Origin of the sequence: Chitinophaga pendula (assembly GCF_020386615.1) — a bacterium.
Taxonomy (GTDB): domain Bacteria; phylum Bacteroidota; class Bacteroidia; order Chitinophagales; family Chitinophagaceae; genus Chitinophaga; species Chitinophaga pendula.
This window is the reverse complement of the sequence record NZ_CP077769.1, coordinates 461,371-1,384,116: the sequence shown is the minus strand read 5'-3', so window position 1 is coordinate 1,384,116 and position 922,746 is coordinate 461,371. Positions and strand designations below refer to the sequence as shown.

General features: G+C 47.5%; 762 protein-coding genes, 12 tRNA genes, 4 pseudogenes and 2 riboswitches (2 of these 780 cut by a window edge). Of the genes and pseudogenes, 301 read left to right on the top strand and 477 right to left on the bottom strand.

All coding sequences use genetic code 11. The features are described 5' to 3' along the window. Positions 1-31 carry the 5' end (the start) of a hypothetical protein gene (locus KTO58_RS05685; RefSeq protein ID WP_095840320.1) on the bottom strand. The gene continues 518 nt to the left of window position 1, outside the view, so 31 of the gene's 549 nt are visible here — the first part of the coding sequence; it begins with the start codon at positions 29-31; its stop codon lies off the left edge, out of view. 22 nt (positions 32-53) lie between these two features. Beyond that, positions 54-1,250, bottom strand: coding sequence for an ImmA/IrrE family metallo-endopeptidase (locus KTO58_RS05680; RefSeq protein WP_095840321.1), 1,197 nt, complete (start codon positions 1,248-1,250; stop codon positions 54-56). A gap of 226 nt (positions 1,251-1,476) precedes the next feature. Here KTO58_RS05680 and KTO58_RS05675 point away from each other — a divergent pair, with 226 nt between their 5' ends. Continuing rightward, positions 1,477-2,496 (top strand): DUF3644 domain-containing protein, encoded by a 1,020-nt coding sequence (locus tag KTO58_RS05675; RefSeq protein WP_095840322.1) that lies wholly within the window; start codon positions 1,477-1,479, stop codon positions 2,494-2,496. A 535-nt stretch (positions 2,497-3,031) separates the two neighbouring features. Then, positions 3,032-3,751, top strand: a complete 720-nt coding sequence (locus KTO58_RS05670; RefSeq protein WP_095840323.1) for a hypothetical protein — start codon at positions 3,032-3,034, stop codon at positions 3,749-3,751. A 262-nt stretch (positions 3,752-4,013) separates the two neighbouring features. Here KTO58_RS05670 and KTO58_RS05665 read toward each other — a convergent pair whose 3' ends face one another. From KTO58_RS05665 to KTO58_RS05580, 18 genes are all read right to left on the bottom strand, one after another. Next, positions 4,014-4,769, bottom strand: a complete 756-nt coding sequence (locus KTO58_RS05665; RefSeq protein ID WP_095840324.1) for an SOS response-associated peptidase — start codon at positions 4,767-4,769, stop codon at positions 4,014-4,016. Between the two features lie 48 nt (positions 4,770-4,817). Beyond that, entirely contained in the window at positions 4,818-5,327 is a 510-nt protein-coding gene (locus tag KTO58_RS05660) for a hypothetical protein (RefSeq protein ID WP_095840325.1), read from the bottom strand. Positions 5,328-5,330: 3 nt separating this feature from the next. Beyond that, positions 5,331-6,593, bottom strand: a complete 1,263-nt coding sequence (locus KTO58_RS05655) for a Y-family DNA polymerase (RefSeq protein ID WP_095841693.1) — start codon at positions 6,591-6,593, stop codon at positions 5,331-5,333. 7 nt (positions 6,594-6,600) lie between these two features. Further along, entirely contained in the window at positions 6,601-6,990 is a 390-nt protein-coding gene (locus tag KTO58_RS05650; protein WP_157753165.1) for a LexA family protein, read from the bottom strand. Positions 6,991-7,532: 542 nt separating this feature from the next. Then, positions 7,533-8,513, bottom strand: coding sequence for a hypothetical protein (locus KTO58_RS05645; protein ID WP_095840328.1), 981 nt, complete (start codon positions 8,511-8,513; stop codon positions 7,533-7,535). Position 8,514: 1 nt separating this feature from the next. Beyond that, on the bottom strand, positions 8,515-8,664 hold the full coding sequence (locus KTO58_RS05640) for a hypothetical protein (RefSeq protein ID WP_157753167.1): 150 nt from the start codon (positions 8,662-8,664) through the stop codon (positions 8,515-8,517). 24 nt (positions 8,665-8,688) lie between these two features. Next, entirely contained in the window at positions 8,689-9,531 is an 843-nt protein-coding gene (traN, locus tag KTO58_RS05635; RefSeq protein WP_095840329.1) for a conjugative transposon protein TraN, read from the bottom strand. 12 nt (positions 9,532-9,543) lie between these two features. Beyond that, positions 9,544-10,845, bottom strand: coding sequence for a conjugative transposon protein TraM (gene traM, locus KTO58_RS05630; RefSeq protein WP_095840330.1), 1,302 nt, complete (start codon positions 10,843-10,845; stop codon positions 9,544-9,546). 469 nt (positions 10,846-11,314) lie between these two features. Continuing rightward, entirely contained in the window at positions 11,315-11,932 is a 618-nt protein-coding gene (gene traK, locus KTO58_RS05625; protein ID WP_095840332.1) for a conjugative transposon protein TraK, read from the bottom strand. 66 nt (positions 11,933-11,998) lie between these two features. After that, the gene (gene traJ, locus KTO58_RS05620; RefSeq protein ID WP_095840333.1) at positions 11,999-13,285 is read right to left on the bottom strand and encodes a conjugative transposon protein TraJ; all 1,287 of its coding nucleotides are present in this window, start codon (positions 13,283-13,285) and stop codon (positions 11,999-12,001) included. 34 nt (positions 13,286-13,319) lie between these two features. After that, positions 13,320-13,970: a hypothetical protein gene (locus KTO58_RS05615; protein WP_095840334.1), complete on the bottom strand. Its 651-nt coding sequence runs from the start codon at positions 13,968-13,970 to the stop codon at positions 13,320-13,322. A 10-nt stretch (positions 13,971-13,980) separates the two neighbouring features. Then, positions 13,981-14,589, bottom strand: coding sequence for a hypothetical protein (locus tag KTO58_RS05610; RefSeq protein ID WP_095840335.1), 609 nt, complete (start codon positions 14,587-14,589; stop codon positions 13,981-13,983). Positions 14,590-14,595: 6 nt separating this feature from the next. Then, a complete protein-coding gene (locus tag KTO58_RS05605) occupies positions 14,596-15,267 on the bottom strand; it encodes a conjugal transfer protein TraI (RefSeq protein WP_225860078.1) in 672 nt (223 codons plus the stop codon). Positions 15,268-15,284: 17 nt separating this feature from the next. Then, positions 15,285-17,723, bottom strand: coding sequence for a TraG family conjugative transposon ATPase (locus KTO58_RS05600; protein ID WP_095841695.1), 2,439 nt, complete (start codon positions 17,721-17,723; stop codon positions 15,285-15,287). A gap of 36 nt (positions 17,724-17,759) precedes the next feature. Further along, positions 17,760-18,086 (bottom strand): DUF4133 domain-containing protein, encoded by a 327-nt coding sequence (locus KTO58_RS05595; protein WP_095840336.1) that lies wholly within the window; start codon positions 18,084-18,086, stop codon positions 17,760-17,762. Between the two features lie 10 nt (positions 18,087-18,096). After that, the gene (locus KTO58_RS05590) at positions 18,097-18,432 is read right to left on the bottom strand and encodes a DUF4134 domain-containing protein (protein WP_369804259.1); all 336 of its coding nucleotides are present in this window, start codon (positions 18,430-18,432) and stop codon (positions 18,097-18,099) included. Positions 18,433-18,647: 215 nt separating this feature from the next. Then, a complete protein-coding gene (locus KTO58_RS05585) occupies positions 18,648-19,073 on the bottom strand; it encodes a hypothetical protein (RefSeq protein WP_095840337.1) in 426 nt (141 codons plus the stop codon). Between the two features lie 318 nt (positions 19,074-19,391). Beyond that, entirely contained in the window at positions 19,392-20,261 is an 870-nt protein-coding gene (locus tag KTO58_RS05580; protein ID WP_095840338.1) for an RteC domain-containing protein, read from the bottom strand. A 274-nt stretch (positions 20,262-20,535) separates the two neighbouring features. Between KTO58_RS05580 and KTO58_RS05575 the strand changes: the two genes are divergently transcribed. Continuing rightward, positions 20,536-21,030, top strand: a complete 495-nt coding sequence (locus KTO58_RS05575; RefSeq protein WP_157753168.1) for a hypothetical protein — start codon at positions 20,536-20,538, stop codon at positions 21,028-21,030. On the opposite strand, the gene KTO58_RS05570 is transcribed toward KTO58_RS05575, so the two are convergent. The 5 genes from KTO58_RS05570 to KTO58_RS05550 are packed head-to-tail and all read right to left on the bottom strand — an operon-like array spanning position 20,964 to position 25,296. After that, the gene (locus KTO58_RS05570) at positions 20,964-21,491 is read right to left on the bottom strand and encodes a hypothetical protein (RefSeq protein ID WP_095840339.1); all 528 of its coding nucleotides are present in this window, start codon (positions 21,489-21,491) and stop codon (positions 20,964-20,966) included. The genes KTO58_RS05575 and KTO58_RS05570 overlap by 67 nt on opposite strands. 23 nt (positions 21,492-21,514) lie before the next feature. After that, positions 21,515-22,375 carry a HEPN domain-containing protein gene (locus tag KTO58_RS05565; protein ID WP_095840340.1) on the bottom strand — a complete coding sequence of 287 codons (861 nt, stop codon included), beginning with the start codon at positions 22,373-22,375 and terminating at the stop codon, positions 21,515-21,517. A 39-nt stretch (positions 22,376-22,414) separates the two neighbouring features. Further along, entirely contained in the window at positions 22,415-22,987 is a 573-nt protein-coding gene (locus tag KTO58_RS05560) for a hypothetical protein (RefSeq protein ID WP_095840341.1), read from the bottom strand. A gap of 31 nt (positions 22,988-23,018) precedes the next feature. Next, positions 23,019-24,011, bottom strand: a complete 993-nt coding sequence (locus KTO58_RS05555) for a hypothetical protein (RefSeq protein ID WP_095840342.1) — start codon at positions 24,009-24,011, stop codon at positions 23,019-23,021. Positions 24,012-24,066: 55 nt separating this feature from the next. Beyond that, on the bottom strand, positions 24,067-25,296 hold the full coding sequence (locus tag KTO58_RS05550; RefSeq protein ID WP_225860077.1) for a hypothetical protein: 1,230 nt from the start codon (positions 25,294-25,296) through the stop codon (positions 24,067-24,069). Between the two features lie 130 nt (positions 25,297-25,426). Here KTO58_RS05550 and KTO58_RS05545 point away from each other — a divergent pair, with 130 nt between their 5' ends. Next, positions 25,427-25,768, top strand: a complete 342-nt coding sequence (locus KTO58_RS05545; protein WP_225860076.1) for a helix-turn-helix domain-containing protein — start codon at positions 25,427-25,429, stop codon at positions 25,766-25,768. A gap of 96 nt (positions 25,769-25,864) precedes the next feature. Here the strand turns inward: KTO58_RS05545 and KTO58_RS05540 are convergent, their stop codons facing one another. From KTO58_RS05540 to KTO58_RS05520, 5 genes are all read right to left on the bottom strand, one after another. Continuing rightward, positions 25,865-29,785: a P-loop NTPase family protein gene (locus tag KTO58_RS05540; RefSeq protein ID WP_225860075.1), complete on the bottom strand. Its 3,921-nt coding sequence runs from the start codon at positions 29,783-29,785 to the stop codon at positions 25,865-25,867. 47 nt (positions 29,786-29,832) lie between these two features. Further along, positions 29,833-30,207, bottom strand: coding sequence for a helix-turn-helix domain-containing protein (locus KTO58_RS05535; protein ID WP_095840347.1), 375 nt, complete (start codon positions 30,205-30,207; stop codon positions 29,833-29,835). Between the two features lie 11 nt (positions 30,208-30,218). Further along, the gene (locus KTO58_RS05530; protein ID WP_095840348.1) at positions 30,219-30,635 is read right to left on the bottom strand and encodes a helix-turn-helix domain-containing protein; all 417 of its coding nucleotides are present in this window, start codon (positions 30,633-30,635) and stop codon (positions 30,219-30,221) included. Between the two features lies 1 nt (position 30,636). Further along, on the bottom strand, positions 30,637-31,050 hold the full coding sequence (locus tag KTO58_RS05525; protein ID WP_095841697.1) for a helix-turn-helix domain-containing protein: 414 nt from the start codon (positions 31,048-31,050) through the stop codon (positions 30,637-30,639). 309 nt (positions 31,051-31,359) lie between these two features. After that, a complete protein-coding gene (locus KTO58_RS05520) occupies positions 31,360-32,352 on the bottom strand; it encodes a helix-turn-helix domain-containing protein (RefSeq protein WP_095840349.1) in 993 nt (330 codons plus the stop codon). 646 nt (positions 32,353-32,998) lie between these two features. On the opposite strand from KTO58_RS05520, the gene KTO58_RS05515 reads away from it, so the two are divergent. The 7 genes from KTO58_RS05515 (at position 32,999) to KTO58_RS05485 (ending at position 35,915) form a co-directional block, all read left to right on the top strand. Continuing rightward, positions 32,999-33,241: a hypothetical protein gene (locus KTO58_RS05515; protein ID WP_095841698.1), complete on the top strand. Its 243-nt coding sequence runs from the start codon at positions 32,999-33,001 to the stop codon at positions 33,239-33,241. A 55-nt stretch (positions 33,242-33,296) separates the two neighbouring features. Continuing rightward, a complete protein-coding gene (locus tag KTO58_RS05510; RefSeq protein ID WP_157753169.1) occupies positions 33,297-33,500 on the top strand; it encodes a hypothetical protein in 204 nt (67 codons plus the stop codon). Between the two features lie 11 nt (positions 33,501-33,511). Further along, positions 33,512-33,985 carry a molecular chaperone DnaJ gene (locus KTO58_RS05505; protein WP_095840350.1) on the top strand — a complete coding sequence of 158 codons (474 nt, stop codon included), beginning with the start codon at positions 33,512-33,514 and terminating at the stop codon, positions 33,983-33,985. Positions 33,986-34,055: 70 nt separating this feature from the next. Further along, positions 34,056-34,490, top strand: coding sequence for a DUF6908 domain-containing protein (locus tag KTO58_RS05500; RefSeq protein ID WP_095840351.1), 435 nt, complete (start codon positions 34,056-34,058; stop codon positions 34,488-34,490). 52 nt (positions 34,491-34,542) lie between these two features. After that, positions 34,543-34,926: a hypothetical protein gene (locus KTO58_RS05495; RefSeq protein WP_225860074.1), complete on the top strand. Its 384-nt coding sequence runs from the start codon at positions 34,543-34,545 to the stop codon at positions 34,924-34,926. A gap of 257 nt (positions 34,927-35,183) precedes the next feature. After that, the gene (locus tag KTO58_RS05490; RefSeq protein WP_095840353.1) at positions 35,184-35,492 is read left to right on the top strand and encodes a J domain-containing protein; all 309 of its coding nucleotides are present in this window, start codon (positions 35,184-35,186) and stop codon (positions 35,490-35,492) included. A gap of 105 nt (positions 35,493-35,597) precedes the next feature. Next, positions 35,598-35,915, top strand: a complete 318-nt coding sequence (locus tag KTO58_RS05485) for a hypothetical protein (protein ID WP_157753170.1) — start codon at positions 35,598-35,600, stop codon at positions 35,913-35,915. Positions 35,916-36,381: 466 nt separating this feature from the next. Here KTO58_RS05485 and KTO58_RS05480 read toward each other — a convergent pair whose 3' ends face one another. Continuing rightward, positions 36,382-36,657 (bottom strand): hypothetical protein, encoded by a 276-nt coding sequence (locus tag KTO58_RS05480; RefSeq protein ID WP_095840355.1) that lies wholly within the window; start codon positions 36,655-36,657, stop codon positions 36,382-36,384. Positions 36,658-36,822: 165 nt separating this feature from the next. Here KTO58_RS05480 and KTO58_RS05475 point away from each other — a divergent pair, with 165 nt between their 5' ends. From KTO58_RS05475 to KTO58_RS28880, 6 genes and pseudogenes are all read left to right on the top strand, one after another. After that, positions 36,823-37,710, top strand: coding sequence for a DUF8464 domain-containing protein (locus KTO58_RS05475; RefSeq protein WP_095840356.1), 888 nt, complete (start codon positions 36,823-36,825; stop codon positions 37,708-37,710). Positions 37,711-38,014: 304 nt separating this feature from the next. Continuing rightward, the gene (locus KTO58_RS05470) at positions 38,015-38,407 is read left to right on the top strand and encodes a plasmid mobilization protein (protein ID WP_095841699.1); all 393 of its coding nucleotides are present in this window, start codon (positions 38,015-38,017) and stop codon (positions 38,405-38,407) included. Further along, positions 38,392-39,642: a relaxase/mobilization nuclease domain-containing protein gene (locus KTO58_RS05465; protein WP_095840357.1), complete on the top strand. Its 1,251-nt coding sequence runs from the start codon at positions 38,392-38,394 to the stop codon at positions 39,640-39,642. Before KTO58_RS05470 ends, KTO58_RS05465 begins: the two co-directional genes overlap by 16 nt. Positions 39,643-39,684: 42 nt before the next feature. Further along, on the top strand, positions 39,685-41,673 hold the full coding sequence (mobC, locus tag KTO58_RS05460; protein WP_225860073.1) for a conjugal transfer protein MobC: 1,989 nt from the start codon (positions 39,685-39,687) through the stop codon (positions 41,671-41,673). 758 nt (positions 41,674-42,431) lie between these two features. Continuing rightward, positions 42,432-42,584, top strand: coding sequence for a hypothetical protein (locus KTO58_RS05455; RefSeq protein WP_157753171.1), 153 nt, complete (start codon positions 42,432-42,434; stop codon positions 42,582-42,584). Between the two features lie 131 nt (positions 42,585-42,715). Then, a pseudogene (locus KTO58_RS28880) lies at positions 42,716-43,705 on the top strand (recombinase family protein); the annotation flags it as partial. A gap of 526 nt (positions 43,706-44,231) precedes the next feature. Here KTO58_RS28880 and KTO58_RS05445 read toward each other — a convergent pair. The 3 genes from KTO58_RS05445 to KTO58_RS05435 form a co-directional block, all read right to left on the bottom strand. Continuing rightward, positions 44,232-44,304, bottom strand: a tRNA-Lys gene (locus KTO58_RS05445). Positions 44,305-44,468: 164 nt separating this feature from the next. After that, positions 44,469-46,907 (bottom strand): penicillin acylase family protein, encoded by a 2,439-nt coding sequence (locus KTO58_RS05440; RefSeq protein ID WP_095840361.1) that lies wholly within the window; start codon positions 46,905-46,907, stop codon positions 44,469-44,471. Between the two features lie 58 nt (positions 46,908-46,965). After that, on the bottom strand, positions 46,966-48,084 hold the full coding sequence (locus tag KTO58_RS05435; RefSeq protein ID WP_095840362.1) for an aminotransferase class I/II-fold pyridoxal phosphate-dependent enzyme: 1,119 nt from the start codon (positions 48,082-48,084) through the stop codon (positions 46,966-46,968). Positions 48,085-48,145: 61 nt separating this feature from the next. Between KTO58_RS05435 and KTO58_RS05430 the strand changes: the two genes are divergently transcribed. Continuing rightward, the gene (locus KTO58_RS05430) at positions 48,146-48,742 is read left to right on the top strand and encodes a MiaE family protein (RefSeq protein ID WP_095840363.1); all 597 of its coding nucleotides are present in this window, start codon (positions 48,146-48,148) and stop codon (positions 48,740-48,742) included. Here the strand turns inward: KTO58_RS05430 and KTO58_RS05425 are convergent. After that, entirely contained in the window at positions 48,739-50,982 is a 2,244-nt protein-coding gene (locus KTO58_RS05425) for a patatin-like phospholipase family protein (protein WP_157753172.1), read from the bottom strand. The two genes, KTO58_RS05430 and KTO58_RS05425, sit on opposite strands and share 4 nt — an antisense overlap. 218 nt (positions 50,983-51,200) lie before the next feature. Between KTO58_RS05425 and KTO58_RS05420 the strand changes: the two are divergent. Beyond that, positions 51,201-52,690: pseudogene (locus KTO58_RS05420) on the top strand (MFS transporter). A gap of 6 nt (positions 52,691-52,696) precedes the next feature. Here KTO58_RS05420 and KTO58_RS05415 read toward each other — a convergent pair. The 10 genes from KTO58_RS05415 to KTO58_RS05370 all read right to left on the bottom strand — a co-directional run bounded on the left by KTO58_RS05415 (position 52,697) and on the right by KTO58_RS05370 (position 60,895). Beyond that, positions 52,697-53,677, bottom strand: a complete 981-nt coding sequence (locus KTO58_RS05415) for a GSCFA domain-containing protein (protein ID WP_095840366.1) — start codon at positions 53,675-53,677, stop codon at positions 52,697-52,699. 31 nt (positions 53,678-53,708) lie between these two features. Then, positions 53,709-54,575, bottom strand: coding sequence for a hydroxymethylglutaryl-CoA lyase (locus KTO58_RS05410; RefSeq protein WP_225860072.1), 867 nt, complete (start codon positions 54,573-54,575; stop codon positions 53,709-53,711). 26 nt (positions 54,576-54,601) lie between these two features. Beyond that, on the bottom strand, positions 54,602-55,408 hold the full coding sequence (gene rlmB / locus KTO58_RS05405) for a 23S rRNA (guanosine(2251)-2'-O)-methyltransferase RlmB (RefSeq protein WP_095840367.1): 807 nt from the start codon (positions 55,406-55,408) through the stop codon (positions 54,602-54,604). 69 nt (positions 55,409-55,477) lie between these two features. After that, positions 55,478-56,035, bottom strand: a complete 558-nt coding sequence (locus KTO58_RS05400) for an NUDIX domain-containing protein (RefSeq protein WP_095840368.1) — start codon at positions 56,033-56,035, stop codon at positions 55,478-55,480. A gap of 18 nt (positions 56,036-56,053) precedes the next feature. Then, positions 56,054-56,494: a GNAT family N-acetyltransferase gene (locus tag KTO58_RS05395; RefSeq protein ID WP_095840369.1), complete on the bottom strand. Its 441-nt coding sequence runs from the start codon at positions 56,492-56,494 to the stop codon at positions 56,054-56,056. A gap of 341 nt (positions 56,495-56,835) precedes the next feature. Then, positions 56,836-57,303, bottom strand: coding sequence for a DinB family protein (locus KTO58_RS05390; protein WP_095840370.1), 468 nt, complete (start codon positions 57,301-57,303; stop codon positions 56,836-56,838). Next, positions 57,300-58,205 (bottom strand): EamA family transporter, encoded by a 906-nt coding sequence (locus tag KTO58_RS05385; protein ID WP_095840371.1) that lies wholly within the window; start codon positions 58,203-58,205, stop codon positions 57,300-57,302. The genes KTO58_RS05390 and KTO58_RS05385 overlap by 4 nt, the downstream gene beginning before the upstream one ends. A 75-nt stretch (positions 58,206-58,280) precedes the next feature. Beyond that, positions 58,281-58,703, bottom strand: a complete 423-nt coding sequence (locus KTO58_RS05380) for a GNAT family N-acetyltransferase (protein ID WP_225860071.1) — start codon at positions 58,701-58,703, stop codon at positions 58,281-58,283. Between the two features lie 46 nt (positions 58,704-58,749). Further along, positions 58,750-60,159 carry a pyridoxal phosphate-dependent decarboxylase family protein gene (locus KTO58_RS05375; RefSeq protein ID WP_225860070.1) on the bottom strand — a complete coding sequence of 470 codons (1,410 nt, stop codon included), beginning with the start codon at positions 60,157-60,159 and terminating at the stop codon, positions 58,750-58,752. Between the two features lie 247 nt (positions 60,160-60,406). Next, positions 60,407-60,895, bottom strand: coding sequence for a methylated-DNA--[protein]-cysteine S-methyltransferase (locus KTO58_RS05370; RefSeq protein WP_095840373.1), 489 nt, complete (start codon positions 60,893-60,895; stop codon positions 60,407-60,409). 389 nt (positions 60,896-61,284) lie between these two features. Here KTO58_RS05370 and KTO58_RS05365 point away from each other — a divergent pair, with 389 nt between their 5' ends. Continuing rightward, a complete protein-coding gene (locus KTO58_RS05365) occupies positions 61,285-62,070 on the top strand; it encodes a M12 family metallopeptidase (RefSeq protein WP_095840374.1) in 786 nt (261 codons plus the stop codon). A gap of 61 nt (positions 62,071-62,131) precedes the next feature. Here KTO58_RS05365 and KTO58_RS05360 read toward each other — a convergent pair whose 3' ends face one another. The 8 genes from KTO58_RS05360 to KTO58_RS05325 all read right to left on the bottom strand — a co-directional run bounded on the left by KTO58_RS05360 (position 62,132) and on the right by KTO58_RS05325 (position 73,268). After that, complete coding sequence (locus KTO58_RS05360; protein WP_095840375.1) at positions 62,132-63,064, bottom strand: DNA-3-methyladenine glycosylase 2; 933 nt, start codon at positions 63,062-63,064, stop codon at positions 62,132-62,134. Positions 63,065-63,100: 36 nt separating this feature from the next. Continuing rightward, entirely contained in the window at positions 63,101-63,631 is a 531-nt protein-coding gene (locus KTO58_RS05355; protein ID WP_095840376.1) for an ArsR/SmtB family transcription factor, read from the bottom strand. A 173-nt stretch (positions 63,632-63,804) separates the two neighbouring features. Continuing rightward, positions 63,805-65,505 (bottom strand): carbamoyltransferase N-terminal domain-containing protein, encoded by a 1,701-nt coding sequence (locus tag KTO58_RS05350; RefSeq protein WP_095840377.1) that lies wholly within the window; start codon positions 65,503-65,505, stop codon positions 63,805-63,807. A 19-nt stretch (positions 65,506-65,524) separates the two neighbouring features. After that, complete coding sequence (locus tag KTO58_RS05345) at positions 65,525-67,903, bottom strand: ABC transporter permease (protein ID WP_095840378.1); 2,379 nt, start codon at positions 67,901-67,903, stop codon at positions 65,525-65,527. A 29-nt stretch (positions 67,904-67,932) separates the two neighbouring features. Then, entirely contained in the window at positions 67,933-69,276 is a 1,344-nt protein-coding gene (locus KTO58_RS05340) for a UDP-N-acetylglucosamine 2-epimerase (protein WP_095840379.1), read from the bottom strand. 65 nt (positions 69,277-69,341) lie between these two features. Further along, the gene (locus KTO58_RS05335; RefSeq protein WP_095840380.1) at positions 69,342-70,157 is read right to left on the bottom strand and encodes a galactosyltransferase-related protein; all 816 of its coding nucleotides are present in this window, start codon (positions 70,155-70,157) and stop codon (positions 69,342-69,344) included. Positions 70,158-70,173: 16 nt separating this feature from the next. Further along, entirely contained in the window at positions 70,174-71,631 is a 1,458-nt protein-coding gene (locus KTO58_RS05330; RefSeq protein WP_095840381.1) for a glycosyltransferase family 4 protein, read from the bottom strand. A gap of 8 nt (positions 71,632-71,639) precedes the next feature. Continuing rightward, positions 71,640-73,268 carry a hypothetical protein gene (locus KTO58_RS05325; RefSeq protein WP_095840382.1) on the bottom strand — a complete coding sequence of 543 codons (1,629 nt, stop codon included), beginning with the start codon at positions 73,266-73,268 and terminating at the stop codon, positions 71,640-71,642. A gap of 632 nt (positions 73,269-73,900) precedes the next feature. Here KTO58_RS05325 and KTO58_RS05320 point away from each other — a divergent pair. The 3 genes from KTO58_RS05320 (at position 73,901) to KTO58_RS05310 (ending at position 76,698) form a co-directional block, all read left to right on the top strand. After that, the gene (locus KTO58_RS05320; protein WP_198315015.1) at positions 73,901-74,269 is read left to right on the top strand and encodes a helix-turn-helix domain-containing protein; all 369 of its coding nucleotides are present in this window, start codon (positions 73,901-73,903) and stop codon (positions 74,267-74,269) included. Between the two features lie 73 nt (positions 74,270-74,342). Continuing rightward, positions 74,343-75,098 carry an SDR family oxidoreductase gene (locus KTO58_RS05315; protein ID WP_095840384.1) on the top strand — a complete coding sequence of 252 codons (756 nt, stop codon included), beginning with the start codon at positions 74,343-74,345 and terminating at the stop codon, positions 75,096-75,098. A 157-nt stretch (positions 75,099-75,255) separates the two neighbouring features. Next, positions 75,256-76,698 carry an aminotransferase-like domain-containing protein gene (locus tag KTO58_RS05310; RefSeq protein ID WP_095840385.1) on the top strand — a complete coding sequence of 481 codons (1,443 nt, stop codon included), beginning with the start codon at positions 75,256-75,258 and terminating at the stop codon, positions 76,696-76,698. Positions 76,699-76,812: 114 nt separating this feature from the next. Here KTO58_RS05310 and KTO58_RS05305 read toward each other — a convergent pair whose 3' ends face one another. The 7 genes from KTO58_RS05305 to KTO58_RS05275 form a co-directional block, all read right to left on the bottom strand. Next, complete coding sequence (locus tag KTO58_RS05305; protein WP_095840386.1) at positions 76,813-77,934, bottom strand: ABC transporter permease; 1,122 nt, start codon at positions 77,932-77,934, stop codon at positions 76,813-76,815. Further along, complete coding sequence (locus KTO58_RS05300) at positions 77,934-79,040, bottom strand: ABC transporter permease (protein ID WP_095840387.1); 1,107 nt, start codon at positions 79,038-79,040, stop codon at positions 77,934-77,936. Before KTO58_RS05300 ends, KTO58_RS05305 begins: the two co-directional genes overlap by 1 nt. Positions 79,041-79,072: 32 nt before the next feature. Next, a complete protein-coding gene (locus tag KTO58_RS05295; RefSeq protein ID WP_095840388.1) occupies positions 79,073-79,795 on the bottom strand; it encodes an ABC transporter ATP-binding protein in 723 nt (240 codons plus the stop codon). A 24-nt stretch (positions 79,796-79,819) separates the two neighbouring features. Further along, positions 79,820-80,740, bottom strand: coding sequence for an ABC transporter ATP-binding protein (locus KTO58_RS05290; RefSeq protein WP_095840389.1), 921 nt, complete (start codon positions 80,738-80,740; stop codon positions 79,820-79,822). A 3-nt stretch (positions 80,741-80,743) separates the two neighbouring features. Then, complete coding sequence (locus tag KTO58_RS05285; RefSeq protein ID WP_095840390.1) at positions 80,744-81,667, bottom strand: HlyD family secretion protein; 924 nt, start codon at positions 81,665-81,667, stop codon at positions 80,744-80,746. A gap of 9 nt (positions 81,668-81,676) precedes the next feature. After that, complete coding sequence (locus KTO58_RS05280) at positions 81,677-82,951, bottom strand: TolC family protein (RefSeq protein WP_095840391.1); 1,275 nt, start codon at positions 82,949-82,951, stop codon at positions 81,677-81,679. 306 nt (positions 82,952-83,257) lie between these two features. Further along, the gene (locus tag KTO58_RS05275) at positions 83,258-83,869 is read right to left on the bottom strand and encodes a TetR/AcrR family transcriptional regulator (RefSeq protein WP_095840392.1); all 612 of its coding nucleotides are present in this window, start codon (positions 83,867-83,869) and stop codon (positions 83,258-83,260) included. Between the two features lie 240 nt (positions 83,870-84,109). Between KTO58_RS05275 and KTO58_RS05270 the strand changes: the two genes are divergently transcribed. After that, entirely contained in the window at positions 84,110-86,494 is a 2,385-nt protein-coding gene (locus KTO58_RS05270) for an ABC transporter permease (RefSeq protein ID WP_095840393.1), read from the top strand. Between the two features lie 414 nt (positions 86,495-86,908). Continuing rightward, complete coding sequence (locus KTO58_RS05265; RefSeq protein ID WP_095840394.1) at positions 86,909-87,901, top strand: c-type cytochrome; 993 nt, start codon at positions 86,909-86,911, stop codon at positions 87,899-87,901. Positions 87,902-87,987: 86 nt separating this feature from the next. Here KTO58_RS05265 and KTO58_RS05260 read toward each other — a convergent pair whose 3' ends face one another. From KTO58_RS05260 to KTO58_RS05210, 11 genes are all read right to left on the bottom strand, one after another. Further along, positions 87,988-88,755, bottom strand: a complete 768-nt coding sequence (locus tag KTO58_RS05260; RefSeq protein WP_095840395.1) for a glucose 1-dehydrogenase — start codon at positions 88,753-88,755, stop codon at positions 87,988-87,990. A gap of 134 nt (positions 88,756-88,889) precedes the next feature. Further along, entirely contained in the window at positions 88,890-89,159 is a 270-nt protein-coding gene (locus KTO58_RS05255) for an ArsR/SmtB family transcription factor (protein WP_095840396.1), read from the bottom strand. Between the two features lie 74 nt (positions 89,160-89,233). Further along, on the bottom strand, positions 89,234-90,427 hold the full coding sequence (locus KTO58_RS05250; RefSeq protein WP_095840397.1) for a potassium/proton antiporter: 1,194 nt from the start codon (positions 90,425-90,427) through the stop codon (positions 89,234-89,236). 127 nt (positions 90,428-90,554) lie between these two features. After that, positions 90,555-92,222: a RagB/SusD family nutrient uptake outer membrane protein gene (locus tag KTO58_RS05245; protein WP_095840398.1), complete on the bottom strand. Its 1,668-nt coding sequence runs from the start codon at positions 92,220-92,222 to the stop codon at positions 90,555-90,557. A gap of 20 nt (positions 92,223-92,242) precedes the next feature. Next, a complete protein-coding gene (locus KTO58_RS05240; RefSeq protein ID WP_095840399.1) occupies positions 92,243-95,659 on the bottom strand; it encodes a TonB-dependent receptor in 3,417 nt (1,138 codons plus the stop codon). Between the two features lie 195 nt (positions 95,660-95,854). Continuing rightward, positions 95,855-96,895, bottom strand: coding sequence for a FecR family protein (locus KTO58_RS05235; RefSeq protein ID WP_095840400.1), 1,041 nt, complete (start codon positions 96,893-96,895; stop codon positions 95,855-95,857). Between the two features lie 118 nt (positions 96,896-97,013). Next, entirely contained in the window at positions 97,014-97,889 is an 876-nt protein-coding gene (locus KTO58_RS05230) for a helix-turn-helix domain-containing protein (protein ID WP_225860069.1), read from the bottom strand. Between the two features lie 70 nt (positions 97,890-97,959). After that, positions 97,960-98,514 (bottom strand): carboxymuconolactone decarboxylase family protein, encoded by a 555-nt coding sequence (locus KTO58_RS05225; RefSeq protein ID WP_095840402.1) that lies wholly within the window; start codon positions 98,512-98,514, stop codon positions 97,960-97,962. Positions 98,515-98,632: 118 nt separating this feature from the next. After that, positions 98,633-99,178, bottom strand: a complete 546-nt coding sequence (locus KTO58_RS05220; RefSeq protein ID WP_157753174.1) for an RNA polymerase sigma factor — start codon at positions 99,176-99,178, stop codon at positions 98,633-98,635. A gap of 354 nt (positions 99,179-99,532) precedes the next feature. Next, the gene (locus tag KTO58_RS05215) at positions 99,533-100,417 is read right to left on the bottom strand and encodes a dihydrodipicolinate synthase family protein (RefSeq protein ID WP_095840404.1); all 885 of its coding nucleotides are present in this window, start codon (positions 100,415-100,417) and stop codon (positions 99,533-99,535) included. 77 nt (positions 100,418-100,494) lie between these two features. Further along, complete coding sequence (locus KTO58_RS05210; RefSeq protein ID WP_225860068.1) at positions 100,495-100,977, bottom strand: cupin domain-containing protein; 483 nt, start codon at positions 100,975-100,977, stop codon at positions 100,495-100,497. 155 nt (positions 100,978-101,132) lie between these two features. Here KTO58_RS05210 and pdxR point away from each other — a divergent pair, with 155 nt between their 5' ends. Beyond that, the gene (gene pdxR / locus KTO58_RS05205; protein WP_198315016.1) at positions 101,133-102,593 is read left to right on the top strand and encodes a MocR-like pyridoxine biosynthesis transcription factor PdxR; all 1,461 of its coding nucleotides are present in this window, start codon (positions 101,133-101,135) and stop codon (positions 102,591-102,593) included. A gap of 179 nt (positions 102,594-102,772) precedes the next feature. Here the strand turns inward: pdxR and KTO58_RS28765 are convergent, their stop codons facing one another. Continuing rightward, positions 102,773-102,907: a hypothetical protein gene (locus tag KTO58_RS28765; protein WP_255408026.1), complete on the bottom strand. Its 135-nt coding sequence runs from the start codon at positions 102,905-102,907 to the stop codon at positions 102,773-102,775. A 448-nt stretch (positions 102,908-103,355) separates the two neighbouring features. On the opposite strand from KTO58_RS28765, the gene KTO58_RS05200 reads away from it, so the two are divergent. The 4 genes from KTO58_RS05200 (at position 103,356) to KTO58_RS05185 (ending at position 106,362) form a co-directional block, all read left to right on the top strand. Beyond that, a complete protein-coding gene (locus KTO58_RS05200; RefSeq protein WP_095840407.1) occupies positions 103,356-103,976 on the top strand; it encodes a hypothetical protein in 621 nt (206 codons plus the stop codon). A 21-nt stretch (positions 103,977-103,997) separates the two neighbouring features. Next, on the top strand, positions 103,998-104,660 hold the full coding sequence (locus tag KTO58_RS05195) for a hypothetical protein (protein WP_095840408.1): 663 nt from the start codon (positions 103,998-104,000) through the stop codon (positions 104,658-104,660). 111 nt (positions 104,661-104,771) lie between these two features. Then, complete coding sequence (locus KTO58_RS05190) at positions 104,772-105,512, top strand: sensor histidine kinase (protein WP_225860067.1); 741 nt, start codon at positions 104,772-104,774, stop codon at positions 105,510-105,512. Between the two features lie 181 nt (positions 105,513-105,693). Next, positions 105,694-106,362: a response regulator transcription factor gene (locus KTO58_RS05185; protein WP_095840410.1), complete on the top strand. Its 669-nt coding sequence runs from the start codon at positions 105,694-105,696 to the stop codon at positions 106,360-106,362. Positions 106,363-106,372: 10 nt separating this feature from the next. Here the strand turns inward: KTO58_RS05185 and KTO58_RS05180 are convergent, their stop codons facing one another. The 3 genes from KTO58_RS05180 to KTO58_RS05170 form a co-directional block, all read right to left on the bottom strand. Then, on the bottom strand, positions 106,373-107,026 hold the full coding sequence (locus KTO58_RS05180) for a hypothetical protein (RefSeq protein ID WP_157753175.1): 654 nt from the start codon (positions 107,024-107,026) through the stop codon (positions 106,373-106,375). Positions 107,027-107,150: 124 nt separating this feature from the next. After that, the gene (locus tag KTO58_RS05175) at positions 107,151-107,861 is read right to left on the bottom strand and encodes a LytR/AlgR family response regulator transcription factor (RefSeq protein WP_095840412.1); all 711 of its coding nucleotides are present in this window, start codon (positions 107,859-107,861) and stop codon (positions 107,151-107,153) included. Continuing rightward, entirely contained in the window at positions 107,858-108,889 is a 1,032-nt protein-coding gene (locus KTO58_RS05170) for a sensor histidine kinase (protein ID WP_157753176.1), read from the bottom strand. The genes KTO58_RS05175 and KTO58_RS05170 overlap by 4 nt, the downstream gene beginning before the upstream one ends. A gap of 446 nt (positions 108,890-109,335) precedes the next feature. On the opposite strand from KTO58_RS05170, the gene KTO58_RS05165 reads away from it, so the two are divergent. Then, on the top strand, positions 109,336-111,531 hold the full coding sequence (locus tag KTO58_RS05165) for an ATP-binding protein (RefSeq protein WP_225860066.1): 2,196 nt from the start codon (positions 109,336-109,338) through the stop codon (positions 111,529-111,531). 62 nt (positions 111,532-111,593) lie between these two features. Then, positions 111,594-112,178 carry a histidine phosphatase family protein gene (locus tag KTO58_RS05160; RefSeq protein ID WP_095840415.1) on the top strand — a complete coding sequence of 195 codons (585 nt, stop codon included), beginning with the start codon at positions 111,594-111,596 and terminating at the stop codon, positions 112,176-112,178. A gap of 84 nt (positions 112,179-112,262) precedes the next feature. On the opposite strand, the gene KTO58_RS05155 is transcribed toward KTO58_RS05160, so the two are convergent. From KTO58_RS05155 to KTO58_RS05140, 4 genes are read right to left on the bottom strand one after another with little or no spacing between them, the layout of a single operon-like run. Beyond that, positions 112,263-113,174 (bottom strand): DUF4302 domain-containing protein, encoded by a 912-nt coding sequence (locus KTO58_RS05155; RefSeq protein WP_095840416.1) that lies wholly within the window; start codon positions 113,172-113,174, stop codon positions 112,263-112,265. A 39-nt stretch (positions 113,175-113,213) separates the two neighbouring features. After that, positions 113,214-114,155, bottom strand: coding sequence for a substrate import-associated zinc metallohydrolase lipoprotein (locus KTO58_RS05150; protein ID WP_095840417.1), 942 nt, complete (start codon positions 114,153-114,155; stop codon positions 113,214-113,216). Between the two features lie 21 nt (positions 114,156-114,176). Then, the gene (locus KTO58_RS05145; protein WP_095840418.1) at positions 114,177-115,664 is read right to left on the bottom strand and encodes a RagB/SusD family nutrient uptake outer membrane protein; all 1,488 of its coding nucleotides are present in this window, start codon (positions 115,662-115,664) and stop codon (positions 114,177-114,179) included. 20 nt (positions 115,665-115,684) lie between these two features. Beyond that, the gene (locus KTO58_RS05140) at positions 115,685-119,062 is read right to left on the bottom strand and encodes a SusC/RagA family TonB-linked outer membrane protein (protein WP_095840419.1); all 3,378 of its coding nucleotides are present in this window, start codon (positions 119,060-119,062) and stop codon (positions 115,685-115,687) included. Positions 119,063-119,701: 639 nt separating this feature from the next. On the opposite strand from KTO58_RS05140, the gene KTO58_RS05135 reads away from it, so the two are divergent. From KTO58_RS05135 to KTO58_RS05125, 3 genes are all read left to right on the top strand, one after another. Beyond that, the gene (locus tag KTO58_RS05135; protein WP_095840420.1) at positions 119,702-120,073 is read left to right on the top strand and encodes a hypothetical protein; all 372 of its coding nucleotides are present in this window, start codon (positions 119,702-119,704) and stop codon (positions 120,071-120,073) included. A 110-nt stretch (positions 120,074-120,183) separates the two neighbouring features. After that, positions 120,184-122,310, top strand: a complete 2,127-nt coding sequence (locus KTO58_RS05130) for a TonB-dependent siderophore receptor (RefSeq protein WP_225860065.1) — start codon at positions 120,184-120,186, stop codon at positions 122,308-122,310. 11 nt (positions 122,311-122,321) lie between these two features. Further along, entirely contained in the window at positions 122,322-123,446 is a 1,125-nt protein-coding gene (locus tag KTO58_RS05125) for a PepSY-associated TM helix domain-containing protein (RefSeq protein ID WP_095840421.1), read from the top strand. Here the strand turns inward: KTO58_RS05125 and KTO58_RS05120 are convergent. The 5 genes from KTO58_RS05120 to KTO58_RS05100 all read right to left on the bottom strand — a co-directional run bounded on the left by KTO58_RS05120 (position 123,441) and on the right by KTO58_RS05100 (position 127,101). Next, the gene (locus KTO58_RS05120; protein WP_095840422.1) at positions 123,441-124,007 is read right to left on the bottom strand and encodes an NADPH-dependent FMN reductase; all 567 of its coding nucleotides are present in this window, start codon (positions 124,005-124,007) and stop codon (positions 123,441-123,443) included. The two genes, KTO58_RS05125 and KTO58_RS05120, sit on opposite strands and share 6 nt — an antisense overlap. Position 124,008: 1 nt before the next feature. Further along, entirely contained in the window at positions 124,009-124,515 is a 507-nt protein-coding gene (locus KTO58_RS05115) for a DUF2480 family protein (protein WP_095840423.1), read from the bottom strand. Between the two features lie 6 nt (positions 124,516-124,521). Then, positions 124,522-125,151: a superoxide dismutase gene (locus KTO58_RS05110; RefSeq protein ID WP_095840424.1), complete on the bottom strand. Its 630-nt coding sequence runs from the start codon at positions 125,149-125,151 to the stop codon at positions 124,522-124,524. A 73-nt stretch (positions 125,152-125,224) separates the two neighbouring features. Then, the gene (locus KTO58_RS05105) at positions 125,225-126,145 is read right to left on the bottom strand and encodes a helix-turn-helix domain-containing protein (RefSeq protein ID WP_157753177.1); all 921 of its coding nucleotides are present in this window, start codon (positions 126,143-126,145) and stop codon (positions 125,225-125,227) included. Positions 126,146-126,336: 191 nt separating this feature from the next. Next, the gene (locus KTO58_RS05100; protein ID WP_198315017.1) at positions 126,337-127,101 is read right to left on the bottom strand and encodes an SDR family NAD(P)-dependent oxidoreductase; all 765 of its coding nucleotides are present in this window, start codon (positions 127,099-127,101) and stop codon (positions 126,337-126,339) included. Positions 127,102-127,641: 540 nt separating this feature from the next. Between KTO58_RS05100 and KTO58_RS05095 the strand changes: the two genes are divergently transcribed. Further along, complete coding sequence (locus tag KTO58_RS05095) at positions 127,642-131,025, top strand: M43 family zinc metalloprotease (RefSeq protein WP_095840426.1); 3,384 nt, start codon at positions 127,642-127,644, stop codon at positions 131,023-131,025. An 84-nt stretch (positions 131,026-131,109) separates the two neighbouring features. Here KTO58_RS05095 and KTO58_RS05090 read toward each other — a convergent pair whose 3' ends face one another. Next, positions 131,110-131,952, bottom strand: a complete 843-nt coding sequence (locus KTO58_RS05090; protein WP_095840427.1) for an SDR family NAD(P)-dependent oxidoreductase — start codon at positions 131,950-131,952, stop codon at positions 131,110-131,112. Between the two features lie 203 nt (positions 131,953-132,155). Between KTO58_RS05090 and KTO58_RS05085 the strand changes: the two genes are divergently transcribed. Next, positions 132,156-134,504, top strand: coding sequence for a PDZ domain-containing protein (locus KTO58_RS05085; RefSeq protein WP_095840428.1), 2,349 nt, complete (start codon positions 132,156-132,158; stop codon positions 134,502-134,504). 157 nt (positions 134,505-134,661) lie between these two features. Beyond that, entirely contained in the window at positions 134,662-134,988 is a 327-nt protein-coding gene (locus KTO58_RS05080) for a hypothetical protein (RefSeq protein WP_095840429.1), read from the top strand. Positions 134,989-135,002: 14 nt separating this feature from the next. Here KTO58_RS05080 and KTO58_RS05075 read toward each other — a convergent pair whose 3' ends face one another. From KTO58_RS05075 to KTO58_RS05055, 5 genes are all read right to left on the bottom strand, one after another. Next, positions 135,003-135,254 (bottom strand): hypothetical protein, encoded by a 252-nt coding sequence (locus KTO58_RS05075; RefSeq protein WP_095840430.1) that lies wholly within the window; start codon positions 135,252-135,254, stop codon positions 135,003-135,005. Between the two features lie 200 nt (positions 135,255-135,454). Continuing rightward, positions 135,455-135,976 (bottom strand): DUF4142 domain-containing protein, encoded by a 522-nt coding sequence (locus KTO58_RS05070; RefSeq protein WP_157753178.1) that lies wholly within the window; start codon positions 135,974-135,976, stop codon positions 135,455-135,457. A 23-nt stretch (positions 135,977-135,999) separates the two neighbouring features. Further along, positions 136,000-137,157, bottom strand: coding sequence for a zinc-dependent alcohol dehydrogenase (locus KTO58_RS05065; protein ID WP_095840432.1), 1,158 nt, complete (start codon positions 137,155-137,157; stop codon positions 136,000-136,002). A 129-nt stretch (positions 137,158-137,286) separates the two neighbouring features. Next, positions 137,287-138,768 (bottom strand): MFS transporter, encoded by a 1,482-nt coding sequence (locus tag KTO58_RS05060; RefSeq protein ID WP_157753179.1) that lies wholly within the window; start codon positions 138,766-138,768, stop codon positions 137,287-137,289. 415 nt (positions 138,769-139,183) lie between these two features. After that, positions 139,184-139,621 (bottom strand): KGG domain-containing protein, encoded by a 438-nt coding sequence (locus KTO58_RS05055; RefSeq protein ID WP_225860064.1) that lies wholly within the window; start codon positions 139,619-139,621, stop codon positions 139,184-139,186. Between the two features lie 433 nt (positions 139,622-140,054). Here KTO58_RS05055 and KTO58_RS05050 point away from each other — a divergent pair, with 433 nt between their 5' ends. From KTO58_RS05050 to KTO58_RS05040, 3 genes are read left to right on the top strand one after another with little or no spacing between them, the layout of a single operon-like run. Beyond that, entirely contained in the window at positions 140,055-141,773 is a 1,719-nt protein-coding gene (locus KTO58_RS05050; RefSeq protein WP_095840435.1) for a carbamoyltransferase family protein, read from the top strand. An 8-nt stretch (positions 141,774-141,781) separates the two neighbouring features. Further along, entirely contained in the window at positions 141,782-142,762 is a 981-nt protein-coding gene (locus KTO58_RS05045) for a glycosyltransferase family 2 protein (protein WP_095840436.1), read from the top strand. 8 nt (positions 142,763-142,770) lie between these two features. Beyond that, positions 142,771-143,757: a glycosyltransferase family 9 protein gene (locus KTO58_RS05040; protein WP_095841703.1), complete on the top strand. Its 987-nt coding sequence runs from the start codon at positions 142,771-142,773 to the stop codon at positions 143,755-143,757. On the opposite strand, the gene KTO58_RS05035 is transcribed toward KTO58_RS05040, so the two are convergent. Genes KTO58_RS05035 through KTO58_RS05015 form a run of 5 tightly spaced genes read right to left on the bottom strand, consistent with a single transcriptional unit; the run spans position 143,728 to position 149,907 of the window. Beyond that, the gene (locus tag KTO58_RS05035) at positions 143,728-144,891 is read right to left on the bottom strand and encodes a glycosyltransferase family 9 protein (protein WP_095840437.1); all 1,164 of its coding nucleotides are present in this window, start codon (positions 144,889-144,891) and stop codon (positions 143,728-143,730) included. The genes KTO58_RS05040 and KTO58_RS05035 overlap by 30 nt on opposite strands. Before the next feature lie 5 nt (positions 144,892-144,896). Beyond that, positions 144,897-146,381: a PfkB family carbohydrate kinase gene (locus tag KTO58_RS05030; protein ID WP_198315018.1), complete on the bottom strand. Its 1,485-nt coding sequence runs from the start codon at positions 146,379-146,381 to the stop codon at positions 144,897-144,899. After that, the gene (locus tag KTO58_RS05025; protein ID WP_095841704.1) at positions 146,362-146,949 is read right to left on the bottom strand and encodes a D-glycero-alpha-D-manno-heptose-1,7-bisphosphate 7-phosphatase; all 588 of its coding nucleotides are present in this window, start codon (positions 146,947-146,949) and stop codon (positions 146,362-146,364) included. Before KTO58_RS05025 ends, KTO58_RS05030 begins: the two co-directional genes overlap by 20 nt. Positions 146,950-146,980: 31 nt before the next feature. Next, complete coding sequence (locus KTO58_RS05020) at positions 146,981-148,912, bottom strand: glycosyltransferase (RefSeq protein WP_095840439.1); 1,932 nt, start codon at positions 148,910-148,912, stop codon at positions 146,981-146,983. After that, positions 148,909-149,907 (bottom strand): glycosyltransferase family 4 protein, encoded by a 999-nt coding sequence (locus tag KTO58_RS05015; RefSeq protein ID WP_095840440.1) that lies wholly within the window; start codon positions 149,905-149,907, stop codon positions 148,909-148,911. The genes KTO58_RS05020 and KTO58_RS05015 overlap by 4 nt, the downstream gene beginning before the upstream one ends. Positions 149,908-150,305: 398 nt before the next feature. Here KTO58_RS05015 and KTO58_RS05010 point away from each other — a divergent pair, with 398 nt between their 5' ends. Then, positions 150,306-150,545 carry a hypothetical protein gene (locus KTO58_RS05010; RefSeq protein ID WP_095840441.1) on the top strand — a complete coding sequence of 80 codons (240 nt, stop codon included), beginning with the start codon at positions 150,306-150,308 and terminating at the stop codon, positions 150,543-150,545. A 64-nt stretch (positions 150,546-150,609) separates the two neighbouring features. On the opposite strand, the gene KTO58_RS05005 is transcribed toward KTO58_RS05010, so the two are convergent. From KTO58_RS05005 to KTO58_RS04995, 3 genes are all read right to left on the bottom strand, one after another. After that, positions 150,610-151,653 (bottom strand): sensor histidine kinase, encoded by a 1,044-nt coding sequence (locus KTO58_RS05005; protein WP_198315019.1) that lies wholly within the window; start codon positions 151,651-151,653, stop codon positions 150,610-150,612. Positions 151,654-151,864: 211 nt separating this feature from the next. Continuing rightward, on the bottom strand, positions 151,865-153,928 hold the full coding sequence (locus KTO58_RS05000; RefSeq protein ID WP_095840443.1) for an ATP-binding protein: 2,064 nt from the start codon (positions 153,926-153,928) through the stop codon (positions 151,865-151,867). Positions 153,929-154,163: 235 nt separating this feature from the next. Further along, a complete protein-coding gene (locus tag KTO58_RS04995) occupies positions 154,164-154,922 on the bottom strand; it encodes a DeoR/GlpR family DNA-binding transcription regulator (RefSeq protein ID WP_095840444.1) in 759 nt (252 codons plus the stop codon). A gap of 53 nt (positions 154,923-154,975) precedes the next feature. Between KTO58_RS04995 and nudK the strand changes: the two genes are divergently transcribed. Further along, positions 154,976-155,554 (top strand): GDP-mannose pyrophosphatase NudK, encoded by a 579-nt coding sequence (gene nudK / locus KTO58_RS04990; protein WP_095840445.1) that lies wholly within the window; start codon positions 154,976-154,978, stop codon positions 155,552-155,554. 426 nt (positions 155,555-155,980) lie between these two features. On the opposite strand, the gene KTO58_RS04985 is transcribed toward nudK, so the two are convergent. The 5 genes from KTO58_RS04985 to KTO58_RS04965 all read right to left on the bottom strand — a co-directional run bounded on the left by KTO58_RS04985 (position 155,981) and on the right by KTO58_RS04965 (position 162,665). Continuing rightward, on the bottom strand, positions 155,981-156,820 hold the full coding sequence (locus tag KTO58_RS04985) for an AraC family transcriptional regulator (protein WP_095840446.1): 840 nt from the start codon (positions 156,818-156,820) through the stop codon (positions 155,981-155,983). A 244-nt stretch (positions 156,821-157,064) separates the two neighbouring features. Beyond that, entirely contained in the window at positions 157,065-157,325 is a 261-nt protein-coding gene (locus KTO58_RS04980) for an SDR family oxidoreductase (protein WP_225860063.1), read from the bottom strand. A gap of 37 nt (positions 157,326-157,362) precedes the next feature. Further along, positions 157,363-158,103, bottom strand: coding sequence for an SDR family oxidoreductase (locus KTO58_RS04975; RefSeq protein WP_095840447.1), 741 nt, complete (start codon positions 158,101-158,103; stop codon positions 157,363-157,365). A gap of 93 nt (positions 158,104-158,196) precedes the next feature. Then, on the bottom strand, positions 158,197-159,144 hold the full coding sequence (locus tag KTO58_RS04970; protein WP_095840448.1) for an AraC family transcriptional regulator: 948 nt from the start codon (positions 159,142-159,144) through the stop codon (positions 158,197-158,199). Positions 159,145-159,236: 92 nt separating this feature from the next. Then, positions 159,237-162,665 carry a glycosyl hydrolase gene (locus KTO58_RS04965; RefSeq protein ID WP_095840449.1) on the bottom strand — a complete coding sequence of 1,143 codons (3,429 nt, stop codon included), beginning with the start codon at positions 162,663-162,665 and terminating at the stop codon, positions 159,237-159,239. A 433-nt stretch (positions 162,666-163,098) separates the two neighbouring features. On the opposite strand from KTO58_RS04965, the gene KTO58_RS04960 reads away from it, so the two are divergent. Beyond that, positions 163,099-163,488, top strand: a complete 390-nt coding sequence (locus tag KTO58_RS04960; protein ID WP_095840450.1) for a hypothetical protein — start codon at positions 163,099-163,101, stop codon at positions 163,486-163,488. Here the strand turns inward: KTO58_RS04960 and KTO58_RS04955 are convergent. From KTO58_RS04955 to KTO58_RS04945, 3 genes are all read right to left on the bottom strand, one after another. Further along, the gene (locus KTO58_RS04955) at positions 163,480-164,538 is read right to left on the bottom strand and encodes a response regulator (RefSeq protein WP_225860062.1); all 1,059 of its coding nucleotides are present in this window, start codon (positions 164,536-164,538) and stop codon (positions 163,480-163,482) included. The genes KTO58_RS04960 and KTO58_RS04955 overlap by 9 nt on opposite strands. After that, positions 164,535-166,118, bottom strand: coding sequence for a PAS domain-containing sensor histidine kinase (locus KTO58_RS04950; RefSeq protein WP_225860061.1), 1,584 nt, complete (start codon positions 166,116-166,118; stop codon positions 164,535-164,537). Before KTO58_RS04950 ends, KTO58_RS04955 begins: the two co-directional genes overlap by 4 nt. Before the next feature lie 77 nt (positions 166,119-166,195). Continuing rightward, on the bottom strand, positions 166,196-167,608 hold the full coding sequence (locus tag KTO58_RS04945; RefSeq protein WP_095840452.1) for an arylsulfatase: 1,413 nt from the start codon (positions 167,606-167,608) through the stop codon (positions 166,196-166,198). A gap of 322 nt (positions 167,609-167,930) precedes the next feature. On the opposite strand from KTO58_RS04945, the gene KTO58_RS04940 reads away from it, so the two are divergent. Then, a complete protein-coding gene (locus KTO58_RS04940; RefSeq protein WP_095840453.1) occupies positions 167,931-168,314 on the top strand; it encodes a hypothetical protein in 384 nt (127 codons plus the stop codon). Positions 168,315-168,374: 60 nt separating this feature from the next. On the opposite strand, the gene KTO58_RS04935 is transcribed toward KTO58_RS04940, so the two are convergent. Continuing rightward, complete coding sequence (locus KTO58_RS04935) at positions 168,375-169,037, bottom strand: metal-dependent transcriptional regulator (protein ID WP_225860060.1); 663 nt, start codon at positions 169,035-169,037, stop codon at positions 168,375-168,377. Between the two features lie 151 nt (positions 169,038-169,188). Between KTO58_RS04935 and KTO58_RS04930 the strand changes: the two genes are divergently transcribed. Beyond that, positions 169,189-169,608 carry a redoxin domain-containing protein gene (locus KTO58_RS04930; protein WP_225860059.1) on the top strand — a complete coding sequence of 140 codons (420 nt, stop codon included), beginning with the start codon at positions 169,189-169,191 and terminating at the stop codon, positions 169,606-169,608. Between the two features lie 44 nt (positions 169,609-169,652). Here KTO58_RS04930 and KTO58_RS04925 read toward each other — a convergent pair whose 3' ends face one another. The 6 genes from KTO58_RS04925 to KTO58_RS04900 form a co-directional block, all read right to left on the bottom strand. After that, positions 169,653-170,450: a hypothetical protein gene (locus KTO58_RS04925; protein ID WP_095840455.1), complete on the bottom strand. Its 798-nt coding sequence runs from the start codon at positions 170,448-170,450 to the stop codon at positions 169,653-169,655. Between the two features lie 92 nt (positions 170,451-170,542). After that, positions 170,543-172,153, bottom strand: coding sequence for a M56 family metallopeptidase (locus KTO58_RS04920; protein WP_095840456.1), 1,611 nt, complete (start codon positions 172,151-172,153; stop codon positions 170,543-170,545). A 15-nt stretch (positions 172,154-172,168) separates the two neighbouring features. Next, complete coding sequence (locus KTO58_RS04915; RefSeq protein WP_095840457.1) at positions 172,169-172,570, bottom strand: BlaI/MecI/CopY family transcriptional regulator; 402 nt, start codon at positions 172,568-172,570, stop codon at positions 172,169-172,171. Positions 172,571-172,710: 140 nt separating this feature from the next. Continuing rightward, positions 172,711-174,063, bottom strand: coding sequence for a TolC family protein (locus KTO58_RS04910; RefSeq protein WP_095840458.1), 1,353 nt, complete (start codon positions 174,061-174,063; stop codon positions 172,711-172,713). Next, positions 174,053-177,160, bottom strand: coding sequence for an efflux RND transporter permease subunit (locus tag KTO58_RS04905; RefSeq protein ID WP_095840459.1), 3,108 nt, complete (start codon positions 177,158-177,160; stop codon positions 174,053-174,055). The genes KTO58_RS04910 and KTO58_RS04905 overlap by 11 nt, the downstream gene beginning before the upstream one ends. 7 nt (positions 177,161-177,167) lie before the next feature. Further along, positions 177,168-178,196, bottom strand: coding sequence for an efflux RND transporter periplasmic adaptor subunit (locus KTO58_RS04900; RefSeq protein WP_095840460.1), 1,029 nt, complete (start codon positions 178,194-178,196; stop codon positions 177,168-177,170). Positions 178,197-178,428: 232 nt separating this feature from the next. Between KTO58_RS04900 and KTO58_RS04895 the strand changes: the two genes are divergently transcribed. After that, a complete protein-coding gene (locus KTO58_RS04895; protein ID WP_095840461.1) occupies positions 178,429-179,952 on the top strand; it encodes a glycosyltransferase family 39 protein in 1,524 nt (507 codons plus the stop codon). Between the two features lie 16 nt (positions 179,953-179,968). Here the strand turns inward: KTO58_RS04895 and KTO58_RS04890 are convergent, their stop codons facing one another. Both KTO58_RS04890 and KTO58_RS04885 read right to left on the bottom strand, forming a co-directional pair. Next, positions 179,969-180,562: a YdeI/OmpD-associated family protein gene (locus tag KTO58_RS04890; protein WP_095840462.1), complete on the bottom strand. Its 594-nt coding sequence runs from the start codon at positions 180,560-180,562 to the stop codon at positions 179,969-179,971. 6 nt (positions 180,563-180,568) lie between these two features. Further along, positions 180,569-181,036 (bottom strand): SRPBCC domain-containing protein, encoded by a 468-nt coding sequence (locus tag KTO58_RS04885; protein ID WP_095840463.1) that lies wholly within the window; start codon positions 181,034-181,036, stop codon positions 180,569-180,571. 333 nt (positions 181,037-181,369) lie between these two features. Between KTO58_RS04885 and KTO58_RS04880 the strand changes: the two genes are divergently transcribed. Further along, complete coding sequence (locus KTO58_RS04880; RefSeq protein ID WP_095840464.1) at positions 181,370-181,594, top strand: hypothetical protein; 225 nt, start codon at positions 181,370-181,372, stop codon at positions 181,592-181,594. 201 nt (positions 181,595-181,795) lie between these two features. Here KTO58_RS04880 and KTO58_RS04875 read toward each other — a convergent pair whose 3' ends face one another. From KTO58_RS04875 to KTO58_RS04845, 7 genes are all read right to left on the bottom strand, one after another. After that, on the bottom strand, positions 181,796-182,983 hold the full coding sequence (locus KTO58_RS04875; RefSeq protein WP_095840465.1) for a TlpA disulfide reductase family protein: 1,188 nt from the start codon (positions 182,981-182,983) through the stop codon (positions 181,796-181,798). Between the two features lie 10 nt (positions 182,984-182,993). Beyond that, on the bottom strand, positions 182,994-184,439 hold the full coding sequence (locus KTO58_RS04870; protein ID WP_095840466.1) for a PKD-like family lipoprotein: 1,446 nt from the start codon (positions 184,437-184,439) through the stop codon (positions 182,994-182,996). A gap of 38 nt (positions 184,440-184,477) precedes the next feature. Continuing rightward, entirely contained in the window at positions 184,478-185,224 is a 747-nt protein-coding gene (locus KTO58_RS04865) for a DUF4843 domain-containing protein (protein WP_095840467.1), read from the bottom strand. Between the two features lie 10 nt (positions 185,225-185,234). Beyond that, positions 185,235-186,635 (bottom strand): RagB/SusD family nutrient uptake outer membrane protein, encoded by a 1,401-nt coding sequence (locus KTO58_RS04860; protein WP_095840468.1) that lies wholly within the window; start codon positions 186,633-186,635, stop codon positions 185,235-185,237. 18 nt (positions 186,636-186,653) lie between these two features. Further along, positions 186,654-190,154 (bottom strand): SusC/RagA family TonB-linked outer membrane protein, encoded by a 3,501-nt coding sequence (locus KTO58_RS04855; RefSeq protein ID WP_225860058.1) that lies wholly within the window; start codon positions 190,152-190,154, stop codon positions 186,654-186,656. A 52-nt stretch (positions 190,155-190,206) separates the two neighbouring features. Next, positions 190,207-191,166 (bottom strand): FecR family protein, encoded by a 960-nt coding sequence (locus KTO58_RS04850; protein ID WP_095840470.1) that lies wholly within the window; start codon positions 191,164-191,166, stop codon positions 190,207-190,209. A 67-nt stretch (positions 191,167-191,233) separates the two neighbouring features. Further along, a complete protein-coding gene (locus tag KTO58_RS04845; protein WP_095840471.1) occupies positions 191,234-191,788 on the bottom strand; it encodes an RNA polymerase sigma factor in 555 nt (184 codons plus the stop codon). Positions 191,789-192,051: 263 nt separating this feature from the next. On the opposite strand from KTO58_RS04845, the gene KTO58_RS04840 reads away from it, so the two are divergent. Both KTO58_RS04840 and KTO58_RS04835 read left to right on the top strand, forming a co-directional pair. Then, positions 192,052-192,246 (top strand): hypothetical protein, encoded by a 195-nt coding sequence (locus KTO58_RS04840; RefSeq protein ID WP_095840472.1) that lies wholly within the window; start codon positions 192,052-192,054, stop codon positions 192,244-192,246. Positions 192,247-192,299: 53 nt separating this feature from the next. Continuing rightward, a complete protein-coding gene (locus KTO58_RS04835) occupies positions 192,300-192,488 on the top strand; it encodes a hypothetical protein (protein ID WP_157753180.1) in 189 nt (62 codons plus the stop codon). 752 nt (positions 192,489-193,240) lie between these two features. On the opposite strand, the gene KTO58_RS28875 is transcribed toward KTO58_RS04835, so the two are convergent. From KTO58_RS28875 to KTO58_RS04810, 5 genes are all read right to left on the bottom strand, one after another. After that, positions 193,241-193,429 (bottom strand): ComC/BlpC family leader-containing pheromone/bacteriocin, encoded by a 189-nt coding sequence (locus KTO58_RS28875; RefSeq protein ID WP_095840474.1) that lies wholly within the window; start codon positions 193,427-193,429, stop codon positions 193,241-193,243. Positions 193,430-193,814: 385 nt separating this feature from the next. Beyond that, positions 193,815-194,324 (bottom strand): hypothetical protein, encoded by a 510-nt coding sequence (locus KTO58_RS04825; RefSeq protein WP_095840476.1) that lies wholly within the window; start codon positions 194,322-194,324, stop codon positions 193,815-193,817. A 54-nt stretch (positions 194,325-194,378) separates the two neighbouring features. Next, the gene (locus KTO58_RS04820; protein ID WP_095840477.1) at positions 194,379-195,062 is read right to left on the bottom strand and encodes a YbjQ family protein; all 684 of its coding nucleotides are present in this window, start codon (positions 195,060-195,062) and stop codon (positions 194,379-194,381) included. 1,546 nt (positions 195,063-196,608) lie between these two features. Next, complete coding sequence (locus KTO58_RS04815; RefSeq protein ID WP_095840479.1) at positions 196,609-196,902, bottom strand: hypothetical protein; 294 nt, start codon at positions 196,900-196,902, stop codon at positions 196,609-196,611. Between the two features lie 244 nt (positions 196,903-197,146). Beyond that, positions 197,147-197,341, bottom strand: coding sequence for a hypothetical protein (locus KTO58_RS04810; RefSeq protein ID WP_157753181.1), 195 nt, complete (start codon positions 197,339-197,341; stop codon positions 197,147-197,149). A 553-nt stretch (positions 197,342-197,894) separates the two neighbouring features. Between KTO58_RS04810 and KTO58_RS04805 the strand changes: the two genes are divergently transcribed. The 9 genes from KTO58_RS04805 to KTO58_RS04765 all read left to right on the top strand — a co-directional run bounded on the left by KTO58_RS04805 (position 197,895) and on the right by KTO58_RS04765 (position 204,896). Further along, positions 197,895-198,326 carry a MarR family winged helix-turn-helix transcriptional regulator gene (locus KTO58_RS04805; RefSeq protein ID WP_095840481.1) on the top strand — a complete coding sequence of 144 codons (432 nt, stop codon included), beginning with the start codon at positions 197,895-197,897 and terminating at the stop codon, positions 198,324-198,326. Between the two features lie 18 nt (positions 198,327-198,344). Next, on the top strand, positions 198,345-198,950 hold the full coding sequence (locus tag KTO58_RS04800; protein ID WP_095840482.1) for an isochorismatase family protein: 606 nt from the start codon (positions 198,345-198,347) through the stop codon (positions 198,948-198,950). Positions 198,951-199,080: 130 nt separating this feature from the next. Next, on the top strand, positions 199,081-199,473 hold the full coding sequence (locus KTO58_RS04795; protein ID WP_157753182.1) for a hypothetical protein: 393 nt from the start codon (positions 199,081-199,083) through the stop codon (positions 199,471-199,473). Further along, on the top strand, positions 199,454-200,113 hold the full coding sequence (locus KTO58_RS04790) for a hypothetical protein (RefSeq protein WP_157753183.1): 660 nt from the start codon (positions 199,454-199,456) through the stop codon (positions 200,111-200,113). The genes KTO58_RS04795 and KTO58_RS04790 overlap by 20 nt, the downstream gene beginning before the upstream one ends. Then, on the top strand, positions 200,103-201,002 hold the full coding sequence (locus KTO58_RS04785; protein WP_095840485.1) for an HTTM domain-containing protein: 900 nt from the start codon (positions 200,103-200,105) through the stop codon (positions 201,000-201,002). The genes KTO58_RS04790 and KTO58_RS04785 overlap by 11 nt, the downstream gene beginning before the upstream one ends. A gap of 138 nt (positions 201,003-201,140) precedes the next feature. Further along, the gene (locus tag KTO58_RS04780) at positions 201,141-202,667 is read left to right on the top strand and encodes a hypothetical protein (RefSeq protein ID WP_157753184.1); all 1,527 of its coding nucleotides are present in this window, start codon (positions 201,141-201,143) and stop codon (positions 202,665-202,667) included. 9 nt (positions 202,668-202,676) lie between these two features. Next, on the top strand, positions 202,677-203,126 hold the full coding sequence (locus KTO58_RS04775; RefSeq protein ID WP_095840487.1) for a hypothetical protein: 450 nt from the start codon (positions 202,677-202,679) through the stop codon (positions 203,124-203,126). Positions 203,127-203,148: 22 nt separating this feature from the next. Beyond that, positions 203,149-204,648 (top strand): S8 family serine peptidase, encoded by a 1,500-nt coding sequence (locus tag KTO58_RS04770; protein ID WP_198315021.1) that lies wholly within the window; start codon positions 203,149-203,151, stop codon positions 204,646-204,648. Between the two features lie 41 nt (positions 204,649-204,689). Further along, positions 204,690-204,896 (top strand): hypothetical protein, encoded by a 207-nt coding sequence (locus tag KTO58_RS04765; protein WP_095840490.1) that lies wholly within the window; start codon positions 204,690-204,692, stop codon positions 204,894-204,896. 225 nt (positions 204,897-205,121) lie between these two features. On the opposite strand, the gene KTO58_RS04760 is transcribed toward KTO58_RS04765, so the two are convergent. From KTO58_RS04760 to KTO58_RS04745, 5 genes are all read right to left on the bottom strand, one after another. After that, positions 205,122-205,550, bottom strand: coding sequence for an acyl-CoA thioesterase (locus KTO58_RS04760; RefSeq protein WP_095840491.1), 429 nt, complete (start codon positions 205,548-205,550; stop codon positions 205,122-205,124). Between the two features lie 85 nt (positions 205,551-205,635). Beyond that, positions 205,636-205,758 carry a hypothetical protein gene (locus KTO58_RS28760; protein WP_255408028.1) on the bottom strand — a complete coding sequence of 41 codons (123 nt, stop codon included), beginning with the start codon at positions 205,756-205,758 and terminating at the stop codon, positions 205,636-205,638. A 58-nt stretch (positions 205,759-205,816) separates the two neighbouring features. After that, the gene (locus tag KTO58_RS04755; protein WP_095840492.1) at positions 205,817-206,671 is read right to left on the bottom strand and encodes a M48 family metallopeptidase; all 855 of its coding nucleotides are present in this window, start codon (positions 206,669-206,671) and stop codon (positions 205,817-205,819) included. 156 nt (positions 206,672-206,827) lie between these two features. After that, entirely contained in the window at positions 206,828-207,517 is a 690-nt protein-coding gene (locus KTO58_RS04750; protein WP_095840493.1) for a TauD/TfdA family dioxygenase, read from the bottom strand. Continuing rightward, complete coding sequence (locus KTO58_RS04745) at positions 207,495-208,484, bottom strand: hypothetical protein (RefSeq protein WP_095840494.1); 990 nt, start codon at positions 208,482-208,484, stop codon at positions 207,495-207,497. Before KTO58_RS04745 ends, KTO58_RS04750 begins: the two co-directional genes overlap by 23 nt. Before the next feature lie 386 nt (positions 208,485-208,870). Between KTO58_RS04745 and KTO58_RS04740 the strand changes: the two genes are divergently transcribed. Further along, positions 208,871-209,632: a class I SAM-dependent methyltransferase gene (locus KTO58_RS04740; RefSeq protein ID WP_095840495.1), complete on the top strand. Its 762-nt coding sequence runs from the start codon at positions 208,871-208,873 to the stop codon at positions 209,630-209,632. Positions 209,633-209,971: 339 nt separating this feature from the next. Here the strand turns inward: KTO58_RS04740 and KTO58_RS04735 are convergent, their stop codons facing one another. From KTO58_RS04735 to KTO58_RS04715, 5 genes are all read right to left on the bottom strand, one after another. Next, complete coding sequence (locus tag KTO58_RS04735) at positions 209,972-211,039, bottom strand: SDR family oxidoreductase (RefSeq protein WP_095840496.1); 1,068 nt, start codon at positions 211,037-211,039, stop codon at positions 209,972-209,974. A gap of 90 nt (positions 211,040-211,129) precedes the next feature. Then, on the bottom strand, positions 211,130-211,693 hold the full coding sequence (locus tag KTO58_RS04730) for a Crp/Fnr family transcriptional regulator (protein WP_095840497.1): 564 nt from the start codon (positions 211,691-211,693) through the stop codon (positions 211,130-211,132). Positions 211,694-211,809: 116 nt separating this feature from the next. Further along, positions 211,810-213,045 (bottom strand): hypothetical protein, encoded by a 1,236-nt coding sequence (locus tag KTO58_RS04725; RefSeq protein WP_095840498.1) that lies wholly within the window; start codon positions 213,043-213,045, stop codon positions 211,810-211,812. After that, positions 213,042-213,479, bottom strand: a complete 438-nt coding sequence (locus KTO58_RS04720; protein WP_095840499.1) for a QcrA and Rieske domain-containing protein — start codon at positions 213,477-213,479, stop codon at positions 213,042-213,044. The genes KTO58_RS04725 and KTO58_RS04720 overlap by 4 nt, the downstream gene beginning before the upstream one ends. Positions 213,480-213,481: 2 nt before the next feature. Next, entirely contained in the window at positions 213,482-214,681 is a 1,200-nt protein-coding gene (locus tag KTO58_RS04715) for a di-heme oxidoredictase family protein (protein WP_095840500.1), read from the bottom strand. Between the two features lie 286 nt (positions 214,682-214,967). Between KTO58_RS04715 and KTO58_RS04710 the strand changes: the two genes are divergently transcribed. The 5 genes from KTO58_RS04710 to KTO58_RS04690 all read left to right on the top strand — a co-directional run bounded on the left by KTO58_RS04710 (position 214,968) and on the right by KTO58_RS04690 (position 219,816). Continuing rightward, positions 214,968-215,378 carry a DoxX family protein gene (locus tag KTO58_RS04710; protein ID WP_095840501.1) on the top strand — a complete coding sequence of 137 codons (411 nt, stop codon included), beginning with the start codon at positions 214,968-214,970 and terminating at the stop codon, positions 215,376-215,378. Between the two features lie 608 nt (positions 215,379-215,986). Further along, the gene (locus KTO58_RS04705) at positions 215,987-216,340 is read left to right on the top strand and encodes a helix-turn-helix transcriptional regulator (protein ID WP_095840502.1); all 354 of its coding nucleotides are present in this window, start codon (positions 215,987-215,989) and stop codon (positions 216,338-216,340) included. A gap of 280 nt (positions 216,341-216,620) precedes the next feature. Next, a complete protein-coding gene (locus tag KTO58_RS04700) occupies positions 216,621-218,957 on the top strand; it encodes a protein kinase domain-containing protein (RefSeq protein WP_095840503.1) in 2,337 nt (778 codons plus the stop codon). Positions 218,958-219,000: 43 nt separating this feature from the next. Further along, a complete protein-coding gene (locus KTO58_RS04695) occupies positions 219,001-219,429 on the top strand; it encodes a MauE/DoxX family redox-associated membrane protein (protein ID WP_095840504.1) in 429 nt (142 codons plus the stop codon). Between the two features lie 99 nt (positions 219,430-219,528). After that, entirely contained in the window at positions 219,529-219,816 is a 288-nt protein-coding gene (locus tag KTO58_RS04690) for a hypothetical protein (protein ID WP_095840505.1), read from the top strand. Positions 219,817-220,057: 241 nt separating this feature from the next. On the opposite strand, the gene KTO58_RS04685 is transcribed toward KTO58_RS04690, so the two are convergent. From KTO58_RS04685 to KTO58_RS04660, 7 genes are all read right to left on the bottom strand, one after another. Next, positions 220,058-221,371 (bottom strand): TlpA family protein disulfide reductase, encoded by a 1,314-nt coding sequence (locus KTO58_RS04685; protein WP_225860057.1) that lies wholly within the window; start codon positions 221,369-221,371, stop codon positions 220,058-220,060. 3 nt (positions 221,372-221,374) lie between these two features. Beyond that, complete coding sequence (locus KTO58_RS04680; RefSeq protein ID WP_157753185.1) at positions 221,375-221,842, bottom strand: protein-disulfide reductase DsbD domain-containing protein; 468 nt, start codon at positions 221,840-221,842, stop codon at positions 221,375-221,377. Between the two features lie 12 nt (positions 221,843-221,854). Next, the gene (locus KTO58_RS04675; protein ID WP_095840508.1) at positions 221,855-223,258 is read right to left on the bottom strand and encodes a RagB/SusD family nutrient uptake outer membrane protein; all 1,404 of its coding nucleotides are present in this window, start codon (positions 223,256-223,258) and stop codon (positions 221,855-221,857) included. An 11-nt stretch (positions 223,259-223,269) separates the two neighbouring features. Then, the gene (locus KTO58_RS04670; protein WP_095840509.1) at positions 223,270-226,602 is read right to left on the bottom strand and encodes a SusC/RagA family TonB-linked outer membrane protein; all 3,333 of its coding nucleotides are present in this window, start codon (positions 226,600-226,602) and stop codon (positions 223,270-223,272) included. Between the two features lie 83 nt (positions 226,603-226,685). Next, positions 226,686-227,762, bottom strand: a complete 1,077-nt coding sequence (locus KTO58_RS04665; RefSeq protein ID WP_095840510.1) for a FecR family protein — start codon at positions 227,760-227,762, stop codon at positions 226,686-226,688. Between the two features lie 1,422 nt (positions 227,763-229,184). Continuing rightward, on the bottom strand, positions 229,185-229,316 hold the full coding sequence (locus KTO58_RS28755) for a hypothetical protein (protein ID WP_255408029.1): 132 nt from the start codon (positions 229,314-229,316) through the stop codon (positions 229,185-229,187). A gap of 179 nt (positions 229,317-229,495) precedes the next feature. Then, positions 229,496-230,389: a DMT family transporter gene (locus KTO58_RS04660; RefSeq protein ID WP_095840513.1), complete on the bottom strand. Its 894-nt coding sequence runs from the start codon at positions 230,387-230,389 to the stop codon at positions 229,496-229,498. A gap of 121 nt (positions 230,390-230,510) precedes the next feature. On the opposite strand from KTO58_RS04660, the gene KTO58_RS04655 reads away from it, so the two are divergent. The 3 genes from KTO58_RS04655 to KTO58_RS04645 all read left to right on the top strand — a co-directional run bounded on the left by KTO58_RS04655 (position 230,511) and on the right by KTO58_RS04645 (position 232,796). Next, positions 230,511-231,929, top strand: a complete 1,419-nt coding sequence (locus KTO58_RS04655; protein WP_095840514.1) for an aminotransferase-like domain-containing protein — start codon at positions 230,511-230,513, stop codon at positions 231,927-231,929. 109 nt (positions 231,930-232,038) lie between these two features. Beyond that, positions 232,039-232,584: a DUF2975 domain-containing protein gene (locus KTO58_RS04650; RefSeq protein ID WP_095840515.1), complete on the top strand. Its 546-nt coding sequence runs from the start codon at positions 232,039-232,041 to the stop codon at positions 232,582-232,584. A 2-nt stretch (positions 232,585-232,586) separates the two neighbouring features. Next, on the top strand, positions 232,587-232,796 hold the full coding sequence (locus tag KTO58_RS04645) for a helix-turn-helix domain-containing protein (protein ID WP_095840516.1): 210 nt from the start codon (positions 232,587-232,589) through the stop codon (positions 232,794-232,796). Between the two features lie 168 nt (positions 232,797-232,964). Here KTO58_RS04645 and KTO58_RS04640 read toward each other — a convergent pair whose 3' ends face one another. The 6 genes from KTO58_RS04640 to KTO58_RS04615 form a co-directional block, all read right to left on the bottom strand. Continuing rightward, positions 232,965-233,306, bottom strand: coding sequence for a LytR/AlgR family response regulator transcription factor (locus KTO58_RS04640; protein WP_095840517.1), 342 nt, complete (start codon positions 233,304-233,306; stop codon positions 232,965-232,967). Positions 233,307-233,438: 132 nt separating this feature from the next. Then, positions 233,439-233,687, bottom strand: a complete 249-nt coding sequence (locus KTO58_RS04635; protein WP_095840518.1) for a LytR/AlgR family response regulator transcription factor — start codon at positions 233,685-233,687, stop codon at positions 233,439-233,441. After that, complete coding sequence (locus KTO58_RS04630) at positions 233,687-234,301, bottom strand: sensor histidine kinase (protein WP_095840519.1); 615 nt, start codon at positions 234,299-234,301, stop codon at positions 233,687-233,689. Before KTO58_RS04630 ends, KTO58_RS04635 begins: the two co-directional genes overlap by 1 nt. A 213-nt stretch (positions 234,302-234,514) precedes the next feature. After that, positions 234,515-234,599 (bottom strand) — tRNA-Ser (locus KTO58_RS04625). Between the two features lie 166 nt (positions 234,600-234,765). Next, a complete protein-coding gene (gene ppsA, locus KTO58_RS04620; protein ID WP_095840520.1) occupies positions 234,766-237,390 on the bottom strand; it encodes a phosphoenolpyruvate synthase in 2,625 nt (874 codons plus the stop codon). 25 nt (positions 237,391-237,415) lie between these two features. Beyond that, entirely contained in the window at positions 237,416-237,871 is a 456-nt protein-coding gene (locus tag KTO58_RS04615; protein WP_095840521.1) for a MarR family winged helix-turn-helix transcriptional regulator, read from the bottom strand. A 252-nt stretch (positions 237,872-238,123) separates the two neighbouring features. Between KTO58_RS04615 and KTO58_RS04610 the strand changes: the two genes are divergently transcribed. Beyond that, positions 238,124-238,927 (top strand): SDR family oxidoreductase, encoded by an 804-nt coding sequence (locus KTO58_RS04610; protein ID WP_095840522.1) that lies wholly within the window; start codon positions 238,124-238,126, stop codon positions 238,925-238,927. 60 nt (positions 238,928-238,987) lie between these two features. Further along, a complete protein-coding gene (locus KTO58_RS04605) occupies positions 238,988-239,896 on the top strand; it encodes a helix-turn-helix domain-containing protein (RefSeq protein ID WP_095840523.1) in 909 nt (302 codons plus the stop codon). 69 nt (positions 239,897-239,965) lie between these two features. Here KTO58_RS04605 and KTO58_RS04600 read toward each other — a convergent pair whose 3' ends face one another. Continuing rightward, positions 239,966-240,928, bottom strand: coding sequence for a helix-turn-helix domain-containing protein (locus tag KTO58_RS04600; protein ID WP_095840524.1), 963 nt, complete (start codon positions 240,926-240,928; stop codon positions 239,966-239,968). Positions 240,929-241,010: 82 nt separating this feature from the next. Here KTO58_RS04600 and KTO58_RS04595 point away from each other — a divergent pair, with 82 nt between their 5' ends. Then, positions 241,011-242,618: an FAD-dependent oxidoreductase gene (locus tag KTO58_RS04595; protein WP_095840525.1), complete on the top strand. Its 1,608-nt coding sequence runs from the start codon at positions 241,011-241,013 to the stop codon at positions 242,616-242,618. A gap of 211 nt (positions 242,619-242,829) precedes the next feature. Here KTO58_RS04595 and KTO58_RS04590 read toward each other — a convergent pair whose 3' ends face one another. After that, the gene (locus KTO58_RS04590) at positions 242,830-243,090 is read right to left on the bottom strand and encodes a hypothetical protein (protein WP_157753187.1); all 261 of its coding nucleotides are present in this window, start codon (positions 243,088-243,090) and stop codon (positions 242,830-242,832) included. A gap of 37 nt (positions 243,091-243,127) precedes the next feature. Between KTO58_RS04590 and KTO58_RS04585 the strand changes: the two genes are divergently transcribed. Next, positions 243,128-243,931, top strand: a complete 804-nt coding sequence (locus KTO58_RS04585) for a hypothetical protein (RefSeq protein WP_095840527.1) — start codon at positions 243,128-243,130, stop codon at positions 243,929-243,931. A gap of 7 nt (positions 243,932-243,938) precedes the next feature. Here KTO58_RS04585 and KTO58_RS04580 read toward each other — a convergent pair whose 3' ends face one another. Beyond that, the gene (locus KTO58_RS04580; protein WP_095840528.1) at positions 243,939-244,550 is read right to left on the bottom strand and encodes an FMN-binding negative transcriptional regulator; all 612 of its coding nucleotides are present in this window, start codon (positions 244,548-244,550) and stop codon (positions 243,939-243,941) included. Positions 244,551-244,626: 76 nt separating this feature from the next. Here KTO58_RS04580 and KTO58_RS04575 point away from each other — a divergent pair, with 76 nt between their 5' ends. Beyond that, complete coding sequence (locus KTO58_RS04575; protein ID WP_095840529.1) at positions 244,627-246,105, top strand: aminotransferase-like domain-containing protein; 1,479 nt, start codon at positions 244,627-244,629, stop codon at positions 246,103-246,105. Between the two features lie 63 nt (positions 246,106-246,168). Here KTO58_RS04575 and KTO58_RS04570 read toward each other — a convergent pair whose 3' ends face one another. The 3 genes from KTO58_RS04570 to KTO58_RS04560 all read right to left on the bottom strand — a co-directional run bounded on the left by KTO58_RS04570 (position 246,169) and on the right by KTO58_RS04560 (position 248,314). After that, positions 246,169-246,555, bottom strand: a complete 387-nt coding sequence (locus tag KTO58_RS04570) for a nuclear transport factor 2 family protein (RefSeq protein WP_095840530.1) — start codon at positions 246,553-246,555, stop codon at positions 246,169-246,171. 139 nt (positions 246,556-246,694) lie between these two features. Then, complete coding sequence (locus KTO58_RS04565) at positions 246,695-247,564, bottom strand: helix-turn-helix domain-containing protein (RefSeq protein WP_095840531.1); 870 nt, start codon at positions 247,562-247,564, stop codon at positions 246,695-246,697. A 147-nt stretch (positions 247,565-247,711) separates the two neighbouring features. Further along, on the bottom strand, positions 247,712-248,314 hold the full coding sequence (locus KTO58_RS04560) for an FMN-dependent NADH-azoreductase (RefSeq protein WP_095840532.1): 603 nt from the start codon (positions 248,312-248,314) through the stop codon (positions 247,712-247,714). Between the two features lie 184 nt (positions 248,315-248,498). Between KTO58_RS04560 and KTO58_RS04555 the strand changes: the two genes are divergently transcribed. The 5 genes from KTO58_RS04555 to KTO58_RS04535 all read left to right on the top strand — a co-directional run bounded on the left by KTO58_RS04555 (position 248,499) and on the right by KTO58_RS04535 (position 252,507). Continuing rightward, a complete protein-coding gene (locus KTO58_RS04555) occupies positions 248,499-248,876 on the top strand; it encodes a winged helix-turn-helix transcriptional regulator (protein ID WP_225860056.1) in 378 nt (125 codons plus the stop codon). Positions 248,877-248,991: 115 nt separating this feature from the next. Beyond that, on the top strand, positions 248,992-249,897 hold the full coding sequence (locus KTO58_RS04550; RefSeq protein ID WP_095840533.1) for an SDR family oxidoreductase: 906 nt from the start codon (positions 248,992-248,994) through the stop codon (positions 249,895-249,897). A 145-nt stretch (positions 249,898-250,042) separates the two neighbouring features. After that, positions 250,043-250,963 carry a helix-turn-helix domain-containing protein gene (locus tag KTO58_RS04545; RefSeq protein ID WP_095840534.1) on the top strand — a complete coding sequence of 307 codons (921 nt, stop codon included), beginning with the start codon at positions 250,043-250,045 and terminating at the stop codon, positions 250,961-250,963. Between the two features lie 342 nt (positions 250,964-251,305). Then, positions 251,306-252,121, top strand: coding sequence for an alpha/beta fold hydrolase (locus KTO58_RS04540; RefSeq protein WP_225860055.1), 816 nt, complete (start codon positions 251,306-251,308; stop codon positions 252,119-252,121). A 161-nt stretch (positions 252,122-252,282) separates the two neighbouring features. Further along, positions 252,283-252,507 carry a hypothetical protein gene (locus KTO58_RS04535; protein WP_198315023.1) on the top strand — a complete coding sequence of 75 codons (225 nt, stop codon included), beginning with the start codon at positions 252,283-252,285 and terminating at the stop codon, positions 252,505-252,507. A gap of 184 nt (positions 252,508-252,691) precedes the next feature. Here the strand turns inward: KTO58_RS04535 and KTO58_RS04530 are convergent, their stop codons facing one another. From KTO58_RS04530 to KTO58_RS04510, 5 genes are all read right to left on the bottom strand, one after another. Further along, positions 252,692-253,768, bottom strand: coding sequence for an AlbA family DNA-binding domain-containing protein (locus tag KTO58_RS04530; RefSeq protein ID WP_095840536.1), 1,077 nt, complete (start codon positions 253,766-253,768; stop codon positions 252,692-252,694). Between the two features lie 2 nt (positions 253,769-253,770). Then, positions 253,771-256,314, bottom strand: coding sequence for a sacsin N-terminal ATP-binding-like domain-containing protein (locus KTO58_RS04525; RefSeq protein ID WP_225860054.1), 2,544 nt, complete (start codon positions 256,312-256,314; stop codon positions 253,771-253,773). Between the two features lie 54 nt (positions 256,315-256,368). Further along, a complete protein-coding gene (locus tag KTO58_RS04520; protein WP_225860053.1) occupies positions 256,369-257,670 on the bottom strand; it encodes an argonaute/piwi family protein in 1,302 nt (433 codons plus the stop codon). 157 nt (positions 257,671-257,827) lie between these two features. Then, positions 257,828-259,327 carry an SMEK domain-containing protein gene (locus KTO58_RS04515; RefSeq protein ID WP_095840540.1) on the bottom strand — a complete coding sequence of 500 codons (1,500 nt, stop codon included), beginning with the start codon at positions 259,325-259,327 and terminating at the stop codon, positions 257,828-257,830. Positions 259,328-259,359: 32 nt separating this feature from the next. Further along, on the bottom strand, positions 259,360-259,656 hold the full coding sequence (locus KTO58_RS04510) for a helix-turn-helix domain-containing protein (RefSeq protein WP_225860052.1): 297 nt from the start codon (positions 259,654-259,656) through the stop codon (positions 259,360-259,362). Positions 259,657-259,856: 200 nt separating this feature from the next. Between KTO58_RS04510 and KTO58_RS04505 the strand changes: the two genes are divergently transcribed. After that, positions 259,857-261,581 (top strand): recombinase family protein, encoded by a 1,725-nt coding sequence (locus KTO58_RS04505; protein WP_095840542.1) that lies wholly within the window; start codon positions 259,857-259,859, stop codon positions 261,579-261,581. A gap of 71 nt (positions 261,582-261,652) precedes the next feature. After that, positions 261,653-262,876: pseudogene (locus KTO58_RS04500) on the top strand (IS256 family transposase). A 220-nt stretch (positions 262,877-263,096) separates the two neighbouring features. On the opposite strand, the gene KTO58_RS04495 reads toward KTO58_RS04500, so the two are convergent. The 9 genes from KTO58_RS04495 to KTO58_RS04455 all read right to left on the bottom strand — a co-directional run bounded on the left by KTO58_RS04495 (position 263,097) and on the right by KTO58_RS04455 (position 276,983). Next, positions 263,097-263,181, bottom strand: a tRNA-Ser gene (locus KTO58_RS04495). A gap of 148 nt (positions 263,182-263,329) precedes the next feature. After that, a complete protein-coding gene (locus KTO58_RS04490) occupies positions 263,330-265,864 on the bottom strand; it encodes a phosphocholine-specific phospholipase C (RefSeq protein ID WP_095840543.1) in 2,535 nt (844 codons plus the stop codon). Between the two features lie 291 nt (positions 265,865-266,155). After that, complete coding sequence (locus tag KTO58_RS04485) at positions 266,156-267,583, bottom strand: efflux transporter outer membrane subunit (RefSeq protein WP_095840544.1); 1,428 nt, start codon at positions 267,581-267,583, stop codon at positions 266,156-266,158. A 46-nt stretch (positions 267,584-267,629) separates the two neighbouring features. Continuing rightward, positions 267,630-270,797 carry an efflux RND transporter permease subunit gene (locus tag KTO58_RS04480; protein ID WP_095841707.1) on the bottom strand — a complete coding sequence of 1,056 codons (3,168 nt, stop codon included), beginning with the start codon at positions 270,795-270,797 and terminating at the stop codon, positions 267,630-267,632. A gap of 152 nt (positions 270,798-270,949) precedes the next feature. After that, a complete protein-coding gene (locus KTO58_RS04475) occupies positions 270,950-272,137 on the bottom strand; it encodes an efflux RND transporter periplasmic adaptor subunit (protein WP_095840545.1) in 1,188 nt (395 codons plus the stop codon). 418 nt (positions 272,138-272,555) lie between these two features. Next, positions 272,556-273,434, bottom strand: coding sequence for a helix-turn-helix domain-containing protein (locus KTO58_RS04470; RefSeq protein ID WP_095840546.1), 879 nt, complete (start codon positions 273,432-273,434; stop codon positions 272,556-272,558). A 171-nt stretch (positions 273,435-273,605) separates the two neighbouring features. Then, positions 273,606-274,040 carry a hypothetical protein gene (locus tag KTO58_RS04465; RefSeq protein WP_095840547.1) on the bottom strand — a complete coding sequence of 145 codons (435 nt, stop codon included), beginning with the start codon at positions 274,038-274,040 and terminating at the stop codon, positions 273,606-273,608. Positions 274,041-274,156: 116 nt separating this feature from the next. After that, a complete protein-coding gene (locus KTO58_RS04460; protein ID WP_095840548.1) occupies positions 274,157-274,588 on the bottom strand; it encodes a MarR family winged helix-turn-helix transcriptional regulator in 432 nt (143 codons plus the stop codon). A gap of 280 nt (positions 274,589-274,868) precedes the next feature. Further along, positions 274,869-276,983 (bottom strand): endonuclease MutS2, encoded by a 2,115-nt coding sequence (locus KTO58_RS04455; RefSeq protein WP_095840549.1) that lies wholly within the window; start codon positions 276,981-276,983, stop codon positions 274,869-274,871. Between the two features lie 276 nt (positions 276,984-277,259). On the opposite strand from KTO58_RS04455, the gene msrA reads away from it, so the two are divergent. Continuing rightward, positions 277,260-277,910 carry a peptide-methionine (S)-S-oxide reductase MsrA gene (gene msrA / locus KTO58_RS04450; protein WP_307728955.1) on the top strand — a complete coding sequence of 217 codons (651 nt, stop codon included), beginning with the start codon at positions 277,260-277,262 and terminating at the stop codon, positions 277,908-277,910. 161 nt (positions 277,911-278,071) lie between these two features. Beyond that, positions 278,072-278,479 carry a transposase-like zinc-binding domain-containing protein gene (locus KTO58_RS04445; protein ID WP_095840550.1) on the top strand — a complete coding sequence of 136 codons (408 nt, stop codon included), beginning with the start codon at positions 278,072-278,074 and terminating at the stop codon, positions 278,477-278,479. A gap of 72 nt (positions 278,480-278,551) precedes the next feature. On the opposite strand, the gene ung is transcribed toward KTO58_RS04445, so the two are convergent. Next, entirely contained in the window at positions 278,552-279,223 is a 672-nt protein-coding gene (gene ung / locus KTO58_RS04440) for a uracil-DNA glycosylase (RefSeq protein WP_095840551.1), read from the bottom strand. Between the two features lie 118 nt (positions 279,224-279,341). Here ung and KTO58_RS04435 point away from each other — a divergent pair. Further along, a tRNA-Arg gene (locus KTO58_RS04435) sits at positions 279,342-279,415 on the top strand. Between the two features lie 64 nt (positions 279,416-279,479). Here the strand turns inward: KTO58_RS04435 and KTO58_RS04430 are convergent. Together KTO58_RS04430 and KTO58_RS04425 are read right to left on the bottom strand one after the other, a co-directional pair. Further along, a complete protein-coding gene (locus KTO58_RS04430; RefSeq protein WP_225860051.1) occupies positions 279,480-282,128 on the bottom strand; it encodes an ABC transporter permease in 2,649 nt (882 codons plus the stop codon). A 1-nt stretch (position 282,129) separates the two neighbouring features. Further along, positions 282,130-282,462, bottom strand: coding sequence for a PadR family transcriptional regulator (locus KTO58_RS04425; RefSeq protein ID WP_095840552.1), 333 nt, complete (start codon positions 282,460-282,462; stop codon positions 282,130-282,132). A 212-nt stretch (positions 282,463-282,674) separates the two neighbouring features. On the opposite strand from KTO58_RS04425, the gene KTO58_RS04420 reads away from it, so the two are divergent. Together KTO58_RS04420 and KTO58_RS04415 are read left to right on the top strand one after the other, a co-directional pair. Continuing rightward, positions 282,675-283,169, top strand: coding sequence for a YbhB/YbcL family Raf kinase inhibitor-like protein (locus tag KTO58_RS04420; protein WP_095840553.1), 495 nt, complete (start codon positions 282,675-282,677; stop codon positions 283,167-283,169). A gap of 106 nt (positions 283,170-283,275) precedes the next feature. Beyond that, positions 283,276-284,133: a helix-turn-helix domain-containing protein gene (locus KTO58_RS04415; protein ID WP_095840554.1), complete on the top strand. Its 858-nt coding sequence runs from the start codon at positions 283,276-283,278 to the stop codon at positions 284,131-284,133. Between the two features lie 66 nt (positions 284,134-284,199). Here the strand turns inward: KTO58_RS04415 and KTO58_RS04410 are convergent, their stop codons facing one another. Next, positions 284,200-286,944 carry a putative LPS assembly protein LptD gene (locus KTO58_RS04410; RefSeq protein ID WP_157753189.1) on the bottom strand — a complete coding sequence of 915 codons (2,745 nt, stop codon included), beginning with the start codon at positions 286,942-286,944 and terminating at the stop codon, positions 284,200-284,202. Positions 286,945-287,162: 218 nt separating this feature from the next. Here KTO58_RS04410 and KTO58_RS04405 point away from each other — a divergent pair, with 218 nt between their 5' ends. The 9 genes from KTO58_RS04405 to KTO58_RS04365 all read left to right on the top strand — a co-directional run bounded on the left by KTO58_RS04405 (position 287,163) and on the right by KTO58_RS04365 (position 299,014). Continuing rightward, on the top strand, positions 287,163-288,485 hold the full coding sequence (locus tag KTO58_RS04405) for an N-acetylmuramoyl-L-alanine amidase family protein (protein WP_157753190.1): 1,323 nt from the start codon (positions 287,163-287,165) through the stop codon (positions 288,483-288,485). A gap of 101 nt (positions 288,486-288,586) precedes the next feature. Further along, a complete protein-coding gene (locus tag KTO58_RS04400; RefSeq protein ID WP_095840557.1) occupies positions 288,587-289,588 on the top strand; it encodes an MlaD family protein in 1,002 nt (333 codons plus the stop codon). Further along, complete coding sequence (locus KTO58_RS04395; protein WP_095840558.1) at positions 289,585-291,474, top strand: OstA-like protein; 1,890 nt, start codon at positions 289,585-289,587, stop codon at positions 291,472-291,474. The genes KTO58_RS04400 and KTO58_RS04395 overlap by 4 nt, the downstream gene beginning before the upstream one ends. Before the next feature lie 147 nt (positions 291,475-291,621). Beyond that, positions 291,622-292,848: a Na+/H+ antiporter NhaA gene (gene nhaA / locus KTO58_RS04390; protein ID WP_225860050.1), complete on the top strand. Its 1,227-nt coding sequence runs from the start codon at positions 291,622-291,624 to the stop codon at positions 292,846-292,848. A 266-nt stretch (positions 292,849-293,114) separates the two neighbouring features. Then, a complete protein-coding gene (locus KTO58_RS04385) occupies positions 293,115-293,639 on the top strand; it encodes a hypothetical protein (RefSeq protein ID WP_095840559.1) in 525 nt (174 codons plus the stop codon). Between the two features lie 202 nt (positions 293,640-293,841). Continuing rightward, complete coding sequence (locus KTO58_RS04380; protein ID WP_095840560.1) at positions 293,842-295,386, top strand: NAD(P)H-hydrate dehydratase; 1,545 nt, start codon at positions 293,842-293,844, stop codon at positions 295,384-295,386. A 76-nt stretch (positions 295,387-295,462) separates the two neighbouring features. After that, the gene (locus tag KTO58_RS04375; RefSeq protein WP_095840561.1) at positions 295,463-297,682 is read left to right on the top strand and encodes a sodium-translocating pyrophosphatase; all 2,220 of its coding nucleotides are present in this window, start codon (positions 295,463-295,465) and stop codon (positions 297,680-297,682) included. Positions 297,683-297,824: 142 nt separating this feature from the next. Continuing rightward, on the top strand, positions 297,825-298,238 hold the full coding sequence (locus KTO58_RS04370; protein WP_095840562.1) for an Rrf2 family transcriptional regulator: 414 nt from the start codon (positions 297,825-297,827) through the stop codon (positions 298,236-298,238). A gap of 134 nt (positions 298,239-298,372) precedes the next feature. Then, the gene (locus tag KTO58_RS04365) at positions 298,373-299,014 is read left to right on the top strand and encodes an NAD(P)-dependent oxidoreductase (protein WP_095840563.1); all 642 of its coding nucleotides are present in this window, start codon (positions 298,373-298,375) and stop codon (positions 299,012-299,014) included. Between the two features lie 68 nt (positions 299,015-299,082). Here the strand turns inward: KTO58_RS04365 and KTO58_RS04360 are convergent, their stop codons facing one another. Beyond that, entirely contained in the window at positions 299,083-300,075 is a 993-nt protein-coding gene (locus KTO58_RS04360) for a helix-turn-helix transcriptional regulator (RefSeq protein ID WP_095840564.1), read from the bottom strand. Positions 300,076-300,215: 140 nt separating this feature from the next. On the opposite strand from KTO58_RS04360, the gene KTO58_RS04355 reads away from it, so the two are divergent. The 8 genes from KTO58_RS04355 to KTO58_RS04320 all read left to right on the top strand — a co-directional run bounded on the left by KTO58_RS04355 (position 300,216) and on the right by KTO58_RS04320 (position 309,449). Beyond that, positions 300,216-300,392, top strand: a complete 177-nt coding sequence (locus KTO58_RS04355; RefSeq protein WP_225860049.1) for a hypothetical protein — start codon at positions 300,216-300,218, stop codon at positions 300,390-300,392. A 277-nt stretch (positions 300,393-300,669) separates the two neighbouring features. Next, the gene (locus KTO58_RS04350) at positions 300,670-303,045 is read left to right on the top strand and encodes a TonB-dependent receptor (protein WP_095841712.1); all 2,376 of its coding nucleotides are present in this window, start codon (positions 300,670-300,672) and stop codon (positions 303,043-303,045) included. A gap of 20 nt (positions 303,046-303,065) precedes the next feature. Continuing rightward, the gene (locus tag KTO58_RS04345; RefSeq protein ID WP_095840565.1) at positions 303,066-303,929 is read left to right on the top strand and encodes a DUF4249 domain-containing protein; all 864 of its coding nucleotides are present in this window, start codon (positions 303,066-303,068) and stop codon (positions 303,927-303,929) included. Between the two features lie 43 nt (positions 303,930-303,972). Then, positions 303,973-304,581 carry a hypothetical protein gene (locus tag KTO58_RS04340; protein ID WP_095840566.1) on the top strand — a complete coding sequence of 203 codons (609 nt, stop codon included), beginning with the start codon at positions 303,973-303,975 and terminating at the stop codon, positions 304,579-304,581. 127 nt (positions 304,582-304,708) lie between these two features. Further along, positions 304,709-305,572 (top strand): sterol desaturase family protein, encoded by an 864-nt coding sequence (locus KTO58_RS04335; RefSeq protein WP_095840567.1) that lies wholly within the window; start codon positions 304,709-304,711, stop codon positions 305,570-305,572. 134 nt (positions 305,573-305,706) lie between these two features. Next, on the top strand, positions 305,707-306,093 hold the full coding sequence (locus KTO58_RS04330) for a BlaI/MecI/CopY family transcriptional regulator (RefSeq protein WP_095841713.1): 387 nt from the start codon (positions 305,707-305,709) through the stop codon (positions 306,091-306,093). Between the two features lie 38 nt (positions 306,094-306,131). Further along, on the top strand, positions 306,132-308,234 hold the full coding sequence (locus KTO58_RS04325; RefSeq protein WP_095840568.1) for a M56 family metallopeptidase: 2,103 nt from the start codon (positions 306,132-306,134) through the stop codon (positions 308,232-308,234). Between the two features lie 102 nt (positions 308,235-308,336). Beyond that, positions 308,337-309,449 carry a C1 family peptidase gene (locus KTO58_RS04320; protein WP_095840569.1) on the top strand — a complete coding sequence of 371 codons (1,113 nt, stop codon included), beginning with the start codon at positions 308,337-308,339 and terminating at the stop codon, positions 309,447-309,449. Between the two features lie 122 nt (positions 309,450-309,571). Here KTO58_RS04320 and KTO58_RS04315 read toward each other — a convergent pair whose 3' ends face one another. The 15 genes from KTO58_RS04315 to KTO58_RS04245 all read right to left on the bottom strand — a co-directional run bounded on the left by KTO58_RS04315 (position 309,572) and on the right by KTO58_RS04245 (position 323,918). Then, a complete protein-coding gene (locus KTO58_RS04315) occupies positions 309,572-309,847 on the bottom strand; it encodes an acylphosphatase (RefSeq protein WP_095840570.1) in 276 nt (91 codons plus the stop codon). A gap of 390 nt (positions 309,848-310,237) precedes the next feature. Further along, the gene (locus KTO58_RS04310; RefSeq protein ID WP_157753191.1) at positions 310,238-310,840 is read right to left on the bottom strand and encodes a 2'-5' RNA ligase family protein; all 603 of its coding nucleotides are present in this window, start codon (positions 310,838-310,840) and stop codon (positions 310,238-310,240) included. Positions 310,841-310,975: 135 nt separating this feature from the next. Continuing rightward, complete coding sequence (tpiA, locus tag KTO58_RS04305) at positions 310,976-311,734, bottom strand: triose-phosphate isomerase (RefSeq protein WP_095840572.1); 759 nt, start codon at positions 311,732-311,734, stop codon at positions 310,976-310,978. 48 nt (positions 311,735-311,782) lie between these two features. Then, on the bottom strand, positions 311,783-312,964 hold the full coding sequence (locus KTO58_RS04300; protein ID WP_095840573.1) for a putative sugar nucleotidyl transferase: 1,182 nt from the start codon (positions 312,962-312,964) through the stop codon (positions 311,783-311,785). A 68-nt stretch (positions 312,965-313,032) separates the two neighbouring features. Then, positions 313,033-313,284 (bottom strand): type B 50S ribosomal protein L31, encoded by a 252-nt coding sequence (locus KTO58_RS04295; RefSeq protein ID WP_095840574.1) that lies wholly within the window; start codon positions 313,282-313,284, stop codon positions 313,033-313,035. A 98-nt stretch (positions 313,285-313,382) separates the two neighbouring features. Further along, the gene (locus KTO58_RS04290; protein WP_095840575.1) at positions 313,383-313,874 is read right to left on the bottom strand and encodes a YajQ family cyclic di-GMP-binding protein; all 492 of its coding nucleotides are present in this window, start codon (positions 313,872-313,874) and stop codon (positions 313,383-313,385) included. 157 nt (positions 313,875-314,031) lie between these two features. Then, positions 314,032-314,769 (bottom strand): head GIN domain-containing protein, encoded by a 738-nt coding sequence (locus KTO58_RS04285; RefSeq protein WP_095840576.1) that lies wholly within the window; start codon positions 314,767-314,769, stop codon positions 314,032-314,034. 55 nt (positions 314,770-314,824) lie between these two features. Beyond that, complete coding sequence (locus tag KTO58_RS04280) at positions 314,825-315,904, bottom strand: DUF4097 family beta strand repeat-containing protein (RefSeq protein WP_095840577.1); 1,080 nt, start codon at positions 315,902-315,904, stop codon at positions 314,825-314,827. Beyond that, positions 315,888-316,439, bottom strand: coding sequence for a hypothetical protein (locus KTO58_RS04275; RefSeq protein ID WP_095840578.1), 552 nt, complete (start codon positions 316,437-316,439; stop codon positions 315,888-315,890). The genes KTO58_RS04280 and KTO58_RS04275 overlap by 17 nt, the downstream gene beginning before the upstream one ends. A 6-nt stretch (positions 316,440-316,445) precedes the next feature. Then, a complete protein-coding gene (locus KTO58_RS04270; protein ID WP_095840579.1) occupies positions 316,446-317,003 on the bottom strand; it encodes an RNA polymerase sigma factor in 558 nt (185 codons plus the stop codon). A 189-nt stretch (positions 317,004-317,192) separates the two neighbouring features. Next, on the bottom strand, positions 317,193-319,655 hold the full coding sequence (locus KTO58_RS04265) for a TonB-dependent receptor (protein ID WP_095840580.1): 2,463 nt from the start codon (positions 319,653-319,655) through the stop codon (positions 317,193-317,195). Between the two features lie 478 nt (positions 319,656-320,133). Then, a complete protein-coding gene (locus tag KTO58_RS04260; RefSeq protein WP_095840581.1) occupies positions 320,134-321,648 on the bottom strand; it encodes an arylsulfatase in 1,515 nt (504 codons plus the stop codon). An 82-nt stretch (positions 321,649-321,730) separates the two neighbouring features. Next, positions 321,731-322,171, bottom strand: coding sequence for a hemerythrin domain-containing protein (locus KTO58_RS04255; protein WP_095840582.1), 441 nt, complete (start codon positions 322,169-322,171; stop codon positions 321,731-321,733). Then, complete coding sequence (locus KTO58_RS04250; protein WP_095840583.1) at positions 322,172-323,335, bottom strand: prolipoprotein diacylglyceryl transferase; 1,164 nt, start codon at positions 323,333-323,335, stop codon at positions 322,172-322,174. A gap of 169 nt (positions 323,336-323,504) precedes the next feature. After that, positions 323,505-323,918, bottom strand: a complete 414-nt coding sequence (locus KTO58_RS04245) for a BrxA/BrxB family bacilliredoxin (RefSeq protein WP_095841714.1) — start codon at positions 323,916-323,918, stop codon at positions 323,505-323,507. 235 nt (positions 323,919-324,153) lie between these two features. On the opposite strand from KTO58_RS04245, the gene KTO58_RS04240 reads away from it, so the two are divergent. Then, entirely contained in the window at positions 324,154-324,606 is a 453-nt protein-coding gene (locus KTO58_RS04240) for an Hsp20/alpha crystallin family protein (RefSeq protein ID WP_095840584.1), read from the top strand. A gap of 142 nt (positions 324,607-324,748) precedes the next feature. Further along, complete coding sequence (locus tag KTO58_RS04235; protein WP_095840585.1) at positions 324,749-325,609, top strand: hypothetical protein; 861 nt, start codon at positions 324,749-324,751, stop codon at positions 325,607-325,609. Here KTO58_RS04235 and KTO58_RS04230 read toward each other — a convergent pair. From KTO58_RS04230 to KTO58_RS04220, 3 genes are all read right to left on the bottom strand, one after another. Then, on the bottom strand, positions 325,606-326,091 hold the full coding sequence (locus tag KTO58_RS04230) for a nuclear transport factor 2 family protein (RefSeq protein ID WP_095840586.1): 486 nt from the start codon (positions 326,089-326,091) through the stop codon (positions 325,606-325,608). The two genes, KTO58_RS04235 and KTO58_RS04230, sit on opposite strands and share 4 nt — an antisense overlap. A gap of 502 nt (positions 326,092-326,593) precedes the next feature. Next, on the bottom strand, positions 326,594-327,994 hold the full coding sequence (locus KTO58_RS04225) for a type III PLP-dependent enzyme domain-containing protein (protein ID WP_095840587.1): 1,401 nt from the start codon (positions 327,992-327,994) through the stop codon (positions 326,594-326,596). A 309-nt stretch (positions 327,995-328,303) separates the two neighbouring features. After that, positions 328,304-328,939, bottom strand: a complete 636-nt coding sequence (locus KTO58_RS04220) for a WbqC family protein (RefSeq protein WP_095840588.1) — start codon at positions 328,937-328,939, stop codon at positions 328,304-328,306. A gap of 437 nt (positions 328,940-329,376) precedes the next feature. Here KTO58_RS04220 and KTO58_RS04215 point away from each other — a divergent pair, with 437 nt between their 5' ends. Then, positions 329,377-329,832, top strand: coding sequence for an LEA/WHy family protein (locus tag KTO58_RS04215; protein ID WP_095840589.1), 456 nt, complete (start codon positions 329,377-329,379; stop codon positions 329,830-329,832). A gap of 313 nt (positions 329,833-330,145) precedes the next feature. Here KTO58_RS04215 and aspA read toward each other — a convergent pair whose 3' ends face one another. The 3 genes from aspA to pyrE all read right to left on the bottom strand — a co-directional run bounded on the left by aspA (position 330,146) and on the right by pyrE (position 332,757). Continuing rightward, entirely contained in the window at positions 330,146-331,558 is a 1,413-nt protein-coding gene (aspA, locus tag KTO58_RS04210; protein WP_095840590.1) for an aspartate ammonia-lyase, read from the bottom strand. Positions 331,559-331,677: 119 nt separating this feature from the next. Continuing rightward, positions 331,678-332,058: a heavy-metal-associated domain-containing protein gene (locus tag KTO58_RS04205; RefSeq protein ID WP_095840591.1), complete on the bottom strand. Its 381-nt coding sequence runs from the start codon at positions 332,056-332,058 to the stop codon at positions 331,678-331,680. 63 nt (positions 332,059-332,121) lie between these two features. Next, positions 332,122-332,757 carry an orotate phosphoribosyltransferase gene (gene pyrE, locus KTO58_RS04200; RefSeq protein WP_095840592.1) on the bottom strand — a complete coding sequence of 212 codons (636 nt, stop codon included), beginning with the start codon at positions 332,755-332,757 and terminating at the stop codon, positions 332,122-332,124. A 36-nt stretch (positions 332,758-332,793) separates the two neighbouring features. Between pyrE and KTO58_RS04195 the strand changes: the two genes are divergently transcribed. Then, positions 332,794-333,420: an NUDIX hydrolase gene (locus tag KTO58_RS04195; protein ID WP_095840593.1), complete on the top strand. Its 627-nt coding sequence runs from the start codon at positions 332,794-332,796 to the stop codon at positions 333,418-333,420. Here the strand turns inward: KTO58_RS04195 and KTO58_RS04190 are convergent, their stop codons facing one another. The 5 genes from KTO58_RS04190 to KTO58_RS04170 are packed head-to-tail and all read right to left on the bottom strand — an operon-like array spanning position 333,421 to position 336,393. Then, a complete protein-coding gene (locus KTO58_RS04190; protein ID WP_095840594.1) occupies positions 333,421-333,972 on the bottom strand; it encodes a hypothetical protein in 552 nt (183 codons plus the stop codon). 32 nt (positions 333,973-334,004) lie between these two features. After that, entirely contained in the window at positions 334,005-334,436 is a 432-nt protein-coding gene (locus KTO58_RS04185; protein WP_095840595.1) for a hotdog fold thioesterase, read from the bottom strand. A gap of 27 nt (positions 334,437-334,463) precedes the next feature. Continuing rightward, positions 334,464-334,943 carry a pantetheine-phosphate adenylyltransferase gene (coaD, locus tag KTO58_RS04180; protein WP_095840596.1) on the bottom strand — a complete coding sequence of 160 codons (480 nt, stop codon included), beginning with the start codon at positions 334,941-334,943 and terminating at the stop codon, positions 334,464-334,466. A 32-nt stretch (positions 334,944-334,975) separates the two neighbouring features. Next, positions 334,976-335,530, bottom strand: a complete 555-nt coding sequence (locus KTO58_RS04175; protein WP_095840597.1) for an RsmD family RNA methyltransferase — start codon at positions 335,528-335,530, stop codon at positions 334,976-334,978. After that, positions 335,521-336,393 carry a DUF3822 family protein gene (locus KTO58_RS04170; RefSeq protein ID WP_095840598.1) on the bottom strand — a complete coding sequence of 291 codons (873 nt, stop codon included), beginning with the start codon at positions 336,391-336,393 and terminating at the stop codon, positions 335,521-335,523. The genes KTO58_RS04175 and KTO58_RS04170 overlap by 10 nt, the downstream gene beginning before the upstream one ends. Before the next feature lie 130 nt (positions 336,394-336,523). On the opposite strand from KTO58_RS04170, the gene KTO58_RS04165 reads away from it, so the two are divergent. Then, complete coding sequence (locus tag KTO58_RS04165; RefSeq protein ID WP_095840599.1) at positions 336,524-337,855, top strand: MATE family efflux transporter; 1,332 nt, start codon at positions 336,524-336,526, stop codon at positions 337,853-337,855. A 53-nt stretch (positions 337,856-337,908) separates the two neighbouring features. Here the strand turns inward: KTO58_RS04165 and KTO58_RS04160 are convergent, their stop codons facing one another. Beyond that, positions 337,909-338,334, bottom strand: coding sequence for a VOC family protein (locus KTO58_RS04160; protein WP_095840600.1), 426 nt, complete (start codon positions 338,332-338,334; stop codon positions 337,909-337,911). Between the two features lie 188 nt (positions 338,335-338,522). Here KTO58_RS04160 and KTO58_RS04155 point away from each other — a divergent pair, with 188 nt between their 5' ends. From KTO58_RS04155 to KTO58_RS04125, 7 genes are all read left to right on the top strand, one after another. Beyond that, positions 338,523-339,110, top strand: a complete 588-nt coding sequence (locus KTO58_RS04155) for a TetR/AcrR family transcriptional regulator (RefSeq protein ID WP_095840601.1) — start codon at positions 338,523-338,525, stop codon at positions 339,108-339,110. 51 nt (positions 339,111-339,161) lie between these two features. After that, complete coding sequence (locus KTO58_RS04150) at positions 339,162-339,623, top strand: hypothetical protein (protein WP_095840602.1); 462 nt, start codon at positions 339,162-339,164, stop codon at positions 339,621-339,623. A gap of 28 nt (positions 339,624-339,651) precedes the next feature. After that, positions 339,652-339,969 (top strand): DUF3817 domain-containing protein, encoded by a 318-nt coding sequence (locus KTO58_RS04145; protein WP_095840603.1) that lies wholly within the window; start codon positions 339,652-339,654, stop codon positions 339,967-339,969. A gap of 626 nt (positions 339,970-340,595) precedes the next feature. Further along, complete coding sequence (locus KTO58_RS04140) at positions 340,596-343,499, top strand: SusC/RagA family TonB-linked outer membrane protein (RefSeq protein WP_157753193.1); 2,904 nt, start codon at positions 340,596-340,598, stop codon at positions 343,497-343,499. A gap of 5 nt (positions 343,500-343,504) precedes the next feature. Continuing rightward, a complete protein-coding gene (locus KTO58_RS04135; RefSeq protein WP_095840605.1) occupies positions 343,505-345,175 on the top strand; it encodes a RagB/SusD family nutrient uptake outer membrane protein in 1,671 nt (556 codons plus the stop codon). Between the two features lie 21 nt (positions 345,176-345,196). Continuing rightward, positions 345,197-348,277 (top strand): SusC/RagA family TonB-linked outer membrane protein, encoded by a 3,081-nt coding sequence (locus KTO58_RS04130; RefSeq protein ID WP_095840606.1) that lies wholly within the window; start codon positions 345,197-345,199, stop codon positions 348,275-348,277. Positions 348,278-348,292: 15 nt separating this feature from the next. Further along, positions 348,293-350,032, top strand: a complete 1,740-nt coding sequence (locus tag KTO58_RS04125) for a RagB/SusD family nutrient uptake outer membrane protein (RefSeq protein WP_095840607.1) — start codon at positions 348,293-348,295, stop codon at positions 350,030-350,032. A gap of 113 nt (positions 350,033-350,145) precedes the next feature. Here KTO58_RS04125 and KTO58_RS04120 read toward each other — a convergent pair whose 3' ends face one another. From KTO58_RS04120 to KTO58_RS04100, 5 genes are all read right to left on the bottom strand, one after another. After that, positions 350,146-350,901 (bottom strand): tetratricopeptide repeat protein, encoded by a 756-nt coding sequence (locus KTO58_RS04120; protein WP_095840608.1) that lies wholly within the window; start codon positions 350,899-350,901, stop codon positions 350,146-350,148. A 113-nt stretch (positions 350,902-351,014) separates the two neighbouring features. Beyond that, positions 351,015-351,365 carry a dihydroneopterin aldolase gene (locus KTO58_RS04115; RefSeq protein ID WP_157753194.1) on the bottom strand — a complete coding sequence of 117 codons (351 nt, stop codon included), beginning with the start codon at positions 351,363-351,365 and terminating at the stop codon, positions 351,015-351,017. An 82-nt stretch (positions 351,366-351,447) separates the two neighbouring features. Then, positions 351,448-352,401 carry a thioredoxin-disulfide reductase gene (gene trxB, locus KTO58_RS04110; protein ID WP_095840610.1) on the bottom strand — a complete coding sequence of 318 codons (954 nt, stop codon included), beginning with the start codon at positions 352,399-352,401 and terminating at the stop codon, positions 351,448-351,450. A gap of 15 nt (positions 352,402-352,416) precedes the next feature. Continuing rightward, positions 352,417-353,304: a DUF4249 domain-containing protein gene (locus tag KTO58_RS04105; protein WP_225860048.1), complete on the bottom strand. Its 888-nt coding sequence runs from the start codon at positions 353,302-353,304 to the stop codon at positions 352,417-352,419. Between the two features lie 186 nt (positions 353,305-353,490). Continuing rightward, entirely contained in the window at positions 353,491-354,348 is an 858-nt protein-coding gene (locus KTO58_RS04100) for a sigma-70 family RNA polymerase sigma factor (protein WP_012793808.1), read from the bottom strand. 338 nt (positions 354,349-354,686) lie between these two features. On the opposite strand from KTO58_RS04100, the gene KTO58_RS04095 reads away from it, so the two are divergent. From KTO58_RS04095 to KTO58_RS04085, 3 genes are all read left to right on the top strand, one after another. Next, positions 354,687-355,703, top strand: coding sequence for a threonine aldolase family protein (locus KTO58_RS04095; protein ID WP_095840612.1), 1,017 nt, complete (start codon positions 354,687-354,689; stop codon positions 355,701-355,703). A gap of 119 nt (positions 355,704-355,822) precedes the next feature. Continuing rightward, the gene (locus KTO58_RS04090) at positions 355,823-358,474 is read left to right on the top strand and encodes a valine--tRNA ligase (RefSeq protein ID WP_095840613.1); all 2,652 of its coding nucleotides are present in this window, start codon (positions 355,823-355,825) and stop codon (positions 358,472-358,474) included. A gap of 100 nt (positions 358,475-358,574) precedes the next feature. Next, positions 358,575-359,024 (top strand): hypothetical protein, encoded by a 450-nt coding sequence (locus tag KTO58_RS04085; RefSeq protein ID WP_095840614.1) that lies wholly within the window; start codon positions 358,575-358,577, stop codon positions 359,022-359,024. A gap of 11 nt (positions 359,025-359,035) precedes the next feature. On the opposite strand, the gene KTO58_RS04080 is transcribed toward KTO58_RS04085, so the two are convergent. From KTO58_RS04080 to KTO58_RS04055, 6 genes are all read right to left on the bottom strand, one after another. Further along, on the bottom strand, positions 359,036-361,849 hold the full coding sequence (locus KTO58_RS04080) for a hypothetical protein (protein ID WP_225860047.1): 2,814 nt from the start codon (positions 361,847-361,849) through the stop codon (positions 359,036-359,038). Between the two features lie 194 nt (positions 361,850-362,043). Then, entirely contained in the window at positions 362,044-363,474 is a 1,431-nt protein-coding gene (locus KTO58_RS04075; RefSeq protein ID WP_095840616.1) for an L-serine ammonia-lyase, read from the bottom strand. Positions 363,475-363,904: 430 nt separating this feature from the next. Further along, entirely contained in the window at positions 363,905-364,399 is a 495-nt protein-coding gene (locus tag KTO58_RS04070; RefSeq protein WP_095840617.1) for an FKBP-type peptidyl-prolyl cis-trans isomerase, read from the bottom strand. A 41-nt stretch (positions 364,400-364,440) separates the two neighbouring features. Further along, positions 364,441-364,938, bottom strand: coding sequence for an FKBP-type peptidyl-prolyl cis-trans isomerase (locus KTO58_RS04065; protein WP_095840618.1), 498 nt, complete (start codon positions 364,936-364,938; stop codon positions 364,441-364,443). 192 nt (positions 364,939-365,130) lie between these two features. Continuing rightward, complete coding sequence (groL, locus tag KTO58_RS04060) at positions 365,131-366,765, bottom strand: chaperonin GroEL (protein WP_095840619.1); 1,635 nt, start codon at positions 366,763-366,765, stop codon at positions 365,131-365,133. 83 nt (positions 366,766-366,848) lie between these two features. Beyond that, positions 366,849-367,130 carry a co-chaperone GroES gene (locus tag KTO58_RS04055; protein ID WP_095840620.1) on the bottom strand — a complete coding sequence of 94 codons (282 nt, stop codon included), beginning with the start codon at positions 367,128-367,130 and terminating at the stop codon, positions 366,849-366,851. 259 nt (positions 367,131-367,389) lie between these two features. Here KTO58_RS04055 and nusB point away from each other — a divergent pair, with 259 nt between their 5' ends. The 6 genes from nusB to KTO58_RS04025 all read left to right on the top strand — a co-directional run bounded on the left by nusB (position 367,390) and on the right by KTO58_RS04025 (position 371,607). Continuing rightward, complete coding sequence (nusB, locus tag KTO58_RS04050; protein ID WP_095841715.1) at positions 367,390-368,319, top strand: transcription antitermination factor NusB; 930 nt, start codon at positions 367,390-367,392, stop codon at positions 368,317-368,319. A 74-nt stretch (positions 368,320-368,393) separates the two neighbouring features. After that, a complete protein-coding gene (locus KTO58_RS04045) occupies positions 368,394-368,840 on the top strand; it encodes a DUF1573 domain-containing protein (protein WP_095841716.1) in 447 nt (148 codons plus the stop codon). A 54-nt stretch (positions 368,841-368,894) separates the two neighbouring features. Next, a complete protein-coding gene (gene yajC, locus KTO58_RS04040) occupies positions 368,895-369,236 on the top strand; it encodes a preprotein translocase subunit YajC (RefSeq protein ID WP_095841717.1) in 342 nt (113 codons plus the stop codon). A gap of 128 nt (positions 369,237-369,364) precedes the next feature. Continuing rightward, positions 369,365-369,979 (top strand): dephospho-CoA kinase, encoded by a 615-nt coding sequence (gene coaE / locus KTO58_RS04035; RefSeq protein ID WP_095840621.1) that lies wholly within the window; start codon positions 369,365-369,367, stop codon positions 369,977-369,979. 50 nt (positions 369,980-370,029) lie between these two features. Further along, complete coding sequence (locus KTO58_RS04030; RefSeq protein WP_095840622.1) at positions 370,030-370,371, top strand: HesB/IscA family protein; 342 nt, start codon at positions 370,030-370,032, stop codon at positions 370,369-370,371. A 129-nt stretch (positions 370,372-370,500) separates the two neighbouring features. Further along, the gene (locus KTO58_RS04025) at positions 370,501-371,607 is read left to right on the top strand and encodes a glycoside hydrolase family 5 protein (protein WP_095840623.1); all 1,107 of its coding nucleotides are present in this window, start codon (positions 370,501-370,503) and stop codon (positions 371,605-371,607) included. A 142-nt stretch (positions 371,608-371,749) separates the two neighbouring features. Here the strand turns inward: KTO58_RS04025 and secDF are convergent, their stop codons facing one another. Continuing rightward, positions 371,750-374,929, bottom strand: coding sequence for a protein translocase subunit SecDF (gene secDF, locus KTO58_RS04020; RefSeq protein WP_095840624.1), 3,180 nt, complete (start codon positions 374,927-374,929; stop codon positions 371,750-371,752). A 281-nt stretch (positions 374,930-375,210) separates the two neighbouring features. On the opposite strand from secDF, the gene KTO58_RS04015 reads away from it, so the two are divergent. The 4 genes from KTO58_RS04015 (at position 375,211) to KTO58_RS04000 (ending at position 379,111) form a co-directional block, all read left to right on the top strand. After that, positions 375,211-376,422: a serine hydrolase gene (locus KTO58_RS04015; protein ID WP_095841718.1), complete on the top strand. Its 1,212-nt coding sequence runs from the start codon at positions 375,211-375,213 to the stop codon at positions 376,420-376,422. Between the two features lie 30 nt (positions 376,423-376,452). After that, positions 376,453-377,172, top strand: coding sequence for a DUF4397 domain-containing protein (locus KTO58_RS04010; RefSeq protein ID WP_095840625.1), 720 nt, complete (start codon positions 376,453-376,455; stop codon positions 377,170-377,172). A gap of 139 nt (positions 377,173-377,311) precedes the next feature. Further along, a complete protein-coding gene (locus KTO58_RS04005; RefSeq protein WP_307728953.1) occupies positions 377,312-378,505 on the top strand; it encodes a pyridoxal phosphate-dependent aminotransferase in 1,194 nt (397 codons plus the stop codon). A gap of 78 nt (positions 378,506-378,583) precedes the next feature. Further along, entirely contained in the window at positions 378,584-379,111 is a 528-nt protein-coding gene (locus tag KTO58_RS04000; RefSeq protein ID WP_095840626.1) for a DUF7935 family protein, read from the top strand. A gap of 61 nt (positions 379,112-379,172) precedes the next feature. Here the strand turns inward: KTO58_RS04000 and KTO58_RS03995 are convergent, their stop codons facing one another. Further along, on the bottom strand, positions 379,173-380,102 hold the full coding sequence (locus KTO58_RS03995) for a peptidoglycan DD-metalloendopeptidase family protein (RefSeq protein ID WP_095840627.1): 930 nt from the start codon (positions 380,100-380,102) through the stop codon (positions 379,173-379,175). A gap of 197 nt (positions 380,103-380,299) precedes the next feature. On the opposite strand from KTO58_RS03995, the gene KTO58_RS03990 reads away from it, so the two are divergent. Continuing rightward, entirely contained in the window at positions 380,300-381,847 is a 1,548-nt protein-coding gene (locus tag KTO58_RS03990) for an acyl-CoA mutase large subunit family protein (protein ID WP_095840628.1), read from the top strand. 54 nt (positions 381,848-381,901) lie between these two features. Next, positions 381,902-382,801 carry a methyltransferase domain-containing protein gene (locus KTO58_RS03985; protein WP_095840629.1) on the top strand — a complete coding sequence of 300 codons (900 nt, stop codon included), beginning with the start codon at positions 381,902-381,904 and terminating at the stop codon, positions 382,799-382,801. 72 nt (positions 382,802-382,873) lie between these two features. Here KTO58_RS03985 and KTO58_RS03980 read toward each other — a convergent pair whose 3' ends face one another. The 4 genes from KTO58_RS03980 to KTO58_RS03965 form a co-directional block, all read right to left on the bottom strand. After that, entirely contained in the window at positions 382,874-385,039 is a 2,166-nt protein-coding gene (locus KTO58_RS03980; RefSeq protein WP_095840630.1) for a S46 family peptidase, read from the bottom strand. A 154-nt stretch (positions 385,040-385,193) separates the two neighbouring features. Beyond that, positions 385,194-386,030 (bottom strand): M57 family metalloprotease, encoded by an 837-nt coding sequence (locus KTO58_RS03975; RefSeq protein ID WP_198315024.1) that lies wholly within the window; start codon positions 386,028-386,030, stop codon positions 385,194-385,196. Positions 386,031-386,574: 544 nt separating this feature from the next. Further along, positions 386,575-387,243 (bottom strand): M57 family metalloprotease, encoded by a 669-nt coding sequence (locus KTO58_RS03970; protein WP_157753195.1) that lies wholly within the window; start codon positions 387,241-387,243, stop codon positions 386,575-386,577. 93 nt (positions 387,244-387,336) lie between these two features. Continuing rightward, positions 387,337-388,146 carry a M57 family metalloprotease gene (locus tag KTO58_RS03965; RefSeq protein WP_095840633.1) on the bottom strand — a complete coding sequence of 270 codons (810 nt, stop codon included), beginning with the start codon at positions 388,144-388,146 and terminating at the stop codon, positions 387,337-387,339. A 679-nt stretch (positions 388,147-388,825) separates the two neighbouring features. On the opposite strand from KTO58_RS03965, the gene KTO58_RS03960 reads away from it, so the two are divergent. Beyond that, positions 388,826-391,687 carry a S8 family peptidase gene (locus KTO58_RS03960; protein ID WP_095840634.1) on the top strand — a complete coding sequence of 954 codons (2,862 nt, stop codon included), beginning with the start codon at positions 388,826-388,828 and terminating at the stop codon, positions 391,685-391,687. 86 nt (positions 391,688-391,773) lie between these two features. Here KTO58_RS03960 and lpdA (KTO58_RS03955) read toward each other — a convergent pair whose 3' ends face one another. The 6 genes from lpdA (KTO58_RS03955) to KTO58_RS03930 form a co-directional block, all read right to left on the bottom strand. Then, positions 391,774-393,180, bottom strand: a complete 1,407-nt coding sequence (lpdA, locus tag KTO58_RS03955) for a dihydrolipoyl dehydrogenase (RefSeq protein WP_095840635.1) — start codon at positions 393,178-393,180, stop codon at positions 391,774-391,776. Positions 393,181-393,405: 225 nt separating this feature from the next. Beyond that, positions 393,406-394,071, bottom strand: coding sequence for an outer membrane lipoprotein periplasmic chaperone LolA1 (gene lolA1 / locus KTO58_RS03950; RefSeq protein WP_095840636.1), 666 nt, complete (start codon positions 394,069-394,071; stop codon positions 393,406-393,408). 137 nt (positions 394,072-394,208) lie between these two features. Continuing rightward, complete coding sequence (locus KTO58_RS03945; protein WP_095840637.1) at positions 394,209-396,878, bottom strand: FtsK/SpoIIIE family DNA translocase; 2,670 nt, start codon at positions 396,876-396,878, stop codon at positions 394,209-394,211. A gap of 208 nt (positions 396,879-397,086) precedes the next feature. After that, positions 397,087-397,476: a DUF423 domain-containing protein gene (locus KTO58_RS03940; protein ID WP_095840638.1), complete on the bottom strand. Its 390-nt coding sequence runs from the start codon at positions 397,474-397,476 to the stop codon at positions 397,087-397,089. Next, positions 397,469-397,975 (bottom strand): shikimate kinase, encoded by a 507-nt coding sequence (locus KTO58_RS03935; protein WP_095841720.1) that lies wholly within the window; start codon positions 397,973-397,975, stop codon positions 397,469-397,471. The genes KTO58_RS03940 and KTO58_RS03935 overlap by 8 nt, the downstream gene beginning before the upstream one ends. 110 nt (positions 397,976-398,085) lie before the next feature. Then, positions 398,086-398,715: a 4'-phosphopantetheinyl transferase family protein gene (locus KTO58_RS03930; RefSeq protein ID WP_095840639.1), complete on the bottom strand. Its 630-nt coding sequence runs from the start codon at positions 398,713-398,715 to the stop codon at positions 398,086-398,088. Between the two features lie 149 nt (positions 398,716-398,864). Between KTO58_RS03930 and dcd the strand changes: the two genes are divergently transcribed. Further along, entirely contained in the window at positions 398,865-399,401 is a 537-nt protein-coding gene (dcd, locus tag KTO58_RS03925; protein WP_095840640.1) for a dCTP deaminase, read from the top strand. Positions 399,402-399,703: 302 nt separating this feature from the next. Here dcd and KTO58_RS03920 read toward each other — a convergent pair whose 3' ends face one another. Together KTO58_RS03920 and KTO58_RS03915 are read right to left on the bottom strand one after the other, a co-directional pair. Next, the gene (locus KTO58_RS03920) at positions 399,704-399,925 is read right to left on the bottom strand and encodes an AAA family ATPase (RefSeq protein WP_095840641.1); all 222 of its coding nucleotides are present in this window, start codon (positions 399,923-399,925) and stop codon (positions 399,704-399,706) included. Beyond that, a complete protein-coding gene (locus tag KTO58_RS03915; protein WP_095840642.1) occupies positions 399,922-400,122 on the bottom strand; it encodes a hypothetical protein in 201 nt (66 codons plus the stop codon). The genes KTO58_RS03920 and KTO58_RS03915 overlap by 4 nt, the downstream gene beginning before the upstream one ends. Before the next feature lie 139 nt (positions 400,123-400,261). On the opposite strand from KTO58_RS03915, the gene KTO58_RS03910 reads away from it, so the two are divergent. Beyond that, positions 400,262-400,567 (top strand): hypothetical protein, encoded by a 306-nt coding sequence (locus KTO58_RS03910; protein ID WP_095840643.1) that lies wholly within the window; start codon positions 400,262-400,264, stop codon positions 400,565-400,567. 23 nt (positions 400,568-400,590) lie between these two features. Then, positions 400,591-402,342, top strand: coding sequence for a DUF885 domain-containing protein (locus KTO58_RS03905; RefSeq protein ID WP_095841721.1), 1,752 nt, complete (start codon positions 400,591-400,593; stop codon positions 402,340-402,342). A gap of 272 nt (positions 402,343-402,614) precedes the next feature. Here the strand turns inward: KTO58_RS03905 and KTO58_RS03900 are convergent, their stop codons facing one another. After that, on the bottom strand, positions 402,615-403,490 hold the full coding sequence (locus tag KTO58_RS03900) for a 3-keto-disaccharide hydrolase (RefSeq protein WP_095841722.1): 876 nt from the start codon (positions 403,488-403,490) through the stop codon (positions 402,615-402,617). Between the two features lie 222 nt (positions 403,491-403,712). Between KTO58_RS03900 and KTO58_RS03895 the strand changes: the two genes are divergently transcribed. Further along, positions 403,713-404,468 carry an SRPBCC family protein gene (locus KTO58_RS03895; RefSeq protein WP_095840644.1) on the top strand — a complete coding sequence of 252 codons (756 nt, stop codon included), beginning with the start codon at positions 403,713-403,715 and terminating at the stop codon, positions 404,466-404,468. Position 404,469: 1 nt separating this feature from the next. Beyond that, positions 404,470-405,084, top strand: coding sequence for a hypothetical protein (locus KTO58_RS03890; protein ID WP_095840645.1), 615 nt, complete (start codon positions 404,470-404,472; stop codon positions 405,082-405,084). Between the two features lie 86 nt (positions 405,085-405,170). Here the strand turns inward: KTO58_RS03890 and KTO58_RS03885 are convergent, their stop codons facing one another. The 4 genes from KTO58_RS03885 to KTO58_RS03870 all read right to left on the bottom strand — a co-directional run bounded on the left by KTO58_RS03885 (position 405,171) and on the right by KTO58_RS03870 (position 409,535). Next, positions 405,171-405,470 (bottom strand): YtxH domain-containing protein, encoded by a 300-nt coding sequence (locus tag KTO58_RS03885; RefSeq protein ID WP_095840646.1) that lies wholly within the window; start codon positions 405,468-405,470, stop codon positions 405,171-405,173. A 623-nt stretch (positions 405,471-406,093) separates the two neighbouring features. Continuing rightward, positions 406,094-407,347, bottom strand: coding sequence for a TlpA disulfide reductase family protein (locus tag KTO58_RS03880; protein ID WP_225860046.1), 1,254 nt, complete (start codon positions 407,345-407,347; stop codon positions 406,094-406,096). A 100-nt stretch (positions 407,348-407,447) separates the two neighbouring features. Beyond that, positions 407,448-408,119, bottom strand: coding sequence for a YggS family pyridoxal phosphate-dependent enzyme (locus KTO58_RS03875; protein ID WP_095840647.1), 672 nt, complete (start codon positions 408,117-408,119; stop codon positions 407,448-407,450). A 276-nt stretch (positions 408,120-408,395) separates the two neighbouring features. Then, positions 408,396-409,535, bottom strand: coding sequence for an acyl-CoA dehydrogenase (locus KTO58_RS03870; RefSeq protein ID WP_095840648.1), 1,140 nt, complete (start codon positions 409,533-409,535; stop codon positions 408,396-408,398). Positions 409,536-409,806: 271 nt separating this feature from the next. On the opposite strand from KTO58_RS03870, the gene KTO58_RS03865 reads away from it, so the two are divergent. Next, positions 409,807-410,754, top strand: a complete 948-nt coding sequence (locus KTO58_RS03865) for an arginase (RefSeq protein WP_095840649.1) — start codon at positions 409,807-409,809, stop codon at positions 410,752-410,754. A gap of 41 nt (positions 410,755-410,795) precedes the next feature. Here the strand turns inward: KTO58_RS03865 and KTO58_RS03860 are convergent, their stop codons facing one another. Next, complete coding sequence (locus tag KTO58_RS03860; RefSeq protein WP_095840650.1) at positions 410,796-411,893, bottom strand: DUF3810 domain-containing protein; 1,098 nt, start codon at positions 411,891-411,893, stop codon at positions 410,796-410,798. Between the two features lie 15 nt (positions 411,894-411,908). On the opposite strand from KTO58_RS03860, the gene KTO58_RS03855 reads away from it, so the two are divergent. After that, positions 411,909-412,787 carry a fructosamine kinase family protein gene (locus tag KTO58_RS03855; protein ID WP_095840651.1) on the top strand — a complete coding sequence of 293 codons (879 nt, stop codon included), beginning with the start codon at positions 411,909-411,911 and terminating at the stop codon, positions 412,785-412,787. 11 nt (positions 412,788-412,798) lie between these two features. Here the strand turns inward: KTO58_RS03855 and KTO58_RS03850 are convergent, their stop codons facing one another. Then, positions 412,799-414,727 carry an ATP-binding response regulator gene (locus KTO58_RS03850; protein WP_095840652.1) on the bottom strand — a complete coding sequence of 643 codons (1,929 nt, stop codon included), beginning with the start codon at positions 414,725-414,727 and terminating at the stop codon, positions 412,799-412,801. A gap of 365 nt (positions 414,728-415,092) precedes the next feature. On the opposite strand from KTO58_RS03850, the gene KTO58_RS03845 reads away from it, so the two are divergent. The 3 genes from KTO58_RS03845 (at position 415,093) to plsX (ending at position 416,914) form a co-directional block, all read left to right on the top strand. Continuing rightward, positions 415,093-415,629 (top strand): YceD family protein, encoded by a 537-nt coding sequence (locus KTO58_RS03845; RefSeq protein ID WP_095840653.1) that lies wholly within the window; start codon positions 415,093-415,095, stop codon positions 415,627-415,629. 72 nt (positions 415,630-415,701) lie between these two features. After that, on the top strand, positions 415,702-415,899 hold the full coding sequence (gene rpmF / locus KTO58_RS03840; protein ID WP_095840654.1) for a 50S ribosomal protein L32: 198 nt from the start codon (positions 415,702-415,704) through the stop codon (positions 415,897-415,899). Between the two features lie 43 nt (positions 415,900-415,942). Further along, complete coding sequence (gene plsX / locus KTO58_RS03835) at positions 415,943-416,914, top strand: phosphate acyltransferase PlsX (RefSeq protein WP_095840655.1); 972 nt, start codon at positions 415,943-415,945, stop codon at positions 416,912-416,914. A gap of 117 nt (positions 416,915-417,031) precedes the next feature. Here the strand turns inward: plsX and KTO58_RS03830 are convergent, their stop codons facing one another. Both KTO58_RS03830 and mazG read right to left on the bottom strand, forming a co-directional pair. Continuing rightward, the gene (locus tag KTO58_RS03830) at positions 417,032-420,811 is read right to left on the bottom strand and encodes a sensor histidine kinase (protein WP_225860045.1); all 3,780 of its coding nucleotides are present in this window, start codon (positions 420,809-420,811) and stop codon (positions 417,032-417,034) included. Between the two features lie 50 nt (positions 420,812-420,861). Further along, positions 420,862-421,626 carry a nucleoside triphosphate pyrophosphohydrolase gene (gene mazG / locus KTO58_RS03825; RefSeq protein ID WP_225860044.1) on the bottom strand — a complete coding sequence of 255 codons (765 nt, stop codon included), beginning with the start codon at positions 421,624-421,626 and terminating at the stop codon, positions 420,862-420,864. Positions 421,627-421,875: 249 nt separating this feature from the next. On the opposite strand from mazG, the gene KTO58_RS03820 reads away from it, so the two are divergent. Further along, positions 421,876-424,122, top strand: coding sequence for a Tex family protein (locus tag KTO58_RS03820; protein ID WP_095840659.1), 2,247 nt, complete (start codon positions 421,876-421,878; stop codon positions 424,120-424,122). A 187-nt stretch (positions 424,123-424,309) separates the two neighbouring features. On the opposite strand, the gene KTO58_RS03815 is transcribed toward KTO58_RS03820, so the two are convergent. The 3 genes from KTO58_RS03815 to KTO58_RS03805 all read right to left on the bottom strand — a co-directional run bounded on the left by KTO58_RS03815 (position 424,310) and on the right by KTO58_RS03805 (position 426,797). After that, a complete protein-coding gene (locus KTO58_RS03815; protein WP_157753197.1) occupies positions 424,310-424,822 on the bottom strand; it encodes an Ivy family c-type lysozyme inhibitor in 513 nt (170 codons plus the stop codon). Positions 424,823-424,959: 137 nt separating this feature from the next. Beyond that, positions 424,960-425,739 carry an enoyl-CoA hydratase-related protein gene (locus KTO58_RS03810; RefSeq protein WP_095840661.1) on the bottom strand — a complete coding sequence of 260 codons (780 nt, stop codon included), beginning with the start codon at positions 425,737-425,739 and terminating at the stop codon, positions 424,960-424,962. An 8-nt stretch (positions 425,740-425,747) separates the two neighbouring features. Next, positions 425,748-426,797, bottom strand: coding sequence for a DUF3667 domain-containing protein (locus KTO58_RS03805; RefSeq protein ID WP_157753198.1), 1,050 nt, complete (start codon positions 426,795-426,797; stop codon positions 425,748-425,750). Between the two features lie 143 nt (positions 426,798-426,940). Between KTO58_RS03805 and KTO58_RS03800 the strand changes: the two genes are divergently transcribed. From KTO58_RS03800 to KTO58_RS03790, 3 genes are all read left to right on the top strand, one after another. Next, positions 426,941-427,801, top strand: a complete 861-nt coding sequence (locus tag KTO58_RS03800; RefSeq protein WP_157753199.1) for an RHS repeat domain-containing protein — start codon at positions 426,941-426,943, stop codon at positions 427,799-427,801. Between the two features lie 153 nt (positions 427,802-427,954). Beyond that, a tRNA-Gly gene (locus KTO58_RS03795) sits at positions 427,955-428,030 on the top strand. Positions 428,031-428,142: 112 nt separating this feature from the next. Beyond that, a tRNA-Leu gene (locus tag KTO58_RS03790) sits at positions 428,143-428,228 on the top strand. 236 nt (positions 428,229-428,464) lie between these two features. Here KTO58_RS03790 and KTO58_RS03785 read toward each other — a convergent pair. The 4 genes from KTO58_RS03785 to KTO58_RS03770 all read right to left on the bottom strand — a co-directional run bounded on the left by KTO58_RS03785 (position 428,465) and on the right by KTO58_RS03770 (position 433,411). Further along, the gene (locus KTO58_RS03785; RefSeq protein WP_095840664.1) at positions 428,465-429,403 is read right to left on the bottom strand and encodes a hypothetical protein; all 939 of its coding nucleotides are present in this window, start codon (positions 429,401-429,403) and stop codon (positions 428,465-428,467) included. A 13-nt stretch (positions 429,404-429,416) separates the two neighbouring features. Beyond that, positions 429,417-430,931 (bottom strand): AAA family ATPase, encoded by a 1,515-nt coding sequence (locus tag KTO58_RS03780; RefSeq protein ID WP_095840665.1) that lies wholly within the window; start codon positions 430,929-430,931, stop codon positions 429,417-429,419. A gap of 245 nt (positions 430,932-431,176) precedes the next feature. Continuing rightward, positions 431,177-432,529, bottom strand: coding sequence for a serine hydrolase (locus tag KTO58_RS03775; protein ID WP_198315025.1), 1,353 nt, complete (start codon positions 432,527-432,529; stop codon positions 431,177-431,179). Between the two features lie 315 nt (positions 432,530-432,844). Next, complete coding sequence (locus KTO58_RS03770; RefSeq protein WP_095840667.1) at positions 432,845-433,411, bottom strand: dihydrofolate reductase family protein; 567 nt, start codon at positions 433,409-433,411, stop codon at positions 432,845-432,847. Between the two features lie 250 nt (positions 433,412-433,661). Between KTO58_RS03770 and KTO58_RS03765 the strand changes: the two genes are divergently transcribed. Beyond that, positions 433,662-435,317 (top strand): glycoside hydrolase family 32 protein, encoded by a 1,656-nt coding sequence (locus tag KTO58_RS03765; protein WP_225860043.1) that lies wholly within the window; start codon positions 433,662-433,664, stop codon positions 435,315-435,317. Between the two features lie 22 nt (positions 435,318-435,339). On the opposite strand, the gene KTO58_RS03760 is transcribed toward KTO58_RS03765, so the two are convergent. From KTO58_RS03760 to KTO58_RS03705, 12 genes are all read right to left on the bottom strand, one after another. Continuing rightward, a complete protein-coding gene (locus KTO58_RS03760) occupies positions 435,340-435,807 on the bottom strand; it encodes a hypothetical protein (protein WP_095840668.1) in 468 nt (155 codons plus the stop codon). Between the two features lie 190 nt (positions 435,808-435,997). Beyond that, positions 435,998-437,515: a serine hydrolase domain-containing protein gene (locus KTO58_RS03755; protein WP_157753201.1), complete on the bottom strand. Its 1,518-nt coding sequence runs from the start codon at positions 437,513-437,515 to the stop codon at positions 435,998-436,000. 159 nt (positions 437,516-437,674) lie between these two features. After that, the gene (locus KTO58_RS03750; protein WP_095840670.1) at positions 437,675-438,457 is read right to left on the bottom strand and encodes an NIPSNAP family protein; all 783 of its coding nucleotides are present in this window, start codon (positions 438,455-438,457) and stop codon (positions 437,675-437,677) included. Between the two features lie 91 nt (positions 438,458-438,548). Continuing rightward, positions 438,549-438,932: a VOC family protein gene (locus tag KTO58_RS03745; protein WP_095840671.1), complete on the bottom strand. Its 384-nt coding sequence runs from the start codon at positions 438,930-438,932 to the stop codon at positions 438,549-438,551. 64 nt (positions 438,933-438,996) lie between these two features. Beyond that, positions 438,997-439,686: a hypothetical protein gene (locus tag KTO58_RS03740; protein ID WP_157753202.1), complete on the bottom strand. Its 690-nt coding sequence runs from the start codon at positions 439,684-439,686 to the stop codon at positions 438,997-438,999. A 231-nt stretch (positions 439,687-439,917) separates the two neighbouring features. Then, positions 439,918-440,640, bottom strand: coding sequence for an MBL fold metallo-hydrolase (locus KTO58_RS03735; RefSeq protein ID WP_095840674.1), 723 nt, complete (start codon positions 440,638-440,640; stop codon positions 439,918-439,920). 342 nt (positions 440,641-440,982) lie between these two features. Continuing rightward, positions 440,983-442,392 carry a dihydrolipoyl dehydrogenase gene (lpdA, locus tag KTO58_RS03730; protein ID WP_095840675.1) on the bottom strand — a complete coding sequence of 470 codons (1,410 nt, stop codon included), beginning with the start codon at positions 442,390-442,392 and terminating at the stop codon, positions 440,983-440,985. Between the two features lie 71 nt (positions 442,393-442,463). Further along, positions 442,464-443,042, bottom strand: coding sequence for a TetR/AcrR family transcriptional regulator (locus KTO58_RS03725; RefSeq protein WP_095840676.1), 579 nt, complete (start codon positions 443,040-443,042; stop codon positions 442,464-442,466). 456 nt (positions 443,043-443,498) lie between these two features. Further along, positions 443,499-444,962: a family 43 glycosylhydrolase gene (locus KTO58_RS03720; RefSeq protein ID WP_095840677.1), complete on the bottom strand. Its 1,464-nt coding sequence runs from the start codon at positions 444,960-444,962 to the stop codon at positions 443,499-443,501. A gap of 198 nt (positions 444,963-445,160) precedes the next feature. Next, positions 445,161-447,917 carry a TonB-dependent receptor gene (locus KTO58_RS03715; protein ID WP_198315026.1) on the bottom strand — a complete coding sequence of 919 codons (2,757 nt, stop codon included), beginning with the start codon at positions 447,915-447,917 and terminating at the stop codon, positions 445,161-445,163. Between the two features lie 328 nt (positions 447,918-448,245). Continuing rightward, a complete protein-coding gene (locus tag KTO58_RS03710; RefSeq protein WP_095840679.1) occupies positions 448,246-449,298 on the bottom strand; it encodes a hypothetical protein in 1,053 nt (350 codons plus the stop codon). 831 nt (positions 449,299-450,129) lie between these two features. Continuing rightward, entirely contained in the window at positions 450,130-451,302 is a 1,173-nt protein-coding gene (locus KTO58_RS03705; RefSeq protein ID WP_225860042.1) for a serine hydrolase domain-containing protein, read from the bottom strand. A gap of 312 nt (positions 451,303-451,614) precedes the next feature. Here KTO58_RS03705 and KTO58_RS03700 point away from each other — a divergent pair, with 312 nt between their 5' ends. After that, positions 451,615-452,964 carry an outer membrane beta-barrel protein gene (locus tag KTO58_RS03700; protein WP_157753204.1) on the top strand — a complete coding sequence of 450 codons (1,350 nt, stop codon included), beginning with the start codon at positions 451,615-451,617 and terminating at the stop codon, positions 452,962-452,964. Between the two features lie 74 nt (positions 452,965-453,038). On the opposite strand, the gene KTO58_RS03695 is transcribed toward KTO58_RS03700, so the two are convergent. After that, positions 453,039-453,614, bottom strand: coding sequence for a hypothetical protein (locus KTO58_RS03695; protein WP_225860041.1), 576 nt, complete (start codon positions 453,612-453,614; stop codon positions 453,039-453,041). A 45-nt stretch (positions 453,615-453,659) separates the two neighbouring features. Next, positions 453,660-454,721 (bottom strand): glycoside hydrolase family 16 protein, encoded by a 1,062-nt coding sequence (locus KTO58_RS03690; RefSeq protein WP_095840684.1) that lies wholly within the window; start codon positions 454,719-454,721, stop codon positions 453,660-453,662. A 208-nt stretch (positions 454,722-454,929) separates the two neighbouring features. On the opposite strand from KTO58_RS03690, the gene KTO58_RS03685 reads away from it, so the two are divergent. Continuing rightward, positions 454,930-455,427, top strand: a complete 498-nt coding sequence (locus tag KTO58_RS03685) for a ferritin (RefSeq protein ID WP_095840685.1) — start codon at positions 454,930-454,932, stop codon at positions 455,425-455,427. Positions 455,428-455,497: 70 nt separating this feature from the next. Here KTO58_RS03685 and KTO58_RS03680 read toward each other — a convergent pair whose 3' ends face one another. Genes KTO58_RS03680 through KTO58_RS03640 form a run of 9 tightly spaced genes read right to left on the bottom strand, consistent with a single transcriptional unit; the run spans position 455,498 to position 470,177 of the window. Beyond that, positions 455,498-457,141: a UxaA family hydrolase gene (locus KTO58_RS03680; protein ID WP_095841723.1), complete on the bottom strand. Its 1,644-nt coding sequence runs from the start codon at positions 457,139-457,141 to the stop codon at positions 455,498-455,500. A gap of 4 nt (positions 457,142-457,145) precedes the next feature. Further along, positions 457,146-458,666, bottom strand: coding sequence for a tagaturonate reductase (locus KTO58_RS03675; RefSeq protein ID WP_157753206.1), 1,521 nt, complete (start codon positions 458,664-458,666; stop codon positions 457,146-457,148). A gap of 17 nt (positions 458,667-458,683) precedes the next feature. Next, a complete protein-coding gene (nagA, locus tag KTO58_RS03670) occupies positions 458,684-459,871 on the bottom strand; it encodes an N-acetylglucosamine-6-phosphate deacetylase (protein ID WP_095840687.1) in 1,188 nt (395 codons plus the stop codon). Between the two features lie 17 nt (positions 459,872-459,888). Beyond that, positions 459,889-461,208: a sugar MFS transporter gene (locus tag KTO58_RS03665; protein ID WP_225860040.1), complete on the bottom strand. Its 1,320-nt coding sequence runs from the start codon at positions 461,206-461,208 to the stop codon at positions 459,889-459,891. Between the two features lie 24 nt (positions 461,209-461,232). After that, positions 461,233-461,973: a glucosamine-6-phosphate deaminase gene (locus tag KTO58_RS03660; RefSeq protein ID WP_095840688.1), complete on the bottom strand. Its 741-nt coding sequence runs from the start codon at positions 461,971-461,973 to the stop codon at positions 461,233-461,235. Between the two features lie 38 nt (positions 461,974-462,011). Beyond that, on the bottom strand, positions 462,012-463,454 hold the full coding sequence (locus KTO58_RS03655; RefSeq protein WP_095840689.1) for a Gfo/Idh/MocA family protein: 1,443 nt from the start codon (positions 463,452-463,454) through the stop codon (positions 462,012-462,014). Next, on the bottom strand, positions 463,444-465,456 hold the full coding sequence (locus tag KTO58_RS03650; RefSeq protein WP_157753207.1) for an alpha/beta hydrolase family protein: 2,013 nt from the start codon (positions 465,454-465,456) through the stop codon (positions 463,444-463,446). The genes KTO58_RS03655 and KTO58_RS03650 overlap by 11 nt, the downstream gene beginning before the upstream one ends. A gap of 42 nt (positions 465,457-465,498) precedes the next feature. Then, positions 465,499-467,046, bottom strand: a complete 1,548-nt coding sequence (locus tag KTO58_RS03645; RefSeq protein ID WP_198315028.1) for a SusD/RagB family nutrient-binding outer membrane lipoprotein — start codon at positions 467,044-467,046, stop codon at positions 465,499-465,501. A gap of 20 nt (positions 467,047-467,066) precedes the next feature. Then, on the bottom strand, positions 467,067-470,177 hold the full coding sequence (locus KTO58_RS03640) for a SusC/RagA family TonB-linked outer membrane protein (RefSeq protein WP_198315029.1): 3,111 nt from the start codon (positions 470,175-470,177) through the stop codon (positions 467,067-467,069). A gap of 193 nt (positions 470,178-470,370) precedes the next feature. Here KTO58_RS03640 and KTO58_RS03635 point away from each other — a divergent pair, with 193 nt between their 5' ends. The 3 genes from KTO58_RS03635 to KTO58_RS03625 all read left to right on the top strand — a co-directional run bounded on the left by KTO58_RS03635 (position 470,371) and on the right by KTO58_RS03625 (position 473,886). Beyond that, the gene (locus KTO58_RS03635; protein ID WP_095840692.1) at positions 470,371-471,387 is read left to right on the top strand and encodes a LacI family DNA-binding transcriptional regulator; all 1,017 of its coding nucleotides are present in this window, start codon (positions 470,371-470,373) and stop codon (positions 471,385-471,387) included. A gap of 85 nt (positions 471,388-471,472) precedes the next feature. Then, on the top strand, positions 471,473-472,915 hold the full coding sequence (locus KTO58_RS03630; protein ID WP_225860039.1) for an amino acid permease: 1,443 nt from the start codon (positions 471,473-471,475) through the stop codon (positions 472,913-472,915). Between the two features lie 80 nt (positions 472,916-472,995). Further along, positions 472,996-473,886 (top strand): DMT family transporter, encoded by an 891-nt coding sequence (locus KTO58_RS03625; protein ID WP_095840694.1) that lies wholly within the window; start codon positions 472,996-472,998, stop codon positions 473,884-473,886. A gap of 405 nt (positions 473,887-474,291) precedes the next feature. On the opposite strand, the gene KTO58_RS03620 is transcribed toward KTO58_RS03625, so the two are convergent. The 3 genes from KTO58_RS03620 to KTO58_RS03610 all read right to left on the bottom strand — a co-directional run bounded on the left by KTO58_RS03620 (position 474,292) and on the right by KTO58_RS03610 (position 480,243). Continuing rightward, complete coding sequence (locus tag KTO58_RS03620; RefSeq protein ID WP_095840695.1) at positions 474,292-475,425, bottom strand: efflux RND transporter periplasmic adaptor subunit; 1,134 nt, start codon at positions 475,423-475,425, stop codon at positions 474,292-474,294. Positions 475,426-475,441: 16 nt separating this feature from the next. Further along, on the bottom strand, positions 475,442-479,809 hold the full coding sequence (locus KTO58_RS03615) for a CusA/CzcA family heavy metal efflux RND transporter (protein WP_095840696.1): 4,368 nt from the start codon (positions 479,807-479,809) through the stop codon (positions 475,442-475,444). Between the two features lie 83 nt (positions 479,810-479,892). Further along, positions 479,893-480,243, bottom strand: a complete 351-nt coding sequence (locus KTO58_RS03610; protein ID WP_157753208.1) for a hypothetical protein — start codon at positions 480,241-480,243, stop codon at positions 479,893-479,895. A gap of 129 nt (positions 480,244-480,372) precedes the next feature. On the opposite strand from KTO58_RS03610, the gene KTO58_RS03605 reads away from it, so the two are divergent. From KTO58_RS03605 to KTO58_RS03590, 4 genes are all read left to right on the top strand, one after another. Beyond that, positions 480,373-480,984 (top strand): Crp/Fnr family transcriptional regulator, encoded by a 612-nt coding sequence (locus KTO58_RS03605; RefSeq protein ID WP_095840698.1) that lies wholly within the window; start codon positions 480,373-480,375, stop codon positions 480,982-480,984. 164 nt (positions 480,985-481,148) lie between these two features. After that, positions 481,149-481,778: an NAD(P)H-dependent oxidoreductase gene (locus KTO58_RS03600; RefSeq protein ID WP_095840699.1), complete on the top strand. Its 630-nt coding sequence runs from the start codon at positions 481,149-481,151 to the stop codon at positions 481,776-481,778. Positions 481,779-481,790: 12 nt separating this feature from the next. Then, positions 481,791-482,240, top strand: coding sequence for a DMT family transporter (locus tag KTO58_RS03595; RefSeq protein WP_095840700.1), 450 nt, complete (start codon positions 481,791-481,793; stop codon positions 482,238-482,240). After that, complete coding sequence (locus KTO58_RS03590) at positions 482,237-482,983, top strand: GNAT family N-acetyltransferase (protein ID WP_225860038.1); 747 nt, start codon at positions 482,237-482,239, stop codon at positions 482,981-482,983. The genes KTO58_RS03595 and KTO58_RS03590 overlap by 4 nt, the downstream gene beginning before the upstream one ends. A 1-nt stretch (position 482,984) precedes the next feature. Here the strand turns inward: KTO58_RS03590 and KTO58_RS03585 are convergent, their stop codons facing one another. Beyond that, a complete protein-coding gene (locus KTO58_RS03585; protein ID WP_095840702.1) occupies positions 482,985-483,653 on the bottom strand; it encodes a Crp/Fnr family transcriptional regulator in 669 nt (222 codons plus the stop codon). Between the two features lie 112 nt (positions 483,654-483,765). Between KTO58_RS03585 and KTO58_RS03580 the strand changes: the two genes are divergently transcribed. Next, positions 483,766-485,625: a chloride channel protein gene (locus KTO58_RS03580; RefSeq protein ID WP_095840703.1), complete on the top strand. Its 1,860-nt coding sequence runs from the start codon at positions 483,766-483,768 to the stop codon at positions 485,623-485,625. A 93-nt stretch (positions 485,626-485,718) separates the two neighbouring features. Here the strand turns inward: KTO58_RS03580 and KTO58_RS03575 are convergent, their stop codons facing one another. The 7 genes from KTO58_RS03575 to KTO58_RS03545 all read right to left on the bottom strand — a co-directional run bounded on the left by KTO58_RS03575 (position 485,719) and on the right by KTO58_RS03545 (position 511,634). Next, complete coding sequence (locus KTO58_RS03575; RefSeq protein ID WP_095840704.1) at positions 485,719-488,163, bottom strand: outer membrane beta-barrel protein; 2,445 nt, start codon at positions 488,161-488,163, stop codon at positions 485,719-485,721. A gap of 319 nt (positions 488,164-488,482) precedes the next feature. Then, positions 488,483-489,700 (bottom strand): acyltransferase family protein, encoded by a 1,218-nt coding sequence (locus tag KTO58_RS03570; protein ID WP_095840706.1) that lies wholly within the window; start codon positions 489,698-489,700, stop codon positions 488,483-488,485. A gap of 41 nt (positions 489,701-489,741) precedes the next feature. Beyond that, positions 489,742-494,982 (bottom strand): non-ribosomal peptide synthetase, encoded by a 5,241-nt coding sequence (locus KTO58_RS03565; protein ID WP_198315030.1) that lies wholly within the window; start codon positions 494,980-494,982, stop codon positions 489,742-489,744. A gap of 31 nt (positions 494,983-495,013) precedes the next feature. Continuing rightward, positions 495,014-498,286, bottom strand: coding sequence for a non-ribosomal peptide synthetase (locus KTO58_RS03560; protein ID WP_095840708.1), 3,273 nt, complete (start codon positions 498,284-498,286; stop codon positions 495,014-495,016). Positions 498,287-498,374: 88 nt separating this feature from the next. Beyond that, complete coding sequence (locus KTO58_RS03555) at positions 498,375-501,026, bottom strand: type I polyketide synthase (protein ID WP_198315031.1); 2,652 nt, start codon at positions 501,024-501,026, stop codon at positions 498,375-498,377. After that, entirely contained in the window at positions 501,016-504,921 is a 3,906-nt protein-coding gene (locus KTO58_RS03550; RefSeq protein ID WP_095840710.1) for a beta-ketoacyl synthase N-terminal-like domain-containing protein, read from the bottom strand. Before KTO58_RS03550 ends, KTO58_RS03555 begins: the two co-directional genes overlap by 11 nt. Then, a complete protein-coding gene (locus tag KTO58_RS03545; protein WP_095840711.1) occupies positions 504,918-511,634 on the bottom strand; it encodes a type I polyketide synthase in 6,717 nt (2,238 codons plus the stop codon). The genes KTO58_RS03550 and KTO58_RS03545 overlap by 4 nt, the downstream gene beginning before the upstream one ends. 1,252 nt (positions 511,635-512,886) lie before the next feature. On the opposite strand from KTO58_RS03545, the gene KTO58_RS03540 reads away from it, so the two are divergent. The 4 genes from KTO58_RS03540 to KTO58_RS03525 are packed head-to-tail and all read left to right on the top strand — an operon-like array spanning position 512,887 to position 520,742. Further along, a complete protein-coding gene (locus KTO58_RS03540; protein WP_225860037.1) occupies positions 512,887-515,940 on the top strand; it encodes a SusC/RagA family TonB-linked outer membrane protein in 3,054 nt (1,017 codons plus the stop codon). 30 nt (positions 515,941-515,970) lie between these two features. Next, the gene (locus KTO58_RS03535) at positions 515,971-517,434 is read left to right on the top strand and encodes a RagB/SusD family nutrient uptake outer membrane protein (RefSeq protein WP_095840713.1); all 1,464 of its coding nucleotides are present in this window, start codon (positions 515,971-515,973) and stop codon (positions 517,432-517,434) included. A gap of 28 nt (positions 517,435-517,462) precedes the next feature. Next, positions 517,463-519,100 (top strand): arylsulfatase, encoded by a 1,638-nt coding sequence (locus KTO58_RS03530; protein WP_095840714.1) that lies wholly within the window; start codon positions 517,463-517,465, stop codon positions 519,098-519,100. A gap of 31 nt (positions 519,101-519,131) precedes the next feature. Next, entirely contained in the window at positions 519,132-520,742 is a 1,611-nt protein-coding gene (locus KTO58_RS03525; RefSeq protein ID WP_095840715.1) for an arylsulfatase, read from the top strand. 134 nt (positions 520,743-520,876) lie between these two features. On the opposite strand, the gene KTO58_RS03520 is transcribed toward KTO58_RS03525, so the two are convergent. From KTO58_RS03520 to KTO58_RS03510, 3 genes are all read right to left on the bottom strand, one after another. Beyond that, on the bottom strand, positions 520,877-522,115 hold the full coding sequence (locus tag KTO58_RS03520) for a PepSY-associated TM helix domain-containing protein (protein ID WP_095840716.1): 1,239 nt from the start codon (positions 522,113-522,115) through the stop codon (positions 520,877-520,879). A 134-nt stretch (positions 522,116-522,249) separates the two neighbouring features. After that, entirely contained in the window at positions 522,250-523,488 is a 1,239-nt protein-coding gene (locus tag KTO58_RS03515) for a DUF4374 domain-containing protein (RefSeq protein WP_095840717.1), read from the bottom strand. 41 nt (positions 523,489-523,529) lie between these two features. Beyond that, entirely contained in the window at positions 523,530-525,920 is a 2,391-nt protein-coding gene (locus KTO58_RS03510; protein WP_198315032.1) for a TonB-dependent receptor, read from the bottom strand. Between the two features lie 277 nt (positions 525,921-526,197). On the opposite strand from KTO58_RS03510, the gene KTO58_RS03505 reads away from it, so the two are divergent. The 3 genes from KTO58_RS03505 to KTO58_RS03495 all read left to right on the top strand — a co-directional run bounded on the left by KTO58_RS03505 (position 526,198) and on the right by KTO58_RS03495 (position 527,971). Further along, complete coding sequence (locus tag KTO58_RS03505) at positions 526,198-526,350, top strand: hypothetical protein (RefSeq protein WP_157753209.1); 153 nt, start codon at positions 526,198-526,200, stop codon at positions 526,348-526,350. 174 nt (positions 526,351-526,524) lie between these two features. Further along, positions 526,525-527,046, top strand: coding sequence for a peptide-methionine (R)-S-oxide reductase MsrB (gene msrB, locus KTO58_RS03500; RefSeq protein ID WP_225860036.1), 522 nt, complete (start codon positions 526,525-526,527; stop codon positions 527,044-527,046). A gap of 109 nt (positions 527,047-527,155) precedes the next feature. Next, positions 527,156-527,971, top strand: coding sequence for a helix-turn-helix transcriptional regulator (locus KTO58_RS03495; protein WP_095840719.1), 816 nt, complete (start codon positions 527,156-527,158; stop codon positions 527,969-527,971). On the opposite strand, the gene KTO58_RS03490 is transcribed toward KTO58_RS03495, so the two are convergent. After that, positions 527,972-529,141: a cupin domain-containing protein gene (locus KTO58_RS03490; protein ID WP_095840720.1), complete on the bottom strand. Its 1,170-nt coding sequence runs from the start codon at positions 529,139-529,141 to the stop codon at positions 527,972-527,974. A gap of 184 nt (positions 529,142-529,325) precedes the next feature. Between KTO58_RS03490 and KTO58_RS03485 the strand changes: the two genes are divergently transcribed. Further along, positions 529,326-529,805, top strand: a complete 480-nt coding sequence (locus KTO58_RS03485) for a VOC family protein (RefSeq protein WP_198315033.1) — start codon at positions 529,326-529,328, stop codon at positions 529,803-529,805. A gap of 189 nt (positions 529,806-529,994) precedes the next feature. Here KTO58_RS03485 and KTO58_RS03480 read toward each other — a convergent pair whose 3' ends face one another. The 7 genes from KTO58_RS03480 to KTO58_RS03445 form a co-directional block, all read right to left on the bottom strand. After that, positions 529,995-530,801 (bottom strand): sterol desaturase family protein, encoded by an 807-nt coding sequence (locus tag KTO58_RS03480; protein WP_095840721.1) that lies wholly within the window; start codon positions 530,799-530,801, stop codon positions 529,995-529,997. 72 nt (positions 530,802-530,873) lie between these two features. Next, positions 530,874-531,473, bottom strand: coding sequence for a Crp/Fnr family transcriptional regulator (locus KTO58_RS03475; RefSeq protein WP_095840722.1), 600 nt, complete (start codon positions 531,471-531,473; stop codon positions 530,874-530,876). A 13-nt stretch (positions 531,474-531,486) separates the two neighbouring features. Next, positions 531,487-532,299, bottom strand: a complete 813-nt coding sequence (locus tag KTO58_RS03470) for an AraC family transcriptional regulator (RefSeq protein WP_095840723.1) — start codon at positions 532,297-532,299, stop codon at positions 531,487-531,489. 96 nt (positions 532,300-532,395) lie between these two features. Next, the gene (locus tag KTO58_RS03465; RefSeq protein ID WP_095840724.1) at positions 532,396-532,821 is read right to left on the bottom strand and encodes an OsmC family protein; all 426 of its coding nucleotides are present in this window, start codon (positions 532,819-532,821) and stop codon (positions 532,396-532,398) included. Between the two features lie 104 nt (positions 532,822-532,925). Then, complete coding sequence (locus tag KTO58_RS03455) at positions 532,926-537,431, bottom strand: efflux RND transporter permease subunit (protein WP_095840725.1); 4,506 nt, start codon at positions 537,429-537,431, stop codon at positions 532,926-532,928. Positions 537,432-537,461: 30 nt separating this feature from the next. Further along, entirely contained in the window at positions 537,462-538,604 is a 1,143-nt protein-coding gene (locus KTO58_RS03450; protein WP_095841727.1) for an efflux RND transporter periplasmic adaptor subunit, read from the bottom strand. Positions 538,605-538,984: 380 nt separating this feature from the next. Further along, positions 538,985-540,220 (bottom strand): M57 family metalloprotease, encoded by a 1,236-nt coding sequence (locus tag KTO58_RS03445; protein ID WP_095840726.1) that lies wholly within the window; start codon positions 540,218-540,220, stop codon positions 538,985-538,987. A gap of 556 nt (positions 540,221-540,776) precedes the next feature. Here KTO58_RS03445 and KTO58_RS03440 point away from each other — a divergent pair. Then, entirely contained in the window at positions 540,777-541,661 is an 885-nt protein-coding gene (locus tag KTO58_RS03440) for an NAD(P)-dependent oxidoreductase (protein ID WP_095840727.1), read from the top strand. Between the two features lie 48 nt (positions 541,662-541,709). On the opposite strand, the gene KTO58_RS03435 is transcribed toward KTO58_RS03440, so the two are convergent. Both KTO58_RS03435 and KTO58_RS03430 read right to left on the bottom strand, forming a co-directional pair. Beyond that, positions 541,710-542,267 (bottom strand): hypothetical protein, encoded by a 558-nt coding sequence (locus tag KTO58_RS03435; protein ID WP_157753211.1) that lies wholly within the window; start codon positions 542,265-542,267, stop codon positions 541,710-541,712. A gap of 153 nt (positions 542,268-542,420) precedes the next feature. Continuing rightward, positions 542,421-543,197, bottom strand: a complete 777-nt coding sequence (locus KTO58_RS03430) for a 3-keto-disaccharide hydrolase (RefSeq protein WP_095840729.1) — start codon at positions 543,195-543,197, stop codon at positions 542,421-542,423. Between the two features lie 300 nt (positions 543,198-543,497). On the opposite strand from KTO58_RS03430, the gene KTO58_RS03425 reads away from it, so the two are divergent. The 4 genes from KTO58_RS03425 (at position 543,498) to KTO58_RS03410 (ending at position 546,354) form a co-directional block, all read left to right on the top strand. Then, positions 543,498-543,815 (top strand): ankyrin repeat domain-containing protein, encoded by a 318-nt coding sequence (locus KTO58_RS03425; protein WP_095841728.1) that lies wholly within the window; start codon positions 543,498-543,500, stop codon positions 543,813-543,815. Between the two features lie 130 nt (positions 543,816-543,945). Next, positions 543,946-544,806, top strand: coding sequence for a sigma-70 family RNA polymerase sigma factor (locus KTO58_RS03420; RefSeq protein WP_095840730.1), 861 nt, complete (start codon positions 543,946-543,948; stop codon positions 544,804-544,806). 74 nt (positions 544,807-544,880) lie between these two features. Continuing rightward, positions 544,881-545,762 (top strand): DNA/RNA non-specific endonuclease, encoded by an 882-nt coding sequence (locus KTO58_RS03415; protein WP_095840731.1) that lies wholly within the window; start codon positions 544,881-544,883, stop codon positions 545,760-545,762. 196 nt (positions 545,763-545,958) lie between these two features. Continuing rightward, positions 545,959-546,354 carry a helix-turn-helix domain-containing protein gene (locus KTO58_RS03410; RefSeq protein WP_095840732.1) on the top strand — a complete coding sequence of 132 codons (396 nt, stop codon included), beginning with the start codon at positions 545,959-545,961 and terminating at the stop codon, positions 546,352-546,354. Between the two features lie 82 nt (positions 546,355-546,436). On the opposite strand, the gene KTO58_RS03405 is transcribed toward KTO58_RS03410, so the two are convergent. The 7 genes from KTO58_RS03405 to KTO58_RS03375 form a co-directional block, all read right to left on the bottom strand. Beyond that, positions 546,437-548,869 carry a TonB-dependent receptor domain-containing protein gene (locus KTO58_RS03405; protein ID WP_095840733.1) on the bottom strand — a complete coding sequence of 811 codons (2,433 nt, stop codon included), beginning with the start codon at positions 548,867-548,869 and terminating at the stop codon, positions 546,437-546,439. 199 nt (positions 548,870-549,068) lie between these two features. Then, positions 549,069-550,205 carry a TlpA disulfide reductase family protein gene (locus tag KTO58_RS03400; RefSeq protein ID WP_095840734.1) on the bottom strand — a complete coding sequence of 379 codons (1,137 nt, stop codon included), beginning with the start codon at positions 550,203-550,205 and terminating at the stop codon, positions 549,069-549,071. 17 nt (positions 550,206-550,222) lie between these two features. Then, complete coding sequence (locus KTO58_RS03395) at positions 550,223-551,329, bottom strand: TlpA disulfide reductase family protein (RefSeq protein ID WP_225860035.1); 1,107 nt, start codon at positions 551,327-551,329, stop codon at positions 550,223-550,225. 24 nt (positions 551,330-551,353) lie between these two features. After that, entirely contained in the window at positions 551,354-552,805 is a 1,452-nt protein-coding gene (locus KTO58_RS03390) for a RagB/SusD family nutrient uptake outer membrane protein (protein WP_095840735.1), read from the bottom strand. A gap of 12 nt (positions 552,806-552,817) precedes the next feature. Continuing rightward, positions 552,818-556,183: a SusC/RagA family TonB-linked outer membrane protein gene (locus KTO58_RS03385; RefSeq protein ID WP_095840736.1), complete on the bottom strand. Its 3,366-nt coding sequence runs from the start codon at positions 556,181-556,183 to the stop codon at positions 552,818-552,820. Between the two features lie 53 nt (positions 556,184-556,236). Then, entirely contained in the window at positions 556,237-557,373 is a 1,137-nt protein-coding gene (locus tag KTO58_RS03380) for a FecR family protein (protein ID WP_095840737.1), read from the bottom strand. A gap of 87 nt (positions 557,374-557,460) precedes the next feature. Beyond that, the gene (locus KTO58_RS03375) at positions 557,461-558,087 is read right to left on the bottom strand and encodes an RNA polymerase sigma factor (protein ID WP_095840738.1); all 627 of its coding nucleotides are present in this window, start codon (positions 558,085-558,087) and stop codon (positions 557,461-557,463) included. A gap of 160 nt (positions 558,088-558,247) precedes the next feature. Here KTO58_RS03375 and KTO58_RS03370 point away from each other — a divergent pair, with 160 nt between their 5' ends. Then, positions 558,248-559,636, top strand: a complete 1,389-nt coding sequence (locus tag KTO58_RS03370; protein ID WP_198315316.1) for an alpha-L-fucosidase — start codon at positions 558,248-558,250, stop codon at positions 559,634-559,636. 41 nt (positions 559,637-559,677) lie between these two features. Here KTO58_RS03370 and KTO58_RS03365 read toward each other — a convergent pair whose 3' ends face one another. The 4 genes from KTO58_RS03365 to KTO58_RS03350 form a co-directional block, all read right to left on the bottom strand. Next, positions 559,678-560,427 carry an AAA family ATPase gene (locus tag KTO58_RS03365; protein WP_095840740.1) on the bottom strand — a complete coding sequence of 250 codons (750 nt, stop codon included), beginning with the start codon at positions 560,425-560,427 and terminating at the stop codon, positions 559,678-559,680. A 591-nt stretch (positions 560,428-561,018) separates the two neighbouring features. Continuing rightward, positions 561,019-561,426: a hypothetical protein gene (locus KTO58_RS03360; protein ID WP_095840742.1), complete on the bottom strand. Its 408-nt coding sequence runs from the start codon at positions 561,424-561,426 to the stop codon at positions 561,019-561,021. A gap of 15 nt (positions 561,427-561,441) precedes the next feature. Next, positions 561,442-561,690, bottom strand: coding sequence for a hypothetical protein (locus KTO58_RS03355; protein ID WP_095840743.1), 249 nt, complete (start codon positions 561,688-561,690; stop codon positions 561,442-561,444). Between the two features lie 102 nt (positions 561,691-561,792). Further along, a complete protein-coding gene (locus tag KTO58_RS03350; RefSeq protein WP_095840744.1) occupies positions 561,793-562,644 on the bottom strand; it encodes a hypothetical protein in 852 nt (283 codons plus the stop codon). 134 nt (positions 562,645-562,778) lie between these two features. On the opposite strand from KTO58_RS03350, the gene KTO58_RS03345 reads away from it, so the two are divergent. Further along, complete coding sequence (locus KTO58_RS03345) at positions 562,779-562,994, top strand: hypothetical protein (RefSeq protein ID WP_095840745.1); 216 nt, start codon at positions 562,779-562,781, stop codon at positions 562,992-562,994. A 289-nt stretch (positions 562,995-563,283) separates the two neighbouring features. Here the strand turns inward: KTO58_RS03345 and KTO58_RS03340 are convergent, their stop codons facing one another. From KTO58_RS03340 to KTO58_RS03310, 7 genes are all read right to left on the bottom strand, one after another. Continuing rightward, complete coding sequence (locus KTO58_RS03340; protein ID WP_157753212.1) at positions 563,284-563,463, bottom strand: hypothetical protein; 180 nt, start codon at positions 563,461-563,463, stop codon at positions 563,284-563,286. Positions 563,464-563,573: 110 nt separating this feature from the next. After that, on the bottom strand, positions 563,574-563,774 hold the full coding sequence (locus KTO58_RS03335) for a hypothetical protein (protein WP_157753213.1): 201 nt from the start codon (positions 563,772-563,774) through the stop codon (positions 563,574-563,576). Between the two features lie 190 nt (positions 563,775-563,964). Next, positions 563,965-564,180, bottom strand: coding sequence for a hypothetical protein (locus tag KTO58_RS03330; protein ID WP_157753214.1), 216 nt, complete (start codon positions 564,178-564,180; stop codon positions 563,965-563,967). Between the two features lie 168 nt (positions 564,181-564,348). Then, positions 564,349-565,482: a CocE/NonD family hydrolase gene (locus tag KTO58_RS03325; protein WP_095840747.1), complete on the bottom strand. Its 1,134-nt coding sequence runs from the start codon at positions 565,480-565,482 to the stop codon at positions 564,349-564,351. A gap of 353 nt (positions 565,483-565,835) precedes the next feature. Next, positions 565,836-566,669 carry an SDR family NAD(P)-dependent oxidoreductase gene (locus tag KTO58_RS03320; protein ID WP_095840748.1) on the bottom strand — a complete coding sequence of 278 codons (834 nt, stop codon included), beginning with the start codon at positions 566,667-566,669 and terminating at the stop codon, positions 565,836-565,838. A gap of 107 nt (positions 566,670-566,776) precedes the next feature. After that, on the bottom strand, positions 566,777-567,205 hold the full coding sequence (locus tag KTO58_RS03315; protein WP_095840749.1) for an SRPBCC family protein: 429 nt from the start codon (positions 567,203-567,205) through the stop codon (positions 566,777-566,779). Between the two features lie 93 nt (positions 567,206-567,298). After that, a complete protein-coding gene (locus KTO58_RS03310) occupies positions 567,299-567,442 on the bottom strand; it encodes a hypothetical protein (protein WP_198315034.1) in 144 nt (47 codons plus the stop codon). 237 nt (positions 567,443-567,679) lie between these two features. On the opposite strand from KTO58_RS03310, the gene KTO58_RS03305 reads away from it, so the two are divergent. Next, positions 567,680-568,219, top strand: coding sequence for a YceI family protein (locus KTO58_RS03305; RefSeq protein WP_095840750.1), 540 nt, complete (start codon positions 567,680-567,682; stop codon positions 568,217-568,219). A gap of 159 nt (positions 568,220-568,378) precedes the next feature. Then, positions 568,379-571,057, top strand: a complete 2,679-nt coding sequence (locus KTO58_RS03300) for a putative LPS assembly protein LptD (RefSeq protein ID WP_095840751.1) — start codon at positions 568,379-568,381, stop codon at positions 571,055-571,057. 39 nt (positions 571,058-571,096) lie between these two features. On the opposite strand, the gene KTO58_RS03295 is transcribed toward KTO58_RS03300, so the two are convergent. The 13 genes from KTO58_RS03295 to KTO58_RS03235 all read right to left on the bottom strand — a co-directional run bounded on the left by KTO58_RS03295 (position 571,097) and on the right by KTO58_RS03235 (position 589,820). Next, entirely contained in the window at positions 571,097-571,510 is a 414-nt protein-coding gene (locus KTO58_RS03295; RefSeq protein ID WP_095840752.1) for a nuclear transport factor 2 family protein, read from the bottom strand. A 192-nt stretch (positions 571,511-571,702) separates the two neighbouring features. After that, positions 571,703-572,242, bottom strand: coding sequence for a TetR/AcrR family transcriptional regulator (locus KTO58_RS03290; RefSeq protein ID WP_095840753.1), 540 nt, complete (start codon positions 572,240-572,242; stop codon positions 571,703-571,705). A gap of 91 nt (positions 572,243-572,333) precedes the next feature. After that, positions 572,334-572,537, bottom strand: coding sequence for a hypothetical protein (locus tag KTO58_RS03285; protein ID WP_095840754.1), 204 nt, complete (start codon positions 572,535-572,537; stop codon positions 572,334-572,336). Positions 572,538-572,730: 193 nt separating this feature from the next. Then, positions 572,731-574,926, bottom strand: coding sequence for an IPT/TIG domain-containing protein (locus tag KTO58_RS03280; RefSeq protein WP_095840756.1), 2,196 nt, complete (start codon positions 574,924-574,926; stop codon positions 572,731-572,733). 27 nt (positions 574,927-574,953) lie between these two features. Next, a complete protein-coding gene (locus KTO58_RS03275) occupies positions 574,954-578,226 on the bottom strand; it encodes a TonB-dependent receptor (RefSeq protein ID WP_095840757.1) in 3,273 nt (1,090 codons plus the stop codon). A 24-nt stretch (positions 578,227-578,250) separates the two neighbouring features. Then, positions 578,251-579,228, bottom strand: coding sequence for a fasciclin domain-containing protein (locus tag KTO58_RS03270; protein WP_095840758.1), 978 nt, complete (start codon positions 579,226-579,228; stop codon positions 578,251-578,253). 39 nt (positions 579,229-579,267) lie between these two features. Continuing rightward, entirely contained in the window at positions 579,268-580,503 is a 1,236-nt protein-coding gene (locus tag KTO58_RS03265) for a fasciclin domain-containing protein (RefSeq protein WP_157753215.1), read from the bottom strand. 37 nt (positions 580,504-580,540) lie between these two features. Then, positions 580,541-581,623, bottom strand: coding sequence for a fasciclin domain-containing protein (locus KTO58_RS03260; RefSeq protein WP_198315035.1), 1,083 nt, complete (start codon positions 581,621-581,623; stop codon positions 580,541-580,543). A gap of 22 nt (positions 581,624-581,645) precedes the next feature. Next, positions 581,646-582,812: a hypothetical protein gene (locus tag KTO58_RS03255; RefSeq protein ID WP_095840761.1), complete on the bottom strand. Its 1,167-nt coding sequence runs from the start codon at positions 582,810-582,812 to the stop codon at positions 581,646-581,648. 21 nt (positions 582,813-582,833) lie between these two features. Further along, positions 582,834-584,537, bottom strand: coding sequence for a DUF4397 domain-containing protein (locus KTO58_RS03250; RefSeq protein ID WP_095840762.1), 1,704 nt, complete (start codon positions 584,535-584,537; stop codon positions 582,834-582,836). Positions 584,538-584,554: 17 nt separating this feature from the next. Then, positions 584,555-588,058, bottom strand: a complete 3,504-nt coding sequence (locus KTO58_RS03245; protein WP_225860034.1) for a TonB-dependent receptor domain-containing protein — start codon at positions 588,056-588,058, stop codon at positions 584,555-584,557. A 110-nt stretch (positions 588,059-588,168) separates the two neighbouring features. After that, positions 588,169-589,131 carry a FecR family protein gene (locus KTO58_RS03240; RefSeq protein ID WP_095840763.1) on the bottom strand — a complete coding sequence of 321 codons (963 nt, stop codon included), beginning with the start codon at positions 589,129-589,131 and terminating at the stop codon, positions 588,169-588,171. 119 nt (positions 589,132-589,250) lie between these two features. Then, on the bottom strand, positions 589,251-589,820 hold the full coding sequence (locus KTO58_RS03235) for an RNA polymerase sigma factor (protein ID WP_095840764.1): 570 nt from the start codon (positions 589,818-589,820) through the stop codon (positions 589,251-589,253). Positions 589,821-589,952: 132 nt separating this feature from the next. On the opposite strand from KTO58_RS03235, the gene KTO58_RS03230 reads away from it, so the two are divergent. After that, a complete protein-coding gene (locus KTO58_RS03230) occupies positions 589,953-592,076 on the top strand; it encodes a type IA DNA topoisomerase (RefSeq protein WP_095840765.1) in 2,124 nt (707 codons plus the stop codon). Between the two features lie 453 nt (positions 592,077-592,529). On the opposite strand, the gene KTO58_RS03225 is transcribed toward KTO58_RS03230, so the two are convergent. The 7 genes from KTO58_RS03225 to KTO58_RS03195 all read right to left on the bottom strand — a co-directional run bounded on the left by KTO58_RS03225 (position 592,530) and on the right by KTO58_RS03195 (position 598,755). After that, positions 592,530-593,120, bottom strand: coding sequence for a sporulation delaying protein family toxin (locus KTO58_RS03225; protein WP_225860033.1), 591 nt, complete (start codon positions 593,118-593,120; stop codon positions 592,530-592,532). A 55-nt stretch (positions 593,121-593,175) separates the two neighbouring features. Next, on the bottom strand, positions 593,176-594,093 hold the full coding sequence (locus KTO58_RS03220) for a sporulation-delaying protein SdpB family protein (RefSeq protein ID WP_095840769.1): 918 nt from the start codon (positions 594,091-594,093) through the stop codon (positions 593,176-593,178). Continuing rightward, a complete protein-coding gene (locus KTO58_RS03215) occupies positions 594,065-594,649 on the bottom strand; it encodes an SdpA family antimicrobial peptide system protein (protein WP_157753218.1) in 585 nt (194 codons plus the stop codon). The genes KTO58_RS03220 and KTO58_RS03215 overlap by 29 nt, the downstream gene beginning before the upstream one ends. A 69-nt stretch (positions 594,650-594,718) precedes the next feature. After that, on the bottom strand, positions 594,719-595,561 hold the full coding sequence (locus tag KTO58_RS03210; RefSeq protein WP_095840771.1) for a sporulation delaying protein family toxin: 843 nt from the start codon (positions 595,559-595,561) through the stop codon (positions 594,719-594,721). Positions 595,562-595,680: 119 nt separating this feature from the next. Continuing rightward, positions 595,681-596,157, bottom strand: a complete 477-nt coding sequence (locus KTO58_RS03205) for a DUF1648 domain-containing protein (protein WP_095840772.1) — start codon at positions 596,155-596,157, stop codon at positions 595,681-595,683. Continuing rightward, complete coding sequence (locus KTO58_RS03200; RefSeq protein WP_157753219.1) at positions 596,135-597,244, bottom strand: hypothetical protein; 1,110 nt, start codon at positions 597,242-597,244, stop codon at positions 596,135-596,137. The genes KTO58_RS03205 and KTO58_RS03200 overlap by 23 nt, the downstream gene beginning before the upstream one ends. A gap of 602 nt (positions 597,245-597,846) precedes the next feature. Then, on the bottom strand, positions 597,847-598,755 hold the full coding sequence (locus KTO58_RS03195; RefSeq protein ID WP_157753220.1) for an alpha/beta hydrolase: 909 nt from the start codon (positions 598,753-598,755) through the stop codon (positions 597,847-597,849). Between the two features lie 121 nt (positions 598,756-598,876). Between KTO58_RS03195 and KTO58_RS03190 the strand changes: the two genes are divergently transcribed. Beyond that, positions 598,877-600,727 (top strand): O-antigen ligase family protein, encoded by a 1,851-nt coding sequence (locus tag KTO58_RS03190; protein WP_095840775.1) that lies wholly within the window; start codon positions 598,877-598,879, stop codon positions 600,725-600,727. Here KTO58_RS03190 and KTO58_RS03185 read toward each other — a convergent pair. After that, the gene (locus KTO58_RS03185) at positions 600,714-602,990 is read right to left on the bottom strand and encodes a S41 family peptidase (protein WP_095840776.1); all 2,277 of its coding nucleotides are present in this window, start codon (positions 602,988-602,990) and stop codon (positions 600,714-600,716) included. The genes KTO58_RS03190 and KTO58_RS03185 overlap by 14 nt on opposite strands. Positions 602,991-603,259: 269 nt before the next feature. On the opposite strand from KTO58_RS03185, the gene KTO58_RS03180 reads away from it, so the two are divergent. From KTO58_RS03180 to KTO58_RS03170, 3 genes are all read left to right on the top strand, one after another. Further along, positions 603,260-604,711 (top strand): polysaccharide lyase 6 family protein, encoded by a 1,452-nt coding sequence (locus tag KTO58_RS03180; RefSeq protein ID WP_095840777.1) that lies wholly within the window; start codon positions 603,260-603,262, stop codon positions 604,709-604,711. Positions 604,712-604,782: 71 nt separating this feature from the next. Continuing rightward, a complete protein-coding gene (locus tag KTO58_RS03175; RefSeq protein WP_095840778.1) occupies positions 604,783-605,253 on the top strand; it encodes an OsmC family protein in 471 nt (156 codons plus the stop codon). 255 nt (positions 605,254-605,508) lie between these two features. Next, entirely contained in the window at positions 605,509-606,078 is a 570-nt protein-coding gene (locus tag KTO58_RS03170; protein ID WP_095840779.1) for a hypothetical protein, read from the top strand. Positions 606,079-606,116: 38 nt separating this feature from the next. Here KTO58_RS03170 and KTO58_RS03165 read toward each other — a convergent pair whose 3' ends face one another. Both KTO58_RS03165 and KTO58_RS03160 read right to left on the bottom strand, forming a co-directional pair. Continuing rightward, entirely contained in the window at positions 606,117-607,103 is a 987-nt protein-coding gene (locus KTO58_RS03165; RefSeq protein ID WP_095840780.1) for a helix-turn-helix domain-containing protein, read from the bottom strand. A 119-nt stretch (positions 607,104-607,222) separates the two neighbouring features. Next, positions 607,223-608,215, bottom strand: coding sequence for a helix-turn-helix transcriptional regulator (locus KTO58_RS03160; RefSeq protein ID WP_157753221.1), 993 nt, complete (start codon positions 608,213-608,215; stop codon positions 607,223-607,225). Between the two features lie 193 nt (positions 608,216-608,408). Here KTO58_RS03160 and KTO58_RS03155 point away from each other — a divergent pair, with 193 nt between their 5' ends. Continuing rightward, a complete protein-coding gene (locus KTO58_RS03155; protein ID WP_157753222.1) occupies positions 608,409-609,386 on the top strand; it encodes a DUF6268 family outer membrane beta-barrel protein in 978 nt (325 codons plus the stop codon). A 73-nt stretch (positions 609,387-609,459) separates the two neighbouring features. Here KTO58_RS03155 and KTO58_RS03150 read toward each other — a convergent pair whose 3' ends face one another. The 5 genes from KTO58_RS03150 to KTO58_RS03130 all read right to left on the bottom strand — a co-directional run bounded on the left by KTO58_RS03150 (position 609,460) and on the right by KTO58_RS03130 (position 613,010). Then, positions 609,460-610,389 carry a YihY/virulence factor BrkB family protein gene (locus KTO58_RS03150; RefSeq protein ID WP_095840783.1) on the bottom strand — a complete coding sequence of 310 codons (930 nt, stop codon included), beginning with the start codon at positions 610,387-610,389 and terminating at the stop codon, positions 609,460-609,462. A gap of 29 nt (positions 610,390-610,418) precedes the next feature. Beyond that, positions 610,419-611,162: a metallophosphoesterase family protein gene (locus KTO58_RS03145; RefSeq protein WP_095841731.1), complete on the bottom strand. Its 744-nt coding sequence runs from the start codon at positions 611,160-611,162 to the stop codon at positions 610,419-610,421. A 2-nt stretch (positions 611,163-611,164) separates the two neighbouring features. Then, a complete protein-coding gene (locus KTO58_RS03140; protein ID WP_225860247.1) occupies positions 611,165-611,851 on the bottom strand; it encodes a nucleotidyltransferase in 687 nt (228 codons plus the stop codon). A 63-nt stretch (positions 611,852-611,914) separates the two neighbouring features. Further along, a complete protein-coding gene (locus KTO58_RS03135) occupies positions 611,915-612,124 on the bottom strand; it encodes a hypothetical protein (protein WP_095840785.1) in 210 nt (69 codons plus the stop codon). Positions 612,125-612,341: 217 nt separating this feature from the next. Next, positions 612,342-613,010: an NAD(P)H-dependent oxidoreductase gene (locus KTO58_RS03130; protein ID WP_095840786.1), complete on the bottom strand. Its 669-nt coding sequence runs from the start codon at positions 613,008-613,010 to the stop codon at positions 612,342-612,344. Positions 613,011-613,119: 109 nt separating this feature from the next. Here KTO58_RS03130 and KTO58_RS03125 point away from each other — a divergent pair, with 109 nt between their 5' ends. Next, a complete protein-coding gene (locus KTO58_RS03125; protein ID WP_095840787.1) occupies positions 613,120-613,548 on the top strand; it encodes a winged helix-turn-helix transcriptional regulator in 429 nt (142 codons plus the stop codon). Positions 613,549-613,613: 65 nt separating this feature from the next. On the opposite strand, the gene KTO58_RS03120 is transcribed toward KTO58_RS03125, so the two are convergent. Then, entirely contained in the window at positions 613,614-614,918 is a 1,305-nt protein-coding gene (locus KTO58_RS03120) for a serine hydrolase domain-containing protein (protein WP_095840788.1), read from the bottom strand. A gap of 31 nt (positions 614,919-614,949) precedes the next feature. Continuing rightward, positions 614,950-615,744 (bottom strand): SDR family NAD(P)-dependent oxidoreductase, encoded by a 795-nt coding sequence (locus tag KTO58_RS03115; protein WP_225860032.1) that lies wholly within the window; start codon positions 615,742-615,744, stop codon positions 614,950-614,952. Between the two features lie 119 nt (positions 615,745-615,863). Between KTO58_RS03115 and KTO58_RS03110 the strand changes: the two genes are divergently transcribed. From KTO58_RS03110 to KTO58_RS03100, 3 genes are all read left to right on the top strand, one after another. Further along, positions 615,864-616,769, top strand: a complete 906-nt coding sequence (locus KTO58_RS03110) for a LysR family transcriptional regulator (protein ID WP_225860031.1) — start codon at positions 615,864-615,866, stop codon at positions 616,767-616,769. Between the two features lie 72 nt (positions 616,770-616,841). After that, positions 616,842-618,179, top strand: a complete 1,338-nt coding sequence (locus KTO58_RS03105; RefSeq protein WP_095840791.1) for an alpha/beta fold hydrolase — start codon at positions 616,842-616,844, stop codon at positions 618,177-618,179. 234 nt (positions 618,180-618,413) lie between these two features. Beyond that, entirely contained in the window at positions 618,414-619,844 is a 1,431-nt protein-coding gene (locus KTO58_RS03100) for an alkaline phosphatase (protein WP_095840792.1), read from the top strand. Between the two features lie 46 nt (positions 619,845-619,890). Here the strand turns inward: KTO58_RS03100 and KTO58_RS03095 are convergent, their stop codons facing one another. Next, the gene (locus KTO58_RS03095; protein WP_095840793.1) at positions 619,891-621,672 is read right to left on the bottom strand and encodes a sensor histidine kinase; all 1,782 of its coding nucleotides are present in this window, start codon (positions 621,670-621,672) and stop codon (positions 619,891-619,893) included. 175 nt (positions 621,673-621,847) lie between these two features. On the opposite strand from KTO58_RS03095, the gene KTO58_RS03090 reads away from it, so the two are divergent. Then, a complete protein-coding gene (locus tag KTO58_RS03090; RefSeq protein WP_095840794.1) occupies positions 621,848-622,378 on the top strand; it encodes a DUF998 domain-containing protein in 531 nt (176 codons plus the stop codon). A 1-nt stretch (position 622,379) separates the two neighbouring features. Here KTO58_RS03090 and malQ read toward each other — a convergent pair whose 3' ends face one another. The 3 genes from malQ to KTO58_RS03075 all read right to left on the bottom strand — a co-directional run bounded on the left by malQ (position 622,380) and on the right by KTO58_RS03075 (position 625,986). Then, positions 622,380-623,894 carry a 4-alpha-glucanotransferase gene (malQ, locus tag KTO58_RS03085; RefSeq protein ID WP_095840795.1) on the bottom strand — a complete coding sequence of 505 codons (1,515 nt, stop codon included), beginning with the start codon at positions 623,892-623,894 and terminating at the stop codon, positions 622,380-622,382. Continuing rightward, positions 623,891-624,388: a hypothetical protein gene (locus tag KTO58_RS03080; protein ID WP_095840796.1), complete on the bottom strand. Its 498-nt coding sequence runs from the start codon at positions 624,386-624,388 to the stop codon at positions 623,891-623,893. The genes malQ and KTO58_RS03080 overlap by 4 nt, the downstream gene beginning before the upstream one ends. 155 nt (positions 624,389-624,543) lie before the next feature. Next, positions 624,544-625,986, bottom strand: a complete 1,443-nt coding sequence (locus tag KTO58_RS03075) for an MmgE/PrpD family protein (protein WP_095840797.1) — start codon at positions 625,984-625,986, stop codon at positions 624,544-624,546. A 297-nt stretch (positions 625,987-626,283) separates the two neighbouring features. Between KTO58_RS03075 and KTO58_RS03070 the strand changes: the two genes are divergently transcribed. From KTO58_RS03070 to KTO58_RS02980, 19 genes are all read left to right on the top strand, one after another. Further along, positions 626,284-626,664 carry a hypothetical protein gene (locus tag KTO58_RS03070; RefSeq protein WP_157753223.1) on the top strand — a complete coding sequence of 127 codons (381 nt, stop codon included), beginning with the start codon at positions 626,284-626,286 and terminating at the stop codon, positions 626,662-626,664. A 339-nt stretch (positions 626,665-627,003) separates the two neighbouring features. Further along, entirely contained in the window at positions 627,004-628,047 is a 1,044-nt protein-coding gene (locus KTO58_RS03065; RefSeq protein ID WP_225860030.1) for a sensor histidine kinase, read from the top strand. A 48-nt stretch (positions 628,048-628,095) separates the two neighbouring features. After that, complete coding sequence (locus KTO58_RS03060; protein WP_095840800.1) at positions 628,096-628,797, top strand: LytR/AlgR family response regulator transcription factor; 702 nt, start codon at positions 628,096-628,098, stop codon at positions 628,795-628,797. A gap of 98 nt (positions 628,798-628,895) precedes the next feature. Then, positions 628,896-629,609, top strand: coding sequence for a peptidase associated/transthyretin-like domain-containing protein (locus KTO58_RS03055; RefSeq protein WP_095840801.1), 714 nt, complete (start codon positions 628,896-628,898; stop codon positions 629,607-629,609). Positions 629,610-629,711: 102 nt separating this feature from the next. Continuing rightward, a complete protein-coding gene (locus tag KTO58_RS03050) occupies positions 629,712-630,236 on the top strand; it encodes a hypothetical protein (RefSeq protein WP_095840802.1) in 525 nt (174 codons plus the stop codon). A gap of 598 nt (positions 630,237-630,834) precedes the next feature. Beyond that, a complete protein-coding gene (locus KTO58_RS03045) occupies positions 630,835-632,094 on the top strand; it encodes an acyltransferase family protein (RefSeq protein ID WP_095840803.1) in 1,260 nt (419 codons plus the stop codon). Positions 632,095-632,202: 108 nt separating this feature from the next. Further along, on the top strand, positions 632,203-632,967 hold the full coding sequence (locus KTO58_RS03040; RefSeq protein WP_095840804.1) for a polysaccharide biosynthesis/export family protein: 765 nt from the start codon (positions 632,203-632,205) through the stop codon (positions 632,965-632,967). A 12-nt stretch (positions 632,968-632,979) separates the two neighbouring features. Beyond that, positions 632,980-635,343, top strand: a complete 2,364-nt coding sequence (locus KTO58_RS03035; RefSeq protein WP_095840805.1) for a GumC family protein — start codon at positions 632,980-632,982, stop codon at positions 635,341-635,343. Next, positions 635,336-636,685, top strand: coding sequence for a flippase (locus KTO58_RS03030; RefSeq protein ID WP_095840806.1), 1,350 nt, complete (start codon positions 635,336-635,338; stop codon positions 636,683-636,685). Before KTO58_RS03035 ends, KTO58_RS03030 begins: the two co-directional genes overlap by 8 nt. After that, a complete protein-coding gene (locus KTO58_RS03025; protein WP_095840807.1) occupies positions 636,682-637,389 on the top strand; it encodes an FkbM family methyltransferase in 708 nt (235 codons plus the stop codon). Before KTO58_RS03030 ends, KTO58_RS03025 begins: the two co-directional genes overlap by 4 nt. Beyond that, entirely contained in the window at positions 637,382-638,023 is a 642-nt protein-coding gene (locus KTO58_RS03020; protein WP_095841732.1) for a class I SAM-dependent methyltransferase, read from the top strand. Before KTO58_RS03025 ends, KTO58_RS03020 begins: the two co-directional genes overlap by 8 nt. After that, complete coding sequence (locus KTO58_RS03015; protein ID WP_095840808.1) at positions 638,023-638,928, top strand: nucleotide-diphospho-sugar transferase; 906 nt, start codon at positions 638,023-638,025, stop codon at positions 638,926-638,928. The genes KTO58_RS03020 and KTO58_RS03015 overlap by 1 nt, the downstream gene beginning before the upstream one ends. Positions 638,929-638,939: 11 nt before the next feature. Beyond that, the gene (locus KTO58_RS03010) at positions 638,940-639,722 is read left to right on the top strand and encodes a class I SAM-dependent methyltransferase (protein ID WP_095840809.1); all 783 of its coding nucleotides are present in this window, start codon (positions 638,940-638,942) and stop codon (positions 639,720-639,722) included. A 13-nt stretch (positions 639,723-639,735) separates the two neighbouring features. After that, entirely contained in the window at positions 639,736-641,157 is a 1,422-nt protein-coding gene (locus KTO58_RS03005; RefSeq protein ID WP_095840810.1) for a hypothetical protein, read from the top strand. Continuing rightward, the gene (locus KTO58_RS03000) at positions 641,154-642,026 is read left to right on the top strand and encodes an FkbM family methyltransferase (protein WP_095840811.1); all 873 of its coding nucleotides are present in this window, start codon (positions 641,154-641,156) and stop codon (positions 642,024-642,026) included. Before KTO58_RS03005 ends, KTO58_RS03000 begins: the two co-directional genes overlap by 4 nt. 12 nt (positions 642,027-642,038) lie before the next feature. After that, entirely contained in the window at positions 642,039-643,142 is a 1,104-nt protein-coding gene (locus KTO58_RS02995; RefSeq protein ID WP_095840812.1) for a glycosyltransferase family 4 protein, read from the top strand. Beyond that, positions 643,139-643,924 (top strand): FkbM family methyltransferase, encoded by a 786-nt coding sequence (locus KTO58_RS02990; RefSeq protein WP_095840813.1) that lies wholly within the window; start codon positions 643,139-643,141, stop codon positions 643,922-643,924. The genes KTO58_RS02995 and KTO58_RS02990 overlap by 4 nt, the downstream gene beginning before the upstream one ends. 2 nt (positions 643,925-643,926) lie before the next feature. Then, positions 643,927-645,126, top strand: a complete 1,200-nt coding sequence (locus KTO58_RS02985; RefSeq protein ID WP_095840814.1) for a glycosyltransferase family 4 protein — start codon at positions 643,927-643,929, stop codon at positions 645,124-645,126. A 76-nt stretch (positions 645,127-645,202) separates the two neighbouring features. Beyond that, positions 645,203-646,606: an undecaprenyl-phosphate glucose phosphotransferase gene (locus tag KTO58_RS02980; RefSeq protein WP_095840815.1), complete on the top strand. Its 1,404-nt coding sequence runs from the start codon at positions 645,203-645,205 to the stop codon at positions 646,604-646,606. Here KTO58_RS02980 and KTO58_RS02975 read toward each other — a convergent pair. The 13 genes from KTO58_RS02975 to KTO58_RS02915 all read right to left on the bottom strand — a co-directional run bounded on the left by KTO58_RS02975 (position 646,600) and on the right by KTO58_RS02915 (position 659,680). Continuing rightward, on the bottom strand, positions 646,600-647,409 hold the full coding sequence (locus KTO58_RS02975) for an FkbM family methyltransferase (protein WP_225860029.1): 810 nt from the start codon (positions 647,407-647,409) through the stop codon (positions 646,600-646,602). The two genes, KTO58_RS02980 and KTO58_RS02975, sit on opposite strands and share 7 nt — an antisense overlap. A 134-nt stretch (positions 647,410-647,543) precedes the next feature. After that, positions 647,544-647,954: a response regulator gene (locus tag KTO58_RS02970; RefSeq protein ID WP_095840817.1), complete on the bottom strand. Its 411-nt coding sequence runs from the start codon at positions 647,952-647,954 to the stop codon at positions 647,544-647,546. A 5-nt stretch (positions 647,955-647,959) separates the two neighbouring features. Beyond that, positions 647,960-652,471 (bottom strand): chemotaxis protein CheB, encoded by a 4,512-nt coding sequence (locus KTO58_RS02965; RefSeq protein WP_225860028.1) that lies wholly within the window; start codon positions 652,469-652,471, stop codon positions 647,960-647,962. A 20-nt stretch (positions 652,472-652,491) separates the two neighbouring features. Beyond that, positions 652,492-654,006, bottom strand: a complete 1,515-nt coding sequence (locus KTO58_RS02960; protein WP_095840819.1) for a GAF domain-containing protein — start codon at positions 654,004-654,006, stop codon at positions 652,492-652,494. Next, a complete protein-coding gene (locus tag KTO58_RS02955) occupies positions 653,984-654,643 on the bottom strand; it encodes a biliverdin-producing heme oxygenase (RefSeq protein ID WP_095840820.1) in 660 nt (219 codons plus the stop codon). The genes KTO58_RS02960 and KTO58_RS02955 overlap by 23 nt, the downstream gene beginning before the upstream one ends. 74 nt (positions 654,644-654,717) lie before the next feature. Further along, the gene (locus KTO58_RS02950) at positions 654,718-655,641 is read right to left on the bottom strand and encodes a YheT family hydrolase (protein WP_225860027.1); all 924 of its coding nucleotides are present in this window, start codon (positions 655,639-655,641) and stop codon (positions 654,718-654,720) included. Between the two features lie 422 nt (positions 655,642-656,063). Beyond that, the gene (locus KTO58_RS02945; protein WP_095840821.1) at positions 656,064-656,408 is read right to left on the bottom strand and encodes a hypothetical protein; all 345 of its coding nucleotides are present in this window, start codon (positions 656,406-656,408) and stop codon (positions 656,064-656,066) included. 74 nt (positions 656,409-656,482) lie between these two features. Further along, the gene (locus KTO58_RS02940) at positions 656,483-656,839 is read right to left on the bottom strand and encodes a hypothetical protein (RefSeq protein ID WP_095840822.1); all 357 of its coding nucleotides are present in this window, start codon (positions 656,837-656,839) and stop codon (positions 656,483-656,485) included. A 51-nt stretch (positions 656,840-656,890) separates the two neighbouring features. Continuing rightward, positions 656,891-657,226, bottom strand: coding sequence for an ArsR/SmtB family transcription factor (locus tag KTO58_RS02935; RefSeq protein ID WP_095841733.1), 336 nt, complete (start codon positions 657,224-657,226; stop codon positions 656,891-656,893). Between the two features lie 139 nt (positions 657,227-657,365). After that, a complete protein-coding gene (locus tag KTO58_RS02930) occupies positions 657,366-657,797 on the bottom strand; it encodes a helix-turn-helix domain-containing protein (protein ID WP_198315040.1) in 432 nt (143 codons plus the stop codon). A gap of 12 nt (positions 657,798-657,809) precedes the next feature. After that, positions 657,810-658,007 carry a hypothetical protein gene (locus KTO58_RS02925; protein ID WP_095840824.1) on the bottom strand — a complete coding sequence of 66 codons (198 nt, stop codon included), beginning with the start codon at positions 658,005-658,007 and terminating at the stop codon, positions 657,810-657,812. A gap of 151 nt (positions 658,008-658,158) precedes the next feature. Next, positions 658,159-658,491 carry a hypothetical protein gene (locus KTO58_RS02920; RefSeq protein WP_095840825.1) on the bottom strand — a complete coding sequence of 111 codons (333 nt, stop codon included), beginning with the start codon at positions 658,489-658,491 and terminating at the stop codon, positions 658,159-658,161. A gap of 160 nt (positions 658,492-658,651) precedes the next feature. Then, a complete protein-coding gene (locus KTO58_RS02915; RefSeq protein WP_095841734.1) occupies positions 658,652-659,680 on the bottom strand; it encodes an AraC family transcriptional regulator in 1,029 nt (342 codons plus the stop codon). Between the two features lie 250 nt (positions 659,681-659,930). Between KTO58_RS02915 and KTO58_RS02910 the strand changes: the two genes are divergently transcribed. Together KTO58_RS02910 and KTO58_RS02905 are read left to right on the top strand one after the other, a co-directional pair. Beyond that, complete coding sequence (locus KTO58_RS02910) at positions 659,931-660,386, top strand: hypothetical protein (protein WP_095840826.1); 456 nt, start codon at positions 659,931-659,933, stop codon at positions 660,384-660,386. 77 nt (positions 660,387-660,463) lie between these two features. Next, complete coding sequence (locus tag KTO58_RS02905) at positions 660,464-660,928, top strand: hypothetical protein (protein ID WP_095840827.1); 465 nt, start codon at positions 660,464-660,466, stop codon at positions 660,926-660,928. Between the two features lie 141 nt (positions 660,929-661,069). On the opposite strand, the gene KTO58_RS02900 is transcribed toward KTO58_RS02905, so the two are convergent. The 10 genes from KTO58_RS02900 to KTO58_RS02855 all read right to left on the bottom strand — a co-directional run bounded on the left by KTO58_RS02900 (position 661,070) and on the right by KTO58_RS02855 (position 683,574). Beyond that, positions 661,070-661,675 carry an RNA polymerase sigma factor gene (locus KTO58_RS02900; RefSeq protein ID WP_095840828.1) on the bottom strand — a complete coding sequence of 202 codons (606 nt, stop codon included), beginning with the start codon at positions 661,673-661,675 and terminating at the stop codon, positions 661,070-661,072. Between the two features lie 178 nt (positions 661,676-661,853). Beyond that, complete coding sequence (locus KTO58_RS02895; protein WP_157753224.1) at positions 661,854-662,411, bottom strand: collagen-like protein; 558 nt, start codon at positions 662,409-662,411, stop codon at positions 661,854-661,856. Between the two features lie 77 nt (positions 662,412-662,488). Continuing rightward, entirely contained in the window at positions 662,489-663,523 is a 1,035-nt protein-coding gene (locus KTO58_RS02890; protein WP_095840830.1) for a PorP/SprF family type IX secretion system membrane protein, read from the bottom strand. An 82-nt stretch (positions 663,524-663,605) separates the two neighbouring features. Then, positions 663,606-665,600, bottom strand: a complete 1,995-nt coding sequence (locus KTO58_RS02885; RefSeq protein ID WP_095840831.1) for an OmpA family protein — start codon at positions 665,598-665,600, stop codon at positions 663,606-663,608. Between the two features lie 69 nt (positions 665,601-665,669). Beyond that, a complete protein-coding gene (locus KTO58_RS02880; RefSeq protein WP_095840832.1) occupies positions 665,670-666,677 on the bottom strand; it encodes a PorP/SprF family type IX secretion system membrane protein in 1,008 nt (335 codons plus the stop codon). A 48-nt stretch (positions 666,678-666,725) separates the two neighbouring features. After that, positions 666,726-670,862 carry a PKD domain-containing protein gene (locus tag KTO58_RS02875; RefSeq protein WP_095840833.1) on the bottom strand — a complete coding sequence of 1,379 codons (4,137 nt, stop codon included), beginning with the start codon at positions 670,860-670,862 and terminating at the stop codon, positions 666,726-666,728. Between the two features lie 119 nt (positions 670,863-670,981). Continuing rightward, the gene (locus KTO58_RS02870; protein ID WP_157753225.1) at positions 670,982-679,939 is read right to left on the bottom strand and encodes an Ig-like domain-containing protein; all 8,958 of its coding nucleotides are present in this window, start codon (positions 679,937-679,939) and stop codon (positions 670,982-670,984) included. Positions 679,940-680,073: 134 nt separating this feature from the next. Beyond that, complete coding sequence (locus KTO58_RS02865; RefSeq protein ID WP_198315041.1) at positions 680,074-681,285, bottom strand: substrate import-associated zinc metallohydrolase lipoprotein; 1,212 nt, start codon at positions 681,283-681,285, stop codon at positions 680,074-680,076. A gap of 484 nt (positions 681,286-681,769) precedes the next feature. Beyond that, positions 681,770-682,771: a FecR family protein gene (locus tag KTO58_RS02860; RefSeq protein WP_095840836.1), complete on the bottom strand. Its 1,002-nt coding sequence runs from the start codon at positions 682,769-682,771 to the stop codon at positions 681,770-681,772. A gap of 212 nt (positions 682,772-682,983) precedes the next feature. Beyond that, a complete protein-coding gene (locus tag KTO58_RS02855; protein WP_095840837.1) occupies positions 682,984-683,574 on the bottom strand; it encodes an RNA polymerase sigma factor in 591 nt (196 codons plus the stop codon). A 351-nt stretch (positions 683,575-683,925) separates the two neighbouring features. On the opposite strand from KTO58_RS02855, the gene gap reads away from it, so the two are divergent. Then, a complete protein-coding gene (gene gap, locus KTO58_RS02850; protein ID WP_095840838.1) occupies positions 683,926-684,927 on the top strand; it encodes a type I glyceraldehyde-3-phosphate dehydrogenase in 1,002 nt (333 codons plus the stop codon). Positions 684,928-685,007: 80 nt separating this feature from the next. Here gap and KTO58_RS02845 read toward each other — a convergent pair whose 3' ends face one another. Next, complete coding sequence (locus KTO58_RS02845; RefSeq protein ID WP_095840839.1) at positions 685,008-685,418, bottom strand: hypothetical protein; 411 nt, start codon at positions 685,416-685,418, stop codon at positions 685,008-685,010. A 304-nt stretch (positions 685,419-685,722) separates the two neighbouring features. On the opposite strand from KTO58_RS02845, the gene KTO58_RS02840 reads away from it, so the two are divergent. After that, positions 685,723-686,019, top strand: a complete 297-nt coding sequence (locus KTO58_RS02840; protein ID WP_095840840.1) for a GNAT family N-acetyltransferase — start codon at positions 685,723-685,725, stop codon at positions 686,017-686,019. A 119-nt stretch (positions 686,020-686,138) separates the two neighbouring features. Here KTO58_RS02840 and KTO58_RS02835 read toward each other — a convergent pair whose 3' ends face one another. From KTO58_RS02835 to KTO58_RS02815, 5 genes are all read right to left on the bottom strand, one after another. Then, the gene (locus tag KTO58_RS02835; protein WP_157753226.1) at positions 686,139-687,662 is read right to left on the bottom strand and encodes a hypothetical protein; all 1,524 of its coding nucleotides are present in this window, start codon (positions 687,660-687,662) and stop codon (positions 686,139-686,141) included. 376 nt (positions 687,663-688,038) lie between these two features. After that, entirely contained in the window at positions 688,039-689,031 is a 993-nt protein-coding gene (locus KTO58_RS02830; RefSeq protein WP_095840842.1) for an LLM class flavin-dependent oxidoreductase, read from the bottom strand. Between the two features lie 38 nt (positions 689,032-689,069). Continuing rightward, the gene (locus KTO58_RS02825) at positions 689,070-690,170 is read right to left on the bottom strand and encodes an NADH:flavin oxidoreductase (protein WP_095840843.1); all 1,101 of its coding nucleotides are present in this window, start codon (positions 690,168-690,170) and stop codon (positions 689,070-689,072) included. A gap of 13 nt (positions 690,171-690,183) precedes the next feature. Next, positions 690,184-690,489, bottom strand: a complete 306-nt coding sequence (locus KTO58_RS02820) for an ArsR/SmtB family transcription factor (RefSeq protein ID WP_095840844.1) — start codon at positions 690,487-690,489, stop codon at positions 690,184-690,186. A gap of 169 nt (positions 690,490-690,658) precedes the next feature. Next, positions 690,659-691,021, bottom strand: a complete 363-nt coding sequence (locus tag KTO58_RS02815; protein WP_095841735.1) for a winged helix-turn-helix transcriptional regulator — start codon at positions 691,019-691,021, stop codon at positions 690,659-690,661. A 205-nt stretch (positions 691,022-691,226) separates the two neighbouring features. Between KTO58_RS02815 and KTO58_RS02810 the strand changes: the two genes are divergently transcribed. After that, positions 691,227-693,809, top strand: a complete 2,583-nt coding sequence (locus KTO58_RS02810) for a TonB-dependent receptor (RefSeq protein ID WP_095840845.1) — start codon at positions 691,227-691,229, stop codon at positions 693,807-693,809. Between the two features lie 198 nt (positions 693,810-694,007). Here the strand turns inward: KTO58_RS02810 and KTO58_RS02805 are convergent, their stop codons facing one another. The 4 genes from KTO58_RS02805 to KTO58_RS02790 all read right to left on the bottom strand — a co-directional run bounded on the left by KTO58_RS02805 (position 694,008) and on the right by KTO58_RS02790 (position 703,257). Then, on the bottom strand, positions 694,008-696,464 hold the full coding sequence (locus tag KTO58_RS02805; protein WP_225860026.1) for an outer membrane protein assembly factor BamB family protein: 2,457 nt from the start codon (positions 696,462-696,464) through the stop codon (positions 694,008-694,010). Positions 696,465-696,599: 135 nt separating this feature from the next. Next, positions 696,600-698,405: a RagB/SusD family nutrient uptake outer membrane protein gene (locus tag KTO58_RS02800; protein WP_095841736.1), complete on the bottom strand. Its 1,806-nt coding sequence runs from the start codon at positions 698,403-698,405 to the stop codon at positions 696,600-696,602. Positions 698,406-698,425: 20 nt separating this feature from the next. Next, positions 698,426-701,815, bottom strand: a complete 3,390-nt coding sequence (locus tag KTO58_RS02795) for a SusC/RagA family TonB-linked outer membrane protein (protein WP_198315043.1) — start codon at positions 701,813-701,815, stop codon at positions 698,426-698,428. A gap of 371 nt (positions 701,816-702,186) precedes the next feature. After that, positions 702,187-703,257: a FecR family protein gene (locus tag KTO58_RS02790; RefSeq protein WP_095840847.1), complete on the bottom strand. Its 1,071-nt coding sequence runs from the start codon at positions 703,255-703,257 to the stop codon at positions 702,187-702,189. 246 nt (positions 703,258-703,503) lie between these two features. Here KTO58_RS02790 and KTO58_RS02785 point away from each other — a divergent pair, with 246 nt between their 5' ends. Next, positions 703,504-704,082 (top strand): RNA polymerase sigma factor, encoded by a 579-nt coding sequence (locus KTO58_RS02785; RefSeq protein WP_095840848.1) that lies wholly within the window; start codon positions 703,504-703,506, stop codon positions 704,080-704,082. 5 nt (positions 704,083-704,087) lie between these two features. Here the strand turns inward: KTO58_RS02785 and KTO58_RS02780 are convergent, their stop codons facing one another. After that, the gene (locus KTO58_RS02780) at positions 704,088-704,771 is read right to left on the bottom strand and encodes a DinB family protein (RefSeq protein WP_225860025.1); all 684 of its coding nucleotides are present in this window, start codon (positions 704,769-704,771) and stop codon (positions 704,088-704,090) included. Between the two features lie 210 nt (positions 704,772-704,981). Between KTO58_RS02780 and KTO58_RS02775 the strand changes: the two genes are divergently transcribed. After that, positions 704,982-706,538 carry a M20/M25/M40 family metallo-hydrolase gene (locus KTO58_RS02775; protein ID WP_095840849.1) on the top strand — a complete coding sequence of 519 codons (1,557 nt, stop codon included), beginning with the start codon at positions 704,982-704,984 and terminating at the stop codon, positions 706,536-706,538. Between the two features lie 117 nt (positions 706,539-706,655). Beyond that, entirely contained in the window at positions 706,656-707,834 is a 1,179-nt protein-coding gene (locus tag KTO58_RS02770; protein ID WP_095840850.1) for a helix-turn-helix domain-containing protein, read from the top strand. A gap of 143 nt (positions 707,835-707,977) precedes the next feature. Here KTO58_RS02770 and KTO58_RS02765 read toward each other — a convergent pair. Further along, positions 707,978-708,051: transfer RNA gene (locus KTO58_RS02765), tRNA-Arg, on the bottom strand. 389 nt (positions 708,052-708,440) lie between these two features. Here KTO58_RS02765 and KTO58_RS02760 point away from each other — a divergent pair. Continuing rightward, positions 708,441-708,513 (top strand) — tRNA-Gly (locus KTO58_RS02760). Positions 708,514-708,575: 62 nt separating this feature from the next. Here KTO58_RS02760 and KTO58_RS02755 read toward each other — a convergent pair. Genes KTO58_RS02755 through KTO58_RS02740 form a run of 4 tightly spaced genes read right to left on the bottom strand, consistent with a single transcriptional unit; the run spans position 708,576 to position 713,375 of the window. After that, the gene (locus KTO58_RS02755; RefSeq protein ID WP_095840851.1) at positions 708,576-709,820 is read right to left on the bottom strand and encodes an NAD(P)/FAD-dependent oxidoreductase; all 1,245 of its coding nucleotides are present in this window, start codon (positions 709,818-709,820) and stop codon (positions 708,576-708,578) included. A gap of 34 nt (positions 709,821-709,854) precedes the next feature. Then, complete coding sequence (locus KTO58_RS02750) at positions 709,855-710,856, bottom strand: 4-hydroxyproline epimerase (RefSeq protein ID WP_095840852.1); 1,002 nt, start codon at positions 710,854-710,856, stop codon at positions 709,855-709,857. A gap of 24 nt (positions 710,857-710,880) precedes the next feature. Beyond that, a complete protein-coding gene (locus tag KTO58_RS02745) occupies positions 710,881-712,455 on the bottom strand; it encodes an aldehyde dehydrogenase (NADP(+)) (RefSeq protein WP_225860024.1) in 1,575 nt (524 codons plus the stop codon). After that, positions 712,452-713,375, bottom strand: a complete 924-nt coding sequence (locus tag KTO58_RS02740) for a dihydrodipicolinate synthase family protein (protein ID WP_095840854.1) — start codon at positions 713,373-713,375, stop codon at positions 712,452-712,454. The genes KTO58_RS02745 and KTO58_RS02740 overlap by 4 nt, the downstream gene beginning before the upstream one ends. A gap of 134 nt (positions 713,376-713,509) precedes the next feature. Here KTO58_RS02740 and KTO58_RS02735 point away from each other — a divergent pair, with 134 nt between their 5' ends. After that, complete coding sequence (locus tag KTO58_RS02735) at positions 713,510-714,382, top strand: helix-turn-helix domain-containing protein (protein WP_095840855.1); 873 nt, start codon at positions 713,510-713,512, stop codon at positions 714,380-714,382. Between the two features lie 97 nt (positions 714,383-714,479). Then, positions 714,480-715,016, top strand: a complete 537-nt coding sequence (locus KTO58_RS02730) for an Ivy family c-type lysozyme inhibitor (protein ID WP_095840856.1) — start codon at positions 714,480-714,482, stop codon at positions 715,014-715,016. A 104-nt stretch (positions 715,017-715,120) separates the two neighbouring features. On the opposite strand, the gene KTO58_RS02725 is transcribed toward KTO58_RS02730, so the two are convergent. After that, complete coding sequence (locus KTO58_RS02725) at positions 715,121-715,321, bottom strand: hypothetical protein (protein ID WP_095840857.1); 201 nt, start codon at positions 715,319-715,321, stop codon at positions 715,121-715,123. Between the two features lie 82 nt (positions 715,322-715,403). Then, positions 715,404-716,435 carry a glycosyltransferase family 2 protein gene (locus tag KTO58_RS02720; protein WP_095840858.1) on the bottom strand — a complete coding sequence of 344 codons (1,032 nt, stop codon included), beginning with the start codon at positions 716,433-716,435 and terminating at the stop codon, positions 715,404-715,406. A 136-nt stretch (positions 716,436-716,571) separates the two neighbouring features. Between KTO58_RS02720 and KTO58_RS02715 the strand changes: the two genes are divergently transcribed. The 3 genes from KTO58_RS02715 (at position 716,572) to KTO58_RS02705 (ending at position 721,084) form a co-directional block, all read left to right on the top strand. Continuing rightward, the gene (locus KTO58_RS02715; RefSeq protein ID WP_225860023.1) at positions 716,572-717,690 is read left to right on the top strand and encodes a sensor histidine kinase; all 1,119 of its coding nucleotides are present in this window, start codon (positions 716,572-716,574) and stop codon (positions 717,688-717,690) included. Positions 717,691-718,943: 1,253 nt separating this feature from the next. Continuing rightward, entirely contained in the window at positions 718,944-720,377 is a 1,434-nt protein-coding gene (locus KTO58_RS02710) for a sensor histidine kinase (RefSeq protein ID WP_095840860.1), read from the top strand. Next, positions 720,374-721,084, top strand: a complete 711-nt coding sequence (locus KTO58_RS02705; RefSeq protein WP_095840861.1) for a response regulator transcription factor — start codon at positions 720,374-720,376, stop codon at positions 721,082-721,084. The genes KTO58_RS02710 and KTO58_RS02705 overlap by 4 nt, the downstream gene beginning before the upstream one ends. Positions 721,085-721,350: 266 nt before the next feature. Here KTO58_RS02705 and KTO58_RS02700 read toward each other — a convergent pair whose 3' ends face one another. Together KTO58_RS02700 and KTO58_RS02695 are read right to left on the bottom strand one after the other, a co-directional pair. Further along, a complete protein-coding gene (locus KTO58_RS02700; protein WP_095840862.1) occupies positions 721,351-722,037 on the bottom strand; it encodes a hypothetical protein in 687 nt (228 codons plus the stop codon). Positions 722,038-722,677: 640 nt separating this feature from the next. After that, a tRNA-Leu gene (locus tag KTO58_RS02695) sits at positions 722,678-722,761 on the bottom strand. 177 nt (positions 722,762-722,938) lie between these two features. On the opposite strand from KTO58_RS02695, the gene KTO58_RS02690 reads away from it, so the two are divergent. Both KTO58_RS02690 and KTO58_RS02685 read left to right on the top strand, forming a co-directional pair. Beyond that, entirely contained in the window at positions 722,939-723,136 is a 198-nt protein-coding gene (locus KTO58_RS02690) for a hypothetical protein (protein WP_157753227.1), read from the top strand. A 64-nt stretch (positions 723,137-723,200) separates the two neighbouring features. After that, complete coding sequence (locus KTO58_RS02685) at positions 723,201-723,389, top strand: hypothetical protein (protein ID WP_095840864.1); 189 nt, start codon at positions 723,201-723,203, stop codon at positions 723,387-723,389. Positions 723,390-723,515: 126 nt separating this feature from the next. Here the strand turns inward: KTO58_RS02685 and KTO58_RS02680 are convergent, their stop codons facing one another. The 4 genes from KTO58_RS02680 to KTO58_RS02665 form a co-directional block, all read right to left on the bottom strand. Beyond that, positions 723,516-724,004, bottom strand: coding sequence for a DUF8788 domain-containing protein (locus tag KTO58_RS02680; protein WP_095840865.1), 489 nt, complete (start codon positions 724,002-724,004; stop codon positions 723,516-723,518). 25 nt (positions 724,005-724,029) lie between these two features. After that, positions 724,030-724,503, bottom strand: coding sequence for a DUF8788 domain-containing protein (locus KTO58_RS02675; protein WP_095840866.1), 474 nt, complete (start codon positions 724,501-724,503; stop codon positions 724,030-724,032). Between the two features lie 293 nt (positions 724,504-724,796). Further along, positions 724,797-725,273, bottom strand: a complete 477-nt coding sequence (locus KTO58_RS02670) for a DUF8788 domain-containing protein (protein WP_095840867.1) — start codon at positions 725,271-725,273, stop codon at positions 724,797-724,799. 32 nt (positions 725,274-725,305) lie between these two features. Further along, positions 725,306-725,779 carry a DUF8788 domain-containing protein gene (locus KTO58_RS02665; protein ID WP_095840868.1) on the bottom strand — a complete coding sequence of 158 codons (474 nt, stop codon included), beginning with the start codon at positions 725,777-725,779 and terminating at the stop codon, positions 725,306-725,308. A 316-nt stretch (positions 725,780-726,095) separates the two neighbouring features. Here KTO58_RS02665 and KTO58_RS02660 point away from each other — a divergent pair, with 316 nt between their 5' ends. The 6 genes from KTO58_RS02660 (at position 726,096) to KTO58_RS02635 (ending at position 733,444) form a co-directional block, all read left to right on the top strand. Continuing rightward, a complete protein-coding gene (locus tag KTO58_RS02660) occupies positions 726,096-728,573 on the top strand; it encodes a DUF2339 domain-containing protein (RefSeq protein WP_095840869.1) in 2,478 nt (825 codons plus the stop codon). After that, positions 728,527-729,861 (top strand): hypothetical protein, encoded by a 1,335-nt coding sequence (locus tag KTO58_RS02655; RefSeq protein WP_157753228.1) that lies wholly within the window; start codon positions 728,527-728,529, stop codon positions 729,859-729,861. Before KTO58_RS02660 ends, KTO58_RS02655 begins: the two co-directional genes overlap by 47 nt. 70 nt (positions 729,862-729,931) lie before the next feature. Continuing rightward, positions 729,932-730,192: a hypothetical protein gene (locus tag KTO58_RS02650; RefSeq protein WP_095840871.1), complete on the top strand. Its 261-nt coding sequence runs from the start codon at positions 729,932-729,934 to the stop codon at positions 730,190-730,192. A 203-nt stretch (positions 730,193-730,395) separates the two neighbouring features. Continuing rightward, entirely contained in the window at positions 730,396-731,670 is a 1,275-nt protein-coding gene (locus KTO58_RS02645) for a DUF2130 domain-containing protein (protein ID WP_095840872.1), read from the top strand. 486 nt (positions 731,671-732,156) lie between these two features. Continuing rightward, entirely contained in the window at positions 732,157-732,804 is a 648-nt protein-coding gene (locus KTO58_RS02640) for a DUF4136 domain-containing protein (protein ID WP_095840873.1), read from the top strand. Between the two features lie 19 nt (positions 732,805-732,823). Beyond that, a complete protein-coding gene (locus KTO58_RS02635) occupies positions 732,824-733,444 on the top strand; it encodes an OmpW family outer membrane protein (protein ID WP_095840874.1) in 621 nt (206 codons plus the stop codon). A gap of 108 nt (positions 733,445-733,552) precedes the next feature. Here the strand turns inward: KTO58_RS02635 and KTO58_RS02630 are convergent, their stop codons facing one another. After that, positions 733,553-734,563: an FAD:protein FMN transferase gene (locus tag KTO58_RS02630; RefSeq protein ID WP_157753229.1), complete on the bottom strand. Its 1,011-nt coding sequence runs from the start codon at positions 734,561-734,563 to the stop codon at positions 733,553-733,555. A 16-nt stretch (positions 734,564-734,579) separates the two neighbouring features. Continuing rightward, positions 734,580-735,758: an acyl-CoA dehydrogenase family protein gene (locus KTO58_RS02625; RefSeq protein WP_095841738.1), complete on the bottom strand. Its 1,179-nt coding sequence runs from the start codon at positions 735,756-735,758 to the stop codon at positions 734,580-734,582. A gap of 159 nt (positions 735,759-735,917) precedes the next feature. On the opposite strand from KTO58_RS02625, the gene KTO58_RS02620 reads away from it, so the two are divergent. Continuing rightward, positions 735,918-736,343 (top strand): YciI family protein, encoded by a 426-nt coding sequence (locus tag KTO58_RS02620; RefSeq protein WP_095840876.1) that lies wholly within the window; start codon positions 735,918-735,920, stop codon positions 736,341-736,343. Between the two features lie 78 nt (positions 736,344-736,421). On the opposite strand, the gene KTO58_RS02615 is transcribed toward KTO58_RS02620, so the two are convergent. Together KTO58_RS02615 and pyrF are read right to left on the bottom strand one after the other, a co-directional pair. Beyond that, on the bottom strand, positions 736,422-737,087 hold the full coding sequence (locus KTO58_RS02615) for a 3-keto-alpha-glucoside-1,2-lyase-like domain-containing protein (protein ID WP_157753230.1): 666 nt from the start codon (positions 737,085-737,087) through the stop codon (positions 736,422-736,424). A gap of 163 nt (positions 737,088-737,250) precedes the next feature. After that, complete coding sequence (pyrF, locus tag KTO58_RS02610; protein WP_095840878.1) at positions 737,251-738,063, bottom strand: orotidine-5'-phosphate decarboxylase; 813 nt, start codon at positions 738,061-738,063, stop codon at positions 737,251-737,253. Positions 738,064-738,382: 319 nt separating this feature from the next. On the opposite strand from pyrF, the gene KTO58_RS02605 reads away from it, so the two are divergent. The 3 genes from KTO58_RS02605 to KTO58_RS02595 all read left to right on the top strand — a co-directional run bounded on the left by KTO58_RS02605 (position 738,383) and on the right by KTO58_RS02595 (position 741,413). Further along, positions 738,383-738,994: an HAD family hydrolase gene (locus tag KTO58_RS02605; RefSeq protein WP_095840879.1), complete on the top strand. Its 612-nt coding sequence runs from the start codon at positions 738,383-738,385 to the stop codon at positions 738,992-738,994. Positions 738,995-739,148: 154 nt separating this feature from the next. Further along, positions 739,149-740,024 (top strand): sugar phosphate isomerase/epimerase family protein, encoded by an 876-nt coding sequence (locus KTO58_RS02600; protein ID WP_095840880.1) that lies wholly within the window; start codon positions 739,149-739,151, stop codon positions 740,022-740,024. 27 nt (positions 740,025-740,051) lie between these two features. Beyond that, positions 740,052-741,413 (top strand): Gfo/Idh/MocA family protein, encoded by a 1,362-nt coding sequence (locus KTO58_RS02595; protein ID WP_095840881.1) that lies wholly within the window; start codon positions 740,052-740,054, stop codon positions 741,411-741,413. Between the two features lie 144 nt (positions 741,414-741,557). On the opposite strand, the gene KTO58_RS02590 is transcribed toward KTO58_RS02595, so the two are convergent. After that, positions 741,558-742,655 carry an Mrp/NBP35 family ATP-binding protein gene (locus KTO58_RS02590; protein WP_095840882.1) on the bottom strand — a complete coding sequence of 366 codons (1,098 nt, stop codon included), beginning with the start codon at positions 742,653-742,655 and terminating at the stop codon, positions 741,558-741,560. Between the two features lie 140 nt (positions 742,656-742,795). Between KTO58_RS02590 and KTO58_RS02585 the strand changes: the two genes are divergently transcribed. From KTO58_RS02585 to KTO58_RS02575, 3 genes are all read left to right on the top strand, one after another. Further along, positions 742,796-743,443, top strand: a complete 648-nt coding sequence (locus KTO58_RS02585) for a carboxypeptidase-like regulatory domain-containing protein (RefSeq protein WP_095840883.1) — start codon at positions 742,796-742,798, stop codon at positions 743,441-743,443. Positions 743,444-743,606: 163 nt separating this feature from the next. After that, positions 743,607-744,494 (top strand): 3-hydroxyacyl-CoA dehydrogenase family protein, encoded by an 888-nt coding sequence (locus KTO58_RS02580; protein ID WP_095840884.1) that lies wholly within the window; start codon positions 743,607-743,609, stop codon positions 744,492-744,494. A gap of 75 nt (positions 744,495-744,569) precedes the next feature. Then, positions 744,570-745,814: a DUF6786 family protein gene (locus KTO58_RS02575; protein WP_095840885.1), complete on the top strand. Its 1,245-nt coding sequence runs from the start codon at positions 744,570-744,572 to the stop codon at positions 745,812-745,814. A 6-nt stretch (positions 745,815-745,820) separates the two neighbouring features. On the opposite strand, the gene KTO58_RS02570 is transcribed toward KTO58_RS02575, so the two are convergent. Together KTO58_RS02570 and ribD are read right to left on the bottom strand one after the other, a co-directional pair. Further along, complete coding sequence (locus KTO58_RS02570; protein WP_095840886.1) at positions 745,821-746,417, bottom strand: IMPACT family protein; 597 nt, start codon at positions 746,415-746,417, stop codon at positions 745,821-745,823. A gap of 32 nt (positions 746,418-746,449) precedes the next feature. Continuing rightward, entirely contained in the window at positions 746,450-747,496 is a 1,047-nt protein-coding gene (gene ribD, locus KTO58_RS02565; RefSeq protein WP_095840887.1) for a bifunctional diaminohydroxyphosphoribosylaminopyrimidine deaminase/5-amino-6-(5-phosphoribosylamino)uracil reductase RibD, read from the bottom strand. A gap of 19 nt (positions 747,497-747,515) precedes the next feature. Between ribD and prmC the strand changes: the two genes are divergently transcribed. Continuing rightward, positions 747,516-748,436, top strand: coding sequence for a peptide chain release factor N(5)-glutamine methyltransferase (gene prmC, locus KTO58_RS02560; protein ID WP_198315046.1), 921 nt, complete (start codon positions 747,516-747,518; stop codon positions 748,434-748,436). Positions 748,437-748,451: 15 nt separating this feature from the next. On the opposite strand, the gene KTO58_RS02555 is transcribed toward prmC, so the two are convergent. The 4 genes from KTO58_RS02555 to pepT all read right to left on the bottom strand — a co-directional run bounded on the left by KTO58_RS02555 (position 748,452) and on the right by pepT (position 751,546). Further along, positions 748,452-748,946 (bottom strand): GNAT family N-acetyltransferase, encoded by a 495-nt coding sequence (locus KTO58_RS02555; RefSeq protein ID WP_095840888.1) that lies wholly within the window; start codon positions 748,944-748,946, stop codon positions 748,452-748,454. A 73-nt stretch (positions 748,947-749,019) separates the two neighbouring features. Next, positions 749,020-749,430, bottom strand: a complete 411-nt coding sequence (locus tag KTO58_RS02550; RefSeq protein ID WP_095840889.1) for an ExbD/TolR family protein — start codon at positions 749,428-749,430, stop codon at positions 749,020-749,022. Positions 749,431-749,475: 45 nt separating this feature from the next. Beyond that, on the bottom strand, positions 749,476-750,192 hold the full coding sequence (locus KTO58_RS02545; RefSeq protein ID WP_095840890.1) for a MotA/TolQ/ExbB proton channel family protein: 717 nt from the start codon (positions 750,190-750,192) through the stop codon (positions 749,476-749,478). 106 nt (positions 750,193-750,298) lie between these two features. Further along, positions 750,299-751,546 carry a peptidase T gene (pepT, locus tag KTO58_RS02540; protein WP_095840891.1) on the bottom strand — a complete coding sequence of 416 codons (1,248 nt, stop codon included), beginning with the start codon at positions 751,544-751,546 and terminating at the stop codon, positions 750,299-750,301. 135 nt (positions 751,547-751,681) lie between these two features. Further along, positions 751,682-751,878, top strand: a riboswitch (cobalamin riboswitch). Between the two features lie 159 nt (positions 751,879-752,037). Between pepT and metE the strand changes: the two genes are divergently transcribed. The 3 genes from metE (at position 752,038) to KTO58_RS02525 (ending at position 755,192) form a co-directional block, all read left to right on the top strand. Further along, complete coding sequence (gene metE, locus KTO58_RS02535) at positions 752,038-754,341, top strand: 5-methyltetrahydropteroyltriglutamate--homocysteine S-methyltransferase (protein WP_225860022.1); 2,304 nt, start codon at positions 752,038-752,040, stop codon at positions 754,339-754,341. Positions 754,342-754,459: 118 nt separating this feature from the next. Further along, complete coding sequence (locus KTO58_RS02530) at positions 754,460-754,702, top strand: cysteine-rich CWC family protein (RefSeq protein ID WP_095840892.1); 243 nt, start codon at positions 754,460-754,462, stop codon at positions 754,700-754,702. Between the two features lie 91 nt (positions 754,703-754,793). Beyond that, a complete protein-coding gene (locus KTO58_RS02525) occupies positions 754,794-755,192 on the top strand; it encodes an acyl-CoA thioesterase (RefSeq protein WP_198315047.1) in 399 nt (132 codons plus the stop codon). 89 nt (positions 755,193-755,281) lie between these two features. Here the strand turns inward: KTO58_RS02525 and KTO58_RS02520 are convergent, their stop codons facing one another. Beyond that, positions 755,282-755,710: an FKBP-type peptidyl-prolyl cis-trans isomerase gene (locus tag KTO58_RS02520; protein ID WP_225860021.1), complete on the bottom strand. Its 429-nt coding sequence runs from the start codon at positions 755,708-755,710 to the stop codon at positions 755,282-755,284. 179 nt (positions 755,711-755,889) lie between these two features. Here KTO58_RS02520 and KTO58_RS02515 point away from each other — a divergent pair, with 179 nt between their 5' ends. Together KTO58_RS02515 and fmt are read left to right on the top strand one after the other, a co-directional pair. Further along, positions 755,890-757,065, top strand: coding sequence for an exo-beta-N-acetylmuramidase NamZ family protein (locus tag KTO58_RS02515; protein ID WP_095840895.1), 1,176 nt, complete (start codon positions 755,890-755,892; stop codon positions 757,063-757,065). A gap of 55 nt (positions 757,066-757,120) precedes the next feature. Beyond that, positions 757,121-758,056, top strand: coding sequence for a methionyl-tRNA formyltransferase (gene fmt / locus KTO58_RS02510; protein ID WP_225860020.1), 936 nt, complete (start codon positions 757,121-757,123; stop codon positions 758,054-758,056). 63 nt (positions 758,057-758,119) lie between these two features. Here fmt and KTO58_RS02505 read toward each other — a convergent pair whose 3' ends face one another. The 8 genes from KTO58_RS02505 to hemH form a co-directional block, all read right to left on the bottom strand. Then, complete coding sequence (locus tag KTO58_RS02505; protein WP_095840896.1) at positions 758,120-759,064, bottom strand: hypothetical protein; 945 nt, start codon at positions 759,062-759,064, stop codon at positions 758,120-758,122. A 164-nt stretch (positions 759,065-759,228) separates the two neighbouring features. Further along, complete coding sequence (locus KTO58_RS02500) at positions 759,229-760,233, bottom strand: DPBB and LysM peptidoglycan-binding domain-containing protein (protein ID WP_225860019.1); 1,005 nt, start codon at positions 760,231-760,233, stop codon at positions 759,229-759,231. A gap of 140 nt (positions 760,234-760,373) precedes the next feature. Next, on the bottom strand, positions 760,374-761,750 hold the full coding sequence (locus tag KTO58_RS02495; protein WP_095840898.1) for a methyltransferase RsmF C-terminal domain-like protein: 1,377 nt from the start codon (positions 761,748-761,750) through the stop codon (positions 760,374-760,376). Between the two features lie 61 nt (positions 761,751-761,811). Further along, entirely contained in the window at positions 761,812-763,221 is a 1,410-nt protein-coding gene (locus tag KTO58_RS02490; protein ID WP_095841741.1) for an NAD(P)(+) transhydrogenase (Re/Si-specific) subunit beta, read from the bottom strand. An 89-nt stretch (positions 763,222-763,310) separates the two neighbouring features. Beyond that, complete coding sequence (locus KTO58_RS02485; RefSeq protein ID WP_095840899.1) at positions 763,311-763,625, bottom strand: NAD(P) transhydrogenase subunit alpha part 2; 315 nt, start codon at positions 763,623-763,625, stop codon at positions 763,311-763,313. Between the two features lie 25 nt (positions 763,626-763,650). Then, entirely contained in the window at positions 763,651-764,784 is a 1,134-nt protein-coding gene (locus tag KTO58_RS02480; RefSeq protein ID WP_095840900.1) for a Re/Si-specific NAD(P)(+) transhydrogenase subunit alpha, read from the bottom strand. A 194-nt stretch (positions 764,785-764,978) separates the two neighbouring features. Further along, entirely contained in the window at positions 764,979-766,334 is a 1,356-nt protein-coding gene (gene hemG / locus KTO58_RS02475) for a protoporphyrinogen oxidase (RefSeq protein WP_095840901.1), read from the bottom strand. Between the two features lie 190 nt (positions 766,335-766,524). After that, the gene (gene hemH, locus KTO58_RS02470) at positions 766,525-767,565 is read right to left on the bottom strand and encodes a ferrochelatase (protein ID WP_095840902.1); all 1,041 of its coding nucleotides are present in this window, start codon (positions 767,563-767,565) and stop codon (positions 766,525-766,527) included. Positions 767,566-767,852: 287 nt separating this feature from the next. On the opposite strand from hemH, the gene hemA reads away from it, so the two are divergent. The 7 genes from hemA to hemL all read left to right on the top strand — a co-directional run bounded on the left by hemA (position 767,853) and on the right by hemL (position 775,084). Further along, positions 767,853-769,106, top strand: coding sequence for a glutamyl-tRNA reductase (hemA, locus tag KTO58_RS02465; protein WP_095840903.1), 1,254 nt, complete (start codon positions 767,853-767,855; stop codon positions 769,104-769,106). 3 nt (positions 769,107-769,109) lie between these two features. After that, the gene (hemC, locus tag KTO58_RS02460) at positions 769,110-770,030 is read left to right on the top strand and encodes a hydroxymethylbilane synthase (protein WP_095840904.1); all 921 of its coding nucleotides are present in this window, start codon (positions 769,110-769,112) and stop codon (positions 770,028-770,030) included. Continuing rightward, positions 770,020-770,745 carry a uroporphyrinogen-III synthase gene (locus KTO58_RS02455; RefSeq protein WP_095840905.1) on the top strand — a complete coding sequence of 242 codons (726 nt, stop codon included), beginning with the start codon at positions 770,020-770,022 and terminating at the stop codon, positions 770,743-770,745. Before hemC ends, KTO58_RS02455 begins: the two co-directional genes overlap by 11 nt. A 5-nt stretch (positions 770,746-770,750) precedes the next feature. Beyond that, positions 770,751-771,779, top strand: a complete 1,029-nt coding sequence (gene hemE / locus KTO58_RS02450) for a uroporphyrinogen decarboxylase (protein WP_095840906.1) — start codon at positions 770,751-770,753, stop codon at positions 771,777-771,779. Between the two features lie 15 nt (positions 771,780-771,794). Further along, positions 771,795-772,706, top strand: a complete 912-nt coding sequence (gene hemF / locus KTO58_RS02445) for an oxygen-dependent coproporphyrinogen oxidase (protein WP_095840907.1) — start codon at positions 771,795-771,797, stop codon at positions 772,704-772,706. A 31-nt stretch (positions 772,707-772,737) separates the two neighbouring features. Continuing rightward, positions 772,738-773,715 carry a porphobilinogen synthase gene (hemB, locus tag KTO58_RS02440; RefSeq protein WP_095840908.1) on the top strand — a complete coding sequence of 326 codons (978 nt, stop codon included), beginning with the start codon at positions 772,738-772,740 and terminating at the stop codon, positions 773,713-773,715. 82 nt (positions 773,716-773,797) lie between these two features. After that, positions 773,798-775,084: a glutamate-1-semialdehyde 2,1-aminomutase gene (hemL, locus tag KTO58_RS02435; protein ID WP_095840909.1), complete on the top strand. Its 1,287-nt coding sequence runs from the start codon at positions 773,798-773,800 to the stop codon at positions 775,082-775,084. A gap of 76 nt (positions 775,085-775,160) precedes the next feature. On the opposite strand, the gene KTO58_RS02430 is transcribed toward hemL, so the two are convergent. Genes KTO58_RS02430 through KTO58_RS02420 form a run of 3 tightly spaced genes read right to left on the bottom strand, consistent with a single transcriptional unit; the run spans position 775,161 to position 777,562 of the window. Continuing rightward, a complete protein-coding gene (locus tag KTO58_RS02430; RefSeq protein WP_095840910.1) occupies positions 775,161-775,955 on the bottom strand; it encodes a carboxylesterase family protein in 795 nt (264 codons plus the stop codon). Between the two features lie 51 nt (positions 775,956-776,006). Beyond that, complete coding sequence (locus KTO58_RS02425; RefSeq protein WP_095840911.1) at positions 776,007-776,804, bottom strand: O-methyltransferase; 798 nt, start codon at positions 776,802-776,804, stop codon at positions 776,007-776,009. 20 nt (positions 776,805-776,824) lie between these two features. Next, complete coding sequence (locus KTO58_RS02420) at positions 776,825-777,562, bottom strand: glycosyltransferase family 2 protein (RefSeq protein WP_095840912.1); 738 nt, start codon at positions 777,560-777,562, stop codon at positions 776,825-776,827. Positions 777,563-777,875: 313 nt separating this feature from the next. Between KTO58_RS02420 and KTO58_RS02415 the strand changes: the two genes are divergently transcribed. Next, entirely contained in the window at positions 777,876-779,105 is a 1,230-nt protein-coding gene (locus KTO58_RS02415) for a hypothetical protein (RefSeq protein ID WP_157753232.1), read from the top strand. A gap of 65 nt (positions 779,106-779,170) precedes the next feature. Here the strand turns inward: KTO58_RS02415 and KTO58_RS02410 are convergent, their stop codons facing one another. Further along, the gene (locus KTO58_RS02410; protein WP_157753234.1) at positions 779,171-779,833 is read right to left on the bottom strand and encodes a YdeI/OmpD-associated family protein; all 663 of its coding nucleotides are present in this window, start codon (positions 779,831-779,833) and stop codon (positions 779,171-779,173) included. Positions 779,834-779,964: 131 nt separating this feature from the next. On the opposite strand from KTO58_RS02410, the gene KTO58_RS02405 reads away from it, so the two are divergent. Beyond that, entirely contained in the window at positions 779,965-780,909 is a 945-nt protein-coding gene (locus KTO58_RS02405) for a hydrogen peroxide-inducible genes activator (protein ID WP_095840915.1), read from the top strand. A 17-nt stretch (positions 780,910-780,926) separates the two neighbouring features. Here the strand turns inward: KTO58_RS02405 and KTO58_RS02400 are convergent, their stop codons facing one another. The 5 genes from KTO58_RS02400 to prmA all read right to left on the bottom strand — a co-directional run bounded on the left by KTO58_RS02400 (position 780,927) and on the right by prmA (position 787,898). Then, positions 780,927-782,159 (bottom strand): RagB/SusD family nutrient uptake outer membrane protein, encoded by a 1,233-nt coding sequence (locus KTO58_RS02400; protein ID WP_157753236.1) that lies wholly within the window; start codon positions 782,157-782,159, stop codon positions 780,927-780,929. A gap of 12 nt (positions 782,160-782,171) precedes the next feature. Beyond that, complete coding sequence (locus KTO58_RS02395) at positions 782,172-785,027, bottom strand: TonB-dependent receptor domain-containing protein (protein WP_198315048.1); 2,856 nt, start codon at positions 785,025-785,027, stop codon at positions 782,172-782,174. A gap of 187 nt (positions 785,028-785,214) precedes the next feature. Beyond that, on the bottom strand, positions 785,215-786,018 hold the full coding sequence (locus KTO58_RS02390) for a M48 family metallopeptidase (protein WP_095840918.1): 804 nt from the start codon (positions 786,016-786,018) through the stop codon (positions 785,215-785,217). A 289-nt stretch (positions 786,019-786,307) separates the two neighbouring features. Continuing rightward, positions 786,308-786,955 (bottom strand): glycerol-3-phosphate 1-O-acyltransferase PlsY, encoded by a 648-nt coding sequence (plsY, locus tag KTO58_RS02385; protein ID WP_095840919.1) that lies wholly within the window; start codon positions 786,953-786,955, stop codon positions 786,308-786,310. Positions 786,956-787,079: 124 nt separating this feature from the next. Continuing rightward, complete coding sequence (gene prmA / locus KTO58_RS02380; RefSeq protein WP_157753238.1) at positions 787,080-787,898, bottom strand: 50S ribosomal protein L11 methyltransferase; 819 nt, start codon at positions 787,896-787,898, stop codon at positions 787,080-787,082. 126 nt (positions 787,899-788,024) lie between these two features. On the opposite strand from prmA, the gene KTO58_RS02375 reads away from it, so the two are divergent. Together KTO58_RS02375 and KTO58_RS02370 are read left to right on the top strand one after the other, a co-directional pair. Next, the gene (locus KTO58_RS02375) at positions 788,025-788,231 is read left to right on the top strand and encodes a hypothetical protein (RefSeq protein WP_157753240.1); all 207 of its coding nucleotides are present in this window, start codon (positions 788,025-788,027) and stop codon (positions 788,229-788,231) included. A 65-nt stretch (positions 788,232-788,296) separates the two neighbouring features. Further along, the gene (locus tag KTO58_RS02370) at positions 788,297-788,875 is read left to right on the top strand and encodes a hypothetical protein (protein ID WP_095840921.1); all 579 of its coding nucleotides are present in this window, start codon (positions 788,297-788,299) and stop codon (positions 788,873-788,875) included. 437 nt (positions 788,876-789,312) lie between these two features. On the opposite strand, the gene KTO58_RS02365 is transcribed toward KTO58_RS02370, so the two are convergent. From KTO58_RS02365 to KTO58_RS02355, 3 genes are all read right to left on the bottom strand, one after another. Further along, positions 789,313-791,634 carry a polyribonucleotide nucleotidyltransferase gene (locus tag KTO58_RS02365; protein ID WP_095840922.1) on the bottom strand — a complete coding sequence of 774 codons (2,322 nt, stop codon included), beginning with the start codon at positions 791,632-791,634 and terminating at the stop codon, positions 789,313-789,315. 86 nt (positions 791,635-791,720) lie between these two features. Then, positions 791,721-791,993 (bottom strand): 30S ribosomal protein S15, encoded by a 273-nt coding sequence (gene rpsO / locus KTO58_RS02360; protein ID WP_095840923.1) that lies wholly within the window; start codon positions 791,991-791,993, stop codon positions 791,721-791,723. 306 nt (positions 791,994-792,299) lie between these two features. Next, positions 792,300-792,995 carry a cell division ATP-binding protein FtsE gene (locus KTO58_RS02355; RefSeq protein WP_225860018.1) on the bottom strand — a complete coding sequence of 232 codons (696 nt, stop codon included), beginning with the start codon at positions 792,993-792,995 and terminating at the stop codon, positions 792,300-792,302. A gap of 215 nt (positions 792,996-793,210) precedes the next feature. Here KTO58_RS02355 and KTO58_RS02350 point away from each other — a divergent pair, with 215 nt between their 5' ends. The 3 genes from KTO58_RS02350 (at position 793,211) to KTO58_RS02340 (ending at position 796,077) form a co-directional block, all read left to right on the top strand. Next, positions 793,211-793,573 carry a BlaI/MecI/CopY family transcriptional regulator gene (locus KTO58_RS02350; RefSeq protein WP_095841743.1) on the top strand — a complete coding sequence of 121 codons (363 nt, stop codon included), beginning with the start codon at positions 793,211-793,213 and terminating at the stop codon, positions 793,571-793,573. Between the two features lie 6 nt (positions 793,574-793,579). Next, entirely contained in the window at positions 793,580-795,253 is a 1,674-nt protein-coding gene (locus tag KTO58_RS02345; RefSeq protein ID WP_095840924.1) for a M56 family metallopeptidase, read from the top strand. Positions 795,254-795,330: 77 nt separating this feature from the next. Then, positions 795,331-796,077 carry a TonB family protein gene (locus KTO58_RS02340; protein WP_095840925.1) on the top strand — a complete coding sequence of 249 codons (747 nt, stop codon included), beginning with the start codon at positions 795,331-795,333 and terminating at the stop codon, positions 796,075-796,077. 98 nt (positions 796,078-796,175) lie between these two features. Here KTO58_RS02340 and KTO58_RS02335 read toward each other — a convergent pair whose 3' ends face one another. Further along, positions 796,176-797,357, bottom strand: coding sequence for an AIR synthase related protein (locus tag KTO58_RS02335; RefSeq protein ID WP_095840926.1), 1,182 nt, complete (start codon positions 797,355-797,357; stop codon positions 796,176-796,178). A 132-nt stretch (positions 797,358-797,489) separates the two neighbouring features. Here KTO58_RS02335 and KTO58_RS02330 point away from each other — a divergent pair, with 132 nt between their 5' ends. Then, positions 797,490-798,437: a bifunctional riboflavin kinase/FAD synthetase gene (locus KTO58_RS02330; protein WP_095840927.1), complete on the top strand. Its 948-nt coding sequence runs from the start codon at positions 797,490-797,492 to the stop codon at positions 798,435-798,437. Positions 798,438-798,449: 12 nt separating this feature from the next. Here the strand turns inward: KTO58_RS02330 and holA are convergent, their stop codons facing one another. Both holA and KTO58_RS02320 read right to left on the bottom strand, forming a co-directional pair. Further along, on the bottom strand, positions 798,450-799,445 hold the full coding sequence (holA, locus tag KTO58_RS02325) for a DNA polymerase III subunit delta (protein ID WP_095840928.1): 996 nt from the start codon (positions 799,443-799,445) through the stop codon (positions 798,450-798,452). 37 nt (positions 799,446-799,482) lie between these two features. Further along, positions 799,483-800,208, bottom strand: coding sequence for a ribonuclease H-like domain-containing protein (locus KTO58_RS02320; protein WP_095840929.1), 726 nt, complete (start codon positions 800,206-800,208; stop codon positions 799,483-799,485). Positions 800,209-800,307: 99 nt separating this feature from the next. On the opposite strand from KTO58_RS02320, the gene KTO58_RS02315 reads away from it, so the two are divergent. Further along, positions 800,308-801,270, top strand: a complete 963-nt coding sequence (locus KTO58_RS02315; protein WP_095840930.1) for a DUF8428 domain-containing protein — start codon at positions 800,308-800,310, stop codon at positions 801,268-801,270. A gap of 388 nt (positions 801,271-801,658) precedes the next feature. Continuing rightward, complete coding sequence (locus KTO58_RS02310) at positions 801,659-802,054, top strand: response regulator (protein WP_157753242.1); 396 nt, start codon at positions 801,659-801,661, stop codon at positions 802,052-802,054. Between the two features lie 193 nt (positions 802,055-802,247). Here KTO58_RS02310 and KTO58_RS02305 read toward each other — a convergent pair whose 3' ends face one another. Then, positions 802,248-803,891, bottom strand: a complete 1,644-nt coding sequence (locus KTO58_RS02305; protein WP_095840932.1) for an ABC-F family ATP-binding cassette domain-containing protein — start codon at positions 803,889-803,891, stop codon at positions 802,248-802,250. A 176-nt stretch (positions 803,892-804,067) separates the two neighbouring features. On the opposite strand from KTO58_RS02305, the gene KTO58_RS02300 reads away from it, so the two are divergent. From KTO58_RS02300 to murI, 3 genes are all read left to right on the top strand, one after another. Beyond that, entirely contained in the window at positions 804,068-804,802 is a 735-nt protein-coding gene (locus KTO58_RS02300; RefSeq protein WP_095840933.1) for an EcsC family protein, read from the top strand. Between the two features lie 54 nt (positions 804,803-804,856). Further along, positions 804,857-805,522, top strand: a complete 666-nt coding sequence (locus KTO58_RS02295) for a carbonic anhydrase (RefSeq protein WP_095840934.1) — start codon at positions 804,857-804,859, stop codon at positions 805,520-805,522. 133 nt (positions 805,523-805,655) lie between these two features. Then, positions 805,656-806,480 (top strand): glutamate racemase, encoded by an 825-nt coding sequence (gene murI, locus KTO58_RS02290; protein ID WP_095840935.1) that lies wholly within the window; start codon positions 805,656-805,658, stop codon positions 806,478-806,480. 23 nt (positions 806,481-806,503) lie between these two features. Here the strand turns inward: murI and KTO58_RS02285 are convergent, their stop codons facing one another. The 12 genes and pseudogenes from KTO58_RS02285 to KTO58_RS02230 form a co-directional block, all read right to left on the bottom strand. Next, positions 806,504-807,049 carry a hypothetical protein gene (locus tag KTO58_RS02285; RefSeq protein WP_095840936.1) on the bottom strand — a complete coding sequence of 182 codons (546 nt, stop codon included), beginning with the start codon at positions 807,047-807,049 and terminating at the stop codon, positions 806,504-806,506. 3 nt (positions 807,050-807,052) lie between these two features. Continuing rightward, positions 807,053-809,245, bottom strand: coding sequence for a peptidase domain-containing ABC transporter (locus KTO58_RS02280; RefSeq protein WP_095840937.1), 2,193 nt, complete (start codon positions 809,243-809,245; stop codon positions 807,053-807,055). 160 nt (positions 809,246-809,405) lie between these two features. Further along, positions 809,406-809,570: pseudogene (locus KTO58_RS28870) on the bottom strand (lantibiotic dehydratase); the annotation flags it as partial. Next, on the bottom strand, positions 809,561-809,809 hold the full coding sequence (locus KTO58_RS02270; RefSeq protein WP_095840938.1) for a hypothetical protein: 249 nt from the start codon (positions 809,807-809,809) through the stop codon (positions 809,561-809,563). The gene KTO58_RS02270 and the pseudogene KTO58_RS28870, both read right to left, overlap by 10 nt. A gap of 78 nt (positions 809,810-809,887) precedes the next feature. Next, on the bottom strand, positions 809,888-812,023 hold the full coding sequence (locus KTO58_RS02265) for a S9 family peptidase (protein ID WP_095840939.1): 2,136 nt from the start codon (positions 812,021-812,023) through the stop codon (positions 809,888-809,890). Positions 812,024-812,204: 181 nt separating this feature from the next. Continuing rightward, positions 812,205-813,590, bottom strand: a complete 1,386-nt coding sequence (locus KTO58_RS02260) for a Gfo/Idh/MocA family protein (protein WP_095840940.1) — start codon at positions 813,588-813,590, stop codon at positions 812,205-812,207. Between the two features lie 164 nt (positions 813,591-813,754). Then, positions 813,755-814,519 carry a succinate dehydrogenase/fumarate reductase iron-sulfur subunit gene (locus KTO58_RS02255; protein WP_095840941.1) on the bottom strand — a complete coding sequence of 255 codons (765 nt, stop codon included), beginning with the start codon at positions 814,517-814,519 and terminating at the stop codon, positions 813,755-813,757. Positions 814,520-814,580: 61 nt separating this feature from the next. Further along, complete coding sequence (locus KTO58_RS02250; RefSeq protein ID WP_095840942.1) at positions 814,581-816,554, bottom strand: fumarate reductase/succinate dehydrogenase flavoprotein subunit; 1,974 nt, start codon at positions 816,552-816,554, stop codon at positions 814,581-814,583. Between the two features lie 20 nt (positions 816,555-816,574). Then, positions 816,575-817,252 carry a succinate dehydrogenase cytochrome b subunit gene (locus KTO58_RS02245; protein WP_095840943.1) on the bottom strand — a complete coding sequence of 226 codons (678 nt, stop codon included), beginning with the start codon at positions 817,250-817,252 and terminating at the stop codon, positions 816,575-816,577. A 213-nt stretch (positions 817,253-817,465) separates the two neighbouring features. Next, positions 817,466-818,029: a hypothetical protein gene (locus KTO58_RS02240; RefSeq protein WP_095840944.1), complete on the bottom strand. Its 564-nt coding sequence runs from the start codon at positions 818,027-818,029 to the stop codon at positions 817,466-817,468. A gap of 115 nt (positions 818,030-818,144) precedes the next feature. Next, positions 818,145-818,969, bottom strand: a complete 825-nt coding sequence (gene murQ / locus KTO58_RS02235; protein ID WP_095840945.1) for an N-acetylmuramic acid 6-phosphate etherase — start codon at positions 818,967-818,969, stop codon at positions 818,145-818,147. 76 nt (positions 818,970-819,045) lie between these two features. Next, complete coding sequence (locus KTO58_RS02230; RefSeq protein ID WP_095840946.1) at positions 819,046-819,894, bottom strand: N-acetylglucosamine kinase; 849 nt, start codon at positions 819,892-819,894, stop codon at positions 819,046-819,048. Between the two features lie 245 nt (positions 819,895-820,139). Between KTO58_RS02230 and KTO58_RS02225 the strand changes: the two genes are divergently transcribed. Then, entirely contained in the window at positions 820,140-821,747 is a 1,608-nt protein-coding gene (locus KTO58_RS02225; protein WP_095840947.1) for a S41 family peptidase, read from the top strand. 148 nt (positions 821,748-821,895) lie between these two features. On the opposite strand, the gene KTO58_RS02220 is transcribed toward KTO58_RS02225, so the two are convergent. From KTO58_RS02220 to KTO58_RS02200, 5 genes are all read right to left on the bottom strand, one after another. Further along, positions 821,896-822,111, bottom strand: coding sequence for a hypothetical protein (locus tag KTO58_RS02220; RefSeq protein ID WP_095840948.1), 216 nt, complete (start codon positions 822,109-822,111; stop codon positions 821,896-821,898). 228 nt (positions 822,112-822,339) lie between these two features. Next, on the bottom strand, positions 822,340-823,650 hold the full coding sequence (der, locus tag KTO58_RS02215; RefSeq protein WP_095840949.1) for a ribosome biogenesis GTPase Der: 1,311 nt from the start codon (positions 823,648-823,650) through the stop codon (positions 822,340-822,342). Between the two features lie 35 nt (positions 823,651-823,685). Then, positions 823,686-824,552 carry a GTPase Era gene (era, locus tag KTO58_RS02210; RefSeq protein WP_095841744.1) on the bottom strand — a complete coding sequence of 289 codons (867 nt, stop codon included), beginning with the start codon at positions 824,550-824,552 and terminating at the stop codon, positions 823,686-823,688. Between the two features lie 156 nt (positions 824,553-824,708). Further along, positions 824,709-824,780: transfer RNA gene (locus tag KTO58_RS02205), tRNA-Met, on the bottom strand. Positions 824,781-824,896: 116 nt separating this feature from the next. Continuing rightward, the gene (locus tag KTO58_RS02200) at positions 824,897-825,304 is read right to left on the bottom strand and encodes a single-stranded DNA-binding protein (RefSeq protein WP_095840950.1); all 408 of its coding nucleotides are present in this window, start codon (positions 825,302-825,304) and stop codon (positions 824,897-824,899) included. 180 nt (positions 825,305-825,484) lie between these two features. Then, positions 825,485-825,578: riboswitch (TPP riboswitch) on the top strand. Between the two features lie 114 nt (positions 825,579-825,692). Between KTO58_RS02200 and KTO58_RS02195 the strand changes: the two genes are divergently transcribed. Beyond that, the gene (locus tag KTO58_RS02195) at positions 825,693-828,071 is read left to right on the top strand and encodes a TonB-dependent receptor (RefSeq protein WP_095840951.1); all 2,379 of its coding nucleotides are present in this window, start codon (positions 825,693-825,695) and stop codon (positions 828,069-828,071) included. 83 nt (positions 828,072-828,154) lie between these two features. On the opposite strand, the gene KTO58_RS02190 is transcribed toward KTO58_RS02195, so the two are convergent. From KTO58_RS02190 to KTO58_RS02150, 9 genes are all read right to left on the bottom strand, one after another. Next, entirely contained in the window at positions 828,155-828,994 is an 840-nt protein-coding gene (locus tag KTO58_RS02190) for an NmrA family NAD(P)-binding protein (RefSeq protein WP_095840952.1), read from the bottom strand. A gap of 264 nt (positions 828,995-829,258) precedes the next feature. After that, the gene (gene argH, locus KTO58_RS02185) at positions 829,259-830,593 is read right to left on the bottom strand and encodes an argininosuccinate lyase (protein WP_095840953.1); all 1,335 of its coding nucleotides are present in this window, start codon (positions 830,591-830,593) and stop codon (positions 829,259-829,261) included. A 79-nt stretch (positions 830,594-830,672) separates the two neighbouring features. After that, the gene (locus tag KTO58_RS02180) at positions 830,673-831,737 is read right to left on the bottom strand and encodes a M20 family metallo-hydrolase (RefSeq protein WP_095840954.1); all 1,065 of its coding nucleotides are present in this window, start codon (positions 831,735-831,737) and stop codon (positions 830,673-830,675) included. 4 nt (positions 831,738-831,741) lie between these two features. Continuing rightward, a complete protein-coding gene (argB, locus tag KTO58_RS02175) occupies positions 831,742-832,554 on the bottom strand; it encodes an acetylglutamate kinase (RefSeq protein ID WP_095840955.1) in 813 nt (270 codons plus the stop codon). A gap of 25 nt (positions 832,555-832,579) precedes the next feature. Continuing rightward, positions 832,580-833,539: an N-acetylornithine carbamoyltransferase gene (locus KTO58_RS02170; RefSeq protein ID WP_095840956.1), complete on the bottom strand. Its 960-nt coding sequence runs from the start codon at positions 833,537-833,539 to the stop codon at positions 832,580-832,582. Positions 833,540-833,606: 67 nt separating this feature from the next. Then, the gene (locus KTO58_RS02165; protein ID WP_225860017.1) at positions 833,607-834,734 is read right to left on the bottom strand and encodes an aspartate aminotransferase family protein; all 1,128 of its coding nucleotides are present in this window, start codon (positions 834,732-834,734) and stop codon (positions 833,607-833,609) included. Between the two features lie 25 nt (positions 834,735-834,759). Then, a complete protein-coding gene (gene argC / locus KTO58_RS02160; RefSeq protein ID WP_095840958.1) occupies positions 834,760-835,743 on the bottom strand; it encodes an N-acetyl-gamma-glutamyl-phosphate reductase in 984 nt (327 codons plus the stop codon). A 37-nt stretch (positions 835,744-835,780) separates the two neighbouring features. Then, a complete protein-coding gene (argG, locus tag KTO58_RS02155; RefSeq protein WP_225860016.1) occupies positions 835,781-836,974 on the bottom strand; it encodes an argininosuccinate synthase in 1,194 nt (397 codons plus the stop codon). Positions 836,975-837,016: 42 nt separating this feature from the next. Continuing rightward, a complete protein-coding gene (locus KTO58_RS02150) occupies positions 837,017-837,802 on the bottom strand; it encodes a GNAT family N-acetyltransferase (protein ID WP_095840960.1) in 786 nt (261 codons plus the stop codon). Between the two features lie 553 nt (positions 837,803-838,355). Here KTO58_RS02150 and KTO58_RS02145 point away from each other — a divergent pair. Further along, entirely contained in the window at positions 838,356-839,387 is a 1,032-nt protein-coding gene (locus KTO58_RS02145; protein ID WP_095840961.1) for an alkaline phosphatase D family protein, read from the top strand. 122 nt (positions 839,388-839,509) lie between these two features. Further along, positions 839,510-840,106 (top strand): Crp/Fnr family transcriptional regulator, encoded by a 597-nt coding sequence (locus KTO58_RS02140; RefSeq protein ID WP_157753244.1) that lies wholly within the window; start codon positions 839,510-839,512, stop codon positions 840,104-840,106. Between the two features lie 108 nt (positions 840,107-840,214). Here KTO58_RS02140 and KTO58_RS02135 read toward each other — a convergent pair whose 3' ends face one another. Beyond that, positions 840,215-842,299, bottom strand: coding sequence for an alpha-L-fucosidase (locus KTO58_RS02135; protein ID WP_095840963.1), 2,085 nt, complete (start codon positions 842,297-842,299; stop codon positions 840,215-840,217). 282 nt (positions 842,300-842,581) lie between these two features. Here KTO58_RS02135 and KTO58_RS02130 point away from each other — a divergent pair, with 282 nt between their 5' ends. Beyond that, positions 842,582-843,976: a Gfo/Idh/MocA family protein gene (locus KTO58_RS02130; protein ID WP_198315049.1), complete on the top strand. Its 1,395-nt coding sequence runs from the start codon at positions 842,582-842,584 to the stop codon at positions 843,974-843,976. Between the two features lie 490 nt (positions 843,977-844,466). Here KTO58_RS02130 and KTO58_RS02125 read toward each other — a convergent pair whose 3' ends face one another. Then, complete coding sequence (locus KTO58_RS02125) at positions 844,467-845,786, bottom strand: sugar MFS transporter (protein ID WP_095840965.1); 1,320 nt, start codon at positions 845,784-845,786, stop codon at positions 844,467-844,469. A gap of 185 nt (positions 845,787-845,971) precedes the next feature. On the opposite strand from KTO58_RS02125, the gene KTO58_RS02120 reads away from it, so the two are divergent. The 19 genes from KTO58_RS02120 (at position 845,972) to KTO58_RS02030 (ending at position 871,953) form a co-directional block, all read left to right on the top strand. Continuing rightward, positions 845,972-847,399, top strand: coding sequence for an MFS transporter (locus KTO58_RS02120; protein WP_095840966.1), 1,428 nt, complete (start codon positions 845,972-845,974; stop codon positions 847,397-847,399). Further along, the gene (locus tag KTO58_RS02115; RefSeq protein WP_095840967.1) at positions 847,371-848,336 is read left to right on the top strand and encodes an ROK family protein; all 966 of its coding nucleotides are present in this window, start codon (positions 847,371-847,373) and stop codon (positions 848,334-848,336) included. The genes KTO58_RS02120 and KTO58_RS02115 overlap by 29 nt, the downstream gene beginning before the upstream one ends. A 48-nt stretch (positions 848,337-848,384) precedes the next feature. Beyond that, positions 848,385-849,431: a glycosylasparaginase gene (locus KTO58_RS02110; protein WP_095840968.1), complete on the top strand. Its 1,047-nt coding sequence runs from the start codon at positions 848,385-848,387 to the stop codon at positions 849,429-849,431. Positions 849,432-849,524: 93 nt separating this feature from the next. After that, the gene (locus KTO58_RS02105; RefSeq protein ID WP_095840969.1) at positions 849,525-850,331 is read left to right on the top strand and encodes a copper homeostasis protein CutC; all 807 of its coding nucleotides are present in this window, start codon (positions 849,525-849,527) and stop codon (positions 850,329-850,331) included. Between the two features lie 42 nt (positions 850,332-850,373). Continuing rightward, positions 850,374-851,258: an alkaline phosphatase family protein gene (locus tag KTO58_RS02100; RefSeq protein WP_157753246.1), complete on the top strand. Its 885-nt coding sequence runs from the start codon at positions 850,374-850,376 to the stop codon at positions 851,256-851,258. Between the two features lie 86 nt (positions 851,259-851,344). Beyond that, the gene (locus KTO58_RS02095; protein WP_095840970.1) at positions 851,345-852,127 is read left to right on the top strand and encodes an endonuclease/exonuclease/phosphatase family protein; all 783 of its coding nucleotides are present in this window, start codon (positions 851,345-851,347) and stop codon (positions 852,125-852,127) included. Continuing rightward, positions 852,124-852,579 carry a YciI family protein gene (locus KTO58_RS02090; protein ID WP_095840971.1) on the top strand — a complete coding sequence of 152 codons (456 nt, stop codon included), beginning with the start codon at positions 852,124-852,126 and terminating at the stop codon, positions 852,577-852,579. The genes KTO58_RS02095 and KTO58_RS02090 overlap by 4 nt, the downstream gene beginning before the upstream one ends. Before the next feature lie 75 nt (positions 852,580-852,654). Continuing rightward, on the top strand, positions 852,655-856,941 hold the full coding sequence (locus tag KTO58_RS02085; protein WP_095840972.1) for a DUF6443 domain-containing protein: 4,287 nt from the start codon (positions 852,655-852,657) through the stop codon (positions 856,939-856,941). Positions 856,942-856,946: 5 nt separating this feature from the next. Then, positions 856,947-857,297, top strand: a complete 351-nt coding sequence (locus KTO58_RS02080) for a hypothetical protein (protein ID WP_095840973.1) — start codon at positions 856,947-856,949, stop codon at positions 857,295-857,297. Positions 857,298-857,993: 696 nt separating this feature from the next. After that, positions 857,994-860,390 carry a heavy metal translocating P-type ATPase gene (locus tag KTO58_RS02075; RefSeq protein WP_095840974.1) on the top strand — a complete coding sequence of 799 codons (2,397 nt, stop codon included), beginning with the start codon at positions 857,994-857,996 and terminating at the stop codon, positions 860,388-860,390. A 78-nt stretch (positions 860,391-860,468) separates the two neighbouring features. Continuing rightward, positions 860,469-860,624, top strand: coding sequence for a cbb3-type cytochrome oxidase assembly protein CcoS (ccoS, locus tag KTO58_RS02070; RefSeq protein WP_095840975.1), 156 nt, complete (start codon positions 860,469-860,471; stop codon positions 860,622-860,624). A 6-nt stretch (positions 860,625-860,630) separates the two neighbouring features. Continuing rightward, entirely contained in the window at positions 860,631-862,751 is a 2,121-nt protein-coding gene (gene ccoN, locus KTO58_RS02065) for a cytochrome-c oxidase, cbb3-type subunit I (RefSeq protein ID WP_095841746.1), read from the top strand. Positions 862,752-862,755: 4 nt separating this feature from the next. Next, positions 862,756-862,938 carry a CcoQ/FixQ family Cbb3-type cytochrome c oxidase assembly chaperone gene (locus tag KTO58_RS02060; RefSeq protein ID WP_095840976.1) on the top strand — a complete coding sequence of 61 codons (183 nt, stop codon included), beginning with the start codon at positions 862,756-862,758 and terminating at the stop codon, positions 862,936-862,938. Continuing rightward, the gene (locus KTO58_RS02055; RefSeq protein ID WP_095840977.1) at positions 862,938-863,924 is read left to right on the top strand and encodes a cbb3-type cytochrome c oxidase N-terminal domain-containing protein; all 987 of its coding nucleotides are present in this window, start codon (positions 862,938-862,940) and stop codon (positions 863,922-863,924) included. Before KTO58_RS02060 ends, KTO58_RS02055 begins: the two co-directional genes overlap by 1 nt. A 3-nt stretch (positions 863,925-863,927) precedes the next feature. Further along, a complete protein-coding gene (gene ccoG, locus KTO58_RS02050) occupies positions 863,928-865,340 on the top strand; it encodes a cytochrome c oxidase accessory protein CcoG (protein WP_095840978.1) in 1,413 nt (470 codons plus the stop codon). A 4-nt stretch (positions 865,341-865,344) separates the two neighbouring features. Continuing rightward, entirely contained in the window at positions 865,345-865,782 is a 438-nt protein-coding gene (locus KTO58_RS02045) for a FixH family protein (protein ID WP_095840979.1), read from the top strand. Next, positions 865,779-866,477, top strand: a complete 699-nt coding sequence (locus KTO58_RS02040) for a sulfite exporter TauE/SafE family protein (RefSeq protein ID WP_095840980.1) — start codon at positions 865,779-865,781, stop codon at positions 866,475-866,477. The genes KTO58_RS02045 and KTO58_RS02040 overlap by 4 nt, the downstream gene beginning before the upstream one ends. Positions 866,478-866,681: 204 nt before the next feature. Then, a complete protein-coding gene (locus KTO58_RS02035) occupies positions 866,682-869,603 on the top strand; it encodes a GH92 family glycosyl hydrolase (protein ID WP_198315050.1) in 2,922 nt (973 codons plus the stop codon). A 52-nt stretch (positions 869,604-869,655) separates the two neighbouring features. Beyond that, the gene (locus KTO58_RS02030) at positions 869,656-871,953 is read left to right on the top strand and encodes a beta-N-acetylhexosaminidase (protein ID WP_198315051.1); all 2,298 of its coding nucleotides are present in this window, start codon (positions 869,656-869,658) and stop codon (positions 871,951-871,953) included. Between the two features lie 68 nt (positions 871,954-872,021). On the opposite strand, the gene KTO58_RS02025 is transcribed toward KTO58_RS02030, so the two are convergent. From KTO58_RS02025 to KTO58_RS02015, 3 genes are all read right to left on the bottom strand, one after another. After that, on the bottom strand, positions 872,022-873,059 hold the full coding sequence (locus KTO58_RS02025; RefSeq protein WP_095840981.1) for an aldo/keto reductase: 1,038 nt from the start codon (positions 873,057-873,059) through the stop codon (positions 872,022-872,024). Positions 873,060-873,218: 159 nt separating this feature from the next. Further along, on the bottom strand, positions 873,219-874,829 hold the full coding sequence (locus tag KTO58_RS02020; RefSeq protein ID WP_095840982.1) for a RagB/SusD family nutrient uptake outer membrane protein: 1,611 nt from the start codon (positions 874,827-874,829) through the stop codon (positions 873,219-873,221). Between the two features lie 12 nt (positions 874,830-874,841). Then, positions 874,842-878,018 carry a SusC/RagA family TonB-linked outer membrane protein gene (locus KTO58_RS02015; RefSeq protein ID WP_157753248.1) on the bottom strand — a complete coding sequence of 1,059 codons (3,177 nt, stop codon included), beginning with the start codon at positions 878,016-878,018 and terminating at the stop codon, positions 874,842-874,844. A gap of 685 nt (positions 878,019-878,703) precedes the next feature. Here KTO58_RS02015 and nagB point away from each other — a divergent pair. The 3 genes from nagB to KTO58_RS02000 all read left to right on the top strand — a co-directional run bounded on the left by nagB (position 878,704) and on the right by KTO58_RS02000 (position 882,028). Then, entirely contained in the window at positions 878,704-880,629 is a 1,926-nt protein-coding gene (gene nagB, locus KTO58_RS02010; RefSeq protein WP_095840984.1) for a glucosamine-6-phosphate deaminase, read from the top strand. 112 nt (positions 880,630-880,741) lie between these two features. Continuing rightward, positions 880,742-881,176 carry a phosphohydrolase gene (locus tag KTO58_RS02005; protein WP_095840985.1) on the top strand — a complete coding sequence of 145 codons (435 nt, stop codon included), beginning with the start codon at positions 880,742-880,744 and terminating at the stop codon, positions 881,174-881,176. A 27-nt stretch (positions 881,177-881,203) separates the two neighbouring features. After that, a complete protein-coding gene (locus tag KTO58_RS02000; protein ID WP_095840986.1) occupies positions 881,204-882,028 on the top strand; it encodes a tautomerase family protein in 825 nt (274 codons plus the stop codon). Positions 882,029-882,197: 169 nt separating this feature from the next. Here KTO58_RS02000 and KTO58_RS01995 read toward each other — a convergent pair whose 3' ends face one another. From KTO58_RS01995 to KTO58_RS01985, 3 genes are all read right to left on the bottom strand, one after another. Beyond that, positions 882,198-883,595, bottom strand: coding sequence for a RagB/SusD family nutrient uptake outer membrane protein (locus KTO58_RS01995; RefSeq protein ID WP_095840987.1), 1,398 nt, complete (start codon positions 883,593-883,595; stop codon positions 882,198-882,200). A 27-nt stretch (positions 883,596-883,622) separates the two neighbouring features. Beyond that, positions 883,623-886,742 (bottom strand): SusC/RagA family TonB-linked outer membrane protein, encoded by a 3,120-nt coding sequence (locus tag KTO58_RS01990; RefSeq protein ID WP_225860015.1) that lies wholly within the window; start codon positions 886,740-886,742, stop codon positions 883,623-883,625. A gap of 242 nt (positions 886,743-886,984) precedes the next feature. Further along, a complete protein-coding gene (locus KTO58_RS01985; protein ID WP_095840989.1) occupies positions 886,985-889,906 on the bottom strand; it encodes a triple tyrosine motif-containing protein in 2,922 nt (973 codons plus the stop codon). Positions 889,907-890,187: 281 nt separating this feature from the next. Between KTO58_RS01985 and KTO58_RS01980 the strand changes: the two genes are divergently transcribed. The 5 genes from KTO58_RS01980 to KTO58_RS01960 all read left to right on the top strand — a co-directional run bounded on the left by KTO58_RS01980 (position 890,188) and on the right by KTO58_RS01960 (position 894,399). After that, positions 890,188-891,135, top strand: a complete 948-nt coding sequence (locus tag KTO58_RS01980; protein ID WP_095840990.1) for a YeiH family protein — start codon at positions 890,188-890,190, stop codon at positions 891,133-891,135. A gap of 145 nt (positions 891,136-891,280) precedes the next feature. Continuing rightward, complete coding sequence (locus KTO58_RS01975; RefSeq protein WP_095840991.1) at positions 891,281-892,132, top strand: class I SAM-dependent methyltransferase; 852 nt, start codon at positions 891,281-891,283, stop codon at positions 892,130-892,132. Positions 892,133-892,150: 18 nt separating this feature from the next. Further along, complete coding sequence (locus KTO58_RS01970; RefSeq protein ID WP_095840992.1) at positions 892,151-892,666, top strand: DinB family protein; 516 nt, start codon at positions 892,151-892,153, stop codon at positions 892,664-892,666. 9 nt (positions 892,667-892,675) lie between these two features. After that, complete coding sequence (locus tag KTO58_RS01965; RefSeq protein WP_095840993.1) at positions 892,676-893,377, top strand: type 1 glutamine amidotransferase; 702 nt, start codon at positions 892,676-892,678, stop codon at positions 893,375-893,377. Positions 893,378-893,421: 44 nt separating this feature from the next. Beyond that, positions 893,422-894,399, top strand: a complete 978-nt coding sequence (locus KTO58_RS01960) for a YpdA family putative bacillithiol disulfide reductase (protein ID WP_095840994.1) — start codon at positions 893,422-893,424, stop codon at positions 894,397-894,399. Between the two features lie 74 nt (positions 894,400-894,473). On the opposite strand, the gene murB is transcribed toward KTO58_RS01960, so the two are convergent. Continuing rightward, positions 894,474-895,490: a UDP-N-acetylmuramate dehydrogenase gene (murB, locus tag KTO58_RS01955; RefSeq protein ID WP_095840995.1), complete on the bottom strand. Its 1,017-nt coding sequence runs from the start codon at positions 895,488-895,490 to the stop codon at positions 894,474-894,476. 49 nt (positions 895,491-895,539) lie between these two features. Between murB and KTO58_RS01950 the strand changes: the two genes are divergently transcribed. Next, complete coding sequence (locus tag KTO58_RS01950; protein WP_095840996.1) at positions 895,540-896,226, top strand: oxidoreductase; 687 nt, start codon at positions 895,540-895,542, stop codon at positions 896,224-896,226. A 21-nt stretch (positions 896,227-896,247) separates the two neighbouring features. After that, positions 896,248-898,218: a DUF3857 domain-containing protein gene (locus KTO58_RS01945; protein WP_095840997.1), complete on the top strand. Its 1,971-nt coding sequence runs from the start codon at positions 896,248-896,250 to the stop codon at positions 898,216-898,218. Positions 898,219-898,227: 9 nt separating this feature from the next. Here KTO58_RS01945 and priA read toward each other — a convergent pair whose 3' ends face one another. From priA to KTO58_RS01930, 3 genes are all read right to left on the bottom strand, one after another. Next, the gene (priA, locus tag KTO58_RS01940; protein ID WP_095840998.1) at positions 898,228-900,672 is read right to left on the bottom strand and encodes a replication restart helicase PriA; all 2,445 of its coding nucleotides are present in this window, start codon (positions 900,670-900,672) and stop codon (positions 898,228-898,230) included. Beyond that, positions 900,669-901,454: a lysophospholipid acyltransferase family protein gene (locus KTO58_RS01935; RefSeq protein ID WP_095840999.1), complete on the bottom strand. Its 786-nt coding sequence runs from the start codon at positions 901,452-901,454 to the stop codon at positions 900,669-900,671. Before KTO58_RS01935 ends, priA begins: the two co-directional genes overlap by 4 nt. Before the next feature lie 87 nt (positions 901,455-901,541). Then, positions 901,542-901,994, bottom strand: coding sequence for a DUF4258 domain-containing protein (locus KTO58_RS01930; protein WP_157753250.1), 453 nt, complete (start codon positions 901,992-901,994; stop codon positions 901,542-901,544). An 81-nt stretch (positions 901,995-902,075) separates the two neighbouring features. Here KTO58_RS01930 and mtaB point away from each other — a divergent pair, with 81 nt between their 5' ends. Continuing rightward, positions 902,076-903,353: a tRNA (N(6)-L-threonylcarbamoyladenosine(37)-C(2))-methylthiotransferase MtaB gene (gene mtaB, locus KTO58_RS01925; protein ID WP_095841001.1), complete on the top strand. Its 1,278-nt coding sequence runs from the start codon at positions 902,076-902,078 to the stop codon at positions 903,351-903,353. Then, complete coding sequence (locus KTO58_RS01920) at positions 903,338-903,616, top strand: hypothetical protein (RefSeq protein WP_157753252.1); 279 nt, start codon at positions 903,338-903,340, stop codon at positions 903,614-903,616. Before mtaB ends, KTO58_RS01920 begins: the two co-directional genes overlap by 16 nt. 262 nt (positions 903,617-903,878) lie before the next feature. On the opposite strand, the gene KTO58_RS01915 is transcribed toward KTO58_RS01920, so the two are convergent. The 4 genes from KTO58_RS01915 to KTO58_RS01900 form a co-directional block, all read right to left on the bottom strand. Beyond that, positions 903,879-903,953 (bottom strand) — tRNA-Val (locus tag KTO58_RS01915). A gap of 48 nt (positions 903,954-904,001) precedes the next feature. After that, a tRNA-Val gene (locus KTO58_RS01910) sits at positions 904,002-904,076 on the bottom strand. Between the two features lie 132 nt (positions 904,077-904,208). Further along, a complete protein-coding gene (locus tag KTO58_RS01905; RefSeq protein WP_095841003.1) occupies positions 904,209-904,553 on the bottom strand; it encodes a hypothetical protein in 345 nt (114 codons plus the stop codon). Between the two features lie 12 nt (positions 904,554-904,565). After that, on the bottom strand, positions 904,566-906,755 hold the full coding sequence (locus KTO58_RS01900; protein ID WP_225860014.1) for a cation:proton antiporter: 2,190 nt from the start codon (positions 906,753-906,755) through the stop codon (positions 904,566-904,568). A 192-nt stretch (positions 906,756-906,947) separates the two neighbouring features. Between KTO58_RS01900 and KTO58_RS01895 the strand changes: the two genes are divergently transcribed. From KTO58_RS01895 to KTO58_RS01885, 3 genes are all read left to right on the top strand, one after another. Beyond that, complete coding sequence (locus tag KTO58_RS01895) at positions 906,948-907,256, top strand: ATP-dependent Clp protease adaptor ClpS (protein WP_095841004.1); 309 nt, start codon at positions 906,948-906,950, stop codon at positions 907,254-907,256. 112 nt (positions 907,257-907,368) lie between these two features. Beyond that, positions 907,369-908,040: a leucyl/phenylalanyl-tRNA--protein transferase gene (aat, locus tag KTO58_RS01890; protein ID WP_095841005.1), complete on the top strand. Its 672-nt coding sequence runs from the start codon at positions 907,369-907,371 to the stop codon at positions 908,038-908,040. A 56-nt stretch (positions 908,041-908,096) separates the two neighbouring features. After that, a complete protein-coding gene (locus tag KTO58_RS01885; protein ID WP_095841006.1) occupies positions 908,097-908,696 on the top strand; it encodes a DinB family protein in 600 nt (199 codons plus the stop codon). 120 nt (positions 908,697-908,816) lie between these two features. Here KTO58_RS01885 and KTO58_RS01880 read toward each other — a convergent pair whose 3' ends face one another. Beyond that, a complete protein-coding gene (locus KTO58_RS01880) occupies positions 908,817-909,746 on the bottom strand; it encodes a hypothetical protein (protein ID WP_095841007.1) in 930 nt (309 codons plus the stop codon). 229 nt (positions 909,747-909,975) lie between these two features. Here KTO58_RS01880 and KTO58_RS01875 point away from each other — a divergent pair, with 229 nt between their 5' ends. From KTO58_RS01875 to KTO58_RS01865, 3 genes are read left to right on the top strand one after another with little or no spacing between them, the layout of a single operon-like run. Beyond that, positions 909,976-910,635, top strand: a complete 660-nt coding sequence (locus KTO58_RS01875; protein WP_095841008.1) for a metal-dependent transcriptional regulator — start codon at positions 909,976-909,978, stop codon at positions 910,633-910,635. A gap of 54 nt (positions 910,636-910,689) precedes the next feature. Further along, a complete protein-coding gene (locus KTO58_RS01870) occupies positions 910,690-912,573 on the top strand; it encodes an Nramp family divalent metal transporter (protein ID WP_095841009.1) in 1,884 nt (627 codons plus the stop codon). A gap of 24 nt (positions 912,574-912,597) precedes the next feature. Further along, positions 912,598-912,990 carry a thioesterase family protein gene (locus KTO58_RS01865; protein ID WP_095841010.1) on the top strand — a complete coding sequence of 131 codons (393 nt, stop codon included), beginning with the start codon at positions 912,598-912,600 and terminating at the stop codon, positions 912,988-912,990. A gap of 3 nt (positions 912,991-912,993) precedes the next feature. Here the strand turns inward: KTO58_RS01865 and KTO58_RS01860 are convergent, their stop codons facing one another. From KTO58_RS01860 to KTO58_RS01825, 8 genes are all read right to left on the bottom strand, one after another. Further along, entirely contained in the window at positions 912,994-913,740 is a 747-nt protein-coding gene (locus KTO58_RS01860) for a LytR/AlgR family response regulator transcription factor (RefSeq protein WP_095841011.1), read from the bottom strand. Then, positions 913,718-914,779: a sensor histidine kinase gene (locus KTO58_RS01855; RefSeq protein WP_198315052.1), complete on the bottom strand. Its 1,062-nt coding sequence runs from the start codon at positions 914,777-914,779 to the stop codon at positions 913,718-913,720. Before KTO58_RS01855 ends, KTO58_RS01860 begins: the two co-directional genes overlap by 23 nt. A 55-nt stretch (positions 914,780-914,834) precedes the next feature. Next, on the bottom strand, positions 914,835-915,188 hold the full coding sequence (locus tag KTO58_RS01850) for a DUF4288 domain-containing protein (protein WP_095841012.1): 354 nt from the start codon (positions 915,186-915,188) through the stop codon (positions 914,835-914,837). A 66-nt stretch (positions 915,189-915,254) separates the two neighbouring features. Continuing rightward, positions 915,255-916,004, bottom strand: a complete 750-nt coding sequence (locus tag KTO58_RS01845; RefSeq protein ID WP_095841013.1) for a LiaF transmembrane domain-containing protein — start codon at positions 916,002-916,004, stop codon at positions 915,255-915,257. 199 nt (positions 916,005-916,203) lie between these two features. Beyond that, positions 916,204-916,872 carry a ferredoxin reductase domain-containing protein gene (locus tag KTO58_RS01840; protein WP_095841751.1) on the bottom strand — a complete coding sequence of 223 codons (669 nt, stop codon included), beginning with the start codon at positions 916,870-916,872 and terminating at the stop codon, positions 916,204-916,206. A gap of 67 nt (positions 916,873-916,939) precedes the next feature. Beyond that, entirely contained in the window at positions 916,940-917,572 is a 633-nt protein-coding gene (locus tag KTO58_RS01835) for an SGNH/GDSL hydrolase family protein (RefSeq protein ID WP_095841752.1), read from the bottom strand. A 146-nt stretch (positions 917,573-917,718) separates the two neighbouring features. After that, on the bottom strand, positions 917,719-918,477 hold the full coding sequence (locus tag KTO58_RS01830; RefSeq protein ID WP_095841014.1) for a LytR/AlgR family response regulator transcription factor: 759 nt from the start codon (positions 918,475-918,477) through the stop codon (positions 917,719-917,721). Beyond that, positions 918,468-919,490, bottom strand: a complete 1,023-nt coding sequence (locus tag KTO58_RS01825) for a sensor histidine kinase (RefSeq protein ID WP_095841015.1) — start codon at positions 919,488-919,490, stop codon at positions 918,468-918,470. The genes KTO58_RS01830 and KTO58_RS01825 overlap by 10 nt, the downstream gene beginning before the upstream one ends. 196 nt (positions 919,491-919,686) lie before the next feature. On the opposite strand from KTO58_RS01825, the gene icd reads away from it, so the two are divergent. Further along, complete coding sequence (icd, locus tag KTO58_RS01820; protein ID WP_095841016.1) at positions 919,687-920,952, top strand: NADP-dependent isocitrate dehydrogenase; 1,266 nt, start codon at positions 919,687-919,689, stop codon at positions 920,950-920,952. 209 nt (positions 920,953-921,161) lie between these two features. After that, a complete protein-coding gene (locus KTO58_RS01815; RefSeq protein ID WP_095841017.1) occupies positions 921,162-922,394 on the top strand; it encodes an NADP-dependent isocitrate dehydrogenase in 1,233 nt (410 codons plus the stop codon). A gap of 119 nt (positions 922,395-922,513) precedes the next feature. On the opposite strand, the gene KTO58_RS01810 is transcribed toward KTO58_RS01815, so the two are convergent. Further along, positions 922,514-922,746, bottom strand: partial view of a L,D-transpeptidase family protein gene (locus KTO58_RS01810; protein WP_198315054.1) — the end only. 1,432 nt of this gene lie beyond the right edge of the window; 233 of the gene's 1,665 nt are visible here — the last part of the coding sequence; the start codon falls outside the window, past its right edge; its stop codon occupies positions 922,514-922,516.

Sequence of the window (922,746 nt, the reverse complement as noted above, 5' to 3'; positions counted from 1 at the left end):
GCTCTTCTTTTGTCTTTTTGTTTTTTTCCATTTTATTTTATTTAATTGATTCACTAATTCAATTCCAATACACTTTTTATTTTCTCACTTGCCGCCTTTATATTCACATCACTCCATTTTAATGGATTTAGCTTTTCAACGGCATTAATATAATCTGGGTAAAACTCTTTAAAAGCAGCATGATAATTTTTACCATACAGCTCTTGTTGATACCAGACAAAAAATGAGTAGACTAAAGAAACCTCAATTTCGTTTTCGCGCGCAAAGCGGCTGACCATATATGGATTATTAATAAACCTCTTTATATAATGAAAATTATCTTCGGGCATAAAATATTCCCTAGCGAAAGAATCAGCTTTTTCCTCAGTCAAAAAAAGATCGGAATCACCAGAAAGGTGAAAACTATTCCTTTCAATTTCCTGAAAGTCGAACAATACATGATGGAGCTCATGCAGTAAAGTGAACCATATGGTTGGATATTTCTTAAGATAATCTGTTAAAACAATACAGGGCTTTCCATTGACAATAAAAGTTGCTCCTCTAACCTGGGTCGTAGAAAGATAATTCTGAAATATTACGGTTACACCAATGCTGTAAAGTGCCTTGCAGACAATCAGTAAACCATCTTTAATATTCTCTGTATAGGGCTTAATTTTAGGAATTAAATCTTTCAATCTCTCCCGATCATATTCATTTGGGTTACTAATATTGCGAAATGTCTGATAGGCAGACTTTACCCAAAAATCTTTCATTTTATCAGAAAAGGGCCTCTTTCGCACTCTGCTATAGAGGGGTTCCTCCAATTGTTCTTCATATTCTGCAATAGAGCTGAATCCGAAAAAGTCTAAGACCTTTCCAACCATTGAGTCTATATCATCATTTGAATGAAAAAAGCCTTCTTTTGCCAACGTCTTCATATCAAAATGCTTCAGAACAAAAGTTGCCTTTCTCGCAGACTCTATAGATGCAATGTTTTCCGGGCTTTGATTCCGCAGCACAACTGAAATAAATTCATTAATATCTCGCTCTAAAAATTCTGCAAGTTTGACTATATGGATAAGATTTGGCTGTTTCGCAGAACCATTAATTATTTCTTCAAATACATCTTTATCTATGTTAAGAAATTTGAGCGCTTTGGTCTTACTTAGATTGTATTCCTCAATTTTCTTATCAAATTGTTCTTTGATGTCTAATTCTACCTTATTACTAAAGACAGACTTCAACAATTCATTTATATTTAGATTATCCATTTCAAGGGTATTTACCCACAAATATATGAAAAACTATTCAAATCAATATATTTTAACGGGTAAATACCCACTAAAAAATGAAATAAGCGCCAAAACACATTAGACAATATCGTTATTACTCATTAAAATCCAAGAGTGACATGATTTCAGGGCTATCCATTGCCAATTATTACTAATAGATGCTAATTCATTAAAATACAGTATATTACTTATACAAACTGAATCAATGTCAAGACCTAATATTCTTCTTGAGAAATCTATAGCTTCTTGCATTTCTGCAATCGAGATTTATAATAAACCGGATTTCAGATATAGAGAGGAAACATTTTCCATATTAATCATTAACGCTTGGGAATTGCTACTTAAAGCGAAGATTATTAAAGACAATAAAAATGATGTAAAATCGATATATGTCAAGCTCCCAAAGCAACTAAAGAATGGGATAAAGTCCACCAAACAGACTGTTCCCAAGAAAACCAGATCAGGGAATCCAATGACAATAGAAATAACTAGAGCCATTGAACTAATTGAAAAAAATCCACACAACAAAATAACTCCTGCACTGAAAGAAAACATTATTTCATTGTTAGAGATAAGAGATAATGCAATACATTTCAAGAATTCGGAAAGCGCACTCTCCAAAATAGTTCTTGAACTTGGAACAGCCTCACTTAAAAACTATTTGACAGCAATAAAGAATTGGTTTAAGAGAGACTTATCTAAATACAATTTTTTCCTCATGCCAATGTCTTTTTTCCATGAGCATGATACAATAAAAAGCTTTTCTACAAGAAACACTTCTGGTTCCGCAAAAAAAATCATTAAATACATTGCTGATAAATCAGCTCTATATCCTTCAAAATCAGAAAATGATTATAATCTCCTGTTAAAGTTAGAGACAAAATTTGTAAAGGCAGAAACAGAAGCAATGTTAACAGTTAAAACTGTAGCAAAGAAAGAAGATGCAGAAAACCCCGATCAAGTTGCGGAAATAATATTGACAGAGGAAAATATTAGTCAGAAATATCCTTGGAGGTATGAAGACTTATTAGGCAGGATGAAACAACGCTATTCGAATTTTAAACTAAACGAAAAATTCCACAAATTTAGAAAGCCCCTAGAGAATAATCCGAAGTTTTGTCACCGTAGAAAATTATATCCCAACAACGATAAAAGCCAAGTGGCGAAATTTTATAATCCTAATATCCTGAGTGAATTTGACAAGCATTATACAAAGAAAAAATAGGCATTTATAGATAACTGTTTAATGCTTTATTATTTGCGCAAATAACGGTAGGGGCATGTTAATCTCTGTATGTTTATTTTGTACCTTAGTAAAAGCTGATTAACCTGTATAAAGTACGGGAAAGAAATCGGAGTTATACAAAAGGAACTCGACTAAACGCTCAACTAAAAAAGAAAAACCTGCGACTAGCGCAGGTTTTAGAAGTTGCTTGTGAACCCTATGGTACAAAACTCGAACTCCTTTATTTTTGATTTACGAAAATTAGCCGAGATAACTTAATATCTATAGAAAGAAGTCTAAATATCTTCAATAAATATATAACTTTTATGTCAAGCGTTAAAAATTCGCCATTTCAACTGAATGAATTACATTAAATTAGAGTTTAAACCCGGTACGAAACGAAAAATAACAGAAGAATCAAAGTCAGAAGACGCAGCAGATATCAGAGAAGCTTGGAATCGCGATTGAAATTATCAGGGATACTGTTATTCTGATATTTCTATAAATATTATATAAAATTCAACTATAAATATACATGAATGATTTAATGTTAAATATATTTGGAGGTATCGTAGGTGGTATTGTTTCGGGATTTTTTGTTTATGTGATCCAAGTAATGCATAACAATCACAAAAACAAAAAAGATGAACAACAACGACGAATCGTCCAACCATTTAAAGACAGCAAAGTAATAACGACTGATATTTTACGATATCTGAAGCCAGGCGTGAGTCTAGAACTTGCAAAAAATCATTTAGGAACGTTTTATAAATATGCTAAAGCAGATAATCCCATATTTTATGAAAATGACAACTCCTATTTTGAAACAAATTCTTACCTATACGTATTTAGCAACGCATATTTAAAAATCACCTCTGAAGATAATATTTCGATAGATAGTATAACTGTTATCCCTTTCTATCCCGATATTGAAATTGATGTTTGGCAAGAGTTAATTGGTGCAAAGGAGACAAGGCTTAATAAGATACTATTTAGTGAGGAAATGATCGATAGAATATTCGAAAGAACTGTTTTAAGGACAACACACGAATCTATATGTGCATTTAATATTTTCATTGGTAGACCCAAATACCAATATTATACCTTTTTTGTTAACGCAGATTTTGATTGGATGAATGAAGACGACATTATATACGAAAATCTTATTGGCAAAGAAATATTTGGAATTTGTGTAGGACATCTTAATACGAAATCATTCTATATTTATGATTATGAAAAAATAGACCGAACATAGAACTTGGCCCTCCTCTCACATGAAGAATAATTTCATTAATTCCTATTTGTTAATCCGTAATTAACAAATAATGATTAACAGTCTCTCCTGCTTAAATCTTTAACTTCATTTTAGTTTCAAACAATAGCCGAAAAGGGGCTCTCCAATTTAATTTGGCAGAGCCCCTTTCATTATAATTATTGCAAATTCAATATTCCTTCTATAGTCAGGTGGAATTATATTATGCTTTCATTCAAAAAAAATCTCTTTTTCTCCCGACAATTCAAGCAATTATTTCAGGCAATCCTTCGTATGAAAACGGTGTTATCACCGACACGTTATCCTCCTTTGCTTTTCTTACGGAGTTTACTGGCCAATATTCCAATTGCCCAGATGGTATAGAATAGGAAAGTATTTCTTTGATATCATTATCGGAAAGGGAAGGATCTAGCCAATGCCGTTCCAATTCCACGGGCAGCAACAATGGCATTCTTCCAGCATTCTCACCACCATTATGGATTTGCCTCATTACGTTATTAGCCTCCCTAGTTATTACTGTAAAAGTACCTGGTAGCTCGCCCGTACTAATATTGGGGAAATGAGAATATTGGTAAAGACCGGCGATAAAAAATACGTCACGTCCTTTTTCACGAATGAAATATGGCACCTTGTTTTTCCTGTTAGGTATCTCTCTATGCTCGAAAAATCCCGACGTTGCCACTAAACAACGATTATTACGAATCCTGTTCCAATATGCCTTTGGGTCAAATATCTTTTCTGATCTCGCATTCACCATCCATTTCCTACTTTTCTTCACATCTTCTTGTGTCTTCATATATGGAGCAATGATCCCCCATTCAAAACGTCGTAGTGATAAATTACCAGAAGAATTGATGATAATCGGCCAGCGGGGATAGCTTTGCGCAACTCTATGATATGCTGGCTCAAATTCTAAAAAAAGACCTGCGTCCTGTTTAATTTCTGGCAAGTGTTCAATTATGCTATCAATAGAACATGAAAAAGAAAGATCATAACACATAAAAAAAATTTAATGTTAATACAACCTATCTATCGTTCATTATCACAATCAGAAACCAATGTATATCCTTTCAATCTCGTATAAAGCAATTTTCATTTCTTCGTTTTGACCGTGCCTAAATTTGAGATATAGTTCTCCGAATTGTAAAGCTAACTCAATTTTTAACGTCTCTCCCCTGTCAAGCTCCCAGCTAGTATTTTTTCTAATATACGATTTAATCTTAGGTGTTAAAGATAATGGCGGCTCCCATTTTTTTGCATTCAGTATTGCTGCATATATTAAATATCCTAGTGGTTGCTGTGCAGCTCTGTTTAAGTTCAATCTATCTTCAGTTTGGGTACAATCATAGAGCTTGCTATAAGAATCATTATAAAGGGCAGACAAATGCGCTTCCGCATCTCTCCTCTCCCGGTAGTGAGTGAAAAGAAATGCGCCCTTTATACTTTGATCCATAGGATCAATTGCACGAGTATACGCCTGTCGAACAAAAAATAAGTACCTATCCTGTAAAATCGCGTCAAGTAATTTAATGGATAATTTAGCGAGCGGATTATGCATAGCTCAAATTTTAATAGTTAAAATATCACTTATACGTGTTGTGTAACATGGAGATAGTTTTAATTGACGTAATTTCCATTTACTTCCATACCCTTGTGAAGCGATTTTTAAAACATCCTTTCCGCCAAATATTCTATTAATCTCATCCATTGTCTTCATTACACGATTATCCTTTTCAAAATGTGGATTATCAAATAATGAATATTGAACTTGATCGTCGGGTTTCAAATCTAGCAATGTTACACCGACTTTCTTAAACTTGTATCCGTCACGCCATATTCGTGAAAGGGCATTCCCGGCAGCCTTCAGTAGCTGAGTTGTATTATTCGTAGCCACAGGCAACTCCATATTAATGCTTCTAAAATATTGAGGATCGTTCGATCTAAAATTATTGGTCTGAAGGAAAACAGCCAATTCTTTGGCACAACTACGTTGAGACCTTAATTTTCGCGCAGCGATGGCTACATAATTTGAGAGCGCCTCACCAACATCCTTTTGATTGCTTAATAGTTGGCCAAAACTTCTTGAAACACAAATATTCTTTTTATTCGGTATAATATATTCCATCTCAAAAGCAGGAATACCGTTCAATTCTTTCCACATCCGGTGTCCCACAACCGTTAATTCTCTTAAAATCCAATTCTCTGAAGCTTTTGACACATCATAGGCTGTTTTCAATCCATTTTTGAGTAGTAACGCGGTATATCTTTTTCCGATTCCCCAAATTTCATGAACTTCTGTGGCGCGAAGTATTTCGTCGATTGATTCCGGTGTATTTACCACATGGCAACCTATCCCTTTCTTTGTTTTTTTTGCAAAACGATTTGCCATTTTTGCCAAGGTTTTACTAGGAGCAATGCCGACACTAACAGGGATTCCGACATTTTTTCTAATGTATTCCCTTATCTGAATTCCAAAATCAAAATAATCAACATCCGAGTTATCCAACATAAGAAATGCTTCATCAATTGAATAAATCTCAATCTCAGGAGTGAATTTTCCCAACGCACGCATAACCCGATCCGACAAGCTGCCATACAATGTGTAATTGCTACTAAAAATGGCAACATTATTTGCCTCCAACATTTCTTCCATCAAAAATACTGGAGCTCCCATTTCAATTCCCAATAGTTTCGCCTCGTCACTTCGTGCGATTACACAACCATCATTATTACTTAAAACAACTACTGGCCGTCCTTTGAGTTGTGGTTGAAACAATTTCTCGCACGAAGCATAAAAATTGTTGCAATCTACTAGAGCTATCATAAATTGATCATTTAGGATCAAGTATCATCTTTACCACCACTCCCCAAATCTCAAATTCATCATCTTCCTTTAAAGCATATGGCGGGTACGTCTTATGTTCCGCATAAAGCAGAATACCGTTGGGTGTATTTATTAATCTCTTCACAATAAAACCTCCATTTAATATACCGACAATTATATCTCTGCTTCGGGGTACAATACTGCGATCGATTACCAGCATCGTTCCATTTGGACAATTCGCATCTTCCATACTATCCCCCTCAACCTTTGCGAGATAAACCGAGGGAGAATCTAAACATAATAGTTTGGCTAAATTTATTTCCTCCTCCCGATAGTCTTGAGCCGGAGATGGGAAACCAGCAGATACAGGAATAGTTATTTTTGATATTTTAAGCATCGCGCTATTATATACACACACGTGCGCATTAGTCCCCCTCATGACAGTTAATATTTTTAGCAAATCTATACTAATTTATTTAGCATTAAAATACTATTAACATTAAATTTCATATTACACACGTTATAACTAATTGTTTATCTATTCTTATGTATACAATATTAAATACATTATTTATAATATTTGTTAACGATTCTCATTAGTAGTTTGTAAATAAAAGGGAGCGACTTATTCTCGCTCCCTTCATCCCTTTTTTCCGATAGGCCGTAACGTCACTTCACTTGCCTCGTGACGTATATATGACGGCTTCATTTTTATATAGCCCCACTCCTTTAAATCCTTCATACAGTAATAATAGATTCTCTGTGATCTTATCTTAGCTTGTTCTCGCAATTGACTTGAAAAAACCTTCACTGGATTTTTACAGTCCTGGCGATAAAAGAAATATAAAATTGCAAGCATTAGGCTTATATGTTTTGGGCCAAGCTTCGGATCTTCATAAACCATATCCAAAAAGTCGGAAACATAATTTTCCAATGTCATCATCCCATTCCGTGTTTTTGCTTTTTCTCATTTTGGAGGCTTTCCCCATTTTTCTGCCGTTCGGCTATTTTCTCCGTTTGCGTTACACTCTCCTGTGGCTTCTCGGCTAGCATGTTGGTCTGTTTATTGCCAACTGGTGTGCGTTGCAACTGTTCTTGCTGTAGTTGCTTTAATTTCTGGCCTAAATCCTCGCTAATAAACCCTTTTGCTATCTGCTGGTCCAATGGAATTAGCTTTTTATCCAAGCCAAAAAGAATCAAACTACCGGCTCGGATACCTGGCGTCACATACAATTCTTCATGCTGACCATCTCTGTTCAAGAACTTTTCCTTTTGTAGATTTCCCCTTTCCAGTGATTCCTTTAAGGCATTTTTATACACAACCGAATACTCATCAATGACCTTTCCCAAATTATACCCATAGGATTTATCAAACCGTTCGCTCGCATAATTGCCATTCTCTAGCTTTTCCTTCGGCTTGATTCGTTCCCAGGCGTCAGTTTTTGCATGATGAACGGGTCGCCCCTGTAAGAAGTTGTAAGCCATCTTATAGGTAAAGTTTTCCTTCGCTTTCTCACCAATATTGTTGTCTTTTTTATAATTCAAATAAAAGGTCTGAGTACGAATATCAGCACTACCTTCTTTCTGTGCAGACATGGTGTATTTATTGAGGAAATAATCACCACTTGCCGCCGACTTTCGCAAATGAAAAATTGTATCACTCTTGCCGTCCTCATACTCTTTTTTGTAAGAATGTTCAATAACCGCAGGCCCATTGTTCATCTTATTTACCAGATCAGCATCGAAAGCCTCCTTCATACCGATAAGCATAAAATGCTTTTGCGTTATATTAACATCACTTCCCTCCATAAATTTTTTTTTTACTGGTGAAATACCCATGTCGAAAATTGGCTTTCTACCAATTATTTTATTCCGATTAGTTTTTTCAACGGTCATCAGGATAATCTTTAATGTACGCATGTTAAATTAAAGGTTCCTGCGCTTTCAATTTATCCACCCAATCCTCAGTGAATCCACCTTCTGTTCCAATATTGACTAACTGATTCTTCACAAATTCTAACCGTCTTTCTAAATCAGCATCTCTCTTTTCTATAAAACCAGATTGAACCATCAGAAAAGCTATTTCAATCAACCCTCAAAAACTCAAATTGCGGGCCTTCAGCAGAACTTTGTACTTAATCTTCAGCAACAGCGTTCTTCCACCACTCCTTTCACCAACCTGAATTATCAGATTTTGATTTTTGGGTATAGTAAAAGAAGGAAAAGCCAGAACAATACTTCCTGAACTATCACCGTTCACAGCATCTTGGTTTGTAGAATAGACAGGGGACAATACCTTCTCCTGGATAGCCGTTTTTCTCGCCTTCTTACGATCCTTCACTATGAACTTTATGTAATCCGGCGAGTAAATGATAGATGAGTTATTGCGGATACTTAGTTTAAAAAACATCGTATTTCCACGCATATAAATACTTTGAAGCGATAGAACAACCATTTGTTCTGTTATATGCTTACGCAGAAATCCCCGGTTATCTTTTACCTCCGAACACGCCAAATCGTAAAACTCTTTATTATGTTCCATCCCCTTTATCAAAACATTCTGATTCTCTTCCCCAAGTTTATAGAAGCGAAGATTTAACACGGAAGGCTCTATAGCATATCTCAATAAGAAGGAATACAGCCTGCCGTCTTCTGTAATTACCGACAAATTCGTTTGCAAGAAATCGGCTACCGCAGCCTTAACTTGCAAAACATTCTCGGCTCCTTTTGCTTTTTGAACCATCACAGCGCCACTTCCACGATCCACGCTTTTAATCGCGTAAGGAAAAATTAAATTGCTTGTTTGATTGAGACTTACCCACAGAAAATAAGGGTCAATTTTTCGTACTGTCAATTCGGTATCCCCGTTGACAGTCTGACCAAAAGCAGCGGTAAAAAGAATACACCACATAATAACTGTAACACAAAACCTTTTCATACTCTTTTTTTACTATCGATTTTTAATATTGTTATCAACCAGCAGAACATCGTATCCAGAACGGATATTAACCTTAACGACCTTCAGCTTACGACCGACTAACGACTTCGCGGCCTGGATACCGGCACTGGCTGCCTGCGCACCAATAGAAGGGTCCAAAGAGCCAATACTAAGGCTCTGAATGGCCTGGTCAGTACTATGCTTTACAATCTCTGTCTCCGTACTCGCGTTAACGTCAACTCCTGCTATTCCATCAATGTCAAATACGGTCAGGTTAACCGGCAAAATATTGTTACCGGATTGTATAGAACTTACGGTGATAGCAAACCGTCCCTCTCCTAATCGCCCTTTTCCCCATACATAAGCGTTTCGCGGCACGAGAACACCAGCAACATAGATGTCTTCCAGCAATCGCATTTTCACTTTTGCCCCGTCAGTAACTTCCTTACTTTCCGCAATTACTGCACGTATTGTATTCTGCTTAACTTCTGGCTGTTGATCTTCCAGCGAATAGAAATGATTTATACTTCCATACCGCGCCATTCTCAGTGAATCCAGAAAGGAGCGTCCACTCTCTTTATCTGGTTCCATAATTGACAGAACATCTTCGTTACCTGAAGTCCTAACAGAAAAAACCTGGCTCCTATTCGTCTCAGACATTTCCTGTATCCGATCCCTTACTCGATCAGGATGCTGAATGTCCAAAATCTTTTCAAGCACGGTCGAAATTTGCTCCATCTGTTTATCTGGTTTATCATCGGTCATTTCCTTCATCATCGCCTCCAATCGATCCACACCCTGTAAATCCACTTTATCCCGTGATCCTACTACCGGCACCTGGACCGGGTACTCCTTTGTTTGGTTACGGTTCAATTCCCCGGTAATGGCAGCAATCTTCCGATAAACCTTTTCTTCATTCTCATCACGCGAGTAATGATCATTCTGCTTCATTCCATTGATACCGAACTTCCCCCCGGAGGTATCTGCGTTGAAAATATTCTCATAGACTGAAGGCGCTTTATAATAAGGGTCTTTTTCCTTCAGGGAACGCATCTTTGCAGAATCCCGATCAGCGTTTTCATAGTACATCAACTTATTCCAACTGCTGTCAGCCGATTTTTTGGCATTTGGTAAGTCAGTATTTATGCCATGTGCAGGTACTTCCGTAATCAGCTTCTTGGCATTTCCGCTGACAATACCAAAGGATGACAGCAAAATCGTCAAAAAAGGAACAAAGAGGACAGGTAGTACCATAAAAAATTGTTCTTGCTTCCGTAGCTTCACATCAGCTACGCCTTCTTCATTTTCTTTCATATACACCAATTTTTAATTATTTATTCAACCTCTCCAACTGTGTAAGGCTATCGATCAACCCCGGCCTTACAGCTAGGATACTATCATATGTATTCCTTCCCACTTTATCCGCTTTTAGGCTATCGAGGTAATGTCGAAACCATTTAATCCTGTCAGTCAAATACACGGGCTTAACTTCATTCTCAAAAACCAGCCGAGGCGCAGTTTGGTGCGTAGGATTAACTGTGACAGTACCCATAGTGCTTCCTGCATTTATTAAAACAATAGTCGTTACTGAGACGTAACAAAGAACAAAGATCACTAGTAGCACTTTTATACTAAATGGCGACCAGTTTTTAACCTTAGCATTTAGAAAATCTGCGTATTTTCTCTGCACCTTTTCAACCTTACGAGAACTACGTTCAAAAATTGCATCTACTACAGAAAACCGCCGGGTACTACGTTTGAAAATTCTCCACATAAAAAAGATTTAACGTTCTACTGTATTCAAATCTTTGTTCTCCAAAGTACTCCATCTCTCAACCAGAAATCCATGTGGGTTGTTATCACTCCGACTGACGTTCCTAACATATCCTTCAGTAATGAGGCTACGAGTTAATATACTGGTTGCGCGGACCAATCGTTGGTGAGCATAGCATTTGAAATAATACGGGTATTGATCTATATTTATAGCTACACTATCGACTTCTATTTTTTGCGAAATATTGCCGGAAATAATGTTGTTGTAGTATCCACTCTCCTTTAAATTCTCGTAAAGCCGCTTTGCTGAAGCATCTGCCATATACAATGCCTTTCCGATGTTCTTTTTAATTACCGTCTCATCCGGGTCCAGGGTAAAAAGATAAAAATGAAACATCTTTACATGATCACGAATCTCTACTGGAATATTCTCTTTCTTCTCACTGGCAAATGCTTCTATAGCCTTTCCGTTTGCCAAAACATAAATCCTTCCTTGTGTTTTAGCCGCCAACAACATCGATTTATAAACGGTAAATGCAACCAGGCAAAACGATAATACCACGATCACCAAAGTGAACAACCGCACATGCGCAAACGCACCCTGAATACTTTTCATTTTTTTAAACATACACTTTCACTTTTCAATCAACACATTGTTTCAATTCATAGCAGCAACAACATATCGATTATCGAATCAGCTATCGTCCCCCTTCAGCTTATTAGCCAAATTTCCGTAAGCTCGCCCTGCATCAGCAGCAATTCCCTTCCCCGTACTGCCTGCGTCATACCCCTCCTTAATTTGGTCAGGAGCATTATATAAGTTTCGGAGACCCGCTTCCACACTATTGTTATCTGCAAACATGATATGCCCAAAACCATCCGCAGCAGCGCCAGCAGCAGCACCTGCCATACCAAGTGCAGCACCGGCGGCACCAGTAGCAGCACCAGCAGCCCCTCCTAACGCTTGGGTCATTTTACCGGTTAGAGCATCGCCCCCTACAAACATCACATGATTTGCAATACTTGGAATAGTAGTGTACCCGTATATACCGATGATCAGAAACACCATATACCCCAAATCTGTCCGAGTAAAAAAAGTATCACCTGTAGAACCAATCTGCGAAAGATCTATTTTCAGCATTTCGACCTGAATGGTAGCCATAACCGCCCCAAATATTTGTGCGATAGGAAGCCACAAATAAACATTGATATATCGGGCCAACCAATGTTTCAGGGTATGTTGAAAGCCATCGAAAACAGACAACCCAAAAGCTAAAGGCCCCAAAATTGCGAGTATAACCAAGTTAAATGTTCTCATTGTGTTAATACACAGTGAAACGGCAGCAAACAACAACTGTAATATCTCAGCTATAACCTCCTTTATCGAATTACGAAAGTCATAACTAGCTTTCGCAAAAGCAAACCTCATATCGGTTCCAATACGGGCAAAAAAACCTTCATCGTCACTTGATTGTCCGTCATGACTGTACTTATACCATCTTTCCCTGTCACCGATACCTAATTCTCCCACGTACATCTGCCAAACATCAGTTTTTTTAATTGCCGCTTCCTTCTGCTTTAATAATGCAGCAACAGTTTCTTCAGCACCATCCACCATTTTTGCTGTACCGGAAACAGTAGGTTTCATAACTCCATCAATAATTCCGAGTACCGAGGGAAAGATAAGAATAGCAAATCCAATTAAGAACGGTCTAAAAAGAGGGTAAAAATCAATTGATTCCGCCCTAGACAAGTGCCCCCAAACACGCACGGAAATGTACCACAAAGCCGCAAACCCAGCTATCCCCCTCCCCACACCAATTAACTGGCCACACAATGGCATCAACTTCTTATATAGTCCTTCCAAAACCAGATGCAAACTCTTTACCTCATCGGCTACTCCACCTGATTGGGCATAAGCCAAACAAGGAACGCTAAACAGCAATGCACACGCCATTAAGGATTTTATACACTTATTCATACGTCACGCTTTGTAAAATTCAAAAAAATGTGTCCTATCTCAATCCTTCAATTGCCGTCATTCTATCAACCTCCCTCTGTTCCTTCATGCGCTGCAATGCCAAGACCGAATTGGAATTATTGAACTGCCTAAGAAAAACCAGCTTATCCTGTATTTCCATGTATATTCTATCTATGGCATTCAACCTCTCTTCATCTGACATGCGCAGACTACTGGATGTTATAACAGTAATCAAATCGTCCAAATTTTGCAGCGAAGCATTAAACAGGCGGCTATATACCCTCCCCATATAATCGATTTCCGACACAGTGAAACTACCTGAAGACTTAGCGTACTGAAATGCCTTCTTATACTCCTTTACAATGGCCACTTGTTCATCAATAATATCTGCAATACGGCTATATTTTTTTATGGCAGGGTTCACCTCCAGCAATCCATCCAAGAACAGTTTATGCAGTTGAAAATTCCCCTGACTAATGTTCTTTATGGTATTATAGCCACCAGATAGAATTTCATATCCCTTTTTTAAATCTGACAAAATTTGCTTAAACTGGCTCAACTTTTCGACGTTTAAAGCCAATTGCGCGATCTCCTTCGCTTGTGCATCTACTCTGTACGGAGCCAAAAGGAGAACTACAAGTAATCCGCAGGAGAACAACCAACAACACAATACACCACTTTTCATATGCACAACTTTAGTTATTTACTTTCTTCATGACTTGCACATCATGTAACTCCTTCTGCCGCTGCAAAACTTGCACCTTAGTTGATGAACAGAAATTCCGAGTAAACAGATAACAATCTTCCATATCAATATAAACTCCGTCAATTCGCTTTATACGCTCATCATCACTCAACTCCATCTTTCCTGCCGTCACCAGGGGAATAAGATCATCAAGTAGTCTGACGCATTTATCCAGCATCCGCATTTTAACCCCATCAACATATCGCAATTCTGCGGCAGCAAACAAATTACTTCCTCTGACGTTCCCGACAACATCCTTGAAGTCGTTGGATACATCTATGCCCATTCTAACTATCTCAGCAATCCTGGAATAATTGCGAATCTTAGGGTTAATGGATTCTAACGAAAGAAAAAAATCCTTGTCTAGCTTAAAGTGACCATTCTTAATACCACCGATAAAATTCAGACCTTTACGTGCTGTATTGTAGCCCTTATGTAGCAACTCAATGTATACCTTATTGGCTGCGATCTGCTGCACATACAACTTGATCTGGTTATTCTGAGAAAAAGCAGCGAAAGAAAAGCACAACAGCACACCTAAACAAACAATCAGTCTCATAGCACATTATTTTATTCCATACATTGACTTAATCTGCGCAACGTCTTTCTGGTCTTTCGCACGTTGCAAAACCAGCTTCTTATTCTGATTATTGAAAGACCGCAAATCGTTCAGGTTAATATCAATTTCATCAGCAACTCTATTCAATATCTCTATTCTTTTACCGTCTGTCATCTTTGTACTGAAAGAATTGATAACAAGAAAAAGATTGTCAATATTCTTCAAACTCTCATCAACTATTCCGCTATAAACCCTTGCCATATAATCTATTTCCTGCGGTGTAAAATGTTTATCGTTCTTGAACAAAGTAAAGGCAGCCTTATATTCGTCAACAATTGCTATCTGTTTACCTATAACCTCTTTCACACGCTTATAGCTGCTAATCGCCTGCTTTACCTTATTCAGCTCATTAAAATATTCTTCGTATTGTTCCTTATGCTTTTTTGTCCAATCCGAAATTTCATCCAACTTCAGTTTAGTAAGCACATTTTCAACTTGCTTCTGAGCGTTCTGTAACCAAATCGTCTTATTTTGCAAACGCTGAACCGCAAGGTCTGCCGCTTTAATCGCGGCAATCAACGCTTGCCTCACAACCTCCCAAATGATCGCGTGACTTTTTTGTGTCGGTGCGATCACTAAACAAAAGCAAAGCGCCAACCCCACAAACATCTTATTCATACCCTCTATTTTTATTGTTATTTTCTTTTGTTGTCCAAAACCATTTGTTCAATAGCCTTCTCCATACTTCCAAACTTTTGTGCGTATTCCAAAACCTTTACACGTTCTTTGCCTTCGGTGGTGAAAGCGAAATATTCATGGGGGCATAGATCATTCTTATATACTTTAGCAACCTGCCCACCGATTTCCATAAAAATTTCACGATTGTCTTTATTTACACTTAACAGAATGGACTTCGACTTCTCCGATAACCCCAGTGCTGACTGCAAGTGATCGAACTTGTTCATGAACTTCCGCATATCCATCAGAATCTTCACATCCGCATTGGCTATGATTGCATCTTTAATAATGGGACTTGAAATTAAATCGTCCAATTCTTGCGTAATCACGATCGGCACTCCATTAAACTTGCGGAACGTTTTGAATCCATATTTCGTAAACTCCGCCATAGAAGGTTTTGCTATGGCCTTCCATGCCTCATCGATCACGAAAACTTTTCTTACTCCTGCTAGCTTACGCACCTTGGAAATGAACAATTCCATACAGATCAATACTACGACACTAAAGAGAACGGGATGATCCTTAATGTTGTCCATTTCTATTACCGTAAACCTTTGGTTTAGCAGATCCTGCTTACCTTCTGCGTTCAGTAAATAGTCAAACTCACCACCACGAAAAAATGGGCGCAGTACATACAAGAAGTTATCTATATCAAAGTCTCGATCTTTTAGGCGGTGCAGTTTTAATTCATGAACGAAGTAGTCCTGTAGATATGTATAGAAGGTATTGAAAGAAGGAAACACACCAGTATTCTCACCAAGAAACTTATAATAGCCGGTGAGGGCATTAGACAAAGCAACATACTCCGAACGGTTAAAAGATTCGCTTTCCTGTTTCCATAGAGCCACCAGTAGTGATTTCAGGGCTTCTTTCTTTTCAGTATCCAATAGTTGACCATCAGGAAGGTAGAACGGATTAAAGCGAATGGGGTTTTGTTCCGTGTAAGTAAAGTAATAACCACCCAAGAGATCGCACAGTCCACGATAGCTTCCACCAATATCCAAGATCACACAGTGCGCGCCTTGCTCATACATGGAATTAAGCATATGGTTAACGGTCATACTCTTACCACCGCCCGACGTACCACACACGAGCGTACCCATATTTGAGCTGATCCCCTTCATGCGTGGCGCCGTGTATGGATCGACGAATACAGGCTTACCCGTCAAACGGTCACAGAAACGAATACCCTCCTGGGGAGGGTCTGACTGGTAGTTACTTTCGAGATTTAAAAAACAACAAGCCTGCTCGGCGAATGTATCGAAGGTGTCATTTTGCGGAAAAGCGGCGGCGTTACCAGGAATACCACTCCAAAATATTTGGGCCGCGCCAATAGTTTCCTGTTTAGCAACAGCATCCATCTGCGCCAATGCCGAAGTAACCAGGTTACGAATATCTTTGACTTCATCTGCTGATTCTGACCAGGCCAGGACATTGAAATGTGCTTTCACGGGAAGCCTTTGTTGTGCAATAGCCTCATTCAGAAATTGATTTACCGCCTCCCGACTAATTGCATTCTCCCGGCTATATGCAGCAAGTGATTGCAAACGCAGTCGTTTACTCTCAAACTTCTTTAAAGTTTGCTGTGCATCATCAACGATAATAAATTGATTGTAAATATGGTTACAGGGCAGCAATAAACCTAAGTGCGTGGCAAATCCAATTGAAAACTTTGTTCGGTCAGTACTATATTTATCGAAGTTAATCCGAGCGCCACAGGCAGATGGCAAGCTATCATTACCAGACAAAGTAAACAATTGGCAGTGTTTATTACCCACTTTTAGATGATCACGCAACTCAATATCCTGTATCATCAATTCATCTTCCTTCTCCAGAAGGAAAAGGTATTTTTCAACCAAACCAGCCCGTCGATCCTGGCTGATCAATTCATCGTTATTTAACCGTTGCAGAAAAATCCCAACATCAGACAATACTTTACGAAACTGCCCTGCCACATCTTCAAATTCATGTAATGCCGTTTCGCTTAAAGTTTGCTCTGGTACAATATTGGGCCTGATAAGATTGGACAATAAAGAGGTAGCCACTTTTCTAGCTGCTGCTCTTTTCGTCAGCATAATGTAACATATATGATCCAGGAATGGCCTATTATTAAAATAGGCCTGACTTCTCTTTTTTAGAAAGCTATCCGACTCCAGCACTTCCGCCGTGTACCTCTTCTTTACAAACCAATCCTGCTTATGGAAAACCGTATTCTTAGGCAGCAATTTAATGGCCTTTATTAACCCCTGATGCCAACCTTCAAAATCGTCCGCGTGACCCGTAAATATTTCCGGCAGCTCAACCCGATATGCAATTGTAATGTCGCCTTGCTTGCTTAAAATGCAGTTATGTTCTATATCTGCAATCGGGAATATATTCTTTAACCACTTTTCCATCATCACAATTCTTTAAATGATGTAAACCTACATCTATCAATTACTACCGGTGTATCCCTTAAAGATGTGCCGGTCATTGCACTTCACTACCTTTGGAATACCTCTACTGGCAATCTTTTTCATCATCCCATGTTCGCCATATTTATTACTTAACTTGTAAACTTTCATAAACAGGAAGAAGGTCAATGCGCCGATTAGTATTATGCAGAGGTATGAATTAACACCAACTAGATAAAGTATGGCAAATAGTAATAAAGCAATCACCAACCCTCCCCCCAAGTACCATATATACTGAGCCTTCAAACCTTTAAACTCTATTGCATTGTTCACGCCTTTGTTGATTTTATAAACACTATTTGCCATACTAATCCGCTTATAAGCCAAAAAAAGAACGTAGCACAGTTGCCACGACAACCAAAAAAACACAACTACCAAACCACGCAGCGGCAACAGATCCCGTATCTGGTTGCCCATTTGACCATTTTTGGTAGACACGTACCGCCCCTATAAGACCGAGGATAGCGCCAACGGCGTACATCAAATCGCAACCAACATCAAAGTAGGAGCGAACCCTATCATTTGCTTCCTGGATACCTTTTACACCATCCTGCGCATATACATAGACGGTAAGAAATAATAAAACCACTGTCAGGACAGCGGCTTGTAGCGGTCGCCGTGTTAAGCGACTAATCAACATCTTCATTTTCATACGCACCTCGTTTTTATTATTATTAAAAAATGTACGGATACAAAAAGGCCCTGCACGTTACCTGAGCCGATAGCACAATCCATTCAACACTTTCAGGTAACAGCAGGGCCATATACACCACCACCACAATTTCTTAAAAAGAAACACCCCGTACCGATCCCTACGCACTTGGTTTTCCTGCTCACCGGTACTGTCGGGTGTTTCTTATGCAGCATCTACTCCCACAAAGCACTCAATTCATCTGCACTAAATTTCATGCTGCACTTATCCTCAACGATTAATTCGATTAAGTTTGCAAGCCCATTTTGATAGATACTACCCTTGGTTCCAGGATATTTACTTAGTAACCTTCTCAGGCGATCGGTCAGCACCTCCTTTTGCAATTGCTCTTTTGCTGCCTGGCTAACCAATGCCTGCAACTCATCCACCAGCGAATGAATCGGTGCCATAGATGCCGCATTTTGCCCTTCCGCATTTCCCCCACCTCTAAATAGAACGTTATCAACCGCTTTCTTTTCTACAACTTTCTTTTTACGTTTCAATAATTCTCCTGCTTTTGTACGAAAGAAGAGTACTACAACCACGTAGTAGATCACCAGCGCCAAGCAAAGCCAAGAAAGATAAGTAGTCCACGAAATCATAATTGCTTTGTTTTGTTTACAACACAAATATGACGCACTTCCAAGCGTGTTTTTCACACTATGATCCGAAGTAGGAAAAATATTTTTTAAGAAGTACAACGTAGCACTTAAAACAGGTGTGCAGGCGGATGTTCATGTATAGAGAGCATACGCACGGCTACATCGATCCACAACTTTTTTAAACGAAGGAAAGTATGTAGCGACAGGAAAAATGCGGCAATAGATATCTTGTATATAGATATCCCCATCTGTCGTTGACAGAAAAAAATCCCACTTTGGTCAGAAGTGGGATTTTTTAATAGTGTGCCACAAGTACTGTTACTGTTTAGGGTTTTCATCCCAATAATCCATTCTATTTTCCAGCCGATCAATTAGTTGATTTAAAAAGGAGACACGATCCTTTTTTCTCAAACGTATTTCCTGAAACGTTCTATAAAAGTTGCCTAAATCAATATTAAAAGCCTGAGATAAATCGGCGGCAATATCTTTGACATCAGCATTTCCGTCATTTAGAACACCCGCGCTATACAATGCGTAAATCAGTTCTGTGAGAGCGGTTTTTGAACCAGTCCAACGTAATCCCTTAACCGACTGATTTTGCAGAAACCCTAACGTTGGCTGACCGGTTCCAAGCATAGACAATTGCCTATAAAGATATTCACAATAGCTCTCGTACGCGATAAATTCGGAGATAGTACTATCGTGTAGCGTCTGAAAGGAGGCATCTACAATCATATAAGAATCTACAGCAAATAGCATATCCCCGGTTCGTCTCAGGAAATAAACTTTATCCAATATAGTTTGGCCGGATTTATAATAAGAATATAGGTCGGCATGTCGCTTATAATGCTTTTGCACCTTTTTGACCTCCCGCTTAAAATACTTCTCTGCATTAATCTTATCTACCAGGACCGGCCTTTTCACCTCCAGATCATACACCTTCCGAAAGAAAATTAGTTTACTCATAAACGACGGCTTCACTTCCTTAAAAAAAGCTATTTCACTATCTTCATCGGTAAACCCATTGCCAATAACATGTTTCCTTAAACGCTCCAAAGCTAACTTTACCGTATCTATTCCACGACGTGCATACTCAATAATACTCCGTTCTTCTTTTTCCAACCGTTCTAGCTCAACTACCATTTCGCTATGGAGCGATACATACATCGAATATCGCTGCTTCTGCATAGGGAATAGTTTAATAAACGTAAGATTACTACCCTATTCCCGCAAATGCTATGCAAAAGATCCTATGTACCTACAGCAAAAAGGAAATAAAAAATGTCAAATCGGCAATTTTTTCACCGCTACTTAGCTGACACCAATTTTACTAATTTCGCATATAGCCAGAATCTTCAGACAAACTAACTCCGTAAACAACTAAAACAATACATCTCCCATACAAGTTGCTACAAGCATAGTTTTTGTATACAGCTACTACTACATCCTAAATAACCCGCACATGCAAACAAATAACAACGATATCCCCGACAACATAATATATTGGAAAGGGAGCAGGGAGGAATTTATTGAATTCGTAATGATAGTTGCCGATTATAGCATCTGTACCACCAGCAACGTAACAATAACAAGCGCAACAAGATTTTTGGAATTATGCGATGAGCTTGGGAGCGAACTTGCCAGGCTATTTAAAGTGGATATCTCCCCCCATGCTACCTTTAAATTAATGCGCGAGCATACCAAGATAGATTATTGTTTCACCAAAAGTGTTATTCAAATGATGAAAAGGCCAAAAGAAGATGAGCATTTTTTGCAAATGCTTGAGGACCGAGGCATAATGCCATCCATCGAATATATTTCGGAAGGATTGTTGAAATGGGGCCACGCAGAAAAGATTGCCACTCTCTTATGGCTTTATATACAGAGAGGTTACTCATATACCATACTTACAAAGGCATTTATTGCCATAAAAAAAAATACAGTAGAATGTCTGTAATAGCTATCGTATTGTCTTAAATTAATTACCGCATCTAACATGTCCATAATCTCAGCTAGTGCATATTCATACCTATATTTTTCAGCAAACCACTTTAAAACATGCCCTGGTTTTTGTTGCTCCGCCTTAGATAAACTATCGCATCGGTTTTTTTCTCTCCACTTTTTTATATATCTCAATGTCATCACTTCTATTCTTTTATCCTCATGTCTACTGAGTATATAAAAACCTTCCATAAGTTTTTCGATATCCTTACAAAATGCCATTAAGGAGCTTCGCTCCTCAGCGGAGGCATATAGATCAATTTCATTTACTAAACATGCATATTTCCAATAATCCAGGTGCAATTTCAATTCTTTAAGATCAAAATAGTCAAAAATGAGTTCCAGTTTCACCTCTCTAGTACCAGATAATTGGAGGCAGAGCGAGTGCCGTTTTAACTTAGAAATGGCTTCTTCCATATCAGTTATTAAAAGGTAAATAATTAACTTTCGTTATTCTCTAATTCTTCAACCTTTATCGTCTTAAGCAATAAATCTAAAGCCAGTTGGGCCTTTCCTTTTAACTTAGTTGCAATCTCTATCGTTAGATTAAATTTATGTCTATACCTTGCCCCATAATAGGAGTGCTGTAAATAACCTAATAACTTCTTACTATCTCCCTCCCCTATAGGAAAAATACTCGACCACTGATGATCAAGCAACACTACGCATCTAAACATTTTATCAATATTATGTGTTTCGTTAGCAATGCCGAATCCTCTTAATATCAACACTCTAAATATTTGCTCCAAACACTGATGTATCATGAGTGTCGCCAACTCGGGCTCCTTCCGAGAGATGTACATATCAGCAGCAGCCAGAAACTCCTTTGCGCGATGAACCGATTTACTAATATCCTTCTGCAACACTGGCAAAGGATGTTTATTCTCAGTATTTAGATCGTGAAGGTGGATATTACCACTGTCATAAAAAATTTCATTTGCTTGATGAGCCAAGGTAACAAGCAAATTTCCTTCACTATACATCCGCAGAAATTTAGCTAACACCACAACGATGATCGTCACCTGACAAATCGATGCACAACGAGCTTCCAGCATATCCTCCCAGTCACTCATTCTCCTTCCTAAACCATCTTTAACAACAACAAGTAGATAATAATCTGCCAGATATACGGGACTAGCTGATAAATTATCAAAAATCGATTCTGTCTGTTTATTATATAATGAAGCACCTATCAGATAAATCCGTTCAGGTGTAACCGACTCTTTTATAATAGCAACGATTTCTTTCTTTACACTCTGAACCAAATCAAAGTGATTATCTAATATATTCAAGGATGGCATTATCTTCTATATTTAACGATTTAAAAAAAGATGAAACTATTACAGTCGTTCCTTACTTATACGAATCTTTGTAGCTTTTAAAATAGCTGCCATTCTTACATTCATTTTTTTTAAATTACTTTGCACTACCAAATATATAGCCTCATTCTGCGCCTTTGTTAAAATAGACGGGGTAGACTGCATTTGATGATATTTGGGGACTTTCCATTTAAATTGCTCAATTACCTCACACCTAATATTTAATAACATAAACTCAACGGTGTTTTGCAATTCACTTATCAAGTTCTTATTTCTGCTTTTCGGGTCATTTTTATATCGCTTCTTTTGGGGTCGTTCCTTCTTAGGGCTACTCATCAGCTTTCTGTGTGTATAGGAGAATACAGGATGATCCATTGCAATACTATCGCCTACGACCTCCCCGCCTGCTTTATCGTTATGCTCCTGTATACCAGTGCAGGGGGACCCATTTATCGACTTATCCGGGATTGCCCTTATTCCGAGTAATTTCCAATTACCAGGTTTTGCAGGAACAGTTGAATTATTTATCAAAGGATTAATTATCTTACCCATTTCAGCAAAACTTCTTTTTTGCTCGTTATGTGGCGTATTCATCTTTTATATTTTTAAAGTAGATCAATCATTATTACAGTGGCTTCTTAGATGCTGCCAAGCACATCCCCACCAGTTCCGCTATCTTTAAATTGAAATCCTGGAGATTTACTTCGATTATAGTGCCTACCATTTCTATTACAGCATTGGAAAAAACATTGTAAGGCTGCTGCTTCCTATAGTAGGTGTTATTACTCCACTGGCATTGCTCCATTACGTCGTTTTTTTGTTTACATGCCATGCCTTCAAAAGCCTTATGAATAGAATATAATACATTTGGAGCATTCGCTACCGAGACGCCTGGTTGTACCTTATGGTATTGTGCCCTGTATTTTCGCACCTGGGCATTGTATTCAGGCAAAAAAAGAGAGATAGGGTGGCCTGGCCTACAGAGGTGAATAAGCGAAACTGCATTTTGATTGAGATCCACTAACTGTTCCTCTGCAATGGTGGCGATCATTTCTTTCTCGGCATTTGAAAATTTAGTTCCCGGATGTAGCTTCCTGTAATAGGTAGGTAACGACCAGTTACATTCCAAAATTACTTTGTCTCTAAATCTAATTACGATATGCTCCGATAGCTTATGTAAAACATCAATGATATTGGGTGAGTCACCTTTCGGTATATTCACCGAATCGTTTGCAACCTTAAATTGATTCAGATATTTTTTTATCTCCTTCTCATATTCGGTCGCAACGGAAACTATCGTACCAGCAGGCGAATTACTGCGATCAACATTGGCATTCTTTTTTTTAACCTTCTGCTTCGCTACCACTGCTTGTTTCCGCTCATTTTTTTGCGTTGCATCCGCAGTGAATGGCCGTTCTGACTTCAGAAAGGAGGCATTAGATAATGGGAGGCTATCTATTAGTGGATCGTTCTTTTGCCGAATACCCAAAGACTTCCAATTCCCAGGTTTACTAGGTTGGCCCATTTTAGTCCTTTTCCGTCTGCCTGGTTTGCCCTGCTCTTCTCTCCTCCCCTCACCAGCGTCGCCCATTCCTTCAAAATAATTGGTACTTTCCATGTTTAAAAAATTGTATCAACACTTGTTGATTGATTAAAATAATTAGAGCTGATCACTACACTATCTTATACTTTTCCGACAGCGGCTTTAGTATTGCTGCATTAAACGCTTGTTCATGTTCTTTATAAAAAGAAATATGTCCTGCTTTATTTATCCATTGTACTATGGCAGCATCCTGATATGAATCAAACAGGTAGAGCGTACCCTCGCTTAATAAAAAAAAAGGGTAATGTATATTGAAACGACTAAGAATTCTCTCTTTCACTTTGATACCTAGCGAAAGCTGGTATCTCTGTTTTATATAGGACAATTTAAAAAACACAATAGGCTTGTCTAACGAAATAGCCACTTTGGTGGCATTGCCTTTAGATGGCTTGCTCTTAACCGCTCTAACGCCCCTATAAGAGTATATATAAACAAATACTTCATTTTGAATCAGGGGAAAAATCTTTTTCCAATTGTTGAAAACATATAGCATCTTAATACTCCAATTAAAGCTACTGTCCTGCTGGTTGTCGGCTGCAATCTCATCTGATTGTACCATTATCTGCACACCCATTTTTACTATTTCTAGCTGATTGCTGTTAATGGACCTTTCAATCCTTTTATCCAACTCCGGCATAAACTTTAGCCAGGAAAGTATTCGCTCATTGGTTTTGTTCATTAACCCTGAAGCCGGGATAATAAAGGGTGGTTGTCTACCAGCATAGGGCAGCATAATCACGAAGCCTAAAGCGGCCTGCTTTTCTACGCGCTTCTTTACAGGTGGGAGCCTCAGGGCTAATATTGCCTGTAATGGCGTAGGGGAAGTAACAGGATCGAAAGGATACAGACTCAATACTTCTTTCTTTTTTACAATAGCAATTCCTTTAGCCCCCTCTTTCTTTTCAAAATCAGCCTGGTATTTAAAAGCGAGGTCAAATAACCCATTAGGTAACAATTGTGCGAAATAATCATTCCCGTTAGCCGTCGTAATCGCCTCCACAGTTTTGCAGATATGGATGCAAACCCCTTTTAAGGTAGCCCTACAACTACAGGAAATAATTAACTCCCTATCGTGTACCGTAAATTTTAATACATACACGCCCGTAAAAAAAATGCTTTTAAGTACTAGCTGGAGGTTGCGATAATCAACAAATTTGATCGATGGTGGCTTAAACTCACTGACTAACTGCGGCTGCGTGCAATGATTTAGAAGTTGGGCGGTAGATATGGTATTATCATTTAAAAAAGGTACTGATACAAAACTACTTACAACATTGGGAAGACTGCTATTGTTAACCATGATCGGATTTTTAAGCAAAAAACGGTGTTCTCAAAATGAAGTAGGAATTTTTAGGTATGTATTTTACCAGGACCACAATGACTTTTACAGAATCAAAAAACAATTTAAACTTGTAATGTTTTATTCGCGTATGAAAAACTTAACAATACATGAAGGGGAAAATCTTAGAAAACTAAGGTTAATTATGGGGTTTAAGCAGCGTGATATAGCCCATCTGCTCGGTGAGGACTGGAATCAACAAAAAGTGTCTTACCTGGAAAGCAGCGAGAAAATAGCTATCTGTACCTTAAAGCACATTGCCATTGTATTAAAGATTCCCGTCTGGTTTCTTCAAATGCCACCGTACGTATTTAATAATTACATCTTTAAAATACAAAGGCAGGATAATTCCTGCCCAGTAATTTATATCATTAAGATTGTAGAACTATATGAAAGATTATTGGTAAGTATGAGGGAACAGTATAGTGTGTAAACAATAATAAGGTCGCTGAATAATTCGTGCATTACCTCATCGGCTATCTTAGCGACAATACCCACTTTAGCACATACTTAGTTATTAGGCTTCTACTCATATTATACCATCAATTTCTTTATCTTTCTCATATTGTATTTGTTTTTCAAGATAGTCGATACTGACCTGCGCCCACTCCCTTACCGTAGGAATAGGGTGATTCAACAACTTTTCATATAGCAGTTTATCCGATTCCAATTTATCTGCAATGGGCCCTGTCCATGAATAGGTTCCGATCTTTGCATCAATACTACTAAGAACCTTAAAGTTCATACCAAAGGTATCAATAAAATCCTTCGCATATGGATGCCAGTCAATTTCATGATCTCTTCCGTTATTAAAGACAGGGAGTAATTCTGCAATCCACAGCACCGCAGCAGCCTCCTGATTATCTTTACACCATTCAAAAATCTGTTCAAATTTTGCCGGATTACCTTTAAAAAGTAATCCTTCTGAAGTTCGTAAGGCATCATGATGGGAGCCCACTAAGTCCTTTAAATGCCAGACTGCAAGGCCAAAACGATTGACATCCTGAAATATACCAATGAGTGTTTCCCATAAAATAGGAAAATACTCATCCTGGAGCACATCTAAAAACTTATAAATGGTATTATCGATTAAATAATAGTTTTCCGATTTGGAAATCTGTTCCACAATTAGGCCCATCGTAAACTTCGCCAATTGTTGGTCCTCGGTTCCTTTTAAAAGTTTGACGACAGCAGATCCATAATAAGCAACATCCATCGAATGGTTTAAATGCTGAAAAAATAGGGAGGAGTTTTCAACAATTAATTCTTTAATAAAAGAAGAATAAATATCCCACACATCTTGTTTATCATGGCTCCAAGTAATAAGAATCATGAGCGAGATCACTTTTCCTATGTCATCAATTTGATTAAGCCTCGTCAATAAATCCTTTACTTGCTCTGATGACAGATGCCGTAGCCCCCATCCATAATAAAAAACAGCAAATAATTTAGTGGAAAAATATTTATCCTCCGTCAGTCCAATTAACAGCTTAAAATCAGCAAAATCCAGCTCTTTATTTCTTGCTATTGAAAAAATTATCTCCTTTAGATGATCGTCGCTTATCAATAGTTGGAATTGCTCATTGAATTGTTCCTGAGTCCGCAGGTTGGCAATGATGCCAATAAACACTGAATAATTTAGCGTAGTAGTATCGGCATTTCTCATTTGCTGTCGAATATCTTCTAACAATTTATTCAATTGCTCACCTGATCCATTTTTTGCTAACGCCATACCAAAATTGTATCCCTCCAGTATATTCCCAGTAATTAAATGCGGAATGTTTTCACTCCATTCATTGGGAATACTGAGAAAATACTTACTCAGCAAGTCAATTTTACCATTTAATGCAATCCCCCTCTCATCCTGTATTTTATCAGGATAATATTCTTCGTAACCCGGCTGCCTTACCAACATTTCAAGTTGATCGGCAAATCCATCAGGTTGCAAATCATTATCCAATATATTTTTTAACTTTTTAAGAACTTCACCTTGAAATACTCTTTCAGAGTGAATAATAAAATTAATTTTCTTACGTATCTCCATCCGATCTATAACCTCGTTGGAAATAACTAATTCGATCGCTGGTAAGATTAATTCTCCTACTCCGACAGTGCAAAAAGCATAAAAATGCTCTATAAGAATATCTGCGGCAATAGCCTCAAATTCTTCTCCTTTTTGTACGTATTGAATCAATACATTAATGCAATTCCACCAATAGTCTTTTATTTCGTCTCTTGATGGCTGATAATCCTGAAGCGTTTTAGCATCTCCCTGGTCTTCAGCACCTCCCATCCGATGAAATTGATCAACTTTCATTGCGCTACTAATAGCTTTAAAAGCTAATCTTTCATGGGCCGCATCTCTTCGAAGACAGTATTGAATAATAGTAAAACGTTCGCGCAAATCAACTGCTGTACCTGGTAAGTGAATATGAAATAACTGAAGAAACTGATTGGTGGCATTATTGGCAAGATTTTCATTTTCTCCCGTTGCAAATGCTGCCAACACTCGCACACCTGCGCGGAATGTTTCTGGTCGAAAGCATAGGTTCTCCAATGCCCAAACCAAATTCCTTCTACCTTCCTTTATTTGAACCAATTCATCAATTGAACAATTTGCAAACGCAGTATATAATGCTTCCGCACAAGCGACAGGATTCACATAAACGAAAGAGCGGAAGAGACGTGAACCCACTGTAGTATTTAATACTTCCGCATACTTAAAAAAACAATCACATAAATTCTTAACGATTATTTGAGCATGATCAACATGTTTTAAGTACCTAAACTGCAAACAAAAACTTTCAATCAAGTTACCCTTAGTTAAATGAGGCAAAATCCGTTGGAATTTTGACAGGGTACAGTTTCGCCACCAACCCTCTGCCAAACGGACTGCCAATGGAGAGGGGCGCAATACATAAGTCCTACCTTTTCGTTCAAGTAACTGTTGCTTACTAAGCGAAAGGCAAATTTCCTTGAACCTCATTTTCTTCAGTTCTTCCACATCTTCAGGATTCACATTTCTAAAATCGAAGTCACAAAGGTCTTCCTGGAGAGCAATGATATCAGCTTGTTCTTCTAGGTCATCATAAAATCCAATAGCATTAAACAAAGAACAGGCTGTTATAACAGCTCTTACCTCCGGGTCTTCATATTTTTGTCCTAGTAGCCTTTGTACAATATGAGCAGATTTTAAGCTACCAGGCTGAAATTTACCTCTATTCTCATTGTCTAACATCAACCTAGCAACGAGAGGAAGTCCACTTGAAAAGTCAACAACTACTTCCTTTTCAGTATTCTCCAAATCAGGAAAGTTTCTATCTAAAATTAATCTCACCGTCCCTTTATTTTCTGTACTTTCCAGAACAATCAATCTAGTTTTATTTTCATCATCAAAATCCTGAGATCGTTCTTCTGGATTACTACTTACTGTAATTAACTTAAGTCGGCTGTTAGGATGAGTGACTAACTTAGCTAAGTCTTCATGTTGGTTTTGGGTACAATTATCGACGATTATAATTTTATCTTCATTCTCATGTAATAATCTTTTAACCGTACCAGCATATTGTTTATCGTCTTGCTCCTTTGTGTCCACATACAGTATCTTACCGGTTAGATCACCAATTTGATCAACTATCTGCTCTTTAAAACATTCAAATAGTAAGCGGGTTTTCCCAATCCCAGGTAAGCCACAAAAACGAAATACCGTTCTCGGGTTTTTCATCTCACCACGAAGCGAGGCAAACACCCCTTTTATATAATCTGTAGTTTCAAATTTAAATGAATTTTTAAGTGACTCCTCCCAGGTTCTCCAAGTTTCAAAAGGACGGAATCGATCTTTTTGACGTTCATGCTCCGTCTTATAAATTAATGTGATGATCTCTCTTAACTCATCAACAAGTTTCCTTTGTACTTCATTTTTCTTTTCAGCAGTAGTGTTGGCATCATAAGTATATCTCAAGGGAAACCGCCGTTGAACCAAATCAAATGGAAGTTTCGAAGGAGGCCCATATGCTTCATTTAAGACAGTTATAATTCTTTCTGCCGTCAGGCCGTTTCCTGCTGCAAACCCTGTTTCCCATAATACATTGCTAGCAGGATTCCCTTCATTTTTTTCTCGTATCACTGGGGATGGTTTGGGCTTTCTTAAAATACGATCTAGTAAAGATTGTTTAGGTGGGGGCTGTACAACAATCACGGGTTCTGTAAAAGTTAAATCCGCTAAAAAAATATCACAGAACTTTATCTTATCCTCTATTGAAGTGGGGATATTGGGTATTCCTGTAAGTTTATCTGTATCACGATCTATAATAAATTTTTGTAAATCATCTTCAATCTTGAGTTTTCTCTTAGCTTCTTTTACGGCTAGTTCAAGACATTTTTTAATAAAAATATAATTATAATCGTCGGCAGTTTTCGTCTGCCAGGAGTAAAATACGGTAAAGGGCATAATACAGATATTTCGGGGAGCTAATGATTAAATATACAAAAAATTATTTATTTTTTGCTGACCAGGGTTTCCAGTTTCTGAAGGATTTGCCGAAGTGATTGATGAATCTCTTCGTAATAGCTGTTCTCTGTATTTTGAAAATTGTTTGCTACAGTATTTACATTTACACCACAGTCTTCGTAGAAATTAACCGTATTTATTTGTATTCTCTCATCGTTAAAACCTAACAAGCCTTCGGCTGTCACCCCTAAAGCTACGGCAATGTCCTTGATTCTGCCAAGATCAATTTCTTTAGCTTGTTCAATTATACCTATATCTTGAACGGATATGTGTAAAGAATTAGCGAAGTCCTCTTCACTAATACCTCGTAACCGACGGATATCACCAATTCTTCGTCCTATATAACCTGTAACTGTTGCCATAGAGGTGACAATCATTGATCAGTCGATTTCTTATTTTTAGACTTCTCTGCTTTCATCTTCTCTCCTGCTATCAGCCGCTCATACAGTGAAATTGCCTGATTAATATCGAACGTATTCAGGTTTTCGATATTATTAGAGCAAATACCAGAAGCAGATACTCCGCTAGCGTCATAAAAGTTAATCGTATTATACAATACACGTTCTTCGTGAAAACTTTTCAATCCCTCCTCAGTAACCTGCAACGCTTCAGCAAACTTTCTTATTTTCTCATCATCCATTTTTTCAGTCTGCTCCGCCTTTGAAACAGCCTGCTTTGACATTCCAAGTAGTTCTCCAAGCTCAGTTTGTGACAATCCTCTCAGCCTGCGTACTCTTTCAATTTTACGGCCAATGTGAACAGTATTGGTAGAAAATAATGCTTTATCCATATCAAGCTAATTTATTGTTATCGTCTTTATATTTTAAAAGTTCTACTTTTTCTTTTTCGCTCGCAAGCAGTCTTTCATACAGCTCTACGATCTTTTCCACCGGATTAAATGTACCTGCCACGGAGTTGATAGAGTTATCCGAAAAGTTACAATCCCGAACATTATTAATATTATTAATTACGTTCTTTTCGTCAAATTGCTTGATCATTTCTAGGGACACACCCAATACATCCGCCACTTTCCCTAACATATCGTCATCAATATTGGGTTGCTTTTCCAAGTTTGAAATTCCTTGCTGCGATATACCTAGTTCATGGGCAAGGGTTTGCTGTTTAACATTCATATAGACCCTAATTTTTTGAATGTTCATCCCGTGATGCCTGGAACTGTAAGTCTCTGGAGAACCAGTATTCATATCATTTAATTTTATACACAATATAGTAAAAGTCAACCAAAACAAGACAAAGTCAACCATTTTTTTTAAAAATTCGGCGGAGATAGACGTTCTCATGGAATTCTGCCCTCCCGCAGTAACCGGCCATTCCTGCTTATTGGATAGATGACTAAACATAAATAATCCCCGATCGGTCATCCAAAAGGCATCTTATCCATGTACCGCTATTCCGCTGCTACTTTTTTTCAAGCTGCTGAATATTTACAAAAACGTAAAGGTACTTTTATCTATAGGCAGTAATGCAAATTCCTATGTATCAAAAAAATTGCCTTATTGACACATTCGGTGTTTCAGAACATCTCCAAAAGCATAATTCCTATCCCGCCACGCCGACAGCTTTGCCTTCTCCACTGGATAAAATGCCCTTCGTAGATTATTGTAAGTCCGAAAACCGCATAACCTGGCCACATCAGCAAGCGATAACTGAGGATCTGACAACATTATTTTTTTTGCGGCCCTAATACGTTCATAGGTTAAATATCGATAAGGGGTTATGCCAAACACCTGTCTGAATTTATATTTAAAATATGTGGTATTCATACCGGTGTGTTTTGCCCATTGGCGTAAGGTCATCGACTCAGGGAATCTTTTTTGGATCATCTCTCTGACGAAGTACAAATTTTCCACCTGGTCATGTGTAACTTTCTTTTCATGGCTCCTATTTTTCAAATGGACATTAACCACCTGTTGGACAATTTCCAATGCTATATTCTCTTTTGTAGGGTCTTGCAGCAAAAACTCCATCCCCTCCAATATGGCATAACTACCCCATACCGGCAGCTCCGAAATCCATACCGGTCTATCAGCACCTATCATAGCTGCAAATGCTTCAACAGCACGCCCCTTGCACGCTATTTGCTTAAACAAAGTAGGGGATAACTCCATATCAACCACCTCATAAATTTCATTTCCTTTCAGTTGAAGTACAACATCTGTTTTAGGAGAATATGCGAAGTGCAACTGCCCTTGCATAATCCCGATAGGTCTACCCAGTATTATATGTGCAATATGTTTTTTTAACATTAACCTAAAGCCAAGCCATCTCCTATTTCTCTTTACCCGCAATGACAGGTCTGAATAAGGCTGATAGGTGCTTCGCCAGATGGTATACTGCTTTTGTCGGGCTTCTTGGTAATAAAAAGCTCCAAAGGCATTATGTGATTGGAAAGCTTCACTTCCAGGGATATAAGGTTGGGGAAAACCCTGGTGATTGTTTGGCATAAAGCTAACTATTCCGTTCGTTTGTTCGGATAAAATAAACATACAGAGAAGGTTTAAATGATAAATGATATTCCCTACAAGTGAAATGTTGGCAAATTTCGAGGTTTAAATGGTTATTGAAGAATAAGGTTTTTTGTGTGTATATGACACCTGTATAAATTTACTAAACTCTGATCATTTAAATATCCATACCCTCAGAACAATCCTTCACATATTTATCAAGCATATCATTAAATAATAACCTTACAAATAAATAATTTATAACTATTTACATTGACAAATAATTTCAGCGTGTTGTTATTGGTTTTTAAGTGCATCACCTTACATCATCCTATTACACCTCCGTTGCGTCGCACTCTTGTACATTTTGGTCTCTACTCCCTTTTTCCATAATATAACTACCTGCCTAATAAAGCAGTTTACTACCTATATCAGTTTCCATTTATACACGATACCCATACCGACTTCATAGAGTTTTCAATGGATGTACTGTTTTAGGGGGGCAATAGAACAGCCCTGGAAAAAAATCTCCACCCTCGTTAGTTTTTATTATTACGGGCCTCGGGTAGTATTTTTTTCTGGCAGGCAGTTCGATTGCCCCCCTAAAACACTAAAACGCTTTGCGTGCGAAAAAAAAGAAAGCGGCCTACAAAACAAGCCGTCATCATTAACTAAAAAATTTTTCGCTATGCAAATTCCAAACAATTTATCAGAAATCGCAAAACTTATCCGCGAAGATTGGCAGGATGTTATTTATACCGCCAAACCATACCTGGCAGCGATGGAAACACTCAACAGTATCGACGATCATTTTTTCGAATTAAGCGCCCGTAGTATTGTACTCATTTTTCTTTCGCATGCCCAAACGTGGGAGGGAGAGACAGCCAATGCCGTTAAGCAAAAACTTACTGCATTATTACAAAACCCCTAGACACATCGCCGGAAATAGCCACCCGGAATTTTCTTTCCCTCTAAACATTTCACACATGAATACGACAACACTAAGCAGATTAATGCGCATGTCCTGGGAGATCCAACGCCGCCGACATACGAACCGTTCAAAAGCCCTACTGTCCGCATGGGTAATTCTGAAAAATGATGATATCGCCGTTGGGTATTTACATGCAAAACATAGTACACGGCACAGCAAGCCAATGGCATCCAAAAACTTTACGCTTTTTAACTTCTAAAGAAATCAGCCATGAAATACTTTAATAATTGTAAATCATTAGACGAAGTAAAAACACTTTACCGAGAACTGGCAAAAGAGCACCACCCCGATATGGGCGGAGATACCGCCACCATGCAGGAGATAAATAAAGAATATGCTTTTGCTTGTGCCTTCATTGCCAAGGGTTCGGGAATGACAGAAGAACAAATAAATCAAGAATTAAAACTATCCGAAGAATACCGCAGCCAGATTGAAAAAATCATTCACCTACCAGGTATTATCATTGAATTGGTTGGCAATTGGATATGGGTCACCGGTGACACAAAGCCGGTACACAAGGTACTTCGAGACGCAGGATACACCTTCGCCAAAAAAAAGATTGCTTGGTTCTATCGCAATGAAGCATTTAAAGTACGTAGTAACGGCGCTCCACTCGAAAAAATCCGGGCAAAATATGGCTCTCAAACCGTATACGGAAAAAACAGAAAAGCACTTGATGAGTAATAAAAATTAACGGAGTGGAATTCCCACTCCGTTTGCCCCCTCCTTTAACTACAAAGAAAAATGAATCACCATGAGAAAGCTAAATCAAGCAGCAACTAAAATATTCAGCGAAATACTTAAACGCCTTGGTAACATGGAATATATCAAGATCGAAGCAAAACAATTTATGCCGCTTACCGTCGAGTTATTAGACACCATGATCACTACTGAATCCGGCGAGGCTAAACTTATCAGCTTATGCCACTATCACCAAGAGGCCACCGTAATACAACGGGACCCCGAAATGAGATTTATAGTCATAGATGGAAGGACAGCGTCAAAGGAAATAAAGAGACTGGTTATCATCCCCCAAATGTTCCGCCAGGACAATACGGGTATCAATCAAGATAGCATAATCATTGAAAACAACGTCATCACCCGGTATTGGCCAGCCCTACAAGTCGATCATACTTTATGCGCTAACCAATGGTTAGCCAATATCCAACAACAAGGGTACTTAAAATAATAACAGCGCGGAACAATCTTCGCGCTCATTCTTTCACCTCAAATTTTCTAACATGACCTCACTTTTCAAAATGAACAACGTACAAAAAGCAAAGCTACTCTCAGAACTTTTGCCCGAAGAAATACCGGGCTATTTGGAGTTCACAAAATATCTATGTGACATCATAACCTCCGATCCGGTTGACTTTTGTAAACAATGGAAAGAAAATCCCATCATTGGCCCATACGATTGGATTTCCTATGCCACCGAAGCTAAGCGGATAATCATCTACTACGACAAGAAACTAACGCAATCATCCAAATTATTTTCCGATCAGCTTTTTGATGGTATGCTGGCACTATATACCGTTCACTGCTTAGAACAATACCCCAAACAGGAAAAAACCAGCGTAAAGTTCAAACTCGCTTGCGATCTCATTTTCTCATCTAACAACTAAATATAACACAAATGAAACCTACAATATATGTGCGGCCTCATATGGCGCTTCCCGACAACTCACAATGGGAGAATCGTTTTAATTTAAAAAGTGAATCATCCAACCGGCTTTATACTATCTCACAGAACAAAAAAAGTAGGTATTGGGGCTGTAGTTGCCCTGGATGGCGGGTACATCGGAACTGCAAACATCTTATTGCCCTTGGGCTTCCTGGTCACTGTAAACCATTTGAAGTAAACCTCATAAATCAATAAACAATGGCAAAGAAAAGCTTTCTCGATGGTTATAAAACGTACAATACAGACAGCGGTTTCGGTAGTCCTGATCAATGGCGGGAAACCTTTAAACAACGGATGAGCAAAGACGATGCTACATTAATAATCAAAGAGGTTGCACAAACCCCATATGAAATACTCGGTATTAAAACCGGAGCATCCGCCGCCGAAGTTAAAGCTGCCTTCCGCCAACTTATCCGACAATGGCATCCAGACTTAAATCAACACCGTATAACAGAAGCGGAGGCAATGAGTAAGAAGATTATTGCCGCTTACACGCTTCTTTCTTAGTACTTATTATCTGGTATGCTTTTCTTACACAAGAAAGGCATACCAGAAACCAAATCAGCCATCCCCAAGCACGCACCCATTTTTTCATCTTCAAAAAATTTTCATATGCCCATCGATAAAAAAAGTAAAGGATACGATGTATTCTGTAAAAATGCCTTTAAAGCATTCCAGCATTCGGCAAAACGGTTACCCTTCCAGGAGGCCCTTACAGCCCACCAACGACAGTACTTTATCGACGATTTTGTAGATAGGAAAGATATTATCGCCTTTCATATCTATCTAAGTGTTTTCTTCTTCATAGAAAGGAAGATTGAAGGGAAAATCAAATTTCAATTATATATTGGTCATACCCATTCGATCCACGAAGAAATACCTGATGCAGAACGAGAATTGTTTGAAGTTTTCAAAAGTGGATGGGAGTAATAAGAACATTATAGCACAATATTTCTGACCAATTCTTTAGGTAAAAAAGCCGTTTTCCAATCAGCAACATCTGAATGAATAACGGCTTTTCTGTTAACCCAGTCGAAAAGATGGAAGCTATACCTCCAAACATTGGAGACCTTCCAGGTATGGCCGTTCCCTGCGCACCCCTATGTTCAATTCATATAAGCTATTAACCGGGCATGATGCAAAATCTATAGCCTCGCTATTCAGTTGATAGTTGTTAAACTGTTTATTAAGAAATACAGTCACTTGAAACCTTAAACCTCCGCGTTGCGAGAAATATCCGTTTATCCCATAATCTTCTTAGCCCAAATCTTAAAATCCAGGCGAGCTACCACTATGCCCGTAGGTACAAGCGTAGTTGTATAAGGGTAGTCTTGTATATGCAATCCCATTTGCAAAGCTTTACTCCATGTTAGCACATTAGTTTCCATGCTTCCCCTCATTTCTGCGTTAACAAAGAAATTTTTTCATTTAATTCTGTCAAACCCGCTTTCTTTAACAGCTCTTCCGCCAACCCTTTTATAGATTCAACGGTTGTCACGTCCATGCTCGCAAGCAAAACATCTTCACGGCTCGTTAAGCCTACCTCAATTACTTTCGCCAATAGCAAAATTAATCTCCTGGGTTGTACCAGGCTGACTTTTACCGTATCGCCCATTCCAGGAGAGGCGAGTAATGTCTCAAAAATCACAGCTATATCTTTTGCACTTAACATACTCACTTGTTTTTTATTAACAATATTCTTTCACTGTAAAATTATTATCAGCGATCACCAATCGACACATTTACCTACTTCCTTCTTTGCACTAGTATGACTTCAGATGTGAGACATATTTACTTTTGTATTGAAAATTGCTTTGTGTATTGAAAAATGTGAGTTATGACTATTGAGCAAGCAAAAAACATAGATATGGTTGACTACCTAGCCAGATTGGGTCATCAGCCGACAAAAATTTCCGAGCCTCATTACTGGTATTTATCCCCGCTACGACCAGACGAAAGGACACCCTCTTTCAAGATAAATAGAACAATCAATAAATGGAAAGACTGGGGAAGTGGCAACAGTGGCAATATCATTGATTTTGGCATCCAATACCATCAATGTACTGTTAAAGAATTCTTGCAAAAACTGGATGCAAACACACTGACGGCCAGGCCAACCGTGCCACACTTAGCATCACCTGTCGACGGTGAAATAAGGATCATTCAAGTTAAACCTATCACATCTATCCCACTGATTCATTATGTACGTCAACGAGGAATCCCGATTGATATCGCTGAACGTTATCTGAAGGAAATAAATTACCAACTCAAAGGGAAAAATTACTTCGCGTTAGGGTTCAAAAATGACGCTGGCGGATATGAGCTGCGCAACAAGTATATCAAGGCCAGCAGCGCCCCTAAAATGTCTACATTTATCGACAATAAAGCTAAGCAATTAGGCGTATTTGAAGGCTTCTTCAACTTCCTCACTCATCGTGCAATGCACAAGGATGAACCGAAGAATACGACCAACTACCTAATCCTAAACTCACTCTCTTTCTTCGATAGAAATATACCCAGAATGTCAGCGCATGATCGCGTTCTTCTGTACCTGGACAATGATAAATCAGGAGATAAATATACTAAGCTGGCATTAACAACCGACTGCCAAAAATTCAGTGACGAACGAAAACTATACTTCCCCTACCAAGACCTCAACGATTGGATACTCAATATAGGCGGACACCAAAAGCAACAACACCAACGCCAACACCGAAGCCCTTAATATCCACAGGCAGCTTCACCTCCCTACCATGCAGGGCTTCGGGCCATCCCCATAATACGCTATTGGCGTATCCATCATTGAAAACGATTGGCTCACCATACCAGCATATACCAGTATCGCATCCAGTACTGGAAACGATTTTTTCACAATGTAAAAATCTGAGATCAAGTGCTACGCTATGATCGGCCAGATGTACGGTTGTGGCACAAGCCTACAACCGAATCTGGCCGGCCACCTCCGAAGTCGGGGCCGGAAACCGCCACAGGCGGCAAAAAACGATTTTAAACCATTTAAAATTCTCCAAATGAAAAGACAAAAGATCAATCGTGACAAGCATCTCCACGTCCGGCTTACACCGGAAGAACACCAAAAGCTATTTAAGCAGTTCACCAGCTCGTCCAGCCAAAAATTTAGTGAACATATCCGCAAAATTCTACTGGACAAGCCTATCAAAATGTATCACAGAAACCAGTCACTCGATGACTTAATGACAGTCCTAATCCTGCTAAAAGATGAACTCAATGCCATCGCCAATAATTACAACCAGGTCGTAAAAAGGCTTCACATGCTAAACGACAAATCCGATCTGGCTGGCTGGCTATCACTCAATGAAGCAGGTCGCAAAGCCCTGCACGAAAAAGTCAATGAGATAAAAGAAAAAATCTCCCAAATCAGTGAAAAATGGTTGCAAGAATAAATGCCAGCAAGTCTTTACGGAATGCGTTGCATTACAATGAAAACAAGGTACGACAGTCTGCCGCTACACTTATCCATTCCAAAAATTTTGCTAAGGATACAGATCAGTTAAATATCAATGACAAATTAGGAACGCTGCAACGTTTAGCAGCAATGAATGAACGTACAAAAGTCAATAGTGTTCATATATCCCTCAACTTCGATCCATCTGAAAAACTCGATGATAATACTCTTCAGCGGATCGCCGAATCTTATATGCAGAAAATTGGGTTTGGTGAGCAGCCCTACCTCGTTTATAAACATGAAGATGCAAGTCATCCGCATATCCATATCGTAACCACAAATATCAAGAGAAACGGGAAAAGAATAGCATTGCATAATATCGGAAAAAATCAATCCGAAAAGGCTCGAAAGCAGATAGAAAACGACTTCAATCTAATACGTGCAGATTCCAAACAAAGGCAACAAGTTTATAGTATAAAACCTGTTAATGCTGAAAAACTTCTTTATGGGAAAAGTGCTGCATCCGGTACAAAACGGGCTATCTCAAATGTGCTTGATGTAGTACTGCCAAAGTATAAATACACTTCCTTACCTGAGTTGAATGCTGTTCTTCGGCAATACAATATCACCGCAGACCAGGGCAGCAAAGAATCCCGTATTTACAAAGCTGGTGGCTTGGTATATCGTGTACTCAATGAAAAGGGCGAAAAGGTCGGTGTACCGATTCCCGCAAGTCACATCTATAACAAACCCACCTTAAAATCTTTAGAGAAAAATTTCCAGAAAAATCAGGTCGCCCGGCGTCCACATATGCAGCGTGTACGAAATTCCGTAGACTATGTTCTTGCCACAAAAGGGCGTATCACTTTGTCCGAGTTACAAAACCATCTACAGAAAGATCACATCGCTCTAGTAATACGTCAAAATGCCCAGGGCATCATCTACGGACTTACCTATGTTGACCACAAGACACAGTCTGTTTTCAACGGCTCTGATTTAGGAAAACAGTATAGCGCCAACCAGTTGCAGGAACGCATCAAGCAATCACCTTTCATCCGTCAGATCACGCCTCAGATTACGCCCAAAAACAATACTCCAACAAACAAAGAAACGGCACTTCCAGATTCCCTCAAAGGAGCTATTGATCTGGCTTTCGAGGTCGAAAAAGAAACCTCTCCATTAGCGGAATTTGACGAAAGAAAGAAAAAGAAACGTAAAAGATTATTCCATTAAAACTCGAACTGTAATAATTCTATTCATTTCAAACTGTGTGTTATGACAATGAGGACTGGTGAAAACGAAATGGGGCTGAAAAAGATTATAGACCTCACAAGAATGATTGCAATTGTAATACTGCTGATCCACTGTTATTATAATTGCTACTATGCTTTCAAATTAATGGGATGGACGAGTAATATATCCGACCAGATCTTAAAAAACATTTTCAAAACCGGACTACTCACCGGGTACTTTAAATCCAAAATTATTTCGTTGGTCTTTCTTCTCATTTCCCTTCTCGGAGTGCGTGGAAGAAAGGATGAAAAATCAGACGCACGCGCAGGCGCTGCACTTCTATTCTCCGGCCTAATAATTTACTTTTTGAGCGGCTTACTTCTATTAATAGATGGGTTACCCCCACTTGCTGCTGCAACTGCGTACATTCTTCTCAATGCCGTTTCCTTCATCTTTCTCATTACAGGCGGGAGTATTATAGGCAGGTCTATAAAAAAAAGATTAGGCAGTGACATTTTCAATAAGGTGAATGAAACCTTTCCGCAGCAGGAAAAAATACTAGAAAATGAGTTTTCTATAAACCTTCCTGCATATTACTATTATAAAAACCAACGCCGTGATTCAAATCTCTCTTTTGTTTCTCCCGCTCGTGGCCTGCTTTGTGTTGCATCCCCAGGAGCCGGGAAATCCAGATACCTCATAGAACCCGCCATTCGGCAACTGCTGGCTAAAAATCATACAATGGTGCTGTATGATTTTAAGTTCCCTGATTTAAGCATCATCGCATACAATCACTTTTTAAAGAATCGAAACAGCTATAAGAACAAACCATCATTCTATGTCATAAATTTTGACGATTTATCCCATAGTCACCGGTGCAATCCTCTGTATCCGGAAATGATGCACGATATTTCCGATGCAGTAGAAGCTGCGCGAATTTTAATGCTCGGCACCAACCCCTCGTGGTTAAAAAAACAGGGCGATTTTTTCGTAGAAAGTGCCATCAACTTTACAATTTCCATCATTTGGTTCTTAAGAAAATACGAAGACGGAAGGTATTGCACGCTGCCTCATGTCATAGAACTAATGCAGGTAAAGATGGACAAACTTTTTACCGTATTACAAACGGAGTCTGAAATCTCTGCCTACATCTCACCATTCGTTTCAGCATTCATAGAAAATACGATGGAGCAACTTGAAGGACAGGTGGATGCTGCAAAGATTGGGTTAGCGCGTCTTTCCTCTCCGACAATTTATTATCTGCTTAGTGGTAATCACTTCACTCTCGACATCAATAACCCAGATTCTCCCAAGATCCTGTGCCTCGCTAACAATCCTCAAAAGCAACAGGTTTTTGGGCCGCTTCTTAGCCTTTTCATGACCCGTATCAGTAAGGCAATGAATCAACCAGGAAAAGTAAAATCAGCCGTTGTATTAGACGAATTTCCAACCTTAACATTCCTGGAACTTTCCACACAAATAGCCAGTGCCAGGAGCCATCTAATTTCTACTATTCTCGCAATGCAGTCGGAACATCAGATGCGATTATCGTATGGTAAAGAATGGGCCGATGTGGTACTCAATATCTGTGGGAACATCATGATTGGGCAGACAAGCGGAGAACTTGCCAAACAGGTATCGGAACGCTTAGGAAAAACCATGCAGGATCGAGAAAGTATCTCAATAAATAGCGGTGACACCTCAATCTCGCACAGTAAGCAGTTGGAAATGGCCGTACCGGTAAGTACTATCTCAAACCTTTCTTCAGGGGAATTCGTCGGTATAACCGCTGATACCCCAGAGCAACCAATTGAATTAAAGAGGTTCCACGCCCATATCAAAGTCAACAACGAACAGCTTCGAATTGAAAAGAATTCCTATTTGCCTATTCCATTGGTTAAAGAAGTCACCCGCAAGGACATAATGGACAACTTCGAAATTATTAAGCAGGACGTACAAGATATTATAGAGTCAGTATTACAATCAGTTTTAAATGACCCTTCCCAAGAGGGGCTGATCATAAAAAAATGATTCGCCGTAAACGATTATAGAGCTGTCGATATATCCGTTTCCATTTCATTGACATTGATAGGCAATAAATGCAAATTGTAAATACTCTCTCACTATTTGTAAAAATCAATATCAAGCTGGTAAAAGTCAATAGCTTTATTTCATTTGCTTTTTTCCGAATGATTTAATTTTCTATCACAATGATAAAACAATGTTCATACTCCCACAATTAGTACCAAACTGGATATTTGCAAATATGTCCATTACAAGGCTAAAGTTTCGACTGAAATATTTGGAATCCCGTATTGAGTATCTTTCTGAAGATATAGTCAGTCTTAATGTAATCAAGCACAAGAATCTATTTCAAATAATACATATGCACATATACATTTATCAAATAGGGTGCTTATTTAGTCTATATGAACACCTCTATAATTTATGGCTGGCAAAGGTGATGAAAATCCGTCTTGCTGATCCCCCAGGTATAAAAATCCTATTTGATTACAGTATCGTAAAGGACATAAAAAGTAATTTAATTTCGCGGAAATTGGCCATTTACTTCCTTATAGTGCTTGCAATTCTTTAAACATACAATACTGTTTTTTTAAAATCTTCGAAATTTATAAAAATTGTAGCACATTGATACATCTTGCCTTTGCTCCCACTTTCATTGTGCTTATACGTGCATCTCCGAAGTATAAATGGAAACACTATCGTTTTGTAAATTTGTATTAACCCACATAGCACTTGGATTTGTGAATTTTGAAAACGTGTGTGTTATGGAACAGAAAATGAAGCCAGAGACGGCAATGAAACTATTAAAGGAGCAGGGTATTACAGTATCCTTTGAAGAAGCAGTTGCGATCCTAGAAATTATCTACAAGTTCGCCGAGATTACAATCACTGAAATATTAAGCCAGGAAGAACACTAATATATATAGGGCCGCATACGGCACGATAACCGGGTTGATCACTCCTTTTTATAATACGGAATGACAAATAATTTCCATCATTTTACAGCCCTTTTCTACTCTTATGAAAAGGTATTCAGAACTATTTTTTTATGCAAATAGCAGATTTATATATTAGAGTTAGCACGGATGACCAGCGAGATAAAGGCTTCTCACAACGAAATCAAGAGGAGGTTTTGCGTAAATATTGTGATCGTAACTTTATTCAAATTAGGCAAGTTATATTCGAGGATCACAGTGCAAAAACCTTTAACCGACCACAATGGAATAAACTGTTAATTGACTGGCGAAAGAAAAAGCACCAGGTCAACCTTCTTCTTTTTACGAAATGGGACAGATTTAGCAGAAATGCCGGGGATGCATATAATATGATTAGTATCATACGCAAACTTGGTTTGGAGCCACAAGCGATTGAACAACCGCTGGACATGACCGTACCGGAAAGTAAAATCATGTTAGCGGTATATTTAGCCGTTCCCGAAGCGGAAAATGATCGCCGCGCCTTGAATGTGTTCTATGGAATGCGACGCGCTAGAAAAGAAGGTCGATGGATGGGAACAGCCCCGATTGGGTTTCAAAATAAAACTGACGAATCAGGAAAGGTTAAATATATATGCCCGTTCACACCAGAGGCCGATATTATGAAATGGGTTTTTGAAGAAATAGCAGCCTGTAGATTCAATACAGAACAGATCCTCAATATGGCCCGTAAAAGGGGCTTGAAGTGTAGTAAGAATAATTTTTGGGTTGCAATCCGTAATCCTGTTTATTGCGGCAAAATTCATGTTCCCAAGTATCGGGATGAGGAAAGCATATTTGTTCAAGGGAAACACGAAGCCATCATCTCTTCAACCCTCTTTTATCAAGTACAGGAAATTCTTGATGGACGACGTAAAAAACAACGTACAAAGCTAGTGGTAGACACCAAACTGCCACTACGCGGTTTTCTCATCTGCCCGCGTTGTGGTAGGGTATTGACTGGCAGTGCATCGAAAGGGAAATACCGGTATTATCATTACTACCACTGTATAACATCATGTGGATGTCGATTTCCTGCTGAAAAAGCAAACCAGCTTTTTTCAAATGAACTTCGCAAGTTTGTGCCACAATCACCCTTCACAAGTATTTTTAAACCGGCCCTTGAATACTACTTTAAAGCTCATGCCAAAAGTACCAATGATGAACATAATAGCCTCCTTGCTCAAATCGATGCTTATACCGACTTGATAAGAGAGGCCCGGAAATGTCTATTTCAGCAAAAAATCACTGACCAGGACTATAGACAAAGCAAAGAAGAATACGAAAAAGCAATTACAAAGCTAGAAGATCGTCTCTCTGAGATTCCCAAGAAGGACTATAACATTGAAGGAATTCTCGAAACAGGCATGAGAAACCTTTCACAACTTGATATTTTGTATGAAACTGGAGGAATTGATACGCAGCGAAAAATCATAAGTTCGATATATCCCGAAAAACTAGAATTTACGGGTGACGCATATCGAACTCCGAGAGTAAATTTTGCCGTTCAGCTAATATACAGCATGGACAAGGCTTTAACGGAAAAAGAAAATGGGACAAGTCTATCAATTTTAGACTTGTCCCATGAGGTGATCCCGCTGGGACTCGAACCCAGGACCCATACATTAAAAGTGTATTGCTCTACCAACTGAGCTACGGAATCGTTTCGTTTTTTACACCCTTTCTTTTTCGTTGGGAGTGCAAAGATAGAAATTATTTATTTCCAGCCAAATATTATTTGATTGTTTTTCAATCTTTTTTAAAAAATATCCTGTTTGCTTTCTGCAAACAGTCAGCAAACAGGATATCAAATACAGTACCAGTCAACTACTTGGCAGTCTCTGGTGTAAACATCATCTTATACTTTATTCCCGCGTCATCTTTATGATCGCGATCAAAAATGTGCAACAGGTAATAGTTCCCTCCTACCCAATCACTCACAGCATTATCATAATAAGGGCTACCAGGATTACCGCTTTGCCCTCCGGGATAGATACCATAAGCCGTTACTTTCTCTCCCATCTCTACCACCATACGCCAGGAAGGACCGTGTGTCTGCTTCGTAGCATTGACGATCTGCGCTCCACCGCCCGTGTTAAGATGCATACGGCTGAACGCCGGCAATGATCGTGTCAGATGACGGATATCCGTACCACGGAACTTACCCCATGCCAACACACCGGCCTTATCCAGACTGTCCGCCTTCACGGCGATCTTAGCAAAGCTGGCATGCATCAGCTGCGCCAACGTCTCCTTTTCCGGCGTCTCTTTATTATCTACAAAATGCATCCCAGGATCACGTAACAACCAGAGCAAGGTAGTCTTCGACTGCGGATATTTCAGCGTCGCACTGTCGGCAGTCGTCATATCATCTTTCCAAATACCCTGCTCCAGATCCAGCCAGAATTCGGAGAACAAGGTAGCTCCCTTACTATCCGGCGCATTGTGCAGATCCCATTGAGACAACACCTGCCAGTATTTTTTCTCTACCTCTTTTAGCCCGGTTGTATCCAGTTGCCTTCTTATCAATGGCATCGCCGTCTGTGCAAATAGGTTCATGTTATCTGTCTGCAAAGCCATCATATCCTGTGGCGTGATCTGGCTCATCGCCATCAGCTGATCATTGATACGTTTACCACGATAAAGATCATAGTCACCAAACAATCTATATGGATAAGTACTGTCAGTAGGATGCTGGTTGGCAGAACTTTCAAAACCTCTCGCCGGATTTTTACTGTGTGGATTCTCCGCCTGCGGTATATATCCCTGCCAGGCATAGGTGCTGTCGCTGCCCGGCATGATCCACTTGCCCTGGTCTTTCCAACGCAACGGGTATTGTCCGTTATGCCAGATACCTATATCGCCGGACTTCGACGCAAATACAAAGTTCTGCGCCGGACAGGTATAATGCTGCAATGCCGCCAGGTAATCATCATAATTACGGGCGTGATTCAACTTGTAAAAAGTGATCAACTCATTGGAAGGATCATGTGCCTTCCATCTCATCGCCAGGTAAGAGGCTTTCGTCGTCTTATCCGGAAACGTATTGTCAAACATCACAGGCCCCCACACCGTATAAGCAACAGTATCCCGTACCGTATTACCTCCCCGTACCTTGATCGTCTCCACACGCTGTACTGCATCCCTGTATTGCCCGTTGAACAAATACTGCTTCTTCTGCCCATCCCGGAATTCCATCCGGTAATAGTCCTTCACATCTTCCATCCCATTGGTAGCTCCCCAGGCGATAGCATCGTTAAAACCGATGATCACTCCCGGCGCACCAGGAATAGATACCCCATACACATTCATCTTGGGTGTAATGATCTGCACCTCGTACCATAAAGACGGCAGACTTAACCCCAGGTGTGGGTCACTGCAAAGGATAGGCGCACCACTACGCGTCTTGCTGCCGCCTACCGCCCAGTTATTACTACCATTGTCCGGATCGGGTTTGTCTTCACGAAACTTCATCATCACTTCCGACTGACGTAACACTGTATCAGGTGGCGCAACTGCCTTACGGGAAGCAGCGGCATATGATGTACCCTTAGGAATAATAGGATCTAACGTATCCGTAAAATCAGGATATAAAAGGTCAAAATCTTTCTTGGAAAAATAACGACGCGCGTTGGTATACTCAAGGTCATTCGCACTACCCGACAGATCATACGACATCATCTTCAGCAACAATCCCGTCTTCACCGCATTCCACTCCTCCGGACGATAATCCAGCAATTTATATTCCAATGGCAGGTTAGCATAGCTCAGCGTATGTACATAGGCGTTAATACCAGCCGTATAGGCCTTGATCACTTCCCGCGTAATAGGGTCTTTCTCCATCTCCCCGGCAGCCTGCTCCGCAGCATATCCCATCCCCATACGGCGCTGCGTACGGTCATATTCTACAAACTTAGGTCCCAGTATTTCCGACAATCGGCCACCAGCTGCCAGTATCTGCAGCTCCATCTGCCATAACCTGTCTTTCGCATGCAGGTAGCCTTGTATAAAGTATGCGTCGTTTTCATTGTCAGCGAAGATATGAGGTACCATGCGGTCATCCAGCCATACTTCCCCTTTGCCCTTTAATCCAGGTAAGGAAAGCGCTGCATTGTCTTCCGATCCAATAGGTTCTGCATTCTGCCAGAATCCATGCTGTGGACTCAACAAGCGGCCAAGCGGTGGAAGAGCGCCTATCTTGTGATCCAGGGCAACAATCAATGTCAGCGTAATCGCTGTGCAAATACCAAAATAGATATATTTCATAGTATCGTTAGCTAGATAGCTAATATAACTAAAATAGCTGACCGGCGAGCACTACCCGTTAAACACTTGCCTGTAATTGCCCGATCAACTGGGACAACTCCGCCTCCGTATTATAACTATGCAATACAATACGCAAACGCTCCTGCCCCTTAGGCACCGTCGGATGCAAGATAGCTCTCACATCCAGTCCCGCCGCCTGCAATCGCGCCGCCAACTGACGGGTATGACTGTTGCCAGGACTCAACACAATCTGTATAGGCGTATCCGTATTCAACGTCTGCAACGCCGCCGTACCTGTCTTGAACTGCACTATCAGCTGATCCAACCGCTCCCTCGCTTCCTGCATATATGGAAACAAACTATAGCTGGCCATAATAGCCGCTATCGCCACTGGCGGCAACGCCGTCGTATAAATAAAGGACCTGGAAAAATTGATCAGGTAATCCCGCAATGTCGCACTCCCCAACACTACCGCACCGTGACATCCCACGGCCTTGCCAAAAGTATACACCCGCGCAAAACATTGCTCCTGCAATCCCAGTTGCTGTACCAGCCCTTCTCCCCGCACCCCGCAGATACCTGTTGCATGCGCCTCATCCACAATCAGATGAGCACCCATCTCCCCGCACACCGCCGCTATCTCTGCCAATGGCGCCTTATCCCCATCCATAGAATAAACAGATTCCACCGCCACAAATACATGACCAGTAGCACGCCCCAGCTTCTTACGCAGATCAGCAGGGTCATTATGCTGAAAAGAAAAAGATTGCGCATACGACAACCGCATACCATCCCGTATCGAAGCGTGTATCAGCTGGTCATACAAAATAGTATCCCCTTTCTGCGGCACCGCAGAAAATAATCCCAGGTTGGCATCATACCCCGAATTATACAGTAACCCCGCAGGCGCGGCATGAAAAGCCGCCAGCATCACCTCCGCCTCCTCTATCCAGCCATAGTTGCCCGCCAGTAACCGCGACCCCGTACTCCCCTGCAGATGCGGACGCTCCTGCAACAAACCGTGCACCGCCTCCTGCATCGCCGCACTACGCGCCATACCCAGGTAATCATTAGAACAAAAGTCCACCATACCCACCACCGGCAGACGCAACGTACGGAAAGCCTCCTGCTCACGACGGCCATCCAGTCTCAACTGTAGAAAATTTGCTGATTGCATTTGCCAAAGCTACTATCTTCTGCATAAATTTGTACCATCGTACATCTTAGATCATAGCTGAATGAAAGTATCCATCCTCGGTCTTAAACTTCCTTCCGATCCACGCTGGGTCAACCTGGCAGCCATATCCCTCGAAGATATCCTGACCGATCACGCCTTCTGCGAACAAAAAGCCGCTACCTCCTGCATCTCCCTGATACAACGGTATCCGGAAAAAGAAAGACTCGTAGCAGAACTCGCACCTATCGTTACAGAAGAATGGGGACATTTCCGGCAAGTACTGGCCGAAATGAAAAAGAGAGGAATGAAATTAGGCAAACAAAGAAAAGACCTGTACGTCAACGAACTGATGCTACGCCAACGCAAAGGTGGTGACCCCGATAAAGAACAGCTCCTGGACAAACTGCTCATCTTCGCCCTCATAGAAGCACGTAGCTGCGAACGCTTCCGCCTCCTCAGCGAAGGCCTCGAAGATCCATATCTGCAGGAATTCTATCGCAAATTCATGATATCAGAAGCCGGCCACTACCGCCTATTCATCGACCTCGCCAACGAATACCTCCCCGAAGACCAGGTGCGCGAACGCTGGCAGGAATGGCTCAAAATAGAAGCCGATATACTCAAACAAATGGAAGTAAGAGGCGACAGGATGCACTAAAAATTAAAGCCAATGTTCACCTGGCCCTTCAAGCGCCCCGTCTGATCACTATACATCATCGTAGCCTCGATCGGGCCCAAACGACTGGAGAACCCCACCGTCATTCCATAACCACTCAGGTAATTGTATGCAGATCGCACACTGCCAGTAAAGTCATACAATGCCGCACCGGCACGGGGTATCGCGAAAATATTCTTCAACACCTCATACTGGTAACTCAATTGGATAGTCGCCGCACTCGATGTGATCACCTCCCCCTCGTATATACCGATCAGCGGTAGCTGATTACGGGCCACCCTACGTATACCTCCCAACAGGAAATCATTGGTGTATTGCTGGTTATAGTTGAAATTGACACCACCGCCCCCCTGCAACTGAAAAGCCCCCCTCCGCCCCATCGGGATATGATACTGCAATCGCAGCAACGCCCGCTGGTACTCATTGAACTTAAAACCCCGCTCCTCCGCAGGCACAGACACCCCCTCCTCCTTAAACCGGAAAGAAGGATGCTGCTGGTATACCCATCCCGCCTCAAAATCCAGGTCCATACCATGACGAGGATAGACCTTACGATCCAGCGAATTCACCCCATAAAACACATAAGAGTTGAACTGCGTAATGTTCCCGTTCAATTCCTTATCCGGCGACAATCGCGGCTTCAGATTGATATACTCCCAGCGCGAACCCAATCCCATCGCCATCGTACTGTTAAAAGTAAACTGCATATGCATGTCCACATTCAGGTACTTGGTCCGGTATTGCTCCCTGGCCTGAAACACACTGTCATAGATCGCCTGCCCGTTATTTTCATAATAAGCACCGATACCAAAGCCAAAGTTCCGCTTCCGTCCCAGGTACTTGAAATACTGCGCACGCAACCGCGGGTTCTCACTGATAGCAATCGTGACAAACGACCGCGAATTCGGTACGATAAAGTTCCGCTGCGTAATATTGATGATCGCACTCGCATTGGTGAAAGTGTTATAGTTCAACGCTATCTTCACATAACTGAGCGGATTCTCTATCACCGTAATATCCATACGACTCTTACCATCTCCCTCCGGCACCAGCTCATAAGTGATCAGGTTGTAAAATCGCGTACCATATACATTCAGAATACCTTCCTGTATCTGCCCCGAGCTGTAACATCCCCCCGCCTGCAACCGTAACCTGCCCCGGAAGAACCGCTCGTCAGAATGCACCAGCCCCGAAACATGAATGGAAGATATCTCCACATCCGGCGTAAAAGGTACCTTACGTGGTACCGGCTCCGACGAGGTATACAACGCCTTCAGCGAATCCGCCAGGTGTTTGAATACCGGGTACATCTCCCGCCCTTTCTTCTTACCCAGCTCCAGCAAAGAATCCACACTGCCAAAACTGGCAGCAGAAAACCGCTCCAGGTCATCATGCGCAATATAGATATCAGTCGCCTTACGCGCATCCTTGAAGTCTACCGCATCTTTGTAAAATCCCAGCTGATACAATATATCTAACGGCGTCACCAGCTGGTCCGCCTTACGAAGCCCACCACTCACATTCGAACCGATCACAATATCCGCTCCCATCTCCTTCGCCGTCACCACCGGAAAATTACGCACCACCCCACCGTCTACCAGCTTCTTTTCTCCTATCTTGACCGCCGTAAATACCGACGGTATCGCCATACTGGCCCGCATACTAGCCACGATCTCCCCCTTATCCAACGTCACAACATCCCCTGTCGCCACATCCGTCGCAATACATTTAAAAGGAATATTGAATTTGGAAAAATCTTTTACATCCCGTACCGGCCATGCCAGCCTGGCCAGCTCCAGCCACAACCGCTCCCCAGATATAACCCCCGAAGTCAGCTTGGGTTTGCCATACTCAAATGGGATCTCTATAATATAACTGTTATACTCACTCTTTTCTTCATAGGATATGTCCGTCAACGCTGGCTGATTGGAAAACAAACTGTTCCAGTCCAATCGCCTCGCCTCCCGCTCTATATCCTTCCCCGAATACCCGATCGCATACAACGCCCCCACAATACTCCCCATACTCGTCCCTGTCACATAATCGATCTTCAACCCCGCACTGTCGATCGCCTGTAAGATACCTATATGCGACAATCCCTTCGCCCCTCCGCCACTTAGCGTAAGACCTACCTTCGGACGACGGTCCTGCTGCGCCATCAACAGATGATGAAAACTGAAAATGCCGATCAACAAACAGATTACTCCCTTTCCTATTCGCATAGTTACTGTCCTTAAACTTGCTGGCATATTTGCACAGCGGGATATTATACTCCGGTAAACAAAGGTCCACCACTATTCCACTATCTATTAAAGATAAAGGATTTCATCGGATTCACTGCCCCATGAAATAGGACGCTTTTTAACAGATATACCCCTACGGATAGATAAATAACCAACTTTTTTTTATAGCTTTTGTCCCACATCTCATAATACTCCCTATGAATAGTAGTAACGCCGTAAAAAATATCTGGCAGGTGATCCTCGCCTCCTCCGCAGGCACCCTCATCGAATGGTATGACTTCTATATTTTTGGCAGCCTCTCCGCCATTATATCAGAAAAATTCTTCCCTCCCAGCAATCCCGAGCTGGCATACATCGCCACCCTCGCCACCTTTGCGGTAGGTTTTATCGTCCGCCCGTTCGGCGCCATCGTCTTCGGCAGACTGGGCGACATGACCGGCCGTAAATATACCTTCCTCCTCACCCTCCTCCTCATGGGTGGAGCCACCTTTGCCATCGGCCTCGTCCCCTCCTATAAATCCATCGGCATCCTGGCTCCCATCCTCGTACTCGCCCTCCGCCTCCTGCAAGGCCTCGCCCTGGGCGGCGAATACGGCGGCGCCGCCACCTACGTTGCCGAACATGCCCCCGCCCATCAACGGGGATACTACACCAGCTTCATCCAAACCACCGCCACACTAGGCCTGTTCGTCTCCCTCGGCGTCATACTCACCACCCGCACCGTCATGTCCCCAGAAACATTCGATAGCTGGGGCTGGCGCGTCCCCTTCTGGATTTCCGTCATCCTCGTCATCATGTCCTACTACATACGTACCCGCCTGCACGAATCCCCCTCTTTACCCAACTCAAAGCCAGCGGACAAACATCTAAAAACCCTATCAAAGAAAGCTTCGGCAAAAAAGAAAACCTCCGCCTCGTACTCATCGCCCTCTTCGGCGCCGCCATGGGCCAGGGCGTAGTATGGTACACCGGCCAGTTCTATGCCCTCTCCTTCCTCCAGAAAACCATGCAACTCGAATTCGTTCAGTCAAATATCATCATCGCCGTCGCACTCGTACTCGCTACCCCCTTCTTCATCCTGTTCGGCAAACTGTCCGATAAAATAGGCCGCAAAAAAATACTCATGACCGGCATGCTCATCGCCGCCCTCGCCTACTACCCCATCTACCAGGCCATGGATGCCACCGTACAACTCGATCGCAAACAGGAACTCAAACAACAGTTCCGCATCGAAAACCAACTGTCCCGCGACAAAGAAGGCAAAACCATCACCAAAACCACCCGCATACACACCTACGACGATGGCACCCTCCTCAGAGAACAAGTCATCAAACACGAAGACCCCTCCGCCAAAGAAGATCTCAAAAAGGAAATACTCCTCAGCAACTCCCACATCGCCTGGCTCATCGCACTGGTATTCATACAGGTCATCTTTGTCACCATGGTATACGGCCCCATCGCCGCATTCCTGGTAGAACTATTCCCCACTCGTATCCGGTATACCTCCATGTCCCTGCCCTATCATATAGGCAATGGCGTATTCGGCGGACTACTGCCCACCATATCCACCATACTGGTTACCCGCACCGGCAACCACCTCGCAGGACTTATCTACCCCATCGCCATCGCCGTACTTTGCTTCGCGATCGGTATGCTATATATAAAAGAGGAAAAACAGGCCGTCTGAAGGATCTCAGCTGCCTTGCTCAAAATATCGGATGTCTTCCGCTAAAGACAGATAGGGATACTGCTGCTGCAATGCCTTGGCCGTCACAGCATATCGTTGCAGGAACTTACGGTGCGCCGCACTCTCCGCATGGAAAGGACGGTGCTGCCTCGCCCGGTTGATCTCCGCAATACGCCCCAGCAACTCCTGGCTCTCCGGTGTAAGGAAATGACGCGTGAACTGCTCCCATACATACTGGATAGCCGTATCATTCGGATGTACCAGGTCGTCCTTAAAAAACCGATAGTCCCGCAGATCATCCAGTACCAGCTCGTATGCCGGGAAATAATATAAATGATCGAACTTATTCACCATATGATGCACCGCCTGTATCAGCACCGCCTTACTCATATTGTTCTCTACCACCCCATCCCGCACATAACGCACCGGACTAATGGTAAAAAGTATCTTCACCCGCCTGTTGCGGAACCACAACCGGTGTATCGCATTATCCAACGCAGAGATCACCTCGTCCGGCGTCAGCAGCTTCTTGTAAAAAGCACCGGCAGGCACCTTATGACAGTTGCCGACCAACTTACCATTATCCCGCAGCTGATAGGCAAATGCCGACCCCAGCGTGATCACCACCCACTCCAGCTGGTCTATACGCTCGCAGGCGGCCGCCTGTGCCGCATTGATCGAAGCCAGCGCCTGCGCAGCGTCCGGCGAAGAAAAACGGCTGTGATGATCCCAGCTATGCCACAGACCGTCCTGCTCAAACAGGTCAGCCTCCGTATACACCTTACCATCCAGGTAAGCATGCAACGCCTGGGTAATACTGACCGGGTTATATAAAATACCGTGAGGATTAAGCTGGGTATTAAACTGATGCGCCTGCAACAAGCGGCCTATCTCCTCCGTAAAGCAGGAGCCCATCAGCAACAAAGGGTCTTCATAACGTATAGCCGCATCCGGCGGCGTAACAGGAAAGGTCAAACGAAACTGCATATCCTTAAATAGAAATAGAAAATACACACACTCAATGTGCAAAAAGACGATCGGCGATCCGCTGCGCTTCCAGCAATGCCGCCTCATCCAACACCGGCAACTCACCACGCTGCCGGCAGAAATCAAGTAAATGCTCCGTAGCAATATTACCTACCAGCTCATCCTTTGCCATCGGACACCCACCTATCCCCTTCATCGCACTGTCAAACCGGCGACATCCATGCGCATAAGCCGCAGCAATCTTCTCCTCCCAGTTATGCGGCGCCGAATGAAAATGCGCCCCAAAACTCACCTGCGGATAAGCAGGTACCAACGCAGAAAACAATGCCGATATAATACCAGGCTCCGCCACCCCTACCGTATCCGCCAGCGAAATCACCGGAATATCCATCCCCGCCAGCTTATCCACCCACTGCATCACAATATCCGGACTGTAAGGGTCCTCGTAAGGATTACCAAACCCCATGGAAATATATACCACCAGCTGCCGCCGGTTCTTAATACACAACTCCTGCATACTATCCACCTGCTCCAGCGACTCCGCAATCGTTTTGTTCGTATTACGCAACTGGAACGTCTCCGATACCGAAAACGGGAAACCCAGGTAACTGATCTCGTCAAAAACAAGCGCTTCCTCCGCTCCCCGTAGATTCGCTACTATAGCCAGCAACTTCGTATCCACACCGTCCAGCTCCAGGTCCGGAATCAGCTTCGCCGTATCCGCCATCTGAGGAATCGCCTTCGGCGAGACAAAACTGCCAAAATCCAATGTATCAAATCCTACCCGCAATAACGCATTCAGATACGCCGTCTTCTCCGCCGTACCTATAGGGGTAGACCACCCCTGTATCGCATCTCTCGGACATTCTACCAGTTTGATGGCTGCTTTCGTTTCCATGGGATTATTATTGTTTCAGCTATTGATCATAACCTTTGCTTCATCGCCTCATATAGAATGATGCCTGCAGCTACGGATACGTTAAATGATTCAAAGTTGTTCTGCAAAGGAATGGCAAACTGTACATCCGATGCCTTCAGCAAAGCCGGATATACCCCCTTGTCCTCCGACCCCATAATGATAGCCGCAGGCTCCTTCCAGTTGCATTCATACACCTGCTGCCCCGCTTCCATCTCACTGGCATATACCGATATACCGTTCAGGTGTAAAGTATCCACCGCCTTCAGCAAACTGTTCACCCGGCACACCATCACCTTCTCCAACGCACCGGCAGATGATTTCATCGCCTCCTCATTCAATGCCGCTATACCCTTATCCGGTATAATGATCGCCTGCGCACCACAACATACCGCACTTCGGGCGATCGCACCTATATTACGTACATCCGTAATACCATCCAATATCAGGAACAATGGCACCTGCCCCTGCTCCGTTACATGCGAGATCACATCCTGCAAATCCAGGTAATTTACCTGTCCCACCAACGCAATACATCCCTGGTGATTCGCATTCGATAAACTATTCAGCTTCTCTACCGGTACCAGGTTGATCGGCACCTGCTTCTCCATAGCCACCTGCCGGATCTGTGGGATAATATCCCCGCTGGCCGTGCGCAGCATAAAAATTCGCTCTATTGCCTTACCCGCATTCAGCGCTTCCAGGATCGGTTGACGACCAATAATAAGCGAAGATGCCTTCGGCTTCGGTGCAGCCGGACGCCTTGCCCCGCCGGTACCGCCACGCTGAAAAGATTTAAACTTACGTTGTTCCATTGCTGCAAAGAACGGTAATAATTCAATGCCGACAAAAGACCGCCTCCTCACTACCTACTCTTCCTTCCACTACCATCGACCCTCCAACTGCATCAACCGCAACTGCAAGATCCCCGCTACCGACATACTATCCGTGATCATCCCCGCCTGCACCTGCCGATAAGCCTCCTCAAATGGCACCTTTTTGATCACCAGCTGCTCCGTATCCTCCGGCTGCGGCGAATGCTGCTCCAACTCCCGCGCCAGGTAAATGATCGCCACCTCGTCACTGATAGAATTCGATAAATGCATCTGCAGAATAGGCTCCCAACGCTGCGCCACCAATCCCGTCTCTTCCAGCAACTCCCGCTTACCGGCATCCAGCGTATCCTCCCCCAACGGTGCCCCGCCAGCAGGGATCTCCCAGCTGTACTGCTCCAACGGGAACCGGTACTGCCCCACCAGGTAAATGTTACGTGCCTCATCCACCACCACTACGCCTACCGCCACATGCTTGAAATGTACCACCCCGTAAATACCCCTGCCGCCAGCAGGGTTGATCACCTGGTGCTCGGTCAAACTGATCCATTTATTGTCATAAATAGCTTGCCCCGACAATATCTGCCAGGGATTCTCGGTCATATTCATCCTGTCATTGATTTATGCTCACACAGATAGATAATAATAAAAAGAGGTCTCGTCCTTCACATACCCGCTCCGCTCATACAAAGCCTGTGCCCCCGTATTCGTCACATAAGTCTGCAACATCACCCATTTAGCGCCAGTATCCTCCGCCAACCCGCGCGCCGCAGTCAGCAACGCCCTCCCAATACCACTACTACGGCGGTCCGGCAACACATACAGGTCATTCAGCAACCACGCCTTCCCCATCCCCACCGACGTAAATATGGGGTACAACTGAACAAAACCCAATACCTCCCCCTCCTCCATCGCCACAAAGATCACACTCTCCTTCCGGCCCAGCCGCTCCCCGATAAATGTCTCCGCACCCGGCAGATCAGGCGCCTGGTCATAATATACGCGGTAAGCATCAAATAATACCGCTACCGCTTTGGCATGCTCCGTCGTCGCTGTAATAACTTCCATATGAACCTTGTTATGTTTCGATTTGCTTCCACAAAATACGAATAAGCCTCCTCCGCACAACGCCCTTTCTATAACATTCCTGTATCATTCCTATAGCATTCGTATAGTCATTGTATAAGCAAAGCATATAGTTGCATATAGAATGACTATACAACGCTTATACAACCTATATGCAACAAGTATGCAACCAGCTGATTATCAATATGCTAATATGTTTTAGCATTTCAATGAACTGGTTATCAATAGCTTATACAACAAAAAGGGCCAACCTACCGGTCAGCCCCCCAGCCAGATGCCCTTACCGGTAAAAACCGGTTGGGCAACTTGCTTTATACTTCTATCTAAAAAACTTGATCCTCGATCCCCAACTGTCGCATATGATGCCGCAGATGTGCCACATAATCTTCCAGCAGCGATCCCAGCGTCACCGGCTCCCGGTCGCCGATATGACAAACATGCGCCAGGGCAGCCGCAGGTATCAACCGTACCATATGCGCGATCTGCCCGTTCAACCCCGCCCATAACCCCAGCAATGCCGGCCACTCCGCCTGCTGATACCCTTGCAACCGTACCCAGCTATCCTGGTCGTATACCGGCGCATAAAAAGACGTGACCGCCTGCGCCCGCACAAACCGGGGCAAGTTGTTTAAAGCCGAATCAACCAGGTGACCCACTATCTCCTGCTTACTCCACTTACCAGGCCCCGGCCGCACCGCAGCCGCCACACCCGGCAACGGCTGCAAATAAGCAACTACCTGTTGTATAATCCTCGACAACTCATTCGCTACCCTTTCCGTCATTTCATTCATATCGCCTTTTTATGTTTGTTAAATGCATAGTTCACCAAGTACACTCCCAACAAGGTGACCAGACAGGAAATACCTGTCACCCAGTTCAAGCGCTCCTTTAATATCAACCAGCCCAATAACACCGCCACAATAGGATTGATATAAGCATACACCGATGCCAGCGATGGCGGCAACGTATTCAATGCAAACACATAAGAGGAGTAACTGAGTATAGAACCGATAAAAATCAGGTATATCAGGCTCCCCCACAACTCTATCGTAAAGTCCGCCACATGCGGCTGATATCCCATCGCCGTAGCAATACTGATCATCACGATCCCGCTGAATACCATCTGGAATCCCGCACCGTACAAAAAGTTAATGTCCAATGCCCATTTAGCCGTCAACACAGATCCGAATGCCCAACACAAACACCCAATGAACGCCAGCAGGATACCAAACCGGAAATCCGGGTTCAGCAGACTCCCCAGGTAATCGTAAAAGATACCGCCCACTCCCAGCAAACCAATCATCATCCCCACAATCAACAACAACGAGAACCGGTTCCTGCTCAACAGGAAATAACTGAAGATAGTCATCCAGATAGGTACCGTCGCCGCAATGATCGCCCCCAAGCCACTGGGAATATAATGCATCGCCCATGTCAGCAAGCCATTACTGCCACATAACATCATCACCCCAATAATAAACAACCGCGACAACATACCGCGCTCGGGCAACTTATAACCTCTCAACAGGAAAAAACTGGTCAAAATAATCCCTGCCACCGATTGCCGGATACCCGCCAGCATCATCCCGTGCATATGCCTTACCCCTATCTTGGTAGCCAGGTACGTCGTACCCCAGAATATACTCACCAACGCCAGCGCAATATATGCCTGCGTATGTTTAGACTGCTTCATGATACTGTTCTGATAAATAACACCACGTTCACAACACCGTCTGCACACTACTTTAACACCTCCTGTATGCCGTATTTACAACACCTTCTGCATATGGAATCCCAGAATGATAAATCCCTCCCGGAAATAAAAACGATGCGCATCCCGGTTCTGCACATACGCATCCAACATCACGGTCTTACAGTTCGTAGCCACCGCTTTCTCTTCTATCCAGCGGCATAACAACTTCCCGATCCCACCGGAACGATACGTAGGATCTACTACCACATTATCCATCTCGATATACTTGCCACAGTATATTTTCGTCCCTATCCAGAATCCCGATATCCCTACACAACGCTCCCCTTCATACACCGCTACCTGCCCATACCCCTTAGGGATCATGTCAGCCAGCATCGTCTCATAATCGGCTTCCTGCAATGGCGCATTTAATAATTGTAACAGCCAGTAATTGGCCTTCATCTCTTCCAGTGTGGTCAGTTCCCTTAATACAAACATGTATGTGATAATTATTGTCAATTCACCGTTAACGCCTCTACGCCCTTTACACACGCGCCGGCAGCATCTCCACCTGCTGCTGCATCTCCTCCCACACGATCGCCACATCTTCATCCGTAGTCCGCCAGTTTACCAACGCGGCCCTTATAGCCGGTACACCGGCATAATAGGTGGCCGTCATATATACCACACCACCGTCCTGTAACGCTTGTAAGTAGGCCGCCACTGCCGCTCCCAGCTCCTCTTCCGCCACATGGAGCGTAAAGCAGACCACACACATATGCACCGGTGCCAGCAACCGGAATCGATCATCCGATGCAACATGCTGCCCCAGCAGCTGCGCATGACGGATGTTGCGCGTCACCAGCTCACGATAACCTTCCCTGCCATAGGCCTGTAAAGAGAACCAGGCCGGCAAAGCCCGGAAACGCCGCGAATTCTCAGGCCCATAATTCGTATAGTTAAATTGTTTTGCAGGATCACCCAGGTAAGCTGCCCCGGCATTTTTGAATACCTCCAGCTGCATCTCCGGATGCCGCGTAAATAGCATCGCCGAATCATATGGTACATTCAACCATTTATGCGCGTCAATAGTAATACTGTCCGCCTGCTCCCATCCCGCCACCAAATGACGATGCGTATCGCTGAGTGCCGCAAACCCGCCAAAAGCAGCGTCCACATGCAACCAGAAAACATATCGCTCCTTCAGTTTCACAATGGCAGCTATGTCGTCAAAGTCTACCGTATTCACCGTACCCGCACTGGCAGATACGATCACCGGCTCTTCCGGATGAGCGGCCAGGTATTGCTCCAGCTGCAATACATCAATCGCTTCCCTGCCAGGCAAAGTAGGGATGCGCACCAGCGCATTACGCCCCAATCCCATCATTGACATCGACTTCACCACGCTGGAATGCGGCGTCGCCGACACCACCTTGATCACCCCCAACGCATGCAATCCCTCCTCCCCTATATTAATGCCACGCTGCATCCCCAACCACTGCCTGCCCGTCGCCAACCCGCTGAAGTTCGACATCGTAGCGCCAGACACAAAACATCCCAGGTACCCCTCCGGCAAACCAAACAACTGTCGCAACATATGCAACGCCTCTTCCTCCATATGAAAAGATACCGCCGTCCTATCCGCTGCATTAAGATCCATCGCCGCCGTCAGCCAATCCCCCATCAAAGCAGCTGGTGTAGTACCTCCCGTCACAAAGCCCCAGTAACGGGGCCCCGCACTGCTATTCACATAAGGAGCATACAGGGTCTCAAACCGGTGCATCGCATACGACGCCCCATGAGCCTGCTCAGGCAATGACAACCGCTCAAACCCCTGCATACCTCGGCCCACAGGTATCGCTTCAATAGTAGCTAAAAATTGTTCGCTGAAGTCTTTGGCAGCTGCCAATAGCTGGGATGTCTCCTGTAAATCCTGATGAATGCGGTCGTTCATACTTATATAGGTTTTGGAATGCCTCAATGAAGACCCAAAATTGATACTTTTCCGGAATTAAAAACAGATGCAGTTTCGCAAATATCGACCAGATCAGATAGGGGGCGCATAACAGTGTAACACCATAGTGGTAAGATAGTATAGGAGTGTAACAGCTTAACACAATAATGGACAACAGCAGAACTAACCCCACAATGCACCATAACAGCATAACAGCACAAGACAGTAACAGCACAACAAAAACCCGTCAGAACAAACGAAGATCTCCATAACGTACCCGCCGCTCATGATCCAGCAACCAGCGCTTACGCCATACACCACCGGCATAACCGGTAAGCGCCCCATCACTACCGATCACCCGGTGACAAGGCACCACAATAGCCAGCTGGTTCTTACCATTCGTAGTACCCACCGCCCGTATGCTTTTAGGATCTCCCAACCGCTTGGCCTGCTGTAAATAAGAGATCGTAACCCCATATGGAATATGTAACAGCTCCTGCCATACCCGCTGCTGAAATTCACTACCTGGTTGCACCACCGGCAGATCAAATACCTGTCGCTCCCCATCGAAATATTCCTGCAACTGCTGCCTACATTGTAGCAATAACGGTGGCGCCTCTTCGCAGTCCAATCCATCCGCCTCATCCATAAAATGTAAGGCATCGATATAAGCAGCAGTACCACGGATCTTCAACACCCCCACCGGTGTAGACATATATATAGTAGCTGTTTCCATAGAGTACGTATTTTATACACAATACATAATGATTAGTACATAATTCCGGTATATTTTGTAAACTTCAGATATTGTTATATCTTCATGTCAGAGCAAATCATATTTTCCGTTAACATCATTATTACTATCCGCGCGCGCACCATTTCAACATCAGAACAAGTCGAAGAGCCATCAGCACCTAACATTGAAAAACTGAAAAAAGAAATCTAAACACATGCCATGAACAATGACCACTGTCTATCTGTTCAGTCAATGACGGACTGATACCCTTTTATCATATACTACCGCCCGCCTGCTGCTCCCGCTGCGGTACATCGCTTGCACAACCTGTATGCGAAAAGGATAGCTTATGCTCCTTATCATTTTTATCTAAACCAAAATCAATTTCCATGAAATCCAAAGTACTGCTGTTCGGTCTGGCACTCGCGGCCTTGGCCAGCTGTCAGAAATCCAATGACGCACTCGTTGCGGACGATACCTCTCAAGAAAAAGATGTCCCACATGTATGCGTCGACAAAGACCTGCAACAACCTGGTGGTCCTCAAACTGAAGCCGCTGGCCTCACCGCTAAGTTCTGGCCCAATGGTAAGACCATCACCGTTAAATTCCTCAATGGCACTTCCTTCGTGCAGAATAAGGTCATCCAGTTCGCACGTCAATGGGAGAGCTACGCGAACATCCGCTTCAGCTTTGTAGCGGCCAATCAACCAGCTGAGATCAGAATAGGCTTCCAGTTCAACGGCGATGGTGGCTCCTGGTCATACATCGGCAAAGATGCCGTTGGTATCAGCGCCTCCGCTCCTACCATGAACTTCGGCTGGTTTAACGCAAACACCTCCGATACAGAATTCCGTCGTACTACCGTACACGAATTCGGTCATGCTATCGGTCTCATACACGAACAATCCAGCCCGGTAGCTAACATCCCGTGGAACAAAGAGGCAGTATATAACTACTACGCCGGACCTCCTAACTACTGGAGCAGATCACAAGTAGATTACAACGTATTCTTTAAGTATGGCACCTCCGGTACACAGTACTCCCAGTACGATCCGGCTTCCATCATGCACTATCCGGTGCCTGCGGCTTTCACGACCAATGGCTTTTCCGTTGGCAACAATACTCAACTGTCCACACTGGACAAACAGTTTATAGCAAAGATCTATCCTAAATAATCCCTCGCTGCAGCAGCGCGGGCCCGACAGCCGGCACACGAGTTGCCGGCTGTCCTTGTTATCATTCAGCATCCGGATAGCCCAACGGCAACTTGCCTGGCTCCAGGAACGAATACCATAAATAGAACGTCGCATACGCCGCATGTTCTCCCCAATGAGCCGTTAAGGCAGATACCTCCTTCAGCGTTGGCTTCGCCGGCAAAGCCAGCTGCCTCCGCAACGCATTGTGCAAACCCGCATCCTCCAAAGGCAATGCCTCCGGAAACCGCGCATACTTCATCAACACATAATTCGCCGACCAGTTACCGATCCCTTTAAAAGATCGCAGATACTGCAACGCATCGCTATACCCCATCTCCTTCAACCGCTGCCCATCCAGCTGTCCGCTAGCCATCGCCGCAGCAATCACATGGATATAAGCCGCCTTCCCACGGGAATATTGCATATCCGTCATCCACTCCGCAGGTACCGCTGTAACCACTTCCGGTACAGGATACACGTAGTGTGTCGCTCCCCCATGTTCCAACGCATAACCAAAAGCCGTCACAAAGCGCTTACGCAATGTATAGGCAAATGGCAAACTGATCTGCTGCCCCGTGATCGTCCACGTCAGCGCCTCAAACAGATCCGGTATCCCTATCAGCCGCAATCCCTTATAACGTGCCACCAACGGCCCTAACACCGGATCAACAGCCGCAAAGGCATAAAATGACCGCAGATCAGCATCCAGGTGCAACCATTGCGTCACATAACCACGCACAGCCTCTGCAGATACGGCCCCCTCACCGGTATACAATACCTCCGCCACCAGCGACTGCTGTTCCCTGTCCTCCGTAATACACAACAACACAGGTTGCCCTTCATACACCATCATCTTGTATATCCGCCCATCCACTACCTGGTGCAGACACTCCCGGTCCGATCGTCCCAGGAATCCCAAACAGGCAGTATATGAAAAATTCGAATGATCCGTCACCGGCAACTGTATCTTCATCGTTCTTTTTTTTAGTAGTGTGTCAGCAGCAACCCCTCAGGGCTTACAACGCTTACAGGCCCTATACCCGTTTTTGATCGCATCCTCCCTTGTGGAATAAAAAATCACATTGTCAGGCTTGGGATTCGCCCCACAAGAGGGCTTGCAGAATATTCCCGTCGTCTTCACCGCATTGTAAAAGATCGTATCGAAAGACCGGTCCTTACTCAACATCGCCTGCAACATCACCGGGTAAGTCAACTCCATGCCTGGTTGATATATCTTACGCTCCAGGAACACCCCATGGTCATTTTTGACTGATTGACGATCCAGCTGCAGATACTCCTGCAACCAATCCCTCAGCTGGAAAAACGCCCCCCTGTTCAGATAACCATAGCGCTCCCGCCCAGCCTGGTAGATCTTTACTAACCCACACGCCTCCAATACCCCCAGGTGCTTTGAGACCGCCTGCCGGCTGATACCTTCAAAATGCTCATTGATCTGGTTTACATTCAATGGCTGCCTCCGCAACAATTCCAGCATCTCCCTCCTGACAGGATCAGCAATACCTTTAAATAGCTCATCCATAATAAGCAACTTTTTAGTTGCACAAAACTAATGCAATTATCGGGTTGCACAAATTTATTTACAGCCCCGGATTCCCCTCTCTTTTTACACCAAACAACAAGCCGTCGCCCAACAGGATAACACCTACCTGGCAAGCGACGGCTGCTATCGGTTATACCGATACTACTACCTGACTATGATGGCAACAACGACTGGTGCACCTCCTCCGATGGTAATGCCGATACAGCCGCCACCCTGAAATAAAGCGTGTTGCGGCTCCATACATAATTTACCTTTCCCCACTTGATCACACTATCCACATCAGGGAAAAATCCGGCGCCCTTATAGTTGGCACTGGTATTACACAACAACGGCACTCCCGACAACTGCTCATAAGCAGTCAGTAATTCATACAACACGGCATTCTCCGCCCGGTTGATGGTTTGTAAACGGGCACTCCCATCCACATGACATACCGCCGGTATCCGGTCCAGCCACTCCTCCCTCACCTGGTGATCGTACAACATCAACGGGTCAGGGCTGCCTGGAATAAACAGCTCCGGTGCCCGTTCTTCCAGGCATACCGGCGCCACCGGCCGGTAATCTTCCCGCTGTTTGATATCATTCAGTAGTTGTTTCATCGCCATGCTCCGGGCATCTGCCAGTATACTGCGATTACCCAACGATCTGGGTCCCAATTCCGCACGTCCGTTCAGCATCACCACCGGCTCGCCACTCTCATACAAGAGCGTCGCCAGGTCGGCTATACTACACGCACGTTGCGACCAGCCACTGGCCTCTACCGGTACATCCCGCACACCAGGACCGCTATATACGTCCCACTGCAGTACACGGTGTGAAGTAGCATGCATCATCTCACAACAGGCTACCCCGATCGCATTACCAGCATCATTGGGGAACGGTGGGATCCACACACCTGTAAATAACCCCGAAGACCGGATCGCACTGTTCCATTTTATATTCAGGGCACAACCGCCGGCATAACAAAGCGGCGCTGCCGCCTGCCCCTGTTGTGTTACCAACACACGCAATCCTTCTAACAGCTCCAGCTCCAGGAAACGGTCAAACGTAGCGATCGCATCGGCGCCCTCCATCTCCGGAAAATCTGCCATTACCGCCATCAGGGCCTGTACCAGCTCCACACTGCTCCAGGCACGCTTCTCGGCCCGGAACAACTGCCGGAACCCTTCCAGCAGGTCCCAATGCACACTACCCAATCCCACATACGCCATCACTTTACCGGCAATGGAGAGATCGTAAGCATTCCTGGCCTGCTCCTTAAATGGAGAGAACTGCTGTGCAAACAAGGAATATACATTACCGTTCAGCGCAGCTACCGCTCCCAGGTTAGTCATACGGTCCGCACCGGCATTATAAAAGAACAGCTGCGGATACATACCGCCATCCCATACCAGGCAATAGGCATCCTGCCGCGCAGCAGCAAATGGGCTGGTACAATAGGTGCTGGCGATATGCCCTGCCACATGCAGATAAGAGTGATAAGTAAGCGATAACGTCTCCTGTGTGAAGACAGTAGGCGCCAGCACATCCTCCGTAGCTGTCACCTGGTGACCATACCTGGAAAGTATAAACTTCACCGGCTGATCCCCTGCATACACGATCCAACCATATGGCAAGGGCTCTTCCGCTTCAAACTCCCCATAATCATCCCAGCCATCGATCACATATCGGTCTACCATCTCCGCCGTATAACCGTTCTTTTCGAGGATGGCTGTTACCAGGTTAAAGTTGTCCAATAGGGCATGCCGCTTCCTGTTATTCAGCTTCTCCAGCTCATAACAAAATACCAGCCGGCCATTATCTATCAGTGCAACGGCACCGTCATGTGTCAGTTTAATACCACAGATAATCATATGTTTCGCGTTGATAGCACTATTCCTTTCGCAGGCTGGTCACCGGCTGTTGGCGGGCAGTTCGCAACGCATGATAACTCACCGTTACGACAGCGACGATCAAAGCAGCTACTCCGGAATAGAGAAAATTGAGGTAATTAAGGGAGGTACGGTAGGAGAAATCTTCCAGCCAACGCCGGGTCAACCACCAGGCCACCGGCCAGGCAATCACGTTGGCAACCAGTACCAGGGGAACAAAACTTTTATACAACAGTAATACCACATGCGTAGCTGAAGCACCCAGCGTACGGCGTATGGCCATTTCTTTAGTACGTTGCTGCGCCGTCAGCGCTGACAGCCCAAACAATCCCAAGCCCGCTATCACGATCGCCATCGCCATAAACAGGTTGATCACACTCCTCGCCTGCTTGTCCTGCTGATACAATGCATCCAGTGAATCTGAAACAAAACTTATTTCTAATGGGTAAGGAGAACCAAACTGTTGCCAGGCACTACGTAATCCTGCCAGCGTCTGCTCCCTGTCACCGCCCTTGATACGTACAACCAATGATGACAACCGGCTCGGCCAGCACAACAGCAACAAAGGTTGTATCTCCTGGTGCAGCGACGCCATATGGAAGTCCTTCACAACGCCTATCACCGGCTCCTTCACCCGGTCGCCTCCCAGGTACTCCAGCTCTTTGCCGATCGCTTCTTCTGCCTTCTTCCAGCCAAACTTTCGGGCAGCCGTCTCATTGATGATGAAAGCATGCGTGGTGTCAGTAGCATAATCCGCAGAGAAACCACGGCCGGCCACTATCGGCAGCTCCAGCGTCTGCAGGTAATCATAGTCTACCATAGACACCGCCAGCAACCGCGTCTCTTCCTTTGAGGTAGCCGGTAGCTTTACATCCGAGGCATCCAGCTCATCTCCCAGGGGGTTGAGCGTAGCCGCCACCTTTACTACGCCCGGCTGCTTCAGGAATGCCTGTTTGATCGGGTCTGTATTACCGAACCATTTCGGATCACGGATCACCACATTCAGCAAATGCGCTTTATTATAACCCAGCGATTTATCGCTGATATAAGACAGTTGTTGCGATGCTACCAGGGAGGAAATGATCAGGATGATCGACACGGTGAACTGGAAGATCACCGCTCCCATGCGGAAAGTAAAACCTGAACGCCCCCTTGTTGCCACCTTGGCACGCAACGCCGCCGTAGGCGTAAAACGGGACAGGTACAAAGCAGGATAACCTCCCGCCAATGCGCCAAAGATCAATATGCCCAACAGGTAACTCAACAGGTTGCCTGGCAGGAACAACATCGTCCAGTGAAAAGCCTGCTGCGTAACCCGGTTGAACAATGGCAAACACAGCCAGGATAAGAGCAACGCCATTATAAAAGAGAGGAACACCACTACATAAGATTCCGTCATGAACTGGGAGATCAACTGCCCGCGATGTGCACCAATGGCCTTACGGATACCAATCTCTTTCAATCTTGCATGATGCTGCGCCGTCACCAACGTCACATAGTTGACACCGGCCAGCGACAAGATCACCAATGCCGTAAAAGAGAAGATCCATACAATGGAAATATCACCATTAGCCTCGATCTCCTGGGCCATATTGGAATGCAGGTGGATGTCCTGCAAAGGCTGTAAGTGTAGTTGTACCTGTGATACATCTTTGGGGTCCCGGTACTTACTGATGATCAGTGGTAATTTATCATCCAGTTTCGCTGCATCACTATTTGCTTTGATCAGCACATAGGTCCACAGCCCGCTGATATACCAGTTCTTCATCCAGCCGCTCACCTCCAGCGAAGTAAGCCCGTCAAAATGAAAATGCGCATTTTCGGGCAAGTCCCTGATAATGCCGGTGACCATATAGTCTTTACGGTTAGCGATCGTTATGTATTGTCCTAATGCTTCCTTTTTTCCGAAATAACGCCTGGCGGCAGACTCCGTCAGCACCATACTTTGCGGACGGGTAATGGCAGTAGCAGGGTTACCGGCGATAAAATCCACATCAAATACCTTGAAAAAAGTAGAGTCAGCCATCGCGATCGTCTCCCGTGGATAATGATCCATGCCGTTACCTACCAATATATTCCTTCGCAGCAACAACCGTACGCTTTCTTCCACCTCCGGAAATTCCTGCTCCATCGCAGGCCCTAACATCCCGCTGGTAGTAGCCACCTGTTGTGCCGCACCGGCAAATTGCTGCTGCTGTACCACCCGGTAGATACGACTCCCCTGGTGATGCTGACTATCATAACTGAGCTCATGCCTGACCAGCAAAAAGATCAGTATGCAGGTAGCAATACCGATCGATAGCCCGAACAGGTTCAGAAAAAATATTCGCTTATGACGTAATAAATTCCGCTTCGCCGTTAACAGATAGTTCAGCAACATATCATCTCATTTTTTAATTGTGATAGCCATTATACACTTACCGCTTCAAATATATCCTGCCCCACACGGCTGGCTATCGGCACATATGTCTGCAATATACCGGCAATACGGTCACCTACCGCTACCTGGTATAGTTGTTTTTCGTGATTACTGAATAAAGTATCCTGGTTGGAAAAGATATGCACGAGTGACTCATAGATAAAAGTAGCACTGACAGGCGGCACCAGCAGGTTATTATGCACCTGCAGGATCGTCTCCGGCCGGTCTGTACTGAACCGGCAGGTGATACAGGGGATGTCCATGATCTGGGTCTCCTCCTGCAATCCACCACTGTCAGTATATACACCAAGACAATGCGCTGAGGCGAGGAACTCCATCACATGGTGATACAGTGGCCATAGCGGCGTTATCCGTATATTACCTTTACGTTGTAATGCATCCAGCTGCGGTTGCAGTCCGTATACCTGTATCGCTTTGCTCAATGCATTGGAGAGTACCAGTACGATCTGCAGACCGCTGTCTCCCAACTGCTGCATGGCTTCGAACAAGACCAGCAACGTACGGCCGTCCATGTTCTCCCGCCGGTGCAGGTCTACCCGCAACCATTTCCCTTCGGATAGAAAAGGATAGATCTCAAATATAGACTGCTGTATATGCTCCCGGCGGATCAGGGCCACCGCATCTGCACTCAGCGATCCTACAATCTTAATGTCACTGCCAGGTACTCCTTCCTCCAGCAACCGCTGCTCGTTAAAAGCTACCGGCGCCAGGTACAGTTGTGAACACAGGGTCGCAAGCCTGGTATCGATGCCTTCAGGGAAAGGATCATCCCGTACAGATCTCCACTCGCAACTATGCCGCTGCAAGTCAATATAATCCCGGTAAGCAGCCCCCGCATCCAAGTGGTGGAAAGGCGAATAGGATCTTAATCCCGCCTCCACATGTATGCTCCGGATGCTCGTCTTCAGATACCAGAGTAATGGGAACATACCCGCCGTATACGTATCTCCGGATACTACCGGGATGGCAGGCATACGCAGTCCCATATTACGCAGTAACGTACCCAGCCAGTTGACTTTTTCCGCCAGGTCGCCGGTCCGCTCCATCATACCGCCCCTCACATGTAGATATATGGATACCAGCTGCTCATACCGCAGCTCTTCACGGGCATTCACCAGGTCTTTTTCGAAATGCTGACCGGTGTCTATAGCCAGGTAAGGCACCTGCTTCTCTTCCAAGGCCAGTATCAGACTGGCCAGTTTAATATAACAAGGTTTGGTCGCAATCAGGATCAGGTACAGGGGTTTTCCCGTAGAATTGGATAAGTCTACTTGCGTACGTACTGTAATGTCATTTGCACGAGGGGGTATCATATAGCATGCTGCTTTTCCGGGTCAATGGTTTGTTTTTCAGCTATCGGTCAGCGGCTCACCTTCGTTCAGGGAGCTACCGGTGTTCCCAGGTAACTTTCAATGTCCTGCTTGTAGGTACCCAGGTAGTTGCCCTGGCTGTAGTTATCCAGGCAGATACCGAAGTTCCTTTGCTCGCTGACTTGCCGGCTGCCTGCCGGCAGTACACGTACATCGTCGCCATGCGTCAGGTGTATCGCGCTGCCACAACGTTTCCATTGCAATGCCAGTACGAGCTGTAATCTGGCCAGCAGGTCGTTGTCTTCCCATCCCCATCCTTCCAGTGCAGCATTCATCCCGTTCACCGTTTCGAAATCTGCCCGCTTCATAAATATCAGTCCGGGAGCGCTGCGGCTCTTTTCATTGATGAATATACGGCTGGTCTCTATCTTCACACGCCGCTGAGTAATATCGGCGATCTCGATATAATAGGCCAGCTCCGACAGGTAGCTGGATGGACCACCAGGTTTGGCAGCTGACTCTTTCACTTTCTCTACCGTCACAAAATGATCTGCCGGCAGATAGGTAAGCACCTCTGTCAACAATGCTTCGGTAAAGATGATATCCGCATCCAAAAAGAACAGGTACTGCCCTTTTGCATGGTGTGCGCCTACATTCAGACAGTAACACTTGTTGAAGACCTTCATCGCGGAGAGAGAAAGGACCTGTATATCCAGGTCTGCCTGCCGGACAATGTCTGTCAACATCGCCTCGTCGCCGCCGCCATTTACGATGATGATCTCTGTGGGATAGGAAAGGAATGCAGCCCTGTTGTCTTGTAAGGTCTGCAACAGGCTGGGCCGGTTGCTCCAGGGGATGATAATTGAGAATAACACGGACTGCATAACGATTGATCTGGTTTTAGTTATTCATAGCGGTGTAACATAGTAGTCCTATATCCACCAGGTGTTGTATACAGGGCAGGTCAGCCCCGCTTTGTGCCAGGAGTTCCTTTACGCTTACGGTGCCATCGCAATAGGTGACGACAGCTCGCTCCTGTGTGTTAAGCTCGTAACGGGCAGGCCACGCAGGATCATCCAGTACTACAGTAGCAGCGCCTTCGCCATGTAAAGGTGCGGCCAGGTATACCTGGTCTTCCAGTGTGACCTTCGGCACGGCTATACTTACATAATGCTGTACCGGCGCTATATAATGCTCCCAGGACTGCTCGATGGCAGGCAGGTAAGCCGTCTTCGCCGGCACCGGCGCTTCGGGACGCAGCTGTACCGGCCTGCCGGGTGATTGCTGGTATCGGATAATGGCCGCTTCGATCGTATCTGCCAATATCCGGCTGCAGTTCTCCCGGCTGAAATATTCCGCCCGCTTCAAGGCCGCCGCCGACATCTGCCGGCGCAACGCCTCATCCTGCAATAAACGCAACGCAGCCTGATAACCTCCCCAGCTATCCATACGGATACCTGCAGGCGTCATCCAGGTAGGCATCAGGTAACCGGTCTCCCCCCTGATCACCGTATCTTTCACCCCTCCGTAAGCAGCACCAATGACCGGTGTACCACAGGCCATCGCCTCTACGGGAGCATAACCGAAATTCTCATCGATAGAATTAGTCGGATGTATCAGCACATCCATCGCATTGTAACAAAGCCCCAGCTCTTCATTGCTCAGATTGCCGGGGAAATACAACAGGTCCTGTTGTAATCCGTATTGCTGTATCTGTTGTTGTATATAACCGGGATAGGTTTCTGTAACATAGTTAAGCACTGGATAGTCCACCCAGTATTTGCCGATGATGATCCCCTTGATACGTTTGCCGGGTAATGCCGCTTTCAAGGCACGCAGCATCAGCAGGTAACGGTGTAGGTTCTTCTGCGGCAACAGGCGGCATACATATCCCACTACATAATCCACGTCCGCCAGTGGCAGTTGAGCACGGACTTCCGCATTATCCAGCGGACGGAAATACTGCCCGTCTACCGGCAATGGCAGCTGGCTGCATACAGGTCCCTCGCCTTCAAACATACCTTGCAGTATGTCGCTATCCGACTGGCAGTTCACCAACAGCACGTCCGTAGTACGCAAGCGTCCCAGATGTTGTCGCAGGAACGCCTGGTCCAGGATCGCTCCTCCATGCATGCCAAATATCAATGGACAACCGGGTAATTCAGGTAACGTCCATCCTGCTGCTCCCATAAAATTGACAATCGCATCAGGCAAGGGGCCTTTGATCCCTGCCTGCACATCCCCTAGATCGCGGGTCTGAAAACGGGCAGCGATCGTCTCCTGGTAAAAAGCCCGCGTCCGTTCCAGACTGGGCCACATACTTTCCTGGAAGGCCAGTAACCCCACATCTCTCATCATCACTGCTTTTAGGAAATAATACGAATATTGCTGGCTACCGGATGGAAGTCGGCATAGGTAGCGGCAATCAAAGACTGCATCGCACCAGATAACGCTTCCTCCGGGTATTCTTCTTCAAAAAGTATCTGCAATCGTCCCCGGTTCTTATACCAGTTGTCATCCCATTGTACCGTCCTGTCCGGGAACAATGACTGTACCTTGGGCGTAACAGCCTGCACCACATCATTCATCGGCTGCACCGCATCACTTTCTATATGCACTTCTATACCGATTTTATCGCCATAGTCCAGGAATTCGTAATGAAAAGAACGCGGCCAGCTAGGCGGGCCTATGCGACGGAAATGTTTGAATCCGCCTCTTGCCTCCAGCTCTCTGTCCGCCACTTTCGCATAGTGATGTAATACCGTCAGGAAACGGTCCCGCTCCTGCTGTACCGGCTTCGCCAACCGGAATACATTGCGGTGTACTTCACTCAGCTCCGTGATCTTGGCCGGCGCTGTACGCCACGGCGTACGTTCGTCCAGGTTAACAGTATATGCCGCCAGGTCCAGCGTTGCCGGCGTACCGGCTGGCAAGGTCACATCCAGCTCCTGCAACAGGGTTATCCCCCTGCGATAATGACCGAAATGCAGAAAACAATCCTCGAAATAAATATAGGGCAGGTAGTCAGGTATGATCTCGTTCAACAGGTTCACCGCATGGAACATCGCATTCACATGCGCCACTCCGGGCGTAAAACCACATTGCGCTGCCAGCGTCGCCAGCTCCACCAGGTGTCCTACATAGAAAGCATGGTTCTCCAGGAAGTTGGATATCTTCAGTACATCCCGCAACTCTTTCAGCCGGGGATTATCTTCCAGCAAAATACCGTTCTTTAACGACGCCTGCGACTCCTCCAGCGTCATACACAACAGGAACAGGATGTCCAGTTGCCCATGCAGAAACTGCTCCGCTACCGGGCGATACTCCGCAAAACCTTCCACCCGGTGACTGATCGCACAGATACCTTCCGTCAGATGCACCTTACGACATACATCGAATGATCCGTAATAATGCGCATCTATAGCCATATCCATCACCGCTTTCAGATCATGCGGTTCTCCACCGATAAGGAAAGGGGGTATATCTTTCGAAGGCTCCAGCTGGGACAATGCATATAATAAATGCCCCAACTCATGCCCTTGCTCTTTTCCAATATTTAATTGCCGGGTATGACGACCCAACTGCCGTAACGTAATATCCGATTGCCCGATAGGCGCATCCGCATCTACGCCTGCCATCACCGCATACGCGAATGCCTGCCAGGGATGGAAGTCCCCTTCCGGCTCGCATTGAAGAATGAAAGGATTCCCTCCTCCGTCATAATGCACAAAGGGAAGCATCTCACTGATCATCTCCCGTTGCCGGTAGGTAGCATTCCCCCATCCGTTGATGATATGACACAAATAAGGCAGGCCATCCCGCTCAATGATATCAGGTACGTGTGATGCCATGATATCCGCCAGCTGACCGGCCAGCTGACCAATCCGTTGCTTGTTCAGCGACACATGCCGATGTGCCATCTCCTCTTTATAAGTACGAAAGGAAGCGTCTAGTTCAGGGGCCAGCTCAAATGGCCACCAGATAGTGTTGGACATGGAATTACAGGTATATTCGTTCAGTAATGTCAGATAATGGTCTTATGATTCCATAAGCAGAAAAAGAGGCGACCCCGGTTACGGAGTCACCTCTTTTCATAATGGGCTTAACCCAGGATCTCGTTTTGGCTTACACCGCAACAGCCCTGAGTACAGCAACCTCTCAGCAGTTCATTTTCTGAGAATGTAGTCAGATCGGAAAGTTTGGCAAACATGCCTTTTTCATTTTGAGAGTTCATGGTTTTGGGTTTTTTGGATTAAAACAATGTTATAACTCGCTGAAGATAAGGAAATCATTTTTTTAATTCCGATATTCTTGCCGCAAAAAATCCACCCTTAGCTGAAATCATAGAGCAGGCAAGCCCTCCCACCTCCATGCTTTTTTCCACACCCATGATGTATAAACCCACGCCCCTGCCGTATTCACCTGCCATCCGGCATTTACAGCAACATAATGCTGCCCTCGCTAAAAAATGTCCTTTTTATAAAAAAATTAGTAAAAGCCGTAAACAGCAGCCTATAATCGCCATAATTATCTAACTCCCGAAAAGTTCACCGCAGCGTTTATATATAAAAACCGACCTTTAGGTGTCATCCTAAGTTTTGTACCGATGTCAAACAGTGAACACACCTTGAAAAAAAGAAGTACAGAGATCACCCAACAGTATCTTGATTTCTTGGATCAACATATCGAAGCTGTGCTGAACGGCCATACACCGGAATTTATGGAATTGAATCAAATAGCCCGCGAACTCGCCGTTTCCCACAAACACCTGACCGATACCGTTCAAAAAGAAAAAGGACACCATCCCTGCTATTTTTATGATGCAAAGATCATTGACAAAGCAAAAGCCTTGCTGACCGACCCCCAACTCTCCATTGCCCACATCGCACTCACACTTACCTACGACCCTTCTAATTTCTCCAAGTTCTTTAAAAAGTGGACCGGCACCACTCCTGGTCAATTCAGAGCTGCGATCCGCAACAAAACCGTGGGGTAAAATTTCCGAAAAGTTCACCATAATCACCCTGCCTGCCTAACAGACCTTTGTCATAATTAAAACGAACACCATTATGACAAGTAACGATGTAAAAGGAAAAGTAATACTCATAGCCGGGGGCGCGAAAAATCTCGGTGGCTTACTCAGCCGCAACTTCGCTGCTAAAGGTGCTAAATTAGTCATCCACTACAATAGCAAAAGCACGCAATCCGACGCAGAAAAAACATTGGCCGCTGTACAACAGGCCGGCGCCGATGCTGTCCTCGTACAAAGCGACCTCACGGACGTGAAAAATATAAGTGCCCTCTTTGATGCAGGCATAGCAACATTCGGAGGCATCGACATCGCCATTAATACCGTAGGCAAAGTGCTGAAGAAACCTTTCCTGGACACTACCGAAGCAGAATACGACAGCATGAGCGATATCAACGCCAAAGTAGCCTACTTCTTCATCCAGGAAGCAGGCAAAAAGCTCAACGACCATGGCAGGATCTGCACCATCGTCACCTCGCTGCTCGCAGCCTATACCGGTCTGTATTCCACTTACGGAGGCTTAAAAGCACCGGTAGAACATTTTACCAGGGCAGCTTCCAAAGAGTTTGGCGGCCGCCATATCTCCGTGACCGCCGTAGCCCCCGGCCCCATGGATACCCCATTCTTCTATGGCCAGGAAACCGACGATGCCGTCGCCTACCACAAGTCTGCAGCAGCACTGGGAGGCCTTACCAATATCAGGGACATCGCCCCCCTGGTGGAATTTTTAGTGACAGATGGTTGGTGGATCACCGGACAAACCATCTTCGCAAACGGGGGCTATACCACCAGATAACACCATATTGCCCACTACTTCATCTAGGTATAATGCAAAAGGGTAAAGCGCTCGCTTTACCCTTTTGCATTCCCCACCTCCCTGCAGCTGCGGATTTTTTTGATAAAAAACAGTTCCTACTTTCGTAATTTTGACCATATCAGTTCAAACAGACCGCATGCTAAAGACCGCCGATCATTTATATCTGCAGATAGCTGACCAGATCGCACAAATGATAGATAAAGAGGTGCTGAAATTCGGGGACAAGCTCCCTTCCGTACGCACCGTTAGCAAAGAACAGGGCGTCAGCCTCAGCACCGCCTTCCAGGCATACTATCACCTCGAAGGCAAAGGGCTGATAGAATCGAGGCCCAAGTCCGGCTACTATGTCAAATTCTGCACACGCCGCCTGCCGCCACCGATACCCATCGCCTGCGAACCGGTCAAAAAAGCCACAGAGGTTACCGTCGATGAAATGATGAATAAGGTGATCCAGCAGATCACTGCCCCCGACGTACTCAACTTAGCCATGGCAGTACCTCCCGTCGCTATGCTGCCGTCGGCCAAGATCAGCAAGGCTGTTATCCAGGCCATGCGCAGCATGCCGGCAAACGGCGTCGGTTATGATCCGGTACAGGGCAACCTCCTCCTCCGCCGGCAGATCGCCCGCATCTCCATGCTCTGGGGTGGTACCGTCACGGAAGACGATATAGTCACCACCAACGGCTGCTCCGACGCCCTCACCTTATGCCTGGGCGCTACTACCCGCCCCGGCGATACCATCGCCCTGGAAAGCCCTGCCTATTACGGCACCCTCCAGCTGGCAGAAAGCCTGGGCCTCAAAGTACTCGAAGTACCCACCCATCCCGTTACCGGCGTCGACCTCCAATATCTGGATACCGCCATCCCCCGCCACAAAATCAAAGCTTGCCTCTTCGTCACCAATTTCAATAATCCACTGGGCGCCTGCATGCCGGATCGTAACAAACAAGAACTGGTACGCATACTCGAAAAACATGAAATACCACTGATAGAAGACGATATATATGGTGATATGTATTTCGGCAAACAACGCCCTGCCTTGTGTAAGACATTCGACAAACAGGGCTATGTACTGCTCTGCAACTCCTTCTCCAAATCACTGGCACCGGGCTATCGCGTAGGCTGGACCATCCCCGGCCGGTATAAAGACAAAGTAATGCGGCAGAAGATCGTACATGCCATCTCCTGCTCTTCCCTGCCTCATGCTGCCATCGGTCACTTCCTGGAGAATGGCCGCTACGAACACCACCTCCGCCAGCTACGCACCGCCCTGCACACACAATACCTGCGCTATGTACAGGCGATCGGCGAATACTTCCCGGAAGATACCCGCGTCAACCGCCCACAGGGTGGCTTCGTACTCTGGCTCGCACTACCACAACATGTCAATACCTATGAGCTGCTGGAAATGGCACTCAAACATAAGATCGCCTTCGCACCAGGCAGACTGTTCTCCTTGCAGGACCGCTATAACAACTGCCTGCGGGTATCCTATGGACATCCCTGGAGTAAACAGGTAGATGACGCCCTTAAGACATTGGGGAAACTGGCCGGCAAACTGGCACAACGCAACAACTGATCCCCGCAACGCATAAAAAGGGCCGGGGCAAGAATACCCCGGCCTACTTTTACCTACAACTGTTACACTGTTAGTAACTAAGAGGCAGTAACTGCCTCCTGGCTCCTACAGCATTTATCCGCTTGTCTTACGATAATTCAGAATGGCAATTCCGTTCATCACCACCGCCAGCAACACCATGATATAACAGTAGTACTGGATATCCCGCCAGCCACTCCCCTTCAACATCACCATCCGTATCACCTTTACGAAATAAGCAATAGGGTTCGCCTTGGTGATCGCCTGTGCCCAGGCAGGCATACTCTCTATAGGCGTAAACAGCCCGCTCATCAGCATAAAAATGATGATAAAGAACCAGGCAATGAACATCGCCTGCTGCTGCGTGTCCGTGATCGTAGAGATAAACAGCCCCATCCCCAGCATCACCCACATATAGATCGCTGCAAAAGCAAATATCAACAGCATACTCCCGGCAATATGCAGGTGAAAGACCAGCTTACCGATGATCAGCCCCACCGCCAGCTCAAAAAGCGCAATGATCCAGAAAGGCAGCAGCTTACCGAGTATAAAGTGATGCTTGCGTATAGGTGTCACATTTAACTGCTCTATCGTACCAATCTCCTTTTCCTTTACAATATTCATCCCGGACAAAAAAGCCCCGATCATCGTCACCAGCACCACCAATATGCCAGGTACCATAAAGGCCTTGTAATCTAGCCGTACATTGAACCAGTTGGAGGCTGCAACGGCCATCACGGGAGGCCCCTGCCGCTTGTCCAGCGCCAGCCATTCCAGCCGTATCCTGCGGTTAAAATCATTAATGATACTGCTGGCATAGCCGTTCGCCAGTCCGGCCTTGCTGCCGTTGATCGCATTCACCAGCAACTGTATACTCACTTCATCCTCCCGCACCAGCTTACGCTCGAACCCCGCCGCAATATTGAAGACCACATCCGCCTTGTCCTGCCGCAGATCAGCATAAGCCTCCCCCGCGTCGAACGTCTGCCGGTGCAGATGGAAATAACCGGATGCCAGCAGCTTTTGTACCAGCTGCCGGGACCAGGACGACTGGTCATGGTCCACCACGTCCAGCGCCATATTGCGGACCTCATAGTTTGCCGCATTCGATAACACCAGCAACTGCACAATAGGTACGATCAATATGATACGTAACATCGCCTTGTTACGGAATATCTGCAGGAACTCCTTCTGTAAAATGAATCGTATAGTACGCATTAGCTCAACCGGATTTTAAATTTGCGGATACTCAGCCCGATAAAGAACAACGTCATCCCAAACAGGATCACCGTCTGTACCCAGATGTCCTTCAGCCCCGATCCTTTCAGCATAATATCCTTCAGTATGGAAATAAACCAACGGGCCGGCATCACATTTGAAATGATCTGTAAAGGCTTCGGCATGCTCTCTATGGGAAATACAAAGCCGGAAAGCATCACCGTAGGCATCAGCAGCCCCATCATAGATGCCATCATAGCTGCCTGCTGGGTAGCCGTAACCGTAGATATCAGGATACCCAGCGACAAAGAAGTAAGTACAAACAATACACATTCCAACAGCAACAATACCAGGCTGCCTTTCACCGGCATGCCAAACATCGTCACCCCCAATCCCAATATCACCAGCGCATTGATAAAAGACAACAGGATGTAGGGCACCACCTTCCCCACGATGATCAATGCCGGCGGCAAGGGCGATACCAGTAATATCTCCATGGTACCTAACTCCTTCTCTCTGGCAATGGTGATACTGGTCATCATAGCCGATACCAGCAACAGGATCAGTGTCATCACACCGGGTACGAACAGAAATACGCTCTTCAGCGAAGGATTGTACGCCATCCGTACCAACGTATGGATCGTGAGCGGCAATGCTTGCTGTCCACTCAGCTCCTGCTGATACCCAGTGATGATCACCGTCGCATAGTTGACCAGCGTAGTCGCGGTATTAGGATCGCTCGCGTCTGCCAGCAACTGCACCTGGGCCTCCTTCTTATGGAAAAAATCCTGTGTAAAACCAGGTGGTATCACGACCGTCATTTTGATGTCTCCCTCCCGGAACGCAGGTGTGATCGCCTGCTGCCCACGTAGTCGCTGCACCACGTCAAAGTAACCGGAAGCCTGGAGCCGCGCCGTCAGCTGCTGACTGTAATGATCGTTCGCCTGGTCCAGCACCGCGATCTTGGCGTGTTTGATCTCGTTGGTGATCGCAAAACCAAACAGAATGATCTGCACTACCGGCATCCCGAAAAGAATGAGCAGCGTACGCCGGTCGCGGAAAATATGATAGCACTCCTTACGGGCAAATACAAAAAACTGATACATGACGCTTGTTTAAAAGTATAGATCGGCACTGCCTATTTTCCCCTCGCCAGTTGCAGGAACACCTCATTCATACTGTCTGCCTGGTAATGTTCTTTCAGCCGCCGCGGGGTGTCCAGCGCCTGTATGCGGCCGTCTACCATGATAGAGACCCGGTCGCAATATTCCGCTTCATCCATATAATGGGTCGTTACAAATACCGTCACGCCCTGATGCGCCGCCTCATAGATCAGGTCCCAGAACTGCCGCCGGGTAATAGGATCTACCCCTCCCGTAGGCTCATCCAGGAATACAATGGATGGATCATGCAGTATCGCGATGGAAAATGATAACTTCTGCTTCCAGCCCAATGGCAACGCACTCACCAGCTGATCAGCCTCTTTTTCCAGCTGCAGCTTGCCCAGCAAAGAAGCCGTCTTTTCCCGGATGGCGGTATTACGGAGCCCGTAAATACCACCATAGAAACGGATGTTCTCCTTCACCGTCAGGTCCTCGTACAGCGAGAACTTCTGACTCATGTAGCCAATGTTCCGTTTGATCCGCTCCGTCTGCGTATACACATCATATCCCGCTACCTTCGCCTCCCCGGAAGAAGGACGCAGCAGACCGCACAACATACGCATCGCGGTCGTTTTGCCGGCGCCATTAGCTCCCAGGAACCCGAATATCTCCCCCTGCTCCACCTCGAACGTGATAGCATTCGTCGCAATAAAATCGCCGAACTTACGGGTGAGCGCTTTTGTCTCTATTACCTTCATACACCTGTTGTTGTCGCCACTGCCTTATCCTACAGTCGCCTCCATGAGTGATATAAAACAATCTTCTATACCGGCACTGATCGCCGAGAGCACCAGGCCTTCATGATGCCGCCCATGCAGGTACTGCCGTAAAGGAGGCAGGTCCTGCTCACCGCCCTGCAAAGTCACATGCAGGTACTCCCCGAAAGCATAACAGCTGGCCGTCTGGTCAAACTGCCGGATATCCTGTATCAGCTGATACATATTGTCCGCACGCACCGCCCAGATCGGTTTGTCAAACTGCCGGATAATATTTTCCGGGGTATCAATACCCAGCAATACGCCTTTCTGCATCAAGGCAATCCGGTCACACAGCACCGCCTCATCCATATAGGGAGTAGACACCAGCATGGGGATACCTTTCTCTTTCAGCCGCTGCAACATTTCCCAGAACTCTTTACGCGATACCGGGTCTACACCTGTCGTAGGCTCATCCAGGAATAATACCGCAGGTTTATGTATCAGCGCACAACACAAAGCCAGCTTCTGTTTCATACCACCGGACAATTTCCCCGCAGGCCGGTCCTTAAAGGGCGCGATCTGCTCATAAATGTCACGTACCAGCGCATAGTTCTCCGCTATGGAGGTGTTGAAGATAGCGGCAAAGAACTGCAGGTTTTCTTCTACCGTCAGATCCTGGTACAACGAGAAACGACCGGGCATATACCCCACCTGCCGCCGGATCGCCTTATAATCCTTCACCACCTCATATCCCGCTACCTGGGCCTTTCCTTCATCGGCTATTAATAGGGTGGTGAGAATACGGAACAGCGTAGATTTACCAGCCCCGTCAGGGCCTATCAATCCGAACAGTTCACCGCTGCCCACCTCGAAAGAAATATCATGCAGCGCCTTCACCGCTCCGAAAGTTTTATGTATGCCTTGCACTATGATCGGTGATGCCATAAGCTACTTTTTTTGCAGTATCACTTCGCCGGGCATACCTAGTTTCAGGCTGCCGTCGTTTTTTACTTTTACCTTCATCGCATATACCAGGTTGGTACGCTCCTCTTTCGTCTGTATCACCTTCGGGGTAAACTCCGCTTCCGCAGATATCCAGGTAACCGTACCGGGCCACTCCTTGTATTTACCTTCCGGCAGATCGGTCCGTACCGTCACCGTTTGCCCGATCTTCACACTGCCCAACTGCTCTTCTCCTATGTAGGCCCGCAGCAATAGCGACGACAAGTCGGCAATCTTGTACAGCGCCTTCCCGTAACTCACGATCTCCCCCTGCTCCGCATACCGGGTCAGTACCGTACCATTCACCGGATTCACCACCCGCGACTGTTGCAGCTGATCATCCAGCTGGGCGATCTGCGCCTGCAAAGGATGTGTCTCCGCACTCAATCCCATCAGCTGTGTACGCAGCTGAGACTGCAAAGAGGCATACTGTTTCTCCAGCAATACGATCTGCGCGTTGATATCATCCAGCTGTTTGGTCGTCGCCGCACTCAGCTTCACCAGGTTGCTGATACGCTGCTGCTCCCGCCGCTGCGTCACAATCTGCTCCCGGATCACCTGCAGCTGTGGCTCCGCATCCGGACGTTTACTGAGTACTGCCTGTATGTTAGCACGCAACTGTTCCTTTTTCAGCGACAGCTGTGTAGCATCAATCCGACCTACCTCTTCGCCGGCAGCCAGCTGCTTGCCTTCCTCTACAGCAAACTGCTTCAGCTTGCCCGTGCCCTCCGCTCCTACGATCACCTCCACTGCTTCGAAGTTGCCATAGGCGTCTGCGTGAGCGCCGTTATTATTACAGGCACTGAATAATAGACCTATCAATAGGCCCGTTGCCGTTAGTATTACCGGCTTGTGCTTGTTAGTATACATTGTCATACATTAATTGCCTTTGGTAAGTTGATAGTTGATATGTGCCAGCGCCAGCTGTATCTCGTGTGTACGCTGTGTGATGCCCGCCTGTATCTCCGCATTCAGGTCGGTGAGATAGTCATGTACGGTGATCACGCCGTTGTCCAGCTGCGCCGCTGCCGCCATTTTCACCCGGCTGCGCAGGGCAATGATGTCTTTGTCCATCACCAGCGTCTCCTGCAACTGTCCGATCTCAGCCGCCTGCTGCGTCAGCTGCAGGCGGGTGTTCAGCGTAAAAGTCTCTTCCTGGTGCCAAATGTTCTGTTGCTGTAAACGTAATATCTGCCGCTCCGTCCGGTCATAATGCCAGTTCCACAACGTCCAGTTCAACCGGACACCGCCCATATAATACCCGCGGAACTGGTTCTCCAGCATATTCAATCCCGGCCGTCCATAACCTCCTTGTACAAATGCGCTGATACGGGGCCGCTGCTTGTTCGTACTCAGTTGCAGCTGCCGGTCCAGTATCCCCGCCCGCAGCTGGTACAGTTGCAGCTCAGGCCGTTGGATCACTTCCATACCCTTTTTCTCCAGTGTGGACACTGACGCCGGCATCACCAGTTTCACCGCTCCCGCCAACGCTTGGTCCGTCAGCAACCCCATAATGTCCAGCGCCGCCTGCCGGGAAGCCCGGGCACTGATCTCCTGCTGCCGGGCCTTCAGCTGCTCCGCCTTCAACAGGTCTACATTGGAAGGCAACACCGTACCGTTCTGCACCCCTGCCTCCAGCTTTTCAATCCGCTGCCGGATATCTTCCTGTGCCGACAACGCCGTACTGATATAAGCCTCCGCCAGCAATGCATTGAAATACGATTGCGTTACCTGCTGCTTTACCTTGTACAACTCCACTTCCACTTGCTGCTGCTCCGCTTGCTGCTGTACCGTCTGCAATGCCCGCTGATCACGGGCCATCCCGCCGTCGTACAACAATTGCCGGATGTCGATCGTCGCCTTATACTGGTCCTTGGCAATAGCCGGAATGTTGATACCGGGTACCTGGATAGGCACCTGTGTCACCTCCGACTGGTAAGTAGCCTGCCCGTTCAACTCCGCCTGCGGACGATAGGCACTGTTAGTATGCTGTAACTGTAGCCGCAATATCTGCTCCCAGACCTGCTTTTGCGGCAACAACGGATAATGCTCACGCGCCCGCTGCTGCACCTCCGCCAGCGACAAAACCGCGCTGTCCTGCCCATGCACCTGCCAGGCCAGCAATAACAGGTAAAGCCAAATGAAATTTTTCATCTTAACTATATGATTTAACTATTTGGTTAATTCCGGGACTAAAAAAAAGGAACACAACCGTTCCTGCTGCCTTCCTAGCACCTCTTCCGCCACCTCTTCTATAGCTCTCCTGTAGTTATCCTATACCATTCGTATAGTCATTGTATAGGCAACGCATATAGTTGCATATACAATCACTATACAATGCTTATACAACCTATATGCAACAAGTATACAACCACATGATTATCAATATGCCAAAACATATTAGCATCACAAAAAACTGTATATCAATTACTTATAACCTACTTGCATGCCTTCACCCGGTCAGGGCCTCAACCCGGCCAGGATAAAATCCACCACTTCCCGCTTCCGCTCCTCCATCAGCCGGTCAAACTGCTGATCGCTTAACCCCGCCACCAACTGCGCCATCGGCCTTGCCATAAAGGGAAATATACACATCGATATAATACTCAGCATCAGCTGTATCGGGTTGACAGAACGGATCTCGCCGGCTTCACTGGCCCGTTGCACCGTCTGCAGGAAACGCGCCACATTAGGGAAATTACGGCGCTGCTGCAATTGTTGCAGAAACTCCATCGGCTGCTGATGCAACTCATTCATCACAAATACCGGCAAATAAGGATTCTCACCGATCTGCTGTATGTAGTTCTCCACCAATGCACTGATCATCTCCCTAAAAGACAAGGGCCCTTCCAGGATCACATTCATCCGCCCGATCATCTTGTCCAACGCCTCCCGGAACACCAGCTCAAACAACGCATCCTTACTACGGTAATAATAATGCAGCATCGCCTTGTTAATCCCTGCCTCATCCGCTATATCCTGCATACGCGCTCCCGCTAATCCCTTCCTGGTAAATATCTTCCGGGCCGCCTCAATGATCTGCTCCTCCGTACTGTTCTTCGCTGTCTTCATTTTAACTATATGATTTAACCACCTGGTTAATACAAATGTACTATTCTTTTCAAAACGGACAAATTTTTTCCGCACAGCGTACTTATCCTGTACGAAACCGAACGTAGGTTATACCAAAAGCGGACATTATAAGCAAAACAATATGTATATTTAACTAACAATCAATACCATTTTCCATGGCACCGTATTAGTACACAGGCGAACACAGTTTATTATCAACCACTTTTGCAATAAGTAGCTATGATACGCAACTATCTAAAGATCGCCTTCCGGAACCTCACCAAATACAAGGTGTTTTCCACGATCAACATCACCGGCCTCTCCGTCGGCATGGCCGTTACCTTGTTGATCGGTCTCTGGGTATGGGATGAGATCACCTTCAACAAGAGCTTCGAAAATCACGACCGCATCGCCCAGGTAATGCAACACCAGACATTCAGCGGTAACGTATACACGTACCCGGCTATCCCCGTTCCGCTACGGGATGAGCTGAAGAATAACTACGGTAACCACTTCAAACATGTCGTACTTACCACCTGGAATAATCCTATCGCCGTTAAATATGGCGATAAAGTAGTCACCTTCGGTGGCCTCTACATGGATCCCGATGGCGCAGATATGCTTTCCCTGCCCATGTTGAAAGGGAAACGGGCCGCCCTCGAAGATCCGCATACCATATTGATCGATGAAACAGTTGCCAAAGCCATCTTCGGTGACGAAGATCCCATCGATAAGATCGTTCGCTTCGAAAACAGAGCCGACGTAAAGATCGGTGGCGTATATAAAAAGATACCGGACAATAGCTCCTTCGCCGCCACCCAGATGATAGCCAGCTGGAAACTCGTTGAACTGATCTCCGAAGATGTAAGAGCGAGTAAAACCCAATGGGGTAACAACTCCTTCCAGCTCTTTGTACAAGTGGCCGATAACGCCGATATGACCAAAGTATCCGCGCTGATAAGAGAAGCTAAACTGAAAAGAGTAGATGCGGGTATTAAAGCCTTCCATCCCCTCCTGATGCTGCACCCCATGGATCGCTGGCATCTCTATGGAGAATTTAAAAATGCCGTTAATACCGGTGGCTGGGTCACCTATGTACGACTGTTTGGTATCATCGGCGTCTTCGTATTACTGCTGGCTTGCATCAACTTCATGAACCTCAGCACCGCACGCTCCGAAAAACGCGCCCGGGAAGTAGGCATCCGCAAAGCAATCGGCTCCCAACACAACCAGCTGATCATGCAGTTCTTCTCCGAATCCGTTTTCATCTCCGTGATCGCCCTGCTGCTGGCACAAATACTGGTACAACTGTCCCTGCCCACATTTAACGAGATCGCTGGCAAAAAACTGGTCGTCCCCTGGAGCAATCCCATATACTGGGGCATCTGCCTGGGCTTCACCTTGCTGACTGGCCTGATCGCCGGTAGCTACCCTGCTTTTTATTTGTCCTCCTTCCGCCCCGTTAAAGTCCTGAAAGGTACCTTCCGTGCCGGACGTTTCGCCGCCATTCCCCGGAAAACATTGGTAGTAGCACAATTTGCTATCTCTGTCATCCTGATCATCGGCACCATCATCGTATTCCGGCAGATACAATACGCCCAGAACCGTCCTACCAATTACAACCGCGACGGACTTGTCAGTATCCCACTGTATACAGAAGAACTGAATGATCATTTCGATGCATTACGCAACGAGCTCACACAGGCGGGTGTTATCAAAGAACTCGCTACCTCCGGCAGCCCCATTACGGAGATATACAGCAATTCCAGCGACCTGCAATGGAAAGGCAAACCCCCGGGCATGAACGACGACTTCGCCAACGTAGGCGTATCCTACGAATTCGGCAAGACAATGGACTGGAAGATCAAAGAAGGCAGGGATTTCTCCAGGGCCTATGGTACCGACTCTCTGGCAATGATCATCAACGAAACCGCCGCCAGGTACATGAACCTGTCCAACCCCGTAGGAGAGATCGTTCGCTGGAATGAACGCAATTACCATATCATCGGTGTTATACACGATATGCTGATGCAATCGCCCTACGAACCAGTAAAACAAACCATCTTCTACATGCGTGCCAGAAGCGCCAACTTCCTCAACCTACGCCTGGCACCGGGTGTCGACAAACAAGCCGCGCTCGAAAAACTGAAAACAGCCTGTAAAAGATATGCACCGGATATGCCTTACTCCCCCATGTTCATAGACCAGGAGTATGCACGCAAGTTCGATGGTGAGAAAAAAGTAGGCAAATTAGCCGCTATCTCCTCCCTGCTGGCTATCTTCATCAGCTGCCTGGGATTGTTCGGTATGGCCAGCTTCATGGCAGAACAACGCATCAAGGAGATCGGCGTCCGTAAAGTATTAGGCGCCTCCGTATTCAGCCTCTGGCGACTGCTGTCAAAAGAATTCGTACTGCTGACCATCATTGCCCTGTTCATCGCACTGCCCGTCTCCTGGTATCTCATGCACGAATGGCTCCAGCATTACTATTACCAGACCGCTATCAGCTGGTGGATATTCGCTGCCACCGCCTTCGGCGCTTTGATGCTCACCCTACTCACCGTCAGCTATCAATCCATCAGCGCCGCCCTCCACAACCCGGTCAAAAGCCTTCGCTCCGAATAAACACATCTACGTATAGTGCTATGCGTGAAAGTACTGGATCAGCCGCCCGCTGGTCCAGTACTTTTACGCATTCTTGTAATTTAACTCCCTACTTGTCAATTCCCCATGTATATTTGCGACGGACACGAGTACACTAACACCATTTATACCATATGCCTTACTTAGCCGGTTATTTCCAAATCACGGTCATTACTAGATGAACTACGTCTTATTCTCAGCCTCTTGCGCTAGCCAACTTATTTATAGTCATGTGAGATAGCCTATGCCTTTAGCTGATTAATAAGTTTAATCCCTCATCCTCCTCTCATTACGAACCATTTTCACATCCGGGACATCACTGTCCTGCGGCATCGTTTGCCCCGGAGATACCATATCCATGCAGCATATGCATACCATAAATTTTAACCAACAAAAATGTCAACAACGAAGAAAGTTCTGCAAGTCACAGGCTCCGCCATCCTGGTTTTACTACTCCTCGTCACAAGCTCACTGGCTTATATCAAATGGCTGCTCCCCGATGTAGGCCCCGCCCCCAGGCTCCGAATACACATCACACCAGAAAGAGTAAAAAGAGGACAATACCTCGCAAATCACGTCACCGCCTGTATGGACTGCCACTCCACCCGCGACTTCAGCCGCTTCTCCGCCCCTCCCGTACCGGGCACCGAAGGCAGCGGCGGACAAGGATTCGGCAGAGAAGAAGGATTCCCCGGACAGTTCTTCGCACGCAATATCACCCCTTACGCACTGGGCACCTGGACTGATGGAGAGATATTCCGCGCCATCACCACAGGCGTCAGCCGCGATGGTACCGCCCTATTCCCCCTCATGCCTTATAAAGAGTATGGTAAAATGGACAAAGAAGATATCTACGCAATCATCGCCTACCTCCGCACACTGAAACCTATCAAAACATACATCCCCCGCTCCAGAACAGATTTTCCTACCAATGTACTCATCAACCTCCTCCCCGAAAAAAACCAGCCGGCAACAAAACCAGACACCTGCGATCAGCTGAACTATGGCCGCTATCTCACCAATGCTGCAGGCTGCACCTTCTGCCATACCCGCCAGGAAAAAGGATATGTCACCGGCGAAGCACTGGCAGGTGGCTTCCAATTCTCCGTACCTTCCGGCACCCTCCGCTCCTCCAATATCACCCCCGACGACGAAACAGGCATCGGCCGCTGGAGCGAAGCCATATTTGTACAACGGTTTAAAATGTACCAGCCCGGCAAATTAGAATACATCCGGCAGGGAGACTACAATACCATCATGCCCTGGTCCAGCTACAGCCAGATGGATAGCGCAGATCTCAAAGCCATCTACACCTATCTCAGCAGCCTCAAACCAGTCAAAAAAAGTATCTCCCGCTTCAGTACCGTATCCATCCCTCCTGGTGAGTAAAAAAAGAACGGGGAGCCTGCCGGCACGATCTGCGTGCGACAGCCTCCCCTGATCCTTACCCTGCAACAGGATGGATATATGTTGGTTTATGACTGATGTAAAATCGGATGCGTAATGATACCACCATCAATATTGTAATCCCCTCCGGTGATAAATCGCGCATCGTCCGATGCCAGGAACGATACCAGCTTAGCCACTTCCTCTGACTCACCCATACGCCCCAACGGTACCTGCTCCCTGAGCGTACGTTGGAAAGCGTCTACTTCGTCAGGTGTCAGCCCCGCTTTATGCAGTATAGGTGTAACAATAGGTCCAGGGTTGATCGCATTCACCCGGATACCACGTCCCGCCAACTCCCTCGATAATGTACGTGACAGGGAATTCAACGCTGCCTTACTCGCAGAATATACGCTGGCGCCCGGCATAGAACTGATCGCATTGACGCTCGACAGAAAGATGATCGTGCCATCATCCCGCAACAACGGCAGCAGCTTCTGTGTCGTAAAATAAGCCCCCTTGAAGTTCACATCCATGATACCGTCAAAGTGCGCTTCATCCGCCTCCGAAAAAGGAATGAAGGAACCTACCCCTGCATTGATAAACAGATTATCCACCTTGCCATGCTCCTTCGATACAAAGGCAGCGAGCTTGTCCGCATCAGCCAGGCTAGCCTGGTCTGCTACCAACCCCTTTGCATCCGCACCCAATGCAGCCAATGCTTTATCTACGCCTTCCTGGCTCCTGCCGGTGATCACTACTTTCGCACCTTGTGCGATAAACTCCTGCGCGGTGGCAAATCCAATGCCGGTAGTACCGCCGGTGATCACAGCTATTTTATTAATCAACTTACTCATTTTATTGTTGTTTTTATTTCTATAAATTTAAATACTTGGATATATTTGAGTATAGGTAAGCAACAGCATAATGCATCTAGCAACTACTTTACTTCTATTAATTTAAATAATTCGATATATTAGGGCAAAAAAAATCAACTCAGCTCCAGGAAGAACATAGACAGCTGCTTCATCATTTCCTTATTGATAGAAAGCTCTACATTACGACCAGATTTGTTTGATATTAACACGCCGCTATCCACCAATATCTTAACATGGTGCGAATTGGCCGGCTGAGAGAGCTTCGTTAACGTGCAGACATCTCCACATTGCATCATCCCCTTACAGGCGATGTGCATGACGATAGCCAGGCGGTGTTTATCTGCTATCGCATTAGTGGCTTTTGCTACTGTTAATGCATCCATGACACAAAGGTACATCTTAAATCAATACATCCAAATATTTCAATGTATTTTTTTGAGGCACTGCCATTATCCCGTTATCCTTCAGCTTCCTTTACCTTCAACCAACCAGCCACCTGCCCTACCGTATTACCTTGTAATAATATAGAGGTCAGCACGATCACAAAGGAGATATTGAACAGCTGTACCGACTGCTGCACCTGGTGCACTACCGGTATCAGGGCAAACACAATAGGCGTCGCTCCCCGCAATCCCACCCAGGAAAGAAATACTTTCTCCCGTAGTTTATATTGCGCCGCCGGCAGCAACCCGATCATGACCCCCAACGGACGCGCCACGAACATCAGCATGCCGGAAATGATCAGGCCATCCCATATGGCAAACTTCAGGTCCTGCAGATAAAGCTGGAACCCCAGCACCAGGAACAGGATCGTTTCCATCAGCCAGTTAAAGCTGGTGAAAAAATTCTCACTTTCCTCCCGGTTCAGATCAGGCGTGTTACCGATCACGATACCGGCTATATACATGGCCAGCAGCGCACTGCCACCGGCTATCACATTCAGGGCATACAACAGCAGCACCAATCCAATATATACCACCGCACTCTCCCCTCTCTTCAGCTGTGCCCGCAACATCATCCAGGTGGCGCCCCTTCCTGCCAGGTAACCCGTAAAAGCACCGATACTCATATTCACCAGGAAGTTCCATAACATTTCCTTCCAGGATTGTTCAGGCATCGTCAGCATCGTCGTCAGCGAGAAGGTCAGGAAATAAGCCATGGGATCATTCGTACCGGATTCAAATTCCAACGTGTCACTCAATCCATTCTTCAGCTTCAGGCCGGTACTCTCCAGGATAGAAAATACCGCTGCCGCATCTGTAGAAGATACGATCGCCCCCATCAGCACCGACAATAACCAGGGCCATCCCAGCAGGAAATGTATGCCGGTACCTAAAGTGAGGGCTGTCAACAAGGTGCCTCCCACAGACATCAGCAATCCGGGCAGCAGTATACGACGGCTCCTGGACCAGTGCGTACCCAGCCCACCGGAAAAAAGGATAAAACAAAGCGCGATCTCACTGATACGCAGGGTCACGCCGGGATTATTATAGTCGAAATCATATTTGCCGCCGTTACCAAACAGCAGGCCGATACAAAGGGTGATCAATAAAGAAGAAAAACCAAAGCGGGAAAAGAACCGTCCGGACATAATGCTGATGATCAGCAGCCCGGCTACAAACAACAAAATATACTCAAACTGATGGACCATATTTCCCAATATACAATTTAACCTGACATTCCGGGAAGCGCTGGTCAAAAACCTCCTACCTATTCACACAAAGGGCGCCCTTTCCGGACGCCCTTGTTTTCATTGTTCCTGTTCTCTATAATAATGGTTAGTAACCGGAGTTCTGTGTCAACTGTGGATTCAGGTCCCTTTCCTTTTGAGGCACCGGCATAAGATAGAGCTTATCATTCCATACGCGGTCCTGCGCGGGTGTATTCTCCAAGTCCATGATGGTCTTCATCACGTCGGGAGCGATCTTCCAGCGACGTATATCCATATAGCGCTGGCCTTCTACGGCCAGTTCTATCCTGCGCTCCCGGCGGATCGCAGTACGAAGGCGGTCCTGTGTACCGTATTGCGCACGGTCCAATACCGGCATGCCGGCGCGCACCCGGATACGATCGATCGCATCATACACCGTAGCATCCGGTCCGCTCAGTTCATTCTTAGCTTCCGCATAAGTCAACAACACTTCTGCAAACCGGAGCAGCATCGTATTGGCGTAACTATTAATACGCTCATTCCAGGCATCCGGATCTACCAGCTTACGGAAATTGTAACCTGTCCGGGAGCGGTTACTACCACCTTTGATCCATTTAAATACATAGTTGGCTTCCAGGTTGCTCCAGGGACTTTTGTCAAATAATATGCTGGCATAAAACCGGGGGTCCCTGTTCTTGTATTCTTCATAGAATAAAGGATCCGTCTCCCGCGCAGCATATCGTTTGGCTCGTTCAGCAGGTGACGGCGGTACTACCGGCAGTCCTGTCTTAAAACTTTCATAGGCATTGACCAGCTCCTGCGTAGGTGTCACAGAGCTCCAGCCTCCCATATCGGCAGACAACAGGAAGGTCGTGGTACTCTTGTCGTCCCGCTGTTTGATCAGTTGCCGGTCAAAGATCACTTCCTTGTTGTTATTGTTAGCTGCAATAAATAGTTTCTCATAGCTGCGTAATCCCAAACGGAAACGGCGTTGCTCTGCGGCATCTGTAAAGTTGACCCAGGCAGCATAATTATCCTGCGTGTCACGGCCACTCTCGCTGCTAACGGTAAACAGGTCATACCCAGGTATCGCCATTACTGCACTCGCGGCATCCACCGCCTGTTGCCACTGCCCGTTATACAGGTGCATGCGTGCTTTGAGGGCCAGTGCCGCGCCTTTGGTCGCCCTGCCCCGTTCTGTATGCGTCCCGTTGTCAGTACCGCCACCGGCATAACGCTCGGGTAACACCTTCGCACATTCGTCCAATTCCGTCAGGATGAAATTCAGCACCGTCGCACGTGGATCACGAGGCACATAGGAGCCCTCCGCCGTCAACACTTTGGTCACCAACGGAACATCTCCGATCTTGTTGACCAGGTTGCAGTAATAGTAAGCCCGGAGGAAACGCGCTTCCGCTTTATAACGTGCCTTCAACGCATCATTCATGTTCACCTTATCTACATTCTCCAGGAAATAGTTGGCCCGGCGGATCGCGTTATAATCCCACCCTTCATTCACATCCGTAGTAACGGTGCCCTGCGAAATAAAGGTCGCATTGCTCTCCCACTGATATTGCGCATGGGCATTGTCCGTCGCCCCATCATCGTAGATCACTTCTTTCCCCAGCGAATTATATATACCGTTCAATGCCAGGTAGGCATCGTTGTCATTTTTCCAGAAATTCACTTCCGGTATTTCATTCTCCGGCACCCGCTCCAGGAAATCCTTCCCACAACTACTCCACAGTCCGGACAAAACGATGATCGTACCTATTATAAAAGTCACTTTTTTCATACTCGTCTGTTTTGCCTTGTTTAGAATTTAATATTCACACCTGCTGCCCATGTCTTCACACCAGGATAACCACCCCGGCCGGATGCCATCTCCGGATCATAATCGGTCAGCCGCTTGTCCGCCATGAACGTAAAAGGGTTGTTGGCAGCGATATAGATACGTGCCGATTTCATCCCCACCCGTTTAGTCCAATTGGCAGGCAAAGTATAACCGGCCGTAATGGATCGTATACGGAAATAAGCACCGTTATACAACCAGAAGGAAGAGATGTTCTGGTAGTTATGTGAACCATCAGCGCTGGTCAGCAAACGGGGATACTGGGCATTGGGGTCCGGATTATCTTTGGTCCAGCGGTTCAGGTGATAAGGTTTTACACCAGCGCCGTTGAAAAACGAAAAGGAGGCCTCATTCACCAGGTATACCTTCACATCAGATACGCCGTAGGTGATCACATTCAAGTCTATCCCCTTATAAACCATACCCAGGTTGATACCATAGTTTAGCCACGGCACATCATTACCCATCACAACCCGGTCGTTGGCGTCGATCTTGCCGTCGCCATTCTGGTCTTTATATTTGATATCGCCGGCACGGGTAGCCACACTTTGTGTAGCGTGCTGCTTCACGTCATTCTCATCGCGGAACAGTCCGATCGCTTCATATCCGAAAAAGGAACCTACCGACTCGCCTACCTTCTCTATCCAGTAGCTGTTGATACGCTGCCGGTCGTCGCCCAGGCTGAGGATGGTATTTTTGATCTTGGATACGTTCACCGAAATGTCATAAGTGAAATCCTTTCCGATCCTGTTGCTATGCGACAACATGATCTCTACGCCCCGGTTGCGCGTAGAACCGGCATTCACAAAAGCCACCTTCTCTATGCCGTAAGTAGCAGGGAAGTTTTTAGCCAGCAGGATACCTTCTGTCCTCTTTATGAAATAATCCGCTGTCACAGAGAGCTTACCCTCCCAAAGGGTCGCATCCACCCCTACATTGGTCATATATACCTTCTCCCAGGAGGTCTGGCGGTTCACCCCTCTTACCTGCCAGATACCATCAGCGGCAACACCGTCAAATCCATACCCCAGGTTAGTGGTCAGGAAGGTGTAGTAGTTACCGGGTACCACTTCGTTCTGGTTCCCCAGTACCCCCCAGGAAGTACGCAGCTTCAGATTGTCAATCCATTTGATATCTTTCATGAACTGTTCTTCAGACAAGCGCCATCCGGCAGATACGGAAGGGAACCAGGCTTTGCGGTAATCAGGGTCAAAACGGGAAGAAAGGTCCAGGCGTAAGTTGGCTTCTAACAAATATTTTTCATCATAGTTATAGTTGATCCTGCCGAAGAAAGAACGCATCGCCCAGGACTCACTGTAAGTACCGTTAGGCTTCCTGGCTGCTGTAAGATCGGTCAGTTTATCTTCGGTACTGAAGTCTGCGGGATTGGAACTGCCCGCACCTACCGTACCCAGGTTGTTCACCGGGAAATTCCTCCTGCCGGTCAGTTGGTCACGGTATATATTGCTTTCCTGCGAAGCACCCACCATCACACGCGTATGATGCCGGTTGAGACTCTTCTCATATTCTGCATAGGCTTGCAACAATACCTCCTGCTGACGTATCCACTTCTCCTGCATCTCGTTGATCTTATTCTGTGTGGATGCCAGCGGTTGTTTGGTGATAAAGTCTGTCAGCGGCGGCATCGTACTCCAGAAACGGTTGGCTGTGCGGTAGTCCATCTTCAGCGATGCCAGCCCTTTGATGGTTAATCCTTTCAGCGGTGTCAGCGTTCCATTCAGTCCGCCCATGAAAGTAAAGTCCCGGTCTTTACGGCGACCAGCTTCATCGAGTATACGCAGCACATTGTTCTTGGCCGTAGTCCCATCGGTCACACCGCCATTCACCGTACCCCAGCTGCCATCGCTATGCCGCGCTACTGCTGTCGGCAGCGAACGGTTCAGCTCTGTCCAGCTTAGGTCGCCGCCATTATTGTCGATATCCTGTTTTACCATAGATACGTTAGCACCGATGTTCAGGATCGGTAATACCTGCGAAGAAGTATTTAAACGTACGGTATACCGGTTGGAACCTTTGTAGGGCACCAGCGACTCCTGGTTCATATAGCCGAAGCTCAGGTAGTACATGCTGTTCTTCGAACTACCGCTTACGCCTAATTGTACGTCTTTATAGGTGGGATTTTTCTTCAGGGTCTGTCCGTACCAGTCGGTATTGGGATACAGGTCCGGGTCGCTGCCATTCTCAAATCTGGCGATCTGCTCCGGCTTATAGATCGGCGACTTACCAGCGTTGGTCAACGCTTCATTATACAACCTGGCATAGTCTCCGGAACCAAGGTATTTAGGGATACGGGTAGGCGACTGAATACCATAGCTGGCATTAAGGTCTACACTCATCTTGCCTGCTGTCCCTTTTTTGGTGGTGATAAGTATCACCCCGTTTGCGGCACGCGAACCGTAGATAGCAGAGGAGGCCGCATCTTTCAGCACAGACATGTTCTCGATATCGTTGGGGTTCAGCGCGGCCAGGTCCCTGTTCGAAGATGGTATCCCATCAATGATCACCATAGGGCCAGGGCTGGACAGGTTGGTACGTCCACGCACGGTGATGGTACCCGCATCCCGGCCTACATCACCGGGGCGGCTCAATACCGTCAGGCCGGGTACCAGCCCCTGCAATGCATTCTGTACGTTCGTCACCGGACGGGCGGTCAGTTGCTGCGCACTTACTGTAGCAACAGAACCCGTCAGGTTCACTTTCTTCTGAGCACCATATCCTACTACCACCACTTCACTCAGCCCTTTGGTATCTTCCTGCAATACCAGGTCGATACGGGTACGATCGTTCACCGCGATCTGCTGCTGCAGGTAACCGATATAGCTGAATACCAGCGTAGCGCTGCCAGGCGCCTCTATCTGGTAACTACCGTCTGCTCCGGTAATAGTACCACGGGAGGTACCCGCTATCTGCACGCTCACACCTATCAGCGCATCGCCTTTACTATCGGTCACCTTTCCTTTTACCGGGATGTTCTGTATCACGGTAGCGCCGGGAGCGATCACGATCAGCTCTTTGTCCAGCTGCCGGAAGGTGAGCGAAGTATTACGCAATATCTCACTCAGCACCCTTTCGACAGTTTCGTCTTTTACAGTCACGGCAACAAACTGCTGATTAGGCAATACATCGTTGCTGTACACGAACCGTACATTACCTTGTTTTTCGATCAGCGATAACACTTGGGCAAGTTGCATCCGTTTTGTGTTGATCGTGATCTTCCCCTGCTGGGAATAAGCGTTGGCTGACACCTGTAGACAAGCTCCCAGCAATAGTATCGTGGTTAGCTTCATAAATCGGAGGAATACAAGTACACGCATCCCGGGCGCACTGGGCCGGCCCCCGGAAAGTTTGTTTTTTTTCATACTTTAGTGGCGTTAAAGGTCAATAAAATAGCGGCAGTCACCCTTACTTTCGACGGTCGGGTACTGCATGATCAAAAAATTGAACTTTGGCAAGAGGGAAATGTGTCCGCATTTCCCTTTTCATTTTGGTTGCTCGTGGTTTACTGTAATGTCATGGAATGTTTGATGTTTTTTGTTGGAAATTGTTCACTGTTGTTATTTGTAAATGCGCATTGTTCCTTCCTGTATTTCGTAGCGGAACGGATTGGAATATTGTAATGCTTCCATTATTCGTGGCAAAGACTCTCCCCGGAAACTACCGGTAAATCTGAATGTTTTTAACGTGGCATCATCGAAGATGATCGTTATGCCATACCAGCGTTCCAGTTGTAAGGCGATCTGCTCAAAGGTTTCATTGGAAAATACCAGCTTGCCATCCTTCCAGGACAACTCGGCATAGGTACTGTCTCCGGGATGCTGTGACGGTGTTGCCAGCATATACCCGGTCGTGGCCAGCTCAGCCTGTTCCGGCAATACATCCAGCTGATGCCCGGCCGCCCGGTTCACGACGACCAGTTTTTCATGTGGATGCAGCTCCATCCGGCGATCCTGCTGCTCCTTCATAACGACCGCTACCTTTCCGCTCAGCAAGGTGGTCTCTACGGTTGCATCGTCAGCATAAGCTTTCAGGTTGAAGCTGGTGCCCAGTACCTGTATGTCCACTACTTTTGTATGTATGATAAAAGGGGATTGTGACAGTTGCGCTACTTCAAAAAACGCTTCCCCGTTCAATGCGATCTCCCTGGTCGTACCCGGCTGCCAGTCTTTACGGTAATGCAGCTCACTGCCTGCATTCAGCCATACTTTTGTGCCATCCGGTAATGTCAGCTGCCGGGTGTTACCCGCTGAGGTGGCCAGCTGCCCGTTATATACCGGCTTGCCGGCATAATACTGCCAACCCCACCATCCCCCTGCCAGCACTACCACCGCCGCCGCTACCGGCCGCCAGATACGACGCCACAAAGGCATACGCACTACCAACGGCCTGACAGCCTCACCAGCATCCATCGCTTCCCGGATGCCGGCCCATAATACCACTCCCTCCCCGCTTAACGGGGCGTCTCCGTCTATTGCCAGACTTTCATACCAGTCGTGCAACAGCTGCCGCTCTCCTGCCGTATATGGTGCCGATTTGATATTCCTTCCCAACAACTCACGTATCGCTGGCGGAATATCCGGCTGGTTAAATGCTTTCATATGTGCTGATAAATAGATTGTCGTACAACAATAATAAGTGTACTAGATATAATTAAAAAAAATTAGCGACACCAGGTGATGCCGCTATACAACCAATATACTCTTATTATACCAGGTATTATACCTCCCCTTTGGCCATGCCCACCGTCGTACGGTAAAGCTGTGGCGACACCGAGGCATTACTCTTAAAGAACCGGCTGAAATAAAACTCATCCGTAAAACCCAGCTCATAGGCTATAGCCTTCACCGGCTTCGATGTCAAGTAAAGCTCCCGTTTCGCTTCAATAATGATCCGTTCTGCAATCAGATCCCGCAACGTACGGTTAAAATGACTTTTAGCCAGCTTGTTCAACGCCTTGGGAGATATATTCAGTAAAGCACCATAGTCCGCCGGACTATGCCTGGTACGATAATGCTCCTCAATGGCCTCTTTCAGATGCTTCAACAGGAAGGGCGCCGGCCCGCCGTCAGACACTATATCCGGACAAACAGCCAGTTTCATCCGCGACGCCATGATCAGAAAGACCTTCAGATAAGATACCAACAGCTCATATTGCCCTAACGCCGGCCGCTGCATCTCCGTCTTAAACTGCGCGACCAACCCCAGCAATGCCTGCAAGCCTGCCGTGTCTATATTGACCATCGGCGACCCATAAACATCGTTAAAAAGTATACCATTACAAGACACCTCCTCCTGATGCTTATGTATACAGAAAAAATCAGGATGGAACTGTATCAGCACGCCCTTAATACACTCCCGCTCCCGGATCAGAAAAGGCTGATATACCGAAAAACATAACAGGGTATTTGCCTCAAACATATACTCCGAAAAATCAACATTCAACTGCCCACTCCCCGCTGTCACCAGCAACATAGTATAACAATGTTGTTGCTGTAATTCCCGGAAATAATACCCGTCCTCCACATCCATCACCCTGAATGCCAGTATACCGGTCGCCGGATTGATCATAGTATTGTCGCACTGTGCTGTCAAGTAAGATAATTTTTAGTGAATAAAATAGGGGAGGAAAGAACCACCGCCCCTCCCCCACCGCTAAACTTTTTTACACTGCAATCGCAGCATTCAATTCCACTGCCGGGAAATCAAGCGATACCTTCAGCGCATTGTTAAAATAATTGGTGAATATATTCAATGATACATGTCCTATGATCTCCGCTATACCCGCATCATCATAGCCCGCCGCTTTCAGTGCCTGCACATCCGCTTCGCTTACGAACCCTCTCTTCTCTACCAGCGCCAGGGCGAAGTCCAGTGCCGCCTGTATTTTAGGCTCATCAGACCGGCCGGCTCTCGCATTGGCAATGGCCGCTGCCTGAATATGTGCCAATTTCTCTCCGATCACGCTATGCGCGGCATTACAATATTCACAGCGGTTCGCATTCGCTACCGTCAAAGCGATCAGTTCTCCCAGTTCAGGTCCGAGCTGCCCTTCTCCCAAGGCATTGCTGAAAGAAAGATAACTGCTCAACACCGCAGGTGAGTTGCCCATCGTGCGCATCATATTAGGTACCATACCCAATTTGCCCTGGATAGTGTCGAATAATGTTTTGGTTTTTCCAGTAGTACTGGCAGGATCGAGTGCTGTAATTCGTTGCATAATCTTAATTTTTTTGTGGTTATTGACAGGTCAAAGGTCAGCAACTATCCCTTCTGCAAACATGGACAAATGGAGTCAGTACATGGACAAACAGAACTGGATCAATATTCAGATGACGTTAACGCGCAGTGTAGGCAGACAGTCGCGCACGCAGGCGCTTCAGGGCGGTACTGATCTGGTTACGTACCGTCTGGTGGGAAAGAGAAAGTCGTGCGGCAATCTGCACCGCATTCAGTTCTTCATCACGGCTTAACAGGAATACTTCTTTCATTTTGGGGGGCATGGCACTGATCTCCGCTTCTACCAGGTTATTCAGTTCCTGGTAACCAAGCGCTTCCGGCACAATACTATCGTCTGCCGTCACAAAGACCGCCTCGTAATAACGGACCCTGACCTCCCGCTGCCGGTAATGATCGATGATCTTATAGCGTAATGCTGTATAGAGATATTGTAGTAAGCTCTCCTGTACCTGCAACACCTGCCGCCCCCTCCATAAAGACAGGAATATCTCCTGGACGATATCCCGGATGTCTTCCCGGTCGCCCAGCTTCTTCGATGCCTGCCGGTACAGTACTTCCCAGTATCGGTCATAGATCTCCCTGAAAGCTGACGGATCCCCTTCCTGTAACAGTACGAGTAACGCCGGATCAGATAAATGCTTCAAATACTCCCCCATTTGGTAATGAGGTATAAATATATAAACTTTTCCTGTCCGCCACTTTCTTATATCCTGCCTATAACATTCCTGTATCATTCCTATAACATTCGTATATCCTTTGTATAAGCTAAGCCTATACACACTTATACAATGAGTATACAATGGATATAGAACGACTATAGAACGGATATACATTGCTTATACAACGGCTATACAACGCTTATAGAAACATTTTACAACCCACTGTCCGATAAGCACTTGCATGCATACTAAAATATTACAATATGGACCATCCCTGCATCAGGAAAAGATCGCCCCATCCCGGAACGATCCTTTCCCTCCATACACCGGCAAACGCCTTTAGGCAGCACAAGCCTTCAGCAAAGATCCCAGGTAATCCATATCCACCGTTTCCAATGGCTGCAGCGGGCTACGCAGTTTGCCGGCGGCAATACCCTGTAGCTGCAAACCTGCCTTGATCGTACGCGGTAACCCTTTAGCACTGATAAACTGTAACAACTGGAACTGCTTATAGAACAGGTCATGCGCTTTTGCCAGATCGCGTTGCTGCATCGCCTGGTATAAACCCTGGTTCAGCTCCGGGATCAGGTTAGACGCCGCGGTACACCAGCCCCTGGCGCCAGCCGTAAAGGCCGCCAGCGCCAACGGGTTGGACCCGTTGTAGAATGCCACCTCTTCTCCCAGCTCTTTACGCAGGTAATGCATTCGCTGCACATCACCGGAGCTCTCCTTGATCATCGTCACATTCGGTATCTGCAACAAACGTTTCAACAGCGCCGGCGACATATCTACCCCACTGGTACCCGGGTTGTTGTACGCCATGATCGGGATGTTAATGGCCGATGCCACCCGTTCATAGTGGCAGAATATCTCGTCATCCGACAGCTTCCAGTAAGAAACGGGTATGATCATCACCGCCGCCGCACCCGCACGTTCGGCGAACTGCGCATGGTGAATGGTACGCTCCGTTGTCAGGTTGGATACCCCCGCCAGCACCGGCACCCGCCCGGCTACCTGCGAGATCGTTGCTGCCACTACCTGCTCTTTCTCTTCATCATTCAGATAAGAGAATACACCAGTGCTGCCCAATGGTGCAATACCTTGCGCGCCGGTAACCACCAGCCGTTCTACCAGCGTCCGGAATAAGGGGAAATCAATTTTTTCCTGTTCGTCAAAGGGTGTGATCGGATAAGCGATCACACCTTCAAATGGTACTTGGTTCATGAAAAATATTTAATAGCGTTATAACGATGCCGGCCGGTCGCCAGCCTATATATACTCCTGGTGATCCCTGCTGCCGCTTAGAAGTCACGCCCTTCTTCTTCCCGCAATGCCAATCCCAGGTTCTGCAGCTGTGGCGCATTCTCGCAGGCGATATACCGGGCCGGCGCCTGGTCGTCCAGGTTCTGATGACGATGCCATGCCCAGCTGGGTATATACACCGCATCGCCCGCCTTCCAGGTAATACGCTCCCCCTCTATCTCCGTCCAGCCAGTACCTTCCAATACATACAATACCGTTTCGTAAGTATGCCGGTGCTTGTTGGTCAGCTGCGATGGCAACAATCCTCCTATAGTCATACTCACATTTTTAGTGGGCAGGTCTACAAAAAATACGGGGTGCTTACGCTCTTTCGAAAACGTATCGTGCTCACCAGCCTGCTCTACATCGCGATGTACCAGCTTGGCAGGAATATGCGTTTTCAAGGTAGCGTAGGTCTTGTGAAAGTCCCCGGAAGTGAAATTGTCTGCTGCGGTTGCTTTTTTTTCAAGTGTCTTTTCCATATCATTTTGGTTTTATGTTGAAAGTGGATGGTGTTGACACAACAAAATTGTGGTATCTTTGGACCATCTGGATGAGCCAGTTTTTTATATTACTGATAGTCCAGTTATATACCTTTTTTTACCGGCTGCCTGTGGCAGGCCAGATCGTCTTACATATGAAATCTTCCTGGGATGCGCGTTTACAGTTGACTTTCACTACTGGCAAAGCAATCTATCTGCAGATTGCAGAACATATCATTGATGAGATCAGGCGGGGACGTTTGCATCGCGGTGATGTGCTGCCCAGCACCCGCGCACTGGCCACCCAGTTGTCTGTGAACCGTAACACGATCGTGCTGGCTTACGAAGAGCTACATGCACATGGGTGGATTAATGCCCGTTATAAGAGCAGCACCTGTGTCAGTGAAACGCTGCCCCCCAGCCTGGCCAGCAGGATACAACCGCCCGTGCGGCATCACCATACCGCCGTCGGCTTCAACCATTTTGAATTCCCCAAACCTAATGAACCGAAAAAAAAAGGCTTCCAGGTCATCTTCGACGACGGCCTTCCCGATGTCAAACTAGCGCCTTTGCTGGCGTTAAGCCGGGAGTACAAACGCATCTTCCAGCAGAAGACCCGCTGGCAGTTACTGGGATATCATGACGAAAGAGGAGATGAAAAACTGGTACAGGCCATCCTTCACCTGCTAAGCCAGGATCGTGGTCTGGCTGTAGCAGCCGATAATATTTGTATCACGCGAGGCAGCCAGATGGCGCTCTACCTGGCAGCCCGGGTATTGCTTCATCCGGGTGACGAAGTAGCAGTAGAGCACCCCGGATATAAACCGGCCTGGCATGCATTTTCGCTGGCCGGCGCCCGCCTGCAAACCATACCGGTAGACGAAGGCGGTATCGATGTAGCAGCCATCGCCCGCTTGTGTAAGAAGAAGAAATTAAAAGCACTGTACGTCACCCCGCACCATCAATACCCCACCACGGCCACCATGAAGATGGACCGCCGCATGCAACTGCTGGCCCTCAGCGAACAATATAATTTTATGATCATAGAGGATGACTATGATCATGAATACCACTTCGGAGCGCAGAGCATGTTACCACTGGCCAGCATGGACCAGTCGGGGCATGTCATCTATATCGGCACACTCAGTAAGCTGGTCGCACCGGCTGTCAGGATCGGCTTCCTCAGTGGGCCGGCCTCCTTTATGCAGTCTGTGCTGGCTTACAGAGGTGTCATCGACCGCCAGGGCGACCCGGTGATGGAGCAAGCACTTGCCAACCTGCTGCTCTCCGGCGAGATCCGCAAACACACCCGCAAAGCAGTCAACGTATATCGACAGCGCCGCACAGCCGCCGGGGAGAGCATCCGCTCCCTCCTGCCAGGGTTCGCAGACTATGCACTCCCCGAAGGTGGCATGGGTCTCTGGCTGCCACTGCCACCCCATATCACTCCCAGCCACCTGATCGCCCACACACAGCAGGCCGGCGTCAGTATCGTCTCACCGGAGAAATATTTCAGCCCGGCATATCAAGGCCCTACCGGCATCCGGCTGGGATACGCTTCCCTCAACGAAAAAGCATTTGAAAAAGGCCTGCGTGTATTGGCGGGCGCCCTGTAATTTATCTGCATCCCCAAGCCTGTATCCTCCTCATACCTCCCGTACACACTGCCTGAACATAGCAGTAACAAGCACTAATATTGATTGACCTGTAATGTTACCGCTTGTATAAGCGATCCCCCGTATGTCTATGAGCATTTTTTTTTGACCGCTAAATATCAATCATCATGAAAGCACTATTATGCAGTGTTCACCCGCTCGAGCGCGCTGCACTCAAAACCATCAAAGGTGGCGGCAGCCACTACCGCATTCCTGCCTGCGAAAGCTATACCTGCGACAATCCGGTAGGTACCAGGAAATGCCAGCAGTTGCATTGCGTTTGCAATGTCGACTCGCTTGAATGCACAAATCTGTAACACCGCCACACATAGGTAACACATCTTCCTGTCCGCAAAAGACAGGAAGGCCTACTATTTTCTGTCCTATCGTTACCGGCTATACTCTCTCCGTATGCTCTCCCAATAGCTCACCGTCTTCTAGCTACCAAAACGCTGTGCCTTTCTACTGAAAAACGGCTGCAGGCTTATATCTGCCGTAACAATTCTTTTACGCAAACTGCTTTTATCTACCGGCTAAATTGTCTAATTTGGCGCATCTGATAACAACAAAAATACTGCAGCATACTCAGGCATTGCCTATCTGTTAACCGTCACCCTTCACCTACTTCAGGTATTTATACCTGTCCTTTTTAAGCAACAATACCTTATTACCTTTTTTATTCATCGGCTATTTTACATTAACAAACCATTTAAACCCCCGATTATGAAACGCTTAACAAGCAATCATTCCCTCCTGACCACGACGACCGGCATACTGTTAGCCTGTGGAACCCTGCTGCTATCGTGTCAGAACAAGCCCAAAGACAAGCGGGACCTCACACCTGATTCGCCTTATGTAGCGGGCTACGGTGGAGGCGACAATGCCAGGATTGGCGCAGTACCTATCGCATTCGACACTGCTAAAGCCCGCCTGCATGTAATCCCGATCTCCCTGGCAAGCACCATGACCGCCAACTTCCGGACAGCACGCAAAACACTTGTCTCCAAATTGTTGGATACTGCTTATCTTACCAGTAGTTTTAACCTGGCTAATGCAGAAATGTTCAACAGAGACGCGATCGCATTGCTGCTGAATGTGCCCAATGCGGCAGGTATCCGTATCTACCATGGTAAAGACAACAGCGGCCTTATCCGTTTTGTACTGGTCCCTGTAGATGCTAATGGCAATGACATCATTACTACCCTGCTGCCCAAAACCATTAAAACAGTAGCCATGAACGATGCCGATAGTGCAGGTGCTGCTGCCAGAGGGGAGATAGAAGGAGAAGCCGTAGAATCCGGCCAACGCTGTCCAAGCACCTGCTCCTTCAGCGGACCACTTTAAGCACATTTAATCCATATTCTAATGAGTGCCTTATTTAACTTTTTAAGCAGCCAGACTGTTCTGATCCCCTTATCCATCGCATTAATACGTTATGATAGGGTGATCCGCTCCTTTCTGCCTTTCATACTCCTATTGTTGGTATCGTTTATCACGGAATGTCTCAGCTTTCTCTTTATCCGTGTCCTGCATACCAGCAATGCATTGGTACTGAATATGCATGGGCTGGTCGAAAGCCTGCTCATTGCATACCTGTTCTACCGGTGGAGTATGCTCAAGGAAAAACGGCTGCTATTCGGCGTACTCGGAGCTACCTTTATAGTGGTTTGGTTGGTGGAGAATATACTGCTTCAACAGATCATGAGCTTCAGCCCTTTCTTTCGCGTATTTTATTCTTTCGCCGTCATATTACTCAGTATCAACCAGATCAACTATATGATTGCACAAGACAGCAGTAATCTGCTAAAAAGCGCCACCTTCCTGATCTGTATTGGATTTATCATCTTCTTCATCTACCAGATCATATATGAGGCGGCCTATTTTGTAGGACAGGATAACAGCGATATTGCCAACAGGATCATCTATTTATTCGCGTTCATGAACGCATTCATTAATATGGTATATGCAATCGCCGTGTACCATATTCCGTTGAAAAACGAATATTATTTCAATAAACATTTTAAATAAACAGGCATTCATTATCTCCCTGCAGCTTACAGACCGGAAAAATCGCTTCTACCTGTAAGCTGCAATCTATAATATCGTATCTTTCCCTATCAGATCATTTACCCCGGAAGCATGGGCGATAAAATATTCTACACTACCATTTTTATTTCTTTGCTGATCGCGATCATTATCGTGTTTTTCGTCGTATCTATCATTCTCTATCACCGGCGTTATATCAAACTGCAAAGAGCCCGTATTTCAGCGAAAATTACCATCCTGGAAAATGAACGCAAACGCATTGCCGCCGATCTCCATGACGCACTCGGGCCCCTATTGTCCACCGTAAAGCTCAACATCAACAGCATAGAAGTGGAAGACGCCGGCGACCAGGAGATCATCCAGAAGTCAGGCAGGTATATCGACGAGATCATCCAGAGCCTGCGCCAGATATCTTACAACCTACTTCCCAATACCCTCGAGCGGAAAGGACTGCCGGAAGCAGTACGGGAATTCATCCGCAATGTCAGCCGTACGCAGGGACCCCTTATCGATTTCCAGGCCTTTCCTCAGCTGGACGTCCCCCCCGAAAAAGCCATTCATATCTTCCGGATCATCCAGGAGATCGTACATAATACCATCAAACACGCCCAGGCCCGGGAACTACAGATCGTACTCACCCGCGAACAGTCTTCCCTGCTGCTGCTGGCAAAAGAAAATGGCCGCGGATTCGATGTAAAAAAGACCAAAAATACCACCACCGGGCTCGGCATAAAAAGCCTGGAGATACGCGCCGATATTATGCATGGCACCTTTTCTATTCACTCCCACCCCGGACAAGGCACCCAGTATTTTATAAAAATACCTGTAGGATAAATCGTATATTAGCCGCAACGCACCTAAGTGAGCTGGTGTATAGGCTTTAGTAAACCGTAACAGACCCATGACCGGCAACGGTCAGCATTAATTTTCCGACTAAATTTGAAAGGGAACAGGGCTATCTCCGAGACCACATAAGCAAAGAAGGATGTTAGGACCCGCTATTTAATTTATACCAATGAATCAGGATATCCGCCTAGTGATAGCAGACGATCACGAAATTTTCAGGGATGGCCTGGTACTGATGTTATCCAAACAAAAAGATATCACCCTGGTAGGACAGGCCGGCGACGGACATGAACTCATCAACCTACTCCAGGAAGTCGACGCCGACATCGTGCTGACAGACATCCGCATGCCTCAACTGGATGGCATCGCCGCTACCCGGCACCTACTGCAACAACATCCTGATCTGAAGATCATCGCTCTTTCCATGTTCGACGAAGAGGATCTGATCGTCGAAATGCTAGAAGCCGGCGCCAAAGGTTATCTGCTCAAAAACGCAGACAAACAGGAGATCATCGATGCCATCATGCAGGTGAATGAAGACAATATCTTCTACTGTAAACATACCTCTGCCAAACTGGCCTCCATGATCGTAAAAAGTAAATTCAGCCCCGTCCGCGAAAAAGAACCCATCACCTTTACCGAGCGGGAAAAGGAAATCATCCGCCTGATCTGCCTGCAGTATACAGCACAACAGATCGGACAGATGATATACCTCAGCAAACGTACTGTAGAAGGCCATCGTACCAGGATACTGGAAAAAATGAATGTTCGCAATACTGCCGGTGTAGTCGTCTTTGCCCTCAAACACAATCTCATCAAAGAAGAGGAATTGTTATAGCCGGCATCCCTCAGGAAGCCTGCAATAACCGCATCACATCTGCCCGGCCCCAATGAGGGGCTCGCCGGTTGCCTGATGACGCTTCCAATAACCGCAACGCTTCCCGGCACAGCTGCCGGGCCTTGTCCTTATCGCCGCCAAACAGCACCGGCGTGTAGTACTTACCCAAAGCCTCCATATACCAGGCACGCGGATTATCCGGCGCCAGCTGTTTGGCCTTTGCCGCATCTTCCGCTGACAAACCGCTGTACCTGCGGCCATTCTTAATAGGGCTCACAAGTATCATTGCCCGCTGCGCCCAGCTGCTGATACATAATACCTCCGACAGCGCCCTGGACGACGTACCAGCCGTCAACAAAGCCTTCGCTTTATCCACCAGCACCATCGCCCGCTCTGCATAGGACGTAATCCGCTCCGGCGTCTCCCTATACAAATAAGCAATGCGGGTATTACAATAGGCCGCATAATACCAGGGGAGCCAATCCGCAGGATGTGCCTGCGTAAGCTGCCCGAATACGCCAGCCAGCACCTCATAATCCTTAACGGCTGATGCCTTGTCCAGCTGCTGTACGGCTGCCTCCAGACTTACCGGCCCGCTCTGCTGACCGTGAGCCAGCATACAACGGACACCACATAACAACAGGAAAAAAAGAATGGCTTTCATGGTAATATATTTTCAGGCAAAACTAGTCGCCTGTACTACTACCCTCGGGTAAATGCGACCAACAGTACTGCAAAGGAGAAGAAAGACCGCATTCTGCCGACTGCGCTGCCGGCAATATTATCCCTCAGCTACCGGGATGTTGCAATTGCTGGTAAATAACATCTTTATACGCATCCCCTACCGGCACTTCCCGGTTGCCGATCAGCAGGATATCTCTTTTTAACGCCGTCACCCGGTGTAAGGCTACGATATAAGATTTATGTACCCGGGCAAAATCAGCAGACGGCAGCCGCTCTTCCATAGCTTTAAGGCTCATACGCGTCACCACCGGCACATGGGTACTGGCGACATGTATCTTGATATAATCTTTCAACCCTTCTATATATAGTATATCCGACAACGTTACCTTGACAAGACTATACTCCACATTTACGAAAAAATAAGGCGGATATACCGGCATATCCGGTGCAGGCCGGTAGAACTGTTGTAATGCCTGCGCTTTATTACATGCCTTCAGGAACCGCTCCATCGCTACCGGTTTCAGTAAATAGTCGATCACATTCAGCTGATAGCTCTCCAACGCGTATTGCTCATAGGCAGTGACCAATATCACCATCGGCGGATGTAACAATGTCTGCAAGAACTGTAATCCACTGATGCCGGGCATTTGTATATCCAGGAAAAGCAGGTCTACCTCCTGCTGCTGTAACAACGCTGCCGCTTCCATCGCATTCCAGCAACGCCCGGCTAACTGCAGGAAAGGTATCTGCCGTATGTTATCTTCCAGCAGGTCAAGCGCCAGTTTTTCATCATCGATCGCAATACATCTGATCATTCCAGTGGTAGTTGTAAATGGACAATAAAGATATTCCCTTCCTGCCGGATATGCAGCCGGTACCGCCCGGGGTAGAGCAGCTCCAACCGGGACCGCACATTAGTTAAACCAATACCAGATACCTGGTCTTTCGACTGGCCTGGTACTTCCAGGAAATTATTTTCCACGACGAAGTGTAATGCTGCCGCCGCTGTATACATATGGATATGTATATACGGACCGGTTACCATTCCGATCCCATGTTTGAATGCATTTTCTACAAAAGGGATGAGCAGCATCGGCGCTATCAATTGCTCTCCGATATCCGGCCAGTCTTCTGTTATCTCCACTTCCGTATCAAACCGCATGCGCTGCAGCGCAATATAGTCCTGCACATACGCTACCTCCTGCCGCAAGGGTACCCGCTGTACTTCCGGCTGGTACAGCATATAACGCATCAATCCGGACAACCGGATCAGCGCCGGCTCCAGCTGTGACGCTCCCTGCCGCGATAAGGCCACCATCCCGTTCAATACGTTGAACAGAAAATGCGGACTCACCTGGGAACGCAACAGTTTTAGTTCCGTTGCCAGCTGCATCGCCCGCTGTTCCTGTAATAACCGGTCATGCCGCATCTTATCACGTATTAACCGATAAATAAACCCAGCTGCCGCCAGCAGTACAGAAGGGAAAAAGATATACCGTCCGGTATAACTGTCGATCGCTACTTCCCCGAACCAGCCCTTCAACAATCCTACCTTCGCAGCGTTGGTGATCATTACTAATAGCAACAGGCAAAGGAAATACAGCCACCACGTGCGGCGATGGAATAAACGGGGATATAAAAAGAAGACATTGCAATAAAAGAGTAAGATGTTCAGTAATCCGGCTATCAGGAAAAAAGTATAGGGCAGCCCGTAGCGCCTGCCCTGTTCCCGCCATTCAGGCATGTTCAGCAGCTGGGGAAGTAACAACAAGGCGCTCCAGAAGACGACGTGCCCCATAATCGCCAGCCAGTTACGCTTTATCAAGGTCTTTATTGCCTGCATATCCATTCGTAAAAATAGGATTAAATCCAGCCGACTGTGCCCACGTCGATCATCCGTTAATATCCCGCGACGAAACGGGCATTTTTGTCGTGCCAAAAAAAAGGCCTCCTCTACGACAGCTGACTATCTATTTCATGACAAATGACACCGTGGTAATCCCCCGTAGTTGCGGGATACACCTTTATCGGTTCGTATAAATACGGGATGATAAAAATTCGGATTTATGCGTTTATAATAAGGCCCTCTACCTGCTATGCTGCTTGTATGTTTTTGTTCCCTGCTTAATAATCTAATTATGAGCAGTTATTAAATATAGCTTTTTCAATCATTATATAGAAGTCAAATATAAGTAGCTCATAATCTATAAGTTACCTTCATGCAAACTTGCAAGAAGCAAAGGGAATTGGCTAATTTTGCCAGTGGACTGCAACAAGCCACCGTCATTCATGCCTATCTTATCAGAGAAAAAGACTTTTTATCACTTTGCTCTCATCGCGTTCCTCGTTATTGCGCTAACTGCTATTTTTTTTATCGGTTTTTTCCGGCAGAAAAGTTCCAGGCAACTCAGTTCGTCTGTGAAAGAACTGGTGGGCGCCCACGCGGATATCGCCAGGATAGACGGGGTGATACAATCCATGTACGCAGCGGAGAACTATTTCAGGTTTTATACACTGACTTACGAAAAGAACTACTACAATAAGTATAACGTAGAGCTAAACAGTATCGCCAATCAGCTGGATTCGCTGAGCAATGCCGATAAGGAGAGCAGCGAAAGATTACAGGCATTGCTGATCAACAAAGAAAAGAGGGCTTCCATCTTTGTCAAGGTAAAGCAAATGACCGATTCCCTGCTGTTGTTCTCTCACAAGATAGATAGCCTGCGGCCGGCAGAAATATCATTGGCAGGTGCCAGGAACCTGCTTCCCCGTACCCCTACCCGTACCGACACGATCATTACATCGGCGTCTCAAGCCGGCAGGAAAAAGCTGTTCGGCAGGCTCAAAGATGCGTTTGCCAACAAACCCACCAAACAGACCTCCCAGAAGATCATACGTAGTGGAGTAGATTCTTCTACCAGCTCGACGACAACAGAGACCCAACAACTACGCAAACTGCAGCAATACTATGACCAGCAGTATAAAAATGCCGTACGTAATCACCGCAACCTGAACCAGCGGGAATACGAGATGGTGATGGCCAACGAGAACCTGTTCAAGGAACTGCAACACCAGCTTTCCGCGTTGAAAAGTGAGGAGCTGGCGGCAGCGGATAAACGGCGGGTCATTTTGGGAGAAAATATTGACCAGACTATCTACAAACTGGATCGCAATGCCCTCTGGATGGCCTTGCTGATGCTGGTGTTACTGGCATTCATTTTTTACTCTATCATCCGTTTGTACCGCAATGATAAACGACTGTTACAGGCGAAGAAAGAGGCGGAGCGATTTGCCAAACTGAAAAGTGAATTTATTGCCACGCTCAGTCATGAGATCCGTACGCCGCTTAATTCCCTGGCCGGCTATTCTGAGTATCTGGCTAAATCCAGTCTTGCACAGGAGCAGCTGGAAACGGTGGATGCGATCAAACTCTCTTCAGACATGCTGTTGTCTGTCGTGAATAATATACTGGACTTCTCCCGTATGGAGACCAACCGTTTGCAGCTGAGTAATGCGGCTTTTTCTCCCCGTGAGGTGATTGAAGGCGTAGCCAAAGGACTGATGATACAGGCGCAGAAAAAAGGATTGACACTGATCACACATGTGTATTTCTCTGGCGCTATCAAGTTGAAAGGGGATAGTTTCCGGCTGAAGCAGATCGTTGTGAACCTCGTCGGTAATGCGATCAAATTCACCAGCAAAGGCAGCATCACTATTAGCGCCACGATGCAACAGGATGGCGACAAACGCCTGCTGAAAGTGTCTGTAGCAGATACCGGCATAGGTATTGCGCCGGACGACCTGCCTATTATATTCGAAGAGTTCACGCAGGCCGGCAAACATAAAAACCGGGCCGAACGCCAGGAAGGCAGCGGGCTGGGACTTTATATCATCAAAAAGATTATTGATCTACATAAAGGAAAAATCACTGTGCAAAGTACACCGGGCAAAGGTTCAGAATTCCGCTTTGAGATCCCTTATCCTGCAGCAGACACCCCTTCCGGTGCCAACAATGCCGTAAAGCCTACTATTCCTAATTCCAACACCGACATGACAACACCTCAGCACCCTACACCAACTTCCGGCCAGCCAGGCGAAAAGCCTGTATTACTGGTCGCAGAGGACAATGTCCTCAACCGAAAAATGCTGGCCATGATCCTGGATCAGGCGGGCTATCCTTTTACGCTGGCCGCTGATGGCCGGGAAGCGCTGGATCTCTTCCGGCAGCATAAGTTTGATATGGTCCTGACCGATATCGACATGCCCACGATGGACGGCATTACGCTGACCAGTGAGATCAGGCGGATGCCTGACACAGCTAAATCGGTAGTACCTATCCTGGCAATCACCGGTAATGTACTGGATGAAGACCTGGTACAATATACCAAAGCCGGTGTGGATGGCTTCATTTTCAAGCCTTACCGCCTGGAAGAGGTGACCGAAAAGATCGTGCAATTCAACGTTTTAAAGACCCTAAAAAGCTAGTGCTGTGAGACCTGGCAGTAAATTTGTATTTTGTCTGCCGGACTAAATCACAGGGAACAGATATGACGCAAATTGGTATCATCCGTCACGGGATCACACAATGGAATAAGGAAGGGAGAGCACAGGGAAGTACGGACATACCACTCGATGAGGAAGGTATCCTGCAAGCCCATCTTTTAGGTAAGAAGCTGGCGCAGGAACCCTGGGATCGCATCTTTGCCAGCGACCTTAAGCGGGCGAGAGAGACCGCCGAGATCATCGCCGGTTACGTTGGTATTGACGCTGTCCTGACTGATATCCGCCTTCGTGAAGCCGGCGCCGGGCAGCTGGAAGGCACCACGGAAGCCGAAAGGGTCGTGAAATGGGGCGCAACCTGGAAGACGCTGGACCTGGGTGGAGAAAGCAAAGAAGAAGTGGTTGCCCGAGGACTATCTTTCCTGCAGGATATCACCGCCCACTACCCTGGCGAAAAGATACTGATCGTCAGTCATGGTGCCTTTATCCGGTACCTGCTGCCGGCACTGCTGCCCGATATTGCCATCACGGAGCCACTGAAAAACACCTCGCTGACGCGGCTGGTACGCCTGGAAAGTTCCTGGAACTGCGAGTTGTACAATTGCACCCTACACCTGGACGTAGCCGTATAATCTCCGATAATCCTACTAAAAGATAAAGCCGTACAACCACACAGGTTATACGGCTTTTTTCATGATGATGGCATAGGTCACATCCTACTTCAAGGTAAGTGTCTCCTCCACATCGCGGTAAGCACCAGCGGTGTTGATATAAGACGTCTTGAGGAATATCTGCTTCAGGCTGGCATCATAGGAGTAATCCAGTACTTTAAAGCTGCCAGCAGTAATGCTATTAGTCAAGGTAGGGCTGGGCACCACGCTGGTGATCTTGCTGGTAGCCGGATCAAAGGTGATACGATACAGCCAGCCATTACCGCTCTGGTTGGAAAACTCTACGCCAACGGTATTAGGAATGGTCAGCGGCACTGCTCTCTTTTCTGCCGGGATCGCCACGGTAGTGGGCGTACCGGTGGGTGTACCACCCGGATAAAACAATGCCCTTCCTTTTACTGCATAGGTACCCGCTAGCGGATACAGTGAAGTGGCTAAAGTAGCTGAATTGGCAGAATCTGTAGGGCTGGCTTTATACAGCTTGGCATCACTGCCATTGTATTTTCCTTTCAATACAAAAGAATCTGCGGTACCAGACAATATCTCAAATTCGAAGTCTGCAGAAAGTCCTTTACCAGTCAACGCACCGGGCACCTGTGGTACCGGGTTGGAGAGATCATGCAGGTACGTGTAAGTATCAAATATCAGCTCCGGCCGCTGCATCGCCTTCAGGCGAAAGCTGCTTTCCAGGGCAGGTTGTGCCTGATACCTGGATATCACCCTGTTGTTATTCCCAAAGCGGTTCCAGAAGAAATACACGTAGCGATAGTTGGTATCAGCAGGTGCTATTGCCAGCTTCCATCCATTGGGCGCACCCGAAAGTTTGGCCTGGTAATCCTGCAATACGGCGTCCAGCCTCGCATCAGATGTCTTATCAAATACGGTATCGTCCAGGCCTTTGTTACAGGCGCTGAGGCCTGCCAATGCCAGCAACGTATATATGAGCGTTTTTTTCATTCAGAACAGTTTTTTAATTAGCAGTAGCCACACCGGCCCTTATTTGGTTAATTCCTTGATAGATTCCTGTACCAACGTTTGCAGATAGTACAAGTCCAGTTTGTAAGAATCTTTGAAGTACTGTACTATCAATGCTTCTTTCTGACGCAGCTTGGCAATACCATCCTTATTTTTCGCCAGGATGGGTCCTATACGGATGTTATAATCCACATCGCTTTCCCCGTTGTTTTTGGCCGGCTTGGATGCCAGGAAGTCTGCGATACGTTTCTCATATCCGTCTTTACCCCATACAAGCATCCAGGCTACGATCTCTGCGATGTCTTCTCCGGGTTGGCTACGGCCGTAATTAGATACGAATCCATAACGGAATGGGGGATCAGTAGTGGCATTAATCTGGTTCCAGCTACCTGGCAGATAAGCATCCGCGGTTATTTTTTCGAAAGAAGGCGGATAAGCTTTTTTCTGGTTGAGGATATGGGTAAACTCGTGATGGATCAGCTGCGCCATCTCCTCTACACGGGCTCTGTCCTTCTGGTTGAACGTGTTCATCGAAAACAGCAATATACGCAGGCCACCTTCTGCCAGTCCTGCAACACCGCTGCCGTCTTTATTCAACGCCGGGCTGCCGGATAATACTATCTGCTTGGGTGCATACTGTTTCATGAACATATTCGTACCCGCAGCCTTATTATAAGTGTCTATCCATAGCCGTAATACTGACTGCGTTACCGGGATCACCACTCCTTCTTTTGGCGGCACCAACGTAAATACAAAGTCGAATTCCGTGATGTCCCATTTATATTTCATCTCAATGTTATAGGGAGATGTGATAGAGTCGTATAGCCATTTGTCCAGAGCTGTCTTTTGCCATACATCTCCCCCCAGCCCATTAATAGAAACATTTTCGGGTATATCTTTTTTCTTGCAGGAGATCAGGCCGATGGTCAGCATCCCCAGTAAACCTATGATTGCTCTTTTCATTACTGTTTTTTTTTGTTGGTACTAACGAGGATTAGGAGCGATATTCTCTGCCTGGGCAGTCTGCGGTATCTGGATCACCTTCCTGTTATCATTGGCCGATAGTTCCAGCTTTTTGCCACCAGGCGCTATGTGGGTCACCGGCAGGCGATGGCGCAGGATGTCCATCCACCTTATTCCCTCCTGTACGAACTCCATCCGTTTAATATCCAGTATTGCTTTCAACATCGCCTGTTTTTCGTCTAACCCACCATAGAAGGCTTTTACCTTATCCAGCGTCAGATCATGGGTTGCGGGATTGTAGTTGGTAATACGGGTAGCGATATAATTATTCAGATCAGTGAGGGCACTGCTATAATCGGCTTTCATCACATAGGCTTCCGCCCGGTTGAATAATACTTCTTCCGCTTCCAGCAGCGGGATGTGCACATAGGCGAATCCGATACCGGGGCCTGTTTCTACAAACTGTTCGGCGTACTTGATGGTATAAACCCGCTCGGGATTTGCAATAGAATAGAAGTACTTATTGGACCATCTGCCACCGGTTACGTTCGGCCTAAAGAACAAGGTATCTGCGATATTGGAGGTCATCCCGAAACGATAAGAATTCAGCCCCCTGTTCCACAATGAATTCGACTCTGCAAGTAACAGGTTACTTTTTTCTGTAGCCCGGGTATATACGTTCGATAACTCTGCCGATGTGTATCGCGCATATACGGTATTCCAGGGGCGCAGATAACTTTTCAGATCACCGAGGTTACCTGCATAAGTGATGACCTTATCATAGTCCTTTTTGAAAAGATAGAAACGGGCAGCAAAGGCATTAGCGGCAGCCTTGTTAAACCGGTAGGCAGGCAGTTTATACGCTTTGTCATCGATCAGTGGCAATCCGGTCTGGATATCCTTATCGATCATGTCATATACCTGTGCGACAGTTCCACGGCTATACTGTTTATACAAAGTCTTTTCCGGCTCATTCACATAAGGGATACCGGGATCATTTGCTGCAGTAGCAGGATCATAAGGCTTGGAAAAGAAAGTTACCAGCATGAAGTGTGCATAGGCACGGGCCAGTAAGGCCTCTCCTTTGTAAGGTGCATAGGCAGCAGGATTAGCAGCATTGTTACACGCTTCCAGTGCCTGGTTGGCAGCGGCGATCGCTTCGTAACAAGCACCCCAGTATACTTCACTGGAACCAGCCGATGTAGACGCATAATCCAGGAACTGGTAGGGATTCTCGTTGACGCGAACATCTCCTACGTATTGGCCCGCGGGGATTCCCCTATCCAGGGAGTTGTCGGACAATGCTTCGCAAAAAGTAATATAATCATTTTTCACATAGGCAGATGTCAGCAACTGCGACACCTTATCGGGGCTGTTAAGCTCTGTTCTGTTATCAGGTACCTGTTCCAGGTACTTCTTACAACCAGGCATTGTCAGCGTACTGCCTACCAGCAGCAATAGGATGCCCAGTCTTTCACCTACCCGGTATTTCTTTGATTTATATAGCATAGTCGTATTCTCTTTTAATGTTATAATCCGATTTTCAGCGCTACTGCCACCTGGCGTTGTAATGGCTGCGCCACGCCACCCGCATTATAGAATTCAGGGTCCTGTCCTTTCAATTTTTTATCTGCGTACAACAACCAGATATTGCTGGCGGAAGCCGTCAGCGAAAGATTATTCAATCCTGTACGGGCAATAATAGCTGCAGGCAGTGCGTAGGTAAGCGCGATATTTTTCAGTCGCACAAAACCACCATCTGCGACACGGGCAGAAGAATAGTTGTAGTTATTATAAGGATAAGCACTACCGATACGGTTATAGTTCAGTGCATCGATAATAGACGGTACATTGGTTTTCTGCTCATCCCCAGGCAGGGTCCATCTGTCAATGAATTCTTTCGGTAATGCATCCAGGTCGGAATAAGTAGGTTTGAACACCGGGTTCAAGCGGATCTTATTACCTGCCTGGAAGGTAAACAACACATTCAGCGTAAATGCCTTATAACGGAAGTTGTTAGCCCAGCCACCGGTTACGGTAGGATCTACCGGACCTTCATATTTCAGATATTTGGTCTCGCGGTCCTGCAGGTTGACGTCGCGGCCTACTTCTCCGCCTTCATTTACGAACAAAGGAACGCCGGTATTAGGCTCCAGTCCTTTGAAGTCGAGCGAGAACAGGGAATTAACCGGGTATCCTTCCTGGTTGCCTCCTTCTGCCCTAACCTGATTGAAGATGATAGGGGTGTTCTTGGCGTTGGTGATCCTGTTCTTATTGTATCCCATGGTGACATTGGAAGACCATCCCCATATTTTCTTGCGTACGATCTCTCCACCTACAGTTACTTCAAAACCGGATGACTTAAGATCGGCATAGTTGGCGGTCTTCTGTGTTTCCCCACCTATACCCGCCAGCCGGATATCCGCGATCAGATCGAAGCCTTTTTTGTTGTACACATCCAAAGTCACATTCAGACGACTGTCGAAGAAGGACGCATCCACGCCGAGGTTGGCGGCATAGTTCTTTTCCCAGGTAAGGTCGGCGTTTTCCAGGTTACGGATCACGATACCGGATTCGATCTCATCACTGAAACGGCGAACGGTATTTACAGTCCGTAATTCGATGGAGGAGTTGGAAGCACGTCCCATAGCCGCAGTGAGGCCATAGCTACCTCTCAGTTTCAGGAAGCTGATACTTTTTATATCCTTCATGAACGGCTCCTGGTCAACATTCCACGCACCACTCACACTCCAGGTGGGCAGCCATCTTGCGGTAGGTGATTTACCCAGCTGATTGGAACCATCATAACGTACAGCTCCCTTGAAGTTGTACTTCTTGTTGAAGGTATAGTCCACCGTAGTATAAAAGCCTACGAAGCGGTCATACAGGCGATTCATACCGTAGTATTGCAGTCCTTTTTCCACATTTTGTTTAACAATACGGTAGTCAACGATCGGAATACCACCATAGTCATACTGGTATCCATAACCGGTATTGAAAGCATTTTGCCTGTCGGCGTAACGTACCTGCTGTCCTACCAGTACGTTCAGGTCATGTTTACCAAAACTCTGGGTATAGGTAATGTTGTTACGGAAGTCGTAGTTGGTCAGTGAGTTTTCGTTACGATTGTAGAAACCACCGGAAGGCATCACTACACGTGGCAGATCGTTCGGGAAGTCAGGGTTCTCATAGAGGAACCTGTTGGCCCTGGCGATGGTTGCATTGTAGTTGGCACGGTATGCATTAGCACGGTTGGAGTTTTCATTGACGATATCTTCCTGCGTGGTCTTCGCATAGCGGATAGCGCCCAGGAAGTCGTAACGCAGGTGTTTGGTGATGCTGTATCCCAGGTTACCCTGCAGTTTCACATCCACTACGGATAAGTCTACCCGGTTATTCTGCAGCTCGTTGATGATATTGAACGGTGCAAAGTTGCGGGTGAAATATTCCAGGTTGCCATTCTGGTCATACGCCGTCATGGCCCTGCTGGTGCTGAGGGAAAAGTTATACGGGTTAATATCGAAATCGCGGCTCATACGACCGTATACGGCGTCGGCAGTGCGGTTAAGGCTACCTGGAGCCTGCTGTTTACGCACCGAACCGCTGGCAATGAAGCCGGCGGATAGTTTGCTGGAGATATTATAGTTGGTCTGGGCATTAAAGGTGTAGCGACTTACTTTGTCCGCGATGGTCCACCCGTTGTCGTTCAGGAAGCTGGCAGAAAAGTAAGACTGCATTTTATCCGTACCACCGGATAAGCTGATAGTATGTTCCTGGATAAACGAGTTGTTAAACAACAAGCGGAACCAGTCCGTATTGGCCCTGGCATAACGTTCCAGGTAGGCGCGTCTCGCTTCCGGTGTATTTTCCAATGTAAATTTGCCGGTAGCGGGATCTACCTGCTGCATCATATCATACATTTTCCCAAATACACCTTTATCGGATTCGTTGCCGATGCGGCCCAGGTTAAAATAGCCTTTACGATATATCTCGGAGAACACTGACATCTGTTCGTCAGAGTTCATGATGTTAAAGTTGTTGTAAGAGGGACGTAACTGCGAGCTGAAAGTACCGGCATAGTTGATCTGCAGTTTACCGCTACGGCCTTTTTTGGTATTGATCACCACTACTCCGTTCATGGCACGGGCGCCATAGAGGGAGGTAGCAGCTGCATCTTTCAATACATAGATATCGGCAATATCATTGGTATTGAGGCCGGCTACAGAGGAAGCCAGCAAAGTGGCGGCATCACCGCTGGACAGCTGTTCGTTGGTGACATCGATCACATCTTCGAGTACGATCCCATCTACTACCCACAGCGGGCGGTTAGTACCGGTGAGGGAAGTGGCACCACGGATACGCAGTTTAGGTGCCGAACCGAAAGTACCGGATACGTTCTGTACAGATACGCCGGCCGCACGCCCTTCCAGCATACGGCTTACATCGGCAATACCGTCCATTTTGATATCATCTGCTTTCAGCTTCACAGCTGCACCGGCAAACTTGGTCTTGTCTATCTGCTGGAAGCCGGTTACTACCACTTCTTTCAATCCGCTAATATCCTCGTCCAACAAGAGGCTGAACGACGAAGTTGCGCCAGTGACCGGTACTTCCCTGGTTTTATATCCTACCATGGTAATGACCAGGGTCGCATTGTTCTTTACCCGGATACTGAATTCACCTGTAACACCAGTGACAGTTCCGTTCTTTGTACCCTTTTCGACAACGCTGATGCCTGGTACGGTTTCTTCCTTTGCATCACGTGTACGTATGCGTACTTTACCCGCAACGGTGATGGTCTCCTGTTGCTGCGCAATAGCCGGTTGTATACAGCAGCTGATAATTGCCAATAGTAATGGCAGCCATTTCAATACATACTTCTTTCTGTAGCAAACTGATTCATTCATTTGATGAATTTTAATAGTGCAGGATATAGACATTACGGACAAAGAGTCCCCCTTGCGCCTGTCCAAGCGCAAAAAATCGGTTAAAACATGATAGCGGTAATGCTGTTTTATTTAATATACAGGGATATCGCTCTTAGGCATGCGGATTTCATGACAATAATTCTTTCTTGATTGTTCTCATACATAATTTTGATTGTAACTTTTTTAACTACAATAGTTGTAGTGGTGAAAAATTGGTGAAGCAATTCAAATTTTGGTTATATACGTTACTTTGTATTCTGGTCCCATACAGCCGGTTCTATAGCGGCCTGCCTGGCTAACATATCTTGTCTTATAAGTATATTATAAGGGCACAGCCTATCGCCTTTATTTCATACCCGTCAGTCTACAAGTAATGATAGCGGTAAAATGATGCATGATTTTGGTTACTGCCTATAATTAACATAGATACCTGGCAAAATTGCTTTTACCCTTGCTACAGCAAATATTTTTTTGCTTGATAAGTACATGTTCGCTCATTCAGTGCCGGATGTGTGAGAAAATTGGAATTGATCAGCAGTTTCACTTTTCAGGGCTGCTGTTTCATTTTTCGGCTCCGATCATGAACTTATCCAGGTGTTATCTTACCTTTACGCCTTTATGAGGGGGATTGTCATATTCATTATTATCGCCGGGGTACTGCTACAGCCATTTCGTAGTGTGTTTTCCCTATGGGAATATGAGTTGAACCAGCCCTTCATTGCGCGGGTACTCTGCGAAAACCGTGATAAGCCGGCTATGCATTGTAATGGTAAATGTCATCTCCGGAAACAGTTACAGCAGGACGACCAGAAAGAACGCACCAATTCCGGTGGCGTCAAAGAAAAGCAAACACCTGACCTGATGGGAGATACTGCTATCATAGCATTGCCTGCGTCGCCGGGTCAGCCCTCTTATAGACAGTCATCCTGGTATCTTACCGCGCTGCCCGGAGGGCATCTGCGCGCTCCCTTCCAGCCCCCCTGCTGCTGATCCTGCCTTTTTATTGTTATCAGTATGTCCGGTATTTGCCTGCAGCAGCATTACTGCTGTTCGCCATACTGCTGTTTTATCCTCCTTATTATCCAAACTGTATTTCGTACATGAAGTTCATATATATGATCATAGGCAGTCTTTTGCCTATGACCTTACTGCACGCGCAAGCCCCAGACAGTCTTACGGTAAAAGAGCTATCGGAAGTCGTGGTGGCGGGAGACAAAGGGAATCACTACCATACCCGCTACTCCAATACAGGGAGTCGTGTCCAGACTTTACAAATTGCCACACCGCAGAGTATACAGCCTATTCCACAGCAGCTCTTACAAGACAGGCAATCTATTACATTGAATGATCTATCCAACGTAATGACCGGCGTGAAAGCCAATAATGGCATGGGGGCGTTTTCCATGCGGGGGTTTACCGGTTATTATCCTTTTGGCAGCAGCTACCTGCTGTTCGACGGTATCCGCGGTAACCTGTTCCTCTGGAGCCAGCAACCGCTATTATACAATATAGAACGGGTAGAGGTACTAAAAGGTCCCGCTTCCGTACTATATAGCGAGGCAATGCCCGGAGGAGTGATCAATATGGTGACCAAACAGCCTTTATCTACACAACAGACGCAATTGTCTGCTACCTACGGGCGATATGATCAGGTGAGGCTGATGGCAGATGCCACCGGTCCGCTGAACAAACGTAAGAACCTGTTATACCGGTTTGTTGCCGGGTATGACCAAAGTCATAGTTTTCGTGATTACCAGTTCCAGCAAAATATCCTGCTGGCCCCTACTATCAGCTGGCAGCCCACTGCACGTACTACTATTAAAGCTGCTATTAATTACAATTATGCGAGAGCCGTACAACAATACGATCGTGGCGCATATGTATTGTCATTACCTGACGGCAGCTTCGATTTCCAATCAGTACCCGCACACCTGACGCCGCAAAGTCCTACCGACTATGGCAAGTTGCATAACCGTTCTGCCACGCTCACCTTTACACATACCTTTCATCCACGTTTACAGCTGACCATTATGGAAAGGTATGTACGGAACTCTTTTGACTATACGGATCATATCCCCCTGAAGGCAGTAACCAAAGATTCTGTAGAGCGAGGATTCCAGGACTGGCTATATGAGCAATACAGCTGGCAGACGACGGCATTCCTGCATTACAAGACACGCCTGGCTCGTATGCAACATAGTATACTCTTCGGTATAGACTACAATAACTACGGCTGGTTAAAAAACGACTACCGGTATGCCAAGGCGCCGACCATCAATATCTATCATCCGGACTATAGCAAGGATCAGCCAGCTACCTATAACTATGATTATTTCGATGATAACAAACAGGCGATACAGCTGCTGGGGTTCTATGTATCGGATGAGATCTCGATCACTAAAAAGCTGATCGTTAACCTGGGGCTTCGTTATGATAACTATCGTCTGCGGCAGACACCGTTATCTGCTAAAGATGCTACGCAGGGTAACCGCTCTGATGCGGATGCATTTATTCCCCGCGCCGGGTTGGTATACCGGTTACAGGAAAATATGTCTGTATACGGTAGTTATTCCCAGTCCTTTACCCCACAGAACTCCAACAATACCCGCAACGGAGGGCCTTTCCCGCCCAGGAAAGCGGTACAATATGAGCTGGGATATAAGACCGATCTGTTGCCGCAGCTCTCCTTGACTGCTGCGTTGTACCAGATCAACTATCGTAACATACTGGCGCCGGCACCTGCGGCAGACAATCCCAACCGGCAGATAGCCCTGGAAGGCAGCCGTAGCCGGGGAGCAGAGCTTACACTACAAGGGCAATACCGGCAATGGGACATTGTGGCTGGTTATGCCTTCAATGACCATACGCTGATATCTGACAGTGAGCTGGGTAAAAAAGGGGCGCGTTTCAACAATGCCCCACAGCACATGGCCAATTGCTGGCTCACGTATCGCCTGCCGGAGGGAAAGTTAAAAGGATGGCATATCAGCGGGGGCACCCGTTATGTGAGTGAGCAGGTAGGTATTATCAGCAAACCGCAGTTTGTATTGCCGGCCTATATGATCTGGGATATGGCACTGGGTTATACGATCAGGAAAATAGGCATACAGGTGAACGCCGATAACATCACCAATCGCCGCTACTTTACCGGAGGTTTTTCCAATACGGCGACAGCAGCAATCGGCCAGCCTTTCCAGGTGCGTGCCGGCATTAACGTATCTCTTTAGCAACGACCATTATGAAACTCAACCGATGGTTTTTCACCATACATAGCATTACCGGATTGGCAACGGGGTTGCTGCTGCTGCTGCTGGGCATCAGCGGGTCAATCCTGGTATTTATGCCCGAGATCGATCATTACGCCAACCGGGAACGGCTGGCGATAACAGCCGCCCCACATCAGCAGCGGCTACCGCTGGACAGTCTGTACAGGATCATCACCTCCCGGCATACGCAGCTGGAAGGTATCGCCTGGACTAATCCCGGTGAAAAGGACCTTGCAGCAGAATTCCGCTTATATGGCAATGACGGTAATGTGCATACGTACGACCTCGGATTAACCAGTATAAACCCTTATACAGGCCGGGTGATCCGGGAAGGCAGCTACCGGGAGCTGGCTACCGGCCTGGTGTACTGGATCTACCAGTTCCACTTCTGTTTTCAGTGGGGCATGCCAGGTATCCTGCTTACTGCACTGATGGGTATCGCTATGTTGGTGTCGTGTATGACCGGTATCATTATTTACCGGAAACATTGCTGGCAGGTATTCACTTTCCGGGTGAAGCTATCGCGTAAGAACTGGCGGACCTTTAGTTCAGGTTTGCATCGTATCGTAGGGGTTTGGAGCCTGCTGCCCAATATGATCCTGTTTTTTACAGGCTTCTGGATGAACCTGTTCGGGTTCGACGCAGCTACCTGGCAACGTAAACAGGTGGCTGCCCCTGCTCCCCAAGTGTTGCATCAGTCGCTGGATGTGTTATATGCCCGCTCGCTGCAGGCTATCCCCGGTCTGCATCCGGTGTCAGTATACCTGCCGGTACAGCCTGGCAAACCATTCCGGGTAAGCGGTTCGCTACCGGGGCAACCACGGATATTTGCAAAAGCTGGTAACACGGTCACTACGGATGTTATGACCGGCCGGATCAAAAATATTTCCAGGCTGGAGGAGCGCAGCTGGGGGCAACTATTGGAGGGCATGGTGCATCCTTTGCATACCGGTAACTATGGCGACACGCTTATCAAACTATTGTATGTATTTTTTGGATTATTACCTGGTCTGTTGTCTATAACAGGCGGATTACTCTGGTATCGTAAGCTGCATAGCCGGTCGAAGAGAGGGCACAAGCAGGTGGTCGCATTATAATATATCCGTTACCGTAGCTCTGTCGGTCTGCAGGAGTAAGCTGATCATTTTATCAAACCGTTGACTGGTGATATCCTGCAGGCTACTCTTGGCGGGGTCTATAAACAGCTGTTGTTTTGCCAGGGGTAGCGTATAGGGTAATACCCAGGCGCGCAGGGACTTGGCTACAGCGTCCATAGCATTGATCCCCTGCAAGGCATGGAGGCCATCTGCCCAGCAAACCAGCCCTATTGTCTTGCCGGTGAGATAAGGCAGTATGCCTTTACTGGTTACTTCCAGCCAGTCCAGGCAATTCTTCATAGCCCCTGCCATGCCGCCATGGTATAGCGGTGTGAGCCATATGTGTACATCTGCCTGTTGAAATGCTGCTGCCATTACCTCTACGGAGAAAGGGACCTGTGACAGGTGCATATCGAAAAAGGGAATATGTCCTTCATGTAAGTGGTAGGTACTTACTGCCGCACCGGTAGCGTCTATCTTTTCTTCCAGCAATTTTGCCAGTGCAGTTCCGCTGGAATTGGGATGTCTGTCATTGGCGCCGTTAAATATCAATACTTTCATTTCACTTAGTCGTTCGCTTATGTAATATAATCGGGGAACCGGCCTCTCCATACATCAGTGATGCCACATGCTCATTCAGCAACGTAGCCGCTTTCACATATATTTCCGGGGGAACTTCATTCCTTGCTTTTAATACTATCTTTTGTTGGCCGAATGCCGAAAAAGCCGCCTTATCCAATTGTTGCAGCCAGAGGTGACGTATCCATTGGTCCAGGCTGCCCATACCGATGGCGGCAGCATAGGGTTGCAGGTGAACGGCTACGAATGCAAAAGCCCAATAAGGAACGATTGCATCCGTAGAGCAACATATGGTCACATAGCGATCTGAATAGGCTGACCAGTCTACTGTTGCTACGGCTGCCCTGAAATCCTTTTCTTTGAATAATAATCCTTGCTGTAGCCAGGGGGCTATGTCGACGACATCCATCTCTCTTTCGTCCGGTCTGTATTGCAGCAGATCAACAACAATAATACCAGATTCAGCTATCCTGTTCCGTATGTTATCCATATGTAATTATTGTTTGGTTTTGGTGTAGAGATCGTTGACTACCTTCCAGTCCAGTACTTTCCAGAAGGCGCTTACATAATCGGCGCGTTTGTTCTGATAATGCAGGTAATAGGCATGTTCCCATACATCCAGTCCTATTACGGGTGTACCACGGCCAGCCTGTAATACATCCATCAGCGGGTTGTCCTGGTTGGGAGTGGATACGATCTCCAGTTCGCCATTGAATTTTACAATGAGCCATACCCAACCGGACCCAAAGCGTTGCAGGGCTTCTTTATTGAATGTTTCGATAAAGGTATCCACCGTTCCCCAGCGTTGTTGTATGGCATCTTTGAGCGGTCCATCTGTCAATGCAGCAGGTTTTGGAGAGAGTAAGGTCCAGAAGAGGGAGTGATTGTAGTGTCCGCCGGCGTTGTTACGTACGGCGGCGCTATGTTTGGAGACATTGGTCAGCAGGGCGCCCAGGTTCACTTTTTCCAGCGCTGAACCTTTCACTGCGTTATTCAGGTTAGTAACATAAGCTCCATGATGTTTATCATGATGTATTTCCATGGTTGTTTTGTCTATGGCAGGTTCCAGCGCATCAAATGCGTATGTCAGCGCGGGTACTTCGAAAGGGTATTCGCTATGTATCATCTTGTTTTGTTTTTGATGTTACAAAGTTATCCTCCCTGTAAAGCCTGATCAATCCAAAATACCGGAAGAAATGTCAAATATTACCGGATGCGCGGTATTCTTTGGGTCCAAGGCCTTTTTTCTGTTTGAAGAAGCGGCCAAAGTGTGAGAGGGAATCGTAGCCGAGATAGTCGGTGATCTCTTTGATGCTGAAAGCAGAGTAATTAAGGAGGAACTGGGCTTCGAGGAGAATACGCTGATGGATGTGTGTCAATGCGGTGTCTCCGGTTTCCTGTTTGATGGTTTCACTGAGATGTTTGGCACTGACGTGTAGTAGTCGTGCATAATCTTCTACCTGCTTCAGTTCGCGGTAATGCAGGTCTATCATTTTCCGGAAGTCCTGTACCAGCTGAATACTGCGGTTAGATGACCGGACGCGGCCCTGTGCGCAGTCTTCGCAGCTGCGGTGCATACGGAACAGGAGTTCTACCATCCGCAGGCGTACGATCTGCATGTTCCATTGCCGCTGGCCTTTGCTTTCTTTTTCGATGTCCTGTACGAGTTGCAAGATATCTGTGTAGTCTGCCTTTTCCAGTTTATAGATTGGCGGGTATTCTGCCGGCATATGGAGCAGTTGATCTATCAGGGCATCGGGTATTTTGAGGCTGTCGAGGAAGGAACGTTTGAAAAATATCATTTTCAGCTGCAGGTTGGTACTGCCGTGATCATAGGCTGCCAGCTGGCGGGGTGCTACCAAGTGTATAGTCTGTGGGGCAACGTCGAAGGTATGATGATCTACGGTCTTCCTGCAGTTACCTTTGAGACATAGGATAATACCATAGTGATCTGCGCGGATAGGTTCTCCTTGCCGTTTGCTGTCACTGTTGTCTGCGACCAGGAATTCGTTGGAAGAGGTATCTTCATATACGTATTCTGTGGGGGCCGTTTTATACAAGGCCATTGCATCTTGTATCTTGAGAGCAGACTGTTGCATGGTAGATCCTGTTAATTGCAAAATAAAGGTTTTTCCCGCAAGGGTTCACTTTTACCGCTGCGAAGCTACGGGCTTTCCTTTTGTGCAAACAGCCATTATGCCGGAAAAAGTGTCCTTTTTGGCGGGCGGAGGCATGCCTCGCGGTCTTGGCAGGATCATGTTCCCGGTAGCTGCTATGCTGCCGCTACCGGGAAACGAGCGTAATATTAAGCTTACAGGAACATACCACCCGAGGCTTCTAATCGCTGCGCGGTGATCCAGCGTCCTTCTTCACTACATAGCATGGCGACTACGCCGCCGATATCTTCCGGTACGCCCAGTCTGCCCAGGGCCGTTTGTGTGGCCAGGTAGTTTTTCAGTTCGGGGTGGGCGGCTGTTGCGGCATTCAGGAAGTCGGTATCGATAGCGCCCGGTGCGATGGCATTTACGGTGATCCCTCTGTGTCCCAGCTCTTTGGCGAGGTAGCGGGTAAATACTTCTATGGCCCCCTTCATGGATGCGTAGGCGATATAGCCCGGAGTGGAAAAGCGGGTCAGGCCGGAGGATACATTTATGATGCGGCCGTGTTCAGCGATCAGCGGCAGTAGTTGTTGTGTGAGGAAAAAAGCACCCTTAAAGTGCACCTGGAAAAGGCGGTCGAAGTTTTCTTCGGTAGTACTTACAAAAGGTGCAGCTGCATCTATACCGGCGTTATTCACGAGTATGTCGAAGTGATCTCTTTTCCAGTATTGCTGTAAAGCGGTCTTTATCTGAGTCGTAAAATGTGGAAAAGCAGTGGTGTCTGCGACATCCAGTTGTAAGGCGAGCGCTTGTCTGCCGGTAGCGATGATGGCCGCGGCTACTGCTTCTGCTTCGGTAGCTTTATGCTGATAAGTGATGATGATATCTGCACCATGTGCGGCCATAGTGAGGGCCATATCTTTTCCCAGTCCCCGGCTGGCGCCGGTAATAAGAGCAATCTTGTTTTGCAGGTTCATTGCGATATATTTTTGTTACTGCAAATATCCAGCTGCATGGGCCTTGGGGAATGGTACTAATTTCAGTATAAATGGTAGACAGTTCAGTATCTAATTATTTGGGGGTATCATCATTTATGTTGACAGTTAATTTTGGTAAAGAAATGATTAATTAACGATCATTGACCGGGACATAAGCAATGTAACTTTAATGTATGACAGATAAAGCCGGTCCCATAACCCGTGTTTTACGCTGCGCACCGGCGCCGTACCAGCGTACAGCCATTCCGTTATGAAATAATAAACCGAAAATACCTGTTTCAACCAATGTCTATTTAATCCGGGTTTCCGGGCACGACGATCCATCAAAATAATTGCAGATAAGAACATCGACACGACGAACCAACAACCAGCAGCAGATACAACACTGATCTCCGTCCCGGAGGCCCGTTATCTTTTATTTTACGTTTAAAGTCACATACTCATTGCTATAGCTACCAACAGCTGAGTGCACAAGCGCTTGTGCCTCTTTCACCCCGTATATTCAAATCTATCTATGTTATGAAACGACCATTACACAATAGCTGTAAGTGGCTGCTGGCGCTATGCTTTGCCGGCTACTTACCCAATACCGCGATGGCGCAGCAGGCGCCGGCGGCATTACCTGCACACTGCGGTACAGATAAGGCCATGCAGGCTCTCTATCGCCAACATCCGGCGTCACGTCAAGCGGCCGGTAAACTGGAAGCATTCACCCGCTCTTTTGTACAACAAGGTATCAACAATCGCGAAGCCGCTCCTGGCCCTTACATTATACCGGTTGTGTTTCACGTTAACGACCCGGTGAATCCGTATAAGGTCACTGCGGAGCAGATCCGATCAGCCATAGACATATTGAACGAAGATTATAATGCATTAAATACAGATTTCGCCGGTATAGACCCACGTTTTAAGCCCATTGCGGCTAACATTGGTATCCAGTTCAGACTGGCTGATATTGATCCCGGCGGTAATCCTACCAACGGCATTACCTATCATCAGAATGACCTGGATGGGCGTGCACCTGATGGTACGGGCAGGGCTGTCAAAAGCCTCTCTTACTGGCCCGGCGACAAATACCTGAACATCTGGATCGTCAGCGAGGTAGAGACGAAAGGTGTCTTCAATAACTCGGGCTGGTCTTATCTGCCGGATGACTGGGTGGCCAATCAAAAGCTGGATGGTATTGTATACAACTGGCGTTACCTGGGTCGTAGCGGGGTAGGCTCTTCAGAGGTCGGGCAGCTTCATATGAAACGGGTGCTCAGTCATGAAGTAGGACACTTCCTCAATTTGGATCATACTTTTAACAATGAGTGTGCGGCGCCCGGCGACAATGTGGATGATACCCCACCTACGAAGTCCAACTTTGGCGGCTGCGACCTGCAGGCAAATTCCTGTGGTGTCATCGCCAATGTGGAAAACTATATGGACTATTCCTCTTGCGCCAAGATGTTCACCCTGGGTCAAAAGAATCGTATGCTGGCGGCGATGAACAGTACGGTGGCCAAACGTAATAATCTCTGGTCTCCGGCTAACCTGGCAGCTACGTTGATCCTGCAACCTACCAAGAGGATCATATTTTCTACGCTGAATTTTTCTGAGCAGGATACCAATGACGGCAGTATCGCCGGAACGGCGACTTTGAAAGCTATTGACGGCGCGCGCTTTAACGGCGCCGGCACGACGCTTGTCAACGGTACCCATTATAGTGTACAAAATGTACCGGCTGGCCTGACCCTACAGTTGCAGGTGCTGAATGACAGTACAGCCACCCTGTCTTTTACGGGTAAGGCTACGCTGCATGACAGTGCACAAAGTATCAGCAATCTCCGGCTCACCTTTCTGGCACCAGCTCTGCAAGGTGGTATCACCGGACTATTCAACCCTTCTTCTACTCTGAGTATCACCTATCTGGCCCCCTACCGTATCGTCTATAAGGACATGCCGGACATTGACATCAATACCGGTAATACCTGGACCTATTTTGAGTTTGGCGTTGGTGACGCTGCCTACGGAGGCTGGCTGGATAACGGTAAATTAAGGCTGGAGGCTTATCAGAAGTCGATCGTGTGTGAGAACGGCACCCGCAATATCACACCACTGGCGGCCAATACGCTGATCAATGCGAGCGCCGGTTTCGTGGCGGGAGGCGCTTATCCTAATGAGCATGATGTGTACTCGAGTAGTTATACCCGCTGGGCTGGTCAGACCGCATATGCTGGGATCCGGTTTACGATGAATGGCAAGGCGCGTTATGGTTGGATACGTATGTCGGTATCCGCTGACGGCAAACGACTGCTGATAAAGGATTACGCGTACAATGAGGCTCCCGATGCCGGTATTCGGGCTGGAGAGGTGGCAGCGCCGCTGCTATCCTGGTCAGGCACTGCATTTCGAGAAAGTGCGGCCAACAACGGGCAGGTCAATGATACTGCAGAGATCTCCCTGCTAGGTAACACATTTGCCATTGGTAGCGGTAATATGAGTGCCAATGTACACTATACGGTGAGTAATCTACCTGCGGGGCTAAGTGTACAGATCAAAGTACTTAATAACAACACGGCAAGACTGTCTTTCAGCGGTACGGCCTCGAGGCACAGCGCTGCGGATAATGCCAACAATATCACGTTGCAATGGTTAGCGGCCGCATTCAGCAATGGCACTGTCAGCAACCCGTCACAAACACTCAGTATATCTTTCCGCGATCCATACCAGATCAAGTATGTAGACACAGACGATGCTACCTATACTGTTAATGCCGGCAGTAACTGGCGTTACTTTACACTGGAAGGCGCACCTAGTGCGGAATATGGTCTATGGTCTGATAATGGGGCGTTGCGATTGGAGACGTACAAAAAGCCGATGGTCAGTAATGGTACTACCCGCCAGCTTACCTTGTTACCTGCGAATACGCTGTTATCTGCTGCTTCGAACTTTGTGCCCGGCGGAGATTATCCCGATGAGCATGATCTGTATACCAGCAGTTATACTACCTGGAAAGGACAGACCGGTTATGCCGGCTTCAGTTTCAGCGACCAGGGAGAAACGTACTATGGTTGGTTCCGGTTCCGGGTAGCTGCTGACGGCACTTCTTATACGCTGATGGACTATGCGTATAATACGCAGCCAGGAGGTAGTATCAAAACCGGGCCACCTGTAACGCCCGGCAACAATGATACGACTGCCCAGGCCAGTGCTTACTGTGCTGCCGCCACAGCGTTGAACTATAATCATATCAAGCAAGTGAAGTTCGGCAGCATCAATCATTCTTCTGCGTGGACCAGCTATTCTGATTATACGACGAAGGTAGCCAGGGTATCCCGCGGGCAGTCTTATCCTCTACAGGTGTTGCTGAATATTGAATCATGGCCGGATATTGCTGTTGCCGTATGGATAGACTGGAACGGCGATAAAGTGTTCCAGGACCCGGCAGAGCGGGTATATAACAAACGCGGCAGCGGTCCGTTCAGCACCAACATTACAGTGCCTACCAATGCGGTAAGTGGTGCGCTGCTGATGCGTGTTCGTACCGGTTACGGTCAGAATATCAACGCCTGTGGTACAGATACCTACCAGGGAGAAGTGGAAGATTATACCGTGCTTATTGGTAATGCTGGTGGCCGCGAAGCCAAATTGTTGCCCACTGCTATTCCCGGAGGTATGCTGCGTGCCACGAATCCGTTCACTGACGCAGTACAGTTGTGGTATACTGCCAACCGGAACGGGCAAGTGATACTGCGTATTACTGATCTGCAAGGCAGAACGCTTCGTCAACAGCCTGCTGCGGTGATTAAGGGGGATAACATATTAAGAATAGAGGGACTATCGCCCTTCTTACCAGGCATCTATTTACTGGATGTAAAAGAAGGCGATCAACATACTCAACTGAAACTGGTCAAGTGATGGTTTGCCTATGTCAGGCATTTGAATAATGAAGAAGCGGCCTGTGATCTGTTACGATCACAGGCCGCTTCTTTTAAAGCATCATCAGGCAAAAGCAGTCGCTACTGCCTGTGCTTCCCAGGCTTTCAGGTCGTCTTGTACATCGGCTATCTTACGGGCAGCCATGTCGTACGCATCTTGTCCGAGGAAGAGGTGTAAAGGCGGTTGCGGAGCTTCTGCAGCGGCGATGATCACTTCCACTGCCTTTTCCGGATCACCCAATTGGTTGCCATCCAGCTGTTGCTGGTGCATTACCTGTGACTCACGAACGCTTACATAAGTATCTATCGGATTGGCAGGTGTGACGAGGGAACCGGCGGACAGGAATTCTGTCCTGAAATAGCCCGGTTTTACGGTCGTTACATGTACACCGAACGCTTTCATTTCCTGAAAAAATGCTTCCGTCAGTCCATCTACGGCAAACTTGGTTGCGCAGTAGATACCCCAGCCGGGGAATGCACCGAAGAAGCCACCGATGGAAGATATGTTGAATACATGTCCTGCACCTTGTGCACGCAGATAACGCGTTGCGTGGCGTATTACATGCAGTAACCCGAATACATTCACTTCAAAATTACCACGCACTTCTTTGTCGCTCAATTCTTCCAAACCACCCAGCAATCCATATCCTGCGTTATTGACGATCACGTCTACGCGACCAAAATGTGCGACTGTCTGCTCAAGGGAAGCACGTACACTTTCTTCATTTGTAATATCTACAGCCAGTGGCAGGAACTGATCGCTTGCAGTACCTATGGCGTTGATCAATTGATTGAGGTGGCGGGAGGTGGCAGCTACTGCCGCGCCGGTTGCCAGGAGTTTCTTCACCAGAATCAATCCCAGCCCTTTACTAGCACCTGTTACATACCATACTTTCTTGTTGCTCATTGTGTGTTGTTTTTGATAACACAAAACTAGTGTGGCTATTGCCAACCCTTATTATGCTTTTCAAACGGCTTTTTGCATAAATCAAACATTGGTTTAGCGGCCTGTTTCAATGACATTATATTAACTGATCTACCCATTATATTATCTTTCACTAGTTAATACTATACAATAGCTTTATTTTTCTTTTCTTATCCACCGAACAGATGAAACAATGTTTTCTTTTCTTATGTGCGCTGCTATTGGCGACTTCCCTATGTGCCCAGCATGATATCCACGTGTCACCCCATGGGCAGGATAGCAATAACGGCAGCCTGTCTGCTCCATTACAGACGTTATCCGCTGCGCTGCGGCAGGTGCGTAATGCGCCTGTTACCGAAGTGCGGATACAGCTTAGTGCCGGCAGTTATCCGCTGGAGAAAACCTTGCTGATCAACCCGGAGGTGTTAAACGGTCATACACTTACTATCCAGGCTTATATGGGGGCGCAGGTAACGATTCATGGTCTTTCTCCTATTCGTGCGAAGTGGCAACCCTGGCAACAGGGAGTGCTGAAAGCTCATATTGGTAAAGGTTTGATGCTGGATCAATTATACTGCAATGGAGTTCCATTACCGATGGCACGTTATCCTAATGCAGACAGTACGCAACACATCTTCTACGGTACGGCGGCCGATGCTATTTCGCCGGAGCGGGTGCAGCGATGGCAATCACCGGCAGGCGGTTATGTACATGCCCTGCATCAGGGGATGTGGGGAGGTTTTCATTATCTCATTACGGGGAAGGATCCACAGGGACAGCTGCAACTGGAAGGCGGCTGGCAGAACAATCGTCCCGCTCCTATGCATGCACAATATCGTTTTGTTGAAAATATACTTGAAGAGCTGGATGCTCCCGGAGAGTGGTATTATGATACGGTGAGGGGCATCCTCTATATATACCCACCGCAAGGGGTGAATATGCAGCAGGCGGTATTCGCCCGTAGTGTGATAGACGACCTGGTACATATTACCGGTACGACGACATCGCCGGTCAGCAGTGTGACGGTCAGGGGTATCCGATTTACCGGCACCAATCGTACGTTTATGCATACCCGTGAGCCACTATTGCGCAGTGACTGGACTATTTACCGCGGGGGAGCAATTCTGATCAGTGGTGGCCGGCATATCCGGATCAGTGACTGTGACTTTGGTTACCTTGGGGGCAATGCGTTGTTCGTCAGTGGTTATAACCGGGATGTACAGCTTAGCGGCAACCATATTCAATATATTGGTGGTACTGCCATTGCCTTTGTCGGCGACAGCAGTGCTGTCCGCTCTCCCTTGTACCGGTATGCCGATACGCTGGCGCTATCTCGTCTGGATATTGTTCCGGGGCCGGTGAACGACCGGTATCCGGATAGTTGTGCCGCGACGGACAATCTGATCCATCATATCGGCACTATTGAAAAACAGGTAGCGGGTGTGCAGATCAGTATGGCCCGTCGTATCCGTGTGCAGCACAATAGTATTTACCAGGTACCCAGGGCGGGTATTAATATTGGCGACGGCTGCTGGGGAGGTCATGATATTGGCTTCAACGATGTCTTTAATACGGTATTGGAGACCAGTGATCACGGTGCGTTCAACTCCTGGGGGCGGGATCGTTACTGGGTACCGGATATCCATGCAACGGATGAGCGGGTAGCCCGCAATCCCGATCTACCACTGCTGGATGCGGTTGATCCTGTGCTGTTGCATGACAACCGTTTTCAATGTGCACACGGCTGGGACATTGACCTGGATGACGGTTCTTCCAACTACCGCATTTACAACAATGTCTGTCTGCAGGGAGGCTTGAAGTTACGCGAGGGTTACGGGCGTACTGTATGGAATAATATACTGGTAAACAGCACTTTCCATCCGCATGTGTGGTATCTGCATAGTGGTGATGTATTCCGTCATAATATCGTGGGAGGTAGTTATGCCCCTATCCGTCTCCGCAGTTGGGGGACAACGGTCGATAGTAACCTGCTGCCCACGGCGGTGGCAGTGGCAGCAGCACAAAAGAACGGGACTGACAAGCATAGTCTGGCAGGTGATCCCGATTTTTCTGATCCTTCCGGGGGGGATTACCAGGTGAAAGCAGGATCGCCGGCATTCAGGATAGGATTTGTCAATTTTGCTATGCGGGATTTGGGTGTCAGGAGTGCGCGGCTAAAAGCGCTGGCGCAGTCTCCTTCATTGCCGCCCATACGGGCTATAGTAGCAGCGACATCTGGTGATACCCTGCAATGGCTGGGTGCACGCCTGAAAAATATTACTACCCTAGGGGAAAGGTCTGCTGCGGGGTTGTACGACCAGGAAGGCGCTTTGGTATTGCAGGTGTCTCCCGGTAGCCTGGCAGCTAAAAGCGGACTAAAAGCAGGCGATGTGATCCGAAAAGTAAATGGGCAGTCAATACGTGATTTACTGGGGCTGCAGGAGCTTATAAAAAGCCTTTCCTGGCAACTGAGCACCGACCTCCTCCTTATTCGGGATCAGCAGGAACGGAGATTGGATCTCCCCCTGCGATAACGAGTGCTGTGCGTCATAGTTCTGTCAGATAACAAAATTAAACCCCTATCATTCTGCTGCAGGACCAAAAAACTTCCGGAAATTTGGTGTAGTAAGCAAACTGCGCCTGGCTTAAGGGCATGTATTTTGTTTGAACTTTCCCTAAAAAAATAAGGTTATGATGGAACTACGGAATGGGCAATGCTTCAAGGTAAGCTCCAGGTCGGTAGCTGCGCTCAGCCATTGTAGCAATACCTTTGACTTTGTGGTCAAGGTATTGTCGGTAGACCACGCCCATGATAAAGCCCTGTTTAAGTTATCACGTATTATAGGTCCGTACAATAATAATCTGCGGATTGTGTCTATGGTGAAGAAGGTGGTGGAGGGGATGCCTGAGCCCGTTAATAATCATCCATCTTTTTTGCAGGATCCTATGTTCAAGTGGGAATCGTTTTTTGTTTCCTGGATATCCAAACGTATTGCCACTCCCTGGCAAGCGGGATAATTACATCGTACTGATCAGGACATATAATTGCTCTCAAACAGGACATCCATATGTGCCGCTATGAGGCGATGTGCATATCTGATTGTATGCGTTACCCATTGCCGATGATGATTGAGCATGAGGAGGTGAAATGAATACCGGTCAGGCAGCGGGGCTAGTCCGCAATCTGTGAGCTGCTGATAAGTGACGAGGGAATCTGCTGTGGTAAAGAAATCCGCGTAACACAGCAATGCGGTAGCTGAATGTATTTCTATTCTGGATTGCATGTGTAAGGATTTATGAAAATGAAAAATAGGATGTCAAACGAGCGAAAAGGAGTAAAGAGAGAGGATGATTGTAGCACACGATCTCAGTGGTTGAAGGTAGACCTTTTTTCCGAATATCCTATTCCATTAACATATAGCAAAAAAGAGGGTAGCATTACGGTTAAGTAACACTACCCTTTGAACATTGTGTTTTCCTGCTTCTATTGAGGATATAAAGCTGCCAGGCTATCTGCGTGTTTAGCATGCATGCGGATGACGGGCAGATATTTGGCTGCGTACGCTTTCAAGCGACCATCGTAGCCGCTATCAGCCTGAAACTGGAATACATCGATCGTCTGCTGATGGTCCCGTACCTGTCCTTTGATGTAAGCGGTATCGAACTCGTAGCCCCGTAATGCTCCCAGTTTGGGGTATATTATCTTATGTGCGGAATCCATTACCTGATCCAGGCCCAGTGTTTTGTCACGGGCGATACCTAACAATTCATCCAATGCTCCCTGGTGGTCTGTGACCATCTGCCGGGCAAACGTTTTAATACTTGCTGTTGCAGAGATCGAGTCGGCTAATTTACCGAAGGTTATTTCGTTGACATTTCCCTGTGCGGCGACAACCATGAAGGTAGCGTCGCGCCTGTCAAGTACAGGGCTGCTGTCATTGTTCTTACTACAGGCAGCCGCCCCTAAGATACCGATCAGCAGCAAATAGTATGGAGAGGTTTTCATAAAACAAGATTTATGAATAATCATTAGGGTTTCAGTATCACTTTAACGCAATCGTCCTTTTTTTCCCTGAAGATATCATATGCATGAGCTGCGTCTTGCAGCGGAAGCTGGTGTGTAATGATATCATCGAGTACTACTTTGCCCTGTTGCACCAATTGCAGGAGGTGATCTATATATCGTTGTACGGGTGCCTGGCCGAATTTCAGCGTAAGTCCTTTGTCAAATATGCGATGAAGGGGAAAGTTGTCGAAGGGAGTTCCATAGACGCCGACTACGGACACTGTGCCTCCTCTGCGTACTGCTTTGATGCACAGTTCCAGGACTTTATCGGTTCCTTTTTCTACGTTAATAACTGCCTTCAGCCGGTCTATAAAGCTGCGTTCTGCTTCCAGCCCCACTGCGTCTACGCAAACATCCGCTCCCCGTCCATGTGTCATGTCGCGGATAGCTTCTATCACGTCTGTATGGTGGGGGTTGATGGTATCGGTTTTATTTACTTTGGCTGCCATTTCCAGGCGATAGGGAACCGGATCTATGGCGATGACCCTTCCTGCGCCATTCAGCCAGGCCGCTTTCTGGGCCATGAGTCCTACGGGCCCTGCTCCGAAAATTGCTACTGTTTCTCCTCCCTTCAGTTGTGCCCAGTCTATGGCGCTCCAGCCGGTAGGAAAAATGTCGGTCAGGAACAACACTTGTTCGTCGGTGAGTTCGTCCGGCACCTTACGCGGGCTATAATCTGCGAATGGCACCCTTACGAATTCCGCCTGTCCTCCTGCGTATGCACCATACAGGTCAGTATAACCAAACAGTCCACCACCTTTACTATCCATCAGGTTACCATCCGGACCGTAATGTTCGGTGTTGCTGTTTTCGCAATGTATGGGAAGTCCATGCTCACAAAAATAGCAACCTCCGCAGGCGACGGGGAATGGTACTACTATTCTGTCTCCTTTTTTCAAATGTGTAACGGAAGGGCCGGTCTCGGCTACAATACCCATAAACTCGTGCCCCATTACGAGGTCTTTCAGTTGTGGAAAGAATCCGCCATATATATGCAGATCAGAGCCGCAGATAGCGGTGGAGGTGACCTGCACAATGATATCATCTGGCTTTTCGATCACAGGATCTTCAACGGTATCTACGCTGATATCGCCAACTTTGTGAAACACTGCTGCCTTCATATGCGTAAGATTTTAAGTGAGAGATAATGAGTGTTAAACAAACACTATACCATGACGCATATGCCTGTAAGGCCCAGCCTGCTGTGGAAGCGGGTTTACAGAGATTACTTCAGTAGCGGGCAAACGATATCAGCTAATGAGATCTTTTTTTTGTGAAGGATGTTTCCATTTTGAAGGACGGTAGATAATGCGTTGTACTACCTGGCGGGCGGGTTTTTCTTTGAGGATACGTTTCAGTTGGCTATTCATATCGCTGGTCATTACGGCACTCTCCACTTCACCCGGTTCGGCCACGCGGCGTAGCAGGCGTATGGCTATCATGGCGAGTATAGCGCTGATTACGAAGAAGAAGTTCCACTGTTGCAGGTGTAATAACGGCACTTGTATCACACGGCTGGCGCTATGCCATTGTACGTTCCACAGGACCTGACGGCCGACAAAATAATCCGCCATCAGTCCACCAAATAAGGGTGCCAATGCAGCGGTAAAGGCATTAAGCATATTCTTGGCGGAGAGATATACCATTGCCTGCCCCTGGGGTGCCAGTTTGATGCCTATATTATTCAAAGCGAGGGTGATGCCGGACGTCGCCATACCGGTGGCAATATTGATCAGTGCAAGTAAGGTGATGGCGAAAGAAGGCGCCGGATATAAGGCGGTAAAGGCCCAGGCCAGGAGGCAGGCGATATATACAGGTGCGCAGATGCGGATTACGTTTTTGTTGCTGTATTTATCAATGTATTTGCCCCAGACACTTACAAAGCAGATACTGCTCAACTGGGCGAGTATCCCCAGCAAGATGATGGTTGAGATCGGCAGGCGCAGTGTTTTCATCATGTATACCATGAAGAAGGGAGTAGCCAGGTTGAGAGCGAATACCCAGCTAGCATTAAAGAGCAACATGCGGCGATAATTGGTATCCTTCAGTGGTTGTCTGATCTGCCGTAGCAGTGATTCGGTCTCACCGCTAGCCATACGGGGTTCTTGTACCCTGGAAAGTGCGTAAACGCCTAAAAGGCCAGCTATACCTGCCAGCAGAAACATGCTGGTATAAATGGAAATCTCATTGCCTGGGAAGCGCTCTTTCAGATAATCCACTAGGAGGGCGATGGAGATACTAAGGGTAACATTCAGTGATTGCGCGAGGCGGGTACGCCGGGAAAAATAGCTTCCCAGTATCTGGCCAGGTATCAGGTCTTTCATCCAGGAGTTCCAGCTGGCACCTGCAATAGAGCCGAAGAAATAGTGAAATGACAGCAGACTCATAAGCAAAGGAAGCGTTGCACCTGCCGGCAATATCCAAGGCAGCAAGCCGATGCATACCAAAGGTAACCGTGCCATGGTAGAGCAAATGACGGTGATGGCTCTGCGGTTGCGGTAGCGGTGCACCAACCATATAGAAAATAACTGGAATATATTAGTAAAGGTAGGCATTGCCGCCAGTACGCCGATTTGGAAATTACTGGCGCCCATCTGTAGTGCGATGGCAGTGAGGAAAGCGCCTGCAGTCAGTACAACCATGGCCTCAGTAGCAAGCCCATCTTTTACAACCAGCCGCAGTCCTGACTGGACCTGGTCCGGGGATAATTCGGAAGAAGGAGTGAGTTTCATACACATACCACCTGCTACACACTGCTGTACGGGCAGTGATAGCCGGATTTAGCACATTGTTATGCAGTAGCGGGGTAGCTGGTAAAGGGATCATACCCGGTGGATGTTGTGGTGATCAACCCGGCTTGGAAAAAACTGGTCTACCTGGCAGCCTCATTACTGATAAGTAAATAAATATATATAATATCTAAAGTGGAGAGAAAAGCCTAGCTGAGTGTGATGCCATTGTCTGTAATACGTCCCTGCGATTAACTGATGCAAAGTTAATATGTTTTTTAATTAAAAAATATAACATTAACGCATCATTTACATGTTCATAATCAGTGCTATAGCAGAGTTCGCAGGAAAACAAAATAGCCGGCGGTTGGACCACGCCGGCTATATATGCCTTGTAATAATTTTTGTTCGCTTAGTGTTATTCTTCGCTGGTGGATTTATTGTCGGTATCCGGTGCAGGCGGAGTTGTTTGCTGTTGTTGCTGTTTTTGCAACTGGGCATTTCTTCTGCTGCTGCGGGATACTTCCCCCCCTTTTTTACCAATAGCGGCCATATGTTCGCGGTTACGACTGATGATGGCGCCGCCTTTTTTTCCCGCTTCGCGGGCTTCTGCGGAAGTAAACTGGTGCGCCACTCCTCTTTCGTGAGCGATTTGGCCACCTTTACTGGCAATACGTCTTTGTTTTTCCCGGCTCATGGACGCAAATCCACGGTTGGAAGTATTTGATTTTTTCTTTTCTCCCTGTTGCGTGGATTCTTTAGCATCATGTGCTCTCTGTTCGTTTGCATTGCCGTTCGCAGATTCATGCTGCTGGTTTGCATGTTGGTCTGTAAAGTTGTTGTTGTTTTCTGACATGGTCTTTCAAGTTTTTTGGTTAAACGGTTTCCATAATAACGTTTAGCTTTTTCTCTCTGCCCTGGGTGATGTTTTAAGGTACTCTACTGATGATTCCACAATTTGCTGCGAGCAGGCATGACTGATAAGTATACTCGTATATTGTCGCAATTAGCATGCCATCGAGGCCAGCCTTTGTATTACTTTTTTCCTGCTCTATGATTTGCCTTACTGAAAAACCGGGTCATGATACTGCTATAGCTGTGACTGGCGTAGCATTCCGGGCATACATTGAGGTGGATAAAAATCATTACGGGGCGGCTCCGCTACATGTATACGGCATGAAATCCTGTATCATCTTTTTACGTAGAAGTGTATGTGCTTTTGTACAACATGTGGAACGGTTTATGGATCCTGCACAATGTCCTCACTACAGACCAATTAAACTTTTTCTATGTATACACTAGGTATTAATGCGGCATTTCATGATTCTGCGGCTTGCATCCTAAAAGATGGGAAGCTGCTTGCAGCCGTGGAAGACGAGCGTTTTACGCATATTAAACACGGCAAACGGCCTATTCCATTTTCTGCTTACGAGCTACCCTTTCATGCGATCGATTATTGTCTGAAGGCTGCGGGTATACATTTGCGGGAAGTGGATCATATTGCTTATTCTTTTGACCCTTTCATTTTACTGGAAGAGGCGGAGGAAAGGGAATCGCAGATAAGTCTGCCACTACGGCCCAGTTATCAGGCTACAGACAGCAAATGGTTATCTCCCTGGGATCCGTTATTCTTATCATCTATTGTCAATGCACCCGGACAGCTGGTAGATGGCTATCCTCATCATTTGCAACAGCGGTTCAAAGACACTATTTTCCGGCCGGAGCAATGGCATTTTGTGGAGCATCACCTTTGCCATGCCGCCAGTGCTTTTCTGCCTTCTCCCTTTGCATCTGCTGCTGTAATGACGATAGATGGCAGGGGGGAGAAAGCGACCACTACTTTCAATATTGGGAATGGTAGTCAGCTGGAGCGTATCAGCCAGGTTAATATGCCGCACTCACTGGGACTGCTATATGAAGAAGTGACCAGTTATCTTGGGTTCCTTCATTCTTCCGACGAATACAAAGTTATGGCCCTGGCTTCCTATGGCCATCCCAGGTATGTGCAGGTATTTCGCGACATGATACATATGATGGATGATGGCCAGTATACTATTGACCAGGATCAGCTCATTGCGGCATTCGGCCCCGCTCGTCTGCGGGGAGCTGCATTCACGGATTATCATTTTGATATCGCGCACTCGCTACAGGCAGTATTGCAGGAGAAAGTGCTGCAGCTAACCAGCTGGTTGCGACAACAGACTGGCATGGAAAATCTCTGTTTTGCCGGAGGCGTTGCTCTGAATTGTGTGCTCAATGCCTGTATCCGGGATGCGGGCATCTTCCGTAATATCTGGGTGCAACCTGCGGCCGGGGATGCCGGTACCGCCTTAGGTGCTGCCTTGTGGACGGATGCCCGTGTGCGAGACGGGCAAGACAGGGCCTTTGTCATGGACCATGCTTACTGGGGTCCGGAGTATAATGACGAAGACATTGAACAATTCCTCCGCTGGACGAAAACGCCGTATGCTAAACTGGAAGATATCGCAGGTACGACGGCACGCCTGCTGGCGGAAGATAAGATCATCGGGTGGTATCAGGGCAGGATGGAATTCGGGCCCCGTGCGCTGGGTAGCCGTTCGATCCTGGCATCTCCTATCCATGCGGATATGCAGGCAAGGCTGAACGAGGTAAAGGACCGGGAAGATTTCCGTCCGGTAGCTCCTGTGGTATTGGAAGAGGATGCGGCTGAATGGTTTGAAGGAGCTTCTTATTCTCCTTTTATGCTATTCGTGTATGATGTGAAGCCCTCTAAAAAAGCGTTGATACCGGCGGTATGCCACGTGGATGGCACTGCACGGATACAAACCATCAATGCGCAGCAGCATCCGACCTATCATTCCTTATTGCAGGCCTTTAAGGAGACAACAGGTGTGCCGGTGCTGATCAATACGTCTTTCAACACATTGGGAAAACCCATTGTATGCACTCCACGGGATGCGCTGGAGTGTTTTTGGTCCTCTCCTTTTGATGCATTGGTAATCGGCTCTTTTTTAATACAGAAATAGTAAATCATATGGCTATCTCTATTTCGGTTATTGTACCTACTTATAAGCGGCCCCGTTTGCTGATGCAATGTCTACAGGCACTGGCCGCCCAGGATTTTGACAAGTCTGCCTTTGAAGTGATTATTGTTAGCGATGGTCCTGATACACTGGCTAAGCAGCTGGTATTATCCTGGAAACATTCAGGGGTGTTGCAGGTGGAGTACCTACCGCTACCGGCAAAGCGAGGCCCTGCTGCGGCCCGCAACCTGGGTTGGCAGCGTGCGAGAGGCACACTGATTGCGTTCACCGATGACGATTGTCAGCCTGACATACACTGGTTGCAACAGTTATGGTCTACTCATATTCATTACCAGTCGGCACCTTTACAGGCTTATACCGGCCGTATCATTGTGCCCATGCCGGAGGAGCTGACAGATTTTGCATTAAATACAGCTCAGTTGGAACAAGCAGATTTTGTAACGGCTAATTGTGCCTGTACGAGGGAGGCGCTGTTATTGACCGGTGGATTTGACGAGCGTTTTGCGATGGCCTGGCGGGAAGACAGTGATCTGGAGTTCAAACTGATCGATCATGATATCTGTGTTATACACGTATCGGATGCTATTGTGGTACACCCGGTACGTGCGGCCACCTGGGGTGTCAGTCTCCGGGAGCAGCGGAAGTGCATGTTCAATGCACTCCTGTATAAAAAGTTTCCGGTGCTTTACCGTACCAAGATCGCGCAGTGGCCACCCAAGGATTACTATTTGATGATTGCCAGTTTTATGGTGTTGTTACTGGGGGTAGTGACAGGGCAGCTTTGGGTAGCATTAGGGGCGATGATGTTATGGTTGTTACTACTTGTATTGTTTATTCGCCGCCGCCTGGCTGTGACTTCCAGGCGTCCTTCCCATGTATTTGAAATGATCATTACGTCGACTCTTATTCCTTTTCTTTCTGTTTACTGGAATTGGTATGGAGCCTGGCGTTATAAAGTACTTTTTATTTGATGCTTGTTATGTTGTTATTACCTGTTACCCATATACGTAAAATAATCGTATTCCGTGCGCTGCAGCTGGGAGACATGCTATGTTCGGTGCCTGCGTTCCGGGCACTGCGGCTGGCCTACCCGGATGCGCATATTACGCTGGCTGGTTTACCATGGGCTGCGGACTTTGTGCGTCGCTTTGGTGCTTACCTGGATGATTTTGTGCATTTTCCGGGTTATCCGGGGTTACCGGAGCAGGAAGTAAATGTCGGTAGCGCAGTGCAGTTTATTGAGACGATACAGGAAGGTCGATTTGATCTGGCCTTACAGTTACAAGGTAACGGGAATATTGTCAATCCGATGATCGCTTTATGGGGCGCCAGATATACGGCCGGGTTCCGCTGCCGGGGTGATTATTGTCCGGATGAGCGGTTATTCATTGAATATCCGGAAGGCATACACGAGATACAGCGGCACCTGCAGCTGATGGCGCATTTGGGTATTTCCGCGAATGGGGAGGGCCTTGAGTTTCCGATTGGTGAGGAAGAACGTGCAGCCTTTCATCAGCTGTCATTACCACTGGTGCGCGGGCGTTATATCTGTGTGCATCCCGGATCGAGAGGTAACTACCGGCAGTGGCCGCCCGCATTTTTTGCCACTACGGCTGATTACATGGCCCGAGAGGGGTGGACAATTGTATTGACAGGGACTGCGGAGGAAAGGCCATTGACGGAAAAGGTGGCCGGTTTGATGCAATATCCTGCGCTCAATGTAGCCGGGCGAACTACATTAGGCAGCCTGGCTGTGCTGATAGCGGAAGCCCGGGCTTTATTGTCGAATTGTACCGGCGTGTCTCATATGGCAGCGGCCTTACGTACGCCTAGTCTAATCATCAGTATGGATGGGGAACCTGAGCGCTGGGGTCCGCTGGATCAGACACGTCATACGACAATTGACTGGTTGCAGCATCCGGAACTGGACACTGTTTTAATGGCTGCAGAACATCTCATCGGATGAGGAACGTATATTACCATCCTTTTCCACAGGCAGGGTGATGCCCAGTAAACGTGCTATTGCGCTGGCAATATTACTCATGCTAACAGGGGTACCGGAGGTATCTTCCATGATCCGCATGCCGTAGCGTACCACTTCATTATTACTTTCCTGCCCTTTTTTAACCGGAAAATAGAGGACTTCATTGGGTACCATCCAAGGGGTATGCTGTGGGTTGGTCATGGCATAGAGTACGACAACAGGCGTACCGGTAGCAGCTGCAATATGTACCATTCCGGTATTGACAGACAACAGTAAGGGGCTTAGCCGGATCAGCATCGTGAGTTGTGTGAGATCGCAGCAGCCCGCCAGCGATACCGCACCAGGGCCAATGCCATTGCAGATGGCGTCTATCTGTTTACTTTCAGCAGTAGTACCGGTGAACAACAGCTGGCAGGATAGTTCTTCTACCAGGAATTTACCAATGGCTATCCAATCATTTACAGGGTATGCCCGCCTATATTCACTTACCCCGGTATGTACCAGTATCCAATGTCTGTATGACGACGGCTGCAGGTGTTCTTTCATCAACCGGACGGCATTTCTGCCTGCCGCTGCGTTAAGACTCAACCGCAAATGTTCATCGTCGATACTTGCGCCTATCTCTCCTACCAGGTCGAGGTCTCTTCGTACCTGGTGGCGGATAAAGGTATAAGGTTCTTTTTCGGGGATCCAATGTGTCAACAAATCATAAGGATTTTCTCTGCAATAGGCTAATCTTAACGGAATATCCGCCAGGTAAGCGAGCATGATAGCAGGCATTGGATTCTGGCTATATACGGTGAAGATGACAGCCCCATCGAAATGCCTGGAAGCCAGTGTGCTTACCATTTCCTGAAAGGCATCGGCGCCTGTAGGATAGTCATGTTTTGCCCAGGGGACATCAAATGGAATGACATCATCAATGACAGCCATCAGTGATGTGATACGTGCAGCTGCTGTTGAAGTCAATACGGTGATCTTACAACCCAGATAATTCTTCAGCGCCCGTATTGCCGGTTCGCTCATTAAAATATCTCCGATATTGTCGGGACGTATACACAGAATATGTTTACAATGCCTCCAGGACGGCGTTGCTATGTCTTTTGATGTTATCATATGCGTTATCTTTCAATCAGCTGTTGCAACGGTTGATTGTTGATCTGCCGGATAATGATAGATGTAGAGCGGCCGGGCACCAATGGGAGAAAAACCATTGCTGTGCCCAACGACTCTAGCAGGGATGCTTCCGGCAGGTTATCGCGGTTATAGTCGCCTCCTTTTGCAAAGACATCCGGGCAGACGATACGGATAAGCGAAGCAGGGGTATCGTCTGTTTCGTTTCCGAAGGGTATTACGTAGTTCACTGCGGAGAGGCCTGCCAGTACCTGTATCCTGTCGGGCAACTGATTGACAGGCCGTTCGCTTCCTTTGAGGCGTCGGATACTCTCGTCGTTGTTGATGCCAACGATGAGTATATCTCCCAGCTGCCGTGCACGTTCCAGATAACTCACGTGACCGCTATGCAGTATATCAAAGCAACCATTGGTAAATACGATCTTTTTACCCTGGGCTTTGTGCAGTTCGCATACATATTGCAGTTGTTCCATATCGTTCACCAGTTTTTCGCTCATGGAGAAATAGGCGATCAATTCCTTTTGGTTGCAACAGGCCGTCAGTTGTTTATTCACTGCTACCGCTGCTGCTGCGCCGGCTATTTCTGCTGCAATCTGTATGGTAGCTCCGGACAGCATGCTGAGGGTGAATGCGCTGATGTAAGTATCTCCTGCGCCTGATACGTTCGGATGTGAGATCTGCGGGGCATCGATAGCGAATTTAGCGACCCCTTCTTCGAGGATGACAGCACCATCCTGATCGAGCGTGACTGCGGTGATGGCAGCTTGCGTCTGGTCGTAAATACTTTGGGCCTCTTGCCTGATGAATTGTTGCCTGTCAGCCATCGCTGTTTCCGTATTTAGTAACTGTAAGACCTCGGGATAATTGGGTTTGGTGAGAGAGGGCTGCAGACGTTTAAATGCTGCCAGCTGTTTGGAGTCTATTGCTATAAACGGCCGGTGTTGTGCAATCAGTTCTTCCAGCAGCCGGATCAGTTCCGGGGTGAACATTCCTTTGTTGTAGTCTGCAATCAGTATAGCATCAAAATGATGCCAGGTGTTGCTAAGCCAGGCTTTCAGGCGATCATTATCGGCGGGGCAAGCTACTGTTTCCGTACCTGCGTCATACCTGGCCAGTATCCGGTCATTGGCCATGATCCTTGTTTTTACTATGGTCTCACGATCGGGGCATGCTATTAGTGAGGCGGTGATACCCAATTCGGTTAGCTGCTGGTTGGCTAGGCATGCGTCCGCATCTTCGCCGACGAGGCTGCAGCAGGTGACTGTGGCTCCCATTAAGCGGAGGTTAGCGGCTGCATTGCCGGCGCCGCCCAATACGGTTTGCCTGTTAGCTACATTCACGACGGGTACGGGTGCATCCGGTGATAAGCGGGTAGTGCTGCCTTTAAGATAAATATCCAGGATCAGGTCACCGATTACGAGTACCTTTTGTTGTCGAAAGCGATGGATGATATCATAGTATGTCTGATTCATAATCGTAGGTTTTAGCGACCATCTGTATATAGGCTGCTGCTTCCTGCAGGTTATCCGCGAAGAAATCGGGTATGCGGTAGTCATTTAGCAACCATTCTGTTTCGTTACCATTGTCGATCAGGATGCTGCGACAACCGGCCCGATGCCCGGCTTCCACATCGTTGAGTATGTCGCCGATCATCCAGGATGCTTCTAAATCTATGTTCAGCACGCTGGCTGCTTGCAGCAAAAGGCCAGGAGCTGGTTTACGGCAATAGCAGCTTTTAGTATAAGCCGCAATCTTTCCTTTTGGATCGTGCGGGCAATAGAAGAAGCCGTCCAGCCGGATCTCTACTTCTGCTAATAATTCGTTGATGCGTTGTTCTACTCCTGCGAGCTGCTGTTCCTGAATGACACCTTTGGCTATGCCTCCCTGGTTGGAGATGATGACTAGCAGGAAGCCTGCTTTTTTCAGCAGTTGCAGCGCTTTTTCAGCCCCTTCTTCCAGGACGATCCTGTTAGGATCGATATTGTATGGTACATCAACGATGAGTGTTCCATCTTTATCCAGGAATACGGCTTTATTCATATCAGTCAGTATAAGATCTGTTTCATCCAGGTCAGCGAAGTACGGCTTCGGCACCATTGATCCGGGGGGTGTGCTGTGTATTTGCAGGTATTGTACCAGGTAGTAATTCTGTCTGCGTACGACCGCTACACAGTCTGTTTTCCAACAGCATGCCCAGGGTATGCAACAGATGCAAGTGCATTTCTTCGATGAGCTGTACATTACCGAAAGGCACCAATAACGGTACATCTGCGTATTCTATTGCCTCTCCCCCATCCTTGCCCAGTAATGCTACACAGGACATGCGTTGCCTGCGGGCCATTTCCATTGCTTTGACGATATTACCCGGCTGGCCATCCATGCTCAGGCAAAGCAATACATCTCCTTTTTGTCCCAATGCCTCCACTTGCCTGGCGAGTGCATCGCGGGTAGTATTATCATAGTCATACAACGGTGCTGCCGGTCCTGTGATGGCGCCACTTAGTACGATCACCGGTAACGCTGGTCCAGCCATTGTATCCATCCGTCCGGAGAGAAAGGATATGAATTGCTGTATTTGCATGTAGCTGTTACCGTTACCACAAATCAATACCTTTTTGCCTTGTTGCAGACTTTTGCAGATTACATGGGTTGCATTACGGATGGGCAGGCGCAGCTGTTTACGGCACACGGAGATCATATTAGCGGCATCTTCAAAAGCAGCATCTATGAGAGAGAATTCTTCAAGCACATTGTCTACAGCATCTGATTGTTCTTCTGCCAGTATACGTTCGTAAAGTGTGCTGACCATGTTAGCTACCTGCTGCCAGGTGAATAAAGCATTCACCCGTTTAATGGCTTCCCGGGACATACTGTTGAGCAATGCTTTGTCTGTGATGAGGCTGTTGATCTTTATGGCCAGTGCTTCGGGATCATTCGGAGGAACGAGATACCCGGTTTTTCCGTCGACCACGCTGTATTTGATACCTCCGACGTCGGCCCCTATCACAGGTGTACCGCAAGCCATGGCTTCCAGCGGTGTGATACCAAAAGGTTCATACCAGGGAGTGGTGATAAAGAGGTCTGCTGCTGCATAGTAGTATTTGATCTCTTCCCGGCTTTTTCTTCCGGCGAAAGTGACACGAGCGGTAACGCCTAAGTCTTTTGCCAGCTGTTTCAGGCGGCATATTTCCGGATGATGCCCATTTGCGGATACGGTAGCTTCGCCACCTACTACTATCAGTCTTACATTAGCCCCTGTATATTTAATATGTTTCAACGCATGGATCACATTATCGATGCCTTTTCTAGGCACCATTCTGCCCAGCTGGAGCAGGATGATCTCTTCGGCCGGGAGGCGGAGCATACGGCGGGCCAACAGTTTGTCTATCGGGTATAGTTCTTCCGGATTAAATCCACAAGGTATTACTGTGATCTTATCTTCTGGCGCCATATAGAAACCCATCAAGTCATCTTTATCCTGTGGACACTCTGCGATGATCTGGTCTGCTTCCCGTATAGCTGTTTCTTCTATACCAATCCTTTCTGGCGGGAACCGGTCTTGTTCTCCCTGGTGGAGGCGACGTACATGCCCCAGTGCATGGAAAGTAACGACAAAGGGAAGATGTAATTTCTTTTTCAATGCGGCAGCCACCAGTGCTGACATAAAGAAGTTGGCATGTACCAGTTTGTAGGATATATTTTCAGTACGTATAAAGCTGATCATGTTGTCAGTAAACTCCTGCATGAAGGGAAGCAGGTCTTCCTTTGCTACTGTGGTCCGGGGGCCGGCGTCGATGTGGATGATGCGTACACCATTGATCCATTGCAGCCGTTGAGGTAAGTGCGGATTTTCCCAGCGGGTGAAAACGTCTATTTCATATCCTTTCCTGACGAGGTGTTTGGCGAGTTCGCCTACATAAACGTTTTGTCCGCCGGTATCTACTCCCCCTAATGCGGCTAGAGGAGAGGCATGGTCACTGATAAATGCGATGCGTTTTTTCATACAGATAGTGTTGTTAATTGATGAGAAACATGCTGTAACTGACGGTGGATGACGGAAGTAAAGACGGTGTGCCAGTCCTTCACAAAACGTTCTATATTGAAGCGTTCCCTGGCGGAGATTTGCCCGGCCTCTCCGATGCGGCGGGCTAGCTGTTGATCCTCCAAGAGGATTTTCATTTTATCTACAAGATAGCGGAGGTTTGTATGTATAAATCCGGTATACCCATTATCAATGACGGTGGCCAGTTCTGTAGTGGCGAGGCCTACGACAGGTAGTCCACTGATCATGGCTTCACATACTGACAGGCCCAGGCTGGTATGGCGTGCCGGATGAAAGTAGAACCGGTAGCGGCTTCTGAATTCCGGCAACTGAGGGTGCAACACTTCTCCCAGGCCATCCTGTTCAGTTCCCATGCCAACGAGGTCGAGTGGTATTACTTTACTTATCTCCCGGAATATGTCCCATCCCAGTATGCGACCTCTTTGACGCAGGTGATTGATGATAACGAGCCCTCTTGGTGTTTCTCCTGTGTAAGGCATAGCCGAATCTGTTACTCCATGCTCGATGACGACGGAACACTGATCGTTGTTGTTCCACATCAGGTGATTGTAATATGTGACATGTACTAATAGTATGTCCGGGTCGGTGAGTACGTGGCGTGTGAGGGCAGCTTCTCCAGGAGGTGCATTGTGCTCCAGATAAATGCGTGGCAGGCTTTGCTGTGCCAGGGAAAGTATCTCATACTGGTCTACCAGGTAGTTTTGTTCGCATTGAAAGAGGATACAGTCAAAATCCATGTCCCTGACAGCATCGGCAGGTATCTCATGCACGTTGACTCCAAAAGGAAAAGTGTTGCCACGTCCGTAGTATCCCGAGGAGCGTTGTTCGTTGACAGGGATGTATATATCATATTTTCCCTGTGACAGGTAATACAGGTAGCTCCCGTGAATATGCCAGGTAAACACCTTTAGCCGGTGAACAGGTGCTGTGCTCATAGATGAAATGTGCTTAATGGTAATAATGATTGAGTTGCGTCCTTGAGTAACAATGTTCAATTATAAAACCAAATGTTTATTACCTGCCTGCGGGAGAAAAAAGGACGTGTTTGCTGAAAGGAAAGGAAACGCTTATCAGCAGCGCTTCTACGAACCAATACTGTAAAAGAATACAGCATTTCAAGCACATCAATACGTTAAAAAAAATCCCGGCGATTTTCTTACTCACAAACGGCAGTGCGTTCTACAACTGCGTTGTACGGCAGAGGACGTATGGTGGCTAATTTAAGTGGACAAAAAAATTTCCTATTGGAGAAGATGCCATGTGTGTAATACTGGCATAGAAATGTGTATGATATGTTCAGTTATCCATTTGATCACTTTTAAAATTTACGATCATGAATATGCTTAACAATCCGGAGCACAAAGAAGGGCCTGTTACCAAGGCGATAGAAAAACAAACGGCAAAACTGCCGTCGGATACCTTTTTATGGGCTGCGTTGGCGGCGATGGGGATATCGTTGACATTGCAATGCTTGAAGAAAAAACATACGAGTCTTTTTCTGGGGCAATGGGCAGCGCCTTTTTTACTGATGGGTATTTACAATAAGATTGTGAAGGTAGAAGGTCACGATTAATCTTATTTTTTATAGCCTTCTGACGAGTGCAAGGAGGTCTGTGGCTTGGGGCTGCAGGCCTTTTTTATGCGATATCACATTCGATGGAGATGCTGGTACCAGCTCCTGGTTGGGACTGAAATTCGATATTCCCGTTGAGGTAGGCTACTCTCGCGCGTATACTTGCCAGGCCGGTACCTGCTGCCTGACTGCTGTGCAGGGGTTCGAAGCCTTTTCCATTGTCTTCGACGGTGAGATAGAGACGGGGGCCGGATTGCTGCAATTGGACCAAGATATTGGAGGCCCCTGCGTATTTCAGGGCGTTGCTGACCAGCTCCTGAACAATGCGGTACAATACGGTTTGTCTGGTTATGTTGAGGCTTTCTGTATAATTGTATACCTGACAGGTAATATTCACTTCGGTAGTTGTCAAGGCACGGCAATAGTCCATAATAGCTTCCTGCAGGCCATATTGAATGAGTACATCGGGCATCATATTGCGAGCGATGGATCTCAATTCATCCATGGCATTGTCCATGCGGCACATGGTCTGTTTTACGAGTGCCAGTTGAGGGCCATCCTGGAGGAAGGAAGCAATACCGGATAGTTGTAGTTTGATGCCTGACAAGAGGCCACCCAGGCTATCATGCAGGTCGCGGGCCAGCTGGCTGCGTTCTCGTTCCTGGCCTTCCAGCATTGCCGACAGCTGGTAGATGCGTTGTTCCTGGTAGCGAGTATCTTCTTCCAGCTGTACCAATCGTTTCTTTTTGACGGTCCAGCGGCGGCCGTGACGGTAGTAGACGCTGGCAAGCAGTGCTACCAGCAGGAGTATGATTCCCAGGAGTAGCCAGAGCCAGTTGATAAGCTGATGTTTTACCAGGAGCAGTTCTTGTTTTTCTGCTTCGTAGGTAATCCGGGATCTATTTGCGGCGCTCTCTTTCCAGCGCATATTTTCATCCTGTGAGAGATCGGCCAGGTAGGTATAGTTGGAGATATAGGGAGACGGCACCTCAGCAGTTTGCTTTATTGAGGTAACCGGAGGGGTGACAGTTTTGGCTATGCTGTATGTATTCAGCGGCATCAGCCAACAGCAGCTGTGTAATACATACAGGAATATAGCCTTCCCCATAAGTTTTATGCGTTCGTTAACAGGTATCATTTTGTTCAGGCTCACCAGATCAGATTGCGCTTATTGATGTACACAATTGGTCATGTAATTTGCCTATTAAAATGGCGGTTTCCTATCCCTGAAATCCGGTAAATAGCAAGGATGGGGAGCGAAAAAGGCCAGCGGTGCGGAAACCAACAAATAACCACTACATCAGTATACGGTAATCCCACTACGCAAACTCACACTCCATGAAGACAGCGGTACCGTTACCTGGTTGAGAGTCGATATTTATTTTGCCGTTGAGGAATGCAGTACGTGCGTAGATGTTATTCAAGCCTGTGCTGCCGATGTTGCTACTGGCGGCTTTTACATCAAAGCCGACGCCATTATCTTCTACGGTAAGGAATAAACGATTATCTGTTTGCTGTAGTTGCACCAATATTTGAGAAGCGCTGGCGTATTTGACGGCATTATTTACCAGTTCCTGCATGATGCGGTATACGACGGTTTGGGTGGAGCGGTTGTCATTGTCTTTGTAGTTAAACACCTGACAGGTGATGGCGGTGCCCGGGGCTTTGAGTGCGCGGCAGTATTCCTGTACGGCTTCTCCCAGGCCATAACGCAGGAGTATTTCCGGCATCATATTGCGGGCTACGCGACGCAGTTCGTCGATGGCGTTATCCATATGCCGGGCGATTTTTTGCAGGAGTGATTGTTCGCCTGGTTGTGTGAGTACGCGGGACATGTCTGCCAGTTGCAATTTTACGGCGGACAGCAGACCACCCAGCCCATCATGGAGATCGCGGGCGAGGCGGGTGCGTTCCTGTTCCTGTCCATCGAGCATGGCAGAGAGCAGGGATATACGATGTTCCTGTTTAACACGGTCGAGTTCCAACTGGTGTAGTCGTTGCTGATGGAATAGCAGTTTTCGGCTGTTACGGTAGAAGAGGAATATGAATATCACTATCAGTAGCAGGGCGATAGCGATCATAGTTAACAGCCAGACGAACAGGCGATGTTTATCCAGGATCAGGGAGGTACGTTCGTTATCGTGCTGTAACTGTTGTATTTGTCTTTCTTTGCGATCTGACTGGTATTTTGCATCCAGGTCCAATACCATCCGGGCGGTTGCTGCCCGTTGTATGCTATCGGACAGCGTGATATAATCCTGCAGGTCACCAGCAGCTTTGGCGTATAGTCCCAGTTTATTTTCCGAAGCCGCTCTCAGGCGGAGTACATCCAGGATGAAGGGGCCTTCTTTTATCTGCCGGGATAGCGGGTATGCTTCATTCATGAGGGTAAGGGCATCCTGGTGTTGATTGGTTTTTTGCCAGGTAGTGGCGAGGCCCAGCATGTTATTGAGTACATCCCAGCTGAGGTCCATTCTTTGCGCCAGTGCCAGTCCTTGCCGGAATGCGGTGGTGGCAGCGGTATTTTCCCCGAGCCGGTATTTGTATTTGCCTAGCGCGTAATAATAGGCGGACCATATTGGCAAGGTATCTTTTATCTGATCGAGGTGTTGGCGGGCTTGCTGCAGGCGGGTGTCCAATCCGTTGACGCTATCCATTTCCGCCATAGCGGTGGCGAGGCCTATTTCTGCTTTTGCCAGGGAATGGGGGCTGGCATCGGCTGCTTTCATGTAGCTGATAGACCTGAGGAAGTAGGGAATGGACTGGCGGAATTCGAGCAGGCTGGTATAGTTGCTGGCCAGGTCGTTATAGAGATGGATAAGATGAGAGGTATCGCGTACGGATTCTACTTTGGGAATGAGTTCGAGGTATTCATGGGTCCAGCCTCTGTTGTCGCCATTGAGCAGTTTACGATAGGCGAGATTGGCGGCTGCACGGTAGTATATGCGTTTCCCTTCGCGGGAGGTGTCTTTATTTAACAAGGTCATTGCGAGCCGGTTTACGGAGTCGCTTTGATCATGTTCATCCCGTTCCATATACCATCCCGACATGGACAGGTATATCCTACCGCTGAGGCGAGGATTGTATTTACGCGACAGTTGCTGCGCCTGCTGAAAATACTGCATGACCTTAATGCTGTCTTTCGCTTCAAGGCGATTAGCGACCTGCATGCTCAGGTAGGCTCGGATGCTATCATTCTTTTCGGTGCTAAGCCGTTTCATAATATTTTCCAGCTCACCTCCGGGTTGCTGGGCATGTATGGATGGAACAGCTGTCAGCAGGCATAGTAGCCATAGCATTAATGTCTTAGCTGACAGCTGGATATGCTGTCTGGATATGTTCATAATAGACTGTTCTCCTTCGGTATGTGGCCTTTTCTGCATGTTGCAGGAATATCTGACCGGTTGCTGACAGCGAAGATAGTTGATGCCTATGAAATATGGGGTAGTTATTGAGTGGGCGCGGTGATAAAAACGAGAGCTACCGGCGGTATGGAGCACTATCCGGTGGCCTTTGTCTGCTGGCTTGTGTGAGGATTAAAGCCCATGGTGTCGCACCAGCATGTAGGCGAAGATGGAAGATGTAACAGGTAGGCAATATTATTTCAGTATGCCATTATCAGGATAATATGTTGACTTTTCCGGATCGCAGGATCTTACGTTGTTGTGTGGAGAGGGAGGCATCGCTGATGAGGTGATGGATAAGGTGCAGCGGTGCAAATGCAAAGTAGCTGTCTTTACCGATTTTGGAGGCATCGCAGAGGAGGAATACCTGATCGGCGTTAACGGCCATGGCTTTGCTCATGGAGGCTTCTTTTTCGCTGTTGGCGGAGAGTCCTTTGGCTATGGAGAGGCCATCAGTGCCGATGAAGGCTTTTTGTGCGTGATAGCTGTTGATATGTTGTATTGCTTGCTGACCGTGGATGGCACGACGATCGCGGTCCAGCTCCCCTCCTGCCAGGTTAATCATTATCTGGGGAGTATCCATGAAAGCGGCCATTACGGGGAGGGAGTTGGTGATGATGCGCAGGTTTTTAATTTTTTTCAGGTGTTCGCACATGGCGAATACGGTGCTACCGCAATCCAGGAATATGGTATCTCCTTCCTGTACGTGTGTGGCTGCCAATTTACCAATCTCTTCTTTGGCGGCGGCGGCGACTTTGCTTTTATCTGCGAAGGCGGTGAAGGCGATATGCTGATCGTGTTTCATTGCGCCACCATGCGTACGAAGAAGTAGTCCTTCTTCTGCCATTTGTTGCAGGTCGCGGCGAATGGTGACGGGTGATATGTCGAGTAGTGCGGAGAGCTCCTGTACTTCGAGGTGGGTATGATCTGCGAGTGCCTGTAATATTTTCAGTTTTCTATCCGGGTAAGCCATTTTTCTTTACATTTGATCAAAACAATCAAAAACGATCAAATATAATCATTATTATGGAAATGAATGTTCTTATCAAGTCGACAGAGATATTATCAGACAATTGGTATGTATTGAAGAAGATCACTTATGACTACCGGAAGAAGAGCGGGCATTGGGAGACACAGGTGCGGGAAGCGTATGACCGGGGGAATGGGGCGGTGATATTATTGTACAACGAGGAGCGGGGTACGGTGGTATTGACGCAGCAGTTCCGGCTGCCGACATTTATCAACGGTAATGAGGGGGGTATGTTGATAGAAGCCTGTGCGGGGTTGTTGGATAAGGATAGTCCGGAGGATTGTATCCGGCGGGAGGCGGAGGAGGAAACGGGTTACCAGGTGCGGGAGGTGCGGAAGGTATTTGAGGCGTATATGTCGCCGGGATCGGTAACGGAGTTATTGTATTTTTTTGTGGCGGCGTATACGGATGATATGCAGGTACACGGAGGTGGTGGGTTGGCACATGAGCAGGAGGAGATTACGGTGTTAGAGCTACCTATTGTGCGAGCGATGGCGATGGTGGAAAATGGGGAGATACGGGATGGTAAGACGATATTATTGTTGCAATATGTGTGTTTGCACGGGCTGCTGTAGGGCATTGTAAAAAGCTCACCGATGCAGGTGCTTCGATGAGCTATAGGCGGAAAGAAAGGTTACCTGTCCGTGATACACCCTATTGATTGTTCTTCCCCAAAGAAGGTCAGTACAAAAAATCAGCAAGTGTCCGCAGACACTTGCTGAGAGGCTAAATGGATAAACAGACTAAGAGCAATTGGATGAATGCAAATTATTTGCACCCGTTGTCCCTGTATTTGTGTCAATTAGAAGCTGGCAACAGGGTTGGACCAGTTTTTTCCTCCATATCTATAGAGGTGTCAAAGAGTTTCTAAGTGGCATACGAATGCTAGTCGCTGCCCGACAGATTGCATCTTGCGATGGTTCAATTGATTCGTTGTTACAAAAATATGTTAGTGTATTTCTGTCGAATAGTACAAAAACGACATTTTTAGAAAAGGGTTGTTATTCTATGAGCCGGTGAAGGCGGATGGTGTTCATGAGTTCTTCTTCATGGATGAATGAAGGTGTGATACCGGCGAATTTTTTGAAGTCGCGGATGAAGTGCATCTGATCATAGTATCCGCTTCGGTGTGCGATGGCGGTCCAGGTGAGTTCCGGATGAAACTCTTTTAGTTTATAGGCTCTGCCGAAGCGGACGAGCCGGGCGTATTGTTTGGGTGGCATGCCTAGTCTTTCCAGGCATTTGCGTTCGAACTGGCGATTGCTCAGACAGGACAGGTTGGCGATATGATCGATAGCGGCATTACCGCCGGTATCTACCAGTTCGGCGATCGCCATATCGATGGGCAGGCAAGGTTTGAGGCGATCAAGTTTACGAAGGAGATATTGTTGGAGGATGAGGAACATGTTGTCCCAGTCTTCCATGGAATCGCGGAGGCGGTTATTGAGTTCTTCAATTTCATTACCCAGTATCAGGGTGGTATCGACGTCGAGGTCGTACATTTCGGGGAGTGGGATATTGAAGAGACGGAACATACCGCTGGGAGTGAATGCTACGCCTATAGCGAGGTGTTTGCTACCCATGTCAAGTGTTACGGACTTATCCAGTGGGCCAACGCTGACGCTGGTAGGTCTGGTATCGTAGGTATTGCCCTGTGATTCTCTTAATATTTTGATGGGATCGTCGAGGTAAAACATCATATATCGCTGATGAGTGGGAACGAACCTATAAATATTCGAGAGTGCCCCGGCGGTAAAATCGGGACGGTAGATAGTGACATAAGAGATGTATTCCCTCAACGCGGGATGAGGATTATACTTTTTCATTCTAACGGTAGACATAACGATTATGTATCAATAAGGCATCAAACACTTTCTTCTATAAGCAAACATTCATGTATCAACATATGAACAGTTGCTACTTCAGGCTAACCCGGGGAGTACAGTCGTCCCCATTGTGAAAGGTAAAAATACGATTATTTATCGTTAGTGTCATTATGCCAATGACGGCAGTCTACTGTTATACTACAGCGGGCGCACGGTGGCGTCCGCTGTGGTGCTTTGTTTCCTGAATATTATGTAATCATTAATTGGTGGCCGCGCCATTGACGAGCTGATGTTGTCCAGACACGAAAGAGGACAGGTCGCTGGCGAAGAATTCAGCTATATTGGGAACGTCTTCTACTTCTGCGAGGCGGCCCATGGGGCAGCTATCGAGTAGTTGGTTGCGTAGTTCCGGATAGGCGTCGGGGTCAGTAAATATACCGGCGTGATCGACGGCGAACGGAATGATAGTGTTAACGGTAACGCCTCTATGACCGATCTCTTTAGCCAGGACATCCATCATGTATATATATTTTATGAGGGGAAAGAGGGGCCAGGCATTATGCCATAGCACCATTGACGCCGATATTCTGGCCACTGATCCATTTAGCATCATCGCTGACGAGGAAGGTCACTACTTTGGCGATATCATCTGGATCGCCTATACGATTAAAGGCAGATTGAGCGGCGAGGCGCTGGATGGTTTCTTCGGATTTACCATTGGTGAATAGTTCTGTGTTGGTCGGGCCAGGAGAAACGGTATTGACATTGATACCTCTGGGCCCCAGTTCTTTAGCGAATACGCGGGTGAATTGTTCTACCGCTGCTTTGGTGGCGCCATAGGTGGCATATCCTGGCACCATGAGGCGGCTGACAGAGGTCGCGAAGTTGATAATGGTACCATTATCTGCCAGGCGGGTAGCTGCTATGCGTAAGGTATTGAAGGTGCCTTTTACATTGATCGCGAACTGGCGATCGAAGTCTTCATCGGTAGTATCTTTTAGCGGTTTGATGATCATGATACCTGCGTTGTTGAGGAGGACATCTACTTTGCCATATTTATCAATAGCGGCGTCGAATAATTTTTCGGCATCGGTGGGTTTGCTGACATCGGCTTGTACGGCAATGGCGTTGCCTCCGGCGGCGGTGATGTCTGCTACTACCTGTTCTGCAGCTGCCTGTCCGCCGGCATAGTTTACGATCACGTTGGCACCAGCGGCGGCTAGTTGGGTGGCGATGGTGGCACCGATACCTCTTGAGGAGCCGGTTACGATAATCACTTTTCCATTTAAGTTGCTCATACTACATTTGTTTTTGTGTGTTTAATGACAATACAAAGGTGGCATGAAGGCGTCGCAAAAAAGTACGTTTATTACAGTATTAATTACAAATATTTAAGGTTCGGTCTTTTGTTGTTTGCGATAGGCCAGTGGGGTGAAGCCGGTATATTTCTTATAATAGTTACTGAAGTGAGCCGCTTCGGTGAAGCCGAGGCGGTCGGCTATCTCCTTGACGGACAATGCGGCGTGTTGTAGTAAGGCGCTGGCTTCGACCACTGTTTTTTCGCTGATCCAGGTGGCGATGGGTTTGCCTGTTTTGCTTTTTATGACATTGCTGAGGTAGGTCGGATGCAGATGTTGTAACCTAGCATAGTCCTGTGCACGATAAGGTTTATCTACTTTGCCGGCAACGAGGTCGCGGTAGTGTTCTTCCAGATTTCGTTTGAATTGTTTGACGATCTGGGAGCTTCTGTTCCCTTCATAGATCGGGTTATAATCTTCCCAGAAGTATTCTTTGATCCTTAGCAGTATTACTACAAACAGGCTGCCGATGATGCGGTATTTGTAGGGAGAGGAAGAGTGGTAGGCTTTTTCTATCTGCAGGTACAGCTCTTCGAACTCTGCAAATGCTTCGAGCGGCAATGTGCGTGGGGGTACGGTTTCTGCCAGCAGGAAGGGGAATTCGCGGAAGATGTTTGGGTGCACGTTCTCTTTGAGGAATGCTTCATTAAGGGTGACCAGGTAGACTTCTTTCAGCGTTTTCCATTCGAAGGATTTGAAATGGCCCGGGTTGGTAAAATAGATAGTACCGGGTGTGGTATTGAATTGTTTATCGTCGGCGGTGTATCTCCCCTGTCCATTTTTTACGAATACGAAAGAGTAGAAGTTGACGCGGTATACTTCGGAGCGATAGGGCAGTTTGTGGTGTACGTCGGCGATGTTGTGAATGGTAAAAGCATTCTTTTCGTCGATGATATCGACGGGAAGTCCCATATAGTGATACTGATCTACCAGGTGGTTGAACAGCAATACTTTTCCTGTATGTCCGTTAGTCTGTGACATGGAGCTTCATTTACATAGCCGGTACCAAAGCTAATGATATATACGCATAAAAAGGAGCAGGCTCCCGGAATGTCCGGGAGCCTGGGAAGGGGTTATTGCTGGTGTGGTGCGACGATCAGTTTCGTGGTACCATTGTCTGTACGGATAAGGTATATGCCATCTTTGAGTGTGGATATATCGACGGTGGTGGCGCCTGCTTCGAGTCGGCCGGCTTGTACCCGGCGGCCGTTGAGGTCGGTGATGGTGTATACTGTACGATTTGGTGTGTTAACCCTGATCCAGTTCCTGGCGGGATTAGGATAGATGGCGGTATTGTTTTCCGGTGTCCATTTCCGTTCCAGGTTATCTTCTGCCGGTGCGGCGATTATTTCTCTTGCTTCCGTGTTAGCGGCCGCTTTTCCACAAATCTCCAGTTCGTAGAGAGAATAGCCCCAGGGGGTATTACGGCTGACGCCCTGCATCCGGATATAGCGCCAGGTGCCGTTGAGGTTATCTGTGAGGTCGGTACGATTGCCGGTGGGCATATTTGTACGGACGGCGATGGTATCCCAGCGTGTGCTATCGCGGCTGCCGAGGAGGTAGTAGCTTTTGGCGTTGGCTACTTCCCAGGACAAGGTGATCTTGTTGACGGAGGTGAGTACGCCCAGATCTACGGTAAGTAATTGCGGATCGGTGAACAGGCTTTCCCATCGGGAGCCAGCGTTGCCATCGATGGCAGCATCGGGATTGCCGGAGGTGGCAGATGCTTTTACCGGGCTTACTCCATAGCAGCCGGTAGGTTGCTGACCGGAGGAGGGCAATGTAGGATAGGTTAACAGGGTGCGGGCAGGTACGGAGAAAGAAGCTACCTGGGCGCCAGCTGCGTTGTAAATGATACAGGTCTTAGCGGCGCCGGTGGGGTTGTATGCCACGGCATAGCTAAAGTTGCCATTTCGTTCGAAGACGCTGCTGGAGGGGAAGTTAGTCCGGAAATTATTGGAGAAGGCGCCCAAGTTCTGGTTAGCATGGGCGTAGTAGTAGGTCATGCCGGCCACTTCGTAATCCATGATGTATTTAGGATTTGCCGGTGGCAGCTGGAGGTTGGCAGCCATGAAGGCGGTCACATAGCGCGGGTCGAAGAGCTGGCGGAAACCAAGTGCAACATGTGCCCAGTCGTCGCCGAAATCCAGTTCGCTAGTATGGCCATCGATGGCGGCGGATTCGCGGAGCATGTCGCTGTATTCTCGTTTGGCCCAGGTGCTGTCTATTGCCAGATATCTGAAACCAGGGTTTACCGGCAGGTACTGGATACCATGGATGTGTACGGGGCTTGCGCTGAAGTAGGTACCATATGCGAAGCCCTGATTGGACAGTATGCCTACTACGTTGTGGGCATATGCCGGTGGGAGGTTGCGTTCTTTCCAGTCGAACCAGTATTCGAGGGTAGCGTATGCTTCGCTGATGTAGCCGAAGGCGCCGGCATCGCGGATGGCTTCGTCGTCGATGAGGTCACCGAAGAGGAACAGACCGATCCAGGACTGCATGGCTTCGGAGGTGGATTCCTGGTTATTGCCGGTGGAGGAGCTGGTGCCTCCGGCGTAGCTATGGCCGATCCAAGGATCGAAGGTGCGGAAGAAAGGCAGGAAGTTGTCGTTACGATCCCAGTTGGCATATTGTTTTGCCACCAGTTTGATCATGTCTTTATACTGGGTAACAAAATCGGGATCGGTCATACCATAAAGGGCACAAGCCAGTATGAGGTAACCATAGTGGAAATGGTTGTCGGTAAACTGGGCGGAGCCATAGGATTCGTTGAAGCCGACGATAGCTCCCCAGCGGTCATAGCGGGCGAAAAACTTCTCTTGTTCTCCTGGTGTATAGGTCAGCCAGTTGACTAAGGCTTCGCGGGTTTTGGTTTTAAGGGCCTGGTAGGACTGGTGGTTGAGTTCTTTGGCCATGAGTGTGTACTTGGCGTAGTTGACCAGGTCTTTTCCACCCCAGTAGGTATCACCGCCGTAGCCTTGTTTTTTAGAGAATTTAGTCAGGAGGTCGAACATGGCGTTCGCGTTGTAGGGACTGGCATCTGCTGCGTTACGATAGGGAGCGGTGTAGTTAGGCAGTATGCCGTTGAAGTTGTAGGTGAATGCGAAGCTATTGCCTGTTGCAGTCCTGAGCTTACCGCGTGGGGATACATAATCATATGGCATGAAGGCCACACTATGGGTGGTATTCTGGTAGAGATGCGGCAGGAATCCCTGGATAGTAGGGCCGGCCGGTTGCCCTTTGAGGTTGGCGGTTGTCACGTTCCAGTTGACGTATACTTTCCCGGCGCCGGCGTTGTAGTCGTATGTTACCTGTGTGTTGACCGGTCTGTTGAATGCGTATGTTTCGTAGGTGGTAAGCTGTTGGGGGGCAGGAAGTGCGGATATGACAAAGTAGGTATTTCCATTATTGGTATTGAGTACGAGTCTTTCCTGCTGGCTGCCGTCGGAAGCCCATCGAGTGCCGGTATTGCCATCATTGACGTTGGCGGCGGCGAAGGGGGCTTGTACAGAAGATACCTGTATGGGTTTATTGACAGACAATACGGTATTGCCGTTGAGTACGGACATTTCCCAGAGGGAGTAGGCGAAGATGGTACCTCTTTCGGCGAGTTGGAGCCGTACATATCTGCCGGAGGTATTGAGGGAGATGTTATCGAGGTTACCATCGCCGGTGGTGGTAGCAAAGACGGTATTCCAGGAGGTGTTATTGGCCGATACCTGTATGGCATAACCGGAGGCGAAGGCTGCTTCCCAGTTGAGTTGTACGGAGGTGATGGGTTGAACGCTACCGAGGTCGATCTGTACGAATTGCTGTCCCTGTATTTCGGCCCTGCTGGTACCATCGAGGTGGATACCCAGGTATCTGCCGTCGGTGCGAACTACGAAAGAGCGGGTGGTGGGGAACTGTACGGGGGCCCCTGTTTCCGTGAGGTAGGAAGCACCTTTTTCGAAGGAGAATTCGGGGTTGACACCCTGACTTTGTGCCCAGATGAAGGGAATACCATGTGCGATGGTATAGTCGATATTCTTATTGTGTATGCTATCGGGCATACCCATTACTACGGCCCAGTCGGACCAATCTTTGGCGATGGCTTTATCGGGGGTGTATCCGGCGGCGCCTATCTTCATGTATCCGCCATAAGCCATATTGGATCCATCGGGGACGAAGCTATTGGGGAAATAGACCCTGGCGCCATCGGGTTCGGGATCGGCTACGAGGGGGTATGCCCATAGCAGGCCGCCATAGCGTTCGATGATAAGGTCTGTCCACCAATCGTTGGTGGGGATGGGTTTTCCTTTTTTGTTTTCTGCGACGTAGATGGGGTTATTGAAGACGAAGGGATAGAGATCGCCCTGGCCGTCGTTGTTCCAGTCGATATTTTCCGATGCGGGAGGGAATGATGCGTAGCTGCCGGCTCCTACTTTTACGGCAGTCTGGGCGTACGTGGACAGGGGACACATAGCGAGGGCTATGACCCAAGAGAATAGGCCTTTCATAATTGAACGTGGGGTTTTAATAGTGATATAATTGTGATAACAGGACGGTGGTAGTGCCCTATCTGAACGGGGAGGAATGGAGGTAACGTTATGTTGCCGTTTTACGGCCGGTTATTGTGAGGGATACATGCCCGGAGCAAGGAGGCGGTGTATCACTATTCAAATATAAGTATTAAAACAGATTGTTCATAGTGCTATTTATGTATGGCGGGGACTGCACTGTTGCGACAGTATTTCCGGCTTAGGTGATCGCCTGACAGTACTCATACCTGTTGCTGATGTGCGTCATTTTACCAGTAGGACCGGTGGGTTACTTTTGTTATATAATCCTGACAAGAGCGTAGGCTGACAAGGATCAACGAGGCTGCTGATCCTTGTCATACTCTCGTTTTGACGGCTGGCGTAATTTGTGAGGATAAAATATTTACGAGTGATGGCAAACGGAAAACTGACACAATTGATAGCGGAAAATGTGTCCTGGAAACATCAGCTGAAGCAGCTGGAAGACGAGAACATTCATTCCAAGACGACGCTGGCCAACCAGCTAAAGGGAGGACGGCAGCCTGAAGGGCAGTTGGAGGAGCTGGAGAATTTCCAGACCCGCTTTTTGAAGATGGACGAGCATATCATCCTGTTGCGGCATGAGATCCGGGAGCAGTTATATACCCTGGAGCAAGCGGAACATGTGCATCGTTTCTCCCTTCATAAGATCGCTGAGCAGCAGAACCGGCTGGGTGTGCGTTTTATTATTATACAAGAGAGTGCGGAGAAGCTGACCCGGGAGTTTAACGATTATCTACAGGCGATACAGCTGTTAATATAACAGCTTGCGTAATTTTTCTTCGTTCATTATCAGGATCATTCCATCTTTAATGTTGATCAGTTTTTCCTCTCTGAAGTCTCCCAGTGTACGTATCAGTGATTCTGTTGCGGTACCTGCTATGGCAGCCAGGTTATCCCTGCTGATATCAATGGCGAATGGCTGTTGTTCTTCCCGGCTATATTTCCTGTGCAGATGGATGAGGGCTTCTGCCACTTTTTTACGGAGGGAGTTATAGGCGAGGCCCAGCAGTTGTTTTTCTTTTGCAGTGACGTTTCCTGCCAGCATGCGAATAAACTGAACGGCTACGTCGTGATTGTTGGTGATCAGCGCTTCGAATTCTTCCCGGGGAATGACAGCGATTTCGGATTCTTCCATTGCTTCTGCGGTCTCCTTATATACAGTACCTTCTAATAGTGCGATATGCCCCAGGAAGTCTCCTTCATTATATAATTCGGTTACCAGTTCTTTACCATCATCATTCCGTTTGAAGGTTTTCACCTTTCCTTTTTGTACGTAGAACAACCTGATGGGATGATTCCCTTCTGCATAGATGACCTGTTTCTTTTTGTATTTATTGGTATCCCGGCCTTCGGACAGTGTGCGGAGGGAGTCACGGCCGGTAGCCTGTTGCCACAATTTATTGACACCATCTATTCCCTCTGCAGCTACTTGGCGGCGTAAGGAGGTTTTCTTCAACCGGGATTCAATGGCATGTAGCAATTCTGTACCACTGAATGGTTTGGTGATATAGTCATCGGCTCCCATTTCCATGCCTTTGCGGAAGTCGCTCCTTTCTGTTTTGGCGGTAAGGAAGATGAAGGGCATGTCTTGTGAAGCGGGATTGCGTTGTAACATATGTAATACACCGAAACCGTCGAGTACAGGCATCATGATATCGCATACGATGAGGTCCGGATGCTCTTCGAGTGCCAGCTCCACTCCTGCTTTTCCATTCTCTGCGGTGCATACGCGGTATCCGGCCAGTTCCAGTATTTCTGCTGCATTCTCTCTTATTTCGGTATTATCTTCTATGATGAGGATCGTTTTCATATTGTATTGTTGGTGCTATCTGTGCTGTGGTTGGTATTAAAACGGACGGTGAAGGTAGTACCGCTTCCCAGTTGGCTTTGGCAGGTGATACGGCCGTGGAGCAGTTCACTGTATTTCTTTACGATGTGCAGTCCCAGTCCGGTGCCCTGTATGTTGCTTACATTGGCGCCCCTGTAGAAACGTTCGAATAGGTGTTGCTGATCTTCGGGGGACATACCGATGCCCAGGTCTTTAACGACCAGTGCAAAGTGTTCCTGTTCGAGTGAAGTACTAACGTTGATGGCCGTATGTTTAGGAGAGAACTTCAGGGCATTTCCCAGGAGGTTCATGATGATATGTCTGAGGAGCGAGGGATCTGAGTAGAGCAAGGCCGGGCCATTGTGCTGGTACAGGATATCCTGTCCTTCTTTGACCATGCCCTGCATTTCCTGTATGATGGTGTTGATATGTTCGGCGATATCGAAAGAGACGGGGCGTACCTGTATCTTGCCTTCTTCTATTCTGCCAACGGACAGGAAATCGTTCAATATGTCGGTGAGCAGGTTGACGGAGGTGACGATACGTTGTATATGTTTATTTCGTTTGGGTTGGTCTTCTTCTGCCGCATATTGCTTGACAAGGAATGCGGAGGAGAGGATGGTGCTGAGGGGGGTACGGAATTCGTGGGAAGCCATGGAGACGAATCGGGATTTGAGTTCGCTGAGTTCTTTTTCTTTTCCCAATGCGAGTGTCAGTTCTTCTTTGGACAGTTCCAGTTCTGCCAGGGCATTACGCAGTTGTACGGTCCTTTCTTCCACCATCTCTTCGAGTTCGTCGTTGAGTTTTTCTACTTTTTCTTCTGCTTTTTTCCGTTCGGTGATGTTGTTGACATATGCGATCACGAAGGTTCCTTCTTCGTTGGTATAGTGGCTCAGGCTGATCTCTACGGGAAATTCGGTACCATCTTTACGTACGGCGTACAGATCGAGCCCGATGCCCATAGGCCGGCTTTGGGGGTTGGCGTTATATCTTGCGCGATGTTGTTCATGACGATGATGTACCCGTTGCGGGATGAGTATTTCTACTTTGCGGAGCAGCAGTTCTTCGCGGCAATAACCGAACTGTTCGAGGGCGAAATCATTGATGGTAATGATTTCGCCCTGTTTGTTGGTGACCAGTATACCGATGCTTGCATAATCAAACAATGCGCTGAAGCGCTGTAGTTCTTTATTGAGTTGTTGTTTATAATGTTTATCACCCGGGATATCGGACAGGCGGATACAATCGTATTCTTTTCCATTATGCCGGAGGGACATTTCTTCCAGTATACCGGAGAACCAGGTACCCTTATTATTCCGCCAGCGGCGTTCGCCTATTTCCCTGGCGCCGGTTGGTGGCGGCGCGGACAGGTTGGCTGTCAGCAATGTTTGTAATTGCCGGGGGTCGGTGGTGCCCAGCAGGTCGGTACCGGTCTTATTGATATAGTATATTTGGCCGGTCTGTTGTTCTCTGACGGCAACGAGGCCAGGCATGCGTTCGAGCATGGCTGCCAGTATGGTGAGTTGGAAGTTGATATCCAGGTTGGCGATCAAGCTGTTCATTGCAGCAAAGGTCCGATTGTTTGTCCGGACGATACATGACGATTATCATAAGCGAGGCTGATAAATCTCATTCGTTCCTATTGCTTCAGGAGCGGGAAGATGGGACTTTCGTTATGCGCCTGACTGATGTAATTATTCAGTTGCCTTACGACATCCGGGTGTTGTGCAGCGATATCATGTTGTTCCCGAGGATCTTTTTCCAGGTCATAGAGTTCGAGTGGGGCGTTGGTATCTGCGGTTACTTTTTGCTTTACGCCTTTCCATCGGCCCATACGTACGGCCTGGCGACCGCCATCTTCATGAAACTCCCAGTACAGGTAGGGATGTTGTGTTTGTTTGCCTTTGCCTGTAAGAGTTGGTAAGAAGGAGATGCCATCGGTGTGTCGGGGTTTTGGAGCGTGGGCGATGGCTACGAGAGTGGGCATGAGGTCCCAGAAGGCGCCGATGAAGTTAGTGCGGCTACCGGGTTTTACTGTTCCAGGCCATTTTACGATGAAGGGGGTTTTGATGCCACCTTCATAGAGGTCACGTTTGAATCCGCGTAGGTTGCCGGCGCTGTTGAAGAAGGCCGGGTCAGCCCCCCCTTCTCTGTGCGCACCATTATCGCTGCTGAAGATAACGATGGTCTTTTGGGTTAGTCCCAGTTGGTCGAGTTTGGCCAGTATCTGTCCGACGTGCGCATCCAGTCTGGCGACCATTGCGGCGTAAGTGGCGCGGGGTTTAGCGACGGAGGCATATCCGGCTATGGCGGCGTTGGGGCCATAGTCGTTGCCCTTATATGGATGTTCTTCAAAACTATGTTCGTATTGTTTATAGTATTCGTCATCGGGGCCTTGCAGTTCTGCATGGGGTAATACGGATGGGACAAAGAGGAAGAAGGGCCGGTCTTTATTTACGGTGATGAAGTCCAGTGTTTTTTCCTGTATCCATTCCGGTGCATATACCACTTTGTGTGCGAGGTCGTTGCCTGGCAGGTCTATGCGTTGATCGTTGCTCCACAAGTGAGTGGGATAATAGCGATGTGACTGACGCTGGCAGTTGTAGCCATAGAATACATCGAAGCCTTTTTTGTCCGGGGCGCCGGAGGTACCTACCATTCCCAGCCCCCACTTGCCGAATGCGCCGGTGACATATCCTGCCTGTTTCAAGAGGGTGGCGTAGCTCTGCACGGTATCGGCGAGTGGCTCCTGCCCTTCTGGTTTGACTTCTTTATTGCCCCGGATGTAGGTGTGGCCGGTATGCTGCCCGGTGAGTAAGGCAGAGCGGGAAGGTGCGCATACGGAGGTGCCGGCATAAAATTGTGTGAACAACATGCCTTGTTTGGCCAGCCGATCTATGTTGGGTGTTTTGATCTTTTGTTGTCCATATGCACCCAGGTCGCCGTAGCCGAGGTCGTCGGCGAGGATGAATACGATATTGGGACGTTGTTGTGCCCATGCGTTGGCTGCCATCAGGAGTGTGGCGATCAGGAGGTAGGTCATTCTTTTCATATGTTCACATGTTTTATGCGCTGCCCTGCGAATGCAGTCACTATAGACAATAAAGCTAAAAAAAATGTGAAGATTAGAAGAAAAAAGAGGATCGGTGGTGGCAAGTACCGTTAATAAACTTTTCAGTACCGTTTGTTGAGAATATTTGAGTGTGCTTTGGGCTATCGCTACATTAGCGTAGCAATTTAACCCCCTATTTGAGTGTGCCCCGATATCACTAACCTATTGGTTACGTAGTATGTATCTTATTAATGTAGCTCATTAACCTTGCTCAGTCTTCCGGAAACTGATATCTATTCTTTCACTTTTTAAAAACTTTACTATGAAAATTTTATTGAGAATTTCTTTGTTAATCGCCCTATTCATTAGTGTTTTTTCTTTTACGGCTGATGCGGTCCGAATACCTGAACCAATCAGGTTCACTGTTATGAAAGACGGATTAATGCATACTTTCACAGGTTTTGTGGACATAGGACCTTACGGCGAGATCAATGGAGGAGCGTTCAGTATATCCCCAGGATTCTACGGTATATACTATATTACATTCAGGGCCACTTCTGAAAAAGTTACTAATCAATTTGAGGATTACGAATTCCTCAAAGGGGGAACAGAAGAGGTGAACAGACTTATTTTCAATGATATAGTGGAGGCAGTGAGTAAGGGCTCTAATAAGATTGCGACACCACAACCGGTGCCAGCATTATAGGCAAATGGCTCCATATCTTTCCCTGTTGTTATCTCCGGCGCCGGAGATAACAACAGGGAATTATTTTTTATTGACGGTGACCAAGATCCTGTTGCAGGCGGTGGAGCTAAGCACTTCGCGGTGTGCGCCTGCCAATTCGACTTCCATAGAGCCATCGAAAGCTTCTACATGTACAATTTTCATGGTCATGCCTAATTGCATTTCTTTTTTATTGAGGAAACGCAGAAATTCTTCTGACGAATCGGCTACTGCCTGAAAGGTTACTTTATCTTTTTCCTTGCAAGCGGATAGCGGGGTGTATCGTAGCTGTGGCAGGTTACCGCTTTTATCAGGTATAGGTGAGCCATGCGGATCGACACGTGGATGGTTCAAAATATTATCCATTTTCTCGAAGAAGAGCGGCGATTGGATATGCTCTATTTGTTCTGCGATGGGATGTACTTCTTCCCAGCCGAATCCCATTATTGCTACGAGGAACATCTCTGTGAGGCGGTGTTTGCGCAATATCAGCGCTGCTGCTTTTTTGCCTGCCGGTGTGAGTCTGACAGGTTTATAGCTTTCATAGTGTACCAATTGTTTTTCTGCCAGCTTTTTCATCATGCTGTTGACGGTGGGCATTTTGATATCCAGGTCTTTGCTCAGCTGGTTTACGTTTGCCTCTCCATTTACGCAGGTGATCTTCAACAATGCTTTCAGGTAGTTTTCTTCTGCTTGCGAATACATGCTACAAAGGTAGCTATAAAAGCAAGTTGGCAAATAAAAATAAATATCCACAAACTTATTTATTAGATAAGTCTAACTTTAGATATTTACCAAAAAAAACATTCAGTCTTTACAATACTGATCCGGTCTTTTAATCCCAGGGGATGCCTTATTGGGGATATGGGGAGTATTGTGCCTGCAGGAGGCGGAGATCATTGATTTTGACCGGCAGGCGGCGGTGTTTGCTGCTGCGAATGCGTTGGTATTGGGTGCTTCTACTTATTCGGAATATGTACATATGGGATGGCGGCAGCAGCATCCGGGGTTACGGCAATTGCATATCCCGTTGCTTGCTGACACTTTGAAATCACTGGCAACGGCGATGGGTATACTGGATGGGGTAGAACGGGTGGCTTACCGGGCCACGTTTATTATAGACCCGGAAAATACAGTTCGAGATGTAAGTCTGTATGATATGCGTACGGGGCGTAATGTAGATGAGGTATTGCGGGTATTGCAGGCTTTACAGACGACGGCGTTGACGCCATGTGGCTGGCAGCCGGGTGAGGCGACTATCGGTGATGTTCATTGATAGTTACCGGGGACAGCGGTTGGTTGTCCCCGGTGACTATGGTATTAGCGTACGTTCATGTGTATGCCGTTACCATTATAGCGTTGTACGTTGATGGTTTTGGCGGCATCTTTGAGATATTTGGCTTTGAATTGCTGGTGCAGGGCTGTTGGTTGTTCTTTACCATTTACGATGAAGACTTTATCCGAAAGTTGGATGGAGTAATCATCGGTTTTACCTGTCAGTATTTTTTGTGCTACGAGGTCGTCTACCATGGACTCGACCAGTTTGCGATCGGCTTCGGCTTTCTGGCGGTCTATTTCTGCGCGGGCACGATCTTTTTCTGCCTGGGCGCGGTCTTTGTCGGCTTGTTGGCGGGCCACTTCTGCATGCGCCCGATCTTTATCGGCCTGTATGCGATGTCTTTCGGCCTGGGCGCGATCTTTTTCTGCCTGGATACGGTCTTTATCGGCTTGTTGCCGATCCTGTTCTGCGCGAGCGCGATCTTTTTCTGCCTGGATACGATCGCGGCCGGCCTGTTGCCGGTCGAGTTCTGCCTGCGCGCGATCTTTTTCTGCTTGAGCGCGGTCTTTCTTCAGCTGTTCTTGCAGCTTGCGGATCACTGAATCATATTTGGGCCATTCGGTGGCGGGGATCTGTTGATTATCGATGTATAGTTCTACTAGTTTGTCACGTTCGAGACGCATCCGGTAGGACTTACCATCCAGGAAGGTGTTGATCTGCTCTACGTTATTATCACTATTATAGGAAGTAACGGTAGCGGATGTCTGTGCCTGAGTAGTTGTGACTGCATAGGCGGTCGTCATCAGTGTGACACTGAAGATCAGTACGAATTTTTTCATTTCTTTCTGTTTTAATTAGTAATGGCGAAAAGAGAGGCTGTTCACCTGTCGGCGACAGGGAATACAATGTTTAAAAATGATCTATGGTGATATTAATAAGATAGTCTGTCTTGCATAGCCAGGATGCGATCTCTTTCGGCTCTTGCCCTATCTCGTTCTGCCTGTGCCCGATCTTTTTCTGCGCGGATGCGGTCTTTTTCTGCCTGCTGGCGATCGAGGTCGGCACGTTTGCGATCTTTATCGGCTTGTATGCGATCGCGGTCGGCTTGTTGCCGGTCGAGTTCTGCCTGTTGTCTATGTTGTTCTGCCTGGATACGATCGCGGTCGGCTTGCTGGCGCATGCGATCGGCTGCTTCTTTTAGTTTGTCGTAGTGTACCTGTGCTTCCGGGTTATGGATATTCCCTGCCATTTCCGGTATGTTCATTTGTGCTTGCTCCTTAGCTTCTTTTTGCACCGGCTGTTTGTCTATCGTTATTGTTTTGTGTTTATGTGTCTGCTTAGGTGAGGGCTGCGATGGTTTTTCGTGCTGTGCCATCTTTTTGTGCTGTTGTTTCTGTTCCGGCGGGTTCTGATAGTGCATATTACTGCGGCTATGTATCTTCAGCTGTGTATCTGCATCGCTGGTCGATAGCAGATGTGTGGTAGCTACTCTGGCCAATGGTTGCCGGGCATTATCGGTACTAAATATCTTTTTTGTTCCTAACGCACCTAACAGGAGGGCGATGGTCAGCATGCTGATAAAACAGAAAGCCCTTTCCCGGGTATTCAGGGGTGTGTTACTGCCTTGCAGCAGGCGGGCGGCGCGTTGTACCAGGTGTTGTTTTTGTCCGGGGAATGCCGGGGTGAGTGTGGCGCCATACATTGCATACTCTTTGAAGGATACCAGGGCCTGTATCAGTGGTTTCTTTTTGCCCGTATGTTGCAGGGCGAGATCATCACAGCAGTGTTCTCTTTCCTGTTTGAGCAGCGCGGATACCCACAGGAATCCGGGGTTGCAGCAGAATATGGCTTCTGCCAGGTGTTGTACGAAATTGATGAGGTAATCGTGACGGTGTATATGTGCGAGCTCATGCAGCAGTACGGCTTCCAGCTGTGCTGCCGGCAGCCGGGTCAGTAAACCCAGTGGCATATAGATCACTGGTTTGAAATGGCCGATCACGACGGGTACTTTAGTCAGGCCGGATTCGAGCAGTTGCACCGACCGGCGGAGTTGCAGCTTTTCTGTAAAGATGGCCATTCTTACCTGCCATTCGGGTGTGGGCAGGTGCGCGGCTCCTTTACGTATATGCCTTAGATATAGTACTCCCCTACCCAGTTGCCAGCATTTAAAGCAGAACAGCATCCACCAGATGGTGAGCAGGCCGATGGTATGCTCGGAGCAATAGGTGGCTATTGCTGTCAACCATTGCCTATGTGTTGTGCTGGCGAGGGACCATCTATTTGTGTTTGACCATTGGCTGTCGTTACCGAAGGCCTGCCATTCATATGTGAATGTAATAGCTGTCGTGACCAGGAAGGCGGCCATTATTGAGACCAAGAGGTTATAGCGTACGTTTGCAGCTGCCTTTCTGGTAAAAGACATTACCAGGCCCGCCAGCATAGTAAGTATCAATCCCTGCCACAGGGAATGCAGCAGCATCCAGCAGAAGGCATGTATACCCTGATTGAATATGTCGCATTCGATGAGCCACCTGTTGTTCATGGTACTGGTTTTTAGCTATTGCTTATCGTCGAGTTTGTCCAGCATTTCCTTCAGCACTTTCAGTTCTTTCTTTGAAGTTTTATCATTGCCCAGGAGGGCCATCATCAGGTTACTGACGGAGCCATTGTACATATTATCTACAAAGCGGGAAAGCAAGGTCCCTTTTGTTTTTTCTTCTTCCAATGCTGCGCTGTAGATATGTTTCATACTACTTTCGTCACGCGTCAGCATTCCCTTTTCGGTCATGACCTGCATCAGCTTGAGGGTAGAGGTATATTGTACCGCCTCTTTCTGCTGATTGAGGGTATCGTGTACAAAACGTACGGTGGAAGGCCCATGTTGCCAGAGTACCTGTAGTACGTCCATTTCTGCTCTGGTCGGTACTGTTTCTCTGGATATTTCTTTTTTACCTCTCATGACACTAAGGTACGATAAAAAACGTACGTTAAAAATATAATGGCAAATTTATTTTAGCTGGATAAGGGGAAGGGTGGTTAGAACGGTCTATTCCATTATTGTCCCATGTGTTATCCTATTGCTACTTGATACTATACCTGCTAATATGCAGGTATAGTGTTGCCTGTCAATTTTTGCAGGTCGGTGAGAGCGATGCGATAGGCCATTTGTGCGCTATACCGATCCTGTTCTGCTTTAGCCAGAGCGACTTTGGTTTCCAGTACATCTTTGGGCAAGGTAAGTCCTGCTGCTTTACGGTCATTTTTAAGGCGGTATTCCTCGCGGCGATATTGCACGGCTTTTTCTGCTACGGCAATAAGCCGGTATGACTGGGAGGCTTTGCGGTAGGCTTTTTCTACCTGTGTATGTAGTTCTTCCCTGGTATGGGCCAGGTATTCTTCCGCCTGTTTTTTCTGCGATACATACTGGTCTATTTCGGACCGGCGCTTGCCGAAGTCTATGATATTCCAGCTGAGGTTAACGCCCAGGAAGTAATTGTGTCCTGGTAGCAGAGGCACAACGTTCTGATAGGTATAACCACCCATTAGTCCGATGTTGGGCATGCGGTCTTGTTTAGCAGCATCGATACCGTAGCCTGCCTTTTGAATATTCATACCGGCCATCTTCACATCGGGGTTATTGTCTGTCTGTTTGAGATAGCTTTCCAGTGCAGGAAGGGGTGGTAGTGGCGTGGTGACATCGGGCAGGTATAACCAGCCTGAACCACCGATACCCGTGAGCTGGCGGAGATCGGCCGCGTAGTCTTCTATCTGATTCTCTATTTGTAACCGCTTTTGCTGTTGACTGGCGAGGTCGGCCTGTAGTCCTATTTTGTTCACTTCTTCTGTCTTACCTGCCATGAGGGCGCTTTCTACATCGTACAGTTTGAGTTCTGACAATGCGATATTGGCGGAGGCTTCTTCTCTTTGCTGCAGGGCCATGAGGTAGGCGTAGTACAACTTCTCTACCCCTTGTTGTATTTCCAGTTCGGCTTTGGTCACCTGTGCGGTTGCGATCTGCAGGTCGGCTTCGGCGGCTTGTATGCCCACTCCTATCTTGCCCAGCTGGCTGATTGGTTGATAGGCCATTACGCTGCCCATGAGCAGGTGATGTTTGCTAACGGATAAGCTGATATCTGAGAGTGGCAGGGGATTGCCTGCCAGGGAGCCGAGGACACCTTTGGGGATGACGTAGTCTTTGGTGACGCCGTTGTATATATAGTTACCGCTGGCGAATATGAGGGGTTTATTCTTACTGCGGGCGTTGATGATTTTAGCTTTGGTTTCCTGTAATTTCTCCCGTTGGATTTTAACGAGGTGGTTTTGTTGCAGGGCCATTTCGCGGGCTTGTTCCAGCCGCAGGGTATCTGTCTGTGCGTTGGCGGTGCAGGTGATAGCGATCATCAAAATGCCGATGCCTATGCTTCTTTTTATGTTAATGGTACTATGCTTCATGTTGCACCGGTTTAGCGTTGTTCAATATATCCTTCTTGTCCTTTGGTTTGATCCACATGACGTATAGTACGGGTACGGTGAGCAGGGCCATGACCATGGACCATACTACGCCGACGGCGATGACGCTGGCCAGGGGGCTCCACATGGGGGAGCCGGACAGTATCATGGGAAGTACACCGATGGCAGCGGCCATGGCGGTAAGGAAGATGGGACGCATCCTTCGTTTGCCGGATTCAATGGCTGCGGTGCGAATGTCCATGCCATGTTTGAGTAGTTCGTTTGTATGGTCGATGAGTATGATAGCGTTGCGGACTACGATACCTGACAGGCTGATCAACCCGACGAATGCGGTGAAGCCGAAGTTGTTGCGGGTGATGATCAGCCCCAGCATGGCGCCGAACAGGCTGAGTGGGATGGTGAGCATGACCAGGGTTGCTTCTTTGAGGTTGCGGAACTGGAACAGCAGGATAAAATATATGAGTAACAGGCTGATGAGCAAGGCGACGATCATCTGACTGAAGGTTTCTTTTTTGTTGGCATCTTCTCCACCATATTCGATACGATATCCGGGGGGCAGGGGTATCTTCCGGATCTGTGGTTGTATGGTGCCGAGCAGTTCGGAGGGGAGTATTCCGTCTTTTGTTTCGCTGAGGACGGTGAGGGTGCGTATGCCGTTGCGGTGCATGATGTTGCCGGTCTGCCATTCGGGGGTGAGGCGGGCGATCTGGCGGAGGGGTACATTGGCACCGGTGACGGGGGAGCTGAGGTACATATTCTGCAAGTCGTCGGAGTTGCGGCGGCTTTTTTCATCGAGGCGCAGTACGATGTCTACGGGGTTATTGCCTTCATACATGGTCGATACGGGGTATCCGGAGAAGCCGGTATATACCATTTTGGCGATGCTGGTGGTGGTGAACCCGAGGCGGTTGGCTTCGTCGGTGAGGTTGATGCCGATGCCGTAGTAGTCTTCGCGGAAGTCGGTGCGTACCATGGCGCTGCCTTTGGCTTTTTGCAGGATGTCCTGTATGGAGATGCCGATACGTTTGAGCTGGCTCAGTTCATCGCCGATGATACGGACCTCTACGGGAGCTTTGGAAGGTGAGCCCTGTTGCATCAGTTTGACCTGGGGGCGACCTTCGGGGATGAGGGTATCTACTTTGTGGGACAGTGCTTCTGCGAGGGTTTCGGCGGCTTTATCATCGGAGGTGTTGACCAGTACCTGGGCGTAGTTGCTAACGGGTACTTCCGGGGAAAAGTTGTAGTAGAAGCGCGGAGCGCTGGTACCGACGAAGGTGGCATAGCTGACCACGCGTTTATCTTCCTTCACCAGGCGTTCTACTTTGAGTATAGCTTCCCTGGTCTTATCCAGTTTGGTACGGGTGGGCATCCATACTTCGACGACGAACTGGTTACGTTCTGCTGCCGGGAAGAACTTCTGGCGGATGCCTTTATAGAGGAGGAAGGCGGCGGCCACTGTTACCAGGCTGACGATGACGGTGAGTCCGGGGCGGCGCATGCACCATTCTATTGCATTATCATAGCCATCCTGCATACGATCGAGGACGGAGCGTTTCTCTTTCTTTTGGTCACTTTTTGGTGTGCTGTGGTCGTGCAGGCCTTTTTTGATGAAGGTGTAACATAATAAGGGGGTAAGTACCATGGCCACGATGAATGAGGCTGCCAGCGCGATGGCGACGGTGATCGGCAGGGCGAAGATGAACTCTCCTACTGACCCGGTCAGGATGACCATGGGCATGAATGCCGCTATGATGGTAATGGTGGCGGTGAGTACGGGGACAACGAGGTCGGTGGCGCTACGCCAGGCGGCGGTCCATCGTTCGACGCCTTCGTCGAGCAGTTCGACATAGTTATCGGCTATCACGATAGCATCGTCTACTACCATACCCAGTACTACGATGAGAGCTGCAAGCGACACCTGGTGCAGCTCTATGCTGAACATGTGCAGGAGTGCGAAGGTCACAGCGATGGTCATGGGGATGGCCATGGCAGCTACGGCAGCAATACGGAGCGGTAGTAGCAGTACGACCACTATGACTACGGATACGATTGCCAGGAAGAATTCGCGGATGAAGTGGCTGATGTTTTCGTCTACTATATGTGGTTGGTTGACGATGGTGATCAGCTTGACATTGCCGGGGAGTAGTTTTCCTATTTCAGCTATCTTTTTCTGCAAGTCTTCTCCGAACTTGACGATGTTATGTCCTTCGCGCATTTCTACGGCCAGCATCATGGCCTTTTCGCCGTTGACGGATATTTCCTGAGTGGGCTCCTGGTAGTTACGTTTGATGTCGGCTACATCGCCAAGGCGTATCACTTCGCCGGTGCGGGAGGTACCGACGATCTGATTGGCGATCTGGTCTTCGGAGCTGTAGTAGCCGCTGGTATAGAGTGGCACTTTGGAAAGGTCGGTCTTGACATCGCCGGTGGCATTAATGGCATTCTGTGATTGCAGTACCTGTACTACTTGCGAAAGGCTGATACCGTATTGTGCCAGTTTTTCTGAGTTGGAGGTAACGGAGATCTGTTCTTTCTGTTCGCCGATACGTTTGATCTTGGAGACGGCGTTGACGGTGCGCAGTTCGTCTTCCAGCTTCTGGGTATAGCTCTTCAGCTGTGTGTAGTCGGCATTATTGCTGACGATGCCGATGACCAGGGCTTCGGTATCGCCGAAGTCTGAGTTGACGATGGGGCCTCTGACGCCTTGGGGCAGGTCGAGGTTTTTGACCAGCAGTAGTTCGTGTCGTAGTTTGCTCCAGAAGACATCCGGGTTTTTAACGGATTCTTCCAGTTCTACGTTGATGACCATCATGCCATCGCTGGTGGTGGAGTAGGTTTTTTCTTTTTTGACTTCTTCGAACTGGAAGAGGTATTGTTCTATCTTTTTGGTGACCTGGTCTTCTACCTGAGCGGCATTGGCACCCGGGTAGTAGGCGAGGACGAGGCCCTGGCGGATGGTGATCTTCGGGTCTTCACGCCGGGGCATGTTCAACAGGGAGTTGACGCCGACGATGAATACCAGGAGCAGGACGGGCAGGGTGACTTGCGGATATTTGAGCGATGACTTCACAAAATTCATAGGGCAATTATTTTATGGTGATCGCTACGCCGTCATGTAATTTCTGCTGACCGCCGGTGACTACCTGTTCGTTTTCGTTGATGCCTGAGGTGATTTCTATCTTATTGTCTACCAGCCGGCCCAGGGTGACCTTACGTTTAAAGGCCTGGTGGCGGGCGGTATCGGCGATGAAGACATAGGTGGAGTTGTCGGTATCATGGAGTACGGCTTCTGCCGGTAGTACCATCATTTCGCTCCTGGTGGCGGAGGTGGTCTGTAACTCTGCGATCATACCAGGGCGGATAAGGAGCTGCGGATTTTTAAGCTCCATCTTAACGGTGAATGCGCGGGTGGTGGCATCGGCGGCGGAGCCTACTTCTACCACTTTGCCGGTGAAGGTAGTGTCCAGGGAGGGGATGTATACTTTACTCTCCTGTCCGAGGCGTATACTTCGCAGTTCGGACTCGGGTACTGCTGCGTTGACTTTGACCTGTTGTATATCGGCCACAACGAACAGGGGCATACCGGTGTTTACGATCTCTCCTACTTCGGCATTTTTCTTCAGCAGTACACCATTGAAGGGAACATATAGTTTGGTCTCTTTGACATTCTTTTGCTGGAGGTTACGTTGGGCTTTGGCTTGTTCCAGTGTGTTGGATACTTTGGAGAAGTCGCTTTCGCTGAGGCTTTTCCTTTCGTGCATGATCTTTAGGCGGTCGTATTCGTCCTGTACCTGGTTGAGGCTGGCGTTGGCGGCATCGAGGGCGTAGCCATAGCTTTGCGGGTCGAGGCTGGCCAGGAGTTGTCCGGCATTGACACGTTGGCCTTCGTTGGCAGCGATATAGTTGATTTTACCCGCGACCATAAATCCGAGGCGTACGGTCTTATTACCCTCTACATTACCGCTGAGGCGGATGGTGTTCTGATCGCTGCTTTTGGTCAGCTGCTGTATGACAACCGGTATGGCAGTTTCCGTTTGTTCGTGCGTGTTGCTGGCATGCTGGCAGCCTATGAATGCCATTGCAGCCAGGCAACCCAGGGCGTATAGTTTTGTCATTATCCAGGGAAATTTGTTAATGGCTACAATATTTGCGCCAGTCGTTATTTACTCTCGATATGTAACAAGTAAGGAGCGGGGATTGTTTGAGGCAGATAGTAAGGTCCTGAAAGAATGCGTATATTAGTGTCTGCAAATTAATCTGATACGCCTTACAGGCTTTTCCATTCTTCGTATATACCAACGGGACATCCGGTCGAGTGGCCGGTCTGATTTATTTATGTAATTACCTATGACAAAGAAAACAATCATTTTACTGGCATTTATCATTGTCAAGTTCCTGTTGAGTTATCATCTGATCAGCCCGGAGTATGATTTGCAAAGGGATGAATATTTGCACCTGGACCAGGCCGGGCATCTGGCATGGGGATATTTGTCGGTACCACCTGTGACTTCGTGGAATTCCTACCTTATCCGGTTATTGGGCAATTCGGTATTCTGGGTGAAGTTCTTCCCTGCCTTATTCGGGGCATTGACCTTGCTGGTAGTCTGGAAAGCGATCGAGGTATTGAAAGGCGGCCTGTTTGCTCTTATACTCGGGGCGACCTGCGTATTATTCTCCATCCTCTTGCGGCTTAACATCCTGTACCAGCCTAATTCGCTGGATGTGCTTTGTTGGACCTTACTGTATTATTGCCTGATCCGGTATATATATGACGACCGGGTGAAGTGGTTATATATTGGTGCGCTTGTATTTGCCTTTGGATTCCTTAATAAGTACAATATCGTTTTCTGTGTGATGGGATTGCTACCAGCGTTGCTGCTTACGTGGCAGCGACAACTATTTACGGAAAAACACCTTTACCTGGCTGCTTTGCTGGCGCTGCTACTGATAGTGCCTAACCTGCTTTGGCAATATCATCATCATTTCCCGGTGGTGCATCATATGAAAGAGTTGTCCGAGCGGCAGCTGGTGCATGTAGACCGGTGGGGTTTCCTGCGGGCGCAGCTTTTGTTCTTCGTGGGGGCATTACCGGTGACACTGGCGGGGTTGTATGCGGTATTAAGCTATGCTCCTCTGCGTAAATATGCGGTTTTCTTCTGGAGTCTGGTATTTACGCTAGCCGTGTTTCTGTATTTCAAGGCTAAAGACTATTATGCTATTGGAATATATCCTATCTATATATCCTTTGGTGCGGCTTATCTGGCGGATGTGCTGGACAATGGCTGGAAGCGGTATTTGCAGCCGGTGCTGGTGATCATTCCGCTATTGTTTTTCGTGCCGATGTACCGGGTATTGTTCCCGACGAAAAGCCCCGAGTACATTGTAGCGCATGCGGAGCGTTATAAAAAGATCGGGTTGCTGCGGTGGGAAGATGGCAAGGATCATCCGTTGCCACAGGACTTTGCCGATATGCTTGGTTGGAAAGAGCTGGCGCATAAGGTAGACAGTTTATATGCGCTGATGCCGGACCCTGCAAAGACGCTGGTACTCTGTGACAACTATGGCCAGGCGGGTGCGATCAACTTTTATACGAAAAAAGGGGTGAAGGCGGTGTCTTTTAATGCGGACTATGTCAATTGGTTTGATCTGCGTGTACGTTATGTGCACCTGATACGGGTGAAAGACAATGCGCGGGATATGGAGATAGAGAAATCCGGTCCTTTCTTTACGACAGCGGTGGTAGCTGATTCTATAACAAATCCATTTGCCAGGGAGTACGGTACGATGATCTATACATTTACCGGCGCCAAGATCAATATCAATAAAAGGATCGAGCAGGAGATAGAGGAAATGAAAAGCCGGTGGCGATAATGAGACAGGGAAAGGACTATTCATTTAGTCCTTTTCCGTCGAGTATTTGTGGGATACATTTTTCTACTCTTGCTTCCCGTGTTTTTGCCTGCTTGGGTGCGGAGAAGTGCAACAGGTAGGCGCGCTGGCGGCCCGGTGTCAGAGCATCGAAAGCCTTTTTCAGTTTGGGCATTTTATCCAGCTTTTGCTGGAATTCTTCTACTACGGCGAATTCAGAGACTTTCTTCAGGTTGACCTGGAGGCCTGCTTTTTCCACTTCAATGGCTTCGAATACATAAGATTTTATGACTGCTTCCAGTTGTACTATTTCTTTCAGGCTGGTAAACCTGAGCTGACGTGCTGCCTGTACATTTTCCGTCTGTTGTATCAATACATTTTCCGGATCGCTTAACAGTGCGCCTTTGAAGAACAATATAGCACAGTAATCTTTGAAGCCATGTATCAGGACGATGTTACTATCGTTATAGCTATAGCAAGGTACGCCCCATTTCAGGTCTTCTGCCATCATACAGTCGAGCAGGATGTCTCTCAGCTTTTCAAATTCTTTCTGCCACTTCTCTTCTCTGTCTATGAAAGCATCTACTTTATGATTTGTTGCACTCTTTGCCATTGCCGGTTATTTTTTTAGTTTGCTCATGATCTCTTGTATACGGGTATGTGCCATATCGATGCCTTTGGGCATACCGAATTTGACGACCTGGTCTCTTATGACTACGGATTCATATAGTACATGCATATTGAGCCTGCTGGTATTTTCGGTGAGTGGTTCGAAGCGCAGGAATTCCAATTGTACCCCCATAGCGCCGTTCTCTATTTCGAAGGTGCGGGTGATCTTATGGTCGGGTATGAGTTCATGGATCACGCCACTGAAGCGATGGAGGTTGCCTTTAGGATCTGTTGTTTCAAATTGGTAGCTGCCATGTTTTGTGCTTTCCAGTTTGACTACTTTGGTGCCCATCCATTGTTCTACGATATCGGCCTCTACATAGGCTCTGAACAGCAAGTCTACCGGCAGTTCGAAGTCGCGGGTGATCTTAACTTCCTGTCTGCCATCTTCTACATTTACTTTGGTTTTACGCTCCATGATATATTTTGTTTATGCGGATTGCCTTATGTAGCTATTTGACTACAAAAATACATGTAGCTATTTAACTACGCAAATTTATTTTACCAGCCGGTTGCTGCGGTAATACTGGTAATCTGGTCAGAGAAGTCGCTATGATGTGATCTTGCGGCTTTAATATCACTGCGGTGATTCTTCAGTTAAGATAACTTATCTTGTAGATAATTGATCAATGCCAACATTTTTCCTATCAAGCAAATCTTAAACGTTTAAGCACTATCGAACAACAATCTGTCACTACTAGCTGCTACTAGTGCCCACATTTTAACTTTCACAATAATTAAACTCAGCGACATGAAAACACTGCAATTCCAATCTATGAGTAACGTGGACGTATTGTCCAGAAGTGAAATTAAGAACGTATTAGGCGGTCAAGCTGTCCGGTTTACCGTTCGTCCGTCGAAAGAGGGGGAATATTGTAACTGGATGGACATTAAATGTGAAGCGGGGTTGACCTGCTGGTCTACTAACAACCCCTCCAGTCCGGATCAGGGTAAGTGCGTGAAGACGGCGAACTAACTTTTTATTATAGTCATCACCAGGAGAGGGAGGCGATTGCCTTCCTCTTTTTTTGTAGCGCAGTCCACCTCATTTTATCATGCAGTGGATGTGAGATACGGCATCTTTCTTCTCTTTTTTCGTATTGCCATTACTGTGAAAGGGAGGCTTGGCCTCCCTTTCGGTTGTTGCTGCTCTCGTGAACTCCCTGCGGCCGGTATGTTAGCTACCTGCCAGATATTTTTTTACCAAGTTTTCCAGCTCTTGTTGTTTGAGGGGGGTATTGCCTACAAAACGTTTGATGATCTTACCATCTTTCCCGATGAGCAGTTTGGTTGGGAAGGCGCTGACGCCATATAGTTTGGCGACATCTTCCTGTGGGTTGTCATTATTGAGGAGGTTGACCCAGTTCATGCGATCTTCTGCTATGGCTTTTTTCCACTTTTCCTGTTGTTGTTGTGGGGTGCTACCTCTTTCGCAGGCGACGGCAACGATTTCAAAGCCTTTGGATTGGAAGGCGTTGTAGATTTCTCTGAGGTGGGGATTACTCATCCGGCAGGGTCCGCACCAGCTGCCCCAGAAGTCGAGGAGTACGAGTTTGCCTTTAAACGCGGAGAAGCGTACAGGTTGGGCGGAGGTGTTGTTCAGTTGGAAATCGGGGGCCTGTACGCCGGCGGCTGTCAGTTTAGCTTTTTCCAGTCTTTGTGCGTAGGCCTTTGCGGCGGGTGACGCCTTCAGGGCTGGGGACATGCGATCATATATGGGTTCGACTTTGGCGGGGTCCAGGAAGGAGCGGGTACAATCCTGCAGCAGGTCGAGGATGATGCCTGATGCGGGATGTTTTTCCATAAAGGCCCAGCGCAGGTGTTCTTGTTCGTCGTAGTAGCGGTAGGATTTTTCCTGGTAGCGGGCGATGGCGATGGAGTCTTTGCTACGATAGGCGGGTTCTCCTTCCGAGCGGTACAGGCTGTCTTCTTTATGTTGGACAACGGCCAGTTGTTGGTTGAGCAGTTCTTGGTCTGCCTGGGCGGGCGAGCCGGTGACCTTTGAGGACCGGAGGGTGCTGTCTGCCTGTATGCGTAAATTTCCGGCGTCCAGGTAGAAGGTGTATTCGTATGGTTTCAGCATACGTGTCTGGCGGTAGTATTGCGCGGTACTATCGGGAACGCTGAAGTATAACGTTGCTTCTACGGGGTAGTGTAATGTGCCGGTGAATTTGTATTGACGGTTTTTTATCCGGGCGCTATCCTGTTTTTTCTCCCCATTCTGTTCATAGCGCAGATAGACCCAGTTATTTAGCGGTGCGTTACTGTTTATGCTGCCTTTGATCTCAAAGGGCGCTACTGCTTGCTTTTGCTGTGCCTGTGCCATCAGGGGCATACAGAGGCCGATTAACATCCATGATTTCATGATCACTTGTTTATTTGTAAAAGAGAGAGATGATCTTTCCGAAGCCGCCGACTACTTTGACGGGAGTGTTACTTTTCAGGAGGCCGGTATCTTCGATATCGAAGTAGTATAGTTTGCTTTCACTGCCATTCCAGGAGACAGCCAGTAGTTTGTTCTGCGTCGTGTATGTCCAGCCGTTAGCTGTTTTGTCGGGTATTAGTTGTAAGGCGGTGATGTTTTCGCCGGCAGGCAGTGTGTAGAGGTGCCTGGCAGTATTGGCTTTGTAGTCGTACAGGTATAGCTGGTTGGCAGCGCTGTAGTAAAGCTGAGGCACTTTGGCTGACGCCGTATATGCGGTGGCTGTCTGCATGGCCGGTGCGTTTGCTACTGCCACGTATTGGATGGCGGCATCTGCGCTGTTGCTATCCGGGTTGACGATGTATATATGCAGGGAGCCATCGCTGTCTTTCATTATCCATAGTACATAGTTGCTGGCGGTCGGTGCAGCGTATACGTATTTTTTGCCGATCTTATTGAGATCGAATGCGCTGGCTCCGGTGGCTGGTGGGTAGAACAGGAGGTCTCCCCCTGACTTTTTGCCATAGGCGAAGCGGCCATTCGCTTCGTCGTAGGTGGCGAAGGCAGCGAACCAGCTGTATAGCGGATGGAGATAGGGCGCCGCTTTATAATTGCCGGCCATTGGCGCTACAAACTTGATGGGGTTGCTGGTAGCGCCCTGCATGCCATAGATCTTTCCACTATTGATGATATAGGCGTCGTTGTTACAATTATAGAAGGACGGCTCCATTGTTGCCGGCGGGGTCTGGAATTGTTGTGACAGCACTCCTTTTTTCGCATAGGTCTGTACATCGAGGAGTACGGGATCGGTACCGGCGACGATGAAGATAACCTGTTGCTGATAGCGGTTATTGTCGTTGTAGCTACCCAGTATGCCTTTCAGGGGAGGGATGAGTCGTTCGCCTTTGTTGATCTGGCTGTACAAGTTGCGATATACTTTGTAATCGGGAGTGACCTGGCTGAGGTCTCCACCCTGCGGGCCTTCTTCGAGCAGGAGTGCGCCATTGCTCAGCAAGGATTTGACGATCATGGTGACCTCTTTGGAGCTGCTGATGCCGGTGTTTTTGTCTGTTACCCGGAATACGAGCGGGTAGGTACCGATGCCGGTGGTGACCGGCATGCGCAAGGCGAGTGTATTGGCTACGGAGGTTCTGGTGTTGGCTTTGTAATCTATTACGAACCAATCATAGCTGTAGTTACCGTTGCTTACCCCCTGTTGCGTAACGGAGGGTTGGAGTTGGAGCGTGTCCAGCAGCAAGGTATTGAGGGTATCGGGCAGGCCGTTGATCGTCATTTCTGCGATCTGTGTGTAGTTGTAGTTGCCTTTGTCCTTATAGCATGCTGTGAACAGGAGCATGGTGATGAGGAGCAGGGTGTATATACCGGGCAGGTGTTTCATGCCTGTTGTTTTAACGTGAAGAGAAAGTAGTGTATACGTCAGGGGAATACTACGCGATTCCCGTTTTCGTCTATCATAGGGCCGTTGGCAGCTTCATAGAGGCGTAATGCTTCGTGCACCATGCTGGAATAGTTGTGCATATCGTTGAGTATGGGTGCACCGGCGCCATCGCGGCCTCTTGGGGGCCAGTTGCTGCGACCGGTGACCTGTATGATAAATTTGAATTTAGTCTCGCTATAGTTGCCGAAGAATGTTTGTAACCAGCTGCCGGCGGATTCCCATTTATCCGGTTTGGTGAGTTTGTCATTGAGCCGGATGAGGTAGTATGGATTGGCGCCGGTGGCGAGGCGGGTGATATTGAGCGGGAAGTCCTGACTGGGTGTTACCTGTAACATCAGTCGTACTTCGCGGTCTTTGAGATCGGGGCGACGTTTTACGATGATGGCGAACCTGGCGATGAAGCTATCGGCTTTGATGAGGCATACCGGTAGTTCGTAGTGCTGTGCCTGGGTGGCGGAGGTACTGTCTTTGACGATGGTCATGGGTATGGGACGATCGTTTTTGGTGGGCAGGCCGGTGATGCGTATGGGGAGGTATATGGTGTCCTGCTGGAGTGTATCTGGTTTGACAGCGAATGAATAGGTGATGCTGTCTTTATAGCTATCCATACTTTCTTTATTGATATATACGCCTGCCTCATTGGCGAACCTGGGTGTGTCTTTCACGCAGCTTCCCATGCAGAGGAGGCCCATTATCAAGCCCGTATATTTAAGATGTTGTAGCATATTGATTCATTTAACGGTTACCGAATTCTACTTCGTTGTCGGGTAATGGCAGGACATAGGTGGCCTCATTCATCTGGACGGCGGTACGAGGTATCTGCGAGCGATTGAGTCTTTTAAAATAAAAGAACAGCTGGCCTTCGCTGCAGAACTCTTTGGTATATTCTTTTGTGAGCTCTGCTGTGAGGGTAGCTTCGTCTATGGGGGTGGGCAGGCCTACCAGGCCTCGTTTACTTCTTATGGTGTTGAGATAAGTGAGTGCGAGGTTTTTGTCTGGTGAGGCTTCTGCGGCGATGTAGTATAGTTCCGGTAATTTGATCAGTGGTATCTGTCCTTCGATCTCGAGGGCGCCATTGACATCCTGGTTGTATTTGGTAAAGAGGGATACGTCTCCCTGCCGGGCTACCAGGTAGCGATAGCGGTAGTCGGTGGCGCCCCCTTTGGTTACCTCGAACATATCGTCGACGACTGTTGGCAATTGATAGATAGTGACGGCATTTGTGCTACCTGGTTTGAATTCGCGGTCGTAGAGGATTTTGAGATCGGATACCTGTATGGCGAATATATGTTCGGTGGAGAAGGTGCGATCGCTGTTGTAGGTGGCGTTGAAGGTGTTGGGATCTCCGAAGGTGAAGCGTGCTTCATCTATGACGGATTTGGCGTACTGTAAGGCTTTTACTTTATCCCCTTTATAGAGATATATACGTGCCCGTAGTGCCTGTACTGCCCAGTAGTTGAAATGATTGCGGGTATAGGAGCGGAATGCGTCCGGATCGGCGTAGAACAGCTGTTGTTGTACTTTGAGCAAGCTGTCGGCGGCATCGAGGTCTTGCAGGCATTTATCCATTATTTCGGTGGCGGTACTTTGTGGTGTGACCAGCTTACCGAAGGTGGTGATATATGGGATGGCCTTTTTTGCGGCGCCTGTTGCGATCACGGGGCCATATATACGCAGGAGGTCGAAGTGCAAGAATGCTCTGAGGCCGAGGGCTTCTCCTTTAACCATTTCGTAGTGCTGACCGGAGAACACTGACTTTTGCTGATCGACTGCTGCGAGCAGGTTGTTCAGGTTGGCGATACATTCGTATTGTAGATTCCAGACGGAGTCGATGGCGGTCCTGACCTGTATGTCCCTATAGTTGTATTTACCGACGTTGGCATATTTGTTATTGAAGTCCTGTACATTGTAGTATTGGGCGAGCACGTCCAGGATGGTGAGGGTGAGGGTACCTCCATACGATGCTGTCTTACCCATTTTCATGTATACGCCGAAGAGGGCTTCTTTGAACCCGGTTTCTGTTTCGAACATGTTCTCCTGTTTTATTTCGGTAGCGGGGCGTACATCCAGCCATTTTTTGCAGGAGAGCATTGCGGAGAGCAGCAGGTATATGCAGATAATTTTGGTATGTTTCATTTGATCTGCTTTTTTCGTTTAGAAGAATGTGGTGTTGATATTAAAGCTGAATGTGTTGGCGAATGGGTAGTCGAGACCCCGTTCGCGTTTGATGCTGGAGATGCGGAATGGATTATTCAGGTAGAAGTCGATGCGTGTATTCGACATTTTCATCCTTTTAAGCCATTGATCCGGGAAGCGGTAGCTGGCGGATATGCTGCTGCAATCCAGTGTATTTTCTGTCTGCACGAAGCGGGAGGTGGTGTAGGTAGGTGTAGATACCGGTTGTGATATGCCACCGGAGGTGAGGTAGGTGATCCCTTTATACATGGAGTGGTCTCCTGGTTTTCGCCAACGCTGTTCTGACACGCGTCTATCTACGTTATAGGTGATGTCAGCATTTTCGACCCTATCTACGAGTGTCTGATTATATATCTGTGCGCCGAGGCGGTACATGATGTAGATGTTAATGCTAAAGCCTTTGAAGTCTACACCTGTGGAGATGGTGCCGGATACTTTAGGTTCGGTGTCGCCCAGGACGATTTTGTCGTTGGGGTCCCAGGTGTAGGTATAGGTACCATCTCTGCGGCGGAACAGTTCCTGGCCGTTGGCCGGGTCTATGCCCATGCTTTGTACGCCCCAGAGGGCGGTTAATGATTGGCCTTCTTCGAAGCGGAGACGAGGGTATAGTTGTTGTTTCTTCTCGGTATCGTTGCCAAACTTATCGTTGTCGCTGTTCAGCTTTTTCAGCGTGTTGGATATCTTATCGATCTTATTGGTATTGTGATAAGCTGACACGCCTATTCTCCAGAAAAATTCTTGCCTGGTGCGCTGGATGAGTACGACGTTGGTGCTGACCTGCCAGCCTTTGTTGCGCAGGGAGCCGACATTTTCCTTGAAGCCGGAGAAGCCGAGGGAGGGCGGTGTGCTAATATCGAGGATGAGATCATTGGTACTGTTGTCGTAGTAGTCTGCGCTGAGGCTCCAGCGGTTTTGCCAGAGGGTGGCATCTACGCCGATGTTTCGCTTAAATCCTTTTTGCCAGCCGAGGGCGGGATTGCCGTAGCCCATGAGGTATGCACTCAGTTGGTTGAGGTAATAACGATCGTTCGCATAGGTGTAGGTGGTGATGGCCATGTATGGCGGGAACCGTTGGTCGCCGGTGGTACCTATGGAGGCTCTGAGTTTGAGGAAGTTGATCAGGCGATTGTTGTGCAGGAAGGCTTCGCGGTGGATATTCCAGCCGAGGCCGAAGGACCAGAAAGGTGCGAGGCTTTTGTTGGTACCGAACTGGGAGGAGGCGTCGATGCTGGAGGAGAAGTCTGCCAGGTAGCGGTTGTCGTATGAGTAGTTGATATTCATGCGCAGGCTGGCGAGGCGGCTGATACCCTGGATGCCGGTGGGTTTTGTATTGGCGGCGTATCCGCTGGCGAAGATGATATTGTCCATTTTGGCGTTGGGGAATCCTACGGCAGTGACGCCGGTTGATTCGTTCTTTATCTCGTTGAGGTTACCGCCGCCGGTGACGTAGAGCAGGCTTTTGCCGAACATCTTACGGATATCGAAGCCGAGGGTGGCGTTATAGTTAGCGCTTTTGCCATTTATTTTCTGGAAACTTCCTTTCTGGCTAAAGTCGACGTTGTCGAAGCTGGTATGAGCGGCTGGTTTGAAGTCGTTGGATTCGTCGGTGCTTTTGGTGAAGCTGAAGCTACCGTTGAAACGCAGCCAGGAGAGTGCGGACCATTCGAAGCGGAAATTGTTGGTAAACAGCAGGTACTGGCTATTGTTACGGCTACCGATGGTAGCGTTATATATGGGATTTTCGAGGTAGTTGTAGGTATAACCGATCCAGCTGGTATCGAGGTATCGGAGTGGATGGGCATTTAAATCGAAGGCTTTATTATAGGGATTCATTTTTGCGTAGGCGCTGAACGATCCATATGGCGAGTTAGTGGCTTTATTGGAGGTAATGGAGAGGTCGTTTCCGAAGAGTAGTTTGTTACTACGATAGTTGAGTGTGACGCCTCCGCTGAGGTTTTGGCGGCCGGAGCCTTTCATGACGCCGACATTGTTCTGATAGCCGAGGTTGACGCCATATCGCACGGCGTTGTCTCCTCCTTCGAGGTAGAGGGAGTGTGTGCTGCCGACGCCTGTCTGTAGTGGTTGTGAGAGCCAGTAGGTGTTAACGCCGCTGGTTACCGCTTTGAGGCGGCGGTTGTATTCTTCATCCAGGTTGAGCTGATCACCCTGGAAGCGGGTGGAGATGTATCTGCCGGCATCTTTTTCCAGTTGCAGTTTTTCTTTAGCGTTGAGCAGGTCATAGCCGTTGAGGTCGGGTGCTTCTACCTGGAGGCCGCCGCGGTAGGATACTCTTACGGCGCCTTCTTTGGGCTGGCGGGTGTCGATGACGATGACGCCGTTGGAGGCGCGGGAGCCATATATGGCGGTGGCGGCGGCATCTTTGAGTATGGTGATCCTGGATACGCGGTTCATATCGAGGTCGAATATGCGTTGTATGCTTACTTCGAAGCCATCGAGTACGAACATGGGAGCATTGGGTTTGTCGCCGTACATGCTGCGGAGGCTGGCGTTGCTGCTTCTGCCGGATTGTACGGGGAAGTTGTTCTGTCCGCGGAGTTGTACGTCTGGCAGGCGGTTAGGATCGGAGCCGAGGTTGATATTTTCGGGCATCTGGAAGGCCGGATCGAGCACAGCGATGGCTGCCAGTATATTTTGGGGTGAGATGCGTTGTAGTTCTTCGGCGGTGATGATTTTGGCGGAGCCGGTGAAGTTTTCCACCGGTCTTTTATAGATGCCTGTTACTACTACGTCGGTAAGCGTTTTTGACTTACCAGTGAGGCGGATGATGAGATCTGTTCTTTTGTCTCCCAAAGTGAGTTCTTTCGGTTCGTAGCCTATATGTTTTATGAGTAGTATTCTGGCGGTGGGGACACGCAATGTGAAGCGTCCTTCTTCATCGGCGGTGGTGCCGAAATTGGTGCCTTCGACCATGACGATAGCGCCTGGCAGTGGATCTTCATTTTCTTCTGCTACGATGCGACCGCTGATGACTACGCGTTGTTGCAGGGCATCGGCAGATGATACATGGTATGTGCCCGCTTGTGCGGTATTACTGACCTTATCAAGTTGGTGGCTTCTTCCTGATGACGGGATGGGTTCTGCGGGAAGTGCAGTATCGTCAGGCGTGTCGGCGCTTATGATGGCATAGGTGTAATCGTTAAATCTTTTTAGTTTCAGGTGCATGGGAGCGATGATGGCAGCGACATATTGTTCTACTTCTTCGCGGCGGGTGCGGGCAGCGTCGCAGGTGCAGGCTTTGCCTTTGAGCAATGATTCTTCATAGATGAAGCTGACCTTATGTCGCTGTTGTATTGTTTTGAGCAATACGGGTAGCGGTATGGATCTTGGTTGTGTGTGCACTACCCTTGCCGGTGCGGACAATGGTGCCGCTGCGGGGGCGGTATTGTCGGGGCATAGCACGGACAATACTCCCGCCAGGAGCAGAGTACATTTGTTCATAGTAGCGATTTCTTTTTTTAAATGGTTGATAAAGTCCTATCTGCTGTCATCATTATTGGTGAGAAATGATGATAGAGTCGCCCTGTTGGCGAATGTTAACATTTAAAATAGTTGATAAAATACTGTAAAGCTGTTGTTCATCGTTTGTGTCCACTGTACCCCCGGACAATCTTTTATGGAGTAGGGTGGTATCATACACGCCTACTTTCCGTCCATAGTTGTATGTGATGAACTTCACTATATCAGCAAAATCGGTGCTGTTTAGTTCAAGTTTGCCTGCTTTCCAAGCGGTGTATATGGTGGTGTTGATCTTTTCTTTTTTAACGGTAGTGTTATGTATGTTGACGGTGACCATTTCGCCCGGCAGCATGTCGACGGGACTGTTATGGCCTTTTTCATGGTTTAGCTGAATATGACCTGTTTCGAGTATGATGCGGGTGATGTCTCCCTGTGTCTTTACATTAAAGGAGGTGCCTAGTACGGTGACCTGTGTGGGACCTGCATGTACCAGGAAACGATGTACCGGTATGACGGTAGCTCCTTTTTTATGCAGGTGTCTAACGTTAAAGAAGGCTTCTCCGGTGATCCATACTTGTCTTTCTTTTGATGGGTCCCATTGGCGGCCATAGCGTAGTACGGCATTGCCATTCATGGTGACGGAGGAGCTATCGGGCAAGGTGATCTGCCTGATCTCGCCCTGTGCGGTGCGTATTACTATCCACTGTTGTTGTTGCTGCCAGAAGCGGTACAATCCTGCTATGGCGAGGAGTATGACTGCGGCGGCGGCGACCTGCCAGTATATAGGCCGGATGCGGGCTTTTCTGGCCGGTTGATTGGCGCGGATCTCTTTCCACATGACCTTACCGGCTGCTTCCCATCCACCTGGTGGAGGGGGGACTTCACTATTGTCCATGCCGGTGGCGTTGTACCAGTCTTCCAGGCGCTGCTTTTCGGCAGGCGTGCATTTGCCCTGGTTGTATTTCTTTATGAGTGCCAGCAATTGTTCATCCATAGTGACGACCTATATGAATGAATAACGGGTGACAGGTGGCGGAGTACTAGTGTCGCGAAAAAAAATTTCAGAGCAGGAGGAGATAGTGTCGCTGGACTTCTTTCCGGATACGCTGTAATGCGGTACTGAGTTGATTTTTGACGGTTTGCGGAGAGAGTGCGAGCAGGGATGACATTTCTGCTATGGTGAGTTGTTGTTCGCGGCTGAGGCGGTATATTTCTTTCATTTTATCTGGCAGCGTCTCGATGGCGGCGGCTAGTATGTTGCGTAGTTCTTTACTGGCGATGTTATCAATTGGCTGTTCGGGTGTATCGGCGGCACGAAATGGCTGGTCGAGTACGTAGTGTAGGCGGACCTGTTGTTTTTCGTAGAAGTCGAATATCTTATTACGGAGTGCGATGAAGAGGTATCCGGCTACGGAGTCGGTGATTTTGACGGTGTGTATGTTCTTCCAGAAGGCAATAAAGACTTCCTGTACCAGGTCCTGAGCGTCGGCTTCGGCTCTCACTCGCTGGTAAGCTATGCGGTACAGGTCCCGCCAGTATCTATCAAATAATTGTTGAAAGGCCCGTTCATCTCCCGATTTGGCCCTTTCTATCAGTGTTTGATCATTGCTCATCATCGGTTATCAATAGCAGCCCCCGTTTTCAGGTAGTAACCTTACTAAATATGCGGAACACAAGTTTAATGAAAATGTTCGCAATAATTGCAGTTTTTTTATCTGGCGCCCATCATATGTACATTTGACATAATAGGACAGGATCATGGTATTTATTTTCTTCCGCCACTGCGGCATTTTTACAGACGGATGCGTTAATATGCAACTTTACGACTGTCACGATTTGATTCAACCCTGTCATTCCAAAACCCAAAATCCATAGAGTTATGAAAAAGATCAGCAAATTTGAAATGATGCATCGCGATGCACTGAAAAGTATTCATGGTGGTGGCGCAGGTATACGCGTGGGGCTCTCCTGTCCTTCTCTGTGCCGTAACACACCCGGTAATGGCTGCGTACGCAGCGGTTGTGCATGCCTGGGTCCTGTAGGTGGCACGGGCAGATGCGCCTCCTTTGAATAACTGTCACCATCTGCACCCATCCTGTAATTTCAAAACCCAAAACCCATAGCGTTATGAAAAAGATCAGCAAATTTGAAATGATGCATCGCGATGCACTGAAAAACATTCATGGTGGTGGTTCGGGCGTGCGCGTAGCCCTCCCCTGCCCTTCTCAGTGCCGTAATACGCCTGGTAATGGCTGCGTTCGTAGTGGCTGTGTATGCCTGGGCCCTGTTGGCGGCGCCGGCAGATGTGCCTTCTAAAAAGCTATCCCCCGGTAGTCCTCGACTATCGGGGGATCTTATTGTTATGTACATCTGTTTGTTTAGTAAGTTGCCTTTTATCGGCTGAGGCGTCTTTGTTTTTTTTTTGCAGGACGATGCACATGTGAGGGCGATAGCTGTCAACAGTATTATGCCTGACTTAGCATTTGCAACAGCAGACGATAAGTTGAGATCAATTTAAAGCGTCCCTGGTTGTCAGGGACGCTTTTGCATACGCTATGGTATGCCAAAACCGCAGAAACCGATGTTTCTACATACACAAAATACGCCTGCCGGCCTGCAATAAATAAATGATGTCTCTGGCGTGCAACCTCTGAAGGGACATTCGCGCTGTGCCACAGAGCTTCCACCACCATTGATCGATTTTAGTTCCGCTCTGGAAACTAATTCGAAGTTGGTCATCTTTTTCATAACAAATATGGATTGGGTTATAGAAAACAGGGGCTGAGACGTTATAAAAAACGTCGATCTTATCCAATAGATTAACCGTCTAGTCATTCCATTCGCATTACAGGATAGCGCTGCGTTCACATAGTGTTCAGTGACGGCTGAACACTACCGTTACATCATAAACGAACGTCGCAATAGCCATTGGCGTTATATATACAGAAATTCCCAGCAGGTTTTCAATACATCCATCCTGTCGTCTGCTGGCAGCATACGAGCTGGCAGGTTGCATTCGCGGCAGCTGTGCCACCACCTTTGCTGACTGTAAGAACAGCACAGTGGTATCAGAAGGGTGATCCGCACATCAAGTCCTTCATACATCCGCAGAATACACCTGGCAAGCAGTTAGGCCAGCCGAACTCCGTGATACATCTTTGCTTGGGGCATTCGATCTGCCCGCGGGTTAAACCGCCACCTTTAACGATTTTGAGATCTGTTCTTGTTAAAGTCTTAAACTGGGTGATCTTCTTCATAACGTATAGTTTTTGGGGTTACAGAAAATAAGGTTTCATCGGCAAATATTTATATCTTAAGTAGTAGGGACGATGCAGTATCAGAAAATGATGGGATCAGCATACATTTGCATACAACTAGCCGTCAATCGTCTGCCCACAGATGTACTTAAACACCCGCTGGATATTCCGGTAAGAATAATTAGACACGTTCTCCAGCTCCCTGATGGAGATAAGACGGTTGTAGTTTTCCGCGATAAAATGCAGGGTGTTATATACCTGGATCAGGAGAGCAGCATTGGTGAGGTTTTGTGGCGGCGAGGTACGGAAAAGGAGGGATTGCTAAAGACCGGGAGCAGGCTCGAAGGCTTTAGCACTATGCCTCCTCTATGATTTCTCTTTTTGTTTACTCCTCCAATTCTACCCCCTGCCAAATATGTATTTTGGTCCTTTTTATTTTCGCTCCTACTCTATACCTAAATATCCCCTTTAAATTCCCGCGCTCCTCCTTTAGTTCAGGAAGCACAGGTAGCTCATCATATTTACTTATTGGAAGAATGGACACATGTACGATAAAGTATTCAGCGGAGTTTGCTCCTATCTGGACAGTTTCTGCCACTTCCTCATAATGATCGGGATGTTGATGTAATATGACCTTAATGGTTTCATTATTTATCAACGTCAGGTCTAGTGGACTGAATGGCTTCGGGATAGAGGAACTATTATAAACATAGGCTTTCAAGACACCAGTAGCCGGCGATGTCTGTTGGTTTACCGCCTGATAAATAAGCCCAAAGTCTTTTATGTCTACGAAAAGAGGGCGTCTCCGGTCAATAAACTCTCTTATCCATGGGAAGCCTATGCCCAGAAACGCTCCTCCCAGGGTGCCTAAAACACCCCATGCTGCGTCAGTCATGTAAATGGCATTTTGTTATTATTATAGAACAGTATCCGCAGTCTTGCCTATTACCTACTGCTGCGGCAAAGCACTTTTTCTTATCGCTTTTATTGTCTCGGGAAACCGCTTATTCAAATGGGATAAGCTGGCCGAATTTTCTTTGATGATTTGCAATGCGGCAATTTTTCCCTGTTCCAGAACATCGAGATTTTCTAAACGAACAACGGTACCCGACATACAAACCATTATCATACCTTTACCGGCACCCAATTCCGAATAGTCAATGTCCGCCGCAATAATTGCATTTCCGCCCATGGCAACAGCCTTTGACCTCAGCTGACTTGCACACAACGATTCGCCATTGGCGATCTTTTCGTTATAAGCACTCGACTGCATACCAAATAGATCTGTCCAGGAAGCCGTAAATTCAGAAAAGAGTCCCGTACCTGTCGTGCTCTGTCCGGAAGCCATTCCAAGAATCCGATACTGCCATCCAAATGGCGAGTGAGTAGTAACGATAGGAATATTACTTATATTCTTCCTTACTTCCGACTGAGCGTCAGAAAATATCTCCCGAAGTTTAGCCATCGCATCATGAGATAGATCGGTACCGCATTTCTTACAATAACCAGCACTTCTGCGGCTCCCGAATTCATTTATCAGGAGACATAACTCATCATTAAGGAGTTCATTTGAATTAAATAGTCCTGATTTGATAGGGCTATCACAATTGGGGCAATTAGCATATTCTGCCATAGATAAGAGATTTAATATTAATTCTACATTAGGTTGTCATTCACTAACAAGGGTACATTGAGGTTAGCTACATCCACAAGCCAATAAGTGATGGGCTTAAACAAATATACAAATTTCCTAATAGTGACAATAAAATGGACGAAGCGCACATACACCGGCCTGTACCGTGCGTCTCAACGCCGTCATATCGCATTCCTAAACATTAGATTAGATACCCGATTATTTCGCAAGCATTATTTCTTCACCTAAAATAAATGTCTTATGAAAAAGTTAATCCAATTCACACCAGTTTCAAGATCGGAGATGAAAGCCTTACATGGAGGCGGTAAAGCGATGACAACAGCGAGGCTTTGCTTCGGTATTCGCTGCGTTATTCAAAGCGATTGTACAAGTATGGGATCAAATTGCAGATGCCTGACGCTTTATTGTGGGGGATTTTAATATCATATTTATGAAAGGGAGGGTGTACCTCTCCTTCAATAAGCGATGCTTTTCATAATAATAGCGGCATAATAGGCCGCTATTATTGTTTTATTATTTACGTACTTGATAGTTCTGACCGCACTTTATACCATTAAGAAAAGAATAGAAATCACACTGCATATAAATGGTTTCTATAACTTTGGGCTAAGAGACTATCAATAATATAGTAGCTATTACGACCTCGCTGAGACCAGCAATAGAAGGCTGATAAAGTTACTATCTACAAGCCTCCTCGTAACTGAAGACTTTTTATACTAACAGTTTTGCCATTAAGTAGTTGATCTATCCAATTCCTATTATAGCAGTTATCGTTGTAACGTCAACTTTTTGAGGCATCTATTACGAAACACTTATTTATCGTTTAACCCTTTTTCTTCCAATAGCTTCCATAATTTTTCATGTATCTTTTGAAGATAAAAGACGATATCATTTATCCTTAGTACCCATCTGATTATTACGATTTGTATCACAACGAATATAGCTAAAGCAGCTATCATAATTGGTATACTGAATGAACTACTACTTTCTAGCATATTAGCATGATTTTTAGTTTTGAAATTCTTTACAGAACATTCCATTCTTTGGTCTATTACGAGACCTTTTATTTAATAAGCATAATTTCCTCTTTTAAGTTGAAACAACAATCAAATCACTTGTAGCTCTCTGGATTGTCAAAAAATTCATTTGAAACCAAACTATTTTTGGTCCTCTAGCTTGAGGTATCTTCTTGGTTGCCAATGCTTCTGCGAATCGAAATGGTTTGAACAGCAAGCAATATTGCATTTAATCATATGAATGTTAGCTCTACTTGAAATAATGTATTTATTGTTCCGCTAGGGAAGAATACCTTTTCAGGTTTTTAAAAAATAAACCTCGACAATTCAATCACAAAAGGTAGGGGCAATTAAGGCCAACGATATAGGAATTTAATAAGTATAAGCCTAAATAAATTGAGTGTTAATAATATGTAGATTCCGGTCGACAATAGCGAAGATAATAATATTTGTTATATCATGATAAATAACAATAGCGATATTGTATATCGCTATTGTTATGCACCCACTTATTTTCTGGTTCTATATCTCTCACAATACTCCCACAGCTTCTTATACTCTTGATCTAAGACATCAATGATCTTTTCCATCTCAGCATTGCTGAGACTTGGAATTAGCTTCTTCCGGCCGTTATAGCGGTCGATAGCTTTCATTTTTCTATAGAAAGTGGGGATGCTCCAGGCACATTCTTCACAGACACGGTCGCGGAATAGGATGGGTACTTCGAATAACCTGGTGTGTAAGTCTTGTAGCATGTTCATTCCTGAGGTGCCGGCATTAGTATGCCCATTCGTTCTTTTCATGTCAACGATGATTTTAGGGGTAAGCAATAAATGACAATCCAATTGGGAACTGCTACAGCTGAAGCGAGTATGGTATCTCCGATTACTATCTTTTCATTTTAACAGCTAGCGGATGAATACGATTACAAAACTATAGTACCAGAACGAATGTAACAATGACGAATAGGTCATTTTTTAAATATAAATAACAGCTACAGCAATGATATTACCAACCGGCCTTTCACCGGTTGGGCTAACAAAGACATTACAGCGATGCCGGGCCGTAACAGGCCTGGCGGGGACGCAGACACACACATGCGGGTTGTGGAGACGGATCACAGTCTGCCTGTGTCCGACAGATGGCTCCGCAATTAGGCTCTCTTCTCTTTCCCAGGCCACCAGAAACTTTTGCCAGTTGAATGCGGGATAAAATACCGAATTGATCGATCAGTTTTCTCATGATATCTATGTTTAGTTTCCTAATGGGGTATAGGGAGCCTATAGCAGGGATCTCTCCCCGCTATAGGACTTACAATGTCTTATAAGGACAAACAAATACGGACATTGCCTGATTGGAACACACACTTACATCCCGCCGGACAGGGTGATCCATTGGTACAGAAAGTGAAGCATACACGGGCCGCATGCGCCTGCCCGCCTCCTGCTACCTGCTTCAGGCTGGTACGTGGTACCTTTTCAAAAGAGGGGTTCAATTTCATGGTGGTAAATTTTGGTACTATGAATATAACTCATCACACTGATGATACCCCGCAGTGAAAAGGCATGCTCTGACTATCGGAATGTAATGCCGCCACTAAGGGAAAGGTATACCTCAGGTATACGAATGATATACTTAAGGTATACAAAAGGTGGACCTGAGATATACAAATGCTATACACTAACTACAGGAAAGGTGGACGTGAGCTATACAATGAGGTCTCAAAAATAATTTGGCAGGTATCCAGATAGTAAAGTAAATTTGTTAAGTAAATTAATAAGTTTTATTAATAATAATGAGTACTACTCAATTGTCCTCCTCCCTGAGATCGGCGATCTCAAAAATGTTTAAACGCCTGCGTAAACAGGCGCATTCTGTTGAAAATCATTCTATTTCAGAGATGGAAACGGTGGGTTATATATACAAGCAGGGACCTTTACTGCCGTCCGAACTGGCATCATTAGTGAAGGTAAGTACACAGTCGATGTCGCAGATACTGAGCAAAATGGATAGCCTGCAGCTCATCAAACGGACACCATCGGAAGAGGATGGCCGTAAGACGTACATCACCCTGACGGAAACCGGCAATAAACTGGTGGAACATACCCGCTACGAGCGGGACGAATGGCTGGCTCAGGCAATAGATACCCACCTGACCAAACAAGAAAGAAAAACATTAGCGGATGCAGTAGCCATATTGGAAAAGCTGAGCGCCGCCGCCGGATAACACAAAAAACCATATTGTATGATCACCGCCTTAGACAAACGCAGCGCCCTGGTACTGATAGACCTGCAAAAGGGCATTGTAAAATACGAAACCGCCCATCCTATTAAGGAGGTGCTGGCACAGGCTAACATCCTGATCGATGCTTTCCGGAAAGCCGGACTGCCGGTCGTGTTCGTGACCGTCAATCCCATGGGGGCAGCCTGGACCAAATGCCGGGTAGAGCAGCCATCGGTGCCGACTAACGTAGTGACACAGACCGTCGCCAAAGTGATCATGCCGGCCACCGGCTTCGAAGAGCTGGTACCGGAGCTACTACAGCAACCGGGCGCCGACATTCACATCCGCAAACATACCTGGAACGCCTTCTTCGAAACACCACTGCATCAGCAGCTACAGGCCCAGCAGGTAACCAACATCGTACTGGGTGGCGTATCCACCAGTGTAGGCGTAGAAGGTACTGCCCGTGCTGCCAGCGAACTGGGATACAACCTCAGCTTCGCCAGCGATGCCATGACAGACCGCTCCCTGGAAGCACATCATCATAGCCTGAAAAACATCTTTCCGCGGATCGGCGAGATCGGCAACGTCCAGGATATACTTAATAAACTGGCTTCCCGTAAATAATAAGCGGGAGCCTGACTGCGATTATATTACCCTAATGTCATAAAAATTCAGTAACTTACTATTGGTACTTTAGGCAGGATTCCGAAAATGCCTTCCAAAAAAGAGTAGGATTAATCCCAAATCACGACTTATGAAAAAGCTAATGTTAGTAACATTAAGCATTCCCGTCATTCTATTACTTTCCTTCACCATCCAACGACCACAACAGAACGGGGTATTAAGGGTCAGCAAGCATCTTTACAATGTATCCAAAGTGGCGAACAAACGCGTCGCTGTCGAAGACAAAGAAGAAGTAAAACGCGTAATCGCGGAGCACTATGGTATCAAAGACTTCACACGAAAAGCCATCATCATTGCTGTCAATGACCCCAGGAACAAAGCTTCCGGAGGTATCTTCGAAACCTCTGTGTACAAAGACTGGATCTCTACCCGCTTCATCTTCTGGAAACAGATCAAAGATCTCCCGCAGGAGGTGATCAAAGCGAATCAAATCATGACAAAGTATGCCGTGGCTGGAAAGTAGGCATCGCAACAGATGGCTGGCCGCATTGCGACTGGCCATCTCTCTCCTGCAGCGCCCTTTACTCTACGTGTGGATCGGCTTTCACCTGTTGTTCATCTTCCTCATGAATGCCGTGACCGTATACAGTTCTTACCAGGAATTCCATCAACGCCGCGACAGCAACCGGGTAGCCAGCGTAGTGGCCAATCTGCTCAACAAGGCTCCTGCGCGCTTTTATGGTCGTTATACCGGCGCTGAAACGGGCTATGGCTTCTTCGGTATCAACGTACGCTCCAATGGTATCTTCCTGGGTGAATGTGAAGGCAAAGTATTGACACCGGACCTACGGTCGTATGAGACGACGCTGCGATTTTTTTCTATGGGCAACTCACTGACAGACGACTTTATCAAACCTGGCACGCAGGATAGCTTATCACATCACCCTGCTGCCGATATCATGAACGACTACAATCAACTGGTACTAAGGAATATAGCGGTCACACTCTTTCAACAACATCACTGTCAGGATACTGCTGTCGCTCTCAGTTATAACCTGCTGGATTTCCCTACGCTGGCGGCCGTGCGGGCGGGCGCCGCTCCTCAATATTCGCAGGTGAAACTGATCACGGTCAACTATAGCCTGCAACCTTATGCAAGATAAGTCGCCTTCCAGTCATGCGGGCTGGCTGTTCTTCTTTCGGGTGAACATCGCCGGCTTCGCATTGCTACACTTTCTGGCCATACAGCCGGACTTTACTGCCTTGTACTCTTACAAAGGGTACATTTATCCCGATATCATGGACACCACCACGGACTATGTAAGTCCGACGGTGGTGAGCTTACAGGCCTTCCTGCAAAGGATGGACCTACCAACAGACTACGAATCATTACTGCTGGTATGCCGGATCGCCTACCCGCTGGCGCTGATATTGCTGATACTGGGTCTTTTTACCCGCATCAGCGCCGTCTTATCCTTGCTCTTTCAACTACTGCTCATTAAATCCATCCACCTCTACGAATATGGCATAGACGGCTATACGACATTTGCGCTGTTCTACTGCTGTGTATTCCCCGTAGGGGCCGTCTATTCCCTGGATAACCGGCGGAGGCGATCCCGCCGGCAACCAGACCACCTGCCCTACCTGTTCTTGTTAAGAGGACACCTGGGTGTGGCGTATTTCTTTTCCGGCTTTGACAAAGTGATCGGTGTAACCTGGCGTAATGGAGAGGCTTTATGGAAAGCGTTGCATAGTCATAATTACTACAGCATGTTCAGCCTGGATTTCCTGGTGGATACCCCTTTCTTCGTGATCAGCGGCTGGGCCACTATCATACTGGAAATATGTTACGGCCTGTTCATGAACCTGCGGTCTACACGCCGTTACTCGCTGGCGGGCATCATCCTGCTGCATGTATTTATCGCTTGTTTTATGGGATTATTCTTCTTTTCAGCGCTGTTGATATTACTGAACCTGTCGGCTTACTATGCGCCTTATATTTCCTATAAGAACAGCAATACGCTTATGTACAGCGAGGTGCCATCAAAATAACACATTGTGGGTATTGTACAGCCCAAAACGAACATTTAGTTTTATTATCGTGTTATAACTGTCGAGTCCCCTCATGTGAACTATTTATTGAACTCCGAATGCACCCAAAACAATTTAGTATCCCTAAACTGAAATAAAATGAGCTCTTATTCTACTCGTTCTATCTGCACATGCGTAGCATTGACGTATGCATCCATTGCAGCTGCACAAGCATCGTCTCCGGTCATACGGGAAGACAGCACTATTAACCAGGTATTCATCACGTATGACCTGGTATCTCCCCGTTTTTTACAGAAACCGGCATTTGTGAAAGAGGGCGCCATCGTTTTTGTGCGCTACGCCGGCGTAAACCGATACGCAGTAACGGCCAATACTACGTTTGCCGAGGTAAACAGGAAGTATGAGGATGGTCTGTCCGCCTTACAAACCGGGCTGGGTACATTGACCCAGGCGAAAGAAGCCACTGCTGCGGCAGACTCTTCTAACAAAGAAACGAAAACCGCATCGGTCGGCGACAGAGAGAAAAAAGAAAAGCTGGAGCGATACTTCGATGCCAAGTACAAGCTGCTCGACAGAATAGAAACGAGCCTCAGCGAAGTGAATACACAAGCGCTACTGATAAAACGGATCGTACAGATGAATAAGGATATCGACTCTGCGAAAAACAATCCTTACCTGAGCGATAAAACCAAAATGCAGAACAGCCTCTTCCTGAATAGCCCTTCGTCCACGATAAAAGCACCTGGAGACTTCAGCAATGCCGTTGCGACATCCATTGGGGCCATCAATGCCGAATTACGAAAGACGGAGGGGTATATCAACGGTATTCACAATAATATGGATAAGGTAGGCGACCAGTTGCCCAAAGAAGAAAGGGCTAAAACAGAGAAAACACTGGCTGACCTGTCCAAAAAAGTTGACACCTTAAAAACTGCGTATAATGGCACTAACGCAGACAGCTTATATTCGACAGTGGGTGCGATGGCGCAGAACGCGTCGATGCTGCTGGATCAGGATTTCATGGCCACCTCCAAAGAAAGCGGTACTGCCAGTGGCGACTTTATCGAGATCAGTGGTAAGCTGCAGGACAATCATGGTGCAGAACTGAAAAAGATGGCCGCCTTCAAGATCCCCACTTATGGCGGGCGTCGTATAGACTTCAGTGTGGGTGTGGCCCTCAATATCGGCGGACAGGGTAAATATAGTTATGACCTGCGGAAAAATCCTACCAATGCGACCAGCGGCAGCGCGATGGATTCTGTAATACTTCTCAAAGATGACAAACATCGCTTATTGAAATTCAATCCTATACTGCATATACACTGGTACAAAGTGTCCAAGTGTGCCGTACAGCCTATGCTGACCATAGGGTTAAGTCCGGACTTCAGCGACATGAGCGCTTCCCGGCTCTCTCTGGGTGGTGGCTTAGGATTTAATACGACCAATGAACTGTTCAGACGGATCGTATTGAATGCGGGTGTATCCGTAGGTTATGGCGATGAATTAAAAACCAAGTATAAAGACCTGGATAACTACGCCCGCTTCGGCGACCTGGATGCTTCAGAGCTGACGAAAAAGACCTTAAAGGCGAGTGCCTTTTTCTCTATAGGCTTTAACCTGGGAGGCTCCGGTCATCAACCATCTACTACTACCTCAAACCAATAATCTTCGCATATGTCCAGAGAGATCGTATTCAACAAGCGCGTGAAAGGCGAGTTCACCACCGCCAGCGCTAACGAAAAAAATGATACCTTCCTGGAGCGAGTGGTCAAGCTCGTTCCGGCAGATGTAATCAGTGTATACCTGGCAGCTTTTAATGTGATCAAAGATGGTAAGCAACCGGGTACGCAGCCGGAAGTATTACAATGGACCATATTTGGATTCATCCTGGTATTACTCCCCTTCTACCTTCGTAAGCTGGGTCGGGTAAAATCATTCAAACAGATCGTCATCTGTGAGTTTTCTTTCCTGATATGGGTATTGTCGATTGGAGGCCCTGTGGAAGGATTAAAACTAGCAGGATATTCCACGCAGTTCATTGCGGCTATCATTGTGCCGATGTATACTTTATTCACTCCATGGCTGGCTTACCTGGACCCCGAAACCCCTGCAGGTGGCAACTAAGGCAGCATAAATATTAAAGACTATGCCGAAAAGCAATAAGAAGGCCGCAGCAAAAAAAGCGGCGGCCAAAAAAGCTGCTCCGAAAAAGAAAGCGGCAGCGAAAAAGGCCGCGCCTAAGAAGAAAGCGGCGGCCAAGAAAGCAGCGCCGGTAGCTAGGGGTGCTGTATATGCTGACTCTTCAATTCCAAAGTGGTCAGGGCTTAGCGTGATACGTAACAGGAGCAAACAAGAGAAGGTATCCCGCGACCTAATGGAAGCCATTGGCGCTGGTGACCCGGTACGTAATAAACAGCTACCGGACACCCCATTTACAGATGTAAAAGATAAACACGGACGGGAAGTGTATACCGGCCGGCACCTGGTATCACTCGCCGGTGGACAAAATGCAGCCCAGTTCGAAAAGGCAGCGAAAAATGCGTCTCTCAAGATAGCCAGTATCGAAAGTTTTGACGACCTGAACCAGAAGGGGCTATCACAACAGATATTACAGGAGGCAGATGGTGTGATCCTTCCCAAGCTGGAGGTGGCTATCATTAACCCGGATAAAGAGTCGGAGTTATCCATGCTGATCACGCATCCTTCTACCAAGGATAAATTTCATTACTCGGAGCCGGAGCGTTTCGTATATCCGGCGATGCCTCCTAAAAGCAAATTCCAGTACAGCAACAATGTCACTTCTGCGTGGGGTATACAGGTGATCAATGCGCTTAACAGCACCTTCAGCGGCAAGGGTATCCGTATTGCCGTGCTGGATACCGGCCTAGACCTGGATCATCCTGATTTCGCGGGGCGGATTGCGGGTAGTAAAAGTTTTATTGAAAATGAGGATGCCAACGATGTAGTGGGTCATGGTAGCATGAGTGCCGGCATAGCAGGCGGCTTCCGGCGTACGCCTGATGGCATGCGTTATGGCGTGGCTTTCGGGGCGTCGCTGTATATAGGGAAAGTGATCAACAAGAACAGCAAGGGTACCGATACTTCTCTGCTAGATGGTATAGAATGGGCCTTGCAGCACAAATGCCATATCATCAACCTATCGGTGGTGCGGGCGATCGATCCCAAACAGAAAGGGTACTCTGCGGACTACGAGTCGACAGCGGCCAAAGCGTTACAAAACAACTGCCTGATCATCGCCGCAGCGGGTAATGAAAGCGACCGGGAATTCAACCTGATAGAGCCGGTGGCGGAGCCTGCTAACTGTCCGTCGGTGATGGCCGTCGCCGCACTGGATGGTAATATACAGGTGGCTAACTTCTCCTGTGGTGGATTATTTGCCAACGGTGGGCAGATAGATATTGCGGGACCGGGTGTGGACATCTTCAGCACGTCTAAAGAGGCGGGATATGCCACCGATTCCGGTACGTCGGCAGCAGCTCCTTTCGTATCAGGGCTGGCAGCCTTGTTCTGGGAGAAACATCCGCAGGCAACCGCATCGGAGATCTGGATGAAGTTGATCCAGAATGCCAAACGCCTGGACATCAACGCCACGGATGTAGGCGCCGGCTTGGCATATTTTCTTTGATTCGGTAACTTTGTACGTGCTCTCCGGTAAACTTTCCTATCATGGTGAAATTCATAGCGACGATAGATGATAGTGCAGACATCGATGCGGTGGTGGAGACGTTGAAGCAATCCGGCTTTGACGTATACCGGGTGCGCACCATCACCCGCAACATCTCTGCCAGCAGTGAGCGAAAGAGCCTAAAGGATCTGAAAGCAGTGAAGGGCATCAAACATGCCGAGATAGAGAAAGGGATCAAGCCATCCTGAAAGTCCCCGATCACATAACTACTTTAGTAAAACCCGAGCTATTCTCCATACTGCGGGATGAGAGAGACCTTAAAAGAAGTAGATACCTCTTTTTGCCCTGGTGCTATTAGATGGTTTCCCGGATATGGTGTTTGAGATATTCCAGCTGATAGCACCGAGGCTAAAGAAAGGTGCTGTGGTCTCCCAAAAAGGGAATGGAATTTACGGTGAAGGTGAGCGACTGGCTTACAGGGACTCTCCTGCTTCCAGCACGGGTGCGTCTTTCAGCTGGTCTAGCATACCTTCGGGCAGGTAAGGTCTGCCGCCGGTGGCAGGTACGCAGGTACCGGTAAATACGGCTTTGGTCATCACCTTATTGTTCATGATGATCTGCTGCTTGAAATGCAGCCTGGGGAGTCCTGCAGGGTCCTTATACAGGGTACAGGTAACCTTGAACTGATCGTCCTTTTTGAGGGAGCGCAGGTACTGGATCTTATACCCGGACAGTACCATATGCACGCCTTTTTCGGCTTCTTCCGCGAAGTCGAAGCCCAACACTTCCTTTATATAGTCATGACGGCAATACTCCATGTAAAACGGATAATAGAGGCCATCCATGATATTCTGCACATCGATATGTTCTGCTTTTACTGTGTATTCTTTTGAAAACTCCATGTCTGTAAATGATTGAATGGGCGTAAATATAAGACAGTTGTCATTACGCTCACCTTAAAATCTCCTGAAAATCAGCGACATGTATCTATACAGGTACTGATGCCGTCTGCATCGCGGCTTCCTGGTCCAGCAATGCCTTTTTAGCAAGGAAATAACTCTTAGACAGCACAAATGGATACTGGTCCATGACCTCTTCCAGCACTTTCAAAGCGTCATCATCATATTGTTTATCACTGAAATATACCCAGTCCTGAGAGAGGTACCTGTCAAAGATGGCTGTTATCTCCGGTGTGATCGTCCCGGAAGAGTGCTGTTTCCTGCATCATACGGATCTGTACCTTCAGCTCTTTCTCCGCGGCTGCTACCGCTACGAGATTGCGTTCGATCTGTTCGAAGGGGGTGGTGACCCGCATGAATTCAATAGATTGTCCCAGGGCATTGTAATAGCCGATGCGTTCATCATACGACTGATCGGCATCAGCATAGTTCAAGTACCAGTTCTGCAGTACCCTGTTAAAGGATTCGTTGTCGTGCAGCATATTGTAGATCACCTGGTTGACATTATACACGTAACTACCCAGCTTCATAGAGCGCTGGGAGAAGTGTCCAAACTCATGAGCCAGGATGGCTTTCAGCTCCAGGCGGGATACGGTGTTGATCAGCCCGATGCCTATCAAGAGGTTTTTCCTGACCGGGAAAAACATACTCCAGAAACTGGAGTCGTAGAATACAGCTGCGTTGACATCGGAGGCGAGGTATATCTTTTTAGGGAAGGTGGTGCCGACTTGCTGCACGATCTCTTCGATAAAAGCGAAGAGTTCAGGTTGTTCTTCCCTGGTAAGTTCAGTGAGATGAGAGCGGTCTACCTTATGTTGTTTGAACAGGAATTTGATAAGAAAATACAGGATCAGTACTCCGACAGAGATCAGACCAAGGCCAATAGCGGCGGAGATGTAATTAAGACCGATCGCACTGATCACTATGAAGCCGGCGAAACCGCTTGCCAGTGTGAGACCTGCAGCCAGTGCAAATAATAACAGGTAGGTAAAAATAAACAGTACGATGGCGAGTACAGCCCGGATGGTCATCTTCCGAAAGGCTGCCGAAATTGCTACAGTCATAGACAAAATGTACAGGTATAAATTAAAGCAGACACGGACATTGCCTGCGGCTAATTTCAGGCGCTAAAATAGTGCATTTCTTTCACTCCTGACAGGCAGCAGCAAAAGGCGACCGTTAAGGCCACCTCTGCTATTTATTACCGGTATATAAGTTGATTACATGATGAGTACGCGATCGATCATACGGGAGTAGCTGTTCACTACGGAGGTAAGGCGACGGCCGTGTGCGAACTTCCAATTGTCCATCACCAGGATGGTACCGGGATTGAAGGGCACTTCTACCAGGTTGTCGATCACGAGCTGGTCCCATTTGTTAAATGCTTCCCAGTTGCGTTCGATAGTATCAGAGCGGAAGCGGTAGAATACTTCTTCGTTGAGATAATTTACCAGCTTGCCCATCAGCTTGCCGCTGCTTCTGTTAGAAGGGTGATGGATATCGAGTACTCTATCAGAGAGGTTTTGTCTCTCTTCTTCTGTGAGCTGCAGGAAAGCGCCGTGGATATCTGATACATGCATGTGGTTATTTTCGAACCCGTCTGCCTGTCTGCAATAGAGAATGAGATAACGAGGTGGTATTCTCCAGTAAGACTTATCGTTGTGCAGCGGAACATCTTTGGTACCTACTTCGGCGCTGGTACGGATCTCGGTGATGTGATCGTTGCCTCTGCCGATGGGAATTACTTCGCCGAAATAGTAGGCAATAGATAATAAGGTCTTAGGAGCGATGTCTCCGATATCGGCAGACACATAGCCTTGCTGGTACAATGGTTCGGTGATAGCACTCAGTATCTCTGCTTCATTCGTTTCGAACGTGGACAGGTCCTTATTTAACGTCATAGTTTGCATGATCAAAAGTATTATTGTGAATCAATTTTTTTTCCATCAGGTCCTGATAGGTAGGCAGGTTATTAAAGGTATAAGGATGTCCTTCTTTGGCGAGCGTAGCGTAATGCGTAAAGAATAAGGTATAGTCTGCCGGTAAGAACGTGGGAGGAGGCAGCAGGAAGTTGCCTATGTGGCTATAGAGCCGTCCGAACCAGGTTTGGTCGGCGAACTTGGGATGATAGTGCCGGTCGGTATCGGCGCCTTCCAGGCCGGAATTGTCGCTACTGAGGCGCAGGGGGTGTTCGGAGGCGATGTAGTCGTCGGCGACGATCTTCTCGACGATGATCTCCTGATTGTTTTTCAGCAGTGGGTCGGAGTACTTAAAAGACATTAAGTAAGGAACGGACATACCACCGACCTGGCGATATGCTTCCAGGAATTCGAAACGTTTCTCGATCTCTCTTTTGGTGTCGATAGCAGAAATGGATACGCGTATCTCTGTTTTGTTCTGCGCCAGTTTCTGCATGATCTCCAGGGAGGGTTTGGTGAAGATCTTGGATATAATGACCATGTGAATGTTGTATTCGGCCAGTATATCGGAGATGGGGCCCAGGAGGTCCCAGGACTTTTTAGACAGCGAGCAGTCTGATACCCAGCCTTGTCTCAGCCAGCGTTGGTCTGGTGACAGTTCGGTAATAGACTTTCTGAAAGCTACTTCATCGAAATTATTGAGGCGGCGCATCCCAAAGTTGAATCCTTTATTGATCCAGTACTCTGCGGCGGAGCAGTTACCATAACAGATGCTCTTAATAGGTAAACACCCGGAATACACGTCCGTCATCAGGTATTCAAAAGGCAGACCTACACTTTTGCCACACAAGATGTCATAGACAGGCATTTGGGAGAGGGTCTTTTCATCTACAGACTTTAGGGAGGGTCGTTGAAAAGCGAGTGCGCTGCTATCGTCGAAATTTAGCAAATGCCCCATAATTCAATGGTTTAGGATTAAGTAAATAGTTAACAAAAACAATTATTCAACATAAGTAACAGTAAAGTGGCGGATTGACTGTGTACTTAGCAGTAAATGAAAAGGAAAGTGGAATACAAAAATCAGGTGCTGGGTAACTACGCTAATAATTCGTTGGCCTGGGTTTAATGGACTTTTGTTTTGGGTTAATTCTAAGTAATTTTACTATCCGAAAATAAAAATAAATTTTGGACATTGCAAAATATTTCAGTTAACTCTATATTATCATTTTACAACGTTGTCCAACTACAGAAATGTGATTGAATAGCATTAACTTACTTACTGAACAAGCCCATCGCATTGCCCCTACTGTCATCATATTTATCTAATCTTTCAAATAACCGATCATGAACGATAGTACGACCCGATTCACCAACAGAGCAGATAATTATGCCCGTTACCGTCCTGGTTACCCTATTGCTGTTATTGAATATTTACAACAAAAAATAGGCTTACATGCTGGCATGGATGTCGCCGACATCGGTGCAGGTACCGGTATATCTTCGGAGTTATTCTTAAAAAACGGTAATACCGTATATGCCGTAGAGCCGAATGATGCCATGAGGGCAAAAGCAACTGCTTTGCTACAACACTACCCGGGCTTTCAGCCGGTAAAGGGTACGGCAGAGGCTACACAGCTGGAAGACGGCAGTATGGATATCGTATTTGCCGGGCAGGCTTTTCATTGGTTCAACCAAGAGGAGGCTAAAACAGAATTTAAGCGGATCGCTAAACGAGACGGTTACGTCCTGCTAATGTGGAATATCCGGAAGCTGAACACCGGGTTTGCCAGGGAATATGAAAACCTGCTGGCTACCTATGGCACCGGCTATACGCCTTCCCGACGTGATGTAGCTGCTGAAGACATGAATACGGCTTTCTTCTCTCCCTGCCGTTATGAAAAAGTGATCTTTGAAAATTCCCAGGAATTAGGCTACGAAACTATTAAAGGACGGTTGCTTTCTACGTCCTTTATGCCATCTGAAGCGGATATTAATTGTGCACCTATGATCGCGCGCCTGGAAGATATGTTCGGACGATATGAAAAAGATGGCCGTGTCAGCTTTGACTATATTACTACCCTTTTCATTGCCAAGGCTCATTGTTAACCAATACCTAGTGTCTCTCCTACACCGAAGATTTACTTAAAATACTGGTTTACCGGTACTGTTTATACAACCGGTGACCAGTAATTTTAAGCGCCGCTACAAATAAATAGATCTGATCCCCTTTTGCTTTGTCTTCGCCCAACATACATTCTCTCCAGGGAATGGTGGTTTGTCGTGTCTTTCTTTGAAAGATGGGACTTCTACGCTACCTGTCAGCGATTGTCTAAGGTATTATTTTCGTTCTAACAACTATGTAGCGGATGGCCGGGTATTTACCCGGCCTCCTTTTTAGGTGTATACCGGTTAACAGTATACGGTGAAGTTACAAAATTCCTGTTGTCAGGGAATCAGCCGTTGTGCTTTCAAGTCGCTGAACAGATCGGTAAATGACGCTGTGGTGCGTTGATAGGCGGTAAAGCCTAGTTCCCTGCTTTTGGACATGTCCGTCACTACTTCCACAGGCCGTCCGAGGTCCAGGTCAGTATGCCAGGGAGAGATCAGCCTGTTTAAATTGGCTTCTACCAGACCATACTTTGCGGCCATAGCTTGCCAGGTACTTTCCAGTCCTTTCATCTCCTGTTCCAGCGGATGGATCGTTTCTTCGAATCCGATCGCCGCTACGTCAAACCAATCCGCGATCTGATACCAGAGCTTATTCCAGCGGAATACATCTCCGTTGACGATATTAAACGCCTCGTTTTTCGCAGCATCTGTAGTAGCGGCCCACAGTAATTGTGCAGCCAGTATCCTCGCATCAGTTATATCAGAAAGGCCTTCCCATTGTGCTTTAGAGCCCGGCCAACGGAATGGACGGCCCAACTCTTTGCAGATGCTGGCATATACGGCGAGGGTCATACCTATATTCATCAGGTTGCCTACTGCTTTTCCTACAATGGTGTGCGGACGGTGTACGCTCCAGGAAAAACCATCTCTGTCGGCGGCGGCGTATACTTCATCTTCCTGGGCGTAATAGAAGTTTTGCAGAGGGAGCCTGGGCATGCCTTCATGTACGGGTGTTTCCAATGCAAAGCCGGCTTTCGTATAAGCTTCGAAGGGCCCGAGGTAGTGTTTCAACCCTGTCACCAGTGCTACGTGGCGGATAGACTTTTTAGGAGATAAAACGTCCAGCAGGTTACGGACCAGGGCGGCATTCACCCGGATGTTTTCTGCTTCACTCTCCTTTCGCATCCAGGAGGTGAAGAACACATGTGTGGGTCGGATGTTTGCCAAGGCGTCTGACAGGCGCTCCCGGGAGGTAAGATCAGCGGCTACGGGTATAACGCTTTTTATTTCGTTGTTGGGTGTACGTGAAAGCCCATAAGTGGCCCAGCCATTTGCAACCAGGAATGCCGCCAGGTTACTACCGACAATACCAGTCGCTCCTGCTACCAATGCTATATTTTCCATATTAAAACATTTGCGTAATAGATACCGCAAAGGTCTCCTGAGTAGTTGGGTATAGAAAGGACATTTGTCACTATTAAAACGTGATATTTATCACGCCTGCAAGCGGCTGAGGGTTTCGCGGGTGACGCCCAAGTAAGAGGCAATCAATGATTTGGGCACCCTTTGTATCAAGGAGGGATAGGTAGATATGAGCTGGCTATAACGCTCTTCTGCCTTTTTGCTGGTTAGCGACAATATACGTTGCTGGAGTGCAATATATCCGGCGGTGGTCTTTTTCAGAAAGAAATATTCCATTTTCCTCATGGCGTTACAGAGGCGTTCCCGGTCATCGATAGATATACAATAGACTTCTGTATCTTCCAGGCAGTCGACGTTGAAGGTAGCCACGGTCTTATTATGGAAACCATTTTCATCTGTCATCCACCAGTCTTCCATACCTATTTCCAGGATATGGACTTTACCGGTATCGTCGATAGAGAAAGATTTAAGTACTCCTTTGGTAATGAAATAAAGGTGTGGACATAAGTCTCCTGCCTGGATCAGGTATTGATGTTTCTTAAACTTCTTGTACGTAAAATGCGACAGGACAAATTCAAATTCTTCCTCTGTCAACTTTACAATCTTCTCGATATGCTGGCGAAGCATGGCTTCCATCGCGGTATGTATTGATTTGTCCGGCGATTTTAAGAAAAAAAACGATACCAAAGCATATGAAAGGCAAAAAGAGCACCATAGAGATGCTCCTTTTGCGAATAGTATTTTATATGTTTTTAGAAATAAGTAGAGATCCCAAAGCTGACTCCTGCGAGCTTGGAGGCAGGGTTGGACAGTAGGTCGCGTTGGCGTTGGATACGGTAGTTTAGCCGTAGTACGGTGGAACTATTGGGCCGGAAACTAACAGCGGGCATGATACTCCATAGCTCGTCGCCGATATTGCCACCTGTTTCTCTAAAGCGGCCGACGTTCCAGTCTACATATTCCAGGCGACAAGCCAGGTTGAGGGTGGCGTTGTTCCAGCCCAGGATATTACGCTTAACGACAGGCTGTACCAAGTCAATAAACCCACCCTGCTGTCTGCTGCCGTATTGTTGGGTATAGGTAGCGGGGACATCAACCATTACCCAGGCCCATTCTCCCACAATAAAGGTACCCCAACGATGAATGGTGGTATTGTAGTCGGCAGCAAATACGGACATCCGGCGTTTTTCATCCAGCTTTTTACCGTCATCCTGGTATTTGTTATAGATGCCTCCCATGTAAGAGAGTCCTATTTCGCCGAATTTATTATTCCTTACGGCGACTTTGCCGGTATATAGCGGATTGCCGCTGGCACTTTCTTCGAACCGCTCTGTGTTCTTTTTTGCTGCCGGCAGATATGTTTTGTTCTGGTCGTTATTAATAATACTGCCATCAAAACCACTGGAGAGATATGCTTCATAGCCCAGCATCCAGTCGCCATTATAATGTTTGCCATACAGGCCGAAACCAGCGGTACTCCAAGTAGCGGGCAACATTTGTGTCATGGCGATAGGCCTGTCGGTGAACTCCCATTTAGGGCCGTCATGATTCTGATTAAAAGCTCCGATCGGATTGACGATCATCCCTCCTCTTAAATTGAGTAAGGGATGTAGTTCTATATCCAGTGCAGCGAACTCAATGGAGATCTCTTTATCAGCCGGTTCGAATTCTATTTCGGACATGAACTTGATACGCCGGGATATACTGGAAGCCAGGAACATGGTAAATCGGCGGAATTGGAACTGATGGCCTTCGCTAACGCCGTCTTTGCCAATATGTTGCCAGTTGGACTCTATATATCCGCCAATCGCTACGGGCACTTTCCCCGCTACGATCAAAGGCCGGTTATAGATGGCATCCATATTCATGGTCTTTTTAGTGGTATCGCGGGGGATGTGTCTGAAGAGGCTAGAGTCGATCTGAGCGACTGCAGACAGACAGGAACAGCACATGAAGAGCAGGAAAATGGGTAGATTTATTTTATTCATTTGTTTAGCGATATTTTAATCTGGTCGTTAACTATATGAACCGGTAGTGTACGCAGATGCTTATCCGCAGGTCCGTTTTGTACCTCACCCTGTTTAGTGAATTCACTACCATGGGCAGGACATTGCAGTTTATCTCCAAAAACCTGTAGTTCTGCGCCCTGGTGTGTACACTGCATCAATAGTGCTATGAACTCATTTTCCGCCAAGCGAAACACGCAGATAGGATATTGCAATGCATCATGTTGCACGACCATATAGTTGTGATAAGATGTCCCTTTACCATTTTCAAATTTGGCGAGCGGGATATTCAGTTCTCCGCCTGTGAGTTGGCCGGTAATGTGATGAGATGTGCTACATCCTTCCAGCATGGAGGTCATCAATGCGCCGCCCAGGCATGTGAAGCCGCACTGTTTGATAAATTCTTTTCTGTGCATCGCTATAAGGATTTCAGGAATCTGATCAGTGCATCCCGTTCAGTTGGCGTCAATTTGGTGTAGTTGGTCTGCGCACGAGCCCCTTCGCCCCCATGCATTTCAATGGCCTGTTCGATAGTACCAGCCCTGCCATCGTGCAGGAGAAAGTATCTGCCCCCCTGCGACTTGGGCGACAGCCCCAATCCCCACAGCGGAGGTGTACGCCATTCCGCTGTTTTAGCGCCTCCCTCCGTATAACCGTCATCTAGTGCTGGCCCCATATCGTGTAATAGCAGATCGGTATAGGGATGGAATTCTGTATTGGACAGTGGTGTTATATTGGAGGCGCCCGTCCGAAGTGTGGGTTTGTGACAGCCCGCGCAACCTACTTTGGCAAATATCTTTCTGCCTTCGACTACTTGCGGATTGTCCTGCTCTCTTTGGATGGGAGCTTTCAATGTTTGCAAATAGAAACCTATGTTATTGACAGTCTGTGTGGATATTTCCGGATCAACCTCCTGCATGGAGTATACATCTACCGGATTATACACAGAGGTGATGCCTATATCCTGTGAAAATGCATCTGCTGCTTGCGCCAGCAGGTTGTAGACGCTGGCCTTTTTTCCGAAGCGGCAGATATATTTTCCATCACGAACAATAGCATTGGCGGGCGGCTTTACATAGGGCGGTATTGTGTGCCAGTTAGGCACTCCAGAAATACCATCTCCATCTGCATCATCGGGGTCTGCCATGGCGAGTATGTCAGCATCTGCGACTGCCTCTAAAAAGCCCAAGCCGGTGACAGCTGGAGGCGTAAAGCGGGAGAAGGTCGCCCCGGCGGGTATCGTTTCTGGCTGATACCCGGGTATTGCCCTATTTTGTAACTGCGGGCCTCCCAGGTGCAGGAACTTATTACGCGTTTCATCCATCTGTCCGAAGCGGGTGAGTGTGGTGAACGGATGGCCTTTCCCATCGCCGGCATGGCAGCTGGCACAACTTGTGGCGACGAATACGGGTCCCAGGCCTTTTTCTACTGTAAATACTTCATCATTAAAAGTGGCATCCCCGGATTGAAAGCGTTGGCTCTGTTCATAATTTAGCCCTTCTACCGGCCCATCGAGCAGCTCATCTTCCGGCGGCCCGAAGGGTTCCAGCTTTGAGCAGGAATGTATCAAAGTGATACTGGCGATTAAAATCCCCAAGATTAGATATGATCTTTTCATCAGGCAAGAATATTTATGCCAGCAAAAATATAAATTTAGACAATTCTAAAAAATAAATTAGCGCAGACTAGTTTAAAAATAGCAATATCTTTAGGCCCTGACGTCCAGGGACACCCTGACGGTTTTTTATTTCGTTAATTCTGGTCAACAGGGCCCTATTGACTCCCCCCTTCCATTGTCTTCTCCACCGCTCAAATTGTCCACCTCACCTATTCGGAGCTGGTCAATCTTTTACTCTTGCTGCAATTTTGGGTCATCGATAACCTGATATAAAAACTAAAACATCATGACACAAAAAACTGCGACAATTATTTACTGGACGGGAGCTATTCTTACTTCTTTATGGTTTGGCGCAAGTGGCTTCTTTGAAATCACTACGAATCCAATAGTGTGGGAAATTACCCAGCAACTAGGCTATCCTGCTCATTTCATTTATGTACTTGGCATTGCCAAATTAACAGGCATCGCTGTACTATTAGTTCCCAACAAATTATTACGGTTGAAAGAATGGGTCTTTGCAGGGATATTTTTTGATATCATCTTCGCATTCGCCTCTAAACTCAGCGTATTAGGCATATCAGCAACTACAGATGCTATTATTGCATTCGTTATGGTAAGCGTTACCTATCTGATGTTCCGGAGATTATACCCTACGACATATGGTTCCGTAAAGAAAGAATTTACATTTCCTGTATAGAAACGCGCACTAGCAAAAGAAAGCAACGCCTGCGAATTTATATTCGTGGGCCTTCTGCTTTAGTCAGTAGTAGGTGCACGGTATTTAGTTCAAAAATTCAACCAGTAGTATTGTAAACTATTGTTGAGGGAAAATGGTTATTACATAGTGATATGTAATTGCTGATACCCATGTAGGGGTTCAATTTACTGAACAAATGTCAGCCGAACAGTGTATTCAAAAAGTACAAGAACATGAATCCCATTACATTCCGTGGCACTGCCAGTACGATTTGACTACTTTAAAAAATGTCTCTTTTTACGGTTACAATTTCTGTTATATATATTTCAAAGGAATATCTTTGACAATCGAAAGCGACGCTTAACAGCCGCTATCAACCATAGCCAATAGCCCTGGATACAGCTTATCAATATACATTCTTTCTCAGCATGATTGGCCCTGAACAATAGTAAAATGCGAACTATGAAGGACACAAATCTTTAAACAGACGCAACGCTATTGCTTTGTGTGTAGCAATAGATCTATCGATCCATTAATTTATTCTGCTTCTGATCCGCCTGTACGCTATAAGTGTAGCGATAGGAAGCATTCCCCAAATTGCTAAAACCATGACTAAACATTTATCCCGAGATGACGAACACACTGTTGAAGTGGTAAAGAACTTTCTGCATGACCAGATCAACTTCCCCTTAAACTTTGAAAAGTTGTCTAAGTTAGCTGGATCAAAGCAAGATCGGCTGAACAGGCTGTTTAAACGCCGATATCAGACAACCATCTCTGCTTATCACGCGTCATTGCGTATGAGTTATGCTAAAGAACTACTCATGGAAGGGCTACAGATCAAAGAAATCGTAGTACAGATGCACTTCCTGGACCATTCTCATTTTAATAAAGCTTTCAAAAAAGCTTTTGGACTTGCACCCAGGATGTTGTTAAACAGTATAGAAAATGAGCAAAACTAACGTTACCGTACAAAAAAAACACGCTCTTGTACAAACGAAAGTTTCACGAAATTCCAAAAGAGTCCTTTAACTTTACATCAACAGCTTGAAATCACCATTACGACCGGCAAAGACACTACTACAAATCGTATTGCTAAAAATAGAGTGTTGCCACTAGAGAGAAACCTAGATGGGAATTAGCGGTGAAACCGTTTCCATTATCCTTTCCAACTTTGAAAACCAGATCCCTCAGGCATGAGTGTGTTTGCCTGACTGGAATTCCACTGCTCAAACAACTACTATGAAGGAGGTAATCACTGGTTCAGACCAAATATTTACGTTAGCCCATTATACAATACAACCCCTGCAGGAATACCTGGCCGATAGAGAGATAGTATCCGTTGTAGATGACCTGTACATTTCAGTTGGAGAAAGACCTGCAAACCCAGGGTGGATATTACATGTATCAGTTGGCAGAAACCAGGTGAATGACATGCTTAATACATTAATACCCCACCTAATTTCACATCATATAGCCTTTCGTATCCCCAAAAGCATAGACATACTCAATGCTATTACACTCGGGATCCTTGGCACCATCAAATACGGCAAGATACTCACTGTATATACGAATAGCGACGCGCACGCTGCAAAAACAGCATCTTTACTAGTCGCCCTGACAACACCATATACGCCAATACCAGTGCCAACAGACATACATCTTCAAAACTGTGTATATACGCGTCTCGGGAAGTATTTACCCTTTCAAAGGCCGTTGACTGTTATAGAGGAGGCTAAGTCACTTTATAACCTTGTCGGCGAAAAGATGGATAACATACAGTTTGAGCCATATGCCTTTCCTCCTGATACCCATTGGCCCTTTTCCGCCATTACATCGCCAAGAAAGCCAGTAGCACAAAAAATAATCGCAGGTAAATACTACCCGGTCTCATTTTTACGTCAGTCGCTTAAAGGGCATGTATATCTTGCTAAATACATGCGCGGGATATTACCGAAGAGTTGTGTATTGAAACAAGCAGTGGCCGGCGTAAGTACAGATGAGCATGGCAGGGATATGCGCGACCGGCTGACCTGGCAGACAGCCGTACTTAATCAACTTGCCCCACTTAAAATAGGTCCGAAGGTGATCGATCTTTTCGACGACGGGCTGACTCGTTACCTGGTAATGGAGCGTGTAAAAGGTACTACGATTAAAGACTTCATTGCAGAGATTAGAAAGGGGCGAATTTGGCAGGATCTTGCCTTAAAAGAAAGAAGGCTATTGATCGAATGTGCCATTAAAGTGGTGCAGAGTGTTCAGCGCATTCACGAGCAGGGTTATGTACATCGTGACTTGAACTCTGAGAACTTTGTGATTGAAAAGAATGGTAATATAAGAATTCTGGATTTTGAGATGAGTTATGACTTGAAGAAGGCAACTCCATATCCTCCTTATGGTGGCGGTAGCAAGGGGTATATGTCCCCGGAACAGGTAGCAATTATGCCACCCACGATTAAAGAGGATGTTTATAGCATCGGAGGATTATTGATTCACTTTTTCACTGGTCTTTCGCCACGCCTGTTTGATGGGCTTGAGTCCGCGGAAATTGCAAAGAGGCTTTTCTTCCTGACACAGGATCGTCGAGTAATTGATCTATTAATCACTTGTCAACATTTCAACGGTTCCATGCGGCCGGAGTTAGGTGCTATATTGTCGATACTCGACCAATTGAAACGTGCTCCGCAAACAATACCAGCACAGGAAGATTCTTCCAACTCCGTTTCAAGCACACTTAGATACATACAGCAGTATGCTGATCAGCTGCTATCTTATCTTCCAGACGGCAACCAATTACCTTATAATACACTGTTGTCTCTACCTGCTTATCAGACGCTATGTTTACTTATCGACTCGTTTAAAATACCAGTAAATGAAGCAGAAGTAAATGGTGATTTCGACCTAAGAAGTGTATCAACAGCCTTACTGGCAGGTTACGCCCATGACGGCACTTTAAATTACACAATAAACGCTCATCTGGATAGGATAGTTAAAGATCAACACGCAAAAGGATACTGGACTAATAAAAACCCATTAACAGGAAAACCGGAGATACTGATGGGCCTACATCAGGGAATAGCCGGCAAATTATGGATTCTTTTAGCCCATCAACAACTTGGATACGACTATCATTATACTATTGAGAGGGGACTGCAATATCTCTCTAACAACCTGATAACCCAGGAGAATGTAACTGGATGGCCCAAGAAGAATGGCTTACCATCCCCTGATATGAAAGGCTTCTCGGAAGGTTCTTTAGGTATTTCCATAACTTTTATAAAAGCCTTTCATCAGTTTAACAACAAAAGTCATAAACAAATAGTAGAGCGTGTCATTTTCAGCCTTCCGGAAAAACTAGCGTTGAGCGAACTTTCTTTTGACAGAGGTATTATTGGATTAGCCCACGTACATCTACAAGGTTACCTGGTCTTTAGAACAGAAAAATGGCTAGAGCGTTTAAATTGGACCGTTGCCTATCTAATGACTGTCTTTCGATTCGATGAACCGATTCAAAATATAGAAGACCTAACCGATCGCTTGGCATTCTCGGCACTTATTACTCAGTATAAAGACATATAATTCATCACATCATTTATTTTGATAAACCCCAATCTTGTTTGTTATGAAAAATAGATTAGTAGTTCTTGCTACTTATTTAATCGCATTTCTTTTCATTATGGTAGGTGTAAGTAAACTAATGGATTATCCTAATTATGCGGAAAGCATGGGTAAAGCTCCCATCGTTGCGCGATTCAGTAGTTGGTTTACGCCGCTTCTTCCATTGGTTGAAATTGTAGTAGCTGGCCTATTAATGACACCAAAGCTGAGACACTGGGGTTTTATCATCTCACTGGTTATGATGATAGTATTTACAGGATATAATATATATCTGGTAATATTTGCAACATCTCTCCCATGTACTTGTGGCGGCATTTTTACAGGAATGAGTTGGAGGAACCATCTGATTGTAAACTTAATATTCACAGGTCTGGCACTCATGGGAACGATAGACTCAAAATATAAGTTTACGCCGACATTTAAAAGTACATAAATACTAAAGATTACGACAAGAGTATTTAATTATTACATAGGTAATACAGTGATCACTTCTATTATACATTTTCTAACAAAAACCTTAAAACCCAGTTTTATGAAAATTTCAGGAATCACTTTTGCTGTTGGTACAGCATTACTCGCTACCGTAGGTGCTATTGCAACTAAAGCTGCTAATAATTCAGCTCTGCAAACACTATTTTACTACAACGAGCAAGGTCAAATTTCTACGACAATAACTGCAACTTGTCCTTCTGGCGCCTTTGACTGCAGAATCAAAAAAGATGCTACCCAGTTCGTAGCTCAACTCTACAAATTAAATAATAAGGGAGTTTTGGTACAACCATTAAAATCAGACAAAGAAGCCCCACGTGCGGGTCACTGATTAATTAGCTAATGTATTAGAGGCAATCCGAAGAAGCTATCTTCTTTGGATTGCCTCTAAAAACAGATTTCTTTAAGTAGGATATAATCCGGCCATAAGTATATTTTTTTATACTTTTATATTCCTTCTTGCAAGTAACCTACTTATTCGAAAAAAATGCTTCAACACTATAAATTTATTCGCGACTCACTAAAACAATCTTTTTTAGGGCACATGCTGAGACGTATTGATAAAGAAGAAGTCATTTATCCTTATAATAAACCATTGCCTTTTGCATTCTAACTCCAGGAATGATATCCAAGTCAAATTTATTTAGAATATTTCTAAGTTGGTTTATCTTAGTATAAATTTGACTCCCAAAGTCAAAATACTTTAAGGTGCCCAGACCACTCTCATCAAATACTTTAACCCCTCCCTGTCCGATATCCCATAACCTCATTTCAGTAGCAAATAATAGAGTACTTCCCCCTTTCCTCCTACGCTCTTCCTTTGTTAGACCTCTCATTTCATCTTCGAAATTGGTCAAAAAAGCAGCTTTAGGACCTTTTTTCACTAAAAGAAAACACGGTAACTCTCGTTCTTCAATTCTCATACGAAAACCGAAATAATTTACTAATTCATTTTTCATTATTCGCATCATTGACTGCTTATTCGCTTTTTCTTTTGGGACAATTAGGCTGTAATTATACTGATTATCATTTTTATAGAAATTATCTTGCTCATTCTCAAAAATAGGAAAGTGGTATAAGCTATCTGGAATTGAATTCCTGCCAAAATACGCATAATGAAAAAGATTCCATGCTACAACCCTTACACCTTCGAACTTTGGAACACCCTCTATTTCCATCATTTCATTTATGTAAGAGGGTCGCTCATAAGTTCCCATGCCTTGTTTCCACTCTTGTAGAAAAGATCGGTATAAAAAAACATCATCGCTTCCACCTCCATTACCTCCTATACCTAATGGTTTCTGCCTATTATAGGCACTCCGTGCGATAGTAAGTCCTTCTACGCTAAAATCATCATGTTCGAATTCTCGGCCATCCAAAAATGCTTCTACGTTGTTCTCATTAATATCTCTTGATGCTGATATTGCCTGTACAATTCCGGAAGGATTTATCCAATAACTATTCAATTTAGACAAAGGCGCAAATTCATCAGTGTGGAATGAAGGCTCATAAGCGGATGCTAACTGTAGACCATAGGCCTTTCTATGACGCTCGTACTCTTCACGAATATTATTAAGGGTATCTCCAACAAGAATTATCAATAGTTTGTTTTTATACTTTCTTTGTAAACTATCTATTCTTGGAAACCCAGCCACGCATGCAACACATCCTTTTACCCAACAACTGAGAATAACGAATTTTCCCTTAAGTTCATCAGAATAAATTTTTCTATTTTTATAGTAATCTACATTACCAATCTCAAATGCTGGCATTCTTTCACCAACAACTGGATAAGAGGTGCTTTGCTGTGCATGAGCCACATTGAAATTGAACAACAGGAAAATTAAAAACAAAAAAAACAAACACTTACTAAAAAACAAATTCATCTTTTAATTTTTTTTATCTATTTCTTTCAATGAAATGCTAAATGAATACACTTTAGCAGGCAAACATTCTTCTTCTGTGCAAGCCATATAGATAACACGACATTTTACAGACTCAATACTCTTTTCCTTAAGGCGAATAACCTGCACAAAATTAACAGTACCACTATAGTAATATTGAAGACCATCTGAGGAAATTCGTTGCTCTTCTTTTTTACCTATTTCTTTTAATACTCCAATGCGCTCTATATTATTATCGAGTTCGATGTGTGTGGGGATCGATATTGCACCTTCTGGTTGTGATGACGCATAAATATGCCATCCATTTTCGACGGTAGCTCTTAATATCAAGAGAAAACGCCCTTCATTGATCTGTTTGATATCAGAGTGCCATTTGACAGGGTTCTTCGCCTGAGATGAGGCCTCTTGACGAAAGAATAAGAAAAATATCGATAAAGTATATATATATTTCATTTCCATTTAAGTTTAATATCCAGGATTTTGTTTCAAATTAGGATTGCGATTTAAATCAGATTCAGGTAAAGGCCACAATTTTTTATATGTAGCCCAGATCGCACCTTTAAATGTGGCTTCTTTGTGCATTATACTATCTACAACATCTAAACGCTTCATATCAATCCAACGATGTCCCCATTCACAGAAGAATTCTCGGCGTCGTTCCTCTACTATTGCCTGAAATGTCAATTTTTGTGATGATGTTTTAAATATCCCCAAACCAGCTCTATTCCTAATTAAACTTATATCTTCTGCAGCACCCGCCAATTCACCCAGGCGGCAACGTGCTTCTGATCGAATCAAATATTGTTCTGCCAATCGTAAAATAGTTGATCTTTCAATTGGAGTATTAGATATTGCTAGTTTGTATTTGTTAGGAAAATATAATGTGTCTTTAGGACCTGCTGTAAATATTCCAACCCAACTCTTCAAACGTCGATCTCCATCTTCAAATGCCTGCAGAAGATGTCGACTCAATGAAACATCTGGGTTAGGCTGATTGATTAGCAGATATTGCCCTTCGATTGTGGCATAATTAATAGAGTTATCAAAACTAATAGCCACTTGCCAAATTGCTTCAACACTATTTACAAGGAATACTTCATCCAACATTGCCAACCCATATCTCACATCATTAATAACTTGAGTAGAATATTGTTCTGCAAGCACATACTCTCCAGCAGTAAGGAATACACGCGCAAGCAATGCACGCACAGCCGCTTTGTTTGGACGTACTCTATCAACGGTTACTCCGTTAGTATTTCCATTCATATACTCGGAGCTTATTAGCTCCTCAGCTCGCTTTAAATCCGTAATAAGATTAAGTAAAATCTCCTTTTGGGACAGGCCTGGCAGTTTCTGATTGACAGAATAATCAGTAGTAACTATATACGGTACAGTTCCATATAATTCAATTAAATAATAAAACCAGAATGAGCGTATAAAAAGAGCCTCTCCAGACAATTGTTTTTTGACCTTCTCATTAAGTTTATCTGATTTTTGCACTCCTTCTAGTACAATATTTGCCTCATATATATATGTAAAAGGCACTGACCACATCGAACTAGGATTTATCGCATTTCCATTCATAAAATTCAGGTAATAATTGCGATAATTTGAATTCTGATTTTGCAATTCGTCTGAATAAACACCTGATATCTTTGTTAAATCTAGCCCAACTGAAGTACCCTCATTACCTGCCATTTTGTAATATATAGAAGTTAAGGCTGCCGTGGCCGTGGAAGCATCTTTGAAAACTGTTTCGGCAGAAATCTCTGATTTAGGAGGTGATATCTCTAGCATTTTTTTGCAAGATTGAACAGTAAATACAATCGGCAGTATAAGTAAAACATTTACTTGCTTATTAATAATCATAATTTACCTGATTAAAGTTTAACTTGAATTCCTAAAGTATATACTCCAACCGGAGGGAGGCTATTCCCATTTACCTCTGGATCAAGCATAATATTGTTATTCTTAGCAAGTGTAAATAAGTTCTGTCCTTGAAAATATAGACGGACCACACCTAATCCCATTTTACGACACCAAATATTAGATATCATATAACTTATCGAAACATTTTTTAGACGAATGAAACTAGCATCTCCATATCCTGCAGTACTTTCCGTTATCAAATCATCACTAATAGTTGAAAAGGACCTATATACTACATCACTATTCTGCGCACCAACCTGCCAACGTTGCAAAACAGAAAGAGGCTTATTACTAGCAATACCTGCGTTACTAACAATGGTTTTTATCGGTTTAACTTGCTTCACAAATTGAATTAGTATATCAACGGACCAGCCTTTATATCGAAGGCTATTTGTCATGCCACCATAGAAACGCTGGCCATATACTTGATAAACGCTTTTATCCTCTTTGTAACTAATTATTTCATCTCCGTTTATATCTTTCATAATATATTTCCCCGTTTTCGGATTTATTCCTTCATATTGATATACATATGCCCCTGTCAAGGGTCTATCTAATGCAAAACTCGTTGCATAAGATGATGCTAGAAAGTCCGGAAATGAAACCAACTTATTCCTTGGTATAGTCAGGTTTAAAGAACTAATCCATTCTAATCCCTTACTTCGACCATTGATACTTTCAATTTCTAATTCTATTCCAGTGTTTTGTAACACAGCTGGTAAATTAGCTTGGACGGAGGTAAATCCAGTCGTAGATGGAAGGGCATATCCTATTAGTTGATTAGCTGTTCTATTACGATAATAGCTCCCCCTTACCATTAATCGATCTTTCAAGAAGCCCAATTCAATACCTCCTTCTAGCTTCTTCATCTCTTCCCAAGCATAGTTAAAATTACTTAGGCGAGCAGCCCAAAGTCCGCTTACTCCCTGATAGTCGAGTACATTTAAAAATGTATTAAAATATTGATAATCTCCTATCTGGTCATTACCGCTAGTTCCATAGCTTAATCTCAATTTTCCAAAACTCAGTATTTGTTGCCTTTTTAACATTCTTTCTTTAGAAAAAATCCATGCCGCTCCCGCGGAACCAAATGTTCCGAATTGCTTTCCTGGACCAAAACGCGAACTCCCGTCTCGTCTGGCAGTTAAATTAATTATGTACTTTTCGTTCAGAGTATAGCCTATTCTACTATATAAACCTATATACCGATACAAAGAGTGCTGATAAAAATTCTGCTGCGTAGAGGTTGCTGATCCAGGATTATCCATTAAATCATCGCTTGCAAAACCAGTCGCCGTGAATGCTCGCCCCTCTTGTTCATTCTGTTGATAAGAAAAACCAATAAGTACATCTAGCATACCAGTACCTATACTTCGATTATAATTAAGCTGTGGTTCGATTATCCAAGAAGCCAACTGATTGTTTGTAAATGTTACAACACGTTGACTAAAAAGATTAGGTTGTCTAATAGCACTAAACGGATATTTATTTTGCTGGTCCGTACCCATTAAATTATAACCTATACTTCCCTGAAGTGTAAGACCAGGAAGTATTTTATACCCCATTCTGAGATTAGCAAGCAAATTATTGGTTTTCGCTTTTGCAGTATTTCTCATTATGGCATATGGATTTATTAGAAGATTATTTTCCCAAGTAACATTTCCACTATTATCCAGCCAAGCGGGCATATTAGGTGGCAAAAAGCTATATACACTTATATCTTGAGTAGGGGATAAATTGTTATTAACTATATATGATGTATTAAAATTCAGGTTAAATCTTTGATCTGACGAATTGTGACTAATTCCAGTATGGACACTCAATCTCTTGTCGTAAAAATCCCCGGGAAAAACAAATCCATCTTGATGATATCCCATTCCCATTGTGAATTGGGTCAACGGGTTTCCTCCTGAATATGAAATCTGTGCATCATGTGTTACTGCACTTTTGCCAAATAATTCCTTTTGAAAATTTGTATATCGTGTAGTGTCCCAAGTTCCATTCACATCATAATCTGATAAACCCGGCATCAGCTTATCATTGCGAAAAGCTTCTCTGCGCATCATCAGATACTCGTTTGTATGCATCAACTTTAGTTGACGATTTACTTTTGAAACACCGGTATAATAATTCAAAGCCAACTCCCCCTTTCCTGCCTTCCCCTTTTTTGTAGTTATCAATACAACTCCATTTGCACCTCTACTGCCATAAATAGCTGTTGCATCAGCATCTTTTAAAATATCAATTCTTTCGATGTCATTTGGATTTAAACTGTTCATGGGACTAAGCCCTCCTCCAGCCCTATCATTTCTACTTGCATTTATACTCATACTCGTCGATGTGAATGGCACACCATCTATGATATATAATGGTTCGTTAAGACTTCTCAGACTACTTCTTCCACGAATCTGTACGCGCAAACTACTACCAGGGACTCCACTTGACTGTTCAATATACATTCCGGCAATCCTTCCTTGTAGCGCCATTAATGGATCACTAACTGGGGACTTCATAATATCGGTGGCTTTTATACTACCGATGTTTCCTGTATTAAACTCTCGCGTGGTAGTATAATAGCCCTTTATCACGACTTCGTCAAGTTTGGAAGCAACTGTTGATAGCGTTATTCTCAAATTACTTTTACCATTTGCAGATACTTCCTTAGCCGCAAATCCGATCAAACTAAACATAAGTGTTACGTCACTGGGCGTGTTATGCAACACGAACTTACCATACTGGTCTGTATAAGTAGATTTTGTGGTTCCTTTTACTACCACAGTCACACCCGGCAGTCCCATACCAGTACTATCGACTACACTACCCGTCAAATTCTCGGATACTTTCACTGAAGAATCTTTAATCGGCTGCTCAGTTTTTTTTTTGCCCACAGGCTCCTCCGCTTTAGGAAGCACAATAATGGACTTTTCTCTAATCAAATAAGACAAAGGCTGATCTTTGAAAATAATATCAAGCGCTACCTCTAATGGCTTCTTATATATATTCACCGTAAGAGGTTTCGCTGTCTGTATCCTACTATCCGAAAAGACAACGGAATAGCCAGTTTGCTTCCGGATCATGAGCATGACTGACTCCAGCGGCTCATTTTTTACATTCAGTGTAACTTCCTCCAATCGAACCGCTCCAATTACCTGGGAGTTACTAACCATGCACAGCAGGATAAAAAAATTGATTGCCAGACCGAATATTAGCCTATTTATTTCCAGGCAATAGCCTCCAGTTAGGTTAGGCCTATGGCCTCCCTTCCTATGAACATGGTTATTCATATGCGTATAAGTTTACACCTGGGCAACGAAATGCCTGTATCTATATCTACAGATACTGAGATTCTAGCCAGGTAAAGAATGATTTATTTGATTATTATCTTCCGCCCTTCCATGGTAAACTTCAATTGCTTTTCGCTAGAGTATTCCAACAGGCTTAATATCTTTGACAACGGCGCACTTCTCTCAGTGGCCAATGTAAAATTATCATCAGGTAGGTCGTCATATACGAATTCAACATCGTACCAATGTTCCAATTGAGGTAAAATATCAGATAATCTGGCACTCTGAAAAAGGAATTCTCCTTCTTTCCATGCAATAGCTGATCGTACATTAGCCTTTCGAACAGCAAACAGGGCTCCATAAAGGACTGACTCTTCACCAGGCTTCAGGCGTTTGGGCTTATCACCCTTCGTGTATAATTCAATGCTACCTTTTACTAGCGTCGTTACCATAGCTGCTTCGGGATAGGCATGTATGTTAAATTCCGTGCCCAATACCTTTACCTGTTGACCATTTGAAGTGATTACAAAAGGATGTAGCGCATCTTTAGCAACTTCGAAATATGCCTCTCCTACAAGATCCACTCTTCTTTCCGGACCGGTAAAATGTGTCGGATAAGTAATCGTACTACCAGAATTGATCATTACTGAGGTTCCATCAGGAAGTAACACGTTGAACCTGCCACCATTGGGAATAACGATCCGATGCATTCGAACCCTATCGGTTGTATTTCCCTTATATGCATAAGCTATCTGTCCATTCCCATTTTTACAGACCATTACTCCTTCATCTTCTATATAATCTCCCATATTAATAGCACTTAAGTTAACAGTCCGTCCTCCCGGCAATTTCAACAATACAGCTTTCCTGCCAGGAACAGTACTATATGCAGCTATCTTACGATTGATCATAGGGCGATAACGGAAATAGCTTATGGCCACAGCAATGCCTATTAATCCAATTATAGTGGTAACAATTACCAAATAAATCCTTTCTTTCCTTCCCGGATTAACTCTTTTCCATAGACGCCAATCAATTATTTCCTGCCCCGCCTTATCCGACATATTATCCAATAGTCCATCTACAATGTCATGTTCGTCTGCTGTGCACCTTCCCTTTTCATATTTCCGTAAAAGTGTTTTCAATTCATCAGGATTCATATCTTGGAGCCGTTTTATTAACTTAATCCTTAATTATTACACGCGTGCTCACTTTACTCCTGGCATAGTTATACGTTATCATTGAACATTCAATTATACATGACACAATTACACCTTATCAAATAATCAGTTTGCCCTTAATCGGTCATGAATAAACACCTTTCCAACTATTTGGTCTTTATATTATCTCAGATACCTTCTTAAGGTAAAAAGGAGCACAAAAGATTGGAAAAATCACCTCTACATTCCAGCTATTCAAAAAGTCAGTCGACGAATATTTTCAGTATGACAGTCTTATCTTATTTAGATCTTGGATTGGATATGGTACGTCACGTCCCCACCATTATTTAACCCCTACACTTTTGATGTTGTTTAATTAGTAGTGTAATATTTTTCTATTAACATGAAGTTAACTTACTTCTAATTTCATTCGTTTAACTTGAATTCTGTTTTGCCCAACAAACCACCGATCTCTTCTCTCTAATATTCATGTTATTATTTACCGCTACCAAAGGCAACCATGTCTCACAAACTGAATACTTATCATTCGTCAGGCAATTGCCTAACTCGCTTACCATTTGGAGGAACCTCTCATATAATACCTTGTTTGGCAAAACCCCGTCTCTAAAATAGTTTTCTAGCATAAGGACAAATTTTATTAATGTATTCGGTATGTTTAGTACTGTTCTTAATAGTCATTGAACTAGAAAGGACATACCAACCAATCAGCATAAATAATCATAATTCTAAAAAACTATTTCTTTTACAGAGTGCGTTAATACAAAAGTATTATCTGATTTATTTTCAACCGGGCATATTATCGATGTATTTTCTGGCATATTGTAGCAAAGAGCCTCTTCAAAAAAACATGCGTATAGCTCTCTTTATAGAAAACCATACGCATGAAATACGTTTGAACCTTTTAAAGGCTACTTTGCCAAGTCAGTTCTTTGACAAAAGATACTGAAAACATCAAAACACCAGCTCAGAACCATCTTGCTTAGGAACTTCATTTGACAGCTAATTCAGTTTACAAATGATATAAAAAATCTTTCGCGGTACGCAACATTTGATACTTCTGTACCCCATCAATACAATAGTCTTTGTATTATTCTCATGCGGAATATAAACTAATTGAAAGTTATCTTCCCTGATCATCTCCAATACCTAATCCATATATGTTTCCTTCTCAAGGTTAGTACAAAATGCTAAAATCACCTCTTCGCAGTATTCGGTTTCCGCGCTACTTTGTTGCTACACATTTTCATCACAAAAGGAATTTATTATTAATCAGCGTGCCTATTCAGTCTCACTCCTACGCTACGTGCATTGATATTAACTATCGCCATAATTATATAAGCCAGCTTCTCCTTTCCAAATAATGCCAAAGCCCGGTCATGCTAATACAGTAAGCACAACCATTTAGCTGAGCAGCTCTTTTTTAACCCGTCCCAGATGTAAAAGGGAAATTCTTTTTTTGATAATACTATCTAACTCGATCATGACTTTGTACGCGGCAGGCAAATACTCCTGCATGGCTAGTCTCTTTTTCATGCTTTAATTTTATATTAGGCCACTAGTCCAGCTAAATATAATAAGAAAACCTACAATTGAGATTTCCCGTTGCTCTATGAGGCCCCAAATGCCACAGTATTATGTCGTATTGAAATTCATTGCATGCTACTACTTTGTGTTTACTCCTGGTTCAAATCAACTAATTTTCCCCCTGCTTATTACCTCCTCGCAAACCTCCGGGACCCGGCTACACAAAAGATAACACAAACAGTAGTTACCAACATACCAGGACTTATCTGCTCATGAAGCAAAGTAGCAGCCAAGGCCAATCCGAAGAATGGCTGTAATAATTGTAACTGCCCCACGGCTGCAATACCTCCTTGCGCCAGTCCACGATACCAGAAAACAAAACCTATCAGCATGCTGAAAAGTGAAACGTAGCCAAGTCCTGCCCAGGCGGCAAAACTGATCCCTGCAAAAGATGGTGGCATTAAAAAAAACACCAGTGGGAGCATCAATGGAAGGGAAAGTACCAGTGCCCATGAGATGACCTGCCAGCCTCCAAGTGTCCGGGAAAGTGCTGCCCCTTCCGCATATCCTAATCCACATAATACAATTGACAAGAGCATTAATATATCGCCCGTCGGAGAGGCAGAAAGTCCCTGTGCGACGGCAAACCCAACTACCAGCAAACTACCCAGTATTGAAAAGCACCAAAAGGCAGGATGCGGGCGTTCTCCGCCCCGGAGTACAGCAAAAACAGCAGTAGCGAGTGGAAGCATTCCCATAAATACCAAAGAATGAGCAGATGTCATATGCTGTAAGGCCAACGCGCTTAACAACGGAAAACCTATCACACATCCGGCAGCTACGACTCCTAGTGAAAAGAGTTGCGACTTTTCCGGGCGTTTTTCCTTAAAAATAAGAAGTACTCCAAGCGCCAGTAGCCCCGCAATACCAGCCCTGGTTACAGTTACAAAATCAGGAGACAACTCCCGGACAGCAGCTTTTGTAGCCGGCATTGAACCACTGAAAAGGAGTACGCCAATGAATCCGTTTATCCAACCACTGGTCTTATACTGTATTGGTTTAGCTAATAATGTATTGTTCATGATAAGCGACAGTTCTAATAAATGAAGTTCAATCGACCCTAATGCAAAAGTAGACAGTCAGGCACAATAAACACAGTCCCAGTTTTTGATATTTAAATGGACACAGTTTATATTTACAACTATGAACAGGGATTTTCTTTATAATGAAATAGCAGAAGGGATCGCAGGACAGATCCGGAGTGGCGTATTAAAACCAGGAGACAGGCTACCGTCCGTCAGGTTACTCTGTCAGCAGCATAACGTAGGGATGAATACTGCCAAAAGAGTCTTCCTGGAACTGGAGGCGCAATCGCTAATCGATGCAAGACCTCAATCGGGTTATTTCGTTAGTCAGCGTAGTTTCCGGGAATTACCTCTTCCGGAGACCAGTCGCCCATCTGTATTAGCAGCAGAAGAAGAACCCAATGAGCTCGTCAGTAAAGTATACGCTAATATGGGAAGAAATGATCTCACACTTCTTTCCATCGCAGGCCCTTCAGGTGATCTGCTACCGCTGGCAAAATTGAAAAAAGAAATTATCCGTGCCAATCAGGTACTACAAACCGGTGGTATTGAGTATGAATCCGTACAGGGCAACCTGCAATTACGCCGAATGGTGGCTCTCCGATCTGTGGAGTGGGGTGGTAGCTTACATGAAAATGATCTGATCACCACGGCCGGGGGGATGGAAGCACTCTCCTTCTGCCTGATGGCGCTCAGCAAACCTGGCGATACGCTTGCGATGGAAAGCCCCTGTTATCCCGGCATATTGCAACTGGCTGTGAGTCTGGGATTGAAAGTACTGGAGTTACCGACCCATCCGGTTACAGGTATTGAAATAGCGGACCTGAAGCATGTAATTTCAAAAATTGATCTCTGCCTGCTTGTTCCCAATTTCAATACTCCACTAGGTAGTTGTATGCCTGATGAAAATAAAAGGGAGATAGTGACACTACTGGAGAAGCATAATATACCGCTTATTGAAGACGACGTATATGGAGACCTGTTTTTTGGATCGAAAAGGCCGAAATGTTGCAAATCATATGATCGAAGCGGTAATGTGATATGGTGCAGCTCTGTATCAAAAACACTTGCTCCAGGTTACCGGGTAGGTTGGATAGCTCCGGGAAAATTCAAAGACAAAATCATGAAGTTGAAGCTGGTGCATGTTATCTCTTCTACTACCCTTGTACAAGAGGCTGTTGCCAATTTTCTGAAAACGGGTAAGTATGAAAGCCATCTCCGTCAGTTCAGGCGAACTTTAGACAACAATTGTCAAAATTATATCCGTACTATCGCCGAGTATTTCCCTGAAGGTACAAAAACCAGCCGCCCACAAGGTGGACTTGCCCTATGGGTCGAATTTGATAAAGACGTTAATACCGCCAAGCTATATGACCTGGCTATAAAACAGGGTATCAGTATAGCACCCGGGCGAATGTTTAGCCTTCAGGACCAATTCCATAACTGTATGCGGCTGTGTATCGGATTACCCTGGTCGGAAACATTGAATACTACTCTAAAGCATTTGGGAAAACTTTCGACGCGAGAGTTCAGGTAGCGGTCTCTATTATCCCTATTCAGGAAAATATACACACAAATCAATTAATTTTTATTGTTTTTCAATAAATATATTTACCTTCGCTATGTTATTCAAAAACTGAACAGTTATGCAAACTAACACTCAACTGATGTTGAAGGTATTGTCCGTCCTTGCATGGATCATTTTCATTGGTGTATGTATTGAGGCTGGCGCTTTTATTACCAATGCTTTTTTTGCGCTGGTGAAGCCGGGTATTGTAAACCGTCTCTGGCAACAAGTCGACCTATCTGCTCTCTTTAAATATGACAGGAGTTACTTTTTTACAGAAATGTTGATTATGTCCATTGTAGGGGTAATGAGAGCCTATTTGTTTTATGTGATTATAACGATGTTACATAATAAACACGTTAATCTTTCTCAACCTTTCAGTCATACAATCAGGCGCTATATACTTAAGCTTTCATACGCAGCCCTGGCGATCGGTTTATTCTCCTGGTATGGCGTAGAGTACGCCGAATGGTTGATAACACAGGGCGTAAAAATGCCCGATACACAATACCTGCGTTTAGGGGGAGCTGATGTATGGCTATTTATGAGTGTTATTCTTTTCGTAATTGCCCAGGTATTTAAGAGAGGGATAGAAATGCAAACAGAAAATGAATTAACTGTATAAGTATGCCGATCGTAGTTAATCTTGATGTGATGATGGCAAAAAGGAAAATGTCTTTAAATGAGCTCTCTGAAAAAGTCGGCCTGACATTGTCCAATCTGTCCATACTCAAAACCGGTAAAGCAAAGGCTATAAGATTCAGTACCCTGGAAGCTATTTGTAAGGTACTGGACTGCCAGCCTGCTGATATTCTAGAATACAAAACTGAAGAATAAGGCCTCCCAACACTTCATTTTTCACCATACAATTTCTATGAATGAAAAAGGCAAAATGTTTTTTTTGCATAGGCTTGCTATCGCTCTGAATTCAAAGCTAGATCAGAAAAAAATACTTTTCATACAAACTACACGAAGAGGCGGATTAACTATACGGAAATGCGCCTGCTACAATAATTTGTCTTTGATAACCTGCAAAAAGAACTCTTTGTAGGAATCCCCGAAAGGAATGTTCAGTTCCTGGACCCTGAGCGACAGGTGCCCGGAAGTAACCGCTTTTATCTTTTCGGTATTGACGATATAGGAACGGTGCACCCGCAGGAATTTGGGAAACGGCAGACGCGCTTCCATTGCTTTAAGGCCCATCAGTACCAATATCTTCTCACCGCTTCGGTGAATAGCGATATAGTTCTTGACGCTTTCAATAAAGTCGATCTCGGAGAACATGATCTTAATCAGCTTCCCTTTGGTTTCTGCACGCACGTAAACATGATCGTCGTGAACGTCCATGTCGCTGATTTGCCGGACTGCATGAGCCGCAATATTCCCGGAAGCCTTCTGAACTGCCTTGACGAAGCGGGGTAGCGAAACGGGTTTGAGCAGATAGTCCGTTATATCAAGCTCATATCCTTCCAGCGCATATTACGGGTGAGCAGTAGTTATGATGATCTGGTAGCGTACCTCCAGGGATTTGATCAGGTCGATACCGGACATTTCTGGCATATTGATATCTACAAAGATCAGATCAATTTTATGAGTGGAAAGAATATCGATAGCCTCCAGCGCACTTCGTGTTGTTGCTACCAGGTTGAGGTACGAAACCTTGCTTATATGGTGTTTAAGCACCTCAATGGCCGACTGCTCGTCATCAACTATTAAACACTCAATCATTAATTATGGATACTTAGGGTTACAGAATACAGCTTATCGTCCTGCTCTGCATGCAGGTTATAGCCATCTTTATAGCTCATGGCAAGTCTCTTTCGGATATTATCCATACCTATACCGTAGGATCTTGCTTTTAGGTTTTTACTCTTTTTATTGCTGACTTTAAATGACAATCTCTTGGCTTCGGCTTGGTAATTCAGTTCAATTAATACCGGATGCTCCTTACTGGTAATATCGCCATGCACGTTAAAGTCAAGACTCAGATCGTCGTATCTCAGCCAGTTAATTTCAATAACCCTTTCGATCTGCTGCACTTCATCGGCCACCAGGATATTACCGTCCAGGTCTTCGGAATTGTCCACGCTGTACCGCATCACCTCGGCAAGGGTAAGAATGCCGTTGGACAATTCTTCAGAAACAGTCAGTGACTTGGAATAAAGGAAGTTCAAGGCATTATAGAAAAAATGTGGATTGATCTGGGCCTTTAAATAGTCGTACTCCACTTTGGCCTTCTGCCGCTCCAACAGGGCCTTCTCTTTCTCGTTTTTGATTGCTTCTTTGGCGTACCAATATCCGGTCCCCATAAGAGAGAACTGAAACCACCACCATAAGTTCATGTAATACAGTTGCCATAGACCATATGGTTTATGCTCGGGATAACCGAAAAGAGTAAAAACGTTGCGATAAAGATATAACCTGATCAGAAAGGTAATAATTGTGAGCAGAAATAAGGCGAATGCATGCCAGAAGTAATTCTTGATTTGGTGTCAACTTATTTCAGGACCACGCATATGAAAAAAAAAGGATGACTTTTCAATCATCCCTTTCAGCGGAGAGAGAGGGATTCGAACCCCCGGACCTTTAACAGTCAACGGTTTTCAAGACCGCCGCAATCGACCGCTCTGCCATCTCTCCGGCGCAAATGTACAATTCCTCACCGATTTTCCAAATTTGGATGTACTTATTTTTATATTTTCTGTAGTGTTAATGTCTGATTGTTATTGTATAAACTCAATAAGGTAAGGCTCAACACCATTATGACGCTTTTAGTGAAAAGGATATTATCGGCATGGATATATGGCTACAATATTTCAATATATCCATCTGTTCCGTTGAGTCGTATCTGCTGGCCATCTTTTATCAGACTGGTAGCACTTTCCACGCCTACCACCGCGGGCAAGCCATATTCACGGGCAATTACTGCTCCATGGGTCATCAATCCTCCGACTTCAGTAACAAGTCCTTTTATTGATACAAACAAGGGTGTCCAGCTGGGATCGGTAAAGGCAGTCACTAATATATCTCCCTGTTCAATATCGGCGTCCTCCATGCTGGAGATGACACGCGCCCGTCCCTCTATGATACCTGAAGAAACCGGAAGTCCTATAATAGCGTTTGCAGGTAAATGCTCCCGCTTATACTTTCCTCTGATAATCTCACCTTCAGAGGTCATAACACGGGGGGGGGTCAATTTTTCATATGACTTATACTCATCCTTCCGCCTGGCAATCAGCTGATCATCCAGTTGATGTGTACGTACTACTTCTTGCAACTCATGAAAGGAAAGAAAGTAAATGTCTTCTTTGTCAGCGATTATATTAGCTTGCACAAGTCGTTCACCTTCTTTCAGCAATGCCTGCTTGTATATAAAATATGTGCTGACGATATTGTATTTCGGGTATTCGCGATAGCCACCCAGATTACGGATCACACGGATCATTTCCCTGGTTTCATTGGCTTTTTGTTCACCATCTGGTAATTTCCTTAACCGCTCTAGTAATTCCTGTTCTTTATTTATAGCTTCTTGTTTGCCTTTTTCAAATCGCTGCTGGCTGGCACCAGGCTCGATATTCTTGATATTACTTAAGATGACAGGAACTAGGGTAAGCGGCCTTTCGCTCCAACGTGTCCTGGTAATATCTATCTCTCCCGCACATCGCATACCATACTTGCTGAGATAATCCTCTATGGCACTCCGGACTTTTTGTCCGCCATTAAATACCATCAATTCTTCCAGAAAGTTGTCGCTCTTCGTCTGTTGTAAAAAATTAATTATCTCAGGATATGGACGGATCAAATCAGCTACGTCCAATAGCGCCAGCCCCATTTCCGAAGTGACATTATTGGACAAGGACTGGGAGAGGATGTCGGCGGCATTCTTCTCTCCCAGCCATTCCTGCATCTTTTCATTGATCCAGGTAGCAGCATCCATAGGGGCCATAATCACTCCAAAGCTCTTTGGATCGAACAACCGCTGTTTTAGCAGACGGATATCTTCCAGCAAGAACTCAAATAGTTCTGGTCCTGATTTATCCCGGATGTTCTGCTTCAAAGCCTCCACACTCTTCTCACTGCTTCTAATCAATTCCTCTACAATTGCAGTATCTCCATCAACTTGGGTACGAAAACCAGCAGGTGATGCTATCTTTCTGCTATTATTAGTATCGGTTTCAGCTTCCTCATCCGGTAACAAGTTCAGGAAACCCTTTCGCCCAATGATGTTTGTTAACGCATCTCTTATTAAAGGATCAGATTTACCCAATACATTTATCAGCGTATTCCTTCCCGTTGGCGAGATCAGATCAGCTGCCACGTCTACAAATAGTCGTGCACCGGCATTGAAAAACGGCCTGTTTACTGCTAACTGGAAAAAGGAAAGTCCCAATGGTTTCATTGCATCCGTCATCATTTGCTGATGACCAACAGAGATATAAACATGCATGTCTTCATCATTTGCTTCGGGAATCGGAAATAACGTTGTGATCGGGCGGCTCTGCACAATATAAAATGTATCATCCATCAGGCACCATTCTATATCCTGTGGATAGCCGAAATGGGCTTCTATCTTCCTGCCCATACCTTCAAGTTCCAAAACCTGGCTATCTGTCAATGCCGGTTTGTTCTGTTGATCCGCAACGATCTCCTGTTCTTCAGTGCCACCATCTTCCAACGCATAAACTGCTCTCTTTTTAGCGGCTACACTACTATCTATGATCCGCCCGTCACGTACTTTATAATTATCCGGGTTTACTAACCCGGAGACCAGTACCTCGCCTAGACCAAAACTAGCATCAATGGATGATACTTTTCTGTTGGAAGAGAGCGGATCAGCTGTAAACAAAATCCCAGCCACCTGGGGGAAGACCATTTGCTGCACTATTACGGACAAATAGGCTTTATGATGATCAAATCCTTGTTGCATACGATACGTGATTGCTCTGTCAGTAAATAACGATGCCCAACACTTACGAATATGCTTCAGCACTGCCTCTTTACCTATAATATTCAAATAGGTATCATGTTGTCCTGCAAAGGATGCAGTAGGTAAATCTTCTGCAGTTGCACTGGATCGGACTGCATAAGCATTTTTTTCATTAAGTCTTGATAGAAAACGGCTGATCTCTTCTTCCATATCCCGTGGAATACTTACAGACATTATCTCCGTACGGATCTCGTTACCTAGTTTACTGATCCCTGCTCTGTCTCCTGCCCTCATCGAAGACAAGTTATCTAACAACACTTTGATCCGCGATGCGTCTGCTATGACCTTTTTGAAAACGTCTGTAGTTACACAAAACCCATCCGGCACTCGTATTCCTTCGATCTTTGTCAATTCCCCGAGATTAGCGCCTTTACCTCCAACCTTTTCAACCTGGCTTTTGTCCGTCTCCCGGAAACCTAATACAAATGAATGCGTAGTGATCATATTCTATATTTTCGTGTTAATGCAATTATTTATCATTGAGTTTATTAGTAGTCTCATTCATTATTTCAATAGCTCTCATAAAATAGGTCTCTATTACTTTCAGATCCTTGCTAGAGAATGAAGCAATAAGTTTTTCCGACTCACTTCGGAACTCTCTGTAAAGCGGTTCCAACAGTGCCATTATATTTTTAGTGTTAGGCTCAATGATCACTTTTCGCCTGTCGTCCTCAGCAAATCGCCTTTTTACTAACTTCTTCTTTTCAAACCGATCTATCAGCCCTGTAACAGCCCCGGTAGTCAGACCTGTCAAACTTGATAGTTCTCCTGCCGTCATTTGGCCTTTTTGTATCAGAAAACCCAGGTATTTATGATCTGTACCTGAAAGACCGGCTTTCCGACCGATGGATTCATGCATCTGCAGAGAGCTGTAAGCATAGTGCTGACTCAACTTTCTTATATGTGCAAGTATATCATTGTCCATTTTATATCTTATTTGATAAATATCTTAGACACTAAGATAATAATAAATAAGTAGTATGTACAAATAATTCTCTCAGATAGTTAGTGGTACAACGGTCTACGCCGCGTAAAAGCCGAAGGCCCCAAAAAACAAACAACTGATAATCAATAAAAAAGGGGAATAAGGTCATTTTGACTACAATCAAACTCAATTTGGTTACGTGGCAGTTTTTCGCCTGCTGCAATTTTGTGTTATCAACTTAAAACGACAAAAATGCAAAAGACAATATTTATCACTGGTGCATCAACAGGTTTAGGAAAGGCAGCTGCCAAATTGTTTCAAAGTAAGGGCTGGCATGTCATTGCCACTATGCGTAATCCGGAGAAAGAAACAGAATTATCGGGATTAAGCAATGTCACGTTGCTACCCCTGGACGTTACTAATCCCGCTCAAATTCAAACTACTACACATGCTGCTATAGCACAGGGCGTTGATGTGGTATTTAACAATGCAGGTTATGGCTTGATAGGACCGCTGGAGGCTCTTACCGATGATCAAATCACCAGGCAGCTTAATACGAATTTATTGGGCGTAATCCGTGTTACACAGGCTTTTGTTCCTTATTTCAGGGAAAAGAAAAGCGGACTGTTCATTAGCACCACTTCTATCGGCGGGCTGGTGGCTTTCCCTTTAGGTTCCACCTACCACGCTACCAAATGGGCATTGGAAGGATGGAGTGAAAGTCTGGCTTATGAGCTAAATCCTTTCGGCATAAACATCAAAACGGTATCTCCCGGTGGAATTGAAACAGACTTTGCAGGTCGCTCTCTGGATCTGTCAACAAGTCCGGCGTACGAACATATGGTACAATCGATGATGGCAGGATTCCAATCTATGATGCAATATGCATCGTCTGCAGCACAGATTGCGGAGGTGGTATATGAAGCCGCTACAGATGGCAAAAGCAAACTGAGGTATGTAGCTGGTGATGATGCAAAGGCTATATATGCTGAACGGTTGCAATTAGGCGACGAAAGTTTCAGAGAGAAATTCGGTCAACAATTCTTTGGCAATTAATTATTCCGGCTACACAGATATCAACACCTGTGTAGCCTTCTATTTTCGTATTTTTATATCATGGAAAAGAAAGCTCCGCTACGAATTTCATCTATTTCGGAATTGCACGACATCCTCCGGTTTCCCAAACCGGTGCATCCTCTGATCAGCCTGGGTGATAATTCACAAATACCAACGGATATTGCCACATTAGATCGCCCGTTCTTCCTGAATTTCTATAAGATCTCGTACAAATACTCGACAACCGGGAAAATGGGCTATGGACAGGGCTATTATGATTTCAATGAAGGAGGAATGATGTTCACCGCCCCCAATCAGCTATTATCTGCAGAAAACGGGGCAGAATATTATGGCTATACGCTTCTGTTCCACCCTGACTTTATCCGGAATTACCCACTGGGGAACACAATAAAGAAATACGGTTTCTTCTCTTACGATACAAATGAGGCCTTACATCTTTCTGAAAAAGAGAAAAACGTGATGATGGGACTGTTTGAAAATATACGGGATGAACTCAATACATCTATTGATGAGATCAGCCAGGATGTGCTGGTATCTTATATTGAAGTGTTGCTCAATTATAGTAACCGATTTTACAAACGTCAATTTATTACGCGGAAAGCTGTTAACAATGATATTTTAGCCAAAGTAGAACATTTATTGGATGACTATTTCTCCGGTCAAAAATCTTTGGCCGGCGGACTTCCTACTGTAGAATATCTGGCGGCTCAGATCAATCTTTCATCACGTTATCTAAGTGATGTGTTACGGTCTCTAACAGGACAAAACACCCAACAGCTCATTCACGAAAAACTTATTGAGAAAGCCAAAGAAAAATTGTCTTCCACCGTACTGTCCATCAGCGAGATCGCTTACGAATTGGGGTTTGAACATCCACAATCATTCAGTAAACTGTTTAAAGCCAAGACTCATCTATCTCCTGTAGAATTCCGTCAATCCTTTAATTAGATACTGGAAGATATATAGCTTTCTGGGGAGTACCGTTGACCCTTATTTCCACTTTTTAGGACTTGCATTCTATTTCCTCAAGCTGTTTGGAGGAATTCCAAATTTCTTCTTAAAAGCCCGCTGAAAGTGCTGGGAGTGTGTATATCCCAGCTCATAGGCAATTTCTGACATCGTTTTTTCTGTCTCTTTAATCAGCTGGTGCGCCTTTTCCATTCGTAAATGTTGTATATAGTTTAATACAGAAACACCAAAAAATTGCTTAAAGCCGGCCTTAAGCTTATACTCATTCAGCTGGGCTTTCTTTGCCAATTGAGCAAGTGTAGGTGGCTGTTGGTAAAATTGGGATAAAATTTCTGCTGCATAGTGTAATTTTTCGATATCGCCCTCTCTCAATTTTATACCTACACTCTCCTTTGGTTTGTGTAACATCGACTCCCATTGCAGGCAAAACAATTCGTTAACGAGGCTTTCAAAATATAGTTTCTTTAATTGTTGTTGTTTAGGCTGTTCCCAAAGGTGATTGAGAATACGGGCAATACGTTCAGAGAAACGATTGTCCGGCGATTGATGAAAAAGCGCCTTTCCGGCCGCCAGTTGCCGAGCCACGTATGAAAATTCAGGCAGATACTCCTCAAATAGTTCGATGGCTTTACTTACGGGCATATATATGCTGATGAACCTGTATTCACCATTTTCCACTAGCTGATTTTCTTCCAGTGAATCCGGATTGAACAACACGCTGTGGCTGCCTTGTGCAATGATACGGCTTTCATACAATCCTCTTTGCGTTTGTAAAATGCTCCCTTTCACAATAAAGTTGAATTCTACCCATCCCGGACTATTGTAATGCTGCCAGGCGGGTGTATCTCTTACTGTAGTCATCCGGGCGTCTGTAATGATAAAATCCTGTCCTCTATAGAGTTGTAATATTCCCGTTTTGCCCCCAATCTCCCCTTCTACCACCAGACATTCAAAAAGTTGCACTTTCTGAAATATCTGCTCAAAATCATTATGTTGACTTTTTCCGTCCATTTGTTAATGATGGTACATTTTAATCCGTTTTGTGCACAAACGCAGGTGGCATTCTGGCCGAATTTTGTATAAAATTAAAAAAATGAAACAAAATATTGGCATTCAGCGTACCCAGGTCCTGATTGTTGGAGGAGGCATCACCGGGCTTTCAGCAGCGCTCTTTTTGGCGCAGCAAGGTATAGCATTTATTTTGATCGAAAAGCACAAAGGTACTTCTATTCATCCGCGGGCCAGGACGATAGATATACGGACGATGGAACTATTCAGAGGGTTGGAATTACACGAGGTATTACGTGAAGGAGGAAAAGCACTTGCGCCGGCTTGGGGTATATTAAGGGGTAACGACCTGGCAAGTACACTTGCTACGACGCGATCCGAGGTTATCGGGAAGAGCAATTTTCCCAGTCAACTGGCGGTCATGAAAGCGTTAGCCGATAAGTCGCCGGAAACGGTGTGCAGATGTACACAAGACATTAGTGAGGCTATCATACGTCAGATAGCCGAGGGTAAAGGCATGGATCTGCGCTTCTATCATGAAATGATACATTTTGAACAGGATGAGACCAAGGTAACGGCTTCCATAAAAAACAGGGCAAATGATGACATATATACGATACGCGCAGACTATATGATCGCTGCTGATGGCGCGAATAGCGCTGTACGCAGGAAATTAGCAATTCCTACTACCGGTGCAGGTTCATGGACAGACCTATTAAATATATATTTCGACGCAGATCTTGGCCCACTAGTGAAAGGAAAAGAATTCAGCCAGTTTCTGATAGAAACGCCTGAGATTACAGGGTTTTTACTCGCCATTAATAATCAGAACAGGTGGACATTCCATTTGCGATTTCATCCGGAAAGCGGAGAATCTCCCGCAGACTACCCCACAGATAAATTAGTCGCGCTCCTCAGGAGAGTAATTGGGATCAAGGACCTTGAGATTTCCATTATTAGTGTATTACCCTGGCAATTAACAGTTAAGATTGCTTCTTACCTGCGGGTAAATAATATCTTTATTGCCGGCGATGCCGCCCATACCATGACGCCATATGCAGGAAAAGGTGCCAATACAGGTATTCAGGATGTTCATAATCTTGCCTGGAAACTGGCAGCGGTTTTAAGACAACAGGCAGGCAGGCCCTTACTAGATACATATAATGTGGAACGCCAGCCCGTAGGTGCATTCTATGCTAATCTATCCGGAGAAATGGCAGACAAAAACGGATTGATAAATGAGGTTCCATTAATGGACAATGCAGTTAAACTCTTTGGGATACCCGATTACCATTATCAGTCATCTGCAATAGTCGGTGCTGGCAGCAAAACAATTGCCCCCCTTTCGGGAGAGCCTGGTACACGAATGCCTCATTTATGGGTGGATGAAGCACAATCCCGATCTACGCTCGATTGGGTAAAAGGCCGGTTCATACTAGTGGTAAATGATCAAATTGATTATTGGCAGTCCGCATGTGATCTTGTACGAGAACAAATGGGTATATGCATTCATGTGATCTATTGGGAATCTTCTTTTGTGCTAGAGAAATGGCAGACAATCACGCAAACTACCTCTTCAGATGCCTTGCTGATAAGACCCGATGATTTTGTAGCAGCGAAACTGACAATCAACGAACCGGTTGGGCAATTGATACCACTATTACAGCAGCTATTGAGTTACTATCAAAAATGAATCTGCCTATTTCCGGATCACTTGCACATAGATTAGTTCAGTCTTTAGCAGGCAAAGATCCCTGGTATATAGCTATCAAAATTATCTGGTGTAAGCAATACCAGGCCCTCCGGAACAGCTAATCCATCCGGTATAGCGAAGGCGATACCCATTCGGCAATCCTTGGCTTCCAGCAGACTCAAATATTGCTTCCGGTACAGCGGTTCCGACGTTATTTGGACGGATAATGCTTCCATATCAGCATATGCCAGAGTTGTCCTGCGACAATATCTCCGATGTCATTACGCAGCCGGCATACTACTTTAGCATCTATAGCACGGTCCAGAAAAAATTGCGGGGCTGCATCCCGGTCGCCAGGCCAGGGTTCATTTACGCTACGCATACGGGCGCGGGCATCGTAGGTGAACAGTACATTGGCATGCATTTGCATTAACACTCCCGGAGAGAAATATGTGGAAAGAAGAACAGACATAATAAATGATAATCTCTCAAATTACTAAATTTGTAAGATGACGACTATAGAAGCCCTCATTACTGCCGCCCGCCGCTATTGCAAAGACAATTTTAATTATTGGGCCAACCGTTATGCCAAAGAACGTACTGGCTCAAATTACCCAGTTTACTCTTATTCAGACGGAGACTACGATCTGTTTCCCCGTTATAACGTGTTGGATGCTATCCTGGCAGAGGTAGAAAAATTAGTTGGTATCCAGGATACCGACCTGGCTGCCTGCCGGCAACAATTAATAGAGATTGGGCTTACTGCTCAGTCAGCTTTAACCACCGGTAAAAACAATCAAATAGAGAAGGCAGCTATCTTGCAGGAACGTGAAAAATTTGTAAAATATATCTCTGATGTTACCCTCGGCGAACTAGGGTTGATCGACCCACTGCCTCATCGCAGACGACTGCATATGAACGAGCAAGCAATTGTTGCCTCGCAGCTCCATAATTACTGGAATTATGATGGCAATTATTGGGACCCTATAGAGCCTAAATGTCCCTCCGAAATATTGTTCATCGCTGCTGCTTATCTGACAGAGGATGACCATAACTTTATCAGGACGATGGCCGTCAGCGATAATATGTATCTGCTTGAAGTGACTGAAGAAGGCGCTTATACGGAGATTGCACCTGGTGAGATCAACCTGGCCAGTTATGAAACTTTTTATTGTCCGGAAGACTATAGCTGGTGCATATATATTTCTCACGAGGCTACTATTACCTTTGCAGGTACGGCACTGCTTTCTTCCCTCAGGAAATACTTTGCTAGCAGAATAGACCTATTTGGTCAGTGGCCTTCCTATTCCTAAAGAGGCATTATTTTGATATCTCTTTCATATAACCTGCAATAAGGGCTTCTACCCCATCACCGCTTTTTTCCAGGTGTATAGCGATTCGCTGGCGTTCTACCAGACTTTTATTCTGGCTAAGTTTCTTACTACCCTGCAAGTCCGTTACTTCGATTTCAAAAGCGACGATCGCTTTCATCATTCCTTTTTTATATCTGTCTGAGAGACTCTCCCATTGTGAAAGATAGTCCGGCTCATAAGCTGTGATCATATGCCGGAGTATGCTTTCCACCATACTTTCATCGCTTATTATCCTAGCCTTTCCATAAGCATGTACTGCCATGTAGTTCCAGGTAGGTACGCTCTCTTCTTTATCATAAAGAGAGGGAGAAATATAGGCATGAGGTTCGCTAAAGATGACCAATATAGTAGTGTCTTCTATACATTTTGCCTGTTCGTTTGCTGCAGCAAAATGAGAGACCAATAGTAGCTTATCTCCATATTCGTTAACCGAAAATGGCAGGTGAGTCGCTATAGGAATGCCATCTTTAGTACTTACTACAGTGGCAAAACTGTATTGTTTCATAAATGCGACCATTTCGCTGTTGTCGTCAAATTGAAAGTGATGTGGTATGTACATACGTCGCCATTTTTTTGTATTGACAATACAAACGTAAGGCTATATTGGATTACCTTTATAGTCCAATATCAATAAAATGAATAGTCCAATTTCATTTATGTTATTTGCAGGCATTACCATAAATCACCATACAGAAAGGGCGATTTACCTGCAAGTGGCAGATGGCATTCTGGCGCTGATCAAAAGTGGGAAATTAGGTGCTGGACAAAAATTACCAGGTAGCAGAGACATCGCAAACATTTTACATATCAACAGGATTACTGCTGTTAAAGCACTGGAGGAATTGCAGCTCCAAGGCTGGTTAGCCAGCGCGGTAGGCAAAGGCACCTTTGTATCTACTCACATTAGCACTCACGAATCGGCACAACCAGCTGCATTACAACCAGCCCATCTCCATAAGAAGGCTGGATTTGTGATACGACCGATAAAATACCTTCGCAGCATACCGGACATACCTATCCCGGAACTGCATCTAGACGATGGATATCCGGATCCCAGGCTGGCCCCTTTGAAGGAGCTTCATCGCGCTTACCGAAACCAACTTAACAGGGGTGGTTTATATCAGAAGTTTGGCAGCTATGGCGATCCTTCTGGTTCTGCTTATTATAGACAATCTATATCTGAACACCTGCATGTAACACGGGGTCTTACAACCACAGCTGCTAACGTCTTGTCAGTAAGGGGGACTCTAATGGCCATTAACCTGGTATGTGATGCGTTGATCGCTCCCGGAGATGTGGTGGTGTCTGCCATTCCCGGATGGAAAAGAGCGGAACATAACATTATTCACGCCGGTGCAAAACATATTGGGATAGCAGCAGATGAACATGGCCTGGTAGTAGATGAACTAAAAAATATCTGTAAGAGGCAGTCCGTGAGAATGGTTTATATCACGCCACATCATCATTATCCAACGACGGTACCATTACGCATAGATAGAAGGCTGGAGTTACTCCGGCTTGCCAACGAATATGGATTTATCATCCTGGAAGATGATTATGATTTTGATTTTCATTATAAACACCGGCCATTATTTCCGCTTGCCAGTGCCGATGAAAATGGTATGGTGATTTATTGTGGCTCTTTCAGTAAAGGCTTCTCTCCTGCTTTCCGTATAGGATACCTGGTTGCTGCCGAGAATGTGATCGAGCACCTTGCCAAAGTTCGCGTATTGCATGACAGGCAGGGAGATCATATTTTAGATAATGCTATTGCCGACATTATCAATGACGGCACCATACAGCGATATTTAAGGCGAACTTTACCCATATACGAACAAAGGAGGGATCTCTTTTGCAAGCTATTGCGCGAGGAGCTGCGAGATTCGACACAGTTCACGATCCCCGAAGGTGGTATGTCTATCTGGACGATGTTTGACCCATCTATTGATCTCGAAAGCTTATCAAAGAAAGCCTATCAAAAAGGTTTACTCATCTCTGACGGAAATGCACATAATTATCCCAATTATAAAAGTCATGCGATCAGATTGGGTTTCGCCTCTTCTAATGATAATGAATTGATTAGAAGTATTGAGATCCTGAAGACATTGCTATAGCATCAAGCCCGGAGGGGGAATATACCATCCCGGGCTTGCGCTGCTACTATCATCGTTGGATGGCTATTTGTCGTACTTGTGAAATAATTTGGTAACGATCTTCCATTCACCGGCTATTTTGATCAATGAATGGTATTCCGTGAAACTATCCATAGTCGCATTTGCTTCCACTTCGTTTCGAACGATAGCCGTTGTTGCTGTCTTATGTAAAACCGTGAGATGAGATCTTATTTGAGGGGCCGTTCCTGCCTTGCTGACCGAAATATAAAGGTTTTCAATGGCGCCTTCAATTAACTGTTGTCCCCAGTAGCCATACATGATTGCATCCTTATGAAAGACTGACTGAAGCAATGCTGTATTTCCATTTCGCAGGCCTTCTATATAAGTGTTCATCGTAGTAATTATCGACTCGTAATCTTGGACTGAATTGTTATTTCTGTTGAATGTCATTGTGAATCATTTAGAAATCAGATATATTTTATCTCTACGATACAAAGGTAGATAACAGCGGAGCCAGTCTGTTTTCCAAACGGTTCACAATTTTGTTCTATAACGTCCAATTAGTAAAATGTGCCTCCACCTGGCTATATCAATGATATCTATAGGAAGAAGGTGGCTTACCATGGAAGACTTTGAAGACACGTGAAAAATGCGATATATTTTCGAATCCCAGGGAAAAGCAAATATCTGATACTGAAAGTTGGGTTGTTTCCAATAGTTCTTTTGCTTTATTCAAACGTTTTTCCCTGATCCACTTGGCTGGGGTTGTATTGTAAATCTCCTGGACATCTCTTTTGAAACTTGACAGACTCCTGCCGGAAAGGTATGCCAGCTCGTTAAGTGACGCAGGAGAAGTATAATGTTCTTCCATGATATGCCGTATGTCTGTGGGGATGGGCTCCTGGAATTCCAGCATGCACATAAACATATTATGGCTGTCTACAGCGAGATTGTACAACATCTCCATTATTTTCAGCCGAAGCTGCCCTTGATGAACAGTATAAATACCTGAAAAGTAGTGTTTTACAGACTGCGCAAAAGTTATAAGGCATTCGGGCATCGGGCAGACTTCTATTTTTATTACGTCCTTCGTTCTCCTGGGAATTTCCATTTCAACAGATACCAGAAAAGCTTTGAGCATTTCATTGGTTATGCCAAATACCAGGCTATCATAGATATGGCTTTTATCAGGGTTACCTTTTATTTCAAACTGCGCAACTGTTGCTTTCTTTAAGAGTATCATCTCATGTTTTGTCAAAGCAAAGGATTCGGTCCCGTAAGTAAGCGTAAGTGATCCTTCCAAAATTAAAAAAAGTACGTGTTCTTCCAGGAACAACGTACCTTTTTCCTCTGCATGATGGAAGCATTGCTCAATTACGGAATAGCCATCAAGAGATAAACTATTGGGTGATGTGGTATTTTTCGCTAACTGAGTAGGTACTTTAATTATATTTTTCATTACTTTATCAATCGCACTTTAGAACACCTGAAGGTTGACTGCCTATAAAGTTATTACTTTCATCCGGTTTTCCTTCGTACCATTTGCTTTGAGATACTGTGATAAAGTATATGGTCTCTTTACTCGCTTCATTAGCCTTCGATCATTTTAATCGATCTTTATACTTTCTATTGCTTTTTCCATAGCATGTTCCATCACACCCGGAACCTTTAATCCTTCCGCACGGAATACAGTCAGATCCGTCATACCCAAGAAACCGAAGAATGCCTTCAAATAGGGTGCGACAAAGTCATTGGCCTTATTAGGGCCTTCTGAAAAAACACCACCTGAAGACATCGCTACGTACACCTTTTTCCCAGTTACTTTCCCGATGGGCCCGTTTGCGCCATATCCGAAAGTTATCCCAGCCCTGGTTATATGATCAATCCAAGCCTTTAGTGATGAATGGATGGTGAAATTGTAAAGGGGGGCACCGATGACAATGGTATCTACCGCCAGTAGCTGGTTGACCACTTCATCAGAAAAGCGAATAGCTGCTTTTTCCTGCTCCGTACGCTGATCTCCGGGGATAAAGAAGGTACGTAGAACAGCAGGTGTAAGATGTGGAATTTCAGTATCGACCAGATTCAATTCTTCCAGGACACTTCCCGGGTATTTTTCTTGTATTTTTTCTACAATGGCGTTGCCTAGCTTAAAGCTATATGATTCTTTACCTTGCAGGCTTGACATTAAATGGAGAATACGTTTCATAAAATTATTTGTTTAACAAAATCACCAGCTGCAAATGCTGCGTTCATTCTATTTTCCTTTGTATTAATGAAGGAATATCTCCTTCAAATTATCAAAGCAAAAGTATAGCTACGGGGTGGTCAAAAGATGGTACTTACCTAAAGGGAAGCAGTTACATTGGGGTAATGTGCTTACTTTTATGTCTATGGATATGATTATAAATGAAGCCCTTCCAAGCAGTACCGTATGCGCAGAATCCCTTAGAAACGCGCTCGATGCACTATATGTACTAAACGGAAAATGGAAGCTAGTGTTGCTCCTTTGCCTGATGCAGTCTTCAAAGCGTTTTAATGAGATCGAACAGGATATTAGCGGTATATCCTCCAGGATATTAGCTAAAGAATTGAAAGATCTTGAGTTAAATGGTTTTATTACTCGTAACGTATACCCGACCACACCGGTAAGCATTGTCTACGAAGCAACTGCATATAGCCGGACTTTGAAAAGTGTGATAGGGGAATTAAGTGTCTGGGGAAAGCAACATAGGGAAAAAATCAAACAAAGTTTACGTACGTCGTCTTGATTAGCATGTTTTAATCGATTCTTCATAAGTACGCTTTTAGCTAAGATAAAGCTAGATTTGACTAAGTCCGGTGGAAGTACAATCCTGAATTTTGTATTAACAAAAAATACAAATAATGAATATAGTTTTGACAGGATCCATCGGGAATATCGGAAAACCTCTTACGAGAGAATTGGTTCAAAGAGGACATACAGTAACCGTTATCAGCAGTAATCCAGAAAGACAATCAGCTATTGAGTCTTTGGGAGCAAAAGCCGCAACCGGCAGCATGTTTGATGTTGATTTCCTAGCTTCAACATTCAAAGGAGCGGACATTGTTTACCTGATGGAAACTATGGAGGCAGCCGGAGATATGTTTGATAAAGGTGTTGATTTTATCGGCACAATCAGCCAGATAGGTCACAACTATAAAACGGCTATCGAGCAATCGGGTGTAAAAAAAGTAGTGCATTTGAGTAGCATTGGTGCTCATACTAACAAAGGTACAGGCATTCTCGTTTTTCACTACAACGTAGAGTCCATTTTAAGACAGCTGGCCGACGATATTGCCATCAAGTTTATTCGCCCTGTTGCTATTTACTTCAATATGTTCTCGTTTGTGAATTCCATAAAAAACAAGGGTGCTATCATTTCCAACTACGGCGGTGACAATAAGGAACCCTGGGTTTCTCCATTAGATATTGCAGATGTAATTACCGAAGAGATGGCGCTTCCTTTTGCAGGCAGAACAGTTCGTTACGTAGCCAGTGATGAAATATCGCCAAATGAAATTGCCAAGGCTTTAGGCGATGCCATCGGCAAACCGGATTTAAAATGGGATGTAATTTCGGACGAAGAATTATTAAATAATTGGTTGAACATTGGTTTCAATGAACAAGTGGCAAAAGGATTTGTTGCATTTCAAGCAAGTCAGCGCAGCGGTATCTTTTATGAAGATTATTACCAGCACAGACCTGTACTAGGTAAAGTAAAATTAAATGATTTTGTGAAAGAGTTTGCCAAAGTGTATCAAGAGGAATAAGTAAAATTGCCGCAAATGCCTATCGCCTTTTAAGGTATTTGCGGCTCAAATAAATACAGTATAGCTACTATAAACAATATCTATTGGTTGGAATCAATTTGTTACCTTACATAGATCGCTACTGCTAGCGATCAAATTAATATTTATGGAACGGCGCCAGACAAAGAGAATTAAGAGCATTACAGAGTTCCACCGGTCCAGAGGCTTATCGGCCCCTGAGCATCCGCTTATAAGTGTAGTTGATTTTGCAGATATTCAACGTCCGGTTGATATTGGTGACTTCAATTGGGTGTTCGATTTCTATCAAATTTCCCTGAAAAGAGGCATGAATGCCAAGGTTAAATACGGCCAACAAGCATACGATTTTGACGAAGGTATTATGTTCTTCATTTCGCCCAATCAGGTATTCAGGATTGAGCCCGAACCCGATTCAATGACCCAACGTTCGGGCTGGATGTTGCTCGTTCATCCTGATTTTTTTTGGCAAAAATCACTTGCGAATAAGATCAAACAGTATGATTTCTTTGACTATTCTGTTAATGAAGCCTTATTCCTTTCAAAAAAAGAAGAGGAGACGATTAACGGCATCATAGCTAACATCAGGCAGGAATATCATGCCAACATTGATAAGTTTAGTCTGCCTATCATTGTGTCGCATATTGAAACATTGCTCAATTATTCGGAACGGTTTTACGAACGGCAGTTTATTACGCGGCAGCCCATCCATCATAAGCTCCTCCATCGTCTGGAAGAGCTATTAAATGATTATTTCAATAGTGATGCTGCAGTTTCAAAAGGCTTACCTACCGTACAATTTATAGCCAAGGAGCTCAATTCTTCCCCTAACTATTTAAGCCGTTTACTTAAGACCCTTACAGGTCAAAGTACACAACAGTTTATCCATGACAAACTGATTGATAAAGCTAAAGAAAAACTTTCTACCACGGATCTATCAGTAAGTGAGATTGCTTACGAATTGGGTTTTGAACATCCGCCATCATTCACCAAATTGTTCAAAAATAAAACTAAGCTTTCTCCTTTAGAATTCAGGCAGACATTTAATTAGTCTGACAATAAGCAGCGTTCCTAATCAGTATTAAAGGAACTGTAGTATCCCTTATGTTTTCTCCGCCGTTCTACTGTTGATAATAACATTCGATTAGATGCAGTAACCACGGTGCCGGTCAGTTGTTCCTTGCTGATGCCACTCATAAACATCGCTTACGTAGGTGTATATTTGTGTTTGTCCAAATTCACCCCCATAGTTGTCGTTTTCGCACCGTGTAGCATCCTAAAATGCCACCGATATTTGTATTGTCAATAATAAATCAACCAACACTTCAGCAACTATATGAAAAACATATTCAATTCAAGCCATCTTAATAAATTACTCCTAATAGTAATTATTATGACTACAGCATCCCTATCTAATGCTCAACAAATCAAACCTAACAGCAGCGGGTACGCACCAGCTAATGGTACCAAGGTTTATTATGAAGTATATGGAGAGGGTAAGCCTATCATTTTAATACATGGAGCTTACTACACTATTGAGATGAATTGGAGTCAATTAATACCTGAATTGGCAAAGACAAGGAAAGTAATCGCTATAGAATTGCAAGGACACGGGCATACTCCCTTTTCAGATAGAAAATTATCACGGGCAACTTTAGCCAGTGATGTGGAAAAGGTAATGGATTACTTAAAAATTGACAGTACTGACATAGCAGGATACAGTTTTGGCGGTCAGGTAGCCTACCAGTTTGCAATACAAAGTCCTAAGCGGTTGAGAAAATTAGTTATCATTTCTGCTGTTTACAAAACAGAAGGCTGGATAACCGAAGTAACCAGTGTTTTCAAAAAAATGAAGCCTGAGTTTTTCACAAATTCACCGCTACAATCCGCCTATGATGCTGTAGCACCAGATAAAACAAAATGGACCAAGTTCCTGGAACAGATGATGGCCGCTGCTGGTGAACCCTTCAATTTGGGAGACGAAAATATTGCAAAAATCACTGCACCTGTATTAATTATATCCGGTGACAATGATGGCATGGACAAAGTCGAATTGGCAAAAACATATAAATTATTGGGAGGAGGCGTTTCTGCTGACTTGCAACCAATGCCAAAGTCACACCTAGTCATTATTCCCAATCAAAGCCATGTTAGCCTGATGCAGCAAACAAAAACGCTATTCGATTATTTGGATAGTTTCTTACAATAAACGATATCATCTGGCTTTGATAGCGCAAAAGATATTATAAGCTACCATGATGTATATAGCATGGAAGGAATAACGATAATTGAGGTAAAGCCATAGACATTTACAAGCTCATTCCTTGATTTGCTTACAAGCTTCAGGGGTTTGCATACATACCTGCGCTTTTGCTGACCGACCTTTGGCTCATGGAAATAAAAAAAATTGCATTAGGCAGCCAGGGTTTGGTCGTGCCCATGATCGGGCTGGGCTGTATGGGTATGACGGGTTTTGAAGAAGCACATATGTATGGTCCTTCGGATGAGCAGGAAGCCATCGCGACGATTCACCGTTCGCTCGAGTTGGGCGGTGATTTTTTGGATACATTCTTCGCTAAAATATTGGGGTGTTGATGTTTTGCAACTATTATGTCGTGCATTAAGGCAGGCAAGCCGACGATAAATAGCCTGCTAAAATTCAATACTTTAGCAGGCTATTATATTACAGGGCGGGCTGAAAGGGATTACAGTCGAACACTTGATACCTTTACTAACGTTTTTAGACAACATTAAATAATTGATTATCATGCATTTAATACTAAAGTGTCGCTAATTGATATTTTAATATCGCCGCTTGATCTAACTTGTCAACGATATCTACTAAATAAGTAAAATGCCCCAATATTTCAGCAGTTGATAATTGATGCTCGTCATTAATCTTAAATTGTCCCGGATAGAATTGAAGGAATTTTTCATCGACAATTCCATTTCGATGAGCATACAAATGTCTTATTTGGAGTATCTTTTCAATCTTATCTTGTTCTAGATCATCCAGGACGCCTAAATCCTTAATCTGAGGATTGTCAGATATAAATCCTTTTACGCTACCTCTTTGCAACTTTCCAAGCTTCTTTTTTGCCCAATACAGAACAAACTCTTGCATGTCAGCACAATCCAAGACCTCCTTTATTGTTACCTGTTGGTTGGATTTTAATGTAGATGGATTAGCTAAATATATCTCATAAAGAAGGTCTGTGAGGTAAATTTCAAAATTGTCAGCACACGAAGACAATAATATCCTCATCAGAATCTTTCCTTCTTGGTTTGTTGTTGGTATTGAGGGTGAAGTGGGATACAATAAACTGCCCAGATCATCTATAATGTTGAGCACTCCGGCATAGTGGTCTATAAATTTTGATTTTGCTCCAGTAGTACCGACCCGAAAATTATTTAGGTCAACCGTTAATTTTTTAATCAATAGAAGCTGGCTGGCAGCAACTTTCTTTGTTTCCGGGTTGGAAAGAATATTCTGGAGTCCTTTTCTAATGTATATTTTATTTTCAACAGCAACTGTCGATTGAGATTTTTCAACCTGAATAACATACAAACGTTTCCCTTCTTTAGTAATGTACTCATACCTAACTTCCGGCGTAGGGTTCAATAAGTCGATAGCCTTATGTGTTACCCCATTTGCATGAAAGTCCTCGCTTAGCCCTGTAATCTTTACCTCACCGCTGGCATCATTTACGCCTAATATAATAGTTCCTCCTTGTGAATTTGCAAATGCTGCAATCATTTGTGCAAGGCTTCTGGCTGGAGGCAGTACAGCTTTATACTCCAATTGCTCGCTTTCCGGGCTTCCTATTATAACCGATATATCTCTGATATTATTCATGATTAAATTGGGAATTTGACTATTTTGGCTTTCTTCAGTAAATGTCCTAAAGAAATCATTTTTGGTTGAACACCATCGTCTACCCATAATTCAGAAGGTTCATAATCCAGTATATCTCTTTCTGAACCATAGTAAATAATAACCTCTTTATTGTATGCTGGCCTGGCAACAATACTTATCTCTTTATCATCCTTTAGTATTCCAGCGAGTATAGTAGGCGCAGTGCTTTCATCCAAATTATCCAGGTTGTAATTGTTCAAAGTTTTCAGATAGGCTACAATGTTTTTCTTAGCCTTTTTAATCAGGCTCTGTACATATACAAACATGTCTGTTGTAGGTGTAGATTTATGTGAATATAAAGCGGCCAGATCTTTGTCCTTTATAGCTTCCTGCCATTCCTTTAGGGATGTGATTCCCATGTTTGCAAGTATCTCTTGTGTTATAGGCAGAAGGGAATTATTTCCAGATGAGACTGTCGATTTATTGTCCAACAGCTCACGAAGCTGTTCCAGAGTCTTTACATTATACTGTTTAAGCAGGGAGTAAATTTCCTCTGCTTTTTCAATAGTCTCAAACAAGCGAGGATTTGCTTCAATAGCCTCCGCTACTTTCGATAGATCGGTCTTGCTCCTCATTACCTTATAGAGACTTTCTTTGTCCTCAATAGTATTCATAAACAATTCAGCCCTTCTTCTGTATGTTTCTGAAAAGAACTCTTTTCCTTCTTCGGGATTGTTATCAAACCATTCGGATAGTATGCTTATGGCCCTTTTAAAGTCCTGGTCTTTTGCTTTTGGGTTTTTGAGTTTCTCGTTGATTTTAAGCGCAATATCGTTCTTCTTTTTAGCAACAAATTCACCAAAACTGATTTCTTCATGAAGCAGAATGTCATTCCAGTCTTCACCTAATAATTGCAGTATCTCTATTAAATCGGAATCATTTATTTCATCACGGTAAAGCCTACTTTTTAATAAGAACTTGCCATTTTGGTTCGGAATAATAGCATGTTTTTCAAACAGAGGTAGGTTTATTTCTTCATCCATAATGAACTGTCCTACTTCGTTAATCCATTCAAAGGTATCGGCATCATCCTTCTGCAAGTCTTCAGCCAATTTTGTAATAGTCTCTTTTTGGGCAATGTCACTTGCTATTTCTGCAAATGTTATTTTATTGATATCATCCCAAATGATATCAACCCACTGGTGAATATCATCTCTTTTGCATACCGCGCCTGGAAACAAGTCAAATGTGTATTGCCAGAGACTTTCTCTTGCTTCTTTCTTATATGATTTTAACGGGAACCATGATTCCTCCAATTTTTTGCCAGCCCCATCTTCAGCTTCCACAATCTCTTGTTTGAGTAAAAAGTCCCTCAAAGGCTTCTGAATGGTTTTAATATACCAGTCTTTGTCAAAATAACTTTCATCAGTGGAAGGCATTTTTGAACTGGCGATATGGAAAATATTTTTGTAGGAATCGCAATCCAGCTCCACCACTAAATCTTTGTAAAGTTCCAGTGCATCTTCTAGTATCTTCTTGTTTTCTTTCACTTCTGGGTCATTATGTCCCTTTAGCCAAATGCCATCCCTTTCTGCCTGTGGATTGAAGAAAAAACTGTTGACAACAATCGGGAAGTGAAACTCTTCGGTTCCAATCAATGGAAAATCGCAGAAGAGCTTCGGTACTTTTTCGAGAGATTGAAACTCAAAAGCATTAGACTTTTTTATCGCCCTGGCAGCTATGGAAACTGTCCCGTTTGTGGCAAACCGCATCCGAATTGTAGTTGTGTTACCATCTTGGGTTTTCGTTATTTTCTTGAACCCATCTACAACCTTTTGGCTATTGGTGAATTCGACTTTGTTCTTTTTTACTTTGTCAATGATCTCCACCGAATGTATTTCCGGGATGAAAGACAGAACATATGGTATTAAGGTACTAAACTCGTCAACACCTATTTGCGCTATTTCCTTCTGCTCCTCTGTATCCAGCGAATAAATAAACGAAGTATTGAATTCATCTTCATTGTATTCCTCAATTTCTCCATCTTCTGTAGATTCATGAAAGGCAGCCCAGGCCGCTTCAATCTTGGGAATCAGCACTCCAGTAGTTTTACCGTTCCTGTTTAAGGGAAAGCCAAATTTGTACAGTGTTCCATCGTCAGTTTCCACTATGCCTTTTATGTACACTTCCTTTGACAGCAAATGAGTGGTAAGGAAGCCTGTACCAAACCTACCGGTACGTTTACTGACTTCCCCTTCGTCTACTTCTTTAGAAGAAATTTGGTTGATTAACCCTCGAATATCCCTTTCCGTAAAGTGATTGCCGTTGTGGGAAAACTCTATCTCTTCACGGCTGTATTTTATCCTAACGGCAACCTTTATGTCAGTCTCGGCTACACTGTCCTTTGCATTCTGCAACAACTCCCAGGCCCAGCGACCATGATTGTTTTGAACTGTTTTTTCAAGATCATGTAAGCGTTTAATAATTTTATCAGCAATAGACCTGTTCCCGTCTTCTTTTCTTCCGTTTTCAATAGACTTTATCATACCTTTGAATTTTATAAGGTTTACTCTTTATTACTTTGTGCTTTATCATATTGGCTACATATAGAAACTATATTTTAATTGCATGTTATCCGTTTGATCAAGATATTTCAGTATTTCTCCTACATTTCTTGCACATTCGATTGTGATTGGGTACTTCCTGTCAAACTGTGTATTGTTCCAGTTCATTTTCGTTAGGGCAACAATCTCATCGCATATCAAATTCGGCGATTCATCATAGTAAGCCAATTTAATCTCAATTGGACTTGGAATATATTTACCGGGGTATGTTTCGTAATACGGAACCGATCCTCTGGTATATAACACATGATGTTTTTCTGTTAGGGTGAATTGCGTTCCTCTCATTGGTGGATAATTTCCCTGTCTATATAAACGCACATCAGAGTGCTGAATAGAAACCAAATCTATCTGATTTATATGGAGCTGCCTGGCAGCCTGTGTGAACCCATAAATCTCATCTTCACTGAAATTAGACGTTTTGTGAAGTACCAGCCGTTTGGGAAATATTTTCACTGCATCATAATACTCCTTTAGGGAAAGCGTGAGCAAATTGAAGGCTTGTTCTTCGGACAAATGCGGAACCCGATCATTTTTCTTTAACGTTATTTCTTCGCCACGCAGGATTACGCCTTTACCCAGCTCGTTAAAAATCTGCGCTATGCTTGTTTGTGTGGTAGACCTGTCCCGGCTTTTAAAAAAACTTATTCCCGCGTAGCATGTAGTTTCTGCAACATCTTTCCGGATCAACGCCCACGGTGTTCCGGAGGCTTTGTAATATAATGCCGTAAAGAAATTCCAGGCAATTGTAGCTTCATCCTGCATGTCCGCTGTAGGCTTGGCGATCCTATCCCTTACTATCTGGATAGGGATATTGTACTGCATGGCTTTGGCTTTTAGATACCTTCGGAAGTTTTGTTCCTTTTCCGATACATCCTCCGTATCAATATCAGATTCCTCGGCGCTCTTTTCCTTTTCGTCTTCCTCGTCTTCGGTTTCCTCGGCTTCCTTTTCTTGGATATAGGTGATAAAGTTTTCGCTTAATGCACAAAGAATAACATCAGGCTTTTTATTTTTTGACAGGAACTTTATTTCCGTCAAATAAAGCTCGGCTATATCGCCAATCCGTTCTTCAAGATTGTCCTTTTTCTTAATAATTACATCAAATTCGGAATTGTTTATTTTCCTTACGTAAGAATCATCATATACTATGTCACTTTGGAAGCCAACATCCTTATTGAACCCGCAAAAGTTTAAAAAGAGGTTTGGATGGGGATTTTTGCTTTGCTTACCGTCAATATGTTTTTTACAGGATTCAATCCAGCCCAGGATCTTGTCCACACTTTCGCCTTTGCCAATAATACCAATAGTGATGCGCTCAGGTCGCACCTGGTTTATATCGAACGGGCTATAATTATAGATACCATACTTTGGGCAAATGTGCTGTTCGTGCCCAAACTGCAATGAGGGTTCTTCTATATATCTAACTTTCATAAAATTAAAACAGGGTATTGTCTACTAATTCTGTGTCCACCTTGATATCAATATCCATTTCTGCGGCCTTCTTTTCAATGATCTTTATTGGCTTCCAGGCTTTCTCTTCCAGCCTGGGGCTGATACTCAGCTCTTCTGCTGCATGTATTTCCATATACGGATATGCTGGGGTAAACAGGTCTTTATAAGAAAAGAAATAGCTGAAGAACCTAAAGTAATTATATACTGACCCGTTTGATTCCAGTCTTTTGATTCCCGCCATATATGCCGGTTCAAAGCGGCTTTGATGGTATCCTCCCGGATTGGTAAAGCTCCACGTTGGATTTAGAACCAAATACCAATATTCATCTATGTTGATAAAGGAAGATTTAAAAGCGAGACTTCTAAAGCAAACAACATGGCCTTCCTTCTTATTGTGCATTTCAAAAATGACGGTCTTGGTAGCCTCTTTCTTTCCTTTCCATTTGATGCGTTTTTGGTTGGGGACAGTTTGATTATTTGCAAACCTGAAAAGTTCCCTTTTTCCGTACCATTCTATCTCTTTTGACCTGCATAACTCAATCAGGGTGTTACGCAGCAAGTGCTTGAACACCCTCAAACGATTCTCATCGCTGTCGTAAAACTCCTTGCACTCAAGCCTTGTAATAGTTCCTATGTCAACAATTTTCCGGAATGGTTCGGAGTTGTCATCAAGATTTTTGAAAGTGTAAACGTACTTTTCGTAGAGCACCCATTCGCCGGATTTTACATTAACCGCTCGTAATGCTTTCTTTACAAGGTTTCCGGGTTTGAGCTTTTTTACGGGCTTTCTGCCGATGCTTATCAAATAAGCATTGAGGTTATCGATGACGGATTTTTCATCAATATTCAATTCGGCTTGGTAAATGTATTGCGGGAAAGATATCTTCAATAAATTGGGACTGATACCTTCACTTTCGGTATTGAGACATCCATTAATATAAGATTTCTCTCGCATCTGAATTTGAAAATCTGAAAATTCATGCTCATAAATCTTGGCTATGGCTTCTATCTTAGGTGTCGAACTTATCGCGGTTATCCGCTGAAGGATATCATCTTTATCAATTACATTCCCTGTGGCCGAGAAAGCAAACCCATCTGGTATGAATTGTTTTATTTTCTCTTCATTATATCTTTCCTTTTTATGAGTAATAACATAAATATATAGTACGTCGAACACCTCATTCAGTTTATGCTCTTTGAATTTTTCCAATGTAGATTTTATTTTCTCCAGGTCACTGGTTGCAGTTATCTGAAATGCAACCCTATTGGAAAAATCAGCGAGATCAATAGCCGGAAAGTTCTTCTTCTGGGAATTATTCAGATTCTCCAACCTCAAATCGAATACTTCATTAAGCACAGGGATCAAAAAACTTTCAGCATGTATGTTTATATCGTACAGGCTTGATGCATTAAACCCTTCCACTTCTAACACGAACCTCGCTGCATACGTGTTGATTTTATTTAGATACCCAATTCGATTCATAAGAATATTTTAGTTTATACTATATCTATTTCCTATTGTAACCTTTCTTTTTTGCTTTTTTTTAAACTTAACTTTAATGCTTCTAAAGGAAAATCTTCATTTTTAATCACACTATTTATTTTTGCTGACAACCACAGAACGAGCAAACCCTTTTCCTCCGTTCCAATTATTTCCGCAATACGTTTTACTTGATCTTTTTTGATAAATCTTTCTCCACGCTCGACCTTGCTCAATAAAGCTGTATCAATATCCAATTCAGCCGCTACTTGTCTTAATAACAGCCCTTTCTTTTCTCTCAATTCACGAATGGTTGCTCCGAATTCTTTCACTATACTTTTTTTGACTTGACAGATTATGACAAATATAAAATAAAATATCATTACTTTATTTAAGTAAATCAGGGGTTGCAACGCCTGATTCGCAGCTCGGAAAACTACAATAAGCAGTTGCCTGTTTTTTGCGCAATCATTTTATACAATCCTTTTCTAATATTGGTGTTTCCAACGTGGAAATTTTAAAGTTAAGCACTATGAAATCAGCGTATTTATATGTCCGTGTAAGTACAGACGAACAGAAGAGAAAAGGCTATTCTCTTCCTGAGCAGGAGGATAGATTATTAAGGTATTGCGAACAAAATAATATTGCTGTCAAAGGGATTTTTAGAGAGGATTTTTCGGCAAAGGACTTTAATCGACCGGAGTGGAAGAAAATTATTAAGACCTTAAGAAGTAACAAAAAAAGACCGGCAGAGAACATACTGTTTATTAAATGGGATCGCTTTAGCAGGAATATAGAATACGCCTACCAGATGCTTGGTATATTGAGGGAACTCAATGTCATACCTATCGCAATTGACCAGCCCATTGATTTCGACGTGCCCGAAAGTATAGTTATGCTTGCGATATATCTTTCGATACCAGAAGCCGAAAACAACCGAAGAGGCAGGAACGCTTCTGATGGAATGCGTCGAGCCCGAAAAATGGGAAGATGGCCTGGAAGGGCGCCAATGGGATATGTAAACCAATCAACGCAAGAGGGGAGGAAAATTATTGTACCAAAGCAACCACAGGCAGATTTAATTAAGTGGGCCTTTGAACAGTTCTCAACAGGTACGTTTTCCATCAATCAAGTCAGAATTATGACTTGCCAAAAAGGATTACAGTGCAGTAAGAACAATTTTTGGAAAATATTGCGAAATCCCATCTATTGTGGAATAATAAAGATTAATGCTAACAAAGATGAAGATATACAATTTGTAAAAGCAGTCCATCAACCAATCATATCTGAGGATATCTTCCACGCTGTTCAGTTACTGCTCAAAAGCAGACGTAAACAGAAAGAAGCAAAGTTTCACACGAAGTTTTTATTTCCTCTAAGAGGATTCATAGATTGCCCTTTCTGCGGACAAAGGTTTACTGGAAGTATATCACAGGGTAAGTTGGCAAAATACAGGTATTATCACTGCACCACTTCTAAATGTAAAGGTAGATATAGAGCCGACATTCTGGAAGCATCATATGAAAAACACTTGAAAAAGATAACTCTTGCCCATGAGGTATACGAACTCTTTAATCTTGTGTTGGAAGACGAAAATATCTTCTCTGCAAGAAGGCAATGCTTGAACGACAGGAATGCCGTTCTTGCAGAAATCGCTCAGCATGAAGAGTTGGTATCAAAAGCGAGAAGATATTTTATCGCCGGGAAAATAGATTTTGAAGATTTCAGTGATACTAAAAAGGAACACAATCAAATTGTCTATTATCTGAAGGGGAGATTGCAACATCTTACCCAAAAGCTAAATGGGTATGATGCTAAACACATAAATATATTTTCAGGTAGCAAGGTCAATATTTTTCAATCTTATAGCACCCAAGATTTCGTAGGCAAAAGGCATATTGCCAGTTTATTTAATCCCTCGGCAATAAATATATCCGAGAGAGATTTCAGCTCCATACAAATTGATCCAGCTTTAAAAAAAATAGTAACATATGATGGCACAGTCAAGAATAAACCTAATAACGCATTAAAAGTTATGGAAAAAGGTATTCATAGTATTACAAAATCTTTTTTAGGAAGAATGATTTCAACTAAACAAGCGATAAGAATGCTAAGAGGCAAAGGTGTATGTGTTAATGAAGAGGAAGCTGTCACTATCCTGGACTTCCTATATATGTTGGCCAATTCTTTCAAGAAAATTGATAATGTTGATGAGCTACAAAACCGACTGGTTAAAGAAATTTCGAACACCAAATAACCATATCAAGGAGAGTGTAAAATAAACTGTGTCAACTGGTTAATTATTAACTTAGAGACACCGTTTAACAAATGAGAAAAGATGAGCAGCTCGATTACGAGCAAATGAAGCAAAAAGCCCTAGAGCAATTGCGTTCGGGCAAATCACTGTATGGTAAGGATGGCGCTTTCGCCCCCTTGCTAAAGAGCTTTCTGGATTCGGCCCTTGAAGCTGAGCTTGAAAGCCACCTGGATGATCAGGAGCGTCTTTCAGGTAATCGAAAAAATGGCAAGACCAGCAAGGAAGTCCGTACTTCCTCTGGCACCATTACCGTAGACACTCCAAGAGACCGAAGTTCTACCTTTGAACCAGAGCTGATCCGTAAGCGTGAGACCATCCTTGCAGAAAGCCTTGAAACAAAAATCATTGGCATGTATGGTCTTGGAATGAGCTTGAGGGATATTTCCAAGCATATTAAGGATATATAAGATACAGAAATCAGTCATACCACTTTATCTGCCATTACAGATAAGATTATCCCTGAAGTAAAGGAATGGCAATCCCGCCCACTGGAAGACCTGTATACAATTGTGTGGCTGGACGCAATGCACTACAAAGTAAAAGAGGATCATCGGATGATCTCACATGCAGTTTACAATATTATCGGCATAGACCGCCACGGGTACAAATGTCTTTTAGGGATGTATGTTTCACAAAACGAAGGTGCCAATTTCTGGCTCTCGGTGCTCACCGACTTACAAAACAGAGGTGTAAAAGACATCCTGATAGCCTGCATTGATAACCTGAATGGATTTCCTGCGGCCATTAATACGGTATTTCCTCAAACAGAGATCCAAACCTGTGTGGTACATCAAATCCGTAATAGTCTGAAATATATCGCATCTAAAGACCAAAAGGTATTTATGGCCGATTTAAAACCTGTTTATAAAGCCGATACGCTGGAACTGGCTGAGCTCAGACTTGATGACCTGGAAGCCAAGTGGGGTAAAAAGTATGAAAAAGTAATCGAGTCCTGGAGAAACAATTGGCCCAGATTAACCAGCTATTTTCGCTATGATGCTGCTGTGCGCAGGCTGATTTACACCACAAATACCATCGAAGGATTTCACCGACAGGTCCGAAAAGTGACTAAGACAAAGGGTGCTTTTACCTCTGATATAGCACTGTTAAAATTAATCTACCTGGCTCACAATAACATTAGCCAAAAGTGGACTATGCCGTTAAGCAACTGGGCAATTACTGCGCAGAAACTTGCCATTTGGTTTCCTGACAGGATGATATTAGATTTGAATTAAAATGAACAAGGCACTAACCCTAACGAATCAAATGCCCTGACACAGTTTATTTTACACACCCATATCAAGTGCTCTAACGCTAAATTCTTTTTGTAAATATATAATCTTCAAAAAAACTCGAACACCAATTTGTTTCCTATTCTCGTGTAATAACCTATTGTTAGTCAATCAGTAACGAGACAGAAAAAAGGAGACGTCTAAATTTAGACGTCTCCTTAAGCGGAGAGAGAGGGATTCGAACCCCCGGACCTTTAACAGTCAACGGTTTTCAAGACCGCCGCAATCGACCGCTCTGCCATCTCTCCGGGCGCGAAATTATAAAAGGAGTTTAACTTAAAAAAATTTTTTAGCACTTTTTCTTAAATTCCTTGTTTACAGCAGGTTATCTTATCGATAAAAAAACGCCGTACTGCAGTACGGCGTTGCGTTAAATGATATTTAGCAGATGCCTCCTTACAGCACTCTTCCCATTCCCGGATCACTTTGGCTGTGTTTCCCAGTCTCTACCCGTCCTGCGTAACGGCGCTCATAGATGCTATGCCCTTTGATCTGTAACGAGTAGTCATACCAGTTAAAAGATTTGGACAGGTCCAGCATGATCGTCGCTTTGCCGTCGGGTTGCAGTACCCGCTGTATCTCCTTATTCTGGCGATAGTGATCGTGGGTTACTACAGTACAGGGCTGGCTACCCTGGTTATGCAGGTGGAAGGTTACCTGGCCGGTAGCCAGGTCTTTCCTTTTGGCGTCGCGGTTGTATTCGCAGCGGATATCCAGGCCCGGATCTTTGGCATCGCCGCTGTATTCACGGAAGAAACCATTAGGGCCGTATACCCGCAGGTGGTAGTGCCCATCTTCGAAATCCGCCAGTTTATAACTATCCTGCAGTTGATCGCCTGCAATTACAGCGTAGTTCCAGGTACGAACGGCGTCAAATCCGCTACCATCCTTCTTACGGAAGCGGCCAGGAGCGTATACCTGGAAAGGAGCACCAGCGGCCTGTTTGCCAAACAGTTCTTTACCCACCCGCAAGGACAGCTCGAAAGACTGTTTATCGGCGCTGAGGCTTCCTGCTGTATATAGTTCGTAAGGGAGTGCGCAGGAGTCGCGGGTACCTTTCTCCTGTTGAGGCATATGGGGTGCACCGGCTGGCTGTTCGTTGATCCTGGCGATCTCGGCAGGTGTCAGCAGTTTAAAGTCGGTGGGCACCTGTTTGTCCCGGGCGTTGTATACGGTTTGGAGGAAAGTATCTTTTCCGGGGAAGGCAGGCGCTGGTATTTTCTCATTATTGTACGGACGGAATACCGACGTCAGGTCGCCACACATGGCACGACGCCAGGCGCTGATATTGGGCTCAAATACCTGCTTGCCCGTCTTATGCGACAGCCAGTGTTCCAGAAAACGGATCGGCGATGTCAGGTCAAATACCTGGGAGTTCACCCATCCACCCCTCGACCAGGGCGAGGCGATAATAAGCGGTACCCGGTATCCCAGTCCTATCGGACTCTCCCGGGCCTCGTTGGCAGGCAGTTTCTTCTGCTCGATCTCTTCATGCATATATACATAGTCCGGACGGATATCCAGACCGGCAGACACCTTACCCGTATCTTCGCGGCGCGGGTCGGGCACTACAAACGGCGGCGCATGGTCAAACCAGCCGTCATTCTCATCGTAATTCAATATGAAGATGGTTTTTTTCCATACTTCCGGATGCTGCGTCAGGATGTCCAGTACCTCAGACACATACCAGGCGCCATACCAGGGCGCAGACGGATGGTCGGAGAAGTTCTCCGGCGCCACCAGCCAGGATACGGCCGGCAGTTTACCAGTTTTGACATCTTCCCGGAACTGGTGCAGCACATCCCCTTTGGGCACCTGCAACTGCCGGGCTTTCCCATCTTCTTCGTAGGACAGGGTGGTCAGGTGCCGGTAATCCGGATCGCCGGTATTCACGGTAAACGCCTGCTGATGCAGGCGCTGTTCACGCGCGGACAACTGGTCAAAAGACTGCACTTTCCATTGGGCCAGGTGTTCCTTCGCCTGTTGCAGTGACTCCTGTTTATATTTAAGTTCCCGCTTTGCCTTAGGGGTCTGCTCCTGCTGTTCCAACGCCTTGATCTCTGCCGGCAGCTCCTCTACCCTGCGTTGCAGGTAGTTGATAAACCGGATGGATTTACCAACATGATACTGGGAAAAGAATTCTAGCGGATTATCGGTAAAATTGGCCAACCAGGAGTCTTCTTCTCCGTTAAGACCGGTCGGCATGCTGATCTCGTTCTGATATACCTTCCAGGATACGCCCAGATCCTCCAGTCTCTCGGGGAAGGTGGTCCAGCTGGCAGGTGCGCCGTAGTCCGCTTCGGAGTTACGTACCGCTGCCGGTGTGCTGCCATCCTGTTTCTCACGGATAGTGCCCGACCAGAAGTAAAGACGGTTAGGGGTGGTACCTGTCAGCGAAGAACAAAAGTGCTGATCGCAGATCGTGAAAGCATCTGCCATCGCATAGTAGAAGGGAATATCTTCCCGGTTATGGTAACCGAGGGTCAGGGGCATATCTGCATATGCCTTGTTGCCGGAGCGTTTTACATCCAGCCACTTATCATATTTACCATCGTTGCGGGCATCTACCTGGTTCTCCCAGGAGTGCGGTAAAGAGCTCATCCAGGTCGCCCGGGTGTTGTGAAAATCCAGGCGGAAAGGCGCATAGGTCTGGCCTGCCTTGTTGGACTGCAGCCATACCAGGTTTTTGTTAGGCAGCGTGATAGCCCTGGGATCATTAAATCCCCGTACGCCTCTCAGTGTACCAAAACAATGATCAAAAGAGCGGTTCTCCTGCATGAGGAACACCACATGTTCTGCATCGCGGTACGTACTGCCTGGCGCGGGATCAATAGCTAAAGCCCGTTGTACCGATGCCGGCATGCTGCTCCAAAGGCCTGCTCCACCCGAGAGCAGGGCTGCTTTCTTGATAAAATCTCTTCTCGAATCCATAGATAGTGGCTGGCGGTTTTTGGTGATTTGAAAGCGGAAAGATAGAAAACCCCGCGTAAGACCACTATGAAATAATTGTGAATGGTATAAAAAAACGCCGCATGGTCATGCGGCGTTTTTTTACTCTTTACTCTTTAACCTAACTGTGATTCGTAAAATCTTCTGTCTTTCCTGGTTTTTTTTGCTTGGTTTCCGTACTAACAATTAGATCCTTGCTGGTGGTTCAATTAATACCGGCTAATGTTTCTTATTTTATGCTGAAGCTGTTTTCGTGTGTATCCGGTTAATCAATTATTTCCAGCCGCCGCCCAATGAACGATATAGTTCTACCATGGCGCTGCGTTGCTGACGTTCGATGTCTACCTGGCTCAGCTCTGCCTGTAAGGCACGGCTCTGCGCAGTGATCACCTCCAGGTAGTTGGCCATACCGCTGCGGAACAGCATCTGGGATTGGCTGATGGCTAGCTGTAAGGTCTGTACCTGGTCGCCAACTATTTTTTGCTGTGTTTTCAGTTTGTCGAGTTTCACCAGGGAATTGCTTACTTCACCGATAGCATTCAATGCCTGCTGACGGAATTTGATCACTGCCGCTTCCCGGTCCACTTTCGCTACCTCCAGCTGGGTTTTCAGCTGACGGCGCTGGAACAGCGGTTGTGTAAGTCCACCCGCTACTGTACCAAACAGAGAGGCAGGTATAGAGAACCAATCACTGGCTTTGAAGGCATTCAGACCGCCGCTGGCAGTGATCTTCAGCGTAGGGTACATATTACCCTGTGCAGCACCTACCTGGGCATTGGCGGCGACCAGCGCCATTTCAGCAGCCCGTACATCCGGGCGGCGGCTGATAAGGGCAGCGGGTACGCCTGCCGGTAATTCATCCCAAGCCTTGATATCATTCAGGGAGCCTGATCTGGCAATAGTGCCAGGCAGCTCTCCGGTGAGGATACGGATATTATTCTCTTCTATCGCAATACCTTGCTCCAGTTGCGGCACCAGCAGTTCCGCGGTCTGACGCTGGGCAATGGCCTGCTGTACGCCCAGGGCAGTGGCCTCCCCGGCTGTCTTCTGCAGGTTGATCATATTCACCGTAGAATCGCTGAGCGATACATTACGTTTGGCGATCGCCAGCTGCGCATCCAACATCAGCAGGTTGAAGTAGCTGTTGGCAATATTGGATACCAGCGTGGTCTGTACCGTCCTGGCGCCTTCGTAGGTCTGTAGGTAAGTGGCCACCGCCGCTTCTTTCTGCCGGCGGATCTTACCCCAGATATCTATCTCCCAGGATAATCCCAGGGATGCGCTATAGTCTTCCAGGTGTTTGGAACGGAGAAACTGCTCCAGGCTACGCCCGTTCAAGCTGTTCTTGGAAGGAGTAGTAGTAGAGGCATTGACCAGCAGGTCCAGGGAAGGCAACCATGCCAGCTTGGCCTGCTTCATATAGGCTTCTGCAGATTCAATACGGTTCAAGGCAAGCTGCAGGTCGTAGTTACCTTTCAGCGCTTTATCCAGCAGCCCTTGTAAAGTAGGATCAGTAAAAAACTGTCTCCACTCCATACCAGCGACGCTGGAATCGGAAGGAGCAGTAGTAACGGTGTTTCCATTGAATTGCTCAGGCAGGGCCAGAGCAGGGCGCTCATAATTACGCCCTACCCGGCAGGCTGCCAGTCCTACAACTATTGGAAAAATGATAAGAAATGTCTTTATATACTTGTGTTGCATGTTTGATTATTTATTTCGCGGAAACAAGCGGCTACCAAAGTAGTCGTTAACCTACCACCTGTGTATCATGATCGGTCGCGGGCACTTGTTTTACACCGCTGATCTTCTCCTGCAGGTACTGGAACATGATGAACAACACCGGCACCAGGAAGATACCCAGTAATACCCCGGTGAGCATACCACCCGCTGCACCTGTACTGATAGAACGGTTACCCAAAGCGGAGGAACCGGTAGCTCTCATCAGCGGAATCAGACCCGCAATAAAGGCGAAAGATGTCATCAGGATCGGACGCAGACGCAACCTGGATGCCTGCAGCGCTGATGCCAGCAAGCCCATACCTGACCTGCGACGCTGTATCGCATACTCCACGATCAGGATCGCATTCTTGGCCAACAGACCTATCAGCATGATCAAGCCCACCTGCACATAAATGTTGTTGTCAATACCTGCCAGGTTGATGAACGCGAACACGCCGAAGATACCTGCAGGGATAGAGAGTATCACCGACAATGGCAGGATATAGCTCTCATACTGTGCAGACAACAGGAAGTATACGAAGATGAGACACAACAGGAAGATCACACCTGCCTGACCGGCAGCAGCAATCTCCTCACGGCTCATACCCACCCACTCATAAGAATAACCACGGGGCAGATATTGCGCTGCTACTTCCTCGACGGCCTTGATCGCATCACCGGTACTGTAACCCGGTTTCGCCTGACCGTTGATCGTTACGGCATTGAACAGGTTGTTACGTGTCACCGTCTCTGGTCCGTATACCCGTTTCAGTGTCACTACGGTATTGATAGGCACCATCTCGCCGCTGGCATTCTTCACATATACATTGTTCAGCGTAGAGGGCTCCGCACGGGCAGGAATGTCAGCCTGTACCACCACGCGGTAGAACTTACCGAAGCGGTTAAAGTCGGAGGCAAACATACTACCATAGTAAGCCTGCAGCGTCTGCATGATCTCACTTACCGGTATACCCAGCTGCTTACTCTTGTTCTCATCCACTTCCAGTGAGTATTGCGGGTTACCAGCGTTGAACGTGGTAAAGGCCACCGCGATCTCCTTCCGTTTCATCAGCTCACCGATGAACCCATAAGCTGTATTAGCCAGGTTCTGCAACTTACCACCGGTACGGTCCTGCAATACCACTTCAAAACCATCCACGTTACCGAAACCAGGTACAGTCGGCATGTTAAACATAAACACACTCGCCTCCTGGATGCCGAACAACCGCTGCTGCATAGTGCCCATCAGCTGTTTCAGGTCTTTTATCTTACCACGATCCACGTGTGGTTTCAACTTCACAAAGCCCACACCATAGGAAGAACTAGCTGAGTTACTCAGGAAGTTCAGACCAGATACACTCAGGTAGTGATTGGTAGACTCCAGCTCTTTCATGATCTTCTCTACCTTATCCACTACCTGTTTGGTACGGTGCAAAGAAGATCCTGGCGGCATACTTACGGCATACACCATGAAGCCCTGGTCCTCAGAAGGGATAAAGCCACTCGGTGTTTTACGCATCAGCCATACTGTAGCGCCGGTGATGATCACCAACCCCAGGATAGCCACCCATTTGTGACGTACCAGGAACTGCAGGCTGCGTTGATATTTATTGGTCACTGCTTCAAATCCGGTATTGAAGGCGGCAAAGAACCTTTTGCCAAATCCTTTCTGTACAGCAGGATGGCTATGATCTTTACCATGGTTGTTCTTCAGTAGCAAGGCACAGAGCGCCGGGCTCAATGTCAAGGCGTTCACCGCAGAGATCACGATCGCAATCGCCAGCGTAAAGGCAAACTGACGGTAGAACACTCCGGCAGGCCCCTGCATGAAACCAACCGGTACGAATACTGCTGTCATTACCAGCGTGATCGATATCAGTACCCCGGAGATCTCCTGCATAGAAGCGATCGTCGCATCCTTCGGCGACATATTGATACGCTCCATCTTTGCATGCACCGCCTCGACGACCACGATCGCATCATCCACTACGATACCGATCGCCAATACCAGCGCGAACAAAGTGAGCAGGTTGATAGAGAAGCCGAACAGTTGCATGAAGAAGAAAGTACCTACGATCGCCACCGGCACGGCAATAGCCGGGATCAGCGTAGAACGGAAGTCCTGCAGGAAGATGAACACTACGATAAACACCAGTATAAAGGCCTCTACCAGGGTATGTTTCACCTGGCTGATAGACTCGTCCAGGTACTCTTTAGTACTATAGATATTGAACTGGCGGATACCTTTCGGAAAAGATTTCTCCGCTTTCTTCATCAAGTTGTTGATCGCTACCTGTATGTCATTCGCATTGGAACCCGCGGTCTGGAAGATAGCCACACCGATACCGGATTTACCATCTACTTTGGTATCCTGCCCATAAGACAGTGAGCCGAATTCCACACGTGCCACATCTTTGAGGCGCAACACAGAACCGTTGGGGTTCGCTTTCAGGATGATGTTTTCGTATTGCTCATTCTCATTCAGCTTACCCTTGTATTTCAATACATATTCAAAGGCTTCATGGCTCTTTTCACCAAAACGGCCAGGAGCGGCCTCCAGGTTCTGGTCGCGGATAGCAGCCAATACCTCCTGTGGAGACATGTTGTTGGCAGCCAGACGCTCCGGCTGCAACCAGATACGCATAGAATACTCCTTCGCGCCAAACACCTGTGCCTGACCTACCCCTGTGATACGCTGTATCTCCGGGATGATGTTGATCTTGGCATAGTTCTGCAGAAAAGTCTCGTCATAGTCAGGTACATCACTCACCAGGTTGATCACCTGGATCATACTGTTCTGCTGTTTCTGCGTGCTGATACCGGCCTGTACCACCTCAGCGGGCAACAGGCTCGTAGCTTTGGACACCCGGTTCTGTACGTTCACCGCTGCCAGGTCAGGATCTGTACCCAGCTTGAAGAATACGTTCAGCGTCATGGAACCGTCGTTGTTCGAGTTAGAGGTCATGTACGTCATGTTCTCTACCCCGTTCACTGCCTCTTCTATAGGAGTGGCCACAGAACGTGCCACCACTTCCGCATTCGCGCCCGGATAAGAAGCAGTCACCGCAACGGTAGGCGGTGCGATATCCGGGAACTGCGTCATTGGTAATGTTACCAGTGCCAGAATACCCAGTAATACCAACAAGATGGATATTACGGTAGCTAATACTGGTCTTTCTATAAATCTTCTTAACATGTAGTTCGATTGAGTAGCTAACACCTGGTTAGCTGTGATGGATGCTCCAGCTCCTTCTGAAATGTAAAACCTTGTGCAAGGGACTCCCCTGGCTGACCGGTAGATACCGGCCAGCAACAGGTCATCCTCCCTGTACTACAATATTTTTCGGCTTAATTCAGTGGTTTGGATTTCAGCAGACTGTCCATAGACATCGGCTCAGGTTTGATCGCAGCACCTTCCTGCAGACGGTCCAGTCCTGTGTATACAATGCGCTCTCCGGGCTTCAGGCCATTACCTACAAAGTAATAACCGCCACTCTTACCTGCCACCGTGATCGGCTTGCTGCTCACTTTGTTGCTATCGCCAACAGCGAATACAAACACTTTATCCTGCAGCTCGAAGGTCGCCTCCTGTGGTACCAGTACCGCGGAATCAAACTGTTGTGGCAGTCTTACACGCCCCGTGTTACCAGAGCGTAACAGCCCGGCTGCATTCGGGAAGGTAGCGCGGAAGCTGATAGCGCCCATGGTTTTGTCAAACTGACCTTCCATGGTTTCGATACGGCCTTTCTCGCTGTATACGCTGTTGTCAGCCAGTACCAGCTCTACCTGGGGAAGGTTTTTCACTTTCTCCTGGATAGTGTTGCCGGCTGTTTTTTCCTTGAAGTGGATGAAGTCTACTTCACTCATAGAGAAGTAAGCATATACTTCATTGACGTCGGAGAGCAGGGTGAGCGGAGTCGCTTCTCCGGAGCCAACCAGTGCGCCGGTCTTGAAAGGTATACGACCGATGTAGCCGCTTACCGGCGCGTTGATCAGGGTATATCCCAAGTTGATACGTGCATTGCCGGCTACTGCCTGTGCCTGCGATACGCTGGCTTTGGCAGCCTGTAGTGCAGCCTGTGCGGTCTTCAGCTGGATATCTGATACCACGTTGTTTTGTACCAGTGGAGTCAGACGGTTCACTTCCAGTTCTGCTTTCTGCAGGTTAGCCTGTGCGGCGAGTAAGCTGGCAGTAGCATTGCTCAGCTGCTCCTGGAAAGGACGGTCGTTGATCTTGAACAACGGCTGCCCTGCTTTTACAAATGCACCCTCATCTACGTATATACGTTCCAGGTATCCACTCACTTGCGGACGGATCTCTACGTTTACTTTACCTTCCAGTGTAGCTGTATAATCGCGATGGGTAGAACCTGGTAGTGATGTTACCTTCAATACGGGTAACGCCTGCGCTGGCTGTGCCCCTCCTTCCGGATTGGCTGCTTTAGAGCTGCAACCATACACTACCGCCATAACTGCGATACTGTACAGAATGCCTGCCGGCAGACTGGTGAATAATTGTTTGCTTAATGGTTTCATACTGTGTCTGTTTATTTTCCCTAAAAGTTTCCGATTCATATAGTGTGTGCTGTATAGTTATAGTGAACTCCCAACCTCGCCTGTCGTCTACAGAAGTGCGCACAAAGCCTTCCGTGTATGACACGTTGCATGTTGTCAGTTACAGGTAACTTATTTAAGCTTGGGTAGATTCGACCGGATCCATATGTATGTATATCTCCCCGGAGTAGTATTAACGCTGATATGGATAATGTTGCTATAGTGTGTTGTTCCTTTCCGTATTAAACATCTTCATCCCTGTTATAACAGGCGCCGGGGGGGCACTACATCAGTTTCATGTTAACCTCTTTTAGATACAGTCCAACGGTGGACCCTGTTATATTAATACAATGCAAAATTAAGTCGACAAAAGTTCAAATCGGTTTAAATAATCGCGGTATTAATTGTACTTTTCACGGATGGTTTTTTGGAAAAGTGCCGGCGTATGTCCGGTATGTTTCTTAAAAAAACGATTGAAATACGCATCGTCTTCGAAGTTCAACTGATAAGCAATTTCCTTCACGGTATGCTCTCCCCAGAACAACAAACGTTTGGCTTCCATGATCCGCTTTTCATCAATGATCTGCTTGGGCGACCTTCCTATAGTTGATTTAATGGTATCATTCAAATGACCCGGCGTCACATACATCATATCTGCATAATGCGCTACCTGCGTCTTATCCCTGAAATGCACATCAGACAACTCTTTGAACTGACGCACCATCCGGCTCTGCACATTATCCGTCTGCATAAACGCAGTGTCCTGGCTGGGTATACGAGAGCTTGCCATGATCATCGCATTTAATACACTGCGGATGATCGGCTCCCGCAATATGCCATTCTTACGATATTCCTGCTGTATCACCTGCGTGAACACTAGCATCTCTTTCATCTGTTGCTCCGTCACTTCCAGCACACTGTGGTTGAACATACACTCCCAACACATCACCATATGCTGCGCCTCCGTCATCAGGAACTCCTTGTCAAACGCAATAGTGATCGACTCAAAATCAGCTTCCGCTCCATGCTGATGCACCAGGTCCGGCGACAGGAACATCAATGCCGGCGCTACTACTGTGTACTGCTGAAAGTCGATATAGTGCGTCAGCTTGCCGGATAAGATCAACATAATACTATACCCCGCATGACGATGAGGACGCTGTAATTCGGCTATGTACCCTTTAGAACGGTATCGCGCAATGCTGAAGCCTTTCAATGGCTCCTCCTGCTGGTGGCATTCGGTCAGATCATATACAGGTATCAACAAATTGTTTCTCATAGCTAAAAAAAATTGCGGGCAAAACAGCGGTAGCGACGCAAAACTACATAAGTATAATTAGTGCAGTAGGTCAAACGTGACGAACGTCATTCATAAAGTGACCACCTGCACTTATGACGGATGAATTTTTCCGGCACAACGCCGTCTTACCCCATTTATGATGCAGAAAATTCATGCTTTTACTTCCTCCACCTCCGGCAACCCCTTAATGACGTACCAAGGTATAATTCCCCCTATGACCACCCCGGCTATCAGGTGCATGGGTACTGCCAGCCAAAGGAACCCCTCCGGGATCACATTACCAGATGGCAGTACTCCATCCCCAATCAGCGGTAATACCGTCAGGATCGCCAGTACCATTGCTATCAGCTTAAAGTACACCGGCCTTGCCTTGAAAGTAATGACCAATATATAAAACCCGAATGCCGCTGCCAACGAGCCTACCAGGCTGCTGCTGGCGATACCCAGGGAGGAAAATTCTGCCGGGATCTCATAATCCGTAAAAAGGATAAACATCCAATACCATACAAAACAAAGCCAGGCAGTTATAAAAGCCGCCAGTAAAGAGGCGTGCAAAGTTCTTCTGAAAGTCATCTCCGGTTTCATAGTGTCTAATCTATTTAGTGAATAAATAATTAGCCGGCTAATTATCAAGTGTTAAGAAAAGCCTGGGCACACTTCGCCCCTGCGCTTTTAAATCATATAAAAGTGTTGGAATATAATCAGGAGAAATTCTCCAGTACCTGCATCAATAGTCGCTTCAGTAATACCTTCTCCTCCGTCGAAAGATTTGCGGTCATCTGCTCCTCCAACTCTCCCCAGGTTCGCTTGGCTATCTCACAAGCCGTCTCCTTTCCCTTATCCGTCAGATAAACCCTGATCGCACGCTGATCTTCGCTGCACTTCACCTTCTCCAAAAATCCGTTCTTCTCCAGGCGCCCTACCATCCGGGTGGTCGTGACCGCCGAAACTCCCATTTCAGTTGTCAACTCGTTCAGCGTGATTCCTTCCTGCTGCGAGACATGCTCCAGCATCAACTCCTGCCCAGCATGCAACTCATGCATACCCAGCAACTCATTCGCTTTATTACGGTGCGCCTTGCATATCTGCACCATCAGATAACTGATGGTATTACACATGGGCATTTTTTTCATGGGACAAAAGTAATATAATTAGCCGACTAAACAAATAAATCTTACCTATACCTCCATAAATGTCCTCAATACCCCCGCGTGATAAAAAAGCATCAAATACCGCCAAAAAGTCGCAGCTTTCGCCGCCCTCTCCTATAATATTCCTATATCATTCCTATAACATTCGTATAACTAAGGTATATCATTCCTATATCCAAACCAGCACAATCAAATGAATATCAATATATTAAGAAATCCACCGGCGGCCCCTCACTGATACAATATTCACCTGATCTGCCACCTACTGCCCCATTTCCTTCTCTTTCTTCTCCTGCACCACCACCAGATCCGACAACTTCACATTCATCGGGATATTCCCCAACTGCACGATACCCCGCTTATCCCTGATCTCTATCAGCTTACCTACCTGGTTGTTCGTCCGGATCTTCACCTGGTCACCCACCTGCACACTGGTCCCCACTTCCTCAAACTTGTCCTGCACCCGGCGCTGTATCTTTTGATCGATCTGCTTATCCTTCTTACGAAACAATAACGCCTCCGCCTGCTGCAGCACCCGCTGCTTATCATCCGATCGCTTCCAGTCCATCACGATCTGCTTCATTTTACGCTCCATATCTTTCAGATATGCCAGCTCCTCTTCCTTGATCTGGTTCTGCAACCGCAACACCGCATACTGCTGCTGCTTACGCTCCTTGTCAGATAATACCTCGTACTCTTTCTTCAGTTTCTCATTCTGCTTCAGCAACTGCTGCAACTCCTGCTCCTTCGCCTCCACCTGCTGCAGATCCTGCTCCGCCTTGTTCAGCAGCTTATCCAGCCGGAAATGACCGTCATCCACCAGCTTCTTCGCCCTCGCAATCAGCTCCGGCGCCATCCCGATACGCTCGGCAATAGAGAACGTATAAGAACTACCGGGCTTACCCACCATCAGTTTATATAAAGGCATCAGCGTCTGCTCGTCAAATCCCATCGCGCCGTTCATAATACCCCGCACCTTGTTGGCCATGATCTTCAGGTTCAGGTAGTGCGTCGTCACAATACCAAAGGCATGTTTCCTCGCCAGCTCCTCCATAATCACCTCCGCAAAAGCGCCCCCCAGGTTAGGGTCCGATCCGCTCCCCAGCTCATCAATAAAAAACAGGGTCTTACCGTTCGCATTCTCAATGAAATACTTCATGTTCTTCAGGTGCGAACTGTAGGTACTCAGCTCAAACTCCAGCGACTGTGTATCCCCGATGTGGATCATCAGCTGCCGGAAAATACCCAGTTGGGAAGAAGGATGCACCGGCACCAGCAATCCCGCCTGCGCCATCAGCTGGATCAACCCGATCGTTTTCATCGTCACCGTTTTACCGCCAGCGTTAGGTCCGCTGATCACCAGGATATGATGCTCCCGGTCCAGCTTGATCGTCACCGGTATGGTAGGTTTACCGCTCTTACGGTTATACAGTAATAATAATGGATGATATGCATTGATCAGGTTCACCTCCGAATGCGGGGTCAGACTGGGGAAATGGGCGTCCATATCCATCGCCAGTTTAGCTTTGCCCCGCACAAAATCATAGGTACCCAGTATATCATGGTAACCGCTGAGCAGTGGCGCAAAATGCGACAATGCCTGCGTTAGCGCCTTGAGGATACGGTATACCTCCCGGCTTTCCTCCCGCTCCAGCGAGAATACCTCGTTATTCAGTTCTATTGTCTCTTCCGGCTCAATAAAAGCGGTCTTACGTGTGTCAGATTCCCCGTGCAGGATACCTTTCACCATCCGCTTGTTCTCCGCAAAAATGGCTACCACCCTACGCCCGCTCAGGAACGCCTCCTCAATATCGGCCAGGTAGCCTTGCTTATGCAGCTTCTGCAACACCCGGTCAAATGCCCGCCGCAGCTCATTCCGCTTGCGGAACAGCTGCATACGTATCTTCGCCAGATCTTCAGACGCATTGTCACGCACCTGCGCATCTTCATCCACCACATCGTCGATCATTGCCGATATCCGTTTCTCATATTGAGTATTGGCAATGATCTGGTACAGCCCTGCATACTGTACCTTCCGGTCCGAATCAAAGAAACGGGTTATGCTGTGCATACTCTCTGCCAGCTTACGTATCTGTAATAACTGCTCTCCGCTGAGCACAGCACCCTGGATACCTAACAGGCGCAGCTCATTCTTGAGGTTGAGGATATAATCGTTGGGAAAGTATTGCTGTAACAAAAGCAGCTGCTTGTACTCGTGGGCCTGCTGTAATGCTAATCGTACGTAGTCAATATGTGTATGAAGGCGCAGCTCTGCTGCCATCTGTTTACCCAATTCCGTTTTGCAGTGCTCCTGCAGTAGATCCTGTATTTTGTCAAACTCCAGCTGTGTCAGTGCTGATTCAGGAAAAAATTTCACTTCTTAAGATATGTTTTTTGTGATGTCATTCCGCCCTTACCGCCTCGCGGCACGGGACAAATAAATATAATGTTAGTGCTGTCAGATCGTATCCCCGGGTACGTCGTCCATCCCCTCCACCCGGCGCGGCTATAAGCCTGGCACGTAAAAGAATGTTAAAGTTACTTAACTTGAACATCTAAAGCATCAGCGATAACGTAATTTTAAACCGGAAGATGATAAATAAAGATCATCATATGACACACTATGTACATCAAAGGGTTTAACATTACAACTATGCTAAAATATACCATGCTGGCTATCTGTATGGCAATTACCATCCTAGCCTGCGCTCAAAACAATAAAAAGAACAATAAAGTACCAGGAGATATGGAAATCAGCAAAGATACGAAAACCGCCGTTGCCGTCTTCGGAACAGGCTGCTTCTGGTGTACAGAAGCCCAATTCCAGCTGCTTAACGGCGTATTGAAAGCAGAGTCCGGCTATTCCGGCGGCACCGTCGTTAACCCGACCTACGAAGAAGTATGTAACGGTACCACCGGCCACGCAGAAGTGATCCGTGTTACCTACGACCCGACCGTCATCTCCTACGATGAACTGCTGGCCGCCTTCTTCCAGGCCCACGATCCTACCCAGCTGAATCGCCAGGGCAACGACGTCGGCACACAATACCGCTCCGTGATCTTCTATGGCAACGAAGACGAAAAGAAAAAAGCCGAATACTACAAACAAAAACTGCAGGAAGCCGATGCCTACGACAACCCGATCGTAACCGAGATCTCCCCGCTGAAGAACTTCTATAAGGCTGAAAACTACCACCAGGACTATTATAACCTGAATGGCTCACAACCTTATTGCTCTTTCGTAATACGGCCTAAACTGGAGAAATTCAAAAAGGTATTTAAGGATAAATTAAAACAGCAATAACGCCGGCTGACAACACAAAGACATCGTCGCAGTACCCTTCTACGGTACTGCGATTTTTTTTATACCAGTCATCCTTCTTCCACTCCTCCCCTCTCCTGCTGGTCATATCACCGGAAAATACTATCTTATAGGCATTTTCAAACGCTTTAAAACCACGTATATTGACAGCTGGTACCCCTACGTACTGCCCTCACTGCGGCAGCAGCGATATTACCATCTACGGCAGTCCGGATCATTCCGGCTCACAGGAATACACCTGCCGCACCTGCCATCGCTCTTTCCGCTTACAATCCCCTTCACTTAACGACAGTCAGCTGGAAAAACTTACCGTCGATATCTGCCTGAAAAATGGTTATCTGGCAGGCATCCACTATTACATCACACACAAAAGCCAGCAATTGGGTACGCGCTATTCCCTGGCAAAGGCCAAACAGGAAGTCGACGAGCTGCTGGCATCACGCGGACTCTCCGATTCCGTAAAAAAGAAACGTAGCGGCATCGGTTGCCTGCTGGTTATCATACTGGCCAGTATTGCACTCGCCGTCTACTATTTTTTCCTGAAAAAATAGACCGCCCAGCACATAAAAAGCCCCCTGCTGATAACAGGGGGCTTTGCTATGATTAAGAGTGTATACAATCCACTACAGGCGCCAGTCCACCGGCTGTTTACCAGCTTTGATCAGCAGCTCGTTAGTACGGGAAAAATGTTTACAACCGAAAAAGCCCTTGTCTGCACTGAATGGAGAAGGGTGTGCCGCTTTCAGGATATGATGACGGGTCGCATCGATCAGCACTTGTTTATCCTGTGCAAAACGGCCCCACAGCAGGAATACCACATCCTGCTTCTGATCGGATATCTTACGTATCACCGCATCCGTGAATGTCTCCCAGCCACTCTTACTGTGCGAGGCCGGCTCACCTGCCCGCACCGTCAATATCGCATTGAGCAGTAATACCCCCTGCTCCGCCCAGCGGGTCAGATTGCCTCCCGCAGGAATAGGCACTCCCAGATCGCTGTTCAGCTCTTTATAAATGTTCACCAATGATGGCGGCGGCTTCACCCCATCCTGCACAGAAAAACAAAGACCGTGCGCCTGGTTAGGCCCATGATAAGGGTCCTGCCCTAATATCACCACCTTTACGTTGTCAAATGGAGTTTTGTCAAATGCATAAAAGATCTGGCTACCCGAAGGATAAATTGTCTTACCCAATGCCTTCTCATGTTTCAGAAACATGGCAATCTGCTCAAAGTAGGCTTTCTGAAATTCGTCTTTCAATACCTCTTTCCAACTGGCTTCTATTTTAACATCCATAAACAGTTTAATTTTTTTAAATGCCTATATTTGCATTATTGACAAAATATTTTATACATTTGCACTCCCAAAACGGAAGATATAAAGAAATATCTATTTCACCGAAAAGGGAACAAATGGTCCAGTAGCTCAGCTGGATAGAGCAACTGCCTTCTAAGCAGTAGGTCTCAGGTTCGAATCCTGACTGGATCACAAAAAAAAGAGACGGTGCTTTCACACCGTCTCTTTTTTTTGTAGCTATCCGCCCGCCAGTATTCTATTCACTCCTCAGCACCGCCACCGGGTTACTCCTCGCCGCCTTCAACGTCTGCGATCCGATCATAATGAACGCGATCAGCAACACCGCCAGCAAACCTACCAGCAGCTCCGGGAGATGCACCGGGGTATGATAAGGGAAATGAGGCAGCACGATACCTTCAAAGAAACAATACGTAGCTGGCAGCGCAATAAGTGCTGATACTGACAAGAGCACCAAAAACCCGCGGCTCAGCAAAAATATCAGGTTGCCAGTGCTGGCACCCATCGTCTTCCGGATACCAATCTCCTTCAGCCGGGTCTCCGTCGTAAACACCACCATACCAAACAATCCCATTGACGCAATGGAAATGGCCAGGAACGCAAGGAAACCGATGATCTTGATCATAGTGGAAAACTCACGGTACGCCTCTTTTATCTCATCGTCATAGAACGCAGCCGTAAAAGGATGTACACGGTCGATCTTCTTCCACGCCGCCTCGATCTTCGCCAGCGTAGCCGGCATATCCTTACTTTGTATTTTGGCGCTGATAATAACCCGGTCCTCAGGTGTCCACGAAGTAAAGGCTACCGGTCCGATAAGGTTATCCACCTTACCATAATGAAAGTCCTGCATAACCCCCACGATAGTCATTTTACGTCCATTCAATATGACCTGCTCGTCGATCGCTTTCTCCGGATGGCGGCCACCGATATTGAATCGCTTTAACACCTGCTCGTTAACGATCACCTCACCGACAGCCTCCGCAGTGGCAGGCCGGGATACAAAATTCCGGCCGGCGAGGAGCTTATAGTTATGCAACGGTAAATAGTTTTCATCCACATGGTTGGTCATCACCCCGACAGAATCCCGCGAATCCTTGTATTTCATACTGCCGCCCCAGGCATTTCCCACACCCGTCGTGATCAGCGACCGCGACACTCCCGTTACTTCCGGCATCTCCCCAAGCTCCCGCAGCAATACGTCGGATTTATTATCCAGCGTATTAATATTCAGGATATTCGCCGTACTGAAACCCAGATCAAAGGCTAGTATGTTCTTATATTGCACATAGCCGACAGCAGTGATCGTAATAAAGATCAGCGTAACAGTATATTGGATCACCACCAGACTACGCCTCAATGTGAGATGTTTGAACACCTTCATCGATGACACACTGCCGAACGCATTAATAGGACTCACCTTCGAAAAGAAAACAGCGGGCAGGAAACCAGCCATTACACCTATACCGACAGAGAAAACAACGAAAGCTATTACCATAGCAGGCGTAAGGTCAAGCTTCACGGTACGCTGCATCTCCGGTGCAATGTTGATCAACAATGGCCGCAATACAAGAAACAAAAGGAAGGAAAGCACCAGGGCGGCCAGGGAGATCATCACCGCCTCAGCCAGGAACTGTAGCCGCACCTGCCCTCTGCCCGCACCAATAGCCTTGCGAAGCCCTATTTCTTTAATACGGCGCATCGCCCGCGCTATAGAAAGATTAGTATAGTTGAAACAGGCAGACAATACCACGATAAATGCCAGCCCGCCGAGTATCCAAAGTACAACAGGAGACACATGAGGCCCCGAAAAGCCAGGCCCACCCTCCGGTTGCCGCAGGTGCTCCCCCACCACGATATCATATAGCGGAAGCAACTCCAGCTGGATCTTATCATTTTCTTCCCCCTGGTTTTCCTCCCGGGCAAGTGTGTTGAGCTGCGACTGTATAGCTCCCATGTCAGCATTCTCCGAAGGCAGTACGTACACGGAATTAGACCACATGTTTGCCCAGGAAGCGAAATTTTTATCGCCTTTATTAAGCTGCTCCGCAGTAGATAATGATACCAATGCCTCGAAACTGATATGCGAAAAGAAAGGAACATCTTTAACAATACCCGTCACCTGGTATACGACAGTATCGACCTTGATAGTCTTGCCAAGTGCCGCCTGGTCGCCAAACAGCTTCCTGGCAGCCGTCTTCGTCAGCACGATGGAATAAGGAACTTTTAATGCCGTTTCCACATTCCCTTCTTCCATCGGAAATGTAAAGACCTTGAATACAGAAGGCTCCGCCCAGAAGCCCTTGATGGGTAATACATTGTCACCCACCGCAGCATCACCCGAAAAATCGTTGCGCATCACCGTCACCTCCTCAATGCCACTCACCTTATCGCGGATAAGCCTTCCCGCCTTAAAAGAGGCAGACGCGAACTTACCGTTTTGTTCATTTTTGGAGGTCAACGTACTAGTGATACGATAGATCCTGTCACCATTTTTGTGGAACCTGTCATAGGAATGTAGGTCCAGTACAAAAGCAATCAGCAGTAACCCCACCGACATACTGATGGCGAGGCCTGAGATATTGATGAAAGAGAACAGCTTGTTGCGCATGATGTTGCGCCCGGATGTTTTGACATAGCTTCCGATCATGATATGGTTCATAAAAAGGTGGAAAAATATTGATCTGCTTACTGTATAGCTCCTGAAAAATTTGAAGGCATCAATGATGTAGATCAGCTTCGCACGACGTGCCCCGATAGATCGTACGTTCCGCTCGAAACATTCGTGCAGGTCCCCTGTGAGGTCCTCTACGAGCCCAGGCTTACAATACCACTCTATAAATCGCTGCGCCCATGCGGGCGGATGATGTTCCCGTTGTGATTTCATACTACATTTTTCCCCACACAAGCGATGGTATCCTGGCCCATAACTGATCACGCATCGCTTTAGCGTTCATCAAGGCTGATTTACCCTGCATAGTGAGCTGATAAAATCTTTTCCGCTTACCGCCACGTGCCATCGTTGCCTCTCCCAACTCACTTTTCAACAGCCCCTTCTCTTCTAAACGGTTAAGCACCGCGTGCACCACGCCAAGTTTTACAGTACGACCGGTATGGTCCGATAGCTCATCACAGATCGCCACACTATAGGCTTCATCCGTCAATGCCGCCACCGTGAGTAATACCAGTTCTTCGAATTCTCCGAGGTTTGTGCCTTTCATCTTAAACTATTAATTCCTTAAATGTATGTAAAACTATTATACATACAAAACGTGAATAAATAAACGGTCCATTATCCGGCTGGCCGGTGGCCTATTCTTATCACAATGAACCTTTTTCAACACTTTTTGACGCCCGCCCTATATCCCTACCCCGCCGCCGCGTACGACCTTTGTCCTGTCAACGCTCATTATTCGCACACAAACATTACACAATGGAAACAACATTCACCTTAAAGAGCCTGGAACTGGGTGGGCAACTATCCAACAAACAGTATGTCAACAACATGGGATATACCGGCGACAATCAATCTCCCCAGCTGTACTGGGAGCATGCGCCTGCCAACACTAAAAGTTTTGCCGTGACCATTTATGACCTGGATGCACCTACCGGCAGCGGCTTCTGGCATTGGTTAGTATTCAACATCCCTGCCGCCGTGACCTCCCTGCCGGCCGGTGCCGGCAGCCCTGATGCAGGCCTTTTGCCTGCCGGCGCCATACAGAGCATCACCGACCTGGGCGAACCGGGATATGTAGGCGCTGCGCCTAATCCAGGCCCCGATCACCGCTACCTTATTACCGTATATGCGCTGGACAAATCGCTGGACCTCCCGCAACAAGCCAGCCCTGCCTTCGTGGGTTACAACCTGCACTTCGCCTCCATCGCCAAAGCCTCCCTGCTGGTATATGGCCAACCGAATGCCCGCTAAAAAAAGGACGCCCGTAAAGCACCCAACACCGTATGCGACTGCTCAATGTCCGCGTGCGGTGTTGCCATGATCTCACACCGGTTATTACGCACTAACTTTGCAGACAATGAACGAACGGAGATTATCAAACGACGGTTCCCCTGCTCCTCACCACGATGATGAAGTGAGCTGCATGGCCTATCACTCCAACAAGGCCAGTTTGAAGACCAGGATATCGCTCAGCAGTCACCTGTTCAGCTTCCTGCAGGAGGGAGAGAAAATAGTGAACTATGCCGACGGTACCACGCGTATCGTCCCCTCTCAGTTCATGTTCCTCCCCGTGGGCAATTGCCTGATGAGCGAAAAGATCGCCGACAACGGACACTATCGCAGCATCCTGCTTTTCTGTGGCAACGCCCTCTTCTCCTCTTTCTTCGACACCTACTATCCCGACGTGCCTGCCAACGCCGGCAGCAATGCCGAAAAACGCCCTATCGCCCTGGCCCATGACGCGTTCCTCCGGCACTTCCTGGCTTCCCTCGCGGCCATCCGGCAAACGGACAGCGCCAAAAACACCGCCCTGCTTAAACTCAAAGTGCAGGAACTATTGCTGTACCTCTGTACCAAATACGACTTTCTGGTCCCCTACTTCAAAGGGGTCTGTGCTACCAACGCAGCAGACAATCTGCTGCGCAGGGCCGTATTCACCCATATGCACCAGGCTGTCACCATACGGGAACTGGCCTTCCTGTGCAATATGAGCTTGTCTACCTTTAAACGGAAATTTGCCGACACCTTCGGCACTACTCCCAAACAATGGTTCCTTCGGCAACGCATGGAAGAAGCCGCCAAACTGCTCAGGAAAGATGGCCGTAAAGCAAGTGAGATATATGACCAGCTGGGATATGAGCACCTCTCCAGCTTCGTGCAGTCCTTCAAACAATTCTACGGTACTACCCCCGGAAAATACCAACGGCAGGAGTAAACACCCCTGCCGTCAATGGCAGGATACACCTGCCCGTAATATTATGTTACGTTCAATTATGTTACGCTAAAGATCGAAGAACTGCCGCGTTCGATTGATACGGAGGTCTCTGAGCAAGCCGGATTTCGGGTTGATCGTAATACTGAACTGGCGGAAAGTACCAAACGGGATCAGGTTGATAGACATCTGCCAACAGTGCAGATCGCGGGAGATGTACATGTTCGTGTAAGCGATCTGCTTATTCACGAAGTCAAAACCACTGTTCAGACCTACCTTCCACTTCGGTGTCAGGCTGAAGTCGCCGTTGAAACTCAGGTACTGGTTGAAGCTATTCACCAATCCGCCGGAATCCGGTAATATCTGTTTGCTGAAGGACAAGCTGTAAGAAATATCTATACGCCAGGGAATATCAAAGTCTACATATTCGCCAGGGTTGTTACGTACCATCTGCAACTGTCGCTGCTGTGCTTGGAAGGCAGCATCCGTACTCTGATCCTGTGATATCTTATCCAGCTCCTGCTGCTTTTTCTTACTCTTCTTATCACTGGACTGAAAAGAGGTACTCATCGAGATGTTGGCATTGGTCAGCCTGCCCAGGCTGAACTTACCATCCTGCCACACATAGCGGTCCACCCTTACGCCGCGGCTGTTCACCACATAAGGATCGATCGTACCATTGGCAGAGATGTTGAGCTTATCAAACAGGTTAGTACGTGCATAGATGTTAAAAGTGCTCAGCTTGAACGAGTCGCTCATCAGATTGTAGTTACCACTGATACCGAAACCATCCAGGAGTTTGACCTTTTTTTCCTTATTGGCCGAGGTATCCTTTTTCGACGCCACCTTCATTTCCAGGTTGTTGTCGATCTGGAAGGAGATACCGCCGAAGGTCCCCTCCGTAGGTACCCCGATCACTGAGTTAGGGAAATAAGATACCCGCTGCTTATCGCCGATCCGGTTATACTGCAGATCGTAATAATAGGCTTTGGCCAGGTCTGGCTTATAGTTCATGCTCACCGTCGGACGTACCACGTGACGGATCGCCTTGATCTTGGAATTTTTCTTAAAGGCATACATCCCATAGATGGATGTATTCAGCGAAGCGTTAAAGCTCACCTCTCTGGCAGTGAAGAAACCAAACTGGCTGGTCGTATCAATACCACCGATGGAGTCTACACTTACCCGCTTGGTAGGGTTCCAGCTCCTGGTGAACTTACGGGTATACCAGTATTCATTATAGCTGATACCGGGAGAGAAGGTAAAGTTCTTAAATACAGGGATGGAGAAAGAGATCGGCACGCTATGCTGTATACCTGTCTGCAGGCGGTCGAACATCTCGGGCTTCAGGAACATACTGTCCTTGAAGTCGGCACGGTTACGCAACTGGCCATTGTAAGAAATACCGATCTTATGATACCATTTCGCCCGGCCTATCAGCTCTTTGGGCTGGAAAGGATAGATGGTATTGACCGTGAACGACCCATCCGGGAAAGTGATATTCACATCCCTGGTAGACAGGTTCTGCTGATGGCTCATGTTCATGGTCAGGTTGAAAGGTTTACCCTGCCAGGTTTTTGAGTAACTGATAGAAGAACCGATGTTATTGTTTACACGGGTATTATAGTCGTATACGTTAAAGCGGTTGAAGGAGGAAGTACCAAAGTTTACGTTGGCGCTGAAGTTCACTCCCGGACGGGCCTTACTGTCCATACTGTGGTTCCACATCACACGGAAGTCACGGGAACGGCTGAATTCTGTTTTAACCGTCGGGTCTCCGAAGCGGGTGTTGGCAAAACTCAGGTTCAACCCGCCATTATATCTATAGCGCTTGCGATAGGTCGGGCTGGCGGTGAGGCTCCAGCTACCGTAAGAATAGACGTCTCCCCGCAAGGTCACATCCAGGTGCTCACCCAGTCCTAAATAGTAACCGCCATTCTCGAGGCCCACCCCTTTCTGCTGGTTCACCACAAATTGTGGCGGCAGTATACCGGAACGTTGGCCCTGGGTGATCGGGAAGATGGCAAATGGTATATATAGAGGAGTAGGTACGCCGGCGATCTCCAGGTTGGCCGATCCGGAAATGATCAGCTTATCAGGGATCACTTTAATACGGCGGGCCCTGAACTGAAAGTGAGGCGTATCCAGGTTACAGGTAGTATAGCCATTCTTGAAACCGAAGATGGTGTTATCTGGCGCTTTCTTGATTTGGGCACTGTTGATAAAACCTTCGCCATATTGGGAACGGGTATTGTATATCTTCGCTTTCTGGGTACCGAAGTTATAACGCAGGGTATCGGATTCGAAACTTTGACCACCATCATTCATCACGGGGCGTCCGTAGGGCTTACCGGCAGTATCCCGGGCAGTGGTAGCTTCCAGCACCCCGGTGGCCTGCGCAAAGTTCATCCTTTCGGCAGTCAGTTCGATCTGTTTATATTTAGTATTAGCAGTTCCGTACAGATAAAAGCGTTTATCAGGTACCATCAGTATGATGGAGTCTTTGGCCTTATAGCTCACAGGAGCATCCAGGCTATCTTTGGACACCTGGTACATATGTATGCTATCCACGGTAACGCCGGAAGTATCTGTAGCAGCCAGCGATGTGTCTGCCCCGATACCGGGCAGGGTATCACGACGCAGGGTCTTTATAGGAGTCGTATCCTTCAGACGGGGCGTTGTATCTTTAGCGGCTGGCTTTACTGTATCTGTGAAACTTTTGTTAAAAAGACGCAAAGGATGCATCGCAGGGGCTGCAATGGCATCTATAATAACAGGAAAGGCGATTAGTATACCTGCTGACAACAGGTACACTGGCCTTAAAAACTTTTTATAATTATTTTTGTGCTGAGGGCTCATGTGTCAAGCGGGCACAAACCTACATGTTTTTATACAAATTATTATCCCTCGCTGCAGGAAAATGATAATAATAACCGTAGAAAGATATGCCTTAGATGATAGTATTAGCCGAAAATTATTATTTATTGAAATTAATTATTCGTGTAAAAAAGCAACCCATTAAAATCAGAATCATGCGCTGGAACCGATTTTGGACCTTAGGATTTGGAACATTACTGACCTGTACCTTATTTATTCATGCTAAAAACAATCCTGTTGATAGGAAACAGGATAAACCACTCAAAACGATCGTGATCGATGCCGGTCACGGAGGCCACGATATCGGCGCCAGGGGTAGCTATTCCACGGAAAAAGAAGTGACCCTCGATGTAGCCCTGAAACTTGGAAAGATCATTGAAGAGTATATGCCGGATGTAAAAGTGGTGTATACACGAAAAGTGGATCGCTTTGACGATCCCCGCCTTAAAGCTAAGATTGCCAACGATGCCAAAGGCGATCTGTTTATTTCTATCCACTGTAACTCTGCCGCCAAGGTTAGAAAGATAGTAGACTACAAGACCCTTGTACGTAAAAAAGGCCGTAAGAAAGTAACCGTCAAACAACCGGTATATGCTTACTATCCCAGCGAAGCAAAGGGTACGGAGACCTACATCTGGGCTACCAGTAAGAACAATGCCAAGATGCAGTCCCTGCGTGAAAGCTCGGTGATCATGCTGGATGCCAGCTCGGAAGAAGCCAAACAGGTGATCGATGTATCCGACCCGGAGACCTTCATCCTGCTCAACACCTTGCGTAACGTATTCTTCGACCAGAGCCTCAAGCTCTCTTCTATGGTAGAAGAAGAATTTACCAAAGTAGGCCGCATCAGCCGGGGCGCCCGTCAGCGGAATGAAAAAGGGATATGGGTATTGCAAGCCACTGCGATGCCAAGTGTACTGGTAGAGCTGGGATTTATCAGCAATCCTGAAGAAGAGGAATATCTCAACTCTGCCAACGGGCAGCAGGAATCGGCGATGGCCATCTTCCGTGCCATCAAACGCTACCGCGAAGACCTGGAGCGTTTCGGCAATACGCCTGCAGCTACTCCCCAGGAGACAATGCCCGCACCTCCAGCTTCGGCACCCACCCCTGCCAACACACCACCACCGCCCAGCAATATACGTAACAACACGCCCAAAGCGGTGATGCAACCTATTCAGGAGACACCGGCCAGTAAGCCGATCGGCAAAGCAGCCACCGATAAAGGCGCCAACTACAGAATTCAATTATTGGTTAGCGACCGGGACTATCGTCCCGGCGCTGCCATTTTTAAAAAGCTAAAAGGTGATATCGACCGGGAACAGGTCATACTCAATGGTAAAAAGCTCAATAAATACCTCTGGGGTAACTTTCCCCGGGAAAGAGAAGCGGGCATTGCACTGCGGCATGCCAAGAGTGCCGGCTTCGACGACGCCTTCATCGTACTGTTCAAAAATGGTGTCCGTGTAGACATGTAAGCGATAATAACCCCCTCTCCACTTTTTCTCCCCAACATTTTCCCCTGTTTACTCCCCGCACCTGCTTTTTAACTATTTTTGCGTGAACGTATACTTATATCATGCTTAAAGTATCTAACGAAACTAAAGTAGGCATTCTTACTGTACTGGCGATCGTATTGCTGGTGTTTGGCTTTAATCTGCTGAAAGGAAAGCGCCTTTTTTCATCCGACAAAACCATCTATGCCGTATACAAACAGGTAAACGGCCTCCAACCTTCCAATGCTGTACAGGTGAACGGTCTTACCGTCGGCAACGTATCTTCCCTGGAAGTACTCGACCAGAGTGCCGGTAAAATACTGGTAACACTGACCATCACCAAAAAAATAGAGATCCCCCGCAACTCCGTAGCCCGCATTACCAGCGACCTGCTGGGTACCAAAGCGGTACAGCTCGACTTCGGTAACGCTAATGAATATCTCAAGAACAAAGACACCGTATACGCAGCCGTAGATGGCTCCATCACCGACGCACTCAAAGAACAGCTCAACCCGCTGGTGAAAAAACTGGAGACTACCTTATCTTCTGTTGACTCTGTGCTGCTGACTGTCAACTCAATCTTTGACACGACCACCAAAGGTAACCTCCGTGATGCCATCGGTGATTTTGCACATACCATGCAGAACTTCAACCGTACTTCTGCTTCCCTGAGCAATATGATGGATCCTAACAAAGGAAATATTCAGACCACGCTGAATAACCTCGCATCTGTGACGGGCAACCTGAAAAATAATAACGAGAAGATCTCCAACATACTCGGCAATGCCGAAAAGGCCACTAAGACACTCACCAACGGCGAACTGGAAGCTACACTCGCACAATTGCAACAGGCAGCTACCAACCTGAACCAGGTAGTAGCCAAAGTGAACAGTACAGACGGTACACTCGGACTGCTGATGAATGACAAAAAGGTATACAACAACCTGCAGAGCTCACTCAACAGCCTCAACAAACTCCTGGAAGACCTGCGTGTGAATCCGAAACGTTATGTGCATTTCTCCCTGTTTGGCAGAAAAGATAAAGTAAGGCCTATTCCTTCAGATTCATCAGCAACGGCACAATGATCCACCACATAAGTAAACCGGCCGGTGTTCGCTCCGTCCTTCTGCTGGCACTCCTATGCCTGGGGTATCTGCTGCCTGCGCATGCACAGCAGACACCCACCGAACCCAAAAAACAAGGCGACTCTACCACCGTTATCTATATACAGAATGCCGAAGTCATGAACGGCGTTAAAGTCAATGGTATAGAGAAAACCAAATTTATCGGCAACGCCATCTTCCGCCAGGGTACCACCCTGTTCTACTGCGACAGCGCCCTGATAGACCGTGCAGCCAATACTGTAGATGCCTACGGCCGCGTACATATCAACCAGGCCGACAGCATCCATACCTATGGCGACTACCTCCACTACGAAGGCAACACCCGTCAGGCCAACCTGAAAGGGAATGCCCGCCTGACCGATGGTAAAGTCACCATCACCGGCCCGGAGCTGAACTATGATATGAATGCTAAAATGGGTACCTACTTCACCGGTGGTAAACTGGTCAACGGTAAGACCACCCTGACCAGCCATGAAGGGTACTATTATGCAGATACCAAAGATGTATACTTCAAAAAAGACGTACTGCTGGTAGATCCGGAATATACCCTTACCACCGATACCCTACTCTATAATACAGAGACGAAACTGGCTACTATCGTTGCGCCAACCACTATCAACGACGGCAAGACAGTGATGTATACCACCTCCGGTTTTTACAATACGGAAAGCGGACAGGGCAATTTCGCCGGCCGGCCCATTATTGAAGATAGCACTGCCACCATCACGGCAGACAATATCGAGATGAACAAACAAACGGGGATGGCCTATGCGACTGGTAATATGATCTATCGCGACACGGCACAGAAAATGTCGCTGCTCTCCAACTACGGGATCGTGAACCAGACCACCAAAACGGTCATGGCTACGCAGAAACCACTCATGATACTGGAACGGAGCAAGGACACCTTATATATGGTGGCGGATACCATGTACTCCGGTGTATTCCGTCCCGATACGATCAAGCCCAAACCACCTAAAGATACCCTCAAGGCTAAACCGGCTCTCAAAAAAGCGAACCTGTCTCCCAAGGATAGTATTCCACCGGGCGTCAAAGAAGGACTACCTGCTGCCAGGAACAGCTTTGCCAAAAAGCTCGATGCGACAGACTCGATCCCCTTGCCCAAGCAGCCTGACAGTCTGCGTACCCCTGAAAAGGACACGCTGCCGCCGGCCCCTTCCAGTATCCCGGTACCGGTCGTCAAAAAGGATAGCCTCTCCCCCATCGTCATGCCGGCAGATACCGGCAAACATGCGGCGGCCTTACCAAAAGACACTACCGAGAAGCGGTACATACTGGCCTATCACCATGTCAGGATCTTTTCTGACTCCCTGCAAGGAGTAGCAGACAGCGTATACTACTCTACCCTGGACTCCACCTTCCGCTTTTTCTACAATCCCGTACTCTGGGCCAACGGTAATCAGCTGAGCGGAGATACCATCCTCATGTTCACCAAAGACCAGAAAGCCGATAAGATATTGCTGAACCAGAATGCGCTGATCATCAACGAAGCAGCTCCCGAACTGTACAACCAAATCAAAGGGAACACCATCATGGGTTACTTCGCCGGTGAAAACCTGGATTGGATGCACGTCGACGGCAACGCGGAAAGTATATATTATATAAAAGACGACGGAGGAGGGTTCATCAGCGTGAACCGATCGCAATCGGCTATTATAGATATACATTTCAAAGAAAGCGAACTGTATAAGATCAACTTCATCAAACAGCCGGAAGGGACCATGTATCCTTTTACCCAACGGCCTAAGGATGAACTGCTGTTAGAAAACTTCCACTGGGATATCAAACGTAGGCCCAAGTCAAAATATGAGTTGATCGGTCACTAACGACCTTCACCACTTTATCCTGCAACAGCCGGCAACGATCCTTGTTGCCGGCTGTTGTGTTTATACCATAAGGGGGACGCCAGACCTAATCCGGCTAAATTGCTATTTTTGTACCCTCCGCAATTGTTCATCTTTAAATTATAGCCTGTGATTAAAGGAATCAAAAGCATCAAAAAGAAACTACTATCTCCGTTACACGAATTTCTGAAAGACAGCCGCGCGGTAGGCATCGTTTTGATCATTTGTACCTTTATCTCTATGGTGATAGCCAATTCTTCCTGGCAGGAACCTTATTTGGCATTCTGGGAAACTGCCATCCATTCTCCATTCCCCTCCCTGGAACTACCACATACCTTACTCCACTGGATCAACGACGGTTTCATGGTACTGTTCTTTTTTCTGGTAGGGATGGAGATCAAACGGGAATTGACGGTAGGTGAATTATCCTCCATCAAAAAATCATTACTGCCGGTACTGGCAGCGGCAGGTGGGATGGTATTTCCCGCCGGCATCTTTGCTATCTTCAACGGCGGCGGGCCTTATGCGCACGGCTGGGGTATCCCGATGGCCACCGATATCGCCTTCTCCCTGGGAATACTTTCCCTGCTGGGCAAGCGGGTACCGGTAAGCCTGAAGATCTTCCTGACGGCACTCGCTATTATCGATGATCTGGGGGCGATCCTGACGATCGCTGTTTTCTATACGGATGAAATCAAACTGGCTTACCTGCTGGGGGGCGCCGGTATACTGGCATTATTGGCAGCGCTGAACCTACTGAAGGTGAAAAGGCTGTTTTTCTATTTCCTGCCCGGCATTATATTATGGTATTGCATCTTCAACTCCGGAATACACGCTACCATCGCCGGCGTGTTACTGGCCTTCTGTATCCCGAACGACAAGCTCTCCGATCTTATACATAACCTGCACGACCCTGTCAATTTCCTCATTATGCCGGTGTTTGCGCTGGCCAATACAGCTATTGTATTTCCTCCTGACCTGGTGCAGGTATTCCTGTCTAGTATCAGCTACGGGGTACTAGCCGGCCTGGTGATCGGCAAGCCGCTCGGCATCTTCATATTGTCTTATCTGGCGACAAAACTGAAACTGGCGGCCCGCCCTGGTAAGGCCAGCTGGGCACAGCTGGTAGGAGTTGGCATGATCGCCGGTATTGGTTTTACGATGTCGATCTTTATCTCTACGCTGGCCTATTCGGAGGCGGAACTGCAGGTCATCTCCAAGATGGCTGTTATCCTGGCTTCCCTGATCGCCGGTCTGCTGGGTTTCATTTTTCTCCGCCTGTTGCCCGCACCGGTAGCCCATCCGGCATTTGCTACGCCAGGTGATGCCGGTGAAGAAGACGAGGAGGAGGAATAAGAAGAATAATTTTTTGACTAGTTATAGTGGTAATGCCCATTTCGCACGTCTTAAGAAGGCGAAAAGGGCTAGTCATGCCTGCTCCTGTCAACAACTGTCAAATACAACACACATATCTACCATATTATAAAAAATGGCATTATTATTGAAGGGAATGCATTTATTGTAAAAAACGAGATATACACCATCATCTTTACACCGGCCCGCCAACCGTCATAGATATAGCTAATATCGTCTAACAGTTACCAACATAAACAAAGAACAACATGAAAAAACTTGTGTTATTTCTGGCATTTACTGCACTAATTGCTACACAAGCCACCGCTCAACGCCGCAGCCGCTCTTCCGACGTCGCTAATTACAGTACTGCGCTGGGTGTAAGAGTCAACCCTTACCTGATCGGCTTTACGATCAAACATTTCCTGTCAGGCCCGCATGCCATTGAAGGTATTGTGCATACGAACCTGACTAACAACAAGAATGTAACATTCACCGGGTTGTATGAGTACCACTGGAATGCCTTCGGACATCCGGAATGGAACCTGTATGCAGGTGGTGGTGTGCACATTGGGGTTTATGATCGTTTTGACTACGACCGTAAACGCTGGGACAGAAAAGGTAATGGTACTTATGCTACTGTAGGTATGGATGGTATCATCGGTGTAGAGTATACATTTAAGAAGATACCGTTGAACCTGAGTGCTGACCTGAAACCATTCTTCCATTTCAGTGGTGAGACCAACTTCATCGGTGAAGAGATCGGTGGTATTTCTGCCCGTTATACCTTCTAAGCGATCTGTTCTGATCTTATGATATATAATGGAGGGCTGTTCCTGAAAAGGGGACAGCCCTTTTTGATTATGGGTAAAATGAGGTGAAAAACGTCAGTCAGTAAAAAACTTACATAATAAATCTTTTTGCCTTATTTTTATAGACACCAGCAGCTACCCGGCGCGCTAGCATCGGAGATAGAACTGTTGTCTGTCTATCAACATGAAAATCTTTTCCGCTACACAAATACGGGCTGCTGATGCATATACCATACAGCACGAACCAGTGAGCAGCCGGCAACTGATGGAGCGGGCGGCGGGGGCTTGTACGGAGTGGTTGTTAAGACATTATGGGCCGGCGCATCCTTTTTATATTTTCTGCGGCACGGGTAATAATGGCGGTGATGGGCTGGCCGTTGCGCGGCAATTGCTGGTAGCAGGATATAAGGTCTATATCTATTTATTACAATACAGTAAACATATCAGTGCGGATTACAGTGCTAATCTGGAGCAATTACGTCAGCACTATCCTGGTAGCATATACGAAATAAATGCGATCGTCGACTTTCCGGATCTTCCTGCTGCAGCGATCATCGTTGATGCTATTTTCGGAACGGGTCTGAACCGTGCTATAGAAGGGTGGATGGCGGGTATCATCCACCGGCTGAACGATTTGCGGAACCGGTATACGATCATAGCGATAGATATGCCATCCGGGCTGCTTGCTGATAGTAGTTCCCGGCATATGCCGGTGGTGCAGGCACACCATACGCTCAGTTTTGCTTTTTACAAATTAGCGTTTATGTTGCCCGAAAATGCGGAAAAAGCAGGACATGTACATATCTTGCAGATCGGGTTGCATCCGGATTATATTGCGCAGACGTCCACGCGTTTTCACCTGGCGGATGAAGAGATGATGCATACGATCTATCAGCCGCGGGAGCCATTTGCCCACAAGGGTACTTATGGGCATGCGTTGCTGATAGCCGGTAGTGAAGGTAAGATAGGCGCTGCGGTATTGTCTGCCCGTGCCTGTTTGCGCGCCGGCGCTGGTTTGCTTACCTGTTATGTACCTCAATGTGGTTATACCATATTACAGATCGCGGAGCCCTGTGCCATGTGTATCACTGATCCGCATGAACAGTACAATACCCGCTTCGACGAGGTATTGCAGCAACGGGAGGCGCCTACCTTCCATACGATCGGTATAGGCCCGGGACTGGGTACTGCCAATACTACGGCCGGCGCATTAGAGAGGCTATTGGAGACCTATCGCCAACCGATGGTGATCGATGCTGATGCATTGAACCTGTTGGCCCATTATCCATACCTGCAACAGAAAGTGCCCGCAGGATCGATATTAACCCCGCATCCCAAAGAGTTCGAACGATTGTTTGGCCCCAGTGAAAACGATTTTGAGCGACTAGCACTATTGTCGGAAAAAGCCCGTCAACTACAACTGTATATATTGGTAAAAGGCCGATATACTGCCATTGGGTGCCCGGACGGCGCCATTTATTTTAATAGTACCGGTAATCCCGGCATGGCTACCGCCGGTAGCGGTGATGTGCTCACCGGTATCCTGACCGCTTTGCTGGCACAACGTTACAGCCCCAAAGCGGCTATATTGCTAGGCACTTACCTGCATGGAAAGGCAGGTGACCTGGCAGCGGCCCAACTGTCTCAGGAATCTATGACGGCAGCTGATATCATTACGTATCTAGGCTCGGCATTTCTATTATTTCAGCCAACGAATTCCCGGTACTGAAAATAAATTTGGTGATTAGAAAAATAAATTCGAATACATTATTTTTGTCAACCTTGCATATTTAAAAATCGCTTATATGAGTATCGTTTACCTCGTTCCATGTTTTGGATTACTAGCATTGTTGTTCACTGCCGTAAGAAGTGCCTGGGTATCCCGCCAGGAGGCCGGCAATGAACGGATGACTGAAATAGCCCGGTATATAGCTGAAGGCGCTATGGCATTTCTTAAAGCTGAATACAAGATCCTGACCTACTTTGTGATCATTGCCGCCCTGTTATTAGGATATATGGGAGCTTCCCATGCTAATTCGGACTGGACTATTGCCTTAGCCTTTGTATTAGGTGCTGTATTTTCCGCTGTCGCAGGTTTTATTGGAATGAGGATCGCTACCAAAGCGAATGTGCGTACGGCACATGCTGCACGTACCAGCTTGGCTAAAGCATTACAGGTATCTTTCACCGGTGGCTCTGTAATGGGTATGGGTGTAGCTGGCCTGGCGGTATTAGGGCTGGGTGGCCTATTTGTCATATTAAAGGCCTACTTCGGTGCGGAAGCCGATACTCCGGAGATGATCAAAACCATTGAAGTACTGACCGGTTTCTCACTGGGCGCGGAGAGTATCGCCCTGTTCGCCCGTGTAGGCGGCGGTATCTATACTAAAGCTGCCGACGTAGGTGCCGACCTGGTAGGTAAAGTAGAAGCCGGCATTCCTGAAGATGATCCGCGTAACCCTGCTACTATCGCCGACAACGTAGGTGATAACGTAGGTGACGTAGCTGGTATGGGCGCCGACCTTTTCGGTTCCTATGTAGCCACCGTACTCGCCACTATGGTGCTTGGCGTGGAGACCAAATCCCAGGATGCTTTTGCCGGACTGGCACCGGTACTGTTACCGATGTTTATCGCTGGTATCGGCATTGTATTTTCTATCGTAGGTACTTTCTTCGTAAAGATCAGCGACAACGCCGGCCTGCACACGGATGCGGTGCAACGTGCGTTGAATATGGGTAACTGGGGTTCTATCGTACTGACCGCTATTGCCTCTTTCTTTGCGGTCAACTGGCTGCTGCCTGAGACTATGGTCCTGCGTGGCCAGGAGTTCTCCCGTAATGGCGTATTCGGTGCTATTGCAGTAGGTCTGGTAGTAGGTACCCTGATGAGTATCATCACCGAGTATTATACTGCCATGGGTAAACGTCCTGTACGTTCTATCATCCGTCAATCTTCTACCGGTCATGCCACCAACATCATCGGTGGTCTGGCGATCGGTATGGAATCCACCCTGCTGCCTATCCTGGTACTGGCGGGTGGTATATATGGTTCTTATGCACTGGCAGGCCTTTATGGTGTGGCGATCGCTGCTGCCGGTATGATGGCTACTACGGCTATGCAGCTGGCTATAGACGCATTCGGTCCTATCGCTGATAACGCCGGCGGTATCGCTGAAATGAGTGAGCTGCCTAAAGAAGTGCGTGAGAAAACCGACATCCTGGATGCTGTGGGTAACACTACTGCGGCTACTGGTAAAGGATTTGCGATCGCTTCAGCTGCGTTGACTGCCCTGGCGCTGTTCGCCGCCTATGTAGGTGTGATCAACAATAACGGTTATCCCCTGGGTGATGTGATCAACATTTACAAAGCGGATGTACTGGCTGGCCTGTTTGTAGGTGCTATGATACCGTTCATTTTCTCTTCCCTGGCGATCCGCGCTGTAGGTGAAGCGGCGATGAGCATGGTAGAGGAAGTACGCCGCCAGTTCAAGACCATCCCTGGTATTATGGAAGGTACCGGTAAGCCGGAGTATGACAAATGTGTGGCGATCTCTACGCAGGCCTCTATCCGCAAGATGCTGATACCAGGTGCGATTGCGCTGGTTTCTCCGCTGCTGGTCGGTTTCATATTCGGCCCTGAAGTACTGGGTGGATTCCTGGCCGGTGCTACTGTAAGTGGTGTATTGATGGGTATGTTCCAGAACAATGCCGGTGGTGCCTGGGATAACGCGAAAAAATCATTCGAAAAAGGCGTAGAGATCAATGGTGAGACTTACTATAAAAAATCTGAGCCACATAAAGCATCTGTAACGGGCGACACGGTAGGTGATCCATTTAAAGACACCTCTGGCCCTTCTATGAACATCCTTATCAAACTGATGTCCATTGTATCGCTGGTAATAGCCCCTACCCTGGCGCAACTGCACCAGCACTCCACTACTGCCGCTAAAGCGACCCAACAGAAAAAAGAGATCCTTGCAGGCCAGGCGACTGCCCATACCGCTGCCCATGTACAGGTAAAATAAGATCATGATTTCTTTATATCGTCCCCGGATGCAGTCTCAAGAGCTGTCTCCGGGGATCTTTTTTTAACAGTATTTAAGCAGGGGGATTTGGGCAATTAAATAAATCCTTCTACCTTTGTACTGTAATGTAATTTATTACAGAATGATCAAGAGCAAGTTCGCTATATCAGTTCACATACTCACTTTACTCGCCGGTTCTGAAGAAGAGTGGATGCCCTCCGAGATCATTGCCAGTTCGTTGAATACGAACGCGGCCTTAGTCCGTAAGGAGCTGAGTGCATTGCGGCAGGCGGGGTTGGTAGAAAGCAAGGAAGGTAAAAACGGAGGCAGCCGCCTGGGTAGATCCGCCGCCAGTATCACGATGGCGGAGATCTTTTCTTTGGTAAAAGAGGACCATGTATTTGGTTTTTCACCGAATCTCCCCAATCCGAAATGTCCTGTAGGCGCGCAGATCAATGATGCGCTGGACGAACTTTTCACCGCTATAGATGAGACAGTTTACAACAGGCTGCGGCAGGTGACGCTGGCAGATTTCAGTGCACAGTTCGTATACTGATGCGGTTTGGTTGTTCTTAAATAGCGGCGGCAGGTGTCTTTGTGTATAGCAGGCACATAACTGTAATATTTTTACTTACAATAACATTTCAGCATATACGTTGTTTATTTACTAATACACATAAAATTAAAAGTATGAAAGTAGCTATTATCGGGGCCTCTGGTTTTATTGGCTCTGCTTTGCTGGCCGAGGCTTTGGAACGCGGTCATGCCGTAACTGCCATTGTGCGTCATCCGGAGAAGATCACTACGCAGCATGCGCATCTGACGATAAAGAAAGGCGATGTTACGAATGTAGGGGAGCTGGCGGAGTTGATTGGCGGGCAAGATGCGGTGATCAATGCTTTCAATGCGCCGGGTGCGCCGGATGTGGTAGCGGCTTATGAGGTGGCCACGCATGCGCTGATTGCGGCGGTAAAAAAGGCAGGTGTGAAGCGTATCCTGTCGGTAGGAGGTGCGGCATCCCTGGATACGGCGCCGGGTCAGAAGGTGATAGATTCTCCTCATTTTCCGGAGGAATGGAAACCGCTGGCGCGTGGTACGTGGAGAGCGCTTGACATTCTGAAGGAAGAGAAAGAGCTGGATTGGACGGTGTTAAGTCCGGCAGCGATGATAGCGCCCGGGGAGCGTACGGGGAAGTTCCGTTTGGGTAAGGATCAGCTGATAGCGGATGAGCAGGGCAACAGTCGTATCTCCAGTGCGGACTATGCGGTAGCGTTGATCGATGAATTGGAGCAGCCTAAACATAGCCGGCAGCGTTTTACGCTGGCTTACTAGTAGTCGGTTTTTATTATGATACTATACATCCGGGCGGTGGTTGTACGACTACTGTCCGGATGTGTTTTTTAATTCAGTTTGCTGGGGCTGCAACCGAACTTTTTGCGGAAGGCGTTACTGAAGTGTTGCAGGGACGCATATCCCAGTTCGTCTGCTATTTCGGTAACGGTTTTGGCGCCTTCGAGCAGCAGGGTACGGGCATTGTTGAGGCGGTGATCGCTGAGGTAACCGAATACGGTATTCCCGAATAGTTGTTTGAATCCTGTTTTGAGTTTAAATTCATTCAGGCCGACCTGCCGGGCTAGTGCTGACAGGGATAGGGGTTCCCGGGCATGGCGTATCAGTATATCACGGGCGTAGTAGAGCCGTTCCCGGTCTGCGGCGGATATATTCAATAATTGTTTGGTAGCACCGAAGGCATTTTCATGCTGTTGGCATTGTAATGCCAGCATTTCCAGCACTTTAGATTGCAGATATAGTTTTTTCAGGCCACCTGTGAACTGGCAGGTGCGGATCTCTTCGAGCACCATGAGCATGCGGGTGGTAATGGGTTGATTGCCTTTTTCGTTGAGGCAGATACGTTTATCAACGGCGATGGCGGAGGCAAGTCTTTCCAGTATAGGTCCGTTGTTTTCAGCGAGTTGTACAAAGCGGTCGCGGGTGAAGTGCAGGCCGATCAGTTCTACGCGATCTTGTTTATTGACGTCTACGTATCCGGTTTCTACGGGAGCGTAAGCCAGGTTATGTTCCAGGCTGCCGAACGGCACTTTTTTCCGTATGCCGAACATATCGGTGGTGAACTCACCTTTTATTACGAATTGCAAGGTAACGAGGGAGGGGGTCTCTGACGCTACTATATGGAGATTCTCCTTAACAGTAGCGGCGCCTCGTACAATCTGTATGCCTTCAAAATACAGTTCATCGAAGGTGGCGGTGCCGAACTCATAGCTGAATTCCTGGCGCTCTTCCACGATGGTATTGGAGTTAAGCATTTCCTCCCGTACAATGACGTCCTCCCGGTACAGCAGTTCATTTACCTCATTGGAAATGGTCAGCGGCATAAATAATCCGTTTTGTGTAAATATTTATCCTTTTCACGCAATACCTGAACGCCTCAAAATATTCAAATTTGTACAAAAATATCCTGAAAAATTATAACAAACGCAGCATGGTTGGAATATTCAAAACAAATATTAGTACTGTGCATGATAAGAATAAGGTTATAAGAGCAATTACAGCCAACTTCAGGGTGTCTGCCTGCAGTGTAGACATAGAGGATTGCGACAAGGTGTTGCGTATTATCAGCCATGAAGAGGGAGAAACGGCCCTGATGGAGTTCGTAAAGCGTATGGGTTACTATTGTGACCTGCTGGACTGATCTGATCTTATCCTGCTTACTTCGGGTGGTATCGTTGTACCGCTGTCCCTTGTCCTGGTCAGTGTTTGGTATATGATACCACCTTTTTGTTGCCCTACTGGTACTTTTTTCTCCTTCTGCTGGTGTATGATGCCAGTTTTCTCCACATACTATTCTTCACAAAAAAAAAATCTACTGCGATAGGGGTTCCTTGCTCTACCCTCGTCATATACTCGGTAATTACCGGATGGTTATCTTAGCGGATAATATCCGGGCGAACATAAACCTATTGCCTTATATGAAGACTTGGTCAATACTATTCGTATCCTGTTTCCTATTGTTACAGGCATTTACGTCACACGCACAACAACGTTTTACCATCAGTGGTTACGTAAAAGACAAACAGAATGGAGAAAGCCTGATCGGCATTTCCATCTCCAAAGCTGGAACCGGTATCGGTACAGTTAGTAATGAGTACGGGTTTTACTCCCTTACTTTACCTGCCGGGGAACATGAATTGGTGTTTTCCTATGTAGGGTATGCTGCCTATAAGACAAAGATATTGCTGAACGGCAACAAGACCTTTGACATCAAACTTGAGAAATCCAGCAGTCAACTGAGTGAGATTACGGTGACTGGTAAGCAGAAAGAGAAAGCTGTGAACCAGTTGAACACCAGTATCAACCGGCTTGATATTGCGCAATTGAAAAAGATGCCCACTTTTATGGGTGAGGTAGATGTATTGCGTGCTATACAGACCTTACCAGGTGTAAGCACGGTAGGTGAAGGTTCTGCCGGGTTTAACGTACGCGGTGGTAATAATGATGAAAACCTGATTTTGCTGGATGAGGCGCCGGTATATAATTCCACGCATATGTTGGGATTCTTTTCGGTGTTCAATCCTGATGCGGTAAAAAGCCTCAATCTGATGAAAGGCGGTTTTCCTGCTGAATTTGGTGGTCGTACTTCTTCGGTATTGGATATCCGTATGAAAGACGGCAATAACCAAAAGTTTAATCTAAACGGAGGTATCGGTAATGTATTCAGCCGTTTATCCCTGGAAGGACCGATCCAAAAAGACAAGTCTTCTTTCATTGTCGCTGCGCGCAGATCTTATATCGATGTGTTGATGAAACCTTTCCTGAAAGGGGATATGAAGGATACTAAACTGAACTTTTACGATCTGACTGCGAAGATGAACTTCAAGTTGAACAAAAACAATACACTGTTCGTTAGCGGTTACTTCGGCCGGGATGTGTTCGGGTTTGGTTCTGATATCAACATGAACTGGGGTAATACGACCACCACTATACGTTGGAACCACGTGTTCAACAACCGTCTGTTCATGAACCTTTCTACTTACTACAGCAAGTTTGATTACAAACTGGCTTTCAGTAACAAGAGCAGGAAGAGTGCCAATGAGCCGGAGCAGGGTTATGACTGGACATCCAACATTATCAACTATGGGTTCAAGCCATCTTTCACTTACTATATCAACAGTAAGAGTAGTCTTCACTTTGGTGCCCAGGCGATCTATTATACCTTCAAACCTGGTAAAGGTAAAGGCACGGAAGGCGATCGTGTAAACATCACAGAACTGAGAGACCAGCACGGTCTGGAGACTGGGCTGTACCTGGATCATGAGTATAAACCCAGCAGTCGTTTTGGTTTGCAATATGGTCTTCGTCTATCCAGTTATTATTATCTGGGGAAGGGTACTGCCTATTACTATAATGATACTACTCCCGGTATCCGGCGGACCCTGGTGGGTATGAAAGATTATAGCAACAATGCTGTGATCAAGCGTTATACCTACCTGGAGCCCAGGATCACTGCGAGGTATGCACTTACTGATAACCATGCGTTGAAAGCATCGTACACCCGTACTACCCAGTATATGCACCAGTTATCCAATACCGCTTCTCCTACTCCACTGGATATCTGGACACCCAGTACCAATAATATCCGGCCGGTGATGGCGGATCAGTTTACGTTGGGTTACTTCTACAATTCTCCATCGAATGTGTTTGAGATCTCTGCGGAGGCGTTTTACAAAAAGACCACGGATCAGCTGGATTATATTGACAATGCGAACCTGGAGCTGAACCAGTTGATAGAGGGCGACCTGTTATCGTCCAAAGGACGAGCTTATGGTTTGGAGTTACAGGCAAAAAAAGAGCTGGGTAAGACCACGGGATGGATCAGCTATACGTTATCGCGCACTGAGCGTCAGACAGATGGTATCAGTAAAAATGAGTGGTTTATTAACCGATATGACCGTACGCACAATGTGAACCTGGTATTGACACATGAGTTTACCGACCGTAAATCACTTTCTGCCAACTGGGTATATGCATCCGGTACACCGGCTACTTTTGCTGACAGTCGTTTACAATTCCAGGACTGGGATATTCCTTACAACAGTACTGACAAACGTAATAACTATCGTCTGCCGGCCTTCCATCGTCTTGACCTCTCTTATACCGTTAAGGGTAAAGCGCGTAAGCGCTGGCAGGGAGAATGGGTATTTTCTCTTTACAATGTGTACGGCAGAAGGAACGCCTATACGATCTATTTCCGACAGAATCCGGATGACAGGACCAAAAAAGAAGCGGTACGCTTATCTATCATCGGCTCTATCATACCAGGTATCACTTACAACTTCAAGTTCTAATCATTTTTCAATCGCTGTATATGAAAAAGACGTTGCTCATTATATTAGCCTTTGCCGGTGTGTTCACCGCCTGCGAAGATCCCATAGATGTAAAAGTGCCTGCCGGCAAATCTTATCCGGTGCTGGATGCATGGATAACCAATGTTAAAGGGCCTCAGTACATTAATCTGACTCAATCCGTTCCTTACCTGGATCAGTCGCCGGCGCCGGTTATCAGCGATGCGACGATTACCTTGTATGATATAACGGCTGGTAAGACCTATCCCTTTGCCTATGCCAATGGTAAATATAGTTATGATCCGGGCGCAGCTAACACTATCGGTGTGATAGGGCATGCTTATATGCTAAAGGTGCAGTACAAGGGCGAATTGTTTGAAGCCTATGATACGATCAGACGTGTGCCTCCTATTGATTCTATCACTTATGAGTTTAAAAAGGACGGGGAATCGACCAGCGGTAAGGAAGGGTATTATGCCCGGTGGCATGCTACCGATCCGGAAGGCCGTTATGATTACTACTGGATACGTTCTTACCGTAACAGTATGGACAACCGTCTGCGGGACTTGTATTCAGTAGATGGATCTTATGCAGAAGATATATCTGACGGGTTCCGGTTTATTACGCCGCTGAGCGAATCTATCACGGATTATGATAAACCATTTAAGCAAAAAGAGAAGGTGATTGTAAGATTACGTTCATTGACAAAGGGAAGTTTTGAATTCCTCAAACACGTGGAGAATCAGCTGAATAATGGCGGGTTGTTTGCGCGTGTACTGGAGAATGTCAAGAGTAATATGGTCAATAAATCAGCCAATGGCAAGGAGCGTATCCTGGGCTACTTCGGAACTTCGGGTGAGGTAGTGGCAGAAAAGACAATTCAGTAACCATATCCATATTATCCATCCATCATCAGCTTAAACAACGATTATGAAAAGAACATTGATTGCTACCCTGTTATTATGCTGTGCCTGTTATGCCAATGCTCAGCGTATACAAACACTGTCCGGCCACGGCAAAGTCAAAGTAGGTGGTTACGGCGGTCCTGCGGCTAAATTTACATCCATAGACAATAATTTTACTGTAATGGCCGGCGCTTATGGCGGGGTCTTTTTAGATAAGAAATTCCTGTTGGGCATAGGCGGTTATACGAACGTTAATAACGTGCCTGCTACTCCATCGAAGATCAATAATCAGCATCAATACTGGCAGATGTGGTATGGTGGTTTTAACGGTGAGTATGTGCACAATTCTGATAAGCTGGTGCATTTCAGCGTGGGTGCCTTGATTGGAGGCGGGGGTGTATTCAGGAGAACCCGGTTTGAGGAGATCAACGAGTTTGACGATCATTTCCGGGATTATAGTTCTTTTTTTGTAGCGGAGCCTACTATCAATGTAGAGGTAAACATTACCACCTTCTTACGTGTATTTGCGGGCGGTTCTTACCGTTTTGTACAAGGCTCGGGTACACCTGGTATCACGGATCAGAAATTGAGCGGCCCTTCTGCCCAGATCGGGATCAAAGCAGGCGCATTTTAATAAGTATTTTTCCCATGTGGTGATTGTTTATCACCCGCAGGTCTTGCCGCTACTTCATCTGACGGTCACATGAAGGGCGGCATTCCTGTTTTATGCCGGTTCGGCTTTTTTTGGGTATATTAGTTATATGTTAGAACTGATCCATTATGCCATACCAGGGTTTGTAATATTGATCACGGCGGAAGTGATCTTTACGGTAGTGGAGAAGCGGGACCTATATGAGACTAAAGATGCGATAAGCAGTATTGCGATGGGGCTGGGGAATGTTTTTATCGGGTTGTTTACCAAGGCGATCATTTTTGCTATCTATAGTTTTGTATATCAGTACCGGCTTTTTACGCTCGGTTTTTCCTGGTGGGTGTGGATCGTTTGTTTTTTTGCGGATGATCTGACCTATTACTGGTTTCACCGCGGCAGTCACACGGTTCGTTTTTTCTGGGCATCGCATGTGATCCATCATTCTTCCCGCAAGTATAACCTGGCCACTGCTTTACGGCAGACCTGGACAGGTAATCTGACTGGTACTTTCCTGTTTTGGTTATGGATGCCGTTGTTGGGTTTTCACCCTGCGATGGTATTGAGTATGCAGGCGATCAGTCTTATTTACCAGTTCTGGATACATACGGAGGCGATCTATAAATTTCCGCGTTGGGTGGAGCTTATTTTTAATACTCCCAGTCATCACCGGGTGCATCATGCTTCTGATATCAAGTACCTGGACAAGAACCATGCGGGTATCTTGATCATATGGGACCGGTTCTTTGGCACTTTCCAGGAGGAGGAAGAGCGGCCTGTGTACGGACTCACTAAAAACATCCATACCTATAATCCGTTGCGGATCGCAACACATGAGTGGGCAGCGATCTGGCGGGATTTGCGCCGGGCCGGCTCTTTCCGTAATGCCTGGCATTATCTCTTTAATGCGCCGGGCTGGAGCCATGACAATAGTACGCAGACCACGCGGCAATTGCGGAAGCAGCTCCGTTCCTGATTTGCCACCGTTCCTCCTTTATTTCCCGCCGTTCTTCCCTGGTTATCAAAATATATTTTGCATTTACGAAAAGTATCGTACATTTGTTTACGAAGATATTCGTATATAGTATAATCATTGTATTCAGAACGCATATGAATAACGGGAAGCATATAAAACCCACGGAGAGTGAGTTGGAGATATTGTCTATTGTATGGGAAAGGGGGCCTAGTACGGTCAGGGAGGTGCATGAGATATTGGAAAAGAGTAAGGATGCCGGCTATACTACTACATTGAAGCTGATGCAGATCATGCATGAGAAGGGTTTATTAACCCGTGATACCAGTAGTAAAACGCATATTTATTTGGCAGCTATCTCCAAGGAGCGTACGCAACGTCAGTTGCTGGACAGGATGATAGATACGGTGTTTAACGGGTCTGCGTCGCAGTTGGTGATGCAGGCGTTGGGGCATCATCAGTCGTCATCGGAGGAGTTGGAGAAGATCAAACAATATCTGAAAGATATCGAACACAAGAAATAAGCTGTTATCCGTTTCCTACCCTACAAACAATATCCTTCATGAGCACATTGTTTTCTTTGGGGACTCCGATGATACAAGCATTAGGCTGGACGTTGCTACATTCTATCTGGCAGGCCCTGCTTGTATATGGTTGTCTTAAAGCTGTATTGTATCTGTGGCCTGATGCCAGTGCCCGTACCAAATATAATCTGTCTTTTCTGTCTATGGCCGGTATTTTCGGTTGGTTTTGTATCACTTTGTGGGAGCAGGTATCTGCTGCCCGGGAGTGGAGTTATCAGCTGGTGTATGATACTGAGGCCGTGATGGAGGCGCCTCCTATGGCCAGTGTGATGGGGAGTGAGGCGTCGGTGCCAGCAGACATATTCCCTCACCTGGAGGTTTGTTTTCCGTTGCTGGTGGCTTTTTATGTAGCGGGGGTTGCTGTGATGCTGATCAAATTGCTGGTAGACGTCCGGCAGTTGTATTCCATTAAGACCCGGCAGGTGAAGCCTGCGGAGGTGATACAGGCAGCACACTTACCTAAGCTGCTGTTGTTGCTCGGGATATCCCGGCCGGTGCAGGTGATGGTATCGGAGTACCTGCAGGTGCCGGTTATGATCGGTGTATTGAAGCCGGTCATCCTGTTGCCTGCGGTTATGCTCAGCCAGTTGAGTACGGAGCAGCTGGAGGCTATACTGCTGCATGAGCTGGCACATATCAAACGCAATGATTATCTTCTGAATATCTTCCAATCCATTGTTGAGACACTCTTATTTTTTAACCCATTTGTATGGTGGATATCTAAAAATATCCGTCTGGAGCGGGAACACTGCTGCGATGACCTTGTCGTGGTCCATACCGCTCCGTTGCATTATGCCAAAGCGCTCGTAGCGTTGGAGGAATACCGGTTTACTTCCAATTCGCTGGCGATGGCGGCGGCAGATGACAAGCACCATTTGTTCCACCGCATTAAACGCATTATGGAAATGAAAACTAAACATCTGAATTATAGTCAACGTTTATTGGCCATGCTGATCATAGCTGGCAGCCTGATATCAATTGCCTGGTTAAATCCTGATACCCGTCAGGAGCAGGATCGTCCGACGCTTAGCCAGGGTGAACAGCCTGTAACTGACACGGTAGCGCCACTAACGGCTACTGCCGGAGAGCGGGAGGCACCGGCAGCTCCTATTGCTGCGACACCTGCTGCTGACGTTACTCCCTTACCTGTGACGGATACGGTATTACCAGGTGGTGAAAAGGGTACTGCTCCTGCCGACGATAAGACTAACTGGGTGGTTATTAACAATGAGCATGGAGATTCGTCTTTTACCACTATCAATGACAGCAGCTTCCAGTATCGCTTTCAGAAAGGGCTGGATGTGCGAGTGAATGATGTGAGTAACAGGCCGGTGAAGGTTATGGTGAGTCCCCGTCAGTTGAAAGTGAACACCAGTACTAACACTAATATTGACTGGAAAAAGATCGATACGGAAGTAGAGACGGCGCTGAATAATATTGACTGGGGTAAGATCAACCAGGATATTGCGAGGGCCAAGAAAAATTCGAATGTCAGTGCTGCTGAAATGAGGAAGCAAGTGGATGCGGCGGTGAAGCAGGGTCTTAAGAGTGCACAGGAGAGCATGAGAAAGGATATGAAGGGTCTGCAGCGGGAGTTGGCATTTGTACAACGTGACCTGGCAAATATTGATTTCCGTGGTGTTTCGGACGATGCGCTGAAAGGTCTTGATTTCGACAAGCTATCTGAGGAAACCAGAAAAGGTTTGAAAGAAGCCAGGGCGCAATCGCAGGCTGCCATGCAGAAGGCATTTAGTGAAATGAAGAGACTACAGGATGAACGCCACGATGAGATCAATCATCCGTTCCGTGATCTGGCGATCAATGGCAGAGCGGGGCGGGTGCTGATCCACCACAACAATAAGGATATTGATTACAAGGATATGATAGCGCAGTTGAAGGGAGAACGTTTGATAGAAACTGACCGCTCTTTCTCTATCAAGTTTAAGGACGAGCAGTTGTATATTAACGGGGACAAGCAGCCCGAGGATATTAAACGCAGGTACCGTCGTTATCTTGATAATGTAAAATCGCTGACTATCAAGGGTAACAAGAGCAATCTGAGTATCAGTGTAAGTAAATAATTTAAATCGCCGCCATTCTAAACGCCACTGTTTTTAGGAACAGTGGCGTTTTTTTATATTAAAAGTTTTTTACCTTCAGGTATCTAAACATTTTGCTGATCTATGAGAAATATTGTTACCATGATGCTGACTTTGGGAGTAATGCAAGTCAGTGCACAGGAGTTGTCTGTGATCAAGAACAATCAGGCTACTGCTGTTAAGAACCAGGCGCTTACGGGTACTTGCTGGTGTTTTTCCACTACATCGCTGGTAGAGTCGGAGTGTATTCGTACGGCCCCTTCGCAGCCGCAGTTGGATCTTTCTGAGATGTTCACTGTGCGTAATATTTACATTGAGAAAGCAAAAAACTATATCCTGCGTCAGGGGTATGCCCGATTTGACGAGGGGGGGCTGGGTCACGATGCTATCCGTGCGATTGCTGTTTATGGTGCTGTACCGGAGCGTGTGTATAGTGGTCTGCCGGCAGGTCAGACGTCTCACAATCATAGCAAGATGGTACCGGTGTTGAAGGCTTACCTGGATAGTACGTTGAAGCTGGCGAAGCCTATTCCGGAGCATTGGCTGGAAGGATTTACGGCTATTCTGGATGTGCATATGGGTAAGCCACCTGCTGAGTTTGAATATAATGGCCGTCGGTATACGCCGAAAAGTTTTGCCAAGGATGTGTTGAAGTTCAATGCGGGGGATTATGTGATGCTGACATCTTTTACTCATCATCCTTATTATCAATCATTCATTGTGGAGGTACCTGATAATTTTTCCAACGGTGCTTATTTTAATGTGCCTTTGAAGGAGCTGATCGATGTTACGAAGACGGCTATTAAGAAGGGTTATACGGTGATGTGGGATGCGGATGTAAGTAATAAAGGATGGTTGACGGGTAAGGGTTATGCTTTTGCGCCAGCTGCTGATTCTTTGTTAAAGGTGGCTAAAGTGGATCCGGATGTACAGGAGGTGAGTTATACACCGGAGTATCGTCAACGGTTGTACGAGGAGTTGGTGACGGAGGATGATCATTTGATGCATATTACGGGTTTGAGTAAGAGTGCCAATGGTAAGGAGTTTTTTGTGGTGAAGAATTCCTGGGGAGAGAAGACGGGTCCGTTCCAGGGTTATATGAATGTATCGGAGCCTTATTTTGCGGTGAATACGATCACTATTATTGTTCCTAAGGCGGCTATTGACAAGTCATTATTGGCGAAGCAGGGGAAGTAGGTATATTATTTTTCGTTCCATATTGGTTAAAAATAAATAAGGGAAGGCAGACGCCTTCCCTGTTTCATTATTGGCTTAGGTTATAAATATACTTGTGTGTAATAAGCGTGTTTTTTTATTTTTCACCGGACGATCTCGAAGGTATCGAAGTGTTGTGCTGGCAGGGGTAGGATCTGCAGTTCTTCTACATTTGCGTCGGGAGGTCCTTGTCTGCACCAGGCGATAAATTGTTCTATGGCATTATCGTCTCCTGTTGCGATGATATGTACGCTGCCATCGGGTAGGTTTTTGACCTGTCCTTTGACACCCAGTTGTCTGGCTATATCTCTGGTGGTAGCTCTGAAATAGACTCCTTGCACGATTCCTTTCACGATTATTTCTTTATATACTACTGACATACTATTCGATATATCTGTTTATTAAAGTATAGTAGTCCAAAGTTACTAACGCATATTGGCTCAGAAAATTTTATCTGTAGTGGGTGATGTGATTATAATTTTTATTTTGGAACCTGCTGCCAAATACCGTACGTTGTTTAAGACTTTATAACAAGTATTATGCCTTGTTGGAATTAAATAACGCCGGCATTGGGCATGTAGCGATCAGCAGGTAAGGTTAACAAGGGACTAGAAAATATAATTGTTATTTGTTTATCGGGTCAATAAAGATGATGGTTTGATACCGTTGGAAATGTGGCATTATTGCAGCCACATTTCCGGTATGATGGTTAAAGTTTAGGGGGTTACAAACCTGCATGAAAGTAAATGTTTCTTTTTGTGGTGTAAGTTTTATGCGGCATGTGGGAAGAGTGAGCCATCCATGTGTTCGATATCTCCGAATGTCAGTTCGCTGATTGTTTCGTACCGGCCGCCTGCTACGGGTTTGCGTAGCAGGGTGAAGCTGCGGCATTGGAAGCTGCGGACGAACAATTGGTTATCGAAGTGGCTGTATACCTGGTTGAACGCTGTAGCAGAGATTGCTCTGGCCAGGGTGATATGTGGCCGGAAGCTGTTGGATCTCAGTTCGAAGAGGTGCAGGACGCGTTTGTGTAGTTCGAGGAGGGGTTTGGGGTTGGCTACGTTTACATAGATGGTATGTTTATTCTCGCCATGAGAAAAATGATCAAATTTGGAGGTGTAGATGGTAAAACCGCTTTGCGCTCTGGCTACTTCGTTGAGTGCGTTGATGAAGCCCTCCTGGAACCGTTCCGGAAATACGGAGCGGAACAAGGTGATATGCGGATGGGCATGGAAGCTATTGAAGTATCCGAGTTCGTTGGCAATTACCCTTTTATATTCCAGTATTTCTTCTGAGGTACGGCTATCCGGGTTAACTACCAGTAAATAATCATATAGATTATCGTCTTGTGTATGGTTTGTTTCGATATTCATAACCAAACATTTTTTACTGTTGATCAGAATTGATTGCGATACAAATATACACCTTTTTTCGGAAATACTAATTTTTTTAGCATTAAATACTAAAAAAGTACGCAGCTGGTTTGCTGCGTACTTTTTAATAAGGTCTTATAATTTTTCTACGATAGCGGTAAAGTCTTTGGCGACGAGGGAGGCTCCACCGATGAGTCCACCATCTACGTCGGGGGATGCGAAGAGTTCTGCGGCGTTGCCGGGTTTGGCGCTACCACCGTACAGGATGGAGAGGTGCAGGGCGGCTTCGCGGCCGTATTTTTCTGCTACTCTTGATCTGATCCAGGCGTGCATGTCCTGGGCTTGCTGTGCGGAGGCGGTGAGGCCGGTACCGATGGCCCAGATGGGTTCGTATGCGATCACCACGTTTTTCAGTTGTTCGGCGCTGAGGTGGAAGAGGCTTTCGTCGAGTTGTTTTGCGACGTAGTTGTTTTGTGTTTCTGCCTGGCGGATATCGAGTGGTTCGCCGCAGCAGAAGATTGGTTTGATGCTGTATTGCAGGGCCAGGTTTACTTTTTTGGCCAGCATGGCATTGTTTTCCTGGAAATATTCTCTTCTTTCGGAGTGGCCGATGATCACATAGTCCACGCCTATTGACTGCAGCATTTCGGCGGATACTTCGCCGGTGAATGCACCTGCTTTTTCACTGTAGCAGTTCTGGGCGCCTACGAAATATCCCGGGTAATTTTTCAACAGGGACTTGGCTTTAGCGAGATAGGGGAAGGGGACGGAGATTACGACTTCGTGTCCTTCCTGTAATGTCAGGCCGGCTGCCAGTATATCCTGGATCAGTTGTTCACCTTGTTCGAGGGTGAGGTTCATTTTCCAGTTTGCTGCTACAATTTTCTTTCTCATGTTAGCGTATCATTTAAAATGTGGAGGCTAAAAATACATATTGTAGCATCATTTTTCACTATCTCCGAGGTTATAAATATGTTTCAGTATTAAAATATCTGCTGATGAGATGGCTTTTCCTTTGAATGACATCCAGGTGGCGGCGTCCCGGAGGGCTTCTTCGAGGCGGTATCTTTCGTTGACGTTGCCGGTTCCTCCCCAGGTGAATGCCGGCAGGAATTTGGGTGGGAAGGAGCCTCCGAAGACGTTGCAGGAGACGCTGACGACGGTGCCGGTGTTGAACATGGTGTGGATACCGGCGCGGCTGTAGTCCCCCATGAGGAGGCCGCATTTTTGTCCGGCGGGCCATGCTTCATTTTTTGCTTCCATCCAGACTTTGACGGTGCTTCCGTTATTTTTCATGTTGGAGCCGGAGGTATTGGCGCCGAGGTTGCACCACTCTCCTATTACGGCATCGCCGAGGTATCCGTCGTGTGCTTTATTGGAGTAGCCGAACAGGACGACATTTTTGATTTCTCCTCCTACTATGCAGGCGGGTCCGATGGTGGTGGCGCCATATATTTTGGTGCCCATTTTCAGGACGGCGTCGTCTGCGATGGCGAGGGGGCCTCTGACGAGGGAACCCTCCATGAGGAGGGCATTGTGGCCGATGTAGATGGGCCCTGTGCTTGTATTGAGGCAACAATGTTCGATACTGGCGCCTTCTTCGATGAATAGTTGTGCGGGGTCGCCGATGAGTTGGTTGCCTGGTGGCAGGGGGTGGGAAGTGCGGCCTCTGGTGAGGAGGTCGAAGTCCTGCCGGATGGCTTTATCGTTGAGGGCAGTAATGTGCCAGGGCAGATCTATGGAAAGGATCTCTCCTTTATAGTTCGTGCGTTTTCTGTGGACCGGTGCTTTGAGGTCATTTCCTTCGACTACTTTGGCGATAAGGTTGTTGTCCTTATACAGCTCCTCTCCTATGGCCAGTGACTGCACTTTGCTGATGAGGGGATCATCGGGCAGTATGTGTCCGTTGATCAGGATGTTTACGGCATTCTCTACTTTTTTCAGCGGGAATTTTTGTTGCAGGTAGTCGGCGGTAAAGTGGCTGACGGGGGTTTTGAGCCGATGTTCCCATTTTTGCTGAACGGTGAGTATGCCCACCCTGCAGGCTGCTATGGGACGGGTGTAGGTAAAGGGAAATAACAAATCACGACCGGGCGTGTCGATAAGAATATAGTTACGCTCCATTAGGATAAAAATAAAAAATCCCACCGATAAGATACCGGTGGGATACAAAATTATTTGTTAAAGCTGGATTAAGCTTTCTTGGCGTAGCGTTTGTTGAATTTATCGATACGGCCGGCGGTATCAACCAATACGTTCTTACCTGTGTAGAAGGGGTGAGAAGTATTAGAGATTTCCAGCTTGATCAACGGATACTCATTACCGTCTTCCCACTTGGCGGTCTCTTTAGAAGGCGCAGTAGAACGGCTTAAAAAGCTATAACCGTTAGACATATCTTTAAATATCACAAATCGGTAATTTTCTGGATGGATTCCCTGTTTCATATCAATGTTATTGTAAATACAGGCTGCAAAGGTAAGACAGAAATCAATAAATTCCAAAACAACCCTTAAATAAAATTCAGAAAGTGGTGCGTTTCTGTTTAATTTTTCATGTTAACGTACTGTAGCGGTATACCTAGGTTGGCCTCTTTGGTAGCTTGTATTACGGCCTGGAGGTCATCGATCTTTTTGCCGGTTACTCTCACGATATCGTCCATGATGGCGGCTTGTACTTTGATGCCGCTGTCTTTGATCAGTTTAACGATCTTTTTGGCATCTTCCTGTTTGATGCCGTTGCGGATGGGTACTTCTTTTTTCACCACTTTTCCGCTTTGGTAGGCTTCTTTACTGAAGTCGTACACGGCGGCGTCCAGTCCTTGTCTCATGGTGCGGCTGATGAGTACATCGATGGCCTGTGACATTTTCATATCGCTATCCATTTCGAGATTGAGGACGAGGTCTTTTTTATTGAGTTCGATGCTGACATGGGTGTCTTTGAAATCGAACCGGGTGCTGATCTCTTTTTTAACGGTATTTATGGCGTTATCAAGCGTTTGCGTATCAACTTTGCTAACTATATCAAAGGAAGGCATAACAAAAACAATTTAATATATATAGACCTTTAATTCACAGGCACAAATATAGGACAAAATTGGGGAAATGGCTGGCTAGGGGATAAAGGGTGTATGTAAAGCATAAAAAAGCCTCCGGTCGGCCGGACCGGAGGCGTGCAAACATACAGGACCAAATTTATTCTTTGATAACTCTGCCAAAGCCGGATACGGACTGTTTTACTTCTGCGTTGCCTGTGTACCGTATGTGGCTGGTACCGGAGGCTTCTACGTTCAGTTTTTTATCTACGTACAGTCTCATTTTGCTTGCGCCGGAGACGTCGACATCTGCGATATCGGATTTCAGTTGATCGGCGGTGATATCTGCGCTGCCGGCGACATCATATTTAGTTTTGGTGGCGTGGCCACGTAGTTTCATATTGGTGACGCCGGAGACATCTACATCGAGGCTGTTAGCGTCGATATCGAGGTCGGCGTTGGAGGCGCCGCTGAAGTCGAGGGAAACATTTTTTCCTTTTAGTTTACCCTGGCTGAAAAATCCGCTGGCGCCGCTGCCATCGAGTTTACCCAGTTCTTTGAGGGTAAGATACACTTTGATGCCCTTTGTGGATTGGAGGTTGTAACCTTTTTTAGGTTCGATATTGAGTGTGTTGCCAGTCATGCGGGTCACGATGTATGGTAACAGGTTGTCTTCTGCTTCTATTTTCAGGGTATGTTTATCTCCCTGTTGCAGGTATACGGTAAAGGTGCCGGATGTGCTAACGTTGTTGAATACGTCTACGGACCGATCTTCTGTTTTTACGTTGCCGCTGCCTTTTATTCTTTCATTGTAGGCCCTGGCGACTACGGACACGCCGGCTACCAGGAGCAGTAAAGGGATAAACAGGAGTTTCAGCTTTGCTTGCTTGTTCTTCATAACATTGCTACGTTTAGGATTATATGATGGTTTTTAGAATGGCCTTTGTTATTATTTATGGAATGTTGCGGAATTCCACATTGCTTTGTGAGCCGCGGATGCGTATCTGTCCGCCATTTCCGGAGCCGGTGATGGCGTTGAATTTCATCTGCGTATTCTTTTTTTCTGTGGAGATGGATTTAAAGTTAATTCCTCTGGTATCTACGTCGCCGTAGGACAGTTGTACATCGAAGCGCAGGTTGGCACCGGCATCTATGCCCATGACTACATCTGCATAGCTGATATCTATGCTGGCTGATTTCATCATGTCTGTCACTTTTTTCACTTTAAAGTCTCCGTAGGTAAGTCTTACATCGGCGTTGCGCTGCAGTTCGCCCAGGCGGAAGGAGCTGTAGTTGCTTTGGCTGTTGATGCCACCTATTCTGGTGATGTTGTATTCGTCGTAATTGGATTTAACATCGAGGCTACCGAGGTTGCCGATGGTGTATTCGCAGTAGTTGGATTTGACATCGAGGCTGGCGATATCATCGCTGCGCATGCTGGAGTAGTTGGCTTTCAGTTGTACGTTGGCCGCTTTTCCCAGTTTACCTTTCTGGCAGTAGTTTAGTTTGAGGGAGAGGTCGGAGGTTGCTTCCTTTATATCGTAGAAGCAGTAGTTCAGGCTCATTTCGGTGGGGAATGAGAGGCGATCGGCGATGACGTTGCCGAAGCTATTATCTACGGAGAATCTTGCCAGTTGTTTAGGCAGGTATATATCGTAGTTGACGTTGACGTAGTCTTTTGAGTCGCGGCGGCCGCCCCATGAGAACCAGCTTTTGCCGGAGGAGGGTTCGTAGCGGGTGGTAAGGGAGGCGAAGCTGCTTCCTTCGTTGGCTACTATTTCGACCATATCGGCGATGGTTTTTGCTTCTCCTTCATCTTTTCCGTAGCCGGTGATTACGATGGTGGCTTTTACTTCCTGTTTGTCCCAGGTGTGTATGACGATATTGCCGTATTTGTTGGACAGTTCGATGGCGGTACGGCTGTTTGCTTTGAATTCTTTGATCACACTACGTTTGTATTCAGCATCTCCTTTGCCTGCTAAAACGTATAGTGGTAATAGTAATAATGACAGTATTTTAAATTTCAGGTGCATAATGCTTAGGCTTATCGTTAGGTGTATGTTTTTCCTCCAGTTCATCGAGGATACGATCGAGCAGGTCCAGTTTCATCTGATAGTACCTGACCATGGCGGAGCGGATCCTTTCGTTGCCCGGGTTGGCGATGAGTTCTTTTTCGAGCATCTGGTAGGTATCGTTCCGCAGTTCGAGTTCTTTACGTGCGGCGCTATCGAGGCCCAGTGCATCTGGCGGGAATGAGCGGATGGATTGCAGGCGTTGTTCGATCTGGGAGGTGTAGTATACTTTGGCCTCCTGTAGTTCGGGAGTGACCTGTGCTATTCCCTGAGGTTGCCGTTGGTACTTTATATATTGATAGAGTAAAACGGCGTTGACGAGCAGGAGCAGGACGGCTGCGGCTTGCAGCCAGGTGCTGCCGAGTATTCTTTTTACCGGGCTCCGGCGTACTGGTATTTTACTTTCCAGATCGTTCCAGAGGTTTGGTCTTGGACCTGGTACTTCAAAGCTGTTTCTGTTCTCTCTAATAAATGATTCTAGGTCTTTTCCTGACATCAGCAATCACATTTTGAGTTTTACTATTTGTCTCACTTTTTCTTTCGCGCGCATGTATTGTGTCTTCACGGTTGATTCTGAGATATTGAGCATGCCTGCGATTTCGCGATGAGAGTAATCTTCGAAGAGATATAGATTGAGTACTGTGCGATAGCCGTCGGGCAGTGTTTGTATGGCTTGTTTGACGGTATCGACGGTGAAGGCGTAGTTGTGTTCGTCTATTTTATCATCTTCCGGCATTTCTATTTCTTCTACGTCTTCGAAGTAAACTTTCTTTTTTCGCAATTGGTTCAGGCAGTGGTTTACAACGATTCTTTTGATCCAGGCGCTGACAGTTGCTGCATTTTCCAGCCGTTCTATGTTCTTGAATACTTGAATGAACGCTTCCTGCAACGTGTCTTCGGCGTCGTTGACGTTCCCTGTCATGCGCAGGCAGATGTTGTACATGGCGGCTGAGTAAGCATTGTACAGCTCTTTAAAAGCACGTACATCTCCCTTTCTACAGCGGGCGACCAGGTGTTCTGTTTCGATCGTTTGATTCAAGTATTTGGCTGATGCTTGCATTATAAAGACTAAACTTTAGAAAAAAGTTGCACGAGGGGGAAAGAAATTTTTTGGTTGCTGGCAAAAAAATAGGCGCGGCCTAGAAGAGGCCACGCCTTTTTTCCATCCTTATATATACCTAAAAAAGCGTTGTGACGGGATGGATCGTAGCAATTTTATCGTAATCAACTACTTATACTTGATCTAAAATCAGCTTCCTTGTTTTACGCGGTTTTGTTCTTCTTCGAGGCCGGTTTTACGGTTACGGGCGGCTTTTACGTTAGTATTACCGAACCGGTAGGTAAAGTTGACCCTGAACTGGCGGCTTTCCCATTTGCTGGACACGGCTACGTAGCGGCCGGCGTTGTCGAAGCTACCTCTGAAGCGTTGTGTATTGAACACATCGTTGACATTGAGGCGGATGGTCGCTTTTTTCTTGAGTATCTGTTTCTGGAGGCCCAGGTCGCAGGCATACATTGCTTTCATCCGGAACAGTCCTTCGTCGGCGATCTGAGGGGACACATAGAAGAAGGAAGCTTCCATTGCGAAACCTTTCGGCAAGGTGAAGGTGTGTTGTGTGCGGCCGAAGAAGCCGGTGGCGCTTACATTTACCAGGTTGTTATCTACCACGGTGTTGTACATGGCGTGGTTGAGCGACAGGTTGGTAAAGGTGTTCCACCATTTGGTGATCGGGAAGGGGATCGATACGTTGACGTTGATGATATCTGACTTTGCTACGTTGAGGTATTTGTAGCGGAGCAGTAAGGTATCGCCGGTGGCGGCATCTTTATCGGCTTCTACGACCTGGGTGATCATGTTTTTGGTATGGGTATATCCTATAGACGTGATCAGGAATTGTTTGAAGGTATGTGTTAATTCGATATTGTTAGCGTATTGTGGTTTGAGGTATGGGTTACCAGCCATTTTCGTATATCTGTCTATGTAGAACTCGAAGGGGTTGAGGTCTTCGTAGCTCGGGCGTTGAATTCTGCGGCTGTAGGACAAACCTAACTGGTTGTTCTTATCGGCGGCGTAGCTCAGGAATACGCTGGGGAAGAGGTTGAAATAGGAGGTATCTGTCACTTTATTGGCGGTGATGGAGTTACCTTTTACGTTGGACTGTTCTGCTCTCAGGCCCAGTTGTATACCGATCTTTTTGAATTGTTTGCTATAGTTGATATAAGCTGCGTTGATATTCTCTTTATAGATAAAGTGATTGGAGCGGTTGGTATCGAATACCCATTGGGTATTGCGGAGGGAGTCGAAACGGGCATTGTTGTCGGTTTCGACGAAGCTGGTTTTGAGGCCGGCTTCGAATTTCGCCTGATTTTTCAGCGGATGTGTATAATCTATTTTAGCTGTTTTGATGGTGATATGGGAAGGCTGGTCGTTGCGGCTGGTATCTCCGCTTCTGTAGCCTTTGCCGGTGGCGTCCCAGTTGCCAGCGATGATATCGGACAATTGTGTCTGGTTGTTGCGGGCGTAGTCGAGGTCGACGTTGAGTTCTTTGCCGGTGCTGTCGAGTACTCCTCTATAGTTTACGTTATAAGCCCAGCGGTTCCAGTCGGACTTGTTGTCGGTGCGGGTGCGGAGGAGAGAGTCTACGCCTGCGACGCTACCGATCTGGTTTACTGCGTTACCGATCTGTTTACGGTCTCTATAGCCGCCATCTACCATTACCCCGATGGTGTGTCTTTTATTGATGAAGTAGTCTACTCCTACTTTCACGCCATGGTATTTGTTGTTGTCATCGAGTACGTTATGCTGGTCGAAGATGGAGGTTTTGCCATTGACGTTGCTGGTGCGGTAGAGGCCGAGCTGCTGGGTATTCAAGCGGTTATTATAGTTATAAGAGCCATATAGGTTGAATTTTTCGGTACGGTGGTTCAGGTTTAAGCTAGCGGAGTACTTAGGTGTGTTACCGATGGCGTAACCCAGGGAAATATTACCGTTGGTACCGAAGTTTTTGTTCTTTTTGAGTTTGATGTTGATAATCCCGGCGTTGCCAGCTGCGTCGTATTTGGCGGAAGGATTGGCAATGAGTTCGATTTGCTCAATATTGCTACTGGGCATGTTTTTCAGCAGCTGTGCAACATCCTGGGAAGACATATTGGTTAATTTACCATCGATCATGATCATGACCCCGTTTTTTCCTTTGAGAGAGATGTTATCATCTTTATCAACGGTTACGCCCGGGGATTTTTCCAGTACTTCCATGGCAGTACCGCCGGCGGCTACGATACTGTTTTCGACGTTAACTACCAGTTTATCGGCCTTTTGTTCGATGTAGGGCTTTTTGGCGGTAACGTCTACGGCTTTCAGGTTTTTGGCATCTGCGCTGAGGGTCAGCGCGTCTATCTGTACTGTACCATTTTTCACTTCGAATGGTTTACTGTAGGCTTTAGAGAGACCTATGAAGTTGGCGGCGATCAGATATCTACCCTGTTGTACACGGTCGAATTCGTAATGGCCACTGATATCGGCGACAGCCCCTTTTACCAGGCTGGAATCTTTTGCTTTCAGTAAGGTAACGGTTGCGAACTCCACCGGTTTGGCGCCGGTCTGGAGCACCTGACCGGTGACTTTGCTGGCGGGGCTCTGTTGGGCATTCGCGAGGTGGAATGCACTGATCAGCGCGGTAGTTAATAATAGCGTGTGTGCAATTGGTTTCATATAAGGGCGGAATTAATGTGTAATGTTTTTATTTTAAATCTTTTTAGGTCGTATATAGTTCCTTTGTTTATCAACTACAGTGTAAAAGTAGGTATTATGCATTACATAGTACATAGTTTTACACAAACGGTTCGTAGCTGGTGACGATTGGTAAAAAATGTCTTAAACGTTTGGAAATATTTTACCTCGAATCTTTAGTTCCATGTTGACGCCTCAAAATTATTATGTTGACGGATGTATTGGAAGGTGTTTTCAATGAAATGCATGTAATCTTCGGTGAAAGGGGGGAAAATGGAGGTTAACAGGTAAAACGCGGTATCTGATCTGGGGGAACGCCGGTGAAAGCGGCTATTGTTGGATGAGGCAGGTGTTGTTATTGCTTTTGGCGGATGGGAAGGGGATGGATGGTCGTGGATAGGGGATGAACGGAGTGCAGCCAGGTCCGGGGATCTGGCTGCGATATATTATATATATGGTGTCAGGATCGTTTTTCTAGTTTGGGGTCGATGAATTCCCATTCGCGGATATGGGCTGGCCGGTGTTCTTGTTTCATGATGGCCTCCATACGGCGGATGATATCGGGATGTTGAGCGGCGATGTTTGTTGTTTCGGCCCGGTCGTTGTCGAGGTCGTATAGTTCCCAGGGGCTGTTCCTGTCTTTTTTCATGTTGGTCCTTACTCCTTTCCAGCGGCCTATTCGGACGGCGACTTGACCGTTTTTTTCCGGGAATTCGAAGTACAGGAAGGGATGTTGTTGTTGTTGGTTATTGCGTCCCTGCATAGCGGGGAGTAAGGAGATGCCATCCGAGGGAGGAGCAGGTATGCCGGCGATGGCAGCGAGGGTGGCCATCATATCGATTTGTGAGCTGATTAGGTTGGTGACTTTGCCGGCGGGTATGCTACCTGGCCACCGGGCGATGAAGGGTTCGCGGATGCCTCCTTCGTAGAGGTCTTCTTTGCGGCCGCGGAGGCCGGCGGTGCTATTAAAGAATTCGGTGTCTACGCCACCTACGTCGAAGGTGGGGCCATTATCGCTGGAGAACATGACGACGGTATTATGGTCGAGGTTTAGTTCTTTGAGTAAGGCCATGATGCGGCCGATCTGTTTGTCGAAGTAGGTGATCATGGCGGCGTAGGTGGCCCTGGGATATAGGGTGGGTGCATATCCTTTTTCGCCCCGGTAGGGTTGGTCGCCGAATTTGGCGGCGTATTGGCGGACGGCCTCGTCGGGTGCCTGGAGGGCGACATGGGGGCCGGTGTAGGGCAGGTAGAGGAAAAACGGTTTGTTTTTATGTTGGCGGATGAAGGCCAGTGTTTTTTCTGCCATTTTATCTATGGCGTATTCTTTTCCTTTGAAGTGATTGAAGGCGGCGGTGTCGGTTTCTCCCGGCGGCAGTTTGGAATGTACGAGGAAGAAGTCGTTGTTGAGCGGTGCTTTTTTATCATTTTCCCAGAGGTGAGTGGGATAGAAGTTGTGTGCTTGTTTCTGGTCGAGGTATCCGTAGAAGTAGTCGAAGCCCTGGCTGTTGGGGCTGCCGGTGGTGTTGGCCATTCCCAGGCCCCATTTGCCGATGGCGGCGGTGGTGTATCCGGCTTTTTGCAGGAGGTGGCCGATGGTGAAGGTACCTTCGGGCAGTGGCATCTGGCCACCTTCTGTGCTGTCGGTGAAGCCTCCCAGTTCGTAGTTGCCGCGGATGTAGCTATGGCCGGCGTGGCGGCCGGTGAGGAGCATACATCGGGCGGGTGCGCATACGGGGGTGCCGGTGTAGTGGTCGGTGAACCGGACACCTTCTGCGGCGATGCGGTCGAGGTGTGGTGTTTGGATCTTTTGCTGGCCGTAGGCGCCCAGTTCACCATATCCGAGGTCGTCGGCATAGATGTAGATGATATTGGGTTTGGCCGGTGCTGATCTTTGTTTTGGTTGTGCCCATAAGGAGGCGGGCGCCAACAGGCATAGGAGCCAGGTGTTGGCTTTGCTGCTCAGGTAGGTCATGCGTAGTACTATTTATTGTTCACTGTAAGCAGGCGTTGTGCCTGATATTGCGCTAACAAGATAACAAAAGCGCTGCGGGAATTCAAGACCAGGTGTTATTGAAATTGAGTTGGGCCAGGGTATCGGGCAGGTGTTGCTGGATGAGCTGGAAGAGGATACGTTCTTCTTTGCGGATATGTGTTTCCAGGCTGCGGGCGAGGGTATCCATGGTATCATCGAGAGCGGTACCCGGTTCGGAGAGGGCGCTGTACATGCGGGATATCTGCTGGTGTTCGAGCAGGAGTTCCTGTATGAGGATGTCAATATCGGGATGTTGGCCTTTGCACCGGTCGAAGAGATATTCTTCTTTCTGTATGTGGCCTACCATTACTTCTTGGAAGACGCTGACGATGTATTGTAAGCGGGCGTTGGTATCCAGGGGGAAACCTTTATATGGTGCGGCATCTTTTTTCAGATACCGGCAAGCGAACAGCAAGCGTTTGTGTTCGTGTGACAGTGGTATCAGTGAATGGTGGCGCTGCATTTAGCTGGTAGCGGTTTGGCTGGCGTGTTTTTTACGGCAGTACCATATTAGTGCTGCTCCGCCGATGACGAGGAGTGTGGAGATGATCTCTGCCTGTGTCGGGTGGAAGCCGAGGATATCGTATTTGGTATTGACGCGGATCTTTTCGACGAAGAAGCGTTCTATACCATTCATGATGAGGTATATGCCGAAGATAACGCCTGGTACGGTGATTTTTTTGCGGAGGTTCCAGAGTATGATGAAGAGGAGGAGGCATGCGATGATCTCGTATAACGGTGTTGGGTATACGGGTAGTTCGAGTGCGTGGCAGTATTTGCCTTCGCAGCCGGGGATGGGTATTCCTTCGTTGACGACGTTATGGGGGTATTTGTATGCCCAGGCCCAATCGGGTAGCCAGGAGTATGGGTTGGGGTGGGTATTGGTGATGCCCCAGTCGCCGTCGCCGGAGAACTGGCATCCCATACGTCCGATGCCATATGCGAGCATGAGTGCGGGGGCGGCGCTATCTACGAGTTGCCAGGTATTGATCTGTTTTTTGCGGGCATAGCGGATGATGACGTAGGCGGCTACGATGAGGCCACCATAGAAGGTGAGGCCACTGAAGGATAGCAATGATCCGATGGGATCTTTTACGAAGTCGCTCCAGTTTTCTAGGTTATGGAATATTTTGGCACCGATGAGGCCAGCTACGGCGGCCATGACGATGATATCGGGGACGCGTTGGTGCGGGAGGATGATAACGGTATGTTGTTGTGGTTGTGGGGTGGCTTGTTTTTTCTTTTCGCGGTATTTGAGGTAGGCGAGTAATGCGCCGAGGAGGATACCAGCGGGCCAGCTACCGGCGCCGGAGAATATGAATGACTGGAGGTCTTTGGAGGCATTGGACCAGTTGAGGGCGAGGCCAATGATTTTAAATCCGAGGAGGAATCCGAGGAATGCGTTCCAAACGAGTTCGGTGGTGGAGGCGGGTTTACCTGTTATGATCTGTTCTTTTACGCCTGTAAGCCAGCCTAGTTTTTCTCTTCTTTTCAGTTCGGCGGTGAGGACGTAGGCGCCGGCGAGGAATGCGACTGCCACGAAGAATCCGAAAGTCTGGAATACCTGGAGGAAAGGGATTTCGAGGCCGAACAGGTCTTTGAAGGCGTAATATAAATTAGGATACATAACTGGTAAAAAAATTTGGTGATCTGAGTTTTCCTATGAACAAAGCCGAATTAATCAAAAGGAAAATCAAACCACCAAAGTAAGTTGGAAAAAAGGCAAAAAACAAATTCCGGGTTCCAAATTTTCTATAATATAATAAATAAATGGAGCCCGGAAGTTTTAGATGTTTTTAGCAATATTGTTCGAAAGCGTCTACGAGGTTAGCGGCGATCATTTGTGCCGGGCGGCCTTCGATCATGTGACGTTCGATGAAGTGCACGAGTTCTCCATTTTTAAAGAGGGCGATGGAGGGTGAAGACGGCGGATAAGGAAGCAGGTGTTCGCGCAGTTTTTTCACGGCATCTGTATCGAATCCGGCGAAGCTGGTAGCGAGGGTATCGGGTTTTTTTTCGCTATGGGCAACTGCCAGCAGTACACCTGGGCGGGCGGTACCGGCGGAGCAGCCGCAAACGGAGTTGATCACAACCAGCGTGGTGCCTTCTTTTTTAAGAGCGGATTCTACTTCATCGGCAGACAATAATTCTTGGAATCCATTATCTGTTAACTCTGCCTTCATTGGCAATACTAATTCTGCTGGATACATATAGTCGTAATTTTTTTGTTTTTTACTTTTCACAAAGTTAATTATAAACGGTGGAATATTTAAAAACTTCAATAGATAAGACATTTTGACATCAGAAACCAAAACAAAACGACACAATGACATCTAAAATCAGGAAATACTGTCAATAATGGTAGATTTTCTGGCATGGTATCTCATTTGCATAAGCTTTATCACAAAACGATTAAAAATTTAAAACCTTAAAAAAGATAAAGCTATGACACTCGTAAAATTCAATCAACATCCTGTAAGAACCTTTGGTGGCTTAGTAGACGACATTTTTCAGCACGGTGCCTTCAACAAGTTATGGAAGGATGATTTACTGACCGCTGACTTTTTTGGTACTTATCCTCCGGTGAATATCCAGGAGAGTAAGGAGGCTTATGCGATCGACTTTATGGTACCTGGCCTGGCGAAAGAGGATTTTAAGATCAGTGTGGAGAACAACAAGCTGACGGTAAGTGCGGAGAAGAAAGCGGAAGTAAAAGAGGAAAATGAGAAACATATCCGCCGGGAGTTTAGTTTCCGTTCTTTCAAACGTTCGTTTGTGCTGAATGAGAAGGTGGATGCTGAGAAGATCCAGGCGAAATATGAAAACGGGATATTGAAGATCCAGTTGTCAAAAAAAGAAATTAAACAAGATGCTGTGAAAGCAATTGTGGTAGAATAATTTGTAGGACTTTGCATGGAGTGAAAATGGGGGCTGCCTGATGGCGGCCCTTTTTTTATGCTTTTTTGCCTATAATTCACACAAACGTTCCACAGGCAAGCTATATTAATATGATAATTTGCCCTTGACCTTCAAACCGAATATGTTGCTATTCTTCACCCGGGCTGGACAGGTGGCCAGCAAAGTGTATGATGCTACGGAGCGTGCAGTTATAGGCAGGATTCTGCATCGCACGCCCGATACCCGAATCCAGGGCCGGATCAAACTGGTGTTTGATTTCCTCTTCTTCCAAATTTTATTTACGGTTCCGGAGTTGTGCAGTGCATTTTATTTTCGCAGTTATACGGATGTGGCGTTGGTGACGTTATTGTTGTTTGTATTACTGGTGGGCATGCGGATATTGCAGACGGGAATGTCGGGGTTGTCGTCGGCGTATGTGGCGGCATATAGCACAATGGGGTTAGCTATTCTTTCTTCTTATTTTAACGGGCAGGATATATCGGTGATGTATAGTGTGATGTGGGTGATGAGCATTTTGTTTTGTTTTATTACTACGAGCCTGGGTAATACGTTGGTATTGACGAGTTTGTTGTGCGGGTATTTGTGTGTGGTATCCTATATGCGGGCCAGCGGTATTTCGCCTACGGGTTTGTTTTTCCATGATGTTTATCCTGCTTGCAGTGAGTGGCTGGACCCTATATTTATGGTGTTGTATATTTTATTGATGATACGGATACTGGGGCGTCACTATGCGAATATCCTGTTGCTGGAGCAGCAGCGGGCGTTGCATCAGCAGCAGCAGCATTCTTCGTTGGTGAATCAGCAGCTGACCAAACATTTTCTGTTAGTGAAGGGGTTATCGCGGTCGGGGCAATCGGAGTATATGGCTGGCAATCATGAGTTGCTGGATGCGCGTTTTTCGGAGATAGCGCGTCAGTGTGAGACGGCTATTGATATATTGAGTCAGGGCTCTCCTTTGTTGCAGGAGCCTGATACTGTTTAGTGTGTGAGACAGTTTATTTTTCTACGGGTGTCTATGAGATAGACGATTTTCCATTTCCCATTTACTTTAGCCAGTTGGAAGGAGTTGACTCCACAATGGCTGAATTTGTTTCCCAGGTAAAAATTATAGGGCGTCCAGACAGCGGCGAGCTGATCGTCGATGCTGATCTTATCGAAAATGATCTGTTCGTCCCACACGTCCGTGTGAGGTGTTCCGACGGCTTTGACGAACGCAGCAATGGGTGTGGTGCGGACTTTTGTTTTTCCGGCGGCATCGGTCGCAATTGATTGCAAAACGGCCTCTTCGGTGAAAACATCCTTTACCATGGAGCTGTCGCCATTGCGCATGCCTGTAAACATTTGTCCGATGGCCCTTTTGACGGCTGCTTCCTCGTCAGCCTGCGACTGTATTGGCATTGCAGGGGGAGCTATAAAGCTGGAGAGATAAATAGCCAGTATTGGTAAGGAGAATGGGAGTTGCATATATTAAAAATAGGGATAATAACGCAGTTTAATGATGAGAATCTGGTGCTTGATAAGTCTAAAAAAATTACAACTAAGAGGTGTTATTGTAGCTAAAAGGCTGTGATATCTTTGAGGTCTTGAAAAATTCATCTTTCTATTGTCCTTATGCTTTTGATCTAGTACATCTTCTCTCCTATTATCCTTATGCTTTGGAATGTTCGTTGTCTTATTGTCCTTATGCTTTTGATCTAGTACAACTTCTCTCCTATTATCCTTATGCTTTGGAATGTTCGTTGTCTTATTATCCTTATGCTTTGAAAGTTGAGCATCTTATTTTCCTTATGCTTTGAATATCCATCACAACCTATGCCATGAATGGGCTCTTCTATACGGGGGAGCCTTTTATTTTTTCCGGAGGGGGAGATGTTTTGGAGGGGATTTTTTTTTGGGGGGATGTATTATAATAAGTAAGCCCCCTGAAAAATCAGGGGGCTTTCAGGTGGATTACTAACCCATTTTTTTAATAACCCAATATTTTCAACATGCTTTGCGCAGTTTGTTCTTTAGCGTAGAGCCAGTCTTTGAGTTGTCCGTTTTTGTCATAGCCGACGATGACATGTTTAGGGGACGGGATGAGGCAGTGTTTGATACCGCCGTATCCGCTGAGCTGGTCCTGGTAGGCGCCGGTGTGGAAGAACCCGATATAGAGGGGTTCGCCGTCGGTGCCTTGTTTGGGGAGGAACACGGCGTTGATATGTTCTTCTGAAGTATAGAAGTCATATCCGTCGCAGGTGAGGCCTCCGAGATGGACTTCCTGGTATTCCTGTTCCCATTTGTTGATGGGGAGCATGAGGAATTTTTCGCCTATGCCCCAGGTATCCGGGAGTGTGGTGATGAAAGAGCTATCGATCATGTACCAGATTTCGCGATCGTTCTGCATTTTTTCGCCGATCACGGAGTAGATCACGGCGCCGCTTTCGCCTACGGTGTAGGATCCGAATTCGGTGTAGATATCTGGTACGGGTACTTTATTCTTTTTACAAACGCTTTTGATGTTGGCTACGATTTCGTTTACTATATAATTATAGTCGTAATCGAACCCGAGGGAGTGTTTGATGGGGAATCCGCCGCCTATGTTGATACTATCCAGTTCGGGACAGATCTTTTTAAGTTGGCAGTAGAGGTTGAGGACGCGGTTGAACTGGCTCCAGTAATAGATATCGTCTTTGATACCTTTATTCATGAAGAAGTGGAGCATTTTGAGTTCAAACTTCTTGTTGCCCTTCAGTTTGTCTACATAGAATTCCAGTATATCGCGGGAGCGTATACCCAGCCGGGAGGTATAGAAGTCGAAGGTGGGTTCTTCTTCGGCGGCGATGCGCAGGCCGAGTTTCACCGGGTCCTTGGAACGGATGTTCTTTTGGTAGTCCTCCAGTTCTTCTTTATTGTCGAGCACGGGTACAACGTTTTTGAACCCGCTATTGATCATCTTGGCGATGGCGCGGGTATAAGATTTGGTCTTATAGCCATTGCAGATGACGTAAGTATCTTTACTGATCTTTTTCCGCTCGTATAGTTTGGCGATGATATCCATATCGTAGGCGAAGGAGGTCTCGATGTGGATGCCATGTTTGAGCGTTTCTTCCATTATAAAAGAGAAGTGCGAGCTTTTTGTGCAGTAGCAATAATAGTAATTGCCATCGTACTTATTCTTTTTAATGGCGTCCTGGAACATTTTTTTGGCTTTATTGATCTGGCTCCCGATTTTGGGGAGGTAGGTCAATTTGAAGGGGGTGCCGTATTTGTCTATCAGCCCTTTAATGTCTAAGCCATTAAATTCCAGGTAATTGTCATTAACCGTGAAGCCCTCTTGGGGGAATTCAAAGGTTTGTTTTACGAGGTCTGTGTAGGTGCTGTTCATTTAATGCTGTAAATGAATTTTAGGTTAGTAAAAAAAACTAAAATACAGGATAAATGCTCCTTTCCCCTCGCTGGAAAACTTCTGGACTGTTCCCAGATACTTTGGTTATTTGGTAACCGAAGTCGCTTATAATTAAGCAGATCAAACAACATCCTACGTCAGTTCGAAACCCAGCAAAATTGGTTGCAAAGCTAATTATTTTGTCCTATTGCGGCTGGAAAAATTTTCCCGTTTTTTCACAACAGGGCGCAAATATATAGTATATTTTATTAGTCAATACCTTGTGTACGACTGTTTATCAATAAAATTTCAATCTTTCAACAGGTCGAGGCTATGTTTTCCTTCGCAGAACAGGAGGTCCAAGATGCTCATGTTAGGGAGGAAGCCGGTTCTATCCTGGAATACCTGCGTGTATTCGGGGAGGGTGATCTGTTCCGGGAGTTGTGCGGGACGCATTTGGTCTCTTTTATCGGTGACACCGGGTATATTATATTCTTTTTCAAATGTTTGTGTGAATTCGACGGGTATGTCGTATCCGAGGGCGCCATGTGTCCATTCGAGGCAGGCGATGTTCCAATCTAGGAGGTATTCGAACGGTCTTTCGTAGAGGTGCTGCAGTTCATCTTCGAAGTATTCGAACCAAGGGGAGCGTCTGTAAGCGGACACGAGTGTTTTCCAGTGGAGGGACTGCCATTTTTCCTCATTACTAATTTTGACATCTTTCATGACGGTGCGTTGATTTTTTCCTTTGAGGAGGGGAACGCTTAGAAGGATGCCGCCATTTGGGCCAGCTATGTAACAACGATTGCGATAGCTGAGTTTTTGGTAGTGTTCATATTTTTCGAGCAGTAATATGTCGCTATTTATTAAAGTTTTATAAAAATAAATACTCGGAAAGTATTGACTTTCAATAAGTAACGTCTTCTTAATCAGTTGTTCCTCCATAATTTCTATCTTGTTATCAGCCGGGTTAAAAACGGGTAGTTCCGAGTGATGAACTAATTATAAATGTTCTCTTAACAATTAATTGTAAGTAATTGTAATACAGAGCATAGAAAGAAAAGAAATATGCTATTTTCTTTAGTATTTGTTATTGAAGGGGTTGTAATTGGATGGGGAATAAAATACTAAAGAATTTAGCAGGATTTTTAGCTGTTCTTCCTGTTTTTCCACTTAAAGAGAAATGTTAAGTATCACATGATCCTTTTGCTTTTGCAAAGGTGCAAATTTTCTTTGACGTCTGAAAGTTTAGTCTTTACTACGCTCCTACTCTTTGGGATTGCCTGTAATGTTGTCAGTACAGTCTCTGCAATATATAATTTTAAAAAGAGGATTTTATGCAAAAGTTGTAGGTTTGATAAATAAAAAGTCCGGTCAATTTTATGAGAAATTTCCGCTTGATATTATTAGTGTTGATCACCTGGGGTATGATCAGTTCGTGTGAAAAGATGAAGGATCTGCAGTTTGTCCGGGTTGCGGGATTCAGCTTAGGCGAGCTCGGCTTTAGCAAGAGCACGGTATCGCTGACGCTGGCTTACTACAATCCGAATAATTTCAATTTGCAGCTGAAGGATGCTTCTTTTGATCTTTTCTTTGACGACACCCAGGTGGGTCATTCGATACAGGATACGATGATCCGTATTCCGGCCAGGGATACCTTTTATTTTCCGGTGAAGCTGGAGGTAAATATGGAAAATGTGTTCAAGAATGCGTTGAGTGCATTTTCCAACAAGGAGGTGACCATTAAGGCCACCGGTAATTGTAAGGTCGGTAAGGGAGGTGTTTATCTACCTTTCCCGATTAAGTGTGAGACCCGTCAGGCGTTGAAGTTCTTTTAGGTCTCGTTTTACCATATTATATACGTAAAATGCCTGCCGTTCCGGTGGGCATTTTTTATACCGGGGGGATAAGACAGGGTTCGCTATGAAGTGCTCTGAAGATAGATTTTGGGTATACGAATGTTATACCTAAGGTACAGGAAAGGTGGACTTGAGATATACGAATGCTATACCTAAGGTATACAAAAGGTGGACCTGAGGTATATGAATGTTATACCCAAGATACAGGAAAGGTGGACTTGAGGTATACAAAAAAGGCTGATGATCTGCTCATCAGCCTTTTTTTTGTCCCGGTGTGGGTATAATTGATTTGTTAGTTATTGATGAATTTGGGATTGATCATATTCTCGAAGGAATATACTTCGTCCCATTTTTCCTGTGTGATGAGTTGGCGTTCCAGTACGACGATATCGTGAACGGATTTGCCGGTTTGGAGGGCTTCTTTGGCGACGCTGGCGCAGATCTCATACCCCAGGATGGGGTTGAGGGAGGTAACGATGCCTATGCTGTTCATGACCAGGTTGCGGCATACGTCTTCGTTGGCGGTGATACCATCTACGCATTTGCTTTGGAGGGTATAGCAGGCATTTTCCAGGTATCCGAGCATGGTAAACAGGCTGAAGGCGATGACTGGCTCCATGACGTTGAGTTGTAGTTGTCCTGCTTCGGCGGCCATGGTGATGGTGACGTCTGCTCCTATGACATAGTAGGCGGTTTGGTTGACTACTTCTGGGATCACGGGGTTGACTTTACCCGGCATAATGGAAGAGCCAGGTTGCAGTTTAGGCAGGTTGATCTCGTTGAGGCCGGCGCGGGGGCCGGAGGAAAGGAGGCGGAGGTCGTTACATATCTTGGATATTTTGATGGCGCATCGTTTGAGGGTACCGGAGAGCTGTACGTAGGCGCCGGTATCGGAGGTGGCTTCGATCAGGTCTTCGGAGAGTACGATGGGGATGCCGGTGACTTCGCGGAGGTATTGGGTGACTTTGACCGGGTATCCTTCGGGGGCGTTGATCATGGTGCCGATGGCGGTGGCACCCATGTTCACTTCTGTGATGAGGGCCTGTGCTTCTTTGATGCGCTGGATGTCTTCCTTGATGGTGGTGGAGAAGCCATTGAATTCTTCTCCGAGGCTCATGGGTACGGCGTCTTGCAGCTGGGTGCGGCCCATTTTGAGTACGCGGGCGAATTCCTGGCCTTTATGGTAAAATGCCTTTTGTAAGGTTTCGAGGGCCTTGATGAAGTGTTGCATTTTATTATAGAGGGCTATCCGGAAGGCGGTGGGATAGGCATCATTGGTGCTTTGTGAGCAATTGACGTGGTTATTGGGATGCAGGTGGTCGTATTGCCCTTTCTGGTATCCCATGTATTCGAGGCCGATATTGGCGATGACTTCGTTGGCGTTCATATTGACGGAGGTACCGGCGCCGCCCTGTATCATATCGGTAGGGAACTGGTCGACATATTCTCCGTTGATCAGTTTGTTGCTGGCGTAGATGATGGCATCTGCCAGTTTTTGGTCGAGTACTCCGCAGTCGCGGTTGGCCAGAGCGGCGGCTTTTTTCACGTATCCCAGTCCCTGGATGAAGAGGGGTTCTTTGGAGATGGGAATACCGGTGATATGAAAGTTTTCGATGGCACGTAGTGTTTGGATACCGTAGTAGACGGTATTGGCGATCTCACGTTCTCCCAGAAAATCATGTTCCTTCCTGCAATCCTTATTCATGGCTATTAAGTTTAATGCTTAAAGATCGGGATTATTTGTATGTGGGCGTCAGTTTGGGGGTATAAAAAAAGCGCAGTACCGAGGTACTACGCTTTTTGAATATTTTGCCGGAGGTGTTGTTAAGGTTTTTTCTTTTTATCCATTCCGCCGCCATCTTCAGGTTTTTTGCAGCAAGTGGGTAATTTCTCGTAAGATTCCGGGTTGGCCGTTACGTTATCTGCGTCGTATCCGACATTGGCGATGGCGGTTTTAACGTTTTCCAGGTTGGTACGATCGGCATAGAATTTTACGGTGGTGATTCCTTTTTTGAAGTCGACTTTGGAGTCGGCTACACCTTCTTCACGTTGGAGGTAGCGTTCTATGCGGTTTTTACAGCTTTCGCACTGAACGGTAGGGGTACTGATCTTGGCAGTTACCAGGTTACCTTTCTGTTTTACCTGAGCCATGGTAACACCGATGCCGGTAAAGAACAGCACTAACATTAACTTGAGGATACGCATAGTTGTTAATTTACACTGCTAATATATATAAAAAAGGACAAAGGTCATTAAGCTATTATATGGCTATTTGCCCCATTGGTCTGGTGCTGTTCTCCAGGATTGGAGGGTTTCGATTTCTTCTCCGGAGACGGTTCCTTTTTCGGCAGCCAGTGCGATGAGGGCGTTATAGTTGCTGAGGGAGTGGAATGGTACGCCGGCATCTTCGAAGGCTTTTACGGCGATATCGAAACCATAGTTAAAGATAGACACCAGGCCGATCACGTTGCCTCCTGCGGCGCGGATGGCATTGACTGCTTCGAGGCTGCTTTTGCCGGTGGAGATGAGGTCTTCCACTACTACGACGGGTTGTCCAGGTTGGAGTACGCCTTCGATCTGGTTGCCCATGCCATGTTCTTTTGGTTTGGAGCGGACATAGATGAAGGGCAGTTTGAGCTGATCAGCTACCAATGCGCCATGCGGGATACCGGCAGTGGCTACGCCAGCGATCACGGCAGCATCGGGGAAGGTTTCAAAAACGACGTTGCACAGTTCGGACTTGATATAGTCGCGTACGTAAGGATAGGATAACAACTTACGGTTATCGCAATAGATAGGCGACTTCCAGCCGGAGGCCCATGTAAACGGTTGAGCAGGGCTTAATTTGATGGCCTGCACCTGTAATAGTCTTTCTGCTACCTGTTTTTCGCTGATATTACTCATAGTGCGCAAAAATAGGGAATTCTTTATTTTTGTCGCATGGAAACCGTTACTACCATATATCTAAATGAGCGTCCGTTGGTGCTAAGCGCCACTCACCAATATATTCCCGCCCAATATGCGGATGCCATGTTATTTACTTCTCCTGATGACATTACGATCCGGGAGACGTTGCGGTCTTTGGAGGAAGGGCAACTGAAGGCGGCGATCTTTATACATCCGGACATTGAGGAGTTATTGCGTAATATACAGCAGCATTTTACGGTGTTGGTGGCCGGGGGTGGGTTGATCACGAACCCTGCCGGTGAGATATTGCTGATGTTCCGTCGTGGCAAGTGGGATTTGCCGAAGGGCAAGCAGGATGAGGGGGAGAGCCTGGAGACCTGTGCGGTGCGGGAGGTAGCCGAGGAGACAGGATTGCACAGTATACAGCTGGAGCATAAGATCACGGAGACCTTTCACTATTACCCTATGAAAAAGCAGAAGGTATTGAAGCATACTTACTGGTATAAAATGAAGTTTACCGGTACGGAGCTGACGGTTCCGCAGATCGAGGAGGATATTATGGATATACAGTGGATCCGTCCGGAGAACCTGGGAAAATATCTTTCTTATTCTTACCAGAATATCATTGATGTGTTTAAGCGGGAAGGTTACGTGCTATAGTTATGTTATATCATTGAGCCATTCCGGTTTAATGGCCTCTCCATGGATATTGTCGAGTTTTCCGTTGGTGAATTCGACGAAATGGATGGGGGCATTGAGCAGGTCGTAATAGAGGAGTAGGGTGATGGATCGCCCTGTGTAAATGTTGATACCTGCCAGGTACCGGAGGTGTTCGTCATGTGCAGCGACGGTGTCGATGGGTTGTTCTCCATCGTATTGCTCGGCGAGGTATTCTTTATAGAAGCCGAAGGATGCCAGGCGGAAGGTATGGAGATAGGCGTCGATATTATCTATGAAGTCTTTATAGGTATCGGCGAATTCGTCGAGCCAGGTTAATTGTGGTCCGAATATTTCTTCCAGGGGTTTATACTTCAGGGAGGGGTTTTCCTGTTGTTCTTTAGGGGTATATTGTATATTATGATCTCCGAGGCCTATTGAAAATGGTTGATCGAGGAAGAAGGGATGTTGGAAGACGGATTCTCCTGTATATCCTTGTCCCCGGGTATCTATGATGTTTCCCCAGAAAGGGTGTGAGATCTGTGGTTCAGACATGGTTAACTATTTTCCCTTATTTTCTTTCCTGTTTATTTCTTCTCGAGGATGGCCATGGTGAGTCGGCTTACGCAGATCAATTTGTGGTGATCGTCTGTGATGCGGATGTCCCATACGTGGGTGGTGGCGCCCAGGTGGAGGGGTCGGGCGGTGGCGTGTACGTATCCTTCTTTTACGCCTCTGACGTGGTTGGCATTGATCTCCATGCCGACGCATATTCTTTTTTCCGGATCGATGACCAATGCGGAGGCGATGCTGCCGACGGTTTCAGCCAGTGCGGCGGATGCGCCGCCGTGGAGTAGTCCATATGGTTGTTTGGTGCGATTATCTACGGGCATCATGATCCTCAGGTAATCGGGGCCGATCTCTGTGAACTCCATGCCGAGGTGTTCGCCGAGGGTTCCATAGAATCTTTCGTTCAGGTGTTCGAGGGAAACGTTTAAGGAATGCCAGATAGGTTTCATACAGCTGTTTTATGCTAAGCGAAAATATTATTGCAATGGTGTGGTAATGGTCTTGAGTACGGGAGCTGGTACCAGTCTGGAGACGTCGCCATTGTAGCGAACGATATCTCTAACGAGGGTGGACGCTATGGAAGCGTACGCGGGTGAGCAGCTCAGGAAGATTGTTTCGATGTCGGGCGCCATGGTGCGGTTGACGTCGGCGATAGCTTTTTCGTATTCGAAGTCGCCGATGGAGCGGATGCCTCTGAGTATGAAGCGGGCATTCAGGTGGCGGCAGAAATCGATGGTGAGACCTTTGTAGGTGGTCACTTTTATTCTAGGATCATCTTTATATATTTCCTGTATCCAGGCGGTACGTTGTTCGACGGTATACATGGGGGTTTTGCTGGAGTTGACGCCGATGCCAACGACCAGTTGATCGAACAGGTCGAGGGCGCGGTCGATGACATCCGTGTGGCCCAATGTGATGGGATCGAAAGTACCCGGGAATAGACAAATGCGCGACATACCAGTGATATTGGATTTGATGTAGCTACAAATTATTTTTTCAGTTCTTCTCTGTTGATAAAGATAGAGAAGATGGTGGTACCGTAGTTGCGTTCTGAGCGGTAATAGGAATACCCCTGATAGTTGTTCCTGGGAGTGTGTTCGAGTACGAACCAGCCTTCGGGATTGAGTAGTTCCCGTTCGAATATGATTTTGGGTAGTTCGTCGATGGTGGTCAATGCATAAGGGGGACCTGCGAAGATGAAGTCGAACTTATCGGTGCATTGTTCCAGGAATTTGAACACGTCCATGCGGAAGAGCTGGAGGTGGTGTATATCGAGAGAGGCGGCTGTCTTTTTGATATAGTCGGCCATGGCTGGATCTTTTTCTACGATGGTTTGGTCTTTGGCGCCGCGGGAGGCCAGTTCGTAGCTGATGCTACCGGTTCCGCCGAAGATATCGAGTGTTTTGAGGGACGGTACGTCCAGGTTATTCTCTATGATATTGAACAGTCCCCCTTTGGCGATGTCTGTTGTGGGTCTGGTGTGTGGCATGTTTGCCGGCGGCTGGAACCTTCTCCCTCCATATTCGCCTCCTATTATACGCATAAGGCCAGTGCATAAAGATTATGAAAATAGTATCCTGGTATTTCCTGCATTTTGGTGATATACTGGAGACCTGGTAGTCGTTGCATCCATTCTAGTTTAGGCAGGAATTTGTAGAGTTCCTGGTATATCTGGGAGTCGGTGGTAACGGCGCCACCCAGTTTTACTTTTACCTGTTGTTCGTCGAGGCCCAGTTGTCTGAGGGTATTGACGAGGTGGTATACGGCATCGAGTCCGCTTTGGAAGTTGAGGGATTGTTGGCTCAGTAGTCGTCCGGAAGTGTATACGGTGAGTGTGAGCCGTTGTTGTTGTACTTCCATGAAGGCGATGCCTTCGCTGTTGCGGAAGTCGAAGTCGTACGGGTATGCTTTCAGCAGTGCGGTGTTTGCATGTAACATGCGATCGGTGGAGAACTCTTTACGGAGGTACCCCAGCAGGTCTTTATCCACTGCGTATACGTTGACGAGGGATAGTTCGGGCAGGGTATCTGCGAGTACGGCTTCCTGCATTTTTTCGCGATAGGCGATGTGCAGGTAGTCTTTTTTGAGCTGGGGATCGTAATGTGTGTCTGGCACCAGGGTGCTACTGGCTGTATCGTAGCCTATCAAGACGGACCGGAAGGCGGTGAATAGCAATTTATCGGCGTCAAACACCTGTTCTATCATTTCCAGGTCGGCGGTGGTTTGCCGGGGCTGGAATTGGTATGATTTGAGGGCCAGGCATTTTTCAGCGGCGGGATCATACACCACATAGCTGAAGGTTCCGTTTCCTACCAGTACCAGGAGGTGGCAGGTGGTCAGGTCGGTTTCCAGCAGCGATTCATCGTCTACCGTATATACAGGATTTATATTGTAAGCTACGGGCATAGTGTACTATTATAAATTACCAGCTACAATAATAGGTAATTTTCGGCGGATCAATGGCACTTGTCTGGTTTATATAGAATTCGTGTAACGGTGCCGGCGGAAGCGATTTTGTTTTTGCACCTTTGCAGTTATGCAACTGGAAGTTACGAATCGGCAGATCATTCAAATTGCTGCGCCTATATGTCTGGCCTTGATAGTGCCCCAGATCAATCATATGACTAATATTGCGTTTGTAGGACGATTGGGGGAGTTTGAGTTGGCCGCCAACGGTATTGCCGGTATTTATTACCTGGTGATGTATATGATTGCCTATGGACTGAACAATGGCATGCAGGTGTTGATTGCCCGGCGTTCGGGTCAGCTGAACTATTATGGGATCGGGCAGTTGTTTTCCAACGGGATGATATTGGGGGTCCTGTTTTCGTTGTTAGCTATTGTGTTCACGTTGGTGATGGCACCTTATTTCTTTTCGAAGAGTCTTCATGATCCGCATATATACGAGGCAGCATTATCCTTTATCCGGATCCGTATCTGGGGGTTACCGTTGCTGATGTTGTTGGGGATGGCCAATGCCTTTTATATAGGGAGTGGTCATACGAAGGTGTTGGTGATCACGTCTTTGTGCCAGGAGTTTACGAATATCTTCCTGGATTACTCTTTGATCTTCGGTAAGATGGGGATGCCGGCGCTGGGGCTTAACGGCGCGGCGTATGCTTCTATTGCTGCGGAGGGGACGGGGATGGTGGTTGCTTACCTGATCATCCTAATCAACGGGTTTCACCGTCGTTTCCGCTTGTTCTCCTACCTGAAGCCGAACCTGGAGGTGATCAAACATATACTATCGGTATCGGCGCCATTGATCGTACAGTTCCTTTTCAGCATTGGCAGCTGGTTTGTGTTTTTCATTTTCATTGAGCACCTGGGTAACCGGCCGCTGGCTATTTCCAACATGCTACGGAGTGTGTTTGGGTTCTTCGGTATTTTTGTCTGGGCATGTGCGGCGGCGTGTAATACGCTGGTGAGTAATATTATCGGGCAGGGTAAGGAGGACCAGGTGTTTATGGCGATCCGGAAGGTGGTGTTGATCAGTGCCGGTTGCGGCGTGGTGGTTTGTTTGTTGCTGAACCTGTTTCCGGAAGGGATCTTACATATTTATACCAATGATGCCACGCTGATACAGGAAGCGGTGCCTTCTATGCGGGTGGTAACACTCAGTACCTTGCTGATGGCGGTATCTGCCATTGTATTTAACGGGGTGACGGGAACAGGTAATACTAAAGTGAACCTGTTGATAGAGTTTGCAGCGGTGTTGGGTTACCTGTTGTATTGTACTGTTGTGGTAGAGCGTATGCATAGTCCGCTATATATTGCCTGGTTGTCGGACTTTGTTTACTGGGCTATAATATTATTGATGTGTATCTGGTACTTGCGTAGTGGCCGATGGCGAAATAAGGCGATATAAGGATAAAAAAGGCGGTCTGTGCGGACCGCCTTTTTTTATCCTTATTCTTTTTGTTACTGTTTATTGATATCGTGGTTTACCATCCATTGGATACCAAATTTGTCGGTGAACATACCGAAGAAGGCGCCCCAGAAAGTCTCATCAAGCGGCATGGTTACCTGTCCACCGGCAGAGAGGCCTTCGAAGATACGGGTGGCTTCTTCCCTACTCTCTGTGTTGATAGAGATAGAGAAGTTGTTGCCTACGATCAGGGCATTGCCATAACCTCCGGGGGCATCACTCCCCATGATAACGGTGCCTTCGCCTACTGGTAAGGCGACATGCATTACGCCATCTCCTGGCGGAGGTGTACCATCTGTGGGAGGCATGTCTTTGAATTTTGCGAAGGTGATAAATTCTGTTCCGAATACGGATTTGTAGAAGTTGAATGCTTCTTCGCAATTGTCTTTAAAAGTGAGGTAGGGGTTTACTGCAGCCATAGTATTTGTTTTAGGAGCAGTAATTTATTGTATTTCCGAAGTACTAACAAGAGGCAGGGGTTTATTAATTATTTCTTCATGTGATCGTATGTCAGCAGGTATTGTCATGAAATAGAAATATTTGCGGTATATGTTCCAGGCGATTGATAAATATTTACTTTTGCAAAACATACCAAATAGTATTTTTTATGTCTAAAGCGGATCAGACGCGTTTAACCATCTTATCTAAAGCATTGGAGTTGGTGTACCGTAATGGGTATCAGTCTACGAGTGTAGACGATATCATTGCGAACACGAAGGTGACGAAGGGCGCTTTTTACTATCATTTTTCTTCGAAGGATGATATGGGATTGGCGATGATCAACGACGTGATGTATCCCGGTATGCGCGAGGTGATGATCAAGCCGTTGATACAATCGGCTGCTCCTATTACTGACCTTTATAAGATGATGGAGACGTTGCTGAAGGACGAGCAGCATTTTGATGTGGCATTTGGATGTCCGGCGATCAATCTGATCGAGGAGATGTCGCCTTTGAATGCGGAATTTAACAAGGCGTTAAGTAAGCTATCACTGGAGTGGCAGAAGGCGATACAAGCCAGTGTGGAGCAGGGCAAGGTGCGTGGAGTGGTGCGTGCTGGTGTTGATTCCAAACAAGTGGCTCATTTTGTCATTGCCGGTTATGGGGGTATTCGTAACCTGGGTAAGGTATTTGGGCGGGCCTGTTATACTACTTATCTGAAGGAGTTAAAAAATTACCTGCAAACGCTGGCATAATTTTTTTCACCTAAAACATACCAATTGGTATCTTTTATAATCTAATATACTATGTATTTGTTATTACTTACGCTGCACAGCATTGTGCGGTGGCTGGTGCTTTTTTTTCTGTTGTACAGTATTATCCGCGCTTTCAGGGGATATATAGGTGAGCGTTCGTTTACGGCGTCGGACAATGCTGTTCGTCACTGGACGGCCACGGTTGCGCATATACAGTTGGTATTGGGGATGGGATTGTATGTGATCAGTCCGATTGTACGATCGATCGTAGCGCGGCATATGGAGAGTGGTATCAATGACGGTTTTTTCTTCCGTTATATACACATTGCGATGATGTTGCTGGGTATTGTGTTGCTAACGATAGGATCTGCCAAAGCGAAACGTATTAAAGTAGATAAGGAAAAGTTCAGGACCATTATTATCTGGTATGTACTGGCGCTAGTGGTCATACTGCTGGCGATACCGTGGCCATTCTCTCCCCTATCGCAACGGCCTTTCGTGCGATTATTCTAATTACTTCATCTATTAAACAGACGGATTTATGTTTTCTTTAGTTAAGACCCAGGTGGGGCGTTTACGTATTATAGCCTTCCTGGAAGGCATGTCTTTGTTGTTACTGTTATTTGTTGCAGTGCCGATGAAATATATCTGGCATGATGCTGCTATGGTGAAGGCATTGGGGCCGGTACACGGTATATTGTTCCTGTTATTTATATACGGAGCTATTAGTGTCGGGGTGGTACAGCGATGGAAGTTTACGGAGACGACGTGGAAGGTATTGCTTGCCTGTATTATTCCATTTGGTACTTTTTATGTGGATTATAAGATCCTGAAATACGAGGTAGAAAATGGGGAGTAATAATTTTTTTCCTGCTGCCTTGAGATAACACTATTTTTCGATACTATTATAAGCGGGCCGTTCTATTGAAACGGCCTGTTTATCGTTGTTTGCTGTATGCCTGCTATTAAAATAAATTTGCAAATACGAGAATTTATCCCTTATTTAACATTCAGATTGCAATCGTTTGCACGTTACCAGCAGACGATGGTATTTTCTATCGTTCAATAAATAAGTATGTAGTACCAGAGACAGGCATTGGAATTGATTGGCCAGGCGTTTTTATTTTGTATTATCCACGTATTTTATCAATCTAATATTTGATCGAAGTAACCAGCGACGACATTATTTAAAAACAGGAGCATTCCTATCAACCAAGATCAGGGTATCTATCAGGAACTGATATATCGCGAAGGCTGTACTTCTTACCTAGTTATGAAAAGTTCTCCCCTATGCGGCATCCGTTTTAATCTGCCAACAAGGAGTTAATACTTGTAATAACAGTAATTGCTGCCCTATGCAATGACCGGTAGCCGAGGCTATGTTTCGGTACGGGATTGTTATTGACATTGCCGACTATGAATGGTGGCAAGCGGGAGTTTGCTGTCCGCCACGTTATACTATTACCACACGAAAAACTGACATTGATGAAAAAATGTTACGCAAAGTTGCTGTTCCTATTGCCGAGCGTGGGCATACTGGGGATGGGGCCAGGTGTTCTTACTTCGCGAGCGGTTTCGCGGAGTCCTCTTCTTTCTTCTTCTTTTTTTTATGTTGATCATTTGTATGCGGATACGGTTATCCGGGGGAAGGTAACGGAGGTACGCAAGCCACCATTGTCCCGGTTAGCGGTGAATGCCGATGATTCTGCGGCGTTGTTCCGTCAGGATTCCTTTTACCAGGTGTTATATGGTCAGCAGGCGAGGCGGGTATCGCTGGCTTCGTTGTCGGCCATTGAAACGCCAGCGCTCAGTAAGACGTATACGAATAACCTGTACGGCATGCTGGCGGGGCGGTTACCGGGACTACAGGTGACGCAAGCCAACGGGCAGCCTGCTTATGAAGCTTATTCTGCGATACTGCGAGGGAAGGCACCTATGATCATGATAGACGGTAGTCCTTCCAGGAATATGGTGGGTATCAACCCGGAGCAGATCGCATCGGTTACGTTACTGAAGGATGCGCTGGCCACTGCGATGTACGGCATGCGGGCGGCCAACGGCATTTTGCTGATCACTACGCGAAAGGGTGAAGAAGGGCCACAGCGGCTGTCATTTACGGCGACGGCCGGTCTTACAAAGTCGACCAAGATGATCCGCGGGCTTGGTGCTTACGATTATGCGCGATTGTATAACGAGGCACTTGCCAATGACGGCAAACCAGCAGCTTATACGGCAGCTGACCTGGATGCTTACCGGAATGGCAGTGATCCGTACGGACATCCTGATGTAGACTGGCGGAAGGAAGTGTTGAAGAACAGTGCTCCTTTTCAACGTTATGACCTGGCTATTTCAGGCGGGCGAGAGAATGCCCGGTATTTTGTGAATCTGGATTATACGAACCAGACCGGTCTTTTCAAGACTACGTCCATGAATAAGTATAATACGAATGCGGATATGAAACGTTACATTTTCCGTTCGAATGTAGATGTAAGAATCAATCGCAGTATTTCGGCCTCTCTTAACGTGATGGGGCGCATACAGAACAACAATGAGCCAGGCGGTTTTTCGGATGACATCATGACCGCTATCTTCAATACGCCGAATAATGCTTATCCCATCAGGAATCCTGACGGTTCACTCGGTGGTAACAACTTCTACCCTACTAACATCTACGGCCGTGCGGTAATGGCTGGTTATTACAATCTCTACTCCCGTGATCTGAATGCGGATCTTACTATCAAGGGGGATCTGAGTGATCTGGTGAAGGGCTTGTGGGTGAAGGGCAGTTTCTCCTTCTATACAAATTTTACGGAGGCGATCGTGCGTACCAAGACCAATGCGGTGTATTCCCTACGTGTAAATCCGGCGGGGGATACGACCTATCTGAAGTATGGTAATGACGGCGATATGACCAATGCCACGGCGTCTACCGCTACGGAACGTTTTCTTTATTCAGATGTACAGCTGGGGTATAACCGGCAGTTCGGGCCGCACGCTTTACAAGTAGTGTATACGGTGAATAATGATAACCGCATCTTAGGAAATCAGCTGCCGCAGTACTTTCTGGGTACCGCCGGCAGAGTGGCGTATAACTATCGAGAGAAATACCTGTTTGAATTGGCTATGGGATACAATGGCACCAACCGCTATCCGAAGCAAAAACGTTTTGGATGGTTCCCCGCGTTTGGTATTGGCTGGAATCTGGCGAGGGAATCGTTTCTACAGGCCTCCTGGCTGGATGAGCTTAAACTCCGCAGCAGTTATGGCTGGGTGGGTAATGCGTTTAACGGTAATCGTTTTTCGGGTACGGGCGAAGGCTATTTTGTGTACAATCAATATTATGAAGGCGGCACCGGTTATAATTTTGGCGCCAGTGCGACTGGTGTCAGTGGTGTGCGGGAGGGCCGGCTCGCCAACCCCTATGTTACCTGGGAGAAGGCCCGTAAGTTCAACCTGGGGATGGATTTGCGGCTGCTTTCGGGGAGGTTGTCCTTTACGGCGGAGTATTATAAGAACAGGTATTACGATCAGCTGATCACCCGGGGTAATGCTACGGCACTTCTGGGCACTACTTATCCGACGGAAAACCTGGGTAAATCAGATATCTACGGTACGGAATTCTCTCTCTTTTATCAGCATCATCATGCGCAATTCCACTACTATATAGGCGGCAATCTCAATTTTATACAACAGCGGCTGGTATATGAGGATGAGCCATCGAAGCCTTATCCCTGGCTAGTGAGAACGGGTAGTCATACTTTTTTAACCGGGTATGTATCTGACGGGTTGTTCCAGAGTAGGGAGGAGATTGCGCGAAGTGCCAGGCCGGACGGTTATGATCCTGTACCCGGGGATATCAAGTATAAAGACCTGAATGGGGATGGCCGGATCAATGCCTTTGATCAAACGAATATCAGTCCTGACAAAGCGCAGATTTTCTTTGGCATTAACGCTGGTTTTTCCTGGAAGGGTTTTGACTGTAATATACTCGTGCAAGGAACCGGTAACCGGTATTCTTTATTCCAGCTTAAAGAATTTGATAATGAAGGCAGGGGAAATGCGTGGGTGAACCACCTGGACAGATGGACACCGGAGACGGCTGCTACGGCTAGCTATCCCCGGCTTTCAGTAGGTAGCAATTTTAATAATGACCGGGTATCGGACTACTGGATGCGTAAGACCAGTTACTGGCGGTTGAAGAATGCGGAATTGGGATATACGCTTAGCAGTAACCTAATCCGGCGGGTGCGTATATCGTCGCTTCGTGTATTCGTAAACGGAACGAACCTGTTCACGCACAGTGCTATCAAGGAAGTTGACCCGGAGAACCTATATGGCAATTATCCTATACAGCAAGCATTTATGGCAGGTTTAAACATTAAATTCTAATCCCTATGAAAAGACTGATCATATTATTGCCATTGCTTTCCGTGCTTTTCTGGGCCAGTTGCAAGAAGGACGTAGAAGAAGGGCCGCTGGAGAACCTGGATGAGGATTACATCTTTGATCCTATCGACCAGAACGGCAACTATGCGGAGCAATTCCTGACAGATATCTATGCCAATCTCCCCACTGGTTTTAACCGTATCAGCAACTCTATGCTGGATGCTGCTACGGATGATGCGGTGCCTTCCCAGAACGGCAGCACTATTGAGCACCTGATATTCGGGCGTGTAGATCCATTTATGAACCCGGAGGATGTGTGGAGTCGTCATTACGGAGGTATCCGTAAGGTAAACATCTTTTTATCGAAGATAGACCGTGTGCCCAAGCCGAAGGACGTGCTTACTTACTGGAAGATGGAGGCTCGTTTTCTTCGTGCCTATTTTTACTTTGAGTTGGTGAAACGTTATGGGGGCGTGCCTTTGATGGGCGATAAGGTACCTACGCTGGCGGATGACCTTTCTTACAAACGTAATTCATTTGAGGAATGTATCAATTACATCGTTAGTGAGCTGGATGATATCCGGGCAGCATCCCGACCGGACCCGGTACCGGATGCGGAATGGGGACGCAGTAGTCAGGCGGTGGTACTGGCGCTTAAGTCCAGGGTACTCTTGTATGCTGCCAGTGCGCTTTTTAACGGCGGTAATATTGGCAGTAATGCTGCGGAGCGGCAGATAGCCGGTTATGCCACTTATGATGCAGAGCGATGGAGGAAGGCGGCACAAGCGGCGGATGCTGTTATTAAAACGGGCATTTACGGATTGGAGTCCAGTGCCAACTATGTGAATATTTTCGTGACGCGGCGTCATAAGGAGATCATCCTGGCATATATGCGTGGTAACAGTACGGATGTGGAGACCAATAACGGCCCAGTTGGGTTTACGCTCTATGGATTCCGTGGGTATACCAGTCCTACGCAGGATCTCGCGGAAGCGTTCCTGATGAAAAACAACAAACCTATTACAGATCCTACCTCCGGTTATAACCCTAACAATCCTGCCAGTAACCGTGACAACCGATTTGCCATGGTGTTCCTATACAACGGTGCACGCTGGTTCAAGAGAAATGTGGAAACATTTGAGGGCGGCCTGGATAAGCCAGGCGGCAACTTGGTACAGACGAAGACCGGTTATTATCTAAAGAAGTTCTGTTATAAGGCAGAGGAAGCCGCTTCTGTAGGTTCCCAGTCTCATAATTTTCCGTTGATCAGGTATGCGGAGATCCTGTTGAATTTTGCGGAGGCGACGAATGAAGCGGACGGGCCTACATCGGCAGCCCGGGATGCGGTTACGCAGATCAGGGCCAGAGGTGGATTACCGGCGGTACCTGGCAATATCAGCCAGGAGGAGTTCAGGGCGATGATACGTAATGAGCGGCGGGTGGAGTTGTGTTTTGAAGAGCACCGTTACTGGGATCTGCGGCGGTGGAAGACGGCGGCCAGTGTCTTAAACAAAGACCTGCGTGGCAGTAAGATCACGCGGGATGCGGGTGGTAGTTATCAATATGCACCTATTATAGCCGGCAGGATCAGCTTCAATGCGCCCCGTGCTTATCTGTATCCTATTCCCCAGAATGAACTATACCGGAATCGTAACCTCTTTCAAAACCCCGGTTGGTAATCACATTAAACGGTTGTTGTTATGAAAAAGATATTAAGCGTCATACTATTTATATTCTTTTTGTATCAGGCATCGGCGCAGGAAAAGCCTGTAGAGCGGCCGGTGGTCAGGGGTATTGTCCGGGATGCCAGCGGTCCGGTACCCGGCGTAGTCATTTATGAAAAAGATGTCACTAACAATGGTACGACATCGGGGCCTGACGGTAGTTTTCGGTTTTCGTTGCGCGGTAAGCAGTCTGTGCTGGTTGTTAAGATGGTGGGGTATCTGATGAAGGAGGTGGCGGCCAGTACGTCGCCTATGGATATCCTGATCCAGCAGGATGTGAAGGGTTTGGAGCAGGTGGAGGTGGTTGCCTATGGTCAGACCTCCAAACTTAGTAAGACGATTGCTTCGAGCAGTGTGAGCGGGGATGAGATCCGGCGGGTGCCGACAGCGAGTTTACAGAATGCGCTAGCGGGTAAGTTGCCCGGTTTTATTTCCATGCAGCGTTCCGGTCAGCCAGGTGCGGACGGGGCTGCATTTATGATACGCGGTACTACTACTTTTTCTGAGAACAGGAATGTGTCGCCTTTGATCATTGTGGACGATGTAGAGTTCACCGGTAATTTTTCGGATATAGATCCGGAGCAGGTTGCCAGTGTAACGATTCTAAAAGATGCGGCATCGGCTGCTGTATATGGTATCAAGGGGGCAAACGGCGTCATCGTGGTAACGACGATACGCGGGCAGAACGGAAAGTCTCAGATCCGGCTGACCACCAATACGGGATTGCAAGGCAATACGATCAGGCCCCGTTTCCTGAATGCCTATGAAACGGCGGTGATCCGTAACCGGGCGTTGGAGAGTGACGGGTTGCCACCGGACTGGACACAGGAGGACCTGGATGCCTGGAAAAACGGGACCGATCCTTATGGTCATCCGGATATCGATTGGTGGGGCACGCTGATACGGGATTATACTACGCAGACTAAAAATAACCTCAGCATCAATGGTGGTGTAGACAAGATGAAATACTTTATCTCTGTCGGGCATCTGTTTCAGAATGGTATCCTGAAGGATTTCCGGGATGCGACCTCTGAGGTGAATCCCAATTACTATCTGAAGCGTTATAATTACCGTAGTAATCTTGATTTCCAGGTGACCCGTTCTCTTGATCTGAGTATGGACCTGAGTGGTTATTTTACGGAGCAGAATGAACCTAATACGCGGGGGCGGGCTAACAGGAACCGTGTGTTTTTTGAGTTGTTCGATTACAAGGGTTTGCCGGCACACGCTTATCCTATTACCAATCCTGACGGTAGCTATGGTGCTGCGCCGGAGACTCTTGTGACAGGGCCGACCAACAATGTGATCGGGCGGTTGCGTCTGGGCGGTTACCGACGTACTTTTGAAAGCGATATACAGATCAACCTGCGGGCTACGCAGCGATTAAATTTCATCGCCAGTGGGCTGAAGCTGACAGGGCTTATCTCCTATTCCAGCAACCAGGATTTCCGGAGAAGTCTGACGCGTACCAATTTCCTATCTTTTATTTATAATTCGAGGAACCAGACCTATACTCCTTTTAATCCTTCAGTATACCGTAATGAGAAATATACGCTGGATGCACCTGCCAGTAGTACGGAGAAACGGTTGAATACACAGCTTTCTCTTAGTTATGACACGACTTTCCACAACCGGCATCATGTGTATGCGCTGGCTTTACTGAACCAGTTCAGTAATTCCAGGGGGGCAGGTATCCCTGAAAATTTCCGTGGGTATACTTTCCGGATGGGATATAATTTCAAGCGTAAGTATATGCTGGAGGTAAGTGGTGCATACAATGGCACGGATCGTTTCAAGTCCAGTTCCCGGTATGGTCTGTTCCCCGCCTTATCCGGCGGCTGGAATATAGGGGAAGAGCCATTTTTCCGGGATCATGTACGATTTATGGATCTGTTCAAGATACGCGGTTCTATCGGTGCTACGGGGTCGGATGATATCAACGACACGTATCAATACCTGTATGAGTATATCTATCTGGCCAGTGCGGATTACGGCTATAATTTCGGTGTGACGCCGCGATCTTCGGATGGTATCCGGGAAGGTACGTTGGGGAATGAGCATGTGAGCTGGGAGAAGGAATTGCAGTGGAATATCGGTACCGACATGAACTTTTTCAAAGGCAAATTATCTATTACGGGGGATGTATTCTACAAGCGGCGGCGGGATATTCTTTCTATCCGGAAGAGCTTATCTGACATCATTGGGATAGGGTTGCCAGCATCTAACATTTCTATTATTTCCAACAGGGGATTTGAAGTAGACCTTAACTATAATAATGCGATCGGGTCTTTCCGTTATCGTGTTAATGCGAATGTATCGGTAGCGAAAAACCGTATTGAGTTTATGGATGAGGGGGCGCCTGCTTTCCCCTGGCTGCGGGAGACAGGCGGGCAGACAGGCCGGGTGAAAGGCTATACGACGATCGGCTTTTACCAGGATCAGAAGGATATCGATACCAGTGCGGTGCCCTTGGGAGCACCGCCCCGTCCTGGTGATCTTAAATATAAGGACCTGAATGGGGACGGCATTATTGATCCTTATGATCAACGGTACATGGATTATTCGAATATCCCTACTACTAACTATGGGTTGACGATAGGCGGCGACTGGAAAGGGTTGTCTTTCAGTGTTACTTTCCAATCGGCCAGGCATTTCACGCTGAGTTCTTTTGCGGAAGCGGTGACGCCGTTCTTCGGTAATCTGCGGGAGGTGCATCAGGGAGCCTGGACGCCGGAGAACCGGGATAGCCCTACTTTTCCCAGGATATCCACGCTGGACAATATCAGTAATCCCCGTACGAATATGTCGGACTATTGGCAGATACGCGGAGACTATGTGAAGTTAAGGAATGTGGAGATCGCTTATACGCTGCCGAAGCGATGGGTGCAGGCGATCCGTCTGAACCAGGTGCGGGTATACGCCAATGGCTCGAACCTTTATACCTGGATGTTCGGCCGTAACCTGTATGATGTCGATCCTGAGGTCAGTTCGAATACGGAAGGCGGGGTATATCCGAATCAGAAGGTATACAACTTTGGTTTAAATGTTAGTTTCTAATTAATCCTATGAGGTATGAAAAGATCGTTCTTCTATATGTTACTCTGTTTATTCACGCCCGTATTGTTCACTGCGTGTTTAAAGAAAGATCTGCTGGATGCAACGCAGACCACTAATCTGAATGAGGAGAGTGTGTTCTCTGACAGTGCACGTACACATCGTTTCCTGTTGCAGATCTATAATGAGATGGGGGCCAACAGCTATGTACGCCGGTATGGTTCCAATAGTATTGCGGAATGTTCAGATGAGTCTACCTCGAAACTATTCGGCGGTACACAATCGTATGTGATCGTGATGCTGGGTACGTTGAGTGCTTCTATGACGGGGCCTTATAATGCGGTATATGTAAACGGGTATAACAATATACGCCGGGTGAATGTATTCCTGAAGAATTTACCCAGGACGCCTTTATCAGCGGAGATGAAGACCCGGTTAAAAGGGGAGGTACGGTTTCTGCGTGCCTGGTATTACTGGCAGTTATTGCAGCATTTTGGTGGTGTGCCTATTATACGGGATTCTATTTACACTAATTCCGATGATATCCGTAGTCCGCGGGCTACGATTGCACAGAGTGTACAGTACCTGACGCAGGAGCTGGATGAAGCGAGGCAGGACTTACCCTCTCCTTTGGAGCAGCGTTCGGAGGATTATGGTTTTGCTACGAAGGGGATGTGTATGGCGTTAAAATCGCGCTTGTTGTTGTATGCCGCCAGCCCTTTGTTCAATGGGGGGGCGGTGGGGAGTGCCAGTGCGGCGGTGCGGCCGTATATCAGCTATCCGACGGCTGACCCCAGCCGGTGGCAGCTGGCATTACAGGCTGCGGAGGAGGTGATCAACAGCGGTTATTATCAGCTGGTGGAGGATAATTCCAAACCCGGTTATGGTTTTTATAAACTATTCATTACGCGGTTCAACCCGGAATATATCCTGGCGGACATGCGGCCAGCGAACCGGGATATGGAAAGGCATTTTCTACCCGCTTCGCGGAATGGAGTGAATAATGCCTGTCCGTCGTTGAATATGGCGAAGTTGTTTGGTACGATCAGCGGCAAACCTATTATGGATCCTACTTCGGGTTATGATCCGAAGAAGCCATTTGAGAAGCGTGATCCCCGTTTTGACTATACCTTCATCAATAACGGTTCGTTATGGCGTACGCGTAGCAGCAGTACGGCTACGCCGGTATGGACGTATGTGGGAGCACCGACGGACGGTATTGATGCCAGTCTTGTTTTCACCGGTATGTATTTCCGTAAGTTCTGCAGTGAGGCGGCAACTGGTGACGGGGGTTCTACATCGGAGCGCTGCCTGCCGTTGCTCCGTTATGCGGAGATACTGCTTAACTATGCGGAGGCGGCCAATGAGACCGGCAATATCAACGGTGCTTATGATAAGCTGAAGATGATACGTAAGCGGGCGGGTATCTTACCTGGAGCGGATGAGTTATATGGTCTTAGGAGCGGGATGACGCAGGCGGAGATGCGTACGGTGATACAATTGGAAAGGGCGGTAGAGCTATGTTATGAAGATCAGCGTTATTTTGATGTACGGCGTTGGAAAATAGCGCCCCAGACGATGAATGTGACTATGATGCGTTTGCGGATCACGAAAAATGCGGACGGTAGTTTTTCTTACCAGGAGGTACCAGTAGAGAAGAATCCCAATCATATTTTCCGGGACAATCATTATTTCTTCCCGTTGCCGATGAATGAGATCATGAAGAACCCGAATTTGGTGCAGAACCCGGGGTATTGACCGAAGGGTTGTCTGTAAGCCTGCGGGTCAGGGAGTAGTAAAAAGAAGCCGGCCTCACTGTATGTGTTGATGCACATATAGTGAGGCCGGTGTGTGTGTGTATATAAAGCATGTTATTGCAGGTTATCAAGCATTTTTTTACAATCTGCTTTGATGGTGGGATCGTCTTGTACGATGGTGCGGAGGGTGAGTGCTTTTTTAAGTACGTCTATGGCTTTCTCCTGTTCATCGTTTTGTTTGTATGCTCTGGCCAGCTCGTAGTAGTTGAGGATAAATCCTGGGTCGAGCTGGCGGCATTTTTCGTAGTTGGCGATGGCGTTGGCGAGAGAGCCATCTGGGAGGCCACCGAAGAGTACTTTAGCGGCGGAGCGTTCGAAGACGTTGAGGTTAGCGACTTCGTAGTTCCATTTTCCGAGTACGTGATAGGCTTCGCCCAGGTTGGGATTGAATTTGATGGCCAATTCGGCGTATTTCTTTACGTCTTTGGAGGCGGCCACTTTATCTTTTGCGCCGGATATGAGCGCCATACGTCCCATGGCTACTGCCATGGAGTAATTGGCATCGGCGTTGTTGGGTGCTACTTTGAGTGCCTGGAGGGCATAGTTTTTTGCCTGGTTAAAATAATTCGTTTTGCTGCTTTTGTCTTTTTGACGGTTACCTTCCCGTGATGACAGCTGGCTGGCTCTGATGAGGGCGGTGAGCTGATCGGGTTGGATCTTCAATACATCTTTATAGGTGTTGAGTGCTGCTGTTTCTTTCATTTGGGTCTCCTGTTGTTTTCCCTGAGCCAGCAGTTCATCTACCGTCTGCGCCTGTACGTTGAATACAGTGATCAAAAACAGTGCAGCTGTCGTAATCATTTTAACCATAGGGTGGATTTTTCATAAAAATACCGAAAAACCGCTTCCAAAGTCCAGTTTTCAGCTATCTGAAAGGACATTTTTTAGTGTTAAATGGACAGTATGTATGATATGGGGGAGGATCAATAATTTTTTTCGATGGCGACCATGGAGTGTTTTACGTTACCGCCGAGGGGGGGATTTACTTTACGAAGGGTGACGATGCTATGTTGTATTTCGGGGTATTGGGTTTTGATGGCATCGGAGATATCGGTTACTACCTGTTCGAGCAATTGTTGCGGGATGGCCATGATATTTTTGGCGATGGCATATAGGCCTTCGTAGTTAACGGTATCGGAGAGGTCTTCTACGGCGAGGGTGCCCGGTATCTGGACTTTGATATCGAGGAGGTAGTCGGTGCCGATGATCTGTTCTTCGGCATATAGACCATGAAGGGCCCTGAAGTGGGCTTGTTCCAAAGCGATGGTAAGCAATTTGGTATTATTTACGGATGAGGGCAGGGCTACGACCGGTGTGAGGGGTCGTAGTCCTGTTTGATAAGGTATTACATTACGCTTAGGCGTGGTGTTCGAGGGCGGAGAGGTAGCGTTCTGCGTCGAGGGCTGCCATACAGCCGCTGCCGGCGGCGGTTACTGCCTGTCTGTAGATTTTGTCCTGTACGTCGCCGCAGGCGAATACGCCTTCGAGGCTGGTGCGGCTGGTACCTGGAACGGTTTGGATGTAGCCCTGTTCGTCCATATCGAGGACATTGGCGAATATGCCGGAGTTGGGCTGGTGGCCGATGGCTACGAAGAAGGCGCTTACGGGGACCTCTTTTACTTCGTTGGTTTTGCTATTCCGGATCCTGACGCCTTCTACTTTTTTATCGCCCAGGACTTCGTCTGTTTCGGAGTTCCAGTATACGATGATATTGGAGGTTTTGAGTACGCGGTCCTGCATGATCTTGCTGGCGCGCATTTCGTCGCGGCGAACGAGCATGTGGACGGTGGTACACATTTTAGAGAGGTAGAGTGCTTCTTCGGCGGCGGTATCACCGGCGCCTACGATGGCTACTTCTTTTCCTCTGAAGAAGAATCCGTCGCATACGGCGCAGGCGGAAACGCCGCTACCGTTGAGTCGTTGTTCGGAGGGTATTCCGAGCCATTTGGCGGAGGCGCCGGTGGCGATGATGACAGCATCTGCGGTGATTTCTTTTTCTTCGTCGATGGTGACGGTATATGGTTTTTTAGAGAAGTCGACGGAGCTAGCCATGCCGTAGCGGATGTCTGCGCCCATGCGCGCTGCTTGTTTTTCGAAGTCCACCATCATTTCGGGGCCCTGTACGCCTTCGGGGTATCCCGGATAGTTTTCTACTTCTGTGGTGATGGTGAGTTGTCCGCCGGGCTGTATGCCCTGATAGAGGACAGGTTTAAGGTTAGCGCGGGCGGCGTAGATGGCTGCAGTGTAACCTGCGGGGCCAGAACCTATGATTAGTAAATGCACATGTTCTTTCTGTTGTGTGTTTTCCATACTACTTTACTGTAATTATTTTTTTATTCTTATCGTTTTATAAACTGCTGCATATCCCCCCCAGTATCCTAATGCTCCCGGGATGTTGCCTATGATCTGTACCGGTGAGGCAAAGGGATTACCGGTGTTGACATAGGCGTAGTCGAGGGTACGCCAGAAGTCGTAGGTATTTTTGTCTATGTTGCAGAATTTTATCGTGACAGTATCTCCTCTTTTGAAATAGCTGTAAGTGTCTTTATCTAATTTTTTTGTCCGGTCTACGCCTGCATCTACTGACAGTTCGAAGGTGGTACCGTTTACTACCTGGTCATCGAGTACGGAGGTGAGTCCGGGGAGGTATGGTTCTGTGTTCCTTTTGGTGAAGTACCTGGCATAGTTGCCGGAGGTGGCGGGGTCGGTGACTTTGATGGCCAGTCTTGCGTAGCTGGTATCGTCATTGACCCTGGCGCGTCTCCACCAGGCGGAATCGAGGACCATGTTGTTGGCGGGGATGGAGGTGTTTGCTTTATACACTTTGCCATCCACTTTTACTTCCAGGCTGTATGTGGCATTGAATTGGCCTTTGAAGGCGGTATTCAGTGCGGTGCTGTCTACCGAGTAGTGGTATAGGCTGATGCCTGGCGCGATTGGTTCTGCATATTCTTTCAATTTCATGGTGCTGTTGCCATTTGACACGATGATTTCGGCATGGTGCACGAATGATTTCAGCAAGGTGGATACTGATATTTGGGCGTAGTAGTCCAAGCTGTTGGACAGTACGACGTACGGGTATCTACCATTTTCAATTTTACCATCGATTACGAGTTTTTCTTCCTGCTGATGCAGGTTTACGTTAATATCTTTTTCGCAAGCCTGTATCAGGCAACCTGCCAGCAGGAGCAGGAAGAGGTTTTTCGTACGCATGGTTTTGCAAAAATAGGGTCCTTGGATATAACAAAAACACCGGCAGTATATAAATACTGCCGGTGTTCCTTATTTAATTCGTTTGTTTAAACGCAGAGATCAAAGCAGTAAGCAGGAGCTGGCGTATTTTAAGATCAAGCCGGTAGGCGCCGGTGCGCAATATCGCCTAGCGTCCAAAATGGATGCTTATCCCAGATAAGATTTCAGTGCGCCGCTGTAACGCGCTTTTTGCAGGCGTTTGATAGCGCGTTCTTTGATTTGGCGGATACGTTCTTTGGTGAGATCGTATTTTTGACCAATTTGTTCGATTGTTGCGCCATTTTCACCATCCAGACCAAAGTAGGCGTTTACGATTTCTGCTTCGCGAGGGCTGAGGGATTTCAGTACGCGGCGGATTTCTTCACGCAGGGAGTCGCGCATCACGTCGTCGTCGGTGATATCGCCACCTTCCAGCAGGTCGCCCATGGCTACGTCTTCGGCTTCATGTACGGGAGCATCCAGTGACATGTGTCGGGTATTGCTTTGGAAGATGTTATTGATTTCCGATTCGGACATTTCCAGGATTTCGGCCAATTCCTCTGTAGACGGTTCCCGCTCGTTTTCCTGTTCGAATGCCATATACGCCTTATTGGCTTTGTTATAGGTGCCAATTTTGTTTTGTGGCAGGCGAACCAATCTACCTTGCTCTGCCAAAGCCTGCAGGATGGATTGGCGAATCCACCATACAGCGTAGGAAATGAATTTAAAACCTTTTGTTTCGTCGAAGCGTTGCGCTGCTTTGATCAGACCTAAATTGCCTTCATTGATAAGGTCGCTGAGGCTGAGCCCCTGGTGCTGATATTGTTTAGCAACGGATACTACGAAGCGGAGGTTTCCTGTAGTCAATCTTTCAAGAGCCTTCTGGTCACCCATTTTAATGCGTTGCGCCAATACGGTCTCTTCCTCAGGTGTTAACAAAGGGATCTTAGAGATTTCCTGCAGGTATTTTTCTACCGCCTGCGAATCACGGTTAGTGATCTGGGTGGCAATTTTAAGTTGCCTCATATTGAAATTGTATTGGTTTATGAATTTATAACAGCGAAAGATTTTTTTTGTTGGAAAATTTAGAATTTTCTATCTTACAAAGTTTCTCTTTCTGTTAATTTAGCCTGCAAAGATCGTGCTAATCCCCCACTCTTCCAAATACTTCCAATTACATTCACATTGTGGCGGCGCTTTCACTCGAATTATATAACAAAGTACTCCATTAGAACGGATTTTAATAGCGTATTATTAGCTATTTTAGTGGCTTTGGGTAAATTTTAACAATTGGAAAATAATTACATTCGAATTAATATATTCACTAATAGATAGTTCTAACCATTGCAAAATATTCAACCATCATGATAGACTTTAGGAGTGACACATTTACAAAGCCGACGCCAGGGATGTTACAGGCGATGTTACAGGCACAGACGGGGGATGATGTATTTAGGGAGGATCCGAGCGTGAACAAGCTAGAAGCCATGATGGCAGATTTTTTTGGCAAAGAGGCTGCTTTGTACTGCCCTTCCGGCACGATGTCGAACCAGATTGCGATTAAGGTGCATGTATTGCCTGGGGACGAGGTGATCTGCAGCAGTCTGGCGCATGTGTATATCTACGAGGGGGGAGGTATTGCTTTTAATGCGGGGGCGCAGGTGCGTCCGCTGGGAGGTGACAGGGGGATGATAGTGGCCGACGAAGTGGCAGCCGCTGTGAATCCGGACGATGTGCATAAGGCAAGGACGAGCCTGGTATGTCTGGAGAACACCTCCAACCTGGGTGGGGGCTGTTGTTATGACTGGGAGGAGATGCAGCGGATACGGGCGGTATGCCGGGATAAGGGGTTGGCGTTGCACCTGGATGGGGCACGTTTGTTCAATGCCCTGGTGGCGACGGGCGGTAATGCGAAGGCGTATGGGGAGACCTTTGACAGTATTTCGATCTGTCTGAACAAGGGGTTGGGTTGTCCGATGGGTTCTGTGTTGGTGGGCAGTGAGCGGTTTATCAAGGAGGCGCGCCGGGTGCGGAAGAAGCTGGGCGGGGGATTGCGCCAGGCCGGTTATATGGCAGCCACGGGTATTTATGCGCTGGAGCATCATGTGGACAGGCTGGCGGAGGATCATGCGCATGCCAAGCAGATTGCCGGTGCGTTGCTGGAGAAGACATTTACGGGGCATATGTTGCCGGTGGAGACGAACATTGTCATCTTTGAGTTGCGCGGGGAGTGGAAACCGCCGTTATTTGTGGATTATCTGAAGAAGCACGATATATTAGCCCTTCCTATTTCTCCGACGCAGGTGCGGATGATCACTCACCTGGATATTACTCCGGAGATGGTGGAAAGGACCTGCCAGGTTATCGCGGAGATGGATTAGGCGGTCGGGTATGTGTACCGGCCGGAGTTTCCCCCCAGGAAATTGAAAGGTGTATTTTGGTATTGGCTGCAGGAAAACTTTATTTTTGCAGCCTTATAATATTGTATTTATAACAAAGCATGGAACTATCTAAAAATTATCTGCCCGCAGCAGCAGAGGCAAAATGGTATCAACACTGGATGGACAAGGGCTATTTCCGCAGTACGCCGGATGATCGCCCTCCTTTTACGATCGTGATTCCTCCACCGAACGTGACAGGGGTATTACATATGGGGCATACGCTCAATGAGACCGTCCAGGATATCTTAGTCCGTCATGCGCGTATGAACGGTTATAATGCCTGTTGGGTGCCGGGATCTGACCATGCTTCTATTGCTACGGAGGCTAAGGTGGTGGATATGCTGAAACGGGAGAAGGGGATTGAGAAGTCCCAGCTTAGCCGGGAGGAGTTTTTGAAGTACGCTTACGAGTGGAAGGATAAATATGGCGGGATCATTTACCAGCAGATCAAGAAGCTGGGATGTTCCTGTGACTGGGACCGGGTGACCTTTACGATGGACGACCATTATTACAAGGCGGTGATCAAGGTGTTCATTGACCTTTATAATAAGGGGTTGATCTATCGTGGTGCGCGGATGATCAACTGGGATCCGAAGGCCAAGACGGCGTTGAGTGATGAGGAGGTGGATTACAAGGATATCCAGGGTAAGCTGTATCATGTGAAGTATGCTATTGTGGACGGGCGGGGTCAGGCGACCGGTGAGTTCATTACGATTGCGACGCAGCGTCCGGAGACTATTATGGGGGATACGGCGATCTGTGTGAACCCGGAGGATGAGCGTTATGCGCATTTGCAGGGTCATTTTGCGGTAGTGCCGCTGGTAAATCGTCAGGTGCCTATTATTTTCGACAGTTATGTGGATAAGGAATTTGGTACTGGTGCGTTGAAGGTGACCCCTGCGCATGATATCAATGACTATAACCTTGGGTTGAAACACAACCTGGAGGTGATTGATACGTTGAATGAGGACGGTACGCTGAGTGCCGGTGCGGTTGTGTTTGTGGGTGAGGACCGGTTCAAGGCGCGTAAGCTGGTTATAGCGGCGCTGGCGGAGCAGGCGTTGCTGATAAAGGAGCAGGAGTATACGACCCGTCTGGGATATAGCCAACGTAATCCGGATACGGTGATAGAGCCCCGTATTTCGACACAATGGTTTGTGAAGATGGCGGATATGGCTAAGCCGGCGTTGAATGCGGTAGTGGATGGCGATGTGCAGATACATCCGGGGGATCGTTTCCTGGCGACCTATAAATACTGGATGGAGAATGTGAAGGACTGGTGTATTTCGCGTCAGTTGTGGTGGGGGCAGCAGATACCGGCCTGGTATGCGCCGGACGGCACCTTTGAGGTGGCGGCGACTGCGGAGGCAGCGGTAGCGCAGTTCAAGGCTAAAAATGCGGCCTGTACTTTCACTGTGGCTGATCTGAAGCAGGACGAGGATTGTCTGGATACCTGGTTTTCTTCCTGGCTATGGCCGATGGAGGTATTTAACGGTATCTCCCAGCCTGACAATGCGGATATTAACTACTACTACCCTACGTCTGTGCTGGTAACGGGGCAGGATATCATCTTCTTTTGGGTGGCCCGTATGATCATGGCGGGTATGGAGTACAAGCAGGAGAAGCCGTTTAAGGATGTATATTTTACCGGGATGGTGCGTGACAAGCAGGGGCGTAAGATGAGTAAGCAGTTGGGGAATTCTCCGGATCTGCTGGAGCTGATCGAGCGTTTTGGTGCGGATGCGGTACGTTTTGGTATTATGATCTCTTCTCCTGCCGGTAACGACCTGTTATTTGACGATACGAGCTGTGAGCAGGGACGTAATTTCTGTAATAAGATATGGAATGCATTGAAGCTGGTGAAGATGTGGGAGGGGCGTCAGGCGCCGGTGAGTAGTGAGGCTACGGATCATTTTGCGATCCGTTGGTTTGAGAACCGGTTACAGGAGGTGAAGGCTGAGGTAGCGGTGTTGTTCAAAGATTTCAAATTGAGCGAAGCGTTAAAATCTATTTACAGTCTGATATGGGATGACTATTGCAGTTGGTATCTGGAGTGGGTGAAGCCTGGTTTTGAGCAACCTTGTGATACGGTGATCTACGAGCAGAGTATTGCTTTCTTTGAGCAGTTGATGCAGTTGTTACATCCATTTATGCCATTTGTGTCTGAGGAGATCTATCATCAGTTGCGGGAGCGCCGGGAAGGGGAAGAGCTGATCATTTGTCAGTTTGCGCCTTTGCAAACCTTTGACCCGGCTATCCTGGCAGAGGGTGCGTTGGCGAAGGAGGTGATCAGCAGCATCCGCGATGCGCGTAACAAGCACCAGATCAAGCCGAAGGACCCGATCGTATTGCATATAGAAACGCGTCATGACAATGCATTTAAACCGATAGAAGGCATGCTGGCCAAGCAGGTGAATGCCAGGGCGATCTCTTATACACAGGAGGCGGTACCTGGTACTATTACGCTGGTGGTGCAGAAGGACAAGTTCTATATTGAAACGGAGACGGCGCTGGACGCCAGTACACAGAAGGAGCAGTTGGAGAAGGACCTGGCTTACCAGCAGGGCTTCTTAATCTCTGTGGAGAAGAAGCTGGCCAATGAGCGGTTTGTGCAGAATGCGAAGCCGGAAGTGGTGGAAGCGGAGCGGCAGAAGAAAACGGATGCGGAAGCCAAGATCAAGGCGTTGGAAGAAAGTTTAAGATCCTTATAATTTACCACATCGCCCGGTCGTTCAATAGCCGGGCGATGTTTTTACTGCCCTATTATTTATGTGCATTAGACCCAGATTTTTGTTTTGCGGAATTGTTCTTATGGCGGGGCTTTGGCAGCCTTTGTTTGCCCAGTCGGGGAAGGAGAAGCAGCCGGCCTCTACCGGCCAGGAAGCTGGTAAAAAAGGGTTACGTTTTCGTAGTACCTGGGGTATCTTTCTGAGTGAGACCCTTTCCAAAACTGAGATCGTCAAGTTGCTGGATTCTGCGTTGGTGGTACGAGATCAGCAGAATAGTAAGTTTCCCGTAGTCTCTTTTAAGTTCACCTATGAGAATGTAGAACCTTATCTCAATGACAGTACTGGCCGCCCTGATGTGTACCGGGAGTATATCGGGGACAATTTCAAGGCGGACCGTTTATCTCCTTTGTGGAGTACGCGGATGAAGGACATGGTCAAATCCGGTGATGTACTTTTCTTTGACGACATCATTATCCGTTATACTGGTGACAAGTATTACCGGGCGCCCTCTCTTAAGTTCCAGGTGAAATAATCCTTTTTTTTTTAGAAGCTGAACAGTTGTTGTAATGGTACGATGAATTCGACTCTTTGTTTGCGTGACGGGTCGAACAGGTCTGTATCCAGCAGGCGGCTATACCTGGCTCCGAAGGAGAACGGGATGGTATTGCCTATTTTCAGGTCCAGGAACAGCTCCCCTCCTACTGATGTGAACCGATTGTGCCGGCCGGCCCTGTAATCGAAGGCCTGGCTGTAGTCGTAGAAGACATTCCCTCTTATACGCTGGAAGTATGCGATATGCAGGAAGCCCCAGTCCGGATATGCTATCGGGAAGTGGTAGTTGGCGCCTGCTTTATAGACATATTGATAGAAGGGGTCGTTGTATCCTCTGGCGTAGACGAAGTTGTCGGAGAAGGAGTACCGGCGCATGGTATCTTTCTGTTGGTAGGCACCCTGTAATACGAGGCTATGGCTGGGAAGTATACCCGGCAGGTATAGGTCGAGGCGGCCATAGAGCTGCCATGCGGGTACGGCGGTGATGCTTTTCACGTATTGGAGCAGCAGGTATTGGCCGAAGTGGGAGTAGATATGTTGTCTGGCGCGGATTCGTTGGTTATTGAATACGAAGGAGGAGTTGAGGTATTGGATCTGGTCGTCGCGGAACCGGAAGTTGCCCTGCGGTATACTTTTCTGGTAGTTGTAGTTAGACGCCAGCGAGATGCTGCGGCTATACAGTCCGGCGGACAGGTTGAGTGGTATGGAGAAGCCGGCATGCCAGTTGAATTCATTCCAGTACAGGCGATCTCCTTTGCTGTTGATCCTGGTGGAGCGATTGATGCGGTAGTCGGTACCTGCCTGCAGGAAGGGAAACCAGGCACCGTATTGTATGTTGGCTTTGATGGAGGAGCTTCCTTCGTTATAGTTATAGGAGTATCCGAGGTTGCTGCTGAAGGTATTGAGTATGTTATCGCCATAGAGGGTGATACCGTAGTTCGGATCGTCGATGGTGGGTATCCAGCTATGGAAGTTGAACAATCGGTGTGCTTTGTGGTAGGTAGTGACGGGCAGGTGTTTATCGTCGATTTTACCGAGGATATTGCCCCCCTCTTTGAAGTCGGGTTGTTGCCAGGGGCTGTGTGCGTTGCCGGCGGTGTCGAACTGTTTCCAGCCGGTAGCCGGCAGGGACGTTTGATACAGCTGGTATCCTTTGGTGCTGAATTCGGTGAATGCCAGCTGGTGGGCGGCGGTATCTACGGCGGCATGTAAGGCGCTGTTACCTCTGGCGGTGAGCTGGAATATCTTTCCATCTGCCGGGGTGAGGGCGAATACGTTGTGTACATCCTGATAGGCGGCGGTATAGTAGACGGTATCTTTTGTGATTTGTGGGGCACCGATTACATCATATCGCCAGTTGGTGAGCAAGGAGGTGCTGCCATCGGTGAGGGATTGTTGTATAATGGCCATTTGTCCCTGTTTGTTGCGTACGGGGGATATGATGGCCTGTTCGTCGGCGGTGAATTTCGGGTAGGAGTAGTACCAACCATTGGGATTGGGTAAGGCGGTTATTTCGCGACCGGTGTTACCATTTAACAGGCGGAGGCGGCTATCCTGTCCGGGGGCTACTTCAACGACGATGAGGCGTTGGCCATCGCGGCTGATATCGGGTGAGAAGTATTTGGTCTGGTGAGTGATGGTCCGGGCTTGTTTGCTATTGACGTCATATATTTTTACCACGCCATAGTCTTTCCAGCCCCAGCGGGCGTCGTACCGGGCTTGTATCCAGACGATGCGGCCATTTTTATAGCTGAAGTAGTCGTCGACCTGGATACCGGGGCGGGTGATTAGTTGTTCGTTGCCTTGTGTGTCGATGAGGAAGAAGCCAGGGATGTGATCGTAGGTATTTTTCAGTACGATCCATTGGTTGTTGCCGGTGCTGTAGAGGTAGCGATAGTCGGTGACGATGCGGCTGGCTTTATTGAGTGCGGTGGCAGGCGTATTGTTTGCGGCGGCATACTGTTGCCATAATGGCTGGTAGTGTTGCAGCATGGCGTTATAGAATGCTCTTATGTTTTTGCCGGTGCGATGTTTGAGGCTTTGGGAGAAGGGGTAGCATACGTATCGGTACCTTACGGCGTCGGTGGTTACTCCTTTCCAGAAGTCGCGGCCATATTGATCGCGGCCGTAGGTGCTCATGAGATAGCCCAGTTCGTAATGATTGGGGACATAATCTTTATAGGAGCCCCCTCTTATCTTCATATAGTCGTAATGTTTACCATCGAGGGTGAGTGCGCGGAAGCCATCGAAGAATGCCGGCAGGCGGCCGCGGCCCTGTGGGCTGAGGGCTGTTTCCATGATTACGGCATCTCCTTCCCAGAACCAGTTGGGGACGGCGATGTTGGTAAGTGCTGCTTGTCCCAGCTGGCCGGCGAGGTAAGAGGCTATATTGGATACTCCTTGTCTGAAGTTAAGGTTTTGCAGTACGTGACGGTATTCGTGGAGGGCCAGTTGTTCTTCCCATTTGAGGGATCCGAGGTCGAATGATGACGGAGAGGGCGTCATAAAGAATTCGGACCGGAACGGGCCTAATTGTACGTAGCCATTGGAAATCAGTGTCTGGTTTTGCAGGACGATGCTGACTTTTTGTTGGCGGTTGCCTATGGAGGAGCGGGTATTTTTATTCAGGTAGTGGACGATGTTAGCGACCCGTTGTCCTTGTGATTCCATGCCACGCGGGAATATGACGCGGGCGGTATCGGTGTTGATCTGATTCCATTTCAGGGAGGGAGGGTTACCACCGAATCGCTGAGCGGCCAGGGATAAGGGTAAGCATATGATAGAAAGGCCCAGGAGAAATTTCATAGTATCAAATATGCATTAAGTGTAAAGTTGTGGTCTTAGGTGTTAGAAACAATAATACGCAAATTAATTCCTGATAGTATGGTGCAGGCGGAATTTATTATGGGGAGGGGGATATAACGGGGAGGCCCCTTCTACCGGTGTGTTTGTGTGCATGCGGTGAGAAGGGGCCTGGTATTACGTGATGTTGTTTTTTGTTAGCATTCGGGGAGGCTGATGGGTATGTTGACAGCCAGGCCGCCATCGGATGTTTCCTTGTATTTGGAGTTCATATCGAGGGCGGTGTCCCACATTGTTTTCACGACGGCGTCGAGGGAAACCTTTGCCAGTTCGGGATTGCTTTGCAAGGCGAGTTGGGAGGCGGTGATGGCTTTGATGGCGCCCATGGTGTTACGTTCGATACAGGGTACTTGTACGAGGCCACCAATGGGGTCGCAGGTGAGGCCGAGGTGGTGTTCCATGGCTATTTCGGCGGCCATGAGCACTTGACGCTGGGAGCCGCCCATGCATTCTGTGAGTGCTGCTGCGGCCATGGCGGAGGATACGCCTATTTCGGCCTGGCAGCCTCCCATTGCGGCGGAGATGGTGGATCTTTTTTTGAAGATGCTACCTATTTCTGAGGCGGTGAGGAGGAACTGGAGGATGCGATCGTCGTGGAAGCCATCGCAGAATGCGATATAATACTGTAATACGGCAGGTATTACGCCAGCGGCGCCGTTGGTGGGGGCTGTTACGACGCGGCCGAAGGAAGCATTTTCTTCGTTGACGGCGAGGGCGAAGCAGCTTACCCAGTCGAGGGTATATGCGAAATGTTGGCCGCCGGCGCGGATGGCCTCTATCCAGGAGATATAGTCTGTGTAGGTGCGGCCTTTGAGTAATTTTTTATTGAGTGCGGCGGCGCGGCGGGCTACTTTAAGTCCACCTGGCAGTTCGCCGGCGGTATGGCAACCTCTGTAGATGCATTCCTGCATGATGCGCCATATGTTGAGTACTCCGTTGCGGGTGTCTATTTCGGGGCGCCAGGCGTTTTCATTTTCCATGACCAGTTCGGAGATGGAGTAGCCTGTTTTGATGCACCATTGCAGGAGTTGGCGGGCGGTATCGATGGGGAAAGGGAGGTCTACCTGTGCTGTAGCGGTGCCTCCTTCTCCTTCTTTGACTACGAAGCCGCCTCCTATGGAGTAGAAGGTGGAAGCCTGCTGTACGCCATCGGCGAAGGTGACCAGGAAGGTCAATGCGTTGGGATGGAAAGGCAGAGATTCGTCGAAGAGGAAGTTGATATTTTCGAGTGGGTCGAATTCGATGGTATGTACGCCACCGATGGACATTTTTTTATGGCGGCGGATATCATCCATTTTGCTGTTGATGCGATCGACGTCGAAGGTGACGGGGTCGTCGCCACAGAGGCCCAGTTGGACTGCGATATCGGTGCCGTGGCCGTGGCCGGTTTTGGCCAGGGACCCGTACAGGAGTACGGTAACGGCGGAGACGTCGCTGAGGGAGTGACCTCCTGTCTTTATTTCCTCCAGGAATTGGAGGGCTGCCCGCCAGGGGCCTAAAGTATGAGAGCTGGAAGGACCTACGCCTATCTTAAAAATGTCGAATACGGAAATGCTTTCGTGTGCCACCCGGAAATTAGTTTAGCTGCAAAAATAAACAAGTTGGACTCCTGCAAGGTAAGTCAAGTTGAGTGATTCACGAAAAATGAATGAATGCGGGGTCTATTTGTTCCGTTTGTTATCTGCGTGGTTTTCAACCGGTTGCGCACTTACCGCTTATAGGTTGTATAAGCATTGTATAAGCGTTCTATAATCATTGTATAAGCAATCTATAGTGATTGTATAAGCGAGGTATATCCGAGGTATACTCATTGTATACCCATTGTATAAGTTGGGATAGGCGTAGCTTATACGCTGGTTATACGAATGTTATACGAATGATACAGGAATGTTATAGGAGAGGTGGAGGTGAATGGGGAGATTGAAGAGATTGGGGATAAAAAGTAAGGCCCGGATCGCTGATAGTGATCCGGGCCATTTACTGGTATGTGGGTGATGATTAGTTTACGGCGTGGTCGACGAGTTCGACTTCGAAGATCATGCAGGCATTATTGCGGAGGCCGTTACCGGGGTTGTTGCCATATGCTAGTCCGGAGGGGATGAACAGTTGGATCTTTCCACCTTTGGTGATTTTGGTGAGGCCGATCTGCCAGCCACGGATCAGGTTTTTGAGGCGGGTGTTACCGCCGAAGTCGGTGGGTTTATCTTTAGAGGAATCGAATTCCACGTCGTCGTCGAGGTATTTCCCTTTGTATACTACTACCAGTTTGGATTCCAGTTTGATGGTATCGGTGCCGGTGCCGGGGGTGATGATCCGGTAATAGAGTCCGCTGGGATCTTTTTGAGCGGTGAGGTTGTTTTTTGCCAGGTAGGCTTTGATCTTTACGGTATCGGCTGCCATTTGGGCGGCTGGGTCGAAAGATTCGTTGTTACTTTTTTTACAGGCAGCGATCAGCAGCAACAGCAAGCTACCTAAGAATAGTAGTTTCTTCATGCAGTTTCTATTATGGTTTTAAGTGGTTACGGAAGTTGGTATTATTTAAAGTCGACCAATTCTATTTCGGATACTATGATGGCGTTGGCCGGGATGATGTTGTCTATCCGCTGGCTGCCATAGGCCAGGGGTGACGGTATGATGAGGAGGATCTTACCTCCCTGGGAGATTTTGGGTAGTCCTATCTGCCAGCCTCTGAGGTGGTCTTTGAGGGCTCTGCCATCGAAGTTGGTGGGGCCGTATGATACGGCGACGGTTCTGCCATTGAGGAGGCGGTTGGTATATTGGACGGAGGGGATATTTTCGGGACCGATGAAGCGGGCTCCGTTGCCGTAGGAGACGATCTTGTAGTACAGGCCGGAGATATCTCTTTGTGCGGAGATATTGTTGGCGGCGAGGTATAGTTGGATGGTCTGGTCTTCGTTCCGGACCTGGTCGGCTACGGAATTTGGCAGGTCTAAGTCTGCCTTTTTAGCACAGCCGGCGGCTAACAGCAGCAGGAGCAGACAACAGGCGGCGGTGTAAAATTTATATTTCATAAAAGCTTTATTCCTGATTCTTTAACGGTTAAAGGCGGTTAAAGTTACACGAAGTTATGCGAGGAAGGAGCCGGTATTTATGTGTGGCGGGGATATAGGAATAAAAAAGGCCTTCCCGGTGAGGGGGAGGCCTTTTTAGTATAAGATGGGCGCTACCGGGCGCTACCGGGCGTGGCCTGGTGAGCGGGGATATTAATAATCCATGCCCATACCGTGGCCACCTGGCATAGCAGGAGCGGCGGATTTGGGTTCTGGTTTGTCTGCGATCACGCATTCGGTGGTGAGGAGCATACCAGCGATAGACGCAGCGTTTTCGAGGGCGATGCGGCTTACTTTGGTAGGATCGATTACACCAGCGGCGAGCATGTTTTCGTATACTTCGGTGCGGGCGTTGAAGCCGAAGTCGGCTTTACCTTCTTTCACTTTCTGTACTACGATAGAACCTTCGATACCGGCGTTAGCGGTGATTTGACGGAGGGGTTCTTCGATGGCGCGTTTTACGATTATGATACCTGTTTGTTCGTCTTCGTTATCGCCTTTGAGTGTATCGAGGGATTCGATAGCGCGGATGTAGGCAACGCCACCACCTGGAACGATACCTTCTTCAACGGCAGCGCGGGTAGCGTGGAGGGCGTCATCAACGCGGTCTTTTTTCTCTTTCATTTCTACTTCGGTAGCGGCACCTACGTAGAGTACGGCTACACCACCGCTTAATTTAGCCAGGCGTTCCTGGAGTTTTTCGCGATCGTAGTCGGAAGTAGTTACTTCGATTTGAGATTTGATCTGGTTGATACGGCCATCGATAGCGGATTTTTCGCCTTTACCACCAACAACGGTAGTATTGTCTTTGTCGATGGTTACGGATTCAGCGCGGCCCAGGTAGGTGAGGTCGGCATTTTCCAGTTTGTAACCTTGATCTTCGCTGATTACGATACCGCCGGTGAGGGTGGCGATGTCCTGCAGCATTTCTTTTCTTCTGTCGCCGAATCCGGGAGCTTTAACGGCAGCTACTTTCAGGGTACCGCGCAGTTTGTTTACTACGAGGGTGGCCAGTGCTTCGCCTTCGAGGTCTTCGGAGATGATGAGGAGCGGAGCGCCTTGTTGGGCTACTTTTTCGAGGATGTGCAGGATATCTTTCATGGCGCTGATCTTTTTGTCGTAGATCAGGATGTAAGGGTGCTGCAATTCCACCTGCATTTTTTCGCTGTTAGTGATAAAATAGGCAGACAGGTAACCACGATCAAACTGCATACCTTCTACTACTTCTACGGTAGTATCGGTACCTTTTGCTTCTTCAACGGTGATAACGCCGTCTTTGGTTACTTTATTCATAGCTTCGGCGATGAGTTTACCGATCTCGGCGTCGTTGTTAGCGGAGATAGAAGCTACTTGTTCGATTTTTTTGTTGTCGTTGCCAACGGTTTGGGATTGGCTTCTGAGGTTTTCAACTACAGCTTTAACGGCTTTGTCGATACCACGTTTGAGGTCCATTGGGTTAGCGCCTGCGGCTACGTTTTTGAGGCCTTCGCCGATGATGGACTGAGCGAGTACGGTAGCGGTGGTAGTACCATCACCGGCGATATCGGCGGTTTTGGAGGCTACTTCTTTTACCATTTGGGCGCCCATATTTTCAATAGCATCTTCGAGCTCGATTTCTTTTGCTACGCTCACACCGTCTTTAGTGATACCAGGAGCACCGAATTTTTTTTCGATCACTACGTTACGGCCTTTAGGGCCCAGGGTCACTTTCACTGCGTCAGCCAGTGTGTCTACGCCCTTTTTCATTTTGTTGCGGGCGTCCGTGTTGAAAAATATCTGCTTTGCCATAATTTGAATGTTGATTAAATTAAAATGAAGTAGAATTGTTAATCCGGTCTTTGTTGTTTCCTATGAAGGAGAAGAGGGAGTGATTAAACAATTGCTAAAATGTCAGACTCACGCATGATTAAGTAGTCTTCGCCTTCGATGCTGATCTCAGTACCGGAGTATTTACCGTAGAGGACAGTGTCGCCTACCGCTACAGTAACCGGCTCGTCTTTTTTACCTGGGCCAGCTGCCACTACAGTACCTCTTTGAGGTTTTTCTTTGGCAGTGTCTGGGATAATAATGCCACCAGCGGTTTTTTCTTCTGCGGCTGCAGGTTTCACGATCACCCTGTCAGCTAAAGGTTTAATACTTAATGTTTTAGCCATAGTAGTTTTATTTTTAAAATATCAACTTATACGTAATATATATTTTGACGAGTTTCGTACACGAGAATTATGCCAACGCGCATTTCGGGTCAAAATTACAGGAGGCAAAGGTAATCAAGCCAGATCGTACTGACAAGAATGTCAATTTTTCAGTAAAGTAGGGGTTAATTGCTGACAAGGCGGGCATAAGGGGTGTATTGGACTTTTGCTGAATCAGCTAAAAGGATTAGCTTTGCGCCCTTATACCAGTTCTTATCAGATGATCAGCAGAAGAAATATCCGGGTGAAGGTGATGCAAACCCTTTACGCTCTGGAAACGATGGACGAAAGTGCGATCAAGCCGGGTACGGCTACCAGCCTTTTGAATGACAAGCTGGACCAGACCAGCCAGATCTTTACTTATTTACTTTACTCTGTAGTGCGGGTGGCGCAATATGCGGAGATTGACGCGCAGGCGCGGGCTTCGAAGCATCTTCCTTCTGCGGAGGACTTACAGGTTAACACTAAACTGGCAGGGAATGACTTTGTGTTCCAGATCATAGGAGACAAAGGTTTTCAGTCTAATCTGGAGATATGGAAGATGAAACATTTTCCTGACCAGGAGTTGATCCGTAAGCTTTACAATACGCTTGTAGCTACTGATACTTATAAGTCCTATATACAGGAACCCGGTCGTACGAAGAGTAGTGAGAAAGAGATCCTGGAATACCTGTATAAAGAGATCCTGTTACAGAATGAAGCTTTTGTACAGCATGTAGAAGATCATTTCCTGCACTGGGGTGACGATGCTGACATGATGACTATCCTGATCAACAATTATTTCAACAAGCCACATCTTTTTAATTTCCTGCAATTGATCAGCAAAGAGAAGCTGGACTATGCGAAGGAGTTGTTACTGACGGTGATCGACAAAAAGGGCTATTGCCTGGAGTTGATCAAGCCGAAGTTGCAGAACTGGGATTCTGAGCGTATTGCAGCGGTGGACATGTTACTGATGGAGATGGGGGTATGTGAGTTCCTGTATTTCCCGACGATCCCGACGAAGGTGACCATCAATGAATATATTGACCTGGCGAAAGCGTACAGTACGCCACAGAGCGGGCAGTTTGTGAACGGTATTTTGGATAATATTCTGAAGGACCTGGAGCAGGCTGGTCAGATCAACAAGGTAGACCGTACAAAAAATTAATGCAAGACATTACCGGAAAAGCTAATTTTACGCCTGCTGCGTGATAATTTGGCGCAGTGATCAAAATAATACACATGCAACGTTACTTACTTTTGTTCGTCTGTGGTGGTATGCTGGCCGCCGCGTCCTGTAAATCCTCTTCTTCCGGGGAGAAAGCGGCGGAATCGGCTGCTACGCATGCTGGTACGGCTACTGCGAAGGGTACTGCGGTGATGAGCTTTGAGAAGATGACCCACGATTTCGGGCGTATTGTAGAAGGGGAGAAAGTGGAGTATTCTTTCAAGTTCACCAATACGGGCGACAAGGACCTTATCATACTGAATGCTACTTCCAGTTGTGGCTGTACGGTACCGGAGTGGCCGAAGGAGCCTGTTAAACCCGGTGCCAGCGGCTATATGAAGGTGATCTTTGACAGTCACGGGAAGGACGGCTATACGGAGAAGGCGATCCATATACAGGCGAATACGAATCCGCCGGATGTAGAGGGGCCGTCTATTACCTGTACGGTAGTAAAGGGATAATGTTTTTAAACTGAACCAGATAAACTAACAAATAAATAAACAACGCACATGAACATGCTGAACGTTTTACTGATGGGTGGACCTCAAGGTGCCGGTGGTGGTGCTTCGTCTATGGGGTCTTTACTGTTCTTTGCCGGTATGATCCTGGTAATGTGGCTTTTTATGATCCGTCCACAGACCAAGAAGGCAAAATTACAGAAGCAATTTATCGATAATCTCCGTGAAGGTGATAAGATCGTTACGATTGCCGGTATCCACGGTAAAGTAAAAAAGATCAACGAGAACAATACCATACAGATGGAGGTTAGTCCTGGTACCTTCTTTACCATTGAGCGTTCTGCGGTGAGCATGGAATATACCCAGGCTCAGCAGAAAGCAGCAGAAGCGAAAGCGTAAGCGATCGTTCCTGACATTGGTATACCTTATTGATATCCCGGGCCCGCAGGGTGCCGGGATTTTCTTTTAAATTGCAGTATACTACTCTCCCTATTTTTTTCGGGGAGTGTCAAAACAACGAATGACACATGCTTAAAATAGGTATCACCGGGGGTATTGGCTCAGGGAAGAGCACTATCTGCAAGATATTTGAACTGCTTGGCATTCCTGTTTACTATGCGGATATCCATGCGAAGGATATTATGAACCGTGATCCGGAATTACGGCGGCAGTTGCTGACGCATTTCGGGGAGGCGGTGTATATGTCGGATGGCATGCTGGACCGGGCTTACCTGGGTAATATCGTGTTCAAGGACCGTAAGCAACTGGATCTGCTTAATTCGCTGGTACATCCGGCGACTATCCGGGATTCCAATATCTGGGCAGCTGGGCAGCAAGCCCCCTATGTGATGAAAGAGGCGGCGCTTATTTTCGAAAGTGAATCGTTCCATCACCTGGACAAGATCATTTCGGTCTATGCTCCACAAGCTTTGCGTATACAACGGGTGATGCAGCGGGACCAGGTGAACCGGGAAGAGGTGCTGGCGCGTATTCAAAAACAGATGGACGAGACCATTAAGATGAAGTTGTCCGACTATGTGATCCATAATGATGAGCAGCAGCTGGTGATCCCCCAGGTACTGGCGTTGCACCGGGAGTTTTTGTCATTATCTGCCGTTTACGGCAGGTCTCCCAATTTGTAATGCAGTCGCGTTTATTGTGTATTATGTAACTTTGAGAAATTTTTGTAGTCATGGAAATAGCAGCCAACGCCCCTGTCACCCTCACTGCTGGTGCCGTAGCAGAGTTAAAGCGTCTTATTGCAGCGGATCCTACGCAGCCTCCTTATCTACGGGTAGGCGTTAAAGGTGGTGGATGTTCGGGTATGTCCTATATTCTCGGATTTGATGAGAAGGAGCAGGATGACGAGCAGTTTGAGATCGCTGGTATCCCGGTACTGATGAAGAAGGCACATGGTATGTATCTGGCGGGTATAGAAATCGACTACCGGATCGGGCTGGATGCGCGGGGGTTTACGTTCCAGCATCCGAATGCTTCTAAAAGTTGTGGTTGTGGGTCTTCTTTTGCGGTGTAGGCGAAAGCCCCTACCCTATTATTATCTCATTGAAAAACCGGCCCCACTATCAGCAGGCCATCGTTCTACCCGGGCCAACAACTATTACGCTCCTAATTTGTAATAAGATATAGTCTAACGAATTAATACATGTACTTACGTTTTCGACCAGTAGCATTTGTCATTCTGTGGCTCTTGGCAGGGTATGCCTATGTACTTCCTGTGCAGGGTCAGGCGCCATCGGCACCTATTTTCACCATCAAAAAAGGTACGAATATCAGTCATTGGCTATCTCAGGTAGGCCGCGGGACTGTTTCGCGCAACGACTTCTTTACCGAAAAAGATGTGATACTCCTGTCGGGCAGCGGATTTGATCATATCCGTATCCCGATAGATGAAGATGAGATGTGGAATGACAACGACGAAAAGAACAAGGAATCCTTCAAGTTATTACACCAGGCATTGGGATGGTGCAAGCAACATCAGCTAAAGGTTATTGTGGACCTGCATACTTTGCGTTCGCACTATTATAATAATAAAGAGCGCTTGTTATGGCAGCAGCCGGAGGCGCAGGAACGTTTTCTGCAGTGCTGGCGGGACCTGAGTGCTGAGTTAAAACAATATGATGTGAGCATGGTGGCTTATGAGCTGATGAATGATCCGGTGGCAGACAGTGCAGTATTATGGAACCGGTTGCTGGCGCGGGCTATTAAAGAGATACGGCGGCAGGAGCCTACGCGTTGTATCATTGTTGGCAGTAACCGTTACCAGGACATCAGTACGATGGCGGCGCTGGAGGTGCCCAAAGGCGATAAGTACCTGATGCTCAGTTTTCATTATTACAATCCATTTTACCTAACACATTACCAGGCGCCCTGGACCAATATCAAAGATTATAGCGGCCCGGTGCATTATCCTGGACCTACGGTGACCAGTAAGGAATTGAACAGTCTGCCGGCATCTATCCGGAACCTGTTGCCTGGCAGCACGCAGGAGTACAATGCGAACCTGATTGCACAGCAGATGAAGGAGGCCATTGATATTGCCAGGCAGTTGGGGTTGCCGCTTCATTGCGGGGAGTGGGGTTGTTTGCCAACGGCGCCGAGGAAGGACCGGCTTCGTTGGTACCGGGATGTGAAAGCAGTGTTGGAAAAGCACAATATAGCCTGGAGTAGTTGGGATTACAAGGGGCGGTTCGGGATTATCAATGAAGACGGAGAAACGGATAAGAAGTTGTTGAAGGTACTAGTGAAATAGCTGCCTCAGTTATTATTATACCGGTATAATAAAAGCGCTGTCTGTATGGACAGCGCTTTTTATTTTGGGTCATGCGTGTTATAACTGAAAAGGTCCCGCTTCAAGCAGGACCTTTTCTATCAAACATTAATCTGAACATGTATTATTTTTTGGCGGTAGCGGCACCAGCGGTAGTTACCTTCTCAGCGGGTACTACTTCGCTTTCGTTAGCCAGCTGGTTCTTAGGATCGAAGTCCACGAGTACGGGAGCAGCTACGAAGATTGAGGAGTAAGTACCGGTGAGTACACCGATGAGCATGGCGAATGCGAAACCGCGGGTTACTTCCCCACCGAAGATGAATAGGATCAGGATGGTGATGAATACGGTGAAGGAGGTCATGATAGTACGGCTAAGCGTATCATTGATCGCCTTGTTGATCACGGTATTTCTGTCAGCGCCTTTCATGTTACGGAAGTATTCGCGGATACGGTCGAATACGATTACGGTATCGTTCATGGAGAAGCCTATCACGGTCAGGATCGCAGCGATGAAGTGCTGGTCGATCTCCAGTGCGAAGGGCACCCAGTTGCGGCAGAAGGAGAATACAGCCAGCGTTACCATTACGTCGTGCAGCAGGGAGAAGATAGTACCGATAGAGTACTGCCATTTGCTGAAACGAACCAGGATATAAAGGAATATCACGATGATGGAGAGCACGGTGGCTTTGATGGCACCGGCGCGGAGGTCATCGGAGATAGTCGGAGATACGGATTGTGAACCTACGACGAAGCGGGAGGAGAAGGCTTCGTATGTTACGGAAGGATCGTAGAATTTCTTCAGTCCTTCGAACAGTTTCTGAGATACTTCTTTATCTGCTTCGAGGTTTTGCTCTTCTACTTTATAGGAAGTAGTGATGTTGAGCTGGTTAGCGCTACCGATGGTTTTCACCAGGGGTTCTGCTTTGAATACTTCTTCGAGAGCTGTACGTACTTCGGATTCTTTCATTGGTTTTTCGAAGCGAACGGTAAAGCTACGACCACCCTGGAAGTCTACACCATGGTTGAAGCCATTGAAGAAGGAAGCGATACCCAGGATCATCACGACAGCGGAGATGATATAGGCGATGCGACGTTTTCCAACGAAGTCAAAGTTGGCATGTTTGAAGATGCGACGGGATACGGGTGTAAAGTATTCGAAGTGGCGTTTTTTGTTTGTCCACCAGTCGGTTACCATACGGGATACGAGGATACCGCAGAACAGGGACAGCAGGAGACCGATGATCTGTGTGGTAGCGAAGCCCAGTACGGGGCCCAGACCAAAGTAGAACAGGATACAAGCGGTGAGCAGGGAGGTGATGTGACCATCCAGTACGGGGGCGTAGGAGCGTTTATACCCATCTTCTACGGCCTGTTGGTAGGTTTTACCGCGGCTCAGTTCATCTTTTATCCTTTCGAATATGATTACGTTGGTATCTACTGCCATACCGATGGTGAGTACGAGACCTGCGATACCCGGCATAGTGAGGGTAGCGCCGAGGGAGGCGAGGATACCTACTGTAAAGAGCAGGTTGAGAATCAGGGCGATGTTGGCAACCCATCCACCGGTATTATAATATACCAGCATGAGTACGAAGATCACAACGAAGGAGATGGCGAATGATTTGGCACCGGCTTCGATGGATTCCTGACCGAGGGTAGGACCTACTACCTGTTCCTGTACGATGCGGGCGGGAGCCGGCATTTTACCAGATTTCAGGATGTTAGCGAGGTCTTTTGCTTCTTCGAGGGTAAAGCTACCGCTGATGGAGGAGCGTCCTCCGGCGATCTCACCCAGGATGGAAGGAGCGGAATAAACGATATTATCGAGTACAACGGCTACATAGTTGTAGGTGGAGCGATCTTGTGCGTTGGCGGGGGCCAGTTCACCAGTTAGTTTTTTCCACTCACGGGCGCCGATGTTATCCATTGACATGCTGATCTCGGGGTTACCGTTCTGGTCGAAGTCCTGTTTAGCATCTACTACGCGCTCGCCGCTTACGCGGGGAGTTGGGTTGGCAGGGTTTACTCTCAGGGCGAATACTTCGATCGGGCCATATTTATCTGACTTATTTTCAGGGCCATAAGCGAAGACCAGGTCTTTAGGCATGAGTGCTTTGATGGCGGGCATAGCCAGATAGCGATGGAAGGTAGCGGTATCTTTAGGCAAGATCATCCCAACGATAGGTCCGGGAATGATCTGGTTGTCCTGTGTGATATAAGGGCGTAAAACGGCGAACAGCGGGTTTATTTTGCTGAATTCGCGTTGGAGTTCGGCATCTGTTTTAGCGGAGTCGGCTTTTTTCGCTTTACCGCTATCTTTTGCCAGGTATTCGTTCAGGCTTGCGGTTTTGGAGGTATCGCTGGCAGCCTTGGCAGAATCGGGTGTTGCGGCGGCTACTGTTTGTTTTTTGGTAGTATCAGCGGCGGGTGTATTACCACCTGTAGCATTTTTAAGCGCTTCGTTTACCGGTTGCAACACGCCGGTGATGAAAGCCTGGTCATTCTTGTACGTTTCTCTGAATTCCAGATTAGCGCTAGCCTGGAGGTATTTTCTTACACGCTCGGGATTGTCCACGCCTGCCAGTTCCACGGAGATGATACCTTTATTTTCATCGAGGTTGATGGTTGGCTGCGCGACACCGAATTTATCGATCCTTTTCTGAAGTACGAGGTAGGTGTTTTTGATAGCTGCATTTGATTCGCGGCGGATGACATCCAATACTTTCTGGTTAGGTGTATTGAAGTCAATATCTTTCTGATACGCGTTAGCGAATACGGTAGCGAGGCGGCCTTGCGGCTGAACTTCTTCATATGCCTGACCAAATAAGGTCACGAAGTCGGACTGGCTTGCTTTCTTACGCTCTTTTGCAAGTTCCAATGCTTTGTTGAAAGCCGGGTCTTTAGACTGCCCGCTGAGTGCGCGGATTACGTCTTCAACACTTACTTCCAGCACAACGTTCATACCACCCACGAGGTCCAGACCGAGGTTTAGTTCTCTTTCTTTTGCTTTAGTGTAGGTAACGTACCATGGGAAACCTGCAATCTCTTTGTTGCTGGTGCTGTCGATGATGTCTTGTTTCCTTAATTTAATGGCATTCGCCAGGGTATCCTGATAAATAGCTTGTTGCTCTTTATTGCCGGGATACTTCTGGTCTGCGGAAGGATAATTCCGGGCCACATAGTCTTTGGCCTGCTGCTCTATCTTCTTCTCAAAGTTCCGTACCAAAAACGTGAATGACAATTGATACAAGGAAATAAGGATCAGTGCGACGGCGAAAAATCTAACCAGTCCTTTAAGTTGCATGTTGTTTCGGGTTTATAATAAAAATTTTTTAAGAGTTGCAAAGATAGAATTTAAATTGATATATTAAAGCCCAACAAGAAGGGAAAAAAAGAGAAAGCAATAAAATGATAATACATTGAAAACCAGATACTAATATATAAATTCATAGGTTTCGGCAGACTTCCATTTTTGCTTTTTGCCATTTTCTCCATTCCAACCACTATCTGATCGTTATGCAAAAGCTATATGTCCTGATCTTTTGGCTGATACTATGCTTTGCTGCTTGTAATACTAACAAATATATGCAAACAGTTCATTATCCGGCAAGAGATAATTTTTTGTCAGAGTTGCTGGCGGAACACGGATCGCAGTTGGGAGTTGTATGGCAGCGCCCTGAAAAATACCGGTTGCAGATCATTTATACACGTATAGACCGGGACAGCCGCAATCGTCCTCATTTTACGGATTACCATTACCATGTGGACAGCGCTTATTTCTATCCGGCCTCTACGGTAAAGCTACCCGGAGCGGTACTAGCGTTGGAGAAATTGCGGGATTTGGGCATTCCGGGGCTGGACCGGCATACGCCGTTACGGATCGATAGTCTGCCGGGGTTGACGCCTGCCGTGTTGACAGATAGTTCGGCTCCAGGCGGACATCCGACGATAGGTCATTATATAAAGAAGATTTTCCTGGTCAGCGACAATGATGCCTATAACCGTTTATATGAATTTGTGGGGCAGCGGGCGTTGAATGAGCGATTGTGGGAATTGGGTTATACCCAGACGCAGTTACGTCACCGAGTGGCCATTTTCTTTTCGCCGGAGGCCAACCGGCATACCAATCCATTTACTTTTTATCAGGAAGGCGGGGAGTTATACCGGCAGCCGGCGCAGTACAGTGAGGTGGTGTTCCCCGGCAGGCGGGATAGTGTGGGGAGGGGGTATACTGATGCGCAAGGTCATTTTATAGAAGGGCCTATGGACTTTTCGATGAAGAACCGATTGCCGTTGACGGACCTGCATGATTTGTTGCGGCGTATAATTTTTCCCGAGGCTGTAACAAAAGCACAACGGCTTCGTTTAACGGAGAACGATTATCAGTTCCTTTATCACTGTATGTCGCAGCTACCATCGGAAAGCAGTTCGCCTATATACGACACTACGGAATTCCATGACGGCTATGTGAAATTCCTGCTTCGGGGTGGAGAGCGGCACACGGATCTACCGGCAGGTATACGTATCTTTAACAAACCCGGATGGGCCTATGGCTTCTTAACGGATGCGGCTTATGTGACGGACATTGATCATGGAGTAGAGTTTATGTTGTCCGCTACGGTATATGTGAATGAAGCCGATACCTTTGGCGAGGATAAGTATGAATTTGACGAAATTGGAAAACCTTTTATGAAAATGCTAGGGCGGATTATATATAATTACGAACTGCAGCGCAGGAGACCTTATCAACCGGACCTGTCGCGTTTTAAAATGGTAACCACAGACAACCAACAATAGTATTCTAACAATTTCAAAAAAGAGAGCGAAATGGTGACTAAAACAAACCGTTTATGGACATTGGCTGCATTGAGTATTGCAGCGATTGGCAGCTTAACATCATGTCTTAAAGAAAAAACACCTTCTCCTCCGGTGTATTATAGTTACTTTGGAGTGATCAATGCGGCGCTTAATCCCAGCCAGCTGGACCTGTTTGACAATGATGTAAAAATTAACCCGGGAGGCCCTGTAAAGGCGGCAGGATATGGCTCTGCCTATTACAATCGTCCAGGTTTCCATGAGTTCAAATTCAAGAAAGCGGGAGCGGACAGCCTGGTATCCAGTATTTCCGGCACATACGATTCGCTGACCACCACGACGCTGATACTATATGGCAAAGAGACGGCTACTATCCGTCGTATCAAAAATGATTTCACCGGCTATAAGAATGACAAGGTGAACTTCAGGTTTTATAACCTCAGCGAGGACATTGGCAAAGTGGATCTGTATCTGAATGACAAGAAGATCGTACAGGATCAGGACTTTTCACTGGCTGGCGCCACTCCTTCTACTTTTGAACAGACGGACCAGACTGGTTCTTCCATTAAAGTAAAGGCAGCCGGCAAAGACTCTCTGATCGCAGAGATCAACTACACCAGTGGTTCACTGTCTCAAGGTGGGATATATGCCATTTTCCTGACTGGTACCCGTACCCCTAAAAATGATGATCAGAAGATGAAGGTAGGTGCTATGCCCTATCTGGTATATTAATATATTGGTCTAATCAGCCTGATTACGCTTTACAGCAGTCCTCCCCTTTATGGGGGAGGACTGCTTTTTTATGGCCACTGCCCTGCGTTTCTCAACTTTTTACTGTAGGTTTGCCCCGGTCAATCCATAAAATTATTCTATGATGCAACTAGCAGAAAGGCTTACACGTATATCGGAGCCGCAAACTATTAAGATGGCTAAACTGAGCCGCGAACTCAAAGCCCAAGGTATTGACATCGTGGATCTCAGTATCGGAGAACCGGACTTTGACACCCCGGTCCACATCCGTGAAGCAGCCAAAAAAGCCATTGATGAAGGTTATACCCATTACACTCCTGTAGCCGGATATGCAGACCTGAAGCAGGCAATTATCCATAAGTTCAAACGGGATAACCAGCTGGAATATACGCCGGAGCAGATCGTTGTATCTACCGGCGCTAAGCAGAGCATTGCCAATGCGGTGCTTAGTATTATCAATCCGGGAGATAAAGTCATTATCCCTACACCTTATTGGGTGACCTATTCAGAGATCGTAAAGCTTTGCCAGGGTGAAGTAAAGTTTGTGCCTACAGACCTGGCGCATGATTATAAGATCACACCGGAGCAGCTGGACGAAGCAATCACGGAAGATACGCGGTTGTTTATCTTTTCGTCTCCTTGTAACCCAACAGGTTCAGTATATTCCAAACAGGAGCTGGAAGCACTGGCGGCAGTATTTGCGAAATATCCACATGTATTCGTTATCTCTGATGAGATCTATGAGTACATTAATTATGTAGGCGCTCATGAGAGCATTGCCCAGTTTCCCGGCATGAAAGAGCGTACGGTTGTGATCAACGGGTTGAGCAAGGGCTTTGCGATGACCGGCTGGCGGTTAGGTTTTCTGGCGGCGCCGGTAGAGATAGCTAAAGCATGTGATAAGATACAAAGTCAGTTCACTTCTGCTACCTGTTCGATTACACAACGCGCGGCTATTACGGCTTTACTAGGAGAATTGGATACGGCGAAGGAAATGGTAGCCGAGTTCCGTAACCGCCGGAAATTCATATTCGAGGCATTGAGTAATATTCCATTATTGAAGGTGAATGAGCCTGATGGCGCATTTTATATGTTCCCTGATGTGAGTGCTTATTTTGGCAAATCATTCGAAGGAACTACTATTCAGGATGCGACGGATCTTTGTATGTACCTGTTGCATAAAGCCAACGTTTCTGCGGTGACTGGTGCGGCATTCGGTCAACCGGATTGTATTCGTCTCTCTTATGCTACTTCCATGGATAAGCTGCAGGAAGGTGCGAAACGTATTAGGGAAGGGTTGGCACAACTTCAGTAATCATTGATAGTATATTAGTTACCTAACACACTTGAATATTAAATATATTTATATATTTGCGCAAATTAGTCCTGACTCATGCCATCTACTCAACAGTTACTTTACATTGTGATTACCGTTGGTGCAATTGCGCTGGTATATATGACCATTAAGGATATGCTTAAAAAGCCCAAGGCAGCGGCGCCGGTAGAAGGGGGTAGTCCATTACCGGTTGTCAATAATGCGATACTTCCCTTACAGTTGCAAGCTTATGAGCGGCTGGTATTATTGGTAGATCGTATCAGTCCACAGCACCTAATCAGCCGGACGTATCAGTCGGGGTTAAGTGCGGTGGATATGCAGATATTATTGGTTCAACAGATCAAAGCTGAGTTCGAGCATAATATTGCACAGCAGATCTATGTATCGCCTGCGGCATGGGAAGCGGTAAAAACGCTAAAAGAGCAGACGATCAGTATTATCAACCAGGTAGCTTCTCAGCTGCCAACAGATGCGCCGGCACTAGACTTAAACCGTCAGATACTGGAAGTGTTCCTTCAATCTGGAGTGGCGCCCTCCGATCTGGCTTCCCAGATATTGAATGCGGAAGCCAAAAAACTAATGTAAATAATATTAAATAAAAAAGCGACCAGGTCCTACAACCTGGCCGCTTTTTTATTTGTTGTTTTTATTGTACCATTTTCACCCGTTTGGGTCTTATCACTTCATATAGTAAATAACTTTTTCCACTAAATTGAATATATAGGGGCTCGCCTGCGTACCAAGGTACTCCGGGCTTTTTGGCATGTACCTGAATGTGCAGGTGAGGTTCGGAGCTGAAGCCAGAGTTGCCAACACAGCCTAGTGCTTCACCTTGCTTCACCCACTGGCCTTCTTTTACGATAACACTTTCTTTCTTCATGTGTGCGAGGAACACATAAAACGAATCTGTTTCCAATAATACCTGATTGGTATTATTGGGGCCTCGTTCCATGTTAGGCGGAATATTATCGGGATTGTCGCCATATGCCCGGATCACACGTCCTGATACAGGGCTATAGAGAGTATCGTTGAATATCTCGTAGTCTTCGAGCCGACTGGAGAAGATGCGGTTGGCACGCCCGCCCCAGCTATTAAGTTTTACAATATCCATGGCAAAAACGGCACCACGCAGGCTGTAATGGAACAGGTTGGTCGGCAAGCCTTTTCCACCCTGCAGCACAAAATAACGGCCTGTTTTAAGCGGGAATGCCATGGCTGCTTTCTTGGGGTTGCTGCCCATGGTACCGGTAAAGTACAGTATGGTCAATACTGTAAATAAACAGGTGAATAACAGATTACTGATCATTCTCCAGAGGGCTGGTGTTCGCTGTATGTTTTTCTTTGGTCTGAACAATGATCCGATAATAAACAACAACGCAATAATACCGAAGAGGAATTTTGCATTAATTGTGAGATAGACCCATGTTCCATAGAGATAGATAAACACGCTGAGTGATAATCCACACAACATTTTGTGCCATCCGCTATTGAGCGGTTTCGCTCCTCCCGACCATAACAGGTATAAACTTAACACTGCCAGTCCTATCGTCAGTAACAATAAAATATAAATAACCATATCACAATCTAAAAACAGATATGCAAAATATCAATAATTTTTCCTGCCTGAAGTCACATAATAATTATGTAACATTGCAACACTGGTAATTTACGTTTTGTTGACGGAAGTGGTAATATATCGTTTGTTAGGTGAGCAGACCAGTAGTGCGAATCCCGGTATATAACGTAACATTGCATCAAATTTAGTGATCAGACATGGAAAAGACCATTCAGACAGACGCTGGTATTCCTATCCAACCCGTATATACGCAGCCCATTCTTATGGACGAGCTTCCCGGTGAGTTTCCTTTTACCAGAGGTATACATGCTACGATGTATCGTGATAAGTTATGGACGATGCGTCAGTATGCAGGTTTTAGTACCGCGGAAGAGTCTAATAAGCGATATCATTATCTTTTAAGCCAGGGAGTGATGGGGTTGAGTGTAGCCTTTGATCTTCCCACCCAGATCGGGTATGACTCTGATCATCCGATGGCGGAGGGAGAAGTAGGGAAGGTAGGCGTAGCTATAGATTCGCTAGAGGATATGGAGATCCTTTTCAGTGGTATTTCTCTGGAGCAGATATCGACTTCCATGACGATCAACGCCACTGGTTTTATTCTGCTGGCATTATATATTGCGCTCGCAAAAAAGCAGGGCGCTGATATCAAAAAGATCTCCGGTACTATTCAGAACGATATATTAAAGGAGTATGCTGCGAGGGGGACATTTATCTATCCTCCGCAGCCATCGATGCGGTTGATCACTGATATTTTTGACTACTGCAGCCGGGAGGTTCCCAAGTGGAATACCATCTCTATCAGCGGTTATCATATCCGGGAAGCGGGTGCTAATGCAGTACAGGAGCTTGCCTTTACATTGTCTAACGGGAAAGCGTATCTACAGGCTGCTATCAACAGAGGGCTTGACATCAACGTATTTGCGCGCAGGCTTTCTTTCTTCTTTAATGCCCATAATCATCTTTTTGAAGAGGTGGCTAAGTTCAGGGCAGCCCGTAAAATGTGGGCGGAGATCACCCAATCACTGGGTGCTACTGATACTAAAGCCCAGATGTTACGTTTTCATACACAGACAGGCGGAAGTACCCTCACTGCCCAGCAGCCACATAATAATATAGTACGGGTAGCTGTACAGACACTGGCAGCTACGCTGGGAGGAACACAATCACTGCATACCAATGGCTATGACGAGGCTATATCCTTGCCTACGGAATCGGCTGCCCGTATTGCATTACGCACACAGCAGATCATCGGTTATGAAAGTGGTATTGCAGATACGGTCGATCCGCTGGCAGGCTCTTATTATGTAGAAGCACTTACAAAAGAAGTAGAAGCACAGGCCTGGGAGCTGATCGGAAAGATCGACGCGATGGGTGGAGCTGTAAGTGCCATAGAAGAAGGCTTTGTACAGGAAGAGATCGCCCGGAGTGCCTACAAGTATCAGCAGCAGGTAGAACGCGGTGAAAAGGTGATCGTAGGTGTGAACAAATTCAATGTCAAGGAAGAACCTAGTACAGACGTATTCCGTATTGATGATAGTATCCGCAAGGTACAGACAGAAAAATTACAGTCGCTGCGTGAAAGGCGGGATAATGAGCGCGTACAGTCATTGTTGACCCGTTTGGAAGAAGCAGCGCAAACCTCAGAAAACCTGATGCCTATTGTTGTAGAGGCAGTCGAGCACTATTGCACACTGGGAGAAATTGCAGATACACTCCGTAAAGTATGGGGAGAGCATCGTTGATCATTTTTGCTGACCGCAATTGATGTTCAGCGTACTAACACCTAAAATCCATTCATGCATTCAGTATACTATAACACTTGTCCTATTTGCGGATCGCCGGATATTAAACCGGCCTTACGCGCTAAAGATTACACAGTATCCGGCGAAATATTTGAGATATGGCATTGTAGCCAGTGTACAGGTCGCTTCACACAAAATGTGCCTTCTGCTGAAGCTATAGGCCCATACTATCAATCCGAGGAATATATCTCCCATTCAGAAACAAAAGAAGGTCTTATTAACCGATTATATCATAATGTCCGTAAGATCACGATGCGTTCCAAACTTAACTGGGTACGCGGTGCAGCAGCAGTAAAACAGGGTGACATACTGGATATCGGTTGTGGCACCGGCGCTTTTCTTCATCATATGCAGCAACAAGGCTGGCAGGTAACTGGTCTGGAGCCCGATGAGAATGCACGACATAATGCAAAGACCCTTTATAATATTACACCTGCTCCTATCACGGCGTTGTTTTCGCTTCCCGCGGGGCAATATGATGCCATCACTATGTGGCACGTATTAGAGCATGTGCATGAGTTACATACTTATCTGGCACATCTTCCTACCCTGCTGAAGCCAGGTGGCGCATTACTTATCGCGGTGCCTAACTATACTTCTTCCGACGCCAGTTTTTATAAAGAGCATTGGGCAGCATACGACGTGCCCCGTCACCTGTACCACTTCTCTCCTGCTTCGATGGAGATATTACTTGCGCAGCATGGTATCTCTATAGAAAGGAAACATCCGATGGTATTTGATGCTTTCTACGTAAGCCTGCTCAGTGAAAAATATAAGACCGGAAAAAACCGTTTTATCGCTGGTGCATGGCACGGCTTCCGATCTTACCGTAAAGGCCTTAAGCAGGTAGATAAATGTAGTTCTATTGTTTACGAATGCAAAGTAAAGCAGTAATATTGCCTGTTCACATCAAAAAGCCTCGTTTTACGTAAAGTAAAACGAGGCTTTTTATTTATGGGATGTGGATTACTTCACCAGTTTCATTTCTTTCACGAGATGAGAAGCACCCGCAAATTTGTCCACGATAAACAAAACATAGCGGATATCCGTCATGATGTTACGGCAAATGCTGGCATCATAGTTCATATCACTCATTGTACCTTCCCAGGTACGATCAAAGTTAAGCCCTACCAGCTGTCCATAAGCGTTTAATGCTGGGCTACCGGAGTTACCGCCGGTGGTATGGTTGGAGGCTATAAAACATACCGGCATCTTGCCATTAACTCCATATTGACCATAGTCTTTCTGCGCATATAGCGCTCTTAGCTTAGCCGGCACATCGAACTCATAGTCTCCCGGCTGATATTTTTCCATCACGCCATCGAGGTAGGTATAGAAATCATAGTCCACGGCATCCCTGGGCTTATACCCATTCACTTTGCCATATGTAACCCTCAATGTGCTATTAGCATCCGGATAAAAGCGACGGGTACCTGACATCACGTCGATCTGGGCCTGCATATAAACGCGTTGCAGGCGGTTGATATCTTCCTGTGTTTTATTCATTGGCCTTGCTACCTGTTGAATAAAACCTTCACGTAAGGCAAGTCCTAATTGTACCGCCGGATCTTTCAACAACTGTTCTTTTACCTTCTGATAAGGTTGGGACAGGAGTTCTTTGAGTTTGTCCAGAGAGACCAGGACACTGTTACTGTATATTTTATCCGCGGCCGTACGGCTGTTTTTATTCAATGCTGACCATGCCTGTTCTACCTGATTCCCCCTGTATGTTGCAGGAACGCCGCGGAAGTAGATATCCAGCAACGCCACCGCTACATCATGGTCTACAGTAGCGTTAAAATTCTGATAGAATGCAGGCATCGTCGCTAAGAACTCTTCTTTCAATGCCGGGAAGCTGCTCTCTCCTTTCTGCTCAGCCTGGTTGAGTAATGAGATCAGCCGGTCGCTTACACTTAACAGCTCAACGTTACGGGTGAGTTCGGTGTAATAATCCCTTGCCTGAGCGTAAGGGGCGATAGCATCATAAAGTCCGTTCAGGGAATCGAGCACATAACTATAAGCAGCTTTCCAGGTAGGGTTGGTATTGAGTAAACGCGTATATTCTGCTTCATATTTCAGCTTTTTACCGATACCATCTGTTCGTTTGATCCCTAACATTTCACCCATCCATTTTTTCCAGTAGTTAGCGGTAGAAGCATATTTAGCTGCATACTGGATCTTGATCTGCTCGTCCTTGCGCATATATCCATCCAGTACTTTGAGCGAAGCATCCCGCATAGCTACTTTTGCGCTGTCCAGTAACTGTACTGTTTGCTTCACTGCTGCGGAAGGCAGGTATTCATTGGTTCTGCCGGGGAAGCCGAATACCATAGTAAAGTCATTCTCCTTTACACCTTTCATAGAGATCGGCAGAAAGTATTTAGGCTGTAAGGGGATGTTGTCCTTTGAGTATTCAGCAGGCTTATTGTCTTTCCCGGCATATATGCGGAACATGGAGAAGTCGCCGGTGTGACGGGGCCATACCCAGTTGTCTGTATCTGCGCCGAACTTTCCGATGGAGGATGGAGGGGCGCCTACCAGGCGGACATCTTTATATGTTTCTGTAACGAACAGGTAATACTGGTTTGCTTCGAAGAAAGGTTTGATGATCACGTCCTGATAGCTTTCTTTTTTTACCTGCTGGCGGATCATACTTAGTTGTTTGTCTATAGCCGATTGTCTTTCTCTTTCCGACATACCGGGTTTTACATTGAGTAGTGCTTCTTTGGTAACGTCATCGATACGCACGATAAAGGTCGCGGTCAGACCAGGATTGGGTAATTCCTGTTCCTGCGTCATTGCCCAGAATCCATTATCCAGGTAGTTATGCTGGAGAGAGGAGTGTTTCTGGATGGCATCATATCCGCAATGATGATTGGTAAGCAATAATCCTTTTGAAGAGATGACTTCTGCGGTACAGAATCCGCCAAAACTTACGATCGCATCTTTCAGGCTTCCCTTATTGATGTTGTAAATATCTGCGGCACTGATTTTCATACCCATTCCTTTCATCTCTTTTTCGTTCATTTTGGAAAGCAGCTGTGGTAACCACATTCCCTCAGTGGCATAGGAATAATGTTGCGCCAAAACTATTAACAGTACTAATCCGTACTTCACAAAACGTTGCAGCATGTTGTTTATTTTTTGAAAGCGGCAATTTAAAGAGAATTTCCAACTTATGGTGGTTCATCGCCACATTTCCGTTGACTGCACTGTATTTGTGTATTAAAAACAAGAAAGCCGGAGTATGATCTCCGGCTTTCAAAACTTGCTGCTTTCCTATTTATTAATACAGGTAATCCAGTGCTTTTACGTCGTTGGCGTTGAACGTACGATTGCCACCATTGGAGCAGGCCAACATCCAGGAAGCCGCATCAGGAGTAGTAGGTGTACCCGGGATAGCTACGGCTCCGATAGAAGAAGCCCCTTCATTGCCGGCGCCCGCTGATCCGCAGCTGAATGCACGGTTCATATAGTCGGTATGGCGAAATCCTATACAATGTCCCATTTCATGCTGGATCACAGAACCTACGTACAATACATTTGGATTGCTGCCATATGCGTACTGGTTAGTGTTCATCTGAATGGTGTTGTAGGGATTACCGCTGCTGGTAGGGAAGCCAGCAGAGCCCAGGGTTATAAACCCTTGTGCATCAGGACCTTCATTAAAGCCCTGAATGGTAATGTTGGCAGTACCGCTGGTGATACGGGAGAACTTCAGTGAGAGGTTCAACCTGTTATAACGTGCGATAGCGGTATCTGCTCCTGCGATGAAGGCATTTCCGAGGTTCACTACTTTCACAGTGATGGTACGCGGAAGGTTCTTCACAAGGTAGTTGGTACGATACTGTTCTACGTCGGCTATACGTAGATTGGGGGTACCGGCATCTTTTGAGAGATCATCCTCACTCAGCAGGATATCCCCTTCTACCAGGTAGCCTCCATTGACTTTACGGGCATCGGCGGCGTTAAATCCCCGGGCGCTGATCTGGCTTTTTACATCTGCAGACACTTGTGCATTGGTGGTAGCGGAAGCATCTTGTTGTTTGTTTTCTTTTTGGCAGGATAACATCAATGTTCCAGCTACTAAACAGCTCACGACAGTAATTGCTTGTTTTTTCATGGATTTTTCGATTTTGGTTTAGATATGAAAAATGATATAGCTATACCGATTGCGGATTGGCAATGGTGCAATCAATAAAGTGTTAATAAGACACTCAATAACGCTATCTAACCTGCATAGCAGTATTGGGCCGTTATGTACGGATAAGATGGTTCATGGATATCTTTACAGTGTGTTAATGTAAATGGGTGCGTTGATCATTCATGGTGCGTATGATTTGCTCTCTTTTAAGATTACACTGGTTCTCTGTTTAGGATCGGGATGAATAGGGCCTTGAAGGCAACTTGGAAATACAAGTTAAGCACACACGTAGCGCTTCTTGTGACAATTTAAAATTAGATGTGATTGTTGGTACTCCACCTAAGTGGTACTAAAGATTTGCTCTGACTAAAGTTTCGACTAGATTTTGTTGGTTATCTACTCACTTATTCAATATTACAACATTCCTCTTATTCTAAAAAAATATTTTTTACCGCAGTGCGCAAAGTAACCCTAGCGTATATGAAGCTCACATTGTGTACTATATACACGCTAGGGATAGTTATTAGGGGCGACCGTACATCCATTTCAGGAGTTGGATATCTCTTGGGCTGAATACATTGCCGGGATTGCATCTCAACATCAGTGACAAGGTATCCAAACCACCTGGCATACCAGGTACATTAATTACCGGAAGCGGTGTTTCGGTGGGTGGGCCACAAGGCCTTAATACATTTCTATCCGGATGCAGCAGTCCTATACAATGGCCAAGTTCATGTTGTATCACTCTTCTTACGATGCCTGCATTTGCGGGATTAAGAAGTCCATGTGGGCCTGTATTAACGGTAATAGTAGGATATGGCTTATCCTGACTGGGATATCCGGAGACAGCAAGTATGCTGCTATCCATGACTCTTCCCTGCAGTGTAATGTCGGCGGTAGTATTCACCAAAGAGAACTGCAACTTTAGCTGCAGGACATTGTAGTTATTGAGCGCTTGTCCCAGTGCGGTTACCAGTACAGTAGGTAAGGCAGCTACCCGTACTCTGATATTACGGGGTCCGCTCAATATATAAGGCGGATAAACTACATCCTCTGTTGTGACATCGTGTGTGATAGGATACAGCATCTTTTCATCTGCTGGTATATCACTATTAATTTTAGTAGCTGCAGGTTCTTTCTGACAAGCGAAACATATCAGGCATATGCCGAGGAAGATGCATGTTGTTTTCATGGTATTGTTTTTTTGGGGGGGTAAAGAAATAAAAAATGATCCGCATGCCTGACGGCAGCGGATCACTCTCAACATATGGCGCTCATGAATGTATTAATACAGATAGTTGATGGCTATCCGGTCGTTGGCGTTGAAGCTGGCGCTATTAGCACCAGTGCAAGCCAGCATGATGGAACCAGCATCAGGGCCGCTGGGGGTACCTGGGATCTGGATAGCACCTACACCACCATCACCTTCGTTTACAGCAGATCCGCCGCAGCTGTAGGCACGATTCATATAGTCAGTATGACGCAGCCCGATACAGTGACCGATCTCGTGTTGTAATACTTTAGTAGCAAAACCAACGTTGGTTCCGAATACCGCAGTATTGGTATTGATCAGGATAGTGGGATAAGGATTGCCACCGCTGGGGAAGCCGCCTTGACCGAGGATACCATTGGACCAGAAGTTGCCCTGTACAGTGATATCATAAGGAGCAGTAGTAACATACACAAATTGCAGTGCCAGGTTTTCATTCTGCCAGCGTGTTACCGCAGCCTGTACAGCGGAAGTCAGTGTAGCGTTAAGACCTACGGCTCTTACTCTGATAGTACGGGTACCGGAATAGGTCACAAGGTTCCTGGTACGGTATTGTTCTTCACCAGCAATTCTTAAAGTAGGAGAAGTGATGTTCGCATCCAGGTCGTGTTCATGCAGCAGTATATCGTTTTCCACCAGGTAAGCATCACCTACTTTCTGTACATTATCTGTACGGAAACCTTGTGCTTTGATCTTTTCCAGTACTGCTGTAGAGATACCATCATTAGCAGGAGCCTGGTCAGCTTGTTGATCTTTCTTACAGGAAACGGCAGCTACTGTGCAGGCGAATAGACATGCCATAACGATTCTGGTTTGTTTTTTCATAGACTCAGATTTTGGTTTGGACTAGTTGAATGGGTTTAAAAAATTGATGAATATAATAGCGCCCTATGTCCGAATTAAGTACACTCGTACACTATTTACAAACAACGTATATTCATTACCGTTTATCTATGCTCACAACGATCCTGTTGCTTGTTGTGGAACACCAAACGGCACAAGTGTAGGTGATATGCCAACACGCACGGCATATCTATATCAATGATGTAAATGCAAGACTATAGTGTAGCCCCTATGTATGCATTATGGCTTACGGTAATTTTTGCGGTTTATTATTGTTGTAGCAGGTTTAAATCATCAGATTTTGGGTTTCAAAAATCGTGTTAACAGGGTTCTCTCCTATTCGCCGTGTATTATGCGACAGATTCTAATATAAAAATGTGGATCAAGGAATTGAATGTGTCTTTCAGATTTTAGTTCGTCTATCGTTGCTTATTGATTTGCCAAATTAGATAATGATAAGGGGCACATTTGTGCAGGTTGTTGTTGGAATCTACGCTGCTGAAGGCTTTGGCACACACCTGTTTTTGATGTAAGACAATATTACAACTTTTTCATTTAAAAAAAAATTCCGTTTCCGCCTTTCCAGAAAATTCATTTGACTGGAATAACACTTACTTTTATAGCTATAACCTGGTATCGCAACCAAAATCCATTTTGTCCAATGAGTGCCGGCATCCTAAAAACTTTCTCTGTTCTGCTTTGCAGCCTATGTATTACCAGCCAACTGATTGCCCAGTCCAACAATCATACGGACAGTATCTATGCGCAATATGCTGCTACAACACTGTCGAGAGATAGCGCTCAGGCAGCCCCTTGGGGCTACCTGGTCAAATTTCGCCAATATCCGGGTAATCCGTTGCTGACACAACATGGCTTGCTGCATGCCATCGGTGCTCAACATTTTATCCTTCGGGATGCCACCTTTGATTCCCTGCAGCTAAAAACCGTCGTATATCTGTCACCCGCCAACGCTAACTGGAAAAGCAGCCGGCAGCTCCTTTCCACCATAACGCGTATACGGCCTAGCGACAGCCTCACCATACAGATCACCACTCCTCCTCCTGCAACCAATGTTCGTAGTCAGCCCTTACAATATGCAAATGTACAGCAGCAAATACCTGAATATAATATGGCTGTTGTTCGTGTAAAGGCGCAGGACTGGCCCCGTTTTATCGGTCAGGCAGGTGTAGTATTTGCCGACATTCCCCGTCAGCCCCGTACAGAAGTAGCTATCCGCGAGCATAATCTCTCTATCAACCTGGTCTCTTCCGTACATCAATTATATCCTGCACTAAAAGGTACCAACCGCATCGTGGCCATCAAAGAACAGTTGTTCGATACCGCCGACGTAGACCTGAAGGGCAAATACGTTCCTTCAGCGATCGCATCCCCCAAAGAGAATTCACATGCCACCAGTATGGCTACCTGGATTGCCGGTATGGGCAATAGCAGTCCGCAAGGCAGAGGGGTAGCAAGTGCTGCACGGCTGACCTCCTCTACTTTTGACCGTTTGCTTCCCGACGAAAAAAGTTTCTTCCAGCAATTCGGGCTTACCCTGCAAAACCATTCCTACGGTACGCCAGGCATCGAAAACTACTACGGCCAGGAAGCCCAGGCTTACGATCAGCTGGTATTGGAGGCAGACACGATATTACATGTGTTCTCTTCCGGTAACATCGGTAATAACACCCCGGACAACGGCACCTATCAGGGGCTGGCAGCTTTTGCCAATCTCACAGGTACGTTCAAACAAGCGAAAAATGTACTGGTTGTTGGTGCAGTAGATAGTTTTTATAACTTACTGGATGGCGGCATATATGGCAGTTCCAGAGGTCCTGCATACGACGGCCGTGTGAAACCGGAAGTCGTTACTTACGGACAGGCAGGTACTTCCGATGCGGCGGCGACTACTACAGGTATCGCGGTGCTACTGCAGGAAGCCTATGCTCTCCAGTATGGTAAAACCCCTCCTTCCGCCCTCACCAAAACGATCCTGATCAACAGTGCTGATGATATTGGTACGGCACAAGTGGATTATTACACAGGATTCGGACTGGTAAATGCCCTGGAAGCTATCCGTACGGTAAAAGAACAACGATTCCGCAGCGGCACCGTTACTGCCGGTACTACGCAGACCTACACCATACCCGTACCAGCTGGTATGCGCCAGTTGAAGGTGACCCTCGGATGGAACGATGTACCTGCAGCCGTCAATGCTCCCAAGGCGCTGGTCAATGACCTCGACCTGTTTGTTACCGACGCCAATGGCAGACAATTTGTTCCCTGGATACTTAATCCTGCCCCTAATGCACAGTCACTACGCAGGGCAGCAGTCCGCGGTCGCGACAGCCTGAATAACCAGGAGCAGGTGACCATTGATATGCCTCCTGCCGGCAATGTTCAGATACAGGTAAGAGGGCAAGCCATCCCTGGCAATACGCCGGTCACTCACTATATCGCTTACCAGTATACGCCGCTGTCTTCTTTCAGCTGGCGATATCCGGCACCGGCGGATATACTGACAGCCGGCACCTCCGTACCGCTCCGCTGGCAAACGAATGCCTCCGGCAACTTTGACCTCTCCTATACACTCGACAGTGGCCGCACCTGGACAGCTATCGCCTCACAGATTGCTATCACTGGTAAAACATGGCGCTGGCAGCTGCCGGATACTTTTTCCACTGCAAGATTGAGAATGTCCAATGCAGATACCACCTGGTACAGTGACTATTTTTATCTGGCGACCGCCCCTGATATACAGGCAGGCTTTGACTGCCCGGATGAAGTGATGGTATACTGGAACCCCACACGTGGCGTAGCCGGTTATGAAGTACTGACATTGGAGAATGGCGCGTTAAGACCCATTGTACAAACTACGGATACCTTTGCTATCATCTCCAGAACCCAGACTAAGTCTATCTATTTCGCCGTAAGAACGGTACATAAAGACGGCTGGAAGGGAATGAACAGCTATACGCTCAATACCAAACAGCAAGGACTGGAATGTTATTTCCAGCAAACGCTGGCTGATGCGACGGAAGATAGCAAGGTGAGCCTCTACGTAAGATTTGCTTCACTTTACAAATTGAAACGTTTCAGCTGGGAACGGCGGGAAAGTGAACGTGGCAGCTTTATCACCTTGTCCTCACAGAACATCACCCAGGAGTATAGCTACAGTAGTAGCGATGTTCCACCGCATTCCGGTATTATATTCTATCGGGTAAAACTGGAGCTGACAGATGGCAGGATATATTACTCAGACCCCATACCGGTCAATATCCTGCTCAACCAGGCATTCCATCTTTTCCCAGTACCTACTACCAATGAGATACGGTTGCTATCTAAAGAAATCAAAAACGACCAGCTCCGGCTGATCGATATCAGTGGCAGAGTGGTAGCGCAGTTGCCGGTGACGCAGTTCACACAGGTGCTGTCACTGCAATCACTGGCACCAGGTGTATACTGGTGTGTGATCTATCGCGATAAACAACGCATTTTCATCAAAAAGATCATCAAACTCTAAGCTGACACGCCTTAAAATAATCCTATAAAAAAAGACGACCGCCAGTTGGCAGTCGTCTTTTTTGTATCTACAATAAATCGTGTTGACTACAGGTGGATAGCCTCGCCGTAAGCCACTTCGATCGCATCCTTTACGGATTCGCTCATAGTTGGGTGCGGGTGGATGGAATCCAGTACTTCCTGGTAGGTGGTCTCCAGTTTACGGGCAGTTACGGTCTGTGCGATGATCTCGGTAACGTTAGCGCCGATCATGTGCGTACCCAGCCATTCGCCGTATTTAGCGTCAAAGATCACTTTTACGAAACCTTCAGTAGCGCCGGCTGCAGATGCTTTACCGGATGCAGAGAAGGGGAATTTACCCACCTTCACTTCATAACCAGCTTCTTTAGCTGCTTTCTCGGTATAACCTACAGATGCGATCTCAGGTGCACAGTAAGTACAACCCGGGATGTTCATATAATCCAGCGGAGTTGGCTGGTGATGGTATTTTTTCTCTCCGTAAGCGATGGCTTCTACGCAAACGATACCTTCTTTAGAAGCTACGTGCGCCAATGCCGGACCCGGTACGATATCGCCGATCGCATATACACCAGGTACGTTGGTCTGAAAGTATTTGTCTACAAGTACACGACCTTTATCTGTTTTCACACCCAGGGTTTCCAGGCCGATGTTTTCGATGTTGGTGGCTACACCTACTGCGCTCAGTACTACATCTGCTTCCAGGAAGATCTCGCCGGTCTGTGTTTTCACTTTAGCTTTTACGCCGTTGCCGGTATTTTCTACCGCTTCAACAGAAGCATTGGTCATGATCTCGATACCTTTCTTCTTGTAGATCTTCTCCAATTCTTTGGAAATATCTTCATCTTCTACCGGTACGATGCGCGGCATGAACTCAACGATGGTCACTTTAGTGCCCAGGCTGGCATAGAAGTAGGCAAATTCAACGCCGATTGCACCAGAACCTACCACGATCATGGATGTAGGTTGCTGAGGCAATACCATTGCTTCGCGGTAACCTATCACGCTCTTACCATCGATCTTCAGGTTAGGCAGTTCTCTGGAGCGGGCACCGGTAGCCAGGATGATGTGTTTAGCTTCGTAAACGGTGGCTTTACCATCTTTATCTGTTACCTCTACCTGACCTTTAGCTTTCAGTTTACCATTACCGAGAAGTACATCGATCTTGTTCTTCTTCATCAGGAACTGAACGCCTTTGCTCATCTTGTCGGCTACACCACGGCTGCGTTTTACGATTGACTCAAATTCTGGTTTGGCATCGCCAACGGTGATACCATAATCCTTTGAATGCTGAATATATTCAAACACCTGTGCAGATTTCAATAATGCTTTGGTGGGAATACAGCCCCAGTTCAAACAAATACCGCCCAGGCTCTCTCTTTCTACTACTGCTGTTTTAAATCCCAGCTGAGAAGCACGGATAGCGGCCACATATCCACCTGGACCACTACCAATTACGATTACGTCGTATGCCATATTGTTTAATTTTAATTAAAACTCGTCAAAGGTAATAATTTTTTCAAACCCCTGCCGATGTTTAGTTGTTACATCTGCCCTGATCCTCCACTTACTTAAACATTAATTTTAAAGATGATACTTCTGCCGGTAGGTCTGTCAGAGCAACCCCTATATAAAAAGGTAGCCCCGCCAGTATAGGCGGGGCTATTTTCCTTGGTTTACTTTGAAGATCCATCAATATGATTATCGGAGGTCTACTACTTCCACTCCGGGATATTTTTTGCTGTCGAAGCTGAAGGTAGCATCACTCACGTTACTATTCGGTGTAAAGTTAGTAATCTCGTATGTATAGCGGTTACCATTCTTTTCAAAAATCTTCATCTTCGCGATGTTCTGGTTTTTCTTATCTACAGAAAGCTGCACTTTGAAGATGTTCTTCGATTTATCGGTCGGCGTCAATTCGATGTTCTGTAATACCTTTCCTTTCTCATTGGATTCTCCTTCCAGGCGATACAGGAAATCTTTATCGTAGAAGTTGGTGAACAGTTTGGCGGGGGTGATCGTCGTACTGCTCTGGTCTACGTTATTGATCGTTACTTCGTTCACATCCTTTGCATAAGTCCAGGAAGTTTTGTTATCGCTGATCAGCTCCTGTCCTTCCATACTCACTTTATATTTGGCTCCTTTCAGGTATACGGTACCTTTTTTGGAGTCGGTTACGCTGTTGTTACCCCCTTCCACTTTCAGTATGAAGTTGGCTACCACAGACTTGAGTGTTTTAAATTTACTGCTCACATTATCCAGGATAGCCTTTGCTTTGGGGTCGTTCTGACCTCCTTTGGCTTGGGCCATACTACTGAATACCACACCCACCGTCAACATACCCATTAATACAATTTTCTTCATCATTATGTTTTTTGGTTTTCTATCTATTTTATTGAGACAAATGTTATGCCGATCCGGCCCCTGCAATCGCGGTCGCTGTTAAATAAATGCAAAATACACTTCAGGGGTGAAAAGTAGCTGGCTGCCTTGTTTTTTTAAGATTAAAAGAGGTCTGTTAATATCTCCTCCAGGTCAGCTTCCGACTTAACGATCACATCCCTGGCTTTGCTGCCCATATTCGGGCCTACGATACCAGCGGCTTCCAGTTGATCCATGAGGCGGCCGGCTCGGTTGTAACCCAATTTCATGCGGCGTTGCAGCAGCGAAGTAGAACCTTGCTGGTTCTGTACGATGATCCGGGCAGCCTCTTCAAATAGCGGGTCTTTCTCTCCCAGATTGACGTCCTTGCCTTCCATGTCTTTGTCATCCACATATTCGGGCAATAGGAATGCTTCGGGGTATCCACGTTGTTCGCCGATGAACTCGGCTACCCGCTCTACTTCGGGGGTATCTACGAAGGCACATTGCAGACGTACCAGTTCCCCATTGAAAGACACCAGCATGTCCCCCTGCCCGATCAGTTGCTCCGCACCACCGATATCGAGGATCGTACGGGAGTCGATTTTGGAAGACACCTTAAAGGCTACCCGGGCCGGGAAGTTGGCCTTGATAGTACCGGTAATGATGTTCACAGAAGGACGCTGGGTAGCAATGATCAGGTGTATCCCTACCGCACGCGCCAGCTGAGCCAGACGGGCAATAGGCATCTCCACCTCTTTACCCGCAGTCATGATCAGGTCGGCAAATTCATCTACCACCAGTACGATAAACGGCAGATAACGGTGCCCTTTCTGAGGATTGAGGCGCCGCTGCGTGAATTTGTTATTGTATTCGCGGATGTTACGGGTACCGGCCTCTTTCAGCAGGTCGTAACGCAGGTCCATTTCTATACAGAGGGCATTCAGGGTATGGATCACCTTTTTGGTATCCGTGATGATCGCATCTTCCTCCCCTGGCAACTTGGCCAGGAAATGCTTTTCTATCAGCTTATATAGGGAAAGCTCCACCTTTTTCGGGTCTACCAATACAAACTTCAGCTGAGAAGGATGCTTTTTATACAGCAACGATACTAATAAGGTATTGATACCTACTGACTTACCCTGTCCCGTAGCACCTGCCATCAGCAAGTGGGGCATTTTGGCCAGGTCGGCGATGAAGTTTTCGTTGTCGATTTTTTTACCGATCGCAATGGGCAGATCCATCGTGCTGGTCTGGAACTTCTCCGATGCCAGCATATTTTTAAGCGATACAATGGTCTTTTTCACATTAGGCACCTCTATACCAATGGTACCTTTACCTGGTATCGGGGCGATGATACGGATGCCAAGGGCTGAAAGGCTCAGGGCGATATCGTCTTCCAGGTTTTTGATACGGGAGATACGCACCCCTGCCGCAGGCACTATCTCGTATAGGGTAACGGTAGGCCCTACGGTTGCGCTGATCTTCTGGATAGAGATGTCATAGTTTTTGAGGGTATCGAGGATCTGGTTTTTGTTCTTCTCCAGTTCTGTCGCATCCTGTACCACCCGCTCCGTACTGTGATTTTCCAGCAGGTCCAATGTCGGATACTGGTAATCGCGCAAGTCCAGCGTCGGCTCATATGGATCCAGTTGTACCGGCTGCCGCTGCGGTGTCACCTCCTCTTCTACCTCTTCTTCATCTTCGTAAGTAGGTTTGATCTCAAAGGCCACCTCTTCCGGTTCTTCCTTTTTACGGTTCACCGGCGGACGCACCACCGTCTCTTCAATATATAACAGCGGACCGTCTTCCGCTTCCTCTTCTGCAATTTCTTCTTCCTCTTCTACCGGCGGGATGATCTCCAGTTCCGGGGTTGCTGTTGCTGCTGCCGCCATAGATACTTCCGGTATCGGCGGGGGTACATAACTGATCAGCGGAGATATTTCAGGCCCTGCGTCCTCTTCTTCTTTTTCAATGAGTTGCAGCCCTTCAGCATCCTCTTCTTCCTCATGTGGCGGAATGACGACGATGCCTCCTCCCTCTTTCATGCTGTTCTGACGGGCGGATTTTTCCCTCGCTGCCGGTGTCGCAGCCAAGGGGTCTGTTTCCATAGCGGCAGCAGACATTTCCGGTACCGGCGCTCCTGCATTGGCGGCGACTGGTTTGGCCATACGTTCCGGCCATTTAAAGTCAAAGTTGAATTTCCAGATCAGCCAGGCCAGGCCTGCTACCAGCAACAGCAAGGCAGCACCCACATGTCCCAGGAAACCACTGGTCCATTTATTGATGGCATCCCCGAGCGCACCTCCCCAGGGAAATCCTGCGGCACTGGCCGCAAAGGCCAAGGTAGCGCTGATGAACAGCAGCCCAAAGAGAATATGTTTAACGTTACGCCAGATACGGAATACCCGACGCCCTACGATAAAGTTGACACCAAGGATAAAAAAGAAATAACAGAACAGGTAAGACGCCATCCCGAAACCTTTATAAAAGAACCAGTGCGATACAAAAGCGCCGAGTCTTCCCAGCAGGTTATCCACTTTGACGTCTTCCATGAACAACACACTGGCTGAATAACGGAACACCTTATCCTGGTCCTCTTCCCAGGTAAACAGGTAAGAGGTAAAAGCAATAAAGCAATATAAAGCCAGCAACAGACAAACAACACCCAGTACTTTGTGGGTACGCTCGTCTTTGACCAGCTCTTTGACCTTAACTTCCGGCTCCTTGTCCTTTTTCAATGCGTTGGGGTCTTGCGCACGAGGTGGTTTCTTTGGTGCCGGTTTCTCCGTTTTCAGTTTGTTTTTCGACATAATATTGCTTCAAAATTAAGCCCGGCAGGCGACATATTAGAAATTTATTTCTTACTTCACGTGACAGTTGTTCCCGTATTACATTGCCTGCGCTACCCGATAAAGATAAATGGTGCCTGCAAAATACTAAATGTATTAGTATCACCAAACAGATCAGGCCAGGCATCACGCCTGGCCACAAGTCTATTGCTTACTGTAGATAACGGGCTTATTTGATCTTTAGTACAGATAACAGCAGGAAGATCCACCCTGCCACAAAGAACAGACCGCCTATCGGCGTGATGATCCCCACACCCTTCAATCCTACAGTATCGGTCATTTTTAAAACGGTGAGCAGATATAATGATCCGGAGAACAGGATAGTACCGATGATAAAACAACGGCCTGCCCATACCAGCTGGTTGCCCGGAATATGCGCGTATAACATACCCGCCGCCAGCAATGCAAACACGTGATAGAACTGATACGTTACCCCCGTCTGAAAGGTGCTGACTGTCTCCGGTGGTACCAGTTCTTTCAGCTTATGCGCACCGAATGCACCAAATAATACTGCCAGCGCTCCCAACGCCGACGCCCACACTAAAAAACTCTTATACATTACTTATCTTTTTGGTAAAAGTATCCAGCGATATGTCATCTGATTCTGCAATGATAATCTGCGCCTGCTCATAAAAAGGCAGCCTCGCCGCCAGCTTCTTCTCTACAAAGTCTGCAATCTCCTCATCCGGCAGGTCCTGTATCAGCGGCCGTTTATGTTTCTTCCGGCGTAAACGCTCGGAGATCACTTCGATATCCGGGTTCAACCAGATAGTCTGACCGTGTTCATTCATAAAATCCATATTATCCTGGAAACAGGGCGCTCCGCCTCCGCAGGATATCACAAATGCCGGATGTTTAGCCAGCTCCCGCAACCAATATCCCTCCTGCTCCCGGAAGTAATCCTCTCCTTTACTGGCAAAAATATCACTTACAGACATTTCCTCCGCTTCGACTATTACTTCATCCAGATCGTAAAATGGCAGCTGCAGATGCTCTGCCAGTTGCTTGCCCCAGTATGTTTTGCCGGCTCCCATAAAGCCTAGTAAAAAGATTTTCAAGGTAAACAGGTTTATTGGTATGATCAAATACTAACGGTCATCCTGTATTGAAGATACATTATCCACAACATATGTTCTCCGCAGTCAGCAGGGCAGGTATAAGGCCTTTATCAAGTGCCCGTACCCGGCAGTACCCACGCCAGGCATAGTTCATTCTCCAAGATATATTGCAAATATAATTGTGTGTCGATATCTTCCTTCACAAAATTACAGGTGATAAAACCTGCCGGCTGAAACCGGAACGGCGCCAGCCGGATATTGGCCCGGAAGTCAATCCCTCCCAGCCCAAACCACTTGTACACCGCTTCTTTCGCACTCCAGCAGATACTCTTATGCGGCAGATCATGTGCCGGGTCCATATAAGCCAACTCGTCTACACTGAGAAACTTGTGAGAAACCCAGTCGATCTTCTCCTTCACCTGTTCTATATCTATCCCTACCGGCGAGCTGGAGCTCACAATGGCAGCCGCATAGTCTCCGCAATGGGAGATAGAAAAATAATAGCTGTTGCAATGCAGGTAAGGCTTACGACTATTCATCCGCCGGATGTCGTTGATCGGAAAATCCGGGAACAGCGTGACGAGCAGATAGCGGCCCGCCAGATGTTGCAGACGCTTATGGGGGTGATGGATCTCCCGGGATATACTCACACGCTCCAGGAAGAAACGCTCCTCCTCTGCAATGTGCCATACCCCTAACCGGGTACCCGGTCCGATTTGTACGGTACGTATTAATGGCATATCTTGCCAAATTATTTATGATTCACTGGTCACAGGATCAGTCGCTAAACGGGCGAAGATAACATATAAAGACTGGAATATTTTCACTAATCTGATATTTAAAAGCGGAACTGCCCCGCAGCCGGCCGCTACTAAACCAACACGCACACATGATTCTGTCAGACAAACGGATACTGGAAGAAATTGAGAAAGGTACTATCGTGATCTCACCCTACGACCAGAAATACCTGGGTACAAACTCGTACGATGTTCATCTCGGTAAGTATCTCGCCACTTATAAAGACCGTATCCTGGACGCCCGTAAGCACAACGAAATCGAACATTTCGAAATACCTGAAGAAGGTTATGTATTACAACCAGGCACCCTCTACCTGGGCGTCACCCTCGAATACACCGAAACACATGCCCACGTACCCTTCCTGGAAGGTAAATCCAGCACCGGCCGCCTCGGCATCGATATCCATGCCACCGCCGGCAAAGGAGATGTAGGCTTCTGCAACACCTGGACATTGGAAATCTCCTGCGCACAACCCGTACGTATCTATGCAGGGATGCCCATCGGTCAGCTGATCTACTTTGTAGTAGAAGGAGAAGTAAATACTTTCTACAACAAAAAAGATAACGCCAAATACAACGGCCGCACCGTAAAACCAGTAGAAAGCATGATGTGGAAAAACGAATTCTGATCGTATCATCACCTTCTTTTATAAAACAGTAAGGCAGACCTGGAGGTCTGCCTTACTCATTTTTTTACCTTAGACAGGCGACCAATCCTGCTCCGGTAGTAGATGAGACACTAAGGAATATTTTGTCTGTCATATCCTTATACCACTAATGTATAAAGCACACTACGAACATAAAAATATTGTTTAGCAACGGTATTGATTCGTTTACCAACGGACACATCAAGCACTCATCTGTATATGGTCACCACGGTAACCCACCTAGCCTCCAGCACCGTCGGCACTTCCAGCTTTTGCACCATGCGCTATAATACAGGCAATGGCACTACCGCCATACGTTGCATATTCTGCTTGGTCAATAGGCCATATGGCATTTCTATATACACTATATCGACAGAGGCCCGATAACTCTCAAACAGGTCTATCAGCTGCGATCGCAGCTGCCGGGTGATATTGGTCGCATTCCAGACAAACGACCGGCCCTCCCGCAAATACACGCGGGCTTGCTCCTTGGCAGCCTGTATCACCTGCCGCTGCCCTGCTTATGCGTAGGCCCCAGCTTCATCTTTATCCGGATATCATCCAATGAGATCACCGGCCAGTCTTTATAATGAAGGCTCACATACGTATCCTTACCAACCGCATAGAACTTCGTCTCCTCCCAGCTCAGCCACCACCCGTGCTCCAGGTCTCCCAGCTCATATATAAAACAACAGAATATCACGACCTCCCGGGCGGGAGATCCTTGTCAAATGAGGCTATGACTGTGATATTACATGGCGCAAGTGTTTGATCTTTTTTTGTTGATGATTGGGTACAAAGGTAACTTTTACTAATTTCCGATACAAATTTCCGTGTCACTTATGGCTGAACATAATGGAACCACACTTTATTTTAAGACATTAGGCTTTCATATCCTGGCTTTTGTACTGTACTGCCTGCCCATCATGATCTCGTTCCTCAACAGTGTAACCGACGAAGTATTCTGGCAGGCCGGCATCTTCGTAGGACTACATCTGCTGATCACCGTCATACTCATGATCCGCGCTTTCAGACAGAAACAATCCGCCGCCGCTGCCGCGCATATCACTATCGGGGTGCTGATATTGATCGTCTTCTCACCGCTCGTATTTTTTATCTCCATGTTCTCCGGATCGTACAGAGCATGATCACTATATCAAATCAATCATACATGAAACAATACCTTGCATACGCATGCATCCTGGGTAGTCTGGCCGCTTGTAACAGCCATACGGCTGAAAGTACCGGCAGCACGACCGATACCACCCACAATCCCGCCTTTAGCCAATATGAGGCCCATTTCATCGAAGAAATGTGGAAACTCGACCCGGGTGGTGCTTCCGAAGCCGGGTATCATAAATACGACTCCGTATTACTGGTCAACAACGACGCCTACCGATCTGCCCAACTGCAATTTGTAAAGACACAGCTCGACTCCCTGTCCCACTACGATACCACCAAATTGAGCGGCGCATACCAGATCGATTACTACCTCATTCGCAACTACCTGCAGAAAAAACGCTTCGGCATCGAAGAACTGCAGCAGTACGTATGGGACCCGGCCGACTACAATGTCAGCGACAATTTTGCCCGCATGCTCTCTGAAAACTATGCACCGCTGGAAACACGCCTGCGCAACTTCGCCATCCGCCTGAAGCAGGTTCCTGCCTACTACGAAGCAGCCCGCCAACAGATCGCCAACCCGGTGAAAGAACTCACCGAACTGGGTATCTCTCAAAACCTCGGCGGCCTGTCCGTATTTGAAAAAGACTTCGCCGACTCTCTCAACCATACCAGCATCCCCGCAGATGAAAAAGCGACGATGATCGCCCAGGCCAAGACAGCCGCACAAGCCATCCGTGGCTATGCCGACTGGCTCAAAGCCCTGAAAAACGATCATCCCCGCGACTTCCGCCTCGGCAGTGCCCTCTATGAGAAAAAGTTCGGATACAATATCGTGTCAGCCTATACCGCCGCCCAGATATACGATTCCGCCGTCGCCAGGAAGAATTACCTCCATGGCGAAATGGCTAAATTGGCCCAACAACTGTGGCCTAAATACTTCGGCACCGCCCCCGCCCCAGCCGAACCCCTCGCCCTCATCAAACGTATGATAGACACCCTCTCCGTACAACATGTGAAGGCCGCCGAGTTCCAGCAAGCTATCGAAAAACAGATACCGACCCTGGTAGCCTTTATCAAAGAAAAAGACCTGCTCTATCTCGATCCCAGCAAACCACTCGTGGTAAGACGCGAACCCGAGTATATGGCAGGCGTTGCCGGGGCCTCCATCAGCGCTCCTGGCCCCTATGACAAAGGTGGCAACACCTACTACAACGTAGGTAGCCTCCAAGGCTGGCCCACCGAAAAAGCAGAAAGCTACCTGCGCGAATACAACCACTATATCCTCCAGATCCTCAATATACACGAAGCCATCCCCGGCCACTATACCCAGCTCGTATATGCCAACCAATCCCCCAGCCTGATCAAATCACTGCTGGGCAATGGCGCCATGATTGAAGGCTGGGCCGTATATACCGAACAAATGATGCTCGAAAATGGCTATGGCAACAACGAACCTGAAATGTGGCTGATGTGGTACAAATGGAACCTCCGCACCGTTTGTAACACCATCCTCGATTACAGCGTACATGTGAAAAATATGTCCCGCGAAGATGCCATCCGCCTCCTCACCATGGAAGCCTTCCAGCAACAGGCAGAAGCCGAAGGCAAATGGAGACGTGTCAGCGTTACCAGCGTACAGCTCACCAGCTACTACACCGGCTACAAAGAGATCATCGACCTGCGTACCGCCTACAAACAAAAAATGGGCGATAAATACCAGCTGAAGACTTTCAACGAAAAATTCCTCAGCTATGGCAGCGCCCCGGTAAAATATATTGGACGCCTGATGTTGCGATAAAGCGCAACTGGCATGCTACTTGTTTTACCTTCCGGAAAAAACGCATGCTCATGAAAAAGATAGTCCCGATCATTACATTGGTGCTGGCCCTCTGGGCTTTTGACAGTTGCGTACCGCCCCGGAGACCTCCTCGTCCACCAAGGCCACCACGCCCGCCGCATGCCGTCGTTCTACCGGCAGATATTCCAGCAAGCGTGTTGCCTCAACATATTGCATAATGCAAAAAGCCCACGCTCAATGCGTGGGCTTTTATTGTGTATATACAAGGGTACTTACTTTCCCTTAACACCAGCGGTCTTACCCAACCGCTTACGGCCCGATGCCTGCAACTGCTTCACCACCTGCGCCAACTGCTTAGCATCACCCGCATAAGGCGACAGATCCACGATCTCCACCTTCCGGTAATCTATCGGATGACTCTCACTCTGCAAAGCTATATATCCTTCCTTCAGCAACTGCCCGTCCTTTTTGATAGCAGGATCGTAATGCATCACATTACCACCGCCTATCTGTGGCTGCTCATACGTCAGCACCGTATCCCCGTTGATAATATGTTTTACCACCTGGTCGCCTAATACCAGCACCTCTACCCGCACCCACTGATCACCATGATACGTCTTCGACGTAGAAGTAACACAATGACCGGTGATCAGCTTACCATTCATCACCACATTCGTACCTGGCGTACATAGGTTGGCGTTATTACGCGGATGCTCGCCGTCACCTCCCAACAACTGCACCTCTATAGAGATCGGAAAATCCTGGTCCTTACCCATCGTGGCCGCCGGCTGACTATGTATCATCGCGCCACTGTTGCGATAAGCCCATCCCGGGCCACCCGCCACCTGGTTACCCACAAACCGGTATTCCATCGCCAGCAGGTAATAACCAAACTTTCGCTTGTGAAAGATATGACCATACTGCTCGTTAAAATTAGTATACTGATCATAACGCACTTTCAGCAACCCGTCTTCTACCCGGAAAGTATTACCATTATTATCATTCAGATCATGACCCGTGATCTTGATATCCCAATCCTTCAGGTCTTTCCGGTTGAATAACGGCGTCCACTTTACAGGAGTAACCTGCTTTTGCGCCATGCCGGTAAAACTCAGGAATAATAAACCAGCTGCGATCAGTTTTTTCATAAGATGCTTTTTTGAACACGTTAATTTAAAAAGCCGCCGGCCAAATTCCAAATAACTGACAATCAGCTGCAACAGATGGGCAATTTTATACGCACTTTCCACAATGAAAGCTGGCTTCACCGACATCCTTATTTATTGATAATCAAATGGTAACCACAACAATGTAGCCCTCCAAAATTATCAGCAAGGTTTTGGCAGCTATATCTGGAAAAGGCAAGTAATATGAACAACTACATTCATCATTCCAATGGTCGGCCTCAGCCCTCAGCAGGTGCATTGTATGATAGCTCCACCATCATTAATGTGAGTAAAGAAGGACGTATCGCCTCCCTCCTGGCAGGTGCGCTGGTCATCAACAAGGCCATCCGCCAGGTGGATCGCAAACCGCTCCGCAGCCTGTTCAAACTCGCATTGGGCGGTTATATGGTTTACAGAGGCCTCTCTGGCAACTGCCCCATCAGCGGCTGGGCAAAACGCCGCTACGGCCCCCACCCACATGCTATCAACATCAGGACCGCCCTGCTGATAGATAAACCTAGAGAAGAAGTATATTATTTCTGGCGACAGCTGGAAAATCTTCCCCTATTCATGAATCACCTGCAGTCAGTAAAAGAAACCAGCACCAGCGGCTCACATTGGGTAGCCCTCGGCCCCGGCGGCATAGGCACCCTCGAATGGGATGCTGAAATCGTCCGCGAAGAGGCAGGCCGCCTGCTCGGCTGGCGCTCTCTCCCAGGTTCAGAAATATCCACCGCAGGCCGAATCACCTTCAAAGATGCCATCGGCGGTGGTACCGAAATGGAAATCATGATCTCCTACCGCCCCCCCGCCGGATACGTAGGTACCAGCCTGGCCTGGATCTTCAACCCAGCCTTCCAGCATGTCGTGGAAAAAGATATACAGCATTTCAAATCCTTCATGGAACAAGACCATGTCGTAGATGTACGGGATAATACAGAAGACCCGGAACTATTGTAATATGCGTACGACACCCGTCATACCGGCACAACAATCAGGCACCAAAACAGACACGCAACACAGCGTCTCCCTCCATAGTGCAGCTGAAGCCACACACTTGTTCCAGATCGCAAGACAACGTTTACTACAGGTAAACAACTGGCAACAAGTGTGTGGCCATGCACTTTATGCCAGCTTTCGCCTTACCGATAATACCGGCAGGCCCCTCGACCGACAGGCCGCTCCCGGCGATCATATACGCATCGACCTACCCTCCCCCGGCACACAGGAAGGCGCCGGCTACGACTGGGTCAGAATAGAAGAAATAGCAGAAAAAGATAGCCCCGACCAAACCTCGTCCTACATCGTCATGCACGTAAGACCCACCGCCCCACCCGGACACCCCCACCTACCCGTCGCACACTTTTTCAAACGCTTTGCCACCAGCTCCTTCGTCATACGACGGCACAACAAAAAAGTCATCGCCAGCATACATGGCCGCAATGAACATCCTAACACTTCCACAGACAACTGGTTCGATACACTCCGGAATATATTCATCGGCCTCAGCGCCATGCTGGGATTATCCAAACCCCAATGGAAATGCCTCGCCAAAGGACTGATCGATACTAATTAAAAAATCCTGCAAGTTCCGGTAGCTTATATAGCTACGGGAACAAGCAGGACACATTTTGCTTGCCATCTATGGATAACTTAAAAGGCTTAGGATAATTCTCTCTTGAATCTATCGTAAGAATGTTTACTCTCATCTATCAACTTCAACACACGCTCACGCACATCTGATTTCAGCCCGCTGGCCTCCTTCTCAAATATATGCTTCAACTCCGTCAGATCATCTACACTCTTGCCTAACAGCTTACTCACCCTGTAACTCAGGTCATCCGCTTTACTTTTAATCTTTTTTCTGGTCGCTTTCCCACTGTCTGGTGCCACCAGCAAGCCTATTGCCACACCGGCAGCTACACCGGATAATACGCCACATAAAAATTTTGTTGCACTCATAATAATCGTTTTTGTTTAGGTTAAACAGATAATAAGGCACTGCATCCATGTGATTAACAGATATTTTCAAATATCAGGCCAAAAGGAGACCTCGCTATCCGTAAAAACGATAAAACTGCCCCAAAAAAAGAAAGGGAACGCCCCTCCCCTTTGGTAGGTTGACACTCCCTTGTCGTAGCACTACATGGCCGATGGCGGGTAGCTATGCCGGCACTACGTTATATAAAAACGCTTATGGACAAATCCGTCGGTCTCTCCATAGTCAACTATAATGCCACCTGCCCAAATGATCGTAACTAATTAATAATCAATATCATTAAAATACGCCCCTTGTTCAGTTATGCACAGACACGTCCGTTTACGTACAAGCTGCGGGACAGCAACATGCCGGGTGGCGAACCAACGTGTTACTGTCCCTTATCCTCCAAAGAAACTAACTTCCCACCAAAGGCTCCTTGTCGATGACAGCTTGTTATTTTTAACTTTTTGTATTGATAAGATTAACATATCGTTCAAATTCCATAAAGATGCACCCTTCTTTTTTGAACTAGATAAACAGCGCGCGCCCATACCGGCTAAAATAGCCTGGTATGGGCGCGCTGCAGGATCTTATCGTTTATCGCCTACTGGGCCGCTACCAGGCGGTCCACCAGCTGATTAAATTCCTTTTTGAAAGCCTCATAGTGTGCTCCCGTACCCGGGCCGTTAAATCCGGTATGCACTTCCACCACTTTCCCCTGCTTATCTAAAAAGATCGTAGTCGGAAATCCCTTAATACCCGTCAGCTGCGGCAACGTTTTCTCCCCTTTCTGTGGATCACTAGGCGTCACGCCTGTCACCAACACAGGATAGGTTACATCAAAACGTCTCAGAAAACGATTCAGTGCCGTCTTAGACACCTCAAAGTCATTCGTACGCTCATAAGCCAACCCGATCACTTCCACCCCACGCTGCTTATTCTGCTTATACCAGTCGCTCAGATACCCCGTTTCATCCATACAGTTAGGACACCAGGAACCCATCAGCGTAATGATCACCACCTTGTTCTTAAAACGGTCGTCTTTGATACTCACCCGCTGCCCGCTCAGATCCGGGAAAGCGAAATCCAGGGTCTCCTGCCCCGCTTTTACAGTCGACAATGTACGCTCGTCCTGTAAAGCGGCCTTTTCATCTTTCACAGCCGTCCAGCTGGACTTCCCGGTACCAATACCGGCATAGAACACGCCGCTCTCCAGGCGGTCCCCTTTGATACGGGCCGTGAAATAATAAGCATGAGAACCATCAAAGGTGGACAACTTCAACGTATCCCCGTCTACGATACCTTCCAGGAAACGATAGTCACCCGTTGTCGTCAGAAATGTACCATATACCTTGTTACCTGTTTGCTTAAACTCCCCGATCGCATAAGAACTGTCCTTCGCTCCGGGCGCCGTAAACCAGGTGGACCAGCGACCACTCGCATTCGCCGATGCAGGCTGATGCTGCCTGAAGCGCTCCTTCACCCCGGGAACCGCCGTAAAAGGAATCGTGATCTCCCTGTCCGGCATATGACGCACAAACACACCGGCCAGCCCCTTGTTGCCCTGCCGTACCCCCCTGAAAGACGCATCAAAAAACGGCATGTTGATCAACACAGAATCGCCCCGCTGCGTAATATCGTCCACCAATAAACGCTCTCCCGCATTCAGTACATACAATACCTTACGAGAAGCACTGTCCTTTACTTCGAAATTGAATACAATGTCCGCATTGTCCGAACGATGCAAACGCGCCTGCCAGAAGCCATTCTTCAGTGCAGATTGAGCAGTAGCCTCCAGGAAGAAAAAGGAAATAACTACTGTAAGTAATAGTGATAGCGATAATCTATTTCTTTTCATCTGATAATTTGTCCGCTTTAAAAAAAACGGGAATAACGATCCCCGGATCAGCTGTAAAGATACAGTAACGTTAAAACTCCACAAAACCAGTGGACTATTTTTATAACCTGGCGCCAAAAAGTAAACTCCCTATACGTACCATAGTACTTCCGGCTGCCAACGCCAACCGGTAATCACCGCTCATCCCGATAGATAACTCCCGGAAATGATCTGCCTCACCAAAATACTGCTCCTTCACCCGGCTATGCAGCTGCTTCAACCTGGTAAACTCCCGGCTGATCTGCCCCTCATCCTCCGTATTCGAAGCCATACTCATCAAACCCACTATCTGCACATGCGGCAACGGCGACTGCTGCCACTGATCCAATAAGGCAAACAACTCAGACTCGTCCAGCCCGTATTTGGTCTCCTCCTGTGCGATATGCAGCTGCAACAGACAACGGATCACCCGCCCGTATTTAGCCGCCTGCCGGTCAATCTCCTGCAACAATTTATAACTATCCACTGCATGTATCATTCCCACAAACGGCGCAATGTATTTAACCTTATTGGACTGCAGATGCCCGATAAAATGCCAGTCAATATCCGCCGGCAGCAATGGCTGCTTATGCACCAGCTCCTGCACATAGTTCTCTCCGAATATCCGTTGCCCAGCGTCATACAACGCCTGTATATCCGATTCCGGTTTGATCTTCGATACAGCTACCAGCTGCGCACCAAATGGCGCCAGTTCTTCTTTGATCTGTTGATATGCGGTGATGTTAATTGCCATAGCCGGCAAAGTTACCACTCCTATAGCTTTCCTGTAGCATTCGTATAGCATTCGTATAATCATTGTATAAGCTAGCCATATAGTTGCATATAGAATGGCTATACAACGCTTATACAGCCTATATGCAACAAGTATGCAACTAGCTGACTATCAATACGCTAAAACATATTAGCACTGTACAATACTGATTATCAACCCTTTAAATAGGGGTATAAAAAAGACAGCTGCCACGGTCCCACCGCAACAGCTGTCTGCTGATATTATTTTACCAGTCGCCTATCCGAGGATAGAACGGCTGATCACAATACGTTGTACTTCAGAAGTACCTTCATAGATCTGCGTGATCTTGGCATCCCGCATCAGACGCTCTACATGATACTCCTTCACATAACCGTATCCGCCATGTACCTGTACCGCTTCCGTGGTAACCCACATAGCAGTCTCAGAAGCAAATACTTTTGCCATTGAACCACTCAGCGTATAATCCAAATGCTGATCCTTTTCCCAGGCTGCTTTCAGGCACAGCAAACGAGCCGCCTCTATCTGGGTAGCCATATCTGCCAGTTTGAACTGGATCGCCTGGTGCTGGGAGATCTCCTTACCAAATGCTTTACGCTGCTTGGAATATTTCAGCGCCAGCTCATAAGCGCCACTGGCAATACCCAACGCCTGGGAGGCAATACCGATACGGCCACCCCCTAAAGTCTTCATGGCGAACTTGAACCCAAAACCGTCTTCTCCTATACGGTTCTCTTTAGGCACCTTCACATCCTGGAACATAATGCTGTGTGTATCGCTACCACGGATACCCAGTTTGTTTTCTTTGGCGCCTACCGTCACACCAGGACTGTTTTTCTCTATGATCAGGGCATTGATACCCTTGCTGCCTTTCTCAGGGTGTGTCTGCACGATCACCAGATATACACTGGCAGTACTGCCATTCGTAATCCAGTTTTTAGTACCGTTCACCAGGTAATGATCACCTTTATCTTCTCCCAATGTACGCTGGGAGGTAGCATCAGAACCCGCCTCCGGCTCACTCAGCAGAAAAGCGCCAATGATCTCCCCTTTTGCCAGCGGCACTAGGTATTTCTGCTTCTGCTCTTCCGTACCAAAATTTTCCAATCCCCAGCAAACCAGCGAGTTGTTCACACTCATACATACCGATGTAGAAGCATCCACTTTAGATATCTCTTCCATTGCCAGCACGTAAGATATCGTGTCCAACCCCGCACCCCCATACTTAGGATCCACCATCATCCCCAAAAAGCCCAGCTCACCCAGCTTCTTGACCTGTTCTGCCGGAAACTGCTGCTTCTCATCCCGCTCTATCACACCGGGCAACAGCTCATTTACCGCAAAATCCCTGGCGGCTTTCTGAATCATTAAATGTTCTTCTGTCAATTGAAAGTTCATAACCGGATATTTAATGCTGAAAAGGTGAATACGACTGATTCCTACCAGTACGCAAGTGACAAACCTATTTTAATTCCCGGATGTAAAAAAATACAGTAACCAAAATTTAATGTTATCCATTATTATCTTGTAAACATTAAACAATTATTGAGGATAACGCAGCCTTATTGGATTTTGTCATGCAACTCCCCCCTCCCCGTTTAACCGTGTCACGATACAGCAGCCTGCTGCCACTTTGGGCGTTTAGACAAAATCCTGTAGCTTGCCGTATATGAAGAACATAAAGATCATTGAAGTCAAATCAGAAATAGGCGCGGGTACACGTGGCGCCAGCCTGGGCGTAGATGCGATCAAGATTGCGGCACTGGATTTCATGAGCAACTTTTTTGTACACTTTCCTTCCGAAGAGATAGAAACTGAAAATAAACTGCTGTTCGAACCCATAGAATCCCCGTTTGCCAAACGTATCAAAGGCTTGTACAACATGTACGAACGTATCAGCAAAAGTGTAGCCGAAACCGTTAAATCCAACTGGTTCCCCGTGATCCTTTCCGGCGACCATAGCACCGCAGGCGCTACCATCGCCGGCCTGAAAATGGCACACCCCAAATCCAAACTGGGCGTTATCTGGATCGATGCACATGCCGACCTCCATACCCCGTTCACCACTCCCTCCGGCAACATGCACGGCATGCCGCTCGCTACCGCCATCGCCGAAGATAACCTGGAGTGTAAAGTGCACGACCTGGATGATAACACCCTGAAAATGTGGAATAGCCTTAAAAATATCGGTAAGATCGCCCCCAAAGTATTACCGGAAGATATCGTATTTATCTCCCTCAGGGACTATGAAAAAGAAGAAGAACACCTGATCCGTAAATACGGTATTAAAGTGATCACCACCAGCGAAGTACGCCGAAAAGGCGCAGAGAACGTTTCCCGTTCCGTATTCCGCTACCTCAGCGATTGTGAATATATCTACGTGTCATTCGATGTGGACAGCCTCGACGCGTCCATCTCCCGCGGCACCGGCACCCCCGTTAGCAACGGCCTCCGCGAACGGGAAGCAGAAGACCTCATCTCCAAGTTCATGCAACATCGTAAGATCTGCTGCTTCGAGATCACCGAAGTGAACCCTACCCTGGACCGCGAGAACCTGATGGCAGAAATCGCCTTCAACATACTCCAGCGTAGCGTCAACGTGCTGATGATGAACTAAACGAACCAGCTGAACAAAGCAGCTGCACAAGCCAGCCCTCATCACGGCACCGGCCGCTGCTTCCTGAAATACGCAATCAGCCAACCCGTTACCTCACTGTAACTGTGTATCCCCTTTTCCTGCTGATTCGCCTTCAGATACTGATCGTAAAAGAGATAAGCCAACTTGTCGGCAGGCCCTTTATAACGCGCATAAAACCGCTTCACCACCTGGTAATCCTTTTTCACACCAGGCAACGCCCGGTCCCATAACCGGGATGCAAGCACCGTATCCCGCCGGGCCAGCTGCCCTACGCTATACAGGAACATCTCGTAGTTAGCCGCATACCGGAAACGAATATCCGGCGTATGCGTCGCCGCCAAATAACCAATAAAGTTGGCCGCCTCCTCCGGAGCATACCCCAGCTGATGCGCTATCTCATGACAGGTCGTAAATGGTAGTAAAAAAGCCGGCGTAGTCGTATTCACCTGCGCCTCGTTGGTAAATGGGTTCAGATACCCCGTCACCCCCAGGTAATTCAGTCCCTCCCCAAAAAGAGAAGACTTCACCACCGGATACCGGTAGCGCAACACCGGCCACTGCTTCGCCACAATACCATAAGCCCGTATCGCACTGTTAAACACCTCCCTGCTGCTGCTGTCCATCCGGGTAGCCAACAATGTATCCCCCAACAATACCTTATGCCGGTTCACCTCCTGTAGCAACGTATCCGCCAACTGGTACAGGTCACGGGTCTCATAAGCCCCCATCTCCAATCCCAGGTCTTCCGCCAGCGAAGGCCGGCGATAGTTATATCCCCACAACACCAGGAAAGCCAGGTATAAAGACAGCGTAAACCGCAACAACCCAAGCGTCGCCAACCCCGCCTCCGCCCAGGCAAACCGTAACACCCGTATCACCATCCGAAACAGGTACACCAGCAAACCGATCCCCCAGGCTATATACAACAGATCTCCCACACTGATAGAGATAAATTGCGATAGACTTCTTAATATTGCACTGATCCAAACATACCACCTATGAAAGTAGAATTGGGCAAACGTATCGCTAATAGCAAAAAGTAGCTTCAGCACTAATAATATCAACACTAAAGCGGCGATCCTAACTAACTTATTTTTAATTTTGGCAGTTGTTTCCATATTAATTGGCGAAACATGATAGATGAAATCTTCCGTACAACACTAGGCGAACTACTATCCGAACATTTACAGGTGAAAATACAGATTAATTATGCAGAAAGCGTCCGGGGGGGAGATATTAATGCTACCTACCGGCTCTTCACTACCCATGGTGATTTCTTTCTGAAAGTCAACGATGCCCGCCTGTACCCCGATATGTTCACGCGGGAGTACGAAGGCCTCACTATATTACGTCACGCCGATGCCATCAAAGTCCCTACCCCCACCTTACAAGGCAACATCGGCAGTCAGGCATTCCTCGTTACCGAGTTCCTGACCAAAGGACGCGCCGTCCCCGACTTCTGGGAAAACTTCGCCGCGTCCCTCGCCCGCCTACATCAACACACACAACCACAGTTCGGTCTCGCATCAGCTAACTATATCGGCTCCCTGCGCCAGTACAATTCCTACTACAACACCTGGCCCGTATTCTACGCCTTCAACCGCCTGATGCCACTGGCACGACAGGCATACGACAAACAACTGTTCGACAAAACTATGATGCAACAGATGGAACAACTGTGCAAACAACTGCCCTCCATCTTCCCCGACGAATCACCAGCCCTCCTGCATGGCGATCTCTGGTCAGGCAACTTTATGGTAGGCCCCGAAGGGCGCGCTGCCATCTATGACCCCGCCGTATACTACGGCAACCGGGAAATGGACCTCGCCATGGCCCGCCTGTTCGGCGGCTTTGATACCCGCTTCCACTATACCTATCAGGCTATCTACCCGTTGCAGCATGGATGGCAGCAACGCATAGGTATCTGTCAGCTGTATCCATTACTGGTACACCTGCAGCTGTTCGGCGAAAGTTACCGCAGCAGTATTAAAGAGGTATTAAATGCATTTTGATAGGATATCCATCACTGTTCGCGCTCCATATAGCTCTTCATACGTTCATATTCATCTGCTACAATAGGGTAATATTGCTGCATATCCGCATTGATAGAAGAAAATAAGCGCTCGATCGTAACGGCATCGTACTCCTCGTTGCCGCGCAGCATATTCTCCAGCACCTGCATATTATTGCTGGTCCAGGTCAATCCCACCATCGCAAAATTGGGCTTCAACTTGTGGATAGAAAAACGTAATTGCTCCCAGTCACTATTGGCTACCAATACCTCCAGCTTCTTAACCTCTTCCCGGATCGTTCGCAGGAATATTTCAAACAGGTCGGCGGCATAGGCAATATTATTCTCGTACAAAGTGTTAAGATACTTTACATCCAGTTCGCGGTGGAATTCAAAGCCATTGGTAGGTTGTACTTCTTCCATGATGAGTGCTGTTTCGTCTTCGTTTAAGTATTTGTTCAGTATCTGCAAAAGTTGATCCGGTGTATAGGGCATTATAAGAATATCTGTGATCCCGGCACTTCGTGCAGCCGCCAACGTATCTTCCGGAGTGCCCGCTGCCGTTCCTATGACTGGTGTGGCAACATTCGGTAAACGCTCGTCCCCACGTATGCGACTTACCAGCTCCAGGCTATCTCCGCCAGTTAGCTTAATATCCAGCAATATAAGATCATATTGCCTTGAATTTAAGAAATATAATGCATCCAGCCCATTTGTAGCCAGCTGATAGTCCAGTTTATATTTCTCCAGCAAGCTGATGACATACCGAAGATTCATGCCATTGTCCTCTATGACCAACACTTTAGCCGCTGCAAAGTTGACTTGCCTCCTCCGTTGGCGTTTCGCAGCCAGCACATTGGCAGCTGCCGTTCTCTTACCAGTATCGAGAAAAGGTAAGGTAAAGGAATAACTCACCTGGTAACCATGCCACTCCTCCCTGTTAATAGTACCGCCATGACGCGCCAGCTGCCGGGCAATAGCCGGATACCAGGGCTGCAGATGCGGCGCTTCCGCCCCTAACGCCGGCGGGCGCGTGTCGGAAACCCTGCACCGCAACCAGCGCTTACCACCGGGTGCCCCCTCCATAGATACCGTTACCACAATCTCCCCCTCCACCGTCAGCCGCTCCGCATTACCTAACAAACTCATCATGATTTGGTTCAGCAATATATCATCGCCAACCAGTACGTTCTGCAGGCGGGCATCCATACTGGCAGATATACGTATAGGCCGCTGCCCCAGTTTTATCCGGAAAGTATGCAATAAAGACCCGATCAGCTCCACCGGGTCAAATTCCCGCTGATGTACCGGCTGCTCATCCCCCGTACTGCCGGCAATGTTCAGCATGTCCGTCACCAACGCCTGTAATATACCCGACGAATGACGCAATAATTTCAGGTACTCCCGCTGCTGCTCATCCAGCAACGTCTCATCCAGCAGGTGCACCATCCCCGAGATCACACTCAGCGGCGTCCGCACATCCAGCACCCGCTCCGCCAGCTTCTCCGGCCAGCCCTGGCCGTCGCCGGCCACCTGCATTGCCGGCCGTTCCGGCACAGGCGGAGTCCCACTCAATCGCGTAAAAGTCCAGATACTGCCCCGATAACTGCCCGCTGCCCATACCGGCGAAAAGTCCAGCTGGAACAATGATCCCTCCCGGAGCGTAAAAGGCCAGCCCTGCAAAGGCGCCCGGGTACTGCGCAGCCGGCTCAGCTGCCCCTCAAAACGGGCAGGCTCTGCTATTAGTGGCAACAATAGGCGCAATACGCTCCGGAACGGCTGGTGCAAGATATAAGGCACCTGCCCCTTCAGCAAAGGCGACTCCAGCAATGCACGGCTACCCCATACCGGCCGGTGTAAGTGATCAGTAACTAATATGGCTGCCCCAGAGTGTCTCAGATGCACTACAGGGGACAAGTCTAATATGGAAGGTTTCTCCATGGCGGAATGGATATGGCATCAGGTATTCCCGGCTCGTGCTGACCATCTACTCTATCGTCGGCCTTTCTACTGTCGAATGATTAACGATGACGGGTAAAATTAAAGGGTTTCATATCTTTGTGCCTGTAAGCAACGGGCGACAACGACATACTGTTGTCAAAACCCAAACCGATCAGTGCAGTTCCCAGACAGCTCGATGCCTACTCTTTGAATCAGCTCTATACGTGTTATCTTTTTAACATATACCCAGCAACTGGTGTATATTGCTTATAAATATAGTATTGATAACCAACAAATTTATTGAAATTTTTGCATTTGCAAATATTTAATTACCTTTGCATCCCTCTAAAAGTGAGGACTTTTATATGAAATCGCTCCGAGAATTTGACATAGCTTTTGTTGGGCTGAAGCCCGGAGTGCATACGTATCAGTATCAGATCACGGATAGTTTCTTTGAAGACTATGGACCTCAGGACTTTAGCAATTGTGACGCTACCGTAAAGCTGCAATTTGACAAAAAGAGCAACTTCTTTCTGTTGAAATTTGAAGTAGGCGGTACAGTAAACGTACTTTGTGATCGTTGCGGAGAGCCATTTCAGTTACAACTATGGGATGACTTCGACCAGGTAGTCAAACTGGTGGAAAATCCCGATGAGCTGAATACAGATGAAGATCCGGATGTAACTTACATCTCTAAAACGGAATCTCACCTGAATGTGGCAGACTGGATTTATGAATTCATCAATCTCAGTATCCCCATGCAGCGCATCCACCCTGACGGACCTGACGGCAAAAGCGGGTGTAATCCCAAAGTGCTCGAAATGCTGGACAAAATGAACCAGCAAAACGCAGCACAAAGCAATCCAATCTGGAAAGGATTGGACAAATTTAAAGACAACTAGTGAGTGTGAAAGCGGTGTCCGCTTTATGTGTTCACAATTATTTAATAACGCAGACATTAAAAATTAAATAAAATGCCAAATCCGAAACGCAGACACTCTCAGCAAAGATCAGCGAAGAGAAGAACGCATTACAAGGCCTTTGCGGAGACTTTAAGTACTGATAGTGCTTCTGGAGAAGTGCATCTGAGACATCGCGCTCATTGGGTAGAGAACAAATTGTACTACAGAGGTAAAGTTGTATTGGAAAAGCAAAGCGCCGAGACTAAATAATTTTACTATTTTTACCCGAAGCTAAAAGCCAAATTTAAGTTACATGAGAATCGGGCTTGATATGATGGGTGGCGACTACGCTCCCCTCGAAGCAGTAAAAGGAGTAAAATTATTTTTCGACGACAACGTTGCAACAGAGGTGCACCTTGTACTCATCGGGGATGAACAAATCATTATCCCGCTGCTGAACGAGGCGCAAATCGACCAATCAAGATATTCAGTGGTTCATTCATCCCAAATCATTGGGATGAATGAACACCCTACCAAAGCACTAAAAGAAAAGCAGCAATCTTCCATTGCCATCGGCTTTCACCTTTTACAGAATGGTAAAATAGATGCCTTCATCAGTGCCGGTAACACCGGTGCCATGATGGTAGGTACCTTTTATTCCATCAAAGCAATACCAGGGATTCAACGCCCAACGATCTCTACCCCCGTTCCAAGGGAAAACGGATCGTTTGGCCTCTTGCTGGATGTAGGTATCAATGCAGACTGTAAACCAGAAAATCTAGCCCAGTTTGCCTTGTTAGGTTCCCTCTACTCCCAACACATCCTCCGCGTCGATAATCCCAGAGTAGGATTACTCAACATCGGAGAAGAAGAAGGTAAAGGTAACCTGCTGGCGCAAGCCACCTACCCGCTGCTGAAAGAGCAGTCACAGATCAACTTTATAGGTAATATCGAAGGCCGGGATGTTTTCACAGACAAAGCAGATGTGATCGTATGTGAAGGCTTTACCGGTAACGTCGTACTCAAACTGGCCGAGTCGTTCCACAGCATCGCTGCCTCACGAGGCATCAAAGATGAGTACATCGACAAATTCGATTTCGAATCCTATGGCGGTACCCCCGTACTGGGTGTCTCGCACCCCGTAATAATCGGTCACGGTATCTCCAAAGGCGTCGCCTTTAAAAACATGGTCGTACTCGCTCAGCAAATGATTGACTCGAAGCTCCTGGATAAAATCAGAGAGAGCTTTGTTGCCAAAGAAGAAGAAAAACCTTCTTCCAACTGATCCGGTCTTACCGCTCAGTCAGCGTCGAACTAATTGAATTTACTCTCATAGACCTTATTAAAAAGGGGCTGATATCGATATCAGCCCCTTTTATTATTTACGTACATTCGTAATCAACTATCCCCCCGATGGCCCCTGCACCAAAGGCAACTTCACAAAAAAGGTCGTTCCCATATTCAGACGTGTCTCAAACCAGATCTCCCCCCTCGCATGCTCCACAATGTTCTTACACATCGCCAACCCCAACCCGGTACCCGAGTTCTTCGTCGTAAAGTTCGGCACAAAGATCTTGGACTGCACCTCCGGGGAAATACCTTCCCCATTATCTCGCACACTCACCACCACCCACTCATCCGCAGTCGCCTCCATAGCGATCTCAATATGTCCCATCCGCTGCTCCGGGATAGCCTGGATCGCATTCTGCAACAGGTTCGTAAACACCCGGTTCATCTGCGTCTTATCCGCAAAGACATAACATAAACGGGCAGGCTCGTTAAAATGTATCTCGCAATGCGGATGGCTCTGGTACAAATCATTCAGGGAGTGCACCACCTCATTCAACAACAATACCACATTCTCCGCTTCACCTATACGGGCAAACGCAGAGAAATCCGAGGCAATATTCGCCAGGTGATCCATCTGCTCCACCAGCGTATTGGCCACATTACGCGACAACTCCTTCACGTTGGGAGAGTCATTGTCAATAGCCCGCTGTAAGTATTGGATGCTTAACTTCATAGGCGTCAGCGGGTTTTTGATCTCATGTGCCACCTGCCGCGCCATCTCCCGCCAGGCCCCCTCCCGCTCACTCTTGGCCAGCCGCGCCGCACTCACCTCCAGCTTACGCACCATCTTATTATATTCTCTTACCAACGCCCCGATCTCATCATCCTTGTCCCACTCTATCTCATCGTTACGCTGCCCCAGGTTCACATGCCGCAGCCTTTCTATCACTACCGAGAACGACTTGGTGATAGAGCTCGTGATCAGTAATGCCAGAATACCGGCGATCAGGAAAATAAATGCGTTGAAGTTGATCAGGGCAATGAGGAAGTTGGATATCTGCTGGTTCAGTTCCGTCTGCGTAGCAAAATATGGCACGTTAAGGTAGGCGAACACCTCCCCGTTGCTACGCAGGGGCACATAGCCACTCAGGTAACGCATGGTGCCTATCCGCTCATCCTGGATGAACTGAATCTTGTCCTGCCGGAATAACTGGAAGTAAGCCAGCGGATGCATTTTCCTGGCCAATAGGCCTTTTTCCGTCATCAGCGGCTGTGTCGTCAGTTGCAGATTGCCGTCGCGGTCGTAAATGTTAATATCCAACGCACGGTCATCCGCAATATCGCTGATCGCCGATGACAGGCGGCTCTGGAATACCGGATCATACATGTCCTCCACCGCGTCAAACATCTGCTGCAGGTAAAAGATCTTCTCCACTTCCACCACGACCTCGCTGATCGTTTTACTCAGCCGCTCCCGGTTCTCCGATTCAGAACGGTTGATAAAGAACAGGATGGTCGTCACCCCCAGTATCAGGAAGGCGAATACCACCACAAATATGATAGTCCCATGTACTTTCTTACGGATGCTGATATCCATCAGAGCGCGGATATTGCTGATACGCATACGCGCTTTTACCAGCAGGTCCAGCAACTTGTAAATAATAATGATCAGCAGGAACAGGCAGAACATGTAGGCAAACAGGGTGATGAATTCCACAAAGTCACGGTTCTCCTTCATGATGATCACCACCTTATCTTTCGAAGCCCGGTAGATCAGCTGGGAATATCCTTTTACCGCACTCACCGTCACCTCTTCGGAAGGAACATCGCTGGGATACAACTTGATCTGGAAAGGATAATCATTATTGTTGGCCACCAGTATCCCTTTGTCATAAATAGCATACGAGTAGGCGGTACCGTATTCTTTTTCCGGGTCATACATATCCCCATCTACCAGCAGCTCCGGGTAGAGGCGTTGGGTGTTGACCACCGCCGGTGTCAGTTCGTAGATCATATAGCCGGTCACACTGCCGCCATTCAAACTGCTGATGGCCTTTTTACCTATATAGCTGTAGTCGTTAAAGCTTCGTTCATTATAATAAAGGTCTCCTCCTATCGGCTCCGAATCTACCAGCATACGGCGGTTAAAGGAGTACCAGCTGATAGTATCCGCCGCATAGATCGGCTCTCCGCCTTCATCGTACAGATAGAAACTTACGTTGAACCGGCCCAGATATCCTTTAAAGTACTTCTCTCGCAGGTCATTTTCCAGCGTCGATTTAGACAGCTGCGTGCTGTTCTTCTCCTGGAAAAAGAGACGGATGAAATCGTCCTCCGTGATCTTTTTGGCCACGTCATTCATCAGCATCTCCAGGTAAGGATCTTTCTGTTTGGAAAGGTCTTCGGCCAAGCGCTCCCTCACGGTGATCTCCTTCTGGTTGTTATAGTAGACCAGTATCGCCGAAGTGGTGATAGTAAGCAGCACCAGCCAGAAAAGGAAAGGGATGGTATCTATACTGTTGCTGAAACGATGGGCGAGCATGTCCAGCAGCACGACGTACACCAGCAGCCAGATAACCATGCTGGCGGAATAAGCGATGTTGGGATCATGGATGCGGAACAGCAACCATAATATGCCTACCGCTGCTAGGAAGATATACTTGGTACGACGACGGAAATTGGTCAGCTCGTTGAGCAGGTAGTTGATCACCTCCGAGAAAAACAAGAAACTGAAGGCAATAAAGCCCAGTATGACGGCCCCGATGATACTGTATTCATTGAGACTGAAAGGATCTGTCACATCGAAAGATATCTTGGAGTCGATCACCATACTCTGTATCAGCTCGGACAGGAACTGACCGACGATGTACATGAGTAAGCTGGCTAATATGATCACCAGCCATACCTGCCATTGCTTTTTCAATACCGGCGGCTTGATGGTCTTCACATGCGCCCGGAAGAACAGCAGCAGCCAGAAAGCCAGCAATACGTTGATCAGCAGGTCGCCCAGGGAACGGAATATCTCATCCTTGGCATAGATCAGTGGGGTAAATACATTAAGTGCCTGCAGGTTAAACGGAAAAGGGTATACGTAACTGAGTATACGCATGAACAGCACGATGCCGAAAAGAAACAGGAAAGCATATACCGGGTTGCGTTGCCGGGCAATCAGGGAAGCGAACAGGTTAAAGAATATCAGTACGCAGATGCATCCCATGACGCGGAGTACGGTACTGAGCAGATTGGGCTGCCGGACCTCTACGCCTGGTTTATAGTGGAGGTAAAACAAGGTTTTACGGTGCTGGCTCTGCACGACAATCCCCGGCGGTTCCAGGTCGATCGTATATTCCCTCCCCAAGTCGGGTTTATTGAAGAAGTGGTTGACCAGGTAATTATTGCTGATGCTGTATTCCAACATTACGGGGATGACCCCTACAAGGTATTGGATATGTCCGGCGTTATTAGAGATGCGCCGGGAGATCACTTCGTGATAGCCGCTTTTCAGGTGTACAAAGCGGGAGCCGGTCTTTAACGGATCAGGCAGTTCATCGGGTTCCAGTAGGTTGCTGCTCCAGAAAGAGAGCCATTTACCCCCAACGCTGCTGTCGTATGCGAATACGAAATAGTCCTTTTTGAACAGGCTCTTCAGCTCCCGCTCGTTGTAGTTACGGCTGAACAGGCGCCCGACAGTAACGCTGTCCTTAACGAGGCGTTCAAAGGACTGCTCCCGTTGGTGGATACTTTTTTCCAGGCTACGCTTTACCCCCTGCGGAGAGGAGTAATACGACCAGTAATTACTGAACAGGAAAGCAAATGTGAAGAGCCATGCCGCGATGATAAGCAGGTAACCATGCCGCAGGAAAAACAAGCGTATTTCTTTTGCGTCTATCAATGTGCTAGTTTACGATTTCCAATTTTGAACGCCGGAGGATGATATGTCTGCTATTCTCCTTTTTTGACCTGGTTCCATATCTCGTCCATTTCGTCCAGGGTCATTTCTCCCAGGCGTTTACCGTTGGCGGCAGCGGCAGCTTCCATCAGCTGAAAGCGGCGGATGAACTTTTTATTGGTACGTTCCAATGCGTTTTCTGCATCTATCTTCAGAAACCGGCTGTAGTTGACAAGGGAAAACAGGACGTCCCCAAATTCATCTTCCATCTCCTGCTGATTGCCGCTTTGAAAAGTAGCTTCCAGTTCGCCCATTTCCTCTTTTACCTTATCCCATACCTGGCCGGCATGTTCCCATTCGAAACCCACCTGTTTAGCTTTTTCCTGTAGCCGCATGGCTTTGATTAACGCAGGAAGCGATTGTGGTACGCCGCTGAGGACAGACTTTTTGCCCTCTTTCAGCTTCAACTGCTCCCAGTTCTGTTTTACCTGTTCTTCGTTCTCCACTTTTACATCGCCATAAATATGGGGATGACGATGGATCAGCTTTTCGCAGATACCGTTGATCACGTCATTGATATCGAACTGTTTCTGTTCGGCGCCGATCTTGGCGTAAAAAACAATATGCAGGAGGAGGTCGCCCAGTTCTTCTTTAATAGCTTTCCAATCTTCACCGGTGATAGCATCGGTGAGTTCATACAGTTCTTCTATGGTCTGCTGACGGAGGGTCTGTATGGTTTGTTTCCTATCCCAGGGGCATTTTTCCCGCAGGTCGTCCATAATCTCCAGTAAGCGATTGAAAGCTAAATTGTTTTCCATGCATCAAATATAGAAAATGTATAGGATGCCTGTGGTGACAGTTGTCCAGGCGGCTGTGCCTGTATAGCAAAAAGCATACTAAAAATGGCGGGAAAGGGTCAGTGGAAGGTGAATTTCTTTTTATTGACAAAAGGGCCAATTTAATTACATTTGCGCCCCCGGCCCAAGTAAAACGGAATCAGGCCGGGAGTCCTGTGCCCGGCTGCTATTCAGCCTGTCAAAGGGTGTAAACGTCTAACAAATTAGATCATGAATACCAAACACATTGCGCTTATTTCAACAGAACTCGGTATTTCGGCCAGGCAAGCGGAGAATACGATGAACCTGTTGTCTGAAGGATCTACCGTACCCTTTATCAGCCGTTACCGGAAAGAAGTAACCGGTAGCTTGGATGAGGTGCAGATAGGCCGTATTGAAGATCTGCAGAAACGTTACAAAGAGGTAGATGAACGTCGTGAGTTTATCATCAAAACTATCACCGAGCAAGAGAAAATGACCCCTGAGCTACAGGAGAAACTGGAGGGCACCTGGGTACTCGCTGAGCTGGAAGATATCTACCTGCCGTATAAACCAAAACGTAAGACCCGCGCTACTGCGGCGATCGAAAAAGGCCTGGAACCCCTGGCCAAAATATTACTGGAACAGCAGGACGCTGCGCCTGCCACTACCGCCCAACAGTTCATCAACGAGCAGGTAGCTTCCGGCGACGAAGCGCTGAAAGGCGCCCGTGATATTATCGCGGAATGGATCAACGAAAATGCAGAGCTGCGTGATAAACTGCGCAAGCTCTTTACCCATACCGCCGTACTTACGTCCAAAGTGATAGAAGGCAAGGAAACGGAAGGAGATAAATACAAAGACTACTTCGAGTTCCAGGAAGAGCTGAAGGCAATCCCCTCTCACCGCGTACTGGCTATCTTCCGCGGCGAGTCTGAAGGTTTCCTTTATGCCACCATCACACCGGTGGAAGAAGAAGCGCTGAGTATTATCAATAAACAATTTGTAACCGGCAACAATGCCAGCAGTGAGCAGGTAACCAAAGCAGCAACCGATGCTTACAAGCGCCTGTTACGCCCTTCCCTGGAGAACGAGTTCCGCGCGGTAGCCAAAGAAGCCGCCGACGGTGAAGCGATCGACGTGTTTGCAGAAAACCTCCGTCAGCTATTGCTGGCGGCACCGCTGGGTCCTAAACCGGTTATCGCCGTAGACCCCGGTTATCGCACCGGCTGTAAGGTAGTAGCCCTGGACGAACAGGGGAACATGCAGGCCAACGACGTGATCTACCCCCTGGAGAAAAACTACAAGCGGGACGACGCAGAACAGCTGCTGAAACAATGGGTGAAACAATATGATATCAGCGCCATTGCCGTGGGTAATGGTACTGCAGGCCGTGAAACAGAAGAGTTCCTGAAAAAGATCGACTTCGGTAAAAAGATCAATGTATTCATGGTCAATGAAAGCGGTGCATCCGTATATTCCGCTTCAGAAGTTGCCCGCGAAGAATTCCCTGATCATGACGTTACCGTTCGTGGAGCCGTATCTATTGGTCGCCGCCTAATCGACCCACTGGCAGAATTGGTGAAGATCGATCCTAAATCCATCGGAGTAGGTCAGTATCAGCACGATGTGAACCAATCCAGCCTGAAACAAAGCCTGGACCGTATCGTAGTAAGCTGCGTGAATATGGTAGGTGTAAACCTGAATACCGCTTCTAAACATCTGCTGGCTTATATTTCCGGTCTGGGTCCTTCCCTGGCGGAAAATATCGTTAAGTACCGTAAAGAAAACGGCGCTTTCAGCAACAGATCGCAGCTGAAGAAGGTACCCCGCCTGGGAGAAAAAGCATTTGAACAATGTGCGGGCTTCCTCCGTATCGAACATGGCGACAACCCGCTGGATAACTCAGCCGTACACCCGGAACGATATAACGTGGTAGAGGAAATGGCGAGCAAACAGCAATGTAGTGTACAAGAACTGCTGAGCCAGGACGAGCTCCGCAAGAAGATCAACCTGAAAGACTACGTGAAAGAAGATGTAGGACTGCTGACGCTGGAAGACATCCTCAAAGAGTTGGACAAACCCAGTCGTGACCCCCGTGATGAGATCTCTATCTTTGAATATGCAGAAGGTATACACAAGATCGAAGATGTAAAACCAGGTATGGTATTACCGGGTGTGGTAACCAACATCACCAACTTCGGTGCTTTTGTGGATATCGGCGTTAAGCAGGATGGCCTGGTGCATATCTCCCACTTATCCAACAAGTTCGTAAGTAACCCCAACGAGGCGGTGAAACTGAACCAAAAAGTACAGGTGACAGTATTGGAAGTAGATGCGGCACGTAAACGTATCTCTCTTTCCATGAAGGACAGCGAAGCACCTGCACAGCGTAGGGAACCCCGCCGGGATAACCGCGATAAGCCAGCCAAGGGCGGTGCACAACCGTTAAACGACTTCCAGGCAAAACTGCAGGAACTGAAGAAAAAATTCAACTAGATTATTTATAACCAATAAAGAAAGGCTGACCTGACCGGTTGGCCTTTTTTATGTCCGGCATCTTCCAGCTATAGGAATAATATACCAAAACTAAGGAAGAGGTGGAGGTGAGATATAGGAACGGGCCGGTCTTTGAAGACCGGCCCGTCGTAATAATGTGTGTACCCTCTTGTAAATTGCTATTGTGCTATTGCCCGCTGAACTTCTTTTTCCAGTTATTAACACGTTCGGGGAATACATTTTCTTTTTTTTCTGCAAACAGGCTGACGTTGCCATTGACAGCAATACCGGCATAAATGATATCGCGTTTCATGTCGATGGCAATAACAGCCTCTTCTTTACCAGCGGCGCCGGGTTTGGTGCCTTCATTATAGAGCCAGCCATCGTTGACTTCGATGGGGGGCGCTACCTGCAGTCGTTTTAGGAATGCCTCTTTTTTGACGCCAACGAGTGCCTCGAAGCGTTGTTTCAGTGGTTCTTTTTCGAGTAGATCAGTATCCCAGGCATACTTGCCATCAAAGGATTCGAATGCGCTCCAGGAGGCTACCTTACCAGCGATGACCGTATCCTGTGTGGAAATCATGGTATCGGTAGCCGGAGGTGGCGATACGGAGTCGGCATTGCCAGTATTTGTGTGGTGGCCTGAGGGGTGCTGACATGCCATTGGTACAATCAGCAGCGCTAAAAGAATGTTTCTCATAGTATGGTTAAATAAAAAGCTAATAGCCGCATCTTCAGGGCGCCGGTTTTCCCCGGGGAAAATGGTTGCTATTTTACCCTGTTCTCCCTGGTCAGTATTTCCCAGCTGTTGATCTGCTATGTTGTATTTTGTCCCGCTTACTTACCCTTAAATACAGGGTTTCTTTTTTCAATAAATGCCTGCATGCCTTCTTTTTGGTCGTCGGAAGCAAAGAGCAGGTAAAAGTTCTTACGTTCAAATTGTAAGCCTTCGTCCAGGCTTGTGTCAAAAGCTTTCAGTACAGCCTCTTTTGCCATTTTAACAGCCAGAGGGCTTTGTGCAGCGACTTCTTGTGCCAAACGGATGGCTTCTTGCAGGTAGCGTTCTTCCGGTACCACCCGGTTGATCAGGCCTGCGCGCCAAGCTTCGTCGGCAGTAATAAAGCGGCCGGTGAGGACCATTTCCATTGCCAGGGCTTTTCCTACTGCACGTGTCAGTCTTTGGGTACCTCCAGCACCGGGCATCACACCGATCTTGATCTCAGGCTGGCCAAACTGGGCGGTCTCGCTGGCGATGATCATGTCGCATAACATCACCAGTTCACATCCTCCCCCCAAAGCAAAGCCACTTACTGCAGCGATCAACGGTTTTTTGGTTTTCTTTATTGTGTCCCAGGTAGTAAACTGGTCTGTATTGTACATATCCATCGCACTCTTACCAGCCATCTGTTTGATGTCGGCACCGGCGGCGAAGGCTCTTTCGTTACCGCTGATGACGATGGAGCGTACGCTGTCGTCGGCATCGAGCGTTTTGAGGGCATCCCTCAGTTCCCCCATCAGCTGAAGGTTTAAAGCATTCAGTTCTTTGGGGCGGTTCAATTGTATGTGCGCTACATAAGGCGCCACTTCCTGGTGTATGATAATAAACTCTGGTTGCATGTCTAAATTTAAAGAATTATAGCCATTACCAACAGCAGATATCCCAGGAATAAAATCGACATAGAGAGGACATACATCAACAGCAATAAGATACCTTTTACAGCTGATTTACGCCAGGATTGACCATACACATTCCGCAACGCTACCACCAGGTAAATGATCCCTGCCAGTATTCCCCATTCCGTAAATGCCGAGGTGTGCAGTAAACGATCGAGTAGTCCGGCGATCAACAACAAGATAAAGAAGAAAGTATGAAAATGTATCGAGAATATGCCATGATCGACATACAGCCATTTGCGTTTGTCCTGCATCCATTTCAGCAGTAAGGCAAACAGCGGCAGGAGTATGAACATCAGTTTGGGAATGTTATGCGTGAAGGTCTCGGCGATGGCATGTCCCATATTGCTGCCATATTTAAGCTGCAGATAAAGCAGGCGGCGGATGACTCTTTTTTTGGCAGGCCCATCGCGTTTAGCCGCTGGCAGTCGCTGTTGGACGGAGTCATATGCCTCCGGCGTTTTATGGGATAATGCAGCCAGGGCATTGCTAAACATTGTATTTGTTCCTTCCGTATCAATTTCCACGCTCGTTCCCACCCGGCTACTATCCTTTGCCGAAAGATTTGATAATATCGAATCCGATATATGCATTCCTCTTTTGAGCGCCGCTGCCCGCTGGAGCGAATCTGTTTGCTGAGCCTCCGTATGCTGTTGGGAAGGACGGGGTTCCTCCTGCTCTCCATCGCTGATTATCATTGCATACAGCAGGAAGAAAACAAAAGAGATGAAAATGTACAGTTTGATCGGATTGACATAACTCACCCGCTTACCGGCCGTATAGGCTTTAGTCAGGAATCCCGGCCTGATGATCAGGTATTTGAGGGTGGACAGGGCTTTGGAATCGTAGTGTACCACATCGGCCACAAAGTGCTGGAACAGGTGTCCGAAGGACTCGTGCGGTTCGATGTTTTCCTGGCCGCAATGCGAACAATAACGCTCAGGCACGGTGGCTCCGCAATTCAGACATTGGTTGTTTTGACGTATAGGTTGGTGCTTCACTGACAATAGGTGTTATAAAAACCGGGCTAAATTTAATCTAAAAAACGAGTTGGTTCTACATCTACAAAAATTTTAAAATGGGTTTTGCGTTAGTATTTTTGTACCTGACAGGATAAAACAGTTCCCTGTCAGCCGATCCTATTATGTTAAAGAAGCAAATGATCCCACTGTTGGTGGTAGCATTGTTGATACAGACCACGGTGTTACGGGCACAATTTTACCTGCAGGATATCCACAATACACAGCTGACCATTCAGAACATGGAGCAGTTAAAGGCTGCCAAAGTAAAGGTACAGCTGGTACAAAGCCTGGATGCCAATATGGATACCGACAACGACTTCCGCGGAGAGCGCCGGCTTACACCTGACTACCGGCAGCTGCGTGCGGTAACCGGCTCCCGCTCTACTGGATTTTCTGTGATGGTGTCCACCTTCAGTGGCCAGGGACGGCTGACCAAGACTGTGGACAGTACGGAAAGCAGCATCACAACGATTCAATACCGCTACGACGGGGGTGGCCGTCTCCTGGAGGTACGCTCCGTATCACAAGCCCGGGATGATAAGTTCCGTTTTGCTGAAAACAGGACCTATCAGTACGATACCGCAGGGCACCTGCTGTCCATGGTACAACGGCAGGGCGCCAATTCCAGCGACAGCAGCCTGGTGTTGTTCAAGACCAATGAGAAAGGCCAGGTAACCGAAGAACAGCAGTATGGTAAAAGCACTAATGCCCAGCGTATCTATTACAACTATGATGCAGCCGGTCGTCTTACCGATGTGCTGCGTTATCACCCGGTAAAAAAGCGCATGTTGCCTGACTACCTTTTTGAATATGACAGCAAGGGCAACTTACAACAGATGACAACGGTGAACGGCACAACATCCGACTATACCATCTGGAAATACCAATACAATACCCAGGGGTTGCGGGATAAAGAGGAATGTTATGGTAAGAAACGGGAGTTATTGGGTATTATCAAATATCGATACGACTACTACAAATAGTGGTGATGTGCCCCCTCCGTTTTCTTTACAGCTGACGGAGTGGGGTACTAATCAGGCGATTAGTTGAAAAAAATTGTTAGAAAAAGTTGGCAGATTAAAAACATTTCCTATCTTTGCAATCCCAACAAAAACGGGAACAGTTCTTACAAACATGCGGAAGTAGCTCATTTGGTAGAGCACGACCTTGCCAAGGTCGGGGTGGCCGGTTCGAGCCCGGTCTTCCGCTCCACTTAGAGATTCCAAATTGCAGTTGCAGTTTGGAATTTTTTTTTGATCATCTTTCAGATGATGAATTTAAATTCACTATCTTAATAGTGGATGTTAAATACCACATTTGGGCCACCCGGGTGGTGGAATTGGTAGACACGCTGGACTTAAAATCCAGTGGCCAGCAATGGCTGTACGGGTTCAACTCCCGTCCCGGGTACACTAGAGCTGACGCTCTGAAAATTTTAAAAGGCATCGCGAAAGCGGTGCCTTTTTTGTTTGTAGTTCGTTTAGACAATTCTTTTTAATCCGTTAAATGCTTTAGGACCATTTGTATACCAATACCGATGAATTCTGTTAGATCACGTCATAGCAGATTAAACTTCTGTTGTTACTCACTCAACAAATCTCTTCATATCAAGGTATCAATGTGACTAACTAAAATATAAATATTAATCATAATGCATTCTTTTCTCTATCTATCACATTTTCATAGATTCTTGTAAGTATCTGTTGAACCTTTTTTCCTGTCTCCACATTACTTGAGTTATTGCCGTCATAAGATAATAGTGCACATCTGGCAGCCAAAGCAAATTGAGAAAAGGATGAAATTAACCTCTGAATCTCTTTACAGATAAATATTGTCGCATCATGAGATTTACCAAACACTTGCTCCAACTCATTCGTTAAATTGATAACTTTTGAAAAAACTATTTTGCGACCTTTTATCAAATGTGGATTATCTAGACGATAAACAAATATACTAACCCAACTTCGGAGAAAATTAATTGGCTCAGTATACCATACCTGTTGGTAGTTGGCTAAGTCATTTGCAGTTAAAACAATTTTGGTCGCCTTTGGCATTATTTCTCCTGACGGAATGACCAAGAGTTGATTTGCGTCATGCTCTATAGTAGGATCTAACAACAAAGGAAACTCATTTGTCCCTGTCGGTAATGTTGGCGAAATAAGTCTAGCTGTTCCAGTTAATACAGGGAAGGCACTATGCTTTCCACCTCCTCTGTTTGACAATGCTGTAGTAAATCGATAGTTATTATGGTTGAGCTCTAACCAAGTGTAACGAATCTGAGCAAGATCTTCAGGAACAGAATAACCAATCTCTCTTTCAATTTTAGTTCGATGGGAGGTAGTTAAACGCTTTGAAAAGTCTTTGGGTCTAAAATGTTCCACGTCCTGAGAGTTAATGTCAAGCTGTTCCATTTCAGTATACCAACATTTTGGATTAAAATCTTGTATGTCATGCGGTACTGACAAATGGGCCGTTAAATAACTACGCAGAGATTTCCAATCCTTTTTTGCATCAACTGTTTGATGCCAAGTAACTAAATCAACATTGGAATCCAAACTAATTAGTGGATATTTAATGTAAATCATTGATTAAAGTAATCTATCCTTTTATTATTTCCTTAATTATTTTTTCCATTTCATCCTCAGTAATTTCAGAAGGATTCTTCCCTTTCAGGGTCTTTTCTCTATTAATATACATTTTGAATCTCTGATAAAGAGGGTCTTGAATGTCTACACTGTCTATCTCTGGAGAAAGTGAAATCTCAGATAGATTCTCGCCTAACTGTTTGAACTCATCGCTCTCTATTTCGGTCAACCCCATTGAAGTCTTCTTCAAAAAAAGTTCTCGGTAATCCTGAGCCCATTTACGGCTAATATCATCAAGGGTCGATGTCATACCAAAAATATCTTTAAGTATACCTTCCGCGCCTAAACCAATTACGTCTTGACTTGCATTTCTGATAATCCTTTGACTATTTCCATCTACCTCTAGTATATGAACTTGCTCTTTTTTTAATCCGTTTAATAGTAATGGCGAGTGCGTTGATATTATGAATTGAATATTGGGAAAAGCAGCTTTCAATCTTTGAAGTGCTGACATTTGAAGCTCTGGATGTAAATGTATCCCAAACTCATCAATTAGTACAATACCGTTTGTAATGTCAGCTACTTCTGTTGATAAATGCTTGTTTAAAAGAAGACTTCTAGTAATAATCTCACCAGCTAGAAGAACAAGATATCTATATCCATCTGATAGCATTTCATATGTCCTTACCTCATCATTTGCGAATCGGAAAGTAATTATGCTTTCATTTTTTACCTTAATTTCTCTTTCTTTATTAGCTTCTCTAGGCCGGGTTTGGCTAGTAACTCTCTTTTTTAAGAATTGAACTCCAATGATTTCATCTGGAAAAATCTTTTTTATAATTTCTTCGAAACATTCCAAAAATAATTTAGGTAGATCTCCGTAAAGAATATCTGCATTGCTCTTTTCTTTTTGCTCATCCAAGGTATCATTCATTATTTTTAGCCAATCAAACACATAATTTTCCATACTTTTCTCTTCAAAACAATACCAATAACCTTGTTGTGCACTACCATCTAAATCTAATGTATCTGTTTGTGCATGTGGTTGATGTATATATTCAGTACCAACGTACAGTAGAAGCGGCAAATACTTCTCATTTTTCTCAATGACTCTATCATATGTGCGAATGACCGCATTATCTAGATCATTACTCGTTAAACTTTCATACTTAGTCTTAGTATTTATTGTATTCTCACGATAAATCCTCCACTCAAAAGTTGACGTTTCCCATGTTCTCCCATTCCAATTAAGTACCTCTGCAGCAGTTGAGATAGAACACTCACGTGCAATATCCGTAAAAGGATTATTGCCAATTACTCTGTGGTCAACATTACTGATGTTTCTGGCTCCTCCCCGAATAATTTTCCTCAAATATGAGCTAGCCGCAATCCTCACTGCCTTAATTAAAGCAGATTTACCCACCATATTAGGTGCGATAATTACATGTAAATTATGGTCTGGGCTAAAATCGACAACTAGATCCTCAAAACATCGAAAGTTTCTTATACTTAATTTATTGATTTTCATCCTATAGTATTTCAAATTTCTATTATAAAGGTAACTTAAAATATCCAATTCCGTTTTTTAGTCGAAATTACCATGTAATATCATTAAAATTCATTATATCCTTCACAAGTTGGTTAGATATTTCCCCCTTCCCCAGTACAAATTAAAAGCCTTTCAAGTTTAACTTGAAAGGCTTTTTTGTTAAAATTACTTCAACGCGTATTCTGACATATTTTCTTCTGTATAGCAACATCGCTATCTGCTTATTACCGTCCTTGCAGTATCTGTAGCTGTTTTTTTACATGTTCATTTCCCGGTTGACGCTGCAGACTACGAGTATAATGCTCGATGGCTTTTTTCTTATTCCCCATCACCATATAAGCTTCTCCCAAACTGTCATACACGTTAGCTGATCCGGAGTAAAGCTGAACATTCAGCTGCAGTACTTCGATGGCTTCATGTATATGTCCGGTATACAACAACATATAACCCCAGTCGTTTACCGCATACTCAGTAAGTTTAAATTCCGCATTTTTTCGCTTTAGATCAGCATATACATGGGTTATTTCTCCGAAGCCCTTTTCGAGCAGTTGTTGATGCATTGCTCTCACAGCAGGCTGCAACGTATTCCCTGTATAGGGGTGTAACTGCGGAATATAAAACCCGGCTACCTGTTCGATAAATCTTTCCGGGTTAGCACCGCGTAAATTGGTAAGAATGATGACTCCCACTTTTTCGTTAGTATAATAGGAAAATGCGGAGCGCATACCTCCACTTCCTGACACAGCGGGATGTTGCCCATTACCGCTTACGGACCAGCCAAGCGCTCTTGGTGCCAAAGAACCATCAGTATGAGAGACCGGAGCCCACATTGTCTGGAGTGATATCTTATTGATAAACTTTTCATCAAGCAGTGCTATCATCCACTGTGCTATTTCACCTGCTGTGCTGTTGATACCTGCAGCCGGCCTTGTGATAAGTGCAAATTCTTCAAAGACATGCTTTAATGCAGCACTTCGTCTCCATATACCGTTCCTGTTGTATTTATAAGAATAAATTTCGGTCATGCCAGGTACTACGTCATGGGAATCACCAAAACGGCTCTGTGTCAGATTAGCCGGCACAAACTGCCCCTGCTCTATAAAAGAAGTGAACGGCTTACCAGAAATACGTTCGATCATCTGCCCTAGTAAAACATAGTTTGTTTGGTTGTATTCTGACCTTTCGCCTGGCAGAAAACGTAGCGGCATTTTTTTTACTTGCTGCAACGCGATACTGTCTTCGCCTTCTGCTATCATTTTCCCGCTATCGCCGTCTACAATATCAGGGAGTCCAGAAGTATGCGTAAGCAACTGTCTTACGGTAATTGTTCGCCATGCTTCCGGCAGATCTTCCAGATATTTTGTGGCAGCGTCATCCAGCTTAATTTTTCCGGCTTCGACCAACTGCATGATAGCTATCCCGGTAAAACATTTGGTTGACGAGTTAATCGGGAACAATGTTTTGGTAGTAACCGGTACCGAAAAGGGTACGTTGGCCATTCCATAAGCAGAAAGATGTACAATTTTCCCTTGTTTGATCACTGCCACCTGCATACCTGGTATGCTATAATAATTCATGATGCCTTTTAGAAAGATATCGATGTCGTTTTTTTTCGATTGGCCCTGGGCCGTTCTATAAAATAGTAGAAAAATCAGGACTAATATTGTCTGAAGCTTTTTGGGGTAGGGTACGCTAAAGTAAGGTTTCATATCGTATAGGTTTTTAACGCCGGACCATACTAATATAAAAATAAAATCACAAGTAACAAGCACAAAGCATCACTTTTCCTGCTTCCATGCAGTCAGAGTTACAGATGCTCTCGGAAAACGAAAACGTTCAAAGCATCTCCGTATTTATGTATACGCTGAAAAAAAGACCCTCTAAGAGCAAAGCTATTCATTCATTTCTCTTCCTTGTTTTACGTAATGAAGTGCAATAGATCCCGAATTAAAATGTATTGTATCCACCAACTTCAAATCGAGTTTCTCTTCAAGGCTTCCTACATCCAGCAATGGTCTTCCCTTTCCTATGATTGCCGGATGAACGACCAGCTTAAATTCATCAATGAGTCCTGCTGCAATTAATACAGGCAGCATGCTTATGGTGTCTACTAATATTTTCTTTCCGGGTTGCTGTTTTAGCTTTAGAAGTGCTTCTGCAGGATGGCTACGAATAATCTTTGTTTTTTGATCGCCATTCAATGATTGTGAAACAACCACCCGATCGATATTGCTAAACTTCTGTGCAAACCTATTTTCGGCCGGTGTTCCGGATTGATCCTTTGCCACCTCATTCCAATAAGGGAACATCAGTTGATACATGACACGACCGAAAAAAACAAGGTCTACATCGTCCATCATATCCGTGAAATAATCAAGCACCTCCTCACTAGGATTAAAACTGGTATGATCGCAGTAGCCATCTATGCTGATGTTTATACCGAATGTTACCGTTCTCATTGTTTTGATTTTTGTTTTGATAATCTGGCGTATAAATCAAAAATAGTTGACAGCACTAAATTCCCCTAGGGTATTCAGGACAAAAAAAGGGGCTTTACGGCCAATGTTATAGTCTAATTATAAGGTATTGCAGTACAAATTATGAATGTGTATTTTACTATAGAAAAGGTAAGGCGGCACATCTATTCACCGTCCAATGCTTGACCCCGATAAACGGGGTCTATATAAAGATAAAAAGGTTATTAATAGCATGATAAAATCAACCATAAACACGATCCTGACATATGCACTGCTATTTAGCTGGAATAACGTTTCAGCAGCAGATATTACCATGAAAATCACCAAACGCTATCTCAACTTCCCGATATCTCAAAAAGAGGAACGAAAGATGATGAAATTAGGCGCCAGCGGTGAGGAAGAGAGATCATTTAAGATCAGATTGACGGGTGGAGCACCTGAATACTGGGTGTTTACTGATATGACGGCTTACAAGGGTAAAACTATCAAGATCAGTTATGAAGGCGACCAGGCTGGCTTAAACAAGATTTATCAGGATGATAAAATAGCCGGACAGGATTCCTTATACCAGGAATACAACCGTCCACAGTTTCATTTCACCACCCGGCGTGGCTGGGTGAATGATCCCAACGGCCTGATATTTTATGAAGGGGAATACCACTTGTTCTATCAACACAATCCTTATGAGAAGGAATGGGAGAACATGTCATGGGGACACGCAATTAGTAAAGACCTGATACACTGGGAGGAACTATCTGTAGCGTTACATCCTGACAAACTTGGCACTATGTTCTCCGGTTCTGCCGTGATCGATTATGATAATACGTCCGGATTTGGGAAACCTGGTATTCCGGCAATGGTAGCAGCCTATACGGTGGATAATCCTGACCGGCAGATCCAATGTATTGCCTACAGCCTGGACAAAGGTCGTACCTGGGTGAAGTATGCTAAAAACCCAGTAATCAATTCGAAAGAAAAATGGAACAGTAAGGATACCCGTGATCCAAGAGTATTCTGGTACCAACCTGGCCAACATTGGGTAATGGTGCTCAACGAGCGGGATGGACATTCGATCTATACATCCGGCAATCTCAAGGATTGGAAATATGAAAGCCATACCACCGGATTCTGGGAATGTCCGGACCTGTTTGAACTTCCTGTAGATGATGACCCCAACCATACCAAGTGGGTGATGTACGGTGCCTCCAATACTTATATGATAGGTTCTTTTGATGGAAAGCGCTTTACACCTGAAGGCGGAAAATATTATTTCTCTGCGGGCACCATCTATGCTGCACAGACGTACAGCAACATTCCTCCGGCGGACGGCCGCAGGATCCAGCTAGGTTGGGGCCGTATTGCCCATCCGGGTATGCCATTTAACGGTATGATGCTACTGCCGACGGAGCTAAAACTGCGTACGACCAGGAATGGTCCAAGATTATTCAGTAATCCTATCAGGGAAACTGTACAATTGTTTGAGCCGGTCAAAAAGTGGAATAACTTGACATCCGGTGATGCAAATCAAAGGATGAAGGAGTTTTATAACGCTAGTTGCTTACGTATCAAAACCACCTTTAAGTTATCCCATGCCACCGATGCCGGCTTCAATCTTTTTGGTCAGCGGATTGTGGGCTATGATATGAATTTCAATCTGCTAAATGGCCTATTCTACTCACCGGAAGATATGACCAGTATGGAGCTTACTGCTGACATTTACATAGACAACACTTCTATCGAAGTATTCATAGATGGGGGCGCTTATTCCTATTCTATGGAGCGCAAACCGGAACTAAACAATCAGGAGGGTTTCCACTTTTGGGGCAACAATATCGATATTAAAAACCTCGAGGTATTTACAGTAAAATCTATATGGAATAACCGCTAACTACGATACCCAGGTGACTGCTTTAATAGATTTCCAGGATCACTATATCTTTCTTATTAAAGGTGAAGCGCTCTCCTGCCTTCATAGGAAGTAATAATTTTGCCAGGGCTGCGTAAGGGGAAAGGAAAAATACCAGTTGTTCATCCACCAATTGTTTACCCAGACCTGTTGCAATGAAAAATGAATAGTCGGAGCATTGTATAAAAGCACCGGCCTGAGCTGTTGTATAAATAATATTCGTATTTATTTTTTGTAGCTGATCCAGCTCCTTGACGTTCTCTGCCTGTTGCCTGGCAAACATGTCTTTCTCCAAATGGCTCATGGCCCTACCTGTTTCGTATTTATCCCCTGCCGAACTTTTGCCTTCACTATTAGCTGCTTCCTGAGCGTTGTCTATCGCAGCTTTAGTTATTGCTATGCGTTCGGTGATCAATAGTTCTCCAACTTTTTTCAGTTTGTTTTTGAAATCAATCTTTTCCTGTCTGGTCATATCATCTAAATATATGCATTTTAACAAGAATAGCTCTGGTCATTGCAAGACCTAATCAAAGGCATTACATTAACCAGAGCGCTACAGCACATAGGATGGTTGCCGGGAAGGGATACCAATAAGGGCATCTGAAAATTCCAGTTAACCCGTCCGGCATCAGTTCAAACTTATTTGGCGAAAGGAGTATTCATTACATTAAACCTAACTTTTTCATGGCTTTGATGCCATCCTGGCTGGTAGGGTTCAGCTCCAATGATTTCCTATACATCCTGATGGCGTCTTCCCGATGCCCATCTTCCAGCAACGCTTCACCGTAGCTGTCGTAGGTATTGAAATCATCCGGATGAAGAAACGTGTTGATTTTAAACGTTTCTAACGACCATTGTTTGTGTTCTTTGGCAGTGGACTGATACAGGAAATCATATCCCAGGAAATTCATTTCCTTGGCGTCAAAATAATAATGTGTCGTATCTGCCATATAAAGGTGTAACATACAGGCAGCATGGTCTGCTCCTTGTTGCATAAGCGCTTTGGCGTATTCACGTACCGCAGACACTTTTAAATGTAATGGTATAAACGGCTGATCATTCATCATATACAAACAGGACGTTACATTATCTCCAAAGCTGCTTTTGCCATTTGTGTAGGCAATAATTGTTTGTTTCCTGGTCAAATTCCGATAATAGAACGTAGCCAATCCAAATTTAAACCCACCATGTCCTACTCCTTTTCCGAATACTGGCTGCTGGAATATTTCCCAACCCAATCCGTATTGTCCAGTCCCCTCTCCTAGCATCGTATCCATATGCTCAGTATATTCCTTTCCATTGTTCAATTTAACCGGCGTGATCGCCTTTTCTACAGTAGCAAGTGACAAGAGTTTACCTTTAAAGAAAGCTTCGTCAAACTTCAGCATATCATCGACGGTAGTGATGACATTGGAAGGGCCGATACTCGCATTGTTATTATATTCAGAATATCTGTAGCGTTTTACCTGATCTGCCTGCAGATATATGGTGTCGTAAAAAGTTGGTTTTATTTGTTGCTTCACACGTAAATCATCGGATATATCACCTGCTGCGATATAGGTTTCTTTCATGCCGGCGGGTTTAAAGATATATTTCTGTGCATAGGCCGGGAAATCTATACCTGTAATCTTTTCCACTATCATGGCTAACAACGTATAGTTAGTATTACAATATCGAAACTGCTCTCCCGGTGTGAAGTAAAGTCCTTTCTTCCACTGCCTGAGCAATGGTAATACAGCCGCATTTGTAATTATTGAATCGGGATGCTCTTTTATGACATCTTCATATAACTCCAGGTTGGGTAAGCCTGAAGTATGTGTTAGCAGATGATGCAGCGTGATCTCCGGGAAGGGAAATGAAAGCAGATATTTAACTACCTTATCTTCCAGTTTAAGTTTTCTTTTATCTTTTAATTGAAGGATAGCGGTAGATGTAAAAATCTTCGATATAGACGCCAGGTTAAATCTTGCCGCTTCTGTATTCTTTTGTTGCGTGGCGTAATCTGCATAACCACCGGAATAGGCATATAACTTATGTCCATTTTCTGCCAGGGCAATGTTGCCATCGTACAAATGATGGGCAGTTATAGTATCAAAATAAGATGCAAAGACAGCATTTCGCTTTTGTGCGTATATGCTCGCAGACATCAGACAGATAATCAAGATAATAATTGGTCGCATAACCATTTTGTAAGATTATGAGGCAATAATATTGACTTATAGGCGCAGTCTGCCATAAATGGGGTGAATGGGTCAAATTATGTGATGAAATGGGCATTTTATATGAGATACTGACAAGGGCAACACCCTGTAATGCTCTTGTCAGATATCTTCACTTCATTATACCTGTGAGTATGAGGTAGGCACTAAAAAGGTGCTTCTAATAGTAGAAATAGTATTAACATATTGGGGATCTGATACCAATCTTTTCCATTCGGGATCGGCTACGAAGGCAGCCCATGCTTTCTCGCGTTCTTCCATGCTGTTGCATGTAACCATGTAGGTGAGACGAGGTAATTTGTCGCCGGCAATCACTTCACCACAAAATACGGGGTTCAATTTGGCTCTTTTGAAAATAGGGAATTCGCCGTCATGAAACATCTTCACCTTTCTTCTCACAGCATCTTCACTATAGCCTTCATATGTTCTTAATTCGAATATCCGGGATTTACCAGCCGGAATAACGATCGCCGGCCAACCATCAAAAGCAGTCATCAGAGATGCACTAAAGCGGCTGTATAAGGCTTTATCAGCGGGTATATTATTATATACTGCACTATTTTTCACATAGTCTGTATCCGCCTTTACTTTCGCATTTATGAAAAGATAACTATCCAGAGAGGGGTATGGCACTAACAAAAAGTATCTAGCTGGTTCTGATGGGCTCCACTCTTTAAAAACACCGACTGTCTTTACTCCATATTTATTCAGAGCAGGAATCAGTGCGGTTTTAAAGTAATTTTCCAGCTGGCTCTGGTCGGCACCAAAGCGTATTTCATATTCCCTCCATTCGTACACTTCTTTTTGTGTGGGTGGTTGATCCCCTGCTGTAGCTGGTTTGATATTTATGGCTAGGCCTGCGGTAGCAGCAAGGGAAGATTGGAGAAATTTCCTGCGTTGCATGTTAATGATGATCTAATTACACAATACTGGTTTTCAGGTATTCTGGTTATTCATCGTGAAAGACTATAGGGAGTATCTTAAAGCCATCTCTTTATTCTGTATCTGCTGGCTCCCACAGTTCTATTTTGTTCCCTTCAACATCAATAATGTGAACAAATTTGCCAAAGTCAAATGTTTCGATCTGGTCAACAATGGTTACACCTTCTTTTTTTAGTTGTTCTACGAGTGCTTCAAGGTTTTCCACCCGGTAATTTATCATAAAGTCTTTTGCCGAAGGTTCAAAGTACTTCGTTGCTTCGGCAAAAGGGCTCCATTGCGTCACTCCTTTCTTTGTATTATCCTCGCTCTGATACCACTCAAAAGTGGCTCCATATTCATTTGTGTTTAGCCCCAGGTGTTTTTGATACCATTCTTTCATCTGTTTAGGGTCTTTACATTTGAAAAAAATGCCTCCGATGCCTGTTACTTTTTTCATTTTTTTGGTTTTATTTTCATAAATACATAGTCAATAAATTACCAGTTAATGCTTCTTCAGGGCGTTAAGTAAGTTTAGCAAGTATTTTAGCTTTTTTTGCATCAAGGGAAGCTATGTCTACCAGGTCCACGGTTTCCCTTAACCTTTCTGTATCATAACGTTCTACATTTATTGCATCAGGATACTTTTCAATATACTTCAAAATATGATTAAGTGCATCTTTTACCCGGTCTTCATCTAAGGTAAGTTTATAATATTCTCTGGCGGCGTTGAGGAGAGCCATTAGATTAAATGCTTCGACATTCATATCTCTATATACCCTTTCTTCGATAGAGGCACAAGTCATCTGCCTTAAGGTAAATTCATTATCAATGATATGGGTAAATAGTTTGTCCGTTTCGTATTTCAGTGCGTTTTTTTGAGCTGACATGTTTGTATCTACCTTCACTTGCACTTGGTCATATATCTCTTTGGCGAGATCATTTCTGATAGCGGCTAATTTTGCTTTATTGATACGATAGGTCTGGATACCATTCCAGGCCCCGATAGCCAGTACAATAGCAATAACTCCGTAACTGGCGCCAATTATTTTATCATTAGCAGTATTCAAGACCTCCACTTTTTGTTCGAGTATTTGATTTTTGATCTGTAGGTCATGTAGTGTCTTTTGCATTTCAATTGTGTCTTTGGGAGCTGTCGTACTATGCGCTGACAGAGACATGAAAAACGCGGATAAGAAGAAGATGACTCTCATGATGTTAATATCTTTGGGCGTTAAAGGTAGTATCAGTCTATTTAACGTGAATGTGAGCTCTAAAGTTGATCTGTTACTGTAAATACCGGAAAAAAGCCCGGAATCCATGCGAAGCCTTTTTCCTTTCGCACCACTCTTCCAAATCCCGGCCAGGGCATATGATAACCAAAGGCCAGCTTACCAGTATCTGCCAGGTCAGCCAATACCTTGAAGCGTGTTTGAGCAGCCAGTTCAAAAATCAATGTCGAATATGGTACCCCATTCCGGTCGGCTAAACAATAGCGTTTCTTCATGACAGATATCGGCCATATGCAGGAATGTTTCCTTTCCCACTGTTACGTTAAACATAAAATGACCGGGGGTGTGCCCCATAGCGGCTACTGGTTGCAAGCAGCCCAACAACAGATCGTTTTCGTTAAATAACCACAATTGCTCTTTCAGTACGTTCAGGCGTTGCTTGATATTTTGTTGTATACTGAACAGGGCTATGGCGCTATCTCTGCTACGGGAGAAATCCGGTGTATCAGATTGCCAAAATTCGTATTCAGCGGTTGACAGGTAAATTTTAGCCAAAGGGAAGATTAACTGATTATTAAGATCAACCAAACCACCAAGGTGATCCGGGTGTGCATGTGTAAGCACGATGTCTGTTACCTTATCCGGCGCAATGTCCGCCGCTTTTAGGTTAGTTACTAGCTTTCCGCCTTCAGGCAGGGTTGCATATCCGTTACCTGCATCTATCAATACAATACAATCATCCCAGGCAAGGACCAATATATTATGAGCCAGGCTGATGTATGCCACACCACGTTGAAGAACCATATGCAGTTCTTTTCTGGAAATACCAGGGGCAAAGCAATTGTTATCGTAGGGTACATCACCGTCTGAAACTACGAGTATATTTTTATCTCTGAAATGAAAAGTCTTCACCTGATCGTTAATAGCTTGGAACATTGTGTTTTGTAAATTTGCAGCAAATAACTTCTTTCCTATTGAACTATAGCTTAGGCTATTTTTATGGGCTTAGACTAAAATTTTAGACCAATGACAAAGGCAAGTGTTAGAAAGACGAAGGATTTTAATCCGACAAACTGTGCAGTGACCTACTGTCTGAATATTATCGGTGGAATACCGGATCAGCCCGTTCGGCTATACTCTGTTACCTATTATTGACGCGATGAGGGTCTGGGGGGCGGCAGCAAATGGATGAAAGATCGCAGTAAGAGCACATTTAAGATTAATAAAAGGCCCAGGATTAGTCCTGGGGCCTTTTATTAATCTGACGGCAAGCACCTGTTAAATATCGATCGCTTCATCATAGGCAAGTGCAGTCGCTTCTTTAAAAGCCTCGCTCATAGTAGGGTGAGGATGTATCGCCTGCAGGATCTCCTGTGCTGTACTTTCCAGCGTTCGTGCCAGTACTGCTTCAGCTATCATCTCTGTCACGCCATTACCGATCATATGGCACCCCAGCAGTTCACCATATTTAGCATCGAATATCACTTTTACAAATCCTTCGGGACTGCCGGCGGCACTTGCCTTGCCATTAGCTGACAGAGGAAATTTACCTACTTTTATTTCATAACCCGCCTCTTTAGCTGCTTTTTCGGTGAGGCCAACACTGGCGATCTCCGGTATGCAGAAAGTACAGCCAGGTACATTTCCATAATCCAGCCTACGCGGTTCCTTGGGTAATTTTTTTTCTGTGTAGGCAATATGTTCTGCTGCCAGGACCCCTTCTTTTGTTGCCTTGTGTGCCAGTGCCTGGTTCGGTACACAGTCTCCCAGCGCATAGATACGTGGTGCAGTAGTCTTCAGATGCTCGTCTACTAGGATCCTGCCTTTTTCTGTCTTAACGCCCAGTTGCTCCAGTCCCAGATCTTCAATATTTGCTACGATACCCACTGCGCTGAGCACTATATCGGCATCAAGGGTCACCATGCTGCCGTCTGCGAGCTTTATTGCCGCGGTTACCCCATTGGGGCCTGGCTCTGCTTTCTCTACCGAAGCTCCCATCATCACGGTGATGCCTTGCTTTTTGAATTGCTTTTCCAGTTCCTTCGATACCTCTTCGTCTTCGACAGGCACGATACGTGGCATAAATTCTACCAGCGTAACTTTTGTTCCCAGTGTGTTATAGAAGTAAGCAAATTCTGACCCTATGGCTCCACTGCCTACCACTATCATACTCTTGGGCTGTTGTGGCAATGACATTGCTTCGCGATAGCCAATGATATGTTTGCCATCTATTGGCAAATTGGGCAGCTGCCGGGCCCTTCCTCCCGTTGCCAGTACCATGTACTTGCCCTGAAAGGTCAGCTTGTTACCGTCCGCGGAGGTTACTTCTACTTGTCCTGGTGCTTTCAGGCGACCGTATCCCATGATCACGTCTATCTTGTTTTTCTTCATGAGGTATTGTACGCCTTTGCTTTTTTTATTGGCCACCTCCCGGCTTCTTTGAATTACTGCGGGGAAATCTACACCAACCTCCCCGAAATTGAGACCGTAAGCACTTCCATGGCGACCATAGTCGGCCACCTGGGCGCTTTTCAACAGGGCTTTAGTAGGAATACATCCCCAGTTGAGGCATATACCACCCAGATTTTCCTTTTCTACTATTGCTACACGCAGTCCCAGCTGGGAAGCTCGGATGGCAGCAGGGTATCCACCCGGGCCGCTACCTATCACTATTACATCGTAGTTCATCTTCTATTATTTAAGTAAGTTAGGTTCTATCTTAATATTTGGACGACTGTCTATAAAACAGGCAAAAAAATTTATAACATTGCAGGGAGGCTTTGTAAAAAGTCGTTTAGTGGCTGATCGCTATTATATATCTTGCGTCGCATCATGGCGCCTTCGTATGCATCGAAGACAAACCCAACCATTTGCCGGCTCTTGCAAGTATTCATGATAGACCCGTCGTCTTTTCCCTGTTCTGCCAGCCTGGTTAGCGCTTTTAGCAGACCTTCAATATGCTCCCGTAGTTTTGCTGCAATAGCGGGCGTGTGTGCACTTATCTCTTGTCCCAGGTTGCCCATTATACAACCATATACCGGTTCTTGTCCCGGTGTTCTGAGATAATGCCGCACCAGCGTACGAAATATCCGGATGATCTTTTCTTTACCGGATAGATTGTCGCTGTTAATAATCTCCTCAAATTTTTTGGTAAAGGTTTTCTGAAAGAAATATGTCAATACGGACAGTGCGAAATCTTCTTTGTTTTTAAAATAGTAGTGAAAAGATCCTGTCGGCACTCCTACTGCCTGGGTGATCTCCCGGACGCCTGTGCCGGAATATGGCCTGGAAGAGAACAGTTCAAGTCCTATTTCCAGTAATCTGTCACGATTATTCATACTATAAAGTTATAGACAGTCGTCCAACTACCCAAAAAAATATTTAAAGTATAGTGGTTTTGAATATCTCATCAAAGCTGATCGTATTGGTTTTTCTCCTAATTAAAGGCTGTTTTCACTGTTTACAGGCGCTAACTGTTGTTTTAACATTGCTTATCTAATTCACCAAAAACTAATACTTATGGAACACGATGTTTTTTATGGTTATGACCCTGCACCCACAGCTCCATTGCGATCAGCGCTGCTCCTGAGATCGCTGTATTTCCCTACAACACCATTTTTAACGACCACTTCCTTTCTCCCGTTGGCCAACAATCTACTGCTTTTGATTAAAGGCGTTATCAGCTTTGTTCTCTTAACCGTGTAAATAACAGGAGAGGTTTACCCTATAAAGAGCAAACCTCTCCTAATGAATCGACTAAAGTAAGTACCGTTTATACTTCCTATAGATATGTGTCATGGTGCTTCGAATCTCCACAGTTGTGCATCCGCGCCGTTCCAGGTCCAGGATCTGACATCTGCCCCCGGCGTGGGACTACCATCGGCCAAATCGACTACGTTATTGCTTGATTTTGACATAATCCGATACCAACCGCCACCTACGGCTTCAATACGCCAGAGCTGGCAATCGTTGGAGAAAACATCCCATACCTGAATATTGGCGCCCCGATCGATTCCGCAGGCGTCCAGGTCCAGTGACTTGTGAGAGGGTAATTCTGAGATAATTTTATAGTACCCATTATTCTGATAAGTGATATTCCATTTTTGCCCGGCACAGTCGGTCCGTGTCCATGTTCTTACGTCGGCGTTACCGATGGCGCATCCTGCTATATCAAGATAAAGGCCGGCACCGGTGGTAGTATTGATTTTTGACCTTACGGCATACTGACCGCTGGGAAGCGGATTGGATACCAGGCAAGGTGTTGTACCACCGGATTGTGTAACGCCCGAGTTGGTAATACTTATCGGGATGATATTACCTGCCGCATCAAAGAACATCCTGTCGATGGCAACCTGTCGTTCGTGTATATTGGTGCTGGTGCGACGGTGATACACGAAAAAATATTCATCACTGCAACCGGGCTTCCTGATTACAGCGTTGTGACCGGGGCCTTTTATTGCGCCACGTGGAGAGGTGATACGTCCTTTGTAGGACCATGGACCCATTGGGTTGTTAGAAGTCGCATATTCAACATGATAGTCATCGTTACCAAAGTGATTAATAGAATACATCAGGTAGTAGGTCCCGTTTCGTTTGATCACATACGGTGCTTCGAAATAATTGGAAGGTTTTTCGTGGCTGCGGGCACCTGTAAGTGATATCATGTCACTGTTCAGTCGTTGGATATTCATGGTTGTGTTACCCCAGTACATATATGCCTGTCCATCATCGTCGATGAATACCATCGGATCTATGGGGTCGGATCCATCTCCGGTTGCCAGGGCGCTACCTTTGTCTACGAAAGGCCCTACCGGACCGGAGCCTACGGCTACACCTACTTTTTTGGCTGCGGTAAAGTAAAAGTAATATTTACCGTTGCGGGCAACGATAGCGGGCGCCCACCCATCGGTATGTGCCCAATTGACATTGGCCAGGTCCAGGATAATGCCTTCGTCCTTCCAGTTCAGCAGATCTGTTGATGAATAGGCATGAAACTGGCTGGCATTAGGGCCTGTAGCGGTGGGATAAATGTAATACTTGCCATTTGCATAAATGATATCTGGATCAGCGGTGGCTACTGGTAAAATGGGGTTTCCGCTCATCAGGTCGACGGCTCTTTCCGTTGTAGCGCGTGTGTTGGAGGTATTGTCTTTAATTGACATTAGTTTAGCTTCTTTCTCCGTACATCCTGTAAGACCTGATAGGATAATAGCTGCTGAAGTAAGCAGGTGGCTCACTACTCTACATTTTTTTTTCATGGAATTTTAGATTTACTGGTTATAAAAAAGACAATGGTTGCAATATGGGCATACTACAATTATTAATTAACGTGGAATCATGGGTTACTTACAGCGGGGTGGAGCTGTAACGATCAACAATACAATGATATGACAATAAAATAAAAGACCAGCGAAATTCGCTGGTCTTTTATTTTATTAATCAGTTTGGCTTATTTATCAGAAAGTTGCTTTCAGTTGGAGGCCTACGATGCTTCTGCTACCACCTACATAGGTAGGGAAGCCGATATTGTCACCGCTGTTTCCTGCATCTATTATATATTTTGTGTCGAATATATTACGACCATAAGCACCGATCTCATAACGGTTGTTATTTACCCGGAACTGGTAACCGGCAGTGAAGTTTGCCAATCCATAGCCTTTCTGGTACAGATCTGCACGGTTGCTATCTTCAAAGTATACGCCGGACTTATAGGAATAAGAGGGACGTATATAGATCATACTTTTGGATGATAAGGAGATGTTGGCATCTGCTCCTACTGCGAAACTATGTGCTGGAGTAAGGCGGAAACGGTGGCCGGCATATTCCTGTTTTTCACCATTCTTATTGTATTCATTGAACCTACCATCGACATAAGCGTAGTTACCAAAGATGCTGACATTTCTCACGATCAGGTATCTCAGGGCTGCTTCTAATCCGAAGCTATGGGCTTTTCCACCATCGCTGGCCAGCAGTTGAAGGGCTATAGATCCAGGCTGGGGCTGATAGCTCAACGTCTGGAAGTTATTCCAGTCATAGTAGTAGGCAGTAAAGTCATAGCTCAGTTTGCCTTTGGCTACGATACCCTTAATACCCGCTTCGTAACTCCATACTTCTTCCGGTTTCAGGTAGGTAGTTTTTGCAGGGAAAATGTTGATAACCCCAGGTCTTCTGCCTTTAGATACTGTCGCGTAGATGTTGTTCTTGTTGAACATGTAGTTTAACGCCAGGCGACCTACGTATGAAAAATATTCTTTTGTGGCATAAATAGTTGTTGTTGATACGGGATTGAGCAAGGTATGCGAGCCATTGTTAGCGATCATTCCGAATACACTGGGTTGCGCGGGTTCTGGTGCATAATAACCGGCTCTTTGTTTTTCGTAGCTACCTCTGATGCCGGCGGTTAATTTCAGCCGGTCTGTCAGCTGAAGCGTTCCGTCGCCATAGATCTCGAATGCCTGGTTTTTACCATAGTTGGTGGATGATTCGCTATGTGTACTGCTGATGGGGCTACCGTTCAGTACGTTGACCAGTCCTATCAGCTGTCTTGGGATGGTAGCAGGTATCATACCTGACTGCACCAGTTGCGGCCAGGTGAGTCCCGGAGGTGAGCCGCCGGGGACGAGTTGGCTGATCAGGTTGAGGGCAAAAGGCTGCAGGTTAGGCAGATTGGTTACTGGCATGGGTGTTCCGTTAACGACTACCGGCTGTGTCGTGAACATGCCGGTAACAGCCTGTCTTAATGCGGCTATCTGTGCTGCCGGTAATCCGAGGCCTGTTCCGAGCGCACCAATTTGGCTTGACAGCTGATTACTGAGTAGCGGAGCCACATAGGCGGGGTACAGGTATTGTTCGTTAATACGCATCGGTACTTCTTGTGAAGAGTTTTCATAGAAGTAGCTGGCACCTATGAAACCTGAGAACCGTTTTTTGTCTTCGTAGTTAAAACGTATCTCCTGGCTATATTGGTCGCCTTTGGCTTTTTCAGATACCCACAGGATGGGAGCAGGTGTACCATCGGCATCGAAAGATTCGTCGGAGTCGAACTTCCTGAATCCAGAGATCGAAGAGAGCTTCCATCGATCGTTCAGCTGGTGGTCTATCAGCAAGGTAGTACTACCCACATGTCTTTTGATATAGAGATTTTTACCTTGTTCGAGGTCAGCGAATGTATTAGGATCGGTATCTCCACCTTTAGGGGCGAATCGTTGGCTCTTAAAGCTAGTACCGGGATAATCGTCATATTGATAATTAAGTATCAAATCGGCTGTTGTTCTGTCGCTGGCAGTTAACCGGGTACTGTTCCGGAATGCATATACCCCTTTCCCGTTCAAGCGTCCACCAGAGAGATTACCTATAAATCCGTCGCGTGCTTCATAGTTGGCGGCAAACCGATTGGCCAATTTATCTTTAATGATAGGTGTGTTGATATAGCCATTCACAAAGCGATGGTTGTAAGTACCATATCCGCCGGTTATCTGTGCGCTAAAGATGTGCTGTGCTTTATTCTGGATAAGGTGTACGGCACCTATCTCTGCGCCGCGGCCGAAGAGTGTACCTTGAGGGCCTTTCACCACTTCTACCCTTTCCATATCAAAGAGCTCTACTACCGAGGCCCTGGAGCGGGAGATAGAAACACCATCCTGGAAGATGGAGATGCGTGGTTGAGAGCGGGAATCCCCCTCATCAGAAGTGATACCACGTATTACATAACCCGGGTTATTGGGGCTTTGTAACTGTACCTGAAGGCCCGGTATGAATTGTGCCATTTCGTCCATCTGGCGGATGTTCAGGTGATCCAAAGTGGTACCGGAAATTGCGCTGATAGCTATAGGCACTTCAATGCTGCTCTGGGTTCTTTTCTGAGTGCTTACCACGATCTCCCGGAGGGTCTGGTCGGAGGTTTCCAGTGTGATCGACACTTGCTGCGCTTCCCCGGCGGTAACGCTAATCACTTTAGATACCCGTTTGTATCCCAAATGTCTGAATGTAAGCGTATGATTTCCGGGTGCTACCTGCTGGAAACTGAATACACCTGATTCGTCAGTAGTTGCTGTTAAAGAAGTATTATCCAAGCTAACGGTAACACTAACAATGGGCACATTTGCGTCATTCACCACCTTACCGGATAACGTAGTAAGGGTTTGGCCATAGGTAAAGGGCGCTACCACCAAAAGTAACAGGAACAAACTAAATCTTCGTAAATATCTCATCATGATAAAGGGTTTTGCAATTTTGGTATTAAGCCAACAAGGGTACATCATTTTTATATGCCTATTATTAACGGATCATTAAATAATAGTTAGCATATTGTAACTGCGTGGGGGTATCATAACTGTGCCGGTAGTACGTTATGGTTGTTCTTGCCCGATATATAGCTGATGATTTATATCACAAATTTGCAAAAGGATCATTTACTTCGGACAAACTGAGGTAACGAATTTCAGTATGCTATGCTAAAGAGAGAATGGGAAGTAGGCCAGCGGATCTCCGGTAATTTTATGATGGCGGAAATCCACTGAGCATATTAAAGTAACAAGGTGATCAATCGCAGTAATAAAATTTCTTGATATCCAATTCTTCCATCTTACCATTTGTTACGTTGTAGCGAATAATGAACTCGGGTAAAGATGCTTCGTTATATTCATTACGGAAAACAATGCGGCTATGTACCTGGTGGGTGTCCGGATGTATAATATCTACTTTAACCAGCTGTTGTTGCTGATCATATGTTTCTACAGCATAGGGAGACTTCTCAAATCCGGTGACCTGGAAATAGTCCTTTTTGTATATGTCTATTCCCCAATCCATGTTATCTTCTCTTAACTTGTTATGCAATGCTGCCAGGTCATAATGGCCTACTGCAAAGTCAGCATTTCCCACAAATGCATCACGTTTTGTTAGCGTATTCCCCTTCCGGATGATTTCCTCTATCCTGTATAAAGCCATTCCGTTGTCATACCTTCCGAAGTATTCTGTTTTTTCTATTTCTTCCTGACTATTACGCGTAAACTTCTTTTGCAGGGCCAGGTATTGTATGTTCTGATACTTGCGCATGATCTGCTCTTCTACCAGTAACTTATGCTGTCCGTATACGTATATGATCATATCTATGAACTGATCATTCGCCAGATTAATGGCGGTATGTAACATTCCATCCTGGTAGGTAAACACACTTTTCAATACGGTACCATCGTCTTTCACTCTCGTTTCTGATATTTTCAGTCCATTCTGATAGGTATAAGTCAGGGATTCTTTGCTCTTATACACATGATGATGATAATGATCTGCCACCAATTGTCCATTTTCATATGTGAACTCCCGGGTAGACATCACCTCTTCTATGGCATGCCAGTTCTTCAGATTAAATACAGCGTGTTTATGTTTAAGGAATGTTTTGTAGCTATTTGTATCGCTATGAAATGCCAGGATACGATAACTTTCGCCTGTATATTCATAAATATTCAACGTACCACTTTCATTATCCTCGTTTTTAAACAAATCCAATACGGCGATAATCTGCTTTTTTTCGTTATAAAATAGTTCTCTGGTGGTAGACGAATGTGGATCGCGAAATATTTCTTTCGACAGGTACATAGGGATCTATTTTTTATAGTTAGGATTAACTCCAATGTACACAAAATTCTGTTAGAAACTGTATCCTACCGACAGCCGGAATTCCCGGGGCGCCAGTGGTACGTGATAAATGCACGTTGGTCCAACCGATCCCACCATCTACGCGGAAGATGTTTGCCAGTCCCAGGTGTCCATCTTGGGGATACCGACCGGCCCTACCTGTCTGCAGTTGGTAGCCGGCGGATATTGTAATACCTCTGGTTATTTTGAATGGCAGCTTGTAGTTCATCCAAGTATTCTGGATGTGTCTGACTCTGTATAGGGTTGACAAGCCTATATAATTTTTATTGGCATCATCAGTGATACCCGCGTCGGTATATACATAATTGAGCACTACATTGCGTGGAGGGCGAAATATACCGGAGGGCTGATCTGTAGGGGCCTCCTATTATTTGGGAAGTGGGGTAGTCGGTATCCAGTAGCCCGGACAATGCGGGTTTCATTTGCTGGCCACAGGCCGGAGCGCAATAGCTACGTTCCTGTTTGTTTTCCTGTTTACGATCAGGGTTATTTTTTTCTTTCTTTTCTTCTTCCTTTATTTTCCGCGCAAGCTGCGCATTTTCCATTACAATGCATTTCCGGGGTAGCCCGGTTGACGCAAAGATTTTTAGCTATATAGTCCTGGTTTAAGTAGAAGTCCAGTAGCAATACGTAGCGGTCTAACAGCTGGTATACCCATGCCAGCAGAAAAAAAACTGCTATAATTTTTCTATTCACTTCTTTTGTCCGAATTGCTAATGTGCATCCAAGGTATAAAAAAGAGCGATACCTTAATGGTATCGCTCTACTTCGCTATTGGCGGTCGGCGAAGTCGATCAAACTACTCTCGATCTTATTGAAATCTGCATGAAGTGTGACAGTTTCCGTCGCACTGACGGAGGTATTGGTCATAATGATCCAACCATAATGACGTTTTGCATCAAATCCGATCTTGGTACAAATGCCAGGGTCGTTACCGCCATGCATATAGACATCCTGCTTTTTGAACCAAAAGATACACATATCCATACCGGGCACTGCTGTCACTTTGGGTGTAAATATCTGCTGCCAGGATTCCCTTTTCAGTAGGGAGCTGTTGCCTTCGTAGGCTTTCATCATTTCCTGCAGGTATTTTACCATGTCTTCTCCGGATATTCTCCAGCTGCCATCAGGGTAAGAACTCTGGCTATAAACAGGCAACCAAAGGTATATAGGATGATATAGGCCAGCATATAAGTCACTACGGGTATTGTCATAAAACCAGTGTGCCGACTGTAGTTGCAGGGGGTCGAATACATATTTCTTTACGAAACTGGCGTAGGATATCCCGGACTTCAGTTCTACGAGATAAGCTGCCAGTGCGGTTGCATAATTGGAGTATTCGAATTTCTCTCCAGGTTTTGTTCCCAGGAAGTTGCTGTTTTTATACAGTTGTCTGCCTGGTACGAAATAATCTTTCAGGAAATCCCCTAAGGATTGTTTGGGCGTCTTTTCCAGGACGAGGTTGTCATTGCCCCCTGAAAGTGTATCATAGACACTGGAGGTATGTGTTACCAGGTGTTTTAGTTTGATAGGGATATCCGGATGATAAGGGTTTACCACTGCGAAGGGCAGTATATCGTTAATATTGGTCTCCATATTGAAGTATCCCAATTCTATTCCTTTCATCACGGCGATACTGGCCAGGGTTTTAGTTATAGAAGCCACCGGCATGATAGTAGATGGATTAAAGGTCCTGCTGGTTGTTGCATCTGCGACCCCGAACGACCTGGCATAGATCAGTTTTCCGTCTTTAATGACAGCGGTATACAATCCTGGGAAATAAGATCTTGCGCGAATGGCCTCTATATTGTCTGTCAGCTTATCTGCGCCCGGCTGTTCAACAGGTGGTTTACTTTCTTCCTGTTTATCCTTTTTACAAGCCAGGGCCAGCAACATTACGAGTGGCAGATACAACCATCTCCATGTTATTTTGTTTTGTTCCATTAAATAATACTTGATGAATGTTAAAGGTAAATGGGGCAGGTACGACGACTGTGTCTTTTCTACCAAACGGCAGTTGGTGTATACATAGCAGGGGATTTATCCTATATCGGGGATCAAATCGGCTGGCATGTATACAAAAATGACACGGTTTTTCCATTTTGGAGTAGTATAGCTGGTATTTTTTTCTTCATTACAAATGTATTAGTGACACTAAATGCAGTATCATGGCTAGTTTTCATTATTCGATCTCCATTGTGGCGAAGACGGGCATATCATTGGCATCACACGCGTGATTTTGAAAACATCTTTAATATGAAGCGAGGATCACTTACTCTTTTTTTCCTGACATTATTTTTCTATTACGGACATGCACAGCAAGACACTACGACAAAAAGTACGGCTGTTACTGTAGACGGTTCCAATGGGCGAAGCCTTCCGGCTCCTCTGTCTTCTCCACCCTTTCCCAGCGGAGAGTGGGTGGGTACTCCGCTTATAGGTGTTCCTGCGGATGCGCCAGATTATCCACTGACCAAGCTGTTGGGATTACACCGCAGCAAGAGCAGGATCAAGATCTATGGGTGGGTAGACATAGGTGCTAACTTCAGTACCTCTAAACAATCAAATGCGCCTACCTCTTATAACCTGGTACCCAACCGTGTGGTGTTGGATCAGGCGATACTGCGGGTAGAGCGGCAGCCTAACACGGTACAAACCGATCATGTGGACTGGGGATTTGTAGTGGATAATATTTTTGGTACGGACTACCGCTATACGATTGCCAAAGGTATTGTCAGCGATCAGTTGCTGAGGCGCAACCAGCTGTATGGTTATGATCCTACGCAGGTATATGGTATGCTTTATATCCCCAAAGTGGCTCAGGGGCTGTTGATCCGAGTAGGCCGTTTTATTTCCCCTGCGGATATTGAAGCGCAGTGGGCGCCGGATAACTACTTGTATTCCCATTCGCTGATGTTCACGGTAGATCCCTATACTTTTACCGGTATACATGCAGCTTTGAGATTGAATGCACATTGGACGATCATGGCCGGTGCTCATGCTGGTAATGATATGGCGCCCTGGAGTAAGTCGGCTAGTTTAAATGGGCTGGCAATGGTCCGTTGGGTAGCGCCTAATAACCGGAACTCTCTGTATGGAGGTATTAACTCGCTGGGGCGAGGTTACTACAAGAATGCCCATGATAATCTGCAGATGGCAGTGGCGACCTGGGGGCATAAGTTTAGTGAGCGGGTACATATGAATACGGAGGTATACTATATGTGGCAGCGGGAAGCTGCTATTGGTGGAACGGCCATCGAGGGACCGGGTAAGGAATGGTATATGGGCACCGGGTTAGGTGATATTATTCCCGGAGTGGCATCTGCGGTAGGGGCGGTCAATTATTTCCAGATCAAACTATCTGACAAAAAGGACTATCTGTCCATCAGAAATGATATGCTGAATGACCCACAAGGGAACCGGACGGGTGCGGCTACCATGTATACCAGCCATACAATCGGATGGATACACTCCTTCAGTAACCTGTTGCGGATAAGACCAGAGGTCCGCTATGAGAAAGCCTGGAAAAATGATGTTACGCCTTACGACAATGGTACCCGCAGGGAGCAGTTCACGGCTGCTATGGATCTGATCGTACGTTTCTAACTTTCCATCTGTATAAAAATAAAAACAGCCTGCACAATTGTGCAGGCTGTTTTTATTTTTGTTAATTATGCCAGCTAGCTTCTCTTTTTTGCTTTAGGAATTGCTTTACAACAGTTTCCTTTGTTATCTAACGGCTCGGTGAGAAAAACGCCATTTACTTTTTTGTCTGTCGTTTCTGTCAGTTCTGCATCGTAGGTAAGTTTTCCCTTTTTTATTTCATAGAATTTTGATGGCAGGTAGTATATAGAGTCGGGTGAAGGATGCGGAAGCGCGACCTCACTTCCTCCGAATTCCAGCTGCCCGTCGCGGTCCCAGTCTTTTACATCAGAGCTGATGGTGCTGAGTACGGAATCAGCCCGGGAATGTTCGATATTGAATACATACAGGCGGTTCTTTTTAGGACTGGCATCGACTTCGAGGAAGAGGAATACGGATTTACCATCTTCTATGAGCCGGTTACGTTTACTTTTATAGTTGATGATATCGTTTTGCAGTTGGTATGCTTTTTTACCGTTGACAAAGATGGTGCCTTTATAGACGGTGATGATTTGCTGGATACTGCTGGTAAAGTGTAGTTCGTTGGCCGGTTTCTGGGCCAGCGCTGGTACACACAATACCAGTGCAAGGCATAGATTCAATAGGTAGTGCATCATTTTTTATTTTAAGCGGCTTCAATATAGTTAAATCCCGGGTCTTTACAGCCGTTTATACACTCTTACCCAATCTATGAAGACGGAGCAGGGGAATTTAGCATCCTCCGTAATACGGCCCCCGTAGGTTTGGTTGTCATTACCGCCAACTCCTGCGGAGAGGATCAGGTAAAATGAATGTTCGAATGGTTTCCATTCATTGAAATGGTGGGAATATTCTGTTGCCAGCACCCGTTTTCCATTAATGGTTCTTTCTATTTGTCCGTCCTGTCCATCGGGAGCCTGACCGAATGCATCTCCATCATTGAAGTAGTGCATATGATACACTTGGCCATCGATGCTAAATTCGATGCGTTCTTTATACCAGTCGATGCGATAAGTGTGAAAACCGCCGCTACCGGTATTGGGATCATTGTCTTTGGGGGGCCATGCGCCATATTCCGGTTTAACGGCGGGCACCTGTCGTTCTGCGTAGTTGTAATAGGCACCCTGGTGACCATGGTTCCAGTCCAGGTACTGGTTATCTTTCCAGAACCAGGCATAGTGGACAGTTCCCAGGTTATGATAGGGTATACTACCGACATATTCCATGATATCTATTTCTCCACCCTGTGGCCACATGATATTGGGTTGTCCGGCAGGTTTTTCGACCGGCATCATCCAGAAAGCGAATCCCTGGCCTTTGTATTTTACGTCCCGGGCCCAGATGCGCGCTTCTATGCGGGTACCCGGTCCGAAGGCCCCGAGGTTCTGGGTATTGACACGGCCGCTGGTATAATTGCGATCTACAAAGGATTCTTTGCGGGTAGTGACAGCCAGTGTGCCGCCGTCGGCGTCGGGGATGTCTGTCTGTATACGTAGGTTTTCGGGGCGGTCGGTGGCCCTATCGAGCTGGCCGGTGCCCCAGTTTCCACCGATCCCTGTGCCGGTTTCGATATTCCATTTTTTGTTGTCCAGGGTATTGCCATTGAATTCTTCCTGCCAGATCAACTGGTAGCCATCATAGGCGGGTACATTTGTCTTTACGTCTCCATTGTTATCTTTTTTATCTGACTTCTGGCAGCAGATCAGCAATGGGATAAGTATCAACATGACAGTTATTCTCATAGATAGTATTTCGACACAAGATGATGCGTTTTTATCATATTTTATTTTTTATTTTATTTAAAAAATATCTATATGAACAATACCTGGTTGATACGATTTGGGGGAAGTGCGGGGATGTCAATAGTATTAGTTCTGGTATTTTTTGTCTGGTAATAATGATCTGCCATTATATTTGTGGCGGAATAACATCATCCTAAATCGTTCTAATATGCTATCACAAAACATGAAAGAAGCGCTCAACAGGCAAATTCTGATGGAAGCGCAATCCTCCCAGGCCTATCTGGCAATGGGTAGCTGGGCAGAGATACAGCCGGGTCTGAAAGGTGTAACTAAATTTTTTTTCCGTCATAGTGATGAGGAGCGTATGCACATGTTGAAGCTGATCCATTATGTGAATGAGCGTGGTGGATTTGCTATTGTGCCGGCGCTGGAGCAACCGGTGATGACATTTGTGTCTCTCAAAAGTGCTTTTGAGCAGCTGTTGAAGCATGAGATCAAGGTGAGTGAGAGCATTAATGAGCTGATAGAGATCGCCTTGACAGAAAAGGACTATGCTACGCATAACTTCCTGCAGTGGTATGTAATGGAGCAAATGGAGGAAGAGCGTCTGGCCAGGGAGTGTAACGACAAGCTGGAGATGATCGGTGATGATAAGAGTGGTCTTTACCTGTTTGACAGGGACGTTCTTACTATGGACCAGGAGTAGCGCTTTATATTTGCTATATTGATAGCGGGCGCCAGGTATACCTGGCGCCCGTTGTTATTACTGTATGTTTTTATAGTGATATTCCTCTTTTCCAGGGGATAAAGTCATCTTTATCATGGCGTACGGCCGCTACGGTTGTGGTTCCTTCTGCTACGCTGATAATATATTCCAGGAGGCGTTCGCCCGCCTGTTGTATTGTTTCTTTTCCTTCGATGATATCTCCCATGCTGATGTCGATGATATCATGCATACGGCGGTGCAAGGTATTGTTGGTTGCTACTTTTACTACGGGGGCTATTGGATTTCCGGTGGGGGTACCGAGGCCGGTGGTGAACACGACGATGTTGGCTCCTGCGCCTACTTCGGCGGTGGTGGATTCCACGTCATTGCCGGGGGTACATAAGAGGTTGAGTCCTGGCAGGCTGACTTTCTCCGGGTAGTCCAGGACTGCGGTTATGGGAGAAGCGCCCCCTTTTTTTGCAGCCCCTGCGGATTTCATGGCATCGGTGATGAGTCCATCCTTAATATTACCCGGGGAGGGGTTCATATCGAAACCGGAGCCGGCTTCCTCTGCGCGCTGGCTATAAGTATACATTAATGCTGCAAAGCGACGGGCATTTTCCGGTGTGGTACAGCGATCGATCAGTTCCTGCTCTACCCCGCATAATTCAGGGAATTCAGCCAGTATAACGCTCCCTCCCAATGCTACCAAGAGATCTGATGCATGTCCCAGGGCGGGATTGGCTGAAATACCGGAGAAACCGTCGGACCCGCCGCACTCCAGCCCTATGCATAATTTGCTGAGCGGGGCAGGCTGGCGGGTTATTTTATTGGCTGCTGCCAGCCCTTCCAGGGTCAATGTGATGGCATCTGTCATTAGTGTATGCTCTGTTCCCAATTGCTGTTGATCTAGCACTACCAATGGTTTGCTGAATTGCGGGTCACGTTTACGGATCTCATCCATCAACAGTTGCTGTTGTGCATTCTGACAGCCCAGGCTTAACACGGTGGCGCCGGCTACGTTGGCATGTGTGATATACCCCGCTAACAGGCCACATAAGGTCTGTGCATCCTGGCGGGTGCCTCCGCAGCCACCCTGGTGAGTGAGAAATTTGATGCCCGTGATTTCAGGGAAGACTAACTGCTCCAGCGGTGCGCTGCTCCATTCGTTGTAACTATTCTGGTCAAGAGCAATCCCGGCCCGCTGTTTTGCGATCAGTTCCCTGGTGAGGGCGGCATACGATCTTTTTTTCCCATATCCGAGTGGCTCCTGCAAGGCATCTTTCAGCAATTGCACATTCTCATTTTCGCAGAAAACAAGGGGGATGACCAACCAGTAATTGGCAGTACCTACACTGCCATCGCTACGGTGATAGCCCATAAATGTGCGTGTTCGCCAGGCGCTTACATCAGGCGGTATCCAGGTATTTTGCTGGCGGTATTGTGCATAGGTATTACTGGCATGCCGTACATTGGCAGTGGTCAGTAGTTCTCCTGTAGCGATATCCGTTATTGCTTTTCCCACTAGTACTCCATACATGGTGATTTCTTCTTCCTTTTTAAAATCTATCGCGGCGAATTTATGTTTGGCCGGGATCTGTTGTATGGTCTTATAATTGACGTTGTCGTAGCTTAGCTCCATACCAGCATCGATATCGGATAAGGCGATCAGCACATTATCTGCCGGATGAGCTTTGAGTATCTTATTCTGCATATTATTATTTTTCACGGTCAACAGCTATGTCCCGGAGAAGCGCCCCTGCTTCATTCCTGAGGAGGTGTAAATAGTATTGTGTTACTTTTTCCGGTAAGCCAGGCAATATGTATAAATTGGCGCCCCACCATTTATCATTGGCCAATATCCCGGTGATATATTCCGGCATGTCTTTTCTGTGCCTGTTGTTATAAAACCATTCCGCGTTTTCATCCATTATTTCGTAGTCAAGCCCCTGGTATTGTCCGATATATCTTCCCTCTTTTTTTTCGGTTACCCCCATCCATGCTATCCAAGCCGCTATTCCTAATGCGATACGCGCGGGAGGCGTTTTAAACTGGCTATAGTATTGCAGTAATACCGGTACGACGCGCATACTGAGTTTGCGGGTGTATTGCCGGGTGATATCTATCCAGGCGTGCCGGATATGTGGATTGCGGAAGCGGAGGAGGATATTCTCTATAAAATGCGCAGCGACATGCGCCCTTAATTGATATGGGATGGCCGGCATTATTTCTTCGTACATCAATGCCTGCAGGTAATGTGAGAATACCGGGTCTTCCATGGCTTCCTGTACGGTGGATAAGCCGGACAGTAATGCCAGTCCGCAGCACAGGATGTGTGTGCCGTTGAGCAGGTATAGTTTCAGCACCCTGTATATTTCTATATCGGGTGTGATAATGATACGTTCGTCGGCCCGGTGGAAGCTCAGTATTTCGCGAATCCTGTCATCGCCTTCGATGGCCCAGAGTGCGTATTGTTCTGTGATCACTGCCAGTTCATCCTTATATCCGTAGCGTTGTTCGAACAACAGTCTTGCTGGAGCGTGAGGGGTACCCGGTACGATACGATCTACGAGGGAATTGCAGCAATTATTATGTTCCTGTAACCAGTCTAAAAAAGCGGGCGACATTTTATTGAATGCTGCCAGGTCCAGCAAGATCTTTTTTAGTAGTGTACCATTTTCCGGGACCAGTTCTGTAGGGATGATCACCATTCCGGCGGTGACGTTGCCTTTAAAGTAACAGAACCTGTGATAGAGCCATGCCAGCAAGCGGGCGGGATATGATGCCGGTGGATGCTGCGTTATAGTTTCCGGTTCGTATCGAATGCCGGCTTCTGTCGTGTTGGAGATGATGATACGGATGTTGGGATCTGTGGCGCAGGCCAGTACAAGGTCCCAATCTTCGTGAGCGGCGAGTACCCTGCTGATGGCGGCACAGATGACAGGTTCTTCTCCTGGCAGTGCCTGTGGTTGATTGCCTTGTATGAGTAAGGTATATAAATGATCCTGCCGCTGGAAGGCGGCCGGTATGTGGCCGGGCGTAGATTTGACTACTACGATCCTGCCATTGAACAGCTGTTGCCGGTTGGCTTTGTCAATAAAGTAATCCGGCAAAGCTCTTAGCAAGATGCCGGTACCAAATTGCAATACTTTTTCCGGTAGCAGGCGGATATCTGCGGCGGGCTTATGTATCGAAGGGTCGTTCAGTGCAGCTACCTGTTGCCAGTTCAGGGTATTCATACCATATATTGTAGAGGTTACAAAACGTCGTGTACTATTTTTCCTGCTACCATTGTCCATTTCACGCTCAGGTTATTGTCCATGATGAGGATATCGGCATCTTTGCCAGGCGTCAGGGAGCCTTTGCGATGTTGTATTCCCATGATACGTGCCGGGGTCAGGCTCATCATTCTGACTGCTTCGTGGAGTGGTATTTCGGCCATCCGGACCATGTTGCGTACGAGCCTGTCAGCTGTTGCGACGCTTCCGGCGAATGCGCTGTAGTCGGGTAGTTTTGCGACGCCATCTTCGACGATGACGTGCAGTCCGCCATGGAGTGGCCCCAGGATGCTATTGCCCGGCGGCATGCCGGCGGCGCGCATGGCGTCTGTAATCAATGCGATACGATCGGGTCCTTTTATTTTATATATCAGTTTGAGTAATGCTGCGGGCAGGTGTACCCCATCGGCGATGACCTCTACATCTATTTCGTCTATCAGGTATACGCTTTCTATTACGCCCGCATGGCGGAACAGGTTGCGGCGGGTAACGCCGGACATGGCAGAGTAGAAGTGTGTGGCCAGTGTGAATCCGGACTCAAATGCCGTTACGACTTCTTCATAGACGGCATCAGTATGAGCGATCGCCGGCAATATTCCTTTTTCGCGAAGGAGGCGGCCCATTTGGGGCGCTCCTTTCAATTCCGGGGCGATGCTCCAGCGGACGATATGCGGGCTGTATTCCAATATTTCCCGGTATTCGTGTTCATCCGGCTCCCTGATATATTTGGGATGTTGCGCGCCCCGTTGGCTCATAGCGAAATAGGGCCCTTCGAGGTGTATGCCCATGAATGTTGCTCCGTTAGTATTGACGGCAAGTGCCGCGGTGTAACTATCCAATGTACGCAGGAGATCTTGCTTTTCGGCTGTAAGGGTAGTAGGCACCATAGCGGTGGTGCCATACTTTGCATGCATTTCGGCTATTTTCAGGAAGGCTTCCGGTGTGGCATCCATAAAGTCGTACCCACCTCCACCATGTATATGCAAGTCTATAAAGCCAGGCGATATATATTGCCCGTTTGCATCTATTGTGACGGCAGCGGTTGTTTCCGGCGTTCCTGCTGTTATGGCTTCTATTATGCCGTTACGTACCAGTACCGTTCCATTTTCTATGATCCGGAGCGGGGTGATAACACGGCCATTGACAATCTTTATCAGCTGTTCCATCTTATTTAATTTTCAGGTTATCGCCATGTTCGATACCTATATCCTCTGAATGCGTAAAATACGAGATACAGGTAGCAAGGGAATAAGACCCAATAAGCATCTTTCACATTGTATATATCTGCGAAATGTCCATATAGCAATGGCATGATAGCATTTCCACAGAGTCCCATTATCATAACGGAGGCGCCCAGTTTGGTGAATCGTCCCAGGCCATCGAGCGCCAGGGGCCATATGCCGGCCCATACCATTGAGTTGGCGAGCCCCAACATTATTACGAACCAGAGGGAGACGTCGGCGGTATGGCCTAAAAGTTTTATTTCTCCACCCGCGAAAATGATCAATAGGGTAAATATGGCACCCATGACGGTGCATATTTGCAGGACACGCAGCTGGCTCAGGTAGCGGGGTATCAGCAGGATACCCAGGAAGTAGCCGCAAATGGTGGCGGTCAGTGTATAGGAAGGAAATACTTTCGCTTCCAGCAGCTGTATACCCATAGAACCGGCGTATCCGATGACGGTATCTACTGCGATTACCTGCGTACCTACATGCAAAAAGATGGCCAATGCTCCCAGTACCAGGTGTGGGAACTGCAATATGTTATTCTTTGCTGCATTGACCATGGCGATTGCTGCACTTTCCTCTTCGGTGTTGATTTCGGGGAGCGGAGACATACGGACGATCGTTCCCAAGCCGATCAGTACAATGCCCAGGATGGCATACGGTATTATTACGCGTCTTATCAGGGTATCCAGTGCGGCGGCTTTTTCTCCATCGTCCATATTGGCCAGGCTGGCAAACAGTTCATTGTCGGTAGCTTTGAGAATAACGGCGGCAAATAGTACAGGTGCTAATATACCTGCTCCTTTATTACAGATGCCCATTATGCTGATGCGCTGGGCGGCTCTTTCTTTTTCACCCAGGATGGTGATATAGGGATTGGCAGCGGTTTGTAACACTGCCAACCCTAATCCTATCGTAAACAATCCTACTAAAAACACTTCATACACGCGAAAAAGTGCGGCCGGTATGAAAATGAAGGCGCCTGCTGCCATGACCAGGAATCCGCACATGATACCATTTTTGAAGCCGATGGCTTTGAGCAAATAGGAAGACGGGACGGACATGACGAAATAAGCGATATAAAATGCGAATGTGACCAGATAGGACTGGAAGTGGTTCAATTCGCAGGCCACTTTAAAGTAAGGAATCAGGATGGCATTGACCCATGATACAAATCCGAAGATAAAAAACAGCATCCCGATGATGATCAGGGAGATCATGGTGTCCCGTTTGCTAAAAGCTTTTGCATCCAATGCCGCTGTAGTTTTCTTCATGTGCTATGTAGTTTGGTCCGGTGCTTAGTTATGTGCGGACAATCCGGCTGCGGACTCGGGGTCCAGGTAAAATATGCAGTTTTCATGTGACTGCAGGATACTGGCCGGATAGCGGTTATCCACGGGTTGTTCGAGGCTGTTCTTTACTGCCAGTGCTTTACGTTTTCCCGGTACGGAGCAGATGATATGCTTGGCCTGCATGATCTGGTATACAGACATGCTGATTGCTTGTGCCGGCACTTCGTCGATCGAAGCGAACCATCCTTCGTTCATCTGTTGTTTGCGGCAGTCAGTGTCTAGATTTACCACGATATAAGGTTGCCTGGTATTAAAATCTGCCGGTGGATCATTAAACGCGAGGTGTCCATTCTCCCCTACTCCTACTAAAGCTACATCTATAGGATGATCCTGAATGAGTTTACCCAGTCGTACGCATTCTGCTGCCGGTTCTGCTTCTCCATTTACGAGAAAAGCATTATTGAGCGGTGTAACTTTTTGCAGAAAACGTTCTTTGAGGTATTTGCGAAAGCTTGCAGGATGTTGTTCCGGCAGGTCTATGTACTCATCCAGGTGGAACATGTTTACTTTACTCCAGTCGATATTTTCTTCTATGAGCTGCCGGAGTGTTTCGAACTGGCTGGTACCTGTTGCCAGAATGATATTGGCATGTCCTTTTGCTGTGATGGCATTACGTATCAATTCGGCGGCGGCTTTTCCTGCCTGGGTTCCCAGTTGCTGATGATCTGCTGATCGGATAACTTTCATTGGATAAAAGATTATTAACTCGGTGATTATAAAAATGGTTATGTGTTTACTTTTACGCCGGTAGTTCCTCCTTTCTGCAGGGAGATGTCTACTGGCTTATTATGTTTCCAGGCACCTGCGGTAAAGTCGGGTACGTCGATAGATGCGGAGCGGTTGGCTACGGACCATTCACTGAGCAGGCCGACGGCGGTCCAGGAGGCGGCATCGTATACATCCATGTCCATTGGCAGGCCGTTGCGCAGGCAGTCGATGAGTCGCCAGTCCATGAGGAAGTCCATACCCCCATGTCCGCCGATCTGCCTGGCCATTTCTCCCAATTTGTGTACGATGGGCGGTGTAAATTTTTCTTCCAGCGCTTTAAATTCCGTATCGGGCAACCATCCTTCGTGACTGGTGGCAATGCGGGGTTCCAGCGGGTATTTCTGGGCTACGGCTTTTGTGCCGCTGACGAGGTGGATACGGGAATAAGGACGTGGGGAGGTGACATCGTGCTGGAGCATGATGGTACGACCTTTACGTGTGCGGATGGTCGTTGTATTCATATTACCCCGGAAGGGTTTCCCTACGTAGGGTCTGAACGTTTCGTCCCTTGCGGCCACTTCTTTGGCCATTGCAGCCATCATAAAGTCATTGCCGGACATTGACACCAGGTAGTCCATACTATCTCCGCGGTTGATGTCCATTACCTGGCAGATGGGGCCCAGTCCATGTGTGGGATAGAGGTTACCATTTCGTTTGGCATTCTCTTTCAGTCGCCAGAGGTCGTATCGTTTATTTTTGTCGAACAGGCTATTGAGTATATCGTGTATATATGCGCCTTCGCCATGTATTATTTCTCCGAAGAATCCCTGCCTGGCCATGTTGAGAGTTAGCAGTTCGAAGAAGTCATAGCAGCAGTTTTCGAGCATGACGCAATGTTTTCGTGTTGCTTCTGAGGTTTCCACCAGTTGCCAGCATTCTTCCATGGTAACGGCGGCTGGTATTTCGGTGGCTACATGTTTGCCATGTTTCATGGCATAGAGTGCGATAGGTGTATGTAAACTCCAGGGGGTGGCAATGTAGATGAGATCTATATCTTCTCTTTCGCATACCTGTTTCCATGCATCGGCGGTACCGCTGTATAATTGGGGCTGATGTCCCGGGCGTTGTATGCGTTGTTGTGCTTCGGCGGCTTTCCCGGGGCGGATGTCGCACAATGCTTTTATTTCTACCCCCTCCAGGTAGGATCCTCTTTCTACTGCTGCGGCGCCCCTGTTGCCAAGTCCTATGTAACCGATGCGTACTGTTTCGATGGCGGGAGCAGCGTATCCGCTCATGTTAAAGCGCTGGGTATATTTACGGGCGGCCTGCTTACGTATCTGTGGCAGGCGGTCTTTAGGTGCCTGTTGTGCCAGGGCCTCTCCAGGTAATAATGAGGCGCCGGTCCATCCTACTCCTGCCAGTCCTGCCAGTTTCAGAAAGTCTCTGCGGTTATTTTTCATAATCGAAGTTTTCATTTTTAAGCACGGTTTGACCTTTCCGTCCTGTCTTTATATTTATTTCGTTGAATTCCTGCTGATAGCTTTTCAGTGTGTTGTTATCCAGCGGATGACCGGACATGGTAACCGGTTCATGGAGTATGATGTTTGCGTTACTCAGTGCTGCCAACAAGGATATATCTCCCCAGGGGAGTATTCCTGGTATATGAATGGCCATGTTGAAATAGTCTATGCCAGCGCGCTGATCGAACACGTAGCTTACCGGGCAGTGCTTCAGTGCCAGCGAAGATATGTTACCATCCAGGGCAGCAAAACACAAGGCGGCTACTGCCAGCTCTTTTGAAGCGTGGATACTTATGGATGATGCCTGCAGCTCTTGCCTTAAAAACGCGGTGAGGAGTTGCAGTTCCTGTACCCATTGTCCCTGTATCGTTTTTCCCAACCATATCATAGAGCGGGCCAGTGTATGAAAAGGCGGCAGGCTACCATCTATTTTACGTGCTTCCGGTGCGTTGTGCGTGCCTATTCCCCAGCCATCGACCAACACGATCCCATTGCCAGTAGCGGTAAGTTCTTGTATGAGTTTTGCGGGTATGCTATCTTTTCCTGCGGGCGTTAATATGATAGTGTAAGTTTTCCCTTTTTGGGATGGCCGTTTCAGTAGTACGGGTAACTGGTCTGCTGCGGTTGTCAGTTCGATCTGTTCCCATCCGGCGGTTTTGCTTTTATGCTGTACCTGTTGTGCTGGTGGTACGGGCTGTAAGCGCAGGATTTCTGCCAGTTCCTTTCTTTTACGGGCTTGATTAAACGCGGTTGTATGCAGATAGGCTTCTCTGCGTAATGTACCCTGCCGGTGGCAATAGGCGGCGGTACTCATTACGGCGGTATCCCTGCTGGTGTGGGGAAAGACGGCCAATTGTTCCAAAGACAGCAGATCGACAGTCGCTAGTTGCTGCGGAGCGCCGGTGCCGGTACCTTTGAGCTGTAAGGTAAACCACCCCAGTACAGCGGCCCTGATCTCGGGCCAGTATCCATGTGTGGTATTGAATATTTCGTAGCTGCATTTATCCTTTGCCTTCTCTTGAGCGTATATGGGTGAGAGCTGGTGGTAGGTACGTAACATTTCCTGCGGCGAGAAGGACTTGCTGGCATCGCGTTGTGCGTTACAGATCTTGAGTGCGCGCGGTGCGATGAGACCTAAAACGGCCGCTTCTTCTGTAAATGTCAGTCCATCGGGAAGCAGTTCACATACGCAGTTGCTATGTACGATATAGGATTCGAAGGTGCCTACACTTACTACCGGGGCGGCTGCTTTGATACGTTCGTCCAGTGCTGCGAGCCACATGGTCTGGTTGCCGCCGCCGCTGGCGCCGGTGGCACCTATACGGGTTTTATCTACTTCCTGCAATGTGCATAAGAGGTCGACACCTCTGATGTTGTCAGTAAGCTGCATGCCCATGAGTGAGGTGCCGATGTTCATCAGGGAGGCGCCCAGGTTAGCCCCGTGATACTCTGCTTCGCCTTGTATGGACGTTCTTTCTCCGGCGCCCCAGGCATCTATGTTCAGGCATACGAATCCCTGCTGAGCCAATGAATGGGCGAGGGACTGGACCATTTCTCCCATGCGGGCATCTTTCCAATGTCCGTGACTGTTGATGACGGCAGGAAAGGGGCCTTTTCCATCGGGTATGTACAAGTTGGCGGTCGCCATTACGCCAGGTTGTGTCTGGAACAGGATATTCTTTACGACATATCCATTCTGTTGGGTATGTCCTGTTTCCCGATACAGCAATGGCAGGTCGTGGTCGATGCGGACACCGGTGTGGCGGATGATCTTTTGTTTCAGTGCCTCTTTTGTTTCCCGCCAGTGTTGCATGGAGAAGGAAGTGCTATGATGCCGGAAGGCAGCGGCTGCCTCTTTTCTCAGCTGTGCGGCTATCCTGTCTTCCGGTTGGTTAGCGGCATTGGTTGTTTGTCCACATAGTGGTGTTGTAACTACTACCATACTGCATATACAGCTGATTATTACGAAGTGTTTCATCATTCATCAATTTTTATCCCACCAGAGCTTTGTTGCTGCGTTATCGGGGCCACCCAGCAGTTGTATGCCTTTCTTCAGTTCTTCGCTATTGGTGGTAGCTTCGGTGGACGGATAAGGGAGGCGTTTAATGAAGACACCTGCGGGGAGATCTGTATTATCGGACTGTAGTACCGGGTACATTTGCGGATAGCCACTGCGCCGGTATTCAGCCCAAGCTTCTATACCATCGGGGTAGATGGCCAGCCATTTCTGGGTGCCGATCTGTTGCCGCTGGATATCTGCGGAGGGGCTGAATTTCACCGGTATGGTTGCTACTGCCGGGGAGTTTTCTGCATCTCCGGGAGCGGTGGGCATTGCGGAGGACTGTATGTAGTTATTGATAACGGATGCATCAGTAATGCCCCATTGCCGCAGGCTCATCTCTATTCCTTTGGCATAGAGGTCTGCTGCTGATCCGGCAGCATTCCATCCATTCAAAGCTGCTTCTGCCCTCAGGAAGTAGGCTTCTGCTGCGTAGATGACGGCTTGGGAGGCTTCGAGTTGCGGTACCCAGGCGGCGCCATTCCAGGCAGCCCATCGTTTTCCTACATTGGAGGTCTGGGCCGGGCGGTTGAGTGGTAAGTTGATAGCTGCAGCGGTGCTACCATTCCGGAGACCTCTGTATTTATTGCCGGCGACGGACGGCTGAAAGAATACTTCGAGGCGGGGATCGTTATATCCTTTCAGGTAAGACGCCATGGTGGAGCTCATGCTGAACTCGTTGTAGGAGCCAATTTGGGAGAGGCCATTCCCATCGTTTTTCAGTGATCTTTTGAGCCAGGCGGTATGGATATTTTCTGTCATCACGCCGGCGGCGATGGCGGTTTCAGCTTCCTGCCTGGCACGTTCCGGTGCTACCAGTGATATGCGCATGGCCAGCCGAAGGCGTAGTGTGTTGGCGAAACGGATCCATTGCTGTACATCACCACCATATATCAGGTCGTAGGTACCGAAGACATTGGCGACGGATAGTTTTTTGAGATTGGCGACAGCTAGGTCCAGCCGTTTGAAGAAGTCGTCGTAGATCTTATCCTGCGGATCGTAGGGTATACGCTGTTGTGCTTCGCCTACCTGGAAATACGGTACTGGCCCGAAGTAGTCGGTGAAGCGATGAAAGGTGTATACCCACATGATGCTGGCTAAGGCATATTCTCCGGAGGCCGGATCGGTATATTGGAAGATTGTTTTGAGCTGAGGTGCGGTGAGTACGTTGGCTACGATACCGGGGCGGGGGAGCCACCCATCGTTGATCACGTAGCGGTCTGTCTGGAAGTTGGTGGTGGTGAGTGCAAAATACTGGGCGTAGAGATCTGCGTACAGGTTTTGCGCGGTCTGATAGTATGATTGATTCATGGGGGCGGCCGACTGAGCCCTTGAGAACATGAAGGGCAGTTCGCGGGCGGAGATGTCTGTGATCTTACCCGGATTGGTATTCATGTCTTCGAAGTTTTTGGTGCAGGCAGCCATGGATACTATTATTGCCGGCAGGATCATATATCGGAGTAGGTGTTTCATGATTATCACATTTAGAAGGCTTAGAAGGAAAGGCTGATATTAACACCGAAGCTGCGGGTGGCGGGTAGCAGTCCGGATTCTATTCCCTGGTAGTTACTGGTACCGATGGCTGCTTCCGGATCTACGGGAAGTTTTCGTTTGCCTATGCCCGGTATATCGAGTGTGGAGCGGCCGCGATAGAAGAAAAAGAGGTTACGGCCGGTGAGTGATATTCTTGCCTGTTTCACAAATTTATTGTTCAGTTCAAAATTATATCCCAGTGCCAGTTCTCTCAATCTGAAGTTGGTAGCGCTGTAGGCGAAGAACTGGGCGTAACCGTTACGACCACTCTGTGATACGTTGGTCCATAGTTTTTCGGCATTGATAGTGGTGGTATTGTTAGTGCCATCGGCCACTACGCCAGGCAATACCAGGCCGCCATCGCGGTGGTTGGTGGTATAGTCTCCGAGGCCATAGTATGCGAGGAATGCGTCGGTGCCTGAGACTAATATCCCTCCTACCCTGCCATCGACGAGCACGTTCAGATCGAATTGTTTGTATTGAAAGCGATTGCTCCATCCCAAGGTGAAGTCGGGGTTGAAGTTGCCCAGTTTCTGCAAGGTATTGGTCATGACCGGCAGACCTGCGCTGTTCACCAGGTATTGCCCTGTTTTCTCATCTTTGGCCCAGGTGCGGTCGTAGATATCTCCGTATGCGCCGCCAGGTCTTATCAGCAGGCTACCCAGGATGTTGGAAGGTGAGAGGCTGGTTTCGTTGATGCCATCGAGGAGGGAGATCACTTTATTTTTATTGCGGGCGAAGTTGACCGTAGTATTCCAGGTGAAGTTCTTTTGTTTGACAGGTGTACCTGTCAGTACTATTTCTATACCCTGGTTCTGTATGTTACCTACATTGACATATTGCTGGTTGAATCCTGTTGCCTGTGGTACGCCGATGAATATGAGCTGATTGATGGTATTGGTTTTATAGAGGGCGAGGTCGACGCCGATACGATCATTGAGGAAGCGCCAGTCGAGGCCTACTTCATAGGATTTAGTCTGTTCGGGTTTGAGATCGGGGATATATTTCAGGTTATCCCGTGAAATGAAGCCATTGCCGGTGCCCTGTGAGTAGCTGTATGCCTGCATGAGGAGGTACGAGTCGGCATCATTACCGACCTGGGAGTAGGTTGCCCGTACTTTCCCGTAGGTGATCCAGGCAGGCAGGTGGACCATATCTGATACGACGGCAGACAGTGCTACTGACGGGTAAAAGTAGCTATGTGGTGCTGGCAAGGTGGAGGACCAGTCGTTGCGGGCGCTGACATCGAGGTAGAGGTATTGCCGGAAGTCGAAGGAGGCGCTACCATAAACGGATTGAATTTCCCTTTCGAAGTCGATGACTGCGAATGCTGGTGTGGCGGCGAAGTTGAGATGAAATCTATTCGGTACGACCAGACCGTTGGCCAGCGATTGTTTGTTGGCGCCACGGCGGGTCATTACGGCGGCGCCGAGGTTATAGCTGACGCCGATATCTCCTGCGATCTTGTTGGCGCCGCTCAGGAGTACATCCATATTACGTTCCCACTGGCTGATGGTGCCTTCGATATATCGGCCACCCGGTGCGATGGGCATGGCGAGGGTGCCTTCGTGGTAGCTGCCGGTGATTTTATCATCATAGCGGTCAAGGCTGTATCGGCCCTGAATATTGAGCCAGTCTGTCAGTTTATATTTAGCGGTTCCGAGGAGGATGACCCTGTTGCGGTTTTCATTGAGGCTGGTACGGTTGACATCCCAGTATGGATTGACATAGATGGAGGAGTTGGTCCAGTAGACGGGGATGGGTTTGCCGGTGGCATCGAAACGTTCATACATTTTGAGTGAGTCGGGGCTCATATCGCGAGGCATGATGAGGGCTTCGTTGGCGATGCCGTTGTCTCCCAGGCGTGGTTTGTTTTTGATCTTCTGATCGAGGTAGGTCACTTTCACATCTGTAGTGAGACGAGGTGTTACCTGAGCGTTGAGGCGGAGGTTAAGGGTATGGCGTTGGAGGTTATTACCTGCTATGATGCCGGTGTTGGCATTATTGGTATAGGAGGCATATCCTCGTAGTTTTTCTGAGCCCCCTGATATGTCTATTGAATTATTGATGGAGGTGCCGGTATTATAAAAGCTTTTTACGTTGCCCGGGTATGTTTTACGCGGGGCGCCCCAGCTTTCTGCGGCGGAGGGGGCGTATGTTCCGCCATTTCCTCTGCCATAGGTATTTTGGAATTTCATGAGGAGGTTGGGTTGATCGATGGCGAAGCCGCCGTTATAGTTGACGGACATGGCGCCTGATTTACCTGATTTGGTGGTGATGATCAGGGCACCGTTGGCGGCGCGGCTGCCATATAGTGCGGCGGCGGCCGGGCCTTTGAGTACGTTGATAGATTCTATGTCCTGCGGGTTGATATTGGAAGCGCCATCGCTGCCGGAGTAGCTGCTGCCGGTGCTTTTGGACTGAGTAGCGATGGTATTGACGGAGCCGCCGCCGCCGGCTTCTGTGGACATGGTGTTGTCTACTGGTACGCCATCGATGACGATCAAGGCGTTGTTGTTGCCGGTGAGGGAGCGGTTACCACGGAGTACGACCCTTACTGCGCTACCCGGGCCGGTAGCGGCGGGAGTGGTAACGATACCTGCGACTTTTCCGCTCAGGCTATTCATGATGTTGCCATTGGGATCTTTTACGGCTACGAGATCGGCACCTTTGAGTTGTTGGGTGGCATAGCCTAATGAGCGTGTCTTGCGTTCTATTCCCAATGCGGTTACGACTACTTCTCCGAGGTTGGCGGTGGTTTGTTGCAATTTGATCGTCAGGGAGGAGTTACCAGTGATGTTTACTTCTTTTTTGTCGTAACCCATAAAGGAAAAGACCAATATGGCATCTGGTGAGGCAGTGATGGAGAAGTTTCCATTAGCGTCGGTGGCGGTCCCTTTTGTTGTCCCTTTAATACTCACGCTGACGCCGGGAAGGGGCGTACCTGCTGTGGCATCTTGTACGACACCTTTTATTGCTCCCTGGTCCTGAGCGAGTCCGGGCAAGGAGAGTGTGAGCAGCAGCAGCAAGAGATATAAGCATTTGTTGGTTGGATACATACATCTTTTCATACGAAGAACAGTTTATAAATGATCCCCTTTTGGTCGTGAATTACAGTACTCCAAAGTACAATTGACAGGAAGGAACATCAAATAAATCAGCGAGAACGTTACCGAAAACGCGGGGTATATGACGGATGTCAGCTATGCGGAACGGTTGTTTTTGATTATATTTAAGTATTTACCAATTGGGGGAACAAGAAGGATGCGTCGTCATTTTGCCACTATCAAAGACATTGCACATGCCTTGAATATTTCCGTGTCAACGGTATCCAGGGCGTTAAGGGACACTTATGATGTGAATGCCGAGACCCGGCAGATCGTGTTGGAAAAGGCTGCGGAATTGAATTACAAGCCGAATTTCAATGCGATCGGGTTAGTGCGTAACCGTACGCATACTATGGGAGTGTTGTTGCCGGAGATCACTAACTATTATTTTTCCACTTTATTTACGGGGATACAGGAGGTTGCTTATGCTGCTGGGTATAATCTGATCTTATTCGTGACGGGTAATGATGCGGATCGGGAGGTGGATGTGGTGCGTAATTTATCGCTCAGCAGTTTGGATGGGTTGTTGGTATGTGTGTCTTCGCAGGCGGATTCGGAGCAGCATTTTCAGGAGGTGATGGACAATGGGATACCCGTAGTATTTTTCGACCGTGTTGCGGCGCATATTGCTACGTCGAAGGTGATGCAGGATGATTATAACGGTGCATTTGAAGCGACGACCCATTTGTTGCAGAACGGTTATCGTAAGATTGCGCATATTGCGGGGCCTGAGGGGCTTACTTTTACGCAGCGGCGGCTGAAGGGTTACCTGGATGCGCTCCGGCAGTACAAGTTGCCGGTACGGCCGGAGTGGATCGTTCATTCGGGGTTTACGCAGGATCACGGGGAAAATGACCTGGAGCAGTTATGGCTATGCGAGGATACGCCTGACGCAATCTTTGCGGTGAATGACCGGAAGGCGGTGGGAGCTATTCTAGCATTGAAGAGAAAGGATATACGGGTGGGCAAGGAAGTGGGGGTGATCGGGTTTACGAATGATCCTGTTGCGGCGATTGTTTCGCCCTCTCTGAGTACGATTGCGGAGCCAGCTTTTGAGATCGGCAAGATCAGTTGTCAGTTATTGCTGAAGCATATACAGAAGAAACGATTTGAGCCGGAGGAGGTGGTATTGCCAGGGAGGTTGATCGTGCGGGAGTCGAGTGGACGCGGATGATATTATACTATGCTAAAATAAATATTAGTTTACTAAATTGCCGAAATTAACCCATATTGCAACTATACCTTTAGAACGTCAACAATTGGAATCAACAAACCAAAATCAGGACCCACAGCAGTTAAAGCGGGGTTTACAGAACAGGCACATTCAGCTGATCGCGCTGGGTGGAGCTATTGGAACGGGATTATTTCTGGGCATAGGTCCAGCTGCTGTATTGGCAGGCCCATCCGTTATCCTGGGTTATGCGATGGCCGGGATCATTGCTTTTTTCATTATGCGTCAGTTGGGGGAGATGGTGGTGGAAGAACCGGTATCCGGCAGTTTCAGCCATTTTGCGTATCGTTACTGGGGTAGTTTTGCCGGTTTTGCATCGGGATGGAACTACTGGATACTATATATCCTGGTGAGTATGTCGGAGTTAACGGCTATTGGCGTGTATGTACATTTCTGGTGGCCGGAGGTGCCGTTGTGGGCATCCAGTCTCTTTTTCTTTGTGGCTATAAATGCGTTAAATCTCAGTTCTGTAAAAGTATACGGAGAAGCGGAATTCTGGTTTTCTATTGTGAAGGTGGTCGCTATTATTGCGATGATCGTATTTGGTATTTATCTGCTGTTCAGTGGCAGTGGTGGTCCACAGGCTACGGTAGCGAACCTCTGGAATGACGGTGGCTTTTTCCCTAAAGGGTTACTAGGTTACGATGGGTCGGGCGGCTACCAGGGGTTATTTTCTGCTATTGCGCTGATTATGTTCTCCTTTGGGGGATTGGAGCTGATAGGTATTACGGCTGCTGAAGCGGACAAACCAGAGAAGACTATTCCGAAGGCTACCAACCAGGTGATCTATCGTATCCTGATCTTTTACGTAGGTGCTTTGATCATTTTGTTCTCCTTGTCTCCGTGGAAGAGTATTACAACGGATAGTAGTCCCTTTGTGATGGTGTTTGACAGTCTGAAGGGTTTCCAGTTCTCGCTTTTCGGCAAGACTATTTATTTCACCAGCCTGATTGCGAATGTATTGAACCTGATCGTGTTGACAGCGGCGTTGTCTGTTTATAACAGTTGTGTATATAGTAACAGCCGTATGTTGTTTGGGTTGGCGGAACAGGGTAATGCGCCCCGTTTTCTGTCGAAGCTGAACAACAATCATGTACCGGTGAATGCGATCCTGGTATCGGGGTTGTTTGCGGCGATCTGCATTATTGTGAATAAACTGATCCCGGAGAAGGCTTTGGAGGTATTGATGTCGCTGGTGGTGTCTTCTTTGATTATCAACTGGTTGATGATCAGCGTGGTGCATTTGAAGTTCCGGAAGGTAAAGCAGGAGGAGCAGGTACGTACGAAGTTTCCTTCTTTTATCTACCCGTTGTCGAACTATATCTGTCTGATCTTCCTGGTGGGTATCCTGGTGCTGATGTGGATAACCGGTATGAAATTGCCGGTGGAGCTGATCCCGGTGTGGGTATTGTTCCTGTATATCTGTTTCTGGCTGATCAACCGTCAGCGGCGGCAGGTGCAGCAGGTGTAGCGGATAAAAGATATTCCTGTAAAGGCCACTCTAAAGAGTGGCCTTTTTTAGTGTATTGAAAGCTGTATATTCGCGGCATTATGCACATCGTTAATGAACGTACGAAAGGCTTTATCAGCATCATCTTTGTGATGTTAATATGGGGCAGTTCGTTTTCTGTTACCAAGCTGGTGGTGCAGGAGGTTTCCCCATTTGTGCTGGCCACCCTTCGTCATCTGATTGCCAGCGCTGTATTGTTACCCTTTTTTCTTGCCAGGAGACGGAAGGTTCGGCACGCATTACCTTACGGGCATTTATTGCTGATGGGGTTGAGTGGCATTACGGTTTACTACTGTCTTTTCAATTCGGGTATGCGGTATATATCAGCATCCAGTGGTGCGATGATAGAAGGGTTGATCCCGGTAGCGATTGCTATACCTGCGGCCCTGATACTCAAGGAGCATCTTTATTCAAAAACCATTACGGGAATCGTTCTATCGGTGATCGGCGTTATACTGGTGGGTTTTGTCGGTAATGCGCAAAAATCCGACAACGGGCTGCTGGGCAGTGCGTTGATGGTAGGGGCGGTATGCCTGTGGGGTGCTTATACGTTATTATCCAGAAGTCTGAAGAACATGGATACGATATTGGTTACCAGTGTGAGTACATTCTTCGGGACCCTGTGTTTGTTGCCTATGTTCTTTTACGAGCTTTACCAGCATGGGATGCCTACTATTTCTGCCGGGGCGTGGGCAGGTATGACTTACCTGGGGCTTTTTGCTTCTGCCCTTGCTTATTTTCTGTACAACCGGGCGTTAGAGAGCCTGCCTGCTGCGCAGGTGGGTAATTTCCTGAACCTGAACCCGGTGATAGGTGCCGTTATTGCTTTTATCTTCCTGAAAGACACTTTTACTGGCTGGCAGTATGCTGGTAGTGTGTTAGTGATAGCTGGTATCTGGCTAAGTGCCAGGTCTGCGAAGGCTAAGCGTTAGGTTTACCATTATTATCATAGAAATATACGGCATTTGTTTTCCAATCTGAAATTCAGCCACGTTGTTACCAGGTGTAACGGGCAGCAATACGACTTTTCCTCTTGCCCATTTGATAGCCTCATTCAGTTGGTTTTCAGGGATGTTGAAAGCGAAGTGGTAGGTCGCATCGGTATCGTTGACCAGTGAGAAGGTGAGTATGGAGGTTCTTACCTGGAAGGCAACGCTGTCCTGGCTTTATTGAGTGGCTTTATTGAGTGACTTTATTGGATAAAGTTAACACAAGTCAATTAATGCTACGTTCGCTAACTAAGCTACTGTAAGATATTGGTTAGTGTTCCGGTGATATCTTATAATTAACAGGTGATGTTAGCCAGGCAATAACACCTGGCTAACCTATTGTTATTATTATTCTTCTCCCCCATTTTTCATTTTCATCAGGAGCGCGTAGGCGTTCTTAGTTACTACCTGTTTGTGATCGAGTGGTGTTCTTATTTCCGTGTAGCCATCGATGGTATTACCTGTTTCTACGGGTGTCATGGTGAAGTGACCATTACCGGCGGCGACGAACAGGAAGGGTTGGTTTTTCCATTTCACGACGGCATCGTCGGGGACGGCGGTTGCGTTGCCGTTGCCCAGTTCGATGGTAGCGTTCATGAACATGCCTGGCAGGAGGCGTTTGTCCATGGTTTCGAAGTGGCAGTGTACTTCTCCGGACCGGTCCTGGTTGACATTAGGTGTGATGAGATGGACTTTCGCTTTATATACCTGGTCAGGCTGATCGTTGGTATAGCAGGTAACGAGTTGTCCCGGTGAGAGGCGGAACAGGTCTTTTTCGAAGACGGTGAGACTTAAGTGCAAGTCGGCCGGGTCTATCAGTTCCAGCAGGATATCTGTAGGACTTACATAGCGGCCGGTGTTGACATTCACTTTGGTGACATAACCGCTGATAGGTGCATAGATGCTGATCTGCCGGGAGATGGAGGCATCGGATAGTTTATCCGGGTTGATGTTGATAAGTTGCAGTTTTTCTTTTAGTGCGCTGACGATGGCCCGTTGGCTTTCGTATTCGCTTCTTACTTGCTGGAATACTTTATCGCTGTTTGTTTTCGATTCGTTGAGTTCTTTCTGGCGGGCGAAATCTGTTTCCAGGAAGTGCAGGCGGCTTCTGGCGACCAGGTAGTCCTGTTGGAGCTGAATGTACTGAGGATCTTCGAGGGTGGCCAGTATCTGACCTTTGGAGACCTTCATGCCCGGCAGTAAGCGCATGGTCTTAAGATAGCCACCCATGGGCATACTTACGGAGACGATATTCTGCGGAGGTACGTCTATTATGCCATTGACCTTTAGTACGGCATGCATGGCTTTGGTTTCGGCTGTTTTCAGTTCTATGCCAGCTGTTTTCATCTGTTCCGGTGTTAGTGCAACGGAATTACTATCCGGGTGAACGGCGGTGGCGGATTGTTCTTTTTTTTCCTGTTGTTGTTGTCCGCATGCGATCAGGAGGCCGCAGCTGGATATGATAAATGCTAGTTTGCGCATGATCTCTGATTTTGAATTAGTTGATACCGCTTATTCTCTCTACTGTGAATGCGGCTTCATTTACCCGGCTGATCGTTTCGTAGTAGAAGGCATTGACCTGCAGGGATTGATTGACGAGGATAACCCAGTCGAGGTATCCTATTTCTCCTCCTGCCATCCGTTTGTCTGCGGCGGTGATGATACGTTTTGCATTGTCGAGTAGCTGGGATTGATAGGTCTGAAGCAGGTTTAAGTTGCTGCTATATACCTGTAATGCATTTTGTAAGGCGACGGCCATTTGCTGGCGGGTGGCATCCAGTTCCTGTTGTTGCTGAATGGCCTGAACGCCGGCGGCTTTGGCACGTGTGCGCTGTCCTACGGTGATCAGGGGGATGCCGATACCTGCGCTGACACCGGAGAATCGTTCACTTCCTCCGAAGTACTTCTCTTCACTGCCAATACGCTGGTAGCCGATGATGCTCATGTTGGTGTATCCGAGATTGAGTGTGGGGAGGAGGCGACTTTTTTCCAGTTTACTTTCCTGCCAGCTACGGTTGACCATTTGTTGCTGCCATGCTATTGCCGGTGTGTTGGACAGTAAGGCGGTATCCGGTAATAGCGGGAGGCGATATACCAGGCTGTCCTGCTGGGGCAGGATGTCGGCGGTAGTATTCAGCAATGCATGAAATTGCTGTAAGCTGGTCCTATAATCCGTACGCAGGAGTTCCAGTTGGTTGGCGATCTGTGCGCGTTGGTTGACGGCGGTGGTTTGTTCGATTGCGTCGGCATCCCCTGTTTTGAACCGCAGGGATGTACGCTGGAGGAAACCTTTGTACAGGCTATCGGCGGTTATGAGCAGCTGTTCACGTTGTTCCAGTACCAGCAGTCCATAGAACAGTTGCTTAACGCTGGCTTTCAGTTCTGTTTCCCGCCAGCGGGTATTGATACGGCTCATGTTGATGTTTGTTTCGTTGATTGCATGCTGCCGTTTATATACTGTCGGGAACTGGATGTTTTGTGCTATGGAGAACTTGTTGTCGTTGGCAACGCTGTTGAGTTTACCATACTCAACGCCCAGGATGGTTTTATCGAAGTCGAGGTGACTTTTTCCCAGGGCCTGATAGTATTGTTCTCCTGTGCGGGTTGCTTTCAGCTGGAGGTTTTGTGTCAGGGCTATATTGACGGCCTCCTGCAGTGATACTCTCTGTTGTGCGTGCAAGGCGGGCGGGATGGTCAGGCAGCCTAATATGAAGATGCCGGTGGTGATATGGGGTGCTGGTTTGAAGTAGCCGAATCCTTTTTCGAACAGGATGTATAATACTGGTAATACGAATAGTGTAAGTAAGGTGGAGATGATGAGGCCACCTATTACGACGGTCGCCAGTGGTTTTTGTACTTCTGCGCCGGCGCCGTTGCTGACGGCCATGGGGATAAAACCCAGGGAAGGTACTAATGCGGTCATGAGGACGGCTCTTAGTTTTGACTTGGTGGCGTGGATGACTATTTTGCGAACGTCGTCCCATCCTTCTTTTTTTAGGCGGTTGAATTCGGATACCAGTAGTATGCCATTTAGTACGGCTACTCCGAAAAGGGCGATAAAACCAACGCCGGCGGATATGCTGAAAGGCATTCCTCTTATCCACAATGCGAATATGCCACCTATTGCTGACAGTGGGATGGCGGTATAAATCAGGAGGCCTTGTTTAACGGAGCTGAAGGCGAAGTATAGCAGCAGGAATATCATGAGTAATGCGATGGGTACTACGATGGACAGTCGTTCGCGAGCTGCGGTGAGGTTTTCGAAGGCGCCACCGTATACCACCTGGTATTCTGGTGATAGTTTGAGTTGTGTGGCGACCTTTTGCTGCAGTTCTGTTACGATGCTTTGTACATCGCGTCCGGTGACGTTGAATCCGACGATGATCCTGCGGCGGGTGTTTTCCCGTTGTATCTGGTTGGGGCCTTCTATTTCGTTTACAGCGGCGACCTGTTCCAATGGTATCTGTGTACCATTTGCGGTGGGGATAAGGAGGTTACGGACATCGGACAGATTTTGGCGGACCTCATCGGCGAGGCGTACGACCATATCGAAGCGTTTTTCTCCCTCATATACGAGGCCGGTGCTTTGTCCGGCGAAGGCGGTATTGACCACGCGGTTGATGTCGCTGACGTTGAGGCCGTACCTGGCCATGGCATCGCGGTCGTAGTTGATGACTACCTGGGGCATGCCGGTGACGGTTTCCACATACAAGTTGATAGCGCCATCGACGGTTTTGATGATGTCTCCCAGGCGGTTGGCATAGTGTGCCAGGGAGTCGAGGTTTTCGCCGAATATTTTACATACGACGTCCTGGCGGGCACCGGTCATCAGTTCATTAAAGCGCATTTGTACCGGGAACTGGAAGCCGATACTGACACCGGGGACAATGGATAGTTCTTTGCTCATTTTCTCTGACAGTTCATCGAAGGAATGTGCGGAGGTCCATTGTTTTTTGTCTTTCAGGATGACCATCATATCGCTGGCTTCCAGTGGCATGGGGTCGGTGGGTATTTCGGCAGAGCCTATTTTGGTGACTACTTTTTCTACTTCCGGAAACTTTTGCAGGAGGATGCTGGCTGTTTGTTGAGTGGCTTTGATGGTGGTATTGAGATTACTACCGGTGAGCAGCCGGGTCTCTACGGCGAAGTCGCCCTCTTCCAATTCGGGGATGAACTCTCCTCCCATTACTGCCAGCAGCCATACGGCGATGGCGAGTAATAAGACGGTGGTAGCGATGATGCTTTTAGGGATGCGTAATCCTTTTTCCAGCAGTGGCTGATATCTTCTTTCCAGCCAGGCCATCGTGCGATCGGCGAGGGATGGTTTGTGCGATATCTTTTTGCTCAGGCATAGTGCGCTCATCATGGGTACATAGGTGATAGAGAGCAGGAAAGCTCCGAGGATGGCGAATGCGACGGTGAAGGCCATTGGTTTGAACATCTTTCCTTCTATACCCTGTAGTGACAATATCGGAATGTATACGATGAGGATGATGATCTGGCTGAATACGGCAGATTTTATCATGGTGCTGGTGGAAGCGTTTACTTCTGCGTCCATGGTGGCCTGGTCGAGGCGCTGTATTTGTCTGAAGTGTTTGGAATGGGAGAATCGATGTAGGATTGCTTCTACTACAATCACGGTACCATCTACGATGAGGCCGAAGTCGATGGCGCCGAGGCTCATCAGGTTACCTCCTACTCCGAATTTGTTCATGAGTATGACGGCGAAGAGCATGGACAAGGGTATGACGGAGGATACGATAAGTCCTGCTCTGATATTGCCCAGAAAAAATACCAATACGAATACGACGATGAGTGCCCCTTCGACCAGGTTGGTCTCTACGGTGCTGATGGCGTTGTTGACCATTTTGGTACGATCGAGGAAGGGTTCTATAACGACTCCTTCGGGTAATGTTTTCTGAATGGCGGCTACTTTTTCTTTTACTCTTTTGATGACGGCGGAGGAGTTTTCTCCTTTGAGCATCATGACGACTGCGCCGGCTACTTCGCCTTTATCATTGAAGCACATGGCTCCGTACCTGGTGGCGGCGCCAAGTCTTACGGTGGCTACGTCGCGGATGAGTAAGGGCATTCCATTGCTGAGAGTGCGGACGACGATCTTTTCGATGTCTTCGATGCTTTTGGTGAGGCCTTCGCTGCGGATATAGAGTACGGTGGGGCCTTTTTCTATATAGGCGCCGCCGGTATTCTGGTTATTTTTTTCGAGGGCATCGAACACATCGGCGATGGTGATATTGTTTGCTTTCAGTTGTCCGGGCCGGACGGCTATTTCGTATTGTTTAAGCTGGCCGCCGAAGCTGCTGACATCGGCTACGCCCGGTGTGCCCAGTAGTTGTCTGCGTACGACCCAGTCCTGGAGGGTACGCAGTTCCATAGGGCCATATTTGCCTTCGTAGCCTGCTTTGGGGCGTACGACATACTGGTAGATCTCGCCAAGTCCGGTGGTGACCGGGGCCATTTCGGGGGAGCCGATGCCGGCGGGTATTTGCTGTTGTACTTGTTGGAGGCGTTCGCTTATTTGCTGCCTGGCCCAGTAGACGTCGGTATCGTCGTTGAATACGATGGTGACGAGGGATAGGCCGAAGCGGGAGAAGCTACGGATCTGTTTCAGTCCAGGTATGTTACTACAGGATTGTTCTATCGGGAAGGTGATGAGGCGTTCTACATCGGGGGCTCCCAGTGATGGGGAGACGGTGATGACCTGTACCTGATTGTCTGTGATATCCGGTACTGCGTCGATTGGCAAGCGGGTTACTTCGAAGAGTCCCCAGCCTATCAATCCCAGTACAAATAGTCCTATAACCAGCTTATTCTTTACAGAAAAGCTGATGATCTTATTCAACATGGCTTTCTTTCATTAAATCGATGGGAGATAAATGCACGTTCACACCTGGTTGGTGGCAGGTGGCAATAAAATTTACGGGAGGGTTATCCTACTTTGGGAGGGCGGAAAAGGGAGGAGAGTGCAGGTTCCGGCAGGTATTGATCTTTCAGCACGGGGTAGTGTATTATGACCGGGCTGTTGGTTTGTTGTTTGACGGTAATGGTTCTTGCCAATGGGACGTAGGAATGCTGGAAGGCATGTACGTCTACACTTTTGTAGGGCAGTTTGATATCTCGGTCGTCATCATTGTCATCTATATCATGGCCCCAGTAGTGGATACAGAGGAATTCCATGACGCCAATGCTGGCATTGCGTTGTTGGTGTTCATGATAGTGCACGAAGAGCATGGGACATTTGAGCAGCTGATTAAGGCCGTTGTCGTGCAGTATAAACACTAGGAATAATATGTATGCCCCTATTTTTTTCACGCGGGGCAAAGATAGAAATTCCCGATCTAAAGGGCGATTATTTTTGATGAGGTGTATATTTGTCTGTGCGGGGCCCTGACAAATTTCCCGACCGATATGATCTCAGCCATTGACCAGGAACGATATATACATCATTTCAGAACGACATTGGAAAGTTATACTCCTATCAGTGCGAGTACCTGGTTGGCGGTGGCAGCGCTGATCCGTTTTCAGGAGGTGAAGCGGGAGGAAATATTATTACGGGAGGGGCAGATAGCGCGACAGATGCACTTTATCTGTAAGGGGATATTGCGGGCTTACCTGACGGATGATAACGGTAATTTTTATAATAAGAATATATTCTGTGAGGGGCGGTTTGCAGCCTCGAAGGCTTCTTTATTGCGGCAGGCTCCTTCTCAATTCAGTATTGATGTATTGGAGGATGCTATACTTATTAACCTGGACTTCAGTACTTACCGGCATCTAATACAGACGCGGGATGATCTGAAGGATTTTTACATTGCGTATCTGGAGAAAAACTGGGTGATAGAGCGGGAGCAGCGGGAGATATCGTTGGTGATGGAAGACGCCACGACCCGTTATCTGAAGTTACTGCAGCAGTACCCGGACATTGACAAGCGGGTGAATCAATTCCATATAGCGGCGCATCTGGGTGTTACCCCGACACAACTTAGCCGGATCAGGAGCCAGCTGAAAAAAAACCGGTAAATCAACATATGTAAACGGTGGGGTGTAATGCTCCTCTTACTTTTGTGCGACTTACTATCATTTTTACTGTTACGGCAAGGGATGTACTCCGGTATGGTACCGGTCTGATTGGTCATTGTCAGGGCCAGCAGCGGGGCATCTATTGTCCAAACAAAAACAATTTTATGCAACTTATTGATCATTTGAAATGGCGTTATGCTACTAAAAAGTTTGACCCCAGCAGCAAGATCCCGGCTGCTGATCTGCAACAGCTGCAAGAGGCTATTCAGTTATCGGCCTCTTCTTTTGGTTTACAATTATATAAGGTATTGCTGATCTCGGACCCTGTGTTGCGGGAGGCGTTGCGGGCGGTATCGTGGGGGCAGGCGCAGATTACGGATGCGTCTCACCTCGTCGTGTTTTGTCATTACACACAAGTGGATGATACGCATGTGGATGAGTACCTGCAACTGACTTCGCGGATGCAGTCGGTGGACATTGGTCTGCTGGCGGATTATGGAACGCTGATGAAAAATATGATCGCGCGGCAATCTATCACGGAGCGACATCAGTGGACGGCGAGGCAGACTTACCTGGCATTAGGTACGTTGCTGGCCGCCTGTGCGGAGTTGCGGATCGATGCATGTCCGATGGAAGGATTTGACGCTGCGGCATATGACAGGATACTGGGATTGACGGAGCAAGGGCTTCATGCCACGGTGATTGCGACGATCGGTTATCGTTCGGGGGACGATGTTACGGCGAAAGCGATCAAGGTAAGGAGACCATTGGAACAATTGTTTGAGTTACGTTAGTCCGTTAACGATATGTCACATCTTATCCTTTTATTATTAGCCTTCACCGGTGGTATTTTCCTCGCTTTACAAGGCGGTCTGAATGCGCAGCTGGGGGTGTTGTTACGGCATCCTTTGCTAGCGACGGTAGTGGCTTTTTTTTTTAGTACTTTTTTTGCATTATTGCTGGCGGCGGGTCAGATCAGGCAGTTGCCTTCGCGGGCTGTATTACAGCAGGTGCCTGTCTATATGTGGTTTGCCGGGGGATTTTGCAGTGTAGTGGGAATCAGTTTGTATTATTATACTATTCCCAAGCTGGGGGTAGCTACGATGATCTCGCTCGGGCTGTGCGGACAACTTATATTTGCGGTGGTGGCTGGTCACTTTGGCTGGTTACATCTGCCTATGGAACCGCTTACTATTAAAAAAACAATCGGTGTTGTCGCTATTATCGGCGGCATCTTATTAATCAATATCAAATGAAATCGCATTCCACACTCTCTGAATTAAATATAGTAAACCTGACCAGCTTGTGGCAGGCTGCGGGCGCTCCATTTGGCGCCAATCATACGGGCGATGTTTACCACTATACACAGGTTGCTGATTCTGACTGGCCGAACCGGTTTTGGTTAAAGCCCGGTGCGGATAATGCGGATGATATTGCTACTGCTATTACCGCATTTAATGAGCTCCCCGGTTACCTGACTTTTCCTTACTGGGACCTTGAAAGGCGGGGTCATGACCTGTTGCTGGCGGAGGCGGGGCTGGTGCAGCGATTTGCGCAAGCGGGGATGACGATGCCATTGACCAAAGCCTATGCTACTACTTTCCAGCTTGATTTTGAGCAGGTAACGGATGCGGCGGCGGCCCGGTTGTGGGCGGATATTTACCCGAAAGGTTTCGGATATGTAATCGGTCAGCAGATACCTACGGCGGCGATGGAGCAGATCCAGTTTTACCTGGCGCGTTATGACGGGGAGCCGGTAGGTACGGGGATGTTGTACAATACGGGAGATATTGCCGGCATACACGGGATAGGTGTGATACCCGAGATGCGCAGGCGCGGGTTTGCGGAAGAGATCATGCAGTTTGTGATCAATAGGGCATTGGAAGACGGCGCCCGGTATGCCGCTTTACAAGCTTCGCAGATGGGCAAAGGGCTTTATCTGAAGATGGGCTTTGACGACCTGTTTGAGATACGCAACTACCGGCCGGTGACTTTTTAAATCAATCAATAAACGGTAGCAGCTGCCGGCTGTCGGGGATATAGATCTGGCGGCCGGCGGTGGTGACGATACCTGCTTCCGCCCATTCGTTGAGGACTTTGAATAAGGTCTCATAGGTGGTGCAAGCGAAGGATGCGATGTCCTGTTTGCTGAGGTTCCCTAATAAGCACCCCTTTTCATCTTTACCGAACAGCCGTTCCAGCGTGAGGAGGCTATCGGCGATACGACCTTTTACGTTACGATGCACAATATTTCGCATATGTTGTTCTGCCTTCTGCAGTTCGTCGGCATATAGTTGCACCATTTTATAAGCCAGTTCATGATTGACCAGTAAGGTGGTGCGGAAAAATTCCGGTGAGATAAAGCAAGCGGTCACTTCTTCCACCGCTGTTGCTGAGACCGGATAAATAGCGGCGCTGCTCATGCCGCGGTGGCCCAGCACCTCTCCTGCTGCTACGAATTTCATGATCATCTCTTTTCCTTCGTCGCCCCATTGTTTATGCACTTTGACTTTTCCATTGTGGATAAAATAGCAACCCTCGAAGGCATCTCCCTCCTTAAAGATGGCAGCACCTCTTTTGAAGGACCTGATCCTGGCATGGGAGCGGATGGCATCTTTCCATTCGGGTAGACTATGTTCACACAGGAAACAATTCGGGTGATGCTCCATATCTTACGTTCTTAAAATATTGCTAAAACAATATTTTATTCAGTTTTTAATATTAAAAAAACCTTATAATATTGCAAATATAATAATTTAGCAGTCAAAAGCATATTAATCTATGAGCAAAATACCAGACGGTCCGGAAGGCGGGATACCTATTTCCTCTTCGCTGGAGGTGGCGGAGCCAGCTATTGAGACGGCGCGCCCAGTGAACAAACGCGTATTTTATTTGAGTGTGCAAGTGGTTATCAATGCTATTATTATCGGCGGAGTAGCCAAGTTGTTGGTAGCGTTGATCAACCTGATCACCAATATTTCTTTTTACGGGCAGTTTTCTTTTGAGGAGCAAGGGCCGGCGCATCACCAGCTGGGATTGTTGGTGATCGTGATACCGGTGATCGGGGCTATTATTATAGGGTTGATGGCGAGGCTGGGATCGGCAGCGATCCGGGGGCACGGTATCCCAGAAGCGATGGAGCAGGTGTTGACGAATGAGAGCCGTATCAAACCTATCATTACGTTATTGAAACCTTTATCTGCTGCTATATCCATTGGTACCGGCGGTCCGTTTGGTGCGGAGGGGCCCATTATTTCTACCGGGGGTGCTTTTGGTTCATTTGCCGGGCAGCTCATGCATATTTCTCCCAATGAGCGGAAGATCATGTTGACGGCGGGGGCTACGGCCGGTATGGCGGCTATTTTCGGCACTCCATTGGCGGCGGTGATGCTGGCGATAGAGTTATTGTTGTTTGAATTTTCTCCCCGGTCTATTATCCCAGTGGCGTTGGCTTGTGCGACGGGGGCATCGATGCACTTCCTGTTATTTGGTACGGAGCCTGTGTTTGCGATGCCCGGCATCCCGGAAGCCGGTTATCAGGCTTTGTGCTGGTATGTGTTGCTGGGGGTGTTGATAGGTATTATTGCGGCCGGTATTTCCAAAAGTATTTACCTGATAGAGGATGTGTTTGAGCGGTTGCCGATACACTGGATGTGGTGGCCTGCGATCGGGGCGGTTGCGATTGGTGTGGTAGGTTATTTTGCGCCTTATACCTTAGGGGTAGGATACAATAATATTTCGGAGCTGCTGAGCGGGACCTTACCACTGCAGCTGGTGCTGGGTCTTTGTTTTCTGAAGTTTTTGTCCTGGTCTATTTCGCTGGGTAGCGGCACTTCTGGAGGTACGCTGGCGCCTTTGCTGACGATAGGCGGTGCTACGGGCGTCACTTTGGGAATGATCGTGCTGGCGGTATTTCCGCACGCGCCTATCAACTTGTCTACCTGTGCGCTGATCGGGATGGCGGCGATGTTTGCCGGGGCATCGCGGGCACTGCTTACCTCTATCGTATTTGCGCTGGAGACAACGATGCAACCACACGGGTTATTGCCTTTGCTGGGCGCTTGTACGGCTTCCTATTTTATTTCCTTTTTCCTGATGCGCGGTACTATTATGACGGAGAAGATACACCGTCGTGGGGTGAGTACGCCGGATGTGTATGAGCCAGACGTATTGCAGTCTGTCAATGTGGATATGGGTATGGAGTGCGCTTTTGACACGGTGGCGGCGATGGCGACGGCCGGGCAGGTGAAGGCGCAATGGGCAATGGCCCGTACAACCCCAGCAGCACTGGTACTTAAAGGCGGGGACGATGCGGTAGCCGGTATCCTCTCGGTGCAGCAATTATATGCGGCGGCGGATGATGTGGCGCTGGTGTCGCTGGTCAGCACGACTAAACTATATGTGTATCCGAAGCGTACATTGGGTTTTGCAGTGGCATTGATGCACCGGTATGGGCTGGAGCATTTGCCGGTGGTAGATGAGCAGCAGAAGGACCGGGTATTGGGCGTGTTGACTCCTTCCTCCATCTTTTCGGCCTATTCGCGGTACCGGCAGTCGGGAGAGCGATATCAACGGACCATTTCTCTTTCGCAGCGGCGGAAGCGGTTGATCGTGAGTAGCCGGCATTGGCTGAAGACCTGATATATGGAATGGATATAGGAATCCTGTGATGGGGAAGCTGGCACAGATAACGCCGGTGAGGAAGGTCAGGCAGTCCTGATGCGATGTTCCTTGTTAACCCTTTTGCTGGCTATTGACATCATCATTACTGATCTTTTTTTTGGTCTTTTGTTCGAACATCTTTCCAAACTCCCAGTTGAAGGTAAGTTTTACGGTCTGTGAATAATAATGATTATTTAGGCTGGACCTGAATGTATTTGTATTCATGACATCTACCTGGCTGATGTATTGATTGAATGGGTTGATGGTGGCGAGCGTGACGGTCAACCTGTTTGCCGGAAATTCTTTTTTGACCGCTGCGCTGTAGTAGTACCTGGATGTTTTATATCCCTGTATGGTGACGGTGCGGGAGGTGAATTCGCCGAACAGCTGGATGGCGAAGTCAGCCGGCAGTTTATACATGGTATTAAGATTTACATCTGCGCCCCAGCCGCTATTGACGGACAGCAGCGGACCACTGTTGAAGTGAAGTTTGTTTGCATTGACATTGCTGTTCACATTCCACTGTGGAGATAGTTTGAAGGAGACGCTAAAATTCATCCCATATTGCTGATTGCCGGCCAGGTTCTGTTTGGAGGTAGTGAAGATACCCTCATTGTCGGTGCTGGTAAAATCGATGATACCATCCTGTGTTCTCTTATAGAACAATGCGGTGTTGAGGAACATACCACCAGGTGCGTTCCATCCGTATGACAGTTCACCCTGGTGTACCAGTTCGGGCTGCAGTTCCGGGTTACCAACGACGATGTTTTTAGGGTCGCTGGCATTGGCGTTCGGGTTGAGGTCCCAGATATAGGGCCGGGTGATCCTTTTGGTATAACTCACTGTCAGGGTTTGATCTGCGGGCAGTTTCCGGGTGATGGTGGCAGTAGGTATAAAGTTGACGAAGTTATTGCTGAACCGGGTGTTGATGTTTTTGAATTTACCATTCAGCCAGGTGCCTTCTGCGCGGGCGCCAGCTTCTACGTACCAGGCTTTAGACAGGTTCATTTTGAGCAAGCTGTATCCTGCCAGTACATCCTGGTGATAGGTGAATTTGTCGGAGCGATCGGTAACCAGCTGCAGGACGTCGGGTTGTGAGGCTTCTCCTACCCAAACGGTATAGTTATTACGTGCACTTCTGAGGATGGATTTTACGCCACTTTCCAGCAGGTATTTCCCTTTGGTATCCAAGGGATGGTTATAATCGGCCTGGAAGGTCCATTCCTGGTTCTGTGTACGTCCTTCATTCTTTTCGCGATACCTGACTTTTTCCTCAACCGGTGACTGTTGAGTATTGTATGCGTTGCGATCTGATGAAGGGGAGAACTGTGTGAGCAAGGTCAGTTCCTGTCCGTTCTTTTTGAATTTCCGGGTGTATCCCAGGCTGAAGTCGGCACCGCGGAAGGTGACTTTAGTACGAACGGACTGGGTGTATCTGTCGCTGATCCCGCCATTAGGATTGGTGAGGGTACTACGCTGATCTGTGTTTTCCGGCCAGTTGCCCAGCCAGGTATTTACACCCAGGCTGAACTCATTGGATTCGTTGGGGGTGAAACCTATGTTTAGTTCGGCAGAGCCGTGGGGCATAACATTATCCTTTACGGTGTATTGATCGATCCTGACCTGTGGACTGCCATCTTTGATGGCGGTTCTTTCCAGGGCGGTAGTGCTTTTATCGCGGATACGATGCAGGTGACCATGGAAGCTCATATTCCATTTTTCATTGGCCAGCGAAAACCGGGGGTTGAAGGCTTGTTGCCAGTTGCTGGCTGTGAGCTCTACGGCGACGCTCTTGTTCTGCTGTCCTTTTTTGGTGATGATATTAATCACGCCAGCGGCTCCTTCTGCATCGTATTTAGCGGAGGGGTTGGTAATGATCTCTACGGAACGGATGATATCTGCCGGCATCATGTTCAACGCATCAGCGGGGCTGCGTGCTATCTGCCCGGAGAATTTTCCATTGATCAATATCTTGAGGTTGCCGCTGCCACGCATGGTGACATTCCCCTGGGGATCTACATTCAGTGCGGGTGCTTTACGTAATACATCGGCGGCAGTTCCTCCTTTGTTGCTGATGTCACTATCGGCATTGTATACAAGCATCCCTGGTTTTTGTTCTATCAGCTGTTTCCGAGAAACGATATTCACTTCTTTCAGCTGGCTGGTGGTAGTGGTCAGTTCTATTTTCCCGAGGTTGGCGATACTTTTTCCGGTCGTTAGGATAAAAGGCATACGAGTCGGGTCGTATCCGACAGAGGATATTACCAGTATATATGATCCGGCGGTGGGTATCTTGATACGGAACAGGCCATCTTCACCGGAATAGGCGGCAGCGACCTGTGCTCCATCTTCTTTTATGACGCCCAATGTAGCATAAGCTACCAGTTGTTGTTTATCATCTTTTAGTGTACCCGTGACTGTGAACGTTGTTTGCTGCGATTGTCTGGCCGAGGTAAAAAGTGGCAGACAATTCATCAGCAGTAAGGTCAAAATAAAAGTCCATCTATAGCCCAGCATCCGCAATAAGGTTTAATATGTTTAGAAAAGGATTCGTAAGATCGGCATAGCAGCAGTATTCATTGCCATCCGTATAGGCAGCCGTAAGGCCAGGGAGCAGGTACAGGATAAAAGGAATAAATACTAGCTGTTTCATCGCACGGTTAGTTTGCGTACCCGGCAGGTTGAACACGGATACTTTTACAGGTGGACCGCTAAATTCATAAAGAAAAGGAAAGGAGGTTTTCGAAAACAGGAAAAATATTTACGAAAAAGGGAATTTCTCCTGCATATCAATGTATGCAGGAGAAATTCCCTTTAGTAACAGTAGAGAGAAAGGCTAGTAAATACCGAATAGCAGCCGGGTGATCTTAAATCGACGGATACCGAATTCGAAGACCAGCATGGAGATAATGAATGTGCTTACTGTCAGTAACAGGAATCCGGCGAATGGATTGATGTCGCTTCCAAGCACATAATAAGCCAATATAAACAGGATCGTCTGGTGTATGATATATACCGGTAGAAATGCCTGGGAGGCATAACGTAGTATCTTATTATTGATATTGAGGTATCGGGATGCATATCCGATAATAGCGGCTGTAAAACACCAGGCCACCATCCCCCGCCATGCATTGATCCATTGGACGGTGAGAGTGTCAAAGTGGGCGGTATCTATGAGACCGGTGAGTACGCCCCCGTAGTAGATGAAGACACTTATTAATGCGAAGGACAGACATATTTTGCGACTTTTCAGGAATCCGTTGTAGATAGCGGAATCGCTGGCTAACATGAATCCATATATGTAGTAAAAACACATGACAATGAAATTCAGGCTATCGTGTATGATATCCAGTACTCCGCTCTGTATATGTATCCTCAGGAAAAATTCTATCATTAAGATAGGCACTACTAGCAGGATATTACCGTAGCGGGAGGACAGCAACGTTCTGAGTCCTGGCATACGCTGGAAGGGGGAGACTTTCTTGATCCGAACGCACAGTGGTAGCAGCAATGCGGATATTACTGCCAGGTATCCGATGTACCAGAGGTGGTGCCAGCTGAGGTTGCCTGCGGGATATGGGGTGAGGTTGGTGAAGTAGTGTTGTGTGTACCAGGTGAAGTAGTTGTAATCTATTTCTCCTTTGTAGAGGTGTTCCAGGTATATCTGAGGGGGTACTATCACGAATACACCGAACAGGAGGGGGATGACGAGCCGACTGAGTCTGGCGGTGATAAATTGCAGCGGGTTGCGTTTAATCATGGCTATGCGGGCGCCATATCCGGCCACGAACATTAGTACCGCTACGTACCAGATGAGTACGATGGCGTTGAATATACTTAATGCGATGGATGTTTCTTTACTTTTCATGTGATAGGGAAAGGAGGAATACAGCAACGCCGCATGATATGGTATCAATATGGCGATACAGCCTGCTTTCACCCAATCAATGTAAAATAGCCTGGCCGGGTTGACGGCTTGTCCGGCTACTGCTACGGCCGGATCGATACCCGCCACCGGTACTGCCGGTACTGCTACTTTATCGTCTTTAAGCATAAAGCATACTTTTAAAGGTTAATAATAATTGAATAGTGTGATCAGTGGTAGTAGAGGGCGGCCCCCAGCTGTCCACCTGCAGCTGCGCTCAATATCAGGGTGATTTGTGCCTGTTGTGGCTGATATTGCTGTTCGCATGCATCGAGCAGTAGGGGTAATGTAAGTGTCTGCCTGTTGCCGGGGCCTTCAGGTAGCTGGATAACGGGGGCTTCCCAGCCCAGTTTGGCCTGTATTGCTGCGGCGGTAACCGGATCTGCGAAATGCGGGATGATGTAACTGATGTCGGAGGGTTTTAGGCCAGCGGTTTTCAGTAAGCGGTCAGCCAGTTGTTTCAGCAATGGAAGTATTTTTTTGCTATATGCCTCGATGCTGGTGATGCTGACCAGCGGATCTCCATTGGTCCATTGTACCCAGGCGGCACCATATTCCAGTAAATCCGGGTGGCTTTCGAACAGGCACTCCCCTATTCCCGCTTCAGTGGTTGTTGACTGTTCCAGCAGCCAGGCTGCTCCTCCTTCGTATATGCCTGCCGGTGCCTGTTGATTGAGGGTATTGTTTTCCATTTCGCCTGTACATACCAATGTGTAGGAGGTACGGCCGGTTTCCATCATGACGCCAGCGGTGTAACAGGCCTGGAGGAAGCCGAGGTTGCCATTGAGCAGGTCTATGCCAAAGGTAAGCGGTGCGCCTTGGGAGCGGCCGTTGTAAGCATTGAGATTGAGGTTGCCACAGATCATGGTAGCGATGGCCGGCTCGTAGATATGATCGTCGCGATGTACGCCGGTATAGAATACGAGGCCGATATCGGAGCGATCCAATTCCGGCACCTGTGCGAGACAGGCGGCAGCGGCATCTGAGGCCCAGCGTAAAGCGGATGGCCCCTCTTCTGTTTCGGATACGGGAGCGCTGAAGGCCCGGGCTTTTATGCGGGTGCGTTTGGCCAGTGTATTAACCAGCGTTATGTTTTCCGGCTGTTTTTTCTCTGTTGGGATACCGGTTTCCCAGTACTGGCGGACCCTGTCCGGCAGATCGTCCATTCCATAGAGGGCGGTGCCTATATTGAGGCCAGATCCGCTGATATACATCAGGAAGTTCTGCCAGGAGGGGATATTTCCTTTCAGGATATGGTCCTGCAGGGCTATCCAGTGGGTGGTGGTAGCGGTATTTCCTCTGTGGGAGATGTTATCGATCACATTACTGGCATGTGCCAGTTCTTTGCCCAGGAAACGATTGATGCCGATACGGGTATTGGCGATAGCGATGCTGGAGGCCTGGTGCATGAGCAGGAAATCTACCTGTTCGGGTTGCCAGCGGTTTTTTATCATGGTCTGCAATGCATGCCGGGCGGTTTCCATATGTCCGGCGTCCATCATGCCGATGGCATCTGCTCTTACTAACAAGCCGGCTCCCTGTTTGCTGGACCTCACGACACAGAGATCGCTGTAAGCGCCCATGGTGAACAAGTCGATATCGACAAAACCTTTGCCCGGTGTAGTGGTTGGCTCCAGGACCATTGCTAGTCCGCTATCGCCCAGTGTGAGGGCTGCGATTCCCAGGTCGAGGTAATCTTTTATTTCGGGTAAGTGATTTTGAGTGAGGTGTGTCAGGTATTCTCCGCTGACGAGCATGATGCGCCCGGCTCTACCGGTGCGGATATAGTTATCTGCCAGTAATAAGCCGGAGAAAATACCCGCGCATGCGTTGGAGATATCGAAGGTCAGGGCATTGTTGCAACCGAATTGTGCAGCGAGGCGGGCGGCCATAGAAGGTTCCAGCACCAGGCGTTCCTGGCCATCCATTCTGAATATGCTACAGGTGATAAGGATATCGATATCGGCCGGGGTATAGCGGGACATGGCGAAGCAACGTTCCATTGCTTTGGCGGCCATCCCGAAGGTGCATTCATCTTCTGCCGTCACATGGCGTGCTTTTACACCGGTGAGTTTTTCCATCGGGAAGCGGACGGTATTGACGCAACCGTTCAGCACTTCTTTGGAGGTCATGATCCTTTCGGGGAGGTAAGCATGGAAACTTTCGATATTGATGCGTAATGCTTCTCTGTCATTGGCGGCAGGTTGTCCTTGCTGATAGAGCATGTCTGCGGTAAATGACAATGTCTGCAAGCGATATTTATCAGCCGCTGCTTCCCCCTCTTTGAAAGGCGTCAGTGCTGGTGCCAGTTCGTGTATGGTCTGGAATTCGAACAAGGTTTCGGGGAACATTTTATATCCCTGCTCTGCCATTTTCATTACGACACCGATGCTCTGTAATGAGGCACCGCCGAGGTCGAAGAAGTTATCGTGGATGCCTATCCTGTCTGTGCCCAATATTTCCTGCCATACATTTACCAGCAGTTTTTCTTCTTTAGTTTGCGGGGCAATGTATTCACGGCGAAAGTTGCTATGGGACAGGTCTGGTTCCGGCAACGCATTCCTATCGATCTTACCATTGGGAGTGAGCGGTAATTTTTCGAGGAAGACAAAAAATGCCGGGATCATGTATACTGGTAGTTTCTTCAGTAGGGCGTTACGTAATACATCTGGCGTGAGTCCAGGGGTAGCAGGTACGATGTATGCTACCAGCCGGTTCATGGCATTGTTATCCTTTCTTACGGTCACGACTACTTTGGCCACGCCCTCCTGTTGGGACAGGTGATAGGAGATTTCCTCTGTTTCTATACGATAGCCGTTGACCTTGACCTGATAGTCGGCTCTTCCGAAATATTCAATATTGCCATCGGGAAGATACCTGGCGCGGTCGCCGGTGTTATATATGCGTTCTCCCGGTCTGAATGGGTCTGCGACAAATTTGCCAGCAGTCAGTGCCGGTTGGTTATAATAGTCAATAGCTAAGCCACGGCCGCCGATATAAAGTGTGCCCACCATTCCCGGCGGAACGGGTTGGAGGTATTGGTCCAGGACGTACAAGCAGGTATTGTCTACAGGGCGGCCGATGGGTACGTTGGAACGATCACTTTCCATGACCTTACTTATGGCGCTGAAGATGGTCGTTTCGGTGGGGCCATAGCCATTCCATACGCTTTTGTTACCAGCCAGCAGTTTATTAGCTAATTCGCGTGGGAATGCTTCTCCGCAGCAGATAACGGTCATGTCCGGTTTACCTTTCCATCCGGCATCAAGGAGCATCATCCATGTTGCGGGTGTAGCCTGCATTATGGTGATGTCGTGTTCTTCCAGCATTTTCGCCAGTGCGATGCCATTCTGTGTCACATTACGCGGGGCGATCACTACGGTTGCTCCTGACAGGAGGGGCAGGTATACTTCTAACCCGGCGATGTCAAAAGACAGGGATGTGACAGCCAGGAGGCGGTCATCTGCTGTGACATGCAGTTTGCGTTGCATACTATGCAACAGATTCATGAGGGCGATATGCGGGATACGTACTCCTTTTGGTTGGCCGGTAGAACCGGAAGTATAGATGATATACACGGGGTCTTCAGCAGCCACTATCTGTTGTACCGGTGCTGCCGCTTTATTTTTCCAGGCGGCGTCTGTTTCATCCATGTAGATCACTTTTATCCCATCTGCAGCCGGGTCCTGCAAGCGCTGGTGCGTGAGTAAGCAGCGAATACCTGCATCCTGCAGGATATACTGTTTGCGTTCTGCCGGGTATGCCGGATCGATGGGGACATATACGCCGCCGGCTTTCATAATAGCCAGTAAGGCGATCAGCATATCGCTGTTCCTTTCGAGGCTGACGCCTACGGGCTGTCCGGCTGAGATATCCTGTGCCAGGAGATAATGTGCCAAGCGGTTGGACCAGCGGTTCAATTCCTGATAGTTCAGTGTGTGTTTATCATCTATCACGGCTGTTCTACCCGGCGCACATAGTGCCTGTCTGACAAACCACTCATGAAAAGAATGCGGAACGGGTATTTGTATTGCTGTTTTATTCCAGTCTACCAATAATTGTTTTCGTTCGTCTTTATCTAAAAACGATATACTGGCGACTGGCTGTTGCGGTTGTGCCAGCAGCTGTCGTAGTAGTTGCTGGTAGTGTGTTGCCATTTTCTTCACTGACGACTGTTCGAAAAGGGCGGTGTTGTATTCCCAAACGGCGGTGAATGCGGGGCCATCTTTCCTGATGGTCAGGGAGAGGTCGAATTTGGCGGAAGGGATATCTACCGGCAAGAAGGTTGCTTTACCACCTTCCCACGCAAACGCTGTTTCTTCAAAAGCCTGCATTCCGAAGAGTACCTGGAATATGGGATGATAACTGGCGGCTCGTTTATAAGGCAATTGTTCCACGAGTTTTTCAAACGGTACCTGTTGATGATCCAGGTCTTCTGCCATTGTTATTTTGAGCCTGTTCAGTAATGTTTCGAAGGTGGTATCGTTGGAGAGCCGGCTTCTGATGGGGACCATGTTCACGAAAAAGCCTATGATGCCGGCCAGTTCTTTGCGTTCCCTGTTGGCTACGGGTGTTCCCGTTACGATATCTTCTTCTCCTGTATACTGACATAATAATACCTTAAATGCTGCCAGCAGCAATACGAACGGTGTGGTTTCGTATTGACGGCAGGCGGTAGTTACCGCGTTGGTCAATTCTTTATCCAATGGGTATTCGAAGGTTTCCCCTTCGAATGTCTGCATGACAGGGCGGGGGTTATCTACTGGTAGCTCCAGTAGGGGTGGTGCGCCATGGAGACGTTCTGTCCAATACTGTAGGGACGTGTCCATACCACCGTTCGTTTCCAGTTCGTGTTGCCATACTGCATAGTCGCTGTATTGCAGTTCTATCGGAGGCAGGACCGGTGATTGTTGATGCAGCAGGGCGTTGTAGGTGAGGGAGAGTTCCCTGATAAACACTTCCATGGACCATCCATCTGCGATAATATGATGCAGGCAACATACCAGGTAGGTGGCTTGTTTTCCTTTTGCAATGCGGATACGATAGAGGGGGCCTTTCTCCAAGTCGAATGGCGTGGAGGCTTCTTCTCGGATCAGCTGTTTAATCTTCTCTTCTTCCTGGGAATCGTGTATGGTTATTACCGGCAGGGATACCTGTTTATGCGGATGTACGAGCTGTAGTATATTCATACCATCCGGTTCGAAGGTGGTACGCAGGCTTTCATGTCGTTCTGTAACGAATGCCAGGCTTTGTTCGAATATTTCCGGACGGAAGTCACCTTCCAGCTTTAATGCGCCGATGATATTATATGCTTCATTCGCTCCTTTAAACCGGGATAATATCCAGAGTCTGCGTTGGGCAGCAGAAGTGGGGAATGCGAATATCTCTCCGGTTGCTACATTTTGCTCCATAAGGGTAATCAATATTTTGATGGTAGGATAATTAGTGTCGGATGAACTTTCCGCGATCGGCCCGTTTGATCTCGGGGGTAATGCCCGCTGTGGAAGCCTTTCGCCGAATGATCTCATTGCTTATCGTATGTATGGTGGGTGAGCGGAATACGGCACCCAGGGATACTTCCACGTCGAAGTACGCGGTGATCTCTGCCATGATCCTGGCAGCCAGTAAGGAATGACCTCCTATAGCGAAGAAATTGTCGTGAATGCTGATCCGTTCGAGGTGCATGGCTCTTTCCCAGATGGCCGCTACGGTTTTTTCTTCGGAGGTCTGCGGAGGAGTATATTCCTGTTCGCCTACTTGTTGTATATGCTGTAATAAAACATGGTGATCTACTTTTCCCTGCCTGTTGAGCGGGAAGGTATTCAACAGTATATATTTACCCGGGATCATGTAGTGTGGTAACTTATCGGACAGGAAGGTCGTCAATACTACGGCTGTTATTTCGGATATGGTTGTTTCCACGAAGGCGATCAACACTGCGGGGCCGGTAGCCGGCTGATGTTTGTGTATCCATACTGCGCTGACACCCGGGAATGTGGAGATTGTTGTTTCTATCTCTCCTGGTTCTATTCTGTATCCTCTGAATTTAAATTGCTGGTCTCTTCGCCCTACGAACTGCAGTTGTCCATATGGCAGGTAGCATACTATGTCGCCGGTTGCATATAGTCGTTCGTTGTCATTCCACGGCGCATTTATAAACCGGCTTTCGTTCAGATCGGGTCGTTTGAAGTAGCCCCCTGAAACACCTTTACCACTTATATACAGTTCTCCGGCTACGCCCATTGGTAAAGAGCGGTGTTGTTCATCTAGGACATAGACCTTTGCATTATTGAGCGGACGACCTAATGGTATATCAGCATTATATGCCGACAGTTCATACACCGGGTAATACAAGGATATAACGGTACATTCAGTAGGGCCATATGCGTTTACCAATACGCCTGCATGCTTACAATACGGCATTACCTGCCTGACGTATTCCAGGGAGGCTGCTTCTCCACCAAAAAATAACCTGTCGAAAGCGGCGACAAAGGCAGGGTCTTCTGTGGCAAAACGGTTGAACAGGGAAGTGGGTAGTAATGCTACATTTACTTTCTGTTCATTGACATATGCCAGCAGTGCTTCCCGAGAATAAACCGTTGAAACCGGCAGGATATGTAGTCCTGCTCCATTCAGCAATGCGCCGAATATTTCGAAGGTGCTGCCATCAAAAATATAATTCGACAGCTGCGCCATATTATCACCCGGACCGATGGGGAGGCATTTGTTATCTTTTACCAGGTTGACTACTCCTGCATGTAGTACCTGTACAGGTTTGGGGTGTCCTGTAGAGCCGGAAGTAAACATCACGTATGCGGTATCTTCTCCTGTAACCAGACAATCCGGTTCCTCTTGCTGCATGCGGCGGATGTGTTCTTCGTCACTATTGAATGCTATTATACGTATGTAAGCAGGCAATTCAAGCAATGCCAGCTGAGCGATGTCATCACAGACGAGCACTTCACATCCTGTGGCTTGTAACATAGCTTTTATGCGAGCCGGCGGGAGGTCGGGATCGACAGGCATATATGCAGCCCCTGCTTTGAGGATGCCTAATATAGACACCACTACTCTTGTCGACCGTTTCAGCATATAAGCCATTACCTGGCCTTTTGAGGCAGGGTATGACACCCGTATAAAATGTGCCAGCTGGTTGGCGTAGGTATCAAGATCACCATAGGTGATACTTGTATCTGGTGCTACTACAGCGTCCTGGCCTGCATATAAGGCAGCTACGGTGGCGAACAACCGATGTATTACCTCATTGTCCTTATGATCGATCACACCGCTATTCCATTCTTCCAGCTGTTGTTCCCAGGCTGGCCTTGTCCATTGCCATTCATCGAGCGGAACGTCCGGTTTGGCTATTGATTGCTGGAGATACCACAGATACTGTTGACAGAGGTCTTCTATAAAAGCATCATCGTAGGCTGCCGTTCTGTATTTACATTGTATATGCAGTTGTTCGCCGTCGTCGACTACGTCCAGGGCAATGGAGAACGGGCTTTGTTGTGGCAGATCGTAGTAGGTATTGCCGTATTGATCGGCTTTGGCGCCTCCTGAAGCTTTTGGGAATACCAGGTAATTGAGTACATGCTGCAGCAGCGGATGTTTTCCCGGCGCTCTGTCGATATCTGCCAACGCGAGGATATCGGAGAAGGGGTATTGTTTATGCGACAATATCCGGATGAAATTTTTTGTGCTGTCCCGCAGATGTTCTGTAAATGTATGCCTGGGATACCAGGTACTGGTAACCGGCAACAGGTTGACAAAATATCCGAGGGTATCTTTGAACAGTCTGTGATCTCTATTAGATACGGGTACGCCCGTTACGATTTTCTGCAAGCCGGTATATTTATGTACCAGCAGTTGAAATACGGATTGCAGCCAGGCAAAAGTGGTGACATTCTGACGACCGGTTTGCTCTTTGAGCTGTTGATATAGCGTGATATCTACTTTAAAGGTGCTGGCGGCCGTAGTGTCCATTTCTCCATCTTGTAGTTGCCTATAGGCCGCCAGTTCCCGCATTACCGGAAATTCCCCAGCCTGCTGCTGCCAAAACTCTCTGTATTTTTTGCCCATCTCTCCTGCCAGGAGATCCCGTTCGGCTATGACATGCTCCCGGAATGGTTTAGGTGTTGGTAATTCACCGGTAAGCGACATACCCTGGTATACTTCCTGACAATGTCGCATGAAGGCTTCATATATCAAGGCTTTACATTCAAAGTCATAGATGATATGATGGACGACGAACAAGATGATATGTTCTGCACTATTTTTTGAGAAGATGTACATGCGGGCTACGGGTCCATTCTCAAGGTCGAACGGCAGCAGTTGCTTTTCCAGTATCTTGCTTTGCAGCGTTTCATCTTCCCAGCCGGAGGCATCTACCATTTCGAGGGAGGGCATTGTTTTCCCGGTAACGCATTCCGGCTCTGTTGTTCCCATGCGGAATATTGCGGTGAAGAGGGGATACCAGCTGCACATGCTACGCATGGCTTTGCGGATGACCACGGGGTCGAGTGAAAATGGTATATGGATAGCAAATCCTGTATTGTAGGTAACATCTTCCGGATGCATTTTTTGCATTAGCCACAGTGATTGTTGTCCTGCTGTGAGTGGCCATGCCTGGTTATTTTGTCCGGTACCTGTTTCTTTTTTCAGGTTGTGCCTGATGTCTGTATCTTGAGAAATAGGGTGATCAAAGTGGCTCATGACCGTGGTTTTCTTAGTTGTTCAATAATATGGTTTCCGATCTTCTCAGTCATGGGGATACGAAGGATCTACACGTAATTGTGCGATCTTAATCCGTCATGCTGAGTTGTGCGGGTTGTCTGCTTTCCTGGTATTCGGGTAACCTATTGACTACATTTACGATCATTGCACGTTCTTCTTCTGTCCAGGAAGCGGTGTTGTACAGATATTCAAGCAATTGTTTTTTATTACGGCGATCGGCTCTTTTACTGTTGCCTATATTTTCATCCGGCCAGTAACGTTTAAGCTGGAACGGATATCCAGGCAATCCATCTATCACTTGCACTGGTACCTGTTCATAGAAAGCATTCCAGTCCAGTTCGAATCCTGAGTCGTACAAGTCCCCTAATATTTCCAGTAGTGACCTGTAGTGTTCTACTGTATGGAATCTATGTTTGCTGCCAGCTGCAGGCTGGATCGTTGTTGCCCCGAATTCCAGGCATATTTTATCACTGCCTACGGTATGTAATAGCGCTACGGCGGCATCCAGGCTGATCTTGCCGGTAGCATGGGCAAGCCAATATTCCCTGGTCGCCAATTCTTTCTTGACCTCTTTGCCTTCTGTACCTGATATGAAAGGGATGACCGGTGTACGTAATACTACATAATCGAGTACGTTGGCAAACATTTCTGCCGCGATCTCCGGTGTAGTTGTTTTTCCTTCTTCACGGGCGATGAGCAGCCTTAATGCATCTTCAGCATTCATGACGCCTGCTGCTGTTGCGGCCAGGTATTCCCCTCTGCCATAGCCCAGTACCCTGTCGGGCAGTACTGTCCATTCTTTCAGCAATACTGTCAGAGCGTACTGGAATACGAAATGTGCGGCGGGTATTGTCCATTCAGGTCCGGCAGTAATGTTGTCCAATAATTTAAGTATATCGGTTCCTTTATTCTTCCTGATAAAACCGGCATGTTCATCCACTGATGCGGCGAAGGTAGCGAATCGTTCATACAATGATTTATAGAGAGCCGGTATTTCTTTGTCTGCGTTGTCATTGAAGATAAATGCCGTTGCATATTGTTCGCGGCCATTAGCTGGTTCGTCGAGTGCATCGGTTCCTTGGTCCAGGAACTGTTGCAGTTGTTGTTTAAGGTCTTCTATTGTCTGTACAATAAAGTGTTTGCGGTAACGCATAAGTGGGTTGATGCGCTGTACTGCTTTACAGAAGATATTTAAGGGCAGGTCCTGATCAGGGAACGCGAGGTGTTTGTCTGCATATTCTATCAGTGCATCTGCTGAGCGGGCTGACAGGGAAAAGAAATGATAGCCATCGATCGGCGTGATCTTTCCGGGTGTATATGTATCCTGTTTTGTTTCCGGAGCTGATTCCAGGATGACATGGGCGTTGGTACCACTGAATCCGAAGGCGCTTACGGCAGCTCTTGCGGGCCTGTTGACCTCCGGCCATTTTTGTTGTTGCTGCGGCACTTGTATATTATATCTGCTCCAGGGGATGCGGTGATTAGGATTTTTAAGGTGCAGGTGCGCCGGGATGATCCGGTTTTTGACAGACATGGCGGTTTTTACTACGCCGGTGATGCCGGCGGCGGCTTCGAGGTGGCCGATGTTGGTTTTTACAGAGCCTACCCATAACGGGCGCTGACGTGCGGCAGCGCCATATACGGCCTGTACGGCGGATAGTTCTATTGGGTCTCCCAGGGAGGTACCGGTACCATGCGCTTCCAGGTAATCTACCTCTCCCGGTTCCAGTCCTGCGCTGGCCAGGGCTTTACGCATCAGTTTCTCCTGTGCTTTGCTGCTGGGTACTGTGAAACCGCTACCACCGCCATCCTGGTTGACCGCACTGCCCCTGATCACGGCATGGATACGATCGTTATCCCTTATGGCTTCTGACAATCGTTTAATGACGATCACTGCGCAGCCCTCTCCTCTCACATATCCGTTGGCATCTGCATCAAAGGTTTTACAACGGCCATCGGGGGAGAGCATGCGAGCATGAGAAATGGCCATCGTACTTTCCGGTATGAGTTGCAGGTTTACGCCCCCCACTACGGCCTGTTTACATTCTCCACGGCGGATGGCATTGCATGCCAGGTGTAAAGCGACAAGGGAAGAGGAACATGCTGTATCCATGGCTACGCAAGGGCCCTGAAAACCGAACACATAGGAGAGGCGGCCGGATAAAGCATTAAACACATTGCCTGTGCTGAAATAGGGGATGGTTCTTTTATCCAGCTCTTCCAAAGGTGTCTGGGTGATCCGTACCAGGTATTCTGAGGTACAGACGCCAACGAATACGCCGGTATCTGGTTCTGCCCCCGGCAGGTAGCCGGCATTTTCGAATGCTCTCCAGCAAGACTCCAGTAACAAGCGCTGTTGTGGATCCTGGGACCATGCTTCCTGTGGGGAGATACCAAAGAATGCAGCGTCAAACTGATCGATATCTTTCACGAAAGAGCCCCAACGGCTGTATATTTTGCCTATTACGTCCGGGTTGGGATCATAGTATTCTTCGAGGTCCCATCGTTCGGGAGGTATCTCTGTTACGATGTCTTCCCCGTTGAGCAGCATCTGCCAGAAAGCATTGATATCCCTGCCTTCGCCGGGGAAGCGACCAGCCATACCGACAATCGCCAGGGGTTCCTGTTGACGATAGTCTCTGTCACGATATGCCCTCAATTGATCGTAAGATTGCTTCATCAGTGACAAAGCATCTTGTAATGCGTTCTCAGTTTGCATACTCTTCCAATGTTTTGATATGAGTAAATAATTTTTCCAGCAGTGCATCTACGGGCAGGCTGCCATCCGGTTGTCCGTAGTTATCGAATGCTGTTGTATTATTTGTACTACCGTTTGCGGCTACGGATGGTTGTTGCTGTGTTTCACAGATCATTTCCAGCAGATAGCTACATAGCTGTTCTATGGTGCGGTATTCAAAGATATCTGTCACCTGTACGGCTATCTGCAGTTGTGTTTCTATCCTTTCTTTGAGTTGTATCACTGACATGGAGTCCATGCCCATTTCGAAGAGTCCCTGGCGGGAATCCGGTAATTGTCCGTTCTGGTAGGCAAGTATCTCTCCTACCTGTTCTTTCAGGAATTGCAATAGTACCTGTTCACCCTGGATGACCGGCATCGCCTGTATGTCTGCTCTTAGCTGGCTGAATCCTGTCTGTACTGTTCCTTGTTGTCTGCCACCAGGTGTATTCTGTGTTACCAGGGATTCAAACAGGTGTCCATGTCCCAGCATAGCAAGTAATGGAGCGAATACCGCCCAGTTAGCGTCTACGACCACGGGTTGTACATTTCCATGCCGGAGGAACAGTTCGAGTATATCCATTGTTTGTTCGGGAGGGAAGGCGTTGATACCTCTTTTACCCAGCATTTCGATATCTTCTACGCCAGCCATGCCTCCACCGGACCAGGGGCCCCAGTGTACACTCAGTGCACGCTGCCCTTTCCTGTTCCAGAAATGTAGTATGGCATCGAGGAACTGGTTTGCTGTAGAGTAATGGGTTTGTCCATGAGAGCCCCATGCAGCGGAAATGGAGGAGAAACCGATCACAAAATCCAACGGTGTATCCTGCAGTCTTTCGTACAGCCACCAGGTACCATATACTTTGGAGGCGATCACGGCAGTGAGTGCTTCCCGGCTGATATGGGTAGCCTCTGCGAAGCCAGCGCTACCAGCTCCATGTACGATCCCTGCCAACCGTTTTCCATCGGATTGCTTTTTGATCTCTTCCAGGAGAAAATCAACTGCTGCCGCTTCGCTGATATCTGCTTTGATCCAGCTTACTGCGCTGGTATCTGTAGTGCCCGGATCGAAGAATGGGTTATTATCTCCACTCCAGCCGCTGCGGCTTGTGACGAATATTTTCTGTACGCCTTTGGACAACAGCCATTTTACGGCTTTGATACCCAGGTATCCAGTGCCACCGGTTACCAGGTAAGCACCCTCGGGATCGATCTGGATATCTTCCGGTAGTTCGGCACCTTTGAACGGTGTTAACCTGGGTACCCACCATGTATTATCCCTATAAGCCTGTAAAGGCTCTGCTGCAGCGGATAGCCAGGCACTGATTACAGCTTTCCAGGTCTCGGGTTCCAGCGAAGAGGGTATATCCAGTACCCCACTCATCATAGCCGGCATTTCCAGGGAAAGACTTTTACTGAAGCCTATGATACCTGACTGTTGCCATCCTTCCAATGTGTCTGTTGCGGTAACGGCGACCGCATCCCTAGTGATGATAAACAGTGATGTCTGGCGGCTATAGGTTGTGCGGGCAAACTGTTGCGCCAGTTTGAGCAAAACGGCGGTGGCGGTTACGGCTAAAGCCGGCGCAGATATACCCTTTTGTTTTGCGGCATAGCCGGATAAGGTGGCTGCGTAAACAATATGCAGCGGATGTTCAGCAGCGGCGAGTTCTGCGGATAGCCACTGCCAATCGTCTTCTTTATCAGGGTTTAGGATATAACCATCAACGGTCGCTTCGCGTTTCGCGGCAAACTGTACAAACCATACGGTTTGTTCTCCCAATATTTCCTGCCAATGTTCTTTTTCTTCCGGCTCATCGATCAATATCAGCCACTCTCCGTCATTCAGCTGGCGTTTGCTGGCGGGTAACGCCTGTTGCAGCCAGCTGTAGTCGTAGGCTGTTTTCTCGGGATCTTTCCGTTCTGGTTGTATGGGTACTTCTGTTATGACAGCCGTTGGTTTTTCAACACCCGGCAGCATGTCTACCCAGTAACGCTGACGATTGAACGGCATCAGTGGCAGTACGATCTTGTTATAGTTACAGTCCTGATAAAGTTGTTGCCAGGGGATACGCTGACCGGAGATATAAATAGCCGCCAGCTCCTGTAAGGCAGTTTCCCAGCCGACATTGGCCATCTCACCCGCCCAGCCGGCAAATGGTATTTGTTCTGTTATTAACCTGTTTATACGCTCACTAACCGGTTGTTGCTGCAGCGTCTCGGTATGTGTGTTTATATCTGATTCACTACTGATGGCTGTCAGGGCTGCCAGCAGTGTTTCTTTATCTTTTACTATCCAGGCGATGCGCTGGTTAAAATGTTGGCGACCTCCATTGGCGGTCCATGCGATATCATCTATGGCCACTTCGGGGTTGTGTTTTATAAATTCCCGCAGGTCACTGATCTTTTGCAATAAGGCGGGGAATTCTTTTGCACTGAGTGTAATGATATGAAAGGGGAAGGCGATCTTTTCCGCGGGGGTGATGGCTGCCGGTGCTTCCAGTAACATATGTACATTGGTACCACTTAATCCGAAGGAGCTGACGCCAGCGATCGGTGTAATACCCAGTGATATCGGCACATTTTCCACCGGTACGCGCAGAGCGGAGCTGTTCCAGTCAAACTGCGGGTTAGGAGCTGAAAAATGGAGGTTGGCAGGGATCAGGCCATGTTGCAGTGACAAGGTTGTTTTTATCAGGCCGGCGATACCTGCTGCTGCTTCCAGGTGTCCGATGTTTGATTTCACGGCTCCTACCCATAACGGGGTGTCGGTACTGCGTGTTGCCGCATATATGGTATCCAGGGCATCCAGTTCTATGGGGTCTCCCAGTACGGTACCTGTACCATGGGCTTCTATATAGGCCAGCTGATCGGGATGTATACCTGCTACTGACAGTGCTTCCTGTAATAGCTGTTGCTGGGCCAGCCCGTTGGGTACGGTGATGCCGCTGCTGTTACCATCGTGGTTGACTACGGAACCTTTGATAACGGACAGGATACGGTCGCCATCGCGTTGTGCGTCGCGAAGGCGTTTTAATACGATCATACCTACCCCTTCCGCCCTGACAAATCCATCTGCATCGGCACTGAAGGAACGGCAATATCCGGAAGGCGACAATGCGCGGGTACGGGAGAGGTAGATGCCCATTACCGGTGATAACATGAGCTGTACGCCACCTGCCAGTGCAATTTCACATTCCCGGTTACGCAGACTTTGACAAGCGATATGTACAGCCAATAAAGCGGAAGAGCAAGCGGTATCTACAGCGAAAGAAGGGCCATGTAAACCCAGGAGATAGGATATACGGCCGGGGGTAAAGCAATGGCCGTTGCCCAGCCCGTAATAGGCGTTGACGTTATGATCTCCCAGTTGCCGGGTTGTCAGGAAGGCATAATCATTTTGTCCTATCCCAACGAATACACCTGTTCTGGTCTTTGCCAGGGAATCGGGTGGTATGCCGGCATTTTCGAGTGCGTGCCAGGAGGCTTCCAGCGTGATGCGTTGCTGCGGGTCCATCATCATGGCCTCGATAGGGGATATATTGAAGAAGCCTGCATCAAACTGGTCTACGTTGTCGATGAAGCCCCCTTTGGTGCTATATATTTTTCCAGGTGCGTTGACATCCGGGTCATACACGGCTGATTTGTTCCAGCGGCTCAATGGGGTTTCGCTGATAGCATCTCTACGATGTTGCAACAGCTCCCAGAAAGCCTCCGGTGTATCTGCGCCACCCGGGAAGCGGTTATTCATACCTATAATAGCCACTGGTTCGTTGGATGCGGCCCTGAGGTCGGACACTTCTGTTTCGAGGAGGTCTATCGCCTTTAAAGCATGTCTGATCAATGCGGTGTTCACCTGCCGGATATTGTTACTCATAATGCATATTTTTTATTACTGAGGACCTTTTCGAGTAAGGCGGTTACTTCAGCTTCGTTCATGGTATCGATCGCTACGCTGCGCTCCCTATATCCATTGCCGTGGTGCTGATATTTCGTGTCAGTCTGTGTGGGGGTTGTGCTGAGTATCTTATTCAGCAGGAATGTTGCCAGCGTTCCAACGGTGTTATGGTTATATACAGCAACGGCAGAGAAGTTAAGGTCAAGTACCTGTTCCAGCCGTTGTTGTAATTCTACGTTCATGATCGAGTCCATTCCCAGTGCTACAAAGGGGGTGTCCGGATCAAGCTGTTTTTTGATCCCGGTGCCGCTTAATACCCGGCTGGCGGTTTGTGCGACCAGCTGTTGCATTTGCTGTTGTTGTTCTGCCGGGGGGAAGGTAAGTATCTGCTCTTTAAAAGCTATTGCTGCCGATCGGTCATTGGTTTGTTTGCGGACGGCGGTATTGTCCGACAATGCTGACAGCAGGGGTAATTGCTGCCAGGCAGAAGATATCACATCGGTATTCCAGGCAGCGACGACCGTATTTACTGCGCCGGCGTCCAGCACTTGCTCCAGTTTATCTATGGCTGCTATTGGCGGTAGTTTATGTATCAGTGCCACACCACCTGTCAGGTGCGAAGTGGCCTGTTCTGCCATTCCTGCGCCCTCCCAGGGGCCCCATGCGATGCTGCAACCCGGCATACCATTCGCGTGACGCCAGGTCATCCAGGCATCCAGGAATGCATTTGCCGAGGCATATCCCAATTGTGAGGGAGCACCCAAGGTGGCTGCTACGGATGAAAAACCAATAAAAGCGGCATCCGCATATGCTGTACTGAGTTGATGCAGTTGTAAGGTGCCTGCTATCTTGGGCGCCCACACTGTATGGATGTCCTCCCAATCCAGCTGATGCAGGTGTTTATCCTTTAATACGCCTGCCAGGTGAAAGATCGCTTCCAGCTTACCACCCTGCTCCTCTATCTTCTTTTTTAACAATGGAGTAGATGCGGCGGTAGCGATGTCTGTAAAGCACCATTGCAATTGGCTATCTGTGGGTGCCGCCAGTTTATGGATCACACGTTCTTTTACTTCAGCAGGGGGATTCCTGGCTACCAGTAAGACATTGCGCCCCCCTTTTGCCCATATCCAGGGCAATAAGGCGGTTGCCAATGCACTGCTGCCACCGGTAATGATGATCAGTCCATCACCGGATAGCCGGAAAGGAGCAGCAGGTGCCAGCTTCTTTTCACGCAGGCGGCATACATACCGTTTTGCCTGTCGATAAGTAATATCCGGTTCATCAAATGCGGCAGCCGGTAATTCCCGCCCAAGCAGCTGTTCCCAGTGGCTCAGATCCGTATCTGAGGTATATAAGGTCTTTAGCTTCAGTTCGGGTATTTCCAGACGGGCACATCTGATCATGGCACTATACACGGCAGCATAGGCAGCGGACAGGCCGGTTTCCTGAGCGGTAGCACATATTAGCGTCAACCTTAGTTCGTGTCCCTGCACGGCCAGGTTGGCTAATTGTTGCAGCAGGATCAGCAAGCGATGTCCCTGTTCCTCCAGCCGGTTTACATCAAATGTTTCTCCCGGAGGTGTATACACCGGGAAAATGACAGACATTTCTTCAGGTGTCCGCAGGATACCCTGTAAGACCGCCTGGTAACTGCCAGGGTCGGTATAATGATATACCTGGTGTTCGGGGGATAGATCAGGCAATGCATTTCCAAGGTTAGAAGGCAAGAGGATGATCAGCCGTGACTGTTGTACCTGTTTACTGTCCAGCAGTGTTTTTAGCAGCTGTGCATCTGATACGACCAGCAGCAGCGTACCTGTGATCGCAGATACTGACGAAGTAGCAGCATGCTCTACCCAATGCTGTTCGTAGGTCTTAGCTGTATTTCCAGCATCAGGGTGTAATATTTGTTTGAGTTTATGTACCAGCCGGGGTAATATTTGTTGTTCCTGTTCTGAGAAGGCGTCCGCAGCTGTTGTTGCAGCCGTAAGTTGTTGCCAGATATCGTCTGACGGTACTGTTAGCTGTTGTTTGTTTTCCGCCGGCAGCCAGTGGCGTTCACGTAGGAAAGGATAGGATGATAACTTCACTCTGTTGAAGGTACCCGTTGGATAGATGCCTGCCGGGTTGATATCAAACCCTTGCATATACAGTGTTGCGAGGCTTTGCAGGATATCGGTGTTGTTATCTGACTTGTTGATGATGCTCGGTAGTAAGAGGATATCGTTGCTGACACCCAATGTTTGTCTGGCTAGGTTGTTGAGTACGGGATGAGGCCCCACCTCCAGGAAGATATTGTATCCCTCCTGTTTCAACACTTGTATGCTACCGGAGAATCTTACCGGTGCCAGTATATGTGCGGCCCAGTATTCGGGAGTTGTCACCTCCTGTCCAGCCCAGGTGCCGCTGACATTTGACAGCAAGGGTATCTGTGGCAAGTGGAAGCGGATATCCTGTATTTTCTCCCGGAAGGTATCGATGATCGGTTGCATCAGGGGAGAGTGGAAAGCATGAGATACTTTGAGCGGATTGCTATTGATCTTCCGGCTTTGCAGCAGCGGCAGCAGTTGTTGCAGCTGTGTAGCGGCGCCGGCTATTACTACCTGGTTAGGAGCGTTGATACTGGCGATGGAGATATGTGCTTCATATCCTTTCAACAGGGGGGCGATCTGTTCTGCGCTTGCCATCAGGGCCCACATTTCTCCACCGGCGGGCAGTGACTGCATAAGGGCGGCACGTGTTGCGATCAGCTTCAGGCCATCCTGCAAGCTGAAGACGCCTGCGATACAAGCGGCAGCTATTTCGCCAACGCTATGTCCCATTACAGCCTGTGGTTTGATCCCCCAGGACTCCCAGAGCCTTGCCATACTTACTTCCAGTGAGAACAGCAATGGCTGGGTGATGGCTGTCTGGTGGATCTGTTGGTCATCGCGTTTTACGTATAGCAGGTCTGTCAAAGAAGTACCTGTCAGTGACTGTAAGATGTTGCTGCATTCATCCAGTGATTCGCGGAATACGCGTTGCCGTTCGTATAAGGCTTGTGCCATGCCTGCATACTGCGCGCCCTGCCCGGTAAACAGCATTGCTAAACGCGGTGATTGTAACCTGGCGGGAAGGATTGCAGGGTCCCGTACGTAGTCATCCATGCGATGTAATAAAGTATCCTGATCGGGGATGATCCAGGCCGCCCTATGCTTCAGGGATGCCCGGCTATGCAGGCTGGAAGCTGCCAGGCTACGCAAGGAGGTAGCGGTATTGGCTACGAGTTCTTTTGTGCGTATACAAGCGCCCGATAATGCCATCTCTGTAGCAGCACTCAACACAAAGATATCCGGTGTTGTCGCGGGCACTTGTTCCTCTCTTTTCACTGGCGCTTCTTCGATGATGATATGTGCATTGGTGCCACCAAATCCGAAGGCACTGATACCTGCTGTCAATGGGAAAGGATGGTCTTGCAAGGATATACCCTGTGCAGGGATGGCCAGTGATGGCTGCTGCCGTTTTATCTGTGGGTTAAGGTTTTTAAAATGTAACTGAGGTACCAGTTGCCGGTGTTGGAGACATAGTAATGTCTTAATAAAACCAGCTATGCCGGCAGCCGCTTCCAGGTGACCGATATTTGCTTTGACTGCACTCAGGTAACAAGGTCTTTCTGTTCGTTGGTGTTGTAATACGTTGGCCAGGCTGTTCACTTCTATGGGATCTCCCAGGGAGGTGCCGGTGCCATGTGCCTCTACAAAGTCAAGCTGTGCCGGTGATTTTCCTGCGGCCCTTAGCGCGGCCTGTATCACGGCTTCCTGGGCAGGGCCATTAGGAGCGGTAAGACCATTGGTATGACCATCCTGGTTGATGGCATATCCTTTGATGACGCCGTAGATGTTATCGCCGTCCCGGATGGCGTCCGGCAGGCGTTTTAACAGTACGGCGGCATAACCTTCTCCTCTTACATAGCCGTTGGCGGAAGTGTCAAATGTTTTGCAGATGCCGTCGGGAGATAACATGCCTGCGCGGGCAAATATGAGGGAGAGGTCGGGGGCTGCCATAATATTGGCGCCGGTGGCGATGGCCAATCCGCACTCCTGCTGTTGCAGGCTCTTGCACGCCTGTATGATTGCGACCAGCGAAGAAGAGCAGGCTGTGTCAACAGAGAGGCTGGGGCCTTTGAAGTCAAAGAAATAGGACAAGCGATTGGATGCAATACTGGCAGCATTGCCAGTACCATTATAAGCATCCAGGGAGGCGGTATTTTGTTGTAACCTTAAGTAATCTATGGCGCTGATACCGGTGAACACCCCTACTTGCCTGCCTGCCCAGGCGGACGGAGAGATGCCGGCATCTTCAAAGGCGGTCCAGGTGATCTCTAGCAGTGCTCTTTGCTGCGGGTCCATTTTTTCGGCTTCGCGGTCGCTGATGCCGAAGAAGGCCGCATCAAATTCATCTACCTGGTCCAGGAATCCACCCTGTGTGATATAGGGGTACTTCTTGTACAATTGCGGATCCAGTGAAGACCATCGGCCAGCGGGTACGGTGCGTATTGCCGATCTGCCTTCCTGTAATAGTTGCCAGAAGGCCGATACATCTTCGGCTCCCGGAAAACGGCAGCCTATGCCGATAACAGCTACCGGTATATGCATATCTGCCGGTACAGGTGCTACTGGCGCTGTTGCAGTTGTAGGTTTATTATTATTACTTACCATACTCTGATATATCCAGGTGGAAAGGGATGGGATATCCGGATAGTCGTATAGCAGTGCCGGTGATATCTCCATACCTGCCCAATGTGCCAGTGCATCGGAGATCTCTGCTACTGCCAGTGAGTCCAATGCGAATTTGTCGAAGGCATCGTGAGCGTCTACCTGTTCAAGTGGGATGCGTGCATGTGTGGCGATGACAGTACGTAGTTGCAGCTGCACTTGTTCCAGGCGAATAGCCGGCCTTGCTGCTGTGCCTTCTTCCCGGCGCGTTGTAGCTGCTCCTGTTTCACTCCAGGAAGCGATTACTTTCAGCGCTTCCGGTTGTTCATTCAGATAAGCCTGCTTGCACGCATTACGCTGTATCTTGCCACTGGATGTTTTGAGCATGGCACCCGGGCGGATCAACCAAATCGCATGTACGGGCAATTCGAACTGTTTTACCACTGCTGTTCTTATCGCAGCCATGACGGCTTCGGTATCTGTATCCCTATAATGCGAACGTTTAAGTTCCTGTATCAGCACCAGTTTTTCTTCTGTTGTTGTTGTAATAGAGCATGCGCATCCGGCGCCGGGTTGTAAGGCTTCGTGCGCCTTTTCCATCTCTCTCTCCACATCCTGCGGATATATGTTCTGCCCGCGTATCACCATCAGCTCTTTGAGGCGGCCGGTGATACAAAGCTCTCCATCCAATAAGAAACCCAGGTCTCCTGTACGCAGATAATGCGTGGTAGGACCATCTTTTATCATGCCAGCAAAGGCCTGCTGTTGTTCATGATTCCAATATCCCTCTGCTACGGTGGGATCATTCACCCACACTTCTCCTATCATACCATGCGGTAATTCTTTGTGGGTAATGGGATCGACGATACGCAAGCTTCTTACTTCAGGTCTGCCACAGCTGACCAATTGTAGTACAGGTACACCTTCTACCACATCGCTGACGAGTTGCAGTTTATGTTGTGCCAACAGGGAAGGGTCTACGCGATATACTCTCGGGTTTTCATCCCTGCGGCCACCACTGATCAGCAAGGTTGCTTCTGCCATCCCATAACAAGGATAGAAAGCTTTCTTCCGGAAGCCATGCGGAGCAAATGCCTGTGAGAAACTTTCCAGGGTAGCAGCGTTGACCATTTCGGCGCCATTAAAGGCTACTTCCCAGTGCCGGAGATCCAATGAGGCGCGTTGCTCAGGGGGGATACGCTGCAGGCAGAGTTCGTAGGCGAAGTTAGGTCCACCGCTGATATCGGCCTGGTAATCGCTGACGGCCTTCAGCCAACGCAGGGGACGTTGCAGAAAATCGGCTGGTGACATCAGGTGAAGTGTTCCACCAGCATACAATGGATGCAGCAGGTTACCGATCAATCCCATGTCGTGGTAGAGGGGTAGCCATCCTACTACGGTAGGGTTATTCCGTTGTCCAAATGCTTTGAACAACAATTCCTGGTTGCGCAGGATATTACGATGTGATATCATCACCCCTTTGGGTTGTCCTGTAGAACCGGAGGTATATTGCAGGAACGCGATGTGTGATGCATCTACTTTCGCAGGCGACCATATGGTAGGTTGTTCTTTTTCCAACTGGTCGGTGACGATCCACTCCAGGCTGTTGACCAGTTGTGGATCCAGTCGTTCTTTCACGTCTTTCCATACGGATGCTGACGTTAATACAGCGGCGGCGCCGGCATCACGGATGATCTGTAATAGTCTTTCTACGGATTGATTTTTCCTGGGCGGGTATACGGGCACTGCTATAGCGCCGGCATACAGGCAGGCCCAGAATGCGGTGATATAATTGATACCTGACGGGTAACAGAGTAATACCCGCTGTCCTTTAAGGCGGTATCCGGATAGCAATGCACCCATTGTACTGACGTCCGTAGCCAGCCCCTGGTAGCAGCGTGTTTCTGCGGGACCATTGTCTCCATTCAGATAATTATACAATAGCGTCGTTGTATACTTTTCGACGCGCTCGAATAGTAGATCTATCAGGGTATTCACAAGGTTAGTTTTTCAAGAATTAACGGTTTTCTGCATTACACATGGTTCCTACAAAACTGTCATCGTCCACGTCCGGTATTATATGGTGCGCTTTTCATTCCTATTATTTTCTGATAATATATATGGTTCTAAAAAGTATTGTTATATCGCGTTACTTCATGACATAGCTATTCCGTCATGTAACTATAGTCAACATGCGACAGTTAATGTAATGCCAATTACTTCCCCTGCCCCGTGAGCAGAAAAGCCGATATACCACATGGATATGCGGACCTTTACGGCCAAGCCCAACGGTATGGTTACCGTTCAAAAAATACTCTAAACTAAGGCGAGGTAATAGTAGCAGTATCACTACTACACTGGGAGAGCTGGATGCGCTTCAATAAGTTGCGTTGTCAGATCATTTCAACTTGCCATTCCACAAACGTTCTAACCAAATACAAGCATTGAGGGTTGCTCTTTGGAACTTCTTCTACACATGACTGAAATCAATGGGTTCAAAGGATAGACTACATCTTTTAACTGATGAGCCACAGGATGTTCCATCGTGTTAAAACTACAGCTTATTTAGCAATTTTCAAAATTTCAAGCTACCACAAAAGTGTCAATTTATCATCTAATGCGCCGCAAAACCCTTACTACAGCTATTTTCAACAATCATCTCCTTACATGGTCATTAAACATATATTAACCATCTGTTAATATACCATCGCTCATTATATAGTAGTCAGTTGTATGACCGCCATATCCTATTCCATTATCATATTAATATAGTGATGATATAAGGAATACTCTTACGCCCCATTCCATAAAGGCATTCACCCTAAAAGCCACCTTTTATTTTATTAGTCCACAAATATTGTGAACTAATAAAATAATCATTACTTTTGCGCTGTTGTTGTGCGAATTCCATTGTAACCGATCATTACAGTCAAAAATCACAACCGCTGCATTTTTAGCACCACCACATAAAATGCAGGGGCACAGTGTAATTGTTCATAACATCGCTAACTAAAACAAAAGGTATGCAAAGCTCAACCATTCATTTTTTCCAGCGTAAGGACGGAACATGGTGCTGTTTCGTGTGTTGTTGTCAGTAATCTCCTTCCAGTACCGCTCCTTTCTATTTATTATCTAACAGGGGACTATTATTTATCTATCCGGGGATAGACAGGTCACACTATGCCTTCATCCTCCCATTTTTCCTGCTACGCGCCATTTCCGGCGACGTCCTTAAAAACTATTGAATAAAATGCAACGAACGTTACTTAGCCAGAAGCTGACACACGCCGGCATAGCGCTGCTGTTACTTATTCCCTTGCTGCTACCTGCACAGGATACCCCACCACTGATCAACTCACGCCTTACCGGTGTAGTAGTAGATGCCAACACGCAAGAGCCACTCCCTGGTGCCGCCATCAACATCAAAGGCACTACACATGGCGTCACCACTGACGCAGCAGGACGCTTCTCTTTCATCACCGGGCAGAAATTTCCTTATACCCTCATCATCAGTTATATCGGCTATAAGAAACAGGAAGTGATCGCTACCGGCGAACATCTTAAAATACTGCTTGCAGCCGTACAAAGCCAACTGAATGATGTAGTCGTAATCGGTTATGGCACACAGAAAAAAAGTGACCTGACCGGCGCTATCTCCTCTGTCTCCGGACCTTTATTAAAACAACCCGTCAGCTCCGTAGATCAGGCGCTGAAAGGCGCCGTATCCGGTGTACAGGTTACACAAACTTCCGGACAGCCCGGCGGTGGTGTCAGTATACGTGTAAGAGGCGGTAGCTCTATACAAGGTGGTAGTGAACCACTCTATGTGATCGATGGCTTCCCTATCTATAATAGTCCGGTCACCACAGGCATATTAAGCGGCACTCCTGCTAATCCGCTCGCCAGTATTAATCCGGCAGATATTGAGAGTATCGACATCCTTAAAGATGCTTCCGCTACGGCTATCTATGGGTCCAGAGGCGCCAATGGCGTTGTTATCATCACCACTAAAAAAGGAAAGGCAGACCGAAGCAGCCTGACCTACGAAGGAAGTTATGGGGTACAGTCCCTACAAAAAAAGGTAGCGGTACTTAACGCACATGATTTTGCCATACTACGCAACGATGCCTTGTACGACGCCAATCCTGCCAAAGGGAAATACCAGTATCTCTCTCCTGAAAAGATCGCTGGGCTGGGAACCGGCACAGACTGGCAAGCTGCTGCTACCCGCAACGCGCCTCTCCAAAGTCATCAACTCAGTATCAGCGGCGGCAATGCAAAAACCCGTTATTTTGTTTCGGGCAATTACCTGCAACAGGATGGTATCTTAAAACATACCGACTTCTCCCGTTTAGGCATACGTGCCAATATAGATGCCCAACCATATGACAATCTGAAGGTCAGCGCGAATATTACCGCGAGCAAGTCAGACGCCAATATCGCACCAACAGGCATCATTGGCTCTTTACTCATCATGCCGCCTACAGCCACTATCTATGAACCGGATGGCAGCTATACCTTACGCAATCCTTTTGAGAACATATTCGCCAATCCCATCGCTACCTTGCTGGAACAGCAAAACCGCTCTACCGCCAACCGTTTGCTGGGTAGCGCCTATGCCGCTTACACCCCAGTAGAAGGGTTGACATTGAAAGTATTGTTCGGCACTGATGTGAATAACACTACGGAAAAAAGCTATATCCCTGCCACTATTTACGAAGGCATACAAAGTAAAGGCATTGCTGCCAGGGGCACCTTCAACTCCTACTCCTGGCTGAATGAGAACACGGTGACCTATGCACGCGCCTTTCATAAACATAATGTGGATGTGCTGGCGGGTTTTACACAACAGGAATATAATATGGAGATCGTGCGTGCCGGTGCGGAGAAATTTGTGTCCGATGCCCTGTCTTATAACAGCCTGCAAGGTGGTGCTACGTTGGTACGTCCTTTTGCGGATGCCAGCGCCTGGGTACTCCACTCCTACCTGGCCCGTGTAAATTACAACTACGACAGCCGTTACTACCTGACGGCCAGCATCAGAACGGATGGTTCCAGCCGTTTCGGTAGAGGAAACAAATGGGGCTATTTCCCCTCTGCCGCCGCTTCCTGGAGAGTGAGCAGTGAACCTTTCTTCAAACCCTTGACACCCGCTATCAGCGACTTGAAACTGCGCGCCAGTTTCGGTACCACCGGCAACCTGGAGATCGGCGAATACCAATCGCTGGCAGCCCTTTATAGCCTGGGCTATTTATTTGGTAAAGATATCAACACCGGCTTCGCACCGTCGCGTATCGCCAATGACAGGCTGGGCTGGGAAACGACCCATCAATACAATGCAGGAGTAGACATCGGTTTCCTGCATAATCGTTTGACTCTATCTGTGGATGCTTATTATAAAAAGACCAGTAACCTGCTACTCAATGTAGAGATACCCTGGACCTCCGGCCAGTCCTCTTCCTTGCAGAACTTCGGCGCTGTTCAGAACAAAGGCCTGGAAGTGGCTGTCAGCAGTAAAAACTTCACCGGCGATTTTGCCTGGACGACAGATCTCAACATTTCTTTTAACCGGAATAAAGTACTGACTATCGGCAATGGCGCCTCATCGTATATCAGCGGTAACTACATCATACAGGTAGGCCAGCCGCTGGGTACTTTCTATGGCACCGTCACCAGCGGTATCTTACAAACCGGAGAGGAAAACACCAAAGGAAAATATACGGGTAATGCCATTCCCAAACCCGGCGACCGGCTTTACAAGGATATCAACGGCGATGGTACTTTCACGACTGCTGCCGACCGCGCTATTATCGGTAATGCGCAGCCTGACTTCATCTTCGGGCTCAATAACAATTTCAGCTGGAAAGGTTTCAACCTGGCTATCTTCCTCCAGGGTTCCTATGGTAATAAAATACTCAATGCCAACCGGCAGACACTGGAGCTTTTCACCGGCCAGCAGAATGCAGCCGCCAGTGCGCTGGACAGGTGGACACCGGAACATCCCAGCCAGACCATCCCCCGCGCCAAACTGGACCCCGCTCCCGTTTTCTCCGACCGCTTCATAGAAGATGGTTCTTTCCTGCGGGTGCGTAATATCTCCCTGGGCTATACGCTGCCAAAAAGCCTGATCGGCAAACTATCTGCTGTCAACGTATTCGTATCAGCACAGCACCTGCTCACCTGGACTAAGTACACCGGTTTCGATCCGGAAGTAACCTCCGGCAGTAACGTGTCCCCGGGTACTGATCAGGGCATCTATCCGATCTCGAAAACTGTCAGCGGTGGTCTTCGTGTCACCTTCTAATCCATCACTCACTACCAAGCTCCTTCTTCCATGAAAAGAAATATCATACTACTGATGGTCTTACTAGCTGCCTGCAGCAAGCTGGACGAATCTCCTTCGGCACAACTCACTACCGACAATTTCTATCAGAATGCAGATCAGGCAAATGCAGCCGTAACCGCTATCTACCGCAAGCTGTATGAAAGCGGGCAATCGCTGTACAACAGCCTGTTCCAGATAGGTGTGGAGATGGCCACCGACGACTACGAAGCAGGCCCTAGGGCCAGGAATGCACATGTACGCGCCATCTCGGGTCTGACCCATGATGCCTCCAATGACCGGATGGAACAGCTCTGGAAACAAAGCTATGACGCTATCAATGTCGCCAACATAGCGATCGACAAGATCGCCCTGATCCCTGGCGCCAACATTACCGAGCCCCTACGTACAAGATTGATCAACGAGTCGAAGTTCCTGCGTGCCCTCCATTACTTCAACCTTGTTCGTTGGTTTGGCGATGTGCCGCTGGTACTCCATACACCTGCTTCGCTGGACCCCCAGGCGCTATACGTGGAGAAAGCGCCGGAGAATGCCGTATATGAGCAGATCATCAAAGACTTGCAAGCAGCAGAACAATTACCGGCACCAGGGGAATATGGCCCTAATGATATTGGCAGGGCCACTTCCTCTGCTGCCAAAAGCCTGCTGGCCAAAGTATACCTGACCCGTAAAGACTGGGCCAATGCGGCGGCCAAAAGTAAAGAGGTGATCGATCGTAACTGGTATTCCCTGTTCCCCGATTTCGCTGATGTATTCAACGTAGCCAAAAAGAACGGGCAGGAACATATCTTCTCTGCACAGTTCCTCGGCAATGCCGGCTACCAGGGCAATAGCCTGGCCAGCCGTTCTGCCCCTAATGAAGTGCCCGGCATCAACGGCGACTATGCCGATGCACTACATAAAGAAGGGGGCCTCTATGAAAGCTTCAGCGATCAGGATACGCGCAAGGCCGTCACTTTTATCACACAGATGACCAGCCCTACTGACGGGAAGGTATATACGTTCGAACCTCATTTCAACAAATACTATGATCCTGCGGTCGTTGGCAACCAGGGACAGTCCTCTAAGAACCTGCCTGTCATCCGTTATGCAGAAGTACTGCTCATCTACGCAGAGGCATCCAATGAACTGCACCAGGGGCCAGATGCGACGGCCTACGATGCCATCGATGCCGTACGGCAAAGGGCACATATCCCCCGCCTGCAGGATATCGCACCAGCGTTGGGTGTAGCTGCATTCCGTGATTCAGTGTTCCAGGAAAGACGTAAAGAGCTGGTATATGAATACCAACGTTGGTTCGATCTCGTGAGAAGAGGATCAGACTATTACATCAAAACGCTGAAAGCGGCCGGTAAGACATTGGCGGCTCCCCGGCATATTCACTTCCCCACCCCGCAACGGGAGCTGAACCTGAATCCCAAACTGAAACAGGACCCGCTATGGATCAATTATTAAACCGTATGAACAAGCATAATTGTCAACAATGAGAACCATCATTTTAACACTAGCCTTGCTGAGCTGCTGGTATACCGGCAGTGCCCAGCAAAAGCGACCTAATATCATCCTCATTATGGTGGATGATATGGGCTTTTCAGACATCGGCCCTTACGGATCGGAAATATCCACGCCTCACCTGGACCGGCTGGCCACAGAAGGACTGAAGCTACGCGAGTTCTACAACAATTCCATCTGTGCGCCTACGCGCGCGTCCTTGCTGACGGGACAATCCAATCACAAAGCCGGTATTGGCTATTTCAATGTCAACCTGGGACTACCGGCCTACCAAGGGTACCTGAACCGGGAGTCCCTTACGCTGGCAGAGGTACTGAAAGCTGCGGGTTACAGCACCCTTATGTCGGGCAAATGGCATGTCGGTGATGATAGTACTGCCTGGCCCAGGCAACGCGGATTCGACCGCTTTTTCGGGTTTATCGGCGGCGCCAGTAACTACTACGATATCGGCGACTACCAGGATAAGGTACCACCCGTACCGCTGCTGGAAGACAACCGCCGCGTCAACCTGCAGCCGGGACACTACCTGACAGATGAAATAGCAGCCCACGCCGTACAGTTCCTCGATGAACAAAACCATACCAGCAAACCCTTCTTCCTCTATGTCGCTTACAATGCACCTCACTGGCCCCTGCAGGCAAGACCGGAAGACATTGCCAAATACAAAGGCAGGTACAGCATAGGCTGGGATTCGCTACGGCAGCAACGTATTACCCGGCAAAAACAACTGGGTATCATCCCGGCCAACGCCACCGTCGCGCCCGATCCCGAAGTACCGGCCTGGGCCGGCCTTACCTACGACGAACAAAAGCTATGGGAGAAAAAGATGGAAGTATATGCCGCTATGATCGACCGCATGGACCAGGGCATCGGTACTATCCTCGATAAGCTGAAAGCGCTCAAAAAAGACGACAATACGCTGATCGTGTTCCTGTCCGACAATGGCGCACAGGGAGGCTTCATCCCTACCGGCCGTCCCCGCCAGCGTAATTCCGGCCCTATCGGCACTGCCGGCTCTTACGACTACCAGGAGCAAAGCTGGGCACATGTATCCAACACACCGCTGCGATCCTACAAAGCAAGCGCTTACGAAGGTGGGATCAGCTCCCCACTCATTGCCTGGCTGCCTGCCCGTATTAAGGCCGGCACCACTGCCCGCGGCATCGCACACCTGATCGACCTGGCCCCTACCTTCTATGATATTGCAGGCGTCAAATATCCCACACAATATGAAGGCCATAGCACCCATCCGCTACAAGGTATCAGCCTGGCTTCCCTGTTTTTCAACCAACAGGAACCGGTACGACCTACCCCGCTTTGCTGGGAACGCGCCGGCAACAAAGCCGTAAGGCAGGGTAAATGGAAACTGGTCGCCTCCTTCAATACCAAACAATGGGAACTATACGATATTGACAACGATCGCGCAGAAACCAACAACCTCGCCACCGCACAACCTGCTGTTGTCCAATCACTGAGCGATGCTTACGAGCGCTGGGCAAAAGAGAATGGTGTGGTAGACTATGAAAAGATCAAGCCTACCGGTGCCGCCGGTTTCGCAGGCCCTACCGCTAACGCCGGTGAAACGCCGGCAGCCCGCAAACAACGTTAAACATTGCTTTTACCACCTTTAAAAACGTATCATGCAACGCATATTCTTCTTACTATCTGCGCTGATTTCACTACTACCGGATCATCCCCTCTCTGCACAAACGAAAAAGCCTAATATCATCCTCATCATGGTAGATGATATGGGGTATGCAGACCTGGGCGCCTACGGTTCAGAGATACAGACACCTCACCTCGACCGGCTGGCCAAAGAAGGTCTCCGCCTAAAAGAGTTTTATAACAACGCCATCTGTGCACCTACAAGAGCATCGCTGCTCACCGGGCAATACCCGCATAAAGCAGGTATCGGCTACTTTGATGTCAACTTAGGCCTGCCAGCCTACCAGGGCTACCTTAACAAGTCGTCCCTTACGCTGGCGGAAGTACTGAAGACCGCCGGCTACAACACGCTGATGTCAGGCAAGTGGCATGTCGGCAACGATAGTCTCTCCTGGCCCAACCAGCGTGGCTTTGAAAAATACTACGGGGTGATCGGCGGTGGCGCTGACTACTTCGATGCCCAACCGATGCCGCTGGGTGGCAGACAATACCCCGTGATCATCGAAGAAAACAACAAACGGCTCCATCCGGCAGATAACAGCTATTATTTCACCGATGAAATTGCGGGCCATGCCATTCAATATCTCGACGAACAATCCGCCAGCAGCAAACCTTTTTTCCTCTACCTCGCCTTCAACGCACCGCACTGGCCCTTGCAGGCACTGCCGGAAGACATCGCCAAATACAAAGGCCGCTATGATATCGGCTGGGACAGCCTACGGCAAGAGCGGTTAGCCCGGCAGCGTCAACTGGGGTTATTGCCTGCCGCACAAACCATCGCTCCCCGCGACAGCGAAGTACCGGCATGGAGCAGCCTAACCTACGACGAGAAACAGTTGTGGAAAAGTAAAATGGAAGTATATGCTGCCATGGTAGACCGCATGGACCAGGCCGTAGGTAAAGTATTGGATAAACTGAAAGCATTGGGTAAAGCAGATAATACACTCATCGTCTTTATTTCTGACAATGGTGCGCCGGCAGAAGATGTAGCGCACTGGGGCCCCAAGGCCGCACGTAACAGTGGTCCTGTAGGAACTGCCGGCTCGTTCGAATCACAGGGCAAACAATGGTCCTTCGTGTCTAACTCACCCTTCCGCGCCTTTAAAAGTGTCATGTATGAAGGAGGTATCAGCAGCCCGCTGATCGCCTGGTTCCCCGGCCATATACCGCCTGGTACCATCGCACAGGGTACCGCCCATCTTATCGATCTCGCACCTACCTTCTATGAAGTCGCTGGCGCCAGATACCCGTCTAAATACAGTGGCACCGCCATTACACCCCTGCCGGGTAAAAGCCTCACCGGACTTTTCTTCCACCAGCAACCCCTACAAAGAGAACAACCCATCTTCTGGGAACGTGCCGGCAACCGCGCCGTAAGAAAAGGGAAATGGAAACTGGTATCCACTTATCCACAATACCGCTGGGAGCTGTACGATCTCGATACCGACCGTGGAGAAACCAATGACCTCGCCGCTAAAAACACACAGCTGGTCAACGAGCTGTCTGCCGCCTATTTTGACTGGGCTGACCGGACAGGCGTCGTTGATTATGATAGCATCAAACCGCCTTCTCTTTTTGGTAAATAAAATGAAATCCCCTGCAATACCTGCTGCGTGAAATACAGCTAATATTGCGGGGGAGCAAATAAGCAGCACCATACCTACAAAGGCCATTCTCCTAAGAGAACGGCCCTTTCTTGTAATTCACCACTTGTAACGATTTATCTGGCCACAACCGGCGTACCGGCCGCGGAAGTAACCTGCTTCCTGGCAGGTTGCTTTAATTGCTTTTTCTTCTTTCCCCACCAGATGATAAACCCGGTAATCGGCAGTGAAGCACCGATCAGGGAGCAACAGAAGGCGAGTATCTTCCCGGGCAGTCCCAGGATGCTACCCACGTGGATATCATAGTTCATCTTACGCAGCTTGGCAGCTGCCGTATTTTTTTCAAAAGGAATATCGTAGATATTATCGCCTTTCAGATGTTTTAGCGTGTGCTGATCGAAAGTATAGCTACGATTGTTATAATATTGTCCGGCTGCAGGATATACTACTACATACATCGTCGACTTGGCATCGGCTGTATCCGGTAGTCCCATATAAAACCCCTTGGCAGCGGGATTCTCCTTTATCACCTGCGACCAGATACGGTCGCTTACCTGCGCCATGGTCAATCCATTTTTTGCAGCGGTCGTATCCGAAACATGATCTTCATAATCCTTCAAAGGCACTCCACCGGAAGTAATCCAGTAACTGCCTTTGCTGAACCACTCTATACCATAGACCATACCGGTCATCGCGATCACCAGTAATACCAGCAAGGTGTAGAAACCAAGCACATTATGCAGGTCATAGTTCACCCGTTTAAAGGTACCCTTCCATTTGATCTTAAAACTCTTATCCCGCGTGGACTTATTCCATTTCTGCGGCCACCACAATACAAGACCGGTGATCAGGATAAATACGAAGGTTAGTATGCTATAGTTCACAATAGGCCGGCCTATCTTCCACGGTAGCCACAGGAAGCGGTGCCCGTTGAGTACCCAACGGAAAAAATCAGATTGCCCTTTTTTACGCTCCGCTTTATCTTTCACCTCCCCGGTGTAAGGATCGATACTCAGCGTCAACGACCCTTTATCCCCATTACTGGTAACCTCCAGCGCCCTCCCCTGCCGTAGCAACATATAAGATACCTTTCGCCCCGGCGCCTCCTGCTCCACAATGCGCATGACCTGTGAGGGTGTAAGCAGGGGCTTAGCCTGTACCGCCACATTTTTTTGCGGCTCTGCCAGGTCCAGTATCTCTTCATTAAAACACCAGATACAGGCAGTTATACACACAATCACTACGATGACACCAGTCACCAACCCCAGCCATAGGTGCAACCAGGCAGATATGCGGTAGAAGAGAGAGCGGTTGCTTTTCTTTTTTTGTTGCTTCGACTGTTTTGATATAGCCATGGGTGATCATCTAATTGGTGAGTCAGTACGTTCGTTCGCTAAAGTTGGACCGGCCTCCCCAACGGAGACCGGTTCCTACAAATATCTAGCAGTACAGTGTCTGCTTGTTTTCGAATAAGGGAAATTCTTTTTGCTTAGTAGTCCACCCTGACGATCGACGTGATCGCTCCTCCTTTTACCTCCAGCCCTTTTGATGCCGTAGCTGTGGCGATATCGATCTTATATACCCAGCTGCCGCCTGGGGTATTCAACCCTATATAGGCCGTTTTTCCATCCAAGGCAGCCGTATTGTTGTTATAAGGAGCAGTGGCCGAACGGATCTCCTCCGGAGCGCCTTTCACCCAGGTAAAGGATTGCTGGTACACATCCACCAGGGCCAATTTACCATTCCCGTCAAAGGAGTTAGGCATCCCGTACATCATCAACAGGAATTTACCATTGCCGAGATAGGTCTGGCTGGAAATATGGTGCCCGCCTGATTTCTCCTGTACATTGAAGAAATAGCTTTTATCGAACTCGGTGGTACCTTTCAGTACACGCACGAAAGCGGAGGGATTTTTAGAAGTATAGCCACGGCCATTTTTGGCGTTAGCAGGAGAGTATCCATAGATATCTCCATTCTCCGTAACTGCCAGCCCGCTGGTGAAATAATCACCGATGTAGCTGGTACGGTTATCTTTGATCACCTTCTCCAGTTTAAGATCAGGATAGCTGAATACAGCGATCCAGCTGCTATCAGGATAAGCGGTACCGAAGGCATCGCCGCAGCAGCCCTTGATACTTCTGTAAGGTGCAAACACCTTATCTCCTACCTGTGTGGCCCCGGTAAAGTGCGCCCGCTCACCATTGCCTGCCAGCTGTACAATGTTGATCTGCTTCTCACTGATGATACCAGGATTCTGTGCATCTATCCGGATCGCTACCGCATTTTCATTACCGGAACGGGGTACTTTTATCAGCAGTAGCTCGTCGTTGACACTACTAAACACCTGCACGGTCTCCGTCTGGAAGTTGGAGATCTTACGCAGCTGCCCGTCCCGGTCCAGCCCATAGGTGGTTACCGCACCCGGATTGCCCTGCCCGTACAGCAAGCTGAAGAACTTACCCTTATGTGTCGTGTAGTACCGATAACTGCCGTCCTGTTCTACGCCGTTCCCGATAGTGGTGATACTTCCCTGTTCTATATCGTTAGTGGTCAATAGTATGTCTGCGATACCCTCTGTACCCACAGGAGTGGCCGCAATCACATAACGTGACAGCCCCAGTAATCCCCCTTGTTGAAACCCACCATCCTCCGGATCATCCTTGTCACAGGAAGTAAAAGTAACGGCAAGACTCAGTGCTAAAAATAAACGGCTATATATATGTTTCATTCTTCGTAGTTGATGTGTCAGCAATTCAGTTATGTGAAATATTACTTACTGATAAAGTACCGGAGTTTGGCATAGAAAGCCCTTCCCGGCTTCTGCAGCGTAAAATTGTCATACAGCCGGTTATCCACCAGGTTCTTACATTCCAGGGCAATATTGTAACGGCCGTTGGCCAGACTATATACCATATTCACATCCTGGCAGAACTGGCGGGGAATGTCCAGCTTGCGCTGTGCCTGACGAGGCCAGGACAGATAGTAAGCGTGTACATACAGCAGATTGTAGCCGAGTGTCAGCGTATTCCCTTTTTTCAGCACATTGCGGAAGAACAGGGACGCATCTGCATTACCAAATAAGAAAGGCATGTTAGGAATACGATCCCGGTAGTTGGGACTTTCAATGGTCATTCCTTTTTCAAAGCGGGTATTATTACGCAGGTTCTGGTAGGTCAGGTTCACACCGGCCGTAAATATTTGACTGTAAGCATAACGGATCTCTCCGTCCAGTCCCAGATTGGTAACGCTGGCCTGGTTATCCACCGCTTGTTTGGTCTGGTTACGGTTGATCACCGGACGGATAAAGTCCTTCGCATCGCGGTAGATAAAGTTGGCATCAAAACTCAGGTGATGCACATCATTCACCGTCATCTGGTAGTTCACACCGAAGTTATAATTGTTGCTGCTCTCCGGCTTGATGTTGATATTACCCTCCATGTTGATCAGGTCACCAAACAGTTCATCTGTCTCCGGCAGGCGGTAACTCTTCTCATAAGATGCCTTCAGTTGCAAACGGGGCATGATGAAATAGGTAGTAGCCACACCATAACCCCAGTTGTCGAATTTGTTCTCCCGCTGCAAGTAAGCTACATCGCCCCATCCACCGCTGGGATTATAGCTCTCCGCATAACGGTTACGTTGTGCATAGTGTTTCAGGAATACAGAAGTGTTCCACTTCTCGCTATACTCATATTTGTAACCGAGGCCCGTCACATTTTTGCTGGACCGCTGCGGCTGATCATATTTTTCATTCCCCGGATACAACTCATCTTTACCCTTACGGTTGAACGTGTTGAAGGTATTATTCAATACAAAGGAATGATGCGCATTCAGTTTATAACTTAGGGTACCGGTCACCAGGCCATTGTGATTGCGGTATTTGTACATACTACGCTCTCTTTCGCTGCCGGGTCCTTCCCGCTGTTTGTACTGCTGTAACCAGTTGTACAGGCGATTCGTGGTATCGATGTTCTGCTCCTGTCCCAGGTTGTAGTTAGCGTTTAGCTGGAAGTTCAGCCCCTTTACAAACAGGTCCTTCACCTGGTATTTCAGGCTGGGCATTACGATATTACCCTTACGGTGCCAGGCGCCGAATACACTCTCCATACGGGCGCCGGTCTGTATCTCCGCATAGTTCTGCCCGAGTGTGATACCGAACAACAGCTTGTCGGCATATTTTTTTCCTACCACCCCGATATTGGCGATGACCGTTTCATTATGATAGGTATCATGAAATCTTCTGATACGCTGACGTGGATAGTATTTCCCCGTAAAGAGGTCATGAGCGTTCACACGCACCCAGTAGTTGTTGTCCGAATAGTTCTGAAATGCACTCAGCTGTACGGTGAAACCTCTCTTATCCGTAAACCCTGCATTCAGGGTAGCGCGATGTGTATTAAAGGAACCATAGGAGTAAGATACATCCAGGTAAGTACGCGGGCTGTTGGAAGTTACGATGTTGATCGCACCACCCAGCGCATCTGCACCTAGCCAGATCGGCACTACGCCTTTGTATATTTCTACCCGCTCTGCAAAGTTGATAGGTATGTTATTCAGCTGGAAAGAAGAACCGAAGTTATCCATCGGCACCCCATCCAGGAAAAAGCGCACCTGTTTGCCGGTAAAACCATTGAGTGACAGGTTCATGCGGCTACCCAGGCCGCCGTTCTCTCTTACACGTACACCAGATACACGATCCAGGGCATGAGAAAGATCCAGGGTAGAGTTATACAGCTTCTTCGCATCGATGGCCGTTACGTTAAATGCCTGACGTTTTACTTCCTGGCTGGAAGAACGGCCGATCACAGATACCATCTCAACATCCGTAGCCGATTGCTCCAGCGTGACAGTAACGACCGACTGATGGCCCCCTTTTACGTCTACCTCTTGCTGATGTGACTTACAGCCTATCGCAGAGATCAGCAGGATATGTTTGCCGGGAGTGATCTTCGTGATCGTATACATACCAGATACGTCACTAACGGCACCGATACCACGATTTTTAACTTTAATGGTAGCACCAACTACAGGTTGACCGTCGGCATACGTGAGCTTACCGGTCACCACCGTCTCCGTGCCGGATTGTGCCATGCCTGCCAGGTAAAGGATAAATAGCAAAAAGGTAAGAAAGGATTTTTTGGTGTAAATGTTCATCTTCATATAGCAATGTTGATAACACAGGGCAACAGCAGGCAATAGCAATGCTAGCGGGCTGCCCCACATTTATTTAGTTCACATTTTTGTAACAAAACAGATTAAGATGCCGGCGATAGTATCATACCCTCGGCGTAACCGGGTTGCGGAGTAGTGGTTCTCTTAATTGTCCTACAGTATTTTCCATTATTCTGACCGCAAAGTTATCGCTATCTACATTAGATCATTTTCGAAATCGGGAAAATTTCAGCAAACTACCCGTCACGCCTAAACTGTCAGGGTATTGTCATTCAGCAAAACGCTGTTGGCCATTCCGGCATGCCTGCTCACCATCGCCTGCAAACAGGATACCGCAGCCATTTCATCTGTCACCGAAGATCGTACGGCACAAAAGCAGGCAGCCACAAATGCACGTACTAGTTTAGGATATTGTTAACAACCATTCCCCTATGTTGCCCGTATCTGAGCTGATCACCTGCCGTGTGTTGATGACAGGTAATAGCGTACCTTTGCAATCAGAGACGTTCGCTTGTACAAATGATACAGCAGTAAAATAAAGTAACTTAATATGGGGAAGACATTGTCAAACAACTATTTTATCACCAAGGATATGAGATCTCTATTCATACTGGCCTTGCTACTGATAACAACCGCCGGTTGTTTCGGCCAGGATAAAAAACAACGAAAGATGGATCAGACACCTGCTCAGCACAATCCTTATTATTCCCGCACCGATACCACGCGCCTACAGGTCAGTAATGCAGAATGGAAAAAGATACTGCCTGCCGACCTGTATGCTGTATCCAGGGAACAGGCTACCGAAAGGGCTTTCACCGGTAAGTACTGGGATGCAGATACCCGGGGCACTTACTACTGCGCCGTATGTGGCAACGCGTTGTTCCGCTCCGACGCCAAGTTCGCCAGCACCTGCGGCTGGCCCAGCTTCTTCGAACCGATCCGGCCCAACAGCGTCATCTATCGCGAAGACCGCTCCCTGGGCATGGACCGTATAGAGGTCATCTGCGAACGTTGTGACTCCCACCTGGGACACATCTTCGACGACGGCCCCCCTCCTACTCACAAACGTTTCTGTATGAACTCCGTATCGCTAGACTTCGAGCCACTGCGATAGGATACCGTCACACATAGCCGCCTGCCCGGCGAATATTAACAAAGCACTAACAGTCTTCGCTAATATATCCGCCGGGCATGCGGCTTTTTTTGTACCTTCATTTTAAAAAATGTCCGTCACCTTCAAGGCCGGAGAATACTTTGGAAGCACCCAACGATCTGCCAACGCAGATGGCATTTCCCTCTTCCACCAGCAATATGCCCCGCTGACCTCCTCACCGGTACACTACCATCAGCACGCCCACTTCTGCTTCACCCTCAGCGGCGCCTTCCAGGAAATTGACAGCAAACACAAACAACTCATCCCCGAAGGCCAGATACTCATCTACCCCAAAGAAAGAGACCATAAGACGGTAACAGAACAGCTGGCACGCTCCTCTCTCTTCGTAGAGTTCAACGACAACTGGACCGACCGCCTGAAAGAAACCGGCATCACCTTCGACCAGTTCAGCGTTGTCAAAAGCAAAACCATCTCCCACCTCTTCTCCCGCATATTCCGCGAGTTCAGCCACCCCGGCCCCGCTTCCGCCCTGCTACTAGAAGGACTGGTGCTGGAAAGCGCCGTAGAACTGGCTCGCGAAAAAGAGAAAACCGTACGCATGGTCCCCGCCCAGGTCAAAAAAGTAATCCACCTGCTGCAGGAAGACTACACGCGCAAATGGACCCTGAACGAACTGGCCTCCCAACTCGACTTCCACCCCGTCTACCTCAACCGCCTCTTCAAACATCACTTCGGCACTACTATTCACCACTACCTCGAAGACTTACGCATCGAAAGAGTATGCGAGAAGCTACAACACAGCGATGACCCGATCAGTGCCATCGCATTGGAATGCGGTTTCACCGACCCGAGTCATCTCTATAAAGTGTTCCTGAAAAAGAAAGGGGTACGGCCCCTCGAATACCGGCTTATCACCCGCTGGTGATCAGTAAATACCCTTCCGTCCTTGCACCAGCGTAGCCGCCTGCTCCGCCGTGATACCGAAATGGTCCGCTACCAACTGCGCAGGATTCGCATTCAACCACATACTCAAACTGATCTCCTGATATACCGGGCTATTAAACAACACAATTAATTTCAATGCCTCCTTACCGGTATTCTCTATGTAATGCCCGTACCCCTGTTTAATAAAGGCCACCTTGCCTTTGTTGTAGGACATGGTCTTCACCCGTCCATGCGATCCGAAGATACCCATACGGCCTTCCCCACTCATCACATACTGCCACTCGTCCGCATTCGGATGCCAATGCAGCTCCCGGATCGCACCGGGCGCTATATCCATACGCAACGCCGTCAATGTCGTCTGTATCGGAAACTCCAACGATGACACCAACCGCGTTTGCCCGCCGTTAAAAGACTGTAGTATACCGTCGCTCTCCATCCGGAACTTGTGCATAGAAGTCCCCATGGCTATACCGCCGTCTATATTACGGGGATGAGGGTCCTTCGCGATCTTGCCTACCCCTATATACAGTTCTTTGGAAGGCAGGTGGCTGAATAAAGTACCGCTGCGCAGGTCTTTACGCAACAGCTCCGGCGGCAAGTGCCCCATCCAGTCCGTCACACTGAAAGTGCCAAATTCGGAGAAATGCCCGTTATCAAATCCCAGCAGGAACTTACAGGGCTTGTCGCCCAGGCATTGCAGACAGTGCCCGTGCCCCTTCGGGAAATACCAGATATCACCCACCTCGAAAGTATCCGTAGAAGTCGTACCGTCCGGCGATACCACCGTCGTCAGCACCCGACCCTCCAGTACATATGCCCATTCCGCTGCAATAGAATGCCAGTGCAGCTCCCGGAAAGCACCGGGCTGCAACTGCATCAATACCCCAGCAATACTTTGCGATACAGGGAACTCTTCTACCGTCGCCTCCTTCGCAGTACCACCAAGGCCCTCCCAACCTTCGCTACCGTTCTCTATGTCGTAAATAAAATCTTCCAGGGGTTCTATTTTCTTGTCGGGACGACCGGCTGCTAACTGGCCGGTAGGTGCAGCAAGTGTTAACCCGGGCAATGCCAGGCTTTTGCCGGCGGCTAACAATCCCATCGCCGTGAGGGAGCTGGCTGAAAGGAATCCGCGTCTTGTGATGTCCATGATCTTATCGATTTTGATTTGAAGATGATACAAAGGTATCCGCCCCTTCCCGCCGGCCTTTGTTCAAATCGAACCGCTATTGTAAAATTAGAACTTTATTTTCTATCGCCCCTACCTACTTTGTCCGTTTTTTACAACACCACCACCTGCCGATGATGCAACTTTGTAGCACGAAATCAATCATATGCAACGAATACTGCTCCTACTACTGCTGGCATGCTGCGGACTGCAGCTGCCGGCACAAACGGTCACTTCAACTAAAAAACAATACAACATGAAACTGAACGCAGGATTTATCACCGCACAACTGGCAGCGACCAAAACATTCTACACCGAACACCTCGGATTCGGCGTAATGTTTGAAAACGACTTCTACCTCCTCCTCCACACTCCTGGCCAGCAAGCAGAGATCAGCTTCCTGCTGCCCCATCACCCTTCCCAGCAACCGCTTTTTCAACCGCCCTTCCAGGGACAAGGCGCCTACCTCACCATAGAAGTGGAAGACGTCGATAAGATCTACCAGGTGCTAAAAGCCAAAGGTGTCGCCATCAGGATCGATATCCGCGACGAACCCTGGGGAGATCGCCACTTTGCCATACAAGACCCCAATGGCATCGGTATCGATATCGTCAAATACACCCCTCAACAAAAAGGACAGGAATAACCTGTCCTATAGCTTTCCTGTAGCTTACCTATAGCATTCGTATAGTCATTGTATAAGCTACGCTTATAGTTGCATATAGAATGACTATACAACGCTTATACACCCTATAGGCAACAAATGTGCAACAACATGTATACCAACACTTTACACACGAATAAACCGCTTATCTAGTACCGCCGTGCCGGGCAGCTACCGGGGCATTTGTGCCAGGGTAGCCGCCGCAGGCGCTTTGGGTCCAAAACGACGGGCCTGCACCTCGTCATATGCTTTTACATAATCCGGATGCTCCGTACCCATCAACCGGTCCCATACGCGGAAATAAAGCCCGTAATTCCCCTTGAACTTACTGTGATGAAGGTTGTGGTGCACCGAAGTATTAAACAGCTCAAAAAGGGGGCTTTTCCGGAACCACCGGGGGGCAATCTCGTAACCCAGGTGACCATATACATTGATCACAAACCCGGCAATCGTAAACAACACAATCCCCAACGGATGCATCGGCAGGATCAGCACGATCAGGAACAAAACCGCCCCTTCCGTAAAGGCTTCCAGCAGGTGAAACGAGTAAGAGGTCCAGGGAGACGGGTTCGTAGACTGGTGATGTACCAGGTGCGTGAGCCGGAACAACCGCGGATGATGTAACGCCCGGTGCATCCAGTAAAAGTAAGTGTCATGGACGATGAGGCTCAGCACTACACTCAACCCCAGGTACCAAACCGGGTAATCCCCTAGCTGATCATACACCTGCGTATACTGCTTAAATGGGGTGAACAACACGATAAATGCTAATACGCTGAGCACCAGCGTCGTCTGCAACGAATGCAAGATCTCCCGCAGGAAATCCTTACTGCCAGCCAGCCGCTGCTGTATCTTAAAATGCTGTAGTTGCTTCGGGAAAAAGAGGTAGAACACCGCGAAAAATACCCCTGCTATGATAAAGTAACGCAGGGTCGATATACCGTATATCTTGGCGATGATGTAAATTGTCTGTTCCATAAAACACATCGTTTGGTGCTGATGGAACAAAAGTAAAACAGGACCTGCCTGCCAGCAGTTAACAAAAGATAATTAATCCTTATGCTGCGATATACGTTTGCGGATACGGCTGAGGGATACCGGCGTTACTCCCAGTAACGAAGCGATGTATTTGCCGGGCACCCGGCTTACAATATCCGCTTTCTCTGCTACCAGCTTCAGGTAACGCTCCTCCGGCGATAACAGTACAAAAGAAGCGATCAGGTCCAGCGACTCTGCCAGCATCTTTTTCAGGAAAAAAGTACGCAATGGCTCCAGCCTGGGTTGCTCGCTCATCACACGTTCCAGCGCTCCGTAGTCTATCTCTTGCAACGTCACCGGCTCTACCGCCCGGTAGATAAATCGGGAAGGACGGTTTAAGATGATCGTATCATGTGAGGCAATGAACTGTCCCTCCCAACGCAACAGCAAAGTAGCTTCGTCCCCATTCTCCTTCACCGCATAGGTACGGATGATCCCTTTCTCGATAAAAGCCAGCTGACGCGAAGAAGCGCCTTCCGGGATATAGACCGCTCCCGGCGCCAGCTCCCGGCGTGTAGCCAGTTGTGTAAGTTGTAACAGGTCAACAGGGGTGATATCCTTGATATGGCTGATCCCTTCCAGTAATAGCTGTATATCGTTCATATGCGTCATGGGTAACAAAAGGTCATTTTAATGCATCCGTTGGCGTAAGGCCATACATCACCTTAAAGTCTTTCACAAAATGTGCCTGATCGTAATAACCGCTGTCGTAAAACAGCTTGTTCTTTCGCAGGCTTTCCAGCGATGGCTTGGCATTCAGCACATGCTGGAACCGTACCACCTTGCTGAAGGTCTTGGGCGTATCCCCGATATAGTAGTTGAATAACCGGCGCAACTGCCGGGGACTGATGCCGGTATTTAATTCGCGCTCCACCGGTATGGTACCCTGCGAACGCAGTATCCGTTCAATGGCATCAAACAAACGGCTGTCTATATCGAAATCAGTAGTGGATAATAACCGCAGGAAGTGATGATCGAAATGTGGTTTCAACAGCTCCACGGCAGCAGCTATCGCTCCCATCCGGCCCAGGTCGGCGGCCAGCGAGGGAATAACATGCGCCAGCAGCTCAAACCGGTCTGTCAGCGCTGCCGCATCAATCTTGAACAACAGCGGTATCGCTGCCGGCAGAAACCGGATACCGATGTAGTTAAAACTTTGCTGTAACGGAAACGTCGTGTACGTCGCAGAAAATCCCATGATGAAATTCTCTTCCGGATTACCCGCATCATAGAAGAGATCCATGCATCCATCCGCCACCACCCGGTAAGAAAATGGCTGTGTCAACGGCTCCTGCGTACGCAATTGCCAGTAGCAGTAGATATACCGCGCCAGGTGAAAGTCCGGTAATACCTCTGTATAACGCACCTGTGCCGGCATCTCCCGCACCGCCGGTTGTACGGGGCAGAAAAGGGGTCTTATGTCGGGTAATATGGTCATCCCTGCTAAAATACGCCAAAGCCCCGGCTCCGCCAATAAAGCAAAGGCACCGCCTCCGGAAGGAAACAGTGCCTTTGTATATACCGGTTAATGACCCTATTGGTAAATAACGGTCAGGCTGATAGGCGTACCACCTAACGCTTTGGAAATAGGGCAGTTCTCTTTGGCGCCCTGTGCAAAAGCTTCGAATTGCTCTTGGGATACCCCGTCGATCGCAGTAGCGGTCAGCTCCAGGGTAATACCGGAGATCTTCGGACCAGCAGCCATATCCAGCTCCACCACCGCACGGGTGTTCAGATCACCAGCCGTGATACCCGCCTGGGTCAGCGCAGCGCTTACTGCCATAGTAAAACAACCAGCATGTGCAGCCCCCAGCAACTCCTCCGGATTAGTACCTACACCGTCTGCAAAACGGGTATTGAAAGAATATTGAGTGTTAGACAGTACGGTGCTCTGTGTGGAGATCTCACCTTTACCTTCTTTAAGGTTACCGTTCCAGTGTGCATTAGCTATCCTTTTCATAGTATCAATGTTTAATTTGAGTGTTTTTATTGTTTTGACGATGTAAAAGTAACAGCAATTTGCTCCACTAAGTTTAACCCAGGTTAAAAAGTAAAATAAACTTATTATTTCCATCCACCTCCCAGTGCCCGGTACAACGCGATCGTCGCCTTCCACAGTTCCAGCTGGTCATTTACATAGTCCAGCTGACTGGCCAGCAAGGCCTGCTCAGAGGTCAGCACATCGATATAATTGGTAGCCGTACTGTATCGCAGCAATTTTTTGGTAAAGTCCACCGACTGCTCTAACGATCTCAATTGTTTACGGCGGATCTCCTGTTGTTCGGCAGCCGTCTTGTAAGCATACAGGGCATTGGATACCTCCTGTCCTGCCACCAGCAAGGTACGCTGGAAGGCCAGCACCGACTCTTCCTGCTGGGCTTTGGCCGTTGTCAACGCCGCCTTGTTCCTCCCCCTGTTCAGGATAGGCTGTACCAGGCTACCGGCGATATTGGCAAACAGACCGTCGGCAGACAGCCACTGCCGCCATTCATAGCTGGTAAATCCGCCAGCCGCCGTAATATTGAACGCCGGGTAGAAAGCCGCCCTGGCCACATTGGTCCGTTCAAAGGCCTGCCGCACCGCATACTCCGCCTGCATCACATCGGGACGGTGATGCAGCAGCTGCGCCGGTATACCCGCCTGTAAGGTCGCAGGGGCAATCTGTATCGCCAGCGACTGCCGCCGGATATCCCCCGAAGGCCTGTTCAGCAATATACACAATGCATTCTCCGTCTCCCGGATCTGCCGCCGCAAAGCGGGTATGGCCACTTCCGCCGCATACTGGTTAGCCTCACTCTGTACCACCGCTGCACCATTCACTACACCGGCTGTCTTCAACGACGCCATCGCTTTCACATCTTCTCTCCTGTTCACCACCGTCTGTTCCAATACCTGCAACTGCTGGTCCATCGCCAACAGGGAAAAATAGCCGTTGGCAATATCAGCGATCAGCTGTGTCTGCACCGCTTTGCGGGCCGCTTCCGTACCGAGCAATCCCGCCAGCGCGCCTCTTTTGGCAGCACCTAACTTACCCCAGATATCGGCCTCCCACGATGCCCGCAACGCCACATCGTACTGGGTCGAAGACCGGATGATACCAAAACCCTGCGGGAAAGCCAGCTTGGAACGGGTAATGCCCAGGTTACCATTCAGCTCCGGCAGTAACGCAGCTTTGCTTTGCCGGAAAACAGCCCCGGCAGCAACAATACGCTGCGTGGCAATCTTCAGATCAAGATTGTGTACCAGTCCTTCCCGGATCAGGCCCTGCAATACCGTATCCGGGAAGAGCTGTTGCCAGGGCTGATCCGCAATACTAACGGTATCCGTGCCGGCCTGGCCGCGATATGAGTTTTCCTGCGCCGTCTCCTGCGGATGATAGATTTTCCCGATACGACAGGAAGACACTGCCAGTAGCAATAGCATACCTGCTATCACCTGGCCGCCTATACGCTGCCGGCTGCGGCGGCTCACCTTCTCCTGCAAAGACTGGAAGATGATGAACAATACCGGGATGATGAATACCCCCAGCACCGTACCGATCAGCATACCGCCTACCGCTGCCGTACCGATCGAACGGTTACTCAATGCGCCGGCTCCTTTTGCCAGCATCAATGGCAACAATCCGAAGATGAATGCGAGAGAGGTCATCAGGATCGGCCGCAGACGGGTCATAGCGCCAGCCAGCGCAGCCTGTACCAGCGTCTCCCCCTGCAACCGGTGCATACGGGCAAACTCCACGATCAGGATCGCATTTTTAGCCAGCAGCCCGATCAGCATGATCAGGCTGATCTGCAGAAAAATATTATTGTCCAACCCGAACAAACGGGCAAACAGAAATGCCCCCGTCAATCCTACCGGCAGGGATAACAGCACCGAAAAAGGCAACAGGTAACTCTGATACTGTGCACTCAGCAGAAAATAAATGAACACCAGGCTGAGTATAAAAATGATCATCGTCTGGCTGCCACTGGAAATCTCTTCGAGACTCATCCCGGCAAAGGCGTAAGTATATCCCTTCGGCAGGGTCTTGTCCGCCGTCTCCTGGATCGCCTTGATGGCATCCCCCGAACTGAAACCCGGCTTCGGACTACCATTCACATAAGCAGAGGTGAACAGGTTAAAACGGTTCACAAACTCCGGCCCGTGTATCTTCTTCAACGTGATAAACCCTGCAATAGGCGCCATCGTACCGGCATTGTTACGTACATATATTTTCTCGATAGCGTCCTTATTCAACCGCTGCGCCGCTTCCGCCTGCAACATCACTTTGTATTGTTTACCAAACCGGTTGAAGTCGGAAGCATAGATACCACCCAGGTACCCCTGCAGCGTGCTCAGTATCACGTTCACCGGTACACCGGCTTCTTTACTCTTGGCGACATTCACCTGCACTTCATACTGCGGGAAGTTGGTATTATAAGGGGTAGCGGCATATTGTATCTCCTGGCGGCTATTCAGCGCTTTCATAAACCCTTGTATCACCGTCTCAAAGTCTTTATAAGAACCGCCGGTCTTGTCCTGCAACTGGAATTCAAAACCATCGGTATTACCGAATCCCTGTAAGGTAGGCGCGGGGAAAAAGATGATGTTGGCGCCGCGGATACCGGCAGTGCGTTCAAACAGGCGGGCTACCACCTGCCGTATGTGCTGACTATCTTGTGTACGTTCCTTCCAGGGTTTCAACCGCAGGAAGATAGCGCCATAGGAACTACCTGCTCCGCTGATCAGGTCAAAGCCCGTTACCGCACTCGTCACCTCCATTTCAGGCATGGCAGCGGCAATACTGTCTATCTGGTCCAGCACTTCGGCAGTACGCTCCAGCGAAGTAGCAGGTGGCAATATCACGTTGCCGTAGATCATGCCACTGTCTTCATTCGGCACAAATCCCGTAGGAGTTGTACGTACAAGCCACCAGAACAGCAGCAGGAAGACACCCACACTGCCCAGGGCCAGCCATTTGCGGTTGATCAGGAAAGCAACCACGCCAGTATACCGTTGCGTCACCCGGTGGAAAGAGGTATTGAAAGCGTTGTAGAAACGCTGCATATATCCCTTCGGGTGATAATGCTCTTTATCATGCGGCCGCAGGAACAGCGCACACAAAGCAGGACTCAGCGTCAACGCATTGATGGCAGAGATGATGATAGCGACTGCCAACGTCAGACCAAATTGTTTGTAGAACACCCCTACCGATCCGTTGATAAACGTAACCGGTACGAACACTGCCGCCATTACCAGCGTAATGGAGATGATAGCCGTACTGATCTCTCCCATCGCATCCAGCGTCGCCTTCATAGGCGACCGTTCCCCGGCATCCAGCTTAGCATGCACCGCCTCTACTACCACGATCGCATCATCTACTACAATACCGATGGCCAGCACCAACGCAAACAACGTCAGCAGGTTGACGGTAAAGCCGAACAGCTGCAGGAAAAAGAACGTACCGACAATCGCTACCGGTACTGAGATAGCAGGTATCAGCGTGGACCGGAAGTCCTGCAGGAAAATGAACACCACAATGAACACCAGGATAAATGCTTCGATAAAAGTAGAGATGAGTTTACCCACAGAAGCATTCAGGAAGTCGTTGGCATTAGAGTATATTTTGTAACTGATGCCCTTGGGAAAATCCTTTTCTGCATCCCGCATGATCTGTTCACACTGTTTGATGATCTCATATGCATTAGATCCTGCGGTCTGGTTGATCGCCACGTATACGAACGGACGGCGCTGTGTACGGGAAATAGAAGCATAGTTGTAAGCGCCCATTTCAATGCCCGCCACATCTTTCAGCTTCAGCACCTTCCCGTTGCCCGTAGTGCGCAGGATGATCTCTCCGAACTGCGCCGGCTTCTCCAACCGTCCCGTATACTTTAAAGTGTACTGGTGCGTCTGATCCCCGTTCTCACCTACCTTACCCGGGGCCGCTTCTATATTCTGCTCTGCCAGCGCCGCGATGATATCAGCCGGTATAAGTCCATATACTGCCATTATATCGGGCTTCAGCCAGATACGCATGCTGTAATCCATATCCCCGTATACCTTGGCCTGTCCTACACCTTCCACCCGCTTGATCTGCGGAATGACGTTAATCTTCAGGTAGTTGTCGAGGAACTTCATGTCATACTGCCCTGTCTCACTCAGCAGGATAAAACTGAACACCTCACTGTTGAGTCTTTTAGTGGTAGTGATCCCATATTTGAGTACTTCTGCCGGCAGCTGGCTGGTCGCCTTTGTAATCTTGTTCTGCACGTTGATAGCCGCCATATCGGGGTCTGTACCTTGTTTGAAGTTGATCGTGATATTAGCTGTACCATCGTTACTGGCCTTGGAAGTCATATAGGTCATATGTTCCACACCGTTGATCTCTTCTTCCAGTGGACCAATCACACTTTTCATCACCACTTCAGCGCTGGCACCCTGGTATAAAGCGCTTACCTCTACCGCCGGTGGCGCAATACCCGGGTATTGTGAAATAGGTAATGCATATAATCCCAACAATCCCAGTATGACGATGATCACCGAGATCACCGTAGACAGGACGGGATTTTCTATAAATTTCTTGTACATAGTCAGTTCGTCTAATGGTAAATACTTGGCTTACAGCTGTGCCGCTACCGGCTTGATCTGCATATTATCCTGCAAGGCACCCATGCCTTGTGTAACAATCCGGTCGCCGGCTTTTAATCCTGTCTTCACAATGTTGTATTGTCCACCTGGCATTTCTTCCAACGTCACCTCCACACTCTTCACCGCATTTTTACTATCGACGACGTATACGAAGGTTTTCTCCTGGATCTCGAAAGAGGCTTTCTTAGGTATAAGCAATGCTTCTTTGCGAAGCATGGGTATACGGATAGTCGCGCTGGCGCCACTCCTGATCAGCCCTTCTGGATTGGTAAAAGCAGCGCGCATATTGGCTGCACCGGTGTTGACATCTATTTGACCTGTTACGGTTTCTATACGTCCCTTCCCGGTATATTCAGTGCCGTTCGCCAGCAGCAACAGCACTTCCGGCAGCTGTGCCAGCTTTTCGGCAATCGTTTTTCCGGGGTAACGGGCTGTCAGGTCCAGCAGCTCCTTTTCGTTGAAGGCAAAGTAAGCGTGTATCTTATGCGTGTTGGAGACTACCGTAAGCGGCAATGGCGAGCTGCTGCTCACCAGGCTGCCGGGTTTGTAAGGCAGGCTACCTACAATGCCATCGACCGGGCTGCTGATAGTAGTATACCCTATATTGGTATTGGCATTCACCAGGCTGGCCTTCGCCTGTGCCAGCGCCGCTTCCCGGGCCTGCAAGGTATATTTGGCGGACTGCAATTCGTAATTACTGATGATACCCTCTTCTACGAGAGGAGCCGTTTTCTCCACCTGCATACCAGCCGTATGCACATCTGCCTGCGCACGTTTGATCGCCGCAGTAGCCGTTCTCACCTCTTGCTCGTATTGCGGCCCATGTATCTTGAACAGCAGCTGTCCCTTTTTTACTACCGCACCTTCATCTACATAGATATGTGCTACGAAACCGTCTACTTTAGGTCTGATCTCTATATTCTGTTCTCCCTGCAGTGTAGCAGGGTAATCGTGTTGTAGTGTAACCGCCTGCGTAGTGACCGTCATTACGGGATAGTCGGCCGGCCCCGCTGCTGCTGCGGCATCCGGTTGCCCCTTTACACCACAGGCGTAAACAAATAGCAGGTACATAAAACCTACAGCGGTCATGGCGAAGGTTGTGCTCTTTTTCATGTTATTATAGTGTGTGTTAAATGCTGAAAACATATTTTCTAGTAATAGCATGCCCAGGCTGCTGCACCCGCCGGGGCGCAGCCAGTACGCTATATCGTATATATATTTGAGTGGTTTGCTTCCTGTACTATATCCTGTAAAGACCAGAATATAGACAACTATACAGGAGATAATGTGACAAGCGTTTGCTATTTCCTGCAAAAATCTATTATACAGCCAACATATTATTTCCTGAATGTCGGATTGTAGAACCAATTTCACGCCTTACCAAAAAAACGCCGCTGCCTGCCAGGCGGCAGACAGCGGCGTATAAGTTCAAGTAGTTGGGAGTCTTTTTGATCTGCTATTGCACGTGAAACGGGAATTACATCAATAAGGCATTACCAGATCGGTGCGCCGGTAGGGATGGAATTGAGTTGTGCATCAGACACATTTTTTATGCCGGACGATTTGAAACGGAACCTATCAAATATCTGCGGCGAACCAATATGACGTTTTATAGTGAAATTATTGCCAGATGGGTTATCTGTAGACCGGTCAATAAAGAATATCCTTCCAGTACTGCTTTCTCTCCATAGATCGCTACCGGCGGATATATAGTAGTCATTGATAGGAACGACAGGCGTATACGATCTCATCGCGTTAGTAGAGATATTAAAGATACCAATGAAGGTATTATAGTCTCTTATCCAACGCAGCCTTCCGTCCATCATCACATATACGGCACCATTCTGTGGATTGTGAAAGAAATCGCCATCTTCACCCAGCGTCACCAGGTTCTTATTGTAGATGTACCTCAATGCCTGGATATCGCTGGCCGTAAACGGACGGTCACTACCATCCGAACAAGCCAACATAAAACTGTTCGCATCTACATCCGGATTGGTGCCGGGTATATGAATAGCCCCCACGCCGGCATCACCTTCATTAGGATCTGTAGGACGGCCCCACTGATCATATTCAATACCACAACTGCTCCTGCGATTAAAATAATCCGTATGGCGCAGACCAATAGCATGCCCGATCTCATGGGCCATGATCGTTGCCAGCCAACCCTCGTTAGGCGTTGCACCGATCACATTAGCATTCAGTAAAATCGGACTGGCAGGATTGCCATTACTTGGGAAACCGGCAGAACGCCCGAGTACATTATTCCCAAGGTTAGCAAACTGTATATCTATATTACCACCACTGGCTACACGCTGAAAGTTAATACGAAGTCCCAGCGTATTGTACCTGGCAATCGCCACATCTGCAGCAGTCGTATAGGCAGGGGGCAGGTTTGTAACGGATACCGTAATGGTGCGTGTGCTGGGGAAATAGGTTACCGTGTTATTAGTACGATACTGTTCAGTAGTACCTATCCGCAAAACCGTAGAAACAGCTTTCTCTTTCAAACTTTCTTCGGACATGAATATATCACCTTCTACCACATATCCCCCCTCTACTCGTACAATACCCTTTGTACCAAAGCCTTCGGCCTTGAGTTTATTGATCACTTCAGCAGGAATAGGTGCATCTTGTCCAGATACCACTTCTTTCTCTTTCTGACAGGAAAATAGGAACAGGCTTCCACTTAACAACAGGCAGGGCCATGCCTTCAATAGTCTTTTCATAAGTACTAATTTTGATTTTGGTTAGGAATGATGGATTAACATGCGTGACAGCATGATCAAAAGACTCCCAATAGGTTCCACCATCAGGTATAAGATGTTCGTATAGGTTTATTAACGGTTATTATTTGTTAACGGTTATTATTTGTGCTTTACCAGGTATGCGTTGTCGGATTCGTAAGTGTCTTTCTGAAATTTATTACGTCGCATTTAGTGGTACGCTTTACCGGCAATCCAGTGCTGTAAGCAGTGCTATATTCTCTTTATGGCGTGGAAACAAGTTGGTAATGTATTTAATGTCAAAGCCCATCATCTCGTGTGTTCGCATTTTAAAAAATAATCAGTTTGACAATATACATTTTTATATCGCTTTTTGCAACCTCATTTTATGTACGCCAGCATATAGGTCATAGGGAGAAATTTTTCCCTGGCTGAATCTTTTCTCCCTTATTGCCCACCGTTGGCAGTCATTCGATATTTGCATTGTCAAATAAAGCACATACGGCAGCTAGCGCCAGCAAGTATATACTAACCATCACACGTAAACGATAAACAGGAAATGACAACGATAGCGAATCAAAATAAATCAGTGACCCTGATCGGCCTGGGGCCGATGGGACAAACGATGGCACAACTTTTCCTTGACAAAGGGCTCCGTGTTACTTTATGGAACCGTACCCCGTCGAGGGCTGCCGCCCTGGTAAGTAACGGTGCGATACTGGCAGACACGCCATCCGCAGCACTGGCTGCCAGCGAGCTGATCATCCTGAGCCTTACCGACTATCCCGCCATGTACGACATACTCGGTGATGCCGGCGATGCTCTCAAAGGCAAAGTGCTGGTCAATCTCAGCTCCGACACACCGGAGAAAGCCCGGGAAGCCACGCGCTGGGCACAAGAGCGCGGGGCAGCCTTCATCGCCGGCGGCGTAATGGTACCACCGCAGCTATTGGGTGGTCCTACCTCCTACGCCTTCTTCAGCGGACCTAAAGACCTGGTCGATGCACACCATAGCACCCTGGAGATCATCGGACGTGTGGACTACCGGGGTGAAGACCCGGGATTGGCTCCCCTGTATTACCAGGCCCTGCTGGATGTCATGTTCACCAGCACAGCAGGCGTACTGCATGCCGCCGCACTACTTGGCAGCGCAGGAGTAGATGTGGCCACCTTTTCTCCCTACATACAGGACTTTCTCAAATTCATGAGCGTGCTGCTGGCCGATGTAGCCGACGACGTGGATAACCGCCGCTACGACGGCTCACTTAACAACATGATCATGATGGCAGCCACCACAGATCATATTGTAGATGCCAGTCAGCAGGCAGGTGTCAGCACGCGGCTCCCCAAACTGATCCGTGAGATCTACAATGAAACAGTCGCAAAAGGATACGGTAAAAACGGGCTCTTTAGCATTTATGAAGTACTGAAACAACCTTCGTGAATGGTCGCCGGGTATATAAGCTACACACCTTAATACGATCACATACGATCACCTATCTGCTGGCAAGCTGCTGATCCAGATACGTCTTATCTCGGCAGCTGCTGCTAAATTGTGATAGTCCGGACCAAACAAAGTAAATTTCTTCCTGCTGTGTTGCGGATCGGTATAATAGCCTACGACCCCGAGTATTGGGTCTTTCACCGGGAATGGTCCCATAGGTAGTTCCTGCCAGGCGCTGTCCATTTTACCGGCCAGTTCCTGCAGACTTACCGGCAGGCCGCCTTCTTTTGTCGGCCAGATGGTCACCTGTGTGACAGTATCATCCATCTTATTCACCTCCAGTTGAAAACTCTTGCCGGTAAAGATTTTAGAGTACTGATCAGTTGTGATTTGCAGGCTATCTGCCGGCTGGAATAATGTGGAGAAAAAGGTACCGGCACTATCTTTCGGGAGGGGAATTGCCGCCGCAATAGCCAGTAGTTTATCTGACAGCGTTCGCGGTACTTTGACACGGCTGTCTGTATGTCCAGGGGCTTTGCTGCTATTGCTACAGGCACTGAACAACAATGTATAGCAGGCCAGGTGTATTATTAGTATACGCATCATAACGTTTTATTTTTGAGATGCTACAGGCTACTCAATCACCAACGAGATTCCTACACCTGGCAAAGTATATAAAATAGGCCAAATAAAACCGGGGCTGACCTAAAAGTAGGTTTTTACTTTTAGGCCAGCCCCGGTTCTGTATTATTGACAATGTTATGGTAATTCGCGTATCCAGATGTTACGGAAGCTGAGCGGTTCGCTCTTATCGCCATGCGCCTGTAGTTTGATAGGGCTGGGACCGTGCGCCTTCCTGTACGCCGGGTCGCCGATGTATTGGGTGGGTCCTTTCAGTTCGGTCGCATTCTGTACCACCACTCCGTTGAACAACACGGTCACTTTCGCAGGATGTACTACCTGCTGGTCGTCACCGAATACGGGTGCTGTCCAGATGATATCGTAGGTCTGCCATTCTCCTGGCTTGTTTGTCGGATTGGCTAAAGGCACATATTGTTTATAGATACTGCCGGCCATGCCATTCGTATAGGTCTTGTTGTTATAAGAGTCTAATACCTGCAGCTCGTATCCGGCGTCGCCTTTGCCAGTAGAAGCCAGGAAGATACCGCTATTACCGCGTCCCTGACCGGTACCGGTGATATTAGCAGGTACTCTCCATTCTATATGCAGCTGGTAGTTGTTGAAAGTTTGTTTGGTCTCGATATTACCTACCTGCTTGTTAACGGTCAGCAATCCTTTTTCCACTTTCCATTTAGCCGGTGTATTGCGGTCGTCTGCCATTACCCATTTGTCCAGGTTGGTGCCGTCAAACAGTACGATGGCATCAGAGGGAGCATCTCCGAGTTTTTTAGCCGCCTTCACTTCGGGTGGTACCGGTGTATACACTTCTGTTTCTTCCGGCTTGGTTTTCTCTTGCGCCTGCGCCACAAAACATCCTCCCGCTAAAATCATGGAGAGTAAGTATTTCCTTTTCATAATCGATTATTAAGTTGGATTAAATGATTGCTAATACGTTCTATCTCCCGGAACGAGGTCCGGGGCCAACAGCAATAATATACAAATTATCATGCCATTGCAAGGTTTATTTGATGAACGTACATCCACCGGCTACCGTTTCAATATCGTAGACTATGCTAACACCTCCTTCTTGTAATTAGTTATAAGCAAATAACAATCAAATCATTATAAATAAACCCAAAAAAAGTATGTCTTACTTGTCACGTTTTTATTTTGAGAGATGTCTTCCTGATATACAATTTTAAAAAACCGCATTATATGCAAGCCGTTAAAGTATCTTACACCGTACAACCTTCTTTTGTGGCCCAGAACCAGGCCAATATTGCTGTTGCCCTGGAGGAACTCCGCCAGCAGAACAACCCGGATATCCGTTACCATGTGTTCCTGGATCCTGACGGGCAGACCTTTCACCACCTGGCTATCTACCGTGGTCCTGAGGTGGCTAAAGCCCTGTTGGAGATGCCATCCTTCCTGGAATTCCAACGGCAGCGCGACGAAAGTGGCCTGGTAGCGCCCCCACAGATCACGCCGCTCAGTTGGGTAAATGGCTCTTTTGATCCATTCCCCGCCCGATAATCTGTCAACAGGTCTGTCGCCTTTTGCCTGATTACTTTTTTATCAGGTCTGTTGCCTTTGGGAAGGCAACACCGGAATACCTAGCTTAGCGGCTGGGTATTACCTCATTTATCCACCTCAATAAGTAGTTTTGGAAAATTATCAGCAAGTATTATTCCCCTACGCATACAATGTGCTGGGGTCCGCAGAAGATGCCAAAGACGCCATACAGGACGTACTCTCCAGCTATATAACCGTCGATAAGACAGAGATCGACAATGAAAAGAACTACCTGATCAAAAGTGTGATCAACCGTGCGATCAACCTGCGCAAAAAACGCAAAGCGGTACTTAGTGATAATGTATGGCTACCGGAGCCGGTGGCTACAGAACAGGCAGATAACAATATCCACCTGCAGGATATTGCTTCCTATTCAATGCTGATCCTGCTGGAGCAGCTTAATCCCAGGGAGCGGGCGGTATTTATATTGAAAGAGGCTTTCGGCTATTCTCATGACGAGGTAGCGGAGGTGCTGTCTACCACGGTAGAAAATGCGAGAAAGCTGTTGAGCAGGGCAAAAGCCAAACTGAAGCCTGGCAATCAGCCGCTAAAGCTGGTACATCAGCCGGTGGCGGCGGTGCAGGACCTGCTGGAAAAATATATCGGCGCCATCCGGGCTGGGGATACGCAGCGGCTGGAAGGACTGTTCTCACAGGATATAGCCCTGTTCACTGACGGCGGGACCAAGGTACATGCTGTCAAAAAGCAATGTTTTGGTGCTCCCGATGTGGCCAGCCTGCTGGTGTTCGTCTATCACAAATACAATGCGGCGGCTACGTTGGAATTCAGCACGATCAATCATCAACCTGCACTGATCTACCGGCTGAATGGCCGGCTGCAGGGCTGCCAGGTGTTACAGCTGTCAGAGGACGGCTCACATATCGTTGGCATCAGCACGGTGGTAGACCCTGACAAGCTACAGTCGCTGCCAGCGGGGGATATGGCATCATAACATTATGGTCATAGGCACTTAACAGGTATTTAACATGCATGCGGTAGTTTTCGGGTCTAATTAAAAACTTCCTCATGAAAACTGTTCGTTCGTTATTGCTCCTGGGAGCAATTATCGTTGTCGTAGCATCCTGTCGAAAAGAGACTATTGCCCCCACTACCCCCCACCAGGATCGTACTGCCAATACTGAAGCGGCAGCTACCCGCGACAACAACCTCGCATTAGGTAACCCCAGCGGCGCCGGCACATCGGCCAACAATTACCTGGTCAGCCGTTCGCAGTATGTATTATCCTACAACAACAGCCGTGGCATTGCCAACTGGGTAAGCTGGCACCTGAGCAGTGCCTGGAAAGGCAGCGCTACCCGTCAGAACAAGTTCATTTCGGACGCCAGCCTGCCAGGCAATTTCTTCAAGGCGGTCACTTCCAATTACACCAACACGGGCTTTGACCGTGGGCACCTCTGCCCTTCTGACGACCGGGATGGCAGCCAGGCCGACAATGACGCTACCTTCATCCTGTCGAACATCATCCCGCAGGCACCTAAATGCAACCAGCAGACCTGGGGCGACCTGGAGGAATATTGCCGCCAGCTCGCTGCCAATGGCAATGAGCTGTACATCATAGCCGGTGGTTATGGTAATGGCGGGGAGAGTTCCAAAAGCACCAGCCTGGTCTCTACTATCGCTGACGGCAAAATGGCGGTACCTGCCCGCTGCTGGAAGGTGATCCTGGTATTGCCGAATGGTAGTAACGACATCAGCCGTATCAGCGCGTCTACCCGGGTGATCGCTGTAGACATGCCTAATACTCAATCTGTTACCAGCAAGAGCTGGGGTGCTTATCGTACCAGCATCGCCAATATAGAATCGGCTACGGGTTATACCTTCTTCTCCAATGTATCGGCCTCCATCCGGAGCAGCCTGAGAACCAAAGTAGACAATACGGCCCTCTAATATACCACAACATGACATCTGCGGCGAACAGGCATATAGTCCTGTTCGCCTTTCTTTTTGCTATCGGGATCGAAATACTGAAGACGGTACCATTTTCCCCGGGATATTAGGCCTAATTTTGACAAGGCGGTCCTGCTGCCCCCTGCTGTAAGGCAGGCAAATTGCGTAACTTTATAATCATCAAAGGAGGTTGCATATGTATGCTAACAGAAGCGAAGAAATATTTGCCAACTACCTGGCCCTGATCGATCAGCACCTGGATGACCTGGTACATGACCGCATCGATACTATGTATGAGCTAAGAGATTTTGCAGAGAGATTATATATCCATCCTACGCATCTCAGTAATGTAATCAAACAGCTGACGGGTAACCATCCCTGTTATTACTACGAGGAAAAGTTAGTAGCGGTGGCTAAAAACCTGCTTAGCAATCCGACTAATTCCATCGCAGACGTCGCACTTAAGCTGACGTACGATCCTTCCAATTTCACTAAGTGGTTCAAGTCCTATGCGGGTATGAGCCCTTCGGTCTACCGTAAACAACTTGCACAATCAACACTGGATAAGGTATTACAGCCTGTTCAGGTATAACGTATGATATAAAAAAGAACGGGCGTGAACACTGTAAAGCGTTCGCGCCCGTATCTTTATTTAGAATGGCGATAAACAGTTATTAACCTCCTGCTCTCTTCGACTCGTCTGAGTTTCCTCCCTGACGTTCTTTTGTTTCGATCTTATTATTTCCAAAACGGTAGGTAAAGGATACATTCAACGTCCTGTTCTGCCAGCGATTGTTCACACGCAGGTATACATCGTTGTATTCAGCAGTCGCTCTGAAGCGGTTAGAGGCAAATATATCGTTGAGGTTGACTTTAATTGTTCCTTTCTTCTGCAATACGGTTTTCTGTACACCGATATTGGCGCTCCACATGGCCTTTGCGCGCCAGATGCTATATACGTTAGGCGATTCGTACCAACCACTCAGTTCCAGTTTGTAATCTTTAGGTAAGGTAAAGGTGTTGGTAGAATTGAAGCTATAAGCTACCGCCGACCGGGTAAAAGGCTTTATTGGGTCGTTGATGTTATAGTAGTTATAATATCCCCCTACGTTGTTACTGCTATTCCACCACTTCACCGGATCAAATGGTAAGGTAAGATTCAGGGAGTAGGTCTCCTGTGTGCCCAGGTTACGGGAGGTGCTGGTTGTTACCTTGGTTTTTTCGTCTACCAGGAGCCATTCGTCGAAAAGGTCGTTGGTACGGCTGTATCCGAGGGTAGCGATGTATTTGTCTTTGAACGTATATCCTAATTCAACATTGTGGGTATACTCGGGCGTCAGTGCGGAGTTACCTCTGAAGTAGGTGTATTTATCCAGGAAATATATAAACTCATTCAGCTGTCCGTAATTGGGTCTGTTGATCCGTTTGTTGTATGACAACATGAGTTTGTTTTTATCGTTGATTTTATGGTCGATAGACGCGTTGGGGAAGTAGTCCAGGTAGCTGCGTTTCCATTTATTTTTCATAGAAATGGAGTTTCCTTCCGCGTTGGTTTGTTCGAGACGTAATCCGACAACGATGTCTGTCTTTTTGAAGGAGTGTTTATAGATGAGGTATCCTGCCAGGATATCTTCGTCGTAGATAAACTGGTCGTATTGAGAAGGTACTGGTATATATGCTCCTTTTTGCAGGGAATCGTACCGCATGAAGTTTTCTGTGCTGGCGAAGCTGGCTTTGAAGCCTGCTTCAATTTTACTTTTGGCGCCTACTTTTCTTACCAGGTCGGCTTTGATACTTTTGATGGTGGTAAGATTAGAAGGGCGTGTCAGTATGCCGGTTTTGTTGGTCACTTCTTTCGTACTGTTTATTAATACGCTATCTCCCAGTACGTTATTGATTTTTGCGTCGAACCTGGCGTAGTCGGCATCGATGGTGAATTCGGAGCCGCTGGTATCTATTTTCCATTTGTAGTTCAGGTTAGCCGAAAAGCTGTTGAAGCGGTTATTGATACCGATGCCGGTGTAGAGGATGGAATCTATTACGTTAGTTCCCTGACGGCCGATCTGTGTGGCGCTGGGCGCCTGGCGCCAGAAGGCATTGTTGTATCCGTTGACCATTACGCCGATGGACTGTTTTTCCGTCAGGTTATAATCGATGCCTGCTTTATAGTACCGGTTCATGAAGTCGTTGGTTTGGAATACGTCCTGGCGGAATTGCAGGGGTACGTCACCGCCGGTCTTACGGTCCAGTCCACGCGTATTGTATCCCTGGCGGTCGCCGTAGTTGACGTTGGCGAATAGGTTGAATTTTTTGGTGCGCCAGTTGATGTTGCCACCCACGTTATAGAACAGGTATCGGCCACCACCGCCGGCCAGGTTTACGCTACCGTTTATGCCTGTCAGCTGGCCTTTTTTGGTTTTGATGTTAATAATTCCGGAGGTACCGGCGGCATCATATTTGGCGCTGGGGCTGGTGATGATCTCGATCTGGGAGATGGTCTCGGCAGGCATGTTTTTCAGCAGGTCGGTCAATGCTTCGTTGGTGAGGTAGGTGAGTTTACCATCGAGCATAACGGTCACGCCTTGTTTGCCTTTGAGTACGATGTTTTCATCTTTGTCGATGCTGACACCGGGTGCCCGCCGGAGCAGGTCCAGGGCGGTATTACCGGCAGCGGCCACACTACTTTCTACGTTCAGGATCGTTTTGCCTTCACTACGCTCGATAAATGGTTTCTGAGCGGTTACATTTACTGCCTGCAGGCTTTTAGGCGCAATACTGAGTATCATTGTTTTCAGGTCAATGTCAGTATGTTGTGCGTCGATCTTAAAGTTAGCGGTGTTGCTGGTGGTGTAACCCATCTGGGATACCTGTACAAAATAGTGGCCGGTAGCGATCTTTTCGAAGGCACAGTGGCCGTTGGCATCACTCATCTCTCCTTTTACCAGGGAGCTGTCTGCCACTTTACGTATCAATACGCTTGCGAAGGGTAATGGAGCACCTTGTGCATCGGTGATCTTAATCTTTATAGCGCCAGTCTCTTTCGACTGAGCAAGGGTATTGGCTACAATACTAAGCAATAGTAAACTCAACAATAAGAGCTTCTTCATAATAGAGGTTGGGTGTTTTTCGTCGTAATAAAGACGCTGGGGTAAAAAAAAGGTTGCAACCGTTCATCCCGGAATGCCGCCACTTGCCCTTTCGGGGCAAGTAAAACGCGCTATCATGACAACTTGCAATGCTTTCTCTATTATAAAAATACAAAAGCCTCCGTTACGGGAGGCTTTTGCTGTTGTTAAGTTAATCTTGTCAGCGTAACACCTGTTGCAGTTGTTTATCCAGTTCATCTCCTTCTTCACCATATCTACCGATGATGATGCCGTTGGGATCGATCAGTATTTTGGTGGGCAATGAGTGGATACCATAATGTTCGCTGATGTCGGTTTCGTTAGGTTGGTTTTTCATTCTCTTTTCCATATCGAGGCCTCTGAGTACATGTCGCCAGGGCAGGTCATCTTTTGTGACTGCTTTTTTCCAGGCGGAGGGATCGCGATCGTCGTCGGATATGCCGATGAACTCGATGCCTTTGTTTTTGTAGGCGGCGTACAGTTCTTTGAGGTGTGGGTTGCCTTTCCGGCAAGGTACGCACCAGCTGGCCCAGAAGTCGAGCAGTACATATTTGCCTTTATAGTCTGCCAGTGACAGTGTTTTTCCATTGATGTCGGTGGCGTGGAACGTGTAGGCTTTACTACCCGGGGAACCGTTCTTGAGTTGATTGATCTCTTTGGCCAGCTCCTGTCCATCTTTTGTCTGCTGTAATGTTTTGCCCAACTTATTATAATATGCTTCCAGTGCATCAAGTGGCAGGTCGCTGACATGGAACCTGAGCTGGAACAATGTTACGTAGGACTGCGGATGTGCGTCGAAGAAGCGATAGTCTACGGAGTCGCCAGCGGCGAAGTAGGGAGCGAGGCGTTCTCTGATCTCCGCTGCTTTTTCGTGGTCGCGTTCTGCCCGCAGGGAATCCAATTGTTGTTTGTACCGTGCGGTGACGATCTCCTGCTGTGCTTGTAACTGTGCATATTGTGATTGTGTGGCGGACCCTGTTACTATTGCTTTGCGGAAGTCGCCGGCAGGCAATTGCACGGTCATCTTCACTGGTTCCAGGAATAGCGATGTGCTATATCCTTCTTCCCGGTCTTTGCCGTTGAGCACGAGGTAGGACATGGTAGGACGGGCTACTTGTCCACGGAAGGAGAAGCGGCTGTCCTTTATGAGGGAGCTGTCTTTTACCCGGTTACCATTTGTTCCGGTATAGTGCAGATAGAGTTTACCCTCTTTGATCCCTTTTGTTTCGCCTTGTAATATGAAAGCGTCTTTGGTAGACTGAGCCTGCAGGCCGATTGACAATAAAGCGGCGGTGCCCAGTAATATCCATTTGTTCATGGTTGTGTGTTTGAATCTTATTGGATCAATTCTTTTAACTTATTGGCCAGTTCTTCTCCATGCAGGTTGCGTGCGACGATTTTGCCGGAGGGGTCCAGCAGGTAGTTGGCCGGGATGGATTGGATGTCATATTGTTTGGCGACGGCGTTGTTCCAGAATTGGAGATCGGATACATGTGTCCAGGTGAGGCCATCATCGTGGATCGCTTTCAGCCAGGCTTCTTTTTTTCCCGGTTGATCCAGGGATACGCCCAATACGGTGAAGTTTTTGTCTTTATAGTCCTGGAATGCTTTGACTACGCTGGGGTTTTCCCGGCGGCAGGGGCCGCACCAGCTGGCCCAGAAGTCTACCAGTACATATTTGCCTTTGAAGCTGCTGAGGGCGATGATATTACCGGAGGTATCTGCCTGTTTGAAGTCGGGCGCTTGCTGACCGACGGCGGTACGTTTTGCGATGTTTACCGACTGTTGCATGCGTTCGTACAACTTGTTCCTGGTGGCAGTCTTTTGCAGTTTACCTAAGGCTTGTTCCAGTTGTTCCGGTGACATTTCGTATTTCAGGCTGGTAGCAAGGATGAAGGTGGCTATTGGTGATGCGGGATGTGTTTTGACCCATTCTTCATTGAACGCCTTATTTTTCTCTTGCATTTGTTCGATCGCTGGCTTCATCTGGTTCAGGAGTGCGGTATCTTTTTTCATGTAGGCGTCGTTGTATTTTTTATACAAGACATCTGCGCCTGCTGTAGCTATCTTTAGTTGTTGGTGATATTCATTTTCATCTTTTACAAACGGGTCTTTCCCTTCGAGTACGGCATCTTTCAATAATGGGCCTTCTCCTTTAAGACCTACTTTTCCACCTTGCAAGTATAAAAAAGCGGTACTGTTTTCCATCCTTGTTTTACCTACTGTCAGCATGTAGGCACCTGCTTCGAACTTCCTGATCTGGAAGGTGAAGCTACCAGCGGTAGATATGGTTGAATCTTTTTTATCGGCTCCCATTTCCCGGATATATACGGGGGTACCTGCTTCCAGGTCTTTGATGGTGCCTTTGAGTTGCAGGGTTTCCTGGGCTTGTGCTCCTGCTGCGATCAGCATAGTGGCGGCCAGTAATAGTGCTCTTGTCATAGTATTTCCTTTTTATGTAGTTAATTATGGGTTCTGTTGTAAATCGTTAGTGACGCCGTTTGTCTCGTTTTGCGGGAGAAAGTATACGACGCGTTTATCGTTCGTTTGTACGGTGAGGTTAGACCCCGGGATGCCTTGTTTACCATATGTGCGTATCATGGGCAGGTTGTTGCGTAGCAGATCTTCGCGTCGGTGACCGAATTCGAAGGCCAGTTCTATGCGTCGTTCATCGAGTACGACGCTGAGTACGTCGGCGCGGCCATGTAGGTTGGTGAGGCTGTAGAGGTCATCTCCACTTAGACCAGCTCTTTGGCGGATGAGGTTTATATCATCCAGTGCGGCCTGGTGATTACCCAGTTTGGCATTTGCTTCTGCGCGGTCCAGGTATAGTCCTGCCAGTCGGAAGAGCGGCGGAGAGCTTACTTTGGCCGTCGGGTTGGCAGCTGGATTCTGTATGAACTTGGTGGTGAAGGTGTAAGTGTTACCGCTGGTGGTGGTGAGCACTTTATAGAACCCGAGGCGCAGGTCGTTTTTTCCCTCTTTGAGCAGTGCCAGTAATGGAGGTGATACGGCCGCGAATTTTTCTACGGTATAGCTTTGATTGTAGTAATAAAAACCGCTGCCGGTGCCATCGAGCTGACGAAGGCAGAAGATGGTCTCTTTTTCTCCGGCGCTGTGGTCGCCTGCAAAATATTGCTGGAAGGCAGTGCCGCGAGTCAGTTCGTATTTACCGCTGTTAATGACTTCATTGGCGTACTGTATGCTTTTGGCGTATGCTCCCATATTGAGGTACAGTGCGGATAGCATGGCATTTGCTGCATCGCGGGTGGCGTAGGCGGTTTCGCTACGAGCGGTGGTCATGAGTGTACGTGCTGCCAGGAGGTCTGCTATCATGAGATCATATACTTCTTTGACGGTATTACGTTTTTCCGGGCGATATAATGGCGGTGTGGGTTTATCCGCGATCACTATGCCTGGGTTATTGCCATTTTGCTGTATGTAGGGGCGACCGAAGAGGCTGACCAGCGTGTAGTGTGCGAGGGCACGCATGAACAGGTTTTCGCCTTTCAGTTGCATTAAGGCAGCGGCGGCATTATCTGGTACGTTGACAATGACGTTGTTGACACCACGTAATAATTTGTAGGCATTGGTGTAAACAGATGCCGGGTTACTAAGTGCTGGCGAATGATTGTAGGAGTAGGCTTCGAAGTCCCTGGTACCACCGGGGTTGAAGATGCCTGTGGCTTCGGTATTATCGGCCGGAGATTCTACTAAGTGATAGTAGGCTGTAATATAATTAAAATTGTTGAGCAATGAATAGTTGCCACTGGTAGCGAGGGTGAGGTTGGTTTCGCCATTTACGGCATCGTGGCTGTCGATGGCGGTTTCCGGGCGTAGTTCGAGTTTATCACGGCAGGCGCTGAGCAGCAGGCCGGATAGGACGAAGGCGGTATGGCAGATATATTTTCTAAACATAGCTATCAGTTTTTAAAAGGTCAGGTTGACACCTGCGGTGAGTTTCCGGTTGATGATATATTTGGATGCGTTCTCAAAGTTCCTTCCTCCATTTTCCGGGTCCAGGCCGGTGAAGCCGGTGAAAGTATAGAGGTAATCGCCGGAGACGAATACGGATAGTTGTTGTGCGTGTATACGTGACAGCCAGCGTTTAGGCGTATTGTAGTTAAGGCGTACATTTCGTATGCGGAGGTAGCTGGCATTTTCGAGGAAGCGGGTGGTGAACCATCCTCTTGCATCAGCATATCCTACCAATGTGGCGGCAGGTGCGAATGCTACATCTCCCGGGTGTTCCCATCGGCGCTGTCCTGGCGGTAGTGCTACGTTGTTGGTGGTAACGGAGGCGCCATCCAGTTCATTAGGACCATAGATATCTCCCCGGAGGTCGTTGGTTAGCCGAAGGCCTGATACAAAGTCGAGTAGTATACTCAATGTAACGTCTTTATAGGTAATAGTGTTGGTGATGCCACCGGAGCAATCGGGTTGTTGGCTGCCCAGGTAGCGGAGGGTGGCCTGTTTGATATCGGTGGTGCGGGAGCGTTTGCCATCTACTTCCTTTTCATAGGTAGGCAGGCCGGTTTGTTCGTCGGCACCTGTATATACTACGCCCCAGTAGGAGCCTACGGCATAACCCGGTGCCAGTAGGTTATTGGTACCGGTGGTAGGGAATACGGTAGGTACGCCGGTGAGGTACAGGACTTTGTTGCGGTTGAATGCCAGGTTGAGGCTGGTATTCCATTTTACTTTACCCGTGGTATTGGTACTGGTGATTTCTATTTCCATACCGCGATTGGATATCTTACCGATATTTTTGACTACACTGCTGATACCGCTGGTGATGGCGGCAGGTACGGAGCGCAGCAGGCTGTTGTTGGCTTTATCATAGAGGTCAATGTTGATACGGATGCGGTCCCATAAGCCGATGTTGAGGCCCAGGTTGTTCATTCGTTGTACTTCCCAGTGGAGGTCGGGATTGTCGCCCTGTGCGCCGGGGATGATACCCTGTGCACCGTTGTAGTTGTCGCCTCCACCGGTGGTATAGTTATAGACACCATAAATGGAATAAGCACCTACGGGGTCGGCATTGCCAGAGGTACCATGGCTGAAGCGCAGGCGTAGTTGTGTGATGGTGCGGTTGTTGGCCAGGAATGTTTCATCGCTGATATTCCAGGCAGCGCCGATGGAGTAGAAGTTACCGAACTTGTTGTTACTCCCGAATTTGGAGGAGCCATCGCGGCGGAAAGATCCGGACAGGAAATAGCGATCGAGGAAGCTGTAGTTGATCTCTGACAAGTAAGAGAGGAAGGCTATTTCGGATATGCTTTCTGACACGCGATCGACGGTACCGGTGGTGATGGAGCGTTTGCCCGGTGTGATGTTCCTGACGGAGACGGAGGTATTTTCAAACCGTACGTCGTTGAACTCCATGCCTGCCAGCCCTTTTATTTCGTGCAGGCCAAAACGTTTGTTGAAGCTGGCGATATTGGAGGTGATATAGTTGACCTGTTGTGATCTGTTTTGCGAATAGTATCCACCCGGGTATCCGCTGGCGCTATCGCGCGGGTCGGTGTAGAAGCCGGAGCGCCCCCCATTGTAGGTAAGTCGGTTGGCGGTGCTGAGCGAGAGCCAGGGGGTGACCCTGTATTGTAGTTTTACGTCGGCCCCGGCGATGTAGGCATGATTATAGGCGTCTTGCAGGCTGGCATCGTATAGTGGGTTGTAGGTATCCGTACCGCTGTACCAGTTGGGTTCATTGGGGCCGCCGACGCGATAGGTGCCATCTGCTTTGTAGGGATTATCCCAGGGCATCATGCCATAGAGGTTGCCGCGGTAGTTGCTTAACCCAGAGCTGATCGCTTTTGTATAGGTGCCGTTAAAGGCGGTGGTGATGGTGAACCGATCTGAGGGGCTGTATACGGTGTTGACGCGCAGCTGGTATTTATCAAACTTATCGGTGATGGCTACGGGCACTTCGTGATGGTAGCTGCCACCGGCATAGTATTTAAAACGGTTGGTGCCACCGTTGATGGAGAGGTTATATCGTTGTAGCTGACCGATACGATAGCCTTCTCTGAGCCAGTTGGTGTTATTGGCTAGTGCGGCTGCTTTGTCTGGCATTACAGCGGATAGGTAATTATTTACGGCCTCTGGTGTGGCGGTAGGATTTTGTTTGCGGTAATCGTTGCTATATGCCTGTTCCATGAGGGTATACCGTTCGTCGGCATTCATCATGCGGAACTTCCCGAAGGTGGGTTGTTCGCGGCTGTATACCGCTTCGAAGTTGATCTGTGGTTTGCCATCGGGAGAGCCTCCTTTTTTGGTGTTGATGAGCAGTACGCCGTTGGCGGCGCGGGAGCCATACAGGGCGGCGGAGGCAGCATCTTTGAGCAAGGTAACGGACTCTACATCGTTAGGGTTGATATTGGCGGCGGTGCCGGCATCTTGTATCAATCCATCGATTACGACGAGTGGTTGGGTGGCGGTGTTGCCTCCCAGGGAGCCGACGCCTCTTACGCTCATATTGGGGCTGGCGGCGGGGTCGCCGCCGGGGCTACTTACGATGAGGCCTGCCAGTTTGCCCTGAAGTTGTTGTATGACGGAAGAAGTGGTGACGTTGCGCAGGTCTTCTCCTTTGACGGTGGAGAGGGAGCCGGTGAGTTCACTGATCTTTTTCTGGCTGTAGCCGGTTACGATGACGGCATTCATCTGTTGTTCTGCCGGTTCGAGTATGACCTGGATATTTTCGGAGTGGGATATCCTGACTATTTTACTCAGGTATCCGGTGTAGTGGATCTCCAGTATGGCCGGGAAGGTGATGTTGTCCAGGTGGAAGTGGCCATTGGCGTCGGCGGCGGTACCTTTTTGGGTGCCTTGCAGGAGGATGGAAGCGCCTGGCAGGGGTGTGCCCTGGGTATTGCGTATTTCTCCGTTGATGCTGGTGAACTTGTCAACGTTGGTGGATTGGAATACGGCATCTTGTTTACGCTTGACGATGATGGTTTTGTCGCGCAGGGACCAGGTGAGAGGCTGGTCTTTGAAGATGGCCTGTAATGTTGTTTCCAGTGATGCGTTGACGAGTTGCAGATCGACTGGTTGGGTGGCTTTGAGCAGTTCTACCTGTCCGACGTAGTAGTATCCGGTTTGTTGTTTGACGCTATTGAGTGCATCGATGACGGCGACCTGTTGTTTGCGGATGGTGACCTGTTGTCCATAGGCGGCGGTATATACCTGCATGGAGAGGCAGCTTATCCACATTATTTTACGGAGCCTCTGATACTTACGGGTAGCCACACGCCGCTCCCGCCGGTCGTTGCCGGTGATCTTTTTTAGTACCTTCATTCCTATATATGATTTTGGTTGGTTTAGGTGATTTGGTGGCTCACACGATAACCCTAATACATGACAATAACTTTTTTACCTTCTATTCTAAAATGTACGCCTCCTGCTTCCTGCAGTTTGCTTAACACCTGATCGATAGATTCGTTGCGTGATATGGTGGCGATATAAGATCGCTCCTTTATTTCCCCCTCATACATTATTTCGACATCGTACCAGCGGGCGATTTGCCGCATGATATCGTGTATATCCTGGTTGAATTCGAATACGCCCTCTTTCCAGGCGATGGCTTGTGAGACGTCGGCACGGGAGATTTTCAGTTGTCCTGCGCTGTTAAGAATGGCCTGCTGGCCTGGCAGCAGGTGGGAGGCTGTTTCTCCCTGTCTTACCAATACGGCGCCCTGAACGAGGGTGGTACGTATGGCAGGTTCGTCGGTGTAGGCCATGATGTTGAAAGCGGTGCCTAATACATTTACTTCGGCACTACCTACTTTGACGCTAAAGGGAGCGTTGACAGCCGGTGTGATGTCGAAGTACACTTCTCCTGTCATGGTAACGGCGCGTTGGTTGCCGGTGAATGCGGTGGGATACCGCAGGGATGACGCTGCGTTGAGGAAGGCGCGGGAGCCATCTGGTAGTACAACGGAGTATTGTCCGCCGGCGGGTGTGCGTATTTCGTGGTAGTGTACCGGGCCTTTGCCGTTGTAGGCGAGCAGGCCGCTATCCCCCTGTAGGGCGGCGCCGCTTTGCCTGGCGATCTGGCTGCTGTCGGCGCCTTGCAGCGCCAGCTGGCTGCCATCATCGAGGATGAGAATGGCTTTGTTGCCACCCGGCTTAATGGTGCTATTGTTGGTTGGTTGCTGGTATACGAAGTGTGTGTTGGTAGGTTCGCGGAGCAGGTAGACACCCAATGCGACGGCGCCGAGCAATGTGGCGGCGGCGGCCCAGCGTTGCCAGTAGCGGTGGCGGGTAGCGGGCGCCTGTTTAAGAATGGATTGGAGGATGTCGGCAGCGGTTGTGGCGTCCATCTGGCGGATAGGCGGTGCTTCGCGGATCAGGTCGTCGAGCGCATCCTGCAGGGCAGGCGCTTGTTGTTCCTGGTGGAGTGAAGCCCATAGTTCTTCCTGTTCCGCTGTGGTGGCGGCATCCGTATAATAGCGCTGTAACAGATAATTGATCCGGTCCTTTGACATAGCTGATAAGATATAGCTGGAAAAAAGTCCCCCCTATCGTATAAAGACAATCCTCAAAACAATTTGGGTTATACCCTTTTAAAAAAATTATTTCCGTTGTTGGAAATAGAGGAGTATCAAACCGGTGAATATATCGATCCGGGAGAGACAGTATGCCCGAATGGATCGCATGGCTTTGGCCAGGTGGACTTTGACGGTCTCCGGTGACAGGCCCAGTTGCAGCGCGACTTCTTCTCTTTTGAGTCCTTGTTCTTTGGTGAGGCGGTATACCTGCTGTTGTTGTGGAGAGAGCTGTGCGATGGCCTGTTGCAGGAGGTTGCGGTATGCTTTATGCTCCATCAGTGTGTCCGGAGCGGGGAGGGAAGCGATATGCTCCTGATACAGTGTATTTGTCAATGCGGTGTGAGCAGCCTGGCGTTTGAGCAGGTTGAACACCTGATTACGGGTGACGATGAAGAGGTAATCTTTAAAGGAAGCGGTGGCTGCCAGGGAGGCTCTTTTGAGCCAGATCTTCATAAAGACGTCCTGTACGATCTCTTCTGCTGTGGTAGCAGATTTACTGAGTCCGTAAGCTATTGTATAGATCTTGTCCCGGTATTGATGGAAGAGGGTAGAGAAAGCAGCTTCATCCCCTTCAGACAGCCTTTTTAATAGTATATGCTCATTATGTACCTCAATATTCTCCAATGCTCTATAATGCGCTAATTTATCCACAAATTAATCAAAAGGACGTATATCTTTATGCATCCGGCCATATCCTTGCCCAATAAGGCGGAAGTTGGCCTATCCACGTAAGGCACACCAGGTTACACCAAAGCCCGGCGTCACCATAAAAGTAATCACTGATTTTAGAAAAGAGATGCTAGTGAAAAAAATGCAGACCATTGGCTGGATCGCCGCTTTATTGTTAGGGATCGCCACTACGACTTTTGCTCAGGTAAAGCCGTTGCCCTTACCTACTTTGCAACAGCAATTTGTGAACCTGCGCTTCGGCATGTTCATCCATTTTAACATCCCGACCTTTATGGATGAGGACTGGGCGGACCCGGAGGCTTCTCCTTCCCTCTTCAACCCGACCAAACTCAATACGGCACAGTGGGCAGATGCTGCCAAAGCTGCCAATATGAGTTATGGCTGTCTGACCACCAAACACCATAGCGGTTTTTGTATTTGGGATACCAAAACGACAGACTACAATGTGATGAATAGTCCGCTGAAGCGGGATGTGGTAAAGGAGTATACAGACGCTTTCCGTGCCAAAGGGCTGAAGGTGATGTTGTACTACTCCATCTTGGACACACATCATAAGTTGCGTCCGGGTTATATCACCCGCTCGCATATCGATATGATCCGTGCACAGCTGACTGAGTTACTTACAAAATATGGGGAGATCACCGCGCTGATCATCGACGGCTGGGATGCTCCCTGGTCCCGTATCTCTTACGATGACGTACCTTTTGAGGAGCTTTACGGCCTGATCAAATCCATACAACCTAACTGCCTGGTGATGGACCTCAACGCCGCTAAATACCCGGCGGAAGAACTATTCTATACGGATATCAAATCGTACGAGCAAGGTGCGGGTCAGCACATCTCCACCAGCACCAACCAGTTGCCGGCATTGGCTTGTCTGCCGCTGAACAGTGCCTGGTTCTGGAAGACCACCTTCCCGACGGCTCCCGTAAAAGATCCTGTCAAACTGGTAGATGAGACCATCATCCCCTACAACAAAGCGTACTGCAACTTCATCCTCAACGTAGCCCCTAACCGGGAAGGATTAGTCGATGACAATGCCGTAGCGGCTCTTAAAGCGATCGGAGACCGTTGGAAACCTACCGGCAAAGGCGTTAAACTGCCTACCCCCACCCCACCGGTGATCTCTACCAACCTGGCGAAATTCAAACCCGCCAACTCCAGCTGGAGCTATGATATGAACATCATGGACTTTGCCAACGATGACGACTTCCGCAGCACCTGGCAGTCCCATAGCCGTGTTAAACAGCCCTGGCTGGAGATTGACCTTGACAAAGAGCAAGGCTTTAACCTCATCACCATCGTGGAAGATAAAGCCCGTATCAAAAAGTATAAACTGGAATATTTTGCGGATGGCCGCTGGTTCGCCTTGCCGGCAGGTACGGATAAAGGACGTGTGAAAGTACACCGCTTCCCGAGAGTGTGGGGTAACAAAGTAAGATTGACCGTAGATAGTTTTGATACGCCGCCTGCCATCGCAGAACTAGGTGTTTATAACGAGAAGAAATAAGTATGTTTTTATAGCCGGTTGCCTGCGGGCAGCCGGTTTTTTTATTCTCCGTCCAATAAGATATCCACCATTTTTTCGTGGTTGTTCATAAAGTGGTGAGAGATGCGATAGTTTTCTGTTTCTGTGTAGCCAGTCTGCTTTATTCCACCTTCTGTAATTTCATAAATAGTAGCATCGGGATACGCCATCACAATAGGCGAATGGGTCGCAATGATAAACTGCGAGCCCTCTTCTATCAACTGATGCATCCTGGTCAACATTGCCATCTGCCGCTTAGGCGACAGCGCTGCCTCCGGCTCATCCAGGATATACAAGCCATTCCCACCAAAACGGTTCATAAACAACGCCCAGAAAGATTCCCCATGCGATTGTTCATGCAATGACACTCCACCATAACTGTCTATCACCCTCGCTCCCATTCCGTCCTTATCCAACTCCTCAATATTAGTCGCCAGATTAAAAAAGCTTTCACTTCTCAGAAAGAAGCCATCTTTATGCCGCTTGCCTTTTGCCAGCGTAATAAACTCATGTAATGCCGAATGCGAGGCTCTGGTGGTAAAGTTAAAATTCATCGACCCACCTTCCGGATTGAATCCATATGCTACCGCGATCGCTTCAATCAACGTAGACTTGCCCATACCGTTCTCGCCGGAAAAGTAAGTCACTTTCGGGTGGAAGTTGAGACTGTCCAGCGTTTTCAACACCGGTAAGTTGAAAGGATGCTGATTCAGATCAGGGATGCTGGCCCTACGGTAAGTTAATTGAATGAGTCCTTTGCTGAGGTGTACCACGTATGCTGTTTGAAATGAATTATTATGAATGAAGATACTGTTTTTGTGTACGCGTCTGCATTGCCATCCTGAAATTTATGATAATCTTGACAACGGGCGTGTTCCTGATAAACGTGGCCAATAAGAAAGCCTCCGATAGGCCGGGTATATCCAACTTTATCGAAGGCTTCGCAAATAGCGCCCATGTCTTTAGGGCCGGTAATTACTTAGCAATTACATGCAGACACCAGAATCACAACTACAAGATCCATCGCCACATGGTTGTGGTTCGGGGCCTATTGGTCCGCATAAATAGAACTGACATCTGTTTTTTGCTTTGGCAGTGCCACCACCTTTAATTTTTTTCAAACTTGTTCTCGACAGGGGGGTGAATTGTTTTACTTTTTTCATGATGCTATTTTTTGATTAAGAAATCGCCATGGAGATTACAGCTATCAGGTAGTAGGTTCCTGGTTAAGATAAGGTAAAGTGCTGCTTAGCAGTTGCAGTTATTAGTGGGTTGAAGGAGGAAGGAATAACAAAGCTGAGGCCGCCAGTTGGGGATGGAGGTGAGTGGTTGTGGAGGGCATTATTTACACTGTAGTTCCCTTATCAATCATCTTCTCTGTCCTCATATACATTACTCGCAGAATAATCGGCATATTCATTATTCAAAAATTCTGTAATGATCTCCAAGTTATCAGCAATAAAACAATTGATCTCCTTCATTAGAATATTGCTATAGGTGACCACCGTTTCTTTTGTAACTATATCTATTATCGAAAAAACAGCATTCCCTTTAATAGATCGACCGATATAAGTTATTGAATTAACTTCGTTTAATTCAATTTCGTTATCTGGTTTCAATTTTGCTTCATATAGCGGGGAATCGATTACTATAATTGGAAAGTAGAAAGTAATTGTAGGTGTGCGACCATTTACCAATTCAATAAAGTAGTTAGTTGATTTTTCAACCACCTGAATTGCTTTATATGCATTATCGGCACCTTCTTCTCTCAATGCTTGTGTAAAAGACTACGCATATTTGTTTATTTGCTTCGGAAACAGTACTATAGCAAATGAGATATATACTCCTGAATGTTCAATAGTTTTATGGGCAACAAGATCTACCTCCCGAGGTGTTTTAGAATCAGGATCGACATACATCACTGACTGTGCGATCTTAAAACCGCTTTCCTGGAAGGCAGCTGCCACGTACATTTCCAAAGGATATCCCTGTTTATCCAACCACTCCTTTACTTTATTTTTCAGATCCACTTCCATATTCTTTTGGGGTTAAATACTAGAAATGACAACTATATAAATATAACGATAAATACTAACATCGTTAGCTACTCACAGAACGAAGTACAGCTAACATCCTCCTCACTTACTATCCATAATCTCTTTCAATGCGGGTTTCAGCGATATGGCATGGCCATGCCCGAAGGTGACCATTACGCGATCATACTTATCTAAGGCCTGATCTATTTTCTGTAGCAATAAGCTATCTCTTGTCATTTTTGATCCGCGGCCGATGGCGCAAAACTTACAATCGCCCCCATTGATGTAGTCAAATTTCTCTATCTGGGAATTGATCTTTAGTTCAAAAGGAACGCCGGTATAGTGCTGATAAAGTTGTTTAAAGCCATCAAAGGATTTTTGTTTTTCGGTAACAGGAAAACCATTTGCAATAAACCATTTATTAATCGCCTTATTATAGAGTTCTTCAAATGGCTTGTCGCCATATGCGCCGTAGAGATAAGGGATTAGCAGGCGTTCCATCAGGTAATACAGTAACAGCTGATCCTGTGGATATCGTTTCAGCATAATGGCATATTCCGTTTTATCTTCTACGTCACCATTCATCATACGGATACCAGCTTTGTCGCTCAGGAATTTCAGCACGCCTGTTTCGCCATCCCGGAAGACGGCTTCATTCAGGGAGGCGAAATGTACGCTATCGGCTATTTGTCCACCTTCATTAAAGGTGATTCCTGGCTGGATGTCGTTGAAATATTTTTCTATCACCTTAAACTGCGGATAGGTACTATCCCTATTGTGATCGCAGCCAATAAATACAAGCCGCTTATCATGATTGGCGAGGTCTATCACATAGGGTGGCTTGATGGTATCCATCATTTTACCGACGGTGACGTAGTCAATGGTCTTCAATTTCTGCCTGGCGGGGCCTTTGCAGGCGGCTATGATAAATAACAATACGATATACCTGTTCATTCGGTAGTGTTTGGATTACCAAGATATACTCTTTATGGTGATTTCTACTGCATTGTCCATGCGGGCGTTTGTGTTAGTTTCAGGTTATCAATTGTTACACCTTACCATTTTTTCAACCCTCATAATTATTTGACATGAGCAAATTGCGCACCAACCTGTATGGTCAGACATTATCCCGGCAACAACTGAAGGAAGTAACGGGTGGTACCGGCAGACAAGACGTACCATACTGTAACTCCCAACAGGAATGTGTGGTAATTTGTAGCAGCGATCCTGGCTCTACACCCTATTGTATGCTGAGACGCAATATCTGTTTCTGCATTACCGTAGAACCGCATCAGGTAGGTTAGCCTTCAAGTTTTGATTACCGCTATGACCCGGGGTTGGCCGAAAGGCCGGCCCCTTTTTTATGTTTATTGGGGAGATATAGGGATGCTTATAGGAATGTTATAGGTTAATTAAGCGAATGATACAGGATAGGTGGACCTGAGATATACAAGACCCTTTTAACTAATTAATAATCAAATAGTTAAAAACACAAAAATGCACATACCACAAATCATCATAACAACATGGTATTCAACACATTAAAAAGGGAAGCTGTTTGGCCTCCCTTTTTTCAATGTGTGTCCGGAGAAATTACAGTGGATCAATGATGCAAGGTCTGCAAGCACCATTGATGCAACAAAAAGTTCTGTTAGCGCAACCACCTCCTACGAGGCAGGGAGGAAGAAGGGCATTCATTTGTGTGCCACCGCCAGTAACGCGGGTCATTTGCTCACGGGAAAGTGTAGCTCCCAGTTTTTTCAGTTTGTTCATGGGTGTCGATTTTGAAAGTTAAGCGTAGATAAGAATTACAGTTTTAAGCACACCACCAGCAGGTGGTATTTTTAAGGTAACGTGGTAATAGCGGGCTGTCTGGTAAAGTATTATGCTTCCTGAGGGGGATCGCAAAGGCGGCCAGGTGTACCAATAGGCCAGCAGGAGCTACTATTCCAGCAGCATTGCCCTACCGGGCAAATACCTCCGGGCAGACAGGCCGGGCGGGCATATTCTTTAAGACCTCCACCAGTGACATGGATTAATTCGTGACGGGACAGCTTTGTTCCTAATTGGGTTATCTTTTTCATATGTATTGGAATTGATTGATCGTCGTCATTACAGGTGCTACTCGTTTCAAGGTTAGGTGTTGGCATTTCTTATTCGAACCTTCTTTCTAAAATAAAACAAATGGCTGCTGTGGGATTGCCAGCGAGGAGTGGTGACATTACATTGACCGTAGCGATACGGCAGGCATCGCTACGGCCGGATGAACTTCCGTTAATTGGTGGCGATGGGGCCACAGCTGCGTTTGCAGTTGGCCAGACATTGCGTGTAGAACCTGGGATCATTGGGGTGTGCCCGGAGGCAGCAATCCCCGCAATTGGTAACGCCGGCCCTACATAGGCAATTATCTCTTCTGATGACAACGCCACCGCCTGCAATATGTTTCATTTCATCGCGGTGTAGTGGTGTAAAGGCATGCATTTTTTTCATAACAAAGGGGTATTAAAGGTGAAAACGAATAGACATGGACAGGTTGATAAGCAGTAGTTCCGGCCGGGAGGCTCTTACATGTGTGACAGTTGTAAACAGGTATCCAGACTTGTCATATAAAAATATGTCAAATGGCTGTATCGACACTGCACTAGGTACGATTGTGGTCTATCGCTGGTGCAGGCTATGTTGCTGTTTTTTCAGTTGGGTATCGAAGGAGTGTTTACCTTCCAGGTGGTCTTCGAAATAGCTGATCGTCAATGTTGAAATTGTCTGGTAGACACTATCGCTGGTACAATTACCGGACTGGCGGGTAGCGGAGGGCAGGCTGCTGAAGTCCTCATGAGCGGCGGCGTCAATGCCTAGTACGAAGTGGGGGCCTTTGACTTTTTCCAGGAAGTTATACACTGCCTTGTAGCGTTGCGTGGTATCTACTTTGGTACTTTCCATTCGCAGGTATGGGATGGTTATTTTCAGGTTGTGGAAGGCGCCGTTGCGAATGCTATCGAAATCGGCGTCTTCGGCGGGGTTGGCGCCATAATGGTGAAAGGTGGAACCATCCCAGTCTACTATACAAGAGATGCCTGGTATGCGGCTGGCGAGGGAAGCGGCGGCCATGGAGCCCCAGCTATAGCCTAATATGCCTATTTTGGTCAGGTCAAGGTATAGTTTGCCGGGTAGGTGCCGGAGTGCAAACATGGCATCGTTGACTTGTTCCATCATATCTGCTTTTTTCATGGTCATATCTCCAGGATACCTGCCGATAGAGCTGATCGACACTACTACAAAGCCCTGACTGGACAGGCGTTCGAACAACTGATAATTTTCATATGCCATGCCGTTGTAGCTGGCGAGATATAATATGACCGGGAACTTGCCGATAGCCGGTGTAGGTTGATCGTAGGTGTTGGTTTCCAGTGATAGTAGCCGGGCGGAGTCGCTGCATGCAAAACCCTCACACAGGGATTTTGCGATCCTATTGGTTATTCCTGTTGCCGTGTTCGTATTGGTGTAATAGTTAGCCCGGAATTCCAGTAGGCCGAGCAGGTTATGGAAACGTAGTGGTTGGTCAGTAGGCGCCAGTTGGGCGGGATACCAGATATCGATATCTACCAGCCGATGACGCAGGTAGTCATCTGATGAGGCATTGGGTTTATACGTTCTCGAAGTATCGATCGCTCTCAATACCTGGAAACCCGAAGAATATGACATCCGGCTGTCTGCAGAGGAGGTCTTACAAGCTTGTGTGCTGATCAACACTATTACGATCAGCCATGTACGAACCAGGTAGTTCTGAGGCATATAGGTGTATTATTTTGTGGGTAGCAAGATCCATAAAACAAGTCTAAGGTATTGTTAAAATGATCTATTCATCCGGGTGGAAGCAAGGCTATATATATTACTACCGCGCTGATGATATTAACAAGTCGTTAACTATCTTATCGTCCGAATTATAGACCTTGTGCCCCGAGCTATCAGGTGCTGGGAGCGTGATGTACAATCGTTAGCTAATGATCTGCAGGCGGCTTTTGAAGTGTATTCATCTTAGTAATCTGTTTTTATTTCTTTGCATCAGGAACAGATGCCTCATAAGCAAAAAGAAAAGGGGTGGCCGAATAGATCCGGTCACCCCTTATTGTTTGCTGGTGCTTTTCTTAGTAATCAGTCTTCGTTGTTAAATCCTTCCATGTTTCCAGTTCCGAGTCGAGTAGTTCTATTTTCTGCTTAGCCCTGTTATAGGCGTCTGTTCCCAGGAAAAGCCTTACTGGTGGTTCTTTGAGTGCTGCCAATTCGATGAATACGTCTGCTGCTTTATCGGGATCTCCGGCCTGTTGGCCATCCATTTTCGCATATTTTTCGTGAGAGGTTCTCACTGCGGAATAATCAGCGATAGGATTGCTGGTCATGGTCAGCGAGTCTGCGGAGAGGAATGCTGTGCGGAAAGCGCCGGGAGCGACCACTGTTACTTTGACACCGAAAGATTTCAGGTCTTCTGCGAGTACTTCGGAGAGGCCCATGATGGCAAATTTGCTGGAGGCATATATCGCCCATCCGGTGGCTGCTGCAAATCCGGCGATGGAGGCGATATTGATCACATGACCGGAGCGTTGTGCGCGCAGATAGGGTGAGGCGGCTTTGATCACATTGATGGTACCGAACACATTCACTTCATAGTTGTCCCTGATCTCCTGTTCTGTCAACTCTTCTACGGTACCGCCTATGCCGTAACCGGCGTTATTCACGATCACATCCAGGCGTCCGAAGGTGTCGTTGGTGGTGCGGATCGCTTTCTCTACGCTGGCGAGGTTGCCCAGTTCCGTTTCCAGTGCCAGCAGGTTGGGTTGCTCTCCTCCTGCTGCGCTGATCAAAGCGGCGGCATTACGGGAGGTAGCGGCTACCTTTTCGCCGGCAGCCAGTAATTTCTTTACTAATGACAAGCCTAATCCTTTGGAGGCTCCTGTTACAAACCATACTTTTTGCTGTGCCATCGTCTACTGTTTTTTTTGATACTCAAAGGTAAGGCGATCGCTCACAAATGTGGTTGTCGTTGTCAAACGAATACTTGTCATAATCAAACAAAGGGGAAAACGTAGCGTCAGAACTTACGTTCCTGAAAGGGCATTCCTTTGCCTTCTTCGCAGTAAGACTTCAGGCTGTAGAGGAACATGGCCCAGTTGTAGTTGCAATAACGGTAGAATTCGGTGACGGCTTTCCAGTGAAGCTGTTTGAGGACGAGGGCGGTGGTACCTTTATTCTCTGTCAGTTCGAATACGATCTCGGTGCCGATCCATTCTTCATCGGAGAAGACGCATTCCCAGCGGATGTATTCATTGGGACGGAGGTCGCGCACTTTCATGCGGGTGGCATAGTTATCGTTAAAGTCGAAAGAACAAACGAAGTCGACGGTTGGCTGTACGATGAGTTTGCGGGTCCAAACTTCTGCCAGTCCTTTCTGGGTGGTCAGTGTTTCATACACTTTAGCTGCCGGGGCTTTGATGTAATTGATATGCTCGATGTTCGCCATATATAGGTAGGTTGATTGTGGCCGTAAAGCTACATAACGCGACCTGACTGGGTTGGGGTATTTTGGTCAGATATGGGGTTCATTCCGGACAAATTAGCGCAGGTTGCGGCGTATCCGGCTAAGGGATTGCTGGGTAATGCCGAGGGAGGAGGCTACATCGCTCAGCAGTACACGCAGTGCGATATCGGGCTGGTGCAGCATGACATTGCGGTAGCAAGTGGTGGTGTCTTCGCCCATATAGTACGGTATTCCAGGTTGTTGCTGATCAGGTCCTGGTCTGCTGCCGGGATGTTATAAAGAGGTGCAGGAAGTGAAAAAGAGGTTCGTACATATTAGCAAGCGGTCGCTAGCCTTTTTGTTAGCAGGACCATTTTATATTTTGTGATAAAGTTAACTTATAGCTCCCTAATTTTACGACCTGTACTCTTAAAGAGTTGTACCTATCACCATTCAACGTTCAAATATACACACACTATGAAGAAGGGTCTTTACCTGTTATTGGCTACCTTTTTATTATGCTCTGCTGCATTTGCCTGGATGAAAGTGCAGGAATGGTCTATTGGAGATGATTATGCGGTGAAGTTTTCCGGCAAATATGCGGACGGTGGTTTCAAGACGCTGAAAGGCAATATTGTCTTTGACGAGCATGAACTGGCGGGCGCTAAATTTGACGTTACCATAGATGTGGCTTCTATTAATACGGGGATGGGGTTGAAGAACAAACATGCCCGTGGTGAGAAATGGTTTGATGCTGAGAAATATCCTGTTATACATTTTACTGCCAACGGTGCTACCAAGACGGCCAGTGGTTATGAGACCAGCGGTACGTTGGATCTTCACGGTGTAAAAAAGCCATTGACGATTCCTTTTACCTTCACCCGGAATGGTGCCAATGGTGTATTCAACGGTACTTTTAAAGTAAACCGCGGAGAATTTGGTATTGGAGAATCCAAAGGCAATGACTCTGACTTTACGACGCTGCAGGTGACGGTACCTGTTGCGCCCAAGCAATAACATAACCCGAACGAACCTATATTAAGCATTACCTAAAACCTTACATCCGACGCGTAATCTAAGGAACGCTACCGTTTACCTGTTACCTCTTTTGACAGCAAGAGGAGATGAAGACTAAAACATCGAACATCATTTAGCAGGACCTTAATTACCATTACCTTGTTTATCATTCATGTTGTAAATGTCTGTTACAGACAGGTGCAGCAACTGGGTTTTCTATTGCCGGCACTTTCCGGTGTTGCCATCCTTATTGTATCGACGGCAGCAGCTCCTCGTGCGCGTTCAAACAGTCATTTTCCGGCAGATACGTTGCCGGTGAAAGATACTGTTCCACCAGGCGATAGCATTGCTTATAAGTTGTCTAACAGTAAACTCGACGCGCCTGTTCACTATAAGGCGAAAGACTCTATGGTGCTGGTGGTACCGGAGAAACGTATCCATCTTTACGGTAAGGCGAATACGCAATACAAAGAGATGAAGCTGGATGCGGGCCATATCACTTACGAGCAGCGATCGGGTATTATGGAAGCCTCCCCGGCCAACGATACGGCAGGTAAAAAAACGGAGTTGCCGGTCATGAACCAGACCGGGCAAAGTTTTGAATCGGATACTTTGCGCTATCATCTGGGATCGCAACGGGCCAAGATATACCGTACGCGTGCGCAGTATGGGGAGGCCTTCGTGATGAGCCGGGAATCGAAACGGCAGCAGGACGGCGACATCTTTGGTTTCGGTAATGCATTCACTACCTGTAACCTGGATACTCCTCATTTCCAGTTCCGTGCCCGTAAGATCAAGGTGATCCCTGATAAGCTGATCATTTCGGGAGCGGCGAACCTGGAGATAGAAGGTATCCCTACTCCACTTTTCATTCCATTTGCCATCTTCCCTATTACCCATGGTCAGCGATCGGGTATTTTACCACCGGAGTTCGTAACCAGTCAGCAGAAAGGGGTTGGGTTAGAAAACGGAGGGTACTACCTGGGGATGGGCGAACACTTTGATCTAACAGTACGCGGCTCTGTATATTCTTATGGCAGCTGGAGCCTAACGGCCAGTCCGACCTACCGGCAACGCTACCAATATAACGGCGGCCTTACGATCAACATGGCGAACACGCTGGTGGGAGGCGACCCTAAGATCGCTGCGGAGTTCACACGATCCCGGGATTTCCGGGTGACGTGGAACCATACGATGGACGGTAAAGCCCGGCCCGGGATTAATTTTGGCGCGCAGGTCAACTTTGGCACCTCCAGTTATAACCGATTCAATGTGACGGACTATGCCGGTCATGTGAACAATACAATGAACTCTTCCATCAACTTTTCCAAGACCTGGCAGGGCAAACCATTTAACCTGACGATGAGCATGAATCACAGTCAGGTGACTACTACGCGGGATGTAAACATCACTTTTCCGGACGGATCGTTTACGGTGAATACACTTTATCCATTTCAACCTAGGGAGATGACCGGTGTTACGAAATGGTATCATAAGATCGGTTTGTCTTACAATGCACAATTCCGTAACCGGGTGGATTTCAAAGACAGTCTATTCCTGAAACCCGGTATGTTTGACCGTTGGCAGGCGGGTGTGCAACATAGTATTCCGCTCTCCTTCTCCATCCCGGTATTCAAAAACTTCACTTTCACGCCCGGCATCAGTTACAATGAATATTGGTATACCCGTAAGACCACGTTGAAGTGGAATCCTGATAAGGTAGTCAATGCGGACTCTATAGGCGGTATTGATACCAGCGCTGTTGTTGGTTTCTATACTGCGCGGGAGGTTAGTTTCAGTGTTTCCGTTACGACGACGATCGACGGCCGTTATACTTTCCGGAAGGGCTCCCGTATAAAGGCGATCCGGCACTTGGTAAGGCCCAGCATCAGTGCTAACTATAAACCTGACCTGGCAGCCGTCTATTATCAAAATGTACAGTACAACAAAAGCGGCGCCACGCAGCGTATCTCTTATTTTCCCAACTCGGTGATAGGCGTACCATCAGAAGGAACGTTCGGCGGTATTAACTTCCAGATAGATAATAACCTGGAGATGAAGGTGGCCTCTAAAAAAGACACCAGCGGACGTAGGGAGAAAAAGATCAAGATATTAGATGGATTTGGTATCACGGGCGGCTACAACCTGATGGCTGACTCATTCAAGTTGGGTACGTTCGGTATTTATGCACGTAGCACTTTATTCGATAAATTGAATATTTCGGCCAACGGTACGATAGATCCATATGTAGTGGATGCACAAGGTATCCGGCAGGACCGGTATGTATGGCAGGCAGGGCAACTAAGCCTGGGCAGGCTCACGAATGCATCGGTATCGTTGAGTACTTCTTTCCAATCCAACGATGGCAAGAGTAAGAAAAAGGAGGCCGAGATCGATCAGGCGGCCAGTACACAGCCGACAGATGCGGCGTATGCTGCACAGCAGCAGCAACTGCAACGGATGCGTAATAATCCCGGCGAGTATGCGGACTTTGATATTGCCTGGCGGTTAGATATATCGTATAGTCTGACCTACAGTAAACAGATCAATGCGCTGGCCGGCGGACTGGTCTACAGTTTTGTGCAGTATCTCAGTTTCAACGGAGATATGAACATTACGCCGAAATGGAAGCTGGGGGTGACCAGTGGGATTGATTTCATTAAGAAACAGATCGCTTATACGACTATGTATATCACCCGTGACCTGCATGATTTCAACCTGGCTATTAACCTTGTTCCCTACGGGTTTGTCCGTCAATTCAGTATTTCTATCACGGCTAAGTCAGGTTTACTCCGTGATCTACGTATTAACAGGACCCGCCAGTTCTATGACCTGTAAGTACTGTTGGCAGCCCGTAAGCTACTACGGTACTTATTTTCAGATGAACTTACGATCTTTCTCTTCGATAGCGACATCATTGATAGATGCGAAGCGGCGCTGCATATACCCATCTTCGTTGAACTCCCACATTTCGTTGCCATAAGAGCGGAACCATTGTCCTTCGGCATTGTGCCATTCATATTCGAATCGTACGGCGATGCGGTTGTCTGTATAACTCCACAGTTCCTTTTTGAGTTTATAGTCCAGTTCTTTCTCCCATTTGCGACATAGGAATGTGACAACCTGGTCACGTCCGTTGATGAACTGATCGCGGTTACGCCATTCTGTGTCAGGGGTATATACCAGGGATACCCGTTCAGGGTCTTTACTATTCCAGGCATCTTCTGCCAGTTGTACTTTCTGTAAAGCGCTTTGGTAGGTGAATGGAGGAAGCGGCAATCGTTTTTGCATGGTGAGTCGGTTTTTACTGCATCAAAGGTAGGGTTTAAAACAGTAAAACAGACAGATCGGTCTATCTTTATTATTTATCTTGCTGGTAGCTGGCGTTGTGGATGGTGATATGCAGGCGTTTCATTCTGGCTGATATCCTGGGAGGCTGCCACTTGTTTGAGCCGGGTAGTGCCCTGCTGCTGCCGCCCCATTTTATATGATCTCTTTTACGGCTTTTTTTGCTTCTGTGATGGGCCAGGCATCATGGAAGAGCTGACTTTCTACGATCGCTGCTTCGAAGAGCAGGTATACCTGTTTTTTTGCGGAAGGGGAAGTTCCTTCCATGAGGTTAGCGAGGAAGTCCCGAAGGTCTTGTTTATGTGAACGTATGAGGGAGAGGGCTTCCTGGTCCTGGCTATTCATTTCGGAGAGGATGTTGAGGAAGGCGCAGCCGCGGTAGTCTTCTTCTTCGTTCATGGCCTGCAAGAAATCGAAAGCTGCCAGCAGTTGTTGGCGCGGGCTTTTGGCAGTGGCGATGTAATTATGGAGGCGTTCGAACCAGTAGGTATGGCGTTTTTCGAGGAAGGCGATCAGCAGTGCTTCTTTGGAAGGAAAATGCAGGTAGAGGCTGGCCCTGGCCACCTCTGCTTCCTGTATCACCTGGTTAATACCGGTGGCATGGTATCCTTGTTTGTAGAACAGTTCTCCGGCAGTTTCCAGTATCCGTGTCTTTGGGTCACTAGCTTTCTTCATGGTCCAAAGGTAAAAAAAAGACAGATCGATCTAGCCGGATCGATCTGTCGTTACGTTCATGTGTCGTGTTTTGTTTGGCGGGTCCGGGCGATCAGGTGAGGTCGCATTGGGCGACACAGATGGCGCGGCATACGAGCCAGGCGTAGAGGATGGCGTTTTTGCATCTGGCGGCGGTGCAGGCATCTGACGAGCCTTCTGTACAGTAAGGGCCGCGGGCATTGGATTGGCCGCCACCATGGATGGCAGCAAGTTGGTCTCTGGTCAGTAAGGACTGCTGAATAGGTAGCTTTTTCATGGATGAGTGTATTTTAAACGGTGGAAAAAACAGGTGGTTATGCCAGGCGGTGAATGTTGGATGTTGTGATATGGAATTAGGGTTGGCCGGCTATATAAATATACTATCCGGTACTGCGGGCGCGTTACAGGTAATATTAAAAAAGGGCTATCTTCCGAAGAAGACAGCCCGTCCTTATCTAATCTGCACTTTTTTACTTTAAGAATACTTTGCGGATTGCTTTGTTGCCTTTATCCAATATATAGATATCTCCTTTTCTGTCTATACAAAGATGGGTCGGGTTACGGAAATAGGCGGCATCGAGTGTACCATCGACGTATCCTGGTTTGAAGGGCTGCATGGTGCCGCCAGCGCCGGTGATGGTTTTTATACTACCATCGGCGCCTATCATGCGTAGCGCCTGTGCGCTGGCATCTGTGACCAGGAAGTTATTATTGGCGGCATCATAGATTACGCTGGCGGGTCCGAATAATCTTGCGGTTGCTTTATCTCCATCTACGAATCCTGTTTCGGTCATACTTCCTGCGTGCAGTATGTAGTTGCCATCGGTCGTCAGTTTCATCATGAAGGGGTTGTAATAATCGCCACCGGTATAGTAAATATTACCAGCGCCGTCTATGGCCATTGGATATTCTATAGTATGTACGCCGTTGCCCAAGCGCGTGAGGCTACGGTTGTCTTCCAGCCGGAATATACCCTGGTATAACTTTGTCACATAAATCCTTCCTGACGCGGATACTGCCAGTCCTGCCGGCATGCTACCCGCTACATCGTAGATCGTCACTACGCTCCCATCCTTTGTCACCTTGCGGACGAAAGTACGTTGGAAGTCGCCGTCGATGAGATAGATATTCTCCTGGGCGTCCATTACGAGGGAGCGCGGGTTATTGAATAGCGCGGCGGCGCCTTTTCCGTCGAGGTTTCCTTTATTACCTGCGAGGCTACCGGCGAAGTGGGTGATGATGCCTGTGGGCGATACTTTTTTGATTTGGTTGTTGTCTCCTGTATAGAGGTATCCCTGTGCATCGACTACGAGTCCGGCGGGATCATTGAAGGAGGTGCCGCTGGTACCGCCGGCCAGTGTCATTACGCCTGCCCTTCTGAACAAGGGGCCGGTGGCGCTGAGGTTACCCACTTTTACATCCAGGGTGCCGGTGGTGACGCCAGCGGGCGCTTTAACGGTCAGGGTAGTTTCGGTTGCATTCAATACGGTAACAGCGACACCATTGAAAGTGACGATGTTGTTGGCCGGAGTGGTACTGAAGCCAAGACCCGATATTTTCACTTCTGTACCTTCCAGGCCGTTATCGGGCAGGAGGGATATTACCCCTAGTTGTTGTTCTTTGAACAGCGGGCCTTCCGTCGTTTGACCATTTACGTTAATGTGCATGTTGGCGCTACCGGCTCCGGCAGGTACGAGTACCGTTAGCTGGTTATCGCTGGCGGATTTAACGGTTGCTTTTATGCCATTGAAGAGGATATCGTTTTCGTCTGTTTCGGGGCTGAAGTTTTTACCTGTGAGTGTAACGGTAGCGCCTACGGGGCTGCTTAGGGGCGTTACGGCTGTTAACACCGGTGGTGGTATTACGGTGAATATGGGGCCTACGGTACGTTGTCCGTTGATGGTGACACTGAGTGGGCCGGTGGCTACCTCATCCGGTGTGGCGACTACCAGTTCGGTTTCGGTGGCGCTGATCACTCTGCCCGGTTTACCATTAAAGTCGATGAAGTTAGTGGCTACGGCGGCATCAAATCCCTGGCCACTGATCTTTACCTGTGTGCCTTTGCCACCACGTAGCGGTTTAATACGGCTGATCTTCTGGAAGCGGAAATCTGGGCCATTTACCTCCCTGCCTTCTACTTTTACTTTAATGGCGCCGCTACCGGCATCTATCGGTACAGCTACTACGAGCAGGCTATCGCTCATACTGGTGACCAATGCTGTTATACCATTTACGTATACAGTTGCCGGTGAGGAGATGCTATTGAAGCCGCTACCCCTGATAGACACGTTGGTACCTGCGGGGCCATTCAGCGGGCTGGCGCCTTTAATACTCAGTTGCTGATAGGTATATAATCCAGCGGTTGCCTGTTTGCCATTCACTTTAACGGTGATTTCGCCGGTATTACCACCGGAAGGGGCGAGTACGATGAGGCTGGTATCATTTACATCGACTACATTGGCAGGGGTACCGTTAAAGCTGATCTCATTTTCGTTCGCTGTCCTGCTGAAGCCGGTACCTTTGAATGTTACGATCGTACCTGCATTACCGCTGTTGGGCCAGAAAGACCGGACCGCCAGTGGCACGTTCATTTCATCCTGTTTGTTCCGCTTACAGGCGGTGGCCAGGAGTAAACAGCTGAGGAGTATGTATAAATAATGTTTCATGATCTGTATGCTATTAGTAATGATCTGTTAGAAGGAATATCTTAGGCCCAGTTGCATTTGTGCTCTTGACTGGAAGAAGTCGACTGCATAGGGTTTACCCGGATTGCGATAAGCAAACACGGGATAGCTGCCCGGGTTCTGGCGGCCGGGGAACAGCGGTGTAAGGCCTACGCTGGCGGTGGAGTTGAATGTATTTGGAGAGAAATACATGCGGCCCCAATTGCTGCTGAGCAGGTTGGTCAGGTTGATCACATCCAATGTAAAAGTGAGGAAGTGGCTACCTGGTGTTTTTGAGAAATGATATTCCTGTGCGAGGTGCAGATCGGCCTGTATGTTCCAGGGAGTGCGGCCGGCGTTACGTTCGGTAAAGTTACCTCTACGGCGGCGCAGGTATTTATCCTCATCTATGTATTTATTGAAAGCATTCGCCTGTTCGGCGGCGGTGATCACTTGTCCGGCGGTATTGGTATAATTCTGGAAGTACCGGATAGCGTCCTCTTTCTGCGGGATGTATACGAGGCTTACCTGTTGTGGCAGGCCCTGGATACTGTTGTTAACGATACCATAGGTGAACGGGCTGCCTGACTGTGCGGTGGCGAACAGGCTGATGGTAGTTATCCAGGAGGTGTTCCAGGCTTTGTGGTAGCTAAAGTTGGCTACTATACGATGCCGGATATCAAAGTTGGAATATGCGAGGTCCGGATTGTTAGGATTGAGTGCCTGATTGAGTTGCCAGTTACTTTCCATGGAGTTACGGATACCGTTGGAAATATCTTTGGATTTGCCATAGGTGTATGCTAGTGATGCATACAGGCCCATGGGGAATGTACGGCTGGCAGTACCTGTAATGCTATAACGGAATCCTTTTTTTGTATTGCTAAGCTGGTAAGCATTGGAGAAGCGGGGATCTACTGTGCCACTGTATACCGGTTGCTGGTGTTGCTGGTCATATCCATAATACCTGGGATCATCTTTGATATTGATCTGCTGGAACATGACATCTTTGGTCGTTTTGGTCAGGATACCTTCGATACCGAATTTATATCCATTATCAGTGGTATAGTCCAGGGCGAGGCTGCTGCGCCATACCTGTGGCATTACGAATTGGTTGTCGAGTACATCCACCTGTGTTTTGCCGGCATATGGGTGATTGGTTACAGCACCGTTGGCACCGATGAAATCGGCTATGCCATTGGGGCCTGGGCGTACGGGATCGGTGCCTGGTGCGAACGGTTTGGTATCTGCCTTCTGGTCATAGGAACCATAGTTGATACCATTATTATAATAAGCGTATGCCAGCCATGCGAAGGGAATACGACCAGTGAACAGGCCGGTACCCCCTCTTAATATAAGGTGCTGATCGCCGGTCCAGTCGAATCGGAATCCTAATCTTGGAGAGAGTTGTACTTTATTCAGATAACCATTGTTGATACGGTTGAGCGGCGTATAATTATAAGTGGTGCCAAAATAATCATCTGTCATGGCGTTGCGGGTAAATTCACTTATAGCCGGTTTTTCCGGCAGCATTGTATAGTCCGCACGCAGGCCCGGTATTAATTTCAGTCTATTGGTCAGTTGTATTTCATCCTGGGCGTAGAGGCTGAACATATTGACATTGAATTTTGCCTCCGGATGCGCCAGTATATAGTTCCTGTCATTATTATGGTAGTTGTAGCTACCACGTACGCGATAAGGTATATTGTTCAGGTAGTCTTCGATATTGAGATAGTCTACTCTTCCATTCCAGCTGTTTACGAACCCATAGTCGATATGATATAGCTCGTTGTGTGTACCGAAGAGGAAGGTATGTTTGCCTTTATGCCAGGTAATGTTATCGGTGATTTCGATGGTCCTTTGTTTCATATTGAAGATGGACGCTTCTCTATCGGTGCCGAGGTAGATGGTGGTACCAGGAGCGCGGCCCATGATCTGTACCTGTGGTAATGAAGGATCGGCGGTAGGGCTACGCTGGTCGTGTACTTGGCTGTAGCCGATGATCAGGCTGTTGGACAGTTGGTTATTCCAGCGCGATTTCAGTTCGGCTACGGTAGAGCTTTGGTTGTTGACTTGTTCATAAGCCATGCTGCTGAAGCGAAAATCCTGCTGATCGCGGTCGAGTAATAATGCTTTAGAGCGGATGGTATTGTTGCGTATAGCCAGTTGGTGTTTGTCGTTGATGTTCCAGTCGATGCGATTGAAGAATTTAACGGACTGGGACGTGGCGTTGTAATTTCCAGCTGTGCCCGGGTCGAATGATTTACCATAGCGGGCGATGGTAGACTCTCGAATATCGTTGGCATCTTTGGCGCTCAGGATATCGGCGGTCTCTTTTTGTCCTGCCATGAGTTGTGTGGGGTCTTGTCGTTTAGTGATCTCTTCATTGGTGAAGAGGAACAATTTGTCTTTTATGATGGGGAGTCCTACTCTGGCACCTATCTGGTAGTCTTGAAAGCCGGACGGCATTTTGCCCAGGGAGCCTACTTTATCTTTTCCCGTGATGGCGGCGTTGCGACCGAAGGCGTATACGGAACCGGTTACTTTGTTGGTACCACTGCGGGTGACGGCGTTGATACTTCCGCCGGTGAAGTTACCGATCTTCACATCGAAAGGTGCGAGGTACACCTGTATGTCTTCGATGGCATCCAGCGATATGGCGTTGCTGCGGGTACTTGATCCTGGCATACCGGAGGTGCCGGTGATCCCTCCCACAGAGGGGCTGAAGCCGATCGCGTCATTGTTGATCGCACCATCGATTGTTACGTTATTGTACCGGAAGTTGGTACCTGCGAAAGCATTGTCTTTTGATCCTTGAGGAACCAGTTTCGTGATGTCTTGTATGCTGCGGGAGATGGTAGGCATAGCAGCTACCTGGAGGCGGGAGATGTTCTGACCGGCGCCGGTGGTATTGGCACGCGGGCCAGCTTTAGCACCTTTGATCACTACTTCGGACAATTGTTTGCCAGCTTCCGGCATTACTATATTGAGTTGCAAAGGCTCACCGAGGCGTACGGTAAAGGGACCTCTCTGTTGTGATTCCATGCCCATCATAGTAGTGGTTACCTGATAGGGGCCACCAATACGTAGTCCCGGTAAAAAGAAGCGGCCATCTTTATCGGTGATTGCGCCATACCGTGTACCCGAAGGTGTGTGTACTGCTACTACGGTAGCACCTGGCAATGCGCCCTGTTTTATATCTGTTACTTGTCCGCTCAAGGTACCGTTGGTTTCCTGGGCCATTGTCTGCACGTTGATCCCCAATAGTACCATGATGGTAGTTAATATGTAAAATATTTGCTTCATCCTGACTTTATTAAAGTGTATAGTTTATTGGTTCTCTTTGAGCAGCTGGTCTACGATATGCAGTACACCATTCCCGGTGAGGCGATTTGCTTTTTTGATATTTACGACGCTAGTATTACCAGAACCTTTTAAAGAGACGCTGGTGTATTGTACACCGGACTTCAGCAGTCGGACGATCACGTTCTTACCGTTCAGCATGGCCTGTTCTGTCTGTTCGGTATTGTCGGTGGTAAGGATATAATCGTAGATAAACTTGCGACCATTGAAAATGGTGTAATACAGCATTTTCTTCAATACGGCAGGATCTGTTGCGCCTACGCTGTCTGTGGTAGGAAAACCAAGGGCGCGAAATGCATCGTTGGTAGGTGCAAAAATGGTATATGGTTCTTTACCGGCCAGCAGTTCTTTCAACCCTGCCTGTTGTAGTGCCATATTGAGAAAGGTGAGGGAGGTATCTCCGGCGACGGCGTTGCTCAGGTTGTTAAATACAAGTGGTTGCAGTACGGTATTCATTACCTGTATCAGGCCGTTGCTGGCTGGGAGGTTGTACGTGGTGATCCTGCTTCCGTTGACCGTCAGGATGGTGTCTTTGTTTTTGACCCAGCGGGTGATATACATTTTGGTACCTGCGGTGGTAGTCAGTTCCTGATTAAAGGAAAAAGGTAATTTATTCAGTTCCCAGATACCGGTAAGGATGTGATAACTGATCATCGGTTGCAGCACGGTCATGCTTTCGTTATTGATGGCATTGGCATTTGCATAACCGGCACTCAGGAAGGCGTTATTATCCGGCAGTAGTATTGTATAGGGACCGGGATCTGCCAGTTTGGTTTCAAAGCCGGTGCGACGCATGGCGGCATTGAAGGTGGAAAAGTTAAAGAAGTTGTCCGCGATCACGTAAGTGAGACGGTTGGTTTCTGCTGCTGACAATTCCTGCGTTTTGTCTTTGTTGCAAGCAGCCAATATCCACAGCAAACATCCGGCATATATGATTCGTTTCATTGATTACTTTTTTGTATGATATAAAAAGAGTGCCTGGCCTTAGGGAACGAGCAGGCCGTCATTGAGTACATGGATGACACCATTGAGTACCTGGATATCATGTTGTACCAATGGCATAGGCGCTACTTTTGCGCCTTGCCTTCTGACATATACCTGGCCATTCTTACTGGTGAATTCCAGGTTGAACATCAGCGGACGGCTGCTGCCCACCTGTCCAAGTCTCAGCATCATACCGCTGATAGCCGTATTATCGAGTAGGTCATTATAAAAGAAGGCGGGATGTGCGGGTTTTCCCGACGGGTTGTAAGGACCGGATTCACCCTGGAAGTTCATTTTATGCGGTAATAAGATAGAGTCCAGAGAGGTGAGCGGATCTACATAATATGATTCCTCATCGTTATGCGCATCGCCGATCGGCAAGGTGCGACATGCCAGCGCCCGGATGTCTTCGATAGATTGAAGACCGCTCTTTTTAAATGCTTCGTTGGTAGGAGCAAACAATGTGTACTGGCCTCCATACTTTGGATTAGGATTCAAAAGTGTTAATGTTTGCTGTGTATTATACCAGGGGTTTTTCTCTATATACAAGCTATCGTTGATGCGGCATGCTTCCAGGTAGAAGCTGAAACGTTCATCTGATTGCAGGTATGCGAGCATGTCCATTTGCGGAAGCGGCAGCATACGATTGATGGTATAGAGGGTACCGGATGTTGATTCGATCGCATTACCCCATTTGCTCACCGGGTATCCATTCATCCACAAGCTATCCTTATGAATGCCGGTGAACAGCAGGTAGGTATAGGGAGAGGCTATTGAATATTCGGGAACGTCTGCCGAGGTACGTAAGCTGGCCAATGCTATATTACCCTTTATGGTTGCCAGGCTGGCCGGGGCTACATTTCTATCTGCGATATAATAAGCCAGCAATGCATTCAGTGTATCTGGTAATGTTGTATTAATTTTCCCGAGGGTCCATCCTGCTGCTTTCATGGCATCATCTGTTGGCACGAACAGGGTAAAAGTTCTGCTGTCCAGCTTATGTAGTCTGCCGGTCATATCGGCACGCTTCCAGGCAGCGATAAAGAGGGTATTAGACGTCTGAAAAAGTGTTGTTTCCAGGGATTTCGCCGGGCCGGTATAAGGCACTGGTTCCCCTACAGGGTCTGGTTCAATATCCTGTTTGCGACAGGCTGATATCAGTACTATCAGCCATACTGCGCATATGCACATCCGCTGGTAGTATTTGGTGTTATTGCGTAACGTTCTTGCACACATCTTTTTGTTCATTTATACGTTGTCAATAATTTGAAGGTTATTTTCTGAAGGCATTGGGGTACAGCATCAGGGCATCTATTTTATGCAGCACGCCATTAGCAGCAACGTAATCCATTCCTCTTGTTGGTCCATCTACGAAGTTGACCTGTGGTGGACCATATATTCCCCGTTGTCCGTCTTTATCGGCCGTTGCCACATAACTTTCTTCTATTGCCCAATACTGGTTAAAGCTATAGTAAGGACGGATATAGAAGTCGCCGACGTGGAGATCATTTGTGTAAACAGCATAAGGATCGTTGATCTGGTTCCAGTCGGAGGCGAATATGCGTTTCTTATTACCCATTAGTACATATATTCCCATCATAACAGGCTGGAAATCGCCGGCATTGATCTTTCTCAAGCTGTCGGCCGTTAGGCCATATTGGAGGAACGCCTGATTAGACGGTGCGAATATGGTATAGGGGCCTGCGCCTTTCAGTAATTCCCAATGTTCGAACTGTTGCATGGCCAATTTAAAAAGTGACAGGCTGGTATCAGCGGCTATCTGGTCCTGTAGGGTACCCGGATTATATTTCTGTACTTTACGAATTACGTGTATTACGCCGTTGGCGACGGGGATATCTCTTTTGGTATCGTTGAATACCACTGCGCCATTAACACGCAATACTTTGAACGCATTAGGCGTTTGCGGCCTCCCCTGTTCGTTGGCTGTAGATACATACATATCCGGTCCTGCCAGAGAAGGATACCTGACACCTAGTTGTAAAGGCATTTCGGCCAGGTACAGGCGTCCGATGGTGATATGGTATTTCAATGCAAAGCGGAGACTATCTTTATTCATTTTTGCGAAGTCATCCGCGCTATTAACGCCCCATTCCTGAAAGGCTTTGTTATCGGGGGCAAAGAAGGTATATGGACCACCCTGGTTGAGGCTATCCAATAATCCTGTCTGTTGTAATGCTGCCGATAACAAACTGAGGTCGTAGTTATTTCGGATAAAGTCACCCATTGATCTGGGCAAGGCACTGCGATCTTTGGGTACGGTGAGGTCTTCCTTTTTGCAGCTGTATTGTGCCAGCCCTATGCAGAGGAAGAGTATAAAATATATTGTACGTTTCATATTGTTCATTTTGGGCGATCCATTAATACACTGGCGGTTCGTATTTCCGTTGTATGGTCATGATATAGAATTTGCCGTTTACGAATTCAACGGTATTTACGGTAGCGAAGGACCGGTTAAAATACGCTCCGGAGCGAACCGTAACCACCATGCCTGTCAGTTGATCTGCCAGGGTTTTATGCGCAACGGAGACATGGGCTGGTATTGGCCCGACTGCATAAGTAGAGAAGCGGCCATTACTTTCTCCCATGATATGTAAAAACGGATTGCTTTCCGGTGTATATGCCGGGGAGAGGAACGTAAATAACTGAAAAGAATTACCTGCATATATCCTGGAAGCAGTAGTATCGGCAAACAGCGGAAAACTGTAATAGGGTGCTACTTTCGGATCTTGTGAACGCAGTACTGCGCCCATTAATACATCTTGCTGTCCGGGAATAAAATCACCATTCGCCCGGCCAAGCGTATAGTATACATTCATGGTGTCCATGATACGCTGGTTCAATAAATCACTATTGACTTTTCCTCTTTCATAAAAACCTATGGAGCTGAGGTTGTAAAAGTTCACGTATACCAATGAATCAGAAATTGGTTGGCGGACGAAACTTTCGTTACGGATGTAAAGACCCGGTGCTTTTGTTGCAATGTCCTTCTCCAGTATATGCATGGTATATACTTCTCTGGAGCTGAGGTCAATGACGGTATCGATCATGACGATCTTACGCAGGTCGTCAGATAAGTCGAAGAAAGGCGTATTATTCAGCGGGCGGCTCATGAACATAATACGATGTTTGCCGGCTGGTACTTGTGCCCAGCTGGACAGATCGTATCCGTTGAGGATAGGGCCTGCCAGTACTTTGGCGCTGCCCGGGTATTCTGTCTGGTATAAGGTGGTGTTGGCGCCATCTGGATACGGACGTGCCCAGGCTACTCTTTTGTCGAGGAAGTCGCCGGTGATAGCCGCTTTAACCGGTATTCCATTCGCATCCACTTCAGGATCTACAAGCATAGTGAGGAAAGGCAAAGGAATGTCTTTGGTATCGATCGTTATCTGATAGTCCAGGTTATTAAAGACACGGATGTAGGCAGGACTTTCTATGGTATTGAAGTCTGTCTTCCGGCAGCTGCTGACGCCTGCCATCAGCAACAGCAGGAGCAGCGCTATTTTATTGTATGTATGTATTGTCATAGTCTTTAGAGTTGGAGCTGCTTATTGATTATGTTTGAATACCATCAGCTTTGCTTTGGCGGCGGCCGGTGCATCTGGTTTGAGGCTGCCCACGAGGGCTACGGTAAATATGCCAGCTTCACTTTTTGGTACGCCGCGTTTATACATGGCCGGATTGCTGATAAATGCGGTGCTAGGCAGTGCTGCAACGGTACGTAACCGGTCGCCCGGCAATACATTGGGCTGAGAGGCGAATGCCTGCAGGGAGGTATAGAAGCCGGCATCAAACATAACATAGGGAGCAGACTGTACTGGTTGTCCTAGCAGCAGATGGCGGGCAGCCGGGTTAAACAGCAGGTTATTTTCCTGTCCCAGGGTGAGTTCCTGTAGGCCTTCGCCGAAATGCATAAACCGTATCCAGATCGGGAATTCATCTTTGTAGGAGCTGTAAGTACCATCCTCTACGCTGCCATTGCCGCTATAGTATTTACCACTGAGATTGTTAGCAACGAGGCTGAGGCCAGCGGTTCCATCTTCATTGGCATATATCCAGGCCGTGATATTATCCAGGGGAGCTAACGTCAGGGTTTTCTCCAGCAGAAGTTTCCCGGACTTATCTTTTACCTGTATCTGATAGTTACCCGCAATCATGATGCTATAGGGAGATGCTGTTGTGTAGGATAATGCCGGAGACAGTTGTTTATTATTAACGGTAACGGTTACTTCCTGTCCGTACATGACATTGATTGCCTGTACCCTGGCATAGGTGTTATTCAGGGGCTCTGCATCGGTGATAATCCGGTAACCATTCATTTTTAAGACCATTGTTTCCGGGCTTCCCAAGCTTGAAGGTGTTCTAAAACTGGGCATGGCCGCGGCGGCGATCGTGTATATGCCACCCGGTTGAAAAGAGCGGATAGTGGCATATGACAGGTAGCTGTCTACATATCCGTTTACGACGGGAAGGTTCCGGTTGCCGCTCAGCATGATGCTACCATATTGTGGGTCGATGGTGTTCAGGTCACGAGCGCTACCACCTACTCCTGGCAGTGCGTGTCCATCTGCGGTAAATACCCTGAACTGGTAGGTACCATAAGGGAGTTCTACATACTCGGAATACTTTCCAACGGCTATCTCTCCTACGCCCGGTACCGGTGTTCCGTCAGCGAATGTGAGTATAAGAGGTCCGGTCAGCCGATCGGTGTTAGCGGTCAGGTTGACCAATCTTATTTTAAAGTGGTCTGGTTTAGCCGGTGTGGCAGCCGGACGAGGTATTTCAAATACGGAATCCTGCAGTGTTCCCTGGTTGGGAGAGAAATAGGTGAAGTAATAGTCTTTAGGCTGGTTATAGTCATCTTTCATTTCGAAACCCCTTGTCAGCGGCAGGCCCCAATTGCGGCTAAAGGAAGCAAACTGCACATTGTGTGCTTTGCCATCTGCGCTAACCAGGCGTTGCGGTACGGTGAAAGTAAGCCCCATCCTTCCTGTCTCAGGGAAGTAAGGCCTGGGGATCGTATTACGACCATCATAACCACCCTCTACAGTCGGTTGCAGGAAGGAGGTTAGTTGTTCGCCGTTGATGGACAACTCATTGGCGGCTCTCAGGTTGACAATGCGGATACTGGAGTTAGCATCTGCGGCAGGGTTGACCCTGTTGTCGTACGAGAAGTCTGTTTTTTTGGTACAGGAGAATAATGCGCCTGTGCCTAACAGTACTCCGATTATATAGTGTAATGATCTCTTCATCTTTTTGCAATTATTCATTAGAGCGTATAAGTAAGTCCCAGCATTATTTCGGTACCACGTTTGTAGCTTCTGCGCACATACTTTTTACCATAGTAGGTACCGCCGGTGTTGGGGTTGGCATATACTTCTTCCAGCGGGCGATCCAGGATATTTTTGGCATATCCTTTCAGTTGCAGGCGTTTTATCAGGCGCTGGCTGAATACCAGGTCGAGTACTGGGTTGGGTCTGCTGTAGAGGTCGGGAGTACCGTCGAGGTTTACCTGTATCAGGCGTTCGCCGGTCATATTGAAGGTGGCGGTGATGTCTGTTCCTTTTTCCGGGCGGCTATAATTGAGATAGATGTTAATAGCATAAGGAGCCTGTTCGAACAGCGGGCTATTTTTAGGTGCGCGGCGGTCGATGGCTTGAGAGGCAGCCAGGCGTTCAGGTGTTTTTCTGATCTCACTCTGTGCGAGTAACAGGTTAGAGCCCAGGAAAAACCCTTTCAGCGGGTGCCACAGTTCTCCCAGGTTTTTTACCAGTTCCAGCTCAATACCGTATACCCGTCCTTTGTTAGGGTCGTTCTGGAATTCGATAGCAGGGAATTCGGGAAAGCGGGCATCCAGGCCGGAAGAATTTTGTTTGTACACTTTGGTGAGTTGCTGATCGATCTCCTTGTAGAATACGGAGGCGGCGATCACTTCTCCTGCACGTGGGAACCATTCCCAGCGGAAGTCGTAGTTGGTGGTCAGCTGATTTTTCAAGCGGGGATTACCTACTACCAATGCGAACTGGAAAGGATCGAAATCGAATACGTTGGTCAGTTCTCTCAGTTCCGGGCGGGCCAGCGAGTTACTGTAGCCTAGTCTGAAATTGTGTTGTTTACTCAGTGTATAGGTTAAATTGGCAGAGTAGTAAGGTTTATAATCTGTTTTGTATACAGAGTTAGGCTGTGTATATACCAAGTTTACTTTGTTACCATCTTTGTCTGGTTGTGTAATAGATGCGTCAAGGAATACCCCGGCGGTATCTACGGCTGCTTGTATGTCTGTCATTTCAAAGCGGGCGCCACCGGTCAAGCGTAATTGTTCGGTGATATGTAAGTCGAGCATTCCGTAGAAGGCACGTGTCTCGTAAAAGCCTTTATAGTTATTCGGTGATTTCAGCGGGTTATACAGATATCCTCCTACCCTGCTGGCACCTTCTCCATCGGTGGCGGAAGGGGGACGTATACCGATACGATCATATCCTATCAGGCGATCCAGGTTACCATTGACTTCATATATTGGTACTGCCTTGTATCTGGAATAGTTAGATCCAGGGAGGAAGAGTACGTGTTCGCCAAATTCGCGTTTGCGATGCAGGTAGTTGACACCTGTTTTAAATTCGTGTTTTAGTCCTGCTATTTTGAAAGGGATGGCCAGGTCGGCTTTATAGTTGTAGTTGGTTTCTTTCAGCTTACGAAAACGGCGGCCGTTGGGATCTGCTTGTATAATACCATAGGGTCCATATCCATTTACATAACCGGACACTAGTGAATACAGGTGATTAGTGCCGATTATATCACCAGGTCCGTTAGGATCTGAACTTGGTCTGGTATATGAGCCGCCATTCACTGGTTTGTAATCTGCCAGGTTGATGAAACGGTAGTCAGGATCATCTTGTATGGAGGTGGAAGACGCGAGGTTATAACTCAGGCGGGGGGCGTATTCTCCGCCAAGCAATTTGTGTTCCCCTTGCAGGTTGAAGGTATTGAGTGTGCGATAGCTCTGTTTGAGGGAGTAGATGATATTAGACACAGTACCTGGCAGGCCGGTGTATTCATATGCTCCGTACAAGTTGCTGGCGCGGGTCTCAGCGCCACGACTCCCCAGGTACTGCACGCTGATCTCATGCCGCGGATTAAAGCGGTAGGCCAGGCCGCCCAGGAAGCCGTAGTTGAGTGTTTGTGTTCCGGTATTTTCTTTATAGGTCAGGGCTTTCCCCAGGTGAATGTTGTTAGGAGTGATGTAGTTGGGAATGATACGCGGGCTGTATACTGCGTCATTGCCGGTAAGTACACCCTGGTAGATGCTCCACTGGGTGAGATCTCCTCCATGTATGTCTGTCGTACGGTTGTAATAGTTAGCGCCGGCGATGAGTCCCAGCTGGTGTTTTTTAAACACCTGGAAGGTATTGCCGTAGGTGATGGAATAGATCTGGTTGAGCGGAGCGGATTTATAGCGGGTAGTCATCACCGGATCGAACTGGTGCATGATGCGGTTAATGCGGTTTACTTCTGTGAGCAGTGCGGGATCGTTACGGCTGTTACCGATCTTGTTCTGTATATCTTTCAGGCCGTTGGGATATTGTTTTCCCAGGTCCAGGAATTCCTGGCTTAACGCTTTGTTTTTTACTTTCTGCCCCAGAAATCCGGCATCGCTGTTGATGAAGCTATTCATTTTACCACCCAGTCCTACCTGTGTATTAAAACCGCTTTGTACGGTGATGCTCAGTGTTTGGTGATCGGGGATGGATCGTGTTTTGAGTTCTACGATACCGGCGGATGCATCTGCCGGTTTGTCCGGCGTATTGCTTTTGTATACTGTGATGTTATCCAGCAAGCTGGCAGGGATGAGGTCAAGGGGGATAGTGGTACGATCCGGATCGGAGGAAGCCAGGCGTACACCATTCAGCTGTCCTATCACGCTACGGTCTCCCAGGCCGCGGATGGCTACATATTTATCATCTGTCAGTGTCACCCCGGATACGCGTTGCAGTGCCTGGGCGGTGGTGATACTCGCTGTTTTTTCGATCTGCTGGGCGGAGATACCGTCGGATATCGCGGCGGCATTTTTACGATCTGTCAGTAGGGATACTTCTGTATTGACACGGCGGCGTGCTTCTACGGTCACTCCACCTAATGTCTTACTATCGGGGTTCAATCTTACGCTTAGTAAGCCGCTGTTACCGGCGGGTACGATTTTGGTTTTGTATCCTACGAAATACACGACAACAACGTCGCTGCTATCCTTTACTTCGACGGAGAAGCGGCCGGTGGCATCAGCGGCGGCGTAGCTACCGGTGCTTTGTACCATTACTTCTGCGCCGGCGACAGGTGTATTTTTAGCCGCATCGTAGATGATCCCTGATATAGTGTGACGCCGCGGCCGTGTAGGCACTGTTTCGGGGGTGGGTTTTACAATTTTACGGATTACGACTTTCCTGGCATCTGCTACCTCGAACTCCAGTCCGGTGCCGGCCAGCAGATGCTGCAGGATGTCGGTTACAGGTTTGTTATCAAAAGATATGGTATATGTATTTTTTAGTGTGTTCATTTCTGTGGGGTTGTAGAAAAACGTCACCCCTGTACGTTGTTGCAGCAGTTGCAGGCATCGGGTGATGTTGTCTGCTTTGAACTGTATGCTGACCTTTTTCTGTACAGCGTCCTGTGCCAGCACCGGCAATGCGAAAAACAGGAGTAACAGCAGGCAGCTGCCCCATCTTCGGCCAGTGTCAGCTATTTGTTGCGTAACTGATCCGGGTAGAATTTTTTCCTTCATTCGTTTATGATTATTTTTTAGAAAAAGTGTAGCCATTAACCTCACATAGTGAGGAGATTCCCTTCATGAAAAGGACGGTTGTATAGTGTGTGAAAATATGTTTGAGTTGGTTACCTGATCATGATCGTTCCATCTTTAAGTCTCTCTACCTTTAAGCGGTATGACAGGGATATTATGTTAAGCATGTCCTGTAATGTATCGTTGGCTTCGAATGCACCGGTAAATGCCAGCTGGCCGGTCTTCGGATCTGCCAGCCGGATGCTGACATTATATTTTGTTGCGATCTCGTTAATAACGACGGACAATCTGCAGTCGCTGAAAATAAATTGTTTGCTGATCCATTCTGTTGCTTCCGGAGTATGCTCCTGTACGGCTACGGCATTGCTATCGCTGTGGTAGATCAGTTCCTGGCTGGCGCCGATCTGTCTGGTAGCGAAGTTGCCTGTGCCGGCACTTACTGCGACCCTGCCGCTATGTACACTTACCCTTGCCGCGGTCTGACGATCGCTGTCGGTGACGGTGAAGGCAGTACCCAATACTTTGACCCTCAGGTGAGGCCCTGAGATACGGAAGCTGCTGGAGGCATCCTGTTGTACATCGAAATAGGCCTCTCCGTTTAGTACAACACGGCGTTGTGGTCCGCGGAAATAACGGGGATAAGACACTTCACTGCCACTGTTCAATACGACGATGGTGCTGTCGGGCAGGGTGACCCTTCTCACCTGGAATGAGGAGGCGCTGACGTATTCCATAGGTATAGGAGATACGATATCCTGTAAGGTATAGCGATAGTAATACCCTGCACTACCGGCAATGATGAGTACACAGGCGGCAGCTACCGTACGCCACCGTTTGAGCCATACCAGTCTACCTGCGGGAGCAGCCATGTTGATGGCGCCCTGTAACTCCTGCCATACGGCAAGGCGGTGTTGCTCACTTTGTGTGGTGACAGCTTGTTGTCTTGCTGTTTCCAGCGACTCATCCAGCCAACGGTCTATTAATGCCGTTTCTTTTTCATTCGCATGGCCATTAAGATATTGCCGGATGATCCTGTTTAGTTGTGATATATTCATTCTCCGTAGCAGGCGGTAGTTGGTCCCCCTTTATACATATGTTCCTTCAGGAGGGATGTTTGTCCCGAAAAAGTAGGTTAAGGAATTATTAACAACGCCTAATGCAGTACTGACAAGGGTTATTGTGATAATACGTCGGCAAAGATGATGAGGTAGGCGATAGGTTGGCGAAGGGCTTTGAGGGCAATATGTAATTGGTTACGCACGGTTTTCTCCGATAAGTTCATGCGGTCGGCGATCTCTGCGATGGTCAGCTGTTGTTGCCGGCTGAGCAGGAAGATCTCTCTGGTTTTCGGTGGCAGCTCGCTAAGTTGCTGATGGATCTCCCGGTAGAGGTCTGAGGTATCCAGTTTTTCCCAAATGTCATTTAATACGGGAATGATGTGATCGTGTACCCGGTCGAGTTCTTCAGGACGGTCGAGCAGTTCTTTCAGTTTTTTAAGCGACTGGAAGCGGACGGCCTGGAGGAGGTAATGTTCCAGGGAGCCCTGTATATTGAGGTCATGGCGGCGCCCCCAAAGGGATATATATACAACCTGGACGACGTCTTTGGCCTCTTCTTCGGAGCGGAGTATACGGGAGGCAAAGGCATAAAGGAGCTGCCAGTACTTATTGAAACACGTTTCAAAAGCACTTTCATCCCCTGTACTGATACGCTTTAACAACTCGAAATCTTCACTGCTTTGCATGGGCGCCTGTTTGACAATGCTGCTGCAAAATAAAATAAAGCATTTGCTTGGGTGCTTTAATTTAATGTTAACCCCTGGTGGTGCTGGCTGGAAATTTTGTCCGATATTTGTTTCCCGATTTTTTGATCCTCCATGAAAGTTTGTATTGCCGAAAAGCCGAGTGTGGCCAGGGATATTGCAGAAGTACTAGGCGCTAAACAGCGCCGTGATGGCTTCTATGAAGGTAATGGGTATCAGGTAACCTGGACCTTCGGGCATTTCTGTACCCTGAAAGAGCCACATGATTATACCGAGCAATGGAAATACTGGCGTCTGGAAGACCTGCCCATGATACCCAGCAGTTTCGGTATCAAACTCATTGAAAATAACGGAGTAGAGAAGCAATTTAAAGTGATAGAGCAGCTGGTACAGCAATGTGAGGAGGTGATCAACTGTGGGGATGCCGGCCAGGAAGGGGAACTGATCCAACGCTGGGTGCTGTTGAAGGCAAAATGTACCGCTCCTGTGAAGCGGCTGTGGATATCTTCGCTTACCGAGCAGGCTATACGGGAAGGTTTCAATAATTTGAAGGAGGCCGAACAATATAATAATCTCTATGCTGCCGGCAGTGCGAGGGCTATCGGCGACTGGCTGCTGGGAATGAATGCCACCCGCCTGTTCACCAAAAAGTTTGCAGTAGGTAAGGTCGTGTTATCCATAGGCCGTGTACAGACGCCTACCCTTGCTATGATCGTACAGCGGCAGAAAGAGATCAATGCCTTTGTATCAGAAGATTACTGGGAGCTGAAGACCATCTACCGGGAGACGGAGTTCACTGCGGCTATTGACCGGCTCCGTAGCCCGGATAAAGCAGAAAAAGGGCTAGCCTATCTCAAAGAGCATCCTTTTGAGATCACCTCCTTCGAGAGAAAGGAAGGCAAAGAGGGAAATCCCCGGCTGTTCGACCTCACTGCCTTGCAGGTAGAGGCCAACAAAAAGTTTGCCTTCACCGCAGACGATACGCTGAAACATATTCAGAGCCTGTACGAGAAGAAGCTGGTCACCTACCCCCGCGTAGATACCACCTATCTCTCCGAAGACCTGCATCCTAAAATAGCGGGTATACTCCAGGATATGACGCCGTATAAGGAGCTCACCGTCTCTATACTGGCTAAGCCCATTCCCAAACTCAAAACCGTCTTCGACGATAAAAAGGTTACCGATCACCATGCGATCATCCCTACCGGAGTATATCCTTCGGGGCTGCCGCTGGAAGAGAAACGTATATACGACTTGGTAGCACGCCGGTTCATCGCGGCCTTCTACCCGGAATGTAAGATATCCAACACCACTGTATTAGGGAAAGTAGGCCAGGTACCCTTTAAAGCTACCGGTAAACAGATACTGGAACCCGGCTGGAAAGAGGTGTATGCTAACGATGTTGTAGAAAAGAAAGAAGGCGAAGACGAAGAGAAGGTCATCCCTGAGTTCACCGTAGGTGAAAGTGGTCCTCATACCCCCCGTATCCACCAGGGCAGGACCAGTCCGCCTAAAGCCTTCACCGAAGCGACGCTGCTGCGTGCCATGGAAACCGCCGGCAAACAGGTAGACGACGAAGAGATGCGGGAATTGCTCAAAGACAACGGCATCGGCCGGCCGTCCACACGCGCTAATATCATCGAGACCCTTTTCCGCCGTAAGTACATCGAAAAGAAAAAGAAAAACATCTATGCCACCCAGACCGGCATGGACCTCATCGACACCATACAGAACGAACTGCTGAAAAGCGCCGAACTGACCGGTATCTGGGAGCGGAAACTGCGGCTCATCGAAAAAGGGGAATACGCTTCCGAGACCTTCAAGCAGGAACTGATACAGATGGTGGTCGATCTCACCCAGGAAGTAAAAACCAGCTCCTACAAGACCATTACCATCGCGCCGGAAGCACCGCCGGCACCCGAAAAGCTGGAGAAGCCCGCTAAACCTAAAGCACCCAAAAAAACCGTTCACCTCACCGAACAGCCATGCCCCAAGTGCAAGGCATATCCACTCAAAAAGGGAAACACGGCCTATGGCTGTGCTAATTTCGCCGCTTGCGGTTTTAAAGTGCCTTTTGAGATCATGGGCAAAAAACTCACCGACAAACAGCTCCTCGACTTACTTACCAAAGGGAAAACCACTAAAATAAAAGGACTACTACCTCCCGGTGCTGCCAGTCCGGTCGAAGGTAAGCTCGTACTAAATGACCAGTTCGAAGTACAGATAGACATCTCCTGATTTTCAACTATACTGAACAAATACCTTTTCATCCCTACCAACCAGGGATTTGTACATTTTTTTCCCACACAATAAAACGATGATCTATTTTGCAGTCCTATTTGACCTATATACTGTACCCATTCCTATTTGGGTTTATTCTGGCTAAAAAAAGGTTCATTAAGAAAATGAACAGCATGTTCAGTAAGCCGGGTTTCTACCCGGCACTTTTGTCCGAAGCCAATATAGCGCTTATCTACAACCCTGGTTACGCCACTATTGATACGATCTGATGCACCGATTGTTCTTCGGCAGTTATTATGCTGGCAACAGCACCCTTTACAAAGACAATACCTTTAACAAGGTCCTCTGCCGTGTACTAATTTTATAGCATAAACCACCTACAAAAAAACTTCTGTAGATGGTTATCATAATATACAACGTAAGTGTATTTACCGGTATAAAGAAAAATGCTCAGGAGAACATGCCCACCAACTGGTGTACCAGTTCTTCTCTTCTAAGGTTGTCTTTTGCATTGGCGGCATAGGTGTATGCTTCTACAACCACAAAAGTGCTACCGCCAGTTACGGGAGGTGAAGGAAGCACCACACAAACCAAAATATCATCAACAATACCTTTTGCGCTGGTGGACAGACTTTTCCGTTCTGCCATCATCAGACCTGCCAACTTTTTCTGGCCTTCCAGGATGGCATTATTGATAGTGACAGGATCTCCACTTGCAATTTCACGTTTGAAATGCTCGAAGTAGGTCGGGTCTTCCTTTTGTATTTTTTCCAACAGCCATGTTTGTTTATCCCTGAATTGCTGGTAGGCTGTGGTGCCTTCCATGTTTTTAATAAGCGGTAAAAGCTCGTTGTAAGCAGGAATAGCTGCTGCAACCTCACCTTTTAAAAGAATAATACCTGCAAAAAGCTCTTGCCCTGAATAAATATTCAATGTCCTATTGTCTTTGCTTTTTTTGAATGCCAGGGATATAACCGCCATACTTGATATAACGGCTATTGTACAGATGGTCTTCCATATTTTGGAATGTAAAAGTTTCATAGTTTTTGTTTTGTGAGTGAAACAATTTATGTTACGCTGATATTATGCTGTTTTGCTATCTTATCTTTTTGGGCAGATGCCATTTCAGTTGCTGATCTACGGGGGCAAGATACAAGAGTAATGCGCCTGCCATAGAAAGGAAGAAAGAGAATAGTCCGTGAATAACAATAATAGAAAAATGAAATACCATACCGGATATCAGCAAGCTACGATAGTACTTTTTATCGAGGAAAAGGGCTAAGAATAAAATGAATTCAAACGCGATAACGCCCCAGGTGAGTATAACAATAATATATGGGTTGGTGAGTAGCGGGTTTAAAATAGGTTTCATCCAGCTGCACATACCAAAAGTGGGGTTATTGAACCAATAATAAACGGCTGTTCCGTTCGCCCAATCGTCGATTGGCATTTTCCCTACCGCTGCATGAAAATAAATGAATGCTACCTGTAAGCGAAGTAGCAAATAAAAGAAATTCGACACTAGTAATCTTTCTGGTTGCAGCTTTGCACTCATTTCTTTTGTAATGGCATACCAATGATTGCTACGCGGATCGCACAAGCATATAGGAATTAATAACAAAGTCATATTCGATGCGATCTGGTCGCCCCCTTCTACCATCATCACGGAATTGACAAAACTTACACAGATCCAATAATGAAGCACTGCAGATATTTTTGGTATCCATCCACTCATTACCAAGAGTAATATAGCGATAGCGATCCATCTGAGTATATTAATCTGATCGTAGGGGAGCAGGTAAAAGAAATTGATCTTATCCCAGATCAGGTTATACATTCTGATATTACCGACGCCATCTGGCCGGAAGATGGTATCCGGCTTATTCGTCAGTAGCGTCAGAAAAGTGCTTAATGCCAATATGGATCTGGCCAAGCCAAGATAATTAGTAAAAATGTTAGTGCTAATAAACCGGTCAACGGCATTATCAATTTTTATTGTTAGCTGGCTTAACATATAGTCTGATAATTTTGTATGGCATAATGATTTCCTTTCCCGAACCGGCCCATGCCCATGGTATAGGTGGAGTTAATTGAAAAATAAGGTCTCCGCTACAAGCAGGATCAGGAGCGGTATTGTTCACAATATGCGGTCTCAGTGTGTCTGTTTTAAAGAAAGAGCTGACTGGATAACGGCTTTCCAACCAATCTTCATCGTTTAACTGTCGTAATAGCACAGCAATTTCCGGCCCTATGGCTCTTCCTTTTCTGTTCAGCCCGAATATAAACCGTAAGCTGCTGCCGGGTACGTTTACCAACTCCCAGTGGCCATCGGGCTGTTTCTTATACACATATAAAACGTCTTCCCGTGCATTACGTGTAAAGAAAGCCCATCCCTCCGGCAAAAAAGAGATAACGTGAAATCTGGAATTGGATTTAAGTGCGACCGGATTATTAGGCAAGGAAGCCAATGCTACGAAGTATAACACAAATAATAAAGACGCTACCAGGAACAATAGCATTAGTCGCAGCCGTACACGTTGGCTACTTGTTCTGCTTTGGATATTATTCATAAATGATCCGGGATTTATGTGATCATACACAGGGAGGATCAATAGTAATCATTGACCCTCCCTGTTTAACTAAATGTGGCTCACTATTGAAGCAATGAGTTGTTCGTGTTTTAAACCTGAATGATCATCTTTCAGCCGGGTTACTTCATTCCAGAAATTCACGGCAAAATGTACGTTAACACCTGTTTCAACATTGGCTGCCAATGCGAGGTTGATATAACCAACAACGTTGATCACGATAGCGACATTAATCGCCAGTGCAGCATTTATACAAGCGTTGTCCAGTGAGGTAACTGCGTCTTTGCTACCGGAAGCATGACCGAGAACCTGATCGAAATTGTTTCCGAATATTTCGCTTATACGGGTGTTCAACGTTTGTTGATTCACCTTTCCACTTCTGATGTCAACAATCAGCTGGTCAAACTTGCCTGGTTTGCTTATCAACGCTTCTTTTACCAGGCTGCTGGCTACTGTCTTATCTACCCCGGCAGAAATCTTGTTCAGGAAAGCTGTCTTGGCAGTGATATCTGTTGCTTTTTTGATAGCAGCATCTACTCTTACAACATCTTTGCTCAGTATCTCATTCTTAAATTCATTCAGATAGTCCGGATAATACTCATTAATTTTTCCGATCAGGGATTTAACGTAGCTGTCAGCTGCAGCAACGTCTGTCCCCTTAATTTTACTTGTCAATTCCTGGATCTCCCGATATTCAGGGATCTGTGCGGCTACAGGACCGCGAGCTAGTACAATACCGGTAAATAATTCTTCTCCACTGTAATTTTTCTGTACAGCAGGCAGGGCGTCTTTTTGGTCTTTCTGGCAGCTAACAATAATTGTTCCTAAGGTAAGGAATCCGAAGAGGGCGGCAGGCACAATAAATTTTCGCCTAGATGTGAATCTTGGTTTCATTTGTTGGGTTTTTTAGATGAAAAAATAAAAATGATTAACAAATACGATATATGCCAAGGGATATAGTTTATGGTTAACTAACTTAGCGCTGATAGGGATAATAAATTAATTCACTGTTTTTAACCGAGGGCTATAGTAATCGTTGTCACTGCAATAATCAGAAATATTAAGGCGCAAAACATTCTCAATACAATTAACAGTCGCTTTGTAGCATTTCCACGCTGTTCATCTCTTACCCCCCAGTTTTCCGGATCACCTTTATAATTTTTGTATATAAAACTACTTTGTATAAGTATCGAAAGGACGACAAACACGGTAAAAGATACGATGAGCAAACTCCAGATATTGCTTTTGTCACCATAGGCATCTGCTTCTCCCCGGATATTATAGTGCGTAGGTATCCGCGCAGGCATACCGGCATAAGATAATGTAATGATCAAAAAGTGTGCGATCATCATTAGTGCTGTCACGATACTCATTACAATGTACCTACGCTGTACATTAGATGGCAGCACGACTTCTTTTATCTTTTGAACGATCATGTTAAATACAATAATTGGTTGACCAGAAATGCTACCACCAACGTTGTTCTCCATCTTCCATAGTAAAACAACGCGCTATATTTTCACTACCCTTTGTTACTAATCGATACAACCCATTACGGGGAATATTATCAAATGCCAGTTGTTTGTCGACTGCCCGGGCTGTCCGGGTCTCTTTCCATCCATCCTTCCAATAATACAAGGTATATTCACTATGATTAACAGGTTCGCTTCTCAGTTTGTTATCAGCTATCTTTTCCAGTGTAGGTACGAACGCTTCTCCGCTCCAGTTCATCTTCCTGATGACATCCAGCTGGTCCATTTCTTTAGACTGCAGATATTTTACGCGTACCTGCATGAAGGAATGTTCATCCGGGATCAACGATACAAGCTTGCCGGCAGCATTGAGGTATAACGGATAATCAATGGGCATAAAGGAAAAACCGGAATAGATAATAGGGATGTACATAGCATTAACAGCCATATCCTTAAAACGGACCTTTCCTTTTTCATCGACCAGTCCCCAGGCTGTAGGTTGCCATTGTCCTTTACTGAATACACCGAGATAAGCTACTCTCGCACCGGATCTGGGGAAATAAGAGGTATCTACCTGCAATGTTATATCCCCTACCGGCAAGTACTCCCTGGTAACATCGATCATTCGATCCGATGCAAATATATCTGGAATAGGTAATTTCCCTCCTGCTATACTTTGTAAACTATTTTTGTTAATGGAGAATGTCTTACGGAATACTTTTCCACAGATATGATAGGAATTCTTACCAGCATCCTTATTCCTGATCAGCAATAGCGGATTATATGCATTAGGATCGGCTTCCAACCCCATAAAGGGTATATGTTTACCACCTTCACTTATCAAGACATTCCACATATGTCCACCACCATTATTATTAGCCCAAGCCGGCGTAAAATCTGTTGTAGCAGCAACCCCATAGGCCCGGAGGGGATAAGTAATCAGCTTACACATTTCCACGCAATTACCATTATTTTGCCGGCTCAGCACCGACCATCCCTTAAACGCGGCCAGATTGCCTTTGACCGTGTAACGGAATCCCTGTTTCAGCTCTTTATTAAATGCATTACAGAGCGCTGTATCTGTCCATACGGCATGTTGTTTCAAAGCGTCTGTAATGGGCAGGAACCGCTGTCTGACTACTGCTCTCCAATTCTCGAGCGGCTCTTGGTCGAAACGGTACGGAAGCACATACTCACAAAAGTCACTAAAGCTAAGACTGCCATTTAGCAAACGTGTTCTACAATTTTCTACTGCATCATCAATATTTCCAATTAACTGTTTCGCAGCAATTGTAGTGATGTCATCCTGCCATATCATACGATTATTAACCGAGTCTATTTTACCGGTATTTAATCCCTGTATATTTCTGATCAGAAAGTAACAGGCCTGCAATTTGAATGAATCATTTTCTTGGCGAAAGTGTTCAATGACTTCCTGGAATTTACTTTCTTGGCGCCCGAATGTCTTCAGACAGGCGGTTACGTCCTGCGGGATACCTGTATTTTCATTACAAGATATACCACATTGTAAGACAAGACCTAGGAAGACTAAATAACAGTTGCTCCAAATACGCATAGTTAACAAAAGCGTGACGGGTTGTTAAAATAAGCTGCTACGACATTCTTTTATTAAGAACATAAGTCTTAATTCACAGGATAAGAATCAGATTTAATTAAAGATAGAAAAAAAACGATATCGCAGAGATTTTATTTCACAAAATTATTTTTCCTGATAAAAACATTTATGTGTTCTGCAATAGCCGCCGATATAGGTGTTGCAGGGGAGTTATATAACTGAATATTACGATTGTTATCCTGTTCGCTTATCTTCAAGACATGATTCATATGCTGGATAATAGCTGTCATCGCAGCAGGTTTCGCCTTGATAAGTTTATCTGTTTCTGCCATTTTTATCTGAAGATCATTATCTCCCTGAATGATCAGCACAGGTGCATCTATTGCCGCGATCTCCCGTGATGGATCATAAGCCATCATCGTCATAAGAAAGGGCTGAACATCGTGTCTAAACAAGGCAGTCAATTCTCTCGGTACAGAGTCTACTGTTTCCTTATTCCTGAGTTTCGACAATATCGTTCCTGCCTTTGCAGACAATAATGGCATCCGTTCTTTGATCTGGCCAAGCAGAATCGTGTCTATAGGGCTACCGGGCGCCCCTATGGCAATATAGCCATCCGCCTGTGCCTTTTTACCAGCTATGAAGGAGATGAGCGCACCTTCGCTATGTCCTATAAGTATTGCACGTCTGAAATGATAACGTTCTCTTAAATAGGATATACATGCAACAAGATCTTGTATATAATTATCGAACGTCAGTTTATATTCCTTACTACCTGCCCGGGCGCTGGCTGCCACTCCACGTTTATCATATCTGAATACCGAAACTCCTTTTTGTGCAAGGTCGTGTGCGAGAAAACGATACGTATTTGGATAAATGATACCAGCCTGATTGCCATCCCGGTCCGTCGGTCCGGAACCGGCGACAATAACAGCTACCAAATGATTAGAATCCCTGGAATCCGGTGTGGTCAAAGTACCAGACAATGACACACCACCTTCTACTGGTATTAACAACTCTTGTTCCCTGTAAAAATTCACTGTTCTTTTTTGCGCGAATAACGGTTTGCAGGCTAGGATAATTAATAAAAGAAATATTTGTTTCATTAGGATATTTTAATAATTTTCATCATAATAATAATCATTATTTAGCAATTAGCATATGCCCCCATCCCTATTCACACGCTGCTGCATCGGTATACTGATCATATTGCTGACGACACTCGTAATTGCTGACTATTACTGGGGTTCCAAGACTATCTTCTATTTCGAGGACGTCTATTATATCATGATCAGCCTCTCTCTTTTCCTGGTTATCGTAGCCATCACCTTCTTTACCAGTAATACTGTCCCGTTGCATATTTCTTTTTCCTGGACGGATCTGCTTTTATTACTGCTAGCCGGATATATAACCTACCGTAGCCCGCTTTATATGAATATCAATCATGCATTATTAAATACTACGCTCCTTGAATTTTATTGTGCATTTGCCTTGTATTACGTTATTAAACACTGTCTGATAAGATACCAGCTGCAGGATCTGATCGTCGTCGTTGTTAGTGTCATTACCTTGCTTGAAGCGATATTAGGTATACTCCAGTTCTATAGCATCGTAGGGTATGCCAACAGTAATTTTAAATTAGGTGGCACTTTTAACAACCCGAGTATACTAGGCAATTTCTTTGCATTGACCATTCCATTTTTATTGGGTATTGCTCTTTTTTCGTCGCACACCGCTATTACCAGGGTACAGAAGTCCCTTATTTACCTGATAGTTGTATTGGCGGTGTATGCGCTCATAATTACTATGTCTCGCAGCAGCTGGATAGGACTGATGGTTAGCTTACTGGCATTGCTGATCATCAGGTACCGAATGGAAATCGTTCATTGGAAAAACAGGTTACCAAAATTATTTACAGGTGCCATCGTTGTTTTGACAATAGGCAGTATTGCGATGATGTTCATTCTTTTTTCATTAAAAAAGGATTCTTCGATCGGCAGGTATTTTATTTATAAACGTTGCTTTGAACTCATCGCTGCCAATCCGGTGGCCGGTCATGGGCAGGGAAGTTTCGGGCGCACTTACAATCTCTTCCAGTCTGCCTATTTCGCGAAGCATCCGGCGACACTGCAAGAAAAAATGGTGGCTGACAATATAAACATAGCCCCCGGTGATCTTATTCAGATATGGATAGAATTGGGAAGTATAGGACTTATACTCCTGCTTATTATTTTTCTGATTATCATCTTGCGCGGCATCTCCCAGTTGAAAGACCTGGAAGGTAAAGACAGATGTTTTCAGGCTGGAAGCCTTGGCGCCATAATTGCCATCGCGGTTTGCGGATTATTATCATATCCGCTGCATATTATCCCGGTATCTATACCGGCACTCATCATCTTATGCCTGCAGCATACAGCAGAAGGTACACTTTTTACGGTTTCATTGCCCGGCAAGATCAAGCAGATATCACTATTAATACTTGCGGGTATTGTGTCCTTATTGTTTTATATACAGATACAGCAATACAGTTTGCAACGGGAATGGCGCAAACTGAATATTGCTGCCGGTTTTCTGAACAATGAAAACACCGTAGAACATTATTACAGATTGTATAAAAGCCTGCATGACAAGTACCTGTTCCTATCTGAAATGGGTGTCAAACTATTTCAATTGGGTAGGTACTCAGCCGCTATCCATTTATTGGATGAAAGCAATTATTATTTAGCAAATTATCAAACCTTTATCTACATAGGAATTGCCTATCAGGAGCTGAATGATGATGCTAAGGCATTGCAAAATTTTAAGATAGCTGTCAATATGGTACCCAACAGGCTCTTACCTAAGTTTCATTTATTAAAATGTTATCTAAAGATGGGTAAACCGGTAGAAGCCCAAATGCTTGCCAATGAGATACTAACTATGCCAATCAAAGTCAGCAATCCAACTACTGACTTCATAAAAGAGGAAGTGACACGAATGATGTCAACGACTCCTTTCCCTAATGCCCGTTAATCACCTTCAACGCCGCTTCCATCAATTCATCCCGGCCTTCCTTAATACCCCGTATCGTCGGACGAACGGGCATATCTATCTTTATGCCTACCCGCTGTGTCTGTCTGCCATCGGGATAGTAGATACCGATACCGGAGATAAAGGTTTTAACATTACCGGGTAAGTTGATCGTGGAAATATCTCCGTCGGCGCCGGAGGTTGTGCTGCCTATGGTGATATTATCCGGTGTCGTCTGAAAGGCCATTACGGTATACTCTGACTGGCTCTGTGCACGGCTATCTACCAGCATAACGACTTTTCCTTTGTAGCTGCTATCATTGGATATGCCATTCGAACTATTACCTCCTATCTCGATCAGGCCAGGCTGCGTATGTCCCACAAAGTCAAATTTTACAAAGGGAGAGGCAGCAGGCTTTAACCATTCCCCATAGGTATACGGCATAAATACAGCCGGGTAACAGCGGAAATCAAAGATGATGGCTTTGGTCTTGGCAAAAAGACGCTTGATGGTTGCCAGGTCGTTGTTGGTCAAACGTGCAGGATAGATGTATCCTATGTTGCCGCCATCCAATAGTTTATATCCCACTGCGGCCGGACCGCCGATCTGCTCTTCCTGGCGGTTCATATACCGCAATGGCAATGTTGCCACGGGTACCTTGATCTGGCGGCCATCACGTACCAGCGTTAGCTGCATGACCGTATCGTTGGTACGCAAGAGCCATCCCTGCATGCCGGGAAGGTCTCTTAACTGTGCATCCAGGTTGGATGCCGGCGTGACCGGCAGGTATTGCTTTACCAGTTTCTGCACCGGCTGATGATTGATGGCATCAATGACATCTCCGGGCTGGAGCAACCGGGTGATCTCCATCGTATCTTTATAGTGACCGGTTACGACCAGTTTGTTCTCTGCAAAACGGGCGATAACAGGTACCATCCGCGTCCCTATTAAGGTATCCAACGTAGGGTTGTTACCCCATATGTTAGCGTGGGTATCGTTGACACGGGCAATAATACGCAGGAACGCACGCGTATAGTCGTATTTGTCAGCTGCTTCCACAAAAGGTTGGATAGAGGTAGCCAGTACCTGGTTCCAGTCCTCTCCTGTTATATGACGATTAGGATAAAAATACTGGATGATATTCCAGTACTGGTACAAGGCTACTAACCGTATGCCCGCGTCGGGATAAGGATTTTTACCAAAGGTCTGTTCATTACCAAATTGCGGATTGCCCACTCCCGACGCCATGGATACATAATAATGCGCTGGTGGTTGTTTATAATTATCCCGGATAGATGCCAGCTTCTGTACCAGCGAGGCAGGCAGGTTATGTGGCTGGAACAGGTAACCATAGTCCGGCTTCACCCGTATCTTACTGCTGTCGATATCCGCACAGTGCTTACAGGGAATTACCGGTCCTAAGACATCCACCCATTTCTCCATCACTGCATATACAATATTATCCTCCGCTGTGGCCAGTATAGCAGGGAGTAACCGTAATAAAGCAGCATCCCAGTTATGTTTGCCCTCCGCAATCGCAGGGTGGTAATATTTCAGGAATCCCCACAACATACCCAGGTTAGTTAGCTGCTGCACCCGTTTAGGCGTTAAAGCGATATGATGAATACCAGAACCACTATTCATACTGGTATCTAAATCTGCTCCGGTCATTTTTTTAGGAGCGGCCTGCTCATAAGGCATACCGTCTACTTCCAGTTGCAGATTGTCTACCCATACTTTTCCTTTTCCCGCCAGCAGTCCACCGACGAGTATGTTGGTCGTCTTAACCGGATCATAAGGTAATTCCACACTGTACTTCGTCCAGTCTGTAGTACCCATCAGCCCGACGGGCCGCATATTATTGAGTTGCAATACTCCTCCCTTCCCATCCGTTCGCATCCAGATACCCGCAAACCCGCTGACATCTTCCGTTTTAAGGTATCCACTTAACTTTAATTGGCTGCCGGTAAAAGTCGCGGGTATAGTGTACTGGCATACGCCAAAACCACCAGGGACCGGTTCTGCTATATTGGTGATACGCACCGCATACCGCCCATGTTGCACCACCTGAGAATCCAGCTCAGTAACGAAAGCATCTGATACACCCGGACGGGATAACACCCAGGTGCGGGGGGTTTTATGCGAATAGTCTACCTGCTCAAAATCAAAATTACCAGATGGAGAAGATAACTGTGCGCGGCAAGACAACAGCAGTGTCATCGCTGATAGTGCCAGTGCCCGGCAGCGGAATGTTTTCAGTGGCATAGTAACGGGTATTAAAAAACAATATAAGTATTTGGTGAATATAGGTGTTGTATTGTATAACTCGTATTAAATTTAATATAGACGGCCGTATTTTTACCACAGCTACAAATAGCCGCATCTCTCCTGGCATCTCAGTATCCCAGCCAGCCAACCTGATAAGAAGCGAAAGTAACATTCGCCGTCAACAGATAGTTTCAGATTCTCAACTATTTTTCCTTTCTTGCATTGCAATCGTTTGCATTAATTCATTAAGTCCATATAATTTCCACATGAGATCGACCGCTGTCCCTTACACATCACACTTTTCTTGCCGCTGGCAACGTATTGCCAGCCTGATCCTGCTGATCATTTGCAGCCTGGCCACCACCACCACCGCCCGGCAAGCAGCGGCTATCGCCGTACACTCCCTGCCCGAACTGCAGGAAGCAGTGAATAAAGCCACGCCCGGCGCTATCATCATACTGGCCGATGGCAACTACACCGCTACCACTGATATCAACATCAACGCGCAAGGCACCGCCGCCCAACCTATCACTATCCGGGCTGCCACCAATGGCAAAGCCTTCATCACCGGCGAAGGTGGCTTCCACCTCACGGCACCGGCAAGCCATCTCGTCATACAGGGCTTTTTCTTCAAACATACATCCTCCCGCACCCGCACCGATGCAGGTACTTCCTTCTGCCGCTTTTTACAAAATACCTTCGAGACAACCGGTGATGGTGAAAACCTCCTGATCAATGGCAATGATCACCAGGTAGCTTACAACACCTTCCAGCATAAAGATGCAATGGGCCGTTTTATCGCCATCAGAGGCACCGGCTCCCAGATAGCAGAACGGCTATGGATACATCATAACTACTTCTTCGATCATAAACGCCAAAAAGCCAATGGCGCCGAATCACTGCAATTTGGCCTGAGTGGCTTCAGCCTGTCTACCAGCAACAGTGTAGTAGAGTATAACCTCTTCGAAGATTGTGATGGTGAAAATGAACTTATATCCATCAAAGCATCCGGTATCACCTTGCGATACAATACCATCCGCAACTGTCCGGCACATTTCACCTTACGCCATGGTAACCACAATACCGTATACGGCAACTACTTCTTCAACACACCCGGACTACGCATCTTCGGTGATGACCATACCATCCACAGTAACTACTTCGAACAGTGCTCTCCGGCGATCAACATCGGCAACGGTGGTGCAGAGGTAGCCGACGGCGCCCCGCTTACCAGCCACGACCGTCCCGACCGCGTGCTGATTGCCTTCAACACCCTGATCAATAACAAACAGAACATCGTGCAGCAACCGCGGAACAACGGCATCGGCGCTACGCAGATTACGATATCGCACAACATTATTTCCGGTGGCCCGGTGGCCGCTAAATTAGCAGGCCCCCTGACCGGTACCATCTGGGAGGATAATACACTTGTACAAGTAAACGATCCGGGAGATATGCCGGCCGGCGCCTACATCACCGGCACCCCAAAACTCATTGCCGATAAAAAAGGGATATGGCGCCTGCAAAAGTCCTATCCGGCCTTCATAAAAGATACTGCCATACTACTGCTTATCCCCTTCGACATGGACGGGCAGCCACGTAAAGCACCACTGGATGCAGGTGCCGACCAATTTTCCCAAGCAGCAGCTACCGCATGGCCGCTGACAAAAGAACAAACAGGGGCACAGGCGGTCCAGCCCCGTTCATCCACCCGCTAATACATAGTTCGCATAGTGATTCGTACCTTTCCTGTATAATTTTTCAGGAAACCACATTAAGCAACACCATTATGGCCAAACAACATCATTACGCACTCACTGCCGAATGGACAGGCAACACCGGCATCGGTACGACCAACTATCGCGCCTATGAACGCAGCTATACCATCAATAGCGACGGCAAACCGGAAATGCTGGGTTCCGCAGATCCCGCCTTCCGGGGCGATCCCTCCCGGTATAATCCGGAGGATATGCTGGTAGCGGCACTGTCTGCCTGTCACATGCTCTCCTACTTGTACTTGTGTACTGTCCACGGCATTGTTGTCACCGAGTATATCGACAAAGCTACCGGCATCATGGAAGAAACACCCGATGGCGGTGGACGTTTTAATTCCGTCACTTTGTACCCGGAAGTGACGATCACTAATCCTTCGCTGGCAGAAAAGGCGAACTCACTTCATCACGACGCCAACAAACTTTGTTATATCGCCAACTCCTGTAATTTCCCCATACACCACGAACCGGTGTGTCGAACAAAATAAGCAGGATAATTCCTTATAAGTGGCCTTGATAGCTCATTACAAGTAGTTATCAAGGCCATTTAATTTTCTGCACATCTGCAAGTTTTTTCTGCATAAATGCAAGTTCTTCGTCTTGTCCATTTCCCACCTTTGTCATGACAGCTGAGATTAAAGAGGCGGTAGGTAAAAGGGATGATGAGTGGCCATCAGTTATTTCTTTCCTAAAGTCTGGCGTAGCCGGTTTCAGCAATTTTTGTAAATGATAAATCAATTTTTATGGCAATTTCAAGAAATAACGCCCTCACACAAAACCTCAGTGGTTTGTTCGCAGGTGTTTTGGTTTTCAGACAACTTAAAGGAGGGAGAACTGTGATGGCAAGGGTTCCGCACCCGAGTTCCAAACCACCGACAAGCAGCCAAGTTGAGGCACGGGAAAGATTCCTGGAGGCCAGTTACTATGCAAAATCCGTGTTAAAAAACCCGGAACTCCGGGAAGGTTATCTTGTAAAAGCGAAGGATGGACAGTCGGCCATGAACCTTGCGCTCCGTGACTATATACAAGCGCCAGAGATCAGGCGTATTGATACTGCATCGTATACGGGACAACCCGGGCAGGTTATCGTGATCAAGGCTTTTGATGACTTCAAAGTTACGGGGGTGAGTGTATTCATCTATGGCCCGGGAAATGTGCTGATAGAGGCAGGTGCTGCTATACTTCCTGAAGACAGTCCCTATTGGCGGTACACGGTGCTGTTAGCCAATAACAATGTAGTTGGCGGAAAGATCGTGGTATATGCTAAAGACCTACCCGGTAATGTTACTACCAAGGAACAACTACTGCTTTAATCCTGTATTGCTGCTATAACCGCCCCTTTCAGGGGCGGTTATTCCATCTTTCTATAGTCCATTGGTTTGCAATTTTCCTGTGCCCTGAAAGCCCTTACAAATGTGGTGATATCCTGATATCCACACTCATACGCAATACTTGCCACACTATCATTAGTACTGCGTAATAATTCCTTCGCCTTTTCAATCCGCAGCTGCCGGATCATCAACTTGGCAGGCAAGCCATATACCCAACGCAATCCGGCTTCCAGCTTACGTGGATGCATATTCACCTTCTTTGCCAGTACCTGCATCGTTAAGGGCTCCAGCAAATTAGCTGCTGCCTCCCGGCGTGCCAGCTCCAGCCGGTAAATGTCCTCCACTGTAAATTGATAACGGCATGCTTTATCCTGCCGGGTTATGCTACTGTCTTCCAGGTATGCCAACAGCAGGTCTCTAACCCTGGCTTGCAGAAATACCATACGGGCGCCGGCAGCCAGCCTACATCGCTGTATCTTGTCAAGTATCTGCAGAATGTCCGTATGGATACTGCCGGCATATTCCTGCCGCGCACTACCGGAAGCATACAACACCCGCTGACAGACCATCCGTAGCCCATCATGCTGCAATGCCAATGGCTCCAGATAGTCCGCCGACAGATGTACATGAGATACCATATACTCACCTGGTTCCAGCAGGAGTATATGCGTACCGGGTGGCACATAGAACAGCTGCGAAGTACCAGCTGCCAGCATCACTTTACCATACCCCTGCAGCTCGCAGAACAAGCTGCCCCGCTGCATATAGTTCAGGATGATCTGTGGCGCCGTTACCTGCAAACACAAAGGCACCGCCTGCCGTATCCGGAACACCTGCCGGTACAACACAAACTCAGTATCTTTTATCTTCTGTCGGTAAAGTTGCCCGAAAGGTCCTTGCAGCCGGACCACAGGCAGATAAGGTAAAAGCGCAGGATCTTCAGGACTGGCAGGCAATACAGCCGTAACAACGCTGTCCTGCCATTGGGGAGGGAGCTTAAAGTACATGAATCAGGGTTTATTCGGTATATCAGATACTGCCGTACACGAACAGCATCTTCCCTACAACGTACTTCCCTCCTTACTATTACATCGCCCGCTCCTAATAAAAAGTTAAATGATCCAACTTATCTCATACTGGCAGGACTTACACCAAAATGTTTCTTAAACTCGTTACTGAAGTGATGCAAGGAAGCATACCCCATCTCATATGCGATCTCCGTAACAGACATCGACCGGTTGGCCAACAACGTACGCGCCCGCTCCATCCGGAATGCCTTCAGATATCCAAATACTGTATGATGAAAGACTTCCTTAAATCCAACCTTCAGCTTGAACTCATTCAAACCTACCTGCCGGCATAATTCCGTCAGCGACGGCGGATGCTGTATATCACTCAATAATATTTCCTTGGCCAACTGTACCTTCCTGATATCCGCAGGCGTCAGCTTCGAACACTTTTGTTTATGTCCATATACGGCTTCCAGCTGCTCACATTGAAGGGCCAGCAACTCCAATACCCTGGATTGCAGGAACAACTTTTTCAAGCCTTCCGGATACCGGCATTGCCGGATCTCGGTGATCAATGCCTGCATCTTGGGCGTAATAGGCATATGCTGCTGTAACCGGAATGTAAATGGCCGGCTGGCTGCAATGCTTTCTGCTATGCGATCCATCACAGGCCCCGTGTCGGATACCAACTGTAAAAAACGTTCCGGCAAAAAACTAAGCACGAACACATCCAGCTGCGATTGCCCACGGATCATCGTAGTAGCGGTAGCATAGGGATCAAAGACAAAATTATGTTGCTGCTCCCCCAAATGCTGCGGTCCCTCATAATCCTGCCGGATAGCCGTAATACCGCCCCGCTGCAGAAATACCATACCGGGCATCGCCGATGTCTGCTCACTGGTGATATAGATATCATGGTGCACCTCCGCCGTACAAAAACCGGCATGCATACCATCAAAATACAGCTGCTCAAAATAACTGTCCCAAAAGGTATAATGCTCATCCCGGCTTTCCCGGGTCACCTGCGGAGCCGATAGCTTATCCGGGTATAATCGCAACGCCGGTTGATGAAATACCTCCATCGTCTCATTGGTAATAGTAATACTCATAAATACGCTTTTCGCAAATCTTAAAATCCCTTTTTTGCAACATCGCCTCTTCCGGATTAAGCAATTTGCAGTGGTCATTAACAGGATAGGATCGTCAGGCCGCCTGCGTATTCCAGACAAATCATCATTCGCTTTCCCCCTTCTTCAGGGTGCCTTTTAACTTTTTTTTAACATGATAAATAAACTGCATCAAATGCCTGACAACGCACCAACGACATCTACTGCCATCATGCCGCGCACCCACCGCTGCCGCACTGTGCGGTACACTTTTACTGCGCTCGTTACTATCCTGGCCACCTCCCTGCTCTACCGTCCATCCGCTTCCGCGCAGCTGCGCCCGTCTGGTATGGGCTTCTCCGTAGATTACTCACCTGGCTCGCGCTACGTACGTCCGGAAGACAGCGTAAAGACAGGCTCCACCAGCGCCATGCAGCGGTTCAACTTCGAAGCCAATTTCCTGCTCTCCAATAAAATGGATACCGTCACCCACCGCTATCGTGCCTGGGCCATGACCGTAAGAGGCAGCTATTCCAAACTCACCAACAAAGATTTTGAAAAAAGAGTACTCCCGTCCGAGTTACTCAATGCAGATATAGGCGTACAACACCTTCGCTCCCTGCGTAATAACTGGTCATTGCTGGCCGTCGCATCCGTAGGCTTGTATACCGACCTCTCCGAGATCAACAGCAATGACCTCTTCATCAACGCTGGTGCTTTCTTTATCAAACAAAAAGGCAAATTCACCTATGGATTCGGCGCCGTCGCCACCAACGTAGTAGGCGTACCGTTGTTACTACCGGGTGTTTTATTCCAGTACCATACCCAGGGCAAATGGCAAGTTGATGTAGTACTGCCCGAAAATGTCAGCCTCACTTACAAAGCCTCCAAACAATCAGACCTGACCTTGTATTTCCGCCCTAAACAAGTACCGTACGATGTAGATACTAAACTGCATGATAAACGCCTGTTAAGTTATTGGGAATTGCCGATCGGCCTGGAACACACCTGGCGCATAGGTAAAAAAGTAGAGGTGAGATATAGCGGGGGATTAATGGCATTGAGGAGTTTTCAATATACCGACAAAAGCCTTTCACAGCTATTCAGTAATGCACCCGTACATAGACTTACGGCCAACTATTTCCTGAATGCAGGCATCCGCTGGAACTTCTAACCAGTCCTATATATACCACTAACACATCAACGCTCCGTTCTTTTGCCTGCAGGCAAAGGGACGGAGCTGTTTATCAGGCTGGTGAAGAAGCTGCAGCAGGCCCTTCTTCCTGTGTTTCATCTGTCAGCTGATAACGGAAAGCATGTGGTAATGGCGCAATAGGATGTCCGACCTGTATCGCCCATACATAGGTGAAAGCTGCGCCATAATAGAAGATCATAGAGGTATAGAATACAAACAATAATATCAATACCATAGAAGCAGAAGCACCATAGATGCTGTTGATACTGCTGTATACCAGCAACCAGTGCAATACCAGTTTCCCGATATTGAAGAGGATACTGGTCACGAAAGCGCCGGTAAGACTGATCTTCCAGCGAGGACGTCCGTCCGGCAGAAAATGAAACACCAGCGCGAACCAGGCTGTCACCGTCACGATGGAGATCGCATAGTTCAGCGTACTGTTGTAATAATGGGCAATGCCGGGTATAAAGGCCTGAATATATTTACCAAGGAATGCCTGCACAGCCTGCGCCGTCAGGTCTATCAGGAAGATCGCACCGGTGAACAGGATCACCAGCACACCGCGTAAGCGGGATAACAGGATCTGCCCTACCGTGATACCGGGCTCCTTACGTATCTTCCATACCTGGTTCAGCGAACTTTTGATCACCTTGAACAAGGTGGTGGCCACAAACAACAGGAACAGGAAACCGCCGATCGCGATCAGCCAGTTCTGTGCAATACCACGAAAAGCACGGGAAGTTTTGAGGATCTCTTCTGTAGGCTCTTTACCGATGATACCGCTTAGTTCGGCAAACAAATGACGTCCCAGGTGCCGCCCGTTAAAAAGCAGGCGTAACAACTGCAATATGATGATCAATATAGCGGGTAATGCGAAGGTGGTAAAAAATGCAGTGGCACCTGCCAGCCGCAGGGGGTCATTGCTACTCAATTCTTTGAATGCATCCTTGAAGGTGGTCGCCAATGCTCGCAATCGCATGCTCTCTTTTCGTCAAAAATAAGTTGATTTCACAGCTCCAGCAAAAAGAACCCTGCTGCAGGATGAGCAGTGTCCAATACATGCCTGGCCACATTATATACCGGTACGATATCGCTCAGCATCCCTTTGGCAGTGCCGGCATGCGCATGACCATGGAACGCGGCCACTACCTTCCGGCGTACCAGCGGCTCCGCCAGCCGGGAGGACCCCAGGAAGGGATAGATCTGCTCCGGCTCCCCTTTTACCGTCTCCAACATAGGAGAATAATGCATCAGCGCTACCTTTTTGATATCCGCATGCTCCTGGTCCAGCCGCGCCAAAGCACGGTCCAGGTGCAACGCCTCATCCACCGCCTCCTGCACAAATGCTTTCATCGCCGTCTCGCCAAACATCGACAGCATATGCCCGTCAAATCCTCCGCCAAATCCCTTCACACCGGCAAAACCGACCCCATGCAGGATCACCGCCTCTCCATCCAGCACATGCACATGATGCTGCTCCTGCACGATCTGACGGATCAACTTCTGCCGCCCTTTCTCATAATCATGATTGCCCAGCACACATACCACGGGTATCGTACAAGACTTCATCTCGGCCTGCAATATCTCCGCTTCCGATTCGTCACCGGTATCTGTAAGATCTCCGCATATCAGCAACACATCCGCTTGCTGGGATACCGTTCTGAAAAACTCCACCCACCGGTTCTTGTCCGTGGCACTTACATGAATATCCGCTATCGCTGCTATCCTTACAGGTTTCGTTGTCGACTCCATGATCATACTGTTTTAATAGTACATGACTTATAATCCCATTCCCTGATATCCACGGCATACTGCGTCTGGTCGATGACCGGCCCCCTGCACACCCTCTCCAACGGGCGAGGCAGCTCATACTGCTCCTGTGCCCTCCGCATCAGATCGTCAAATAACCAGCGGGGAATAATATCGGCATAGTCCGCCGGATACACAAACTGGAAGATCAACAACTGCGAAAGCAATAAATGCCAGTGCTGGTCCAGGCGGAACAGGACACGCTGCCAATCCAGTCCCTGCCAACGCAACATAACATGGTTCACATCCGCTCCGTCAAACCGCTCCCGGTTCTGCACATACACCTTACACCATATCAACTCCTCCGGTGCGATCAGTTTGACAGGTACTCCCTCGAACGTAGCCGGCACCGCATACTGATACCACGTGTCATCAACCCGGCAAATGTTGTTGACCGTATCGAAAATGATATCGATATAGTACGCCCCTTTAAACACTTTCGCCAGCCAGCGCACATCCGTCAGCTCTGTCCGGTATCCTTTGGCGGCAAAGTATTTCAGGATCTTGGGATACTCCGTGTATTTACAGAAGATATCCAGGTCTTTGGTATCCCGGAAGATACCGGTGTAGTGAAACAAGGCGAACGCGCCTCCCAACATAAAATCAGCACCACTTTCCGTAAGGCATTCCAGCGCCTCCCGGTAAAAGGCATGTGCCTGTCGCTGTTCCGGCGTCAGGCACCAGGGCCTTGCGGTTCAATTGGAATCCTGCCGCTGACCACTGCCAATAATCCCGGTGGATTCATTGGTAGCATCCGGCAGCTCCTCTTTCGTCAATCCTTGCTGACCCGTTTCCGGTGTCTCTTTTTCAGGAGGAGGGGTTTGTTGCTTCTCTTTTTCCTGTTCCGCAGGAGTAGATGGAGCAGGCTGGTCGCTTTGGATATGTTTATCTGGCTGATGGCTCATAAAAAATGGTTAAAAGGTGAATAAAATATGTTCCTGTCGTTCCCGCAGTTGTGGAACTTTCTCATCGCTATTTCCATCCTTGCTGCTATTTCCCCGCTTATCTATCCCTTCTTTTGCTGCTGCTATTATATACCAGAAAAACCATGCCTGCCGGGAAATAAAAAAGCAGACTGCCTGTCAGCACAGTCTGCTTTGCCCGCCAAAACAGGATATGGAATTAGTACATGCCTACCTGGATAGCGGTCTCCGTAGTGATCTGCTGTAAACGCGATGTCCAGTTATCCAGCTCCCGCCGGCGCTCTTCTTCCGTTAACCTGGCAGGTCCGTATACCAGCTGAGGCTGCAACACTTCAAAGCCGGTGAATTCAAGAATACCCCGGTGAATAGGTCTCAATATACCTTGCATATCTCCATTCAACCCTGTCGACTCATAGTCCGCAACGCCTCCACCGGTTGTAAGAGACAATAACGCTTTTTTACCTCTGAAGAGTCCATGCTCATATACATGGCCATCACCATAAGCGCGGCCCATGGCAAATACCCGGTCTACCCATCCCTTCAGGATAGCAGGCAGTCCAAACCACCATAGCGGAAATTGCCAGATCATCAGATCGCACCACTCCACTTTCTGTATCTCTGCTTCAAGACCAGGAGAAAAAGTCCGCGTCGATGTAGCATAGGTTTCTTCCAGCTGTAACTTCAGGAACTGCGCATCTTTGGCACTCTTAAAATTGGAACGGTCAGACACCGCATAGAATGCCTGTTGGTTGAGGTCAGATACTTTCACTTCATGTCCGGCAGCCTCTACTGCCTGTACCGCTGTACGATACATCGCTGCATTAAAACTCTGTGGCTCCGGGTGTGCTAATACAATTAAAACTTTCATGATTAACTATCGGTTGATATTTCGTATTATTTTAAAAGCAAAATTAGGCGCGTCCTTACTAACTTTGAGATAGTACGCGAATTGTGTGTCACGAACAAATTTGTAAGTAATGCCAGGTAGAAAAGAAAACTCATCTAACAATATCAACCGTAAAGTAACAGGAGACCGTTGCGGAATGGTCTATGCATTGAATATCCTCAGTGGCCGCTGGAAACTATTGATATTGTTCAAACTGGAAGACAATGCCCACCACGTTATGCGCTTCCGGGACCTCAAACAGGCCATCCCTCAGATATCAGAACGTATGCTCACTTTGCAGCTGAAAGAATTGGAAAGAGATCAGCTGATCCGTCGTAAAGTATATGCAGAAGTACCTCCCCGTGTAGAATATGAACTCAGTGAATATGCTAAGTTACTGGCCCCTATCTGGAAACAGCTCAACACTTGGGGAGATATACATCGCAACGGCACCGATAACACTGCCAACACAGACACAGATACAGACACAATTAACACTCTACCTACCACAACAAAATAAGGACACACAAAAAAAAAGAGGGACACCTGCACAGGCATCCCCCTTCGTTGTTATGTAATAAACCCTTAATCCTGTAAAGCCTGGTAGGTACCCACTTTAAAGGCTTCGCCTATACGCCAGTAAGGAGAAAGATATTCCTGCGTAAATATTAATCCGATCAACTGTTCTTTGGGGTCTGCCCAATAGTGCGTATTAAATGCACCTCCCCAGCTGAAAGTACCTATGCTGTACGGCTGGAGATAATCGTTTTTGGCAGTCTCCAGTTCGAAGCCCAGGCCAAATTGAAAATCCGGTGCCTGTGCAGGAAAAGGAGAGGCATGCACTCCTTCGGGCAACTGGTTGGTCAGCATCAGCGCTATCGTCTTGCGGCTCACCAGGCGTTTGCCTTTGTAGCTACCTTTGTTAAGTATGAGGCTGAGGAACCGCGCGTAGTCTCCGGTTGTGGAGCTCAGCCCGGCGCCACCGGACAGATAGGTTCCGTTTAAATTCGGGAACTGCGGATCTACGCCTTCATATATCGGGTGATCGGTCCTGACCAGCTGCGCACCTTTACTTTCGTAGAGGGTCACCAGGCGCGCTTGTTTTTCTGCAGGAATGTGCAGATAGGTATCCTGCATCTCCAGCGGCGTGAATATCCGTTTGTGGAAGAACTCTTCCAGTGACAGACCACTCCATATCTCCACCAGGTAACCTAATATATCGGTGTTATATCCGTACGTAAAAGCAGTGCCGGGATCATGTTGTAATGGCTGTTTGGCCATCAATTCCACACTTTCTTTCAGCGTGCCTTTGGTGGTACCGATCCCGCTGGGCACACCGGCCTTCATATAGATCGCCCACATCCGGTGGTCGCTGAACACGGCCGGGTAGGCAATACCGGAAGTATGCCGCAGCAGGTCGCGTACCGTGATCTCCCGCGCTGCCGTACGGGTCGTATAAGTAGTATCGTGGCTGTCATAACTGTTCAGCACCTGCGCATCTTTGAAAGCAGGTATCCATTTGGAGATAGGATCGTCCAGCAGGAAATGCCCCTCCTCCCACAGCATCATAGCTGCCAGGCTGGTGATCGCCTTACTTTGTGACGCGATACGGAATATGCTGTTGGTCTGCATCGGGCGCTGTGCAGCTATATCTGCATAGCCGAATGCTTTATTATAGATGATCTCTCCATTGCGGATGATCAAAGCGCTGGCACCGGGAATATGTTGCTGCCGGATATGCTCCGTTATCAAACGGTCCAGCTGCTGCAGGCGCTCTTTATTGACACCTTGCGTGACCTGCCCGTATAAGCTCGCACTGCTGAATAGCAGTATACTCCATACCTTGAATAAGGTCCATGCTGTTGTATGTATAATTGTACTGTGTTTCATTGTCCATAGTATTTTAGGGGTATCATGGGGTTTAGATAATGGATTTTACGACGCCACCGTCAACTCTTAATGCGGCACCATTGGTAGCTGATGAGCGGGGGCTGGCTATATAGGTAACAAGATTAGCTACCTCTTCTACTGTTGCCAGGCGCTGTAGTAAAGAGGTCGGACGTAACTTTTTAAAAAAGTCTTCTTCCACCTGTTCTTTAGTAGTATGTTCAGATACAGCCATCTGTTTCATAAACTCATCGACCCCTTCAGAGCTGGTAGGGCCAGGTAATATCGTATTGACCGTCACACCGGTGCGCTTGGTCAGTTCCGCCAGCCCGCGGCTGATGGCCAGCTGCGCCGTTTTAGTGGTACCGTATTGTATCATCTCTTCCGGTATATTGATCGCCGACTCACTGGAGATAAAGATGATACGCCCCCAGTTCTTCGCCAACATCTTCGGCAGGTAATGGCGGGACAACCGTATGCCGCTCAGCACATTCACTTCGAAAAAGTGCAGCCAGTCCGCGTCCGTAATCTCCGTAAATGGTTTAGGTTCGAAAATACCAGCATTATTGACCAGGATGTCTACTTCCGGCAACTCCGCCAATAACGCATCCACCGTCGCTACATCCGCAAAATCGGCGGCGATACCGCTTACCTGTGCACCCGGCACCTGCTCCTTCAACCGTTGTACAGCTGCCGCCAGCTTCTCCCGGCTCCGGCCGTTAATAATCACCTTTGCACCTTCCTCCAGCAGTTGTTTGGCAATACCAAAACCTATCCCCTGCGTAGCTCCACTTATAAATGCTGTTTTTCCTGTTAATTGTAAATCCATCTTTTTTAAATTTTCAATCTGTAATAATGTTGCTTCACACTACAAAGCTGGCACTTCTTGACGTATAAATAAAATAATGTAATTTATTAGTCAGTATAAATTTATTTATACATTTGCGTATGGTAAATTTCGAATGGTACCGCACCTTCAAGGCGATCTATCAGACGGGGACGCTGACCGGAGCGGCACAGGAGTTATCTATTTCCCAGCCCAATGTAAGTCAGCATCTGTCTGCATTGGAGCACTATACGGGGCAGCAGTTATTTGAACGTAAGCCGCGGAAAATGGTACCGACGGATTATGGTAAGTTATTTTACACCCAGATCATCGAGGCGGTGGAGAAGCTGGAAACGGTGGAAACGGACTTCCGGGAGGCCTGTCTTTACGACTGTATGCCGATCACCCGCATTGGAGCGCCGAGGGAATTTTTTGAGGCCATTATGGCGCCGCATATCAGCCAGGTGCCGGCTCATTTCATCTTTGAGTTTGGGATCACCCGGGACCTGATGCAGAAGTTGAACAAGGGAGAGTTGGATTTTGTGATCGCCACCCATTGTACGGAGCGGAATGTGGTGTATGAGCCGGTGTTGAAGGAACGTTTCCACCTGGTAGGCAGCACACAACTGGACGCTACCTCGCTGGCGAAGGCGCTGGCCGAAGATAACCTAGTGCAGGCAGAGCAGTGGCTGACAGCGCAGGACTGGTTTGCCTATAGCGGCGACCTGATGATCATACGCCGCTTCTGGCTCAACAACTTCCGCAAGCGCCCACCGGTGCGGCCCCGTTATATCATCCCCGACTTCACCTCTATCCTTACAGCACTCATCCACGGCAAAGGCGTTACCATCGCGTCCGACTACCTGGTATGCGATCTGATCAACAGAGGACTGCTGCAAAAGCTGTGGGCTACGCCTACGGATACACACAATACTATCTACCTGGCTTATGACAAGGCCCATGTGACCAGCAAACAGATCACGACTATGCAAACATTGTTCAAGGGATTGCAATTACCATTGGAATAAAGCTGCCATTACCATTGGAATAAAAATGTCGCCCTATAGCTGTATCTTTAGTGAAATCCCGATCGTTTCGCTATGAAGACATTAACCCTGCTATGTCTATTTTGTGTACTGAGTTGTAGCGCCGCGTTGGCCAGGCAAAGTAACAACGACACATTACTGACCAAACAATTCCTGACCCTGCAACAGAGAGGGCAATTTGCCGAAGCGCTGCAGTTAATGGACGCCGGAGTTACCAGCCGGCTGAATGAAAGTGGATTACGGTCTATCTGGACTGACCAGATCCAGTTTGCCAACGGCAGTTATCGCCGTTCCTGGACCAGCGAGATCATTCCGCAGCAGAGCTACACTACCATCATCGAAACCTGCGTATTTGATCGTCATACCATCCGCATCCGTTTTATCTTCTCGCCGGCACATAAGATATTATCCTACACGCTGGCCGAAGATATGCCGCCTATATCGCCGGCCAGTACCAGCCCCCTCTCCGACCGGCCTTCCTCTTTCTATACAGCTATCAACGTGTCCATCCCAACGGACGGTATCCTGCTGAATGGCCGGCTGACACTTCCCAACCAGCCGGGTAAGTATCCTGCGGCAATATTGCTGGGGGGCTCCGGTCCCACCGATATGGATGGCACATACGGTCCTAACAAGATATACCGCGACCTGGCCGATGGGCTGAGTGAGCAGGGTATCGCTGTGCTTCGTTATGATAAACGTACAGTGGCCAATGCAGCCTCGATGCAGGCTGATTATACCGTAGCTGACGAAGTGACCAACGATGCCATTGCTGCCCTGCGTTACCTTTGCACGCTGCCAGGTGTCGATACCAGCAACATCTTCTATGTAGGCCATAGCCTGGGAGGGATGCTGGCGCCGCGCATAGCTGCCGGCCAACCGAATGTGAGCGGCATTGCATTGCTGGAAGCCAATGTGCGCGACCTTGGCGTGACGGTACTGGAACAGCTGGACTACCTACATAGCAGAAAGACCATGTCCAACGACGTATATGACAAGATGCGCAGGCAATGGCAACGCGTCGCCTCCGATACTTTGTCTGCCGCTGCCAGCATAGACTCCCTGCCTGATCATGTAAGAGCCGGTTACTGGCTGGACCTTAAACAATACGATCCCGGCCTGGTAGCTGCCAGCCTGGGTATTCCGATCTTCATCGCACAAGGTGGCCGTGATTACCAGGTTACTACAAAAGAATTCGATCTCTGGAAAATCAAACTGGCAGATGTACCTGGCGTCACTTTCAAATTCTATCCTACCCTCAACCACCAGATGATCTCGCTGAACACTGACAGGCCCAGCGTACCGCTGGAATACTCGCTGCCCGGACAGGTAGATACACAGCTGATCACCGACCTCGCTGCCTGGATACGGGCGAACGTACGCCGACGTTGAAGCGCTGTACCATATTACCATATACGTAAAGAGCTGCCCGGTGGGTAGCTCTTTACTTTTTTCCCCTATTGTCAACCTGACACGCTTAATAGAAAAGAGGACAGATGCAAGTAGCAGATATGATCAAATCGTTATATTTTTGAAACAAAGTTGCATATCTATTTTCTGCTTTTTACTTTTATGCGGTGCACGGGGGGACTTTCCGTTGCCGATAAATTACAATCGCATTCAATTATGAGCAGAAGAGATTTTTTCAGGAACAGTTCTTTAGCGCTGCTAGGGATGACATTGCCGGCGGTACGTAGCCGGGCAGGGCAACGGATTATAACAGCGGACCAGCTGCTGGCTGGTAAGAAAGCCCGCAATATTATTTTCATGGTAAGCGACGGGATGAGTACCGGCACCCTTAATATGGCCAGCCTGCTGATGCAGCGCCGTGAAGGACGTAAGAGCCGTTGGATGCAATTGTATGAAGAAGGACAGGCGGTAAGGGCTTTGATGGATACGGCATCTGCCAGCTCGCTGGTAACAGATTCTTCGGCAGCCAGTTCTGCCTGGGGTGGCGGCGTACGTGTACCTAATGGCGCAATCAATGTGGCAAAGGATGGTACGCATTACAAGCCGATATTGCAGAAGTTCAAAGCGGCTGGTAAAGCAGTCGGTTGTGTGACGACGGTGCCTATCACACACGCCACCCCTGCCGGCTTTTGTATCAGCAACAGCAGCCGCGGAGACCAGTCGGAGATAGCGATGCAATACCTGCCGCTAAAGTTTGATATTATGCTGGGTGGCGGTACAGAATTTTTCAGTGCAGACAAACGTAAAGATAAGGTAGACCTGTTCGCCCGTTACCAGTCTGAAGGCTATACCGTGCTACGGGAACGCGATCAGCTGATGCAATTAAAGGCCCAGCCAGGTACGCCGGTATTAGGTGTCTTTTATGAGAACGGCCTGCCTTATTCGCTGGATCAGCTGCAGGACAGCCAGCTGCAAAAGCAGGTACCTACCCTCGCAGAGATGACCCGCCAGGCCATCGCTCACCTGCAACAGCATAAAAATGGCTTTGTAATGCAGGTAGAAGGTGGTAAAGTGGACTGGGGTGCTCATTCGAACGATGCCGGTGCGTTGCTGTATGACCAGATCGCTTTTGATGATGCTATTAAGGTAGCGATTGACTTCGCAGTAGCCGACAAAGAAACGCTGGTGATCATGACTACGGATCATGGTAATGCAAACCCGGGCCTGTTCTACAGCGATCAGGCCAATGCACATTTTGACCAAGTAGGTAAGTTCAAACATACCAATGAGTGGATACTGAGCGGGGTGACCAAAGATTATACACCGGCGAAACTGATCGAGCGTGTGGAGGTGGCTCAGGGTATTGTGATCACGACAGAAGAAGCCCGTACCTTGCTGAGTCACTATGAAACGTTGGATGAGACAGGGCTGTACAATCCCCGTAAGTTACCTTACCGCCAGCTGGCAGCGATACAATCGGCGTATACCTCTATCGGCTGGGGATCTATGGATCATTCCGGCGACTATGTAGAACTGGCAATGTATGGTCCCGGTAGCGAGCTGTTAAAACCATTCGTTAAAAACACAGACCTGCACTACCTGATGCTGGAAGCTGCCGGTATGAAATCGACACGTATCGCAGGATAAGTACATGGGATAAGTATCCCGCAGTAAAATATTAGTAATATATCGATCAGCAATTTTTCGCCAGCCCTTTAACCGGCAGGATGATATGAAAGCTGGTTCCTTCGCCAGGTGCAGACCTGGCGAAGATCTTTCCGTTATGGTTCTCTACGATCTTTTTGCATAACGCCAATCCTATACCCGTTCCTTCGTAGGTTTCCCGGTGATGCAGGCGGTGAAATATCTCAAATATCTCCGTGGCATATTGCTGATCAAAGCCAATACCGTTGTCCTTCACTTCCAGTTCACAATATTCACACTGCGGATCGAGGTCCGGGTATATAATCTTTTCTTCTACAGCAAGATAACGGGAAGATATCTGTATCTGTGGCGGCCGGTCTTGCTGCGAAAATTTGAGTGCGTTACCGATAAGGTTAAAGAACAACTGGTTGATCTGTACCGGCACGGCCTGTATGCTGCAAAGCGACGTTACATCAAAAGAAGCAGCCTTACTGTTGATATCCAGCTCGAAGTCGCTGCGGATATTATCTATGACATGATTGAGGTCTACGGTTACATAGGACCTGTCATTGTTGTTCAGGCGGGAGAATTCCAGTAGTCCCCTGATGAGCGTGGTCATTCGTTTGGCGGCGAAGGATATTTTTTCCAGCAGTTGTTGTCCGGCGTTGTCCAGGTGTAGCTGGTGTTTGTTGAGCAGGATATCGGAGAAGAAGTGGATCTTCCTCAGCGGTTCCTGCAGGTCGTGACTGGCTACATATACAAACTGCTGGAGGTTATCGTTGGCATGCAACAGGTGGTTATTGGCTTCTTTTAGTTCGACGGTCCTGTTTTCAATTTCCTGTTCCAACTGTTGTGCTGTCATACGCTGGAGCGTTACATCTTTAGCTACTCCGCTCAACAGGTAGGGTTGGCCCTGGTCGTCCAGCAGTACTTTACCTTGTACATAGATGGTACGTTCCTGCCTGCTTTCGCGGTTGATGACCCGGTATTCCACCTCATAGATCCCATTCTCTGCGATCGCTTTCATGATGGCAGCCTTTACTCTCTGCCGATCTTCGCGATGTATGCTATCGAGTATGGTATCCATGGATGCATTATTAGCCGGCAGTCCGAACCATTTGCGGATGAGAGCGGAGTAAGTAGAGTGCATTGTGTGCAGGTTCATATTCCAGGAACCCATTTCAGCTACTTTCAGGGCTTCTTCCAGTTCGTCGCGGGTTTTCAGTTCCTGCGCTATTCTGATTTCTTTTTGCTGATTGGAGACAATGGCGGCCTGAACCAGTTGGGCAGCCAGTGTGATGAGGTGTGTATCTCCGGTGTCGGGCGTACGTTTTTTATTGAAATAGATGGCCAGTACCCCCTGTAGTCTGCCTTCGATGGTGATCAGTGGCGCTGACCAGCAGGCTTGGAGTTGGAATTGCAAGGCCCTGTCTCTCCATATGCCGGTCCATAGGGCGTCGGTGGCGATATCGGCAGCGATGCTCACAGTCTGCGTGGTGGCTGCGCATCCAAAGCAGCAAGTGGAAGCATCTACTGGTAATGCCGGCATATCCTGGTGATAACCTTCCGGAAGGTCTGCCGATGCGAGTACTTCCAGGTGTTGCGTAACCGGGTCGTTATTGTAAATGGAAATGGCACAATCAGCGGCGAGAAAACTCCTCGTCCATTGAGCGATAGCCGCGGTGATATCGGGCAACGGTTGTTGCTGCGCTATTTGCGTGGTAATCAATTGCTGCCCCAGCAACAGTTGATTAAAGCGATCGTTCCATATTTTGTGGGCATCTGCTAGGGCTTCAGCGATAGTGATAGGTATCTCCTCCTGCTTCTCCATGTTCTTCGGTTTAATGATGGGTCTCCGGCTCTCTCTTACTTTGATGTCTGTAGGCACGCATATGGTCAATGTGCTGGCTGTGGTTTGCAGCCGCTTTCTGTCCGGTCTCAGTAAGAAACACCGGAAAATCGTGCCATATTACCGCTCCGGGCGCCTGTATTTATAAACGCAGGGAATGGATATATTTGTTATGATGATCATCGTACCTGCTATCCTGGCCATTTTGGGCCTTGTTACAGGCATTGTTTATTTCGGTGCCCGCCAGCGGGGTTATTATCCTTTGCGCCACACGATCAGTGAATTAGGAGCGCAAGGGGTGCCCGATGCTAGCAGGATCAATTACGGATTGTTTCTGCCGGCAGGATTGTTATTAGGCGTGGTGGCCATTCTGAGCAGCGGGCATCCCTTGCAGCAGGGAATTGCCGGCGGTTTGGGGTTCGGCTATACTGTCAGTGCGTTGTGGCCCTGTGATGCCGGCGCCCCGTTATGGGGCAGTTGGCGGCAACAGTTACATACCCTGGGAGGAACAGCGGGATATGCCTGGGCAATAGGCGTCCTGTTTTACTATGGTACCTTTCCTTTACTTTATTCCTTTATACTGTTTTGTATGTTATTGACAGCAATCCCGCAGTTTATGCTACGAGGGCTGGCACAACGTATAGCCGAGGGGCTGTTGTTTGCCTGTATGCTGCGGGAGCTAATGTAGGTCAGCGTTGCTTGCGGTCATACAGCAGCACCCAGTATTTAAGCCGGGAGATGACTGCTTCGGTGAGTTGTTCGGGTAGGAGCCGCCAGGTCCAGTTGCCCGTCGCTTTGGCGGGTATGTTCATGCGGGCATCCTCTGCCAGCCCCAGTACATCCTGTATGGGCAGTATGACTGTCTGCGCCACGGAGGCATAGGCCATGCGTCCCAGTACCAGGTGAACGGACTTCTCGAATACTCTTTTGCCGATATATTGGGTCAGGCGCATGCGGTCGGTCTTAGCGGTATCCTGCAGGAACCATCCGCGGGTGGTATTATTATCATGCGTACCGGTGTAGACGACGGCGTTAGCCCGGTGATGATGGGGAATATGTGTGGAAGTGGCCATGTCTTTGCCGAAGGCGAACTGTAATACGTGCATGCCCGGCAGCTGGTACCGGTCGCGCAGCTGGTATACTTCGGCATCTATTTCGCCCAGGTCTTCGGCAATAAAAGGTAGGGTACCCAGGTGCTGCTGCCAGGCTTCGAAAAGGGCGGCTCCCGGCCCCGGCTGCCACCGGCCGTTGACGGCGCTGGTATCTTTGCCCGGTATTTCCCAATAGGCAGAAAAGGCGCGGAAATGATCCAGGCGCATGCTATCGTACCATTCCAGGCAGCGCCGTATACGGGATATCCACCATTTATACTGCTGGGCTTTCATGGCATCCCAGTCATAGACCGGCATTCCCCAATGTTGCCCTTCGGCATTGAAATAGTCCGGCGGTACCCCCGCTACTCCTTTCAGCTTCCCCTGCGCATCTACTTTGAACAATGATTGGGCGGCCCAGACGTCGGCCGAATGGTACCCTGGATAAAAGGGGATATCTCCGATCAGGTGGACCCCCAGCTTCCGGGCATCTTTTCTCAGCTGCCGCCATTGGTAATCGAATATGAACTGCTCCCAACGCAGGCGGTCTGCTTCTTGCCGGTGCGCCGTCAGCACGCGACTGAACAACTGCGGCACAGGAGTACGATCTGCGGAAGGCCACTGGTGCCAGGGCAATCCTTTATGCTGCTGTTGCAACAGCATGAAACATGTGTAGGCTTCCAGCCAGTACTGCTGTTTCTGCAGATAAACATCGTACTCTTTTTTCAGCTGTGGGAATGATCCGGTGGTAAAATGTTGATAGGCTTCGCGCAGTAAGGCATTTTTTATGGTAACGGCGGTACTGAAGTCTGCTTGTGCCTGTACAGGCAGGTAGTAGGCTGGCAGTTGCCCGGCGTCCAGCAGGCCCTCTTCGGCCAGCATCTCAGGGCTTATCAGCAAGGTATTACCTGCCATTACGGAAACCGGGCTATAAGGAGAATAACCCGCTGTAGCGATCACAGGATGGATGGGTAACAGCTGCCAGTAGCGCTGGTGGCTTTTGTGAAGGAAGCGCAGGAAAGTACGGGCAGCAGGCCCTACATCGCCTACCCCGAAAGGGGAAGGCAACGAGGTGACATGCATTAATATACCTGCGTTTCGCGCAATGCTCATTGGCCCTGGCTATAGTGATTATTTTCTTCGTCTTCTTCTCCGATATCTTCCTGATCGTCGTCCAGTTCGCTTCCCGGTACATCCAGGTCAGCGCCGCTCCACTCGGTGCCGCCGACTTTTTCGTTCAGCGGGTCGCCATCTTCATCGGTATCATCCAGGGCGGCATCGCGTAAGGCGATGGCATCTTCGTCGCCCGGGGTCGTGTTGGCGCTTTCATCCAGTCTTTCCCTCTCTTCCCGGGTAACGTCAGATTCATTCTCTATTTCTTCGTCTTCGTCTTCGCTGTTCAGGTCGTCCAGTAATCCTTTGCCCTCTTCATCATCGGAAGAGGCGGTGATGTCGGCTAATTCTCCCATGGGGGCCGGTTTGATATGTTCCTGCCCGGGGATATCCTTTACTTCGGGCAATTCTATATTTATTACTTCGTTGTCTTTTTGTGCACCGGTGGTCTTACCGGGCGTGGGTGTTTTATGGGAAGGGTTATTCTGTTGCATAATATTCCTTTTTAACCAAACTGTTAAAATACTATGCCATTCCATCGTTGAGCTATTTATGGCACCGGGAGGCCGGTTTTACGCTTGATCAATTTACGCAGGAATAGCATAGGCTGCTACACAATTGGACAAATTGTAGAGAGTTAGACCCATCATTACGATGCGGATAGTTTGGCGGGTACCTGGCAGAGGAGCTTCACCAGGTCGGCTGCCTTCTGGTGATCGAATGTTGAGATCAGGTCAATGATTTTATCCTGGAGGTCGGTATCGATGGCTGATATGGTCAGTTGTCTAAACTTGGACACTACCTGCTCCCAGGAGAGGGGACGCGTATGAAACCCTGTAAAGTCGTCTTTTTTGTGGTGCCATATACGGCCATCGTCCAAGGTGATTTTCACTTTCGCCTCTAGTTTTTCCGGGTAGGCTATGGTATAAGGGTCTATTTTCTCCGCCAGCTTACGCGGTGTCTTTAAAGGTAATACAGTATCCACTTCAACTTTTTGCAACAGTGCCTGGACATCGGCGCTACGAATGCGTTCCGGCATGAGTTGTTCCGGCATGACCTGGCCATCAAGCCAGGCTACGGCGAGCAGGTAGGGGAGGCTATGATCTGCCTGTTCTTTTGTAGCGACGTGTTTGCGATCTCCGTATTTTCCGCCTCCGGTGATATGATAAGCGGTTAAAAAGGTGGTGAGGGAAATACCAGCGACTTGTTGGCGTTCTTCCGCATTCAGCTGGCTACGTAATTCCAGTAAGGCTTCTATAGCTGACTGTGTGTGCACTTCTGCGTTATAGCTCTTCAATATACAACGTGGAATGCGTGATAAATCCCTCTTTTCATTTTTGAATGCGGCCTTCATATCAAACTCTTCCTCAAATCCCATAGGTCCTTCAAAGTAGGCAAGTGGGCCTGTCACGCCATTTCTGGCCAGCAGTACGATCTGCATACAACCTAATGCTACCAATGAAGAGGCATATCCTTTCCACTCGTAGGTATAGGAGGCCCTGCTGGTAACGGTGGTATTGAAGGTGCTGGCAGCTATACCGATGGCATGGGCCCCTTGTTCTTCTGTCAGCGATAACAATGGCGACAATGCTGCGGTAATGGAGCAAGCCAGTAAAGCGGTATGATCTATTCCTTTTGCCATTACCGGCATTTGTTCGATCAGTGTGCATTGTATCTGATAAGCGGTGGCCATGCTGATCAGCACTTCGCGGCCACCGGCATTGATCCATTGTGCGGCGGCCAATATGGCGCCTATATTATCGCTGGGATGACAAGTAGCATCTTTTCCGATGAAGTTGTCCATAAAATCCGGGTAGCGGTTAAGTAAAGTGAACACCTGTGCTGCCCTATCGACGCCTGTAGTACCAATAACAGGTACCGGGCACACCCCTTCCGGCTGTAACTGTTGTACCTGTTTCAGCAATTTATGCACTGTTGGCTGGCCGGTAGCCCAGATCATAGAAGCAACACTATCCAGTAAGTGCCGTTTCAGTTGCATGACTGTTGCTTCCTCCAGGTGTTCGTATGAAGTCTGAGCAGCGAACTGCATAATCTTATGTGTAATGTGTTCGGTTATATTTTGCTTTTTCATATGAGAGGATATGGTTTAGTTTCTCCTCTTCAATACTTATGCCTGCGATAAATGCGCACCAGCGTACTTAACAATTACGTCAGGCGAAGGATGCCCAGCTGAATTTCGAAAGCGGTTCGTGGCACCTATGGATGTCGTTCATTTCACGGCGGAAAAGGGCTGTAAGGCCGTTGCGTTAAACACGCTGGATAAGTTTAAACCGGAGGATGATTTTGCGGCATAGCCTGTATAAGGTAAATAATTGCTGGTAAAACGGAAAACGCGTATTATGTGTATGAACCAGCATTCATTTCCGCTATGAAAAAGTACGTTTTACTGCCACTTTCCTGCCTGCTGCTACCCATGTTATTGTCTGCCCAACAAAAAGTAACACGTTTTTGTGAACTGACGCTGGAAGGCGCCGGTGTCAATACAAAAGTTGTTGCCAAATTGAATTTCGGGGAAGCACGCAAGTTGATAGACCGTAAGGGTTTGATTAAGGATTCGTCTGGTAAAACGGTCCGTTTTGCTGCACCTGTAGAGGTACTCAACTTTATGAGCGATAAGGGCTGGCAACTGGTGACATCCATTGCCGATCCGAAGGAGGCCATAATTATCTTTTACTTTAAAAAAGAGATGGATGCATCGGACCTGCCGAACTATAATCCTGAAAAAGAGTTTGAGGAGATCTTACATTAATAAAAAGGAAGCGGTCTGATGATCGCTTCCTTTTTATTTTATTTTTTTATGGCCGGTTTATTTGTTTGGCTGGCCACGGGGTGATGTGAGTGTGCTGATTTTAATTTTGTTAGGCCAGTAGGTGCTATTCTTTATCTGATCTGTCCGGATATTCCAATTGCACTTACAGGCGGCCATACGTATCATCTACAGGGAGATGGAACGGTTTTTCATTTGATACGGGATTGGGTGTTGTACGACGAATATCGGGAAAACGGCTTACATTTAACTGGTCGGTACATTTAGCGGATTCATCGACACCATGTAACAACCAACTTGGCAGCCGTTATTAATTTGTATATGTTCTCCCGGAAAGCCCCTTATGTGAGTATTCACATTGTATGCTGGATACTTTTTATGATATTTCCACTGTTGTTCATGCATAATGGTGATGGTTACCGGGCATTGTTAGCTCCGATGCGGCATTACAGCTATTGGCTTTTCTGTGTGTGTTACATCAGCATTTTTTATTTCAACAGGTATTGGCTGATCCCACGATTTTTTTTACCAGGGCGGTATGTGCATTATGCGATCGTCAGTGTGTTACTGTGTGCGGGAGTGTATGTATTACAGCCTTTTGACCGTTTACTACAGCAGAAGTGGGCGACGCCGCCGCCCAGTATCGTAGCATTAAAGTGGGTCTATACGCCGCCGGTGATCGATATTACGAGTCTGTTCATTTTCTTTATGATCATGGCGTTGGGAACGGCGATCACGACTACGCGGCGGTGGCAGCAGACGGAGCGTCGGGCGATCAAGGCGGAAGGGGAAAAGATAAAGGCGGAATTATCTTTTTTGAAGGCGCAGGTGCATCCGCATTTCCTGTTCAATACACTTAACAACATCTATACGCTGGCGCTGACGCGTAACAATAATACAGCGGATAGTATTCTGAAGTTATCGAACATCATGCGTTATATTACGGACGAGGTCTGCGAGGATTATGTGCCTTTGGAGCAGGAGGAGGCCTGTATCCGGAATTATATTGCCTTACAGCAGTTGCGTTTGCGGCCTGACCAGGTAGATTACGAGGTATCCGGCGATCTTAGTATGCAGGAGATCAGCCCACTGATATTGATGACGTTTGTGGAGAATGTATTCAAGTATGGTATCAGTAAACATGCGCCCTCTCCTATTCGGATACGCCTGAATGCTTTTCCGCAGCGGATCACCTTTTTCTGTCAGAACCGTATTTACCCGATGCGTCGTGATACGCATAGCAGTGGTGTAGGTATTGCCAATACCCGTCAACGTTTGGATTTGTTATACCCTGGCCGACATATACTGGATATCAATACAGACTATGAGTTATATACCGTACGACTGACCCTGTTTTTGGACTAGCCTGTGCTGGCAGATTTCCATCTAATGTTATTATCTTGATACCCTGTTATGAAAATAAGAGCCATAGCTATCGATGATGAACCCCTTGCGCTGGAGCTGCTCCGCGGTTATACGGCGCAGTTCCCTGCGTTGCAGTTGCTGCAGACATTTGACGATGCATTGTCCGGTGCGGAATTTCTTCGCCGTACGCCGGTGGACCTGTTATTTATTGACATTAACATGCCTGACATTACGGGTCTGGACCTGGTGCGGTCGTTACCGGAACGGCCTATGATCATTTTCACCACTGCGCATAAGCGTTTTGCTTACGAGGGATTTGAGCTGGATGCACTTGATTATTTGCTGAAGCCTATCAGTATGGAGCGTTTTGCGCGCACGATACATAAGACGATCGGGCTGTACCGCTACAAACATATGCCGGTGCCAGCGGAGGAGCCTGCTTCTTTATTCGTGTATGCGGAGTATAAGCTGGTGCGGATACTGCTGGATGATATTGAGTATATTGAAAGTCTGGAAGACTATATCCGTATCCATCTCCGTAATGCCCGGCCGGTGTTGACACTGATGCCATTGAAGAAGGTATTGGAAAAGCTGCCGGCGGATCGTTTCCGGCGTATACACCGCAGTTATATTGTAGCGGTGCGGTGTATCTGTACGATCGCGCAGCGGAAAGTTTGTTTGTTCTCTGGCGCTTCTTTACCCGTGAGTGATACTTATGCTGATTTTATACGTGAATGGAGCGGGAAATAAATGATCCGTTCTAATCGGCACATCTGCATTCTTTACCGACACTTATTTGATAAAAGTTGTGTGATAGCTGAACTTTAAGCTAAACAACTTTTACTCTTATGGAAAGAAAAAATTTTCTCAGATCGTTGGCTGTAACGGCCATATCTGCCCCGGTATTACTGGAGGCCTGTAAGAAAGGTTCGTCTGATGCGGATGTGCTGGCGGAAAGCGGGGCATCTACAGAAAGGGCCTGTGTGATCACCGACACGGACATGGACGGTCCTTATCCACTTTACAACAGCCGTGGTTCTGCTATTAACCGGGTGGATATTACGGACGGCAAACCCGGTGTTCCGTTAAACATCAACATTACGGTACAGAGTGTGAGCCGCGGATGTGCTGCGGTAACGAATGCGCGTGTGGACATCTGGCACTGTGACAAAGACGGTTATTATTCCGGCTATGTCAATGATGGCTACCTGGGTGTTCAGAACAACATCGGCCGTTTGTTCGGTCGTGGTTTGCAGTATACCAACAGTGCGGGTCAGGTGAATTTTAAGACGATTTATCCCGGTTGGTATCCTGGTCGTTGTACGCATCTGCATGCACAGATATTTATCGGTACTACCTTGTATCTGACTACACAGATTGCTTTCCCGGATGCGGTTAATGCGGCGGTATATAGGACGCCCTTGTATGCGGCACATGGGCAGAGTCCGACGACCAATTACCTGGACGGCATTATCCGTGACTCTCTGGCTACGGAGCTGGCTACGGTAACATCTAATGGCGCCGGAGGTTACAACCTGGTACATACGATCCGGATCAGGTAGTGTATTGTTTAGGCCATTCTATGATTATCCTTTTTATTTGACGACTAACGATCTCATCACCGGAGACGCATACCAAAGCGATCCACGTTTTCATCATTTATTATGCAGCCAGCTCAGATCACGTTATCCTACAAGCAGGTGATCGATGCCCATTCTACCGGGGAATTTGAAACCAAAGTCTTTGAAGATTCTTACATAGAGTTCCTCATGCAGTCTCAGGCATACAACCTGGAAAAACAATACCGGACTTTCAGCGAGCTGAAGGTGCAGGTACCAAAATCTAATTCACTACATTATAAGGTAGGTTTCGCCATTGGATTATTTGTGCAGGAATTGGGCCATCGCATTCCGGGTGTTACGGATGTGTTGGGTAGTATGTCGTTACCATTTGCCTCGTATTTATTTGAGATTATAGACTCTGATATTATTGACCGGGAGCAGCACCGGGTGTCTATTACATATACTACGCCGGAGTATACACTGCTGGGGTTGGTAGGAGACCGGTTATTGCTGTTATCTCCGGAGCAGCAGGAGCCGGATCTGTTACCTGCGACGTTTATGCTTTCTTTACCCCCGCAGATGATCATCAGCAGTTACAAGGCATTACAATTACAGCCACAGTTATAGCGAAGGCTGTGGTATTTTGAGGATACTGATTCCGGTTCCTGTTCATTACCTGTGTACGGCCAGTTCAGCTGTCAGTCATTGTCTTTCCCTGCTGTTGAGGCAGTATTACATACCGGGGACTGGGAGGAGGCAATTGGCTGGCGGCGCTGGGTGGCGCAGTAAATTATTAATCATACACTTTTAACTCAAGTTCTCTTTCACCAAGGCACGGGTAAAGCAGGCTGAGCTGGGGCTCTCTAACATCGGGGGCCCTTTTTTGTTTTTACGCCACTCTATTCATTCTGTTCATAACCTCCCTTGTGTTCATTTTGTTCATTGCCCACCCACACTCTTTTTCGAACTCCTTTTTGCTTTAAATTAGAATTAAAATATAAGTTAAGTATACCCCATATAGATGATGATGATATTGTGGTCGTATTTATTGAAGCATCTCTTTATTGCCCCGTGTAAGGACGGGATTTGTTCCGTTTCCAGTTGTCATTTGATGTGCAGGTGATGTGCGTGTGTCTTTTCCTGACAAAACATTCAGCAGACCTGATCCATTTTATAATAGCAACCATTCATTCCTTGATCGTTATTGTCGTTTGAAAATTGTTCCATGGCTCCATCAATTAAAAGGCCCAAACATTTTTACAGTCTGGATATTATCAGAGGCGTATCGGCTTTATTCATAGTAATACATCACTGGCAGCATTTTTACTTTACCGGCGACCGGGTGATGCCTGTTCCATTTGACCGTACGCAGTTGCCATTGTATTCTGTGTTTGCGTTGGCATATACTAATGGGTTCTTATTGCTGGATATGTTCTTTTTACTGTCTGGTTTTGTTTTTTTCTGGTTGTATGCGGATCGTATAGCCGTTGGCCATACGACGGGGCGGTCCTTTTTCGGTTATCGTTTCAGTCGTTTATACCCGGTGCATGTAGTGACGTTGTTGGTGGTAGCATGGTTACAGTACCGGATGTTAAAAAGCAGCGGGCATTATTTCATTTACCAGTTTAACGACACGTATCATTTTCTGCTGAACCTGTTCCTGGTGAATAGCTGGGGATTTGAGCGGGGTCCCTCTTTTAATGGTCCTATCTGGAGTGTGTCGGTGGAGGTATTGTTATACATCGTGTTCTTCCTGCTTTGCCGGAAGCGATTGCACAAGACGGGGATATTACTGGGGTTGGTGATATTGGGGGTATTCATACAATATTTCTATTCGAACCTGGGGCAGGGTTTCTTTTCCTTTTTCCTGGGAGGTATTATTTACTACGTGTATCTGTGGGTGTTGCGGATGAAGGGTTCAGCGCGGGTGATGCGTGGCATTATGCTGTCGGTGGCGGTATTGTGGGTATTGATGTTGGGTGAATATTATTTCTCTTTTTTGCGTGAGGGGTGGGGATATCTGTGGGCTCATATGGTGCCGACGCAAAGTCCGGCATTTACGGACCGTTTGTTTGACCTGGGGCGGAACACTTTTTTCCGTTCGATCGCCTCTCCGCTGACGGTGTTGGGGTTTGCGCTCTGGGAGACGATACGCGGGTTTAAAGGTGGTAAATATGCTTTTATCGGTAATTATAGTTATGCGTGTTATCTGCTTCATTTTCCGTTACAGATCATTTTTGTGCTTACTATAGATGCTTTAGGGGTGGGGCGGTCGGTATTGCATTCCCCTTATGCATTGCTTTTACATCTGGCGATCATTGTGCCAATAAGTTTGGCTGTCTATTATTATTTCGAGCTACCTGTGCAACAATTCTTCAGGCATAAGCTACTTGGGGAGGGTAGTCGTCCTATCAGGCTGGCGGACCCTCATGTGATTGCGCCAAAAGTTGGAGTACCTTCTGAAGAGCAGCAACAACGGATATAAGGATCGGCCAACATGAAGAGATCAAACGTCTCATACCGGCTAACCCAAGGCTTCCGGGCCGACCGTTACTGTTTCAGAACTGAGAAAACTGGCTTCTAAACTTAATGTATGTTCAAATTACGTCATCATTTCTTACCCGTGCTAATCTTATTGTTTTTTACTGCCTGCAGCAGTACCAGGAAGATCACCTATTTCAATGATATTGTCCGTCAGTCGGGCGAGGACACGGTCCATGGGGTTCCGCAGCTGACGATACAACCTGGTGATATTCTGCAGATCACCATTACGACGATAGATAAGGATGTATCGATGATGTTCAACCCGGTGGCTTCTTATGCGGCGGCTCAGCCGGGTAGTAGTATAGAGCAGGGTTACCTGGTGGATTATGATGGTAATATTGAATTGCCGGTGGCGGGCAAGATACATGTAAAGGGGATGACGACGTCGGCGATCAATGCGACGGTGGCCAAGGAGCTGGACAAAACGATCCGGAATGCGTATGTATCGACGCGGCTGGTGAACTTCAGGGTCTCGGTATTGGGTGATGTTGCTAAACCGGGGTCTTACAAGATATCATCGGAGCGGGCATCGATATTGGATGCGCTCAGTCTGGCCGGGGATATGAACGTGACGGCCAGGCGTAACGATATTATGATCATCCGGGAGATCAACGGTGCCAAACATTATACGTCGCTGGATCTTAATGATAGTAAGTCGCTATCTTCTCCATATTACTACCTGCGCAATAACGATGTGGTATATGTTAAACCCGGTCCCAACCGGCAGTTTAACAATTCGAAGATCATCCAGTTATTGCCGGCGATCATAGGAGGGTTATCGATGATCACGACGCTTATTATTGTTACCAAATGACCTGTTTACGTTATGCAGCAGAATAAATATTCCGGATACAAAGGAAACGCTATTGATCTTGCTGATCTGTTCAGGAAGATCGCTTTTCACTGGCCATTGTACTTGGTCATGATCCTGATTGGCGTGGCAGGTGCATTTATTTACCTCAAATATGCCAAGCCGCGATATGCGTCTACGGCCAAACTTTATCTGAAGGATGAGGAGAAGGGTGGCGATGAGCTGGATGCATTAAAATCGTTGTCGATCATCAACTCCGGTAAAAACATCGAGAATGAGATGGAGATGTTGAAGTCGCCGATACTGGTAGAGCAGGTCATCAAGGACAATGCTTTCAATATCCGGTATTTCCAGAAGGGGACGGTACGGAATACGGAGTTGTATAATACCAGTCCCATCCTGTTAAGGAAGTTGGGTGTGGTACGCCGGCAGGGCAATTATTCTTTTGACGTCACTACGGGGGCGGATAAACTGGATGTGAAGTTCACGGATGAAGATAAGGAGAGCAGCAGTAATTTCATTGTTGCACCTGATCAGCCGTTCCGGATAGGTGCGGATAGTTTTGCGATCAGTTATAAAAACAAAGAGGCTGATGCGGGGCGCCGGGACTACCGGATTGCGGTAGACTCTGTGGCGGAGATGGCGTATGACAAGATAGAGGATATCAGTACGATGCTGGTGAATAAGGATGCGACGGTGGTATTGGTTAACTACCAGGACCGTGTGGCGGCGAGGTCTGCGGACTTCATCAATGCGTTGCTGGAGGCCTACAATGAATTCACCTTAAGTGATAAGAACCGGGTATCGTTAAAGACGATGCGGTTCCTGGAGGGGCGGATCGATTCCTTACGGGACGAGCTGGGGTTATTGGAGCGACAAGAGGAAACTTTTAAGGTAAAGCGAGGTATAACGGATATAGAGGCTAGTTCGAAGCTGGCGTTGGAGCAGGTGAAGGATGCAGACATACGGCTTAATGATGCCAACATGCAGCTTTCTGTTTACGATGAAGTGGAAAACTATATCAATGATCCGACAGGGCGTTATCCTTTTGCGCCGGTGTTGGGTAGTGTAGACCCATCGCTTACGGCGATGATCAACCGGTATGAGGAGTTGCAGAAGGAGCGGAAACGTTTATCGCTGTCGTTGCAGCCATCCAGTGTGATCGTTCAGAACCTGGATACACAGATATCGGATGCCCGTAGTACGGTGAGAGATTATATTGCCGGCTACCGGCGTAATGCGAATGTAGCCCAAAAGAAAATGCAGGCGAAGGTGAATGAGATACAAGGTCGTATTGCCAATATTCCGTCTTATGAGCGGCAGTATATTAACCTAAAGCGGCAGCAAGGTGTAAAGGAGAACCTTTACCTGTACCTGTTAAAGAAAAAAGAGGAGGCTTCGGTGGCTTATGCCAGCAACGTGGTGGACAACAAGGTGATCGCTCCTGCCTTTATTCCTAACAAGCCGATAAGTCCTAAAAAGACGCTGGTGTTCATTGCATTTATTGCCGGCGCTTTGCTGCTGACCACTTTATACGTATACATCAAATACTTCCTTAATACCCGGATACTGAGTAAGAAAGAGATAGAGCAAGCGTTTGAATATCCTGTGATTGCTGAGATCTATCAGCAGGACGAGGATGGCAGCAAACGTATACTGCTACCTAACCGGCCTATCCTGGTAGAGCAGATACTGAATCTGCGTACGAACCTTAAGTTCCTGCTGAGTGAGCATGCGACGGCACCTACTTCCATTCTTTTTACTTCCAGTATTTCCGGCGAGGGTAAAACATTTCTGACGGCACACCTGGGGCACGCGTTGACGGCCAACAATAAAAAGGTGGTGTTGATGGAGCTGGATCTTCGCAAGCCTAAGTTATCCAACTTCCTGGGATTGGATAACAGTGTGGGCATTACCAATTACCTTGTTGAGAATAAGTCGGTAGATGATATTATCAAAAAGGTGCCAGGTGCTGACGGTTTATACTTGGTATCGTCGGGACCTATTCCGCCCAATCCGGTGGAGTTGATAGAGGGTAATAATATGCGGCTTTTGCTGGCGGAGTTGCGGGAGCGCTTTGACTATCTGCTGATCGATACGGCTCCTATCGGTATTGTGTCGGATGCAAAGAGCCTGTCGCCCTATATTGACTGCACCTTGTTTGTGGTACGTTATGATTTCACTTTAAAATCCAAGTTGGCATCTGTTGCGGAGAACATCAAAGAAGGTGTATTTAAGAAGACGGGGGTGATCTTTAACGGGATTGACCAGGATACTTTTTATCCCTATTACTACTACGATCAGTATACATATATGAATGATAAGCCGAAGGTGAAGTGGCCTGCATTATTAAAAAAAATAAGGCATAGGATTGTTTAAGGTATTTGCAAATAGCGGTTGGTTGTTTATCGACAAGTTTGCCAGGTTAGCGATCGGGCTGGTGATCATGGCGATGATAGCCAGGCATATTGGTCCGGAGGCGTTTGGCATATGGAGTTATGCGATTGCGTTGACGACTATCGGGGGAGGTATTGCTGTGTTGGGGTTGGATAAGTTGCTGGTGAAGGAGTTGGTATCTCATCCGGAGCGGCGGGATACGTTGATGGCGACGGCCTTGTTATTGCGGTTGGCGACGGGGTCGGTGATATGTGTGTTGTGTGTGGGTATGGTGATGTTGTATCGCGGGCAGCCGTCGTTGTACGTGTATTGTACATTGATTGGGGGGTTGAATGTGATCATGCAGTCGTTTGATGTATTTGATTATTACTATCAATCGCAGCATGCGTTGCAGCAGGTGATCTTACCGAAGGTGGGGGTGTTCCTGGTTTTTTGTCTGATCAAGTGGATCTATATTTTGCTGGATGCGCCGTTACTGACATTTGTATGGTGTTCGTTTGCCGAGTTGGTGATGATGTATGCTATTATATATGCGGTGTATTGGCGGCGTTACGGGCTGCCTTTGTGGAAGGCGTTCCGATTGGCGGAGGCGCGTTATTTGTTAGGGCAAAGCTGGCCATTGTTATTTGCCAGTCTGTTGATCCTGTTGTATATGAAGTCGGATCAGTTGTTACTGGATACATTGGGGACGCCGGTGGTGTTGGGGGAATATGCGGCGGCGGCGAGGATATCTGAGATATGGTATGCGATACCGGTGGTGATCGCGACGGCGATGTTGCCGGGTTTGATCGCGCAGCGGGAACGGGATGTGCAGCGATATGAGCAGTCGGTGCGTCGGTGGATGCGGCTTTCGTGGTGGTGTAGTTTTGGGGTGGCCTTGTTGGTGACGTTGATTGCCCGGCCGTTGATACAATTATTATATGGCATTCAATATCCTCAATCGGCGTTGATATTGTCTATACATATATGGGCTAATATACCGGTATTTCTGGCTACGGCTATTATGCAGTGCCAGGTAGCGGAGGGAGCGTATAAGCTGAACCTGTATGCGACATTTACTGGTTTGCTGGTCAATGTGGCGATCAATATCTGGTTGATACCGGTGATGGCGGGCGTAGGCGCGGCGATCGGTACGTTGGTATCGTATGTAGCGGTATGTACGACGTTGATCGTGATGGACAGCGGTGCGCGGGCGCGGTTGTTATCCTGGCAATTGCTGGCGCCGCAGCAGTTAGCGGCTGATTGCAAGCTATTGGCGGCTTCTCTGCGGGTATTTGCCGGGCGTTATTTATCCCTATCCGGTAAAAAAACATTGGCTGAATGAATCAGATGAGAAAAATCGTTGGCCGCCTTGGGGCGGCGTTATTTCCCCAGCTCAGGTATCGGGTGCCTGCTTATAGTTCGGAGGGGGAGGATCTGATATTGCAGCGGATCTTTGGTACGAAGACGCACGGGGTGTATGTGGATGTGGGTGCGCATCATCCCTTCAGGGTGTCGAACACTTACCTGATGTATAAGCGGAACTGGCGGGGGATCAATATAGATCCTATGCCGGGGAGTCAGGCATTGTTCAACCGTTACCGTCCGCAGGATATCAATCTGGAGATGGGGGTATCGGCTACGCGGCAGCAGTTGACGTATTTCATTTTCAATGAGCCGGCGCTGAATACTTTTTCTCCGGAGAAGGTGGAGGAGTATACGGCGGCGCCTCAGTATAAGGTGATCCGGCAGCAGCAGATAGAGACCTGGCCGCTGGCGGATATACTGGACCGGTATCTTACCAGTGGTGGTGAGATCGATTTTCTTTCTATTGATGCGGAGGGGTTGGATATGGAGGTATTACAATCCAATAACTGGGAGAAGTACCGGCCATCGTATGTGTTGGTGGAGTCGCAGCCATTTGAGCTGACGGATATGTATAACAGTGCGTTGTGCCGGTTTATGCAGGAGCATGGGTATGCTGTTTTTGCGAAGACCTATTACACGTATTTTTTCCGGAATATGAAAAGTGAGCATGTTCATGAATAAGTTATATGTACAATATGGGTGCGGGCCATTTTCTGCGCCGGAGGGGTGGAAAAACTTTGACTCCTCTCCTACGCTACGGGTACAGCAATGGCCGCTTATAGGATCGATGTTACGTCGCAGGATGCATGTGGCATTTCCGCGGGAGGTGTTGCTGGGTGATATATTGAAGCAGCTGCCTGGTATCGGGGATAATAGTTGTGACGGGGTTTATTGTTCGCATGTGTTGGAGCATTTGTCTTACGATGACTGTGTGATTGCGGTGCGTAATACGTATCGTATCCTTAAACCCGGTGGCCGATTCCGGTGTGTGGTACCGGATTTGGAAAGTGCGGCCCGTGATTATATGGTGGCGATAGCTAATAATGATATTGCGGCGAATACCAAGTTCCTGGAGGCAACGATGCTGGGTAAGCGTACCCGATTGCGCGGGTGGCGGGGTATTTTGCAGACGACGATCGGTAACCGGGATCATTTGTATATGTGGGACCGGTTGTCTCTTACGGCATTATTGCAGGAGGTGGGTTTCAGCCATGTGCGGCCCTGTTCATTCAATGACAGTACGGATATGATGTTTAGCCGGGTGGAGGATGAAACAAGATTTCAAAATGCGGTAGCGCTGGAGGCGATCAAATAATGTTACAGACACCTATTTTATTATTGGTATTTAACCGTCCGGAGCCTGCATTACAGGTATTGGAGCAGATTAGGATACAGCAGCCGAGGCAGCTGTTTATTGCGGCGGATGGTCCGCGGGTATCGCGTGCTGGGGAGGCGGCCTTGTGTAAACAGACGCGGGAAGCATTGCTGGAGGGGATCGACTGGCCCTGTGAGGTCCGTACCTTGTTTCGCGAGGAGAACCTGGGATGTGGCAGGGCGGTGAGTGGTGCGATCGGGTGGTTTTTTGAGCAGGTAGATGAGGGGATTATACTGGAGGACGATTGTATACCGGATCCGACCTTTTTTCATTACTGTGCTTACCTGTTGGCTTATTACCGGGATCATGAGCAGGTGATGCATATAGGAGGAAGTAATTTTCAGCAGGGGAAGGTACGCGGTGCGGGGTCTTATTATTTTTCGCGGTATAGTCATGTATGGGGTTGGGCGACGTGGCGACGGGCGTGGAAAAACTATGATTATACGCTGGATATTTACCGGGAGGCGCCGTTGACAGATCTTAATCCTTCTTTACGCGGTGCGTTGCGGGCTATTTATCATCAGCGTATAGATACGTGGGACATACAATGGTTTATGTCGGTGTGGTTTTCGGGGGGTTGGGCGATCACGCCTAATGTAAGTCTGATACGTAATGTCGGATATGGTACGGGGGCGACGCATACGAGGCGGGTGCCTGGCTGGTTCAGAAAGATCAGATACGGGTCGTTGCCATTGCTCACGCATCCGGAGGTATTTGCGATAGATGTGGTAGCGGATCATTTTACGGCCAATACTTTATTCAACGATAGCAAGTGGTCGGTAAAGATAAAAGAGATCATCCGTCAGCATGATTTTCTTTATCAGTTGTACCGGCGGATTTCATAAAAAGCCTGATAATGGGAGAAGTTTGTAAAATATGTGGTAGTGAGCCATCGTATATTTTCTCGGGTACTATCCTGGGTAAGTATACGGTCCGTTACTATTCGTGTGCTTGTTGCGGGTTTGTACAAACGGAGCGACCTTACTGGTTGGAAGAGGCTTATCAGCGCTCTATCAATCTGAGCGATACCGGTTTGGTACAGCGGAATATACTGGCATCACGTTCGGCGGCGGTATTATTATTCTTTGTGTATGGTACCCGTAAGAAGTACCTGGATTATGCAGGTGGATATGGGTTATTTACGCGGTTGATGCGTAATTATGGTTTTGATTTTTATAGTCATGACCCTTATACTGACAATTTACTGGCCAGGGGTTTTGAGTATCGTGCTGGTGATGAGATCGAGTTGGTAACGACTTTTGAGAGCTTTGAGCATTTTGAGCATCCTATTGCGGAGATAGAGAAGATCTTGGCTATTTCCAAACACATTTTCTTTTCCACCCATCTTATACCTGATCCTGCCCCTGCTCCGGATCAATGGTGGTACTATGGGTTGGATCATGGGCAGCATATTGCTTTTTATACGAGGAAGACATTGCGTTATATCGCAGACAAGTATGGGTTGCATGTGTATTCCTTACGCGGGTATCATTTACTGACTACTCAGAAGATCAACAAATGGTGGTACCGTTTACTGATAGGCGGTGGCCGTTATGGGTTACATCAGTTAGTTCCGTTGTTTATGAGATCGCGTGTAATGAAGGATATGCAGACATTAAAGGCGGGGCAGCATGCCTGAACAATGACAGATTATGGACAGTACGTATAACTTATTGCTGAGCAATAATCCTTTTGTGGAGGCCTTCCGGGAGCTGATGCCCGTGGTGATCGCCATTGTATTGCTGGTAATGTATTACCGGGGGCGGTTGTCGGCGATGGATACTATCCTGTATGCTTTTGCCACGGAGGCTTATAGTATGGTTATGGTGGGTCCTACTTTCACTTCTACTTTTTTTGTGGGGATGGGATTTTTTGCGGACCAGGTGCACCGGTTGTTCACCGACAGGTTATATATCAAACGTCCTTACCTGTTGTTGCTGATTGTTCCGGCGTTATCGAGCCTGATGGTATTTCTGATCGTGCAGCTTTACAAAGATCCTTTTTATTATCCGCAGGGTAAGTTTTACAATTTCTATTTGCGGCCGGTCTATTTCTATGTGAAGACCTATCTGCCTTTGTTTGCTATCGGGGCAAAGATAGCGGAGGAGATATATGCGTATTCGTTTGAGGATTTCTGTACTACGGTGAAGCGGATTGCGCGTTGGTCTTTTATAATCGCTACGGCGCAGATCATTAGTCAGTTCGTATTCGGGAGTGTGGAGTTGGGGGAGATATTGGGTATGCAGCATCGTTATCTGCAGTATCAGTCCAGGGATATTTTCAACATACGTATACAGGCGCTTTTTTCTGAGCCCAAGATATACAGTGCTTTTCTTTCGTTATGTATCCCATTGTTTTTGCGGGACAGGAACTATAAGCTGGCGGCGGTTGCTTTTGTCATGGGAGTGTTGACGGTATCGCAGACTTTCTGGATTAACCTGCTGGCTGTTGGTATTGTCTTCCTGGTCATACCGCGGATACGGCCTGTACGGTTGAAGATCGTGAGTACTATGGGTATTATCATCCTGATATTTGTCGGGGTGGCGGCGTCGAAGGAATATTTCTTCAAGCAATATGCAGCGAATCAGCACAATATGATGTATCAGCTGGTGTTAAAGCGTTCGGTATACCGGTATGATACGGAGATATGGGGGAAGAATAATATCATTTTAGGGATGCCGTTGCAACGGGATTTGGAGTTGCCGGTGGTGGATTTTATGAAGGACGAGCCCTATTTATTGTTTTCGGGTTATGGTCCGGGGAACAGTACGTTCATTCCTGCTCATTATTTCTTCGGGCAGCTCAATTATGAGTTGCGGTTGGCGGGTGTGGGCGGTAATAATCTGAACATGCGATGGTTTTTCATCCTGGTAGAGTTTGGGGGGCTTGCTTTATTGGTATTCTTTTTTGTGCTGACGCGTACACGGGCGGGGCTTAGTTCGTTTCACGGGAAGTATTTCGCGTTAGTGTGGGTTTGCTTTTTTTTCAGCCAGATAGATCTTTTTCTAATCATTACGGCGGTTATTGGTGGTGTACAGCCGTTGTCGTCACCGGGGTTAAATGAGGAAATATGATACAGCAAAAAGTTAACGCGTTGTTGTTCGGATGCAGGAAACGATTTTCCATGCTTTACTATTATGCGATAAGTCGTAGTGTCAGGCGTCGTACATCTTTGCGGGAGCTCTTATTTCATTTATTCTCTCCGAATATGCATGCGGTGGCGAAGCAGCAGGCGACTATTGTCCGGGAGGACGATAGGTACAGATATTATGAGATAAGGGGATACCGGGATGAGTTCATTTATCCGGCGGGGGCTCCATATTATAGTCTGGCTATGATCCTTAGTGAGTCGAGGCCTCAGCATTGGCATTATTATGAGATACCTCAGACGGCGGTATCGGCGGATGATGTGGTGGTGGATTGTGGTAGTGCGGAAGGTTTTTTCACGTTCCGGCATCAGTATACGGCGGGGAGGATTTTTGCGCTGGAGCCGTTGCCGATGTTTATAGATGCGTTGCACCGTCAGTTCGGGCAAAGTGAGCGGGTGACTATACTACCTGTGGCGGCGGGAGATTCGTGTCATCAGGCCTATATACAGCGGCCTGCTGCGCATACGGCGTTGGATGCTACGGTACGGGCGACGGCGGATGAAGATAGTATTGCTATTGAGGTGGTGACGTTGGATAGTTTGTTTGCCGACAAGGGTATAAAGATCGATTATCTCAAGGCGGATATAGAGGGATATGAGGAGCCGATGATACGAGGTGCGCTGGAGACGATACGGATGAGCAGGCCAAAGATAGCGGTGACTACTTATCATAAGGGGCAGGACTATCGGCGGTTGATCGATATGATCAGGGGTGTGGTGCCGGAGTACAATTATAAGATCAAGGGGATAGATTATTTGTCTGGTAATCCGGTGATGTTACATATGTGGATCTAAACCAGTTGAGGTATGCATATCTTTTTGGACAACATAGTATTTACGATCCAGCGGGCTGGAGGTGTTTCTGCTTATTGGTATGAGTTGCTGAAGGGTATGGGCGGAGCGGGTCATGCTATCAGCCTGTTGAATGCGCGGTTGCGGCCCGGTAATGTATTTGAGACGCGGTTGGATTACAGTGGTTATGACTGTATCAGGGAGAGTTGGATACCGCCGCAGTACCTGCGTTATTTGCCATTGCGATATACGTTGCCTTCGGCGGCTGTCTTTCATGGCGGGTATATGCGGGTATCACCGCAGCGGGATGTGGTGAATATATTGACGGTGCATGACTTTGCGCATGAGCGGCGGCTGGCCAGTCGTTTTCCGCGTAGCCTGGCTAATACGACGCAGAAGGCATATGGTATCAAACGAGCGGACGGTATTATTTGTATTTCGGAGAGTACTCGCCGGGAGTTGTTACATTTTTACCCGCAGACGGACCCGGCGAAGATACGGGTGATCCATCACGGTATCACGGCTGACTATCATCCGATCGTGGGTGGCTATCAGCGGGAGACATTGTTACCTACGGCAGGACACAAGCGATATATTTTGTATGTGGGTGCCAGGCGGCATTATAAAAATTTTGGGCTTGCGTTGGAGGTGATGGAGCAGTTGCCGGAGGATTATGAGTTGGTAGTGGTGGGTGGTGAGTTATGGACGCGCAGGGAGCACCAGGAGTTGCAGGAGCGTACTAACGGGCGTTATCATTTGTTTCCTTCTTTGAGTAATGCGGATCTGAACCGGTTGTATAATCAGGCATTCTGTTTATTATATCCTTCTGCTTATGAGGGTTTCGGGTTTCCTCCCGGGGAGGCGATGAAGGCGGGGTGTCCGGTGATCTGCGGGCGTACTACGGCGATGCCGGAGGTGGCCGGGGCGGCGGGATTGCTGGTGGAGGAGATGACGGCTATGGCCATCCTGGATAAGATCGGGTTGCTGGAGCAGGCTGCTTACCGGCAGGCGGTGGTAGCGGCGGGCTTAGGGCAGGCTACTTTATTCTCTTGGGAGAAATGTATACAATCAACGATCTCATTTTATCAGCATTGCTGGAACCATAAATTCTCGACATGAACTTTTTTTTCAGGCTGGCGGATGCCCTTAAGGTGATGATCCGTTCGGGCCGCGGTTTTTCGTCTGTATTAAAGAAAGGCGCTTCTGTAGCGTCTACACAGGTATTACACAATTGCCGGCATTATATCCCGACGTTGAACACGGTGGTGGATGTGGGCGCCAACAAGGGTCAGTTTACGTTAGCGGCGTTACATTTTTATCCGCAGGCGCAGGTGTATTCATTTGAGCCGGTGCCTGACACTTTTGCTTTGTTGCAGCAGCATACGCGGGGTGTGTCGCAGGTGCATGCCTACAATTTTGCATTGGGTAGTATGAGTGGGGAGCTGGAGTTCTTCAGTAATACTTATTCCCATGCGAGTTCGGCATTACCGGTATCTGAGTTGCAGCAGCACCTGGTACCGCAGACGGCGAGTACGCATCGTATACAGGTACCTGTAAAGCGGTTGGATGATCTGAACGGGGCGTTACCATTAGTATCTCCGGTGTTGTTGAAGCTGGATGTGCAGGGTTATGAGAAGGAGGTATTGAAGGGTGCTGCGAACCGGTTACGGCAGATCGATTACTTATTGTTTGAGACATCGTTCGTGCATATGTATGAGGGGGAGCCTTTATTTGATGAGATGCATCATTTTGTGAAGGAGTTAGGTTTTGAGTTTATTGCGCCGGTGGGGTTCCTTCAATCTGATAAGTTACAGATACTGCAGATGGATCTGCTGTATAAACGTAAGCACACACATACCAACGGGAATAGTTATTCATCGAGTCATTTGATAAAGACCTAGCTATGAGAATTGTATTGAACGATCATTCGGGGCATGCGTTTACGCTGCAGCTGAGCCGGCAACTGGCACAAAATGGTTTTGAGGTACTTCATGCCTATTCTACTTCTTTCCAGTCGCCGAAGGGGAATTTTGAAGAGCCGGATAGCGGGTATTTGCGTCTTCGCATCTTGCCTATTGCGGTAAAGGGTCAATTTAGGAAGTATTCGTTGTTAAAGCGGCGGCAGCAGGAGATCGAATATGCGCGTCAGCTGACGGCGGTGTTGGATGAATTCAGACCGGATGTGGTATTGAGTGGTACTACGCCCTTATTTGTACAGGAGTATGTACAGCGGTATTGCAAGGATCATCATGTGAAGTTCATCTATTGGTGTCAGGACATTTATACGATCGCTATCCGGCAGATAGCCTGGCAGCGGTTGGGGATCTTAGGGTGGCCGATCTGGGCATATTTCCGGTCGTTGGAGCGGCGGTTATTGCGGAAGAGCGATCATATTGTGAGTATAACGGAGGATTTCAATACGCTCTTCGAATCGTGGCAGGTGGACCTGGATAAGGTGACTTGTATTCCTAACTGGGCGCCTATTACGGAGATATCGTTGTTGGAGAAGGATAATCAGTGGGCGCGGGCGCATCAGCTGACGGATAAGATCTGCGTGGTGTATTCGGGGACGCTTGGATTAAAGCATAATCCTTCGATCATAGCATCGGCGGCGGAATATTTCAGGGAGCGTGCTGATGTGCAGTTTATCGTGATATCGGAGGGGTTGGGGGCCAGTTACTTGGAGGCGGAAAAGGAGAAGCGGCAGCTGGATAACCTGCAGATACTTCCCTTCCAGGATTTCCGGCAGATGAGTCAGGTATTGGCGACGGCTGATATATTGATGGCGATATTGGAGAAAGATGCGGGTACTTATTCTGTGCCGTCGAAGGTATTGACCTATCTGTGTGCGCAGAAGCCTATTGTATTGGCGATGCCACCTGCCAATCTGAGTGCCAGTATTGTACAGCGTAACAATGCGGGTTATTGTGTACCGCCGGATGATGCTACGGCGTTTTGCAGGCATATAGAGCGATTGTTGGCGGATGCGCCTTTGCGGCAGATATTGGGACAAAACGGGCGTGCGTATGCGGAAACACATTTTAATATCAGCCGGATACAGGACCGGTTCCTGCATGTGTTTAAAAAGGCTTTATTGAACTAGGGGATGTGAGTGATCCTATTAATACGGGCCAGCAGGTAAGGCTGGTCAATCCGTTCATCCGATAAAGTGGGTATTTATGAAGAGTAACATCCATGCGAATCTTCCCATTAAGCAGATGATCGATTATGCGGTGCTGCTTGTCGCCTTTTTCTTTACCCGCAGGTATATTGCGGCCAAAGGCGATGTATTTTTTTCTGATCTTAACCTGTTAGTGCTTTGTATCAGTATTTGTTCGTGGACGCTGACGGGATTGTCGGTACAGTTGTATGAAGATTTCAGGACGCGTTCTTTTTCTTTTGAGTTTGTGTCGATATTAAAGACGGTGTTGTTGCATACTTGTATATTGACTTTTCTTTTTTTCTATGTCTTTAAATTTTATCCTTATCCGCGAACATTTACGTTGTTGTATAGTGGTTTACTTTTTGTGTTTATGACGACGGTTCGTTTTTTTGTCAAGCAGCTTTTATTGCGGTTGCGGGCGCACGGGCATAATATCCGTAACATCCTGATAGTAGGTGCAGGCGAGACGGGGATGGGTTTTCACCGGACGATTGCTAACAATGATCATTTCGGGTATCGTTGTGTTGGGTTTGTGGATGATCAGGCACAATCTCATTTGAACGGTCAGTACCTGGGAAAGCTGTCTGATCTTCATCGTATACTGGAGGAGCATGAGATTGACGATGTGGTGGTGGCGTTGCCGGGCGGGTATGCAGAGCAGACGGAGAAGGTGATCGTGGCGAGTGAGCGGGAGGCGAAGCGGGTGCGTATTATTGCGGACTGTTATCGTTTTTGTACGCCTACGGTGAGTATGAATTTGTTTGGTACGTTTCCGATATTAACGATCCGGACCTCGCCGTTGGATGATGAGACGAAGCAGCGGTTCAAGCGGACCTTTGATATTTGTTTTTCGGCGTTGTTGTTTGTTACGGTGTTTATCTGGTTGTTTCCTATAATAGCGTTGGCGATCAAGTTATCTTCTCCGGGGCCTGTTTTTTTTGTGCAGCCGCGCTGGGGGTTAAAGAACCGGAAGATCCGTTGTTATAAGTTTCGTTCTATGCGGCAGACGTCGGGGGATGTAGATGGTAATGGGCAGTATATGCAGGCTACTCGTCATGATCCGCGGACTACGGCGGTGGGGCGTTTTTTGCGGCGTACGAACCTGGATGAGTTACCGCAGTTCATCAATGTATTGTTGGGGGATATGTCGGTGGTGGGGCCTCGTCCGCATCCGATACCGTTGCATGTGGAGTCGAAGGATACGATACAGCATTACATGTTGCGTCATTTGGTGAAGCCTGGTATTACGGGGTGGGCGCAGGTGAATGGTTGCCGTGGGGAAACGCGACAGTCGGGTCAGATGCAGAAGCGGGTGAACCTTGATTTGTGGTATATAGAGAATTATAGTTTCTGGCTGGATTGCCAGATATTATTCCAGACGGTGATGAATATGATCAAGGGGGACCGGAATGCTTACTGATCTTTTTTGCGGAGAGCTACTATATTCTGGAAGGCGAATATTTCGAGGTTAGCGGCTACGTATTTACCCAGGGGGAGCAGGCCATTGGGGAGGAGGCGGTAGAAGTCGTATCCGGGAAGGGCGGTGATGATATCTTTCAGGAATGTGCGTGCGATGACGTTCATTTCGTTGAATTCTACCTGTACTGCATCGATAAGGCCTGCGGCGATGGTTTGCCGGGCACCTTTCAACACATTCAATTCATTTCCTTCTGTATCTATTTTAAGGAGTGCTATCCTGGAGATGTGGTTTGTTTCTACAAATTCGTCGATGGTGGTGAGGGAGATATGTACTTCATCTACTGCGCTGTTGCGGAATCCGGCGATGACTTCTTTGTACATGCTGGCGTGTTCGGAGCCTTCTCCGCCGGCATAGTCGTATATGAGTGCGGTGGTGGTTTCGTTGCTTGCACCTTGCTGAATGGCGGTGAAGTCGTATTCGGCGGCGGTTTGTTCGAGTTTTGCGAAAGCGGCCGGGTGGGGTTCGAAGGCGAAGATGGGCAGTTTAACTTTCAGTTTTCTTAGCATGGCGGCGTAGTTGCCGTGGTTGGCGCCGATGTCCAGTACTACTCCTGACATTAATTTTCCGCCGGCGACCATTTGTTTGACGAATGCTTTTTCTCCGCTTACGGTCTCGTTTTCATAATTGAGGATGCCGAGTCCTCTCATGCTGAGTTTATAGAGGTAGAGATTAACGTTATAGAAGGCTTTTCTGGCAAAGAGGTATACATAGATCTTCTTTACAGATGCAGTCAAAGGATTCATAGTTAAAGTGTATTATGACAATCTAAATAATGGTTAAACCGGGGTTCTTTTTGGGTGGTTATTTGTACTAACTAAAGATAGGGATAATTTCTTGCATTCTGTGTTTGCGGGTATGAAATCCTGATCTATTGAGATCAGGCTGGCAGGTAGGTAGCGGCGAGTTGTACGATCATGTCGCTGAAGCCGTCGAAGGAATCGGGTTTGGTAATAATCTGTTCGGCCCCTATGCGGATGCATTCATCAGCGAGGCGGCTATCGTTGTGTGTAGAGTATATGACTACGGGTATGTGCAGGTATCGCTGATCGCCTTTTAATGCTGCCAGGGTTTGCTGGCCGTTCATTTTAGGCATGTTCTGATCGAGTATAATAAGGCTCGGTAGTGCCTGTTGCGAGCGGTCTTCTAGGAGCTGTACCAGGTCGAGTCCGTTTTCTACTGTTTCGAATTGTATTTCGCGTTCTTCTTTTAATTTATTAATTATCTCCTGGAATATCATGCGGTCATCTTCGTCATCTTCTGCCAGTAAGATACTTTTAATTTGTCTCATGGGTATTACTTGTTTTCACTATCCTGTTCCAAGGGTAGCAATATTTTAAAGGTAGCTCCTTCTCCTTCTTTACTTTCTGCGGTGATCGATCCGTTATGTTTCTCGACTATTTTTTTGATAATAGCGAGGCCGATTCCGGTGCCTTCAAATTTATCCTTTGAGTTAAGACGTTGGAACAGGTCAAAAATCTTGGTCTTAAACTGATCATCAAAGCCTATTCCATTATCGTGAATGGTAATGCAACACCAGTCGCCATTGGGGGTCTGGGGGGCATCGAATGAGGGAGCTGAAACCCGCCATGCTCGTATATGAATGACGGGTTCGGTATCGGTGCGGGTAAACTTCAGGGAGTTAGCGATGAGGTTTTGGAATACCTGTTTGATCTGAGATCTGTTGGCCGATATTTGTGGAATATTTTCCACAACAAAGGTGGCTTTTTTCTCTTTTATGATGACTTCGAAGTCTTCGCATACTTCCTGGAGGACTTCTGCGATATCGGTTTTTTCGAATCCGCCGGCGTGAGCGGCGGAGAGTTTGGAGAAGTCGAGGATGTTAATGACCAGTGATTTCATGCGGTTGGCGGACTGCATGATTTTATGGAGGTATACGAGGGCATCTTCGGAGAGGTCTTTGGCATGTCGATCTTTGACCATTTTAGAGAACATGTGGATCTTGCGCAAGGGTTCTTGGAGGTCGTGGGAAGCGACGGATGCGAAGAGCTGGAGGTCGTAGTTGCTGGATTCCAGTTCGCGATTGGTTTGTTGGAGCTGGCGGGTCCTTTCTTCTACTTTTTCTTCCAGTACGGCGTTCATGACGCGTTGGTCGTGTACGTCGAGGTTGGTGATGACCCAGCTGATGAGGTGTCCTTTGTCGTCTTTTCGTGCTTTGGCGCTGAGGCGGTTCCAGCGGTAATCTCTACTGGAGATGCGCATGCGGATATCGCAGTTAAAGTCTTGTTGGCTTTGTGCGGCGGCTTTCCAGGTGCGGAGGAGCAAGGGCAGATCGCCGGGGTGTATGGTTTGTTGCCAGCCGGTTCCGAGGGCTTCATCGTGTTGCATGCCGGTATAGTATTCGAACTGGCGGTTGACGAAGTCAACGTTACCTTCTTCGTTGGCGGTCCATACGATGAGGGGCATTGATTCGGCCAGGAATTTCTTTTCGGCGATGTTGCTGGCGATGGCTTTTTCGGCTTGTTTGAGGGCGGTCAGGTCGAGCATGGAGCCGAGCATGCGATAGGGTACGCCGAATTCGTTATGCAGGATATATCCGCGGTCGAGTATATTGGCGTAAACGCCATCGGCTTTTCTCCAGCGGTATTCCCGGCTCCATTGGTGATTGCTATCATTGATAGCTGCGTGGATACTATCGAGTACCTGCCGGCGGTCGCCGGGGTGTAATCTTTCTGCCCATTCGTTGCGGCTCATATCCTGTTGGTGGTAGCCGAACATTTTGGCGAAGGAGTCGCTCCACCAGACGGTGTTGTTGGCGAGGTCCCAGTCCCAGAGGGTGTCGTTGGTGGCCCGGGCGACGAGGCGGAATCTTTCTTCACTGAATGACAGTTCTCTGGTGCGGTTGCGGACGATATTTTCGAGTTCGGCGTTGAGTTTTTTGAGGTTTTCTTTTACCTCGTTGAGTTCGCTATAGCTTTTGCGGATGCGTTGATCTGCGTTCTTTTTATCTGTGATATCGGTGAAGGTGGCGACGAGGCCATCGGGCATACGGACGGCGATGAGTTCGAACCAGCTATTTTTTTCTGCGATATAGATGTCTTTATTGATAGGTTCATTTTCTTTTATGACGGCGTAATATTCTTCCAGGAGTTCCGGTGTAGCCAGTAAGGGTACGGTATTCCGGAGCGTTTTGCCGGCCAGCGGGTATTCACCTTCTACGAATATATCCTGCATGGCTTTGTTGCCGGTGATGATTAGGAAGTCCTGGATACGTCCATTGTCTTCGGTCAGGGGGCGCATGGCGATAATGGCACCGCGGCTGGCGTTGAACACGCTGCGGATAATATTATTGAGATTGGTGATGGTAGAGATATCTACGAAGGTGATGATCACGCCACTTGACCTGCCGTTTTTGGTGAGGTACGGCATGATGCGCATCAGGAGGTTTTGTCCCTGATACTGTTGTACTTCTTTTTCGATGACGGAGCGGGAGCGTTGTACCTGTTCTATATCCTGAACGAGGTGATCGTACCGGATATTATTGGAGATGTGTGTGATGGGTCTGCCGAGGTCACTTTCGATGAAATTGATCATGCGTACGGAGGCCGGGTTGAACTTGCGGATATTGAGTTGTTCGTCGAGGAATATCTGCGCGATGTCTGTGCTTCTGAAGTAGTTGTTCAGGTCATCGTTGAGTTCTACCAGTTCTTTTATTTTGAGCTGGTGTTCGGTATTGAGGGTATACAGTTCTTCGTTGAGGGACTGGAGCTCTTCGTTGGAGCTTTGCAGTTCTTCATTGGAAGAGAGTAGTTCTTCGTTGGAGCTTTGCAGTTCTTCGTTGGCTGTTTCCAGGTCTTCGATGGCGATCTGGAGGTTACCTCTTACTTCTGCGAGTTCTGCTTCGAGGCTTTGCAGGTAGTCTCCATCTATCTCTTCGTTGTTGGCGGCGGTGGTAGCGATGATATTTTTTTCGACGGTGGCGGCGCCGTTTTTGCTGATAACGACGAGGGTATATTCCTGTTCGTTTTTGCGGGCATCGGGGTTGATGACGACGTGTATGCTTTGCTGGTGGCCATCTTTTCCGAAGATGATATTGCGGAGGGTAATTTTCTCCTGTTGTTTCCAGGCTTTCCGGATTTCTTTGTTAAAGATGACGGAGAGTTCTGGTGGCAGCATTCGTAGTAGGCTGAGGTTGAGATTTTTTTTGGGTAATGACAGTAGCTGGTCATAGTTGCCCAATGTTTCTCTGATCTCGAAGTTACGGTCTATATAGAGTGCCAGCATTCCGAGGTCTTCGGTGAGGGTATCTCTGAGGTCGTCCCAGAGGGCTCGCTGGCTTTTGCTTTCGAAGTTGCGGGTGGTGGTGAGTACTGTTTCGGTTTCGCGGGTGTGTTTGGACGGTGTGGTAAAGCTGTTGCCCATATAGAGGCGTGCTTTGCCATCGGCCAGTTTGCGGAATATTTTCCATTTGGCATTGATCTGCTGCATGGAACCTTTGAGGAAGGTTGGATTTTCGCTTGGGCCGAGGAACAGGAATCCTTGTTTGTTGACGGAGAACTGGAGGGTGGCGTATATGCGTTCTTGCAGTACGGCATTCATGTATATGAGCATGTTCCGGCAGCTGACGAGGTCGTTCTTTATGAACGGCGGGTCTTTGATGATATCGTGGCGGGCGAATACGATCTGTTTCCGCAAGCGGGGGATGATGGTGTATGTTCGTCCTTTTCGGGAGAAGTATTTGTTGCGTCTTTCTTCGGAGACATCGCGTTCGATACCCTGTGGGTAGGTACCTGTCATTGCGATCTCGAGGTTAGAGGCTTCGATATCTGTTGCGAATATTTTGACTTCGCGCTGGTGGTCCATTTCTTCGAGCATTTCATCGACGGCGATGGCGATGGAGTATGCTTCTTCGCCGGTGCTGCAGGCGGCGACCCATATTTTGATCTGTTCTTCTGGTTCTTTGTTGGCGATTACTTCTCTCAGTACTTGTTCTTTGATGATATCGAATGCTTCCGGGTCGCGAAAGAAGCGGGTGACGTTGATGAGGAAGTCGCGAGCCAGTTCTTTACACTCTTCGGGATTTGATTCGAGGTGTTCTACATATGTTTTCGGATCGGAGAAGTCGCCCTGTATCATACGGCGGCTGATGCGTCGTAGTACGGTAGGTGTTTTATAGTAGTAGAATTCCTGGCCAGCGTATTGGCGGATGAGGTCAAATACTTTGGTCAGTATTTTTTCGTCTATGTTGATATGTTCGTCTATGGTCCTATCTATTTGTTGTATGTATTGAAGGATGGCGGATGGCAAGTTGGAGGAAGGGGCGACCAAGTCGACGTATCCGGATTGGATGGCGCTGTTGGGCATTCCATCGAATTTGGCGGTTCTGGGTTCCTGTACGAGTACCATTCCTCCCTGTTCTTTGACGGTGACGATGCCTTTGGTGCCATCGGTGCCGGTACCGGAGAGGATGACGGCGATGGCTTTTTCCTTTTTGTCCATTGCGAGGGAGTGGAGGAAGACATCGATGGCATTGTTGGGTACTTTTTCTGCTGATTTATCGGCGAGCACCAGTTTATTGCGCTGGATGCGGATCAATTTATTATTGGGTATTACATAAATGCAGTTTTTGGCCACGGGATGTTGGTGGGCGGCTTCGACTACTTTCATGTGGGTATGTCTGCCGACGAGTTCTACGAGCAGGCTTTTAAAGTCCGGGGAGAGGTGTTGTATGATGACGAAGGACAGGTTTGCTGTGCGGGGCATGTGGTCGAAGAATTCCTGGATAGCTTCCAGGCCTCCTGCTGATGCTCCGAGGGCTACTACGTAATGTTGCTGCATTCGTTTCATATATCCGGTTTAACAGGCAGCTATCTATCGGGTGACAATAGTTCGAAGATAAAGCTGCGTAAATTTTCTGCGATCAATATTTCGTCTTGCAGCCAGGGTTTGGAGTATCCTCTTACCTGTTCCTGCCATAGTTTGAATGAGTGTCTGGGATGGTATATTTGTTGGTTTTCTTCGAACCGTATCCTTTCTTCGGGGTTTCCTCCCCAGTTGGTGGTGCGGATATATTCGGGCCGGAAAACGATGATATATTCATCCTGGGCGCTGTGTATGGGTATGACAAGTAGTCCGCTGGCTATTTCTCTGAATTTTTCGTCCAGGTCGAAAACGGAAGGTAGTGCATCGGTGGAGAATACTTTCCGTAATTGTTTGAGGTGTAGCCAGAGGATGAGGTCTTCGATGGTTTGTTTGTCGGGCATTTCGCCGGCGGTGATTAATTTTTTGCGATAGGTGATGGCGACGCCGGAGGCACCGAGTAGTGTTCTGACGCCGGCGCCATCGGCCAGGAGGCTATCTTCGAGGCGTCCGCCCTGGTAGATGCTTTCCATGAGTTCGGTATATACTGATTTCAGCCGAGTGTTGACATTGTGATAGGCGCCATGTTCGAGCGAGCTGATCTTGGAAGATATTACAGAGGACAGGAGTTCCAGGACTGCGCACAGTTGCTGATCGACCTGGCGGGCTGTTTTATGGTGGCAGGCGATGAGCCCCCAGAGGGCGTTATCGCGGATGATGCGTACGGACATGCTGGCCATGACGTGCATGTTTTTCAGGTATTCGATATGGACGGCTGCGACGGCTCTGACGTTGCAGGTGGACATATCGAGGAAGGATCCTGAGATGGGATTGATGACAGGGTATAGTTTCATGGGTTTGAACTCCCTGTCGGGGATGAATCGGTATGCGTTCCGGAGATAGAGGTCTCTGGCTGGTTTGGGGATATCGGACGCGGGGAATGTGAAACCGATATATGATTCCATATCGGGTTCCATGGCTTCGGCGAGGACGTTTCCGTTCCAGTCTTTATCGAAAGCATAGATCATTACTTTATCGAATCCGCTGATGCGTTTGAGTTCGCGGGCGGCTATCTCGCAGGCGGCGGAGAGGTCTTCTGCCTTTTCGATGGCTGCGATGGAGGATCTTATATCCTGGTACTGGCTGGTGAATGTGTCCTGTTGGCCTGCTTTAAGCGGTTGCAGGTTGATCTCTGCCAGCACCATATTTTCTTTTACGTGGATGTTGACGTAGTGGCGGTTGTTATTGAGTTGCCAGATGAGGATCTGTTCTTCGCTGTCATTTTTGTCTATGATGCTGATAAGCAGGTCATTATCTTCCGGGCGGATTAACTCCTGTAATGATTTATTTATCAACTCCTTAACATCTTTCCCAAAAATACTACTGACGTTTTCGCTGACTTGCCGGATATGTAATGCGGGCCTATCCAATACTACTAGTGCGCCATATTCCTGCACGGTGTTGATGATATGGATGGGGATGTTACCGCAGAAAGCGGAGTCATATTTTGAAAACTGGTCCATATGAGTTAGCCCAAATCTTAAAGTTAACAAAAGTGTTTCTGGCTGTTGCAGCAGCGTTTTCCTGTTCTGTAGTGGTGGCCAGCGCGTTGAGGTAAGCGCGGAAGCGTTCCCACATGGCCCTGGTGGCGTCGCCATAACCGTTGAAGAAGGAGAAGCCTTTTGTTGCTGGTATATCCAGTTGTGTGCTGATCATCTTTGCAATAATCGTACCTCCCAATGTAGAGCCTTCCATGACGTATGCTGCGCCGATGGCCGCAGCGAAGCTATCGATGGCGGGGATGGGTGGTGAGTGGCCTATTACCGGCAGGGTGTATCCGCAGGCGTTGATATCGTTGAGTATGGCGGCGGATTTGCGGCGTTGGGCATAGTCGGGTATCCGCTCGTCGTTGGCCAGCCATTTTTCCAGCAGTTGTTCTATGGGTGTGTAGTAATGATAGAACAGGCCTAGTAGCTGGATGTATTCATCGATATTCCGAATACTTTTAATCTGTATGACCAGTTCTTTTTCCAGTTCCTGGTGCTCTTTTTTGGTGAATTCCTTTATATGGTCTGAAAAGCTATATTCTGTCAAAACGAGGTGTATTAGTCGCTTCTTCAGCCCCTTTTGGGCAGTACCTGCATGCAGTAAAAAACTCAAAAGCGAGGTGATAGATCAGGCAAAAATAAACAAAAGCGCGTGGCAAACAAGCCGCTCAACACATCCAGGTAATATTATTGTTGTTCCTGAATAAAGCGGAAAGCGCGTTTTTCTGACCAATAGTCGGTGTCGCGGAAGTTGACGAATCCTACATGTCCGCCGTAATGGGGTGTTTCGAGGAAGAGGTGGGGATTTTGGCGGGCTATTTCGTAGGGGAAAGAGCCGGGACCGAGGAAGGGATCGTCGAGGGCATTGATGAGTAGGGTTGGGATGCGTATCTGTGCCAGGTGTGGTTTAGCGCTGGACAGCCGCCAATATTCTTCTGCATCGGGGAATCCGTGCAGGGGTGCGGTGTAGCGATCGTCGAACTGGCGGAAGGTTTTGACGGTATTGTATCCATCCAGGGAAATCTGCCCCGGGAAACGATGTTGTTTGAGGAGGAGTTTTTGTCCGAGGTCGCGGATGAACCGTTTCATGTAGATGACATTGTGTGGTTTTTCCAGTTGTATGGAACTATCTTTCAGGTCGCAGGGTACGGAGATTGCGACAGCGGACTTCACCATTGGGTGGATGTTATGGCTTTGTTCTCCTATATATTTCAATGTTACGTTTCCCCCCAGGGAGAATCCGACGATGTGGATTGCCTTGTATTTGCCGGCGGCGGCGATGTATTGCACGACCTGGTGGAGATCGGCTGTGTCGCCGCTATGGTAGAAACGCAGGAGCATATTGGGTTCGCCGCTGCAGCCGCGGAAATTCATGGAGACGGTATCGTAGTGGCCGCGGTTGAAGACGTTGACCATACCCAATACATATTTTCTACTGGCGTTACCTTCGAGGCCGTGGAGGATGATGACGATGCGGTCGGCTCCTACCCTGCTGAAATCGAGATCGACGAAATCGCCGTCGCTGGTGGTCATGCGTTCGCGGGTATATCCAGCCGCTTTGATCTTCCGGAAGAGAGAAGGATATATGGTAAGCAGGTGGCGGTTTTTCATCCACCGTGGTGCTTTATAATCTGATACTTCAATAACCGGCATGGTACGGGCGCTTCACGATACGCGGGCGATATTACCCAAGTGCAAGGTAAGGCGGATCGGGGATATGGGCAAATGAGGAGGAGATACTGTTTTGGGTACCCCGTGACTATACTAAAACTATACGATTATTATGCAGGAAGTGCTCTAAAGGTGGACTTGATGTAATGGGAGGTTACAGGAATTTCGAGTACTGCATACGGTAAAAAAAGTGGTAATAACGAAGATATCTGTGGGTATACAGGAGTGTAATCTGTATTTCTACACTCCTGTTTCAGGCTTTCGGCGGGCATCATTTCATTGATGGGCATAACCGTTCCTACAGTCTTATAGATTGCCGGTACAGGTTTTTGTATTTTGCTTTATTCTTTTTATTTGGGATGTCATTCTTTGTAAACAGGCAGCGCTATCGATACGGGACGGTACATAATATTTCCTGGCGGTATCGAAAAGGGTAACAGGCGACGTAATTGTAATTGTTGTCTGTGCCGGATGACTTTACTACGTCGTTTTGTAAGAGGGGTTACCATTGTCAGGATATCTGCGGCAATATGGAGTCTTCCGTTGGCAATTAGTCCGTTTTTACAAGCTCGTATTTGCAAGGTGACGAGGAGTGTGCCTTTGTCCGGCAACTGTGGTTCCCAGTTCAACCCGGGGAATGGTGTGTCGTAGTCGGCAAGTTGCCGGAAGGTTTGTACGGCCAGTATTTTTTGTGTAGACAGGTCCATCTTTACGGCGACCAGTTTAATTTCCAGGTGTGAGATATTATCGAGTGGCTGCCATTTTTGGGCGGGTATATGAATTATCCCAGTAAGATTGCAGGAGGCTGGGATGGTAAGGAATTTCTGCAGGGAGTTGTATTTATTGAGTTGCCATTGCAGCAGGGGATGGTATTAGTGTGGTCTGCTGTTATGAGGGCTTTATTGAGGCGATTAACGAGGGAGCCATCATAGGGGAGGTCGAGTAAAGGCAAGAGTGTATGCCGGATGAGGCGACCTTTACGGCTGGCGGCGCCGAAGGATTGCGCTGCTTTGCGGGTAGCACGGGTTTGCCGAACAGCGGTTGGCCGACTGCGTGCAAAGAATTTGCCATTACGGCGATAGCCGATGACGTCGTACAGATTTCCGGAGAAGGTTATAGGCCCGCGTTGTTTTGCCATGGGAATGGGTATTATATCTTAAATATACGTAAATGGCGGCGGATCTTATGATCAGGGTTTCTTTTTCTGTTTCTGCTCTTTGGTCAGGAAGTTTTCGAGTGCATCGAGTTTTTGGGTCCAGAATGTTTTGTATTGGCTGGCCCAGTCGGACACTTGTTTTAGTTGGGCGAGGTTGGCCTGGCAGACGCGTTCGCGACCTTGCTGGCGGATGGTAATGAGGCCGCATTGGGTGAGTATTTTAATATGTTTGGATATGGCGGGTCGGCTGATATCGAAGTTTTCTGCTACGGCGTTGAGGTTGAGGGGTCTTTCGGCGAGGAGGTGAATGATTTCCCGTCTTGTTGGGTCGGCGATGGCCTGGAAAACGTCTCTTCTTAATGTGTTCATATAAGGCAACCTTTTGGTTACAAATTTAGTAAAAGGCGGGATGTTGGTCAAGGGGGGGATTAAATAATGACGCCCGGCGTGTGGCCAGGCGTCGGGCGGTACATCAGGCATTCGTTGTTAAATAAGGGATGTTGGTTATTCAGCCTTGACCGACGGGATGTATCATGTCTGCTATTTCTGTTTCAGCGAGTGCCAATTTTCTGAGTACCTGTTCGTCGCGGCAGTAGATACGATCTTCTATTACGGACCAGGCGTGCAGTACGGTGGTGCGGTCTCTTCCGAGTTGGCGCCCGATGGCACCGGGGGTGATTCCTTTAATGTATTTACGGCACAGATACATGATGAGGTGCCTGGCTTCTTTTACTTCACATTGCCTGGAACCGGACAGTAGCAGCTGCATGGGGATATTTAGCTGCAGACAGACCTGTGCGGCAATTGCTGCGATGCTCAGGCTGGTGTAGGTTCGTTTCACTTCAACAGCTACCTGCAGTCCCGTTTCTTCCAGTATGCTCTTCTCGGCTTCCTGCAAGATGTGGTGCAGGCGTACTGCTTGTACAATTGATAATTCCATATGTCTATACATTTACTGATGATCTGAGATATTCTCTGAAGGGATCGCGGGTGTTATGTTGCGATCTTCCTGGTTATTGTGCGATTCGTGCGATACGGTGTTTTGGGATTCCGTTATTGCGTTATCGCTTTTTTGCAGGTGGTCTATTGCCAGTGGCAATGCGTTCCAGCGATCCTGCAGATGATTTGTACTTTGTGTTTGCGCCTTCATATGCTTGCTAATTGAAGTACAGTTTTCTGTTTTAGGGTATTGATAAAGTGCCAGGTGATGATTGAGAGACGGGTGTTATTCTCTGCATCATGTTGTTTCTGATAATACTGCGTGGCGGGTATGGACCATTTGCCGCAGTGTTGTGATATTGCTAGCGGAATGGGTTATGAGAGCGGGAGAAGTCCAGCGCGCCTTGCGCTGCCGCGTAAAAATCCCTGAAATTGTCCGACATAGCGACTGTGTTTATTACTTCATAGAACCAGTTTTTAACATCATGTTCGTAAGGAGCCAATTCGCTGGCGTTGAATTTGTCTGCTTTTTCAAAGTATACTCCGTATTCTGCCAGCAGGGCTTCTATCATTACGGCGTATTCGCGTATATCGTGATGTACGCCTTCTGAGCGGAACAGTATCCATAACTTTTTAATCAGGTCTTTACGTTCTGTATGACCTAATGGTGTGGGATAAAGTATAGCAGTTGCCATAAGAAGTCATTATCATGGTAAAAAGGTTATTTTATTGTTAGTCTAGTGCCCGGGGCGCTACGATTCAAAAGTACAGGGGCACTTACCATGTATGCTGCGTAGTAAAAAAAAAATTTGAGAGCCTGTTAACGAAACAATACGAGCAACAAACATATAAAATTTAATTAACAACCGAATTATATTGCTGGTTCTTTTTATAGTCCAGCGGGGTGGCGCCGGTCCATCGTTTGAAGGCGCGGTTGAAGGCGCTTCGTTCGTTATAGCCCAGCATGTAGGATATTTCTTTGAGCGGATAGTCTCCGGACTGGAGATAATGTAAGGTCAGGGATCTGCGAACGGCATCGACGATCTCCTGGTAGCTGCTGCCTTCTTCTTTGAGTTTGCGTTGGAGGCTTCTGGCGCTGGTATTGAGGTTGGCGGCAATGGCTTCCAAGGTGGGTATACCGAGGTAGGCGTTTGCCAGGAGGAAGTTGCGTATCCTTGTTTTGAGGTCACCATTGCCGGCATCCATCATATCGCTGACTTTCTTCAGCAGGACGGCTTGCAGTTCGTAATTAGCGGTAATGATGGGGACAGACCAGCAGGATTTTTCCATGACGATGGTATACTGATTGTCTTGGCGTATGCTATCGCAGCGGAGCAGGCGGTTATATTCCTGCTGGTGAGCTGCCGGCAGGTGGGGATAACTTACATGTAGGGGTCTGATCTTTTTCAAGGTCAGGCCATCCAGTTCATGTAGGGCGAAGACCATATAAAAGTCCATTATCTGCCGGAAAGCGGGGTCCCGGGCAGCGACATGTGTAGTGTGAGGGATGAACCGGACGGTAAAGGAAGTATTGTTGTGAGTGACCTCCAGGCCGAACTGGTCGGTGATCAGGTGGGTCATACCGGCGGCTTGGGTGAGAGCATCTCCTACGGTGGCGCTGGTCTGGATGATCTGGCCGACTACACCCAGTGCTGCGACCTGTAGTGACTCGCCGAAATGCAGTCCAAAACACGCATCGCCTGTCAGGGCGGCTGCGCTGGTCCAGAGCCGGTGAAATTGTTGGTCGTCCAATACTCCTTTTTTCCCGTTTTGTAACTGGGTCAGCGCTACGCCTGCTTTTTCGCATAATGTGGCTGGGGACACATCCCGTTGTACGGCATATGCCAATAGGTTCATTGCGATCAGTGTCCTTGCCTCTTCCATATTGGTCTGTTTGCCTATGCAAGATAAGGCATATCGGGCAGCCCTCATACTGTGCCTGGAATGCCAGCCTGGTGTAGCGCTCCGACAAGGCGAGGTTGTTATCTTTATTGTCCGGCGGGTATATGCCGGTATTCAATCATCAATCCTATTATTCCAAAAGCTGTAACCATGCCCGTACGATCTCCACCGACCGTTGTCTACCTGCTTGCTATCCATTTGTAAACTATGTACCCTATTAAATCATTCTGACATGCGCTCTATCCCCTATTTATTTTATTTGGCAGTGTTATCTGTGATGTTGTCTTTATTCGCTCCTGTTGTTACGCAAGCCCAGGTGAAGCAGCCTGTGCAACGTGCACCATATACCGCTGTCCTTAGTTCTGGAGAGTCTTTAGTACAAGGGCAATATCTGGTGTCTGCCAACGGCAGGTACAGTCTTTTTATGCAGACGGACGGTAACCTGGTACTTTATAAGCTAGACGGCAGTATACTCTGGCAGACCAATACCGGCGGGCATACGGAGTACTTCCGCATATGGATGTCTCCGAACGGATCGCTGGCGCTGCTGGACCGCAACAATCTTATCATTACCACTACACCCACCAACACGTACCCCGGTGCTTTCCTGCAGTTGCTGGACACTGGCAACCTTGTGATCTACGATGGTACTACTATCATCTGGAGTACCAATACGGCGGAAAGTTGATCTCCTCCCTGCTGACTTTCATTTTTTCACCCGCTGCAGGTGTGGGTTTTATTTGCCCTGCAGTTAAAAAGAACGATATGCTGTACAAAAAATATTTGCTTTATCTGTTGATGTTCCTTACCGGTATGCTATCATTTCATCTACCGGTTGCTGCGGGTACGGCCGGTTATGCCGGGAACGGCGGACGGCGTGCGCATGCCACGCCTTACCTGTATGCCGGAGAGGCATTACAATTGACGCAATACTTACTTTCTGCGAACGGGAAGTTTATCCTGTTACTTACGCCTAACGGCAATTTGAAACTGTATATCCGGGATACGGGCGCTGTACTATGGGAGACGCGTACGGCGGGGCTGGGAGTATATGAAGCGCGGCTGAATACGAGTGGCAGTCTGGGGTTGCACGGTATCAACGGATACTTGTTCTGGACTTCGGGGACTTTTGGGTATCCTACCTCTTATCTCTATCTGCAGGATGATGGTAATCTTGTTTTATCTTATTATGCAGTGGTGGTATGGAGTACGAATACGGGAGGTCATTAAAGATACCGTGGAGGCAGGTGCGGTACCTGTCTCCACGGTATTACTACAGTGTCATTACAGTTTGGATACGGGAGAAAAAGTGAATGCCGGCAGCATAAGCTGCAGCATCCACTTTATTCAGGACTCTACCCCTGGGAGGATCTAAAATCCTCCCAGAGGGAGCAGTTCCTGGCATAGTTGTTCCTGTTCCATCATTTTGCGTAGATTCATCAAAGCATATCTTACACGGCCTAGTGCGGTATTGATACCTACATTTACGACCTGAGCAATTTCTTTATAACTGAGATCGGCATAATAACGGAGGATGAGGGCTTCCCGTTGGGCGGCTGGCAGCTGGTCGAGCATATCCTGTACTTCTTTCTGTATTTCTTCGGTGACCATTCTTTTTTCTGCGCTCTGCTCGGTGTAGTATACCATTTCGCAGATCTCGTCGCGGTATCCCAGTATTACTGCGGGGCGGACGTTTGTCTTTCTGAAATGGCTGATACAGCAGTTGTGTGCGATCCTTGCTGCCCAGGCGATGAAGCGCTGGTTGTCAGTATAGTGGCCATCTTTCAGGGCATTTATGATTTTAATGAACACTTCCTGAAAGATATCTTCAGCCAGGCACCTGTCTTTAACCAGGAGCATGATGGTGGTGAAGATTCTTTTTTTGTGCCTATGTACGAGGGTGGAAAAGGCACTGTTATTGCCGGCGATGTATAACCGGATCAATTCTTCGTCCTGCAAATCACGATATCTGTTCATAGATGCTGCAACAAACTGTAATGATTAAAAAATATGATACCCTTTTATAGGTAATTGCCAGTTTCAAAAGTTAGGGCTGCTCTAAACAAAGCGGCCTTTTTTTGCTATTCGGGGGGCTATTAGTAAGTTATCCCGGCTTACAGTAATTTCGACTGCCCCCGGCCGGGTGATTAATATTTTAGTCGTTCCAACCCATGTATGTTTTCACCTGATCGTAGTCTTTCCAGTTCACTACGTTGCCATTTGTTGTTCTGGCGGTGGTGCCACCGGGGATGAGGACGTATCTTACCTGTTGTATTTTAACACCGGAGGCGTTGGTAGCTGTACCTACATTGCCGTTGCTAACCAGTTGTATCTTCTTTTCGGAGGAGGTAACATTGATGATCAGGTCTCCATCGAAGTAGGGCAATGAGATAATGCGAGGGGTGGTAGCGCCACTGAGGTTAACATACACCTTTACATCGCCGGTGGTAAGTATTGCCTGGTCGAGTTTGGGTACATTGATACTAGCCACCCAGGTAACGGAGTCCTGATTGGTTTCGTATTTAACATCGAGCCAGGAGGAGTATATTACATTGGCGGTACCTCCGGGACCTGTTGGGCCAGCGGGACCAGCGGGGCCTGCAGGACCGGCAGGACCGGCGGGGCCCTGGCTTCCATCCTTGGAACAGGCGGCAAAGAACACTGCCAACATTAATAAGATCGCATAGGGAAATTTACATGACCTGTGTTTCATACAATTGATTTTAGTTTATGAAAAAAGTGGTGCGGTACTCTCGACTATTGATGAACAATGGTGTGTTTGTCATTTTGTTACCAGACATTTCTCGGGCACAGATCGCGGTAGCCATTTCCTAACAGCAGACCGATCATGATCTCATGTGTACCCCGGCTCACATTGTTCAGCGATGAAGCGGTATAATCATAGGAGTATCCTATATTGAAAGTAGCATTGATATTAACGCCCAGCATAGCAGCAAATCCGTCGTTGATGCGATAGGAAGCTCCGCCCCATACGCGATCCCGGTATTGTACTTTTGCGTTCACGTCGAAACTTACGGGGATGGAAGACATATATCTTACCATTACGGAAGGCAGCAATGTCAGGTCTTCATTCAGCCATAGGCGATAGCCGGTGGTGAAGAAGAGGTGAGGGAGCAGTTTACCCCGTTTTACGGAATCGGCGGTGATACGATCGTTATCGAATTTTATATCGAATGGAACGATATTTTGTGCGGAGATACCCGCGAAATAGTCAGCGGAGTAAAGCCATAGGCCTGCGCTGATGTCGGGTTTCCAGCGATTCAGCTGTCCGTATCCACCGATTGCCGGATCGTTGGGGTCCAGCAAATTGAGTTTGCGGGCATCCAATGATATGGATTGCATTCCTACGGAAATACCGGCGCTCAGTGCGGTACGCGGAGCTATACCAATATGGTGTGCATACGTACCTGCTACAGAGAACCTGCTTAGTGGGCCGGTGCGATCATTGATAACGGTGAGGCCTACGCCGGCGTGTGGTTCTGGCGCTTCATAGTCTTTCCAGTATGCTTTTCCGCGGGGATTTTCGCCCTGAGGATCAAAACCTGTTGGAGAAGAATGTGGAAAATCGGATTTACGCAGTGGACCATGTACGGTCAGATAAGTGGTGACAGGAGATCCGTTCAGCCCTGCCCATTGATGGCGATGGCTGGCACGTACATCCCAGTAGTTCTCAATACCTGCTACTGCCGGGTTGACAATGAAGGTATTCATGATATACTGTGTGTAGTGCGGTTGTTGCTGTGCGTGACCGTTAATATATACAGTCATTACCAGCAGGATCATCACAAGATATTTCTTATTCATTTGCAACGTATTTGTCGGAGAGGCTAGGTACCGGCTGACTGACTGATCGTTACCAGGTCAGGCAGGCAGCCGGTGCTTTGCATTAATTACTCAACACCGTAAACTCGGTACGTCTGTTTTGCTGACGACCTTCCGGATTGTCTGTACCATCAGGATTTTCGTTAGGAGCGATTGGTTTGCTTGCTCCATATCCTTTGTATTTGAGGCGGCTACGATCGATACCTTTTTCCACCAGGTATTCCAGGCAGCTTTTCGCTCTCGCTTCAGACAGGCGCTGATTGAATTTCTTACCTCCTTTGCTATCCGTGTGCGCACTGAGTTCGATCACTCTTTCCGGATGCTGGTTGAGTACTTCTACCAGTTTATCCAATGCCGGATATGATTCCGGACGTAAAGTGGCTACGTTGAAGTCGTAATACACATTTTCCAGTATTTCTGGTTTGGCAGGCGTCACGATCTTCACCAGGCAAAGCTCCGGTGTGGTCAGCGTCAGCGATTCATCATCTGCCGGCACGCTTACCTGCAATGTATTACCATGGTATCCATCTGCTACGGCTTCTGCCTTCAATGGCTGGTAGTCCGGCAGATTGAATGCGTAGGAACCATCTGCGCCTGTGATCTGTGTATGTATGATCTTATTATCCTGTGCGGGATCGACGATATTGACGGTGGCACCGGGCAGTGGTGTATGGCCATCGCAGCTTACCACTATACCTGATATCTTTTTGGGCAGTCTGTCACGATGTAGTGAGAACAGTTCCAGGCAACATTCTGCGGAGCGATCGGAACTGAGGAACACCTCTTCGAGGATGTTCTTTACGGTGCCTCTGTTTACGAAATAGATATCATCCTTTATGGAGTTGACCGGGTGACCGAAATTCACCGGCTCGGACCATTTGCCGATAGATCCTTTGCTGTAGAAGAAATCATATCCACCCATGCCTACGCGGCCATCGCCGGAGAATACTAATGTTGCGGTGGGCGCATAGTAAAAAGGCGCTTGTTCATTATCGGGGGTATTTATCACCTCTCCCAGGTTAGCAGCAGGTCCTACTTTTCCATCTTCGCTGATAGGTGCATACCAGATATCGAATCCGCCATAGCCACCGCTTCTGTCGCTGGCAAACAACAGGAACTTACCATCAGGCCATACAAAGGGCTGTTGGGTGTTGGCACCAGGTACATTGATAGTAGCATCCAGCAATACGGGGTCGCTCCATTTATCTCCATTTCTTTTGCTGGTATAGATAGCGGACGTCTTTTTACCATTTGCAATTGTCCAGCGGGTTAGGAACAGTGCCTGTCCGTCTGGTGTGAGGCTTACTACGCCCTGGTGGCCGGCAGCAGGTTGTGGTAGTTCGGTTTTTGTGATCTTACCAGCTACGCCGTTCACTACTTCAGCTTGGTATACCCTGTTGATGTACACATGGCTTCCGGATTTGTTATCCGGGCGGGTGGAAGTGAAGAGCAATTTGTTTTCATCGAGCCATACGGGTGCGTAGCTTGCGCCTGTTGCATTCAAGCCTGCACCTGCTTTGTTGATGGTATAAAGGTGTAAATCCTTTTTGCCCAGCTGTTCCTGAATAAAGCGCAGGTTTTTCACTTCGCGTTCGGCAGCTGTACGATATTTATCTTCTGTGCTGTATCCTTCCAGGAAATAGCTGAATGCTTTTTCTGCCTCCGCATATTTCGCCAGCGCTCGCAGGGAGGTAGCGTAGTAATATGGCGCTAGCGGATATTTGGTTTTATCGAACTCCAACACTTCTTCGTACCAGGGGGCCGCCTTTTGGTAGTTGTTGAGCTGGCGGTAGCTATCTGCCAGCTGATATACGGCTTGTTGTTCACTGCTGGCGTTAGCTACAGGTTTCAATACAGAACCCTGAGCTACGTAGGGGTTATAGGCCTCTTTGCGTACCTTTTTACGGTTGCCCAGGTATTTTTCATAATACTGAGCAGCAGAGGCGTAGTCGGCCCTTTTATAATAGTTATCGGCGGCCTTCAGATAGTCGTATGTGAACTGTGCATTTGCATGGATCACACTGAATAGTATGGTTGCCGTGAATAAGATTCTTTTCATGAGTTTTTCGTGTTTGGAGTGGCTTGTTCCGGTTGCTTTGTTTTAACTGATATCGTCGTAGAGAAGCGTTTATAATCTCGGGCACACGAATTCTACTTCTGGTGTTCTTGCTTTTCTTCTTCCGATGAAAGAGATTGATATTTCAAAGCTGTTAGAGCCATTGGCTATTTTGCCGAGGTCGGAGGTGTTGATATCATAGCTTGCGCCTATCATCATGCCTTTGTAGGTAAAACCTACGTAAGGAGATAATGCATCTTCAAAGCGATAGTTGGCACCCAGCATCAGGTCGGTACCAGGGGCTGCGAGTACCTGTGCGTAGGCGCCTACCATTTTCTCCTGAGCGGAGCCTTGCTTCATGTATAAGATATTAGGCGTAAGGCTTACTTTATCAGAAAGTACCATCCTGATACCTGCGTGACCGGTGAAGCGCAAGGGGAAGCGGGCATCTCCTTTAGTGCTGAACTGATCCTGTGGGCGGGTAAGATGCGATACGGAGAAGCCCCCGAAGATGTTATATTTTTTACCCGGTTGTGCATCATAATACAGTACGCCTGCGCTTGCATCAAACGAGGCAGCGGTATTACGTGTCAGTCCATCCCTGGAAGCATTGCCCGGGTTGTAACCGGTGATGGGATTCCATTGGTCACCAAAGGTGAGTTTGGAAGGATTGAACTTACGCTGTATGAATCCCAGCTGTAAGCCGAATACGAGGCGGTGGGTTTCAGCTGGTCCCAGTTTCACACCGGAATAAGAGAAGCTGCCATAGCCGGTTGTATAATTATATCCGCCATCGCCTGCAGATTGATTGAGGACACTTACGCCAAAGTTGGCATTTTTACCAGTGGAGATATCTCCGGACACGCCGAATGTAGAGAACGGGCCACTTACATTTCCCCATTGTGTACGGTAGATAGCTGATACTCTGTAGTCGCCATCAAAGGCACCGGTCAGGGAAGGGTTTAGCCAAGCCGGGTATACATAGTATTGTGTAAAATGTGGATCGGCCTGTGCTTTGACTTTCATCGCTGCAAACTGGATAGCGACCAACATAAACAGGGCCACGATAGTATTTTTCATTTGCTGTCAGTATTATGCATGAACAATTTTCTTGAGTATATCAGTCTGTTACTTCAGGATGGTTACGTAACCTGTCAGAGGATCAAATCCATTCTTCAGCCGTATTACGTAGTAGTAGGTAGCGAGGGGCAGGACCTTACCATTGCTGGTACCATCCCATGCTGTACCGTATCCTTCGGAGCGGAATACCCGCTGTCCGTACCTGTTAAACACTTCCACTATGCATCCGGGATACTCTGACAAGTTGGTGATCACCCACTTGTCATTGATGCCATCACCATTAGGTGTAAATGCATTGGGCGGATTCACCGGTTTGAGCACTTTGACGGTCACTACATCGGTAGCGGCACAATTACCATCTCCGGTAGCGGTGAGTGTATAGGTTTCATCTTTCATCGCTTTTAATGTTGGCTGGAGTACGGTAGCGTTTACCAGATCGCCCGGAGGGGTCCAACGGAAGGTCAGCGCCGTAGGATCGTTGGCGGTGGCTTTGAAGGTTACGATGGTTCCTTGAGTTACAACGAATGAAGGGCCGGCTTCTATAATGGGTTGCAGATATACTGTCACTGGTTTGCTAGCGATTTCGGAGATACAACCCGCAGCGTTTTTAACGGTAAGTTTTACGGGGAATACGCCATATCCTGTATAACGTTTCACCGGATTACTATTCGATGCGGTGGTGCCATCGCCGAAGTCCCATGCCCAGGACTTGATAGTACTGTTAGGAGCGGTGCTCTGGTCAGTGAATACATTATCTGCTCCCTGACAAAGTACGTCGGGTTCTACTGTGAATGCAGCTACCGGCTGATCGAAGAAAGCATCCAGGGCTTTCTCTGTCCTGTTGGTACATCCAAAGGCGGATTTGGTTATTAGGACGATATTGAACGGACCTTTTGTGGCGTAGGTATGGGTTGGATTAAGGTCGGTGGCAGTCGCGCTTCCATCGCCAAAATTCCAGGTATATGTCAATGCACTATTATCTTCTGATCTTGACTGGTTGGTGAACAGCGCTTTTCCTTCCGGCATACAAATAGTGGCAGGCAGTGCAAAGTCTGCTACCGGCAGTGGTCTTACGTTGATCGTAGCACGACCGGTATCACTTTCACAACTGTTGTTACTTACAGCGACGAGTTTCACCTCATAGGTCCCCTTTGTACCATAACTACGGGTAAACGCCGCATTGGTATTATAGGTAGCGGTTGTACCATCACCGAAGGCCCATTTCCAGGAAGTGATATTACCTGTAGACTGATCGTTGATATTGGCAGCGACACCCAGACAAACGTTCTGATCAGCGGTAAAAGTGGCGACTGGTTTAGGATATACTGCTATTGTAGTGGATACTGAATCGGAACAACCCGCATCTGTATCGAATATGTACCAGATAGTATGTGTACCGGCACCAGCAACGGAAGGTGTGAAGTTGCCCGTCGCATCTGTACCTGGTCCGCGATAACGTCCTTTACCTACTACGCCATTCTCCACTTTTGCATTAGATAAGGCGATTGGACCTTTTTCGTTGATACATACACCAGCTGGCGGAGCGAAACTCAATTTAGGTTTCAGGTTAAATTTAATATCTGCCACGGAGTCTTTCGTACAACCTTTATCGGTCGTCACGGTATACTTCACTGTATAGGTACCAAATGTGCTGTAGGTGTGGGTTGGGTTAGCCACTGCCGATGTGTTCGGGTTGGCAGGTGTTGCGTTGGCATCACCAAAATTCCAAGCATAGGTAGTAAAGGTCTGTGCGTCGGGTACAGTCGTATTACTTGTAAACTGCACTATACCATCTACCGGTAAACAATCCTGTGGATAGTTATATGCCAATCTAGGTTTGGCGTATACCGGAATGACCTTTTTAACAGTATCGCTCACACAGAGGTCGCTTACTTTTACCACATGCTGAATCGTATAACTGTTATAAGCGGCGTATGCGGCTGTTTGTGGGGTAGCATCTGCTACGGTTACGTTATTACCGTTGCCGAAATCGTAGTACCAGGATTTCAGCGGCGCCGTTCCTCCATAGGTGGAATTATCGGTGATGGTAAGGTTGCTGCCTTCGCATATGGAAGGTGAGGATGTGGTGAAGCTAGCTACTGGTATTGCAGCTACTGTAATTTGTTTTTCTGCAGTACCTACGCAACCATCTTTGGATATTACCGTCAGTTTTACGGTGGGGGTACCGACAGCCAGTACTTTTTTGGCGTTTTCTGTTGTCTGTGTTGTTCCATCCGGGAATTCCCATTTCCAGCGATCGAGATCAAAACCACCGGTCCCTGGTTTAGCTTTCAGGTATACGGTATCTTTTACACAGCCAGTGAAGTCATAGGTAAAGTCTGCATCCGGTTTGTTTTTTACGATCACTTCGAACTTCACATCTTCGGTATGTGTACAGTTTTCTATACTAGGATGTGTGGATGAAATGGGTATTTGATAATTGCCTGTTGCACTAAATTCGTAAGTACCAGGCAGGGTATATTTATAATAGGTCACTCCTTTAATTATTGCAGTGCCGGCAGCAACCGGTGCGTTATCTATTACATCTGCATTAGGGGTAATAGCGGTACCGAGCTGACTGATCCTCCAAACCATTTTCGTAGGCTGATAAGCAACTAGTACGGATAGCTTTACAGGTGTACGTGTACAGGTGAAGTCATTGGAGGTACCGTTGTTATTGTATTCGTTCTGAATAGAGCCGACTACGTTAAGGTTATTGATTAACGTACCTGCATTGTAGCCATAACTTTCCACACTTCCCAGCCCGTAGGTAACTGCTGTAAAAGCGGAATCACTTTGTACGATACACTGTGCCTGCGCTGCTGTCCATCTCTTAACGACCACCGAATATCCGGCCAGGTTAGGTACGGGATAGGTATAAACACTACCGGGGGTAGTGGCAGCGACACCATCTATTGTCAGCGAGGCGATCCCTGGTGTAGGGATTACCAGTGTGAGGTAGTTGATCCGGATGCTTTCTCTTGTGTTGCGATAGAAGCCGATTCTTTTAATGGCTTGTTCTATGGGGCTGATATACACCATCTCCGGGTCTCCATCGCCACCAGTATTGGGACAGGCGCCGGAGGACGCCATAAACTGGGCGATCAATACGGGCTTGTCGGATTCTATGTAATCGGCCGTGTTACTATTGAACTGGTAGTAGGAGTTAGCAATCAAACCTGTTAGTACTACACCATTTCTTTTCACTACTGCGGTAAGATCTTTGACAACTACTTTATAGATATTGGTCATCAGGCTGGCAGATCCGCTGCTGTTAGAGGTTGGCGCCAGGATATAACGTTTACCCCAGGCCTGGAAGGGAAATACCTGTTGCATATTATTATCACCGCTACCTCCACTCCCCGGCGTACAGCTGATAGCAGTACGGCTACTACCGGAGTATACAGCTACGGGGGCACATCCACCCGTCGTATTAGATGTTACTTTAACTGTTGTACCCGTCAGTTCATTTCCTCTGCCGCCGGTCAACATGGCACCTACTACCTGGTAGGCTTGTCCTCTGTTAAGTGTTACGTTAAAAGGAACTCCCGCCGGCCGGCCATTTCTGGTCGGCACGGAAGGAGTGATCTCAACTACTGTATTGTCTTCTTTGGCTATTACGTACATCCAGGAAAAACAGTTATCCGCATAGTTCTGCTCACTGTTTACGGAGATATAGGAATATCCCCATGTCTCTACCGGCATCAGCGTAGTGGCGCCTGAGGATGCGCTACCATAGATATGCGCGTAGGCAACGATAGGTACATCGCTGACGATCTGAATGGCTTTGTTTGAAAATACGCCTTCACCACCGGTACCCCCAAAGCTGGGCGGTACGGAATAGAGACGAGCATCGAAGGTACCCGCTTTCGGTATATTTTCTGTAGCAATTACCGTGTTGGCGGGTATGGTATAGTTTCTTACCCAGGTGGTTCCGAAGATACGGACGGTTACGTTGGCCGGTTGTTCAGCACTTAGGTATAGCACCATCTCCTGGCTGTTACTTTGTCCAGGTTCCATGAACTGATGGTGGCCATATCCTACCCAGAATTCCTTTCCTCTGTTTGAGAGGTTCTGAGCGGACGCGAACAGACTGAGTAATAGCAATACGACTGTTCCGAGGAAGTGGTACGACCGTTTACTCAATCGTTCTATGAGCGGATAATGTGTTAAAATTCCTGACATCAATGATTGTTTTAAAATGATGACCAGATCAACTTTTTGGTGTGGGCAGTCAGCTGGTTATACTGACTGCCCATGTTTTGTTTTATTGTTCTTTGCTTACGGGCAATCTGTTATTCATTTTACCTTAGGAGGTTAATTGAGCCTTTCTTATCTACTGAAGAGCCATCTATTAATTTAACTCTGCACACATAGATGTATACACCGGAAGGCGCTGGTTTACCTTTGTAGGTACCATCCCAACCTCTGCTCTGCGTATTCGTTTCGAATACTTTTTCACCCCATTGGTTGAAGATCATCAGGTGCATTTCGCGGATGATGTATCCATACACTTTCAGTTCATCATTCAGGCCATCGCCATTTGGTGTGAAGGCATTTGGTATGAATATGCCATCAGGCAGGGTCTTTTCTGTCACTGGTGCGGAGATCTTATCTTCACAGCCTTTTGCTTTAACGACCAGTGTTACACTCTGTGCCGGACGCAGGCCTGATATTGTATGGGTCAAGCCCAGGGTACCGGAAGACGGTGTAGACCATGTCGTACCGGCATCTGTAGACACCTCGTAGGCCAGTGCATTAGGTATAGCAGCCCATTTGAAGCGGAGTGTGTTGACACCTATTGAATCCACCGTCACTACCGGCGTAGCCAGTAAGGGCAGCACTTCGATCGTTGCCTTCGCACGGGTAGCGCCTATACAACCAGCTTTCACGGATTCTACATACAGGTATCCGGATGCTGACGCCTGGCTTATGGTATAGCTGGCACCGGTGCCAACTAGTGTACCACCTGTCGGCGCATCGTACCAGTTGTAGGTTACTCCGGCCACCGGATTCTGCACGTTAAATGTTGCATCAGTACCCACGCACACTTTGGCAGAATCTTTCACTAACGCTACATCTACTGGTGCATTCACTACCACTTCCTTGGTGGTATCCCCGATACAGCCTTCTGCAGCTATGATGCTGAGTTTTACGTTACGGGTACCGGGTGTGGTGAAGGTCTTAGTCGGATTTTTGATACTGGCGGTTGTATTGTCTGCAAAGTCCCAGTTCCACTTGCTTACGCCTACACCTGTAGAGGTAGTTACGGAGCCATCAAACTGTGCAACATCTCCGATACAACCAGAGTAAGCTGTAGTAAAGTCAACCACTGGGGCTGCAACCACATTTACAGGCAGTACTATTTCCAGGCTATTTCCACAGCTTTCGATATCCGGATGTTTCATGATGATAGGCACATAGTAGGTTCCAGGTTTCGAGAATACATAGTCTGCGGCTACGGAGTACCTGTAATATGTTTTACCATTCACTATTACCGTTGCATCGGGCACCGGATCATTCTGCACCACATCAACATTAGGTGTGAGGTTAGCGACTTTGCTGAACTGCCAGGTCAATACCTGTGGTTTGGTAGATACCAGCAGTGAGAAGCGGAATGGTGTCTTAGCACAAGTGTACTTGCTGGATTCACCAGTATTGAAGACGTTATTGAATGAAGGCAGGATGTTCAGGTTTTTCACCAGTGTACCTGCGTTGTATCCATAACTCTCTACACTACCCATTCCATAGGTGATAGCGGTAAAGGCGGAATCACTTGTTACGATACATTGTGCCTGTGCTGCATCCCAACGTTTCACTACTACTTTGTATCCAGGCATGTTAGGATGTGCATATACGTGGTCAAATACATTGGAACCATCTATCGTCAGGGAGGTTACTCCATTATCCGGGATGATCAGCGTCAGGTAGTTTACATCGATACTTTCTTTTGTATTACGATACAGACCTACCTTTTTGATACCCTGTTCAATCGGACTTACATATATCATTTCAGGGTCACCATCGCCATTTGTATCAGGGCAAGAGCCTGAAGAGGACATGAACTGAGCGATCATCACCGGTTTATCGGCTTCGATACGATCGGCAGTATTACTTTCATATTGATAGAATCGGTTGTTGATCAGACCCGTTAAGGCAACACCATTTCTTTTCACTACAGTGGTCGGATCTTTCACCAGTACACGGAAGATGTTGGTTGATAATACTGTAGCGTTATCACTTTGTGAAGTCGGCGCTGTCAGGTAATTACGTCCCCATGCCTGTGATGGGAAGTTCTGTTGGATGTAGTTATCACCTGAACCACCAGCGCTACCACCACAACCGAGGCCTGTACGGCTGCTACCAGAGAATACGGCTACAGGGAAACATCTGCCATCTGCATTCTGCACGGAGCGTATCCGGCTGCCAGACAGGTCGTATCCTTCTGATCCCGACTGTATAGCGCCAAGCACCTGGTAGACCTCTCCTTTATTCAGGTTCACTACAAACGGTACATTTGCTGCGCGGCCACCAAGTGTGGGTCTTGCCGGTGTGATCTCTACTGCTGTATTGTCCTGATCGGCTATTACATATAACCAGGAGTATGTGTTGCTACCATAGTTTTGTCTGGAACCCAGTGAGTAGTACTCGTATCCATAGGTACCTACCGGGAGCAGCATAGTGGCACCAGAAGAAGCACTACCGTAGATGTGAGCATAGGCTACTATCGGCGTATCACTTTCGATGCTGATACCTTTGCCAGACAGTCCTTCCGCCAGCAAACGGGCATCAAACAAGCCGTTCTTAGGTATGAGGTCACTGCTGATCACGGAGTTAGCAGGAATATGATAGCGTTTCACCCAGGCAGTTCCATTGATCCTTACGGTTACGTTGGCTGCTGCTTCCGCACTCAGATAGAGTACCATACTTTGTGTATTATCACTACCAAAGAACTGGTGGTGGCCATAGCCTACCCAGAAGCGGGTACCTCTGTTGGAGCTATCTGCAGGCTGCAAGATCGGAGGTGCTCCTGTTGTACCACCTGTCAGACCGGTGAATTTATCCAGGTAGGTCAGATCTGTTTCAGATACGACGTTGGCGATGTCATCGACTTTGCTTGTAGTACGCACCTGCCAGGTGTTGGCAGCATCTGTACGACCCAGTCTTGTATCTGTTTCTTTCTTCACAAAACCTTGCCAGGAGTCTACATAGTATAATTGATATTCGAATTTGTAAGGGCCAGTACCTGTTGCATCTACGTCAGTGTAGAAGTACAGGTGTTCGGAGTTAGCAGGTAATGCTGGCGGTATTACACCTGAATACCTTCTAACATTTACTTCAGTCGGTACATTAGCACCTGGTGCCCAAATGATCTTGGTCACGGTATCTGTACCGAACATAAATGTCTGCGTTGTACCAGGTGCAGGAACTGCTGGAGTTGCGGGTAACACGGGTGGCAGTACGGATGGGAGGAATTCATATGCTCCCATATCCGGTACGCCGGTAGTCAACGTAGTGGGTCTTGGATTGTTACCGAAATCTTTATCGTTATCAGCTACCTGTACACCACGACCATGGATTGCCCATGATTCAGGGTTGGTAGCATCAGGTTTCAGTTCTTCGTCATTAACGAATGCTGGTTTATACACAATGGAGCTCAGATCAAGTATTGCAGCATCTCTCCAAGCCTGCAGCGTATTGTAGTTAGCCGCTGGCGTACCTCTTTTCACCAGTACATTACCTGTTGTATAAAGGGTATTATAGTCACTGTTGATATTATCTGAGTTGTATACATACATTGCATTACCACCGCCACCGTGGGAGAAGATGTTATTTCTCAGTACTATGTTACCATAGGTAGAAGAGCTATGGTAGAAGTAGCCGGCCACGTTGTTGGAGGAAGAAGTTGCCGTGCTCTGTATGGAGTTATTATAGTAGTTCACATTGGCACTGTTATAACTATACAATGCGTAAGAGCTGGAACCACTTGTTTTGATACTTACCACGTTGTTCACAACACGGTTGGATTTGGAGTAATAGTTATCCAGACCGTAGAGTGTACCCGTATTAGCAGTTAAAGCATTGATTTTATTGCTGGCAATATTACCTGGTTCTTTCTGCTGGGCCTCACAGGTATTCATATAGATACCATAGGCTGTGCCGGTAACATTGCTGATCTTGATATCGTTACGGGTTACCTGATAGGAGCTATCCGCGTAAGAGTTATTGATACCATATACGCTGGAAGCCATTGGCGTAGCGATGGTGATCCTGTTGTTGTTCTGCACCAACCGGTAAGTGTAGTTGGTATAGATAGCATTGGCGTAAGGGGTGTTGATGATATTGCTGTCTATTACGGGGCCAGGTGCGGATAATGTCCTGGATGCGCCGGCATAGTAGATACCAGTGGCACCATTGGTGATAGTATTACCTTTGATGACGTTATTTTTCCCTTTGATATTATTAGCATAGACACCTACTATACCTGTTCCGGTACTGTTGGTTACCGGTAATACGATCTTATTGTTTAACAGGCTGTCTTCAGCGGCCAGGTTAGCGAGTTCGATCGCACGTGCGTTGGTACCGCCGGTAGGTTTAAAGGTGATATCACGATAAGTGATGTAGCTGGCGCTATCCAGTTTGAGGACATAGTTAGTGGCGGATGCCGGTGCAAAGGTCAATATCACACTGCTGGCATCATTATTTGCACTCTGGAAGGTTACACGGCTGTCTACGCCAGCACCAGCGATCTTATGCATACGGATCTGTTCTGTATAGGTACCCGCTGCCACATTAAAGGTAACGGCGCCGGTGATACCACATTCCAGGGCGGCCACCGCAGCTGTAAATGACTGATAGTTCTTCGCACCTGTAGGCAGCGCAGGGTTGATGGTGTAAATACCTGCCAGTAATGCGGGGTTCATGTTAACATGTACCACTGCAGAGTAGGCAACCTGTCCGCCACATGTGATCTTACAACGGAAATAGTTATTCTGACCCAGTTCTGTTTTGAAATTAGGGATGAACAGCGGATCGCTGATATCTGTCCAGGTGGTGCTGGTAGCAGTAGCTGCGCTTTGCCACTGGTAGGTTTGAGTACCGCCGCTGGAGTTACCGGTGAGGTTCAGTGCGATCTCTGTACCCAGACAGATGCCGGAGTTCGGGATAGCTACAGATGTACCCCCGGTAGGCGGAGCCGTACAAGCAGGTATGCTGATCTCAAAGGCGCCCACGTCAGGTTTGGTCGTGCTTCTTGTTGTGCCTACTATATCAGAGGTCACCTGTGGTATAGGGGTGCCGGTATTATCCATCGGAGAAATCACCGAGGCGAGGTTACCGGTATTTACGTCTGCGTATACCGGATCGATGCTGGTACTATTGGCGTCTTTCGCGCTGGCGGCTTTCCAGGAAGCCAGATCTGGTTGGTTTGTACCATTGTAACCTACGTTATTGTCGGTACCACCACCTTTTACATAGTAGTTGTTATAGTCAGCATCAATACCTGTCAGGTCAGCAGCCAGGTAGATTGCATGTTTGCTACCCGTACCACCTCTGGTGATGGTAATGATATTATTTTTGAAATCAATATCGCTTGCATCACTTGTCTGATAGAAGCCTCTGGAAATAGCGGTGCTGGTATTAGTTATATTATCCAGTGAGATAGTGTTGTGATAGTATTTAACGTTATCACTGCTTGCATTGTACAGGCCATATTGACTACCACTACCATTAATATTATACATAATGTTATTGGCAACAATACTAGGTGTACCTACAGCGTCGGCGTAGCTATGGTAGATACCGTAGAAATCGTTGGTAGAGGTCACATCTCCGCCATAAGGGTTAAAGATCTTGTTTTTGGAGATCGTCAATCCGGGGCTACCGGCTGTAGAGATATAGATGGCATAGTAAGAGAAGCCAAAGTTAGTCCGGGTGGGACGACTGATACTATTACCTTCTACCAGTGTGTTGCTGCTATAGGCCAGGTATATTCCATAATAGTATACATCCTGGAAGTTATTATTGATAAACTTGTTACCGGTAACAGGCTGATCACTGCCACCTACCAATGTAGCACCGTAGTAACCGCCGGTAACAGTATTCTTATCGAACACGTTGTTATCACAGAGCGTAGTACCACTGCTGGTAGTACCGGACTCACTGGAGTTAATAATAATACCGCTATATCCGCTACTGGTGGAAGTATTATTGACAATGATCTTGTTACGGGTAAAGATGTTGTTGTCGGCATTGTTGATCAGCTGTACGCCGTAACCATAGGAACCTGTACCGGTAGCATCGATGGTCAGGCTATCAAATCTGATATAGTCCGCTCTCCTCAATTTGATCACCGCACGTTCGTCTGTATTGGAAGAGCTAAACTTGATCACGTTACCATTACCATTAAAGGTGATGGTATTCACAGCAGAAACACCGGCTATACTATCGAGCACCAGTTGTTCATTATAGGGTCCGCTGTTGGGCACCACGTTAAACACCACCGGTCCGGCTATACCACACTGTAAAGCGATCCTTGCTGCGTCAAAACTGGTATAGTTCGTGCCGCCGGTTGGTAATGCCTTATTAATAGTATAGGTACCTGCGGGCAGGGCCGGATCTACGGTCAGCAGTACGGGTGTAGAGTAAGCCGTATTGCCATTACAGGTGAGTGCTACCCGGTAATACAAAGTGGTAGAGGCCACTATAATCGTATCCGGTATACTCAACACATTACCTATAGCGGTAAATGGTCCACCTGTGCTGGTAGCGGTCTGCCATTGGTAGGTCTGTCCAAGGCCCATAGAAGCACCCGTCAAACCAAGTGATACGGATGTGTTGATACATACAGGTGTCTTCGATACCGTAGCGGTACCACCAACAGGGGGCACAGTACAGGGTGCAGGCGTATATTCATATGCACCGATATCAGGCGTAGTTGTACTACGGGTGACATTTACAATGTCGGTAGCTACATCGACATTGGTACCGCGGTTATCCAGCGAAGCACTGGTAGGTTTATAGTTACCTGCAGTCGGATCTTCGAAGAATGGGTTAACCGTCATGGAGTTTGCGTCAAAAGAAGAGGCGGTCTGCCAGTTGGCGAGCGTTGCTTGTGCCGCATTATTATAGAAGCCAATATTAACAGCTCCTGTAGTGGAGGAAATGAAGTAGTTGTTCCTGTTCACCACATAGCTACCGCTGGTAGTGGTAAAGTGAATGGCTGTTTTGCTACTTTGTCCGCCACGGGATATGGAGATGAGGTTATTTACAAAATTAACACCATCTGCCTGAGAGGTCTGATAATAACCACGCGTCACATATGCATTCGTAGAGTTGGCGGAAGGAGCATCCAGTGAAATCGTGTTATGCAGATACCAGACGTTGTCTGAACTGCTATTGTAGATACCATAATGATCACCATTACCATTCAGACCATATATCAGGTTATTGGTAACATAGTTCTCCAAGCTGCTCAGTGCATCTACGGAGGTAAAATAGATACCATAGAAAGAACCCGTATTGGTACTAGCGCCACCAAATGGATTGGTAATGCGGTTACGGGTGATCAGTGCTTTGGTATTCAGATCCGTTAGGTACACGCCATAGAAAGAGGTTACTGTCGTACGGGCAGGACGGCTAAATGTATTCGCCTCTACCAGTGCGTTAAAGGACCCGCTCAGGTAAGCACCATAGTTATAGAAATCAGTAAATTTATTGTTGACGATCTTATTATTCCCGTTCGCATCGTTGATGCTACCCACCATAACAAAGCCGTAGTAACCACCGATCACCGTGTTATTACTGAAGGTATTGTTATCACATTTGGCAGCACCAGTTGTGGTGGGAGAAGTGTGAGAGCTGGATATCACGATACCAGCATAACCGGTGTTGGTGCTGGTAGTATTGATGAGTATTTTACAGTTATTGATCGTATTGAAATCCGCATCATTGATCAATTGTACACCATATCCGTATTCTGATCCGGAGGCGCCTTTCGCCTGTATCACCAGGTTATCAAATTTAATATAGTCTGCTCCGTCCAGTTTGATAACTGCGCGTTGTCCACCGGCTGTAGAGAGGAAAGCCAGGGTATCGGCATTACCGTTAAAGGTAACAGTATTGGTAGCAGATGCACCGGGCACCGGCGTCATGATCAGTTGCTCGTTGTACGGGCCGCTGCCTGCGACTACATTAAATATCACGGGGCCGCCGATACCACATTTAATATGATTATAGGCGTCGTTAAAGGAGGCGAAGTTCGTACCGCCGGTAGGCAGTGCTTTATTAATAGTAAAGGTCCCTGATACGGCTATCGGGGAAGTAACCGTTACTGTACCGGAGGTTGCGGTAGCGCCGCCGGTGGTACAGGTTACTACGCAACGATAGACCGTACTTACGGTCTGTGTACCGGTATAATTACTGGCAGTGGCACCGGCTATGTTAGTCCAGGTGCCGCCGGGAGCAGGAGAAGATTGCCATTGATAGGTCAGCCCTGAAGCTACGGTAGTACCTGTAAGACTTAATGTAAAAGTACCTCCTATACAGACAGATCCTGTATTGGTTTGTGCAGTACCTGCTGTTGGCGTTCCTGTACAGGGAGCCGCAGCTGTCCATCTGAAAGTCAGGTTAGGACGGGTATTTTCATCTCCGCTATTATCAGTTTCGATCGTACCACAGAGGTTATCTTCATCATCTGCCCGGTAAGTGTGTGAAGCCACAAAAGGTAGCCCCGTTGTCCAAGGTACCAATGGGTTGTTAGTATAGAATAATCCACTGTTCGTTGCAGGATCACCGTTACAGACTTCGACTACCAGGTTATCTGTACCATTCCAGAAGAATCCGCTAACGAAGTTGAAGGTGTTGGCACCCACGACTGGCGTATAGTCTACCGGACCATATAAACTAGCCCCTGTAGGTACCCAGCTATTAAGATCCAGGTTCGCGGCGGCAGTAGTGCCCAGTTTAATGGCATATTGTTCTATCTTCCCGCCGGATTGAAGGTTGGTCACATTGATCTTAAGCCCGCTAATCATACCGGGGCCCATACCTGCTGCCCTTAATTCGGCAGCAGTGAACAGATACTGTGCACGGGTTCCTTCATAATAGTCTTGTAAGGGACAGGGATAGGAAGTTGAGCCGTTGCCTGTAGTGCCTGTGCCGATGCTGATGTCCACCTGCGCAGTCAACTGCGATACAAACGAAAGCAATACAACAAGTAGTATAGCTGTTTTGCGCAGAATAGGAACAGTAGAATTTCTCATATATGGTGATCGTTTTTATAATTGTTTGTACTTACCAGAAAAATGTTGTACTACCGCCAATTCCCTCTCGTCATGTATGACGACAGGGGAGAACGGGCATATATTTGTCCGTCGGTTCGTTGCTTGCCTCACTCCTACCGGAGCTGTCTGTATAAGGTGGTCTTTGTATGACGCTGTAACTGGTAAAAATCCATGCCCCAGACGTCCCTGAAATATTGCACCACCATTGCTTCTTTTCTTCGTAATCGCTCTTTCGCCGCATCTCTTTCCACACCGCTTATATCATCCAGTATCCGTTCAATACCAGCTCTTCCGTCTATCAACATGATCTCCATCGTCTGCATGAAATCCTGTTCAGGATCACGCATAGCAAAGGCATTTACAAAGCCGCTGTTTTGTGCTGTTGCATCGCTTACATCCTCGCAGGATGAACAATAAAGAGAGAAAGAGATATGCTTGAACCCTGCCGGATACTTGGCAGGCTGATAAAGGATATTACCAAACTCACGGGAAACAATGCCCTGTATTAACTTCATCCGTACAGAGTCCGCACGTTTACAGGATGGTACCGGCTCATAAGAAGGGGCCGCATAGAACATCACACCTTCTACCAGCCAGATAGATTTATTATCGTTATGGCTGCTAACCTGATCATATACTGCCGGAGCAGCATTATTGACCTGTAAAGCAGCTGACGTTACCACGCTATTCGGCGAAGCTACTGGTAGGATGCCGGTCTGCACCTGTTCAAGCTGTATCGGCATCGCACCTGCTTTGAAATCGCTTACAGCTACTTCTGTAGTTTTATACCCGGCTATACACAACTCCAATATAGCATCTTCTTCTACCGCTGACAGTTCAAATGTTCCTTCATTACCTGTAGCAGTACTACGTTGAGTACCTTTTACGCTCACCGTTACTCCCTGCAATGGTTGGTGCGTACCCGTGAGTACCATCCCTTTTACAAAGATTGTCGGCTGCAGACCGGCATCTACCAGGTTTTCATTGATATCGTCGGACCCAAGGCCCATTTTCCGTCTACCAGGACGGATAACAATACGGTTATATACTACTTTATAGGACAGTTCATAAGGACTCAATAATTGCTGCAATATCACGCCTACACGCTCGTTACGTACATTGATACTTACTTTACTTTCATTCAATACATCATTGCTTACATAAATAAATGACTCTCCATTGATCGCACCGATAATATCTAATGCGTCACGTAATAAAACATTTTTTAGCTGTACGGATATCTTCTTATCAACCGCACTTGATGCACTGGCAGGATGTGCAGCCAGGATAGTAAAAGCACTGCACAACACTGAAAGTACAAGCATAGGAAGTTCAGCTACCCGCATAAGCATACGGATACTAAACAAGGGCATCATCTGGCACATGTTGCTTGTTATTACACTTCAAAAAATAGGACGCCATTCCAGTCCAGGAGGACCGGTCAGTCAGTCAGCATAATCTGCGTAATTGCACAGGTTTATTTTGCTAGGATAACACTGGTACGTGATGGTTAACTTAACCAGCTGGCACTATCTGATTATTTCTCATTTAAGCGATTTAATTTCGGTTGACTAATAGCAGCAGTTACCCGCGCATCTGATTCTGATTTTGATTGTTTATATTGCCTAAGGCATACGGATCACTTACCGGTGGTAACTCTGGTCCACCTGTATAGTAAAATATCAACAATAAATAAGGCATTACGCCTAATGGATAACCTTATATGGTGTTGTGGTTAGTCCGGTCCTGCCGACGATAATTTTCGTTGTGTCATAATAGGGCTCATTGGTTAACTTAACAATAAAGATATTAATGACAGCTTCCTCCCGATAGCACATATCCTTTTCCACTACTGTCTACACTAAACTTGGCATTAAGTGCGACGGATATCAGCGTGAGGGATTTTTCCAGATCATCGCTGGTACTAAAATCTCCGTAAAAAGCACATTGTCTTATTCTTTCTTCTGTTCTTATGGTGGTGTTATAATATCTCTCTAAGTCATTAACTACGTCTTCAATACTGGCTCCTTTATACACAAATCTTCCCGCCTGCTTCTGCGCAAAATACCTGGCATCACGAGTAGCATCTGCATCTCTTTCCAGCTGACGAAGACTACTATTATACGTTACTCCTTCGTTGGCGCCAATCTCAACACCTCCCTGCCCATGCCCATCTACAGCTACCACCCTTACCTTTCCCGATACCACCGTTACACTAGCGTCGCCATGATCATCCGAAGCAATGTTAAAAGACGTACCCAATACAGTCGTATGAATAAGGGAGGTACTGATCATAAACGGATGTACCGCATCTGTCGCTACTTCAAAAAAAGCCTCTCCGCTCAGATGCACCGTCCTTGTCTTATCCCCGAAGGTTTTCTCACAGGTTAGTTCAGCGCCAGGCTCGAGATATACCGTCGTACCATCCGTCAGCTTCAGCGTCTTCCGTTCTTTCTTGGCGGTAAAGACCTGGCCGGAATTACTATGCATCCAGGTATAATATCCCATTCCCGCTATCAGCAGCAACATGGCTGCCACAGCAACCTTCCACCTGTGTGCCCACATCGTATGTATGTAAGACACCGTGGTCGGCTGAATATGCTGATGTATTCGCTTTAACATTTGTTCCGAGTGGCCCCTGTCCAACGTCCGCGCCTCCGCAGCAATATCTGCCTCGTAAGCAGTCGCCGCCATCTCCTCTAACTCAGAAAGATCTTCTCCGTCCAGATATTGAAGCATCCACTCCCGGTCACCGGATGTCCAGTTCGCTGCCTGTAACCACTGTTTGAGATGTTCCTTTCTGTTATCCACGAGATCATCGATTTAACTTAAATACAACACAATAATTCAAATGGGGGGGTCGCTTTCCCTGTTTTTTACAGAAAAAAACACATTTTTTTTAATAGTATATACAACAATTTACTTCCCAGGTAACGCATACTTTAGTGGGCTTTCTTAAAACGTGGAATTTACAGGGAGGCTGGGAAAATGCATTTACAGGCCGGATAATCAGGAGATAACAACTATTCGTGATAGTTCAGGAACAATAAAAACAGTATAACATATTTATGCTTGGCATTTTTCTGTATATAATCGTTTAGCTTCAACATAGCATCAGACAGGTGTTCTTTCACCGTATTACGCGATATCCTCAACTCATCCGCCACCTCTTCATAAGTCTTACCTTCCAGCTTACAACGTGTGACAATCGTTTGTTTTTTGGGCGATAATTGTGCGATAGCCTGCTCCAGCAAATGATATTGCTCTTCATACATATGCTGCCCTTCCATAGACAAATCGTCCTCCGGATCAACAGACAATAACTTCTTGTACATCGTCTGCTCACGCAAGCGCTTACGTACATAATTCACCGACAAGTTGAAACTGATCACAAACAACCAACCCGCTACCGATTGATGCGCATTGATCTCCTGCCGCTTCTCCCACAACTTCGTAAATACCTCCTGCAATATATCTTCCGTGATCGCAGGCTCTTTCACAAATTTGTAAATGTTCCGGTACACCGCCTCATGATACCGCCAGTATAGGGTATCAAAAGCAGCCACATCATCATTCTTTAGCTGTACTACCAATTCAGCATCCAATGTATTCATATAGCAGGTTTTATATCAATATTGCCCCGCGATATAGATCTATATTGCAGTAATAACACGTTCCGGTTTTCCGGTAGGATAGTCTCGGATTTTCCTCGTAAAATAGCAACAAATACCATCAAGTTATAATTAAAAAATTAAATTATATAAACCATATATATAATTCACATTGATAAGGAAAGTATTCCCAGACGCCCTCCTCATTTGTCCCCCCTTTTTGCCCCCATCACCGCTTTTCACCCTTACGCTACTTGCTATGGCACTGTAAATTATTATTTGTTCCAGATATTTCTATGAACATTTAGAGCGGAGAATGCAGTAATATTGCCGGGCAAAAAACAGACTAGAGCAATGAGAATCGCTATCAATGGATTTGGCCGTATCGGTAGGATCACGTTACGCAGGCTTTTGACCAAGACAGGTATCACCGTCGCAGCTATCAACGACCTTGCCGATGCCACCACGCTCGCACACTTATTCAAATTCGACTCCATCCACGGTATATATCCCGGTGAGGTGTCTGTAGAAGATAATATCCTGATCGTCGACGGACATCGCATTCCCGTCCTATGCCACACCTCACTGGATCAACTCCCCTGGCAGACATTCGATATAGACCTGGTGGCAGAATCCACGGGTAAGTTCACCAGCAGGGCAAAAGCTGCTATCCACCTGCAGGCAGGCGCCCGCCAGGTGATCGTTTCGGCGCCCTCCTCCGAAAAAGACATCCCCACCGTCGTACTGGGCGTAAATGACCACCAGATCGATCTGCTGTCCCCTATCCTCTCCAATGCATCCTGTACCACCAACAATGTTGCTCCGATGCTGAAAGTCCTGGATGACAATTGGGGCGTACTCGACGGATATATTACTACCGTACACTCTATGACCGGCGATCAGAACCTGCACGACGCACCACATAAAGACCTGCGCCGCGCCAGGGCCGCCTCTTCATCAATTATACCAACCACTACAGGTGCCGCCAAAGCCGTCACCACCATTTTCCCTCATCTCGATGGTAAAATAGGTGGCGCCGGCATACGCGTACCGGTACTCAACGGCTCCCTGACCGACTTTACCTGTACACTCGCCAAACCGACAACCGTAACAGCCATCAACAACGCTTTCCTGGAGGCTTCCCAGACATTCCTGAAAGGCATCCTGAAGTATTCCACAGATCCTATCGTATCTGTCGATATCCTGGGTAATACCTACTCCTGCACTTTCGACGCCCCTCTTACCTCTATCGTAGGTGGCCTCGTCAAAGTAGTAGGATGGTATGATAATGAATATGGCTACTCCAGCCGTATGTCAGACCTCATAGACAGGATCAGGCAACTGAAAGGACTGTAATCATCCGACATAACTATTCAACACGCGATCGGCCGCCCTCATGAAAGGACGGCCGATCGCTTTATATGTAGGCATGATAATCAGTTAGACGACTGCACAATCACAATCTTTACCTGTATAGCCACTGTCGGCGGATTGGCAGTACCGCCACCTGGCTGGGAGATCTCTATAGACAACTGTCCCGGCTGGTGCGTATAAGTATAAGATTTGTTCTGATAAGTACTCGGGATAGCTTCGAAAATACTACTGCCACCTGATATATACACAATCACTGCATCAATATCATTCACATCCCTGGTAATCTGAGATACGGCAAAATCTACATAGTAAGTCTTCGTTTGGTTATCAAACTTCCAATCTCCCGTATTGATCGTTTTGTAAATGGTCTGGTTGGGAACAACAACATTTTGAACGGTTTCCTTTTTGCAGCTGGATAAAGTTGAGACACCTATCCCTGCGATGAACAATGGAAGTAATGCAATTAACTTCATATGGTCTTGTAATTAAGTGAGTGAATGAAGCGTTGATTTTAAGCAGGCGCAACGGCCTGTATCTCTTCTTCAAAGAAGGTGCCATATTTCCTTCCTGCACACTTCATATCCCGCTCCCATAGACGCCTGTACCCCCTCAAAAAGTCTTAAGCCATTATTTTAGCATTTTTCCGTATCTTTGCACCCGGTTTACACCACTTCTTACATAGCTGCAGCTTAGTATTGCGTCTTCCCTATTGCAGCCCGACTTGTTACAACCCTACAAAACATTGATTTACAATAAATCTAAACAAAAGGATATATCATGTCTAAAAACTTCGAGATCGTTGACAATAAAGAAGCCAAGCAATTTGAAGCTCGCATCAATGGGCAACTTGCAAAGGTTATTTATGAAAAGAACGGTAATAAAATTTTCCTCACCGGTGCTGAAGTACCAGCTACCTTGGAAGAAAAAGGCGTAACACCCCTGCTGTTCGAAAAAGTGATGGAGGAAATATCCGCTCAAAACGTGAAAATGGTCCCTACCAGCCGCAAAGTAGCCGCCTATGTACGCAGCAACCCTAAATGGAAACAACTGCTGGTACATGGCATACATATCTAATCTTTCCAACATCACCACAACATATTCTCAAACAAACCATCGGTAACAACGAAACGGGCCACCTTCCGATATTGCTTCAGACGGTGGCCCGCTTTCATTTATCGTGTAACAGTCTATTATCAATAACGAGGCAACGGCTCTATCCGTAAACGGATCAGCCCGGTATTTACCGTATACACCTTGGGTAGGATAACAGTGCTGGGACCGCTCCCCCCTCTGCCTGGTCTCGTCTCCGTAATACGGGAATAAACCGGCGTATAAAAATTCAATATCCCCTCATACAGATCATCAGAAATGTTCGTCGATTTGATCGTCACAGTCGTGGTCTTCGTCTCCTTATTGGACGTACCACCACCTATTCCTATCTTCAGGATACCAAACAACTCCACTCCCGCATTCGCATTGAAGTTACTGCTATACTCAGAACTTACACTAGTCGTCGTCGTGGTCTCTGTACCAGGATCGAATTCAGACACCACAAACTTCCATTTATCCCCGTATTTATAAGCATCCCATCCGTCTATTTCCAAAGGATTTGGCAGCGTATATTCCAGGATACCATCCGCCCTGTAATTCGCCGGACGCGGAGTGCCGGGTTTGTGTTTAAGATTGTCAACCGTACAATTGATACCTTTTTTAACCGTGATACCAGCACCGTCACGGGCCAACATCAGTACATTCACCACAATCTCCAGGTTACCTTCCGTCCAGTCATCCGTGATCTTCTTCAACGCTGCCTCATCCTCCATTTCTATCGATACAATATGCTCCGCATACTGATTTTTAAAACGACCGGAATCAATGTTATTACTTGGGTCAATACCGTAGTATACATAATCCCGCTGACTGGTCAGCCTCTTCTCATAAGCATATCTCACCGCAGGAGAACTGATCTGGTGAGAGTTGTCTACATAGGTAGTCGTATCGCCGGTACCGCCTCCCCTTACAGGACGACCATCTGCTTCCCGAAATTTACCGGATCCATCCTTGCCGGTAATATTATCAAAAGCAGCATCAATGAACTTATACGTATTGCCGGAATGCTGCCGCATGTTACCTTGTACCCCACCGGTGCGCAATGCCGTGACACGCTCATTTTCCTTTACTACCACCACAGGAGCATCGCCACTCGCCGCATAACTCATCATTATCTGACGTCCTTCCGCATTGTAAGCTAATAATGGCTTACCTGCTTTGGCATCCTCAATGTTTCGTACCGCCACTATCGGTACCTGGGCAGCTATATCCCAGCCCGCAGCATTGAATTTGTCAAGTTTAGGTACATAAATGGTCAATAGCGGCTGCCGTTGAATGATCGCATCGAATGCAGCCGGATCTTCCGCATAACCAGCGATCAACTCATGTAGGCTCTTTCCGGATGCAGTGGTCAGCTCTCTGGCCACATCATACAATACATCGTAATCATGGTCAAATTGTTTAAGTGCCTCTTGTTTCAGTAAGGAACGAACTTCCGGGTTGGACAAGGCCCGGGCAAACGTACGGGCAAACACCGTCTTGTCCTGGTTGTTTTGCTCAGCAGTTAACGTAGTGTTCAACTCAGGGCCCACCTCTTTCTCCGCATTTTTCTTACAGGAAAAGAATAAAAAGGCCAGTGCACCAGTTAACAAATAGATTTTTCTCATACTTGGATTTTTTATGGTAGGGTTATGCAATAAAAACATATTCGTACCTGCGTATACGTAATACACATAAGATATGATCCGGGAAACAAAAATGTCGCTAATAAAAAGGTACCGGAATAGTCGTATTTAACCTACTATGTGCGCTAACAATTGGCATGCTCTCATATCTCAGGATAATAATCAGTTAAACAAAAATGGGAATCACATATACCTATAGGGAGTATTTCTCCGTGCTCTATAATTGACAACCTTTAATAGGCTATTCCAAATATAATAAAAACGGGTAACAATCTACACGATTATTACCCGTTCTTTTTCCACACTTGAAAGGATGACTATATTTTATCCTGCCGTTTATACGTCAAAGTTATCTACCTCATGTAGTCAGCGCTTCCTTCAGTAACGCATACGATTTCATCTTCGCCTCCCGGTCATAAATATGACTGGCGACCATCAACTCGTCAATGCCTGTTTCAGCAATAAACGTATGTAGGTCCTGACGTAAAGTAGCTACGCCACCGACAAACGTACAGGCCATCATGTTATTTACCATACGTTGTACCTCCGGATGATCAAAAGTGGCTGGTAACGCGCCGGGAGGCTGCAATGGCTGACGGGCATCCGTAATGATCCCCAGGAATAACCGGTACAGGCTCGTAGAAAGGAAAACAGCTTCCTTATCTGTATCCGCTGCTATCACATTCACACAAGCCAATACATAAGGCGCTGACAATACAGCCGATGGTTTAAAATTTCTCCTGTAAATATCGATCGCCGTGCGTAGCTGCGCAGGCGCAAAGTGAGAAGCAAATGCATAAGGCAAACCCAACTCCGCAGCCAGATAGGCACTATCCGTACTTGATCCGAGTATCCATAACGGAATATCCAGCCCTTCCCCAGGAAAAGCCCGCACCTTGGCATCCCGGTTCTCTGCACTGAAATAAGTCTGTAGCTCTTTAATGGCAGCATGAAAATTATATTCCACCGTCATATTCAACTTACGCAAAGCACGCGCCGTCAGCTGATCTGTACCTGGCGCCCGGCCCAATCCCAAGTCTATACGACCGGGATAAAGCGTCTCCAGCGTACCAAATTGCTCCGCTATCACCAACGGGGAATGGTTAGGCAACATAATTCCACCAGACCCTACACGTATATGCGTCGTCTTACCAGCCACATGTCCGATCAACACCGACGTAGCCGAACTGGCAATATATGGCATATTGTGGTGCTCTGCCAGCCATAACCTTTTATATCCAAGCGCTTCCGCTTGCTGGGCGACCGCCACCGCTCCTTCAATAGCGGTAGCCATAGTCCCGTTTTCAACTACCGTAGCTAATTCAAGTACGGATAATGTCGTTTCTTTCATCAATTGTTAATTTTAATCATCTGCTGATCCCTGATCATCTATACTAAACGACCAAATGCATCCCGGCTGAATCCGATCAGCTCCTCCGACCGGTTGTCTGCCACCTTGTTCACCCACTCCGGATCTGCCAGTAACGCCCGTCCTACCGCCACCAGGTCAAAATCTCCCCGGTCCAGCCGACGTAATAACTCATCCAATGGCGTAGGTACTGAACTGTCTCCCTTAAAGGCCGCATTAAAGTCCCCGGATAATCCCACAGATCCCACCGTAATAGTTGGTTTGCCCGTCAGCTTCTTCGCCCAGCCAGCAAAGTTCAGATCCGATCCTTCAAATTCCGGCTCCCAGAAACGGCGCTGTGAACAGTGGAAAATATCCACCCCAGCATCCGCCAATACCGTCAACCATGCCTCCAGCTCCTGTGGCGTATGTGCAAGCTTGTTAGTATAGTCTGTAGGCTTCCATTGTGATAACCGTAATATTACCGGGAAGCCAGGGCCTACCTGCTTTCTCACCTCTTCCAGCACAGCTGTAGCAAAACGACTGCGTGCCGTCAAAGTATCCCCTCCCCATACATCATTACGCCGGTTCGTCTTATCCCAGAAAAACTGATCGATCAGGTAAGCATGCGCACCGTGCAGCTCCAGGCAGTCAAATCCTAGTCGCTTCGTATCCGCCGCGGCTTTCCCAAAAGCCGCAATCGCATCCGCAATAGCCGCATCCGTCATCGCCTCTCCATTTTTCTCTCCGGTACCCAACAACCCCGATGGTCCTTCAAAAGGCACCGGCGGCAACCATCCTGAATGATGATTAATCACCACCCCCATATGCCACAATTGCGGTCCCATAGCGCCTCCTCCTGCATGTACGTCGGATATCACTTCCTCCCAGCCAGCTAAAGCAGCTTCCCCATAAAAGTGAGGTATATTAGGATCATTCGATGAAGAAGGCCGCGATATTACCGTACCTTCAGATAATATCAATCCCACATTTCCTTTCGCACGACGGGCATAATAAGCCGCCACATCCTTGCCCGGTACCCCACCGGGAGAAAAAGAACGGGTCATAGGGGCCATCACAATACGGTTACGAAGTCGTAACGACTTTATATGTATGGGCTCAAACAAAATATTCGTACTCATTGATTTTTACGTTTTAAATGTCCAATCTGATAATTTCGCTTAACGCTGCAAAGGCGGCCTCATTCCTCTTGTAATAGGTCCACTGCCCTACCCGGGTGGCAGTAAGCAGACCCGCCTTCTGCAACATGGACAAATACTCGGATATCGTAGACTGTGTCAATCCCGTCTTCTGCTGAATATACCCTACACACACCCCCTGCGTCCGGTTATCTAGATCTCCCGGACATGGAGGAAAATGTACGTCTGGCTCCTTCAACCATTGCAATATCTGTAAACGGGTCTTGTTGGACAAAGCCTTAAAAATCTCCAATTGATCCATACTACAAAGTTATATCGGTTTTTCCCGAAATACCAATTAATATCTGACAATAAATAACAATCAACTTATTTTCAAATAATTACGAAGTGATAATATTGCTATAAATGTAAATAAACAGCAGTCAGCTCGCCAACATACCGGGTCAACAATCAAAAAATACCGACTTTTATCAATCCGCCCCTTCATGATCCGGGCGATGTGAGATCCCCCATTCCGCAATCGCTTCCAGCATAGGTCGCATAGACATCCCCTCTTCCGTCAGCTCATATTCCGATTTAGGTGGCACCGCAGGATAAACAATCCGGTGTATAAGCCCATCCCTTTCCAACTCCCGCAACTGCAACACCAATACCCGCTCAGAAACACCAGGTATCACCTTTCTGATCTCACTATAACGAAGTTTACCTTCCAGCAAAGACATCAGAATAGATGGCTTCCACCGCCCTCCGATCAACCCAATAGCATAAGTCATCCCACAATACCGCAGCAGCAACTGCCGGTTCAGCGAATTGGTTGAATTTTCCTTCCTCATGAACGATACACTTTTTTTCCTTACAAATATACCTAAAAGCAACCCTCCTTCTTCTCCCACCCCGACCGCCTGTTATCACAAAAAAGTATATATTTATACCCGTGTGTGCCAACTATCGTACACCCAATAGACCAAGCACCACATCATAGACCAAAATCTAATACCGTATCTCATTCTATCTAAATTTAAAACCTTCATGCCCCTTATGAAAAAATGCCTGTTAGTCATTTGTTGTCTTTTGTGGACGGCCCCGCTTTTATATGCCCAACATCTGGTAAAGGGAAAGATCATCGACAACACCGGTACTGCGCTACCTGGTGTTAGCGTATTCGAAAAAGGTACGAATAAAGGTACCAGCTCCTCTCCCGATGGATCTTTCCAGTTCACCGCTTCCAATGGCAAAGCCCTCCTGGTATTCCGTGCCCTGGGATATGTTACACAGGAAGTGCCGGTAGCCGGCAAAAGCGAACTGCAGATCACACTCCAGAGTGAAGCTACCGCCATCCAGGGAGTGGAAGTAGTAGGTAGCCGTAATCTCAACCGCTCCGCCACCCAAACACCAGTGCCCATCGATATCATCCCAATATCCAGGATCACCAATTCAGTCGGACAGGTAGACCTCAACCAACTCATGCAGTTTGCAGCGCCTTCCTTCAACTCCAACCGGCAAACAGGTTCCGATGGCGCCGACCATGTCGATCCGGCATCCCTGCGCGGCCTCGGTCCCGATCAGACCCTCGTACTCATCAATGGCAAACGCAGACACCAATCCTCATTGGTCAACCTCTTTGGTACCAGAGGCCGTGGTAATACCGGTACGGACCTCAACACCATACCCGCCGCCGCCATCGAACGTATCGAAATATTACGCGATGGCGCCTCCGCACAATATGGCTCCGATGCCATCGCAGGGGTTATCAATATCGTACTGAAATCATCCGTAGATGAATTCTCCGGTAATATCAACGGGGCCGTTACCTCCAAAGGAGATGGACAGAACATCGGGTTTAACGGCAACTATGGCTTCAAAATAGGAGGGGGTGGTTTTGTCAATGTCACCGGCGACTACCTCTACCGCGGCCGTACCAACCGCGCCGATGACCCTAACAAAGTAGGCGAAGGCAACGTACCCCGCCGCTTCTACGGCGATGCCCTCATGGAAAACTACTCCGCCATGTTCAACGCCCGCATCCCCCTGACACAAAATACAGAGATATACAGCTTCGGTGGCTATAACCAGCGCTATGGTAACGCCTATGCTTTCACGCGTTATAAAGACGATCCTAAAAATATTCCCAGCATCTACCCCAATGGCTTCGATCCCCAGATCGTATCCAATATCGGTGACCGCTCCCTCTCCGTAGGTATCCGCGGCTTGCTGAAAGGATGGAACGTCGACTTCAACAATACCTTCGGCTCCAACCGCTTCCACTACTATGTAGAAAAAACACTTAACAGCTCCTTACTGGAACAGTCCCCCTCCCGCTTTGATGCAGGTGGCTTCCAGCTGGATCAGAATACCACCGGCCTGCACTTCACTCGCTTCTTCGACAAAGTACTGGCAGGTGGTACCAACATCGCCTTCGGTACCGAATTCCGCACCGAACACTATAAGATCTTCGCCGGCGAAGAAGCTTCCTGGAAAGCATATGGTACATACGACCTGGTCCCCAACTCCTCCGGCGGCGTCGACACCGTCTATAAAGCAGCTGGTGCACAAGGATTCCCTGGCTTCCAACCGGCTAATCAGGTCGATGAATACCGCACCAACCTGGGCGTTTATGTAGATGCTGAATTCAATTTTTCCAAACGTTTCATGGTAGATGCCGCTGCCCGATTTGAAAGGTATAATGACTTCGGTAATACCATCAACGGCAAACTGGCAGCCCGATTCGAAGTATCCAAAGCCCTAGCATTCCGTGGCTCCGTCAGCACCGGCTTCCGCGCACCGTCCCTGGCCCAGATATACTTTAATACCGCCTACACCAACGTCGTAGCCGGCAAATCTGTAGATAACCTGCTGGCACGCAACAACAGTAATATCACCCGCGTACTGGGCGTAGATCCCCTCAAACAGGAAAAAGCCCTCAACGCCAGCTTCGGTATCACCTCCCGCCCGGCCAAAGGCCTGAGTATCACGATTGATGGATATTATGTGAAGATCCAGGACCGTATCGTACTCACCGGCGACTTCAACGCAGAATCCGCTCCCGAAATAAAAAATGAACTGGAAAAGCTCAACGTCAGTGTCGTTAAATTCTTCTCCAACGCACTCGATACCAAAACCCTGGGAGTGGATGCCATCATCACCTGGTCCAAATTCTTCGGACCGCATAGCTTTAATGCCAGCTTCGCTGCCAACTTCAACCGGCTGGAAACAGGCAGGATCAAAACCGCCCCCAAACTCGTCGGCCGGGAAGATGTCTACTTCAGCAAAAGAGAAGAAGCCTTCCTGCTGGCATCCGCCCCGCCAAGTAAACTCAACCTCACCCTTGATTATCGCTTCCGCAGCTTTAACGCCAACCTCCGCTTCGTACGATTCGACAGGGTGAAACTGATCGATTATAACGGCGACTATGATACATTCGACCCTCGTATCACCACCGACCTTTCCCTCGGATACCAATTCGGTAAAGTCGTGACCCTGGTGATCGGCGGCAGCAACCTGTTCAACGTATTGCCCAACAGACAAGATGCCGTCCTTACCGACTCCGGAGGTCCCTACGAACCTGTACAAATGGGCTTCAATGGCACCACCTTCTTTAGTAAACTGGCGTTCAAATTCTAATACCAATAAAAACGGGGTATTGTACCTGTGTACAATACCCCGTTCATTATCAACCACTTGTATCTTCCCCTATATCTCACGTCCACCTTTCCTATAGTTCTCCTATAACATTCGTATAGCATTCCTGTATCTCACGCACAAAAAAGGCGGAGTGAAAACTCCGCCTTATCAAAGGCATATAAGATAGGAATAGTAGGTTTATAACACAAATGCCGCCACATTACCGGCAAAATCTGCTGCAAAAAGCAGATTACCACTCACCGCTACCTCGGCAAGTACCGGGCTTCCAAAATGATACCTGGCACTTACCTTTCCGCTACCAGCCTCCAGCACATACAAGTAGCCGTCCGATGCCCCCACTACCAGCTTGTCTCCTACACGTACCGGCGTAGCTTCCACCGTCGCCGCAGGATACAAGGTATAGGGGGCCGAATAGAATAACGCCTCTTCCGGACGAAACGTCCAGCTCAGCTGTTTCGATTGCCGGTCATACGCCATAATACCCTGCTCCGCCGTACACAAAACAATGTGCCGATCCGTCACCACCGGCGCCGTCATCGTTTTCAGCGCATAAGGTACCGGGATGCTGTCCTTCGTCTCCCCGGACATCGCATCGATCACATGCAACTTATTGATACCGGTTACATATACCTGCTTGTCATAAAAGGAAGCCCCACCACTGCGGAAACGTAACCCCTCATCGCTGCGCTTCCACAACAGCTGACCGGTACGAATATCATGACCGAACAAACTCTGCCAGTTAGCGCCTGTCACCAATAAGTTATCTTGTATAGCCATTGCCGCAGGCGTACCTTCCCCTCCTTTCCACTCCTTATTCGTCCACAACACCTCCCCATTGGAGATACGGAATGCTTGCATATAGTTACCAGAACCCGTGTAATAGATCCCGTCTTTCACAACACCACCGCCATCATATACCGCCAGTGACTGCATCAGCGTATTGCTTTTCCATAAAAGATGACCATCGGCAGCACGCAACGCATAAGTAATGCCTTCCGCATCGGTACCCAATACAACACCTTCGCTGCAGGAGATGGCTTGCTTGATAGAGTTACGCGTTTTATAATGCCAGCTAACCTGTCCGGTACGGGCATCCAAGGCCGTAATACCACAATTTTTATTCTCTTCATCGTCAATAGTGGCCACAAATACTTTACCGGCTGCATAGACCGGCGCCCCCTTCCAGATATGTCCCCCGGCATTGTTCATCCACAAGAGTTTTGGCTGCACCCAACCCGTACGGTCTGCCTTTGCATTACGTAAGGCATTCCCCAACATAGTGGTCCATTCACCTGCAGCAACCCCTTTAGGTCTGTTAACCCGGAATGTATCACTGGCAAACAACACCTTCCCATTGCTGAAAGTCGCCGTCGCCTGACCATTGAATACAACCGAAAGATAGTTCGCAGGCAATGCAATACGTGCCTGCCAGTTCCAGTCCGTCACCGGCTTCAACGCCACCTGCTGACGCAACTGCCCCTTGCTGTCATACAACCGGTAATGCACCGCCTTCACCACGCTAGCCGTATGATAAGCATTCACACTGATCGTAAGACTATCCCCTTGCATAGCTACCCCTGTCGCGGTAGGAGACAACACTGTCAGTTGGTTGTCTACATAGGTATAGCGTCGTTGTACCTGCTCCACCCCTTGCTGTCCCACAGTGATCACATCAAAATTGCTGGCCGCATTATCGATCCCACCGTCAGCAGCAGGGCCTGCACATATCGAACGAATATTGCTGTTGCCGTGCACCCGCGAAAAATTGTTATGCCAATGCCCATATATCCAGGCCTTCAACTGATGATCATTCAGATTGATCGCTCCCCCCTTCCCGTTTTTGTACAGAAACACACTATCGTAAGTCAGCAGATCATGATTGAATAACACCAGTGATTGTTGCTTATCCATTAGCGCCAGGTCTTTCTGCAACCAGTTATATACATCTGCTGCCGTATAAGATGCCTTGTAATCACCGTACAACATCGGCGTCACTACGAAGTGCACATCTCCTACATCAAAGGAATAATACACTGGGCCGAACAACGATTCATATAATTCCTCCCCATAGGCTCCCTTCACCAGGTCATGATTACCGATACAGTAATAGGTAGGCACTCCCATCGTCTCCGTATTGATCTGCTGTGCATGGAACTGCAGTCCTTTTTCATAACAGATATCACCAGTATGTATCAGAAAATCAGCGCCTTCGTTACGCACATAGTTTTTGATATCCGTCGCCCATTGCCCATAGCGGAATGTCTCTGTGTCCGTCATCCGTACGAACCTTGCCCGTCCGCCTGCTGCTGCAGCACCTACCGTTTGTACGCCAAAATCATAGGACGTGTTGCCCGTACCAATGCGCGTATAAAAGGATTTGCTGAAACGATACCCTGCCGGCGTGCTGATGAAAATAAATCTGGCCTTCCCATATTCCGGAAGGGTGTAAGCACCGTCCGCAGCAGTCAACACTACATCCAGGCCATTCGATACTTTTACACCGCCAAGCCCGGGCTCCCCGGCATCAAATACACCATTACCATTACGGTCCTGATACACCCTCCCGGTATATCCTTGTGCCGTCGCTGTCCCGGCAGCCGTACACAGCAACATCCATAATACAAGTTGTTTCATATCATTCTTCATTTATACTGTTCACTGATAATTTCCGCCAAAAATAAAGATGCAACCCACCATAAGGCAGGCTGCATACTTTACTTGTTCACATAAGGGATTGTTTCACTGTTCTATATATACATATACTTGCTGTTAACGCCAGTCTTTCGGCTGTTGCAGGTTTTTATTCAGCACCAGCTGCTCCATCGGGATCGGTCGATAGTAATATTTCGGTGCAATAAATGTCCTGGGCTGGTCACGGTCACGCGCAAAAGCAATGAAACCGGAGTTGCCGTTTGTCAGGTAAAAGTTGTTGTTCTTACCGTCTTTGTCTTTCAGGTAAAACTTGGAGAGTGCATTCCGCTCTGATTCAGGCATGCCGTTCAGTGGAGATTCATCGTTAGGAGATGCCAGGATCGCAATATCCGCTTTACCGTCTCCGCTGATATCCAACGCACCGAGTGCAGGTACATACATACCTTGCTGCGCTTTTTCAAACAAGTTACCTGCTGCCCAACGGTTCAGGTCCTCAAAACGGAAACCTTCGCAGGCCAGCTCTACACGGCGCTCCCGGCGGATCTCCAGTCGCAGACCGTCATTACCGCCTTCACCGAGTTTATAGTCCAATGCCAGCACCGGATCTTTAGCCGCATTCGCCTGCCCCATGTCCAGCATAGGCATCATTACCCGCTGACGCAACAGGTTAATAGTCTTATTCACATCGTCCTGAGATACAGCGCCGCCTTCCGCTTTAGCCTCCACATAGTTGAGCAATACTTCTGCATAACGGAACACCGGTAGACCAGTATAGTTAGCATCCCAGCCCTTACGCTGTGCGGGCATACGGGGGTAGAACTTCACCTGGTCCAGTCCGCCCAGGTTGGGCTTAGCCAGGTAGAACTTATCATTCATATCAGGAGAGAACCCCGGAGGAGCAATCGTCTCCGCCAGACGGGGATCACGATCCTTCATCATCTGCACGAATGTCAGCTTATCATAACCGGGTTGAGCAGTAAATGGCGTACCGTCTTTCATCAGGTAAGATTCCGCCAGGCTACGGCTCAATGACCAGGTCCAACCCAGTACACTGTGCGTATTATTACCGATACCCAGCGACTGCTGGAAGTCCAGCCACTGTATCATCTCCTTATTACCATTCAGCGTGCTGCTTGCAAATAAGGCGCGGTAGTCCTCACCTCCTTTACCAGTATTGTATATACTGAACCGGCCGCTGTTCATCACCTGCTCGCTGGCCCATACCGCCTTGTCCAGAAAACGTTTATAGTCACCCGTTAATTCAACCTCCGGATGGTATTTACGGAAAGTACCTTCAAACAGGCAATACCTCGACATCAAAGCCAACGCAGACCATTTGGATACCCTGGTACGGTTACCCTCATCCGGCTTGATATTCTCCACAGCGTAGATCAGGTCATTCAGTACAGAATCCGCCACCGCCTTACGGGGATCAGCTGCTTTATACAGCTCCTGGTCATCCGAATTCAGTGAACGGCTATACCAGGGCACATCAGAATAACGGGCAATCTTTTTGTAATAGAACCATGCACGGAAGAACCTGGCGATGCCGATATAATGTTTGATAGCAGCAGCATCTCCTTGTGTCTTACCTACATTCTCCAACATGAAGTTGATACGACGTAGTTTATTGAAATCATCCCATCCCTTCACCGTATTCGAATTGATAGTACCTCTTACCAGCAGGTCCATCTCACCATCTCCACTATAACTGGAAATGTTATCCGAGTTGATATCATCCGTACTATAGGTCAGCTGATCTTTGTAAAGACTATTGGTATAAGTCTCCAGATCCTGTGGTGTATTGAAAAACGCACCGGTACCAATCTCGGTGATCGGGTCACGTTGTAAGAAATCTTTGTTACAGGCCAGCATCGATCCACTCAGCAAGGCCAGGTATATATATCGTTTCATTTGTTGCATGATGCTTGTTTTAAGATCCATTAAAAGCTCAGGTTGATACCACCGGAATAAGTACGTTGGAAAGGATATACTGAGCCGGACAATCCTTCCGGATCAATATTCGCTTTCAGCTTGCTCACGGTAAACACGTTCTCCGCACTGAAGTATACCCGCAAGTTGGATACATGCATACGTTTCAACAGGGAAGAGGGCAGTCTGTAACCCAATGTGATGTTCTTCAGTCGCAGGTAAGCAGCATTCTGCAGATACCGGGTCTGGGGAGCGCCCAGCTCACTGGCATCTTCTGCGATATAAGATTTCACACGTGGATAATAAGCATCCCGGTTCTCTGGCGTCCAGTGATCCATGTTCTGTACCTGCACATTGGTCCAGGGCTGTGCATAGATACCCCAGAAATAGTGGTTACCCGGATTAGGATACCAGTCGCGCTTACCAATACCTTGGAAGAACATACGCAGGTCAAAACCTTTCCAGTCCAGGTTCAGGTCCACGCTGTAAGGCAGCCTTGCCTGACTGTTGCCGATTACACGACGGTCGCCGGGATTGTCCACAGTATTTTTACCATAGTCCACTTTACCGTCGCCGTTGAGATCTTTGAATTTCAGGTCACCTACATAAAACTTATAACCTTGATCATCCGATCCTACCGCCGTCTGATCGGCATGTTTGGTAATCTCGTCCTGGCTCTGGAAAAATCCTTCCGTCTCCAGTCCCCAGATCTCCCCGATCTCCTGACCGGGATAAAACGCCTTGCCTTCATTTACATCTTTCAGCAGTTTGGCAGGATTATCATAACGGGTGATGAAGGTGCGGAAGTCGGCGAGTGCCAGTCTTACGCCATAACGCAGCTCATCGCCGGCTACTTTCACATGGTCATTCCAGGACACGCTCAATTCCCATCCTTTCGTCTTCAGATCCGCCGCATTCTGACGGGGGGCAGGTGCACCAAACACCGCCGGCAATGCCTTTACAGGCGCCAGCATCTTGTCAGTATATCGTACATAACGGTCGTAGCTGATGTTCAAACGATCTTTAAAGAACGATACGTCCACACCTCCATTTATACTGCGTATATTCTCCCACGTTAATGAGTTGGATACCGGCATAGGGTTTTCCACACTCACCGGTAATCCGCCATCCAGGATCACATTGATCTGGCGGGATGGTAACTGCGGAATATAACCGTATGCAAAGCTAGACGCCTGGTTACCCAGCGATCCGTAAGAAGCACGTAGCTTAAACAGGTCCATACCCAAAGCACGGCTCACCGGCTTGAAGAATGATTCTTTCGATGCTACCCAACCAACGGAAGCCGAAGGAAAGAAACCCCAGCGGTCTTTAGCAGGGAAACGGGAAGTACCGTCGTAACGGCCATTGAACTCCGCAATGTATTTGTCATTATAGATATAGTTCACACGGTAAAATAAACCCCTTACCGCCCACTCCGTTGCCTTCTCCGTCTGGCTGATATTACCGGTGGCCAGCTGCGGGGTAGGCAGGGTATTGCTGATCAGGTTCTTCCGGTCTATCGCCATCGTATCTTCATAACGGTACTCCTGGTTGAAACCAGCTAATACCTGCAGATAATGTTTCTCGCGGAATGTCTTATGGAAATCCGTATACACGTTATACACATTATAACGCATGATGCGGTTGTTGTTAGAAGAGAAAGATGGATTATATCCCGCATAGCTGATAGCCTGGCCAGGCCCTGTAGTATAAGGCACCGGCAAACCAAAAGATTTAAGCGTAGAAGAAGTACGGCGGAAAGTAACATCCCCCTTCAGATCCCACACATCCTTCACCAGCGAGATATCCGCATTCAGTGTCGTCAGGTAGTCGTTCAGGTTGCTGTTAGTACGTCCACCATCACGGATCACACCGATCAGCGCAGCACCGTCCTGTGTAAAGCTACCGTCAGGATTGTAAGGCACAGAAAGAGAAGGCGTCCTGTTCACATTGTGGAAGAAATCTCCACTCAGGAAGTACGGACGATCATACACATTGTTAGTGAATACCGAGTTGGTACCGATCTTTATTCTGTCGGTCACCTGGTAAGTAGCTTTCGCCCGCAAACCATAACGACTGAAATCATCCGTACCATACTTGATCATACCTTGCTGTTTGTAATACTCCCCGGAGAAATAAAAACTCAGCTTCTTGTCTGCCTTGGACACGTTGAAGTTGGCAGAGTAAGCAGGTGCTGCATCATTATACAGTTCTTTCAGCCAGTTGGTCGTACCGTAATAAGCATATTTATTAGGGTTGGTAGGATCAACGATAACCGCGGGCAGGGAGGGATCTTCACTGCGGCGTTTGGCATAAGCCCTTACAGCATCAGGATATAGGTTATATAATGGCGTCGCTGCTTCATGCTTCATCTGCATGGTCACCAGCGGATCAGTAATGATCTTGGGAATACGTCCGATAGAACGAGAGGCATAGTTGGCATTTACGGATACGGCCAGCTTATCACTGCGGCCCGTTTTGGTAGTGATCAATACCACACCGAAAGAAGCTCTCGCACCGTAGATGGCGGCTGCTGCCGCATCTTTCAGTACCGTCACACTTTCCACATCAGCCGGGTTCACCAGCGTCAGCTCCTGTATGGTCACCGGCACGTTGTCTACGAGTATAAAGGGTTCGCCACCGTTGATGGATGTAAAACCGCGTATGTTAAACGTCGGTGCCGCATTCGGACTACCATTGTTCTGGGTGATGTTAAGATTGGGGATCAGACCTTGTAAGCCGGAGCTCACATTCGTCAGCGGACGGCTATCCAGCTCCTTACCGGATACCACATCCACAGCACCACTCAGATTGATCTTACGTTGCTTGCCATAACCCACTACCACAATCTCGTTAAGACCGCTGGCATTAGGTTGCAATACCACATCATAGTCCCTCGTACCAGACACCGCCAGCTCCTTACGCTCATAGCCGACGTAAGAGAATTCCAGTACCGCATTGTCCGGCACATTCAACTCAAAGTACCCTTTGCTGTCCGTCTGCGTACCACGGGTAGTCCCTTTAATATGCACATTCACACCGATCAGCGGCTGCCCGCTTTCATCCCTCACACGCCCTTTTACATGGGCATCCGCAACGGTAGTACCTTGCGGTAATATAACGATCAGACGGTTAGGCATCAGCTTGTAAGAGAGCGTAGTACCCGCCAGCACCTTATCCAGTACTGTCGTCAGGCTCGCATCTTTTACACGGATAGCAACCTTCTCATCCGGTAGGATAGCCGTCTTGTATAAAAAGGTGTACTCACTCTTTTTACCGATGACATGCAGCAACCGGCTGATATGAATATTATCATAGTCGAGACTGATCTTTTCCTGTGAATAGCTATGCGCACTTACCTGCATAAAGGCCACACACATTAAAATGGAGACAAGTTTCATATACAGTATTAGTTTCCTTATACCCTGCCTGGGTATAAATACAGGACCCAAATAGTTTTTTTGCATAATTTTGTGTAGTTAGGTTAAATAATGAACCCGTCGATTGATGAGATCCGACTAATTGTTTAACCTGCTGTCAGGGAGGTGTTGCCGCACTTCCCTTTTTTGTTCGCAGGCAGATAAATAGGTGATGGAATGTGTTACAGAAGCTTAGATCGCTTATTTTCATTGTCCCCCCGGAATGTAAAGGCAAAAGCAGTACTGCCGGATAGTTGCCGCTATCCGATACACCTTTGTTACTTCCAGTTTTCCGGCTGTTAGCCTGGTAAAATGGTTAAGTATACATGCAATTTGTTTTACGGTTTAATGAATCACCATATGTCAATGATGTGTTGTGATGAATCTATACTGTATCTGAATGAAGATGTAAGCTGAAGCGCCGCAAGCACATCGGCCACCGGCTGCTCCTTGAAAGCGCCACTGAGACGCTCCTCTTTGTACCGGTCATTCCGGAACTTTATTTTCACATTGTACCACCGTTCGAGTTCCCGCGCCAGTTGCGCAAAACTCATATTCTCAAATGCTAATTTGTTGGTCATCCAGGCTACTTCCCTGGTAACGCTATCCGCGGTCGTCGCCCCCTTGACAGAGGTCACATTATATGCTATAGCAGCAGGCGTAGTAGCCGCCGCCGGTTCATGTTTCACCGATAATTTCTGCTGAGGCGCCAACACCACCTTTTTCTCCTCCCCGCCAAGTAGTGCCACCTCCACCTTACCACTGATAAGGGTCGTCTCCGTAATACCGTCCTCCGGATACGCTTTCAGGTTAAATACCGTTCCCAACACCCGCACATCTACCTGACCAGCCTTTATAATAAAAGGATGCCCCGCATCCGTTTTCACATCAAAATAACCCTCCCCCTGTAACGTCACTTCCCGGTTGCCTTTCATAAAATCGTGTATGTCGTACTCCAGCTTACTACAGGCATTCAGCATCACCATCGTACCATCCGGCAATATCACTGAAGTACGCGACCCCGTAGTAGTTACCACCTCATTCATCCGCTGCGACTCCTTAGTAGCATATCGCATCACCGGGTAAATACCTGCCAACAACAACACCACCGCCGCTATCGGCGCCAGCCGTTTCCATATCGTACGCCGGCCGCTGATAATATAAGGCGAAACAGACTCCTGCTCCGGCAACAACGCAATCCGCTCATTCAACTGCTCCAATCCCTTCGCTTGCAACTTCTCCTCCTCCTCCTCCGTAAAGCCCTCTATCGCCCGCATGTCCTCCAATTCCGTGATCATATGAAAGGAATATTGCAACTCCGGCCGCTCAGCAAGTATCGCATTCAACTCCCGCTCCTCCTGCTCAGTAGCTACTCCCGATATCTTCCGGGCCATCAGTATATATATCCTTTCGGTTTCTTTCATTGCTATTACATGCGTATTATACCGGGAGGACGTAAGCTTTTTTAAAAACCCCCAAAAGAAATCCGGAAAAATGCATTTTTATTTTCTTCACATCCCCCATTATAACCACCATAATCAACAATAGCATGAATTTCAAAGCTTTTGATCATTTACGCACAAGACACATACCACCAATAATTTATTTTGTTAACTTTAGCGTAACCTGCAATCTTTACCTTGCAGCACTTTCAGTAACCAACTATGTGAATGGAGCATCAGGTAATCAATCAGCTATTCAGGAGGATAACAGAACAGGACGACCAGGAAGCATTCAATAGCTTCTACAAATTGCTGTTCCTGCCAGTACTGAGATTTTCCTACAATTATACCCGCTCCAAAGAAATCGCAGAAGAAATCGCCAACGATGTATTCCTCCACTGCTGGCAAAAACGAAAAGAACTCACCAACATCAAAAATCCACAGGTATTCCTCTTCGTATGCGCCAAAAACCGCGCAATAGACCACGCCCGCAAACACCCCTCCTCCAGGCAGATCGTTAGCATGACAGAACTCGATGAACAACACGTCCGCTTTAATAGCGATCCCGAAAAACTGCTCATCACCGCCGAAATGATGCGCAAAGTAGAAGATGCCGTACAACAACTACCTCCTAAATGCCGCACCATATTCATACTCGTTAAACAATATGGATTGAAGTACAAAGAAGTAGCCGCCCTACAACAACTCTCCGTTAAAACAGTAGAAAATCAACTGGCCATCGCCATGCAGAAACTTACGCAGGCAGTCAACTTCACCCTCGAACAGGAAATGGCCCGCAACGCCTGATCCTATCAATCTCCCGGCAACACACCCCCACTCCCACCGGGCAAACGCCCCCTGATCCATTTGATCTGCCCATTGTGATTCGACTCATGCTCCACCACATGAAACCATTTGCAGTAATTATTCGTAGGCCCCCAGACCCATCCACCGTCTACAGACAATAACCACTTATCATCCCGGTTACGCAACGTCGCCAACGTCGACGCCCTTACCTCCGACAACAGATCCAGGTAATACGACAGATCCTCCCCGCCAATCAACATCCTCCCCGCCATACCTAACCGGCTCGCAGCACTCCAGCGCCGGATATCCGGCTCCGGCCAATCCCCCCATCTCCGGCCTTCAAAAGTATGCAGCTGATAAAAACGCTCCGTAGCTGCCAAATGCATCAACATAGCACCTATAGTGTTCGACTTTTCGTCAAACAAAAAATCCAGCGCATCCCGGTCCAACCCCTTTACAGCTGCTAATACCGTAGCACGCATCCAGTTCATCATCGACACCAGCGTACCCACCTGCGGAGCATACCCCTCCTGTGGACCTACCAGGTGAATATTACCGCTCGCCCCCGCAACCGTCGGTATCGCCCATCCTTCCAGGGGCAACATACCAAGACCGGCAACACCAGAGGTAATAGTAGCAGCGGATTTTAAAAATGATCGGCGATCAAATAAAGACATCTGAGGGTTCATATGGCAACTCCGAGGGTTTAGAGGGTTTAGAGGGTTTATTTACACATTTACACGATCTTTCCGGAACGTTAACATAGGGTGATCTCCGGTTGGCTTGTTTTATTTGATAAAGATATAAAAGAGAGTGGCATAATGTTAATCCTCTCATCACATTTTCTGTCCCGTAATGAATGACCTTTATTTATATTTATTCACTAAATCAAAATAGTTATGAGAAAGACCCTACCCCTCTTGCTCAGCACCTTGTTATCAACCGGAACCTATGCACAGGAAACCATCGACCAACAGGTAATGCAACGTATCCGAACAGAAGCCTATGAACATTCACAGGTACCTTTCATCGCCAGCCAACTGACCGATGTGTCCGGTCCAAGGCTAACCAATTCACCGGGATATATGAAAGCTGCCCGCTGGGCCGCACAGACATTAAAACAATGGGGCCTCCAAAATGCGACCCTGGAACCCTGGGGCCGCTTCGGCAGAGGCTGGAGCACAGAGAAAGTTTACGCAGCCATCAAAACACCTTATTACCAGCCACTGATCGCCTATCCCAAAGCCTGGAGCGCCAGCACCAAAGGCCTCGTATCAGGCAATGTCATCATACTGGATCAACTCACCCTCGCTGCCATCGATAAAGCCGGCAATAGCCTCAAAGGAAAAATAGTGATCGTCGACAATCCCGATACACTCCTTAAAGCAGCTACCAGCGCCTACTATACCCGGTATAACGCCAATACCCTCGATACACTCCCGGACATGTATATGATAAACAACCGCGATGAGATCGTCAAATACCAGGGCATCGCCAACGAAAAAGCAGCGATCAAAAGACACCTCGCCAGCAAAGGCATACTAGCCCTCGTATCCACCCACCCGGGTAGCCGCGACGGCACCATCGAAGTAAGCGGCAGAGCCGGATACGTCAAAGGACAAGAACTTCCCCTCGCCGAAGTAGTGCTCGCCAAAGAAGACCTGCTCCAACTCAAAAGATTGGTACATGCCAATATCCCCCTCACACTGGAACTGGATATCCGCAACCAATGGCATGATGCCGACCAACAGGGCTATAACGTCGTGGCAGACATCCCGGGCACAGATCCTAAAGTCAAAGATGAACTAGTCATCATCGGCGGACACCTGGACTCCTGGCATACCGGCACCGGCGCCACCGACAACGGTGCTGGCTGCATTGTCATGATGGAAGCTATCCGCATCCTCCGCTCCCTAAACATACAACCCAAACGTACCGTACGCATCGCCCTCTGGGGTGGAGAAGAACAAGGACTACTGGGCTCATTCAACTACGTAAAACGCCATTACGGCAATCCGCTCAACATGCAAGTGACACCGGCTCAGCAAAAAGTATCCGCCTACTATAATCTCGATAATGGCTCGGGTAAGATCAGAGGCATCTTCCTCCAGAACAACGATGCAGTAGGCCCCATCTTCCGCAGCTGGCTACAGCCCTTCGCCGACCTCGATGCCACCGGCGTCTCCCGCAATAACAGCGGTAGCACCGACCACCTCGCTTTCGACGCAGTAGGCATCCCCGGATTCCAGTTCATCCAGGACCCACTCGAGTACGAAACTCGTACCCACCACACCAATATGGATACCTACGACCACCTGTCCATAGAAGATCTTAAACAAGCCGCTACCATCGTCGCTGCGTTTGTCTACAATACCGCTATGCGGGAAGAAAAACTCCCGCGTAAAGAATTACCCAAACCAGCCAGGTTCATCTTCGACCTAGACGATCCGCTATAATCAGCCATAACTGTTCACAACATAAAAAATGGGTTGATCTTATAATGATCAACCCTTTGCCTTTTAAAACCACCACCGGAATGCATATTTTAGCACCATAATCAACCCAGCACCGGAATGACTGAAGCTTCCTTTTTTAATACAGTATGCCTTATCGGAATCGCCCTATCATTACTACTGGCCTTGTTCCTACTCACCGTTCAAACCAGCCGTAAAACAAGTAACGTACTGTTCGCCTCCTTCCTGCTGATATTTACATTGGACCTCGGCGGCATCTTCAGCGGATGGCTGTTCCGCCACTCTCCTTCCTTAGAAGTAGGGAGAGAACAAGTCGCCTTCCTCCTCATGCCGGCATTCTACCTGTACGTGCTCTCCGTCTGTTACGCCGACTTCAGACTCAGCCCCATACATCTCCTCCACCTGCTACCCTTCCTGGCCAGCAACGCCCTGCTCCTGCCCATATTTTATATGGCCGGCGACGCTGCCCGCGAACAATACTTCACTCACTTCAACGACGTCCCGGAAAACAACTGGATACGCATATCACTGTATCTCCAGGCTGCCTTTTACCTGATCGCTACCTTCCTTACCTTAAAAAGATTCCGGATCATCTACCAACAAAACTATACCGCATCAGCTACCATGATCTACCAATGGCTGTCACAGGCCACCATACTGCTGTCCGGGCTGCTAGCGCTATCCACCATCCGCTTGCTTTTTCTCTTTTCCATTACCGCTGCCTGGCTCACCTGGCTGCAATTCGCCTTGATCGTCGCCGCATTGCTGCTGCTTTGCTGGTTTGTACTCAAAGCACTATACCAACCCGTACTCTTCCGTGGTGTCGATTCTACCTTACCTTCCGTCAACACCCTCCTGCAAACCTCCCCACACAATGACACCACCGATATTAGCACGAACACTGCCGTGCCCGTTTACCAGGATAAGATCAACACCTTGAAACAGTACATGGAAGAAACAGCGCCTTATCTCGATCCCGAACTCACCGTACAAGACCTCGCCCGGCAAACAGGCATGCCTGCCCGCGATCTCTCTGTACTCATCAACCATCACCTCAATCAGCACTTTTTTGATTTTGTAAATGACTATCGCATACGAAAGGCAATGTCCCTGTTGGAAGACACCGCCAAAAAAGAACGCAACATCCAGGAAATATTATACGAAGTAGGATTCAACTCAAAATCATCCTTTAATACCGCGTTTAAAAAACGTACCGGCCTCACGCCTACACAATACCGCAATAACCCTACACACACGTCTTCCATGACTGTAAAATAAACGTTCATGAACAGCCATCAGACCCGCAAAAACAAAGAAAGCAACGTGATAAATGGGGAGTGTGCAGCAGCAATATCAGGAGTAATATCCGGGCATAAAAAAAGGCTCCAGTATATATACCGGAACCTTCTTGTGAAAACCTGTGACCGCGTCAGGATTCAAACCTGAAACCTTCTGATCCGTAGTCAGATGCTCTATTCAGTTGAGCTACGCAGCCATTACTGTTTCAAACGGGATGCAACATTACGATGTTTTGTTTAATTGATCAAATTTTTTGATCAAAAAGAACAACTTTTTTTGATCAAAAAGAATACACCTTTCACCCGTTCCCTCTCAAACCCTTACGCGGCAAGCATTACAGCCATAGCAGTCAATAAAATATTTTTATCACATCGATCATAAAATGTACATGATCATAATATGCTTCAACTTTCACAACAGCCTGTAACCCTTTGTGGTAAAGGATTACAGGATATCAACAGTAGAAGGATCAGTTTTTTTTCTGAAAAAGACAGAAAATATTTTGTGATTTATAACTCTTGCGTATATTTGCACTCCCGAAACACACGGGGCAGTTCTTAAAACACAGACATTCAACGTCTACATGCGGAAGTAGCTCATTTGGTAGAGCACGACCTTGCCAAGGTCGGGGTGGCCGGTTCGAGCCCGGTCTTCCGCTCTGAAATAAAAAGCCTGATTGATATCAATCAGGCTTTTTTTATGCACATCCATCCCTTCTCCTCAACCAAACCGGTCCGGATCAAAAGCCCGGATGTCCACACTACCAGGTTGCTCCATCGCCAGCTCCGCTATCAGCTTACCAGTAGCAGGTCCCAGGCTCATTCCCATCATCGCATGCCCCGTAGCCATTAATAAATTGTTGTAACGCTTCGTATAGCCGATATAAGGTAGCCCATCCGGAGAACAGGGCCTGAATCCATGCCACACCTGCTCCTGGGCAGGCATCCCCACCTCCAGCCCCGGCAGATACTGCTGTACAGCCCGCACGATACCTTCCACCCGTTTCATATTCACCTGCGGATTTATCCCTGCCAATTCCATCGTACCACCATAACGCATATGCCCCTGCATCGGCGTAATAGCTACCCGCGCTTCACAAAGTATAGCCGGCACCTGCAACAGCTTGGCCGGCATATTCTGCGTAAAGGAATACCCCTTACCGGCCATCAATGGTATGCGTATACCCGTCATTTCAGCCAATGCCGGCGACCATGATCCCGCCGCCAATACAAACAGATCAGCCGTATACGTCTGTTGCCCCCCTACCACCGCCTGTATCGCACGGCCGGCATGTTTGATAGCCGTTACTGCCTGCTGCGGTACAAATCGTACTCCCATTACTGTTAGCTGCCGGTATAATTGCTGCATCATAGCATTAGGATACAGGTGCGCATCACAGCGGTAATGCACCGCCCCCAGAACATCCATCGCCACCTCCGGTTCCAGCAACTGCAACTCCCGGCTATTGAGCACCTGTACATCCAGTCCCATCTGCCTGGCCGTCGCCGCAAGATGCGCCTCTTCCTCCGCCACCTCCGGCGTCCGGTAATACATCAGGATACCACGGTGTGTCAGCCCGGCATTCATCCACTCCGCTGATCCCCATTGTGCATACAGCGACTTACTCAGCAGGTTGATATCTCTTAACGGCACCGCCGATTTCACTACATGCTCACGCGTAGCACTGCGCATAAATTGCCAGCCCCAGGATAACAACGCCCGGCTGAAACGGGGCTTTACATAAAACGGACTACGTGAATTGAACATCCACCGGATACCTTGCTGTACAATCCCTGGCGCCGCCAGCGGCACAAAGTGACTGGGTACGATCATCCCCATATTACCGAAAGAACAATTGTCCTGCATATTCCCACTGTCGATCACAGTCACCTCCCACCCACTCTCCCGCAGGTAATAAGCACTACTCAATCCGATGATGCCTCCTCCTATGATAACGGCTTGCATATATTGCTTAAAATAGTGTTGAAAAAAATGGTACTCATATTACCTGGAAACCGTGTGCATAAGGGTCCTTATCGTCGATAAAAATGGTATTATACCCCGTTACGATTGCCCATCCTTCTATACCGGGAATAATAGCAGGCAACTCCCCTACCTGGGTAACCCCTTCTATCGTGCCGTTGAATACCGAACCTATGATGCTTTCATGCACAAAACGATCTCCCGGCTGTAACTTCCCTCTTGCATACCATTGCGCCATACGCGCAGAAGTACCGGTACCGCAGGGCGAACGGTCGATCGCCTTATCCCCGTAAAACACCGCATTGCGTGCCGTCGCCGTAGCCGACATCGTAGCGCCCGTCCACATAATATGACTAAGCCCGTAGATATGCTCCTGTTCCGGATGCCGGAACGTATAACGCTCATTCAACTGCTGCCGGCAGATACGGCTCCACGCAATCAGCTGATCGGCCTTAAAATGTTCCATACCGGGAAAATGCGCCTGCGGATCTATGATACCATAGAAGTTACCACCATACGCCACATCTACCTGTAAAGCGCCCAGGCCAGGACAGTCTATCTCCAAAGCTTCCGCAGCCAGGAAAGAAGGCACGTTCGTCAGTTTGACAGACGTCACCTTCGCACCTTCCTGCTGATAAGAAACCAACACCAGACCTGCAGGCGTCTCCAGTCTCAACTGGCCGGGCACCTTCGGTTGTATGAGTCCCTGTTCTATAGCGATCGTAACAGTACCAATGGTGCCATGCCCGCACATCGGCAGGCATCCGCTGGTTTCAATATACAGCACCCCGCTGTCATTAGCAGGGTCTGTCGGTGGATACAGGATGCTACCACTCATCATATCATGCCCCCGCGGCTCAAACATCAACCCCTTCCGTATCCAGTCATATTCCCGGAGAAAATGCAGCCGCCGCTCCATCATACTCTGGCCGTTCAATACCGGCCCCCCGCCAGCTACTACCCGTACCGGATTGCCGCAGGTATGAGCGTCTATACAAAAGAATGTTTTGGTGGACATATACCTTAAAATGATCGGTGAATATTATCGGGTCCATTGACCGTTTACCTTACGCCAGATATGCAGCGGATTATCCTCTTTCAAGGCGTCCGGCAACAAAGCCGGCGGACAATCCTGTAGACACACCGGCCTTACAAAACGACGGATAGCGGCCGTACCCACAGAGGTACTGCGCGCATCACTGCTCGCCGGAAAAGGCCCTCCGTGCACCATCGCCTCACATACCTCCACACCAGTAGGTACCCCGTTAAACAGGATACGACCGGCCTTGTCCTGCAACAGCTGTATCTCAACAGCATATTGCTGCAGATCATACCGATCTCCCAACACCGTCGCCGTCAACTGCCCTTGCAGCTGTATAATGGTTTGCTGCAAGGCAACCATATCCTTACAGGTCACCAGCAAAGAAGAAGGACCAAACACCTCCTCCTGCAGATGCGCATGCGTGGTAAACACCTCACTGTCTACCTGCAGTAAAGCAGGATATGCCAGCGCATCGGCAGCAGGCACTCCTGCCTGTAACGTACGCACGCCGTCCTGCTGCTGTAAACTTTTCAACCCGGCATAGTACTGTTCATATACCCCCTTGTTCAGCATAGGAGCAGGCTGTACCTGCTGTAATGCCAGAGCCAGCAGCTCCGCAAAATGATCCGTGTCAGGACCAGCCATGGCAATCAACAACCCAGGGTTCGTACAGAACTGCCCCGCACCCTGCGTGATGGAAGCTGCATATTGTTGTGCCAGTGCCGCTGCCGATGTCGCTACCTTGCCGGGCAATAGCAATACAGGATTTATACTGCCCATTTCGGCATATACCGGTATCGGGATAGGCCGGGCAGCAGCCGTCGCCATAATCGCTTTTCCGGCTCGTTGAGAACCCGTAAACCCGATCGCTTTGATAGCAGGATGTCTTACCAATGCCTGCCCTAACGTATGACCGTAGCCGTTAAGACTGGAGAATACGCCGTCCGGCATACCGCATGTTGCGGCTGCCCTCGATATAGCACCCGCTACCAGCTCGTTCGTGCCGGGATGGGATTCATGTGCTTTTACAATGACCGGGTTACCGGCCGCCAGCGCTGCAGCAGTGTCCCCACCAGCAGTAGAAAATGCGAGCGGGAAATTGCTCGCGGGAAATACCAGCACAGGCCCCAGTGGCTGCCACATCGTACGCAGGTCCGGTCGGGGCAATGGCTGCCGGTCGGGTATAGCCGTATCAATGACAGCCTCCACCCAGGAGCCTTCCCGTAACAGCGTAGCAAACAACTGCAACTGCTGCATAGTACGCCCGCGCTCACCGGTAATACGTGCCAGCGGCAACCCCGATTCGGCGACCGCCCGGTGTAACAACACATCTCCCAATGCCAGTATCTCTGCCGCAATCGCTTCCAGAAATGTCGCCTTGTCCGCCCCACTGATATGCCGGTATATCGTAAATGCCGCCGTAGCCCGCGTCAGTGCAGTCTCCATCTCCGCCTCCGTAGCGGCGATGAACCGTTCCGGGAGTATTTCCCGGCTGACAGGGTTGTACGCTGATAACACCGTATCTCCAGTGGCCGTCCAGCTATAGCCGATACTGTTCCTTCCGGTAATATTCATACAGGTATGTTTAAATAGTCAGGCAATACCGGTCTCTGGGCCAACGCCTGCTGGATCGTCTGCCATACCTGCTCTCTTTCTGCTCCTTCCAGCAGCAGCCGTGGCGCCCGTACCGTCTCCGTACCGATACCAGTAGCTGTCGCCGCGAGTTTGATATACTGCACCAGCTTAGGGTGTATATCCAGCTCCAGCAACGGCATAAACCAACGGTAGATCGCCAGCGCCTTCGCTACCTCTCCCGCTTTGGCCAGCCGGTAGATCGCCACCGTCTCTGCCGGAAAAGCATCCACCAATCCCGCTACCCAACCATGAGCTCCCATCAGCAGGCTTTCTAACGCCAGCGTATCTACGCCACAGAGAATGCTGAAACGATCCCCAAAACGGTTGATCATCCTCGTCACATTCGTAATGTCCCGTGTGGACTCCTTCACCGCCTGGATATTGGATTGCCCGGCCATCGCCTCAAACATATCCAGCGTTACGGTGATCTTGTAATCCACCGGGTTATTATAGATCATGATAGGCAATGCCGTACTTTTAGCCACCGCCAGGAAATAAGCGACTGTTTCCGCATCATCTGCTTTATAACGCATAGGTGGCAGTAACATCAGGCCACTGGCACCTGCCGCTTCCGCCGCTTGTGCACTCGCAATGGCCGCACTCGTAGTCTGCTCCGCAATGTTCATGATCACCGGTATACGCCCCTTCAACTGCTCCACAGCATAGCGCACCAACGCATACTTTTCTTCATTCTGCAAACTGCTAGCCTCTCCCAAAGAGCCCCCCAGGATAATACCGCTCACACCCGCTGCCAGCTGTGCCTGTAAATTGTAGGTAAACATGGAATGATCCACCTGGTCATTCGCATCAAATGGAGTTAATAACGCCGGAAATACCCCTTGCCATTGTATCTGTTGCATATCATGCTGTTTTTGTATAAGAACAAAATTAGCCGGGGGATACGCATGCCATAGGGCAGTAATTAATCATTTCTTTACAGAAATTAACCCATATATGCTACCTTCCATAAAACTGTTATAAATTTCAGTAAAACGTGAAAGTCCTCGCATTCAAAATACCCGTCGCACAACAAGCCTCCGTCATCGTACAGGAGGACCGTATGCCCTATTTCTATGACCACCTGCATCAACATCCGGAAATACAGGTCAGCCTCATATTAAAGGGAGAAGGTACCTTAATAGCGGGCAATTACATGGGGGCTTTCGCACCGGGAGATATCTACTGGATCGGCGCCGGACAACCACATATCTTTAAAAGTGATCCTGCCTACTTTGCCGCAGGCAGCACACTATACATACATGCCCTCACCTTCTTCTTCCATCCCACACAAACGGCCGCTGAGTTACTACAGCTACCTGAAATGCAGCTGATCCGGGAAATGGTCCGCCAGTCCGCCAACGGATTCCGTATCACCCCTCCCCATACCGTGCAGCTGGAACAACAATTCCGGGAGCTGTTCCGGCAAGAGGGCGTACGCCGCCTCATGGCCTTCCTAGACCTGCTCGATACCATCCACCAGCAATGCCAGCGAACAGCCCTTTCCCAGGAGAAAAATGACTGGAACTTCAGTGAGGCAGAGGGCGTACGTATGAATGAGATCTACCAGCACAGCATCCGGCATTTCCGGAAACCTATCAGCCTCGACGAAATCGCTGGCATCGCACATATGACCGTACCAGCTTTCTGCCGCTATTTCAAAAAACGCACCCGTAAAACCTATATCCGGTTCCTCAACGAACTGCGGATCAGCCACGCCTGCAAACTGCTGAAAAGCGATAAAGAACTGCCTTTCGCAATGATCGCCTTCGAATCCGGATTCAGTAACGTCACCAGTTTTAACCGCACCTTCAAAGACATCACCGGTTATGCACCGGGCATTTACCAGAAGAAATATAAGGCAGGCTAAAGAATGGCAAGCTTGTTGGAGTGATGGCTGGTAACATCCGCTAAGCGAACTTTAGCGGTATCGATATGTTTATACGAGAAACCTAAACTGCATTGTTATGAAACATCATGTATGGCTACTAGCCACTGCTCTCTCCTTTGCAGCCTGTCAACATTCGGGTAATGAATCCGGCTCCAAAACAACCGACGGTATCACCACCAATACAGGAGGAGATACGGTAGTCACCAGTGCTCCTGCCGAACAGGCAGCCCCTGCCACCACCGTATCCGAACTGGTGTTTATGAAAAACCTGGCCGGCAAATACCCCGCCAGCGTAGAGCTGTTCAAAAACGAAGCCCTCGCCAAACGGTTGCAGACCTTACTGGGAGATGAATATGCCACCTTCAGCAAAAACTGGAATGTGGAAACGCCTATCATCGTGGAAGAAGAAGTGGTAGCAACATCGGGTTGTAAACAACATGCCTGCCCCGACGATGATTACCTGCTGTATGCAGACCTTAAAAACGACAATATCAATGTGTATAATCTCCGGAAAGGAAAGCTGAAAGTATATGCCGAAAAGGGAAATATCACCCTGCCCGCACATATGGAAAAAGAACTGGCAACGACCAAATCAAATGCAGCAGTCAAATAATCAACCGCACAAATAAATAATCAAATAACCAATCGCACAAAAAAACCCGGCGCAGTATACGCCGGGTTTTAATTATGTTAAGCTGACAGACAGCTGAGATGCAATTATTTGTACTTAGGATTGTACAGGGTACTTTCAGGTACGGCTACATCAGGTTTACCTTTATAGCGATGTTTGTAGAGGTTATAGCAGCCACCTAATACGAAGGCCAGTATACAACCCACTTTCACATAAAATAAAAACCTGGAGGAGGATACCCAGCTACGGGTAAAATCGCTGTTATTTTCAATGTTATTTTGCTCCATAACTACTTTTTTCGCGATGCAAACTTACGTTATGTCAGATAATAATCAAAGTATTATTTAAAAATATACTCTTTGTCGCTCGTCAGCCTCGTTTTTCCAGCTCGCTGAATTTTTTGCGGTTCAGAAAATAATAACGCCATATCATAATCCCATGAAAGACACCTTTGATATCCAGCAACCGGCGTTGCGGCAGCGTATCTTTTTTCCGTTGATAGCGGGCTCTCCATTTATAGTAATCCCGGTAGGCCCGGAAGATAGCGGTCATATCCCGCGGTTTACCCGATACCAGGCTTTTCACAGCAGCGAGCAGATCCAGGAACACCCGTTGTACCAGGATGATCCAGCGGTCAGTCGGGTGCAGGTTCTTCCAGAGCATCATCAGGTTATTGCGGAAGTTGAGGTATAGCTTCCGGGGATTCCCCTGTGGTAAACTACCGCCACCCACATGGTACACCTGCGCACCCGGGCAATAACAAACCCTGTACCCGGCACGTTGTAAACGCCAGCAAAGGTCTACTTCTTCCATATGGGCAAAAAAATCCGCATCAAATCCGCCTACTTCGTAAAAGCAGTGACGACGGATGAACAATGCAGCCCCTGTTGCCCAGAAAATATCCTGTGCATCATTATATTGCCCTTCATCTACTTCAGTAGTATATAATATCCGGCCCCGGCAGAAAGTATATCCCAGGATATCCATCCAACCACCAGCAGCACCGGCATACTCAAAACGCTCAGGTTCATGATAGGCCCTCATCTTAGGCTGACAGGCCGCAATACGCTCATCCTGCTGCATCTGGGCAATCACCGGCTCGATCCAGCCCGGCTCCACTTCCACATCCTGGTTCAACAATACATAAATATCCGCCTCCACATGTTGTAACGCCTGGTTATAACCTCCCGCAAAACCATTATTATCAGGATTTTGTATGACCTTTACCTGTGGAAAATGCGTACGCACGTACTCGGCACTCCCATCTGTAGAGGCATTGTCTGCCATATACAGCTGAAGATGGCCATAAGTACTACGGCATACGGACGGCAGGAACTTTTCCAGGAAGTGTTTTCCGTTCCAGTTCAAAATAACAACAGCGACCGATGGCAATACCGACAAAACTTTTTCGTTTATGCGTGAATAATATTTAGCGTTGCAAATATGCAACAAACCGGTCGAATAATATCTATACATTATCTTAATTTACGCTGGAGAAGTATTCCGTATGTTTAAACAGTATATAGGCTGGAGGTTTTTGCTGATATCTATCGCAGTGATCATCATTGTCACCACCATCTGGTTTGTCAGCAACCTATCCAGACAAATACAACAGGAAGAAGCCAAAAAAGTAGCTACCTGGGTTGCCGCTAACCGCGAACTGCTGCAAGCATCCTCAGAAGCCAACCTCAACCTGGCCGTGGAAATAGTCACCACCAACACCACCATCCCACTGATACTGACAGATGAATCCGGCAATATTATAGATAACCGTAATATAGACTCCGCCAAGATCGCCCAGTACCCTGACTATCTCAAAGAACAACTGAAGGTATTCCGTAAGCAACATCCCCCCTTTATCATGGAGATCGATGCCGCACAGAAGACCTATAACTATATCTATTACGGCGACTCTCTCATCCTCCGCCAGATCAGGTACTACCCCTATATCCAGTTACTCGTAGTCGCCCTGTTCATCGGGGTGGTCCTATATGCGATCTCCACCACCAACCGCGCTACGCAGAACCTTGTATGGGTAGGGCTGGCTAAAGAGACCGCCCACCAGCTAGGCACCCCGCTGTCCTCCATGGAAGCATGGCTGGAACTGCTGAAGGAAAATGATGGTAATGCGCCCATGGTAGCAGAACTAATGAAGGATGTAGACCGGTTGAAACTGATCACCGATCGTTTTTCCAAGATCGGCAGTGTCCCTAAACTGGAAGAAAAAGATATCATCCGGCAGATCGAGAACATGACTTCCTATATCCGCCGGCGGGCACCGCAAAGAGTAATATTCACCGTACATGCCGCCGAAAAAGAACTGCCGGCCATGATCTCTCCCCCGCTATTCGACTGGGTAGTGGAAAACCTGCTGAAGAATGCACTGGATGCCATGGAAGGAAAAGGCAGCATTGATCTCTACATAGAGAACCATCCCGCACATATCATCATCGATATCAGCGATACAGGCAAGGGCATTCCCAAATCACAATTCGAAAAGATCTTCACACCTGGTTACAGCACTAAAAAAAGAGGATGGGGTTTAGGCCTTTCTTTGTCCAAACGTATCATTGAAGATTACCACAAAGGACGACTCAGCGTCAAATCATCAGAGATCAACAAAGGTTCCACCTTCCGTATCTGGCTGCGTAAATAATGAGGCACCGTTGGGGTAAAAAGGAAACGAGACAAACAATGTTGCCTCGCTCCTGGCGGAAGACTGCGAACTATTCCCCCTCGTTTGGTTTTTGATGGATATTATTACTATAGGAATGGTTATTGTTCATATGTTCGGGAACGTTACCGTTATAGTATGTAGCTGTTCCCTACCGAAAAGCTAAAGCAAATGTAGCGGCAAGTACTGTAAATGAAGGTTAAAGATGGTTAAATAGAGTTAAATCCCTTCCCCCCTGTCTGTATAAAAAAAGGACGTCCCGGAAGAGACATCCCGTTTGGAAACGCTATATAATTATCAGATCAGGGGACATCCCGGAAAGGATATCCCGTTTTAAACGGAAGTGAGCGCTAGGCTCTTCTATCACTATACGAAAGGTCATATTGTTGTACGCATTTTACCTGCTGCTGCCGGTTTATTCTGCCTACGCGTTGCAGCGATCACTATCACACACTGCCGGCAGCAGGACCCGCTTACATTCCCGGCATTCTTTGTTATATCTGTTTAATCGGCGTTCTGTCTGTAGTACTAAGGGACTAAATACCTTGCATGACATCCCCATTTTAATGCAAACCTAGATGGAAGCTATGTAAGTGACGGTTAAACATGGTTAAATAGAGTTAAATAATCATTGATCCGCTGGCTTTAAAAGGAGGATGTCCCGGAAGAGACATCCCATTTAGCTTGAACAATATACATTATCACCTGGAGGTCGTTCCAGAGGAAACATCCTCGTCTGTATTAAAAAGAGAGTATAACTCTCTGTATTAGGAAAGCTGAAATAATAGCTGTCTGGCAGGTTAGCTACCGGCACGGCTTTTCTCCTCTTCAATACCTGTTTCCAGCTGCGGGCTGCTTTCACATTCCCACTGCCGAACCCGTAGTGCGAAGGTGTATTTGAAAACACATCACTAACTGATAATCAACAATAAAGACCGTACATGCAGGCTCATATACTTACAGAATAAATGTATAATTTTATATTTTAGAACAGGTTTATATTGTGACAGTTCGATTGTCTGTCTATGGTATAGTCAGCAGGTAGTTATTAAGCACACGGTTGGTTGGTTTCTCAATAAAATATGACTGGCAGCAGCAGCTGATACCTTCGTATCATGCTAACATGGTGCAAACTTAGGATGGTACTTTGTAAGTGGAGGTTAAACATGGTTAAATAGAGTTAAATCCGCGCCTCATCGTTATGATAACACCCTAGGAATAATGAACTTTGACATATGAAATCATACGCGGCAAAATATACATATCCCCTTGTCATACTGGCGATAGTTGTGAGCGTGATATTACAAGTAGCTTGGCTCTCCCAGCTATTCATCGAGCAGCGATCGCACATCGTGCAGGATATCGACAATATGTTTACCAACACCGCAAAAAAGAACCTGTACCTGAGCTGTCAGTCTGATTCCTCTCAATACGAATATTTCCATGAATATTTTCTTTCTCCCGAATGGGTGCAGATCAGGCAGGGATTCGACGACACCCGTGGTAGTAATATCAGTAAAGGATTTGAGGCCAACCAGAATGAGGATAGCTCTGTGATCGTATTCCGGCTCACCTTTCGTAAAAAGGCCTCTCCTTCTCATGGTGTGGCGCATTTTATTAATTCGGGAGCGATGCAGGATATTTACCGTACCGACAGCATATCGTTAGTTTCTATGAATAAGTTAGTGGCAGAGGGAATGAGATCGATGGGGTTTAAAGGAGGATATAGCCACCGGTTGTATCCCTATGGAGGAGCGTTGAGTAATGATGCGAGTGATAATAAGGACTATGCCTATGTGAGCAAGCGGGTGTCTTATAACCTGGAACACCTGTACAAATATCAATTGCTGGTTACTTCGCTGAATAAGGTAGCCTGGTACAGGATGCGTTATTACCTGGCATCTTCCGTACTGATGGTTGTTTTGACGGGCGTGGCGTTTTACTATATTCTTAAGCTGATGCGGAGCAGGCAGCTATATGCCGATGCGCGGGTGGCTTTTACCAGCAATATGACGCATGAGATCAAAACGCCTATCGCTACGGTGGCGCTGGCATTGGAGTCTATCATCAAATACAACCTGACGGAAGATCCTGAGAAGCTGAAGAATTACCTGGACATAGGACGGCTGGAACTACGCCGCCTGGACGCCATGGTAGAAAAGGTGCTGAGCTTAAGTAACAACCAGTTACAGTTTACCTTACAAAAGACCTTTTTCGATGTGCAAGTGGTGTTGAAGGAAATGATCCGGGCGATGGAGTTACAATTCCGGAATGTGCATGCGGAATGTGAGTTTATCGGATTTCCCGAGCCCTGTTTTGTGGACGGCGATATTGTACACATAACGGATGTATTCTACAACCTGATAGAAAATGCGATCAAGTATGCAGATAAACCTCTGCGAATGGTGATCCGTTGTGAAGCAGATGAAGAGTGGACGGTGATCACCTTTAAGGACAATGGACCCGGTATTCCTGCCATTTATCATGATCAGATCTTTGAACGATTTTTCCGCGTACCTGTTAAAGGAGATATACATAGTGTAAAGGGGTCGGGGTTAGGATTAAGTTATGTAAAGCAGATCATCGATATGCATGAAGGCACTATTAACGTACAAAGTGAGCCTGGTAAAGGCTGCATATTTATCATAAAACTTCCCTCAATAGAATGAGTTATAAAATTTTATACGCCGAAGATGAACCATTTTTATCACGTATTGTCAGCGATGGTTTAAAAACCAGTGGTTACGAAGTAGAGATCGTTACGGATGGAGGGCAAGTGATAGATACCTTCCACCGTTTCCAGCCGGATATCTGTGTGCTGGATATCATGTTGCCCTCGAAAGACGGGTATATGGTAACGGAAGAGATCCGGAAAGTGGACCACGAGGTCCCTATTATTTTCGTCAGTGCCAAGTCGTTGGCGAAGGATGTAGTAAAAGGTTTTAAGACAGGTGGTAACGACTACCTGAAAAAGCCCTTTAGTATGGATGAGTTGCTGGTACGCATTGAAGCGTTGCTGATGCGTTTCGGTAATGCGAAGGTCATAGCGCCTGTCACCAAAGTGACGGTGTATCATTTCGGCCATTCCATACTGGATACGGTACATCAGACCCTGAAGACGATATCCGGCGTACATAGCCTGTCATTTAAGGAAGTGGCATTGCTGGAGTTGCTGATACAACGGAAGAACAATGTGCTGGAACGGCAGGAGGCCCTGCTGAAGATATGGAGCGATGACAGTTACTACAATACACGTAGTATGGATGTGTTTATGACGCACCTGCGAAAATTGTTGCGGGATAATACAGAAGTACAGATCATTAATATCAGGGGGATCGGTTATAAGTTGATCTGTCCAGCTGATGAAACGGTATAAAAACAAAAAAAGTAAGCTGGCCGCGAAGCAGAACAATGCGAAACGTGAGAAAGTCCTTTGAAAAGATGGGCTATCATTTGAGAAAGCTGTCCAGGAAGGCTATGATCAGAGCTGGCGGATAACACAGTTCTTTAAAGACAGAAGAGCATTTGACATTTATGATAAAGAAGGTAAGCCAATCTGGATTTATTATTAACCCTGCATGACAATGACCCGACTTATGCATTCTCTTTATGTATTGATGATCTGGATGTCGTATTGGGCGCTCACCAGCTTCCTTTTCGCTTCAGATCATTCACCTTCCACAAATCATAATTGAGCTTATACATAATCTTAAATGCTTTGCAGGCAGCAGTTACGGCCTCTTTTATCCCACAATCATAGAACCAGCATATTTCAAGCTGGGGAGATATCGTATATTTTGCTTTTTTGCTGGCAGCTATTATGCCACTGCGTACTATTCGAAATAGCTTACTTTTCCCGTTGGCAAATATATCTCCAAATTGAGCTTTTACCTCTTCGGCGTACCTTTCATGCTCCGGGACTTCAAACTCGCCTATCTCTTCCAGACTTAAAAGCTGTCGGTAAAAATCATCCCCCATGTACCTGACGTTTTCAATATTGTACAGATGCCCAGTAAGAAACATTCCCCGATTATCGATTCCTAGCTGCATCTCCACATTCATTTTCTCACTTTTTATGATCAATGCCGGACCGTTTAGGTTCAAGTACATTTTGTTATTTTCAAAATGGTCTTTGGCGGCACAGTAACCGATTAGCAACTCCGTAATTTCGTGGAGCACGGCTGTAGCTGCATTCATATATTCCGATTTGTCGTCAGCAGTCGTTTCATCGAGATGAAACCATCTTCTATTGTGTTCATTAATAGCCTTTACCCAACCATCCATTTTGATCTCTGCTTCTCCAAGGAGTTGCTCCAGCTTTTTATCCATATAAGTTTATTATGTTATAACCTTTACGAACTTAAGCCTATTTTATCACTCTGTACTATCCTTACTTTTCCTGTTAGAAAAGGGCGTCTTCGATATCTATGCGCACAACAGATATCTTTTATAAGAAACTCCTGATCGTCATAGATCATGACCGGTTCAGTCGCGGCTCAACATCCGGAAGCGTCTAAAGAATGGAATAAGAAATGCCATAGAATCCGGAAGATTGGTACAGAAAGCGCCATTCGTTTATCAGAATAGCGAGGACTTTTCAGGCAAAGTATCCTGCTGATTAAAGAGCAAGAAGCTACAATCACCCGGAAGATATTGCAGGATTATTTTCCGGGTGTACACTTGTGCCTAATCTGCAGCATGTAAAAATGAATAATTATGGCAGCTATACCCGTAAAAGCAAACACCATTTCCAAGGAAGAGAAAGCGCTATTGGATTTCATAGCAGTTATCATAATCGATTTTGTAATGCAGGGAAGCATTAGCAAAATTCGATCAAATATTTCCTGAGTTCAAACATACCTCATGAGAATTCTTTGAACCCCTATCAAGTTGGTCTCCAGCCACTAACAATGTTAAAAGCAAAAAGGAGTTATTTCATTAAGAAATAACTCCTTTAATTCAGTTTGTGTGCGGAGGAGGAGATTCGAACTCCCAAGCCCTTTCAGGCACTACCACCTCAAAGTAGCGCGTCTACCAATTTCGCCACCTCCGCATCTGGTAGAATGGGTTGCAAAAATAGTATGTTTTTAATAATAAGCAAATTTATTTCTCTATTTTCCCTAAAATATTGACTGATAGCACATTGGCGCTGCACACAATTCCCATAACAGGCGACTGGCCGCGGTGTGATTACAGTCAACTGCACTTAGATTAGCGGCAAAATCTACTTATGAAAAAAATCGCCCTGTTACCTATTTCCCGTCATGAACTGCGGCATATCAGAGGCGGTGGTAAGCCGGTGGCTGCCAGCTGTCCGAATGCTCCCTGTAGTATCATTTTTGATTGCCCTTCGTTTTCCTGTTACTGTAATGCCCGCAATATTTGCGTGAGCAGCAGGGATACTTTTCCTGCCGGCACCTCCTTCTGATGGGTCCAGTAGCACCACCCAAACGTCATCATTTCCCATATTTATCATTAAAATCCTAAGAAACATGAAAAAACTGAAAAGTTTCAGCAACACCCTTAGCCGTAACGAATTAAAAGGTGTAGCTGGTGGCGGAACCGGCGCCGGCGTACCTATCTGTTTTGGCACCTGTAACGGCTTTGGATGTCAGTTTGGTGGTTATCCTGATTGCGTCTGCTTATTTGGTAGTTGCCGGTATATCCCTCCGCGTAATTGATCAAATACTATTGAAAAATGTAAAAGTCGTCTCCTGTTGGAGACGACTTTTTTTTGCTACCGGGTACGTACGTGTAGCGTTTGTTGTTATGAGTACTAAGAGATAAACAGGAATCGATGGTGACGTTTAAGGATTAACGATCAGGAAGGGGTCCCAGGTAAAGGGATATACCTGACCGTTGCCGTAATGGATGTTGATATACAGGTTATAGCACACCTTTTGGTTCATGGAGGGCTTTTGCAATACTCCCAGCCAATAGGAAGGATAATTAGGGTCTTTTTGGGGTTTATCCTGCGGGATACCGAATATGTTGTAGGATTGGGATTCATCATAGAACTTCCAGTCGTAGATCTCTACGGTATGTCCGGTAGTAGGGTCTAGCGGTACTACGTACCAGCTGATGGTATCTCCTACTTTGCAAACGGTGCTTAGTTCGTCTCCACCTTCGTCTGTACTGTTCTGCGACCGGTGGTTATCCATCATAAACACCTTTTTACCGGATTTGGTAGCGGGTCCTTTCTGGCCTATTACATAGGCGGTATCTATGGCAAGTGCTATTTGTGTTTGTGGTGTTACGAATGCTTGCGAGGGGGGTGTTGTTTTTTCCTGAGACATGAGCAATCTTTTTTACAATGGGAAATTATTGAACGGTGATATTGAGTGTGGTGGACGGCTGTACGAATTTGCCGGTGGTGGCTTGTTTGGCGTAGAGGTTGATGGCATAGCTGCCACCGCTGGTGCTTTCTACTTTTCCGGTGAATACATCCATATCGGATGAGATCTGGAAAGGCTGGCCGTCGGCGCCCCACACGTTGCTGCCGCCGATATAATAGATCTGGGGGAAGTTGGTACCGCCGTATGGACTGAACCCGTACACGGTCCATGCGATGTTGTCATTATTCGAACAAAGTGTATTAAGGCTGTTGGTAGCTTCTGAGGGGTTCTCAGAAGAAGCCGAAATAATACCTGCGTTGACATTGGTATCTATAAAATAAAGTCCATCTGGTTTTCCATCTTGTACGATACCAGCATCTACAAATCCCAGGACCCAGATGCTACAGTCGCCGGGATTGATACTGGAAAGTTTTTCCGTCGCAGATTGTGTTTGTGTCATAGTACATGGTTTTGAGGGGGTTAAATTGCCTACTCGGTTAAAGGTTTTTCGGCTTCGACCCGGGGTATGTGGAAGCGCTTCATTCACACTACAAAGGTGTCGGATTCATCATCATCAGATCAGCGTATTACCCTGGAATTTTTAGTCAGGTAGAAATACCTGCCGGTCGGTAGATCGTATGTGAACGAGCGCTGTGTTGATAAAGATGTAAAGGCGCCTCCCATGAGAGACGCCTTTTGCTACCTGTTAGGTGTAGCGTTTGTTGTTATGCGTACTAAAGGGATAAATAGTGGTTATTTCACGACAATGAAGGGGTCCCAGTTAATGGGATGCTGGTAACCATCTGCGCCATAAGTGATGAGTATTTGCAGCTGATAGCCGACTTCGGTTCCATCTGTGCTTTTGAACACTTTACCCGCCCAGTAATTGCCGGTATCCTCACCATTTACGCTGGCAGGTTTGCCTTGTCCGCCATTGAATATATCGTAGGTATCACCATTGTTGAATGACCATCCTGTGATGACTACGGTGTCATTCAGGGTAGGGTTCATGGGTACTGCATACCAACTAACGGTGTCGTTCACTTTACAGACGGTAACCAGTTCCTGGCCATCTTCATCCGAACTGCCTTCGGCCAGTGCATTGTCTACCATATAGATGCCGGTGTCGGGTCCGGAGCCGGAAGGCTGCGTTCTCAGGTAGGCGGTGTCAAATACGATACCTATTTGCTTTTTGGAGACTACGAAATCTCTTGCATTATTAACTGCCATGGGGTCATGATTTTAAGGGGTGTCAAAAAGGATTATTGGGAGACTACGTTCATATCGAGTTTTGTCTGCGGGTGGACAAAATTGGGGGCATTCGCCGGCTTAACAGCCAGTTCTATCTGGTAGTTTCCGCCAACGGGATTGACCACCTGGCCCGTAAATACATCGTCTCCTGCGGGAAAGGGCTGGCCTTTGGCGCCCCAGGCAGCGCTGTTGCCTATCACCTGTATCTGCACACTATCATAGGGATTGAAACCATAGGCGACCCAGGCGATGTAAGCATTGAGCTTGCAAGCAGCGCTCAGGTGGTTAGTACCTTCACCTGTACTGCCGGTCAGTCCATGTCTCCTGTCATCGATGGTGCCGTTAGTGTCGATAAAAAACAAGCCGTCGGGTTTGCCATTCTGGATGACACGGGAGTCTACAAACCCGATGATGAAGGGACTGCATGAGGAAGGATTGATGGAGGATCGTTGTGTTTTTTGGGCATCCAATTGTGCTTGTGTCATAGTTTATGGTGTTTTTTTTGAGGGGTTAATTGCCTACTCGTTAAAAGGTTTTTCGGCTTCGACCCGGGGTATGTGGAAGCGCTTCATTCACACCTCACAAAATTGTCGGATTCACAATCATCAGATCAGCGTATTACCCTGGAATTTTAATTCAGGTAGAAATACCTGCCGGCTGGCAGATGGTACGCGGACAGGGCCGGATCAGCGACTACCGGGGAAAAGCAGGAGATATCTTAAATATCCCTTGATCCACTGATAGCTGTACATAGGATTTCCGGTTATATTTGCAGTTACGCTTAAAACAATCCCGATATCCATGTTCGAGACCGTTATCGTCATTTTACTGATCGTCATCCTGGTGGTTATCATCCAGTTCAAAGGAGATATCAACAAGCAGCTACTGTTGCTGCACCTGAAGATCGATCAGCTGTACAAGCAAAGAACCAGCGAAACTGAACCTGGCCCTGTAGCTAACGCGGACACCCCTACGCCGGTCGTTCCGCCGCCACCGCCGCCAATATCTACCTGGCAACGGCCCCTGCCTGACCTGGTACCACAACCTGATGCGGTGCCCATACCGGTATCACCGGTCATACCGGTGGAGCCTCCTGCTCCCGTGTTGCCTCCGGTTACTGCCGTCTCCGTTCCTCCGGTACCGATAGATCTGCCGGAAGCAGAATGGCAGGAAGAGCTACCTGTGGCAGCAGCGCCGCCGGAGGCCCCCGTTGCGGCTAAACCCAAACGGCCTTCTTTCCAGGAGCGGTATCCGGACCTGGAGAAATTCATCGGGGAGAACCTGTTCAACAAGATCGGGATCGCCATCCTGGTATTGGGTATTGGTTTCTTCCTCAAGTATGCTATTGACAAAGACTGGATCAACGAGATCGGCCGGACTTTCATCGGTATTATCTGCGGTGGCCTGCTGATAGGATTGGCGCATCGTATGCGTAAGACCTTTGCTGCCTTCAGTTCGGTACTGGTAGGCGGCGGGGTAGCTACCTTGTACTTTACCGTAACGATAGCCTTCCAGGAATACCATCTTATCACACAGCCGCTGGCATTTATACTCACTATCCTGATCACTGCTTTCTCTGTGGTGCTGGCCTTGAGTTACGACCGGCGGGAGCTGGCAGTGCTGGCTATACTGGGTGGGTTCTCCGCACCTTTCATGGTGAGTAATGGCGCCGGCAATGTGGTGGTATTGTTCACGTACATCCTGACGCTGAACATCGGTATGCTGGTACTGGCTTACTATAAGAAATGGAATATTGTCAACATCATTTCCTATGTGGCGACCGTCCTGCTTTTCGGCAGCTGGCTGGCAGTGTCCATTACCAACCCGCCAAAGCAGCCGCACTACGGTACGGCGCTGGTGTTCGCCACCTTGTTCTATGTTGTGTTCTTCCTGATGAACGTGATCAACAATGTACGCAACCGGCAGCGGTTCGGTGCATTTGATATCTGTATATTACTCAGTAATACCTTCCTGTATTATACGGCTGGCATGCTGTTGCTGTCGCAGTTGCATGCGACCATGTACCAAGGGTTGTTCACGGCATTGATGGCCGTGTTCAACTGCCTGTTTGCCTTTAGCCTGTATCGCCGTGAGCAGGCCGACCGTACGCTGATCTACCTGCTGATTGGGCTGGTGCTGACCTTTGTGAGCCTGGCAGCGCCGGTACAGCTGGAGGGTAACTACATTACTTTATTCTGGGCGGCGGAAACGGTATTGCTGTTCTGGTTATCGCAACGTTCTGGTATTGCGCTGATGCGTTATGCATCGATGCTGATACTGGTACTGATGGTATTCAGTCTGCTGATGGACTGGCAGCAGTTGTATTTCGACCGTGCAGCCCCGATGCTGCCATTTGCCAACAAGGCATTTGTGACCAGCGTGGTGGCTACCCTATCGTTTATACTACTCGGGCGGTTAGTGCGGCAGGAGTCACGGGAGACGAACCTGTTACCCGGGTTCCCGGTGTATATGCTCCGGCCTTTGCTGCGGGCGATGACGATTGTCCTGATCTACACCGGTATACAATCGGAGTTATGGTTCCAGGCCCAGCATCATTTCCCGTTGTTATCGCCCTTGATCACCGGTAGTTTCAACTTCATTGCAGTGAGTGTGTTGTTGTATATGAACCGGCATGCCCAGCCGTGGGTACGGGCCGCATTGCTGGTACTGACAGGCGTGGCCATGATCGCATTTGCGGCTTACTATGTACCGGATGCACTGGATGTGCAGTCCTCGGGTATTTACGGGCATAACAAGTTCCCCTACCTGTGGCTGCATTACTTGCTGTATGTGCCGGTAGGGGTAATGCTGTACCAATTGCACCGGGCGGTACAAGGACTGCCCTGGAGCCGCCTGCCGATGTTGACCCAGTGGGTGGTGGCATTGATGGTATTGATCATGGCCAGTGCGGAGCTGGATCATATCATACTGGCGGTGGTACCGCACCAGGAGTCAGAGATGCATAGTTTACTGGGTAACAGTCACCGTACCGGCTGGGCGATACTTTGGGGAGCGTATGCTTTTGTGCTAATGTACCTGGGGCTGCGCTGGAAGTCGAAAGCAGTACGTATTATTGCGATCAATGTATTCGGGCTGACACTGGCGAAGTTGTTCCTGGTAGATTTCCGGTCGTTGCCGGAAGGAGGTAAGATAGCCGCCTTTATTTCACTCGGTGTGTTGTTGCTGATCATTTCCTTTATGTATCAGCGGCTTAAAAAAATGCTATTGACAGATGAAAATAAGAACGTGGGCGATGCTACCCCGGAAGAGCAAGCATAGTTATGGGCTGTTACCGTTACTGTTCCTGTTGACGGCAGGTATGCAGGTGGCGGTGGCGCAGTCATCGTCGTCATCGTCATCGGAGTCTTCCGGATTTAGCTGGGAAGCGCCGGTACCGGCGCCGGTACAACCGGGATTTTACCGGATTGCGATCGGTCCTGCTATCAGTGCCGTCGCTGCGAAGGTGACCTTGCAAGACCTGCGCTTGTTGCGGGATGGGCAACAGCAGCCCTATATACTGCAACAGGAAGGTTTTTATGATACGACCCGTTTCCAGGCGCTGGAGATCATGGAGCGGCAGCGTACACCGGCGCAGCTGACGACGGTCACTTTCCGCGGGCCGGAGGCGGGCCAGGAAGGGCATACGCTGCTCGACCAGCTGGTATTACAGGTCAAAAATACCGGCGTACGTAAGCTGTTACGGGTGAGCGGAAGCAATGATGGGCACGAGTGGTATGCGATCAGCGGGTGGTTGTTGTTCGACCCGGAGAGTATGAACGGTACGGAAGGCGATCAGCAGGTAAGTTTTCGTTTGCCGGCAACGGACTATACCTGGTATCAGCTGCAGGTGAACGATTCTGCCAGCGCGCCCCTCTATATCGAAAAAATAGGCCGTTTTCTGATCTCTACCCGGCCTGCCGACTACATACCTAACCCTACGCCTAAACTGACCAAAATAACGGCTCAAAATGCGCAGGAAAGCATCTTCCGTATCGACGCTGATGCGGCTTATGTGATAGACAAGATCAGTATAGATATTTCCGCGCCGACCTTATACCGGCGGCCGGTGGTGGTAGCTGTCGCTGCGGAGGACAAATCCCATTCGAAAAGCGGACCTGCTTATCATCCCATTGCCCATTTCACGCTGCGGCCGGGGCAGACCAGCATACAACTGCCATCACCGGTGAAGCAACAGCAGTTATACCTGCTGGTGACGGACGGGGATAGTCCTCCGTTACAGATCGGCCGGGTGCATACCTTTCAGCAGATCACTTACCTGGTGGCTTACCTGGAGAAAGGAGGCACTTACCAGTTGAAAGGCGGGGATGCGCACCTGGCGGCGCCGGTGTACGACCTGACCTATTTTACAGACAGCCTGCCGGCACAGCTGCCGGTACTGTTACCCGGAATGATCGTACAGATCAACGGAAAAGAAGCCGCAGCGACGCCCACCGTATTCCAGAGCAAAATTTGGATATGGATCGGCCTCATCCTTGTGATCGGTCTGCTGGCAGTCATTTCGCTGCGGATGTTACGGGAGATGAAACAACGCGGTCCCGGCAATTAACAATTACTTAAAACTGCCTTAATACAGGGCTAACAGGGGTGTAAGATATTCGACGTTAAAACCCTTTATCATGCAAAAGATCCTTACTGTTACTATCAACCTGGAAAAACTACAAGCTGCTTCTGAGCAGGATGCGAACCACTCATTTGTACGGGAGATACCGGAGGTGAATGCCCTGCTGGAAGAAGGCTGGATCATCGAAGAATGGGATACTTTAGGCACCAATTCCAACAACGTTACCTTACTGTTCATATTGAATGATGAGCTGGATGAGTACAACAATTCGCTCATGGACGAATACGAATTTGAGGAAGGCCCGGAAGAAGAGTAGCGCGGCCTTTCATTTTCCTTGTTTGTTACGGCGGGAAAGGGAGATATGCTTCCTTTCCCGTTTTTATTTTCATTTAGTTTTCCACACCCCTGCCCTATTGCTGGTCTTGCTTAGGGCCTTTTCGCTACCTTTACAGGTGCAAGTCGGCTGTAGTAAATCACGGCAGTACGATCAAATCTTTAATACTCAGGATTATAGCTACTATGGGAACTTCAATTACCTGCCCTAACTGCAAACACCAGTTTGTGATGGAAGATGCTTTTGCTGCGGATATCGAAAAGGAGATGCGTGGCAAGATGGAAACGGAATGGCGTAAACGTGTGGATGCGCTGCAATCGGAAAAGCAGCAGCTGGCACAGTTACGGCAGCAGGTGGAAATACAGAAACAGGTGCAGGACGAAGAGCTGCAGCGGCGTTTGCAGCAGGAGCGGCAGAAGCTGCAGGATACGTTGAGCGAAGATATCCGTAAAAATATCAGTGCGGACTTTGACAACCAGTTGCGGGTGCTGCAGGAGGCGAACCGTGACCAGGAGGAGAAGTTGCGGACAGCGCGGCAGCAAGAGCTGGATTTCTTGCGTAAAGAGCAGGAATTAAAAAGTAAGGAAGAGGCACTGGAGATATCATTGCAGAAGCGATTGCTGGAGGCACGTTCCCAGCTGGCAGAGACCATCCGCCGGGAAGAAGCCGACCGCAACATTTTGAAAGAAACGGAATATCAGTTGCGGCTGCGGGAGATGGAAAAACAACTGGAAGATCAGCGTAAGCTGGCAGAGGAGATGAAACGTAAGGCAGAGCAAGGCTCTATGCAGCTGCAAGGCGAAGTGCAGGAGCTGGTGCTGGAAGAGTTGTTGCGGATGACCTTTCCTTTCGACGAGATCTCCGAGGTGGGAAAAGGGGTACGCGGCGCCGACTGTATCCAGCTGATCCGTAACCAATATGGGCAGGATTGCGGTAAAATCATCTTCGAAAGTAAACGTACCAAGGATTTTTCGATCCAATGGGTAGAAAAGCTGAAGGCAGACATGCGCAGCCAGGGAGCCGATGTGGCGATACTGGTCACGCAGGCGATGCCCAAAGACATGGATCGCTTCGGAGAGAAAGAAGGGGTGTGGATCTGTACGTTTACCGAGGTGAAAGCCCTGACACATGTGTTGCGGGAAGGGGTGATCAAGATCGCGGGAGCGATACGTACCCAGGAGAACAAGGGCGACAAGGTGCATATGTTATATGGTTACCTGACGAGCAGTGAGTTCGCAGAGCAGTGGAAAGCCATCCGGGAAGGTATTATGGCAATGAAGATCTCCATTCAGAAGGAAAGGGATGCGATGGAAAAATTGTGGAAATCGCGCGAGAAACACCTGGAGAAAGTGTTGCTGAATGCGGCGCATATCAAAGGGTCTATAGAAGGGATCGCGGGCAGCGACTCGGTGGATCTGCGCTTGCTGGAAGATGCAGCAGATAACTTGCTCGACGAATAGCTTTTACTTATCGTGTTAAGTATGACCGGCGTCTCCTTACCAGGACGCCGGTCTTTTTTTGCCCATTTTTACTTGTTGCATGAGTTGCATTGCATATAGCTTGTATAAGCATTGTTTAAGCGTCCTATATGCAACCTATAAGCGAGGTATAAGTAAGGTATAAGCATGGTATAGGGAATGTATATCATTGCCTATGCTTTGCTTATAGGAATGCTATACGAATGCTATACGAATGCTACGGGAATGCTATAGGAATGCTATAGCCAGGGGGGAAGGCAGCGGCTCACTCCGGTTTAACATTTCTTTAGGAAGAACTTAACATTTCTACTGTAAACCAGGTGTAACATCTGCCATTCTAACGCGTTGAATGTTAGAAGGTAATGTTTTACTGCTTTACAGGGGGACCATGTAACAGACGAACCCGCGGATAGGTCTGCCGCTTAGCCACTCCTGCAACGTTACATCACATATAAAATACGCGAGAATATGAAAAGGACCATTTATTTACTGAGTGTAGCAGCCGCCGTGATCGGCACCCTGTCACTAGCCGGCTGCAGGAAGGACCCTCTGAAAGATATGTCACCGGAGGAATCCCGTATTTATATCACCAACAAAGACCAGAATGCCAACTTTGCCAGCTACAAAACGGTGAGTATTGTCGATTCGGTGGCAGTTATCAACAATCGTGACCAGGCCAAGAAGGAGTTGACGGACTATGACAAACAACTAATTGCGTCGGTGAAGACGCAGTTGCAAGCGAAAGGGTACATACTGGTAGACAAGACGGCTAAACCCGACCTGGCGATCAACCTGACCCGTATGGACAATTCCTTCAACAGTGTGTACTATGATCCCGGTTACTGGACAGGCTGGGGTGGCTATTGGGACCCTGGTTACTGGGGTTTTCCCGGTTACGGTTACTTCTTCCCCTCCTACTATGTCGTATACCGTACCAGTGAGAAGTCGGTGGTGATTGACCTCCTGGATCTGAAGAACCAACAGGACAAGCAGCTACACGCGGTGTGGAATGCGTTGTTACGCGGTACGGGTGTATGGAATCTCAATAATGTGGACAGTATGATCAAGCAGGTGTTTGACCAATCTGCCTATCTGACTAACAAAACCAACGGTTAAACAATTAAAGCGATTGACGATGAAAAGCATAAAAAACTGGATACTGTTGCTGGCAGGTTGTTTGGGTATGCAGGCGGCTACTGCGCAGGTGCGTTCCCCGCTGTCAGTGCAGGTGGATTATTCTATTGCCCAACCTCTTGGGTCGCTGAAGGACTATGCTAACAAAACAAGTTTCCGTGGCTGGCGTGCAGGTTTACAATACTCGCTGAACGACCGGTTTTCGGTAGGGCTGCGGACGGGTTACCAGGACTACTATGAGCGGCTGCCACGGGCGGTATACCCTGATAAGAGCGGTGATATTTCTGCTGTGCAGACACGTACCTTACAGGTCATCCCGATACTGGCCACTGCGCAATATCAGCTCACCAAACCGGAATCGGCGGTGATCCCTTATGTAGGCATAGGTATTGGCGGCGCTCATCTTAACTATGAAAAATACTGGGGGCAGTTTGTAGAGCAGGAAAAGAAGTGGGCCTTCCAGGTAGCGCCGGAAGTAGGTGTGAATATCCCCTTCGGCAGGACCTCCCCATTACTGTTCAATGCCAGCGTACAATACAATTATTCTCCTTACAATGTAGGAGAGATCACGAGCTTCAACGCGGTACAGGCGAATGTGGGCTTGCGATTACATATCAACTAAATAAGCAGGCAACATGGGTATGCCGGTCTTTTCCCGTTCATACCCATATTCCCGCCTACCTGGTAGTGAGAGCTGCCAGGTAAGCGGGAATATCTTCTGGAGGCGTTGTTATTCTGCTGCTTCCAGGTAGGTAGCAAATCCGGGGGAATACCGTTCAGTGATATGCCCCTGTTCATCTTTGAAAATATAGTACACTTCCAGTCCGAACTCCCGGTGCTGTTGTACGAATTTGATTCCTTTCTCCACTCCCATTAATATCAGTGCATTATCAAACCCGTCGGCGGTGATACAGTCTGGAGCAAGGACGGTAACGCTGACGATGTTGCTATGTAATGCGGCGCCGGTGTGCGGGTCGATGGTGTGGGCAAAGCGGGTGCCTCCCTGGTCGAAGAAGCGGCGGTAGTTACCGCTGGTGGCGACGGCTTTGTCATTGAGACGCAGGATGCCGGTGGCAGGCGCTACTTCATCGTCTTCGCCGGAGGGCCGTTCGATACCGACACTCCAGGGCAGTCCTTTCTGGTTGCGGCCTCTGGCTCTCAGCTCCCCTCCTACATCTACCAGGTAGTTACGGATGCCCTGTGCTTCGAGGTAGCGGCCGATCACATCTACGGTATACCCTTGTGCGATACCATTGCAATCTATGGCTACACCCGGCTGCCGTTTGCGCAGCTGCCGCCCTTTCAATTGCAGGTGTTGGTATCCTACGTGACGCATGGCCGCCCGGATGCTATCCGGAGGGGGTACAACGGGATGTGCGGGCCTTACGACACCGAACCCCCACAGATCGACGAGAGGTTTTACCGTAATGTCAAAAGCACCACCGGTCCAGTTACTGACCGATAGTGCTTTTGTGATGACGGCATGCAGGTGTTCGTCGGTGACTACCGCAGTACCGCTATTAAAACGGTTGATGAGTGAGCCGGGCAGGTACAGCGATAGGGATTGGTCGATGACGGCGAAGATAGAATCGAAAGCCTTACGCCGGGACGAGGTATCGCTGTCTGTGAGATATTTGACGATATAGTAGGTACCCTGTGCTTTGCCTTCGCAGACTACCTGTTGTTGAGCATAGGACCGCAGGCAACAGCCTATGGCGCATAAAAAGATCAGAAAACGCATCAACAATAATACACAATTACCGGAAAGCATCCAGGCCTGTTACATCCATGCCCGTGATGAGCAGGTGTATTTCGTGGGTACCTTCGTAGGTGATCACACTTTCCAGGTTCATCATATGGCGCATGATGGGGAACTCGCCGGTGATGCCCATTCCTCCTAATATCTGACGGGCATCGCGGGCGATACGGCTGGCAATTTCGCAGCTGTTCCGTTTGGCCATGGATATCTGTGCAGGGGTGGCTTTGCCTTCATTTTTCAGCACCCCCAGCCGCCAGTTCATCAGCTGGGCTTTGGTGATCTCGGTGATCATCTCTGCCAGCTTTTTCTGTGTGAGCTGGAAGCCGCCGATGGCGCGGTCGAACTGTTTACGCTCTTTAGAATAGCGTAAGGCGGCATCGTAACAATCCATGGCAGCGCCGATCACGCCCCAGGCAATGCCATAACGTGCGGACGACAGGCAGCTGAGGGGACCTTTCAGTCCTTTCACATTGGGCAGTATATTTTCCTTCGGTACTTTAACGTTGTCGAAGACCAGCTCGCCGGTGGCGCTGGCACGCAGGCTCCATTTGCCTTTGGTCTCGGGGGTGGTGAATCCTTCCATACCCCGCTCCACGATGATACCACGGATGACGTTCTGATCATCCTTGGCCCATACTACTGCCACATCTGCAAAAGGCGCATTGGATATCCACATTTTGGCGCCGTTGAGGATCACATGATCTCCTGCGTCTTTGAAGTTAGTGATCATGCTGGAAGGGTCGGAGCCATGATCCGGTTCTGTGAGTCCGAAGCAACCCATCCATTCGCCGCTGGCCAGTTTAGGTAGGTACTTATTGCGTTGCTCTTCGCTACCGAAGGTGTATATGGGGTACATGACGAGCGAGCCCTGCACGGAAGCAGTGGAGCGAATGCCGCTGTCGCCTCTTTCCAGTTCCTGCATCATCAGTCCGTAAGCGATATGATCGAGGCCACCGCCGCCATAAGCGACAGGTATCGTGGGGCCGAAGCAACCCAGTTCACCAAGGCCGGCAAGAATATGAGAAGGGAATTTTGCTTGTTGACAGCTATCTTCAATGATCGGTGATATTTCTTTTTTCACCCATTGACGTACAGATTCACGTATCAGTTTATGTTCTTCGGTTAACAAATCATCCAGCAGAAAATAATCAGGGGATTGAAACAGGTCTTTTAACATGTGGAACTCATTTTGTTGTTTCAGCAATATACTAAATCGGGGCTGACCCACAATTTTTTTAGTGTGCCCCTGACAGGTCCGTGATTTCTTTATGCCGGTAATGTGAATAAGCCCTTGGTTTTGCCAATAACTTACTAACTTCGTGGTAAATAGAAGGTTATGGCAAGCAAAATATTTCCTGCATTGTTGTTGATTGGTTTCCTGGCCGTGATGTTGCTTACATTTAAATCTTCTTCGATCATTCATGCGCCGGCTGCTGCCGGTCAGGCGAATGCGACGGATAGTGCGGCACAAGGCTGGAAAAAATACTGGATGGTGGTATTACGTCCGGGTACCCACCCTTGCCAGGGAGCCGCCGATGAGGCAGCTACTGCCGCGCAGTATCAGTCTTCGCTGGACCGTTTGCAAGCCATGGGCAAGGTGCTGATCGCGGGACCTTTTGATGTACAGCAGGAGCCCTGTGGTATCTTCATTATGAACTGCCGGGATAGTGTGGAAGTGAACCGGCTGATGCATTCCGATACAGCGGTATTGTCGGGTAAGCTGGCATACGATATCCGGCCCTGGTGGACACAGGCACATTAAGACGAACTTTTTTTTACTGATATGCGAAGGCCTTCCCTTAATGGGGGAAGGCCTTCTGTTATTTGTTCGCAGTATCAGTTATTCGGAGGGAGTGATCTGCAGGTTGGCAAATTCGCCACCGGAGTTGTTACCTACCCAGCAGCCCACCTTGCCGGTGCCTTGTTTGCTCAGCTGTTCTATCACCAGGGAAGGGGTGTTTTCGTCGTTGATATATACGCTAACCTGCGGATGTTTGACGGTGATACGCACTTTGACCCATTGGTTAGGATCCGGTGCCGGATGGATGGGCTTTTCGTATTTCCCGGGAAACTGGTTGCGTAGTATTTCCCAATCATATCCCGGTAGGGAGATGTATTGTACGGCGTGATTTCTGCGATCCTGCGTAGGTGCTTTAAAGTTAAAAGGGCGGAGATAGACGGCATCGTACAGACTATCGTTGGTGCCGTGAAAAGCCAGTCCTACAAAACTTTTCTGCAACACATCTTTCCCTTTTACTTCGAAGGTGATGGTGCCATTTGAGAAGTCGGTATCATTAAGCCAGATGATGCCGGCACCCGGCTGTTCGTTGAGGTGTATTCCTTTGTGGCGGCCATCTCCTTTTATCAAGGTTACTTTTCTGTTGACCACTGTTACGCGTGCTTTATTGAATTGTTCTGCAATGTCGATCTGTTGTGCATATACGTTGGCCGTTAGCAACAGTATGCACAGACAGTTAGTGATTGAAGCGATGGTAAAACGATGCATTTTCCATGGTTTTAAGGGTGAAGTATGCTTGATTTTATCAAGTACAGTACCTATGTGTGACAAAGCAATAAAATAGGTATAAAACGGAGAAGATGCAATAAAAAAAGAGGGTACGTCACGATGAACGTACCCTCCGGAAGATGGGAAAATAAAATTCTTTTTATCAAGCCATTTGCATGAGGTATTCTGCCATTTCCTGCTGGAGTGCCTGTGCTGCTTGTCTGGCATCGGTGGCAAAGTCTTCTCCGTTGCCGGCATAAATGATGGAGCGGCTGGCATTGACCAGCAGTCCGCAATCTTTGTTCATGGCATGTGCGGAGATCTCCTGCAGGCTGCCGCCTTGAGCGCCTACACCCGGTACCAGGAAGAAGTGGTCGGGTATGAGCTGGCGGATCGCGCCTAATTGTTCTGCATGGGTGGCGCCTACGACAAACATCATGTTGTCGGGTGTGCCCCAGGAAGCGCAGGTCTTCATCACCTTTTCGTAAAGCAGTTCATCACCCGCCTGTTGTAGCTGGAAATCCTGGCTGCCTTCGTTGGAGGTAAGACCGAGTACGATAGCCCATTTTTCGGAGAATCCGAGGAAGGGCGCTACGCTGTCTTTTCCCATATAGGGAGCGACGGTAACGGAATCGAAATGATAAGTATCGAAGAATGTTTTTGCGTATTGTACGGAGGTATTGCCGATATCGCCCCGTTTAGCATCTGCGATGGTGAAGATACCGGAGGGAATATATTCTACGGTACGTTGCAGGCTTTCCCAGCCGCGGATACCCATACATTCATAAAAAGCTGTATTGATCTTATAGGCTACGCACAAGTCTTTCGTTGCATCGATGATGGCCTTGTTGAAAGCAAATACAGGGTCTGCGTGAGACAACAGGTGTTTAGGGATCTTCTGTATGTCTGTGTCCAGTCCTACGCAAAGATAGGATTGCCGTTCCTTGATAAGCTGTACCAGTTCCTGTCGGTTCATAATTAGATAAATTTGGGGCGCAAAGTTAAGTAAAACTTAATCATTGCAAGTGAACGAAACATATATAATAGACTGCTATAAATAACTCCGCTGCTATAAGTGCGCTCTCTGGAAGAAGGGTACGTAACGTTTCCGGAGTTGGCTGAACAAAACTTTGTACAACTGTCGCTTTCATTTGAGGTCAAGTTAAGCATATTGTGGCGCACCCGGAAATATTTGTTTGCCGAAGATAGCATTGATATTGCCCGTGAAAAAGCACTAACTTAACTTATCAGCAGCCTACGTATTTGCGCTGTTTTTACATAAAAGAATTGACACTATGAATCAATCAGCATTAAAGATACTCTTCCTGGATGTAGGCGGTGTATTGTTGTCAAACGGCTGGGGGCATGAGTCCCGGGAACTGGCCGCCAAGGAGTTTGGATTGAACTATGCAGAGATGGATACTTTGCATGATTTTATTTTCAATGTGTATGAGATCGGCAGTATCTCGCTGGATCAATACCTGGATACGGTGGTGTTTAATCATCCCCGGGATTTTACGCGGGAGGATTTTAAGGCCTTTATGTTTTCCCGTTCCGTAGAGCTACCGGGTATGCTGGCATGGTTGAAAGAGTGGCGGCGGGATTGTGGTTTCCGTATCATTTCGATCAACAATGAAGGCAAGGAATTGAATGACTATCGTATTGAGAAGTTCAAACTGCATCAATGTTTTGACGCGTTTGTGTCTTCGTGCGAGGTGGGATTGCGTAAACCGGACCCGCAGATATTCCGGCTGGCGATGGGTATCGCACAGGCAAGGCCGGAGCAATGTTATTATTTTGACGACCGGCTGATGCTGGTAAAGACAGCAGAAAAGCTGGGTATCAATGCTTTTCACCACCAATCATTCGAGCAGACCCAATCCCTGCTACAGAACCTGACCCGTTAAACAATTAGCTGTATTACTACCGCTGTGCCGTTATGCACCGGTAGTAATACTATTTTCTCTCCTTTCAGTAAATCTGCCCCCGGATTTTGATTTTCGGAATATAGTTGCTAACTTTTCTTTCCACTAATCAGCGATAAATCTTCGTTCCACGTATATGAAAAAGCGATTCCTCTTACTAGTTTTCGTCATTATTGCCAGCATATTGCAATCGAATGCACAAAAGCGGTATCCTGCTTTGGGCGTAGCGACCAGTTATGACAATGACAGTGTTTTATATGCGGCTGGTTTTGTATACATCGAGGAGACGGTGCGCAAGTTGTTATCCCCATCGGTGGAGGCGTCTGTATTCCGGGAGCAGGTGGCGCAGTTGCGGCGTTCGCGTTGCAAGATCGAGACCTGTAACCTGTTTATCCCGGCAGAGATCAAGATCGTAGGGCCGGCAGTGCAGGAGGAGCGGGTACTGGGATATGTGGATACGGTGATGCAGCGGGCCAGGGCAGCGGGCATCCGGCTGATCGTACTGGGCAGTGGCGGAGCGCGTAAGCTGCCCGACGGGATGACGCCGGCGGAAGCCAAACCGGCCTTTATCGCGTTGTGCCGCAAGATGGCGCAGATCGCCGCCCGTTATGATTGTACTATCGCCATGGAAAATCTCAACAGTACGGAGACCAATTTCATCAACACCTTACAGGAAGCTAACGAGGTGGTGACTGCTATTGCGCATCCGCGTTTTAAGCTGACAGCGGATATCTATCATATGTTAAAAGAAGGAGAGACTGCTGCCAGTATTGAAAAAGCGGGGGCTAACCTGGTACACTGTCATATTGCGGAGCGGGAGAAACGGACGGCACCGGGAGTGGCCGGGGATGATTTCCGGCCTTACTTTGCGGCGTTGAAGCAGATCGGTTTTAAGGGCCGTATCATGGTAGAATCCCGCTGGGGGAATATAGCGGCAGAATGCGGGCCGGCCATCGCTTACCTGCAGCAGCAGCTGGCCGCCGCATATGATAAAGGATATACTTCCAAGTAAAAATTCTAAATCGCAAATAAGATGTCAATGTCAACGAAATCACGCCGTGAATTCCTGAAGCAGTCGCTGCTGGGTGGCGCTGGTATTACGATCAGTGCTATGGGTATGCCGGCAAGCAGCTATGCGCGTATATTAGGCGCTAATGATCGTGTCAATGTAGGATTGGTAGGTTTTTCAGACCGGGCCAGGCAGGCATTGCTGCCTTGTTTCTTCAATCATCATAAGGAGCTGAACTTTGACATGATCGCCGTGTCGGACATATGGAGCCGTCGCCGGGAGGAAGGCAAAGCTTTCCTGGAGCAACGTGCAGGGCACAAAGTACAGGCCTGTATGAACAACGACGAGTTGTATCGTATCAAGGACCTGGATGCGGTGATCATTGCATCTGCTGACTTTCAGCACGCTTATCACACGATAGAGGCGGTGAAAGCGAAATGTGATGTGTATAGTGAGAAACCATTTGCGGAGACGATGAAAGACGCCCGTGATGCGCTGAAAGCGGTGAAAGCATCGGGCAAGATCTTCCAGGTAGGTACCCAACGCCGTAGTGGCCCGGGGTATCATGCGGCAGCGAAGTTCATACAGGAAGGTAAGTTCGGACCTATCACGATGGTAGAGATGACATGGAATGTGAATCAGCCAGGGCGCTGGCGCCGGCCGGAGCTGGTAAAACAGATCAAAGAATCGGATACGGACTGGAAACGTTTCCTGGCGGGTCGTCCACAGGATAGCTGGGACCCACGTAAGTACCTGGAATATCGCTTGTTCTGGCCTTACTCTTCCGGTATATTCGGGCAATGGATGACTCACCAGATCGATACCGTACACTGGTTTAGCGGCCTCAAACATCCGCGCAGCGCGGTGGCCAACGGCGGCATCTATATGTGGAAAGACGGCCGTACCAATGCAGATACGCTGACAGCAGTATTTGACTACGGTCCGCAGAATGATCCATCTACCGGCTTCCAGGTAGTATACAGTTCCCGTTTCCATAACTCAGCAGGTGGCACCAAAGAAGTATACTTTTCTAATGGTGGTACCATTGATATGGCCAACAACAAAATAACACCTACCGGTGGATTGACGGAGCGGGAAGCGCAGGAAATGGGGTTGCATGCCAACCAGCTGCCGGAGATGACATTAGTAAGCAAAGCAGCGTCTGTAGCTGCCGGCGCCAACACCGGCGGCGATCCTACTACGGATGCGCACGTGCAGAACTGGATGGAGAGTGTACGGGCCCGTAAGCAACCCAACGCGCCGATAGAAGCGGCCTACTCCCACTCTATTGCGCTGATTATGGGTACGGCAGCGTATCGCACCGGAGAGAAAGCCACCTTTGATGAAGCTACACAAGAGGTGATGGTAGGAGGTAAAGTATTTACCCTGTAATTACCGAAAGATAACGTTGCACCCTATACGATCATGATGACTGCCAATGCAGGTGCGGATAGTGCAAAAGGTTATAAAAGCGACAGGAGAAATGGATGGGGCGTTGCACCTTCCATTTCTCCTGTTATTTTATGGGCGGTCGTACTATTGTACGATCTCTACGATCTTGGAGGGCGCCATGTTTGCGTTGCGCATGGCGATACTTCTGGCAGCATTGCCGGCAAACTCCATGAATGCCTGCTTGCTGATCTTGTCGTCGCCGAGCATCGCTGGTTTTCCATCATCGCCACCTTCCCGGATGCTTTGCACCAGCGGTATCTGTCCGAGGAAGGGTATTTCCAGGTCTTCGGCGAGGTATTTACCCCCATCTTTTCCGAAGATGTAGTACTTGTTATCCGGCAGTTCGGCGGGTGTGAAGTAAGACATATTTTCGACGAGACCGAGGATAGGTACTTTGATCTGGGAGCCGCTGAACATAGCGATACCTTTTTTGGCATCAGCAAGGGCTACATCCTGTGGGGTGGTGACCATGATAGCACCGGTGACAGGTACGGTCTGTACGAGGGTGAGGTGGATATCGCCGGTACCGGGAGGCATATCGATGATGAGGTAGTCGAGTTCATCCCAGTATACATCGGTGATGAACTGTTTGAGGGCGGAGCTGGCCATAGGACCACGCCATACTACTGCTTGTCTTTCGTCTATCAGCAGTCCGATGGACATGACCTTGATGCCGTATTTTTCCAGGGGAACGATCATGCCTTTGCCTTCTACGTTTACCATCATAGGACGTTCGCCACGAACGCCGAACATAATGGGAACGGAGGGACCATAGATATCGGCATCCATCAGGCCTACTTTAGCGCCATCGGCAGCCAGTGCAAGGGCGAGGTTGGCCGCTACAGTAGATTTTCCTACTCCACCTTTACCGGAAGCCACTACGATGATATTTTTCACGTTGGGTAAGGTAGCTCTGGCGTCTTTGCGGTTGGAGCTTACGTTAGCGGTCATATTCACCTGTACTTTTGCCTCTTTGCTAACGAGGTGATGTACCGCATTTACGCAGGCATTACGGATCATGTCCTTCATAGGGCATGCCGGTGTGGTCAGTACTACTGTAAACTTAACTTCATTGCCATCTATCTCTATGTCCTTCACCATGTTCAGCGTCACCAGGTCCTTCCCCAGATCGGGTTCCTCCACGTTACTCAGGGCCTGTAGTATCTGCTCTTTCGTGATCATAAATTGTTGTTAAATTTGATTTCAGACAGCAAAGTTAACCCAATTGAAACTTAATTTGTCTTAATATTTGTATAGTTTTTGTCTATGCCTTGATAGCAGCGGCGGAGACATTCCTACAATTTTCTTTATCTTAGGGCCGCATGCAGAAGAAGAGTTCCTACATACTGTTTTGGGTATTATTACTGTCACCGTTTTTTGTCAAAGCGCAGATCACACAGTTTAAAGATAGCATCATCCAGATATCCGGTCTTACCATGACGGCAGACAGCTTGCGGGCGATCCCGGCAGTGAGTATACTGGTAAGAGGACAGGGCCGTGGTACTATTTCCAATTCCCAGGGGGTGTTCTCTATCGTTGCCTTTAAAGGCGATACCCTCTCTTTCAGTGCTGTAGGCTTTAAAAGAAAGGATTATAAGATACCAAACGGTTTGCAAGGCAATAATTTCTCCATGATACAGCTGCTGGTAGAAGACACGACTTATCTGCCGGTGACCATCATCAAACCATATCCTACCAAAGAAGAGTTTGAAAAAGCATTTGCCTCTATGGATATCCCGGACGATGCCTATGAGATCGCCCGCAAGAATACTGAAATGGCCCGCATACGTGCCCTGGCACGTTATACCCCTATCGACGGACGGGAAGGGGTGAATATGTTCCTGCAAAAGCAGGCACAATCGCTTTACTATGCCGGCCAGGTGCCTCCACAGAATATCTTTAATCCGCTGGCCTGGGCACAGTTTATCCAAGCCTGGAAACGAGGGGATTTTAAACGGAAAGATGACTAACACCTGATTTGTTCCTGCATATTTACGGTTATTATTTTCTTGGCTGCTGCGGGCTGACATGGCATTGCCAGTGGCTGCACACGGAAGCTTTTACAGTAGTGTAAGCTTTGAATTGTCGCATAATTCACTTTAATTCGTGGTATTAAGCACAAATCTATACACCATGCAAAAGATCGCAGTAATAGGCGCTGGTACTATGGGCAACGGTATTGCCCACGTGTTTGCACAGTACGGCCATTCCGTTAACCTCATAGATGTGGCTGCTCCTGCCCTGGAAAAAGCCCTGGCCACCATCGGCAAGAACCTCGAAAGACAGGTCAGCAAAGGCACCATCAATGCTGAACAGCAAGCTCAGACACTTAAAAACATCACCACGTATACGGATATCGCCAACGGCGTAAAAGAGGTAGCGCTGGTAATAGAAGCAGCAACGGAAAATATCGATCTCAAACTGAAGATCTTCCGCGAGCTGGACCAGGCAGCCGCACCTGATACCATCCTGGCGACCAATACCTCTTCTATCTCCATCACCCGTATCGCCGCGGCTACCAAACGCCCGGAGAAGGTGATCGGCATGCACTTCATGAACCCGGTACCTGTCATGAAACTGGTAGAGATCATCAACGGCTATGCTACCGCTCCGGAAGTGACCGAGCATATCGTTACCCTTAGCCGGCAGCTGGATAAAGTACCCTGTGTCGTGAACGACTATCCGGGCTTCATTGCCAACCGCATCCTGATGCCCATGATCAATGAAGCAATCTATTCTTTGTATGAAGGTGTCGCCGGAGTGGAAGCGATCGATACAGTGATGAAACTCGGCATGGCACATCCAATGGGGCCTTTACAACTGGCAGACTTTATCGGGCTGGATGTATGTCTCTCTATTTTGAAAGTACTCCACGATGGCTTTGGCAATCCGAAATACGCTCCATGTCCTTTACTGGTCAATATGGTAACTGCCGGTTATCTTGGTGCTAAAAGCGGGGAAGGATTTTATAAATACACCCCGGGTAGTAAAGACCTGGTCGTAAGTACCCGCTTCAAATAATACTACTTTCACCCTGCGGATACGCTATCTGCAGGGTGTTTTATATCCATACTCCTATCACGAAAAACCAAATGCATGCGTAACTATACCGGAAAAATCCTGGCGCTCTCTCTTTGTTACAGTCTTATTGCCTGTAAACAAAAGCCCGCTTCTTCCGGTAACCAGCAAGCTACCTTGCAAGCTGCGGCCATTACGTTTGGGGGTGATGTCAGTTTTCTGAAGCAGCATATGGATGCGATCGTGCTGAAAGATAGTACCAGCAAATCGGCTATCGTGGTGGTACCCGCCTGGCAGGGACGGGTGATGACCAGCACGGCTACCGGCGATACCGGTCGTAGTTATGGCTGGATCAACTATGACCTTGTCGAGGATGGACAGCCACAACCGCACATCAACGCCTACGGCGGAGAAGATCGTTTCTGGATGGGCCCTGAAGGTGGCCAGTATGCATTATTCTTTGCACCTGGCAGCCCGTTCGACCGCGAACACTGGCAGACGCCTGCACCATTGGATACGGAGCCCTTTACCGTGATCAGCCAGCAAAAAGCCGCTATCGTACTACAGAAAAAGATGCAGCTGACCAACTACCAGGGAACGGTATTTAACCTGCAGGTAGACCGTACCATCACACTGATCGCGCGGAAGGATATTCCTAATTACCTGGGAGTAGACCTACATAAATCCCTCAAAGCGGTCGCCTACCAAAGTGCCAACGTAGTCACCAATACCGGGCATAACACCTGGGATGTTGCACATGGACTTCCCTCCATCTGGATACTGGGAATGTTCCCTGCGTCTCCGGCCACTACCGTGATCATTCCCTACAAAGGTAAATCGCAGGAGACAGGGCTAGTAAACGATCACTACTTCGGTAAAGTTCCAAAGGAACGGTTAACAATAAACGAAAAGGTCATCCTGTTCAAGGCAGATGCTACCTATCGTAGTAAGATAGGTGTAAAACAGCATAACAGCTATAATTACATGGGTAGTTATGATGCCGTCAATCATGTGCTGACGATCATACAGTTTACATTACCTGCCAAACCATTGTTGTATGTGAACAGTGCCTGGGAGCAACAGGCAGATCCTTATCATGGGGATGCGGTGAATGCGTATAATGACGGTCCTCCTTCGGACTCTGTGAAACCACTCGGTAACTTCTACGAGATGGAAAGCTCCTCTCCTGCTATGCGGCTTACTCCCGGCGGGCATCATGACCATTACCACCGGACCTTCCACATCACGGGTGCAGAAAAGCATCTCAACACCTTGAGCAAATACCTGTTTGGCAGCGACCTATCGTCGCTTATAAAACATTAGCAAAGATCATTTACGTTTTACGACCAGCCCCTGTATATCTCCCAGCCGGAGCATCGCCAGTTCTTCGCTGGCTTTGGGCACACCAATCTCCATCTCACAGAATAATTGTAACTCCTGCGACAGTACGGTGCAGTTGGTCTGTTTTACGACCATCATCACTTCATTCATGGTGGTATAGTCGAAGCTCAGCCGGTATCTGATCTCTACGTTTTTCTGTATAGCAGGTATGAGCTGTAACACCAGTGCTGCGGCTGATTTATAAGCGTTGATCAGGCCGGGTACCCCCAGCAGGGTACCCCCAAAATAGCGGACTACCACTACGAAAGTATCGGTCAGTTGTTTGCTGTCTATTTGTCCTAATATGGGTTTGCCGGCAGAACCGGAAGGTTCGCCGTCGTCTACGGTCCTGTATTGCAGGCCGTCGGTGCCTAAGCGGTAGGCATAGCAGTGATGGGTAGCTTTGGGGTGTTCTTTTTTAACTTCCAGCAATCGTTCTTTCACTTCCTCGGCGGTCTTGACCGGGAAAGCGTATGCGAGGAACTTGCTGCCTCTGTCTTTGAATTCAGCGGTAGCTGTTTTTTCTATTGTAAAGTATGTCTCCATTCCTGTATTTGCAGTCGTGCACTAAGCGGCGACTATTTACGTCTGTAATATCTGATATTATCTCCTTCCAGCCATTCTTCCCGCTGTGGTATATATCCGGGTAATACGGGCGCCGCGGTACCGGGACCGACATATTGCTGCCCGGTGATCACACGAGCTTCATCCCACAGGCCGGCCTCCAGGAAACGTTGTAATACATATGCGCCTCCTTCTACCAGGACGCTCAATACCTGTCTTTCATACAATTGTTGCAATAAGGCCGGTAGTATAGGTTGTCCGAAATCCAGGCGGATACCGGAAGTCTGTGTATAGGTGTCAGGAGGCACCTGTTCGGTGATGAACAGGGTCGGTATACTATCATCCCACACGTGGTGGGTCGGCGGTACTTTAAGGGAGCGATCTATTACCAGCCGCAGCGGATCTTTACCTGTCCACAGGCGGTTGTTAAGCATTGGATTATCTGCCAGTGCGGTGCCGGTGCCCACCAGTATGCTGGCTTCTTCGCTTCTCCAGCGATGGACGAGGCGATTGCTCCAGGTATTGGATATCTTCACCGGCTGTTTGTCCGGCCCTGCGATAAAACCATTCGGATCCTGTGCCCATTTGAGGATGACATAAGGTCGTTGCGCTTCATGATAAGTGAAGAACCGGCGGTTGAGTTCGCGGCATTCCTGCTCGAGGATGCCGGTGCGCACCTGTATGCCGGCGGCGGTCATTTTCTCGATACCTTTGCCTGCTACTTTGGAAAAGGTATCTACACAACCGATGACCACCTGTGGAATACGTTCATGGACGATCAGGTCTGCACAGGGAGGTGTCTTACCAAAATGAGCACAAGGCTCCAGGCTCACATACATTGTAGACAAGGGGATCAGCAACCGGTCTTCCGGCGTTACGCTATGTACACAGTTGACTTCCGCATGGGCTTGCCCATATTGGCGATGATATCCCTCTCCTATGATACGACCTTCATGCACCAGCACAGCGCCTACCATTGGGTTAGGTGCGGCATGTCCGGCCCCCAGTTTTGCCAGGGTGATGCAGCGGCGCATAAATATTTCGTCAGTGATATGGTCCATGGTAGCAAACACTATATTTTTGCAAAAATATCGTTTCAGCCGCTATTTTCCTTTGACTATTAATTCCTTGCAAGCTATTACCATGACCATTCAAGCCGCTTTTGCCTATATAATACACACGATCAGCCCCTTGTACGACAACCGGGAAGCGGCCAATATCGCACATATCGTCATGGAACATATAACGGGTATGAGCCGGCTGGACCGTGTCGTATATAAAGACCGGCCGCTGGAAGCACCGCAGCAACAGCAGCTAGAGACGGCCTTGCAGGCATTGCTCCGTAAAGAGCCGGTACAGTATGTTACCGGCAGCAGCTGGTTTTACGGGCTGGAGTTCACTGTTAGCCCGGATGTATTGATCCCCCGCCCGGAAACGGAAGAGCTGGTATCCTGGATAGTGGAAGAGCTGCAGACCGCCGGCCGGGAGACGGCCCATGTGCTGGACATCGGCACCGGCAGCGGATGTATTCCCATTGCCATCAAAAAGGAATGCCCTTCCGCTACGGTATGGGCCATTGATGTAAGCGTTGGCGCACTGGAGATAGCGGCGCTGAATGCTTCTAAACTCCAACAGGCCGTTCATTTTGAAAAGGTCAATATACTGGAGGAAACGGCCGTGGAAAACCTACCCTTGTTTGATGTGATCGTCAGCAATCCACCTTATATACGGCAGGAAGAACAGGCGGATATGCAACAGCAGGTATGGGGATTTGAGCCTGCGCTGGCACTGTTTGTACCCGATCAGGACCCCTTGTTATTTTACCGGCATATCGGAGCACTGGCGCAGCACAAACTACAGGCCGGGGGCACGCTTTATTTTGAGATCAACGAAGCATATGGTCAGGAAGTGATTACACTGCTAACTGCCCAAGGCTTCCGGGAGCCAACGCTGCGGAAGGATATCTTCGGAAAGGACCGGATGGTGAAGGCCTTCAGATAGTGCTATGCTAGCCTGCTACGACAGTTTATATAAGCGGGCTAGTTTACCATCAACAAACATATCCTGATCGTAAGCAAAGCCGCATTTCAACAATACCTGTTGAGAGGCCTTGTTGCCCGGATCGGTGAGCGCGATGATACCCGGGTGTTTTAACTGATGAACAGCGTATTCCAATGCTCCTTTCACTAACTCGGTCGCATATCCTTTACCCCAGCTTCCCTTTTCGAGCGCATATCCCAATTCGAGTTCCGGTCGGCCTTGCAGGGGCCGTATCATCAGCATACCGATAAAGGCTGCATTGAGCCTGTCTTCTACTATCCAGCGGCCATAGGCAGGAAAGATCTCATAGTTCAATATATTTTCCAGCAGGAAGAGATCAGAATCTTCGCGTTTTTGCACCGGGCGGATGAACTGCATGACTTCGGGGTCTCCGTTGATCCGGAACCAATAATCCCCATCGGTGGGGGTCAGCTGTCTGATCCTGAGTCGGGGGGTGGTGAAGATGTCCATTTGTATTGAATAAATGCTAAAATAAAAAAAAGGAACCAGTTGGTTCCTTTTATATATCAGCTATTACCAGTGATTAGTCTTTGCGGAGGGGATTGGCGGTGGCGAGTACTACTTTAGCCCCTATCTCCCTGGCTACTTCCATGACCTTGACGATATCTTCGACAGGCACGGATTTTTCGGCATTGATAACGATAGTAGGGTCTACCTGTTCTCTTACGAGAGCGGGTACCAGCATTTGTTTAAGGCTCTCGAAGGGTACCCTGTTGGTCCCTACGAAGAACTCGCGTTTATCATTGATGCTGACTACTACGGTCTGTTTTGCCTTGGTATTGCTTTTCGCCTTGGGCAGTGTGAGTTTGATCACGTTAGGATTAGCCAGCGTAGATACGATGAGGAAGAACAGCAGTAATATGAACAAGATATCGTTCAATGCTGAGTTGTGCATTTCCACATGCCGTTTGCCTCTCCTGCTGCGTAAGTTCATACGTTCTGTCGTTAAGCGTTAAAATTAGAAAGCGGTGAAGGATCGTTAGCGGGTTGGCTCCTGCAGCACATCGATAAACTCTGCAGAGGAGGACTCCATTTTATTGATCACTTTATCTATCTGTGCATTCAGGAAGCTATAACCGATGAAGGCAATGATACCGATGATAAGACCGGTAGCGGAGGTGATCATCTTCACATAGATACCACCGGCGATCGTACCCAGAGTAATATCGGAGGTGATGGAGATATTGAAGAACGTCTGGATCATACCGGCGATAGTACCTAGGAACCCGAACATGGGAGCGATACCTGCGATGATAGAGAGAATGACCAGGTTCTTTTCCATCTTGTATATTTCCAGTTTACCCACATTTTCCATAGACTTTTCAATGTTGTCAATGGGCTTGCCGATACGTTGTATACCTTTATCGATCATGCGGGCGATGGCACCGGAGGTATTTTTAGCGAGGGAGCGGGCACCTTGTATATTGCCGGTGGTGATATGATCCCGGATCATCGGCATGAAGTTGTCTTCCAGTTTACCTGCTTTGGCGATAGCGAGGTAACGCTCTACAAAAACGTATACTGCTGCCAGGGAGAGTACAGCTAATGGTATCATCAGCACACCACCTTTCGAAAGCATATCCAGCAGTTTCATTTCCTGGGCAGCGCCGGTAGCAGCAGTGGCTGCATGTGCTACAGTGTCTGCTTTTGGCGCCAGCAGAGTATCCTGCAGTAAAGTAACAAGTCCTAAGAGCATGAATAAAATTTTAACCCTGCAAAAGTATTAATTTCAGAAGCAATAATAGGGTAAGGTACTAATAAAATAGTTAAAGTTTAAACGCAATAACCAGCAATTCTAGTACTTAGCTATGCTCTTCCCATATTTGTGCCAGATAGACGATGGTCTGCACGGCTTTTTGCATGTCCTGTATGCTTACATACTCATGCTTGCTGTGCAAGGCCATTTCCCCTGTGAATATATTCGGACAGGGCAAGCCCAGGAAAGAAAGCCGGGCGCCATCTGTACCACCGCGGATGATCATCTTGAGCGGTGCCACACCAGCTCTTTTCATAGCCTCAGCAGCATAGACGGTCACTTGCGGATGCTTATCCAGTACCTCTTTCATATTACGGTATTGTTCTGTTACCTGGAAAGTAGCGATAGCGGTAGGATACTTGCTCATAACATGTTCCATAAGGCGACGAAGGTAAAACTCATGTCCCTCCAGTTCCGGTGTGGTGAAATCACGGATGATAAAGTCGATCTCGGCTTTTTCAACTATTCCCTGTATACGTACGGGATGAATGAATCCCTGGCGGTTTTCTGTCGTCTCGGGAGACAGTATCTCTTTCGGCAACGCATCTACGATCTCCGACGCTATTTTGATGGCACTTACCAGCTTACCTTTGGCGGATCCCGGATGTGCACTTACCCCTTTTATAGTGATCTTTACGGCATCAGCGGAAAAGTTCTCATCTTCCACTGATCCCCGCTCACCTCCATCCATCGTATAGCCGAAAGAAGCACCCAATCGCTGCATATCCACTTTGTCCACGCCTCTTCCGATCTCTTCATCGGGGGTAAAGAGGATGCGGATCGCGCCATGTTTGATCTCGGGGTGCTGCAGCAGGAAGTGGGCAGCATCCATGATCTCTGCCACGCCTGCCTTGTCATCGGCACCCAGCAGCGTAGTACCACTCGCAGTGATGATATCATCTCCTTTGCGGGAAGCCAGGTAAGGATGTTCGGCTGCACGGATCACCTGTGTGTCGTCATCCGGCAGGATAATATCCGTACCATCGTACTGATGATGGATGATCGGTTTTACATCCTTTCCGCTGCAATCGCTGGAGGTATCGACATGCGAACAGAAACAGATCACAGGTACGGTTTTGTCGGTATTCGCGGGGATGGTAGCATAGACATATCCGTATTCATCCAATACCGCATCTTCGATCCCCATTTCCCGTAGTTCCTGTACTAGCAGGCGGGACAGCTCCTTTTGTTTTTCTGTGCTGGGATAGGTATGGCTCAGCGGATCCGATTCGGTATCTATCTGTACATAGCGGATAAACCGGTCCACTACGGTATATTGGTAATCTGTAAACATTTTACAAACCTAAGGATTTTTTTTGCTGTGCTATCTATCTGCCAGGCGCTAAAGAAAGAGATAACAAAAACAGACAGATAGGACGTGGTACCGGATATTACGCGCTTAAATCCTATATTTGTAATGGTTCTTTACACACTCAATGCTGTTTGCGGTTTCCGGTCTGTGACCGGGATTAAAAAGGAACCGTGTGAAAATCACGGGCTGACGCGCAACTGTAAGTAACCTTTGAAAAAGGTTATGACCAACGATACCCATTATCCCTGTTAGGGATGAGAAGGGTGGTCATAGCCGTTACAAGCCAGGAGACTTGCCGTAAACAAATTGATGTATGCTTCGCGGAAAAAAAGCATTATTCAGGCAATTGGCAGTACTTCCCCCCACAGGCATCGTGTGCCTGTTACTGTTCCATTCCTTTATCCTGCCAGCTCCCTTCGGCAAGTGTACGCGTAGTAATACCGGTATTTTTCACTTAAAACAACCGTACCCGTATGTTAACAAACGTACCAGGCTACCCGCGTATCGGTAGCGGCAGGGAACTAAAAAAAGCCAACGAGGCTTATTGGGCGGGCACAGCTTCCCTCGAAAAACTACAACTTACTGCCCGTCAGCTCCGCCGCCAGAATTGGGAGGCGATGCAGCAGGCCGGTATTGACCTCATCCCTTCCAACGATTTTTCTTACTACGATCAGGTGCTCGATATGTGTCTGATGACGGGTACAATCCCTGCCAGGTTCAAGCCATTACTGGAGCGGCTGGCCAGTCCCCAAAGCCTGGAGCTGTATTTCGCGATGGCCAGGGGCTATCAGAAAAACGGGCTCGACATTACCGCCATGGAGATGACAAAATGGTTTGATACCAACTATCACTATCTGGTCCCCGAATTCGATACTACCCAGCAATACCGGCTGTTAAGCCATAAATGTGTAGAGGAGTTCCGCGAAGCGAAAAGCCTCGGTATCCACACTAAACCGGTAATCATTGGCCCCCTGACATTCCTGTTGCTTGGTAAGATCAAGGATCACTCCCTGCACCTACATAGTTTGCTGGAGCAGTTACTACCAGTATACCTGCAGCTGCTGACCGCACTACAGGAAGCTGGCGCTACCTGGATACAGATCGATGAGCCTTACCTCGCGATGGATCTCAACCCGGCTATACATCAGCTGTATATCAATACTTACAACCGTATCCACCAGGCTATACCTGGTCTGCAACTGTTGATCGCCACCTATTTTGATGCCTTGGGCGACAACCTGGCAACGGCGCTGCAACTACCGGTACAGGCCCTGCATATTGACCTGGTACGCGCACCTCAACAGCTGACCACAGTATTACAACAGCTGCCGGCTGGTATGCAACTGTCGCTGGGTGTGGTAGATGGCCGTAACATATGGAAAAATGATTATCAGCTATCACTCGCATTGATCAACGAAGCTGTGCAAGCAATCGGCCAGGATCGTGTATGGATCAGCAGCGCTTGCTCCTTACTCCATACTCCCTACGATCTGGATTTGGAACAAGACGAACAGGTATTGACAAGGGAGATCAAACACTGGATGGCATTTGCAAAACAGAAGCTGCATGAGATCGCTGACCTGGCACAGATTGCTACCGGCAACAACACCTCGCTGGCGGCTAATATGGCAGCGATGCAAGCAAAGCAGCATTCTCCGCTGATCCACAAACCTGCAGTAAAAGCGCGGGTAGCAGCACTGGACGAATCGCATGCTACCCGTAAGAGCCCATTCCATGTAAGGCAGGAATCGCAGGAAGTAGCCTTTCAATTGCCGCTGTTCCCCACCACAACCATCGGTTCTTTCCCGCAGACGGCAGAGATCCGTCAGCTACGTGCACAGCTGAAAAAAGGCACTATCTCTTCCGAAGAATATCATCAGCGGATCAAAGCAGCGATCGCCGAGACCGTGAAATGGCAGGAAAGCCTGCACCTGGATGTACTGGTGCATGGCGAATTTGAGCGTAATGATATGGTGGAATATTTCGGCGAGCAGCTGGAAGGTTTTGTATTCACCCAAAACGGATGGGTACAGAGCTACGGCAGCCGTTGTGTAAAACCACCCATTATTTACGGCGATGTGCAACGTACACATCCGATGACAGTAGCCTGGAGCAGCTATGCCCAATCGCTCACCAAAAAGCCCATGAAGGGAATGCTGACAGGGCCTGTCACCATCCTGCAATGGTCTTTCGTACGCAATGACCAACCCCGTGCAGATACAACTTTCCAGATAGCACTGGCTATCCGCGATGAAGTTTCTGATCTCGAAAAAGCCGGTATTAGAGTGATACAGGTAGATGAACCTGCTGTAAGAGAAGGCTTACCATTAAGAAGAGCCAATTGGGATGCCTATCTGCAATGGGCAGTACAGGCATTCCGTATTGCTGTTTGTAGCGTACTGGATGATACACAGATCCATACTCACATGTGTTATGCTGAGTTCAATGACATCATTGACAGCATCGCTGCAATGGATGCGGATGTTATCACGATCGAGACCTCCCGCTCTCAGATGGAACTGCTGGAAGCATTCGCCCGCTTCAAGTATCCTAACGAGATCGGCCCTGGCGTATATGATATCCACTCTCCCCGTGTACCAACAGTAGAAGAAATGTCCAGCTTACTACAGAAAGCCAGCACACTGCTGCCGGCCCGTAACATCTGGGTAAATCCCGACTGTGGATTGAAGACCCGTAACTGGCCGGAAACAGAGCAATCCCTCCGTAACATGGTGGCTGCCGCTGTTCAAAGCAGAAGCGCGGTATTAGTGAACTAGGCCCCATAACAGCTTCCTCTTTTTTGCGGCTATATATCGTCGTAATAAGAGGAAGCTTTTGCTGACCGTTTGACCTGCTGAAAAACATACTGCCGATTAATACTTAAATTTGCACATTATGGCTGATCATGAAACCGTAAGTTGTCCTCGCTGTGCGGCTACTTTTGAATGCCGCGTAGGCTCTATCCTGCGTTGCCAATGCCAGGAAGTCACCCTGACAATAGCAGAACGGCAGCATATCAGTGAACAATTCAACGGCTGTCTCTGTGCAAATTGTCTGCAAGAGATCAAAAACAATTATCGTCAGCAAGGATTTCGTTACAAAGTATCCAGGGTCATGAAATTGTTCGGGAAAAGATAAAAGATCACTCCTCTCTCCATTGTACTGCGGCCAGATAGCCACCCTGCTTTCAACACACCAGACTGCCCCGGGCAGTCTTTAACAGATGAATATGTACGAGAAACAAATTGAGCATTCCGTAACACGGATCTTTAAAGCTGTATTTCCAAATACGGTGAACCATTATGACACTTTATTCGGCGGTACAGCCATGCATATGATGGATGAAGTAGCCTTTATTACAGCTACAAGGTTCAGTCGCATGCGGATGGTAACAGTATCTACCGATCGTATTGATTTTAAAAAGCCTATCCCACACGGAACTATCGTGGAGCTGGTAGGCACCGTCTCGCATGTAGGTAAGACCAGCCTGAAAGTGGAGGTGGAAGTTTTCGTGGAACAAATGTATTCCAGTAAGCGGGAAAAGGCCATTACCGGCTCTTTCATATTCGTGGCGATCGATGAACAGAAAAGACCGATGGAGATCGTCCTACCCAACGAGCAGGATTAAATATCCTTAAATAACACCGGGCTCCTGCAGCTATATGGACGATAATCATCCATCTCATGCAGGAGCCCGGTCTATTATGGTCTGACAAACTATACGATCTCTACCAGTTCGATATCAAATACCAGGTCTTCACCAGCCAGTGCGTGATTGGCATCCAGGGTGATGAATTCATCTTTCACAGCTACCACTTTCACAGGAAATACATTGCCCTGAGGGTTGCTCATCTGCAGCTCCATACCTATCTCAGGCTTCAGATCCTCCGGGATATTAGCCTTCGGGAAATCCATGATCAACTCTTCGTTTTTGGGGCCGTAAGCCTCAACAACAGGGATATGTACGGTTTTTTTATCACCCGGTTTCATATCCAGCACGCCATTATCAAATCCTTTGATAACCATGCCCGCGCCCACTTTGAACTCCAGTGGCTGACGGCCTTCAGAGGAATCAAAAGTTGTTCCGTTGGTGAGACGGCCGTGATAATGCACCTTCACTGTATCCCCGTTTTTTACTGCTTGCATAAATAAAAATTATTAAGTGTTATCTGAATATACCCGCAAGGTAAGTAAAATAGTATAAAGTCAAAATCGCTACTGCTCCTGCACTACAGTACGGTAGCGATATTTCAAAACTCCTCTGCTGCAGCTTTCTCGCGAGTGTAAACAATTTACTATTTTTACTGCTTAGCTATTCACTACTTATGAACAAATTCCTGTTGTTTTGCGGCTCGCTCCTCTGCATGACATACCTGGCACATGCACAATCGCCGGTGATCACCGGTGCCGAAAGGACCGCCGCCTACCTCCCACTCCTGGAAGGTAAACGTGTAGCCTTGCTGGTCAACCAGACCGCTACATTGGGCCGTCGTCACCTGGTAGACTCCCTGCTGCAGCTGAAAGTAAACATCAAAAAGATATTCAGCCCTGAACACGGCTTCCGCGGACAGGCAGATGCAGGAGAGAAAGTAGGTAACAGCACCGATCCACAGACAGGACTTCCCATCGTATCCTTGTATGGCAAACACCGGCAAGCAGATGCCGCAGACCTCGCGGATGTGGATGTCCTGATCTTTGACATCCAGGATGCAGGCGCCCGCTTCTATACCTATATCTCTTCCTTGCAGGAACTGATGGAGGCCGCCGCCACTTACAACAAACCCCTCATCGTATTAGATCGGCCCAATCCAAACGGTCATTATGTGGATGGACCGGTATTGGATACCTCCTTCCGGTCTTTTGTAGGCATGCAGCCCATCCCCATCGTACACGGTATGACCACCGGTGAATATGCCCGCATGCTCAATGGTGAACAGTGGCTGCAAAACAAACTGCAATGCCAGCTGATGGTCATCCCCTGCCAGCAATACACCCATCGCACCCTGTATCGCCTGCCGGTCAAGCCGTCTCCCAATCTACCCGATATGGCAGCCATCTATTTATATCCCTCCCTCTGCCTGTTTGAAGGCACTGTATTCAGCCTGGGAAGAGGTACCGACAAGCCTTTCCAGGTATTTGGACATCCTAAGTTCCCCGCTACCGCATATACTTTTACCCCTCGTAGCCTGCCAGGTGCCAAAGATCCGGTACTGAAAGGGCAACGTTGTAATGGCTATGACCTCTCCCGGGATGCAGCCGCCCTCTCCCCTCAAAACAATCATCAGCTGCAGCTGAAATGGCTACTCGAAGCCTACAGTAAGTATCCCGATAAAGCGGGCTTTTTTAATAATTTCTTCAATAAACTAGCAGGCAACAGCACCTTGCAGGAACAGATCAAAGCTGGTAAAAGTGAAGCCAGCATCCGGCAGAGCTGGCAACCCGCTATTACCGCGTTTAAAGAAATACGGAAACGTTACCTGCTATATCCTGATTTCGAATGAGCCGTTAATACCGTATTTTTGCAGGCATTGCCTCACGCCTTTACGACACTATAATATGACAGATAAGAAAGATTTAAGGATCGTATTCATGGGAACACCCGACTTTGCGGTGGCCTCCCTGGATATACTCATACAGCATGGCTACCATGTCGTGGGAGTGGTCACGGCTCCCGACAAACCAGCGGGCAGAGGATTGCAACTTCAGGAAAGTGCGGTTAAAAAATACGCGGTCAGCAAAGGACTGAAAGTGCTGCAACCGGAAAAGCTAAAGAACCCGGCATTCCAGGAAGAACTGCGTAGCCTCAATGCGACCTTACAGGTCGTAGTAGCATTCCGTATGCTGCCGATAACAGTATGGGATATGCCCCCACTGGGTACTATTAACGTACATGCTTCACTCCTGCCCAATTACAGAGGTGCAGCGCCCATCAACTGGGCAGTGATCAACGGAGAAAAACAGACCGGTGTCACCACCTTCCGTTTACAACACGAAATAGACACCGGCAATATACTGTTCAGCGATACAGTGGAAATACGGGAAGATGAAACTGCCGGAGAATTGCATGACGTACTGATGCAAAAAGGTGCAGGCGTATTACTCAAAACAGTAGATGCACTTTGTAATGATACCCTGGAAGGTACTCCACAAGCCCATCTGGACCCTGACACACTGAAGCATGCACCCAAACTATTCAAAGAGAATTGCCGCATCGACTGGCAACAACCAATGGATCACATTTACAACCTGATCAGAGGACTTAGTCCCTATCCCACTGCCTGGACACAACTGCATGGTAAGAGCGTAAAGATATTTAAAGCCACCAAAGACCATACTGCTCCGAAAGAAGCACCTGGCACGGTAGTAAGCGATCAGAAAACATTCCTGAAGATGGCCGCTGCTGATGGCTATATTCAGCTGGAAGAATTACAGCTGGAAGGCAAAAAACGGATGGATATCGTCGCCTTCCTGAGAGGATATCGTTTTGAATAGATCACTCCCATCACACATAAAGAAAAAGGCCCGGTGTACTGTAGTGCATCCGGGCCTTTTTCTTTATAGCTGTTTTGCTTCCACTTTTTCAAGCCTTTTATTCAGCTCGATAATATGTAAGGTCAGTTCTTCTATTTTCTGTAGCAATAACTTGTTCATCTCACCTACATCTATCCCGTCTTTTTTTACCTCATTTTCTGAAGGTATCCCCTCCAGGTGCTTATGTTCACGTATGTATTTTTCCACCGCAGATAATTTGGGCAGATCATAGTTGTCATGAAATACAAAGTCGGACCAGGCACCTTGCTGAACACGGATCTTACGCGTACCGATAGCACCATCCACCGCCAGTTTATAATTATTGCCATTGTAATCTGTATTTACGTTACCAATCGTCACATTCCCGGTATTGCCATCGGCTACCAGGAAATACTGAGCAGCGGCATTGCCATCAGGCTGAATGTTAAAAAGATATAATTTATCTCCTGACGTACCCAGGCCGAAGGTTCTTTTACTCCCCGCTAGTTCGACGGCTGCACCATTCTGCAGTTTGAGGGATTTTGTCCAGCCATTGGAAGTCCATACCGGTCCTCCGCTGATCTCCAGCTGTGCATTGGGTGTCTTATTATTGATCCCGATATAACCGTTACTCTTAAATACCATCCAGGGAGTACGATAGGCAGTATTCTCAACGGTATTACCGCCGATATATCCGTAAATAAAACCAGCACTGTCGCTTAAGGCACCCAACGAGAAGAGTTTTCCGTTGCTATTGGCAGAAAAACTGAACTCCCGCGCCCAGTTGCCAGTCAATGACAGGTCAATATTGACGCCATAAGGATATACGGAAGGGTTCGTCAGCCTGATGTTACCATTATTTACATGTAATAATGCACTCGGCTCAGTGGTACCAATCCCAACAGCACCAGAAGTCGGAAATTTGTTTTGTGCAGAAACTGACAGACAACAAACGATAATCAGCAAGGTACATAGGTACAGATGTCTCATAAATCAAAATATAGGTTGTTCATTAACTGTGTCAAATGTCGTAAAACCCCATTATTTATTTACCAGGTGTGTATAAATAAATAGTTAAGCCCAATTCCCAACGATGCATAAAAAAGGCCCATGATCAGGATCACGGGCCTTTTTTTATGGATTGAAAAATATCTTTAGTCATCGTAACTCAGTTCACAATAGAACTTTGTCTCGTTAGTGCCTAACGCAGACATCGCTGCATCGCTGAGTTTGATGATCAGGTTGGCGTTTGTTTTGAGCTGGGGAATAGCATCCAGCACCTTCGCATAGATAGCACGGCCATTCAGCGGATTGGTCACCTTGATGATCGTACCTCTGGCGGCGGTATTATGAAGGGCATAGTACTTGCCCGGGCCTGCATTACTCTTAAACCAGGAACCAGGACCTTTTTCCGTCGTTACTCCTTTTCCATTGCCTACCTGCTGCTGATACAACTGTTCAAAGCTCGCATCTGAGGCCACTGTAACAGGTGGGGTCGAAGAGGGCGCTGGAGCAGGTGCCGTAGGTGTTGGCGGTGGAGTCGTCACCGGCTTACTGGCTACCGGAGCAGGTGTGCTGACATTGCTATCCTGTTTAACCGTCTCTTGTGGTTTTGGTGCTGGCTGCGCAGATACAGGAGCTGGTGTCTGTTTGACAACAGGTGCCGGTGCCGGTGCCGGTGTATTGGCTGCCAACACCGCCGATGAGCCATTACCTTTCACCCATCCTACGATCACATAGCTATCTTTTTTCAGTCCATCACCATTAAGATTATTCCAGTGCCGTACATTATCCAGCGCTACTTTGTTGTAATTAACACTGATGCGGTAAAGTGTTTCTTTTTCAGCTACCCGGTGATATACCGGACGATAAGAAGGTGCTCCTACATCTCCGGCCTGCGAAAAGTTTGCACCTGTCAACGGTATACGGACATGCTGTCCGAGTTGTAAACCCTGATCAAAGGCCAGGTTATTCTTTGCAGCAATTTCTTTCGGGGGTAGTCCGTACGCGCGGCCCAGACTATAGAAGGTTTCTCCTTTTTTGACCGCGTGCGTTACATAAAGATCTGGTGTGGTGCCCTGTACCTCCAATGTATCTTGTGCTTGCACCGTAGCAGCACTCAATACAAATGCCAAAACAGGCATAATCGATTTAACCATACTAACTCATTTTATACTTTCCGGCAACGAATATATGTGTAAAAATTGATAAATCAGTTCGATATCCCTAACGACAGAAAGTGCCTTTTGTTGTGTGTATATATCTTTCAAAGACGACCAGCAGCAAGCAATGTGCCATATTATTGTTTAAGTATCCGCAGTTCTTTAGGATAATAGTTATTCATCCTATTGGGCAGTAACTTGGCCCACCCCAATGGCATATCTTCATAACACATCAGGGCCCAGCCCTTTCCGACACTGCCCAGTTGCGGATCTTCCTTACGCAGGTATTGCAATGCCTGATCCAAGGTAAGGGATATACGTTGTATCTCCGGTGCCGCCAGCAAGCTCACTGCCAGCTGATGATCAGGTATCAGCTCCTTGCCCGGCTGCCCGGCCTTTACGCCTGCCTTACGCAAGTATAAATGCTGTTGTAGCAGCGCTATTGCGGGTGCGATCACTTCCGGCCACAGCAACACCTCTCCCTGGTGTTCCACCATCGCCAGCGGTGCCGCTGATCGTATCCACGGCTGTAACTTTTCAATATCTTTTTTGACAATGGTATTAAGCGCATTCCGCTGTTTACCTGGCTGGAAATGGCCGCCTTGTTTTTTGCGGAAACAGGACAAGAAAAATCCCTCCCCTTGTATCTTATCGGGATAAAAACGATACCCCTGCATACCATTCACCTCAGTAGTAACGATATTCCAGTCTGCCGGTACAGGAAGTGGTACATTTTCCAGGGCCTCATGCGTAGCCAGCCACTCCATGATGTCTTCGTCTTCTTCCCGGGAATACGAGCAGGTAGAATAGATCAATGTGCCATCTTCACGCAGCGCGGGTAACACATCGGCTAAAATACGCTGCTGCCGCTGGCTGCAAAGCATCACATTTTCAGGAGACCATTCTTTCACAGCTTCCGGATCGCGCCGGAAAAGACCGGAACCCGAGCAGGGAGCATCTACGACCATAACGTCAAAATAACCCGGTAAACGGGCAAAATCCCGGGGATCATTATTGGTCACTACCACATTCGCTGCGCCCCAGCGGGTTATATTATCTGCCAGCAACGCTGCCCTTGGCCTTATCACCTCATTGGCAACAAGCAGGCTATCTGCTGAGATCAGGGATTGTATCAGGGTCGATTTACCTCCGGGTGCCGCACAAAGGTCCAATACTTTTAGGGGTTGTGAGAGTGCACAGGTATGTTGCAAAGCATAGCCCGTGAACATAGAAGATGCCTCCTGAACGTAATAGGCGCCTGCATGAAAATAAGGATCCAGCGTAAAGGACGGACGCTGGGAAAGATACGCTCCCAGCCCATTCCAGGGTACCGGCGAGGCAGTCGCTTCCATGGCAGCTATAATACGTTGCCGGTTAGATATATCCGTCTTATAGGGATTGAATCGAAGAGAGGTCACTCTGCCAGGATGCGCATGCACTTCCAGAAAGGATGCCAGTTGCATACCTGGCAATGAAGGGAGGGTTGCTATAAAATCTTCAGGTAATACGGCCAACGCTTTTTTTCAGCAAAGTAAAAATCCTTTGAGGAATTACGGAAATAAAGTTAGCAGCCCATCATACATTTCGTATCTCCGTCAGCAACTCCTGCAGGACCTTTTTGGCATCGCCAAATAGCATAGATGTCTTGGGTTGAAAGAACAATTCATTTTCTATACCTGCGTAACCGGGCTTCATACTACGTTTGTTAACAACAACGGCTTTGGCCAGCTCTACCTCCAGGATGGGCATGCCATAGATCGGGCTGGCGGGATCGTGTTTGGCAGCGGGGTTCACCACATCATTAGCCCCTAATATCAACACTGCATCGGTCGTCGGGAACTCACTGTTAGCCGCTTCCATTTCCAACAGTTTATCGTACGATACATCCGCTTCCGCCAGCAATACATTCATGTGTCCGGGCATGCGGCCCGCAACCGGATGGATCGCATATTTCACCTCCACCCCCCTTTCCTCCAGTAATTTTTCCAGTTCGTGACATACATGTTGCGCCTGCGCCACTGCCAGGCCATATCCCGGAACGATCATCACCTTGTTGGCGTAAGCCAGTACCACCGCTGTATCAGAAAGACTGATCGCCTTATATACACCTTGCACTCCTGTTGAAGCGCCCGCTTTCGTACCACCGAACGAGCCGATGAGTACATTCTTAAGAGAACGATTCATAGCCTTACACATGAGTATTGTAAGTATCGTACCGGCAGAACCTACCAGTATCCCCCCAGTCAGCATGACCGGATTGTCATAAAGGAAACCGCCACAGGCAGCTGCAACACCTGTAAAGGAATTCAGCAGGGAAATCACCACCGGCATGTCGGCCCCGCCGATAGGCATTACAAAACAGATCCCATAGACGATTGACAATAACAGTAAGGTATAAAAGAACAGTGCCCGGGTAAAAACAGCACCGGTATTACCGGCGATCACGACCAGATAAGCCGCTAATAACAGCAGTACCGCCAGGATCACCAGATTGAAAATATGTTGCCCTTTGAAAGAATAGTCCCTGATACTTCCATTCAATTTTCCCCAGGCGATCATACTTCCGGCAAAGGAGACAATGCCGATAATCAACCCCAACAGGATGATCAGCGACAACCCTGCCGGCATCTGCTGCGACGAGAGCAGGTGATTATACTCTACCACAGAGATGAGCGCAGCACAGGCCCCCCCCATTCCGTTGAACAAACTGACCATCTCGGGCATAGCGGTCATTTTCACTTTCCTGGCCGCCAATACCCCCACAAAAGCACCGATGGCCAGCCCTCCGAATATCCATCCATAGTTATGTAGACGTACCCCCTCTTTCTCATACAGGAAAATAGTACCCAGTATAGCCAGTGTCATACCTCCCGCCGCCACCAGATTGCCTTTACGGGCACTTGCCGGATGGCTCAGCATTTTAAGTCCGATAATAAAAGTAACAGATCCGATCAGGTAGATAATAGAAAGTAGGCTGCTTTGCATAAAGGTTTTTATTAGATCCTGTAATCCTGTATTCACTGTCAGGGTTCACATAACAATATAGGGCTGCCCTCATTGTCAGGCGATGGCAGTCAGCTTTTCTTCTTCCCTTTGAACATTTCCAGCATGCGGTCCGTCACAACAAAACCGCCCACTACATTGAGCGTACCCAATATAACGGCCAGGAATCCCAATATAAGCGCCAGGTAATTATCTGCAGCTGCCTGCCCCATCACGATAATAGCGCCGATGATCACGACACCGTGTATGGCATTGGCCCCGCTCATCAAGGGTGTATGCAGGACAGCGGGAACGCGGGATATCACTTCGATGCCCAGAAATACAGACAGGATCACAATATATATCAGCGATATATGCTGTTGTACAAAGAAGATAATGGGTTCCATATGTATGAAGATTTAGGTGCGTTGCTTATACATTGCCTGGCAATGTCACTGTCTTCAACCGCTCCATCAGTATATCCCCGTTATGCACGATACAGGCGCCCCGGACAATGTCGTCCTCAAAATTGAGCGATAACTGATTATCTTTCCACAGTAGCTGCAGGAAGTTGGAAACATTCCTGGCATATAACTTACTCGCGTCGGCAGGCATGGTAGCTGCCAGGCTGGAATGACCGATAACGGTAACGCCATTGTGGATAACGGTTTCATTGTTCCGCGACACAGCAGTATTACCACCCGTAGCAGCTGCCAGATCAACGATCACAGCACCGGGACGCATACGCTCCAGCATGTCCGTCGTGATCAGTACAGGCGCCTGTTTGCCAGGGATCTGAGCGGTAGTGATCACAATATCTGCTTTTGCAGTACTCTCTGCTATTTTAGCCTCCTGCCTGCGGAGATAATCTACGGATTGTTCTACTGCATATCCGCCGGCTTTGGAGGCATCAGCAGCACCTTCCACCTCAATGAATTTCGCACCGAGGCTCATGACTTCTTCTTTCACGGCCGGCCGTGTATCGAACACTTCCACTACGGCCCCCAGCCTGCGGGCCGTAGCCACCGCCTGCAGCCCTGCTACCCCAGCCCCCAACACCAACACTTTTGCAGGAGCAATACTACCCGCCGCTGTCATGAACATAGGAAAATAACGGCTATAATTACTGGCTGCCAGCAACACCGCCTTATATCCCGCAATATTGGCTTGAGAGCTCAATACGTCCATGCTCTGTGCCCGGGTAGTACGGGGAATGCTATCCAGGCTAAAAACGGTCAGTCCATGTGCCGCCCACTGCTGCATAAGTCCAGCATGATAAAGCGGCTGGTAGACGCCTATGATGACCGCACCCGCCGGAAGTTGCTCCCAGGTGCTGCGGTCAGGTACCTGTATACTAAGGATCAATTGTGCTTGTTGAAGAATTATTTCGCGGGGTTTGATCACTGCACCAGCCTGCGTATAGGCCTCGTCGTTATACCAGGCCAGACGGCCGGCATCCTGTTCCACCCAGATGGTGATGCCCTGGCTGCTGAGTTGCTTTACGACCTCTGGAACTAACGAAACACGGCTTTCGCCGTTTTTTTCCTGTAGGATACCTGCAATCATCTGGTGGAAATTTATAATGGAATTTAAAGAAAAAAGCCTAACAACCGCAGAAATATATATATTATTTTTTCAGCGGAAGCTATAGGAACGTAGATGGTTACTTGTTAAAAAAGTACGTGCTTTCCCACAGACAACGGAGGAGTCTGCCAGAGAAAGCACGCTATGTAGAGAAGGAAAAAAGAAAAGGGCGCTTATCAGGGTTGTTGTTCCAATTCTTTGGCCAAATTAGCCGCTGCCAGTAGTATGGCCGGTACAGATACCCCGCTGAGGTAGTTACCAGCCAGATGCAGACCGGGATGCGCCTCTTGAAATTGCTGTACTGCGGCACGGACATGTCCAAAACCAACGTTAGGCTGCGGAATGGCCCGCTCCCATTTACTGAAATGCCGCATCACGGGTGTTGCAGTAGCCTGCAGTACATCGGACACCTCCTTGACCACCATATCCTGCAACGTATTACTCCCATATTCATCAAAAAATATTTCACCCAGCACACCACCTATGAAGACGGTCAGCAATACCTTATCTACCGGTGCTTTGGACGGAAATATCATAGAATTACAGATCGCACCCAGGAAATGTTTGCGTTCCAGTTTCGGTACCAGAAATCCAAACCCTTCCGGCATATTACGAATGGCTGCACGGTCAAATCCCAGGTGCAGTACACCCATACGCGGATAGTGGATATCGCGCAGCACATCGGCAGTGCCGGCATCCAGCTCACGGATAATATCAGCAGTACTATAAGCAGGCGATGTAAATACTACCCGGCCTACACTGAGAGATGCCGTTTCCTGATGCTGCTGGTAAGTAACCAGGTAGCCGTTGGGATCCTTTTGTATGTTCTGTACACGGCAATGAGTTCTTACCGGCCCTGTCAGTAATGCCTGCAGTCGTTTGATGAGGGTAATGCTGCCTCCTTTAAAGGAAATGATCTTGCGCCCGCCCATAGCTCCCTTGTTTTTCATCAGCCCACTGAATACGCTGCCATATTCTTTTTCCCAACGGGGAAGGGCTGGCAATACTTCCTTAACGGATAAGCGGGCAGGGTCACCGGCATAGATGCCCGACAGTACCGGATCAAAGAGATAGTCGCTGATCTCTTTATTAAAACGACGGGTAACAAATTCCTGCACGGATTCATCCTCGTGTTGCGGCTTTGATTTACGGAACTTCTCCGTAAACAATTTCCATTTGGAGCCAGCGCTGATATAAGCGGAGGACATAATTTTAGCCGGATGTGGCGAAATGGCGTGCAACTGATTGTTGCGAAGCAGATAACGTTTTTTGCTGGTAGCATTGGCCTCCAGCAAAGCGTCCTGAAGCCCGATTTCACGGATGAATGAAAGCGTGTGCGGAGTTGCACCGATGGAGTTAGGCCCTGCATCCAGTTCGAAACCTTCTTTCTGTAAGGATTGAATGGTGCCACCGGTGTGGTCGCCGGCTTCCAGTACCACATATGGTATACGCAGTTGCTGTAGCTCATAGGCCAATGATAATCCTGTGATGCCTCCGCCTACAATGAGAATGGGTTGTTCTTGTTGGTTCATATGACCTTATTTAAATGCTGAGTGCACGATAAACAAGCTGCATGCAGGGTTAGGAGCAATACAATTGGATGTGGTTGTGCCTGTATACAAATGACAGCGCGAATGTTGTGCCAGATTATTCCACAAATCTGGCTGTTGCATGCACTTCTCAGCAATAGATCAGTAAGCCGGTGTATAGGAACGGTGTGGACTACGCAGGTTGCTCCACACCGGTTGTGCAATATTTGATAATGGCTTTCACCCACAGCGGATGAACGTTTACGCAGGGAATCATGGTAAAACTTTCTCCTCCATTTTCCAGGAAGCTGTGTTTCCCTTCCACGCCTATTTCTTCCAATGTTTCCAGACAGTCAGATACAAAGGCAGGACATACTACCAGCAGTTTTTTCTTTCCTTCTTTAGGCAGCTTTTCAAAACGTTCGGCAGTATACGGTTTGAGCCATTCTTCCCTTCCCAGCCGGGATTGGAAGGAAATGCCCCACTTTTCACGCGGGATGCCAAGTTGTGCAGCTACTTTTTCCGCAGTAATATGTACCTGGTGCCGGTAACAATATGGATGGGCCGGGGAGTTAACATGACAGCAATCTTCCACCTGCAGGCAATGTTGGCCGGTAACATCTCCTTTTTTAATATGTCTTTCCGGTACGCCATGATAGCTGAACAGCACATAATCGTAGTCCTGTTGCAGGTAGGAGCGCATACTTTCCGCAACTGCATTGATATAATCGGGCTCGTCATAGAAGGGAGGTACTACGCTTAGCTTAAACGGATACTTTTTCTGCTTATGTATCTGTTTGGCATATGCTGCGGCAGTCTCGTAAGACGACATAGCATAATGCGGATATAGAGGCAGGAGTATAACTTCCCGTATACCCGGATTTTCTGTCAGCAACTTGTCATACGCTGCCTCAGGAGAAGGATTGCCATACCGCATCGCGATCTCAACGGGAATGTCGATATCTTGCTGTACCGCTTGCTGCAATTGTTTTGTCAGTACGATCAGTGGAGAACCTTCTTCCCACCAGATAGACCGGTAAGCTTCTGCGGACTTGGGGGCCCGCCGGGGTACGATGATCCCTCCTACCAGCAACAGCCGGAACAGGTAAGGGTAGTCTATCACCCTTTTGTCCATCAGAAATTCCATCAGATAACGCTTCACATCGGGAACAGCCGTACTATCCGGAGATCCCAGGTTCATCAATACGATCCCTACATCAGATTTAGATACCATTGTGCTTCTTAAGATTGATGCAAAAGTAATTAACTAATAAACACAAATGTGCATTCGCGTATTTATCACTTATTCCACGGTTCCGGCGATGTGTCATATATTTGCAAGTCTTTTTCAGCCGTGCCTATATTTATGCAATCATTTGCAGCCGTGCTGCTGGAAAGCTGACAAAAATCATTTTTTAGGAGGTTGTATTACCAGGTATAGAAATGACACACTAATGACAGCTTAAAGCCTTTAGTTGCAGCGTATGCCAGTATTTTTGCAGCCAGGAAGCTTAGAATAAAATGCAGGTCAATCACTCAAAGGATATTTCCAACTTTCACGCCGTTGGGATCAACTACAAAAAAACAGACGCTGCTATCAGAGGATTGTTCGCCATTAATCCGGCACAATATGAAAACCTGCTGAAGCGCGCGAAAACTGTTGAATTGGATGATCTCTTTATACTCTCTACCTGCAATCGGACGGAGGTATATGGCTTTGCACCTACCGCCCAGGACTTGATCAACTTGCTTTGTACGGAAACAAATGGCGACAGTGAACTTTTTGCACAGCGGGCTTATGTCAGATCAGGAGAAGATGCCATCCGGCATCTATACCAGGTAGGTACCGGCCTTGATTCCCAGATATTGGGAGATTACGAAATAGTAGGTCAGATCAGGAATGCTGCAAAATTTGCCAAGACCCAGGGATGTCTGGGTAGTTTTCTGGAACGGTTGGTGAACAGTGTGATACAGGTATCCAAATTAATCAAAAACGAAACAGACCTGAGTGCAGGTACCGTATCCGTGGCATTTGCAACGGTACGTTTGCTGGAGCAACGGGTACCCCATATACGTGATAAGAAACTGTTGTTGCTGGGTGTAGGTAAAATAGGACGCAATACCTGCAAGAACCTGAAAGAATACCTGGGGATCAGGGATATCACCCTTATTAACCGGACACTGACGGTAGCGGTAGATTTTGCTGGTAAACATGGTTTACGCTTTGCACCCTATGAAGAACTGGCTGCCGAAATGCAGGCCGCTGATGTGATTCTGGTAGCTTCCAATGCACCACAACCAACAGTACTAGCCGCTCAGCTGAAGGATAGCCAGCCTAAACTGATCGTCGACCTGTCCATCCCTTTCAATGTCGAACAGGAAGTAGCAGCACTGCCACATATAGAATTGATCAATGTGGATGAACTCTCCAAGATACAAGATGAAACTTTACAACTGCGGGAAAAAGAAATACCCAGGGCCTTATCTATTATTGACGAACATATGGAGGAGTTCCTATACTGGTATAAAATGCGTAAACACGCGGTAGTACTCAAAGCGGTAAAAGACAAATTACACGAAATACACACACGCGAAATAAATCAGCAAAAAAACGGCGCCCAGTATAAATTGGAGGATATTGAAGAAGTCTCTTCCCGTATCATACAAAAGATGATCAACCTCATGGCCGGTAAAGTACGTAAGGAAACTGAAAAGAGTGACCTGTACATCTCCATGATCAATGACATTTTCGAAACCGGCGTCAATCAGGAATAAACAATGGACAAAATAATCAGGATAGGCACCCGCGAAAGCCAGCTGGCACTCTGGCAGGCCAACCGGGTAAAGGATCTGCTAACAGCTCAGGGATATCAGACCACACTGGTACCAATCAAAAGTGAAGGAGATATTGACCTGGTCACCCCGTTATATGAGATCGGCGTACAAGGCATCTTTACCAAAAGCCTGGATATCGCTTTGCTCAACAACCGTATAGATATTGCGGTCCACTCCCTGAAAGACGTCCCTACCCAATTACCCAAACAACTTATTACCGCTGCTATCCTCCAACGAGGACCTGAAAAAGACCTGCTGGTGTATCAACAGGATGCAGCTTTCCTCACCGATCCGGACTATGTAGCCCATATAGCTACCGGCAGCGTAAGACGTAAAGCACAATGGCTGCGCCGTTATCCCAAACACCAGGTACATAATATCCGTGGTAATGTCAACACCCGTTTGCAAAAACTGGCAGATGAACAATGGGATGGTGCCATCTTCGCTATGGCAGGTCTAGAGCGTATTGGTATCCGGCCGGATACCTCAATGGCGCTGGACTGGATGTTGCCAGCTCCTGCCCAAGGTGCAGTGGTAGCTGCCTGCCGCGAAGACGATGCCTTCTGCCTGGATGCCTGCGCCGCCTTCAATGATGAAGCCACTGCCCTCTGTACATTTGTAGAACGTGATTTCCTTCGTACGTTAATGGGAGGTTGTACAACTCCTATCAGCGCATACGCCCATATAAAAGACAATATACTCCACTTTTCCGGGGAGCTCTCCAGCCTCGACGGCCAGACCGTCTTTACTACTGAAAAGCAAATACCCCTGGAGCAAGCCATCACATTAGGAAGAGAAGCCGCACAGGAAATATTGGCACAAGGTGGAGACAAAGTAGTAGCACAGATTAGACATGCCGGATGATCACCGCATATTATGTACCAGGCCGTTGCCTGCCAGTCTTATCAGACAAGCAGCGACACATGGTGTGCATATTGAGGTACATGCATTCATCCGTATACAATCTGTCATCACACCTGCAGCTGCAGCTGTGATCAGCAAGCTGGCCAGCCAGCCAGCCACAGTCATCTTTACCAGCTCCAATGCAGTTACTGCTGTCAGTGAGTTGTTACAAACACAATCAGACCGTGGCACCCAATGGCAGCTCTATTGCCTGCAAGGTGCGACGCTGGATACCGTATGGCAGTATTTTGACGGGCAGCAGGTGATAGCCACCACCGCTTACAGTAAAGAACTGGCCTATCAACTGCTGAATGACAAACCGGAAGGCCCTTTGCTATTTTTCTGCGGAGACCAGCGGCGGGACGAACTACCGGATACATTAGCAGCCGGTGGCCTAGCCCTGCAGGAATACCAGGTGTATCAGACAGTGGCTACGCCAGTCGCACTCCCCACTGCCTACCAGGGAGTGTTGTTTTTCAGCCCAAGTGCAGTAACCAGTTATTTTTCTATGAATGCACTACCACCGTCAGCAGTTTGTTTTGCCATAGGACATACGACAGCAGGTGCGTTGCTACCATATACAAGTGCGGACCGGATCATTGTCTGTAAACGGCCTGGCACAAACGAAATGATACAGACTGTCATTGAATATTTTGACCACAACAACAATTATTAGCTACTATGAGTGAATTAAAAAATGATCTGCTGCTGAAAGCGTTAAGAGGAGAAGCAACCACCCGTACACCGGTGTGGATGATGCGCCAGGCCGGACGTTACCTGCCCGATTATATCAAGCTCCGCGACAAATATTCTTTCTTCGAACGTTGTCAGAACCCTGAACTCGCTACCGAGATCACGGTAATGCCCGTAGACCAGGTCGGCGTTGATGCAGCTATCATTTTCTCAGATATCTTGGTAGTACCCCAGGCAATGGGTATGGAAGTACAGCTGATAGAAAAGCTGGGCCCCCTGCTGCCATCACCGGTAAAAGGAGCCGCAGACCTGGAAAGGCTGTGTGTGCCTGATGTACAGGATACCCTGCATTATGTGTTTGATGCGTTGCGACTGACCAAACAAACGCTGGCGGGCCGTGTTCCCCTGATCGGGTTTGCAGGCGCCCCCTGGACATTGTTGTGTTACATGGTACAGGGTAAAGGGTCTAAAACATTTGATGAAGCGAAAGCATTCTGTTATACACAACCGGCAGTAGCACACCAGTTGCTGCAGATGATCACCGATACCACCATTGCCTATCTTAAAGCTCAGGTGGCAGCAGGTGCAGACTGTGTACAGATATTTGATTCCTGGGGTGGCTTGCTGAGTCCGGAAGATTTCGAAACCTTTTCTTTGCAATATATTCGTCAGATCACAGCCGCGTTGAAAGATGTCTGCCCCGTGATCATCTTCGCCAAAGGTGCCTGGTTTGCACTGGAGGAGATGGCAGCTACCGGCGCAAGTGGTCTGGGCGTGGACTGGTGTATCAAACCGTCCGTAGCACGTCAGCTCGCAGGTGACCAGGTCACTTTACAGGGCAACTTTGACCCGGCAAAACTATTGTCTCCGATCCCTGAGATCGAACGGGCGGTAAAGACAATGCTGCAGGGCTTTGGCAAAGGAAGGTATATTGCTAACCTTGGCCACGGTATTCTGCCCAATGTCCCGGTAGATCATGCCCGCGCCTTTGTGGAAGCAGTGAAAAGTAATGGATAACCAAAGGAACGTCAGATGAATACTAAAGAGCAATTCGTACAATTGATCCACCGCCTGCAAGACGAGATCTGCCAGGGGTTGGAAAAGATCGATGGGAAAGCCACATTCCAGGAAGATCCGTGGGAGCGCCCCGGCGGCGGTGGTGGCAGAACGCGCGTCATCACCGGTGGCAACGTCTTCGAAAAAGGGGGTGTTAACATCTCCGTAGTACATGGTGAGCTGCCCGCTGTCATGGCCCAGCAATTCAATGTAAGCGATGCACAATTCATGGCTTGCGGCATATCGCTGGTGATACACCCTGTCAATCCTTATGTGCCAACGGTACATGCCAACTTCCGCTATTTCGAACTGTATGACAACGACGGGTCGCTAAAAGATAGCTGGTTTGGTGGTGGTGCAGACCTTACGCCATACTATCTCTTTGAAGAGGACGGTCAGCATTTCCACCGTACATTCAAAGCAGCCTGTGATCCTTTCGGGGCAGAATTGTATCCTAGGTATAAACAGCATTGTGACGAGTACTTTATGAATAAGCATCGTAACAATGAAGCCCGTGGCATAGGGGGTATCTTCTATGACTACCTGCGCCCGGATGCCAACAACAGCTCCCAGCAGCTGTTCGAATTTTCCCAGGCGAATGGCGACGCTTTCCTGAAAGCATACCTGCCTATCGTGGAACGTCGCAAAGACCTGCCTTATACACAGCAGGAAATCGACTGGCAGGAATACAGAAGAGGCAGATATGTAGAATTCAACCTGATACATGACAGGGGAACACTCTTTGGCCTCAAGACGAATGGACGTATTGAATCTATCCTGATGAGCTTACCGCCCCGGGCCAGATGGGAATACAACTATCATCCGGCTCCTGGCACTAAAGAGGCCGAATTGCTCGAATACCTGCGTCCGCGTGACTGGGTAAAATAAGTTAACGACAGACGCTCAAAAATAGTAGATCATGATCCGAAGAAACAGAATATTGAGAACTTCTCCTGCCATTCGCGAAATGGTATCGGAGACCGTGTTAAGACCGAGTGACTTTATTGCACCCTTATTTGTAGTAGAAGGCGAACAGGTAAAAGAAGAGATCTCCTCTATGCCCGACTATTTCCGGCATTCGGTAGATCTTACCGTAAAAGAAGCACAAGACCTGTGGAACATAGGTATAAGAAGTGTATTGTTATTCATAAAATGCCCGGATCACCTAAAAGATAACAAAGGAACAGAAGCAGTAAACCCGAATGGATTGATGCAACGTGCCATCCGCGCGGTCAAACATGCCGTACCCGGCATGGTAGTGATGACGGATGTAGCGCTTGACCCTTATTCTTCCTACGGGCATGACGGCATTGTAGCAGGTACAGAGATCGTGAACGACGCTACCGTGGAAGTATTGGCCCGCATGAGCCTCAGCCATGCGCAGGCGGGTGCTGACATCGTAGCACCCAGCGATATGATGGATGGCCGTATCCTCGCGATCCGTAACATTTTGGAAGCACATGGTTTTGACAAAGTAGGTATCATGTCCTATAGCGCCAAATACGCGTCCTGCTTTTACGGTCCTTTCCGCGATGCATTGGATTCCGCACCTGGCTTTGGAGATAAAAAGACTTACCAGATGGATTATGCCAACTCCCGGGAAGCAATCAAAGAGACCCTGATGGATGTTGAAGAAGGTGCCGATATTGTGATGGTGAAACCCGCCCTATCTTATCTGGATATCATGCGTATTATCAAAGACCGCGTACAGGTACCGGTGAGTGCCTACCATGTAAGTGGCGAGTACGCAATGATCAAAGCAGCCGCTAAAATGGGCTGGCTCAACGAAGAAAAAGCGATCCTGGAAGTACTGACCAGCATCAAACGGGCAGGTGCAGACCTGATCGCCACCTATTTTGCCAAGGATGCGGTGAAGTTGTTAAACGGCAATAAATAGCCGTTACTGAAATTGCACGAATTTTGTACCCTTGGTATGCTGGTAAAAGGCACCTATTTTAACGTATAAATATCAACGAAGCATGTTCTCTCAAAGTAAATTACTATTCGAGCAGGCACAACAACACATACCCGGTGGCGTCAACTCCCCGGTACGCGCTTTTCGGAGTGTAGGCGGTACGCCTGTATTTATGAAGGAGGCAAAAGGAGCGTATATGTACGATGTAGATGGCAACCGCTACGTAGACTATATCAATTCCTGGGGACCTATGATCATGGGGCATGCCTATGAACCGGTAGTTAAAGCGATCCAGGAACATGTGGTACACTCTACTTCTTTCGGAGCGCCTACAGCATTGGAAACCAAGATAGCAGAGCTCATCATCAGCATGGTACCCAATATCGACATGATACGTATGGTGAATTCCGGTACAGAAGCCTGTATGTCAGCCCTTCGGCTGGCCAGGGGATACACCGGCCGTAATAAATTCATCAAATTCGAAGGTAACTATCATGGCCATGCAGATGCATTTCTGGTAAGCGCGGGTAGTGGCGTGGCCACCCTGGAGATCCAAAGTGTGCCTGGCGTAACCCAGGCCGTAGCACAGGATACCCTTACCGCTCCGTATAATAATCTCCCGGCTGTACAACAGCTGATAGAAGAATATCCCGACCAGATCGCCGCTATCATCATTGAGCCGGTAGCGGGTAATATGGGATGTATCCTCCCACAGCCAGGATTTTTAGAGGGCCTGCGGGAACACTGTGATGCCAATGGTATCCTGCTCATCTTCGACGAAGTAATGACCGGTTTCCGGCTGGCCCGCGGTGGCGCCCAGGAGCTTTTCAATATCAAGGCAGACCTGGTCACCTTCGGCAAAATTATCGGTGCAGGAATGCCTGTAGGAGCCTTTGCCGGCCGCAGAGAGATCATGGAACATATTGCTCCTACCGGTAAAATATACCAGGCAGGTACCTTAAGTGGTAACCCGATCGCGATGATCGCCGGGTACACCTTACTGAAAACATTAAATGAAAATCCCGTGATCTATCAGCAGCTGGAACAAAAAGCAGCTTACCTGGTAGAAGGGCTGAAAGGAGCGCTCGGCGCTGCCGGCGTTGTACACCAGGTAAATCACCTGGGTTCTATGTTGAGTGTACATTTCACCGAGTATCCGATCATCGATTTCAGTTCAGCATCCGGCGCCAATAACGAACTATTCCGCCGCTTCTTCCATGCCATGCTGGAGCGTGGTATATACCTGCCACCTTCTGCTTTCGAAAGCTGGTTCTTAAGTCATGCCTTGACCACCGAAGACCTGGACTTTACCATACAAACTACCAAATCGGCCATGCAGGCGATCAAATAATACCTAACATACTACCATATAAAAAAGGCTGTCTCTCAGGAGACAGCCTTTTTTATATGATAATGTCAGGACCGCATTATTTCTTCTTATGGCTCCAGAGCCAGGGTAACAGGTCCGGTTCTGCAAAAGCATTGTCCCAGCTATTATGCCCTACTCCGGGATATTCCGTGTATTTCACATCTGCTTTCAGGCGGGTCAGCTCCTTGTAATAAGCCCGGGAAAAATCCACCGGTACTGTAAAGTCCCGCTCACCGTGGAATATCCACATCGGTACCTTCGCATAACGTTTGGCCAGCTGTACATCTCCCGCCCCACAGATGGCAATAGCCGCAGCAAATATATTCGGATAGCGGGCCAGGATATCAAAGGTGCCCATAGCGCCCATAGAAAGCCCTCCCAGGTATACCCGTTTGGTATCTATTTTACCAGTTTTAACCAGGCTGTCCAGTAATGCCTTTACCAATCCTGTCGCAACAGTAGGCGATGGCATAAGCGGGAACGCTGCATTAATGATCTTACCGGTGGAGTCTCTTTTCAATCTGAAGGAAGCCCAGGTAGAATCGGAAGGACATTGTGGAAATATGACGAAAGCAGGGAAATCTTTACGCACAGTATCGTTGAGGAATAAACGACCACCATGTAACAGCTGAGCTACGTTATCACTTCCCCTCTCACCAGAGCCGTGGAGAAAAATGATCAGTGGGTATTTTTTGTGGATATCATAACCGGCAGGAGTCAGTAACCGGTATTGTAACGTATTTCCATTACGGGTAAATGCTTCACGGCTATAGGCATCAAACTCCTGCGCCTGCGCTTGTACCAGGGAGGTAAGCAAACATGCGATGAAGCCCAGGTAACGTATCAGTTTCATGGGATCTTATTTTTCCCAATATACGTTTTAAATGAGCTTACTGCAAGCCTGTTAGTATTTAAGTACGAAATGCTGTTTGACCTTAGGCTCCTTGCGGAAGAAGACCAATCCGATAAAAAATAGGTCAATGGTAAGCGTGACGGCGGGTTCTTGCTGGATGGTATGCCAGGCAGCTTCCATATCCGGAGTCCAATGGATATCGTCAAAGATAAACACTGAATACTCAGTCGCTTTGGGCAGACATTGCCGGAAATATTCCACGGTAGGACCGGAGCGATGATTACCATCGATATATACCCAGTCCAGCTGAGGTACCGTTGCCAGCACCTCGGGCAATACCGTATCGAAATTGCCTACCACCTGACGGACATTTTGTAAATGCAGCCGTTCGAAGTTGCGGCCGGCCTGTGCAGCAATATTCGGACAGCCTTCTATGGTGATCACCTCACTTTCCGGCCGTGCACTGGCCATATAAGCCGTAGACATTCCCATAGAGGTACCCAGTTCCAGCAGGTATTGCGGTTGGAAATATTCTACAAGACGATAAAACAGCTGACCGAATTTAGCGGGTTTAGCGGCATGCCGGGTGATGTCGCTGATCTTACGTTCGTTACCCGCACTCACCAAGGAACCTGCTCCCAGGTCAGTTACCTGCAAAGTAGCATCGCTTGCCAAAAGCTGCTTGCGTAATTGCTCTATAGAAACATATTCCGGGCGTGACTTTCTATTACGCAATACCTCTTCGACCAACGAGTAGACAAATGGAGAATGTACGTCATGGCGATTGCCGGCCGTAAAGTAATAATGCAGGTATTTCTTTGCTAACTGGTACTGATGCTGTAAACTCACGCTATTCTACTGCTTTTGTATCAATAAATCTTCGATTTGATCAACCCCCATTTATGCAGGCGGTGCTGAAAACATACCCGCAATATACCTAACCCATAGGTAACACTACGGCTAAAATTGATACTGGATGCTTCTTTGAAATATTTGGTAGGACAGGTGATCTCCCCTACTTCGTAATTCTTCATGAATATCTGAGACATCATTTCATTGTCGAATACGAAATCATCGCTGTTCGCCATGTAGTTGATGTTACGCAGTACCTCGGAGGAGAAAGCGCGGTAACCGCTATGATATTCACTCATCTTTTCATTCAGGAATACATTCTGCGTGAAGGTGAGCGCACGGTTGAAAAAATATTTATACTTGGGCATCCCACCTTTAAGGGCTCCCTTACCAAGGATACGGGAGGCCATCATCACCGGGTATACATCATTGGCAATCACACTACACATCGCTGTAATGAGCATCGGGGTATACTGATAATCCGGATGCAACATAATCACGATGTCCGCATTCAGCTCCAGGGCTTTGTTATAACAAGACTTTTGGTTGCCGCCATATCCTTTGTTGTTGTCGTGGCGGATAATATGTTTAATACCCAGCGCTTTCCCCACAACGATGGTATCATCTTTACTGGCATCGTCCACCAATACGATATCATCCACGATATCCATGGGGATCTCCCTGAATGTCTTTTCGAGTGTGAGCGCTGCATTGTAAGCCGGTAATACTACCACTATCTTTTTACTATTCAACATGAAAAGGGACAATTTGGCGCAAAGGTAAGATACACAGGCAGAATACAAAATAAATATCATGTGTGGGTCTGGAAGCATCTCCCATCCCTGATCAGTTGTTAGGAATTTGTCAGCAATGCTTTTAAGCATTATAAATTATTATCTTTGTGGCTTGAAAATTTTGGCATCATATTTTCGCAATGTTTTGTTAAATAAAAAAGTTTATAACCGCATGCTGAATAGCCCATTGGTAAACCAGTCCTGCAAACATTTTGGGGTAGCTAACGGAGTTGCATCACCGTTAGCCGGCAATTTCGCCGGAAAAACAGCGACAATGAACATTAAAATGATAAAACGTCTATCTCTTCTGTTCTTATTAGCCATCGGTACTTTGACCGTTCGTGCCCAGGACCCTGAATTGAGGTCTAATCCCACTATTAAAAATCCCGGGGATACCACCATCAAAAAAATATTGGATGAACTGCAACGGGTAACAGATAGTGATAAACAAAACTACAATGCCATCCAGGCATTACTGCAGGGACGGGAAATTGACAACCGTTCAAAATATGAATTGATCAAAAACAATATCATCAATGCCAGCGAAACTTATTACCTGCTGAATAAAAAGATCATTGACCTGAAGTCCCGTACGACTTCCAATAACCTGGACGTATTCATTACCTCGTTGAACAACCCGGAAAGTAAGGAACTGGGATTTTCTCTCAGTGACCGTATTGTGGAATTGGTGGAAAAAGTAGTACTAAAGGGTAAATCTGACAAGAATGAACGTAATAACAAGATCGTTGAATCTACCAAGTCCATCATCAATAGCCCTATCTTCAAAAGTTTCACCTCACTGACCCCTCCCCTCGCGATTGCCAGCTCTGTGATGAACTTCCTGCACAGTGTAAGCCAGAACAACAAGGCTATTAACCAGAAGACTTTGCAGGACTTTGAAAAAGAACTGAATAAATACGTGATCTACTATACCTCACTGAACGATGCCAATCAGAAATTCGAATTCGGACTGAACTTCAACAAGGATCAGCTGACATTACTGCAGGATAATATGTACGATCACTTGTTGTTCACCGCGTCAGCGCTGAAGTTCCAACAACCTCAACGTGGTAATAAGTCTATTGCAGAGACACTGAACGACTTCTTCTTCGACTTTAAAAAGGAAAAAGTGGTAGATTATTTCAATGTGCTGGAGACCAAATACGCCAAAGGCAAACGGATCGATTATGAACTGTTACTACAGGAAAATCCTAACCTGAAAGAAGTAAATAATCAGCTGGAAGACCTGATCCTGCAAACCAAACGTTTTGAGAACCTGTACAACGAATACTTCACCTTGTTGGATTCTTACTATTCCAAAGTGAATAGTTCTCTCAAGATCGCGCAGGACAATGGACTGGCGGAAAAAAGCCTGATAGAGGCTAAACAGGGAGAATTCCGTCAGCTGAAAAATGAAGCAGTAAATGAGATACAGGCATCTATCAATATACGGGAACTTTACAATAACACCGATAAGATCAAATATCGCTACCGTATCTTCTAGGTAGTAGCTATCAAAGTTATACACATCAGAGACCGGGAGTCGTCACATATACGGCCCCGGTCTTTTTATTGCGCTGCCGGATTCTTTTTACCGGCTATTAGTTTGTTGACGGTATCTGCTAGCCGGCGGGTCCGGGTTTGTTCTTTTTTTGCATTTTCGATCCAAGCGATGTATTCTTTTTGATTGGTAAAGGACAGTGTTTTGAAGTAATCAGCCGCTGCGGGGACCTTGTCCAGTAGAGACTGCAGGTCCGCCGGTGGTGTTACGATACGCCGTTCAAAATCTACACCGGGAATGACCACCGGTGTGGTCTGTGAAAAGGACCGGGTACGATCCTTGATGGCAGTTACAGGCCGGTACCGTACCGCCGACCAGGTATCATCAATGGCTACCAGCGTGACCGGCTCATACCCGGCTGTTGCGAGCGGCTCCCAGCCATGATCCCGGTTGAGATCGGATTTGATACCCGAAGTCCCCTTGGGATAGGCGATCCAGCATTTGGCATCCGCCGCCAGCCGGGGCAGGATACCAGGGATCGCTGCTGCCAGTACTTGACTATCCGAGGCAAATAGCAACACGTAAGTCAGTATCGTATCTTTACTACGTGGTAGCTGTTCTTGCAGGGATGTTCCCTGCAGGCGATCTCTTACGGACGGGGGCAGATGCAGACAATAAACCGGCAACGCACCGTCCTTAAATTGTAATTTCCTGGCTAATACGGCATCCATAACAGGTGATTTGATCGCCATTAAGTTAATATTTTTTAAAATGACCGCTATGCATTCACATTCACTCCATTTATTACTCCATCTGATCATATAGATTTTCTCAATAGCATAATAGCTCGTAATTTTGGAATATGACTACAGTTCAATTAGAATACGTTGTAGCGGTAGACACCTACAGAAGTTTTGTGATCGCAGCGGAGAAATGTTTTGTGACCCAGCCTACGCTGAGCATGCAGATACAGAAGCTGGAGGATGAATTAGGTATCAAAATATTTGACCGCAGTAAACTACCGGTCGTACCTACAGAGATAGGTGCAGCGGTAATTGCACAGGCCCGGGTGATCCTGAAAGAAAGTGCCCGCATCAAAGAAGTAATTGCCGGACATAAAAAAGAGATACAAGGCAACCTGAAAGTGGGTATTATCCCAACACTAGCGCCCTATCTCCTGCCGCGTATACTGACAGGTTTCATGAAAAAGTATCCTAAGGTAAAACTGGAAATATGGGAATACCCCACCGAACAGATCATCCAGCAGTTGAAACAGGAACTACTGGATTGTGGTATCCTGGCGACTCCGCTGAATAATCAACACTTGGAAGAGCACCCGCTGTTCTATGAATCCTTCGTGGTATATGCTGCCAAAAGCAATCCGTTGTCTGAGAAAAAGGTGGTGAAACCGGAAGACCTGGATGTACGGGAAGTATGGCTGCTCAACGAAGGACACTGTATGCGTAACCAGGTATTGAATATCTGCAAGGATAAATTCACCATGGGAGAATATAAAAACCTGGAATATAATACCGGTAGCGTGGAAACATTAAAACGGATGGTAGACCTGAATGAGGGCTATACCATATTACCGGAACTCTCCCTCCAGGATCTTTCCACTCGTCAGATGAATATGGTACGGTATTTTAAATCGCCGGAACCTGTCAGGGAGATCAGCCTGGTCACTCATCGTTATTTCATTAAACAGGCACTTATCGAAGCCTTCAAAAAGGAGATCCTGCGACACGTGCCCGAGAAAATGAAGGTACTGAAACACCGTAATGTTGTGGATATTGAAGTGGCGTAACCAATCAGTATCTCTTTTTATTTTTCGACGTCAGTGATACCGATCCATTTCCAGGTAAGTTTCGTAAATCCTGGCTGTATATCACCGTCTATATTCATACGGCGCAGATCTATGTACCGTTCTCCTCTCCAGGAAAGATATACTCTTCTGAGGGCGATTATATCCGTTATCGTCAGGACGGTACCGGGAGCAAATCCGGAAGCTCCGCTGGTATCATAGGTCCTGATCACTTCGTTGGCTAAGGCAGTGGCATCCCCATCCATGACATGACGAACGATCAATTCGGCACGGATCAGTTTCACTTCAGCATCATCGACAATGATCACCGGATCCCGCTCTTTATAGGTCGCCAGGTACCAGTGCCCTTTGGGGGATTTCTCCAGCTGGTTCCTTTTACGAGCCGCCTCCGTGGTCAGTGCCGCCTTAAAAGCAGGGTCTACAGCTGCGTCACGCGCATCTTTGCCAAGCGTTGCGAACAAAGGATTCAGTGCAGGACCCACAGCATAGGTAAAACTGAAAGACTCTACCCCAGTGAGCGCATTTTCTACTGCCTGGCGCGCCTGCTGGAATTGCTGCGTATGTATACCTAACTTGGCTAACATCGCCTGCGTCATTTTTTGCTGAGTGACATCGCCGAGTAACAAAGCGGCTTCCCAATACTGACGGGCTTTCTTGTAGGTTTCTTCTCTGGCTACCAGCTGTCGGTTGACATATACAGAGGGGTCCTGCGGACTTACGCCGAAATAGTCGCCCAGCAACATCCAGGCATACCCAGCATGGAAATTACCCCAGAAGGCCGCCTGCCGGCGAATCAGCATATGCTCCGTTCCTCCGTCCCAGGCTACCTGCGGAAGCAGCGTCAGTATCTCTTCTGCACGAGCCCGGTAATGCTGCGTGTTACTCCACAGACCAAACAGGGATGTATTATCCCGGCTCAGTTTATTTTCATCGATCTCCTTATACAACGGGCTATTCGGCACAGCAGTGCTGGTGATCTCGTCAGCGATAGCACCACCGGCAAGTATTAAGGCAGTGGCACTACTGGCACCAGCCTGCCATACACCGGCAATAAGCGGACCGGCTACATATTTATTCTGTTGTACACTACCGAACATACCCGGTCTTGAGAGGTCGTTCTCCGATACAGTATTACCAGGTTTAACAGCTTCGTTCACCCAGCTGTCACAACTGCTGAACAAAAGTGCAACAGCGGAAAGAGAAAGTATATATCTACGAAAAATGCTGATCATGTTAACTAAGTTTTAGAATCCAATATTGGTGGTGAAGGCAAATGTACGCGGAGCAGGCACGGCTGTCCAATCAGCAGACAGATAACTGATACCACGTACCCGTTTGCTACCTCCTTGTGAATCGACCTGGGGTTCCGCACCAGGGTAGTTGGTGGTCAGCCAAAGATTGTTGCCGGACAGCGAGAATTGTACCCGCTGTAATTTTCCTTTGGTAATCCTGCGGGCGATATCGCTGGCATCATAGGTGATGTTAACATTACTAAGCCGGATGAAATCGGCCTTGTTATGGAAATTACCCCGATAAGATTCATAATTGGCCAGTGCCGCCGCCGTAGCGACATATTCTTTGGTACCTGGTATATACGCCTGCAGCTGCTGCTTTAATGTCTCTTTGGCTGCCAGGTTGTTGCCTTGTGCCGCCACATTACGGAAGGCGATATTGTACACAGTAGCTCCCTGAGAATAGGTGAACATACTTTGTATGTTGAAGTGACGGAACAACTGCATCCTGAAGCCGAAAGAACCATAGTAATCCGGATTAGGTTTACCCAGGTAATGACTGCTGCTTTCTGCAGCACCAATGTATTTGCCGGTGGCGTCGAATAGAGGGCCTGTAGAGGTGGTATTATAGAAGGCAAAGGCAGGATCTCCTTCCCGGATAACGTTGGTCAGGTTCACGATCTCTCTGCCACCGGTATTGATCACCTTATTCTTTTGCTGGTTGAACGAAGCAAAGAGGTCAATACTGTTCCGCTGGTCCCTGCTGGTGAATACCCGGCTATTGAGAGACACTTCCCATCCGCTTCCTCTGATAAGGCCTATATTCTCCGGATAATCTCCGCTGAGGCTGGAAGGCCAGCCGTCGGAAGGGGTAAGCGTGGTATATACGATCGCATCGCTGGTTTGCTGATTGTACCAAGTAACACTCAGTTGTTGTTTTTTAAAGGTGAAGTCAGTACCCAGCTCTATTTCGCGGGTACGTTCAGGACGTATGTCCGGGTTACCTTTACGATCGGGTACCAATGCCGGGCCGTAAGGCGTGGTAGCTGTCTTATAAGCAGTCACGGCATCGTTAGGATAAGGCAGGCGCCCAGATTCACCATAGGCAGCACGCAGCTTCCATGCCTCGACCTTGTTATGCAGGAAGGCCGCCTTTTCCAAGTTGTAAGCCACACTTACGGAAGGGTAATAAATACTGGCTACATTACGGCCGATGAGATTGGATACATCCCGGCGCAAGCCGGCATTAACGTACAGCAAGTCCTTGAAATGAAGAAAAGCTTCTCCGTAAATACCATGTGTACGTTTTTCAAAATCTTCTTCCGTCACACTGGTGATCTCTGTAGCGCCACCAATATTACTGATACCATCCGTAGCAAACTTGCGGGCGGTAACCGTTTGCACTTTTTCATAGGCCCGTGTCTGTTGAGATAATACGGACAGGTCAAGCCCCCAGTCTGCCGTCAGCCGGAAACTCCTGGCAATCTTGAAGTCCCAGTTGCTATTCTGATTACTCCGGTTACTGGTTGTTTTATTACCAGTATTAGCGCCATCCAGGAGATAACCATAAGGTACGTAATATAAGCCATCCACCTGGTTCTGGTCCATACCGTAGTTGAAAGAGAGTTTTACATCGCCTGGTAACAGGTAGCTCAGCTGCAGATTACCAGTAAACCGCCGGTTGTCATACTTCCGTTCTATTGCAAACCAGGTGTCTTTGTTGACCAGCGACCAGGGTGTAGTGCTAAGCATCAGGTTCCAGATCGCATCGTTCTTACCGGAAGCACTTTGTGGGATATGTAAAGTACCCTGCACATAATTCAGGTTAACACTGGCTTTGAAACGGTCTTTGCTAAAGTCGTATCCCGTACGGAAGCTGTAACGGCTTTCGTTGTTACCCGGTACATGTCCCTGATTATTATTGCTGTTTACACTCAGGTACAGGCTGTTACTGGCGTCAAAGCGAGCATTAAGTCCTGCATACAGGTTATGACTGATTCCCGTGCGGAAGAAATCGTTAATATCCTTATTGTTGATGAACTGGTCATATTTCCGCGCCAGCTGTGTTACTCCCAGGCTGTATTTGGCAGTACCGCTCACCCCTTTCTGCTGCTGAAGTCCTTTTTTTGTTTTGATGACGATCACCCCATTTGCGGCTTCAGCGCCATATGACGCAGCTGCAGAAGGGCCTTTGATGATATCAATGGAGGCGATATCGTCCATCGCCAGGTCATTGAGAGCGCTCATCGCCTCCTGGGAGGAGTTAATATCGCTGATATTTGAATTACTATACCTCACACCATCTATAAAGACCAGGGGATCTCTTTCCATGCTGAGTGTAGCACCGGAACGTACATTGAAGCGTATCGGCATCCCTGTTTTACCATTGGTATTGTAGACCTGTACACCTGTTACGCGGCCATTGATGATATCTGCCAGGGAAGAAGGCCGCTGGTTGGTAATGGCATCATCTGCCTGAATACTTTCGACGTTGCTGCCGATGGTGCGTTTACTGCGGGAGCTGGCAAGGCTGGCCGTGATGACAGCCGCGTCTAGCTGTACGCCTTTTCTCAGGGAGATGACGGCACCTTCCTTCCACTGTTGTAAGGATAGGAGCTGTTGTTCATAGCCTATCATACGTACAATGATACTTTCATGCCTGTCGGCTGATAAGGTGAAGTGCCCCTGTTGATCGGTCTGAGTGCCGGTATTGGGTCTTTCTTTTACCTGTATAGCCACAAAAGGGATCGGTTGACCACTGAGGGCGTCCGTGACACGTCCGCGGATCTGTTGAGCTACAGCAGCGCTGGTACAAAATAAACAGATCAGGCAGCACAGGCTGCTGATGATTCTCCTGGTTACAATCATAATTCGCATTTGATGGAATGGTAGGGCAATCCGGATAGCAACAGTTGTAAAAAAATTCGGATCGCAAAGGTAGGATAGATGAGTTCGACGGAGTAATCGAAAGCGGAAAAAGATTGTGCAGATCAGGAAAATAAAAAGACCGCAGGGATAAGCTGCGGTCTGTATAAGTTATTTAGCTGGATGACAGTTATTTTATCGGTGTGTAGTATTTCATGGCTTCCGGCATCAGTTGCTGCAGCTGACTGATACGACGCTGATCGCTGGGGTGTGTACTGAGCAGTTCCGGGGGCTTATTGCCACCGCCGGCTTTAGCCATACGTTCCCAGAAGGGAACGGACTCCTGAGGATTATAACCCGCCATGGCCATGAAAATCAATCCCAGGTGATCGGCTTCCAGTTCGTTCTGACGGGAATAGGCCATCAGTCCGAGTGGGCCACCTACGTTAAAAGCCTGCATGAACAGGTTTTGGGCCTGCGGGTTACGGTTTAATGCGACAGCGCCCGCCACCTGTATACCTTGTGCAACTAATCCCTGACTCATACGTTCGTTACCATGTCTGGCGATTGCGTGGGCTATTTCATGGCCCATTACGCAGGCAAGTGCGGTTTCATTCTGGGTAACGGGCAGTAGGCCGCTATACACGACCACTTTTCCTCCCGGCATACACCAGGCATTTACCTCCTTACTGTTCACCAGGTTGAACTCCCATTTGTAGTTAGCAACCTGGTTACCCATGTTATTATTGTTCATATAGCGTGTAACAGCGGCAGCGATGCGCTGGCCAGCCCGTTTGACCATATCAGCATCCTTACTTACGGTAGGAGAAACTGCATGATTCTGGGATAAGAAGGATTGATATTCCTGCAGGGCCATCTGCTGGATGGTGCTTTCCGGAATAAGATTAAGCTGGCTACGGCCGGTGATAGGTACACGCGTGCAAGACGCCAGGAATCCCAGGCCAGCAGCAAAAAAAAGTACGGTGTTTTTCATGGGTGAAATCAATTTGTTTGATAGCGCTCTATCAGCCGGTAAAATGTTTGGTTCTCTCATACGCCCAGGGTGCCTTTCTTAAGGCAAAGTTAGTGACAGCCAGTTAATAGAGCGCGTGAAATTATTGTAGCGTTCTTCTGTTTGTTACTACCCATACTAATAGTATAACAAATACAGTTGATAAAAAGTTAAATCTGCCAGTTTAAAGCAATCGCTGTGCCAAATACACGATGCTTGCCACTTTGAAGAAGTAGGTCAGGTAAGTAGTACGTAAATGGGAATGGTAAAATTATTTACGACGGAAAGGCTTTCTGTTTTTAAACAGGGGCACTTTGCTTTCATTACCTTTCAGCAGGCGGGTAATGTTCTTTTGGTGGGTTAATACCACCATGAGCGCTACGGCGATGGCAAAGATGCGATAAAAGACTTCGGGCTCGTTAAAGATATACAGGATGAGAATTGGAAATGCAATACTGGCGATAATAGAGCTGAGCGACACATAACGCGTCAGGAATAATATCATCAGAAACACCCCTACACAGCAGAGGGCTACCAGCGGCTGTATAGCTAATGCCAGACCAAACAGGGTAGCAATCCCTTTACCTCCGCGGAAACCTGCCCAGATCGGGAAGATATGTCCTACAACGGCGGCCAGCCCCAGCCCTATCTGGAAATTTACCAATTGGGTAAGATGTTCAGGGTTCTGATAATACGGTAACAAGTAGGAAAGGCGAACAGCCAATATTCCTTTGATCATGTCTACCATCATTACAAAGGTGCCGGCTTTTGGACCCAGTACCCGGAAAGTATTGGTAGCACCGGCATTGCCGCTGCCATACTCCCGGATGTCCATACCGAATACACCCTTACTTACCCACACAGCGGTGGGTATAGATCCTATCAGGTAGGCACAGAAAAGGAATAATAATTCTATCATCACAACAAGTTAGGAATGCTAAGATAACAAATTCTACGTTAATATTACGCGAAATTATCCAGAATCTTTTCGGCAAAAAATAGAAAATCAACCTATTTCATATAGCGATTATTAATCTCTATTGTTATCGTGCTATTAATTTAAGGGCGAGCCAATTATCTTTTTCTGCTTTACCGGTCATTTCCAGCCCCTGTTTGCCAGCAGCCTCCAGGATGGTCGCTTCGTCGGTTGTCAGTATTCCGCTCAGTAGCAGGATGCCCCCCGGATGTAACAAGCGACGCATATCGGCCATGAAAGTCAGGAGTATGTTGCGGTTGATATTCGCTAATATAAGGTCATAGGTGCCCTCTATTTCAGACAGGCTGTCTGCCCGCCATATGCTAATATGAGCGGCCTCATTGATCACGATATTCTCCTGTGTATTTTCAACGGCCCATTCGTCATTATCGATGGCATCGATATGAGCGGCACCCATTTTTTCTGCCAGGATGGCTAGTATACCTGTTCCGGTACCGAAATCGAACACCTTTTTGCCTCTGAAATCAAGTTCGCTCATGAGGCGTATCATAGAAGAGGTAGTTGCATGGTGGCCGGTGCCGAATGACATTTTAGGGGTAATAATGATCTCGTGGGTAAGTGCGGTGATAAAGGGGGGATGAAAGCCAGCCCGGATACCACAGAAATCATCTACCAATACTGGTTCAAAGTTACTTTCCCAAACAGCATTCCAGTTCTGTTGCGCGATCCTTTCCGCTGCATAGGTAAGAGCATGTGGCTGGAGCACTTCTTTCAAACTTGTTTCGTCAAAATCTTCTTCCGGAATGTACGCGATAAGGGCAGCAGGCTGTTCTTCAAACCCTTCAAATCCCAACGTAGACAGCTGGGCGATCAATATATCGGTCAGTTCTTGCGGGCACGCAATTGTAATAGCAAAATGAGACATAGGCCGCAAAGATAAAGATGTTCCGGTTAACCTCGAATTAACACCTTTTACCTTATTTTTTGCGTCCTTTAGTACAGAGATCGTGTGCACCTTCCCTTTTATAGTTAATGTCGTAAAACCCGTCTTATGTACAACCATGTTACTTCTTCCCCACTCCCGCCTGCAACTGGCGCAGCAGCAGGTATCACAGCCATAGATTATGACCCACTACTGCAATTCCTGCGGGCAGTGCGTGCAATGTACCAGGAGCAAGATTTTGGCCGTCGCCCGGGCGTACAACGCGCAGATGGCCGTATCTACTACCCTACGATCCGGGTAGTGCCGGCATGTTAGCGGGAATTACTTTTTATATATGAAGATAACATACTATATTAGCATATATAAAAAATACTATATCTATGAAAAAACTACTGTTCCTGCTCATGGGCTGCCTGGCTGGCCTGTGTGTATCTGCACAGACTGTCATCAAACCTTTCCCTTTTGAAGCTGCTACTGACTCTATCATTTATCAGAATGAACATTGCCGGCTGGTGATCAACCGGGATGATCTGCAGGAATATTTCACCCGGCTGGATACTGCGTTGAAGAACAATTGTTATAGTAATAAACAATTCCATTGCATACAATTTGGCCGTTTGTCGCCGGCAGAGGTACAGTCGCATTATGAAATGGCGGCTGCTTACCTGGCGGATCCTTCGCATCAACATTTACAATATAGTACGGATAAGTTCACGCTTTTCTGGACAACCAGCGAGGGTATCCTACTTCCTTACATTGAGGAAGTGCTTTCGCAGTTATTATCGGACGGTGTTGTCCGGGTGGTGGAAAAAAGTAACAAGGCTACTGCACAGCAGTACCTGCTTCATTTTGAGGATATCGACGGGCAGGTATATAAGTTATTTAAACTGCCTAACGGGAAGGAGATCTTCCGGGAGAGTGCTTTTTTCGTAGAGCAGTTTGCGCATACGAAAAGTTGATCCATTCGCCTACTATTCCATTCACATACGTGTAGATTACAAAAATAGCCTGTATCAGTTGATCAGGCTTTTTTGTTATTTATAGTAAAGTGGTCCGGAGATACGTCGCCGGATGATATGCTGGTTCTATGATGGTTGGATGGGTTGTTATTGCCGGGTGAGGGAGGTCGTCGGATAGTTATGTTTGACAAGGCTACAGTAAACAGATCGCGCATAAGCCGAGTTTCCGTTTAAAGAATAGCGAATACATTTTCACGACGTGGAACTACAGGTCATTAAGATCAATCATTATGAAAATAGCTTTTATATTCCAATGTCGTATAAAAAATGTTAGGAGTGGTGGTCAGGGTATGATAAGTGGACCTGGAGGGGATTAAAATAACAACAGCTGCCCTTGGGAGGCAGCTGTCATCGTTTATTGAAAATTGGTTTGACGACTATTCATCAAAGGTGGGATTATCTGGTTGTGTTGATGGGCGAGGGCCACGATCGCCGCCTCTGTCATCACGACGGGGGCCACGGTCTCCTCCTCTGTCATCGCGGCGAGGGCCACGATCACCACCTCTGTCATCGCGACGAGGGCCACGATCACCTCTGTCACCACGATCTCCACGCTCTTCTCTTTCCGGTTTTTCCACATAACCTTCCGGTTTAGGCATCAGGGCTCTGCGGCTGAGTTTGAACTTACCGGTCTTTGGATCGGTACCGGTGAGTTTTACTTTTACCTTTTCGCCTTCTGTGAGTACGCCTTCCATTGTTTCGAGGCGTTTCCAGGAGATTTCGGAAATATGGAGCAAGCCTTGTTTTCCAGGCATGAATTCTACGAATGCACCGTATGGCATCACGGATTTAACAGTAGACTCGTATACTTCACCTACTTCGGGGATAGCAACGATACCTTTGATCCAGGTTAATGCTTTTTCCAGGCCTTCCCGCTGAGCGGAGAAGATGCTTACTTCACCGGTTTCGCCTACTTCTTCAATATTAATGGTAGTACCGGTTTCGCGTTGGATTTCCTGAATGACTTTACCACCGGGTCCGATCACCGCACCGATATATTCGCGGTCGATGATTATTTTCTCCATACGAGGCGCGTGTGGTTTAGGTTCCGGACGGGCAGCAGGTACAGCAGTGTACATGGCATCCAGGATATGCAGGCGACCACGCAGTGCTTGTTCAAGTGCCTGGCGCATTACATCCATGCTGAGGCCATCTACTTTGATATCCATCTGGATACCGCAGATACCTTCGCGGGTACCGGTTACCTTGAAGTCCATGTCTCCCAGGTGATCTTCATCGCCGAGGATATCGGTCAGTACAGCCCATTTACCATCTGAAGCGCGGGAGATCAAGCCCATCGCCACACCGGAAACGTGTTTCGGGAGGGGTACACCTGCGTCCATCAAAGCCAAGGAGCCGGCACAAACAGTTGCCATGGAAGAGGAACCATTTGATTCGAGTATATCAGACACTACGCGAACAGTATAGGCGTAATCGCTACCCGGCATCATTTGTTTGAGGGAGCGCATGGCCAGGTTACCGTGTCCTACTTCGCGACGGCCAGGGCCACGCATTGGTTTCACCTCACCGGTAGAGAAGGGAGGGAAATTATAGTGAAGGATAAATTTATTGTAGTTGGAAGTAGCCGCACTTTCGATGAGCAGTTCATCATCCGGTGTACCCAATGTTACGGTGGTGAGGGATTGTGTTTCACCACGGGTAAACAGGGCGGAGCCATGCGGCGAAGGCAGGATATCTGTCTCCATCGCCAGCGGGCGCACCTGATCAAGGGCGCGGCCATCCAGGCGGATAGACTCGTCGAGGATCATGTTACGCACTACTTCTTTTTCCAGGGAATGGAAGTATTCGCGTACAAGCGGAGCATCTTCTTCCGGCAGTTCACCGAGATGTTCTACCAGTTCTTCACTGATCTTGGCGAAAGCATCACCACGATCATGTTTGGCAGAAGCTGCTTTAGCTACCTGGTAGATTTTATCTTGTGCAAAAGCGATCACTTTTGCTTTGAGTTCGTCATTCTGGTGAGGTTTGGTATATTCCCGTTTACCGATTACGCCTTTCAGGTCGCGCAGTTCTTCCTGGGCTTTTACCTGTGCGCGGATGGCGGCATGAGCGATCTCTATCGCTTTGATCATATCTTCTTCGCTACACTCTTTACTTTCCCCTTCCACCATCATGATATTTTTCTCGGTAGCGCCGATGATGAAGTCCATATCAGCTTTAGCGAGGTCAGTACGGCCGGGGTTGATCACGTAATTACCATCAATACGGGCGACCCTTACCTCGGAAATGATCTCCTGGATGGGAACGTCAGAAACGGCCAGTGCGGCAGATGCAGCGAGACAGGCAAGCGCATCCGGCATTACTTCAGGGTCAGAAGATATGAGGGTTACCAATACCTGTACTTCGCAGAAATAATCGTCAGGGAACAAAGGGCGGAGCGCGCGGTCGATCAGGCGGGAAATCAACACTTCATAGTCAGAGAGACGGCCTTCGCGTTTAAAAAAAGAGCCGGGAATACGTCCGGCAGATGCAAATTTTTCCTGGTAGTCTACGGTAAGGGGGAAGAAAGACTGTCCTGGTTTGGGCTCCTTGTTTGCTACTACGGTAGCCAACAGGATACAATTGCCCAGACGTACCGTTACGGCACCATCGGCCTGGCGGGCTAACTTACCAGTTTCAATGGTTACGATCCGGCCATCTCCTATATCGAATTTAACGGAAATAGGTGTCAGATTCATAAAAAAGTGAAGGTTAAAAAGGTATACATAAAAAAACTATTCCCAACCTTTTTAAGTTGGGAATAGCGCTATAAAATAAGTCACAATTACTTTCTGATACCTAGTTTCTCGATCAGTGCACGATAGCCAGAGAGGTTAGTTTTAGACAGGTAAGAGAGCAAACGCTTTCTCTGACCTACCATCTTCATTAAGCCACGGTGAGTGGAGAAATCCTTTTTGTTTTCCTTCAGGTGACCGGAAATGCTGTTGATACGCTCTGTGAGCAGTGCAATTTGCCCTTCAACAGAACCTGTATTTTTTTCGCTTCCGCCAAATTCCTTAAAAATATTGGCTTTCTTTTCAACAGTTAAGTAAGACATCTTAATAAATGAAATGTAATAAAATGATAAAGTTTCGTCGCTATTTTTCCGGTGCAAAGGTAAGGTAATTTGAGAAATAATACAATTTTAATGTATTACACCTACCCTTCCTCACTACGACACCAATCATATAGTGAAATAGGCTAAATAATAACGCATTAACAACTTGTACTTTCCGTCACGTGAATTACAATTTGTCACGTCTCTACCTCCACAGGGGTCAGCTTGCAACTCAGGCCGACGTTCCTGTTATCCTACCGTTTAAGCAGCGCAAAGGTAGCACAATAAATTGATTTATACGGGGGATTATGCAAAGTTTACGGCGGCGTTATCCACTACCTGTCCGTTTTCTGTACGCAATACCCGGGAAGGGAATTTTTGCAGCACGATATAATCATGGGTAGCCATTACGATGGTCGTGCCGTCTTCCCGGCAGATACGGAACAACAGCTGCATGATACCATCGGAGGTTTCCGGATCGAGGTTACCGGTCGGCTCATCAGCCAGGATCAGCTTAGGGGAGTTAAGCATAGCGCGGGCGATATCAATACGTTGCTGTTCGCCACCACTCAGTTCATAAGGCATTTTAAATCCTTTGGTACCCAGACCTACCTTGTCGAGCACATCGGTTATTTTGTCTTCCATTTGTTTATTATCGGTCCAGCCAGTGGCTTTGAGTGCAAACTTCAGGTTATCATGCACATTCCGGTCTGTCAGCAACTGGAAATCCTGGAATACTACTCCCAGGTTACGACGCAAATACGGTACCTTTTTCCAGTCCATCTTCTTCAGATCAAATCCAACTACCTGACCGGCTCCTTCGCGCAACGGCAGATCACCATACAATGTTTTCAACAAACTGGACTTGCCGGTACCCGTCTTTCCAATGAGGTACACAAATTCTCCCCTGTTCACTGTGATATTCACATCAGACAATATCAGTGAATTACCCTGGTATATATTCACATTAGATAATTGTATAGTGGGTTGCTCTGCCATCATGTCCTTCTAAGTTATACGTTTAATATCAACAAAATAACTAAATATACGCGACCCTGCAAAGAAATACCCCGCCCCTCCGTCTGCTATCCCTTATTTTACACCTCCGCGGGAAACTAAAAACGTAGTTGCCAAACTAAAGGAATAGGTATACATTTGAGATACTGCCATTGATGCAGTATCACCAACATTCTACCTTGCCGCTAATCGTCAGTAATATGAAAACACTCACCAAAGCAGAAGAACAGATCATGCAGGTATTATGGAAGCTGGGGCCTTCATTTGTAAAAGAGATCATTGATGAAATGCCTGCTCCCAAACCGCATTACAATACCATCTCTACCCTGATCAAAATATTGGTGGAAAAAGGGTTTGTGGATTTTAAGGCTTATGGTAAGTCTCACCAGTATTTTGCGCTGATCACCAAAGACACTTATAGCAGTAAGACCATGAAACATTTTGTCAAAGGCTACTTTGAAGGTTCTTTCAGTAATATGGTTTCCTTTTTTGTAAAGGAGAAAGATATCAGTGTATCTGAGCTAGAGAAGCTGGTACAACAGATCAAGCAAGCAAAAAAATAAAAGTCTATGGGAGCGCTGCCGGTTTATTTGATGAAGGTCATACTGTGTTCGGGCATTTTATATGCCTATTACCTGTTAGCCCTGCGAAATAACCGTTTTCATCAGTGGAACCGCTATTACCTGCTTATGGCCACCCTGGTATCGTTACTGGTGCCATTGTTAGCCATCCCGTTACCGCGGCTCTCAACGGCAGAAGCTCCCCGAGTGATCGCTTACACCTCTCATATCATCACGTTGCGGGAACAGCTGTTGCCACGGCGCGTGCCGGCTATCACCTATCACCAGGTCATCTTGCTGATATACTGCCTCGTCTTGATAGTCTTGCTTTTCCGGATAGCTAAAGCCGCCTGGAAGATCGGGCGGCTGATCCGATATAATCCTGGTAATTATATTCCGCCCTTTTATTTTATTCGCAGCGAGGAGGTTTCTGCGCCTTTTTCCTTTTTCAATTATATCTTCTGGGATACGGTTACCGTACCGGAAAGCGAGCACGGGCAACAGATATTGCGACATGAGCTGGTACATGTAAAAGACCGGCACAGCATCGACAAGCTATTGCTGGAGATTGTCAGTGCTGTTTGCTGGATCAATCCGTTCTTCCACTTTTACCGCCGGGAGTTGGGTATCATACATGAGTTTATTGCTGACCATAAAGCTGCCGGCGGGCAGCACGCCGAATATGCCGATGCCATATTACAAATGGCATTAGGCAGCACTACTTCTTTTACACTGGTCAATCCCTTTTTCCATCATCCGCTAAAGCGCAGGATATGGATGCTGACCTCGCTGCATACTCCTCGTTTCAGTTACCTCCGGCGCATTATGGTATTGCCATTGACTGTGCTGATTTTTAGCTCGCTGGCGTTTGTGGCAGAGCAGCCGTTGCAAGGTCTGAAGGCTTCTTTGTCCATACCAGATACAATCGCTATGCAACTGCCGGCCATGCGAAGCAGCGTGCTGTCTACGCGGACATCTGCCACCAATACTCCTGCTAGGACTGTTGCTGCGGATAAGGTCTATTATTTTGTGGAAGAAGCCCCTGCTTTCCCCGGTGGAGAAAGTGCGCTGGGTAGTTATTTGGGTAAACATATCCGTTATCCCCGGGCTGCGCAGAAAGCAGGTATTTCGGGTACGGTATTTATCCAGTTTGTCATCGACGAACAGGGCGCCGTCACACAGGTAAGAGCGGTCGGCAAGCACCATGGCGGTGGCCTGGAAGAAGAAGCTGTCAGGATCGTAAGCGCTATGCCTAAATGGGCGCCGGGGCGACAGGATGGGAAGGCAGTAAGCGTACAGTTCAATCTCCCGATACGGTTCACCATGCAGGAAAATACACCTGCTCCGGCGGTGCCAGAAGCGGAAGAAGTGTTTACGTTTGTAGAGCAGCCACCCGCTTTCCCTGGTGGAGAAAAAGCGTTATCGGACTTCCTGTATAAACATCTTCGCTACCCGAAAGCTGCCAACCAGCAACAGATAAGCGGGACCATATTTATACAAATGCAGATCAATAATGACGGGTCCATCAGTCATATCAAAACGATGGGGCCTGTTAAGGGATTTGGCCTGGAAGAAGAGGCCATCAGGGTTATCGAAGCCATGCCTGCCTGGATACCCGGCAAGAAAGATGGACATAACGTCGCCGTTCAGTTCAATTTGCCGATCCGTTTTACGCTACAGTAGGAGCTATAACCTAATTTTGTGCTAAATAAAAAAAGTTGTTTAGCTTTACAGCATAAACCCCATTAATACCTAATCATATGCTGTGTTATTCTGTACCCCGCTACTGTAGGCAGGCCCTTCTGACGGCGGCCATTTTTCTCCTCTCTGTCATCACGGTTAAAGCGCAAGAAATACCCGACTATGCGGCTACAATGCCCTCTTTTCCGGGTGGTGAAGATGCTTTACACAAATTTATGAACGATAGTTTGCGATATCCTTCCTTCGGCGCATCACAATTATGGATAAAACATACCGTCTACATACAGTTTGTTGTGGATGAAAACGGGCACTTGTCAGACTTCATACGGATCAGCAAGCCCCAGGAACCGCAAGCCGGACAGACCGAGGAACAGATAGCCTGGATGGATGAAGAAGCGATCCGTATGGTCCGTTCAATGCCGGTATGGAACCCCGCACAGCAAGACGGTAAAACGGTGAAAATACGCTATAGTCTACCCGTACGATTCTACAGCGGGCTAAGACCCAATAGCCAGCCGGCCTCCTATCCGGGCGGAGAATCTGCTTTGGCCAGGTTTATGTCGAGCCGTCTCCGGTATCCCAGGAAAGCACAGCAAGACAAACTTTCCGCTACGGTATTGGTGTCTATGCATATCAGTGAGGTAGGCAAACTGTCGGACGTAAAATCCCTGCAACCCCAGGGAAATGGATTTGATGAGGCGGCCTGCGATCTAGTGAATAAAATGCCAGACTGGATACCAGCTACCATCGATGGGAAAAATGCCGCATCTAATTATTTCCTTACTATCCGATTCCACACGCAATGATCTTCGAACTAAAAAGCGGTAGCCCTATTGTTACCGATCATTTTAAATAAAAAAAGCTGGCCATGATGGCCAGCTTTTTTTATTGTTACAATTATTTTCTATCCCGCATATACGAAGGTACCGGCCGGCGCCTGTATGGTCACCTGCTTTTGTGCGGCAGCTTCTACGCGGCCTACGACCTGGGCCTGTATATTGAAACTGGCTGCGATATCGATAATACCCTGTGCCAGTTCCTGTGGTACATAAAGTTCCATACGATGGCCCATGTTGAATACCTGGTACATTTCTTTCCAGCTGGTACCTGATTGTTCCTGTATCAGGTGGAACAGTGGCGGTATGGGCAGCAGGTTATCTTTAATGACATGCAGCTGATCGATGAAATGTAATACTTTGGTCTGTGCACCGCCACTGCAATGTACCATTCCATGTATGCGGCCAGCGTATTGTGCCAATATTTGTTTGATCACCGGCGCATAGGTCCGGGTAGGTGACAGTACCAGCTTGCCGGCATCGATGCTGCCGAAACCTGGTATCTCTATTTTGTCAGTCAGGTTCTTTTTGCCGCTGAACACCAGTTCAGCCGGGATACCGGGATCGTAGCTTTCCGGATAACGGGTGGCTACCGTTTTATTGAATACGTCGTGACGGGCGGAGGTGAGGCCATTGCTGCCCATACCGCCATTGTATTCATGTTCATAAGAGGCCTGACCATAGGAGGAAAGCCCTACGATCACATCTCCGGCCGCTATATTATGGTTGGAGATGACCTGGTCTCTTCTCATCCGGCAGGTAACGGTACTGTCTACGATGATGGTACGTACCAGGTCGCCTACATCGGCGGTTTCCCCGCCGGTGGAGTGAATGCTGATACCGTGGCTGCGCAGTTCTTCCAATATTTCTTCGGTACCATTGATAATAGCGGCGATCACCTCACCGGGTACCAGTTGTTTATTACGGCCGATAGTGCTGGAGAGCAATATGTTTTCGGTGGCTCCTACACAAAGCAGATCGTCTATATTCATGATGATCGCATCCTGTGCAATACCTCTCCACACGCTGAGGTCACCGGTTTCCTTCCAGTAGGCATAAGCCAGGGACGACTTGGTACCTGCACCATCTGCATGCATGATATTGCAATAAGCTTCATCACCGCCTAATATGTCGGGTACTATTTTACAGAACGCCTTTGGAAATAGCCCTTTATCTATATTCCGGATAGCGTTGTGTACATCTTCCTTACCGGCGGAGACCCCTCTTTTGGCGTAAATATTCTGATCCACTGTAATAATTGATAATTAATAATGAGTAATTAAGCGCAAAAGTAAAAGATTCTTGTCACAAGGCTTTTCACTTTTTCATTACTGGGATAACCTGTAGATTTGCAGGTCAATTCCTGATTGTCAACATAAATTATGCAGGTTCACAGAGATCTTGATCATTTACCGACTTTTCGCCGTGCTGTCGTCACCATTGGTACTTTCGACGGGGTACATACCGGCCATCGCCATATTATCCGGCAATTGCAGCAGGCGGCTGCGGCCTGTGCGGGAGAAACGGTGATCGTTACTTTTGATCCTCATCCCCGTGAAGTGCTGGCACCTCATGATAAAAGCCTGCGTTTGCTGACGACCTTGCCTGAAAAGATCCGTTTGCTTTCAGGATATGGCATTGACCACCTGGTGGTGGTACCTTTCACACGTGCCTTTTCAGAGATGCCGGCGCAATCCTATATCAAAGACTTCCTGGTGGCTTTGTTCCGGCCTCATACGATCATTATTGGGTATGATCACCGTTTCGGCCATAACCGGGAAGGCGGGTTGGAGTTGCTGGAGCTGGAACAGGAGCGTCATGGATATCAGCTGATCGAGATCCCTCAGCAGGTGGTGCACGATCTGACGGTCAGTTCCACAAAGATCCGTAATAACCTGCGGGAAGGGCATATTTCGGTCGCCAATGAGCTACTGGGATATACCTATTTCCTGGAAGGATATGTTGTACACGGGGATAAGATGGGCCGTAAGTTAGGCTATCCTACAGCGAATATGCAGTTGCCGGACTACCGTAAGTTGATCCCGTCGGAGGGTATCTATGCTATCCGGGTATATCTGTCAGGAGACTTGCATAGTCTGCCTTTAGACGGTGTGATGAGTATCGGCACCCGTCCTACTTTTGATGGGGAGGATCTGCGGCTGGAGGCCCATATCTTTGACTTTGACAGGGACATTTACGACCAGCTCCTACGCGTAGAGCTGGTGGCCTATATACGGGGCAATATCAAGTTTGACAAGATCGAAGCGTTGATCAGCCAGATGAACCAGGACAGCCTCCAGGCCAGACAACTGCTGGCGGCCGGCTCTTGATACGCCTTCCTCTCAGCTCATGATACGGAACATCATTTCTTTCATAAGCTCACCATCTTCCACTCCGCTATCATTAATACCGATGCTCCTGAGGTTATACTGATGCAGCAGCAGGATGGCGCGTTCTGCTCCTTCTGCACCATATTGCCGGGCGGCAGCTATATAGTCTTTCACGAAGAAGGGATGTACACCCAAGGCTGATGCAATGTCTTTTTCACCTCCTTTCACTGCGAATACCATACTCACCTTACTAAAGTAATTATACAAGGCCGGTATCGTCATCTGTATAGGTGCTGCTTTGGGGTTGGCTGTAAAGTATTGGATGATGCGCATCACTTTACCAAAGTCTTTCTGGCCGGTGGCATTCTGCAGTTCAAATACATTGTATTCCTTACTGATCCCTACATACTTTTCAATATCTCCTTCATCAATCTTTTTACCATCAGGCAGGTTGACCAGCAATTTCTCTATTTCGTTAGCGATACGCGAGAGGTCATTACCGATATGATCAACCAGCAGGATACAGGCTTTTTGTGTAATAGCCCGGCCCAGGTTGTTCACATGTGCATCCACCCAACCTGGTAATTGGTTATCATACATTTTTTTGGTACTCAGCAGTATGCCTTTCTCTTTAACCAGTTTGGCCAGTTTACTGCGTCCATCAAGTTTTCCTTGTTTATGCGCTACGACAAAGATGGTAGACGGCAGGGGATTATCGATATAGGTCTCGAGTTTGAGCAGGTCGCGCATGGATTGTGCTTCCTTCAGGATCACTACTTGTCTTTCGGCAAACATGGGGTAGCGCCTGCAGGCGTTCGTAACAGCACTCCAGTCGGTATCTTTGCCATACAGTACGGTAAGATTGAATCCTTTTTCTGCTTCTGCGAGGAGCTCATGCTCTGCGTAGGTGCTTACCTGGTCGATAAAAAAATCTTCTTCCCCTTCCAGCCAGTATAGTGGGCGGAATTTTTTCTGTTTCCAATCTTTAATAATATCCTGGTATTCCATATATACTTACTTCTTGAACGCTCCTTTATACGGGTACTCAGCTAACGGTGACGACCTCTGCGGGTTGCAGCAGCGGCAATCCTTTGAAACGCAGTATCAGCTGGGCTACTGCGGTTACGTCTTTTTCACAATAGCGGGCTATCCTTGGCAGGTCTTTATCTTCCCAGTATACTTTTCCTACCATGCTGCCATCTATATCATCCTTGGATGTAGGAATACCGAGGATGGCAGTGAGCAGTTTCAGCGAAGTATAATGTTTGAAATCGCCAAACCGCCAGAGGTGGAGGGTATCCTGCATTGGCAGTTCCCAGGGTTTAAGACCATGCAATTGTAAAGCTGTGGGCAAAGATAACTGATGGATCAGAGAACGGCGGCAAATAAAAGGAATATCAAATTCACGGATATTATGGCCGGCAAACTGGAAGCGGGTATGTTTGGTCTGGAATTTATTAACAAGTTCCAGGAAGTCGGTTAAGATGATTTTTTCGTCATGATTATAGAAGGATTTAAGCCGGAGATAATAGCGATCTTGTTCAAGATTGAAAAAGCCTGCAGTTATGCAAACGATTTTCCCGAATTCGGCATAGATACCCGCCCGCTCTGCATATGCTCCCTCATTATCTATGGAATCTGGCGCAGTTTTTGCCATTTTCTCCACCCAGAGGGATTTCATGACTTCGTTAAGGTGGCCAAAGCCTGCTACACCAGGTGTGGTTTCAATATCCAACAAAAGTAATTGATCAAGCGCAATGTTTGATAACACGATGAAAAACGATTTTAGTTAAAACTGAAAAGAATTATATTGAGCACGATTTTATTAAAACTTTTAACCATATAACAATTAAACATAAAACAAACAACTATGACTGACAACACTTTCAACACACCTGTCCCGGGGTCACCCGGACCGGAAAAACCACGTAGTCGTAATGGTCTGATCTATGGTATCCTGATAGCAGCACTGGCCGGTACCTGGATTTATATGCTATATGATAAAAACAAAGCCAGTGAGACAATTGTACAACAATCCACTCAGATAGATTCCATTTCTTCTTCAAGGGATGCGCTGCAGCAGGAGTATAACGCGGCTAATGCCCGTTTGGATGATCTGATCTCACAGAATAGCCGTATGGATAGTCTGGTGAAAACAAAAGATAAGGAAATTGCGGATATGAAGGCGCGTATCTCTAGTATTTTATCCAACAAAAATGCTACGCAGGCACAGTTGGCTGAAGCAAGACGTTTGATCGAGCAGCTGAAATCCAACATTGAAGGATATAATCAGACTATTGAGCGTCTGGAAGGTGAAAAGATCGTCTTGGCCGGAGAGCGGGATGTGGCTCGTAAACAACGGGACTCTGTGAGCACTGTAAAAGACAGCCTGACCAAAAAGGTAGATCTGGGATCTGTATTGCATGCCTCTAACATCAAGTTGTCTCCTATCAACATCAAACGTAATGGCAAAGAAGTAGAAACTTCTAAAGCTAAACGTGCTGATATGATGCGGGTGACCTTTGACCTGGATGAGAACAGGATCGCTCCTACAGGCGACAAAGAGATCTATGTCGCTATTACGGCTCCTGATGGCTCTCCCCTGGCGGTAGAGGCTTTGGGTTCCGGCCGGTTCACACTGGAAGATGGTACAGAGAAGTTGTACACGGCTAAGAAAACGGTAAGTTATGTTCAAGGTCAAAAACAACTGATCTCTATGGATTGGAAACAAAATTCTGATTTCAAACCCGGCGACTATGCCGTTGAAATCTACCATAATGGTTTCAAGATCGGTCAGGGTCGTGTAAGTCTGAAAAAAGGCGGTCTCTTTTAATCTGTGTTAATTTATTATTACTGTGAACATTTCTTTTGCTCCGGTAGTTAAAGTATAAAGTAAAACGGAACGGCTCATCACTGTTCCGTTTTTTTATTGGAATCAGTATCGCAACTATGCAAACACGCTGTGCCAACGGCCTAAAGAACACTTGAGTATCTTCTACAATTTGTTAATGAATAGTTATTGGCCAAAAAACATATATAAAAATAAACATAATTTAACGTTCTTTGCACCGGATAATTTAAAACTGGTAATTGTATTAATACGATTACCGGTGATACAAGGAACGATGCTGCAGGAAAAGCGTACCAGGGTGTACTTACGAACATGCTTTTAACCCCAGCCCAGTGTGTACAATCTCATTTGGCTAGACAAAACTATAGGTATGGAAGATGTCAATAAATTAGTGTACGTTGTTGACGATGATGAAATTTTTCATTTTATCATCAAGAAAATGCTGGGCACCAGTGATAACCTGGTTGTTACATCTTTCCTCTGTGCAGAGGATGCCTTGGAACAGTTATCGGGGCCTGCCCGTCAAAAGTTACCATCGCTGATCATCCTGGATATGAATATGCAACGCATGAACGGGTGGGATTTTATTGAGGCCTATCGTAACATCAAGGGATCAATTGGCAAACAGATACCTATTATTATGTGTTCATCTTCAATCGATGTCAGGGATATGCAGAAAGTGCAGCGTACACCGGAGCTGATGGCTTATATCACCAAGCCACTTGACAGCAGTAAACTCAAACTTATTGAAGAATATCTTTCTTAACGCCCTCTCTCTTTTCTCTCCAATATTTATCGCTATTTTCTTTTGTCCTTGCACGGACTGATGTAGCCATATGGTACTTTTCACATAGCCATAGCAGCTATGTGTGTTAGAAATGAAAAGGCTGCAAAACAGGTATAGTTGATTCTCCTGTTTTGCAGCCTTTTCTCTATTAAAAAAGCGATGTTGTTTTGTATTATACGGCAGCTACGCTTTGTCCATACATTTCTTCTCTCAGTGCTCTTACGCGGTCATCAGCCAGGTATTCGTCGAAGGTCATCAGGCGATCAATGATCCCTTTAGGCGTGATCTCGATGATACGGTTGGCTACGGACTGCATGAAGGTATGGTCATGAGTAGTGAACAGTACGATGCCTTTGAAGTTGATCATGCTTTCGTTGAATGATTGGATGGATTCGAGGTCCAGGTGGTTGGTCGGTTCATCGAGTATCACTACATTAGGATCCTGCAGCATCATACGGCTCAGCATGCAGCGTACTTTTTCTCCACCGCTCAGTACGGATGTTTTCTTCATGATATCGTCTCCGCTGAACAGCATTTTGCCCAGGAAGCCACGCAGGAAGGGTTCATCCACATCTGTTACATGCGGAGGTACGAACTGGCGGAGCCAATCCATCAGATTATATGATTCCTGGAAGTATTCTGCGTTATCGTTAGGCAGATATGCTTTGGTTACGGTAGTCCCCCATTCAAACTTACCGCTGTCGGCCCCTATTTCGTCATTGATCACCTGGAAGAAGGTGCTTAGTGCGAGATGGTCTTTAGAGAGGAAAGCAATTTTGTCGCCTTTGTTTGCAGAGAAGGTCACATCGCTGAAAAGGAGTCTGCCATCAATAGATTTCTGGAGTTTTTCCACATTCAGGATCTGGTTACCTACTTCACGTAATTGTTTGAAGATAATACCAGGGTATTTGCGGTTGGAAGGTTGGATGTCTTCGATAACCAGTTTTTCCAATGCTTTTTTACGGGAAGTTGCCTGCTTGCTTTTGGAAGCGTTGGCGCTAAACCGGGCGATAAAGTCCATCAGGTCTTTACGCTTTTCTTCCATTTTCTTATTCTTATCGGCCATCTGGCGGGCGATCAACTGGCTGGATTCGTACCAGAAGGAGTAGTTACCGGTGAAGATCTGGATCTTACTACGGTCTACGTCGGCTACGTGTGTACAAACAGCATCGAGGAAGTGACGGTCGTGGGAAACTACTATTACGATATTTTCATAGTCGGCGAGGAAGTTTTCCAGCCAACCGATAGTTTCTACGTCCAGGTCGTTGGTAGGCTCATCCAGAAGGAGTATATCGGGGTTACCGAAGAGTGCCTGGGCGAGTAGTACGCGTACTTTTAAGCTACCGCTGATCTCTTTCATGAGGGTACCATGCAGTTCTTCTTTCACGCCGAGGTCGCCCAGGAGCACACCTGCATCACTTTCTGCGGTATAACCACCCATTTCTCCGTATTCTGCTTCCAGTTCACCGGCACGCATACCATCCTCTTCTGTAAAGTCGGCTTTAGCGTAGATGGTATCACGTTCGTGAGCGATCTCCCACAGTTTGCGGTTACCCATCAGCACGGTATTAAGCACGGTTACCTCATCGAATTCGAAGTGGTTCTGCTTCAGTACGCTCATACGTTCACCTGTGGTGATCTCCACCGATCCTTTATTAGGTTCTATTTCACCAGATAATATCTTCAGAAAAGTAGATTTCCCAGCTCCGTTGGCACCTATTACACCATAGCAATTGCCTTTGGTGAAGTTGATATTTACTTCATCGAATAATACCCTTTTGCCAAAAGAGAGCGATACGTTTTTAACACTGATCATACGGAAATAAATGAAATTTGAAGCCGCAAAGGTACGTATTTAGTTTGAGGTTTGCTGCCCGGTATAATTGTTAATATTATGTTTTCTGGTGTGCCGTTTGTATATGATACCGGGTATCCGGGTGATCCGGAGGCCGGCTAATGGCAGATTAAGTATTCATAACCAGTCAATAACATATGGAGCTGTATCAGCAACAAATCAGCAAGGAATTACGGACCTGGCAGAAAAAGATGCAAAGGGACGCCATGTTACCGGGGAAGCTGGCGAAGCGGCTGCAGGATAAGATCAACGGTGTGATCCCAGAAAAGGTGCACCGCGTGATCACCGCTGCGATCAAACAGATGACACGTGCGGTGCTGACGGGGGCGGGGTTCAGTTGTCCGGCCCCTGTTGATGAACCGGATCTGCTGTTATTGGAGACCCGGGTACGGGAAAAAATAGACTTTTACAAAACGACGGCAGCTACGGAAGGGGCTATCACAGGCGCGGGCGGTATCCTGCTAGGATTGGCAGATTTTCCCCTATTCCTGGGGTTAAAGATCAAAATGCTGTTTGACATTGCGGCGCTTTATGGCTATGATATGCGTGACTACAAGGAAAGGCTGTTCATCCTGTATATTTTCCAGATTACGTTCTCCAGTCAGCAGCTGCGTAACAAGACCTACCCGGTGATCGCCCATTGGGATACATATAGCCAGGCATTACCGGAAGATATCGACAGTTTTGACTGGCGGAATTTTCAGCAGGAGTACCGGGATTATATCGACCTGGCCAAATTACTGCAGCTGATGCCTGGTATTGGCGCCGTAGTGGGTGCGGTAGTCAATCACCGCCTGACGGATCAGTTGGGGAAAAGTGCCATGAACGCCTATCGCATGCGGCGGTTTGCAGCCAAACAAATCATTACCTGATGGTGTTGTTTAACTAACTTCCACTATCTTTCACCTCACTAAGCAATACTGATTATGACATCCTATCAGCAATTATTTGAGAATAACAAGGAATGGGTAGCCAGCAAAACTGCTACTGATAAAGACTTCTTTTCCAAACTGGCCAGGGAGCAAACGCCGGACTTCCTGTATATAGGCTGTAGTGACAGCCGGGTGCCGGCCAATGATATCATGGGTCTGGAAGCCGGAGAGGTTTTTGTACACCGCAATGTGGCCAACCTGGTGAACAGTATTGACCTGAACGTTATGTCAGTGATCAATTACGCAGTGCGGCACCTGAAGGTAAAACACATCATCGTTTGTGGTCATTACAACTGCGGAGGTGTAAAAGCGGCGATGCAACCGGCAGACCTAGGCATCTTAAATCCCTGGCTGCGTAATATCCGGGATGTATATCGCCTGCACAAGGATGAACTGAATGCTATTGAAGATGAAGGACAGCGTTATAACCGCTTGGTGGAGTTGAATGTACAGGAGCAATGTGTAAATGTGATCAAAACTGCTGCCGTACAGCAATCCTATACTGCCAATCAGTATCCTACCGTACATGGTTGGGTATTTGACCTACATAATGGCCTGATTAAAGACCTGCAGCTGGATTTCGAAGGTATCCTGCATGAGATCCAGGAGATCTACGACCTGACGGGTAAAGGATTGTTCCAGAAAGATTCCGGCAAGTAATAATAGCGGCCATCGCATTAAAAGGCCCCGGCTCTTTGATATCTGCCGATATCGATGGTCGGGGCGTTCTATTATATGTAAGCAGTTGGCTGCTGTTTTCTTATTTTTGCAGGTAATAAAACAGTACAACAGCATGACTGGTCCTATAGGTGTATTTGATTCGGGATATGGCGGGCTGACCGTCCTAAAAGAGATCGTATCGGAATTACCTGATTATGATTATTTCTACCTGGGCGATAATGCGCGGGCGCCTTACGGGAACCGGAGTTTTGACACCATACATGCCTATACGCTGGAATGTGTACAACACCTGTTCAGCCTGGGATGTCCACTGGTCGTACTTGCCTGTAATACAGCCTCTGCGAAAGCGTTGCGCACCATTCAGCAAACGGACCTACCCAAGCTCGCTGATCCATCCAGGCGGGTATTAGGAGTGATCCGGCCCACTACGGAAATGGTGGGTACGCTCACGCAGTCCGGAGAGGTAGGGATACTCGCTACGCAGGGCACCGTTACCTCTTCCTCCTACCCTATCGAGATCGGTAAGTTCTTTCCGGAAGTAAAAGTATACCAGCAACCCTGTCCGCTGTGGGTGCCGCTGATAGAGAACAATGAACATGAGCAACCTGGTGCTGATTATTTTGTAAAACAATATCTCGATCAGCTGTTAGCCACTTCTCCCGATATAGATACTATTGTGTTGGCGTGTACACACTATCCCCTGTTGTTAAAAAAGATCAAGCAACATTTGCCAGGAGGTATTGCGGTGTTATCACAAGGAAAGATCGTCGCACACAGCCTGAAGGATTATTTACATCGTCATCCTGAGATGGAAAGCCGGCTCAGTCGTAACAGGCAGCGACAGTTTATGACCACGGATGATCCTGTCCTGTTTGGCCAGATGGCGGAGATATTTTTTGGTCAGCCGGTAACGGCCCAGAAAGTGGAGCTGCAATAACCTTATTTTATTCCCCATTACATTCACTTGTATATTCTTTCGAAGAGTCGGAGCAGCATGTTCTTATCTTCCAGGAAGATCTCCGCATTTCCATTGAGCATACCCTGATTGGGCAGTGTTTTTCCGGCTGTGGTATAAAGTCCCTGAGGTAGCTGTATGTCCAGCAGGAAGGTGCTATCTGTTGGGGAGGGTGCGCAGCTTTTAACTATTCCTTTCAGCATGCCATATTCCGTATAAGGATAAGCGCTCAGTTTTATCTGTACCTGTTGTCCCGGTATGACGAGGCCGCTGCGTTGTCCTGCAATGGTTCCTGTAGCACTGTACCTGGCTGCCTGTGGTTGTCGCGTGATCGTTACCTGGCTGGTCAGGATATCGGGATAATGAAAGTAATAGGCCCCTGCCAGAACGAGGAGCACCAGTATCCCGATACCGGAGATACCTCTGCGAACAATCCAGGATGGCATTTTGCCCATGATCTCCTGCACTTCGTTGTGCCGTACCTGTTCGAGTGAATGATGCAGGGGTGTTTCGTTATGATCGTGTTCGTTATAAGGAGTTTGTGCTGCCATAGTTTATGCTCCCAGTTCCAGCTGGTTTTTTACCAATTCGAAATAATTCCCTTTTCTGGCGGTAAGTGATCCATGCGTACCGGTTTCTACTATGCTGCCATTATCCAGGACAATGATCTGATCAGCACTTTTCACGGTGCTCAGACGATGGGCGATCACTACCACGGTCTTTCCTTTAAAGAAACGATCCAGGTTTTCCATGATGACCTTTTCGTTATTGGCATCGAGTGCGCTGGTGGCTTCATCAAAAAACAGGTACTGCGGATCCTTATATACTGCGCGTGCGATCTGCATACGCTGGCGCTGGCCAGCGCTGAGGCCATTACCTGTATTACCGATCTTGGTCTGATATCCCAGTGGCAGTTCTTCAATAAAGGTGCGGATATTGGCGACATCGGCTGCGTGCAGTAGCTTTTGGGTATCCACCTGTTCATCACTGATGGATATGTTTTTAGCAATGGAACCCGAAAAGATAAAGCCGTCCTGCATGACATGTCCACAGCGCTGTCGCCACCATTTGGGAGACAATTCCTGCAAGTCCTGGTCGCCGACGGTAATAGTACCAGTAGTTGGTGGATAAAACTGTAGTAACAACTTCATCAGGGTGGTCTTCCCGCTACCGCTGGTGCCAACGATAGCAGTCACTTTTCCTCGGGGGATAACGAGGTCGATATCTTTCAGCACGAACGGTGATTGCGGACCAGCATATTGGAAGGATACATTACGCAGATGAAGTGAGCCCTCTTCTGTTATTGGAGGCGGCAGTACTTTATCATTCTTCTCTTCTTCTTCCTGTCCATGTATCTCGGCTAGCCTGTTCAAGCTCATACGTGCATCCTGTGCGGCCTGTACGAAGCCCAGCAATTGATCGAGCGGACCATTCATCTGGCCGATGATATAACTCACGGACAACATCATGCCCAGTGTCATATTGCCTTGTAATACTTCCCTGGCGCTCAGGAATGATATCAGTATATTTTTCAGCTGATGGAAAAACACACTGCCTGCCTGTTGGTATTGCCCTACTGCCAGCCCTTTTACGCTTATCCTGAACAAACGGGCCTGTACCTGTTCCCACTCCCATCGGCGGGCTGTTTCACAGTTATTCAATTTGATTTCCTGCATACCGGTGATCAACTCGAACAAGACGTTCTCATTATCACTCATCCCCTGGAAACGTTTATAATCCAGTTCCTTCCGTCGTTTCAGGAAAAAGAATATCCACCCGATCGCTGCGGCGCTGAAACAAAGGAATACCGCCAGTATGCTGGTACTGTAGATGCCCAATACAATGGTAAAAATGAAGAGGTTAATAAAAGAGAAAAGGGTGGATAAGGTAGTCCCTGTCAGAAAGCTCTGTATACGGTTATGATCATCTATACGCTGGTGTATGTCGCCCACCATTTTGGTATCAAAGAATCGTATGGGTAGTTTCATCAGTTTGATGAGAAAGTCGGATATGATATTGATGTTGATACGGCTGTTCATGTGCAGTAGTATCCAGCTGCGTATCATCTCAATGGCGGTGGTGCCGACGAAAACGCCCAATTGCGAGATCAGCACCAGGTAGACAAAGTTCATGTCCTGGCGATTAATACCGTAGTCTACCAGGCTTTGAGTAAGGAAAGGGGCTATCAGCGAGAGTACGCTGGCAATGATAATGCTGAGGAACAGCTGTACAATATATTTACGGTAGGGGCGCAGGTAGCGAAACAGGAAGCGGAAGCCGGTACTGTTTTTTGCTTGTCCCTGCTGTGCATAAAAGTCTGCAGTAGGCTCCAGTATCAATGCGACACCTGTGTTGTTTTTTCCCTGCCAGCAGCGAAGAAAAGTTTCCTTATCTACTTTTACCATTCCATATCCCGGATCGGCCACTTGTATCTTTGCTTTAGGTTTATGACGATCATAATCCTGGGGGGGTAGTACTACAAAGTGGTTCTGGTTCCAGTGGAGGATACAGGGTAGTTGTATATTTTCGTCCAGTTGTTCGAAGCTGATGCGTACGGCAAGTGTGCGGAATCCGATCTTTTCTGCAGCCTCGGAGATGCCTAACACAGATACGCCTTCTCTTGTGATATGGGACTGTTGGCGTAGGTATTCCAATGAATAACTGCGGCCATAGTGTTTGGCGACCATCCGCAGGCAGGTAGGCCCGCAGTCCATTGCATCCAGTTGCTGATAGGTTGTAAATGCCATTATTTGTGCTGTCCTGCCAATGCAGTTTGTGATAAATAATATTTTTCCATGAAGAGTATACTACCCGTTCATGTTTTCGTTGTTTAGCGACGAACAGCCTGTCGAGGATCATACGTTTGCAGGTGATCCTGGGGAGTCTTGCCCTGCGCTCTAATACACCCCAATTCCTGTATAGGGCACCGGCTCCTGTATGCTGCTGTTCGCAAAGGAAGCGGTAGATGGGCAGGCTGTTGTACAAATAATTATGCGCAGAACTTAACCGGGGTATTACTCTTTTATTCAACCGCTTACTTCTCAGGATCACTTCGTTATTGACTACCAACACCAGGAGGTCTGACACGGGGATCTGTTGATCGGACGGGGCACCGGATACCCAATATACGGTATTTCGTCTTTACGTAGCCGGGCACGTATCAGGACGTTTGCAAACCTGGCTTCCGGGAAGTGGACGATTTCGGCCAGTATGGTATCGGGGAAAGCGGCGGCGGCTGTCACCGGGGCTGCTCTCATTTTTGAAGGGGTATCCAGATGGTGCTCCCACACCCGGCGGTAATTGTTGGGCATTCAGGTCTTCACTTGAAAACGATACCCCGGAAGATCTTACTCCCGGGGCATCTGCTATTCTTTCAGTGGTCATTTTATTTACTCTTTGCCTTCCAGGGAAAGCAGGAAAGTATATTGCAATGCGACCTCTTCCAGGGGTTTAAAACGTCCGGAAGCGCCACCGTGACCTGCCTCCATATCTGTATGGAGGAGCAGGAGATTATGATCTGTTTTCAGTTCGCGCAATTTAGCTACCCATTTGGCAGGTTCCCAGTACTGCACTTGTGAGTCGTGCAGCCCTGTTGTCACCAGCATATTAGGATATGCTTTTGCTTCGACGTTGTCATATGGCGAATAAGACTTCATGTATTCATAGGAGTCTTTGTTCTTAGGATTACCCCATTCGTCAAATTCTCCTGTGGTGAGGGGGATGCTTTCATCGAGCATGGTGGTTACTACATCGACGAAGGGCACTGCGGCCAGGATACCATGCCAGAGGTCGGGGCGCATATTGATTACTGCGCCCATCAAGAGGCCACCTGCGCTACCGCCGTAGGCATAGAGGTGTTCTTTCGAAGTGAATTGCTGTGCGATCAGGAATTCGGCGCAGTCGATGAAGTCGGTGAAGGTGTTCTTTTTCTTAAACATCTTACCATCTTCATACCATTGGCGTCCCATTTCCTGTCCGCCACGGATATGCGCGATGGCATATGCGAAGCCGCGGTCCAGCAGGCTGAGGCGGTTAGAGTTGAAACCGGGATCTGTGCTATGACCATAAGAACCATATGCATACAGCAACAGCGGATGTTTACCATTTTTCTCAAACCCTTTTTTGTATACTAAAGAGATAGGCACTTTGGTACCATCTTTAGCGGTGGCGTAGAGACGTTCTGTGATATAGTTTTTGGGATCGTAGCCCCCCAGTACTTCCTGTCTCTTTTTCAATTCGCGTTCTTTGGTCTCCATGTTATAATCGTAGGTAGACAAAGGTGTCGTGAGTGAAGTATAAGAGAAACGCAGTTGTTTGGTATCAAATTCGGGATTTACGGATACGGCGGCAACGTAGGCCGGTTCTTCAAAATGCAGGTAATGTTCCTGTCCGTTACGTGTATCGCGTATACGTAATTGTGTCAGTCCGTTACGACGTTCGCTCAGTACCATAAAGTCGCGGAAGAGGGTGATATCTTCGAGCAGCACATCGGAACGGTGTGCGATCACTTCCTTCCAATGTTCACGGGAGGTTTTCTCCAGCGTACTTTCCATTAGTCTGAAGTTCTGGGCTTCCCAGTTGGTAACGATATAGAATTTGTCGTCTTTATGGTCTATATCATACAGCATATCTTTTTCTCTAGGCTGGAATATGCGGAAGCTGCCATCTGGTTTGTCGGCGTCGAGTATCCGGTATTCGGAAGACAACGTGCTGTGGTTACCGATAAATATATATTTACCCGATTTTGAGCGGTAGACGAAGGTGTTGAACGTCTCATCCTTTTCGAAATACACGTCTTTATCGGCTTTATCGTCTGTACCCAGGATGTGTTTACAGATCCTTTCAGTACGTAATGTTTCGGGATTTTTGCGGCTGTAGAAGAATGTTTTGTTATCATTCATCCAGGCTACACCACCCGTTGTTTCCGGAATGGCATCTTTATGCAGCTCTCCTGTTTCCAGGTTTTTGACATACAAGGTATATTTTCTACGGCTTACGGTGTCTACTCCAAATGCCAGCAGTTTACTATCAGGACTGATGTTAAGGCCTGCGATCTGGTAGTAGTTATGTCCTTTAGCCAGTTCGTTGACGTTCAGTATGACCTCTTCTTCTGCTTCGAGGCTGCCTTTTTTACGGCAGTAGATGGGGTATTCTTTACCCTGCTCGAAGCGGGTATAGTAGTAATAGCCACTTTTGAGGTAGGGGGCACTGACATCTGTTTCCATGATACGGCCTTTCATTTCCTCGAATAATTTCCCTTTCAGTTTCTCATGAGGTTTCATGATGGTGTCGAGGTATTTATTCTCAGCCTGGAGATAAGCGATTACTTTGGGATCTTCGCGATCATTCATCCAGTAGTAGTTGTCAATACGCGTATCTCCGTGTTCTGTCAATTCTTTTTTGATCTTCTCGGCGGTCGGCGGTGTGATGGTTTCTTTATTATCAGTCATCGTTCCTTTTTTTTGATTACAGGCTGCCAGGGTCATAGCCCCGAGCAATAGCATTGTACCCGGAATTAATTTCATACAGGCAATTTAAGTAGGAATAAATTTAGGAAAAATCCCAAGATAATAAGAAGAACCGTTATATGAGCGTAGGAAGGGGCCTTTTTACCTGCGGGTTAATCAAACTGTTCCAGGCATTGCCAGGTGATAGGGCTTGTCTGTTAGCGCCCTAATAACGCCAACAGACAAGCTTTATATATTATTATACGATCTTCATCTGTTTTGGATCCCATTGGATGATCTTCTTTTTAAAATAGCTTTCATTAACGGCGAGTGCAGGTCCTGCGGCACGGAGGCCGAAAGTGGCATCTTCTACCACGGTCTTGCCTGTACGCATTGACTCGAAGAAGTTCACGAAGTGTGCGTACCTGTCGTCGTAGCCCGGAGGGGCGGCAAATGCGCTTTCTGTGGTATCTCCTTTACGGGTTTCCGGCGGGTATTTAGCATTGTATTGCCGTACGAACTCTTCCTGTTGTGCTTTGGGGAAGGTGTTATAAAGATCCCATCCACCATATCCGGGTGCTTGTGGTAGCCGGTGTTTTTTCAGCTTAAAGTCATTCCAGCCCATTTCCATGACACCTTCAGTACCTATCAGGCGGGTAAATTCGCTACCGCCGCCGCCATCAGCAAAGTTAACCCGGAGGGTCATCTGAAATGCCGGGTGTTCTTTGGTGGCGGGATAGTCCATAATAGCTACTACTACGTCGGGGACATCGCGGCCATCTTTCCATTGTACCAGGTTACCACTGGCATATATACGTTCAGGGCCGAGGGAGCCGGTGATAAAGTGTAATCCGGTGATGAGGTGTACGAACAGGTCGCCGGGTACGCCGGTGCCGTAGGCCTGGTAGTTACGCCAGCGGAAGAAACGTACGGGATCGAAGGGTACTTTGGCGGTATCTTTCAGGAAGGTATCGAAGTCCATCGTTTTAGGGGAGGCATCCGGCGGGATGGAGTACTGCCAGGCGCCGAGTGCGCTATGACGATCCATGCGAGCTTCCACGACATTCAGTTGTCCGATGTCGCCTGCTTCGTATCTCTTTTTGGCTTCTGCCATGGCGATGCTGGATACACGTTGGCTACCTACCTGGAAGACAGCTTTGGTACGACGTTGTGTTTCGATCACTTTATGGCCTTCTTCGATCTGCTGTACCATAGGTTTTTCGCAGTATACTGCTTTTCCTTTTTCCATGGCGGCGATAGAGATGGTATCATGCCAATGGTCCGGTGTAGCGACGATGATGGCATCGATATCTTTACGTTCCAGCAGCTCTCTGTAATCACGGGTAGTGAATATGTCTTTACCGAACACTTCTTTGGAGCGGGTGAGATGGCCATCGTAGAGGTCTGCTACGCCAACCAGTTCTACGCCTGGTACGCGGATGGCGGTCTGTACGTCGCCGAAGCCCATGATGCCCATTCCGACACAGGCTATTCTTATCTTATCATTGGCTGATACGCGGTGATCGGGTTTTAATATTTCGATGGGGGTACCATCTTTTGCGAGTGCGGCGAGGGAACCGGCACCCAGGAGAGCGGCTGTGCTCCCCAGTTGTTTGATAAACTTTCTGCGGGATTGATCAGACATAAGCCAGAGATTTAAACGTGGTTAGGCTTAATGATAATAATCTTTACAAAACTATGCAAGTAGATAATGATGGACGGAGGGGGAACAGGTTAGCAGGGGGTATAAAAGGGGCAAGGCTTTCCGGGTGGGAAAGCCTTGCCAATATGATATGGAACGGTGGTTCCTTATTTTTCTGAGGTGAAGCCGGCGCGGATAAACTCGCGGTTGAGGCGGGCGATGTTGGTCAGCGATATTTCTTTCGGGCATTCTGCTTCGCAGGCGCCGGTGTTGGTACAGCTGCCGAAGGCTTCTTTATCCATTTGTGCTACCATGTTGAGGGCACGGGAGGTGCGCTCGGGCAGGCCTTGCGGTAGCAGTGCCAGCTGGGATACCTTAGCGGATACGAAGAGCATGGCAGAGGAGTTTTTACACGCTGCCACGCAAGCGCCGCAACCGATACAGGCAGCTGCTGCGAAGGCGGCATCTGCTTTGGTCTTATCGATAGGGATGGCATTTGCGTCTACTGCGTTACCGGTGTTTACGGAGATATAACCCCCCGCTTCGATGATGCGGTCGAATGCACCACGGTCTACGGTGAGGTCTTTAATAACCGGGAAAGCGGCGGCTCTCCAGGGTTCTACGGTGATGGTGTCTCCATTTTTAAAGGCACGCATGTGGAGCTGGCAGGTGGTAGTACCTTGCCATGGACCATGTGCGCGGCCATTAATATGCATGGAGCACATACCACAGATACCTTCGCGGCAGTCGTGGTCGAATGCGATCGGCTCTTTTCCTTCGTTGATCAGTCTTTCATTCAACACATCAAACATTTCCAGGAAAGACATTTCGGAGGAGATATCTTTCACGTCGTATGTTTCAAAACGGCCCTGATCTGTTTTATTTTTTTGTCTCCACACTTTAAGTGTGAGATTCATATTATAATGTTCCATATCTGCTGGACTATTATTTGATTTATAATACCGGCGGTTCTACAAAGAACAGCCTTACGCTTTATTTGTAAGAACGCTGAGTAGGTTTACACTCAACGAATTCGAGATCTTCTTTGTGCAATTCGTAGTGGCTGTCTCCTTTGTATTCCCAGGCGGCTACATAGCTGAACTGGTCATCGTGACGGAGCGCTTCTCCATCTTCGGTCTGCGATTCTTCGCGGAAGTGACCTCCGCAGGATTCGCGGCGGTTGAGGGCATCGAGGCACATCAGTTCACCCAGTTCGAGGAAGTCGGCTACGCGGCCGGCTTTTTCCAGTTCCGGGTTGAATTCGTCGGCGGAGCCGGGGATACGTACGTCTTTCCAGAATTCAGCGCGGAGGGCTTTGATCTCTTCGATGGCTTCTTTAAGGCCGGCTTCATTACGTGCCATACCGCATTTGTCCCACATGATCTTACCCAATTTTTTGTGGAAGTAGTCTACAGAGCGGCTACCCTGGATGCCCATAAGCTGGTCGATGGTAGCTTTTGCTTTCTGTTCTGCTTCTACGAATGCGGGGTGATCGGTAGGGATGGCTTTGGTACGGATTTCGTCTGCCAGGTAGTTACCGACAGTGTAAGGTATAACGAAGTAACCATCAGCGAGGCCTTGCATGAGTGCGGAGGCACCGAGGCGGTTAGCACCGTGATCGGAGAAGTTAGCTTCACCCAGTGCGTAGAGGCCAGGCACGGAGGTCATCAGTTCATAGTCTACCCAGAGGCCGCCCATGGTATAGTGTACGGCGGGATAGATACGCATGGGCACTTCGTATGGATTTTCGCCGGTGATTTTGGCGTACATGTCGAACAGGTTACCGTATTTTTCGGCTACCACTTCTTTACCCAGTTTGCGTATTTCGTCGTCGCTGGCGTTGCTCAGCTGGCGTTTACCTGCTTCGATCTGGCCGTAGCGGATGATCGCGGAAGCGTAATCGAGGTATACGGCCTGTTTGGAGCTACCCACGCCGTAGCCTGCATCGCATCTTTCTTTAGCGGCGCGGGAGGCCACGTCACGAGGTACGAGGTTACCGAAGGCCGGATATCTTCTTTCGAGGTAGTAATCTCTTTCGTCTTCGGGTATGTCGGCGGCTTTGCGATTATCGTCTTTTTTCTTAGGTACCCAGATACGACCGTCGTTACGCAGTGATTCTGACATGAGGGTCAGTTTGGATTGGTGCTCACCGGAAACGGGGATACAGGTAGGGTGGATCTGCGTAAAGCAAGGGTTACCGAAGTAAGCACCTTTTTTATGTGCTTTCCAGGCGGCTGTTACGTTAGAGCCCATAGCGTTGGTAGACAGGAAAAATACGTTTCCGTATCCGCCGCTGCAGAGTAATACGGCATGACCAAAGTGGCGTTCCAGTTTACCGGATACGAGGTCGCGGGCGATGATACCGCGGGCTTTGCCGTCGATGGTTACGACGTCGAGCATTTCGTGGCGGTTATAGAGCTTTACATTGCCGAGTGCTACCTGGCGTTCGAGGGCGGAGTAGGCGCCTAGCAGGAGCTGTTGACCAGTCTGGCCGGCAGCGTAGAAGGTACGTTGTACCTGGGTACCACCGAAGGAGCGGTTGCTGAGCAGGCCGCCGTATTCGCGAGCGAAGGGTACACCTTGTGCTACGCATTGGTCGATGATATTGGCACTTACTTCTGCCAGGCGGTGTACGTTGGCCTCACGGGCGCGATAGTCACCACCTTTTACGGTATCATAAAAGAGACGGAAGACAGAGTCTCCGTCATTTTGATAGTTTTTGGCAGCATTGATACCCCCTTGGGCAGCGATGCTATGTGCACGGCGGGCACTATCCTGGAAGCAAAATGCTTTCACCTTATAACCTAATTCACCCAGTGACGCCGCTGCTGAAGCGCCTGCCAGGCCGGTACCCACAATGATCACCTCGAGGTTACGTTTGTTGGCAGGGTTTACCAGCTTACAATGTCCTTTATAGTCTTCCCATTTTTTATCTAACGGGCCGGCAGGAATTTTTGCATTCAACATATATCCTTACTTTATCTGAATTATTTGAAATATATATACAACGGAATAATGGCGAAACCAACGGGGATAGCGACGCCAAAGAGCCATACGCCAACGAAGTTGATCAATCCGTTATATTTTACATGGTTCAGGCCAAAAGTCTGGAACGCGCTTTTGAAGCCGTGAATGAGGTGAAAAGACAATGCGATCATACCAATTACATACAGCAGCACGATCACGGGTTCTTTGAAGGCATACTGTACGGTAGTGTACAGATCTTTCAGTTGTTCGCCGTCGTATTCAGCCATGGGTACCGCGCCGTAGTGGAATTTCCACCAGAAGTCGGAGAGATGCACTACGATGAAGATGAAAAGGATACTACCCATGATTGCCATTTGGCGGCTGTACCAGGAGGAGGTAGCGTTACCGGGGTTCATAGCGTACTTTACAGGGCGGGCTGCTCTGTTGCGCAATGTCAGTTGGATGGCGATGATAGCATGCAGCAGGATAATGATCTTGAGGCCCCAGGCGATAAACTGGATGAGACTGTTGTGGCCCATAAATGCAGCGTAAGCATTAAATGCCTTACCGCCGTCATCGTACATTAGCTGGATATTACCGGCGAGGTGCACCAAGACAAAACTACATAAGAACAGACCGGTAGCCCCTACTAATAATTTCTTACCGATAGAGGTGTTGAAGAATTGTGACCACTTCATAAATTAAGCTTCCTAGAGTAATATGATAATATTTCGAAATGTCGGGCAAATTTAACGCAGGAAAAATTAAAACCAAATGATATTTCTCAGTTTTCGGGCCCTGTCAGAAAACAAGTACAGGGTCGCAGGTTTTCTATAACTGCGTTTTAGCCAATATATTAGCAACATTCCCGGGCCTCAAAATGTTCTGGATGCTCCGGGGGAGGCGGCAGGTTATTCCAGCCGTTTCATCATAGCGTTGTCGATCAGGTTGAACAGGTGCAGCGGCTGGAAGGTGCGCCATTTTTCCTCATTCAGGAGGTGTATATAGTAATGCAGGCGTGCTTTCTCGAATTCCTGCCTGGTTTGTTCCGGCATATTGACACTGACGATCCAGCCTCCGTCGTCTTTAATATCCTCCCACCATTCTTCATAGTAACAATCATCGGAAGAATGGAAATTCATAACATTTTCGGTGATAAGGATAAATTTATTGATGCCATTTGAGATCATGATGTCGATGACGTCGCGTTTGAGGGTCATGATATCATTTTCTATGGCGTCGTTCCATTCGCCCAGCAGTTCTATGATGGCGAAATTGAACTGGTAGTCAGCGAACAATATTTTGATATAAAGGTTGCGGGATCCGAACTCATCCCACTGCGGGTGTACATAATAATTATATACGGTGTTAGAGAATTCGAATTCGCTGTATTCTCTGCCGTAGAAGGGAGAGAGTTCGTCTTCTTCTGCCGTATACAAGTGCCGCCAATTATAATATGGTTCGATATCGTGCATGATCTTTCCTTTCCGGAGCCGGTGTGAGGCCCGTTCTCCGGCGGCAAATTAAATCATTTGCTATTTAAATCGGACTTGTTAGATTTCGAAATTTTGAGTACGTTATAGAGAGTGCCTATGCCTGTCGCTGCTGATAGGTTTCCACTGCTTTTTTCACGCTGCCGGCTTCCAACAGGAGGGTACGTGCCTGGTCATAATCGGACAGGTTGAGTTGTTCCATGAGCATGTGTACGCCTCTGTCTACCAGCTTATCGTTACTGAGTTGCATGTTGACCATTTTATTGTCTTCCACCCTACCCAGCTGGATCATTACGGCGGTGGAGATCATGTTGAGTACAAGTTTCTGGGCGGTGCCGCTTTTCATCCGGGTGCTACCGGTAACGAATTCGGGACCTACCACTACTTCTACGGGGTAGTCGGCGGCGGCGGAGAGGGGGGCGTTTTGGTTGCAGCAGATGCTACCGGTGACGATGCCCTGTTGCCGGCATTGCTGGAGGGCGCCGATCACATAGGGGGTGGTACCGCTGGCGGCGATGCCTATTACTACATCTTTATCATTGATATTATATGCCTGGAGGTCTTTCCAACCCTGTTCGCGGTCATCTTCTGCAAATTCTACGGCTTTGCGGATGGCATTGTCGCCGCCGGCGATGATACCGACTACGAGTCCGTGGGGGACACCGAAGGTGGGGGGACATTCCGAAGCGTCTACGATCCCTAACCTGCCGCTGGTACCTGCTCCCATATAGAAGAGTCTTCCACCTGCCAGCATTTTATCTGCGATTACAGTGATCAGTTGCGCTATCTGCGGTATGGCTTTCTGCACGGCGAGGGGTACGGTCTGGTCTTCCCTGTTGATATTTGTCAATATATCTGTTACGCTCATTTGCTCCAGGTGACGGTAAGGAGACGCTTGTTCTGTTACCCTGATAAAGGACATCCTTGTTTTAATTTTCGATTTTGAGAATGGAAATAGACTACAAACTTACAACATCCTGCTATAAGGTGCCGGCGCCTTAGCGGTGATAGCTGATCAATCCGTCGAGCGGGCTGCGTAATATCTGGCCCAGCTGAAGCTCATAGAGTTCGCACAGTTCGCGGATGATATCGCCGAAGTGCCAGGCAATGCTGCCGGTGAAATGGAGTGGCTGGGTCCAGCTTTCCCGGTATTTGTAAATATGATTGAAGAAAAATTCGTTGAGGCCATCTTCGAGGATATTTTCGATCATGAAATGTCCACGATTTTCTGAGAGGAAGGTGCTAAATCCTGCCAGGTAGCGATTGGCCATTGGTTTGCGATAGGTATTTTCCAGTATTTCGTCTTTCGTTGTGTTATACTTTGCGTCGAAACGGATGCGTAGTTCTTCGTCGAGGGAGTGATACAGGTAGTACTGTAGCAGTTTTTTGCCCAGGTAGGCGCCACTGCCTTCGTCTCCGAGGATGAACCCCAGGCCAGGATTATTCTTGACGATATCCGTTCCGTTATAATAGCAGGAGTTGGAGCCGGTCCCTAATATACAAGCGACACCGGGTTCGTGGCCGCATAGTCCTCTGGCGGCTGCCATCAGGTCGTGGGAGACCTGAATGATGATATCGGGCCATACGGCGGTGAGTACGCCTTGTAACAGTTCAGCATTCTTCGGATACATACAGCCGGTACCGTAGTAATATACTTCGCCAATGGTGGTGCCTGCGGGCAGTTGCGGGAACAGTTCCTGCTCGATTATTGCCCTGATCTGGGTAGCATCCTGAAAGTAGGGGCTGATACCCTGTGTCTGATATCTTACAGGCTGACCATTTGTAAGGAGGCACCAATCTGTTTTTGTGGAGCCACTATCTGCTATCAGCTTTACATTTCCAGACATAACCGTAATTTATGAAATTAAAGAGGTGCAATATGGTTTGCTCTTGATTTATACTATTTTTGTCACAATTTAATTAAAAGGAAGTCACTAAAGCAAGTTAGGATACCGGGATTTCAAGTTTTGCGATAATGAAATGGCACAGGGGATTGCATGGGATGTTACGTATGCACTCCGCATTTTGATGCTACCGCCAGGTAAATTTGATTATCCAGCTATTGTCGCGGGAGCCGCCAATAAATATACTTATGTCGAATAACAGGAAACTGAACTACTTTCAACCCTTATTGTTTGCCGTGGTGCTGGCATTGGGTATGTATTTAGGATACAAGATGCCCGGATCACAGACAGGAGGGGGTGTGATATTGTTTAACCGTGGTAACCGCGGGGCTTTGCAGGAGGTCATGGACCTGCTGAAGGCCAAATATGTAGATACCCTGCAGGTAGCGAGTTTGCAGCAGGAAGCCATTGAGGGATTATTAAGTCACCTGGACCCTCACTCGGTATATATTCCACCGTCCCATCTGCAGGAGGTGAATGAAGACCTGGAAGGTAATTTTGAAGGTATTGGTGTAGAGTTCAATATTACGGCAGATACCGTGAATATTGTTGCCGTGCTGGCGGGAGGGCCTTCCGAGACGGCGGGTGTACAGACTGGCGACAAGATCATTAAGGTAGGCGACTCGCTGGTGGCGGGCAATCATATTACGAATGAGCGTATCCGGAAGTTCCTGCGCGGACCGAAGGATTCGGAGGTGAAGGTAACCATGCTGCGTCAGCAGAAGATGGTGCCTATCACAATCAAACGGGGTTTGATCCCTTTGTATAGTGTGGATGCCAGTTATATGGCTACTCCGGAGATCGGCTATATCAAGATCAGTAAGTTTTCTGCTACTACGTTCAAAGAGTTCCTGGATGCCATGCGTAAGCTGGAGCAGCAGGGCATGAAGAAGCTGGTGATCGACCTGCGTCAGAATCCGGGCGGGTTCCTGGACGCAGCGACCCGTATTGCAGATGAGCTGCTGGACGACAATAAATTGATTCTTTATACGCAAGGGAAGAGTTATCCCCGTACGGACTATAAGTGTAATCGTCCTGGTATGTTTGAGAAAGGCGGTCTGGCGATTTTGACAGATGAGGGTTCTGCCTCTGCCAGTGAGATCCTGGCGGGAGCTGTGCAGGATTGGGACCGTGGTGTTATCATTGGCCGCCGGACCTTTGGGAAGGGGCTGGTACAGGAACAATACGACCTGAGTAATGGGGGTGCTTTACGCCTGACGGTAGCGCGTTATTACATTCCTTCCGGCAGAAGTATACAGAAACCTTATAACGAAGGACGGGAAGCTTATGATGAGGATATTGTAAACCGCTTCAACCACGGCGAGTTCTTAAATAAAGACAGTATCAAACCTACTGATACGGTGCCCTACAAGACAGCCAAAGGCCGTATCGTATATGGCGGTGGTGGTATTACTCCTGATATTTTTATTCCTTTTGATACTTCCCGTTTCTCCCGGGCAGTATCTGAGATGTATACACGTAATATTTTCGGCAATTTCGCTTATCAGCATTACAGCACACACAAAGCTGAATTCTCCCAGTATAAGAATGCGGAGACCTTCAATAAGCAGTACCAGACGACACCGGCGACATATAATGAATTCCTGTCTTTTGCCCGCAAGGACAGTGTGCCTAATACGGATAAGCTAAGTGCACGTGACGAGGTGGAGATCAAAGGTCGTATCAAGGCGATGTTGGCGCGTCAGCTGTGGCGTAGTGAAGGGTTTTACGAGATCATCAATGCGGAAGACCCTGTGATGAAGCGTGCTTTGCAAGAGCTGCAGAAGCAACGATGAGCTGACTATCCAGGTAAGCTATAGATAGTAAGGCCCTTTCCGTTAGTGGAAGGGCCTTACTATTTAGCGGGGTTTTCGTTTATGGATATAAAAAAGACCGCTGCCATCGGCAACGGTCCTACTAACGTTGTCTAAGCAAGGGACGATCTTAGTGCTTAGCAGTAGTGTCAGCAGCGTGAGCGGCAGAATCAACGTGAGCAGCAGAATCAACAGCAGGAGCTGCTACTGAATCAACAACCGGAGCAGCAGACATAGTGTCAACAGCAGGAGTTGTTGTAGAATCGGTAGTAGCGCTAGAGTTACCGCTATTGCAGGCTACGAAGAACATACCAGCAGCGATGGCAAACAGAAATACTTTTTTCATTTGTTTGATTGTTTTTGATAAGATCGGCGCAAATTTATACAAATATTTTCAAATACTATATAATATTTAAATATAGTAAAGGGATTATAGATGAGTTATTAAGGTGCTATTTATCAAGCATTTATTAATAAAACACAGCAATGAGAATCAGGGGAAGGGGTATTAAAAAGCCCAGTATTGTACTTTGACAAGTAAAATACTGGGCGGGAAGTGGGGATAAACCCGGTTTTATTTCTTACGGAAGAACAGCTTTAACGGAACGCCCTCAAAGTCGAAGTGGGTTCTGAGCTGGTTTTCCAGGTAGTTTTTATACGGTTGTTTGATATCGTCCGGCAGGTTGGCGAAGAAAGCGAAGGCCGGTGTACGGGTTGGCAGTTGCGTAACGTACTTGATACGGATGGGAGTACCTCTTACTACGGGTGGGTGGAATGCTTCGATAGCTTTCAGCATCACCTCGTTCAATTTGGAGGTCTGTATTTTACGTTGTCTGTTGTCGTATACGCGTAATGCTTCTTCTATTGCTTTGAAGATACGTTGTTTCTCCGTTACGGATGTGAAGATGATAGGTACGTCGGTGAAGGGAGCGAGTCGTTCTTTAAGTATTTTTTCGTAATCGCGGGCGGTATTGGTTTCTTTTTCTATCAGGTCCCATTTGTTGACTACAACGACCATTCCTTTTCCTTTGCGGGAGGCAAGGCTGAAGATGCTAAGATCCTGAGCGGTGATTCCTTTTTCGGCATCGAGCATGAGGATACATACGTCGGCTTCATCCATTGCTTTGATGGCGCGGATGACGGAGTAGAATTCCAGGTCTTCGTTTACTTTTGTCTTACGGCGTATACCGGCGGTATCTATGAGTACGAAGTCTTTCTGGAACAGTTTATAACGGGTGTGGATGGTATCGCGGGTGGTGCCGGCGATATCGGATACAATGTTCCGCTCCTCACCTACCAGTGCGTTGAGCAAGGAGGATTTACCGGTATTAGGCTGGCCGATGATGGCGATTTTGGGCAGTTCTTCTTCTGATGCTTCGACGAGTTGATCGTCTGTGATGAGGGCTGCTACTTCGTCCAGCAATTCGCCGGTACCGCTGCCGCTCATGGAGGAGAGGAAGAATACATGTTCGAATCCGAGGCTGTAGAATTCGGTCGCTTCGAGCTGTCGTTGCGCATTATCCACTTTATTCACGACGAGGAATACGGGTTTGGCCGAGCGGCGCAACAGATCGGCTACATCGGCATCGAGGTCGGTGATGCCGGTGGCCACATCGCACATGAAGATGAGCACATTGGCTTCTTCCATAGCGATCTTCACCTGTTTGCGGATCTCGCGTTCGAAGACGTCATCGCTGTTGGCGACGAATCCACCTGTATCAATTACGTTGAATGTTTTTCCATTCCAGTCTGCAACACCATACTGCCGGTCGCGTGTTACGCCGCTGACGTCATCTACAATGGCTTTCCGCTGTTCAAGCAGGCGGTTGAACAAAGTAGACTTACCAACGTTAGGGCGACCGACGATCGCTACTGTAAATCCCATATGATTTACTTTTTATTTGAATTAGCTATAAAAAATTAATACCCGTATTCTCTCAGGTAGAGATCGTTATCTCTCCATTTGCCACGTACTTTGACGAAGAGTTCGAGAAAGACTTTCTGGTCCAGGAACTTTTCGATGTCTTGTCTGGCCAGTGTACCGATCTCGCGTATCGATTTCCCTTTTTCTCCGATGATGATTGCCTTTTGTGTTTCACGGGTGACAATGATCTCGGCCGTGATCTTGACCAGGGTTTGTTTTTCCTGGAACTGGCTTACGATTACGGCGGTATGATAAGGGATCTCTTCTTCAAACAGGTGGAAGATTTTTTCACGGATCATCTCGGCTACAAAAAATCTTGTGGAGCGATCGGTGAGGGTGTCTTCCGGGTAGAAGGCTTCGCTTTCCGGCAGGTGTGCCAGGATGGCTGCGAGCAGCTCTTTGATGCCTTCCTGCTTAAGAGCGGAGAGGGTGATGACTTCTGCTTTGCCCCAGGCTTTGCATTTGGCTACTACTTCTTCCAGCTGTTCTTTTTTGAGCAGGTCGGTTTTGTTGATCAGTAGCAGGCAAGGCACTTTCAGGCGCAGGGAGTCGAACAGTTCGAGATTGGCAGCTACGTCATCTTTGGCATCCATGATGAGTAAAGCGACGTCTGCATCTTCGAGGGCGGACTTTACGGCGCCCATCATTTTTTCGTGCAGTCTATACCGTGGGTCTATGATACCCGGGGTATCGGAAAAAACGATCTGATAGTCCGGCTCTGTCAGTACTGCGGTAATGCGGTGGCGGGTAGTTTGTACTTTAGGAGATATGATAGCCAGTTTTTCCCCGATCAAAGCATTGAGCAGAGTACTTTTACCAGCATTTGGCTTCCCGAAAATATTTACAAATCCAGCTTTGTGCATTACATTCAACAGTGGCCTTTAAGCGGGCCGGCACTACTTTTTAAATTAGGCAAAATTGCTTTTTTGATGCGGCGATAGCCAAGTAGTGCTTCTTTTCTGGGCAGTGGCCGCAAATAAAAAAAGCCGAATTACTTCGGCTCTTTTTAACTTTTTTAGTAGCGAGGAGAGGATTCGAACCCCTGACCTTCGGGTTATGAGCCCGACGAGCTACCTCTGCTCTACCTCGCAATGTGGGTGCAAATGTAAGGCGCGATTTAACATCTGCCAAATATTTTTTCAAAAAAACTTAAAAAAAATTCAAACAGCGCTGGTATCGCCGATACCAGCGCTGTTTATTTTACAGATCAGAACGGCAGATCATCTGTGGGCTGATCGTCTGAAAAGGCTTGCGTGGCACCGCTTTGCGTGGCATTGTCTGTGCGTTGAGCATCTTCTCTCCTACTGCCTAACAACTGAATATTGGTGACGCGTAATCTTAGTACGGGTACTTTCTCATTTGTTGTATTACTGACATAAGTGTCGAGTGTAGGCGTTCCTTCTACGAATACTTGTGTGCCCTGTGTGAGATATGGCGCCAGGTTATCCCGTTCCCAGAGGGAGCAGTCTATCCAGGTGGTACGTTCTTGTTGTACACCTTGCTGGTTCCTGAATTTTTCTGTGTGTGCTACGCTAAAGCCTAATACAGATTTTCCGTTGGCCTCTCTCTGTACAGCATTTCTGCCCAGGTGACCGATTACCTGTAGTTTAATCATCAGAAGAAGTGTTTAGATGTTAACAAATAAATGAAACCAAAGAGAGAATGATGATTGGAGCGTAAGTATTCTAATTTACTGTAAATCGGAAACAGTAAAAAATAAATTCTCGTTTTTAAGCTGTGGGGTTATAACTTTGTACCGGAGACCGGCGTACTTACTATTTCATACGCTAGAGCCGGTTTCACCTCGGGGTGCCTTACTAATCAGGCTGAGATCAGACCCGTTGAACCTGGCCAGGTAATGCTGGTTAGGAAAGGTAAGCGATCCGTTTCCTTACCGTTTTTATTTTTTAATTGTACGGCTCAATGCCTGTCTCTGCCTATGCAATACTTGTGATTGTGACTGAACGGAGCACGGCGGGTCGTGAAAAGGATGCTTTACGTACATGAAACATTTCATGCTTATTGCGCTTTTATTTGTAGCAGGTGTGCTACATGCGCAGACATTTATCTCCGGTACGGTTACTGACAAAAAGAGGGGGCAGCCGCTGCCCGGCGTAGCGGTGATTGTCACCGGCAACACTTCAGGCGGTGCTCATACAGACGGTAAAGGGCACTACCGGATACAGGTACCCCGCAACGGTGTTTATAGGCTGCAAGCGTCTTACCTGGGATTCCGGACCTATAGCGTTTCGGTGACCATCCAGGGCAGTAGTCAGACGCAGGATATCGTGCTGGAAGAAACCGGTTTGTTTGTGAAGCCGGTAGAGATCAGCAGTCTGCGAGCCGGCAAAAATGCGCCATTTACCAGTACTACCCTGGATAAGGAAGATATCAAAAAACAGAACCTGGGACAGGATCTTCCGATACTGCTGAACCAGCTGCCGGGAGTCGTGTCCAATTCAGATGCCGGTAATGGCGTGGGGTATACCAATATGCGGGTACGTGGTTCGGATATTACAAGGGTAAATATTACGGTGAACGGTATTCCTATTAACGATGCGGAATCGCAAGGTGCTTTCTTTGTGAACATGCCTGACTTTGCCTCTTCTGTGAGCAGTGTGCAACTGCAACGGGGGGTGGGCACTTCTACCAACGGCGCCGGCGCCTTTGGCGCTTCGCTGAACCTGAGTACCAATGAATTCCGTGACAAGGCTTATGCTGAATTGAGTAACAGCTATGGCTCCTTCAACTCCTGGAAACATACGGTAAAAGCTGGTAGCGGGCTTATCAACGATCATTTCACTTTTGATGCGCGGCTCTCCAAGATATCTTCTGACGGGTATATTGACCGTGCAGGATCGGACCTGAAATCCTTTTATACTTCTGCTGCCTATATCAGTAAGAAGACAGCAATCCGCCTGAATGTCTTTTCCGGCAAGGAGAAGACCTACCAGGCATGGAATGGTGTACCACAGGACTCTTTGAAGACACACCGTACGTATAACTCAGCTGGTACAGATAAGCCGGGCACTCCATACGATAATGAAACAGACAACTATCAGCAGGATCATTATCAGCTGTTCCTGAATCAGGAGATCAATACTCATTTAAATTTCAACGTAGCGTTGCACTACACCCGCGGTAAGGGCTACTTCGAACAATATCAAGCCAAGCAGGCTTTCACTGACTATGGGTTAACTAATCCGGTGATCAACAATGATACGATCAAAACGACGGACCTGGTGAGACAACTATGGCTGGACAACCATTTTTATGGCGGTATCTTTTCTATCAACAGTACCGGCAAGGTACTGAACTGGAGCCTGGGCGGTGGTTGGAACAAGTACGAAGGCAATCACTATGGGAAGATCATCTGGGCGCAGTATGCGATCGATAAAGACCACCGTTGGTATGATCTTGATGCGCTGAAGACGGACTTCAACATTTACTGGAAGGGAGAATTTAAGATCACGGAAGCATTACGTCTGTTCACCGATCTGCAATACAGAAGGGTGCATTATGACTTGGGAGGATTCCGGAAGAACCCTACTCTTTTCCAAAAGAACAACTACAACTTCTTCAATCCGAAGGTTGGTGTTTACTATTACCTGAACGAACGGCAGCAGTTGTATGCTTCTTATGCAGTGGGTAATAAAGAGCCTAACCGGGATGATTTTGAAGCTGGTGTAAAGCTACGTCCTACACATGAAACCTTACACAATGTGGAAGCCGGTTATTCGCTGCGCGGGGATAAAATATCATTGCAAGCCAATGTGTATTATATGCGTTATAAGAACCAGCTGGTGCAGACAGGTAAGCTGAATGACGTAGGCGCCTATACGAGGATCAATATTCCCAATAGTTACCGGCTGGGTATAGAGGTGCAAGGTAGTGCGGTATTGACGCCCTGGTTTACCCTGTCGGTAAATGCGGCGTTGAGTCAGAATAAGATCAGGGACTATACGGCCTACTATTCCAATGAGGACACAGAGCTGGAGGAGACGCGTCATTACGACAATACGGATATTGCCTTCTCTCCTAACGTGGTAGCCGGGCATACATTGAGTTTTCAGCCTTTACAGCAGCTGTTCATAGACCTGGCCGGCAAGTATGTAAGTCGCCAGTATATGAACAACAGCAGCAATGTACAGGGCAGCCTGGATGCTTACTATGTGAATGACCTGCGGGTGCGTTATACGGTGCCACAACGCCTGTTTAAGGAGCTGGGGGTACTCGTGGCAGTGAATAACTTCACGGACCGCAAATATGCGCCTAATGGCGCCACTTATACCAGTATAAAAAATGGAACAGTGAAATATAGCAATTACTATTTCCCTATGGCAGGCATTAATTTCATGGCAGGCGTCAACCTGTCCTTTTAATGCATTCTTATTAACAACCGATCCTACATAAAAATACTCATTGCAATCGGTCATCTGGTAGCAGATGACCGATTGCTTTTTATCTATTTCCAGGTGGCTGCCGCGAAGGTTTTAAAGTCTTTTGGTGCTTGTCCGGTGATTTGTTTTACCACATCTGTAACCGGCGCCATGAATCCTGCTCTTACAGCCTGGAACAGTGCGCCCATATAGGCGATAGACGGTTCGGGCACTCCTGCTGCGCGCAGGGCTGCGGCATGCTCCTCTTCTGTAAGCGGAACATATTTCACCTGTTGTCCGTTTGCCTCACTGATCAGTGCAGCGACCTGGTGGTGATCCAGTGCTTCAGGACCGGTGAGTGTGTATCCATCATTACCCGGTTGGCCCAGCAGGAAGTGAGCGGCTACACGGGCGATATCTTCGGTAGAGATAAAGCTGGTGAGGGAATCTGCGGCGGGCAATGTGATCTGGTGTGTTTCGTTGACACTGAATCCGCCTATAGAGAAATTTTCCATGAAGAAGTTGGGACGCAGGATATCGAATGCGATACCAGATTTCTGGAGGTGCAGCTCTACTTTACGTAGGGTCAGCTCGTCGTTGTGTTCCACGCCGATGGCGGAAAGGAATACGATGTGTCTTACACCAGCTGCTTTGGCGGCATCGATGAAAGCGGATAGTTTTTCGAAAGCGGCGGGATCTGTGGGAATGGCTGCAACAAAGGCTTTGTCTACTCCTTCGAGCGCGGTGCTGAAGGTAGCGGGATCTTCCTGCACGAGTTTTACGGGGTGTACATTCGGTGCGGGGGCGTTATAATTTTCGGGATAGCGGGTGGCAGCTTTTACGTTCACGTCTTTACCAGCCAGTTGTTTTACTACTTCGCGACCGGAGGTGCCGGTGGCACCAAAAACTAATACAGTGGAGGACATGTGTGTCAATTTAATTGTTATCAAAAATATTACAGTTATACTTCCAGGTACAGTTATTCATTGAAAATGAATGCGTTAAAAATTAACCAATGGATAGTGGGTTATTTTTTTTAGCGAGGTGCGTGCCCTTAACTGTACTTTTAATTATTACAGTACAAAGATAAGGGCAATTCAATTATAGCGCCAATTTTTTTAGGGTTTTTTTGGGAAAAAGATCCCTCCGGGTATGATGAGCCGGAGGGATCCCCTGTATTTATCTGGCTGCTATTCGGCCAGCAGTTGATTGATAGCGGTATGTACGTGTGTGAAGGGGAATCCATTGAGCACTTCGTCCATCATGGCGGCTATCTGCGTGGTACAGAGGTTGCCGATGCTGCCTTCGTGTGTGTGATGTACGGTCTTTTCGGGTGCGTAGGTACCTTGTTCGATGTCCAGGCCTACTTTTTTATAGGCTTCGCGGAAGGGCATTCCTTCGAGCACCAGTTTGTTTACGACTTCGACGCTGAAGAGGTATTGATATTTTTCGTCGTTGAGGATATTTTTTTTAACCTGTACGTTTTCCAGCATGAGGCTGGCCATTCGGATACAATCTTTGAGGGTACCGAAAGCCGGGAAGAGATTTTCTTTCAGCAGTTGGAGGTCGCGATGGTAGCCGCTGGGGAGGTTGGTGATCATCATGGCGATCTCATTGGGCAAGGCCTGTAGTTTGTTGCCATGAGAGCGGATAAGTTCCCAAACATCCGGGTTCTTTTTGTGCGGCATGATGCTGGAGCCGGTGGTGAGTTCGTCGGGGAAGCTGATGAAGCCGAAGTTCTGGTTCATGAACAGGCATGCGTCCATGGCCATTTTCGCGAGGGTAGCGCCGATGCCGGCGAGTGCGAAGGCGACGATCTTTTCTGATTTACCGCGGCCCATCTGTGCGTATACCACGTTGTAGTTGAGTGAGCTAAATCCCAGGAGTTGGGTGGTCATTTCGCGGTTGAGCGGAAATGAGGAGCCATATCCGGCGGCGGAGCCCAGTGGGTTTTTGTTGACCACGTTATAGGCCCCCTGCAGTATGAGCAGGTCATCGGCCAGGCTTTCTGCATAGGCGCCCAGCCAGAGTCCGAAAGAGGAAGGCATGGCGATCTGCAGGTGGGTATATCCAGGCAGGAGGTGTTCTTTATAGGTTTCGCTCTGACGTTGGAGGAGGTCGAACAGTTGTTTTACTTCTTTCACGATCTGTTCGAGCTCGTGCCGGAGGTAGAGGCGGATGTCTACCAATACCTGGTCATTGCGGGAGCGGCCGCTATGGATCTTTTTACCTACTTCGCCGAGGCGGCGGGTGAGGAGCAGTTCTACCTGGGAGTGGATGTCTTCCACGCCCTCTTCGAGGGTGAAGTTGCCGGTAGCGATCTCTTTGTAGATCTGTTTCAGTTCCTGTTGCAGTACTTTCAGTTCTGCTGCTTCCAGCAGGCCGATGCTTTGCAGCATCTGTATATGTGCGAGGGAGCCCTGTACATCGAACGGCGCCAGGAAAAGGTCCATTTCACGATCTTTACCGACGGTAAACTGTTCTACCGCGGCGAGTGCCGTTTTATCTTTCTGCCATAACTTCATAACAGCGCTTATTAGTTTATAACACTTTATTCTAACTCAGTGCCTGTGTATGTTTCATACGGTCAGGCTTTTCTTTCTATCAGATCATTTTCTCCAGCAAGCGGATATAGCTATCTATGCCATCGCGTATCTCGTGTACGTAGATGAATTCATCTGCGGTATGTGAGCGGGCGGAATCGCCGGGGCCCATCTTCACGGAGGTGGCGGGTATGAGCGCCTGGTCGGAGGTGGTGGGTGATCCGTAGCAGGTTTTGCCCAATGCGATACCAGCCTGTACGAACGGATGTTCGCGGGAGATACCGGAGGGGCGCATACGCATGGAGCGAGGTTTTACTTCGCAGCTTACGTAGCTACGGATGATATCGAGCACTTCTTCGAGTGTATACATATCCGTTACCCTTACATCGACAACGAAGGAGCATTCTGCCGGTACGACGTTATGTGCTTTGTTGGAGGTATTGATAACGGTGACGCTCATCTTTACGGCCCCCAGTGTTTCTGATATTTTAGGAAACCGGTACTGGCGGAACCAGGAGATATCGGCGAGGGCTTTGTAGATGGCGTTCTCTCCTTCTTCCCTGGCGGCATGTCCGGCTTTGCCATAGCTGACGCAGTCGAGTACCATGAGTCCTTTTTCTGCTACTGCCAGCTGGGTGAGTGTAGGTTCTCCTACGATGGCGAATTCGATGGGAGGCAGTTGAGAGAGGATACTTTCTACGCCATTGTTGCCGCTGATTTCTTCTTCTGCGGTAGCGGAGAGCATGATATTATACCGGAGGTTCTGTTTTTCGTAGAAGTGCAGGAAGGTGGCGATGAGGCTGACGAGGCAGCCACCGGCGTCGTTGCTGCCCAGGCCGTAGAGTTTGTCTTCTACGATATCGGGGCTGAACGGATCGCGTGTATATTGCGGATTAGGCTTTACGGTGTCGTGGTGGGAGTTGAATAGTATAGTAGGTTTGTTGCTGTCGAAGTGTTTGTTCTTCGCCCAGATATTGTTGCCCTGGCGTTGGTGCGGGATGTTGCGTTGATCCAGGAAAGCGCTGATGATGGCGGCGGTCTGGTCTTCTTCCCTGCTCAGGGATGGTGTAGCTATCAGTGACTGTAATAGTTTGACGGCATCAGTAAATAGGTGTTCTTCCCACATTTTTTTATCGTATTAAAGTACCGGATACGGTGCCGGAGGTATTGCTGAGAATATCTGCTGCATGTCCGATGAGCACTTCATTGACTCCGCTTGTGATCGCCTCGAAAGCGTTTTCCAGTTTAGGGAGTATGCCATCTGTCAGTACTTTTTCTTCTTTTAATTGTTCATAGCTATTACGATCTATGAGGTTGATCACGGCGTTGTCGTCGGCGGCATCGCTGAGTACACCTTTCTTTTCGAAGCAATAGATGAGTCGTACCTGGTAGGATGCGGACAGGGCGATGGCCAGTGATGCGGCGATGGTGTCTGCGTTGGTGTTCAGCATTTGCCCTTTTCCGTCGTGGGTGAGGGATGCGAACACGGGTATGAGTCCGGCGCGGACGATGGCCTGGAGGCCGGCGACGTTCATGGCTGCCGGGAGCACATCGCCGACGAAGCCGTAGTCGATCTCTTTGACCGGGCGTTTGGCGGCGGGGATGATATTGGCATCAGCGCCGGTGAGGCCGATGGCATTGCAGCCCAGGGCCTGCAGTTTGGCGACCAGTTGTTTATTCACGAGTCCACCATATACCATGGTAACGACATCGATGGTATCGGCATCGGTGATGCGGCGGCCATCGACATACTTTGATTCGATGCCCAGTTTGTCGCCGATACGGGTAGCGATCTTGCCGCCACCATGGATCAGCAGTTTATTGCCCGGTACTTTGGCGAAATCGGCCAGAAAGGATTGCAGCAAGGCAGGATTGTCTATAACGTTTCCTCCTACCTTGATGACAAAAAGTTGTTCACGTTGATTATTATCGCTGATTGACATACTTGTGCTTTGCTTTAAGACGATCTTAGCGGGCGCCGGCGGCCAGTATTTCGCTTAATACTGCCTGTGCGGCCCATACGCGGTTACCGGCTTCCTGAATGACGATGGACTGTGGACCATCGAGTACTTCATCTGCGATCACTACGTTCCTTCTTACCGGCAGGCAGTGCATGATCTTAGCCTGGTTGGTACCTTTCAGTTTATTGTTGGTGATCATCCAGGAAGGATCGCTGTTGAGGATCTTACCATATTCTTCGTAAGAGGACCAGTTTTTCACATATACGAAGTCGGCGCCTTCGAGCGCTTTATCCTGGTTGTATTCGATGGTGGCGTTGCCGGAGAATTCCGGGTCCAGTTCATATCCTTCGGGATGTGTGATCACGAAGTCTACTTCGTCCCATGCGTTCATCCACTGTGCGAAGGAGTTGGGTACGGCCTGCGGCAATGCTTTTACGTGAGGGGCCCAGGTCATCACCACTTTAGGTTTGCGTGGCTGTTGCCATTGCTCTTTGATGGTGATCACGTCGGTGAGGCTCTGCAGCGGATGTAAGGTGGCGCTTTCGAGGCTCACTACAGGTACGCCGGCGTATTTGATGAATTGATTGATATATTTTTCTGTGTAGTCTTCTTCTTTATCCTTCAGTCCGGGGAAGGTACGGATAGCGAGGATATCGAAGTACTGGCCCATTACGGCGGCGGCTTCCTTTACGTGTTCGGAGGTGCTGCCATTCATGATAGCGCCATCATTCATTTCCAGTTGCCATCCTTCCTTATCGATATTGAACACTACGGCTTCCATTCCCAGGTTTTTGGCAGCTACCTGTGTACTGAGGCGGGTGCGGAGGCTGGGGTTAAGGAATATCATGCCCAGGGTTTTGTTAGTCCCCAGGGATTTGTCTTTGAAAGGATGTTGCTTATAGTCCAAGGCTTTCTCTACCAACCGCGGGACACCCGGGACATCATTAACGGAAATAAACTGTTTCATGTAACGAATAAAAGCTAGAAAGTAAAGGAGCGATAGCTAAGCTATCACTCCGGTAAAAAAGAATAACCTATTGTTTCAATGCTTTGCCGAATGCATCCAGGAACTGATCGGCATGCTGTCTGGTAAGGGCCAGGGACGGCAGTAACCTGATCACGTTTGGTTTAGCTTCTCCGGTGAATATTTTATGTTGGAAGAGTAATTCTTTTCTGGTATTTGCCAGTTCTTCCGGCAGCTGGATACCGATCATGAGGCCACGGCCTCTTACTTCCAGTACTTGCGGGAATGTGCGTAGTTGTTCTATGAGGTAGGCACCCTGGTTGGCGGCGTTATCGATCAGCTGTTCCTGTTCGATCACTTCCAGTACTGCCAGTGCAGCGGCACAGGCGAGGTGGTTACCACCGAATGTGGTGCCCAGCAAACCATATGAAGCCTGGATATGTGGGGCGATGATGATACCACCTACCGGGAATCCGTTGCCCATCCCTTTAGCCATGGTGTAGATATCTGCGTTGACGCCGGCGTAGTCGTGGGAGAAGAATTTACCGCTGCGACCGTAACCACACTGTACGGAGTCGGCGATGAATACGGCGTTGTGTGCATCACAGAGTGACCTGATCTTCTGCAGGAATGCGGGAGCAGCGACGATGATGCCACCGACGCCCTGAATACCTTCGATGATCACGGAAGATATTTCATGTTGCTGGAAGGCCTGTTCGAGTGCGGCTTCGTCGGCCCAGGGCAGGAAGATCACATTGTCGGTCTCATTTACCGGTGCGACGATCTTGGGATTGTCGGTAGCGGCTACTGCGAGGGATGTTCTGCCATGGAAAGATTTGCGGAAAGCGATCACTTTCTTTTTACCATTATGAAAAGAGGCCAGTTTGAGGGCGTTTTCATTGGCTTCTGCGCCGGAGTTACAGAGGAACAGCTGGTAGTCTGGTTTGCCGGAGAGCTGGCCTAATTTTTCGGCCAGTTGTTGTTGCAGCGGAATGCGGATAGAATTGGAATAGAATCCTACTTTATTCAGCTGTTCGGTGAGTCTTTTGACATAATGCGGGTGTGTGTGGCCGATGGAGATCACGGCATGGCCGCCGTAGAGGTCGAGGTATTCTGTGCCATTATCGTCCCATACATTGGATCCTAAGGCTTTTTCTATTGTGATATCGTTGATTGGATAAACGTCAAAAAGTTTCATGATAAGCGGATGCTACTGTTAGTGATTAAAACACGATTGATTTGAGTTTGAGGCCGGAGGTCTCTTCCAGGCCGCAAATGAGGTTCATGTTCTGTACTGCCTGACCGGAGGCTCCTTTGAGGAGGTTATCCTCGATGGAGTGGATGATCAGCTTGTTGTCTACTTTTTCCAGTTGCAGGAGACATTTGTTGGTATTGACCACCTGCTTCAGGTCTATTTGCTTATCGCTGACGAGAGTGAACGGATGGGAAGCGTAATACTCCTTGTAAAGTGCTTTGGCCTCATCGAGGGACAACGCGGATTCGAGGTAAGAAGATACCCAGATACCTCTAGGGTAGTCTCCTCTTACGGGTACGAAGTTCACATCAGCAGCAAAAGAAGGCTGCAGGGTGGTCAGGCTTCGTCGGATCTCTTTGAGGTGTTGATGTGTGAGTACTTTATATGTAGAGATATTATTAGCTCTCCAGGTAAAGTGGCTGGTAGATTGCAGGCTTTGGCCTGCGCCTGTGGAGCCGGTGATGCCGGTGGTATGTACTTCCAGGAGCAGTCCTGCTTTTGCGAGCGGGAGGAGGCCCAGTTGAATACCGGTGGCGAAGCAGCCTGGATTAGCGATATTATGTGCGGAGGTGATGATCTCCCTGTTGAGTTCGGGCAGACCGTAGATGAACTCACGGCCATTGATGGATTCGCCGAGGCGGAAGTCCTGGCTGAGGTCGATCACTTTTACGGACGAGGCGATATCATTTGCTTCCAGGAATTTCCTGGCTTCTCCATGTCCGAGGCAGAGGAAGAGTACATCGATATCGTTGTTTATTTCGCCGGTAAAGCTCAGGTCAGTATCTCCCAGCAGGTCGGCATGTACGGAGTGTACGGGATTGCCGGCATTGCTGCGGCTGTGGATGAAGGTGATCTCCACGGCGGGGTGGTTGATGAGCAGGCGGATCATTTCGCCACCTGTGTACCCTGCTCCACCTATGATACCTACTCTGATGCTTTTATGTTGTGTCATTTTTACCTAGCGTTTGAAATCGTGAATAAGGAAGTGATCAGGACTGTGCGGTTTTCACCTGGTGCCAGATCATGGTCTGGTTACCGAAGATCTTAGAGAAACCTCTTACGTCTTCTCCGCTCCAGCCGTTATTCATTTCGCCGTATTTGCCAAATTTGCTGCTCATGAGGTCGTATTCGGATTCGATGCCAATAACCTGGAAGCGATAAGGCATAAGTGTTACGAACACTTTACCGGTTACGTGTTGTTGTGTGTTTTGGAGGAAGGCTTCGATATCGCGCATTACGGGGTCGAGTATCTGGCCTTCGTGCATCCAGTTGCCATAGAACTGCGCCAGTTGGTCTTTCCAGCTGAGTTGCCATTTGGTGAGCACATGTTTTTCGAGTGCATGGTGTGCTTTGATGATCACCATAGGGGCGGCGGCTTCAAAGCCAACGCGACCTTTGATACCGATGATGGTATCACCTACATGAATGTCGCGACCGATGGCGAAGGGGCCAGCGATGGACTGAAGGAAGATGATGGCATCGGTTGGATGTTCGAATGTTTTATCGTTGACGCCGGTTAGTTCTCCTTTAGTGAAGTGGAGGACTACCTGTTCGGGTTGTTCTTTGGTGAGTTGTGTAGGGAATGCTTCTTCGGGTAGCATGCCATTGGAGGTGAGTGTTTCTTTTCCACCAACAGAGGTACCCCAGAGGCCTTTGTTGATGGAGTACATAGCTTTGTCGAAGTTCATGTCTACTCCTTTGGCTTTGAGGAAGGCTATTTCTTCTTCTCTGCTCAGTTTGAGATCACGGATGGGAGTGATGATTTCAACGCCGGGGATCATGATATGGAATATCATATCGAATCGTACCTGGTCATTTCCTGCGCCGGTGCTACCATGAGCGACGGCGTCGGCGCCTACTTCTCTTACGTAGTCTGCGATGGCGATGGCCTGGCTCATGCGTTCTGCGCTTACGCTGAGGGGGTATGTATTATTTTTGAGCGCGTTACCGAAGATGAGGTATTTAACTACCTGATCATAATAAGAGCGTACTGCGTTTACGGTTTTATGGCTTTTTACACCCAGGCTGAAAGCTCTTTTTTCTATTTCTTGCAGTTCTTCTGTTGTAAAGCCGCCAGTATTGACGATAACGGAATGTACTTCATATCCTTTTTCTTCGGAAAGATATTTTACGCAATAGGAAGTATCTAGTCCTCCGCTAAATCCCAGTACTACTTTTTTCATTATTATGATCGCTTATTAGTGAATAGTATTGTTTAAAGAATATCAGAACAAGTTGAAAAGGAAGAATCTTCTTTTGTGATGGGCGCCGGCGCCATCTTTACGATTAGACTTCAGCAAAACAAATCTTTTAAAACGTAACCAGCGTTCAAAGAGTTTAAAGTTTCCTTTAAATCTTCTTCTTTGTTTGTGGTGATGCATGGCACCTTCGGAGGTAACCATGAGTTGCGGTTGTGTTGTTGACTGTAGGGAAGCTGCTTTGGCGGCTGCTTCGGCGGCTTCTTTTGCTTTTTCTACGGGATCGTAGAGCATAGCAGTGCAGAGGCAGTTTTTACGGCCTTTGGCGGTGAGGATGTCAAAGTTAACGCAGCTTTGACAGCCTTTCCAGAACTCTTCGTCGTCGGTGAGTTCGGAGTAAGTTACGGGTTCGTATCCGAGATCGGAGTTGATCTTCATGACAGCGAGGCCGGTGGTGAGTCCGAATATTTTTGCATCCGGGTATTTTTGCCGGGAGAGTTCGAATATTTTTTCTTTGATAGATTTGGCTACGCCATGGCCTCTGAAAGCCGGGTTGACGATAAGGCCGGAGTTGGCTACGAATTTCTCATGTCCCCAGGCTTCTATGTAGCAGAAGCCTACCCAGTCGCCGGTGGCGGTGACTGCTATAACAGCTTTTCCTTCCTTCATCTTGAGCTCCACATAAGCCGGAGAGCGTTTGGCGATGCCTGTACCTCTGGCTTTAGCAGATGATTCCATTTCATCTGTGATGATATTTGCATAATGCGCATCATCAGGAGTGGCTACCCTGACAATGATCTTTAGATCTTCCAACTTGTTAAATTGAAATCGTGAACCAATAAATTAGACTGAGAATCCCATTGCGGGAATGCAAGAAAGCAATGATGATATGGTTTATACAATCATTGCGCGATAGCGTGCCATATGACGAACGCTATCAAATACGAGGTCGTCGGGAGAGGTATCTAAAGACAGGGAACCCAATAGTATATACGCCTTCTGTGAGAGAAGGGTGATATGCAGAAATGTTGGTATGGGTTGCAAAGTTTTCCAACTTCAGTTCAGCGTTAAATTGTTATAAAAAATTGCGTCTTTAGTTTGAATTATCCGCAAAGTTATAACAATATCTTTTTAAATAACCCAATTTTTTTTCATCAGATAAAATTTTGACAAATCTTTAATACCCTGCGACTAAGATGCAGGTTAATAAATTATTAAGGATACCCGGGATTTATTATATCAAAGTGTTTATGCACGGCATTTTCCGGGCTGTAAAGGGATGAGAAGCGCTATTGCCGGCCGTGAAGAATAGCGCTGAAGCATTAAATTTGGTGCTTATATATTTCTGTCTCATAAACTACTCTTGATGAATCTTAAAAAATACGGCTGGCTGGTGCTTTTATTGCCTTTTGGTTGTAAGTCGTCGCAGCAGATTGCTTACAAAGCTATCAACGCGGATAAGGCATTGACTACTATTGCCTTTGGTTCTTGTAACCGGCAAGATCAGCCTCAGCCATTGTGGGATGATATTATCGGAGACAAACCGGATCTGTGGGTATGGCTGGGAGATAATATTTATGGTGACACAGATGACATGACGGAGCTGAGAGATAAGTATAACTGGCAGAAAATGCAGACAGGTTACCGGCAGTTATTGGCGCGGGTGCCCATTGTAGGTGTGTGGGACGATCATGATTACGGCCTTAATGATGCAGGAAAGGAATATCAGCAGCGAGGTCCGAGCAGGGACCTGATGTATGAGTTCCTGCATGTACCTGCTAATTCTCCGGATCGCGCGCATGAAGGCGGTTATCAATCCTACACTTTCGGGCCTAAGGGCAGGAAGGTGAAGGTTATCCTGCTGGATGGCCGGTATTTCCGGGATCCGCTGAAAAAGGGACCTGATGGGAAGGCGAATGTCCCAGATCCGGAAGGCGACATACTCGGTGCGGCCCAGTGGCAATGGCTAGAAGAACAGCTCACCGGTTCTGATGCGCAGGTGCACCTGATCGGCTGTGGTATACAGATCTTACCGGAGGAACATCAGGTTGAAAAATGGGCTAATTTTCCGACCGCCCGTAAGCGGCTATTTGAGCTGCTGGGCAAAACGCATCCGGCCGGTACTATTTTAATCAGCGGCGACCGGCATATGGCAGAGATGTCCCGCATTTCTCTCCCAGGCTTGCCTTATCCATTATATGACATCACCAGCAGCGGACTGACCCATACCTGGTCTGCGCCAGGCGATGAACCTAATCACCTGCGGGTGGGTAAGATGGTATTCAAATTGAATTACGGATTATTAAAAATACACTGGGGAGAACAACCATTACGCGTGACGGCTTCTATAAGGGGAGATGAACGCCAGGTGTACCAGACGGAAGAGATCAGGTTATAGGAAAGGTACAGGGTACTTAAAGGATAGGCGTAGTTAAGTAAAGAATGTATACTTTCTTAAGATTTAATTAACAAATGCGCATTATCTTTAAAGCATCCTTACAACCTACAACTAATACACATATGTCTATTATTCAAGATATGGGGTTAGTACGTTATCTCAGTAGCTACTCCACACTTGATATGACTGATAAGATCAGCGAGCACTGTTACACGGAAGGGATGGCTATCTATACGCCCCCAATGAGATCGTTACACGTATATGAAGTGAAGCAGGGGTATATAAAACTGGGGAATGTTTCCGCCGAAGGTAATGAGACCACTCATGAGCTGTTGGAAGCGGGTGATCTGTTCGGGTATCTGCATGAGCATCATGAGGAGCAGGATGCATTTGCGAGAGCGTTGACGCCGGTGACGGTTCAGCGATATGACTGGCGTTTTTTCAGGCATGTGGTGGTCACTGACCCGCAGGTATCGGCCTGGTTTTATGACAAGTTGGTAGAACGCTGGAATAATGCGCGGAGTCGTCTATTCCTGATCAGCAACCACCCTCCTGCTGACCGTATACATCATTTGCAGCAGCAACTGGAAAGTAAGCAGCTTCCTGACGATCCTCCATCACGTTCTTTACTGACCCTTATCACACAACAGGATATTGCAGATCTTACTGCTACGTCCCGGCAGGCGGTAGCCCGGGTATTTAACTGCAACACTTTTTAGTGAATGTTCCGTATACCAGGTCCCTTGGGCAGGCTTTGTTCATGACTTTTGCCGATTTTTATTATCCCAGCCTTAGGACCTGGTATCCGGATCTTCGCCTTTCTCCTATCATTTAGTGATGACTTCCAGTTCGGCGACAGTAGCCCATTGTTCTTGCTCATTGGCCGGTTGCAAGGCTACCAGTTTGATATACCTGGCTGTCACTGTCTTTTGCCACTTCACTTCCTGGCGAACAGGGTTATTACGGATATTATCAAACGTTCCGGTTACGACAGGAGCGTTCCAGTTTTTACCATCCTGGCTCACATAAAAAGCATATTTGGCAAAGGTACCGCTGCCATGTGCCTGCCTGGACGGCGTGTAGGCAAATCCTTTCAATGAGCAGGTATTGCCCAGGTCAACTTGTAGTTCATGGGGATAGCCTGCTCCGGTGGCCGGGTCGCCGCTTTGCCAGAAGGTAGCTGGATCGCCATCGATGGCTTTTGCAGCATCATGTCCTTTGGTGGTACCATCTGCGGTAGCAGACCAGGTGGCCGGTGCGATATCATATAAGGCGATGCTTGTTTCGCTACTTTGGCGACCGTTGTCGATAAACGATTTGGCTTTGACGGTGCCACCGGCCGGCAACGCAAACGGTGCTTTGTATATAGTGGCGGTAGCAGTGGGTTCGCTGCCATCAGTAGTGTAACGGATAACCGGGTCCGGAGAGGTACAGGAGATGGTAACAGTACCCATACGATCTCTGCTGACAGTTGGTCTTTCCAATACTTCGGGTGCTTTGTACAGCTGAATCTCGCTGATCACGGGGCTGGCTTTGGCATCGAGGATACGTACCCTGACTTTGGCGGCAGTCAATGCCGGCAGTCTGAGGATACGTTTATGCCCGATGGTGGTTTCCCGGGCTACTTCTTTGAACGATCCATTTTCCCATACTTCTACGACGAAAGACTTGACCCGTTGTCCCAGTGGCAGGTATTCCTGCAGTACGATGCGGTTGAAGGAGACCGGGCGGGCGGTTTCCAATGTAATATCAGCCTTTGGTGCACCCTCTTTGGTAGCCCAGTAGGTATTGTTATTGCCATCGGTGAGATGTGCTGCGCTTACCTGTTTATTATTCGTACGTGTATTGGAAGCCGTAACGCTGGCACGTAAGGCGAGATTGGTCTTAAAGCTGGCATCCAGAACGCGGCGGAGTTCCATGAGCCGGGTAGAATCGTTGGCATGGATAAGGCCCCGCCTGTCGACCGGTACATTCAGGAGGAAGCTGCCGTTGCGGCCTACGGAAGCATAGTAGATATCGAGGAGTTGTGCTACACTTTTCACCTTGTCGTCTGTAGCGGCACTGTAGAACCATCCCGGGCGTATAGACACATCACATTCGGCAGGTATCCATTGTTCGCCATCTTCATTACCGGCATTGAGCACTGCCTGTGGTGGGCCGCCAGCGCCGGGGCTGAAGCCATTAACGTTGAGAGTGCTCCAGTTGGTTTTGCCAGCGATCCCATTTTCGTTGCCTACCCAACGGCAGCCAGGTCCTACATCACTGAAGATAACAGCCTGTGGTTGCAGTTTATATACCACGCTATGGAACAAGGGCCAGTCGTATACCTGTTTTTTGCCTCCCGGGCCTTCGCCGTTGGCGCCATCAAACCATTGTTCGAACACTTCTCCATAGTTGGATAATACCTCAGTGAGAGTATTGGCGAATATCTGGTTGTATTCGGGCGTACCATATTTGGGGTGGTTACGATCCCAGGGAGACAGGTATACGCCAAATTTGAGGCCATTTGCCTTACAAGCAGCGGACAGTTCGGCCAGCACATCTCCTTTGCCCTCTTTCCAGCTGCTTTCCCGTACGGTATGTGTACTGTATTTGCTGGGCCACAAGCAGAAGCCATCATGATGTTTGGCGGTGATGATGATACCTTTCATACCTGCTGCTTTAGCGGTACGCGCCCACTGTTGTGCATCAAGCTGGGAGGGATTGAATATCTTAGGATCTTCATCGCCATGTCCCCATTCTTTGTCGGTAAAGGTGTTGGGACCGAAGTGGATGAACATGTAGTATTCCAAGTCCTGCCATTGTAGTTGGGCCTTGCTGGGCAATGCGCCATACGGCTTGATATCCTGTGCCTGAGTGAGTGCGGTAGCACCTGTGAGTAAGGCAGCTAAGAGCAAGTTATTTTTTTTCATGTTTGCTGTTCTCAAATTTCCCGGGATGCTCCGGCTCCCTAATATAATGCTAAATAGGCGCCGGGCGGGAGTGTTCGTGAATATTGAGGGAAAAATAGGTAAAAAAGCAACAAGGGTGGTCGGGTGGAATGGAAGAGAAGTGATGACGAATGCTTACTGTATTACTTTCCGCTCGTCACAAAAATGTCAGAAAAAATCAAAAAGCATTGCTAAAACAACTTCTATTTAGCTAAATTTAGCGTTCCCTTATTTTACACTTATTTACTATATAGAACATAGAACATGAACAAGCCATCACTGCCACGCAGAAATTTCATCAAAAACACGGTAGCTGCCGGTGTGGGACTTTCGGTCCTGAGCTCGTCTGCCAAACTATTCGCTAACGAGAAAAAAGCCAAAGTAAGAATGGGTCTGATCGGTGTAGGAGCCCGTGGTCAGAGTCACCTGGATCTGTGTTTACGTCGTGATGACGTAGACGTGATCGCTATTGCGGATCCGGATACTAACTGGGCGGTGCCAAAATCCCGCGAAATGATCACCAAGGCTTACGGTGGTAAGAAGAAAGTAGCAGAGTATACCAATGGAAATGAGGATTATCTGAACCTGTTAAAGCGTACAGATATTGATGCCGTGATCATTGCTACTCCCTGGGAGTGGCATACGATACAAGCTGTTGCCGCAATGAAAGCCGGTAAAACTCCTGCTGTTGAAGTATGTGGAGCAACCGATATCCAGGAATGCTGGGAGCTGGTGAATACCAGTGAATCTACCGGCATACCGGTGTTTGGTATGGAGAACGTTTGTTATCGTCGTGATGTGATGGCGGTACTGAATATGGCTCGTCAGGGTTTGTTTGGTGAGATTGTACATATGCAAGGTGGTTATCAGCATGACCTGCGCGCTGTAAAGTTTAACAGCGGCAAGCAGTTATATGGCGGAGGTGTTGAATTTGGCGAAAAAGGTATGTCAGAAGCCAGATGGAGAACCAATCATTCTGTACATCGTAACGGTGACCTCTACCCTACTCACGGCTTAGGTCCTGTTTCCAATATGATCGATATTAATCGTGGTAACCGTTTGTTGTCGTTAACATCTGTAGCTACCAAATCCCGCGGGTTGCATAAATACATTGTAGATAACAGCAGTGAAAGTCATCCGAATGCGAAAGTAGAATTCAAGCTCGGTGATATCGTTACGACGCTGATCCGTACTAATAACGGAGAGACGATCATGCTGTCGCACGACACGAACCTGCCCCGTCCCTACTCTTTGAATTTCCGGGTACAAGGTACTAACGGGCTGTGGATGGATGATTTTGATTCTATCCATATTGAAGGTAAAAGCAAGCCACATAGCTGGGAGAAAGCAGGCAATGATAAAGAAGCTGATTCTTATATGGGCAAATACGATCACCCGCTGTGGAAACGCTATGCGAATGATGCAGCCGGTGCCGGCCATGGAGGAATGGACTGGTTTGTGATCAACTCTTTTGTAGAGAGTATCAAACGGAGTGCCCCATATGCGTTGGATGTATATGATCTGGCGACATGGTATGCGATCACACCACTTAGTGAGCAATCTATCATGGAAGGCGGTAACGTGCAGTATATCCCTGATTTTACACGCGGCAAGTGGATCAATCGTAAGCCGATCTTCTGCCTCAATGATCAGTATTAATCGCTTCTATTTTCCGGCAAGCAATTATTACATAATAAGGGCTGTCTCTGAGGAGGCAGCCCTTTTTGCATTAGGTAAGTATATATATTCCTGCGGAATATGTTAGTTGACGGTAAAATTAATATCACCCGCCCGTAAAGCGGGCGCAGTGAGGAGCGCCAGCACCCGACTGTGTTATATTCAAGTACATAAAACCATACTTATATGAAAATGAAATCCTTTCCAACAATGAGTCGACGGGAGTTATCCTTTATCAAAGGCGGCGGCAGCAATCAGCTTGAAATTGTCTGTTCGGTGGGACTATGCAACGCGGAGCATCCCTGCCAGGCGATCACCGGACATCGTTGTATATGTTTTCCATTTTACAACCGATGTTTTGCATTGCCTAACCCTGGTGTTTAGTAAAAGATAATAGCATCGCGCTGTGGTAACAAAAAAAGGGAAGTAGTAACTACTTCCCTTTTGTATCTGTTGATACCTTGGTTGTTATTTATTTGGCTTTGCCTACTTTATGACCCGCGAATGCGTAGTACAATATGTAGAGGTAGCAAGGCAGCATGCAATAGATGAATGCTTTACGGAAGTCCATGGTGTCGCTATAGAGGAAGCTGAATAATCCATCCTGATTAAATAATCCACTGTATATCTGCGGGAGGATCGCGCCACCGGCGATACCCATTACGAGTAAGGCGGAGCCTATCTTGGTAAACTTACCCAGCTTATCGATCGCGAGCGGGAAGATAGCAGGCCACATCAGTGCATTAGCTAATCCCAGGAGGGCGATAAAACTCACGGACGTATATCCATCTGTGAGGAAGGCGCCGGTGGTAAAGATGATGCCCAGCATCGCGGATATGCGGAGACTTTTATCCTGAGAGATATACTTAGGAATGGTGGCGATGCCTATAACGTATCCTGCCAGCATAGCCAGCAAGGTGAAGGTGGTAAAATATTTGGTCTGGTCGAGGCTCATACCCATGGATTTACCATAAGTACCGATCACATCACCTGCCATCACTTCTACGCCTACATAGAGGAAGATGCAGAGCATTCCCAGGAGGAGGTAAGGATATTGGAATATGCTGGTCCTGGAGGCAACGCCTGCAGCGGAAGGGGTATCTTCGCCATTGGTGTCGATCTCAGGAAGGGAGGAGCGTTTGATCATGAATGCCAAGAGTACGAGTACTACGGCGATGACTACATAGGGTCCTATTACTCTGGAAGCAAGGCTATCCAGTAACAGGGCTTTCTGAGCGGCATCGGTGGTAGTGGCGATCTGTGCTTCGAGGGCTTCTGCATTTTTCAGTACGATGGTGCTGAGTACCAATGGGCTGATGGCGCCTGCGACTTTATTGCAGATACCCATGATGCTGATACGTTTGGCAGCACTTTCGATGGGGCCGATGATGCTGATGTAGGGATTGGAAGCTGTTTGCAGCAGAGAGAGACCTGCTCCCTGTACAAAAAGGCCTGTAAGGAACAAGGTGAAGTTGCGTGCATTGGCGGCGGGAATAAATATCACCGATCCTGCGGCCATTACTACTAATCCCAGGGCCATTCCATTTTTAAAGCCTGTTTTATTCAGGATGAAAGAGGAAGGGATGGAAAGGAAAAAGTACGCCATGTAGAAAGCGAAGGTAACGAGGAGGGCTTGAGACACGTTCAATTCGCAAGCTATCTGGAGAAAAGGAATGAGGGTACCGTTGAGCCAGGTAACGAATCCGAATACGAAGAACAGCATTCCGATGATGGAGATAGACTGTGTGTAGCTCGCCGACTTCTGGCCGGTAAGGGTGGTGTTGTTAGACATAAGGTTGCTGCTGGGTTTGTTTTGAAATGTACGAACTTAACAAACAAATTTTACATTTCATAAATATCTTAGCTAAAACGTTTTTGCAACTAAAATAAATCAAACAAATTATCCTGGTTTTTAGAAAATGCTTAAAAATAATTTATACATTTATCCGGCAAAAATCACAGTAACTTAACACGTTTATGTCTCAGCAAACTAAGCAAGGCACTAATCCCCAGTTTTTTGTGTTGATCACAGTCTTCTTTTTCTGGGGGTTTGTAGCTGCCTCGAATGACATTCTCATTCCACTATTTAAAGAAAAATTCCACTTACAGCAATGGCAGTCCCAGTTAGTGGGTTTTGCATTTTACGTAGCTTATTTTGTGGGTTCCATTATCTATTTCATTGTCGGTAATGCACTTAAGACTGATCCGCTCAATAAAATCGGGTATAAGAATGGAATTATTTATGGGTTGATCGTTTCCGGTGTGGGAACATTGATCTTTTATCCGGCGGCGCAGATGGCCTCTTATGGTTTGTTGCTTGCGGGACTTTTTGTGGTAGGTTTAGGATTCTCTTTACAGCAGATCGCGGCTAACCCCTTTGCTATTGCGTTGGGAGATCCGGCGGATGGTGCGAAGCGTCTGAACTTTGCAGGAGGTATTAATAACTTCGGGACTACGTTGGGACCGGTGGTCGTTAGTTTTGCCATTTTTGGGGCGATCACACCGGATGCTGCTGCTAATGCGACCATTGATTCTGTAAAGGTGCCGTACCTGATCGTAGGTGCGCTTTTTATACTGGTGGCGATATTCTTTAAATTTTCCAAGTTGCCTGCCATCACCAATGATGAAAAGATGGAGAAGGGCTTTGGTGCTTTGAAGTTTCCGCAGTTGCAGCTGGGGATGCTGGCTATCTTCGTGTATGTGGGTGTGGAAGTGAGTGTGGCCTCTAACATTGGGGAGTACCTGAAACGTACGGAGAATCTGGATTCTTCGCACATTTCGCACTATGTATCCTTGTTCTGGGCTAGTATGATGATGGGTCGTTGGACAGCAGGTACCAGTGCATTAAATCCTTCACAAAGCCTTAAGAAATTACTCACGTTAATAGTACCATATATTGCTTTTGGCGTCTACCTGCTGATCAACTACCTGCGTGGCAGTGATGTGACTGACCTGCTGGTATATGCGGTATGTATCATTGCGGTGGTGATCGCCTTCTTCCTGAGTAAGGATCAACCGGCGCGTCAGTTGTTTGTATTTGCCAGCTTTGGTATACTTGCGATGCTGATCGGATTGTTCACGACCGGTAAGGTAGCGTTGTTTGCCTTTATCAGCGGAGGTTTATTTTGCTCTGTGATGTGGCCATGTATCTTCACACTGTCTACAGCGGGTCTGGGTAAGTATACCAGTCAGGGTTCAGCTTTCCTGGTGATGATGATTTTAGGAGGGGCATTGGTGCCATTATTACAAGGTTTATTAGCGGATGTACCGGCTATTGGTATACATCAGTCTTACTGGGTACCGGTATTCTGTTTTGCGTATCTCACATTTTTTGCCATCAGAGTTAAAAACATATTAAAATCCCAAGGAATTGATTATGAGTCAGCAATTAGCGGTGGGCATTGATATAGGCGGCACTAACACCGTGTTTGGTATTGTAGACCGCAGAGGAAATATTATCAGCGATGGAGCTATGTCGACCAAGAAGCATGAAGAAGTGACTTCTTATTTAGCGGAGCTGCATGAGAGATTATCTCCTTTGATAGACCGTGCCGGCGGAGCTGCACAGATCCGGGGCATTGGTGTGGGAGCACCTAACGGTAATTTCTACACTGGTAATATTGAGTATGCGCCAAATCTGCGTTGGAAAGGCGTAGTGCCTTTGGCCAATATGCTGGAGGAATTATTCGGTCTTCCTACTGTATTGACCAATGATGCCAATGCGGCAGCGATCGGTGAATTGACCTATGGTGCGGCACGCGGCATGAAGGATTTTATCACGATTACACTGGGTACCGGTGTTGGCAGTGGTATTGTGGCTAACGGTCAGGTGATCTATGGTCATGATGGCTTTGCTGGCGAGCTGGGGCATTGTATTGTGATCCCTGGTGGCAGGCTGCATCCGGGAACGGGTATGCGTGGTTCTCTGGAGTCTTACGCATCTGCTACCGGTGTAACCAATACAGCGATCGAGTTACTAAGCAGCCGTCCGGATGATGGCAGCCTGTTGCGTGCTGTTAAGCTGGAAGAGATCAACTCCAAGGTGATCTATGAAGCGGCGATGAAAGGTGATCCTTTGGCGCTGGAGATCTATGAATTCACCGGGAAGGTACTGGGAGAGGCGTTGGCTAACTTCGTGATGTTCTCCAGTCCGGAAGCGATTATTCTTTTTGGTGGTCTGACCAAAGCTGGTGATCTGATCATGAAGCCGGTACGTCAGCATATGGAGCAAAATTTATTACCTATTTTCCAGAATAAAGTTAAATTGCTGTTCTCCGAGCTGAAAGAAAGTGATGCGGCCATATTGGGTGCCAGTGCCCTGGCCTGGGAGATGAAAGATTGATCATTACTGGGTACATGATAATACCCGGTCAACAATAGCGCAAGCATTATGCAAGATCGTAGACATTTTCTTAAAGCAGCGGCCCTGGGTGCCGCTGCTTTCTCTTTAGACGGTATGAAGACCGCATCGGCAGTGGCAGCAGATCAGACCGCCGTGAAAGGTAAACCTATTGTGATCTCCACCTGGGATTTCGGCAGGGCGGCCAATGAAGCTGCCTGGCAGGTATTGAAACAAGGAGGCCGTGCATTGGATGCGGTAGAAGCCGGTGTGAAGGTGCCGGAAGCGGACCCTAAGAACCATACGGTGGGGTATGGCGGTTTTCCAGACAGGGATGGGCGCGTGACGCTGGATGCCTGTATCATGGATGAATCCGGCAACTGTGGCTCAGTAGCAGCTTTGGAACATGTAGTACACGCCATTTCTGTAGCCAGAGCGGTAATGGAAAAAACACCGCATGTGATGCTGGTGGGTGACGGTGCTTTACAGTTTGCGCTTGCCAACGGTTTTAAGAAAGAGAATTTACTAACACCTGAATCGGAAAAGGCCTGGAAAGAATGGCTGAAAAAGTCGGAGTATAAGCCTGTTATCAACATTGAGAACAGTTCTTACGATAAGGGAACTACAGCGTTCAATCCGCTGCGGCTGCCCGGCAATGTGTATAATCATGACACTATCGGGATGCTGGCATTGGATGCCAATGGTAATATGAGTGGCGCCTGTACCACAAGCGGTATGGCTTTCAAATTGCACGGCCGCGTGGGGGATTCTCCCATCATCGGTGCGGGACTGTATGTGGATAACGAAGTAGGTGGGGCTACTTCAACAGGTGTAGGTGAAGAGGTGATACGTGTAGTAGGTAGTTTCCTGGTTGTAGAATTAATGCGGCAGGGATATTCTCCGGAAGCTGCCTGTAAAGAAGCAGTGACCCGTATTGTCAAAAAGAATCCCAAGAAAGCAAAGGAAATACAGATTGGCTTCCTGGCGCTGAATAAAAAAGGGGAACACGGGGCTTACTGTCTTCAGGAAGGATTTAGTTATGCAGCCTGCACCAGCGATTCCAGTAATATATTGATCAACGGTAAACATTACTTTTAATCTATGTAATTTTACGAAGCGAATACTTTTGAAAAGATCTTATACAGACAGGCACAGGAATATTTTCTGTGCCTCTTTTATTCCCAATAATATATGGAACAGTTAGACAATCATTACACCAACACACCCACTGAAAAAAAAATCACTTTAGAGATCTGTGCTGCTTCTGTAGCTTCGTGTATTGCAGCAGAAGCCGGTGGTGCGCAGCGTATCGAGCTGTGCGACAACCTGCTGGAAGGAGGTACTACCCCTTCCTATGGAACTATTGCTTTAGCCCGTGAAAAAGTCAAGATAGACCTCTACCCTATTATTCGTCCGAGAGGCGGTGATTTCCTGTATAGCGAGGAAGAGTTTGAGGTGATGAAAAAGGACGTATTGCTTTGCAAACAATTGGGGTGCAATGGCGTCGTAATAGGTATGCTGACCGCTACAGGACGTGTGGATAAAGAACGTTGTAAAACACTTGTTGAGTTGGCCTGGCCGATGGGTGTTACTTTTCACCGGGCCTTTGATATGACGGATGATCCTTTCCGGGCACTGGAAGATATTATTGAGATCGGCTGTGAACGGATCCTTACCTCGGGACAGCGTAACACTGCCGTAGAAGGGGCTGCCTTGTTAAGAGTGCTGGTACAGAAAGCCGATAACCGTATTGCGATCATGGCCGGCTCAGGTGTACGCACTCATAATATTGCGGAACTCGTAAAAACTACTGGAGCCTTGGAATTCCATACAACCGCCAAAGCATTTGAAGAAAGCCACATGACGTTTAGAAATCCTGCTGTCAGCATGGGTGGTGTTCCGGGTGTACCGGAGTATGGCATTGCGGTGACGCAGGCACAGGAAGTATTATTAATTCGTGAACTGGCACAGCAAGCCTTGACTGAGAATATTGTATAGCCTATATTTACTTTTTTCTACTTAGGCTAAACAGTGAAATCAATGAAAAAATTACTTTTAGTGGCTGTTTTACTTACGGCGCACTACTTTTCCTCTGCACAGGTAAAAGGCGTTAAACACGTCATTTTGATCGGTATGGACGGGCTGGGCGCCTATGCTATCCAGCGGGCAGATAATCCTAATATGAAGCAGCTAATGAAGGATGGCAGCTGGTCGCTGGAAGCCCGTAGTGTGCTTCCTTCATCCAGTGCGGTGAACTGGGCATCCATGGTAATGGGAGCCGGTCCTGAGTTGCACGGTTTTACGGAATGGGGTAGTAAAAAACCGGAGGCTGTTTCCCGGGAGCTGGACCGTTATGGCTTGTTCCCTTCGATTTATACTTTGCTGCGGGAACAGCGGCCATCGGCAGAGATAGGTGTCATCTACAGCTGGGAAGGCATCGGTTACCTGTTTCCCAAAGCGGCGGTGAACAAAGACCTTCACTGTACCAGTGACAGCGCGACTGCTGCCGAGGCGATTGCTTACCTGCAAAACAAAAAACCTGACCTGCTTTTTATACATTTCGACCAACCCGACGGAGTAGGACATGAACAAGGCCACGATATCCCTGTCTATTACGAGCAGGTGCATAAAAATGACATCCTCTTAGGTAAAATACTGCAAGGGATCAAAGATGCGGGCATGTGGGACAACAGCATTATCATACTCAGTGCGGATCACGGCGGCATCAATAAAGGACATGGCGGTAAGACGATGGCGGAGATGCAGATACCCTGGATCATCCGTGGAAAGGGTATATCGAAAGGAAAAGAGATCAAAGAAAGTATTGTAACTTACGATACGGCTGCTACCATAGCCTGGATATTCGGGCTGCGTACACCACGTGCGTGGGTGGGCCGGCCAGTGAAAGAAGCATTTGAAAAATAGTTCGTAGTTTTCCGGCTGGTAGTATCTCCCCGGAGAAGCTACCAGCTGGAAACAATATATCCGGAATAACGCTAAAAGAATGAACTATGAAACGCTGCCTACAATTCCTTACCATCTCCTCTCTCCTCTTAACAGTTTTCTCTGTGCACGCACAGCATCTTAAAGTGCTGACATATAACATTCACCACGGTGAAAACATGAAAGGACAGGTGGATATCCAGGGTATTGCCAATGTGATATTGGCTACCAATCCCGACCTGGTGGCGTTACAGGAAGTTGACAGCGTGACTAACCGTACGCATAAATCTGACCAATTAAAAGAATTGGCAGCTATCACCGGTATGTATACCTATTTTGCTAAAGCCATGGACTACGATGGCGGCGGTTATGGTAATGGTATCCTCTCCCGGTTGCCGATCAAAAGCAGCTATACCCTGCCACTACCTGGTACTGCAGGTAATGAACCGAGGGTAGCAGGTGTGATCACACTGCAATTACCCGGCGACAGTTTACTCCAATTCATTGCCACTCACCTGGATGCAAGCAATAACAGTAATGACCGCATAGAGCAGGTAAAAGCCCTGTTGCAATATTGTCAGAAAAGTAAAAATAATACCATCCTGGCAGGAGATCTTAATGCAATACCGGCATCCAAGGAAATGGCTCTATTAAGATCGGTTTTTGCGGATGCTACACAGATCTTAGGTCATACTCATCCGGCAGATACGCCTACCGTCAAACTTGATTATATTTGGTTACACCCCGCACATCGATGGACAGTGATCGCTCCCAAAGTAATAGAAGAAACAGTGGCCTCTGATCATCGTCCAGTGGTATGCGAACTGGATATTAAATCAACATTACCATGAAATATATCCTGCTTTTTTTCGTATCCCTCTGCTCCTTATATGCCGCTGCGCAAAGCACTAATCCCCACTATGATAGAGCGTTGGCAGACAGCCTGGGTGCAGATACCTATGGGATGAAAAAGTATTTCCTGGTTATATTGAAAACCGGTAGTAATAATACGACAGACAAAACGCAGCTGAACACTCTTTTTCGCGGACATATGGATAACATCAACCGGCTGGCAAAAGCTGGGCAGCTTATTGTTGCCGGACCGCTAGGAAAGAACCCTCAACAATACAGAGGCATCTTTATCATCGCTATTAAAACACGTGAGGAACTGGATCGGGCGTTGCAGTCCGACCCAGCTATTAAAGCAGGTGTATTTGACACAGAGGTGTATGACTGGTATGGCTCTGCTGCGTTGCCTAAATACCTGGAATTTCATGAGAAGATTGAGAAAGAAAAACATTGAGTATTTAAACCCTATAAGAAATCGTATATTTATATCATGTAGTAACAATTAACCTATTTTCGTACAACCCCATTTATGAAACTTATTATACTACCCCTTACCCTAGTATGCTGCATGCTATGCGCGTTTTCCATCCATGCACAACAACCGAATGGCAGTGTACAGCCTGCCGCAAGTGCACAGGCTTTACCCGCCCCGTATACCAATACCAGTATTAACTATATCCGTACCTGGGAGCCATCGGTGCCCATGACAGACCCTGCTGCTGTAGCCGGGAGTACAAACGTGCGGCAGGTAAAACAGAACACCCAGTATTTCGACGGGCTGGGACGACCTTTGCAGACGGTGAGTAAAGCCATGGGTACAGGCGGTAAGGACATCGTGGCGCCGGTAGTGTACGATGCTTTCGGCCGGGAGCAGTTTAAGTACCTGCCTTATGTATCGCCGGCCAGCGATGGCAAGTTCAAGGCCAATCCCTTTACCGAGCAATCCACCTTTATGGGCGGCTACTATCCGGGAGAATCCGTTTACTATGGCGAGACGGAATTCGAGGCATCTCCGCTGAACCGGGTGATGAAAAGTTATGCGCCGGGTAACAGCTGGGCGCGTACGGGCGGCAACCGGCCGGCAGGTACGGAATACCTGGTGAATACCGCTGCCGATGCAGTAACGATCTGGGATATGCCGTTGAATGGCGCTGTACCTTCCCGGGTGGGTGCATACCCTGCGGGAGAGCTGTACAAGAATGTAGTCAAGGACGAACATGGGAAAAGTGTCGTGGAGTTCAAAGACAAGCAGGACCGGGTGATCCTGAAGAAAGTGCAGTTGTTGGATAATGCCGTAGATGGACATGCGGGCTGGCTCTGTACTTACTACGTGTATGATGATCTCAATAACCTGCGTTTCGTATTGCCGCCGAAGGCAGTAGAATCGCTGATCGCTAGCAACTGGGCGTTTGCGGCCGGGGTAGCGAATGAATTATGTTTTCAGTATAAATACGATGGCCGTCGCCGGATGATCGAAAAGCGGGTACCCGGCGTGACAGCGCCTACTGAGCTGGTGTATGATGTGCGTGACCGGTTAATCTTCAGTAGAGATGGTAATCTGGCAACTGCCGGTAAGTGGCTGGTGACGTTTTACGACGGACTGAACCGCCCTACCATGACGGCTTTTTATACCAGCACGGATGCCCGGGATGCCTTGCAGACCGGCATGAATGCCGCGGTGTCCAATACGACCACTGTTACTTACGATTTCCCGGTGCCGGGTATGCTGACGGTGAGCCAGCATGATAATCGCCTGAAATACCAGGCTTCTCAGCATATAGACTTTATGGATGGTTTTGATACCAACAGTACCGATACGGAGGGCGAGATTGTTCCCGGCGGTAAAGTAGGTACGACTATACTGACTGTGACCAATCCATTACCTACCCTGGATGCCAGCAAAGTCGATCCGCTGACCTATACTTTTTACGATAACTATGATTACACCGGTGCTCATGCACTGCGTACTGCTGACCTGAGCAAACCACAGAGCAGCGATCCTGCCCGCGAGGTAGCTACGGCTGCCAGCAGCATGATCCGCGGGCTGGTAACCGGTACTAAAGTGCGCGTACTGGGTACCACCCAATGGCTGACCACCACTTCTCACTATGACGACAAAGGCCGCGTGATCCAGGCTATCGCCGATAATGTGAATGGCAACCAGGATGTGGTGAGCACATTGTATGGATTTAACGGTCAGATACTCAGTACTTACCAGTATCATAACAATGCGAAGAGTGTCCCTACTACCAGTACGCGCATACTGACGGTGCTGGACTATGACGATGCCGGCAGATTACTCACGGTGCGTAAACAGATCAATGATCAGCCGCTAAAGGTGATTGCCACCAACGAGTATGACGCCATGGGTCAGCTGCAAACCAAAACCCTGGGAAATAAGCTAGAGACACTGAACTATGCCTACAATATCCGTGGCTGGCTGAAAGGGATCAACAAAAACTATATCACCGCCAACGAAACACATTTCTTCGGTACGGAGTTGTACTATGACTACGGTTATACTGCCAGCCAGTACAATGGCAATATCGCCGGTGCTACCTGGCGGAGTGCCGGAGATGGACAACGCCGCTCTTATGGCTATAGCTATGATGCAGCCAATCGCCTGCTGAAAGCGGACTTCACCGAAGGGAATGGCAGCACCTGGGCGACCGGCGCAAAAAACTTCAGCATGCAGATGGGGGATGGTGTCAATCCTACTTCCGCCTACGATGCGAACGGTAATATCAAAGCCATGACCCAGCAGGGTCTGAAAGGCACCAGCAGTGTCCCGATCGACCAGCTGACGTATGAATATTTAGCGAACAGTAATAAGCTGAAAGGTGTGACCGATGCGGTGAATGATCCTACTTCCACACTGGGAGACTTTAAGGAGATCAACGGCACCGGTACGAACGACTATGCCTACGACAGCAACGGCAACCTGACCCAGGATGGCAACAAAGGCATCGCTGCTAATGGGATTGTCTATAATCACCTAAACCTGCCGGCGCAGATCACCGTAGCCGGCAAAGGCACTATCTCCTACCTGTATGATGCCGCAGGCGTCAAACTGCGTAAGACGGTGGTAGATAATACCGGTGGCTCGCCTAAAACGACCATTACCGACTATATCGGTGGATTCGTCTACCAGAATGATACCTTACAGTTCTTCGGCCACGAAGAAGGTCGGGTACGCTGGGTTGCCGGTGGTCCGGTATTCGACTATTTCCTGAAAGACCACCTGGGCAACACCCGCATGGTGCTGACCGAACAGACGGACTTCTCCATGTACGCCGCTACGATGGAATCATCCAACGCAGCGAAAGAGAATGCGCTATTCAGCAACATCGAAGAGACGCGTAGTCCTAAGCCGGTGGGTTATCCATCCGGACAGGATCAAAACGAATTCACGGCCAAACTGAACGCCCAAAGCGGTGGCAAAAAGATCGGCCCGTCTCTGGTACTGAAAGTAATGGCTGGCGACACTATCCAGCTCAGCGCGCAGGCGTTCTATAAATCTCAAGGACCTTCCAATAACAAAGTAGCCACCCCGGTAGAAGATATGGTGGCCGACCTGGCCGCTGCCTTCAGCACCAGCACGCAGGAATCCTCGATACATGGCAATGCGCAGCAGGGAGGCAGCAGTCCGTTTACCAGCAACTTCTACAGCAATGATTACCAACGTCTGAAAGAACGCGACCAGGACCCGAATCAGCCCGACAAACCTAAAGCCTACCTGAACTTTGTATTGTTCGATGAGCAGTTTAACTTAGTAGAAGATAACAGCGGGGTGAAACAGGTGAAGGCCGAACCGGACCAGTTGCAGCAGTTAGCGGTTGACAAAACGGTCATGAGCAAGAGTGGTTACCTATATGTGTATACCTCGAACGAAAGCCAGCAGGATGTGTTCTTTGATAATGTAATGGTTGGTAGAGCAGCAGGACCTATCCTGGAGGAGACGCATTATTATCCTTTTGGGCTGACGATGGCGGGGATAAGTAATAAGGCTATTGGACCCTTAGAGAATAGATACAAATACAACGGGATAGAGCATACAACCGACTTAGAAATAAATCAATATGACGCCTTTCATAGAACTCTTGATCCTCAAATAGGTAGATGGCGACAGATTGATCCCAAACCTAACAATGCCTTATCTCCTTATAATGCAATGGAAAATAACCCTATTCGGAATATGGATTTCTTGGGAGATACCATTATTCTTAACAATAGAGGTGATATTATATCTAATAATGAGGTCGGTACCAGTGTTTACATCCATCATTTTAAAGAAGGCACGAATAATTACATAGGAGAAATAGGAGGAAAGATAGAGGCGGGTGAAATATATAGTAATCTTTTAAGCAGAAATATTAAGGAAGCAAAAGGCATAGTAAACCCCTTTACTTTTAAAAATAAGGTAAGGAATAAAGGTGAATGGGATTATAAAAATCAAAAGGGCTCAATATTTGGTTTAGCTAACGATGGTAAGACTAAATTTTCATTTGAAGGGAAAGAAATGGAGTCACAGGACATAGGTAATCATCATTTTGGAGCAGTTGCAAAAGCTGCATTAGGTGGTTTGTTAACAGAAACACAAATGCTGGAGCGCGCAGGGGAGGCGCAAATTGATGATCGCACCTCTCAACCTGAGTGGCAAATAAAAATACAAATTTTGGAAACAATACCGAGTGATGGACTTGGCCCCGCTTCTTATCAAAAAGTTCAGAAATTATTACCTCCATATGGAGATGATCCACGTGATCAGAATTGGATAAAAGCAGGGTTCGAATATTTTAAAAAGCATAATAAGTGACAATTATGAGACAAAAATTAATGTATATATCCTTAAATATGATTTTAGCGGCTTGCTTTTCTCCTTCTACTAAGTTGTTTGAAGTTGAAAGACGAGAATTAGTCAACATATCAGTTCCTGGTAAGGATTATAGAGTAGGCATTTATTATATTTCTGGAAATGCAACAACTCAAAATTGCATCCAAGTAATGTCATTTTTGAATGGAGATAAGAAGGCCGTACTAAAAAATTATATGCGGTACAACATGCTCGATTCTTATAAATTGATTAATGATACATCTTTAATGCTTGTTGTTCGTGATACAATTAGCTATCTGGGAAATCAACCAGACACCTTCTTTTTATCATTAAAATAAACATAGATAAGATAATATTTAGGTTACAAAACAAAAGTTAATATCTAGAGTACTATTGTTTTTTGAATTACGTACTTAGGTAGCGTAAAAAGCCTTAGTCATAATGAAATAAATACAATCTTTATAAACGTGAAATAAACTTATTAGCATTTATCATAGGCTTCGGTTGTCCTCCTTAAAGCATATTGACTAATACATTAAGTCAAAAGCAAATCGTTATTGTTATTATTATTCACAATCAAAAAAGCCCTACGCGGAAAGGCAATTTCCAAATTTGACAATGGCAATATATCAAGTATTGTTAGTTTCAAGATGGCGTAGCTGACGGTAAATGGTTCGTCTAGGATTAGGAAGGTGAAATTATACAGGAAGTATCCTATCCACCAATTGATATATCAAATGAAGATGTATTTAATCCCAAAAATCAAATTCGCCTTAACATATGCACCACTAAAACGGTAGGGTTGAATTTACAGGAATTCTTCCTATTTCAGAAAGTACTGAATCCCATAGGGCTGTTAATAAATATCAGCTAACTGACACCCTAAAATCAAAGTTTATCAATATCAAGGAAGATAGTATAACTAGGTTCGATATGCAAAGGAAAATAGAGCATTAAGAAAATCCTGACAACAGTCATCTCCAGCCCTGACCATCCTCATGTTTTACCCATCTTACGGGATCTACTTTTGAGCCATGAAAGTGCAGACCTCCAGTGTATCGACCTGTAAACATTGCGGCGAGCGTTGTACGGCGCATGAAGCGTTCTGTTGTAACGGCTGCCGCATGGTATATGAGCTCCTGCAGGAGCATGACCTCTGCACTTATTATTCTCTTAATGAAAAACCAGGCCACTCACAACGCGTCTCTGTTCGTAGCGACAAGTTCGCTTTCCTGGATGATGAGCACATACAGCAAAGGCTGATCCGTTACCAGGATGATATACGTGATCACGTAACTTTTTACCTCCCAGCTATACATTGCAGTTCTTGCTTGTGGTTACTGGAACATCTAAATCAGCTAGACAGCGGGGTCGAACGCGTAGAAGTACACTTTACCCGTAAGGAGGCCAGTATTGTATATCAAAAGGATAAAAGCAGCCTGCGAAGCATAGCTGAGACATTGACGAGCATAGGTTATGAGCCATATATAAGCCTACAGGATCTCGATGTAAAAACGGTCAAGACCAACCGGCAATTGATCTATCAGGTTGGCGTGGCTGGATTCTGTTTTGCCAATATTATGCTACTGAGTTTTCCTGAATACTTTTCCGGAGAGAAAGGGATGGATAGCCAGATGAGCAATATCTTCCGATACCTTAACCTGGCATTGGCATTACCTGTATTTCTCTATAGTGCACAACCTTTTTTCCGTTCTGCCTGGAAAGGCTTAAAAAATGGCTTTATCAACATTGACACCCCCATTGTACTCGCCATCATTACTACATTCATCAGGAGCTTCATCGATATATTATCCGGTACCGGTGCGGGATTTTTTGATTCTATGACAGGCATCGTGTTATTCATGCTGACTGGTAGGATACTACAAGAAAAAACATACCAAGGATTATCTTTTGACAGAGACTATACGTCCTATTTCCCTATATCCGTTTCTGTGATCAAATCGGGGCAGTCTATCCCTACCCCACTTCCTAGTGTAAAAACGGGGGATACGCTCCTGGTACATCACCAGGAGTTAATCCCCGCTGATGGTATTCTGTCAAAAGGTAAAGCATTGATCGATTATAGTTTCGTTACCGGGGAATCTATGCCGGTTGAAAAACAAACGGGCGAGATCATCTATGCCGGCGGCAGACAGTTGTCAGGTAACATTGAGTTACTAACAATACGGGAGGTAGCACAAAGCTACCTTACAGATTTATGGAATAGAGACGAGATGAAACGGCAACCTGAACATGCATCTTTCATCCATGTATTAGGTAAGAGTTTTGGCTGGATAGTACTGTCTATTGCCGCTATAACAGCTATATACTGGTCAATCAATGACCCGGCTAGGATATGGCCTTCGGTGACAGCTGTGTTAATAGTGGCCTGCCCCTGTGCATTACTGTTGACGGCCTCCTTTACGAATGGACATATCCTGCGTATACTAAGTCGTCATCAATTATTCTTACGGAATGCAGAGACTATAGAAACGCTGGCAGCCACTGATCATATCGTCTTTGACAAAACAGGTACGTTGACGGAAAAAGACGGTGCAGTTGTACGCTGGTACGGGCGAAAACTACAGCGTAGCGAAATACATTCGATCGGAGCGCTGGCCGGGCAATCACAGCATCCTGCCAGCAGGGCATTACGCAAAGATAGCTCACTACTGGTAAAAGCCGTCATAGAAACTCCCGGACATGGTATCTGCGGCAGCGTTAACGGGAATCACCATATCCGGCTGGGAAACGCTGGCTATTCAGGAGGTCCCGCTGACCTACCCACAAAAGGCACTACTGTACATGTGAATATAAATGGTGTATATGCTGGCTATTACACTATCAGTAATCGCTACCGTTTCGGCATCGTTGCTTTATTGAAACGGCTCCGTTTCCCCATGTCTGTATTATCAGGTGATAATGCTCACGAAGCGCCCGCATTACGGCAGATGATGGGTCCTGACGCAGAACTGCGTTTCCTGCAACAACCGGCAGACAAACTAGCTTACATACAGACATTGCAGCAACAAGGTAAACAAGTACTGATGATCGGCGATGGCCTCAATGACGCGGGTGCCTTACGACAAAGTAATACCGGATTGTCCATTGCAGAAGACATCAATAATTTCACGCCTGCCAGCGATGGCATCCTGGCAGCATCACGGTTGTATATGCTACCTGCTTTTATTCGCCTATGCCAGGTGAACAAAAAAATCATAGTAGCCAGTTTTATCTACTCCATACTATACAATTTAACAGGACTGTACTTCGCTGTACAAGGCATACTCTCTCCACTCATGGCCGCTATCCTGATGCCTGCCAGCTCTATCAGCATCATCCTACTCACCTATTGTTGTAGCGAATGGGCTGGCAGACGCCTGCAGACCGGCAACACCCAAAAGATTGACCAGTATCATACCACAGATTGATTCCGATCATCTGCACAGGGATAGTCCAGACGTAATTTTACATCACTGCAAAAAGCATATATCACCTAATACTTCATTATGAACGTGATCATATTATTACTGGGTGCGAGCCTGGCAGTGGCTTTATTTTTTCTGCTGGCTTTCATCTGGTCTGTAAAAGACGGCCAATATAAAGATGACTTCTCCCCGGCTCACCGCATTTTATTTGACGACAAATCTGATAAAGAACAATAAGTGCATATGTCTCTCGAAAAATTCTATTACGATAATCGTACTGTTAAATGGTTTGCTTATGCCTCGGTATTCTGGGGATTAATAGGTATGCTGGCTGGCCTTTGGGCAGCACTGGAACTAGTATTGCCAGAACTCAATCTGGGCTTTGCGCCTGTTACCTTCGGACGCCTACGCCCAGTACATACTAACGCCGTCATCTTTGCATTTGTGGGTAATGGCATCTTTATGGGTGTATATTATTCCCTGCAACGGCTTTGTAAAGCCCGTATGTTCAGCGATGTTCTCAGTAAGATACATTTCTGGGGATGGCAGGCGATCATTGCAGGCGGCGCCATTACACTATTTCTTGGCTACACAACCGGAAAAGAATATGCGGAACTGGAGTGGCCTTTCGATATCGCCATTACCTTAATATGGGTAGTCTTTGGCGCCAATATGTTGGGAACAATCCTCCGCAGACGGGTCGCACATCTGTATGTTGCGATCTGGTTCTATATAGGTACCTGGGTGGCAATAGCCATGTTACACATCATTAACTCTTTTGAACTACCATTATCTTTATTTAAAAGCTATTCCTGGTACGCTGGTGTGCAGGATGCACTGGTACAATGGTGGTATGGACACAATGCCGTAGCTTTTTTCCTGACCACACCGTATCTCGGACTGATGTATTATTTTATCCCCAAAGCGGCCAACAGACCTGTATATTCTTATCGCTGGTCTATCATACACTTCTGGGCACTGATCTTTATCTATATCTGGGCAGGGCCTCATCATCTGCTGTACACTGCACTACCGGAATGGGCACAATCTCTTGGAACAGTGTTCTCCATCATGTTGATAGCCCCTTCCTGGGGCGGGATGCTGAATGGACTACTCACCTTACGTGGTGCATGGGATAAAGTGCGGGAAGATGCGATATTGAAATTCTTCGTAGTGGCGTTGACCTGTTATGGCATGTCCACATTTGAAGGCCCCATGCTGTCCCTGAAAAATGTCAATGCGATCAGTCACTATACCGATTGGACCATTGCACACGTACACATCGGTGCCCTGGGGTGGAATGGCTTCCTGACATTTGGTATTCTCTATTGGATGATCCCACGTTTGTTTTCCACTACTTTATACTCCCGCAAATGGGCCAATGCACACTTCTGGATCGGCACGCTGGGTATCATCTTTTACGCCATCCCTTTGTACTGGGCAGCCTTTACCCAGAGCATGATGTGGAAACAATTCACGGAGGAAGGACAGCTGAAGTTCCAGTTCCTGGAGACGGTAACGACCATCGTTCCCATGTATGCCTTACGAGCACTCGGTGGACTATTTTATGTAAGTGGTGTGATCCTGATGATCCTAAATCTCGTCCGTACCATCAAACGTGGTGTATTCGTAGCTAACGAGCCTGCCACTGCAGCACCGTTGGTTAAAATACCCTCGACCTATGGCAAAGCACATTGGCACAATTGGATAGAGCGGAGACCTGTTCAAATGGCTGTATTCAGTCTCATTGTAGTAGGTATAGGGGGTATCATAGAATTAATACCCACCTTCCTGATACGGAGCAATATACCTACCATCAGCAGTGTAAAACCTTATACTCCTCTCGAATTACATGGTCGTGATATCTATATACGCGAAGGATGTTATACCTGCCATTCACAAATGATACGTCCGTTCCGGGATGAGGTCGCCAGATATGGAGAATACTCCAAAGCAGGTGAGTTTGTATACGACCATCCGTTCCAGTGGGGGTCCAAACGTACAGGACCTGATCTTGCACGCATCGGTGGGAAGTATCCTGATTCCTGGCATTACAACCATATGCTGGACCCGATGTCTATGTCACCTGGCTCTATCATGCCCTCCTATCCCTGGTTATTTGACAATAATATCGATAAAGCCAAGACAGCCGCTATGATCAGTGTCATGCGTAAGTTGGGCGTTCCTTATCCAGCCGGATATGAATCACAAGCCCAAAAGGATCTTGCCCAACAGGCCAAACAGATATCCGACAATCTCATAAAAGATAAGCTGATCACGCCGCCTGACCGGGAGATCATAGCGCTCATAGCTTATCTGCAACGTGTAGGAATAGATATTAAAGACAACACCACTCAAAAATAGTGTTATGAAATTCATCAAATATCTGGAGTCTATCAGTCATGTAAGCATATATCCGATGGCCTCCCTGCTGATATTCACCGTTTTCTTCGCACTGGCTGCCTGGTGGGCTTTTAAAGCCGACCGCGACATGATAGATGAAATAAGCCGACTGCCCCTGGGCAATGACGCACCTAAAAACAGCCTCTAATGACACTGATTAATATACTTACACACCCTGTGGCACTACTACTTATTGCAGTAGCTGCCGGGTTGCTACTTGCCATTATCATACTTGGATTTACTGTCATCAGTGCAATGGATATATTCCGTGAGAAAATGAAAAAAGCCACGATGATTGCCTTGTTGCTCACCATGGCGGGCATTGCACACGGGCAGGAAGTCAATGAACCCATAGCCACCGCTACAAGTATGGTAGCCGGACTACCAGATACAAGTTTTTACCTGCTGGTCTCTGTCATCACATTAGAGTTGCTGGTGATCCTGTTCTTGCTGCAGGCGCTCCGGGTGCTGACAGGGATCGTGCGCTCCCCTCGTCCGAAAAGAGAACGCAAAAAGAGAACCATTCACTGGTTCGAAAAACTCAATAAGACCAGAAGCCTCGATGCTGATTCCGAAGCAGCAGCAGATATGGGACATGACTACGACGGTATCCGCGAGCTCAATAATCCCACTCCTCCCTGGTGGAGATGGGGCTTTTACTTCAGTATATTTTTTGGTGTGATATATCTCTGGCGTTACCATGTAAGTCATGCCGCTCCACTTCAACTGGAAGAGCTGGCTATCGCAGAGCAGAAAGCAGCGGAAGCCAAAGCTGCGTATCTCAAAAACGCAGATAACAATATCGATGAAAATAATGTAAAACTTATTACAGATGCGGGCGAACTGGCAACTGCAAAAAAGATATTCACAGCCAACTGTGCTGCCTGCCATGGTCCCGAAGGACAAGGCCTTGTAGGCCCCAACCTGACAGACGATTATTGGCTACATGGTGGCACACTAAAAGAAATTTTCACGACCATCAAATATGGCGTACCCGATAAGGGCATGAAATCATGGAAGGAAGATCTTTCGCCTAAACAACTGGCGTTACTATGCAGTTACATTAAGTCGATCCATGGTAGCCATCCTGTTAACCCCAAAGAAAAACAGGGAGAACTGTATGAAGGAGAATAAGCCATGCAAAGAGAAGAAAATACACATTTAGCAACGGAAGCATTCAGGGATCACCTGGCCACCATCGATGAACAGGGAAAACGTCGGTGGATATATGCCAAGATGCCCAAAGGAAGGTTATACAACATCAGAAAGTTCGTTAGCTATGGCTATTTCCTGTTATTTTTCAGCCTGCCATTCTTACAAGTGAATGGCAGGCCCCTGTTTCTCTTTAATGTAACGGAGGGGCGGTTTATCCTGTTTGGCGTGGTATTCTGGCCACAAGACTTTTTCATCTTCGGATTAGCGATGGTAGCCTTCATTCTGTTCATCGTACTCTTTACCATGGCATTCGGAAGGCTGTTCTGTGGATGGATCTGCCCGCAAACCATCTTTATGGAATTACTATTCCGACGCATCGAGTACTGGATAGAAGGTGACGCAGCAGCTCAGCGAGTATTGGCAAAAGCTCCCTGGACAGCTGAAAAAATATGGAAGAAGGCGGGAAAACATGTCGCCTTTCTGACACTTTCTGTATTGATCGCGAATACTTTTCTGGCCTACATTATCGGATTACCTGCATTATTGACCACCATTACCGATCCCTTATCTGCACACCTTGCAGGATTCATGGCCATGTTGGCTTTTTCCTCAGTATTCTATAGCGTATTTGCGCTATTCCGGGAACAGGTATGTACCACCATCTGTCCATATGGAAGATTGCAAAGCGTGTTATTGGACAAAGATTCCGTTGTGGTAGCATACGACTATCAACGTGGAGAGCCTAGAGGAAAATATAAAAAGGATACTGTCCAAGATCTTGGTGATTGTATCGACTGTATGCAATGCGTGCATGTATGTCCTACCGGTATCGACATCCGCAACGGCACACAACTGGAGTGTATAAACTGTACCGCCTGTATAGATGCCTGTAATTTCATGATGGATAAAATAGGGCGCCCCAAGGACCTGATCAAATATGCTTCTGAAAATGGTATTGCTACCAGGTCACCTTTACGATTTACACCACGGCTCCGCATTTATAGTGTGTTGCTGTTATTAATTACAGGTGCTATCATTTACCTGCTCGCCGGCAGACAACCAGTAAGCGGCACTATCATCCGTACAGCAGGTATGCTGTACCAGGAACGCGGCACCGATAGCACCAGCAATCTGTATCGCATCAAACTGGTAAATAAAACAGTACTAACCGTAACACTGGCATTAAAGCTGGAAGGTACTACTGGGCAGATTGAAGTGATCGGAAAACCTGTCATACACGTAAAAGCAGAAGGACAGGGAGAGGGTACCTTTTTTATCATCCTACCCAATGACCTCATTAAAAAAAGAAAATCAGTTATTCAAGTTGGGCTCTATGAAAAAGACCGGCAGATAGGTCTGATAAAAACAACTTTCCTGGGGCCTGTCAAATTCTAATCATATGAACTGGGGACAAAGCATTATCGTAGTATTCGTTCTTTTCGCCATCGGCATGCTGACGCTCGTCACTAAAAGTATGCGTACCCGCATCGATATGGTCAATGAGGACTATTACGCCGCAGAACTGCAATATCAACAATTGATAGACGGTCAATCCAACACCCGGCAGTTGTCTGCCCCCGTACATATCATGCAACCGGGAGACAGTATCCTGCTTTTTTTCCCCAAGGAATTGCATGGCCGCACTATACAGGGAGAAATACTGTTCTACCGCCCCTCTGACTCCAGGAAAGATTTTAAGATGCCTCTTCAATTAAATGGTAATGGCATAATAGCCGTAAGCCGGCAAAGATTTATCAAGGGGAATTATCGGATCAAACTGCATTGGGAAACCGACGGCAAAACATATTTCCAGGAAATACAACATTACGTACAATGAACATCATTACTAGTTTAACCTATCTATTACCTGGGCTGCTCTTGGGTTTTCTGGGCAGTTTTCATTGTGTGGGTATGTGTGGACCTATTGCCCTAACCTTACCGGTGATTCACCTGAGCAGTACCCGTAAGTTAGCCGGCATCTTGCTATACAATGCTGGCCGCACCACGACCTATCTGCTGCTAGGATCACTATCCGGCTGGTTAGGGCAACGGTTCTTTATTGGTGGCTTACAACAGTGGCTGTCGATCCTATTGGGTATACTGCTATTATTGCTGCTTTGCTGGCAATATATCTTACAGAAACCGCTACCACAGATACCCTTCTTCCAGCAACATGTCAAGTCAGCACTAGGGCGATTACTGACCCGCCGGCGATTCAGTACGTTATTTACCATTGGCTTTCTGAATGGGCTGCTTCCCTGTGGATTAGTATATATCGGTATCACTGGCGCTATCGCTACCGGTAGCGCCTGGAAAGGGGCACTTTTCATGACCGCATTCGGCATAGGCACTATTCCGGCAATGGCGGCCGTCAGCTGGTTCAGTCAGCTGCTACGTGTACATATTCGTCGCTTTATCCCTGTCGCAATCGGTATGGTAGCACTCTTACTCATCGTACGGGGAATGAACCTGGGTATCCCATATATCAGTCCGGCGCTGAAAGAGAAAAAAGTAAGTTGCTGTCATAAATAATTTAGGGAAAACAACTACCTTTTACCTACCATTTTGTCCTGCTAGCCCCACACTAAACCGTTTTAGCAAACTTTCCTTATCTTAGCCGCGAAATCATTGTAAACTGCTTTCCTGTAATGTTATATGCGATCCATCCCTACGTTATGCCATGGGAGAAGGTATATCCTTCGAGGTAAGCTTTTCCTGACTTTAGATACTACGAGAATGATGAAAAAATGGTGGATGGTGCTGACACTCGGGTTAGCCGTAACAGCGAATGCACAGCAAAAAGACTTTACAAAACTAGTTAATCCATTCATTGGTACAGGCGGCCATGGTCATACCTATCCAGGTCCCAGTATGCCTTTCGGCATGGTACAGCTCAGCCCCGATACGCGATTAAAAGGTTGGGATGGCTGCTCCGGCTATCATTACACCGACAGCACTATATATGGTTTCTCGCATACCCACCTCAGCGGGACTGGCATCGAAGACTATTGCGATGTGCTGTTAATGCCCACTACAGGTCAATATGAGTGGGACAATGAAAAATACGCTTCCTCCTTTTCTCATCAGCAAGAACAAGCCTCTCCCGGCTACTACAGTGTAAAACTGGATAAATACAACATCCGGGTCAACCTCACCAGCACTACCCGTGTAGGATTGCATGAGTATATCTTTCCCACGGGCACCAAAACCGGTAATGTATTACTGGACCTCTACCATAGAGATATTGTAAAAGATGCCTCCTTTAAGGTAATAAACGATTCTACTATTGTCGGCATGCGCCGTTCTACTTCCTGGGCACAGGACCAGGTATTGTACTTCGCGCTCCGGTTTTCTCAGCCGGTAAAACAATGGACGGTAGCATTAGACAACCTGGAGAAAGGAGCACTTAAAACGGCTCAAGGCCGCAACATCAAAACTTATTTCCGCTTCGACCTGCGCGCAGACAAACCATTGTATGCAAAGGTCTCCATCTCCGGTGTCAGCGAGGAAGGTGCTTTGCGCAATATGGATGCAGAGTTACCACATTTTCGCTTCAATGAGGTAGTGAAAAATACCAAAGACGCCTGGAACAAAACACTGGGAAAAATAGAGGTCAATGGAGGTACACCTGATCAGCAAACCATCTTTTATAGCGCCTTGTACCATGCCAGCCTAAACCCTAATCTTTACATGGATGTGGATGGGCAATTCCGTGGTACAGACAAAAAGATCCACCGGGCAAAAGATTTCTCCAACTACTCTGTATTCTCTTTATGGGATACACATCGTGCGTTACATCCCCTGATGACCATCATCGATCAACGGCGTACAGCAGATTGGATCAATACTTTCCTGGCGCAATACAGATACGGAGGTATGCTGCCGGTATGGGAGCTGAGCGCTAATGAAACATTCTGTATGATAGGCTATCATGCCGTACCCGTCATTGTCGATGCTTTCCAGAAAGGTATCCGTGGATTTGACAGTACCTATGCCCTGGAAGCCATGCGTAGTTATGCGGAGGGCGAACAATTTGGTATGCAGGATTATATTCGCCAGGGTTATCTCAGTGCAGATGTGCAGGCAGAATCAGTATCCCGCACATTGGAATATGCCTACGACGACTGGTGCATCGCCCAGATGGCAAAGTGGCTGCATCAGCCGGAAGTATACACCCGTTATATGAAACGCGCACAGTCCTACAAAAACCTTTTCGATGCCAGTACAGGATTTATGCGTGGTAAAAATGGTAGCCGTTGGATGTCACCTTTTGATCCTACAGAAGTAAACAATTTCTATACAGAGGCCAATGCATGGCAATACAGCTTCGCCGTACAGCAGGATGTTAGTGGGTTAATGTCCTTATATGGTGGAAAAGAAAAGTTTGTACATAAACTGAACGAGTTATTCACTACCGAAATGCAACTCTCCGGCAGGCATCAGGCTGACATTACCGGACTGATCGGACAGTATGCACATGGCAACGAACCCAGTCATCATATGGCTTACCTGTTTAACTATGCAGGCCAACCTTGGCGCACGCAGGAACTGCTTAACAATATCTACCAGACACAATACCACAATGCCCCTGACGGTTTAAGCGGCAATGAGGATTGCGGACAGATGAGTGCGTGGTATGTGTTAAGTACCATGGGATTTTATAGCGTAACCCCCGGTAGTGGTGTCTATGCCATTGGCAGTCCGCTGTTCGATGAGGTGAAAATACATTTGGAAAATGGGAAGACCTTCTCTATCAAAGCTAACAACAGGAAAGCGCAAAATGCATACATACAATCAGCACAACTGAATGGCAGACCCTATAGTAAAAGTTACCTGGCTCATAGCGACATTATGAAAGGTGGCACCCTGCAGTTTAATATGACTAACAAACCAGGCAAGTGGGGTAGCGAGGATAACAACATTCCCGTTAGTGCGATTACAGATGCGGTAACAGTGCCTGTTCCATATACCGAAGCCGTGGCGGATCGTTTCCTGGACAAGGTGGAAGTAACATTGAAAACAACGGCTCCAGGTCTGACTATTCACTATACAACTGATGGCAGTACCCCTACTGCAGCTGCTGCTACTTATACTACACCGCTTATTTTAAAAGAGACCACGACACTTCATGCGATTGCATGTAAAAGCGGACAATGCAGCCAGGTGGCGACCGCGGTATTCCACAAAATACCAACAGACAAAACCATCAACATCCTGTCCAAACTACATCCGCAATTTACCGGTGGCGGTAATGATGCACTGATCGATGGCATACGTGGTAAAAGTGATTTTCGCCTGGGAGCCTGGCAAAGCCATTATCCCGGTGACCTGGAGGCGGTGGTAGACCTCAAAAGCAAACGGGCCGTGCATAAACTGGCACTTAGTGTACTACAGGATCTGGCCGTATGGATATGGTACCCCACCCAAGTCGAGTATTTTGCTTCCGAAGATGGTAAAAACTTCGTATCATTAGGGGTGGTAAAAAATACTTTCTCCGATCGGGAATATGGTACACATCAACAGGAGCTTACACTCCCGGTAAATGTACAAACACGTTTCATAAAGGTAAAAGCCACTACACATGGTCAGATACCAGACTGGCATCCGGGAAAAGGAGAGCCTTGTCATATCTTCGCAGATGAGATTATAATCGAATAAATAGCAAACGCCCGAAGCCCCTGCTCCGGGCGTTTTTATAAAACCAACAATGATGAACAAGAACAGTGTACTACAATGCATGCTGCTGGCAGGCGGACTATTCCTGGCTGCCTGCGGTCACCCTCCGGGCGATAATATTCCCAAGGGACAACTCAGCATCATCCCTATGCCCGTAAGTGTTAAGGCAGCACCCGACTCCTTCCTGCTGGACAAACAAACAGTACTGGTAGCCGCTCATCCGGCAGAAAAACAGATCGCTCAACTTTTTAACGAATGGCTGAAAGAACTAACCGGTTACGAACTGAAGATCGCCGACAGTGGTGACAAAAATGCCATCGTATTACGTACGGCTAAAGATACCAGTCATCCAGAAGGGTACACACTGAAAGCCACCCACGACCTCGTGACCATCACCGGTTATGACAGCAGTGGTACCTTCTACGGCATGCAAACACTACTACAGTTACTTCCTGTACAGAAAGGGCAAACACTCTGGATACCAGGTGCAGATATCACCGACTATCCGAGGTTCTCACACAGGGGACTCATGTTGGATGTATGCAGGCACTTTTTCCCGATAGACTTCATCAAGAAATACATAGACCTGATGGCTATGCACAAACTAAATACTTTTCATTGGCACCTGACCGATGATCAGGGCTGGCGCATAGAGATAAGGAAATACCCTGCCCTGCAGGAAGTAGCATCCCGGCGCAAGGAGACAATGGAAGGGCCCTATAGCGATCAGAAATATGATGGAAAACCTTACGGTGGCTATTATACCCAGGCAGAGATCAGAGAGGTGGTAAAATACGCTGCAGAACGGTTTATAACCGTTGTACCGGAGATTGAAATGCCGGGGCACGCACTGGCTGCCCTCACGGCTTATCCTAACCTGGGATGTACCGGAGGACCCTATGAAGTAGGCACACATTGGGGCGTTTATGATGATGTATTTTGCGCCGGTAATGATAGTGTTTTCCTCTTCCTGCAAGATGTACTGACCGAAGTGATGGACCTCTTCCCCGGCAAGTATATACACATCGGAGGGGATGAAAGCCCAAAAGTACGTTGGGAAAAATGCCCGAAGTGTCAGCAACGCATACACAACGAGGGGCTCAAAGATGAACATGCCTTGCAGAGCTATTTCATTCAGCGAATAGAAAAGTACCTTAACAGCAAAGGCCGTCAGATCATCGGCTGGGATGAAATACTAGAAGGAGGACTGGCACCTAATGCAACAGTCATGAGCTGGAGAGGTATAGATGGTGGCATTACCGCGGCCAAACAACATCATGATGTGATCATGACACCTACCAGCCACCTGTACTTTGATTATTATCAGTCCAAAGGCAAAACGGAACCGCTGGCGATTGGTGGCTTTATCCCTTTAAGTAAGGTATACAGTTACGATCCCATCCCCCAGGCGCTTAACAAAGAAGAAGCCCGCTTTATCAAAGGAGCGCAGGCCAATCTCTGGACAGAATACATCGAAAATGGCGATCATGTGGAATATATGATGTATCCCCGCACCGTTGCTTTGTCAGAAGTATTATGGACACCTGCTGACAAACGTAACTACGACGATTTCATACAACGGCTCAAATTACATTTCAAAAGACTGGATTTGAAACGTGTGAATTATGCCAAACACGTGTTTGAAGTACGTGGTACTGTAGCAGGCAACGGTAAAGGAAACATCCAAGTGAAATTTGAAACAGCGCTGGATAGTGGCAAGATCACTTATACCACCGACGGAAGTACCCCCCTCCCCGGCAGCAATCAGTATACACAGCCGATCCGGATCGATAGTTCCTGCACCATTCGAGCCGCAGTATTCCAGGATGACAAACAATTCGGCAATGAATACAACCAGTCTTTCACTTATCATAAAGGAGTGGGAAAGACCGTACAACTGGCGACCACACCCAATGAAAGTTACTATCCAGGCAATGCCTTCATGCTGGCAGATGGCATCGAACCGGCAGCCGTGGTAAGTGATCCGCATTGGTTTGGTTATAGCGGTGGTAATTTTGAAGCCACGCTGGCACTCGACAGCATACAGGATATACATCAGGTAGGATTGGATATCTACAGCGAAAAACAACAATGGGTATACGCTCCTAAACAGGTTACTTTTTCCATATCCGAAGATGGCAAACAGTTTAAGGAAGTATACAAACACACTTTCACCAACGCATCCGGCCTGATAAAATTAAGAGGAAATGTAAAAGAGGTAAGAGGTAAATATATAAAGGTACAGGCCCAAAATGCAGGTAAGATATCTGCCGGCGCACCTGGTGCAGGTAGCGGCGCCTGGTTGTTCGTAGATGAGATAGTAGTGAACTGATAGAACAATAATACCCAAACAAAAGGGCTGTCTTAACAATTAAGACAGCCCTTTTTATATAAAACGGGTTAGTAGAATTTCGGAATAGGATTCAATGCAAGTCGCTCCCGCTGATGCCAGTATGGATAGATAGGGGATACTTCGCTGGCATCATCCAGCCGTTTTACCTGTTCTGTAGTAAGATTCCATCCTACTGCCGCCAGGTTCTGCTGTAATTGCTCTTCATTACGCGCACCGATGATAATGCTGGATACCGTAGGACGCTGCAACAACCAGTTGATAGCAATCTGTGCAACTGACTTACCCGTCTCTGCTGAAAGCGCTTCCAATGCGTCGGTAATACGGAAAAGATGTTCGTCAGCAACCACTTCTCCTGGTACCGGACTCCCTCCCTCAGCGACACGGCCGCTATTCGGTAACGGCTTGTTGCGGCTGTATTTACCACCCAAACGGCCCCCGGCAAGCGGACTCCAGATAAGACTACCTACTTTCTGATCGAGTCCCAACGGCATCAGCTCCCATTCATATTCACGGTTGGTCAGCGCATAATATACCTGGTGGGCAATATAACGATTCCAGCCATAACGGTCAGAGATACTCAACGCTTTCATCAGATGCCAGCCGGAGAAGTTAGAGCAGGCAATATAGCGCACTTTACCACTCTGGATCAGATCATCCAATGTACGCAGCGTTTCCTCTATCGCAGTGTTACCGTCAAAACCATGCATATGATAGATATCGATATAGTCGGTTCCCAGCCTTCTCAGGCTCCCTTCTACCTGTTGAAGCAGGCGAAATCGGGAAGACCCCTGGCTATTGGGACCTTCTCCAAAGGCAAAGGTCGCTTTCGTAGAAAGGATCGTTTTATCTCGACGGCCTGCTATTGCCTTACCCAGGATCTCTTCAGATAGCCCCTGGGAATAAATATCCGCAGTATCGAAGAAATTAACACCAGCTTCCATACAAAGGTCTACCAGCCGGGTAGCTTCTTTCACTTCTGTGCTCCCCCAAGCTTTAAAAAATTTATCTCCACCGCCGAAAGTACCGGTGCCAAAACATAATACCGGTACGAAGAGTCCGGATGAACCTAATTGCCTGTATTCCATTTTCCTTTCACTTTAATATGGTTAATAATCGGATTACTCATCAGCCTATTGGCAGCAGGCTGCTATTGCTATATACAAATATCGGCTTGATAATGTTAAAACACAAGAGAGGCTCCTGACAGGTAGCCTCTCTTGTAATGTAAAAAGATCATGCAGCAACTAGTAACCAGGATTCTGCTGTGCACGCAGTACCGGGTTAGCCGCTACTTCTTCTGTTGGCAAAGGCCAGAGGAAGCGATAGTTATCATAGTCAAATTTAGGTACACCTACGCCGGTGAAAGTAGGTGGGGTTACGAAGTTGTAGTCAGTCCCATCTTTCACCAGTTGGGATGCCTTTAACTTAGCAGGGATACCATTGGTACCATACACAGGGTCCAGCGCCAGACGATGAAGATCCGCCCAACGACGGCCTTCTCCTGTGAACTCAATACGGCGTTCATTCAATATCGCCAGTATCAGGTCGGCCGGAGCAGTCGTAAAGCGTTTATCTGCAGGTACGGAACGGTCTCTTACAGCGTTAAGCAGTTTGAGTGCCTGTGCATTATTGCCGGTTCTAGCATACGCTTCCGCCACGTTCAGCAACACCTCCGCATAACGCATAATAGGTGCCCAATCCGTTTTGTTCGTATAGTCACGGTACTTGAAGTTAAAATAGTATTTAGCACCTTTTTCCTGACGCACCTGCATCAGCTCACGACGTTTGTCGCCCGCTACCCAGAAGGAGGCATTATACAGGATGGGGCTGGTCGCTACCAGGCCACGCGCACCACGGTCGCCGGGACCGAACATGCCAGCTAGAGAGCCATTGGTACCGCCGTTGGACAAAGGCCCGTTGGCAATAGAAAAGATAGACTCTGAATTGCTCTTGAAATTGGCAAAAGGACCAGCAGGATCATCCGTCAGCCGGTAAGCACCGATCGGGCTGGTAAAGGTAGCGCCTGTACCTGCCGTACCCAGTTTGGCTCCTTCTGCAATCACAGCAGGCCAATCTGCCTTATGCTGTTTGATACGGATCTTCAAAGCAATAGCCGCTCCTTTGGTAGCCCTGGAGAACCCTTTGGTCTGTACATCCGGTAGATTAGTCTCCGCATAGTCCAGGTCTTCCAGTATTTTAGTATAGTCTTCTGCTACCGTTCCCCGTGGCATCTTGGCCTCTTCGTTGATAGCATCGATATTGGTAACCGCCCTTGTACGATAGGGTACGCCCAGTTTATTACCGGCACCATCGGCAAATGGACGGGAGAAGTGGATCAGCAGTTCATGTACAGACAATGCCCTGAGAAAACGTGCCTCCGCCTCATACACTTTCGCCTGGTCAGCTGTAATGATGCCTTTACTACCAGCACCTTTTACACCTTCTATCAGGATATTGGCCTGATTGATTAAGGCATACAGGTTGAACCAATGGTTGTTATTGTTGGCGGAAGCCGGGTTGTAACCGCCTTCATAAGTGATCGCGAAGAACTGATCGATGTTCAGCATATCCTCTCCTCTCATTTCACCTTGCTGGATAGCAGCAGCACCGAAAGGATAACCACGTGCCGCCAGCTTATCGTTGTTATAAGAGCCGATAGCAGCTGCTTCATATACACCCTGCATCACCAACTCTATATTGGCGGGTGTTTTAAATGCATCTTCCTGTGCCTGCCCGTTGATAGGATTCAGCTCAGTGAATTTTTTACAGGAAGAGATACCGAATACGGAAGTGATCAGCAGGGAAGCTACTACCACTTTACCGATCGTATATGATTGATGTAAGATACTTTTCATGACCATAAATTTTTAAAGTCCCAGGTTGATACCAAATGTATAAGTACGCGGTATAGGATTGGCGTTCCAGTCGATACCAGGCTGGCGGTTAGCAAGACCATTGGTGGTGGCACCACTGGCCAGCGCATAGCTGTTCAGCTCCGGATCCAGACCGGAATAGCTGGTGATGATGAACGCATTCTGTACCTGCGCATATATTCTCAGGCTGCTGATCTTCGCTCTGCCGAGTAAAGAAGCCGGCAGGTTATAACCGAGGCTGATATTCTGTGCACGGAGGAAGTTGCCATTCTCCAGGAAGCGGCTGTTGGCACTACCGTTCTGGTTGATGAAGTTACCGGCGCCACTACCGTAAAATACTTTCGGCACGTCTGTCTGTTGACCAGGTGTGGTCCAGCGGTCTAGCAGTTCGCGACCACCGTTCTGGAACTTCATGTTGGTCAGCGATTCCTGACGTGTAGCATTGTATACCTTATTACCTCCAGAGAATACCAAGGCAATACTCAGGTCAAAGTTTTTATAGGCAAAAGAGTTGGTAAGACCACCGTACCAGGTAGGATTCGCTTGTCCCAGGATACGTTTATCAGCAAAAGTCAGCCCCGCCGCACTTTGCGAAATGTCAGCCGGTTTGGAAGGATCGTATTTGGCATAGCTGCTGGTACCGTTAGGAGCGATCACACCCTGGATAATACTGCCGTCTGCCTTTTCCCAGAGCGCAAATCCATTGGCCGGATTTACACCCGCAGACTTAAAGCCGAAGAAAGTACCGATGGACTCTCCTACACGAGTGATGTTATAAGCATCCACGATATCCGCATTACCGTTAGCCAACTGCGTTACCCGGTTTTTCACCATCGTGAAGTTAGCATTGACATTCCAACGGAAAGCACCGCGGTTGAAGACGCTACCGCTGGCAGAGAATTCTACCCCTTGGTTATACATCTTACCGATATTCATATTGATCTGGTTCTTAGGTACACCCAGGGATGGAGGTACCGGTGCTGCCAGGATCAGGTTGTCGATATCATTACGGAAATACTCAGCAGTAAATTGTATACGATCATCCAGGAAAGCTACATCCAGACCTATATTCACTTTTTTACTGGTCTCAAAAGAGAGGTTCGGGTTAAATATCTGTCCAAACTGCATACCACCCAATTCTCCATAACGCACCGCTTTATAGATACCGGCGTAAGGATAATCGCCTATCTCTACGTTACCGACTTTCGCAAAACCACCACGCAGTTTCAGGTCGCTGATAAACCGCAGACCGGAAGCATTACGGAAGAATTGCTCCTGAGAGATACGCCATCCGACAGAAGCACCAGGTAAAGTAACACCCTGCCGGCCTGCCGGCAGATCAGAGATCTTATCGTGGCGGATAGTTGCGCTGATCAGGTAACGATCGTTAAAGGAGTAGTTAGCTCTTGCAAATACTGACTGGAATGCCTTCTCTATAACGCTACCACCTATACGCCCCGTCGCCCATACATCGGAGATCAGGTTCTGTCCGCCAAAGAATGGATTGGACATGTCCGTACCTTCCGCAAAGAAAAAGCGGGCACGGGATTTCTGATACTCCAGACCCGCCACTGCGCCTACTTTATGTACACCGAAAGAACGGTTAAAACTCAACGTATTCTGCCAGTTGTAACGGAACTGTGGCAGTGAATACTGCGCAGTACTGCCATTGGTACCACGTCCATCTCCATGCAGCGGATCCCAGTAACGGTAGTATTCCACATTCAGACTGTTGATACCGATCTGCGTACGGAAGTTCAATCCCTTGATGATCTCCACATTCGCGAACGTGTTACCCGTAATATTCAGGCTCCGGTTACGGAATACGTTATGATCCAATACATATTTAAGGTTAGTATAGTTATCGTCGATCTCTTTGGTATTAGCGCCACGGCCCAGTCGCTGCTGGTCCGCGCTCAGGTTATAAGATCCGTCTGGTAACATGGCAGGTACATTCGGGAACATACGAATAGCACCACCAATATTACCTGACAAAGCATTCGTATTAGCATTGAAACCATTATCTGTCGTATGCGTCACCGCTACGTTGACACCCACCGTCACACGGTCGAAAGCTTTCTGCTCTACTTTCGCACGTGCACTGTAACGCTGCTGATCATTACCTACTGATATACCTGCCAGGTTACTGTAACCCAGAGAAAAGAAATAATTGGTCTGCTCGGTAGCGCCGCTCAGGGACAATGCATGGTTCTGCTGAAAACCAGTACGCATCACGATATCCTGCCAATCCGTATCATATGGTTTGCCGGAAGGATCCAGGGTAGGAAATGCTTCCTCCTTCGCACCTACGTTCCTCAGTTTCTCATTGGTCAGTTTGATGAATTCATCTGCATTCATCAGGTTAAACCTTTTCGAAGGTGTCGCTGCTGCCAGCCATCCATCATAGGTAAGACGCGCACGGCCCAGCTTACCTTTTTTAGTGGTGATCAGCACCACCCCATTGGATGCCCGAGAACCGTAAATAGCCGTCGCTGCACCGTCTTTGAGCACTTCCACACTTTCAATATCATTTGGATTGATATCTCCTAATGGGTTATAATAAACGTAGGAGTTACCAGTGGGGGAAGAACCACCCTGATCACCGGAAATATAAGGCACTCCGTCTACTACATACAAGGGTTCGGAGCTGCTGGAAATAGAGCTGACACCACGGATACGGATACGTGCAGGCTGTCCAAGCACCCCGCTGGGTACTGTTACCTGCACCCCGGTCACCTGTCCGGCCAGCTGACGGTCAAAACTGGAGGTAGCCAGGTTCTTCAACTGGTCACCTTTTACCTTACCCACCGATCCCGTCACATCACGACGCTCCTGTGTACCATAACCTACCACCACTACTTCATCCAGCTGCTTGTTGTCTGTACTGAGCGCAACATTCAATACCGTTTTACCGGCAAGGGGTACCTGCTTGTTGAGATAACCGGTAAAACTGAAATCCAGCGTTGCCTCCTGATCGGCAATATTCAATTTGTACTCCCCATTAGCGTTAGTGATCGTTCCCCCCGATCCACTTTTAATGCGGACAGTAACACCCGGTAGTGGCGTACCATTACCCGCATCCGTCACCTTCCCGGTGACCGTCCTGGTTTGCGCTGTGGCGGTCAACACGCTGGTGACTGCAAGCAGCCACAGGAATAACCTTCTTTTCATAGCGATCTTCATTTTTTTTATTGATTGATAAAAAGTACTCATTCACCTGGCCGTCAATGACAGACGTAGCCATATACCATCCACATGGCCAATCCAATCATTGTGCACCGGAAATATGTATGCGTATAACGCACCAGAATAAATACCGTCTGTAATGGGTGTCGTGCGGGCGGTTTTCATAACAGACACCTTAAAGACAGGGTAAAAGCAAAACAATTACTAATAGCTACAGCAGATGGAACACAAACATCGGACTCCTCTGCCTAATAATAGCAACCCCAATATTGTAGCACCATATCACAAAGTCAATTATAAATGCAGGAAACTCAACTCTAGATTTTGGCTATTTAAATTCAGGTTCAGCTTTTGATTTAATAGTTAAACTATGTGGTGAAGTTATACAGAACTAACATTAATCCTCTACAACTTTAATGTTATATCCCTTTGACGGCATGCAAATTAAAGCCGTCGCCAGCAGTATGGCTGCAGCTGGTTAAATATAATACCCTTTTTAATATACAGAATACCCCCATAACAGGCCATCAGGCTAAGTATTACTGCGAACAACCGGCATTCAGGAACGAGGTTAATTATTCAATAATAGATAAAAAATTACGCATCTTACCCTTATTTTTTTTAATTTTCCGGCTCGTTTTTGAACAGCATCTAATCCAAATCTTGTACCATGACGTTTAATCATCAGGAAATCGAACTGATTGACAGTTTTGAACAAATTGCCGTGGAGATACACCCCGGTGCCAAAGAGGGCTCCAAGGCAGTTGCGCAAGAAATAGCAGCACTTATCCGGGAAAAGCAGGCCGCCAAAGAAACTTGCGTACTAGGCCTCGCTACCGGTTCCACCCCCAAATACCTATATGCCGAACTCGTACGCCTTCACAAAGAAGAAGGTCTCAGCTTCAAAAACGTCGTTACCTTCAACCTGGATGAATATTATCCAATAGAACACGACGCCCTTCAGAGCTATAACCGGTTCATGAAAGAACAGTTGCTGAACCACATCGACATTCCTGAAGGTAACTACTTCATCCCCGATGGTACCGTACCAAAGGAGAAAATCAAGGAATATTGTGCTGAATACGAACGTAGAATGGAAGCCGCAGGGGGCATCGACCTGCAGATCCTGGGTATCGGGAATAATGGACACATCGGCTTCAACGAACCGGGTTCCAATCTCAATTCCCACACCCGACTGGTAACACTGGATAACTCTACCCGCCTGGCAAATGCGTATGACTTTCCTAATATGAGCCAGGTACCAAGACTGGCACTTACCATGGGTCTCAGCAACATCTTCAAGGCTAAAAAGATCGTCCTCATGGCATGGGGACAACACAAAGCCAAGATCGTCCGCCGCGCCGTAGAAGGACACAGCACCGATCAGGTACCTGCTTCCCTCCTCCAACAACATCCCGATTGTAAATTCGTTATCGACGAACAAGCCGCACAGGAACTTACCCGCTTCAGCGAACCCTGGCTCACCGGCGATATCGAATGGACACCCAAGATGCGCCGTAAAGCCGTGACCAGCCTGGCCATGAAGCTGAACAAGCCCATCCTGATGCTGACCGACAAAGACTACAATGAAAATGGTCTCAACGACCTGATCGTTCAATATGGTTCTGCCTACGAACTCAATATCGAAGAGTTCAACGGTATCCGCGATACCATCACCGGATGGCCGGGTGGTAAACCAGGCGCTAACCTGCCTAACCACCCCGAACGCTCCGAACCGGCCAAAAAACGCGTACTCATCTTCTCCCCACACCCCGATGATGACATCATCTCCATGGGGGGCACCTTCATTCGTCTCCACGAACAAGGCCACGATGTACACGTAGCTTATCAAACCAGCGGCAACATCGCCGTAACCGACGAATTTGTACTGCGCTTCATCGACTTCGCCGTAGGCTTCGAAGGCATGTTCGACATCGATCGTAGCAAAAGCTCACAAATACTCGACGACGCACAGGCTTTCCTCAAAATCAAAAAGCCCAGCCAGAAAGATACCCCCGAGATACGCGCTATCAAAGGTCTTATCCGCCGCGGTGAAGCAAAAGCTACCTGCCGATACGTAGGTATCCCCGACGAGAACATTCACTTCATGAACCTGCCCTTCTACGAAACAGGCCTCGTAGAAAAGAAACCAATGGGTGAAGAAGATATCCAGCTCACCGTAGACCTGATCCGTAAAGTACAACCACAACAGATCTACTGCGCCGGCGACCTCGCCGATCCACATGGTACACACAAAGTATGTCTCGATATCATCTTCGCAGCACTCGAAAGACTCAAAGACGAACCTTTCATGAAAGACTGTTGGGTATGGCTCTATAAAGGTGCATGGCAGGAATGGGATATCCACGAAATCGAAATGGCCGTGCCCATGAGCCCCGACCAGATCATGCAAAAACGCCTGGGTATCTTCATCCACCAAAGTCAGAAAGACGTAGTGCCATTCCAAGGCTCTGATGCCCGCGAATTCTGGCAACGTGCCGAAGACCGCAATGCCGATACCGCCAATCTCTACGATGCACTCGGACTGCAAAAATACGCTGCCATGGAAGCTTTCGTAAGATACCATTTTATGTAAGTGTAGTAAGTTGTATTGATATAGTTTAAACACAGCGCCTTCCCGATCGGGAAGGCGTCTGCGTTTTTAGGCATATCCTTTGTAGCTTCGCTGTAGATAAAATACCGATAAGATGAATCTCGAGAAAGCCATATCCATCGCTGTAGCAGCTCACGCCAATCAACAGGATAAGTATGGAGCCCCCTACATCGGGCACGTACTCCGCGTCATGAACATGGGCATTACAGAAGCCGAAAAGATCTGTGGCGTATTACACGATATCGTAGAAGATACCCCCTGGACCTTTGAAGCGTTGGCTGCAGAAGGCCTCGATCCCTACATACTGGAAGCCGTACAATGCCTGTCCAAACTGTCAGAAGACGAAGACTACGATCACTTCACCGCCCGCGTCATGCAAAACAAACTGGCGATGACCGTCAAACTCCACGACCTGACCGACAATATGGACATCAGACGCATCCCACAGGTTACAGAAAAAGATGTAGCACGCCTCAATAAATACCTGAAAGCATATCGCACCATATCAGCCGCAATCGCTGGCTTATAAAAAGATAAACATCACAATCACATTACCTTGAAACACATCGCTTACCTGTCACTACTGCTGCTCACCGCAGCTTGTCAAACATCAGACAACAAAACTCCTAAACACAAGAATGCACCTGCCGTAACACCAAAAACACCAGCCACCACTCACGATACGCATGCACTGCCCGCCGTGATAAAAGGCGAACGGATCGACGGCCCCGCCAACATCCGCTCCTCCGCTACCGGCCCTGTCCTCTTCTCCCTCGACGACAACGTCCTGGTAGAATGCACCAACGCCCAAAAAGGATGGTACCAGGTCGGACTCAACGTTGACCTCTCAAAAAATGAAGCCGCTAATCAACTGATCAAGGCCGGCAGTATACTGAAAGTAAAAGGCAAACCTGTCGGCAAAGCCCTGAAAAACCTGAAAGCATACGCCGCCAGCAGCAACGAAGGTACCTTCGCCACCATCGATGGCTTTACACAGGTGAATAACATCAAGTCCGCTTCTATCATAGAAACAGCCTTGACCAGCTTCCTCACCCGGGAACACAGCCGCACCTTCGCCGCCACACAGCCCTTTATCAAACAGTTCGCACTCGAAAAAGAACAACAACAGTTCGCCCCCTTCACCATTTACTTCAATTATGAAAATGCGATCGACGATCCGTCTCCATTATATCGCTTAGCACTCGTCTTCCGGAATAACATGCTCCTGGGAATAGTACATACCCGGCCCATAAATATCAAAGAGGCCACCGTCAACCGCCTGGACCGTGGATTCGAAGTCAGCTGGTTACCGGGTAGCGATAAAAAACAACAAAACGAATTCGCAAAAGCATTCAACTTATTCATCAATGCAGTGGACTGATCTCATGCCGGAATACAAAAAGCCGCCCTTTTACCGGGCGGCTTTTTATTGACTTTCAATTAGTTAATAATCTGCCTGCGCTTATCTTATAGGTCCTCTGTAGATCCCCTGTAGGTCCCCTGTATCGCTTCCTTAAGCATTACTTAAGTCAGCTGGATAAACATGGATATTAATAACCGGTATTCTGTGGGTTCAGATTCGGATTCAGATCGATCTCAAACGTCGGCACCGGGAACAGTATATGGAAATCCTTAATATTTGTCGTGCCTTTTGCTTTTAAGGTAGATACCAGCTTACCAGTGCGCACAAGATCAAACCAGCGCTGTCCCTCAAAACAAAGCTCCAGGCGTCGCTCATTCAGGATCGCATCCCGCAGCTGTGCCTGCGTAAGGCCCGCCAGGTCAGGCAAACCTGACCGCTTACGGATACTGTTCACCGCTTTGTAAGCTTCATTACCGTCTACCGGAGCATTCACCTCATTATAAGCCTCCGCATACGTCAATACCACCTCTGCATATCGCATCAGCGGATAGTTATTGTCAGACTGGTTCTCCGTACGCGCATCCGCATCTATCCACTTATTACAGTAGTATTTGTTGTCAGTACCCTTGGTAAAGAATACCGCCTTCCTGCGGTCAGCCGGATCAAAACTGTCATACAACTCCTGTGTCGGCTGGAAAGAACCGAAACCGCGCCCGCCTACAGCATTATTCTCCTGAGCGAAAAATGCAATCAGGTTACCTCCCAGGCCCGCAGGACCACTTACGAACTGCACATCGAAGATCGCTTCCTTGCCAAACTCATTTTTAATGTCAAATACATCCAGGTAATTGTCCCACAACCCATATCCAAACTCCGGACGCATCACCTCCGCCGCTTTCGCCAGCGCCTGCGGATACTGTTTAAGCGTCAAATATACGCTGGCCAGGAAAGCCTTGGCAGCACCTTGTGTCGCCCGACCCTGATCAGCACCGGTATAAGAGATCGGCAAACCCGCCTCCGCATCCGTGAAGTCTTTGATGATCTGCTGGTACACCTGGTCCTTCGGATCCCTTCGCGGATAAGTCAGCTGGTTCAGCGATGCCAACGCAGTCGTCATCAACGGCAGATCACCGAATAACCGCACCAGGTGAAAGTAATAGAAGCCTCTCAGGAACTTGGCCTCCGCAATAAGCCGCTTCTTCAACCCCTCTTCCATATCAATACCAGGCACCTTGTCGATCACGAAATTACAGTTGGATACCCCTACATAGAAGTCCTGCCAGGTTTCCCGCAAGATTAGGTTCTGAGGCCCATGGGTATAGTTATCCAGCTGCACACGGTCGTTGTTGTTCGGCAACGGGAACATATTATCAGTAGTGATCTCACCTAATATGGCATAGTTACGTGCCACAAACCCGTTGAGCCGCACTGGTGCATATGCCGCCGTAACACCAGCTATAGCATCACTTCTCGTCTTGTAGAAGTTTTCAGGAGAAATAAAGGACTGCGGATTTTCATCCAGTTTGGAGCAGGCAGAGAGGCCGAGTAACAGCGACAATCCTGCTATATATAGCGTCTTTTTCATTACGTTTCTTTTTTGCTGATACTTAGTTTATAAACCGATGTTAAGGCCCACCAGGAAGGTTTTAGCAGCAGGGTAACTACCATAGTCGGTACCCTGGCTCAGTGTCTCCTGGGCAAAACGGCTTACCTCAGGATCATAACCGGAATAGTTGGTGAACGTAAGCAGGTTTTGAGCACTTACATATATCTTGGCATTCACCAGCCCCGCACGCTTCAGCCAGGATGCCGGGAAGTTATATCCCAACTGTATATTCCGCAGACGGATATAAGAACCGTCTTCTACCTGGCGGCTGGTCACCTGGTAAGGTTGTCCGTTGGAAGAAGCCCTCGGGATCTCATTACTATGATTAGTAGCACTCCAGCGGTCACGAACAGTTCCCAGCTGGTTGCTCACACCTGTCAGCGATTCCAGCTCGAAACGGTTCAGATTGAAAATACTGTTCCCCTGCACACCCTGAAAGAAAACATTCAGGTCAAAGCCCTTATAGGAGAAGTTGTTGGTAAATCCAAAAGTATAGTCAGGCTGTGCATGCCCCAGGATCACACGGTCATTAGCGTTGATCACCCCGTCGCCGTTCATGTCTTTAAAGCGACGCTCTCCGGGCTTCGCACTCTTCTGCGCAGATGCTGCGATCTCCTCCTTGCTCTGGAAAATACCGTCTGTTACCAGTCCGTAAAACACACCTACCGGCTGTCCTACACGCAGGATACCAGAGTTCCCTAACTGCAGGTGCCCGCTCGCTCCACCGGAAGGCACATCCTTAGCACCTCCCAGGTCCGTGATCTCATTGTGGTTGTACGCCACATTGAAACTGGTCGTCCAGGTAAACTTGCCCTGGAAGTTAGTCGTGTTGATGCCCAGCTCTATCCCTTCGTTTTTCACCTTCCCGATATTTTGTAAAGAATTATAATAACCGGAAGTGATCGGCAACGCCACATTGTACAGCAGGTCACGCGTACGTTTCTGGTACCAGTCCGCCGTGATCTGTATGCGATCGCGCAACAGACCGATATCCAAACCGATGTCCGCCTGCCCCGTCGTCTCCCACTTCAGGTTCGGATTGCCAATACGGTTAGGAGCATACCCTACCGACAGCACATTGCCAAAGGCATAGTTCTGCGCCGAAAGACTACCCAGCGACTGGTATTGACCAATCTCCTGGTTACCGGTCAGACCATAACTCACACGCAGTTTCAACTCACTGATAGCCGACACACCTCGCATGAACGGCTCTTTTGACGCTCTCCATGCAAATGATCCGGAAGGAAAGAATGCATTCTTATTACCGGTACCAAACCTGGAAGATCCATCCAGACGTCCTGTCAACGTAAGCAGGTATTTCTCCATCAGGTCGTAATTGATACGTCCGATGAAAGATCGCAACGTCCAGTCGTTTTTGTTGGAAGCGCCGGTATTGGTCTGCTGGGCCGTACCCAGGTTGTTAGGCCCCAGGATATCGTTGGCAAAGTTCTGCGCGTTCGCCCGCACATCTTCGAAATTAGCCTGCTGGAAAGTATAACCTGCCAGCACATTGATCTTATGTATATTATTGAATGTCTTACGGTAGGACAGGGTATTTTCATTCAGCCACTCCGCATATTGCGAGTTGTAGATAGAGGCCGTACCATTCGCCGCCAGACCGGCATATACCGTCCTCGGCAGGTAAAAGGTATTCTTATTATAGTTGATGTTGGCGCCAAACAAAGTTTTGAAGCTCAGCCCTTCGATGATCTTATATTCACCGGAGATATTACCCAGTATACGGGTGATGACCGTATTATTGATCGTCTCACGCGCCAAAGCCACCGGGTTGCTGATAATGATACCACCTGTACGGTTATAGAGCGTATAGGTGCCGTCCGCATTGTATACCGGAACAGTGGGCGAGAAATTAAGCGCACCATATACCACACCGGCGCCAGCACCACCATCACCGTCCGTATTAACCGCTTTCCCCTTACTCCGGGTCGCCGTAAAACTGGTACTGAGCCGGAAACGGTCGTTCACATGCTGATCCAGGTTCACCCGCACCGATCCACGGCTGTAGCCAGTATTAATGATAATACCTTGCTGATCGAAGTAGTTACCCGATACCGCATATTGCGTTTTGTCATTACCACCGGAAAATGTCAGCTGGTAGTTCTGAATTGGCGCTTCACGGAATATCTCATCCTGCCAGTCCGTCCCCTTACCTAATGCGGCGATCTGCGCATCAGTAAATGCCGGGGCTTTCGGAAATCCTGGGTTGCCCACATTGTCGTTATTCACATTGGCAATACCTTCATTCACCATTTTTGCAAATGCTGTTGCATCCAGCAGGTCCAGTTTCTTCCGCAACTTTTGCACACCATAGTAACTTTCAAACTGGATATTATTACGTCCCGCCTTCCCGCGTTTGGTCGTGATGATGATCACCCCGTTGGCACCGCGGGAACCATAGATCGCCGTCGCAGAAGCGTCTTTCAGGATCTCCATCGACTCGATGTCATTCGGGTTAATAGAAGGCCCGCTTTCATTATACAATGGATAACCATCCACTACATACAACGGCTCATTACCACCTTGTATAGAGTTACCGCCGCGTATACGGATAGTAATACCACCGCCGGGCGAATTGGAGGCATTAGACACTTTCACGCCCGCAGCCCGACCTTCCAGCGCTTGTGATAAAGAGGCTACAGGTACTGCCTTAATGTCTTTCGATGATATCGAAGAGATAGAACCGGTGATGTCACTTTTACGTACCGTACCATATCCCACTACCACCACCTGGTCAAGCGATTTTTCAGAGGGCTGTAATGTCACATTGACGGAAACGTTTGCACCAACTGGCAGCTCTTGGGTAGTGTACCCCACATAAGAAAAAATTAAGGTAGCATTACCGCCGGAAACATTGATAGTATACTTACCATCATTATTGGTCGCCGTACCGGTAGAAGTACCCTTAACCCGGACTACCACACCGACAAAGGGCGCCCCCTTTTCATCTTTTACCACTCCGCTTACCGGATGAGTTTGCGCAGATAACCGGTGAGCCATAAAAAAGTTGCCCAACAGGATAACCGCCACTAACAGCTGTCGCAGCAACAGCATATCGTGCCCCTTACCCCCTTCCGGGTAACCATGAGGTGAAATTGTTTTGATCATAACGATTTGTCTTAACGTTTAAATTGTACGTGGATAAGTATGCTGGTTTGTGTGAAGATTTAAGAGCCCTGCGGAACAGTTTTAGATACAGGACGGGAAAGATACATGCCTGACTTTTATCCGCACATTCGCCCGGCACTACTTTTACCCTACAACAGATAAAATATACTTTCCTGCAAACGTTTGCACCCCTACGGAACCTCTACATGGTTATTATAATTAAATAATAATCAATTAGTTATTTACTTAGCAACAGAGGGGTGATTTTTGGGTAAATGTGTGAGAAAATCCGCCAGATTCGTATCCGGCATCAACTGCAATTTCTTGCGTAAACGATAACGCGCAATCTCTACAGCCTTAATAGTTATATTCAACAACTGTGCAATTTCTTTAGTAGATAAATTCATTCGCAGATAAGCGCATAACTTCAAATCATTCGCCGTCAACTCAGGATAAGCCGCCCGCAGCGTATTAAAAAAATCTGCATTCACATTATTAAAATGTATCGCAAACTGATCCCAGTCCTCATTACTCTTCTCCACCTCCCGTATCAATTTCAACAAATTCTTAAACGCCGGCGTATTATCCCCGATCACATCCTTCTTCATCAACCCCGTCACCATCTCCCGGATACGTGTCAATACCTCCCCCCGCTGCACCAGGTTGATCGTCATCGTCAACAACTCCCGGTTCTTAAAGTTAATATCCGTCTCCAGCTTTTGGTTCTTCAGCTCCACCAGCTCCTTCTCCGCCCGATCCATCTCCAACTGATGCAAATACTGCAATTGTAGCTGCGCTGCCTCGTGTTTTCGCTGTTGCCATTGCAACACGATATAAATTGCAACACATAACAGGCAAAAGTAAAAAGCATACATCCAGTAACTATTATACCACGCCCGGCCTATCACAAAAGCATAACTCACCGGTCCTGATACCTCGCCCAAATTATTACGCGCCCTCACCCGGAAAGTATACCTGCCGGGCGACAAATTCGTATAATCCTTCTCCGTCTTCGATGTCCAACCCGACCACTCCGGATCAAACCCTTCCAGCCGGTAACTGAACTCCGTCCGCAATGCTTGCTCCGGCAACGTCGAAGAAAACTCAAAATGTAACGCATTCATCCCCGCCTTCAACCTCACCACATCCGCCAACTTATGAAAGGGAACCACCTTGCCGTCATCCACCGCATAGCCGTCAAACAAGGTACTGTCCCGCTCCCCGGATACCTTCACCTGCCCCAAGAACACCTGCGGCGGCCTCGTCTGCAACAGATACTGCTTATAATTCAGATGAATAATTCCCTTGTTGGCCGCCAGTAATATGTTCTCCTCATTCCAGGAATAGATCGACTCGTAACCGGCAAGCACCCGCCCCTGCAACTCCGGGAACCATATCCGCCGGAAACGCTCTTTCCCTTCCACATGCTCATAATCGATCACCCCTATCTTCCGCTCCGTCAAAAACCAGATATTACCGCCCCCATCTTCATGCAGATATTGCAGCCGTATCCCCTTAAACGCGGGTGACAAGCTGGCAGAGGGCGCAAACTTATGAGTTGCTCCACTGTACTCATACACACCGTCAATAGTCGCCGCCACGATCCTGTTCTTAATACGGAAAATATAATTACCATTGTCAGCAGGCAGACCGTCCTGTTTACCCAACAACTGTGTTTGTTCGATCTTCGTATAATCCGCCGACAACCGGATACGGTAAATCCCCCGGTTCGGATGAGAAGCCCAGATCACTGGCTCATGATCATCCAGCGCCAGGAATCGTAACGACTCCGGCAGCCCCTCTATCACTCCCTTATCCAAAAACCGGCCGCCTTCGAACTGCAACAGACGCAAACCGGTATAAGTGCCGGCCAGTATCCTGGAAGCCGGAAATACCTGCGAAGTAGGCCGGAATAACCAAGTGCCGGTCGTATTGTACAACCGCAAAGCACTATTCCCATTCACCTGCAGACTGCCATCTTCATGTCCTACTAGCAACTGGTTATTGATCTCATCCAGGTTCCATACCTGCCCCGTCGTATTCGCCACTTCCGTAAATGCCCCGTCCATCTTACCCAGATCCCCCTTACTGACATCTACCGGTGCTACATACAACCCATTCGATGTGCCTATATACAACCGCTGCTGGAAAATACGGCTGGTATATCCCGTGATCTGCTGCTTGTCCGGATAAATATACCGGATCGCACTGTTCAGCAACACCTGGTCTATACCATCATCCAATCCTACCCAAAGGTTTCGCCGCTGATCCAGGAACAGGCTCCGCACATTGTTCTTCTGCATCCCCTCCTGGTTAGAATAACGCTGCACGATCCTCCCCTCCCTGTCGATACAAAGCACACCAGCAGCATTAGTACCCAATGCTAACCGGCTCGGATCGATCTGCAGCACACTATACAACCTGTCATGTGACAGCAACACATCCGCTGCCGTCTTTTTAGGAGTAAGGGTATTATGATGTAACAGGAAAAGGCCTTTCTTTAAAGTCGCCAGCAATAAAGTGTCTTTACCATAGGGCAATATAGCGGTAACAGCCGTTTCATTCAGTACCGTATCCTGGCATACCGGCTGCCATACCCCATTGTCATACCGCACCAACCCCTTGTGGTACTCCTGGGCATAAAGCTGCTGATGCACCTCCCCAAGGAATTCCCACTTCGTCTGCGGACGATATATCCGGATAGCACCGTCTTTCAGATGAATGATCTTATCCCGCGTACGGAAAAGTACCTGGTCTTTCAGTAATACGATATTCCAGATGTCGGCAAACTTCCGGTCAGCAGGTGCCAACAGCTGATTCAGGGAATGATAGATCAACCTCCCTTCCGCATCCGGAAAAAAATAACCGATCTCACTCTGCCCTCCAACATAAATACGCCCGTCATCACTGATCTTTAAGGACCGGATCACCGTCTGGTTGGGCAATTGGTAACGTTTCCAGAAATGGCCGTCAAAAGTGAGCAGCCCCTCGCTGTTACCGAAATACATTACGCCACTCCGCCCCTCTCCTACAGCCCAGTTCTGTACACCGGCCTTATAATCGATACTATGATAGTTATTGATCGGTGGCAATGCCAGATGCATTTGCCCCTTACTGACCGTACAGACTAACAGGGAGAAAAAAATAACCCATACTGACTTCATCACACAATGCAGATTTGATTGATATGGCAGAAAAAACTCGTCATTGACATATACACAGGTTTCACCAATACTTTAAAAACTTGTACGATACTACTTACCGATATTGGTCTATCCGTTCTTCATAAGTGTTCCCCTGGCCGTGTCCGCTTGGAATAGTTGATTCCTGGCGCTAAATATACACAATACCCCTCATTACTTTTGGTTATTAGCGATTACATTATACCATTTGACAGACGCCTCGCTCCTCCTGAACTTTGCAGCAGTAAAATTTTTCTTTTCTTATGTCTGTCAAAAAAATAACTGCTACCCACGGCCTGGCGGCCTACATTTTCCCGGCCCTTGCCATCCTCTGCCTCAGCCCCGCTGTTACGCCGCCGGTAGCACTATTCCTGGGTGTCATTACCGCACATACTATCGGCAATCCATATACGGTATTTACGACAAAGGCCACCCATTGGTTGCTGCAAGGTGCCGTGATCTGCCTGGGATTTGGCATGAATGCAGCCACTGCCTGGCAGGCAGGTCAACAGGGTTTCGGACTGACCTTCGCCAGTATCTGCGGTACCCTCGCTGCTGGCTGGCTGCTAGGCAAATGCCTCCGCGCCGATAACGTGATTTCCTGCCTCATCTCCTGCGGCACTGCCATCTGCGGCGGCAGCGCCATCGCGGCCATCGCACCCGTCGTAAAAGCGGGCGAACGCCCCGTCGCCATCGCCCTGGGCACCGTATTCCTCCTCAATGCCGCCGCTTTGTTCATATTCCCGCCCATAGGCCACTGGCTAGACCTCAGCCAAACCCAGTTCGGACTCTGGAGCGCCATCGCTATCCACGACACCAGCGCCGTAGTAGGCGCCGCCAGCAAATATGGCCCCGAAGCACTGCAAATCGCCACCACCGTCAAACTCGCCCGCGCCTTGTGGATCATCCCCGTCGCCATCGCCATAGCCTGGCAACAAAAAACCGGCGCCGGCAACGTAAAGATCCCCTGGTTCATCGCCGGCTTCCTGGGCGCCATCCTGCTCAACACCTGCCTCCCCCAACTGCAGCCTGCCGTCCCCTACCTTCACCACGCCGCCCACAGCGCCCTCGCTCTCACCTTGTTCTTCATCGGTACCCAGCTCTCCCTCCCTCAACTCCGCCTAGCCGGCTGGCAACCCCTCCTCCAGGGCATACTCCTCTGGATATTGATCAGTACCGCATCCCTGATTACCATCCTGCAATTTTCCTGATCATATCCCGGGCTATTTCTTATCTTTAGGAAGATTGAAAAACCTCCGGCCCGGAATACCGGTATAGCATACCGTACCTCCCCGGTATTCCGCCATTACTCCCCCGCCCGACTAAAGCTGTTATTTACCGCTATCATGTTGTTTTATGAAATGGTTAAGACGCTGCCGCGCTATTGATCTTGCTTTCTTCCGTGCATTGGAACATGAACGTACCGCCCACCAGCGAATGCTGGCAGATCCTTATGCCAAATCCTTCCTGCCCTTTCACCGCAGATGCCTGGTATGGCTCTCGCGCCTGCCCCTGCTTCGCTACAGCATCCTCTACTACCTCGATATCCGCTGGCCGGGTGCATGCAGCGCCTGCATCGCCAGGACCAGGCTGATCGACAACATGACCCTCAACGCCATCCGCCATGGCGGCGTCAACCAGGTCATGATCATCGGTGGTGGCTACGATTGCCGCCCCCAACGCCTCCAATCCGGCAAACGCCCCTTCTTCATAGAAGTAGACCACGCCCGCCTCCAGCATCCCAAAAAAAAACTGCTCAATCGCCTCAAAGGACACCCCGGCACTGTAGATTATATTCCCATCGACCTGCATACACAATCCCCGGAAGAAGTAGTCCCTCCCCTCGTACAACAACAGCATTACAAAACCTTGTTCATCTGCGAAGCCATCCCCAACGTACAAGCCATCCGCAGCACCTTCCAGTATATCCGGCAGTTCCCACCGGGTACCCGCATGATATTTACCTATGTAGACCGCCACACCTCCGGCAATCCCGGTATGTTTTTTGGCGTACCTAATACAGATGAAGACCGCATAGCGGGCTTCCTGCCGGAAGAGGTCCGGACATTCCTCCGGGAATTTAATATGGACCTCCTCTACGACGTGGATGCTCCTACCTATCGCAGACATTGTTTCGGCACACTCTCCGCTCCGCAAAAAAGACAGGTAGCTCCACGCGTAGCGCTGGCACAGGTAAAAGGATCGTGAACAGCAAAACAATGGATCATGTCTACAACATTATCACAGCTCCAGGAAGCCCTGGACAATAACACCCGCCTCTTCCTCGATATCTTGGATACCATCTCTCCCGAACGAATCCACCAACGTCCGCCCCAAAGCGACTGGAGCATCATGGAATGCGCAGAACATGTCATGATGATAGAAGAAGATATCGCCAACACATTACATGGCCCCGTAAGACCCATAGCAAACAGGGCCCCGGATAGTAAATTACCCCAGATACAGGCCTCCCTGCTCGAATTCACCCAGCGCCTGCGCGTAGTCCGCCCCGTCAGACCCGAAGATAACCACCCCGACATCCGCACCTTCAGCGAAGCATTCCGCCACAACCGTAACAAAATAAAAGCCGCCCTCGCAGATGGCAACCTCGACGACGAATGCACCGGACACGAACATCCCATATTCGGAATGCTCACTAAGAAAGAATGGGCATATTTCCTTATCTTTCACACGGAACGGCATCTGCAACAGATCAATCGGCTCGAGACGCTGTTATCCTGACGATAACATATGACTATACACTACTTTCAACATGTGCCCTTTGAAGACCCGGGCTGTATCATCGATTGGGCAACACAAAAACAATATCAACTCAAAGCCACCCACTGGTATGATCAACCCACCGTACCAGACATCTCCGGTATAGACCTGCTCATCATCATGGGAGGCCCTATGAGCGTACACGATCAGGCAAAATATCCCTGGTTATCCATCGAAAAAGAACTCATCGCCGCCACCATCCGGGCTGGCAAACCAGCACTGGGCATCTGCCTCGGCGCACAACTCATCGCCGACGTATTGGGCGCCGCCGTACGCCCGCATACCCATAAAGAAATTGGCTGGTTCCCGGTGAGCTTCAGCACCATCGGCCTGCCCACACTCAAGCAGGTATTCCCCGAAGCACAAAATGTATTCCACTGGCATGGCGATACCTTCGCCATCCCTGACAAAGCGGTCCTCTTCGCCAGCACGCCCATCTGCTCCAACCAGGCATTCATCTACCAGGATCGCGTCGTAGGCCTGCAGTTCCATCTCGAAGTAACCAGCATCACCTTGGAAAAAATGATCTCCCACGGCCTCGACGACCTCACACCGGCTCCCTATATACAATATGCGTCCGAAATGCTGGAACAACAGGCGCTCATCCCGGCATGCAATGCCACCATGTTCCGACTCCTCGACCAACTGGCTGCATTGGCACAACCCGCCTGACTGGTAACATAGCAATTTGCCCGTTACCCGTTATCTTTGCCCTTATGGACCAGGAAATATTAGATATATTGATAGTAGGTGGCGGCCCCATCGGCCTCGCCTGCGCACTCACCGCTCAACAGGCAGGACTTTCTTATCTGATCGTGGAAAAAGGTTGCCTGGTAAATTCGCTGTATAATTATCCGCTTAACATGACCTTCTTCTCCACCTCCGAAAGATTGGAGATAGGCGGTATACCTTTCGTCTCCAATAATCCCAAACCTACCCGGCCGGAAGCACTGGAATACTATCGCCGCGTAGCCACTTCCCGCGAGCTGCATACCCGCCTCTTCGAAACCGTACAACAGATCACACCCACCCCCGCAGGATATACCGTACAGACCGACAAAACCACCTACCAGGCGCGTCATGTCATCATAGCCACCGGCTTCTACGATATCCCCAACCTGCTACAAGTGCCGGGAGAAGACCAGCCCAAAGTAAGACACTACTACCGCGACCCGCACTTCTATGCCATGCAGGACGTACTCGTCGTAGGCGCCAACAACTCAGCCGTCGACGCCGCCCTCGAAACCTATCGCAAAGGCGCCCGCGTAACCATGGTCATCCGCGAAAGCCAGATAGGCCCACGCGTAAAATATTGGGTCAAACCGGATATAGAAAACAGGATCAAAGAAGGAACCATCAAAGCCTACTTCCACTCCTCCGTCGCAGCCATACGACCACACGAAGTAGATATCAACACCCCCGATGGCATCGTCACCGTACCCAACGACTTCGTTATCGCTATGACAGGCTACCAACCCAACTTCTCCTTCCTCGAAAAAGCTGGCGTACAACTGTCAGCCGATGCCAAACGCTGCCCGGTATACAACCCGGACACCATGGAAACAAATAGGCAGGGAATATACCTCGCAGGTGTAGTATGCGGAGGAATGGACACACACCTCTGGTTCATCGAGAACTCTCGGGAACATGCAGATAAGATCATCAAAGATATCCTGCAGAAAAAGACCGCCTGATCAGTTGAGATATATGGTGTAAACTTAATTTCGCTACTTGCTTAAGTCACCTGTAGCTATTGGGTAGCCTTACGTTATAAAATGTTCACCTCCCTTTCCAGCTGCACACCGAAGCGCTCCTGCACACTATCTAGTACCCGCTGCGACAAGTTGTATATGTCCGCACCGGCAGCATGTCCATAGTTGACCAATACCAGCGCCTGTTTGGCATGTACACCGGCATCGCCTTCGCGGTAACCTTTCCAGCCACATTGCTCTATCAACCATCCCGCCGCCAGCTTATACTGCCCTTGAGGCGCAGGATATGCCGCCAATGCAGGAAACTCCGCCTTCAACGCATGGTATTTCGCAGCATCCACCGTCGGGTTCTTGAAAAAACTACCAGCATTGCCGATCTCTTTGGGATTGGGCAACTTCGAACTGCGGATGTTGATCACCGCCTGGCTGATCGCCTGGATAGACAATGCCTGCACATTCATACGTTTCAACTCCTCCTCGATAGCACCATAACTGGTATTGAAATGAGGAGTACGGCTCAATTTGAAAATAACGGATAATATAACGAACTGACCTTTATACTGCCTTTTGAAAACACTCTCCCGGTAACCAAAACCACAGGCGGCATTGTCAAACGTCACCACCGCCCGATCCTGCAAATGATACGCGTCCAGCGAATGGAATGTATCCTTTATCTCCACCCCATAAGCGCCAATGTTCTGCATAGGACTGGCGCCTACATTACCGGGTATCAGCGACAGGTTCTCCAGCCCGGCCAGGTTATGAGCAATACAATACTGTACGAACGCATGCCAGCTCTCTCCGGCCCCTGCCTTTACATACACCGCATCCCCTTCCTCCCGGATGATTTCAATGCCTTTCAGCTCGTTTTTAAGCACCAGCGCATCCACATCACGGGTGAACAACAGGTTGCTGCCACCTCCCAGGATCATCCGGGAATAAGGCTGCCAGCGCGCATCCTGTAAGAGGGTCTGTAACTCATCGGTGGAACTGAAAGAAGCAAAATAACGTGCTTTCGCATCTATCCCGAACGTATTATAGGGCCGGAGGCCGACATTTTCTGATACCTGCATAACTACCCGTAATGGCTTATCTTTAATTATTGAACAAAGATAAGCAACCGTGCATAACATACCGAGCTCACAAACAGCGATCATCATCGGTGCCACCGGCCTGACCGGTAGCTTCCTCACCTCTAGGCTGCTACAGGAGCGGCAATACGCCAATATCCGGGTGCTGGTTCGCCAACCCGATCTGCATCCCCGGCAAGGACTGGAGATCGTTATCGTCGATTTCGAAAATGAGCCGGCACTGGCAGCTGCCATGAAAGGCGCCGACGTAGTATTCTGCTGCATAGGTACCACCATCCGCAAAGCAGGCAGCCAGGCCAATTTCAGAAAAGTAGACTACGACATTCCCGTTCGCTGCGCACGCATCGCCCGCGAACAGGGCATACAACAATTCCTCCTCATGTCCTCCATCGGCGCCAATGCCAATACCAGGAACTTTTACCTGCGTACCAAAGGAGAAGCCGAACAGGCACTACTATCCACCGGCATCCCCGCCGTACATATCTTCCGCCCCTCCGTATTACTGGGCCCTCGCAAAGAATTCCGCCTGGGAGAAACAGTAGGACAGCTACTAATACAGGTGTTCTATTTCCTGCTCCAGGGCAGCTGGCGTAAGTATCGCGCCATCAAAGCGGCCACTGTAGCGCAAGCCATGATAAACGCAGCGGCAAAACAGGAAACAGGCCCGCATATCTATGAATCAGATGCCATCCAGCAACTGGGACTGTATACCAAATAAACGCCTACCTTTAACGTCCATATGAAAAAGATTCTTCTGCTGGCAGCCTGTAGTATGCTGGTATGCATTAGCAGCACCAAGGCACAGATCAATAATTACCTGAAAGATACCTGGCAGGAAAACGCCACTTTAGACAATATAGCTCCTCCCATGGGGCAACAACCGTCTTACATCATCGTATCCAATATCATCGCTCGGGATTTCAACCTCCCTTCCTCCTTGCAATATGCCGGAGTAGCCCATCTGAAAACATTCTACAGAAGGATACATATCAATACCACCGCTGGCGCCGACAGCCTTACACAACTGGTGCTACCCATAGAAGCAGACGAGAAGTTCCACTACATACAAGCCAGGTCCATCTATCCCGATGGACACAGCAACCCACTTAAAATGGAACCGGCTACCATGACCGATGGCCGAAAAGCAATCGTCCTCCTCACCCCGCAACTGCAAGCAGGCTGCCAGGTCGAATACGACCTCACCGTCAAAGTCTATGACAGCTACAATGGCATCGATCAGCTACAGTCCGCACATCCCTGCCAGTCCGCCACTTTCATCCTGAGAGCTCCTGCCAAACAGCAGTTCCGCATACAGTATTATAATAGCGCCGAACAGATCAACACCGTCGAAGAAAACAATGTGAGAGTATATATAGGCTCCTTCAAAAATATACCGCCCATCAGCGCCAGCAGCCTTTATTTCCCCACACCGCACCTCCTGAGCGTCGGCTTCGCCCTCTATAAGGAAGATAAGAACGCCACACCGCTCACCTGGCAACAATGGGGCGAACAGGCCTTTATCCAATATGTCAACACCGACCGCTTCGAAGTAAAACGCCTCGAAAAAGAATTGGACAAATGGCCCTTCCTCCGTCAGCGAATGCCCCTGCCCGCCCTGATATACCAGGTAGAACACCAGCTGAAAACACAATATCCCATCTCCGCCTCCGACGAAGAAGGTCCCGTAGATATCGCCACCATGCTACGCAGCAAAGCCACCACCCCCTATGGCATGATACGCCTGATGGCTTCCGTTTACTATGCCCTGGGCATCCGCTGCCAGCTGCTCTTCACCAGCGCAAGAGACGAAATGCCCATAGATACCGGCTTACTCGTACCCAAACTGGCTCACAATGTACTGCTGTACTTCCCCGATGTGAAGCTGGCATTGGCTCCCACGGAACCTAATACACGCTTTCCATTCATACCCCCCATGTGGGGCAACATCCCGGGCGTTCGTACCCGCGACACATTGATCAACAACCAGAGCAAAATACTAACTGATATCATCAACACCCCGCTACCTGATTATACACGCAACAATATCAGCGTGGAAGCGGCATTGCGCCTCAACACCAACACCGACAGCGTTCAGCTGCAATGCACACAGACATTCGGCGGCTATCCCGCTACCACCATCCGGCAGCTAGTAGCCACCCCCAAAGCCGGCAGTAAAGAGGAAATATACGCCTCCCTGCTACCCATCCCTTATGCCGGCAGAGGAGTATACAGCCAGGAAAGTACACAGGACAGCTGGTCCGCCGGCAATATGAATGAACCGGTCACCATACGCACCCGCGCAGCAGCTGCCTCCATGATACAACACAATGGCAAACAACTGCTCATCAAACTCGGAGACCTCCTCACCAACCAGTCTCCTCGCCACGAACTCCTGATGCCACCGCAGGAACTGCCCGTAGAAATGGCCTTCCCCTTCTACCTGGAAAGAAGGATCACCTTCGATATCCCCAATGGATACAAAGTGACCAATCTCTCCTCCCTCAATAAAGACCTGCATGAAGAAGATAATGGCAAACAACTGCTGGGGTATAAAATGAGCTATCGCCAGGAAGACCGGCAACTGCACATCTTCGCCATGGAATGGTACCAGCGCACCAGCTGGGAAGGTAAAAGCAAAGACACCTTCCGCCGCATCATGCAACTGATCAGCGAATTAAAAGCCAGTACCCTGATATTGGAAAAGGAATAACAGAAGAGATTATATAGTATCTACATCCGGAGTGATAATAACGCTCCGGAATTTTTTTTCCGACAGCAGCTGCACAAACATATCCCGCAGCATCATTTTAATCTGTGCGATCACCTTACCATCCCGCGGTAATTTGATCAGCATCTCCTGCAGGTAATAGTTACGCACCCTGGCCACCAGTGGTGCTGCAGGCCCTACCAGCGGCTGCGTCAGCCGCCCCTGGAGCCAATGCCCCAGCACCTGCGCCGCCTGCTCTACAACAGGCTGTTTCTTATGTTTTAACGTGATCTTCAATAACCGTACAAATGGTGGATAGTTGAACTGCTGCCGCTCCGCGATCTCATGCTCATACATGCCCTTATAGTCATGCGCCGTCACATAATGCAGCACCGGATGCTGCGTACGGCTCGCCTGTACCACCACAGACCCTTTACTATGCTTACGGCCCGAACGGCCACTCACCTGCTCCATCAACTGAAAGGCCCGCTCATTCACCCGGAAATCCGGATAGCTCAACAAACTATCCGCACTCAACACACCTACCAGGTTCACATTCTCAAAGTCCAATCCCTTCACCACCATCTGTGTCCCCACCAATATATCCACCTCCTGCTTCTCCAGCAGCTGAATCATCTTATTATGACTGTCCTTGTTACGGACCGCATCCACATCCATACGGGCAATGCGCGCCTCCGGAAACAAGTCCTTCAGGTCCTCCTCTATCTTCTCCGTACCGAAACTCTTCGGCACCAGCGTCTGGCTGCCACAGGCCGCACAGGTATATATGTAAGGGTAACGTGTACCACAATAGTGACAGTGTAATTTGTCCTGGTGACGATGATACGTCAGCGATACATCACATTGCTTACAGTCCGGTATCCAGCCACACGTAGTACATAACAGGAAAGGTGCATATCCCCGCCGGTTCTGGAAAAGGATCACCTGTTTCTTATCTGCCAGGCTTTGTGTAATACGGTCTTTCAATGCCGTGGTAAAGTTGCCTTGCATCGTCTTCTCCGCCGTCTCTTTCTTTACATCCACAATGTCGATCTCCGGCATCTCAATACCACCAAAACGTTCATTCAGCTCCACCAGCCCGTATTTACCCTGCTGTGCATTGTAATACGACTCCAGTGATGGCGTGGCAGATCCCAGCAATACCTTCGCTCCGAAAAGACTGGCATAATAGATCGCTGCATCCCGCGCATGATACCGGGGCGCCGGGTCCTGTTGCTTATAGGAAGTATCGTGCTCCTCATCCAATATGATCAACCCCAGGTCCCGGAATGGTAACAACAGGCTGGAACGCGCACCCAGCAATACTTGTAGTTCGCCGGTCTTTACCTTGTTCCATATCTCCACCCGCTCATTGTTGCTGAACCGGGAATGATAAATACCAATACGGTTACCGAAGTGTTTCTGCAACCGGCGAATGATCTGAGAGGTCAACGCGATCTCCGGCAACAGGTACAATACCTGCCTGCCTGTAGCCGCATACTCCTCGATCATCTTTACATACAGCTGCGTCTTGCCACTGGAAGTAACGCCGTGCAGCAACGTCACTTGCTTATCCTCAAAACACTGCCGGATCGCTGCGAGGCTGGATGCCTGCGCAGGACTTAATATAAAATCAATATCAGCAGTAACCTTCCCGCCTCCCTGTATACGATCCACCGTACGCTCCTCTACCCGGAGTATCTGCTTGTCGACCAACCCGTTTAACTGAGCCGTCGTCGCCCCCGATTTCTTCAACAGCTCCTTCTGTAATACCTCCCCCTGCGTTTTCATCAGGTGCAGGTACGCCAGCAGTAACTCCATCTGTTTGGGTGCCCGCCCTAACTCGTCAAAAAGCGCCGACAAGCGCTCATCATCCTGGTAAGCAGCCTGCAGCTGCACATACTTCTCCTTCTTCTCCTTATATACTTCTTTCAGCTCCTCGTACACCAGGCATACCTTCTTCTCGATCAGCTTTTTGATCACCGAGTATACCTCTGACTTGTCGAGTATCAGCTGTACTTCTTCAATACGTAGCTCCTTACGGATCAGCAACGCCTCCGCAATGAGATATTCATCCTCATCCAGCGCAGTAAAATCCTCTCCGTAAGCATCGTTGAATAATAGCAAGGTCTCGCTCGACAGCTTCAGGTGAGCAGGCAAGGCCGCATTCAGCACCTCGCCTTCCGTACACATGTAATAGTCAGCGATCCACTGCCAGAACTGTAATTGGGTGGGATATAATACCGGCTCTTTATCCAGCACATCCAGGACAGGTTTGGTCTTGTATGCCGGCGCCTGGATATGTACCTGCTTGACAATACCTGCATATTTTTTCTGCTTACCCAATTGCACCGCTACACGCGAACCCGCCTGTATCAGCGACTCCAGGTGTTCCGGCACCGTGTAAGTATATACTTTAGGCAATGCCAGTGGCAATATCACATCGGCATACTTCATCCTACTGGCTGTAAGGTTGGATAGTGATGGTATTTACGCAGCTCGGCTTCCATGAGTTCAAATACCTGCTGCTTGAGGGTGGGAATATCGTCTATCGTCAGCCCCGCTACCGGCACCGGCTGCATATACACAATGCGGCAACGGCCGGGCGTAAGACTGAAAAATCCTTTATCGTGCGGCAAACGCTGCTTACAGTCCAGGTACAATACCGGATGAATAGGTGTCTGCGTTTCTATAGCAATTTTAAAAGCACCGTTGTGAAAGCTGCGCAAAGGTGCTTCCGATTCATTGGTAGTACCTTCCGGAAAGATCAATATAGAAATACCTTCCTTCAGCGCCGCCATCATCTCCCGTACACTCTTGGCGCGCGCGCGCGCATTGGAACGGTCTACAGGCACCACAGAATTACGGTAGATAAATCCGAAGATGGGTATCTTCGACATCTCTACCTTACCTAATGGCCGGAATGGCAAACGCATGATCTTCACCGCCAACGCAGCATCCAGGTAAGACCGGTGATTGACTACAAAAATGCAGGGCTCCTTGAGCGCCCTTACCCCGGGCGCATAAATACGCCGCGTAATGATCCCCACCAGCGGAAACCAAGTGATCGCCCAGAAACGGAGGAAGTAAAAAATAATGTTCCCCCCCTTGTACCTGCCCAGCAGAGAAGCCAGAAAAATAAAAGGCAATATCAGGAACATAATAGCCAGCCACATGATCGTAGCATAAATAACATACAAGGCATGTAACGGCCGTATCAACACATTCTTGAGCTTCATCAATACTATATTGTAAATTGGGCTTGAATCAAGCCGAAAAATAAGCAATTTCCTACAAAGAGTGGCGCCTTCCGTTTATTCCGCGATTTATTTACAGTCACAACTCCAATCCCGCTCCAGGTCTATACAGGTCACTACCTTCGTTTCATGACCACAGACCGCAAAGACTACCCTTAAATGTTGACCATCAGCAGCATATCCCTCCAAAGCATAGGTAGGACAGGGCTTATCCGCCAAGTCAGATTTCTCTTCATTCATCTTACCATTCACCAGGATCGCTTCGATCTCCTCCTTCGTGATCTCCCGGCAATCCATCCGGCAACGCGCATGACGGGTATAAGTCAGCAAAGATTTACGACTCAACCTGGCCCCATTCGCCGCTACCGGAAAATCCCCGCCCGCCCCAACAGGAGCCGGCATCGTCACATGCCGCACAGATGGCCCTGATCCGTCACTGCCCGTGGAACTATGTTGCTTCCATATGAAGAATAATGCTAATGCCAGTAAAACAACCGGCCAGTAACGCTGAAATCTCTGCATACACGTGTAAATCCCTGTAAAATAAAGGAAAAATTCCTTACCAGCCCATGACATAAAAAGTTGCTACCTTTGCCCTCCTTTATGACACAGGAAAAAACAGTTGCTTTTCATACACTGGGCTGCAAGCTGAACTTTTCAGAAACCTCCGCCATCAGCAGGTTACTGGAACAGGATGGCTTTGTGAAGACAGATTTTGACGGACAGGCCGATGTCTATGTCATCAACACCTGCTCCGTTACCGAAAACGCCGACAAAGAATGCCGGCAGCTCGTACGCCGTATACAACGCCGCGCGCCACAAAGCATGGTAGTTATCACCGGTTGCTATGCACAGCTCAAACCCCAGGAGATCGCCTCCATCGAAGGCGTCGACCTCGTACTGGGCGCCGCCGAAAAGTTCAACATCGTGGATCACCTGAAAACACTCACCAAAGGAGACAGCACCAAAATATGCTCCTGCGATATAGAAGAGGTTAACAGCTTCCACTCCTCCTACTCCATCAACGACCGTACCCGCACCTTCCTCAAGGTACAGGACGGATGCGATTATAACTGCTCCTTCTGCACTATCCCCATGGCACGTGGCAAAAGCCGCAGCGACAGCATCGCCAACGTACTGGTCAACGCCCGTACCCTGGCGGCCAACGGCGCCAAAGAGATCGTCCTCACCGGTATCAACCTCGGCGACTTCGGTAAAGGCTTTGAAGGTGGCAAAAAAAGAGAAGAAAGCTTCTTCGAACTCATACAGGCACTAGACGAAATAGAAGGCATAGACCGCTATCGCATCTCCTCCATAGAACCGAACCTGCTCAGCAATGAGATCATCGAATTCGTGGCCAACAGCCGCAAATTCATGCCGCATTTCCACATCCCTTTGCAAAGTGGTAGTAACTATATCCTCGGCCAGATGCGCCGCCGGTACCGCCGCGAACTCTACGCAGAGAAAGTAGCCCTCATCCGCCAGTTCATGCCGCATTGCAGCATCGGCGTAGATGTCATCGTCGGCTTCCCCTCCGAATCCGAAGCATACTTCCGCGAAACATACGACTTCCTCCATCAACTGGATATATCCTACCTGCACGTATTCACCTACTCAGAAAGAGCCAACACACTGGCCCTCGATATTCAACCAGTCGTACCCATACACGTTCGCCATGAACGCAATAAAATGCTGCGCAACCTCAGCCACAAAAAGTCACAGCACTTCGCCGCACAACATATCGGACAAACCCGCAAAGTCCTCTTTGAAGGTCATGTCAAAGACAACATGATGGAAGGGTATACTGACAACTATATCAAAGTCACCACCCCCTTCCGCGAAGAGTGGGTCAACAATATCGTAGATTGGGAGCTGCGCTGAACCGCCTCCCTTTCTCCCCTTACCATTTCACACCACCTTCCTCTACCTATTCGCAATATCCGCTCGACAATGAGCTGGCAACATTCGTCGATGATCCTTCCGTATTCCCGCCAATTTCCATGGAGTGGGACTACCCCTCCGCTATCACCAACGCCGTTATAAACATACGGAAACAGCTACACGGTTTTAACTGCCTATTCGACTCCCTCGGAACACTACATTGCCAGCATATACAAATAAGGGCCTACGCTGCTCTTACCTGACTGCCTCACAGGAGATCATGTTCACCGCACAGGTGATCAGCAGCTGCGGTGAAGGTGGTATCATCAACCGGGAAAAATTAGTATGCAGGGATTCTGAATATCGTTATTGCTGTACAGACTGCGGGGCATATACCAACAGAACCGGGAAACTGCTACGCCAAACCAGCTAAATGTAAACATGATCTTTACACCGGCAACTAGGCTGACTGACAAAAGGCTACAAAACAAAAAAGGCCATGCAATGCATGACCTTTTATTTCTGTGGGAGTTGACGGATTCGAACCATCGACCCTCTGCTTGTAAGGCAGATGCTCTGAACCAGCTGAGCTAAACTCCCTTTCCATTCAGATACTTAACGTATCCGGAAAAGTGACAATCTTTTTCGTGGGAGTTGACGGATTCGAACCATCGACCCTCTGCTTGTAAGGCAGATGCTCTGAACCAGCTGAGCTAAACTCCCGTTTTTCAATTTTCGCCTCAAACCTTTTGTCTGATGGGATTGCAAAGGTAATCACTATTTTTATTTAACCAAATATTTTTTTCATCTCCTGTAAAAAATTCTCACAACACCTACCTCAAACACAATACCAGTCTATTTTTTCTCCAGGTGAAAAATATGTAATAACCGATGCGCCAACGGTGTGAACATCATCGCAGCTACCGTCAGGAATACAATACCACTGTATAATGCATACAACCCCGAGAAGATTTTCGCTGCATTCGTCTCCATCGGATTCACCGGTCCCATCCCCGTCAATATCATCGCTGCATTCAGATACGCATCCACCCAACTTAATGCCGCCAGCCAGTGATACCCTACCGTACCGATCACCATCGACACAACGATCAACAATAAAGCATAAGCACCATACCGTAATAACCGGTGCACAAATTGTCTTCTCGGAAGCAACGGTTGCATTTTATGTTCCAGTCGCATACATCCTAGTAATTATTGGTCCTTATCCTTCGACCGGTTATCTGGACGCTGATCCTTACGACCACCGGTAAAGATCCTCCTCACCGTACGTCCCAGCTTGTTCAATTCCTGTATAGGCGCCAGCGTCAGGTCATCCGGCTGCACACCAGACTCTATATAGTCCGTCTCCGTCTGCTCAGGATAAACAAGGATGATATTCTGATCCCTGAAATGACGGCTCAGCCTGCCAGGTATATTATCCTGCCCCGGACTGTACGACAGCGTTCCTTTACGGGCTGCCACTACCACCAGCAGATCATTACGCGTTACCTCCCGCGACAATACCAGAAAATCGTCCATATCCTCCAGCGATCGGTATACAATTTCCACACTGGTTTTACTCTGCTGTAAAAAAGTTTCTATCGCCCCCTTCGTATGATCATGACAACACATCAGTAACTTGGCGCCCGCCTGCTTGGCCAGCAATATCATCTTCTGCAGGTAATGCGCAAACCCCAGCTCATACTCCGTATTCCGGGGTAATATCATCACCATTTTTTTGGTCGTGTTTAACGGATTAGGGAAGTCACAAACATAGATCGTCTCCCATACACTCCGTAACACGTTCTCCAGCGTAGTACCAAATATAGAACCGAACAAACGCTCCGTCGTACTCGTTTTATCTGTCCAACCCAATATCACATCTGTGATCATCAACTCCTTGGCAGCACGGGCAATCCCGTCAGACACGTTCAGGTCTATACGTGTCACTACCTGTACTTTACTCTCCGTCGCCGCCGCATGTATGATCGCCTTTTCCATCATCTTGTTCGTCAGGTGTACCTTCTCTTTAGCTTCTTCATTATCCTGTACCACCGCCAACGGATAAATAGGCGAATCCGTCTGCCCATCCTTGATCATGACGGCAAAGTCCAGCAGCGACTCTATCCTGGCCGCATTAGATACCGGTACCAACATACGCTCCGGGCCACCGCGCATCTCCGGCTTACGCTCCGCTTCCACAATCGCCAGCTTACGTCCCGCACTCTCCGTCACAAACGATCCTACCATACAGGTGATCAGGATCAATATCACCGTACCATTCAATACATGCTCATCGATCAGCCCCATATTATACCCGATCAGTATCACCGCAATAGTAGCCGCCGCATGCGCACTGCTCAACCCGAAGATGATATTCCGTTGCGTACTTGTATACTTAAATGATAATTGCGTGAAATAAGCCGCCAGCCACTTACTCAGTAGAGCCATCGCCGTAAGTGAACCAGCAATGATCAACGCCTCCGGCCCTTTCAGCAACACCCGCAGATCCACCAGCATGCCCACACTGATCAGGAAAAAAGGAATGAACAACGCATTACCGGTAAATTCGATCCGGTTCATCAACGGCGAAGTATGCGGTATCAGCTGGTTCAACGCCAATCCTGCCAGAAACGCACCAATGATACCTTCCACACCGGCCAGCTCAGCCAGGAAAGCAGAAAGAAACACCAATGCCAGCACAAACACAAAGTGAGAAGTCTTATCGTCCTTGATCTTTTTGAAAAACCATCGCCCTATCATCGGGAATATCCACAGGATGATCGCTGCAAATACCGCCAGCGAAACACCCAGCCGCACCCAGAAATCCGTATTCAGATTCCCCTTCTCCGCTCCCGTGATAATAGCCAGTATCAACAGTACGGCCGTATCCGTTATAATAGTACCGCCGACTGCTACCGTCACCGCCTCATTTTTGGTAATACCCAATCTGCTAGCCAACGGATACGCCACCAGCGTATGCGTAGCAAACATGCTCGACACCAGCAACGATGCCATAAAATTGAAATGCAACCAGTACGTACACACCAGGTAACCCAATATCAACGGCAAGAAAAAAGTAAAGGCTCCAAATACCATACTCCGGTGCTTATTCTTCCTGAACTCCGTCATATCCAGCTCCAGCCCCGCCAGGAACATAATATACAATAACCCCGCCTTGCCAAAAAGGTCGATACTCCCCTTCTCTATCACCTGGAATCCATGATCCCCGATCGCCATACCCGCCAGTATCAACCCTATAATACTGGGTATCCGGAACTTCCGCAGGATAATAGGCGCCAGCAGGATAATAAACAGTACCAGCGAAAAAATAGGAATAGGGTCCTTTAAGGGCAAGCTGATATCCAATAGCAAAACCGACCTTGTCATTACTTGCATCATAATCGTTTATTTACATCAAATCCTGGTTATCAACTACTTTAAAACGCCAAGCGATTAACTTTTCGCAAACTACAAAATTTCCCGCCCTTTCAGCACCGTGCCCAAATACCACCACCCACGGGGGTGTTTTCAATTATTTAATGAATTTACCCGCATTTTAATGTAATTTTGCGGCAAAGCTTAGTACAAATCATGAGCCAGCAAACTGAACCAGGCATATTGACCAAAGAACTGGAAGACGTGCTCGTTGCAGAAGACGAACAATTTCCGTACAACCTTATTGTGTGGAATGATGAGGTAAACACTTTCGACTGGGTCATCTCCTCTCTAATCGAAGTTTGCGATCACTCCCAGGAGCAAGCAGAGCAATGTGCATTGATCATTCATCACAATGGCAAATATGCCGTTAAACAAGGTGAGTTCACACAACTCCGTCCCATGTGCGAAGCACTGCTGGATCGTGGTATCAGTGCCACCGTCGAAGAGACCGTTGCCAGCTGATCATGCCAGCAACTACCCCTCCCTCTCTTATCACCTCGGCATAATACATCCGGTCCCTATGAAAACCGGACCGTTTTTGCTATTTCCGCTACCATTTGCAATCACCTGAAGGATGCCCGTATTTCACCTGGACAAAAAACTGGTCTTCCCCCCTACCCAACTGGCAGAACCCGATGGCCTGCTGGCTGCCGGCGGTGACCTGTCCACCCAACGGCTCCTGCTCGCTTACAGCTCCGGCATATTCCCCTGGTATTCTGAACCTCCCATCCTCTGGTGGTCCCCTCACGAACGCTTCGTACTCTTCCCCGAAGAACTCAAAGTGTCCGCCTCTATGAAACAGGTACTCAAAAAAGAGACCTTCCACATCACCATCAACCAGGACTTTAAAGGCGTCATCTCCAACTGCCGCAAAATATTCCGCGAAGGCCAGGATGGCACCTGGATCACCCGCGAAATGCAACAGGCCTACATCCGCCTCCACCAGGCAGGACACGCCCTCTCCGTAGAATGCTGGCAAAAAGAACAGCTCGTCGGGGGACTCTATGGCGTCAAACTGGGCAACTGCTTCTTCGGAGAATCCATGTTTGCCCATGTCAGCAACGCCTCCAAAGCAGCGTTCATCACCTTCGTCCGACAGGCCGCCAGCCAAGGCCTCGCCCTCATCGACTGCCAGGTACATACCCCACACCTCGAATCCCTCGGCGCCCGATTCATCCCCCGCGATGCCTTCCTGCAACTGATCCGGCAACATACCCAAGGAACCACTTCGCAGGATTTTTCGTAACTTTTATAAATACTACCCCACACACGTTACCTTCTTTATACATTAAACCGGACATCATGAAAAAACTCCTCCTCCTGCTACCAGCCGTAATGCTGTTCGCATTCCGTATCAGCGACACCCGCACCGACGATCGCGAAATACTGGTCAAAAACTTTATGGAAACAAGGGCCAACCTGCTCAAAAGCATACAAGGCCTCTCCGACAAACAAATGAACTTTAAACCGGACTCCTCCCGCTGGTCCGTCGCCGAATGTCTCGAACATATCATCCTCGTCGAAAAAGGAATCTTCGGTATGGAACAGCAACTGGTAAAACAAACTCCCAACCCGGAAAAAAGAAAGGATATCAAAACCAAAGATGAAGACCTCATCAAAGGTGTCACCGATCGCAGCCATAAAGCCAAAGCGCCTGAATTCGCACAGCCTAAGCACACCTACGCTACCACCGCAGCAGCCATCGACGCCTTCAATACCCAACGCGATCAACTCATCGAGTACGTCAAGACTAACAACGATGACCTGCGTAACCACGTCATGGACAGCCCCGCAGGCACCCTCGACGCTTACCAGTTCCTCCTGCTCATATCCTCCCACTCCGCCAGACATACCAAACAGATCGAAGAAGTAAAGGCAGATCCCAATTTCCCTAAACAATAATCAGTTATCTGCGCCGCTTCCTTAAGTACCCTGTAAGTACCGTATAAGCAGTGTATAACAATAAAAAGGGGATGTCTTTTAAAAAGACATCCCCTTTTCTATTATAAAGACGTTATTGAACTACTTCTTCTTTTTCGCAAACCCGCCTTCAAAGAAACACTTAATATTACGGTAAGCTCCGCATCCTCCGATCTCCCGGATGTTTACCCGGCTACCGGAAAACTGGAACGCTATACCACACGCACTCTCCTTATCCTGATACTCCCCCTTGTTCGTGCCGGTATAACGGCCAACACCACTCAACTCTCCCTTACAGGTCCCATTGTCCTTTGAAAAACTGATGAAAAACCGGAACGTCTTCGGCTCATCACCGTCACGGATAGATACCAGGTTCATCTCGCCCGACTTATAGTCAGCAGAAAATTTCTGTTTCCTCGGCAACGTATCGATCGGGTTGAACAGCTGCCCCGGCCCTGGCTCATTAGAATTCGTCATGATCAGCGTAGCCGCCCCATCAGGATTGATCATATAAAAGTCCTCCTTCAACGCACTGCGCGATGCCGTCAGCTTCCGCTCCGTACTGGTCTTGATCACATATTTACTGTCCAGTGAGAAATACAATACCGTACCGTCCTTATCAGCCGTATGGCCTGCCAACATACTGTTCAGGTACTTCCCCTTTTTGTCTGTAAAACACAGGTAGGCCAACGTGCCCGTCTTCCCACTCGCTTTCACCACAAAAAAGTTCATCGTCGCACCAGGCACATACTGCAGCGGATAATATTTAGGCACATCTGATTTGGGGAACCTAGACTTACCCAGCGTATCCGTCAGGAATTGTTTGATCACTGCCGCTTTCAACCTTACAGAATCAGGCGTTTTCTCCGCCAGCAGCTCCGCACTCAACTTATACGGTAACGCCGACTGCGGGAATAACTGCTCAAAATCCTCATAGGTCAACGGTTGATCCGTATCGCCCGTTTTGGATGGCTTGGATTTGCAGGCTGCCAGCACGCCGGCAAAGAAAAAAATTAACAGGTACCTGTTCATGCACTTTTAGTTATACTTCCGAAAATTAAATATAATTCTGATATGTAAGCCTGTCTTTATAGAAAAAACAATGCCGGTTCTCCATCACCGGCCCACTAATGCGCCCATCTCCCTCAAAAGGGATGCAAAAATAACGCCTCCCGGATACATACCAACCACCTGCTGCTAAAAAAGCTTGCTAAATTGTCTATATGTTTTTAGATTTGTCTAAATTTTTATTTTAGTCCGTATGAACTTGACGATAGCAGAAGAGAACTATATTAAGTCGATCTATAAGTTGCAGGAAGGCCAGCAAACAGTGACCACCACTGCCCTGGCCTATGAACTCGATACCAAACCGGCTTCTGTAACCGACATGGCTAAAAAGCTAAAGGAAAAAAAACTGATCGATTACGAAAAATACCAGGGCTTGCAGCTCTCCGCCGAAGGTCGCAAAGCCGCCTTGCAGATCATCCGCAGGCACCGCCTATGGGAATGTTTCCTGGTAGATAAACTCAACTTCAGCTGGGATGAAGTACACGAACTGGCCGAAGAGCTCGAACATGTACGGAGCGAAAAACTCATCAACCGCCTCAGCGAATACTTGGGTAATCCTACCATCGACCCCCATGGCGATCCCATCCCGGATGCCAATGGGAAAATAGGCAAACAACGCCCGCAAACCTCCCTGGACCTCTCCACCGCCAAACGCCTGGAGATCACTGCCGTATCCGACCAATCCAGCGCCTTACTCGAATTCCTCAATGCCAAAGGCATCCGCCTCGGCACGCATATCGATGTGATCGAACGCTATGAATTCGATAACTCCATGGAGATAAAAATCAAAAATCAACCGGCATTCACCATCAGTGAACAGGTATGTAAAAGCATCATGGTACGCCCCGTATGATGCCCGCCTGCCTCCGGCTAATGCCAAATGATCAATAGGGACAACTTTTAACGTATGCATCTTTCCAATCACCATACATCACTTAGTGAAGTACACCAAAGTATAGATACTACCAACGGCAAGTCTCGCTGGAAAAAACTGCTGGCCTTCTTCGGCCCGGCTTATCTCGTCAGCGTAGGATATATGGACCCGGGCAACTGGGCCACCGATCTCGCAGGAGGCAGCCAGTACGGTTATAAACTGCTCTGGGTATTGCTCATGAGTAATCTCATGGCACTCCTGCTCCAAAGCCTCAGCGCCCGTCTCGGTATTGTCAGAGGCCGCGACCTCGCTCAGGCCAACCGCGAAACATACCCCCCAGTCGTCAACTTCATCCTCTACATACTCGCAGAAATAGCGATCGCCGCCACCGACCTCGCCGAAGTACTGGGCATGGCCATCGGGATACAACTGCTCACCGGCCTCCCCCTCGCCTGGGGCGTCAGCATCACCGTCCTCGATACCTTCCTCCTCCTCGTACTACAACGATACGGCATCCGGAAAATGGAAGCCTTCATCATCTCACTCGTCGCTATCGTCGGCATCTCTTTCCTGACAGAGCTGATCATGGCCCGTCCGCAACTCAAAGAAGTAGCTACCGGATTTATCCCCACCATCCCGGATAATACCGCCCTCTATATCGCCATCGGTATCATCGGCGCCACCGTTATGCCACACAACCTATACCTGCACTCCGCATTAGTACAGACGCGCAAGATCAAACGCGACGAAAAAGGCATCCGCCAGGCACTCAAACTCAACTTTATCGACAGCGCCATCGCGCTCAACCTCGCATTTTTTGTCAACGCCGCCATACTCATATTAGCAGCCTCCGTATTTTTCAAAGCAGGACATACCAATATCGCAGACATACAGGATGCCCACCAGCTACTGGAAGGCCTGCTGGGCAACAAATGGGCGCCCATGCTCTTCGCCATAGCCCTCATCGCAGCCGGACAAAGCAGCACCGTCACCGGTACCCTGGCCGGCCAGATCGTCATGGAAGGATACCTCCGCCTGCGTATCAATCCCTGGCTACGTCGACTCCTCACCCGACTCGTCGCCATCGTACCCGCACTACTGGTCATCCTCCTCGCCGGCGATGATAAAGTAGGCGAACTCCTCGTATTCAGCCAGGTACTCCTCAGCCTCCAGCTGGGATTTGCCATCATCCCCCTTATCCACTTCGTCAGCGACAAACAAACCATGGGCGTACATGCCATCAAACCGCTCACTAAGATCATGGGATGGGCTATCACCGTCATACTGGTATACCTCAATATCCGCATGGTCTGGGCTGAAGCCGCCGCCTTCATCAGCGACAACGGCCCCGCCTGGGTAGATGTCATTATCATATTCGCCGGCCTCGGTTTCATCACACTACTGCTCATCACCACCTTCTACCCCGTGATCAACAAGCGCCGCAAAGCAATCGCCTTCAGCATACACCCGGAACCCGTCACCGTATCGATAGACAAACTCGAAAAACCCGTATACAAACGCATCGCCCTGGCACTCGACTTCAGCAAAAATGACGAACAAGTCATCGTCAACGCCATCGCACATGGCACCCCCGACACTGAATACCTGCTGATCCATATCGTCGAAAGCGCCTCCGCCAAATACCTCGGCCACGAATCTGATGACCTGGAAACACGCAAAGACCAGCAACAACTAATGGCCTATACCGCCCAGCTACGCGTACAAGGCATCAATGCCCGCGGCATCCTCGGATACCGCCACCGCGCCAAAGAAATCGTCCGTATCGTAAAAGAAGAAAAGGCCGACTTCCTTATCCTCGGCGGACATGGACACACCGGCATCAAAGATTGGATATATGGAGAAACAACCAACCAGGTAAGACATCATGTCAAAATACCGGTATTGGTCGTACAATAACAACACATCATCATACTGTATAGCATGAAACACCTGTTCCAAACCGGCGACCAGCAGCACTTCAGCCGGCTGGTCACCGCCGAAGACTGCGCCACCTTCGACAGCGGCACCGTACACCCCGTGTACGCCACCTTCGCCCTCGCCCGCGATGCAGAATGGTGCAGCCGCCTCTTTGCCCTCCAAATGAAAGACGAAGAAGAAGAAGGTATCGGCACACAACTTAGCATCACCCACCACGCTCCCGCACCCATCGGCAGCACCGTTCACTTCACCGCCACCATCCACCGCCTCCAACACCATGAGATCATCTGCGACTTCACAGCACACCACGGCGACCGCCTGATCGCCAGCGGACAAACAGGACAGAAAATACTACCCAAAAAGAAATTGGAACAACTCTTCAGTCAGCTCAAATAAATACTATAAGCCCAAAGCGGCTTTCAGTTTAGGATAACCGGTCTTACTCACCGGCACCTTCGCACCCGAACGTAGTATCGCCAGGTGATTCTCTTTCTCATAAGGCTCTATACGGGTCACCTCATTCACATTCAGCATATAAGAACGGTGCACCCGGGCAAATTGCTGCCCATCCAACGTCTGCTCAAAAAACGACATCGTCTTGTTCTTCAGGAAAGTACCCTCCTGCGTCACGATCTTCACGTAATCATCCGCCGCCTCCAGGTAATGAATATCCTGCACCGGAATGATCTTGATCTTACCATTGATCTTCACCACCACCCGGTTGCTCTGCAATGGCGACGTAGCCGCAGTTTCCAGCAAACCCGCCGTCTGTTGCGCCGCCGCATTGGCATTGCTGCGACGCTCCCGCCAACGCTGGATAGCCTTCTCAAAACGCTCCTGCGAAAACGGCTTCAGCAAATAGTCTATCGCATTCACCTCAAAAGCACGGATCGCATGCTCCTCAAATGCCGTCGTAAAGATCACCGCCGGCATATCCTCCACCAGCTCCAGCATCTCGAAGCCATTGATCTTAGGCATCTGCACATCCAGGAATATCAACTCCGGCTGATGCTGCTGTATCGCCTTCAACCCCTCAAAACCATCCCCGCATTCCTGCATCAGCTGCAACTCCGGGTAAGCCTGTAAAAACTCCACCACCACGGCCCTCGCCAATGGCTCATCATCAATGATTACTACTTTTGTCATTTGGTTGAGGCACTTTTATTAGTGTTGTGTAAATATTGTCAATCGCTTGTGTTTCTAATAGGTCATTACGGGCAAACAACAGGTACAACCTGCGCCGGATAGAACTTAACCCAAAACCCGTACCCCGGTGTGGCTGCTGCAACACCGGATCAAATGGATTACGCACCTCTATCTTCAACAACTCATCCTCCTTCCAGGCCCGGATCGTAATCGTGATGGCTTCCGTCGTATCATACAGCCCATACTTGATCGCATTCTCTACCACCGGCTGCAACAACATAGGCGGCATCTGCATCGCCTGCGCCTCCACGACTGAACTCACCTCCGTAGACAACCGGTGTCCAAACCGCACTTTCTCTATATCCAGGTACCACTCCAGGTATTGTAACTCCTCCGTCAACGATATCCATTGCTGATCTTCCCGCTTGATAGACCCTCGCAGAAAGTCGGACAACTTCAGCACCATCTCCCGCGCCTGCTGCGGCCGTAGCATGATCAACGCATTAATGGAATTCAAACTGTTGAACAAAAAATGCGGCTGCAATTGCTGCCGTAATTTGAACAGCTCCGCCTCCCTCGCCATCCGCTCCGTAGCATCCTTACGCGCCATCAACGCACGTTGCTCTCCCAACTCATGCCATACCAGGCTCTTCATCCCCATACCGGTGATGATCAGCCATCCTATAATATACCGCACCGGCAACGCATCTATCATCCAGTGATAGTATTCCGTCTTGTACGGAAAAATAGATCGCATCAGGCAAGTACTAAATGTCAGCCATATCACACTCAGGATCGTAGCATACACCAGCAAATACAGATATTTCCCTTTCTGCGGATGATAGTAGGCCAGGTTCTGCGAGATCAGCAAACTGGCGCCTGCCAGCAAGCCGGTATGTACCAGGCTGTCCGTCCAGGCAAGCCGGGACTCAATATGAAACCACTTCATCAACAGGAATGCCTCCACCAGCATAAAGGTGTAGGCTGTTCCAATGAAAACCCAGCGGAAAGACCGGTCTATAAAGATTTGTTTTGTCAAACGGGACGGATTAAAACCGTGAATAAGGATGGAAGACGTTAACAACAGTCAGCACTCACGCACTGATCTCTGCATAACGCTGATCTTCCAGTTGCGCCGATTTCGATTGTAACCAGGCCAGGTAAGTCGCCGCATTGCCAGGCTCCTCTATCCTGGAATACAATTCCATACCGTCAGACAGCTGGTCCAGCATGAACAGTTCCGGTACGTTGATAAATTTCCACTCTACCAGCTCCTGCTTCTGGTTCTTAAAAGCATATTGCTCCTGTAAACCTATCTCACAAGCCTTCTTCCAGGCAGCCTGCTTGTTGTCAGCATTAATAAGCCTTAACTGCTCGTCAAACTGGGGCAGATGGTTACCATTACCGCTGATGATCTGGTATACAACCTTTGCGACAAACCATTGCATATGAGTAGTTTTTAAAAAGTAAGTGTGATAATTATTATAGCCAAACGATAGATAATCCGTGTCTTATCAGGAAGGATAACTCTTGATCTCTATTCCGCCCATGATCGCACTCCCCTTCAGGATCAGCGTTTTGGTCGGCATCGTGCCCCCGATCAGTTCCGGGAACCGCTTGTCTTCTATACCGCCCATAATAGTGTTCACCTCCAGTTTCACATCCCAGTGCGCCGGTACCACCAGCTCAATACCACCAAATATGGCGTGTACGTTCAGGCTGATCGTATCCTCAAAATCCGCCTGTGTCAGGTTCAGATCTATCCCACCAAATACCGCCGTCAGATCCCCGCCCTTCAACCGCTTGTTCAGGATCATCCTGTTGTCCGAGCCGAAAATAGCCACACAGTCCAGGTGGTCTTCACTATCCTTGTCGTCCTTCAGCTCGTAATTGCGACGCCACATATGCGGGCGGTCCCTTTTCAACAAGATCATAATACCCAATCCAATCAATGCCGCCGGCCATATAAACCGGAATATGTCGAAGTGGATGATTTCCATTTCTCTTAACAGAAACACACCACCCACCGTCATCATGATCAGCCAGGCGCCTCCCCGGAACTGATGTTTGATACCTACCAGCAACCCTACTACAATCAGGATCATCTGCCAGGATACTATCCAGGACGGCAAGTTCAAATCCAACTGGTCTATTAATAAAAAACCTCCTACTATTACCAGTATCAGCCCTCCTATTGCCCGTTTAGGTCTGCGGCGCGCTATCCTTTGATCACTGGTATCGGTATCGTTATATTGATATGCCATACTTTTAAAATTTATGATACAAAACTAACCCGCTATACGTGGTATTTCAAACGTATTTAGGCCAAAAAAGCATGACTTCCGGTAAACGGCGGTAAAATAACGGTGAAATCTTCCGCTCCTGCGATGGGTCAGCAGGACAGTCGGTGAACAGGCAGGGAACAAAGGCCAACGGCCGGACACTCAGCCGCGTGCCATAACGTTATATTTCGATGGTGATCAGTTTATCATTACCCGTCAGCCGGGTCAGTGTCTCCTTCAGTTGCTGTACCATCGGATCAGGCCCGCAGATATAGAACTGACGGCTGAAATCACCTACCTTCTCCTTCAGATAGGCCTCGTCGATACGCCGGTGCTCATAACCTTCTGCCGGCACTTTGGTAAGGGTAGGGATAAAACGGTCTCCCAGCATACGGCGCCACTCCTCTTCCAGGATCACATCCTCCCGGGTTTTATTGGAAAAGATCAGCTGGTTACCCCCGATCTTCCCATCCTGCTCCAGCTGCCTGAAAATGGCAATAAATGGTGTTACCCCGGCTCCGCCCGCAATGAAGGTGCCTTCTCCCTTATACTGAATGGCCCCCCATACATCATGCAATAGCAGCTCATCTCCCTCCCGGAGCTGGGAAATACCCGCTGTCACACTATGACGGTCCTTATAGATCTTAATGGTAAATTCCAGGTGGTCCCAATCATTCAGTCCTGTAAACGTAAAAGGCCGACGCTCCTCCTCCCAGCCCGGCTTATGCAGGGATACCTCCGTAGCCTGCCCTGGCAGGAAATGATAACCCTCCGGCTTGCTGACTTTAATGCGTCTTACATCATGCGTAACGGGTACTGTGGATAAAATTTTAACGATATGGCGTTCCATAAAAGGGTTTTTCAGAGACATAGAGGAAGTTCCTGTCCCAGTATTAACAAATGATGATGGCAGGTGGCTATAAAGCAGCTATGTCAGCCAGCAGCAACGATAACCGTTGCGCCCACAGCGTATACTGTTTGCCAGATGGATGTAGTCCGTCTGCCGCCTGTAGGGTCGCATCCGTAGCGCCCTGCCTCGACACCGGCGTAATATCCAGATAACCGGCGCCATACCGTAAGGTAATCGCCTTGTTCGCTGCATTGAAAGCATCTATCTCGGTGGCGATCTGGGCCCGGTCCCTACCTTCTGCATAAGGCGTGACGCCCCAATCCGGAATGGATAACACCACTACCCTCCGCACATCCCCACCGGCAAATGCAATGGCCTGCTCCAGTAACTGCGCAAACTGTACCCGGTACTCTTCCAGGCTACGGCCTCGATATTGGTTGTTGACCCCTATGAGCAAGGTCACGATGTGGTAGGTTGTCTTTATACCAGCCGCTTGAATGGCTTGTGCTAACTCATCAGTTGTCCACCCTGTAATGGCAATGATACGGGGAGATGCCACCCGTATACCCCTTCTGGCCAGCAACGCAACCGCCTGCTCCGGGAAACGCTCCGGCTCCGTTACACTTTCTCCGATCGTGTAACTGTCTCCCAATGCCAGGTAAGTAAGGGTCGTATCTTGAATGGGTAAGGGTGATTGCATAGCTGCCCAGTTCTTTTCACTGTTGATCAATAGTATGGTTAAGCAAAATAAGATTAATCTGCGCATACTCCAAGAGGGGATAAAAATTACCTTATATACGTACACTTCTCCCCGAAAAGTTCAATGCCGCTCTCAGGAATAACCGCCTACCGGCAGATCCACTTCCTGAACGCTGCCGTCCGGCTGGTACTGGTCACAAACTGCCGGGTGATCCCCTTCAGCCGCACACTCAGCCGGTCGCCGAAATAAGGCGTCATCGCCGCAATACTGTCCAGCCGGATGATCTCACCCCTGTTCACCCGGAAGAACATGTCAGGGTCTACCAGCTCCATCACCCCATCCAGCGTCTCCGACAACAAATGTTTCTGCTGCTGCTTGTCCACCGCCACTGTCACACTATACTCCGAATAGAAATATTGGATGTCCTCCACCGCCAATAAAATGATCCCGTCCTTTACCCGCACCGTAAACCGCTCCCGGTACACCGGCTGATGCGTATGCCGCAACTGCTCCGCCACCTGCCGCACCAGCTCATCCGACACCAACGGCCGCCGTAACAATGCATACTTATCCATCGCCTGCCGGAACTTGTCAAAACTGAATGGCTTGATCAAATAAGCAATACCATTCGTCTCAAAAGCATGCAACAGGAACTGGTCGTGGGAAGTACAGAAAATCACCGGACAGCGTAATGACAGTTGCTGGTACAACGAGAAAATATTACCGTCCAGCAGCTCAATGTCTGACAGGATCAGGTCCGGCTGCGGATGCTCCTGCAACCACTCCACCGTAGCGGTAATACTGGGCAATATGGCAGCCACCTGTATCGCCGAATCATAACGCTCCAGGAAATGCTGCAGCTTTTCCCCTGCCAATGGCTCATCTTCCAGTATGATCACTTGCATACACGAAGCACTTTTATGACCGGGAACTGCACCGAGAACAGCTCCTCCGCCATCTTTACAACGATCTGACGGTCTGTTAACAATGTATAGCGCGCACGCAGGTTCGTCAGCCCCGTACCCGTAGATACCCCGGGGTCCAACACCCTGTTGCGGCGCTGGTTCTCCATCACCAGCCGGTCTTCATCCGCATACAATTTCACCTTCAACGGCACCGCATAGTTCACCTGGTTATGTTTGATCACATTCTCCGCCAGCAACTGCAACGTCCCCGAAGGCAGATAAGTTTCCTGCACCCCCTCCGGCAACGCCAGCTGGAACTGGTAAGCACCGGGGAAACGCTGGTCGATCAGGTAAATATAATGCTGCAATAACATGATCTCCTCACTCACCAGCGTCAGCTCTTTCTTACCCACCTGCAACATATGCCGGTACAACTCCGCAAACCGGTGGATAAACTCCTCCGCCCGGTCTGCATCCTTATGCACCAGGCTGGACAACACATTCAGGTTGTTGAACAGGAAATGAGGGTCCAGCTGCTGCTGCAACAGCTTGATCTGAGTATCGGCATGAGCCCGCGAAGCCGCGAGCAGCTTACGGCTCATCCGGGTACTGGTAGAAAAATAGTTGATAGCGATATACACACTCCCGATGATCAGGTGCAACAACGACAATACCACCATATTACCCAATAGGTGCTTCGGCTCGATCGGCTTGCCGAATATGGCCTGCTCCACCAGTATGATATAGGCCAGGGTACCCGCCATGAAAATAGGAATACTGCCCCCCAGCTCCACCAGCGGAGAAGGCAGATGACGCTCACGCCGTCGCCGGAACCAACGCCTGGCCAGCTGCACACTGTATATGGAGATCAGACAGTCCAGGAACAGGAAAAAGGGGGCGTCCGGATGGTAATCGAACCTGCCGGTCGACAAGCTCTCCACCAACTGCAACTGCAATACGTAAAGATGGCAGAACACCAGCAACCCCAATACGATCAGTAGCTTCTTCTTCATTTATGCACAAAATAACAGGAATCAGTGATATGTTGCGGCCACTAAATTAAGCACTGGCAGCGCCTCCGGCCACCACTTACCGCTGAACAAGGGAAAAAACCGGTTGAAAGCAGGAAAAGGTACTGCCGGATCAGGTCTAAATGCTGTAACTTTGCGAACGATTACAATAATTAGTAACGCGCAAAGCAAGTGTATTATGCCGGCAGAAAAAATTTCAATGATCAACGGCCAGTTAAAGGTGCCTAATCATCCTATTATTCCTTTTATCGAAGGGGATGGTATTGGGCCCGATATCTGGAAAGCCAGTGTCCGCGTATTCGACGCCGCTGTAGAAAAAGCCTATGGCAGTGAAAGGAAAATAGAGTGGAAAGAAATACTGGCAGGTGAAAAAGCCTTTTCAGAAACAGGAGAATGGCTGCCCGCCACCACCCTGGACGCTCTCAAAGAGTATCTCGTTTCTATCAAAGGCCCTCTCTCCACACCAGTAGGCGGCGGTATCCGCTCCCTCAACGTGGCTATGCGCCAGGAACTGGACCTCTATGCCTGTGTACGCCCTATCAGATGGTTCAACAAGGTGCCTTCACCCGTTAAACATCCCGAAAAAGTGAACATGGTCATTTTCCGTGAAAACACTGAAGATATCTATGCCGGTATCGAATACATGTACGGTACGCCGGAAGCTGAAAAACTCCTCCATTTCCTCCAGAATGAAATGGGCGTGAAAAAGATCCGCTTCCCGGAAACCTCCTCTCTGGGTATCAAACCAGTATCCAAAGAAGGCTCCGAACGCCTTATCCGCGCAGCGATAGATTATGCTGTCACACATAAACTCCCTTCTGTTACCCTCGTGCACAAAGGCAACATCATGAAGTTCACCGAAGGTGGCTTCAAAAACTGGGGCTATGAACTCGCCGCACGCGAATTCGGCGATAAAGTATACACCTGGGAGCAATGGGAAAAAACCAAAAAAGAACAGGACGAAGACACTGCCAATAAAGAACTCAACATCGCACTGGCACACAATAAGATCCTGATAAAAGATGTCATAGCAGACAACTTCCTGCAGCAGATACTCCTGGCGCCCCAGGACTACTCCGTAGTAGCTACGCTCAACCTGAACGGTGACTATATTTCCGATGCACTGGCTGCCGCCGTTGGTGGTATCGGTATCGCTCCCGGTGCCAATATCAACTACAACACCGGCCACGCCGTATTCGAAGCCACCCACGGTACTGCTCCACGCTTCGCCAATACCAACACCATGAACCCCTCTTCCGTTATCCTCAGCGGTGTAATGATGCTGGAATACATGGGATGGAAAGAAGCAGCAGATATCATCGTACATGGCCTCAGCACCGCTATCATGCGCAAACGCGTCACCATCGACTTCTACAAGCTGATGGACGATGCCACCCTGGTGAAAACCTCCGAGTTCGCCGACGAAGTTATCAAACAGCTCTAACACACAATCGCTGTTTCCCCGATATTTACAAGTTCCGTTTGCTACGACCAGCATTGCCGCCCTCAGGCAACGCCAATCCGGCAAACGGAACTTGTGCCGTGTATAGACCAAACGGCACTTGGAAATTGCACACTGTTATTGTATATTTCAGGTTTATCCTAGGCTTGAATAGTTGTACCTTATTAAACTTTTTTAAAAATCAAACAGAAATGGCTGAAAAAATCAAAGTCGCAAACCCGGTAGTAGAACTGGATGGAGACGAGATGACCAGGATCATCTGGAAATTCATAAAGGACAAACTGATACTTCCTTACTTGGAGGTAGATATTAAATACTTCGACCTCGGCGTAGAACACCGCGACGCCACCAACGACCAAGTAACCGTAGATGCAGCTAACGCTATCCGCGAAGTAGGCGTAGGTATCAAATGCGCCACCATCACGCCCGATGAAGCCCGCGTAACTGAATTCAACTTGAAACAAATGTGGAAGTCGCCTAACGGTACTATCCGCAACATCCTCGATGGTACCGTATTCCGTGAGCCCATCGTAATGCAGAACGTACCGCGTCTCGTTCCTAACTGGACGGCTCCCATCTGCATCGGCCGTCACGCTTTCGGCGACCAATACCGCGCTACCGACTTCGTAACAAAAGGTAAAGGTAAACTCACCATCACCTTCGAAGGCGAAAACGGAGAAACCATCCAACACGAAGTATACAACTTCAAAGGCGATGGTGTTGCCCTCGCTATGTACAATACCGACGAATCCATCATCGGATTCGCCCGCGCCTGCTTCAACCAGGCCCTCATGAAAAAATGGCCGCTCTACCTGAGCACCAAAAACACCATTCTCAAAAAATACGATGGCCGCTTCAAAGACATCTTTGAAGAGATCTATAACAACGAATTCAAAGCTGAATTCGAAAAACAGGGCCTCACCTACGAACATCGCCTCATCGATGACATGGTAGCCAGCGCCCTCAAATGGAATGGTAACTTCGTATGGGCTTGTAAAAACTACGATGGCGACGTACAATCCGACACCGTTGCACAAGGCTTCGGCTCCCTCGGCCTCATGACCTCCACCCTCGTAACACCGGATGGTAAAACCATGGAAGCAGAAGCTGCCCACGGTACCGTTACCCGTCACTACCGCGACCACCAGGCTGGTAAACCTACCTCTACCAACCCTATCGCCTCCATCTTCGCATGGACACGTGGTCTCGAATTCCGCGGCCGCCTGGATAACAACCAGGAACTGATCGACTTCTGCCACGCCCTCGAGCAGGTATGTATCGAAACCGTAGAAAGCGGCAAAATGACCAAAGACCTCGCCGTTTGTATCCATGGCAACAAAGTAGAGCATGGCAAACACTACCTCTACACCGAAGAGTTCCTGGAAGCACTCAACGAAGCACTGAAAGCCAAACTGAACAAGTAATTTCTTTCAATACCGTCTTCAAGGCGTACCGGCTTCCACCGGTACGCTTTTTTTATCTCCATAAAAAAAGCGCACCTCCCTTACGGCAGATGCGCATATCATCCTACTTAATATCCTGTTTATTTATACCCCATCCTGCGCAGCAGACGACGATCCTCTCCGTAAATATCCTCGTGGAATACCAAACGGCCATCTATCCCCTCCGCACTGAAATAACGGATATAAATGGGTATCCGAGGACTGAAATTGATCTGCTTCTTCTCCTCTCTCGCCAGCCACGCCCGTACACTATCTCGCGGATGCAACACGGTATCCTGCCGGATCAGGTACATCGCCAGGCTATCCCACTGCT

Coding starts and splice junctions, on each gene's coding strand:
- KTO58_RS04045 (WP_095841716.1), top strand. CDS start 368,394: ATGCAACGTTACTTACTTTTGTTCGTCTGTGGTGGTATGCTGGCCGCC.
- KTO58_RS02260 (WP_095840940.1), bottom strand. CDS start 813,590: ATGTCTGATCAATCCCGCAGAAAGTTTATCAAACAACTGGGGAGCACA.
- aat (WP_095841005.1), top strand. CDS start 907,369: ATGCCCGTATTTCACCTGGACAAAAAACTGGTCTTCCCCCCTACCCAA.
- KTO58_RS03490 (WP_095840720.1), bottom strand. CDS start 529,141: ATGGACATCACAAGACGCGGATTCCTTTCAGCCAGCTCCCTCACGGCG.
- KTO58_RS04860 (WP_095840468.1), bottom strand. CDS start 186,635: ATGAAACATACCAAAATTATCTGCATATACCTGCTGCTCTCCGCAATG.
- KTO58_RS02820 (WP_095840844.1), bottom strand. CDS start 690,489: ATGGATCAATTGGAGATTTTTAAGGCTTTGTCCAACAAGACCCGTTTA.
- KTO58_RS03820 (WP_095840659.1), top strand. CDS start 421,876: ATGAATACCAAACACATTGCGCTTATTTCAACAGAACTCGGTATTTCG.
- KTO58_RS05085 (WP_095840428.1), top strand. CDS start 132,156: ATGAAACAATGTTTTCTTTTCTTATGTGCGCTGCTATTGGCGACTTCC.
- KTO58_RS04855 (WP_225860058.1), bottom strand. CDS start 190,154: ATGAACAAATGTACTCTGCTCCTGGCGGGAGTATTGTCCGTGCTATGC.
- KTO58_RS02430 (WP_095840910.1), bottom strand. CDS start 775,955: ATGAAACTGATACGTTACCTGGGCTTCATCGCATGTTTGCTTACCTCC.
- KTO58_RS02575 (WP_095840885.1), top strand. CDS start 744,570: ATGCGTAACTATACCGGAAAAATCCTGGCGCTCTCTCTTTGTTACAGT.
- KTO58_RS03675 (WP_157753206.1), bottom strand. CDS start 458,666: ATGAATACCCTGAACTGGCAACAGGTAGCTGCACTGAACGACCCTTCG.
- KTO58_RS03005 (WP_095840810.1), top strand. CDS start 639,736: ATGGACAGTACGTATAACTTATTGCTGAGCAATAATCCTTTTGTGGAG.
- KTO58_RS04820 (WP_095840477.1), bottom strand. CDS start 195,062: ATGGCAGAATATGCTAATTGCCCCAATTGTGATAGCCCTATCAAATCA.
- KTO58_RS03025 (WP_095840807.1), top strand. CDS start 636,682: ATGAATCAGATGAGAAAAATCGTTGGCCGCCTTGGGGCGGCGTTATTT.
- murQ (WP_095840945.1), bottom strand. CDS start 818,969: ATGTCCTTTATCAGGGTAACAGAACAAGCGTCTCCTTACCGTCACCTG.
- hemB (WP_095840908.1), top strand. CDS start 772,738: ATGATCCGAAGAAACAGAATATTGAGAACTTCTCCTGCCATTCGCGAA.
- KTO58_RS04995 (WP_095840444.1), bottom strand. CDS start 154,922: ATGGCTTACCCGGATAGAAAACTGAAAATATTACAGGCACTCGCAGAT.
- KTO58_RS04795 (WP_157753182.1), top strand. CDS start 199,081: ATGAAAAAGCTAATGTTAGTAACATTAAGCATTCCCGTCATTCTATTA.
- msrA (WP_307728955.1), top strand. CDS start 277,260: ATGCTAAAATATACCATGCTGGCTATCTGTATGGCAATTACCATCCTA.
- KTO58_RS04300 (WP_095840573.1), bottom strand. CDS start 312,964: ATGGAGCGTAACTATATTCTTATCGACACGCCCGGTCGTGATTTGTTA.
- KTO58_RS05305 (WP_095840386.1), bottom strand. CDS start 77,934: ATGCGTACTATACGATTCATTTTACAGAAGGAGTTCCTGCAGATATTC.
- pyrE (WP_095840592.1), bottom strand. CDS start 332,757: ATGAGTAATATCAGCGAAAAACAGGTAGCAGAAAGACTATTACAGGTG.
- KTO58_RS02120 (WP_095840966.1), top strand. CDS start 845,972: ATGTCTCAGCAAACTAAGCAAGGCACTAATCCCCAGTTTTTTGTGTTG.
- KTO58_RS03190 (WP_095840775.1), top strand. CDS start 598,877: ATGCCCCCATCCCTATTCACACGCTGCTGCATCGGTATACTGATCATA.
- KTO58_RS04935 (WP_225860060.1), bottom strand. CDS start 169,037: ATGTATTCGCAAGCAGAAGAAAACTACCTGAAAGCATTGTTGAAGATC.
- KTO58_RS05675 (WP_095840322.1), top strand. CDS start 1,477: ATGTCAAGACCTAATATTCTTCTTGAGAAATCTATAGCTTCTTGCATT.
- KTO58_RS05225 (WP_095840402.1), bottom strand. CDS start 98,514: ATGCAACGAATTACAGCACTCGATCCTGCCAGTACTACTGGAAAAACC.
- KTO58_RS03845 (WP_095840653.1), top strand. CDS start 415,093: ATGAAATCGCTCCGAGAATTTGACATAGCTTTTGTTGGGCTGAAGCCC.
- rpsO (WP_095840923.1), bottom strand. CDS start 791,993: ATGTCTTACTTAACTGTTGAAAAGAAAGCCAATATTTTTAAGGAATTT.
- KTO58_RS02310 (WP_157753242.1), top strand. CDS start 801,659: ATGGAAGATGTCAATAAATTAGTGTACGTTGTTGACGATGATGAAATT.
- KTO58_RS02980 (WP_095840815.1), top strand. CDS start 645,203: ATGAAGAGTAACATCCATGCGAATCTTCCCATTAAGCAGATGATCGAT.
- KTO58_RS03495 (WP_095840719.1), top strand. CDS start 527,156: ATGTCCGTCACCTTCAAGGCCGGAGAATACTTTGGAAGCACCCAACGA.
- KTO58_RS05530 (WP_095840348.1), bottom strand. CDS start 30,635: ATGGATAAAGCATTATTTTCTACCAATACTGTTCACATTGGCCGTAAA.
- KTO58_RS02910 (WP_095840826.1), top strand. CDS start 659,931: ATGCGCTCTATCCCCTATTTATTTTATTTGGCAGTGTTATCTGTGATG.
- KTO58_RS04590 (WP_157753187.1), bottom strand. CDS start 243,090: ATGTCTGTTCTTCTTTCCACATATTTCTCTCCGGGAGTGTTAATGCAA.
- KTO58_RS05315 (WP_095840384.1), top strand. CDS start 74,343: ATGACAAGTAACGATGTAAAAGGAAAAGTAATACTCATAGCCGGGGGC.
- KTO58_RS02165 (WP_225860017.1), bottom strand. CDS start 834,734: ATGAAACTTTTTGACGTTTATCCAATCAACGATATCACAATAGAAAAA.
- KTO58_RS04235 (WP_095840585.1), top strand. CDS start 324,749: ATGTTGCTATTCTTCACCCGGGCTGGACAGGTGGCCAGCAAAGTGTAT.
- KTO58_RS04250 (WP_095840583.1), bottom strand. CDS start 323,335: ATGTATCCTAATTTATATTACGCCTTCAAAGACCTGTTCGGCCTCGAA.
- KTO58_RS04660 (WP_095840513.1), bottom strand. CDS start 230,389: ATGAACAATACATTATTAGCTAAACCAATACAGTATAAGACCAGTGGT.
- KTO58_RS01985 (WP_095840989.1), bottom strand. CDS start 889,906: ATGAAGTCAGTATGGGTTATTTTTTTCTCCCTGTTAGTCTGTACGGTC.
- KTO58_RS01865 (WP_095841010.1), top strand. CDS start 912,598: ATGAAACACCTGTTCCAAACCGGCGACCAGCAGCACTTCAGCCGGCTG.
- KTO58_RS05615 (WP_095840334.1), bottom strand. CDS start 13,970: ATGAAAAGTGGTGTATTGTGTTGTTGGTTGTTCTCCTGCGGATTACTT.
- KTO58_RS05255 (WP_095840396.1), bottom strand. CDS start 89,159: ATGGATGCATTAACAGTAGCAAAAGCCACTAATGCGATAGCAGATAAA.
- KTO58_RS02785 (WP_095840848.1), top strand. CDS start 703,504: ATGGAGCATCAGGTAATCAATCAGCTATTCAGGAGGATAACAGAACAG.
- KTO58_RS02705 (WP_095840861.1), top strand. CDS start 720,374: ATGAGTTATAAAATTTTATACGCCGAAGATGAACCATTTTTATCACGT.
- KTO58_RS05055 (WP_225860064.1), bottom strand. CDS start 139,621: ATGTCAGAAAACAACAACAACTTTACAGACCAACATGCAAACCAGCAG.
- KTO58_RS02640 (WP_095840873.1), top strand. CDS start 732,157: ATGAAAAGGACCATTTATTTACTGAGTGTAGCAGCCGCCGTGATCGGC.
- KTO58_RS02585 (WP_095840883.1), top strand. CDS start 742,796: ATGCAGAAGAAGAGTTCCTACATACTGTTTTGGGTATTATTACTGTCA.
- KTO58_RS03220 (WP_095840769.1), bottom strand. CDS start 594,093: ATGTTAAGCCAGCTAACAATAAAAATTGATAATGCCGTTGACCGGTTT.
- KTO58_RS05035 (WP_095840437.1), bottom strand. CDS start 144,891: ATGATAACATCAAAAGACATAGCAACGCCGTCCTGGAGGCATTGTAAA.
- KTO58_RS03640 (WP_198315029.1), bottom strand. CDS start 470,177: ATGAAAAGATGTATGTATCCAACCAACAAATGCTTATATCTCTTGCTG.
- KTO58_RS03975 (WP_198315024.1), bottom strand. CDS start 386,030: ATGAAAAAACAAGCAATTACTGTCGTGAGCTGTTTAGTAGCTGGAACA.
- KTO58_RS05245 (WP_095840398.1), bottom strand. CDS start 92,222: ATGAAAAAAGTGACTTTTATAATAGGTACGATCATCGTTTTGTCCGGA.
- KTO58_RS04675 (WP_095840508.1), bottom strand. CDS start 223,258: ATGATTATTAATAAGCAAGTAAATGTTTTACTTATACTGCCGATTGTA.
- KTO58_RS05020 (WP_095840439.1), bottom strand. CDS start 148,912: ATGAAAAAACGCATCGCATTTATCAGTGACCATGCCTCTCCTCTAGCC.
- KTO58_RS04755 (WP_095840492.1), bottom strand. CDS start 206,671: ATGACTGTAGCAATTTCGGCAGCCTTTCGGAAGATGACCATCCGGGCT.
- KTO58_RS04000 (WP_095840626.1), top strand. CDS start 378,584: ATGCCATCTACTCAACAGTTACTTTACATTGTGATTACCGTTGGTGCA.
- KTO58_RS02265 (WP_095840939.1), bottom strand. CDS start 812,023: ATGAAATTAATTCCGGGTACAATGCTATTGCTCGGGGCTATGACCCTG.
- KTO58_RS03310 (WP_198315034.1), bottom strand. CDS start 567,442: ATGGGCGAAGACACCACCACTTGCTACCGCAATGTCATGCTGCACCAG.
- KTO58_RS02995 (WP_095840812.1), top strand. CDS start 642,039: ATGCATATCTTTTTGGACAACATAGTATTTACGATCCAGCGGGCTGGA.
- KTO58_RS05270 (WP_095840393.1), top strand. CDS start 84,110: ATGATACGCAACTATCTAAAGATCGCCTTCCGGAACCTCACCAAATAC.
- KTO58_RS04585 (WP_095840527.1), top strand. CDS start 243,128: ATGACGACTATAGAAGCCCTCATTACTGCCGCCCGCCGCTATTGCAAA.
- KTO58_RS04240 (WP_095840584.1), top strand. CDS start 324,154: ATGACACTCGTAAAATTCAATCAACATCCTGTAAGAACCTTTGGTGGC.
- KTO58_RS03705 (WP_225860042.1), bottom strand. CDS start 451,302: ATGGAACAAAACAAAATAACATGGAGATGGTTGTATCTGCCACTCGTA.
- nudK (WP_095840445.1), top strand. CDS start 154,976: ATGGAAATGAATGTTCTTATCAAGTCGACAGAGATATTATCAGACAAT.
- KTO58_RS03385 (WP_095840736.1), bottom strand. CDS start 556,183: ATGAAGGTACTAAAAAAGATCACCGGCAACGACCGGCGGGAGCGGCGT.
- KTO58_RS02250 (WP_095840942.1), bottom strand. CDS start 816,554: ATGTTGAATGCAAAAATTCCTGCCGGCCCGTTAGATAAAAAATGGGAA.
- KTO58_RS05575 (WP_157753168.1), top strand. CDS start 20,536: ATGCAAACAAATAACAACGATATCCCCGACAACATAATATATTGGAAA.
- KTO58_RS02880 (WP_095840832.1), bottom strand. CDS start 666,677: ATGAAAAATACTATCGTGGCCCTGTTTATGTTGGTCGCTATCCAGTTT.
- KTO58_RS05015 (WP_095840440.1), bottom strand. CDS start 149,907: ATGAGCACAGCACCTGTTCACCGGCTAAAGGTGTTTACCTGGCATATT.
- KTO58_RS03445 (WP_095840726.1), bottom strand. CDS start 540,220: ATGAAAAGACTATTGAAGGCATGGCCCTGCCTGTTGTTAAGTGGAAGC.
- KTO58_RS04985 (WP_095840446.1), bottom strand. CDS start 156,820: ATGTCTACCGTTAGAATGAAAAAGTATAATCCTCATCCCGCGTTGAGG.
- KTO58_RS02780 (WP_225860025.1), bottom strand. CDS start 704,771: ATGAACCCTCAGATGTCTTTATTTGATCGCCGATCATTTTTAAAATCC.
- KTO58_RS02410 (WP_157753234.1), bottom strand. CDS start 779,833: ATGGATGCCGTATTAGCCAGGAAATTACAATTTAAGGACGGTGCGTTG.
- KTO58_RS03895 (WP_095840644.1), top strand. CDS start 403,713: ATGAACAACTACATTCATCATTCCAATGGTCGGCCTCAGCCCTCAGCA.
- KTO58_RS03885 (WP_095840646.1), bottom strand. CDS start 405,470: ATGAGTGCAACAAAATTTTTATGTGGCGTATTATCCGGTGTAGCTGCC.
- KTO58_RS04670 (WP_095840509.1), bottom strand. CDS start 226,602: ATGAATAACCATGTTCATAGGAAGGGAGGCCATAGGCCTAACCTAACT.
- KTO58_RS05580 (WP_095840338.1), bottom strand. CDS start 20,261: ATGCAGAAGCAGCGATATTCGATGTATGTATCGCTCCATAGCGAAATG.
- KTO58_RS04270 (WP_095840579.1), bottom strand. CDS start 317,003: ATGCAAGCATCAGCCAAATACTTGAATCAAACGATCGAAACAGAACAC.
- KTO58_RS03395 (WP_225860035.1), bottom strand. CDS start 551,329: ATGACAAGAGCACTATTACTGGCCGCCACTATGCTGATCGCAGCAGGA.
- KTO58_RS05010 (WP_095840441.1), top strand. CDS start 150,306: ATGAATATGCTTAACAATCCGGAGCACAAAGAAGGGCCTGTTACCAAG.
- KTO58_RS03315 (WP_095840749.1), bottom strand. CDS start 567,205: ATGGCGAACATCGAGCATATCAATTACATCAAAGCCCCGGCAGCTAAA.
- KTO58_RS02865 (WP_198315041.1), bottom strand. CDS start 681,285: ATGCTTGTACTTTCAGTGTTGTGCAGTGCTTTTACTATCCTGGCTGCA.
- ccoG (WP_095840978.1), top strand. CDS start 863,928: ATGCAAAGAGAAGAAAATACACATTTAGCAACGGAAGCATTCAGGGAT.
- KTO58_RS05650 (WP_157753165.1), bottom strand. CDS start 6,990: ATGCTTAAAATATCAAAAATAACTATTCCTGTATCTGCTGGTTTCCCA.
- KTO58_RS02365 (WP_095840922.1), bottom strand. CDS start 791,634: ATGAATCTGACACCTATTTCCGTTAAATTCGATATAGGAGATGGCCGG.
- KTO58_RS03010 (WP_095840809.1), top strand. CDS start 638,940: ATGGGAGAAGTTTGTAAAATATGTGGTAGTGAGCCATCGTATATTTTC.
- KTO58_RS05595 (WP_095840336.1), bottom strand. CDS start 18,086: ATGGCAAATAGTGTTTATAAAATCAACAAAGGCGTGAACAATGCAATA.
- KTO58_RS04665 (WP_095840510.1), bottom strand. CDS start 227,762: ATGAATCCTGATGAATTGAAAACACTTTTACGGAAATATGAAAAGGGA.
- KTO58_RS03570 (WP_095840706.1), bottom strand. CDS start 489,700: ATGCTTAAAGACGATAAAGTAGCAGTACCGGCAGTACCGGTGGCGGGT.
- KTO58_RS03410 (WP_095840732.1), top strand. CDS start 545,959: ATGTATGCTAACAGAAGCGAAGAAATATTTGCCAACTACCTGGCCCTG.
- KTO58_RS05485 (WP_157753170.1), top strand. CDS start 35,598: ATGCCCATCGATAAAAAAAGTAAAGGATACGATGTATTCTGTAAAAAT.
- KTO58_RS02240 (WP_095840944.1), bottom strand. CDS start 818,029: ATGCACGATATCGAACCATATTATAATTGGCGGCACTTGTATACGGCA.
- KTO58_RS03580 (WP_095840703.1), top strand. CDS start 483,766: ATGAGCAAAATACCAGACGGTCCGGAAGGCGGGATACCTATTTCCTCT.
- KTO58_RS04220 (WP_095840588.1), bottom strand. CDS start 328,939: ATGGAGGAACAACTGATTAAGAAGACGTTACTTATTGAAAGTCAATAC.
- KTO58_RS05365 (WP_095840374.1), top strand. CDS start 61,285: ATGAAATCCAAAGTACTGCTGTTCGGTCTGGCACTCGCGGCCTTGGCC.
- KTO58_RS03155 (WP_157753222.1), top strand. CDS start 608,409: ATGCCTGACAACGCACCAACGACATCTACTGCCATCATGCCGCGCACC.
- KTO58_RS02090 (WP_095840971.1), top strand. CDS start 852,124: ATGAAATATATCCTGCTTTTTTTCGTATCCCTCTGCTCCTTATATGCC.
- KTO58_RS03930 (WP_095840639.1), bottom strand. CDS start 398,715: ATGCCATTAATACGTACCGTACAAATCGGACCGGGTACCCGGTTAGGG.
- KTO58_RS04915 (WP_095840457.1), bottom strand. CDS start 172,570: ATGAGAGGTAAAAAAGAAATATCCAGAGAAACAGTACCGACCAGAGCA.
- KTO58_RS04100 (WP_012793808.1), bottom strand. CDS start 354,348: ATGAGGCAACTTAAAATTGCCACCCAGATCACTAACCGTGATTCGCAG.
- KTO58_RS04710 (WP_095840501.1), top strand. CDS start 214,968: ATGACACAAAAAACTGCGACAATTATTTACTGGACGGGAGCTATTCTT.
- KTO58_RS05165 (WP_225860066.1), top strand. CDS start 109,336: ATGCCTATCTTATCAGAGAAAAAGACTTTTTATCACTTTGCTCTCATC.
- KTO58_RS05060 (WP_157753179.1), bottom strand. CDS start 138,768: ATGAAACTCACTCCTTCTTCCGAATTATCCCCGGACCAGGTCCAGTCA.
- KTO58_RS05290 (WP_095840389.1), bottom strand. CDS start 80,740: ATGGCATCACCGATCATAGTGCAAGGCATACATAAAACTTTCGGAGCG.
- KTO58_RS05260 (WP_095840395.1), bottom strand. CDS start 88,755: ATGAGTAAGTTGATTAATAAAATAGCTGTGATCACCGGCGGTACTACC.
- KTO58_RS03650 (WP_157753207.1), bottom strand. CDS start 465,456: ATGGTAGTAGTTACAACACCACTATGTGGACAAACAACCAATGCCGCT.
- KTO58_RS02965 (WP_225860028.1), bottom strand. CDS start 652,471: ATGAAACGAATGCAGCAACATTACGTAGTAGCCCTCGGAGCATCAGCA.
- KTO58_RS03600 (WP_095840699.1), top strand. CDS start 481,149: ATGCAACTTATTGATCATTTGAAATGGCGTTATGCTACTAAAAAGTTT.
- KTO58_RS05470 (WP_095841699.1), top strand. CDS start 38,015: ATGAAAAGACAAAAGATCAATCGTGACAAGCATCTCCACGTCCGGCTT.
- KTO58_RS04425 (WP_095840552.1), bottom strand. CDS start 282,462: ATGAAAGGCACAAACCTCGGAGAATTCGAAGAACTGGTATTACTCACG.
- KTO58_RS03080 (WP_095840796.1), bottom strand. CDS start 624,388: ATGCAACAGAATAACCCTTCCCATAAAACACCCACGCCCGGTAAGACC.
- KTO58_RS04460 (WP_095840548.1), bottom strand. CDS start 274,588: ATGAAAAAAATGCCCATGTGTAATACCATCAGTTATCTGATGGTGCAG.
- KTO58_RS04970 (WP_095840448.1), bottom strand. CDS start 159,144: ATGTCACAGACTAACGGACATACAGGAAAAGTATTGCTGTTCAACCAC.
- KTO58_RS03060 (WP_095840800.1), top strand. CDS start 628,096: ATGAAAATAAGAGCCATAGCTATCGATGATGAACCCCTTGCGCTGGAG.
- tpiA (WP_095840572.1), bottom strand. CDS start 311,734: ATGAGAAAGAAAATTGTAGCAGCAAACTGGAAAATGAACCTCACCCTC.
- metE (WP_225860022.1), top strand. CDS start 752,038: ATGTTAACAAACGTACCAGGCTACCCGCGTATCGGTAGCGGCAGGGAA.
- KTO58_RS03480 (WP_095840721.1), bottom strand. CDS start 530,801: ATGGAACAGACAATTTACATCATCGCCAAGATATACGGTATATCGACC.
- KTO58_RS03320 (WP_095840748.1), bottom strand. CDS start 566,669: ATGGCACAGCAAAAAGTATGGTTTGTAACAGGAGCCTCCAAAGGATTA.
- KTO58_RS03945 (WP_095840637.1), bottom strand. CDS start 396,878: ATGTCGAAAAACAAACTGAAAACGGAGAAACCGGCACCAAAGAAACCA.
- KTO58_RS04465 (WP_095840547.1), bottom strand. CDS start 274,040: ATGAAACCGGAGATGACTTTCAGAAGAACTTTGCACGCCTCTTTACTG.
- KTO58_RS02230 (WP_095840946.1), bottom strand. CDS start 819,894: ATGTCTGGAAATGTAAAGCTGATAGCAGATAGTGGCTCCACAAAAACA.
- KTO58_RS04400 (WP_095840557.1), top strand. CDS start 288,587: ATGCTTAAAGTATCTAACGAAACTAAAGTAGGCATTCTTACTGTACTG.
- KTO58_RS04215 (WP_095840589.1), top strand. CDS start 329,377: ATGAGAAATTTCCGCTTGATATTATTAGTGTTGATCACCTGGGGTATG.
- KTO58_RS04090 (WP_095840613.1), top strand. CDS start 355,823: ATGGAACTATCTAAAAATTATCTGCCCGCAGCAGCAGAGGCAAAATGG.
- KTO58_RS02035 (WP_198315050.1), top strand. CDS start 866,682: ATGATGAAAAAATGGTGGATGGTGCTGACACTCGGGTTAGCCGTAACA.
- KTO58_RS02020 (WP_095840982.1), bottom strand. CDS start 874,829: ATGAAAAGTATCTTACATCAATCATATACGATCGGTAAAGTGGTAGTA.
- KTO58_RS04290 (WP_095840575.1), bottom strand. CDS start 313,874: ATGCCTTCCTTTGATATAGTTAGCAAAGTTGATACGCAAACGCTTGAT.
- KTO58_RS04700 (WP_095840503.1), top strand. CDS start 216,621: ATGAAGGAGGTAATCACTGGTTCAGACCAAATATTTACGTTAGCCCAT.
- KTO58_RS04575 (WP_095840529.1), top strand. CDS start 244,627: ATGAATAGTCCAATTTCATTTATGTTATTTGCAGGCATTACCATAAAT.
- ccoS (WP_095840975.1), top strand. CDS start 860,469: ATGAACGTGATCATATTATTACTGGGTGCGAGCCTGGCAGTGGCTTTA.
- KTO58_RS02315 (WP_095840930.1), top strand. CDS start 800,308: ATGACTGACAACACTTTCAACACACCTGTCCCGGGGTCACCCGGACCG.
- KTO58_RS02195 (WP_095840951.1), top strand. CDS start 825,693: ATGAAACATTTCATGCTTATTGCGCTTTTATTTGTAGCAGGTGTGCTA.
- KTO58_RS02625 (WP_095841738.1), bottom strand. CDS start 735,758: ATGTTAAAAGACCTGTTTCAATCCCCTGATTATTTTCTGCTGGATGAT.
- hemF (WP_095840907.1), top strand. CDS start 771,795: ATGAATACTAAAGAGCAATTCGTACAATTGATCCACCGCCTGCAAGAC.
- KTO58_RS03295 (WP_095840752.1), bottom strand. CDS start 571,510: ATGCAAAAACGATTGCCGCTTCCTCCATTCACCTACCAAAGCGCTTTA.
- KTO58_RS04330 (WP_095841713.1), top strand. CDS start 305,707: ATGAATAACGGGAAGCATATAAAACCCACGGAGAGTGAGTTGGAGATA.
- KTO58_RS04885 (WP_095840463.1), bottom strand. CDS start 181,036: ATGGAGCGTAAAACCAAAGTAAATGTAGAAGATGGCAGACAGGAAGTT.
- KTO58_RS04515 (WP_095840540.1), bottom strand. CDS start 259,327: ATGAATCGAATTGGGTATCTAAATAAAATCAACACGTATGCAGCGAGG.
- KTO58_RS02655 (WP_157753228.1), top strand. CDS start 728,527: ATGAAAATAAGAACGTGGGCGATGCTACCCCGGAAGAGCAAGCATAGT.
- KTO58_RS05565 (WP_095840340.1), bottom strand. CDS start 22,375: ATGCCATCCTTGAATATATTAGATAATCACTTTGATTTGGTTCAGAGT.
- KTO58_RS04630 (WP_095840519.1), bottom strand. CDS start 234,301: ATGAACTTATGGTGGTGGTTTCAGTTCTCTCTTATGGGGACCGGATAT.
- KTO58_RS04065 (WP_095840618.1), bottom strand. CDS start 364,938: ATGAAATATAAATTTTACACCGCCGCCTGTTGTCTGCTCCTGCTGCTG.
- KTO58_RS02245 (WP_095840943.1), bottom strand. CDS start 817,252: ATGAAGTGGTCACAATTCTTCAACACCTCTATCGGTAAGAAATTATTA.
- KTO58_RS03985 (WP_095840629.1), top strand. CDS start 381,902: ATGCATTCAGTATACTATAACACTTGTCCTATTTGCGGATCGCCGGAT.
- KTO58_RS04265 (WP_095840580.1), bottom strand. CDS start 319,655: ATGAAACCAATTGCACACACGCTATTATTAACTACCGCGCTGATCAGT.
- KTO58_RS04380 (WP_095840560.1), top strand. CDS start 293,842: ATGAAAATCTTTTCCGCTACACAAATACGGGCTGCTGATGCATATACC.
- KTO58_RS05480 (WP_095840355.1), bottom strand. CDS start 36,657: ATGTTAAGTGCAAAAGATATAGCTGTGATTTTTGAGACATTACTCGCC.
- KTO58_RS04840 (WP_095840472.1), top strand. CDS start 192,052: ATGAAAAAGATCAGCAAATTTGAAATGATGCATCGCGATGCACTGAAA.
- KTO58_RS04025 (WP_095840623.1), top strand. CDS start 370,501: ATGTACTTACGTTTTCGACCAGTAGCATTTGTCATTCTGTGGCTCTTG.
- lpdA (WP_095840675.1), bottom strand. CDS start 442,392: ATGAACTACGATGTAATAGTGATAGGTAGCGGCCCGGGTGGATACCCT.
- KTO58_RS05400 (WP_095840368.1), bottom strand. CDS start 56,035: ATGAATATGACCGAGAATCCCTGGCAGATATTGTCGGGGCAAGCTATT.
- KTO58_RS05510 (WP_157753169.1), top strand. CDS start 33,297: ATGAATACGACAACACTAAGCAGATTAATGCGCATGTCCTGGGAGATC.
- KTO58_RS02740 (WP_095840854.1), bottom strand. CDS start 713,375: ATGCAACAGATACAATGGCAAGGGGTATTTCCGGCGTTATTAACTCCA.
- KTO58_RS02200 (WP_095840950.1), bottom strand. CDS start 825,304: ATGATTAAACTACAGGTAATCGGTCACCTGGGCAGAAATGCTGTACAG.
- priA (WP_095840998.1), bottom strand. CDS start 900,672: ATGAAGTATGCCGATGTGATATTGCCACTGGCATTGCCTAAAGTATAT.
- KTO58_RS05215 (WP_095840404.1), bottom strand. CDS start 100,417: ATGAACCAAGTACCATTTGAAGGTGTGATCGCTTATCCGATCACACCC.
- KTO58_RS28755 (WP_255408029.1), bottom strand. CDS start 229,316: ATGAAAAAGAGACTAGCCATGCAGGAGTATTTGCCTGCCGCGTACAAA.
- KTO58_RS02420 (WP_095840912.1), bottom strand. CDS start 777,562: ATGTTGAATAGTAAAAAGATAGTGGTAGTATTACCGGCTTACAATGCA.
- KTO58_RS02480 (WP_095840900.1), bottom strand. CDS start 764,784: ATGATTGCAGGTATCCTACAGGAAAAAAACGGCGAAAGCCGTGTTTCG.
- ppsA (WP_095840520.1), bottom strand. CDS start 237,390: ATGATCACTACGCATTCATTTGTATTAGGTTTCCGGGAGACGGACAAA.
- KTO58_RS02970 (WP_095840817.1), bottom strand. CDS start 647,954: ATGAGACAAATTAAAAGTATCTTACTGGCAGAAGATGACGAAGATGAC.
- KTO58_RS01880 (WP_095841007.1), bottom strand. CDS start 909,746: ATGAACAGGTACCTGTTAATTTTTTTCTTTGCCGGCGTGCTGGCAGCC.
- lolA1 (WP_095840636.1), bottom strand. CDS start 394,071: ATGATGAAGAAAATTGTATTAATGGGTATGTTGACGGTGGGTGTGGTA.
- KTO58_RS03180 (WP_095840777.1), top strand. CDS start 603,260: ATGAGATCGACCGCTGTCCCTTACACATCACACTTTTCTTGCCGCTGG.
- KTO58_RS03015 (WP_095840808.1), top strand. CDS start 638,023: ATGTTACAGACACCTATTTTATTATTGGTATTTAACCGTCCGGAGCCT.
- KTO58_RS02305 (WP_095840932.1), bottom strand. CDS start 803,891: ATGATCAGTGTTAAAAACGTATCGCTCTCTTTTGGCAAAAGGGTATTA.
- KTO58_RS04205 (WP_095840591.1), bottom strand. CDS start 332,058: ATGCGTATCCTCAAGTTAATGTTAGTGCTGTTCTTTACCGGCATCGGT.
- KTO58_RS02665 (WP_095840868.1), bottom strand. CDS start 725,779: ATGACACAAGCACAATTGGATGCCCAAAAAACACAACGATCCTCCATC.
- KTO58_RS02025 (WP_095840981.1), bottom strand. CDS start 873,059: ATGGAATACAGGCAATTAGGTTCATCCGGACTCTTCGTACCGGTATTA.
- KTO58_RS05140 (WP_095840419.1), bottom strand. CDS start 119,062: ATGAATGAATCAGTTTGCTACAGAAAGAAGTATGTATTGAAATGGCTG.
- pepT (WP_095840891.1), bottom strand. CDS start 751,546: ATGTTTACAGATTACCAATATACCGTAGTGGACCGGTTTATCCGCTAT.
- holA (WP_095840928.1), bottom strand. CDS start 799,445: ATGGAATACCAGGATATTATTAAAGATTGGAAACAGAAAAAATTCCGC.
- hemL (WP_095840909.1), top strand. CDS start 773,798: ATGTTCTCTCAAAGTAAATTACTATTCGAGCAGGCACAACAACACATA.
- KTO58_RS02835 (WP_157753226.1), bottom strand. CDS start 687,662: ATGAGAAAAATCTATTTGTTAACTGGTGCACTGGCCTTTTTATTCTTT.
- KTO58_RS03810 (WP_095840661.1), bottom strand. CDS start 425,739: ATGCAACCAGAGTTTATTATCATACACCAGGAAGTGGCGCCTTATGTA.
- KTO58_RS02280 (WP_095840937.1), bottom strand. CDS start 809,245: ATGGCATTTACAACCTATCAGCAACTGGATGCAATGGACTGCGGGCCT.
- KTO58_RS03115 (WP_225860032.1), bottom strand. CDS start 615,744: ATGGATTTACAATTAACAGGAAAAACAGCATTTATAAGTGGAGCTACG.
- KTO58_RS02060 (WP_095840976.1), top strand. CDS start 862,756: ATGAAATTCATCAAATATCTGGAGTCTATCAGTCATGTAAGCATATAT.
- KTO58_RS03850 (WP_095840652.1), bottom strand. CDS start 414,727: ATGGAGAAACCTTCCATATTAGACTTGTCCCCTGTAGTGCATCTGAGA.
- KTO58_RS04550 (WP_095840533.1), top strand. CDS start 248,992: ATGAATATAGTTTTGACAGGATCCATCGGGAATATCGGAAAACCTCTT.
- KTO58_RS05025 (WP_095841704.1), bottom strand. CDS start 146,949: ATGAATAAAGCCGTATTCCTGGATAAAGATGGAACACTCATCGTTGAT.
- KTO58_RS02285 (WP_095840936.1), bottom strand. CDS start 807,049: ATGGCAGCACAAACTCCTTATAACGAACACGATCATAACGAAACACCC.
- KTO58_RS04680 (WP_157753185.1), bottom strand. CDS start 221,842: ATGAAATATATATATACTTTATCGATATTTTTCTTATTCTTTCGTCAA.
- traN (WP_095840329.1), bottom strand. CDS start 9,531: ATGAAAAGGTTTTGTGTTACAGTTATTATGTGGTGTATTCTTTTTACC.
- KTO58_RS05145 (WP_095840418.1), bottom strand. CDS start 115,664: ATGCTATATAAATCAAAGAAATACCGGGTAGGTGAAAGACTGGGCATC.
- KTO58_RS04280 (WP_095840577.1), bottom strand. CDS start 315,904: ATGCACCTGAAATTTAAAATACTGTCATTATTACTATTACCACTATAC.
- KTO58_RS04730 (WP_095840497.1), bottom strand. CDS start 211,693: ATGGAAGCCATGCTTCGCCAGCATATCGAGAAGATTGTAAAGTTGACA.
- KTO58_RS02680 (WP_095840865.1), bottom strand. CDS start 724,004: ATGTCTCAGGAAAAAACAACACCCCCCTCGCAAGCATTCGTAACACCA.
- KTO58_RS02770 (WP_095840850.1), top strand. CDS start 706,656: ATGACTGAAGCTTCCTTTTTTAATACAGTATGCCTTATCGGAATCGCC.
- KTO58_RS03175 (WP_095840778.1), top strand. CDS start 604,783: ATGGCCAAACAACATCATTACGCACTCACTGCCGAATGGACAGGCAAC.
- KTO58_RS04155 (WP_095840601.1), top strand. CDS start 338,523: ATGTCTAAAGCGGATCAGACGCGTTTAACCATCTTATCTAAAGCATTG.
- KTO58_RS02930 (WP_198315040.1), bottom strand. CDS start 657,797: ATGGAATTATCAATTGTACAAGCAGTACGCCTGCACCACATCTTGCAG.
- trxB (WP_095840610.1), bottom strand. CDS start 352,401: ATGGAAAACACACAACAGAAAGAACATGTGCATTTACTAATCATAGGT.
- KTO58_RS05075 (WP_095840430.1), bottom strand. CDS start 135,254: ATGCAATCCAGAATAGAAATACATTCAGCTACCGCATTGCTGTGTTAC.
- KTO58_RS03745 (WP_095840671.1), bottom strand. CDS start 438,932: ATGAAAAAAGTAACAGGCATCGGAGGCATTTTTTTCAAATGTAAAGAC.
- KTO58_RS02550 (WP_095840889.1), bottom strand. CDS start 749,430: ATGAACTTACGCAGCAGGAGAGGCAAACGGCATGTGGAAATGCACAAC.
- KTO58_RS03510 (WP_198315032.1), bottom strand. CDS start 525,920: ATGAAGATGAACATTTACACCAAAAAATCCTTTCTTACCTTTTTGCTA.
- KTO58_RS04145 (WP_095840603.1), top strand. CDS start 339,652: ATGTTTTCTTTAGTTAAGACCCAGGTGGGGCGTTTACGTATTATAGCC.
- KTO58_RS05190 (WP_225860067.1), top strand. CDS start 104,772: ATGGGCGATAAAATATTCTACACTACCATTTTTATTTCTTTGCTGATC.
- KTO58_RS02990 (WP_095840813.1), top strand. CDS start 643,139: ATGAACTTTTTTTTCAGGCTGGCGGATGCCCTTAAGGTGATGATCCGT.
- KTO58_RS05265 (WP_095840394.1), top strand. CDS start 86,909: ATGTCAACAACGAAGAAAGTTCTGCAAGTCACAGGCTCCGCCATCCTG.
- KTO58_RS02885 (WP_095840831.1), bottom strand. CDS start 665,600: ATGAAAAGAATCTTATTCACGGCAACCATACTATTCAGTGTGATCCAT.
- dcd (WP_095840640.1), top strand. CDS start 398,865: ATGATTCTGTCAGACAAACGGATACTGGAAGAAATTGAGAAAGGTACT.
- traM (WP_095840330.1), bottom strand. CDS start 10,845: ATGAAAGAAAATGAAGAAGGCGTAGCTGATGTGAAGCTACGGAAGCAA.
- KTO58_RS04810 (WP_157753181.1), bottom strand. CDS start 197,341: ATGAGAAAACTGATCGATCAATTCGGTATTTTATCCCGCATTCAACTG.
- KTO58_RS04470 (WP_095840546.1), bottom strand. CDS start 273,434: ATGAGAAACAATTTGTTGATACCTGTATATGATCTGACCGAATGCCAC.
- KTO58_RS03335 (WP_157753213.1), bottom strand. CDS start 563,774: ATGAAAAAGATAACCCAATTAGGAACAAAGCTGTCCCGTCACGAATTA.
- KTO58_RS04765 (WP_095840490.1), top strand. CDS start 204,690: ATGGTGAAATTCATAGCGACGATAGATGATAGTGCAGACATCGATGCG.
- KTO58_RS05240 (WP_095840399.1), bottom strand. CDS start 95,659: ATGAAAAAAAACAAACTTTCCGGGGGCCGGCCCAGTGCGCCCGGGATG.
- KTO58_RS05130 (WP_225860065.1), top strand. CDS start 120,184: ATGAAGTTCATATATATGATCATAGGCAGTCTTTTGCCTATGACCTTA.
- KTO58_RS02180 (WP_095840954.1), bottom strand. CDS start 831,737: ATGTGGGAAGAACACCTATTTACTGATGCCGTCAAACTATTACAGTCA.
- KTO58_RS05280 (WP_095840391.1), bottom strand. CDS start 82,951: ATGAAAAATTTCATTTGGCTTTACCTGTTATTGCTGGCCTGGCAGGTG.
- KTO58_RS03425 (WP_095841728.1), top strand. CDS start 543,498: ATGCAAGCCGTTAAAGTATCTTACACCGTACAACCTTCTTTTGTGGCC.
- KTO58_RS04735 (WP_095840496.1), bottom strand. CDS start 211,039: ATGGAAAATATAGCATTGGTAGCAGGAGCGACTGGTATTGTCGGTAGT.
- KTO58_RS02370 (WP_095840921.1), top strand. CDS start 788,297: ATGAAAAAACTACTGTTCCTGCTCATGGGCTGCCTGGCTGGCCTGTGT.
- KTO58_RS05375 (WP_225860070.1), bottom strand. CDS start 60,159: ATGAACGACCGCATTCATCAGGATTTACAGGAGACATCCCAGCTATTG.
- rpmF (WP_095840654.1), top strand. CDS start 415,702: ATGCCAAATCCGAAACGCAGACACTCTCAGCAAAGATCAGCGAAGAGA.
- KTO58_RS02725 (WP_095840857.1), bottom strand. CDS start 715,321: ATGGAGCAAAATAACATTGAAAATAACAGCGATTTTACCCGTAGCTGG.
- KTO58_RS03815 (WP_157753197.1), bottom strand. CDS start 424,822: ATGAGAAACATTCTTTTAGCGCTGCTGATTGTACCAATGGCATGTCAG.
- KTO58_RS03535 (WP_095840713.1), top strand. CDS start 515,971: ATGAAAAGAAATATCATACTACTGATGGTCTTACTAGCTGCCTGCAGC.
- KTO58_RS03540 (WP_225860037.1), top strand. CDS start 512,887: ATGCAACGAACGTTACTTAGCCAGAAGCTGACACACGCCGGCATAGCG.
- KTO58_RS05300 (WP_095840387.1), bottom strand. CDS start 79,040: ATGTATCAGTTTTTTGTATTTGCCCGTAAGGAGTGCTATCATATTTTC.
- KTO58_RS05135 (WP_095840420.1), top strand. CDS start 119,702: ATGAGGGGGATTGTCATATTCATTATTATCGCCGGGGTACTGCTACAG.
- KTO58_RS05665 (WP_095840324.1), bottom strand. CDS start 4,769: ATGTGTTATGATCTTTCTTTTTCATGTTCTATTGATAGCATAATTGAA.
- KTO58_RS04030 (WP_095840622.1), top strand. CDS start 370,030: ATGGAAATAGCAGCCAACGCCCCTGTCACCCTCACTGCTGGTGCCGTA.
- KTO58_RS02255 (WP_095840941.1), bottom strand. CDS start 814,519: ATGGAACATTATAATATGAATCTCACACTTAAAGTGTGGAGACAAAAA.
- KTO58_RS04185 (WP_095840595.1), bottom strand. CDS start 334,436: ATGAAACCTATCTGGCATTCCTTAAACGTTTCCCTCGAACACCTGAAC.
- KTO58_RS05380 (WP_225860071.1), bottom strand. CDS start 58,703: ATGTTTGTATTAAGGGAACTGACCACACTGGAAGAGATGAAGGCCAAT.
- KTO58_RS04690 (WP_095840505.1), top strand. CDS start 219,529: ATGAAAATTTCAGGAATCACTTTTGCTGTTGGTACAGCATTACTCGCT.
- KTO58_RS02545 (WP_095840890.1), bottom strand. CDS start 750,192: ATGCTCTTAGGACTTGTTACTTTACTGCAGGATACTCTGCTGGCGCCA.
- KTO58_RS02075 (WP_095840974.1), top strand. CDS start 857,994: ATGAAAGTGCAGACCTCCAGTGTATCGACCTGTAAACATTGCGGCGAG.
- KTO58_RS02330 (WP_095840927.1), top strand. CDS start 797,490: ATGCAGGTTCACAGAGATCTTGATCATTTACCGACTTTTCGCCGTGCT.
- KTO58_RS02105 (WP_095840969.1), top strand. CDS start 849,525: ATGGAACAGTTAGACAATCATTACACCAACACACCCACTGAAAAAAAA.
- KTO58_RS03990 (WP_095840628.1), top strand. CDS start 380,300: ATGGAAAAGACCATTCAGACAGACGCTGGTATTCCTATCCAACCCGTA.
- KTO58_RS05640 (WP_157753167.1), bottom strand. CDS start 8,664: ATGGTTCAATCTGGTTTTATAGAAAAGAGAGATGCTGATTTAGAAAGA.
- KTO58_RS02925 (WP_095840824.1), bottom strand. CDS start 658,007: ATGAAGGCGCAAACACAAAGTACAAATCATCTGCAGGATCGCTGGAAC.
- KTO58_RS02350 (WP_095841743.1), top strand. CDS start 793,211: ATGAAAACACTCACCAAAGCAGAAGAACAGATCATGCAGGTATTATGG.
- KTO58_RS05175 (WP_095840412.1), bottom strand. CDS start 107,861: ATGATCAGATGTATTGCGATCGATGATGAAAAACTGGCGCTTGACCTG.
- KTO58_RS04275 (WP_095840578.1), bottom strand. CDS start 316,439: ATGTCAGGAAAAGACCTAGAATCATTTATTAGAGAGAACAGAAACAGC.
- KTO58_RS05475 (WP_095840356.1), top strand. CDS start 36,823: ATGACTATTGAGCAAGCAAAAAACATAGATATGGTTGACTACCTAGCC.
- KTO58_RS03645 (WP_198315028.1), bottom strand. CDS start 467,046: ATGAAACACCTACTCCGATATATGATCCTGCCGGCAATAATAGTATCC.
- era (WP_095841744.1), bottom strand. CDS start 824,552: ATGCACAAAGCTGGATTTGTAAATATTTTCGGGAAGCCAAATGCTGGT.
- KTO58_RS03405 (WP_095840733.1), bottom strand. CDS start 548,869: ATGAAGAAGCTCTTATTGTTGAGTTTACTATTGCTTAGTATTGTAGCC.
- KTO58_RS03070 (WP_157753223.1), top strand. CDS start 626,284: ATGAAAAAGTACGTTTTACTGCCACTTTCCTGCCTGCTGCTACCCATG.
- KTO58_RS01965 (WP_095840993.1), top strand. CDS start 892,676: ATGACTATACACTACTTTCAACATGTGCCCTTTGAAGACCCGGGCTGT.
- KTO58_RS03625 (WP_095840694.1), top strand. CDS start 472,996: ATGCACATCGTTAATGAACGTACGAAAGGCTTTATCAGCATCATCTTT.
- KTO58_RS02660 (WP_095840869.1), top strand. CDS start 726,096: ATGTTCGAGACCGTTATCGTCATTTTACTGATCGTCATCCTGGTGGTT.
- KTO58_RS05605 (WP_225860078.1), bottom strand. CDS start 15,267: ATGAATAAGATGTTTGTGGGGTTGGCGCTTTGCTTTTGTTTAGTGATC.
- KTO58_RS03045 (WP_095840803.1), top strand. CDS start 630,835: ATGGCTCCATCAATTAAAAGGCCCAAACATTTTTACAGTCTGGATATT.
- KTO58_RS05285 (WP_095840390.1), bottom strand. CDS start 81,667: ATGTATACTAACAAGCACAAGCCGGTAATACTAACGGCAACGGGCCTA.
- traK (WP_095840332.1), bottom strand. CDS start 11,932: ATGTTTAAAAAAATGAAAAGTATTCAGGGTGCGTTTGCGCATGTGCGG.
- KTO58_RS02530 (WP_095840892.1), top strand. CDS start 754,460: ATGGCTGATCATGAAACCGTAAGTTGTCCTCGCTGTGCGGCTACTTTT.
- KTO58_RS04385 (WP_095840559.1), top strand. CDS start 293,115: ATGAAAAAACTTGTGTTATTTCTGGCATTTACTGCACTAATTGCTACA.
- plsX (WP_095840655.1), top strand. CDS start 415,943: ATGAGAATCGGGCTTGATATGATGGGTGGCGACTACGCTCCCCTCGAA.
- KTO58_RS02520 (WP_225860021.1), bottom strand. CDS start 755,710: ATGCAAGCAGTAAAAAACGGGGATACAGTGAAGGTGCATTATCACGGC.
- KTO58_RS02400 (WP_157753236.1), bottom strand. CDS start 782,159: ATGATCAGCATTTTTCGTAGATATATACTTTCTCTTTCCGCTGTTGCA.
- KTO58_RS02040 (WP_095840980.1), top strand. CDS start 865,779: ATGAACATCATTACTAGTTTAACCTATCTATTACCTGGGCTGCTCTTG.
- KTO58_RS03615 (WP_095840696.1), bottom strand. CDS start 479,809: ATGTTGAATAAGATCATCAGCTTTTCTGTAAAGAATAAGCTGGTTATA.
- KTO58_RS04195 (WP_095840593.1), top strand. CDS start 332,794: ATGGAAACCGTTACTACCATATATCTAAATGAGCGTCCGTTGGTGCTA.
- KTO58_RS04120 (WP_095840608.1), bottom strand. CDS start 350,901: ATGGTTAAAATGATTACGACAGCTGCACTGTTTTTGATCACTGTATTC.
- KTO58_RS04745 (WP_095840494.1), bottom strand. CDS start 208,484: ATGGGGCATTTGCTAAATTTCGACGATAGCAGCGCACTCGCTTTTCAA.
- KTO58_RS03130 (WP_095840786.1), bottom strand. CDS start 613,010: ATGAAAGTTTTAATTGTATTAGCACACCCGGAGCCACAGAGTTTTAAT.
- KTO58_RS02115 (WP_095840967.1), top strand. CDS start 847,371: ATGAGTCAGCAATTAGCGGTGGGCATTGATATAGGCGGCACTAACACC.
- KTO58_RS03690 (WP_095840684.1), bottom strand. CDS start 454,721: ATGAGAATAACTGTCATGTTGATACTTATCCCATTGCTGATCTGCTGC.
- KTO58_RS02940 (WP_095840822.1), bottom strand. CDS start 656,839: ATGGCAAAACAACGCGGGCCTATAACCTTCTCCGGAAATCTGTACGAC.
- KTO58_RS02755 (WP_095840851.1), bottom strand. CDS start 709,820: ATGCAAGCCGTTATCATAGGAGGAGGCATCATCGGATTGAGTAGTGCT.
- KTO58_RS02340 (WP_095840925.1), top strand. CDS start 795,331: ATGCTGTGTTATTCTGTACCCCGCTACTGTAGGCAGGCCCTTCTGACG.
- KTO58_RS04345 (WP_095840565.1), top strand. CDS start 303,066: ATGAAAAAGACGTTGCTCATTATATTAGCCTTTGCCGGTGTGTTCACC.
- KTO58_RS05370 (WP_095840373.1), bottom strand. CDS start 60,895: ATGGAAACAGCTACTATATATATGTCTACACCGGTGGGGGTGTTGAAG.
- KTO58_RS03305 (WP_095840750.1), top strand. CDS start 567,680: ATGAAGAAGGGTCTTTACCTGTTATTGGCTACCTTTTTATTATGCTCT.
- KTO58_RS02525 (WP_198315047.1), top strand. CDS start 754,794: ATGTACGAGAAACAAATTGAGCATTCCGTAACACGGATCTTTAAAGCT.
- KTO58_RS02670 (WP_095840867.1), bottom strand. CDS start 725,273: ATGGCAGTTAATAATGCAAGAGATTTCGTAGTCTCCAAAAAGCAAATA.
- KTO58_RS04105 (WP_225860048.1), bottom strand. CDS start 353,304: ATGCGTACGAAAAACCTCTTCCTGCTCCTGCTGGCAGGTTGCCTGATA.
- KTO58_RS04940 (WP_095840453.1), top strand. CDS start 167,931: ATGAAAATTTTATTGAGAATTTCTTTGTTAATCGCCCTATTCATTAGT.
- KTO58_RS03035 (WP_095840805.1), top strand. CDS start 632,980: ATGCAGCAGAATAAATATTCCGGATACAAAGGAAACGCTATTGATCTT.
- KTO58_RS01870 (WP_095841009.1), top strand. CDS start 910,690: ATGCATCTTTCCAATCACCATACATCACTTAGTGAAGTACACCAAAGT.
- KTO58_RS02890 (WP_095840830.1), bottom strand. CDS start 663,523: ATGAATAAGAAATATCTTGTGATGATCCTGCTGGTAATGACTGTATAT.
- KTO58_RS05540 (WP_225860075.1), bottom strand. CDS start 29,785: ATGCCCTTTACCGTATTTTACTCCTGGCAGACGAAAACTGCCGACGAT.
- KTO58_RS03635 (WP_095840692.1), top strand. CDS start 470,371: ATGCGTCGTCATTTTGCCACTATCAAAGACATTGCACATGCCTTGAAT.
- KTO58_RS02810 (WP_095840845.1), top strand. CDS start 691,227: ATGAAAAAATGCCTGTTAGTCATTTGTTGTCTTTTGTGGACGGCCCCG.
- KTO58_RS02015 (WP_157753248.1), bottom strand. CDS start 878,018: ATGAAAAGAAGGTTATTCCTGTGGCTGCTTGCAGTCACCAGCGTGTTG.
- KTO58_RS02855 (WP_095840837.1), bottom strand. CDS start 683,574: ATGAATACATTGGATGCTGAATTGGTAGTACAGCTAAAGAATGATGAT.
- KTO58_RS01960 (WP_095840994.1), top strand. CDS start 893,422: ATGGACCAGGAAATATTAGATATATTGATAGTAGGTGGCGGCCCCATC.
- KTO58_RS02920 (WP_095840825.1), bottom strand. CDS start 658,491: ATGGCAACTGCTATACTTTATCCCACACCATTAGGTCATACAGAACGT.
- KTO58_RS04365 (WP_095840563.1), top strand. CDS start 298,373: ATGAAAGTAGCTATTATCGGGGCCTCTGGTTTTATTGGCTCTGCTTTG.
- argH (WP_095840953.1), bottom strand. CDS start 830,593: ATGAAGTTATGGCAGAAAGATAAAACGGCACTCGCCGCGGTAGAACAG.
- KTO58_RS04405 (WP_157753190.1), top strand. CDS start 287,163: ATGCGCTGGAACCGATTTTGGACCTTAGGATTTGGAACATTACTGACC.
- KTO58_RS05295 (WP_095840388.1), bottom strand. CDS start 79,795: ATGAAGGTAATAGAGACAAAAGCGCTCACCCGTAAGTTCGGCGATTTT.
- KTO58_RS02950 (WP_225860027.1), bottom strand. CDS start 655,641: ATGAAAAACCGCCACCTGCTTACCATATATCCTTCTCTCTTCCGGAAG.
- KTO58_RS01840 (WP_095841751.1), bottom strand. CDS start 916,872: ATGGAACGCCATATCGTTAAAATTTTATCCACAGTACCCGTTACGCAT.
- KTO58_RS03400 (WP_095840734.1), bottom strand. CDS start 550,205: ATGAACAAATGGATATTACTGGGCACCGCCGCTTTATTGTCAATCGGC.
- KTO58_RS04605 (WP_095840523.1), top strand. CDS start 238,988: ATGGAAAAGAAAGCTCCGCTACGAATTTCATCTATTTCGGAATTGCAC.
- KTO58_RS02485 (WP_095840899.1), bottom strand. CDS start 763,625: ATGGAACCCATTATCTTCTTTGTACAACAGCATATATCGCTGATATAT.
- KTO58_RS03965 (WP_095840633.1), bottom strand. CDS start 388,146: ATGAAAAAACAAACCAGAATCGTTATGGCATGTCTATTCGCCTGCACA.
- KTO58_RS02415 (WP_157753232.1), top strand. CDS start 777,876: ATGAACATTAAAATGATAAAACGTCTATCTCTTCTGTTCTTATTAGCC.
- KTO58_RS05555 (WP_095840342.1), bottom strand. CDS start 24,011: ATGGAAAGTACCAATTATTTTGAAGGAATGGGCGACGCTGGTGAGGGG.
- hemG (WP_095840901.1), bottom strand. CDS start 766,334: ATGAACCAACAAGAACAACCCATTCTCATTGTAGGCGGAGGCATCACA.
- KTO58_RS02975 (WP_225860029.1), bottom strand. CDS start 647,409: ATGAATCCTTTGACTGCATCTGTAAAGAAGATCTATGTATACCTCTTT.
- KTO58_RS03205 (WP_095840772.1), bottom strand. CDS start 596,157: ATGGAGAACAACGTTGGTGGTAGCATTTCTGGTCAACCAATTATTGTA.
- KTO58_RS03700 (WP_157753204.1), top strand. CDS start 451,615: ATGAAGCGAGGATCACTTACTCTTTTTTTCCTGACATTATTTTTCTAT.
- KTO58_RS03255 (WP_095840761.1), bottom strand. CDS start 582,812: ATGACAATACATACATACAATAAAATAGCGCTGCTCCTGCTGTTGCTG.
- KTO58_RS02685 (WP_095840864.1), top strand. CDS start 723,201: ATGAAAAAACTGAAAAGTTTCAGCAACACCCTTAGCCGTAACGAATTA.
- KTO58_RS03120 (WP_095840788.1), bottom strand. CDS start 614,918: ATGAAACACAGTACAATTATACATACAACAGCATGGACCTTATTCAAG.
- KTO58_RS04555 (WP_225860056.1), top strand. CDS start 248,499: ATGGATATGATTATAAATGAAGCCCTTCCAAGCAGTACCGTATGCGCA.
- KTO58_RS05515 (WP_095841698.1), top strand. CDS start 32,999: ATGCAAATTCCAAACAATTTATCAGAAATCGCAAAACTTATCCGCGAA.
- KTO58_RS04245 (WP_095841714.1), bottom strand. CDS start 323,918: ATGTATCCAGCAGAATTAGTATTGCCAATGAAGGCAGAGTTAACAGAT.
- KTO58_RS02170 (WP_095840956.1), bottom strand. CDS start 833,539: ATGAAACAGTTTATTTCCGTTAATGATGTCCCGGGTGTCCCGCGGTTG.
- KTO58_RS04545 (WP_095840534.1), top strand. CDS start 250,043: ATGGAACGGCGCCAGACAAAGAGAATTAAGAGCATTACAGAGTTCCAC.
- KTO58_RS04715 (WP_095840500.1), bottom strand. CDS start 214,681: ATGAAAAGATCATATCTAATCTTGGGGATTTTAATCGCCAGTATCACT.
- KTO58_RS03940 (WP_095840638.1), bottom strand. CDS start 397,476: ATGTATAAGAGTTTTTTAGTGTGGGCGTCGGCGTTGGGAGCGCTGGCA.
- KTO58_RS04255 (WP_095840582.1), bottom strand. CDS start 322,171: ATGCAGCGCCACCATTCACTGATACCACTGTCACACGAACACAAACGC.
- KTO58_RS05430 (WP_095840363.1), top strand. CDS start 48,146: ATGAAAGTATCCATCCTCGGTCTTAAACTTCCTTCCGATCCACGCTGG.
- KTO58_RS04375 (WP_095840561.1), top strand. CDS start 295,463: ATGAGTATCGTTTACCTCGTTCCATGTTTTGGATTACTAGCATTGTTG.
- KTO58_RS04955 (WP_225860062.1), bottom strand. CDS start 164,538: ATGAAAACGATCCTCATCATAGAAGATAATACCGAAATAAGAGAGAAT.
- KTO58_RS04285 (WP_095840576.1), bottom strand. CDS start 314,769: ATGAAGAACAAGCAAGCAAAGCTGAAACTCCTGTTTATCCCTTTACTG.
- KTO58_RS03265 (WP_157753215.1), bottom strand. CDS start 580,503: ATGTGTGCAAGAACGTTACGCAATAACACCAAATACTACCAGCGGATG.
- KTO58_RS02775 (WP_095840849.1), top strand. CDS start 704,982: ATGAGAAAGACCCTACCCCTCTTGCTCAGCACCTTGTTATCAACCGGA.
- KTO58_RS05505 (WP_095840350.1), top strand. CDS start 33,512: ATGAAATACTTTAATAATTGTAAATCATTAGACGAAGTAAAAACACTT.
- KTO58_RS02960 (WP_095840819.1), bottom strand. CDS start 654,006: ATGGACCAGTTTTCAAAATATGACTCCGCTTTCTGCGGTAACATCCCC.
- KTO58_RS03560 (WP_095840708.1), bottom strand. CDS start 498,286: ATGAGCCACTTTGATCACCCTATTTCTCAAGATACAGACATCAGGCAC.
- KTO58_RS04880 (WP_095840464.1), top strand. CDS start 181,370: ATGAAAACACTGCAATTCCAATCTATGAGTAACGTGGACGTATTGTCC.
- KTO58_RS04650 (WP_095840515.1), top strand. CDS start 232,039: ATGCAAACTAACACTCAACTGATGTTGAAGGTATTGTCCGTCCTTGCA.
- KTO58_RS02875 (WP_095840833.1), bottom strand. CDS start 670,862: ATGTCAGGAATTTTAACACATTATCCGCTCATAGAACGATTGAGTAAA.
- KTO58_RS03735 (WP_095840674.1), bottom strand. CDS start 440,640: ATGTTCCAAGCTATTAACGATCAGGTGAAGACTTTTCATTTCAGAGAT.
- secDF (WP_095840624.1), bottom strand. CDS start 374,929: ATGCAACTTAAAGGACTGGTTAGATTTTTCGCCGTCGCACTGATCCTT.
- KTO58_RS05670 (WP_095840323.1), top strand. CDS start 3,032: ATGAATGATTTAATGTTAAATATATTTGGAGGTATCGTAGGTGGTATT.
- KTO58_RS03770 (WP_095840667.1), bottom strand. CDS start 433,411: ATGAGAACGGTAACATTCGGTATAAACATCAGCATAGATGGCTACTGC.
- KTO58_RS04010 (WP_095840625.1), top strand. CDS start 376,453: ATGGTGACTAAAACAAACCGTTTATGGACATTGGCTGCATTGAGTATT.
- KTO58_RS02095 (WP_095840970.1), top strand. CDS start 851,345: ATGAAACGCTGCCTACAATTCCTTACCATCTCCTCTCTCCTCTTAACA.
- KTO58_RS05590 (WP_369804259.1), bottom strand. CDS start 18,432: ATGAAAATGAAGATGTTGATTAGTCGCTTAACACGGCGACCGCTACAA.
- KTO58_RS05410 (WP_225860072.1), bottom strand. CDS start 54,575: ATGGAAACGAAAGCAGCCATCAAACTGGTAGAATGTCCGAGAGATGCG.
- KTO58_RS03800 (WP_157753199.1), top strand. CDS start 426,941: ATGTTAAAGAAGCAAATGATCCCACTGTTGGTGGTAGCATTGTTGATA.
- KTO58_RS03415 (WP_095840731.1), top strand. CDS start 544,881: ATGAAAACTGTTCGTTCGTTATTGCTCCTGGGAGCAATTATCGTTGTC.
- KTO58_RS05435 (WP_095840362.1), bottom strand. CDS start 48,084: ATGCAATCAGCAAATTTTCTACAGTTGAGACTGGATGGCCGTCGTGAG.
- KTO58_RS04095 (WP_095840612.1), top strand. CDS start 354,687: ATGATAGACTTTAGGAGTGACACATTTACAAAGCCGACGCCAGGGATG.
- KTO58_RS02555 (WP_095840888.1), bottom strand. CDS start 748,946: ATGGACATCTTCACCACCCCCCGACTCAGGATCAGACAGCTGACCCCC.
- traJ (WP_095840333.1), bottom strand. CDS start 13,285: ATGAATAAGTGTATAAAATCCTTAATGGCGTGTGCATTGCTGTTTAGC.
- hemC (WP_095840904.1), top strand. CDS start 769,110: ATGGACAAAATAATCAGGATAGGCACCCGCGAAAGCCAGCTGGCACTC.
- KTO58_RS02870 (WP_157753225.1), bottom strand. CDS start 679,939: ATGAGAAATTCTACTGTTCCTATTCTGCGCAAAACAGCTATACTACTT.
- KTO58_RS02100 (WP_157753246.1), top strand. CDS start 850,374: ATGAAAAAATTACTTTTAGTGGCTGTTTTACTTACGGCGCACTACTTT.
- KTO58_RS03185 (WP_095840776.1), bottom strand. CDS start 602,990: ATGCCACTGAAAACATTCCGCTGCCGGGCACTGGCACTATCAGCGATG.
- mobC (WP_225860073.1), top strand. CDS start 39,685: ATGACAATGAGGACTGGTGAAAACGAAATGGGGCTGAAAAAGATTATA.
- KTO58_RS03225 (WP_225860033.1), bottom strand. CDS start 593,120: ATGAAACTTTTACATTCCAAAATATGGAAGACCATCTGTACAATAGCC.
- KTO58_RS03765 (WP_225860043.1), top strand. CDS start 433,662: ATGATAAAATCAACCATAAACACGATCCTGACATATGCACTGCTATTT.
- KTO58_RS03595 (WP_095840700.1), top strand. CDS start 481,791: ATGTCACATCTTATCCTTTTATTATTAGCCTTCACCGGTGGTATTTTC.
- KTO58_RS03970 (WP_157753195.1), bottom strand. CDS start 387,243: ATGAAAACAACATGCATCTTCCTCGGCATATGCCTGATATGTTTCGCT.
- KTO58_RS05090 (WP_095840427.1), bottom strand. CDS start 131,952: ATGAGCAACAAGAAAGTATGGTATGTAACAGGTGCTAGTAAAGGGCTG.
- KTO58_RS05150 (WP_095840417.1), bottom strand. CDS start 114,155: ATGAAAAGAGCAATCATAGGTTTACTGGGGATGCTGACCATCGGCCTG.
- KTO58_RS04160 (WP_095840600.1), bottom strand. CDS start 338,334: ATGGCTGCAGTAAACCCCTACCTCACTTTTAAAGACAATTGCGAAGAA.
- KTO58_RS04430 (WP_225860051.1), bottom strand. CDS start 282,128: ATGAAATCACAACGGGAACATCATCCGCCCGCATGGGCGCAGCGATTT.
- KTO58_RS04770 (WP_198315021.1), top strand. CDS start 203,149: ATGCCGAAAAGCAATAAGAAGGCCGCAGCAAAAAAAGCGGCGGCCAAA.
- KTO58_RS01945 (WP_095840997.1), top strand. CDS start 896,248: ATGAAAAAGATTCTTCTGCTGGCAGCCTGTAGTATGCTGGTATGCATT.
- KTO58_RS02225 (WP_095840947.1), top strand. CDS start 820,140: ATGTCGAATAACAGGAAACTGAACTACTTTCAACCCTTATTGTTTGCC.
- KTO58_RS05100 (WP_198315017.1), bottom strand. CDS start 127,101: ATGAACCTGCAAAACAAGATTGCTCTTATTACCGGCGCCAGCCGGGGA.
- KTO58_RS05490 (WP_095840353.1), top strand. CDS start 35,184: ATGGCAAAGAAAAGCTTTCTCGATGGTTATAAAACGTACAATACAGAC.
- nagA (WP_095840687.1), bottom strand. CDS start 459,871: ATGGAACAGCTGATAAAGATTGTCAATGGCCGTGTTATCACCCCGCTC.
- KTO58_RS05070 (WP_157753178.1), bottom strand. CDS start 135,976: ATGAAAACCTCTCCATACTATTTGCTGCTGATCGGTATCTTAGGGGCG.
- KTO58_RS03760 (WP_095840668.1), bottom strand. CDS start 435,807: ATGACCAGACAGGAAAAGATTGATTTCAAAAACAAACTGAAAAAAGTT.
- KTO58_RS03325 (WP_095840747.1), bottom strand. CDS start 565,482: ATGCCTCAGAACTACCTGGTTCGTACATGGCTGATCGTAATAGTGTTG.
- KTO58_RS04395 (WP_095840558.1), top strand. CDS start 289,585: ATGATCCACCACATAAGTAAACCGGCCGGTGTTCGCTCCGTCCTTCTG.
- KTO58_RS02055 (WP_095840977.1), top strand. CDS start 862,938: ATGACACTGATTAATATACTTACACACCCTGTGGCACTACTACTTATT.
- KTO58_RS04125 (WP_095840607.1), top strand. CDS start 348,293: ATGAAAAGATCGTTCTTCTATATGTTACTCTGTTTATTCACGCCCGTA.
- KTO58_RS04805 (WP_095840481.1), top strand. CDS start 197,895: ATGAGTACTACTCAATTGTCCTCCTCCCTGAGATCGGCGATCTCAAAA.
- KTO58_RS04600 (WP_095840524.1), bottom strand. CDS start 240,928: ATGGACGGAAAAAGTCAACATAATGATTTTGAGCAGATATTTCAGAAA.
- KTO58_RS04870 (WP_095840466.1), bottom strand. CDS start 184,439: ATGAAACACCTGCCCGGTATATACACCCTGCTCCTCATCACCATGCTC.
- KTO58_RS03865 (WP_095840649.1), top strand. CDS start 409,807: ATGAAGAACATAAAGATCATTGAAGTCAAATCAGAAATAGGCGCGGGT.
- KTO58_RS03685 (WP_095840685.1), top strand. CDS start 454,930: ATGCTATCACAAAACATGAAAGAAGCGCTCAACAGGCAAATTCTGATG.
- KTO58_RS01935 (WP_095840999.1), bottom strand. CDS start 901,454: ATGAAGCTCAAGAATGTGTTGATACGGCCGTTACATGCCTTGTATGTT.
- KTO58_RS04310 (WP_157753191.1), bottom strand. CDS start 310,840: ATGAATATCGAAACAAACCATACACAAGACGATAATCTATATGATTAT.
- KTO58_RS04175 (WP_095840597.1), bottom strand. CDS start 335,530: ATGCGTATAATAGGAGGCGAATATGGAGGGAGAAGGTTCCAGCCGCCG.
- KTO58_RS04825 (WP_095840476.1), bottom strand. CDS start 194,324: ATGACTGACGCAGCATGGGGTGTTTTAGGCACCCTGGGAGGAGCGTTT.
- hemA (WP_095840903.1), top strand. CDS start 767,853: ATGCAGGTCAATCACTCAAAGGATATTTCCAACTTTCACGCCGTTGGG.
- KTO58_RS01895 (WP_095841004.1), top strand. CDS start 906,948: ATGAGCCAGCAAACTGAACCAGGCATATTGACCAAAGAACTGGAAGAC.
- KTO58_RS03775 (WP_198315025.1), bottom strand. CDS start 432,529: ATGAATTATTATAGCATACCAGGTATGCAGGTGGCAGTGATCAAACAA.
- KTO58_RS03665 (WP_225860040.1), bottom strand. CDS start 461,208: ATGAAGAAAACTACAGCGGCATTGGATGCAAAAGCTTTTAGCAAACGG.
- KTO58_RS03550 (WP_095840710.1), bottom strand. CDS start 504,921: ATGAGTAACAATATCCGGCAGGTGAACACCGCATTGATCAGACATGCT.
- KTO58_RS05440 (WP_095840361.1), bottom strand. CDS start 46,907: ATGAAATATATCTATTTTGGTATTTGCACAGCGATTACGCTGACATTG.
- KTO58_RS02730 (WP_095840856.1), top strand. CDS start 714,480: ATGAAACATCATGTATGGCTACTAGCCACTGCTCTCTCCTTTGCAGCC.
- KTO58_RS04945 (WP_095840452.1), bottom strand. CDS start 167,608: ATGAAAAGAATGACCTACCTCCTGATCGCCACACTCCTGATGGCAGCC.
- KTO58_RS03565 (WP_198315030.1), bottom strand. CDS start 494,982: ATGGAGCAAAATGTAGCAACCGGAGAGATATTCGCATTCCCCACTTCT.
- KTO58_RS28875 (WP_095840474.1), bottom strand. CDS start 193,429: ATGAAGAAGATCACCCAGTTTAAGACTTTAACAAGAACAGATCTCAAA.
- KTO58_RS01825 (WP_095841015.1), bottom strand. CDS start 919,490: ATGAAGAAGAAGCTACTGATCGTATTGGGGTTGCTGGTGTTCTGCCAT.
- KTO58_RS04695 (WP_095840504.1), top strand. CDS start 219,001: ATGAAAAATAGATTAGTAGTTCTTGCTACTTATTTAATCGCATTTCTT.
- KTO58_RS05180 (WP_157753175.1), bottom strand. CDS start 107,026: ATGAAAGCCATTCTTTTTTTCCTGTTGTTATGTGGTGTCCGTTGTATG.
- coaE (WP_095840621.1), top strand. CDS start 369,365: ATGCTTAAAATAGGTATCACCGGGGGTATTGGCTCAGGGAAGAGCACT.
- KTO58_RS02795 (WP_198315043.1), bottom strand. CDS start 701,815: ATGAAACTTGTCTCCATTTTAATGTGTGTGGCCTTTATGCAGGTAAGT.
- KTO58_RS05360 (WP_095840375.1), bottom strand. CDS start 63,064: ATGAAGATACAGTTGCCGGTGACGGATCATTCGAATTTTTCATATACT.
- KTO58_RS03720 (WP_095840677.1), bottom strand. CDS start 444,962: ATGAAAAAAAAATGTAGAGTAGTGAGCCACCTGCTTACTTCAGCAGCT.
- hemH (WP_095840902.1), bottom strand. CDS start 767,565: ATGGTATCTAAATCTGATGTAGGGATCGTATTGATGAACCTGGGATCT.
- KTO58_RS03715 (WP_198315026.1), bottom strand. CDS start 447,917: ATGATGAGATATTTACGAAGATTTAGTTTGTTCCTGTTACTTTTGGTG.
- KTO58_RS02630 (WP_157753229.1), bottom strand. CDS start 734,563: ATGCGTTTTCTGATCTTTTTATGCGCCATAGGCTGTTGCCTGCGGTCC.
- KTO58_RS03485 (WP_198315033.1), top strand. CDS start 529,326: ATGCAACGAATACTGCTCCTACTACTGCTGGCATGCTGCGGACTGCAG.
- KTO58_RS03750 (WP_095840670.1), bottom strand. CDS start 438,457: ATGCAACGCAGGAAATTTCTCCAATCTTCCCTTGCTGCTACCGCAGGC.
- KTO58_RS04320 (WP_095840569.1), top strand. CDS start 308,337: ATGAGAAATATTGTTACCATGATGCTGACTTTGGGAGTAATGCAAGTC.
- KTO58_RS03785 (WP_095840664.1), bottom strand. CDS start 429,403: ATGATTTACATTAAATATCCACTAATTAGTTTGGATTCCAATGTTGAT.
- KTO58_RS04890 (WP_095840462.1), bottom strand. CDS start 180,562: ATGGCAAAGAGTGCAACAAATCATAAAGTAGATGCTTTCATAGACAGA.
- KTO58_RS01995 (WP_095840987.1), bottom strand. CDS start 883,595: ATGAAAAAGACGCTATATATAGCAGGATTGTCGCTGTTACTCGGCCTC.
- KTO58_RS04190 (WP_095840594.1), bottom strand. CDS start 333,972: ATGTCTGAACCACAGATCTCACACCCTTTCTGGGGAAACATCATAGAT.
- KTO58_RS02135 (WP_095840963.1), bottom strand. CDS start 842,299: ATGAAAAAAAATAACTTGCTCTTAGCTGCCTTACTCACAGGTGCTACC.
- KTO58_RS03860 (WP_095840650.1), bottom strand. CDS start 411,893: ATGGAAACAACTGCCAAAATTAAAAATAAGTTAGTTAGGATCGCCGCT.
- KTO58_RS02710 (WP_095840860.1), top strand. CDS start 718,944: ATGAAATCATACGCGGCAAAATATACATATCCCCTTGTCATACTGGCG.
- KTO58_RS04655 (WP_095840514.1), top strand. CDS start 230,511: ATGAACAGGGATTTTCTTTATAATGAAATAGCAGAAGGGATCGCAGGA.
- KTO58_RS04965 (WP_095840449.1), bottom strand. CDS start 162,665: ATGAAAGGCCTATTCTCTTGGGTCATAGCCCTCGCTATGTGTCCCCTG.
- KTO58_RS03055 (WP_095840801.1), top strand. CDS start 628,896: ATGGAAAGAAAAAATTTTCTCAGATCGTTGGCTGTAACGGCCATATCT.
- KTO58_RS03020 (WP_095841732.1), top strand. CDS start 637,382: ATGAATAAGTTATATGTACAATATGGGTGCGGGCCATTTTCTGCGCCG.
- KTO58_RS05080 (WP_095840429.1), top strand. CDS start 134,662: ATGATGGAACTACGGAATGGGCAATGCTTCAAGGTAAGCTCCAGGTCG.
- KTO58_RS02830 (WP_095840842.1), bottom strand. CDS start 689,031: ATGAAAGAAACGACATTATCCGTACTTGAATTAGCTACGGTAGTTGAA.
- KTO58_RS05520 (WP_095840349.1), bottom strand. CDS start 32,352: ATGTTTATTTTATCCGAACAAACGAACGGAATAGTTAGCTTTATGCCA.
- KTO58_RS04015 (WP_095841718.1), top strand. CDS start 375,211: ATGCAAACAGTTCATTATCCGGCAAGAGATAATTTTTTGTCAGAGTTG.
- KTO58_RS02490 (WP_095841741.1), bottom strand. CDS start 763,221: ATGCAAAGCAGCCTACTTTCTATTATCTACCTGATCGGATCTGTTACT.
- der (WP_095840949.1), bottom strand. CDS start 823,650: ATGGGATTTACAGTAGCGATCGTCGGTCGCCCTAACGTTGGTAAGTCT.
- KTO58_RS05005 (WP_198315019.1), bottom strand. CDS start 151,653: ATGGGGAAGGCTATATTCCTGTATGTATTACACAGCTGCTGTTGGCTG.
- KTO58_RS05655 (WP_095841693.1), bottom strand. CDS start 6,593: ATGATAGCTCTAGTAGATTGCAACAATTTTTATGCTTCGTGCGAGAAA.
- KTO58_RS04980 (WP_225860063.1), bottom strand. CDS start 157,325: ATGATGGATGTCCTGGCTAAAGAGATCGGTCATAGAGGCGTTACCGTT.
- gap (WP_095840838.1), top strand. CDS start 683,926: ATGAGAATCGCTATCAATGGATTTGGCCGTATCGGTAGGATCACGTTA.
- KTO58_RS03110 (WP_225860031.1), top strand. CDS start 615,864: ATGGTAAATTTCGAATGGTACCGCACCTTCAAGGCGATCTATCAGACG.
- KTO58_RS02595 (WP_095840881.1), top strand. CDS start 740,052: ATGTCAACGAAATCACGCCGTGAATTCCTGAAGCAGTCGCTGCTGGGT.
- KTO58_RS05610 (WP_095840335.1), bottom strand. CDS start 14,589: ATGAGACTGATTGTTTGTTTAGGTGTGCTGTTGTGCTTTTCTTTCGCT.
- KTO58_RS02935 (WP_095841733.1), bottom strand. CDS start 657,226: ATGAACACATTAAGAAGAGACGTTTTCCAGGCCATCGCCGACCCAACA.
- KTO58_RS03475 (WP_095840722.1), bottom strand. CDS start 531,473: ATGACGCATATGAACGATATACAGCTATTACTGGAAGGGATCAGCCAT.
- KTO58_RS03280 (WP_095840756.1), bottom strand. CDS start 574,926: ATGAAACATTATTTATACATACTCCTCAGCTGTTTACTCCTGGCCACC.
- KTO58_RS05390 (WP_095840370.1), bottom strand. CDS start 57,303: ATGAATGAAATGACGGAAAGGGTAGCGAATGAGTTGTCGAGGATTATA.
- KTO58_RS05415 (WP_095840366.1), bottom strand. CDS start 53,677: ATGCAGTTTCGTTTGACCTTTCCTGTTACGCCGCCGGATGCGGCTATA.
- KTO58_RS04530 (WP_095840536.1), bottom strand. CDS start 253,768: ATGAATAATATCAGAGATATATCGGTTATAATAGGAAGCCCGGAAAGC.
- KTO58_RS03590 (WP_225860038.1), top strand. CDS start 482,237: ATGAAATCGCATTCCACACTCTCTGAATTAAATATAGTAAACCTGACC.
- ribD (WP_095840887.1), bottom strand. CDS start 747,496: ATGGACCATATCACTGACGAAATATTTATGCGCCGCTGCATCACCCTG.
- KTO58_RS02845 (WP_095840839.1), bottom strand. CDS start 685,418: ATGAAGTTAATTGCATTACTTCCATTGTTCATCGCAGGGATAGGTGTC.
- KTO58_RS05235 (WP_095840400.1), bottom strand. CDS start 96,895: ATGAAAGCATTTAACCAGCCGGATATTCCGCCAGCGATACGTGAGTTG.
- KTO58_RS03345 (WP_095840745.1), top strand. CDS start 562,779: ATGAGCAAATTGCGCACCAACCTGTATGGTCAGACATTATCCCGGCAA.
- KTO58_RS04900 (WP_095840460.1), bottom strand. CDS start 178,196: ATGACAAAACTATACGCCCTGGGTTGCCTGGCTGCAATGGCATTCATA.
- KTO58_RS02190 (WP_095840952.1), bottom strand. CDS start 828,994: ATGTCCTCCACTGTATTAGTTTTTGGTGCCACCGGCACCTCCGGTCGC.
- KTO58_RS03780 (WP_095840665.1), bottom strand. CDS start 430,931: ATGAAAATCAATAAATTAAGTATAAGAAACTTTCGATGTTTTGAGGAT.
- KTO58_RS03515 (WP_095840717.1), bottom strand. CDS start 523,488: ATGAAACATATATATAGCCGTTTATTTTTAGCACTGAGTCTTGCCGTT.
- KTO58_RS05125 (WP_095840421.1), top strand. CDS start 122,322: ATGAAACTCAACCGATGGTTTTTCACCATACATAGCATTACCGGATTG.
- KTO58_RS05425 (WP_157753172.1), bottom strand. CDS start 50,982: ATGCGAATAGGAAAGGGAGTAATCTGTTTGTTGATCGGCATTTTCAGT.
- KTO58_RS05120 (WP_095840422.1), bottom strand. CDS start 124,007: ATGAAAGTATTGATATTTAACGGCGCCAATGACAGACATCCCAATTCC.
- KTO58_RS02605 (WP_095840879.1), top strand. CDS start 738,383: ATGAATCAATCAGCATTAAAGATACTCTTCCTGGATGTAGGCGGTGTA.
- KTO58_RS04170 (WP_095840598.1), bottom strand. CDS start 336,393: ATGCCCGTAGCTTACAATATAAATCCTGTATATACGGTAGACGATGAA.
- KTO58_RS02005 (WP_095840985.1), top strand. CDS start 880,742: ATGAATCTCGAGAAAGCCATATCCATCGCTGTAGCAGCTCACGCCAAT.
- coaD (WP_095840596.1), bottom strand. CDS start 334,943: ATGTCGCGCATTTGTCTATTCCCGGGTACTTTCGATCCCATCACATTG.
- KTO58_RS01930 (WP_157753250.1), bottom strand. CDS start 901,994: ATGCAGAGATTTCAGCGTTACTGGCCGGTTGTTTTACTGGCATTAGCA.
- KTO58_RS03230 (WP_095840765.1), top strand. CDS start 589,953: ATGAAAGTTTGTATTGCCGAAAAGCCGAGTGTGGCCAGGGATATTGCA.
- KTO58_RS04350 (WP_095841712.1), top strand. CDS start 300,670: ATGAAGACTTGGTCAATACTATTCGTATCCTGTTTCCTATTGTTACAG.
- KTO58_RS04295 (WP_095840574.1), bottom strand. CDS start 313,284: ATGAAACAGGGAATCCATCCAGAAAATTACCGATTTGTGATATTTAAA.
- KTO58_RS03350 (WP_095840744.1), bottom strand. CDS start 562,644: ATGAACAGGTATATCGTATTGTTATTTATCATAGCCGCCTGCAAAGGC.
- KTO58_RS03585 (WP_095840702.1), bottom strand. CDS start 483,653: ATGGAGCATCACCCGAATTGTTTCCTGTGTGAACATAGTCTACCCGAA.
- KTO58_RS02645 (WP_095840872.1), top strand. CDS start 730,396: ATGGGAACTTCAATTACCTGCCCTAACTGCAAACACCAGTTTGTGATG.
- KTO58_RS01830 (WP_095841014.1), bottom strand. CDS start 918,477: ATGCAAGTGATCATACTGGAAGATGAGCCATTGGCAGGGGAAAAGCTG.
- KTO58_RS01900 (WP_225860014.1), bottom strand. CDS start 906,755: ATGATGCAAGTAATGACAAGGTCGGTTTTGCTATTGGATATCAGCTTG.
- KTO58_RS02600 (WP_095840880.1), top strand. CDS start 739,149: ATGAAAAAGCGATTCCTCTTACTAGTTTTCGTCATTATTGCCAGCATA.
- KTO58_RS04750 (WP_095840493.1), bottom strand. CDS start 207,517: ATGCAAACTATGACGTTAAATAAGGACCTGTCCACGTTCGAAACGAAT.
- KTO58_RS03695 (WP_225860041.1), bottom strand. CDS start 453,614: ATGCACTACCTATTGAATCTATGCCTTGCACTGGTATTGTGTGTACCA.
- KTO58_RS05385 (WP_095840371.1), bottom strand. CDS start 58,205: ATGAAGCAGTCTAAACATACGCAGGCATATATTGCGCTGGCGTTGGTG.
- KTO58_RS03160 (WP_157753221.1), bottom strand. CDS start 608,215: ATGAGTATTACTATTACCAATGAGACGATGGAGGTATTTCATCAACCG.
- KTO58_RS02800 (WP_095841736.1), bottom strand. CDS start 698,405: ATGCAACAAATGAAACGATATATATACCTGGCCTTGCTGAGTGGATCG.
- KTO58_RS04420 (WP_095840553.1), top strand. CDS start 282,675: ATGGAAACAACATTCACCTTAAAGAGCCTGGAACTGGGTGGGCAACTA.
- KTO58_RS02270 (WP_095840938.1), bottom strand. CDS start 809,809: ATGCCCAACAATTACCGCCGGGTGTGGGAGCACCATCTGGATACCCCT.
- KTO58_RS03710 (WP_095840679.1), bottom strand. CDS start 449,298: ATGTACCTGTCGAAAGAAATATTTCGCGATCCACATTCGTCTACCACC.
- KTO58_RS03135 (WP_095840785.1), bottom strand. CDS start 612,124: ATGAGCCATCAGCCAGATAAACATATCCAAAGCGACCAGCCTGCTCCA.
- KTO58_RS02220 (WP_095840948.1), bottom strand. CDS start 822,111: ATGAAAAAAGTATTTCTGTTTGCCATCGCTGCTGGTATGTTCTTCGTA.
- KTO58_RS03390 (WP_095840735.1), bottom strand. CDS start 552,805: ATGTTTAGAAAATATATCTGCCATACCGCCTTCGTCCTATCCGGCCTG.
- KTO58_RS04645 (WP_095840516.1), top strand. CDS start 232,587: ATGCCGATCGTAGTTAATCTTGATGTGATGATGGCAAAAAGGAAAATG.
- KTO58_RS02500 (WP_225860019.1), bottom strand. CDS start 760,233: ATGGTTAAATCGATTATGCCTGTTTTGGCATTTGTATTGAGTGCTGCT.
- KTO58_RS04360 (WP_095840564.1), bottom strand. CDS start 300,075: ATGCCGCTGACCATTTCCAATGAGGTAAATGAACTGCTGTACCGGGAG.
- KTO58_RS03125 (WP_095840787.1), top strand. CDS start 613,120: ATGCCAGGTAGAAAAGAAAACTCATCTAACAATATCAACCGTAAAGTA.
- nagB (WP_095840984.1), top strand. CDS start 878,704: ATGACGTTTAATCATCAGGAAATCGAACTGATTGACAGTTTTGAACAA.
- KTO58_RS03270 (WP_095840758.1), bottom strand. CDS start 579,228: ATGAAACGAATCATATATGCCGGATGTTTGCTGTGGATATTGGCTGCT.
- nusB (WP_095841715.1), top strand. CDS start 367,390: ATGATCAGCAGAAGAAATATCCGGGTGAAGGTGATGCAAACCCTTTAC.
- KTO58_RS03150 (WP_095840783.1), bottom strand. CDS start 610,389: ATGCGATTGCGAGCATTGGCGACCACCTTCAAGGATGCATTCAAAGAA.
- KTO58_RS03245 (WP_225860034.1), bottom strand. CDS start 588,058: ATGAAGGAAAAAATTCTACCCGGATCAGTTACGCAACAAATAGCTGAC.
- KTO58_RS05395 (WP_095840369.1), bottom strand. CDS start 56,494: ATGGAAGTTATTACAGCGACGACGGAGCATGCCAAAGCGGTAGCGGTA.
- KTO58_RS05465 (WP_095840357.1), top strand. CDS start 38,392: ATGGTTGCAAGAATAAATGCCAGCAAGTCTTTACGGAATGCGTTGCAT.
- KTO58_RS03655 (WP_095840689.1), bottom strand. CDS start 463,454: ATGAAAAATAACCGCAGAGACTTTCTGAAACTGGCAGGACTGGCAGGA.
- KTO58_RS03900 (WP_095841722.1), bottom strand. CDS start 403,490: ATGAAAAAACTGATCGCAGCTGGTTTATTATTCCTGAGTTTTACCGGC.
- KTO58_RS02130 (WP_198315049.1), top strand. CDS start 842,582: ATGAACAAGCCATCACTGCCACGCAGAAATTTCATCAAAAACACGGTA.
- KTO58_RS05110 (WP_095840424.1), bottom strand. CDS start 125,151: ATGATACATAGCGAATACCCTTTCGAAGTACCCGCGCTGACATACGCA.
- KTO58_RS03065 (WP_225860030.1), top strand. CDS start 627,004: ATGTTCTCCCGGAAAGCCCCTTATGTGAGTATTCACATTGTATGCTGG.
- KTO58_RS02300 (WP_095840933.1), top strand. CDS start 804,068: ATGGAGCTGTATCAGCAACAAATCAGCAAGGAATTACGGACCTGGCAG.
- KTO58_RS03075 (WP_095840797.1), bottom strand. CDS start 625,986: ATGAAAAAGCAAAATATAACCGAACACATTACACATAAGATTATGCAG.
- KTO58_RS04975 (WP_095840447.1), bottom strand. CDS start 158,103: ATGAGCAACTTAAATGGAAAAGTGATTATCGTAACCGGCTCCTCAAGA.
- KTO58_RS03170 (WP_095840779.1), top strand. CDS start 605,509: ATGGCAATTTCAAGAAATAACGCCCTCACACAAAACCTCAGTGGTTTG.
- KTO58_RS03165 (WP_095840780.1), bottom strand. CDS start 607,103: ATGTACTTTAAGCTCCCTCCCCAATGGCAGGACAGCGTTGTTACGGCT.
- KTO58_RS03910 (WP_095840643.1), top strand. CDS start 400,262: ATGGCTGAACATAATGGAACCACACTTTATTTTAAGACATTAGGCTTT.
- KTO58_RS02700 (WP_095840862.1), bottom strand. CDS start 722,037: ATGGATAAAAAGCTGGAGCAACTCCTTGGAGAAGCAGAGATCAAAATG.
- KTO58_RS03340 (WP_157753212.1), bottom strand. CDS start 563,463: ATGAACAAACTGAAAAAACTGGGAGCTACACTTTCCCGTGAGCAAATG.
- KTO58_RS02140 (WP_157753244.1), top strand. CDS start 839,510: ATGTCTATTATTCAAGATATGGGGTTAGTACGTTATCTCAGTAGCTAC.
- KTO58_RS02580 (WP_095840884.1), top strand. CDS start 743,607: ATGCAAAAGATCGCAGTAATAGGCGCTGGTACTATGGGCAACGGTATT.
- KTO58_RS02635 (WP_095840874.1), top strand. CDS start 732,824: ATGAAAAGCATAAAAAACTGGATACTGTTGCTGGCAGGTTGTTTGGGT.
- KTO58_RS05340 (WP_095840379.1), bottom strand. CDS start 69,276: ATGATACCCCCTCGTGCAAATGACATTACAGTACGTACGCAAGTAGAC.
- prmA (WP_157753238.1), bottom strand. CDS start 787,898: ATGTCTCATTTTGCTATTACAATTGCGTGCCCGCAAGAACTGACCGAT.
- fmt (WP_225860020.1), top strand. CDS start 757,121: ATGACAGATAAGAAAGATTTAAGGATCGTATTCATGGGAACACCCGAC.
- KTO58_RS01850 (WP_095841012.1), bottom strand. CDS start 915,188: ATGCAATGGTTTGTCGCAAAGGTTGTATACCAGATCATCAGCGGTAAT.
- KTO58_RS03260 (WP_198315035.1), bottom strand. CDS start 581,623: ATGAAACGTACAATATATTTTATACTCTTCCTCTGCATAGGGCTGGCA.
- KTO58_RS01975 (WP_095840991.1), top strand. CDS start 891,281: ATGAAATGGTTAAGACGCTGCCGCGCTATTGATCTTGCTTTCTTCCGT.
- KTO58_RS03145 (WP_095841731.1), bottom strand. CDS start 611,162: ATGGAGTCGACAACGAAACCTGTAAGGATAGCAGCGATAGCGGATATT.
- argB (WP_095840955.1), bottom strand. CDS start 832,554: ATGTCAATCAGCGATAATAATCAACGTGAACAACTTTTTGTCATCAAG.
- KTO58_RS04335 (WP_095840567.1), top strand. CDS start 304,709: ATGTTAGAACTGATCCATTATGCCATACCAGGGTTTGTAATATTGATC.
- KTO58_RS02590 (WP_095840882.1), bottom strand. CDS start 742,655: ATGATCACGAAAGAGCAGATACTACAGGCCCTGAGTAACGTGGAGGAA.
- pyrF (WP_095840878.1), bottom strand. CDS start 738,063: ATGAACCGACAGGAACTGGTACAGCTTATCAAGGAACGGCAATCCTAT.
- KTO58_RS03050 (WP_095840802.1), top strand. CDS start 629,712: ATGCAGCCAGCTCAGATCACGTTATCCTACAAGCAGGTGATCGATGCC.
- KTO58_RS03555 (WP_198315031.1), bottom strand. CDS start 501,026: ATGCAAACTGAGAACGCATTACAAGATGCTTTGTCACTGATGAAGCAA.
- KTO58_RS03090 (WP_095840794.1), top strand. CDS start 621,848: ATGGATATATTTGTTATGATGATCATCGTACCTGCTATCCTGGCCATT.
- KTO58_RS04225 (WP_095840587.1), bottom strand. CDS start 327,994: ATGAACAGCACCTACACAGACCTCGTAAAACAAACCTTTGAATTCCCC.
- KTO58_RS03100 (WP_095840792.1), top strand. CDS start 618,414: ATGAGCAGAAGAGATTTTTTCAGGAACAGTTCTTTAGCGCTGCTAGGG.
- KTO58_RS04230 (WP_095840586.1), bottom strand. CDS start 326,091: ATGCAACTCCCATTCTCCTTACCAATACTGGCTATTTATCTCTCCAGC.
- KTO58_RS04580 (WP_095840528.1), bottom strand. CDS start 244,550: ATGTACATACCACATCACTTTCAATTTGACGACAACAGCGAAATGGTC.
- KTO58_RS01990 (WP_225860015.1), bottom strand. CDS start 886,742: ATGATCAAAACAATTTCACCTCATGGTTACCCGGAAGGGGGTAAGGGG.
- KTO58_RS04140 (WP_157753193.1), top strand. CDS start 340,596: ATGAAAAAATGTTACGCAAAGTTGCTGTTCCTATTGCCGAGCGTGGGC.
- KTO58_RS02080 (WP_095840973.1), top strand. CDS start 856,947: ATGAGACAAAAATTAATGTATATATCCTTAAATATGATTTTAGCGGCT.
- KTO58_RS03095 (WP_095840793.1), bottom strand. CDS start 621,672: ATGGAGAAGCAGGAGGAGATACCTATCACTATCGCTGAAGCCCTAGCA.
- KTO58_RS03875 (WP_095840647.1), bottom strand. CDS start 408,119: ATGGCAATTAACATCACCGCATATCAACAGATCAAAGAAGAACTGGCG.
- KTO58_RS04135 (WP_095840605.1), top strand. CDS start 343,505: ATGAAAAGACTGATCATATTATTGCCATTGCTTTCCGTGCTTTTCTGG.
- KTO58_RS01875 (WP_095841008.1), top strand. CDS start 909,976: ATGAACTTGACGATAGCAGAAGAGAACTATATTAAGTCGATCTATAAG.
- KTO58_RS02690 (WP_157753227.1), top strand. CDS start 722,939: ATGAAAAAAATCGCCCTGTTACCTATTTCCCGTCATGAACTGCGGCAT.
- KTO58_RS05330 (WP_095840381.1), bottom strand. CDS start 71,631: ATGATGAGAGATGTGGGGTTACTGGCCTTCCAGGAAAGTATGTGGCCC.
- KTO58_RS02620 (WP_095840876.1), top strand. CDS start 735,918: ATGGCAAGCAAAATATTTCCTGCATTGTTGTTGATTGGTTTCCTGGCC.
- KTO58_RS03275 (WP_095840757.1), bottom strand. CDS start 578,226: ATGAAGCAAATATTTTACATATTAACTACCATCATGGTACTATTGGGG.
- KTO58_RS04130 (WP_095840606.1), top strand. CDS start 345,197: ATGAAAAAGATATTAAGCGTCATACTATTTATATTCTTTTTGTATCAG.
- yajC (WP_095841717.1), top strand. CDS start 368,895: ATGCTGAACGTTTTACTGATGGGTGGACCTCAAGGTGCCGGTGGTGGT.
- KTO58_RS03870 (WP_095840648.1), bottom strand. CDS start 409,535: ATGAACTTTCAATTGACAGAAGAACATTTAATGATTCAGAAAGCCGCC.
- KTO58_RS01970 (WP_095840992.1), top strand. CDS start 892,151: ATGTCTACAACATTATCACAGCTCCAGGAAGCCCTGGACAATAACACC.
- KTO58_RS03525 (WP_095840715.1), top strand. CDS start 519,132: ATGCAACGCATATTCTTCTTACTATCTGCGCTGATTTCACTACTACCG.
- KTO58_RS03880 (WP_225860046.1), bottom strand. CDS start 407,347: ATGAAAAGAAATAGATTATCGCTATCACTATTACTTACAGTAGTTATT.
- KTO58_RS02295 (WP_095840934.1), top strand. CDS start 804,857: ATGACATCCTATCAGCAATTATTTGAGAATAACAAGGAATGGGTAGCC.
- KTO58_RS05680 (WP_095840321.1), bottom strand. CDS start 1,250: ATGGATAATCTAAATATAAATGAATTGTTGAAGTCTGTCTTTAGTAAT.
- KTO58_RS04845 (WP_095840471.1), bottom strand. CDS start 191,788: ATGATGAGCAATGATCAAACACTGATAGAAAGGGCCAAATCGGGAGAT.
- KTO58_RS02945 (WP_095840821.1), bottom strand. CDS start 656,408: ATGGACCTGTCTACACAAAAAATACTGGCCGTACAAACCTTCCGGCAA.
- KTO58_RS04960 (WP_095840450.1), top strand. CDS start 163,099: ATGGCAAACGGAAAACTGACACAATTGATAGCGGAAAATGTGTCCTGG.
- KTO58_RS03520 (WP_095840716.1), bottom strand. CDS start 522,115: ATGGCTATATCAAAACAGTCGAAGCAACAAAAAAAGAAAAGCAACCGC.
- KTO58_RS03660 (WP_095840688.1), bottom strand. CDS start 461,973: ATGAAAGTTATCCGATCAGCAGATCATCAGCAACTGGGAACCCAGGCA.
- KTO58_RS05660 (WP_095840325.1), bottom strand. CDS start 5,327: ATGCATAATCCGCTCGCTAAATTATCCATTAAATTACTTGACGCGATT.
- KTO58_RS02915 (WP_095841734.1), bottom strand. CDS start 659,680: ATGGAAGAGGCAAGGACACTGATCGCAATGAACCTATTGGCATATGCC.
- KTO58_RS03755 (WP_157753201.1), bottom strand. CDS start 437,515: ATGCGACCAATTATTATCTTGATTATCTGTCTGATGTCTGCGAGCATA.
- KTO58_RS05000 (WP_095840443.1), bottom strand. CDS start 153,928: ATGCAGAAAAGGCCACATACCGAAGGAGAACAGTCTATTATGAACATA.
- KTO58_RS04370 (WP_095840562.1), top strand. CDS start 297,825: ATGATCAAGAGCAAGTTCGCTATATCAGTTCACATACTCACTTTACTC.
- KTO58_RS05500 (WP_095840351.1), top strand. CDS start 34,056: ATGAGAAAGCTAAATCAAGCAGCAACTAAAATATTCAGCGAAATACTT.
- hemE (WP_095840906.1), top strand. CDS start 770,751: ATGAGTGAATTAAAAAATGATCTGCTGCTGAAAGCGTTAAGAGGAGAA.
- KTO58_RS03355 (WP_095840743.1), bottom strand. CDS start 561,690: ATGGAAGTGGATCTGAAAAATAAAGTAAAGGAGTGGTTGGATAAACAG.
- mtaB (WP_095841001.1), top strand. CDS start 902,076: ATGACACAGGAAAAAACAGTTGCTTTTCATACACTGGGCTGCAAGCTG.
- KTO58_RS03680 (WP_095841723.1), bottom strand. CDS start 457,141: ATGCAGAATAAGATACTCAAAGCTCATCCGGCAGATAATGTGCTGATC.
- KTO58_RS05535 (WP_095840347.1), bottom strand. CDS start 30,207: ATGGCAACAGTTACAGGTTATATAGGACGAAGAATTGGTGATATCCGT.
- KTO58_RS04790 (WP_157753183.1), top strand. CDS start 199,454: ATGCCGTGGCTGGAAAGTAGGCATCGCAACAGATGGCTGGCCGCATTG.
- KTO58_RS04070 (WP_095840617.1), bottom strand. CDS start 364,399: ATGAAGAAACTACTATTCTTAGGTAGCTTGCTGTTGCTGCTGATCGCT.
- KTO58_RS03605 (WP_095840698.1), top strand. CDS start 480,373: ATGATCTCAGCCATTGACCAGGAACGATATATACATCATTTCAGAACG.
- KTO58_RS04720 (WP_095840499.1), bottom strand. CDS start 213,479: ATGCACAGAAAAGAATTTATCAAACAGTGCGGCTTCACATGCCTGGGC.
- KTO58_RS03470 (WP_095840723.1), bottom strand. CDS start 532,299: ATGACCATATTACCCGACATAAGACCCCTTTTCTGCCCCGTACAACCG.
- KTO58_RS04950 (WP_225860061.1), bottom strand. CDS start 166,118: ATGAACAGCTTGATCGCCAACCTGGATATCAACTTCCAACTCACCATA.
- KTO58_RS04570 (WP_095840530.1), bottom strand. CDS start 246,555: ATGACATTCAACAGAAATAACAATTCAGTCCAAGATTACGAGTCGATA.
- KTO58_RS05550 (WP_225860077.1), bottom strand. CDS start 25,296: ATGGTTAACAATAGCAGTCTTCCCAATGTTGTAAGTAGTTTTGTATCA.
- KTO58_RS02030 (WP_198315051.1), top strand. CDS start 869,656: ATGAACAAGAACAGTGTACTACAATGCATGCTGCTGGCAGGCGGACTA.
- KTO58_RS04055 (WP_095840620.1), bottom strand. CDS start 367,130: ATGGCTAAAACATTAAGTATTAAACCTTTAGCTGACAGGGTGATCGTG.
- malQ (WP_095840795.1), bottom strand. CDS start 623,894: ATGAGCATTGCGCGAAACGCAGGTATATTAATGCATGTCACCTCGTTG.
- KTO58_RS05495 (WP_225860074.1), top strand. CDS start 34,543: ATGACCTCACTTTTCAAAATGAACAACGTACAAAAAGCAAAGCTACTC.
- KTO58_RS03620 (WP_095840695.1), bottom strand. CDS start 475,425: ATGCGCAAACTAGCATTTATCATATCCAGCTGCGGCCTCCTGATCGCA.
- KTO58_RS02745 (WP_225860024.1), bottom strand. CDS start 712,455: ATGAATATTACCGGAAGGAACAGTATCGGCTATAGCTGGACGGCCACT.
- msrB (WP_225860036.1), top strand. CDS start 526,525: ATGAGATCTCTATTCATACTGGCCTTGCTACTGATAACAACCGCCGGT.
- KTO58_RS02570 (WP_095840886.1), bottom strand. CDS start 746,417: ATGGAGACATACTTTACAATAGAAAAAACAGCTACCGCTGAATTCAAA.
- KTO58_RS02895 (WP_157753224.1), bottom strand. CDS start 662,411: ATGAAACACAGGTCATGTAAATTTCCCTATGCGATCTTATTAATGTTG.
- KTO58_RS04835 (WP_157753180.1), top strand. CDS start 192,300: ATGAAAAAGATCAGCAAATTTGAAATGATGCATCGCGATGCACTGAAA.
- KTO58_RS02615 (WP_157753230.1), bottom strand. CDS start 737,087: ATGCATCGTTTTACCATCGCTTCAATCACTAACTGTCTGTGCATACTG.
- KTO58_RS03215 (WP_157753218.1), bottom strand. CDS start 594,649: ATGAATAATATCCAAAGCAGAACAAGTAGCCAACGTGTACGGCTGCGA.
- KTO58_RS01905 (WP_095841003.1), bottom strand. CDS start 904,553: ATGCGACTGGAACATAAAATGCAACCGTTGCTTCCGAGAAGACAATTT.
- KTO58_RS05335 (WP_095840380.1), bottom strand. CDS start 70,157: ATGCAGTCCGTGTTATTCTCAATTATCATCCCCTGGAGCAACCGGCCC.
- KTO58_RS05355 (WP_095840376.1), bottom strand. CDS start 63,631: ATGGATGAGCTATTTAAAGGTATTGCTGATCCTGTCAGGAGGGAGATG.
- KTO58_RS05645 (WP_095840328.1), bottom strand. CDS start 8,513: ATGCGTACATTAAAGATTATCCTGATGACCGTTGAAAAAACTAATCGG.
- KTO58_RS02840 (WP_095840840.1), top strand. CDS start 685,723: ATGTCTAAAAACTTCGAGATCGTTGACAATAAAGAAGCCAAGCAATTT.
- KTO58_RS05350 (WP_095840377.1), bottom strand. CDS start 65,505: ATGATTATCTGTGGTATTAAACTGACACATGACGGTGCCGTTGCACTG.
- KTO58_RS02985 (WP_095840814.1), top strand. CDS start 643,927: ATGAGAATTGTATTGAACGATCATTCGGGGCATGCGTTTACGCTGCAG.
- argC (WP_095840958.1), bottom strand. CDS start 835,743: ATGACACAACATAAAAGCATCAGAGTAGGTATCATAGGTGGAGCAGGG.
- KTO58_RS28765 (WP_255408026.1), bottom strand. CDS start 102,907: ATGCAACTGCTGGCATTTCCTGGTACCTACCGGATTGTCGCAGGTATA.
- KTO58_RS04635 (WP_095840518.1), bottom strand. CDS start 233,687: ATGATTGAGTGTTTAATAGTTGATGACGAGCAGTCGGCCATTGAGGTG.
- KTO58_RS02375 (WP_157753240.1), top strand. CDS start 788,025: ATGTACAACCATGTTACTTCTTCCCCACTCCCGCCTGCAACTGGCGCA.
- KTO58_RS03725 (WP_095840676.1), bottom strand. CDS start 443,042: ATGAATAATCGTGACAGATTACTGGAAATAGGACTTGAACTGTTCTCT.
- KTO58_RS04740 (WP_095840495.1), top strand. CDS start 208,871: ATGAACGATAGTACGACCCGATTCACCAACAGAGCAGATAATTATGCC.
- KTO58_RS04875 (WP_095840465.1), bottom strand. CDS start 182,983: ATGAAATCATGGATGTTAATCGGCCTCTGTATGCCCCTGATGGCACAG.
- KTO58_RS02905 (WP_095840827.1), top strand. CDS start 660,464: ATGCTGTACAAAAAATATTTGCTTTATCTGTTGATGTTCCTTACCGGT.
- KTO58_RS03455 (WP_095840725.1), bottom strand. CDS start 537,431: ATGTACAAGAAATTTATAGAAAATCCCGTCCTGTCTACGGTGATCTCG.
- KTO58_RS05040 (WP_095841703.1), top strand. CDS start 142,771: ATGTTGTTATTACCTGTTACCCATATACGTAAAATAATCGTATTCCGT.
- KTO58_RS05310 (WP_095840385.1), top strand. CDS start 75,256: ATGCTAAAGACCGCCGATCATTTATATCTGCAGATAGCTGACCAGATC.
- KTO58_RS03290 (WP_095840753.1), bottom strand. CDS start 572,242: ATGAAGAAAGCTAGTGACCCAAAGACACGGATACTGGAAACTGCCGGA.
- KTO58_RS05545 (WP_225860076.1), top strand. CDS start 25,427: ATGAAAAACTTAACAATACATGAAGGGGAAAATCTTAGAAAACTAAGG.
- KTO58_RS02675 (WP_095840866.1), bottom strand. CDS start 724,503: ATGACACAAACACAATCTGCGACGGAAAAACTTTCCAGTATCAATCCC.
- KTO58_RS03960 (WP_095840634.1), top strand. CDS start 388,826: ATGAGTGCCGGCATCCTAAAAACTTTCTCTGTTCTGCTTTGCAGCCTA.
- KTO58_RS01815 (WP_095841017.1), top strand. CDS start 921,162: ATGGCTGAAAAAATCAAAGTCGCAAACCCGGTAGTAGAACTGGATGGA.
- KTO58_RS03430 (WP_095840729.1), bottom strand. CDS start 543,197: ATGAAAAGGAAATACTTACTCTCCATGATTTTAGCGGGAGGATGTTTT.
- KTO58_RS04080 (WP_225860047.1), bottom strand. CDS start 361,849: ATGAAATTTCTCCTGGGCCTTTCTATCATATGCTTACCCTTATCCCTG.
- KTO58_RS02815 (WP_095841735.1), bottom strand. CDS start 691,021: ATGAGGAAGGAAAATTCAACCAATTCGCTGAACCGGCAGTTGCTGCTG.
- KTO58_RS04685 (WP_225860057.1), bottom strand. CDS start 221,371: ATGAATTTGTTTTTTAGTAAGTGTTTGTTTTTTTTGTTTTTAATTTTC.
- KTO58_RS02900 (WP_095840828.1), bottom strand. CDS start 661,675: ATGAACAGATATCGTGATTTGCAGGACGAAGAATTGATCCGGTTATAC.
- groL (WP_095840619.1), bottom strand. CDS start 366,765: ATGGCAAAGCAGATATTTTTCAACACGGACGCCCGCAACAAAATGAAA.
- KTO58_RS03855 (WP_095840651.1), top strand. CDS start 411,909: ATGATAGATGAAATCTTCCGTACAACACTAGGCGAACTACTATCCGAA.
- argG (WP_225860016.1), bottom strand. CDS start 836,974: ATGAAAAAAGTAGTACTGGGATTTAGCGGAGGACTAGATACTTCCTAT.
- KTO58_RS03995 (WP_095840627.1), bottom strand. CDS start 380,102: ATGGTTATTTATATTTTATTGTTACTGACGATAGGACTGGCAGTGTTA.
- KTO58_RS04895 (WP_095840461.1), top strand. CDS start 178,429: ATGACAAAGAAAACAATCATTTTACTGGCATTTATCATTGTCAAGTTC.
- KTO58_RS05210 (WP_225860068.1), bottom strand. CDS start 100,977: ATGGAAAAGACACTTGAAAAAAAAGCAACCGCAGCAGACAATTTCACT.
- KTO58_RS04775 (WP_095840487.1), top strand. CDS start 202,677: ATGTCCAGAGAGATCGTATTCAACAAGCGCGTGAAAGGCGAGTTCACC.
- KTO58_RS03105 (WP_095840791.1), top strand. CDS start 616,842: ATGAAGACATTAACCCTGCTATGTCTATTTTGTGTACTGAGTTGTAGC.
- KTO58_RS04640 (WP_095840517.1), bottom strand. CDS start 233,306: ATGGACGTTCACGACGATCATGTTTACGTGCGTGCAGAAACCAAAGGG.
- KTO58_RS02790 (WP_095840847.1), bottom strand. CDS start 703,257: ATGAAAGAAACCGAAAGGATATATATACTGATGGCCCGGAAGATATCG.
- KTO58_RS04315 (WP_095840570.1), bottom strand. CDS start 309,847: ATGTCAGTAGTATATAAAGAAATAATCGTGAAAGGAATCGTGCAAGGA.
- mazG (WP_225860044.1), bottom strand. CDS start 421,626: ATGGAAAACAATTTAGCTTTCAATCGCTTACTGGAGATTATGGACGAC.
- KTO58_RS04760 (WP_095840491.1), bottom strand. CDS start 205,550: ATGGAGTTTTCAAAAGAATACACAGTAAAAGCAGAACATATCGATGTG.
- KTO58_RS04925 (WP_095840455.1), bottom strand. CDS start 170,450: ATGAAAAAATTCGTACTGATCTTCAGTGTCACACTGATGACGACCGCC.
- KTO58_RS04165 (WP_095840599.1), top strand. CDS start 336,524: ATGCAACTGGAAGTTACGAATCGGCAGATCATTCAAATTGCTGCGCCT.
- KTO58_RS02650 (WP_095840871.1), top strand. CDS start 729,932: ATGCAAAAGATCCTTACTGTTACTATCAACCTGGAAAAACTACAAGCT.
- KTO58_RS02805 (WP_225860026.1), bottom strand. CDS start 696,464: ATGAAACAACTTGTATTATGGATGTTGCTGTGTACGGCTGCCGGGACA.
- KTO58_RS05455 (WP_157753171.1), top strand. CDS start 42,432: ATGGAACAGAAAATGAAGCCAGAGACGGCAATGAAACTATTAAAGGAG.
- KTO58_RS04485 (WP_095840544.1), bottom strand. CDS start 267,583: ATGCAACACAAGTATATAAAGACATTTCTTATCATTTTTCCAATAGTT.
- KTO58_RS03890 (WP_095840645.1), top strand. CDS start 404,470: ATGCGTACGACACCCGTCATACCGGCACAACAATCAGGCACCAAAACA.
- KTO58_RS04525 (WP_225860054.1), bottom strand. CDS start 256,314: ATGATAAAGTCTATTGAAAACGGAAGAAAAGAAGACGGGAACAGGTCT.
- KTO58_RS05115 (WP_095840423.1), bottom strand. CDS start 124,515: ATGGATAACATACGGAACAGGATAGCTGAATCTGGTATTATTGTTGTT.
- KTO58_RS03435 (WP_157753211.1), bottom strand. CDS start 542,267: ATGATGCGTATACTAATAATACACCTGGCCTGCTATACATTGTTGTTC.
- KTO58_RS02455 (WP_095840905.1), top strand. CDS start 770,020: ATGCCGGATGATCACCGCATATTATGTACCAGGCCGTTGCCTGCCAGT.
- KTO58_RS04540 (WP_225860055.1), top strand. CDS start 251,306: ATGACTACAGCATCCCTATCTAATGCTCAACAAATCAAACCTAACAGC.
- KTO58_RS04615 (WP_095840521.1), bottom strand. CDS start 237,871: ATGGACAATGATATACTTGCACATATAAGAAAGTTGAGTCAGCACTAT.
- KTO58_RS02750 (WP_095840852.1), bottom strand. CDS start 710,856: ATGTCCACCAAAACATTCTTTTGTATAGACGCTCATACCTGCGGCAAT.
- KTO58_RS03040 (WP_095840804.1), top strand. CDS start 632,203: ATGTTCAAATTACGTCATCATTTCTTACCCGTGCTAATCTTATTGTTT.
- KTO58_RS05065 (WP_095840432.1), bottom strand. CDS start 137,157: ATGAAGGCAGCAGTGTTTCACAAAGTTGGCGATATCAGCGTAGATACC.
- KTO58_RS03450 (WP_095841727.1), bottom strand. CDS start 538,604: ATGAAAAAGAGCACAACCTTCGCCATGACCGCTGTAGGTTTTATGTAC.
- KTO58_RS03330 (WP_157753214.1), bottom strand. CDS start 564,180: ATGAAAAAAATGCATGCCTTTACACCACTACACCGCGATGAAATGAAA.
- plsY (WP_095840919.1), bottom strand. CDS start 786,955: ATGATAGAATTATTATTCCTTTTCTGTGCCTACCTGATAGGATCTATA.
- KTO58_RS05560 (WP_095840341.1), bottom strand. CDS start 22,987: ATGAATACGCCACATAACGAGCAAAAAAGAAGTTTTGCTGAAATGGGT.
- KTO58_RS03000 (WP_095840811.1), top strand. CDS start 641,154: ATGATACAGCAAAAAGTTAACGCGTTGTTGTTCGGATGCAGGAAACGA.
- KTO58_RS05030 (WP_198315018.1), bottom strand. CDS start 146,381: ATGAATCAGACATACTATGATATCATCCATCGCTTTCGACAACAAAAG.
- KTO58_RS04475 (WP_095840545.1), bottom strand. CDS start 272,137: ATGAAACCATTAAGCAAACAATTATTCACCAGTCTGCCGGCAGGCATT.
- murB (WP_095840995.1), bottom strand. CDS start 895,490: ATGCAGGTATCAGAAAATGTCGGCCTCCGGCCCTATAATACGTTCGGG.
- KTO58_RS03240 (WP_095840763.1), bottom strand. CDS start 589,131: ATGAATATATCACAACTAAACAGGATCATCCGGCAATATCTTAATGGC.
- KTO58_RS05570 (WP_095840339.1), bottom strand. CDS start 21,491: ATGGAAGAAGCCATTTCTAAGTTAAAACGGCACTCGCTCTGCCTCCAA.
- KTO58_RS05525 (WP_095841697.1), bottom strand. CDS start 31,050: ATGAATACTGGTTCTCCAGAGACTTACAGTTCCAGGCATCACGGGATG.
- KTO58_RS05155 (WP_095840416.1), bottom strand. CDS start 113,174: ATGAAAAAAACGCTCATATATACGTTGCTGGCATTGGCAGGCCTCAGC.
- KTO58_RS02085 (WP_095840972.1), top strand. CDS start 852,655: ATGAAACTTATTATACTACCCCTTACCCTAGTATGCTGCATGCTATGC.
- KTO58_RS04085 (WP_095840614.1), top strand. CDS start 358,575: ATGGCGGGGCTTTGGCAGCCTTTGTTTGCCCAGTCGGGGAAGGAGAAG.
- KTO58_RS01980 (WP_095840990.1), top strand. CDS start 890,188: ATGTCTGTCAAAAAAATAACTGCTACCCACGGCCTGGCGGCCTACATT.
- murI (WP_095840935.1), top strand. CDS start 805,656: ATGACTGGTCCTATAGGTGTATTTGATTCGGGATATGGCGGGCTGACC.
- KTO58_RS04905 (WP_095840459.1), bottom strand. CDS start 177,160: ATGAATTTTGTGAAGTCATCGCTCAAATATCCGCAAGTCACCCTGCCC.
- KTO58_RS04920 (WP_095840456.1), bottom strand. CDS start 172,153: ATGAACAACAGGTGGCTCATCGAATGCGACATATTCAATCAGGGTATA.
- KTO58_RS02355 (WP_225860018.1), bottom strand. CDS start 792,995: ATGATGGCAGAGCAACCCACTATACAATTATCTAATGTGAATATATAC.
- KTO58_RS03575 (WP_095840704.1), bottom strand. CDS start 488,163: ATGCTGGGCTATAGATGGACTTTTATTTTGACCTTACTGCTGATGAAT.
- KTO58_RS03980 (WP_095840630.1), bottom strand. CDS start 385,039: ATGCTGCAACGTTTTGTGAAGTACGGATTAGTACTGTTAATAGTTTTG.
- icd (WP_095841016.1), top strand. CDS start 919,687: ATGCCGGCAGAAAAAATTTCAATGATCAACGGCCAGTTAAAGGTGCCT.
- KTO58_RS04415 (WP_095840554.1), top strand. CDS start 283,276: ATGAACGAACGGAGATTATCAAACGACGGTTCCCCTGCTCCTCACCAC.
- KTO58_RS05585 (WP_095840337.1), bottom strand. CDS start 19,073: ATGATTTCGTGGACTACTTATCTTTCTTGGCTTTGCTTGGCGCTGGTG.
- KTO58_RS03440 (WP_095840727.1), top strand. CDS start 540,777: ATGACAACGATAGCGAATCAAAATAAATCAGTGACCCTGATCGGCCTG.
- KTO58_RS03530 (WP_095840714.1), top strand. CDS start 517,463: ATGAGAACCATCATTTTAACACTAGCCTTGCTGAGCTGCTGGTATACC.
- KTO58_RS04565 (WP_095840531.1), bottom strand. CDS start 247,564: ATGAAAAATATAATTAAAGTACCTACTCAGTTAGCGAAAAATACCACA.
- KTO58_RS05325 (WP_095840382.1), bottom strand. CDS start 73,268: ATGTCCAACACTATCTGGTGGCCATTTGAGCTGGCCCCTGAACTAGAC.
- KTO58_RS02825 (WP_095840843.1), bottom strand. CDS start 690,170: ATGAGTACGAATATTTTGTTTGAGCCCATACATATAAAGTCGTTACGA.
- ccoN (WP_095841746.1), top strand. CDS start 860,631: ATGTCTCTCGAAAAATTCTATTACGATAATCGTACTGTTAAATGGTTT.
- pdxR (WP_198315016.1), top strand. CDS start 101,133: ATGAAATCTTCCTGGGATGCGCGTTTACAGTTGACTTTCACTACTGGC.
- KTO58_RS05050 (WP_095840435.1), top strand. CDS start 140,055: ATGTATACACTAGGTATTAATGCGGCATTTCATGATTCTGCGGCTTGC.
- KTO58_RS03380 (WP_095840737.1), bottom strand. CDS start 557,373: ATGTCAAAGGACCGGATCAATTATCTGTTACAGCGCTATTATACGGAT.
- KTO58_RS04595 (WP_095840525.1), top strand. CDS start 241,011: ATGAAACAAAATATTGGCATTCAGCGTACCCAGGTCCTGATTGTTGGA.
- KTO58_RS03370 (WP_198315316.1), top strand. CDS start 558,248: ATGCAGACCATTGGCTGGATCGCCGCTTTATTGTTAGGGATCGCCACT.
- KTO58_RS05195 (WP_095840408.1), top strand. CDS start 103,998: ATGAGTGCCTTATTTAACTTTTTAAGCAGCCAGACTGTTCTGATCCCC.
- KTO58_RS02345 (WP_095840924.1), top strand. CDS start 793,580: ATGGGAGCGCTGCCGGTTTATTTGATGAAGGTCATACTGTGTTCGGGC.
- KTO58_RS05170 (WP_157753176.1), bottom strand. CDS start 108,889: ATGCAGGCAATAAAGACCTTGATAAAGCGTAACTGGCTGGCGATTATG.
- KTO58_RS04725 (WP_095840498.1), bottom strand. CDS start 213,045: ATGAATAAAATAAATCTACCCATTTTCCTGCTCTTCATGTGCTGTTCC.
- KTO58_RS04005 (WP_307728953.1), top strand. CDS start 377,312: ATGATGCAACTAGCAGAAAGGCTTACACGTATATCGGAGCCGCAAACT.
- KTO58_RS04780 (WP_157753184.1), top strand. CDS start 201,141: ATGAGCTCTTATTCTACTCGTTCTATCTGCACATGCGTAGCATTGACG.
- KTO58_RS04610 (WP_095840522.1), top strand. CDS start 238,124: ATGCAAAAGACAATATTTATCACTGGTGCATCAACAGGTTTAGGAAAG.
- KTO58_RS05095 (WP_095840426.1), top strand. CDS start 127,642: ATGAAACGACCATTACACAATAGCTGTAAGTGGCTGCTGGCGCTATGC.
- KTO58_RS05185 (WP_095840410.1), top strand. CDS start 105,694: ATGAATCAGGATATCCGCCTAGTGATAGCAGACGATCACGAAATTTTC.
- aspA (WP_095840590.1), bottom strand. CDS start 331,558: ATGAATAAGGATTGCAGGAAGGAACATGATTTTCTGGGAGAACGTGAG.
- KTO58_RS02505 (WP_095840896.1), bottom strand. CDS start 759,064: ATGAGACATCTGTACCTATGTACCTTGCTGATTATCGTTTGTTGTCTG.
- KTO58_RS01860 (WP_095841011.1), bottom strand. CDS start 913,740: ATGACAAAAGTAGTAATCATTGATGATGAGCCATTGGCGAGGGCCGTG.
- KTO58_RS02515 (WP_095840895.1), top strand. CDS start 755,890: ATGAACAAATTCCTGTTGTTTTGCGGCTCGCTCCTCTGCATGACATAC.
- KTO58_RS05275 (WP_095840392.1), bottom strand. CDS start 83,869: ATGAAGACAGCGAAGAACAGTACGGAGGAGCAGATCATTGAGGCGGCC.
- KTO58_RS04505 (WP_095840542.1), top strand. CDS start 259,857: ATGAAATCAGCGTATTTATATGTCCGTGTAAGTACAGACGAACAGAAG.
- KTO58_RS02045 (WP_095840979.1), top strand. CDS start 865,345: ATGAACTGGGGACAAAGCATTATCGTAGTATTCGTTCTTTTCGCCATC.
- KTO58_RS04325 (WP_095840568.1), top strand. CDS start 306,132: ATGAGCACATTGTTTTCTTTGGGGACTCCGATGATACAAGCATTAGGC.
- KTO58_RS02390 (WP_095840918.1), bottom strand. CDS start 786,018: ATGAAAAACACCGTACTTTTTTTTGCTGCTGGCCTGGGATTCCTGGCG.
- KTO58_RS05160 (WP_095840415.1), top strand. CDS start 111,594: ATGACGCAAATTGGTATCATCCGTCACGGGATCACACAATGGAATAAG.
- KTO58_RS05045 (WP_095840436.1), top strand. CDS start 141,782: ATGGCTATCTCTATTTCGGTTATTGTACCTACTTATAAGCGGCCCCGT.
- KTO58_RS02110 (WP_095840968.1), top strand. CDS start 848,385: ATGCAAGATCGTAGACATTTTCTTAAAGCAGCGGCCCTGGGTGCCGCT.
- KTO58_RS02395 (WP_198315048.1), bottom strand. CDS start 785,027: ATGATTGTAACCAGGAGAATCATCAGCAGCCTGTGCTGCCTGATCTGT.
- KTO58_RS03905 (WP_095841721.1), top strand. CDS start 400,591: ATGAAACAATACCTTGCATACGCATGCATCCTGGGTAGTCTGGCCGCT.
- KTO58_RS05600 (WP_095841695.1), bottom strand. CDS start 17,723: ATGGAAAAGTGGTTAAAGAATATATTCCCGATTGCAGATATAGAACAT.
- KTO58_RS04850 (WP_095840470.1), bottom strand. CDS start 191,166: ATGGATGAACAATTGCTGGCACTCATAAAGAAATACAACCAGGGCAAA.
- rlmB (WP_095840367.1), bottom strand. CDS start 55,408: ATGGAACAACGTAAGTTTAAATCTTTTCAGCGTGGCGGTACCGGCGGG.
- KTO58_RS04815 (WP_095840479.1), bottom strand. CDS start 196,902: ATGAAAAGAACGAATGGGCATACTAATGCCGGCACCTCAGGAATGAAC.
- KTO58_RS03740 (WP_157753202.1), bottom strand. CDS start 439,686: ATGAGAGTCATCTTCTTCTTATCCGCGTTTTTCATGTCTCTGTCAGCG.
- KTO58_RS01845 (WP_095841013.1), bottom strand. CDS start 916,004: ATGGCATATCAATATAACGATACCGATACCAGTGATCAAAGGATAGCG.
- KTO58_RS03285 (WP_095840754.1), bottom strand. CDS start 572,537: ATGAAAAAGCTACCTATTCAGCAGTCCTTACTGACCAGAGACCAACTT.
- KTO58_RS03235 (WP_095840764.1), bottom strand. CDS start 589,820: ATGCAAAGCAGTGAAGATTTCGAGTTGTTAAAGCGTATCAGTACAGGG.
- KTO58_RS04480 (WP_095841707.1), bottom strand. CDS start 270,797: ATGTTAAGAAGATTTATAGAAAGACCAGTATTAGCTACCGTAATATCC.
- KTO58_RS04260 (WP_095840581.1), bottom strand. CDS start 321,648: ATGACCTACCTGAGCAGCAAAGCCAACACCTGGCTCCTATGCCTGTTG.
- KTO58_RS03250 (WP_095840762.1), bottom strand. CDS start 584,537: ATGAAGAGATCATTACACTATATAATCGGAGTACTGTTAGGCACAGGC.
- KTO58_RS04800 (WP_095840482.1), top strand. CDS start 198,345: ATGATCACCGCCTTAGACAAACGCAGCGCCCTGGTACTGATAGACCTG.
- KTO58_RS04910 (WP_095840458.1), bottom strand. CDS start 174,063: ATGAAGCATAGTACCATTAACATAAAAAGAAGCATAGGCATCGGCATT.
- KTO58_RS04490 (WP_095840543.1), bottom strand. CDS start 265,864: ATGGATTCGAGAAGAGATTTTATCAAGAAAGCAGCCCTGCTCTCGGGT.
- KTO58_RS04150 (WP_095840602.1), top strand. CDS start 339,162: ATGTATTTGTTATTACTTACGCTGCACAGCATTGTGCGGTGGCTGGTG.
- KTO58_RS03465 (WP_095840724.1), bottom strand. CDS start 532,821: ATGAAAAGGATAGCTAATGCACACTGGAACGGTAACCTTAAAGAAGGT.
- KTO58_RS04340 (WP_095840566.1), top strand. CDS start 303,973: ATGAAAAGAACATTGATTGCTACCCTGTTATTATGCTGTGCCTGTTAT.
- KTO58_RS04705 (WP_095840502.1), top strand. CDS start 215,987: ATGACTAAACATTTATCCCGAGATGACGAACACACTGTTGAAGTGGTA.
- KTO58_RS02145 (WP_095840961.1), top strand. CDS start 838,356: ATGAATCTTAAAAAATACGGCTGGCTGGTGCTTTTATTGCCTTTTGGT.
- KTO58_RS05200 (WP_095840407.1), top strand. CDS start 103,356: ATGAAACGCTTAACAAGCAATCATTCCCTCCTGACCACGACGACCGGC.
- KTO58_RS05345 (WP_095840378.1), bottom strand. CDS start 67,903: ATGTTGCTGAACTATCTGTTAACGGCGAAGCGGAATTTATTACGTCAT.
- KTO58_RS04560 (WP_095840532.1), bottom strand. CDS start 248,314: ATGAAACGTATTCTCCATTTAATGTCAAGCCTGCAAGGTAAAGAATCA.
- KTO58_RS04865 (WP_095840467.1), bottom strand. CDS start 185,224: ATGCTACAACATCTTAAATATACGGGCTTGATAATGGGCCTCCTCTGC.
- KTO58_RS01885 (WP_095841006.1), top strand. CDS start 908,097: ATGAAAAAACTCCTCCTCCTGCTACCAGCCGTAATGCTGTTCGCATTC.
- KTO58_RS01835 (WP_095841752.1), bottom strand. CDS start 917,572: ATGCAATCACCCTTACCCATTCAAGATACGACCCTTACTTACCTGGCA.
- lpdA (WP_095840635.1), bottom strand. CDS start 393,180: ATGGCATACGACGTAATCGTAATTGGTAGTGGTCCAGGTGGATATGTG.
- KTO58_RS02125 (WP_095840965.1), bottom strand. CDS start 845,786: ATGTCTAACAACACCACCCTTACCGGCCAGAAGTCGGCGAGCTACACA.
- KTO58_RS02405 (WP_095840915.1), top strand. CDS start 779,965: ATGACTACAGTTCAATTAGAATACGTTGTAGCGGTAGACACCTACAGA.
- KTO58_RS05250 (WP_095840397.1), bottom strand. CDS start 90,427: ATGGTCCATCAGTTTGAGTATATTTTGTTGTTTGTAGCCGGGCTGCTG.
- KTO58_RS03210 (WP_095840771.1), bottom strand. CDS start 595,561: ATGAAACCAAGATTCACATCTAGGCGAAAATTTATTGTGCCTGCCGCC.
- ung (WP_095840551.1), bottom strand. CDS start 279,223: ATGGATGTTAAAATAGAAGCCAGTTGGAAAGAGGTATTGAAAGACGAA.
- KTO58_RS04785 (WP_095840485.1), top strand. CDS start 200,103: ATGCAAGATAAGTCGCCTTCCAGTCATGCGGGCTGGCTGTTCTTCTTT.